The sequence below is a fragment of the Pseudomonas sp. TE21394 genome (assembly GCF_054057835.1).
In genome coordinates this window covers 1-915,556 of record NZ_JBSRZR010000001.1, presented here as the reverse complement: position 1 = coordinate 915,556, position 915,556 = coordinate 1, and the positions used below count along the sequence as shown (strand labels likewise).

Genomic DNA, 915,556 nt, shown 5'->3' with positions numbered 1-915,556 from the left:
CCCGCATTACCCCGGCCCAGCGCGAAGCCCTGGAAAAGGCCGCCAACCGTGTGCGCCTGTACCACGAGCGGCAGAAGCAGGATTCCTGGCAGTACACCGAAGCCGACGGCACCGTGCTCGGGCAGAAGGTCACCCCGCTGGACCGCGCCGGCCTGTACGTGCCGGGCGGCAAGGCGTCGTACCCGTCGTCGGTGCTGATGAATGCCATCCCGGCCAAGGTTGCCGGTGTGGCCGAAGTGGTCATGGTGGTGCCTACCCCGCGTGGCGAGGTCAACGAGCTGGTGCTGGCGGCGGCCTGCATCGCCGGTGTCGACCGGGTGTTCACCGTCGGAGGCGCCCAGGCCGTCGCCGCGCTGGCGTACGGTACCGAAAGCGTGCCACAGGTGGACAAGATCGTCGGCCCGGGCAACATCTACGTCGCCACCGCCAAACGCCACGTGTTCGGCCAGGTGGGCATCGACATGATCGCCGGCCCGTCGGAAATCCTCGTGGTGTGCGACGGCCAGACCGACCCGGACTGGATCGCCATGGACCTGTTCTCCCAGGCCGAGCACGACGAAGATGCCCAGGCTATCCTGGTCAGCCCGGATGCCGCGTTCCTCGACCGTGTTGCCGCCAGCATCGACAAGTTGCTGCCGACCATGGAGCGTGCCGCGATCATCGAAAAATCGGTCAATGGCCGTGGTGCGTTGATCCAGGTGCGCGACATGCAACAGGCCATCGAAGTGGCCAACCGCATCGCACCGGAGCACCTGGAGCTGTCGGTAGCCGACCCGCAGGCCTGGTTACCGCACATCCGCCACGCCGGCGCGATCTTCATGGGCCGCCACACCAGCGAAGCGTTGGGCGATTACTGCGCCGGCCCCAACCACGTACTGCCCACTTCCGGTACCGCGCGGTTCTCTTCGCCATTGGGGGTATATGACTTCCAGAAGCGTTCGTCGATTATTTTCTGCTCCGAACAGGGCGCGTCCGAACTGGGCCACACGGCTTCGGTTCTGGCCCGTGGCGAGTCGCTGACCGCCCACGCCCGCAGCGCTGAATACCGTATCCTGACCCAAGAGAAGGGGAACTGAGCATGAGTCGATTCTGGAGCCCCTTCGTCAAGGACCTGGTGCCTTATGTACCGGGTGAGCAGCCCAAGCTGGCGCGTCTGGTCAAGCTGAACACCAACGAGAATCCCTATGGCCCGTCACCCAAGGCGCTGCAAGCCATGCATGGCGAGTTGAACGACAACCTGCGCCTGTACCCGGACCCGAACAGTGACCGGCTGAAGCAGGCGGTGGCCGAGTACTACGGCGTAACCCCGGCGCAGGTGTTCGTCGGCAACGGCTCGGACGAGGTGCTGGCGCACATCTTCCACGGCCTGTTCCAGCACGCCCGTGGTCCGTTGCTGTTCCCCGATGTCAGCTACAGCTTCTACCCGGTGTACTGCGGACTGTATGGCATTCCGTTCGAGCAGGTGGCGCTGGATGAGCAGTTCCAGATCCGCGTTGCCGACTACAACAGGCCCAACGCCGGGGTCATCTTCCCCAACCCTAACGCACCGACCGGTTGCCTGCTGCCGCTGCAGGCGATTGAACAGTTGCTGCAAGCCAACCGCGATTCGGTGGTGGTGGTGGACGAAGCCTACATCGACTTCGGCGGCGAGACCGCCATCAGCCTGGTGGACCGCTACGACAACCTGCTGGTGACCCAGACCCTGTCGAAGTCACGTTCGCTTGCTGGCCTGCGTGTTGGCCTGGCAGTCGGCCATCCGGACCTGATCGAGGCGCTGGAGCGGATCAAGAACAGCTTCAACTCCTACCCGCTTGATCGCATGGCAATCGTGGGCGCTGCAGCTGCCTTCGAGGACCGGGCCTACTTCGAAGCTACCCGCCGCAAAGTGATCGACAGCCGTGAAGCGCTGGTCGGACAACTGCTTGCCAAAGGCTTCGAAGTGTTGCCATCGGCCGCGAACTTCATCTTCGCCCGCCACCCTGGGCAGGATGCGGCCCAACTGGCGGCACGCCTGCGCGAGCAAGGCGTGATCGTGCGCCACTTCAAGCAGGAGCGGATCGCCCAGTTCCTGCGCATCACCATTGGCACGCCGGAAATGAACCAGGCGTTGATCGATGCGTTGAGCTGAGCCTGGTGTCCTGCAGGGCTGAGCCACTCGCCCCTGCAGGGCATACCCACAGCTGAGTACTCAATGCGTGCTGGCTGGCCGGGTGCGTACCGCTACCGGCGTCTCATCAAGTTCAAGCACATAGTCGTTGGCCTGGCGCATCCCCTCGGGATCGGTCCACTGCTGCAGGAAAGCCTGCACGTTGGCAACGACCTGGCCGTTTTTGTGAATGGTCACGGTCCCTTGCGAGTCGCTGTTCCACAACAACTTGCCTTCGCTTTCGATCGCCCGAGCCTTGCGCACGCCCGTAGCTCCCAACAGTGGCGTGCCATCGAGCATCCATTCCGGGCGCAGGTCGAGCCCCATGTGTCTGAGCACGGTCGGCGCCAGCGACACCTGCGCCGCATAGCCATACAAATTGTTCGGGCCCGGATTGTCCTCTGGAATGCTTGGCTGGTTCAGCTCTTCATTCAACGGTTTGTTGCTGGCGATGAAGACCGTCTTTTCCTGCTCGGTCACGCCGCCATGGCCACTGCCCTGCTCATCGCGACCGTGGTCGGTGCAGACGATTACCAGCCAGTCTTCTTGCGGATGCTCGTTGGCACGTTCCTCCACCTTGTCCAGCAATAGCCCCAGCCGCTGGTCAGCCTCGCGCAAGGCCAACTGATAGGCCGGTCCGAAACCGCCGGCGTGGCCGGCCTGATCGGGTTCATCGAGCTGGATGAAAGTGAAGTCGGCCGGGGTATTGCCGAGAATCTGCAGGGTTCGCGCGGTGACCTGTGCATCACTCAAACCGCTTTCGCGAACATTGTTGCCTTGCGCGTCCACCAGCAGAAAAGCGGTGTTGATCGGTGACCAGTTGATCACGCTGGCGAGGTAGGCATTCGGCAGTGCGTCACGGAGCCGCTTGAACAGGCTGGGGAAACCGGGGTTGATCCGCAAGGCTTCCGAGTTGGAGACAACCTGGTGCTTGTTGGCCCACACCCCCGACAGCAGGGTGACCCACCCCGGACCACTGACGGTGGCTTGCTCGCTGGCGCGGCCGGTTATACCGCCGGCATAGGCCTTGCCATAGAGCAGGCGTTTGCGCAGGTTGGTATCGTCACCCAGCTGTTCGTAGTGTTGAAGCTGGACGCCGTCCATGCCGATGACCAACGTCTTGGGTTGCGTTTGCAGCGGTTTGCCGTCGCAGCCATTGACCAGCAGTGCAGCCAGCAGCAGGGCGGTCCAGCGTATGGTTCTCCTGATCGACATAAGTCATGCCTTGATGAGGTCGGGATGAAGCGTTGCAACAACCCCGTGCGTTGGCAACTGGTAGAAATGCCAGTTGAATTGCTGGGCGGAAGGCTTTCCATTAAGCTCCCCCAATTCATCGGATGATTGGTTGAGTGAAATGAACAGCGAACTGACCAGGCGCTCACTGGTCGAGCTGGCCGTCGAGCGCATGCGCGAACGTATCCTCCAGGGCGACTGGCAAATCGGCCAACGTCTGCCCACCGAACCGGTGCTGGCCGTGGAGCTGGGCATCAGCCGTAATACCGTGCGTGAGGCCATGCGTGTGCTGGCATTCAGCGGCTTGGTGGAGATTCGCCAGGGCGATGGCAGTTACCTGCGCACGGCCCAGGATCCGCTGCAGGCCGTGCAGGCGATGTCACGCTGTTCACCTGAACATGCCCGTGAAACCCGGCACATTCTGGAAGCAGAGGCTATCGGCCTGGCTGCACTGCGGCGTACCGATGCCGACCTACAGGCGTTGCGTGATGCCCTGGCAGTCAGTGCCGGGCATTTTCATCGGGACATCGCTGCCTACGTGGCTTGCGACCTGGTCTTTCACCAACGGCTGGTGGACGCCGCCCACAACCCGGCCCTCAGCGAGCTGTATCGCTACTTTTCCGGCGTGGTAGCTGCCGCGCTGCAACACAACATGACGACTGTGCCGCGCTGCCAGGCCACGTTCGACCTGCATGGGCAGATCCTCGATGCCGTCGAGCAACGTGACGCAGAACGGGCCAAGCACCTGAGCCGTACCCTCATCGAATCCTGATCCGAGAACGCCATGGCTGAATCAATCACCCGCAAAACCCTATCCCCCGAACGGGAGCTCGATGAGCTGCTGATCGACGCCGAGGCTGACGATGAGCAAGTCCAGCGGCAACCCGTGCTGCTGCGGCGGCCCTGGCTGCTGTTGCTTGGCCTGGTGCTGGTGGCGCTGAACCTGCGCCCGGCGTTGTCGAGCATGGCGCCAGTGCTGGGCCAGGTGTCCCAAGGCCTGGGGCTTAACGCTTCGCAGGCCGGCTTGCTGACCACCTTGCCGGTGCTGTGCCTGGGCTTGTTCGCCCCGTTGGCGCCGCTACTGGCACGCCGCTTCGGCAGCGAACGGGTAATCCTTGGGATCCTGGTCACCCTGGCGCTGGGCATCGTGGTGCGCAGTAGCCTGGGCGTCGTCGGGGTGTTCCTCGGCAGCCTGATGGCCGGGGCCAGCATCGGCATCATCGGCGTGCTGTTGCCGGGTATAGTCAAGCGCGACTTCCCGCAGCACGCCGGCACCCTGACCGGCGTGTACACCATGGCGCTGTGCCTGGGCGCGGCCATGGCCGCGGGCGCCACGGTCCCGCTGGCGCAGCATTTCGACGGCAGTTGGGCGCTGGGCCTGGGCTTCTGGGCAGTGCCGGCCCTGCTGGCCATGCTGGTCTGGCTGCCCCAGGCACGCCAGGGGCATGGCATGCACAAGGTGTCCTATCGGGTGCGGGGGCTTTGGCGCGATCCGTTGGCGTGGCAGGTGACGTTGTACATGGGGCTGCAGTCGTCATTGGCCTACATCGTGTTTGGCTGGTTGCCGTCGATCCTGATTGGCCGTGGCCTGGGCCCGACCGAGGCGGGGCTGGTGCTGTCAGGGTCGGTGATCGTGCAGTTGGCCAGTTCGCTCAGTGCGCCGTGGCTGGCCACCCGCGGCAAGGACCAGCGGCTGGCCATCGTGCTGGTCATGCTGACCACGCTGGCTGGCTTGTTCGGTTGCCTGTACGCGCCGATTTCCGGGTTGTGGGGCTGGGCGGTACTGCTGGGCCTGGGGCAGGGCGGTACCTTCGCCCTCGCGCTGACCTTGATCGTGCTGCGTTCGAAAGACGCGCATGTGGCAGCCAACCTGTCGAGCATGGCCCAGGGCGTGGGCTACACCTTGGCGTCGATGGGGCCGTTTGCGGTCGGGCTGGTGCATGATCTGAGCGGGGGCTGGGCCGCCGTAGGCTGGATTTTTGCCGTGCTGGGGCTCGGCGCCATCGTATTCGGGCTGGGGGCTGGGCGGGCTTTGCATGTACGGGTGACCAGCGAGAGGGTTTGAAGGTGAACATGCCAGTACCGGCCTCTTCGTGGGTACTGGTATAAGCCTTTAGGGCAGATTATCGTGCTGCTTTCGACCCTAGGACGGACCAGCCCTCATGAGCGACGCCAACCGCGAACTCATCACCCGCTTCTACCAGGCCTTCCAGCGCCTTGACGCCGAGGCCATGGTGGCCTGCTACAGCACCGATATCGTCTTCAGCGACCCGGTATTCGGAACCTTGCGCGGCAAGGACGCGGGTGACATGTGGCGGATGCTCACCACCCGGGCGCAGGATTTCACCCTGACGTTCGACGGCGTGCGCGCTGATGAGCGCAGTGGTGGTGCACACTGGGTCGCCACCTACCTGTTCAGCCAGACCGGCCGCACCGTGGTCAACGATATCCAGGCGCGTTTCGTGATCCGCGATGGGCTGATCTGCCAGCATGACGACACCTTCGACCTGTGGCGCTGGTCGCGGCAGGCACTGGGTGTTCCAGGTCTACTGCTTGGCTGGTCGCCACTGGTACAGAACAAGGTACGCCAGCAAGCGTTCAAGGGCTTGCGGGCGTATCAGCATGCTCAGGGCAGCGCCACTGCCTGATCACTGTCGTGGTAGCTGAAGGTGGCACGCTCATTGGCCGTGTCCGGTAGCCGAATACGAATCACCGGAATGAAACTGCCATAAGTCTGGTGCCAGTCCTTTTGCTCGGCCTGAGCTTGCTGCAGCGCACCATACGCGCCCTCGATGTGGAAAAACGACTGGATCGGCAGGCGACTGGCGCTCGCCTCGTCCCAGGCGCCAATCACTACTTCGTTCCAGGGAAACGGCAGCTCGTGGGCGAACAATTGTTTGGCGCGCAGGCTTTGATGGAAGGCCTCAGCCCGTTCCGGCACCCGCGCGCGGCGGATGTCGAAGGCGCATTGGCGTTTATAATCCCCGCTCTGCCTGAAGCGCGCCATCCATTGCTCGGCGGTGAACACCCCCTGTTCATGGCAGGCTACCTCGGTTTCGGCTGTTTGCCGGTTATCGCCGCAGCCTCGAGTATCGCGTTCCCAGGTGTCGCCGTCCGTGGGCCAGGCGCACAGCATTTCGTAGCGTAGGGAGCCTTGCGGGCGTTGCAGAATCGGGTACAGGGTGAAGCCGCTACGGCCATCGGCAGCCAGCCGGGTCGTGGGGATATCGCTGCGCAGGTAGGAGAACGATACGCCGCCCTTGTCTTTGCTGTTCTGGCTATGATGCCAGGTGTGGTAGTGCGGTGACGGCTTGGTCGAGCGAAGCAGCACACCCGAACAGGCGTGGGCCGGTACGGCTTTGCCCTCGCACTGGGCTGGGGTGGCGTCGTAGTTGTTTTGCATCTGTCTGGCGGTTGCCGCGCCAGTCGATGCCTGTGTGGCGAATGCAGCCACAAGCAGTACAGCACCCAAGCCGATGTGGGGAAGCGAAACAAGCATGATGAAGCCCTCGATGAGTGGGCCCACCAAACTAATGATGAAAAGAGCAGGCGTCGTGAGTGAACAAGTGCCGGATCAGGCAATGAAACCCTGGTATGTCTACCTGGTACGGGCTGCCAACGGTTCGTTGTATTGCGGCGTCAGCGATGATCCGCAGCGGCGCTTTCTGGCGCACCAGAAAGGGCAGGGCGCACGTTATTTCAAGACCAGCCCGGCCCAGGCGCTGGTGTACATGGAGCAATGGCCGGACAAGGGCGAGGCGTTGCGCCAGGAACGGCTGGTGAAGCGACTGCGCAAGTCGGCCAAGGAGGCGTTGGTGGCCGCCTATGACAGCGCTTCGGCGCCCTAGGGCCGCTGCGCGGCAGCCCCTTGGAGCATCAGTCCTTGCGCCGCTTCAGCTGGTCCACCAGGGTGGTCGGCAGCCCCTTGATGATCAAGGTTCCGGCCGCTTCGTCATACTCCACCCTGTCCCCCAGCAGATGCGCCTCGAAGCTGATCGACAGCCCTTCAGCACGCCCGGTGAAGCGACGGAACTGGTTGAGGGTGCGTTTGTCCGCGGGAATTTCCGGTGACAGACCGTAATCCTTGTTACGGATGTGGTCGTAGAACGCCTTCGGTCGGTCCTCGTCGATCAGGCTGGACAGCTCTTCCAGGGTCACTGGCTCGCCCAGCTTGGTCTGGGTGGTGGCGTAGTCCACCAGGGTCTGGGTCTTTTCGCGAGCGGATTCCTCCGGCAGGTCTTCGCTCTCGACGAAGTCACTGAAGGCCTTGAGCAGGGTGCGGGTTTCGCCCGGGCCGTCGACACCTTCCTGGCAGCCGATGAAATCGCGGAAGTAGTCCGAGACCTTCTTGCCGTTCTTGCCCTTGATGAACGAGATGTACTGCCTGGAGTTCTGGTTGTTCTTCCATTCCGACAGGTTGATGCGCGCCGCCAGGTGTAACTGCCCCAGGTCAAGGTGGCGCGAAGGCGTCACATCGAGCTCGGCGTTCACTGCGACGCCTTCGCTATGGTGCAGCAGGGCGATCGCCAGGTACTCGGTCATGCCTTGCTGGTAATGGGCAAACAGAATGTGGCCGCCGGTGGACAGGTTGGACTCTTCCATCAGCTTCTGCAGGTGCTCCACGGCTACGCGGCTGAAGGCGGTGAAATCCTTTTCTTCGTCAAGGTACTGCTTCAGCCAGCCGCTCAGTGGGTAGGCGCCGGACTCACCGTGAAAGAAACCCCAGGCTTTGCCTTGCTTGGCGTTGTAGCTGTCATTCAGGTCGGCCATCAGGTTTTCGATGGCATCGGAGGCGGCCAGTTCGGAATCGCGGGCATGCAGCACGGCGGGGCTGCCATCAGGCTTTTTGTCGATCAGGTGAACGATGCAATGACGGATTGGCATGGAATTCTCGGCGGGCTGCAAAAGGTGCCAAGTTTACCCCAGACGCCAGGTGATGCAGTGGCCGGATGTTGGCAGAAATGCCGGTTGTTCGTTTTTTGTTCAAATTTCCGCGTTGGAGGCTAAAACCCCCGAAAAACCTGCATTTAATCGAAGGGCGCAGCGGATATTTATCCGTTCCTGTGGTAGCTTTGCGCGGTCTTGCGCCCAGCACGTGGCGCATTGCTGGCAACGTGCTGCCGTCGTGTCGAACCAAACGCCGATTTGCGTATCTACATACGCGATTGGCGCGGCCCTCCACTTTCAGGGGCTGGCCCGATAACGTCGTTAGCCCGCTGCATAACCATCGAATTTGATAGGGAAGGAACACCACCATGGCATTGACCAAAGACCAACTGATTGCCGACATCGCCGAATCGATCGCCGCGCCTAAAGCCACCGCCAAGAACGCTCTGGAGCAACTGGGCCAGATCGTTGCTGACCAGCTGGAAAACGGCGCTGAGATCACTCTGCCAGGCATCGGCAAGCTGAAAGTCACCGAGCGTCCTGCCCGCACCGGCCGCAACCCTTCGACTGGCGCCGCCATCGAAATCGCTGCCAAGAAAGTCGTCAAGTTCGTTCCGGCCAAAGTGCTGACCGACGCCATCAACAAGTAATTGTTGAAGCTTTGACGAAACCGCGCCCGGCTTGCCCGGGCGCGGTTTTTTCATGCCTGTTGTTTTCGCCGGGCGTGCCAGGCCTGGCGCGCTGCATCGTCGAAAAAGCTCCAGGCGACCATGCGGCTCTGTTTCTGCCCCTGGCCCATTTCGATGATACGCACGGCCTTGGCGCCTGCCTTTTTCAGCGCGGCCTCGATCCCAGGCAGGTTGCTGGCCTTGGACACAAGGCTGGTGAACCACAGCACGCGTTCTGCGTACTGCACGCTTTCGCCAACCAGTTGAGTGACGAAACGGATCTCGCCGCCCTCGCACCACAGTTCATTGTTCTGGCCACCGAAGTTGAGCACCGGCAGCTTGCGCTTGGGGTCCTGCTTGCCGAGGTTCTTCCACTTGCGCTGGCTGCCGCGGGTGGCTTCGTCGCGTGAGGCATGGAAGGGCGGGTTGCACAGGGTCAGGTCGAAGCGTTCGTCGTCCTGCAGCAGGCCGCTGAGGATGTGTGCACGGTTGGCCTGCTGGCGCAGGGTGATGGCCTTGTCCAGGCGGTTGGCCTGGACGATGGCCTTGGCCGAGGCCAGGGCCACCGGGTCGATGTCCGAACCCAGAAAGCGCCAGCGGTAGTCGCTGTGGCCGAGCAGCGGGTAGATGCAGTTGGCGCCGACGCCGATGTCCAGTGCGCGGACCTGCGCGCCTTTGGGAACCTCGCCGGCGTTATCGTCGGCCAGCAGGTCGGCGGCCACGTGGATATAGTCGGCACGGCCGGGGATTGGCGGGCACAGGTAGTCGGCAGGGATGTCCCAGTGCTGGATACCGTACTGGGCCTTGAGCAGGGCGCGGTTGAATACCCGCACGGCTTCGGGGTTGGCGAAGTCGATGCTGGGCTTGCCGTGGGGGTTGGTGATGGTAAAGCGCGCGAGGTCAGGGTGGGCCTTGATCAGGCTGGGGAAGTCGTAGCGGCCCTGGTGGCGGTTGCGCGGGTGCAGGGTGGGTTTGTCGGTCATGGTTGGGTCCGGTGTTGCTGGCCGGGGGCTGCTTTGCAGCCTTTCGCGACACAAGGCCGCTGCTACAGGATAGCGGCGCCTCTCAAACCGGCGCCATCCCCTGTAGGAGCGGCCTTGTGTCGCGAAAGGGCCGCATAGCGGCCCAACGGTTTAACAGATTGTCACAGCGCAGCGATCCGCGCGTGCTGCTCGGTGAAGTTGGCCAGGGCCTGTTCCGACTCGGCCAGCTTGGCCCGTTCCTTCTCTATCACCGCAGGCGGTGCCTTGTCGACGAAGGCAGCGTTGGACAGTTTGCCGCCGACACGCGCCACTTCGCCCTGCAAGCGCTGGATTTCCTTGTTCAGGCGCGCCAGCTCGGCATCCTTGTCGATCAGGCCGGCCATCGGTACCAGCACCTGCAGGTCACCGACCAGGGCGGTGGCCGACAGCGGTGCTTCGTCGGCCTCGCTCAGCACGGTGAACGACTCGACCTTGGCCAGCTTCTTCAACAGGGCTTCGTTTTCCTGCAGGCGACGCTGGTCGTCGGCGTTGGCGTTCTTCAGGAACAGCGGCAGCGGCTTGCCCGGGCCGATGTTCATCTCGGCGCGGATGTTGCGCAGGCCGACCATCAGCTCCTTGAGCCATTCGATATCGCCTTCGGCGGCCGGGTCGATGCGGCTTTCATTGGCCACCGGCCATGGCTGCAGCATGATGGTCTTGCCGCTGATGCCCGCCAGCGGCGCGATGCGCTGCCAGATTTCTTCGGTGATGAACGGCATGAACGGATGCGCCAGGCGCAGTGCCACTTCCAGCACGCGCACCAGGGTACGGCGGGTGCCACGGGCGCGCTCGACCGGCGCGTTCTCGTCCCACAATACCGGCTTGGACAGTTCCAGGTACCAGTCGCAGTACTGGTTCCAGATGAACTCGTACAGTGCCTGGCTGGCCAGGTCGAAGCGGAACTGTTCCAGTTGGCGGGTCACTTCGGCTTCGGTGCGCTGCAGCTGCGAGATGATCCAGCGGTCGGCCAGCGACAGCTCGACGGCTTCGCCGTTCTGGCCGCAGTCCTCGCCCTTGTCCAGCACGTAGCGGGCGGCGTTCCAGATCTTGTTGCAGAAGTTGCGGTAGCCTTCGACGCGGCCCATGTCGAACTTGATGTCGCGACCGGTGGAGGCCAGCGAGCAGAAGGTGAAGCGCAGGGCATCGGTGCCGTAACTGGCAATACCTTCCGGGAACTCGGCCTTGGTCTGCTTGGCGATCTTCTCGGCCAGCTTCGGCTGCATCATGCCGCTGGTGCGTTTTTCCAGCAGGGCGTCGAGGGTGATGCCGTCGACGATATCCAGCGGGTCCAGCACGTTGCCCTTGGACTTGGACATCTTCTGGCCCTGGCCGTCACGCACCAGGCCGTGCACGTACACGGTCTTGAACGGTACCTGCGGTGTGCCGTCCTCGTTCTTGATCAGGTGCATGGTCAGCATGATCATGCGCGCAACCCAGAAGAAGATGATATCGAAGCCGGTCACCAGCACATCGGTGGAGTGGAACTTCTTGAGGAATTCGGTCTGCTCCGGCCAGCCCAGGGTGGAGAAGGTCCACAGGCCCGAGCTGAACCAGGTGTCGAGCACGTCCTCGTCCTGGCGCAGGGCAATGTCGGCGCCCAGGTTGTGCTTGGCGCGCACTTCTTCCTCGTTGCGGCCGACATAGACCTGGCCGGCCTCGTCGTACCACGCCGGGATGCGGTGGCCCCACCACAGCTGACGGCTGATGCACCAGTCCTGGATGTCGCGCATCCAGGAGAAGTACATGTTCTCGTACTGCTTGGGCACGAACTGGATGCGGCCATCTTCCACGGCGGCGATGGCAGGTTCTGCCAGCGGCTTGGTGGAGACGTACCACTGGTCGGTCAGCCACGGCTCGATGACGGTGCCCGAACGGTCGCCTTTCGGCACCTTCAGCGCGTGGTCATCGATGCTCACCAGCAGGCCCTGGGCGTCCAGGTCGGCGACGATCTGTTTACGCGCGACGAAGCGGTCGAGGTTGGCATACTGGGCCGGCAGGCGGGTGTCGACCTGCTCGTTGACGCTACCGTCGAGGTTGAAGGCCTGGGCGCTGGCCAGCACGAAGGCGTTCTTGTCGAAGATATTCAGCAGCGGCAGGTTGTGGCGCTTGCCGACTTCGTAGTCGTTGAAATCGTGGGCCGGGGTGATCTTCACGCAGCCGGTACCGAACTCCGGGTCGCAATAATCGTCGGCGATGATCGGGATGCGACGGCCGACCAGCGGCAGCTCGACGAACTTGCCGATCAGGGCCTGGTAGCGCTCGTCGTTCGGGTTGACCGCCACGGCGGCGTCACCCAGCAGGGTTTCCGGACGGGTGGTGGCGACGACCAGGTAATCCTTGCCTTCGGCGGTCCTGGCGCCGTCGGCCAGCGGGTAGCGCAGGTTCCACAGGTGGCCCTTCTCGTCGTGGTTTTCCACTTCGAGGTCGGAGATGGCCGTGTGCAGCTTGGTGTCCCAGTTGACCAGGCGCTTGCCGCGGTAGATCAGGCCGTCCTCATGCAGGCGCACGAAGGCTTCCTTGACCGCTTCGGACAGCCCGTCGTCCATGGTGAAGCGCTCGCGGCTCCAGTCCACCGACGAGCCCAGGCGGCGGATCTGCCGGCTGATGTTGCCGCCGGACTGGTCCTTCCATTCCCAGACCTTTTCCAGGAACTTTTCGCGGCCCAGGTCATGCCGGTTCTGGCCCTTGGCCTCGAGCTGGCGCTCGACCAGCATCTGGGTAGCGATACCAGCGTGGTCGGTGCCGGGCTGCCACAGGGTGTCGCGACCTTGCATGCGACGGAAACGGATCAGGGCATCCATGATCGCGTTGTTGAAGCCGTGACCCATGTGCAGGCTGCCGGTCACGTTCGGTGGCGGGATCATGATGGTGTAGGACTCGCCTGCACCTTGTGGGGCGAAATAGTTCTCGGACTCCCAGGTGTTGTACCAGGAAGTTTCGATGGCGTGCGGCTGGTAGGTCTTATCCATGCGCGGCGGGACCCTGTGCATTTATTCGGGAAAGCCGGGAAGTATAACCAAGCTGGGGGGTTGAGGCGACAGCCGCTGGGGCTGGTTTGCAGCCCTGTCGCGACACAAGGCCGCCACTACAGGGATTGCATGTGCCTGTAGGGCGGCCTGGTGTCGCGACAGGGCTGCGAAATGCCCCGGGGATGTCACTCGGAACGCTTGATCAACCGCTCGATCCGCGCATCCAGCCGGCGTTTGATCTCGTTCTCGATATGCGGGGTGAAGTCGTTGATCACGTCCTGCATGATCATCTGCGCGGCCGCACGCAGCTCGCTTTCGAGGTGCAGCAGGGTGTCCTGGCGGCGGGTCTGCGGGTCGTCCGCGGCCTCGGGTTGGACCGCTTCGGCTAGCGCTGCGGTGTCGTCGGGTGCGGCTTCCAGCAGCAGGGGGATCTGCTCGACTGTCTCGGTCAGCAGTGGCGGTTGCAGGTCGGCGTCGCCAAGCAGCTGGCGGATCGACTCGAGGTCATCGAGCAGATGGGCGGAATCGGGTAGCGGGGAGGGTTTGTCCATCGTCGTCAAAGTCGCTGTAAGCGGTGGTCTTGCAGAGCATAGCCCTGTTCGCGGTAGAAACGGAATCGCTCACGTGCCGATTGGCGGACGCCAGGTTCCTCGACGACGATCTCGGCCACCCGCTCGAACTGGCCGACGAAACCCGGTACACCGGTGCCCAGGTTGATCAGCAGGTCGCGATGGTCGCCGGCGTCGTCGGCCAGGCCCAGGGCCACGCGCGCGTCGGCATGCAGCTCTGCCATGTCGTGGGGCACGAAGGCCTCGCCCTTGAAGCGCCACAAACGTTGGTCCAGCTGGTCACGCTGGTCGGCATCCTGGCAATGCAGGTAGACCCGGTGGCCAAGGCGCCAGGCCTTTTCACACAGCTTGCAGGCGAAATCCAGCCGCGCCGGCAGCGAATCGGTGGGCAGGATGTAGAAGTCGACTTTGCTCATGGTGGTATCGCCGGCCGATGGCGCGCAAGGCGCCATCGGCTGCCCGGCGTCAGGCGCCAGCGCGGTCCAGCAGGTACTGGGTCAGCAGCGGTACCGGGCGGCCGGTCGCGCCCTTGTCCTTGCCACCGCTGACCCAGGCAGTACCAGCGATGTCCAGGTGCGCCCAGTCGTAGGCCTTGGCGAAGCGCGACAGGAAGCAACCGGCGGTGATGGTGCCAGCTTTCGGCCCGCCGATGTTGCCCATGTCGGCGAACGGACTGTCCAGCTGCTCCTGGTACTCGTCGAACAGCGGCAACTGCCAGGCACGGTCGTCGGCCCGCTTGCCGGCGTCGAGCAACTGACCGACCAGGTCATCGTTGTTGCCCATCAGGCCGGAGGTGTGGCTACCCAGGGCAACGATGCAAGCGCCGGTGAGGGTGGCGATGTCGATCACCGCCTGCGGCTTGAAGCGTTCGGCGTAGGTCAGGGTGTCGCACAGCACCAGGCGGCCTTCGGCGTCGGTGTTGAGGATTTCCACAGTCTGGCCGCTCATGGTGGTGACGATGTCACCCGGACGGGTGGCGCCGCCGCTGGGCATGTTCTCGGCGCAGGCCAGCAGGCACACCAGGTTGATCGGCAGCTGCAGTTCGAGCACCGCACGCAGGGTGCCGAGCACGCTGGCGGCGCCGCACATGTCGTACTTCATTTCGTCCATGCCGGCACCGGGCTTGAGGCTGATGCCGCCGGTGTCGAAGGTGATGCCCTTGCCCACCAGCACGAACGGCTTGTCGGCCTTCCTGCCGCCCTGGTAGTTGAGCACGATCAGGCGAGGTGGCTGCTCGCTGCCCTGGCCGACGGCGTAGAACGCGCCCATGCCCAGGTCCTTGATCTTCTTCTCGTCCAGTACTTCGACCTTCAGCGCCTTGTGCGCCTTGCCCAGGTCCTTGGCCTGTTCGGCGAGGAAGCTTGGGTGGCACAGGTTCGGCGGCAGGTTGCCGAGGTCGCGGGTGAAGGCCATGCCGGTGGCGATGGCGCTGGCGTGCCTGACTGCGCGTTCGACGTCGGCCTGGCCGGCCTTGTCGGCGAGCAGGGTGACCTTTTTCAGGGCGCGCGGCTCGGCCTTCTGGCTCTTGAAGCGGTCGAACGCGTACTCGCCGTCGAGCAGGGTTTCAGCCAGCAGGCGGTACTTGCCGTAGTGGGCATCGCGGTTGCTGACTGCAATGTCATCCAGGGCCAGCACCGCATCGCTGCCGTTCAGGCCCTTGAGCACACCGGCGACGCTGCTGACCAGTTTGCGCCAGGCACGGTCGCCCAGGGCTTCGTCCTTGCCGCTGCCGACCAGCAGCACGCGTTCGGCCTTCAGGCCGGGAAGGGTCTGCAGCAGCAGGGTCTGGCCCGGCTTGCCGGCCAGGTCGCCACGCTTGAGCACGGCACTGATGGCACCTTCGCTGGCCTGGTCGATGGCCTTGGCCACGGCGCCGAGCTTGCGGTTTTCACCCACCGGAATGACCAGGGTGGCGGTTTTTACGGATGCAGCAGCTACGCTTTTTACAACCAGTTCCATGTCAGGATCCCCGAATGATCGATACGGTTGGCGCTGTGTGTTCCAGCGCTCTGGACGGGCCTGGCTGCGTCATCGCGCGCCAGCGGAAAAGCTGCCAGTTTGAGCCTGCGGCGAGTGTGCTGACAACCCCGTTGTATGCCTTCATGCGCGGCGAAGTGACAGGGGCGTTCAATCACAGGATAATGCGCGCACTTTACATGGAGGTTCGCCGTTGGCGAACCGGCATCGGTCTTGGATGTACTAAGTCATTGTCTGGCGCCATTGCTTGGCAGTCCGCCCTGACAACCCAGGAGTGTCTGGTTTGATCGTCTTTCGTTATCTGTCCCGCGAGGTCCTGGTGACCTTGAGCGCCGTCAGCGCCGTGCTGCTGGTGATCATCATGAGCGGGCGCTTCATCAAGTACCTGGCCCAGGCTGCCCAGGGCGTGCTCGACCCGAGCGTGCTGTTCCTGATCATGGGCTTCCGTCTGCCGGGGTTCCTGCAGCTGATTCTGCCTTTGGGCCTGTTCCTCGGCATTCTTCTGGCGTACGGGCGCCTGTATCTGGAAAGCGAGATGACCGTGCTCTCGGCCACTGGCATGAGCCAGCAGCGCCTGCTTGGCCTGACCATGGCACCGGCCGCCCTGGTCGCCCTGCTGGTGGCCTGGCTGAGCCTGAGCCTGGCGCCACTGGGTGTCGCCCAGGTGCAGCAGATCATCAGCCAGCAGGATGCCCTGACCGAATTCGATACCCTGGTGCCGGGCCGCTTCCAGACCCTGCGCGACGGCTCGCGGGTGACCTACACCGAAGAGCTGTCTGACGACCGTATCAACCTGGCCGGGGTGTTCATCTCCGAGAAGCGCTTCAACCAGGACAAGACCAAGGACCGCGCGCCGTCGGTGCTGGTCGCGGAAAGGGGCCACCAGGAAATCCAGGCCGACGGCAACCGTTACCTGGTGCTGGAAAACGGTTACCGTTACGACGGCAACCCGGGTCAGGCCGACTACCGCGCCATCAAGTACGATACCTACGGCGTGCTGCTGCCCAAACCGGAAGTCAGCGAGGAAGTGACCGAGCGCGAAGCCATTCCTACCTCCGAACTGATCGGCAAGAAGGGCCTGCGTGAGCGTGCCGAGCTGCAATGGCGGTTGTCGCTGCCCATCCTGGTGTTCGTCGTCACTCTGCTGGCGGTACCGTTGTCCCGGGTCAACCCGCGCCAGGGTCGCTTCCTCAAGCTGCTGCCGGCAATTCTTCTGTACATGGCCTATCTGACAATGCTGATTTCCGTACGCGGCGCCCTCGAGAAGGGCAAACTGCCAATCGCCCTGGGCATGTGGTGGGTCCACGGCCTGTTCCTGCTGATCGGCCTGGGCCTGATGTACTGGGAGCCGCTGCGCCTCAAGCGCGCCGCCCGCCGTGCGGGGGTGGCTCATGGCTAAGCTCGACCGTTATATCGGCCAGAGCGTGCTGCTGGCCATTCTTGCCGTGTTGGGGATCATCCTTGGCCTGGCCTCGCTGTTTGCCTTCATCGATGAGATGAGTGACCTGAGCGATACCTACACGGTGATGGAGGCAGGCAATTTCGTCCTGCTGACCGCGCCACGGCGTCTGTACGAGATGTTGCCGATGGCGGCCCTGATCGGCTGCCTGATCGGCCTGGGCAGCCTGGCCAGCAGCAGCGAGCTGACCATCATGCGTGCGGCCGGGGTGTCCATCGGCCGCATCGTCTGGGCAGTGATGAAGCCGATGCTGGTACTGATGCTGGTCGGCCTGCTGATCGGGGAATACGTGGCACCGGTAACCGAGAACAAGGCCCAGGCCGACCGTTCGCTGGCCCAGGGTGGCGGTGAGGCACAAAGCTCCAAGCGTGGCATGTGGCACCGCCAGGGTGAGGAGTACGTGCACATCAACGCCGTGCAGCCCAACGGCTTGCTGCTGGGGGTGACCCGCTACCGCTTCGACAGCGAGCGCAAGATCGTCACTTCGAGTTTCGCCCGCCGTGCCCAGTACCAGGACGACCACTGGATGCTGGCCGACGTGCGTACCACGTTCTTCCGTGGCGACCACACCGAAGTGGTGAACACACCGCAGGAGCGCTGGGACGTTTCGCTCACCCCGCAGTTGCTCAATACCGTGATCCTGGCGCCGGAGTCGCTGTCGATTACCGGCTTGTGGGATTACATCCACTACCTGTCCGACCAGGGCTTGAACAACGCCCGTTACTGGTTGGCGTTCTGGACCAAGGTACTGCAACCGATGGTGACCGCGGCGCTGGTGCTGATGGCGATCTCCTTCATCTTCGGCCCGCTGCGTTCGGTGACCCTTGGCCAGAGGGTGTTCACCGGTGTGCTGGTGGGCTTCGTGTTCCGCATCGCCCAGGACCTGCTGGGGCCATCGAGCCAGGTGTTCGGCTTCCCGCCGCTGTTGGCTGTGGTGATTCCGGCTGGCATCTGTGCGTTGGCAGGGATGTGGTTGTTGCGCCGGGCCGGTTGATGGTTCCAGCTGCACAAGAAAGCCGACCTCAGGGTCGGCTTTTTGATGGGCGTTTACCTGGACTGCTTCTGCTTCGGCACCCGCACCAGCTGGCTTTCTGAATAGATGTCATGCCAGCCGCGCTTACGCTTGTCGATCAATGCCCAGAAAAAACCCAGCCCCAGGCACAGCCACGAGGCGATCGACACCACGAAGCGCAACAGCGCCTGCCACAGGCTGATGGCGGTGCCGTCGGCATTCTGCACCCGCACCCCCCACACCTGCATGCCCAGCGTCTGCCCGCCGTGGGTCCAGAACTTGGCAAAAAAGCCGAACAGGGCAAACAGCAGTACCGTCGACAGCAGCGGGTCGCCATCCAGTGCGCCGGCCTCGGTCAACTCGCGCATGCGTGCTTCGCCGATGATCGCCATCTGGATCATCTTGTAGGCACCAGCGGTCACGATCAGCAGCGCCGTGCACAACAGAAAGTCGTAGAACATTGCTGCCAGGCGTCGGCCCATGCCGACTGGCGGAAAATCCCCATGGGGGACGAGCAGAGGCTTGGACATGCAAGGCGGCTCCAGAAAACGAAGCGGCTATTCTACGGGCAAAAAAAAGCCCCTGCACTTGGCAGGGGCTTTTTTCGAAGTCGGGTTCGGCTTAGCCGGCAACCTGAACCTTGTCAGCTTGCATGCCTTTCTGGCCCTGAACTGCTTCGAAGGTTACTTTCTGGCCTTCTTTCAGGCTCTTGAAGCCGTTGCCTTCGATAGCGCGGAAGTGCACGAACAGATCCGGACCGCTTTCTGGGGTGATGAAGCCGTAACCTTTTTCGTCATTGAACCACTTGACGGTACCGTTCTGACGCTCAGCCATTGTCTTATTTCCTATGAAGCTTGAATTTTGATGACAGTTTCTTTTGCAATAAATTGGCAGCAAAAGATTACTGGGCTGGGTTGCAGGAAAGTAAGAGACGTCAAACGGGTTGTAGCAGATTGCGGCTACTGGCCCAGGTCACGAACTGTTGCGACCCATGCAAACACAGTGCAGTGACTCTACGCCAACTCCCGAGCGAAAAACAAGCCCTTGGTCGTATGGAAAATCGACCGTCTGCCGTTAACCGACCGGTTTGTCGGAAACGGCATGGCGCCTGGCCTGGCGCCATGTTCAAAAGTTATTGAGCAGGTTCGAAAACGAATAAGTCGAACCTGCCCGCACGCTTCACAAAGCTGTTTCAACCCCGATAGTAACGTTGCGTCACGAAAGGCATTTTGCTGACTTTAAGGGCCACCTTCTTGCCACGCACCACGGCAAACAGCGCTGTGTCGATTGCCGCATGTTCACTCTCGATATAACCCATCGCCACAGGTGCGTTGAGCGAGGGGCCAAAACCACCACTGCAGACTTTACCGACCGGTTTGTCGTTGGCATCGACAATATCCGCGCCTTCGCGTACCGGCGTCCGCTCCTGCGGCAACAGGCCTACGCGTTTGCGCGCCACGCCGTCGCGCTGTTGGGCAAAGATGGCCTCGGCGCCGGGAAAGCCGCCGGCTCGCGCGCCATCGGCACGGCGTACCTTGGAGATGGCCCACAGCAGGCTGGCTTCGACCGGGGTGGTTTCGCTGTTCATGTCGTGGCCGTACAGGCACAAGCCAGCTTCCAGGCGCAACGAGTCGCGCGCGCCGAGGCCGATCGGCTGCACTTCCGGCTCGGCCAGCAGGCGGCGGGCCAAGGCTTCGGCGGCCTGTACCGGTACCGAAATCTCGTAGCCGTCTTCGCCGGTGTAACCCGAGCGGCTGACGTAGCAGTCTTCACCCAGCAGTTTCACCGGACGGAATTGCATGAAGGTCATGCTCGCCACTTCCGGGGCCAGGCGCGCCAGCACCTCGACTGCCGCCGGGCCTTGCAGGGCCAGCAGGGCGCGCCGCTCGAACAGCGCTTGCACCTCGCAGCGGCTGCCGATATGCGCTTGCAGGTGGGCCAGGTCCTGGTCCTTGCAGGCCGCATTAACGACCAGGAACAGCGTGTCGTCGCCCAGGTTGGCAACCATCAGGTCGTCGAGGATGCCGCCTTGCTCATTGGTGAACATGGCATAGCGCTGCATGCCCACCGGCAGGTCGATGATGTCGACCGGCACCAGGCTTTCCAGGGCCTTGGCGGCGTCGCTGCCGCGCAGGGTGATCTGGCCCATGTGCGAGACATCGAACAGGCCGGCCTGCTCGCGGGTGTGCAGGTGTTCCTTGAGCACGCCCAGCGGGTACTGCACCGGCATGTCGTAGCCGGCGAACGGCACCATGCGCGCACCCAGTTCCAGGTGCAGGGCGTGCAGCGGGGTCTTGAGCAGTGTTTCGGACATCGGTGACTCCTTGTTGTAGTTGTCGGGTCAACATTCGATGATGTTGACGGCCAGGCCGCCACGGGCGGTCTCTTTGTATTTGCTTTTCATGTCGGCGCCGGTCTGGCGCATGGTGCGGATCACCTTGTCGAGCGACACGTAATGCTGCCCGTCGCCGCGCAGGGCCATGCGCACCGCGTTGATTGCCTTCACCGAGCCCATCGCATTGCGTTCGATGCACGGCACCTGGACCAGCCCGCCAATCGGGTCGCAGGTCAGGCCCAGGTTGTGTTCCATGCCGATTTCGGCGGCGTTTTCCACCTGTTGCACACTGCCGCCCATCACTTCGCACAGCGCCCCGGCGGCCATCGAGCAGGCCACGCCGACCTCGCCCTGGCAACCCACTTCGGCGCCGGAGATGGAGGCGTTTTCCTTGTACAGAATGCCGATGGCCGCAGCGGTGAGCAGGAAGCGCACCACGCCGTCTTCGCTGGCGCCAGGCACAAAGCGCATGTAGTAGTGCAGCACCGCCGGCACGATGCCTGCCGCGCCATTGGTAGGCGCGGTGACCACGCGGCCGCCGTTGGCGTTTTCCTCGTTCACGGCCAGGGCGTAGAGGTTGACCCAGTCGAGTACTGACAGGGCATCGCGCAGGCTGGCTTCCGGATGGCTGCTCAGCTGCCGGTACAGCGCCGGTGCCCGGCGCTTGACCTTCAGCCCGCCCGGGAGGATGCCTTCATGCCGGCAGCCGGCGTCAACGCAACCCTGCATCACCTGCCAGATGCGCAACAGGCCGGCACGGGTTTCTGCCTCCGGGCGCCAGGCTGCCTCGTTGGCCAGCATCACCTGGCTTATCGACAGGTTTTGCGCAGTGCAATGGCCGAGCAGCTCCCTGGCGGTCTTGAACGGGTAGGGCAGTGGCGTACTGTCTTCGACGATGCGGTCGTGGCCGGCAGCATCCTCGTCGACCACGAAACCACCGCCCACCGAGTAGTACTCGCGGCTGCGGATCTGCAGGCCGGCCTCGTCGAAGGCGCGGAAGATCATGCCGTTGGGGTGGTAGTCCAGTGGTTTGCGGATCATCGCCAGGTGCTGCTTTTCGATGAACGCAATGCTGTGCTCGCCGAGCAGGCTGATGTGGCCGCTGTCGCGGATCGCCTGCAGGCGGGCGGGGATGGTGTCGGTATCGACGCTGTCGGGATGTTCGCCTTCAAGGCCCAGCAGCACGGCCTTGTCGCTGCCGTGGCCCTTGCCGGTGGCGCCGAGCGAGCCATACAGCTCGGCCTTGACGCTGGCGGTACGGGCAAGCAGGCCATCACGGCGCAGCCCCTCGGCGAACCGCGCAGCGGCGCGCATCGGGCCGACCGTGTGGGAGCTGGAGGGGCCGATGCCGATCTTGAACAGGTCAAAGACGCTGAGTGACATGCTGGTTCCTCCTGAAGATGCCGGGGCCGCTTTGCGGCCCTATCGCGACACGAGGCCGCACCTACAGGGCCAGCGACCGCCCTTGCAGCAGCGGCCTGGTGCCGCGAAAGGGCTGCGCAGCAGCCCCAGCGTTGCTACAAGCCGCCTCAGGCGTCCTGATAGCTCTCGATCGACGGGCAGGCGCAGACCAGGTTGCGGTCGCCGAACACGTTGTCGACCCGGCCGACCGGCGGCCAGTATTTGCCTTCCACCAGGCTCGGCAGCGGGTACACCGCCTGCTCGCGGCTGTAGCCGTGGGCCCATTCGCCAACCAGCTCGGCCGCTGTATGTGGCGCGTTCTTCAGCGGGTTGTCGTCCTTGTCCAGGCTACCATTCTCGACCGCGCGGATTTCTTCGCGGATCTGGATCATCGCGTCGCAGAAACGGTCCAGTTCTTCCTTGGACTCGCTTTCGGTCGGTTCGATCATCAACGTACCGGCCACCGGGAAGGACATGGTCGGGGCGTGGAAGCCGAAGTCGATCAGGCGCTTGGCCACATCGTCGACGCTGATGCCGCTGGTGTCCTTCAGCGGGCGCAGGTCGAGGATGCACTCGTGGGCCACTAGGCCATTGCCGCCGGTGTATAGAACAGGATAGTGCTCTTCCAGGCGGCGGGCGATGTAGTTGGCGTTGAGGATCGCCATCTGCGAGGCACGCTTGAGGCCGGCTCCGCCCATCATGCGAATGTACATCCAGGTGATCGGCAGGATGCTGGCGCTGCCGAACGGTGCGGCACAAACCGCGCCTGCGGTGTTGTCCAGCTGCGCGTGGCCGGGCAGGAACGGTGCCAGGTGCGACTTGACGCCGATCGGGCCGACGCCTGGGCCACCGCCACCGTGCGGGATGCAGAAGGTCTTGTGCAGGTTCAGGTGGGACACGTCGCCGCCGAACTTGCCCGGGGCGCACAGGCCGACCATGGCGTTCATGTTGGCACCGTCGATGTACACCTGGCCGCCGTTGTCGTGGATGATCGCGCAGATTTCGCCGATCGCTTCCTCGAACACGCCGTGGGTCGACGGGTAGGTGATCATGATTGCGGCGAGGCGCTCGCGGTGTTCGATGGCCTTGGCGCGCAGGTCCTCGACATCGACGTTGCCGCGGGCGTCACAGGCGGTGACCACCACGCGCATACCGGCCATGTGCGCGGTGGCCGGGTTGGTGCCGTGGGCCGACGACGGGATCAGACAGATGTCGCGGTGGCCTTCGCCGCGGCTGCGGTGGTAGGCGCGGATGGCCAGAAGCCCTGCGTACTCGCCCTGGGAGCCGGCGTTGGGCTGCAGCGACACGGCGTCATAACCGGTGGCGGCGCAGAGCATGGCCTCCAGTTCGCTGGTCATCTGCAGGTAGCCCTGGCTCTGCTCGGCTGGGGCGAACGGGTGCAGGTTGCCGAACTCGGCCCAGGTGACCGGGATCATTTCGCTGGCGGCGTTGAGTTTCATGGTGCACGAGCCCAGCGGGATCATGCTGCGGTCCAGCGCCAGGTCCTTGTCGGCCAGGCGGCGCAGGTAACGCATCAGCTCGGTTTCGCTGTGGTAGCGGTTGAACACCGGGTGCTGGAGGATGGCTGACTGGCGCAACAGCGCGGCAGGCAGCAGCGAGCCGGTGCTGTTGGCCAGGGCGTTGAAGTCTGGCTGGGCCTGGTCGCCGCCGAGCAACTGCCACAGGGCCTCGACATCGGCCTGGCTGCTGGTTTCGTCAAGCGACAGGCCGAGGTGCTCGGCGTCGATCTGGCGCAGGTTGATGCCTTGGGCGCGGGCCTTCTCATGCAGGCGGGCGGTGGCGTTGCCGGTGGCCAGGGTCAGGGTATCGAAGGCGCTGCCGCCGACTACTTGAAGGCCCAGTGCCTTCAGGCCGGCGGCGAGGATTGCGGTCAGCGCATGGGTGCGTTCGGCGATGCGCTTGAGGCCGGCCGGGCCGTGGTACACGGCGAACATGCTGGCGATGTTGGCCAGCAGCACCTGGGCGGTACAGATGTTGCTGGTGGCCTTCTCGCGGCGGATATGCTGTTCGCGGGTCTGCATGGCCAGGCGCAGGGCGGTCTTGCCGAAGCGGTCGATCGACACGCCGACCAGGCGGCCCGGCATGTCGCGCTTGAACGCATCGCGGGTGGCGAAGTAGGCCGCATGCGGGCCGCCGAAGCCCAGTGGCACGCCGAAGCGCTGGGCGCTACCGATGGCCACGTCGGCGTCGAACTCGCCCGGCGGGGTCAGCAGGGTCAGGGCCAGCAGGTCGGCGGCCACGGCGACCAGGGCATTGGCCGCGTGGAAGCGCTGCACCACCTCGCGGTAGTCGAACACTTCACCATTGCTGGCCGGGTATTGCAGCAGGGCGCCGAAGAACGCGCTGACATCACCCAGTTCGCGCTCGTCGCCGACCACGATCTCGATACCCAGCGGCTCGGCACGGGTGCGCAGCACGTCGAGGGTTTGCGGGTGGCAGTGCACCGAGGCGAAGAAGGCATGGCTGGCCTTGTTCTTCGACAGGCGCTTGCAGAAGGTCATGGCCTCGGCTGCGGCGGTGGCTTCGTCGAGCAGCGAGGCGTTGGCGATCGGCAGGCCGGTCAGGTCGCTGATCAGGGTCTGGAAGTTCAGCAGCGCTTCCAGACGGCCTTGGGAGATTTCTGGCTGATAGGGAGTGTAGGCGGTGTACCAGGCCGGGTTTTCCAGCAGGTTGCGCAGGATCGGGGCCGGGGTGTGGGTGTTGTAGTAGCCCTGGCCGATGTAGCTTTTGAACAGCTGGTTCTTGCCGGCAATGGCCTTGAGCGCAGCGAGCGCGTCGGCTTCGCTCTGGCCGTCGTGCGCGCCCAGCACGCTGGTGCCCTTGATGCTGTCGGGGATGACCGCGTCGGTCATGGCTTCCAGCGAGTCGAAGCCGAGGGCGGCCAGCATGGCCTGTTCGTCAGCGGCGCGCGGGCCGATGTGGCGGGCGATGAATTCGTTGGCGGTGCCGAGGTTGATGGTCATGGCGGGGTTCCTCAGGCGTCGTCGTTGGCTTTGATCAGGCGGTCGTAAGCGTCCTGGTCGAGCAGGGCGGAGATGGCGCTGGCATCGGCGGGAATGAAGCGGAAGAACCAGCCTTCACCCAGCGGGTCTTCGTTGACCAGTTCCGGGCTGTCTTCGAGCTGGTTGTTGATCTGCACCACTGCGCCGGTCAGCGGCATGTACACGCCGCTGGCGGCCTTGACCGACTCGACGGTGGAGGCTTCGCTGCCTTTCTCATACTGCTGCAACTCGGGCAGTTGCACGAAAACCACGTCGCCAAGGGCGTTCTGGGCGTAGGTGGTAATGCCCACGGTAACGCTGCCATCGGCTTCGACGCGCAGCCATTCGTGATCTTCAGTGAAACGCAACTCGCTCATGGGGAATCCTCGGGAAGCAGGGCGTTGGGCGCGGTGGCTCCGCGCTCTTGGGTTGGGATTCCCATAGCAATAATGCGGCCAATATCAAAAAAATCCTTATTAATCAATGTCTTGGTTGATCTAGATAGCCGATTCGCCATTTGTGTGTAACGAAAGCGCTACAGTAGGTCCGGCATGTAAAAGGGTTTGGGGATCAAACCCTTGCACAGCCGTACCTGTGTGCGGGTGTATCGATATAAGTACGCTGTAATGAAATGAATACATCAGTGGCTGCGCGTGACCAGGTCCTTCAGTGCTGGTTGCTCCAGCAGCCACTGCACGATGGCCTTGCTTCCTTCCGCCCCCGGATGCAGATGGTCGCCCGAGTCGTAGCTACCGTGCAGCCGCCCCGGATGCTGCGGATCACGCACAAGCGCATCGATATCCAGTACGGCGTCAAAACCACTTTCTTCGCGGATCCAGCGATTCAGGCGCTGGCGCAGGCGTTCTTTCTCTGGTTGATGGAACGCAGCGAATGGCGTGCCGGAGAAGGCGCCTTCGAACGGGCTCAGGGTCATGCCCAATACCCGGACGCCCTGTGCATGGGCCGCCTCGACCAGCCAGGTATAAGCGTTGATCAGGGCTTCATGGCTTGGCAGGCTGGATCCCGGGTCCACCACCGAGTCTGCCCAGCCCAGGTCATTCAATCCAACCTGAATGATCGCCAGGGCAACCCCGGGCTGGAGCAGCACATCGCGCTCGAAACGGCCCAGTACACTGATGCCGAGCCGATCGCGCAGGAGCCGTCCCCCGGATTGCCCGGCATTGATCAAGGCCAGCCCATGCGGGGCCAGGTGCCTGGCCAACAGATCGCTCCAGCACCCATGCGTGTTCTTTTCCAAACCATGGCCATTTACCAGCGAATCACCGATCACTGCCAACGCTTTGCCTTCGCCCTGGACTTCGACGGCATGGACCAGTATTCGCACATTCAAGGGCTGGGCATCGGCCAGGGCGAAGTTATTGTCGGTACGATCGCCAGGCTCGATGCTGCCGGTTTGACGGGGGTCCCAATGAAACGTCCTGACAGGGGTGGCTGCTGGCAGATGGATCGTGACCATCAGGTCCGCAAGGTCGGGGATGGTCAGCTCGAGTGGGTCACTGTGCAGGCGCTGGCCGGCTGCCAGGGTTGTCGATGATCGCCCGGAAAATGTGATCTCGCCCCAGGCGCCGGGATGGCCGTGGGCCTGCAGCGACAACCGGCAGCGACCGAGCATCAACGGGCTATCGCCATACTCGTTGGAGAACACCAGTCGCACGGCTTTGCCACCCCGACTGATGCGCATGGGCTGGCGCACGGTGCAGTTGCCGGTCACTACCGGGAGCTGGGTTGGAAACGGCAATTCGGCTCCCCAGGCAGGTTGAGCCGGGGCAGTCCAGGTAGACAGCCAGGGAACAGCGCCCGCGCTTGCGCGTGGGTCAGAAACAATGGAGGCAGACACAGAAGAAAATCCCTTTCGCAAAAGCTGGCACTCCGGCCAACGGTGCCGTATGCAACCGTGGCCAGAGGCTAATGCAGATGCAGTCAAAACGCTACTAGCTGGCGTGAAAGGTCACGCGGTCAACGCTGTCAGCACGCCTGCGTCGGCAGCAACGGCGATGGATGTCAGGTATTGCCCATAGCTGGTCTTTTTCAGTGCCGCAGCGCGTGCCAGCAATTGAGCCTGGTTGATCCAGCCATTCTGGAACGCGATCTCCTCCAGGCATGCCACTTTGAGCCCCTGGCGGCTTTCGATAGCCTGGACGAAATTGCCGGCCTCTAGCAACGACTCATGGGTACCTGTGTCGAGCCACGCGAAGCCACGGCCGAGTACATTGACATTCAGCGTGCCCTGTTCCAGGTAGGCATTGTTGATGTCGGTGATTTCAAGTTCGCCGCGGGCCGACGGTTTGACCTGCGCTGCAATCTCCAGGACTTTGTTGTCGTAGAAGTACAGGCCGGTAACCGCGTAGTTGGACTTCGGTACCCGGGGCTTTTCCTCGATGCTGATGGCCTTGCCGTTGTTGTCGAACTCGACGACACCAAAGTGTTGCGGTTCAGCCACGTAATAGCCGAACACGGTCGCGCCATGCTCGCGGCTGGCCGCCTGACGCAAGGTGCTACCGAACTGGCTGCCATAGAATATGTTGTCGCCCAACACCAGGCACACGTTGTCGTCGCCGACGAACTCCTTGCCGATGATGAACGCCTGGGCCAGCCCGTCTGGTGAAGGTTGCTCGGCATAACTGATCTGCACGCCGAACTGGCTACCATCACCCAGCATGCGCTGGAAGCCCGGCAAGTCGTTGGGTGTGGAGATCACCAGTATCTCGTTGATGCCGGCGAGCATCAGTACGGACAGTGGGTAGTAGATCATCGGCTTGTCGTAGATCGGCAACGATTGCTTGGACACTCCCAGGGTTATCGGATGCAAGCGTGTGCCCGATCCACCGGCCAGCAGGATGCCTTTGTACTTGGTCTGGTTCATGAAACAGCTCCCTTGAAACATGAGTGAGATGTGAAAAATCAGGCAGCGCTTCCGAGTCGCTCCAGGCGGTAGGCGCCATTGAGCACCCGCTGCCACCAGCCGCGGTTCTCCAGGTACCACTGGACGGTTTTGCGCAGACCGGTCTCGAAGGTTTCCTGTGGCACCCAGCCCAGCTCGTCGGCAATCTTGCCGGCGTCGATTGCATAGCGCTGGTCGTGCCCCGGGCGGTCGCTGACAAACTCGATCAGGTCGCTGTAGGCCTTTACGCCCTCCGGTTTGTCGGGGTGCAGCTCCTCCAGCAGGGCGCAGATGCCGAGTACCACATCCAGGTTGCGTCGCTCGTTATGACCGCCGATGTTGTAGGTCTGGCCGACGACGCCCCGGGTCAGGACGGTATGCAAGGCACGGGCGTGGTCCTCGACGTGCAACCAGTCGCGGACCTGCGCGCCGTTGCCGTATACCGGCAGCGGTTTGCCGTGCAGGGCGTTGAGGATGATGTGCGGAATCAGCTTCTCGGGAAAATGACAGGGGCCGTAGTTGTTCGAGCAATTGGTCACCAACACCGGCAAACCGTAAGTGCGTCCCCAGGCGCGGACCAGGTGGTCGCTGCCAGCCTTGCTCGCCGAGTAGGGCGAGCTGGGCGCGTAGGGAGTGTCCTCGGTGAAGTAGTCGTCGGTGCCTTCCAGGTCACCGAAGACCTCGTCGGTGGAAATGTGGTGGAAGCGGAACGCCAGGCGGGCGTCGGGCTCCAGGCCGTTCCAGTAGGCCCGCGTGGCTTCCAGCAGTGTCGCTGTTCCAAGCACGTTGGTTCGCACGAACGCCTCGGGCCCTTCAATGGAGCGATCGACATGCGATTCTGCTGCCAGGTGCATGACAGCCTGAGGCTGGAAGTCACTGAAAATCCGCTGCAGCTGGGCTTTGTCGCAGATGTCGGCCTGGTAGAAGCGATAGCGCTCGGAGCTGGCAATGCTGGCCAACGATTCAAGGTTGCCGGCATAGGTCAGTGCATCGACGTTGGCCACATGGCAATCGGTATGTTCGATCAGGTGACGAACCACGGCGGAGCCGATGAAGCCCGCACCGCCAGTAATCAAGATTTTCACGCAAGCACTCCTGTGATGATTATTACGAATCCGTTCGGCGGGCTCAGTTGACCAACGCGACCCAGTACTTGCTGAGCGCTCCCCGGAGGATCAGCAGTGACTGGATGCAGGTGAAGCTTTCATCGGTGGTGGCCGAGGTCGTGTTCAGCGGCCCGAATCCGCCATCTTGCTTCTGATGCCGTGAGATCCAGGCCTCGATGCCCTGTATGTCCCGTGGGCGCGCATCGAGCAGGTACAAGGCGGCAATCGCCATGTAGCTACCGACCAGGCTGACTGCCTTGCCCGGGCGGTAGAGGAAGGCCCCATGCGGTTGTTGCAGCCCCTGCAGCCATGCCACGGTGCTGGCGGCGTCGACCAGTTCGTGGTCCAGCGCGTGCAGCAAGGACACGGCACGATAGGTGGAGAATGTGTCCGGCGGGTTGCCTGGCCGGTTGGCAAAGCCACCGTCGCCGTGGCGGCAAGCGAGAATGAAGCCCAGCAGTGCTTGCGGCTTGGCCGCTTCGGCGCCCAGGACATGCAGCGACAGTGCGGCCAGGTTGCTGTGCCAGATATCCGACTGGTAGCCCGGCACATTGCCGAAGCCCCCATCGTCCTGCTGGCAGCGCTGCAGGTAGGCCACGCAGGCCGGCCTCGACAGCGGCTCGCTGCCCAGCAGGCGCAGGGAAATCACGGCGCAATAGGTGGCGAATACATCACTGAGCTGACCGGGTTGCTCGGCAAAACCACCGTCTGCGTTCTGCGATGCCTGGATGCAAGCGATCAGGCTGGCCTTGTCGTCGATTGCCGCTTTCAGTGCGTACAGGTCGGAAATCACATGCAAGGCGGAGAAGACCTGCCAGCAACGGTCAGCGCGGAAGCCCTGCGGGGCCATTTCTGCGGTCAGCCCGTACGGAACAGCCAGTGACGCCCGCGCTTGGCGCAGCCACTCGAAGTAAGCCGGCAAGTTCACATTCAGCTCCGGCAATGGGCCAAGATGCGGCTGCTCCAGTCGACTGCGGTTGTTCACCCTGCGCAGTGAGCCGAGGTCCACTTCGTGCGGCGCGGCTGCCGGCGGCAGATTCGCAGCGTGCCTATGCAGTGCGCCAAGGCAGGCCAGTTGCCCCTCAAGGCTCTTGATATGCAGCGGCAGATACGAAAGGTTGCCGATGTGGAACACACCTAGCTGACGGGGAGGGGCCCAGAACTGACGAATGAACGGCACGGTCGGATCGACTGGGGTCGACCAGAAATACCCTTTTCCAAGGAAGAAACCACCGTGGTAGCTGTCATGGAAATCCGCCATCGCCTTGAGCAATTGCTCGCGTCGTTGCTGGCTTTCACGCGGCCTGGCCAGTTCCACGGCCTCGAGCAGCAACGCCACATCCAGGCTGGTCTTGATCGGGAATGGTGACTCGTTGCGCTTGAATGAGGTCAGCCAGTCAGCACCCACGCGCTGGTCGTAACGGATGCGGTCCCAGTAGCCGCCATAGGTGTGATCGTGCAAACGCTCGAAGGTGTCATCGAGCAGCATGCAGGCCAGTTGCAGCATTTCCTGGTGGCTGTTGCCCCGTGCCCAGCGTGCCAGTGCCGAGGCAGCCCGGGCGCGGCTGGCCGTCTGGCGCAGAGCGCCCGCCCCCAGGCCATTGAGCTCGGCGCGCACTTCGTCTTCAAGCTTCCATACATGCTGCTGCAAGTGCGCAGGCAGAGGGGCCTCGGTTTTGCAGTTGCACAGGCTGCACAGCAGGTTCACTGCGGCAATGTCCAGCTCGATCGGCATGTGGCTATCGATCACCGTCCCCCAGTCACTGGCCAGGACACCACCGAGCAGATGGCCGTCGTACACCTGCTGAAAGCGCTGCAGAATGCCTTCGCTGACCTGCTGCAGCGGTGCGCTGTCATGCCGCTGGCGGCGGAACTCCAGCAGCGCCCGCAAGGCGTCGAACTGCAAGGCCAGGGTCCTGCACCGCCCGGAGCCGTGGGCGTTCCATTGCCGGTCGCTGAGTTCGGTAAACCCCTGGTGCTCGGCATCGTGCAGATCGAGCAACCCGGCCAGCGCGAACTCGGCCTGCCAGGTATCGCCGTGCTGAGCGAAGAACAGGGTGGCAGCCACCTGGTCCTCCAGGCGTTTGTCACTGCTGATACGCAATGTGCCGGTCGCGTCCGTGATGGCGAGAAAGCCACCTGCTTCCTTATCCATCAAGGCTTCAGCCAAGAAGGCAGATGAGGTGCTGTGCATGGCACCCTCCTTTGAAAAATGCTGTGGATGTTCTCGCTTAGTGCGTCAGGCTGAGGATCCGGCTGGCGGCCCGCTGAGCGCCAAGCCCGTCAGGGGCGGCAACGCGCTGGTGGGCGCCGAAATAGCTGGGGACGTCAGTGTCCTTGTCCAGTTCGGCATCGATCAGTCCGGCAATGGCGGTGGCCTCGCAACCGAGATAGGTCGGGAAACCGAGGCGTGCCAGGCGGTCAAGGGCTTCGGCTTCGTGGTACTCGGATTTCGACGGCAGCACGAACAGGGTCGGAATGCGCAGTGCAGCGATTTCGGTGACCGTGATCCAGCCTGGCGCCGATACCAGCAGGCTGGCCTCACGCAGCAAACCCATCCAGTCGGGGTAGTAAGGCACGCTGATGAGGCCTTCCCGCGGGGCGATGTCCTGGCGACCCAATAGCACCATCTTCAGCTCGGGGCGCACGGTGCGCAGTTGTTCGAATGCTTCCAGGTAGGCGTTGAGCAGGTTCTGCTTGCTCTCGGCGAACATGGTGGTGCCGCTGATGGACGCGACGATGAACGGCCCGTCGCCCAGGCCTAGGTCAGCCCGCACAGTGGAGGCGTTGGTCTGGGTGAAGTCACGAATCATCGGGCCGACAAAGTGCGCCTTGCCCTCCAGCAGCGCGCTGGCCACCGGTGTGCCGTTATCCATTTCAGGAATGTAGGGTTTGTCGGTGAGCACCAGCTGGCTCTGCTCGATCATCCATGAGAACTGTTTGTGCAATGCGGTGCGCGCACGCTTGAGATCTTCGGCATTGAGCTCGAAGCCGCCTTCGCTCAGATCCTGATCGGTCAGTTGGCACAGGGTGAAGTCGTATCGCTCGGTGACGAATACAAAAGGCGTGCGACTGAAGATGGCCGCCAGGCAGGCCGCCATGTTGAAGTCGGAAATGACCACCCGAGGCTTGTGTTCTTCGATGATTGCCAGGTAGGCCAGCATGCGCTCACTGGACAGGAAGGTGTTGGAGATGTACCCGGCGATGTAGCTACCCCAGTCGAGCTGACGCGACAGATTGCTCTTTTTCGAATAGTCCATGAGTTGTCCGGCAACATCGATCACTTCAATGCCGGAACTTTCGAACATCGGGGTGAACACATCCTGCAACGAGGCCAGGGCGACCTTCATTTCGAGGTCCGGGTTGTAATTGCGCAGGGCCCGTCCAATCGACAGCACGCGCATGTTATGACCAGAACCGGTGGGGGCGGGGGCGAACAGGATCATGCGACTTCCTCTTTGAGTTGAATGACGCCTTTAACGACAGAATTTGCGGGTACATCGCGGATGACGACGGCATAGGGTTCCACCCTCACGCCGTCGCCGAGGGAAACGGGACCGACGATCAGAGCGCCAGTGCCGATGTCGCAACGCTTGCCGATGCGGATCGGCGCGGCCTGCCAGGGCAGCGACCGAAACCGATGATCATGGGATGAGGAAACCAGGGTGACCTGGTCGCCGAGCCGGCTTTGGTCGCCAATGCTGACACCGCCGGCACCCTCGATGACGACCCCGCGCCCGAGCACTGTCCGCTGGCCAAGCGTGATGCCACCGAATTCGTGTATGCCCCCATGCCGGCTACTGCGTCCGATCAATATGCAGCCCATGCCAACCTGCACCGCAGAGCCACCGGAAAGCTCGGCGTCGATCAGCGAGTGCTCGCCGAAATGCCAGGAGTCAAGTTGCGGATTGAGCTGGTGGATACGGTTCAGCGTGCAGGATTCGGGATCGAGAAAAGAGGGCAACCCGTCACGCTGGCGCTTCAGCACTTTCTGCAGGACGGGAGCGGGGTCTGGCCAGCCGTCTTCATTTACCTGCCGGCGGGCGATGACCCGGGCGGGCCGGCCTACGACGATGCAGTCCTGTTCGACGTGCTCGGTGACCAATGCCCCCGCGGCCACCACGGCACCGGCACCAATGCGAACGCCTGGTGCAAGGGTTGCCCGAGCGCCGATCCAGGCACCTTGACCAATATGGATCGGGTGTTCGTAGGTACCTCGTGCAATGACCCCTGAGGCCAGCATGCCGCGATCGGCCACGTCCAGGTATTCGAGCTGGCAGTTGAAGCCGATGAAGCAGCCTTGCCCCAGTGCCACTGTCTGCAACCGGTTGCCGGCGCGGACCCAGGTCGCATCGCCAATGCTGCTATCGGGTGATACATGCGTCCTTGTTTCGACAAGCCATGTCGTCTGCATCACACACTCCTTGCGTGTACAGATTCAGCCCCGCCACTGACTGGGCGGGAACGTGCGTCTGTGTCCTGTTTACTGCGTCCTGTCAGCGGCCAGGCTGAATGCGAGGGGTAAGCAGGCGGCCGTTGAACAGAATTAATGTACTAGTCATTTCGTACTGTTCGCACATCCTAGTACAGACATATTTGCTAGGCAATACGTTTTCTGTGCCGCCTGTTAAAAAAATTGCCGGCCAGAAATGCGCACTAAATGGTTTCAAAATTGTGGATCTGTAGAGCAAATGGTAGGGAAGGCGCGGCGACGCCAGGACGAGGCCGGCCACATGGGTGGCCGGTATCAAACAAAATATACGGGAAATGATGGCCACTTGCTGGCCTGGCAGGGCGTCAGTGCGCGGTCGGATAGGGGACGATCTTGTCCCAGGTGCCCATGGCATGACTCGCCACTTTTTCCAGGGTGTCGCGTGGCGAACCGTCGCGTGCCACCATTGCCATACCGCGCTGGACGATGCCGTAGTAGTGGGCCACGCTCTCGCAATCGACATGTTGGCCGATCTCGCGACTGGCCTGGCCGAGGCGCAAACGGTTCTTGAGCATTTCGAACGGCTTGCATCGCAGCACTTTCAGCCCCACCCGAAGATTGGGCAGCGGCGACTTCAAGTCGGTCTGGGTAACGAAGCAACCGTGTGGGCGATCTTCCCGGGTCAGGATTCTCGCTGTTGCCAGCAAGACGGCCTGGATTGAATCTTGCGCCCGTTCATACTTGTACAGCTCGCTCCAGATTTCCTCGCCAACCGTCGACCAGTAGAGCTCCAGGGCCTCGAGAAACAGATCCTCCTTGGAACCGAAGGCGGCGTAGAGACTGGGAGACTTGATCTTCATGGCGGTCATCAGCTCGTTCAGCGATGTCCCGTCGTATCCTTTGTCCCAGAACAACAACATGGCCTGGACCAGCGCCTGATGACGATCAAACTCCCGAGGTCTTCCTCGACCACTCATATCTACCTCTCCATTCTCACAGCGGATGGGGCCGTAACCCGAGCGGTTGCGCGCCCTGTTCCGTCATGTCCATTCAAGTACACCTGGAGCCGGCACACCTTGTACCGCGTGGGCTGGCCAGGCATTAACTGAACTGCAACACAAAAAGACTTGAATTGTACTAATACATCCGTACAATCAATAATACGCGCCAGCCTCCAGGGTTCGTCAACCCTGGCTTACAAACTGTCAGAAATGGCGCACATTCATGATTGCCAAAGGTTTTTTCGCACGGATAGCTACCCACTGGAGCGTATCAACAATGGATGTTGCCACTTACAGAAATGCCATGGCGCGACTCGGCGGCGCCGTATCGATCATCAGCACGGACGGCCCTGGTGGCCGCCACGGTTTCACGGCCTCGGCAGTCTGCAGTGTCACCGATACCCCGCCGATGCTTCTGGTATGCATGAATAACCAGTCTCGCCAGCGCAGCAGTTTCGAAGAGAACGGTGTGCTATGCGTAAACGTTCTGCGTGGTGATCAGCAAAGCCTGTCGAGTGTGTTCGCCGACCGGAACCTCGACATGGAGCAGCGCTTTCTCGCCACTCGCTGGACTACCGGCGCGAGCGGTGCACCGCGGATGGACGAGGCGCTGGTGTGCTTCGATTGCCGGATCAGCGAAATACACACTGTCGGTAGCCACAGCATCTTCTACTGCGAGGTCCTGGGTATCGACAGTGCCCAGCATCCGGAAGGCCTGATCTATTTTGACCGGGCTTATCACCGGGTTGCCGTGGCCCAGCCCACCGCTTGAGTTGATCGGGAGCACGCGTTATGGACGACCTCTGGACTACGAGGCCGCTACCTGGCCTTTCCGACGACCAACGGCAATGGCTATCGGCACCGGGCTCCCTGACCTTGCGCCTGAAAGCGCTGGGGCAGTTCAGCCTGGACCTGGTCGGGCAATCGGTAGTGAGTGCGGAACCGAGTGATGCATGTGCCTTGGGCGTTGCCCAAGGGGAGGCGGTTTGGCTCCGCGAAGTGGCGTTGCGCGTCGATGGCGAGGTCATGGTTTGCGCACGCAGTTTCACTCCCCTGCAGGCCAGTCAGCCGGCCTGGCCGGAGCTGGCAGGCCTGGGTGATCAGCCACTGGGAAGCATGCTGTACAGCTCGCCAGAGATCCATCGCGAAGCCTTCGAGTGCCAACGCCCGCAAGCCGATTCGCCGTTGTCGCGCCTCGCGCAGCGGCTAGGCCAGCCCGGCCGTGGCCTGCTGGCTCGCAGGTCGCGCTTCATGCGCGGTGGCAAGCCCCTGCTGATTGCAGAGTGCTTCGTTCCGCAGTTCTGGGGCCTTGTGCAACAAGGCAGCGCGCCCTTCAAATTGGCTATTTGAACCGGGCGCGCGCCTTGCGGCGGTGAGCGGGGTGCGAATCAGGCTTCTTCCAGGCGCATTTCGTTTTCACGAATGACTTGCGCGGTATACGGATCATTGGCCACGGCTTCGAGCAGCGAAGTCAGCAGGCCAGGGAAACGCGTTTCCAGGTCATCCCGGCGAATCGACAGCAAGTTCTCCCGGCCATAGGGGCGTTGCCAGATCACACCGCTGTCGCGCAAGACGCGCCAGTGGTGGGTCATGGTCGACTTGGACGCACCCTTGAGAATTTGCCCACAAGGGTGCTCTTCACCATCGGAAAGAACCTTCAGTACGGTCAGGCGCAACGGATTGCCGAGCGCTGTCAGGACGTTTTCCAAGCGAATCTGTTCAATGCTGGGATGGTTGGCAGTGTACATGCGATTACCTCAATTGATTTACAGGGATCACTTGGCCTGAGGCACGATTGCCATCTGGTCCAGCAACTTCCCTGTAGCGATCAGGCGCGCTTCCATCTCGCGCTCTTGGAAATCAGAAATCCGAGCCTGGCAGTACCCAGGAGGATGACAATCTACCCATTACCCTGGGCCATCATTCGATAGCTGCTTGCACTCGGGACATGGATTGTTTGTTAGTACGAGCAGTGTGGAACTATATACCAATTTGCCGGGTTTCGTGAGCCGGATGGGATGAACGTGCTATGAAAATGACAAAAGCTCAACGCAGATGAGCTTTTAAAACAACAGGTTGGCGTGCAGCGGGGCAGGTGAAGGGCAATTATTTCAAACTGTGAAGCCGGCACCAAGGACTGACCCAGGTGCCGGAAGGCGCGTTCATTGAGCGTTCGAAGTTGCCGGTTGGTAACCACCACCAAGGGCCGTTACCAGTCCTACCGCCGAGTCGATCTGCTTGCTGCTCAGCAAGGCCAGGCGCAGCTCGTCCTCGATCAGTTGTTCTTCGATGTTGAGCGAATCGAGAAAGTTGTTCTCGCCGATTTCAAACCGCTCTACGGCCAGGTCGAAGGACGATTGGGCCGTGTCGCGGGCAGTGCGCTGCAGGCCTATCTGCCGATTGACGGCCTGCAGCTCGGTCACCGACGTGGCTACCTGATGCAACGCCGCATTCAGGGCGGTGTTGTAGCTGGCAATTGCCATATCCAGGTCGGCATTGCTCTGCTTGAGGCTGGCCCGTAGGCGGCCGGCGTCGAACAGCGGCACTGTCACGGTCGGCGTGATGTTCCAGAAGCGGCTGACCGTGTCGTTGAAACTGTCGCCGGACAGGGCATGCACACCACCGGCGGCACGCAGGTTGATGTTGGGGTAGAAGCGGGTCTTGACCGAAGCCACCGTAAGGGTCTGGGCTTCGACACGCCAGCGGGCCGCAACGATATCCGGACGCCGCCCCAGCAGTTCCGCGGGCAGGTTTTCAGGCAGCGCCGCGTCATCGCTTTTCAGCGGTCTGGGCCGCACGATATCACGGGCACCGTCGACCCCTGAGCCGAGCAAGGCCGAAAGCTGCAGGCGGGCGATTTCCATGTTGCTACGGGCACCCAGCAGGCTCGCTTCGGCGCGTGCTACCAGACCATCGACACGTTGCAGCTGGGATTTGTTGTCCAGGCCATTGTTGAAGCGATCACTGGTCAGCCCCTGCAGGCGTCGCAGGCGCTTGAGATCACGTTCGCTCAGGTCCACCACATCCCAGGCATAAGCCAGCTGGTTGTAGGCTTTGACGACATTGGCTGCCAGCAGCAGACGCGCTGATTGCAGTTCGACTTCCGCAGCCTTGGCCTGGCTGACCGAGGCCTCCCACGCGCTGCGCTTGCCCCCCCACAGATCGAGGTCGTAATCGAATGTCACGCCCAGGCTGCGCACAGTGATGTAGCGATTCCCCTGGCCGTCGAAATCTTCGCTGCGCGACAGCCGCGAGCGCGAGACACCACCCGAAGCGTCGAGCTGCGGGGCCTGGTCCGCGTCGTAATAGGCCTGCAAGGCATTGGCCTTGTCAGCCCGAGCCTGCACTTCCTGAAGCCCTGGATTGTGATTCCAGGCTTTGGCTACCAGGCTGTCCAGCTGGGCATCGCCGTAGCGCTGCCACCAGTTGTCAGTCGGCCATGGCGCGGTCGGCAGCCGCGCGTCGGCCAAGGATGCAGAAGGTGCCCCCTCGGGGGTCAGCAAGTGCTGACGATGGTCGATGCCGGCGTAATTCACGCAACCACTGGCGACCATCGCGGCCAGCAGCGGCAGCGGCAGTACATAGCGTGTCTTTTTCAACATGGGATTATCCTCGCGCCGCGGCATCGATGGCCTGGCTGTCGTCAGCCGTGACGGGCAGCGCCTTGGGCTGCCTGGCGGAACTGAGCAAGCTGTAGACCGTTGGCAGGATGAACAGGGTGAACAATGTGCCGATCAACATGCCCACGACAATGACCAGGCCCAGACCGAAGCGGCTGTTGGCGCCCGCGCCGGTCGCGAAGATCAGCGGAGCGAGGCCCACTACCATGGCGGCGGTGGTCATCAGGATCGGTCGCAGGCGCACCTCGGCCGCATGGCGGATGGCTTCCAGCTTGCCCATGCCGTGGTGTAGCTGCAGTTCGTTGGCAAACGCCACCATGAGGATGCCATGTTTGCTGATCAGGCCGATCAGCGTGATCAGGCCGATCTGGGTATAGATGTTCAGCGAGGTGTAGCCCAGCGCCAGCGGCAACAGTGCCCCACAGATCGACAATGGTACGCTGATCAGGATGATGAACGGATCGATGAAGCTCTCGTACTGGACGGCCAACACCAGGTAGATGATCACCAGGGCGAAGGCGAAGGTCAGCATCAAGGTGTTGCCTTCCTGCACGTATTGCCGGGTGTCGGACTGCCAGTCATAGGTGTAGCCAGCCGGGAACCCCCTGGCCTGCTCGCTGAGGAAGGCCACGGCGTCGCCCAGCGTCACGCCAGGCATCGGAATTGCCTGCAACGTCGCGGCGTTCTGCTGGTTGAACTGAGGGCGCAGGTTGGGCTCGACCTTCACCTTGATCGTGGCCAGGGTGGAAAGCGGTACCAGGTTGCCGTGCTGATCCTTGACGTAGTAGCGGTTGAGCGCCTCTGGCGTCAGGCGGTCCTGCGGTAGCGCTTGCGGAATCACATCATAGGAACGGCCATGGTAGGCAAAACGGTTGATGTATTTCTCGCCGATCAGGCTGTTGAGGGTCTTGCCGATATCGCTCATGCGGATACCCATGGCGTTGGCCTTCGCCCTGTCGACCTGCACCTCGACCACCGGGTTGTTGAAGTCCAGGTCGCTGTCGACCACCGCGAACAGACCGCTGCTGCGGGCGCTGCTCTTGAGCTTGTCCATTACCTCGAACAACGACTGGTAGTCCTGATCACTGCGCACGACCATCTGCACGGGAAGGCCGCCCGTGGATCCCGGTAGCGGCGGCATCTGGAAGACGAAGATGCTGGTGCCCTCGATCTGGCTAACCCGCTGCTGCAGCAATGGCTGGATCTGGTTGGCGCTGCGTTCGCGTTGCTGCCAGTCCACCAGGTTGATGCCGCCAACGCTGTTGGAAATACCGTCGGTGCCGTTGGCCACCCAATCGCTGTAGCCTTCGGGGAATTCCTGGAATACCTCGTGGAGCTTTCGGGAGAACGCTTCGACGTAGTTGATGTTGGCATGTTGCGGCGCCTTGATGGCGGTCAGCAGGATATTCTGGTCCTCCATCGGTGCCAGTTCGCTCTGCGCCGACTTGTACAGCACCGGCAGGCTGAAAAAGATCACCAAGGCGATGGCCAGGCTGATCCAGCGGCGGGATAACGACATTCCCAGCAACTTGCCGTAGCGGTCAGCCAGCCAGTTGAAGAACGTTTCTGCCTTGTGCGCCATGTAGCCTTCGCTCGACTTGGAATCGAGCAGACGGGTACTCATGATCGGCGACAGTGTGAGCGCTACGATACCGGACACCACCACCGAGCCGGCGAGGGTCAGCGCGAACTCCTTGAACAGTGTTCCGGTCAAGCCGCCCATGAGGCCGATCGGGGCATATACCGCAGCCAGGGTGAATGTCATCGCCACCACCGGCCCGGCCACCTCGCGGGCACCGAGCAAAGCCGCCTCGAAGGGTGTCTTGCCCTCCTCGATGTGGCGGTGGACGTTCTCCACCACGACGATGGCGTCATCCACCACCAGACCGATGGCCAGCACCATTGCCAGCAGCGTCAGCAGGTTCAGGCTGAAGCCGAACATCTGCATCAGCACGGCGGCACCGAGCATCGACAACGGAATGGTTACCAGGGGGATCAGCACCGTGCGGAAAGTGCCCAGGCACAGGTAGATGACCAGGACGACGATGACCAGCGCTTCGATCAGGGTATGGGTGACCTCGTCGATGGACGACTGGATGAAGTGAGCCACCTCGAACGGGATCTGCACCTTGACGCCTGGCGGCAGGGTCTTCTCGATCTCGGGGATCAGGGCCTTGACCGCATTGACGATGGTCAGCGGGTTGCCAGTAGGCGCCGCATCGAGACCCAGGAACATGGCCGGCACCGCGCTCATGGCGCCGCTGGTGTCGAACGAGGCTGCGTTGAGCTCGACGGTGCCGACGTCCCGCACACGAATGAGGTTGCCATTGTCGTTGCGCAGGACCATGTTCTTGAAGTCGTCGACGCTGGTCAGATCGGTGTTGACCCGCAGGTTGCTGACCACGTACAGGCCCTTGACCTGACCTGGAGCGGCCTGGAAGTTGTTTTCCCGGATCGCGTCAGCCACGTCCTGGCCGGTGATGCCATAGCCCGCCAGCAGATCGGGGTCGAGCCACAGGCGCATGGACAGGGTTTGCCCACCCAGTACATTGATCTTGGCCACCCCATCGATACCCGAGAACATCGGCTCGACTACTCGCGAAATGTAGTCGGCCACCTCGGGCATGGACAGTTGTTCGCTGGAAAACGCCACGTAGGCGACGCTGGTGAAACCGCCCGAGGTACGCTCGATCACGGGGTCATAGGCTTCTTCGGGCAGCTTGTAGCGGATCTGGTTGACCTTGGCCATCACCTCGGTCAGCGCGTTGATCGAGTTGCTGTTGAGCTGCATGCGCACAGTCACCAGGCTCTTGCCCTGGGTCGAAGTGGACGACAGGTAGTCGATACCCTCGACCGAGGCCACGGCCTGACTGATCGGCTGTGTCACGAAACCCTGCATCAGTTCCGACGAGGCGCCTGGATACTGGGTAGTGATGGTGATAGTGGAGGTTTCCAGCATCGGGTACTGACGTACCGGAAGCTTGTTGAAAGCCATGATCCCGAACAGCAGGATCAGCGTGCTGACCACCAGGGCCAGGACCGGCCGGCGCAGGAAAACATCAGTGAAGTGCATGGTCGTTCCTCAGCGCTGGACGTTCAGGCGCACGGTGTCGGTTACCGGCTCGATAGCGACACCGTCCTGCAGTTTGATTTGCCCGGAGGTCACCACCTCGTCACCGGCCTGCAGCCCCTTGAGCACTACCGCCAGGCCATCCCTGCGCTCGCCGATGCTGATGTTCTTGCGTCGCACCTTCTTCAGGCCGTCTTCGGTGTAGGTGACGAACACGCTTTCGCCATAGGCGTTGTAGGTAATCGCGGTCTCGGGAATGACCAGCTCGTCCTTGCCTGGCAACTGCACTTTCACCTTGGCGTACATGCCGGGCCGCAGTTTGTCCTGATGCTTGTCGAGCAAGGCCTGAACCCGAATGACATGGGAATTGTTGACCTGCGGATCGATGGCGCCGATCACCCCTTCGAACTTCTCGTCGCCCCATGCATCGACGGTCACTTCCACATGCTGGCCCTTGACGATACTGGCGCTGTCACGCTCGGAAACGGTGAAGTTGACCCGCAGCCGGTCAAGATCGGTCAGCGTGGCCAGTGGCCGGCCCGCCTGCACGTAATCGCCCAGGTGAACCTGGCGGATGCCCAGCTCCCCGGAAAACGGTGCACGGATGGTCTTCTGCGCGATCTGGGCCTGCATGTTCTCCAGGTTGCCTTTGGCGGCATCGAACTGGGCACGGGCGCTGTCCAGTGCCCGCTGGCTCTCGGCGCCGTTTCGCGCCAGAGTCTGCAGACGGGTGTAATGGGTTCTGGCGGCATCGAATTCGCCGCGCAAACGGGTCAGTTCACCCTCTTCGGGCGATGTATTGAGCTTGACCACCACATTGCCGGCCTTGACCTTGTCACCCGAGTCGAAGGCCAGCGCGACCACCTGGCCACTGACTTCCGCCGTCAACAGCACCTGCTGGCTCGCTTCGATCTGACCGATGGCGACCTGATAATAGGTGTAAGGCACCTGTTTGACCTGCGCCAGTGCCGCCGGTACCAGTACGGGGGCAGGCGCCGGCTCTTCTCCATGAGCCATGTAGCGCAGCGTGAAGCCTCCCAGTACGGCAAGTGTCACCACCGATGCCGTTACCTTTCCGAGATAGTGTTTCGCACGCATGACTTACCCCCTGTCGCCTGGGACGGCGACCTCCTGGAAATTCAACATTCAAGAAACTCCAACCTGCATCAGTCCTGGCCCGGCCGGCCTGGCCGGGAGCTGCTTGACTGACTGTCAGTAATTCGCGACCACGGTCGCGATCAATAGATCTTGCTGGTCTGTGCCTTGCCCAGATACAGCTTGCCCAGGCCGAAGAGGTTCAACGGCGAGAGGACAAAATGCTTGGAACCGACATGGATGTCGCGAAGGCAGCGTTCCAGTTCGCATGCTTTGTAGACCGCCTTGGAGCCGGTCAGCCCGTGCAGTTGGTTCACCGCATTGACGGCGTACTCGTTGAGGAGCGATCCGGCCAGTGCGACGCGGACGTTGAGGCCATCACCATCAGCCTGCTCGGCCTGTGTGATGGCATCCTCTAGCAACAGTTGCGCGGTGTGCAGCTGCGCCAGCACGATACCGGTCTTCTCGCTGGTCAGTGCCGCCACGCCTTCATCGCCCGGCAGGGTGCGCTCGTCACGGAAATACGCCAGGGCGGCCTTGGCCACGCCAAGCACGGTGCCCATCGCGGCGATCGTGCCGAAGTCGTAGTACCCCACCTTGTAGGCCAGGGAGTCACGAGGCGCTGGCGCCTTTCTCAGTGCCTCGGTGTTGACGCAGTAGTGCGCCGGAACCCAGACATTGCTGCATTCGAAATGATTGCTGCCCGTTCCCCGCATGCCCAGTACGTCCCAGGTCTTGATGATGCGGCAGTCGCTGCGTGGTACGAAGAACATGCGCACCTGGGGCTCCGTGCCATCGGCAACTTCCTGGTGGAGTGTTGCCGTGCACACTAACCAGTCAGCATGTGCCGAACCGCTGGCAAAACCCCACTTGCCGCTGACCCGGTAACCACCGTCCACCGCGATCGCCTCGCCACCGGAATGGATCGCACCGACGACGAAGCCATTGCAGGAACTGTAGATTTCACGAGCCGCCTGCTCTGGCAGGTAATCGGCGAGCCGCCCCATGGCGACCTGCACCATGACCTGCCACGAGACCGAGGCGTCAATTGCAGCAAGACGCTGGATAATTTGCGAGATGACGCGCATGTCCAGCTGCTGGCCACCAAACGCCTTGCTGACGCACAGGCGGGAAAAGCCCAGCTTGAACAGCTCGGCCATCACCTCGGGGTGGGTTTCACCTTGCACTTCGGCGTAATCACGGTGCTGCAGAATCAGCGGCCGGACCGCTTCGATACGCGCCATCCATTCTTCTGCCTCGGCAGGCAGGTCACGCCACTGCATCAATGTCTTCATGTTCAGCTCCTTGCTGTGAGGGATGAAACCTTGGGTCCGTATCGACATCGAACAAGGCCAATGTACGCATACAGTCGTACTGTTGCAAGTCTTTCGTACAGTCCTTCTGTAAACGGCGTTTTCGAATGACATTGGTGTGATCGAGGCGCAGAACACGGTGAACCGTCGGTTCACGCAGGCAATTGGCGAATATATGTAAGGCTTTGCATAGAAAGGGCACGGTGCAATGCACCGTGCCTGTGGCAGGCTTCAGCGCTCGTCGAAAGGTATTCCGCCCTTGGCCTTGTCGCCAGGTGGTGCTTCCACGATCTGCACTACCACGTGCTCGCGGGCTATCTCGAAGCTGCTCGCGACGGCCTCGGTCACCGAGCGCAGCAGATGCTTCTTCTGCTGTTCGGAACGGCCTGCGGTTGCGTAAACAATGACCTCTGGCATGACGTATCTCCTTTGTCCGGCTATCCATGAGTGTCGCGGCGAGGCGCCGGCGACGTGATGATCATACGCCCGGGAAAAGGAGTTGAACAGTTCGCGTACATGCGTACAATCGAAAAAAACGTTAGCCCTGGAGGCAAGGATGCAATTCGGAATCTACAGTGTCGGCGATGTGACCCGCGACCCCAGCACCGGTCGTACCCCGAGCGAGGCTGAAAGGCTGCAGGCCATGGTCCGCATAGCACTCAAGGCCGAAGAGATCGGCCTCGACGTGTTCGCGACAGGGGAGCACCATAACCCGCCATTCGTGACGTCGTCGCCCACCACGCTTCTGGCCTTCATTGCCGCGCAGACTTCGCGGCTGATCCTTTCCACCTCGACCACGCTGATCACCACCAACGACCCGGTGCGCCTGGCAGAGGAATATGCCGTGCTGCAGCATCTCTCGGGCGGGCGCATGGACCTGATGCTGGGGCGCGGCAACACGGCGCAGGTCTACCCCTGGTTCGACAAGGACATCATGCAGGCGCTGCCGCTGGCGCTGGAGAACTACGACCTGCTGCACCGCCTATGGCGCGAGGAAGAAATTGACTGGGAAGGGCGTTTTCGCGCACCGCTTCGTCGTTTCACGTCCATTCCCCGCCCACTGGATGGGCTGCCGCCGTTCGTCTGGCATGGTTCGATTCGCACACCGGAAATCGCAGAACAGGCGGCGCGCTATGGGGACGGCTTTTTTGCCAGCCATATCCTCTGGCCAAAAGGTCATTTCCAACGCCTGGTCGCGTTCTACCGCTCGCGCTACGCCTACCACGGCCACGGTACGGAGCAGGACGCTATCGTCGGCCTCGGGGGGCACATCTTCGTCAACCGTCAGTCCCAGGTCGCACGCGAGCGTTTTCGTCCGTTCTTCGACAACGCACCGGTGTATGGCCACGGTCCATCGCTGGAAGGATTCATGGAACAGACGCCATTGTCGGTCGGCAGCCCTCAGGAGATCATCGACAAGACCTTGACTTTCCGCGAGCAGTTCGGCGATTACCAACGGCAACTGTTCCTGTTCGACCATGCCGGTATCCCACTGCCCGAGGTGCTGGACATGCTTGAGCTTTTCGGTAGCGAGATCCTTCCGGTGCTGCGCCGTGAAACAGCCAGGGCACGGGACTCCAGAGCAGCCCCGGCGCCGACTCATGCGGGGCGCCTGGCAAGCACGACCACGCCCCAGTAGTGCTTGCCGTTGCGGCTTCGGCGAGAGCAGCCTTGCGCCATGGGAAAGGGCAGAAAAGCATTCGATCAAGCCTTGCCCGGTATTCCATATTTACGCAGGCGCTGGGCAATGGCGGTATGTGAGGTTTGCAGGCGCCCGGCCAGTTGTCGCGTCGAGGGGTAGCTGGCGTACAGGCGTTGCAACAACTCGCGCTCGAAATCGGCCACGGCCTGTTCCAGGCTCGCCACTTCGCCATCCTGTCCGCGGGCTACCGAGGTGCCGGCGATGTCCAGGTCGCCGATATCCACCAGGTTGCCCTCGCAGATGGCCGCAGCGCGGAAGATCACGTTCTGCAGCTGGCGCACATTGCCTGGCCAAGGGTTGGCCAGCAATGCGGAATGGGTGGCCGGGGTCAGCCGGCAGGGCGGGCGCTGGATCTGCGTGCAGGCCTGCTGCATGAAGAAATGCGCCAGCATCAGGATATCCTGGCCACGGTCGCGCAGCGGTGGCACCTGCAGGTTGAGCACGTTGAGGCGGTAGAACAGGTCTTCGCGGAAGCTGCCTTCGGCGACCATGCGTTCCAGGTCACGGTGGGTGGCGCTGATGATGCGTACGTCCACCTTGACTTCACGGTCGCCGCCCACCCGGCGGAAACTGCCATCGCTGAGAAAACGCAGCAGCTTGGCCTGCAGGTACGGCGACATCTCGCCGATTTCATCGAGAAACACCGTGCCCTGGTTGGCCAGCTCCATCAGCCCGGGCTTGCCCCCTCGTTGCGCGCCGGTGAAGGCGCCCGGGGCATAGCCGAACAGTTCGCTCTCGGCCAGGCTTTCGGGCAGCGCGGCACAGTTCAGCGCCAGGAAAGGCGCTGCGTGGCGACTGCTGATGGCGTGGCAGGCGCGGGCTACCAGCTCTTTGCCGGTGCCGGTTTCGCCGTGCACCAACAGCGGCGCATCGAGCGCCGCCACGCGCAAGGCACGGGCCTTCAGGGTGCGGATCGCCGACGATTCGCCAAGCAACGCATCGAAGCCCTCGGCATGGTCGTGGTGCAGGGCCGACAGGCGTTCACCCATGCGCGTGGGCGGGTACAGCGTCAGCAGGCCACCGGCGTTGGTGATCGGCGTGGCATCCAGCAGCAGGCTCTGGCCGTTTAGCTGCATCTCGCGCATGGGCAGGTGGAAGTTGTTGTCCTGCAGCGCCTGCAGCAGTGCCGGGTCGCCGAACAGCTCATCCACCGAACGCCCTGCGGATTCGCGGCCGCACAATTCGATCAGCGCCGGGTTGGCCAGCAGCACCTTGCCGGCACTGTCCACGGCCAGTACCGGGTCGCTCATCGCCGCCAGCAGGGCATCGAGCTGCAGGTGGCGGCGTTGCCCAGGGAGAATGTCGACCACATCCACCGACTGCACGCCCTGGACCTCGAACAGTGCGTCGTGCAGTTCTTCGAGTACGGCGGGGCTGAGGGTGGGGGCGTCGATGTAGACGTTCGGCGGGACCATCTCCACGGCGTCCAGGTTGAGGTTGCGGGCACCGAGCAGGGCGAGTACTTCCTGGGTGATGCCGACGCGGTCGATGAAGCTGACGTGGATGCGCATGGGGAGCTGCGGTGGTGGCTGGGGAGGGGGGTAGTATGCCCTAACATCGCCGGGGCCGCAGAGCGGCCCCGGAATGACATCACTCCAGATGTTCAGGCTTGATCGGGTCGCCCGACTTCACATCGAGTTTTTCGCGAATGTCCGCGAACATGTGGTCATAGAGCTTGTGCGGCGAACCCAGATTTTCAAATTTTTTGGACGGTGGCAGGTAGGACTGGGCCTTGCGGCTCAGAAGCATGAGAAAGCTGGGTAGTACCTGGTCCTTTGCCAGGAAGAATCTTTCATCGACTGTCTTGCCTTCGATGCTGCCATGCATCTTGAACTCGATGCCTCGGCCTTCCTTGGGGTCCGACACTGCCGCGTATTCGATGTTCAGGTCATAGCTGTGGTCATTCTGGTTCAGCGCGGTGCGCTCGATGTGTACACGACCGGGGTGGTACTGGGCCATGGCAGGTTCCTCTGGAAGATCGAAAATGGCGGGCATAGCGCCCGCCCACTGCATTCAACGGTAGCTGATACCCGGCTTCGCGGTGGAAACCCGTGTACCGGCGGTGCCTTTGACGATGTCTTCGATGTTCTCCAGCGAACTGATCACCGCCACCTTGCCGGTGTGGCGGGCAAAATCGCAGGCAGCCTGCACCTTCGGCCCCATGGAGCCGGCGGCGAAGCCAAGGCGTTCGAGTTCGTCGGGGTGGGCCTGGGCGATGGCCTTCTGCGAGGGTTTGCCCCAGTCGATGTAGGCGGCATCGACGTCGGTAGCGATGATCAGCAGGTCGGCATCCAGCTGCTCGGCCAGCAGGGCCGAGCACAGGTCCTTGTCGATCACCGCCTCGATGCCCTTGAGCTTGCGGTTTTCGTCGTACATGGTCGGGATGCCGCCACCGCCCGCGCAGATCACGATGCTGTTTTTTTCCAGCAGCCACTTGATCGGGCGAATCTCGAAGATGCGCTTGGGTTTCGGGCTGGCCACCACGCGGCGGTACTTGTCGCCGTCGGCCTTGACCACCCAGCCTTTTTCCTTGGCCAGACGCTCGGCCTCTTCCTTGGCATAGACCGGGCCGATGAACTTGGTCGGGTCCTTGAAGGCGGGGTCGTTGGCGTCCACCTCCACCTGGGTCAGCAGGGTGGCGAACGGCACTTCGAAGGCCAGCAGGTTGCCCAGCTCCTGCTCGATCATGTAACCGATCATGCCCTCGGTCTCGGCACCGAGCACGTCCAGCGGGTACGCCTCGTCGGGCTTGTAGGAGAGGCCCTGCAGCGACAACAGGCCGACCTGCGGGCCGTTGCCGTGGGCGATGACCAGCTCGTTGCCAGGGTGGATCTTGGCGATCTGCTCGGTGGCGGTGCGGATATTGGCGCGCTGGTTCTCAGCGGTCATGGGCTCGCCGCGACGCAGCAGGGCGTTGCCGCCCAATGCAACAACGATACGCATGGGGAATGTCCTTTGCGGATAGGGGGGCGCCTCGATCCGGTGTGGGAGCTGGCTTGCCAGCTCCCCACAGGGGCGAGGTGGTTGTCAGAGATCAGCCAGGGTCGATACCAGGATCGCCTTGATCGTGTGCATGCGGTTTTCCGCCTGCTCGAAGGCGATGCAGGCCGGCGATTCGAACACGTCGTCGGTCACTTCGATACCGTTGGCCAGGTCCGGGTACTGTTCGGCAATTTGCTTGCCCACTTTGGTTTCGGAATTGTGGAACGCCGGCAGGCAGTGCATGAACTTGGTCCGCGGGTTGCCGGTGGACTTCATCAACTGGGCGTTGACCTGGTACGGCTTGAGCAGCTTGATGCGCTCGCCCCAGGCTTCGATCGGCTCGCCCATCGATACCCAGACGTCGGTGTGCACGAAGTCCACCCCCTTGACTGCGGCAACCGGATCTTCGGTGAGAGTGATGCGCGCGCCGCTTTCCTCGGCGTACTTGCGGCAACGCTCGACCAGGTCGTCATGCGGCCACAGCGCCTTGGGTGCGGCGATGCGCACGTCCATACCGAGCTTGGCACCGATCAGCAGCAGCGAGTTGCCCATGTTGTTGCGGGCATCGCCCAGGTAGGCGTAGCTGATGTCATGCAGCGGCTTGTCGCTGTGCTCGCGCATGGTCAGCACGTCGGCGATCATCTGGGTCGGGTGGTATTCGTCGGTCAGGCCGTTGAACACCGGCACGCCAGCGTACTTGGCCAGCTCTTCGACGATTTCCTGCTTGAAGCCACGGTACTCGATGGCATCGTACATGCGCCCAAGCACGCGGGCGGTGTCCTTCATGCTTTCCTTGTGGCCGATCTGCGATGAGTTGGGGTCGATGTAGGTGACGTTGGCACCCTGGTCATAGGCGGCCACTTCAAAGGCGCAGCGGGTACGGGTGGAGGTTTTTTCGAAGATCAGGGCGATGTTGTTGCCCTTCAGGTGCTGTTGCTCGGTGCCGGTGTATTTGGCGCGCTTGAGGTCGCGGGACAGATCCAGCAGGTAGCGCAGCTCACGGGTGGTGTGGTGTTCCAGGCTGAGCAGGTTGCGGTTGTGAATGTTGAACGCCATGACGTATCTCCTTGAGTTTGGTGAACGCACCGGCCGCCGCTGGGTGTGGGCGGCCGGGGGTGATGGTCGTTAGTAGTCGATGGGGTCGCGCACGATCGGGCAGGTCATGCAGTGGCCGCCGCCACGGCCCCGGCCCAGCTCACCGGCACTGATGGTGATGACTTCGACCCCGGCCTTGCGCAGCAGGGTATTGGTGTAGGTGTTGCGGTCGTAGCCAATGACCACGCCCGGCTCGATGGCCACCACGTTGTTGCCGTCGTCCCATTGCTCACGCTCGGCGGCGAAGCTGTTGCCGCCGGTTTCAACCACGCGCAGCTTGACGCCCAGTTGCTCGCCTACCACTTCGATGAACGACTTGTGTTCGCGGCGCACGTCCATGCCGTACGGCTTGCTCTCGTCCGGGCGGATGATGAATGGCACGATTTCCTTGACGACTTCCGGGAAGACCGTGACCAGGTCGCGGTCGCAGAAACTGAATACGGTATCCAGGTGCATGGCGGCACGCGATTTCGGCAGGCCGGCAACAATGACCTTTTCCACCGCGCCCTTGGCGAACAGGTTCTGTGCCAACTGGCCGATAGCCTGGCGCGAGGTGCGCTCGCCCATGCCGATCAGCACGATGCCCTTGCCGATCGGCATGACGTCGCCGCCTTCGAGGGTGGACTGGCCGTGTTCCTTGTCCGGGTCGCCGTACCAGACCTGGAAGTCGGCGTTGGTGAACTGTGGGTGGAACTTGTAGATGGCGGTGGTCAGCAGGGTTTCCTGACGTCGCGCCGGCCAGTACATCGGGTTCAAGGTCACGCCGCCGTAGATCCAGCAGGTAGTGTCACGGGTGAACTGGGTGTTCGGTAGCGGTGGCAGGATGAAGCTGGAGTGGCCCAGGTAGTCGTTGTACATCTTGACCACATCGGCACCTTCGCTTTGCGGCAGATCCTGCCCGGCGACGCCGCCAATCAGGAACTCGGCCAGGTGGCGCGGTTCGAGGCCCTCGAGCCAGCTGCGCACTTCGTTGGTCAGGCCGACACCGACGGTGTCTGGGGTGATCTTGCGGTCGAGAATCCACTTCAGCGCTTCGGGTTGCTGGACGATGTCGGTCAGCAGGTTGTGCATTTCCAGCACGTCCACGCCACGTTCGCGCATCTTGGTAACGAAGTCGAAATGGTCACGCTTGGCCTGGTCGACCCAGATCACATCGTCGAACAGCAGCTCGTCACAGTTGCTCGGCGTCAGGCGCTTGTGCGCCAGGCCCGGCGAGCAAACCATCACTTTGCGCAGTTTGCCGGCTTCGGAGTGGACACCGTACTTCTGTTTTTCAGCGGACATGGTTTCATTCCTCCAATTGAGCGAAGACGTGGGTCAAAGGGTCAGGAAGCCGTCGTACAGGCCGAAGGCTGCCACCAGGGCACCGATGACCACGGCTGCGAAGATCAGTTTCTCCACGGTGGTGAAGACAGGTTGGCCCACCTCATGCTTGGCCTTGGCGAACAGGATCACGCCAGGGGCGTAGAGCAGGGCCGAGAGCAGCAGGTATTTCACGCCGCCGGCGTACAGCAGCCAGATGGCGTACAGCAGGGCGATGGCACCGATGAACAGATCCTTCCTGCGTTCGGCCAGGGCCTGTTCGTAGGTTTCGCTGCGCAGCGCGAGCAGGAAGGCATAGGCCGCCGACCACAGGTACGGCACCAGGATCATGGACGTGGCGAGGTAGATCAACGACAGGTAGGTACTGCTTGAGAACAGCGTGATCACGAGGAAGATCTGCACCATGGCGTTGGTCAGCCACAGGGCGTTGGCCGGCACCTGGTTGGCGTTTTCGCGGCGCAGGAACTCCGGCATGGTGTGATCCTTGGCCGCAGCGAACATGATCTCTGCGCACAGCAGCACCCACGACAACAAGGCCCCGAGCAGCGAGATGATCAGGCCGACGCTGATCAGCACCGCGCCCCAGTGGCCGACCACGTGTTCAAGCACGGCAGCCATCGACGGGTTCTGCAGCTTGGCCAGTTCCGGTTGGGTCATGATGCCCAGCGACAGCACGTTGACCAATACCAGGAACAGCAGCACGGTGACGAAGCCGATGACCGTGGCCTTGCCCACGTCGGAACGCTTTTCCGCCCGCGACGAGAAAATGCTCGCGCCCTCGATGCCGATGAACACCCACACGGTGACCAGCATCATGTTGCGCACCTGGTTCATCACGCTGCCCAGCTCGGGCGTGCCCAGGCCCCAGATGTCGGCGGTGAAGATGTCGAGCTTGAATGCGAACAGACAGATCAGGGCGAACAGCCCCAGCGGTACTACCTTGGCCACGGTGGTGATCAGGTTGATGAACGCCGCTTCCTTGATGCCGCGCAGCACCAGGAAGTGCACCGCCCACAGCAGCACCGAGGCGCCAATGATGGCGGCCGGGGTGTTGCCTTCGCCGAAAATCGGGAAGAAGTAGCCCAATGTGCTGAACAGCAGTACGAAGTAGCCGACGTTGCCCAGCCAGGCGCTGATCCAGTAGCCCCAGGCCGAAGAGAAACCCATGTAGTCGCCAAAGCCGGCCTTGGCATAGGCATACACCCCGCCATCCAGGTCAGGCTTGCGGTTGGCCAGGGTCTGGAACACAAACGCCAGGGTCAGCATGCCGACTGCGGTGATGGCCCAGCCGATCAGGACTGCGCCGACGCCCGCGCTGGCCGCCATGTTTTGTGGCAGCGAGAAAATACCGCCGCCAATCATCGAGCCGACGACGAGTGCAACTAACGCGCCGAGTTTTAATTTTCCGGATGCATCAGACATTTAACAACTCCTGCCAGGAGAAAGTTGACGACAGGGTAAAACCGTCGCCGCTGCCATGCGCTGACTTGGATCAGTTCATGGCGACGTGAAGTGGGAAATTTCCTTCACGTTGCTCCTGGAGAGTGCCGACAGCTTGTGCTGCAGGCCTTGCACGCTGGCACCTCCATGTCCCTCTAGAGTAAACGCTCTGTTCAGCCTGCGATGCTTGAAGCTAGCCGCTTTTGCCGCATTCGCAAATTTTTTCTGGAATTCCGGTTTTATCCAGTTGCTTTGCTAGTTGCGTTCCAGCTGCTAGTTTTATCTCGAAGGTGTTATAGCCAAAGTAGTTATGAGTGCTATAGCAAGCTGGCAGTATCATTATAAGTAGCGAATATCTATATGGCCCGAGTGGCTGTTTCAAACCTATTACAGCGCGCAAAAAAGGAGGCGCATGAGCGAACCGGGACAGAAGCTGCGCCTGGGCGCGCTGATCGCGTTGGTGGTCGGCTCGATGATTGGCGGCGGTATTTTCTCGCTGCCGCAGAACATGGCGGCGCGTGCGGAGGTGGGCGCGGTGCTGATCGGCTGGGCCATCACCGCGGTCGGCATGCTGGCCCTGGCGTTCGTGTTCCAGACCCTGGCCAACCGCAAGCCTGAGCTGGACTCGGGGGTTTACGCCTATGCCAAGGCCGGGTTTGGCGACTACATGGGGTTCTCTTCAGCCTGGGGCTACTGGATCAGCGCCTGGCTGGGCAACGTCGGCTATTTCGTGTTGTTGTTCAGCACCTTGGGCTTCTACTTCCCGGCGTTTGGCGAGGGTAACACGCCGATCGCCATCGGCTGTGCCTCGCTGCTGCTCTGGGCTGTGCACTTCCTGGTGCTGCGTGGCATCAAGGAAGCGGCGTTGATCAACCAGGTGACCACCGTGGCCAAGGTCGTGCCGCTGCTGATCTTCGTGGTGATCGCGACGTTCGCCTTCCGTGCCGATATCTTCACCCGGGACATCTGGGGCATGGGCAACCCGCAGTTCGGCAGCGTGTTGGAGCAGCTGCGCAACATGATGCTGGTGACCGTGTTCGTGTTCATTGGTATTGAAGGTGCCAGCGTGTATTCCGGCCGTGCCCAGCGCCGTTCGGATGTGGGCAAGGCCACGGTGATCGGCTTTCTCGGGGTGCTGGCGCTGCTGGTGCTGGTGAATGTGCTGTCGCTGGGGGTGATGACCCAGCCGGAGCTGGCCGGGCTGCAGAACCCGTCGCTGGCTTCGGTGCTGGAGCATATCGTCGGGCCTTGGGGAGCCCTGCTGATCAGCATCGGCCTGGCGGTTTCGCTGCTCGGCGCCCTGTTGTCCTGGGCGCTGCTGTGTGCCGAGATTCTCTACGCCACCGCGCGGGACAAGACCATGCCGCGGTTCCTGGCCAAGGAAAACGCCAACCAGGTGCCGGCCAATGCCCTATGGCTGACCAACTGCATGATCCAGGGTTTTCTGCTGATCACGTTGTTCTCTGCCGGTACCTACACCAGCCTGATCTACCTGGCTTCTTCGATGATCCTGGTGCCGTACCTGTGGTCGGCGGCCTATGCCGTACTGCTGGCGGTGCGTGCGGAAACCTATGCCGGGCAGCCGGCGCTGCGTCGCAAGGACCTGCTGGTGGCGCTGGTTGCCTTGCTGTATGCCATCTGGCTGCTCTACGCCGGTGGCCTCAAGTACCTGTTGTTGTCAGCGCTGCTCTATGCCCCCGGGGTAATCCTGTTTGCCAGGGCCAGGCATGAGCAGGGGCAGGCTTTGTTCACCCGTTGGGAAAAACTGATTTTCGCCGCCGTGCTGGCAGGCGCCGCGTTTGCTGCCTATGCCCTGTATTCAGGGCTGCTGAGCCTGTGATGGGGCAGGGCAAGGATGTTCCGGGCGTGACCAGATCCACAGGTTGCCCAGGGTCATGCCGGCGATGGCCAGGTACACCGGCCAGTGGTGGTCCAGAAGCGCCAGCATCAGCCCTGCGCACAGCAACATGCTGAGTGTCGCGCTGACTTTCGCGTGCCGCCGGATCACCTTGCCATTGCGCCAGTTGGACAGGGTCGGTCCGAACAGCCGGTGGTTCTCCAGCCAGGCCGACAGGCGTGGCGAACTGCGGGTAGCCGCCCAGGCGGCGAGCAGGATGAACTCGGTGGTTGGCAGGCCGGGAATCACAATCGCGACCAGGCCCACGCCCAGGCTGACATAAGCCAGGATCGCATACAGCACGCGGGCAAGTTTCGAGCGGGCGGGTCGGGTCATGGTCTCACTGCATAAAAAGCGGTTCGGCCACCGACAGGGTGGCCGGGTATGGCGTATCAAGCCAGCGCGGCATCCGTAGCATAGGCGTACCTGAGCAGCTCGGTGAAGCGCTCGAAGGCAGCCACTGCGCCGCGTTCGGCCGCAGCCTCGTCGTCGGCCGACAATGTCAGGCCATCAACAATACGGGTGAACTGTTTCCAGCCTTCGGCCCGGCCACCGGCCGGCTCGCCCAGGTGGCGCGCACCGAAACTGTCCGACAGCCCCAGGGCCATGGCACGCTTGATCAGAAACGCCGCGCCCAGTTTGGAGCCTTCGGAGACGAAGATCCAGCCCATTGCCTCGCCCAGGCCTGGATTGAGCAGCGCACCGGGTAGCGCGGGCGGCACTTCGGTGTCCAGGTCGGCGAGGTCCAGACGGGCCTGTTCGGCACGGCAGCGCTCGGCCAGGTCGGGGACGATGGCGATCAGTTGCGGGTCGTTGTACAAAGGCTGCAACTCGGCCTGGAACAGGTATTGGGCGACCACGAAACGGGCAAAGCTTTCGCGGCTGTCAAAGGGCGCGTGGGATTTCACCAGCGCATCCAGCTCGGCGTGCGGGGCATGGGTGATCTGGTTGAGGCGCTGGGAGCGCAGGGCGGGGCGGTCGGTCATGGGAATTCCTTGGAATCGGGGCTCTAGAGACGAGACGAAACAGTGCGGGGGCGACGGTAAAAAAATCTGCGATATGTGCGGCAGTACCGTCCTGTCGCGCTGAGCCCGCGAACAGGACGGCACAGATGTCAGCCGCAGCCCAGGTCAGATATCCCAGACCACATTGATGGCGAAGTTGCGCCCCGGCATGCTCAGGCGGTCGATGTTGGCCGGCTGGGTCACGGCCGCTTCACCCTGGCCGTCGTAGCTGCGCACCGAGTCCCACTGCCAGTACTTCTTGTCGCTCAGGTTGTACAGGCCGGCATTGACCGTGATGTCGTCGCTGACCCGGTAGTAACCGGTCAGGTCCAGCACGCCGTAGCCAGGGGTGCGAAACTTGCTGCTGGAGCCGTCGGGCGAGTGGAAGGAGCTGTCGTCGACGCGGGTCTTGCGCTTGACCAGTGTCCAGCTCAGCAGGCCACCGTACTGCTGCTGCTCGTAACCCAGGCCGAACACACCCTTGAGCGGATTGATGCTGTTGAGCGGCGCGCCGGTGTCATCATTGCGACCGTAGGTGTAGGCAATCGAGCCCTGGCCATACAGACCCTGCGGCGCGCCGAAGCGGTCGAGGTTCAGGCGGCCCTTGAACTCGGCGCCCTTGATGGTGGCGTGCTTGATGTTGTTGGCGCGGAAAGTCTGCTCCAGGTTGGCGCTCTGCACGGCGTCCTCATCGATGAAATCGCGGTACTTGTTGTAGAACACCGCCACGTCGAAGCTGCCGGCGTCGAAGTTGCCTCGCAGGCCGGTTTCATAGCTTTTGCTCTTCTCCGGCTCCAGGCCCGGGTTGCCTTCCACGCGGTAGCCTTGTTCAAGGTTCTGGAACTTGCCGAACATGGCTTTGGCCGTTGGCGTGCGGAAGCCTTCGGCGTACTGGCCGTACCAGGTGTAGTTGTCATCGAAGGCGTAGGTCAGGCCGAACTTGGGCGAGACACGGTGCCACTTCCTCTCGGAGTCATCCTGGGAGGTGGGCGCAGTACCGGTGGCTTCCAGGCCACGCAGGAACTCCTCGGTGAACCTGGGCTCCATGCGCGTGTAGTCATAGCGTGCACCGGGCAGGAAGGTCCAGTCGCGCCAGCGGATTTCATCCTGCACGAACAAGCTGTAGGTGTTTACGGTCGGGTCCGGGAAGTCGCTGACCAGGGCCTGCCCATCGGCCGGGCGGTCAGCACCGGCGGCGGGGCAACCTGCGCCAGCGGCCAGGCAGGTACCAGTGCCGCTGCGCGAGCCGGTGACCTTCTCATGCCTGAGGGTGGTGCCGTAGGTCAGCAGATGGTCGGTGGCACCCAGGCTGAAAGCCTTGTCCAGTTGCGCGTCGAACACCCATTGGCGGTCCTTGTAGGTGGTATCGCGGGTGCGCAGTACCTGGCGGGTAAAGGGCGCATAGATTTCCTCGGTGTGCTGGTCGGTCTTGGCGATCTGGTAATTGAGGCTCCACTTCATGTGGTCGGCAAGCGTCGATGCCAGGTCAAACTCGTGACTGATGCCGAAGCGCTCACGGGTGATGGTGTCGTTGCCGGTACGCGCCTTGTAGAAGCCCATGCCATTGGCGCCGCCGGTGAACGGCCCGCCCACTGCGCTGAGGATGTTCTGGTCGCGGTCATCCTTGTAGCGCTCGTAGGTGAAGCCCAGGCGAGCATCGTCGGCGTAATTCCAGCCCAGCTTGGCCAGCACGTTGGTAGTGCGTGCGTCCATCGGGTTGGCTTCGCTACGCGACAGCCCTTCGCCGCTGTGGCCGCCGTGGGTCTCGGTTTCGTGGCCGTTACGCTGGCTCAGGTGCAGCAGGCCGTCGAAGTCCCCCTGGCGAGCGGCGACAGTGGCGGAGGTCAGCCAGCTTTCGTCGGCCGAGCTGTAGCCGCTCTTCAGGCGGGCACCCACGTCCTGGCCGGGCTTGATTATATCGTCTGGGTCGAGGGTGAAATAGCTGACCGCGCCGCCGATGGCATTGCTGCCGTACAGCACCGAGGCCGGGCCGCGCAGGATCTCCACACGTTTGACGATTTCCGGGTCGACGTAGTTGCGCTGGGTCTGGGCGTAGGGGCCGTAGAAGAAACTGTCGGGAATCGACACGCCGTCGACCTGAGTGAGGATTCGTTCGCCATCGATGCCACGGATGTTGTAGCCGTTCAGGCCGCTGCGCTGGCCGGTGCCGGCCACTGACACCCCGGGTTCGTAGCGCACCAGGTCCTGGATAGTGTTGACGTTCTGCCGGTCCAGTTGCTCGCGGGTCTGCACGCTGACGGTGCTCGGCACCTGGCTGACGTCCTGGGCGCTGCGGGTGGCGCTGACGGTGACCTGCTGCAGGGCGACCACGTTGCTGCCAGCCTGGCGCTCGAGCACCACATTACCGTTGCCGATCTTGCGTACGCCCAGGCCGGTGCCGTGCAACAGGCGCTTGAGTGCGGCTTCCGGCAGTAGCGAACCCTGCACCCCAGGCGAGACTACGCCGTCGGCCAGCTCGGCGCTGAAGCCAACTTGCCAGCCGGTGGCCTGGCTGAACGCATTGATGGCCGTCACCAGCGGCTGCTGGCCGATGTTGAAGCGGTACTCACCCATGCGCGGGCTGGCCTGGGACGGCTCGGCGGCCAGTGCCGGCAGGCTGCAGGCGCCGCTGGCGAGCAGGGCCAGGGTGAGCAGGGACAGTTGCCCTGTACGGCGGGCAAGGGTGGAGGGGCGGGTAGGACCTGTGGACATCGAAAGCGCTCCCTGACGCGCGGACTGTTATAGGTGTTGGCTGTTCCTGTCATCAAACAAGAATCAGTCGCATTGGCTATAACGAGACGGGCGAGGCGGCGCGAGCGCGTAAAAATAAATACGAGACTGTGATCCCTGAGGCGTGTCAGGGGCCTGTCACCGGCGAGCCAGCTCTCCAGGTAAGGCATTATGCGAAGCCAGCGCGTTATCTGGCGATCGGGCCGGCACAGGCAAAGGATCAGTTCAGGATGACCAGCGCCGGGTACTCGTGCAGCCGGGCCGAGGTGATGTGGGCCAGCGCACGCAGGGTTTCCAGGGGCTGATCGAGGCGGTAGTTGCCGGTCACCGTCACGTTTTCCAGCTGCCTGCTGCGGTTGATGATCCAGCCTGGGTAATAGCGCCGCAGTTCGGCCAGCACCTGGCTGAGCGGGCAATTTTCAAATACAAGGCGGCCATCGACCCAGGCCAGATCCCTGTGCATGTCGGGGCGCTGGCGCTGGCCGAAGCCATGGGGGCCGACACTGATACTCTCGCCGGCACCCAGGCTGATGCGTTGGTCGCGCTCGCCCTGCAGGTCGATATCGCCGCGCTGCACTCGCACTTGTGCCTCACCGTCGAGATAACGCACGGCAAAGTCGGTGTCGCGCACCTGCGCGCGCAACGGCCCGGCCTGCACTTCCAGCGGAAGTCGTGCACCCTCGGCAACCTGGAAATAGGCCTCGCCTTGCAGCAGACGGGCGACCTGGCGGCCGTCGTGGTACTCGCTGGCCAATGCCGTATCAGTATTGAGCAGCACGTTCGCCCCGTCGCCCAGTTGCAGGCGCTGGCGTTCGCCGACCACCGTCAGGTGGTCGGCCTGCAGGCGCATGGGCAGGTTGCCGAGCGTGCACAGCCCTACCAGCAACAGCGCCGCCGTAGCCAGTGGCTTCCAGTGACTGCGTAGGCGTCCGCGCCATGAGCGGCGCTGTTGCTGATGCATCTGCGTGGCCAGCTGATGCAGCGGTGCGCCATTCCACAGGGCTTCCGCGGCCACATAGGCTTCGGCGTTTTCCGGCGCCGCGCTGAGCCAGGCTTCAAAGGCCAGGGTATCCTCGGCATCCGCGCATTGCAGGCGCACCAGCCAGTCCAGCGCCTCGTCCATGGCACGAGCACGGGCGTTGGGCCCAGCGGATGACGGGCGGGGGGCAGGGCTATCGGTCACGGTGAATCCCTGAATGGACTTTTTGCAGATGATCAAGGCTGGGACGGGCAGTGGCAAGGGCTTGGCTTGCGTTACCTGAGTCGGTCGGCAACACCCATGCAGATCGCCATGATCAGTTTCAGTTCCTTCTGCACCGTGCTGGGGGAAACCTTCAGCTGTTCGGCAATTTCCAGATAGGTGGCGCCATGCAGGCGGCTGAGGATGAAGATACGCTGCTGGCGTTGGCTCAGTTGGCCAAGGCTGACGCTCAGTTGCCTGAGCAATTGTTCGGCATGGGCGGCGTCTTCGTTGCTGCTGGCTGGCGCAGCCACGCTGTGCAAGACCTCGTCGGGCACATCGTCAACCAGCATGCGCGACTGCACCCGGCGTGCACGCAGGTGGTCGAGGGCCAGGTTGCGCGCGGTCTGGAAGACGAACGGTTCGATGTGTTCGACCGGCCGCTCAGCGAGGGCGCGGGACACCCGCAGGTAGGTCTCCTGCAGCAGGTCCTCGGCCGTGTTCGGGTTGCCGACCATACGCTGCAGGGTGCGCAGCAGGCTCAGGCGCTGGACGAGGAAGACGGAATTGAACCGGGACTGACTCACGAGGGGACCTGGCCGACAAAAGGCTAATGATAATGCTTATCATCCGTGTCGAAGGTCAAGCTTGAAAGTGTCGGGAAAAGGTAAAGATTGTGAATGCCACGCCTTGCCCGACCCGGTCCAGGCGCGGCCTGGCCTCGCGATGGGGGCAAGGCGCCCGCGGCAATCTGTGCCGGGGCGTGATCCATCGCGACGCAAGGCCGCGCCTACATGGCGCGAGCTGGGGCTCAGCCGGCGTGGCACAGCGCCAGGCAGTTATCCAGCATACGGTTGGAGAAGCCCCATTCGTTGTCATACCAGGCCAGCACCTTGAGCATGCGCCCGTTGGCCCGGGTATGGTTGGCATCGAAGATCGACGACAGCGGGTTGTGGTTGAAATCGCAGGAAACCAGCGGCAAGGCGTTGTAGCCCAGTACTCGCGAATGCTTGCTGGCTTCGAGGAACAGCTGGTTGACCTGCTCGGCCGTGGCCTCGCGCCTGAGGTTGACGGTGAGGTCCACCAGCGACACGTTGATCACCGGTACGCGCACCGCCATGCCGGTCAGTTTGCCGGCCAGTTCCGGCAGCACCAGGCCCACCGCCTCGGCGGCGCCGGTCTTGCTGGGAATCATCGATTGGGTCGCCGAGCGTGCGCGATACGGGTCGCCATGGTACACGTCGGTCAGCACCTGATCGTTGGTATAGGCATGGATGGTGGTCATCAGGCCTTGCTCGATGCCGAACTCGCGGTGCAGCACCTGGGCGATCGGCGCCAGGCAGTTGGTGGTACACGAGGCGTTGGAAATGACCTGGTGCGAGGCCCGCAGCACGTCATGGTTGACGCCATATACCACCGTGGCATCGGCGCCCTTGGCGGGTGCCGAGACGATCACCTTGCCTGCCCCCGCAGCCAGGTGTGCTGCAGCCTTGGCGCGCTCGGTGAACAGCCCGGTGCATTCGAACACCACGTCGATCGCCTCGGCCTTCCAGGGCAGTTCGGCCGGGTTGCGGATGGCGCTGACGGCGATACGGTCGCCATTGACCGTCAGGCTTTCATGGTCGGCCTCGACGCTGGCGTCGAAGATACCGTGCACGCTGTCATACTTGAGCAGATGGGCGTTCATGGCGCTGTCACCCAGGTCATTGATGGCGACGACCTGCAGGTCCTGGCGGTAGCCTTGGGTATACAGTGCGCGCAGGACGTTGCGCCCGATGCGGCCGAATCCATTGATGGCGATGCGTAGAGTCATGGCAGTACCTCTGGCAGTCCGAGTGAAACCTGTGGCACAAAGGAGCTTCACTGAAACGGTTTTGTTGTTGGAATTACAAGATTATTCACTGGCGGATAGAAAACAAGCCTTTTTAATGGCAGTATTTTGTTTAAACATACAACGAGTGGTTGGGCAGCATGCCTCCGCCGATGCAGCGGGCTCCTCTACCTGAGCCTAGGCCGCAATCGTTTGGAGGGAAAATGCCTGGTAAACCGCCCTTACAATTAGCCTGGAGTCCAGTACATGCATCCGCGCATCCTTGAGGTCACCCAGCGGCTGGTCGAGCGCAGCCGTGCCACCCGCGAACGCTACCTGCAGCTGATTCGCGGCGCGGCCAGTGAAGGCCCCATGCGTGCCAGCCTGCAATGCGCCAACTTCGCCCACGGCGTGGCCGGTTGCGGCAGCGAGGACAAGCAGACCCTGCGCCTGATGAATGCGGCCAACGTGGCCATCGTCTCGGCCTACAACGACATGCTCTCGGCGCACCAGCCGTACCTGCACTTCCCCGAGCAGATCAAGCAAGCCCTGCGCGAGGTCGGTTCGGTCGGCCAGTTCGCCGGTGGCGTACCGGCGATGTGCGACGGCGTGACCCAGGGCGAGCCGGGCATGGAGTTGGCGATTGCCAGCCGTGAAGTGATCGCCATGTCCACCGCCGTGGCCTTGTCGCACAACATGTTCGACGCCGCGCTGATGCTGGGCATCTGCGACAAGATCGTCCCCGGGCTGATGATGGGCGCACTGCGCTTTGGCCACCTGCCGACCATCTTTGTCCCCGGTGGGCCGATGGTTTCCGGTATTTCCAACAAGCAGAAGGCCGACGTGCGCCAACGCTACGCCGAGGGCAAGGCCAGCCGCGAGGAACTGCTGGAATCGGAAATGAAGTCCTACCACAGCCCGGGCACCTGTACCTTCTACGGCACGGCCAACACCAACCAGCTGGTGATGGAGGTGATGGGCCTGCACCTGCCGGGCGCCTCCTTCGTCAACCCGTACACACCGCTGCGCGACGCGCTCACTGCCGAGGCCGCGCAGCAGGTCACGCGCATGACCAAGGCCAGCGGCAACTTCATGCCGTTGGGGGAAATCGTCGATGAGAAGGCGCTGGTCAACTCCATCGTTGCCCTGCACGCCACCGGCGGCTCGACCAACCATACCCTGCATATTCCGGCGATTGCCCAGGCGGCGGGGATCCAGCTGACCTGGCAGGACATGGCCGACCTTTCCGAAGTGGTGCCGACCCTGTCCCATGTCTACCCCAACGGCAAGGCCGACATCAACCACTTCCAGGCCGCTGGTGGCATGGCTTTCCTGATTCGCGAGCTGCTCGATGCCGGGCTGCTGCACGAGGACGTCAACACCGTGGCCGGCCATGGCCTGCGTCGCTACACCCAGGAGCCGTTCCTCGACGACGGCAAGCTGGTGTGGCGCGAAGGGCCGCAGCACAGCCTGGACGAAAGCATCCTGCGCCCGGTGGCCCGACCATTCTCGGCCGAAGGCGGCCTGCGGGTGATGGAAGGCAACCTTGGCCGAGGCGTGATGAAGGTTTCCGCGGTCGCCCCGGAACACCAGGTGGTCGAAGCCCCGGCCCGCGTGTTCCACGACCAGCAGTCGCTGGCCGATGCCTTCAAGGCCGGCGAGCTGGAGCGTGATTTCGTCGCCGTGGTGCGCTTCCAGGGCCCGCGTTGCAACGGCATGCCGGAACTGCACAAGCTCACGCCGTTCCTCGGTGTGTTGCAGGATCGCGGCTACAAGGTCGCGCTGGTCACCGACGGGCGCATGTCCGGCGCCTCCGGCAAGATCCCGGCAGCCATTCATGTCTGTCCCGAGGCGTATGACGGTGGCCCGCTGGCGCGGGTGCGCGACGGTGATATGGTGCGGGTTGATGGTGTCGAAGGCACGCTGCGGGTACTGGTGTCGGCCGAAGAACTGGCCAGCCGCGACCTGCCGCCAGCGCCCCAGGGCAACGACCTGGGCTGCGGACGCGAGCTGTTCGGCTTCATGCGCATGGCGTTCAGCCCGGCAGAGCAGGGCGCCAGCGCCTTCACCTCGGCTCTGGAGAACCTCAAATGAAGGACCTGCTGGTTGGCGACATCGGCGGCACCAATGCCCGTTTTGCGTTATGGCGTGACAACCAGCTACATGCCGTGAAAGTCTTCGCCACCGAGGACTACACCAGCCCGGAACAGGCCATCGAGGCTTACCTTGAAGGCCTGGGCATCGCCCGCGGCGGCGTGACTGCTGCCTGCCTGGCGGTGGCCGGGCCGGTCAATGGCGACGAGTTCCGCTTCACCAACAACCATTGGCGCCTGAGCCGTCAGGCGTTCTGCCAGCGGCTGCAGATCGAGCAGTTGTTGTTGATCAACGACTTCACCGCCATGGCGCTGGGCATGACCCGCCTGCGCGATGGCGAGTTCCGCGAAGTGTGCCCGGGCCAGGCCGACCTTTCACGCCCGGCATTGGTCATTGGCCCAGGCACCGGTTTGGGTGTCGGCTCCCTGTTGCGAGTGGGTGAGCGTTGGTGCGCCTTGCCAGGCGAGGGCGGGCACGTCGACCTGCCGGTGGGCAATGCCCGCGAAGCAGCAATCCACCAACAGATCCACGCCCAGATCGGCCACGTCAGCGCCGAAACCGTGCTCAGTGGCGGTGGCCTGCTGCGCCTGTACCAGGCAATCTGTGCACTGGACGGCGACACACCCCGACACAAGACCCCGGCGCAGATCACCGATGCTGCGCTGGCCGGCGAACCGCAGGCGCTGGCGGTGATCGAACAGTTCTGCCGATTCCTTGGCCGAGTGGCGGGTAACAATGTGCTGACCCTGGGTGCGCGCGGTGGGGTTTATATTGTCGGCGGTGTAATCCCGCGCTTTGCCGAGCTGTTCCTGCGTAGCGGGTTCGCCACCAGCTTTGCCGACAAAGGCTGCATGAGTGGCTACTTCGCCGGCGTGCCGGTTTGGCTGGTGACGGCCGAATTTTCCGGGTTGCTCGGGGCAGGAGTGGCCTTGCAGCAAGCGCTGGATCACGGATAGGTGACTGGAGGCCGCCCAGCAGCCCCGATAGCAGGCAACCAAGACCTGTAACCAGACAAAAGGAAGGACCACCTTGAGCACTGCCGGTAAATCGATCCTGATGGTCGACGACGACCAGGAAATCCGCGAACTGCTGCAGACCTACCTGAGCCGCTCCGGCTTCCAGGTACATGCCGAAGCCGACGGCAGGGGCTTTCGCCGCGCCCTGGAGACCACCCCCTTTGATCTGGTCATCCTCGACGTCATGTTGCCCGACGAAGACGGCTTCAGCCTGTGCCGCTGGGTACGCCAGCACCCGCGCCAGGCACGGGTACCGATCATCATGCTCACTGCCAGCTCGGACGAAGCCGACCGAGTCATTGGCCTGGAACTGGGCGCCGACGACTACCTGGGCAAACCGTTCAGCCCGCGCGAACTGCAGGCGCGGATCAAGGCCCTGCTGCGCCGGGCCGAATTCGGCCAGGCGGCGCCGGGCGGTGCGGTGCTGGCTTTCGACGACTGGCGCCTGGACACGGTCAGCCACCGCCTGTTCCATCGCGATGGCGAGGAGGTGATGCTCTCCGGTGCTGATTTCGCCCTGCTCAAGCTGTTCCTCGACCATCCCCAGCAGATCCTTGACCGCGACACCATCGGCAACGCCACCCGCGGCCGCGAGCCGATGCCGCTGGACCGTATCGTCGACATGGCAGTGAGTCGCCTGCGCCAGCGCCTGCGCGATACCGACAAACCCCCCCGGCTGATCCGCACCGTGCGCGGCAGTGGCTACCTGCTGGCTGCCCATGTCTGCAGTGGCTCCTGAGCGGCGCTGGCGGCTGCTCCCGCGCTCCCTGCTGGGGCGCATGCTGCTGCTGACCTTGCTGGTGGTACTGCTGGCCCAGGGCCTGTCCAGCATCATCTGGGTCGCCCAGTTGCGCGCCAGCCAACTGCAAGGCCTGCGCGCCAGCGCCAGCAGCCTGGCCCACTCGATGAGCGCCAGCGTCAGCTACTTTCGCTCGTTGCCGGTGGGTTACCGGCCCATGGTGCTCGACCAGCTGCGCAGCATGGGCGGCACGCGCTTCTTCGTGTCGCTCAACGCCAAGCCGTTGGACATGCCGGTGCTGCCCGTCACCCCGCGCAAGCAGGCGGTGATCGACGTGTTCCAGCAGGTGCTGCATGAGCGCCTGGGTTCGCAGATGGAAATTTCCGTGGCATTCGTCGGCCCCGACGACCTGCGCATCTTCAATAGCGGCCTCAAGCTCGACGAGCTGCCACGCTCATGGGCGCACTACTCGTTGACCCTGGAACCGCTCAATCCGCCGGTGCTGGTGACCCAGATCCGCCTGGGCGAGGGCGAGTGGCTGTACATTGCCTCGCTGCTGCCCGAACCCTATACCAGCCTGGAAGCCGAACGCCTGCCGCGCCAGCAGATCGGCTTCATCGTGCTGACCACCGTCTTGCTGCTGTTGTTCATCGGCCTGCTGGTGCACTGGCAGAGCTGGCCGCTCAAGCGCCTGGCACGCGCCGCGCGAGAGATGTCGCTGGGGGCCGATGTGGCGCCGGTGGCTGAAGGCGGGGGTAGTGAGGTGGTGGAAGTGGGGCGGGCGTTCAACAGCATGCGCGAACGTATCAGCCGCTACCTGACCGAGCGTAGCCAGCTGTTCAGCGCCATTTCCCATGACCTGCGCACGCCGATCACCCGCCTGCGCCTGCGCGTCGAGCTACTGGAGGACGAACGTCTGCAGGCCAAGTTCAGCCAGGACCTGGATGAACTTGAGTTGCTGGTAAAAGGTGCCTTGCAGTGCGTGAAGGACACCGACATCCACGAAAACATCGAGCCGGTCGATCTCAACCAGGTACTGGAGATCCTTGCCGAGCCTTACCTGGGCGATGGCCGCATCAACCTCGAAGGTCGGGCGCTGGCGCCGTACCCGGGCAAGCCGCTGGCGCTGCGACGTTGCATCGGCAACCTGATCGACAATGCCATCAAGTACGGCGAGCGGGCTCGGTTACGCATCATCGACACTGCCGAGGGCTTCGTGCTGCAGGTAGACGACCAGGGCCCGGGGGTGCCCGAGCAGCAGCTGGAGCAGGTGTTCGAGCCGCACTTTCGCCTGGCGGGGCAGCAACAGGGCTATGGGCTGGGATTGGGAATCGCACGCAACATTGCCCATAGCCATGGTGGGGAGGTAAGTCTGCTCAACCTTCGCGAGGGCGGGTTGCGGGTGACCTTGTACCTGCCGCGAGGCATGGACTGAGCGCTCGTAGTACCGACGCCGGCAAGCGAAATGTCACCGCATGGTGACAATCCTCCGGCCCTTCGTGACATCCCGCCCAACCCCACTGACTAGAATTCGCACACGACTGGCAAGGATCAAGCTGGCCCATGAACACCTGCAACCTGCCTGCCATCCGTTGGCTCGATACCCCGGCCCACAACGCTTGGCGCCTGGCTGAAGCGCAGCGCCTGCTGGCTTTCGCCAAGGCTGCGAAACTGCCCGAGGGCTATGGCAGCCTCGATGCCAGGGGGCAGCTTCCTCCTGGCGCCTGCGCCGACACCCTGAACACTGCGCGCATGACCCACTGCTTCGCACTGGCCCACCTGCAGGGTCTGCCCGGTTACCTGGACTATGTCGAACACGGTGTCGCCGCCCTGCGCGGCGCCATGCAGGATGCCAGCTACGGCGGCTGGTTCGCCCACCCCGATGGCGATACCGACAGCGGCAAGGCGGCCTACCTGCATGCCTTCGTTGCCCTGGCTGCCAGCTCGGCCGTGCTGGCCGGCGCCGCCGATGCCCCCGCTCTGCTTGCAGATGCAGTGCGGATACTCGACACGCATTTCTGGAGCGAAGAGGAGGGGGCCCTCAGGGAGGCCTTTTCCCGCGCCTGGCAACTGCCCGAGCCCTACCGTGGCGCCAACAGCAACATGCACGCGGTCGAGGCCTTCCTGGCCTTGGCAGACGTCACGGGCGACAACCTGTGGCTGCAACGTGCCTTGCGCGTTGCCGAGCGCATCATCCATACCCATGCCGCGGCCAACGGTTATCGCGTCATCGAGCATTTCGACGCCTTCTGGCAGCCATCGCCGCACTACAACCAGGAACACCCGGCTGATCACTTTCGGCCTTATGGCACCACGCCGGGGCATGCCTTGGAATGGGCGCGGTTGCTGCTGCACCTGGAGGCCAGCCTCGAACGGGCCGGCCTACAGGCGCCGGGCTGGCTGGCGGACGACGCCCGTGCGCTGTTCGATGCAGCCTGCCTGCAGGCCTGGAATGTCGATGGCGCGGAGGGGTTCGTTTACACCCTGGACTGGGCCGATCGGCCGATGGTGCGGGCGCGCCTGCATTGGGTGCACGCCGAAGCCTGCGCCGCAGCGGCGGCGCTGTTGCAGCGCACCGGCGAGGCGCAATACGAGCAGTGGTATCGGCGCTGCTGGGACTTCATTGCCAGTCATTTCATCGACCTGGTTGGGGGCAGCTGGTACCACGAACTCGATGCGCACAACCAGCCGGCCGGGACGCTGTGGCCGGGCAAACCCGACCTCTATCACGCTTACCAGGCATTGCTGCTGCCGGGCTTGCCGCTGGCGCCGAGCCTGGCCAGCAGCCTGGCTGGCAATGTAACCAAACGATGACATTCACGCATCGCTTCGTTACCTGACGAGGCGCGCACGCTGTTTAGACTCAATGCAACGCAAGCGACCGACTTGCACGGCATAACAACAAGAAAGGTGCTTCGATGAACTCCACGTTTCGTCTCGCTGCCGCTGTTTCCATCGCCTCGCTCGGGGCTTCGCTGTTTCCACTGATTACCCTCGCTGCCGATTCCAAAGGCAGTGTCGAGGTGGTGCACTGGTGGACATCCGGTGGTGAAAAAGCGGCGGTCGATGTGCTCAAGGCCCAGGTCGAGAAAGATGGCTTCACCTGGAAGGACGGCGCTGTCGCCGGCGGCGGTGGTGCCACGGCCATGACCGTGCTCAAGAGCCGCGCCGTGGCGGGCAACCCGCCGGGTGTCGCGCAGATCAAGGGGCCGGACATCCAGGACTGGGCAGCCACCGGCCTGCTCGACCCCGATGTGCTCAAGGATGTGGCCAAGGAAGAGAAGTGGGACACGCTGCTCGACAAGAAAGTGGCCGACACCGTGAAGTATGACGGTGACTACGTGGCCGTACCGGTGAACATCCACCGCATCAACTGGCTGTGGATCAACCCCGAAGTCTTCAAGAAGGCCGGCATCGACAAGGCGCCGACCACCCTCGACGAATTCTATGTCGCCGCCGACAAGCTCAAGGCTGCCGGCTTCATCCCCCTCGCCCACGGCGGCCAGCCATGGCAGGACAGCACCGTATTCGAAAGCGTGGTGCTGGCGGTGATGGGTGTCGATGGCTACAAGAAGGCCCTGGTCGACCTCGACAATTCGGCGCTGACCGGCCCGCAGATGATCAAGGCGTTGACCGAGCTGAAGAAGGTCGCCACCTACATGGACCCGGATGGCAAGGGCCAGGACTGGAACCTCGAAGCGGCCAAGGTCATCAACGGCAAGGCCGGCATGCAGATCATGGGCGACTGGGCCAAGAGCGAATGGACCCTGGCGAAGAAAACCGCCGGCAAGGACTACCAGTGCGTGCCATTCCCTGGCACGGACAAGGCGTTCCTGTACAACATCGACTCGCTGGTGGTGTTCAAGCAGAACGACGAAGGCACCGCTGCCGGCCAGCAGGCCATCGCACGCAAGGTGCTGGGCCAGGACTTCCAGAAAGTTTTCAGCATCAACAAGGGCTCCATTCCGGTACGCAACGACATGCTGGCCGACATGGACAAGTATGGCTTCGATGCCTGCGCGCAAACCTCCGCCAGGGACTTCCTCGCCGACGCCAAGAGCGGCGGGCTGCAGCCGAGCATGGCGCACAACATGGCCACCACGCTGGCCGTGCAGGGCGCGTTCTTCGATGTGGTGACCAACTACATCAACGACCCGAAGGCCGACCCGGCCGATGCGGCGAAGAAGCTGGCGGCGGCGATCAAGGCTGCCCAGTAAAGCAGCCGCTGCTGCCGTTGTAGGAGCGGCCTTGCGTCGCGACGGGCTGCGCAGCAGCTCCAAATACCTGTGCACTCGATCCTCCCGTCAGGGGTTGGCCTTGAGTCCCTTGGGTCTGCTGCGCAGCCCGTCGCGACACAAGGCCGCTCCTACGGGCGAGTGCAGCGCCTTCGAGGTGAACCATGAGCACAATTACCGCCCAATTGCGGGCCTCACCCCTGGACGCGCTTCAGCGCTGGCTGCCCAAGCTGGTGCTGGCGCCGAGCATGTTCATCGTCCTGGTGGGCTTCTACGGCTACATCCTCTGGACCTTTGTCCTGTCCTTCACCACGTCGACCTTCCTGCCGACCTACAAGTGGGCCGGCCTGGCCCAGTACGCCCGGCTGTTCGACAATGACCGCTGGTGGGTGGCGAGCAAGAACCTGCTGCTGTTCGGCGGCCTGTTCATCGCCATCAGCCTGGTCATCGGCGTGCTGCTGGCGGTCCTGCTGGACCAGCGTATCCGCCGCGAAGGCTTCATCCGCACCATCTACCTGTACCCCATGGCGCTGTCGATGATCGTTACAGGCACTGCCTGGAAGTGGCTGCTCAACCCGGGCATGGGCCTGGACAAGCTGCTGCGTGACTGGGGCTGGGAGGGGTTCCGCCTGGACTGGCTGATCGACCCGGACCGGGTGGTGTACTGCCTGGTGATTGCAGCGGTCTGGCAGGCATCGGGCTTCATCATGGCGATGTTCCTCGCCGGCCTGCGCGGTGTCGACCCGTCGATCATCCGCGCCGCCCAGATCGACGGCGCCAGCCTGCCGCGCATCTATTGGCGTGTGGTGCTGCCCAGCCTGCGCCCGGTGTTCTTCAGCTCGCTGATGATTCTCGCGCACATTGCCATCAAGAGCTTCGACCTGGTGGCGGCGATGACCGCCGGCGGACCGGGTTATTCGTCCGACCTGCCGGCGATGTTCATGTATTCGTTCACCTTCAGCCGCGGGCAGATGGGCATGGGTTCGGCCAGCGCCATTCTCATGCTCGGGGCGATCCTGGCGATCCTCGTGCCTTACCTGTACTCGGAGCTGCGGAGCAAGCGCCATGCATAGCCCTGTCGACAAACCGGTGCTGAGCCTCAGCCGCATCGCCATCCACGCGGTATTGTTGCTGGCCGTGTTGCTGTACCTGGTGCCGCTGGTGGTGATGCTGCTGACCAGCTTCAAGACCCCGGACGATATCAGCACCGGCAACCTGCTGAGCTGGCCGGTGGTGTTCAGTGGTATCGGGTGGGCCAAGGCCTGGGCCACGGTCAGCGGTTACTTCTGGAACTCGATCATGATCACCGTGCCGGCGGTACTGATCTCCACCGCGATCGGTGCGCTGAACGGCTATGTGCTGTCGATGTGGCGCTTCCGCGGCTCGCAGCTGTTCTTCGGCCTGCTGCTGTTCGGCTGCTTCCTGCCGTTCCAGACCGTGCTGCTGCCGGCCTCGTTCACCCTCGGCAAGCTCGGCCTGGCCAGCACCACCAGCGGCCTGGTACTGGTGCACGTGGTCTATGGCCTGGCCTTCACCACACTGTTCTTCCGCAACTTCTACGTCAGCATCCCTGATGCGCTGGTCAAGGCTGCGCGGCTGGATGGCGCCGGGTTCTTCACCATCTTCCGCCGCATCATCCTGCCGATGTCCACGCCAATCATCATGGTCTGCCTGATCTGGCAATTCACCCAGATCTGGAACGACTTCCTGTTTGGCGTGGTGTTCTCCAGCGGCGACTCGCAACCGATCACCGTGGCCTTGAACAACCTGGTCAACACCAGTACCGGGGCCAAGGAATACAACGTCGACATGGCAGCGGCGATGATCGCCGGCCTGCCAACCCTGCTGGTGTACGTGGTGGCAGGCAAATATTTCGTTCGCGGCCTGACGGCTGGCGCGGTAAAGGGGTAAGTCATGGCAACGCTCGAACTTCGCAATGTGAACAAGACCTACGGCAGTGGCCTGCCGGACACCCTCAAGGATATCCAGCTGTCGATCAAGGATGGCGAGTTCCTGATCCTGGTCGGCCCGTCGGGCTGCGGCAAGTCGACCCTGATGAACTGCATTGCCGGCCTGGAGCAGATCACCGGCGGTGCGATCCTCATCGACCAGCAGGATGTCAGCGGCATGAGCCCGAAGGACCGCGACATCGCCATGGTGTTCCAGTCCTATGCGCTGTACCCGACCATGAGCGTGCGCGAGAACATCGAGTTCGGCCTGAAGATACGCAAGCTGCCCCAGGCTGCCATCGACGAGGAGGTGGCACGGGTGGCCAAGCTGCTGCAGATCGAGCATCTGCTGGCGCGCAAACCGGCCCAGCTGTCTGGCGGCCAGCAGCAGCGCGTGGCCATGGGCCGGGCGCTGGCGCGGCGGCCGAAGATCTACCTGTTCGATGAACCGCTGTCCAACCTCGATGCCAAGCTGCGCGTCGAGATGCGCACCGAAATGAAGCTGATGCATCAGCGCCTGAAGACCACCACCGTGTACGTCACGCATGACCAGATCGAGGCCATGACCCTGGGTGACAAGGTGGCGGTGATGAAGGACGGCATCATCCAGCAGTTCGGCACTCCGCAACAGATCTACAACAACCCGGCCAACCAGTTTGTCGCCAGCTTCATCGGTTCGCCGCCGATGAACTTCATCCCGGCCCGCCTGGCCAAACAGGATGGTCGCCTGCTGGCGCTGCTCGACAGCGGCCAGGCACGCTGCGAACTGCCTTTGGGGCTGGCGGCCGACGAGCTCGAGGGGCGCGAGATCATTCTAGGCATCCGTCCCGAGCAGATCGCGCTGGGCAACGGGGAGGGCAACGGCTTGCCTGGCATCCGTGCCGAGGTGCAAGTGACCGAGCCTACCGGGCCGGACCTGCTGGTGTTCGTCACCCTCAACCAGACCAAGGTCTGCTGCCGCCTGGCGCCGGATGTGACGTGCCAGGTAGGTGACAACCTGAACTTGCAGTTCGACCCGGCCCGGGTGCTGCTGTTCGACGCCGACAGCGGCGAGCGCCTGCACCTGGCCAGCTCCGCCGCCGCAGTAAAGGACAACGTGGCTCACTTCAAGGGCCGTTGATTCGTCTACACCATCAATAAGAAAAAAGAGGACGCAAAGGGATGGAACAGCGCAAACGCATCAGGACATTGGGCTCGCTGGCCTTGCTTGCCATCGTTGGCAGCAGCGGCGCGCAGGCTGCCGAGGCCTTTTCCAGCGAATCGAAGTGGATGACCGGCGACTGGGGCGGCACCCGCACCGAGTTGCTGGAAAAGGGCTATGACTTCACCCTGGATTACGTCGGTGAGGTAGCCGGTAACCTGCACGGCGGCTACAACGATGACAAGACCGCGCGCTACAGCGACCAGTTCGCGCTTGGTGCACACCTGGACCTGCAGAAGATTCTCGGCTGGCACGATGCCGAGTTCAAACTGGCAATCACCGAGCGCAGTGGCCGCAACCTGTCCAACGACCGCATCAGCGACCCGCGCGCCGGGCAGTTCAGCTCGGTGCAGGAAGTGTGGGGCCGCGGCCAGACCTGGCGCCTGACCCAGATGTGGATCAAGCAGAAATACTTCGACGGCGCGCTGGACGTGAAATTCGGCCGCTTCGGCGAAGGCGAGGATTTCAACAGCTTCCCTTGCGACTTCCAGAACCTGGCCTTCTGCGGCTCGCAGGTGGGCAACTGGGTCGGTGGCATCTGGTACAACTGGCCGGTGAGCCAGTGGGCCCTGCGGGTCAAGTACAACATCACCCCGGAATTCTTCGTCCAGGTCGGTGCCTTCGAGCAAAACCCTTCCAACCTGGAAACCGGCAACGGCTTCAAGCTTAGCGGCAGCGGCACCAAAGGCGCGATACTGCCGGTGGAAGCGGTGTGGTCACCCAAGGTCAATGGCCTGCCCGGTGAGTACCGCCTGGGTTACTACTACAGCACGGCCAAGGCCGATGATGTATTCGACGATGTCAACGGCAACCCGCAGGCGCTGACTGGCGAAGCCTTCAAGTCGCACTCCAGCAAGCATGGCTGGTGGGTCGTGGCCCAGCAGCAGGTGACTGCCCACGCTGGCGATGTCAACCGTGGCCTGAGCCTGTTCGCCAACTTCACCGTGCACGACAAAGCCACCAACGTGGTCGACAACTACCAGCAGGTCGGGTTGGTCTACAAAGGCGCCTTCGACGCCCGGCCCAAGGACGATATCGGCTTCGGCGTGGCACGCATTCATGTGAATGACGATGTGAAGAAGCGCGCCGAGCTGCTGAACGCCCAAAGCGGTATCGACGATTACGACAACCCCGGCTTCGTGCCGCTGCAACGCACCGAGTACAACGCCGAACTCTATTACGGCTTCCACGTCACCAACTGGCTGACCGTGCGGCCCAACCTGCAGTACATCAAGAGCCCCGGCGGGGTCGACGAGGTGGACAATGCGCTGGTCGCAGGGTTGAAGATTCAGTCGTCATTCTAAGGGCAATTGTTGTAAATTTACGCCAATCCCATTTCGGCCCCCGGCACCCACTGGCTTGCAGTGGGTATCGGGGATAGGCCGAGATAGCGCTGTCTCAAACAACAAGAGCCCTGAACATGCCCGAACATCCGCTTCATCGCTTCTTCACCTCGCAGCGGCCTCGGCCGACATTCGAGTGGGAGCGTTACCAGCAGCGCGATGTGCTGATCATCGACCACCCACGCTGCCAGGCTGTGTTCAGCCGCCAGGGCGCGCAACTGCTGCATTTCCAGCCAGCCGGCGAACGGCCCTGGCTGTGGTGTGCCGAGCAGTGGCCACAGGTCGGGGCGATCCGCGGTGGTGTGCCGGTGTGCTGGCCTTGGTATGGCCGTCATCCCAGCGAAGACCTGTGGCCGGCCCATGGCTGGGCGCGCCTGCTGGACTGGAAACTGGTCGACAGCCGCGAGGACGAGGAGGGCGTTACCCTGAAATGGCGGCTGGACCTGTGCGACTGGCAGGTCGACCTGCATGCCCGGCTGGGCAGTCGCATGGAGCTGAGCCTGAGCACCGAGCACCAGGACAGCGAACCCTGCCAGTTGAGTCATGCCCTGCTGGCCTACTGGTGTATCAGTGACGTGTCCGAGATAGCGCTGTCCGGGCTCGAGGACATCGAAGGCTACGACCGCCTCAACCGCCAGGCATGCCGCGAGGATGGCGCGCTGAAGCTCAAGGGCGGCTGCCAGAGGGTCTACCCCGGTACGCCACGGGTACAGCTGCAGGACCCGGCCTGGCAACGTGAATTGTGCATCGATACTGGCGACAGTGACGACACCGTGGTCTGGCACCCGGGCAATCGCCCGCTGATGGGGGTGAGCGGCCGCGAATGCCAGCGTTTCGTCTGCGTCGAGGCCGCCAGCGGCAGTGGCGAAGGCCTGAGCCTGGCGCCGGGGCAGCGTGCCCACTTGCGTTTGCAGGCGCACCGGCTCAGTTGAGTTCGTCGTCCTCGATCGGGTAGCGGCTGGCGTTGAGGCTTTCCTTGATCTTGCGCAGGTGTGGCTGGAAGTCCACGCCACGGCGCAAGGTCATGCCAGTGGCCAGCACATCGAGCACGGTCAGCTGGATGATCCGCGAAGTCATCGGCATGTAGATATCGGTGTCTTCCGGCAACGGAATATGCAGGCTCAGGCTGCAGGCATTGGCCAATGGCGAACCGGCGGCCGTCAGGCCCAGCACCGAGGCGCCGTTTTCCCGGGCAAGGCGCGCCACCTCGACCAGTTCGCGGGTGCGTCCGGTATAGGAAATGATTACGAACAGGTCGCCAGTGTGGGCAACCGAGGCCAGCATGCGCTGCATCAGCACGTCGGCGTGGGCCGACACCGCCAGGTTGAAGCGGAAGAACTTGTGCTGGGCATCCAGCGCCACCGGGGCAGAGGCGCCCAGGCCGAAGAAATGGATCTGCCGCGCCTGGATCATCATGTCCACGGCACGGCTGACCTGCTGTGGGTCCAGTTGCTGGCAGGCGCTGTCGAGCGAGGCGATGGCGCTGGCAAAGATCTTCTGGGTATAGGCTGCCGGATCATCGTCGGCCTCTACCGCGCGGCTGACGTATGCGGCGCCGCTGGCCAGGCTTTGCGCCAGTTGCAGCTTGAGCTCGGGGTAGCCGCTGACGCCGAACGAACGGCAGAAGCGGTTGACGGTCGGTTCGCTGACCTTGGCCGCCTGGGCCAGCGCAGCGATGCTGAAACGGGTGGCTTGTTGCGGGTTGAGCAGGATGACTTCGGCGACTTTGCGTTCGGCCTTGTTCAGCTCGTCGAGGCGTCCCTGGATCTGTTCCAGGAGGTTTCGCACGCGGTCCATGGGGTGTGTCCTTGGGTCGGGAAGACAGCCGGCTGTGGGAGCAGCAGGCTTTTTGCACGGTCGTCTATCGTACTGTCGGCGCGGTTGGCGTACCACTTGTCTGTAACACTAGTGTCGAATGTTGTGGTTTTTACTACATTATCCCTTGAAAACCGTATGTGAAAGCGGTATTCCTAGACCAACTTTGGGAAAGAACCAACATCATGGCTGCGATCAGTGTCGAACCTTGCACCTTTGCCCTGTTTGGCGCCCTCGGCGACCTGGCATTGCGCAAGCTGTTTCCAGCGCTTTACCAGCTCGACCGGGCCAACCTGTTGCACCCGGATACCCGCCTGCTGGCATTGGCCCGTGAGGCCGGAACGGCACAGGACCACCTGGACAGTATCGAAGCGCACCTGCGCCGGCATGTGCCCGAGGCTGACATAGAGCCCGCCGCGCTAGGGCGCTTCCTTGCCCGCCTGAGCTACCAGCACCTGGACTTCCTCCAGCCCGAGGGCTATCAAGCCCTGGCCGAGCAGTTGCAGGGCGAGCTGCCGCTGATTGCCTATTTCGCCACGGCGGCGGCGGTATATGGCGCCATCTGCGAGAACCTCGACAAGGCCGGTCTGGCCGAGCGCACCCGGGTAGTGCTGGAGAAGCCCATCGGCCACGACCTGGAGTCGTCGCGCCGGGTCAACGACGCCGTGGCGCGGTTCTTCCCCGAGAACCGGGTCTACCGCATCGACCATTATCTGGGCAAGGAGACGGTGCAGAACCTGATCGCCCTGCGCTTCGCCAACAGCCTGTTCGAAACCCAGTGGAACCAGAACTCCATCTCCCATGTGGAGATTACCGTCGCCGAGAAGGTCGGTATCGAAGGCCGCTGGGGTTACTTCGACAAGGCCGGTCAACTGCGCGACATGATCCAGAACCACCTGTTGCAGCTGTTGTGCCTGATCGCCATGGACCCGCCCAGCGAACTGTCTGCCGATGCTATCCGTGACGAGAAAGTCAAGGTGCTCAAGGCCCTGGCACCGATCACGGGTGAGGGGCTGAGCACCCGTGTGGTGCGCGGCCAGTACATTGCCGGCTACAGCGATGGCAAGCCGGTGCCCGGCTACCTCGAGGAAGACAACGCCAACGCCCAGAGCGACACAGAAACCTTTGTCGCCCTGCGTGCCGACATCCGCAACTGGCGCTGGTCCGGCGTGCCGTTCTACCTGCGCACCGGCAAGCGCATGCCGCAGAAACTGTCGCAGATCGTCATCCATTTCAAGGAAACCCCGCACTATATCTTCGCTCCGGAACAGCGTTTGCAGATCGGTAACAAGCTGATCATCCGCCTGCAACCGGACGAAGGCATTTCCTTGCGGGTAATGACCAAGGAGCAGGGCCTGGACAAGGGCATGCAACTGCGCAGCGGCCCGTTGCAACTGAATTTTTCCGACACCTGGCGCAGCGCGAGGATTCCGGATGCCTATGAGCGGTTGTTGCTCGAGGTGATGCGCGGCAACCAGAACCTGTTCGTGCGCAAGGATGAAATCGAATATGCCTGGAAGTGGTGCGACCAGTTGATTGCCGGCTGGCGTAATGCGGGCGATGCGCCCAAACCTTATGCGGCCGGTTCCTGGGGGCCGATGAGCTCGATTGCTCTGATCACACGCGACGGGAGGGCGTGGTATGGGGATATCTGAACTGAAACTGCCAGGCTCGGTGAACGTGCACGAGCTGGCCAATGCCGAGGCCCTGGCCGTGCGCCAGGCGCATGACGTGGCTGCACGCCTGCGCGAGGCGATCGCCAGCAAGGGGCAGGCCTGCGTGGTGCTGTCTGGCGGTCGCAGCCCGGTACCGTTCCTCGAACAGCTGGCCAGTGAAGACCTCGACTGGGCCAGGGTCACCGTCAGCCTGGCCGATGAGCGTTGGGTGCCGGTGGAGCACGCCGACAGCAATGCCGGCCTGCTGGCTCGCCATCTGTTCAAGGGCGCAGCGGCCAAGGCCCGTTTCGTTGGCTTGTACCAGCAGGCGGAAAACCTCGACGCCGCCGCCATCAAGGCCGACCAGGCCCTGGCCGAGCTACCGCCGATCGATGTGCTGGTGCTGGGCATGGGTGACGATGGCCATACCGCTTCGCTGTTCCCCGCCAGCCCCAACCTGGAGGCCGGCCTCGACCTGGCCAACCCACGTCGCTGCCTGCCTATGCTGGCACCGAGCGTACCGCGCCAGCGCTTGTCCATGAGCCGCGCGTTGCTGGCCAGTGCTGCTTTCACTGCACTGTCCGTGCAAGGGCAGGGCAAACTCGCTACCCTGCGCGCCGCGCTGGCTGGCACCGACCTTACGGAAATGCCGATTCGCGCTTTTCTTCACGCCCCCCTGGACATCTACTGGTGCCCATGAGCCAAGGATCCACAGTCATGACCACCCTCGAACGCCCACAGCCCAAGCTCTCGATGGCCGATAAAGCCGCACGGATCGATGCCATTTGCGAAAAGGCGCGCATCCTGCCGGTGATCACCATCGCCCGCGAGGACGACATCCTGCCCTTGGCTGATGCCCTGGCCGCCGGCGGTATCCGTACCCTGGAGGTGACCTTGCGCTCCCAGCATGGCCTTAAAGCCATCCAGGTATTGCGCGAGCAGCGCCCGGAGCTTTGTGTCGGTGCCGGCACCGTGCTCGATCGCCGCATGTTCGCGGCAGTTGAAGCTGCCGGAGCGCAGTTCGTTGTCACCCCCGGCATTACCCAGGACATCCTCGAAGCAGGCGTAGACAGCGAGATCCCGTTGCTGCCGGGCATCAGCACGCCATCCGAAATCATGATGGGCTACGCCCTGGGTTATCGCCGTTTCAAGCTGTTCCCGGCGGAAATCTGCGGCGGCGTAGCGGCTATCAAGGCCTTTGGCGGCCCATTCGGCGACATTCGCTTCTGCCCGACCGGCGGGGTCAACCCAGGCAATGTGCGCAACTACATGGCGCTGGCGAATGTGATGTGTGTAGGGGGCACCTGGATGCTCGACAGCAGCTGGATCAAGAACGGCGACTGGGCGCGGATCGAGGCGTGCAGTGCGGAGGCGATCGCGCTGCTGGACGCCAACTGAATTTGTTGTGTGCTTTTACGGCTTGTGGGGCGCTTGGTCGGCGCCCCTTTTTTTCGCCTGAGGTTTTTGCATTGCCTGTGCCGGCCTCTTCGCGGGTAAACCCGCTCCCACATGGGATGCAGCGCTTTCAGGCCTTGTGCAATTCCTGTGGGAGCGGGTTTGCACGCGAAGAGGCCAGCACAGGCGTACAAAAAAGCCCGCATCAAACGATGCGGGCTTCTTCATTCCTCACACCAAGGCTCAGGCCGCCTTGGCTTCCTGCTGGCTCAGCGAGCGGTTCAGTGCGCTGAACAGGGCTTTGAAGCTGGCGGTAGTGATGTTTTCATCAATACCCACGCCATGCACCGGGCGGCCACCGGCCACGCGCAGCTCGATGTAGGCAGCAGCCTTGGCGTTGGTGCCCGCGCCAATCGCATGTTCGTTGTAGTCCATGATCTCGACGGCAATCGGCAGGCCGGCTACCAGGGCTTCCAGCGCGCCATTCCCCTTACCGCGCCAGTGCAGGGTGGTCTCGCCTTCGCCGGCGACTTCCACTTCCACGGCGCTGTGGCCGTTCTCTTCCTGCAGGCGGTGGCTGACCAGTGCATACGGCGCGTTGGCCTGGAGGTATTCCTTGTGCAGCAGGTTGTAGATCTGCTGCGCAGTCATTTCCAGGCCCAGGCGGTCGGTTTCACCTTGCACCACCTGGCTGAATTCGATCTGCATGCGGCGCGGCAGGCTGATGCCGTATTCCTGCTCGAGCAGGTAGGTGATACCGCCTTTGCCCGACTGGCTGTTGACGCGGATCACCGCTTCATAGCTGCGGCCGATGTCGGCCGGGTCGATCGGCAGGTACGGCACTTCCCACAGCTCGCCTTCCTGTTGCTTGGCGAAGCCCTTGCGGATGGCATCCTGGTGCGAGCCGGAGAAGGCGGTGTGGACCAGATCGCCCACGTACGGGTGACGCGGGTGCACCGGCAACTGGTTGCACTCTTCGACCACCTTGCGTACGCCATCGATGTCGGAGAAGTCCAGCAGCGGGTCGATGCCCTGGGTATAGAGGTTCAACGCCAGGGTCACCAGGTCAACGTTGCCGGTGCGTTCGCCGTTGCCGAACAGGCAGCCTTCGGCGCGGTCGGCGCCGGCCATCAGGCCGAGTTCGGTGGCGGCGATGCCGGTGCCACGGTCATTGTGGCAGTGCAGGCTGATGATCACGCTGTCGCGACGGCTGATGTTGCGGCAGAACCACTCGATCTGGTCGGCGTACACGTTCGGCGTGGAGACTTCCACGGTGGCCGGCAGGTTGAGGATGATCTTGTGCTCAGGCGTGGGGTTCCATACTTCGATGACCGCGTCGCAGACTTCCTTGGCGAACTCCATTTCGGTGGCGCTGAAGGTTTCCGGCGAGTACTGGAAGGTCCACTGGGTTTCCGGCTGCTGCGCGGCATATTTGACGAACAGCTTGGCCGCGTTCACCGCGATGTCCTTGACGCCTTGCTTGTCCTGGTTGAAGACGATGCGGCGGAACGACGGGCTGGTGGCATTGTACAGGTGGACGATGGCCTTCTTCGCGCCGCGCAGCGACTCGAAGGTGCGGGCGATCAGGTCTTCACGGGCCTGGGTAAGCACCTGGATGGTGGTGTCGTCCGGGATGTGGCCGTCTTCGATCAGCGTACGCACGAAGTCGAAATCGGTTTGCGAAGCAGACGGGAACGAGGCTTCGATTTCCTTCACGCCTACCTGCACCAGGGTCTTCCAGAAGCGCAGCTTCTTCTCCGAATCCATCGGCTCGATCAGCGACTGGTTGCCATCACGCAGGTCGGAGCTGCACCAGATCGGCGCGGCGGTGATGGTCTTCGACGGCCAGGTACGGTCAGGCAGGTCGATGGTCGGGAAAGCACGGTATTTCTTCGAAGGGTCTTTGAGCATGGTCATGGAAGCAATCCTTTTGTGTGCGGCCGAGATCGGGCCTGCCGAGCGATAACGAGATGAATGGGCGAGGCGACGCGATTCAGCCTGGTAGTCGGGCGCTGACCAGGCAGAGGCTGCAATGTTGTCGGAGCAGGATGAGGGTGCTGAAGGTTTTCATGCCCTCAACCCTAACCAGTGGGGTGGGGGATGGCAAGCGTTCAGAAAAAATTGAGAGGAATGCTTAAAAAAAGCTATTTCGCGAGATTTTATTTCAGGTTTTTCTGTGTGGCGTGTTTATTTTTGCGCAGTATATTTAGAAGGCGCAACACAGTGAAAATCGATCTGGCAGTGCCGTCCTCTTCCCGGGTAGACCCGCGTTCACAGGCGGCGATTGCAGTGGGAACGGGTTTACCCGCCCCAGGCAATACGAGGCTCAGGGCTGGAATGCCCCAATGAAAATCGCCGGGTCCACCCGCGCATCATTCAGGCTGACATTCCAGTGCATGTGCGGCCCGGTAGCCCGCCCGGTAGAGCCTACCCGGCCGACCACGTCACCCCGGCGCAGTGGCTGGCCCACCTGCACGTCGATCTTCGACATGTGGCAGAACATGCTGATGAAGCCCTGCCCATGGTCAACGAACACGGTGCGGCCATTGAAGAAATAGTCCCCCACCAGGATCACCTTGCCATTGGCCGGGGTCTTGATCGGTGTACCTGCCGGCACCGCGAAATCCAGCCCGGCATGCGGGTTGCGTTCTTCGCCATTGAAGAAGCGCCGCACGCCGAACTTGCTCGACAGCGGGCCATTGACCGGCTTGTCGAGGATCAGGTTGCTCGGCAGGACCGGGCTGAAGCTGCGGTAGGCCGCGATCTGCTCGGCCAGCTCGCGGTCGATGCGTTTGAGGTCGTCCGGGTTCGGGTTGACCTGGCGGGTATTCTTCAGGGTGATGCGCTGTTCGGGGTACTTCTTGCTGCCGACGGTAAACGGCAGGGTGCGGTCGCCCTGGCTCAGCAGCGCAGTACCCGGTTTCTGGGTCAGCGGGATGCCGACGATGGCCAGCCAGTTGTCCTGCTCCTTAACCACCAGCACCGGCTTGCCGTCGAAGCGGGCGTGCGGTGCGCTGGCGGCGGGGCCGAGGTCGACTACTGCAACGCCGCCGGGTACCGGCTTGTTCAGCGTGCGGGTGATATAGCTGGCCTGGGCGCCGCCGGCCAGCAGCAGGAGGGAAAGAGCAAGCAGGGGCGCGAGCAGGCGAGGCATGTGTCAGTCCAGTAGTGAGAGGGTGACCGGGGTCAGGTAGTTGTCTTCGACCCGCACCGACAGCTCGCCTTCGTTGAGGCGGGCGGTCAGGCGCTGGCCGTTGCGGGTCTGCTGCGCGCTGCGGATAGCCCGGCCCTGCTCGTCCAGCAGGATGCTGTAGCCGCGGGCGAGGGTGGCCAGCGGGCTGACCACCTGCAGCGTCTGCAATTGGGCCTGGAAGCGCTGGCGGCGGTCCTTGAGCACCTCGCGCATGGCCCGCGGCAGGCGTTCGGCCAGGCTGTCCAGGCGCTGGCCCAGCAGCTTCAGGGTGCGCCCGGGGTGCTGCGCAGCCAGGCGGGTATCCAGCCGGGCCAGGCGTTCGTGGCGCTTGTTGAGGCTGAGCATGAACGCCCGGCGCAAACGCATGTCCAGGTCATCCAGGCGCTGTGCCTGCTGGCGCAGGCGCTCGCCCGGGTGACGCAAGCGCCGGGTCAGCGATTCGAGGCGCAGGCGGTCGTGGGTCAGGCGGTTCTGCATGCGCAGCAGCAGGCGCCGCTGCAGACCATCCAGGCGCTGCTGCAAGCCGCTGTTGTCGGGCGCCAGCAGCTCCGCGGCGGCCGACGGCGTGGGGGCGCGCACGTCGGCAACGAAGTCGCTGATCGAGACATCGGTTTCATGGCCCACGGCGCTGACGATCGGCGTGACGCAAGCCGCCACGGCCCGCGCCACGGCTTCTTCGTTGAAGCACCACAAGTCTTCCAGCGAGCCGCCACCCCGGGCCAGGATCAGCGCATCGAAACCGAGGCTGTCGGCCAGGCGGATGGCGCGCACGATCTGGGCAATCGCTTCGCGACCCTGCACGGCGGTGGGGATCAGGTTCAGTTCCACTTGCGGGGCGCGGCGGCCGAACACGCTGATGATGTCGCGGATCACCGCGCCGGTGGGCGAGGTGATGATGCCGATGCGCTGCGGGTGGGCGGGCAGCGGCTGCTTGCGTTCGGTGCTGAACAGGCCTTCGGCGCCGAGCTTTTCCTTCAGCGCCTCGAAGGCCAGGCGCAAGGCGCCGTCGCCGGCCGGCTCGACGGTATCGAGGATCAGCTGGTAGTCGCCGCGACCCTCGAACAACGACACCTTGCCACGTACCCGCACCGCCAGGCCGTCGCGCAGGGCCTGGCGCACCCGCGTGGCGTTCTGCCGGAACAGCGCGCAGCGCACTTGCGCGCCGCTGTCCTTGAGGGTGAAGTACATGTGGCCGGACGCCGGGCGGGCGAGGTTGGAGATCTCGCCTTCCACCCACACGCTGCGGAACACGTCTTCCAGCAGCACGCGGGCGCGGCCGTTGAGTTGGCTGACGGTGAGGACCTCGCGGTCCAGGCCGAGTCGTTCAAAGGGGTCTCTGATCATGCCCGGCATCATAAAGGACATCGGCCCCGGTTGTCTGTCCCGGCCTCGTGGTCGGATTCGCGCAAGCCCTGCGGGAGCGGGTTTAACCAAGAACACCAGCGTAGCCGGTGCCATCAACCCCGCATCGCCGCCACGAACTGACTAACCATCTGCCCCGCATCTCGCCGGCAAGCCAGCGCCACAGTGCTCTTGCAGCCGCCCTCCAAAGCAACAAAACTGACCGACGCCGGCGCAATCTCACGCATGCATTCCGGCAACAACGCCACCCCGAAGCCCGCCTGTATCAACTGCAACTGCGTGGTCTTGCGCGACAGCACCTGCGCCGCCTGCGGAAAGAAACCTGCCGCCATGCACAACGAAGCCGACAGGTAGCTCAGCCCGCCACGGTCGCGGTGCGGGATGGAAATGAAGCGCTCCTCGCGCAACTGCTCCAGCTTCACCTGTACCGCGCTGGCCAGGGGATGCCCGGCGGCGACCGCCAGCAGCAGGGGCTCACTGAACAGTTCCTGCAGCATTACCCCTTCATGCTGGCGCAGTACCGGCAAGCGCAGCAGGCCAACATCCAGCCGCCCCGCAGCGATATCCTCCAGCTGCGCCTCCGACGATTGCTGGGCGATCTCCAGCGAAATACCCGGATTGCCGCTGAGGTAGCTGCCCAGGCGAGCCAGCAGCAGGCCGCTCAGCGGCACCGTACTGGAGTGGTTCAGGCGCAGGCTGCCTTGCCGCCCCTCGCCAATGTCGCGGGTTACCCGCTCGGCCTGCGCCAGTTCCGCCAGCAGCCGGCGCGCCCGGTGCAGGAAAACCTGGCCAGCCGATGTCAGGCGTGGCAGGCGTGCCGTGCGCTCGAAAAGCGGAGTGCCTAATTGCTGTTCCAGCTCCTTGATCTGCCGGCTCAGTGCCGACTGAGCGATGTACAGCCGTTCGGCCGCTGCACTGAAGCTGCCGCACTCGGCGATTTCCACGAAGTAACGCAACTGGCGGATCGACGTCATGTCATGCCTTTTCGAGATGGCTGTGGCGATAAAGCCATATTAGTCGGCATGACTCATGGCTGGCTAACCTTTGCCTGTCCTTCCTGGAACTGCTGCCATGCTCACGCAATTGTCGTTTTCCGGCCTCGACTGGCTACCCGTCCTGCTTGGTGTAGGCGCCGCCTACATCGTCTTCGGCATTGCCGGGTTCGGCACCGCGCTGGTGGCTGGGTCGATCCTCATCCACTTCATGCCGTTGTCGCGGGTCATCCCGTTGCTGGTGCTGCTCGACTTCGTCGCCGCCTTCGGCAACCTGCTGCCCTCGCGCCGCGACGTGGTGCGCGGCGAGCTGCTGCGGTTGCTGCCGTTCATGGCCATCGGTTGCACGCTGGGCGTGGTGTTCCTGTTGCAGCTGAAGTCCGACCTGCTACTGCTGCTGATGGGGCTGTTCGTGACCGCCTATGCGCTGTACGGGCTGGCAGTGAAGGTGCGGCCGGCCAGTCTGTCCGGCTTGTGGGCGGCGCCGATGGGCACTGCCGGCGGAATGTTCGGCGCGTTGTTCGGCAGCGGCGGCTTCCTCTACGCGCTGTACCTGAGTGCGCGGCTGGAGGCAAAGGAGCAGGTCCGCGCCACCCAGAGCGCGTTGATCAGCTGCAGCACCGTGGTGCGCCTGACGCTGTTCCTGGTCGCCGGCGTGTATGCCGACCAGAGCCTGCTGCTGCTCGCCGCCTGCCTGCTGCCGGTAATGGGCGCCGGGCTCTGGGCCGGTCGCAGGCTGACCCAGCGCCTGTCCCATGAAGCCTTCGTGCGCCTGGTCACCTGGCTGGTGCTGGCCAGCGGCCTGGCGCTGATCGGTCGCTACCTGAGTACCTGAGCAGGCGGTAGAATTGCAGCACAACCGCAGTTTTCAGGCTTGCCCCGTTCATGAACACCCAGAGCATCATCGTTCCCAAACTGTCCACTGTCCCGGTGCACGAAGCCCGGGCCCGCGCCATCCTGCGCTGGCTGGTGCGCGAAAAGGTCGTCGAAGAGCAGTTGACCACCTGTGGTCGTACCGGCAACCGCATGGGCCATGCCTTGGCCGAAGGCGCCCGCAAAGTGGCCCTGCACCCGGAAAGACTGCCCTTCGGCGAGCCGGTCAACGGCCTGGAAGTGATGCTCAAGCGCTGCATCTATACGCCCACCGAAGGTTTTCTCGAAGAAGCCGGTTGCCCGGAGTGCCGACGCGAGGTAGGGGAGCCGCTGTTCGAAAGCCTGGAAGAATGGATGCCGGCGGTTAGCGACAACTTCACCTGCCCGCTGTGCGGCTTCGAAGACGACATCAATGGCTTCATTTTCTTGCAGCCATGTGCCTTTTCCAACCTCGGGTTCATCTTCAACAACTGGGGCGAGGCCGGGTTCACCCCGGCCTTTCTCGACAGCTTCGCCGACTGGCTCGACCAGCCGGTGGCGGTGGTACAGGTAAAACTGCCACGAGGCTGACCGAAGGCCCTTATTTTGCATTGAGCGGCGCGCCGTGCATGAGTATAATGGCGCGCTTCCATTTTTCCCGCCCGGGAGCCCCCGCGATGCTGCGTATCAGCCAAGAAGCCCTGACCTTCGACGATATCCTCCTTGTACCTGGCTATTCCGAGGTACTGCCCAATGAAGTCAGTCTCAAGACCCGTTTGACCCGCGGCATCGAGCTGAACATTCCGCTGGTTTCCGCCGCCATGGATACCGTGACCGAAGCGCGCCTGGCCATTGCCATGGCCCAGGAAGGCGGTATCGGCATCATCCACAAGAACATGACCATCGAGCAGCAGGCCAGCGAAGTCCGCAAGGTCAAGAAGTTCGAGGCTGGCGTGGTCAAGGACCCGATCACCATCGACGCCGATGCCACCGTGCGCGACCTGTTCGACCTGACCCGCCTGAACAACATCTCCGGTGTTCCGGTGCTGGCCAATGGTGATCTGGTCGGTATCGTCACCTCCCGTGACGTGCGCTTCGAAAGCCGCCTGGAGGCCAAGGTTCGCGACGTGATGACGCCGAAAGAGCGTCTGGTCACTGTCCGCGAAGGCGCCGACAAGAACGAAGTCCGCGAGCTGCTGCACAAGCACCGCCTGGAAAAGGTCCTGATCGTCGACGACAAGTTCAACCTCAAGGGCATGATGACCGTCAAGGACATCGAAAAGGCCAAGGCCTACCCGCTGGCCAGCAAGGACGACCAGGGTCGCCTGCGCGTCGGCGCCGCCGTCGGTACCGGCAAGGATACCGGCGAGCGCGTTGCCGCCCTGGTTGCCGCCGGCGTTGACGTGGTGGTTGTCGACACCGCCCACGGTCACTCCAAAGGCGTTATCGACCGCGTTCGCTGGGTGAAGGAGAACTACCCGCAAGTGCAGGTGATCGGCGGCAACATCGCCACCGGCGCTGCGGCCAAGGCCCTGGCCGAAGCCGGCGCCGATGCCGTCAAGGTCGGTATCGGCCCAGGCTCGATCTGCACCACCCGTATCGTTGCCGGTGTCGGCGTGCCGCAAATCAGCGCCATCGCCAACGTCGCCGCAGCACTGGAGGGCACTGGCGTGCCGCTGATCGCCGACGGCGGCATCCGGTTCTCCGGTGACCTGTCCAAGGCCATCGTCGCCGGTGCTTCGTGCGTGATGATGGGTTCGATGTTCGCCGGTACCGAAGAGGCCCCGGGTGAAGTCGAACTGTTCCAGGGCCGTTCCTACAAGGCCTACCGCGGCATGGGCTCGCTGGGTGCCATGGCACAGGCGCAAGGCTCGTCCGACCGCTACTTCCAGGACTCCTCGGCCGGTGCCGAGAAGCTGGTGCCGGAAGGCATCGAAGGCCGTGTTCCCTACAAGGGCGCCCTGGCCGCGATCATCCACCAGCTGATGGGCGGCCTGCGTTCGTCCATGGGCTACACCGGCAGCGCGACCATCGAAGAGATGCGCACCAAGCCGGAGTTCGTGCGCATCACCGGTGCCGGCATGGCCGAGTCCCACGTGCATGACGTGCAGATCACCAAAGAAGCCCCTAACTACCGCGTAGGCTGAGGCTTCCGGCAATACCTGTTAGCGGGGCTGTCACGACAGCCCCGCGTCGTTTCCGATTTCCACTGACGAGATTGAGTCATGGCCCTCGACATTCACGCTCACCGCATCCTGATCCTCGATTTCGGTTCCCAGTACACCCAGCTGATCGCCCGCCGCGTGCGCGAAATCGGCGTGTACTGCGAACTGCACCCGTTCGACATGGACGATGAAGCGATCCGTGCATTCAACCCGCGCGGCATCATCCTCGCCGGCGGCCCCGAGTCGGTCCACGAAGCCAACAGCCCACGTGCCCCGCAGGCCGTGTTCGACCTCAACGTTCCGGTGCTGGGCATCTGCTATGGCATGCAGACCATGGCCGAGCAGATGGGCGGCAAGGTCGAAGGTTCCGACCTGCGTGAATTCGGCTATGCGCGCGTGGACGTGGTCGGCAAGAGCCGCCTGCTCGACGGCATCGAAGACCACATCGACCCCGACGGCCTGCTGGGCCTGGACGTGTGGATGAGCCACGGCGACAAGGTCACCCAGATGCCGGGCAACTTCCACGTACTGGCCAGCACCCCGAGCTGCCCGATCGCCGGCATGTTCGACGACGCGCGTGGTTACTACGGCGTTCAGTTCCACCCGGAAGTGACCCACACCAAGCAGGGCGGTCGCATCCTGTCCCGCTTCGTGCAGGACATCTGCGGCTGCGAAGCCCTGTGGACGCCTTCCAACATCGTTGAAGACGCCATCGCCCAGGTACGTGAGCAAGTCGGTTCGGCCAACGTGCTGCTGGGCCTGTCCGGCGGTGTCGACAGCTCGGTGGTTGCCGCACTGCTGCACCGTGCGATCGGCGACCAGCTGACCTGCGTATTCGTCGACAACGGCCTGCTGCGCCTGCACGAAGGCGACCAGGTAATGGCCATGTTCAAGGAGAACATGGGCGTCAAGGTGATCCGCGCCGATGCTGAAAAGCAGTTCCTCGACAACCTGGCCGGCGAAGCCGACCCGGAGAAGAAGCGCAAGATCATCGGTCGCACCTTCATCGACGTGTTCGATGCCGAAGCCAGCAAGCTGGAGAACATCCAGTTCCTTGCCCAGGGCACCATCTACCCGGACGTGATCGAGTCGGCTGGCGCCAAGAGTGGCAAGGCCCACGTGATCAAGTCGCACCACAACGTGGGTGGCCTGCCGGAGGAAATGAACCTCAAGCTGGTCGAGCCGCTGCGTGAACTGTTCAAGGACGAAGTGCGCAAGATCGGCCTGGAGCTGGGCCTGCCGTACGACATGGTCTACCGCCACCCATTCCCGGGCCCAGGCCTGGGCGTGCGTATCCTCGGTGAAGTGAAGAAGGAATACGCCGACCTGCTGCGTCGCGCTGACCACATCTTCATCGAAGAACTGCGCAAGGCGGACTGGTACCACAAGACCAGCCAGGCCTTCGTGGTGTTCCAGCCGGTCAAGTCGGTGGGTGTCGTCGGCGATGGCCGTCGCTACGCCTGGGTCGTGGCCCTGCGTGCCGTTGAAACCGTGGACTTCATGACCGCGCGCTGGGCGCACTTGCCGTACGAGCTGCTGGAAACCGTCAGCGGCCGTATCATCAACGAAATCGAAGGTATCTCGCGCGTTACCTACGACGTGTCGAGCAAGCCGCCGGCAACCATCGAGTGGGAATGATCCCGCCTCGCGGTTGAACGAAACGGGCCTGCATTGCAGGCCCGTTTCTTTTTATCCGGGCAACTCTACTCGGCCCCGGGCGAGTGCCCGAAGTATGCCTTGTAGGCATGGCAGAAGTTCGCCGGGTTGGCATAGCCAACATGATAGGCAATCTGCGAGACCTGCCAGCGACGTTCCTGCAGCAGGGCACGGGCCAGTTCCAGGCGCTGTTGCCGCACGTATTGCAGGATCGAGCGGCCAAATTCCTGGCTGAACGCGCGGCGCAAGGTGGTCTCGCTCACACCCAGCTGGCGGGCAAGGGCTGCAGCCGTCGGTGCGGCGCTCAGGTTGGCATCGAGCTGACGGCGCGCTTCGATGGCCAGGTCGCGCCACCCCCGGTCCCGGGTTGTCCCGGTGAACCGGTGGCCAATGAGGTGGTTGGCCAGCTCCAGCACGATGGCCAGGCTCAGGCTTTCGCAATGCAGGCGCCGGAGCCCGCCTGAGTAGGGCGATAGGTACATCTGCTGGAACAGGCGGCTGACCGTTGGCCATTGCGGCAACTGGTCGAAGCGCATGCCATCGGCGGACAGTGCCAGCAGCGGCTTCAGCTGCACGTCGTCGCGGACCAGTTCGAGCAGGTACTCACCGGCAAGACGAACCCCGGCCATGCGGGCGTGGCTGTTGGCAGGTAACTGGTCCTGCGCTTCCAGGGTTTCACCCAGGCCCAGCATGTGCAACCGGCCAGGGGCATAGCTGTTGAGCTGGCCATCGATCTTGTGCTGCCACGCGCCGTCGAATACCTGCACGAAACACAGGCTCTGTGGCAGCACCTTGTCGATCCTCAACGGCTCGGGGAACTGCAGGTTGCAGTCGAAGTACTGCAACCCGCCGTGCACCGTCTGTGCCTGATAATGGCCGGTCGCGCTGCCCATCACCCGCGCGCTGCGCGCATCCAGCACCCCGGCCTCGGCAAGTGAGCCGGGGCTGTCGAAGGAAAAGGCGGTGTCGAGGTAGGGGCTGTTTGATCGCATGTGCGCTTCGCATCCTTGGCTGAGGGCGGCATGGCCGGAAATGGTAACGCGTGCACACATTCAGCGACAGCCATTGTGCGCAAGGCGCTGTTTGTTGTGCGAACCGGTCAGCGGGGTTGGCAGCGCGGACGAGGCTTATTTCAATGTGCGTTTGTTCCAATCCAGGATGAAAAAACATGCTCGCTTATCGCAAATTCGCAGCCCTGCTGGTGGCATCGCTCACCCTGTGGCTGAGCCAGGCTCACGCTGAACAACGGCCGCAAGTGGCCGACCAGGTGGTGGCTTACACGGGCGCGCAAGGGGCCAAGGTATGGACGCTGCGCATTGGTGAACGCGCCGCCAACGAGGCGCTGGTGCAGGTTGAAGGCGTCGATCACGACTGGAACATGCGCATCCAGAAAATGCAGGTGGAGAAGACCAGCCGGGATACCCGTTATTCCACCACCGTGGATGGCAAGAAATTCGTCGTCCTGATCGTCCAGGGCAGCTGGGGGGGCGAACTCTACCTGCCGGGCGAGGCGCAAGCGCTGCAAGTCGGCTATTCGCAAGAGCTGTCGCAGCAGGGTAATGCGCAGGCATTTCTTACCGATTACCTGGCGGCACAGAACCAGGAGGGGCAATGACCATGGGCGAATTCACCGACCCGTTGTCTGACCTGTCCGGCTCGCTCGGCCAGGACTACGAGCATACCCGGGCCGCCCAGCGCGACCGGGTGATTGCCGAGCTCAAGCAGGTGATCGAGCGCGTGCCCGAGCAGAGCGAGTTCACCAACTCCCGGCGTTACCGGGTGTGGGGGCCGATACTGTTGCTGGGCTCTCTGATTATCACGGCTGTCACTTTCAACCCGGAACGCTTGGGGGCGGTCGCAGCCGGTGTCTTCATAACCCTGATCGCTGCGGCAGTGACTTGGCAACACCGCAATGCCGGTACCCAGGTATTCATGCGCCTGACCCGCAGGCAGTTGTTTGTCGATACGCTGGATGCGCCGGTGGACCTGGCGGAAGTGGAGGATATTTCGGTCAAGGATGAAGGGCTGGTCATGGTGCAGACGCTGGAGATGAGCAGCGAAGCCGCCTTGCCGAAGCACCATGTGGTGAAGCTGCAGTTCTTCGGTAACCAGGCCATGGTGCTGAAAAAACCGCGACCGCAGATCCGCATCATGTCCGCCGGCCTGGCCAGCAACGGGCGCAAGCTGGATAACGAAGAAGTGCTGGCGGTGCTGGCAGCCTACCGCAATGCGGCGCATGCACAACGGCAACTGGAGCTGCTGCAGGCTGATGGATAACGCCGAACGCGAAGCTCACCTGGCGTACCTGCAGGCGCAGGCCGACGGCCCCACCGACAGCTTCGAACTGCTGGAGCACTCGCTCGGCAAGGCGCTGGCCTGCGCCGTGATTGGCCTGTTGCTCGGCGGACTGGGGGCGTGGCTGATCGCCCTGGCGCTGCAGTTCAGTGCCAATGCCAGCAGCGGTGTCACCTGGCTGATGTCTGGTTTCGGCCTTGCCCTGGCCGGCGCCGGGGTGGCGGCGCTGGCTTGCGCCGCCGTGCTCCATCGCCGGCACGGCAAGCGGGCGCTGAGCGTGACACCCGATACGCTGTGCTTTGCCAACGCGCAGGCACCGACACCCCTGCATGGCTTTGATGGCTTCGAGGTCGAGCAGGGGTATTTCACCACCCGGCTGATCTTTACCGTGTCGGCGTTCAGTCACGCGCCAAACCTGGCGCCGGCCTGTTTCAAGGCGCTGGCCTCGCCTGACGCGGTGGCCATCGCGGGCGGCTTGCGGGTCAGCCTGTGGTTGTGCACGCCCGTCGTGGGCGGGCGTCGCGCGAGCCTGCAGGAACTGGTGGATCTGCTTTACGCCTATGTGCAGGCGGCCCAGGCCAGGCGTAGCCTGGCGCAGCTGTTTCCGGGCGTGGCGCGGCTGGGTGCAACGGCCGGATGAGGCGCCTGGGCTGGGGCTTGGCCCTGCTGTTGCTACCGCTGGCGCTGTACGGCTGGGGTCAGGTGCAACTTTGGCGCGCCGACACGGCGCAGGAGCAGGCACAGGTCATCCGCCAATGGCTGGCTGCACCCAGCGATGCCTTGCTGCAAAGCCTGCCTTGGGCCGCGCGCAAGCAGCTCAACGGGCGGCTCGACAGGCGAGAAGCGCTGCAGGCGCAGCTGGCTGTGCTCGACGCCGACCGCCACTGGCTGGGCGTACGCGAATGGATGGCCGGCCTCAGCGGCTGGTTGGCACTGGGGGCTTTGTTCACCGGTGTCGGCGCCTGGCTCCGGCTGAAAGTCGACGCCTGGCGGGCGCTGCGCTCGGCACATTACTTGTACGGCCGGATGAGCGCCAGCTGGTTGGCGCTGGGCCGCTGGCTGAGTGCCTACCTGGTCCTGCTCGCGGGCTCGCTGAGCCTGTCATTGCTCTATGAGACCAGCTTCGGGCTGAGCCATATGGCGCAAGGCGGCCTGACCGTCCTGATCGTGGTGCTGCCGCTGACGTCTGTGCTCCTCGTGTGCATGCGCACCTTTTGGCGATTGCGCCAACAATGGCCGGGCATGGGCGCGCCAAGTGCAAGCTTTCTTGGCCGGCAGCTCCACAGGCAGGCGGCGCCGGCGCTGTGGCGCTGGGTCGAAGGCTTGGCTGCGCAACTGCATGCGCCTGTGCCCGACCATATCGTGGTCGGGCTTGACCAAGGCTTTTTCGTCACCTGCGTGCCTGTCGTGCTGCAGCCCAGCGGGACGCAGCTCAGCGGGCGGACCTTGTATCTGCCGCTGCCATGCCTGGCGGCCATGAGCCAGGCGGAGGCGGCCTCGCTGATCGGCCATGAGTTGGGCCATTTCCGCCGCCGTGACACCGAGCGAGGCAGCGAAACCTGTGCACGTTTCAGCCTGATGTGCGCGCACTATCAGGCCATGCTTGGCGCCGACAGCGCCCCGCCTTGGGCTGTGCGCCCGGTCCTGTGGATGGCCGGCCAGTTCCTGCATCATTTCCAGGTCGCGGTGCACCACTGGGGGCGGGCGCAGGAATTGCTGGCCGACCGGGCGGGTGCCGAGGTCGGTGGGCCGAAGCTGTTCGTCCAGGCGCTGCTGCGGGCCATTGCCCTGGGTAGGGTGATCGATGGGTTACTGAACGCTCGCGGTGGCGAAGGTCTGCCGCAGGCGTTGGCGTTGCACTTGCAACGCACCCCGTTGCAACTGGGCGAAGAGGCGCTGGCGCTGACCATTACCCACCCGTTCGATACCCACCCTGACACCGCCACGCGCTTGCAGAACCTGAACATCCTGCTCGACCCGCAATTGCTGCAGGCGGCCTTGCGCGCGCCGTCCAGCGATGACCAGCGGTGGTTCAACGAGCTTTGCCTGGCCCCCGGCGGCAGCGCCGATGGCAAGGCTGCGGGCGGCGTTGCCAGAGACTTCACTTAATATTTCCCATTTGCAGGTGTATCGTATTCGCCCTTCATCGCCAGCCATGCTGGCAGCTTGATTGCGCAGAACATGAGGTACCCGCACCAATGTCCTTCACCCGTCGACAAATGCTCAAGGGCCTGACCGGCCTGGTTGTGGTTGGCCTGGGCGCCGGGGGCGCGGCGCGTTACTGGTTGGGCCGGGTCGAGGACGACAATGCCGGGCATGATTACCAACTGATCGCCGCACCGCTGGACGTGGAACTGGTGCCGGGGTTCAAGACCGAGGCCTGGGCATTCGGCCCCTCGGCCCCAGGCACCGAGCTGCGCGTGCGCCAGGGCACCTGGCTGCGGGTGCGCTTCATCAACCACCTGCCGGTGGAAACCACCATCCACTGGCATGGCATTCGCCTGCCGCTGGAAATGGACGGCGTGCCTTATGTGTCGCAACTGCCGGTCAAGCCGGGTGAGTACTTCGACTACAAGTTCCGCGTGCCGGATGCCGGCAGCTACTGGTACCACCCGCATGTCAGCAGCTCCGAGGAGCTGGGACGCGGCCTGGTCGGCCCGCTGATCGTCGAGGAGCGCGAACCCACCGGGTTCCGCCATGAGCGCACGCTGAGCCTGAAGAACTGGCATGTGGACGAGCAGGGCGCCTGGCTGCCGTTCAGCATCCCCCGCGAGGCCGCGCGCAACGGCACCGCCGGGCGGCTGATCACCATCAATGGCCAGGCTGATTCGGTCACCGAGCTGCCGGCCGGGCAAGTGGTGCGTGTACGCCTGTTGAACCTGGACAACACCTGGACCTACCGCATCAACCTCAAGGGCAATTGCGAGGCAATGGTCTATGCCCTTGACGGCAACCCGGTGACGCCTCGGCCGCTGGACGACGATTACTGGCTTGGCCCGGGCATGCGCATCTGCCTGGCTATCCGCATTCCCCAGGCGGGCGAGGAGATTTCCCTGCGGGACGGCTTTGTCCGCCTGGGCACGCTGCGTTCGGTGCCCAGCAGTGATGCACCAGGGGACTGGCCGCCGGCACTGCCGCCCAACCCGATTGCCGAACCGGACCTGGAGAACGCCGAAAAGCTCAACTTCAATTTCGAATGGGCGGCCAAGGTTTCTGTCAGTACAGACCAAGACAAGCCCTCGAGCATGTGGCAGATCAACGGCCAGGCCTGGGACATCACCGACAAGACCTGCGCGGAACGGCCGATCGCCACGTTGAAGAGGGGCAAAAGCTACATCTTCGAGCTGAAGAACATGACCCAGTACCAGCACCCGATCCACCTGCATGGCATGAGTTTCAAGGTAATCGCCTCGAACCGCCACGACATCAAGGAGCCGTGGTTCACCGACACCTACCTGCTGGGCCGGAACGAGCGCGCCCAGGTGGCGCTGGTGGCGGATAACCCGGGCACCTGGATGTTCCACTGCCACGTCATCGACCACATGGAAACCGGCCTGATGGCCGCGATCGCGGTGGTCTGATGCGCCCGCAGATCATCGACCGCAGCCGCGATCAGGAATTCATGCGCCTGGCCCTGGCCCTGGCCGCCGAGGGGGCGGCGCTGGGCGAAGTACCGGTGGGCGCGGTGCTGGTGCAACATGGCCAGGTCATCGGGCAGGGTTTCAACCGGCCGATCATCGACAGCGACCCCAGCGCGCATGCCGAGATGGTAGCGATCCGGGCGGCGGCCAGGTCGGCCAGCAATTACCGACTGCCTGGCAGCACCCTGTACGTGACCCTGGAACCGTGCAGCATGTGTGCGGGGCTGATCGTGCATTCGCGGGTCATGCGCGTGGTGTACGGTGCGCTGGAACCCAAGGCGGGGATCGTGCAGAGCCAGGGGCAGTTCTTCGGGCAGGGCTTCCTGAACCATCGGGTGATGGTGGAGGGCGGGGTGCTGGCCGAAGAATGCGGGCAGATCCTGACGGAGTTCTTCAGGGCGCGCCGGGCCAAGGGTTGACCTGTAGCGGACTACATCGGCGGCGACTGTTCCGCCGGCTTGTCCTTGTTCACCCCGGGTACATGCAGGTTGCCCTCGGCCACCTGGCCTTCGAGCTGCGGCTGGGTCACCCAGGTAAGGATGTCGTAGTAACGGCGAATGTTGGCCACGAAATGCACCGGTTCGCCGCCGCGGGCGTAGCCATACTTGGTTTGCCGATACCACTGCTTCTGCGACAGGCGCGGCAGCATCTTCTTCACGTCCAGCCATTTGTTCGGGTTGAGCTTCTCGCGCTTGGCCAGGGTGCGGGCGTCTTCCAGATGGCCGGTGCCGACGTTGTAGGCGGCCAGGGCGAACCAGGTGCGGTCCGGTTCCTGGATGCTGTCGTCGAGCTCCTGCTTGATCTTCATGAAGTACTTGGCGCCGCCCTGAATGCTCTGTTTCGGGTCCAGTCGGTTGGACACGCCCATTGCCTGGGCGGTGCGCTGGGTCAGCATCATCAGGCCACGCACGCCGGTCTTGGAGGTGACTTCCGGCTGCCACATCGACTCCTGGTAACCGATGGCCGCCAGCAGGCGCCAGTCGACCTGCTCGACCTTGGCGTAACTCTTGAAGTGCTTCTCGTACTTTGGCAGACGCTGCTGCAGGTGCTGGGCGAAGGTGTAGGCGCCGACATAGCCGAGTACGTCGACATGCCCGTAGTAGCGGTCCTTCAGGCGTTGCAGGGTGCCGTTCTTCTGCGCCTTGTCGAGGAATTCGTTGACCTCGTTGAGCAGGCTGTTGTCCTCGCCTGCGGCTACCGCCCAGCGCTGGTCGCGGGTGTCGCCCAGGTCGAAAGCCACCCGCACGTTGGGGAAGTACACCTGGTTCATTGCCAGCTCGTTGGAGTCGACCAGGGTCAGGTCGATCTGCCCTTCGTCGACCATGCGCAGCAGGTCGACCACCTCGACGGCATCGGATTCTTCGTATTCCAGGCCCGGGTACTGTTTTTTCAGTTCGGCCAGTTGGTCGGCATGGCTGCTGCCCTTGAGCACCATGATCTTCTTGCCGACCAGGCCTTTGGCGTCGGTGGGGCGCGGGCGGCCGTTGCGGTAGATGACCTGGGGCGTCACTTCCAGGTAGGGGTGGGAATATTTCACCTGGGCCTGGCGCCGTTCGCTGCTGACCAGGCCGGCCGCCGCCAGCACCGGGCCGGAGGGCTTGCCGAGGGCGTCGTACAACTCGTCGAGGTTGTCGGCGGTCTCGATCTGCAGCTTCACGCCGAGATCATCGGCGAAATGCTGGACCAGCTCGTACTCGAAGCCGGTTTCGCCGTTGCGGTCCTGGAAGTAGGTGGCCGGGCTGTTGCGGGTGATCACGCGCAGCACGCCATCCTCCTTCACGCGCTCGAGGGTGCTGGGTTTTTCAACGCAGGCACCGAGCAGCAGAAAGAGTCCGGTTGCGAAAAGCCATCTGGCGCAACGCTGGCGCAAAGCAGTGTGGGCGAACATAGGTTGCAGTATACGCAAAGGACTGGCACAGCCATATCTCGACAACTGTTAGCTTGTCTGGTAGCGGGTTGTGTGGTGGGGTGGGGGGATTGCGTGAAGGCCTCAGGGTGCCCGCCTCAAGATATTCAGCGCCTGTGAGATCGAGCGCCGCCCGCGCGGCGCTTCGCGGGGCAAGCCCGCTCCCACATTTGTTTAGGGCCAGTTATTCCTGAGGTATCGGCGCGCGGTCCCTTGTTTGTCCCTTTCAATATCGCGTCGTACAAACAAGGGACCGAGCGCCAATGGCGGCAGGAGATACATGTGGGAGCGGGCTTGCCCCGCGAAGCGCCGCGCGGGCGGCGCTCGATCTCACAGGCGCTGAATCTGTCATGCCGAGCCCTTGGAAATCTGACCCCGAAGTCCGGTTCCACCGCCCGGCAGTCGTGGCTTAGAGCGGGTGCCGAAACCCTTCGAATTAGGCTAGAATGCACGGCCTCTAAGCACACCCCTTCCTGAGGCTGTCCCGACGATGTTGATCCTGCGCGGCGCTCCTGCCCTTTCTGCCTTTCGCCACGGTAAATTACTCGAGCAACTGAGCCAGAAAGTCCCCGCTGTTACTGGTTTGTATGCCGAATTTGCCCACTTCGCCGATGTCGACGGCGAGCTGACCGCCGACCAGCAGCAGGTGCTGGGCCGTCTGCTCAAGTACGGCCCGAGCGTGCCGGTACAGGAGCCGAGCGGCCGCCTGTTCCTGGTCGTACCGCGCCTGGGCACGATTTCGCCGTGGGCCAGCAAGGCCAGCGACATCGCCCACAACTGCGGCCTGCAGGCCATCCAGCGCCTCGAGCGCGGTATTGCCTACTACGTCGCCGGCGACCTGAGCGCCGCCGATGCCGAGCTGATCGCTGCCGAACTGCACGACCGCATGACCCAGCGCGTGCTCGGCCAGCTGGAGCAGGCCGCTGACATGTTCAGCCACGCCCAGCCCAGGCCGATGACCTCGGTGGACATCCTGGCCGGTGGCCGTGACGCCCTGGCCAAGGCCAACATCGACCTGGGCCTGGCCCTGGCCGAAGACGAGATCGACTACCTGGTCAATGCCTTCCAGGGCCTCAAGCGTAACCCGAACGACATCGAACTGATGATGTTCGCCCAGGCCAACTCCGAGCACTGCCGCCACAAGATCTTCAACGCCAGTTGGGACATCGACGGCCAGGCCCAGGAAAAAAGCCTGTTCGGCATGATCAAGAACACCTATCAGATGCACAGCGAAGGCGTGCTGTCTGCGTACAAGGACAACGCCTCGGTGATCGTCGGCAACGTGGCCGGCCGTTTCTTCCCGAACCCTGAAACCCGCCAGTACGGCGCAGTGCAGGAGCCGGTGCACATCCTGATGAAGGTGGAAACCCACAACCACCCGACCGCCATCGCGCCGTTCTCCGGTGCCTCCACCGGCTCGGGCGGCGAAATCCGCGACGAAGGTGCCACCGGTCGTGGCGCCAAGCCCAAGGCTGGCCTGACCGGTTTCACCGTATCCAACCTGCGCATCCCTGGCTTCGAACAGCCGTGGGAACAGAACTACGGCAAGCCAGGGCGCATTGTCGATGCCCTCGACATCATGGTCGAAGGCCCGCTGGGTGGCGCCGCATTCAACAACGAGTTCGGTCGCCCGGCCCTGACCGGCTACTTCCGCACCTTCGAGCAGGCCATCAACACCCCGCGCGGTGAAGAAGTGCGCGGCTACCACAAGCCGATCATGCTCGCCGGCGGCATGGGCAACATCCGTGAAGACCACGTACAGAAGGGCGAGATCACCGTCGGCGCCAAGCTGATCGTGCTCGGTGGCCCGGCCATGCTGATCGGCCTGGGCGGCGGCGCCGCTTCCTCGGTGGCCACCGGTGCCAGCTCGGCTGACCTCGACTTCGCTTCGGTACAGCGCGAAAACCCTGAAATGGAGCGCCGCTGCCAGGAGGTGATCGACCGTTGCTGGCAGTTGGGCGACAAGAACCCGATCGCCTTCATCCATGACGTTGGCGCTGGCGGTATCTCCAACGCCTTCCCCGAGCTGGTCAACGACGGTGGCCGTGGTGGCCGCTTCGAACTGCGCAACGTGCCCAATGACGAGCCGGGCATGGCCCCGCACGAAATCTGGAGCAACGAGTCGCAGGAACGTTACGTGCTGGCCGTCAGCGCCGAGGACTTCGAGCGCTTCCAGGCCATCTGCGAGCGCGAGCGCTGCCCGTTCGCGGTTGTCGGCGAAGCCACCGCAGAGCCGCACCTGACCGTTACCGACAGCCACTTCGGCAACACCCCGGTGGACATGCCGCTGGACGTGCTGCTGGGCAAGCCGCCGCGCATGCACCGTTCGGTTACCCGCGAAGCCGAGCTGGGCGATGACTTCGACCCGAGCCAGCTGGACCTGGACAACGCCGTACAGCGCGTGCTCAGCCACCCGGCCGTGGCCAGCAAGAGTTTCCTGATCACCATCGGCGACCGCACCATCACCGGCCTGGTGGCACGCGACCAGATGGTCGGCCCGTGGCAGGTACCGGTGGCCGACTGCGCCGTCACCGCCACCAGCTTCGATGTCTACACCGGTGAAGCCATGGCCATGGGCGAGCGCACCCCGCTGGCCCTGCTGGACGCCCCGGCATCGGGCCGCATGGCCATTGGCGAGGTACTCACCAACCTGGCTGGCGCGCGTATCGAAAAACTCTCCGACATCAAGCTGTCGGCCAACTGGATGTCCGCTGCCGGCCACCCCGGTGAAGACGCCCGCCTGTACGACACCGTCAAGGCTGTCGGCATGGAGCTGTGCCCGGAGCTGGGCCTGACCATTCCGGTCGGCAAGGACTCCATGTCGATGAAGACCAAGTGGAGCGAGGACGGTGTCGAGAAGAGCGTCACCGCGCCGATGTCGCTGATCGTCAGCGGCTTCGCCCCGGTGGTCGACATCCGCAGCACCCTGACCCCGCAACTGCGCATGGACAAGGGCGAGACCGACCTGATTCTGATCGACCTGGGCCGCGGCAAGAACCGCATGGGCGCCTCGATCCTGGCCCAGACCTACGGCAAGCTCGGCGCCGAGGCTCCGGACGTCGACGATGCCGAGGACCTGAAGGCGTTCTTCGCGGTGATCCAGGGCCTCAACGCCGACGGTCACCTGCTGGCCTACCATGACCGTTCCGACGGCGGCCTGGTCACCACCGTGCTGGAAATGGCCTTCGCCGGCCACTGCGGCCTCGACCTGCACCTCGACCCGCTGACCGACAGCAAGGCCGACGTGCCGGCCATTCTCTTCAACGAAGAGCTGGGCGCGGTCATCCAGGTTCGCCAGGATGCCACCCCGGACGTATTGGCACAGTTCAGCGCCGCTGGCCTGGGCGAAGAATGCGTCGCGGTGATCGGCAAGCCGGTCAACAACGGTGAAGTGTCCATCAGCCTGAACGGCGAAGTGCTGTTCGACGACGACCGCCGCATGCTGCAGCGCCAGTGGGCTGAAACCAGCTACCAGATCCAGCGCCTGCGCGACAACGCCGACTGCGCCGACCAGGAATTCGACCTGCTGCTCGAGGAAGACAACCCGGGCCTGTCGGTGAAACTGGGCTTCGACGTCAACGACGACATCGCCGCGCCGTACATCAAGAAAGGCATTCGCCCGCAAGTGGCCATCCTGCGCGAGCAGGGTGTCAACGGCCAGGTCGAGATGGCTGCCGCCTTCGACCGCGCCGGCTTCGCTGCCATCGACGTGCACATGAGCGACATCCTGGCCGGCCGTGTTGACTTCGAAGCGTTCAAGGGCCTGGTCGCCTGCGGCGGCTTCTCCTACGGCGACGTGCTGGGTGCCGGTGAAGGCTGGGCCAAGTCGGCGCTGTTCAACAGCCGCGCCCGCGACGCCTTCCAGGCCTTCTTCGAGCGTACCGACAGCTTCGCCCTGGGCGTGTGCAACGGCTGCCAGATGATGTCCAACCTGCACGAGCTGATCCCGGGCACAGAGTACTGGCCGCACTTCGTGCGCAACCGCTCGGAGCAGTTCGAGGCGCGCGTGGCCATGGTCGAGGTGCAGAAGTCCAACTCGATCTTCCTGCAGGGCATGGCCGGTTCGCGCATGCCGATCGCCATCGCCCACGGTGAAGGTCATGCCGAATTCGCCAGCGAAGAGGCGCTGCTGGCTGCAGATGTGTCCGGCTGCGTGGCCCTGCGCTACGTCGACAACCACGGCAAGGTCACCGAAGCCTACCCGGCCAACCCGAACGGCTCGCCGCGTGGTATCACCGGCCTGACCAGTCGCGACGGCCGTGTGACCATCATGATGCCGCACCCGGAGCGCGTGTTCCGCGCCGTGCAGAACTCCTGGCGCCCGGACGAGTGGCAGGAAGATGCCGCGCTGATGCGTATGTTCCGTAATGCCCGGGTGTGGGTGAACTAAGGCGTGTACAAGCTCGCCTTCTTCGTCCCTGCCAGCCACGTCGAAGTGGTCAAGGCTGCTGTGTTCGCCGCGGGTGGCGGGCGCATCGGCGACTATGATCACTGCGCCTGGCAAACCCTGGGCCAGGGCCAGTTCCGCCCGTTGGACGGCAGCCAGCCGTTCCTCGGGCAAACCGGCCAGGTCGAGGTGGTGGAGGAGTGGAAGGTGGAGCTGGTGGTCGCCGACGAGCTGATTGCCCAGGTCGTCGCTGCACTCCGGCAGAGCCACCCGTACGAGACGCCAGCCTACGAGGTCTGGCGGCTAGCCGAGTTCTAGTCCGCATCAAGGCTCTTCGCGGGCAAGCCCGCGAAAGGGCCCTACAAATCAGCCACAATCGCCTTGCCTGGCTCAGGCCGCTTCAACCAGGCGCAAGCCAGCAGCCCCGCCTCGAACAGCAGCCACATCGGCACCGCCAGCATGGTCTGCGAAAACACATCCGGCGGCGTCAGGATCATCCCCACCACAAAGCAGCCAACGATCACGTAGGGTCTGCTACGGCGCAATGTCGGCACATCGGCCAACCCCACCCAGACCACGATGAAGGTCGCCACCGGGATCTCGAAGGCCAGCCCGAACGCCAGGAACAGCGCCAGTATGAAGTCCAGGTACTGGCTGATGTCGGTCATCATCGCTACGCCTTCTGGCGTCACGCTGGCAAAGAAGCCGAACATCATCGGGAACACCAGGAAGAACGCGAAGGCCATGCCGGCATAGAACAGCACGATACTCGACACCAGCAACGGCAGGGCAATGCGCCGTTCGCGGCGATACAGCCCGGGCGCCATGAACCCCCAGGCCTGGTGCAGCAGCAGCGGCATGGCGACGAAAAGCGCGCACATCGCAGTCAGCTTGAACGGCGTCAGGAACGGCGAAGTGACGCTGGTGGCGATCATGCTTGCGCCTTCCGGCAAAAAGCGTCGCAGCGGTTCGGATATCAGGGTGTACAGCGTCTGGGCGAAGGGGAACAGGCCGGCGAACATCAGCGCGACCAGCCCCAGGCAGCGCACCAGGCGCTTGCGCAGGTCGCGCAGGTGTTCGGTCAGCGGCATGCTGGCCGTCGGGTCCATTGCCATGCTCATTCAGGCATTCTCCCTGGCTGTGTCGTGGCCGCTCCATTGGTGGAATCTGCGCTGAGGCGGACGCCCTGGCGGAGCTCCTGCTCCAGGCGCTGCAGGGGCGCGTTATCGAAGCCAGGCAGCTCGATCTCCCGTTCCACCTGCGCGCGCAAGGCCTGCATGGCCCGACGCGCCCGGCCCAGACCACGGCCGAGGGTACGTGCCGCCAGCGGCAGGCGTTCCGGACCCAACACCAACAGTGCGACGACGCCTACCAGCAACAGTTCGCTGAAACCTACCTCGAACATCAGGCCTGGGGGTCCGTGTGCTGTTGTGCCGCCTGGCCTGTCAGCGGGCATTGCGGCACCTGCGTGCGGCCAGCCGCGTTGGCGTCGTTGTCGCTGCCCATGGACTTGCGAAAGCCCTGGATCGCCTCGCCCACGTCGCTACCCAGGCCCTTGAGGCGCTTGGTACCAAACAGCAGGAACACGATCAGTAGTACGATCACCAGTTGCCAGATTCCAATGCCACCCATTGCGACCACTCCTGTAAGGTCATGAAAAGGAAGGGCAATCGTGCCTTGTGTAGATGACGGGCACATGACGAACGGCTGCTGCCATCTACCTGCAACACCTGACGTGTTGACTGGCGTTTTCATTCGCTTGTGGGTGTGCATGAATGGGTGGCAGGCAACAGCGGGGCGCGGCCCTGCTGATGGTAATGGTGGTACTGGCCATGCTGGCTGCGGGCATGGCCTGGCTGGTGGAAGATGGCCGCCGTCAGGTCGACGAGGTGCGCCTGCTGCACCAGCGGGTACAGGCGCGGGCCATGGAACAGGCAGGCCTGGCCTATGCCGGGCAGGCCCTGCGTGACCCCGCCTGGCGGCTCAGTCCGCTGTTCTGGCAGGCCTTGCGTGGGCAGCCGTTGAATTACGACTTTGCCGCCGGCCAGGCGCAGCTGAGGGTGCGCGACCTGCACACCTGCTTCAACGTCAATGCCTTGCTCGGTGCCGATGGTGAACGCGCCGAGCGCCAGTTGCGTTACCTGCTGGGCAATGACATTGCCGCCGAACGCCTGGTCGATGCCCTGGCCGACTGGCTCGATGCCGATAACGACACCCGCCTGCAAGGCGCCGAGAGTGCCCAGTACCTGCGCCAGCAACCTGCGCGGCTGGCGGCCAACCAACCGATGCTGGACACCAGCGAACTGAACCTGTTGCTGGCGCCGGATGCCGGCCGCCAAGGGCGTTACCCCATGTTGTGTGCCTTGCCGCAGACAACCGGTTGGCGGCTGAATGCCAATGCCCTGGGGCTGGAGCATCTGCCCTTGCTGGAGGCGCTGTACGAAGGGCGTTATCCACGCTCGCTGCTGAGCCGTATCGTCAGCGGCCGGCCGGCGTCCGGCTATGTGGATGCCGCCGCGTTGCGCCAGGCGCTGGGGGCGGTGGATGACGAGACGTTCGAGCGGCTGAGCGAAGGGTTGCTGTTGAACAGCGGCTATTACCTGTTGCAGCTGTCCTTCGCGGAGGAGGGGCGGGTGATACGCAGCGAGTTCCAGGTGGAGGCGCTGGGGGTGGTGCAGTGGCATGCCCGGGTGCCGGCGCAGCAGGTGCGGGTGCGTAGCCGCGAGCCGATGGTTTGGTAGTATTCACCGGCCTCTTCGCGGGTAAACCCGCTCCCACAGGGACCGCACGGTTTTTTAACCCTGTGCAGTACCTGTGGGAGCGGGTTTACCCGCGAAAAGGCCGGTACAGCCAGCGCAAGGCTGACTGACCGGCACCATGTCAGGCGGTCCCGATCTCGCCGCCATCAATCCGCTGAATCACCACCGTCGCCGCCCGCGGCCTTACCGTGGTCCCCGCCGGGGTGGCATCGGTGGCCTGGTCGGTATATGGCCAGTTGTCCGGGTGCTGGATGTTCACGAACAGCGTCTTGTTGTCGGGGGTGAAGGTAATTCCGGTCACCTCGCAACCATTCGGGCCGACGAAGAAGCGGCGCAGGTCCACCTGGTTCTGGGCGTTCACCGGCACCTGCTTGCCGCTGGCATCGACCAGGTTGGTCGGGATCACTGCCAACAGCTGGTCATTGGTGTAGTCGGTCACGCTGCTCTCGCCGTTGTCGGTCTCGAACCACAGCACGCCACGGCTATCGAAGCTCATGCCGTCAGGGCTGGCGAACTGGTTCAGTTCGGTCAGGCCCGAGCGGTTGATGTCGGCAGTGCCGGCTGCATTGGCGCCGAACACGAAGATGTCCCAGGTGAAGCTCAGTTGGTCGTCGCTGTCGTGCCAGCGAATGATGTGGCCGTGCCGGTTCGGGCCGCGCGGGTTGGCTGCATCGACCTTTTCCGGGGTGCGCGCGCTGTTGTTGGTCAGGGTCAGGTACACGTCGCCATTCAGCGGGTTGACCGTGGTCCATTCCGGGCGGTCCATTGGCGTTGCGCCTACGGCATCGGCAGCGCCGCGGGTGTTGAGGATGATCCCCGGCAGGTCGCCATACAAGGCACCCAGGGTGCTGCCGGCAGTGGTCGTGGTGGCAACGTCCAGCAGCAGCCAGGCCCCGGTGCCGTCGGCATTGAAGCGCGCCACGTAGAGCTTGCCCTGGTCGAGGTACTTGGCGCCGGTGGCCAGGCGGTCGGCCGGGTTGGCGTCGGCGGCATCCCATACGGCGGTGGACACCCACTTGTACAGGTATTCGTTGTTCGAGTCGTCACCCATGTACCAGACCAGAGGCTTGCCGGCGACCGGCAGGCCCGGGGCGCAGCCCTCGTGACGGAAACGGCCCAGCGCCGTGCGCTTGGTGGCCAGGGTAGCGCTGTTGTACGGGTCGATCTCGACGATGTAGCCGTAGGTGCTGGCTTCGTTGCGATAGTCGTCGGTGGCGCTGGCACCTTTGACGGTGACGTCGAAACGGGCGAATTCGTCGGCTACCTCGCTGCTGTCGCCCGCCGCGGTTTCCCATTTGTACTGGCCGCTGGAAGTGCTCACGCCAATGCGGCGCTGGTCTTCAGGGCGGGTGCCTTTGTTGACGAAAATGCCTGGCCAGTTCTCTTCACAGGTCAGGTAGGTACCCCATGGGGTGTAGCCGTTGCCGCAGTTGTTGTTGGTGCCGCGGCAGTGGGTGCCGTCCGGCGAGTACTTGGTCTTTACGTGATCGGTGCCGCGCAGGGGGCCGGTGATTTCCATGCGCGAGGCTGTGGTGAAACGGCGGTTCAGCGGGTCGTTATCGACCACCTGCCAGCGACCGCCGACTTTCTGCAGGCGCACTACACCGGCACCGTGGGCGTTGATTTCCTTGCGTACTTCCTCGGCCGGGCGCTTGCCGTTGATATCGGTGGTCGGGCCGGCCGGGTGCAGGGCCGCGGTGTCGATGTACTCGAAGTTGATCGCCAGCAGGCCATCTTCCGAGCTGCCGTTGATGGGGAAGAAGTGCATGCCGTCGTGGTGCATGCCCATGGCGTTGGCCTGGTCGGTCGAGGTATTGCTGCCGTCGGCCTTCCACGGGTTGCCGTTGCGGTTGATCGGCGTGCCCCAGGGCGCCAGTACGTAGGCGCTGTAGCCAGCTGCAACCACGCAGGCGTCGGTGCGCGAGCCGGGGATGGACTGGAAACCCAATGCCAGTTTTGGCTTTTCCGGCTCAGTCACCGGCGGTTCGGTGACGGGATCATCGTGATCCGAACCGCCACCGTCGAAACAGCCTGTCAGGCCGGTACCGGCAATCATGGCGATGGCGGCGCCCAGGCTGCCGCGCATCACGCTGCGACGGCTCAGGTAAGCGTCCATGACGCTGGCCATCGGCAGGTTGCCGCTTTGGTTCCGGTCAAGGTTGTCGCCGGTATCTCGACTCATCAGGGTGTCCTTATGTTGGCTGAGTTAGAGGAAACCGCGACTTTAGAGGGCAAATATGATGATTCCTTGGCAGAAATGTTAACGGGCGCTTAAAACCTTGCGCGCTTAAAAACCTGAACTACAGATCAGTCTGGAATGTTGTCTGATTTCTGCCATCAAACTGTAATACCAACGCCGCAACATCCGGGGCCCGGAATGGACATGGAAAAGGATGGCGGCTTCGATGGCAAGCAGTGTGCACAGGCGCGAAGTGATCGGCTGGATGGGTGTCGGTGCCTTGGCGCCGTTGCTCGGCGCCTGCTCCGCCTTTCCTGGGCAACGGGGCGGCAATGCCAGCCTCGACCTGCTGTATGTGGCCGATACCCTCGATGCTCGCCAGCCGGGCCAGGCCGTGGTGCCAGCCACGCGCCTGGGACCGGTCAGCCACCTGGGCCGCGCGCCATGGATGACTGGCAGCAACGCCAGCCTCGCCTATCCGCAGCTGGCACCCCTGCTCGATGCCAGCCAGGCGGCATCTGCCCAGCTGGGCGGCTACGCCGTGCTGGCGGCGTTGCTCGAGCAGTTGCGCGATGAGGCCGGGGCAGGTAACAGCCTGACCCTGGAGAACGGCCAGGGCTGGAATGGCAGTGGCCTGGCCTACCTGACCCAGGGTGACAGCGGGGTGCAAGGCAGCCAGTTGCTGGGAATCGAAGCGCGGGTCAGCAGTGATGAACGCGTGCTGTGGCCACAACGCTGCCCGGGCCTGTATCGCCAGGCCAGCGCCATTACCCTGGGGGCCGGGTTGGCAGACGCACAGCGTCAGACCCTCGGCCTGGAAAGCCTGCACCTGTTCGAGCGTGGCGGTGCACGGATTGCCGTGGTCGGCGTGACCGACCCCTACGCCCAGGACCAGAAGGCCTCCCTCAAGCAGTGGTACCAGGCGCTGCAGCCAGTGTTCGAGCAGGCACGCCGCGAGGCCGACCTGGTGGTGGCCTTGGCCGATGCTGGCACAGGCCCCGGACTGTGGCTGGCCGAGCGGGTGCCGCAGATCGACGTGCTGTTGTGCGCCCGTGGCCAGGACCTGTGGCCGGCTCCGGTCGAGGTGAGCCAGGCCAGCGGCCGCCGGGTACCGGTGCTGTTCGCCGGTTGCCGGGGCAGCGGCGCCTTCCGCCTGCGCTGTCGACGTGTGGCCGGGTTGTGGCAGTTCGACGGGCGTTTTTTTCCTGCCTTCGAGCAGCAGTTGGCCCCCGCTGCGCAGCTGCGTGTCGCACCATTGCAGGCCGAGCTGCGTCGACAGCGCGCCGGCCATGCGGCCTGGCTCGATCAACCCCTGGCCCGTGCGCCCCAAGCCCTGTGGCGCCGTGATACCCGCGGTGGCAGCTGGGACCGCCTGTTGCACCAGGCCTTGGCCGGCGACAGCGACATGCCGGTGCTGCTGCCCGGGCTGCGTTATGACTGCCCGCTACCCGCCGGAGCGGCCATCACCCGCGAACATCTGATCAGCCTCACCGGTGGTTACCCGGCCCCGGTGGTCGAAGCGCCGGCCCGGCAAGTCGAGCAGGTGCTGGAAAACGCTGCGGAGCAATTGTTCGGTGACCCGTTGTTGCTGGACAACAGCCAGGACCTGCCGCGCTGGCTGGGCCAGCCCTGGCGGGTCAGCTACAGCCCGCAAGGCAAGCGCATCACTGGCCTGGCACCGGTGCAAGGCCTTTGCCGTACCTTCGGCCTGCAATTCCAGGCCCAGGCTGGTGAGCCATTGTGGCAAAGCGTTGAGGCCTGGCTTGCCCGCCAGCCAGCAGACTGGCAACTCGCGCCGCTGCAGTTGCCCGAAGTGCGCTACGTGCAAGGACACCCAGGTTGGCACCCGCGGCAGCTGGCTTCGTGATACTCGCCTCGCGCCTGCTCACTGGCGCTGGGCTGACCCTGGCCGGCTGGCTGGCCGCCCAGTGCGTGCTGCAACTGAGCCGTCAGCCGCAACCAGCCATTGCGCCCGGCATGGCCGACATGCCGCTGCCCGGGTTGATGGCCGGCCATTGGCAGGCGCCCGTCGACGATGGAGCCATCGCCCTTACCCGCCTGCCTTTGCAATACCTCGGCGGCCTCAAGGCCCAGCCATTGGCCGCCAGCGTGGTGGTGTTGCGCTATGGCGAGCAGGTGCGCACCTTGGCCCGTGGCCAGCGCCTGGCGCCCGGGATCGTGCTGCAGGACATCGACAACGATGGCCTGATTTTCAACAACCAGGGGCGGCGTGAACGCCTGCCCTGGCCGCCACGCCCCGTCGTGACCGGCTTCAAGCGGCAAGGATGAACGATGCCTGTCAGATATTGCGTTGCGGCCGCCTTGGGCCTGGTCTTGTCCATGGGCCTGCCTGCCGCCAATGCCGAAGAACCGGTTTTCGACGACAATGGCACGCCCCTGTACGAGGTGAACTTCGTCGACACCGACCTGGGCGAGTTCATCGACAGCGTGTCGCGGATCACCGGCACTACCTTCATCGTCGACCCCCGGGTCAAGGGCAAGGTCACCGTGCGCACCGTCGACATGCACGACGCCGATGCGATCTACGACATCTTCCTGGCGCAGTTGCGCGCCCAGGGCTATGCCGCTGTCGACCTGCCCAACGGCAGCGTGAAGATCGTCCCGGACCAGGCCGCGCGCCTGGAGCCGGTACCGGTGGAACCCGCCGGGCAGCAGGGGGAGGGCAGCGACAGCGTGGCCACCCGGGTTTTCAATGTGCGCAACGCGGCCAGCGAACAGGTGCTCGGCATTCTCAAACCTCTGATCGACCCGCGAGTAGGGGTGATCACGCCGTATCCGGCAGCACAGCAACTGGTGGTGACCGACTGGCGCAGCAACCTGGATCGTATCGCCAGCTTGCTGCAACATCTCGACCGCCCAGGCGAAGTGACGGACAACACCGGCACCCAGGTGATCTACCTGCGCCACGCCAGTGCCAGTGAAGTGGTCAAGGTGCTGCGTGGCCTGAGCCAGGAAGGCATGGTGCCGGCCGAAGACGCCAATGCAGCCGAGGCCAAGGACAGGCCGGTGACGGCTGCCGGCGGTGGCAGCGGTATCCGCCTGGAATACGAGGAAGGCACCAACGCCGTGGTCATGGTCGGCCCCGACAGCGAGCTGGCTGCCTACCGCAGTATCGTCGAGCAACTGGATATCCGTCGTGCCCAGGTGGTGGTGGAGGCAATCATCGCCGAGGTCTCCGACAGCAGTGCCCAGGAGCTGGGCGTACAGTGGCTGTTCGCCGACGAGAAGTTTGGCGCTGGCATCGTCAACTTCGGCAGCAATGGGGTAAACATCGCCAGTATCGCCGGGGCGGCCGCCAGCGGCGACAGCGAGGCACTGGGCGACCTGCTGTCATCTACTACGGGGGCCACCGCGGGCATCGGCCATTTCGGTGGTGGCTTCAACTTTGCCATGCTGGTCAATGCGCTGAAGGGCAAGAGTGGTTTCAACCTGCTGTCCACGCCCACCCTGCTGACCCTGGACAACGCCGAGGCGTCGATCCTGGTTGGCCAGGAAGTGCCCTTCGTCACCGGCTCGGTGACCCAGAACAACGCCAACCCGTACCAGACCATCGAGCGCAAGGAAGTCGGCGTGAAACTGCGCATCAAGCCGCAGATCAACATCGACAACAGCGTGCGCCTGGATATCGTCCAGGAGGTGTCGTCGATCGCCGACTCGAGCGCCGCCAGCGACGTGATCACCAACAAGCGCGAAATCAAGACCAAGGTGATGGTCGAGGACAACGGCCTGGTGATCCTTGGTGGCCTGATCAGTGACGAGCTGAGTACCAGCAACCAGCGTGTGCCGCTGTTGGGCGATATCCCTTACCTTGGCCGGCTGTTCCGCTCCGATGCCAGCAAGAACACCAAGCAGAACCTGATGGTGTTCATCCGCCCGCGTATCCTGCGTGACGGGCCCAGCCTGGCAGGGCTCAGCGAAGGCAAGTACCGCAGCCTGCAACAGACCACACCGCTGCAACTGCCGGACCTGGCAGCAGGCAGCCCGCAGTTGCTGCAGGTATTCCCCGCCAGCCGCGCGCGCCTGGAAGGCGGTGACTGGTGATGTTGCCTTATCGCCAAGCGCGCCAGAGTGGGGTAGCCATGGCCCCGGCCGAGCAGGGCTGGCAGCTGTGGCTGCGGCCCGATGCCGACAGCGCACAGCTGCAAGAGCTGCTGCGTGTGCATGGCCAGCCCAGCCTGCTCGAATATCTCGAGCCTGCGCTGTTCGATGAACGCCTGGGCCAGCTGTACCAGGCTGAGGCCAACGCCACCGAGGCACTGATCGAAGGCATCGGCGAGCAGGTTGACCTGGACAGCCTGATGAGCGAGATGCCGCGCATCGAGGACCTGCTGGAAAGCGACGACGAAGCCCCGGTGATCCGCCTGATCAACGGCCTGTTCGGCCAGGCACTGCGCCTGCGCGCCTCGGATATCCACATCGAAACCTTCGAGCAGAGCCTGGTGGTGCGCCTGCGGGTGGACGGCCACCTGCGCGAGGTGTTGCGCCCACCCCGTGCGCTTTCAGCGATGCTGGTGTCGCGGATCAAGGTCATGGCGCGCCTGGACATTGCCGAAAAGCGCCAGCCCCAGGATGGCCGTATCACCCTGCGTGCAGCCGGGCGCGAGGTGGACGTGCGGGTCTCGACCCTGCCTGGCATCCATGGCGAACGGGTGGTGATGCGCGTGCTCGACAAGCAGGCCAGCCTGCTGGCGCTGGGCAACCTGGGCATGCCGCCGGCGGTGCTGCAGGGCCTGCGCGGTTGCCTGGCGCGGCCCAACGGCATCGTACTGGCCACCGGCCCGACCGGTTCGGGCAAAACCACCACCCTCTACGCCAGCCTCAATAGCCTCAACGACGGCAGCCGCAATATCCTCACTGTCGAGGACCCGGTGGAGTACGCCATCGCCGGCATTGGCCAGACCGCCATCAACCCGCGTGCCGGGCTGACCTTCGCCAGCGGCTTGCGGGCAATCCTGCGGCAGGACCCGGACGTCATCATGCTCGGCGAAATCCGCGACCAGGAAACCGCGCAGATTGCCGTGCAGGCCAGCCTCACCGGCCACCTGGTGCTGTCCACCCTGCACACCAACAGTGCGGTGGGCGCAGTGACCCGCCTGCGCGACATGGGCATCGAACCGTTCCTGATCGCCTCGTGCCTGCGCGGCGTACTGGCCCAGCGCCTGGTGCGGCGCCTGTGCAGTTGCGCCGTGGCGCACCCGCTGCAGGCGGCTGAACGGGGGCTGTGGCCCGAGCTGGCGGCGCTCGGCAGCAGTTACCACGCGGTGGGCTGCGAGCAGTGCCAGGGCAGCGGTTACCGGGGGCGCCTGGGCTTGTACGAATTCATCGAATTGGACGCCGGTCTGGTCGGCCTGCTGTATGACGGTGCCAGCGAACTGGCCATGCACGACTACCTGGCCGAACGCAGGCAGAGCCTGGTGGCGATGGCCAGCGACTGCCTGGCGCGTGGCGAGACGAGCCTGGCCGAAGTGCTGCGTGTGGTGCAGGGCTGAGCCATGCCGACCTATCGCTACCAGGCCGTCGACCTCGCCGGCAAGACCCGCAAGGCCAGCCTGCAAGCCGACAGCGAACGCCACGCGCGCCAGTTGTTGCGCGAGCAGGGGCTGTTCGCCCGCCAGTTGCAGCGCCACGAGGCCGGTACCCGGCAACCCCGGCGCCAGCGCCTGAGCCGCGCCCAGCTATGCGAACTGACCCGTCAACTGGCCACCCTGACGGCTGCCGGCATCCCCCTGGTCGACGCCCTGGCCACCCTTGAACGTCAATTGCGCCAGCCCGCCCTGCACAGCGTGCTGGTGGCCTTGCGCGGCTCGCTTGCCGAAGGCCTGGGCCTGGCCCGCAGCCTGGCGCGCCAAGGCGCACCGTTCAGTGGCCTGTACTGCGCATTGGTCGAGGCCGGCGAACGCTCCGGGCGCCTGGCCCAGGTATTGACCCGCCTGGCCGATCACCTGGAACAGGTGCAACGGCAACAGCACAAGGCGCGCACTGCGCTGATCTACCCCACGGTGCTGATGGGCGTGTCGCTGGCGGTGGTCATCGGCCTGATGACCTTCGTCGTGCCCAAGCTCACCGAGCAATTCGCCCATGCCGGGCAGAGCCTGCCGCTGATCACCTCGCTGTTGATCGGCCTGAGCCAGGGGCTGGTCCAGGCCGGGCCTTGGCTGCTGGGGCTGGCCGTGGTGCTCGCGGCGCTCGGTGGCTGGTTGCTGCGCAAGCCGCAATGGTGCCTGCGCCGTGACCAGTGGCTGTTGCGCCTGCCACGTGTCGGCAACCTGCTGCAGGTGCTGGAAAGCGCGCGCCTGGCACGCAGCCTGGCCATCCTCACTGGCAGCGGCGTGGCCCTGCTCGAAGCCCTGCAGGTGGCCACCGAAACCGTCGGCAACCGGCGTATCCGCCAGGCCATGGAACAGGTGCGCCTGCAGGTGCAGGGCGGCACCAGCCTGCACCGCGCGCTGGATGCCAGCCAGCAATTCCCACCACTGCTGGTGAACATGGTCGGCAGTGGCGAGGCCAGCGGCACCCTGGCCGACATGCTCGAGCGGGTGGCCGTCGACCAGGAGCGCGGCTTCGCCCGCCAGGTCGACACCGCCATGGCGCTGTTCGAACCCCTGATGATCCTGGTGATGGGCGCCGTGGTGCTGTTCATCGTGCTGGCGGTGCTGCTGCCGATCATGCAACTCAACCAGGGCCTGCAACTGTGAACGCAAGGAGTATTGCCATGCAGCATCGACGCCACCGCCAGCGCGGTTTCACCCTCATGGAAATCATGGTGGTGATCTTCATCATCGGCCTGCTCATCGCCGTGGTCGCGCCCAGCGTGCTCGGCAACCAGGACAAGGCCATGAAACAGAAGGTCATGGCCGACCTGGCCACCCTGGAGCAGGCGCTGGACATGTACCGTCTGGACAACCTGCGCTTTCCCAGCAACGAGCAGGGCCTGGCTGCGCTGGTGAAAAAACCGGTTCACGAGCCGCTGCCCCGGGCTTGGCGCAGTGACGGCTACGTGCGCCGCCTGCCGGAAGACCCGTGGGGTACCCCGTATCAGTACCGCATGCCCGGCGAGCACGGCCGGGTCGACGTGTACTCGCTGGGCGCCGACGGCCTGCCGGGAGGCGAAGGCCAGGATGCCGACCTGGGCAACTGGGAGCTGTAACGGGTGCGTCGGCAGCGGGGTTTCAGCCTGATCGAGTTGCTGGTGGTGCTGGCCATCGCCGGGCTGATGACAGGGCTGGCGGTGACCGCTCTCGGCAACGGCCAGGCCGCTGTCGAGCAAGCCTTGCAGCGCCTGGCGGCGGAGATCCGCAGCCAGGCCGTGCTGGCCCGGCATGCCGGGCAACTGCGCGGCCTGCGCTGGAACGGCCAGCGCTTGGAGTTCGTGCGCCGCCAAGACGATGCCTGGGCGCTCGAGACGGTTGCCCTGGGCGACTGGCCCAAAGGCCTGCACCCGGATTGGCCAGCCAGCTCGCAGCCTCAGCTGCTGTTCACCCCGCACGGCTGGGCACAGCCGGGCAGCGTGCACTGGCGCTGGGCCGATGGTAGCCAACGCTGGGCCTGGGGCCGTGATGGCCGCTTGCATATAGCGGTGGCGCCATGAAGCGGCATCAGCGCGGCTTCACCTTGCTCGAGGTCACCGTGGCCCTGGCGATCGCCGCCGTGCTGGCAGTGATCACCAGCCAGGTGCTGCGCCAGCGCTTGGCCGTGCAGGAGAACCTGCAGCAACACCGCTTCGGCCTGCTGTGTGCACGCGAGTTGCAAACCCGCTTTGCGGTCGAGCAGTTCTGGCCCAGCAACGATCAGGTGAGCGGTGAACTCAGCCAGGGTGGCCAGGCCTGCCACTGGCAGTTGCAGCTGCGCCGCACCGGTGTGCGCGACTTGCGTCGCGGGGAACTACTGCTGTCCGCCGATCGTGACCAGCGCCTGCCGCTAGGTCAGTACACCGTGTTTCTGGAGCGCCCATGAGTTACGGAAACCGTGAAGCCTGTGCGGTCCCTGGGGGAGCGAACACGCCCGCTGCAACACCGGTTCAGCCCTCTCATCAGCGCAGGCGTTTGCCGCTGAAACGCCGCCAGGCCGGCCTGACCCTGATCGAGCTGATGGTCGCCCTGGCCCTGACTGCCGTGCTCGGCATTCTGCTTGCCGCTTTGGTCAATGGCTGGCTCAAGGTGCGCGAGCGCTTGCAGGCCACCACCCAGGAAACCTCGGTGCTGGACTTTTGCCTGGCCCTGGAGCGGCGTTTCGACAGCCCGGTAATGCGCCGTATCTACGAACAGCGCCTGCCCCTGGCCAGCCGCTGGCTCGACTGGCAGCCAGCCAGCAACCAGCTGCTCTGGGTCGCCTCCACCGGCCTGCCGGAAGCCGAAGGCGGCGCACGCCTGCAACGTCAGCGCCTGCGTTTCGAGGCCCGTGAGCAACGCCTGCTGCTGGAAAGCTCGGCCGACCTGTACGCCGCTGCCGCTCCGCGCTGGCTCGAGCGTGAACGGCTCGAGCGGGTCAGCGCCATGAATGTTCTGTATTACCAGGGCGGCCGCTGGCTGGCCTGGCCTTCCGACCAACCCGCGCACCCCGGCCGTGGCGTGCGCCTGGAATTGCAGCGTGACGGGGCTCCCTATGTCTGCACCTTCGCGCTCCCATGGGGGCGCTCATGAAAGTTGAATGGCGCCGGCGCATAGCGGCCCGGCCTTGGCTGTTGCTGCGACCAGGTGCTACCTGGCACTGGGCGCTGGTCGATGGTGGTGTAGTGCAAGACCAGGGGCAGGGCAAGCCGCCGCTGCACCTGCAGGCGCGCGCCGCGCTGATTGTGCCTGCCGAGGCCTGCAGCCATTTTCGCGTGCCGGCGCCGCCCGGGCTCAGACGTGAAGAATGGCCGCTGCTGCTCGAAGACCGCTTGCTGCAGGCCCCGGATGAAGTGACTTGTGCCTGCCTGGCGCGTGAGCCCGGTTACCTTCGTTTGCTGGTGGTGGCGCGACAGCGGCTGGACAGCTGGCGAACTCAGTGCGCCGAATGGGACTTGCCGGTGGAACGTTGCTGGGCAGAGCTGCAGCTACTGCCGACACCTGAGGCGGGCACTGCCTGGCACTGGCAGCGCACAGCCGATCTGCGCTTGTGCAAAGGGCTGGGCGCAGATGGCCAGGAACATTGGCTGGCCTGGCCGGAGGCATTGGGTGATGCGCTTCCACAACCGTGGGCGGAGCTGCACACGGTGTCGCTGGGCGGTGCCTGGCCAACGGCGTTGCCATCGCTCGATAAATTGCCGGGCCTGTTCGAGGCTGCCCGCAAGGCGCGTGCGCTGCCGCTGGTATCCCGACCGCAGCGCCGCCTGCTTGCCGCTTGCCTGGTGTTGGCTGCTGCATGGGGCGGGCTGTGGATGACCCAGCAATGGCGCCAGGCGCAACTCTGGCGCAGCCAGGTCGTTGCCGTGACCGGCGCCCAGGCCAGCCCGCGTCACGCCGCGCAGGCGCTCAAACGGCTGCGCGAAGGTGAGTTGCAACAACGAGTGCGCCTGCGCCAGCTCGAAGACCTGCAAGCGGCATTGCAGGCCTGGCTGCGTGAGCACCCCGGCTGGCACCTGCGCGCGGTGCGCTTCGATGGCCAGCGCTGGCACGTGCGTCTGGCGGGTGAGGGTAGTGCACCGCCTTGGCAGGACATGGCCAGCGCTGCCGGTGCGACTGTTCAGGTGCAAGCTGGCCAAGTGGTATTCGATCTGGGGGCGGCCTCATGAACCGGTACTGGATACAGCGTCACCGTTTCAAGTTCGCCTGGGCAGTGATTGCCCTGTTGTTGGCCGTGCTGGCTCTGCGCACCGGCCTTGCGCAATGGCGCGAGCTCAGCCAATGGCGCGGGCTGGCGGAACAGGCCGCCAGCCTGCACGGCGGCCCGGGGTTGAACCTCGAACGGCTACGCCAGTCGGCCCAGGCCCGGCGCATCGAACTGGCTGAGGTCGATGCGCAAGGCAAGGTCTGGCAACTGCGTGGCCAGGTGGTTGACGAGCTTCAACTGCAAGGCTGGCTGCAGAGCCTGCGTGCCGAAGGCGTACAGCCACTGCAATGGGGGCTGGAACACGACGGCAAGGGGCTGCGCTTCGAGCTGGTGGTGCAGCCATGAGCCGAAGAAGTGTGGCCTGGGTGCTGCTGGTTTTCGCCGTGTCGCTGCTGCTGGAACTGCCGGCCAGTTGGGTGGTGCGTGCGTTCGGCCTGCCCATGCGCGAAGTCAGTGGCAGCCTGTGGCAAGGCCAGGCCCAGCAGCTGGGGGGGGTAGGGCCGCTGCGCTGGGCGCTGCAGCCTTGGCGCCTGCAGGCGAGCGCGCAGGTCGGCTGGCAGGGTCAGGCTTGGCAACTGCGTGCTGAAGGCTGGCCATGGCAGTGGCAGCTGGCGGCGACGGCCATGGGGCCGCAGCTGACGACATCCACGGATTACCGCCTGGCTGGGCAATGGCAGGGCGCATTGCGCGTCGAGGGCGCTGGGCGCCAATGCCAGGGCAGCGACGGCCGCCTGCTGGTGACCGACCTCGCCATGAGCGAGCCGTGGTCGCTGGGCCTGGGGCAGGGCTGGTTGGAAATGGACTGCGGCAACGGCTGGCGCCTGCGCGGGCAACTGGCACAACAGGGGCAGCATCAGCTGGCAATGGACGCAGACTTGCCTGGGCGCCGGGCCCGGTTGGTGTATGAATTGCAGTCCGAGGCGGCGTTGATACCATTGCTGCGGGGTATGCAGTGGCTCGGGCCGCAGGCACTGGCCGGGCAGCGGGACTTTCGCTGGTAGGGCGCCCAGAGAACGCCGAGCCTCCCTTCAGCCTGTTGCAAGCCGCTCATATCGCCGCCCATATCAAGGGCGGATCTCGATCAGCGTACCATCGCGCACCAGGTCCCACACTTCCTGCATGTCGCGGTTACGCATGGCAATGCAGCCATCGGTCCAGTCCAGCGTATGGAAGTACCACTCCGGATACTCGTCGTTGATCGGCGTACCGTGAATCATGATCATGCTGCCGGGACTCACCCCTTCACGGGTCGCACGGGCGGCATCGCTGACGTTCGGGTAGTTGATGTGAATGGCCAGGTTGAAGCGGTCGCTTTGCTTGCGCCAGTCCAGCCAGTAAAGCCCCTCGGGGGTTTTCTTGTCACCCTCCCGTTCCTTGGGCCCCTTGGGCTGCTTGCCCAGGGAGATGCGGTAGGTTTTCAGGGGTTCGCCACGGCTGATCAATTGCAGACGGCGCTCGGACTTGATCACCAGTACCTTGTCGATCAGCGGCTGCATGGCCTTTTGCGAAGGCGACTGAATCTGCGCTGCCGGCTGGGGTTTGCGGATGATGGTCTCGGTGAACGCCGCCTGTGACACCGAGGTAACGCAAAGGCAGAAAAGGGCAAGCAACCAGCGCATGTAACGGTATCCCTGAAGGCTTCTAGGTAATGGTCGAGACAGTCATCGGCGGCAGGTATTCATGGCCTATGGGGTAGTGCTGCCCGATGCGGTCACGATAGTAGCATTCTAGTGTGCGTGTGACTGTGCGGAAAGCCAGCTCGCCCCACGGTATCTCGTGTTCTTCGAATAGCCGTACCTCCAGGCTTTCGACACCAATGGCAAAGTCGAGGTCCGCCAGCTCGGCACGGAAGAACACATGCACCTGATTGATGTGCGGCAGGTCGAACAATTGGTACAGGGCCAGGCTGCCGACCCGGGCGCAGGCTTCCTCGACGGTTTCGCGACGGGCGGCCTGGTCGAGGGTCTCGCCATTTTCCATGAACCCGGCGGGGAGGGTCCAGAAGCCCCGGCGCGGCTCGATGGCGCGTCTGCACAGCAGCACCTGGCTGCCCCAGGTCGGCAACACGCCCGCGACAATGTTGGGGTTCTGGTAATGAATGGTCTGGCAGGACTCGCAGACATAGCGCAGGCGGCTGTCGCCTGCAGGGATTTGCTGAGTCACCAGCTGGCCGCACGTGCTACAGAATTTCATGTCGGGTTCCTTTCGCTCAGGCTTATCTTGGCGCGACAGCCTGGGCACCGCAAGCGTCCGGGGCTTGGGTGCTGCGCGGCTTTGGTGCATCATGCAGAGCAGGTCTTGAATACGAGCGTGCGCAATGCTGGACGAGCTACTTCGCCGAATGAGCAACCACCAACCCGCGTCACTGGAAACCGACCGACGGTTCCCCGAAGCGGCGGTGCTCCTGCCCATTACCCGTAGCGAAGCGCCCGAACTGGTTCTTACCTTGCGCGCCAAAGGCCTGTCCACCCATGGTGGCGAAGTGGCCTTTCCTGGTGGCCGGCGCGACCCGGAAGACCCGGACCTGGTGTTCACCGCATTGCGCGAGGCCGAAGAGGAAATCGGCCTGCCGCCCGGCCTGGTGGAAGTCATCGGCCCGCTCAGCCCGTTGATTTCGCTGCATGGCCTGAAAGTGACGCCATTCGTCGGGCTCATTCCGGATTTTGTCGAATACCGCGCCAATGACGCCGAGATCGCGGCAGTATTCACTGTGCCGCTGGAATTTTTCCGTCAGGACCCGCGCGACCACACCCACCGTATCGATTACCAGGGGCGCAGCTGGTATGTGCCCAGCTATCGCTATGGCGAATACAAGATCTGGGGCTTGTCGGCGATCATGATCGTCGAGCTGGTCAACCTGCTGTTCGATGCCGGCATCAGCCTGCACCAGCCGCCTGAGCGTTACATCGAAAACTGAGCGGGGGCCTACCCCGCCATCTGCGTCGCAGCCTGAGGAGCAAGCATGAAATACCGCCTGGGCGACCTGCGGGTCGAAAGCCACCCCACCAGCTGGGCCGCACCCACCGCTACCCTGATCGGCAAGGTCCGCCTGCAGGCCAATGCCAGCGTGTGGTTTGGCGCGGTGCTGCGCGGCGACAACGAGCTGATCGATATCGGCGAAGGCAGCAACGTGCAGGATGGCACCGTGATGCACACCGACATGGGCTCGCCGCTGACCCTGGGCAAGGGCGTGACCGTAGGCCACAACGCCATGCTGCATGGCTGCACGGTGGGCGACTACAGCCTGGTTGGCATCAATGCGGTCATCCTCAACGGCGCGCGTATCGGCAGGCACTGCATCATCGGCGCCAATGCGCTGATTGCCGAGGGCAAGGAAATTCCCGATGGTTCCCTGGTGATGGGCTCACCGGGCAAGGTCGTGCGCGAGCTGACCGAGCAGCAGAAGCGCATGCTCGAGGCCAGCGCCGCGCACTATGTGCACAACGCCGAGCGCTATGCTCGCGAGCTGGTGGTCGACGATGAGTGACACGCTTGTGGCGGAGCGGCCGGTACCTTCACCCTGTGTGAGTATCTGCGGCCTGGACGAGCAGGACATCTGCACCGGGTGCCAGCGTACGGTGGCTGAAATCAGCCGCTGGTCGAAAATGGACAACAGCGAACGCCGTGCGGTGCTCAAGCTTTGCCATGAGCGGGCGCTGGCGGCCGGGGTGATCTTCGGCGTCTGATCAGTGGTGGCCTCTTCACAGGGCAAGCCCGCTCCCACAGGTTGGATGCTGCATCGAAAGCGCTGGTGTACCTGTGGGAGCGGGCTTGCCCCGCGAAGAGGCCACCGCTACTCTGTGCGCCTTGCCCACAGACCACTCACCATGTTCTACCTGTTTGCCTACATCAGCAGCGTAGTGCTGATCAACTACGCCTTCTCCAGCGCCCCGCACCTGGACATCATCTGGTCCGCCTGGGGCGGCCTGGTGTTCATCCTGCGCGACATGGTGCAGACCCGCTTCGGCCACGGCGCGCTGGTCGCCATGCTGGTGGCGCTGGTGTTGTCCTATGTCACCTCGGAACCGGCCATCGCGCTGGCCAGTGCCACTGCGTTCTTCATTTCCGAACTGATTGACTGGCTGGTGTTCAGCATCACCCGCCGCCCGCTGCGCGACCGCCTGTGGTTGAGCTCGGCGTTGAGCATCCCGGTGGACACGTTCATCTTCTTCGGCATGATCGGTGCCCTGGTCCCGGCCGTGGTCGGTACGGCCATGGCTTCGAAGTTTGCCGGTGTCACCGCGGTGTGGCTGGCCATGGCATTTCGCGCCCGGCGGGCCGCTGCCGCCGGTTGATGGTGTAGAATAGCGGTCCTTTTTCAGCGGGCGGCGCCAAGCCTGGTGCGGCCCCGGATGCCTTCGAGGACCTGAAATGACCCGTATCGGAACCCCTTTGTCGCCCACCGCGACCCGTGTACTGCTTTGCGGCTGTGGCGAACTGGGCAAGGAAGTGGTGATCGAACTGCAGCGCCTGGGCGTCGAAGTGATCGCCGTCGACCGCTACGCCAATGCCCCGGCGATGCAGGTGGCGCACCGCAGCCACGTGGTCAACATGCTCGATGGCGTTGCCCTGCGCGCCGTGATCGAGGCCGAGAAGCCGCACTATATCGTCCCCGAAATCGAAGCTATCGCCACCGCCACCCTGGTCGAGCTGGAAAACGAAGGTTTCAACGTGGTGCCGACTGCCCGCGCCACCCAACTGACCATGAACCGCGAAGGCATCCGCCGCCTGGCCGCCGAGGAGCTGGACCTGCCGACCTCGCCATACCACTTCGCCGACACCTATGAAGACTATGCCAAGGCCGTGGCCGATGTCGGTTACCCATGCGTGGTCAAGCCGGTTATGAGTTCGTCGGGCAAGGGCCAGAGCCTGTTGCGTAGCGCTGCCGACCTGCAGAAGTCGTGGGAATACGCCCAGGAAGGCGGCCGCGCCGGCAAGGGCCGAGTGATCGTCGAGGGCTTCATCGACTTCGAATACGAGATTACTCTGCTGACCGTGCGCCACGTAGGCGGCACGACCTTCCTTGAGCCGGTCGGTCACCGCCAGGAAAAAGGCGACTACCAGGAGTCCTGGCAGCCGCAGGCCATGAGCCCGAAGGCGCTGGCCGAGTCGCAGCGTGTGGCCAAGGCGGTCACTGATGCCCTGGGCGGCCGTGGCTTGTTCGGTGTCGAGCTGTTCGTGAAGGGTGACCAGGTGTGGTTCAGCGAAGTGTCGCCACGCCCGCATGATACTGGCCTGGTCACCCTGATTTCCCAGGACCTTTCGCAGTTTGCCCTGCATGCCCGGGCAATTCTTGGCCTGCCGATTCCGGCAGTGCGCCAGTTCGGCCCGTCGGCCTCGGCGGTGATCCTGCCGGAAGGCCGGTCGCAGCAGACCAGCTTCGCCAACCTGGGCGCAGCGCTGGGCGAGCCGGATACCGCCATTCGCCTGTTCGGCAAGCCGGAAATCAACGGTACGCGGCGCATGGGTGTGTGCCTGGCGCGGGATGAATCGGTCGAGCTGGCCCGGGCCAAGGCGACCCGTGCTGCGCAGGCGGTCAAGGTCGAGTTCTGACCTGCGATCGCAGGGGGCCGCATAGCGGCCCCCATCATTCAAAGCGCAGTATCGCGAGTTTCTTTCAGGCACAGTACGGCAAGCAGGCTGATCACCGCTGCCGCCGACACGTACCCCCCGACCCAGCTCAACCCACCCATGCTCACCAGTTTCTGGGCAAAGAACGGTGCCGCCGAGGCCCCGACGATACCGCCCAGGTTATACGCAGCCGACGCCCCGGTGTAACGCACATGGGTCGGGAACAGTTCCGGCAGCAGTGCCCCCATCGGCGCAAAGGTCACGCCCATCAGGAACAGTTCGATGGCGAGAAACAGCGCCACGCCTGCGGTAGACCCCGAGGTCAGCAGCGGTTCCATGGTAAAGCCCGAGGCCACCGCCAGCAGGCCACCGACGACCAGCACCGGCTTGCGCCCGTAACGGTCACTGAGCCAGGCCGACAGTGGCGTGGCCAGGGCCATGAACACTACCGCGAAGCACAGCAGGCCGAGGAACGTTTCGCGGCTGTAGCCCAGCGTGGTCACGCCGTAGCTCAGCGAGAACACTGTCGAGATGTAGAACAGTGCATAGCACACTACCATGGCCGCCGCGCCCAGCAGGGTCGGCCTCCAGTGTCTGGCAAACAGGTCGACCACCGGCATCTTCACCCGTTCCTGGCGGGCGACTGCCTTGGCGAACACCGGGCTTTCCTCGAGTTTCAGGCGCACATACAGGCCGACCAGCACCAGCGCCGCACTGAGCAGGAACGGAATACGCCAGCCCCAGGCACGGAACTGCTCATCGCTGAGTACCAGGGCCAGGGTCAGGAACAGGCCGTTGGCGGCCAGAAAGCCGATCGACGGCCCCAGCTGCGGGAACATGCCGAACCAGGCACGCTTGCCTTGCGGTGCGTTCTCGGTGGCCAGCAACGCCGCGCCACCCCATTCTCCACCCAGGCCAAGGCCCTGGCCGAAGCGCAACAGGCAGAGGATGATCGGCGCCCATACACCAATGCTGTCATAGCCCGGTAACACACCGATGGCCGTGGTGGACACGCCCATCAGCAACAGTGAGGCGACCAGGGTCGATTTGCGGCCGATGCGGTCGCCGAAATGGCCGAACAGTGCCGAACCCAGCGGGCGCGCCAGGAAAGCGATGCCGAAGGTGAGAAAGGCCGCCAGCATCTGCGCGGTGCCTGACCCCGAAGGGAAGAACACCGGGCCGATCACCAGGGCTGCGGCAGTGGCGTAGACGTAGAAATCATAGAACTCGATGGCGGTGCCAATGAAACTGGCGGTGGCGACCCGCGCGGGCGAGTTGACCGGCGCGGCAGGTGCTTCGGCATAAGTGCTGCTGGTTGTCATTAAGTAGGTCCCTGACAGTCTGATCCGGCTCCATGGGCGTGGCCGGCGACGGCGTGCGAAGCAGAAAAGCCAGCACGGCTGCGCGGGCGCCGGAGCGTTTTGTTGTTGTGCACGCCAGACTGACGATAGCCCAAGGGGGATAGGGGCGGGGACGGCCACTGTTCGGGGTGTTGAAGCAGGACCGCGGGGCGTGTCAGTGGGGCGGACTGGCCGTGGAGCGCCGGGTGCGGATAGCAGGCGGGACGGCGAGGCTGGGTAAGCGTGGCCCGAGTATAGCTATCGGGTCACGGTCCATACCAGTACCTTGCTGGCACAATTGTCCTCTGTTTCGAGGATTTCCAGGCGGTAGCGGCCAATCTTCAGGCAGACGGCGCTTTCCGGGATGCTTTCCAGCGCTTCGGTGACCAGCCCGTTGAGGGTTTTCGGCCCGCCGTCGCAGGGCAGGTGCCAGCCCAGGGTGCGATTGATTTCGCGCAGCGAAGCGGTGCCGTCGATCACGAAGGTGCCATCAGGCTGGGGGTGGACGTGGGGGTTGTCCAGGGTGTGCTCGTCCTCGAATTCGCCAACGATTTCTTCGAGGATGTCTTCCAGGGTGACGATGCCCAGTACTTCACCGTATTCATCCACCACCACGCCCAGGCGGCGTTGCTGTTTGTGGAAGTTCAGCAGCTGCATCTGCAGGGGCGTACTTTCCGGTACGAAATAGGGCTCGTAGCAGGCGCTGTGGAGCTTCTCCAGGGTCAGCTCGGCCTTGGGCAGCAGGTGGCTGATCAGCTTGGTGTTGAGGATCGCTTCAACCTGGTTGATGTCGCTGTGGTACACCGGCAGGCGGGTGTGGCGGCTGACGATCAGTTGCTCGATGATGCGCTCGATCGGCTCGTCGAGGTTGATGCCGTCCACTTCGTTGCGCGGCACCAGAATGTCATTGACGGTGATCTTGTCCAGTGACTGCAGGCCGTCAAGCAGGCCATGGCGCGGCGCTTCGTGTGCGTCGTCCTCGTCGAAATCATCCACTTCCGGCGGATGCACGGCCACTGCCTTGGGTTGCACGCGGAACGGGCGCAGGACCAGCCTGGCAATGCCATCCAGCAGGCAGGCCAGTGGTTGCAGCAGGGCCAGGGGCATTCTCAGCAGGCTGCCACCGAGGCTGACGAAGGCCTGCGGGTTGCGCCGGGCCAGGCGGCGTGGCAGGTACTCGGCAAACACCAGCAAGGTGAGGGTGGCAGCCAGGCCAGCCAGCCAGAAACCGTGTTCGCCACTGTGGCGCTGGCCGATCAGGCAGGCCAGGCCCAACACCAGCAACTTGCCCAGGCTGGCACACAGTACCAACGCCTGGGCGGGCAGCGCGGGGCTGTCATCGCCGTTGCGCGAGCCATTGAGCTGCTGGCGGGCAGCATCCACGGCGCTGAACAGTGCCGACCACAACAGTGCCAGTGCCAGGGTGCCGAATAGCGGTGCGTACGGCAGGGTATCCATGGGCGGCCGTCAGATATGCAGGATGAATTCGCGAACCAGCTTGCTGCCGAAATAGGCCAGCATGAGCAGGCAGAAACCGGCCAGTGTCCAGCGGATGGCCTTGTGGCCACGCCAGCCCAGGCGGGTGCGGCCCCACAACAGCACGCTGAATACCACCCAGGCGACACAAGCCAGCAAGGTCTTGTGCACCAGGTGCTGGGCGAACAGGTTGTCGAGGAACAGCCAGCCGGAGATCAGCGACAGCGACAGCAGGCACCAACCGGCCCAGAGGAAGCCGAACAGCAGGCTTTCCATGGTTTGCAACGGTGGGAAGTTGCGGATCAGCCCGGATGGGTGCTTGTTTTTCAGCTGGCGGTCCTGCAGCAGCAACAGTAGCGCCTGGAACACCGCGATGGTGAACAGGCCGTAGGCCAGGATCGACAGCAGGATGTGTGCGAGGATGCCCGGTTCCTCGTCGATCAGCGGCACTGTGCCGGGGGGGGCGAACTGCGCCAGCAGCGCGGTCACCGCGCCCAGCGGGAACAGCAGCACCAGCAGGTTTTCCACCGGTATGCGCAGGCAGGCCAGCAAAGTCAGGGTGATGACTGCCACGGCGATCAGGCTGGCGGCGCTGAAGAAGTCCAGGCTCAGGCCCAGCGGGGTGATCAGCTGGGAGAACAGCGCACCGCCCTGGGCGAGCACAGCGAAGGCGCCCAGCAGGGCGAGCAGGCGCTTGTCGGCCTTGCGGTTGCGGGCCAGGAACGAGCCCTGGTAGACGGCCGCGGCTATATAGAGGACGGCGGCGATCAGGTTGGGGATGAGGCTGGGTGAGGAGACCATAAGTCCTGGTTGGCGAGCCTTTAAAGAGACGGAGTTTGGCATAGATCCCGGCGCTCTAGGAAGACTGGCAGACCGCGGCGTGGCATTCGCGGGTCAACCAGCTCCTGCAGGGTTGGTGCAGGCCTGCAGGCAGCGGAGGATCCGCTGGAAGCGGGCATGCCCGCGAACAGACCGGCACCGCCACCGAATATCTCCCAAGGTGTGCGCCGCCGCCGCACTTCGCTATAATCGCCGCCTTGCTGTGCCCGGCGGGTGTGCATTCCGCCCTGGGCGCCTGACAAACCTCGGCTTTTACTGGGCCTGAAAGGATCACCATGTTCGAAAACCTGACCGACCGCCTGTCACAGACGCTGCGCCATGTCACCGGCAAGGCCAAGCTGACCGAAGACAACATCAAGGACACGCTGCGCGAAGTGCGCATGGCCCTGCTCGAGGCCGACGTTGCCCTGCCGGTGGTCAAGGATTTCGTCAACAGCGTCAAGGAGCGTGCGGTCGGCACCGAAGTGTCGCGCAGCCTGACCCCGGGCCAGGCCTTCGTGAAGATCGTTCAGGCCGAGCTGGAAAGCCTGATGGGTGCGGCCAACGAAGACCTCGCGCTGAACGCCGCACCGCCTGCCGTGGTGCTGATGGCCGGCCTGCAGGGTGCGGGCAAGACTACCACCGCCGGCAAGCTGGCGCGCTTCCTCAAGGAGCGCAAGAAGAAGAGCGTGATGGTGGTGTCTGCCGACGTCTACCGCCCGGCGGCGATCAAGCAGCTGGAAACCCTGGCCAACGACATTGGCGTCACCTTCTTCCCGTCCGACATCAGCCAGAAGCCCGTGGCCATCGCCGAAGCGGCCATTCGGGAAGCCAAGCTGAAGTTCATCGACGTGGTCATCGTCGATACCGCCGGCCGTCTGCATATCGATGCCGACATGATGGACGAGATCAAGGCGCTGCACGCCGCGGTCAAGCCGATCGAAACCCTGTTCGTGGTCGATGCCATGACCGGCCAGGACGCTGCCAACACCGCCAAGGCGTTTGGCGAGGCGCTGCCGCTGACCGGCGTGGTGCTGACCAAGGTCGACGGTGACGCCCGTGGCGGTGCCGCCCTGTCGGTGCGGGCCATCACTGGCAAGCCGATCAAGTTCATCGGTATGGGCGAGAAGACCGAAGCGCTCGAGCCGTTCCACCCCGACCGCGTCGCCTCGCGCATCCTCGGCATGGGTGACGTGCTCAGCCTGATCGAGCAGGCCGAGCAGAACATCGACAAGGCCAAGGCCGACAAGCTGGCCAAGAAATTGAAGAAGGGCAAGGGCTTCGACCTCGAAGACTTCCGCGACCAGTTGCAACAGATGAAAAACATGGGCGGCCTGGGCGGCCTGATGGACAAGCTGCCGAGCATCGGCGGGGTCAACCTGTCGCAGATGGGCAACGCCCAGGGCGCGGCCGAGAAGCAGTTCAAGCAGATGGAAGCGATCATCAACTCCATGACCCCGGCCGAGCGCCGTGATCCGGAGCTGATCAGCGGCTCGCGCAAGCGCCGTATCGCCATCGGTTCCGGCACCCAGGTGCAGGACGTGGGCCGCCTGATCAAGCAGCACAAGCAGATGCAGAAAATGATGAAGAAGTTTTCCGCCAAGGGCGGCATGGCCAAGATGATGCGTGGCCTGGGCGGGATGCTGCCTGGCGGCGGCATGCCCAAGCTGTAACCCCTATTCCGGGTGCCTGCCGTTTGTTCGGAGGGCGCCCTGAACCCCTGCCTTGGTGGGGCAACGGCCGCGAATTTCGCGGCTCAACCGGCGAATCTGGACGGCAGGGCACGGCCTTGCCGAAAAAGTCATTTGCAAATGTCCGTGTATTCCCCGAGAATATGCGGCCTTTTGGGCACCCGTGTGCCTATTTGGCATTCAGATTTGCAGTACCAGCTGCTGTATCAACTGCAGCACCGACTATAGGAACGATGTTCACATGGTAACCATTCGTCTGGCCCGTGGCGGCTCGAAAAAGCGCCCATTCTACCACCTGACCGTGACCAACTCGCGTAACGCCCGTGACGGCCGTTTCGTTGAGCGCGTAGGTTTCTTCAACCCGATCGCTGCTGGCGCCGAAGTCAAGCTGTCGGTCAACCAAGAGCGCGTCAACTACTGGCTGAGCCAGGGTGCACAGCCGTCTGAGCGCGTTGCTCAGCTGCTGAAGGACGCTGCCAAGGCTGCTGCCTGAGCAGTATGAACGCGACGCCAGAAAAGGCTGACGACCTCATCGTCGTTGGCAAGATTTTTTCGGTTCACGGCGTTCGCGGCGAGGTGAAGGTGTATTCCTTTACCGATCCGATTGAAAACCTGTTGGATTATCCGCGCTGGACGCTTCGGCACGAAGGCAAGGTAAAGCAGGTCGAGCTGGTCAACGGTCGTGGCTCCCAGAAGGGCCTGGTCGTGAAGCTGAAAGGTCTCGATGACCGTGATGAAGCCCGTCTTCTGAGTGGTTACGAAATCTGCATTCCGCGGAGCCTTTTGCCCAGCCTGGCTGCCGACGAGTACTACTGGTACCAGTTGGTAGGCCTTAAGGTCATCAACCAGGACGAACAGCTGTTCGGCAAGGTCGATCACCTGCTGGAGACCGGTGCGAACGATGTCATGGTGGTCAAGCCCTGCGCAGGCAGCCTGGATGATCGCGAGCGTCTGTTGCCCTATACGGCGCAATGCGTGCTCGATATCGACCTGGAAGCAGGCGTGATGCGGGTTGAGTGGGACGCGGACTTCTAGACGATGGGTAACCTTCGCGTAGACGTCATCACGTTGTTCCCCGAGATGTTCTCGGCCATCACGGAGTACGGCATTACCAGCCGCGCGGTGAAACAGGGGTTGCTTCAGGTGACTTGCTGGAACCCGCGGGACTACACCACAGATCGTCACCACACGGTGGATGATCGGCCGTTTGGCGGTGGTCCGGGCATGGTGATGAAAATCAAGCCTCTGGAAGACGCCCTGGTTAGTGCCAGGCAGGCAACCGGAGCAGCGGCGAAGGTCATCTACCTTTCGCCACAGGGCCGCAAGCTGACACAGCAGGCGGTCAAAGGCCTGGCCGAACAGGAATCGTTGATCCTGATCGCCGGTCGTTATGAAGGCATCGACGAGCGCTTTATCGAGGCTCATGTCGATGAGGAGTGGTCGATTGGCGACTATGTGCTTTCCGGTGGCGAGCTGCCGGCCATGGTACTGATCGATGCGGTTACACGGCTGCTGCCCGGAGCTTTAGGGCATGTGGATTCGGCGGAAGAAGATTCCTTCACCGACGGTCTGCTCGATTGCCCGCACTATACCCGACCTGAGGTGTATGCGGATCAGCGTGTTCCCGACGTGTTGCTAAGTGGCAACCATGCACACATCCGGCGTTGGAGAATGAAGCAGTCCCTTGGTAGGACCTTCGAACGACGCGCCGATCTTCTGGAAAGTCGCTCGCTTTCTGGAGAAGAGAAGAAGCTGCTCGAGGAATATCTCCGCGAGCGGGACGATAGTTAAACGTATCGATGGTGGATCACGTATCCATCTTAGGAGCACAGCATGACCAACAAGATCATCCAGCAGCTCGAAGCCGAGCAGATGAGCAAGGAAATCCCGGCCTTCGCACCAGGCGACACCGTTGTCGTCCAGGTTAAAGTGAAGGAAGGTGAGCGTTCCCGTCTGCAGGCGTTCGAAGGCGTCGTTATCGCCAAGCGTAACCGCGGTCTGAACAGCGCCTTCACCGTGCGCAAGATCTCCAGCGGCGTTGGCGTAGAGCGTACCTTCCAGACCTACAGCCCGCAGATCGACAGCCTGGCCGTGAAACGTCGTGGTGACGTGCGTAAAGCCAAGCTGTACTACCTGCGCGACCTGTCCGGCAAAGCCGCTCGCATCAAGGAAAAACTGTCCTGAGTGCAGTTTGCCCGGTGGCCGAGGCCGCCTAGCGAGAAAAAAGCAGCCTTCGGGCTGCTTTTTTGCGTTTTGAACCCTACAGATGTGTGTGATTGTCATGACCCCCCGAGACCAGGAAATCCAGCGCCGCACCGAGTTGTCGGTGACCCGCGTGACCAAGGCGGTGTTCCCCAACACCACCAACCACCACAACACCCTGTTCGGCGGCACTGCCCTGGCCTGGATGGACGAAGTGTCGTTCATCGCCGCCACGCGCTTCTGCCGCCTGCCACTGGTGACCGTGTCTACCGACCGTATCGATTTCAAGCACCCGATCCCGGCGGGTTCGATCGTCGAACTCGTGGGCTCGGTGATCAAGGTTGGCAATACCAGCTTGCAAGTACAGGTGGATGTGTTCGTCGAGAACATGTATCTGGACGGGCGCGAGCGGGCGATTCATGGGGTATTCAGCTTCGTCGCCATCGACGAGGACAAGCGCCCGGTGCCGGTCCTGCCCCAGGTCTGAGTGGTTTTGTGCCGGCCTCTGGCGGCTAAAGCACCGCTCTCAGGGCCTGTGCGATCCCTGTAGGAGCGACTTTGGCCGCGAAGAGGCCAGTACAGACAAAAATCATGTGGCTGTGAAACACTAAGCCCACCTCCAACACCCAGCAGCCCCGCATGCCCGCCCTAGACCATCCCCTGATCGACCAGTTCCTCGATGCCCTGTGGCTCGAAAAAGGCCTGTCCGACAATACCCGCACCTCCTACCGCAGCGACCTGGCCCTGTTCAACGGCTGGCTCCAGGAGCATTCGGTAGCGCTGCCCGACGCCGGCCGCGATATGATCCTCGACCACCTGGCCTGGCGCCTCGACCAAGGCTACAAACCACGTTCCACTGCACGCTTCCTGTCCGGCCTGCGCGGTTTCTTCCGCTACTTGCTGCGGGAAAAGCTGGTGGCTGTCGACCCGACCCTGCAAGTGGACATGCCGCAACTGGGCAAGCCCCTGCCCAAGTCGCTTTCCGAAGCCGACGTCGAAGCCTTGCTGCAGGCCCCGGACCTGGGCGAAGCCATCGGCCAGCGCGACCGGGCCATGCTCGAAGTGCTCTACGCTTGCGGCCTGCGCGTCACCGAACTGGTCAGCCTGACCCTCGACCAGGTCAACCTGCGCCAAGGCGTGCTGCGGGTGATGGGCAAGGGCAGCAAGGAGCGCCTGGTGCCGATGGGTGAGGAGGCGGTGGTGTGGCTGCAGCGCTACCTGCGCGATGGCCGGGCCGAATTGCTCAACGGCCGCCCCAGCGATGTGCTGTTCCCCAGCCAGCGTGGCGAGCAGATGACCCGCCAGACCTTCTGGCACCGCATCAAGCACCACGCCCGGGTGGCCGGCATCGACAAGCCGTTGTCGCCGCACACCCTGCGCCATGCTTTCGCCACCCACCTGCTCAACCACGGCGCCGACCTGCGGGTGGTGCAGATGCTGCTGGGCCACAGCGACCTGTCGACCACGCAGATCTACACCCATGTCGCCAAGGCCCGCCTGCAACAATTGCACGCCCAGCATCACCCGCGTGGATGAATGTTTTTCATGTTCCGCCGACCGGTCCTTGCAAGGCCCTTCATCGACGGTGTGATGTGGTAGGCTTGAGCGGTTTGCACCAAGGGCCGCATTGCACCGCGCATTTTTGCGCAGGTGACGCCCTCCGGCCCCTGTCCGCCTTCAGGAGTTCCCATGCGCGTGACCCAGTTTTTCGCCGCCGCCGCGTTGGCGCTGGCCAGTACCTTTGCCGTTGCCGCGGTAACCGACAGCACTGCTGGCGCCGAGCAGGCCATCCGTAAATCGTTGCAGAACCTCGAACTGGAAGTTCCCGTCGAAAGCGTGGCCAGCAGCCCGGTCAGCGGCCTGTATGAAGTCAAGCTGCAAGGCGGCCGCGTGCTCTACGCCAGCGCCGACGGCCAGTTCGTGATGCAGGGTTACCTGTTCCAGATCCAGGACGGCAAGCCGGTCAACCTGACCGAGAAGGCCGAGCGCCTGGGTATCGCCAAGCTCGTCAACGGCATTCCAGCCGCCGAGATGGTGGTTTATCCTGCCAAGGGCGAGACCAAGTCGCACATCACCGTCTTCACCGACACCACCTGCCCGTACTGCCACAAGCTGCACGCCGAAGTGCCCGAACTCAACCGCCGTGGTATCGAAGTGCGTTATGTCGCCTTCCCGCGCCAGGGCCTCGGCTCGCCGGGTGACCAGCAGTTGCAGGCCGTGTGGTGCTCCAGCGATCGCCGGGCGGCGATGGACAAGATGGTCGAAGGTGAGGAGATCAAGGCTGCCAAGTGCGCCAACCCGGTCAGCAAGCAGTTCCAGTTGGGCCAGTCGATCGGTGTCAACGGCACGCCAGCGATCGTGCTTGAAAGCGGCCAGGTCATTCCGGGCTACCAGCCGGCACCGCAGGTGGCCAAGCTGGCACTGGCCAGATAATCCAATTCAGTGCGCCGTCGTCATGGGGTGACGGCATGTTTCACGGCCGGCAAAGGTGTCGGCCGTTCAATGGGGAGTTCACAGTGAAACCGGTCAAAGTAGGCATCTGTGGGTTGGGGACCGTCGGTGGCGGAACCTTCAATGTACTTCAGCGCAACGCCGAGGAGATTGCCCGCCGTGCCGGGCGCGGTATTGAAGTGGCACAGATCGCCATGCGCTCGCAGAACCCGAACTGCCAGATTACCGGTACCCCCATTACCGCTGATGTGTTCGATGTTGCCAGCAACCCGGAGATCGACATTGTCATCGAGCTGATCGGTGGCTACACCGTGGCGCGCGACCTGGTGCTCAAGGCCATCGACAACGGCAAGCACGTGGTCACCGCCAACAAGGCGCTGATCGCCGTGCACGGCAACGAAATCTTCGCCAAGGCGCGCGAGAAGGGCGTCATCGTTGCCTTTGAAGCAGCCGTGGCCGGCGGTATCCCGGTGATCAAGGCCATCCGCGAAGGGCTGTCGGCCAACCGTATCAACTGGCTGGCCGGCATCATCAACGGTACCGGCAACTTCATCCTTACCGAAATGCGTGAGAAGGGCCGTGCCTTCCCCGACGTGCTCGCCGAAGCCCAGGCGCTCGGCTACGCCGAGGCCGACCCGACCTTCGACGTCGAAGGCATCGATGCCGCTCACAAACTGACCATTCTCGCCTCGATCGCGTTCGGCATCCCGCTGCAGTTCGACAAGGCCTACACCGAAGGCATCACCCAGCTGACCACTGCTGACGTGAATTACGCCGAGGCCCTGGGCTACCGCATCAAGCACCTGGGCGTGGCCCGCCGTACCGCCGACGGCATCGAGCTGCGGGTCCACCCGACGCTGATCCCGGCCGATCGCCTGATCGCCAACGTCAACGGTGTGATGAACGCCGTCATGGTCAATGGTGATGCTGCCGGCTCCACCCTGTACTACGGCGCCGGTGCCGGCATGGAGCCTACCGCTTCTTCGGTGGTCGCTGACCTGGTCGACGTGGTGCGGGCGATGACTTCCGACCCGGAAAACCGCGTACCGCACCTGGCCTTCCAGCCGGACTCGTTGTCGGCCCACCCGATCTTGCCGATCGAAGCCTGCAAAAGCGCCTACTACTTGCGCATCCAGGCCAAGGATCACCCGGGCGTACTGGCCCAGGTGGCCAGCATCCTCTCGGCGCGTGGCATCAACATCGAGTCGATCATGCAGAAGGAAGCCGAGGAACAGGACGGCCTGGTACCGATGATCCTGCTGACCCATGGTGTGGTCGAGCAGCACATCAACGATGCCATCGTCGCCCTGGAAGCCCTGCAGGACGTGGTCGGCAAGGTCGTGCGCATTCGCGTCGAACAGCTCAATTAATTTTGCCGTCGGGCCGCCTGCGCGGTCCGGCCCCAGTATCGAAGGTTTGCACCCATGCGCTATATCAGCACCCGCGGCCAGGCACCGGCCCTGAATTTCGAAGACGTCCTGCTGGCCGGTCTGGCCAGTGACGGCGGCCTGTACGTGCCAGAGAACCTGCCACGCTTCACCCAAGAAGAAATCGCCTCGTGGGCCGGCCTGCCGTATCACGAGCTGGCCTTCCGGGTCATGCGCCCGTTCGTCGAAGGCAGCATCGCCGATGCCGACTTCAAGAAGATCCTCGAAGAAACCTATGGTGAGTTCGCCCATGCTGCCGTGGCGCCACTGCGTCAGCTGAACAGCAACGAGTGGGTGCTCGAGCTGTTCCACGGCCCGACCCTGGCATTCAAGGATTTCGCCCTGCAACTGCTGGGTCGCCTGCTCGACCACGTACTGGCCAAGCGCAACGAGCGCGTGGTGATCATTGGTGCTACCAGCGGCGACACTGGCTCCGCCGCCATCGAAGGTTGCCGCCGTTGCGACAACGTCGACATCTTCATCCTGCACCCGCACCAGCGCGTTTCGGAAGTGCAGCGTCGGCAGATGACCACCATCTTCGGCGACAACATCCACAACATCGCCATCGAAGGCAACTTCGATGACTGCCAGGAAATGGTCAAGGCCAGCTTCGCCGACCAGTCGTTCCTCAAGGGCACTCGCCTGGTTGCGGTGAACTCGATCAACTGGGCGCGGATCATGGCCCAGATCGTCTACTACTTCCATGCCGCCCTGCAGCTGGGTGGCCCGGCCCGTTCGGTCGCGTTCTCGGTACCTACCGGCAACTTCGGCGACATTTTCGCCGGCTACCTGGCGCGCAACATGGGGCTGCCGGTCAGCCAGCTGATCGTCGCCACCAACCGCAACGACATCCTGCACCGCTTCATGAGCGGCAATCAGTACGTCAAGGAGACCCTGCACGCGACCCTGTCGCCGTCGATGGACATCATGGTGTCGTCCAACTTCGAGCGCCTGCTGTTCGACCTGCACGGCCGCAATGGCGGCGCGATTGCCGAGCTGATGGCGAACTTCAAGCAGGGCGGTGGTTTCAGCGTCGAACAGGACCGCTGGAGCGAAGCCCGCAAACTGTTCGACTCGCTGGCGGTGACTGACGAGCAGACCTGTGAAACCATCGCCGAGGTATTCGCTGCCACCGGTGAGGTGCTCGACCCGCACACCGCGATTGGCGTCAAGGCCGCGCGCGAATGCCGGCGCAGCCTTGACACGCCGATGGTGGTACTGGGGACCGCGCATCCGGTGAAGTTTCCGGAAGCGGTGGAAAAGGCCGGTGTTGGCAAGGCGCTGGAACTGCCGGCGCACCTCAGTGACCTGTTCAGCCGTGAAGAGCGCTGCACGGTGCTGTCCAATGACCTGAAGGCCGTGCAGAGCTTTGTCAGCCAGCACGGGAACCGCGGCAAGCCGCTGTAATCGCATTACTTGGGGCTGCGCAGCAGCCCAGCACGACCCAAGGCCGCTCTGCAGAAACCTCGCGTTTCCTTGTGGGAGCGGCCTTGTGCCGCGATGGGCCGCGAAGCGCTCCAACATCTCGGCTTTTTCTCACGCCCCACTCAGAAACATCCTATTCAGGTCAACCTGTACAGCGCCTAGATTAGCCGGTCCTCCCACCAGGAGCGGCTCATGCACCAGCCCTACGTGGTGATCCACCAGGCTCGCCCATCTCACCAGATTCTCCTGCACCAGGCCCTCAACGCCCAGGGTGTGTTCGACGTGCGAGTCAGCGCAACCAGCACTGAACTCGATGCTTGCCTGGCGCTGGAGCGTCGCCCCGACCTGCTGATCCTCGACCACGCCATGCCAACCCAGGCCGGCCTTGCCTTGCTCGAACAGCAGCAGCGTGCACGCGCTCTGTTGTTTGTCGGCCATGCTAGCGACAAGCAGCAAAACCTTGCCCAGGAAGCGAGAAACCGCGGTCTGTGGGTACTCGCGGAATTACCCTGGCCGCTGTCGATGCCACACCTGCAGCGTGCCTTGCAGGCACTGCAGGTACGCCCCTGGCGACATATTCAAACTGTCACCTGCACCCCGCATGCTCACTGATGCAGGCGCGATGTGACGAACTTTCCGCTGCGTCTGTTGGTCAGTTCCTATATATCCCACCATGCAGCGAGTGATCCGGATGGAAAGAATCTGCAGACTGCTCAACGAAGCCCTGACCCCCTACCAGGCCGACCTTGGCGCCGCCGATGCCCAGGGTAATCGCCAGTTGACCGTGCGCGACCCGTTGGCCGACGTGATCTTGCGGCGTACGGTCAGCGAGCGCCAGTTGCAGGAGCATCGCCTGTTGATAGACCTGGTAGATGGCTTGCACCGTGACTTGCAGATCGCCGAGGGGCGTTTGCAGCCTTGTGTCATCGCCGCATTGCAGCAGCGCCAGCAACCCCCAGGAACCTTTGCCTGACTGGCTGATCAGACTTTGCAGGGCAGCCAGCCAATGCTTTGCTCCGGCGTTGGCAGGGTTGCCGCAGGAAGTCCCCAAGGACTTTCGTTTGGCCCCGGACGTGCTCCCCAGCGTCCGGGGTTTCTTTTGTGTGGACCGCCCGTTCCTATACGATCGGTGTGCTTTTTTTCGCGGGTTGTCACAGGCGGGACGGGTTTGCCGGGCCTGCCGGCCTCGCGGATGACCTTTGGCCAACGTAGTCGCCAGCACAGCAGCAGGCTGAGCCAGTGGCCGGTACCGATGATGACGAAGGCGGGCCAGACCATGAGCAGCACGACTTTGAACAGCCAACTGCTCTTGTGGAAAAAACGACCGAGGCCCTCGAACTGTGCACTGAATGCCTGAATGGGCGAAGGTAAGGGAGTGCTCAGGCGCGGGCGGGGGACGGCTCCCGGACCTTCTTCCATATACCGGCGGATAAAATCCCACTCGTCACGCAATTCGCTGCCGCCTTGGCCTTGCTTGCCGAGCAGGGCTATTTCCATGTGCGGGAGGCCGGTGCGGCTGGGGTGCCAGACCAAGTCAAGTCTCATGCCGAGGCTGATAGAGTCATCTTCGGGGTAACGAGCCGTGCTCCCGGTGGTTTTCCATGGAAATGCTACGATACCGCCGCCAATAGCTAGGTCGTTGGAGGTGGACTTGCTGGGTTTTTCGGTTGAAGCTAATTAACAGGTGCCGGCTGGTTAGCATTTCCAGTCGAGTATAGGCTACGCCATATTTTGTGTATATATAGTACCAGTGGTTGATGTCATAATCACTGTGAGAAATATCATGAAAAGAGAGGGTGTCTCGTGATCTGTTATGGCTGTCCAAAGGGAATTTAACGCGGATATCGTCAAGACGCTTATTGTGGGTATGATCCCGCCAATTGTTGCAAGCGTAAGAAGGCCGCGCTTTTCCTCTGATCCACCGCATCGCATCTCCATGAAGTATCGTTGAATGCGAATACTGGTCCGCGCGCATGGGGCTTTTCGCTGACAGGCTGAAAGTGAATGTCTTCTAGATTACTTTCATAAAAATCTCCATCAGCGAACTTTTCTTTGGGCGACATCTAAGCTTCATGGGCTTTTCGCTTGGCTTCCGACTCGGTCGCCATTTGCCATAAACCCCATTCAATAAAATACATTTATAAGGCCTCGCTAGAGAAAATAATTCTCGCCGCTCTTCTTAGGGAGCAAGTTTCCTTCAGTTTGGGTAAACGCCTGATGCAAGGGGGATGTGCTTCAATTGATCTTCTTGGGTCTTTTAGGTGTACGGGGTTTGCGCGGCTTCTTTTCAGGCCGCTTGCCGGGTTTAAGCTGCCAACGATCTGCATTGGCGAGCAGGCGCTCCTGGATCGCTGGCGGGTAATCGGCCAGGGTTGTCACAGGCGGGACGGGTTTACCGGGCCTGCCAGCCTCGCGAATCACCTTTGGCCAACGTGGTCGCCAGCACAGCAACAGGCTGAGCCAGTGGCCGGTACCAACGATGACGAAGGCGGGCCAGACCATGAGCAGCACGACTTTGAACAGCCAGCTGCTCTTGCGGAAGAAGCGGCCTAGGCCCTCGAACTGGGCGCTGAATGCCTGGATGGGCGAAGGTAACTGCGTGCTCAGGCGGGGGCGGGGGACGGCGTCCGGACCTTCTTCCATGTAGCGGCGGATGAACTCCCACTCGTCACGTAATTCGCTGCCGCCTTGGCCTTGCTTGCCGAGCAGCGCCATTTCCATATGCGGGAGGCCGGTACGGCTGGGGTGCCAGACCAGGCCAAGTCTCATCCCCGCGCTGAGTGAATCATCTTCTGGATATATCGCAGTGCTTCCGGTGGTTTTCCATGGAAGCGTCACGATGCCGCCGCAGTTAGTGGGGCGGTGAAGGTACACCTGCTGGGTCTTTCGATTGAAACGAATTAACAAGTGGCGACTGCTAAGCATTTCTAGGCGTGTAAATCGGAGGCCATACTTTAGGTAGAGGTAGATGATGCCACTTCCGACTATGAATGATAGGGTATTTAGGATAATCAGGAGTATACTGAATTCTGGGAATATGGATAAGTTAAGCTTTAAAATGCTATAGGTTAACTCTGACCATGCATTGATGGTAGGTGCTACGGCGCCTAGGGTCATTATAGTTATTAAGCCTCGTTTCTCCTCTGAACCGCCGCAGCGCATTTCGAAATAGGTATCATTGAAAGCAAATACTGGCCCGCGAGTGCGCGGACTCCCGCTCACGGGGTTGAAGTGTATTTCCTGGTCAAGATCGCCGTGATAAAAATGCTTTTTATTTTTCTTATCAGTTTTCTTGCTTTCGGCTTCTGATTCCGTGGCCATTTGCCAAAATCCCCACTCAAGCAAGAACATTCACAATACCTCACCAAAAGCTGAATGAAGCTCTACCAATTCCTCTTGTGTGTCGTAGACTTTCGTGTTTTTCTTGACGCGGAAGGTGCTTCGTTTGCACCATTTTTCTAAGGCGTCATCTTCAAAAATAAAAATAATTATCGTCAATACTAGCCCCAACCAAAAAGCTCCCAAGACCAATCGTGAAAGTAAAATTCTGGCGGATTGTGTGCCAAGCTTCTCCGCGAGAGTGCTCGCCGAGCGACTTAATAACTGAACTAGCTTGGATTGGCTGCTGTGCGATAAGTGGTCGAACAATGGCTTTGCAATCGCTACGGCGGTACCAAATTCGGCTAGAGAAAGAACGATGGTTGCTGTTGCTCGGGCATAATATGTGACAGCCAAGCCTACAGGTTTATATGTTGAGTTTCTATTGTCAGAAGATTGGGAGTCATTTAGATAGCGGGAGCCGTCTGTATAATCCCACCACGCGAGAATCAACCCCCCCATCCCCGCCAAATTCGCTCCCCACAGCTTTAACTTTCCCACAGCCGCTGATGCCCCGTGCCCCGTTACGCTATTCACGCCATAACGAGTCACCACTTGATCTACATAACTGGCTCCAATCTCAAACCCAGCCGCAGCCGTGGTCATGGCAGCCGCCATCAGTTCGGTCTTAACCCGTGCATCGCTATCGGGCAGCTCCCGCGCCTTGAAGGCCATCAACATCCCTTCGATCAGGCAAACCACGCCAGCAGCGCGAACCTTATAGAAGTCGCTTTTTTTGCTGTCAGCCTGCATCAACCCTTCAGCCCAAGCCTGATCCAGATATCTCGATACTTGGCCAGCGCTTCGCTGTGGGCTTAAGACCTCTCCGTTGCGGGCGGCTTCGCCCAGCCGGATATCAACCGCTGCTTCGTGTACAGAAGCAAACAGGGTCAGGCGCAAACCTTGGTGCAGGGCGCGATCCACGCTGTTCGGCGCAGCAGTACGCAGCACTTGGCGCCCGAGTGCAACGTACCAGGCATACAAGCCGATGCTGGGGGTGCTGTTTCCCTTTTGCAGTTCTTCGTACAGTGCATTGATGCGATTGAAGGCATTGGCAGCAGCGTGCGCCCGTTTGGCAAGGCCTTCTGCCAGCGTGAAGCTGGTTTCCGACGACGCAGGTGCGGCCTTCGCCGCCTCCAAAAGCGCTGCAAGCTCTTCTCGAAGGTCTTCCTGATTGTATGTAGTGCCGCGTATCGCCAGGTTGGCCCGGTCCGCCACGTCACTGCGCCACCAGTGGTCCAGGACGGTCGAGCCCCATTCACTGAGTTCCATGCCAATCACACACTGGCCGGTCTGTTCGGCAAAGGCCAGGCCATTGATCAGGTCGGCATTGTCGTAACGGTCCAAAGCCTCTAGCAGTCGCTCGCTGATTATCCAGCGAGCATGATCCTTGGCCCGATCTTCCGCAGCCTGCTGGGCCCGTTGCATGGCCTGTTCGAAGCTTTCGAGCTGATTGTGCATCGCCTGGCGGTCGACCAGGTGCCCGTATTTCTCGTCGAATTTCTTGCTGAACTCGCCGGCATCCTGGCGGGCTTGAACCTTGGCACGAACGTCGCGCTCGAACTGCGCGAGATACGGTTTCATCTGCTCGTCATGCGCGTCAGCCTGCTGCCTGGCCCGTTTGGAAAAAGCGTAGATTTCCGGATGCGTGAACGGCTGGTTGCGAATGGTTTCGGCCATGACCTCGCGTTGGACGATTCGGTCTGCCACCATCTGCGGGTAGAGTTTTTCGATCTCTAGGAACGACTGCGCGACCAGCAACCTGCGTTCGTTGTCCACGCCGGGCTCAACGGTGCGTTGCAGCCATTTCGCCTTTACATCCTCGACCGCCGCGTTGCGCCAGGCGTTGAGCTCCTGGGTGATACCGATGGCGTCTTCGATGACGATGGCGGCGCCGCGGGGCTTGGTTTGATCAACGAGTGGCGCCAAGGCTTGACGTGACGCGTGTGGCGAGACGATCTGGTTGCTATTGAACGGTTGCTGGTCGAGCAGCGCTTGCAGCTCTGGATCGTCCTGGGCCTTGAAATCAGCGACCCAGCCAAGCTGGTCATGCTTGAGTACGTGAGGTTGCGCTGGCGCATCGGAGGGCTGGATGAAGCGAGCGATATCGATGGCAGGCAGGCTGCTGCGGTACTCGTCTTCAAGCAGGCGATAGTTGTCGAGCATGCGCGACGTGAGCGGGGAAGGACTGAACAACGGTCGCAATTCCTGGATGTCATCCAGGTCATACAGGGTGATGGTCCAGCCAAAACCCCGCACGATTTCCTCCAAGTTGCCTGCGCTGGGCGCCGGCTCCCACGGGGTGTCGGCGCTGATGTACAGCAGCGAGCCGTTGGGTGCCACGCGGTACTGGCTGTGCCATTCGTAGGCAGCTGCGCTGTGACGCTTGATCAGCAGGTAGAGAAAACCTTCGCGCAACGGGCGGATGGCATAACTGGAATGGGTAAGTTCGCCGACATCCCGGAACGGGCTGAGATAGCCTGGCAACTGGGGCAAGCGAGCACGTTGCGCCGGGTTGCCACCGACGGCGGCGTAGCGCAGCGGCAGGAGCTCGAAGCGGCGGGTGCAGTCGGCGACGGGGCTGTTGCGCAGAGCAGGGCGATAGCCGCTGGTAACGCGCCTGCACAGTTCCAGGGTTTCGGTGAGCGAGTCCATGTTGTGTGTCTCAATCCTTGTTGTGCAGGCGTTGCTGCAGGTTTTCCAGAAGAGGGGTCAACTGCTCCCGCGTAGCAGTGATAGCGTCCTGCCAAGCCGCTGATTGACTGAGTTGTTCACCTTCACGAGCCATCATGAGTACAAAAATGAGGAGATCTTCCTCACGTGCCAGGCCCTGTTCACGTGCCTGGTTCAGGTAAAACTGGATCAAGCCAAGCCGCGTTCCGTGGCAATTGGCAGACAAGGCTGGGTACGCTTGTTCATCCTTGAGCAACTCGGCCAGTTGATAGCTCAAAGGGTCGCCCGCCAGCGCCGCCCAGCAGTCTTCAGTCAAAGTGATAGGCGTGGCTTGTATGCTTTGCGGTTGGTCACCACCGGTGATTTGCAGCCACAACCGCTTGTCTGGGTGTGCTACGGGCACCCACCAGTGGCAGACAGGGGCCAGCCACTCGCTGACGCCTGGTAAGTCGCGGTGGTTGTCGAACATTTGCAGAGCTGCTGCCGTGTGGTAGCGCAGCAGGTAGGAATGCCCGTCTGCGCCAGTAACTATATTGGCCTGGCTCAAGTGCTGGGCGAGTCGGACTGGGGGCAGCGCGCTGACGATCCAGCCACACACCGCACCCGGTGCGCCCTGCTCGAGCTGCCATTGGAAATCGTACTGGGCCGCCACATCGGAGCCGGGCCTTGAACCGAATAGCCAAGGGCCGGCTGTTCGCAGGTTGCTGAACTGGGCTTGTTGCAACAGGGGCCAACAGCGGCCTGAGTAATGCTGGGTCAGTGTTTGCCGTATTTCAGGTGACAGTTTGGCCATCTCTACCACGGCGCTCAGACGATAGCGGTCGGATGTGCGCAGTGCTTCTACCATTGCTCTGACGAATGGACTGGGCATCAGCTTGCTCCTTCCATGCGCATCAGGTTCTGGTCGTCCGCGATCGCTTTGAGCAAGCAGCTGAGGCAAATGGGGTCGCCGGGCTCGGGTATGCCAGAAGTTGAAGTCGTGCGCTGGCTGCCTTCTGCCAATTGACTGACGGGCCCTTTGAATGCCAGTGCCAGGCCATCCAGCGTGATACCTGCCCCATCGATGCGCAGCAGACCAGCCGGGCTCCTGATCGTCAGGCTCTCGCTGACCTCGATGTCATAGACCTTGGTGGTGTGCCGGATTGCCTCGCCGGTTTGCAGAGTGCTGTGACCGGCCACGACCTGCTCGCGGTGACCGCCGATTTCCACGGTGTGGTTGGCTTTGGTGATGTCCTGGCGATGGTTGCCGACCTGTTCGATGCGGTCCTGGCCAGTGATGATGGTATGGGTCCGGCCGATGGTCAGGCTGTCGTCGCTGCCTATTTCCTGTACCCGGTTCTGGCCAATACTGACGGCCTCGTCTCGCGCAACCTCTTCCCGACGGTCCTGCCCGATCGAAATCGTCTCGTCCCTTGCGACACGTTCGAGGCGATCGTTACCGATTTGTGTGGTTTCGTCATGTTTGACGACGTTGTTCTGGTCCCTTTCTGCGTGGATGAAGACTTCCTGCCGGCCCAGCTCGTCCTCGAAACGCAGCTCGTTGAAGCCGTTGCCCTTGTGGGTCTGGCTCTTGATGGTCATGCGTGTCTTGTGCTGCGGCAAGTCATAGGGCGGCAATTGGTCGCCGCAGTAGGTACGCCCGATGATCAGTGGCTGGTCGGGGTCGGCGTTGACGTACTGGATGATCACGTCCTGGCCGATGCGCGGGATGGCCATCGAGCCCCAACTGCCGCCCGCCCAGCCCTGCGACACGCGCACCCAGCAGGAGCTGAATTCGTTGTCCCGGCTCTCGCGGTCCCAAGGGAAGCTGACCTTGACCCGCCCCCATTCGTCGCAATAGATCTCTTCACCCGGCGGGCCGACCACGGTGGCCATGTGCGGGCCGTCGATACGTGGTTTGGCCAACGGCGCCGGGCGCCATTCGCCTCTTCCCGGCACCAGCACCGCTGCCTGCTGGTAGCGCGTGCCTTGCTCACTGCCAGCAGCCTCTTCCTGCAGGCTGGTGAACTGGATGCCCTCGTGGTGCACGCGGATAGTGCGCCAATGCACATTGAGGTCCTCGCGAGGATGTTCGACCAGGGTGAAGCTCAACCCCGGTTGCAGGCGCACATCGTCACCCTCCACCTCGGCGAGGCGGGCGTCATGGCGCAGGGCCGTGAGGCGGGTGGCGGTGAAGGGGACACCGACCGCATCGCGCTTGTAGCGGCCTGGATAGTCGAAACGCTCATAGTCCAGCGACTGATGGGTGATGCTGCTGTCGCTCGCGCGATGTTCCTGGCGGTACTGCGGGTTGGTGAAGGTGTAGTCCCGTTGCACCTGCTTTGCGGTACGCACCTGCTCGCTGTAACGCAGGCTCCACAGGCAGGGTCGGGCCTGATCACCACCGCTGTTGGCGCGGTACAGCACCCGGTCGGGACCGACGTCGTCCTCTTCATGGAAGCCTTCGTCATCGTCTTCGCATGTGATGGCACCACGACTGAGCTGACCCAGCGCCAGCAGCCGATCGCTGATGACCAGCTGGTGATATTTCGGCGTGTGTTCGAAGCGGTAGACGAAACCCTCCTCGGCGGCCAGGCGGGCCATGAAGTCGAGGTCGGTTTCACCGGCCTGTACGCAGAACTCTCGCACCTGATGTGCGCTGGTACTGTTGATTTCGAAGCGGCTGATGCCCTGGCGCTGGAGCATCAGTTCGAGAATCTGCGGCACGCTCTTCTGCTGGAAGATGCGCCAGTTCGAACGCAGCCCGGCCCGCGCCAGCACGGGTTCGACCAGCGCGCGGTAACGGGTGCGGAAATGGCCTGTCTCACCCTGGCTGAAGCGGCTGACCAAGCCGTGCACATAGCGTAGCGGGCGTTTGCCGCGCCACAGGGTGAACAGTGCCGGTTTGTCGAGCACCGCGCCGAAGTCGACGTCGCTGTCGAAACTGATCAGCTCCAGGCTCAGCTGGAACGGTGAGCTGAGCGCTTCGTCGAGTTCGAACGAAACCACTTCGAACTCAAGCCGGCTCGCCAGCGGCTGAAAGGTAAAGCGCAACTCGGATTGGCTAGACATGCAGGTTACCCCTGGCTACGGCTGCAGGATGATGCTGTCGAGCGATTCCAGGACCTCGCCGGTGATCAGGCTCAGGCGGTAGCTGTAGTAGCAGTAGGCGCACACCATGGCGACGGCAGACACCACCAGCGGGCTCCACCAGGGCCAGGTCCGGCGTCGCCGGCGATAGGGACGATCGACAACGTTGGTGTAGGGGTCGCAAATGCTTGCGGGGGTGGGACCACGCAGTTCGCGAAGAACCTTGTGCATGCGTGAAATCAGCGCATTGATGATTTCATCGCCCTTGGGATCGAGCGCGTACTTGCCCTTCAGGCCCAGGCAGAAACAGAAGTACAGGAACTCCAGCACATCCTGGAACTCCGCAGGCGACTGCATCATTCGCTCCAGCAGCACGAAGACCTTTTCGCCACCGTGGGTTTCATGGTGGAACACACTCAATAACGGTTCCTGGCTCCAGCACGAATTGCAGCCCCAGGGGCGGCTCATTACCGCCTCGTCCAGGTACAGGCACAGCGCGTAGGAGTACGCTTCGAGATGCGCAGCGGGATAGCCGTGCTGCTGGATTTCCTCGCGGATGGCGCTGATCTGCGTTTGCAGGGTCTTGTGCACGTATTCGATGTTTGGCAGGTCATCCAGGGTGCGCAGGCGAATGACCAGGCCGAACAACGGGTTTGCCGCGTCGAGCATCAGGTTGTCGAAGCCGCCGCGTAGCTGGAACTCATGGTCGGCCGGGTAACCGGGTAGATCTGCTGGGTGTTGAGGGCCGGCGCCAGTGCGAGGTAGCTGGCCCTCTTTCAGATCCTCAAGCAGTATCGTCTTTTTCTTCGTGGGCACTGGTTGTTCAGTACCCTTGGACTCGTTGGACATCCTTAATCCTCGTCTCTTACCGGGGCGACTTCACGCAACGGCTGCGGACTTTCCAAGCAGTCGGACGCAAGCAATCTGTGGAACGCGAAGATTAACGAGGAATCAATTCACATGGGAGATTGAAACTTCCTAACGCTTTGTAGGAATTCTCTTTTTGGCTATGTTTTTATTATTTAATGCCAATTAAAATAATATGAATCCCGTGTGGTTTTAGATTAATCGAAGTTGGCAGAAAGTTGCCAAAGAAGGATGCGGAAGACTTGCTCGGCGCTCACTGGTGTGGAAAAAAACCTTTGCTGTCTTCCAGGTAGCCGCCTCGCAACGCCGGGTCCAGCCAGCGCGCATATTGCGCCGGCAACACCTCCTGGCGCAGGGGCGGCAGCAATTGGTCGATATGTGCGATGGCTGCACGGCCCAACTCGGAGTCCGAGCACCCCACATGCAGAAACTGAAAGCGCTTGACTCCCTGCACAGGATAGAACCGATAGTCATCCAGTGACCGGCCTTGCCGCTGGACCAGGTAGCGCACTTCATGCCAGTACCCAAGCACCAGGCGCAAGCGCCCCAGTTGCTGCATCTGCAGCAGGTTGGCGGTGGCGTCGTTGCCATAGTGGCGGTTGAGCACGGTGTCGGGAAGCTGGCGCAGGATCGCGTCGATCTGCGTGCCGTAGCTGCGTTCGGCAACCACCCCCAGCTGCAGCATGGTCTTGCTCAGCAGGGCATGCAGATCTACCTGCTGGTCGTCCAGGTAGGGCTCAACCAGCGCCTGGCTGTCCTTGCGCAGCACCAGGCCACCGCTGAGCACGCCCAGTGACGGCATGGAAAAGCGCACGTATTTGGCGCGCTCCGGTGTCCATAACAAGGTCGGGTCACAGGTGAAGCTGTTGCGGTCTTGCAGCATCTGGATACCGCGGGCGCGGTTGACCCGCACGATGCTGTGGTCGTACTCGGGCATCTGGGCGATCAGCCGCGGCAACAGTTGGTCGATCACCCCCTGGCCCTTTTCCGGCCCTTCGAGGATGGTGAACGGCGGCAGGTCGCGCACCAGCCAGAACAGGCGCTCCTTGGCGCTGGCAGGTTGCAGCAGCAATGCCGGCAACAGCCCGCACAGCAGGACCAGGCGATGTAGGTAACGGGCAGCGCACATGAGCCGGGCCAGCGTCGGGGTCAGACCGTGCCGGCTGCGCGCAGGTTGGCGATGGCAGTCGCGTCGTAGCCCAGCTTGTCGAGCAACACCTCGGTGTGCTCGCCCAGCGCCGGGCCAACCCACTCGGCCGAGCCGGGGGTATCCGACAATTTGGGCACGATGCCGGGCATGCGGAACGGCTTGCCGTCCGGCAGCCGGGCCTGCAGGAACATCTCACGTGCCAGGTACTGTGGATCGTTGAACATGTCTTCGGCGGAATAGATGCGGCTGGCCGGTACTTCGGCGGCGGTCAGCACCTGCATCAACTGGTCCAGCGGCAGGCTGTTGGCCCAGCGGTCGATCACCCCGTACAGCTCGTCGCGACGCAGGTCGCGGCCATCATTGGTAGCCAGGCTCGGGTCGTCGGCCAGGTCGGTGCGGCCAATAGCCTGCATGAAGCGCTTGAAGATGGCATCGCCGTTGGCGCCGATCTGCACATGCTTGCCGTCGGCACTGGTATGAATGGAGGAAGGCGTGATACCCGGCATGATGTTGCCGGTGCGCTCGCGGATGAAGCCGAACACGTCGAATTCCGGGACCATGCTTTCCATCATGGCGAAGATGGCCTCGTACAGTGCCACATCCACCACCTGGCCTTCACCGCCGTTGATCTCTCGGTGGCGCAGGGCCATCAGCGCGCCGATCACGCCCCACAAGGCGGCAATCGAGTCACCGATGGAGATGCCCGTGCGCACCGGCGGGCGGTCGTCGAAACCGGTGATATAGCGCAGGCCGCCCATCGACTCGCCCACGGCGCCGAAGCCTGGCTGGTCCTTCAGTGGCCCGGTCTGGCCAAAGCCCGACAGGCGTACCATAACCAGGCGCGGGTTGAGGGCATGCAGCACGTCCCAGCCCAGGCCGAGTTTTTCCAGCACGCCCGGACGGAAGTTCTCGATCAGGATGTCAGCCTCGGCCAGCAACCGCTTGAGAATCTCGCGGCCTTCGGGGTGCTTGAGGTTGAGGGTAAGCGACTGTTTGTTGCGGGCCTGCACGAACCACCACAGCGAGGTGCCCTCGTACAGCTTGCGCCATTTGCGTAGCGGGTCGCCGCCATCGGGCGATTCGACCTTGACCACCTCGGCGCCGAATTCGGCACAGATGCGCGAGGCGAACGGCCCGGCGATCAGGGTGCCGAGTTCGATGACTCTAAGGCCGGCGAGGGGTTTGCTGGGCGTAGGCATGGGGCATCCGTGGCAACTGGGCAGAGCCGTGGTTTTATCATAGCTCGCAAGCGGCAGATACTGCCGCGGCGCAACCAAGGGCAGGATCGGTTAGACTGTGTCACTTTTCTTTGCGCAAGAAGCCCGTCGACCATGGCCCAGCCGTCCACCACCTACAAATTCGAACTGAACCTGACCGACCTCGACCGCGGTGTATACGAAAACGTCCGCCAGACCATCGCCCGCCACCCCTCGGAAACCGAAGAGCGCATGGCCGTGCGCCTGCTGGCCTATGCGCTTTGGTACAACGAGAACCTGGCGTTCGGCCGCGGCCTGTCCGATGTCGACGAGGCAGCCCTGTGGGAAAAGAGCCTGGACGATCGCATCCTGCACTGGATCGAGGTGGGCCAGCCGGACGCCGAGCGCCTGACCTGGTGTTCGCGCCGTACCGAACGTACCAGCCTGCTGGCCTACGGCAGCCTGCGCGTCTGGCAGAACAAGGTGCTGGACGCGGTCAAAGGCCTGAAGAACCTGAGCATCGCCGCCGTTCCGCAAGAAGTGCTGGAAACGCTTGCCACCGACATGCCCCGCAGCATCAAGTGGGATGTGATGATCAGCGAGGGCACGCTGTTCGTCACCGATGACCGGGGCCAGCATGAAGTGCAACTGGAATGGCTGCTGGGTGAGCGTGGCTGAGACACCCCATGCGTATCGAACCTCGCCCGCTGCCACCGACCCTGCCATTCCTTGGTAATCTGCCCCCCTTGCTGACCCGCCTGTATGCTGCCCGCGGCGTGCAGAGCGAAGCCGAACTGGACAAAAGCCTGGCACGCCTGCTGCCGTTCCAGCAGCTCAAAGGGATAGAGGCCGGTGTCGACCTGCTGGTCGAGGCCATCGACCAGCGTCAGCGCATCCTGATCGTCGGCGACTTCGATGCCGACGGTGCCACCGCCAGTACGGTCGGCGTGCTGGGCCTGCGCCTGCTGGGCGCGGCACATGTCGATTACCTGGTGCCTAACCGCTTCGAGTATGGCTACGGCCTGACCCCGGAAATCGTCGCGGTGGCGCTGCAACGCCAGCCGCAACTGCTGATTACCGTGGACAACGGCATTTCCAGTGTCGACGGGGTGGCGGCGGCCAAGGCGGCGGGGCTCAAGGTGCTTGTGACCGACCATCATCTGCCCGGTGAACAGTTGCCCGCTGCCGACGCCATCATCAATCCCAACCAGCCGGGCTGCACCTTTCCGAGCAAGGCGCTGGCCGGGGTTGGCGTGATCTTCTATGTGCTGATGGCCCTGCGTGCACGCCTGCGCAGCCTTGGGCGCTACGAGACGCAGCCACAGCCGAACATCGGCGAACTGCTCGACCTGGTCGCCCTGGGCAGCGTCGCCGACGTGGTGCCACTGGACGCCAACAATCGCATCCTGGTCCACCAGGGCCTCGAGCGTATCCGCGCCGGCCGCGCCCGCCCGGGGCTCAAGGCCATTCTCGAAGTGGCCCGTCGCGACCACCGGCGCATCACCTCGACCGACCTCGGCTTTATCCTCGGCCCGCGCCTGAATGCTGCCGGGCGCCTGGATGACATGAGCCTGGGTATCGAATGCCTGCTGTGCGAGGATGCGGCCCTGGCGCTGGACATGGCCCAGCAGCTGGACGACCTGAACCAGGACCGCAAATCCATCGAGCAGGGCATGCAGCGTGAGGCCCTGGCCCAGCTCAAGGACCTGCCGATCGAGTCGATGCCTTACGGCCTGTGCCTGTTCGATGCGGACTGGCACCAGGGTGTGATCGGTATTCTGGCCTCGCGCCTGAAGGAGCGTTACCACCGGCCGACCATCGCATTCGCCGATGCCGGCGAGGGCATGCTCAAGGGGTCGGCGCGTTCGGTGCCAGGCTTCCATATTCGCGATGCGCTGGATGCCGTGGCCGCGCGTCACCCGCAACTGATCAGCAAGTTCGGCGGCCATGCCATGGCCGCCGGGTTGTCGCTGCCCGAGGCGAATTTCCCGGCATTTGCCCAGGCGTTCGACGAAGAAGTGCGGCGCCACCTGGCTGAGGACGACCTGACCGGCCGCCTGTTCTCGGATGGCAGCCTGGCAGTGGAGGAATTCCACCTCGACCTGGCCAAGGCCCTGCGCCATGCCGGCCCTTGGGGCCAGCATTTTCCCGAGCCGCTGTTCCATGGCGTGTTCCAGCTGGTGGAGCAGCGCGTGGTCGGCGAGCGGCACCTGAAGGTGGTGCTCAAGAGCGAGTGCGGCTCGGTGCGGCTGGACGGCATTGCCTTCGGTATCGACCGCGAAGTGTGGCCGAACCCGACGGTGCGTTGGGTTGAACTGGCATACAAGCTGGACGTGAACGAGTTTCGTGGCAATGAAAGCGTGCAGTTGATGATTGCCCACATGGAGCCGCGCTGACGGTAACGACGCCATCGCCCCCGAATTTCGAGGGAACCTTCCCCCCAAGCATTCTGGTCTAGTCTGAATATTGACCGGACCCGGGCCAGGGACGTGCAATTGAGTGTCCGGGCCGGATCACCATTGGAGTCCTTGGGAGGTGCCCTCATGAGCCTGCTGCTCGAGCCTTACACCCTGCGTCAGCTGACCCTGCCCAACCGCATCGCGGTTTCGCCGATGTGCCAGTATTCCGCTGTCGATGGCCTGGCCAACGATTGGCACCTTGTTCATCTAGGCAGCCGCGCCGTGGGTGGCGCGGGCCTGGTCATCACCGAAGCGGTGGCGGTGACCGCCGATGGCCGCATCACCGCCGAAGACCTCGGCCTGTGGGATGATGCGCAGATCGCCCCGTTGCAGCGCATCACCCGCTTCATCACGGCCCAGGGCGTGGTGCCCGGCATCCAGCTGGCCCACGCCGGGCGCAAGGCCAGTACCTATCGGCCATGGCTGGGCAAGCAAGGCAGCGTCAAGCCGGAAGAGGGCGGCTGGCAGCCGGTGGGGCCCTCGAGGATTGCCTTCGACCCGCAGCACACCACGCCTCGTGAGTTGAACCAGGACGAAATCCGGGGTGTGATCGACGCGTTCGTCGCCGCGACCGAGCGCGCCCTGAAAGCCGGATTCAAGGTCGTTGAAATCCACGCCGCGCATGGCTACCTGCTGCATCAGTTCCTGTCACCACTGAGCAACCAGCGGCGTGACGAGTACGGCAGCTGCTTCGAAAACCGTATCCGCCTGACCTTGCAGGTGGTGGAAGCGGTGCGCAAGGTGTGGCCGGCCGAACTGCCGGTGTTCGTGCGGGTATCGGCGACCGATTGGGTCGAGGATGGCTGGAACCCGGATGAAACCGTCGAGCTGGCGCGCCGCCTGCGTGGCCTGGGTGTCGACCTGATCGACGTGTCCTCCGGCGGCACCTCGGTCAATGCCGAGATCCCCACCGGCCCTGGCTACCAGACCCGTTTCGCCGAGCGTGTGCGCAAGGAATCGGAAATCGCCACCGGTACCGTGGGCATGATCACCGAACCCGCGCAGGCCGAGCACATTCTGCGCACTGGCCAGGCCGACATCATCTTCCTTGCCCGCGAACTGCTGCGCGATCCGTACTGGCCGCTGCACGCCGATGATGACCTGGGCGGCAACAAGGCCACCTGGCCAGCGCAATACCAGCGCGCGACCAGCCGGGCCAACCCGATTCACGAGTCGGACCTGCGGGATTGACCCAAGCCTGACGCGGCCCCGGCAGTTCATGTGGCGAAGCTGGAAGCCTGAGGCCGCCGCACGGCCCTTTCGCGAGACAAGGCCGCTCCTGCAGCGACCGCGTTGGCGTGTTGATTCAGCTATAGGCAGCCTTGCTGAGGATATCGCTTACCCACTGATTGATACTCTTCTCGGCCAACTCGGCCTTGGCCGCCACGCTGGCGTGGAGGTTAGGCTCCAGGCGCAGGCTGAGTTTGCCAGAGTAAGTTTTCTGCGGTTCACGGCCTAGGCGTTCGCACGTTTCAAGATAATCGTTTACGGCGTCTTCGAATGCCTGGCGCAACTCACTGATCGATTCGCCATGGAAACCGATCACATCGCGAATACCTGCGACATGGCCGATCAGCAATTGATCTTCGTCGCTGTATTCGATACGAGCGGCGTAGCCGCGGTAGGTCATGACATTCATGGTATTACTCCTGCCTGCTCAAGGAACTGGCGGGCGTCTCGTGGTTGATAGGGTTTGGCGTGCCTGTCCGGATGAGGGCGATGGAAGGTTGCCACTGCTCCATTGAGCTCAAAGCGAACCCGTGAACCTCTTCCTTCGATGACGCAGGCACCCGGCGATACCAACAGTGACTCCAGTCGCGCCCAATCCAGGCTCCTGGGAACCGGCCTTTTCAGTACTGCTTCAAGTGTGGCTTGCTGATGGTTATTCATGGTATCAGATTATGATACCAGTGGAGTGGGCTCAACGGATGAGCTGTAAAGGAGGGGGATTGTGATTGAAGGAAATGTCTGAGATGTTGACCGAGGGGAGATAACGCCCCTCGATCAACATAAGCGCTTAATGCTTGATCATCACATGCCGCACACAGGTGTAATCCTCCAGCCCATACATCGACATGTCCTTGCCATACCCCGAATGCTTCTGCCCGCCATGGGGCATTTCGCTGGCCAGCATGAAGTGGGTGTTCACCCAGGTGCAGCCATACTGCAGGCGCGCCGCCAGGCGGTGGGCGCGTCCGGTATCGCGGGTCCATACCGATGAGGCCAGGCCGTAGTCGGAGTCGTTGGCCCATTCCAGCGCCTGCGCTTCGTCGCTGAAGCGGGTGACCGAGACCACCGGGCCGAACACTTCGTTACGCACGATCTCGTCGTCCTGCAGGGCATCGGCCAACACCGTCGGCGCGAAGAAGAAACCGTCACCCTCGATCGCCTTGCCGCCGGTCACCAGGCGAATATGCGGCTGGGCAATGGCGCGCTGTACCAGGCCAGCGACCTTGTCGCGGTGCTGGGCGCTGATCAGTGGACCCAGTTCGGTGTCTTCGGCTTCCTGCAGCCCGGTCTTGAGGCTGGCTACCGCTTCACCCAGGCGTTCGACGAAGCGCTCATAAATGCCATCCTGCACGTACAACCGACAGGCAGCGGTGCAGTCCTGGCCGGCATTGTAGAAGCCGAAGGTGCGGATGCCGTCGATGGCCGCGTCGAGGTCGGCATCGTCGAACACCAGCACCGGCGCCTTGCCGCCCAGTTCCATGTGCATGCGTTTCACGCTGTCGGCGGTGGCGCTGATGATGCGCGCGCCGGTGGGAATCGAGCCGGTCAGCGATACCATGCGCACCTTGGGGTGGCTGACCAACGGGGTGCCAACGGTCTGGCCGCGGCCGAAGAGGATGTTCAACACCCCCGGCGGCAACAGGTCCAGGGCCAGTTCGCCCAGGCGCAGGGCGGTCAGCGGGGTCAGCTCGGAGGGCTTGATCACCACCGTGTTGCCGGCGGCCAGGGCCGGGGCGATCTTCCACGCCAGCATCATCAACGGGTAGTTCCATGGCGCGATCGAGGCGACCACGCCCAACGGATCGCGGCGGATCATCGAGGTGTGCCCCGGCAGGTATTCGCCCGCTGCCGAGCCGCCCAGGCAACGCGCTGCACCGGCGAAATAGCGAAACACATCGGCAATCGCCGGGATCTCGTCATTCAATGCTGCGCTCAGCGGCTTGCCGCAGTTCTGTGACTCCAGCCGGGCCAGTTCATCGGCATGGGCTTCGATCGCGTCGGCCAGTGCCAGCAACGCCTGTGAACGCTCCTTGGGGCTGGTTTGCGACCAGCTGTCGAAGGCTCGGTCGGCGGCGCGCACGGCGCTGTCCACCTGGGCTTCGGTGGCTTCGTTGATTTGCGCCAGGGCACTGCCCAGCGCCGGATTGAGCACGGTCCAGGCCGGGCCTTCACCCGCAACCAGTTGGCCATTGATCAACATCTGCGTTTGCATCGGGAACTCCTCCAGGGTCATTTGCCACTGCCCGCGACACTTTCGCCGCCACGGGTCAGGTAATAGGCGCCAAGGATTGGCAGCATGGTCACCAGCATCACCAGCATGGCGACCACATTGGTCACCGGTACGTCACGCGGGCGGCTGAGCTGGTTGAGCAACCAGATCGGCAGGGTGCGTTCGTGGCCGGCGGTGAAGGTGGTGACGATGATTTCGTCGAACGACAGGGCAAAGGCCAGCATGCCGCCGGCCAGCAGCGCCGAGCCGAGGTTGGGCAGGATGATGTAGCGGAAGGTCTGCCAGCCATCGGCGCCCAGGTCCATCGAGGCTTCGATCAGGCTCTGCGAAGTACGTCGCAGACGGGCAATGACGTTGTTGTAGACGATCACCACGCAAAAGGTGGCGTGGCCGACCACGATGGTGAGCACCCCGGGCTCCATGCCCAAACGCTTGAACGCCGAAAGCAGGGCGATACCGGTGATGATACCGGGCAGGGCGATGGGCAGGATCAGCAGCAGCGAGATGCTCTCCTTGCCGAAAAAACTGCGCCGGTACAGCGCCGCCGAGGCCAGCGTGCCCAGCACCAGGGCGATCAGCGTGGCCAGGCAGGCCACCTGCAGTGACAGTTTGATCGCCTCCAGCACATCGGGCCTGGCCAGGGCCACGGCGAACCACTTCAGGGTAAAGCCCTTGGGCGGAAAGCTGAACGCCGCGTCTTCAGTGTTGAAGGCGTACAGGACGATGACCAGGATCGGAAAGTGCAGGAACAGCAGGCCGCCCCAGGCCGCCAGGCGCAGCCCGAGCGAGGCTTTTTCAGAGTGCATCGAAGGCCCCCAGGCGCTTGACCAGAGACAGGTACACCGCGATCAGCACGATCGGCACCAGGGTGAAGACGGCGGCCATCGGCAGGTTGCCGATCGCCCCTTGTTGGGCATACACCATGCTGCCGATGAAGTAGCCGGGCGGGCCGACCAGTTGCGGCACGATGAAGTCGCCCAGGGTGAGCGAAAAGGTGAAGATCGAGCCGGCAGCAATGCCTGGGATCGACAGCGGTAGAATCACCTGCACGAAGGTTTGTCCAGGCCGGGCGCCGAGGTCTGCAGAGGCCTGCAGCAGAGAAGGTGGCAAGCGTTCCAGCGAGGCCTGGATGGGCAGGATCATGAATGGCAGCCAGATATAGACGAACACCATGAAGCGCCCCAGGTGTGATGTCGACAGGGTACTGCCGCCCACTCCCGGCACTGCCAGCACGGTTTGCAACAGGGCATCCAGGTGCAGCTGCTGGACGAACCATTGGGCCACGCCACCCTTGGCCAGCAGCAGGGTCCAGGCGTAGGTCTTGACGATATAGCTGGCCCACATCGGCAACATCACCGCGATGTAGAAAAATGCCTTGGTCTTGCCGCTGGTGTAGCGCGCCATGTAATAGGCGATGGGGAAGGCCAGCACCGCGCTGGCCAGCGACACCGCCACCGCCATGCCCAGGGTGCGCAGGATGATGTCGAAGTTCGACGGGTTGAACAGGGCGGCGAAATTGCCCAGGGTCAGGTCCGGGGTAACCGCCATGGTGAAGTCGTCGAAAGTGTAGAACCCTTGCCACAGCAGATTGAGCAGCGAGCCCAGGTAGATCGCACCAAACCAGGTCAGTGGCGGGACCAGCAGCATGGCCAGATACAGGTTGGGGCGTCGGTACAGCAGGTTGGACAGGTCGCGCAATGCACTCATGTCAGCGGCCTCCACCTTCCTGCAATACGGTCATGGCTTCGCGTGGCCAGTGCGCCTGGACCCGCTGCCCGGTTTGCCAGGCCTGTGCCTCGACCTGCCAGCGGTCGTTGGCCTGGCTTACCGCCAACAGCTGGCCACTGTCGAGCTGCAGCTCGTAACGGGTGGCACTGCCCTGGTACTGGATATCGCGCAGCACGCCACTGACCTGGACCGCCTGGTCGTCTGCAACCGGGCCACCCAGGCGGATGTGCTCGGGGCGGATGGAGAACGGCGCCGGGCTGCCGTGGAGCGCCATCGCCAGTTCGCCGCGCAGCACGTTGGAGGAGCCGACGAATTCGGCGACAAAGGGCGTGGCCGGTTGCATGTACAGGTTGCGCGGTGTGTCGACCTGCTCGATCCGGCCGCGGTTGAATACCGCCACCCGGTCGGACATCGACAGCGCTTCAGTCTGGTCGTGGGTGACGAAGATGAACGTGATCCCCAGCTGGCGCTGAAGCTTTTTCAGTTCGCCCTGCATCTGCTCGCGCAGTTTCAGGTCCAGCGCGCCCAAGGGTTCGTCCAGCAGCAGTACCCGTGGCCGGTTGACCAGTGCGCGGGCCAGGGCCACGCGCTGGCGTTGCCCGCCGGACAGTTGTGCCGGCTTGCGGGTACCGTAGCCGGCCAGGGCCACCATCGCCAGTGCTTCTTCGGCGCGGCCGTGGCGTTCGGCCTTGGCCACGCCTTTCACCTTCAGGCCGTAGGCGATGTTGTCCAGTACGTTCATGTGCGGGAACAGTGCATAGTCCTGGAACACCGTGTTGACGTCACGCAGGTATGGCGGCACGCCGGCGGCCTCGATACCGTGGATGCGGATCGAGCCGCTGGTGGGTTGTTCGAAGCCGGCAATCAGGCGCAGGCAGGTGGTCTTGCCCGAGCCAGACGGGCCAAGCATGGAGAAGAACTCGCCATCGAGGATATCGATGCTGACCTGGTCGACGGCGGTGACCTCGCCGAAAGTACGGGAAACCTGGGTGAACTGGACGGCTAGGGGCATGCATAGGCTCCGGACAACTGGCTTACTCGTATGCCGGGCTCTTCGCGGGCATGCCCGTCCCACAGGTAAAGCACCACCCTTACAGGCAGTGATGAACCTGTGGGAGCGGGTTCACCCGCGAAGAGGCCGGCACAGGCATTCAGGCAACCTCAGCGGCCACCCATGATCGCGATGTAATCCTGGGTCCAGCGGCTGTAAGGCACGAACTTGCCGCCCTGTGCCTGCGGGGTTTTCCAGAAGGCTATCTTGTCGAAGTTGTCGAAGCCGTTGGTCTTGCAGCCCTGTGCCCCCAGCAGTTCGTTGCCGCTGCAGGCTGCCGGTACCGCCGGTAACGAGCCGAACCAGGCCGCCACGTCACCCTGCACCTTCGGTTGCAATGACCAGTCCATCCACTTGTAGGCACAATTGGGGTGCCTGGCCTCGCTGTGCAGCATGGTGGTATCGGCCCAGCCGGTAGCTCCTTCCCTGGGAATGGTCGAAGCCACCGGTTGCTTCTCGGCCCTCAGGCCATTGACCATGTAGCCCCAGGAGCTGGTTGCGACCACGCCTTCATTCTTCACGTCGCTCATCTGCACGGTTGCATCATGCCAGTAGCGGTGGACCAGCGGTTGCTGCTGGCGCAGCAGCTCCAGCACGGCCTTGTACTGGGCTTCGTTCAGTTCGTACGGGTCCTGGATGCCCAGCTCCGGCTTGGCTGTTTTCAGGTACAGCGCCGCATCGGCGATGTAGATCGGCCCGTCGTAGGCCTGCACACGCCCCTTGTTCGGCTTGCCGTCGGGCAGGTTCTGCGGCTCGAACAGCACGCCCCAGCTGGTGGGTGCCTGCTTGAACACCTCGGTGTTGTACAGCAGCACGTTCGGCCCCCACTGGTAAGGGGTGCCGTATACCTGCTTGTCGACCACGTACCAGCCGCCGTTCTGCAAGCGTGGGTCGATAAGTTTCCAGTTGGGGATCAGGGCGGTATTGATCGGCTGCACCCGCTTGCCCGCGATCAGCCGCAGCGACGCGTCACCCGAAGCGGTGACCAGATCGTAGCCGCCCTTGGTCATCAGGCTGACCATCTCGTCCGACGTGCCGGCGGTCTTGACGCTGACCTTGCAGCCGGTTTCCTTCTCGAAACCGCTGACCCAGTCGTAGGCCTTGTCGCTTTCACCGCGCTCGATGTAGCCCGGCCAGGCGACGATGTCCAGGCGCCCCTCACCAGCGCCCAGGGCCTTGGGCGGTTCGGCAGCCTGCAGACTGGCGCTGGCGAGCACGGCACCGGTAATGGCGCCGAGCAATGCGGTCTTGTGCACTGACATGGTGTTCCCTCTTTTTTGGAGATCTTGTTGGGGGCAGTCATCAAGCAAGCCGTGAAGCAGTTGTTATAAGCGTAGTGCGCGTGCGCGGGGTATTGGCGATATCGAGTCTAGTTGGCTTTTTGCCAGCCAATGCAACATCCGGAAGCAAATCCACGGTGGCGTACATTTGGCCAAGCCTTACTCTGGCGTATGAATTTTCTTGCGTGGAGAGCCGCGAATGAACACCCGCAACCTGCTCGATCAGCTTCTCAAGTCCGGCCAGCAACTGCTCGACAAACAGGGGGCTGCCGGCAAGCCCGGCAATGCTGCCGGTGGGCTTGGCGGGCTGTTGTCCGGCAGCGGTGGCGGTTTGTTGGGCGGGGGCGCGCTGGGGCTGTTGCTCGGCAGCAAGAAAGCCCGCAAGTACGGCGGCAAGGCGCTGACTTATGGTGGCCTGGCCGCGCTGGGGGTGTTGGCCTACAAGGCTTATGGCAACTGGCAGGCCAGTCAGCGACTGGCTGCAAGCGAGCCCCAGACCGTCGACCGCCTGCCGCCGGCCCAGGCCGAACAGCACAGCCAGGCTGTGCTGCGGGCATTGGTGGCGGCGGCCAAGTCCGATGGCCATGTCGATGCGCGCGAGCGGGCGCTGATCGAGGGCGAATTCACCCGCCTGGACAGCGACCGCGAGCTGCAGCACTGGTTGCACGATGAGTTGAACAAGCCGCTGGACCCGGCCGAAGTGGCCCGTGCCGCGCAAACGCCGGAAATGGCGGCCGAGATGTACCTGGCCAGCGTGATGGTGGTCGACCAGGAGAACTTCATGGAGCGCGCCTATCTGGACGAACTGGCCCGCCAGCTGCGCCTGGACCCGGGCCTGCGTCAGGAGCTGGAAAGCCAGGCAAGGCTTGCAGCAAGCTGATTTGAGCGGATGGGGCTGCAACGCAGCCCCAATGACCGGACCATCACCTGCCTTCCATTCAGCCGCAAAGCGCCGGGCGCCTGAGCTATACTCCGGCGGTTTTTCCCACTTGTTGCGAATTCCTGAGGGCTGAATGTGAAGAACTGGACCTTGCGCCAACGGATCCTGGCAAGTTTCGCCGTGATCATCGCCATCATGCTGCTGATGATCGTGGCCGCCTACTCGCGGTTGGTGGCCATCGAAGCCGCCGAAGAGGCGGTGGGCAGCGACAGCATTCCAGGGGTCTACTACAGCTCGATGATCCGCAGCGCCTGGGTCGACAGCTATGTCACCAGCCAGCAACTGGTGGGCCTGTCCAACCGCCGCGAAATCACCTCGGCGGACATGGAGTTGTTCAAAGGTTTCGAGGACCGGCTGAAGCAACACATGGCGAGTTACCAGGGCACGATCCGGACCAAGGACGACCAGACTCGCTTCGACTCCTTCGTGCAACTCGAAGAGAACTACATGAAGATCGTTGGCCAGGTGCTGGACGCCTACCGCCAGCATGACTACGACGGCGCCCAGCGGCTGATCAACGACCTGCTCACCCCGACCTGGGTGGATGGGCGCAAGCACCTGACCCAGGTCATCGAGGATAATCGCGCTGCAGCCGACGCCGCCACCAACGACATCGTCAACGCCGTGAGCACGGCCAAGGGCAGCATGGTGGTTTCACTGTTGCTGGCCATCATTGCCGCGGGCGTCTGCGGCCTGCTGTCGATGCGCGCCATCTCGGGGCCAATGCAGCGCATTGTGCATGCCCTCGACAAACTGCGTTCAGGCGACCTGAGCATGCGCCTGAGCCTGGAACGCCAGGACGAGTTCGGCGCCATCGAAAGCGGCTTCAACGAAATGGCCGAGGCCCTGGCCAACCTGGTGGCCCAGGCCCAGCGTTCGTCGGTCCAGGTGACTACCTCGGTGACCGAGATAGCCGCCACCTCGAAGCAACAGCAGGCCACCGCCACCGAGACGGCTGCTACCACCACCGAAATCGGTGCCACTTCGCGGGAAATCGCCGCCACCTCGCGTGACCTGGTACGCACCATGACCGAGGTGACTTCGGCGGCCGACCAGGCTTCCAGCCTGGCCGGCTCCGGTCAGCAGGGCCTGGCGCGGATGGAAGAAACCATGCACCAGGTGATGGGCGCCGCCGACCTGGTCAACGCCAAGCTGGCCATCCTCAACGAGAAGGCCAGCAACATCACCCAGATGGTCGTGACCATCGTCAAGGTCGCCGACCAGACCAACCTGCTGTCGCTCAACGCCGCCATCGAGGCGGAAAAGGCTGGTGAATACGGCCGTGGTTTCGCCGTGGTCGCCACCGAAGTGCGCCGCCTGGCCGACCAGACCGCGGTGGCCACCTACGACATCGAGCAGATGGTGCGTGAGATCCAGTCGGCCGTGTCGGCCGGAGTCATGGGCATGGACAAGTTCTCCGAGGAAGTGCGCCGCGGCATGTTCGAGGTGCAGCAGGTGGGCGAGCAACTGAGCCAGATCATCCACCAGGTACAGGCCCTGGCGCCGCGCGTGCTGATGGTCAACGAAGGCATGCAGGCCCAGGCCACTGGTGCCGAGCAGATCAACCAGGCGCTCGCCCAGCTCAGCGATGCCAGCACCCAGACGGTCGAGTCGTTGCGCCAGGCCAGTTTTGCCATCGATGAGCTGAGCCAGGTGGCCGCTGGCCTGCGTGGCGGCGTGTCGCGCTTCAAAGTCTGACTGCGATGAATGACATGCAACCGCGCACCGCGCGGGAGGACAACGCCAAAGGGGTGTTGTACCTGCAGTTCCGCATCCAGGAACAGCGCTTCGCCTTGAGCGTGCACGAGGTGATCGAAGTACTGCCGCGCCAGCCGCTCAAGCCGATTGCCCAGGCGCCTGGCTGGGTCGCCGGCATCCTCGCCCACCGTGGCCTGCTGGTACCGGTGGTCGACCTGGCGGCATTGAGCTTTGGCCAGCCGGCAGCGCAACGCACCAGTACCCGGCTGGTGCTGGTGCATTATCGTGGCGGCCTGCAGCTTGGCCTGATCCTGGAACAGGCGACCGAAACCCTGCGCTGCCACCCCGACGAATTCCAGCCTTATGGCGTGGACAGCGGTGAAGCCCCCTACCTGGGGCCGGTGCGCCAGGACGAGCAGGGCCTGCTGCAGCGCATCGAGGTCAACGACTTGCTGCCCGACGCGGTGCACCGACTGCTGTATACGGGTGAGCCGACAGGGATGCCGACATGAACGAGCAACACTTTTTCCGCTTCCTGCGTGAACGTATCGGCCTGGACGTGGAGTCGGTGGGGGCGTCCATGGTCGAACGTGCGCTGCGTCAGCGTTGCGTAGCCGTGAACGCCGCCGACCTCGACGGTTACTGGCTGCGCCTGCAGCAATCGATGGAAGAGCAACAGGCGCTGATCGAGGCCGTCATCGTCCCGGAAACCTGGTTCTTCCGTTACCCAGAATCCTTCACCGCCTTGGTCAGCCTGGCGCAGAAGCGCCTGGCCGAACTTGCCGGGGCGCGCCCGCTGCGCTTGCTCAGCCTGCCATGCTCGACCGGCGAGGAGCCTTATTCGCTGGCCATGGCCCTGCTCGACGCTGGTATCGCACCGGGTGCATTTCTGATCGATGGCATGGACATCAGCCCCAGTTCGGTGGCCAAGGCCGGGCAAGCCATCTATGGGCGCAATGCCTTTCGTGGCAGCGACCTGAGTTTTCGCGAGCGCTATTTCGATGCCGTCGACGATGGCCACCAGCTTCACCAGCGGGTACGCGAGCAGGTCAGCTTGCAGGTGGGCAATGTGCTCGACCCGGCGCTGGCCAGTCGCGATGGTTTGTACGACTTCGTGTTCTGTCGCAACCTGCTGATCTATTTCGACCTGGCAACCCAGCAACGGGTGTTCGAGGTGCTCAAGCGCCTGCTGCACGCGCAAGGGGTGCTGTTCATCGGCCCGGCCGAAGGCAGCCTGCTGGCGCGGTTGGGTATGCGCCCGGTGGGGATTGCCCAGTCGTTCGCCTACGTGCGCGAGGATGGCAGCGCTGCTGCGCCGGCTGGCGCCCCGGCATTGCCGACGCGACGCCGGTTGCCAGCGCCACCGACGCCAGGCTATTCGTTGCCCGGTGCGGCACGGCCACTGCGCGTGCTGCCCGTGCCAGCCAGGCCAGCGCCGGTGCGCGAGCACCAGGGCGAGCAGCCTGGCGAAATGCTGGCCAGCATTGCCCGGCTGGCCAATGCCGGTGCCAGTGAGCAGGCCCGCGCCGAATGCCAGCGCTACCTCGCCCAGTTCCCACCTTCGGCGCAGGTGTATTACTGGCTGGGGTTGCTCAGCGATACCGAGGGCGACGCGCAGCAGGCACTCAGCCACTATCGCAAAGCCCTGTATCTGGAGCCGCAGCACCCCGAGGCATTGGTGCACCTGGCGGCCTTGCTGGCGGCCCAGGGTGACCTGGCCGGTGCCCGGCGCTTGCAGGAGCGTGCTGCGCGGGCGGGACGGGAGTCTGAACGATGAGGAATGAGTCCGCGATGCAACTGCTCGCCGAGGATGATGCGCACATCGACGACTGCTGGAACCGCATAGGGGTACACGGCGACAAGCGATGCCCGCTGCTGGCGCGTCACGTTCACTGCCGAAACTGCGAGGTCTATGCTGCCGCCGCCACGCGCCTGCTCGACCGTTATGCGTTGATGGAGGACCATCAGGCGGTGGGCGCAGCGCCTGCCGAGGAAACCACGGGCCGTTCGATGCTGCTGTTCCGCCTGGGTGAAGAGTGGCTGGCGCTGGCCACTGCCTGCCTGGCCGAAATCGCTCCGCTGCAGGCGGTGCATTCACTGCCGCATCAGCGCTCGCGCGTGCTGCAGGGTGTGGCCAACGTACGCGGTGCGCTGGTGCCGTGCCTGTCGCTGGCCGACCTGCTGGGTGTACAGGCCGGTGCCACCGAGCAACGCGCCGGCCGGGTGATGCCACGCATGCTGATTCTGGCCACCGACGGTGGGCCGGTGGTGCTGGCAGTCGAGGAAATCGACGGCATTCACCGGCTCGACCCGCAGCTGCTCGACAGCGGCCAGGATGCCACCCGTTTCACTGCTGCAGTCCTGCAATGGCGTGGCCGCAGCGTACGGGTGCTGGATGAACAACACTTACTGTCTGCCGTGCAGCGGAGCCTGTCATGACCCCGGAGCAAATGCGCGACGCATCGTTGCTCGAGCTGTTCAGCCTGGAAGCCGAGGCGCAGACCCAGGTGCTCAGCACCGGCTTGATGGCACTGGAGCGCAACCCTACGCAGGCCGACCAGCTCGAGGCGTGCATGCGCGCTGCGCACTCCCTGAAGGGCGCGGCGCGGATCGTCGGGGTGGACGCTGGCGTCAGCGTCGCCCACGTCATGGAGGACTGCCTGGTGGCCGCCCAGGAAGGTCGCCTGCAGCTGAGCGCCGAGCATATCGACGCCCTGCTGCAAGGCACTGACCTGCTGATGCGCATCGCCACGCCTGGGGATACCGCGGCACAGGCGACCCTGCCGGTATTTCTCGCCCAGATGGCCAGCCTGCTGGTCCCGGCGGGCGCGGCCATGCCTGCCGTAGCGCCCGGCGTGCCAGCAGCGCCGGAGGCGCCAGCCGTGCAACCCGAGCCAGCGCCGCTGCCCGTCGCTGCCTCCGCGCTTGAGCCCGAAGCCGAGTCGGCGCCACGTCGCAAGGCGGTCAAGCCTGCCGGCGAGGGTACGGAGCGGGTGCTGCGGGTGACCGCCGATCGCCTCAACAGCCTGCTCGACCTGTCCAGCAAATCGCTGGTCGAGACCCAGCGTCTCAAGCCTTACCTGGCCTCCCTGCAACGCCTCAAGCGCATGCACGGGCAAGGCATGCAGGCGCTCGACGGCCTGCGCAGGCAGCTGGAAGACAGTGGCCAGAGCAGCGAGGTGCTCGAAGCCCTGGCGCAGACCCAGCGCCTGCTGGCGGAAACCCAGCAGATCCTGCAGCAGCAGGCTGCCGACCTGGATGAATTCGGTTGGCAGGCCAGCCAGCGCGCACAACTGCTGTACGACACGGCGCTGGCCTGCCGGATGCGGCCGTTTGCCGATGTATTGGCCGGCCAGAGCCGCATGGTCCGTGACCTTGGCCGGTCGCTGGGCAAACCGGTGCGGTTGCTGGTGGAAGGGGAAAAGACCCAGGTCGACCGTGAAGTGCTGGAAAAGCTCGAAGCGCCGCTGACCCACCTGTTGCGCAATGCGGTCGACCACGGCATCGAGCTGCCCGAGCGGCGTCTGCTGGCAGGCAAGCCGGAGGAGGGCGTGATCCGCCTGCGCGCCTCGCACCAGGCCGGCATGCTCAGCCTGGAGCTGATCGACGATGGCGCCGGCATCGAACTCGAGCGCCTGCGCAGCAGCATCGTCGAACGGGCCCTGTCACCCGCTGACACGGTGGCGCGGATGAGCGAGGCCGAGCTGCTGACGTTCCTGTTCCTGCCTGGGTTCAGCTTGCGCGACAAGGTCACCGAGGTGTCCGGGCGTGGTGTCGGCCTGGATGCGGTGCAGCACATGATCCGTGAGCTGCGCGGTTCGATCGAACTGACCCAGACGGCCGGGCAGGGCTGCCGTTTCCACCTGCAGGTGCCGCTGACCCTGTCGGTGGTGCGCAGCCTGGTGGTCGAGGTGGGGGGCGAGGCCTACGCCTTCCCGCTCGCCCACATCGAACGCACGCTGGACGTGGCTGCCGAAGCGATCGTGCAGATCGAAGGGCGCCAGCACTTCTGGCACGAAGGCCGCCACATCGGCCTGGTCGCGGCCAGCCAGTTGCTCAACCGCCCGGCCGGGCAGGCCGAAGAGAGCCGCTTGCGGGTGGTGGTGATTCGTGAGCGCGAGCAACTGTACGGCGTGGCCGTGGAGCGGCTGGTAGGCGAGCGGGTGCTGGTGGTGATGCCACTCGACCCGCGGCTGGGCAAGGTACAGGACATTTCTTCCGGCGCCCTGCTCGACGATGGCTCGGTGGTGCTGATCATCGATGTCGAAGACCTGTTGCGTTCGCTGGACAAACTGCTCAGCACCGGCAGCCTTGAACGCATCGCACGCGGTAGCAGCGGTGCCCGCGGCGTGGTGCGCAAGCGCATCCTGGTGGTCGACGATTCGCTGACCGTGCGGGAACTGCAGCGCAAATTGCTGGGCAACCGTGGCTACGACGTGGCCGTGGCGGTGGATGGCATGGACGGCTGGAACGCCCTGCGTGCCGAGGACTTCGACCTACTGATCACTGACATCGACATGCCGCGAATGGACGGCATCGAGCTGGTCACCCTGGTGCGCCGCGACCAGCGCCTGCAATCGCTGCCGGTCATGGTGGTGTCCTACAAGGACCGCGAGGAAGACCGACGGCGTGGCCTGGATGCCGGCGCCGACTACTATTTGGCAAAGGCCAGTTTCCACGACGATGCGTTGCTGGATGCAGTGGTCGAGCTGATCGGGGGGGCGCAAGGATGAAGATCGCCATCGTCAACGACATGCCCATGGCCGTCGAGGCACTGCGCCGGGTGGTCGCCTTCGAGCCCGAGCACCAGGTGATATGGGTGGCCGGCAACGGTGCCGAGGCGGTGCAGCGCTGCGCGGAACAATTGCCAGACCTGATCCTCATGGACCTGATCATGCCGGTGATGGACGGCGTCGAGGCCACCCGCAGGATCATGGCCGAAACCCCTTGCGCCATCGTCATCGTGACCGTCGACCGCAAGCAGAACATGCATCGGGTGTTCGAGGCCATGGGCCACGGCGCCCTCGACGTGGTCGACACGCCGGCGCTGGGGGCGGGCGACCCGCGCGAGGCAGCAGCGCCACTGTTGCGCAAGATCCTCAACATAAGCTGGTTGATCGGCCAGCAGAATGCCCCGGCCGCGCGGCCGGTTGCCGCGCCGGTACGGGCGGTGTCGCAGCACCGCGGGCTGGTGGCGATCGGCTCGTCCGCGGGTGGCCCGGCGGCTCTCGAAGTGCTGTTGAAGGCCCTGCCGGCAGCGTTTCCGGCGGCCATCGTGCTGGTCCAGCATGTGGACCAGGTGTTTGCCGCGGGCATGGCCGAATGGCTCAGCAGCGCAGCCGGCCTGCCGGTGCGCCTGGCCCGCCAAGGCGAACCGCCGCAGTCTGGCCAGGTACTGCTGGCCGGCACCAACCACCACATCCGCCTGCTACAGAACGGCCAACTGGCCTACACTGCCGAACCGGTCAATGAGATATACCGGCCCTCGATCGACGTGTTCTTCGAGAGCGTTGCGCGCTACTGGACCGGCGATGCGGTGGGCGTGCTGCTCACTGGCATGGGCCGCGACGGCGCCCAGGGCTTGAAAACGATGCGCCAGCGGGGGTTTCTCACTATTGCTCAGGACCAGGCCAGCAGCGCGGTGTATGGAATGCCCAAGGCTGCTGTGGCCATCGATGCCGCGGTGGAGGTCCGCCCGCTGGAACGCATAGCCGGGCGCTTGATGGAATTTTTTGCTAAATGACGAAGTGTATTGAATCACGCCGCCAGGCCGGTAGTGATCGGGTGAACAGCCATGAATGACTTACCGATCGAAGGTTTCACGACCACCAACGAAAACGCGGCGATGGTACTGCTGGTCGACGACCAGGCCATGATCGGCGAGGCGGTGCGGCGTGGCCTGGCCAACGAGGACAACATCGACTTCCACTTCTGCGCCGACCCGCACCAGGCGGTGGCCCAGGCGGTGCGCATCAAGCCCACGGTGATTCTGCAGGACCTGATCATGCCTGGCCTGGACGGGCTGACCCTGGTGCGTGAATATCGCAACAACCCGGCCACCCAGGACATTCCGATCATCGTCCTGTCGACCAAGGAAGACCCGCTGGTCAAGAGCGCAGCCTTCGCTGCCGGCGCCAACGACTACCTGGTCAAACTGCCGGATACCATCGAACTGGTAGCGCGCATTCGCTACCACTCGCGCTCCTACCTGACCCTGCTGCAGCGCGACGAGGCCTACCGCGCCCTGCGCGTCAGCCAGCAACAGTTGCTCGACTCCAACCTGATGCTGCAGCGGCTGATGAACTCCGATGGCCTGACCGGGTTGTCCAACCGCCGTCACTTCGACGAATACCTCGAACTGGAATGGCGCCGTGCCATGCGTGAGCAGCAGCAGTTGTCGCTGCTGATGATCGACGTGGACTTCTTCAAGGCCTACAACGACAGCTTCGGCCACCTGGCCGGTGACGAGGCCTTGCGCCAGGTGGCCGAGGCGATCCGCGGCGCATGTTCGCGGCCGACTGACCTGCCGGCGCGCTATGGCGGCGAGGAATTTGTCCTGGTGTTGCCCAACACCTCACCGGGTGGGGCCCGCCTGGTGGCCGAAAAGCTGCGTCAGACCGTATTGGGCCTGGGTATCCCGCACACCGCGCCGACGGCTGACTCGTACCTGACCGTGAGCATTGGCCTGGCGACCCAGACCCCGGCCATCGGCAGCCATAGCCGGCAGCTGATCTCGGCCGCCGACAAGGGCCTGTATCAGGCCAAGAATAGCGGGCGCAACCAGGTGGGTATCGCCTGAGCGGCTCGCCATACCGTGCAGGAACGGCCTTGTGGCGCGATTAGGGCGCCCCTGCACTGATGGTTGGGGCTATTCGGGTGCCCGGCGGGTCTGCCGCCCTGCGGCGGAGTCGGTTATACTCGCAGGCTTTTCACCGAATTCGCACGAGAGCCGCCCGCCCATGGAAATCCAACCGATCCTGAACACCATCAAGGACCTTACCGAGCGTTCCCAGTCCATTCGGGGGTATCTTTGACTACGATCACAAGCATGACCGCCTGATCGAAGTCAACCGCGAGCTGGAAGACCCCAACGTCTGGAACAAGCCCGAGTACGCCCAGGCCCTGGGCCGCGAGCGTGCCATGCTGGCCCAGGTCGTCGAGACCCTGGACAAGCTGTCCGGCGGCCTGGCCGACTGCCAGGACCTGCTCGACATGGCCGTCGAGGAAAATGACGAAGGCGCCGTCGGCGACGTCGTGACCGAGCTGGAAGGCCTGGAAGAAAAACTGGCCCAGCTTGAGTTCCGTCGCATGTTCAGCGGCGAGATGGACATGAACAACGCCTACCTGGACATCCAGGCCGGCTCCGGTGGTACCGAGGCGCAGGACTGGGCCAACATCCTGCTGCGCATGTACCTGCGCTGGGCCGACAAGCGTGGTTTCGATGCCACCATCATCGAGCTTTCCGAAGGTGAAGTCGCCGGGATCAAGGGCGCCACCGTGCACGTCAAGGGCGAGTACGCCTTCGGCTGGCTGCGTACCGAAATCGGTGTGCACCGCCTGGTGCGCAAGAGCCCGTTCGACTCCGGGGCCCGTCGCCACACTTCGTTCTCGGCGGTGTTCGTGTCGCCCGAAATCGACGACAAGGTCGAGATCGAGATCAACCCGGCCGACCTGCGCATCGACACCTACCGCTCCTCCGGTGCCGGTGGCCAGCACGTGAACACCACCGACTCGGCGGTACGTATCACCCACGTGCCGACCAACACCGTGGTGGCGTGCCAGAACGAACGCTCCCAGCACGCCAACAAGGACACCGCCATGAAAATGCTGCGGGCCAAGCTGTACGAGCTGGAAATGCAGAAGCGCAACGCCGCCTCGCAGGCACTGGAAGACAGCAAGTCGGATATCGGCTGGGGCCACCAGATCCGCTCCTACGTGCTGGATGACTCGCGCATCAAGGACCTGCGTACCGGTGTCGAGCGCAGCGACTGCCAGAAGGTCCTGGACGGCGACCTCGACCAGTACCTGGAAGCGAGCCTCAAGCAAGGGCTGTAAACCGCACACAACTGCCGCGGTACCTGGCCTGGTGCCGGTACCGCGTGCCCTGCCCGAAAGGGGCACCGAACACCTGATGGAAAGAATGACGAAATGAGCGACCTCAAGACCGACGTGCAAGACCTGCAACAGGAAGAAAACGCCCTGATCGCCCTGCGCAAGGAAAAGCTTGCCGCCGAGCGCGCCAAGGGCAACGCCTTCCCCAATGACTTCCGTCGCGACAGCTACTGCAACGACCTGCAGAAGCAGTACGCGGACAAGACCAAGGAAGAACTGGAAGCTGCAGCGATTCCGGTCAAGGTCGCTGGTCGCATCATGCTCAACCGTGGCTCGTTCATGGTCATCCAGGACATGACCGGGCGCATCCAGGTCTACGTCAACCGCAAGACCCTGCCCGAAGAAACCCTGGCAGCGGTCAAGACCTGGGACCTGGGCGACATCATCAGCGCCGAAGGCACCCTGGCCCGTTCCGGCAAGGGCGACCTGTACGTCGAAATGACCAACGTGCGCCTGCTGACCAAGTCGCTGCGCCCGCTGCCCGACAAGCACCATGGCCTGACCGACACCGAGCAACGCTACCGCCAGCGTTACGTCGACCTGATGGTCAACGAAGAAACCCGCCACACCTTCCGTGTGCGGTCGCAGGTGATCTCGCATATCCGCAAGTTCCTCAGCGAGCGCGACTTCCTCGAAGTCGAGACGCCGATGCTGCAGACCATCCCTGGCGGTGCCGCGGCCAAGCCGTTCGAAACCCACCACAACGCCCTGGACATGGCCATGTTCCTGCGTATCGCGCCGGAGCTGTACCTCAAGCGCCTGGTAGTGGGTGGCTTCGAGAAAGTGTTCGAGATCAACCGCAACTTCCGTAATGAAGGCGTTTCGACCCGACACAACCCAGAATTCACCATGCTCGAGTTCTACCAGGCTTACGCCGACTACCGCGACAACATGGACCTCACCGAGGAACTGTTCCGCGAGCTGGCGCAGCTGGTACTGGGCAGCACCGACGTGCCGTACGGCGACAAGGTGTTCCACTTCGGCGAGCCGTTCGCCCGCCTGTCGGTCTTCGACTCGATCCTCAAGTACAACCCGGAACTGACCGCTGCCGACCTGCAGGACGTCGACCGTGCCCGCGAGATCGCCAGGAAGGCCGGCGCCAAGGTGCTGGGCCACGAAGGCCTGGGCAAGCTGCAGGTGATGATTTTCGAAGAGCTGGTCGAGCACAAGCTGGAGCAGCCGCACTTCATCACCGAGTACCCGTTCGAAGTGTCGCCTCTGGCCCGTCGCAACGACGACAACCCGGCGGTTACCGATCGTTTCGAGCTGTTCATCGGTGGCCGCGAGATCGCCAACGCCTACTCCGAGCTGAACGATGCCGAAGACCAGGCCGAGCGCTTCCTGGCCCAGGTGGCCGAGAAGGACGCCGGGGACGACGAAGCCATGCACTACGACGCCGACTTCGTGCGTGCCCTGGAGTACGGCATGCCGCCGACCGCAGGTGAAGGCATCGGTATCGATCGCCTGGTGATGCTGCTGACCAACTCGCCATCGATCCGTGACGTGATCCTGTTCCCGCACATGCGTCCGCAAGCCTGAGTCGCTTGAATCAGCCGCCTTTCGAGGCGGCTTTTTCTTGTCTGAAGCTTTATGTTGCCTGTACCAGCCCATGCGGGCTTGTGTCGCGACTGGGCTGGTACAGGCCGCAGATGACTTTGAACCATGAGGTACCCCCCGTGACACCCGCAATGCCTCACCAGGGCGCCGCCGGCATCGCCACCGCCGTCGCCGAAAGCGTGCAATACCAAGGCCGCAAGACTGCCCGCCAAGGCAGCGAACAGCGCCGCCAACTGATCCTCGACGCCGCGATGCGCATCGTCGTGCGCGATGGCGTGCGCGGGGTGCGCCACCGCGCGGTGGCTGCCGAGGCTGGCGTGCCATTGTCGGCCACCACCTACTACTTCAAGGACATCGAGGACCTGCTCACCGATACCTTCGCCCAGTACGTCGAGCGCAGCGCTGCCTACATGGCCAAGCTGTGGGCCAACACCGAGGTGGTGTTGCGCCAGTTGCTCGCCCAGGGCGATGGCAGCCCGCAGGCGCGGGCACGGCTGGCGGACGAAGTGGCGCGCATGACCGCCGACTACGTGCAGCGCCAGCTGTTGAATCGCCGCGACTTCCTGATGGCCGAACAGGCCTTCCGCCAGGAGGCGCTGCTGTGCCCGCGCCTGGCCGAGCTGGTGTGCGCCCACGACCAGATCCTGCTGCATGGCACCCGGCAATTGCTGCAGGTGGTCGGTTCCAGGCAACCGGAACAGGACGCCCAGATGTTGACGGCGATTATCGAGCAGATGGAATATCAGGGCCTGCTCAAGGACGCGAACGCGCAAGCCGATGGGCAGATGCTCGCTATGCTTACCCGATACCTGCAGCTGGTGCTGGCATCGGCCTGAGCCGAGACTGACTTTTCAAGGAGACCCGGATGAAAGCCTGGCGTATGGTGCTGTTGACTTTGTCATTCCTGCTGCTGGGTGGTTGTCTGGTGACCTTCCACGAGCCGTTGCCCAGCAACCAGGCGGCACCCAAGGCGCTGCTCGGCAAGTGGAGCAGCAAGGATGCCTGGGGCGAGCCACTGAAGCTGGTGATCAGCCGCAGTGGCGGCGGTGCTTACAAGGCGGTCGCCACGGCCAAGGGCAAGGCCCCCGAGGAATACGTATTCACCGTGTCGCGTCACGGCAACCGCTGGTACCTGTCGGCCGGTGCGCCCAAGCGCCTGGGCGGCAATTTCCTGATCGGCGGTTTTGATATCGTCGATGGCAAGGAACTGGTGATCTACAACCTGGACGTCGAGCAGGTGCAACAGGCGGTGGACAAGAAGGAACTGATCGGGCGCAGCACCGATGTGCCGGAAGACAACGGTGAGGGCGTGCTGATCGACAGCCCGGCGGCGCGGGTGCTGGCGTACCTGGACGACCCGGCCAACTCCGACCTGTTCGTCGAAGTGGCGCGGTTCCAGCGCTCCGGCAAATGACCGTGCTGGCTTGTTCGCGCTGAAGCCGCTCCCACAGGGACCGCACCGGTTTCGAGCCTGATGCAGTACCTGTGGGAGCGGCTTCAGCCGCGAAGAGGCCGGTACAGGTTTCCTGTACTAGAAAGGAGTCCCCGGTGGACGAATACCAGCAAACCATCCGCGCCCTGTCCGACCGTATCGTCGCGGCGCAGACCCCGATCCGGGTCCTGGACGCGGTGAAGTGGGACGACAACATTCGCCAGGGCTTCCTCAAGGCCAAGGGCAAGGAGCCGCCAGCGGTCGACCATGCCTACTACCAGTCGCGCCCGCTGTCGTTCGACTCCAGTGCGGTCAAGGCCGAGTTCCAGGGTATTGAACGCGACATCATCCGCCAGCTTGGCCAGTTCAACCCGGTCGGGCAGATCATGAAGCGCATGTGCCGCGAGTACCGCATGGTGATTCGCATGCTCGAGGCGCGCGGCACCGAGGACTTCGGCCTGATTTCCCAAGAGCTGTACGGCGCGGCCTCGGATGCCTTCCACGCCGGTGACCCGACCCTGGCCGACCTGGGCCTGATGCTGTCGGACTACCTGAACAACATCGATGGCCGTGGTGACCTCAAGGACGAACCGAAGAACCTCACTGCCAAGGAAGCCGTGGCCATCCTCCAGCGCCGGCTGAACAAAGTGTTCGGCGAAGCGGAGGAAACCATCCGCGTGTTCGAGTCCGACGGTATCGTCGCTGACGCCGCGGCCGGGGCGGACTATATCAAGGTGCGCGCCGACGCCATGTTCAACGCGCGTGACGTACGCGCCCTGGAGGTGCACGAAGGGCTGGTGCACGTGGGCACCACGCTCAATGGCCTGAACCAGCCGATCTGCACCTTCCTGGCCAAGGGCCCGCCCTCGTCGACGGTGACCCAGGAAGGCCTGGCCATTCTCATGGAAGTGATCGCCTTCGCTTCGTACCCCAGCCGCCTGCGCAAGCTCACCAACCGCACCCGCGCCATTCACATGGTCGAGGAGGGTGCCGATTTCATGCAGGTCTACAGCTTCTTCCGTGAGCAGGGCTTCGAAATGGCGCAAAGCTACAGCAACGCCAGCCGCGTATTTCGCGGCTCGGTGCCCAACGGCCTGCCATTCACCAAGGACTTGTCCTACCTCAAGGGCTTCATCATGGTTTACAACTACATTCAGTTGGCCGTGAAGAAGGGCAAGCTCGAGCAGATCCCGCTGCTGTTCTGTGGCAAAACCACCCTGGAAGACATGCGCACCCTGCGCCAACTGGTCGAGGAGGGCCTGGTCGAGCCGCCCAAGTACCTGCCTGAACAGTTCCGTGACCTCAACGCGCTGTCAGCCTGGATGTGTTTCTCCAACTTCCTCAACCACCTGAGCCTGGACCGGATTGAAGCCGACTACGCGAACATTCTCTGAACGCTGCCGCCTGCTGGCCCTGGGCCTGGCTGTGGTGATGCTGGCGGGTTGCAGCAGCTTGCTGTTCTATCCCGAGCGCGGCCAACCGTTCACGCCCGAGCGGGCCAGGCTCGAATACCGCGATATCACCCTGACCACGGCCGACGGCATTCGCTTGCACGGTTGGTGGCTGCCGGCCAAGGCTGGGGTCGCGGTCAAGGGCACGGTGCTGCACCTGCATGGCAACGGTGGCAACCTGCCTGGGCACCTGGGCGGCAGTTACTGGCTGCCGGAGCAGGGCTACCAGGTGCTGATGATCGACTATCGCGGCTATGGCCTGTCCCAGGGCGAGCCGAGCCTGCCTGAGGTGTACGAGGACATTGCAGCGGCCATGGCCTGGCTGGACCAGGCGCCCGAGGTCGAGGGCAAGCCGCTGGTGCTGCTGGGGCAGAGCCTGGGCGGGGCCATGGCCATCCACTACCTGGCGGCACATCCTGAACAGCGCCAGCGCTTCAGCGCCCTGGTGTTCGATGGGGTGCCGGCCAGCTACCAGGCGGTCGGGCGCTTTGCCCTCAGTACCTCCTGGATGACATGGCCGTTGCAGGTGCCGCTATCGTGGCTGGTGCCGGATGGCGACAGCGCGATTCACTCCATCGAGCAGTTGAGCAGCCCGCCCAAGCTGTTCTTCCACAGTATCGACGACACCCTGGTGCCGCTGGACAACGGTATTCGCCTGTACCAGCACGCGCCACCGCCGCGGGTGCTGCAGCTGACCCGCGGGGGCCACGTGCAGACCTTCGCCGACCCGACCTGGCGCCAGGTGATGCTGCGTTTCCTGGATGATCCCGAGCATTTCAACGGTCTGCGGCGGCTGGCCGAAGTGCCCAACTACCCTGACGAGAAAAACAAGCAATGAGTGAAGAACGCAACGCCATCCCGCTGATCCTGACCGGCATCGGCAGCATCATCGTGACGGTGGGAGCCTTGTGGTATTACGGTTACCTGCATTTCGCCAAACCCGAGGATGCCCTGTTGCTGCAGGACTTCACCATGCTCAAGACCATCCCGGGCGAGGACTACAAGGTTTCGCTGGACCCGGCAGCGCAAGTGGCCCAGTGCGTGGACGGGGTGCTGGTGCTGTTCGATACCCAGCAGAAAGGCCTGACCGGCGTGCTGGTCGACAACCGCAAACGGGCGGTGCGCTGCATGGGCGAGGAAACCCCGCAACAGGCTCAATGAACCGGCCAAGGTTCAAGCGGGCATCGCGTACAGCCGGCCTTGGACAAGCGTCGGGCAAAGCAAAGCCCCGCGGCGAGCGCGGGGCTTGTGCTTGCAACTAGCCAGCCTTACTGCTGCATCTGGCTTACCGAGCGCGGGGCTACCGGCTGGTTGTCGTTGGAGATGGTCACCTCCACGCGACGGTTCTGCGCACGCCCCGAGTTGCTCGAGTTGTCCGCGACCGGGTACTCCTTGCCATAACCCTGGGAAACGATCCGCGCCGGATCGACGCCGGCACGCACCAGCGCCATGCGCACGCTGTTGGCGCGGCGTTCGGACAGGGTCTGGTTGTAGTTGGCCGAGCCGACGCTGTCGGTATAACCCTCGACGATCACCTTGCGCTCCGGGTTTTCCTGGAGGAACTGCGCCAGCTTGGTGATGTTCGGGTAGGCGTTGCTCTTGAGTTCGGCCTTGTTGAAGTCGAACAGCACATCGCCGAAGGTGACCAGGGTGCCGCGGTCGGTCTGCTTGGCGTTGAGGCTTTCCTGCAGCTTGGCGATCTGCGCGTCGCGGGCATCCAGCTTGGCCTGGGCACGCTGGGCCGAGGCGTTTTTCAGCTCGCCTTCGGCAGTACGCAGGGCGATGGTCTGCTTGGCCACCTCGACGCGCTGGTTGGTCAGGTAGGCCAGCTGGTCGACCTTCTGCTCGTCCTCACGCTCCATGTAGGCCTTGTCGGCCTTGTTCAGCCAGTCCTGGGCGTCCTTGGTTTCCAGCGCCGCGACCTTGCTCGACTGCGGGTCGCTCTGCAGCGCGGAGAAGTTGCTACGGGCTGCTTCCAGGTTGGCATTCGGGTCGTGCGAGCAGGCGGCAAGGCCGACGCTCAGGGCCAGCAGGGCGGGAATCATGACGTGGTTGCGCATAGTGTTCATCCTTTGATCGTGTGCGAAGGCAGAGGTTGGCGGGGCAGGGCTCACTGAGCGCTGCGCAGGCCTTCCTCACGTACGTCCTGAACGCCCTGGCGGGCATCCTGCACGGCCTTCTGGGCCTTGGCCGCCTGTGCCTTGCGTTCGGCGAGGCGGGCGTCCCACTCGGCCTGTTCGGCCAGGCGCCTGGCTTCGTCGTACTTCTTGTCGTGCATGGCGATTTCGGCCTGCTTGAACTTGTCCTGGGCCGCTTTCATCTCCACGGCGGCAAACTCGGTGCCGCCAGCGCTGACGGCAGAGTTCACGGCAGACTGGGTCACCGCATACTGCTCGGTTGGCGGGTTGCCTGCACAGCCGGCTAGGACCAGGCTACTGCCCAGGGCCAGCGCGGCCAGCCTGAACCCGCGCAGCTGTGTGGATGAGGGTTTGCTGATGCGGGTTTTCTTGATGGTCAGTTCCATTGGATCACTCCTGTTTACGACGTTGTCCGTAGCAGTCCATCGCTATTCCCTGACACCCCCGCGCGCTTCAGCTCAACGGTGCACAACGGTCGGTGTGCAGGGTTTTAGCGTGATGGCTATTGGCTGTGACTGAGTCGTTTTTCGGATAGTTCAGAAAAAAGTGCCGTTGCAGGCAACTATTTCTGACTGATCGGTCAGTGCTGGCATGACCGGAACTTTCCGCTACTGACGCGGTATTCCGGGCCTTGCGGGCCCGGAACAGGCCGCAGGAGGTCATTTATCGCTGTCGGCGACGGGGTTGCTCAGGTCGTGCAGATGCTGGCGCGACAAGGACAGGAAGCGCGGTGTAGGGCCGATGTCCTCGTACAATGGGTCGCCTTCCTCGTCGGTGGCGATGACCTGCCGGCCTTGCACATAAGGGAAGCTGGCTTCCAGCTCCTCCAGGGCGGCAGCGACCAGTTCACCGAGCAGTTCCTCTGCGGTGCGCTTGGGGTACATGTCGATCAGCGCGGCCAGGCGCGCTTCGGATTCCAGGTCCAGGTGCAGTACATGGCCGGTGCGGCTAAGGGGCCCGGCGGCATTCTGTTCCCAGTGCTGGACAAGTTCACGGATTTTCATGATGGCCTCTGTTTACGCCTGCTGGTCTGCATGGCATGGGAGTGCTGTGCTTTCACTTTAGTTTGCTTTGGCCGACCACGGCTTGCCATTGGCGCCCGGCTGTGGGCACTCTTCAGCAGAAGGGGTGCCACAGCCGCGGCGGAGAAAAGGCCAATGACCGATATCGATGTGCGTTTGCGAGAAGATGTCCATGTGTTGGGTGAGCTGCTAGGCGAAACCATTCGCCAGCAGCATGGCGAGGCGTTCCTGCAGAAGATCGAGGACATCCGCCACAGCGCCAAGGCCGACCGTCGTGGCGCTGCCGAGCAACTGAGCTCGACCCTGGCCGACCTGGCCGAAGAAGACCTGTTGCCGGTGGCCAGGGCCTTCAACCAGTTCCTCAACCTGGCCAACATGGCCGAGCAGTACCAGTTGATCCGCCGCCGCGATGCCGACCAGCCCGAGCCGTTCGAGGGCCGAGTGTTGCCCGAGTTGCTGGCGCGCCTGAAACAGGCGGGGCACAGTAACGATGCATTGGCCCGGCAGCTGGCCAAGCTCGATATCCAGCTGGTGCTCACCGCGCACCCCACCGAAGTGGCGCGTCGCACCCTGATCCAGAAGTATGACGCGATTGCCGGCCAGCTGGCCGCCCAGGATCACCGCGACCTGACCGCGAGCGAACGCCAGCAGGTGCGCGAGCGCCTGCGTCGGCTGATTGCAGAAGCCTGGCATACCGAGGAAATCCGCCGCACCCGGCCAACACCGGTGGATGAGGCCAAGTGGGGCTTCGCGGTGATCGAGCATTCGCTGTGGCATGCCATTCCCAGCCACCTGCGCAAGGTCGACAAGGCCCTGCTGGAGGCCACCGGCCTGCGCCTGCCGCTGGAAGCCGCGCCGATCCGCTTCGCTTCCTGGATGGGCGGCGACCGCGATGGCAACCCCAACGTGACCGCAGTGGTCACCCGCGAGGTGCTGTTGCTGGCGCGCTGGATGGCTGCCGACCTGTTCCTGCGCGACATCGATGCACTGGCGTCGGAGTTGTCCATGCAGCAGGCCAATGCGGCCCTGCGCGAGCGGGCGGGCGACAGCGCCGAACCCTATCGGGCGCTGCTCAAGCAACTGCGCGAGCGCCTGCGGGCAACCCGGGCCTGGGCGCATGCGGCCCTGGCCGGTAGTCAACCGGCCGGTGCCGACGTGCTGGTGGACAACCGCGACCTGATCGCACCGCTGGAGCTGTGCTACCAGTCCCTGCACGAGTGCGGCATGGGGGTGATTGCCGAAGGCCCGCTGCTCGATTGCCTGCGCCGCGCGGTGACCTTCGGCCTGTTCCTCGGCCGCCTGGACGTGCGCCAGGACGCGGCCCGCCACCGTGATGCGCTGAGCGAAATAACCGACTACCTGGGCCTGGGCCGTTATGCCGACTGGGATGAAGAGCAGCGCATCGCATTTCTCCAGGCCGAGCTGAACAACCGCCGGCCACTGCTGCCGGCACATTTCCGGCCACAGGCGGACACCGCCGAGGTATTGGCCACCTGCCGGGAAATCGCCGCGGCGCCGGCGGCCTCGCTGGGTTCCTACGTCATCTCCATGGCGGGTGCCGCTTCGGATGTGCTGGCGGTACAACTGTTGCTCAAGGAGGCCGGCCTCACCCGGCCCATGCGCGTGGTGCCTTTGTTCGAGACGCTGGCCGACCTCGACAACGCCGGCCCGGTGATGCAGCGCCTGCTCGGCCTGCCGGGCTATCGCGCCGGGTTGCGCGGGCCGCAGGAAGTGATGATCGGCTATTCCGACTCGGCCAAGGACGCCGGTACCACCGCAGCGGCCTGGGCGCAGTACCGGGCCCAGGAAGAGCTGGTACGCATCTGCGCCGAGCACCAGGTCGAGCTGTTGCTGTTCCATGGCCGCGGCGGCACGGTTGGCCGCGGTGGCGGCCCGGCCCATGCGGCCATCCTGTCGCAGCCACCGGGGTCGGTGGCGGGGCGGTTCCGCACTACCGAGCAGGGCGAGATGATCCGCTTCAAGTTCGGTTTGCCGGGCATCGCCGAGCAGAACCTGAACCTGTACCTGGCCGCCGTGCTCGAAGCCACCTTGTTGCCACCGCCGCCGCCACAGCCGGCCTGGCGCGAGGTGATGGACCAGCTGGCCGCCGATGGCGTCAAGGCCTACCGCAGCGTGGTGCGCGACCACCCCGATTTCGTCGAGTACTTCCGCCAGGCAACGCCGGAGCAGGAACTCGGCCGTCTGCCGCTGGGTAGCCGCCCGGCCAAGCGTCGTGCCGGTGGCATCGAAAGCCTGCGGGCGATCCCGTGGATCTTCGGCTGGACCCAGACCCGCCTGATGCTGCCGGCCTGGCTGGGCTGGGAAACGGCGCTGAGCAACGCTCTGGCCCGGGGGCAGGGCGAACTGCTGGCGCAGATGCGCGAGCAATGGCCATTCTTCCGTACCCGCATCGACATGCTCGAGATGGTCCTGGCCAAGGCCGATGCGCAGATCGCCGAAGCCTACGACGAACGTCTAGTGCAACCGCACCTGCTGCCGTTGGGCGCGCACTTGCGCGACCTATTGTCGCAGTCGTGCCAGGTGGTGCTGGGCCTGACCGGGCAGCCGGTGCTACTGGCGCACAGCCCCGAGACGCTGGAATTCATCCGCCTGCGCAACACCTACCTGGACCCGCTGCATCGCCTGCAGGCCGAGTTGCTGGCCCGCTCGCGCAGCCGCGAAGCCGCTCTGGACAGCCCGTTGGAGCAGGCCTTGCTGGTCACGGTGGCGGGCATCGCGGCGGGCCTGCGCAATACCGGCTGAGGGCCGGCGCGGGGTATCCCGGGCGCCTGCCAGGCATGGCATGCAGCAGTACGAGGAGGGCGGTTGCGCCGGGCGCAACCGCCAGCCAGGCAAGCCATAGGTGGCGCATTCCTGCAACTTTGGGACGCTTGTCTGGCTGCCGGGCGCTGTGTATCTTGAGCAGCCTTCTGACCGATTTATGGTCATACCCGATTTTCCGGACTTGGCCCTGGTCGCCGAATCCATTGAATTTCATAAAAAAATTTGAGGAGCACGAGATGCGCGTAATTCTGCTGGGAGCTCCCGGGGCCGGTAAAGGTACTCAGGCAAAGTTCATCACCGAGAAGTTCGGTATCCCCCAGATTTCCACCGGTGACATGCTGCGTGCCGCCGTCAAGGCCGGTACCCCGCTGGGCCTGGAACTGAAGAAAGTCATGGATGCCGGCCAGCTGGTCTCCGACGAGCTGATCATCAGCCTGGTCAAGGAGCGCATCGCCCAGCCTGATTGCGCCAAGGGCTGCCTGTTCGACGGCTTCCCACGCACCATCCCGCAGGCCGAAGCCATGGTCGCTGCCGGTGTCGACATCGACGCCGTGGTCGAAATCGCTGTGGACGACGAAGAAATCGTCGGCCGCATGGCTGGCCGTCGCGTGCACCTGGCCTCGGGCCGCACCTACCACATTCAGTACAACCCGCCGAAAGTGGAAGGCAAGGACGACGAGACTGGCGAAGACCTGATCCAGCGCGACGACGACAAGGAAGAAACCGTTCGTCATCGCCTGTCGGTCTACCACAGCCAGACCAAGCCGCTGGTGGACTTCTACCAGAAGCTGTCGGCTGCCAATGGCGGCAAGCCGAAGTACAGCCACATCGAAGGCGTTGGCTCGGTCGAGGCCATTACCGCCAAGGTCCTGGCCGCCCTGAGCTGATCAGCACCTGACGCACCCCACCACGGCCCGCTTGCGGGCCGTGGTCGTTTTCGGCCGCACAGCGGCCCTTAGGGACACGACGCCGCCACTGTTCTATACTGCCGCTCTTTTTTCGCACCTGGAAACCTGTTCGATGACCACCCTGCTGGCCCTGGATACCGCTACCGAAGCCTGTTCCGTCGCGCTGCTGCATGACGGCAAGGTAACCAGCCATTACGAGGTGATCCCGCGCATGCATGCGCAGAAGCTGCTGCCGATGATCAAGCAGCTGCTGGCTGACGCCGGCGTGGCCCTGAATACGCTGGATGCCATCGCCTTCGGTCGCGGTCCGGGCGCGTTCACTGGCGTGCGTATTGCCATCGGCGTGGTCCAGGGCCTGGCCTTCGCCCTGCAGCGCCCGGTGCTGCCGGTGTCCAACCTGGCCGCCCTGGCCCAAGGCGCCCTGCGCGAGCAAGGCGTGCAGCAGGTGGCTGCCGCCATCGATGCGCGCATGGACGAGGTGTACTGGGGGTGCTACCAGGCCACGGCGGGCGAAATGCGCCTGGTTGGCCGCGAGGCGGTGTTGCCACCCGAGCAGGTGGCGCTGCCCGCAGGTGCCAGTGGCGACTGGTTCGGTGCCGGCACCGGCTGGGGCTATGCCGAGCGCCTGGCGGTGCAAGTCGCGGCCAGCAATGCCAGTGCCCTGCCCAACGCCCTGGATATTCTCAGCCTGGCCAGTTTCGCCTGGGCGCGCGGGGAGGCGATCGCCGCCGAGCAGGCGCAACCGGTGTACCTGCGCGACAACGTGGCGACACCGAAAAAATCCTGATTACTGTTCGTCGGTTAGCGTCCGGTGGCAGAAAACCTTTTGCCCGATCTGTGGTCCAGTTATCACTCAAGCATTAGCGATGGATTCCTGATGCTGCTAAATTGCCATCATCGATCCTGAGTGCTGATGCCATGCGTATCGACGGTTTTACCCCACAGTCCTACCCGATCAAGCGCACGCCGCGCAAGGCTGCGGTGCGCGACGAGGCGATCGACGATGCCGAGCTGGTCGAAGAGGCCGAAGTCGCTCCTCAGGAAGCCACTGCACGCCGTCGCAGCGGTGGCCTGCCGGCGCGCCAGCAGGACATGATCTTCCCCCGCGCACGGGACCGCCGTACCGCCACGGCGCTGGCCAGCTACCTGAGCACCGCCGGTTTTACCGACTGGGACATGGAAGTACTGGGGCTGGACCTGTACATTTGAGGGATGACGCCATCCCCCCTGCCTTATTTTCTTGGTTGTCCGTCCTGGAGCGAAAACGCCTGGCGTGACTACCTGTACCCCGCCGACGCCAACAGCAATGAGATGCTTGGTTTCTACAGCCAGGTGTTCAATGCAGTCGAGGGCAATACCACCTTCTATGCACGCCCGGCTCCTGGCACCATCGCCCGCTGGGCGCAGGTGATGCCCGAGCATTTTCGCTTTACCGCCAAGTTTCCCCGGGATATCAGCCACGCCGGCGACCTGCGCGAGCAACTCGAGCCCGCCTTCGCCTTTACTCGCCTGATGGCCCCGCTGGGCCCGCGTGTATCGCCGTACTGGCTGCAATTGCCGGCCCAGTTCGGCCCCGCCCGGCTGGGCGAACTTTGTCAGTTTCTCGACCAGGCTGTGGTACCGGTGGCGGTGGAAGTGCGCCATCAGGCCTTCTTTGCCAAGGGTGAAGAAGAGCGGCTGCTTAACCGCCTGCTGCACGAGCGTGGCGTGGAGCGCATCTGCCTGGATCCGCGTGCGCTGTTCAGCTGCACCTCGCGCGACCCGGCAGTGCTGCATGCGCAAGCGAAAAAGCCCAGGGTACCGCCACGCCCCGCGGCCTTCAGCCAGCACCCACAGGTGCGCTTCATCGGCCATCCGCAGCTGGAGGCCAACGAGGCGTTTCTCATTCCTTGGGTGGACAAGGTGGCCGGTTGGATCGAGGAAGGCCGCAGTCCGTACATCTTCCTGCACACTTCGGACAACCGCCTGGCTGCCGCCCTGGCCCAGCATTTTCACCAACGCCTGATGCGGCGCCTGCCAGGGCTTGCCGCGCTGCCGGAATTGCCGCGTGCGCCCGAGGTCGAACAACTGGGACTACTTTGAGTACCCCTGACTTCCGGAGGTTGAACCATGGATGTGCAAACCCTGCGAGCCGAAGCCTTCAAGGCCTTGCATGAGCGTGACAGCGCTTTCGTCATCCCCAACCCCTGGGATGCCGGCTCTGCCAAGCTGCTGGCCAGCCTGGGCTTCGAAGCGCTGGCGACTACCAGTGCCGGCCTTGCCTTCAGCCTCGGCCGGCCCGACGCCGAAGGCGCCTTGAGCCTGGACGATACGCTGAGCAATGCCGGCGCAATCGTCGATGCCACGGCATTGCCGGTGGCTGCGGATCTGGAAAACGGCTTCGGCGACCTGCCGGAAAATTGCGCCCAGGCCGTTTCGCGCGCTGCCGAAGTGGGCCTGGTGGGCGGTTCCATCGAAGATGCCAGTGGCCGTAGCGACATGCCGATCTATGACCTCGGCCTGGCGGTAGAGCGTGTGCGCGCAGCCGTGCATGCCGCGCGCAGCCTGCCGTTCCCGTTCACCCTCTGCGCCCGGGCCGAGAACCTGTTGCACGGCCGCCTGGACCTGGACGACACCATCCAGCGCCTGCAGGCCTATGCCGAAGCCGGTGCCGATGTGCTCTATGCGCCGGGGCTACGCACTGTCGAGGAAATCCGTGCGGTGGTGCAAGCCGTTGCGCCGCGGCCGGTCAACGTGCTGATGGGCATGCCAGGCGTGCCATTGAGCGTCAACCAGCTGCAGGACCTCGGTGTACGCCGTATCAGTGTCGGCTCGTCGCTGGCCCGGGCCGCGCTTGGGGCTTTCCACCGGGCTGCGCTGGAAATTCGCGAAGAGGGCACGTTCGGCTACGCTGAGCAGGCCTTGCCGTTCGCCCAGCTCAACGAGCTGTTGCGCCGCTGATGCGGGGCGTGCTGGCGCTGCTGGTCGGCCTGCTGGCACTGGCCGGCCTGGCCTGGTACTTCGGCTGGCGGCCGCCGCCGGCGTGGAACCCCTGGGCTCCACTGGACGTGCGCCAGCGGCCCAACCTGCTGACCCCGTACAAGCTGTCACGCCTGCGGGATGACCCGCTACTGTGTCGCCAGGCGCTGGAAACCAGCCGCCTGCGCTACCGCGCGCAAGCCGACAGCCCTGCGTCAGCCGACTGCCCGCTGCACAACGTCTGGCGCATCGAAGGCGGCCAGGCGCGGCTCAGTAGCAGCTTCCTCGCCAGTTGCCCGCTGGCAGTGGCCTACGCGCTGTTCGAGCAGCACGGCTTGCAGCCTGTGGCGCAGCGGGTGTTGGGCCAGCCCGTGATGCAGGTCGACCACCTGGGCAGTTTTGCCTGCCGCAACCTGTACCATCGCAAACAGGGCAGCCTGAGCCAGCACGCCACGGCCAACGCCCTGGATATCAGCGGTTTTCGCTTGCAGGACGGTCAGCGTATCGCGCTGGCGCGCGACTGGCAGGCGGGCGGACGCAAGGCGGACTTCCTGCGCGAGGTACAGCAGGCGGCCTGCGAGAGTTTCAGTACGGTATTGGGGCCAGACTACAACGCGGCGCACCGCGATCACTTTCACCTGGACATGGGGCGCTGGCAGATCTGCCGTTAGCCTCAGGCTCTCAGGCGTGCACGCGCACGTTGTTCAGCACCACCGGGCGTGCCCAGTGCAGGTCGAACGCCAGCTCGGTCTGCTGCTTGGCCAGGGTGGTGTCGTCGTACGGTTCGGGCGCCGGGTCCAGCAGGTCGGTCTCGAATTCGGCGATGGGCAGGAACAACGGCCGTGGGGCTGGGCCCGGGCCAGGCTCGGCAACCGGCTGGCCCTGGCTCATCACCACCGGGCGTAGCCAACTGTTGCTGATATCCAGTTGACGCTGCTGCTCGATCAGTTCGACCGCGCTGAACGGCTCGGGGGCAGGCGGTAACAGGTTGGCCTCGAGTTCGGCCTTGGGCAGGAACAAAGGCTCGGGCGGTGCCACCACCGTGTCATGCACCGGGCAGGTTCGTTGGGCGTCGATCAGCGCCAGGGCACGTGCGCCACCGATGGGTTCGCCACTGTCCTGGTCATATCGGACGAACGACTGGCTGACGCTATCCGCTGGCTCTTCCTGCTGCTCGGCCATGGCCTGGGCAAAAAAATCCTGCCACAGGTGGCTGACGCCCCCGAGTGCCTGGGTGTTGTGCTGACTGTAGTTGCCGACAGGCGACAGGTAGGTCAGGCCGATGGGAAGAGTATCTGTCATGGGCAGTCGCGCGCGTTGTGCTCTGGCAGAATAGCGGAATATTGCCTGTATCGGCCGTGATGGCCGATACCTTAATGGCTGGGTTCAATTTTCAGGTGTGAATGATGGAAGAGCAGGGCACAGGTATCCGGGTCGAGGCACTGTCGGCGGAATTCGAGGGGCGAGCTGCGGCATGGGCCGAGCGCCTCGGCCTGCCGCTGCAGGACGAGGCCGCCGGGTTTGCCGTGCAGGTCGGTGTCGATGGCCTGCAGATCCAGCAGTTGGGCCCGCAGGCACCGGGGCCGGTACGGGTGGACTTTGTCGAGGGCCAGGCTGCGCACCGGCGCCAGTTTGGCGGTGGCACCGGGCAAATGATTGCCAAGGCCGTGGGCGTTGCCCAAGGGGTACGGCCGCAGGTGCTCGATGCCACGGCGGGGCTGGGCAAGGATGCCTTCGTGCTGGCCAGCCTGGGCTGCCAGATGACCTTGATCGAACGCCAGCCGTTGATCGCCGCGCTGCTGGAGGACGGCCTGGCGCGGGCCCAGGCTGATGAAGAAGTGGCGCCGATCGTCGGGCGCATGCGCCTGCTGAACGGCAATGCCATCGAGCGCATGCGTGCCTGGGAAGGGGAGGCGCCGCAGGTGATCTACCTCGACCCGATGTTCCCGCACCGGGACAAGAGCGCCTTGGTGAAGAAGGAAATGCGCGTATTCCGGCCACTGGTGGGGGATGACCTGGACGCCCCGGTCCTGCTTGAAGCGGCCCTGGCCCTGGCCAGCCACCGGGTGGTGGTGAAGCGTCCACGCAAGGCACCGATCATCGATGGGCCGAAGCCGAGCCACAGCCTGGAGGGCAAGTCGAGCCGGTATGACATTTACCCGAAGAAGGCGCTCAAGGCCTGAACCAAGGGTTGCAACACCCCTGCAGGAGCGGCGCGGCTCAGGGTTGGAACGCTCGCAAGAACACCCCGACCACCTCGCGCACATGCGCCTCGGCCTCATCGCCCTCCAGCGGCCCCGCACATCCGAGCAGCAAGCGATAATCCGGGGCGCCCTTGACCAGGCAGAAGAAGTGCTCCGCCGCCCGTAGCGGGTTGTCGATATGCAGCAGCCCGCGCGCATGCGCCTCGCGCAGCAGCGTTTCCATCCCCGTCAGCACACGCTTGGGCCCGGCCTCGTAGAAATATTCGCCGAAACTCGGGTCCAGGCTGCCCTGGGCCATGATCAGGCGGCTGAGCTTGACTGCTTCGTCACTGCTGATCAGCGCCTGGAAGCCACGGGCAATGCTCAGCAGCACCTCTTCCACCGGGGCGCCATCGGGGTACTCGAACAGCAGGTCGGGCAGCTGGATCTGGCAAGTGGCCATGACCGCTGAGCCGAACAGCGTCTGCTTGTCGGTGAAGTGGCTGTACACGGTAAGTTTGGAAACACCTGCCGCCGCAGCGACCGCATCCATGCTGGTGTTGGCATAACCAAGGCTGAGGAACAGCGCCTTGGCCGCTTCGAGAATCGCTTCGCGCTTGGCCAGGTCCTTGGGCCGGCCTGGGCCTATGGGTGCGTCGTGGGACATGGGAACCCGCATTTTTTCAAAAGGTTGCTCATCTTACCGGCTCGAACGGCTTGCGGCTGCAGGTAAAACCATGTGACAGCAAAGTCATGCCATGCGTCGTTGTTTGGTTGATATCAGATTGTAGGCCTAATAGCATCATCGGCTTTTTCGCCCTACTGCTTTGCATTCGAAGGATCGAATATGCTTCCCCCCTCCTTGAGCCAGCGTGCGGTTGGCCGGCTCGCATGCGCCCTATTGGCCATTTTCGTGGATGCTGCCAGTGCAGCGCCGATGGGCACTCCCGGCGACCAGGACCTGATTCGCGAGCGCCAGAACCGCCTGTTGGAAGAGCAGCAACGGCGGCTGGAACAGTTGAAGGAACTGCCTGGCAAAGGCGCCGAAACGGCCGCGCCGGCCAAGCCCGTCGACAGCCGTTGTTTTCCGATCGACGATATCGTGCTGGACGGCGCCGATGCGCTTTCGTCCTCGGAGCGCGAGCGCCTGCTCAAACCCTATCTTGGCCAGTGCCTGGGTGTCGCGCAGCTGAACGCGCTGCTCAAGGACATCACCGACCTCTACATTGGCAAAGGCCTGGTCACCAGCCGCGCCTACCTGCCCCAGCAGGACCTGTCCAGCGGCCACCTGAAAGTCATCGTGGTGGAAGGGCGCCTGGAAGGCCTGAAACCGGCGCCAGGCAGCAAGCTGTCGGTGCGCGAACTGGACATGAGCTTTCCTGGCCGGGTTGGCGACCTGCTGGACCTGCGCCAGATCGAGCAAATGGTCGATCAGCTCAACCGCCTGCCGTCCAATCAGGCGCAAATGGAGTTGACCCCGGGCCAAGCGGTGGGTGGCAGCGAGGTGGTGGTGCGCAATACCCCACAAAAGCCCTGGCGCGTGGGCCTGTCGCGCAGTAACGACGGCCAGCGCAGTACCGGTGAGCAGCAGTGGGGCAGCAGCCTGGAATGGGACAGCCCGCTGGGCCTGGCCGACCAGCTGCTGCTGCGTGGCAGCCACGATGCCATCAGCGACCACCAGAAAACCTCGCACAGCGCCATGCTCTACTACAACCTGCCGTTCGGCTGGTGGAACCTCAGCTACAGCTACAGCCAGAGCGAGTACCGCTCGCTGGGCGAGGCTTCGGGGTTCAACTTCAAGCAGACCGGTGACAGCCAGAACCACCAGTTGCGCCTGGAACGCGTGATCCACCGCGATGCCCAGAGCAAGACCTCGCTCAACACCGGCCTGAGCTACCTGCGCACCAACAACTTCATCGAAGACAGCAAGCTGGACACCAGCAGCAACCGCCTGAGTGAAGCGCAATTCGGCATCAACCACGGGCGGCGTCTCGGCAACGCCTTCGTCAACATCGACCTGGGCATGCAGGACGGCATCGGCGCCTTCGATGCCCAGCGTGAAGACCAGCGCAGCATTACCGGCAAGCGCCAGCCCAACGCCCGCTACCGCAAGTACACCGCCACGGTCAGCTACCTGCAGCCGTTCACGATGTGGGGTGAGCAACTGGTGTTCAGCAGCCTGGTCACCGGCCAACGCAGCGAAGACCTGCTGTTCAGCCCGCAACGCATGAGCCTGGGCAGCCAGTCGTCGATCCGTGGTTACAAGGACCAGAGCCTCAATGGAGACAGTGGCTACTACTGGCGCAACGATGTGCGCTGGAGCCGGCCGGTGGCCTGGGACTGGTTGCGACCGGTGCTGACCGAGTATGGCCTGGGCCTGGCCTACGACGTCGGCGCCATTCGCCATGATCGCTACAACAGCGGGCAAAGCGGCCGGCTGTCCAGCGATGCACTCGAGCTGTTCGCCCGCGGCAAGCACCTGGCCGCCAGCGTGACCTTCGCCCACTCGCTCGAGCGACCCGCGGCCATCGAGGCGCGAGAAACGCCGGTCTACTTCCGCCTGGACTTCTTCCTTTAACACCGTTTTTCCCGAGTACTGACATGGACGTTCGTCAATTCGCCTTCCTGGCCCGCCAGCCTTCGGCTGCCCTGCAACCACGCCAGACCTTCTGGGGCTTGTCCAAGCGTGGGCTGGCTTTCATGCTGGCCAACATGATGTTCTGGCAGCCGCTGGTGGCCATGGCCGACGGCATCGTGGTCAACGGCAGCGGCACCCACCTGGGCCAGGCCGGCAATGGCGTGCCCATTGTCAATATCGCTGCGCCCAGCGCTGCCGGGCTGTCGCACAACAAGTTCAGTGACTACAACGTCGGCCAGCAAGGCGTCATCCTCAACAACGCTACCGACCGCGCCCAGGCCACCCAGCTGGGCGGCATCATTCTCGGCAACAGCAACCTCGACGGCCGTGCGGCGAGCACCATCCTCAACGAGGTCAATGGTGGCAACCCGAGCCAGCTCAAGGGCTATACCGAGGTGGCCGGGCGCTCGGCCCATGTCATCGTCGCCAACCCTTATGGCGTCACCTGCAACGGCTGCGGTTTCATCAACACGCCGAAGGCCACGCTGACCACCGGCAAGCCAGTGATCGAGAACGGGCAACTGCAGCGCTACCAGGTGGAGCAGGGCAGTGTCGCCATCGAAGGCGCCGGGCTCAACGCCAGCAACGTCGACCAGTTCGAGATCATTACCCGCAGCGCCAGCATCAACGCCGAGATCCAGGCCCGCCAGCTGGCGCTGGTGGCCGGCAGCAACGACGTGGATGCACACAGCCTGGCCGCCACTGCCCGTAGCGCCGACCCGGCTCAGGCCCCGCAGTTGGCCATTGACTCCTCGGCATTGGGCGGCATGTACGCCAACACCATCAAACTGGTGGGCACCGAGGCCGGCGTGGGGGTGAAGCTGGACGGCAAGCTGATTGCCAGCGGCGGCGATATCCAGCTCGATGCCAACGGCCAGTTGCGTATGGCCGAGGCCATCGCAGCCAAGGGCTCGGTAGCGATCACGGCTGGCCAGCTTGATGCCCAGGGCGCGGTGTATGCCGGCAACGAACTGAAGGTGCGCACCCACGGGGACCTGAACAACCGCCAGGCCCTGGCTGCCGGGCAACGCATCAGCCTCGACAGCGGTGGGCGCCTGAGCAACCAGGGCATCATCGAAGCGGGTGTCAACGCCGACAATAGCCGCAATGCCACGGGCGACGTGCGTGTGAACGCCACGCAGGTGGACAACCATGGCCACACCGTGGTGGCCAGCCGCGACCTGAGCGTCACGGCACGGCAAGGTCTGAACAACCAGGGCGGCACCCTCGCTGGCCAGCGGCAACTGGCCGCCAGTGCCGGCACCCTCGACAACCGCAACGCCGGCCGCGTGCTCAGTGGCAGCCAGGCCGACGTCACTGCCTCGAGCCTGCTCAATGGCCAAGGCGGGCTGATCGACGGCGCGACCGTGAACGCCAAGGTCGGCCAGCTGGACAATACCGCCGGCACACTGCGCGCCGGCCAGCACCTTGGCCTGACGGCCAGCGCTGCGCTGGATAACCGTGGTGGTCAGCTCACCAGCCTGCAGACCCTCAGCCTCGAGGCTGGCCAGGTGAACAACAGCGATGGCGGACGCATCGCCAGCAACCAGGCGCTGCGCGCCAGTGTCGCCGGGCTCGACCAGCATGATGGCGGCCGCCTGACCAGTGCCAGCGAGCTGAGCCTGGACCTGAACAAGGGCCAGCTGAACAACCAGGGCGGCCTGATCAATGCGCCGCGCCTGACCCTGAGCAATCTCGACAGCGTGGATAACCGCCAGGGCGAGATTTCCAGCGCCCAGGCCTTCGCACTGGTGGCCCGCAGCCTCGACAACAGCCTCGGCAAGCTGCTCGGCAACCAGAACCTGACCGTGCAGCTGGAGCAGGCGCTGAACAACACCGGCGGCCTGGTTTCCGCAAGCGGCGTTGATGTGCGTGCCGCCAGCCTGGACAACCATCAGGGGACCCTGACCAGTCGTGCCAACCTGGCGCTGCAGGTGGCAGGTGCCAGCAACAACCAGGCAGGCGAGATTTCCAGCGTCGGCACCACCAGCCTCAAGGGCGGCCGCCTGGACAACCGGGCAGGGCAGGTGACCGGTGATGCGGCACTGCAGGTGGCCCTGGCTGGCGCCCTGGACAATCGCCAAGGCTTGCTCGGCGCTGGCGGGGCGATCGACCTGCAGGCCGCCAGCCTCGACAACCGCCAGGCCGGCAGCCTGGTCGGCGACGCTGGCCTGGCTGCCCGGGTCGCCGGCCTGCTGGACAACCAGCAAGGCGAGATCAACGTCAAGGGGGGCCTCGACCTGCGCGCCGGCAAACTCGACAACCGCGCCGGCAAACTGCGCGCAGGCCAGGAGGCGCGGCTGGATGTCGACCAGCTGGACAATCGCCAGCAAGGGCTGCTGAACAGCCTGGCGGCGTTCAGTTACAAGGGCAAGCAGCTGGACAACCGTGGCGGCCTGCTCAGCGCCGCCGGGCCGCTTCGCCTGGAGGGCGACAGCCTGGACAACAGCGGCGGCAGGGTTTCCAGCCAGCGCGCGCTGGTGGCCCAGCTTGGCCGCATCATCAACCAGGGTGGCGAACTGGTCGCGCAGGGCGACCTGCTGCTCACCGGCACCAGCCTCGACAACCGCAGCAACGGCCTGGTCGGCGGTACCAGCGCGTTGCAGCTGAATGTGGCCGAAATCGACAACCGTGGCGGGGAGATCTCCACCAGTAAAGGCGTGACGCTGCAAGGCAGCCGTCTGGACAACAGCGACAGTGGCAAGGTCCTTGCCGGTAGCCACCTGCAACTGCAGATGGCCGAGGTGATCAACCGTAACCTCGGCCTGCTGTCTGCTGCGGGCCCGCTGACCCTGGTTGGCCAGCAACTGGACAACAACCTCGGGCGCCTGGTCAGTGGCGGCAACCTGGACATCGGCTTGGCGGGCGGGCTGGCCAACCAGCAAGGGCTGATCACTACCGAAGGGCGCCTGGGCGCCACTGTCGGTAGCCTGGACAATAGCACTGGCAAGCTTTCCAGCGCTGCCGACCTGACCCTGGCCAGCGCCGGGGCACTGCGCAACCGCAACGGCTCGATCACCACCGACGCCGGGTTGGCCCTCACCAGCCGCAGTCTCGATAACGGCGAGGCCGGCCTGCTCAGCAGCAAGGGCGCGGCCAGGCTCGACACCGGGACCTTCGACAACGGCCAAGGCGCACAGCTGCTCAGCGGTGATCGCCTCGACCTGAAAGCCGGCCAGCTCAACAACGGCCAGGGCAGCCGCATCGCCAGTGAAAAGGCACTGGTCGCCAGCATCACTGGCCTGGCCCAGGACGGTGGCCAGCTGTTCAGCAAAAGCGCCTTGACCCTCGACCTGAACCACGGCCAGCTGCGCAACCGCCAGGGCCTGATCAACGCCCCCCTGCTGGTGCTGAACAACCTTGCCGAGGTGGATAACCAACAGGGCGAGATCTCCAGCGCCCAGGCCTTCACCGTGGCCGCGCGCAGCCTGGACAACAGCAATGGCCGGCTGATCGGCGAGCACGGCCTGACCCTGCGCATCGAGCAGTTGCTGAACAACCTCAAGGGCCTGGTATCGGCCGATGGCCTGGACCTGCACAGCGGCAGCCTGGACAACAGCCAAGGCCTGATCAGCAGCCGTGCCGGCCAGGCACTGGTCGTCGACGGCGAGCTGCTCAACCAAGGCGGTACGCTGATCGCTGACCAAAACCTGGACATGCAGGCCAATAGCCTGGTGAACCAGCAGGGGCAGGTTTCCGCAGGGGGTGAGTTACAAGCGCAAGTCGACGCCCTCGATAACCAGGCCGGCATACTGGTTGCCTCTGGGCGCCTGAAGCTGACCGGTGGCACGCTCGACAACCGCCAGGGCGGCCTGGTAGGCGCGACCCGAGGCCTGAACCTGCACGTCGCGGCGGTAGACAACCGCGCTGGCGAGCTGTCGAGCAAGATGGATGTCGTGTTGGGCGGCTCCCGCCTGGACAACAGTGACGGCGGCAAGGTGCTGGCCGACGGCAAGTTGCAGCTGGCCGTCGCCGACGTGATCAACCGTAGCAAAGGCGTGCTCTCGGGCAAAACCGGCGTGAGCCTGAGCGGCGACAGTCTGGACAACGCCGGCGGCCTGCTGTTCAGCCAGCAAGCCTTGGATGCGACGCTGCAAGGCAAGCTGGACAACCGCCAGGGCCTGATCAGCGCCGAGGGCACCCTGGGGTTGACGAGCAACGCACTCGACAACCGCGCTGGCAGCGTTTCCAGTGCCGGGGCATTGACTCTCAAGCACACCGGCAACCTCCTCAACCAGGGCGGTGAACTGGTCACCGATGCTGCGCTGCAACTCAGCGCGGCCCAGGTCACCAACACCGACCAGGGCACCCTCAGCGCCAAAGGGCCGGCCAACCTCGCGGCCGGTAGCCTCGACAACAGCCGCAACGGCCGCATCGACAGCGGCGCCAACCTTGGCCTGACTACCGGCCAGCTGAGCAACCACGACGGCGGGCGCATCGCCAGTGTTGGCGCCCTGGAGGTCAATGCCACTGGGCTTGACCAGCAAGGTGGCAAGCTGTTCAGCAACAGCGCCCTGACCCTGGACTTGAACCACGGTCAGCTGGACAACCGTCAGGGCCTGATCAATGCCCCGATGCTGGTGCTCAAAAACCTCGATGGGGTGAATAACCAGGGCGGCGAGATCTCCTCGGCCCAGGCCTTCACCCTGGCTGCGCACAGCCTGGACAACGGCAGCGGCAAGGTGCTGAGCAATCAATCGCTGACTCTGCGCATCGACCAGGCCTTGAGCAACATCAAAGGCCTGGTAGCCGCCGCGACCCTCGACACACGCGCTGCCAGCCTGGATAACACTGGCGGCACGCTGACCAGCCGTGGCGGCCTCGGCCTGCAACTGGCGGGCGGCCTGAACAACGGCCAGCAAGGCCTGATCAACGCTGCTGGTCTGCTGGATATCGCGGCCCGCTCCGTCGACAACCAGGCGGGTTCGCTGCTGGGCAGCGTCATCCGCATCGACTTCGGCAGTGCCACCGGCGATCTCAACAACGACGGCGGCCTGATCACCACCGATGGCCCGCTGACCCTCGCCCATCTGCGCGACCTGAGCAACCGCAGCGGTGAAATCTCCACCCGCCAGAATCTCGACCTGGCCGGCCGCAACCTGGACAACAGCACCGGCAAACTGATCAGCAGTGGCCAGCTGGACGTCACCGCCCAGCGCCTGCTCAACCAGGGCGGCCTGGTCTCCGGTTGGCAGGGCCTGGGCGTGAATCTGGGTAGCCTCGACAACCGCAACCAGGGCACCCTGTCCAGCCGCAACGGCGCGCTGCACGCACAGGTCAGCGGCGAGCTGCTGAACAGCGCCGGTGGCGCCTTGGTCAGCCAGCAAGCCTTGAACGTGACAGCGGCGAACCTGGACAACAGTGGCGCCGGCATCCTCTCCAGTGCGGGTGGGCAGCGCCTGACCGTCAGCGGCCTGCTGAACAACGCCCAGGGTGGCTTGATCGACAGCGCCGCGGCCCTGACCCTGAACGCCATGGCCCTAGGCAATGGCAGCGGCAGCATCAGTGCCGGGCAGGCACTCGAAGTAAATGCCGGCAGCCTGGACAACAGCGCCGGCAGGCTGATCGGTAACGCCGCCGTTACCCTCAAGCTACTCGGCGCCCTGACCAACCGCAACGGCAAGCTCGCCAGCGCCGGCCCCCTGCGCATCGACAACGCCACTCAGATCGACAACCAGGGCGGCCAGATCGCCAGTCAGGGGCTGCTGGGCCTGTTCGCCGCCAGCCTGGACAACCGCAATCGCGGCACCGTGGCGGCCAACCAGCAGCTGACCCTGGCTGTTGACGGCCAACTGCTGAACAGTGCCGATGGCCTGATCTACAGCCAGAGCGGCGGTGTCGATGTGCGCGCCGCCAGCCTGGACAATGCCAGGGGCACCCTGCAGAGCCAGGGTGCCTTGCGCCTGGCCAGCGGTGATATCGACAATCAGAGTGGCCGCATCCTGGCCGACGCTGGCGACCTCGACGTCACGGCCGGCAACCTGGACAACCGCGGTGGCGTGCTGGTCAGCCTGCAAGGCAAGTTGGCCGCTGATCTGCGCGGCGTGCTGAAGACCGGTTACGACCTGAACAACAACCGCCAGGGTGGCATCACCCAGGCCCAGGCCCTCGACCTCAAGGTGCTGGGTGGCATCGACAACTATGGCGGGCGGATTGCGGCACAGGCCGGCGACGCCCTGGTCACCACCGGCGATTTCGACAACCGCAACGGTGGCCTCTACGCCCAGGGGCTGGTCAAGGTTACCGGTGGCAATTTCGACAACAGCGGCGACAACGATGGCCAGATCGCCGGCCAACGCATCGATCTCGACCTCAGCGGTGCGCTGAACAACCGCCTGGGCATCATCGAAAGTGACAGCACCCTGGCGATCAAGGCGGCCAGCCTCGACAACCAGACCGGCCAATTGCGTGCACTGGGCACCAGCGGCGCCACGCGCTTCCAGATCGGCGGGCTGTTCGACAACCGCAACGGCACACTGGAAACCGCCAATAGCGACCTCGGCTTCACAGTCGGCAACTTCTTTAACGCGGGCGGCAGCCTGCTGCACGTCGGCAGTGGCAACTTCGACATCAGCACCGCCAATGTCACGGGCGCCGGCGGCAGTATCGTCACCCGCGGCGGCCTGACCCTCAACGCTGGCAGCTGGAGCAATAGCAACGTCATCCAGGCCGGGCGCCTGACGCTCAATGTCGGCAACTTCAGCCAGACCGCCAACGGCCAGTTGCTGGCCAGCGAAGCGCTGGTCGGCAGCGGCAGCGACTGGAGCAACGACGGCCTGATCGCCAGTGACGGCAGCTTCAGCCTCAACCTTGGCGGCACCTATGCCGGCAATGGCCGTCTGAGCAGCCGTGGCACCCTCGGCCTCAGCGCCGCACAGGTAAACCTGGGCAGCGCCAGCAGCATTGCCGGCGGAGGCGCCACCAGCGTCTCGGTAGCCGGCCAACTGAACAATACCGGGCGCCTCACTTCTGCTGCCGCGCTCAATCTCGGCGCGGGCGGCGTCAATAACCAGGGTACTTTGGGTGCTGGCGAAGCACTGACCGTGACCACTGGCGCCCTGGTCAACAGCGACCACGCGCTGATCTTCAGCGGCAAGGACATGGGCCTGCGGGTCGCCAGCCTGAGCAACAGCTATGCCGACGTCTACAGCCTGGGCAGCTTGACCATCGACCGCGACGGCCAGGGTGGCCTGGCCAGCAGCATCGTCAACCGTTCCGGCTCGCTGCAGAGCGACCTGTCGATGAGCCTGGCGGCGAGCACCATTCACAACGTGCGGGCGGTCCTGCAGACCGAGGACAAGGGCATTTACACTGCCCGTGTCGGCGAGGTGGCCTGCATCGAGGGCTATAACGCCGGCGACTGCGGTGGCAAGCGCAACCACGTCTGGGAAATCGTCCAGCGTGACAAGTTCGAGGTGCTCGACGCCAGCGCCGCCTCCAGCATCACCACCGGCGGCAACCTGACCATCCACGGCGGTGACTTGCTCAACAGCAGCAGCACCATCGGCGCTGCTGGCAACCTGGTAGCCACGGTCGGCAGCCTGACCAACAGCGGCGTGGAAACCGGCGAGACCGAGACCACACGCATTTTCCGTTCCGAGCGCACCCGCAACGCCGGTGCCTGGTACCAGCTCGCCAGCTCCATCACCAGCCAATACTGGTATGAAAGTGTCGGTTACAACCCTGACAACCTGGGTGGGCTGCAAGCTGACCTGGCCAGGTTCATCGGCATGACCGAAGCGGAGCTGGTGAGCCTGGGCAGCACCCGCAAACTGGCGGCTGGCGACCAGAGCTACGCCGCCGTGATGCAGGCCAATGGCGCAGTGAACATCAGCGCTGGCAATGGCATCGACAACAGCGTCGTGCGCCCGGGCTATGCCTACATCGGCAGCGGTGCGCGTACCGATACCACGGCGCCCGGCACGGCATTCTCCACCCGCATCACCCTCAACCAGCAGTTGCCGCCAGACCTGGCCCAGCAGCAGGTCAACCCGCTGACGCTGCCCGGCTTCAGCCTGCCCAGCGGGCAGAACGGCCTGTTCCGCCTGAGCAGTGAGGCTGGCAGCACACCCGCCAGCGGCCCGCAAAGCTGGAGCATGGGCGGCGCGAGCCTGAGTGTGGCGCAGCGTCAGCAGCCGTTGCCGCTGGCCCAGGGGAGTGCGCTCAGCATCGGTGCTGCCGACCAGGCAATTGCTAGCAGCACCACCCTGAGCACTGCCGACCGCACGCAGGCTAACGTCGCCGGCAATGCCAGCGTCGTCGACACCAGCCTGCCTGGCAACGTGGGCGGCCCCGCGCTGCCAGGTCGCTCGGCCGTGGACGACGGCATCAGCCAGGCCGCCACGCTCAATGGCCAGGGCCCGCTCACCCTCGAGCGCGTGCAAGGCCTGCCCGACAGCAGCGTGCGCAGCAACCCGCACAAGTACCTGGTCGAAACCAACCCGGTGCTCACCGACCTCAAGCAGTTCATGAGTTCCGACTACCTGCTGGCGAACCTTGGCTACAACCCGGATGAAAGCGCCAAGCGCCTGGGCGATGGCTTCTACGAACAGAAGCTGATCCAGCAGGCCGTGGTCGCCCGCACCGGGCAGCGCTACATCGATGGCCAGAACACCGACGAACAGTTGTTCAAGTACCTGATGGACAACGCCATCCAGAGCAAACAAAAGCTCAACCTGGCGGTGGGCGTGAGCCTGACCTCTGAACAGGTGGCGGCGCTGACCCACGACATCGTCTGGCTGGAAAGCGCCGAGGTGAACGGCGAGCAGGTGCTGGTGCCGGTGCTCTACCTGGCCCACGGCAACAACCGCCTGGCGCCCAACGGCGCGCTGATCGCCGGCAACGATGTCAACCTGATCGCCGGCCAGAACCTCGACAACGTCGGCACCCTGCGCGCCAGCAACAAGCTCTCGGCCAAGGCCGGCAACAACCTGGTCAACAGCGGCCTGGTCGAGGCTGGCAACCGCCTCGACCTGCTGGCTGGCAACAACCTGGTGAACAAGGCCGGCGGCATCATCGCCGGGCGCGACGTCAGCCTGTCCGCCGTACAGGATGTGATCAACGAACGCACCCTGACCTCGCACCAGAGCAGCAACGGCAGCTACGCCCAGCAGCGCGACTTCGTCGACAACGCCGCCCGCGTGGAGGCCGCGAACAACCTGGCGATCAACGCCGGGCGCGACCTGAGCAACCACGGTGGCGTGCTCAGCAGTGCTGCCGACACCCGCCTGCAGGCTGGTCGCGATGTGAAGCTGACCTCGGTCGAGCAGGTCGTGGTCAACGACCGCGGCGTGCGCCACACCGACAGCAGCGTGACCCAGAACGGTTCGAACGTGCAGGCCGGGCGTGACCTGACCGTCAGCGCCGGGCGCGATATCAGTGCGGTGGCCAGTGCGATCGAGGCCAAGCGGGATGTGGCGATGGCGGCGACGGGCGATCTGCAGCTGACAGCGGCCGCCAACGAGCAGCACTCGGCCAGCAAGACCCGCAAAGTCACCAGCCAGGAGGACCATGTCCAACAGGTCGGCAGCACCGTGGTAGCTGGTGGCAATGTGGCCTTGAAGGCTGGAGACGACCTTGCCCTGAGCGCCAGCCGCGTGACTGCGGGCGATGAGGCATACCTTTACGCCGGCGGCGATGTGCAACTGGTCGCGCAGGAGAACAGCGACTACAGCTACTACCGCAAGACCAAGACCAGCCACTCCGGGCTATCCAGCAGCCAGAAGACCCGCATCGACAGTTCGACGGCCATCACTCAGCAAGGCTCGTCGGTCAGTGGTGACACGGTGGTCGTTCGCGCCGGGCAGGATATCGGCGTGTCGGGCAGCAGCATCGTGTCGACCAACGACACCAGCCTGCTCGCGGGTCGCAACGTGCAGATCGACAGCGCGACCGAAACGTTCGAACAAAGCCACGCCAGTTCGAAGATGAAGTCGGGCCTGCTCAGCAGCGGTGGCATCGGCTTCACGTTGGGCTCGACCAGCCTGGAAAAAACCTCGACCAGCACCAGTGAGAACGCCAAGGCCAGCACTATTGGCAGTGTGCTGGGCAATGTCACCATCGAGGCGGGCAAGGACCTCGGCATCAAGGGGTCGGAGGTTATCGCCGGCAAGGACATCACCCTGGTCGGGCAGAACGTCGAGATCATTGCTGCCGAAAACCACAACAGCAGCGAGCAGACCTCCAAGAGCAAGAGCAGCGGCTTGACCCTGGCGCTGTCCGGTACGGTTGGCAGTGCCATTGACACCGCTTACCAGATTACCAAGCAAGCGACCCGGGAAGAGGACAGCCGGCTTTCTGCCCTTCAGGGCATCAAGGCCGGCCTGACCGGTGTTCAGGCCTGGCAGGCTGCCCAGCAGAACGGCGGCATGACGGCGGCTAATGCTGGCCAGTTCGTGGGCGTCGCCGTATCGCTGGGCGAGCAGAAGTCGAGCTCGCGGCAGACCCAGGAACAGACCGTCAGCCAGGGCAGCAGCCTGACCAGTGGCAACGACCTGAGCATTGTGGCCACCAGCAACGGCGCCGGCAACGGCGGCGACATCCGGGTCCAAGGCAGCCAGCTCAAGGCCGGCAACGACCTGCTGTTGTCCGCTGAACGCGACATCCAGCTTGAGGCTGCGGCCAATACGCAAAAGCTCGATGGCAAGAACAGCAGCAGCGGCGGCGCCATCGGCGCCAGCATCGGTGTTGGTTCCGAAGGTGGTGGCCTCAGCATCTTTGCCAACGCCAACAAGGGCGCTGGCAACGAGAAAGGCAACGGCACGACCTGGACCGAAACCACCTTGGATGCCGGTAATGAGGCGACCCTGCGCAGCGGCCGGGATACCGCGCTCAAAGGCGCGCAGGTCAACGCCGCGAAGATCACCGCCGACGTGGGGCGCGACCTGACTCTGCAAAGCCTGCAGGACACCGACAACTACAAGTCCAAGCAGAGCAATGTCAGCGGCGGGCTGAGCGTCACCATCATCGGTACCGGCGGGGCGAGCGGCAGTCTCAGCGCCAGCAAGACCAAGCTCGACTCCAAGTACCAGAGCGTGCAGGAGCAGACCGGTCTGTTCGCCGGCAAGGACGGTTATCAGGTCGATGTCGGCAAGCACACCCAGCTCGACGGCAGCGTCATTGCCAGTACCGCCGATGCCGACAAGAACCGCCTGAGCACCGGCACCCTGGGCTGGAGCAGTATCGAGAACAAGGCCGAGTTCAAGAGCCAGATGGCCAGTGCCAGCATCAGCGGTGGCAATGGTGGCACTGACAGGTTCACCAGCAACATGCCAAGCGGCACGTTGATCGCCTACAACCACAGCGGCAGTGCCAGCGGCACCACGGCTTCGGCCGTTTCCGAGGGCACGCTGGAAATCCGTGACCCGGGCCGGCAGCAGCAGGATGTGGCCAGCCTCAGTCACGACGTCGAGCATGCCAACGACAGCATCAGCCCGATCTTCGACAAGGAGAAGGAACAGCGGCGGCTGCAGCAGGTGCAGCTGATTGGTGAAATCGGCACACAGGTATCAGACATCGTCCGTACCGAGGGTCAGCTGAAGGCCGACAAGGAGGCGCGTGCGGAACTGGATGCACGCGGCATCGCGGCGCCGGGTGAAGGGGCAAGCGAGGCGGCGGTCAAGGCGTACCAGGAACAACTGGTCGCCACTGAGGCTTACCAGCGCATCATGGGTAAGTACGGCACCAGTGGTGATTACCAACGCGTGACCCAGGCCGTGACAGCGGCACTGCAAGGTCTGGCGGGCGGTGATATCGGTTCTGCGCTGGCAGGCGCATCGGCACCATACCTCGCGCAGGTAATCAAGAAATCCACTGGCGACAATAAAGCACTCAACGTCATGGCCCATGCGGTTTTGGGTGCCGTTGTCGCCCAGGCGCAGGGCAACTCGGCGGCGGCCGGTGCAGCGGGTGCGGCCGGCGGCGAGCTGGTTGCCCGCCTGATCACTCAGCAATTGTATGGCACCAGCGACAGCAACTCGCTCAGCGAAGAACAGAAACAGACCGTTTCTGCGCTTTCGACGCTGGCAGCCGGGCTTTCGGGTGGCCTGGTGGAAGGTAATAGCGCTGGGGCGGTCGCAGGTGCTGGTGCGGGGCGTAACGCGGTTGAAAACAACCTGCTGGCGAACAAGTACGGCGTTGAACGGCTGGATGCAGCCAGCCGGGCGTTGTACGAGAAGCTCAAGGCTGCTGGTATTGGCAGCATTGATGAGTTGCACGAGCGGCATAAAGCCTGTGGAGGAAATAGCGGCTGCGAGGTTGGTATTCGTGATGAGTACCGGCAGCAGGAGAAACAGGCTGGGGAAAAGCTTGTTGAGCTGTACCAGAGCGGCAGGCTGAGCAAAGCGGAATACGATGTTCTGGTAACGGATTACGCCCTTGCGATGATGAGGGGGGTAGTGGACGCGCAGAAGAGCGACGCGGACGCGAGCTTCCTTGATGTCTATGCGCTGTCGGGCAGCGACTGGTCGCCTATGGGCGTTGTTGCCAATCCGTATGTGAAGGCGATCAGAGCGAGTGAGCTGATTGCGGAATGGAGTCGGCAAGGGTTAAGTGAAGAGGCAATCATTGAGCGGGCACGTCAGGATGGCTTGCTCGGCTCGACTCTGGCGCCGGTGGATGTGCCAGGGATCATCAGCCTTGTCGATAAAGGTGCTTCGCGGGATGATGTAGTAAAATTGGCGGCGGTGCTGATACTAGGCAAAGCTACCAGCGGTCCAAAAGGAACTGCTAGCGCGCTGGAAACTACGAATCCCATCGTAGTGAGTGGTAGTCGAGCCATTGATAAGGCACAGAGCTATGAAAGTGGTGTGCGTGGGATGTATGGCGGCACTAAAGCATTCGATGAGCGTCAGTTTAGGGCTGTGGTTGATGGAAAAGTTGTAAGCGGTGTTGCTGACGATGTGGCTATTATTGGCGGAAAGAAAACAGCCGTTGAAGCTAAGTTTGTAGATGATTGGGGTGGTTCTCTTCGGAATCCCGCAAGCCCAGCGGGTTCAAAACCGTGGTCAGTTGCGGAACAGACCAAGATGGTAGATCAGGCGAAGAAGTACTCTTCAGGCTTTGATGGTGGGGTCGTTTACCACACCAATAGTCCAGAGTTAGCCAGCTACTATTCGAAATTATTTACTGACGCAGGTGTGACGAAGTTTAAGTTTGTGATCACGCCGGCGAAGAATTGAGGCAAAGAGATGAGTAGTCAGTTAGAAGATTTAGAAAGAATTCTTGGCGGAAGAGTCGAGCAACGTGATCAGCGAGCCATTCCCGGCTTGAACCCAGTGGAAGGTACTGAGTTCGTATATTACGAGGATGATGGAAAGAATAAGGCGAAGAAGCAGTTTAATTTGCTCTTGGACTCTGCTGGCACAATAGCTGCTACCAGTGGAGGGGTTGTCTCTGATAGCTGTTGTATTAGTTTGCCAACAGGGAGTGTGTTTCATGCCCTGTCTTATCACGGTGACATAGCGGGTTGGAGAGCCTCCGTAGAAGTGGGCGCAAGCACTAGGGGGTTGTTACTTGCTCGAATAGAGGGCGATCAATTTGTTATCTCAGACGGACGCTCATTCCCTCTGTCAGAATGCAAGATAGAGTTCACCTGAATTACATAGCCCCGGCACTGCCGGGGCTATTTATTTCACTCCGCCGTAATCACCAAACACCCCTGCATCACCCGGATGCGTATTCGCTTGTTGACCTCGAACCCCGCCTGCTGCAACCACAGGCCACGCAGCTTGATGCCGGGGACGATGCGGTCGCAGGTGTATGAGGGTTCGCCCAGCAGCGGGTAGTAATCCGCTGCGACGGTGGCGAAACGTTCAGTTCTGGGCGTGACTGCCCTATGATCGGCCTTAGCCATATTCAGCTCCTTTTTAGCTGCTTGTGGTTAGCGGACCGTGGGTGTTGGTAGCACCTGCGGTCCGCGTCTTTTGGGTACTTGCTGCGCAGGCCGCAAGAATTACTGCCCCAATTGACTTTGACGTTCACATTATTCGGGCCGAGGTAAAGGCCAACGGAAATGTAGTGGGTGGGCACTCAACTGTGACGGGCGATGTCCGCGTTATTCCGGGGACTGAATCAGCGCCAAACGCAAAAGGTGTTTATAGCGCAAAGATCGAAGTGGCTGACCCAAGCAATCCTGGAAGCTTTTTGCCAAAAACGAACAATGGAGGTGTGTCTACGATGTTTCCGAAATCGTGGTCTTCCGATAGGATAAAAGTAGAAGTTGATGTTGCTTTCAAAAACAAGACGATAACAGGTAATGAGTGGACGGGCACTACTCCAAGTGGCGTGAAAGTTGAGGGCTATCTTAACCCTAAGACGACAGTTATCCGAAGCTATAGGTGCTAGGCTTATATGAAAATAATTTTCTTCTGGGATGGCGAAGGTAACACTCGCGAGCCTTGCTGTCGGTCTGATGTGCTAGGCCGTGATGGAATAGATTTCTTAGCGTGCTTACTGACTGATCATGGCGGCCAAAGATATGAAAGCACCATAGCTTGGCTGGATGAAGGGCTATCTAGAGTCGCCTCAGTAAAGTCTGGAGCTATTAGTAGTTGTGATTGGAGTCGTGATAGTTGGGGTGGAGCTTAATGATGGAGTTGCAAAAATATATTCGCTATATGATGAGGATTATTCTTCAATTATGGCAATTGACGACTTTGAGAAGGCTCTATTAGACTGGAATAAATTCATTTTGACTATCTGAAGATGCAAAAGTAACTGGGAGGAATTACGTTGATATTCTTTCTCCTGAAACCAAGCAACATATTCTGTATGGCGATAAACCTGGCAGCGGTGGACATATGTGGCCAGGCAGCAAGGGAAGACCTTTTTTCCTAAAAGCAAGGCCTGGCGGGCGGTGATATCGGTTCTGCGCTGGCAGGCGCATCGGCACCGTACCTCGCGCAGGTAATCAAGAAATCCACTGGCGACAATAAAGCACTCAACGTCATGGCCCATGCAGTGTTGGGTGCCGTTGTCGCCCAGGCGCAGGGCAACTCGGCGGCGGCCGGTGCAGCGGGTGCGGCCGGCGGCGAGCTGGTTGCCCGCCTGATCACTCAGCAGTTGTATGGCACCAGCGACAGCAACTCGCTCAGCGAAGAGCAGAAGCAGACCGTTTCTGCGCTGTCGACGTTGGCAGCCGGGCTTTCGGGTGGCCTGGTGGAAGGTAATAGCGCTGGGGCGGTCGCAGGTGCTGGTGCGGGCCGTAACGCGGTTGAAAACAACCTGCTGGCGAACAAGTACGGCGTTGAACGGCTGGATGCAGCCAGCCGGGCGCTGTACGAGAAGCTCAAGGCTGCTGGTATTGGCAGCATTGATGAGTTGCACGAGCGGTATAAAGCCTGTGGAGGAAATAGCGGCTGCGAGGTTGGTATTCGTGATGAGTACCGGCAGCAGGAGAAACAGGCTGGGGAAAAGCTTGTTGAGCTGTACCAGAGCGGCAGGCTGAGCAAAGCGGAATACGATGTTCTGGTAACGGATTACGCCCTTGCGATGATGAGGGGGGTAGTGGACGCGCAGAAGAGCGACGCGGACGCGAGCTTCCTTGATGTCTATGCGCTGTCGGGCAGCGACTGGTCGCCTATGGGCGTTGTTGCCAATCCGTATGTGAAGGCGATCAGAGCGAGTGAGCTGATTGCGGAATGGAGTCGGCAAGGGTTAAGTGAAGAGGCAATCATTGAGCGGGCACGTCAGGATGGCTTGCTCGGCTCGACTCTGGCGCCGGTGGATGTGCCAGGGATCATCAGCCTTGTCGATAAAGGTGCTTCGCGGGATGATGTAGTAAAATTGGCGGCGGTGCTGATACTAGGCAAAGCTACCAGCGGTGCAAAAGCGACTGGAAATCCGGTAGTTGATGCTGAAAAAACAGCCTTGGATCGCATTGGACAGAACCCTAAAGGTCCTGATCTGACAGGCAAGCAGCCTGGCACTGTACTGCAAGCGCAATCACAGAAGAGAATTGATGATCTCGCTGTGCAGTTCAACACCAAATCAATTGAGCCGAAAGATTTTCAATTGAATTTGGGCGGTAAAGTTTTGAAGACCGATCCGCAGGTTAGCAAGGGCGCACCAGTCTATGTGGGGGCTACCACATCGGATGTGATGTCTTACTTTAGACAGTTAGCCGGGGCTGGGAATATGCCTTCAGCCAAAGTAATTCCTGGGAAGGGGACAATATACACAGCCAAAACTGACGCAGGGGCTAAAATAACCCTTCGAGACTTTTCCACATCTTCGCAGCGGACGGGAGCTTCCTGGACGATAGATGTTGTGGATAAGTCTATTAATGGCGGAAGAATGGTGGAGATTAAATTCAAGTGATTGACAGTCTCTATAAGTCGGTTCTACGGAGCGCGTTTGGGCTTCCAATGGGAGCCATATGGCAGCATATGACAGTTGAGCTTATTGGTTCGTCTGTTGATTACGCACGCCGAATCGAACTGTTCTTTTCTCTGATGGATCGCTTGATGTCGGAGGGGAATATAAGACTTGCACATGATGGCCTTTTCCTTGTGGGTGCTATTCAAAATCAGCTCGATGTGCTCAAGGAGGCATGGCCTGAAGAGCCGGGTGAAGACGATCTTGATGGGTTCGGGCTTTGGTTTATAACAGAGGCCCCTGCTGGGGTTGTGTGGATAGACTCGGATGGGAAGGAGTTCTGGACGTAGCTTGTAAGCTGGGTTTGGTTCAAAAGCGACTGGCAATCCGGTAGTTGATGCTGAAAAAGCAGCTCTGGAGCGAATTGGATAAAATTCTAAAGGTCCAGATCTTACAGGCAAGCAACCAGATACCGTACTTGCTGCGCAGGCCGCAAAAATTACTGCCCCAATTGACTTTGACGGTCACATTATTCGGGCCGAGGTAAAGGCCAACGGAAATGTAGTGGGTGGGCACTCAACTGTGACGGGCGATGTCCGCGTTATTCCGGGGACTGAATCAGCGCCAAACGCAAAAGGTGTTTATAGCGCAAAGATCGAAGTGGCTGACCCAAGCAATCCTGGAAGCTTTTTGCCAAAAACGAACAATGGAGGTGTGTCTACGATGTTTTCGAAATCGTGGTCTTCCGATAGGATAAAAGTAGAAGTTGATGTTGCTTTCAAAAACAAGACGATAACAGGTAATAAGTGGACGGGCACTACTCCAAGTGGCGTGAAAGTTGAGGGCTATCTTAACCCTAAGACGACAGTTATCCGAAGCTATAGGTGCTAGGCTTATATGAAAATAATTTTCTTCTGGGATGGCGAAGGTAACACTCGCGAGCCTTGCTGTCGGTCTGATGTGCTAGGCCGTGATGGAATAGATTTCTTAGCGTGCTTACTGACTGATCATGGCGGCCAAAGATATGAAAGCACCATAGCTTGGCTGGATGAAGGGCTATCTAGAGTCGCCTCAGTAAGGTCTGGAGCTATTAGTAGTTGTGATTGGAGTCGTGATAGTTGGGGCGTGGAGCTTAATGATGGAGTTGCAAAAATATATTCGCTATATGATGAGGATTATTCTTCAATTATGGCAATTGACGACTTTGAGAAGGCTCTATTAGACTGGAATAAATTCATTTTGACTATCTGAAGATGCAAAAGTAACTGGGAGGAATTACGTTGATATTCTTTCTCCTGAAACCAAGCAACATATTCTGTATGGCGATAAACCTGGCAGCGGTGGACATATGTGGCCAGGCAGCGCAAGGGAAGACCTTTTTTCCTAAAAGCAAGGCCTGGCGGGCGGTGATATCGGTTCTGCGCTGGCAGGCGCATCGGCACCGTACCTCGCGCAGGTAATCAAGAAATCCACTGGCGACAATAAAGCACTCAACGTCATGGCCCATGCAGTGTTGGGTGCCGTTGTCGCCCAGGCGCAGGGCAATTCGGCGGCGGCCGGGGCGGCGGGTGCGGCCGGCGGCGAGCTGGTTGCCCGCCTGATCACTCAGCAGTTGTATGGCACCAGCGACAGCAACTCGCTCAGCGAAGAGCAGAAGCAGACCGTTTCTGCGCTGTCGACGCTGGCAGCCGGGCTTTCGGGTGGCCTGGTGGAAGGTAATAGCGCTGGGGCGGTCGCAGGTGCTGGTGCGGGCCGTAACGCGGTTGAAAACAACCTGCTGGCGAACAAATACGGCGTTGAACGGCTGGATGCAGCCAGCCGGGCGCTGTACGAGAAGCTCAAGGCTGCTGGTATTGGCAGCATTGATGAGTTGCACGAGCGGTATAAAGCCTGTGGAGGAAATGGCAACTGCGAGGTTGGTATTCGTGATGAATACCGGCAGCAGGAGAAACAGGCTGGGGAAAAGCTTGTTGAGCTGTACCAGAGCGGCAGGCTGAGCAAAGCGGAATACGATGTTCTGGTAACGGACTATGCCCTTGCGATGATGAGGGGGGTAGTGGACGCGCAGAAGAGCGACGCGGACGCGAGCTTCCTTGATGTCTATGCGCTGTCGGGCAGCGACTGGTCGCCTATGGGCGTTGTTGCCAATCCGTATGTGAAGGCGATCAGAGCGAGTGAGCTGATTGCGGAATGGAGTCGGCAAGGGTTAAGTGAGGATGCAATCATTGAGCGGGCACGTCAGGATGGCTTGCTCGGCTCGACTCTGGCGCCGGTGGATGTGCCAGGGATCATCAGCCTTGTCGATAAAGGTGCTTCGCGGGATGATGTAGTAAAATTGGCGGCGGTGCTGATACTAGGCAAAGCTACCAGCGGTGCAAAAGCAACTTCGGGAGGCTATCCAGCACTTGCTAGGCCGAGTCAAACTACACCTAGCAATGTAATTCTGGGTGATCTTGACTCGCTAGGTCGTCCTACAGGGGTAACTGCAGTAATTAAGCCGGAAACATTGGGTGGCGGTTCCAGTGCTAATCCTGCGATTCGCCCGCCGGGCTTTGAGGGGCAGGGAGCCAATCATGCGCGTGGGCATTTGCTCGCAAACTCACTTGGTGGAGCTGGTGATGACGCAAGGAACTTGGTGACGCTTTTTCAGCGCAATACTAATCATCCGAATATGAGTTCATTCGAGCGTCAAGTAAAAGCTGCTATTCAGGGCGGAGAGACAGTTAGTTATAGGGCAATTCCGATTTATACAGGGAGTAATCCGATACCTACAGGAGTTACATTGACTGCCCGCGGCTCAGGAGGTTTTAATCTTGATGTTTCAATTCCAAATATAAATGGGGTTAGATGAATATGATTGATGAATTAGTCCGTATTCTTCCTCCCCCGCAAGCGCGGCGCTCTTTTGATAATGCTGCTTGGTCTAGCTTTGAGTCTGAGTGGCAAATAAGATTGCCTGAAGATTTTAAGGGTTTTATATCTATATATGGCGGTGGGGTGATTGATGATTTTGTGTGGGTGCTTAGCCCGTTTTCGGCTAATTCTAATTTAAATTTTGAAAAGAGTAGGTATTTCCAAGAATCGTATCTTGTGATGCAGCAAGATTTTCCGTCTGACTATCCTAGGCCAAGTTATCCCGCGCCAGGTTCGTTCTTGCCTTGGGCGGTAACGGATAATGGAGAAACTTTTTTTTGGGTTGTGAGTGGTGGGGCTGACTCATGGAAGGTTGGTGTTCATAGTGTGGATCAAGGAGAGGAGGAGATTTATGACTTGGGATGTGTCGAGTTTTTGCTGGGCCTTCTCCGTCGGGATATTTTTTCAAAAATTCTGCCCTGCCAATTTCCTCCAGCAAGTCTAGAGAGGCATATTTTTACAGCGGTTGATTAGGTGCAAAAGGAGCAGGAACCACAGGCCAAAAGCTGCCATCTGCTTTACCAGATAACTTGACTGGTTATGCGAACCCGAAAGATATCCGGTTCACGCAAGATAGTGTTTCGAATACCTTCAAGGAGGGCCAAACTCTCCAGTCAACAATTGACGGACTGAAGTCAGGGAAGATTTCTCCAGATGACTTGCCTCCTATCCGGATATTTGAGAAGGATGGAGCGGTTACAGCTTGGATAAAAGACGATTGCTTGCTGCGTGAGGCGGGTGTTCCAATCAAAGTTGTTCCGGCTACGCCAGCAGAGGTTGCCAAGGAAGGATGGAAAATATCTACGCCCAATAATTGTTCGATTATCTGTGTTCGAGGCGTTTGTAAGTGAGGGTTGTATAAGTTTTGAACGAGTTAGAGATATACAAACAAAAGAAGATCTTGCGGATTTTGTTGGAGAGTTCAGGGAGGGGTTGGTGCTTAATCCCGATGACTGGGAAAATCCGGACTTGGAGAGATTTTTAGCTGCAATGGAGGCCTGGATTAGGTCAATAGAGATGTATGCAAAAACTCTGGCGATAGTGATGTTGTTAGCCCTAGCTGGGGTACTTTTGCAAAGATATTTTGTGCATCGAAATTTTATGAGTAGTTGTTCTGCACAAACTTCACTCAACACCGGCCTCGCGCCGGTGTTGTTTTATCTGCTTGCTGCAAAACCTCCCGTCCCTCGCTGCTCGCCTTGGTCGTGGCCTGAGCGATCAAGGCATCAAGCATCTGCGCAACGAATTTCTGTTGGCTCTTAGGTAGCTGGTCGATGGCTTCCAGTTCAAATCTACCCTGACAAGAGTCGGGATCAACTGAGTGAAGAAGAGAAACAGACCATTTCTGCGTTGGCAACGCTTGCATCAGGGTTGGCAGGTGCTGCAACGGGCGGAGGCTTGACAGACGCTGTCGCAGCGGGCCAGGCGGGAAGGAACGCCGCGGAAAACAACGCGCTGAGCGATATTGCTGAGGCATTGGCGGCAGGCAAGACACCGGAGGTGGTGGCCGAAGAGCATGTCAAGGCAGAAAACGAACGCTACAGGCAGCAGAACTGCGCCGGGTTAAGCTCGGATGCCTGCTCGGTCAAGATGTACAAGGAGCGACGGGAACACCTAAAAGATACACTGTCGATGGGGGCTGATTTTGTACCCGTAATTGGTGATATAAAGAGCTATGCGGAAGCGGAGAGCGCGCTGGATTATCTCGCCGCAACCATGGGTGTCTTCCCGGGCGTAGGGGATGCTGCGGGCAAGGCGATTAAAGCGGCTGAAACAGCGCTGAAGAGGAGGCACCTTGCTGAAGCGTCTCGGCTGATTAATGAGACTAGTCAGTACATAGCGGCTGGTGCAAAAGGGGCGGGGACAGGGAAGGCACCGTATACTTCGACTGTGTCGACGGATGCTGAAGCTGGCATGCCGTATACCCACCGGGTGAAGGACGCCGGTACAAAAGGGACAGGGAATGTTTCTAGCGGTGCTGAAACGTAGCAACGTATCCGAAGCTGAAAGATCAACTTGCACAGCAGAACTTGGCAAATATAGCGGCCCAAGACTCGCGCTTGGCTGCCGCTGTAAAAGGCAGTGGCACGGCTAACCCCAATTTCTCTGTTGGACGCGGCACTGCTGCTGAAGCAGATCAGTTAGGGAAAATTTGGGTTGGGGATGGAGCCAAGAAAACTGCCGATGGCACTGGTTGGATCAGTGCTGATGGTACGCGTGTCTATAGGGCTCCTACTGTTAAGTCATCGCAGTATGCTACTACTGGCGTGCAGGCAAACTTTGAGACCTATTCAATCAATCCAGTGACTGGTCAGAAAATTAAAGTCAGTAACGGGCATCTGAATGTCACTGATTAAGAGGTGTTCCATGCGTGCGGAGCTAAAGGGGATTTCGTCTGATGAGGTGGTTATTCACTCGTATGCGCCAGATGATCCAGAATGTTTTTTTATAACTCTAAGGCTTCGCATTGGCCCAGAAGGTGATAATGGCGGGGACGATTTCGAAGTGTTCGTTTGCACTCCGACATGGCTTCAGAACAATGTATGGGAGCCCATGTGGGGTAGGCACTTTTTGATGGTCAAAGAATTTAACTATCAGTTAATTGTTGACACGATAATTAAGGCTATATCGCAATATGAAGGGGTGGGTTGGTCTGAGATTGCGTGCAAATTGGCAAGGCTTTACGCTTGGGAGTTTGAAGACTACCAAGCCTGATCCGGCCCCGCGCCGGTGTTGTTCTATTTGAAGTCTGCGGCAGGCGGCAGTAGCCGCCCCTCCACGATCCTACCCCTGAACCCTTCCAGAATGCCCCCGATGCCGAGCGTGCCCTCGGCAAAGGCCTCCAGCTGCCGAATCACCTCGGCATTGGGTTCCAGCCCTTCCAGGCGCTGACTGGCGATGGCATTGGCCACGGCCTGGCGGCGTTCGGCTCGCTCGGTCTCACTCAGGGGCATGGCTGTCCCAGGCTTGTCCTGTTTACGTCCCATCGGCTCGGTTTTCCCTATGCGTTGTCGCATGCTTGGGGCAATGCCGTCCTAGGGTTGTCCCACTCGGCCGGCAGCAGCCGATTTGCATCATTGGCGCATCATTCGTAAGCGCTCCATAAACCCCACCTAACCAAAGATGGGCAGCGCACCTAGCTGTGTATTTGAGGTGTGCAATTCCATGGCAGTAGCGCTTCGTAGTCTTCCACTGAGCACGCCTGCGGCAGGCGTTCCAGTGCGTGGCGCAGCCACGCATAGGGTTCTTGGCCGTTGGCTTTGGCCGTTTCTACCAAGCTGTAAAGTTGTGCGCTGGCAGTGGCACCTTTGGGCGTGTCACTGAACAACCAGTTCTTTCTCCCGATGACAAACGGGCGGATCGCACGCTCGGCCGCGTTGTTGTCCATCGGCAAGTAGCCGTGCTCGACGTAGCGTTCCAATTTGCTCCAGTTGCTGGCCAAGTAACCGATGGCCTTGCCCAAGGCATTCTGCGTCGTGACCTGAGGTTGCGTTTTCTCTATCCAGTTTTTCAGCTGAATCAGCAATGGCAGGCTGCGCTCCATGCGGGCAACCTCACGATCTTCGTCGTCACTGTCCTTCAAGTCGCGCTCGACGCCATAGAGCTTATTGATCAGGTTCAATGTGATGTCAGCGCGTCCTGTTTTGCCCTTGGGCTGTACTTTCTGCGCTTCGACGAACTTGCGGCGCGCGTGCGCCCAGCAGCCCAATCGCTCCAGTCCGTCCTGTGCAGCCAGCGCGTTGTAACCGGCGTAGTCGTCGGTCATGACATAGCCGCGATAGCCGTCCAGCAGGCGCACCGGCACCTCCTGCGCTCGGCTGGTGGCGTAGTCGAAAAGGATCACTGGCCGATCAGGTGGGCCGCCGGTTTGTACCCACATCCAGGATTGGCTGCTGGGCTCACGCCCCGGCTCTTTCAACACCTGCACACGTGTTTCATCGCAGTGGATGATCCGACTGTTCAACAGGCTTTCGCGCATCAGGTTCAGCAGCGGCTGGAAATGTTCAGAGCACTGGATGACCCAACGCGCCAACGTTTGCCTTGGAATATCGATGCCGTGACGGCCCAGTACCTTTTGGAAACGATGAAGGGGCAAACCATCGACGTATTTGGTGGTCAGCAGCATGGCCAGCACACTCGGGCTGGCCATGCTCTTCTCAAGCAATTGAGCGGGCTTGTCGGCTGTCACTGGTGCGGCTTCGCAGTCACGGCAACCGTAGACCTTACGGATGTGCTTGATCACACGGATCTGCATCGGAACGATTTCGAGCTGTTCGCTGATCTCTTCACCGATGGCATGCTTGCGGCAACCGCAAGCGCAGGTCAGTTCATGCTCGGGCAGTTCGTGGACGACTTCTATGCGCGGCAAATCGGCTGGCAGCGGCTTGCGCTTGCCACGGCGCTTGGCGGTGGCAACTACCTCTTCATCAGCGGCTTCGTATGCCAGCTCTACCTCGTGCTCCGCTTCGTTGAACAACGCCATTTGAGGCGTTGCCGGGTCGACGGTCTGCTCCGATTGTCGACCGAACAGGCGCTGCCTTAGCAGGGCAACTTGTTCTTCGAGCACACCCATCCGGGATTGCATCTTTGCAAGCATCTGCTTGAGCAATTCAGCATCATCTGGGAGGTTGTCGGGCACGAAATTCATGCCCCGGATTATACCGAATCAGGCCATGAATCGTGGCGTCAAAACCTGATGAGGACGGTTACGCCAGAGGTCGAAGCCATCGAGTAACCAATTCAGTTCCTGGACAGTCAGTACAATCGCTTCGTCGGTGGCGTCGGGCGAAGTTTTGAAACGTTCGGACTCCAAGCGCTTGAGCCAGAGACAGAAGCCGTTTCGCTCCCAATAAAGGATCTTTAACAGCAGCGAGCAGACCTCCAAGAGCAAGAGCAGCGGCTTGACCCTGGCGCTGTCCGGTACGGTTGGCAGTGCCATCGACACCGCTTACCAGATTACCAAGCAAGCGACCCGGGAAGAGGACAGCCGGCTTTCTGCCCTTCAGGGCATCAAGGCCGGCCTGACCGGTGTTCAGGCCTGGCAGGCTGCCCAGCAGAACGGCGGCATGACGGCGGCTAATGCTGGCCAGTTCGTGGGCGTCGCCGTATCGCTGGGCGGGCAGAAGTCGAGCTCGCGGCAGGCCCAGGAACAGACCGTCAGCCAGGGCAGCAGCCTGACCAGTGGCAACGACCTGAGCATTGTGGCCACCGGCAATGGGGCTGGCAGCGGCGGCGACATCCGGGTCCAAGGCAGCCAGCTCAAGGCCGGCAACGACCTGCTGTTGTCCGCTGAACGCGACATCCAGCTTGAGGCTGCGGCCAATACGCAAAAGCTCGATGGCAAGAACAGCAGCAGCGGCGGCGCCATCGGCGCCAGCATCGGTGTTGGTTCCGAAGGTGGTGGCCTCAGCATCTTTGCCAACGCCAACAAGGGCGCTGGCAACGAGAAAGGCAACGGCACGACCTGGACCGAAACCACCTTGGATGCCGGTAATGAGGCGACCCTGCGCAGCGGCCGGGATACCGCGCTCAAAGGCGCGCAGGTCAACGCCGCGAAGATCACCGCTGACGTGGGGCGTGACCTGACGCTACAAAGCCTGCAGGACACCGACAACTACAAGTCCAAGCAGAGCAACGTCAGCGGCGGGCTGAGCGTCACCATCATCGGTACCGGCGGGGCGAGCGGCAGTCTCAGCGCCAGCAAGACCAAGCTCGACTCCAAGTACCAGAGCGTGCAGGAGCAGACCGGTCTGTTCGCCGGCAAGGACGGTTATCAGGTCGATGTCGGCAAGCACACCCAGCTCGACGGCAGCGTCATTGCCAGTACCGCCGATGCCGACAAGAACCGCCTGAGCACCGGCACCCTGGGCTGGAGCAGTATCGAGAACAAAGCCGAGTTCAAGAGCCAGATGGCCAGTGCCAGCATCAGCGGTGGCAACGGTGGCACTGACAGGTTCACCAGCAACATGCCAAGCGGCACGTTGATCGCCTACAACCACAGCGGCAGTGCCAGCGGCACCACGGCTTCGGCCGTTTCCGAGGGCACGCTGGAAATCCGTGACCCAGGCCGGCAGCAGCAGGATGTGGCCAGCCTCAGTCACGACGTCGAGCATGCCAACGACAGCATCAGCCCGATCTTCGACAAGGAGAAGGAACAGCGGCGGCTGCAGCAGGTGCAGCTGATTGGTGAAATCGGCACACAGGTATCGGACATCGTCCGTACCGAGGGTCAGCTGAAGGCCGACAAGGAGGCGCGTGCGGAACTGGATGCACGCGGCATCCCGGCGCCGGGTGAAGGGGCAAGCGATGAGGCGGTCAAGGCGTACCAGGAACAACTGGTCGCCACTGAGGCTTACCAGCGCATCATGGGTAAGTACGGCACCAGTGGTGATTACCAACGCGTGACCCAGGCCGTGACAGCGGCACTGCAAGGTCTGGCGGGCGGTGATATCGGTTCTGCGCTGGCAGGCGCATCGGCACCTTACCTTGCCGGGGTTATCAAGAAAGTAGCGGGTAATAACGACAACGTCCGGGTCATGGCCCATGCCGTATTGGGTGCTGTGGTGGCCCAGGCCCAGGGTAACTCGGCGGCTGCGGGTGCGGCCGGTGCAGCTACGGGTGAGTTGATTGCTGCCCAAATCTACCCTGACAAGAGTCGGGATCAACTGAGTGAGGAAGAGAAACAGACCATTTCTGCGTTGGCAACGCTTGCATCAGGGTTGGCAGGTGCTGCAACGGGCGGAGGCTTGACAGACGCTGTCGCAGCGGGCCAGGCGGGAAGGAACGCCGCGGAAAACAACGCGCTGAGCGATATTGCTGAGGCATTGGCGGCAGGCAAGACACCGGAGATGGTGGCCGAAGAGCGTGTCAAGGCAGAAAACGAACGCTACAGGCAGCAGAACTGCGCCGGGTTAAGCTCGGATGCCTGCTCGGTCAAGATGTACAAGGAGCGACGGGAACACCTAAAAGATACACTGTCGACGGGGGCTGATTTTGTACCCGTAATTGGTGATATAAAGAGCTATGCGGAAGCGGAGAGCGCGCTGGATTATCTCGCCGCAACCATGGGTGTCTTCCCGGGCGTAGGGGATGCTGCGGGCAAGGCGATTAAAGCGGCTGAAACAGCGCTGAAGAGGAGGGACCTTGCTGAAGCGTCTCGGCTGATTAATGAGACCAGTCAGTACATAGCGGCTGGTCCAAAAGGTATTGAAATTGCGCCGGGTAAATTTGACTACCTCTTTGGTAGAGTGGCCAGTACCTCCCATAATGCTGCTCGTTCGAATCAGCTTGCGCTGGAAATGAAGAGGCTTGGTGTTCCTGACAACGCCGCTGGTCGTCAGATGCTAACGGACCACTTGGCGCTTTCGGCTAAAACTGAAGGTAATGTGATAAATAAGTTCTCAAACCAGTACGGAAAATTCGAGGTTAAGGAGTCATTATTCGTGGGTCCGTCGGGTAAGGCTGCTAACTTCCAGAGCACGTTCCAGATTCTTGATGATGGAACTCGTAAGCTAAGCACGGTCATACCGCTTCACTGAGGATTTAGTAATGGAATTTCCTAACGAAAATGATTTTTTAGAGGAGTTTGGTATCGAACCTATCGAGGTTGACCAAGATTTGGCTTTATGTCGCTATAAAGTAAAATCCCAAAATAGCGATCTTGAGTTGGATTTCTCTTTTAGCGCGGTTATGGAGTCGTTTCAAGTTGTATTGAAACTCGCTAAGCAGGAGCTAGCTATCATTTCGTCAGAAAATGTGAAGTCTATCGAATTTGTACGGGGTGGTTCAGAGGCTGGAATTCGTGTTGTCTTTGATATCGGTGATTCAATTTCGGAGGCTATGGTTACATTTGAACCTGATTTGAGCTGTAGGTGGTGGACGTTGCGTAAAACGTAGCTGCGATCTTTCAATTTTTCTGCCTGATTGGTCCAAAAGACGCAGGGAACGCTACAGAAGCGGGTTTGGTTTTTACTCAACAGCGTATTTTTTGGTCAAAAGATCCCATTCAGTACAACGGGAATAAGGTTTATCAGTGGAATGACTTGATTGACCCAAGTAGGGTTGATTCGCAAGCTGGATTAACCAATAAGCAGGTTACGTAGAATGGATTGGCACCATATGGAACAGATGGGTAGAAAATAAGCCTCCATCATATGTTGCAGACTCAGGATGGTCCTATTGCGGAAGTGACTCAGAGTTTCCATTAGAATAATACAGCGGTTATTCATATAAACTCTGGCTTAGATATTCCATCTGGAATTAACAGGGCGCAGTTCGAGAAGTGGTAGAAAGGCTATTGGAAAGCTAGGGCATCTGATTTTAATTGATTTGGTGATATATGATTTCTGATATAAATTCCTTTGTCATAGAGTTAAAGAAATTACGATTGCCATTACCAAATGCTCAGGTGTTGCCAAGTGATGAGTTCTTGGATTCGTATGAGAAAGAGTTGGGCTTTATCTTTTCGGAGGATTATAGATATTTTCTGAAGGAGGCAAGCGATAGTCTCTTGAACGGAAAGGATTCCCTTAGGGTTACATTTGATAGAGATAGCCCGAGAGAACTAATTACTAACGCGAATGAGGCGTGGAGGCTAGGCGTTCCTCGTGACTGGTGAATCGCCCCTGGTTTTCTAGACACTCTCCAAGCTCAGAAAATAGCGTTTCTCATACTCTACTGGCGACAGCTGCATAGCACTGCTGTGTCGGCGTTTAGGGTTATAGAACATCTCGATGTAATCGAAAATATCACTTCGGGCTTCGTCACGCGTTGCGTAGATCCTTCATCGGATTCGCTCCCGCTTCAAAAATTGGAAAAAGCTCTCGGCTACGGCATTGTCTTGGCAGTTTCCCTGTCGGCTCATGCTGCTGACCACATTGTTGGCCTTAAGGAAACTTTGCCAATCTGAGCTACTGAACTGGCTGCCTTGGTCTGAGTGAATCATCACTTGCTGCTGTGGCTTGCGTCGCCAAACGGCCATCAGCATGGCGTCGATGGCCAGGTCGCTGCACATCCTGGGCTTCATTGACCAACCGATGGCCTGGCGAGAGAACAGATCCGCACCACCGCCAGGTACAGCCACCCTTAATAGGTGCGGATGTAACTGATATCTATCACCCAGACCTTGTTCGGCTCACTGACCTTGAACTGCCGCGCGGGGTGGTTGGGCGAGGCCACTGTTGGTTTTCCACCATAAAACCCTTGGACGCCGCCGATAGCCCGTTCGAGAACGCAGCCCCTCCGCCTGCATCAAGCGGCCGACTCGATTTCGACCGCATTCCTTTCCCAGCTCACGCAGGTCATCGTGAATTTTACGCTAGCCGTACACACCGCCATTCTCCAGCCAAGCATGCTTGATCAAGCCAAGTAGCCGTTGGTCTTCTTGGGCTCGGGCGGACTGAGGCTCGGCCAGCCAGGCGTAGTAGCCGCTGGGGTGCACCTTGAGGGTTTGGCAAAGGCGCCGTACCGGATAATCAGTCGAGTGCTTTTTGATGAAGGCGTACTTCAGCCACACTCCTTGGCAAAGTACCCGGCGGCCTTTTTTAAGATGTCTCGCTCTTCCGTCACGCGCTAAGGCAGGTGAAAAGCCACGGATTTTTCTGTCGGCCCTGGCTTCCCGGCTCCGGTTCGCTGATTTAATATACTTGCCAGTATAAATATTCAGACGTGCACCCTCGCGAAAGGATTCATCATGTTGCGTCATGCCTTGTCCCTCGCCCTGCCCGCCGCCGCCGTGCTGTTCCTGGCAGCCTGCGGCCAGGAAGCAGCCCCACCGGCCACGCCCCGTCCGGCGCTGGTGGTGCAGCCGCAGCCGGCCGAAGCCGCTGCCGACAGTTATCCCGGCGAAGTGCGGGCGCGCTTCGAGCCGGAGCTAGCCTTCCGCATCGCTGGCAAGGTCAGCAAGCGCCTGGTCGAAGAAGGGCAGCGGGTCAAGGCGGAGCAGCCGCTGGCCGAGCTCGACCCCCAGGATGTACGTCTGCAACTGGAAGCCAACCGTGCCCAGCTGGCGGCGGCCGAGGCCAACCTGTCGCTGGTGCGTGCCGAGCGCGATCGCTACCAGAAACTGCTGGACCGGCAGATGGTCAGCCGGTCGCAGTACGACAATGCGGAAAACCTCTACCGCGCCGGGCTGGCCCGCCTCAAGCAGGCCAAGGCCGAATTCGACGTCGCTGGAAACCAGGCCGAATATGCCGTGCTACGAGCGCCGCAGGCCGGGGTGATTGCCAAGCGCCAGGTGGAGGTGGGCCAGGTGGTTGCGGCCGGGCAGACCGTATTCACCCTCGCTGCCGATGGCGAACGGGAAGTGCTGATCAGCCTGCCGGAGCAGCAGTTCGCCCGCTTCGCCGTGGGCCAGCCGGTCAGCGTGGAGCTGTGGTCGCACCCACAGGAGCGCTTCCAGGGGCGCATCCGCGAGCTGTCACCGGCCGCCGATCCGCGTTCGCGCACCTTCGCGGCACGTATCGCCTTCACCTCCGCTGCCACGCCGGCGGAACTGGGCCAGAGCGCCCGGGTATTCATTGCCCATGAAGGGCTGATCCCGTTGTCAGTGCCGCTGTCCGCGGTTACTGCAGAGAACGGTCAGGCGTATGTCTGGCGGGTCAACCAGGACAGCCGCCTGGAGCGGGCGATGGTGCGCCTGGGGGCCTACGGGGCCGACAGCGTGCCGGTACTCGAAGGCCTCAAGGCGGGGGACTGGATAGTGGCCGCCGGCGGCCACGTGTTGCGCGAGGGCCAGGAAGTACGCCCCGTGGACCGCACCAACCGTGTGGTGAACCTGACGGTCAAGGAGTAAGTCCGATGGGTTTCAACCTTTCTGCCTGGGCACTGCGCAACCGCCAGATCGTCCTGTTCCTGATGGTCCTGCTGGCGGCCATTGGCGCGATGTCCTACACCAAGCTCGGCCAGAGCGAAGACCCGCCGTTCACCTTCAAGGCCATGGTCATCCGTACCCTGTGGCCGGGCGCCAGCGCTGAGGAAGTGTCGCGCCAGGTTACCGAGCGCATCGAGAAGAAACTGATGGAAACCGGCGAGTACGAAAAGATCGTCTCGTTCTCCCGTCCCGGCGAATCGCAGGTCACCTTCATGGCCCGCGATTCGCTGCACTCCAAGGACATCCCCGAGCTGTGGTACCAGATCCGCAAGAAGGTCGCGGACATCCGCCACACCCTGCCGCCGGAGATCCAGGGCCCGTTCTTCAACGACGAGTTCGGCACCACCTTCGGCAACATTTATGCGCTGACCGGGCAAGGTTTCGACTATGCCGTGCTCAAGGACTATGCCGACCGTATCCAGATCCAGCTGCAGCGGGTCAAGGACGTGGGCAAGGTCGAGCTGGTCGGCCTGCAGGACGAGAAGGTCTGGATCGAGCTGTCCAACCTCAAGCTGGCCACCCTCGGCGTGCCGATGGAGGCCGTGCAGCAGGCGCTGCAGGAGCAGAACGCGGTCAGCACCGCCGGCTTCTTCGAAACGCCCACTGAGCGTCTGCAACTGCGGGTGAGCGGGCGTTTCGGCAGCGTCGAGCAGATCCGCCAGTTCCCTATCCGGGTAGGTGACCGTACCTTCCGTATCGGTGACGTCGCCGAGGTGCACCGGGGCTTCAACGACCCTCCCGCACCGCGCATGCGCTTCATGGGCGAGGATGCCATCGGCCTGGCTGTGTCGATGAAGGACGGTGGCGATATCCTGGTGCTCGGCAAGGCTCTGGAAGCCGAGTTCGAACGCCTGGCGCGCAGCCTGCCGGCCGGCATGGAGCTGCGCAAGGTTTCCGACCAGCCGGCGGCGGTCAAGGCTGGTGTGGGCGAATTCATCCAGGTGCTGGTCGAGGCGCTGGTCATCGTGCTGCTGGTGAGCTTCTTCTCGCTGGGCCTGCGCACCGGCCTGGTGGTGGCGCTGGCCATTCCGCTGGTGCTGGCCATGACCTTTGCCGCCATGCACTACTTCGGTATCGGCCTGCACAAGATCTCCCTTGGCGCGCTGGTGCTGGCGCTGGGCCTGCTGGTGGATGACGCGATCATTGCCGTGGAAATGATGGCGATCAAGATGGAGCAGGGCTATGACCGGCTCAAGGCGGCCAGCCATGCCTGGACCAGCACCGCCTTCCCGATGCTCACCGGCACCCTGATCACCGCGGCCGGCTTCCTGCCAATTGCCACGGCAGCTTCCAGCACGGGCGAATACACCCGTTCGATCTTCCAGGTTGTGACCATCGCCTTGCTCACCTCCTGGGTGGCCGCCGTGGTATTCGTGCCTTACCTGGGCGAGCGCCTGCTGCCCGACCTGGCCAGGTTGCATGCCACGCGGCATGGCAAGGACGGCCACGCGCCAGACCCTTACGCTACGCCGTTCTACCAACGCGTGCGGCGGGTGGTGGAGTGGTGCGTACGGCGGCGCAAGACCGTCATCCTGCTGACCCTGGCCGCCTTTGTCGGCAGCATTCTGCTGTTCCGTTTCGTGCCGCAGCAGTTCTTCCCGGCCTCCGGGCGCCCGGAGCTGATGGTTGACCTGAAGCTGGCCGAAGGTGCCTCGCTGGCCAACACTGCCGAGCGGGTCAAGCAGCTGGAAGCGCTGCTCAAGCAGCAGGACGGCATCGACAACTACGTGGCCTACGTGGGTACCGGCTCGCCGCGCTTCTACCTGCCGCTGGACCAGCAACTGCCGGCGGCCAGCTTCGCCCAGTTCGTGGTGCTGGCCAAGTCGATGGAAGACCGCGAGCGCCTGCGCAGCTGGCTGATCAGCACCGTCGACCAGCAGTTCCCCGACTTGCGCGCCCGGGTCACCCGCCTGGAAAACGGCCCGCCCGTGGGCTATCCGGTACAGTTCCGGGTGACCGGCGAGCACATCGAGAAAGTCCGTGCGTTGGCTCGCGCAGTGGCCGACAAGGTGCGCGAGAACCCGCATGTGGTGAACGTGCACCTGGATTGGGAGGAACCGAGCAAGGCGGTATTCCTGGAAATCGACCAGGACCGAGCGCGTGCCTTGGGCGTGACTACCGCGCACTTGGCGGGCTTCCTGCAAAGCTCGCTGACCGGTAGCACGGTCAGCCAGTACCGCGAGGACAACGAACTGATCGAAATCCTGCTGCGTGGCACCCGCCAGGAACGCAACGAGCTGGGCAACCTCGGCAGCCTGGCGTTGCCCACCGACAATGGCCAGAGCGTGGCGTTGTCGCAAGTGGCAACCCTGGAGTACGGCTTCGAGGAAGGCATCATCTGGCACCGCAATCGCTTGCCGACGGTGACCGTGCGTGCTGACATCTATGACCAGCAGCAGCCGGCGACGCTGGTGAAGCAGATCGAGCCGACCCTGAAGGAGATCCGCGCCAACCTGCCTGACGGCTACCTGCTGGAGGTGGGAGGTACGGTGGAGGACTCCGAGCGCGGACAGAAGTCGGTGAATGCCGGCATGCCGCTGTTCGTGGTGGTGGTGCTGAGCTTGCTGATGATTCAGCTGCGCAGCTTCTCGCGCACGGTGATGGTGTTCCTCACCGCGCCGCTGGGGCTGATTGGCGTAACCCTGTTCCTGCTGGTGTTCCGCCAACCGTTCGGCTTTGTCGCCATGCTCGGCACCATTGCCCTGGCCGGGATGATCATGCGCAACTCGGTGATCCTGGTGGACCAGATCGAGCAGGACATCGCGGCGGGCCTGGACCGTTGGCAGGCGATCATCGAGGCCACGGTGCGGCGTTTCAGACCGATCGTGCTGACCGCACTGGCGGCGGTGCTGGCGATGATCCCGTTGTCGCGCAGTGTGTTCTACGGGCCGATGGCGGTGGCGATCATGGGCGGCTTGATCGTGGCGACGGTGTTGACCTTGCTGTTCCTGCCGGCGTTGTATGCGGCGTGGTTCAGGGTGAAGAAGGGCTGAAGTTCGCAGGGGAGGGCTTCGCCCTCCTTTCGCGACACCAGGCCACTCCTACAGGTGTGGCGCTGCCCTTGGGAGGTGGGCAGGAGCGGCCTTGTGCCGCGATGGACTGCAAGGCAGCCCATCGGCCATCACAGCGCGCCAAACACTTTCTTGGCCAGGCTGGTAGCCGCTTCAGCCGGGTTCTGGCGAATGCTCTGCTCTTGCTTGGCGATCATCTCGAACAGGCCGTCCAGCGCCTTCTCGGTCACGTAGTTCTCGATATTGGCGTCGTCCTTGACCAGCCCCAGGCCTTTGGCCTGGGCCGCGAAGGCATTGTACTGCTGGGCCACGCCAACCTTGTCGGTGGCCTGCTTGACGATCGGCAGGAACCTGGCGCGGATCTGCTCACGGCTGCTCTTGTTCAGGTACTGGGTCGCCGAATCGTCACCACCGCTGAGGATGCCCTTGGCATCGGTCACGCTCATGTTCTTGACGGCATCCACCAGAATCGCCTGGGCCTGCGGCACGGCAGCCTCGGCGGCCTTGTTCATGCTGGTTTCCAGGGCTTCGACCTGTTCACCCTTGCCGAACATCTTCATCGCCTTGGCGGCCTTGCCCAGGTTGCCCGGCAGCTCGATGCGCACGTCCGGGTCGTTGCTGAAGCCACCCGGGGCGCTCAGCTGCTTGACGGCCAGTTGCGCGCCTTGGGTCAGGGCATCCTTCAGGCCGCCGGTGGCGTCTTTCTGGCTCAGGTCGCCCAGCGACAGGGCCAGTGCACTGGCCGACAGCAGCAGGCCGGCGCACAGGGTGGTAAAACGCAGGGTGGTGCGGAACATGAAGCTTTCCTTGTAGACAGATGAATACGGGTATCAGCGGACCGGATCGACCTTTATCCGCACGGGCTGCGGGTCATTGCCGTCAAGCCTGACGCCATGGTGCTCGGTGTTGATGAACAGCAGCCTGCCATCCAGTTCGATGCGCGCGCTGACCGCATAGCGGTGGCCGGGCTTGACCTGGGACGGGTCGTAGGCGAGGTGGAAGGGCAGCGGTACGTTGCCTTTGACCGGGCCGGCCTGGCGGGCCAGCACCACCGCCGGGGCGTCCATCAGCGACACATCCTGCAGCTCCACACTGAGGGTGGCGGTCGCTGGCAGGGCGCTGCGCTGCAGGTAGAAGACTTCGCCATCCAGGCTGGCCTGGCTGGGCGGGGTGTGGCTGGAACAGGCTGCGAGCAGGGATGCGCAACACAGCATAAAGAGCTTTTTCATGGAGTCTCCGTTTTCCTTGGGGCTGGCTTGTGGCCAACCCCAGGGACTTTAGCGGATTTTGCTGGCCGCCGAACCCTTTACAGGGTCGAACTTTCCAGGCCGTCATCGCGGTGCAGCGCCACCTGACGGATCGACAGGCGCAGTTCGGCCGACAACACCCGCTTGGCCACGCCTTCGGCCAGCTCGCCAAGCTTGTCGTGGTAGCCCAGCTTGCCTTGGCTGTCGGCCTGCAGCACGCCCTGCTCGAGCAAGGTGTGGATGAAGTGGCGGAACAGCGTCTTGTCGAAGAATTCCGGGGCGTTCAGGCCATGCAGGATCGACAGGCGCTGAGCCATCATCACGCACAGGTCTTCCAGTGCTTCGGCGCTGAGGCTGTGCTGCCCGCTGTTGAGCAGTAGCGAGGTAGCCATGTAGAAGCGCTGCAGGGTCTGGGTGATGCTGCGGGCGAGCAGGGTCAGCAAGACGAACTGCCTTGAGCTGGGTGCGGGGCGGATGTACAGGTTCTGGTCCTGGCGCAGCAGGCCCTGTTCGACCAGTGCGGCCAGCCACTGGTCGATCACTTCGTCCAACTGCTCTGGTGCCCAGCGCAGGAACAGTTCGCCCTGCAGGTATGGGTACAGCGCATGCACATACTCGCCCAGGAGTTCACGGCTCAGGCGTGAGCTGCTGAGGAAGAAGCTGGCCAGCAGGGCTGGCAGGGCGAAGATGTGCAGCACGTTGTTGCGGTAATAGGTCATCAGCACCGCGTTGCTTTCATCCAGATACAGGATGCGGCCCAGGGCATCCTTCTGCTCGGCCACCAGGCTCATGCTGCGCACGTGTTCGATCAATGCCTGGCCGTCGCCCTCGGGCAAGGTGGTGTGCGGCGAGTAGGGCACCTGGCGCAGCAGCGCCAGGTACAGGTCGAGCACGCGGGTCAGGGCGCGTTCATCCAGGGCCAGGCGGCTGGTCGACAGCAGTGCCAGGGCCACCAGGTTGACCGGGTTGATCGCCGCCGCCTCGTTGAGGTGGCGTGCCACGGTTTCGCCCAGGCGGGTGGTGGTGGCATTGAGCCAGTCCGGACGATACTGCGGACCATGGTCCTGTTCCCGCCAGCCCGGCTGCTGCTGATCGAGGAAACCGGCCAGGCGGATCGGTTCGCCGAAGTTGACGTAGACCTGGCCAAAGCGTTGCTTCAGCGCGCCGAACACCTTGAAGATGTCGAAGATCGACTCCTTCTTCTTGCTGGCCCCGCGCAGTTCGCCCAGGTAGGTCCGGCCTTCGAGCACGCGCTCGTAGCCGATGTACACCGGCACGAAGACGATCGGCGTGCGCGATGAGCGCAGGAAGCTGCGCAGGGTGATGGCCAGCATGCCAGTACGCGGTTGCAGCATGCGCCCGGTACGCGAACGACCACCCTCGACGAAGTATTCCACCGGGAAGCCCTTGGTATAGAGGGTGTGCAGGTACTCGTTGAACACCGCGGTATACAGCGGGTTGCCCTTGAAGGTACGGCGCATGAAGAAGGCACCGCCACGGCGCAGCAGGTTACCTACCAGCGGCATGTTGAGGTTGATGCCTGCGGCCACGTGCGGCGGGGTGAGGCCATTACGGAACAGCAGGTACGACAGCAGCAAATAGTCGATGTGGCTGCGGTGGCACGGCACGTAGATCACTTCGTTGCCAGGGGCGATGCCTTGCACCTGCTCGATGTGGTTGACCTTGATGCCGTCGTAGATCTTGTTCCAGAACCAGCTGAGCACCACTTCGAGGAAGCGGATGGCGGTGTAGGTGTAGTCCGAGGCAATCTCGTTGCCATAGCGCAGCGCCTGCGCTTCGGCCTTGGCCAGCGGCAGGTTCTCGCGCTGCGCCTCGTCGAGGATGGCCTGGCGTACCTGCGGCGCATGGATCAGGCCCTTGACCAGCGTGCGTCGATGCGAGATGTCCGGGCCGATGACGGCAGTCTTGAGGTTGCGAAAATGCACGCGCATCAGGCGCTGGGCCATGCGCACGGTACGTTCGTGGCCCTTGTTGTGCTGCACCAGTTCGCGCAGGTGGATTGGTGCCGAGAACTGCACGCGGGTCTTGCGCCCCAGCACCAGCACGGTCAGCAGGCGGCGCAGGCGCCCGGTTACCGCCCAGCTGTCGGCGAACAGCAGCTTCCACGGGCTGGACTCACTGGCCGGGCTCTGGCCCCAGAACACACTGACCGGGATGATCTGCGCGTCCTCTTCGGCATGCTGGCTGATGGCGGTTATCAGGCGCTCCAGGGTAGGTGGCGCGCCACGCTTGTCGTGGCGGCCGAGCCAGTCCGGGTCCGGGGTGAGGTAGAAGAATGCAGCCGGTTCCTGCAGCGGGCCCACCGCCACCGGCAGCACCGGGCGCGGCAGACCCGCCTTGGTGCATTCGTGGTCAAGCACGGCCAGGTCGGTGAGGGCGGGCGAGGGCAGGGCATAGAACACCGGACGGCTGCGGTCGAGCTTGAGGGTGACGGAGGACTGGTTGATGGTTTCGGAGCGCACCCACAGGTACAACAGGCGACGCAGGGCGCCGAAGATCAGGCGGCGCAGGGGGGAACGGGTCATGGGGTGTGTGCCCTGGGTGTGAAGTTCAGTGGTTATCTGGCCAATTAGTCTGCCGTATCCGCGCAAGTTCAGCAAAAATCGCCGAACGGCGCGACGGTCATCAAATTTTTTTGTTCTGTGTCATATACTCGGCCTGCCACTTGCAGGATATTTGCGCAAGCGGCGTCGGCACGTGGCGGAGGCCTCGTGTCTGCAAGGCGATCTTCACAATAAAAATCCGGAGTAGTTCAGATGTCGTCTCGTGAGACTGGGAATGTAAAGTGGTTCAACGATGCCAAGGGTTATGGCTTCATTCAGCGCGAAGGTGGTGCGGATGTGTTCGTCCACTATCGGGCGATTCGCGGTGAGGGGCATCGTACCCTGGTCGAAGGGCAGCGGGTCGAATACGCCTGCGTGCAGGGCCAGAAAGGCCTGCAAGCCGAAGACGTAGTAGGGCTCTGAGCCTCATGCTGTAAGGCTTGTTGTGGGAGCTGGCTTGCCGGCGATTACCGGCGAGGCCGGTGCCAGGTACCGTGTTGCCTGCATCGCCGGCAAGCCTGGCTCCCACAGGAATACCCCGTGTTCAGGTACGCCAGGTGATCTCCTCTTCACCGTCGGCACTGATGCGGATCCAGCGGTCAGCATCCTCTTCCCCGTCCTCTTCCACCCAGCCACCGGGCGCGCAGCGCACTTCCACACCCAGCGCGGCGAAAGCGGCGCGGGCGCAGGCAACGTCATCGGCCCAGGGCGTCTGGTCGCTTTCCAGGTAAAGGCTGTTCCATTTCCCTACAGCTTTGGGTAACCAGGTGACCGGAATGTTACCGGCCTGGCATTTGAAGGTCTGGCCTTTCTGCTGCCATTCGCTGCACGGGCCGATCGCCTGGCCAAGCCACTCGGCAATCTGCTTGTGGTCGACGTCGGCGTCCTTCAGGTAGATCTCGATATCAGGTTGGCGCATAAGGGCTCCGGTGTGCTCAGTCTTGGCGCAGGAAATAGTCGTAACGCATGGAAACGGTGACTTCGAACGGCTCGGGCTGGTCGATCACCCGGGCACGCCTTTCGGCACTGGCGCGCCAGCCGTGCGGGGTCATGGCCAGCAGGTCGGCGCGGGCCTTGGGCGCGACCAGGCTCAGGCGAAACTCGAGGGTTTCGCTGTGGGCATGGGCCATGCCCTCGGGGACCAACGCCAGGTGCTTGTCATCGGCGTAAGGGCGTACCTCATCGTAGAGCACTTCGCGCAGTTCCATCAGGTGGCCGCTGGTGGGGCCGACTCGCATCAGGCCGCCGCCGGGGCTGAGCAGGCGCTTGGCCTCGGCCCAGTCGAGCGGGCTGAACACGCTGGCGATGAATTGGCAGCTGGCGTCGGCCAGTGGTACCCGGGCCATGCTGGCGACCATCCAGGTGACTTCGGGCGCGCGGCGGCAGGCGCGCTTGACCGCCTCGCGGGAGATGTCCAGGGCATAGCCCTCGGCGGTCGGCAGGGCCTGGGCGAGCTGCGCGGTGTAATAGCCCTCGCCGCAACCGATGTCCAGCCAGGCAGAGGGCTGGCGCTCGGCGGCCAGCTCGGCCAGGCGGCGGGCCACCGGGGCGTAGTGGCCGGCATCGAGGAAATCGCGACGAGCCTCGACCATGGCCTGGTTGTCACCCGGGTCGCGGCTGTTCTTGTGCTGCACGGGCAACAGGTTCAGGTAACCCTGGCGGGCGCGGTCGAAGCGGTGCCCGGCCGGGCACACCACGCCGTTGTCGAGCCGGCTCAGCGGCGCCTGGCAAAGGGGGCAGGCGAGCATCAGGCGAGCAACCGGACCAGGGTCTGGTAGTAGATTTCGGTCAACAGGTCGAGGTCGCTGGCCAGGATCCGCTCGTCAACCTGATGGATGGTGGCGTTGACCGGGCCGAGCTCGACCACCTGGGTGCCCATGGTGGCGATGAAGCGGCCATCGGAAGTACCACCGCTGGTGGACGGCTGGGTATCGCGGCCGGTGACGCCCTTGATGCTGGCCGAAACCGCGTCCAGCAGCTCGCCGGGTTCGGTGAGGAACGGCAGGCCCGACAGAGCCCAGTCGATCGACCAGTCCAGTTGATGCCTGTCGAGAATGGCCGCCACCCGCGCCTGCAGGCCTTCGACGGTGGACTCGGTGGAGAAGCGGAAGTTGAACAGCGCGGTCAGTTCGCCCGGGACCACGTTGGTGGCACCGGTGCCAGCGTTGAGGTTGGAGATCTGGAAGCTGGTCGGCGGGAAGAACGCGTTGCCCTCGTCCCAGTGCTCGGCAGCCAGTTCGGCCAGGGCCGGGGCGGCCAGGTGGATCGGGTTGCGCGCCAGGTGCGGGTAGGCCACGTGGCCCTGCTTGCCGCGCACGGTCAGCTTGGCGCCCAGCGAGCCACGGCGGCCGTTCTTGACCACGTCACCGAGCAGGGTGGTGCTGGACGGCTCGCCGACGATGCACCAGTCCAGGCGTTCGTTGCGCGCTTTCAGGCGCTCGACCACCGCCTTGGTGCCGTGGTGGGCCGGGCCTTCCTCGTCGCTGGTGATCAGGAACGCGACCTTGCCCCGGTGGTTCGGGTAGTCCTGCACGAAGCGCTCGCAGGCAATCACCATGGAGGCCAGGCTGCCTTTCATGTCGGCGGCACCACGACCGCAGAGCATGCCGTCGGCGTCGATCAGCGCCTTGAACGGTTCATGCTGCCATTGCTGCACCGGGCCGGTGGGCACCACGTCGGTGTGGCCGGCGAAGCACAGCACCGGGCCGTCCTGGGTGCCGTGGGTGGCCCAGAAGTTGTCGACGTCCTCGATACGCATCGGTTCCAGCTGGAAGCCCACGGCGCCCAGGCGGTTCATCATTTGCGCCTGGCAGTCGGCGTCGACGGGGGTGACCGAGGGACGACGGATCAGGTCGCAGGCCAGTTGAAGGGTGGGCGAAAGCTCGGCTGGGGCCGTCATGGGGGACTCCGGGGCAAGGCAAGGCGAGGAAATCTGAGGGGCGTTATCTTATATCAAACCGTCAGGCCAATGGGGCGCAAAGCGCCCCAATTAACTCAAGCCTGTTGCGCCTCGGCGGCCTTTTCCCCGGGTTTGGGCAGCGATGACAGGAACGCCATTACCAGCGCCGCCACATAAGGCAACGATTGCACCAGCAACATCGCCACCCAGAAACGCATGTCCGAACTCGGCAGGCCCTGCACCAGATAGATGCCCAGCGCCGCACCCCACAGCAGCAACATGATGAACAGCTCTTCCCGGGCCTCGGAGATCGCTACCAGCAAGCCATGGCTGTCAGCGTTCTTCGGCGTGCGGAAGAACGGCATGCTGCTGGTGAAGAAACCGTACAGCACCGCCTTGGCGATGGTGTGCGACAACGCCAGCCCGGCCAGCGCCGCGGCAAAGGCGTCCTTCAGGTTCACTCCCACTGCGCGCCGGTAGAGGAAGATGATCTTGCCGACCTTGAAGAAGAACAGCGCCAGCGGCGGGATGGCGAAGATCATCAATGGCGGGTCGACCCGGTGGGGCACGATGATCATCGCCGCCGACCACAGCAGCGCGCCGACGGTAAAGAAGATGTTCATGCCATCGGCGATCCATGGCAGCCAGCCGGCCAGGAAGTGGTAGCGCTGGCCACGGGTCAGCTCGCTGCCCTTGCCGCGCAGCAGCGCGCTGGCGTGGTGCTTGATGATCTGGATGGCGCCATAGGCCCAGCGGAAACGCTGCTTCTTGAAGTCGATGAAGGTGTCGGGCATCAGGCCCTTGCCGTAGCTGTTGTGGGCGTAGGCCGCCGACAGGCCCTTCTCGAACACGCGCAGGCCCAGCTCGGCGTCCTCGCAGATGCACCATTCGGCCCAGCCCAGCTCTTCCAGCACGCTGCGCCGGGTCATGGTCATGGTGCCGTGCTGGATGATCGCGTCACGGTCATTGCGGGTAACCATGCCGATGTGGAAGAAGCCCTTGTACTCGCTGTAGCAGAGCTTCTTGAAGGCGCTTTCGTGCTGGTCGCGGTAGTCCTGTGGCGACTGCACCACGGCGATTTTCGGGTCGGCAAAATGCGGCACCATGTGCTTGAGCCAGTTGCGGTCGACGCAGTAGTCCGAGTCGATCACCGCTATCACTTCAGCGTCCTTGGCGGTATGCGGAATCAGGTAGTTCAGCGCGCCACCCTTGAAGCCGGCCAATGGCGCGACGTGGAAGAACCTGAAACGCTCGCCGAGCTTTTCGCAGTGGGCCTTGAGCGGCTCCCACACGGCAGGGTCCTTGGTGTTGTTGTCGATCACCAGCACTTCGTAGTCGGGGTAGTCCAGGGCGGCCAGGGCGTCGAGGGTCTGCTTCACCATCTCGGGCGGCTCGTTGTAGCACGGCACATGCACCGAAACCTTGGGCCGGTAGGCGCTGTCGGCCTGCACCGGCAGGAATTCGCGGCGACGCTTGTGTATCCATACCGCCTCGGCCAGTTCGTGGGCCTCGGTGAGCAGGACGATGAATACCCCCAGCGCGCCGAGGGCCAGCAGCACGCCCACGGTCAGGCTGAACCAGGTGCTGTATTGCTGACTGTAGTCGTAGGCAATCCACACCAGGACCGACCCGCACAGGAACGTGATGAAGGTCAGGAAGGTGCGGCCGCGCTGGCGCAGGGCAGAACCGTCGATGAACAGCACCGTGAGCGCAATCAGGGCCAGGACCACCGAGGCCACCGCCAGCGCCCGCCATTGCGGGATCGCCACCACCGGGCCGTCGAAGTTGAATTTCTGCTGGCGCTCGGCGTTGTACACGCCCCAGTAGGCGCCCACCGAGCCTTCGTCGCTGGCCTTCCACGGCTGGTCATAGGCTTCGATGACGAAGTAGTTGTAACCACGACGGTTGAGGGTATTGACCAGGGTGCGCAGGTAGATGGCCTGGTCGGCCTGGGTGGCATCGGCACCACCGCGCATGCGGCCGTTGCTCGGCCAGCCGACTTCCGACAGCAGCAGGGGCTTGCGCGGGAACTGGTGTTTCAGTTCGCGGGCCCGGTCGAGGACGAATGCGACCGAATCCTGCATCGGCACGAACTCCCAGTACGGCAGGATGTGCGCGGCGATCAGGTCGACGTGCTTGGCCAGCTGCGGGTTTTCTTTCCAGATGTGCCACTGCTCGCTGGTGGTCACCGGTACCTTCACCGCTGCCCGTACCCGGTCCAGGTACTTGATCAGGTTTTCCGGGGTGACCTCCTCGCGGAACAGCGCCTCGTTGCCGACCACCACCCGGACCACGCTGCGCGAGGTGTTGGCCAGCTGGATGGCGGTGGCGATCTCGCGCTCGTTGCGTTCCAGGTCCGGGCTGATCCAGATGCCCAGCGTGACCCGCAGGCCGAACTCCTCGGCCAGCCGCGGTATATCGGCCTGGGTGCCTTCCACGGTATAGGTACGGATGCTGTCGGTCAGTTTGCTCAGTTGCTCCAGGTCCTGGCGCATCTCGTCATCTGTGGGGTACTGGCCTTTTTGTGGGCTTTCCCCCAGACGGAAGGGCGAATAGGAAAACCCAGAGATCTGCTCTGGCCAGGCAGGCGCGGAAACCGGGCGATTGATCAGTGCCCAGAAACCGGTGAACAACGCGGCAATGGCCAGGACCACGACCAGGTTCAGGCCGAATTTACGTGAAGACATTGTCGTCCATTTGTGTCGAAGTGGTAGGACATTAAAGCAGGGTTGGTAGCCTCTTTCCTAACGATGCAGGTCATGGGCCCGTTGGCATATAATGCGCGCCGGTTTTTTGGGGTATGAGCATGAGTACAGAAGATCCACGCTTCGCCGGCGTTGCCCGGCTGTATGGCGACCAAGGCTTGCAGCGCCTGGGCCAGGCTCATGTGGCCGTGGTCGGTATTGGCGGGGTTGGCTCGTGGGCGGCCGAAGCGCTGGCTCGCAGCGGCGTGGGCGAGATCACCCTGTTCGACCTCGACGACGTCTGCGTCAGCAATACCAACCGCCAGGCCCACGCCCTGGAAGGCCAGGTGGGGCGGCCCAAGGTCGAGGTCATGGCCGAGCGCCTGCGCGCGATCAACCCGTCCTGTACAGTGCATGCGGTAGCCGACTTCGTCACCCGTGACACCATGGCCGAATACATCAGCGAAAACCTCGACTGGGTGATCGACTGCATCGACAGCGTCATGGCCAAGGCCGCGCTGATCGCCTGGTGCCGTCGGCGCAAGATCGGCATTGTCACCACCGGTGGCGCTGGCGGGCAGATCGACCCGACGCAGATCCAGATCGCCGACCTGAACAAGACCTTCAACGACCCGTTGGCCTCGCGGGTGCGTTCCACCCTGCGCCGCGACTACAACTTCTCGCGCAACGTCAGCCGCAATTACGGCGTGCCGTGCGTGTTTTCCAGTGAGCAGCTGCGCTATCCCAAGGGGGATGGCAGTGTGTGCCTGCAGAAGAGTTTTGTCGGTGAAGGCGTGCGCCTGGATTGCTCGGGTGGTTTTGGCGCGGTGATGATGGTGACCGCGACCTTCGGCATGGTGGCAGCGAGCAAGGCGGTTGAGAAACTGGTGGCCGGTGCACGACGGCCGTCGGAGCGGGTCAAGCCTGAGTAAAACCTTTCCGGTTGGCTTGGCCGCTCCGGCAGGCTTCGGGTTCAGCCTGCCGATGCCAGCTCCGCCATCCGCTGCAATACTGCATGCAACCCATTGCTGCGCGACGGCGACAGCTGGCGCTCCAGGCCCAGTTGGGTAAACCACTCACGCAGATCAAGCGCGGCCAGCTGTGCACTGGCCAACCCCTGCACCCGCACCAGCAGCAGCGCCAACAGCCCGCGCAGCAAACGTGCATCGCTGCTGGCCTTGAACCGCCACACGCCGCCGCTTTGCTCGGCCACCAGCCACACCAGGCTTTCACAGCCATGCACCCGGTTGGCCTCGGTCTTTTCCGCCTCGGCCAAGGGCTCCAGGCGGTCGCCCCACTGCATCACCAGCCGTGCACGCTGTTCCCAGCCCTTGCTTTGCGCAAACGCCTCCAGCGCCTGACAGGCCTGTGCCGGCAGGTTCATCGCAACAGCTCCAGGCCCTGGTCCAGCGCGTCGAAGAAACGCTGCAGGTCATCGCTGTCGTTGTACAGCCCCAGCGACACGCGGATGGCGCCCTCCAGCCCCAACCCCTTGAGCAGTGGCATGGCACAGTGGTGTCCGGCACGTACGGCAATGCCTTGCTCGGTCAGCAGGTGGGCGATGTCGGCGTTGTGCATGTCTTCGATGACGAAACTGGCCAGGGCTACCTGTGGTGCGCCAAGGACGCGCACGCCATCCCGGTCCGCCAGGCCACGCAGCAACTGCTGGTGCAAACTGGTTTCATGGCTTTCGACCGCCGAGGCATCGAGGCTGGCCAGGTAGTCCAGGGTCGCGCCCAGGCCGATTACCCCGGCGATCGGTGGCGTACCGGCCTCGAAGCCCAGCGGCGCCGGGCGGAAGCTGGCGCTTTGGTACTCGGCCAGTTGCACCATCTCGCCGCCGAACTGCCAGTGGCGCAGCAATTCCAGCGCCTGGCTGCGACCGTACAGCACGCCGACGCCTTCCGGGCCGTACAGCTTGTGGCTGGAGAACACATAGAAGTCGCAGCCCAGCTGCTGCACGTCATGCCGCCCATGCACCACCCCTTGCGCACCGTCGACCACGGTCAGGGCGCCTTGCGCGCGGGCATGGGCCAGCAGCGCCGGCAGCGGCTGCCAGGTACCCAGCACGTTGGACAGCTGGCTTACCGCCAGTACCCGGGTTCGAGGCCCGAGCAGTTGCAGTGCCTGGTCCAGGTCGATGTGGCCATTGGCATCCAGCGGCAGCACCACCAGGCGCAGCTTGCGCCGCTGCGCCAGCTGCTGCCAGGGCAGCAGGTTGGCGTGGTGCTCCAGGGCGCTGACGGCAATTTCGTCCCCGGCCTCGAAGCGGTGTTCCAGGCCATAGGCCAGCAGGTTCAGCGCCGACGTGGCACCGTGGGTGAAGACGATCTGCCGTGAGTGTGCCGCATTGAGCCAGGCGGCGACCTTGTCGCGGCTGGTTTCGAAAGCCTGGGTCGCGAGTGCGCCGGGCAAATGCTGGGCACGGTGCACGTTGGCAGCGCCATGGCCGTAGTAATGGCTCAGGGCATCCAGCAGGGCTTGCGGCTTCTGGGTGGTGGCGGCGCTGTCCAGGTAGGTCTGGTGCTGCCGTTGCAGGGCGGCGATCGCGGGGAAATCGGCACGCCAGGGGGAGGGCTGGAACATGGTCGCGGGGCCTGGAAGGAAAATCGGGTCTGGCGTGGTGCCAGACCCGATCTTAACATTTCAAGCGCTGAGAATCCGCTGCTGCAGGCAGCAGGGTTCTCAGTTGTGCGCGTGCAGCGCTTCGTTCAGCTCGATGGCCGACTTGTGGGTCTTGCACTCCACCGCACCGTTCAGCGAGTTGCGGCGGAACAGCAGGTCGGTCTGGCCGGCCAGGTCGCGGGCCTTGACCACTTTGACCAGCTGGTTGTTCTCGTCCAGCAGGTTAACCTTGGTGCCAGCGGTGATGTACAGGCCGGCCTCGACGGTGTTGCGATCGCCCAGCGGGATACCGATACCGGCGTTGGCGCCGATCAGGCAGCCTTCGCCAACCTTGATGACAATGTTGCCGCCACCGGACAGGGTGCCCATGGTCGAGCAGCCGCCGCCCAGGTCGGAACCCTTGCCGACGAACACGCCAGCGGAAACACGACCTTCGATCATGCCCGGGCCTTCGGTGCCGGCATTAAAGTTGACGAAGCCTTCGTGCATGATGGTGGTGCCTTCGCCGATGTAGGCGCCCAGGCGCACACGGGCGGTGTCGGCGATACGCACGCCGGCCGGGACCACGTAGTCGGTCATTTTCGGGAACTTGTCCACCGAGAATACTTCCAGCAGCTCGCCCTTCAGGCGCGCTTCCAGTTGCAGCTCGGCCAGTTCGGCCAAGTCGACCGCACCCTGGTTGGTCCAGGCCACGTTCGGCAGCAGCGGGAAGATACCGGCCAGGCTCACACCGTGTGGTTTGACCAGGCGGTGCGACAGCAGGTGCAGCTTGAGGTATGCCTCCGGAGTCGAGGTCAATGCAGCGTCTTCGGCCAGCAGGGTGGCGACCAGCGGCTTGTGGCTCTCGGCCAGGCGGGTCAGCAGCGCCGCCTGGGCGGCGTCGACGCCTTTCACCGCCTCGGCCAGTTGTGCGGCCTGGGCAGTGGTGAAGGCGATGGCCTGATTGCCACCTGCATAGCCGAGCAGCGGCGCCACGGCAGCGACCAGTTCGGCGCTCGGGTTGAGCAGTGGTTGTGCGTAGAACACTTCCAGCCAGGCGCCCTGGCGGTTCTGGGTGCCGACACCGAAGGCCAGGCTGAACAGGGTATTGGACATGTGATTACCTCGTGCGAAATAGGGTGGGGACTCAGGCCAGGGCAGCGGCGTACAGGTCGGGCTTGAAACCGACCAGGGTGCGGGTGCCAAGGTCCAGCACCGGGCGCTTGATCATCGACGGCTGGGCCAGCATCAGTTCGACGGCCCTGGCCTGGTCAAGGCCGGCCTTGCTGGCGTCGTCCAGCTTGCGGAACGTGGTGCCGGCACGGTTGAGGATGACTTCCCAGCCGTGTTCGTCGCACCAGCGGTTCAGGCTGTCACGGTCAATGCCTTGGGTCTTGTAATCGTGGAATTCGTAGGCGACGGCTTTTTCGTCGAGCCAGGTACGCGCTTTTTTCATGGTGTCGCAGGCTTTGATACCGTAGAGCGTGTAGGTCATTGTGTGCATTGAGGCCACAGGCTGCCTCAACTTCTCCGTTTTCGAATGTCAGTCGCGGGATTATGCGGGAACCATCCTTTGAGCGCCACGGGGAGCATGCCTTGGGGGTTGTAGCGCCCGTGAGATCGAGCGCCGCGCGGACGGCGCTGGATCTCAAAGACGCTCAAGGCTCAACGCATGCGTCCCACGTCTCATCATGTTACATATTCATCCTTCACCTGCGACTATCGTGCAGCGGCCTCGCCGCACGCTGCCCCGCTAACATATTGTTTCAATGGCGCTCTCTCGCCCCGCTGTCGATTTTGGTTCACAAAGGAAGCCCTACCGGATGCAGTCCGCCTATACCGTCCTCATCCTGCTGACGCTGGTCAGCGTGTCGAAGCTGGTCGGCCGTATGATCCCGCTGCCCTTGCCGCTGGTGCAGATTGCCGCCGGTGCCTTGCTGGCCTGGCCGACGCTGGGCCTGCATGTGGCCCTGGACCCCGAACTGTTCCTGTTCCTGTTCCTGCCACCCTTGCTGTTCGCCGATGGTTGGCGCATTCCCAAGCGCGAGCTGTGGCGCATCCGTGGGCCAGTGGTGGCGTTGGCCGTGGGGCTGGTGTTGTTCACCGTGGTCGGAGCCGGTTATTTCATTCACTGGTTGCTGCCTGGCATTCCGCTGCCGGTGGCTTTCGCACTGGCGGCAGTATTGTCGCCGACCGACGCCGTGGCGGTGTCGGCCATTGCCCAGGACCGCCTGCCCACCCCGCTGATGCACATGTTGCAAGGCGAGGCCCTGATGAACGATGCGTCCGGCCTGGTCACCTTCAAGTTTGCCCTGGCGGCGGCGATCACCGGGGTGTTCTCGTTGGCCGACGCCAGCTTCAGTTTCGTCCTGGTCGCCCTGGGCGGCCTGGCCGTGGGTGTCGCCCTGAGCTGGCTGATCGGCCGCCTGCGGGCGTGGATGATCGCACGCGGCTGGGACGACCCGGCTACCCACGTGGTGTTCATGTTGCTGCTGCCGTTCGCCGCCTACGTACTGGCCGAGCGCCTGGGCGTGTCGGGCATCCTCTCCGCGGTAGCGGCCGGCATGATGCAGAGCTGGCTCGACCTGCTGCCGCGGCAGACCAGCACCCGCTTGCTCAACCGCAGCGTCTGGTCATTGCTGGAGTTCGCTTTCAACGGCCTGATCTTCCTCCTGTTGGGCCTGCAGCTGCCGGACATCATCAAGGCAGTGGTCAGCCACGAAACCAGCGTCTGGCCGACCCTCGCCTGGCGTTGCCTGGATGTGGTGGCAATCTTTGCCGCGTTGGTCCTGCTGCGTTTCATCTGGGTGCAGAGCATCTGGCGCTCGATCGGGTTGGTGCGACGCTGGCGCGGCAAGCCGGCGTTGGTACTGATGCCCACGGCGCGCTCCTGCTGGCTGCTGACCCTGGGCGGTGTACGCGGAGCAGTCACCCTGGCCGGTGTGATGTCGATCCCGCTGTTGATAGGGGCGGACAAGGTGTTCCCTGAGCGTGACCTGCTGATCTTCATCGCTGCCGGGGTAATCCTGCTGTCGCTGATCACCGCCTGTATTGCCCTGCCGCTGCTGCTGCGCGGGGTGACCAAGAGCCCGGACGAGCGCTTGCATCAGGAAGTGCAGGAGGCCTGGCGGCGTACTGCCGAGGCGGCGATTCATGCCCTGGAGGCAGAAGAAGTGATCGACAGTAATGCGCCGCAGGATGCCGCGCAGGCGACCTTGGCCACCGAGCTCAAGGCGCGCCTGATGGCGGAATACCGGGATGAACTGGACAGCTATAACGACAGCGCCGAAGCCAAGGCCCTGGCGCAACAGATGGACCAGTTGGAGCGACGCCTGCGCCTGCGTGCGCTGCGGGCGCAGCGGCTGGAGCTGTACGACCTGCATCGTCAGCATCTGGTAGGTGACGAGGTGGTGCGGCAGGTGCTGGGGGAGCTGGATATGAGTGAGGCAAACCTGGGGCCGGACAAGTAGATCTCGCTGATGCCCTTCGCGCGGCAGGCCCGCTCCCACAGGTCCCCATCAACCTCAGATGCAATGAAGAGCCTGTAGGAGCGGGCTTGTCCCGCGAATGCGGCGCAAAGCGCCCCCAATCCCACAGGTCCCCATCAACCTCAGATGCAATGGAGAGCCTGTGGGAGCGGGCTTGTCCCGCGAATGGGGCGCAAAGCGCCCCCATTCTCACAGGTCCCCATCAACCTCAGATGCAATGGAGAGCCTGTGGGAGCGGGCTTGTCCCGCGAATGGGGCGCAAAGCGCCCCCATTCTCACAGGTCCCCATCAACCTCAGATGCAATGGAGAGCCTGTGGGAGCGGGCTTGTCCCGCGAATGGGGCGCAAAGCGCCCCCATTCTCACAGGTCCCCATCAACCTCAGATGCAATGGAGAGCCTGTGGGAGCGGGCTTGTCCCGCGAATGGGGCGCAAAGCGCCCCAATCCAGTCAGCGGTCTTGCAGGAACGCGCGAATCCGCTCCGCCGCCTCGATGCACTCGGCCAGCGGCGCAACCAGCGCCATGCGCACACGCCCGGCACCCGGGTTCACTCCATCCACTTCGCGCGACAGGTACGACCCCGGCACCACCGTCACATGCTGGGCCTCGAACAGGTCACGGGTGAATTCGGCATCGTCACCGGGCACCTTGGCCCACAGGTAGAAGCTGCCATCCGGGCGCTGCACGTCCAGCACCGGTTGCAGGATGTCCAGCACGGCATCGTACTTGGCGCGGTACTGGTCGCGGTTCTCGCGCACATGCGCCTCGTCCTGCCAGGCGGCAATGCTGGCCAGTTGGGTTTGTACCGGCATGGCACAGCCATGATAGGTGCGGTACAGCAGGAACGGTTTGATGATCTCGGCATCACCGGCGACGAAGCCCGAACGCAGGCCCGGCAGGTTGGAGCGCTTGGACAGGCTGTGGAACACCACGCAGCGCTTGAAGTCGCTGCGGCCCAGCTCCGCACAGGCAGTCAGCAGGCCCGGTGGCGGGGCGTCTTCATCGAAGTACAGCTCGCTGTAGCACTCGTCGGCGGCAATCACGAAGTCGTGCTGGTCGGCCAGGGCAATCAGCTTTTTCAGGGTGGTCATCGGCACAAGCGCGCCCGTGGGGTTGCCCGGCGAGCACAGGAACAGGATCTGGCAGCGTTGCCACACCTGGGCCGGCACGGCATCGAAGTCGGGGTTGAAACCGTTGCTTTCCAGGCACGGCAGGTAGTGCGGGGTGGCACCGGCCAGCAGTGCTGCACCTTCGTAGATCTGGTAGAACGGGTTGGGGCTGACCACCAGGCCATCATCGGCGCGGTTGACCACGGCCTGGGTGAAGGCGAACAGCGCCTCTCGGGTGCCGTTGACCGGCAGGATATGGCGCTCGGCGTCCAGCCAGCCGGCCGGGACGCCAAAGCGGCGCTCGCACCACTGGCCGATCGCCTGGCGCAATGCCGGCAGGCCGATGGTGCTGGGGTATACCGCCAGCTTGTCGAGGTTGTCGGCCATGGCCTGGGCGACGAACGCCGGCGATTCATGCTTCGGCTCACCGATCGACAGGGCGATGGCGCGTTTGTCCGCCGCCGGCTTCACGCTGCCCAGCAGGGCGCGGAGTTTCTCGAACGGGTAGGGCTGAAGCTGGGTCAAGGCATGGTTCATCGGCGCAAGGTCTCGTCAATCGTCTGGTCGTTAAAAGGTCACGCGGGTCGGGCTGGTATCGCTGGCCTGGCCGGCCTGCAGTTGCTGGACAATGGCCTCCTGCAGGCGGCTGCACAGCTGTGGGTCGGACAGCGGCTGGTTGTCGGCGTCGGTGATGAAGAACACGTCTTCCACCCGCTCGCCAAGGGTGGCGATCTTGGCATTCTGCAGCGACAGGTCGAACTCCAGGAAGATCCGCCCCAGCCGGGCCAGCAGGCCTGGGCGGTCGGGCGCGGTGATTTCGAGGATGGTCACCGGCCGCTGGGCATCGTTGAGGATGGTTACCTGCGGCGGGAAGTCGAAGTGCTTGAGCTGGCGCGGGACCCGGCGCTGGATGATGGTCGGGTAGTTCTCGGGGTTGCGCAGCGCTTCGGTCAGGCCGTCGCGAATCTGCTTGACCCGCTGCGGGTTGTCGCCGATCGAGCCGCCATCGTTGTCCAGCACGATATAGGTGTCGAGGGTGAACTGGCTGCTCGAGGTGATGATCCGCGCGTCATGGATGTTCAGGTTCAGTTGCGACATCGCCGCCACCGTCACGGCAAAGAAGTCGTGCTGGTCGGGGGCGTAGATGAAGATCTGCGTGCCACCTTCGAATTCGCGCTGGGTGGTTTCCTTGATCAGCACCAGCGGCCCGCCGTCGGCCGGTTGCTGCAGGATCGCGTCACTGTGCCAGGCCACGTCGGCGGCGGTGTGCTTGAGGAAGTAGTCATCGCCCAACTGCGACCACAATTGCTCGACGTCATCCGGGTCGGTGCCCTCGCGTACCAGGATATCCAGTGCTGCGGACTGGGTCTGGCGAATCTGCTCCTCGCGGTCCAGCGGGTTTTCCAGGCCACGGCGCAGGGCGCGCTTGGTCTCGGTGTACAGCTGGCGCAGCAGGCTGGCGCGCCACGAGTTCCACAGGCTGGGGTTGGTGGCGTTGATGTCGGCCACGGTCAGCACGTACAGGTAGTCCAGGCGCGTTTCGTCGCCCACGTGCAGGGCGAAGTCGTTGATTACCTGTGGGTCGGACAGGTCCTTGCGCTGGGCAGTGGTAGACATCACCAGGTGGTTCTGCACCAGCCAGACGATCAGGCGGCTGTCCCAGGCCGGCAACTGGTGGCGTTCGCAGAACTTCTGCGCATCCAGCGCGCCCAGGTCCGAGTGGTCGCCCTGGCGGCCCTTGCCGATGTCGTGGTACAGGCCGGCCAGGTAGATCAGCTCGGGCTTGGGCAGGCGCCCCATGAGCTTGCTGGCCAGCGGGAATTTCTCGGATACCGGCGTGTATTGCAGCTTGCGCAGGTGCTTGATGAGATTGAGGGTGTGCGCGTCGACCGTATAGATGTGGAACAGGTCGTGCTGCATCTGCCCGACGATCAGGCCGAATTCCGGCAGGTAGCGGCCCAGGATGCCGTAGCGGTTCATCCGCCGCAGGTTGCGGTGGATGCCGATTTCACACTTGAACAGCTCGATGAACAGGCTGGTGTTGCGGATGTCGGTGCGGAAGGTGTCGTCGATCAGGTGCCGGTGTTCGCGCAGCAATCGCACGGTATCGGCGCGCACGCCCTTGATCTCGGGGTGCTGGGCCATCAGCACGAAGATCTCCAGCATGGCGAACGGGGTGCGCTTGAACACGTTCGGCCGGGTGGCTTCTATATAGCCATCATGCAGGCGGAAGCGCGCATTCAGCGGCTGGGTAGTACCGCTGTCGTCATCGGCCAGGATGACCTCTTCGAAATGCTGGATGATCAGGTCGCACAGCTGGCTGATGCTCATCACTACCCGGTAGTACTGCTGCATGAACTGCTCGATGGCCCGCTTGGGGTTGTCGTCGCTGTAGCCCAGCAGCGTGGCGATGCTGCGCTGGTGGTCGAACAGCAGGCGGTCCTCGGCACGCCCGGCCAGCATGTGCAAGGCATAACGCACCTTCCACAGGAAGTCCTGGGAAGAAGCCAGCAGTTCGTTCTCGCTTTCCAGCAAAAAGCCTTCGTCGGCCAAGGCGTGCAGGTTGAGGGTGCCATACTGACGACGCGCCACCCAGAGCACGGTCTGGATGTCTCGCAGGCCACCGGGCGAACCTTTCACGTTGGGTTCGAGGTTGTATTCGGTGTCGTTGTACTTGTGGTGGCGGGCCTTGAGCTCGGCGCGTTTGGCCAGGAAGAAGTCCTTGCTCGGCCACATGTGCGTGGTGTCGGTCACCTCCAGCATGCGCTGGCGCAAGGCCTCGGGGCCGGCGATGGTGCGGCTTTCCATCAGGTTGGTGATGACCGTCAGGTCGGCGCGGGCCTGCTCGGCACACTCGTCGACGGTGCGCACGCTCTGGCCCACTTCCAGGCCGATGTCCCACAGCAGGGTGAGAAAGCGCTCGATGGCGTCGCGGTACTGCTCGTGTTCGGCGGCACCCAGCAGGATCAGCAGGTCGATGTCCGAATGCGGGTGCAGCTCGCCGCGCCCGTAGCCGCCAACCGCGACCAGGGCAATGCCGCTGTGGTCGCCCCAGTCGAACTGGTTCCATGCCTGTTGCAGGATATTGTCGACGAGCCAGGCGCGGGCCTCGATCAGCGGGCGGATTTCGCCGCCGCTGCGAAAACGCCTGTCAAGCACCTCGCCGGCCTGGCGGATGGCCTTCTTGAAGGCGGCGATGGGGCTCGCCTTGAGGGCCAGTTCCGCCTGGAACTGGCCACGGTCGAACAGCTCGGAATCCACCTGGGGCATCGCGTCAGGTTCCTGTCGAGGGGTGGCCGTTGGCTGAGTACGCTCAGGCCGAGGTGCGCGGGATGGTGTCGTCCTTGCGCAGGGTGAAGATCTCGTAGCCGGTCGCGGTCACCACCAGGGTGTGTTCCCACTGGGCCGAAAGCTTGCGGTCCTTGGTGATGGCCGTCCAGCCGTCGCCCAGTACCTTGGTGTCGGCCTTGCCCTGGTTGATCATCGGCTCGATGGTGAAGGTCATGCCTTCCTTCAGCTCCATGCCGGTGCCGGCGCGGCCGTAGTGAAGGATCTGCGGCTCTTCGTGGAACACCTTGCCGATACCGTGGCCGCAGAACTCGCGTACCACCGAGAAACCGTTCTTTTCCGCGTGCTTCTGGATCACTTCGCCGATGTCGCCCAGGCGGCAGCCCGGCCTGACCAGCTCGATGGCCTTGTACATGCACTCCTGGGTAACCTTGGACAGGCGCTCGGCCCATACCGGCACGTTGCCGACGTGGAACATGCGGCTGGTGTCGCCGTGGTAGCCGTCCTTGATCACGGTGACATCGATGTTCAGCGTGTCACCGTCCTTGAGCGGCTTGTCGTTGGGAATGCCATGGCAGACCACATGGTTGATCGAGGTGCAGATCGACTTCGGGTAGCCCTTGTAGTTGAGCGGCGCCGGGATAGCCTGCTGGACATTGACGATGTAGTCGTGGCACAGGCGGTCCAGCTCTTCGGTGGTGACCCCGGGCTTGACGTGTTCTTCGATCATTTCCAGCACTTCGGCGGCCAGGCGGCCGGCGATGCGCATCTTCTCGATGTCTTCTGCAGTCTTGATGGTGACGGTCATTACAGGCTCTCTACAGCGCCGCATGCGGCGCGAACAAACGGGAAAGGCCGGATTCTAGCAGAGCAGGGCGCCGATCGGTCGGGATAAAGACGCTTATGCTGCTGTCTATAGCTGGCATTCTGGCGCGAAAGCCGGGGTGCTGCAAAAACCGCTGACGGACGCAACAGTATCCGGGTTCCGTTCGGCCGCTGTCTGTGGTATAAAATGCGCCGCTTTCGGGGACGACCCCGTCAGCACTTAACCCACACACGTGTCGACACGATGACCTGGGTGCCCCGAGTTGCAGAATTCGCGGGTTGGTCATTGGGATGCGTGGAGGCCCAACCCGACTTATCAAGGAACTATCATGTCCCAAGTCAACATGCGCGATATGCTGAAGGCCGGTGTGCACTTCGGCCACCAGACCCGTTACTGGAACCCGAAAATGGGCAAGTACATTTTCGGCGCGCGCAACAAGATCCACATCGTCAACCTGGAAAAAACCCTGCCGATGTTCAACGACGCCCTGGCGTTCGTAGAGCGCCTGGCCCAGGGCAAGAACAAGATCCTGTTCGTCGGCACCAAGCGTTCCGCTGGCAAGATCGTCGCCGAGCAGGCTGCTCGTTGCGGTTCGCCATACGTTGACCACCGTTGGTTGGGCGGCATGCTGACCAACTACAAGACCATCCGCGCTTCGATCAAGCGTCTGCGCGACCTGGAAACCCAGGCCGAAGACGGCACTTTCGCCAAGCTGACCAAGAAAGAAGCCCTGATGCGCTCCCGCGACCTGGAAAAACTGGATCGCAGCCTGGGCGGTATCAAGGACATGGGCGGTCTGCCTGACGCTCTGTTCGTTATCGACGTTGATCACGAGCGCATCGCGATCACCGAAGCCAACAAACTGGGCATTCCGGTTATCGGCGTTGTCGATACCAACAGCAGCCCGGAAGGTGTTGACTACATCATCCCAGGTAACGATGACGCCATCCGCGCTATCGAGCTGTACATGACTTCGATGGCTGACGCAGTCATCCGTGGCCGCAACAACGTTGCCGGCGGCACCGAAGTTTACGCTGAAGAAGCGGCTGCACCTGCTGCCGAGTAATTAGACGCTAGCGTCGACTTGGCACGCAAAAAGGGGGCTCTGCCCCCTTTTTGCCACCTTGAAATCCTGCTGTCAGCATCGCCCCCGCATCATGGGCCTTGCTGAGATAGACACAGTGGATTTGCAGAATTGAACGCCCGTGAGCAACGGGTGGAATGGTTGAAAAACTTTCCAAGAGGATTTTGAAATGGCAGCAATTACTGCAGCGCTGGTCAAAGAACTGCGCGAGCGTACCGGCGAAGGCATGATGGATTGCAAGAAGGCCCTGGAAAAGGCCGGCGGCGACATCGAGAAAGCCATTGACGACATGCGTGCCTCGGGCGCCATCAAGGCCGCCAAGAAGGCTGGCAACGTCGCTGCTGAAGGCGCTATCGCGGTCAAGACCGACGGTAAATCCGCCGTCCTGCTGGAAGTGAACTCGCAGACCGACTTCCTGGCCCTGCAAGACGACTTCAAGGCTTTCGTAGCCGACAGCATCGAAGAGGCCTTCGCCCAGAAGCTGACCGACGCCGCTCCGCTGATCGCATCGCGTGAAGCTGCGCGTGAAGCGCTGGTCGCCAAGTGCGGCGAAAACGTCAACATCCGTCGCCTGGTGCGCGTTGAAGGTGACGTGGTCGGTGCCTACCTGCACGGCAACAAGATCGGCGCTGCCGTTGTCCTGAAAGGCGGCGACGTCGAGCTGGCCAAGAACATCGCCATGCACGTTGCCGCTTCGAACCCTGAGTTCCTGCTGCCGTCGGAAGTTTCGGCCGAAGCGATCGAGCGCGAAAAGGGCGTCTTCCTGCAGCTGAACGCTGACAAGATCGCCGGCAAGCCAGAGAACATCGTCGAGAACATGATCAAGGGTCGTATCTCGAAGTTCCTGGCCGAAGCCTCGCTGGTCGAGCAGGCCTTCGTCATGAACCCGGAAGTCAAGGTTGGCGAGCTGGCCAAGAAAGCCGGTGCTGAAATCGTTTCCTTCACCTACTTCAAAGTCGGCGAAGGCATCGAGAAGCCAGTCGACAACTTCGCTGAAGAAGTTGCCGCCCAGGTCGCTGCTGCCAAGCAGTAAGACAGCCCCGTCTGTCGCCCCGAAGAGGCTGCCCGCTCACGCGCGCAGCCTCTTTGTCAAAACGGAGAGGGGTTTATCCGACTCTCTCTTCGCTGGCACCGAAGCGGTGCCACGCTACAGTTAGCAGGCTGAAAACAGCCCGCACGAATTTTCTAAAAGTACGCCGCAGGAGAGACTCGCAATGGCTCAGCAGGTGAGTGGTCGCCAACCTCGCTATAAACGCATTTTGCTCAAACTTAGCGGCGAGGCCCTGATGGGCTCGGAAGACTTCGGAATCGACCCGAAGGTGCTGGATCGCATGGCCCTTGAAGTTGGCCAGCTGGTAGGGATCGGGGTCCAGGTCGGCCTGGTGATCGGCGGTGGCAACCTGTTCCGCGGCGCCGCGCTCAGCGCAGCCGGTATGGACCGCGTCACCGGTGACCACATGGGCATGCTGGCCACCGTGATGAACGCCCTGGCCATGCGCGATGCGCTGGAGCGCTCGAACATCCCGGCCCTGGTCATGTCGGCCATTTCCATGGTCGGCGTCACCGATCATTACGATCGTCGCAAAGCTATTCGCCACCTCAACTCCGGGGATGTGGTAATTTTCTCCGCCGGTACCGGCAACCCGTTCTTCACCACCGACTCCGCGGCCTGCCTGCGCGCCATCGAAATCGATGCCGACGTGGTGCTGAAGGCGACCAAGGTCGATGGTGTGTACACTGCCGATCCATTCAAGGACCCGCACGCCGAGAAGTTCGATCACCTGACCTACGACGAGGTGCTGGATCGCAAGCTGGGTGTGATGGACCTGACCGCAATCTGCCTGTGCCGTGACCACAAGATGCCATTGCGGGTATTCAACATGAACAAGCCTGGCGCCCTGCTGAACATCGTGGTGGGTGGCGCTGAAGGCACTCTGATCGAGGAAGGCCAAGCATGATCAACGACATCAAGAAAGACGCGCAGGAGCGCATGACCAAGTCCCTCGAGGCCTTGGGCCGCAACCTGGCGGCAATCCGTACCGGTCGCGCGCACCCAAGCATCCTGGATAGCGTCAAGGTCCCGGCCTGGGGCAGCGAGATGCCGCTGAACCAGGTGGCCGCGATCACCGTCGAAGATGCCCGCACCCTGAAGATCGTCGCCCACGACAAGAACCTCAGTGCTGCCATCGAGAAGGCCATCCTCACCTCCGACCTGGGCCTGAACCCGTCCAGCGCCGGCACTACCATTCGTGTGCCGATGCCGGCCCTGACCGAGGAAACCCGCAAGGGTTACACCAAGCAGGCCAGCGGCGTTGCCGAGGATGCCAAGGTCGCAGTGCGCAACGTGCGCCGCGATGCCCTGGCCGAGCTGAAGAAGCTGACCAAGGACAAGGAAATCAGCGAAGACGAAGAGCGTCGCGCCGCCGACGAGATCCAGAAGCTGACCGACAAGTTCGTTGCCGAGGTCGATGCCGCCTTCAAAGCCAAGGAAAAGGACCTGATGGCCGTCTAAGGCCGGGGCTTTTTAATGGAAAAGACCAAGCCAGCGGTGCCGTCCTCGGTGCCGCGTCATGTCGCGATCATCATGGATGGCAACAACCGCTGGGCGAAAAAGCGCCTGCTGCCCGGCGTTGCCGGGCACAAGGCGGGTGTCGACGCCGTTCGCGCGGTCATCGAGGTATGTGCAGAATCCGGGGTCGAGGTGCTGACCCTGTTCGCGTTCTCCAGCGAAAACTGGCAGCGCCCCGCCGAAGAGGTCGGTGCGCTGATGGAGCTGTTCTTCTCGGCCCTGCGCCGCGAGGCCAGGCGCCTGAACGAGAACAACATCAGCCTGCGTATCATCGGTGACCGTTCGCGTTTCCATCCGGAACTGCAGGCTGCCATGCGCGAGGCCGAGGCGCTGACTGCCGGCAACAACCGTTTCATCCTGCAGATCGCGGCCAACTACGGTGGCCAGTGGGACATCGCCCAGGCCGCCCAGCGCCTGGCGCGGGAAGTGCAAGCCGGGCACCTGCGCCCGGAGGACATTACCCCGGGCCTGTTGCAGACTTGCCTGGCAACCGGCGAACTGCCGCTGCCGGACCTGTGCATCCGCACCGGTGGTGAGCACCGCATCAGCAATTTCCTGCTGTGGCAGCTGGCTTATGCCGAGCTGTACTTCTCCGACTTGTACTGGCCGGATTTCAAACACGAGGCCATGCGCAATGCCCTGGCCGATTTCGCTTCGCGCCAGCGCCGCTTCGGTAAGACCAGCGAGCAGGTCGAGGCTGGAGCTCGTGCTTAATGCTTAAACAACGCATCATTACCGCACTGATCCTGCTGCCGATCGCGCTGGGTGGCTTCTTCCTGCTCAATGGCGGGGATTTCGCCCTGTTCATCGGCTTTGTGGTAACCCTCGGCGCCTGGGAGTGGGCACGCCTGGCCGGGCTGATGGCCCAGCCGCTGCGTATCGCCTATGCCGCGGTGGTCGCCGTAGCGCTGATGCTGCTGTATATCCTTCCCGAGCTGGCGCCCTGGGTGCTGGGCGCTGCGGTGATCTGGTGGGGGCTGGCCACCTGGCTGGTGCTGACCTATCCGCGCAGCAGCGAACTGTGGGCCAGCGCCGCCTGCCGCCTGCTGATCGGCCTGCTGGTGTTGCTGCCGGCCTGGCAGGGGCTGGTGCTGCTCAAGCACTGGTCGCTGGGTAACTGGCTGATCCTGTCGGTCATGGTGCTGGTGTGGGCTGCTGATATTGGTGCGTATTTCTCCGGTCGTGCCTTCGGCAAGCGCAAGCTGGCCATGCAGGTCAGCCCGGGCAAGAGCTGGGAAGGCGTGTATGGCGGCCTGGCGGTCAGCCTGGCCATCACCGTGGTGGTCGGGGTCAGCCGCGACTGGAGCGTCGGCCAGATCCTGCTGGGCCTGCTGGGTGCCGCGCTGGTGGTCATGTCGTCGGTGGTCGGTGACCTGACCGAAAGCATGTTCAAGCGCCGCTCCGGTATCAAGGACAGCAGCAACCTGCTGCCCGGTCACGGCGGGGTGCTGGATCGCATCGACAGTCTGACTGCCGCCATCCCGATTTTCGCCGTGCTGTTGTGGGCTGCAGAATGGGGTGTGATGTGAGCCGTCCGCAGCGCATTACCGTGCTTGGCGCCACTGGCTCCATCGGCCTGAGCACGCTGGATGTCATCGCGCGCCATCCTGACCGCTATCAAGTGTTCGCCCTGAGCGGCTATTCGCGTATCGACGAGTTGCTGGCCCTGTGTTTGCGCCATCGCCCGGCGTTTGCCGTGGTGCCGGTGGCCGAGGCGGCCGGGCGTCTGCGCGAAGGCCTGGCTGCGGCGGGTTGCGCCACCGAAGTGCTGGAAGGCGAGGCCGGGCTGTGCCAGGTGGCTTGCGCGGCGGAAGTCGACGCCGTGATGGCGGCCATCGTCGGTGCCGCCGGCTTGCGCCCCACCCTGGCGGCGGTCGAGGCCGGCAAGAAGGTGCTGCTGGCCAACAAGGAGGCGCTGGTGATGTCTGGCGCGCTGTTCATGGACGCGGTGCGGCGCAGTGGTGCTGTGCTGCTGCCGATCGACAGCGAGCACAACGCGATCTTCCAGTGCATGCCTGGCGACTATGCGCGCGGCCTGAGTGCCGTAGGTGTGCGCCGGATCCTGCTCACCGCTTCCGGCGGCCCGTTCCGCGAGACGCCCGTCGAGGCGCTGCTCAACGTCACGCCGGAACAGGCCTGCGCGCACCCCAACTGGTCCATGGGGCGCAAGATTTCCGTGGACTCCGCCAGCATGATGAACAAGGGGCTGGAGCTGATCGAGGCCTGCTGGCTGTTCGATGCAGCACCGGCCAGGATCGAGGTGGTGGTGCACCCGCAGAGCGTGATTCACTCCCTGGTGGATTACGTCGACGGTTCGGTGCTGGCGCAGCTGGGTAACCCGGACATGCGCACGCCTATTGCCAACGCCCTGGCCTGGCCCGAACGGATTGATTCCGGGGTGGCCCCGCTGGACCTGTTCGCCATCGCCCGTCTGGATTTCCAGGCGCCCGACGAACAGCGCTTCCCTTGCCTGCGCCTGGCGCGGCAGGCTGCCGAGGCTGGCAACAGCGCGCCGGCGGTGCTCAATGCGGTCAACGAAGTCGCGGTCGAGGCATTTCTCCAACGGCGTATCCGCTTCCCGGAAATCGCGGGTATGATCGAACAGGTGCTCGATCAGGAGCCCGTCATGCCGCTGCCGTCGCTGGATGCGGTGTTCGCCGCCGACCAGCGTGCCCGGGAGCTTTCCCGTGAATGGCTGAGGCGCCACGGTCGCTGATGCAGGCCCGCCATGGTTAACGAGGGAGGGCGGCACGACGCCGGCCCGCTGAACATCATTCGGAGATGGATATGACAGCGCTCTACATGATTATCGGCACCCTCGTGGCCTTGGGGGTGCTGGTCACCTTCCATGAGTTCGGCCACTTCTGGGTGGCGCGTCGCTGCGGGGTCAAGGTACTCCGCTTCTCGGTGGGCTTCGGCACGCCATTGCTGCGTTGGCATGATCGCCATGGCACCGAATTCGTGGTGGCCGCAATCCCGCTGGGTGGCTACGTCAAGATGCTCGACGAGCGCGAAGGCGAGGTGCCGCCGGCGCTGGTCGACCAGTCGTTCAACCGCAAGCCCGTGCGCCAGCGCATCGCCATCGTCGCAGCCGGCCCGGTTGCCAACTTCCTGCTGGCCATCCTGTTCTTCTGGGTGCTGGCGATGCTGGGTACCCAGCAGGTCCGTCCGGTGATCGGCGCCGTCGAAGCTGGCAGCCTGGCAGCTTCGGCAGGCCTGGCCGCAGGTCAGGAAATCGTCTCCATCGATGGCAAGCCGACCAATGGCTGGTCGGCGGTCAACCTGCAGCTGGTCCGACGCCTGGGCGAGAGTGGTACCTTGCAGGTAGGCGTGCGCGACGAGGGCGCCACTGCCGAGCGTCAGTTGCAGGTGAAGCTGGACAGCTGGCTCAAGGGAGCCGACGAGCCCGACCCGATCCAGTCCCTGGGCCTGCAGCCCTGGCGCCCGGCGATCGTGCCGGTGCTGGCCGAAATCGATCCGAAGGGGCCGGCTGCCGCTGCCGGCCTGAAAACCGGTGACAAGCTGCTGGCCCTCGATGGTATTGCCGTGACCGAGTGGCAGCAGGTGGTCGATGCCGTGCGCGCCCGCCCGCAAGCCAAGGTTCTGGTGCGTATCGAGCGTGACGGCGCTGCGCTGGAACTGCCGGTGACCCTGGCGCGCAAGGGCGAGGGCAAGGCGTCCGGTGGCTATCTCGGTGCCGGGGTAAAAGGTGGCGAGTGGCCTGCCAGCATGCTCCGCGAAGTCAGCTACGGCCCGCTGGAAGCGGTGGGTGAGGGCTTGTCGCGGACCTGGAGCATGAGCGTCCTGACCCTTGAATCGCTGAAGAAAATGCTGTTCGGGGAGCTCTCGGTAAAAAACTTGAGCGGACCGATAACCATTGCTAAAGTGGCGGGCGCTTCAGCCCAGTCCGGCGTGGGGGATTTCCTGAATTTCCTGGCCTACCTGAGCATAAGCCTGGGGGTTCTTAACCTGCTGCCCATTCCGGTTCTGGATGGGGGGCATTTGCTGTTTTACCTGGTCGAGTGGGTGCGCGGTCGTCCGCTGTCGGATCGGGTGCAAGGTTGGGGGGTCCAGATCGGTATCAGTTTGGTCATAGGGGTGATGTTGCTCGCCCTGATCAACGATCTGGGTCGACTATAAAGCTTCGCTCAATTGCGAACCTGCCGTTTAGTGACGGCGGGTTGTTTATTGCCAGTTGGAATAAAAGGACTTCATGAAACGTCTGCTGCTAACTGCGGTCATGTCCGCACTGATGATCGCTGAAGTTCACGCCGAGTCCTTCACCATCTCCGATATCCGCGTCAACGGCCTGCAGCGGGTTTCCGCCGGCAGCGTGTTTGGTGCGCTGCCGCTGAACGTCGGCGACCAGGCCGATGACCGCCGCCTGGTGGAATCGACCCGTTCCCTGTTCAAGACCGGCTTCTTCCAGGACATCCAGCTGAACCGCGATGGCAATGTCCTGATCATCAATGTGGTTGAGCGCCCGTCGGTGTCGAGCATCGAGATCGAAGGCAACAAGGCGATCAGCACCGAAGACCTGATGAAGGGGCTGAAGCAATCGGGCCTGGCCGAAGGCGAGATCTTCCAGCGAGCCACCCTCGAAGGCGTGCGTAACGAGCTACAGCGCCAGTATGTGGCCCAGGGCCGCTACTCGGCCGAGGTCGACGCCGAGGTGGTGCCGCAGCCGCGCAACCGTGTGGCGCTGAAGATCAAGATCAACGAAGGCACCGTCGCCGCCATCCAGCACATCAACATCGTCGGCAACAACGTGTTCGACGACGAGACCCTGGCGCAGCTGTTCGAGCTGAAGACCACCAACTGGCTGTCGTTCTTCAAGAACGACGACAAGTACGCCCGCGAAAAACTGTCCGGTGACCTGGAGCGCCTGCGTTCCTACTACCTGGACCGCGGCTACATCAACATGGACATCGCTTCCACCCAGGTGTCCATCACGCCGGACAAGAAGCACGTCTACATTACCGTCAACATCAACGAAGGCGAGAAGTACACCGTTCGCGACGTGAAGCTGTCCGGTGACCTCAAAGTGCCGGAAGACCAGGTCAAGTCGTTGCTGCTGGTGCAGCCAGGCCAGGTGTTCTCGCGCAAGGTGATGACCACTACCTCCGAACTGATTACCCGCCGCCTGGGTAACGAAGGCTATACGTTCGCCAACGTCAACGGGGTGCCGAAGCCGAACGATGAAGACCATACCGTCGACATCATGTTCGTGGTCGACCCGGGCAAGCGTGCCTACGTCAACCGCATCAACTATCGTGGCAACACCAAGACCGAAGACGAAGTGCTGCGTCGCGAAATGCGTCAGATGGAAGGTGGCTGGGCCTCGACCTACCTGATCGACCAGTCCAAGACCCGTCTGGAGCGTCTGGGCTTCTTCAAGGAAGTCAACGTCGAGACCCCGCCGGTGCCAGGCACCGACGACCAGGTCGATGTCAACTACAGCGTCGAAGAGCAAGCCTCCGGCTCGATCACCGCCAGCGTCGGTTTCGCCCAGAGCGCCGGCCTGATCCTCGGTGGTTCGATCAGCCAGAGCAACTTCCTCGGTACCGGTAACAAGGTATCCATCGGCCTGACCCGTTCGGAATACCAGACCCGCTACAACTTCGGCTTCGTCGACCCCTACTTCACTGCCGATGGCGTGAGCCTGGGTTACAACGCCTTCTACCGCAGCACCGACTACGATGACCTCGACGTCGACGTGGCCAGCTATGCGGTGGACAGCTACGGTGCCGGTGTCAGCCTGGGCTACCCGATCAGCGAAACCTCGCGCCTGACCTATGGCCTGAGCGTGCAGCAGGACAAGATCAAGACCGGCAAGTACACCGTCGACGAGATCTTCGACTTCCTTGAAGAGGAGGGCGACAGCTTCCTGAACTTCAAGGCCTCGATCGGTTGGTCGGAATCGACCCTGAACAAAGGCGTGCTGGCAACCCGTGGTCACTCGCAGAGCCTCACCCTGGAATCCACCATTCCAGGTAGCGACCTGTCGTTCTTCAAGCTTGACTACCGTGGCCAGCTGTTCAAGCCGATTACCAATGAATACACCCTGCGCCTGCACACCGAGCTGGGCTATGGTGACGGTTACGGCAGCACTTCGGGCCTGCCGTTCTACGAGAACTACTTCGCCGGTGGTTTCAACTCTGTCCGTGGCTTCAAGGACAGCAGCCTGGGCCCGCGCAGTACGCCAAGCCGTGGCGAGGCCAACGGTGGCAAGCCTGGTACCATCGCCGACCCGGACCAGGATCCGTTGCCGTTCGGTGGTAACGTGCTGGTGCAAGGTGGTGTCGAGCTGCTGTTCCCGCTGCCGTTCGTCAAGGACCAGCGTTCGCTGCGCACCTCCGTGTTCTGGGACGTGGGTAACGTATTCGACACCAATTGCGGCAACAAGCCTGATTGCGAGAAGGTCGGTTTCTCGGGCATGGCCAGTTCGGTCGGCCTCGGCGTGACCTGGATCACTGCACTGGGCCCGTTGAGCTTCAGCCTGGCAATGCCGGTGAAGAAGCCGGACGATGCCGACACGCAGGTGTTCCAATTCTCTCTGGGCCAGACCTTCTGAGGTCGGCCCTCGCTTAACGACAACGGTTTATCCAGGAGTGCATCGTGCGTAAGTTGACTCAACTGGCCGTAGTGGCCGCGGCGCTGGTCGCCACCCCGGCTTTCGCCGAAATGAAGGTTGCCGTCCTGAACTATCAGATGGCCCTGCTGGAATCGGACGCCGCCAAGAAATACGCGGTGGATGCCGAGAAGAAGTTCGGCCCGCAACTGACCAAGCTGAAAAGCCTGGAAAGCAGCGCCAAGGGTATCCAGGACCGCCTGATCAAAGGCGGCGACAAGATGCAGCAGCAGGAGCGTGAGCGCCTGGAGCTCGAGTTCAAGCAGAAGGCTCGTGACTTCCAGTTCCAGTCCAAGGAGCTGAACGAAGCCAAGGCCGTTGCCGACCGCGACATGCTCAAGCAGCTGAAGCCCAAGCTGGATGGCGCAGTCGAGGAAGTGATCAAGAAGGGTGGTTATGACCTGGTCCTCGAGCGTGGTGCGGTCATCGATGTCAAACCTCAGTACGACATCACCCGCCAAGTCATCGAGCGCATGAACCAAGCCCGTTGATATGACCGTGACCATGACGCTAGGCCAGCTGGCCGAGGCTCTCGGCGCCACCCTCAAGGGCCCCGAGGCGCTGCAGATTACCGGGCTGGCCACCTTGCAGGAGGCAGGCCCCGGTCAGTTGAGCTTCCTCGCCAACCCGCAATATCGCAAATACCTGGACAACAGCCAGGCGGCCGCGGTGCTGCTCAAGGCGGCGGATGCCGAAGGCTTTGCCGGCAACGCACTGATCGTGGCCGATCCGTACCTGGCCTACGCACGTATTTCCCACCTGTTCGATCCCAAACCCAAGGCTGTGGCGGGTATTCATCCCAGCGCCGTGGTGGCTGAGGACGCACAGGTGGATGCCAGCGCCAGCATCGGGCCGTTTGCGGTCATCGAAAGCGGCGCGCGTATCGGCGCCAATGTCAGCGTGGGCGCGCACTGCGTGGTCGGTGCCCGTTGCGTGATCGGCGAGGGCGGATGGCTGGCGCCAAGGGTCACTCTGTACCATGACGTGACCATCGGTAAGCGTGTGGTCATTCAGTCGGGGGCGGTGATCGGCGGCGAAGGCTTCGGCTTTGCCAACGAGAAAGGTGTGTGGCGCAAGATCGCCCAGATTGGTGGCGTGACCATCGGTGATGATGTGGAAATCGGCGTCAACACCGCGGTTGACCGTGGTGCATTGTCGGATACGCGCATCGCTGACGGGGTCAAGCTCGACAACCAGATCCAGATCGCCCACAACGTTCAGATCGGTGAGCATACGGCCATGGCCGCCTGCGTCGGTATTTCCGGCAGTACGCGCATCGGCAAGCATTGCACCATCGCCGGCGGTGTCGGCATGGTGGGTCATATCGATGTCTGTGATAACGTTTTCGTGTCCGGAATGACCATGGTGACCCGTTCGATCACCGAACCGGGTGCCTATTCTTCCGGCACTGCCATGCAGCCATTGGCTGAATGGCGCAAGAGCGCCGCGCGTATCCGCCACCTGGACGACATGGCCAAGCGTCTCCAGCAGCTGGAAAAACGCGTCGATACCGTGACCTCAGGTGGCCAGCCGACATCAGAAGGCTGATACCATTCCCTGAGCAAGAGTGAACAGTCGCTAGCTGGCTTCTCTTTGGATTGCAAAAGGAGCGTGTGGTCAGCACCTGCGCTCCCTATTCTTATTACAGGCTTCCCCCCGAAATGATGGACATCAACGAGATTCGCGAATACCTGCCTCACCGTTACCCGTTCCTGCTGGTGGACCGTGTAACGGATCTGGACTTCGAGGCCCAGAGCATTCGTGCCTACAAGAATGTCAGCATCAACGAGCCATTCTTCAATGGACATTTTCCGGCGCACCCGATCATGCCCGGTGTTCTGATCATCGAAGCCATGGCCCAGGCAGCCGGTATCCTTGGTTTCAAGATGCTCGACGCCAAGCCGGCCGATGGCACCCTGTACTACTTCGTCGGTTCCGACAAACTGCGCTTCCGTCAGCCGGTGCTGCCGGGTGACCAGCTGGTGCTGGAAGCCAGGTTCCTCAGCCGCAAGAGCATGATCTGGAAGTTCGAGTGCCGTGCGCTGGTCGACGGCAAGCCGGTTTGTTCGGCCGAGATCACTTGCGCGGAACGCTCCCTATGAATTCGATTGATCCTCGGGCCATTATCGATCCATCGGCCAAACTGGCCGATGGCGTCGAGGTCGGCCCCTGGTCGATCGTAGGCCCCGATGTGGAAATCGGGGAGGGCACCGTTATCGGCCCGCATGTTGTGCTCAAAGGGCCGACCCGCATCGGCAAGCACAACCGTATCTTTCAGTTTTCCTCGATCGGCGAAGACACCCCGGACCTGAAGTACAAGGGTGAGCCGACGCGCCTGGTGATCGGTGACCATAACGTCATCCGTGAAGGGGTGACCATCCACCGCGGCACCGTCCAGGACCGCGCGGAAACCACCGTGGGCGACCACAACCTGATCATGGCCTATGCCCACATCGGCCACGATAGCGTCATCGGCAACCACTGCATCCTGGTCAACAACACAGCGCTGGCCGGGCATGTGCACGTGGGCGACTGGGCGATCCTGTCCGGCTATACCCTGGTGCACCAGTACTGCCACATCGGCGCTCATGCGTTTTCCGGCATGGGCACGGCGATCGGCAAGGACGTCCCGGCTTTTGTCACCGTGTTCGGCAGCCCGGCCGAGGCCCGCAGCATGAACTTCGAAGGTATGCGCCGGCGCGGTTTCAGCGACGAAGTCATCCATGTGTTGCGCCGTTGCTACAAGATCGTCTACCGCCAGGGCCTGACCGTCGAAGACGCGCTCAAGGAACTGGCCGAACTGGCTGTGCAGCACCCTGAGGTCGAGCTGTTCCGTCAGTCGATCGTGAATTCTGCCCGCGGCATCACCCGCTGACATGGCCCGGCTTTGCGTAGCGTTGGTCGCCGGTGAGGCCAGCGGTGACATCCTCGGTTCAGGCTTGATGCGTGCCCTCAAGGCACGCCACCCAGACGTGCGGTTCATCGGCGTCGGCGGCCCGCTGATGGAGGCCGAAGGGTTGCAGTCCTATTTCTCCATGGAGCGCCTGGCCGTCATGGGCCTGGTCGAAGTACTGGGGCGCCTGCGCGAGTTGCTCAAGCGCCGCAAGCTGCTGATCGAAACCCTTGTTGGCGAAAAGCCTGATGTGTTCATCGGCATCGATGCTCCCGATTTCACCCTGAATATCGAGCTGAAGCTGCGCCAGGCCGGCATCAAGACCGTGCACTACGTCAGCCCCTCGGTGTGGGCCTGGCGGCAGAAGCGTGTGCTGAAGATCCGCGAAGGCTGCGACCTGATGCTCACGCTGTTGCCGTTCGAGGCGCGCTTCTATGAGGAAAAGGGTGTGCCGGTGCGCTTCGTTGGCCACCCATTGGCTGACACCATCCCGCTCGTAGCCGACCGTCCGGCGGCGCGCGCCGAGCTTGGCCTGGGCGAGGGGCCGGTAGTGGCACTGATGCCGGGCAGCCGGGGCGGTGAAGTCGGGCGCCTGGGGGCGCTGTTTCTCGATGCCGCCGCACGGCTGTGCCAGCAGGTGCCGGGGGTGCGTTTCGTGCTGCCTTGTGCCAATGCCGCGCGACGCGCGCAGATCGAACAGATGCTCGAAGGGCGCCAGCTGCCGTTGACCCTCCTCGATGGTAAGTCGCACCAGGCCCTGGCGGCCTGCGACGCGGTGCTGATCGCCTCGGGTACCGCTACACTCGAAGCACTGTTGTACAAGCGGCCGATGGTGGTGGCCTACCGCCTGGCGCCGTTGACCTACTGGATCCTCAAGCGCCTGGTCAAAAGCCCTTACGTGTCGCTGCCAAACCTGCTCGCCCAGCGTGCGCTGGTGCCTGAACTGTTGCAGGACGATGCTACCAGCGAAGCGCTGGCCGATACCCTGGCGCCTCTGGTGGCCGACGGCAGCCAGCAGACCGGGCGTTTCGACGAAATTCACCGCACCCTGCGCCGTGACGCCTCGAATCAGGCCGCCGAGGCGGTGCTGGCGCTGTTGAAGGACCGCTGACATGCAGATTGGACTGGATTTCAACCTGGTCGAAGACCTCGTCGCTGGCGTCGACGAGGTGGGCCGTGGCCCGCTGTGCGGCGCGGTGGTGACGGCGGCGGTGATCCTCGACCCGGCGCGCCCGATCCTCGGCCTGAACGATTCGAAGAAACTCACCGAAGCCAGGCGTGAGGCGCTGTTCGATGAGATCTGCGAGAAGGCCCTGAGTTTTTGTATCGCCCGTGCCGAGGTCGAGGAAATAGACCGGTTGAACATCCTCCACGCCACCATGCTGGCCATGCAGCGTGCAGTCGAAGGGCTTCACGTTACGCCGAAACTGGCCCTCATCGATGGCAATCGCTGCCCGAAACTGGCGGTGCCTTCGGCGCCGGTCGTACAGGGTGATGCAAAGGTGCCAGCCATTGCTGCGGCTTCGATCCTGGCCAAGGTGACCCGAGACCGTGAGATGAGCGCATTCGAGCTGATCTATCCGGGCTATGGCATTGGTGGGCACAAGGGCTACCCGACACCGGTGCACCTCGAGGCCCTGGCGCGCTTGGGGCCTACGCCCATTCATCGGCGTTCCTTTGCCCCGGTGCGGGCTGCCTGGGATGCGCGCGAAGGCGTCATGGAATCCCTGATCTGACCTCGGGGCCTGCTTCGCGGATAAATCCTCTTCTGCAGTGGGCGCCGTACCTGTAGATACTCTGTTCGCGATCACCGGCATCGCCGGTGCGATCCGCCGCGTAGCCTGCTCCGCAGGTCTATCCGCGCCCACAGAAACAACGCCAGTGCTGGAGAACAGCGCGACGCGTGTGAGCGCCTTGTGTCGCGACAGGCTGCAACGCAACCCAAAACCTCGCCTCATTTACGCTACAATCCCGCCCTTGTCGTTCAGCACTGCTACAGGATCTTCCATGTCGGTTCCCTTCGTTCACCTGCGCGTCCACTCCGAATTCTCGCTGGTCGACGGCCTGGTGCGGATCAAGCCGCTGGCCAAGGCACTGGCCGGGATGAACATGCCGGCGGTGGCAATCACCGACCAGAGCAACATGTGCTCGCTGGTGAAGTTCTACAAGACCGCCATGGGTGCCGGCATCAAGCCGATCTGCGGTGCCGACCTGTGGCTGGCCGGCGCCGACCCGGAAGCACCGCTGTCGCGGATCTGCTTGCTGGCCATGAACCCGAAGGGCTACCGCAACCTCACCGAGCTGATCTCGCGTGGCTGGACCGACGGCCAGCGCAACGGCCTGGTGATTCTCCAGCGCGAATGGATCGCCCCGGCCAGCGAAGGCCTGATCGCCCTCTCTGCAGGCAAGGAGGGCGACATCGGCATGGCCTTGCTGGCCGGCAAGGACAATGAAGCCGCGGCCCTGCTGCAAGACTGGATGGGCATGTTCCCGGAGCGCTTCTACGTTGAAGTGCAGCGCACCAACCGCGCCCGCGACGAAGAGTACGTGCATGCCGCCGTAGCCCTGGCGGACAAGTTCGGCGCTCCGCTGGTAGCCACCAACGACGTGCGTTTCATCAAGCAGTCCGACTTCGACGCCCATGAAACGCGGGTGTGCATCGGTGAGGGCTGGACCCTCGACGACCCGCGCCGCCCAAGGATGTACAGCGACCAGCAGTACCTGAAGTCGGCTGAGGAAATGGCCGAGCTGTTCAGCGACCTGCCCGACGCCATCGCCAACACTGTCGAGATCGCCAAGCGCTGCAACATCCAGGTACAGCTGGGCAAGTACTTCCTGCCCGACTTCCCCACGCCCAATGGCATGGGTATCGATGACTACCTGCGTCACGTCTCCCACGAAGGCCTGGAAGAGCGCCTGGCGGTGCTGTGGCCGAAAGAGACCACGCCCAATTACGAAGAGAAGCGCCAGGTCTATCTGGACCGCCTGAAGTTCGAACTGGACATCATCATCCAGATGGGTTTCCCCGGTTACTTCCTGATCGTGATGGACTTCATCAAGTGGGCCAAGAACAACGGCGTCCCGGTGGGCCCGGGCCGGGGTTCGGGAGCCGGCTCGCTGGTGGCCTACGTGCTGAAGATCACCGACCTCGACCCGCTGGCCTACGACCTGCTGTTCGAACGTTTCCTCAACCCTGAACGTATTTCCATGCCCGACTTCGACGTCGACTTCTGCATGGACGGGCGTGACCGGGTAATCGACTACGTGGCCGAAACCTATGGCCGCAACGCGGTCAGCCAGATCATCACCTTCGGCACCATGGCCGCCAAGGCGGTGGTGCGTGACGTGGCGCGGGTGCAGGGCAAGTCGTACGGGTTGGCCGACCGCCTGTCGAAGATGATCCCGTTCGAAGTCGGCATGACCTTGGAAAAGGCCTACGAGCAGGAAGAAATCCTCCGCGACTTCCTCAAGGGTGACGAAGATGCCCGCGAGATCTGGGACATGGCCCTGAAGCTCGAAGGCGTGACGCGGGGCACCGGCAAGCATGCCGGTGGTGTGGTGATTGCCCCGACCAAGCTCACCGACTTTTCGCCGATCGCCTGTGATGAAGAGGGTGGCGGCCTGGTAACCCAGTTCGACAAGGACGATGTCGAAGCCGCGGGCCTGGTGAAGTTCGACTTCCTCGGCCTGCGTACCCTGACCATCATCAAGTGGGCCATGGAGATCATCAACCGCGAGCAGGCAAAGAAGAACCTGCCCGAGGTCAACATCGACTTCATCCCGCTGGACGACCGCAAGACCTACGAGCTGTTGCAGAAAGCCGAAACCACGGCGGTGTTCCAGCTTGAATCGCGTGGCATGAAGGAGCTGATCAAGAAGCTCAAGCCCGACTGCCTGGAAGACCTGATCGCCCTGGTGGCACTGTTCCGCCCCGGCCCGCTGCAGTCTGGCATGGTGGACGACTTCATCAACCGCAAGCACGGCCGCGCCGAGCTGGCCTACCCGCACCCGGACTACCAGTACGAAGGCCTGCAGCCGGTGCTGGCGCCAACCTACGGCATCATCCTGTACCAGGAACAGGTGATGCAGATCGCCCAGGTGATGGCTGGCTACACCCTTGGCGGTGCCGACATGCTGCGCCGGGCCATGGGCAAGAAAAAGCCCGAGGAAATGGCCAAGCAGCGCGGCGGCTTCATCGAAGGTTGCGCCAACAACAATATCGATGCGGACCTGGCCGGCAACATCTTCGACCTGGTGGAGAAGTTCGCCGGTTACGGCTTCAACAAATCCCACTCCGCCGCCTATGGCCTGGTGTCCTACCAGACGGCCTGGCTGAAGACCCATTACCCGGCGCCGTTCATGGCCGCGGTGCTGTCTGCGGACATGCACAACACCGACAAGGTGGTGGTGCTGGTAGAAGAAGTACGCAGCATGAAGCTGCGCCTCGACGCACCGGACGTGAACTTCTCCGACTTCAAGTTCACCGTCAACGATGACGGACGCATCGTCTATGGACTGGGCGCCATCAAGGGTGTGGGCGAGGGCCCGGTGGAGGCGATCGTCGAGGCACGTGCCCAGGGCGGCCCGTTCAAGGACCTGTTCGATTTCTGCGAGCGTATCGACCTCAAGCGGGTCAACAAGCGTACCCTCGACGCGCTGATCCGCAGTGGCGCGCTGGACCGTCTGGGCCCGCATTTCCATGACGAGATCAAGGCCTATCACGCCCATATCGACATCAACCGGGCCACCTTGCTGTCGGCGCTGGGCGAAGCCATCAAGGCCGCCGAGCAGGCCGCCCACACCGCGGACAGTGGCCACGTCGACCTGTTTGGCGGCATGTTCGACGCTGCCGATACCGACGTCTACGCCAACCACCGCAAGGTACGCGAGCTGACCCTCAAGGAACGCCTGAAAGGCGAGAAGGACACCCTTGGCCTGTACCTCACCGGCCACCCGATCGATGAGTACGAGGCCGAGATCCGCCGCTTCGCCCGCCAGCGCATCATCGACCTCAAGCCGTCGCGCGACACCCAGACCATCGCCGGCATGATCATCGCCTTGCGGGTGATGAAGAACAAGAAGGGCGACAAGATGGGCTTCGTTACCCTGGATGACCGCTCCGGGCGCATCGAGGCGTCGCTGTTTGCCGATGCCTTCATGGCGGCGCAGTCCTTGCTGCAGACCGATGCCATGGTGGTGGTCGAAGGCGAGGTCAGCAACGACGACTTCTCCGGCGGCCTGCGCCTGCGGGTGAAGCAGGTGATGACCATGGAAGATGCGCGTACCAAGCTGGCCGAGAGCCTGCGCCTGAAGGTGGCCCACGAAGCGCTCAAGGGCGACCGGCTGAAGTGGTTGGGCGAACTGATTACCCGTCACCGTGGTGCTTGCCCGATCACCCTGGAATATACCGGCAGCGACGCCAAGGCCATGCTGCAGTTCGGCGACCAGTGGGCGATCGACCCGGCCGATGGGCTGATCCAGGCACTGCGTGACCAGTTCGGACGTGAGAACGTCTTCCTGCAATATCGTTGAACCGACAAAAAATTTAATCTCGACCTGAATGCGCCTGATCCCTTAAGGTAGGGCGCCAAACGGATCAACCGGCCGGCCGCCTGGCCGTAGACCCAAGACGGATGACTATGAACCCGAATTTTCTCGATTTCGAACAGCCGATTGCCGACCTGCAAGCCAAGATCGAAGGCCTGCGTCTGGTGGGCAACGACAACTCGCTGAACATCAGCGATGAAATTGCCCGTCTGCAAGACAAGAGCAACACCCTGACCGAAAGCATCTTCGGCAACCTGACCAGCTGGCAGATCGCCCGCCTGGCCCGTCATCCACGTCGTCCTTACACCCTGGACTACCTGGAGCATATCTTCACCGAGTTCGAAGAGCTGCACGGCGACCGCCACTTCTCCGACGACGCCGCCATCGTCGGTGGTACCGCCCGCCTGGACGGCAAGCCGGTGATGGTCATCGGTCACCAGAAAGGCCGTGAAGTACGCGAGAAGGTGCGTCGCAACTTCGGCATGCCGCGCCCTGAAGGCTATCGCAAGGCCTGCCGCCTGATGGAAATGGCCGAGCGCTTCAAGATGCCGATCCTGACCTTCATCGACACCCCGGGCGCCTACCCGGGCATCGACGCCGAGGAGCGTAACCAGAGCGAGGCGATCGCCTGGAACCTGCGCGTGATGGCGCGCCTGAAAACGCCGATCATCGCCACCGTGATCGGTGAGGGTGGTTCCGGCGGCGCGCTGGCCATCGGCGTGTGCGACCAGCTGAACATGCTGCAGTACTCCACCTACTCGGTGATCTCGCCGGAAGGCTGTGCGTCAATCCTGTGGAAGACCGCCGACAAGGCCGCCGACGCGGCCGAGGCCATGGGCATCACGGCCGAGCGCCTGAAGAGCCTGAACATCGTCGACAAGGTCATCCAGGAGCCGCTGGGCGGCGCCCACCGTGACCCGGTCAAGATGTCGGAAAGCATCCGTGCCGACCTGGTACAGCAGCTGGACATGCTCGGCAAGCTCGACCACGACGCGCTGCTGGCTCGTCGTTACGAGCGCCTGATGAGCTACGGCGTCTGATTCTCTGATTTGACCCGGGGTCGCTTTGCGGCCCCTGTGGGAGCGGGTTCAGCGGCGAAGAAGGTGACGCGGTGCCTGGCACCAGCTGCGCCCCTGTTCGCGGGGTACACCGCTGCCACAGGGTTCTCGATCTTCCCGGCGATGTGAGGCCCAGATGATCAACCTCACCCCCTGGCTCAGCGCCCGTACCTGGTACGTCGCCTTCTCCGGCGGCCTCGACTCCACTGTGCTCCTGCACCTGCTGGCCGAGCACGCCCGCAACCACGCCACCCCCGCGCTGCGCGCCATCCATATCCACCACGGCTTGCAGCCTGCCGCTGACGCCTGGCCTGCACACTGCCAATCCGTCTGCGACCAGCTCGGTATCGTACTCCAGGTCATCCACGTCCAAATCAGCCCCGGCGCCAGCCTCGAACAGGCCGCCCGCGCCGCCCGCTATGCCGCCTTCAGCCAGAGGCTGGACCCGGGCGATGTCCTGTTCACCGGCCAGCACCGCGACGACCAGGCTGAAACCTTGCTGTTCCGCCTGCTGCGCGGTGCCGGCCTGCGTGGCCTGGCGGCGATGCCGGGGCAACGACGGCTAGGGCAGGGCAACCTGGCCAGGCCTTTGCTGGGGTGGTCCCGCCAACAGTTGCGCGACTACGCCGAGGCGCACCAACTGGCCTGGATCGAAGACCCCTCCAACGCGGACACCCGATTTGCCCGCAACTACCTGCGCGCCGAGGTATTCCCGCACCTGCAGCAGCGTTGGCCACAAGCCAGCCAGAACCTCGCCCGCGCTGCCGAGCACCTGGGTGAAGCCCTGAGTCTGCTGGACGAGCTTGCCCAGGGCGATCTGGCGCTTGCCGAGGAGGGTGCTCCGCTGGCCTGGCCCGGGCTCGATTCGCTCGACCTGGCCGCCCTGGTTGCGCTGTCGCCGGCCCGTCAGCGCAATGCCTTGCAGTACTGGCTGAGTCGGCGTACCCGCTTGCCCGACACCCGGCACTGGGCGGGTTGGGCTGACCTGCGCGATGCCGCCGCCGATGCCCGGCCGGTATGGCGGCTGGGCGATGGGCAGCTGCTGCGCAGCCACGGACGCATCTGGTGGCTGAGCGGCGACTGGCTGCAGCAGCCTGGTGCAGGGCCGACGTGGCCCGATCCCGGCAAGCCCTTGCGGCTGCCGGGTAACGGTAGTGTGCGGCTGGTCGGCGCAGTACCTGTAGGTGACCTGCGCATTGCCTACCGCCAGGGTGGCGAAGTGCTGGACATCCCCGGCCGTGGCCGACGCGAACTCAAGCGCCTGCTCAACGAGCTGCAAGTACCCCACTTCCTGCGCCCGCGCCTGCCATTGCTGTACCAGGGCGAGCGCCTGCTGGCGCTGGCCAACCTGCCCGGCCTGGTACAGGCGGATTGCCAGCTGGATTGGCAGTTGCCGACGAACGCGCAAGGTTTGAGCTGAAGGGTACATTCGGGTAGACTACCCTCCCTTCTTGATACAGCTTCTGTGGGTTCCGCGAAAACACAGGAGTTGCCGATTACCAAGCAGTTTTTTGCTGGGCTGATTCTGAAAATGACGAGCGAGCTCCATGCCGGGGATGCCCCTGGTCTGTACAGACGCGGCAGTTTTTCGAGATGCACTGTGATTGACGCAGGTGATCGGGGGCTTCGGCCTTCCTTCGCTTTCTCCGGCGGCGCTGGCCGCCTTAACGCAGACTTCTAGGGTTTTTCATGACGCGCTACATATTCGTCACGGGCGGTGTTGTTTCTTCATTGGGGAAAGGCATTGCCTCGGCTTCCCTGGCGGCCATCCTGGAAGCGCGGGGCCTGAAGGTCACCATGCTCAAGCTGGATCCGTACATCAACGTCGATCCGGGCACCATGAGCCCGTTCCAGCATGGTGAAGTGTTCGTCACCCACGATGGCGCCGAGACCGACCTCGACCTGGGCCACTACGAGCGGTTCATCCGCACCACCATGACCCAGAACAACAACTTCACCACCGGGCGTATCTACGAGCACGTGCTGCGCAAGGAGCGCCGTGGTGACTACCTGGGCGCGACCATCCAGGTCATCCCGCACATCACCGACGAAATCAAGCGTCGTATCATCAAGGGCGCCGGCGACGCCGACGTGGCCCTGGTGGAAATCGGCGGTACCGTGGGCGACATCGAATCGCAACCGTTCCTCGAGGCCATCCGCCAGCTGCGCGTCGAAGTGGGCTCCAAGCGCGCCATGCTGATGCACCTGACCCTGGTCCCGTACATCGCTACCGCTGGCGAGACCAAGACCAAGCCGACCCAGCACTCGGTCAAGGAGCTGCGCTCCATCGGCCTGCAGCCTGACGTGCTGATCTGCCGCTCCGACCACCCGGTCGATGCCTCGTCGCGTCGCAAGATCGCGCTGTTCACCAACGTTGAAGAGCGTGCGGTAATTTCGCTGGAAGATGTTGACACCATCTACAAGATCCCGGGCGTGCTGCATGCTCAGGGCCTGGACGATTTCGTCGTCGAGCGTTTCGGCCTGCAGTGCAACGGCGCCGACCTGTCCGAGTGGGACAAGGTGGTCGATGCCAAGCTCAACCCGGAGCACGAAGTGACCATTGCCATGGTCGGCAAGTACATGGAACTGCTGGATGCCTACAAGTCGCTGATCGAAGCGATGAGCCACGCTGGCATCACCAACCGCACCAAGGTCAACCTGCGCTACATCGACTCGGAAGACATCGAGAACCAGGGCACCAGCCTGCTCGAAGGCGCCGATGCCATCCTGGTGCCGGGCGGTTTCGGCCTGCGCGGCGTGGAAGGCAAGATTACTGCGGTGCAGTACGCCCGTGAGAACAAGGTGCCGTACCTGGGTATCTGCCTGGGCATGCAGGTGGCGGTGATCGAGTTCGCCCGTAACGTGATGGGCTGGAAAGACGCCAACTCCACCGAGTTCGACCGCAACAGCGGCCACCCGGTGGTCGGCCTGATCACCGAGTGGGCCGATGCCACGGGTGCCGTCGAGACCCGCAGCGAGGCCTCCGACCTGGGTGGCACCATGCGCCTGGGCGCACAGGACTGCCAGCTGATCGCCGGTTCCAAGGTGCACGACTGCTACGGCAAGGACGTGATCACCGAGCGTCACCGCCACCGCTACGAAGTGAACAACAACCTGCTGCCACAACTGGTCGACGCCGGCCTGGTGGTTTCCGGTCGCTCCGAAGACGGTGCGCTGGTGGAAGTGGTCGAGTCCAAGGACCACCCATGGTTCGTCGCCTGCCAGTTCCACCCGGAATTCACCTCGACCCCGCGTGACGGCCACCCGCTGTTCAGCGGTTTCGTCAAGGCAGCCCTGGCTCAGAAGAACAAGGCCTGATCAATGACCCAGAAGATCATCCGCGTCGGTAACATCGAGATCGCCAACGACAAGCCGTTCGTCCTGTTCGGCGGCATGAACGTCCTGGAGTCCCGTGACCTGGCAATGAAGGTCTGCGAAGAGTACGTGCGGGTCACCGAGAAGCTCGGTATTCCGTACGTGTTCAAGGCCAGTTTCGACAAGGCCAACCGCTCGTCGGTAACCTCCTACCGCGGCCCGGGCATGGAAGAAGGCTTGAAGATCTTCGAAGAGATCAAGCGCACCTTCAACGTGCCGGTCATCACCGACGTGCACGAGCCCTACCAGGCCGAGCCGGTGGCCAAGGTGTGCGACATCATCCAGCTGCCGGCCTTCCTGTCGCGGCAGACCGACCTGGTGGTGGCCATGGCCAGGACCGGCGCGGTGATCAACATCAAGAAGGCGCAGTTCCTCGCACCCCAGGAAATGAAACACATCCTGACCAAGTGCGAGGAAGCCGGTAACGACCAGCTGATCCTCTGCGAGCGTGGTTCGAGCTTCGGCTACAACAACCTGGTTGTGGACATGCTCGGCTTCGGCATCATGAAGCAGTTCGAGTACCCGGTGTTCTTCGACGTGACCCACGCCCTGCAGATGCCGGGTGGCCGCGCCGATTCCGCCGGTGGCCGCCGTGCGCAGGTCACCGACCTGGCCAAGGCCGGCATGAGCCAGGGCCTGGCCGGCCTGTTCCTCGAAGCCCACCCCGATCCGGACAACGCCAAGTGCGATGGCCCATGCGCCCTGCGCCTGGACAAACTGGAGCCATTCCTGGCCCAGCTCAAGCAACTGGATGACCTGGTGAAAAGTTTTCCGACGGTAGAAACCGCGTAAAGCTCGATTCTCGGGTAAAGTACCGTCCGATCCACCCCTGACCAGTCGGTCAGGGGTCCCCTTCACTGGGCCTGCCCACTGCACGTCCGCCTGGTGAACGGCAAGATTTCCCAAGCTAAGTTGTTTTCGTCAATTCTGGAGTGCTTACAACAATGGCAAAAATCGTCGACATCAAAGGTCGTGAAGTTCTCGATTCGCGTGGCAACCCCACCGTGGAAGCCGATGTACTGCTCGACAACGGCATCATCGGCAGCGCTTGCGCGCCGTCCGGTGCTTCCACTGGCTCGCGCGAAGCGCTGGAGCTGCGAGATGGCGACAAGAGCCGTTACCTGGGCAAGGGCGTGCTGAAGGCCGTCGCCAACATCAACGGCCCGATCCGTGACCTGCTGCTGGGCAAGGACCCTGCCGACCAGAAGGCCCTGGACCGTGCCATGATCGAGCTCGACGGTACCGAGAACAAGGCCAAGCTGGGCGCCAACGCCATCCTGGCCGTCTCCCTGGCTGCAGCCAAGGCCGCAGCCCAGGACCTGGACCTGCCGCTGTACGCGCACATCGCCAACCTGAACGGTACCCCGGGCCAGTACTCGATGCCGGTTCCGATGATGAACATCATCAACGGTGGCGAGCACGCCGACAACAACGTCGACATCCAGGAATTCATGGTGCAGCCGGTTGGCGCCAAGACCTTCTCCGACGGCCTGCGCATGGGTACCGAAATCTTCCACCACCTCAAAGCCGTGCTGAAGGCCCGTGGCCTGAACACCGCCGTGGGTGACGAAGGTGGTTTCGCCCCGAACCTGGCCTCCAACGAAGACGCCCTGGGCGCCATCGCCGAAGCGGTCGAGAAAGCCGGCTACAAGCTGGGCACCGACGTGACCCTGGCCCTGGACTGCGCGGCGTCGGAGTTCTACGAAGACGGCAAGTACAACCTGTCCGGCGAAGGCAAGTCGTTCGACGCCGAAGGCTTCGCCGAGTACCTCAAAGGCCTGACCGAGCGCTTCCCGATCATTTCGATCGAAGACGGCCTGGACGAGTCCGATTGGGCAGGCTGGAAGATCCTCACTGACAAGATCGGCGCCAAGGTGCAGCTGGTGGGCGACGACCTGTTCGTGACCAACACCAAGATCCTCAAGGAAGGCATCGAGAAGGGCATCGGTAACTCGATCCTGATCAAGTTCAACCAGATCGGCTCGCTGACCGAAACCCTGGAAGCCATCCAGATGGCCAAGGCTGCTGGCTACACCGCGGTGATTTCGCACCGTTCCGGTGAAACCGAAGACTCGACCATCGCCGACCTGGCGGTAGGTACCGCTGCTGGCCAGATCAAGACCGGCTCGCTGTGCCGTTCCGACCGCGTTTCCAAGTACAACCAGCTGCTGCGTATCGAAGAGCAACTGGGTGCCAAGGCGGTTTACCGTGGTCGTGCCGAGTTTCGCGGCTAAGCAAGAGATGGTAAAAAGACAGCAGCCGGAGTTGTAGGGGCTTTCATACCGAAATTCCTACGTTCCAACGGGTTTCTGTCGACGAAGCCTGGCCTCGGCCAGGCTTCGTGCTATTCGAGACCCCGAATCGAACATTCTGCGACGGTCTTTTTTAACCTGGATACCTAGATGCGCAGTCCTTATTGGTTGTTCCTTGTCCTGCTCCTGCTGCTGGGTGGTCTGCAATACCGCCTGTGGGTGGGTAATGGCAGCCTGGCGCAAGTGACCGAGCTGAAGCAGCAGATCGCCGAGCAGCATGCCGAGAACGAGCGCCTGCTTGAGCGAAACCGCGTGCTCGACGCCGAAGTGCTGGAGCTGAAAAAAGGCATGGAGACCGTTGAAGAACGGGCTCGCCACGAATTGGGAATGGTCAAAGAGGGCGAAACCCTCTTCCAGTTACCACAGAAATGATCGATACGTTACCGGCCTTCTGGGCCGTGATTCCTGCTGCGGGCGTTGGTGCCCGCATGGCTGCCGACCGCCCCAAGCAATACCTGGAGCTGGCCGGGCAGACTCTTCTCGAGCATAGCCTTGACTGTTTTCTTGGCCACCCGGCGCTCAACGGCGTGGTGGTCAGTGTTGCCGAACACGATCCCTACTGGCCGACCTTGCGCTGCGCCAGAGACCCGCGCATCCGCCGCGCGGCGGGTGGCCGTGAGCGTGCCGACTCGGTACTCAACGCCTTGCTGATGCTGCATGCCGAAGGGGCAGCGGACAGCGACTGGGTGCTGGTGCACGATGCTGCGCGCCCGAACCTGGCGCGCAGCGACCTGGACAAGCTGCTTTCGGAACTGGCGGACGACCCGGTGGGGGGGCTGCTGGCGGTGCCGGCACGCGATACCCTCAAGCGGGCTGACGCCAGCGGGCGGGTCAGCGCCACGGTTGACCGCAGCACCATCTGGCAGGCCTATACGCCACAGATGTTCCGCCTGGGGGCGCTGCACCGGGCGCTGGCCGAGTGCCTGGTGTCGGATGTGCTGGTGACCGACGAGGCCTCGGCCATTGAATGGTCCGGCCAGGCGCCAAAGCTGGTGGAAGGGCGCAGTGACAACATCAAGGTGACCCGCCCGGAAGACCTCGAATGGTTGCGCCAGCGCTGGGCCGGGCGCCGCTGAATTTCGTACACCTGTACCGGCCCTTTCGCGGGTGAACCCGCGAAGAGGCCTGTGCAGCCAGTACAAGGTTTCAATTCAGGCGATACTCCGGCAACCCTGCCAAGCCTTCCTTCAGGTAATCCACCAACCGTCGTACCTTCGGCGACAGGTGCCGCTGTTGCGGATACAGCGCCCACACTGCCGTGTTCGGCGGCTGGTGCGCTTCCAGCAACGACACCAGGGCACCACTGTTGAGGTGCTCCAGCACGTAATAATCCGGCAGCTGACACAAACCCATGCCCAGCAACGCCGCATCCAGCACTGCCTGACCGCTGTTGCAGCGCCAGTTGCCCTGCACCCGCTGGCTGATCTCACGACCGTCCTGCTGCAGCGCCCACAGGTCCGAGCTGCCCACCAGGCAATTGTGCCGCGCCAGCTCCGACAGGCTGTGAGGCCGTCCATAACGTTCCAGGTAGGCCGGCGAGGCGCATAGGTACATGCGCCTTGGCGCCAGGCGCGTGGCCACCAGCCGAGAGTCGGCCAGCCGGCCCAGGCGGATGGCCAGGTCCATGCCCTCATGCACCAGGTCGAGGGTGTGGTTGCTCAGTTCCACGTCCACCCGCAATTGCGGGTATTGGGCCATGAACCGCGTCACCAGCGGCACGATGAAGCGTTCGCCATAGGCCACCGCGCAGGTCATGCGCAACAGGCCCTTGGGCTCGCTGGCCAGGTCGCCCATGGCGCGCAAGGCTTCCTCGCGGCCATCCTGCAGGCGCTGGCAGTGCTGTAGAAAGGTCTGCCCGGCTTCGCTCAGGGTCACGCGCCGGGTGCTGCGGTACAGCAAGCGGGTCTGCAGGCGTTCTTCCAACCGGGCGATCTGCCGGCTGACATGCGACGAAGAAACCCCCAGGCGTTCGGCAGCCGCAGTGAACTGGCCGGTTTCTGCCACGGCGACGAATTCATCGATGCCTTCCCAGCGGCTGCTCATGGATTATCCCTGCATGGCAATAATGTTTTGTCTTCGGCCGGATTATTCCTCAAATGGCAGTGAATTACACTGCCAGACTGAATCGACCTTCTGTCTGGAGACCTTTGATGATCAAGTCCCGTGCTGCCGTAGCCTTCGAAGCCAAGAAACCGCTGGAAATCGTCGAGGTCGACGTAGCCATGCCCAAGGCCGGGGAAGTGCTGCTGCGCGTAGTCGCCAGCGGTGTCTGCCACACCGATGCCTATACCCTGTCCGGTGCTGACCCGGAGGGCATTTTCCCGTCGATCCTTGGTCACGAAGGCGGTGCGATCGTCGAGGCGGTAGGCGAAGGCGTCACGTCGGTCGCCGTCGGTGACCACGTCATCCCGCTGTACACCCCGGAATGCGGCAAGTGCAAATTCTGCCTCTCGGGCAAGACCAACCTGTGCCAGGCGATTCGCGCCACCCAGGGCAAGGGCCTGATGCCGGATGGCACCACGCGTTTTTCCTACAAGGGCCAGCAGCTGTTCCACTACATGGGCACCTCGACCTTCTCCGAATACACCGTGCTGCCGGAAATTTCCGTGGCCAAGATCCAGAAAGAAGCGCCACTGGAAAAGGTCTGCCTGCTGGGTTGCGGCGTTACCACCGGTATCGGCGCGGTGCTCAATACCGCCAAGGTCAAGGCGGGTGATACCGTGGCCATCTTCGGCCTGGGCGGCATCGGCCTGTCGGCAGTGATCGGCGCGGTGAAGGCCAAGGCCTCGCGTATCATCGCCATCGACATCAACCCGGCCAAGTTCGAGATTGCCCGCCAGCTGGGTGCCACCGACTGCATCAACCCGAAAGACTACGACCGCCCGATCCAGGAAGTGATTGTCGACCTCACCGACGGCGGCGTGGACTTCTCCTTCGAGTGCATCGGCAACGTGCAACTGATGCGTGCCGCGCTGGAATGCTGCCACAAGGGTTGGGGTGAGTCGGTCATCATCGGTGTGGCCGGTGCCGGCCAGGAAATCGCCACCCGTCCGTTCCAGCTGGTCACCGGACGCGTCTGGCGTGGTTCGGCGTTCGGCGGCGTGCGTGGCCGCAGCGAACTGCCAAGCTACGTGGAAATGTCCGAAAAGGGCGAGATCCCGCTGGACACTTTCATTACCCACACCATGGGCCTGGAAGACATCAACAAGGCCTTCGACCTGATGCATGAAGGCAAGAGCATCCGCAGCGTGATCCACTTCTGAGGTACGCCATGAGCCTGGATAACATCTCCTGCCAGAAGAGCTTCGGCGGCTGGCACAAGCGTTACCGGCATCATTCCAGGGTGCTGGGCTGTGACATGGTGTTCGCCGTGTACCTGCCACCGCAGGCCGAGCAGGGCGAGAAGCTGCCGGTGCTGTACTGGCTCAGCGGCCTCACCTGTACCGACGAGAACTTCATGCAGAAGGCCGGCGCCCAGCGCCTGGCCGCCGAGCTGGGGCTGATCATCGTCGCGCCGGATACCAGCCCGCGTGGCGAGCAGGTGCCGGGCGACCCTGACGGTGCCTGGGATTTCGGCCTGGGGGCGGGTTTCTACCTCAACGCCACCCAGCAACCCTGGGCGCAACACTACCGCATGCACGACTATGTGGTGGAAGAGTTGCCGGCCCTGATCGAGGCGCATTTCCCGGCATCCGCCGAGCGCAGCATCAGCGGCCATTCCATGGGCGGGCATGGTGCGCTGGTGTGTGCCTTGCGTAACCCTGGGCGGTACCGCTCGGTGTCGGCGTTCTCGCCAATCAGCAACCCGATGGATTGCCCTTGGGGTGAAAAGGCCTTCAGCCGCTACCTGGGCGAAGACCGTGCGCGCTGGCGCGAATGGGACGCCAGCGTGCTACTGGCAGAGACGCCGGCGGGCGAATGTCCGCCGCTGCTGGTCGACCAGGGTGACCGGGACGACTTTCTCGAGAAGCAGCTCAAGCCCGAAGCGCTGGAGCAGGCGGCACGCAAAGGCGGGCATGCGCTGACCCTGCGCCTGCAACCCGGTTATGACCATAGCTACTACTTCATCGCCAGCTTCATCGAAGAGCACCTGCGCCATCATGCGGTGGCGCTGGGACGGGTGTAGCCTTGGCTGCGGCCGCGCCCACATGGCGGCCCCAATAGCGGCTAAAGCAGGTAGAATCACGCCCTGACTCATTCAGGGCGTTTTTCTATGCGTATTGGCCACGGCTACGATGTGCACCGTTTCTGCGACGGTGATTTCATTACCCTGGGCGGGGTGCGTATCTCCCATAAATACGGCCTCCTGGCTCACTCCGATGGCGACGTGCTGCTGCACGCCCTGAGCGATGCCTTGCTGGGCGCGGCGGCGCTGGGAGACATCGGCAAACATTTCCCCGACACCGACCCGCAGTTCAAGGGCGCCGATAGCCGCGCTCTGCTGCGCCACGTGGTCGGCATCGTCCTGGCCAAAGGCTGGAAGGTCGGCAATATCGACGCCACCATCGTCGCCCAGGCGCCAAAGATGGCCCCACACATCGAGACCATGCGCCAGCGCATCGCCGAAGATCTGCAGGTCGAACTCGACCAGGTCAACGTCAAGGCCACCACCACTGAAAAACTGGGCTTCACCGGTCGTGAGGAGGGTATCGCCGTGCATGCGGTTGCCCTGCTGCTGCCAGCATGACCGAAGTGGAACTGCTGGGCCCGCGCGCATCGGGCGAACCCTTGGGCACTGCTGTACTCAAGGCGGTGGCCGAAGACTTCCAGGTCGACGAAGTGCTGGACATTCCGTTGTCGGGGCAGGGCGAGCACTTGTGGTTGTGGGTCGAAAAGCGTGACCTCAACACTGAAGAGGCGGCCCGCCGCCTGGCGCGCGCTGCCGGCGTGCCGGTGCGCAGCATCAGCTACGCCGGGCTCAAGGACCGCCAGGCACTGACCCGCCAATGGTTCAGCCTGCACCTGCCGGGCAAGGCCAACCCGGACCTGTCGCGTGCCGAGGATGCCAGCCTGCGTGTACTCAGGCAGGTACGTCACCAGCGCAAGCTGCAGCGCGGTGCGCATTCGGCCAACGGCTTCACCCTGCGTCTGACCGCCTTGGCCGCCGACCACCAGGCGGTGAACGCGCGCCTTGAACAGCTCAAGCAGCACGGGGTGCCCAACTATTTCGGCAGCCAGCGCTTCGGCCACGCCGGCGGCAATGTCCATGACGCGCTCGACTGGGCCGCGCGCAAGGCCCTGCCCGAACAGCGCAACGTACGTTCGCGGCTGCTGTCGGCCGGGCGCAGCTACCTGTTCAACCAGCTGTTGGCCGCCCGTGTCGCCGATGGCAGCTGGTCGCGGGCGCAAGTGGGCGACCTGCTGGCGTTCACCGACAGCCGCAGTTTCTTCCCGGCGGGGGAGGCCGAATGCGCCGACCCGCGCCTGGCGATCCTGGACCTGCACCCGACCGGCCCGCTGTGGGGCGCGGGCGATTCGCCAGCCGGCGCTGCCGCCGGGCAGCTGGAAAATGCCATCGGCGCACGCCAGCCAGCTCTTTGCCAATGGTTGGCCCAGGCGGGCATGGATCACGAACGGCGTATTCTGCGGCTCCCTATTGGCGGCCTGACGTGGCATTATCCCGAGCCTGATATCCTGCAACTGGAATTCGTCCTTCCGGCCGGATGCTTCGCCACCGTGGTGGTGCGCGAAGTCGTGGATCTGGTGTCGGCAGGGCAGACGGACAGCCCATGCGTATTCTGATTTCGAACGACGACGGTGTTACCGCACCCGGCATCGCCGCGCTGCACGCTGCGCTGGCGGATTACGCCGAGTGCGTGGTGATCGCCCCGGATCAAGACAAGAGCGGCGCCAGCAGTTCGCTGACGCTGGACCGCCCACTGCACCCGCAGACCTTGGCCAATGGCTTCATCAGCCTCAACGGCACGCCGACCGACTGCGTGCACCTGGGGCTCAATGGGCTGTTGCCGCAGACGCCGGACATGGTCGTGTCGGGGATCAACCTCGGTGCCAACCTGGGCGATGACGTGCTCTACTCGGGCACGGTCGCCGCCGCGCTGGAAGGCCGTTTCCTCGGCGGGACATCGCTGGCGTTTTCGCTGTTGTCGCGCCAGCCGGACAACCTGCCGACGGCGGCCCATATCGCCCGCCGCCTGGTCGAGGCGCAGTCGCGCCTGAGCTTGCCGCCACGCACCGTGCTCAACGTCAATATTCCCAACCTGCCGCTGGAACACATCCGCGGTATCCAGCTCACCCGCCTCGGTCACCGGGCGCGGGCGGCAGCGCCGACCAAGGTGGTCAACCCGCGCGGCAAGGAAGGCTACTGGATCGCCGTGGCCGGGGATGCCGAGGACGGCGGGCCGGGCACCGATTTCCACGCCGTGATGCAAGGCTACGTGTCGATCACGCCGCTGCAGCTCGACCGCACCTTCAGTGATGCCTTCGAGCAGCTCGACGGTTGGCTGGAGGGCCTGCTCTGATGCGCGAGGACGATATGCTGCGGCGTGGCATCGGCATGACTTCCCAGCGTACCCGGGAGCGGCTGATCCAGCGCCTGTGCGAAGAGGGGGTGTCGAACAGCAAGGTGCTCGACGTGATCCGTCGTACCCCGCGCCACCTGTTCGTCGACGAGGCGCTGGCGCATCGTGCCTACGAAGACACCGCGCTGCCGATCGGCCACAACCAGACCATTTCCCAGCCGTTCATGGTTGCCCACATGAGCGAGCTGCTGCTTGAAGCCGGGCCGCTGGACAAGGTGCTGGAGATCGGCACCGGTTCGGGCTACCAGACGGCAATTCTGGCCCAGCTGGTCGAGCGGGTGTTCTCGGTGGAGCGCATCAAGGTCCTGCAGGACAGGGCCAAGGAGCGTCTGGTGGAGCTGAACCTGCGCAACGTGGTGTTTCGCTGGGGCGACGGTTGCGAAGGCTGGCCGGCGCTGGCGCCGTACAACGGCATCATTGTCACTGCCGTGGCGCCGGAAGTGCCGCAGGCGCTGCTCGACCAGCTGGCGCCCGGCGGCCGCATGGTGATCCCGGTGGGGCCGGCTGGCGAAACGCAGCAGCTGATGCTGATCGTGCGTGAAGAACATGGGTTCTCCCGCCGTGTGCTCGGGGCTGTGCGCTTCGTGCCGTTGCTCAACGGTCCACTGGCCTGAGCGCTGCGGGCAGGCACCAGCGGTATTTTTGCGCGAGTGGCGAATTCCTGTTGCTTCGCCCTGTCTATCTGGCGGGGTGAAGCGCTGGCGCACAGATCGCCATGGCTTGCAGCAGTCATTGAACCTGCCTGCGAGGAATGGCCGGCTTGGTTATAATTGCAACATTATTGCATTTCTTGTCTTCATATCGTTTTCGGCACCATGAGGGGAGCGCGGGTGGGTCACACAGTCATTCGGCAGCGCAAGGACGGGTCGGGTTTCACGCTTCTGGTGATTGCACTGGCCATGAGTACGCTACTGGTGGGTTGCTCGAGCACCAGCAGCAACAGCGCGCGGGTGGTCGACCGCAACAATACCGTGCCCAAGCGCCCGGCGGTGACTTCCGGGCAGTACATCGTCAAGCCCGGCGATACACTGTTCTCCATCGCCTTCCGTTATGGTTGGGACTACAAGGAACTGGCCGCGCGTAACGGCATCGCGGCGCCTTATACCATCCGCCCGGGGCAGGCTATTCGTTTCAGCAGTGGTTCGGCCGGCAGCACCACGGTGGTGTCCAGCCCCTCATCGTCGAGCAAGACCACGGTTATCCGCCGGCCTGCGGGCAGTGCGGCTACACCACCTGCCAGCCCTGGCAAACCGGCCGCGCCGGCATCTTCAAGCAGCGCCCCGGTGGTCGCTACCGTACCCGCCGCGGAGCGTGCGGTGGGTGGCTGGACCTGGCCAGCCAATGGCGTGCTGATTGGAAAATTCGCTTCAAACGGTAGTTTGAATAAAGGCATTGATATCGCCGGTGATTTGGGACAGCCTGTTTTTGCTGCGTCTGATGGTGCAGTGGTCTACGCCGGGAGTGGGCTGCGGGGCTACGGCGAGCTGATCATCATCAAGCACAGCGACACCTACGTCAGTGCTTACGGTCATAACCGCAGGCTGTTGGTTCGGGAGGGGCAGCAGGTCAAGGCAGGGCAGTCGATTGCTGAAATGGGGTCCACGGGCACAGATCGGGTGAAGCTGCATTTCGAGATTCGCCGCCAGGGCAAACCCGTCGATCCGCTCCAGTTCCTGCCACGTCGTTGACTGTTGTACCTGGCCTGTTCCGCTGATGTAGAGGGGACAGGCTCCAGCGCTGCCAGGGAGACAGGTGCCGCTCGAGTCTGAGTTCGAACTCAGCAAAGGACTATAACAATGGCTCTCAGTAAAGAAGTGCCGGAGTTTGACATCGACGATGACGTCCTCCTGATGGAGACGGGCATCGTTTTGGAAACGGATGTGGTGTCAGACGAACCTGCTGTATCTTCGGTTCGGACGAGGGCCAAATCGGGCTCTTCGCTCAAGCAACACAAGTATATCGATTACAGCCGTGCGCTCGATGCCACCCAGCTGTATCTCAACGAGATCGGATTCTCGCCTCTGCTTTCGCCGGAAGAAGAAGTGCACTTTGCGCGCCTGTCGCAAAAGGGCGACCCTGCCGGCCGCAAGCGCATGATCGAAAGCAACCTGCGCCTGGTTGTAAAAATCGCCCGTCGTTACGTGAACCGCGGCCTGTCGCTGCTCGACCTGATCGAGGAGGGCAACCTGGGGCTGATCCGTGCTGTCGAGAAGTTCGACCCGGAGCGTGGTTTCCGGTTCTCGACCTACGCGACCTGGTGGATTCGTCAGACCATCGAGCGGGCGATCATGAACCAGACCCGCACCATTCGCCTGCCGATCCACGTGGTCAAGGAACTGAACGTTTACCTGCGGGCGGCGCGGGAACTGACGCAGAAACTCGACCACGAACCGTCGCCAGAGGAAATCGCCACGTTGCTGGAAAAACCGGTTGGCGAGGTCAAGCGCATGCTGGGCCTGAACGAGCGGGTATCCTCCGTGGATGTGTCGCTGGGCCCGGACTCGGACAAGACCCTGCTCGATACCCTGACCGACGATCGGCCGACCGACCCCTGCGAACTGTTGCAGGACGACGACCTGTCGCAGAGCATCGATCAGTGGCTGGGCGAGCTGACCGACAAGCAGCGCGAAGTGGTGGTGCGTCGCTTCGGCTTGCGCGGGCATGAAAGCAGCACGCTCGAAGATGTCGGCCTGGAAATCGGTCTGACCCGTGAGCGGGTGCGGCAGATCCAGGTAGAAGGCCTCAAGCGCCTGCGTGAGATCCTCGAGAAGAACGGGCTGTCCAGCGAGTCGCTGTTCCAGTAGCGAAGGCCTGCACCAGCAAACGCCCCGATGACCTCGGGGCGTTTTTGTTTGTCTTGCGTGTTGGTCAGGGCCTAGTAGCAGCCTGGGTCCAGGCTCGAAACATTATGTACAGCGCTACCCTGTTAACATTGCGTGTAAGCCTTTGCTTACTTGTTCTGTAAGCCTTCTATGTAGCCGACAGTAAATCAATAGCTCCTTAAAAGCCCGATATTCTTCAAGCCTTTGAAAAATATGGATTATTCAGGCATGAAGAAATGTGTCACCGGCAACACGCTGTGAGGTTTTGCGGTTGCCTGCCGTGCCCAAGCCGCTAGTATTCGAACTGTGCACAGGGACATGCACAGGCTTTCAGGATGAAGGCCAAGGACATCGCAAGAAGCGATTTCATCAGGATGATGTCAGGGACAAGCAGGGACTACGGAAAAAAATGTGGGCGGGTCAAACCGCCCCTTTTTTTGCCCGCAGAAAACCAAAAAGGCCCAGAAGGGCCTTTTTCGTATCGGCGCTATCAGCGCTCCAGGTGTTCGATCTTGCCGGTCTTGCCATCCCACTCTTCAGCGTCTGGCAGGGCGTCCTTACGCTCGGTGATGTTCGGCCAGATTTCCGCCAGTTCGGCGTTCAGCTCGATGAAGTTCTCCATGCCGGCAGGCACTTCGTCTTCCGAGAAGATGGCTTGCGCCGGGCATTCCGGCTCGCACAGGGCGCAATCGATGCACTCGTCCGGGTGGATGACCAGGAAGTTCGGGCCTTCGTAGAAGCAGTCCACCGGACAGACTTCCACGCAGTCGGTGTATTTGCATTTGATGCAGTTGTCGGTGACGACGAAGGTCATTTCTAGTTCTCTCCTCAGGCGACGGCGGCGGCCCTTCCTCTCAGGGCCGCGCGGTTTACAGGCATGTGGCTGCAGGCCAGGCTAATAACCTGCAGCACCAGCAAACCGCGGCGGATTCTACCAGCTTGTAGTGGGCGCCGTTATAACAGGTTCTTTAGTTGATATAGCGTTTCGATAGCTTGACGTGGGGTCATGTCGTCCAGCTGCAGCTTGCCCAGCTTCTCGATGGCCGGGTGTGGCAGGCTGGCGAACAGGTCGCTCTGGTGCGGTACCTGTGGCACATCCTTGGCCTTATGGGCTGGCGGTTGTTCATGCGGCAGGCTGGTGGTCTCCAGGCGTGCCAGGTGTTCGCGGGCCCGCTGGATGACTGCCGTCGGTACGCCTGCCAGCTGGGCCACGGCCAGGCCGTAGCTCTGGCTGGCAGGGCCCGGCAGCACATGGTGCAAGAATACGATGCGTTCATTGTGCTCGGTGGCATTCAGGTGCACGTTGGCTACCAGAGGCTCGCTTTCGGGCAGCACGGTGAGCTCGAAGTAGTGCGTGGCGAACAGCGTGTAGGCGCGCAGCTGGGCCAGCCGCTCGGCGGCAGCCCAGGCCAGCGACAGGCCGTCGAAGGTACTGGTGCCGCGGCCCACTTCGTCCATCAGCACCAGGCTGCGGTCGGTGGCATTGTGCAGGATGTTGGCGGTTTCGCTCATTTCGACCATGAAGGTCGAGCGCCCGCCGGCCAGGTCGTCGCTGGAACCGATACGGGTGAAGATGCGGTCGACCAGCGACAGTTCGCAACTGGCCGCTGGCACGAAGCTGCCGATATGTGCCAGCAGCACGATCAGGGCGGTCTGGCGCATGTAGGTGGACTTACCGCCCATGTTCGGGCCGGTGATGATCAGCATGCGCGTGTTGTCGTCCAGGCCCAGGTCGTTGGCCACGAACGGCGTGGTCAGTACCTGTTCCACCACCGGGTGGCGGCCTTGCTCGATACGCAGGCACGGCTCGTCGACGAAGCGCGGGCAGTTCAGATCCAGGTTCAGCGCACGTTCGGCCAGGTTGCTGAGCACGTCCAGTTCAGCCAATGCGGCCGGCGCTGTCCTGCAGTGGCGCCAGGTGGCTGATCAGGGTTTCCAGCAAGCCGTCGTAGAGCATCTTCTCGCGGGCCAGCGCGCGGCTTTTGGCCGACAGCGCCTTGTCCTCGAACGCCTTCAGCTCCGGGGTGATGAAGCGCTCGGCACCTTTGAGGGTCTGGCGGCGGATATAGTCGCCCGGCGCCTGCTCCGCCTGTTTGGTCGGCAGCTCGATGAAATAGCCGTGCACACGGTTGTAGCCGACCTTCAGGTTGGCCAGGCCGGTGCGGGCTTTTTCCCGCGCTTCCAGGTCGATCAGGAACTGGCCGGCGTTCTCGCTGATCGCCAGCAACTCGTCCAATTCGTTGTCATAGCCAGGCTTGAGCACGCCACCGTCGCGGATCACCGCCGGCGGGTTGTCGATGATCGCCCGCTCCAGCAGGCTGGCCAGCTCCGGGTAGGTACCGGTAATGGCGGCCAGGCGCGCCAGGTGCGGCGCCTCCAGTTCGGCCATGGCGTTCTGCAGCTCGGGCAGCGCACCCAAGGCATCGCGCAGGCGTGCCAGGTCGCGTGGGCGGGCGTTGCGCAGGCCGATACGGGCGAGGATCCGCTCGATATCGCCAATTTCCTTGAGCTGCGGCTGCAGTTTCTCGAAGCGGTAGCCGTCGAGCAGGCAGCGGATCGAATCCTGGCGGGCCTGCAGCACCTTGAGGTCGCGCAACGGGCGGTTCAGCCAGCGGCTCAGCAGGCGGCTGGCCATCGCGGTCTGGCAGCGGTCGATGACCGACTGCAAGGTGTTGTCACGCCCGCCGGCGAGGTTGATGTCCAGCTCCAGGTTGCGGCGGCTGGCGCCGTCGAGGATGACCGTATCGTCCAGCCGTTCGTGGCGCAGGCTGCGCAGGTGCGGCAGGGCAGTGCGCTGGGTTTCCTTGGCGTAGATCAGCAGGCAGCCGGCGGCGCCGATGGCCAGGGTCAGCTTGTCGCAGCCAAAGCCCTTGAGGTCCTTGGTCGCGAACTGCTGGCACAGGGCCTTGCGCGCCGAGTCGCGGTCGAAGTCCCACGGCGCACGGCGACGGGCGCCAGGGCGCTTTTCCGCCGGCAAGTCGCGTGGCCAGTCGTCGGGGATGAGCAGCTCGACCGGGTTGAGGCGCTCGAGTTCGGCCAGCAGGTTTTCCCAGCCCTTGATTTCCTGGACGCTGAAGTTGCCGCTGGTGATATCCAGCACCGCCAGGCCGAACAGGCGTTCGTCACCCAGCAGCGCGGCGATCAGGTTGTCGCGGCGCTCGTCAAGCAGGGCCTCGTCACTGACCGTGCCGGGGGTGATGATACGCACCACCTGGCGTTCCACCGGGCCCTTGCTGGTGGCCGGGTCGCCAATCTGTTCGCAGATCACCACCGATTCGCCGAGCTTGACCAGCTTGGCCAGGTAGCCCTCCAGCGAATGGAACGGAATCCCGCACATGGGGATCGACTGGCCGGCCGACTGACCGCGTGCGGTCAGGGTGATATCCAGCAGTTTCGCGGCCTTTTTCGCATCTTCGTAGAAGATTTCGTAGAAGTCGCCCATGCGGTAGAACATCAGCTGGTCCGGGTGCTGGCTTTTCAGCTTCCAGTACTGCTGCATCATCGGGGTGTGTGCGGAAAGATCAGACATTCAGGGCCTTACAGCGGGTGATCTGGTTGGCGTTTGTGAAACCGGCAATGGTACAGGCTTTTTCGCGCAGATGCAGGCGCAGCGCCGCATGCATCATCGCGCTGCCCATGCGTTGCATTTCCTCGCGCATGCCTGCATTATGCATGCTATGCAAAAACGCAACGTAGCCTCCGTACTCAGAGAACTGCTCGACCGCCACGGCCTGTCCCCGACGGAGCTGTACCGGCGCACGGGTGTTCCTCAATCCACCTTGTCGCGGATTCTCGGCGGCAAGATCGTCGACCCCTCCGACAAACACGTGTCGAAGATCGCCGAGTACTTCGGTGTGAGCACCGATCAGCTGCGTGGCCGCGCCGAGCTTGGCGAGTCTCGCGAGGCCGCGCTGCCGGCTCACGGCCATGCCGATCTCAGTGACATCAGCCTGTGGGATGATGAAACCCCCGTCGAGGATGACGAGGTGTCGGTACCTTTCCTTCGCGAGGTCGAATTGGCAGCAGGATCAGGAAGATTCGTCATTGAAGAAAGCGAGCACGCGCGCCTGCGCTTCGGCAAGCGCAGCCTGCGCCACAACGGTGTGCAGTTCGACCAGGCCAAGTGCGTGACCGTGCGCGGCAACAGCATGTTGCCAGTGCTGCGTGACGGCGCGACGGTTGGGGTGAATACCGGCAAGTGCTCGATCGGCGACATCATCGACGGCGACCTCTATGCAATCAATCACAACGGTCAATTGCGGGTGAAGCAGGTCTATCGCCTGCCTACCGGTATCCGCCTGCGCAGTTTCAACCGCGACGAACACCCCGACGAGGACTACAGCTTCCAGCAGATGCAGGACGAGCAGATCAGCTTGCTCGGGCATGTATTCTGGTGGGGCATGTACGCTCGCTGACAGCCCTCGCTTCGCAGAAACCCGCTTCGGCGGGTTTTTTTTCGCCTATTGAAAAGTCCTACAAACCAGGCCACGCATGGCTTTCATGCATTGCAGCAAAAAATAGCGCATAGAAATTTTCAGAAATGCATTGACTGCATATGCACAAATGCATAGCCTGTGTCTCAAGCCGGCCGTAACCGGTTGTTACACAGGCAGCGATGGACAGGCCTCAATTGTCCAGAGGGTTGGCAACTGGCCCGGGTGTGCAGCGTAAAGCACCACGAACAGTTATCCGGCGGGCAGATGGCCGCGGCCGGAGTCATCAATCAGTAGCGGAACCGCACGGCGTCACCAGACGTGGCCGGCGGTTCGCCAACGCATTACTGAAAAGCCTGCGAGCCGGGCTTTTTGGAATGCCGAGGTATTCACGGCAAAGCATCCATAACCGACCTGTTGGCCTGCGCCAACAGGCATTACACAGGAGACAGGACAGTGACGAACGAGCAACAGGCGTTACTCGAGATGCCGCTCTGGCTGGTAATCGTCCTGGCATTGCTGGGCGGTGTGAGCGGCGAAATGTGGCGGGCCGACAAGGCCGGCGCCACGGGTTGGTCGCTGCTGCGACGGCTGTTGTTGCGCTCTGGGGCCTGCATGGCCTGCGGTGTGTCGACGGTGATGCTGTTGTATGCCGGCGGCCTGTCGATCTGGGCGGCCAGTGCATTGGGCTGCATGATAGCGGTCGGCGGCGCCGATGTTGCCATGCGGCTATATGAACGCTGGGCGACCCGACGTCTGGGCCTGCGCGACAGCACACAGCGCGACGAGCGTTAAGGAGGATTATGCATGAGCGAACTGGCCACGTTACATGGTGCGGTGACGGCAACCATCCGTGAGGCAATGCCGGAGTTGGCATCGGTAGATGCTTATACCGCCGTAGGAAATGTTCCAGAACGGCCTTCGCTGCGCCACGGCATCGTCCGCATGACGGCCGATGCGGCACCGCGGGATGGCCGCTCGGTGTTGATTGCAACCTTCGAGGCGGATATCACCGCTGACAGTGCCAATCCAGAGGCGCGTCTGCAGGGCAGTCTGCTGGCTGCCCAATTGATGGACCTGCTGCGCCAGCAGCATTGGGCGCTGGATTTCGTCGAAGCCAGCCGCAATGTGCAGGCGCAGTTCCTGGGCACCGCCTGGACCGTGCGCTGGGACCAGCCGGTACTGCTCGGCGAGCCACGCTGGAACTGGCCCGACCAGCCGCCCGGCAGCCTGGTTCTGGGCTTTGCCCCGGACATCGGCCACGGTAACGAAGCGCATTATGTCGCCCCGGAGGATCTGTCATGAGCTACGTCAGCGCCATGCATGACCGTATGCTGGCGTGCATGGTGATTCCCTGCCGGGTGGTCGCCCTGGACCTTGCCGCCGCCCGCGTTCGGGTGTCCGACGGCAGCGGCTGGACCAGCGCCTGGCTGCGCTGGCACACCCAGGCGGCCGGCCAGGCCAGGCACTGGCGGGCGCCGAGCCTGGGCGAGCAGGGGGTGCTGCTGAGCCCCAGCGGCGAACCGGCCCAGGGCACCTTCCTGCCCGGCCTGTATGGCGATGCCGGTAGTGCAGCGGACAATCGCGGGCACACCGAGGTCTGGCGTTTTGCCGATGGCGGTTCGATCAGTTACGACTGGCAGGCCAGCCACTACGACATCCGGCTGCCGGCTGGCAGCGCGACCATCAAGGTCGGCGCTGCCACGGTGCAGGTCAGTGACGGTGCGATCAGCCTGCAGGCCGCCACAATCAAGCTCTCCGGCAACGTCACAGTCGATGGCCCGTTGCAGGTCAGCGGCGATATCAACGGCGGCGGCCGGATCATCGACACCGCCGGCAACACGGCCAACCACAAACACTGAACCGAGCCCGCCCATGCGGGCTTTTTCATACCAGGAGAATGCCATGCATAGCCATGAACAGGGCGGTGCGCCATGATCGGCATGGACCGCCGTACCGGCCAGCCTCTGGCCGGCCTCGATCACCTGCGCCAGTCCATCGAAGACGTCCTCAGCACACCGCTGGGTAGCCGGCGCATGCGCCCGGAGTACGGCAGCCAGCTGCGGCGTTTCGTCGACCTTCCGGTCAACGAAGGCTGGAAAAGCGCCGTGCAGGCCGAAGTGGCGCGCGCGCTGGGCCGCTGGGAGCCGCGCCTGCAGTTACAGCGGGTCAAGGTAGTCGCGGTGCTCGACGGTCAGGTCAGCCTGGCGCTCAGTGGCCGTTACCTGGGCGACGAAGCGCTGCTGGAGATCAGCGTATGAGCCAGGTCGACCTGTCGAAACTGCCAGCGCCGCAGCTACTGGAGGACCTCGATTACGAAGCGCTCTACCAGGGCGACCTGGACACCTTCCGGGAATACCTGGGCGAAGCCTGGAGCGCCAATCTGGAAAGCGACCCGGTCACCAAGCTGCTCGAGGTCGGTGCCTACCGCAAGCTGCTCAACCGGGCGCGTATCAACGACGCCGCCAAGGCGTTGCTGCTGGCCTACGCCCAGGGCACCGACCTTGACCAGTTGGCGGCCAATGTCGGTCTGCAGCGCCTGGTGATCCAGGCCGAGGACCTGGCCAGCGTCCCGCCGGTCGAGGCGTTGCTGGAATCGGACGATGCCCTGCGCGAGCGGGTGCAACTGGTTTACGAAGGCCTGACTACGGCCGGTCCGCGCAACAGCTACATCCTGCATGCCCGCAACGCTTCGGGACAGGTGGCTGACGCCACCGCCGAAAGCCCGTCGCCGGCGGTGGTGGATGTCACCGTACTGAGTCTGGAAGGTAACGGCGAAGCCAGTGCCGAACTGCTGGCGCAGGTAGCGGCCTACCTCAACGACGACGATATCCGCCCGGTTGCCGACCGGGTCAACGTACGCAGCGCTGAAGTGCTGCCTTACCGCATCGATGCCGTGCTGCATCTGGCCGACAGCGGCCCCGAGTACGAAGCGATACTGGCCGAGTGCCAACGCCGCCTGCAGGCCTGGATCAACCCCCGGCGACGCCTTGGGGTGGAAGTGGCACGTTCTGGCATCGATGCGCAACTGCACATCGATGGGGTCAGCCGGGTCGAGTTGAATGGCTGGGCCGACCTTCGCCCGAGCAAGGCGCAGGCAGCCTGGTGCAGCGGCTTCAGCCTGAAGCGGGGGAGCTGACATGCACAGCCTGTTGCCGCTCAACCGCACCGCGCTGGAGCGGGCCATCGAAGTGGCTGGCGACGAGGACCTCAAGGTCAGCCTGCGTCAACTCTACAACCCCGATAGCTGCCCGGCGCACCTTCTGTACCAATTGGCCTGGGCCTGGTCGGTGGACCGCTGGGAGGACAGCTGGAGCGATGAAATCAAACGCTCGGTGATCCGCTCGGCGTTCTTCGTCCATGCCCACAAAGGCACCTTGGGTGCACTGCGGCGGGTAGTGGAGCCGTTCGGCTACCTGATTGAGGTAGAGGAATGGTGGCAGACCACACCGCCGGCCCCGGCGGGCACTTTCGCGCTGAAGATCGGCGTTTCCGATTCCGGCATCAGCGAAAGCACCTACCAGGAACTGACTGCGCTGATCGACGACGCGCGCCCGGTCAGCCGCCACCTGACCGGCCTGGTGATCAGCCTCGAAAGCCGTGGCGCCCTTCATTTCGGCTGCGCGATCCAGGACGGCGACGAACTGGACATCTACCCGCTGACGCCCCGTGACATCGAGGTCATCGGCGTGGTGGGGCGAGGCGGCCGTGAACACACAATCGATACCTTGGACATTGCACATGGTTGACCAGACTTCTCAGTTCTACGCCATCCTCACCAACGTGGGCGCGGCGAAACAGGCCAATGCCGATGCCTTGGGCATTGCCTGGAAAATCACCCAGATGGGTGTCGGCGATGCCAACGGCAGCGACCCTACCCCGAATGCCACCCAGACCCGCCTGATCAACGAATGGCGCCGCGCGCCGTTGAACCAGCTGAAGGTGGATGACAAGAACAGCGCGATCATCATTGCCGAGCAGGTCATCCCGGCTGACGTCGGCGGCAAGTGGATTCGCGAGATCGCGCTGTACGATGCCGATGGCGACATGGTTGCCGTGGCCAATTGCGCACCCACCTACAAGCCGCTGTTGAGCCAGGGCTCAGGACGGACCCAGGTGGTGCGGATGAACCTGGTGGTCAGCAGCGCCAGCAATGTGCAACTGAAGATCGATCCGGCGGTGGTGCTGGCGACTCGGGAGTGGGTGACCGAGGAGCTGGCCAGGCAGGATTTCAAGCATTCGGTGCTGGCGGCGACTACAGCGAACATTGCCTTGACCGGATTGCAGACGGTTGATGGCGTGGCGCTTGCTGCCGGGGCGCGGGTGTTGGTGAAGAACCAGACCGCAGCCAAGGATAACGGGATCTATAAAGTAGCCGCGGGGGCCTGGAGTCGCAGTAGCGATGCGGATACCGATGCCAAGGTGACACCAGGGTTGTTGGTGTTGGTGGAAAAGGGCTCGATCAACGGCGATAGCGCCTGGCAATTGACCGGTGACGTTTCTATTGCGCTGGGCGTCACTGCGCAAGTTTATGAAATGGCTTTTGGTCGTACCGGTGTAGCCGCGGGTATTTATCGCAGCGTGACTGTAGATAAATACGGAAGGGTGACTGCGGCAAGTAATCCAAACACTGTTGCCGGCTATGGCTTGACGGATGTGTACACCAAGGCGCAAGTAGATACAGCGCTGTCGTTGAAGGCTCCGCTGGCAAATCCAACCTTTACCGGAGCCGCGAAAGCGCCGACCCCTGTGTTAACGAGTGACGATACGACTGTGGCTACCACAAACTTTGTCCAGCGGGTGATCGGTTCGCTGGGCTGGGGAAGTTATGGTGTATCGACGAGCAATATACTGGCAGGCACTGACCTTAACAGTATGGTCACACCTGGCTCCTACGGCCAGACAGCAAATGCCAACGCAACGCTTTCATTGAATTATCCCGCAACGTCAGCTGGAACACTGTTGGTGCAAGCTGCAAATACGGCGATTATAACTCAGATTTATTGCGTTTATAATACGGGGCAGGTGTTCAGTCGTTCATGTTACGCTAATGTCTGGTCCAGGTGGTCGGAACTTTGCGTGACCGATTCTCCAGCACTGCGTGGCGTACCCACAGCGCCAACGGCTGTGAAGGGAAACAGCACCAAGCAACTTGCAACTACTGAATTCGTTCAGGAAACGGTTGCCGGTTTGGTGGATTCGGCGCCCGCGGCGCTTGATACACTGAATGAACTCGCTGCAGCGCTGGGTAATGATCCGAGTTTTGCCACAACTATGACAAATACACTGGCGACGAAAGCTGTAAAGGCGACAACGTTAGCTGGTTATGGTATTGTCGATGGCTATACCAAGGTTCAAGTAGATAGCGCACTTGCGCTCAAAGCACCTTTGTCTAGTCCTGCACTCACAGGAACTCCAACAGCGCCGACTGCGGCCAACTTTACCAGCACGAAGCAGTTGGCAACCACTGATTGGGTAAAGGGGCGTGGGGTGCAATACTCCAATATCACGACGCGTTCGGTTCCAGGCACGCTGGCCGGGGGGGTGGCACATGTGGGTGGAATAGTCCATTTTTGGGGTGCCTATTCTATGGGGTATACGCTGCCTAATAGTGCGACCTTGAATATCCCAGTTGGTGCTGTTGTACGTGTCCAGAACTGGAGTCCCTATAGCCTTTCGATTGGCGTTCAAGGTAATGATAAAATTCAAACCGGGCTCAATGTTGGTCAGGTAAGCGCCATAACCATTTCTCCTGATACATTTGTTGATGCAAGATATTATGGGGAAGAAACCTGGATAATGGATGGCACAGGAGTTGAGAGTACCAGACTTCCTTGGCTATTTAATGGCGTCAGTGCCAACGGGTACCACAAGTTTCCAAGCGGTCTGATTATCCAATGGGGCCGTTCCGCTATTGCCACTCCTGCAGCACCCGTTGTGGTCGTCACATTTCCTGTCGCTTTCCCGAACCGCTGTACGCACTTAAATGAGCACGACACTACCGTTGCGGATGGGTTAACACGTTCGTTCTGGCAGTTTAGAAATTCAGGTAATAGCGGATTCGAAGCCTTTAATTTGTGCTCGATAACTGCGGGCTCACCGCCGAGCTTGAATCCTCCGGTCAGTGCGGCTTGTGCATGGTATGCAGAAGGCTTCTGAGGGTAATTATGAATAAAATCTATGCAAGCGTAGCCAATAAAGCGTTCTATGATAGTGCCGTTCACTCGGAAGACCAGTTGCCCGCCGATGCAGTGGAAATTAGCAAAGAGCTTCATCAGTCATTGTTGGAGGGTGTTAGCAGTCAATCAAAGATGATTGACTTTACTTCCATGCCGCCTGTGCTGGTTGATTTGCCCGAGCCCTCAGGACAAGTGCTAGCTATGTTAGAGGCGGGATGGCGGGACAGTCAGTTGCGCCGCACTGACGAAATTGTCATGCGACATCGAGACGAACGCGAAATGGGAGGGCCAACAACATTGACCAGTTCGGAGTTCATGACATTGATGGGTTATCGGAAAACACTGCGGGACTGGCCGCAGTCAGATCTATTTCCGGATAGCCGGTTTCGCCCAGCAGAGCCACAACTTATCTCTTCCCTCACTCAGTAACGCCCCGCACCGCGGGGCGTTTCGTTTTCTGGCAACACCTCTGAGGCCCTGCACCCGCAGGGCCTTTTCATACCTGAACCCGGAGTAAACCTACATGAGTGGATTCTTCCACGGCGTCACCGTAACAAACGTCGACACCGGCGCCCGCAGCATAGCGCTGCCTTCTTCTTCGATCATCGGCCTGGTCGACACCTTCACCGAGGGCGCTGGCGTCACGGCCAAGGCCAACGAACTGGTGCTGATCACCAGCGAGCGTGAAGCGGTTGCCGCCTTCGGCGAAAACGCCGCCATCACCAAGGCCTGCCGTGCCATCTACACCCGCGCCAAGGCGGTCATCGTCGCCTGTGGCGTGGCCAAGCTGGACGATGCAGCGGAGCAGACCGCCGCGATCATCGGCACGGTGCAGGCCGACGGCAAACGCACCGGCCTGCAGGCGCTGCTTGACGGCAAGAGCCGTTTCAATGCCCAGCCACGCCTGCTGGCAGCGCCGCGCCACAGCGCCACCCAGGCGGTGGGCACGGCACTGGTGGCCCTGGCCGACAAGCTGCGCGGCATCGCCATCATCGACGGCCCCAACACCACCGACCAGGCGGCAATCGACTACGCGAAGAGTTTCGGCGCCAAACGCGCCTTCCTGGTCGACCCGGGCGTGCAGTACTGGGACAACGGCGAGGAAGCCACCCTCGATGCACCCGGTTCGGCCTGGGTCGCCGGCCTCTTCGCCTGGACCGACCGCGAATACGGTTTCTGGGCCTCGCCCTCGAACAAGGAGTTCGTCGGCATCACCGGTACCACCCGCCCCGTGGAGTTCCTCGATGGCGATGACAGCTGCCGCGCCAACCTGCTGAACAACGCCAACATCGCCACCATCATCCGCGATGACGGCTTCCGCCTGTGGGGCAACCGCACCCTGTCGAGCGATCCGAAATGGGCGTTCGTCACCCGCGTACGGACCATGGACATCGTCATGGACGCGATCCTCTACGGCCACAAATGGGCCGTCGACCGCGCCATCACCGCCACCTACGTCAAGGACGTCACCGAAGGCCTGCAGGCCTTCATGCGCGACCTGAAGAACCAGGGCGCGATCATCAACTTCGAGGTCTTCGCCGACCCGGAGCTGAACACCGCCAGCCAGCTCGAGCAGGGCAAGGTGTACTGGAACATCCGCTTCACCGACGTGCCACCTGCCGAAAACCCCAATTTTCGCGTCGAAGTCACCAACCAGTGGCTGACCGAAGTCCTCGATTCCGCCGCTTAAGGAGCGCATCCACATGGCAATGATTCCCGAAACCCTGGCCAACCTGAACCTGTTCGTCGATGGCGTAAGCTTCCAGGGCGATGTACCCAGCCTGACTCTGCCCAAACTCACCCTGAAGATGGAAGAGCACCGCCCCGGCGGCATGGACATGCCGGTCGAGATGGACCTGGGCATGGAGAAGCAGGAGGCGGCCTTCACCACCACCGGTGTGCGCCGCGAAGCGCTGAAATTCTTCGGTCTGGCCGACGGCAGCGGCTTCAACGGCACGTTCCGCGGCGCCTTCAAGGGCCTCAAGGGCAAGATCAACCCGGTTGTGGTCACCCTGCGTGGCACGCTCAAGGAAATTGACATGGGCGACTGGAAGTCCGGTGACAAGGCCGAGATCAAGCACAGCGTCGGCCTGACCTACTACAAACTCGAAGTCGATGGCCGCCTGGTCTACGAGATCGACGCGCTGGGCATGAGGCGCGTGATCGATGGCGTCGACCAGCTGGCCGCCCAGCGCGCCGCGCTTGGCTTGTAAGGAGACAAACATGGCTCAAGCGAAAAAGCAGCCGCAGTGGCTGACCCTGAGCGCCGACCGCGTCAGTGTGCGCCTGTCACGCCCCAGCGAAGCCAACGGCGTTCAGGTCGACTGCCTGTCGCTGCGGGCACCGACCGTGCGCGATATCCGCAACGCCCAGGCCGGCGGCGTCGACGATGACGAGCAGCGCGAACTGAACCTGTTCGCGTCGCTGGCCGAAGTCGGCATCAAGGACCTCGAAGGCCTGACCCTGAAGGACTATAGCCGCCTGCAAAGCGGTTATTTTCGCCTGGTGCAGGACGACGAACTTTGACCCGGCCCGGCAAAAGGTCGCCGCTCGGCGGCTGGCCAGGGAGCTGAATTTTTCCGCGAGCGAGATCATGACCATGTCGTACAGCGACATGGTCTGGTGGCTCGCCCCGTGACAAGGAGGAACCTATGGCGAACACACAGCTGTTCTCGCTCGGGCTCGGCGTCACCGCCATCAACCCCTTGGGCCAGGCCATCGGGCTGCTGCGCCGGGATGTCGAACGCCTGCGCAGGCAGGCTGACGGCACCCGGCTTGGCCGGCTCGTCGGCGAAGTGAAGCGGCTGGGGTTGGAGCTTGGCAAGCTACGCCAGGTCGAACGCGAGCTGGCGCCGGACCAGGCAGCGCAAGGCCAAGACCCGACTGTGAGGCTGAGGGATGAAGCCGATGCCGTTGAGCGTTTGCGCCAGCATTACCTGATGCTGGACCGGGTCATCGCCGGGCTGGCGCAGCTCAAGCCATTGCCCGGCCAGATGACAGTCAATGTCTTTCAGCAGTGGCATACGCTGGTGCAGGGGCAAGGCGCCGTTACACCTGGCAAGGTGCAAGCGCCTGTGCAGGCTGCCAGGCCGGCCCCCGGCGCCGATGCAGGTGGCGACACCGGCATCCTTGCCGGCGGGCTCGCGCTGCTTGCTGGGGGGAGTGGCGCTGCTATCGCAGACGTCGTACGCAAACTGCCACCGGAAAGACAGCGCGCGATACGCGAGCGTGCTTCGAAGGAATGGCGGGACAACCGTGTCGAAACCTTTGGCAAGGTGGCCAAGGCGGTAATCACTGCTGAGGACGGCGAAGAAAGGGCGCGCGGCGTCGGCGCTGCTGTCGGCGAAATCGGCGGTCGCGTGCTGGGCGCCATGGCACCTCTGCTGTTCAAAGGCAAGGGCAAAGCGATAGGCAAAGCCTCGAGCACGAGCATGAGCAGAGGTAAACGTCAGCGCCGGCGCCAAGGTCAGCGGGCCAGCAAGCAGGCGGCGCAAAAGGACGCAGATAGAACGCAAGACGACGCCGCGCAGGAGCGATGGGCCAAATTTGGCGCCCAGGTGGGCGAGGCTGCGGGTGGTGAGGCCGGCGCTGCGTTGTTCAACTGGATCACCGAGGAGGAAGAGCCGGCGCCGCAAAGCAGCGGGGCGTCTGTGCCAGAGCCGGCGCAAACCATTGCCCAAGGCGTCGCTTCCCTACCTTCGCTCGGCACAGCAAAACAGCTGCCATTGGCAGGAAAACTGTTCAAGCGCGTGCCACTGACGGCGGTGCTGGATACCTCGCTGCAGGTGGCCGACATCTACCAGAGTGACGGCACTCCCGCAGAAAAGCTGCAAGGCTATGGCGAGGTTTTCGGCGGGTTGAGTGGCAACCTGGCCGGCACCTCGGCCGGGTGGCTCGGTGGCGCGGCAGCAGGTGCCATGCTTGGCTCGGTGGTACCGGGTGTAGGAACCGTGATCGGTGGCGCGGTCGGTGGCCTGCTGGGCAGCATGGGTGGTGGTTATCTGGGCGGCATCGGTGGTGAATGGGTCGGGGGCGCGTTGGGCAAGGCCGTGGCAGCCGTCGTCGGCTCCGATGCGCCAGCGGCGAGCCGGGATGTTGCCGCTTCCGCAGAACAGCCAAGCCGCTTGCAGAAAGACGTCAGCACACCTGCACCGTTGCTTGCCAGTTCGACAGCGCAGTTGCTTGGCAGCCTGGCCGGTTCATCGGTCGGTGGGCTCGGTGGTGCGGCAGCCGGCGCCATGATCGGCTCGGTGGTACCGGGTATAGGAACCGTGATAGGCGCCGCGGTTGGTGGCCTGCTGGGCAGCCTGGGTGGCAGTCAACTCGGCAGCATGGGCGCCAAGCTCATTGGCGAAGCGTCGGGCAAGGCCGTGCAGTCTGTCGCCGGCTCCGATGCGCCGGGGGCGAGCCTGGAGGTTTCCAGTCTCTCCGAGCAGGCGACCCGAGCGCCGAGAAACGTCGGCCCGCCTACGTCGTCGCCTGCTGTTTCGATACCGCCGTCATCGGCTGTGTCGCCACCCGCCATCAACCAGCAATTCACTTTCACCGCCAATATGCCGGTGACCTTGCACAACAGCCTCGATGACCCGACCACCCTGCAACAACTGGAAACCATCGCTCGCCGCGTGCTCGACGACCTGATGCGTCAGGCGCGCGCGGTACAGATGGTCGATCAACCACAGCCATGAGGAGCACCCATGACCTACCTGGAACAGTTGCAAGGCGGCTTGCATGCGCTGGTCAAGGCGGGCGAGGCGGGGCGTCGGCGTGCCGACGCCATGCTCGACCCGATGAACCAGGCGGTCGGCCATGCCAGGGAGGCGGCCGCCGAGCTCGAAGCCCTGCCATGGATCGGCCCGCAAATCGGCAAACGCCTGCAGCGCACCCTGCGCGCCATCGACTCGGCCAGGCAGCGCGTCGACAAGGTGATTGCCAAGTACGACCAAGCCCTCGATGTGGTACGCAAGGTGCGCGCCCGCGTCGAAGCCTTCACCGAGCATCTGGGCAAGGCCGGCGCGGCTGTGCGACGGGTGATCGGAGATGTGCGCTCGGTCGCCAACGGTGTGTTGTCAACCTTCGGCTTCGCGCCGGATGCCACGCCGACGGCGCAAGCGATCAAGCCGTTCCCGCACCTGCTGGTACTGCAGCCGCTGAAGGCCAACAGCGCGCCGTATTACTTCAACCTCGACACCGCCGCCTTCGACCAACTGCGCCGGCAAACGCGCTTTCGCTGGGCCGGGCAAGAGCGCCTGGGCCGCGAGAATGCCCAACAGGCGGTGAGCCAGGGTGAAGAGAGCATCACCATCCGTGGCGCGATCTACCCGGGCTTCAAAGGCGGGCTGGGCCAGCTACAGGCCCTGCGTGGCATCGGCCGCCAGCTGCTGCCGTTGTCGTTGACCACCGGCTATGGCGAAGTGCTCGGCACCTGGTGCCTGACCCGCATCGAGGAAGAGCAGGGCGCATTGCTGGCAGGCGGCATACCGCGCAAACAAGGTTTCTCACTGGAGTTCGTCAGTTATGGACAAGATTTGCAAAACGTCTGAGGGCGACCTGCTCGACACCCTTTGCCAGCATTATTACGGGCACCTCGACGGTAGCGTCGAAGCGGTGCTGCGAGCCAACCAGGGGTTGGCAGACGAGCCTCAGCCATTTCGCAGCGGCGTGACGTTCCGCTTGCCGGGACTGGTGCTGACAGCGGCTGGCGTCGTGCAGCTGTGGAGCTGATGCCATGCAGCCACTATTTAGCATCCAGGCCGATGGCAAGGATATTACTGCGCTGATCAACGATCGCCTGTTGCTGCTGCGGACCACCGACAAGCCGGGCATGGAAGCGGATGACTTCGAGCTGCGCATCGATGCCCGGGACGGCACCATAGCCGTGCCCGCTCGCGGTGCACTGATCGAACTGCATCTGGGGTATGCCGGCCAGCCGCTGACCCGGCTGGGGCGTTACACCGTCGATGAAGTCGAGTTGTCCGGCCCGCCGGATACTCTGGTGATCCGGGGCAAGGCTAGCGACCTGCGCGGCAGTGGCCGAACCGTCCGCAGCGGCAGCTGGGAAGCCGTGCCCCTGCAACGTATCGTTGCCGAAATCGGTGCGCGCAATGGCTGGCAGGCAATCTGCCCGGTGCTCACGCTGGTACCTCGGGTCGACCAGGTCAACGAATCGGACTTCAACTTCATCACCCGCCTGGCGCGCCAGTACGACAGCACTGCCAAACTTGCCAATGGCCAGTTGCTGGTGTTGCCGCGCCAGGGCGGGCAGAGCGCCAGCGGCAAACCTCTGGGCGTGGTAGGGATTGCCCGTGGTGACGTCAGCCAATGGCACTTCCGCCTCGACGACAAGGCCGCGCGCAAGGCCGTGCGTACCCGTCATCTCGACGCCGCCACTGGCGAGTCCAAGGTCATCGAGCTGGTCAACGATGAGGCCGCCGAGGGGCAGCGGCCGGTGCATACCGACCGTCATCTCTACCCCAGCCGCGCTGCCGCCGAGCAGGCCGCCAAGGCCCGCCTGGCCAGCTTCAACCGCGCTACGGCTCACGTGCGCCTGGACTTGCCGGGGCGCACCGACCTGTTCGCCGAGCGCAGCATCGAGCTGCACGGTTTTGTCGACGGCCTCGACGGCCAGTACCAGATCGACGCGGTGGAGCATGTGTTTACCAGGTCGGGCTGGCGCACCACCGTGCAGGGCAATGGCGGCAAGGCGGGCAAGGTGCAGGCCAAGGGCGCGGCCCCGCGCCGCCAGGCCGCGATCAAGGCGTGAAGAGCGATACAGGGAGGGAAGTTACCCATGCTCACTGAAACACAATTGCTACAGATTTTGCCGAACGCCCGCCCCGTAGCGGGCGTTTTTCTTTCTGCACTGAACGTCACCCTGCCACGTTGGGAAATCGATAATCCCAAACGCGTGGCGGCGTTCATCGCCCAGGTGGGCCATGAGTCAGGCCAGTTCCGTTATGTGAAGGAGCTGGGCAACGAACGCTACCTGGCCCGCTACGACACCGGCAGCCTGGCCCAGCGCCTGGGCAATACGTCCCAGGCCGATGGCGATGGCCAGTTGTACTGCGGGCGTGGCCTGATCCAGGTGACCGGGCGCAACAACTACCAGGCCTGCAGCCGCGCCTTGTTCGGCGACGAGCGCTTGCTGGCGCAACCGCAACTGCTCGAACAACCACGCTGGGCCTGTGAATCGGCGGCGTGGTTCTGGCATTCACGCGGGCTCAATGCCCTGGCTGACCTGGGCGAGTTCAACCGCATCACGCGCCATATCAATGGTGGGCTCAATGGGCTGGAGGAGCGTCTCAAACTCTGGGCGCGGGCGCGCGAGGTGTTGTGTTGAGCCGATGGCAACTGGCGCTGGGCGGCTGCTTGCTGATGCTGTCGGTAGCGCTGGCCTGGCAGATTCAGGGCTGGCGCCATGGCCGCCAGCTGGCACAGCTGGCGCAAGCCCAGGCCGAAGCCGAGGTCGCCCGAGTGCTGGCCGAACGTGAGCGGCGCCAGGTGCTCGAACGACGTCTGGAAGAAAATGAAACCCGTTATTTCAAGGAACTTGCCGATGCTCAGCAGTCTCAGGCTCGCCTGCGTGATCGCCTTGCTACTGCCGATCTGCGCCTGTCGGTCCTGGTCGAACGCGACACCCTCCTTTCCGCAGTGCCTGCCACCGCCACCCCCGGCAGCCTGGATCATGCAACCGTACGTGCCGGACTTGAGCCGGCGCATGCTCGACGAATTATCGCCATCACCGATGAAGGGGACCGGGGGCTGATTGCGTTACAGGCTTGTCAGGCTTATGTGCGGGAACTGCGTAGCGGGCGTTAGGGCAAAACGGACGCGTCTGTGCCTGTGAGGCATGCACTTGAAAGGCGCAAAAATGCTACGGTGTTTTCACCCCCTTCAAGGAACCCGTCATGGACCCGATCACCGTCCTCGCCACCCGTCTCGGCGAACACCTGCGTCGCTTCAATGCTCAGGTCACCACCGCTGAATCCTGTACCGGCGGCGGTATCGCCGAAGCCATCACCCGGATACCTGGCAGCTCTGCCTGGTTCGAGGCCGGCTATGTGACCTATTCCAATGCCCAGAAGACCCGTCAGCTGAATGTACCGGCGGCATTGTTTCCCGAGGTGGGCGCAGTCAGCCAGGAAGTGGTCGAGGCCATGGCCCGTGGCGCCCAGGCCGCCAGTGGTGCGCGTTTCGCCGTGGCGGTCAGTGGCGTGGCCGGCCCCGACGGCGGTTCGCCAGCCAAACCAGTGGGCACCGTGTGGCTCGCCTGGGCCGATGGCAGCCATGTCACCAGCGAACGGCGGCACTTCGAGGGCGACCGCGAAGCGGTGCGGCGACAGACGGTGATCGCCGCGTTAGACGGCTTGTTACAGCTTGGTGCCGAGTAAATCGACAACAGGGGTTTGCTCGCGCGCTCGCCTGTGGAATAATACTGGCTACTTATACAGGTATTCCGGCCATCAGGGCCAAGTCGAACACGTGAGGATTGCAATGGACGACAACAAGAAGCGCGCCTTGGCTGCGGCCCTGGGTCAAATCGAACGCCAATTCGGTAAGGGCGCGGTCATGCGCATGGGCGACCACGAGCGCCAGGCGATTCCGGCCATCTCCACCGGCTCCCTGGGCCTGGATATCGCCCTCGGCATTGGCGGTCTGCCGAAAGGCCGTATCGTCGAAATCTACGGCCCGGAGTCGTCGGGTAAGACCACGCTGACCCTGTCGGTCATCGCCGAAGCCCAGAAGAATGGCGCCACCTGTGCCTTCGTCGACGCCGAGCACGCCCTCGACCCCGAGTATGCCGGCAAGCTGGGTGTCAATGTCGACGACCTGCTGGTTTCCCAGCCAGACACCGGCGAACAGGCCCTGGAAATCACCGACATGCTGGTGCGCTCCAACGCCGTTGACGTGATCATCGTCGACTCCGTGGCTGCCCTGGTACCCAAGGCTGAAATCGAAGGCGAGATGGGCGACATGCACGTGGGCCTGCAGGCTCGCCTGATGTCCCAGGCACTGCGCAAGATCACTGGTAACATCAAGAACGCCAACTGCCTGGTCATCTTCATCAACCAGATCCGTATGAAGATCGGCGTGATGTTCGGCAGCCCGGAAACCACCACCGGTGGTAACGCCCTGAAGTTCTACGCCTCGGTGCGTCTGGACATCCGCCGTACCGGTGCAGTCAAGGAAGGCGACGAGGTGGTCGGCAGCGAAACCCGCGTCAAGATCGTCAAGAACAAGGTGTCGCCACCGTTCCGCCAGGCCGAGTTCCAGATCCTCTACGGCAAAGGCATCTACCGGAACGGCGAGATCATCGACCTGGGTGTGGCCCAGGGGCTGGTCGAGAAGTCCGGTGCCTGGTACGCCTACCAGGGCAACAAAATCGGTCAAGGCAAGGCAAACGCTGCCAAGTACCTGGCTGAGAACCCTGCCATTGGCGCCGAGATCGAGAAGCAGATCCGCGAGAAGCTGCTGACCGCTGGCGCTGTTGCTGCTGCCGGGAAGGCTGCGGCTGCCGAAGCTGATGCCGATGACATGGCCGACGCTGACGCCGGCTATTGATTGCACGGGTACCGAACATGTCCGCCGAACTCGACACCCCCGTCGCTATCAGGCGGACAGCCATGGACCTGCTCGCGCGACGTGAGCACGGTCGTGTCGAGCTGACGCGCAAATTGCGTCAGCGCGGCGCTTTGGATGAGCTGATAGAGCCCGAACTCGATCGGCTTGCCGAAGAAGGGCTGCTCAGCGAAGCCCGCTATCTCGAAAGCTTCATCCGTTATCGTTCCGGCTCTGGCTATGGCCCTGCGCGAATTCGCGAGGAGCTGAGCCAGCGCGGCTTGGCGCGGGCGGATATCGAGCAGGCGCTGCGTGACAGCGGGGTAGAGTGGAGCGAGCGCATGCGTGAGGTGTGGCAGCGCAAGTTTGCTGGTCAACGCCCCCACGACCCGCGTAGCCGTGCGCAGCAGACGCGTTTTCTTGCTTACCGTGGATTCCCCATGGACATGATCGGTCGTCTGCTCAGTGGACGTGATCTCGACGACTACTGAAGATCAGGGGCGCAAAACGCCCCTCCAAAGCAGCACGGTATCAATTGGCTTTCAACGCCTCCCGGGCCCGCTGGGTGGTATGCATGGGTTGCGGCTTGGCCCAGTTCTCCGGCAGGTTGATGAAATCCACCAGTTCGCGCAGCCGGCCCTGATCCCGGCCATTGAAGGCAAATGACAAACGGGTCAGGTGGCTGAAGTTGCCCACTTCGTGCTCGGCACTGCTGTCAGGTTGTTGGTGATACTTGCCGCTGAGGCGCAAATCGGCGAAGCCTTCCTGAATGTCATACAGCGCCGCCTCGCTGAGCGGGTGATGCATGCGGATCACGAACTGGCTCTTCAGCCAGCGGCTGGAATGGTAGTTACTGTAGAACTGGTTGATTTCCTCGACCGCCTCGTCGGCGCTGTGCACCAGGCGCAACAGCTTCAGGTCGCTGGGCAGGATGTAGCGGTTTTCTTCGAGCTGGCGGCTGACGAAGTCCAGGCAATCGCGCCAGAAGCTGCCGCCCGGCGAGTCCAGCAGCACTACCGGTACCAGCGGGCTTTTGCCGGTCTGGATCAGGGTCAGCACCTCCAACGCTTCATCCAGGGTGCCGAAACCGCCTGGGCACAGCACCAGGGCATCGGCTTCCTTGACGAAGAACAGTTTGCGGATGAAGAAAAAGTGGAAAGGCAGCAACTTGTCGGTGCCGTCCACCGTGGGGTTGGCGTGTTGCTCGAAGGGCAGGGTGATATTGAAGCCCAGGCTGTGATCGCTGCCAGCGCCTTCGTGGGCTGCAGCCATGATGCCGCCGCCGGCGCCGGTGATGACCATCAGGTCCGAACGCGCCAAGGTCGCGCCCAGCTCGCGGGCCAGGGCGTACATCGGGTGTTCCAGTGGTGTGCGTGCCGAGCCGAACACGGTTACCTTGCGCCGACCCTTGTAGCGTTCCAGGGCGCGAAACGAGTGGTCCAGTTCGCGCAGGGCCTGCAGGGTGATCTTGGCGCTCCAGCGGTCGGTGTCGTCATGGGCCATGCGCAGGATGGTCAGCATCATGTCGCGGTACAGCGGCAGGTTGGGGCTGTCCGGTGCCACCAGTTGCAGTTGTGCGTCGATGTTACTCAGGTCGATGTTGTTGTCGCGAAAGTGGCTGAACAGCAGTTCGTTCGATTGGTAAGGCATGCAACGTCTCCTTCTGCACCAATACCTCTGACCTCAATCTAGACCCTTGCGTCCGATCGTGCCGGGGTGTTTGGCCTGGCCGCTCGTCAGCAGGCAACCACTGGCGATGCGGGTTTGGTTAACTGGATAGGCGAAACGTGTCGATGCAGGAGGTGGCGGTATGCATCGCTTGATCATCGAGGTGGACCGGCAGCTTTACCAGCAGCTGGAAAATGCGGCCCGGGCGCATCACCTGAGCCTTGAGGCCGAATGCCGACGCAGGCTGTCGGGGCTCGAATGCCAATCGCGCTACTTGCAGGCGTTGCTGGCAGAGATGCGCGCCGATGCCGCTGAAGGATGTTGGCGCGCCCGGGAGGACGAAAAGGCGTAGCGATTACCGGTTGTCGTTACTTCTTCTTGTTGCCGGCCACGCAGCTGGCATTGTCGAAGGCCTGGTCCATGATCGGCTGGTTGGTCTTGTGTACCGTGAAACGGTAGACCATGACTGCGCCCTTGGACATCAGGTTGCGGAACCCGTTGTTGCGGCAGACGCTGTCACCCAGCTGGCTGCGAACCTGTTCCGGGTTGGCCTGCATGCGCTCGGCATGGCTCTGGCGCACGCTCAGGTGGTTGATCAGTGCCTTGCCTTCCACGGTATAACCCTGGTCGAGGATATCCTCGTTGATGGCCCGCGGGGTGCCGACACTGCTCTCTTTGGCGACCTTCTGCAGCATGTTGTTCAGGTCGTAGTCCTGCTTGGAAGCCGCCTGGGCTGCCAGGGGCAGGGCGAGCATCAGGCTCAGGACGGGGGCGATACGGCGCAGCATGGATCTCTCCTGGTTCGGTGACTGGCGCTTTGACATGCGCGGGTCGACAGCGTTCCGTTACTATCGCGAAGGGGCGAGGTTCAGGCACGCCAAAACCCGATTATAAGGACCGCCTTGCCGGCTGCACAGCAATTGCGCCCTGTTCTGGTAGACTGGCGACCTTGTTTTCACCGAGCAATCCGAGTGTCCGTACCCAATCTCTCCAGAGGCCTGCCGGCATGAGCCATGCGGTAGCGCGCCTGCGCGCCGAACGCCTGGCGCGCAGCAACAAGCCTTTCATCGCCCGGGGGTCGCGTGCCGAACGTTGCCCGGATTGCCGGGTCATCGCCAGCCATTGCCTGTGCGCCTGGAAGCCGCGGGTGCAGGCCGATTCCGGCATGTGCCTGCTGATGCATGACACCGAGCCGCTGAAGCCGACCAATACCGGATGGTTGATCGCCGACCTGATCGAAGACACCTTCGCCTTCGGCTGGCTGCGCACGTCGGTCGACCAACGCTTGCTGGCATTGCTGGACGACCCGCGCTGGCAGCCCTACATCGTCTTCCCAGGCGAATTCGTTGCCCAGGAACGGGTGGTCAGCGGAGTGCGGCGTGAACCGGGCAAGCGCCCCTTGTTCATCCTGCTGGACGCTACCTGGACCGAGGCGCGCAAGATGTTTCGCAAAAGCCCGTACCTCGATCGCTTCCCGGTGTTGAGCCTGGCGGCCGAGCAGATGTCGCGCTACCGCCTGCGTCGCTCGCGGCGCGATGATCACTTCTGTACGGCGGAAGTGGCTGCCATGTGCCTCGACCTGGCTGGCGATACCCAGGCCTCGCAGGCACTGGATGCCTACCTGGATGTGTTCAGCCTGCATTATCTGAGCGGCAAGCGGCGCCTGCCACTGGATGAGCAGGACGACACCCATCAGCGTTTGCATACCTTCCTATAGTCCAAGGGGCACAACCCCTGCTTTGGTTCATAATGACCCTACCCGAGTGCCCGACACAGAACAGGATCCCCAGATCGATGGCCACTTATGAAATCCTGATTGCCGATGACCACCCGCTGTTCCGCGGCGCCCTGCGCCAAGCCGTTACCCTCGGCCTGGGCCCGGATGTGCGCCTGGTGGAGGTTGCCAGCATCGCCGAACTGGAAACCCGCTTGAGCGAAAAGGCCGACTGGGACCTGGTGCTGCTGGACCTGAACATGCCAGGCGCCTACGGTTTTTCCGGGCTGGTGCTGTTGCGCGGGCAATACCCGCAGATTCCGGTGGTAATGGTTTCGGCGCAGGAGGAGGCCGCCGTGGTAGTCAAGTCCCGCGAATTCGGTGCCAGTGGTTTCATTCCCAAGTCCAGCACCCTGGAAGTGATCCAGGATGCGGTGCGCAAGGTGCTCGACGGCGAAGTCTGGTGGCCGCCGCAGGCATTTGAAAAGGTGGATGTCTCGGCCGAGGCCAAGGCCGCCAGCGAAGGCCTGGCCAGCCTCACGCCGCAGCAGTTCCGGGTACTGACCATGGTCTGCGAAGGCTTGCTGAACAAGCAGATCGCCTATGAGCTGAATGTGTCGGAAGCGACCATCAAGGCCCACGTCACCGCGATCTTCCGCAAGCTCGGCGTGCGTACCCGCACCCAGGCCGCGCTGCTGCTGCAACAACTTGAATCGGTTGCCAGCAACTGATCGCGCGTGCCTTCACGCTTTTTTTACCCTTGCCGCTCTAGGCTGCTGGCCTTTCGGTTGTTAAGTGACTCACATGACATCGCCATTCAAGGGCCAGACCGGCCTCAAACGTATCTTCAACGCCGCCGGCTATTCGCTGGACGGCCTGCGCGCCGCCTTCAAGGGAGAGGCCGCGTTCCGTCAGTTGGTCCTGCTCAACGTGCTGCTGATCCCAATCGCCTTCTGGCTACCGGTCAGTCGCGCGGAGCGGGCGATCATGATTGCCGTGTGCCTGTTGGGCCTGATCGTCGAGTTGTTCAACTCGGCGGTGGAGGCGGCCATCGACCGCATCTCGCTGGAGCGCCACCCGCTGTCGAAGAACGCCAAGGACATGGGCAGCGCGGCGCAACTGGTGGCGCTGACCATGGTGGCGTTGGTGTGGGGCGTGATCCTGCTTTAAGCGATTGGCGGCAGCACGATCTCGTCACTGCGGGTAAAACCCGCGGTGAAGTTGCGGCACAGTTCGAGAAATTCGCGCATGGCCGAGGTCTGGTACTTCTGTTTGTGCCAGATGAAGTAGAACTGGCGCCTCAGGTCCAGCTCCGGGGTTTCCACCGCGACCAGGCTGCCGCGGCGGAAGGCGTCGCGCAGGGCCAGGCGCGAAATGCAGCCGATGCCCAGGCCTGATTCCACTGCGCGCTTGATGGCCTCGGTGTGCTCCAGTTCCAGGCGGATGTTGAGGTTGCTGCGCTGATGGCGCATGGCCTGGTCGAAGGTCAGGCGTGTGCCGGAGCCCTGTTCGCGCAGTATCCAGGCTTCCTGGGACAAGGTCTGCACATCGGCGCGGCCCAGCCTGGCCAGTGGATGCTGCGGCGCGCAGAACACCACCAGTTCATCTTCTACCCAAGGTCGAACTTCCAGGTCCGGGTGGTTGCAGTCGCCTTCGATCAGACCCAGGTCAATTTCGTAGTGCGCAACCTGTTGCACGATATGTGCGGTGTTCTGTACATGCAGCTTCACCTGGCTTTCCGGGTGCACCTGCATGAAGCTGCCGATCAGCAGGGTGGCCAGGTAGTTGCCAATGGTCAGCGTGGCGCCGACCGCCAGCGAGCCGAAACCGGACTTGCCATTGAGCAGGTCTTCGATTTCCTTGGCCTGGTCGAGCAGGGCCACGGCCTGCGGCAACAGCTGCTGGCCCAGGGCGTTGAGGCTCAGGCGCTTGCCGGCACGGTCGAACAGCTGGCAGCTGGACTGGCGTTCAAGTTCGGTGATCGAGGTACTGGCAGCCGATTGCGACAGCGCCAGCACACTGGCGGCGCGGGAGACGCTCTGGTGCTGGGCCACGGCAACGAAGACCTGCAGTTGACGAAGTGTGAATCGCATATCGATATAACCGATAACACATATCTTGATAATCCAGTTAACAGATATTGTCGCTGCCCCTAAACTATCGCGCAACTGCGCGTCTTGCGCGCGCCGCGTCTTTCTTCAGGAGCCCCATTAGATGAGCAACATGAACCACGAACGTGTCCTCAGTGTGCACCACTGGAACGACACCCTGTTCAGCTTCAAGTGCACCCGTGACCCGGGCCTGCGCTTCGAGAACGGTCAGTTCGTGATGATTGGCCTGCAGCAGGACAACGGCCGTCCACTCATGCGCGCCTATTCCATCGCTTCGCCGAACTGGGAAGAGCACCTGGAGTTCTTCAGCATCAAGGTGCCGGACGGCCCGCTGACCTCCCAGCTGCAGCACCTGAAGGAAGGCGACGAGATCATCATCAGCAAGAAGCCCACCGGCACCCTGGTGCTCGACGACCTGAACCCGGGCAAGCACCTGTACTTGCTGAGCACCGGCACTGGCCTGGCGCCGTTCATGAGCGTCATCCAGGACCCGGAAACCTATGAGCGCTTCGAAAAGGTGATCCTGGTGCACGGCGTGCGCTACGTGAACGAAGTGGCCTACCGTGAATTCATCACCGAGCACCTGCCACAGAACGAGTTCTTCGGTGAAGCGGTACGCGACAAGCTGATCTATTACCCGACCGTGACCCGTGAGCCGTTCGAGAACCAGGGCCGCCTGACCGACCTGATGCGCAGCGGCAAGCTGTTCAGCGACATTGGTCTGCCACCGATCAACCCGCAGGACGACCGCGCGATGATCTGCGGCAGCCCGAGCATGCTCGACGAGACCAGCGAAGTGCTGGACAGCTTCGGCCTGAAGATCTCCCCGCGCATGCGCGAGCCGGGCGATTACCTGATCGAGCGGGCCTTCGTCGAAAAGTAAGGCGCAGGTTGGTGCAAGAAGGCGACCTCCGGGTCGCCTTTCTTATGCCTGAAATTATTGCAGGGTCTGTTCCGGCAATTTTCACAAGTAAACGCGCCAAGAGGCCGGAACAGCAAACACAACCTACTCGACGCGCATCTCGCCGCTATATACCAATATCTCCCGACAGCGTTTGCACAGGTAGCGCCGTCCCTGACGCACCAGCTTGTGCCGCTGCGCGGTAAACGGGAAATCGCTGTGCGGGCAGGGGCAGCGGTAGATATAGCGGGTGGCCACGCGTCGCTGCACCTCGTAGTTGTGGCAGCGGTTGGGTGGCAGTTCATAGACGCCGCGCATGATCAGTTGCCATTCCTCGCCATGGGCCTGAATGCGGTCGCCGAACAGCTGGTGGGCCACCAGATGCGCCACTTCGTGAGCCACGGTCTGGCGCAGGAAGTCTTCCTGGTTCTCCCGGTACAGTTGCAGGTTGAAGCGCAGCAGGTTTTCGTGCAGGTGGGCGACACCGGCTTTTTGCCCACGCAGCTTGAAGCTGACTTCCGGGCGCGGGAAGGTACGTTTGAAGAAGGTTTCGGCTTGCTGGTAACAGGTTTCGACGCGTTGTAATAGCAGCTCGGGCATGGCGGGATGGTTCTCCTGGCCGAGCATTATGCCGCAACCCTGGGCAGCCTGCCGAGCCACCGGTCAGCGCACAGGCAGAGGCCGCCTTGCGGCGGCCCCTGGCAGATGCCCCAGTGTTGGTCACGTTCTAGTTGGTGTACACGGGCCCCACGCCCAGGCCCCAGATGATCACCGTGGCAGCCATGATCGCCACCAGTACTACCAGGCCCACCGCCAGCACCGAGCTGGAGAACAGGAAGCCTTCGTCGGACGGGATGTTCATGAACGTCGGTAAACCGACGTACAGCAGATACACCGTGTAGCAGATGGCTGCGGTTCCTATCAGCATGCCCAGCCACAGGTGCGGGTACAGCGCCGCCAGGCCGCCGATGAACAATGGCGTGGCAGTGTAGGTGGCAAAGGCAACGCACTGTGCCATGGACGGGTTGGCATCGTAGGTGCGCGCCATCCAGTGGATGAATGCGCCCATCACCGCGACCCCGGCAAGCATTGCCAGGTACGACATGATGCTCATCCAGATGGCGCTCTCCATGGTCAGCATCACCGCCGGTCGATCGCCGATCACCCAGCCGACCTGGGTGGTACCGATGAACGCTGAAACAGCGGGAATCGCCGCCAGGATCAGGGTGTGCGTCAGGTACATGTGGCTGATGGTTTCTTCTTCGCCACGAATTTCCCGCCATTCCTGGTCGGGATGGGTAAACAGCCCCACAACGTGATGAATCATGCCGATCACTCCTCTCAATGTTGCCAGATGCCCCCAAATGGAGCGCAGCGGCCCGAGGCCGGAACACCGATGCAAGCGGTAATGTGGCCTTATGTCGCAGTATAGGAAGCCGTTACCTACATAAACCGTGCTTTTTAGAGCAAATCGCGCTGTCAGTGCGCCTCTTGATTACATTGAAGTCTTTGTCGGAATGCCTACAGCAGCGGCGCGTTTGTGCGTAAAATAGTCGGCTTTTGTCACACCTCGCGGATCCAAGCGCTATGGGCACCCTCTCGGTCAACCAGAACAAACTGCAAAAACGCCTGCGTCGTCTCGCCGGCGAAGCCATCACCGACTACAACATGATCGAGGATGGCGACAAGGTCATGGTCTGCCTGTCCGGCGGCAAGGACAGCTACACCATGCTCGACGTTCTGTTGCACCTGCAGAAGGTGGCGCCGATCAAGTTCGAGATCGTCGCGGTGAACATGGACCAGAAGCAGCCGGGCTTCCCGGAGCATGTGCTGCCGGCCTACCTCAAGGAACTGGGCGTCGAGTACCACATTGTCGAGAAGGACACCTACTCGGTGGTCAAGGAGCTGGTCCCCGAGGGCAAGACCACCTGCTCGCTGTGTTCGCGCCTGCGTCGCGGCACCCTGTACACCTTCGCCGACGAAATCGGCGCGACCAAGATGGCGCTGGGGCACCACCGCGACGACATCGTCGAAACCTTCTTCCTCAACATGTTCTTCAACGGTGCGCTGAAGGGCATGCCGCCGAAGCTGCGTGCCGATGATGGCCGCAACGTGGTGATCCGCCCGCTGGCCTACTGCAGCGAGAAGGACATCCAGGCCTATTCGGACATGAAGGAATTCCCGATCATCCCGTGCAACCTGTGCGGCTCGCAGGAAAACCTGCAGCGTCAGGTAGTCAAGGACATGCTGGTGGAGTGGGAGCGCAAGCATCCGGGCCGTACCGAGAGCATCTTCCGCGCTCTGCAGAACGTGGCACCGTCGCAGCTGGCCGACCGCAACCTGTTCGACTTCACCAGCCTGAAGATTGACGAAAACGCCACGCCGCGTTTCCTTGATGTACTGAATATCTGACCCATGCGCGACTATCAGTGGCTGCACGAGTATTGCCTGAATCGCTTCGGCTCGGCCAAGGCCCTGGAGGCTTTCCTGCCGCAGCCGCGTACGCCGCCGCAACTGCGTGACATCAGCGACGACCGTTACCTGTCGACCCTGGCCCTGCGCGTATTCCGCGCCGGGCTCAAGCACAGCCTGGTGGATGCCAAGTGGCCGGCGTTCGAGCAGGTGTTCTTCGGCTTCGACCCGGAGAAGGTGGTATTGATGGGCGCAGAACACCTGGAGCGGCTGATGCACGACGAGCGCATCATTCGCCACCTGGGCAAGCTCAAGAGCGTGCCGCGCAATGCGCAGATGGTGCTCGATATCACGAAAGCGCATGGCAGCTTTGGCGCGTTCATCGCCGACTGGCCGGTGACCGATATCGTTGGGCTGTGGAAGTACCTGGCCAAGCACGGCAACCAGCTGGGCGGGCTATCGGCGCCGCGCTTCCTGCGCATGGTCGGCAAGGATACCTTCATCCCCACCGATGACATGGCGGCGGCATTGATTGCGCAGAAGGTGATCGACAAGCCGCCGACCAGCCAGCGTGACCTGGCCCTGGTGCAACAGGCGTTCAACCAGTGGCATACCGAGAGTGGCCGGCCGCTGTGTCAGTTGTCGGTGATGCTGGCGCACACCGTCAACCATTGAGATCCGGGGGCCGCAAAGCGGCCCCGAATTCAGCTGCCTTCGCCCGCCAGGCGCCGCTCGTGCTGGAACTTCCAGCGCACATACAGCAACCCGGCGATGAACAGCCCCAGGCTAACCAGCACCTCAAGCCAGCCAAACACCGACCGCGCCGGGTCGAATGCCGCCAGCACGCCCTTGATGAAGTAGATATTCACCACGAAACAGGTCCACGCATGCGCGCGGGCGCTGCCTGCCAGCATGCCCGGCAGCAACAGCAGCAGCGGCACCAGCTCGATCGCCAGAATGACCTCGACCCGAGCCCCATGCAGGTTGGCGAAATACAGATTGTTCACCAGCAGCAGGGCGACCAGGCCAAAGAAAAATGCCAGGCTCAATACTCGCGTCAGGCGCAGGCGCGGGGCCAGCCATTCCAGCGGCGGCAACACCTTGGGCTTTCTAGCCACGTGCGGCCTCCAGGGCCTTGGCGGTAGTCGCCAGGCGTTGACCCAAGGCGCGGCACAGGGCGATTTCGTGCTGGTCCAGTTCGCGCTTGCCATCGGCCCCGGCATGATGACTGGCGCCATATGGCGTGCCGCCGCCGCGGGTTTCGAGCAATGCCGATTCGCTGTATGGCAGGCCCATGACCAGCATGCCGTGGTGCATCAGCGGCAGCATCATCGACAGCAGGGTGGTTTCCTGGCCGCCATGCAGGCTGGCGGTGGAGGTGAACACGCCCGCCGGCTTGCCGACCAGCTCACCGCCCAGCCACAGGCTGCTGGTGCCATCCAGGAAGTACTTGAGCGGCGCCGCCATGTTGCCGAAGCGGGTCGGGCTACCCAGTACCAGCCCGGCGCAGTGGCGCAGGTCGTCCAGGGTGGCGTACAGCGCGCCACTGGGCGGGATGTCCGGGGCTACCGCTTCGCATTCGGTGGAAATCGCCGGCACCGTGCGCAGGCGAGCCTCCAGGCCGGCCAGCTCGATGCCGCGGGCGATGTGCCTGGCCATCTCGCTGGTCGAACCATGGCGGCTGTAATACAGCACCAGGATATAGGGCGCGGTCACGGCAGGATCTCCAGCACTTTCTCCGGCGGACGGCCGACCACGGCCTTGTCACCGGCGACCAGGATCGGCCGCTCGATCAGCTTGGGGTGGCGGGCCATGGCCTCGATCAGTTGCGCGTCGGTCAGCGCCGGGTCGGCCAGGTTCAGGTCCTTGTATTCGTCTTCGCCGGTACGCAGCAACTGGCGCGGGCCGATACCCAGCTCTGCCGAGCAGGGCCGCGAGGGTGGCGATGTCGGGCGGGGTGTCGAGGTAGCGCACGATGGTCGGTGCCAGGCCGCGGGCTTCGAGCAGTTCCAGTGCGCCGCGGGATTTCGAGCAGCGCGGGTTATGATAGAGCGTCAGGTCGGTCATGTCGGGTCGCTTCCAGCAGGGTGTGGCGGCTATTCTAACCGCAGCGACTGACCATTTTGCTTGAAAACTCGAGAAGGATTGACCCATGGCAAGGCGTCTGGCAGCAGTACTGGCCATCACCGCGAGCCTGTTGCTCGGTGGTTGCGGTGCCGATTATGGCGTGGACCAGCACGGTAATACGGTTAAGGCCGAACAGCTCGACGGGCACTGGCTGGTGCTCAACTACTGGGCCGAATGGTGCGGGCCGTGCCGTACCGAAATCCCGCAACTGAACGCGGCGGCCAAGCAATGGGCGGGCGACGGCATCAAGGTGGTGGGGGTGAATTTCGACGGCTTGCAGGGGCAGGACCTGAAGCAGGCTAGCGAAACCTTGGGCATCGATTTCACCGTGCTGGCCCAGGACCCGGCCGAGCGTTATGACCTGCCGCGCAGCGAGGCGCTGCCGGTCACCTATATCATCGATGACCAGGGCAAGGTGCGTGAGCAGTTGTTGGGTGAGCAGACGCTCGAAGGGCTACAGGCCAGGATCAAGGCCCTGAAGGGCGCCTGATGTACCCGGGGCCGCAAAGCGGCCCCGGCAGTCCTCAGCCTTCTTCAGGCCAGAAGCGCAGCGGCTTGCCCTCGGCCGGCCAGAAACGCATCTGCTCGATCGGCGACACGTCCCAGCGTTGCACGGTTTCCAGCGCCTGCAAGAAGCGTTTTTCCTGCTCCATCAAGGCCGGCGCGCACAGTTTGCGGGTCTTGCCGACCTTGCCGAAGCTCAGGTGCTCGCCCTCCAGCGTGTATGGTGCAAACCAATGGTTGCAACCCGCGTTGCCATAGGCACGGCCATCGCTGGCCAGGGTCAGGGTCAGGTGGCTGTAATCGACCAGCGGCCGTTCGCCAATCCACTCCAGAACATAGCTGCGCTCCTGCTGCAGCCTGGCAGGTTCGGCGGCGCAGCCCAGCAGGCCGGAGGCAATCAGCACGCCGGTCAGCAGATTCTTCACTCGGCGCTCTCCTGGCAACGCGGGCACAGGTGTTTTTCGCCACGGCAGGCCCAACCCAGCTCGGCAATACGTGCACTGGCGGCAGGCTGGCGGGCTTTCTTGCCCAGCTTGGCATCCACTGCAAACTCGAACTCGAGCACCGCGTCGCAGCTGTCGCAGGCGACCTGCCAGGCAAGGATTTCCAACTCGTTGAATACCGGGCCACTGGCCACGGCAACCCACTGGCCGCGCGGGTTGATCAGGTGACGCACGCTCTCCACGGTCAGGCGCATCGACAGGTCCTTGCTGCCCTTGAGGGTGACCAGCAGGGTATCGCCTTTGTGCATCGAACCACCGTTGCCGGTGACCTGGTAACGGCCCGGCACCAGGGCGCGGCACTCGATCAGGGTGTGTTGCGGGTTGAAAAGGGTGTAACGGAAATCGTGCTCGACCATGGGTCCTCCAGAAATGCCGCGTATCCTAGCACTAACCCATCACCAGATTCTGTGGTTTGCCTGCCGCCCAGCGGTCGATGTTGTCCAGTGTGGTCGCAGCGATGGCATCCAGGGCTTCACGGGTCAGGAAGGCCTGGTGAGCCGTGACGATCACGTTGGGGAAGGTCAGCAGGCGGGCCAGTACGTCGTCCTGTAGCGGCAGGTCGGAGCGGTCCTCGAAGAACAGCTGGGCCTCTTCCTCATAGACGTCCAGGCCCAGGTAGCCGAGCTGGCCGCTCTTGAGTGCGTCGATCAGTGCCGGGGTGTCGACCAGCGCGCCGCGACCGGTGTTGATCAGCATGGCGCCGGGTTGCAGCCGGGCCAGGCTGTGCGCATTGATCAGGTGGCGGGTGTGCTCGTTCAACGGGCAGTGCAGGCTGATGATACGGGCTTCGCGCAGCAGCTCGGCCAACGGCAGGTAGCGCGCGCCCAGCGCTAGCAGCTCTGGGTTGGGATGAGGGTCGTAGGCCAGCAGCTGGCAGCCGAAACCGGCCATGATGCGGGCGAAGGCGGAACCGATCTGGCCGGTGCCGACTACGCCGACGGTCTTGCCGTGCAGGTCGAAGCCGGTCAGCCCGTGCAAGGTGAAATCACCTTCGCGGGTACGGTTGTAGGCTCGGTGCAGGCGCCGGTTGAGGGCCAGGATCAGCGCAACGGCATGTTCCGCCACGGCATGCGGCGAGTAGGCCGGCACGCGCACCACGGTCAGGCCCAGGCGCCGGGCGGCGGCCAGGTCGACATGGTTGTAGCCGGCCGAGCGCAAGGCGATCAGGCGCGTGCCGCCGGCGGCCAGGCGCTGCAGAACCTGGGCGTCGAGCTCGTCATTGATGAAGGCGCAGACCACCTCGTAGCCCTCGGCCAGGGCCGCGGTGTCGAGGGTCAGGCGGGCAGGCTGGAAGTGCAGGTCCACGCTGGTGCCGCTGGCGGCCTGGCTGAAGCTTTCCTGGTCGTAGTGCTGGCTGCTGAACAACAGGGCGTGCATGGTAATGCTCCTCAAGATTCACTCGGCTGCGGCCCCAGGCCGCTCTGCTCAGGCGCTCAATCTGGCCTGGACAGCCAGGCGGTCGATGGCAGCATCCAGTTCATCCAGCGCCTGCTGCGCCTGGGGGTGTTCCTGCTTGAGCAAGGTCTCGCTGCGTTGGCACGCGGCGCGCAGCTGCGGGACACCGCAGTAGCGCGAGGCGCCGTTCAGCCGGTGCACCTGCTCGATCAGCGTGGTGCGGTCGTCGGCCTCGCGGGCGGCGCGTATGGCTTCGCGGTCAGCCTCCAGCGAGGCCAGCAGCATGCTCAGCATGTCGGCCGCCAGGTCCGCCTTGCCGGCGGCCAGGCGCAGGCCTTCTTCGGGGTCGAGCACTTGCAGTTCATCGCCGCTGGCCAGTTGTTCGGTCAGGCGCTCCTGCCGTGGCGTGCCCAGGCTCAGCCCGGTCCATTTCATCACCACCTGGGCCAGTTGCCGTTCGCTGATCGGTTTGGTCAGGTAGTCGTCCATGCCGCCATGCAGCAACGCACGTTTCTCGTTGGCCATGGCGTGGGCGGTGAGGGCGACGATCGGTAGCGGGTTGCCGCTCTGGGTGTTTTCCCACAGGCGGATCTGCTCGGTGCAGGCGCGGCCGTCCATGCCGGGCATCTGCACGTCCATCAGCACCAGGTCGAAGGGCTCGTTCTGCACTGCCTGCACCGCAGCATAGCCGTTGTCAACGGCCAGCACTTCGGCCCCTAGGTCTTCAAGCAGGGTCTGCACCAGCAGCAGGTTGGCGGCATTGTCGTCGACACAGAGGATCTTCGGCTGGCGTTGTCCGTTGACGCTGTTCGCCTCGCCCAGGGGACGGCGCGGTTGCACCAGCTCCAGCAACAGACGCCGCAGTTTGCGGGTGCAAGTCGGCTTGGACAGCAGTTGGCCATGACCGTTGGGCAGGTAGGGATGATACAGCGCCTGCTCGGTAGTCGGGCACAGCACCACGCACTGGCAATGGTAACGTTCCAGCTGCTGGTGGTAATGGCCCAGCTGTTCGGGGGACAGGTTGCCCAGGTTGGCCCCGAGCACGGCGAACTCGAATGGCTGGCCGGCCTGGCTGGCGGCCTGTACGCCCTGCAGCAACTGGGCATAGGAGGTGAACAGGCTGACGCTGAGCCCGCAGTCTTCCAGCTGGTGTTCCAGCGCCTGGCGGGCCAGTTCGTGACCATCGACAATGGCTGCGCGGCGGCCCAGCAGCGGTTGCAGTGGCGGCTCCTGGAGATCGTCGTGGGCCTTGGGCAGGTTGAGGCTGATCCAGAACTGCGAACCTTCGCCCGGGGTGCTGTCGACGCCGATCTCGCCGCCCATCTGCTCGATCAGACGCTTGGAAATCACCAGGCCCAGGCCGGTGCCGCCGGGCTGGCGAGCCAACGAGTTGTCGGCCTGGCTGAACGCCTGGAACAGCGTGCGCACATCCTGGGGCGACAGGCCGATACCAGTGTCCTGCACGCTGATGCGCAACTGTGCGCTGTCTTCGTGCTCGTCTTCGAGCATGGCGCGCACGACGATGGTGCCCTCGCGGGTGAACTTGATGGCGTTGCTGACCAGGTTGGTGAGGATCTGCTTGAGCCGCAGCGGATCGCCGATCAGCGACGACGGGGTGTCGCGGTAGATCAGGCTGAGCAGCTCCAGCTGCTTGGCATGGGCAGCCGGGGCGAGGATGGTCAGGGTGTCCTGGACCAGGTCCCGCAGGTTGAACGGGATGCTGTCGAGCACCAGCTTGCCGGCCTCGATCTTGGAGAAGTCGAGGATCTCGTTGATGATACCCAGCAGGTTGTCGGCGGATTTCTCGATGGTGCCCAGGTAGTCCAGCTGACGCGGGGTCAGTTCGCTTTTCTGCAGCAGGTGGGTAAAGCCGAGGATGCCGTTGAGCGGGGTGCGGATTTCATGGCTCATGTTGGCCAGGAATTCCGACTTTATGCGGCTGGCCTCCAGAGCCTCCTTGCGCGCCATGTCCAGCTCGATGTTCTGGATCTCGATGGTTTCAAGGTTCTGGCGCACGTCCTCGGTGGCCTGGTCGATGCTGTGCTGCAGTTCTTCATGGGCATTGTGCAGGGTTTCAGCCATACGGTTGATGCCGCGCGCCAGTTCGTCCAGCTCATGGCTGCCCATGGTCGGCAGGCGTTCTTCCAGATGGCCGTCCTTGAGCTGGTTGACCGCGTGCTTGATGCGCTCGATGGGATCGTTGATGGTACGGCTCATGCGCAGCGCCAGCAGACCGCTGAGCACCAGGCAGGCGAGGATCAGCAACAGGCTGGTGAACAGGTTGCGGTAGCCGCGCAGTAGCGTGCCGTCGTGGGACAGCTCGATCTCGACCCAGCCCAGCAGGCGTTCGGCTTCGGCCGGCACGGCGTCGGTCGCCAGGTCGCGATGGTGGCCGAACACCGGCATCAGGTAGCGCGTGGCGTCATTGCCGCTGCGCTGCAGCAGTTGCATGCCGGTGCCGCCGCTTGGCGGCTGGTTGAGCATGCTCGGGCCGGCGTGGGCCAGGCGTGTGCGGTCCGGGGCCAGGAAGGCGACGGCGCGCACATCGGCTTGCTCCAGAGTCTGTGCGGCGATGCGCTCCAGTTGCGCCGGTGCCAGCCTGGCCATGGCGGGTGCGGCCAGCGGTGCCAGTTGTTCGGCAATCATCTTGCCGCGTTGCAGCAACTGGGTGCGCAGGTCGTTTTGCTGCAGCCAGGTGAAGTAGCCGCCCAGCACCAGCGCCATCAGACTGGCTGGCAGCAGGGCCAGCAGCAGGACCCGGCTGCGTATTCCCAAGCGATCGAGCACACTCGCCTCCTGTCATGTGCCTGGACGCCGTCAAGCGATGACGGCCAAGGCGGGAAGTTACTCCGCCTGCGGCAGCATTGCACCTCTTTAGTCGGTGTTTCATGCCAGTTGCCGCGCATTGGTCGCAGCGCGGTTGCCCGGCGGGCGGCGGATGCTCGATAATTGCGCAATTGAGAATGCATGGCAGTTGCCAATGAATCCCGAAGCTTTTCACAACTGCAATATCCTCGCTATCGAGGATGACCCGGTGCTGGGTGCCTACCTGCACGAAACGCTGCAATGCGGCGGCTTCCAGGTGACCTGGTGCCGCAATGGCCTGGAGGGCCTGGAAACAGCAGGGCGTCACGCCTTCGATGTGGTGCTGCTGGACATCCTGCTGCCCGGGCTCAATGGCCTGGATGCCTTGGCGCAGTTGCGCAAACGCAGCGCCACGCCGGTAATCCTGATGTCGGCACTGGGGGCCGAGGCCGACCGCATCAACGGTTTCCAGCGCGGCGCCGATGACTACCTGCCCAAGCCGTTCAGCATGGCCGAACTGCAGGTGCGCATCGAGGCGATCCTGCGCCGGGTCGCCCTCGAACGGCGCCACCGCGCCCCGCAGGCGCAGCCCGCCAGTGGTGAATTGCACTACGACGAAGGCCTGTGCGATGTACGCCTGGAGGGCCGCCTGGCTGGCCTCACGCCCAGCGAATACCGTCTGCTCGACATCCTCAACCGCAACCCCGACGAGGTGTTGAGCAAGCCGTTCCTGTACCAGCAGGTCCTGCAACGGGGCTATTCGCGGCATGACCGCAGCCTGGACATGCATGTGAGCCAGATCCGCCGCAAGCTCAAGGCCATCGGTTATCACGCACGGCAGGTCCGTACCGTGTGGGGCAAGGGCTATGTGCTCAGCGCCAGCGAGGCGCAGTGAGCCATGCTCGACCGTCATTCGTTGTTCTGGAAACTGGCCATCCTGCTAGTGGGCTTCTGCCTGCTGATGATCGGCCTCAGCTACACCTGGGGGCGGCACATGGAAACCCAGGACGCCTTTCTTTCGGCACCGGCGCAGCAGGTGTTGCGTGGTTATGCCAGCGAGGCCGAGCAGGCCTGGCGCAGCGGCGGGCGGGCAGGGCTGGACCGTTGGGTGGCAACGATGCGCCAGCGCGAACGCGGCTGGGTTGGCGTTTTCGACCTCAACCTGCGGCCACTTGACAGCGCCAGCCTCGACCCGCAGATCATGCAGCGCTTGACCCGCCTGCGCGGCGTCGACTGGCCGATGAGTCAGCGCACCGTGGGTCAGCCATGGCTGCGCATACCGTTTCCGGGGGCAGCGGAGCAGGGCTTGCTGGTGATCGAACTGCCGCAGCGCTTCAACCCCGGCCAGCACCGGCTGTTATGGCGGGTCGTCACCAACGGCATCATCCCTGGTCTGTTCACCCTGCTGCTGTGCGTGGGTCTTTACCGCATGCTGATCGTGCCGTTGAACCAGTTGCGCGAGCAGGCCAACGCCTGGCGCGCCGACCAGCTGTCGGCGCGCCTCGACTCGCGTACCATCGCCCGGCACGACGAACTGGGCGAGCTGGCCCGCGCCTTCGACCAGATGGCCGAGCGCCTGCAAGGCACCGTGGCCATGCAGCAGCAATTGCTGCGCGACCTGTCCCATGAAATGCGCACGCCGCTCAGCCGGTTGCGCGTGGCCTGCGACGGTGAAACCGACCTGCCGCGCCTGCGCGAACGCCTGTCGCGAGAGTTGGCCTGCATGCAGCAACTGGTCGAGGATACCCTGCAACTGGCCTGGCAAGACGCCGAGCGTGCGCCGCTGAACCTGGAGCCGATCGAGATCCACGCCTTGTGGGACTTGCTGGCCGAGAACGCCAGCTACGAAAGCGGCTGGTCGCTGGCGCGGCTGCGCTGTGAGGTGCCGGCCGACTGCTGGGTGCGGGGCAACCTCAATCATCTTGCCCAGGCGCTGGAGAACCTTTTGCGCAATGCCATCCGGCATTCACCGGCCGAGGGTGTGGTGCGCTTGGGCGGGCAGCGTGACGGCAGCTATTGGCGGCTGTGGCTGGAGGATGAAGGTGGCGGCGTAGGTGACGAGGACCTGGAGCGGATCTTTGCGCCGTTCTCGCGGCTGGACGGCTCACGGCCCGGGGATGGGGGCTTCGGCCTGGGGTTGAGCATCGCCCGCAGTGCCATTCAGCGCCAGGGCGGCACCTTGTGGGCAGAAAACGGTAAACGCGGGCTGCGGTTGTGGATGCGCTTGCCCTTATATGCAGAGGACACCCAACAGGCAAAGCTGCCCTGCAGGACAACCACAACAGGCACATATAGCTTGTAGCTATATTCATCACAGATTGCGTGATATGGCCGCGCAGGGTTTGCCGGTATGATAGGCGCCCCTGCCGTCCGGATTGTGAAATACGCCATGACCTTGCAGTACCCAACCATCGCCGATTGCGTCGGCAATACGCCTCTGGTTCGCCTGCAGCGCATCGCTGGCGAAACCAGCAATACCCTCCTGCTCAAGCTCGAGGGTAACAATCCTGCCGGCTCGGTGAAGGACCGCCCGGCATTGTCGATGATCACCCGCGCCGAACTGCGCGGCCAGATCAAGCCCGGCGACACGCTGATCGAAGCCACCTCTGGCAACACTGGCATCGCCCTGGCGATGGCAGCGGCGATCAAGGGCTACAAGATGATCCTGATCATGCCCGACAACTCTACCGCCGAACGCAAGGCCGCCATGACCGCCTACGGCGCCGAGCTGATCCTGGTGACCAAGGAAGAGGGTATGGAAGGTGCCCGTGACCTGGCCGAGAAGCTGCAAGCCGAAGGCCGTGGCCTGGTGCTGGACCAGTTCGCCAACGGCGACAACCCGATCGCCCATTACACCAGCACCGGCCCGGAGATCTGGCAGCAGACCCAGGGCACCATCACCCATTTCATCAGCTCCATGGGCACCACCGGTACCATCATGGGCTGCTCGCAGTACCTCAAGGAACAGAACCCGGCGGTGCAGATCATCGGCCTGCAGCCGATGGAAGGTTCGGCCATCCCCGGCATCCGCCGCTGGCCCGAGGAGTACCTGCCGAAGATCTTTGACGCTACCCGCGTCGACCGGGTGGTCGACATGTCGCAGCAGGAAGCCGAGGACACCACCCGCCGCCTTGCCCGTGAAGAGGGCATTTTCTGCGGCGTGTCGTCCGGTGGTGCGGTCGCGGCCATGCTGCGCCTGTCCCGCGAGGTGGAAAATGCCACGATGGTTGCGATCATCTGCGACCGTGGCGACCGTTACCTGTCCACCGGCCTGTTCGACCTGAGCTAAATGTCCAAGAAGAAAAGCAACAGCGGTCTGCGTTTCCAGCCGGCCGGCGGCAACCGTACCTCCCAGGTGCCCGTGGGCAAGAAACAGCGGCTGGACATCGAGCGTCTGGCCGGTGACGGCCGCGGTATCGCCTTCTTCGAGGGGCGCACCTGGTTCGTCAGTGGCGCCCTGGCCGGAGAGGCGGTGGAGGCGCGGGTGCTCAACGCTCGTGGCAAAGTGGTCGAGGCCCGCCTGGAGCGGCTGCTGCAGGCCAGCCCCGAGCGCCGTGAGGCCCCCTGCCGGTACTACGGCCGTTGCGGTGGCTGCAACCTGCAGCACCTGCCGCACGAGGCACAGCTGGCGCTCAAGCAGCGTACCCTGGCCGAGCAGTTGCAGCGGGTGGCCGGCGTGCAGCCCGAGGAATGGGCCGCCCCGCTGAGCGGGCCTGAATTCGGCTACCGGCGCCGGGCCCGCGTGGCGGTGCGCTGGGATGCCAAGGCACGCCAGTTGCAGGTAGGCTTCCGCGCCGAAGCCAGCCAGGACATCATTGCCATCGATGATTGCGCGGTGCTGGTACAGCCCTTGCAGTCGATTCTGCGCCACTTGCCGACCGTGCTGCGTTCGTTGAGCAAGCCGCAGGCGCTGGGCCATGTCGAATTGTTCAGCGGCACCGCCGAGGCGCTGCTGGTGCGTCATGTCGCGCCGCTGCCAGCAGAAGACCTGGCCAGGCTGCAGGCGTTCTGCGCGCAGGCCAGGGCGCAACTGTGGCTGCAAGGCGAAGGCGAGCCGGCACCGGTGGAGCCGACAGCGCAACTGGGCTTCGCCCTGCTGCCATGGCAACTGGAACTGGCCTGGCGCCCAGGGGACTTCGTGCAGGTGAATGCCCAGGTCAACACGGCAATGATCGAGCAGGCCCTGGCCTGGCTTGCACCGCAGGCCGACGAGCGTGTGCTGGACCTGTTTTGCGGCCTGGGCAACTTCGCCCTGCCGCTGGCGCGCCGGGCGCGTGAGGTGGTGGCAGTGGAAGGCGTGCAGGCCATGGTCGATCGGGCCGCAGCCAATGCCCGGAACAACAATGTGCATAACGCACGGTTTTTTCAGGCCGATTTATCGCAGCCTTTGGCAGGCACCGGATGGGCCGCCGAGGGCTTTTCTGCGGTACTCTTGGATCCACCGCGCGACGGTGCTTTCGAGGTGGTGCAAGGCATCGCCCGCCTCAAGGCCAGACGGCTGGTCTATGTATCGTGCAACCCGGCCACGCTGGCGCGAGACGCCCAGGTGCTGGTCGGCCAGGGGTACCGGTTAAAAAGGGCCGGGATTCTCGACATGTTTCCTCAGACGGCGCATGTCGAGGCCATGGCGTTATTCGAAGCGGGCTAGCTGACTGGCCCCTTGGTGCGGCTTTCACGGAATGGCAGCCGCACGGTGATCGCCAGCGCACCTGCGTGGTGCGCTGTATGGAAAGGTAAAACAAAGATGGTACAGGTGAGAGTGCACCAGCCGGTCAACACTGACGGCAGTATCAATCTCGATGCATGGTTGGACCATGTGGTGAGCGTCGATTCGGCACTGGATCGCGCAGCGCTGAAAGAGGCCTGCGAGTTCGCCCATGAGGTCGAGAAAAAAGGTAACCCGGCCAAGCATTCCTGGGCAGACGGGACGTCCAGCTTCCAGGCGGGCCTGGAAATCGCCGAGATCCTCGCCGACCTCAAGCTCGACCAGGATTCCCTGGTAGCGGCAGTCATCTATCGCTCGGTGCGCGAGGGCAAGGTGACCCTGGCCGAGGTCAGCCAGCGTTTCGGCCCGGTTGTGGCCAAGCTGATCGACGGCGTGCTGCGCATGGCGGCCATCAGCGCCAGCCTCAGCCCGCGGCAGTCGCTGGTGCTGGGTTCGCAGGCGCAGGTCGAGAACCTGCGCAAGATGCTCGTGGCCATGGTCGATGACGTGCGCGTGGCGCTGATCAAGCTGGCCGAGCGCACCTGCGCGATCCGTGCGGTCAAGGCCGCCGACGACGAGAAACGCCTGCGTGTTGCCCGCGAGGTGTTCGATATCTATGCGCCGCTGGCCCACCGCCTGGGTATCGGCCACATCAAGTGGGAGCTGGAAGACCTGTCCTTCCGCTACCTTGAACCCGATCAGTACAAGCAGATTGCCAAGCTGCTGCATGAGCGGCGGCTGGACCGCGAGCGCTTCATCAGCGACGTGATGAACCAGCTGCAGAACGAACTGCTGGCCACCGGCGTCAAGGCCGACATCAGCGGTCGGGCGAAACATATCTATTCGATCTGGCGCAAGATGCAGCGCAAGGGCCTGGAGTTCAGCCAGATCTATGACGTGCGTGCGGTGCGCGTGCTGGTGCCGGAAATCCGCGACTGCTACACCGCACTGGGTATCGTGCACACGCTGTGGCGGCACATTCCCAAGGAGTTCGACGACTACATCGCCAACCCCAAGGAAAACGGCTACCGCTCGCTGCACACCGCGGTGATCGGCCCCGAGGGTAAGGTGCTGGAGGTGCAGATCCGTACCCACGGCATGCACGAGGAAGCCGAACTCGGGGTTTGCGCCCACTGGCGCTACAAGGGCACCGACGTCAAGTCCAGCTCCAACCATTACGAAGAAAAGATCTCCTGGCTGCGCCAGGTGCTGGAATGGCACGAAGAACTGGGTGACATCGGGGGCCTGGCCGAGCAGTTGCGGGTCGATATCGAGCCGGACCGGGTCTACGTGTTCACCCCGGACGGCCACGCCATCGACCTGCCCAAGGGGGCTACCCCGCTGGACTTCGCCTATCGCGTGCACACCGAGATCGGTCACAACTGCCGCGGCGCCAAGATCAACGGGCGCATCGTGCCGCTCAACTACAGCCTGCAGACTGGCGAACAGGTCGAGATCATCACCAGCAAGCACGGCAACCCCAGCCGTGACTGGTTGAACTCCAATCTGGGCTATGTCACCACCTCGCGCGCGCGGGCCAAGATCGTGCACTGGTTCAAGCTGCAGGCGCGCGACCAGAACGTCGCTGCCGGCAAGACCTTGCTCGAGCGCGAGCTCAGCCGCCTGGGCCTGCCTCAGGTGGACTTCGAGCGCCTGGCCGAAAAGACCAACGTCAAGACCGCCGAAGACATGTTCGCCTCGCTTGGCGCAGGCGACCTGCGCCTGGCTCATCTGGTCAACGCGGCCCAGCAACTGTTGGAGCCTGAGCGCATCGAGCAGATCGAACTGGTGCCGCGCAAGCCAACCGGGCCACGGAGCGGCAAGCGTGGCGACATTCAGATCCAGGGTGTCGGTAACCTGTTGACGCAGATGGCCGGCTGCTGCCAGCCGTTGCCGGGCGACGCCATCGTCGGCTACATCACCCAAGGCCGCGGCGTCAGCATCCACCGTCAGGACTGTGCCTCGGTGCTGCAGTTGGCAGGCAAGGAGCCCGAGCGCATGATCCAGGTCAGCTGGGGGCCGATTCCGGTGCAGACCTACCCGGTCGACATCGTCATCCGTGCCTACGACCGCCCGGGTCTGTTGCGCGACGTGTCGCAGGTGCTGCTGAACGAGAAAATCAACGTGCTGGCGGTGAATACCCGCTCGAACAAGGAAGACAACACCGCGCTGATGTCATTGACCATCGAGATTCCCGGCCTGGACGCGTTGGGGCGCCTGCTGGGGCGGATCTCGCAGTTGCCGAACATCATCGAGACGCGGCGTAATCGTACGCCTTGACACTGCGGCGCCTGCTTCGCGGGGTGGGTTGAACCGCGAAGCAGCCACCACCGAAGGACTCCTGCTCAGATGACCTACACCCTTGACGACCTGCTGCACCTCATGGCCCGCCTGCGCGACCCGCAGTACGGCTGCCCATGGGACCTGCAGCAGAACTACGCGAGTATCGTCCCGCATACCATCGAAGAGGCCTACGAGGTCGCCGATACCATCGAGCGCGGCGATTTCGAGCACCTGCAAGGCGAGCTGGGCGACCTGCTGTTCCAAGTGGTCTACTACAGCCAGCTGGCCCGCGAAGAGGGGCGCTTCGAGTTCGATGGCGTGGTCGACAGCATTACCCGCAAGCTCATTCGCCGCCACCCGCATGTGTTCCCTACTGGTGAGTTGTATGCGCCGGTAGACACGCCAAGCCTGACCGAGGCCCAGGTCAAGTCACGCTGGGAAGAAATCAAGGCCGAGGAGCGCGCGGAAAAAACCCAGCCCGAGCAGTTGTCGCTGCTTGACGACGTACCGGCGAATTTGCCGGCATTGTCGCGTGCCGCCAAACTGCAAAAGCGCGCGGCCACCGTCGGTTTCGACTGGCCTGAGGCATTGCCGGTGCTGGACAAGGTCCGCGAGGAACTGGACGAAGTGCTGCAGGCCATGGCCGACGGCGATGCCAATGCGCTCGAAGATGAAATCGGCGACCTGCTGTTCGCCACGGTCAATCTGGCCCGCCACCTCAAGCACGACCCGGAACACGCCCTGCGCCGCGCCAACCGCAAGTTCGAACAGCGTTTTCGCTTCATCGAACAGGCCTTGCGCGACAGTGGGCGCCCCATCGAGGATTGTAACCTTGACGAGCTGGACGCCCTTTGGGGTGAAGCCAAACGTCAGGAAAAGAACCTGCCCAGCTGCGGCTGAGCTGTTGCATAAGTGAGTGAACATTCATGAGCCTTTCCCTTCGCGACCAATTGCTCAAAGCCGGTCTGGTCAACCAGAAACAGGTTTCCCAGGCCAACAAGGCCGAGAAGAAACAGAAACGCCTGGAGCACAAAGGCCAGGTCGAGGTGGACGACAGCCAGCAGCGCCTGGCCAAGGAAGCCATGGCCGAGAAAGCCAGGCGTGACCAGGAACTGAACCGCCAGCAGCAGGAAAAAGCCGAGCAGAAGGCCCGTGCCGCGCAGATCAAGCAACTGATCGAAGCCACCCGGCTGCCCAAACTGAACACCGAGGACTACTACAATTTCGTCGACGACAAGAAGGTCAAGCGTATTGCCGTCAACGCCCTGATGCGCACCAAGCTGAGCAACGGTGCGCTGGCCGTGGTGTCATTTGCCGGTGGTTACGAGGTCATCCCTCGCGAAGCGGCGGTGAAGATCCAGGAGCGCGACCCCAGCCGTATCCTGCTGCTCAACACCCATGTCGAGGAAGCGGACGAGGATGACCCGTATGCGGCGTACAAGATCCCCGACGACCTGATGTGGTAAACAGCAAAAACCCCGCCTTGGCGGGGTTTTTCATGGGTAGCGGATTCATTGCGTGGTGCGCTGGTTTTCCAGGTTTTCCAGCTCGGCCCGGTACTGGTGTGCTTCGTGTTCATTGTGGAACATGCCCACCAGCTGGCCTTGTTGGTGCACATCCCAGATCCGCACGCCAGCGGCCAGGCCTTCGTGGGACATTTTCGATTCGTCGCGTTCGGTTACTTGGACTGTCATCGTTAAACTCCACTTCTTGAGTTGGCTGCGACACTCTGTCGCACACCCTCTTTATAGAGTTTGTTAGCAGGCTAAGTAAATAAAACAGCCATGAAACAAGTTTCATGAAATGGGATACGTGTTGCCTGTACCGGCCCACGGTCTACCAGGCAAAAAAAGCCCCGCACAAGGCAGGGCTTCGGGTGCTGCGGGCAGCGCGGATCAGTTACCCTTCACCGGTTTGCCGTCGACCGTGCCATCCTGCAGCACGATCACGTACTCCTTGCCGTCGGTCTCGACCTGACGCAGTTGCACCAGCAGGTAGTCCCAGTTCTTGGCAAACCACAGCTCGGTGATGCGCTTGCTCTGGCTTGGGTCGCGTACACGCTCGACCTTCACCGCATCCACCTGGCCGGTCTTGGTGGTGACCTTTTCGGTACCCAGCACGCGGAAGTCGTAGGTGTCGATCTCGTCACCGTCGACCACCTGGTAGGTCATGCTCTTCTTGCCGGCGGCCACGTCATGCTGCAGGGCCAGCTGGTAGGACGACTTGTCGAGCACGCCACGGTTCAGCGGCAGGTTGATGGCATCGCCACGATCGCTGCCGGTGACCTTCTTGGCGTTCCAGTCGAAGTTCAGGTCGACCTTCTTGGCCTTGCCCAGGCCGCCGCGCTCGAAGTGATACTGCTGCGGCAGCAGGGTATCGTTGTCCATGCGCAGGGTGCTTTGCTCGGTCAGGCTGGCAATCATCATGGAAGCCTTGAAGTTAAGGTCCCAGGTACCGTTGGCATTCTTGACCAGGCTGCGCTCGGCGGTGCCGCTCATGGGCAGCTGTTTCCAGTCGGCGGTGTAGCTGGCCGAGAAAGGCTTCAGATCAGCTGCCTGGAGGGGCAGGGCGAGCACGGCGAGAGCCAAGAGCAGGGCGCGACGCATAAATTCTCCTAGGATCGAATCAGGTGACCGCTGGCCGCCAGGGGTTGGCCATCCAGTAATGCGCCCTGTTCGCCGAGGCGCAAGCGCCCCTCAGCGTACCAGCGCACTGCCAGCGGGTAGATCAGGTGTTCCTGACGGTGAACCCGCTGGGCCAGGCTTTCGACGGTGTCGTCAGACGCCACCGGCACTACAGCCTGTACGACCAATGGGCCGCCATCGAGTTCCTCTGTCACGAAGTGTACGCTGCAGCCATGCTCGGCGTCGCCTGCCTCCAATGCCCGCCGGTGGGTATGCAGGCCCTTGTACTTGGGCAGCAGCGACGGATGGATGTTGAGCAGGCGGCCCTGGTAGTGGCGTACGAATTGGCCACTGAGGATGCGCATGAAGCCGGCCAGTACCACCAGGTCCGGAGCAAAATCGTCGATGCGCGCCATCAGCGCGGCATCGAAGGCTTCACGGCTGTCGAACTGGGTGTGCTCGAGTACCACGCTGTCGATGCCGGCCGCCGCGGCGCGTTGCAAGCCGTAGGCGTCAGCGCGGTTGGAAACCACCGCACGGATACACACCGGGCTGTCGGCGCCTTGGCAGCTGTCGATCAGGGCTTGCAGGTTGCTGCCGGAGCCCGACAGCAGTACCACTACATTGCAGGTCTTGCTTGGCATCAGTGTGCCTTGAGGTTCTGCAGTTCGACCTGGGCAGCGCCCTCGGCGGCTTCGGCGATGTGGCCGATCACCCATGGCTGCTCACCGGCGGCGCGCAGTTCGTTCAGGGCGGCTTCTACCTGGTCCTGGGCCACGCAGATGACCATGCCGACACCGCAGTTCAGCACGCGGTGCATTTCATGCTCGTCGACGTTGCCCTTTTCCTGCAGGAAGTCGAACACTGCCGGGCGCTGCCAGCTGGCCACGTCGATCACCGCCTGGGCGTTGGCCGGCAGTACGCGAGGAATGTTGTCCAGCAGGCCGCCACCGGTGATGTGGGCCATGGCCTTGACCGCGCCGGTGTTCTTGATCAGTTGCAGCAGCGGCTTGACGTAGATGCGGGTCGGCGCCATCAGCAGGTCAGCCAGCGGCTTGCCGTCCAGCTGGGTGTTTTCGATGTCGGTGGCCGACACTTCGAGGATCTTGCGGATCAGCGAATAGCCGTTGGAGTGCGGGCCCGAGGAGGGCAGGGCGATCAGCGCGTCGCCAGTGGCGACCTTGGAACCGTCAATGATCTCGGCCTTTTCCACGACGCCGACGCAGAAACCGGCCAGGTCATAGTCTTCGCCTTCGTACATGCCCGGCATCTCGGCGGTTTCACCACCGACCAGCGAGCAGCCGGCCAGCTCGCAACCGGCGCCGATGCCGGTGACCACGGTGGCCGCCACATCGACGTTGAGCTTGCCGGTGGCGTAGTAGTCGAGGAAGAACAGCGGCTCGGCGCCGCACACCACCAGGTCGTTGACGCACATGGCGACCAGGTCCTGGCCGATGCTGTCGTGCTTGTTCAGGTTCAGTGCAAGGCGCAGCTTGGTGCCGACGCCGTCGGTGCCGGACACCAGCACCGGTTGCTTGTAGCCGGCCGGGATCTCGCAGAGGGCGCCGAAGCCGCCCAGGCCACCCATGACTTCAGGGCGTGCGGTGCGTTTTGCCACGCCCTTGATGCGTTCGACCAGTGCTTCGCCGGCGTCGATGTCTACACCGGCGTCCTTGTAGCTCAGGGAGGGTTGCTTGCTCATTGATCCAGGCCTTTAGGAGGGAGGGATTCTAAAAAACGACCATGACGGCCAAGGCCGGCTGGTAAGCGGCGGCTGCCTGAAACGTCAGTGGTCTGTGAAGGCGCGCGATTTTATCAGGGTTGCCGTGCAGCGGCCATCCTCAGGCCGACGGGCAGGGCGGTAATTGTTGAAAAAAGCCTTGGGGTGGTTGATGCGGTTGCATGTGTATAAGCTGCAAGCAACGAGCTGCAAGCTGCTTCGCAAGGCAGCCTGACGCTCGGCCTGCTTTTTCTTGCCGCTTGAAGCTTACGGCTTGAAGCTCGACTGGACAGGAATCCTCCATGCGTTTGTTCAATATTCTGGCAGCCGGTTGCCTGGCCCTGATCTCCGCCACCGTCCAGGCTGAAAATGTCTCCGGCCTTTACCAGGTGCGCGAAGCGGTGTCCGGGCCGGGCGCCGAAGCCCGCGCCGCGGCTACCGCCAAGGCGCTCGACACCCTGGTGCTGCGTCTGACCGGCGACCCCAAGGCGGCGCAGAACCCGGCGTTGGCCGAGCTGCGCAAGGACCCACAGCAAATCATCAACCAGGTGGGCAGCGAGGCCGGGCCACCCGAGTCGGTGCTGGTCGAATTCGACCCCGGCAGTACCGAGCGGGCCCTGCGCAAGGCCGGCCTGGCCTTGTGGGGCAGCAACCGCCCGTCGATCCTCGGTTGGTGGCTGAACGACAGCGCCGAAGGCAGCAGCCTGGTCGGCGATGGCCAGGCCAGCGCCCAACCGCTGCGCCGCGCAGCCCAGCACCGTGGCCTGCCGCTGCGCCTGCCGCTGGCCGACCTGCAGGAGCAACTGGTGGCCAACGCCGGGCAGATCGAAAGCAGCAACCCGGCGCCGCTGCGTGAAGCCTCCGAACGCTACGGTGCCGATGCGCTGCTGGCGGTGCACGCCCGCGAAGCCGACGGCAAGTGGCAAGGCAAGTGGCAGCTGTGGCTGGGTGACCAGCGTGAGCAAGGCACTGCCGAGGGGGCCGACCCGGCAGCCTTGGCGGACGCCGTGATGCAGGCGGTCAGCGTCCGTCTGGCGCCGCGCTACGTCACGCGCCCCGGCGCCAGCAGCCAGTTGCAGGTGCAAGTGCAGGGCATGAACCTGCAGCGCTACGCCGAGCTGGCCCGCGTGCTCGAACCTTACGGCCCGCGCCTGCAAATGGTCGAGGGCAGCACCCTGACCTATGCGCTGACCGCCAGCCGTGAACAGCTGCGGGCCCAGCTTGGTCTGGCCAGGCTGCAGGAAGTACCGGCCGAGCAGGCGTCGGCGTTGCCGGCCCCGCCAGTTGCGGCAGGGGCGCCGGGCGTCCCACCGTCCACGCCGGCCCAGCCTGCGGCCTCGCCGTTCGACGGCCTGCGTTTTCGCTGGTAAGGGGAGGCACACAGCATGACCGACGTACGTCGTTGGATCTGGCTGGGCGTTGCTTTGCTGGTCGCTGTGCTGCTTTATAGCCTGCACAACATCCTCACCCCGTTTCTGGTCGGCATTCTGCTGGCTTACCTGGCCGACCCGCTGGTCGATCGCCTCGAGCGCCTGGGGCTGTCGCGCACCTGGGGCGTGATCGCGGTGTTCGGCTTGTTCACCCTGCTGCTGCTGGCCCTGCTGCTGGTGCTGGTGCCACTGCTGGCCAAGCAGCTGTTGCGTCTCTACGAGCTGGCGCCACAGATGCTCGACTGGCTTGAACACATGGCGTTGCCCTGGGTGCAGAGCCGCCTGGGTCTGGCTGACGGCTTCTGGAAATTCGACCGGATCAAGGCCGCCATCGGCAGCCACATGAGCCAGACCACCGACCTGGTCGGCATGCTGCTGTCGCATGCCACCGCCTCGGGCCTGGCGCTGATGGCCTGGTTGGCCAACATGGTGCTGATCCCGGTGGTGGGCTTCTATCTTCTGCGTGACTGGGACCTGATGATGGCCAAGCTGCGCAGCCTGCTGCCGCGCCAGCGCGAGGCGCAAGTGATGGGCCTGGCCGGGGAGTGCCATGAAGTGCTGGGTGCTTTCGTCCGCGGGCAGTTGATGGTGATGGTGGCACTGGGCGTCATCTATTCGGCCGGGCTGATGCTGGTGGGGCTGGAGCTGGGGCTGCTGATCGGCATGCTCGCGGGGCTGGCGGCCATCGTGCCGTACATGGGGTTTGTCATCGGTATCGGCGCGGCACTGGTGGCTGGCCTGTTCCAGTTCGGTGGCGACTTGTACCCGATGCTGGGCATCGTCGCGGTGTTCATGGTTGGCCAGGCGCTGGAAGGCATGGTGCTGACGCCGTTGCTGGTGGGGGACCGCATCGGCCTGCACCCGGTGGCGGTGATCTTCGCCATCCTGGCCGGCGGTGAGCTGTTCGGCTTTACCGGTGTGTTGCTGGCGCTGCCGGTGGCGGCGGTGATCATGGTGCTGCTGCGGCATGTGCACGACCTGTACAAGGAATCGGACATGTATGCCGGGGGCGTCGACCCGGAGCTTTGATGCCAGGCTGCTCCTGCACGGCGTGCAAGCCTTGCTTGCACGCAACTCCTTGATTTTGCTTGTGCTATCCGCTGCCGTGATTGTGCGCCCCGCGCTGCGGGTATAGACTTTGCAGATTGTTCACCAAAGGCCCCCCTGCGGTCCTGCGACCGCCCGCGAGCATGAAACCACCGATCCAGTTGCCCCTGGGTGTGCGCCTGCGCGATGACGCCACCTTCATCAACTACTATCCGGGCGCCAATGCTGCGGCATTGGGCTACGTCGAGCGGCTATGCGAAGCCGACGCCGGCTGGACCGAAAGCCTTATCTACCTGTGGGGCAAGCAGGGTGTTGGCCGTAGCCACTTGCTGCAGGCGGCCACCCACCGCTTCCAGCAACGCGGCGAGCCTGCCGTGTACCTGCCGCTGGCGCAATTGCTCGACCGTGGCGTCGAGCTGCTCGATTACCTGGCCCAGTACGAGCTGGTGTGCATCGACGATCTGCACGTGATCGCTGGCAAGGCCGACTGGGAAGAGGCCATGTTCCACCTGTTCAACCGCCTGCGTGACAGCGGCCGGCGGCTGCTGCTGGCGGCCTCTGCGTCGCCGCGCGAACTGCCGGTCAAGCTGCCGGACCTGAAATCGCGGCTGACCCTGGCCCTGGTGTTCCAGATGCGTGGCCTGTCCGACGAAGACAAGCTGCGCGCTCTGCAATTGCGTGCTTCGCGCCGTGGCCTGCACCTGACCGACGAAGTCGGCCATTTCATCCTTACCCGCGGTGCACGCAGCATGAGTGCCCTGTTCGACCTGCTCGAACGCCTCGACCAGGCCTCGTTGCAGGCACAGCGCAAGCTCACCATCCCGTTCCTCAAGGAAACCCTCGGCTGGTAAGTGCCGAAAACGCTGGGCCAGAGCGGCAAAACAAAAAAGTCACATCTTTTTCGATAAAATTTGCAAATGGCCATGATAGAGGGCATAGTTTCACCCTTCTAAAGGATTACAGACACGGTCGTGCCCATGCTCAAGCGCTTCGCACCCCTCGTGCCACTCGCACTCGTGACCCTGCTTTTTGGCTGCGCGGCCCATGGCCCGGCTTCTCATTCCGAGCAGCAGCCCCAGGATCACAGCCCGATCGCCGCAGAATCGGCGTTCAAGGCCAAAGCCTCGTCCTCGTCGGTGTTCGGCGAGCCGCAAGAGCTGGCCACCGAAGATGACCTGGAGGCCTTCTCCAGCAGCAAGCCTTACCAGTTGCCAGCCTTGGCTGACAGCATTCTCGAGCGTGGCATGTCGCTGATCGGCACCCGCTACCGTTTCGGGCGGCACCTCGGAGAAGTCCGGTTTCGACTGCAGTGGTTTCATCGGCTACCTGTTCCGCGAAGAAGCGGGCGTGACCCTGCCGCGTTCGACGCGTGAAATGATCAACGTCGATGCCCCGAAAGTGGCCCGCAACAAGCTCAAGCCTGGCGACCTGCTGTTCTTCAGCACCAACGGCCGCGGCCGCGTCAGCCACGCTGGCATCTACCTGGGTGACAACCAGTTCATCCACTCCAGCAGCCGCCGCAGCGGTGGCGTGCGCATCGACAGCCTCGGCGACAGCTACTGGAGCAAGACCTTCATCGAAGCCAAGCGGGCCTTGGCCATGGCGCCGACCAATATCGCGCGCAACTGATAGCAGAATGATGTACCTTGCCACGGCGGCGATGCTTTGAAAAAAGCTCGCCGCCGTGCGCATTTATAGAAAGCGTCTAATCTAAATTCTCAACTCTTTTCGGCTGCGGCCCCGCGACCTCAGACAGGATGTTCTGGCCATGGTAAGAATGGCGCGCTTCGCATTGATTTCCCTGGCAGCCTTGCTGGCTGCATGCTCCAGCCGCGCGCCAGCGCCGGCCCCTGTGGTACAGCCGCAGGTCACCTACAGCCAGCCCAGCCCGTCGCCGATTGCCGATGACGTGTTGATGCGCGCCATCGGGTTGGTGGGCACGCCTTATCGCTGGGGGGGCAATACCCCGGATTCCGGCTTCGACTGCAGTGGCTTGATCAAGTATGTGTACCGGGATGCGGCTGGCATCAGCTTGCCCCGTTCGACTCGGGAGATGATTGTGATGCGGGCGCCGACAGTGGATGTCGGGTCGCTGCAGTCCGGTGACCTGGTGTTCTTTGCCACTGGTGGCGGTTCGCAAGTCAGCCATGCCGGCATCTATGTCGGGGAGGGTCGTTTCGTGCATGCACCATCCACGGGCGGCACGGTACGCCTGGACTACCTGTCCAACAGTTACTGGGCCAAGGCCTACCTGCAGGCCAAGCGGGTGATTCCCGCCGGGCATCTGGCGCGGAATCCCTGACTGTTCCCGCACACTCCACGGTTTGACCTGTCTGGCCTCAGGGGCTATGCCGCTACCACCCGACAGTGGCAGCACAGGTCAGCATCGCTACAGGATCAAGTAAACCTGGAGTGATGATGAGTACTGTTTTGCAAAGAGTCGAACGTGGCCTGGATGCGGCTGACGCAGCCCATCCACTGGTGCAACTGGTGGACGAAGTCATCCGTGACTATCCCGATGCCTCCGCACTGGCCGCCGAGAAGGCTGCTGGCATACTGCTCAGGCGCACCGGCAGGGCGATGGACCCGCGTTTCGTGTGGTGGCATCAGTTCGAGGGTACCAGCGTCAGCAGCCCACGCAGTTTCACTGGCTGGCAGCATGCCGGGCCGCCAAGCAAATCGTTGCGGCTGCCGGAACTGGTCATCGAGCGTTTCGACTCTGGCTTCCAGGAAGCCGGTGACGAGTTGAACACCTACGGCGGTTTCTACCGGCAGGGCGCGCATGCCCCAACGTTCGACGAACGTAACGAAGTGCCGATGCTGCCTAGCGATGTGCATGACGACTTGTGGGCGCTGGACTTTGCCGCCTTCTATCGCCAGCGCATCACGGCGTTTTGGGAGAAGCATGGCCGGCATTTTCGGACTTTGGCCAAGGTCAATCTGCTGGGGCAGGCTGCCAGTGCATTGCGTGTCGGGCGCATCGGCGGGCTGGACCATTCGCGATTGCGGGCCATGGTGGCCGATGACCTGCCAGTCGATGGCTTGCCCACCCCGGCCATGCTGGCACGTGACAGCCGCCGCAGCCCCCTGCAGGTTTGCCGCTACGCGTTGCATCAGGATGACCGCGGCTGCCTTTACAGCCTGCACGCCGAGGACGGCCGGGTAATCCTGTACCTGCCATGGGCCGAGGAAGCGCTGAGAGCATTTGAGTCGGCACAAGCCATGGCGCAGTGGCTGCGGGCTGAACTCCAGGTATCGCAACGCTTGCAACTGTTCATCGACGCCAGCCGGATACACGATCCAGATAGCAACAGGACCGCCGCCGCGCACCTGCGCGCCATAGCCGATAGCCAAACGGAACAGGCGGCGCTCACGCTGCTCGACGTTATCAAACGGCCGCTCAATCAGGAATTCTTCGCTTACCTGGCAAGCCTGGCGTCTGCCGAGATGCAGCAACAGGCGACATTGATGGTCGGCAATGCCGAGTTGCGCAAGGCCCTGTGGCAAGGTTACCTGGCTGCCTTCCTGAAGGTTTTTGGCAGTTTTGCGCCATTGGGGCGTCCCTTGCTGTGGATCATGCTGGGAGTGACAGTCGGCAAGCTTGCGCTGGAAGTGGATGCGGCGGTGTACGAGCCGGACGCGCAGACGCGCAAGGCTGAATTGCGGGCGGCCATGATCGACACCCTGCTGGCTGCCTTGGGCCTGGCCGACCTTGGTTTCCAGACCAGCTTCGATTCGCTCACCTATGAGGTGCCCGAGCATGAATCAGGGGCATCGCTCGCGGATTGGCAAGTGCAGGGGTCGGCAACGCTGCCGGTAGAAGGGCTGGAAAGCAATGGCCTGCTGTCCGGAGACGTGGGCGAGGCGGGGCGCCTGCAAGGCGTGCTGGTGCAAAGCAATGGCAGTTGCTGGATCTCGCTGAACGGTCTGTCTTACCGCGTACGCTATAGCCACGACCTGGGCTGCTGGTTGATTGTGCCGGCTGACAACCCTTACGCATTTGGCCCCCTGCATCCCGTGCGGCTGAACGCGAATGGCGAATGGGAGTTGCTGGTCCCACCGCGGTTGACAGGGGGCAACCCGCCGCCGATCGAGGGGGTGGCAGATGTCAATTCTGCATTCTGGGATACTTATACGCGCCTTGATGGGCTGCGCAGCAAGCGGCTGGCGGCAAACGCCTTGAGGCGGCAGAAAGCGTTGCTGGAGTCGTGGCCGATTCCTGCCCTCGAGCCGGAGCGTGTCCCCGACCTGGATGAACATGGCCTGGACTGTGTCATGGTCAACGGCGCGCCCGAGTATTCCTATCGCCACGGCCGGCAATACTTCAACTCGCTGATCGAGTACTACACCAGCGACGAGTCGCAAGTGAACGATGTGTTTCGCCATGGGCAATACCGTTATGGCGATGAGGACAGCTACATCGCCAACCTGGCCGACTCGCTGCAGCGGCTGCCGGAAAGCAATGCGGTGACATTGTATCGTGGTGGCCATGCCACGCGTGGTACCGGAGCCGGGCTATACCGTAGCGGCCAGTTGCGGGTCGGGGATGTGCTGATCACTACCGATCTCACTGCATTTACCGAAAACCCTTATACAGGTGTCGAATTTGCCACCCGTACTGCCAGCCAGCAGGCTGCGAGCGTGGCGAGAACATTCGACGACAGTTCGGTGATCTTTCAGCTCCCTGCCGGTCGCTATGGCGGCGGTACGCCGATCAGCCCGTTTTCCCTGTACTGGGATGAAGCTGAAACGCTGTTCCTGCCGGGCCAGTATTTTCGCGTCGACAAGCTTGAGCAGGTGTATGGTGCCGACTATCACTTCATCCTGGTAACGCTCAGCCGTACGGCCAGGCCCGCATCGGGCGTGGTCCACGACCTGCGAACCGGCGAAGCATTCGATGCCCAGCGGTATCGCGAGCGCTTCAGGACACCGGCGCTGGCACAGCGGTTCTTCCCCGTGTTTTAGCGCAAGGCCTCGTTCGGCAGCAAAGGCGCCCGCTTCGATTGACGCTCCCGGTGCAACCCTCTAACCTTCGCGCGTGTTTCAGGTGTCCTGCCAGCGCTGTCTGGGCAGGGTGAAACTGGGAAGCCGGTGGGCGCCAGCAAGGTGCGATTCCGGCGCTGCCCCCGCAACGGTAGGTGAGACGCGGCCGCGCAGGGCCACTGGGTGCCAGCACCCGGGAAGGCGCGCAGGTTTGGGCGAACGCCCGCTCACAAGCCCGGAGACCGGCCTGATACTGCCAACGGCATCACGGAGGGTGATGCGCGGTGCACCGTGGCTCGCGGCCATGGCCTCTGCGCGTTCTCCGTCTGCCCGCCTATTACCTGTCGTCGCGCGTTGCCGTGGCGCCAGCCAGCGGAGAACCTGATGAGCGAGTCCACCGAACGCGACGAACGTCACTTGGCGCGCATGCAGCGCAAGAAAGCGATCATCGACGAACGCATCGCCAATTCCCCCAACGAATGCGGCCTGCTGCTGGTGCTGACCGGCAATGGCAAGGGCAAGAGCAGCTCGGCCTTTGGCATGCTCGCGCGCGCCCTGGGGCATGGCATGCAGTGCGGTGTGGTGCAGTTCATCAAGGGCCGCAACAGCACCGGCGAAGAGCTGTTCTTCCGTCGCTTTCCGGAGCAGGTGCGCTACCACGTGATGGGCGAGGGCTTTACCTGGGAAACCCAGGACCGCCAGCGCGACATTGCCGCCGCACAAGCGGCCTGGGCCGTGTCGCGCCAGTTGCTGCAGGACCCGGGCGTCCAGTTCGTGGTGCTGGATGAGCTGAACATCGCCCTCAAGCATGGCTACCTCGACCTTGACCAGGTGCTATCCGACATCCAGGCGCGCCCACCGATGCAGCATGTGATCGTCACGGGCCGCGCCGCCAAACCTGAAATGATCGAACTGGCCGACACCGTGACCGAGATGGGCATGCTCAAGCACGCGTTCCAGGCCGGTATCCGTGCACAGAAGGGCGTCGAACTGTGAGCCAGCCCCGTCATTGCCCCGCCGTATTGATCGCGGCACCGGCCTCCGGCCAAGGCAAGACCACCGTTACCGCCGCCCTGGCCCGCCTGCACCGCAACCGCGGGCGCAAGGTGCGGGTGTTCAAGTGCGGGCCTGACTTTCTCGACCCGATGATCCTCGAACGGGCCAGTGGTACGCCGGTGTACCAGCTCGACCTGTGGATGATCGGCGTCGAGGAAAGCCGCCGTTTGCTCTGGGACGCTGCCGGCGAGGCCGACCTGATCCTGATCGAAGGGGTAATGGGGTTGTTCGACGGTACCCCGTCCAGCGCCGACCTGGCCCGCCATTTCGGCGTACCGGTACTGGCGGTGATCGACGGCACGGCCATGGCGCAGACCTTCGGTGCCCTGGCCCTGGGCCTGGCGCGCTACCAGCCCGACCTGCCGTTCGCCGGCGTGCTGGCCAACCGGGTGGGCAGCCTGCGCCATGCTCAACTGCTGGAAGGTAGCCTGAGCGAAGGGCTGCGCTGGTATGGTGGTTTGTCCCGCGAGCGCGGCATCGAGCTGCCCAGCCGTCACCTGGGGCTGGTGCAGGCCAGCGAACTGAACGACCTGGATGCACGCCTGGACGCCGCCGCCGAGGCACTCGGTGCGAGCTGCGACGCCGCCTTGCCACCGCCGGTGGCGTTTGCCGAGCCTGTACCACAACCCCGCGCCACGCCGCTGGCCGGTGTGCGTATCGGCGTGGCACGGGACGAGGCGTTCGCCTTCATCTATGGTGCCAATCTTGACCTGTTGCGCACGCTTGGCGCGCACCTGGAGTTCTTCTCGCCATTGCATGACCGCGCATTGCCAGCGGTGGATAGCCTGTACCTGCCCGGTGGCTATCCTGAGCTGCACCACCACGCCCTCGCCGCCAATGCGCCGATGAACGAAGCGATCCGGGCTCATCACGCCCAGGGCAAGCCCTTGCTGGCCGAGTGCGGCGGCATGCTGTACCTGCTCGATGCCTTGACCGACGTAGCCGGCGCGCGGGCCGAGCTGCTCGGCCTGCTGCCAGGCGAGGCGACCCTGCAAAAGCGCTTGGCAGCCTTGGCGTTGCAGGCCGTGGAGCTGCCGGAGGGCACCTTGCGTGGGCACACCTATCACCACTCGTTGACCACTACCGCGCTGGAGCCGATTGCCCGTGGCCTGAGCCCCAACGGTGGGCGTGGCAACGAAGCGGTGTACCGCCTGGGGCGGCTGACGGCTTCCTACGTGCATTTCTACTTTCCCTCCAATCCGGATGCGGTGGCGGCGCTGTTGCGACCATGAGCGAACACGCCTACAGCGATGCCGAGCGCGCCGCGATCTACCGCGCCATCGGCGAGCGCCGGGACATGCGCCATTTCGCCGCTGGCGAGGTGGCTCCGGAGCTGCTCGGCCGCCTGCTGGCAGCTGCGCACCAGGCGCCCAGCGTCGGCCTGATGCAACCCTGGCGATTCATTCGTATCAGCCGGCGTGACCTGCGCGCGCAGATCCAGGCGCTGGTGGAAGCCGAACGGGTGCGCACTGCCGAGGCCCTGGGCGAACGCTCCGACGCCTTCATGAAGCTGAAGGTGGAAGGTATCAACGACTGCGCCGAATTGCTGGTGGCCGCGCTGATGGACAACCGCGAACCCCATATCTTTGGCCGCCGCACGCTGCCGGAAATGGACCTGGCCTCGCTGGCCTGCGCTATTCAGAACCTGTGGCTGGCGGCCCGTTGCGAAGGGCTGGGCCTGGGCTGGGTGTCGCTGTTCGACCCGCAGGCCTTGGCCAGGCTGCTGGGCATGCCGGCTGGAGCCAAGCCGGTCGCGATACTGTGCCTGGGCCCGGTCACCGAGTTCTACCCGGCACCAATGCTGGTGCTGGAAAACTGGGCTGAGGAACGGCCCTTGAGCGAAATGCTGTTCGAGAACCAATGGGGAGAGCGCCAATGAGCGTGGCCTTGCTGACCGTGGCCGGGGTGGCGCTGGATGCCCTGCTGGGTGAACCGCAGCGGCGCCACCCGCTGGTGGCTTTTGGCAACCTGGCCGGCAACCTCGAGCGCCGCCTGAATGCCGGTGGGCGCGGCTGGCGCAGCCACGGTGTGAGCGCGTGGTTCCTGGCGGTGGTTCCGTTGACCCTGGTGGCCCTGATCCTGTCCTGGTTGCCGTACATCGGCTGGCTGGTCGACGTGCTGGCGCTGTACTGCGCCGTCGGCCTGCGCAGCCTGGGCGAGCACGTGTTGCCCGTCGCCAATGCCTTGCGCCAGGGCGATCTGGAAGAGGCGCGGCGCCGCGTGGGTTTCCTGGTCAGCCGCGAAACCCGCGAGCTGGACGAGCCCGCCGTGGCCCGGGCGGCCACCGAGTCGGTGCTGGAAAACGGTAGTGATGCAGTGTTCGCCGCACTGTTCTGGTTCGTCGTGGCCGGCGCGCCGGGCGTGGTGCTGTATCGCCTGAGCAACACGCTCGACGCCATGTGGGGCTATCGCAACGAACGCTTCGAACGCTTCGGCTGGTGCGCGGCACGTGTCGACGACGTGCTCAACTATCTCCCCGCCAGGCTGGTGGCGCTGACCTATGCGCTGCTTGGCAGGACCCGCCTGGCCCTGGCCTGCTGGCGCCAGCAAGGCCCGCTGTGGGACAGCCCCAACGCCGGTCCGGTGATGGCCGCTGGTGCGGGCGCGCTGGGGGTGGAACTGGGGGGCGCGGCGGTGTACCACGGTGAGCTGCATGAGCGACCGCGCCTGGGGCAAGGGCCAATGGCCGATGCCGAGGCCATCGAGCGTGGCTGGGGGCTGGTGCAGCGCGGTGTGTGGCTGTGGTTGCTGGTGATCTGCCTGGGGGCTTACATCAATGCTTGAACATGGTGGCCGCCTGCTGCGTGCGGTCCGGCAATACGGTATCGCCCGGGAACAGTGGCTGGACCTGTCCAGCGGCATTGCGCCGTGGTCTTTTCCGATCCCGCCGATTCCGCTGGAGGCCTGGGCTCGCCTGCCGGAAACCGAGGACGGCCTGGAGCAGGCTGCGCGCGCCTATTATGGCGCCCGCCAATTGCTGCCGGTAGCCGGTTCGCAGGCCGCGATCCAGGCCCTGCCGTTGCTCCGTACAGCGTGTCGTGTGGGCGTGCTCGCACCGTGCTATGCCGAGCACCCGTACGCCTGGCAACGGGCTGGGCACCAACTGCTGGAGCTGGACGAAGCCAAGGTCGAGGCGACGCTGGACAGCCTCGACGTGCTGGTGCTGGTCAACCCGAACAACCCGACCGGCTGCCGGGTGCCGCCTGAACGCCTGCTGCAGTGGCACGCGCGCCTGGCTGCCCGCGGTGGCTGGCTGCTGGTCGACGAAGCGTTCATGGACAACACCCCGGCCGACAGCGTAGTCGGCGATGCCGAGCGCCCGGGCCTTATCGTGTTGCGCTCGTTCGGCAAGTTCTTCGGCCTGGCCGGCGTGCGCCTGGGCTTCGTCGCCGCCGAACGCAGCCTGCTGCTGCGCCTGGCCGAGTTGCTCGGCCCGTGGACTGTCAACGGCCCGACCCGGGTACTGGCCCAGGCCAGCCTTGCCGACCATGCCAGCCAACGCATGCAGGTTGAACGCTGCGCCGCCGCCAGCCAGCGGCTGGCCGTGCTGCTGGAGCGCGCCGGCCTGGCGCCCAGCGGCGGTTGCGAGCTGTTCCAGTACGTGCGCTGCGAGCGCGCATCGCAACTGCACGATTTTCTCGCCCGCCGTGGCATCCTGGTACGCCTGTTCGAGCAGCCATCGGCGCTACGCCTGGGGCTGCCTGCCTGTGAAGCAGATGAACTGCGCCTGGCCCAGGCCCTGGCGGCCTATCAGAAGGAAATGGCATGACCACCCTCATGGTGCAAGGCACCACCTCCGACGCAGGCAAGAGCACGCTGGTGACTGCGCTGTGCCGCTGGCTGTTGCGCCAGGGTGTCGGCGTGGTGCCATTCAAGCCGCAGAACATGGCCCTGAACAGCGCGGTGACCGCAGATGGCGGGGAAATCGGCCGGGCTCAGGCAGTACAGGCCCAGGCCTGCCGGCTGCAACCGCACACCGACATGAACCCGGTGCTGCTCAAGCCCAACAGTGATACCGGCGCCCAGGTGATCATTCATGGTCGCGCCGTCACCAGCATGAACGCGGTGGCCTATCACGACTACAAGGCCGTCGCCATGCAGGCGGTGCTGGCTTCGCACCAGCGCCTGAGCGCTGCCTGGCCGATGGTCATGGTCGAGGGCGCGGGTTCGCCGGCGGAAATCAACCTGCGAGCCGGCGACATTGCCAACATGGGCTTTGCCGAAGCGGTGGACTGCCCGGTGATCCTGGTCGCCGACATCAACCGCGGCGGCGTGTTTGCCCACCTGGTGGGCACGCTGGAGTTGCTGTCGCCCAGCGAGCAGGCGCGGGTCAAGGGCTTCGTCATCAACCGCTTCCGTGGCGACATTGCCTTGCTGCAGCCAGGGCTGGACTGGCTGGAACAGCGCACCGGCAAACCGGTGCTGGGTGTGCTGCCCTATGTCAGCGATCTGCACCTGGAAGCCGAGGACGGCATCGATGCACGCCAGGGAGCCAAGGCCGGGCGCGTGCTCAAGGTAATCGTCCCGGTGCTGCCACGCATCAGCAACCACACCGACTTCGACCCGCTGCGCCTGCACCCGCAGGTGGACCTGCAGTTCATCGGCCCGGGCCAGGCGATCCCGGCTGCCGACCTGATCATCCTGCCGGGCTCGAAAAGCGTGCGCGGCGACCTGGCGCAGCTACGCGAACGCGGCTGGGACAAGGCCATCGCACGGCACCTGCGCTATGGAGGCAAGCTGATCGGAATCTGCGGCGGCCTGCAGATGCTTGGCCGCGAAGTGCATGACCCGCTCGGTCTCGAAGGTGCTGCCGGCTCGAGCCCCGGGCTTGGCCTGTTCGATTACGCCACGGTGCTCGAAGCCGACAAGCAGCTGCGCAACATTGCCGGCACGCTGACGCTTGAAGCCGTCCCGGTTGCCGGTTATGAAATTCACGCCGGCGTCACCAGTGGGCCGGCACTGGAGCAGCCTGCCGTGCAGTTGGCCGATGGCCGTTGCGATGGTGCCATCAGTACCGATGGCCAGGTGCTTGCCACCTACCTGCACGGCCTGTTCGAAAGTAGCCAGTCGTGCGCTGCGCTGCTGCGCTGGGCTGGCTTGGAGGACGTGCAGAGCATCGATTACCAGGCCCTGCGCGAACGCGACATCGAACGCCTGGCCGACCTGGTGGAAAAGCACCTGGACACTGCGCGCCTGCGCCAGCTTTGTGGGGTCGCCTGACATGCTCAACCTGATCCTCGGCGGTGCCCGCTCTGGCAAGAGTCGCCTGGCCGAACAGCTGGCCAGCGCCAGTGGCCTGCCGGTGACCTACATCGCCACCAGCCAGCCGCTGGACGGTGAAATGAATGCCCGCGTGCGATTGCATCGTCAGCGCCGCCCCGCAGACTGGGGCCTGATCGAAGAGCCCCTGGCCCTGGCTGCCGTGCTGCGCGCTGAAGCGGCCGAAGGGCGCTGCCTGCTGGTGGATTGCCTGACCCTGTGGCTGACCAACCTGCTGATGCTCGAAGACGACCAGCGCCTGGCCGAGGAGCGTGATGCGCTGCTGGCCTGCCTGGAGCAGTTGCCGGGTACAGTCATCTTGGTCAGTAACGAGACCGGCCTGGGCGTCGTGCCCATGGGCGAGCTGACCCGGCGCTATGTCGACCTGGCCGGCTGGTTGCACCAGGCCGTCGCCGAACGCTGCCAGCGCGTGGTGCTGACGGTGGCTGGCCTGCCTTTAATGCTCAAAGGACCTGCACTATGACTCAAGCCTGGTGGCGTGACGCCTGCCAACCCCTCGACAACGCCGCCATGGAGCAGGCCCGCGCCCGTCAGCAGCAGTTGACCAAACCCGCCGGTTCACTCGGCCAGCTGGAAAGCCTGGCCATCCAGCTGGCTGGCCTGCAGGGGCGTGAAAAGCCAAACCTGGATCAGCTTGCCATCAGCCTGTTTGCCGGCGACCACGGCGTAGTCGAAGAGGGCATCTCGGCCTACCCGCAAGCGGTGACCGGACAGATGCTGCGCAACTTCGTCGGCGGCGGCGCGGCAATCAGCGTGCTGGCGCGCCAGCTTCAGGCCAGCCTGGAAGTGGTCGACCTGGGTACCATCGACCCGCATCTGCAGCTGCCTGGCGTGCGCCATCTGTGCCTGGGCGCTGGCACCGCCAACTTCGCCCGCCAGCCAGCGATGACGGATGACCAGTTGCAGGCCGCACTGCAAGCCGGCCGCGACAGCGCCCTGCGCGCTGCCGACCAGGGCGCACAGCTGTTTATTGGCGGCGAGATGGGTATTGGCAACACCACCTCCGCCGCAGCCCTGGCCAGCGTGCTGCTGGGCTGCCCGGCCATCGAGCTGAGCGGCCCGGGCACCGGCCTGGATGACGCCGGTGTGCGGCACAAGGCCGAGGTCATCGAGCGGGCGCTGCGCCTGCATCGCCTGCGCGCCGAAGCGCCATTGCAGGCGCTGGGTTGTGTAGGCGGCTTCGAGATCGCCGCGTTGGCGGGGGCCTACCTGGGCTGCGCGCAGGCGGGTATCGCGGTGCTGGTGGACGGTTTCATCTGCAGCGTTGCCGCGCTGCTGGCGGTGCGCCTGAACCCGCAGTGCCGGGCCTGGCTGCTGTTCGCCCACCAGGGCGCGGAGCCTGGGCACAAGACGGTGCTGGCGGCCTTGCAGGCCGAACCGTTGCTGGCTTTGGGCCTGCGCCTGGGCGAGGGCAGTGGTGCGGCTTTGGCGGTGCCGTTGTTGCGCCTGGCCTGTGCCCTGCACGGGCAGATGGCGACCTTTGCCGAAGCAGCAGTGGCGGACCGCCCGGCATGATCCTCGACCTGCTGCGCCATGGTGAAACAGTGCACGGCGGCTTGCGTGGGAGCCTCGATGATGCCCTGACCGACAAAGGCTGGGCGCAGATGCGCGATGCCGTGGCCGAAGCCGGCCCGTGGCAGGTGCTGGTCAGTTCGCCGCTGCAGCGGTGTGCACGTTTTGCCGATGAACTGGGTGCACGCCTGAACTTGCCGGTGCAGCTTGAGCCGGCCCTGCAGGAGCTGCATTTCGGTGATTGGGAAGGCCGCAGCGCGGCGCAGATCATGGAACACCAGGCGGATGCACTGGGGCGCTTCTGGGCAGACCCGTACGGGTTTACCCCGCCCAATGGCGAGCCGGTGGCGGCGTTTGCCGAGCGTGTATTGGCGGCTGTCGAGCGGCTCAGCCTCGAGCATGCCGGCAAGCGTGTGTTGCTGATCACCCATGGCGGCGTGATGCGGCTGTTGCTGGCCCGTGCCCGTGGCTTGCCAAAGGCCCAGTTGCTGCAGGTAGAGGTCGGCCACGCTGCATTGATGCGGCTGGTGCCGGGTGATAACGGCCACTGGATCGAAGGGCGCTGAAATGTTGCCGTTCTGGATTGCCTTGCAATTTCTCAGCAGCTTGCCGGTGCGCCTGCCGGGCATGCCCGCAGCAGCCGACATGGGGCGCTCGCTGCTGTGCTATCCGCTGGTGGGGTTGCTGTTCGGTCTGTTGCTGTGGCTGGTCAGCCATTGGCTGCAGGGGGGCCCGGCGCCGCTACATGCAGCGTTGCTGCTGGCGTTGTGGGTGCTGCTCAGCGGTGCCTTGCACCTCGATGGGCTGGCGGACAGTGCCGACGCCTGGCTGGGCGGTTTCGGCGACCGCGAACGCACCCTGCAGATCATGAAAGATCCGCGTAGCGGGCCGATTGCCGTGGTCACCCTGATTCTGGTGCTGTTGCTGAAGTTCTGTGCCTTGTGGGTGCTGGTTGAGCAGGGTACCGGGGCGCAGTTGCTGCTGGCACCGCTGATCGGGCGGGCGGCGATGCTCGGGCTGTTCCTGAGTACACCCTACGTGCGCCCAGGCGGTCTGGGACAGGCGCTGGCCGAGCATCTGCCCCGCGCTGCGGCCGGTTGGGTGCTGTTGGCTTGTGCACTGTTCTGTCTGGCCCTGGGTGGGTGGATCGTGGTGCTGGCGCTGGCCGTTTTCGGCGGGTTGCGGCAACTGATGTGGCGGCGCCTCGGTGGAACCACCGGCGATACCGCAGGGGCACTGCTGGAGCTGCTCGAACTGGCCGTAGTGCTGGGATTGGCGTTGGGCCTGTAATTTGCGCGTAAGGCGTTTCTGTAGGCCCTTTCTGGTCTGAAGGTGGCGGTAACCTCCCGAAAAAGCTTGGCAGACGCCGCTATCGTTCGCAGGCGTATGCTCTGCCTTGCGCAAACGTGCGAGGAGGGGTCGCATGCGTCACGTCATACTTGGGATAGTATTGTTGGTCGTCGGGCCTGTTGTTACCGCTGCGGATCTCATTGCGTTCTGGAACACCCCGCGCCACGGTGGCAACAGCTTCAACCGGCTACCCCCTGACCAAGCTTACTTCGATGCCTTGCGCGGCTATGGCGCGACCTGGGTGCGGCTGTCCTACGACAAGTGGCAACCGGCAAGGCGTGACTTCCTGCTTGGCGATGCCGATGCCTATCAAGGCCTGCCGGCTGCTGACCTGGCCACGCTGCGCGCCACGCTCGACCGTGCCCATCTGGCCGGGCTCAAGGTGGTCATCACACCACTCTCGCTACCCGGCATGCGCTGGTCGCAAAACAACCAGGGCCGGTTCGACGACCGCCTCTGGCAGGACAAGCGCTACTGGCTGCAGGCTGCCGCCTTCTGGCGTGACTTGGCCCGCGAGTTGAAGAGCCATCCCGCCATCGCGGCGTACAACCTGGTCAACGAACCCGCTCCAGAGAAGCACGGTGGCCTGGCCGAGCATGCCGACGCCGGGCAAATGCAGCAGTGGTATGCGCGGGCGCAGGGTAGCGCGCGTGATTTGCCGGCACTGTATCAACAACTGATAGCGGCCATTCGTGAGGAAGACGCCGAGACGCCGGTCATGCTCGATGCCGGTTGGTTTGCTGCCGCCGACGCCTTTGCCTACTGGCCAGCTCCCTTGGGCGACCGGCGGCTGCTGTACAGCGTGCACATGTACGAGCCATACGCAGTCACCAGTGCGCCGAACATGACGCGCAAGCGCCCCTTGGCTTACCCCGGCCCGGCACCGTTCGCAGGGCAAACCCAACAGTGGGACGGCCAGCGGGTGGCACGCTACCTGCGCCAACCGCTCGACTGGGCCGAAACCATGAAGGTGCCGCGTGAGCGCCTGGTGGTGGCTGAGTTTGGCTGCATGCGTAGGTTGCCCGGGTGCCGGCAATACCTGGAAGACGTGCTCGGCGTGCTGGAGCGCAATCGCTTGCACTGGGCGTTCTACAGTTTTCGGGAAGACAACTGGGATGGCATGGACTACGAACTGGGCTCAACCAAGGTGCCATGGCGCTACTGGGCGCACCGGACCCGCTGCCGCGCAAGGCCACTGCGGAATTCGAACCGATCCGCAAGCGCTTGAAGCCGGATTGAGTTCGCCGGTAGACCACGAAATATGTTGCAACGCCCAGTATGCGGGTATATACACGTATCCATGCTGACCAGTGAATGTATTTGTACCCATCTGCGTCGCGCCGCCCGTGGGGTGAGCCGGCATTACGACGAGGCCCTCGCCGGCTTCGGAGTGAATGTTGCGCAGTTTTCCCTGTTGCGCCACCTGCAACGGCTCGACCGTCCCAGTATCACCACCTTGGCCGAGGCCATGGGCCTGGAGCGCAGTACCTTGGGCCGCAACCTGCGAGTGCTGGAGGCCGAAGGGCTGGTAGCCCTGGCTGATGGCGATGACCAGCGCAACCGCGTTGTGTTGTTGACCGATGCCGCTACGCAACTGCTACAGGCTGCCCATCCGGCCTGGGAACGAGCCCAGGCCGGACTGGTGGAGCGCTTGGGAGCGGGGCAGCGGGATGAACTGGTGCGGCTGCTGGGCCTGCTGGCTTGAACTGATGCGACCTTAAGCGGGTATATACCCGTAAAACCTTGCGATGTGCTGGAGATAACGACAATGACTTCGGTGTGGCGAACCAGCGGGTGGGTGTTGTTGGGGGCGGCGTTGATCCTGGCGCTGTCCTTGGGTGTGCGGCATGGCTTCGGCCTGTTCCTGGCGCCGATGAGCGCCGACTTCGGTTGGGGGCGTGAGGTGTTCGCCTTTGCCATCGCCCTGCAGAACCTGATCTGGGGCTTGGCACAGCCCTTTGCCGGTGCGCTGGCCGACCGCCTCGGCGCGGCGCGGGTGGTGATCATCGGTGGCATCCTCTACGCCGCGGGCCTGATCCTGATGGGCATGGCCGACTCGGCCTGGTCGCTGTCGCTGAGTGCCGGCCTGCTGATCGGCATCGGCCTGTCCGGCACTTCGTTCTCGGTCATCCTCGGTGTCGTCGGGCGCGCCGTGCCGGCAGACAAGCGCAGCTTGGCCATGGGTATTGCCAGTGCCGCCGGCTCGTTCGGCCAGTTCGCCATGCTGCCGGGTACCCTCGGCCTGATCCAGTGGCTGGGCTGGTCTCTGGCGCTGCTGGTGCTGGGCCTGCTGGTTGCACTGATCGTGCCCTTCGTCGGCTTGCTGCGTGACCGCCCGTTGCCCAGCCATGGCACGGAACAGACCTTGGGCCAGGCCTTGCACGAAGCCTGTTCGCATACCGGCTTCTGGTTGCTGGCCCTGGGCTTTTTCGTCTGCGGTTTCCAGGTGGTGTTCATCGGTGTGCACCTGCCGGCCTACCTGGTAGACCAGCATCTGCCCGCGAGCACCGGGACCACGGTGTTGGCGCTGGTCGGCCTGTTCAACATCGTCGGTACTTTCACCGCAGGCTGGCTCGGCGGGCGCATGTCCAAACCGCGTCTGCTGACCGGGCTGTACCTGCTGCGTGCGGTGGTCATCGTGCTGTTCCTGTGGGCGCCGGTGAGCGCGTTCAGTGCCTATCTGTTCGGCATCGCCATGGGCTTGTTGTGGCTTTCCACGGTGCCGCTTACCAACGGTACCGTGGCCACGCTTTTCGGTGTGCGCAACCTGTCCATGCTTGGCGGTATCGTTTTCTTGTTCCACCAGCTGGGTGCGTTTCTCGGGGGCTGGCTGGGCGGGGTGGTGTATGACCGCACCGGCAGCTACGACTTGGTCTGGCAGGTTTCCATCCTGCTCAGCCTGCTGGCCGCCGCCCTCAGCTGGCCCGTGCGCGAGCGCCCGGTCGCACGCCTCCAGGCCCAGGCCGCATGAACCGCTACCTGGCCCGTGGGCTGTTGGCCGTTGCCGCGTTGTTGCTGCTGGCGTTGGTCTGGTGGGGCTGGCACGAGGGCGGGATGGCGTTGATGCAACTGGGCATGAGTGTTTGTTAGGCGCTACCCTGCAAGCTCAAGGATTGGTTTGCAGGAGAAACGAACCATGCGTGCACATTGCTTGACGGTACCGTTACTGGCCCTGCTTGCCAGCGCCTCGAGTTGGGCTGCCGATTGCCCGGCCTTGCTGCAGGGCAGCCTGCCAGAGTTGCGCGGCAAGGGGCAGGTCGACCTGTGCCAGCGTTTTGCCGGCAAGCCGCTGGTGGTGGTCAATACGGCCAGCTATTGCGGCTTCGCGCCGCAGTTCGAAGGCCTGGAGGCGACGTACAAGGCGTATCACCAACAAGGCCTGGAAATGCTTGGCGTGCCCTCCAACGATTTCAAGCAGGAAGATGCCGATAGCGAGAACACGGCCAAGGTCTGTTATGCCAACTATGGGGTCACCTTCACCATGACCAAGGCGCAGCCGGTGCGGGGCAAGGATGCGATTCCGCTGTTCGCAGAACTGGCCAGCCAGAGCAGTGCGCCGAAGTGGAATTTCTACAAGTATGTTGTCGACCGCAAGGGCAAGGTGATAGGCAATTTCTCCAGCCTGACCAAGCCGGATGATCCGGAATTCCGGGCCGCCATTGAAAAGGCTATCGCCTCGCAGCCGTAATGTAGCCGCGCTTGCATGCGCGCGGGCTTTTGCTTCCAGGTGCGCGATAGCCTCTGGCTGAAAGCGAATCAGCGCTGGTTTGTATTGCCAGCAGGTAGCGTGGCGGGTTACGGGTTATTCACTTCGCATGCACCGTGATCGCCACTAACCGCACCACCAACGGCCTGACCATCAATACGCAAACGAACGCCACCGGCATCGCCAATTGATAAGCCTTCAATACATTACTCAGGTAATCCGGGGTTATCCCGGCATTGGCCGCCGTAATCACGAAGCACATCAACAGCGCCATGATCGACGACATGTAAAAGGCAAAAACGTAGGGCGTGGCGCCCGGGTGCAATTTTCGTCGGCTGCGCGCCAGCGACAGGTTACTCATGCGAACTCCTGAAAGGTAGGTGGAGGCACAGGTTAGCAACGCACCTGGCTGCAACTGTAGACCAGCCAAAGTGAGTTCTTTATAAAGAGATTCTTACGAATCCAAGAGCCAAGCATGGATCTGCTCAATGCCATCCGCAGCTTCATCAAGGTGGTCGAAGCCGGCAGCATCGCCGCCGGCGCTCGCAACCTGGGCCTGAGCCCGGCTGCGGTCAGCCAGAACCTGGCACGCCTGGAAAGCCACCTTCAGGTGCGCCTGCTCAGCCGCACTACCCGCAGCATGGCGCTGACCCCCGCCGGAACTCAGTACTATGAGCGCGTCCGGCACGTCGAACGCGACCTGGCCCTGGCCGAGCAAGCCATTACTACCCCCGACAGCGAGCCCCAGGGACGTTTGTGCATTGCCTCGACCTCCGCCTTCGGCCGCCACGTGCTGGCGCCGCTGATACCCGCGTTCAGTGCCCGCTACCCCCTGTTATCGATAGAACTGGTAACGACTGATCGTCGGGTCAATCATGCGCGGGAAGACGTGGATGTAAGCCTGCGCATTACGCCGCAGCTGGAAGACCACATCCTGGCCCGGCACATTGCCCGTATACCGTTCGTTTGTTGTGCCTCGCCCGGTTACCTGCGTAGCGCCGGCGTGCCGGCCACACCCGAAGCCTTGCGTGATCACCGGTGCCTGGTGTTCCGCTACCCCGTGGATGGACGTTTCCTGCGCTGGGGGTTCATGCGTGACGGGCTACGTTTCGAGGCTGAGTTCGGTAGCGTATTGATCAGCGATGACATCGATGCCCTGACCCAGATGGCACTGCACAATGGTGGCATCACCCGCTTGGCCGAGTTCATCGTACGGCCGCACCTGGCCTCTGGCGCGCTGGTACCGTTGTTCGAATACCGCGACAGCGGCCAGGCCTATGCCCAGACTGAGCCGATGGATATCTACCTGTGCCTGGCCGACCGTTTTGCCATGACCGCAAAAGTCCGCGTGTTCATGGACTACCTGCGAGAATGCCTGGGTGACAGCTGGCAATCGCAGGCATGAAAAAACCGCCACCAGGGCGGTTTTTCATGTGGCGCATACGAATCAGAAGCGGTAGGTGAGGGATGCACCAATACCGTGTGCACTGTTCTCGTACTTGGCCTGGTAGGTGCCTTTCAGCGCCTGCTGTGTCGGCGAGCCCGACACGTTGTTGACCTTGGTATCCTCTTCCCACAGGTACGAGTAGGCCACATCGATGGTCATGTCGTCGTTCGGGCTCCAGCCGGCACCAAAGCTGACCGCTTTACGATCGCCAGTCGGAATGCGTGGCGAGCGATCGTGGTTGTTGGTAGGCGACTGGTCGACCGAGAAACCTGCGCGCAGGGTCCACTCCTTGTTCACCTTGTAGGATGCACCAATGGCGTGGGCCCAGGTGTCATGCCAGTTCTGCTCTTCGGTGATGGTTTGCAGCGGGTAGGCCGATGGTGCGTCGTTCTTGACGATGATGCTTTCCAGGCGGCTCCAGCGCGTCCAGGTGCTACCTGCGTACAGCGTCCAGTGGTCATCCAGTTCATGGGTGATCGAGAAGTCCACCGACTCCGGGGTTTTGACCTTCAGACTGGCGTCGAACCTGCCGCTGAGGCCAAGCTGTGGAATCGGGTAGGAAACACGGGTGTTGCCTTCAAGCTCGTAGTCGACCATCGAGTGGTAGGTCAGGCCCAGGCGGGTACGGTCGGTAGCCTGCACCAGAACACCGATGTTGTAGCCGACCGCGGTGTCGTCGCCCTTGATCTTCACCTCGCCATCCGGGCCGTTGGGGCCCAGCAGGGCCTTGCTGCTCAGGTTGGAGCCGAGTTCACCCTTGATGCGGTTGATGGTCGGGCCAAAACCGATCGATACCTTGTCGTTGAAGGCATAGCTGATGGTTGGCTGGAAGGTGACGACCTCGACCTTGCTCTTCTTGCCCCAGTAGCGCGCCGCGTCACCGCTGCCGTAGTCGGTGATCAGACCGAATGGCACGTAAACGCCGAAGCCCACGCTCCAGTGTTCATCGAGCGGTTTGACGTAGTAGCCCATTGGTACGCCCACGAGCGGGACCATGTCGCCATCGGTTTCCCCCCCGAAATTGCTACCACGGCCCGAAATATCAGTCTTGGCAATGACGGCTGCGCCACCCACGGTGACCTGTTCGCGCTTCAGGCGCGACATGCCGGCAGGGTTGCCGTACACCGTACTGGCATCTTCGGCAGAAGAGGAACGCCCTGCAAAACCGGTTCCCATGCCGCTGATGCTTTGTTCGTTCAGCGCGAACCCGGCGGCCAGCAACTGGCTCGAAGCAAGAGCAACGGCAATGCCGAGGGAGGTTTTGAGCATTACTTTTTTCATTATTAGAAAACTCCTTGGGATCTCCGGGGCGAAACGCTACCAACAAATCACGCGTCGCGCTATAGCCTCGATCGAGGGAGATAGAGCGGTTTTGTAGGACAATCCGACCAAAGTTCCCTTTTTTTCGGGAATCTTGTAGGAGGAGTCTTAAGATGCCTGCGGCAATTTCTGATTTATGCAGGTGTGCCAAGCGTGGGTGAAATCGCGCAGGCGGCCTTGTGGGTTGAAAACCTGGCGCCAGATTCGCGCCTGCGCCAGCAGGTCATCGGCGGCAGGCAAGGGGGCGGCCTGCGCTTCGACCAGCATCCAGGCAATGGCGGTGGAATAACGCAGGTTGACCGCAAGTTCCAGGTGCGGGCCGCCGAGGAAGGCGTGCTGGCTGGCGAGGCCGCGGACCAGGCTGGCCAGGTCGGGATCGCGGGCCAGGTAATCGTCCCACAGCGCTTGATGACGATGTTCGCCGATGCGGTACAAGCCATGTCCGCGCCGGTCGTGCAGGGCCGAGCCCAAGGCCGACTGGCTGGCGGCGATGCCCAGCAGCAAGGCTTCGGCGCTGGCGCTATGACGATTCAGGTAGACCAGGGTGGGTCGGATCACATACTGACACAATTCATTCGCCGCGATACCCATGATGCCCTCGACCAGTTAAGGGCCGGACGGGCGCTGGAGCTTGGCAGCTAGTTAATGATCAGGCCCGCCGGAAGCGGCAAGCACCGCTCGAGTTGAAGTGTAGTGTGATAATGGTCGTGTAAAAGGCTGTTTTTAAATCGATTGCTGCCTGACGTACCGGGCTATATGCCTTACGGCAATTACGCCGGCATCGTTCAGGCAGGCTTGCGATGGGATGATTCAGCGCTTGAATGCCGCCGTATTCATCGTTCACGCGGTGAGCGACTGACGGGTGCGGTCGATGACCGCTTGCAGCGGTTCACTGCGGCTGTACTGCTCGGGGTACAGGCGCTCGGTGTGGCAGGCGACGCCATGTTCGTCTACCAAGGTAAAGCTGAAACTGCCCTTGCGGGGGGCAACGATCAGGCACTTCAGCGGCGAGAAGGCCTGGGAAAGGGTGCCAATGGCAGCCTGAATTTGATGATGGGTTTGCATATTGTTGGAGGTTCCTGCTTTAAACACGGGGGTTATGATCCGTGCATGATAGAAACGTTCCAGTGACGCCTTTATTAAGGGACGAACGAACCTGACTGGAACAGGGCAGCCAGAGGGGGCGCAATCAAAAAGTGGGCGCTTGGGCTGACTGGTAGGTACTTCAGAGGGCAGGCAGCACGCCGGGGCCAAGGTTCTAGGCCGTCGAGGTGGGATCCTGATCAATCTGTCACGTGATTCGTGCTTGGGCAGCTAAGGCTGGCGAGTGAATCATCGAATGGGCCGGTCCAGGTTTCAGCAGCTCACACTTGGGCGGTGTGGGTCTGCAAGGACGCTTGAGGCCAGAATTGACTTTCAGCTTGGTACTAACGAGGCGCACCTTACCGGAAACGCAGGCGCTTGGCAAGCATCACAGGCTTGTTCAGGTGAGCCGCGCAGTATGGCGCTTATTTTCCATGCCTGGAAGGGGGGCCAGATGACCCGGAACCGATCTGATGTCCTGTCCCTGCACCCAAATGAGGGTTCCAGGGTGGACTTGTTCACACTCGCAACGGCGCTTGTAACGGCTTGGCAACAGGCTGCGATGCGCTCGCCAATGCCTTGACTGGGCGGTTAAGTCAATGAAAAAAAACACTATTTTCAGCTGGTGAAAAAATCGTCAGTTTGACCGAAAGCCCCGATCTGCGGGGGTTTGCGGGGTATGGGAGGGGGTTGTCCACCGAGTTATCCACAGGAACTGTGGATTGTCCGAAGCGCTTGCTCTAGCACGGGCGTGCCAGCAAGGTAATGAACTGTTCGACAATCGCCAGGCTCCAACAGGGCCTCGATCCATTCACTTGAAAACGTCAAGAAAAGATCGCTGAAAACTTTTTGCAATGTTGTGGAAAATGCCCCATCTGGACGCAGCAAGAGGGGGTGGCCCTCTGCTGTTGCGTAATCCGCGCCGCAAGCGTTTGCTGATAAGCTGCGCAGCAATCATCCAGGATCATTCGGGGTAAGCATGGCAGTGGATCTGGCCAGCGTTCTGCTGGGCTTGGTGGCGGGGGCCTTGCCCTGTCTGGGGTGGATCATGCAGCTACAGCGCCGCCAGGCGGCGCGGCAGGCCGAGCAGGCCTTGCTCGAAGAACGCCTTGGCGCCGCCCTGTTGGCCCAGACTGGCTTGCAGGCGCAGCTGGACGCCAGCCGCGACGAGATCAGCGATCTAAGTGAAGCCAACTCGGTCAAGCAGGCCCAACTGGCGGCCCAGAGTCGCGAGCTGGAATTGCTCCAGATCGACCGCGACAACGCTCGCGATGCTGCCCATGCGTGGAGCCTCGAGCGCGCCAGCCGCGAAGCCGAACTGCGCCGTCTGGAGGCCCAGACTGCGCGCCTGGAGGCCGAATTGCGCGAACAGCAGGAAAGCCACCAACAGCGTCTGGAAGACTTGCAGGAAGCCCGCGACACCTTGCGTGCACAGTTTGCCGACATGGCCACCAAGATCTTCGATGAGCGCGAACAGCGCTTCGCTCAGACCAGCCAGCAGCACCTGGGCCAGTTGCTCGACCCACTCAAGGAGCGGATTCAGGCCTTCGAAAAACGCGTGGAGGAAAGCTACCAGCAGGAGGCCCGTGAACGCTTCTCGCTGGGCAAGGAGCTGGAGCGCCTGCAGCAGCTGAACATGCGCCTGTCCGATGAAGCCACCAACCTGACCCAGGCGCTGAAGGGCCAGAAGACCCAGGGCAACTGGGGTGAGCTCATTCTTGAACGGGTGCTGGAGCATGCCGGCCTGGAAAAGGGCCGCGAGTACCAGACCCAGGTCAGCCTGAAGAGCGCCGACGGCGAGCGCTTCCAGCCTGACGTGCTGATCATGCTGCCCGGCGACAAGCAGGTGGTGGTGGATGCCAAGGTCAGCCTCACGGCCTACCAGCAGTTCGTGGCCGGCAATGACGAGGCTGCGCTCAAGCAGCATGTGCAGTCGCTGCGCAGCCACGTCAAAGGCTTGTCGAGCAAGGATTACAAGCGCCTCGAAGGCTTGCACAGTCTGGATTTCGTGCTGCTGTTCGTGCCGATCGAGGCGGCCTTCTCGGCGGCCTTGCAGGCCGAGCCGAACCTGTTCCAGGAAGCCTTCGACCGGCATATCGTGATCGTCAGCCCGACTACCTTGCTCGCCACCCTGCGGGTGATCGACAGCCTGTGGAAGCAGGAGCGCCAAGGCCAGAACGCCCGCGAAATTGCCGAACGTGCCGGCTGGCTGTACGACAAGTTCGTGTTGTTCATTCAGGACCTGGACGAGCTGGGCAGCCGCCTGCAGCAGGTGGACAAGGCCTATGCCGCCGCGCGCAACAAACTGTGCGAAGGGCGCGGCAATCTGGTCAGCCGCAGCGAACAGCTGAAACTGCTAGGTGCCCGCGCCAGCAAGAGCCTGCCGGCCGACTTGCTGGAGCGGGCATTGTCCGACGAAGCGATGCCCGAGGAAGTGCTTACTGAACCAGGCTCAGATGGCGATTGAGCAGGGCGCGCAAGGCCGCCGGCTTGACCGGCTTGGCCAGGTAGTCCAGGCCCGAAGCATGCACCATCGCGAGGGTTTCCTTGCTGCCGTCGGCGCTGATCACCACGCCCGGCACCGGCTCGCCAAGGCGCGCGCGTAGCCAGCCCATCAGCCCGATACCGGTCTCGCCGTCGTCCAGGTGGTAGTCCACCAGCGCCAGGTGCGGGCGCATGCCCTTGGCCAGCAGGGCTTCGCATTCGGCCTGGTTGCGCGCGGTCCACACCTGGCACCCCCAACGGCTGAGCAGGCTGTTCATGCCGATCAGGATGCTGTCTTCGTTGTCCACGCACAGCACCTGCAGCCCCGCCAGTGGCTGACCGGCCTGTTCCACCGGGGTGCTGGCCGCCGGCGCCGCCTGACGGGCAATCGGTACGCTGACGCGGAACACCGTACCCTGGCCCGGCCACGAGCGTACTTCCAGCCTGTGGCCCAGCACCCGACACAGCCCGTCGGCGATCGCCAGGCCAAGGCCCAGGCCTTTCTCGGCTCGGGTCTGGTGGCTGTCCAGGCGCTTGAACTCCTGGAAGATCACCTGCAGCTTGTCGTCAGCGATGCCTGGGCCGCGGTCCCACACTTCCAGCCACAGCCGTTCGCCCTGGCGTCGTACCCCCAGCAGGATCGGGCTCTTGCCATAACGCAGGGCGTTGGTCAGGAAGTTCTGCAGCACCCGGCGCAGCAGCTTCATGTCGCTCTCCACCCGCAGGCGACTGCCGCGCAGGCGGAATTCCAGGCCTTTTTCGGCGGCCAGCAGCTTGAACTCGGCGCCCAGGGTGTCGAACAGTTCGTTGAGGGCGAAGGGCTTGGGGTCCGGGGTGATCTTGCCGTTTTCCAGGCGCGAGATGTCCAGCAGGTCGCTGATCAACTCTTCGGCCGAGCGCAGCGAGCTGTCCATATGCTGCACCAGTTGCCGGGCCTCTTCGTTCATGCCTTCGGCCTGCTGCGACAGGGCCGCGGAGAACAGCCGCGCCGCGTTCAGCGGTTGCATCAGGTCATGGCTGACCGCGGCCAGGAAGCGGGTCTTCGACTGGCTCACGGCTTCGGCATGGCTCTTGGCTTCGGACAATGCCTGGTTGAGTTGCGACAGTTCGTGGGTGCGTTCGGCAACCCGTTGCTCCAGGCTTTCGTTGGCGTCACGCAGGGCCTGCTCGGCCTCGCGGAACGGCGTGATGTCGGTGAAGCTCATGACGAAGCCGCCGCCCGGCATCGGGTTGCCGATCAGCTCGATCACCCGGCCATTGGGGAACAAACGCTCCGAGGAATGCGCGCGGCCCTGACGCATCCAGTGTAGCCGGCGCGCTACGTGCACTTGCGCTTCGCCCGGGCCGCACAGGCCGCGTTCGGCGTTATAGCGGATGATATCGGCAATCGGCCGGCCTACGCTGATCAGCCCGTCGGGGTAGTTGAACAGCTCCAGGTAACGGCGATTCCAGGCCACCAGGTGCAGGTTCTGGTCAACCACGCTGATGCCCTGGTTGATGTTCTCGATGGCACCTTGCAGCAGGGCGCGGTTGAACTGCAGCACCTCACTGGCTTCGTCGGCGATGCGCACCACGTCTTCCAGCTGCATGTCGCGGCCTTCGATGGCGGCCTTGACCACCGCGCGTGTCGATGAGGTGCCGAGCACCCCGGCCAGCAAGCGTTCGGTGTGTTCGATCCAGTCACCGTCGGCGTTCTGGTTGGGGTTGAAGCCCTTGCCCTGGCGGTAGGCGAAGCGGATGAAGCTTTGCCGCGCGCGCTCTTCGCCGACAAAGCGCGAGGCCAGGGTCAGCAGGTCGTCGATCTGCACCGCCAGCAGCGGCTTGCTGCTGGGACGGGCACTGGTCTGCTGGCCGATGAAGCGGCCGGCCTGCCAATGCTCGGAAACCCGCGTGCGCGACAGCACCGAGACCCAGGCGAAGAGGGTGAAGTTGCCCGCCAGCGACAGCACCACGCCTTGGGTCAGCGGGCTGATCGGCAGGTTCAACGGGTTGCCGTGCAGCCACGCCAGCCCCGGAAACAGTTGCAGTGACCAACCCACACTGTGCGCGGCAATCGGCAGCACCAGGGTATAGAACCAGAGGAAGATGCCCGCCGCCAGGCCGGCGAACACGCCGCGGCGGTTGGCCTGCTTCCAGTACAGTGCGCCGAGCATGGCCGGGGTCAACTGGGTCACGGCGGCGAAGGCGATCTGGCCGATGGTCGCCAGGCTGGCGGTGGAGCCGAGCAGGCGGTAGCTGACGTAGGCCAGCAGCAGGATCACCACGATGGTCACCCGGCGTACCGACAGCATCCAGTGGCGGAACGCCTCGAACGGCCGCTCGGCGTTGGTCCGGCGCAGCAGCCAGGGCAGCAGCATGTCGTTGGAAACCATGGTCGACAGCGCCACGGCCTCGACGATGACCATGCCGGTAGCCGCCGAGGCGCCGCCGATGAACGCCAGCAGGGCCAGGCTCGGGTGGGCCTCGGCCAGTGGCAGGCTGATGACGAACGAGTCTGAAATCACCGTGCCCGGCAGCAACATCTGCCCGGCCAGGGCGATGGGCACCACGAACAGCGCGGCCAGCGCCAGGTACATTGGAAACACCCAGCGCGCCAGGCGCATGTCCTGGGGTTCGATATTCTCCACCACGGTGACGTGGAACTGCCGTGGCAGGCAGATGATTGCCATCATCGCCACGGCGGTCTGTACCACCATCGACGGCCAGTTGATGGTTTCTTGCCAGTAGTCCTGCAAATGGACCGACTGGCGCGCCTGGTTGAACAGGTCGTCGAAGCCGTCATACAGGTTGAAGACGACGAAGATGCCCACGGCCAGGAAGGCCAGCAGCTTGATCAGCGATTCGAAGGCGATCGCCAGGACCATGCCACGGTGGTGTTCGGTCACGTCCAGGCTGCGGGTGCCGAAAACGATGGCGAACAGTGCCAGCACCAGCGACACCACCAGCGCGGTGTCCTGCACACGCGTACCGGTGGCGTCGGCACTGGCGCCGATCAGCAGGTTGACACCCAGCACGATGCCCTTCAGTTGCAAGGCGATGTAGGGCAGTACGCCGACCAGGCAGATCAATGCCACCACGACTGCCAGGGTCTGCGACTTGCCATAGCGTGCGGCGATGAAGTCGGCGATCGAGGTGATGTTCTGCTGTTTGCTTATCAGCACCATCTTCTGCAGCACCCATGGCGCGAAAATCAGCAGCAGCACCGGGCCCAGGTAGATCGGCAGGAACGCCCAGAGCTGTTCGGCGGCCTGGCCGACCGCGCCGAAGAAGGTCCAGCTGGTGCAGTACACCGCCAGCGACAGGCTGTAGACCCAGGCGCGCAGCTTCGGCGGCAACGGCGTGCTGCGGCGGTCGCCGTAGAAGGCGATGGCGAACATGATGGCCATATAGGCCAGGGCGACCACGGCGATCAGCCCGCTGGACAACGACATGAAGACTCCGAAGCAAAAAAGATAACGCGGTCCCGATCAATCAGTCTGGCACGCAGGTGCCGCTTCGTCAGCGCAGACCATGGTCGCAGTGGCAGGTGGTCGCAGGGTGCATTTCAACCTGTGTGAGTACCCAGCCAATAGAACACCCCTGCCAGTATCACCGACAACACCAGCAGGTAGAAGATCGACCCGGGCCACAGATGCACCAGGGCAAATCCCACCATCACCGGCCCCAGCGCCGCGCCCAGGTTGGATAGGTTCTGCGCACCGTAATACACCCCGCGCAAGTGTTCCGGTGCAATCAGGTCGATGAACATGTACTCGGCGGGGATGACGATGATTTCGCCCAGGGTGAACACCAGCATCGCCAGGCACCACATCAGCGTCGACCCGGCCAGGGCAAAGCCCAGCAGCCCGGCAATGAACAGGCTCATCCCGGTCAGCAGCCAGGGCATCAGGCGCTGGCGGCTGATACGTCGGCCGATCAGGTACTGCAAGGCAATCACCGTCACTGCGTTGGTGGTCACCAGATAACCGACCAGGCGTGCTGCCTCGCTCGGGCTGCTGGTCACCACCAGGTACTGCGACAGGTAGGCGGTGAACTGGCCGAACACCACCGCGCTCAATACCCCGCCGAGGGTGAAGCACACCAGCCGACGGTCAGCGGCCAACCCTAGCGCCACCTGACCAAAGCCGGCACCGGGTTTGCTCGGCGCGCGGGCCTGCAGGCCGCGGTCGCCAAGGCGCCAGTAGGCCAGGCTCATGGCCAGGCCAAGCAGGGCAGAAACGATGAACGGCAGGTGGTTGTCCAGCTCCAGCATGGCCACGCCCAGCAGCGGCCCGGCGGCATAGCCGACGTTGCTGAGGGTGTATTTGATGGCGAACACCTCGGCCCGCTCTTGCACTGGCAGCAACGCGCAGAAGCCCGCCTTGGCGGCGATGTCAACCACTGCCAGGGCCAGGTTGATCAGCACCAGGCAGATGAAGAAGAGCATCGCTGCGCGGCTGGCAACGGCACCCACGAATGCCAGCGCGAACAGCAGCGAGCACGCGCTGACCAGCGTGTGGTTGCGCAAGGTATCGACCAGGTGGCCGCCATACAGGCTCAACAGCGAGGCGACAATCAGCGCACCGCCTATCAGCAGGCCGATCTGGCTGATCGGCAGCTGGAAGTTATCGGCCAGATACACCACCAGGTAGGGCAGGGTAAGGGCGCGGGCGACGGTGAGCGTGAAGGTAGTGAGCAGCAGAAGGCGAACGGTGTGCGGGTAGCGTTTGATGGCGGCGAGCATTGCCACGTCCTTGTTGTGCTGGTTTGCCGGGCTCAAGCATATGCCAACAGTGGCCCGCTGCGCAGGCAATTCGCGGACGTGCCCGCGAAGGATGTCGGAACAGGCGATCGCTGAGTCTCAGGGCACCAATTCAAAGCTGGCTGTCTGTACTGTTTGCGAGTCCAGACCGACCATTACGTCGAATCTGCCGGGTTCGCTGACCCAGCGCAGGTTACGGTCGACGAAGCTGAGCGCGGAAGGGGGCAGATGAAGGTTTATCTCTCGCACCTGTCCAGGTGCCAGCCACAGTTTTTCGAAGCCCTTCAGTTCCTTCACCGGCCGGCTTATCGAGGCGCTCCGGTCACGGAGGTACAGTTGCACGACCGTTTCCCCTGCGCGCAAACCGTCGTTGCGGACAGTCACTTGCACCTGAAGGGCTTGTCCGGAGAGCAAGCGAGTGCTCGACAAGCGCGGCGAAGAAACGCTGAAGTGGGTGTAACTCAGGCCGTAGCCGAAGGGGTAGAGCGGCGTATCGTCGATGTCGTAATAGCGTGAGCGGTAGGCTGATGGCCTGGCCGGATCGAACGGCCTGCCTGTGTTGAGGTGGTTATAGTAAAGAGGGATCTGGCCCACGCTGCGTGGGAACGTGACAGGTAGTTTGCCTGAGGGGTTGTACTCGCCAAAGAGTACGTCGGCGATGGCGTTGCCACCTTCGCTGCCACTGAACCAGGTTTCCAGTACAGCATCGGCCCATTGGCTTTCCTCGTTGATGGTCAGTGGCCGGCCATTCATCAGCACCAATATCAGCGGTTTGCCGGTCGCCTTCAATGCTCGCAGCAGAGCCCGTTGCTGCCCAGGCAGGTTCAGGTCGGTTCTGCTGGCGCCCTCATGAGACATGCCGCGCGCCTCACCCAGTGCCGCCACCACCACATCGGCCTGACGAGCCGTGGCCACGGCCTCGGCAATCATGGTTTCAGCGGGACGTGAGTCGAAGCTGACCTGGTTGTCTGCAAGCAGGATGAAAGCCTGCGGGTCGTCACTGATGTTTGCCCCCTTTGCATACAGCAGGCGTGCGCCGGGGGACTGGGCACCTTGTAACCCTTGGCGCAGTGTCACGGCCTGCTCGGGTTGGCCATTGGCGTGCCAACTGCCTAGTATATCCACGGCATTGTCGGCGAGGGGGCCGATCAGGGCGATGGTTGCTTGCCGGCTCAAAGGGAGCACCTGGTGACTGTTCTTCAGCAGTACCAGCGAACGGCGTGCCATATCTCTGGCCTGGGCACGGTGCAGTGTTTGTTCGGCGTTGTCCGGGGTAGCCCGCAGACGGCGATAAGGGTCATCGAACAGGCCGAGTTCGTATTTGGTGGCCAGCACCTGGCGAACGGCGTTGTCGAGGTGTTGCTCAGGCACCTTTCCTTGCATGACCAGGTCCGGCAGGTCGTGGACGAAGTAGCGGTCGCTCATGCTCATCTGCGTGCCGGCCATGAGTGCAGCCTGTGCGGCTTGCCTGCCGTTTTCGGCCACACCATGGGCGATCAGTTCCTCGACGGCGCCATGGTCACTGATAACCAGGCCGTTGAACTGCCATTGCTGGCGTAGTATGTCCTGCAACAGCCAGGCGCTGGCGGTGGCTGGAACACCGTTCAGGGTGGTCAGCGTGGTCATCACCGCACCTGCCCCGGCATCCAGCGCTGCCTTGAACGGCGGAAGGTAGTCTTGTACAAGGCGCCGTTCACTGATGTCCGTGGTGTTGTAGTCCCGGCCGCCTTCCACCGCGCCGTAGCCGGCAAAGTGCTTGACGCAGGTCATCAGGCTATCCGCCGCGCCCAGGGCCGGCCCCTGCAGTGCAGGTATCACCGTCCTGGCGATACTTGTCACGAGGTAGGTGTCTTCGCCATAGCCTTCAGACATCCTGCCCCAGCGCGGATCGCGGCTGAGGTCCAGCACTGGGGCGAAGGTCATGTCCAGGCCGTCAGCGGTGGCTTCGCGTGCGGCGGAATGCGCACTCTTGGCAATCGCCTGCAAGTCCCAGCTGGCGGCCTGCCCCAGGTTGATGGGGAATATCGTTCGCCGGCCGTGCACCACATCCCCTGCAAAAAACAGTGGGATGTGCAGTCGGCTGCGCTGAACCGCGGCATCCTGCAGTTCACGCAATGCTGCCGGGTCTGCTTGCGCCGCTGTGAACATGGCACCGACTTGGCCATTGGCAATGCTGGTGAGCATGGCCTGCGGGGGCGGGCCTGCGTCTGCATACACCATACGTAACTGGCCGACCTTTTCGTGCAGGGTCATCTGCGTCAGCAGTTGATCGATAAAGCGGTCCTTGCCTGTCTGCGTGCCGCTGGCAGGGGCGTCGGCAGCCATCGCGCATGCAGCCAGTGCTGGCATGAGCCTCGTCATGACCCAATTCAGGCGGGCGAGCAGCGGTTCCATCCGATCGATTCGCGGCTGATAAAAGCCGACAATGGCGCCTGGACGCTGCAACGCGCTACTGGTAGTTCTGTCAGTTGACGTCGACGATGTGGCTTGGCATGGCCCGAGCGCATTCTAATAAGACAACTGCCATCCATGGCTGACCAGGACCAAGGACGATGAGTCATTCCTCGCAATTCACCTTGCTCGGCAAGCGGCGTTTCCTGCCGTTTTTCATCACCCAGTCGCTGGGTGCGTTCAACGACAACCTGTTCAAGCAGTCGCTGATCCTGGCGATCCTGTTCAAGCTCAGCCTGGGCGACGGTGACCGTTCGATCTGGGTCAACCTGTGCGCCTTGTTGTTCATCCTGCCGTTCTTCCTGTTCTCGGCGTTGGGCGGGCAGTTTGGCGAGAAGTTCGCCAAGGATGCGTTGATCCGGGCAATCAAGCTGGCCGAGATCGCGATCATGGCGGTCGGCGCGCTCGGCTTCGTCACCAACCACCTGGTGCTGATGCTGGTGGCGCTGTTCGGCATGGGCACGCATTCGGCGCTGTTCGGCCCGGTGAAGTACTCGATCCTGCCGCAGGCGCTACGCGAAGAAGAACTGGTCGGCGGCAACGGGCTGGTGGAGACCGGCACCTTCCTGGCCATCCTCGCTGGCACCATCGGCGCCGGAGTGATGATGTCGGCCGACAGCTATGCCACGGTGGTGGCCGGCGGCGTGGTCGGCACGGCGGTGCTGGGCTACCTGGCCAGCCGCTGGATTCCGCACGCCGCCGCCGCGTCGCCGCAAATGCCACTGGACTGGAACATCTTCAGGCAGTCCTGGGCGATCCTGCGCATGGGCCTGGGGCAGCCGCCGGCGGTGTCGCGTTCGATCGTCGGCAACTCGTGGTTCTGGTTCGTCGGGGCCATCTACCTCACGCAGATCCCGGCCTATGCCAAGGACTGGCTGCACGGTGACGGTACGGTGGTGACCTTGGTATTGACCCTGTTCTCGGTCGGTATCGCCCTGGGCTCGCTGCTGTGCGAGCGGCTGAGCGGGCGCAAGGTGGAAATCGGCCTGGTGCCGTTCGGCTCGTTCGGCCTGAGCCTGTTTGGCCTGCTGTGGTGGTGGCACTCCGGCGATGTGCCGGCTGCCGCCGCCGCGCACGACTGGCTGGCGCTGCTGGGCATGGGCCAGGCCTGGTGGATCCTGCTGTCGATCGTCGGCCTTGGCGTGTTCGGTGGCTTCTATATCGTGCCGCTGTATGCGCTGATCCAGGCCCGCACTGCCGAAGACCAGCGCGCCCGGGTGATCGCCGCCAACAATATTCTCAATGCCTTGTTCATGGTGGTATCGGCGCTGCTCACCATGGTTCTGCTGGGCCTGGCCAAGTTGACCATCCCGCAGCTGTTCCTGGTGGTATCGCTGCTCAATATCGTGGTGAACCTGTATATCTTCAGGATCGTGCCCGAGTTCACCATGCGCTTCCTGATCTGGCTGCTCAGCCATTCGATGTACCGCGTGCAGCACCGCGACCTCGAGCGCATTCCCGAGCAAGGCGCGGCATTGCTGGTGTGCAACCACGTGTCGTTCGTCGACGCGCTGCTGCTCGGTGGGGCGATCCGCCGGCCGATCCGTTTTGTCATGTATTACAAGATCTACAACCTGCCGGTGCTCAATTTCGTGTTCCGCACTGCGGGTGCGATTCCGATTGCCGGGCGCAATGAAGACCTGGCCACCTACGAGCGCGCTTTCACCCGGATTGCCGGGTACCTGGCTGATGGCGAACTGGTGTGCATCTTCCCGGAGGGCAAGCTGACCGGCGATGGTGAAATCGATGTGTTCAAGGGCGGCGTCAACCGCATCCTCGCGGAAACCCCGGTGCCGGTGATTCCGCTGGCCTTGCAGGGGCTGTGGGGCAGTTTCTTCAGCCGTGACCCGGCCAAAGGCTTTTTCAAGCGCCTGTGGTCACGGGTAACCATCGTGGCAGGCGCCGCCATCCCGGTAGAGGCCGCACAGCCGGAAGCGTTGCGCGAGCAGGTGAGCCGCCTGCGCGGCGACCTGCGCTAGGGAAAAACGTTAGCTGGCGCTGACCTTCAGGCCGACCAGGCCGGTAACGATCAGCGCCACGCTTACCAGGCGGACCAGAGCCATGGATTCGCCGAACAGGATGATGCCGGCGATTACCGTGCCAACGGCGCCGACCCCGGTCCAGATGGCGTAGGCGGTGCCCAGCGGCAGCTCTTTCATGGCCAGGCCCAGCAGGCCCAGGCTGATGGCCATGGCGGCGACGGTCAGTGCGGTGGGCAGCGGCTTGCTGAAGCCGTCGGTGTATTTCAGGCCGACGGCCCAACCGACCTCGAACAGGCCGGCGAAGAACAGGATGATCCAGGACATGGTGGGTCTCCATCGTTGCAAATGATGGGGCCGTCCCCGGAATGGTCACGCGCTGCGTCGTGAGGTCGTCCTCACCGTGGGCACCATGGTGCACATATGCGGCCCACTGGGCAAGCCTGTGCGGCCTCCGCGGGTAAACCCGCTCCCACAGCGATCTCCACAATTTTCAGACCTGTGCAGTACCTGCGGGAGCGGGTTTACCCGCGAAAGGGCCCGTACAGGCAACATCAATGCCTGGCCGGCTCCCCGCCTTCAGCTTCTGCCACCGGTTCCCCCAAGCGCCGGAACCAGGTCGACAGCAGCGCCCCGGAAATATTGTGCCAGACACTGAACAACGCACTGGGTACCGCCGCCAACGGCGAGAAATGCGCCGCTGCCAGCGCTGCGCCCAACCCTGAATTCTGCATGCCCACCTCCAGCGCCAGTGCCTTGCGTTGGGCCAGCGGCAGCTTGCACAGCTTGCCGGTCAGGTAGCCGAGGAGATAGCCGAAGCTGTTGTGCAGCATGACCACTGCCATGATCAGCAGCCCTGACTCGGCGATTTTCGCCTGGCTGGCCGCCACCACTGCGCAGACGATCATCACGATGCTGACCACCGACACCAGCGGCAGCACCTGCACTGCCGCCTGCACCTTGTTGCCGAGCAGGCGCTGGGCCAGCACGCCGAGCACGATCGGCAGCATCACCAGTTGCAGGATCGACCAGAACATGTCCATGAAGGACACCGGCAACCAGGCCGATGCGAGGAGCCAGATCAGCGCCGGGGTCAGCAGCGGGGCGAGCAGCGTGGTCAAGGCGGCGATTGCCACCGCCAGCGCCAGGTCACCCCGTGACAGCCAGACCATCACGTTCGACGCCGTGCCACTCGGGCAGCAGCCGACCAGGATCACGCCCACGGCGATTTCCGCTGGCAGCTGGAACAACTGGCACAGCAGCCAGGCCATCCCCGGCATGATCACGAAGTGCGCGACCACGCCCAGCATCACCCGCCACGGCTGGCGGGCGAGGGCGGCGAAGTCGTCAAGCTTGAGGGTAAGGCCCATGCCGAACATCACCAGGCCCAGCAGGGGCAGGATGGCTACCTTCAGGGCGATGAACCATTGCGGTTGCAGGAAAGCCAGCACGGCAAACACCAGCACCCACAGGGCGAAGGTGTTGCCGACGAAGCGGCTGAGGGCGGCGATGGCAGGCATGGGGCAAGTCCTTTTCCAGTAATTGTCCTGGCACTTTCATGGGCCCGATCGCCGGCAAGCCAGTGCCCGCAGATACGGCACACACTTCAGAACCTGTGACGTAGCGGTGGGCGCTGGCTTGCCAGCGATCGGGCCGGTGCTGTCTGGAGGTTTCCTCATCCCAGCACCGGCGTTTCAAACCAGTCAGACCCCTTGCGGGATCTCTTCGCCACCCAGCGCCTCGAACAGCGCCGGCAGGAACTCGGCAAAGGTCATCATCATCAGCTGGAAGCTGGCGTCGAACTGTTGCGCAGCTTCATCGCCGCCATCCTGTTCAGCCTGCTCCTGCAGCAACTCCTCGAACTTGACCCGCTTGATCACCATCTTGTCGTCCAGCACGAACGACAGCTTGTCCTGCCAGGCCAGGGCCAGCTGGGTGACCACCTTGCCGGTGCTCAGGTGCAGCTGGATTTCTTCGCTGGTCAGGTCCTGGCGCTTGCAGCGCACGATGCCGCCGTCTTCAGCGGTGTCGCGCAGTTCGCATTCGTCCAGCACGTAGAAGCCTTCGGCGGCCTGCTGCGACTTGACCCAGTCGGTCATGGTGGCGGCTGGTGCGATCTTCACCGTCGCCGGGCGCACCGGCAGCGAGCCCATCACTTCACGCAGGGTGGAAAGCAGGTCTTCGGCACGCTTGGCGCTGGCCGAGTTGACCAGGATCACCCCCAGGCGCGGGGCGATGGCGGCGAAGATCATCGAGCGGCGGATGAACGCGCGCGGCAGGAAAGCCTGGATGATTTCGTCCTTGATCTGGTCGCGTTCCTTTTTATAGACCTTGCGCATCTGCTCGGTCTCGATCTCTTCGACCTTTTCCTTGACCGCGTCGTTGACCACGCTGCTGGGCAGGATGCGTTCTTCCTTGCGCGCAGCAATCAGCAGGTACTCGCCGCTGACATGCACCAGGGGAGCGTCTTCGCCCTTGCCGAATGGCGCGACGAAACCATAGGTGGTCAGCTCCTGGCTGGCGCAGGGGCGGGCCGGCTTGCTGGCCAGGGCCGCTTCCAGCGCTTCAGGCTCGAACGGGACTTCCTGGGTCAGGCGGTAGGTCAGCAGGTTCTTGAACCACATGAGGGGCAATCTCTCCTTAATGCATAAGGCGGGCATTATTCTCCGAGCGGTGCTCCGAGGCCAACCCTGTCAGAGGGCCAGCAGCCATCTGGATGCCGGGAAAATGCCCGGCAGCGCTAGGTCTTTGAAAGATCTGGAATTTTTTTTGAAAAAAGTCGAAAAAACGCTTGCCAGGGTAGCGGGGCGTCCGTAGAATGCGCGCCACACCGAGACGAAGGGTGATTAGCTCAGCCGGGAGAGCATCTGCCTTACAAGCAGAGGGTCGGCGGTTCGATCCCGTCATCACCCACCACTCGATGTTTAGCGCAGCGGTAGTTCAGTCGGTTAGAATACCGGCCTGTCACGCCGGGGGTCGCGGGTTCGAGTCCCGTCCGCTGCGCCATATTTCGCTTCCAGGGCCCACTGAACACCCGGAAGCAACAGAGAAAGCGACCTTAGGGTCGCTTTTTTTGTGTCTGCTTTTTGGTGTTTCTCGAAATTTGCAAAAACTTCGAGAAATGCTTGCCAGCTCGCGAAGTCGTCCGTAGAATGCGCGCCACACCGAGACACATGGGTGATTAGCTCAGCCGGGAGAGCATCTGCCTTACAAGCAGAGGGTCGGCGGTTCGATCCCGTCATCACCCACCACTCGATGTTTAGCGCAGCGGTAGTTCAGTCGGTTAGAATACCGGCCTGTCACGCCGGGGGTCGCGGGTTCGAGTCCCGTCCGCTGCGCCATATTCCACTTCCAGGGCCTACTGAACACCCGGAAGTCACAGAGAAAGCGACCTTAGGGTCGCTTTTTTTGTTTCTGCTGTTGAACCAGCCCATCGCTGATGTTGCCATGCCGGTCAGTGCCCCAGCCTGGCGCCAGGGCGGGCAGGGATGCCGTTGCATGGTGCATGCCCGTCCTGGCCCTTTCGCCGGAAAGCCGTGCCTAAGGGGGCCCACGTCAGGATGGCAGGCTGTGCAGTAGCTGCGGACGCGGGCTTGTCCGCCAACGGGTCGGCACGGCTGGCCCGCAAATTGCTGATAAACGCCTGTCCAGGGCTGTCAACGTCGACCGCCCGCAAACCTTCACGACAAAGGCGCCGTGTTGCCCCGCTTGCCAAGCAAGCCGGGCAGCCGGCGCCTTTTTGCGTTTTCACAGGAGCCCGCCCCATGGCCAACAGCGAAGTACGCAGCGTCTGCCCCTATTGCGGCGTTGGGTGCGGCATCGTCATGAGCGTTGTCGATGGCAAGGTCGGCAAGATCAGTGGCGACAAGCAGCACCCTAGCAACTTCGGTCGCCTGTGCACCAAAGGCCTTACCGCACACCTGCCGCTGGGCGCCGCCGGGCGCATGGCAGACGCCTATGTCCGCCAGCGGCGCAACCAGCAGCCGGCGCGCACCAATATCGACCAGGCCATTGCCGAGGCTGCCGCACGCCTGCGCGGCATCATCGACCAGCACGGCCCTGACGCCGTGGCACTGTACGTGTCCGGGCAGATGTCGCTGGAAGCCCAGTACCTGGCCAACAAGTTGGCCAAAGGTTTCATTCGCACCCGTCACATTGAGTCCAACTCGCGTCTGTGCATGGCCAGTGCTGGCAACGGCTACAAGCTGTCGCTCGGCGCCGATGGCCCGCCCGGCAGCTACCAGGACTTTGACCATGCTGATGTGTTCCTGGTGATCGGGGCGAACATGGCCGATTGCCACCCTATCCTGTTCCTGCGCCTGCTCGACCGGGTCAAGGCCGGCGCCAAGCTTATCGTCGTCGACCCGCGGCGCAGTGCCACCGCCGACAAGGCCGACCTGTTCCTGCAGGTACGCCCTGGCACTGACATGGCCTTGCTCAACGGGCTGCTGCACCTGCTGCAGCGCAACGGCCATACCGACCCCGATTTCATCGCCCGCCATACCGAAGGCTGGGATGAACTGGCCGGCTTTCTCGACGACTACCCCCCGCAACGCGTGGCCGCGATCACCGGCCTGGCTGAGGCCGACCTCATCAAGGCCGCCGAATGGATCGGCACCGCCAACAACTGGATGAGTTGCTGGACCATGGGCCTGAACCAGAGCATTCACGGCACCTGGCACAGCAATGCCCTCTGCAACCTGCACCTGGCCACCGGTGCCATTTGCCGCCCCGGTAGCGGGCCGTTTTCGCTGACCGGCCAGCCCAATGCCATGGGCGGCCGCGAGATGGGCTACATGGGGGCCGGTCTGCCGGGCCAGCGCTCGGCGCTGGTGGCGGCGGACCGCGCCTTCGTCGAGCGGCAGTGGAGTTTGCCGCCTGACAGCCTGCGGGCGGAAGAAGGCGAGGGCACCATCGCCCTGTACCAGCAGATGAAAGCGGGTGAAGTCAAAGCCTGCTGGATCATCTGCAGCAACCCGGTGGCCAGCGTTGCCAATCGCCAGCAAGTGATTGATGGCTTGCGTCAGGCCGAGCTGGTGATTGCTCAGGATGCCTTCCTCGACACTGAAACCAACCGCTACGCCGACATTCTTCTGCCAGCCGCGCTGTGGGCCGAAGGCGAGGGCGTGATGATCAACAGCGAGCGCAACCTGACCCTGATGCCGCGCGCTGTGGCGCCGCCCGGGCAGAGCCTGCCGGATTGGCAGATCATTGCCCGGGTTGCCTGCGCGATGGGCTACGCCGATGCCTTCGACTACCCTGATGCCGAAGCGGTATACGAAGAGATCCGCCGCTTTCACAACCCCGCAACCGGCTACGACCTGCGTGGCATCGGTTATGCCGAGCTGCGCGAGCAACCGCGCCAGTGGCCCTGCGCGCCCGGTCGCGACGACCCGCGCAGCCCGTTACGCTACCGCAACGATGGCAGCAGCCAGGCGCTGCTGCACGATGCCTGCGGTGAACGCCCGGCACTGGCCTTTGCCACCAGCAACGGCAAGGCGCGCTTCTTCGCCCGCCCCTGGCTGCCGGCGGCGGAGTTGCCCGATGCTGATTACCCCATGGTGCTGAATACCGGCCGTGTGCAACATCAGTGGCACACCCTGACCAAAACCGGCAAGGTGCCGGCGCTGAACAAGCTGGAGCCTGGCCCTTTTGTCGAGCTCCACCGCGAAGATGCCGCACGGCTGGGTATCGCGGAAAAGGACCAGGTGGCCATCCGCTCGCGCCGGGGGCAAGCCGTGTTGCCCGCGCGTATCAGCGACCGGGTGATGCCGGGCAACTGCTTTGCCCCGTTCCACTGGAACGACCTGGTTGGCGATCAGCTGGCGATCAATGCGGTCACCTGCGATGCGGTCGATCCACTGTCGTTGCAGCCAGCGTTCAAGCACTGCGCCGTGGCCCTTGAGCGGGTTGCCGGTGAACGCATCGAAGCCTCAGAACTGAGCGCTGCCGTTGCGCAGCCAGCCCGCAGGCCGACCGCTGTGCTATCACAGGTGCTTGGTCTGGACGCGCTGCCAGTTCCGGCGCTGGCCGAGCAAGAGCGCCACTACTTGCAAGGGTTCCTGCTGGGCCTGGACCAGGTCCACGCCGAAGGCGTGCGCTGCCTGCCGGCCAATGCACCGCTGGCCAGCAATAGTCGGCTGTTCGTCGATGGCTTGCTGGCCGGGCTGTTCGCCCAGCCTGCGCCAGTGCAGCAAGCCGCGCCGGCAGCCCCACGTCACCAGGTACTCTGGGCCTCGCAGACCGGCAACGGCGAGCGGCTGGCCGAGCGCTGTGCCGCATATTTGCGCAGTGCCGGTCTCGTTGTGCAGCTCAACTGCATGGATGCGGTCAGCCCGCATCAGCTGCAGGGCGCGGCCAGCGTCGTGCTGATTGCCAGTACGTTCGGTGATGGCGATGCGCCGGATAGCGCAACGGCGTTCTGGCGTGCCTTGCAAGGCGAGGAGGGCGCCCGTTGTGCCGAGCTGCCCTACGCCGTGCTGGCCCTGGGCGATTCCAGTTACCAGCAATTCTGCGGTTTCGGTCGCAAGCTCGACCAGCGCCTGGCCGAGCTGGGTTGGCGACGCCTGCTGCAACGGGTCGATTGCGAGCCGGATTTCGACGATGCCTTCGCTGCCTGGCTCGATGCGCTGCTGCCAACCCTGGGCAGTGTGGCTGCACCGCAGCCGCGCAGCGCAACCGCACCGGCGGCGGCCTGCAGCAAGCAGCAACCCTGGGCCGCCACCGTCCTGGAGAACCGCCTGCTCAACGGCGCAGGCGCCGCCAAGGAAACCCGTCAGTTGGTCTTCGACCTGAGCGGTAGCGGCTTGAGCTATGCCCCAGGTGATGCATTGGGGGTATGGCCGCGCAACTGCCCGGCGCTGGTCGATGAACTGCTGGCGCTGATGCAGCTCGATGGCCAGACCATCATCGAGCTGAAAAACCAGCCTCCCATGCCGTTGGTAGAAGCCTTGCAAGCGCACCTGGAGATTGCCAAGGTCACCCCGCAACAGTTGCAGGCTTTTGCCGGCAATGCCCCGGACCTGCAGCGGCTGCTGCAGCCGGAGTGCAAGGCCGAGCTGCAGGACTGGCTGTGGGGCCGGCAACTGGTCGATGTGTTGCACGCGTTCCCGCAGCAACTGCCGCTGGCCAGCTGGCTCGAACTGCTCAAACCGCTGCAGCCGCGGTTGTATTCGATCAGTTCCAGCCCCCTGGCGCACCCTGGACAAGTGCACCTGACCGTTTCCACGGTGCGCTATGGCTCACGCAAAGGCGTGTGCTCAAGCTTCCTTGCCGACCGCGCGCAGTCACTGAAGGTGGCGATCTTCCCGCAGGTGTCGCAGCACTTCCGGCTGCCCGAGGACGACAGTGTGCCGCTGATCATGGTCGGCCCCGGCACCGGCATTGCGCCGTTCCGGGCCTTCCTCGAGGAACGAGAGGTGCGTGGAGCCAAAGGCGCCAACTGGCTGTTCTTCGGTGAACAGTTCGCGGCAACCGATTTCTATTACCGGGAGCAATTGCTGGCCTGGCAAGCCACAGGGCACTTGCGCCTGGACACGGCCTTCTCGCGGGACCAGGCGCAGAAAATCTATGTGCAGCAGCGCATGCTGGAGCGCGGCGCGGAGCTCTGGCAGTGGCTGCAGGCGGGGGCTTACTTCTATGTGTGTGGTGATGCGCAGCGCATGGCCAAGGATGTGGAGGCGGCGTTGCGGGTGATCGTGGCCGAGCATGGGGGCATGGATGCGGCGGCAGCTGCGGCTTATGTCGAGGCGCTGGGCAAGGCCAAGCGGTATCGGCGGGATGTGTATTGAATGCGCCAAGATGGGGAGTGATGCACTTGGAGTGTGCATTTACTACGCTGGCCCCATCGCTGGCAAGCCAGCTCCCACAACTAGTTCGCCAGCTTGTGGATCTGTGATGGCCCTTGTGGGTGCTGGCTTTCCGGCGATAGGGCCAGTTCTGGAAACAGCTTTGGCACAGTCCCTGCTTTAACCTGGTTACAACAATGCCCACCGATCAACGGCGATCAACCGGGCCCCCTACCGTGATGAATACAGGCAAAGGCGCCTGGAGCTTCGGCTCCAGGCGCCTTTTTTTTGATCGAGGATCGGCTTATGAAGGCAACAGCGAGCAGCGGGCAACGAGAGCGACTGATCATCGTCGGCAACGGCATGGTCGGCCATCACTGTGTAGAACAACTGGTCAGCCGCGGCGCCCTGCAGCGCTTCGAGCTGCACGTGTTCGGCGAAGAGCGGCAACGCGCCTACGACCGTGTGCACCTGTCCGAGTACTTCGGCGGCAGCTGCGCCGAAACCCTGGCCCTGTGCGGGCAGGACTTCTACAGCGCCAGCGGGGTACACCTGCACCTCGGTGAGGCGGTGCTGGAGATCGACCGGGAGCGCGGCGAAGTGGTCACTGCCGAGGGCCGCTACGGCTATGACCAGTTGGTGCTGGCCACCGGCTCGTACCCCTTCGTACCGCCGATCGAAGGCTCCAGCGGTAATGCCCGTTTGGTCTACCGCACCCTCGATGACCTCGACGCCATTCGCGCTGCCGCCGCCAGTGCCCGCCGTGGCGTGGTGGTGGGCGGTGGCCTGCTCGGCCTGGAAGCGGCCAACGCCCTCAAGTCGCTGGGCCTGGAAGCCCACGTGGTGGAGTTCGCCCCACGGTTGATGCCGGTGCAACTGGACGGCGAGGGCGGTGCCGCGCTCAAGGCCCAGATCGAAGCCCTCGGGGTGGGCGTGCACCTGTCGCGCGCCACCCAGTCGATCAGTGCCGGTGAAGATTACCGCTACCGCATGAAATTCGAGGGCGGCGAGCACCTGGAAACCGACCTGATTGTGTTTTCTGCCGGTATCCGCCCGCAGGATGCCCTGGGCCGAGCCTGCGGCCTGGAAATCGCGGTGCGTGGCGGGGTGGCGATCGATAACCACTGCCGCAGCAGCGACCCACGCATCTTTGCCATCGGTGAGTGCGCCTCCTGGAATGGCAGCGTCTTTGGCCTGGTCGCCCCGGGCTACAGCATGGCACGCAACCTGGCCGCGTTGCTGGTGGGGGACGCCGCTGGCGAATTCACTGGTGCCGACATGTCGACCAAGCTCAAGCTGCTGGGCGTGGATGTCGGCTCGATCGGCGATGCCCACGGCGCCACGCCAGGCTCGCGCAGCTACCGCTTCATCGATGAAGCCAACAGCGCCTACCGCCGGCTGGTTGTGGACGCCAGCGGCAAGCGCGTGCTCGGCGCGGTGCTGGTTGGCGACAACAGCTATTACGATACCCTGTTGCAATACGCCCAGAACGGCATCGCCCTGCCGGCCGACCCGGCGACGCTGATCCTGCCGCAAGGTGGCGCAGCACCAGCCCTGGGCGCCGATGCGCTACCCGATAGCGCCACCCTCTGCTCCTGCCACAACGTCAGCAAGGGCGCGGTCTGTGCTGCCATCGACAGCGGCTGTGGCGACCTTGCCGCGGTCAAGGGCTGCACCAAGGCCGCGACTGGCTGTGGTGGTTGTGCGGCCCTGCTCAAGCAGGTAGTCGAGCATGAGCTGGGCGCCCGTGGCGTGGCCGTGGACAAAAGCCTGTGCGAGCACTTTGCTTACACCCGCCAGGAGCTGTACGGGCTGGTGCGGGTGGAGGGGATCCGCACGTTCAGCGAGCTCCTCGAGCGCCATGGCCAAGGGCAGCTTGGCTGCGACATCTGCAAGCCCGCAGTGGGCAACATCCTCGCCTCGTGCTGGAACCAGCCGATCATGGACCCGGCGTTGGTGCCGCTGCAGGACACCAACGACACCTTCATGGCCAACATGCAGAAGAACGGCACCTATTCGGTGGTGCCACGCATCCCCGGCGGTGAAATCACCCCCGACAAGCTCATCGTGATCGGCCAGGTGGCGAAGAAGTACGACTTGTACACCAAGATCACCGGTGGCCAGCGTATCGACCTGTTTGGCGCCCAATTGCACGAACTGCCGTTGATCTGGGGCGAGCTGATCGAGGCCGGGTTCGAGACCGGCCACGCCTATGGCAAGTCGACCCGCACGGTGAAGTCGTGCGTGGGCAGCACCTGGTGCCGCTACGGGGTGCAGGACAGCGTCGGCATGGCCCTGCGCCTGGAAGACCGCTACAAGGGCCTGCGCAGCCCGCACAAGCTCAAGTTCGCAGTGTCCGGCTGCACCCGTGAATGCGCCGAGGCGCAAAGCAAGGACATCGGCGTGATCGCCACCGACAAGGGCTGGAACCTTTACGTGTGCGGCAACGGCGGCATGCGCCCGCGGCACGCCGAACTGTTTGCCACCGACCTCGACGACCAGACCCTGGTGCGGCTGATCGACCGGGTGCTGATGTTCTACATCCGCACCGCCGACAAGCTGCAGCGCACCTCGGTGTGGCGCGAGAACCTGGAGGGCGGGTTGGACTACCTGAAGCAGGTGGTCATCGATGACAGCCTGGGCCTGGCCGGCGAACTGGAAGCGCAGATGCAGCATGTGGTCGACCAGTATGAATGCGAGTGGGCCAACGCCCTGAACGACCCCGAAAAACTCAAGCGCTTCCGTACCTTCGTCAACGACCGCCGCGCTGACCCGGACGTACACTTCGTGCGCGAACGCGAACAACGCCGGCCTGCGGCGGCGCTGCACCTGATTCCGACCGTCGAGGAGGCTGTGTGATGAATACGTCCAATGCTGCTGTGAAAGCCCAAGTGAACTGGCAAACGGTGTGCCAGGCCGACGACCTGGTAGCCGATTCCGGGGTGGTGGTATGGCTCGATGGCGCCCAGGTGGCTTTATTCTACCTGCCGGCGCAGGCACAACCGCTGTACGCGGTGGACAACCGCGACCCGCGTTCCGGGGCCAATGTCATTGGTCGGGGGCTGGTGGGCACGGTGAAGGGCGAGCTGGTGGTGGCGGCGCCGTTGTACAAGCAGCACTTCAGCCTGCACAGTGGTGAGTGCCTGGAAGACGCCGGGCAGCGCTTGCGGGTATGGCCGGTACGCATGAATGGCGAGGCGGTGGAACTGGCGCTGGCCTGATCGTCGATTGCACGCAACATCGGCTTCTTCGCGGCCAGCATGTCCGCGAAAGGGCCGGAACAGCCCGAACATCCCAGTTGGGCTATTGAGGCTTCGGGGATACGGCGATCAGGCACGGGGCTGCGTAGCCGGCCTGGCGCTGTTCGTTGCGTCCGCTTACCAGCATGCGCAGTTTCCCGGGGTCGATCGCCAAGCTGCCCGTGTCGGTGGGCAGTCGGCCGGGCGCCTGCAATTCCCGCGAGGCAGACGATGGGGGCGGGCTTGCTTGCGAGTGATGTTCATCAGGGTATGGTGCCTTGAGTGGTATCCGAACCGCAGCAAAGCCATTGAGCGGCGTGCTGCTGGCCTCAGCAACTGGCAGAAATGCCAGTTGCGTTGGGGTAAGCTTCAGGCCATGAACCTCGACACCCGCATCAAGTACCGCCACCTCCTGTGCTTCCTGGAGATTGCCCGACAGGGCAGCCTGGCCAGGGCTGCCGACGTGCTCGCGATCAGCCAGCCGGCCATCTCCAAGACCCTCAAGGAACTCGAAAACCTGCTGCAAACGCGGCTGTTCGCACGCAGCCGCCAGGGCGTTGAACTGACCGCGGACGGCACGCGCTTCATGCGTTATGCCGGGCCCAGTGTGCAAGCCCTGCGCGATGGCGTCAGCAGCCTGCGTGGCGAAGCACGGGCTGCTGCGCAGGTAAGCATTGGCGTGTTGTCCACGGTCGAAGGCCTGCTCATGCCCGAGGTGTTGTGTCGCCTGCACCAGCGCCACGACGCGCTGGTAATCAATGTGGTTACCGGGGTCAGTGCGCAGTTGCTCGGCCAACTGCGCCTGGGCGAGCTGGAGCTGGTGGTCGGGCGCATGACCGACAGCCCACAGATCCAGGGGCTGTCGTTCGAACACTTGTACAGCGAGTCGATGAGCCTGGTGGTACGCCCGGGCCACCCGCTGCTGGCCAGCGCGCCGGTTGAACGGACCCAGGTCGGGCGTTACCCGCTGGTGTTGCCGCCGGCCGGTACCACCATTCGCCAGCATGCCGACAGCCTGTTCGTGCAATGCGGCATCCAGCTGCCGGCACAGCGCCTGGAAACTCTGTCCCTGGCCTTGAGTCGGCGCTACCTGCTGGGCAGCGATGCGCTGTGGGTGGCGCCGCGCGATGCGGTACTGCTCGACCTGCGGCGTGGCGAGCTGGCCGAACTGGACCTGGGCGTGTGCGAGCGGGGCGGCTCGGTAGGCATCTGCCGCAACGCGGCCTTGCCACAGAGCCTTGCCGGGCAGTGGGTGTGCGAGGTGCTGCGCGAAGTGGCAGGGCAGTACCGCGACGGCGCCTACCCCTGAAGCGGTGCGGTCAGCAGGGCGTTGATGGCCTTGAGGCTGTCATCGCTGAGGCTGCCGCTGGCTGCCATCAGGCGCAACTGCGCCTGCACGATGGCGTAGCGCTGACGGGCCAGTTGCAGGCGGGTGCGGGTCAGCTGCTGCTCGGCATCCAGCACATCGTTGCTGATCCGCGCACCGGCCTCGAAGGCATGCGTGGTGATCTTCAGGTCACTCTGGCTGGAGCGCAAGGCCTGCTGCAGGGCCTGGTACTGGCTGATCCCGCCCGTCAGGTTGAGGTAGGCCTGGCGGGCCATGAAATCCGCCTCGCGCCGGGCATCTTCCAGCTCATTCTCGGCGGCGCCCTGCAGCGCGCGGGCTTCGCGGGCAAGGGCCTGGGTACCGCCACCGGCATACAGCGGCACGCTGAGTTGCACGCCAACCACCGTCTGGGTGTACTTCTCTTCCGGCACGGTAACGTCGTACAGGCTGCCACCGACCGAGGCAAAACGGCCATGCGCGGCCACCAGGTCGAGGGTTGGCAGGTGCCCGGCCTGTTGCTTGTCCACTTCCTGCTCGGCGATCAGCTGGCGCACTTCGGCGGCCTGCACCTTCAGGTTGTGCTGGCGTGCCTGTTCGGTCCAGGCATCCAGGCGGGCCGGCTGCGGGCCGCCGAACGCCACGTGGTCGTCAAGCCTGGCCAGTTCGCCCGGCGTGCTGCCGGTCAGTCGGGCCAACGCCTGCTGGTTCAGGCGCAAGGCATTGCCGGCGGCGATCTGCTCGGCCTGCGCCAGGTCGTATCGCGCCTGGATGCGCTGCACCTCGTTATCGGTACCGGAGCCCTCGCGCCGGAAGCGCTGCGCCTTGTCCAGTTGCTGGGCCAGGGTACGCACCTGCTGGCGGCTGGTGGCCAACTGGTCCTCGGCCAGCAGCAGCTCGAAGTAGGCGTCGGCCACGCGCAGCATCAGGTCCTGGCGTGCAGCGAGCAACTCTATTTCGCCCGCCGTTGCCAGGGCCTTGCCCTGTTCATGGCCGATCACGTTCTGCCAGCGCAGCAGCGGCTGGACCAGTACCAGCGCGTAGGCATTGGAATTGTCGCGGTCGCGACTGGCCGCCCCGCTGTGTTCGCGGTCGACCCAGGCTGCGCCGCTTTCCAGGGACAGCTGCGGCAACAGTCTGGCCAGCCCTTGCGGAGCCTTCTGTGCAGCCGCCAGCTGGCGTTGCTGGGCTGCGGCATAGGCCATGTCGTGCCCCAGGGCCTGCTGGTAGCTCTGGTACAGGTCGCGGGCGTGGACTGGGCTGGCGCCGACCAGGGAGAAGGCCAGCACGACTAGGCAGGTTCGTGTGCTTTGTCCGAACACGTCACGGACTCCTTTGCAGGTGAGGGCTTGGGTTGGCGGGGGTTGCGCATCAGCAGCACCATTGGCACGCCGATCAGCATCACGGCGCCGAGCAGACCGAAGAGCATGCTGAAGCCGAGCATCTGCGCCTGCTCCCGGGCCTGGAGAAAAGCCAGCACGGCATTGGCCTGGTCGGCACCCAGCAAGTCGGTGGAGAGCCGCCGCGGGTCGAGGTTGGCCAGGTCCCAGCCGCTGGCGAGCAGAGTGTTTTCGTCGACGTGCTCGGAAAGCTGCCGGTAGCGTGCCCAGGAAAACCGTGTCAACAGCGTGGCGGCGATGGCGATGCCAACACTGCCGCCTAGCTGGCGCATCAGGTTGAGCACGCCGGAGCCCACCGAAATCAGCTGCGCCGGCAGTTGGCGCATGGCCAGGTTGGTCAGCGGCACGAAGATCATGCCCAGGCCAAAACCACGGATGATCAGCGGCCAGTACAAGGTGTCGGGGTTGCTTTGCAGGGTGAACTGAGTGTGCAGGTACATGGCGTAGCCGTAGACCAGGATGCCCACGCAAATGAAGTAGCGCTCATCGATGCGGTTCTCTTGCGACAGCTTGCCGATCACCAGGGTGCTGACCGCGCTGGCCAGCGCCCCGGGGAAGATCACCAGGCCACTTTGGTAGGCGCTTTGTTCCAGCAGCGTCTGCAGTAGCAAGGGCACCATGAACAGCGTGCTGTACAGGCCGAAGCCGACGCAGAAGGCGCAGACCGAACCCAGCAGGAACTCGCGGTTGTTGAACAACGCCAGGTTGACGATCGGGTTGGCTACCCGCCGCTCCCAGTAGCAGAACCCCAGCAGGCCGAGCAGCGCCAGGGCCAGGCACAGCAGGCTCAGGTTGGACTCCAGCCAGTCCCAGTGCTCGCCACGCTCCAGCAGGATCTGCAGGCTGCCGACACCGACGGCAAGCAGGACAAAGCCCAGGTAGTCGATGCTTTGTGGGCGCCGTTCGTTGGGCGAGTCGCCCACGCACAGCCAGGCCAGCAGCAGCGCCAGCGCACCGATCGGCAGGTTGATCAGAAAGATCCAGTGCCAGGAGAACTCGTCAATCAGGTAGCCGCCCACTGACGGGCCGAGGGTCGGCCCCATCATCACCCCGACGCCGTACAAGGCCAGGCCGGCACTGACCTTTTCCTTGGGGAACACGTCGTAGATGATCGCCTGCGAGATGCCCAGCAGGCCGCCGCCGGCCAGGCCCTGCACCACGCGCCACAGCACCATCTGCCACAGCTCCTGCGACACTGCGCAACCCAGCGACGCCAGCACGAACAGTGCCGATGACACCAGATAGTAGCGGCGCCGGCCAAACCAGGCCGACAGCCAGCCGCTGGCCGGGAGTATCACCACGTTGGCGACGATGTAGCCGGTCGAGACCCAGGAAATTTCGTCCACCGAAGCGCCAAAACTACCCATCAGGCTTGGAATGGCGACGTTGACGATGGTCACGTCGAGCAGCTCCATCATCGAGATCAGGGTGACCGTCACGGCCACCAGCCAGGGCGATTTCATAGTGTCTGGCCGTTATCGCGGGTATCGACCTCGACGAACACGCTCATGCCTTGGCTGAGCGCCTGCTGCATGGCGGTGGGCAACTGGCGGAACTCGATGCGCGCCTGGATACGCTGCACCACCTTGGTGAAGTTGCCGGTGGCGTTTTCCTGTGGCAGTAGCGAGAAGCGCGCGCCGGTGGCCGGTACCAGGCTGTGCACCACCCCTTCGAACTGCTGCCCGGGGAAGGCGTCGACGCTGATGCGTGCCGGTTGGCCCACTCGGATGCGGGCGATCTGGGTTTCCTTGAAGTTGGCCACTACCCACATGTGCTCGGTGCTGACCAGGCTCAGCAGCTTCTGCCCGGCCACGACGAACTGCCCGGGCTGTACGTCCTTGTGCACGATGACCCCGGCCCGCGGTGAAGCCTGGCGGGTATCCTGCAGTTCGATGCGGGCCAAGGCCAACGCCGATTCGGCGGCCTTGATCCGGTACTCTTCCACTTTCAGGGCAGCCTTGTTGGCCAAGGCGCCTTCGCGGGCCGCGGTGGAGTTGTCGCGGGCTGCCTGCAACTGGTGGTTCAGGGCATTGAAGCGGGCCCGTGCAGCTTCCAGGTCCTGGGTGCTGACCACGCCTTGCTCGGCCAGGCGTTGGCTGCGCTGGTAGTCACTGCGCGCCTGCTCGACATTGGCCACCAGCTGACCGATGGTGGCCTGCGCCGCCTGGCTGCGTGCTGCGGCGCTGCGCACCTGGCTGTCGATCAGGCCGGGCATGCCGCCCTGGCCGGTAGCCACCAGGGCGCCGAGGTAATTGGCCTGGGCTTGCTCGACCCGCTGCAGGTATTCGTCCTCGCGCACCTGAAACAGCAGGTCACCCTTGTTCACCCGGGTGTTCTCGTGGACTGGCACCTGCACCACCACGCCACTCAAGCGGGCCCGGATGGGAATGATCACGCCTTCCACTTCGGCGTTGTCGGTGCTGACGTACTGCCTTGCGTATTGCCAGCGTTGCAGCCCCAGCACTGCCAGGCCAGTGATGACCAGCGCCGATACTGCCAACTTGGCGTACTTGCCTTTCACCATGTCACACGCTCTCGTCCTTGTGGTTACGGGGCCAGTGCCCCTGCCCGCAGCTGGCGCAGGCAGGGGCCGCTACTCAGCTGGCTGCAGCCGTGCAAGCGGCCTGCCCACTGGCACTGGCCCGCTGTTGCAGCAGTTCGAGCACGCCGTCCCACAGTACCGTGCGGGCCACCAGTGCATCGGCGGCGCTTTTGGCCAGGGCCTGCTGCTGTGCCGGCTCGCTGACGATCTCGGTGATGATGCGTTTGGCTGCCGGGCCGTGATCGTCGCCGTCCATCTCGATGTGGCGCTTGAGGTAGTAGGTGAGCATCGGCACGCTGGTTTCATCGATGGCCCAGCGCTGCAGCAGGCCGGTGAACATGTCCGGGATGATGTCTTCGCGGCCGAAGAAGAAGTACGCCAGTACCTGCTCGGTCGAGCCATGCAGGGCAACGTCGAGGGTCTTGCTGACGAACACCTTGGCCGGCAACGGGATGTCGACGTTGGTCAGCGCCTGGGCCAGTGGCACACCCGCTTGCAGCAGGGCCTGGAACTGGCGGAACGGGCCGGTATCGGCACCAATTTCATCCATCGCGCTGAGGTACAGGTCCAGGTGGCTGATGAAGCCACCGTCGGGGTGTTCGTCGGTTTCCTCGCCGGTGACGATCTCGTTGATCAGTCGCGCGGCAATGATGTGCCGGGGTGGCAGCCAGGGCAGGCTGACGCAGGTCAGGTCGCGCTGGATGCGTTTGAGCAGGGTCATGAAGTCCCACACCGCGAAAACATGGTTTTCCATCAGCAGGCGCACGTCATCCAGTGTGCTGATGCGGGCGAACAGCGGGTGTTCCAGCAGGGTGCGGCGTTCATTTTCAATCAGTTCATCTACGTCAAAAGACATACTCGGCTCCTTGAGTGTGTTGTGAGGCTGCGGGCGGATCACTGCCCGGAGCGGCCGGGTGGTGGCATTGCATGCCAGGCACCGGCATAGGGGAAACGTGCCTTGCAGTAGCGCAAGGCGCCAAAGAAACGCGGTTCGAGCAACGCCTGACGGCCTTCGTACCAGCCGCTGGCGAGCAACTGGCGATGCAGGCGTGGCAGCCGCCAGCACGGCACCCGCGGGTACAGGTGGTGCTCCAGGTGGTAGTTGGAGCCCAGGTGTAGCAGGGTGCTCAGGCAGGCCGTACGCGAGCGTGCCACCGGCAGCGCAACGCTGGCCTCGAAGGCATGTTCCTGATAGGCATTGAGGGCCGAAACCAGCAATGCCAGCAGCAGGCACCCGGCCACGGCGGGCAGCAGCAACGGCCACCGGGTTGCCAGCGCCAGCCACAGCGTCGGCCACAACAGCAGGCAGGCCAGGTTGACCCGGGCCAGCAGGCGGATCTGCTGGTCCGGTAGCGGCAGGGTGCCGCTGACCTTGGCGCCGGGCAGGGCCAGGCGGACGGTTTGCAGCAGGTACCAGGCAGTAACATGCAGGCGCGACAGCAGCAGCCGGGTGAGCGCCAGGCGATAACGCCGCAGCAGGCGCCAGTCGGGGTCCTTGGGGCCGCCGTTGTAGCGATGGTGCTGCCAGTGGTCGACGAAGTAGCCGGTGACGCAGAAGCCGGTGAGCATCGAACTCAGCAGCACCGCCAGCAGGCAGCTGTACAGGCGGTTGTCACTAAGGTTGAAGTGAAACCCCTCGTGGCCGAGGATGCCCTGCAGGAACAGGCCGTAGCCGGCCAGCACTAGCAGTGGCAGGGCCAACGGCCATGCCTGTGGCGCCTGGCTGAGCAGGGCCACCACCAGCGCCAGCGGTACAGCGAACAGCAGCAGCGCGTAACCGACCACCAGGGTGGTTTCCAGTGCCGATGGCTTGAGCAGGCTGCGGTCCGGGCGCAGCGACGGCTTGTCCAGTGCCAGTTGCGTCATCGGCCTGGCCTCAGTCGATCAGTTCTGGCTTGAGCGACAGCTGCCCGGCCTTGCTCAGGCTGCGCAGGCGCAGGCCGATGAAGGCATCCACCAGGCTCGGCAACCAGCGGGCGGTATACATGGCCACGCTGCCGAGGAAGGTCAGGCCGCGATTGCGCAGGCCACGCTGGGTGCAGGCACGCACCAGGCCGTTGCTGGCGTCATCGAGCTTTTCTTCCAGCGACAGCAGCACGCGGTCGCCGCGCTTGAAACTGACCAGGCGCTTGACCGACAGGCCGACCCGTTCCGCCGGGTCGTGAATGGCAGTGTCGATGAACCCGGGGAACACCGTCACCACGTCCAGTTGCCCCGGGTACTGCATGCGCAGCACATCCGAATAGGCACTCATGGCGCGCTTGCTGGTGGCGTAGGCAGCGACGTAAGGCGCGTTCACCAGGGCGAACAGCGAGGACACGTTGACCACCTTGCCACGGGTGCGCAGCAGCGCCGGCAAGAACCGCGAGGTCAGTTGCCAAGGCGCCAGCAGGTTGACTTCCAACGCGCGACGCACGTCTTCGGTTACCCCGGTCTCGCCGCGCTCGAGGGTCAGCACCCCGGCATTGTTGACCAGGATGTCGATGTCGCCGAAGCGCTCCAGGATCGAGGTGGCGGCTTCATCCAGGCGTTCGCGGTCGCACAGGTCGAGCACGTAGTAGGCATCGAAATTCAATGCCGTGTGCGGCTCGAGGCGGTCGATGCCGACCACGGTCGCACCCTGGCGCTTGAGTTTGCGTGCGGTTTCCAGGCCCAGGCCACGTGCCGCGCCGGTAATGACGACGATCTTGTTGAGCAGTTTCACGGGGTGACTCCATTGGCAATGCTGAAGGTGGCGCCTTGCAGGTAGCGGTCGAGGTTGGCGGTCATGCTGAATCGCCCAGGCGGGTGGAACTGCAGGCCCCGGGTGCTGGCCAGCCAGTCGCAGCCCTGGTTCGAGCGGATGAAGGCCAGGCCACCGAGCATCTGGTGGGCCAGGTCGGAGGCGCTGGCCAGTTGTTGCTCGATGCCGTAGCGGACCAGCAGCAGGCGCGCCAGCAGGTCGTCGGCGTCGCCTTGCAGCTGCTCTACTTCGTGGGCCAGGCCTTGCAGCGCGCTAAGGCACAGTTGCAGCTGGCAGGCCAGTTGCACGCGCTGCTGGTCGCTCCAGCGGCGCTCGTCAACAGCCCGTTCCACCAGGCCCATGCACGCCCCCAGGTAACTGGCACTGATCAGCAGCTCGAACCAGATGAAACCGATGGTCTGTACCTCGCCCAGCTGCGACTTCAGCCCGGCGGAGAAAATCATCTTGTCGTTGACGTACACATCTTCCAGGCGCAGTTCCAGGCTTTGCGCCGCCGCCAGGGCACTGTTGCCCCAGAACGGGTGGTGGCTGATGCCCGGGGCATTGGCGGGAATGAGCGCAATCATCAGTTCCTCGCCGTGCTCGCTGGCCCGGCTGAAGCTGGCGGTCAGCAGGTCCATCGAGGTGCTCAGGCTGCACGGTTGCTTGCTGCCGCTCAGACGCACGCCATCGGCCAGCTGCACGGCCTCCATGCCGGCATCTAGGATGCCGCCACCGGGCACACCTTCGGCGAAGCCCGAGGCCAGCAGCAGACGCTGCTGGGCGATGGCCGACAGCAGCAGGCCTTCGGCGCCCGCGCCATTGGCGGCAACCGCGACCAGGCTGGCCACGGAAAACTGATGCATGGTGCTGGCCACCGCCAGCGAGGGCGACAACGCCCCTAGGGCGAGCTGCACCTGCAGCGCTTCGCTTGCGCTGGCGCCCAGGCCGCCGCCGGCCTCGGGTACCAGCAAGGCAACCGGGCCGCTGTGCTTGAACCAGTCCACCACCGGGCTGGCGGCGGCCTCGCGTTGCTCGAATGGCAGTTCCAGCAGCAGGTTGGCGAAGCCTGGGGCAAAGCGCTGCAGCGTGTGACGGGCGTTGTTCAGCAGGGACAAGGGCATGGCATCACTCCTTGATCCGGCTGTTCGGGAACAGGCCCTGGATGATGGCGCTGATATTGTCGTGAATCGCCTGCCGGGCCACCGGGTCGAGCATGTCGGCCAGCATCGGCAGGCCCAGGTCGAAGCAGGAGCGGAAGGCGATGCTGGCGCCTCCGTCGGTTTCGCTGACTTGCCACGAGCCGGAGAAATGCTCGATGTCGCCAGCGGTCTGGCGGAAGTGGATGTGCAGGTTGTCCCGGTCGAAGACATCGCGTTCCTGCCACTTGAGAATGCCGCTATGGAAATTCACCTCCCAGTGGCTCAGTACTTCGTGCTCGGCGATGGTCTCGATCTCGATGTTGCGCACCGACTCGCACAGCTGCGGGTAGACGCTGAAATTGCTGATGGCCGCGTAGACCTGCTGGGCGCTCTGGCTGGGAACATGGGCGTTCAGGCTGACTTCATTCATTTCGGTGTCCTATTCGAAGGTGCAGGCAAGGGCGCGGGCGAAACCGCCCAGCAGCCATTCGACGTCGCTGTCGCTGTACAAGGCTGGCGGTGTCAGGCGGATTACCCGGTGATCGTTGAGCGAATGGTTGACCACGATGCGTTGGTCGATCAGGTGCATGACCATGTTGGCCGCCAGCCCGGCGTCGGCGAACTCCAGGCCCAGCAGCAGGCCGGTGCTGCGCAGCTGCACCTGGGCGCCACGCGGATGCTGGCGCAGCACCGCCTGCAGGCCTTGGCGCAGGCGTTGCCCCAGTGCTGCGGCGCGGCTCACCAGCTGGTCGCGCTGCATCACGTCCAGGGTCGCCATTACCGCGGCCATGGCCAGCGGGTTGGCGCCAAAGGTGGAGGTGTGCATCAGCGGGTTGCGATTGAGCGGTGCCTGCATTTCGGCAGTGCAGACCATGGCGCTGACCGGCACGCAGCCACCGGACAGGCTTTTGCCGACCAGCAGGATGTCCGCGATCACGCCCTCGTGGTCGCAGGCCCACCAGCGCCCGGTGCGGCCCATGCCGGACTGGATCTCGTCGGCGATCAGTACCGCGCCGTACTGGTCGCAGAGCTGGCGCACCTGCTGCAGGTAGCCGGCCTCGGGCACGATCACCCCCGCTTCGGCCTGGACCGGCTCGAGGATCACGCAGGCGCGGGCGGGCTGGGCCTGCAACTGTCGGCGCAGCGCTTCGGCATCGCCGTAGGGAATGAAGTGGCTGTCGCCCAGGCGCTCGGCAAACGGTGAGCGGTACAGCTCCCGCCCGGTGACCGCCAGCGAACCGAGGGTCTTGCCGTGATAGCCGCCCTGGGTCGAGATCACCTGCTGGCAACCGTTGAGCCAGGCCAGCTTGAGTGCGGCCTCGGTGGCTTCGGTACCCGAGTTGCAGAAATACACGTACTGCAGCGGGTCGGGGCATACCGCAGCCAGCGCTGCAGCTGCCTGGGCCTGGAACGGGTTGAGCAGCAGCTTGCTGGCCATCGGGTGGCTGTGCAACTGGCGGCTGACCTGTTCGACCACCTGCGGGTGCGAATGGCCGAGCAGGAACACGCCATAGCCACCGGCATCCAGATAGCGGTTGCCGTCCATGTCGAACAGGTAGACGCCTTCGCCAGCCACCTCGATGGGCAGGTTCATCATCGACGCCAGGCGGGCATAGCCGGCATTGACATGGTCACGGTACTGCGCGCGCACGCGCTCGGCGTCGAGCCCTTCGGGCAAGGGAGTGAAGCTGTTCATCGTCTCAGGCCTCCATGGCCAGTTCGCCACGGCGCTCGCCGGCTGCCGGGATCTTCAACATGCGCTGCATGGCCGATAGCTTTGGCGACAGGCGTGCCAAGGTCAGGGCCAGCTCCTGGCGTGGCGAACGGCGGGCCAGGCGCTGCGCCGGCAACAGTTGCTCCAGCGAGCTGGGCAGCGGCTGCAGCAGGCTGGCGTAGCGGCACAATTGGGTGGCGCGCCCGAGGGCAGCGCGGATGTTCTCTTCCAGGGCAGGCAGGAATACCGGGCGCACCAGCCGTTCGTAGATGTCCGGGTTCATGCAGCGCGGGCGCTGGAAGGGCTTGCCCTGATCCTGCATTTCCGCACACATCAGGTCGAGCAGGGTACGGATATCCAGCGCCTGCGGGCCGTTGCTGAGGAAGTAGTCGTCACCGATCAGGCGTTGGTCGAGAGCGCTGGCAATGCCGGCCGCTGCCACATCGCGGGCGATCACATCGACCCGCCCGGCTTCCGGGCAAGGGATGATCGGCAGGTAGCCCGACATCATCAGCCCCATGGTCAGGTGGAAGCCCTGCAGGATGGGCATGTGGCCGCTGTGGCTGTCGCCGATGATGATCGACGGGCGGAAGATCGACACCGGTACGCCTGCCTCACGTACCAGGGTTTCGGCCTGGCGCTTGACCTCTTCGTACGGGGTCGAAGGCATAACCCCGGGGTGGTAGTCACATGGGTGGGTGAAGGCGGTGCTGATGTGATACAGCGGTACGTCGGCGTCGCGAACGAAGTCCAGCACCTGCTCGGTGCCTTGGTAGTTGACCGAGAACACGGCTTCGGCGTGGCCATCCAGGCGGGTGATGGCCGCGCAGTGGATGACCCAGTCGACCCGCTTGGTCAATGCCAGGTAATCCGTGGCGGACAGACCCAGGCGCGGTTGGCAGATGTCACCGCGCAGGGTCTCGACCCCGGGGTGGTTGATGCTGCTGCGGCGGGTCAGGCAGATCAGGTGATAGCGCTCGGCCAGTTGGTCGATCAGGGTATCGCCCAGTACACCGGCTCCGCCGGTTAGGAAAACGGTCAGCCGCGAGGGTCCTGACATCGGCTAGCACTCCTTGCTCGCTAAGGTTGATGAAGTGGCATGGCACCCGTCCGCCTGGCAGCCGCCTAGGGTCGCCAGGAGCGGAACGATTAAAAAAGCCGACTGTGGTCACACAGCCGGCAAGCGCCCCTGCGCCTGGTGGTGGAGACCCCGGTTGGCGCGGGCTGGAGGGATAATGGCGTTTTACAACTGGTGATTCTTGAACGAATCGCTTGTATTGCGCAGCACCGCGGCAACGCGGCTCGGCGACATGCCGACCATGCGCCGCATCATGCGGGTGAGGTGGGCTTGGTCAGCGAAATCGCCGGCGATCGCGGCATCGCTGAGGCTGGCGCCGTTGGCCAGGGCATGGCAGGCCCGTTCGAGTTTGCGCCAGATGATCCATTGCGACAGCGGCACGCCCATCTGCCGCGTGGCGAAAAAGCGCAGGCGAGGGCTGGACAGGCCAACCGCATTGGCCGCACGCGATACCGCACCGATGCCGGCGCAGTCCTGGCGCAGCAGGTGCAGGGCGTTGGACAAACGTGGGTCGAAGCTGTCGAGCGGTACCAGCCTGAGTTCCAGGGCACTGACCACGTCATTGAAGTTGGCCGCGTTTCGCACACAATCGACGATATCCTGGCTGATCGCTGCCGTGCCGCTGTCGTCGAGCAGGGCCTTCAACGCGCGGCCAAGGGGGGCGTCGGGGTAGAAGTAGAGGAACGCCACACGGCCGGGGTTGGGCAGCGAGCGATGGTCGACAGAGGGCCCGATCAATACCCCCGGTGCGGTGAGGACGTGGTTGCCGAACTCCACCGTGATGTCGTAGCGCAAGCCGATGCACAGCTGAATGGCAACGTGGGCATGGGCAGCAGTCTGGTCGGTCTTGCCGATATAGCCCAGCCAGTAATCACCGAAGGTTACGGCTCCATCCCATCTCATCGTGCATCCCTGAAGGCTGTGCCAGATGGCCTGGCCGCGCCCGGGCCAGTATCCCGAAAGCGGCAGATGATAGCGTTATGGTATATCTTGGTCGACACAAAACGTAACGAAGCATCTTTTGCCTTCCTCAACGCCTTTCTGCCGCGTGCACGGCTGTGGAACTATTCCCTGTCTGCCGGCTCTTATGCCGGTAGCCATGGGTCGGGGACGCCTGATAAGCTCGCGACTTTACCCTGATTGCCCTTATGGCGCATGAACAAGGAAATCACATGAAACAGCATCGTTTGGCGGCTGCGGTTGCCCTGGTAGGCCTGGTACTGGCTGGCTGTGATCAACAGACCAGCAGCCCCGAGCTGAAGACTCCGGCGCAGAAAGCCTCCTACGGTATCGGCCTGAACATGGGCAAGAGCCTGGCTCAGGAAGGCATGGAAGACCTTGATTCGAAAGCAGTCGCCCTCGGCATCGAAGACGCCGTCGGCAAGAAAGAACAGCGTATCAAGGACGAAGAGCTGGTCGAGGCTTTCACCGCATTGCAGAAACGCGCAGAGGAACGTCTGACCAAGGCCAGCGAAGAAGCCGCTTCTGCCGGCAAGAAGTTCCTCGAGGAAAACGCCAAGAAGCCTGGCGTGGTCACCACGGCCTCGGGCTTGCAGTACGAAGTGGTCAAGAAGGCTGACGGTCCGCAGCCCAAGCCGACCGACGTGGTCACCGTCCACTACGAAGGCAAGCTGATCGATGGCAAGGTGTTCGACAGTTCCGTCGAGCGCGGCAGCCCGATCGACCTGCCAGTCAGCGGTGTGATCCCGGGCTGGGTCGAAGGCTTGCAACTGATGCACGTTGGCGAGAAATACAAGCTGTTCATTCCGGCCGAGCTGGCCTACGGCGCACAAAGCCCGAGCCCGCTGATCCCGGCCAATTCGGTACTGGTGTTCGACCTTGAACTGATCGCTATCAAGGACCCGGCCCAGCTGCAGGGCGCCGAGCCGGAAGCCGAAGCACCAGCCGAGGCACCTGCCAAGTAATACTGGCTGGCCCATGCAAGACGCCCCGTCCCGACGGGGCGTTTTCGTTTGTGGCGGATACTTGGACGAACCCGCAACTGCAGATACTGTCCCAGCAAATGCAGCGTGACGAAGCCGGCCCCGTCTGGCCCAAATGGTTTGCTCCGCAGCCATGGGCACGCTGTGAAACGACTGTGTAAAAAACGCCCGATCTGACCGGGGCCCTTGCCTGGCAGGCACCTGCGGTCGGAAACGTCGCCCTGTTCACAAGGTTATCCACAATAAATGTGGATAACCTTTCCGCCCCGGAGGCTACATGAGCGCACCCTGGAATTTCACCCGTTTCCTGCCTCTGGCCGAGCGTCTGCTCAGCCGTGGCCGGTTGCCGGCCCTGTTGTTCGCGGTGGCCCGCAAAGGGCCGCGCCTCGGCAAGCTGCGTGAAGACGTGAAGCTGTTGCAGTCGCTGTGCCTGGCTTGGTGGCGTGGCGAGTACCGCGCCATCAGCGCCAAGGCCCTGGTCACCATCGTCGCCGGCCTGTTGTATTTCGTCAGCCCCATCGATGCCATCCCGGACTGGTTGCTCGGTGTTGGCTTGCTCGACGACATCGCCGTGCTGGGTTGGGTACTGAAGACCGTGGCTGACGAGCTGGCGCGCTTCAAGGCCTGGCGCGACAGCCAGGCGCCCGAGCGGCTGCGGGTGGTCGAACGCCTGCCGACCACGCCGCAAGCCCTGCAGCTGGAGCGCAAGACGCAGTGAAACCGGCCTGAGCGACACCTCGGTTGCAGCTCGACTGCACAGACCCCGGAGTTGGTCATATAATTGGCATAAGGGTTATGCCTACGGATTACATGCAGTAATCCTTACTGAGGGGGTTGTATGGGTATTCAGGTCATCAGCCGGGACGGTCAACCCGAGTACGCCGTGGTTCCCTGGGAGGACTACCAGGCGCTGCTCAAGGCAGCAGGGCAGGCGCCCGCCGAGGCGGCTGCGCGGGATGCGGGCAGCGCTGCCATCAGCGCACCCTTGCCGGCATTCAGTGAGGTTGCACAGATCCGCCAGGCCAAGGGCATCGCGCCTGAGCAACTGGCGCGCAACGTTGGTGTAAGCCCGGCTTACTTGGCCATGATCGAGGCGGGCGAACGCCAACCGGATGCCGCCATCCGCCGCGCCCTGGCCTGGCATCTGGGCGTGGCCGGCTGGAGCGAGCCATCATGAGCCAGGTCAGGATCAGCCGTCAGCACTGGGATAACCTGCTGGGCGAGCTTGACCTGGCCCGTCGTCAACGTCACTTGCTGACTTACCGTGCACTGATCGAGCGCTTGCAACTGCCCAGCCCGGCCATGCAGACACTCACCGCCGCGCTGGAATACCTGGCGGTGCTGGATGCCCGTGCCGAGCAGCCATTGCGCAGCTCGCTGGTCATCAGCCAGGGTGCCAGCCGCTTGCCGCGTACCGGTTTTTTCGAATGCGTGGAGCGCCTGGGCCGGTTCTCCGGGCCGGTCGATGGCATGGAGGCGGCATCGTGGCATGCTTCCGAAGTTGTCCGGGTGTTCGAGTACAGCTATCCCGAAACGGCTTGATTTACCGCCTGCTCAGGCCTCTTCGCGGGTAAACCCGCTCCCACAGGTTCATCACAGCGATTGAGCCTTGTGCTGCACCTGTGGGAGCGGGTTTACCCGCGAAGAGGCAGGGGCAGGCAGTGCATGCCGGTGAATCAAGCCACAAGCTCTGCCATCGGCGTCCACCACCTCCAAGGCCTCCAGGTGCCGGTGACGACCAAACAGCTCCAGGAGCTGCCCGATCGTGGCATTCAGCTGCACCGTAGGCTGTTCGGCCAGCCGCACACTCGTGGACACAGGTAGCGTCCGGCTTTCGCGAACACCCAACTCCTGTGGCCGTCCCAGCAGGTAGCCCTGCACCAGGTCCACCCCCATCTCGACCAGCACCGCCAGTTCTTCCGCCAGCTCGATGCCTTCGGCGATCACCTGTGCCTTCGACGCCCGGGCAATCTGCAGGATCGAACCGACGAACTCGCGCTTGAGCGGGTCACGGTGGATGCCGTCGATGAAGTGACGGTCGATCTTGACGTATTCGGGGCGCAGTTCCGACCACAGGCGCAAACTGGAATAGCCTGCCCCGAGGTCATCAATGGCAATCGAAAAGCCCATGTCGCGGTAATGGTGCAGGGCATTGGAAAGCAGCTGGAAGTCGTCGGTCGGGGTGTGTTCGGTCAGCTCGATGACCACCCGGCTGGGCGCCAGGCCGACCTGGTCGAGCAGTTTCAGGGTCTGGCCGGACGGATAGTCCGGTTCCAGCAGCGACTCGGGCGAGACGTTGAGGAACAGCTGGCCCTGCAGCCGCTGTTCACTGAACCGCCGGCAGGCACTTTCCCGGCAGGCGGCCTCCAGCTCGGTCAGGCGGCCGGCCTGTCGAGCGATGGTAAACAGGTTCAGCGGAGCGTGCAGCGGGCTGTTGGACGGGCCGCGGCTCAGCGCTTCATGGCCGAACACCCGTTGTTCGCTCAGGCGCATGATCGGCTGGAACAGACTGTGAATGCTGCGTTGAGCCAGGATGGCACTCAAGGCGCTGAGCTGTTCGGCGACGGTCATGACGAATTCCTGAAAATGAAAGGGCCGGACGCTTGCACGTCCGGCCCCTCTATTTCACGACAGCGCGATGACTGTTTGATGACAGGTCACATTAATTTGCTATCATTGCTGTCGTTTCTTACTTCTTGGCCACCTTGGTGCTTGCACTGAGGTAGTCGATCAGGATGCGACCGGTCTCCGCCAAGTAGGCGTCGTCTTCCGGCTTGGTGTTTTCATCCTCGGTCGGCAAGGCGTCCTCATCCTCTTTTTTCAGCTCTTTCAGCGGCTCTTCACCCTTGGCTTTGCGGCGGATGTTTTCCAGTGCCAGCTGCTTGGCCTCGATTTCATCATGGCGCGCGCGGCGTTCCTGCTCGTTGAGGCTGACAGTTTTCTCGTTCAGCAGCTTCTGGGTCAGCGCCAGGCGGTCGCGAATATAGGTGAATTCCGCGTCCTTGTCGCTGCGCGCTTCATGCTGCGCCTTGAGCTGGGCCAGGAACGGTTTGAACGGGTCGGCCGCTGGCTTGACCACTGGGCGGATGGTGTCCCACGGCATCGCTTCGGGCAGGGCGCTCTCGCCGATTTCCTTGGTATCGATGATCGACGGGTAGTCGATGTCCGGCAGCACGCCCTGATGCTGGGTGCTCTGCCCGGAAACCCGGTAGAACTTGGCCAGGGTCAGCTTCAGCTCGCCATGGTTGAGCGGCTGGATGGTTTGCACGGTGCCTTTGCCGAAGGTCTGGCCACCGATGATCAGGGCCCGGTGGTAGTCCTGCATGGCGCCGGCAAAGATCTCGGACGCCGAGGCCGACAGGCGGTTGACCAGCAGTGCCAGCGGGCCCTTGTAGAAGGCGCCGGGGTTTTCATCTTCCAGCACGTCGACGCGGCCGTCGCTGTTGCGCACCAGCACGGTCGGGCCTTTCTCGATGAACAGGCTGGTAAGCTCGGTGGCTTCCTGCAGCGAGCCGCCGCCGTTGTTGCGCAGGTCGATGACCACGCCGTCGACTTTTTCCTTCTGCAGTTCGGTGAGCAGCTTCTTCACGTCACGGGTGGTGCTCTTGTACTCCGGGTCACCTGCGCGGTAGGCCTTGAAGTCGAGGTAGAAAGCCGGAATCTCGATGATGCCCAGCTTGTAGTCACGCCCGTCCTGCTTGAGCTTGAGCACCGACTTCTTCGCCGCCTGCTCTTCAAGCTTCACCGCCTCGCGGGTGATCGAGACGATCTTGCTGGTCTGGTCGCTAGGGGCGTTGCTGGCCGGAATGATCTCCAGGCGCACCACCGAACCTTTCGGGCCACGGATCAGCTTGACCACTTCGTCCAGGCGCCAGCCGACCACGTCGACCATTTCCTTGTTGCCCTGGGCCACGCCGATGATCTTGTCGGCCGGGGCCACCTGCTTGGTCTTGGCTGCCGGGCCTGCCGGTACCAGGCGCACGATCTTGACCTGGTCGTTGTCGCTTTGCAGCACCGCGCCGATGCCTTCGAGCGACAGGCTCATGTTGATGTCGAAGTTCTCGGCATTGTCAGGCGACAGGTAGTTGGTGTGCGGGTCGTAGGACTGGGCGAAGGTATTGATATAGGCCTGGAAGATGTCTTCGGCACGGGTCTGGTCCAGGCGCGCCAGCTGGTTCTTGTAGCGTTTGGTCAGGGTTTCCTGGATCTGCTTGGGTTCCTTGCCGGCGATCTTCTGGCGCAGCACCTCGTCCTTCACCCGCTTGCGCCACAGCTCGTCGAGTGCGGCCTGGTCCTTCAGCCATGGGGCGTCCTTGCGGTCGATCAGCAAGGTCTCCCTGGCGCTGAAGTCGATCTTGTCCACGCCCTTGTCCAGCTCGGCCAGGGCGAAGTCCAGGCGTTGCTTGACGCGGTCCAGGTAGCGTTTGTAGATGGTGAAGCCCGGGTCCAGGTTGCCGCTCTTGAGGAAATCGTCGAATTGCGTTTTCCACTTGTCGAATTCAGCGATGTCGGCGGCGGTGAAGTAGCTGCGCGCCGGGTCCAGCAGCTTGATGTAGCTGTCATAGATGATGACCGAACGGGCGTCGTCCAGCGGCGGCTTGCTGTAGTGGTGGCGCTTGAGCAGTTCCACCACGTTGAGGCTGGCGACGATCTCGTCACGGTCTGGCTGCAGGCTGTCCCACTTGTTGGCGGCCGCCGCATTGCCGCCGAGCGCGAGGCTACCCAGGCCGATCATCAGCGCCAGGGCGGTGCTTGGGAGGAAATGCTTCATGCTGATTCGACGTGGAGGCAATTGATCACGCATAGTAGGCCGTCTTTTCCGTTCGCCGGTTCCAAAAAACCGGACGCATACTGCAAAAAGCCTGGACATAGCATTCCCAGGCTCGGTCATATGATTCAACTATGGAGGCACTGTGAAGGCATTGCAAGGCGTTGACGGACATGTGGCCTGGGTAGAGGCCGAACGCCCGGCCTGTGACGCGGGCCAAGTGCGCATTCGCGTGGCCGCAGCGGGGCTGAACCGCGCCGATCTGCTGCAGATGAAGGGCCTTTACCCGCCGCCGCCAGGCGCCAGCCCCTACATGGGCCTGGAGTGCGCCGGGGTGGTCAGCGAGGTGGGGGCAGGCGCCGACTGGCGGGTGGGCGACCGGGTGTGCGCGCTGCTGGCCAGCGGCGCCATGGCCGAAGAAGTAGTGGTGGACGCTCGCCACGTGCTGCCGGTGCCCGAGGGCCTGAGCCTGTATGAAGCCGCAGCGTTGCCGGAGGTCTATGCCACCGCCTGGTTGAACATCTTCCAGCTTGGGCGGGTGAAGGCTGGCGAGAAGGTGTTGGTGCACGCTGGTGCCAGCGGCGTTGGTTCGGCCGCCATCCAGCTGTGCAAGGCGTTCGGTAGCCCGGTGTGGGTCAGCGTCGGTTCGCAGGACCGCCTGGCCTATTGCGAGGCGCTGGGGGCTGCCGGTGGTGTGGTACGCAACGAGAACCTGGAGGCGCTGGAAGCGATCGGCCCGTTCGATGTGATTCTCGACCCGGTGGGGGCCAGTTACGGTGAGCTCAACCTCAAGCTGCTGGCGCGCGATGGTCGCTGGGTGATCATCGGCCTGATGGGCGGGCGCAAGTTCGAGCTGGACCTGGCACAGGTGCTGGGCAAGCGCCTGGAAATCACCGGCTCCACGCTGCGCAACCGCGACGACGGCTTCAAGGCAGAGCTGCTGCGCGAGTTGCAGCAGCAGGTGTGGCCGCTGTTTGCCGAAGGGCGCCTGTCGCCGCAACTGGTCGATACCTACCCAGTCGAATTTGCCCAGGCGGCGTATGCCGAGCTGGAGAGCAACCAGGTGTCGGGCAAGCTGGTGATGGTGATCGACCCTGCTCTGAGCTAGTTCCTGGTGTAGTGCGCTCATTAACCGGCCGCCCCATGCGTGGCCGGTTCTGTTTCATTCCCTCCTCATACAGTGGCCCCTGCGGCTGAATCGTACGATTGCCGATACTGGAAAGTACCGCCGATACACCGGCCCGCATCGGCAAGTTCGAATGTTTTTCCATCTCCCGCACCTAGCATTTCTACCAGTAGGCGGCTTCGACTCGTGCGTATTGAATAGGCGTCAAGCACAACACCTTGACAACCTATTCAGGAAGTACCTGCATGGCAAATCGCGAAATCCCATTGCTCGGTCCCGACGCGGACTTGAGTCATTTCGCTCCTCTGGACGCCCCTGACATCCCAGCCGTTATCGATCCGGACGACCCGGACGGACTGTTGCGTGCAGGGGATTGGGAAAATGGCCTCGATGTCATCGTGCCCATGTGGCCGGTATCTCCCCCTGATGGCGAAACTGACACGCTGAGGCTGTTCTGGGGCACGCCTGCCGTCGAAGTAGATTCCCTTCCCGTGACTGGGCCGGTCGACCCGGGTGTAGTCGAGTTCCCACTCCAGGTCCCCAAAGCTTACCTGGACGCAGATGGTCGCTTTGAACTGAGCTACAAGGTCGATAGCTGGTCAGGCGTGCCAGTAGAAAGCATCCCTCGCACCGTCACCCTGGATAGCCAACCACCCGGCGCTGGTAAACCTCTCGAAGCCCTGCTGTTGCCAGTCGACCTCGAGCATGGGCTGATCGACCCGGCCTATCTGGATGGCCATGGCGGAATCGTCGAACTGAGGCTGCCGCTGCCTCTGTATGCCGGGGCCAAAGACCGCGATGAGCTTTCGCTGTACTGGACGCAAACCCTCCCGCCGAGCAATGGGGTACTCAAGACCAAGACCATTACCCAGGCCGAACTCGATGCCCAGGACGTTCGTGTGCAGCTGCTCGCCACCGAGATCGCTGGGCCTGGCACGGACGGGGTGTTTTATGCCGTCTACACGATCCGTGATCTCGCTGGCAACGAGGCCCCGTACTCCCTGGAAACTGCGGCAATCGTTGCCCTGGGCCAGGGGCAGGGCACCTACCCGGAAGTGGCGTTCCCCGATGCCGACCGCAATGGCTACTACCTCTGTGAGCAAAAACCATGGGAAGGCATCAGGGTGCGCGTGCCACTGGCGAGGGGGTTCGATTTAAACGACCGGGTGATCCTGCTATGGGAAGGCTTTGAGTCCTTCAACGGCGTCGGTCCTATCGCCGGGACCAAGGGGCGCTTCGAGGATCGCGTCGAAGCGGCCGACTTGTCGGCAGGGTTTCTGGATATCAGGGTTCAGCCCTACACGCCCTACATCGAGCCGATCGTGACCGGGTCGGCGATCGCTCGCTATGTGGTGATCAAGGACACCGGCCTACCCGGCCTTTCTCGACCGGGCCTGGTGAAGATCGACCGCACTTGGCCAGGTGGCGGCCTATGCGGCCCTGCGGGCTCGCAGCCCCAGGCACGCGAAACGTTATGGCGCAGGCTGCTGCGCGGGTTTTGGCGCGCCTTTGAATGATGCCTCGCCGCTTGGGCGGCGAGGTGTAGTGAACGCAGTAGATTCGCGACCCGGCCAGCAGGCCAGGCTCGTTTTTGACAGGAGTGAAATCATGAGCAAGAAACAAGACGCACGCAATCGCATTGAATATGCCCAAAAGATCAGGCAGGCACAGCGTGCCCCTTCGACACTGCGGGCGGATCCAGAACCAACGCTTCCGAAGCCCATTACGCCGGTTTGGTGGGAAGGGGACCCTGACTTTGCCGGGCTGGTACCCAAGGATCAGCAAGGCGTGAACATGGAACTCAAAGTCGATTTATGGCCTGGTGCGTCGCCAATAGCCGATGAATTCGACATATTCACCTTCGAGTGGAAGCGATCAGACGAGACGGTCTGGAATTCCGATACCCCACAACGAATCCCCGGCCCTCACAACCCTGGCGAGCAAGTTGATGTCGATTTTGACATGAAATACTTCGAACGGCATGGCACCTACAACCTGCGCTACCGGGTTAACGGTTGGGCGGGGGGAGAAGAGCTGTCTCATCCGACCGATATGATTATTGACAAGGAGGCGCCTAACCGCGACGGGCAATCGCCGGCTCCGGCGGAATACGATGCCGAAGCAGCTGCGGGCATTACTGATGAGTATCTGAAAGCAAATGGCAACGTTGTGTTGGTAACCATTCCTGCGTACGAAGGGGAAGCGAAGGGCGACACCGTCCAGGTGAAACTCTCCACTGCGGAAGGGCCTGTTCCTGGCTGGGCTTACAATGACGAGCTGCCGGCAGACAGGAGGATCCCGATCGACGGTGATCTGCTGCGCAAGCTGCAGGACGGCCACCTGTACCTACACTATCGGCTTTCCGACAAGGTCACCAACCAAGGGCAACCGAGCCCTGAACTTACCACCTCACTGTTACTCAAGCCGCTACCGGTCACGCCGATGCAGGCTCCCCGGATCGAGCTGGCCGAGGCCGATAACCTTATCGACCTTGAAGATGTGCGTACTACGCTCTTGTTGGTCGCTGTCCCGCGTTATGAAGGCTGGCAAGCGAACGATAACATTTATGTCACTTGGGGAGGTGTTGAAACGCCTTCGCCTCACAAAGTGGGGGCGACTCCAGGGGAGTGGATCTACGTCCAGATTCCGTTCAATGAGGTGCTCAAACCGGCCTATGAAAGCACCCCCGGCATCGGCCCTAAAAACACTGTGGTGAAATACCGGGTAGAGCGCGGCAGCGCACCATTTGAATCAGCTGATGCCCAGGTCTTCCAGACTGACCTCTCCGTGCCTGGCCCGGAAAACCCGGAACGGCCTGAGCCGGAGAACCCCAACTTGCCTCCCTTGTTAGTGCGCGGTGCTACCGATGTGGACCCGACTCCAGCCAGGCCTAACAAATTGGTGGCTGCGGATGTCAATGGGGAGGTCTCCATTGAGGTGAATCTGTATGATCCGATCGGCGCCGGTGAGAGCATGTGGTTTTACTGGGCGGCGGCTGATAACCTGGTGCATACCTATTCCCCGCCGCTGGGGGATGAAAACAAATCCTATCCATTTAAAATCACGTGGGACAAGGTCGCATCTCACGCGTCGGCTGAAGTGGTGCCCGTCTACTACGAAATTGGTCTGACCGCTGGCGGCAACCGTGAGAAAAGAATCACCCAGGTGGACATCAGTGAAGCTCTGCCTGTGGTGCTGGCGGCACCGGAGTTCCCGGACGCAGGTACCACTTCCAGTGGCCGACCGATCCTGAACTGCCAGTCGTACAAGCCGGACCCCGAGGGTGCACCGACCGACTATTACTGGCGCGTGTTCTTCCCTGCCAACCCTGGGAACTTGAGCAATGGAGACGTTGTAACCGTCACCTTCCAGGCCTACAAGAATCTGGACCTTACAGATCCATTGCCGGACTCCTTCACGGTCGAGTACACCTTAAGTGGGACCGATGAGGCGGAAGGTTTTACCATCAAGGTCAATGACTACGCCAAGAATATCGAACCCGTCGGTAAGCTGGGCATTGCCGTAGCTTCCTATTCCAAGAAAAACACGACTGCACAGGGAAGCACAAACATCTGGGCCACGTCCATGGACTCGTCGGGGGCTTGCTTCATTAACCCGGCTCCGTGATGCAACGCAGCAGGCAGGCCACTTCGGTGGCCTGCCTGCTGCCTCGAGGGCCCGCTTGGGCAGCGCTGGCCTAAGTGGCTTTGTAGGGATTCTCCTGCCTATTAGCTGATTTTTCCCACATAAAAAAAGGGAGGAAATCTCTACCGTTCGTGGCAATTTCGTACACGACCTGGAGGTTGAGATGAGTATGTCCCATTTGCCTGTCAATTGGCCTGCGGTATTCGCCCTGAGCCTGACAGCGCTAGCCCCGATGGTTCAGGCAGACGTGGTACCACCCGGGGAAACCGTCGATCTGGGGCCGGGTGACCCAGTGGAAAGCTGGACCCTTGGCACTGGCGCTACCTTGAACGTCAACGGTGCAACTACGCAAGCCATCAACGCCACCTCAAGCGTTACCCTCAATGTCAATGCAGGCAGCACCACTGGCAGCATCCAGCTGTCCGGTAGCGGTGCCGATGCCAGGATCACCGGTAGCACCATTGTCGGCGAAAGCGGGGCCGCGAGCGGTTTTGGCATCACCAGTGGCACGGCCGACATCCGCGATTCGCATATCAGCAATGACGGGGTAGGCATGGCCCTGGCCAGATTCTCAGGCCAGAGCGGCGCGGTGGTCAGCATGACGGGAGGCTCTGTAACGGGTGGCACTGGCGGTGTAACGGTTTCGAACGGCAGTGAGCTGACGCTTGATGGGGTGAGCGTGCGCGGGACGTCGAGCGCCAGCTATGGCCTGCGCGCGTTCAACGCCGATGTCACGGCGCGCAACAGCAGCATTTCCGGCGGCCTCAATGGCATCCAGTATCAAGGCAACCCCGGTAGCAGCAACCTGGGCACATTGGTCCTGGACAACACCCAGGTGCAAGGGCAGAGCGGCGCCGCGCTATTGGTCAGTGGCCAGTTCAGCCCAGGTACCCGTACCCGCGTCGAACTGCGCAATGGCTCGACCCTCGAGGGTGGCAATGGCAATGCCCTGGAAGTCGATAACGATGCCAATGCCGATGTGCTGGTCAGCGCCAGCCGGCTGACCGGCAACTTTGCGGTGAGCAATGGCAGTTCTGGCCAGTTTGCCTTCGACAATGCCTCGCTGACCGGGGATATCACGGCTGATGCGAGCAGCACCGGCACCCTTGCGCTTGCCAACAGCTCGCACTTGAAGGGCAATGTCAGCAACCTGTCCAGCGTCACCCTTGATGGCAGCAGCCTGGAAGGTGACATCGGCGTGACCGATGGCCGTGACGCCCGTGTGCAGTTGAGCAACGGCTCGCTGTTCACCGGTCGTCTGCAGGGCGTGCAGGACATGGCCATCGAATCGGGCTCGGAGTGGAAGCTGATCGACAACCAGCAGGTGGAAAACCTTTCATTCGACCAGGGCAAGGTGAGGTTCGGCGATGCGGGGCAGTTCTACACGCTGACGGTCGACAACCTGTCCGGCAACGGTACCTTCGTGATGGACGTGGACTGGGCGAGCAACCAGCATGATGTGCTTGATGTTACCGGCACAGCCACGGGCAGCCATGTGCTGGCGGTTGCCGGCTCGGGGCTTGACCCGCGCGACCCCCAAGCCTTGACCCTGGTGCAGGCGGCTGCCGGCGATGCCTCCTTCAACCTGGCGGGCGACCAACCGGTGGACGTCGGTACCTATTCTTACAAACTGGGCTCCCGCAGCGACGGCACTGGCGGCACCGAATGGTTCCTGGACCCGGAGTCTAAGTCCGTCAGCCCCGGCACGCGCTCGGTGCTGGCCTTGTTCAACACTGCGCCCACGGTGTGGTATGGCGAGCTGACCTCGCTGCGCAGCCGCATGGGTGAAATGCGTTTCAACGGTGCCAAACCCGGGGCCTGGACGCGCGCATACAGCAACAAATACAGCGTCTCGGGGATGTCGGGCGTTGGTTACGATCAGGTGCAGAGCGGCTTCTCGCTGGGCGCCGACGCGCCGCTGCCGTGGGGGGACGGCCAATGGCTGGTGGGGGTGCTGGCCGGCCACAGCCGCTCCGACCTGGACCTGACCCGCGGTAGTTCGGGTACGGTGGACAGCTATTACGCGGGCCTCTACACCACCTGGCTCGATCAGGCCAGTGGTTACTACTTCGATGCCGTGCTCAAGGCCAACCGTTTCCATAACAAGGCCAAGGTCAGCATGAGCGACGCCACTCGCGCCAAGGGCGACTATGACGCCACCGGCCTGGGTGGCTCGGTGGAGTTCGGCCGGCACATCACCCTGGCCGACAACTGGTTCGTCGAGCCTTATGGCCAGTTGTCGGCAGTGGTGATCGAAGGCAAGGACTATGACCTGAACAACGGCATGCGCGCCGAAGGCGACCAGACCCGCTCGCTGCTGGGCAAGGTTGGCAGCGTGGTCGGCCGTAACCTGCAGCTGGCCAACGGTACCCAGGTACAGCCCTACGTCAAGGTAGCGGTGGCCCACGAGTTCGCCAAAGCCAACCGGGTGCAGGTCAACGACAACCTGTTCAACAATGACCTGTCGGGGTCGCGCGGCGAATTCGGCGCGGGCGTGGCCGTGGCCTTCAGCCAGGCGTTTTCGGTGCATGCCGAGATCGACGGCATGAAGGGGCAGGATATCGAGCAGCCGTATGGGGTGAATGTGGGGCTGCGTTACAGCTTCTGATTGATCGAAGCCCACCCGGCAACCTGTGCCGGGTGGCTTTTTCATGGCCGTGTGGCCGGCGCGCTGCTCGTCGTTGCATCACCGACGATGCGGACGCGCGTAGGCCAGGACGGCAAGATTGGGTCGTTATTGACGGGATGCAGGGTATACGACACGATCACGTCCTTGTTCGCACCCTCGCGCACGATCCGGTTGGGGATGGACACCTCGTACTTGTAGGGCAGGTTGTCGATTTTCTGCTCCGTCTCATGGGCGGGCACGCCATCCTGCTGGGTTGCCCAGCTGACGATAACGGTATCGCCGAACTTGAAGTCTGGTGAGCGGGCTTCGAACTCCACGGTCGCGTCCTTGTCGCCAAGCATTCCCAGGTCGACCTCGCCATCCCTGGCTTCCTTCACCACCGGAGCAGTGAGCCTGGTGATACTGCTGTCCACTCGTACATACGTCTGCAGCGAACGTTTTTCAGAAACGTTGCCCACTTCGTCAGTGACGTCGTATTCGAGCAGCAATTTCACTGAGTCACCCACTGCCAGAATGGTCTCCTTGTCCGCCGTGAGGGTGATGGGGGCGTGCCCGGCAGCCTGCTCCTCGGTCACTTCATGGGGGGCGAGCGCTTTCCCGCCCCAGAACAGCCGTATGATGTCCCAGGCCGAGCGGTAGTCATACCAACCGATGTCGAGGGGCACACCGCGCTCTGTCCACCTGGCGTCCACGCCGCCATCGATGACCTCTTGAGGCGGAAGGGGGGCCGGTAGCTGCGAATGCCCGGGCAAAGCTGGGTTCTGATCGTGCCCCCCCGGCAGTTCACGCTTGATGCGCAGGCGCAGTGGAGGCGAGTCTTCGAAATCTTCGGCGGGGCTGCCGACGCGGGTCAGCCGGTAAAACACCTTTTCCACCCAGCCAGTCTGCATCAGGGCGGTATCGAGGTACAGGAATACTCGCTCATCCACCTCTTCGAGTAGTACCTTGTGATCAGCCAGCCTATTACCGTCCCACAGGACTTCCAGCCGGTCGTCGAGCTTCATGCCTAGGTAGGGGTCGATCGCCACCAGCAATCCCTGTTCGAATTGCGTCAACAGTTTGCAATTGATACCGCCATCCGCATCACGCACTGGCGTGACCATGCCGGCGATCAACAGGGGCGCCAGGGCCTTGCGGGCAAGCGGTGGAAAGTAGCTGTTCAGTTCATCTCTGTTCATGGTTTTTCCTCAATCATGGCAGCCGATTGCCTCGGAGCAGGAGCCATGGGTGGCGGCCGGGGCACCGATGGCAAGTTGCTCGGCCGGGTCGTAGCTGAAAGGGCTGCGGGTGTCGTTCAGGCTCATCCGCAGCAGTGGCAGGAAAGTGATCGGTACGGGTGGAGTAATCGTGCTGGATGAACTGCGCCTGGGGCAGGGCGCTGCTGCCAGTGACATAGAACACCGACTCCAGCGGGATCTGCGTGGGGATATCGTCAGGCCAGGCGGCCATCATGATTTCGTTCCAGTCGGTCCTGTTCGGAAACTGGGCGCGCACCTCGATGCTCAACTGGAATTGTTTGGCGGTATTAGCAAAAGCGCAGCCCTGCCCTGGGGCGCTGGAATACCTGGCCATCCAGGCAGCAACACTGTTGACGCCGAGTTTTTCGCATTCGCCCCGGTGTGTGCAGGGATCGGGTGTGCCTGAGGTGCCGGCATCGTATGGATAAGCGCAGCGCAAGGTCGGGCGATACGCCATCGGGGCCGCCAGCTCACGGAAGGTGAACGCATAGGGGCGTGAATAGACCACCGTGCGAATGTTGACGTCGGCGCGTGCATAGCTGAACGACACCCCGTTGTTGGTGTGTGAGGGCGGGCTCGGGTTCCACGCCCGAAACCTGGTGGTTGCCAGGTTGGAGCGAAACAGCACGCCATTGCAATTGAAGGCGGCGCTGCCATCGTGGCAGGCAGCGGCGGTGTCGGCGAAGCGCTGGTTGAGCTTTTGCGCCAGCTGGTAGCCGATGTACAGCTGATCCTGCAGGTTGAAGCCGAACACCTGGTCGGCGGGCTGGCTGGGGTCGATGCGCAGCACCGGTAGCCATTGGCCGGTGGCGTTGAACCAGTCCCGCTGGTCCTGCTGCGCGGCACGCAGCCCACCCTGGCTGCGGCTGTCGTAGACCAGTGCCTGGATCGCCAGACGCGCCGGGGCTTGCGCATCCCAGTTGCGTACCAGCAGCTCGACGGCGTTTTCGCCGGGCTTGCCGAGCAGGGCGTGGGCCTGCAGCGTGGCGCGGAACTGGGCCATGTCGTCGGCGTTGAACGCGCATTGGGCGGCAGGCTGCTCGCCCTGCTGGCGGAAGTGCGCCAGCCAGCCGTCCGCGTCGTTCACGCCCAACACCGCACAGGAGCCATGGTCGGCCCTGGTAGCAGGGGCATTGCTGGGCGGTGCGCAGCCGTAGTCGGGGCGTGCCGGGTTGTCAGCGGTGGGCAGCGGGTGGCTGCACAGCGCTTCGTAGGGTTTGCCCTGGCTGACCGCGCCGAACAGGTCGTCGACCACGGCACCGTGGTTGCTCGGCAGCAAATCGCTGCCCAGGTCGGCGCGCAGGAACAGCAGGCGTTCGCTGCCACGTGCCGTTGCCGCCGGGTCGTGTTCCCAGAAACGCCCGGTCGCCCCGTCGGCGCGCATGCGCAACAGCACGCCGGCGCATTGCCAGGCCGGCTTGTCGATGGCGCAGCGGGTGGCGCTGGCGCGGTAGCGGTTGTTCAACAGCTGCGCGGTTTCCGGGCCGCTGACCGCGCAGACGCCGGCCTGGCGGCACAGGCTGGTCGCCTGGCTGGGTGCGGGGCCGCTGTGGGAGGCGCATCCGGTCAGCAGGAGCAGGCCGGCAAAGCACAGCAGGCGTTGCGTCAGAGACGGTTTCATGGGCGCTTTTTCTCGTACGAGGTCAGGTGGCCAACCCCAGGGCTTGCAATTGGGTTTCGATGTCGTGGCTACTGGCATTGGCGTTGATATCGTCGCCATTGAGGTCGTATGCCCACGCGGTTTGCGCACCCAGTACATCTGCCGTCCAGAAGGGATAATCGAGCCAGCCGGCATATTCGGCGACCGGCCCGGTATCGGGGTAGTAGCCTTGCCACAGCCGTTTGAGGTCGGCTAACGGCACAGGCACCAGCCCCGCCGCCGCACAGGCTGCCTGCATGCCCTGCCAGTCGGTCGATGCGCTGAGGAAGTGCACCACGCGCATGCCCGTGATGGTCAGAGTGTAGGTTTGCGCTTGCTGGTTGTTGTCCGTGGCGGTGATCTGGCAGGTGCCGTTGGCCAGTGCGGTGACTTCGCCGTAGCGGTCGACCTGGGCGATGTCCGGGTCACTGCTGGTGTATTGATACGGCGCGCTACCCCAGTCGGCCTCTCGGCGCAGGCGGGCCCGTTCCGGTACCTGCACGGGTGGCAGGCCGGAGATGGACACGTAGTTGCTGCCGGTGAGGTCGATTTGCGCCGCCCGGTCGAAGCCGCCGAGGATTGTCAGGATGGTTTTTGCGGTATCTGTGCCACCCGCCGCGAAGGTCACCGTGTAGCTGATCTCCAGTTCGCCGCCTTGGGCGGCCTCGAACAACGTTTTCGGAACCTGGTAGAACACCACATCCTTGTTGCCCCAATTGCTGCTAATGACTCGATAATCGCTGTAATCGGCCACCGTCAGGTCCACCCGGTCGAGATACTGGGGAAGTTGAGGGTCTTCCCACGCGGTAATGCGTACTGTTGCACCGCTGGCAGGCACGTCCTTCGGGTCGAGGATGTTGTCGTCGGCCTCATCCACGCGGGGTGGGTGCAAGGCTTTGTGGCTGGAAGCGGGACGTGCCTCTGCACCGGCAAGCCTGCGCAGCAGGCGCCTGAACCATGCAATCAACATGGCCTTTCTCCTGGATGTGTGGTTGACCGGGCCTGATCGGCCCGGTTGGCTGGCTTAGGTCAGCGGGCCTTCAAGGCGCGGGAGGCTGGCACTTTGGCGGGCAATGCGTGGTACGAAACCAGGCCCTGCAGGCGCTCGTCGGCGCTGCTGCTGTCGCCGCCGCCGGCCCCGTGGCCCCAGGTGACGACTTTTTTATCGGCGGTCAAGGCGGCGAAACCGTGGCTGTTGGCGTAGATGGCCCGCACATTCCTGAGCTTTGCGCTGACCGTCGCGTCGATCTGCCCACCCACTGTGGTGTCACCCCAGGCCACCACTTCCCCCGTGCGGCGCAACGCGGCGAAGGCCTTGGAAGACCCTGCGACCTGCACGATGTCGGTCAGGGCGCTGATGGCATCGGGCACCACGCCGCCTGTCCCTGCCGTTCCGCCCCAGGCGACCACCCGGTTGACCTGCCCATTGCCGCGAATGGCAGCAAATGACTGCCAGGTACTGACCACCGTCAGGATATCGTTGAAGCCGCCGATGATTGGGTCGACTGTGCCACCATAGGCCTCGGCGCCCCAGGCCTTGACGAAGTAGCCGCGTGCTGCGGAGCCGTGGCGCAAGGCGAAGGCCTGGGCGTTGGCGCAACTGAGTTCGACCACGTCGGTCAGCGAGGCAATGGCATCTGGCACTGTGCCCCCGGCCGTCGCCACACCCCAGCCGACCACGCGGTTGGCGCCATGCAAGGCCGCGAAAGCCTGGTTGTTGCCGATGACCTCGGTGATGTCCTGGAAACTGTCGATTGGCGGTGGCACCGTGCCGGTCGCGGCAGGAAGGCCCCAGGCCACTACGGCACCGGTCCTGCGCATGGCGGCGAAGGCAGTGCCGGTGGAGATGAGCGTCGAGAGGTCGTTTGCCGTCGGCGGGGTCGTGGCCTTCCCCCAGGTGATCACCTGGCCCTGGTCATTGATTGCCGCGAATGTCGTACTGGCGCCAACCACCTGCACGTAGGCGCGCCCAGGCACCGGTGTCGTGCCGCCCTGGGTAGGGGCGCCCCATGCCACTACTTGCCCACTGTGGGTGCGGGCAGCAAAGGCCGAGCCGGTGCAGCTCAGCTCGGCGATATCGGTCATGGTACCAATGGCCCCCAGCGACCCGCCGCCGTAGGCTGGGTTGCCCCAGACCACCACATCACCAGTGTCACGGTGAGCGGCGAAGGCGGCATAGCCGGTGACCGTGGTGTCGACACCGTTGCCGATCAGGTTCGGCGTGTTGATCACCACCAGGTCACTGCCGGATTGCACCCGCAATGGCCGAGTGGGGTCGGTGTCGCGCCAGGCGAAAGCAGGTTCGCTCCACGTGGTATCGCCCAGGTATTGCCATTGCGCGCGCAGTGGCTGGTTGGTGTTGTTGTCGAAGGCCATGAGCAAGCGCGACGCACCTGACGCACGGTACGACCCTCTTGACCAGCGTGCGCCCATGACTTTCAGGGTGCCGGGTTGCAGGCCGCTTTTCACGCTGTAGATGCTGCTCGCAGAGGGGCCTTCGGGGTCGCCGCCGTTGCGTTCGATGCTGTACTCCAGCGTGGCACTGAAGCCATCGTAAGCCACTACCAGTTCATAGGATGCGGTGATGTCCAGCGCACCATCCTGCTTGGCGGTTTCACGCAGTACAGTCGGATCGGCGCCCGGTTTGCCCTTCCACGTGAGCACAACCGTTTCGCCGATCTTGACCAGGGCCTCGGCGCCGATTCGCACGGTGGCGCCATTCGGGACCCATGCAGGGTCGAGCACACCCTGCTGCGCCTCGACAATTACCGGGGCCACCAGTTCAGGCTTGGTATTCGAGCCCACGGAGAAACTCAGTTTTTTTGACGGTATCATTGGCGTTTCCCAAACGGTGTGACAAAGTATTGGACATTCACGGCACGGCCATCCGAAGCTTCGGCGGTGGCTTTCTTGAAGGTACGTTCGATCTTTGGCTTCAGAAGGTCATTGCCGCTGACATCCCAGTCGATGGTTTCGACCGGTTCAGCCTCTCCGTCAATTGTCCATACGACTTTCAGGCCGTCGCCAACTGTGGCACCTGACCACTTGGTAATCAGTGTGAGCACACCGCTTTCAGTTACCTTCGCAAGGTCGAGGATACCGTCCTCGATCAGTTCGATCTCAGGTTCGGGCAGCTCACCTTCTGCGGGTTCGCCGATGGTAAAGTCGAAATAATCCGACCTGGGCCTCTCGCCGCTGCTTGCGCGAATCACGTAATAGGAAACAAAAAGCTTCTGGCCTTCGTATTTCGAAAAGTCGAAATCCGACTTCTGGATATAGAACTTGATGGGGTCTTTTTCGTTGAGGTATGAAACCTTGGTCCAGTCTGTGTACAGCGCATCAGCCTGTGGATCCAGCCTCCATTCGATATGTATCTCGTCCAGACGTATCTTGCCTATATAGTTGGGCACGACCATGGTCGCTTGCAGCAAGGCGGGGTCGAGTGTGCCATCCTTTACTTCTTCGACGCTGGGTTTTTCCAGTTCTCCGCGAGGCTCGCCGACCCTGAACAGTGGCGTATGCGCAGACTCGCGGTATGCTGTTGCTCGCTGGCCCACATCGTGCAGCAGATAGTAGAGCTCCAGCGTACCGCCATCGATCTCCTTGAGATGATGGCCGTCGACGTAAATCGGCCGCAGTCGCTTGTTTTCTTCTTCGCTGCCGCTGATGGGATGAACATCCAGCGCTGGCAGATAGACGCTGGTATCCGGGCGCGTGCCCAGCCATTTGAGCTCGATTACCATGCCATTGCGCATGCTCTCATCCCACTCGATCTGTACGGTTGCCGTTGGCAGATCAGGGTCGATCACATTTCCTTCGGCTTCGTTCACTGAAGGGGCCGCCAGTACCGGCAGTTCGCCTACGATCGCTACGTGCAAACCTTTGGATGGAATGTTCGGTGAATTGTCCTTTTTGATGACTTCGAAGCTGAAAATAGCCTGTGAAGTGGCCAGGCTGCGCACGTGTTCGAAATTGAGCGGAATATTCAGGAAATAGCCCAGGCGTTCGACTTCAGCGAGGGGGTATTTCTCGTCTACCACTTCGCCTTCTGTGGTAGTGCCACGCAAACGCATTTCGATCTTGTCACCGACTGCGAAGTTGGGCCCGGAAGCGGGAACATAGACCCCAGCCGTGATGGTGGTATGTTTGCTAAGGTCGATGGACTGGCGCCCGGTTTGTTCGTCGTAATCCGTTTCCTCGATGGTGGGCGAGTCGAGACGCAAGTTCGCCACATCAACCAGGATTCGTGTTTCCGGTGACCAGTCCTCGGAGCGGTTCTGCACCGGGTCGTACACTTCGAAGGCTACTGCCAGGCTGGTGGAATCGTCGGCCTTCTCGATGGTGGTTCGGTCCACGTTGATGACGATTGGCACGGTACCCGCCGCTTGTGCGGCAGTTACCGTATGCAGGACGATGACCCAACCCCAGGCCACACGGATTTCATCATTCTCGACGGCGTTCGGATACGGCGGCTTGCCAGGCGTATAAATGGTGATATCCACACCTTTATCGAGGTCGCCCGGGCCCACACCGTTCTCGATGATTGCCTGCGGCAGCTCGAACTTGAGTTCCGAATGCCCGGGAATATCGCCGTTCTGATCCCGGCCACCGGGGCGGTTCAGCTTGACGTAAATAGTTTGCGAAGGTGAGTCTTCGGGATTACCGTTAAACGGGTTGATACGGTACTTGATGTCGTGTTTGCCATCGCTGAGCCGCTCTGGTTTGACGAACATTGTGAGTTGTTCACCGACTTCGATACGATGCACTGGCTTGGACGATACCGGCAGCTCGTCGATCAAGATGTCGACTGTGTCGAACTCGGCCATTCCGTCCCAGGGTTCGATGAAGATCTGCAGGCCGTTGTGGGGGAAGTTATCCATGGCGGCTGCGATATTGATGCCCCACGCGCCATCGGGAAGCGGGCCGGTGTGGCCAGGGATGATGATGGGGGCCAAGGCGAAATTGGTCTGGATGGTACCGTGGGGCACGATGGCGCGCTTGATCCGCAAACTCAGCGTGGTGCGGCTGAAATGTTCGTCCACCAGGCACGTCCCGACCCGCGTTTCATCGACATAGATGTCGATCTGGTCGCCTGGGTTGATGCCCGTTCGGGGCCAGACATAAGTCACGCCATCGGACAGGCCGACAGGTTCGGATAACGGTTTGTTCACTGCGAACGTCCTTCTCGGGGGGCAAGTGGACGTATTGCATAACGGCGGCGGCAGGCCGACAACTGGCAGAAATGCTAGGTGTCGGGCCGCACTTTAGCGCTTGGGCATCATTGCCAGTGGTGTATCGGCCAGCCATTGATCGCAGCGTGTTCGCGTAAAATGGCGTCAGGGTTGACCACGTTCGGCTGATCGACTTTCAATAATAACGGTAGGTCATTGCGTGAGTCGGAATAGAAACTTGCCCCTTCAAGATTCTCCTGCTCTTGATCCAGCCACTCCAGCAGCCGGGTGATCTTGCCCTCGCGGTAGGTCAGCACCCCATGGGTCTGGCCGGTATACACCCCGTTCACCGCCTCCAGCTCGATCGCCAGGTACTCATCCACCCCCAGCCGCGCCGCAATCGGCCCGACCAGGTGCGTGCCTGAAGCCGAAATGATCAGGATGCGGTCCCCGCGCTTGCGGTGCTCGGCAATGCAGCGGCAGGCGTCGCCGTAAATGATCGGCTCGATCACTTCCTCGACCCACGGCTCGACCAGGTGCCGGACCTCTTCCAGGGTGCGCCCGGCAATCGGTTCCAGGCTGAAGGCCATGTACTCCTCCATTCTCAGGTGGCCTTTGCCGTAGGCCTCCATCAGCTCATGGTCACGGCGCAGGAAGGCCTTGCCGTCGACCCAGCCCAGCCGGGCCATCTGCTCGCTCCACAGCGACGCGCAATCGCCGTTGATCAGGGTTTCGTCCAGATCGAATATTGCCAGTGCCATTGGGTAACTCTCCTTAGGCCACTTCCCGTAGCGCCGTGGGGTCGATCGACAGGCTTACCCGCTGCCCGTCCGCGTGCAGGTCGGCTGCCGAGCGATTGAGTACGTCGACCACCAGATCTACCTCGCGCACGCGTACCCGGTAGCGGATCACGTTGCCCAGCAGGCTGTGGCTGCGTACTTCCGCGTCCAGTGCGCCGTCGCGGCCGAGGGTAATCGATTCCGGGCGGATCGCCAGGCGGCTGGCCACCGGGCGCTGCAGCAGGCGGCTGGCGCTGTCGGCGTCGAGCAGGTTGTAGTTGCCGATGAAGCCGGCGGCAAACAGGTCCACCGGCGCGGTGTAGAGGGTTTCGGCGTCGCCACTCTGGACGATACGCCCCTGGTTCATCAGGAAGATGCGGTCGGACATGGTCAGCGCTTCTTCCTGGTCGTGGGTGACAAAGATGGTGGTCAGGCCCAGTTCACGCTGGATGGCCCGGATCTGCTCACGCAAATGCTTGCGGATGCGCGCATCCAGCGCCGACAGCGGCTCGTCGAGCAGCAGCAGGCGTGGGCGGGTCACCAGTGAGCGGGCCAGGGCCACGCGCTGACACTGGCCGCCGGACAACTGGTGCGGGTAGCGCCCGGCGAAGTTGCCCAGCTCCACCAGTGCCAGCGCCTCGCGCACCCTGGCCTGGCTTTCATCGGCCTTGACCTTCTGCATGCGCAGGCCGAAGGCAACGTTCTGCTCCACGGTCATGTTGGGGAACAGCGCGTAGCTCTGGAATACCATGCCGATACCGCGCTTCTGCGGGTTCAGCGGCACGATGTCGTCGCCGTCGAGCAGGATCTGCCCGCTGTCCACCGGGGTCAGCCCCGCGATGCAGCGCAGCAACGTGGACTTGCCGCAACCGGACGGGCCGAGCAGGGTGACGAACTCGCCGCGCTCGATGTAGCAGTCGATGTTCTCGAACACCGGGCTGCCGGCGTAGCTCTTGTGCAGTTTCTGTACGCTGACGAAGCTCATGTCAGGTTTTGTCCTTGTTCAGGCGGTTGGCGACCCAGGTCAGCACCAGCACGAAGGCGAAGTACGAGATCACCAGCGCGCTGTTGAAGTGGCCACTGCTGTTGCGCATGTTGTTCAGGTACACCTGCAGGGTCTCGTAGCGGGTACCGACCAGCAGGTTGGCGAACACGAACTCACCGAACAGGAACGAGAACGACAGCAACAGGGCTACCATCAGGCCCTTGCGCAGGTTCGGCAGCACCACCAGCAGCGCCGCCTGCCAGGTGCTGGCACCGAGCAGTTGGGCGGCGTCCATCAGGTCGCGCAGGTTGATCGCCTGCAGGTTGTTGGTAATGGCCCGGTACATGAACGGCAGGGCGATGGTGAAATAGCAGCCGATCAGGATCCACGGTGTACCGACCATCGCCATGGGGCCGCTGCCGTACAGTTGCAGCAGCCCCACCGAGGACACTACCGGTGGCACCGCGAACGGTAACAGGATGAGGATGTTCATCAGCGCGTCGAGCCTGGGGAAGTGGTAGTGGACCACGAACAGCAGCGGCAGAATCAGCACCACCGACAGCAGCAGCGCGCCCACGCACACCAGCAGTGATTGGGCAAAGGCGGCCAGGAAGCGTGGCTCGCTCCACAGCGCGATGTACCACTTGAAGGTCAACCCGCTGGGCAGCAGGCTGGCAGACCAGCTGGTGGCCAGCGAATAGAGCAGGGTGCCGGCCAGTGGCAACAGCAGGATCAGAAACAGCAGGTAGACTACGGCGCGGTGGTACCAGCCGCCAGAACGCGTGTCAGCGCGCATGGTAGCTCCTTTTCAGTAGCCATTGATGCACCACCGTGACCAGCGTCATCAGCCCCACCAGGACCATGGCCAGAGCGCTGGCCAGGTTGGGGTCGAGGCTGATGTCACCGGCCACCAGGCCAGCGATGCGGATCGGTAGCACGTTGAAGTTGCCAGTGGTCAACGCGTATACGGTGGCATACGCACCGAGGGCATTGGCCAGCAGGATGACGAAGGTGCCTAGAAGCGCCGGGGTCAGCACCGGCAGGCCGATGTGGCGCCAGAATTGCCAGTGGCTGGCTCCCAGCAGCGCGGCCGACTCGCGCCAGTCTTCACGCAGGGCGTCGAACGCCGGGTACAGCAGCAGCACGCCAAGCGGGATCTGGAAGTAGGTGTACACCAGGATCAGTCCGCTTTTGGAATAGATGCTGAAGTCCTCCAGCAGGCCGGCCTGTTTCAGCAGCAGGGTCAGCGCACCGTTGAAGCCGAGCAGGATGATGAAGGCGAAGGCCAGCGGCACCCCGGCGAAGTTGCTGGTCATGTTGGCGAAGGCGCTGACGAAGTCGCGCAGCTTCGAGTCCACCTGGCGCAGCGAGTAGGCGCCGAGGGTGGCAATCACGATGCCGAACAGGCTCGACCAGAAGCTGATCTCCAGGCTGCGTTGCAAGGCCTGCAGGTAGAACTTCGAAGCGAATACCTTGCTGAAGTTGGCCACGCCCCAGCCTGCTTCCGATTGCAGGCTGTTGATCGCCACCCAGGCCAGCGGGGCAATCTGGAAGATGACGAAGAACACGGCGAACGGTAGCAGACAGAGCAGGGCCAGATAGCGGCCATGGTTGCTGCTGCTCTTGGCTTTGGTCACTTCAGCAGCTCCCGGCACACGCTCTTGTCATGCGGCGCGCCAAGCAGCTCGCAGATGGTCCCGCACAGCTCGGTCTGCAGCGGCTTGGCCGCCGGGTCCAGGCTGAAGGCATCGCCGAAGACGAACAGCGGCACTTCGCGTTCTTCGGCAAGCAGGCCGTTGTGCGAGCGGTCGTTGTTCATGCCGTGGTCGGCGGTGACCAGCACCTGGTAGCCCTCTTCGAGCCAGCCTGGCAGGTAGTCGGCCAGGAGGATGTCGGCACTGCGTGCGGCGTTGCGGTACTGGCTGCTGTCCAGGCCGTGATGGTGGCCGACGTCGTCGATGTTCATCGGATGTACCAGCAGGAAGTTGGGGGTATGACGGCGGCGCAGGTATTCGCCATCGGCCAGCAGGTGCGAATCGGGGTAACGGTCGTCCCAGTAGAACAGCCCGTGCTGGATCGGCAGCTTGGGTGCGTGGGTATGGCGGTCGCGCTGCGCGTCGAAGGGCGAGCGGTTGTACAGCTCGCTTATCCAGTGGTAGGCCGCCGCGGCAGTGCTGAGGTTGGCTTCGCGGGCGTAGTGGAACACGCTGCGCTGGTTGGACAGGCGGCTGACCTTGTTGTGCACGATGCCGCTGTCGATTGGCGGCACACCAGTGAGAATGCACTCGTACAGCGGCCGAGACAGTGATGGCAGCTCGCATTCCACGCGGTATAGCGCGGCGCGGTCAGCTTCGACATAGGCATGCAGGTGGCCCATGGCATGGTGGGCCACCTGATAGTTGAGGCCGTCGAGCAGGACCAGGATGACGTTGTGGCTCATTCGATACTCCGCAAAGGAACCGGGGAGGGCTTCGCCCTCCTTTCGCGGCACGAGGCCGCTCCTACAGGGACAGCGAAACCCTCCAGGGCGACGCAGGCCCAGTGGGAGCGGCCTTGCGTCGCGATGGGCTGCGCAGCAGCCCCAGGATGGTCCCGCCTTACTCCATCTCGATGATCACTTGCTCCTGCCACATCTGCGGCAGCTTTTTCGAGGTCGCTTCCCAGGCCTCGGCGTTCTTGATCGGCTGCGCCGGCTTGTACTGCTCGTTGGGCAGCAGCTTGGCCTGGACATCGTCCGGCAGCTTCAGGTGCTCGGCACGGATCGGCCGCGCATGCCCTTTGGCCAGGTTGATCTGCCCGGCATCACTGAAGATGTATTCACGCGTCAGCTTGGCTGCATTCGGGTGCTTGGCGTACTTGTTGATGATGGTGGTATAGCCAGAGATCACCGAGCCGTCCGATGGGATCAGCACTTCGAAACGCTTGGGGTCGATCTGTTCGCGGTAGCTCAGGCCGTTGAAGTCCCACACCACGCCGACCTCGACCTCGCCTTTCTCCAGCGTCTGGATGGTCGGGTTGGCCAGCGACAGGCGCTTCTGCTGGGCCAGTTTGGTGAACAGTTGCAGGCCCGGCGCCACGTTGCTCTCGTCGCCCTTGTAGGCGATGGCCGCAGCCAGCACGCCGTTGGCAGCCTGGGCAGCGGTCCCGACATCGCCGATGGCTACCTTGTACTTGCCTTTTTCCAGGTCATGCCAGGTTTTCGGGCGCTCGTCTTCCTTCACCAGATCCTTGTTGATGATGAAGGCGATGGTGCCGGTATAGGCCAGCGCCCAGTGTCCGTCCTGGTCCTTGGCCCACACCGGCACCTGGTCCCAGGTGCTGGGCTTGTAGGGCTGGCTCACACCCTTGGCCACGGCGATCGGACCGAACGCGGCACCCACGTCGCCGATGTCGGCGCTGGCGTTATCCTTCTCGGCTTCGAACTTGGCAATTTCCTGGGCCGAGCTCATGTCGGTGTCGCTGTGCTTGAGGCCATACTTGCTGGCCAGGTCTTCCCAGGTGCCTTTCCAGTTGGCCCAGGCATCGGGCATACCGACGCTGTTGATATTGCCTTCCTTGCGGGCCGCGTCTTCCAGGGCCTTGAGGTCGGTACCGGCGGCCATGGCAGTGGTACACAGGGCGATGGCCGAACCAAGCAGTGACGCCATGAAGAACTTTTTCATCCGAAGCTCCTTTGGGTGAGTGCCTTTGCGAATTCTTGTGATGAGTAAAGCCGTTGCCCGAGACCCCTGGTCTAGGTCAGCAAACCTTGAGCCAAGGTAGGCCGCTTGCGTGACAATTTGATGTAGGGCTATGCCGGCGCAGGTGTAAGCGGGTTCCTGGCACTACAGCGTAGACCATGCTCGATCCTTGGTTTTGCGGGGCTGGCCCGATTCTGGCACTGCGTCTGTTGCAGCTTTGTCACAGGATGTTCATCAGCCCTGCCTAGGCTTGCACTATTCTCCAGGTGCCCTGTTATGGGGCTGGACTAGTCCACATAGGTAACCTTTGATGCAGTCGATGCCACCGCGTGCGGTAACAGCCATCTGCCATGCGCTGCAGGAGCAGATCGAGCACGGCCTGTTGGCGCCGGGCGGCAAGCTGCCGGCTGAGCGCAGGCTCAGCGAGGTGTTCGACACCACGCGCATCACTCTGCGTGAGGCGCTGGTGCAGCTGGAGGCCCAGGGCCTGATCTACCGCGAAGAACGCCGCGGCTGGTTCGTTGCACCCGAGCGGCTGACTTACGATCTGATCCAGCGCAGCCACTTCCACGCCATGGTGCGTGACCAAGGGCGGGTGGCCAGTACCGAATTGCTCTCCGCGCGGCTGCAGCCGGCCTCGGCCGCCATTTGCGCGCGCCTGCAGTTGCCGGCGCTGTCCAGCGTGGTGCGCATCTGCCGGTTGCGGCGGATCGACGGGCGGGCGGTGCTGTATGCCGAGCATTACCTCAATCCGCGGTATTTCCCGGCGATTCTCGAACAGGACCTGGCCCAGTCGCTGACTGAGATCTATGGGCGGGTGTATGGCATCCAGTATGGGCAGGTGTGCTTCGAGATCTGGCCGACGGCGTTGCCGGTCGAGGCGGCCAGTGTGCTGAAGGTATCAGCGGGCAGCCCCGGGTTGCATATCACTCGGGTCAACAGCGACCAGCATGGACACCTGATCGACTGTGACCTGGAATATTGGCGGCATGATGCCATCCGTATCTGTGCCCAGGCCGGGTAAGCAGGGTACCGGGGCTGCGAAGCGGGGCCTAGTTCGATGCGCTGCTACCTTCTGCCATCCCCCCGCCGCCGGCCGTCACCACCTGCACCGACAGGCGTGGTGTCGCCAGGTCCAGCCCGGCCTCATCCAGCTGCCGCTTCAGGGCCAGGTTGAAGGCCCGCGACACTTCCCACTGCTTGATCGGCGCGGTCTTGAACCGCGCCCGCAGGATCGCCGAGCCTGACTCGAAGCTTTCCACGCCCTGCAGCTCCAGTGGCGACCAGATATTGCGGCGCATCAGCGGGTCGTTGCGCAGTTTCTGCCCCACCTCGCGAACCAGGCTGATCGCCTGGTCGATGTTCATGCTGTGCGGGATCGCCACGCGGAAGATCGCGTAGCCGAACTCGCGCGAGTAGTTCTTGATGCTCTTGATCTCGCTGAACGGGATGGTATGCACGATGCCGTCGATGTCGCGCAGACGTACGGTGCGGATGGTCAGCCCTTCGACCGTGCCCAAGTGGCCGCCGACATCCACGTAGTCATCGATGGCCAGCGAGTCTTCGATGATGATGAACAGCCCGGTGATCAGGTCGGCCACCAGCGATTGCGCGCCGAAACCGATGGCCAGGCCGATCACCCCGGCACCGGCCAGCAGCGGGGTGACGTTCATGCCCATGTTGGCCAGGGCGACGATGACCGCGATGATGAAGATGACCACGAACATCACGTTGCGGATCAACGGCATCATGGTTTGCGCACGGGCGTTGGCCAGGCCCCGACGCGAGCGCACCAGGGCGTGGTGCACGGCGGTGTCGGCGAGGATCCACACCAGCCAGGCGACGATCAGTGTGCCGGCCAGGCCCAGCAGGCGCAGGCTTATGTCGTGGCCCTCGCCCTCGGCGAAGCTGATCATCGACAAGCCCCACACGCGCAAGCCCAGTTCGATGAACACCAGCCAGATGAACAGGTGCACCAGCAGGTAGGCGAAATTGCGCAGGCGTTCGGCGTATACCGCCTGGCGCTTGGTGGCCCGCTTGGGGTTGGCGGCATGGCGGCGCACCAGGCCGTTGAGCACCATGCACACCACCACCAGCACGGTGCACATCAGCGACTGGCGCAGGGCGGTGCTGGTATCGCCGGCGGAAACGAAAGTGGCGAACAGCGAGATGGCTACCAGGATCAGCGCCGGCACGAACCAGAAACTGCCGAGGATCTCGATGGTGTCGCTGAGGGTGCGCCGGGTCAGGCGCCGTGACAGCGGCTGGTTGCGGATCAGATGGGCGATGGGCCGGCGAAAACGCAGGATGAACAGCCCGGTGCACAGCGCTGCAATCACGTTGGCCAGGGTCGCCAAGGCATGGGCCAGGTGGGTGCCGAGGGCGACCGTCAGGCGTGGGTCGCTCATGGCCTCGCCAAACGCGGCGAAACTGCCGATCAGCCACAACGGGCGGAATGCCTGGTGGCGCAGGATGTACAGGGCGCGGTGGCGGTGCGGGCCGTCGAGCAGCGAAAAGGCGATCACGCAGATCGCCGAGAAGCAGGTGCCCACCACCAGCGCATAGGCCAGCACCATGGCCAGCGACTTGCCCAGCGACGGTGGCAGCACGACGCTGAGGTAAACGGTGAACACCAGCGCCACCAGCCATGGGCCCAGCTTACGCAGGGCGAAACGCACCAGGTCCCAGGTGCGCGGGTGTTGCGGCAACTCCTCGCTCAGGCCGAAGCGCAGGCGTACCCGGTGGCCGACCCAGTTGAAGGCGAAGGCCAGCACGCTCCATACGGCGATGACCGCAGCAAAGCCGAACAGGATCGCCGGCCACTGGTGCACCGGCACGACCAGCTCGGTCAGTTCGGCCTGGGCCTGTTCGATTTCCGCCGCCCAACGGTGGAACGGGCTGGCGTCGCCGCTGAACTGCTTTTCAAAATCATGCAGGGCGCCACCGATCAGGCCGAGCACGCCTTGTTCGACGTTGGGTTGCGATTGTTGAGTGGCATCGCGCAGCTTTTTCAGGTCGGCCAGCAGCTTGGCCCGCTGCTGGTCGTTTTCCAGGTTCTTGATCACCTCGTCCAGCGACTTGCCCAGCGGTTCAGTGGCTTCCGCTTGCGCGGGCGCGCTACCGCCAAGCAGGCCAGGCAGGCCGGCGGCTTGTACCGGAGGGAGGATTAGCAACAGCAGCAGGAACAGGCAACGCAGGAAGGCGGGCACGGGTAAAACTACCTCAGGTCAAACGATGGACCGAGTGTAGAGCTTTACGACGGCAGTTGCTCCAGGATCTTCCAGCAGGTGAGGCCGAAGATGCCCAGGGTGCCGACCCACATCATCACCACGCCAATGTTGCGTTCGCGCAGGCTGAAGCCGACTGTCAGCAGCAACAAGAACAGGAACACCGGCACGAACAGGGACAGGAACGGGGACATGGACAGCAATCCTTTTGCAGTGGGGCCATGTGACAAGCATAGCGGGTAGCGGGCGAAGCGGGATTGACCTTGAGCAGGTGCAAGCCGGGCCGGCCTCTTCGCGGCTTTGCCCGCGTAGAGGCCGGCCCGGCTTGCATCAAGGCAACTCGCGGCAACGATAGAAGGCGGTCAGCACCTTCACCAGGTGCGCCAGGTCATGGCTGCCGCACAGCTCGCGAATCGAATGCATGGCAAAGGTCGGCAGGCCGATGTCCACCGTACGCACGCCCAGGTGACTGGCGGCAATCGGGCCAATGGTCGAACCGCAGCCCATGTCGCTGCGCACCACGAAGCTCTGCACCGGCACTTCTTCGGCCATGCACAGGTGACGGAAGAAGCCGGCGGTTTCGCTGTTGGTGGCGTAGCGCTGGTTGTTGTTCACCTTGATCACCGGCCCGGCATTGAGCTTGGGCCCGTGATTGCCGTCGTGCTTGTCGGCGTAGTTGGGGTGTACGCCGTGGGCGTTGTCGGCCGACACCATCAGCGAGCGCTGGATGGTGCGCACGTAGGCATCGCCATCCGGCAGCAGGCGCTGCAGGGTCTGCTCCAGCATCGGGCCGTCTGCGCCGCAGGCCGAGCAACTGCCGACTTCTTCATGGTCGGTGCACACCAGCACGCAGGTTTCATCGCTGTCTGCGGTGAGCAGGGCCTGCAGACCGGCATAGCACGACAACAGGTTGTCCAGTCGGGCGCCGGCAATGAAGTCGCCGTTCAAGCCGACCAGCGCGGCGTCCTGGGTATCGTAGAAGCTCAGCTCGTAATCCAGCACCACATCGGCGATCAGCTCGTGCTCGCGGGCCAGCTGCTCGGTGAGCAGGGCGCGGAAGTCGATGCGCTCGTCACCCGCGACCTGGGCAAGGATCGGTGGCAGCTCGTTCTGCGGGTTGATCGCCCAGCCTTCGTTGGCAGTGCGGTTGAGGTGAATGGCGAGGTTGGGAATGACCGCGATCGGCAGCTTGAAGTCGATCAGCTGGCTTTCCACCTTGCCGTCACGACGGTAGGTGACCCGGCCGGCCAGCGACAGGTCGCGGTCGAACCACGGCGCCAGCAGCGCCCCGCCATACACTTCGACGCCCAGCTGCAGGAAGCCCTGGCGCTGCAGCTCGGGCTGCGGCTTGACCCGCAGGCACGGGCTGTCGGTGTGCGCGCCGACCATGCGGATGCCATTCAGCAGCGGCGCTTGCTTGCCCAGCTTGATGGCGATGATCGACGAATCGTTACGGGTGACGTAGTAGCGACCGCCAGGCACGGTGGCCCAGCTGTCACGCTCGTCCAGGCGCTGGTAGCCGGCAGCTTCCAGGCGCTGAGCCAGGCTGGCGGTGGCATGGAAGGGCGTAGGGGAGGCCTTGAGGAAGTCGATGAGGCCAGAATTCAGTGCGTCGCGCATAGCTCACTCCAGACAGCAGTGGCGCGAGTTTAGCGTATTAGGTCGACGAATTGTGCTTGCCTCTTCGCGGCTAAAGCCGCTCCCACAGGGACTGCACCACTCTCGAAAGCGGTGCAGTCCACCCTGTGGGAGCGGCTTTAGCCGCGAAGAGGCCAGTTCAGACCGTACAAATTCAGAAGGGCGCCGGGCACTCGAACTTCATCCGCTCGCCGGAAACCGGGTGGGTAAAGCTCAGCATCGACGCATGCAGGCACAGCCGCTCATGGGCTGCCAGCGCCTCGGGGTTGGCATACAGGCGGTCGCCCAGCAGCGGATGGCCGATCGACAGCATGTGCACACGCAGTTGGTGCGAGCGCCCGGTGATCGGCGTCAGCTCTACCCGGCAATGGTCGCCACAGCGCTCGATGATGCGCCAGAACGTCAACGCGTGCTTGCCCAGTTCGTGGTCCACCACATGCCGTGGTTTGGTCGGCGGGTCGTAGCGCAGCGGCAGGTCGACGCTGCCGCTGTCCAGTACCGGCTGGCCCCAGCAAAGCGCGGTGTAGGCCTTTTCGGTTTCACGGTCGTGGAACTGGCGCGACAGCTCGCGGTGGCTGTCAGCATCGCGGGCCAGCAGGATGATGCCGGAAGTTTCCCAGTCCAGGCGGTGCACGATCAGCGCATCGGGATAGCCGTTTTCCTGCAGGCGGGTGATCAGGCAGTCCTTGTTGTCGTCGGCACGGCCCGGTACCGACAGCAGCAGGGTCGGTTTGTTGATCACCAGGATGGCGGCGTCTTCGTGCAGGATCTGGATGTTGGACAGCGGCATTGCTTGGTCTCGGTCAAATCGGGGAAAACCAGAGGGGCCGCCTTGCGGCCCATTCGCGGCACAAGGCCGCTCCTACAGGGGCAATGCATAACGCCTGCAGGAGCGGCCTTGTGCCGCGAACGGGCTGCAAAACAGCCCCAGCTTTCAGCCAGATCAGCGATCGGGCAAGGTAATGTTCAGCTCCAGAATCGAGCAGCTGCCCTGGTTTTCCAGTTCGATATGCACGTCATCGTTGCCGATGTTCACATACTTGCGGATCACCTCCAGCAGTTCTTTCTGCAGCGCTGGCAGGTAGTCCGGCTCACTGCGTTGGCCGCGCTCGTGCGCCACGATGATCTGTAGACGCTCTTTCGCTACCGACGCGCTGGTCTGTTTCTGTCTGCCACGAAAGAAGTCAAAAAGGTTCATGGTTTACTTGCCTCCAAACAGGCGCGCGAAGAATCCTTGCTTCGGCACTTCGATGAACCGCAGTGGCTTCTCTTTGCCCAGCAGACGGTCGACGGTATCGCTATAGGCCTGGCCGGCATCGCTCTGGTCGTCGAGAATGACCGGGATACCCTGGTTGGAAGCCTTCAGCACGGCCTGGGATTCCGGGATCACGCCCTTGAGCTTGATCGCCAGGATCTCTTCGACGTCGGCGATGCTCAGCATCTCGCCTTTTTCCACGCGCTCCGGGTGGTAGCGGGTGATCAGCAGGTGTTCCTTGATCGGCTCTTCGCCATTCTCGGAGCGGCGCGACTTGCTCGACAGGATGCCCAGCATGCGGTCGGAGTCGCGTACCGAGGACACCTCGGGGTTGGTCACCACGATGGCTTCGTCGGCGAAGTACATGGCCAGGTGCGCGCCTTTCTCGATACCGGCCGGCGAGTCGCAGATGACGAACTCGAAGTCTTTCTTCAGTTCCATCAGGACCTTTTCCACGCCTTCCTGGGTCAGCGCGTCCTTGTCACGGGTCTGGCTGGCGGCCAGCACGTACAGGTTTTCCAGGCGCTTGTCCTTGATCAGGGCCTGTTGCAGGTTGGCTTCGCCATTGACCACGTTGACGAAGTCGTACACCACGCGGCGTTCGCAGCCCATGATCAGGTCGAGGTTACGCAGGCCCACGTCGAAGTCGACGATGACTGTCTTGTGGCCACGCAGTGCGAGGCCGGTGCCGATGGCGGCGCTGGTGGTGGTCTTGCCCACACCCCCCTTGCCGGAAGTAACGACGAGAATCTTGGCCAAGGTGTTTCACCCCTAAATAAGGCGGGACAGTTGTCCCTGCAAAATGCAAAAAATGGCAACAGATGAAAAAGTTGCTCTAAAAATGACGGCAAGTATCCGTTAAAGACGGGTGATGTTCAACACGTCACCGGACAGGCTGACTTGCACGCCCGAACCCCAAAGCGGGTCGCGGCGCAGGTCTTCGCAAACCTTGTACTGGCCGGCGATGGAGACCATTTCGGCGGTCATCTGCTGACAGAAGATTCGCGCCTTGGTATTGCCCTTGATGCCGGCCAGGGCGCGGCCGCGCATGGCGCCGTACACATGGATGTTGCCATCGGCCAGAAGTTCCGCCCCCGGGCTGACCGAAGCGGTCACCACCAGGTCGCCACCCTGGGCGTAGATCTGCTGGCCGCCACGCACCGGCGCGGTGATGATGCGGGTCGGGCGCACCTCGGGCTCGAGGATCGGCGGCGGCACCGGGGCCGGCTCGGGCTTCTTCACCTCGGGCTCGGGCTCCAGCGGCCGTTCGCGGGCACCCGACGGCGGCAGCACCGGCAGGTCGATGGCTATGGCAGCGGCAATGTCCTCGATACGGTTGGCGCGGATGGCCAAGGTGCGCAGGCCGTGGTGACGGCAGATCCGCATCAAGCCGGGCAGGTCGATGGCGCCCACGTCGGCCGGCAGCTTGTCCAGCGCCAGCACCAGCGGTGTGTTGCTGAAGAAGTTCGGTGCCTGTGCGACTTTGGCCGCCAGCTGGCGGTCAAGGGCCTCGAGGTCATTGCGCGCCAGTTCCAGCACGGTGATGGCAAGCATGCTGCCCTTGAGCTGGAACGCGGAGGCGGAGTCGGGTGTGTGGTTTGGGCTCATGGTCTGCATAGACGGCTTGTTGCGAAAAAAGTGCCCTGACTTATAACGATAAGACCGGTTGCCCGCAACATGCGCTGATCCGTTGTAGAATGCGCGGCCTTTGTCTTTCCGGAAGCTTCAATGGAACGTCCGCGTTTTCGTCCCTATTTCCTTCATCCACGTTTCTGGGGCCTGTGGCTGGGCCTGGGCCTGCTGTGGCTGGTGGTCCAGCTGCCGTACCGGGTCCTGTTGAAGGTCGGTGCCGCGCTGGGGGCGGTGATGTACCGCTTTGCCGGTGAACGGCGGCGCATTGCCGCGCGCAACCTGGAACTGTGCTTCCCGGAGCTGTCGGTCGACGAGCGGCAGCGTCTGCTCAAGGCCAACTTCGCCTCCACCGGCATCGCCTTCTTCGAAATGGCCATGAGCTGGTGGTGGCCGAAGGCGCGGCTGGCGCGCCTCGCCCATGTCGAGGGGCTGGAGCACCTGCAGGCCGCGCAGCAGGCGGGGCAGGGCGCCATTCTCATGGCGGTGCACTTCACCACCCTGGAAATCGGTGCCGCGCTGCTGGGCCAGCAGCACACCATCGACGGCATGTACCGCGAGCATGGCAACCCGTTGTTCGATTACATCCAGCGCAGCGGCCGCGAGCGGCATAACCTCGATTCGCTGGCCGTAGAGCGCGAAGATGTGCGCGGCATGCTCAAGTTGCTGCGTTCGGGCCGGGCGATATGGTACGCACCGGACCAGGACTACGGCGCCAAGCAGAGTATCTTCGTGCCGTTGTTCGGCATTCCGGCTGCAACAGTGACGGCCACTACCAAATTCGCCCGGCTGGGCAAGGCGCAGGTAATCCCGTTCACCCAGAAGCGCCTGGAGGATGGCAGCGGCTATCGTCTGGTGATACACCCGCCGTTGGCGGACTTCCCCGGTGCCAGCGAAGAAGCCGACTGCCTGCGTATCAACCAGTGGGTCGAGTGCGTGTTGCGCGAATGCCCCGAGCAGTACCTGTGGGCGCATCGGCGCTTCAAGTCGCGACCCGAAGGGGCGCCGCGGCTCTATGACAAGAAGAAGCGCTGATTTTGCGCCAGGCCCACTCTCTTCGCCGGCCCCCCCGCGAAGAGGCCGGGCCTGAAAACAGCTGATTCAGGAAGGACCCTATGGCCCCACCACCGGTAACCGGTCTCATCCTTTCTGGCGGCGGCGCCCGTGCCGCCTATCAGGTCGGTGTGCTGGCCGGCATCGCCGAGCTGTTGCCCACGGAGGCGTCCAACCCGTTCCCGGTTATCGTCGGCACCTCGGCCGGGGCCATCAACGCCGTGACCCTGGCCAGTGGCGCCACGCACTTCCAGGACACCGTGCAGAAGCTTACGGCGTTCTGGCAGAACTTTCGCAGCCACCTGGTCATCCGCAGCGACTGGCCGGGCGTGGTCCGTCAGGCCAGTCGCTTCGTTGGCCACAACCTGCTGGGCCTGGGCGGCCCAGCGCCGGTGGCGTTGCTCGACAGCAGCCCATTGCGCAGCCTGCTGCAGGCGCATCTGAACCTGGACGGGATCGCCCATTCCCTGGCTTCCGAACAATTGCGGGCCGTCGCGGTGACGGCGTTCGGCTATGAGTCCGGCCAGGCAGTCACCTTCTACCAGGGCCGCGGTACCATCGAGGCCTGGTTGCGCCACCGCCGTATCGGCATGCCCACGGCGTTGACCATCGACCACCTGCTGGCCAGCGCCGCCATCCCGCTGCTGTTCGCCCCGGTGCAGCTTGGTGATGAGTATTACGGTGACGGCGCGGTACGCCAGTCGGCGCCGATCAGCCCGGCCCTGCATCTGGGCGCCAGCCGCGTCCTGGTGGTCGGGGTCAGTGGCAACCCGCAGCGGCCAGCGCCGCCGTTGCCGACCCAGCGTGTGTTCAGTGGGCAGCAGCCGAGCCTGGCGCAGATCGGCGGGCACATGCTCAACAGCACATTCATTGACAGCCTGGAAGACGACATCGAACTGCTGCAGCGCCTCAACCACCTGAGCCGCCTGTTGCCGGCGCACCTCGATGCCCGGCGCCTGGGGCTGGCGCCCATCGACGTGCTGGTGGTCGCTCCCAGCCAGCCGCTGGACGAGATCGCCGCACGCCACCGGCGCGAGTTGCCGGCGGCGTTGCGCCTGTTCCTGCGCGGGCCGGGGGCTACGCGGACGAGTGGCGCAGGGGTGTTGAGCTACCTGCTGTTCGAGGCCAGCTATTGCACTGAGCTGATCGAACTGGGGCGCAGGGATGCCTTGGCCAAGAAGCGGGAGCTTTGCCAGTTTCTGGGGATTTGATGTTGCCTGTGCCGGCCTCTTCGCGGTAAACCCGCTCCCCTAGCGACTGCACGCCCCTCAGGTATTGTGCGCTCCCTGTGGGAGCGGGTTTACCCGCGAAGAGGCCAGGCCTGCTTACTCGGCTATCTGCAGCTTGCGTGCCTGGGTATACACATAGCGCACCTTTTCATACTCGAACGGCGAGTTGAGCTGGCCGTAGCGGAAGTTGGTGGTGTAGCGCTTGTCCACCACGCGCAGGGCAAAGATTTCCGGATGGTCGCTGCTGGCTTCGGCCACGTTCAGGTAGTTGACTGCCTGCTCGCCGGCGTAGTCCACCACCAGCCCGGTGGTGTCGCGCAGGTTCGACGGGCCCAGCACCGGCAGCATGAGGTAGGGGCCGTCCGGCACCCCATAGAAGCCCAGGGTCTGGCCAAAGTCCTCGCTCTGGCGCGGCAGGCCCATCCTGGTCGCCGGATCCCATAGCCCACCTACACCAATGATGGTGTTGAACATCAGCCGCGCAGTGATCTCCGCCGAGCGCTTGGCCTTGAGCTGCAACACGCTGTTGAACAGGTTCGGCACATCGCCCAGGTTGTTGAAGAAGTTGCTCACGCCAGTGCGCACGAAGCGCGGTGTGACGTACTGGTAACCGCTGACCAGCGGCAGCAGCACCCATTGGTCGAGGCGGTAGTTGAAGTGGTAGATACGGCGGTTGATCGACTCCAGCGGGTCGTACACGTTCAGCGCTTCCAGGGTCGAACGTTCGAATTCGCGCTGGTCCAGCCCCGGGTTGAATTTCAACTCGCGCAACGGGTCGAGGAAGCCGTCGGACTCCGGCGTCAGCGGCGCGGTGGTGACCTGCGGGTCGGCCTCGATCACGCTGGCACGCGGGGCGGTTTCGGCAGCCAGGGCATGGCCGGCGGCGAACAGGGCAGTGGCGAAGAGGAGTTTGTTAACCACGGAAGAACTCCAGCATGGCGTCACTGTTGACGCGGTAATTGAGGTTGCCGCAATGGCCGCCGTGGGGGTAAAGGGTCAGGCGGTCGCCGAATACCTTGCGCAGGAAACCAATGTCGCCCGGGCCGAGGATGACGTCGTCGGCGTTGTGCATCACGGCGATCTTGTCGCTGCCGCGCAGGTAGTCTTCCAAGGCATACAGGCTGACCTGGTTGACCAGCTGGAGGATGCTGTTGCCATCGGTGCGGGCGCGCCACATGGGGATGACCTGCTCGGTCATGTAGCAGTCGAAGTCGCACTGCAGGGCGCGCTTGAAGAACGGCGTGAGGCTGCTGCCCTCGGTGATCGGGAACTTCGGCGGAATGATCAGGCCGCGGCGGTTGATCAGGTCCGAGGTGAAGGCGATGTCGGCTGCGGAGAAGCGGAACGACGTACCGATCAGCATGGCCATCTGTTCGTTGGACAGGTGCTGGCGCGACTGCTGGAAGTCGTAAAGCAGGGCTTCATTGAGGTCGATGTAGCCCTTTTCCTGAAAGTAGCGGGTCAGCTTGGCCAGCATCAACTCGTAGAACGTGGTACTGCGGTCGATCCCCTTGACCTGGGTTTGCACCAGCTTGTCGAGGTTGTTGATCGAGGTGTACAGGTTGACCGGCGGGTTCAACAGCAGCACGCGCTTGAAATTGAAGCTGCGGCGGGTTTCGTCCAGGTGGCTGACAAATGCCGCATCCAGTGCACCCAGGCTGTAGCCGGTAAGATAGAAGTCACTGACCGGCAGGCGCGGGTGCTGGGCACGCACCGCCTGCATCACCCGGTACAGGTCTTCGGCATCTTCCTGGCTGACGCCGGGGGTGGCGAAGCGTGAGGCAGCGCTCATGAAGTCGTAGCTGGTAGGTGACGACAGCTGCACCACATGGAAGCCGGCCTGGTAGAACAGCTTCTTCAGGTATTCGTTGATGCTGCTGCTGTAGGGAGCGCCCGTGCCGGCGATGATGAAGATCAACGGAGCCTGGCGGTCCTGACGGGCCAGGCGGTACTTGAGCTTTTTCACGGCCCAGAAGTTGTCGGGCAGGCTGAACTCACGCTCCGGGCGCAAGTTGAGGCTGTAGTCGGACTGGTTGATTTCGTCATCACCGGGCAGGGTGGGGCGCTGGTCCGGCGGCGTTGTGGCGATGGTGGCCTCGAACGGGTTGGTCAAGGGGTAGCCATAGCTCGCGGCGTCGATATCTCGCGCCGAAGCGGCCACAGCCATGAGCAGGCCGCCGAGCAAGGCAGCGAGGCGCAAAGATCGAAGCATGTAATCCCCCAAAAGAACGCAAGGTCGAGCAGTGTGCAGGCTAGGACCACAGCGGGCCGGGCAAAGTTGCCAAGCGTGGTGGCCTTTTGTGTACTTGTTATCTGCAACATAGCTGCAGGGTGGTGATTTTGCCTTACAACCAGGCATCAGCGATCATGGATGCTTTCGATTACCACTATTGGAGAACGGGATGTCTCGATCGCTGCCGGCTGCCGTGCTGGTGCTGTGCCTGGGGCTGTGGCTCGCGGCCAGCTATGGCGTGCGCTACGGGCTGATGGAGGATGGCCGGTGGGTGGAGCTGTGCACGTTGCCGGCCGCGTACTGGCAATGTGAAGTGCGGTCGTTGCTGGGGCTGGGCATTCACTACCAGGTAATGGCCTGGAGCGGTTTGGGGCTGGCGCTGCTGGCGCAGGTCATCGGCGGCCGTCGTGGCTGGTGGCTGGCACTGCTGGGGCTGGTCTTCGCGGTGCCGGCGCTGGTGCTGTATACCGCCAGCATTGCAACGTTTGCGCTGGTACTGGCGGGGTTGCGGTTGGTGCGAGACGCTGGGGCTACACGGCCCCTGTAGGAGCGGCCTTGCGAGTAATGCGCAAGCTCCGCCACAACGCTGCCGTCATCAGTAGACTGACCAGCGCCCACAGCCAGGCCTGCTGGTTCTCCAGCCCTTCCACGAACAACTGCGGCGCCACCCCGGCACCCACGATGAACGCCAGCAACGCCACTTCCGCACGCCGCGCCGGTACCGGCCATAGCGCGAACACCAGCGCCGGCAAGGCCAGCGCTGCGCTGGGGAAGCTGCGATAGCGTGGATCGAACACCATTGCCAGCTGGCTCACCGCGGCGGCAAAGCCAGCTGCCAGCAACAGCCAGCCCGCGCGTGCCTGCAGCCAGGCGCACAGCCGCTCGCGCCAGCCCGCACGCCGTGCCAGCGCCAGCATGACATGGGCCATTACCAGCAGGTTCAGCCCCGCCAGCAACAGCGCCCACAGCCATTCCCCGGCAAACCGTGCATGGGTGCGCATCAGCTCGCCCCAAAGCCCCAGGCAAGCTGCGCCCAATGCCGCCAGTAGCGGTAGCAGCAGGGCTGCGCTCGGGGTGGCGGGGCGCCCGGCGAACATCAGCATGACTGCCGCCAGCAAGGCGCTGGCCAGCCACCACTGCGGCCACTGCGGCAAGTTGCTCACCGGCCCTTCGAGCACGCCCTTGTCCTGCCGCTCGGCATCGTAAAGCCCCCAGTAGCCGCCGACCGCCCCCTCGTTGGCGCGTTTCCAAGGCTGGTCGAACGCCTCGATCAGGTTGTAGGACCAACCATTGCTCTGCGCCATGGCGACGAAGCCGCGAATGAAACGCGCCTCGTTGACCCGGCTCGGCACCGCCGTCTCGCGCTGACGGCCTTCGCTGGGCCAGCCGGTTTCACCGATGACGATGTCCTTGGGCGCGAAGCGCGTGCCGAACAGCCGACGCACATCGGCGACGTGGGCCAGGGCCTGATCGATGCCGCGCGGGTCATCTTCCCAGTACGGCAGCAGGTGGATGGTCAGGAAGTCCACTGCCGGCGCCACTTGCGGGTGCTGCAGCCAGAACTCCCAGACATCGGCGTAGGTCACCGGTACCTGCACCTGGCTTTTCACCCGGGCGATCAGTCTGGCCAGCTGGGCGCCGGTTACCTCTTTGCGCAGCAGCGTCTCGTTGCCGACGATCACCGCGCTGACCACGTCGGGGTTGGCGTTGGCGGCGGCGATCAGCAGCTCGATTTCCTTCTCGGTGTCGGCCGGGTGGGCGTTGACCCAGGCGCCCAGCATCACCTTCAGCCCATGTTTGCGGGCCAGTGCCGGAATTGCCTCAAGACCGGTCTGGGAATAGGTGCGGATGCACTGGAATCGCTCGGCGAGCAACGCCAGGTCGGCGTCCATGCGTGCCGGGCGCAGGCGGAACGGGCGGTCGTAGGGCGACTGATCCTTGTCGAACGGTGTGTACGAGGCGCATTGCAGCTTGTGCGTCGGGCTGGCGGCGTCGGGCAGTTGCACCGGCTTGCCGAGCCCGTACCAGAGCCCTCCCAGCGCGGCCAGGGCAAGCAGGCAGGCAAGCAGGTACAACGGCAGCAGGTGGGCAGAACGGGGCATCGGGCGGTCCATCGTCAGGCGCAAAAGGGTAGATAGTAGCCCGGCGCCAAACCTTTGGCATGCAAGGATCGCGCAGTTCGGCGCTGGGTGATGGCGCTAATGGCATAGTGCTGTCGCATATGGGGCAGGTACAGGTCGCAGTTGGAGCAGGTCGCCTTGTGTTGCAGGAAGATGATGCAATCTCCTAGACCTGACGAGGGGATGCTTTGATGGCTGCTTTGAGAAAAATGCGACGTTTCCTGGGTGTGGGCACCGCCCTGGTGATGGCCATGAGCGCTGCACAGGCAATGGCAAAAGAAGTAAGCATTGGTTACGTGGATGGTTGGGCCGACAGCGTGGCAACCACCAACGTGGCCGCCGAAGTGATCAAGCAGAAGCTCGGCTATGACGTGAAGCTGCAGGCTGTGGCCACCGGGATCATGTGGCAGGGCGTGGCCACCGGCAAGCTTGATGCCATGTTGTCGGCCTGGTTGCCGGTGACCCATGGTGAATACTGGGCCAAGAACAAGGACAACGTGGTCGATTACGGCCCGAACTTCAAGGACGCCAAGATCGGCCTGATCGTCCCCGAGTACGTCAAGGCGGTGAGCATCGCCGACCTCAAGACCGACGACACCTTCAAGCAGAAGATCGTCGGCATCGACGCCGGCTCCGGCGTGATGCTGAAAACCGAGCAGGCCATCAAGGACTACGACCTGACCGGCTACAAGCTGCAGGCCAGCTCCGGTGCGGCGATGACGGCAGAACTGGGCCGTGCCTATAACAAGCAGCAGTCGATCGCGGTGACCGGCTGGGTACCGCACTGGATGTTCGCCAAGTGGAAGCTGAAGTTCCTCGAAGACCCCAAAGGCGTGTATGGCGCTGCTGAAACCGTGAACAGCATCGGCAGCAAGGAGCTGGCGTCCAAGGCGCCGGAAGTGGCGGAGTTCCTGAAGAAGTTCAGCTGGCAATCGAAGGACGAGATCGGTGAGGTGATGCTGGCGATCCAGGAAGGGGCCAAGCCTGAAGCGGCGGCCAAGGACTGGGTGGCCAAGCACCCTGATCGGGTGAAGGAGTGGACCGGCAAGTAAATGCCGGAATCCCGGGGCCGCATAGCGGCCCCGTTTTTTTTTACCGATTTGGTAAAACACCGTTTCATCTAAGACTAAGGTCGTCTGGTTGGCGTCCGACAGCCGCATAAAGTAGGGGTCGTGGGTTCCGCCCCCTATCTGTGCTGCTAGGACAAAAACAATGAACGACAGCATTTACCTCTCGATACAAAACAGTCCCCGTTTCAAGGAGCTGGTCACCAAGCGCGAACGGTTCGCCTGGATTCTCTCGGCGATCATGCTCGGCCTGTACTGCGCCTTCATCCTCCTGATCGCCTACGGTCCGCAGATCCTGGGTACCAAGCTCAGCCCGGACTCCTCGATTACCTGGGGCATTCCCCTGGGCGTCGGCCTGATCGTCTCGGCATTCGTGCTCACCGCCATCTACGTGCGCCGCGCCAATGGCGAGTTCGATGAGCTGAACAAGGCCATCCTGAAGGAGGCGCAACAATGATTCGACATGCCAAAACCATGGCCGTACTGGCCTGCGGCGCCTTCGCACCCGCCGTGTGGGCCGCCGATGCCCTGACCGGCGAGGTGCAGAAACAACCGCTGAACGTGTCCGCCATTGCCATGTTCGTGGCCTTCGTCGCCTTTACCCTCGGCATTACCTACTGGGCTTCCAAGCGTAACAAGTCGGCTTCCGACTACTACGCCGCAGGCGGCAAGATCACAGGTTTCCAGAATGGCCTGGCAATTGCCGGTGACTACATGTCGGCGGCCTCGTTCCTGGGCATTTCCGCGCTGGTGTTCACTTCGGGCTACGATGGCCTGATCTACTCGATCGGCTTCCTGGTCGGCTGGCCGATCATCCTCTTCCTGATCGCCGAACGCCTGCGCAACCTGGGCAAGTACACCTTTGCCGACGTGGCCTCGTACCGCCTCGGGCAGAAGGAGATCCGCACCCTGTCGGCCTCCGGTTCGCTGGTCGTGGTAGCGTTCTACCTGATCGCGCAGATGGTCGGTGCCGGCAAGCTGATCGAGCTGCTGTTCGGCCTGGACTACCACGTAGCGGTGATCCTGGTCGGTATCCTGATGTGCCTGTACGTACTGTTCGGCGGCATGCTGGCCACCACCTGGGTACAGATCATCAAGGCGGTGATGCTGCTGTCCGGGGCCAGCTTCATGGCGTTGATGGTGATGAAGCACGTGGGCTTCGACTTCAACACGCTGTTCTCCGAAGCGATCAAGGTGCACGCCAAGGGCGAAGCGATCATGAGCCCGGGTGGCCTGGTCAAGGACCCGATCTCGGCCTTCTCGCTTGGCCTGGCACTGATGTTCGGTACCGCCGGCCTGCCGCATATCCTGATGCGCTTCTTCACCGTCGGTGACGCCAAGGAAGCGCGCAAGAGCGTGCTGTATGCCACCGGTTTCATCGGCTACTTCTACATCCTGACCTTCATCATCGGCTTTGGCGCCATCCTGCTGGTCAGCACCAACCCGGACTTCAAGGATGCCGCCGGCGCCCTGCTGGGTGGCAACAACATGGCAGCGGTGCACCTGGCCAATGCCGTGGGTGGCAGCGTGTTCCTCGGCTTCATCTCGGCAGTGGCTTTCGCCACCATCCTGGCGGTGGTCGCCGGCCTCACCCTCGCCGGTGCCTCGGCGGTATCCCACGACCTGTACGCCAGCGTATGGCGCAAGGGCAAGGCCAACGACAAGGACGAGATCCGCGTGTCGAAGATCACCACTGTCGCCCTGGGCGTGCTGGCGATCGGCCTGGGCATCCTGTTCGAGAAGCAGAACATCGCCTTCATGGTCGGCCTGGCATTCTCCATCGCCGCCAGCTGCAACTTCCCGGTACTGCTGCTCTCGATGTACTGGAAGAAGCTGACCACCCGTGGCGCCATGATCGGCGGCTGGCTGGGCCTGGTCAGTGCGGTCACGCTGATGATCCTCGGCCCGACCATCTGGGTACAGATCCTCGGCCACGAGAAGCCGATCTACCCATACGAGTATCCGGCGTTGTTCTCGATGCTGATCGCCTTCGTGGGTATCTGGTTCTTCTCGATCACCGACAAGTCCAAGGCTGCTGAAGACGAGCGTGCGCTGTTCTTCCCGCAGTTCGTGCGTTCGCAGACCGGCCTGGGGGCATCGGGCGCTGTATCGCACTGATCTTCACGGCAATGAAAAAACCGCGCTTCGGAGCGGTTTTTTCATGTCTGCGGCGCTAGATCATGCCTAGCAACAACAACACCAGCAGGATCACCAGCACCACGCCGATGATGCCGGACGGGCCATAGCCCCAGCTGCGCGAGTGCGGGAAGACCGGTAAGCCACCAATCAGCAGGAGAATCAGGATGATGATCAGAATCGTGGTCATGACGGAGTCCTTGCGTGGTTGAGGGTCAAGGGCCTCGGACTGCTGGCCTCTTGTAGATTGGGACCTGTGCCGCTTGTGAAAGATTCCATTGCTGTGCCGGCGACGCAGGCAGCATGCCAGCCCATTCACTACCCTGATGAACCCTGCCGTTACCCAGTGCCTTGTTTAGACTGCATTCACCCTTCATCGAAACAAGGCCAGCCACCATGCAAAACCGCATCATGATCACCGGCGCCGGGTCCGGCCTCGGTCGCGAGATCGCCCTGCGCTGGGCGCGAGAGGGCTGGCGCCTGGCGCTGGCCGACGTCAACGAAGCCGGCCTGCGCGACACCCTGGAAAGGGTGCGGGAAGAGGGTGGCGACGGCTTCGTCCAGCGCTGCGACGTACGCGACTACAGCCAGCTCACCGCCCTGGCGCAGGCCTGCAGCGAGCAGTTCGGCGGCGTCGATGTGATCGTCAACAACGCCGGTGTCGCCGCAGGCGGGTTCTTCGCCGAATTGTCGCTGGAAGACTGGGACTGGCAACTCGCGATCAACCTGATGGGGGTGGTCAAGGGCTGCAAGGCGTTCCTGCCACTGCTGGAGCGCAGCAAGGGGCGCATCATCAACATTGCCTCGATGGCGGCGTTGATGCAGGGCCCGGGCATGAGCAACTACAACGTGGCCAAGGCCGGCGTGCTGGCCTTGTCGGAGAGCCTGCTGGTGGAGCTGCGCCAGCTCGAGGTAGCGGTGCATGTGGTGTGCCCGTCGTTCTTCCAGACCAACCTGCTGGATTCGTTCCGCGGGCCGAACCCGGCGATGAAGGCGCAGGTGGGCAAACTGCTGGAAGGCTCGCCGATCAATGCAGCGGAAATCGCCGACTACATCCACCGCCAGGTTGCCGCCGGCGAATTCCTGATCCTGCCCCACGAAGCCGGGCGTCAGGCCTGGCAACTGAAACGCCAGGCGCCAGAGCGGCTGTATGACGAGATGGCCGACATGGCAATGAAGATGCGTGCCAAGGCCCATTCACGTTGATTGGTCTGTAAGAAAAATTACTTCGATATGTGGGGTGCTTCTGAATCGCTGCGGAACTGTTGAGTAGCCAGATGCCAGCAAGGCAGGCTCCGGTTTTCCCTTTCGCTGGAGGACAGGAGCATGTTGGTAATAGGACGCGAAGTGGGGGAGGTCATCGTGATCGGCGATGACATTCGACTCATGGTGGTGGAAACGCGCGACGGGGTGGTGCGCTTTGGCGTGGATGCACCGCGCGAGGTGCCGGTGCATCGGGCCGAGGTGTACAAGCGCATCAAGGAGGCCAAGCAAGGCAAAGCCTGATGCTGCTTCCTGCCTCTGCGCGGTTTTGCCTGCGAAGCAGCCAGGCCGGCTAGTCGAGCAACTCGCGCGGCACGTCATGCCTGGCCAGCAACTGGCACTGCTGGCTTTCCGGGTCGAACAGGATGAACGCCTGGCCCTTGGCCAAGGCCTGGCGCACCCGCAGCACACGGGTTTCCAGCGGGGTATCGTCGCCGTTGTCGGTGCCGTCGCGGGTGACGAAGTCTTCGATCAGACGGGTCAGGGTTTCGGCTTGCAGTTGGTCGTAAGGGATCAGCATGGTGGGCGTTGCCTAGGGTGTCGGTAGTGGCATGCTACGCGAAACATCCGGCCTTCGGGGCTGCAAAGCAGCCCCAGGGCCCTCAACCCTTTTGACCGACCAGGCTATCCACCGCGGGTACCCGAGTCTCGCTCTCCATCTGCGCATCATGTTCCAGCTGGTGGCTGAAGCGCTCCAGGGAGGTATTGGCCGGCTGCGAATCGCTGGCGAATACCGGCGGGCTCAACAGGTACGCCGACAGCAACCGGCTCAGCGCCGCCAGGCTATCGATGTGGGTGCGTTCGTAGCCATGAGTGGCGTCACAACCGAACGCCACCAGTGCGGTGCGGATATCGTGGCCTGCCGTGACCGCCGAATGAGCATCACTGAAATAGTAGCGGAACAGGTCGCGGCGCACCGGCAGGTCGTGGTCGCCAGCCAGTTTCAGCAGGTGTCGCGACAGGTGATAGTCGTAAGGCCCCGACGAGTCCTGCATGGCCACGCTCACCGCATGTTCGCTGGAAGCCTGGCCGGGCGCCACCGGGGCAATGTCGATACCGACGAATTCGCTGACATCCCAGGGCAAGGCACCGGCGGCGCCTGAACCGGTCTCCTCGGTAATGGTGAACAATGGATGGCAGTCGATCAGTGGCTGACGGCCGCTTTCCACCACTGCCTTCAGTGCCGCCAACAGTGCCGCCACGCCGGCCTTGTCATCCAGGTGGCGGGCGCTGATGTGGCCGCTATCGGTGAATTCGGGCAACGGGTCGAAGGCGACGAAGTCACCGATGCTTACACCCAGCGCCTCGCAATCGGCGCGGGTGGCGCAGTAGGCGTCCAGGCGCACTTCGACATGCTCCCAGCTGATCGGCATCTGGTCGATGGCGGTGTTGAAGGCATGGCCGCTGGCCATCAGTGGCAGCACGCTGCCACGGAACACGCCGGTGTCGGTGAACACGCTGACCCGGCTGCCCTCGGCGAAGCGGCTGGACCAGCAGCCCACCGGCGCAAGGGCCAGGCGGCCATTGTCGAGCAATTGCCGGACGCTGGCGCCGATGGTGTCCAGGTGGGCGGAAACTGCGCGGTCCGGCGAGCTTTGCCGGCCCTTGAGCGTGGCACGGATGGTGCCGCGGCGGGTCAACTCGAAAGGGATACCCAGTTCCTCCAGGCGTTCGGCCACGTAGCGCACGATGGTGTCGGTGAAACCGGTGGGGCTGGGGATGGCGAGCATCTCCAGCAGGACGCGTTTGAGGTAGTCGAGATCGGGTTCGGGATGTCGGTCGGACATGGTCGGACTCCTTTACTGCTGTGCCAGCCTCTTCGCGGCTTTATCCGCGAAGAGGCCGGCACTGGTTCACGCCAAAGGCCGGCTATGCGGAAACAGCAGGTCGATGAAACGCTCGGCGGTCGGCTGCGGCTCGTGGTTGGCCAACCCGGCACGCTCGTTGGCTTCGATGATCACGTACTCCGGCTGCCCGGCATCCCGCACCATGAAGTCCAGCCCCACTACCGGGATCTCCAGCGCCCGTGCCGCCCGTACGGCGGCCTCGGCCAGCGCCGGGTGCAGGCGTTCGGTCACGTCTTCCAGGGTGCCGCCGGTGTGCAGGTTGGCGGTGCGCCGTACATTCAGATGCTGCCCTGGAGGCAGCACATCGTCGTAGCCATGGCCTGCTGCGCCCAGGGTGCGTTCGGTCTCTTCATCGAGCGGAATCTTGCTTTCGCCGCCGGTGGCCGCCTGGCGGCGGCGGCTCTGCGCCTCGATCAGCTGGCGAATGCTGTGCTTGCCGTCACCCACCACCTGCGCCGGGTGGCGAATGGCGGCGGCTACCACTTCATAACCGATGACCACGATGCGCAGGTCATGCCCGGCATGGAAGCTTTCCAGCAATACCCGGCTGTCGTACTGGCGCGCATGCTCGACGGCACGGGTGATGTCCTCGATCGTGGTGAGGTTGACCGCGACACCTTGGCCCTGCTCGCCATCGACCGGTTTGACCACCACCGCTGCGTGCTCGTCGAGAAATGCCAGGTTGTCGTCGGCGTTGCCGGCCAGTTGCTGTGCCGGCACCTTGAGCCCGGCGTTATGCAGGGCCTGGCGGGTCAGGCGCTTGTCCTGGCACAGGGTCATGGTGACGGCGCTGGTCAGGTCGCTCAGCGATTCCCGGCAGCGAATGCGGCGCCCGCCCAGGCTGAGGGTGAACAGCCCGGCAGCGGCGTCATCTACCTGTACCTCGATACCCCGGCGCAAGGCCTCGTCGACGATGATGCGCGCATAAGGGTTGAGGTCCGCCTGCGGTCCAGGGCCGAGAAACAACTGCTCGTTGATGCCGTTCTTGCGCTTGACCGCGAAGGTCGGCAGGTTGCGAAACCCCAGCTTCTGGTACAGGCGCTTGGCCTGGCGGTTGTCGTGCAGCACCGACAGGTCCAGGTAGGCCAGGCCGCGGCTCATGAAGTGCTCGATCAGGTGGCGTACCAGCACTTCGCCGACGCCAGGGCGGGTGCAGTGCGGGTCCACCGCCAGGCACCACAGGCTGCTGCCGTGCTCGGGGTCGTCGAATGCCTTGGCGTGGTTCAGGCCCATGACGCTACCGATGACCGTGCCGCTGTCTTCGTCCTCGGCCAGCCAGTAAACGGGGCCACCCTGGTCGAGAGGGGTGAGCAGCTCGGGGACGACCGGCAACATGCCGCGCGCCTGGTACAGGGTGTTGATGGCCTGCCAGTCGCCGGGGTTCTGCGCCCGGCGCACGCGGAAGCCGCGGAACACCCGCTGCGCCGGGCGGTAATCGGTGAACCACAGGCGCAGGGTGTCGGACGGGTCGAGGAACAGCTGCTGTGGCGCATGGGCCAGCACCTGCTGGGGGGCGGCCACGTACAGCGCGATGTCGCGTTCGCCGGGGCACTCGCCGAGCAGGTCTTCGGCCAGCCGGGCCGGGTCGGCGTAGGTGTGGCCGATCAGCAGCCGGCCCCAACCACAATGTACGGCGCGCGGCTGGTCGTGCGGTTGGCTGCCATCGCCGGCCAGGCGCGCCTGCAGGCGCTCGTAGGAAGGCGCCTGGCCGCGCAACAGACGCTGGCCGTAAGCAGTTTCGTGGGCTTTCATCGGTCAGAGTCCTTGTTCGGTCAGCCACAGGTTCAGTGCCGCCAGTTGCCACAGCTTGGAGCCGCGCAGCGGGGTCAACTGGCCATGCGGGTTGCTCAGCAGGCGGTCTAGCATGGCCGGGTTGAACAGCCCCCGGTCCTGGCTGGGGTCGGTCAGCAGTTCACGTACCCAGCCGAGGGTGGCGCCTTCCAGGTGCTTCAGGCCTGGTACCGGGAAGTAGCCCTTCTTGCGGTCGATCACTTCATGCGGGATCACCCGCCGCGCGGCCTGCTTGAGTACCTGCTTGCCACCGTCGGGCAACTTGAAGCGCGCGGGAATGCGCGCCGACAGCTCCACCAGGCGGTAGTCGAGGAACGGCGTGCGCGCCTCCAGGCCCCAGGCCATGGTCATGTTGTCCACCCGTTTGACTGGGTCTTCCACCAGCATCACCGTGCTGTCCAGGCGCAGGGCCTTGTCCACCGCATCGGCGGCGCCGGGGCGGGCAAAGTGCTCGCGGACGAAGTCGCCTGCCGCATCGGTTTCCAGCAGCCAGGAAGCTTGCACGGTCTCGCGGTATTCGGCGTGGCTGCGGTCGAAGAAGGCCGCACGGTAGGCGCTGAAGGCATCCTCGGCGCCGTCCACCTGCGGGTACCAGTGGTAGCCGGCGAACAGTTCATCGGCGCCCTGGCCGCTTTGCACGCCCTTGCAATGTTTCGCCACTTCCCGCGACAGCAGGTAGAAGGCGATGCAGTCGTGGCTGACCATCGGTTCGCTCATGGCGCGAAACGCCGCCGGCAGTTGCTCGATGATTTCGTGCTCGGCAATGCGCAACTGGTGGTGACGGGTGCCGTAGTGCCGGGCGATCAGGTCGGAGTACTGGAACTCGTCGCCGCGCTCGCCGCCGGCGTCCTCGAAACCGATGGAAAAGGTGGACAGGTCGTCCACGCCTGCTTCGCGTAGCAGGCCGACCAGCAAGCTGGAATCGACCCCGCCGGAAAGCAACACGCCCACATCCACGGCGGCACGTTGGCGAATGGCCACGGCCTCGCGCGTGGCGTCGAGCACGCGGGTGGTCCAGCCTTCGAGGTCCAGCTCGCGTTCATCTACCGTGGCGCCGTAGTGCAGCTGCCACCAGGTCTGCCGTTCCACTTCACCATGGCGGTCGATGCGCATCCAGGTGCCGGGTTCGAGCTTCTGTACATTGGCCAGCAGGGTGCGTGGCGCCGGCACCACCGCGTGGAAGTTCAGGTAATGGTTGAGTGCCACCGGGTCGAGCACCGGGTCGATGTCACCGCCCTTGAGCAACGCCGGCAGGGTCGAGGCGAAACGCAGGCGCTCGCCATTGCGCGACAGGTACAAGGGCTTGACGCCCAGGCGGTCGCGGGCGAGGAACAAGCGCTGGTTATCGCGCTCCCAGATGGCCAGGGCGAACATGCCGTTGAGCTTTGGCAGCAAGGCGGCGCCCCAGGCGTGGTAGCCCTTGAGCAGCACCTCGGTGTCGCCGTCGGACCAGAAGGTGTAGCCCAGCGCCTGCAGTTCCTGGCGCAGTTCGGGGAAGTTGTAGATGGCGCCGTTGAACGCCAGCGACAGGCCGAGGGTGTTGTCGACCATCGGCTGCGCCGAACCGTCGGACAGGTCCATGATTTTCAGGCGCCGGTGGCCCAGTGCAATCGGACCCTGGCTATGGAAGCCCCAGGCATCCGGGCCGCGCGGCGCCAGGTGATGGGTAATGCGCTCTACCGCAGCCAGGTCGGCTGGGCGAGGGGCTTGGTCGATGGGGGTAAAACGCAACTCTCCTGCTAATCCGCACATAGGTCCTTACCGGTTTTTCCGTTGGGGAGGGAGTGCCCCGGATTAGGGCACTTGAAGGAACTGACCTGTGCGGTTTGTGAGAGTTTTAGATCGATCTGTTATATAGCACTGCGTCCCTTGTGAGCGCTGGCTTGCCGGCGATGGGCTGGGCAGCAGCCCCGGTCCGTTCATTTGCCTCGAATCAACCTGCGCAAGGCAAACCGGTTCGGATGACAAGCCTCGGCCACTGTCCGCGGCACCGGCAGCGGCTCGCCGCATACCCAGGCGGCTACCAGCTCGCCACTCAGCGGTGCGGTAATCAAGCCCCGCGAGCCATGCCCGCTGTTCACATACAGGCCGTCCAGCCACGGGCACGCCACCTCTGGTACTTGCCGCGCATCGCGGCCCAGCACCGCATAGGCTTCGCTGAACGCCAGGGCGTCGGCTATCGGGCCGACGATCGGCAGGTAGTCGGGGCTGGTGCAGCGGAACGCCGCGCGCCCATGCAACCGTGCCGGGTCCAGCCCGGCGGTACCCAGGCGCTGGGCCAGGTCGGGGGATATTTCATCCAGCAACGCCAGGTTGCCTTGGTGCTCGGCCACCGTTGGTGCCAGGTCTTCGCTATGAAAGTCGAAGCTCGCGCCCAGGGTATGTTCATCGTCGCGCGGTGGCGCCACATAGCCCTGCGCGCACACCACGGTGCGCAGCGCGCGGCTACCGGCAGTGGCCGGCAAGCGGGTGACTTGCCCGCGGATGCGCTTGAGCGGCAGCTGTGCGCACGGCTCGAAGCGCCGTACTTCGGCGGCCCCGGCGAGAACCACCACGGGGGCGCTGGCCAGCAACCGTTCGCCGGCCCAGGCTTGCCATAGCTCACCGACCTTGCGCAGGTCGAGCACCGTCTGGTGTGTCACCAGGCGAATGCCAGGGTGCTGCAACTGCTGCTGACACAGTGCCGGCGGGTGGACCCAGCCACCCTCCGGATAGAACAGCCCACCGGCCGGCAACGCCACACCAGCCATGGCTTCGGCCTCATCACGCTGGAGTGGGTGCAAAAGGTCAGGGGCGAAGGCCGCAGCCAGTTTGCCCTGGCGCTCGGCTTCCTTGCTGTCGAAGGCCAGTTGCAGCACGCCACAGGCATCCCAGTCGCGGCCTCGCTGCAGGCGCTCCAGCTGGCGCCGGGTGTAGCCGAAACCGGAAAGGATCATTTGCGACAGTGCCGTGCCATGGGCAGACAGCTTCAGGTAGAGCACCCCTTGCGGGTTGCCCGACGCTTCCCGTGCCGGCCCGTCGTGGCGTTCCAGCACGGTCACCTGCCAGCCGCGCCGGGCCAGGCTGGCGGCGCTGCAGCTGCCAGCCAGCCCGGCACCGATGACCAGCGCCTCGCGTGGCCCCGCTGCGGCCTCCGGGCGGGCATACCAGGGTGGGCTGGCGCTGGGCGCAGCGCCGACATAGGCGCCGTTCATCACTTCCCACTTCTTGCCGATGCCCGGCACTTTTTTCATCGCAAAGCCGGCGTCGACCAGGCTGCGGCGTACCCAGCCGGTGGTGGTGAACGTGCCCAGCACGGTGCCGGGATGCGACAGCCGCGCCAGCTGTGCGAACAGCGCCGGCGTCCACATGTCGGGGTTCTTGGCCGGGGCGAAGCCGTCGAGAAACCACACGTCGACCTGCGCATCCAGTTGTGGCAACTGCTCCAGCACGTCACCAATCAACAGGGTGAGGGTGACCCGCCCGTTGGCAAAGGTGAACTGCTGGTAACCTGGGTGCAGCGCCACGTACTGCGCCAGCAGGGGTTCGCTGTAGGCCGCCAGCTCCGGCCACAGGCGCATAGCCCGGGCCAGGTCGTCGCGGCCGAGCGGGTACTTCTCGACGCTGACGAAATGCAGGCGGGCCTCGGCGCCAGCCTGTTGCTCGAACAACTGCCAGGCGCAATAGAAGTTCATGCCGGTGCCAAAGCCGGTTTCACCTATCACCAGGCAAGCGTGCGGGGCGAGGGCGGCGAAACGTTCTGCCAGGCGGGTTTGCCCGAGGAACACATGACGGGTTTCCTCGATGCCTTCATTGACTGCGAAATAGACGTCGTCATATTGCCGCGAGTGGGGGCGGCCCTGGGCGTCCCAGTCGATCTGGGCCTGCTGGAGAAGCGTGGACATGGTTGGCTCGGTTGCAGCGGATGGGCGGATTTTAAGCTATCCGGGCGGTTTGCGCAGGCTGTGCCGAGCACTTCGCGGGTACAAATGAAATCCGCTAGTCTTGCTTATCCATTGAAGGAGCCAATGCATGTTCGAATCTGCCGAAATCGGCCACAGCATCGACAAGGAGACTTACGACGCCGAGGTACCCGCTTTGCGCGAGGCCCTGCTCGAAGCCCAGTACGAACTCAAGCAGCAGGCGCGCTTCCCGGTGATCGTGCTGATCAACGGCATCGAAGGCGCCGGCAAGGGCGAAACAGTCAAGCTGCTCAACGAATGGATGGACCCGCGGCTGATCGATGTGCTCACCTTCGACCAGCAAACCGATGAGGAGCTGGCCCGGCCACCGGCCTGGCGCTACTGGCGGGCGCTGCCACCGAAGGGGCGGATGGGCGTGTTCTTCGGTAACTGGTACAGCCAGATGCTTCAGGGGCGGGTACATGGCTTGTTCAAGGACGCGGTGCTGGACCAGGCCATCGCCGGCGCCGAGCGCCTCGAGGAAATGCTCTGCGACGAGGGGGCGCTGATCATCAAGTTCTGGTTCCACTTGTCCAGGAAGCAGATGAAGGCTCGCCTCAAGGCGCTGAAGGACGACCCTTTGCACAGCTGGCGCATCAGCCCGCTGGACTGGCAGCAGTCGCAAACCTACGACCGCTTCGTGCGCTTCGGCGAGCGCGTGCTACGGCGCACCAGCCGCGATTATGCACCCTGGCACATCATCGAAGGCGTCGACCCGAACTACCGCAGCCTGGCGGTGGGGCGCATTCTCCTGGAAAGCCTGCAGGCGGCGCTGGCCAGCGACCCCAAGGCCAAGCACCGCGGCAACGTCGCCCCGCTGGGCCGCAGCATCGACCAGCGCAGCCTGCTCGGCGCGCTGGACATGACCCTGCGCCTGGACAAGGCCGAGTATCAGGAGCAGCTGGTCACCGAGCAGGCGCGCCTGGCTGGCCTGCTGCGCGACAAGCGCATGCGCCGGCATGCCCTGGTGGCGGTGTTCGAAGGCAATGACGCTGCCGGCAAAGGCGGTGCCATTCGCCGCGTGGCGGCAGCGCTGGACCCGCGCCAGTATCGCATCGTGCCAATTGCCGCGCCGACCGAAGAAGAACGCGCGCAACCTTACCTGTGGCGGTTCTGGCGGCATATTCCGGCGCGTGGCAAGTTCACCATCTTCGACCGTTCCTGGTATGGCCGGGTCCTGGTGGAGCGGGTGGAAGGCTTCTGTAGCCCGGCCGACTGGATGCGCGCCTATAGCGAAATCAATGATTTCGAGGAACAGCTGGTCAATGCCGGCGTGGTGGTGGTCAAGTTCTGGCTGGCGATCGACCAGCAGACCCAGCTGGCGCGCTTCGAAGAACGCGAACAGATCCCGTTCAAGCGCTACAAGATCACCGAGGATGACTGGCGCAATCGCGAAAAGTGGGACGGCTATGTCCAGGCAGTGGGTGACATGGTCGACCGGACCAGCACCGAGATCGCGCCGTGGACACTGGTGGAGGCCAACGACAAGCGCTGGGCGCGGGTGAAAGTGTTGCGCACCATCAACCAGGCACTCGAGGCGGCGTTTGCCAGGGACAAGAAATAAGCGACATTGTTGCTGCCGGTTCTGGCCTTGTCGCGGGCACGCCCCGCGAAGAGGGCAGAACCGGTACCACGCCTTCCAAAGCCATGCCACAGAAGAATGACCTGATGAATTCTTTTCTCGGCACTCGCGCCCGCCCCAGCCCTCCAAGCCTTTAGAATTCAACCACCCCCACCACGGGCTTGATCGAGGACTTTATGCACACCACTTCCGGCCGCTGGGGCTATGGCCTGTTCCTGGCACTTCTGACGGCGTTGCTCTGGGGCATTCTGCCGATCAAGCTCAAGCAGGTGCTGCAAGTGGTCGATCCGGTCACTGTCACCTGGTACCGTCTGCTGGTTTCCGGTGGGCTGCTGTTCGCCTGGCTGACGGCCCAGCGCCGCCTGCCGTCCATTCGCAAACTGACGCCCAGGCGCAAGGGGCTGGTGCTGGTGGCCGTGCTCGGCCTGATGGGCAACTATGTGCTGTACCTGATCGGCCTGAACCTGCTGAGCCCGGGCACCGCGCAACTGGTGGTGCAGCTCGGCCCGGTGCTGTTGCTGGTGGCCAGCGTGTTCGTGTTCCGCGAACGTTTCAGCCTGGGGCAGGGCATGGGCTTGCTGATCCTGCTGGCGGGGTTTGGTCTGTTCTTCAACCAGCGCCTTGAAGAGCTGCTGACTTCGCTGGGCACCTATACCACGGGCGTGCTGACCATCCTGCTGGCCACCACGATCTGGGTGTTCTACGCGCTGAGCCAGAAGCAGTTGCTGACCGTATGGAATTCCCAGCAAGTCATGATGGTGATCTACCTCGGTTGCGCCGCTTTGCTCACGCCCTGGGTACACCCGCTGCAGGCGTTGCAACTGAGCCCGGTGCAGGGCTGGTTGCTGCTGGCCTGCTGCCTGAACACCCTGGTGGCCTATGGCGCATTTGCCGAGGCGCTGGCGCACTGGGAAGCGTCGCGGGTGAGTGCCACGTTGGCACTGACACCGCTGGTCACCTTTGTCGCGGTAGCATTGGCGGCCTTGCTGTGGCCTGCCTATGTACACGCGGAGGACATCAACGCCCTGGGTTATGTCGGCGCGGTCACGGTGGTGCTGGGTTCGGCGCTGGTGGCGCTGGGGCCATCGCTGGTGGCTAGCTGGCGGGCCCGCAAATTCCGCAAAGTCGCGCGCTCGGTGTAGGAGCGGCCGTGGGTTGCGATGGGCTGCCCAAGGCGGCTCCTGCAAGGAGCGCGGTGTCTGGATGTCAGCCCTTTCCACCTGGGGCCAGCATGTTCTCCGGCCGCACCCACTGGTCGAATTGCTCATTGGTCAGGTACTTCAACTCCAGTGCCGCCTCGCGCAAGGTCTTGCCCTCGCCGTAAGCCTTCTTGGCAATTTCCGCTGCCTTGTCATAGCCGATATGCGGGTTCAGCGCCGTTACCAGCATCAAACCGCGCTCCAGGTGCGCGGCCATCTGCTCGGCATCCGGTTCGATACCCGCCACGCAATGTTGTTGGAAGTTACGGCAACCATCGGCCAGCAGTTCGATCGATTGCAGGAGGTTGTGGATGATCACCGGCTTGAACACGTTCAGCTGCAAATGGCCCTGGCTGGCGGCAAAGCCGATTGCCGCGTCGTTGCCCAGCACCTGGCAGGCCAGCATCGACAATGCCTCGCACTGGGTCGGGTTGACCTTGCCCGGCATGATCGAGCTGCCGGGTTCGTTGGCCGGCAGGCGTATCTCAGCCAACCCGGCGCGCGGCCCGGAACCCAGCAGGCGCAGGTCGTTGGCAATCTTCATCAGCGCCACAGCCAGGGTCTTCAGGGCGCCGGCCAGGCTGGTCAGCGGCTCATGCCCGGCAAGCGCGGCGAACTTGTTCGGCGCAGTGACGAACGGCAGGCCGGACAGCGCCGCCAGCTCGGCCGCGATGGCTTCGGCGAAACCATGCGGGGCGTTCAGCCCGGTACCCACGGCAGTGCCGCCCTGGGCCAGCTCACAGACCGCCGGCAAGCTGGCGCGGATGGCGCGCTGGGCGTAGTCGAGCTGGGCGACGAATGCGGACACTTCCTGGCCGAAAGTGATCGGCGTGGCGTCCATCATGTGCGTGCGGCCGGTCTTCACCAGCTGGTGGTGACGCGCCGACAACTCGGCCAGCCCCGAGGACAATTCGGCAATGGCCGGCAGCAGCTTGTCGTGTACCGCCTGCGCTGCAGCAATGTGCATGGCGGTGGGGAAGCAGTCGTTGGAACTCTGCGAGCGGTTGACATGGTCGTTGGGGTGAACCGGTGCCTTGCCGCCACGGCCCTTGCCGGCCAGTTCGTTGGCCCGCCCGGCGATAACCTCGTTGACGTTCATGTTGCTCTGGGTACCGCTGCCGGTCTGCCACACCACCAGCGGGAACTGGTCGTCGTGCTGGCCAGCCAGCACTTCGTCGGCAGCCTGTTCGATCAGCCGGGCGATATCGGCCGGCAAGTCGCCATTGCGGTCGTTGACGCGTGCGGCGGCCTTCTTGATCAGCGCCAGGGCGTGCAGCACCGCGATGGGCATGCGTTCCTTGCCGATGGCGAAGTTGATCAGCGAACGCTGGGTCTGTGCCCCCCAGTAGGCGTCCTCAGGAACTTCGACCGGGCCCAGGCTGTCTGTCTCGATACGGCTCATTCTGTACGCACTCCTGTGTAGTTCGAAATCGCAGTTTAGGCCCTGATTCGACCGAGCGGTTCCGTCGCTCGTCGTGCCACTTGAGCACATCGCCACCACGGCGCAGAATGCTCTACTTTGAGGTACCTGCCTCTGTCTCTTCTGAAGGAAATGCAATGACCCGTCTCCGTGTCCTTTGTGCCGCCGTTGCCCTGGCTTGCGCCAGCGGCCAGGTACTCGCTGCCACCGCCAGCCACAACGCTGCTGCCGAGAAATTCCTGACCCTGGCCAACGCCGACAAGCTGGGCACCCCGGTGTACATGCAGGTCCAGCAGATGTTTGCCCAGCGTTTCGCCCAGACCAAGGCCCCGGCCGCCAAGCAGCCCGTACTGGAAAGCTACCAGGCCAAGGCCAACGCCGCCCTGGACAACGCCATTGGCTGGAACAAGCTGAAGCCGAAGATGGTCGACCTGTACACCCAGACCTTCACCGAGCAGGAGCTCAAGGACCTGGTCAAGTTCTACGAGTCGCCGCTGGGCAAGAAAGTCCTGCGTGAAATGCCCAAGGTCACCCAGCAGTCGGCCCAGCTGACCCAGCAGAGCCTGGAGCCTGCGGTACCGGTGGTGAACAAGTTGCTCGACGACATGACCAAGGAACTGGACCCGAACGCCGGCAAGGCCGCCGCCCCGGCGAAGAAGTGAGTACGCCGCGATGACCATGCAGCAGCGCATCGAACAACAGCTGGCCGCCCTGGCGCCGCAACACCTGCAAGTGCTCAACGAAAGCCACATGCACAGTCGTGGTCAGGAGACCCACTACAAGGCAGTGATCGTCAGCGAGCAGTTTGCCGGGTTGAACAGCGTCAAGCGTCACCAGAAGGTGTACGCCACCATGGGTGAGCTGATGGGCGAGATCCATGCCCTGGCCATCCATACCTACACAGCCGAGGAGTGGGCCAAGGTCGGCGTGGCACCGGCTTCGCCGGTGTGCGCGGGCGGCGGGCACTGAAACCATTCTGTTGTTCTGGTAGAATCTGCAGCACTCCGGAGGCCGCTTTGCGGCCCATTCGCGGCACAAGGCCGCTCCTACAGGGATAGCGCAGCCCGTCGGCTGGTGCATTCCCCTGTAGGAGCGGCCTTGTGCCGCGAATGGGGCGCAAGGCGGCCCCTGTTTTTTTGTCACACTGTCAAACCCGGTCCGCCCCTTACGAGGGCAACCACCTGGAGATTCTGCGTCATGTCCCAACCCATCGTCGTCGCGGCGTTGTACAAGTTCGTCACCCTGGAAGACTACGTCGAGCTGCGTGAACCGCTGCTCAAGACCATGCTCGACAACAACGTCAAAGGCACCCTGCTGCTGGCCCACGAGGGCATCAACGGCACTGTCTCGGCCACCCGCGAAGGCATCGACGGCCTGCTGGCCTGGCTGCGCAACGACCCGCGCCTGGCCGATGTCGACCACAAGGAATCGTACTGCGACGAACAGCCGTTCTACCGTACCAAGGTCAAGCTCAAGAAAGAGATCGTCACCCTCGGTGTACCCGGCGTGGACCCCAACAAGGCCGTCGGCACCTACGTCGAGCCCAAGGACTGGAACGCGCTGATCAGCGACCCGGAAGTGCTGCTGATCGACACCCGCAACGATTACGAAGTGGCCATCGGCACTTTCAAGGGCGCCATCGATCCGAAGACCGAGACCTTCCGCGAGTTCCCCGACTACATCAAGGCCAACTTCGACCCCAGCAAGCACAAGAAGGTTGCCATGTTCTGCACCGGTGGCATCCGTTGCGAAAAAGCCTCCAGCTACATGCTCGGTGAAGGCTTCGAGGCGGTCTATCATCTTAAGGGCGGAATCCTGAAATACTTCGAGGAAGTACCTCAGGAAGAAAGCCTGTGGGACGGCGACTGCTTCGTCTTCGACAACCGGGTCACGGTGCGCCATGACCTGAGCGAGGGCGAATACGACCAGTGTCACGCCTGCCGCCATCCGATCAATGCAGAGGAGCGCGCGTCCGAGCACTATTCGCCAGGGGTCAGCTGCCCGCATTGCTGGGACACCCTGAGCGAGAAGACCCGGCGTAGCGCCATCGACCGGCAGAAGCAGATCGAGCTGGCCAAGGCCCGCAACCTGCCGCACCCGATCGGTTACAACTACAAAGCCGAGGCTTGATGATGTCCGCGCGCCTGATCTATGTGATGGACCCGATGTGCTCCTGGTGCTGGGGCTTCGCACCCGTGGCCGAGGCCCTGATCGCTCAGGCGCGTGAAGCCGGCGTGCCCACTCGTCTGGTCACTGGCGGCTTGCGCACCGGTGGCAGCCCCCTGGACAGCGCCACCCGCAAGTACATTCTCGAACATTGGCAGGCGGTGGCCGAAGCCACTGGCCAGCCGTTCCGCTTCGAAGGGGCCATGCCCGACGGCTTCGTCTATGACACCGAGCCGGCCTGCCGGGCCCTGGTCACTGCCCGCGAGCTGGATGCCGAACGTGTCTGGCCGCTGCTGGCGTCGATCCAGCGCGCCTTCTACGAGCAGGGCAGGGATGTGACCACTGCGCCGCAGCTGGTAGAGCTGGCCGAGCAGGCGGGCTTCGACCGAGCCGTGTTCGCCGAAGCCTTCGCCCGTGCTGATACCCGCTCCGCCACGGCGGCCGATTTCGCCTGGGCACAGGACCTCGGCATCGCCGGCTTCCCGACCTTGCTGGCCGAGCGCAACGGCCAACTCGCCTTGCTGACCAACGGCTACCAGCCGCTGGAACACCTGCAACCTTTGCTCGGCCGTTGGCTGCAGCAGGCTGCCTGTGCTTGATCTGCCCGGCTCACCCGACCCGGTGCCGGGCAAGCCCAGCACTGCGGCTGACAGGCTGAGCTGGGCGGAAATCCGCCGCCTGGCCCTGCATCACAAGAAGAACCTCTGGTCTGCCAACCTCATCGCCGTGCTGGCAGCCTGCTGCAGCGTGCCCATCCCGTTGCTGCTGCCGCTGCTGGTGGACGAAGTGCTGCTGGGCCAGGGCGATGCCGCGCTGAAGTGGATGAACCACCTGCTGCCGTCCAGCTGGCAGGTGGCAGCCGGCTACATTGGCCTGATGTTGTTGCTGACCCTGTGCCTGCGCCTTGCCGCCCTGGCGTTCAACGTGACCCAGGCCAGGTTGTTTGCCGGCTTGGCCAAGGACATCGTCTACCGCCTGCGCGTTCGCCTTATCGAGCGGCTGAAGCGCATTTCGCTGAAAGAATACGAAAGCCTCGGCAGCGGCACGGTGACCACCCACCTGGTCACCGACCTGGACACCCTCGACAAGTTTGTCGGCGAAACCCTCAGCCGCTTCCTGGTGGCCATGCTGACCCTGACCGGCACCGCGGCCATCCTGATCTGGATGCACTGGCAGCTGGCCTTGCTGATCCTGCTGTTCAACCCGCTGGTCATCTACTTCACCGTGCAATTGGGCAAACGCGTCAAGCACCTGAAAAAGCTCGAGAACGACAGTACCGCACGGTTCACCCAGGCGCTGGCGGAAACCCTCGATGCCATCCAGGAAATCCGTGCCGGCAACCGCCAGGGCTATTTCCTCGGGCGCCTCGGCCTGCGCGCCCGCGAAGTGCGCGACTATGCCGTTGACTCGCAATGGAAAAGCGACGCCAGTAGCCGCGCCAGTGGCCTGCTGTTCCAGTTCGGTATCGATATCTTTCGCGCCGCAGCGATGCTCACCGTGCTGTTCTCCGACCTCTCGATCGGCCAGATGCTGGCGGTGTTCAGCTACCTGTGGTTCATGATCGGCCCGGTAGAGCAACTGCTCAACCTGCAATATGCCTACTATGCCGCCGGCGCTGCGCTCAGCCGTCTCAACGAGCTGCTGGCGCGTGCCGACGAGCCGCAGTACGCGGCCGCCAGCGACCCGTTCGCCGGCCGCCAGACGGTCGGCATCGAAGTGCGTGACCTGCGCTTTGCCTATGCCGAAGAGCCGGTCCTCGAGCACCTCGACCTGTCCATTGCTGCGGGCGAGAAGGTAGCGATCGTCGGCGCCAGTGGCGGTGGCAAGAGCACCCTGGTGCAACTGTTGCTGGGCCTTTATAGCGCCCAGGCCGGCACCATCCGCTTCGGCGGTGCCAGCTTGCAGGAAATCGGCCTTGAAACCCTGCGCGAAAACGTTGCGGTGGTGTTGCAGCACCCGTCGTTGTTCAACGACAGCGTGCGCGCCAACCTGACCATGGGCCGCGATTGCAGTGACGAGGCGTGCTGGCAGGCGCTGCACATCGCCCAGCTGGATGCCACTATCGCCGCCTTGCCGCAGGGCCTGGACAGCGTGCTGGGGCGTTCCGGCGTGCGTTTGTCCGGTGGCCAGCGTCAGCGCCTGGCGATTGCCCGCATGGTGCTGGCCGAGCCCAAGGTGGTGATCCTCGACGAAGCGACCTCGGCCCTGGATGCCGCCACCGAGTACAACCTGCACCAGGCCCTGGCGCGTTTTCTCAGCGGCCGCACCACCTTGATCATCGCCCACCGCCTGTCGGCAGTGAAGCAGGCCGACCGGGTGCTGGTGTTCGATGGCGGGCACGTGGCAGAGGATGGAGACCACCAGCAGCTGATTGCAGAAGGTGGGTTGTATGCCAAGCTTTATGGGCACCTGCAACAAAGTTGAACTTATACAAATTCGTCGATCTTCTGTCATGAAAAACCCCACCACAGCGATGGCATATGGCCTACGCTGTGCTTGTCTGGGTTGATCTGCGCCTTATCTGCTCTGTGACAGGGACTCCATGAAGGGACATCGCACTCTAGAAGCGCCAAAGCTGCTCGGCATCACCTGGCCCTTCATCGCCGTTGTGGTCTTCCAGGTGGCCCTGGGCAGCGTCAGTTTCTATGCGCTATCGGCCGTGCGCGCCTATGTCGCGGGTGAAAGCCTGTGGTCCAAGGCGCAGAAAGACGCCATCTATTACCTCGACCTGTACGCCGAGACCCGCGACGACAGTACCTACCAGCGCTATCGCCAGGCGATCACCGTACCCCAGGGCGACCAGCGCGTGCGCGAGCTGCTCGACCAGCCCGTTCCCGACCTGGACGCCGCGCGCCAGGCCGTGCTGCAAGGCGGCAATCATCCCGACGATGTCGAACGGATCATCTGGTTCTATCGCAACTTTCGCAACCTCAGCTACATGCAGACGGCGATCGACTATTGGAATATCGGCGACGACTACCTGGCCAGGCTGGACCTGCTCGCCGTCGAAATGCGCAGCAGGTTTGCCGCTGGCCCGGTAGACGCGCGTACGGTCAGCGAATGGAAGGCGCGCATCGTCACCATCAACGAGGGCGTGACCCCGGCTGCCAAGGCATTCAGCGATGCCCTGGGCGAAGGCTCGCGCATGGTGTTGCGGGTGCTGCTGATCACCAACCTGGTGACCGCACTGTTTCTGATTGCCATTGCCTGGCGCCGCTCCAGCAAGCTGCTGGCCCAGCGCGAGGCCTTTGCCAGTGCCCTGCAGGTAGAAAAAGAGCGCGCGCAAATTACCTTGCAGGCCATCGGCGACGCAGTGATCACCGCTGATGTGGAAGGCAGTATCGGCTACATGAACCCTGCCGCCGAACAACTGACCCACTGGCAGGCGGCCCAGGCCCAGGGCCTGCCGTTGTCGGCATTGTTCAGTTTGGTGGACGAGCAGGCCGCAGAGGATGGCCGCAGCCTGGTCGAGCAGGTACTCAGCGGCAGCCTCAAGGGCGGCGCCGAGCATGCCCGGCTGATCCAGCGCCTGGACGGCAGTACCGTGTCGATCAACCTGGTCGGTTCGCCCATCGTCAATGACGGCCAGGTCAGCGGCATCGTGCTGGTGCTGCATGACATGACCCAGGAACGCCAGTACATCGCCAACCTGTCCTGGCAGGCCACCCACGACGCCCTGACCGGGCTGGCCAACCGTCGCGAGTTCGAATACCGTCTGGAGCAGGCGCTCAATGATCTGGCGCGCCAGGCCGGGCGGCATTCGCTGATGTTCCTCGACCTCGACCAGTTCAAACTGGTCAACGACACCTGTGGGCATGCCGCTGGCGATGAATTGCTGCGGCACATCTGTGCCGTGCTGCAGTCTGGTTTGCGTGAAGGCGACACCCTGGCCCGCCTGGGCGGTGACGAATTCGGCGTGCTGCTGGAAAGTTGCCCGCCCGACCAGGCTGAACGGATTGCCGAGCAGTTGCGCCAGTTGGTGCAGAGCCTGCACTTCGTCTGGAAGGGCCGGCCGTTCGTCACCACCGTCAGCATCGGCCTGGTGCACATGGCCCAGGCCCCCGGTACTCTGGAGGCCTCGCTGCGCGCGGCCGACATGGCCTGCTACATGGCCAAGGAGAAGGGCCGCAACCGGGTGCAGGTGTACCATGCCGACGACAGCGAGCTGTCCATGCGCTTTGGCGAAATGGCCTGGATCCAGCGTTTGCATGTGGCGCTGGAAGAAAACCGCTTCTGCCTGTACGCCCAGGAAATCGCCCCGCTGAAAAGCTTCGAAGGGCCGGGCCACATCGAAATCCTGTTGCGCCTGCACGACGAAAGCGGTCGCACCATCCTGCCCAACAGCTTCATCCCGGCGGCCGAACGCTATGGCCTGATGACTGCGCTGGATCGTTGGGTAGTGCGCAATGTGTTCCTGGTCATCCGCCAGTGCCTGGACCAGGAGCGGGAAGGGCCGCTGTCGATCTGTGCGATCAACTTGTCGGGGTCGAGCATCGGCGACGACAAGTTCCTCGAATACCTGCAGCGGCTGTTCGTCGAATATGCCATCCCGCCGCGGATGATCTGCTTCGAAATCACCGAAACCAGTGCGATTGCCAACCTCGGCAGTGCCATCCGCTTCATCAACGAATTGAAGGGGCTGGGCTGTCGCTTCTCGCTCGATGACTTCTGCGCTGGCATGTCATCGTTCGCCTACCTCAAGCATTTGCCCGTGGATTACCTGAAGATCGACGGGAGTTTCGTCAAGGACATGCTCGACGACCCGGTCAACCGGGCAATGGTCGAGGTCATCAATCACATCGGTCATGTAATGGGCAAGCGCACCATTGCCGAGTTCGTCGAAACACCCTTGATCGAGCAGGCCTTGCAGGAGATTGGCGTTGATTACGCCCAGGGCTACCTGATTGAACGCCCCCAGGTGTTCACCTGTGACAGTCTGCAGCGCCAACGGATCGCCACCCGGCCTCTGTTGCAGCGGGCACCTGGCACGTTTCGTTAGCTAGTGATCGCAAGGATCAAGGAGCTCAAAGTGATTGATGCATTCGTTCGTATCGGCCCTCTGATGGACCCTGCCAGCTACCCTCAATGGGCCCAGCAACTGATTGAGGATTGCCGCGAAAGCAAGCGCCGGGTCGTGGAACACGAGTTCTACGCGCGGTTGCGTGATGGTCAGCTGAAGCAATCGACCATTCGTCAGTACCTGATCGGTGGTTGGCCGGTGGTGGAGCAGTTTTCGCTGTACATGGCGCACAACCTGACCAAGACCCGCTATGGCCGGCATCAGGGTGAGGATATGGCGCGGCGCTGGTTGATGCGCAATATCCGCGTCGAACTCAACCATGCCGACTATTGGGTAAGCTGGGCCCAGGCGCATGGCGTGCACTTGCATGAATTGCAGGCACAGAACGTACCGCCCGAGCTGAATGGCCTGAACGACTGGTGCTGGCGCGTGTGTTTCACCGAAAACCTGGCGATCTCCATGGCGGCGACCAACTACGCGATCGAAGGCGCGACCGGAGAGTGGTCGGCGGTGGTGTGTTCGACCGACACCTATGCGTTGGGCTTTGCGGAGGATGAGCGCAAGCGGGCGATGAAGTGGCTGAAGATGCATGCCCAGTATGACGACGCGCACCCGTGGGAGGCGCTGGAGATCATCTGTACCCTGGCCGGCGAGAACCCGACCCTGGGACTGCGCACCGAGTTGCGCAGGGCGATATGCAAGAGCTATGACTGCATGTACCTGTTCCTGGAGCGCTGCATGCAGCTGGAAGGTCGCCAGCAGGGGCGCATGCGCCCGGCGTTGGTCGCGGGGTAAGGCCCGAAGGCCGCTTCGCAGCCATTGCGGCAAGGCCGGTTCTGCAGGGGGCGAACCCTGCAGGACCGGCCTTGTGTCGCGATGGCTGCAAGGCAGCCCGGCAATCCCGAGCCCTACTGGGCGTCGAACGCCTGCCCGTTAACCCCTTTGCTGTCCGGCCCCATCAGGTACAGGTACAGCGGCATGATGGCTTCCGGCAGTGGGTTGTTCTGCGGGTCCTCGCTGGGGTACGCCTGGGCGCGCATCGCTGTGCGCGTGGCGCCCGGGTTGATGCTGTTCGAACGCACTGGCGCCACGCCGTCCAGTTCGTCGGCCAGCGTCTGCATCAGGCCCTCGGTGGCGAATTTCGACACGCCATAAGCGCCCCAGTAGGCCCGGCCCTTGCGCCCGACGCTGCTGCTGGTGAATACCACCGAAGCGTCTTCCGACAGCTTGAGCAGCGGCAGCAGGGTGCTGGTAAGCATGAACGTGGCGTTGACGTTGATGTGCATTACGCGCATGAAATTGTCACCCGACAACTGCTCCAGCGGCGTCCGCGGGCCGATGATCGATGCGTTGTTGAGCAGGCCGTCGAGGCGGCCGAACTGCTCCTCGATCATCACCGCCAGTTCGTCGTACTGGTGGGGCAGGGCGGTTTCCAGGTTGAACGGGATGACCACCGGTTGCGGGTGGCCGGCAGCTTCGATCTGGTCGTAGACCTCGTTGAGGTTGGCCTCGGTCTTGCCCAGCAACAGCACGGTAGCACCCAGTGCGGCGTAGGCCTTGGCGGCGGCGGCGCCGATGCCGCGGCCGGCACCGGTAACCAGGATCACCCGGCCTTGCAGCAGGTCGGGGCGGGCGGTGTAGTCGAACATTGTCCTGTCCTTCGGGTTCGTGCGGGCGACCTGCTCCCAAAGGGGCGGCGCCCGGCGCATCAGTCGGGGTTCAGCAGCCGCACAGCGCGCTGTCGATCACTTTGCGCAGCTCCAGCGGGTGGTCCACCACCACGTCGGCGCCCCAGTTGTTGGGGTTGTCCTCTGGGTGAATATAGCCGTAGCGCACCGCCGCCGTACGGGTGCCCGCATCGCGGCCGGACTCGATGTCGCGCAGGTCGTCGCCGACGAACAGGACGCTGGCCGGGTCCAGGTTCAGGGTCTTGCAGGCCAGGATCAGCGGCTCCGGGTCGGGCTTGCTGTTTTTCACATGGTCCGGGCAGATCAGCAGTGCCGAACGCTCGGCCAGGCCCAGCTGCTGCATGATCGGCTCGGCGAAGCGCACCGGCTTGTTGGTGACCACTCCCCACAGCAGGTTGCCTTTCTCGATATCGGCCAGCAGCTCGGCCATGCCGTCGAACAGCTTGCTGTGTACCGCGCAGTTGCGCTGGTAACGCTCGAGAAACTCCAGGCGCAGCGCCTCGAAGCCTTCGGCCTCGGGGCTGATGGCGAACGTGGCGGCAACCATGGCGCGGGCACCACCGGAAATCACGCCACGGATGCGCTGGTCGTCGATGGCCGGCAGGCCGCGCTCGGCGAGCATGGCCTGGCAGATGGCGATGAAGTCCGGCGCCGTGTCGAGCAAGGTGCCGTCCATGTCGAAGAGAACCGCTTGCAAACGCATCCTCATTCCTCGCGCAGGGTCTGGATCATGTAGTTGACGTCCACGTCGCTGCTGAGCTTGTAGTGCTTGGTCAGCGGGTTGTAGGTCAGGCCGATGATGTCCTTGACCTGCAGCCCGGCAACGCGGCTCCAGGCGCCCAGCTCGGAGGGGCGGATGAACTTCTTGAAGTCGTGGGTGCCGCGCGGCAGCATCTTCAGAATGTACTCTGCGCCGACGATCGCCAGCAAATAGGCCTTGGGGTTGCGGTTGATGGTGGAGAAGAATACCTGGCCGCCAGGCTTGACCATGCGATGGCAGGCGCGGATGACCGAGGACGGATCAGGCACGTGCTCGAGCATTTCCAGGCAGGTGACCACATCGAATTGCTCGGGCATTTCCTCGGCCAGCGCTTCGGCGGTGATCTGCCGGTATTCCACCTGCACACCCGACTCCAGCTGGTGCAGCTGGGCCACCGCCAGCGGCGCCTCGCCCATGTCGATGCCGGTGACCGTGGCGCCGCGCAGGGCCATGGCCTCGCTGAGGATGCCGCCGCCGCAACCCACGTCCAGCACTTTCTTGCCGGCCAGGCTGGCGCGCTCGTCGATCCAGTTGACGCGCAGCGGGTTGATTTCATGCAGCGGCTTGAACTCGCTTTCGCGGTCCCACCAACGGTGGGCCAGCGCTTCGAACTTGGCAATTTCGGCGCGGTCGACGTTGCTCATTGAACAGTCCTCTGAAACTTCGCAAAATTGCGCCGGAGTATACCCGAGCGCTCGGCCCCGAGGGTCGCTATAATCGCCGGCTTTTGATATCCGAACGACGGGGAGAGGCGATGCGCGAGCGACTTTTGGCGGCGGAGAAGGTGACCGCGATCCGCTGGCAGGGCGGCGTCTTGCACCTGCTCGACCAGCGCCTGCTGCCGTCGGAACAGCGCTGGCTGGCCTGCGACAATGTCGCGCAGGTGGCTACAGCGATCCGTGACATGGCCGTTCGCGGCGCCTCGGCCATCGGCATCGCGGCGGCCTACGGCCTGGTGTTGGCCGTGGAAGAGCGCCTGGCCCAGGGCGGCGACTGGGAAATGGACCTGGAAGAGGACTTCCTGTTGCTGGCCGAGGCGCGCCCCACCGCCGCCAACCTGTTCTGGGCGCTGAACCGCATGCGCGAGCGCCTGCAGCGCCTGCGCCTGGACGAAGATGTGCTGGAGGCGCTGGAAGCTGAAGCATTGGCCATCCACGAAAGCGACCGAGAAGCCAACCTGACCATGGCCCAGCATGGCATCGAGCTGATCCGCCGCCACCAGGGCAACGCCCAGGCCCTGCTTACCTACGGCAACGCCGGCGCTCTGGCCAGCGGCGGCTTCGGCACCGCGCTGGGGGTGATCCGTGCCGGTTACCTGGAGGGCATGGTCGAGCGGGTATACGCCGGCGAGACCCGTCCCTGGCTGCTGGGCTCGCGCCTGACTGCCTGGGAGCTGGCCAACGAAGGCATCCCGGTGACCCTGTGCGCGGACTCGGCGCTGGCTCATCTGATGAAGACCAAGGGCATCACCTGGGTGGTGGTGGGTGCTGACTGCGTGGCCGCCAATGGCGACATGGCGGGCAAGATCGGCACCTACCAGCTGGCGGTCAGCGCCATGCACCACGGGGTGCGCTTCATGGTGGTGGCGCCGAGCACCAGCATCGACTTCAACCTGGCCACGGGCGAAGACATCCCCCTGGAAGAGCGCGCGGCCGACGAGCTGCTGGACATTGGCGGCACCCGGGTCGCAGCGGATGTCGAGGTATTCAACCCGGTGTTCGACGTGACCCCGGCGGACCTGATCGACGTGATCGTGACCGAGCGAGGCATCGTCGAGCGGCCGGATACCGCCAAGCTGGCGCAGTTGCTGTGCCGCAAGCGCCTTCACTGATATTCGTAGCGCCTGTGCCGGCCTCTTCGCGGTCAAACCCGCTCCCACAGGGATGGCACAAGGCCTGAGGGCGGTGGTGTACCTGTGGGAGCGGGCTTACCCGCGAAGAGGCCGGCACAGGCGGTAAAATTTCCGGATTCAAAGCGCTTCGCGGCCGCCTGCCACATCTCCCCACCGCCCCCGCCTTTGTGATAACATCCGGCAGTTTCCAGGACCGTCCATCACGGCGGCCTTCATTGCGCAGATCCATGGCACAACTCATTGATTTGTCGTAAGTCGTCGCACCCTTATGCGCTGCGGCGGCGAGCTTCGTTCGGCCCTTGATGGAGCTGCGAAGTTTCACCAGAAAAAGGAATCAGGCTTCTCATGGGCGAACTGGCCAAAGAAATCCTCCCGGTCAATATCGAAGACGAACTGAGACAGTCCTACCTCGACTACGCGATGAGCGTGATTGTCGGGCGGGCGCTGCCCGATGCGCGTGACGGCTTGAAGCCCGTGCATCGTCGCGTCCTCTATGCGATGAGCGAACTGGGCAACGACTGGAACAAGCCGTACAAGAAATCCGCCCGTGTGGTCGGTGACGTGATCGGTAAGTATCACCCGCACGGCGACACCGCGGTCTACGACACCATAGTGCGTATGGCCCAGCCGTTCTCGCTGCGCTACCTGCTGGTCGACGGTCAGGGCAACTTCGGTTCGGTGGACGGCGACAACGCTGCGGCCATGCGATACACCGAAGTGCGCATGGCCAAGCTGGCCCACGAACTGCTGGCCGACCTGCACAAGGAAACCGTCGACTGGGTGCCCAACTATGACGGCACCGAACAGATCCCGGCGGTCATGCCGACCCGTATTCCCAACCTGCTGGTCAACGGTTCCAGCGGTATCGCCGTGGGCATGGCGACCAACATTCCGCCGCACAACCTCGGCGAGGTCATCGACGGCTGCCTGGCGCTCATCGACAACCCGGATGTCACCATCGATGAGCTGATGCAGCACATCCCCGGCCCGGACTTCCCGACCGCCGGCCTGATCAATGGCCGCCAGGGCATCATCGAGGCCTACCGCACCGGGCGTGGCCGCATCTACATGCGCGCCCGTTCCGAAATCGAGGACATCGACAAGGCCGGCGGCCGTCAGCAGATCGTGGTTACCGAGCTGCCATACCAGCTGAACAAGGCGCGCCTGATCGAGAAGATCGCCGAGCTGGTCAAAGAGAAGAAGATCGAAGGTATCACCGAGCTGCGCGACGAGTCGGACAAGGACGGCATGCGCATCGTCATCGAGCTGCGTCGCGGCGAGGTGCCGGAGGTGGTGCTCAACAACCTGTATTCGCAGACCCAGCTGCAGAGCGTGTTCGGCATCAACGTCGTCGCGTTGGTCGATGGCCGTCCGCGCCTGCTCAACCTCAAGGACCTGCTCGAAGCGTTCGTCCGTCACCGTCGCGAAGTGGTGACCCGCCGTACCGTGTTCGAGTTGCGCAAGGCCCGCGAGCGCGGCCATATCCTTGAAGGCCAGGCGGTCGCGCTGTCCAACATCGACCCGGTCATTGCCCTGATCAAGGCCTCGCCGACCCCGTCCGAAGCCAAGGAAGCCCTGGTGTCCACCGCCTGGGAGTCGAGCGCCGTGCAGGTCATGGTCGAGCGCGCCGGCGCCGATTCCTGCCGCCCCGAGGACCTGCCCGAGCAATACGGCCTGCGTGAAGGCAAGTATTACCTGTCGCCGGAGCAGGCCCAGGCCATTCTCGACCTGCGCCTGCACCGCCTGACCGGCCTGGAGCACGAGAAGCTGCTGGCCGAATACCAGGAAATCCTCGAGCAGATCGGCGAACTGATCCGCATCCTCAGCAGCGCCGAGCGCCTGATGGAAGTGATCCGCGAAGAGCTGGAGGCGATCCGCGCCGAATACGGCGATGCCCGCCGCACCGAAATCCTCGATGCGCGCCACGACCTCAACTACGGCGACATGATCCCGGAAGAAGAGCGCGTGGTGACCATCTCCCATGGCGGCTACGCCAAGACCCAGCCGCTGTCCGCCTACCAGGCCCAGCGCCGTGGCGGCAAAGGCAAGTCGGCCACCGGGGTGAAGGACGAGGACTACGTCGAGCACCTGCTGGTCGCCAACAGCCATGCCACCCTGTTGCTGTTCTCCAGCAAGGGCAAGGTGTACTGGCTGAAGACCTACGACATACCTGAAGCCTCCCGCGCCGCTCGCGGCCGCCCAATGGTCAACCTGCTGCCGCTGGAGGAGGGTGAACGTATCACCGCCATGCTGCAGATCGACCTCGAGGCCCTGCAGCAGAGCGCTGGCGCTGACGAAGAGCTGGAGGACGCGGAAGACACCGTGCTCGAAGGCGAAGTGGTCGAGGCCGAGGAAGTCGACGAAGAAGACGGCGACACCCCTGAGTGGGTTGCCGAGCCGACCGGCGCCTACATCTTCATGGCCACCGCTTCGGGTACCGTGAAAAAGACCCCGCTGGTGCAGTTCGCCCGTCCGCGCTCCAATGGCCTGATCGCCCTGAAGCTGAAGGAAGGTGACACCCTGATCGCTGCGGCCATCACCGACGGCGCCAAGGAAGTCATGATGTTCTCCGACGCCGGCAAGGTGATCCGCTTCGCGGAAAGCGTGGTGCGCGAAATGGGCCGTAATGCCCGTGGCGTGCGGGGCATGAAGCTGGGCAAGGGCCAGCGGATCATCTCCATGCTGATCCCGGAGTCCGGCGCGCAGATCCTCACCGCCTCCGAGCGTGGCTTTGGCAAGCGCACCCCGCTGTCCAAGTTCCCGCGTCGCGGCCGTGGTGGCCAGGGTGTGATCGCCATGGGTACCAAAGGGCGCAACGGCCTGCTGATCGGCGCCATCCAGGTGCAGGAAGGCGAGGAGATCATGCTGATCTCCGACCAGGGCACCCTGGTGCGGACCCGCGTTGGCGAAGTCTCCAGCCTGGGCCGTAACACCCAGGGCGTGACCTTGATCAAGCTGGCCAATGACGAGACACTCGTAGGCCTGGAGCGTATCCAGGAACCGTCCGAAGACGAACTCGATGATGTGATCGAGACGGACGAGGAGGGCGTCGTGGCTGAAGCACCAGACAACGACGAAACCGCTGGCGCTGAAGAGGCCCCGCAGGAGTAAGCGAGCGTTAAACCCGAACGGGGCGACCAAGGTCGCCCCGTTTGCCTGATGAAAGCAGGAAAGATTTTGTTCTATTTGGCAGAGCGAGAGTGGATGTGAGCAAACGAGCCTTTAACTTCTGCGCAGGCCCTGCTGCGCTTCCTGACGCTGTTCTGCAGCGTGCGCAGGCCGAGATGCTGGATTGGCATGGCAAGGGCTTGTCGGTGATGGAAATGAGCCATCGCAGCGACGACTACGTGGCCATCGCCGAAAAGGCCGAGCAGGACCTGCGTGACCTGCTGTCCGTCCCCTCCAACTACAAGGTGCTGTTCCTGCAGGGCGGCGCCAGCCAGCAGTTCGCCGAAATCCCGCTGAACCTGCTGCCGGAAAACGGCACCGCCGACTACATCGAGACCGGCATCTGGTCGAAAAAGGCCATCGAGGAAGCGCGCCGCTTCGGCAATGTCAACGTCGCCGCCAGCGCCAAGCCATACGACTACCTGGCCATCCCGGGCCAGAACGAGTGGAAGCTGACCAGGAACGCGGCGTACGTGCACTATGCGTCCAACGAGACCATCGGTGGCCTGCAGTTCGACTGGGTGCCCGAGACCGGTGATGTACCGCTGGTGGTCGACATGTCCTCCGACATCCTCTCGCGCCCGATCGATGTGTCGCAGTACGGCCTGATCTACGCTGGCGCGCAGAAAAACATCGGCCCAAGCGGCCTGATCGTGGTGATCGTGCGCGAAGACCTGCTGGGGCACGCCCGCAGCAGCTGCCCGACCATGCTCGACTACAAGATCGCGGCCGACAACGGCTCGATGTACAACACCCCGGCTACCTACTCCTGGTACCTCTCCGGCCTGGTCTTCGAATGGCTGAAGGAGCAGGGTGGCGTCGAGGCCATGGAGCAGCGCAACCGCGCCAAGAAAGACCGCCTGTACGGCTTCATCGACAGCAGCGCGTTCTACACCAACCCGATCAGCCACAACGCCAGGTCGTGGATGAACGTGCCGTTCCGCCTGGCTGACGAGCGCCTGGACAAGGCCTTCCTCGCGGGCGCCGATGCCCGTGGCCTGCTCAACCTCAAGGGCCACCGTTCGGTCGGCGGCATGCGCGCCTCCATCTACAACGCCCTGGGCCTCGAGGCGGTGGAAGCCCTGGTGGCCTACATGGCCGAATTCGAGAAGGAGCACGGCTGATGTCCGAGCACGAACTGAAGGCGCTGCGCGTTCGCATTGACAGCCTCGACGAGAAGATCCTCGAGCTGATCAGCGAACGTGCCCGTTGCGCCCAGGAAGTGGCCAAGGTCAAGACTGCCTCGCTGGCCGAAGGCGAAAAACCGGTGTTCTACCGCCCCGAGCGTGAAGCCGCCGTGCTCAAGCGCGTGATGGAGCGCAACAAGGGCCCGCTGGACAACGAAGAGATGGCGCGGCTGTTCCGCGAGATCATGTCGTCGTGCCTGGCCCTGGAAGAACCGCTGAAAATCGCCTATCTGGGCCCTGAAGGCACCTTCACCCAGGCCGCGGCGATGAAGCACTTCGGCCACGCGGTGATCAGCCGGCCGATGGCGGCCATCGACGAAGTATTCCGCGAAGTGGCGGCCGGTGCCGTCAATTTTGGCGTGGTACCGGTGGAAAACTCCACCGAGGGCGCAGTCAGCCATACCCTGGACAGCTTCCTCGAGCACGACATGGTGATCTGTGGCGAAGTCGAGCTGCGGATCCACCACCACCTGCTGGTGGGCGAGAACACCAAGACCGACAGCATCACCCGCATCTACTCCCACGCCCAGTCGCTGGCCCAGTGCCGCAAGTGGCTGGACGCGCACTACCCGAACGTGGAGCGCGTGGCTGTGTCGAGCAATGCCGAGGCGGCCAAGCGGGTCAAGGGCGAGTGGAACTCGGCGGCGATCGCCGGCGACATGGCGGCCAACCTGTATGGCCTGACCCGTCTGGCCGAAAAGATCGAAGACCGCCCGGACAACTCCACGCGCTTCCTGATGATCGGCAACCAGGAAGTGCCGCCGACCGGCGACGACAAGACTTCGATCATCGTGTCGATGAGCAACAAACCGGGTGCCTTGCACGAGTTGCTGGTACCGTTCCACCAGAACGGTATCGACCTGACCCGTATCGAGACCCGTCCGTCGCGCAGTGGCAAGTGGACCTACGTGTTCTTCATCGACTTCGTCGGCCACCACCGTGACCCGCTGATCAAGGCAGTGCTCGAGCAGATCAGCCAGGAGGCTGTGGCGCTGAAGGTGCTGGGCTCTTATCCGAAGGCGGTGCTTTGATTTGAGATGGTTGGGGGCGCTTCGCCCCCATCGCGGCGCAAGGCCGCTCCTACAGATACCGCGCAAGCGCTGCCGTTGTGTGGTTCGTGCGCAGTGGCTATCTACAGGTTCGCACGGTCGCTGTAGGAGCGGCCTTGTGCCGCGATGGGCTGCACAGCAGCCCCAATGGCCCTCACAGGCTGCCTAGATTTCTGAACAGGGTTCGCACCAGTGGTAAAAGCAGTAACAACCAAACCCGCGCCAATCATCAACCGCCTGGTCGTGGTCGGCCTCGGCCTGATCGGTGGCTCGTTCGCCAGGGGCCTGCGTGAAAGCGGCCTGTGCCGCGAAGTGGTCGGGGTCGACCTGGACGCCCCCTCGCGCAAGCAGGCTGTGGCCCTGGGCGTGGTCGACCGCTGCGAGGAAGACCTGGCCACCGCCTGTGTCGGTGCCGATGTCATTCAGTTGGCCGTACCGATCCTGGCCATGGAAAAGGTCCTGGCGCGTCTGGCCCGGCTCGACCTCGGCAACGCCATCATCACCGACGTCGGCAGTGCCAAGGGCAACGTCGTGCGTGAGGCGCGCTCGGTATTCGGCCAGCGCCTGTCGCGCTTCGTCCCCGGCCACCCGATCGCCGGTTCCGAGCAGAGCGGGGTAGAAGCGTCCAACGCCGCCCTGTTCCATCGGCACAAGGTCATCCTCACGCCGCTGGCGGAAACCGACCCGGCCGCCCTGGCCCTGGTCGACCGCCTGTGGCGCGCGCTGGAGGCCGACGTGGAACACATGTCGGTCGAGCGCCACGACGAAGTGCTGGCCGCCACCAGCCATCTGCCACACCTGCTGGCCTTCGGTCTGGTCGATTCGCTGGCCAGGCGCAATGAAAACCTCGAGATCTTCCGGTACGCTGCGGGAGGCTTCCGCGATTTCACGAGAATCGCCGGCAGTGACCCGACCATGTGGCACGACATCTTCCTCGCCAACCGCGATGCTGTCCTGCGCACGCTTGATACATATCGCAGCGATCTCGACGCCTTGCGCGACGCGATCGCTGAAGGGGACGGGCACCAGCTGCTGGGTGTATTCACCCGCGCTCGGGTAGCCCGCGAGCATTTCAGTAAAATCCTGGCCCGCCGGGCCTATGTGGACGCTATGAACGCCAACGATCTGATTTTCCTGGCCCAACCGGGTGGCCGCCTGTCCGGGCGAATCCGCGTACCGGGCGACAAGTCGATTTCCCACCGCTCGATCATGCTCGGCTCGCTGGCCGAAGGCACCACCGAGGTCGAAGGTTTCCTCGAAGGTGAAGACGCGCTGGCGACCTTGCAGGCTTTCCGCGACATGGGTGTGGTCATCGAAGGCCCCAACCACGGCCGCGTGACCATTCACGGCGTTGGCCTGCATGGCCTCAAGCCGCCACCCGGGCCGCTGTACGTGGGCAACTCGGGGACCTCGATGCGCCTGCTGTCGGGCCTGCTGGCCGGCCAGCCGTTCGATGTGACCATGACCGGCGACGCTTCGCTGTCCAAGCGCCCGATGAACCGTGTGGCCAACCCGCTGCGCGAAATGGGAGCCGTGGTCGAGACCGGCCCTGACGGCCGCCCGCCGCTGACCATCCGCGGTGGTCACAAGCTCAAGGCGCTGACCTACACGCTGCCGATGGCCAGTGCCCAGGTCAAATCCTGCCTGCTGCTGGCCGGGCTGTATGCCGAAGGCAAGACCACCGTCACCGAGCCCGCGCCTACCCGTGACCACACCGAGCGGATGCTGCGCGGCTTCGGTTACAGCGTCGAAAGCAACGGCCCGGTGGCCTCGCTGCAGTCCGGCGGCAAACTCACCGCTACCCGTATCGAAGTGCCGGCCGACATTTCCTCGGCAGCCTTCTTCCTGGTGGCTGCGTCCATCGCCGAAGGCTCCGAGCTGGTACTGGAGCACGTCGGCATCAACCCGACCCGTACCGGCGTGATCGACATCCTGCGCCTGATGGGCGGCGACATCACCCTGGAAAACCGGCGTGAAGTCGGTGGTGAGCCAGTGGCCGACCTGCGGGTGCGTGGCGCCCGCCTGAAGGGCATCGACATCCCCGAAGAGCTGGTGCCGCTGGCTATCGACGAGTTCCCGGTGCTGTTCGTCGCCGCGGCCTGCGCCGAAGGGCGTACCGTGCTGCGTGGAGCCGAAGAGCTGCGGGTGAAGGAATCCGACCGTATCCAGGTCATGGCCGACGGCCTGACCACCCTGGGCATCAAGTGCCAGCCGACCCCGGACGGCATCATCATCGACGGCGGCCAGCTGGGCGGTGGCGAGGTGCATGGCCACGGTGACCACCGCATCGCCATGGCCTTCAGCGTGGCTTCGCTGCGCGCCAGCGCGCCGATCCGCATCCACGACTGCGCCAACGTCGCCACTTCCTTCCCCAACTTCCTGGCACTGTGCGCCGAGGTGGGCATCCGCGTGGCGGAAGAGGGCAAGTCGTGAGTACCCTGGCGCCGGTCATCACCATCGACGGGCCCAGCGGCTCCGGCAAGGGCACCGTTGCCGGCCTGCTGGCCCGCGAGCTGGGCTGGAAGCTGCTGGACTCCGGCGCTTTGTACCGCTTGCTGGCGTTCAACGCCAGCAACCACGGCGTCGACCTGACCAACGAAGAGCTGCTGACCAAGCTTGCCGCCCATCTGGATGTGCAGTTCATTGCCGCCCAGCCCGGTAAGCTTCAGCAAACCATCCTCGAAGGCGAGGATGTCAGCCAGGTCATCCGTACCGAAACCGTCGGTGCCGGTGCCTCGATGGTTGCCTCGCTGCCTGCGGTGCGTGAAGCGCTGCTGGAGCGCCAGCGTGCGTTCCGCGAACTGCCCGGGCTGATCGCCGACGGTCGGGACATGGGCACCGTGGTGTTCCCGGACGCGCCGTTGAAGGTGTTCCTCACCGCCAGTGCAGAGGAGCGCGCACGCCGCCGTTATCTGCAGTTGAAGGGCAAAGGTGAAGATGTTAGTCTGTCGAGTCTGCTGGATGAGATTCGTGCACGTGATGAACGTGACACCCAACGTGCAGTGGCCCCGCTGAAACCAGCGGCCGATGCCATTCAGTTGGACTCTACCGAGTTGTCCATCGAGCAGGTGTTGCAACGTATCAAGAGTGAGCTCGCCCTGCGCGACCTGCTCTGATAGCCAGGAAAGCAGGCAGGGGCACCAGTCAACGTCCTGCCCGCTTTCCTTTACTTAAAACAGACCCACATTGTCTGGAATGTGGCGAGGGGCGTTTGTTTCGCCCGAATCTACAGGAATTAAAATGAGCGAAAGCTTTGCAGAACTCTTTGAAGAAAGCCTGAAAACCCTCAATCTTCAGCCGGGTGCGATCATCACCGGTATCGTTGTCGACATCGACGGCGACTGGGTTACCGTACACGCTGGCCTGAAGTCCGAGGGCGTCATCCCGCTCGAGCAGTTCTACAACGAAGCTGGCGAGCTGACCATCAAGGTCGGTGACGAAGTTCACGTTGCGCTGGACGCGGTCGAAGACGGCTTTGGCGAAACCAAGCTGTCCCGTGAAAAAGCCAAGCGCGCCGAGTGCTGGATTGTTCTGGAAGCAGCTTTCGCCGCCGAAGAAGTGGTCAAGGGCGTTATCAACGGTAAGGTTAAGGGCGGCTTCACTGTCGACGTTAACGGCATCCGTGCGTTCCTGCCGGGCTCTCTGGTTGATGTCCGCCCTGTGCGCGACACCACCCACCTGGAAGGCAAAGAGCTGGAATTCAAGGTCATCAAGCTGGACCAGAAGCGCAACAACGTTGTCGTTTCCCGTCGCAGCGTGCTGGAAGCCGAGAACAGCGCCGAGCGCGAAGCCCTGCTGGAAACCCTGCAGGAAGGCCAGCAAGTCAAGGGTATCGTCAAGAACCTCACCGACTACGGCGCCTTCGTGGACCTGGGTGGTATCGACGGCCTGCTGCACATCACCGACATGGCCTGGAAGCGCATCAAGCACCCGTCGGAAATCGTTAACGTTGGCGACGAAGTCGACGTACGCGTTCTGAAGTTCGACCGTGAGCGCAACCGCGTTTCGCTGGGTCTGAAGCAGATGGGCGAAGATCCGTGGGTAGCTATCACTGCCCGTTACCCAGAAGGTACTCGCGTACAGGCTCGCGTTACCAACCTGACCGACTACGGCTGCTTCGCTGAGCTGGAAGAAGGCGTTGAAGGTCTGGTACACGTTTCCGAAATGGACTGGACCAACAAGAACATCCACCCGTCGAAAGTCGTTCAGGTTGGCGACGAAGTGGAAGTCATGGTTCTGGACATCGACGAAGAGCGTCGTCGTATCTCCCTGGGCATCAAGCAGTGCAAGTCCAACCCATGGGAAGACTTCTCCGGCCAGTTCAACAAGGGTGACAAGATCACCGGTACCATCAAGTCGATCACCGACTTCGGTATCTTCATCGGCCTGGACGGCGGCATCGACGGCCTGGTTCACCTGTCCGACATTTCCTGGAACGAAACCGGCGAAGAAGCCGTACGTCGTTTCAAGAAGGGCGACGAGCTGGAAACCGTCATCCTGTCGGTCGACCCAGAGCGCGAGCGCATCTCCCTGGGCATCAAGCAGCTGGAAGACGATCCGTTCTCCAACTTCGTTGCTGTCAATGACAAGGGCGCTATCGTCAAGGGCATCGTGAAAGAAGTTGACGCCAAAGGCGCCATCGTCACTCTGGCCGACGACATCGAAGCTACTCTGAAAGCTTCCGAAATCAGCCGTGACCGCGTTGAAGACGCGCGTAACGTCCTGAAGGAAGGCGAAGAGATCGAAGCCAAGATCATCAGCGTTGACCGCAAGTCCCGCGTTATCAGCCTGTCCATCAAGTCGAAGGACGATGCTGAAGAGCGCGAAGCCATCCAGAGCCTGAAAAACGCTCCGGAAGCGGCTGCCGACACCACCATGGCTGCGCTGCTGCGCGAAGCAATGGCCAAGCAGAACTGAGTTCTGTTTGATCGGTAAAAAAGGGTGGCCTTCGGGCCACCCTTTTTTTGCGCTTCTACTGGGTAGTTTGGAGGGGCAGGAGGTGTTCCTCGTAAGGGGGGGTACGCCTGTGAGGCCGAGCGCCGCCCGCGCAGCAGGCGATCTCCCAAGCGCCACCTCTCGTGCGCCGAGCGCTAACCAGCCAAAACCCCACCCCGCCAAGCCCCGCCAGCTAGACCATTCCGACAAAACTTCAATCTTGAATTTTTTTATTAAGTCAAGAACCACCCTGTTCAAATCCTTCCCGGCGTGCTACAAACTGGTTAAGCAATGATCTAGCTGCTTGATAACGAAGGGAAAAATATGACGAAGTCGGAGCTGATCGAACGTATTGTCACCCATCAGGGGCTGCTCTCGTCCAAGGACGTGGAGTTGGCCATCAAGACCATGCTTGAACAGATGTCACAATGCCTTGCCACCGGTGATCGTATCGAAATCCGCGGTTTTGGCAGCTTCTCCCTGCACTATCGTGCACCGCGTGTCGGTCGTAACCCAAAGACCGGCCAATCGGTCAGCCTCGAAGGCAAGTTCGTGCCGCACTTCAAGCCCGGCAAAGAATTGCGCGACCGGGTCAATGAAGAAGAGCATGAGGCCCACACCTGATTCCACAAGGAGCAATCTGATGCGTAACCTCAAGCGCGCCCTGGCGGCGGTGTTCGTGCTGCTGTTGGCGGCTGTGGTGCTGTTCTTCGTGCTGGAGAACCAGCAAACCGTCTCGTTGGTCCTGTTCGGTTGGGCAGCCCCGGCCATGCCGGTCGCCGTGTTGGTCCTGGCCGCTCTGGTCATCGGCCTTGCAGTCGGCCCGCTGCTGGGGGCCTACAGCGTGCAGCGCAGCAAGCGCAAGATCAAGGCTTCTGCACGCCAGGCGGCATTGAACGGTAACTAAAGGCATTTCCTACATTAGTTTAGGAAAGTATCACCTATGCCAGCGCCAATCATCATGGAGTAATAGCGGACTACATTTTTCGGCTCAGGCGAGTGTGCGCAGCATGGAGTATCCGTTCCTTTCACATCACGGTGGTGTTCGCGGCGTCACCGGCTCCTGCCATCAACTACACCTCGCCCCGTCCAGCAGCCTGCTGATCGATTGCGGGCTGGAGCAGGGCGCCGATGCCGCGCCAGGCGCAGCATCGGCGCCGCTGGGCTTCGACGTGCAGGGTATCCAGGCCCTGGTCATAACTCATGTGCATCTCGACCACGTAGGGCGCATTCCGGCATTGCTGGCTGCGGGCTACCGTGGCCCGATCCTGTGCAGCGAGCCGTCCGCCCGGCTGCTGCCACTGGTGCTGGAGGATGCCTACAAGCTGGGCATCAGCAGCGAGCCCGCCCATGTAGCGAGGTATCTGGAATTCATCCACGACCTGATTGTGCCCCTGCCTTTCCAGCGGTGGCATACCCTGGTCGAGTGCCCCGACGTCACCTGCCGCATCCGCCTGCAGCGCGCTGGCCATCTGCTCGGTTCGGCCTATGTCGAATGCGACATGCAGTATGAACAAATCAGCACCCGCTACGTGTTCTCCGGTGACTTGGGGGCTTGCGGCAACCCCTTGCTGCGTCCCGTGCAACCCCCGGAACGGGCCGATGTGCTTGTGCTGGAAAGCACCTACGGTGACCGCCTGCACCCGCCTGCGGGCGATCGCGAGCAGCGGCTGGAAGCTGCCATCGACCGCGCCCTTGCAGACCAGGGCACGCTGCTCATTCCGGCCTTCAGCCTCGGCCGCACGCAGGAGCTGCTGTACGAGCTCGAGGGCATTCTTCACCGCAAGGCCTTGCTGAGCAAGGGCGGCCCGGCCCCCGATGACAACCCGCTTGACTGGTCGCAGTTCCCCATCATCCTCGACTCACCACTGGCCCAGCGCATTACCGGCGTATATCGGGAACTGCATGACTATTGGAATGACGAAGCCCGGGCGCGCTTTGCCGAAGGGCGCGACCCGTTGGGTTTCAGCCAGCTTATCAGTGTGGACACCCACGCCCGACACCACCAGGTGGTCAATTACCTGAAGAGCACAGGGCGGCCGGCGATCGTGATTGCCGGCAATGGCATGTGCTCGGGTGGGCGCATCGTCAATTACCTCAAGGCCATGCTGGGGGATCCACGGCATGAGGTGATGTTCGTCGGCTACCAGGCCAAGGGCACGCCAGGTGCGGTGATACAGGCCAGTGAAGGGGCGGAAGGGTTTGTGCAGATTGACCTGGATGGGCAGATGTATGAGATTCGCGCCAAAGTACTTACATTGGGTGGTTATTCAGGGCACGCCGATCAGGCAGGATTGCTCGCTTTTGCTTCGCGAGGTAAAGAACCCGCCGGGCTTGTGGTGCTGGTCCACGGCGACGCCGGTGCCAAGGTTGCGTTGCGCAGGGCTATCGAGACGGCGTTCAGTCAGCAGGGCCGTAAGGTCACGGTCAGCGTGCCATAGTGCAGATGCTGTAATGCGCGTAACAGGCGCAGCAGCCAGCGCATGCCGATCCATCCGATGGGTGGCAACTTTTTTTCGAGCGGTCGAGGAACTTGCCCGATGAAGGCACTGACTTACCAGGGATGCCTGGCCGGGGCTTGATGCGAGTCGCGCAGGATAGTAGTTTGATGACCGCGTCACAGCGGATACGACAAAACATAGCAAGCTACATACTTTTATGATGGCCAAAGGATGGCGGTCACCCGATAACTGCAATAACATGCGCCAACATCGGAATTGATCCCGGGGATGGTGGTGGGAGGCTTGTCTCCTGGTTTTCCGTGTTTCCTGGAATGGCGGCAAAACAGCCGCCCAGATTCAGTCTCGCCATCAAGCGGGGCCGCCGCGAGGGTTCAGGCATTTCATGCAGCACCGAAATCGCCACACGCAGAAGGATAAGTCAGTGTGACGCAAGTACCTTTGAAAATTGCTGTGGTCAGCCAGTATTTTTTTCCTGAGAACTTCATTATCAATGATATTGTTCAGGAACTGAGCGCGATGGGTGTGCATGTTGAAGTTTTTACCGGTAAGCCTAACTACCCTGCGGGTGAGGTTTTTCCCGGATATACCGCTCACGGTGCAGTTGAAGATCGTTTTGCCGAGAACGTGGTTGTTCATCGGGCGCCTTTGCGTCCGCGTAAAAAAGGCGGAGCAAAAAATCTAATTCTTAATTATTTTTCATTTGTCGCCAATGGCGTCAGGCATTTCACTCGTCATGCCAGACGCGGAAAATTCGATGTGTACTTCGTATTCGCACCGTCGCCCATCATTTCTGTAATTCCGGCATTGGCCATGAAGCGTGCCCATCCTGCCCCCGTCTTCCTCTGGGTGCAGGACCTGTGGCCGGAGAGCCTGGCTGCCACCGGTTTCGTACGTAACAAGTACCTGTTAACGATCGTGGGCTTGCTGGTACGCGGTCTGTACTGGGCCGTGGATGTGCTGCTGGTGCAGTCACGAGCATTCATTGACCCGGTCAAGCGCTACGCGCGGGCAGACAAAATAAGCTACTACCCCAACTCTTATCTGCAGCAGGATGATTCCGGCGAGATCGGCAGGTTGCCTGAGTCATTGACCACTTTGTTGCGTGATCACTTCTGCGTCGTGTTCGCCGGCAACCTGGGCAGCGCGCAAGGGCTGGCCACTGTTGTCGGGGCGGCGCGATTGCTGCAAGCCGAACATTCACAGTCCCGTATCGTGATGGTCGGTACCGGCAGCAAGGCTGAATGGCTGGCAGAGGAGAAGCGTAAGTGGGGCCTGGACAACTTGATCATTGCCGGTGCTTATCCACGCTCGGCGATGGCCGAACTGTTCGAACTTAGTGCCGTATTACTGGTTACACTCAAGCGAGACGAGATTTTCAGCTTTACCATCCCAAGCAAGGTGCAGGCCTACCTGGCAGCGGGCAGACCGATAATTGGCAGCCTGGATGGCGAAGGTGCCCGCGTCATCAACGAAGCCGGTGCCGGTATTACCTGCCCTGCCGATGATCCGACCGGGCTCGCGGCGTGCATCAAGTCGATGCTGGCCATGCCGCAAGCTCAGCGAGAGCAGATGGGCGCCAGGGCCAGGGACTACTTCTTGAAACATTTCGAACTCAAGGCCCAATGCAAGGCGCTGGTGCGTATGTTTGAACAACGGATTGAACAGGACAAGGCGACGCAATGAACATTTTGGTACTGGGTGTCTCGGGTATGCTGGGCAACGCCGTCTTCCGGTATTTCTCGGCCAATTCGCAACACCGGGTGATGGGCACGTTGCGTTCATCGTCCGGGTGCAGGTTTTTCACGCCAGATCAGGCCGAGCATCTGCTCTGTGGTGTAGATGTGCTCGATGCCGATGCGCTGATGGCGGCCTTCGCCAAGGCCCGGCCGGATGTGGTGGTCAACTGCGTGGGCTTGATCAAGCAACTTGCTGATGCCAAGGACCCGCTCACCGCGCTGCCGATCAACGCCATGCTTCCGCATCGTCTGGCAACGCTGTGCCGGGTAGCTGGTGCGCGCCTGATCCACGTCAGTACTGACTGTGTGTTTTCGGGTACCAAGGGCATGTATCGGGAACAGGATGAGTCGGACTGCACCGACTTGTATGGCAAATCCAAATACATTGGCGAATTGCATGACCTGGACCACGCCATAACCCTGCGCACATCAATTATTGGCCATGAGTTGCAGAGCAATGCATCGCTGGTCGACTGGTTCCTCTCTCAGCAAGGCTGCGTCAAAGGCTTTACCAAGGCAATTTTTTCAGGCCTGCCGACTGCCGAACTGGCTCGGGTGATGCTGGACTACGTTCTTCCCAATCCTTCGCTGAAGGGTCTTTACCACGTTTCTGCAGAGCCGATCGACAAGTATGAGCTGCTCAAGCAAGTGGCGAAGGTTTATGGCAAGGATATCCAGATCGTACCGGATGACAAACTGGTAATCGATCGTTCGCTGGACTCTACTCGCTTCCGCGCGGATGCGGGCTACCAGCCACCTTCCTGGCCGGCGCTCATACAATTCATGCACGCACAGCGTCAATAACGAACAACAAGGAGCGTACCCGTGTTCGATAACAAGATCCTGATGATTACTGGTGGTACCGGCTCTTTCGGTAATACTGTCCTCAAGCGTTTTCTCAACACCAACGTCAAGGAAATACGTGTTTTCAGCCGCGACGAGAAAAAGCAGGAAGATATGCGTATTGCCTTGTCCAACGACAAGGTGAAGTTTTATATCGGCGATGTACGTGACTATCAAAGCGTGTCAGAGGCCATGGTCGGGGTCGACTACATCTTCCATGCTGCTGCGTTGAAGCAGGTGCCGTCCTGTGAGTTCTACCCGATGGAAGCCGTGAAGACCAATGTCATCGGTACCGAAAACGTGTTGAACGCGGCCATCGCCAACGGGGTGAAGCGCGTGGTGGTGTTGAGTACCGACAAGGCGGTATACCCAATCAACGCGATGGGCATTTCCAAAGCCATGGCAGAAAAACTGATGGTTGCCAAATCGCGGATGATTCCGCAGAACGGCCCGGTGATTTGCGCCACCCGTTACGGCAATGTAATGGCCTCACGAGGGTCGGTTATTCCGCTGTTTGTCGATCAGCTCAAGGCCGGCAATGAACTGACCGTGACCGACCCGAACATGACTCGCTTCCTGATGTCGCTCGAGGACTCGGTGGATCTGGTGCTGCACGCTTTCGAGAACGCCCAGCAAGGTGATATCTTCGTGCAGAAAGCGCCAGCGTCCACTGTGCAGGAGCTGGCCGAAGCGCTGCGCCAGCTGTTCAAGCGGGAAAACCCGATCAAGGTAATCGGTACCCGGCATGGTGAGAAACTCTACGAGTCGCTCATATCTCGTGAGGAAATGGCCAAGGCCGACGACATGGGCCGTTACTACCGTATTCCGGCCGATAACCGTGACCTGAATTACAAGAAGTACTTTGTCGAAGGTGAGCAGCATATCTCCGAGCTGGACGACTACACCTCACACAACACCGAGCGGCTCGACATCGATGGCATCAAGGCTCTGTTGCTGAAACTCGACTATATCCAGGAACAACTCAATGCTTAAGGTCATGACCTTGGTCGGTACCCGGCCTGAACTGATCAAGATGAGCCGCGTCATCGCCGAGCTCGACGAGCAGGCCAACCATGTGCTGGTGCATTCCGGCCAGAACTACGATTACGAGCTCAACCAGGTATTCTTTGATGACCTGGGTATTCGCAAACCGGACCATTTTCTGGGGGCAGTGGGAGCCACGGCTGCCGGGACCATCGCCGAAGTCATCGCCAAGTCCGATGAAATCTTCGAGCTGGAAAAACCCGACGCTTTGCTGCTGTACGGCGACACCAACACCTGCCTGGCGGTGATCGCTGCCAAGCGCCGAAAGATCCCTGTGTTCCATATGGAGGCAGGTAACCGCTGCTTCGATCAACGCGTGCCGGAAGAGTTGAACCGCAAGGTGCTCGATCACCTCAGCGACATCAATATGGTGCTGACCGAGCATGCCCGGCGCTATTTGCTGGATGAAGGCATTCGTCCGGAAACCATCATCAAGACTGGTTCGCACATGCAGGAAGTGCTGGACTACTATCGGCCTCGGATCGACGCTTCCACGGTGCTCGAACGCGAGGGGCTGGAAGAGGGCAAGTACTTCATCGTCAGCACGCATCGCGAAGAGAACGTCGATACCCCGCAGAACCTGCGTGACCTGCTGGCCTCGCTGCGCGCCCTGGCCGACAGCTATGGCCATCCGATCATCGTTTCCACCCACCCACGTACCCGCAAGCGCCTCGAGGACCTGGGCGAAAGCCTGGACCACCCACTGATCCGCTTTGTCAAACCCTACGGCTTGCTGGATTACATCCGGCTGCAGATGGGGGCGCTCTGCGTGCTTTCCGACAGCGGTACCATCACCGAAGAGGCTTCTTTGCTGAACCTGCCGGCGGTCACCATCCGCAACGCCCATGAGCGACCGGAGGGGATGGATGAAGGCACCCTGATCATGTGCGGCCTGACACCGGGCCGTGTGCTGGACGCGGTGCGCGTGGTGATCAGCCAACATGACCGCAACCAGCGGGTGATCCCGGTGGTGCAGGATTACCTGGGCGGGCCGGTTTCCAAGCAGGTGGTACGGATCGTGTACAGCTACACCGATTACATCAATCGTACGGTGTGGTCCAAGTAAGCGACCCGAGGCTGATCCCGTCACCCCGCGCTGATCGGTGCTGCTCTGCAGCCCATTGCCCGGCAAGCCGGTGCCACAAGTAATGAGCAGAAATTGTCGATGGCGAGCTCTCTGCCGGGCTTGCCGACACTGGGCGGCGAAGTGGCCCTTCTGGTCTGCTGACAGGTATCAGGCCCACACTGTACCCCGCCTTGGCTGATGGAGAAGCGAACGGCCTATGAACACGCTGGTGGTAATTGGGGGAAGCGGCTTTGTTGGCCGACATTTCCTGGCTGTATGCGACGCGTTGAAAGACACGGAAGTCATCTATGCGGTCCACCGTACCGAACCCGAATGGTTGGCCAATGCCACGGTGCAAGTGGCCCGCTTTGACGTGAATGAATCCACGAGCCTCGCAGCCATACTGGTGCCCGGCTGCACAGTGATCAACCTGTTGCGGCCCGATGGCAGTGGCTGGTTCGAGCCGGCTATCGCCAATGTGCTCGCCGCTTGCAACGAAGCACGCATCAAGCGCTATGTGCACGTATCGAGTATCGATGTATTCGGTGCTGCTCCGGACGCCGTGGTCGACGCCGACACGCAGCTTGAACCCAGGACGCCTTATGAACGTGAGCACGCCGCTGCTGAAGCGTTGGCGCGCATGGTGCCGGCTGAGAGCTTCGAAGTGCTGGTGTTGCGTCTAGGCGCGGTGTTTGGTGATGGTGGGCTGAACATCGTGTCGTTTGTTCGTGAGGTGTCCGTCGCGCCCGTCTGGAAGCTGGCGTTGCGGCGGATCCTTTATGGCCCGCGCCGCATGCATCTGGTCAGTGTGGAAAAGGTCGCACAAACCTTGGCATTCGTAGCCTACGTGCCACAGGTAAGCCAAGGGGAAGTGGTGCTAGTAACGGATGATGCGGCGCCGGAAAACAACTTTGGTCACCTGCAGGATGCCTTGATGCAGGCGTTTGGCCGGCCCTCGATCAGCTACTTGCCGCATCTGCCGCCGGCATTGCTCGGGTTGCTGTTGCGTATGCGCCGTATCAGCAATGCCAACCCAATGCGTCGCTTCAGCGAGCAGCGGCTTGCCGAGTGGCAGCAGCCGCCCACGGCAGACTTCAAGCAACAATTGCAGCGCTACATTGCCCTGCTGAGGGCATCGGCATGAGGGTGTTGTTGGTGAATATTTCGCTGGATGCCAAGCTTGGCGGTGGTACAGCCGAGCGCACCCGGCACCTGGCGCTGCACCTGGCCAAAGCCGGTAGCACCTGCGAAGCCGTAGCCATGACCGGCAATTCATGGCAACGGGAGTTTGATGAGCAGGGGGTAAAAAGCTACATCACGGGGAGAATCGGTTCGCGCTTCCCGATCCCGTTGCTCAACCCTTGGCGAGCTTGGCGCGCTGTACGCAGGGCGGATGTACTGCACATCATGGGCTACTGGAACTTGTTGAGTATCGCCATGGGCCTGCTGGCGTTGCTGGGTCGGCGCCCTTATATCCTGTGTCCGGCAGGCGAATTCGCGTCAGTGGGTTCGCCGCGTCCGATCATGAAGGTGTTTCACCTGCTGCTGGGCCGCTGGTTGATCAAGGGGGCCGCAGGTTTTATCGCCATTACCGACCTGGAACAAGGGCTGATTGCGCAGGTGGCAGGCGTGCCGGCAGCTTCCATTCCGGTTATCGGCAACGCCGTGGCTGACCCAGGTCCGGCGCGACGGACAGAGGTTGTACAACTGCCGAGCGAGCCCTTTATCCTGTTCATGGGGCGGCTGGCACCAGTCAAAGGGCCTGACTTCCTGATCCAGGCCTATCTCGACACGCCTGCGGCGCAACGATACCCCTTGGTGATGGCTGGGCCGGACTTTGGCATGCAGCAGGACCTGCAGGCTCAAGTGGATGCCTCGGGGCTGGCTGGACGCATTCACTTCATCGGCTTTCTTGATGAAGCACAGCGTACCCAGGTGTACCGTCAGGCAATGATGCTGGTCATCCCTTCGCGTTCGGAGGCCATGTCGCTGGTCGCACTGGAAGCCGGGATTGTCGGGTTACCGGTTTTGCTCACCGACACCTGTGGTTTCAATCAGGTCGAGCAGGTGCAAGGAGGGCTGGTGGTTCCAGCCAGTGCAGCGGGCATCGCTTCGGGTCTTGAGCGTATGTTGGCTGACCCTGCCGAGCTCAGGGCAAAAGGCGGGCGACTCAAGGCTTACATTACCGAACATTACACCTGGTCAGCCATGGTGCAGGTGATGTTGCAGCGTTTTGCCCGGCTGTTGCGTACGGGGTCGATGGTGGAGTAGGCGCGCCCGACGGCTCCGCTGACGGCCATCGCCGCAGTGTGATCTTCGGCAACGCCGGATAAAGGGGCGCAGCTGTCCAATTAATGGTTCATGGCGGTCAGGTTTGAAATGTCGGTGCTTGAGCGTTGGTATAAAAGAGCTACCCAGGAGCACGTGCTGCTGGCGTTATTTTTCCTGGCGATATTTTATGGAAATGTCTATGCAAGGGTCACACTACCGCTTGCGATGTATATCCTGCCGCTCCTGGCGTTGCGCCTGAAGATCAGGCCGATCAGGTCGCTCAGGTGGCAGGCGGTATTGCCTGCGCTGGCTTGCCTACCGGTGGTATTCCAATTTTTCGGCGGGTATCCGCCTATCAAGAATGATATCTCCGTCTACTTTTGTTTTTTTTACTCTGCGGTAGCCATCATGGTGGTAAGCAGGTGTAGCGTCGGCGAGTTACTAGTGCAGAACTGCATGCTCTTCGGCTGTGTATTGATTGCGTTCATCATGCTGTCACATATCGGGCTCGGTTACCGTGAGCAACTCGATTTCTACACCTTGAAAAACCTGGTTGCGACGCCTCTGGGCAGCTCCAATTATCTGGCCGTATTCCTGCTGCTTGGCATTCTGGTGGCCTTGTATGCCAGGCAGTACCTCTGTGCCATTGCACTGGTTGGGGCGTTCATGTTCACATTTTCGCGTACCGGGTACGCGATGTTGGTCATCGCGGTGGCCATCTGGTTGCTCGACACCAGAACAACCCTGCTTTCCCGTTATCCGCGCTTTTTTGCCTTCGCGTTCATTATCTGCAGCCTGATGGTGTTCCTTACTGCTTTTTTCATGAAAGGCGGGCTGCCGGAGTCTCTGTCCATTCGCGTGGGCCTATGGCATGCAGCGGTATATCACATTGTCGATCATCCACTGATCGGCACACCACGCTCTGAATACTTTTATATTTTCAACGGTTTGGCATGGGATCCGCATAATTCGGTGTTGAACATGCTTCTGTTGCTGGGGGTAGGCGGTACTGCAGTGTACTTGTTTTACCTTTACTGCGTCATGCGGCTGTTTTCGCAATTGGCAAGCAGCTCGACATTCTGGCGCTCGGTGTTCATAGGGGCGGCCGTTACGCTGCTGTGGAGCCTTTTCGAGGTGGTTTTACTGACCCCGGCTTATGACACATTGCTGGCATCGCTGTTTGCGCTGGCTATCGCCAGAGGTCCGCACCCGGAAGTGGCCACGTCGCCAGCGTTGGCTGACGACGCAAGCGTCGTTCTGAGCGCTGCAAAATGAGGCTCAGCTTGCCGGTTGCGCTTCGCTGGTCGACTTGCGGCGCCCAGCCAGGGTTGAGCTGCAGATGAACATTGTGAATGCATAAGGCATCCATACTATCGGGCGCTGGTAGATGCTCAGTGCAAACAGCGCGAAGAACAGCAATACCCACAAGCGGCGCTTGGCGCTATGGGTTATGGCCAGGCTCAGGCTGATCATGGCCAGCGCGAACAGCAGGGCACCGATCAGGCCGAAGTCTGTGAGTATGCGAGTCACTACCTGTGATACGCCGCCATGGACCACACTGGAATCGGCACCCATGCCGAACAGCAGGGTGCGGGTGTCTGCACCCAGGTAGCGAGCGAAGAGCTTGTCCATCTCCGGTAACGAGCGGTTATTGATGTACTGGGTCTGGCGCAATTGTTGGTCAGGTTCTGGCTGTTGCACTGCAAGCGGTGCGATAGGCACTGCGGTGCCAGTGCTGGCCGCCGATGACGAGGCTGGTTTACCCAAGGGGTCAACCCGTTCTTCCTGCAGGGAAGGGTCCGGTTCCATTAACCGTGCCTGCGTTGCCACAGGCAGAGCTGGTTGCGGGTCTGGCCCCCTGGGCTTGAGGATGCCCAGTACCAGCAAGCCGAAAAGCCCGAGGATGGCGAGCGGCAGCAGGGGTAGTGGCGAGCGGGCTTGTACCAGGCGGAACAGGAAACCGAGGGAAGCCATGACGATGAAGGCAAGGGAAAACGACAGCACACCACCAATGAAGATGACGAAAAAGGGGAAAGGCTTGAGTCGGAAGCGGTTGCCCGCCAGCAAGAATGCTGACAACGTGCCGACCATGCCGGGTTCGTCATACACTGCGCACAGCCGGTAGAGTTCGCCCCCCCAAGGCAGCGACAAGTGGTTGCCAGACAACAACAGTGCCCCCGGCGCATGCAAGTAGAACCCCCCGGCCTCTGCCATTGCAGGGTTGAGGAGAGGCAGGTGGTCCATTTGCAGTGGCAAGCCGACAATCTTGCACAGCGACACCAAGATGCCCGGGATCAGGCTGAGCGCGAAGAACCAGCCAAACCATTGCAGTATCTTGCCGCGACGCTGGTCGGAGAATACTGCGAGGGCAAACAGGGTTGGTAGTACGAAATACCAGCGCGTTGTGCTGCCATCAATCTTTGGCAACATGCTTATATAAAGCACGAACAAACAGATCAGGATAAAACCGGGAACCTCACCCCGCCGCGGTCGGTCGCCGAGCAGCAGGGCAACAATGGCCAGGCAACCGGAAACCATGCCAGCGATGGCCATATGACGCAGCGAATGCCAGAGAAAATACGGATTCAACGTTACCCAAGCGCAAAGCGCAAAAAGCGGTGCCAGCATGACGTCAATGGCCGCGAAATTACCATAAGTCCTGATAGCTACTGTCATCGTGAGGGGTCCTGCCTTATCAAATCTGAGCCATGCCGACTACCGGACAATCTCGGGTTTGACCCGGCTCAGGATTGGGAGGTTGACCTGACTGTGACAAGGAGCGAGCGCAAGGGTGCAGTCTTCCACCCCACGTTCGTCGGATACCTACGGCAAAGCCTTTCTGTCTTTTAAAGGAATGAATGCACTAAAGGGTTGGTATGAGCGCGACGTTTTCGGTTGTCTGGGAGGTGACAATAATGCGTGCCAGATACAAGCCGGCGATGAACCCGAGTATTTCTATAAGAAAGAACATCTGCACCCGTGGGAAGTTGGTCTGTACTAGCAGATAGGCCAGGGCCACACCAATGGCAGCGCGAGTAAAGATATTACCGACCAGCAGGCTTGCAAACCGTTCGACAAGAATGCCAGCGAAGAACAACAGCGCCAGACCTACGACCAGTACGGCCAGGTTGCCGCTATAGAGCAAGATGGCCAGCGGGCCGGGGATGGTCATGAAAGTGAAGTTTTCGAAGGTCTGATACTGCGCGTTCGACATGCGCTGGTAGATGGCCTGAGTGCCGGCTTCCGGGCGTTCGGTCAGGCTGCGCTGAAATAGTGGCCAGCCGGTTTGTTCGTGGCTGACCACCGCCAATACACCCTCAAGGCCAACCCAACGGTCCACTACCAGCTTACTCAGTTCCAATAACATACCTTTCCAGCGGGCACGCTTTAGCTCAGTAGTTTCGGCAACGGGAGCTACCTTCACAGGATCCGGCTCCGCGCCGACAGGCGCGATTGTTACAGGATTGGCGATCATGGATAACAGAGGCATCGCCGGAACCAATACACCTGCGATCGCCTGTGCTGACTCGGCTGAGGTAATGAGCAGGCTGCTCACAGGGCGAGCAGCTGTCAGGCTGATATCGCTCGCCGGCTCCTCGCTGCTAATCACTGGCGTCGTGATTGGCCGGGCCTGGGCGAAGGAGTGCAGGCGGTCAGCAGACACCAGCAGCAGTGATGCCACGAACAATACCCCGGTCACCAGCAGGATCCTGACCCATTGGACCAGGCGCAATGCCGCTGCCAGATCGCGACCATGTACCAGATAAACCACCAACGGTGCGGCCACGTGCAGAATCATCTGCGCCCGGCTGCCCATGGACACCGCCGTAACCGCGCCTTCAACGATGAGAATGTAGAAAAGTGTTTCCAGTTTCATCTGGCGCGTCTGTACCAACCAATAGCCCAGCGTGGCGAGCAGGATCAGGTTGCCCCAGGCAATCATGAACGAAACCAGTACGTAGACGTAGCTGTGTAGCTTGAGCGTAGGCTCGGTACCGACCTTTAGAACAGCGAACCTGAAATTGACGGCCAGCAGCACGACGGTGAGCAAAACTGCCAACCACATGGACGGTTTGAGCAACGCGCGTGGCCGATCGATGGAAATGGTCGCAGGCGGTTGCAGGCGCGCGGCAAAGGCCTGACAAGCCAGTAATGTGGCAAATGCAGTGTTCAGGGCCAGCATGGCCGAGTCCCAAGCCTGCGGTGTGTTATCGAAGGCACCGATCGGCTCGATGAACTGCGTGGCAAAAATGAAGTGCAGAACCAGCTTTGCCCAGCAACCGAGAATCAGGAAAGTCAGCAGGAAGAGCGAGAAGAAGCTGGTGCGGTTGGTCAGCACGCTGCGTACCAGCAAGCCGGCCAGAACACCATTGAGCAGCAGCGGTGTCAGGGACGCCGGGTAACTTGCGGCTGCGGCAAGGGTCGCCATGGCAATCAGCAGTAACGCACTGGCTTGCAGGTAGCGGTTATCCAGCGGGTGAGCCTGCACGATCTGATTCATCCGCGCACTCCAAGTGGGGAATAGCTGTTTAGATGTGTCTCGGTACCTGTGGGACCGCTGCACCCACAGATACTGCAGCAGGCTTCAGGCTTTGGACTTGGGCCTGAAAATGGTTAGTACGTAACTGACCATTTTGCGTGAAAGAATCGACGGAGGATCCAGCAGAGCGGCTTTGCCCATACGTACCAAGAACATCGCATAGCGCCCGGAAAACCCGTGCATGAAGCCGGAAAGCATATGGGCATTGGCAATGGCCTTGCGTTTCCAGCCAAGAATGGAGGGCGAGAGGCCATTGGTCTGGTAAAGGCTGTTGATTACCTTGAGTGGCTCGTCGGAGCGTTCGGCGTTGCACGGGTTATAGGTGGTCGAGCCTGAGTGAATACGGAAGTCCGCCAGGGGTTCGGCTACTCGAATAAATGGCCCGTACTGGCAAAGACGCAGGAAAAAGTCCATGTCCGGAATGTTGCGCAGCCCGGTGTTCCAGCCACCGACCTTGTCCCACACGGCGCGGCGGAACAGCGCACCGGGGCCAGGCAGGCACTGGAAGTTGGCGATCAGCAGCCGCTCTTCGTAATCGGGAGTTTGAACTGTTCGCACATGTTTGGAATGTTCATCAATGACGCAGAAGTCCGGGTAGGCCAGCACAGCCTCAGGGGCCTTGGCCATGGCTGCGACGATGGCCTCGACGGCACGCGGGTGCAAGCGGTCATCGGCGCTCAGATAGCCAAGCAACTCGCCCGTACTCTGCTGCCAGCCGAAGTTCATCGCCGCGCTCTGCCCAGCGTTGGCCTGACGGTGGCGAATGAAATGGCCCGGGTGTTGCTCCAGCAGCCCAGGAGTGTCGTCTGTGGAGCCATCATCGACGACGATCAGTTCCACGTTCGGATAGGTCTGCTGCAGCACGCTGTCGATCGCATCCAGTACATAGCGCCCGGTGTTGTAGGTAGGAATGACGATCGAAACCTTGGGCTGTATGTTGCTAGCGACCATGAGATACCTTTCGACGGTAATAGAGGTGCACGAACCGGCGCAATGAAACGTAATCGGCGGTGGTGCTGAGGTTGAATATCCGTTTCACGCAGTGAATCTGTGCCAGCGACTGGCAGATACCGCCGAGGCTGTATACCACGGCCAAACCGATGATTCCATACAACCACATTGCCAGCAGTCCGGCGGTAATCATGCATAGCCCGCTGATGACCGAAATACGCATGGCCACGTGCTGTTTCTGTAGCATCATCAGCACGAAGCCGGCAGTACCGGCGTAAGTCTGCGCCAGTTGCGAAATGCCCAAGATGGCAAATATATAGTACGCATCGGCATATTCACTGGACCACACATGCGTCAGCACGAACTGGCCACACGCAATGAACAGCAGATAGCCTGCAAGCCCCAATAGCGTCGCCGCTCCCGCACCTACCCCCATTACGCGCTGCAGATAACGTTTCTTGCCGCGCACCCAGATACGCCCAATCGAGGGCGCGACGACGGTGTTGATCACTGCCAGCGGGATCAGTACCAAGGCTGCCAGGCGTGAAGCCAGACCATAGATGGCCAGCCCGGGCGCATCACCGAACCAGGCGATGATCCACAGGTCGGCCTGCGACATTACGAACAGCACTGCGGTGGTTGTCAGATTGGGCCGGGTTTCTCGCAGCAACGTACTATAGCCGATACTGGTATTCGGCTTGCCCCGGGGTTGCGCCCGATACCATTGGCACAGGCTCCAGGCCCCGAGCAAGGTGGTGCAGCCGGCGCCCACGGCGCCAGCCAGGATCAGCGTGCTCAGTTCAATGTGCAGCTCGCCGCGCCAGGCCAGGATAACCGTAGCCGCGCTGGCCAGACTGGCCCCGGTGGTCAGGAAGCTGGCCTGCACGAAATGGCCCAAGGCACGATGCTGCTCGGCCAGAACGGTGCTGATCGCCGCCAGGATCATGCTTAGCGACACCAGCGGGGCAATGCCATGCAGCATCCGCAGCAGGTCGTCACCTTCGTAACGTGACAGTACCTGCATAAAAATATTGAACCCCACTGCCAGGGCAATGGTCGACAGCACCGCCAACAGCAGAGTGCGGCGTAACAGCTGCTTTACCTGGCCCCCGTCGCGGTGCCCCTGCGCGGTGGAGATGCAGGCAGGCGCGGTAATGCTCAGGCCGAGCTGGCCCAAGGTGGCCAGTGCAGCGATAAGCGATTGGGCCAGGAAGAACAACCCGACCGAAGTCTGCGACATGGTCAGAGGAATGATGATGCCGGTCAGGGCGCCGGTGCCCAACAACAGGAATCGGCCAAATATCGCAGCTATGCTTGCCGCGATCGGAGAAGAAAGCGCGTTGGTGACTTTCCCTGTGGACATGAGTTCTTATAGATACCTTTGGGGGAGGACGGATTCTGTTTTGTTTTGCATGGGCTGTCCATGCTCTGGACGCTTCGACATCAGGGGAGTTGATATCGATCAGGGCCAGGCCGGGTATTCGGACAGCCGATTTGTAGTTTTGCTCCAGATTCATTAGGGTCTCGAGTAACTACCGTGTTCACCCCGCGCTACACACTGCCGTGTTGGCGTTTTCGAGGAATATTTGTCAGTAATTTCTGAGAGTTGCCGACGTGTCTTCCGTTGGCATGCGATCTGTCCGATAGTAGACATCAATAAACCCAATAAGCGATCAGGTGAGAATGAAAGTAATTTTGACGGGTGCGTCCGGCTTCGTCGGAGGGGCGGTTCTGAAAGCGCTCAGTCGCAACGCAAACGTTGAAACGGTCCTACCGTTGCGTTCACCTTTGCTGGAGATGCCTGCCGGCGTTGCCAGTTACCCGATTGGCGACCTTGCCGATGACCAGAGCGCCGAGTTACAGGTTCACCGCCCCGATGTTGTGGTGCACTGCGCATCGCGCGTGCACGTCATGAGCGATACCGCCAGCGACCCGCTGGCAGAGTTTCGCCGCATCAATGTTGACGGTACCCTGGCCTTCGCCCGGGCCGCCAGCGCGGCCGGCGCCCGCCGGTTCGTGTTTGTCAGTTCAATCAAGGTCAATGGCGAACAGACCCGCCCTGGCGCTGCCTACCGTGCCGACGACACCCCGCACCCGGTCGATCCCTATGGCATTTCCAAGCATGAAGCGGAACAAGGTTTGCTGGCGCTCGGCGCGCAAACAGGGATGGAAATTGTCATCATTCGTCCAGTGTTGGTATACGGGCCGGGGGTGAAAGCCAATTTTCTCAGCATGATGCGCTGGTTGGACCGTGGTGTGCCATTGCCCTTCGGTGCCATACATAATCGTCGGAGCCTGGTGGCGCTGGACAATCTGGTAGACCTGGTTCTGAGGTGCATTGATCACCCGGGCGCAGCCAACCAGGTGTTTCTGGTCAGTGATGGAGAGGACCTGTCCACGACCGAACTGCTTACTCGCATGGCAAGGGCGCTCGGCAAACCGGCCCGCCTGCTACCGGTGCCAGCCTGGTTGCTAAGCAGTGGCGCCAAGGCGCTCGGCAAAGGGGCGCTTTCCCAGCGATTGTGCGGCTCGCTACAGGTCGATATCGGTAAAACCCGCGAACTGCTTGGCTGGCAGCCTCCGGTTCGGGTGGATGCGGCGCTTCTGGCTGCAGCAAGGCATTTTCAGGAAAACAACCACCAATGACGCTTTTCTTGGCTTTACCCGCAGTACTGCTGCTGTCCTTGTTGATGACTGCCGGCCTGCGTCGATACGCGCTGGCGCGCAGTATCATCGACGTGCCTAACGGGCGTAGCTCGCACACAGTGCCTACGCCTCGCGGTGGCGGGGTTGCAATCGTATTGACATTCCTGCTGGCCATCGCCGGTCTCATGCTAGACGGCGCGGGGGATAGCCGCACCTTGGTGGCACTGGGCGGCAGCGGTGCGCTGATTGCCGTTATCGGCTTCATGGACGACCACGGCCATATTCCGGCCCGCTGGCGTCTGCTCGGGCATTTCATTGCCGCCGCCTGGATGCTGGCTTGGATGGGAGGATTGCCGCCATTGGCCCTGTTCGGCTTGCAAGTGGACCTGGGCTGGCTGGGGGGCGTACTGGCTGCGGTGTACCTGGTGTGGCTGCTCAACCTTTACAACTTCATGGATGGGATTGACGGCATCGCCAGTATCGAAGCCATCACTGTGTGCCTGGGTGGCGCCTGGCTATACTGGATGGCGGGTCTTGGCAGCCATGCAGTGCTGCCATTGCTGCTGGCCGCCGCAGTTGCCGGGTTTCTGTTCTGGAATTTTCCCCCGGCAAAGATCTTCATGGGCGACGCTGGCAGCGGCTTCCTCGGCATCGTTCTGGGCGGTCTTTCGCTGCAAGCCGCCTGGGTGGCACCTGAGATGCTCTGGTGCTGGTTGATCCTGCTCGGCGTGTTCATTGTCGACGCTACCTACACCCTGGTTCGTCGTTTGTTGCGGGGCGACAAGGTGTACGAGGCTCACCGCAGCCACGCCTACCAGTTCGCTTCGCGTGAGGTTGGCAGGCACTTGCCAGTCACATTGGCTGTTGCGGTATTGAACCTGTGCTGGTTGCTGCCGATAGCCTTTTGCGTTGCACGGCTCGGCCTGGATGGTGCCGCAGGTGTAGTGCTGGCCTATATCCCGTTGTTGCTGCTGGCCGTGCGTTTCCGCGCAGGTCAAATCGAAGATAGACACCAAAGGTAAAGTGAGCGACTTGATGTCAGGGAATTTCTGGAAACGTTTCAGAGGAGCGATGGACACCGTGCGCGCTAAACTGCTTGCTCTACCACGTAGACACAAACGCTTGCTGCAGGTATTGACCGACGTTGTCCTGATCTGGGTTGCCCTGTGGATGGCATTCGTGGTTCGGCTTGGTATTGATGACCTGGCCAACCCAATCCTGGATCATAGCTGGCTGTTCCTCACAGCGCCGGTCGTAGGCATTCCTCTGTTCATCAGGTTTGGTCTGTACCGTGCGGTGTTGCGCTATTTCGGCACCGACGCGCTGATTGCAATCACCAAGGCCGTAACCCTGTCCGCACTGATCCTCGGTTTTATCATCTATTGGGCAAGCAACCACCAGAACGTGGTGCCACGTTCCATTACCTTCAACTACTGGTGGTTGAGCCTGATCATGGTGGGCGGCCTGCGCCTGGCCATGCGCCAGTACTTCCTCGGTGACTGGTTTGCCGCCGCCGTACAACACGTCCCCTTTACCGGCAACAACCGTGATGGCTTGCCCCGGGTGGCCGTGTATGGCGCCGGTGGTGCCGGCAACCAGCTGGTAGCGGCGCTGCGTGCGGATAGGGCGTTGCGCCCGGTGGCGTTCATCGACGACGATCCCAGCATTACCGACCGGGTAATTGCCGGCTTGCAGGTATATCGCCCCGATCAGTTGCAGGAGATGATCGATGCCACCGGCGCGCAGGAAATTTTGCTGGCCATTCCATCTTCCACCCGCACTCGCCGACGGGAGATTCTCAACTTCCTTGAAGGCTTCCCGTTGCATGTGCGCAGTATTCCCAGTTTCATGGAACTGGCCAGCGGCAAGGTGAAGGTCGATGATATTCAGGAGGTGGACATCGCCGACCTGCTGGGCCGCGATGCCGTGCCAGCGCAAGCTGACCTGCTGGCGCGCTGCATCGTTGAGCAGACGGTGCTGGTAACCGGAGCCGGAGGCTCGATCGGGTCGGAGCTGTGCCGGCAGATTCTGGGCCAGACGCCGAAAACCCTGCTGCTGTTCGACCACAGCGAGTTCAACCTGTACAGCATCCTGTCGGAACTGGAACAGCGCATTGCCCGCGAGTCGCTGTCGGTGTGCCTGGTACCGATCCTCGGCTCGGTCCGTAACCAGGCGCAGTTGCTCGACATCATGCGTACCTGGCGGGTTGACACCGTCTACCATGCCGCCGCCTACAAGCACGTGCCGATGGTAGAGCACAATATTGCCGAAGGCCTGATGAACAACGTCATCGGCACCCTGTACACTGCCCAGGCTGCATTGCAGGCAGGCGTTGCCAACTTCGTGCTGATTTCAACCGACAAGGCCGTACGCCCGACCAATGTGATGGGCAGCACCAAACGCCTGGCGGAAATGACCCTGCAAGCCCTGAGCCGCGAAGTGGCGCCGGTACTATTCGGCGACAGCGGCAATGTCTCGCAGGTGAACAAGACTCGCTTCACCATGGTCCGCTTCGGCAATGTACTGGGCTCGTCGGGTTCGGTAATTCCGCTGTTCCACAAGCAGATCAAGGCCGGTGGCCCGCTGACCGTCACCCATCCGAAGATCACCCGCTATTTCATGACCATTCCCGAGGCAGCACAGCTGGTTATCCAGGCGGGTTCCATGGGCAAGGGTGGTGATGTGTTCGTGCTCGACATGGGCGAACCAGTGAAAATCGTGGAGCTGGCCGAGAAGATGATTCACCTGTCCGGTTTCAGCGTGCGTTCCGAGCGTAACCCGATGGGTGATATCGCCATCGAATTTACCGGGTTGCGGCCAGGCGAGAAGCTTTATGAGGAACTGCTGATAGGCGATAACGTGATTGCTACCCGCCACCCGATGATCATGAGCGCCAACGAAGACTTCCTGCCCTGGGACACACTCAAGGACACGCTGCGCCAGTTGTTGGCGGCAGTGGAAGCAGACGATTTCATGCGGGTACGCCAGTTGCTGCGTGAAACCGTCAGCGGCTATGCACCGGAAGGCGAGATTGTGGACTGGATTTACCAGCAACGACGTCTCGAGCCCTGACCCGCCGAAGTGCAACGCCAGGGTCACCAGTTGTCCCCGGCGTTGCGCGGCGCCTTCGGGGGGCAGCCGGCATGTAACTATTTTTCAAGGCAGTTAAATGAAAGCAACCCCCCTCGCAATACCCGAAGTCCTGCTGCTTGAGCCAAACGTATTCACCGATGACCGCGGGTTCTTCTTCGAAAGCTTCAACCACACAGTTTTCGAGCGCCTGGTACAGCGCCCCGTCAATTTCGTCCAGGATAACCACTCCAGCTCGCGCCGACATGTACTGCGCGGCTTGCATTACCAAGTGCATCAACCACAGGGCAAACTGGTAAGGGTAGTCGCCGGTGATGTGTTCGATGTCGCGGTAGACTTGCGCCGTTCTTCGCCTACGTTCGGCCAGTGGGTCGGGGCCCGTCTTTCAGCGCACAACAAGCAGCAGATGTGGATTCCGGAAGGTTTCGCCCACGGTTTTGTCGTGTTGTCCGATCATGCGGAATTCCTGTACAAGACCACAGATTACTATGCCCCCAAGTTCGAGCGTTGCCTGGCTTGGAATGACCCCAATGTCGGTATTCAGTGGCCTGTCGAGCGGCCTTTGCTGTCAGGCAAGGACCAGGTTGGCACAGCGCTGCGGGATCTGGATTGCTTCGATTGAGCAAACAGTCCATGCAGGGGTAGGGAAGTAGCACGACGATATCATCTTCCTGCTCGGCTGCAGCGCCGAGCGGCTAGAATCCAGAAGATGCAACAGCAGACCATGACAGCGGAAGCAGACGAACATGACCATTCTGGTAACCGGCGGCGCAGGCTTTATCGGCGCGAACTTCGTGCTGGACTGGCTGGCCGGCAGTGATGAGGCTGTGGTCAACCTCGACAAACTTACCTACGCAGGCAACCTGCAGACCCTTGCGAGCCTGCAAGGCGACCAGCGGCACATCTTCGTACACGGTGACATCGGCGACTCCGCGCTGGTAGCCCGTCTGCTGCAGGAGCACCAGCCGCGGGCCATCGTCAACTTTGCTGCCGAGTCGCACGTCGACCGCTCGATCCACGGCCCCGAAGACTTCATCGAAACCAACATCGTCGGTACCTTCCGCCTGCTGGAAGCGGTACGCGCCTACTGGGGCGGCCTGGATGACCAGGCACGCCAGTCATTCCGCTTCCTGCACGTGTCCACCGACGAAGTCTACGGTTCGCTGGCTGCCGACGAACCCGCCTTCACCGAAACCCACCAGTACCAGCCCAATAGCCCATACTCGGCGAGCAAGGCGGCTAGCGACCACTTGGTGCGTTCGTACCACCACACCTATGGCCTGCCGGTGCTTACCACCAACTGCTCGAACAACTACGGCCCGTACCACTTCCCGGAAAAGCTCATCCCGCTGATGATCGTCAACGCCCTGGCCGGCAAGCCGCTGCCGGTGTACGGTGACGGCCAGCAAATTCGCGACTGGCTGTACGTCAAGGACCACTGCAGCGCCATCCGCCGCGTACTGGAAGCCGGTAAAACCGGCGAGGTGTACAACGTGGGCGGCTGGAATGAAAAGCCCAACCTGGAAATCGTCAACCGCGTGTGTGCCCTGCTGGACGAACTGCGCCCGCGCCCGGATGGCAAACCCTACGCCGAACAGATCACCTACGTGACCGATCGCCCCGGGCACGACCGCCGCTACGCCATCGATGCCCGCAAGCTCGAGCGTGAACTGGACTGGAAACCTGCCGAAACCTTCGAAACCGGCATCCGCAAGACCGTGGCCTGGTACCTCGACAACCAGGAGTGGGTGCAGAACGTGCAGTCTGGCAGCTACCGAGACTGGGTCGAGAAGAACTATGCAGAGCGCTCGGCATGAAGATTCTGCTATTGGGCAAGGACGGCCAGGTCGGCTGGGAGCTGCAACGCAGCCTGGCCCCGCTGGGCCATTTGCTGGCGCTGAACTCCCGCAGCCAGGCGCACTGCGGCGACCTGGCCAACCTGCCGGGCCTGGCCGAAACTGTACGCGCCTACTCGCCTGATGTAATCGTCAACGCTGCCGCCTATACCGCCGTGGACAAGGCGGAAAGCGAGCGCGAGCAAGCCTTCAAGGTAAACGCCGAAGCTGTCGGTGTACTGGCCCGCGCCGCAGCCGACTGCGGTGCTTTGCTGGTGCATTATTCCACCGATTATGTGTTCCCGGGGCAGGGGAACCGGCCTTGGCATGAAGAAGACCTTGTCGGCCCTGTGAATGTCTATGGCGAAAGTAAACTGGCCGGCGAGCAGGCCGTTCAGGCTGCCGGCTGCCAGTACCTGATCTTCCGCACCTGCTGGGTGTATGCCGCGCGTGGCAACAACTTCGCCAGGACCATGCTGCGCCTGGCTGCGGAGCGTGACAGCCTGGGGGTGATTGACGATCAGCATGGCGCCCCGACCGGCGCCGAGCTGATCGCCGACATCACCGCCCACGCTATCACTGCCACCCAGGCCGATCCGGCCCTGGCCGGTCTTTACCACCTGGCGGCTGGCGGCGAAACCACCTGGTGTGGCTATGCCCGCTACGTACTGGAACATGCAGCTGCCCAGGGCGTGCCCCTGAAAGCCCATGCAGAACAGGTCAACCCGTTGACCACCGCTGCTTATCCGACCCCGGCCAAGCGGCCGGCCAATTCGCGTCTGGACACCCACAAACTTCAGAGAGCGTTTGCCCTGACCCTGCCAGACTGGCGCCTGGGGGTGGCTCGCATGCTTACGGAAATACATGAGAAATGAACACTATCAAGCGTAAAGGCATCATTCTGGCGGGTGGGTCAGGTACCCGTTTGCATCCGGCGACGCTGGCAATTTCCAAGCAGCTGCTGCCGGTGTACGACAAACCGATGATCTACTATCCGCTGACCACGCTGATGCTGGCGGGTATCCACGACATTCTGATCATCTCCACCCCGCAGGATACCCCGCGCTTCGAGCAATTGTTGGGCGACGGCCACTGCTGGGGTATCAATATTACCTATGCTGTACAACCGTCCCCCGACGGCTTGGCCCAGGCTTTTTTGATTGGCGAGCACTTCATTGGCAGTGCACCCACCGCGCTGGTGCTAGGGGACAATATCTATTACGGCCACGACTTCCAGCAGTTGCTGTGCAGCGCCATGAGCCGGCAGGGCAGTGCAAGTGTCTTTGCCTACCACGTGCAAGACCCCGAACGTTACGGTGTGGTCGAGTTTGACGCGCTGGGCAAGGCCATCAGCCTGGAAGAAAAGCCAGCCAAACCCAAGTCCAACTACGCCGTCACCGGTTTGTACTTTTACGACAACGATGTGATCGAGATTGCCAAGGGAATCCGGCCGTCTGCGCGGGGCGAGCTGGAGATCACCGACGTGAACCGCGCCTATCTGGAACAGAACCGGTTGTCGGTGGAGATCATGGGGCGCGGGTATGCCTGGTTGGATACCGGGACGCATGATTCATTATTGGAGGCCAGCGGGTACATCGCTACCATCGAGCGGCGGCAGGGGTTGAAGGTGGCTTGTCCGGAAGAGGTGGCGTTTAGGCAGGGGTGGATTGGGGCGGAGCAGTTGCTGAAGCTGGCTGAGCCGTTGGCCAAGAATGGCTATGGGCAGTATTTGAAGAGGTTGGTGCAGGACCGCGTTTATTGAAGGGCGTCTTGAACTACCCCAGGGCGACCAATCGATAAGGCGGTAAATCACCGCCTTTGCTCCCGCAGCAGAGCCAATGAGCATGTCTGATTCACCCATGCCGCCTCGATACGCCAACGCATGATCAGCCACCATTTTTGAGAACAGAGCCGCTTTTCTAAAAAAGAAAGGTAGTAAACGCTGCCAAATCTGTATATTTGCAGGTTCACCGTAAGACCTATGAAAGGGAATTCCCAGATGCAAGTCGCAAAAATGTCTTACCGCCCAGATATAGACGGTTTAAGGGCTCTGGCGGTATTGGCGGTTGTAATTTTTCACTTTGACAAACGGTGGTTGCCAGGTGGTTTTGTCGGCGTAGATATATTTTTTGTAATTTCAGGGTATTTGATTACGGGTATTATTCTTAAAGAGGTTCGTAGAGGCGAGTTTTCTTTTTCGAATTTCTATCTGAGGCGGATGAAAAGAATCTTCCCTGCTGCGTTCTTTCTTATTTTTATTACCACGCTGTTCGGGTTGGTCTTCATGGTGCCGATGGATGCCAAGGATTTGGCTTCATCGGCAATCGCTTCAACCGTTTCGCTTGCAAATATATATTTCTGGAAGTATTTGGATATAAGCTATTTTGCAGCCTCTTCAGATATGGTGCCGCTTCTGCATATGTGGTCACTGGGTGTAGAAGAGCAGTTCTATCTGATTTGGCCTGCATTGCTGATGATGCTGTATAGGTTAGGGGGGCGGAAAGGGGTGGTCCTGACTGCTCTGCTATTAGCCTCGGTGTCGGTTCTATATGCTGAAAGCAAGCTGGTTTCCGATCCTAAGTTTGCTTATTATATGCTTCCTTCGCGTGCGGGCGAATTGCTGATAGGTGCGCTTGCATTGTTCGCAAGCGAGGCATGGAAAGGCCGCGTTAATAAAAAGATTTCCCAGGTTTTGGCCGTCATTGGCATGCTTGCAGTCTGCTTGTCAATGGTTTTTCTAACGGAGGCAGGTGGTTTCCCTGGCGTCAATTCGCTGCTGCCGGTAATAGGCGTCGCCTGTGTGATTTTTGCCGGGGCGGTGGGTAACAACATAGTCAGTGCGTTGTTGTCTACGCGTCTTCTTGTGTTTGTCGGGCTTGTATCATTTTCATTATATTTGTGGCATTGGCCAATTTTGGCGTTTTATCGTTATGCCTATGGTCAACCGGCAGGCGCTGGCTATTTGATCTGTGTCGTGTTGCTGGTAACTATGACGTTGATCTCCTATTACCTGGTTGAAGTGCCATTCCGGCGCCCTGCGCAAAGGCCGCTAAATCTCAAAGGCTTTGCGGTAGCGCTGGTTGCTGTACTGACCGTTTCCGTTAGTTATTACGCTATCAGTACCAAAGGCCTTGTAAAAGAGCTTTCGCCGGAGGGTTATCATGCCAAGGTGACTGAGCACTTCAATCAGACCAAAGCGGCTTACCGCTATGAGTACAACTGTCAAACCTCTCGCTACGATGCCAGTTTGATTGAGGAAGAGCGATGCATTATTGGCCCAGGCGGGAAAAAGCCAAGTGTGCTGATTTTTGGTGACTCGAATTCAGCCCAGTACGTTGGCTACTGGAAAGTCATTGCTGAGGACCGTGGTATCGCCATGCGCAATATCTCCCACAATTCTTGTGTGCCCTTTGCAGGTAGCACGAGTCTTCCTTATGTAAAGGCGGCTAGCCGGGCCTCGTGTCAGAAGTTCAATTCGCAAGTCAGGGAACGTTTTGATGATTACGATACCATCATTGTGAGTGCGGATTGGCAAGGTTACAGGTACAGAACAAAAAACTATGTGGAAGACATTAGTGGCCTGATCAGGGAACTATCAGCTACCGGGAAGAACATCATCATTGGCCTGAAGGTCCCGATCTTCAAGTCCTATGATAGGTCGTGTGACCTCAAAGCTATGAAGATTCCAGGGGTCGATTGCCTGACACGGGGTCAGTACGCCGATACGGGTGAAACCGAGATAAATAACCAGATTATCGAAATTGCCCAAAACTACAACAATGTGAAGACTTTTACGTTGCGAGACTATATATGCAATAACGGTACGTGTTCTGTTTATTTACTAGGGAAACCAATCTATTTTGACCTTGGCCACTTGAGCATGGCAGGCTCAGAGCAGATTGGGCGCCTATCCATTGCCGATAAAAATGTGCCTGGATTGCTTTCTAAAAAATAGAAACTGAAAAGGCGGCTGGCCAGCCGCCTTTGTCGTCCGGGAGGAGTTAGCACTTAAAGTTTAGCAAACGCCTCGTTTACAGTATCGCCAGGGGTCATTGAAATTCGCCGATCTGTTCCACCGTGCATTTTGCGGATATCTGATCTTCGGCTGCATCTTTGTAGAAAGCCATAATTTCCAATGTGTCGTACTTCCCAGGAATCCGAAAACGGGCGTCCGGCGAGGCTTCGTACCAGCGTACATCACTACGCGCGCCATCAATGACAAGGTAAAAAGCAAAATTCCCGTTTTCCTGGAGCTGTCCGTCGATTACTAACGAGCAATGTGCAAAGACTTCTTCGTCGGCTTGGAATGCGGCTACGGTCAGCTTTGCATCGCCGGAGATCAGTGGCAGATGTGGCCGGGGAACGAAAGAGGATTCGGCAACTGCCTCGTGCAGATTCGCAAATTTGCTTCTGATTTGGGTGAGCGCTTCTATGTAGTAGCCTTCGCAGTAATGAAAAGGCGAAACGCCCCATTTGTGTTGTTCATCAGCAGTTAGAAGTGAAGGCGAAAAACTGATGAATTGCTGCTCCGCCAATTCATGCGCCAATGCATTATACATCCAGTTCAGTTCGGCATTGGCTTTTTCAACGACCGTGGGGGCTACCGGAAAGGGGGTGTCGGTTTCCTTCTCAAACCGCGATGACCAGAAAACTTTATTGACAATGACACGGTCAAGCTTGTTCCGGTCCTTTAAAAAGGAAAATAACTTTTGCATTCCTTGGAGCCAAAGTTTGCGGCGCTCCGGGGACCCGTGAGAAATTATTTTGTAACCCGTTATGGAGGGATCTTCGAGGAGGCCGCTCTCGGTGAGTTCATTCGAAAGCGTTATCAACTGGCCAGAAGGTAAAGCTATTAAATCAAATCTTTCATCGATAAGATCAATTAAAATTATATCCGAGTCGTTGAATTGGTTGGCCTCGGAAAACATTGCTTTGGAAAAATCGTAGGCGACCATGCGGCGCCGAAAGGCAGAAGGAATACGTTGTAATGCGTCTTCGTTGGCATAAGCCTCGCTGCAAAGCGAAGCCATGGAAGATCTGGCGTAGTATTCCAGCAGATTGAAGTCGCTGTTTTCTTCGAGGTTGAATATATCCCGGGAAACGCAGCTGCCGTAAATAATTAAATTCTTAGTCACTGTCTTGTTTTAGCCTTCTGGAGTGATGCAGCTTGGGCATGCATCAAACGACGCTACTACGAAGCTGATAAGGCTGTGAGGCGTAACCGAACGGGCAATCTTGGCGCAGGGCTTACGCGTTCGATACTCATTGGGCTGCATAGTAGTGGCGGTCATATTAGGATCCAATTTTCACCCTTCGGGATCTGGTAAAGCATTATCCCGAGCAGGAACAGGGAATGCAACGACCCTGCGGCGCCTGCGAGGCACTCAAAATTCATGGTACGTCACAATAATAAAATCGGGTGCGACCAGGCCCTCAGGTCGGTCTGGTGAACTCTCGATCGCGTGATACCGGCACAGCCGTCAGGATGAGACCCACGAGAGGGCTAAGAGTTCACTTCGGCCCTGGTTGAAAGTGCTGGTGCGGGTGCTTATCCTGAGCTTTCACGAGCGCTGCAGCGGTGAAGGTAGGGCGGGGGTAAGCTGGAGAGCACAAATAATGATATCAAGCCAATAAAATTGGTGGCGACTCAGCACGAACTGTTCGTATTCATCAAAATAACTGATCCGCTACAATTGGCTTTTGGTCACTTGGCAGGTGGGTCGAGCTGCGTATTTGGACGATAGTTGCAGTATGTCCTTGGCCATCTCCTTCTTGATATTGTGGCGGGAGAACTGCTCGACAAATTCAGATCGTGAGATCTGCTGCATTTCCAAACGCTGGAATGCTTCAATGGCATCCTCAACATCGCAAGGTCCAAAGATTGCAGCGTTTTTAATTCGCTTTTGTGCAAAGCGAGCCGCGTAACCGGAAAGGCCACCCCAGATCGGTTTATGCGTGGCGGCGTATTCAAATAATTTCGAGGGGAGAACGCGGCGAAAAGCTTTCAGGTTATTCAGGTGCAAAAAAAGGACGTCTGCTTGATGATAAACACGAAGCAGTTCATCTCGCTTCATCGGTGGCGAAATGGATACATTATCAACCTGGGCCTGCTTCAAGGCATTTTTCAGGTGTTCTAATGTGCTGCCGTCCCCGATCAGATGAAAGTCCACCTGGTCGGCAAGCCTTTTTGCAAGTTCGGGAAGTATCTGGTGAAGCCCTTGTCCGGTTCCGATGTTGCCGGCATACACTACTTTGATTCGACGAGGTGGAGTCTTGGGCTCCGGCGCCTGCAAGGCCGAGAGTTGGTTGATGAATAAATCATCGACGCCGTTAGTGTAAAGCGTAAAGTCTCGCCCGGGGTAACGGGTATTAAAGTAAGGCAAAAAACCTGGTGAAATCAAATTTACCCGGGTTGCACTATTGATCGTCCAGCGTTCGAGTGGCGAAAAAATTGAAGCTGCGAAACGGCCCCAGCGGGAAGGCAGAAAATCGCGTAGGGTATCCACGAATATGTCACGAATATCCAAGTATAGCGCACACGCATTTCGCCGGGCGATAAGGGCACCAAGCGATGCAGTCATTAAGCGCGACGATGTGGCGAAGACCAGATCGTAGTGCTGATTTCGCGTAATCTTCAACGCGTTGTTCGCAAAACTGACGAAGGCTTTGGCCTGGTCTTTGATCCCGCTTCGATGTGTCGGAATATCGATCCGTCTTATACTCAGCAGCGGTGAACGTTCGAGGCTCACTGCATTGGCTACAAAAGAATGGTATCGGTTAGGACGTGTCGTGATCACGTCTATGTCCACCTGCTCACCCAATTCGGCCCGTAGGGCGCTGACCAGCGCTTCTGCACGAAATGAGCCGGCCGAAAGGTCTGGCGGATAATAGAAACTCAGCAGAAGAATCTTCGTAGTCATCATCAGGCCTGTTTTTCTGGTGTGGCTACTGGGAGTATTTGCTGGTATAGATTTACCAGACGAGCCTCCTGCTCTTCCCAATTCAAGGTGTTTGCGGTGCGTTGCGCGTTGTCGGCAAAGCGTTTGCGCAGGTCAGGGTTTGTGACCAGCTGGTTTAGCGCCTGCGCTAGCGCAGCATGATTGTTTGCGGGGACGAGAATGCCAACGTTATTGTTGCGCACGATGCGACGTATTTCAGGGAAGTCAGTCGCTACAACAGGCAAACCAGCGATCAGGTACTCGAACAGCTTGTTGGAATCAGTCGTGTAGTGATTAAGGCAAGTGTTTTCGATTGGCTGGACGCCAATATCGGCGGAGGCCGTATATTCTGGAAGTTCTGACAAGGCTACTGTCGGAATGAAATGCACCCGTTCCTGCAGGCCGAGTTCTCCGCAGCGTTGGATCAGGCTTTGAGTCAGCCTACCGCCGCCGATTAGCACAAAGTAGGCATTCGGCACCGCTGTCGCTGTTTCGATGAGCTTTTCAAGCCCACGGCCTTGCTGCAGACCACCTTGATAAATAATTATTGGCCATGGCGCTTTCAGTCCCAGCTCGTTGCGAATGCGGTTGGATCCGCGGCAATGAGTAAGTCTGGGACGGTTCTGTAGAACCGTAGGTCGCGCTACGCCATAGGCGCGGGCGAAGTACTTCGCCCGGGCGTCGGTGGTAGTTATGCTTCCATCTACCTTCGGCATCAGCTGCTTTTCGACGAAGCCCACCACGCGACGAAAACTTTGATAGCCTTCGCGGCTGGTACTGATTTCATGGGCGTCATAAATCAGACGAGCCCGGCTTAAACGCGCTGCCAACCAGGCTGTTGGAAGCGTGTTCACGTCGTGGGCGTGCACCAGGTGAGGGCGATACCGGACCATATGCCAAAGAAGGGCGGCGTGCGTCCAGGCTCGGGCGACAAGTCGTAGCACTTGATGTCTGAGCGACAGTTTTCCTACGGGGTTCTGAATCTTGCTTGCTTGAGCGGGCTGCTGGGAAACATTTTTACCCTTACGCCAGCGCCATAATGGGCTACGCGCAACACGAAAGACGCTGATGCCATCTTTTAATCGTTCTTGTTGACGGGTAACGCCCGGCGTGTGCAAAGCAAAGACATTAATCTCATAGCCAGCGTGCCGAAGGGTTTGGGCTTCTTTCAGCACACGAGCATCATTAAGAAATTCATTCCAGACGATCATGGCTATACGTTGCATGCGGCCCCCTCTGGCACGGCTTGGTTGAGTGCACTTACCAAATGTGAAATTTGCGGAAGTAGTTCCGCCGCCGATAAGTAATTTTGCTTAACCAGCCATTGATCGAGCTGGAAGCACAATGCCGAAAGGTGCAAATGCTGTCCGGTAACGTCCTGCATGTCTGCACGTTGCTCCTTCAAATCAAACAGTAGTTCTGGTAGCAACGGTTCCAGCTTCCTGGATACTTGCAAACTGGCGCCGACGGGTTCTAGGCTCCAATTGCCCCAATAACTGGCAGTCAGGACGCCGGTATCGGAAATGAATATCTGGTCCTTGCCTATCTGGGCGTTGCAAACATGGAGCGGAAGTGTGCGGAGCAGAACGCGAATGCTTTCTACGTCTCGCATAAATGCCTCGAATGCGGCTTGGTGCTTGCTGATGTCGAGTGCCTCGCCGAGATTGGCGAGGGCCGCATCGCTGAGGCGATCCCATAGCAGGGGCCTGGAGCGGGTATATTTTTGTACCAGTGCTGCAGAAGGCGTACTTCTCATTAGCAGCTTGGTCAGTTCAAGGTGGTGTATGCCGAACTCCACCGCAGGTATTTTGTTGAGATGCTCTGGGCGGAAGACATGACAATGGAAGCCATCAAGGATAGTTGCGTGGATGAAAGGAACGGTACGCAGGTTGCGGACATTGGGCTCGGAAAGCAAAGTGGCTTCGTTGATAGCCAAAGTACTTCGGTTGGTGTTGAATATCTTGATAAGGTGTGTGTCCACACTTCCAAGGCGGCACGTGGAGATGACCTCGAGAGCGAAAACGTCATGCACGCCGCTTTGATGCCAGTTCACATGGTGTTCAGTATATGATTTCTGTGTGGCTTGATTGAGTAGAGCGGGTACCCACTCGTCAATCTGGCTTCGGGTGAAAATGTTCCAGAACTTTGTGGCTTTAGATTTGGATTCGATGGTCAGTTTATGACCATTAAAAAACAAGGCTGAGATCTGCAATTTCTGTTCTTTGAGCAACATCACGTCCTGGATGAGCAACGTGGCACGCTGCATGATCTGACGGGTTAGCAATACGCCGATGATGGCGGGCAGCAGACTGGGAGGCGTATCGGAGAGCAGGTCATAAGCGAGATACGAAAATGCTGCCAGGAAACCAAAGGACCCCATTGAGTTGATAAGATCGTGGGTGCCCTCGGTCATGGGTGCTGGATGGCCCTTTTTTATTGCGGTTATCGCTTTGGCTGCAACGCCCATGCATAGCCAGAACGCGATGACTGCAACCGTAAGCTCTAGATAGATGAACCCGAGAGCCGCGATGGTCAGTGCGAGAAATACGACAGCGGCCAAGCTACGTGTCAGACGGAGGTATGCCTTACGTGCGACATCGTCCTGTCCATCAAATACAATGAGTTTGCTGCTATTGCTGACAAGCTTTTCGCTGCCGAGAGTCGTTAATTTTTTAGTAATCGATTCAGAGGCAAGGTAGAGCAGGTAGAATGCAATGGCGGCAACGCAGAGTACAATGAATAATTCCTTTTGTTCAAATTCCTTGAGGTAGTCAGGAAAGTACGAAGGAATGGAGGGCGAGCCGATAAGAATAATGGCTTTCAACGGCAGGTAGGAAGCCGCCAATAAGCTGATCTGCGCCGCTAAAGTGCAGGTGATGATCGTTAAAGTCAGCCCCGGAATGTTGCGAGTTATTTTGGAAGCAACGGAATAGATCCAGCGGCCTGAATTGAGGGGTGCGCTTTTTGCTTCGCTCATGGTAACTGGCCTTGTTTCATATGCATCTGAACATACCGGGGCATTACATTAGTTTACGGCCCAGGAAATTACTGCCTGGGTGGATGCCTTATTCGGGTTGGATTGCTTGAAGTTAGCAACAATCATGGCGGCGTTTGGCTTTCTGAAATAAGCCTGAAGACTTGAGTCGTCTTGTTTTTTAATGGTTGCCTTGTAACCGCTTTTTTCCAGTGTTTGACTGAAATCCTGGTAAACGGTCTTCAGGTCGGCAGTGGTTTCGAAGTAATGGAACTGACGATCTTTATCATCCTTGGTTGCCATGTAGCTTTTCGTGCTTTTGACATTGCTGAAGGAAATCTTGTTGCCTTCCTTGAGGTTGATGTCTGCCGTGTCAGGTGCATTACAAGCAGTCAGGAAAAGGGCCAAAATCGAGTACAGAGCAATCTTCTTCATAACTATTTCCGAAGCTTTAGTTTTGGTGAGCAGTAATGGTGAATTGCGCTTTGATAGCATTCTTCATTTCAAATGCAACCATCGTCGTATCCATCTGTTGCATGAAACCAATGCCGCTTACGCCTTTGACAAGTTCATCATCATTCCAGCCAGTGACAATCTTGCAGGGGCAGTTCGAGACGATGGTCATTCGGTAGTTTGAGGCCGGATGACGAAGCTCAATGCCGTCTTGTGTCTTTGTCACTTGTGTGCCGTCACCACAATGGAAAAGGCTGAACATAAGCTTGTCCTTGACCGCTGTATGGATCTCGTCGCTGATATCGAGCTGCAAGCGGTCCAGGTGACCTGTGATACTGCGTTTGACGACGGTATCGGCAAAGGCGTCATGCGAGCCATGCAAGGCAAAGCTGCTGCCAATGACTTCCCCCATAAGTTGAGCGTGCCCAGGTTCAATACTATAGGGTACATCGCCGATAACCGGGTTGTTGTGCGAATAGGGACCCCTCAGGAAACTCTGTACTGGCTTGAGATACTCGTGCGAGTAGAAGCTTGGGTCGATGAGCCACTCGATACCATCCATGAACAATGTGAAAGACAGATTGTCCTGGTGCTTGTGCGTTTTACACAGCGAGGTCGCAAACAGGGTCAGCATGTAAGCGGTCTGTGCGTGGTTGCCCTTGATGATCGCGTATCCTGCGGTTGGCAGTATCGTTGCGGAGGGTGTTGGGTAATTGCTGCTGTTACGGACCGTTTCCAGGTCCGGATTAGCCCGGCGGAACGTGTCGCCCTGTGCCGGGGAGCGATTGTCCGGATAGCGCAAGAAGTCAGAGAACTTGAGTAGCTCTTCAGCGACCGTTGGAATGGTTGTGGTATGGGCGCTCTGCTGAGCCAGTTCGCCAGCGAAGGCGATTAACCGCTGCACGCCCTGGTGGTAACCGATGGAATTTTCTACAAACACCGCATAACCGTTATCGCGAACGATCAAGGTGTCCAGCTGATCGGTCAGGCGTGACAAGGCTAGTGACTGCCAGCGTTCGGAGCATGGGAAGTCGGGCATGGCCAGGCTGGTCGCCAGCAGCGCCATGTCTTGGAACCAGGCGTGATTGTGGTAGCGAGATGCCTGGTGAGAGGCGTAGAACATCTCCGAAGCCAGCAACTGGGCATGCTTGAAGATGGCTGCGCGCAGGCGCACCATGAAGCGGTTGTCGAACTGGTGCAGGGCACCAACATCCCAGATCATCAAGAATGCCAGCAATCGCTCGGCGGTGCCGTGGTCATACCAGGCAAACTTCCGGTCCTCATCAGCGTTGAAATAGCTCCGTTCCAGCCAGTTGCTGACGAATTCACGCGCCGGGAACAGCGGCGCGATGCTGCCTTCCTGCCGTGCGTGCAGCATCAGGATGATTGCTGGATGCAGCGAATGCCACGAAAAACGATAGGTGCCAACCGAATCAAGGTCGTCCGGCAGAGTCAGCTGCCAGCCCCAGTCCAGACCAATGTTTCCGTAGAGTGGGCAAACGCCTTTTTGCAGGTAATCATTGGCCTGAGTCGGTACGTCCTTGAAGCATTTCTCCATGTAGGCATACAGGGAATCGCGAAGTGCTTCGGGCAGTGGCTCTTTGGCGAACCCTTCGGTCAGCCAGGCAGGGGGCTTGTCGTTTTCGTACCAGCAGGTGAGGCGCTCGATTTCCACTGTCGAGCCTTCATGTCGCGGCTGACCTTTGAAATAGAGCTTTATTTCCTCGAAATCGCAGGCGGTTGGGACATCCCAGTCATTTTGGATGCCGAATGCCAAATCGTTGTGCCCGATAGTGAAATCGACCCACTCGCGTCGAGCGGCATTCACGATCTTCACATGGCGGTAGCTGCCTTTGAAGGTGTAGCCCACGCCGACGTAGTTAAGCTTTTCCCAATCGGAGATGCGGAACCGCAGGTGTAGACCATTTCCATGGAAGCTCCGTGGCAGCTTGAAACGAAGCTGGTAAACGCTCGCGTTGCCATTGAAAGTGAACACCGGATTGCCATCCAGCATGGCGGCGCGCGCATTGCCACTGAAGCCTTGAAGGTTAAAAGGCTCGTCGATTTCGCTGCCGTGATTGCAGAACGATCTGTAGTCGAGAATGTCCCGGTCGGAAAGGAAGTCCAACGCCGGCTTGTCCAGCGCGGGTATGGGTGTAGCCTCGATTTCATCTTCCTTCAAGAAGTGGTCGCGGATTATCTTAAGCATGTCTTTGTAGTGTTTTCTGAAAGTAAAAAAAGGGCACTGCCCCCAGTGGCGCTACAAGGCGCTGACAGCTGCTCGAGGGCAGGTGCGGCAGTGTTGCTGCCGCGCGGCCGAGGGTACCTGCAGTTGGCTAGGCACCCGGATCACTTATCGAATCAGCTCAAGTTCACGGGTGATGATTGAATGCTTGGCAGTTTGTTTTTCAACACGCATACGAGCCGCAGCGGACAGTCTGCGGAACAGTTCCGGTGATTCGATCACCCGGGCGATACCGTCTGCCATCGCCTGGGCATCTTCACCGGGTGCAAGAACCCCACATTCGTCATCGACGAATTCAGGGATAGCCGTAACAGCGTTGGTCACGGCGACCAGACCGGAGGCCATCGCTTCATCCCGTGAAACCCCCTGGGCATCCATACGGGTCGGGCAGAGGAACAGGCCGTACTGTTTGTGCAGTGCTGCAATTTCCTGATGCTTGAGGAAGCCGCGCTCGATGGTCACGTTGCTGAATTTGCGCAGTGGGGCGAGGGTATCCTCGAACAAGTTGCCATCACCAATCATGCGGAACTCAAGGTCCTTGAAGTAGGGTTTTCCGGCAAGCAACTCAATCGCTTTGACGCTCAGGTCGTTCGCGTACTTGGCCGACGCATAGGGGCGAATGGACAGCAGTTTCATACGCTGCGCATCTGGCTTGGCCTGGTACGAGAAGAGTTCCGTATCAATCGGGTTATGAATGATTTCGTAGCGATCCTCAGGAATGCGGAAGCCCACATCCTCCATGACCTCTTCAGCGAAGTAGCGAGATACGAAGACGAGCTTCAGGTTGGCTGGCATATTGGTCAGCGTCTCACGCCAGAACGCCATACGTTTTTCGCTCTCGACTTTCGCCAAGGCCAACTGAAGTTCGTCCGAATAGTTGTACTCGCGACGCCACCACGGCTGAATCTCAGCGCCGTGTACCCACACCACTATCTTGACAAGGTGGGTGAAGCGCTTGAGCACTGCCCACATATCGGGATCCAGGAAGTGCACCAGTACGCTCTTGTATTGGCCACTTTCCAGCATCTTGACGAGTGTGGTCTGGCATCCGGTTACCACGTCCACGTTCTGGAACTCGTGATAGCTGACGGCTTCATTCTTGCGCAGGCGGAAAATGTCAACGTTCAGGTTCTGTTCCTGATACGCCATTACTCGGCTGTGCACAAAGCCATTGCGATACAGGTCTTTATAGGCCGGGTAATGATTGGTGACTACCAAGTGTTGCGAACGGCCAAGCATCTCTGAAGGTTGCAAGTTGCGGTGGCCAAGCACCAAAGCCTTGATTTCGGTATTGCCGGAGGCATAGGCGCGCAGGCCGAAACGCACGAAGGCGGCCTCGGGCGGCACTTCGGAAGTCTGATTACGGTTGGCATGCTGCATCACGTGGCTGATTCGCTGCTTTTCGGCATCGAGGAACAGCACCACCAATTGCAGGTTCAGGCCAGGCGAGCAGTCGAGGTACAGCTTGAGCTTTCGGTCCTGGATATTCAGCTCGTCCAGGCTGATTTCGTTCAGTGCATATACATATTCATGTTTGCCATCTGCCAGCTTGGAATTTACACGCCAGCTATCCACATCGACACTCAGGTCGAGGAATTTGTTGTGCTTGGCGCCGAAGATGTCGGCCAAGGCCCGGCCACTAATTTCCGGCGAGTCATGGTTGACTTTCAACGGCGCAATGGCTTGGGCGCGAGCCTGCAATTGATCGATGGTCATGCCCAGGTCCAGTGGCAGGTCATCGACCTTGACACTGATCTTTTCGTGTTTCGCCGCACCATTCTCGCAATAGTTGAATGGGTCGATAGCCAAGCCTTGCTCATGCGCATACGTCAGCGATGGCAGGCTCTTCAACCAGGTGAGTAATGGCTGACCGGCAACGATTTCGGTCGCCACCAACGCGCGTCGTGCACTCAGGGACGGAACCGGATGGTATGCCAGTTCAGCCGACAGCAGCTCAGCATTCGGCCCCTTGCAGGTGAAATGAGCGGCTTTACCAATCACCTGTGCATTGCTGTAGCGTGTCGCCAGCGCCAGGTCCATCAAATAGTTGGGGCCGTAATAATCGCCCGGTACAAACGCGGCAATCCACGGCGTACTACCGACCAGCTCGCCAAGGCTGGATTTTTTCAGTTGGGCCGGTTTGAGCACAAGAATGCGAGGGTCATCACTGACAATGCTGCTTTGATAGGCATCGGTGATGATGACCATGCGGACCTGGCTGTAGGCCTGGCGGTCAAGGTGGGCGCGCAGCATGTCGAACTGCTGACGATCTTGCGCTTCGCAGACGACGACGATCTCCGGCAGGCGCTGGGCCTTGGCGGTGCCTGTCACCATGCTGAGCACATAATCCAGGCGCTGGGTGTAGGTGTGCTCTTGCATCACTTTGCGCAGGGCGGCGAGCTTGAGCTTGTCACTGTTGAGCGGGTCTTCTGCCAGTAATTGCAGGCGGCGCAACATCTCTTCGCCATTGTCAGTAGTGACAACAAGGTCGCCGAACAGCAAGCGTACACCGCGCGAGAAGTTGCTGACAGTAATAGTGTTGCAACCCAGCAGTTCGAACACCCGACGCGCGAACATCGACTGCGACTGCTTGATCGAGTTCAGGTTGATTGCGTAGCGGTAGCCTTTGTATGCCGTGTCGATTCTTTCGAAGGGCAGGGTGCCTACGATATACGGCTGGTATTCCTCAGGAAACTGGTAGTTGATGTCGTTCTTACCGAAGTTTCGGTCGAAAATTTCCAGCGGACGGAACTTCGGCAACTCGCAAACGAAGTTGCCCAGGTCACGGGTGCGCTCCGGGTAACGAGCATAGTAGGCGCCAGCGAAACAGAAGGCGTCTTTGCGCTTGTACAGTTCGATCGGGTTATGCAGCGCGGGCTGGCAGGCAAAAGGCAGCAGGTAGACACGCTCGTGACCGAGAGCGCCTTTATAGCGATGAATGCAGTCGATATCGGTGGTGAACACATGGTCGAACTGCTTGGCGGTGGTCAGGAAGGTCTCGAAATGAACGGGATCCTCCTTGTTCCAGAACACGGTGGGCACCTTGTTCTGACGGCACCAGGTGAGGATGTCCTGCAGTTCCTGGCTGTTATGGCCAACCTTGCTGCCCCACAGATCATCCTTGCCACGCCAGGCTGATTCGATGAACAGCAGTTCCGGGCGGAAAGCTTCAAGTTCTGCTTTCCAGTTGTTCGGGGTGAGCTGCATCAGGTCGCATTCGTAGCGATAGGAGCCGAAGGTGAATTCGTCCATCACGCAGGCCATTTTCAGGCGGCTTACCGGCTGATCGGCCTGGCGTAACAGCGCAGAGCGGCTTTGTGCGCTGGTCTCCAAGGCTTCTGGCAGTTTCAGGTAATTCTCATCCTGGACGACTGGCGCTGGCGGCAGCAGGGCCTTCAGCGGTTCGCTGGCAATACGTTTCTGTTCACTCTGCTGGCGTTGCTGGTTGGCTTTGCGGTAGAGACGTAACAAGCGCACTGGCAGTTTTACCAGGCCGCTCAATGAAGTGGCGCTGTTCTTTATTTGGTAGCCGAGCTGGTAAGTCATGCTGGCCCGTGTCTTGACCAGCCGCTGTTCAGCCAGATGGCGTTGCGTGTTGGCACGCTCCAGATTTGCGTTGAGCTCGTCGATCTTGCGCTGTTGTGCCGCGCTGCGCTCCAGCAACTGATTGAGGTTGGCCTTCAGTTGCGGAATCTGTTCACTGCTCAGGGCACGGTACTTCATATTTGCGGCGCCCAAGCCTGCTTTTGACGAGTTCAGCTCGCTTTCCAGCTGCATCCGCAGGACCTGCCATTGTTCATTGGTAGCCGCCAGGCTCGCTTCCGCGGCCTGGCGACTGGCAGTTTCGAGTGCCAGCTGTTCGACCAACTCATCTTTTGCCTGATTCAGCAAGGCAATGGTTTCTGCCTGTTCTGCCTGGGCTTGTTGTGCTTGGGTGCTTGCCTGCATCAGTACATGCAATTGCTCCTCCAGGCCATTGCGCACCTCCACCAAGGTATTGATGGTGTTGGCTTGGGCGGCATGCTCACGCTCGCTGCGTGCCTGTGTTTCGCTCATAGCCTGCAACTGGCCCTCCAGCTCGGCTTGACGTGCTTTCAACAGGGCAATGGTTTCGGCCTGTGCGGCGTCGGCCCGTTGGGTTTGGGCCTGCAATTCATTCATATACTCCAACTCGCTTTCAAGTTCGGCTTCCAATTCCGCTTGGCGCATGCGCAGCGTAGTGATGCACTCATCTTTCTCGGCAATCTCCTGATTGCTCGCGTTTCGCAGCTGGCTCATTGCCTGCTCTGCCTCGGCCTGCGTTGCGGCTGACATTTGCCGCTGGCTTTCGAGGGCAGCTTTCAGCGCTGCCTGTTGAGCACGAAGGGCGGTGATGGTATCTATGTGGCCAGCATTGGTTTGCTCGGCCTGAGTCCGCAGCTCAGTGGTCGCTTGCAACTGATTTTCCAGCCTGGCTTGCAAGGCGGCTTGCTGCGCACGAAGTCTGGTGATGGTTTCTACCTGTCCGTCGTTGATCTGGCGGGCCTGCAGCAGTTGCTCGGAGGATGCTGCTGCCAGTCCTTCAGCCGCAACACGCTGCTGGTTTGCGCAAGACAGTTGTTCTTCAAGGTTGCGGAGGGACTGCTGCAGAGTCTCCAGTTCCTGATTCCGCTGTCCCAGCAGGTCGTTGGTTACGGCGTTTTGCTGTTCCAATTGAGCACACTGCTGGGCAGTAGCGAGGGCCTTTTCATTCGCCTCGCTCAACTCGGCCCTGAGCGAATTGAGTACTTCATTGAGCTCTTGAATACTGCGCGCACTGGACTGTTGCAGTGCCGCAAGGTCGGCATCGCGGTTTTGTAGCTGTCTGGAAAGCGCTTCAGCCTTCTGGGCTTCGGTCTTGAGCTGGGCAATCTGCTCGTTGGCGGTACGATACTTTTTGTTCGTATCTTCCAGTTGCTTAGCGATCGCACCAAGATTTCCACGCAAAGCGCGCTCGATGGATTCGAAGGCTTTTTCAAGCTCACGCACGCGTTCAATAGCCAGCGAGTCGATAACGCCTGGCTTGTGCGTTTCGCTCTTCACCGCAACGATACCCAGCCATTTGCCAAGCATCTTCACTTCGATGATTTGCAGATGCTCAGCCAGCAGCCGGAACGGTTCCATCAGGTAGAACGTGTGTTTGTGGTCAATGAACTCATTGACCCCGAACGGCACGGTGATCACCAACCGGCCACCCTGCTTGAGCAGCTCATGGGCTTTTTCAACGAACAGTTCCGGGCGTACCAGATGTTCGAGCACTTCACTGATGACGACGGTGTCCGGTTCAACCTCGAGCGTGTCCAGCGCGAGGAAGTCTGAATTGATGTACGTGACGTTCTGCTGGATATGGGCCGGTTCGGCGGACAAGTAGCCCTTGGCTTCTTCGATGGCCTGGGGGCTGGTGTCCACACCGATGACCTGACAGCCTTCCCGTGCCAGCAGCAGGGGCACGATACCCTGCGAGCAACCGACATCCAGGATCCGGCGCCCTTTGACCTGGGCGCAGATCCAGTGGATGCGGGACTGCGTTTCGCGCATGAACTGATCCCCCAGCTTGCCGTAGTAGGCTTCCATCACGCGGTCATGAATGTCGGCCAAAGGTGAAGGCAGCTCAGTGTTCACGGTAGGGGTCTCAAGCGTGGGGTTGTTCATGCGGTTCGGTCCATCAAGCCTGGGTAACGCCAGCGGCGTCGATCACGAATGCTGCGTCACGCACGTTGAAGGTGCCGCGGAACTCGCGGTGTTTCACCAGCAGTACGTGAATGTCTGCGCTGTCCTGCGCATAGTCGAATTCCACGTGCGCGTGGCGCGCCAGGCGCTGCGGCAGGGCTTCGATGTTCGGCTCGACCAGTTGCAGGGTGGCTTCCAGCTCGTTGCCCAGGCGCTCGGCGATGCTCAGCGCCGGGCTTTCGCGCAGGTCGTCGATGTCGGCCTTGAAGGCCAGGCCGTAGCAGGCGATTTTCACTTGCTGGGCCGATTTGCTCGGGTTCTTGATAAGGAAGTTGGCCAGGGCCATCTTGACCTTGTCGATCACCCATTCGGGCTTGCTGTCGTTGACCACGCGGGCGGTGCGGATCAGGCGCGCCTGCTCCGGGGTCTGGCTGACGATGAACCAGGGGTCGACGGCAATGCAGTGGCCACCCACGCCAGGACCAGGCTGCAGGATATTGACGCGCGGGTGGTGGTTGGCCAGGCGAATCAGCTCCCAAACGTCGATGTCCAGCTTGTCGCAAATGATCGACAATTCGTTGGCGAAGGCGATGTTCACATCACGGAAGCTGTTTTCGGTCAGCTTGCACATTTCGGCAGTGCGCGCGTTGGTGACGATGCACTCACCCTCAACGAAGGTGCGGTACAGGCGCACGGCCGCTTCCGAGCACTTCGCGGTCATGCCGCCGATGATCCGGTCGTTTTCCACCAGTTCGCGCAGCACATGGCCTGGCAGTACGCGCTCAGGGCAGTGGGCCACGCGGATGTCGGAATCTTCACCGTGAGTTTGCGGGAAGCTCAGGTCCGGGCGGGCCTGGGCCAGCCAGAAGGCCATCTGCTCGGTAGCGCCGACCGGCGAGGTGGATTCGAGGATAACCAGGTCACCCTTCTTCAGCACTGGCGCAATGGCCTTGCTGGCGGACTCGATATAGCTCAGGTCCGGCTGGTGGTGATCCATGAACGGGGTTGGCACGGCAATCAGGAAAGCGTCGGCTGCTTCCGGAACGGTAGAGGCGCGCAGGTAGCCTTCGGTGACGGCAGCATGTACCACCATGTCCAATTCAGGCTCGACGATATGGATTTCGCCGCGGTTGATCGTGTCGACCGCATGCTGGTTCACATCGATACCGATCACGTGCTTCTTGCGGGCGGCGAAAACGGCAGCGGTTGGCAGGCCGATATAGCCCAGGCCTACGACAGAAATCTTGTTGAAGCTCATGCAGCGTCCTTGGGGTTAGAGAAAGCGGAGAGTGCGTCGAGGATTCGCGCGCACGCTTTTCCATCGCCGTAGGGGTTATGGGCAAAGCTCATCTCGCGATAGGTCGCATCGTCGGTTAGCAGTTTCGCCAGGTGCTCGGTGATCGACTCGACGTCGGTGCCGACCAGCTTGACGGTACCGGCGGCGACGGCTTCAGGGCGCTCGGTGGTATCGCGCATCACCAGTACCGGCTTGCCCAGCGCAGGGGCTTCTTCCTGAATGCCACCGGAGTCGGTCAGGATCAGGTACGAGCGGGTCATCAGGTAGACGAACGGCAGGTAATCCAGTGGCTCGATCAGATGAATGTTGCTGACATCAGCCAACAGCCGGTTGACTGGCTCGCGTACGTTGGGGTTGAGATGCACCGGGTAAACGATGTCCACGTCAGGGAATTGACGCGCGGTTTGTACCAAGGCCTGGCAGATGCGCTCGAAGCCACCCCCGAAGTTTTCGCGGCGGTGGCCGGTGACCAGCACCATGCGGCGCTGCGGGTTAAGGAAGCTGAACCGGGTTTCGAACTGGCTTTTCAGCTGGGGGCTTTCCAGCTTGCGCACCACTTCCAGCAACGCGTCGATCACGGTGTTGCCGGTGGTATGAATGGCCGCGGCGTCGATGCCTTCTTTCAGCAGGTTGTCCTGCGAAGTGGAGGTTGGTGCGAAATGCAGGGCGGCCAGGGCACCGGTCAGGCGGCGGTTGCCTTCTTCCGGCCAGGGCGAATACAGGTTGCCGGTCCGCAGGCCAGCTTCTACGTGAGCGATAGGAATTTGCTGATAGTAGGCGGCCAGGCTGGTGGCCAAGGTTGTTGCGGTGTCGCCGTGGACCAGCACCACGTCGGGTTTGAACTCGGCCAGGACGGGCTTGAGGCCCTGCAGGATGGCAGTGGTCACATCGGTCAGATCCTGGCCTGGCTTCATGATGTTCAAATCATAGTCGGGCGAGATCTCGAACAGCTCCAATACCTGGTCGAGCATCTGGCGGTGCTGGCCAGTGACGCAGACGCGCGACTCAAAACGGGCATCTTGGGCAAGGTTGAGGGCCAGCGGGGCCATCTTGATGGCTTCTGGGCGGGTGCCGAATACAGTGAGGGTCTTGAGGGGCACGGCGACGGTCTTCTGTGTATGGGGGTAAAGGCGGTTGGATCGGGTGCTACGGGTGAAGCTCGAGGGTGTTACACAAAACGGCCAAGGGGGGTGGCCTGGGCTACTCCATGCACGCCGAAGCGAACTGGAAGCCTGGAGGGGCATGAAGAAAAATTCATCTGAGCTCGGATCCTTCAAGCGTGGCGGTCGTCCAATGAACGCAAATTTATCATTTCGTCATCTCTGTGACACCCTCTCTGGCACGTTTTTTTCCTTCTTGTGTAGGAAATTGGCCATTGCTATCGGATAATTGGATCCAATTTTGTTAGGTTGAATCAGGAAAAACGATTGTTTGATGTTATTCAGGCATCATGCCAATAAGGTTGATACGACGAAAACATACGACGAATGGATGGAAGCCTTAACCGATAAGGGTTGTAGGAAAAGCAACGGCTTTTGGTCTGAATGAAACGGTGGTTAAACGAGAATTTAACTGCAGGCGATTTGCCATCGCGCCGGTTTCATGAAGTTAACCGGAAATATGGCGTAATGCCATTGTTTTTGCAGTGGTCGAACTTGGTTTCTTTATTGTCGGATTCAGTAACGAATAACCCGAGCGCGAACCTGTTTGCATTATCGAACAACCGCTAGGGTTGATTACGCAGCCGAAGGAGAGCGGCTGCTGGAAAAGACCAACCCAAGGAGTGTTCACCATGCGTAACAACGTACTGTCGTATCTTTTGCTGCCCCTGTTCGCCAGCCTGTCCTTTTCCGTCAGCGCGGCCCCCGCCAGCGCAACGGCAACGCCCGAGCCGGTACCCATGGTCAGTGAGCAACAGGCCCAGCAGCCGCAGCGGCTGGACCTGAACACGGCTGATGCAGCGGTTTTGCAGAAGGAGCTGAATGGCATTGGTAAGGCCAAGGCCGAGGCCATCGTGGCCTATCGGGAGGCCAATGGGCCCTTCGCCTCGGTGGATGAGCTGCTTGAGATCAAGGGCATTGGCAACGCATTGCTGGAGCGGAATCGGGACAAGCTGACGGTGAAGTAAGCGGAAGGGGGAGGCGGCTGTTGCGTTGAGGTTGCCTTTAACCTCAGGCCGCTTTACAAGCCAGTCCGGTGCAAGGCCGCTCTCGTAATGGATCATCATTCTTTTGCAGGAGCGGCCTTTTGTCGTGGCAGGGCGCAAAGCACAGGCAATAAATATCAGGTAAAACAAGGAGTTATTTTTACCTGCACAGCGCGTCAAAGTGCTGTCTGACACGTCGGGCTTTCAGTCCATTGGCTTTGGTCTTCAGCGATCCTGTGCATCCTTGGCATCCGCTTCGGCATTGCGCTCGTGCACCTTGCGCAGCTGCTCCTCGGTCAGCGGCAGCTTCTTGGCCGTGTCGCGCAGCAGCATCAGCCCGCCAACGATAGAGCCGAGGGCTATGATGAGTATCAGCCAGGCATACCAGGGCATGTGTCGTTCTCCTTTACCGATGAGGGGCAGCGCTTGTACGAATTTTGAGCAATTACCCGTTCCGTTGGTTCAATTATAGGAGCCAGGCCGTCCCGGGCCAATTCCGTGACCCGCGGGCCCCAAAGCCTGCGCCACTTCGTTTACAATGCGCGCCGTTTTCGACTTGCCAAGAGACCCTGCCATGTCCGCCTGCCAGACGCCCCTGATCGTCGCCCTGGATTTCCCTACCCGTGAGGCCGCCCTGAAGCTGGCTGACCAGCTTGACCCTGCGCTGTGCCGGGTCAAGGTCGGCAAGGAGCTGTTTACCAGCAGCGCTTCGGGCATTGTCGAAACCCTGTGCGACAAAGGTTTCGAAGTATTCCTGGACCTCAAGTTCCATGACATCCCCAATACCACCGCCATGGCGGTGAAGGCAGCGGCCGAGATGGGCGTATGGATGGTCAACGTGCATTGCTCCGGTGGCCTGCGCATGATGGCGGCCTGCCGTGAGGAGCTGGCCAAGCGCAGCGGCCCGCAGCCGTTGCTGATTGGCGTGACCGTGCTGACCAGCATGGAGCGTGAAGACCTGGCCGGTATCGGCCTGGATGTCGACCCACAAGAGCAGGTGCTGCGCCTGGCCGCGCTGGCCGAGAAGGCCGGCATGGACGGCTTGGTGTGCTCGGCGCTGGAGGCCCCGGCGCTGAAGGCAGCGCACCCGTCGCTGCAATTGGTCACTCCGGGCATTCGCCCGGCGGGCAGTGCGCAGGATGACCAGCGCCGTATCCTCACCCCGCGCCAGGCGCTGGATGCCGGTTCGGATTACCTGGTGATCGGCCGGCCGATCAGCCAGGCCGCCGACCCGGCGCAGGCGCTGGCCGCGGTGGTGGCGGAGATTCGTGGGTAAGTTGCCTGCCTGAGGTGCTCGCCTTCAGCGCCGCAGTGCCGGCGAAACCGAGCGCCGCCAGCGCGGCGCTCGATCTACCAGGCGCAAAACCGCCCAAGCCCTACACCTACAGGCCCAACCCCGCAATCAAACCTTCAGCACCAACTTGCCAAAGTTCTCGCCACTGAATAGCTTCAGCAGCGTCTCGGGAAAGGTCTCCAACCCGTCCACCACATCCTCCTTGCTCTTCACCTGCCCACTGGCCAGCCACCCGGCAATCTCCTGCGCGGCCTTGCCATAGTCCTTGGCGTGGTCCATTACCACAAAGCCTTCCATGCGTGCGCGATTGACCAGCAGTGACAGGTAGTTGGCCGGGCCTTTCACTGCCTCCTTGTTGTTGTACTGGCTGATCGCGCCGCAAATCACGATGCGTGCCTTGAAGTTGATGCGGGTCAGCACGGCGTCGAGGATGTCGCCACCCACGTTGTCGAAATATACATCCACGCCTTTGGGACATTCGCGCTTGAGGCCGGCCAGCACTTCTTCGGCCTTGTAGTCGATCACCCCGTCAAAGCCCAGTTCGTCTTTCAGGTACTGACATTTCTCGGCCCCGCCGGCAATGCCGACCACACGGCAGCCTTTGATCCTGGCGATCTGTCCGACAATGCTGCCCACCGCGCCAGCCGCACCAGAAATCACCACTGTGTCGCCGGCCTTGGGCTGGCCGACTTCCAGCAGGGCGAAGTAGGCGGTCATGCCAGTCATGCCCAGTGCCGACAGGTAGCGGGGCAGGGGGGCCAGGCTGGGGTCGATCTTGTGCAGGCCCTGGGCATCGCCAGTGAAGTAGTCTTGCACGCCAAGGGCGCCGCTAACATGGTCGCCCGGCTTGAAAGCGGGGTGGTTGGAGGTGACCACCTCGCCAACACCCAGCGCTCGCATCACCTGGCCCAGCGCCACGGGGGGGATGTACGACTTGCCTTCGTTCATCCAGCCGCGCATGGCCGGGTCCAGCGACAAATACAGGTTGCGCACCAATACCTGGCCTTCGCCGGGTTGTTCGACGGGAACCGTCTCGAAGCTGAAGTCATCACGGCGCACGGCGCCGACCGGGCGTTTGGCGAGCAGGAAGCGACGGTTGGTCTGGGTCATGGCAGGTCCTTGTGGGCGGTGTGGAGGTTAGGCATCCAATCTACCCTGTTGATGTAGGCAGGTCCGAAACATCACTGACAAGCATGGTAGCTCAACCGGAGGGGTGATGATGCTGCCCGGCCGGGTGCTGGCTGACTATGCTCTGGACCCCACCCAGTACTCTCAGGAGCACGCGATGAGCATGACCTTTTCCGGCCAGGTCGCCCTGGTCACCGGCGGTGCCGCCGGCATCGGCCGGGCAACCGCCCTGGCATTCGCCCAGGCGGGCCTGAAGGTGGTGGTGGCCGACCTCGATCCGGCCGGCGGCGAGGCCACCGTGGCGTTGATCCGTGCGGCGGGTGGCGAGGCGCTGTTCATTGCGTGTGACGTCACCCGCGGCGCCGAGGTGCGCCAGTTGCACGAACGCCTGATTGCCGCCTATGGCCGGCTCGACTATGCCTTCAACAATGCCGGTATCGAGATCGAGCAGGGCCGCCTGGCCGAGGGGAGCGAGGCCGAGTTCGATGCCATCATGGGCGTCAATGTCAAAGGCGTGTGGCTGTGCATGCGCTACCAGCTGCCGCTGCTGCTGGCCCAAGGCGCTGGTGCGATCGTCAATACCGCTTCGGTTGCCGGGCTCGGCGCGGCACCGAAAATGAGCATCTACAGCGCCTCCAAGCACGCGGTGATCGGCCTGACCAAGTCGGCTGCCATTGAGTATGCCAAGAAGGGTATTCGTGTGAACGCGGTGTGCCCGGCGGTCATCGACACCGACATGTTCCGCCGTGCCTACCAGGCCGACCCGCGCAAGGCCGAGTTCGCCGCTGCCATGCACCCGGTGGGGCGAATTGGCAAGGTCGAGGAGATTGCCAGCGCCGTCCTGTACCTGTGCAGTGACGGCGCAGCGTTTACCACCGGGCACTGCCTGACGGTGGATGGCGGGGCTACGGCGATCTGAGCCGCTGTATCGCAGGCTCCTAGACCGAGCGTGCCGCCTGGGCGGTTTTCAGCGAGCCGGACAGCAAGGCCAGCCCAAGCGCCACGCACCCAACCGTCAGCACCCCACCGAACACCAGCAAGGCCAACCGCGATCCGAGCCGGTCACTCAGCAGCCCGGTGAAGATCACCGGCAAGCTGAACCCCAGGTACGCCAGCAGAAAGAACCCGGCACTGGCCCGGGTCTTCTCGCTGCCAGCCAGCTGGTTCACCGCCGCCAGCCCGCCCAGGTAGATAAACCCGTAACACGCACTGCTGGCCGCTATCGCACCCAGCAGCACGGCCCCCAGCTGCCCGCTGGCCGCGCCCCAGGCCAGAACGGCATAGCTGCACGGCAATATCAGAAGCCCCAGCAAGGTTGCCTTGCGGCTGCTCAGGCGGCGTGCCATCGGCTGAAACAGCAATCCGCAGCTGATGACACAAAAGGTCGAGAACCCCGACCAGACGCTAAGCCCATGCTCGCGCAGGATGCCGGGGAGCAGGGCGATGACCAGCCCCGAGCAGGCCCACGCCAGCAGGATGGCCAGGCCATAGCCCACGCTGCCGCGCGGGTAGCAGGGCAGGCGCAGCATGGGAAGGCGCTGTGCCGGCCGAGGGTCGGGCAGGCGCCACACCAGCGACATTGCCGACGCCGCCAGCAACAATTGCAGATAGAAGCTGCCCGGGGTCAGGCTGGGGCCGCGCAGCAGGAACAGGCTGGTCAGCGCTGCGCCCAGGCCAAAGCCCAGCGAGGTGCTGGCCGTCACCCAGGTGGCGGCGCGCGGGCCATGCTCGCGGCCCATCAGCTCGCCCATGTAGGCGGTTGCCGTAGCGGTGGCCAGTGCCGTGCCCAGGCCCAGGCACATGCGCGCCAGGCCCAGGGTTTGCAAGCCGGGGGCCAGCAGCATCAGCCCGGTGGCGACCATCGACAGGGCCAGGGCGGTCAGGATCAACGGCCGACGTCCGACCCGGTCTGCCAGGCCGCCCAAGACCAGCAGCACCGGCAGTACCCCGAGTACATAGCCGGCGAATGCGACTGCCGTGGCCCCGGCGCCCTGGCCGGAAAGGTCGGCGTAGGTGATATAAAGCGGGGCCGGCAGGTTGACGGCCATGGTGATCAGGCAGAGAGCGAAGGCCAGGCGGGCCGGAGCTAAGGGCATGTGTAGGGTCCTGGTTTTGTCTTATTTGCGCCGGCACCTTGGTGGGTTTACCCGCGAAAGGGCCAGCCCTGCCTACTCTGGTGCCTGCCCATTCCACTCGCCAGATACACCCTTACCGCATTTATGCTTAACTGTTCGCTCAAAACCAGCAAACAGTTTGCCCAATGCACCTGACCCTCGACCGCACCAGTCCCACGCCCTTGGTGCAGCAGCTCACCGACCAGTTGCAAACCTGGATTGACCAGCAGCGCCTGCGCCCTGGCGCACGCCTGCCGTCGATCCGCGCCCTGGCCGGCAGCCAGGCGGTCAGCGCGTCCTGTGTGATCGAAGCGTACGACCGTCTGGTTGCCAGTGGCTGGCTGGAAGCGCGTCACGGCACCGGTTTTTTCGTCGCCGAGCGCAAACCGGGCCTGGCAGCAGACGACACCCAACCTTGGGGCGAAGCCGCAGACGGCAGTTGGCGGCAATTCCGCGAAGGCCATGACGAACTGCTCAAGCTGGGTTGTGGCTGGCTGCCAAGCAGCTGGCGCGCCGCCACCGAGCTGGCCCAGGTGGTGCGCCAGGTCAGCCGCGGCAACCCCCAGGACCTGTTCGACTATTGCCCACCCCTGGGCCTTGCCAGCCTGCGCCAGCAGTTGCACAAGCGCCTGGCGCAACAGGGCGTCGCCGCCGGCCCTGAACGAATCCTCACCACCCAAGGCGCCAGCCATGGCCTCGACCTGCTGGTGCGCAGCTTTCTGCGTCCTGGCGACACGGTGCTGGTGGAAAACCCCGGTTACTACAACCTCTACAACCTGCTGCGCCAGCACCAGGTGCAGATGCTGCCAGTTCCGCGTGGCGCCGAGGGGCCCGACCTGGCAACCCTGGAAGCTCTGCTGGACACGCACAAGCCACGCTGCCTGTTCATCAACAGCCTGTACCACAACCCCACTGGCACCAGCCTGACGCCCAAGGTGGCGTACCGCCTGCTGGAGCTGGCCCGTGAGCACGACCTGCGCATCATCGAGGATGATATCTACGCCGACTTCCAGGAAGGGCCGGCTACCCGCCTGGCCACCCTCGACAGCGAGCAGCGGGTCATCTATATGGCCAGTTTCTCGAAAACCCTCAGCAGCTCGCTGCGGGTCGGCTATCTGGTCGCCGACCCGGCATTGGTGGCGCGCCTGGCCGAGTTGAAGATGGTCAGCGGTATCGGCACCTCGCGTTTTGCCGAGCAGGTAGTGGGGCAGATGCTGGCCAGCGGCAGCTATCGCAAGAGCATGCAGCGCCTGCGCGTACGCCTGGGGCAGCACATGGCGAAAATACTTGGCCAGCTGGAACTGGCGGGCTGGCAAGTGTTCTGCGAACCTTATGGCGGCATGTTCGTCTGGGCGTGTGTGCCAGGCCGCGATTTTGCCAGCCTGGAGCGCCTGGCGCTGCAGCATGCGGTACTGCTGACCCCGGGCAGCGCCTTTGATTACCAGGGCACTGCCAGCGCCTGGTTGCGCATCAATGTCGCCTATGGGCAGGACGCCCGCGCGCAAGCCTTCTTTCAGCACGCAGGGCGACCTCTGCAAAGCTGATAGCGACACGCTCATAGCTATTTGACACTATTCTGACGTCAGGCCCTTGTTCAGCGGCTGGCAACGTTGCCACCCTTGGACCTTCAAGATAACCTCGCCAGCAGAAGGGGAATCGGCAATGGGCGCGAGCAAGCACGGTGTGCTGGCCAACCTGGGCATGGCCCGCAAACTCAGCCTGGGTTTTGCCCTGGTGCTGGTGCTGACCCTGGCGGTGGCGGCCATCGGCATTGCTGCGCTGCACAGCGTTGGCCAGCGCTTCGACAGCCTGCGCCAGTTCGCCCAGTTCAATACCGACCTGCTGCGCCTGCGTCAGCATGAGCAGGCGTTTGCCCTGCGCTCTGACATAAAACAGGCCGAGGCCTTGCGCAGCGGCCTGCAAAGCCTGGCCGAACGCGCGCGGGGCCTGCCGGCACTGGCTGCTGCGGAGGCCGACCTGACGGCGTATGGGCAGGCGTTCGAAGCCTTTGTCGAGGCGGTGCAGGCCAAGGAGCTGGCGCTGGACATGGCCAGCTGGTCGGTGTCCAGCGTGGCCAACAACCTCGATGTGCTGCAGGCCGGACTGGCCGACGATGGCGTCTATACCCTCAAGCAGTCCCAAGGCCAGGAGGGGGGTACCTTCCTGGAACAGGCTGCGCAGGTGGCGCAGGTGTCGCGGCTGATGCTGCAGGCCATGGACGAAGCGCGTGTACGCCTGGAAAAAAGCCGCAAAGGTGAAGAGGGCGTCAGCCAGGAGCGCATCGCCCAGACCGTAGAGGCTGCCAGCCTGGTCGGCCAGTTGCAGGGCGCGGTCAGCGACGCCGGCTACCAGAGCGTGCTGGGTGAAGTGGCCGGGCACATTGGCAGTTTCTCGGAAAAACTCAACGAATACACGGACCAGCTGGCCCGCGAGCAAGGGCTGAAGGCGCAATTGCAGGCCAGTGCCGAGCGGGTCACCGGCCGCGTCGACCAGGCCTACCAGGCACAGGAGCAGGCGCTGCAGGGCGAACTGCAGCGCAACGCCGTGGCCATTGGCCTGGCGACAGCCCTGGCGCTGCTGGTCGGTGTGTTGGCCGCCTGGTTGATTACCCGTGCCGTGGTCGGCCCGCTCAAGCATGTGATCGCCCGTGCGCAGCGCATTGCTGCCGGTGAGCTGGGCTTTGACGCCCCGGCGCCCCGGCGGGATGAAGTGGGCCAGCTGATGCAGGCCATGCAGCAGATGGCGGAGGGGCTGTCGGGGATCGTCAGCGGTTTGCAGCAGGGGATCGAGCAACTGGCCGGTAATGCCCAGGCGCTGTCGGCGGTGACCGAGCAGACCAACCGCGAGGTGGGTAGCCAGAAGGATGAAACCGAACAGGTGGCGACGGCCATGCAGCAGATGACCGCCACCGTTCACGATGTCGCGCGCAACGCCGAGGAGGCGGCCCAGGCGGCCCAGGCGGCGGATGAAAAGGTCGATTCCGGGCAGCAGGTGGTGCGCCAGAGCATGCAGCGTATCGAGCAATTGGCAGCGGCAGCGGAAACGGCCAGCGCCGGCATCGACAGCCTCAGTGCCGAGATTCATACCATTGGCGACGTGCTGGAAGTGATCAAGAGCGTGGCCGAGCAGACCAACCTGCTGGCGCTCAATGCGGCTATCGAAGCGGCCCGGGCAGGTGAGCAGGGGCGTGGTTTTGCCGTGGTGGCTGATGAAGTACGCGCCTTGGCGCGGCGTACCCGGCAATCGACCGAACAGATCGAGACCCTGGTCGCCAGCCTGCGCGGCAATGCCCAGCAGTCGGTGGCGCAGATCCGTGGCAGTACCGAGTTGGTGCGCCTGGCAGTAGCCGATGCATTGCAGACTGAAAGCGCGCTGGGCAGCATTGCTGCGGCAGTGTCATTGATTCAGCAGATGAACCAGCAGATTGCGGCAGCGGCCGAGCAGCAGAGCTCGGTGGCGGAAGAGATCAGCCGCAGCGTCACGCAGATTCGCAGCAGTGCCGACCAGGCGGCCCTGGCAATGCAGGACAATGCCAGGTCGAGTGTCGAGCTGGCGCAGTTGGGCACCGACCTGAAGGGGATGGTGGGGCATTTCAGATTGTGACTTGTGCCTGAACTGTGTGTTGCCTGTACCGGCCTCTTCGCGGGTAAACCCGCTCTCACAGGAATACCAAAAGGCTGAATAATGAGTGATCCCTGTGGGAGCGGGTTTACCCCGCGAAGAGGCCGGTACAGGCAACAAACACCTTCAGGCCCTGCGCGGGTTGAGAATCATCAAGGCCAGTACCCCCGCCACAATCCCCCAGAACGCCGAACCGATCGAGAACAAGGTCAGCCCCGAAGCGGTAACCATGAAGGTAATCACCGCCGCCTCCCGTTCACGCGCCTCGCTCATGGCCACGGTCAGCCCGTTCATGATCGAGCCGAACAACGCCAGCGCAGCAATCGACAGCACCAGCTCTTTCGGCAACGCCGCAAACAGTGCCGCCAAGGTTGCGCCAAACACCCCGGCAATACCATAGAAAATCCCGCACCACACCGCCGCGGTATAACGTTTGGCCGGGTCCTCATGGGCATGTGGCCCGGTGCAGATCGCCGCGCTGATCGCCGCCAGGTTGACCCCGTGCGAGCCGAATGGCGCCAGCAATAGCGAGGCAAGGCCGGTGGCCGAGATCAGCGGCGAGGCCGGTACCTGGTAACCATCTGCGCGCAGCACGGCCACCCCGGGCATGTTCTGCGAGGTCATGGCCACCACGAATAGCGGAAGGCCGATGCTGATGGTCGCCGCCAGCGAGAAGCTCGGCGTGGTCCACACCGGCGTGGCGGCCTCCAGGCGGAAGCCGCTGAAGTCCAGCAGCCCCAGGGCGCCGGACAATGCCGTGCCGACCAGCAGCGCGGCCAGCACGCAGTAGCGCGGCGACAGGCGCTTTACCAGCAGGTAGCTGAAGAACATGCCCAGTACCAGCAAGGTGCGGTGCTGGGCGGCCACGAAGATTTCGCTGCCGATCTTGAACAGGATGCCGGCCAGCAGTGCCGAGGCCAGTGAGGCCGGGATGCGTTTGACCAGGCGTTCGAAGCTACCGGTCAGGCCGCAGACCAGCACCAGCACGGCGCAGGTGATGTAGGCGCCGATCGCTTCGCCGTAGCTGACCCCGCCCAGGCTGGTGATCAGCAGGGCGGCACCCGGGGTGGACCAGGCCACGGTGATCGGGGTGCGGTAGCGCAGCGACAGGCCGATGCTGCACACCGCCATGCCGATCGACAACGCCCAGATCCACGAGGAAATCTGCGCATTGGTCAGCCCGGCCGCCTGGCCGGCCTGGAACATCAGCACCAGCGAACTGGTATAACCGGTGAGCATCGCGATGAAACCGGCGACGATCGCCGACGGAGAGCTGTCCGCCAGTGGCCGCAGGCGAGCGGAAGTGGCATCGGTCATGAACAAAATCCTTGTAAAGGTGTAAGCAGTTTTTTCAGACTACCGCGCGCAAGAATGATCCTTGCCATACAGCGGCCATTGCTTTTAGCCGTACAGTCGCCAACTATTGGGCGCAAATGCAGAACTGCTTGGGAGTGAAGGGGCGATGTACAAGGTCTATGGCGACTACCAGTCGGGCAATTGCTACAAGATCAAGCTGATGTTGAGCCTGCTGGGCCGGCCGTATGAGTGGCACCCGGTGGACATTCTCAAGGGCGAGACGGAAACGCCCGAGTTTCTGGCGATGAACCCCAACGGCAAGGTGCCGGTACTGCAGCTCGAAGACGGCAGCTACCTGTGGGAGTCCAATGCCATTCTGAACTTCCTGGCCGACGGCAGCGAGTTCCTGCCTGCCGAGCCGCGCCTGCGTACACAGGTACTCCAGTGGCAGTTCTTCGAGCAGTACAGCCATGAGCCGTACATTGCCGTGGCGCGTTTCATCCAGTTCTACCTGGGCTTGCCGGATGAACGCGTGGACGAGTATCGCAAGCTGCACAAGGGCGGCTACAAGGCGCTGAGGGTGATGGAGCGGCAGTTGCAGATGACGCCATACCTGGTCGGTGAGCAGTACTCGATTGCCGACGTGGCGTTGTATGCCTATACCCACGTGGCGCACCAGGGCGGCTTCGACCTGGCCGATTACCCGGCGGTGAGGGCCTGGCTGGAGCGGGTCAGCAACCATCCGCGGCATGTGCCGATGGCGGGCTGATCTTTAACGTGTGCCGGCCTCTTCGCGGGTGAACCCGCTCCCACAGGGATAACACTGAACCTGAGGTCAGCGAGATACCTGTGGGAGCGGGTTTACCCGCGAAAGGGCCGGCACAGGCTGCCTACAAAGCGTCAGGCCGACGCGAACCGCTCATTCAGGTAGGCAATGATCGCCTTGGATTCATACATCCAGGTCACCTTGCCGGCCTCTTCAATGCGCAGGCACGGCACCTTCACTCGGCCACCGCCTTCCTCCAGGGCCTGGCGGTGGACCGGGTCGTTCTTTGCATCACGCAGCGCCACCGGCACGTTCAGGCGGTGCAGGGTGCGACGGGTCTTGACGCAGAACGGGCAGGCATGGAACTGATACAGCGCCAGGCCCTTGGCCGCCTGTTCGACGCGGGCCTGGGCAGCGGCGTCGCGCTTGCGCTTGGCCGGGCGGCTGATCCAGTCACCGAACACGATGAGCTGGCCGAGGCCAACCCGCAGGGCTTTGACGATCATGGGCAACTCCTGAACATGAAAAAGCCGACCCGGCGGGGTCGGCTTGGGGCGACAGCCGGTCACTTGATCAGGCTGAGGAACTCGCTGCGGGTGGCGGCGTTTTCGCGGAATTCACCCAGCATCACTGAGGTGATCATGGTCGAGTTCTGTTTCTCGACACCGCGCATCATCATGCACATGTGCTTGGCTTCGATGACCACGGCCACACCCGCCGCACCGGTAACCTGTTGCACGGCCTCGGCGATCTGGCGGCTGAGGTTTTCCTGGATCTGCAAGCGGCGGGCGTACATGTCGACAATGCGTGCCACTTTCGACAGGCCCAGGACCTTGCCCTTGGGCAGGTATGCAACGTGGGCCTTGCCGATGAACGGCAGCATGTGATGTTCGCACATCGAATACAGCTCGATGTCCCGGACCAGCACCATTTCGCTGTTGTCAGAGCTGAACAGCGCGTTGTTGGTGACTTCTTCCAGTGTTTGCTCATAACCGCGGCAAAGGTACTTCATCGCCTTTGCAGCCCGCTTGGGCGTGTCGAGCAGGCCCTCACGGGAGACGTCCTCGCCAAGCTGGCTGAGGATCTCGGTGTAGTTCTGTTCCAGGGACATGGATCTACCTGTGGGAAAAAATCGCAAAGGCGAAGGGTACGGCGGCGAGGGCGGCGCTGCAAGCGCGGCGTTACTCGTCGCGGCCTTCGAGCATGGTTCGCTTGAGCATCACATAGACTGCGCCGGTGCCGCCATGGCGGGCGTTGCACGAGGCAAACCCCAGTACCTGCGGGTGCTGGCGCAGCCAGGTGTTGACGTGGCTCTTGATCATCGGGCGCTTGCCGTCCAGGCGCGCGGCCTTGCCGTGGGTAACCCGCACGCAGCGCACCTCCAGCCGGGTGGCTTCGGCGATGAAATCCCACAGGGTTTCGCGGGCTTTTTCCACGGTCATGCCGTGCAGGTCGAGGCTGCCCTCGAACGGAATCTGCCCCAGCTTCAGCTTGCGCAACTGGCCTTCCTGCACGCCGTCGCGACGCCACAGCAGCTCGTCTTCGGCGCCGACGTCGATGACGAACTGGTCAGACATGCCATCGATCACCAGCGCCTTGTCACTGCGCACGGTCGCCGCCTGACGCAGGCCGGCCAGCTGCTGGCGGTCGGCCTTGGGCTTGCCGACGTCGGCGCGGTCGTGCCTGATCGGCTTTACGCCACGCACTTCAGCCTTGAACAGGGAAAAATCGTCGTCTTGCATGATGCCTCCACGTGGGCGGCGTAGTTTACCCGAGAGGCGGTGAGTGCGCAGCCTTGTGTCGTCAGTGCGGGCCTCTTCGCGGGACAAGCCCGCTCCCACAGGTTACAGCGCTATCTTCGGGCGGTGCGCTTGACCTGTGGGAGCGGGCTTGTCCCGCGAAGAGGCCCGCACTGGCGATAAAAAACGGTCAGTCATGCTTTTTCATCAGGTGCGGCGCCAGGTTCAGCTCGCGCCCACGCCGCAGGCGAATGCGGCTGCGGCGCCAGAAGCGCACGCCCAGCCACAACAGCAGCAAGCCAGCCACGCTCAACAACCCGGACAACGGCTTGTTGGCATTGAGTTCCGCCAGGGCAGGGTAGTTGCCCAGCAGGCCGGCGACACCGGCCATCGCCAGCAGCACGCCCAGGGTGGCCAGCAAGGCCGACAGGCCGGCCGCCAGCCGCGCGCCCCAGTTACGCGGTTCGCGCGGGCGCAGGCGCTTGGCGTCGAAACTGCCTTTGAGCTTCATTCCGCTCTCCTCTGTGGATATCCGGAATTCGACCTGGGGCTCACCATCGCGTTCAGATCAGGCTGGCGGTGGGGGCCACGCAAGCGAAGTTGTCGGCCATCACGGCCATTTCGCACTGGTGAATCTGCGCGGCCGGGATCACCCCATCCTTGAATGCCAGGTCGCGGGTCGCCGAAGCGTCTTCCACCAGGGTGCAGCGGTAACCATAGTCCTTGGCACGGCGTACGGTGGTGCTGACGCTGGAATGGCTCATGAAGCCGCACACGATCAGGTCCAGATGGCCCAGTTCCTGGAGGGTCTCGTGCAGCTTGGTGTTCTTGAACGCGTTGGGCATGCGTTTTTCAATGACGATTTCGCCTTCCAGCGGCTCCAGCCCCGGGATGAACTGGCCGGCCGGCCCCTGTGGGTCGAAGCGACCACCGACGGTGCCCAGGTGGCGAACATGGATGATCGGACGGCCGCTCTTGCGCGCGGCGTCGAGCAACCTGGCGATGTTGGCCACGGCCTCGTCCATGCCCGACAGCGCCAGGGGCCCGCTGAGGTACTCCTTTTGCGCATCGATGACGATCAGGCTGGCGTGGCTCAGCTTGGCCGGCGGGTAATCGCGGCCAGTGAGGCGGAACATCGTGGTTGGAACGGACATCAAGGGCTCCTTGGATAGGGCTTTTGTATACCTATTGTCCCCTGCCTTGGCGCCAATGGGAATGGTTGACAATGCAAGCAGCATGATTACTGGCCTGTGGCCGGACGGCAGGCAGCCGGAAGGAACAAATGTGCGGTCGGGGCTGTTAGACTTTTGTCCGGTCTGAATTAGGAGTACCCCGTGATCACATCCCGCCTGCGCACGCTGCGCGACTACATCCGCTGGGCGGTCAGCCGCTTCCACGAGCACGACCTGTTCTTCGGCCACGGTGCCGACAACGCCTGGGACGAGGCCCGCCTGCTGGTGCTCGGCGCGGTGCATCTGCCGTGGGAGGTGGCCGACAGCTACCTGGACTGTCGCCTCGAGGACGACGAGCGGGTGCGCCTGCAGCACCTGCTGAAGCGCCGTATCGAAGAACGCGTACCGGCCGCCTACCTGTTGGGCGAGGCTTGGTTCTGTGGCATGTCGTTCATCGTCGACCCGCGCGTGCTGGTGCCGCGTTCGCCGATTGGCGAGCTGATCGAGAAGCGCTTCGAGCCATGGCTGGCCAGCGAGCCGGCGCGCATTCTCGACCTGTGCACCGGGTCGGGCTGCATCGGTATCGTTGCAGCCGATGTGTTCCCCGACGCCGAGGTGGTGCTGGCCGACCTGTCCTTCGACGCGCTTGAGGTGGCCAACCAGAACATCGAGCGGCATGGCCTGGACGGGCGCGTGTACACCGTGCAGGGCGACGGCTTTGCCGGTTTGCCTGGGCAGCGTTTCGATCTGATCCTGTCCAACCCGCCGTATGTCGATGCCGAGGACTTCGACGACATGCCCGCCGAGTACCACCACGAACCCGAACTGGGCCTGGCCTGCGGCAACGACGGCCTGGACCTGGTGCGGCGCATGCTGGCCGAAGCGGCCGACCACCTGACCGACAAGGGCTTGCTGATCGTCGAAGTGGGCAACAGCCAGGTGCATGTCGAGGCGCTGTACCCTGAGGTGGACTTCGCCTGGCTGGAGTTCGAGCGCGGCGGGCACGGCGTGTTCATGCTGACCGCCGAGCAGTGCCGTCAGCACCAGCAACTGTTCAAGGCCCGCGTCTGACACCTGGCCCCCCACCGCCACAGTTACCGCGCTGCCGTTGAATGCAGTGCGGTCCTGTGGGAGCGGGTTACCCGCGATGCAGTCTCAGCGGGTAGCGATCCAGATCAGCAACCCAGCCTGAAACACCGCAAAGGCCACCAGGCACGTAATGGTAAAGCGCAGGCCACTGTCTTCGCGCTGGTACTTGGCCACCCGTTCATCACGCTCACGCAGTTGCCCTTCCTTTTCCTGCAACTGCTGGTCAGCTTGCTGTAGCAAGCCGGCAGCGTCCAGGATCTCCACCCGCTGCACATGCTCGCTGTTCCAGGCGCCTTTGAGCTGACCCACCGTCGTTTCCACGGTACGGCCCTTCAGGTGCTGGCTGTCTTCGTACTCCACCTCGATGCCCATCGCGCGCAGGCAGTGGTCGCGGCGCAGGCGCGAGTCTTCGTTCAGCGCATCCTTGCTCGGCAGCGCCACACCCTCGACGCGGTAATGCGACCACTTGCGCTGCAGCCACTGCACAGCCTGGGCCAGCAGGAAGCGGCCCAGGCCACGGTTCAACGGTTCCAGTTGCAGGCCGGTTTCAGCGCCAATGCGCACCAGGCGTTCGGTGTGGTCGACACGGATGTCCAGGCGGTTCTGTTCCTTGTGCACCTTCTGGCCCGGCAGTCTGATTTCCATGCGCAGCAGGCTGTGGGCCTTGTCATGGCGCTCGGCGTGGCCGAACTGCACAAAGCGCAGCGGCCGTGCGCCGGTGCTGCGGTCGGTAGGCAGGGCGGCCAGGCGCAGCAGCTGGAAATGTTCGGTGGTCAGCTCGGCCCAGGGCAGGGCCGGGCTTTCCTGTAATTCTTCGGCCGGCTCTGCGGCAGCGGGGGTGGTGGTCATCAGGGCTTGTCCTCGGCTATGCCTGCTGTATCGGCAGGCAGGCCCCAGACCTGAGCCCGTTCACCTCACGCCGAAGGCAAGTGCTGGATGAACGTCACGATCCGTTCACCCAGCTCGCGCGCCAGCGGCAGCTCGGGGTTGAGGTAGCTGTCGCGCTGCTGGCTCATGCCCTTGGGACTGATGCGCAACATATGGTTCATGCCGTCGATCAGGACCAACTGGGCATCCGGCTTGGCTGCCTTCAGCCGTTCGGCATCGTCCACATCCACCTGCACGTCGTTGCGCCCCTGCACGATCAGCGCGGGCATGGGCAGGCGTGCGAAGGCCGCCGCCGGGTTCTGCCGGAACAGCGAAATCAGGTAGGGCTGCACGCTGGGGCGAAATACCTGGCGCAACGGAGCCGGTACTTCCAGGCTGGTCTGCCCGGCCTGCAGGCGGTCGAGCAGGGCGCTGCCACCGGCCAGTTGCGCCGGCGGCAGGCGCTGGGCCAGCTGTTCGCGCAGCACCTCGGCCAGTGGCCGGCCACTGCCGGCCAAGGTAATCACCGCGCTTGCGCCGGCCTGCTCGGCAGCCAGGCTGGCGATCAGCGCACCTTCGCTGTGGCCGACCAGGATCAGCGGGCCAAAGCGCGGGTCGGCCTTGAGCTTGTGGCTCCAGGCGACCACATCAGCCACGTAGCGCTCCACGCTGAGGTCGCGCTCGTCGGGGGTGGCCGGCTGGCTGGCGGCAACACCGCGCTTGTCGTAGCGCACGCTGGCGATGTGTTCGTTGGCCAGCAGCAGGGCCAGGCGCTTGAGGTTGTCGATCCGACCCGAGGCCGGGTTGTTGCCGTCGCGGTCGGTGGGGCCGGAGCCGGCGATGATCAGCACGACTGGCGGCGGGGTGGCTTGCTGCGGCAACAGCAGGCTGCCGTGCAGCACGCCCTGGCCGGTATCGAGGTCGATCGGGCGTTGCAGCACCGTGGGGGCGGCCTGGGCCAGGCTGGTGCACAGCAGGAAGAACAGGGCGACGAGGCGCGACATCATGCGGTACTACAGTAGGGAGATGTCACTTTGACCCTATGTTCGGGCGAAGGTTCTCGGCCTGGGCATGGCAGGCTCGGCCGCTTCGCGGACAAACCCGCTGCCACAGGTTCACGATGCCCAGCACAGGCAAGCAATCCATCTGTATACTGCCGCTTTCGTTCACTTCAGGCAGATCTCGCGGAGCGTCCATGTCCGGCAATACCTACGGCAAGCTGTTCACTGTCACCACCGCAGGCGAGAGCCATGGCCCGGCGTTGGTCGCCATTGTCGATGGATGCCCGCCGGGCCTGGAAATTTCCCTTGCCGACCTGCAGCGCGACCTCGACCGGCGCAAGCCCGGCACTAGCCGGCACACCACCCAGCGCCAGGAAGCCGACGAGGTTGAAATCCTCTCCGGCGTGTTCGAAGGCCGCACCACCGGCTGTTCGATCGGCCTGCTGATCCGTAACACCGACCAGAAGTCCAAGGACTACTCGGCGATCAAGGACCTGTTCCGCCCGGCCCACGCCGACTACACCTACCACCACAAGTATGGTATCCGCGACTACCGCGGCGGTGGTCGCAGCTCGGCGCGCGAAACCGCGATGCGTGTGGCCGCCGGCGCCATCGCCAAGAAGTACCTGGCCACCCAGGGCATCACCGTGCGTGGCTACATGAGCCAGCTGGGGCCGATCGAGATCCCGTTCAGGAGCTGGGAGGCGGTGGAACAGAACGCTTTCTTCAGCCCCGACCCGAGCAAGGTGCCGGAGCTGGAGGCCTACATGGACCAGCTGCGCCGTGACCAGGACTCGGTAGGCGCCAAGATCACCGTGGTCGCCGAAGGTGTGATGCCGGGCCTGGGCGAGCCGATCTTCGACCGCCTGGATGCCGAACTGGCCCACGCGCTGATGAGTATCAACGCAGTCAAGGGCGTGGAAATCGGCGCCGGCTTCGCCAGCGTGGCACAGCGTGGCACCGAGCACCGTGATGAGCTGACCCCGCAAGGCTTCCTCAGCAACAACGCTGGCGGCATCCTCGGCGGCATCTCTTCGGGCCAGCCGATCGTTGCCCACCTGGCGCTGAAGCCGACCTCCAGCATTACCACCCCCGGCCGCTCCATCGACATCGACGGCAACCCGGTGGACGTCATCACCAAAGGCCGCCACGACCCGTGTGTGGGCATTCGCGCCACACCGATCGCCGAGGCAATGATGGCCATTGCGCTGATGGACCACCTGCTGCGTCATCGCGCGCAGAATGCCGAGGTGAAGGTGAACACCCCGGTGCTGGGCCAGCTCTGATTCGCCAGTACCGGCCTTTTCGCGGGTAAACCCGCTCCCACAGGTACCCACGGCCCTCAAGCCCAGTGATATTCCTGTGGGAGCGGGTTCACCCGCGAAGAGGCCGGCACAGGTCCCCAAAAGGCCACCCCATGCAAGCAGTTCCGTACTGGCGCCTGTCCAGCTTCTACCTGTTCTACTTCGCCCTGCTTGGCTCCACCGCGCCGTTCCTGGCGCTGTACTTCGACCACCTGGGTTTCTCCCCGGCGCGTATCGGCGAGCTGGTGGCCATACCCATGCTCATGCGTTGCGTCGCGCCCAACCTGTGGGGCTGGCTGGGCGATCGCACCGGCCAGCGCCTGATGATCGTGCGCCTGGGCGCGCTGTCGACCTTGGCCACCTTCGCCCTGATCTTCTTCGGCAAGAGCTATGCCTGGCTGGCACTGGTCATGGCCCTGCACGCATTCTTCTGGCACGCAGTGCTGCCGCAGTTCGAGGTCATCACCCTGGCTCACCTGCATGGGCAGACTGCGCGTTACAGCCAGGTACGTCTGTGGGGCTCGATCGGCTTCATCCTCACGGTGGTCGGCCTGGGCCGGCTGTTCGAGTGGCTGAGCCTGGATATCTACCCGATGGCCTTGGTCACGATCATGGCCGGCATCGTCGCCGCCAGCTTGTGGGTGCCCAATGCACAGCCGCTGGAGCAGGGCGGGCGCCGTGGCACCGGCGGCTTCCTGCAGCAGTTGCGTGCCCCCGGGGTGATCGCGTTCTATGCCTGCGTGGCGTTGATGCAACTCAGCCACGGGCCTTATTACACCTTCCTCAGCCTGCACCTCGAACACCTCGGCTACAGTCGCAGTGCCATTGGCTTGTTGTGGGCGCTTGGGGTGGTGGCCGAAGTGCTGGTGTTCATGCTCATGAGCCGGATCTTCGCGCGCTTTTCCGTGCATCGGGTGTTGCTTGCCAGCTTCGTGCTGGCGGCGCTGCGCTGGCTGCTGCTGGGTAACCTGGCCGGCGAGCCGACAGTGCTGGTATTCGCCCAGCTGCTGCACGCCGCCACCTTCGGCTGCTTCCACGCCGCCAGCATCGCGTTCGTCCAGGCCAGCTTCGGCGCCCGCCAGCAGGGCCAGGGCCAGGCACTGTATGCGGCGCTGTCAGGCACCGGCGGGGCGCTGGGGGCGTTGTATTCGGGCTACAGCTGGAAACTGCTGGGGCCCACATTCACCTTTGGTATGGCCAGTGCCGCAGCCTTGGCCGCAGCCGTTATCATTACCCTTTGTTCGCCACCGACCAGGACCCGCCCCTGATGAGCACTCTCAGCGTTTTCCACATTTCCAGCCCGGACCTGCCGAACAAGGTGCTGACCCATCACGCTGACATCGCCGCCACCCTGGCGGAACAGGGTGTGCGTTTTGCCTATGGCGAGCATGGCCTGCGGGTGCGCCCGGGCACGGCCGAGGAAGAGGTGCTGAACGCCTGTCGGGCACATCTGGACCAGTTGATGACAGCGCACGGCAGCAAAGCCTTCGTGGTGCTCAACCGTGACGGTGCCGACCCGGCGCAGGTAGACATGCGCGATGAGCACGTACATGACGCTGACGAGGTGTTTGCGGTGATCAGCGGGCGGGCGCAGATTGGCCTGCGTCTGGGCGACTGGGTGTATTCGCTGCTTTGCGAGAAGGGTGACCAGCTGGTGGTGCCGGCGGGGGTCCGGCGCTGGGTGGAACTGGGAGATACGCCATTTTGCCTGGCGCTACGCCTGTATGCCAGCGAGCAGGGTGCACAGCCGCGCTTTACCGGGGATGAAAGTGCCAGGGCGTTTCCGGGGATCGACGAATTCTAGTGGCCCTTGCCGGCTGTTCACCGGCCGTCCGCGAGCTTGCCCGCGAGGCGGCCGGTGAAGCCAATCCAAGACTCAGCGATAGGTTGGCAAGGCGAAGCGCTGCTGGCTTTGCAGCATGGAAATCACCGGCAACTCGCTGGCCTGCTCGGCCAGGTCACGGCGAATGGCGCTGATCGCCCACGACAGCTGTTCGGCGCTGTGCAGTTGGCCGTAGGTCAGCACCCGACGGGTGACCTTGCCGTCGGCCGCGCGCAGGGTCAACAGGATGCCGCCGTCCGGGCGGGGTTGGGTGGTGACTTGGTAGGCCGGAAACACCGAGACGAACTTTTCCTGGATGAGGTCCATATCAACTCCTGGCAGGTTAGTGGCAATCGTGAACAGGTAGATTGCAGTGAGCGTGCCAAGAGTTTTGTTTTGGAAAAGTCCTTTAAAATCAGTAAGTTAATAAGATATTGAAAGCGCTTGGCCGTGCAATCTGCAAGGTCGTGCATTTTGCACAGTGCATTTTGCACGGCCCACCTGTTGCCTATCGGCTCGATAGAAACTGAACCTTTGACCGATAACCGGGGCCTGACAAACACTTGGGCAATGATTGATGCCAGGAGGTTCCCGATGTCCACCCAAACTGCCCCCGCCACCATGAGCGAAGACGAAGCGGCTGCATTCGCCGAGCAGGTGTTCGAGCGTGCCCGCCAAGGCGATGCCGAGATGCTCGGGCGCCTGCTGGCCAGCGGCCTGCCGGCCAACTTGCGCAACCACAAGGGCGATACCTTGCTGATGCTGGCCAGCTACCGCGGCCATCATGAGGCTGTGCGGGTGCTGTTGGCACACGGCGCCGACCCGCTGATTGCCAATGACAACGGCCAGTTGCCCATCGCCGGTGCCGCGTTCAAGGGCGACCTGGCCATGATCCGCCTGCTGCTCGAGCACGGCGTGCCGGTAGATGCCGCCGCGCAGGATGGCCGCACCGCCTTGATGCTGGCGGCCATGTTCAACCGCGGTGAGATTCTCGATTACCTGCTGGCCCAGGGCGCCGACCCGGCGCGCCAGGATGCTCGCGGGGCCACTGCGCTGATGGCGGCGCAAACCATGGGTGCAATGGACGCCGCAGCACGGCTGCAAGCGCTGGCCGGCTAACCGCAAGGGGGCGTTTGCGGCTATCCTTGGCGACTTTTCACCCGTCGCAGGCCCCTTTCATGAAAACTCAGTTGCGCGAATTCATCAGCCTCATTGGCGCTGGCTGCATGCGCGAGGAAGACATCGAGCGCATCGCCGACGAGGCCGCCCAGGCCTACGCCGACCCGGCCGCCTTCCTGGCCGCCAACCCTGACATCAACTACGACGACAGCTTCCCCATTCCGCTGGGCGAATGGGTGGTGCTGGGCAGCCTGCCGGACACCGTGGTGTTCCAGGCCGACAGTTACCAGGACCTGTTCCAGCAGATCAGCGCTTCGTTTGACCAGAGCGTACCGTTCACCCTCAAGGCCAAGCAGCTGGCCCGCACCGAGCCGCTGACCGCGCTCAACCGCATTCAGGTGCAGATGGGGGCGCTGAATAAAGAAGCGGGTGGGTATGTCCTGCTCAATTTCAGCCAGTTGCTGGACGACGAGCTGCAGATGGTGATGGTGGGGCAGAACGACCTGGCACGGGTGCTGGAGCTGGGGGCAGAAGTCGGCATCAGGGTCGAGCCAGCCCTGGAAGCCTTGAAGGTAGCGGTACACGTCTGATTGCATCTTTGTCTCTGCGCGGATCAATCCGCTCCTGCAGGCCCGGTGGTATCCCTGTAGGACCGGATCATCCGCGATGAGGCCGGCCCAGGCAGCTGATAACTTCAGCCTAGCGCCGTATCCAGAAACATCATCACCGCAAAGCCACCCATCAGCCCCAGGGTGGCCGTGGTCTGGTGCCCGTTGCGGTGGGTTTCGGGAATCACCTCATGGCTTACCACGAAGATCATCGCCCCCGCCGCCAGACCCATGCTGATCGGGTAGGCCAGGGCGAAGCCGGTCGAGATGCCCAGCCCGATCACCGCGCCGAGCGGCTCCATCAGCCCCGACCCGATCGCCACCAGTGCCGCTTTCAGGTTCGACAGCCCCGTGGCCCGCAGGGCCAGTGCCACGGCCAGGCCTTCGGGAATGTCCTGGATGGCGATGGCGGTAGTCAGCGGCAGGCCGGTGCTCATGTCACCGTTGGCGAAGCTCACGCCGATCGCCATACCCTCCGGCAGGTTATGCAGGGTGATCGCCAGCACGAACAGCCACACGCGGCTGAACCGTTCGGTTTCCGGCCCGGCGACGCCGATGCGTTCATGCTCATGCGGGGTGAAACGGTCCAGGCCGAGCATCAGCAGCACGCCCAGGCCCATGCCCACGACCACGGTAAACGCCGCAGCAGGGCCGTTGCCGGTGATTTCCCGGGCGGCATCCAGGCCCGGTAGAATCAGCGAGAACGAACTGGCCGCCAGCATCATGCCGGCGGCAAAGCCCAGCATCACGTCCTGGCTGCGCGTGCTGACGTCACGCAGGACCACTGCCAGCATCGCACCCACGGCGGTCGCGCCGAAGCCGGACAAGCCGCCCAGCGCTGCCAGGTGCAGGTGCTGGGCATGGTCCCCCTGAATCGCGTTCCACAGGCTTGCCCCCAGCAATACCAGCACCGCCAGCAGGCTCAGCGCCAGCCCGGCGCCGATCCACGGGCTGCTGTGCATCTGTTGGCGCCAGGCACTGACGGGTGAGGGCGGGGTGATACTGTGGGTGTGTGCGGGTGGCATGGCAACCTCGAAATCGGTGGATGCTTCAGTTTATGCAGTGACCCGCGCAAATGGCCAAGGATTCCCTTCTATCGATGTAATAGCTGGCTATGCTGTGCGGTAAAGCCTCTGGACAGGAGTTTGGGCATGGGGTCGACTTTCAACAGCCTGGTCGGGCTGATCATCCTGGCACTGGATATCTGGGCCATTCTGAATGTCATCAAGAGCAGCAGCGAGGTGGGTATCAAGGTGCTGTGGATCTTGCTGATCGCCTTGCTGCCGGTGGTAGGGCTGGTGATCTGGGCGATAGCCGGGCCACGGGGGAATGTGCGTATCTGAGCGCCGTTACAGTCAAAAACGGCAACACCTTCGTGACAAAATTTTCACATCGGGTTAAAGAGAATTCGCCCCCGCACAAAGCTGCGTTGGTAAACTCCTGCACCATTTTCGCAAACCCGCCATCCTAGGACCTTCCCATTCATGGCCAACCCTGACGCCTTGAAGCAACGGGGCGCGCGAGCTCCGTTCACGCCGACCCTGAAATCCCACCTGGCCTTTACCCTGCTGAGCGGCCTGGTGATCATGTTGATGCTCAGCCTCGTACGTCTGGCGTTGCTGGTCTACAACAGCGACATGATCGGCGAAACGCCCTATGCGACTGTCGCCGAAGGCTTCCTCAACGGCCTGCGCTTCGATTTGCGGGTGGTGGTGTACCTGAGCATTCCGTTGCTGCTGGCCATCCTCAGCCCCTGGGCCATGGCCCGGCGTGGCGTGTTCCGTTTCTGGCTGACCATCACCTCGAGCGTGGTGATGTTCCTCGGCCTGATGGAAATGGACTTCTACCGCGAGTTCCACCAGCGCCTCAATGGCCTGGTCTTCCAGTACATCAAGGAAGACCCGAAGACCGTGCTGAGCATGCTCTGGTACGGCTTCCCGGTGGTGCGCTACCTGCTGGCCTGGCTGTTCGGCACATGGTTGCTGAGCCTGCTGTTCAAGGGCATCGACCGCATCACCCGAGGCACTGGCACCGGCGATGTCACCCTGCAGCGCCGCGTGGCGCCGTGGTACAACCGCCTGGCAGTGTTCATGGTGATTCTGCTGGTGGCGGTGGTTGCCGCGCGTGGCACCCTGCGCCAGGGCCCACCGATGCGCTGGGGTGACGCCTTCACCACCGACTCCAACTTCGTCAACCAGCTGGGCCTGAACGGCACCCTGACTCTGATCGATGCCGCCAAGAGCCGTTTCGGCGAAGATCGCGCCAACATCTGGAAGCCGGTGCTCGAGCAGGATGTGGCCACGCAAAGCGTGCGCGAGCAGCTGCTGACCGCCCACGATACGCTGGTCGATGCCGACGAGGCAGCCATCCGCCGCGATTTCGTGCCGCCGGCCGAGCGCACCCTGCCGATCAAGAACGTGGTGGTGATCCTCATGGAGAGCTTCGCCGGCCACTCGGTCGGTGCGTTGGGCAGCCCCAACAACATCACCCCGTACTTCGACAAGCTGGCCAAAGAGGGCCTGCTGTTCGATCGCTTCTTCTCCAACGGCACCCATACCCACCAGGGCATGTTCGCCACCATGGCCTGCTTCCCCAACCTGCCAGGCTTCGAATACCTGATGCAGACCCCGGAAGGCGGGCACAAGCTGTCCGGCCTGCCGGCCCTGCTCAGCGCCCGCGATTACGACGACATGTACGTTTACAACGGCGACTTTGCCTGGGACAACCAGTCCGGGTTCTTCGGCAACCAGGGCATGACCACCTTCATTGGCCGTAACGACTTCGTCAACCCGGTGTTCTCCGACCCCACCTGGGGCGTGTCCGACCAGGACATGTTCGACCGTGGCGCCGAAGAGCTGGCCAAGCGCGACGGCAAGAAGCCTGTCTATGCACTGCTGCAGACCCTGTCCAACCACACGCCGTACGCGCTGCCCAAGGACCTGCCGGTAGAGAAGGTCACCGGGCAAGGTCGCCTGGACGAACACCTTACCGCGATGCGTTATTCGGACTGGGCGCTGGGGCAGTTCTTCGAGAAGGCGCGCAAGGAGCCGTATTTCAAGGAGACCCTGTTCGTCATTGTCGGCGACCATGGCTTTGGCAACCACCAGCAGGTCACCGAGCTGGACCTGGGCCGCTTCAACGTGCCGTTGCTGCTGATTGCCCCGGGCATCCAGGAGAAGTTCGGTGCGGTCAACCACACCGTAGGCACCCAGGTCGACATCGTGCCGACCATCATGGGCCGCCTGGGTGGCCAGGCCCGGCACCAGTGCTGGGGTCGCGACTTGCTCAACCTGCCTGAGGGCGACCAGGGCGTGGGCATGATCAAACCATCGGGCAGCGAGCAGATCGTCGGCCTGGTGCAAGGCGACCGCATCCTGATCGAGTCCAAGGACATGACCCCGCGCATGTACCGCTACCAGCTGGGCCGCGAGTTCAAGGCCGAACTGATCGAGAGCCCGGACCAGCCGGAAATGCTGAAGAAGCTCGAGGCGTACATCCAGACTGCGACCAAGAGCCTGCTGGACAACACTGCTGGTGTAGTGCACGGTACACCGAAGTAAGGCTGCAATCAGGGCCGCATTGCGGCCCATTCGCCGGCAAGCCTCCCGACTGAACATTCTTCCTGCCCCAAGGTCATTTATTCAGGCATCACACACCTGTGTTCCTTGAATTGAGAGGGCTCGTTCAATGAAAGAGTGGGAAGTCATCTTTGCCGACCAGAAAGGCGAACCGTCCTCGCTGGTGCTGCATGCCGAGTATTGTCCCAGTGAAGAGGACGCTGCCCGGGCGATACGCTCGCAGCTGTTCCCGGTAATGGATGAGCTGGACCTCAACGACTTCCAGGACCGTACCATTTCCCCCACCGCCCGCTGGCTCAGGGAGCAGAGCGGCGTGACCATCACAAGTATCCACGAAGTGCCCTGATCCGCTCGTTTGCGTGGTGCCCTGGCAGGCACTACGCTGGTGAAAGGTGTCTGTTGTTGTGCAGGTAGGCGCCGCATCCCTTCGCGTCTTGCATCAGCTCGAACTGCCCGGCCACTGCCGGCAGGTGCGTAGTGCACGGAAAGTCTATCCATCGCATTATTCAGGAGGACGATTCATGAGCAGCCAGAACGACGATATCAGCAGCAACGTCTTGCGCCAGATGAAAGCAGGCGGTTTCGACTTCACCCAGATCCACCCTATCGAGTTCTACGCGGTGTTTCCCGACGAGGACGGGGCTCGTCGCGCCGCCGGGCAGTTTCGCGGCGAGTCACTCAACGCCCAGGTGAAGGAGCGGGGTGACGGGGCCTGGCACCTGGAGCTGAGCAAGGTCATGTATGCCACCTACGGTGGGATAGGCGACTTCGAAGAGACCTTCGAACAGCTGGTAACGCCCTATGGCGGCGAGGTGGAAGGCTGGGGGGTCAAGCAGGAGCGGGTCATCGCCTGAACGTATTGTGCTACTGCTTCGCGGGCAAACCCGCGAAGCAGGTCGTGCAGCGCTCAAGGCTTGCGCTTGGCCATGTGCGCCAGGTAGGCCAGCAGGTTATCCAGTTCCTGTTCGCTCAACACACTTTGCGCAAACCCCGGCATTTTCGCCTGCGGCCATTGCCTGAGGCTCTGCGGGTCGCGAATCAACTGCCGCAGATATCCCGGCTGGAAGTACTCGGTCGGGTTGTGCGGCACATTCAGGTCTGGGCCCAACTGCGCATCACCCGCGCCGTTGAGCCGGTGACACGCCAGGCAGTTCTGCTGGAACAAGGCAAAGCCCCGGCGGACCGGGCTGTCGGCTGGCAACCTCGGGTCGGGCAGCAGCGCCGGGAAGCGCGCCTCGACGGAGGCGAGCTTGCGAATCGTGGAAATCTGGAACGGCCACTGTTCCGGGCGGATACCGCTGGCCTGCGGTGCGGTCCACACCAGGTAGAACGGTCCGGCACTCGGTTTGCCCTGGCCCAATGCCGGCCACGGCTTGCCCGGGTCCTCCACTGCCAGCCAGGCCTGTGCCGGGCCGTGTTGCAGCAACGGCGCGGCCGGCATTTCGGCAGCAAACCCGTCCAGCGCTACCGCCTGCAGATGGTCGCTGGCGCTGACACCTTCGAGCAGCACGGCCAACGGTACCGCCCGATAGAGCATGGGCCGCTGATAGGAAACGTCCTGGTCAATGCGGATGTCCCGCGCCTGCGGGTGGGCCAGCAGTTCGGCACTGCTCCACTGGCGCGGCGTGGCGCCCAGTTCGAGCTGCAGTTGCGCCGCCGACAGCGGCAGGCTCAGGAACAACGCTAACAATACCAGGCAGTGGCGCATAGGTGATCTCCGACCATCAAGGCCGGCAGGTTACCTGTACGTTGCCTGTTGACGCCACAGCGGCAATCAGCCGAACAGCCGTGTCAGGTTCGGCAGGATCAGCAGCAGCGTCGTGGCGAAAAGAATGAGCCCAGCTTGGCGAATTTTCGATTGTGTGAACATGGCGGACCGCCTTCTTGTTGTTATTCCTGAATACCCGTTGGCTTCCCTGTCGAGCGTCGGGTCGATCGCAGTGGCGTTGCGTGACGCCAGAACTGCCTGCCTCTTGAAAGTGGATATACAACCAACAGTAGGGTGTGCGTCATCCATGTTTGAGAACCCTTTGTTCTAATAATTTTCAGTCGCAGCTCTTTCAGCTATGAGGCCATGTGCCATCCGGCTGGCATCCTCTCGCTAGACAGTGGCGCAAGTACCAGCAGGGCGCCGACGAAATGTGACCGTTCGTCAGTACGCCCTACTTGCTTGTACGTGTCTTTCGCGTCAGTCTCTACAGCAGATTTCCACCCATGTCGTTCAGGACTATCCCTATGTCGTTACGCATCTGCATCCTTGAAACCGATGTCCTGCGACCGGAGTTGATCGCGCAGTACCAGGGCTATGGCAGGATGTTCGAGCAGCTCTTCTCGCGTCAGCCAATCGCTGCCGAATTTCGTGTGTACAACGTGATGAACGGCGACTACCCCGCCGACGACGAAGTGTTCGATGCGTACCTGGTGACCGGCAGCAAGGCAGACTCCTTTGGTACCGATCCATGGATCCAGACGCTCAAGGCCTACCTGCTGAAACTGTACGAGCGTGGCGAGAAGCTGCTGGGGGTATGTTTCGGCCACCAGCTGCTGGCGTTGACCCTGGGCGGCAAGGCCGAACGCGCCGAGCAGGGTTGGGGCGTGGGTATTCATCGCTATTCGCTGGCGGCCCATGCGCCCTGGATGGACCCGGAAGTGTCGGAGCTGACCCTGTTGATCAGCCACCAGGACCAGGTTACCAAGTTGCCCGAGGGTGCCACGGTGATTGCATCCAGCGATTTTTGCCCGAACGCGGCGTACCACATCGGCGACCAGGTGCTGTGCTTCCAGGGCCACCCGGAATTCGTCCACGACTATTCTCGTGCGCTACTGGACGCGCGCCAGCAATACCTGGGGGATGAGGTGTACCACAAGGCAGTGGCCAGCCTGGCCACCGAGCACCAGGGTGACCTGGTCGGGGAGTGGATGCTGCGCTTCATCCAGCACCCCATCAGCAAGCACGACGCGGCGTAACGGTCGGCGCCGTACTGCGGCCCCGGCTTCTATAGCCAGCCCGACTTCTTGAAGCTGGCATACAACCCGGTGCAGCCCAACCCGATCACCGCCAACACCGCGAAATACCCGTAGTGCCAGCCTAGCTCCGGCATGTTCTGGAAGTTCATGCCGTATATTCCGGCAACCGCTGTGGGGAACGCCAGGATCGCCGCCCAGGCGGCGAACTTGCGCTGCACGATGCTCTGCCGCGACGACTCCAGCAACATGCCGATCTCGATGGTCTGGCTGGCGATGTCGCGGATGCCGGCCAGGTCTTCCATTTGCCGTGTCACGTGGATCTGCACATCGCGGAAGTACGGGCGCATGTTCTTGTCGATGAACGGGAAGCTCAAGCGCTGCAGCTCCTCGCTCACCTCCACCATCGGTGCCACGTAGCGGCGCAGGCGCAGGATGTCGCGACGCAGGCTGTGCAGGCGGCGGATGTCGTCCTCCTGCAGGGAGCCGCCCAGCACGCTCTGTTCCAGCTCTTCGATCTCGCCATGAATGGCCTCGCTGACCGGCTGGTAGTTCTCGGTGACGAAATCGAGCAGGGCGTAGAGCACGAAATCTTCGCCGTGCTCCAGCAGCAGTGGCCGCGCTTCGCAGCGCTGGCGCACCAGGGCGTAGGATTTCGAGTGGCCGTTGCGGCAGGTGATGATGTAGCCATTGCCGGCGAAGATGTGGGTTTCGATGAACTCCAGTTTGCCCTCGTGGCGCACTGGCGAATAGGTGACTATGAACAGGGCGTCGCCGAAGGTTTCCAGCTTGGGTCGGCTGTGCTTTTCCAGTGCGTCTTCGATGGCCAGTTCGTGCAGGTTGAACTGCCGCTGCAGGTTGGCCAGTTCTTCGGCGTTGGGCTCTTCCAGGCCGATCCACACGAAATGCCCCGGCTTGCGTGCCCACTCGCTGCCTTCGTCGATGCTGATGTTGGTAACCTTTCTGCCGGCGCTGTACACCGCCGATGCCACGACTCGACCCATGGTTGTTCGCTTATTCCGGTTGGACACGGTGTACAGCTTGGGCTGTACCTGGCGCAAGAGCAACCTAGCCTTCGCTCAGTTCGCCGTCCATTCGGTCAATACACTGCTGCATCTGCACTCGGCACTGGTCGATCAATACCGGCAGGTCCTGCTGGGTCATGCCGGGCAGTGGCGATCGGCGGCAGCGAACGCACGATCACCGTGCGCCGACGCCAGCTATTCAGGCTCAGGCGCCCTGCATAGCGGCTGACGCACACCGGCACGATCGGTACACCGGCCTCGATGGCCATGTGGAATGCGCCCTTCTTGAACGCCAGCAGCTGTTCGCCGGCATTGCGTGTGCCTTCGGGGAAAATCCAGATCGAGGTTGCGTCCTGCAGTACCCGGGTGGTCTTCTGCAGCGCCTTGCGTGCCTGGTAGGCGTTGCTGCGGTCGACCAGCACGTTGCCGCCCAGCCAGAACAGCTGGCCGAACAGCGGGATCCAGCCCAGGCTCTTCTTGCCGATGGCTACGGTGCGCTGGGGCACCACCTGGCCCAGCACGAACAGGTCGAAGTTGGACTGATGGTTGGCAATAATCACGCAGCCGGGCGGCTGGTCCCACAGCGGGCCCACTTCAGCCCTGATCTTGATTCGCATCAGCCAGGTGGCAGGCAGGCTGTAGAGGCGGGCGAACAGGCGGCTGTTGTCGGGGTTGAACGGGCGGCACAGGCCAATGACCAGGCCCATGGCACCAACTACGAGAAAATGCAGCGCCAGCAGAAGCATGCGAAGGGAGTAGAGCATGGTACGACTCACACCAGACAGTCGCGCGCAGTGTACGGCTGTGCACTGGCTGGGGCAAACCCCGGTGTGAGTCGGTACCCGCGAAAGGGCCCGTGCGGCTAGCCCATGTGCTGCTGGTCCAGCTCGATCGCCTTGTCCAGCGCTTCCAGCAACCCTTTGCGCACCTTCAGCTTGGTGTTCTTGTGTGCCAGCATGTTCAGCTTCTTCAGCTCGCGAGCCGCTGACAGTGCGGCCTCCTGCAGTTGCTCGGCAGGCACCACTTTGTCGAGGAAACCGGCGTCTACTGCGCCTTGCGGGTCAAACACCTCGGCATTGATCACCGCGCGGTGGAAGGCCGAACGGCGCAAGCGGTCGCGGGCCAGCTCGATACCGGCGTGGTGCATGGTCATGCCGATCTGCACTTCGTTCAGGCAAACCTTGTAGGGGCCTTCGACACCAATGCGATAGTCGCCCGACAGTAGCAGGAAGGCGCCCTTGGCCACGGCATTGCCCGGGCAGGCGACCACCACCGGGAACGGGTGCGCGAGCAGGCGGCGGGCGAGGGTGGAGCCGGCGGTGACCAGGCTGATGGCTTGTTGCGGGCCGCTGGTCATCACCTTGAGGTCGTAGCCGCCCGACAGGATCCCCGGCTGGCCGGTGATGATCACCACCGCGCGTTCTTCAGTGGCGCGGTCGAGCGCGGCGTTGAACGCTGCGATGACGTCTGGCGAAATGGCATTGACCTTGCCGTTGTTCAGGGTCAGGGTGGCGATGCCGTCTTCGGCGTGGTAGTTAATCAGCTCGCTCATGGCAGAGTCCTTTTGTTGGCGTGGCGACGACGTTACCCAGCGCCAGGGGCGAGGTAAAGCAGCAAGGCTGACCGGTCGGTCAGCGTTCGCTGCGGCGCAAATGCAAATACATGAAAAAACTGAAAAAAATGCTTGCCAAAGGAAAGACCTTCCACTAAATTAGCGCGCCTCGACAGGCTGAAAGGCTTGAAGAGAAAACGGTGAAGTGTCCGAGTGGTCGAAGGAGCACGCCTGGAAAGTGTGTATACGAGAAATCGTATCAAGGGTTCAAATCCCTTCTTCACCGCCACATTCTACGAAGAGCCCCCGCGCTGAAAAGCCGGGGGCTTTTTGTTTTCGGGGATTTCCTCGCAACCCATCGTGTTGGGCCTGACGCGGTCCGCGAAGCGGTCGGGTGCCGCGATGGGCCGCAAAGCGGCCCGAACCTTTCAGAAACTCACCGAGGCCGAAAGCCGGGCAGTCCGCGGAGCCCCCTGGAACAGGTAGTTGTCCCCCAGGTAATCACCCACATCGCGCCAGTAGCGCTTGTCGAACACGTTATCCACCGTCAGCCGCAGCACCGTTTCATACCCTCCGACCTGCAGGCGGTATCGGCTGCCGAGATCGAACACGGTGTAGCCGCCTACTTCCACGTTCCCCGCCTGGCTCGCGTACTTGCTGGCGCTGTAGCGCGCGCCGCCGAGCAAGGCCAGGCCCGGTACCGGCAGGCTGTATTCCGCCTGCAGTGCCGCGCGCAACCTCGGCACGTTGATCGCTTGGTGCCCTTCGTAGGCATCGGTACCGCTGTTCTGTACCCGCGCACGGATGGCGGCGGCGCTCGCCAGCACTTGCAGGTTCGAGGTCACCCAGCCGCTGGCAGCCAGTTCCAGGCCGGTGTTCTTCTGCTGGCCTTGCTGGACGTAGGTGTAGTTGCCAGCACCGTCCGGGCGTGCGTACTGGTATGCCTGGCGGATTTGGAACAGCGCGGCGCTGAAGCTCAGGCCTTGCCAGTCGTGCTTGAGGCCCAGTTCCAGTTGGTGCGAGGTAGTAGGCGCCAGGATTTCCGAAGCGTTGCCGGCAAACCAGGGGGCGGTGCCACCGGCAGACAGGCCCTTGGCGTAACTGGCATAGACCGTGGTTTCCGGCAACGGCTTGTAGATCAACGCGGCATTGGGAAGCAGTTCGTACTGCCGGGTATGGCGGCCGGCCACACCGTTTTCGTCCCAGGTCTTTTCTTCCAGGCGAACTTCGCGAGCGCCCAGCATGGCCTGCCACTGCTCGTTGAAGCGGATACGGTCGCTGATGAACAGGCCATACTGGCGGCTGTCCAGGCGGCGTTCGCTGGCACCGACAGGCTTGTCGGACGGGACGAGCGCTGGTGCACCGGTCTGGATGTTGCCGGTGCCAAGCCACTCGTTGTAATACGGGCGCTGATCGAGGGTGCGGCGCTGCGCGCTGGTCCCTAGCGTCAGCTCATGCCCCAAGCCCAGCGCATCGAAGCGGCCATTGAGCAGGGCCTGCGCCTCGTCGGTGCGTCGTGTATCGTCGGGGCTGCGGAAATCGTAGATATCGTAGTCGCCGTCGCTGCCAAAGAACGCGCCCTCGCTCGACCCCCAGGCAAATGCGCTGTAGTCATCGATTACCACCTTGCTGCGCGAAGCACTCAAGGTTCCGCTCCAGGCTTCGTTGAAGCGGTACTCGAAGCGCCCGCCCAGGTTCAGCGAGTCGTTCTGCACCGGTTTGGCCCAGCGCTGGTAGGCGAGGCGCTCGTCGGGGTCGATGCCGTGGGGCACTTCGCTTCCACCGAGCAACTGATAACCCGGGACCGAGTACTGTTCACGGTGCTGGTATTCGGCATCCAGCTGCAAGGTGGCATCAGCGTTGAGCTGCCAGTCGAAGGCCAACGAAGCGAAGTCGCGTTTGCCGTCGGCATGGTCGACATAGCTGCGGATGTCTTCATGGGCCAGGTTGGCGCGCAGGCCGAACTGCCGTTCGCTGCCGAACCAGCCGCCCAGGTCCGTAGCCAGGTAGCGTTCGCCTTGTTCATTGGTCGATACGCTGACGCTACGCACGTCTGCGGCGCGCTTGGTCACGTAGTTGACCAGACCACCGGGCTCCGACACGCCGCTCTGCAGCCCGGACAGCCCTTTGAGCAATTCCACCTGCTGCTTGTTCTCCAGGGCGACGTTCTGCTCGCCGGTGATGGTCTGGCCGTTGATGCGGTAGCTGCTGGCCGCATTCAGCTCGAAGCCGCGGACATTGAAGTTTTCGTAGTAGCCGATGGGGGCATAGCTTTCGCCCACCGAGGCATCGCTTTGTAACAGCTGGCTGAGCGTGCGCACCTGGCGGTCTTCCAGCAGCTGCTGGTTGAACACGCTGATCGCAGCCGGGGTGTCGAGCAAGGGCGCGGGCTGGAAGCCGCCTACCGCCGCCTGGCGTGCCTGATAGCCGTCGTTGTCGTAGGTCTCGGACACCTGCACCGGGGCCAGCAGCACGCTGGCTTCGGCAAGCGCATGGGGGCAATGCAGGGCCAGGCCCAGGCTGAGCAGGCTCAGGGGCAGGCGAGGGGGACGCGGGGGCATGCAGTGGGCTCCTGGAGGCGCAACTGCTGTGCCGGGTGTACTCCGCTTGGGGGTCGGCACAGCCATGAAAAAGGCGGCATCTTACCGCCGCCTTCAACATAAAACGATCCGCGCCTTGTGCGATCCAGTCAGCCTTTGCCGGCGGGCCGTCTGTGCTGTCGCCAGTTGTCATCGATCTTCGACCAGGTCTTGCCATCGGTAATGGCCATGAGCTTGCGTCCGTCCTTGAAGGTCGCCAGGAAGGTGGCTTCTTCTTCCTTGCCGCCTAGCCACAGCCCGGCCAGCAGCCCCACCGGCCCTGCCACCAGCGCGCCGGCCACGCCCCAGCCCAGGGCGCTGCCCAGGCTACGGCTGGATTCGAGGCTCGCCAACCGCAGGTCGCTGATGCGCGCCAGGGAAATCCGCTCGCCCGGAGAAGGGCTGCGCGGGGTCTTGAGCGTGAGCGATCCGTTGCGATACTCGCCTTCACCTTGCAAGAAATCGCCGGATTGCACCGTGAGTCTTGTCATAACGTCGTCCTGTCAGTGAAAGGGCATTGACCAATGCTTACTGAGCGCTGGCCGGGCGGGCAAGTCAACGGCCAGACGACGGAGGGTAGTGCGGTCGTTTGTCGCCATGGCCGATGCCCGCCCTCAACCCAGCGCGGATTTTCAGGCCATCTGCAACAGATGCTTGCGCTTGCGCTCGGCTAACCCCCACGCCAGCAATGCCAGCGACCCAATCACCAGCCCTGCGACCACGATGCCCATCCAGCCCTGATACTGGAACAGCTGCGTGCCCAGCAACGAGCCAAGTGCCCCGCCGATGAAGTAGCAGGTAATGTAGCCGGCGTTCAGCCGTGTACGCGCTTCGGGGCGCAGGGCGATCACCGCATTCTGGTTGCTCACGTGCACCAGTTGCACCGCCAGGTCGAGCATCAGCACGCCCAGCAGCAAGGCCAGCAACGACTGTTCGGCAAAGCCCAGCGGTACCCAGGACAGCAGCAACACCACCAGGCCAACCGTGGTGCCCAATGCGCCCTTGCCGCGGTCGGCCAGGCGCCCGGCCCAATTGGCCGACAGCGCACCCGCCGCGCCGGCCAGGCCGAACAGGCCGATCACTGCATCGGAATAGTGGTACGGGCCTTTTGCCAGCAAAAACGCCAGCGGCGTCCAGAACAGGGCGAACAGGCTGAACGCCAGCAGGCCGAGCAGCGAGCGCAGGCGCAGCACCGGCTCTTCGCGGAACAGGCGGAACACCGAGCCGATCAGCGCCGGGTATTTGAGCCCGGCATGGCTGTGGTGTTGCGGCAGGCTCCGGTGCAGCGCCACGGCGGTGATGGCCATCAGCGCGGCGGCCAGTACGTAGATGCTGCGCCAGCCGCCCAGCTCAGCCATGAAGCCGGCGGCGGTGCGCGCCAGCAGGATGCCCAGCAGCAGGCCGCTCATCAGCGTGCCGACCGCGCGCCCGCGTGAATGAGGCTCGCTCAGGGCCGCAGCCATGGGCACCAGAATTTGCGCCACCACCGAGAACAGCCCGGTCAGCGCCGTGCCGAGGATCAGCCAGGGCAGGCTCGGTGCGCAGGCACTGATGACCAGGCCCAGGGTGGCAATTGCGGTCATCACGGTAATCAACCGCCGCTGCTCGAACAGGTCGCCCAGCGGTGCCAGCAGCAACAGGCCGGCGCCATAGCTGAGTTGCGCGGCAATGACGATGCTGCCTGCGCTGGCGGTGCTCAGGCCAAACTGTTGGGCGATGCTGTGCAGCAGGGGTTGCGCGTAGTAGTTGCTGGCCACGGCCAGGCCGGTGGCGGTGGCCATCAGCAGAATGAGTGCGCGACTCAGGGTGGGGTTGTACATGCGGTTCTCGTGGCAGTGAGGTGGAGGGCAACCTGCGCCGGCCTCTTCACTTGCCGGGAAGAGGTCGGTACAGGAAACCGTTGAATCAGGCTGCAAACCCGCCGTCGACAGTCAGGCTGGCCCCGGTAATGTACCCTGCCTCAGGCCCCGCCAGGTAAGCCACGAAGCTGGCGATCTCGTCTGCCTCGCCATACCGCCCGATCGCCATCAGTGGGATCAGGCTTTCGGCGAACTCACCGCTGGCCGGGTTCATGTCGGTGTCCACCGGCCCAGGCTGCACGTTGTTCACGGTAATGCCCCTGGGCCCCAGGTCACGGGCCATGCCGCGGGTCAGGCCGACCAGTGCCGACTTGCTCATGGCGTAGGGCGCGCCACCGGCAAACGGCATGCGCTCGGCGTTGGTGCTGCCGATATTGATGATGCGCCCGCCCTGGCCCATGTAGCCCGCCGCCGCCTGGCTGGCGACGAACACGCTGCGCACGTTCACCGCCAGCATGTGGTCGAAGTCGGCGAGGTCGAACTCGGTCACGGGCGCCACCGCCAGGACACCGGCGTTATTGACCAGGATATCGAGCCGGCCGAATGCCTTCACCGTGTCATCCACTGCCAGTTGAACTGCCGCCGCGTCGGCGCTGTCGGCCCGCAGTGCGAGGGCTCGGCCACCGTTTTCGGTGATTTCCCGCGCCAGTGCTTCTGCCGGGCCGGCGGAACTTACGTAGGTGAAGGCTACCTGCGCGCCTTCACGGGCCAGGCGCCGCACGATGGCTGCGCCGATGCCGCGGGAACCGCCCTGTACCAGGGCCACTTTGCCTTCGAGGGTGTGTTGCTTGGACATGCTGATCTCCTGCTGGAAGCCAGGCTGGGATGCCTTGGATGGGCGCAGTATCGGCGCTCGATTACCTGCTGATAAGATGGCAATCACTATCAGCAGAGTAAACCTTTGGTTGCTAATCATGGCCATGGAGTCGTTCAACGCTTTGGAGTGTTTCATCCGCAGCGCCGAAGTCGGCAGCTTTGCCGAGGCTGCCAGACGCCTGAGCATCACCCCGGCGGCGGTAGGCAAGCATGTTGCCCAACTGGAGGCGCGCCTGGGGGTGCGGTTGTTCCAGCGTAGTACCCGCAAGCTGACCCTGACCGAGGCAGGGCAGCGATTTCTCGGGGAGGTCAGTGACAGTTTCCGCACTATCCAGTACGCCGTGGCCAACCTGGCCAGTGCCGAGGGCCAGCCGGCCGGGTTGTTGCGGGTCAGCATGGGCACGGTGTTCGGGCGTTTGTACGTGCTGCCCCTGCTGGGCGAGTTCCTGCTTCGCTACCCGGGCATTATCCCGGACTGGCATTTCGACAACCGCCAGGTCGACCTGATCGGCCAAGGCTTCGATGCGGCGATTGGCGGGGGCTTCGAACTGCCGCCGGGCGTGGTGGCGCGCAAGTTGACCCCGGCGCATCGGGTGCTGGTGGCGGCGCCAGCTTATCTGGCCCGCCATGCACCGGTCACCCAGCCGCAGGCCCTGCAGCGGCATGACGGTATCCTGATCCGCTCGCCGCAGACCGGGCGCGTGCGATCGTGGCCGTTGACCAGCCGCTGGCAGGAGCAGCAGCCTTTGGCGTTGCGTCAGGCGATGACCATGAGTGATTCGGATGCGGCTTGTGCGGTGGCCGAGCAAGCGCTGGGGATTGCCCTGGTGAGCCTGCCGTTTGCGGTCCCGTATCTGGAAAGTGGGCGGCTGCGCCGGGTGCTGCCGGACTGGTATGTGGACGATGGGCATATCAGCCTGTATTTCGCCGAGCACAAGCTGTTGCCGGGCAAGACCCGGGCGTTTGTCGATTTTGTGGTGGAGCGGTTCGCTCAACAGGGCCTGGCCGGGCGGTTCGATGCCTTGCAGGCGCTTTGATGTCCAGGTTTGAAGCGCCCCTACGACGACCGCATTGGCCGCGCCTTGGCGAAGGAACCCCTCAGGCTACATCGACAATCCACAATGTCTGCGTCCCCAGGCCCACCTCATCTTCCACACGCTTGCCGACCAACTGCTGCCCCAGCGGCGATCGCGGGGTAATCACCGTAACCAGCCCATCCGCCTCGCCAATCTTCAACCCTGCCGCCTCGGGCCCCAGGAACAGACGCCGCTGCCCGCCAGCTTCATCTTCCAGCGTCACCAGGTTGCTCAACTGCACGCCGCGCGCCGGGTCATAATCGCGCAGCAGCAATTGCTGGTAGGTTTGCAGCGCCGATCGTATCTCGGCACTGCGGCGGGCCTGGCCGGTGGCCAGGTACGAGGCTTCCAGGCCCAGGGTGTCGTACTTGTTCTCGGCGATGTTCTCCTCGGCGGTAGCCGCTTCATACGCAGTCTGTGCCGCGCGGGTCAGCACAGCCAGGTCATGCTCGAGGGTGGCGACGATCTGCGCCAGCAGGCGGGTCTTGTCCATGATCAGTAACAGAACTCCAGCACATTGGCCTGGCTTTTGTCAGTGGGCGCAGTGCGGTTCTGCTGCAGCCAGAACTGGCACTTGGGGCTGTTGAGGTTGCGCGGGTTGCCCTGGGCGGCCTCGGCGGCCTGTTGCTGTTCCTGCTTGTGCAGGATGACCTGGTAGCGCTCGAACATTTCAGTCTGGGCATCCGCCGCCGGGGCTGGCGGTACAGCTGGCCGGGAAACGCCGGGCACTACCGCCTGGGCCAACGGCTGCACCTGCTCTGGCCATAGCTGCAAGGCCAGCCACAGGCTGGCGGCGATGGCCACGGCGCCCAGCCACAGGCCCAGGGCAACGCACAGGATCAACGGCAACGGCTTGAGGGAGATCTTCAATTCACGGTGGCGGGTCATGGCACTGTCCTGGCGGGGGGGGGGGGGCGGGGGCATTGTCGCATGCGTTTGGGCTTTTTTCCCCGCAGGTGCTTTTGTCGGCGACAATTTATCCGCAGAATTTGCGGTTTTTCCGCTGGGCGAGGGCAGGGCACATGAAAGTCACCTGGGACATCTTCTGCACCGTGGTCGACAACTATGGCGATATCGGCGTGACCTGGCGCCTGGCGCGCCAGCTGGTTGCCGAGCATGGCCTGGCGGTGCGCCTGTGGGTGGACGACCTGGGCGCGTTCGTGCGCCTGTGCCCGGGGGCCGATGCTGCACTCGACCAGCAGTGGCAGCAGGGCGTCGAGATACGCTGCTGGCCGGTTGACTGGCAGCCGGTGGCTACTGCCGACGTAGTCATCGGCGCCTTCGGCTGCCGCTTGCCGGTTGGTTACATCGAAGCGCTGGCCATACGACCGCTGCCAGCGCTATGGCTGAACCTGGAATACCTCAGTGCCGAAGACTGGGTGGAGGGGTGCCACGGCTTGCCGTCGCCGCAAGGCAACGGCTTGCGCACGGTGTTCTTCTTCCCTGGCTTCACCGCGGGGACTGGCGGCCTGCTGCGCGAGGCGCCCTTGCTGGTCCGTCGCGCCGCATTCGAGGCCGACGCGGCGCAGCGCGCTGCGTTTCTCGCCGGGCTGGGTGTGCAGTTGCACACCGGCGCTCGGCTGATCTCGCTGTTCGCCTACGAAAACCCGCACCTGGCCGGCTGGCTGGACGCCCTGGCCGAGGATACCCGGCCCAGCCACCTGCTGGTGCCGGAAGGGCGCATTCTCGGTGACCTGTGTGCCTGGCTGGGCGAACCTACGCTGCCGGTGGGGGCGGTACGCCAGCGTGGTGCGCTGACCGTGCAGGTGCTGCCTTTCGTCAGCCAGGACGATTACGACCGCCTGCTCTGGTGCTGTGACTTCAACGCCGTGCGCGGCGAGGATTCGTTCGTGCGTGCGCAATGGGCGGGGCGGCCACTGCTGTGGCACATCTATGTGCAGGAGGAGAACGCACACTGGGAAAAACTCGAAGCGTTCCTGGCGCTTTATCGCCAGGGCTTGCCGGACGCTGCCGCCGAAGCCCTGGTCGATCTGTGGCGCGCCTGGAACCTCGACAGCCGCACGCAGCGCGACATGCACGCGGCCTGGGCCAAGGTGCTGGCGCATTGGGACGAGCTGCAGGCGCATGCCCGCCACTGGTGTGCCAAACAGGCCGCTCAGCCGGACCTTGCCATGACGCTGGTACAGTTTTACCGAAATTGGCTATGATACGCGGCCTCGATTTTTATAAATCCATCCAGATTCGGATACTGCGTAATGAAAACTGGTAAAGAACTGAAACCCGGCACCGTACTGCGGATCGACAACGACCCGTGGCTGGTACAGAAAGCCGAATTCACCAAGTCGGGTCGCAACAGCGCGATCATGAAGACCAAGCTGAAGAACCTGCTGACCGGCTACAAGACTGAAACCGTCTACTTCGCCGACGACAAGCTGGACGACGTGATCCTCGACCGCAAGGAAGTGACCCTGTCCTTCATCAGCGGTGACGCCTACACCTTCATGGACACCACCGACTACACCATGTACGAGCTGAACGCCGAAGACATCGACGCCGTTCTGCCATACATCGAAGAAGGCATGCAGGACGTCTGCGCCCTGACCATGTACGAAGAGAAAGTGGTATCGGTAGAACTGCCGACCACCATCAGCCGCCAGGTTACCTACACCGAGAACGCTGCTCGCGGCGACACCTCGGGCAAGGTCATGAAGCCTGCCAAGCTGGCCAACGGTACTGAAGTACAGGTTGCCGACTTCATCGAAATCGACGAGTGGATCGATATCGACACCCGCGACGGCTCCTTCAAGGGCCGCTCCAAGAAGTAATACTTCTTGTGGAACGCAAAAACCCGGCCTTGGCCGGGTTTTTTTGTATCTGGATCGTTACCTGCAGACGCAAGTCTCTAGAAGCGGCCTTGCGTCGCGATGGGCTGCAAGGCCGCTCCTGCATGTGAGCCTCAGACAGTGACGTGAAGGCGTACGTCCACGTTACCGCGGGTTGCGTTGGAATACGGGCACACCTGGTGCGCCTTCTCCACCAGCCCTTCGGCCTCGGCCTGTGCCAGGCCCGGCAGGTTGATGTGCAGGTCGATGTCCAGGCCGAATCCGCCCGGAATCTGGCCGATGCCGACCTTGGCGCTAATCGAGGCATCCGCTGGCAAGGCTTTCTTCTCTTGCCCGGCCACGAACTTCAAGGCGCCGATGAAGCATGCCGAGTAACCGGCGGCAAACAGTTGCTCGGGGTTGGTGCCGTCCCCGCCAGCGCCACCCAGTTCCTTCGGGGTGCTGAGCTTGACTTCCAGCTTGCCGTCGCTGGAGCGGGACTTGCCGTCGCGCCCACCGGTGGAGGTAGCTTCTGCGATGTACAGCGGATTGACCTTTTGCATCTTGAGCCTCGCTAACGTGTTGTGCGCTTCCGCTCTGGGAAGGGCGCGGGTTGGTGTGGGGATTAAGTTAGCGCGCAATTAGTTAGTGCGCAAGATAAATTATGACCGTTCGTCCGGACAGCCCTTTCTCAGCCCGATTGTCAGAGGGTCTTCTGCAGATTCTCGCGCAATGTCAGCAGGTCGGTCTGCAGCTGTTGCAGTTGCTCCAGGCTGCGGCCACTGGCCTTGAGAATGCATTGTGGCACCTCCCTGGCCCGTTGTTGCAGAGCGCGGCCTTTGTCGGTCAGTTGCACCAGCACCACCCGTTCGTCTTCGCGGCTGCGGTTGCGCTGCAACAGGCCTTCGCTTTCCAGGCGTTTGAGCAACGGGGTCAGTGAGCCGGGGTCGGTAAGCAGGTGCTGGCTGATCTCGCCCACGGTCAGGCCGTCGTGCTCCCACAGCACGAGCATGGCCAGGTACTGCGGGTAGGTCAGGCCCAGGGCCTGCAGCAGCGGTTTGTAGACCTTGGTCATCAGCAACGAGGTGGAGTGCAGGGCGAAACAGACCTGGTTGTCCAGCAGCAGCTCGTCACAGGAGGCTTGGGTGTCGGCGTTCATGCAGGTCCTTGAAAGTAATCAATGGGTAAGTCTGGCACGCTGATCATCAGTGCGCGCGTTACTTGTGCAGTTCACTGTGCAAGGCCAGGTCCCAGGGTGGAATCGGACTGAACCGGCTCTTGAGAAATTCGAGCAGCAAACGGCTGCGAGAGTTCGTTTCATGTTCCAGACGTAGCGCGTAGATACCGCTGGTTTCAGCCGGGGGCAAGCCGCCGTCGCAAAACAGCGGTATCAGCTCGCCGCGCAGCAGGTATTCGCTGATCAACCAGGTAGGCAGGTGAGCGATGCCCAAGCCGGCGAGAGCACCGAACAGCAAGGTTTCGGCGTTGTTCGCGGCCATGCGCATGCGCGCGGGGCGGTACAGGCGGGTTTGCCCGGCTACATTGAAGCGCCAGGCAAAGGGTGGCGCCAGGCCATCCCAGTCCAGGCCGTCGTGCCCAGGCAGTTCACTGGGGCAGGTGGGTATGCCGCGGCTGGCCAGGTAGGCGGGGCTGGCGCAGGCAATACGCACCATGTACGCGAGTGGCGTGGCGACCAGTCGGGTGTCGGCCAGAGGGCCGGCGCGCAGTACCAGGTCGACTTCGCCGAGGTGGCTGCCATGCAGGTCGACGAAGCTGTCGATCAGGCGCAACTTCACGTCCAGCCCCGGGTAGGCCACCAGGAAGTCGGCAATTGCCGGTGCCAGGTGGCGACGACCGAATGCGGCAGGGGCGTCAATGCGGATCAGGCCTTCAGGGGCACTGCTCAGCGACACCGCTTCGGCGCGAGCCAGGCGCAGCTCTTCGATGATGCGCCTGGCCCGTTCGGCGAAGGCGTTGCCCGCGGGGGTGACGCGTACGGCGTGAGTACTGCGGGTGAACAGGCGGCTGCCTACGGCGCTTTCCAGGTTGTCGATACGCCGGGCTACGGCGGATGGAGTCAGCGGGTGGCGGCGGGCGGCAGCAGAAAAGCTGCCGGTTTCAAGCACATCGAGGAACAGGCTCAACTGGTCGGTCAGAATATCAGGGCTCATGGCTGCCTTGCTTATGCGGATAGCGCACAGCCATTTTGCGCTGCTGTGCGTTTCCCCGCCAGCCCGCAATGGTTAGCATGCTGCATCATGTGAACAGGTAGTGAGGCCCTGATGATCGAGTGGGTGTTGTATGTCGTGCTGGGCGCTGCCTTGGGGACCATGGGTGGCCTGTTCGGCATTGGCGGCGGGTTGATCGCGATTCCGGCGCTGGGCGTGCTGTTTGGCCTGGACCAGCAACTGGCGCAGGGTACGGCGCTGGTGATGGTGGTGCCGAACGTGCTGCTGGCGCTGTGGCGCTATCACCAGCGTAACCGTATCGAATTGCGCCATGCCGTGCCGTTGTCGTTATGCAGCTTCGTGTTCGCCTGGCTGGGGTCGATCTGGGCAGTGGGGCTGGATGCGCATTCCATGCGTCTGGGCTTTGTCGGCTTCCTGGTGGCGCTGGCGGTATGGAACGTGGCGCGGATGTTCATGAAAGTCTCGCCGCCAAGCGCCGAATTGCGTCATGCCTGGCCGTGGCTGGGCGTGCTGGGCAGCTTTGCCGGCACCATGGGGGGCTTGTTCGGCGTGGGTGGGGCAGTGGTGGCCACGCCGATCCTGACCAGTGTGTTCGGCACAACCCAGGTGGTCGCGCAGGGGCTGTCGCTGGCGCTGGCGGCGCCGAGTACCCTGGTCACCTTGCTGACCTATGGGGTGCACCACAGCGTCGACTGGGGCGTGGGCATCCCGCTGGCGGTGGGCGGCTTGCTCAGTATCAGCTGGGGCGTGAAGCTGGCCCATGCGTTGCCGGAGAAGGCACTGCGGACGATGTTCTGCGTGTTTCTGGTGGTGTGTGCAGTGATGCTCGGGTTTGAGCTTTGAGGGCTTGGGGCCACTTTGCGGCCCTATCGCGACGCAAGGCCGCTCCCGCGGCAGCCCCAGCTCACTTGAACCCTTCGACGATGTAATCGGCCATGCAATCGGTGATCGGCGATGCGCTCTGGGTACTGCGCACCAGCATCACATTGGCCACCGGCAGTTGCGGCAGCCCTTCGCTCTCGCCCAGTATGCGCAGGTTCCCGCCAATCAGGCTCTGCAACTGCGCCGTTACCGCCAGCCCGGCCGTGACGATGGCAAAGATTGCTGCCAGGCTCGGGCTGGTATAGGCGATGCGGTAATCGATGCCCTGGGCCTCCAGGGCGTTGCAGGTCCAGGCCCGGCAGAAACAATCGCTGTTGAACAATGCCAGCGGGATGGGCCGTTGCTCTTGCGGGCAGAAACCCTCGGCGGCAGCCCATGCCAGGCGTTCCTGGCGCAACAGCTGGCCAATCTCGTTGCCCGGCTCGCGGGTGACGATGGTCAGGTCCAGGTCCTGGCGCAGCATCAGTTGCTTGGACGATTCGCAATGCACCTCTACCTGCACCAGTGGGTAGGCCTGGGCAAAGCTTGACAGAATGGTCGGCAGAAAGCGCATGGCATAGTCGTCCGGCGTGCCGATCCGCACCATCCCGACCATGTGCGGCATGCGCAGGGTATTGAACACCTCGCCGTGCAGTTTGAGGATACGCCGGGCATAGCCCAGCAGCACCTGGCCTTCGGCAGTCAGCCGTACCTGACGGCCGTCGCGCTCGAACAGCTGCCGCTGCAAAATGTCTTCTTCCAGGCGTTTCATCTGCATGCTCACCGCCGACTGGGTGCGGTTGACCACCTCGCCGGCGCGGGTGAAACCGCCTTGCTCGGCGATGGCGACAAAGGTGCGCAGGACGTCGGCGTCGAGACTCTGGTACTGGGACATTGCATCAATCTCCGAGATGCATGGCATCAGAAACATTCGTTGGATTGATCTTATGCCTGGCGGCAGACTGGAGCCAACAACACGGAGGGCTTCACGATGAAAGGTCTTGTCAGCAGCATCCAGCAACCTGGCTTTTCCCTGAACCATCTGTTGCATGCGGCCGCACAGAAGGTGGCGCGGTGGCTGCAGCTGTACCGCCAGCGCCAGCAGTTGGCCAGCCTCAGCGATGCCACCCTGCATGACCTGGGGTTGAGCCGGGCCGACATCCAGCAAGAAGCCGAGCGGCATTTCTGGGATGATCCGCTGCGTAAGTAGGGCAGCCGATGCTGGCTCTTCGCGGGCTCGCCCGTTATCACAGGTACTGCACTGCTCTCGAAGCGTGTGCCCCTGTGAAAGCGGGCGAGCCCGCGAACGCTTCTAGCGCCGCACCTGCTTGAGGGTTTCGGCGATCAGGAACGCCAGCTCCAGCGACTGGTCGGCATTCATGCGGGGGTCGCAGTGGGTGTGGTAGCGGTCCGACAACGCATCTTCGGTAATCGGCCGCGCACCGCCGATGCATTCGGTCACGTTCTGCCCGGTCATCTCGATGTGGATGCCACCGGCATGGCTGCCCTCGGCCTGGTGCACCTGGAAGAACTGCTTGACCTCGTCGAGTATCTGCGCAAAGTCGCGGGTCTTGTAGCCACTGCTCGCCTTGATGGTGTTGCCGTGCATCGGGTCGGAACTCCACAGCACCTTGCGCCCCTCGCGCTCGACCGTGCGGATCAGCCCGGGCAAGTGGTCGCCGACCTTGCCGGCGCCCATGCGCACGATCAGGTTCAGGCGCCCCGGGTCGTTGGCCGGGTTCAGCGTGTCGATCAGGCGAATCAGCTCTTCGGGGTTCATGCTCGGGCCAACCTTGACCCCGATCGGGTTGTGCACGCCGCGCAGGAACTCCACATGGGCACCGTCCAGTTGACGGGTGCGGTCGCCAATCCACAGCATGTGCGCCGAGCAGTCGTAGTAATCGCCGGTCAGGCTGTCCTGGCGCACGAACGCTTCTTCGTAGTTCAGCAGCAACGCTTCGTGGGCGGTAAAGAAGCTGGTTTCGCGCAGTTGCGGCGCGCTGTCCAGGCCACAGGCGCGCATGAACGCCAGGGTTTCGTCGATGCGGTTGGCCAGCTGGTGGTACTTGTCCGCCAGCGCCGAGTTGGCGATGAAGTCCAGGTTCCACTTGTGCACCTGGTGCAAGTCGGCAAACCCACCCTGGGCGAAGGCGCGCAGCAGGTTGAGACTGGCGGTGGCTTGATGATAGGCCTGCAGCAGGCGCTCCGGGTCGGGGATTCGGCTCTTGGCGTCGAAACCGATGCCGTTGACGATATCGCCCCGGTAGGCCGGCAGGGTGATGTCGCCGATGGTTTCATCGCCCGAAGAGCGCGGTTTGGCAAATTGCCCGGCCATGCGCCCGACCTTCACTACCGGACAGCCGGCGGCAAAGGTCATGACGATGGCCATCTGCAACAGCACCTTGAAGGTGTCGCGGATTTTCGCCGCCGAAAACTCGGCGAAGCTTTCGGCGCAATCGCCGCCCTGCAACAGGAATGCGCGGCCTTCGGTGACCTCGGCAAACTGCCGGCGCAGCTCGCGCGCCTCGCCCGCAAACACCAGCGGCGGGTAGCTGGCCAGGGTCTGTTCGACCTTCAGCAGGTGCGCCGCATCGGGGTAGGTCGGTTGCTGCTGGATCGGCAGGGCGCGCCAGCTGTCAGGGCTCCACGGTTGGTTCATTTCAGGCTCGGTCTCAGTTGTAGGCTACGGGCCATGTTAACAGTTGGCGCTGTGCTTGTTGCATCGGGGGCGTTGGCGGACAATGCGCGTTTTGCGGGTTGGATGGTGAGCATGGCGGAACGGCAAGAGCGGCTACTGGCACGGGTGGAAGATGCCTTTGGCGTCATCAGCGTGTACGAAGTGGACGACTACCGCTTTCTGGAGTTCGGTGATGCGATCGAGCAGAGCTGCGTGTTCACTGCCGACCCGAGCTGGCTGGAGTACGACTATACCCGCGCCATGCTGGTCGGGGCGTTGTGCCATGAGCAGCCGGAAAGCGCGCTGTTTCTCGGCCTGGGTGCCGGCACGCTGACCCAGGCGTGCATGAAATTCCTGCCGCTGGACGACATCGAGGCCATCGAGCTGCGCCCGGACGTGCCACGCCTGGCCATGGAGTACCTGGGCCTGGACGATGACCCGCGGCTGTATGTGCGCATCGGCGATGCCCTGGAGCTGCTGCCCACGGCGGAGAAGGCCGACCTGTTGTTCGTCGACCTGTACACCGACCATGGGCCTGGGGTAGGGCACCTGGCATGGAATTTCCTTGAGAACTGCCAGCAGCAGCTCAACCCGGGCGGCTGGCTGGTGATCAACCAGTGGGCTACCGATGACGGCAAGCCGCTGGGTGCGGCCTTGCTGCGCGGCCTGTACCACCGGCATTACTGGGAACTGCCGGTGAAGGAGGGCAATGTGATCCTGCTGGTGCCGGCGGACCTGGAACAGAAACTGGACCTCGGCGGGCTGCGTGCACGCGCCGAGGCCCTGGCGCCGCGGTTGGGCTACAGCCTGGAAGGGTTGATCCGCGAGATTCGTCCGGCTACCTGAGTGGCTGCGCATCCTTTGGCGACACAGGGTCGCTCCCGCAGCGACACTGTCAGTGTGCGAAGGATTATCGATTCAGCTTGCGCTGATTGGTGGCCCGATACTGGCCGCAAATCGCGAAAATTTTCCTCACTTCTTTGCACCATTTCGGGTATAGTACGCGCCGGTCTTTTAGCGGGCCGCAAAATCAGGTGGTGCAAACCCTCCGAGTCCAGCTTCGGCTGCGCGTCCGCTAGGCGGACCTTCCCACGTTTTCTTTTTCAATCGTTTTCGCAAATCCCCGCCGCCAAAGCTGCCTGGGTGACCTGTCGGTCTTTCATGGCTTGTGCAGCTTTGGAGCATGGGTCTTTGCGGATGCACCTAGAGGCAGACCCATGACCCAGGAAACCGGCGGCTTCGCCGCTCTCGATCTCAATCCGAACATTGTTGCTGCCGTTCTGGCGACCGGCTATGAAGAGCCATCCGCCATTCAGCAACAATCGATCCCGATCATCCTCGCCGGTCACGACATGATCGGCCAGGCGCAGACGGGCACCGGCAAGACCGCTGCCTTCGCCCTGCCGATCCTCAACAAGATCGATGTGAGCAAGCGCGAACCGCAAGCCCTGATCCTGGCGCCGACCCGTGAGTTGGCGCTGCAAGTTGCTACCGCTTTCGAAACCTACGCCAAGCAGATGCCGGGCGTGAACGTGGTCGCCGTCTACGGTGGTGCCCCGATGGGCCCACAGCTGCGGGCGATCCGCAATGGCGCGCAAATCGTCGTGGCCACCCCGGGTCGCCTGTGCGACCACCTGCGCCGTGACGAAAAGGTGCTGTCCACCGTACAGTACCTGGTCCTGGACGAAGCCGACGAAATGCTCAAGCTGGGCTTCATGGACGACCTCGAAGTGATCTTCGATGCCATCCCGGCCAGCCGCCAGACCGTGCTGTTCTCCGCCACCCTGCCGTCGTCGATCCGCTCGATCGCCGAGCGTCACCTGCGTGAGCCCAAGCACGTCAAGATCCAGAGCAAGACCCAGACCGTCACCGCGATCGAGCAGGCCCACCTGATGGTCCACGCCGACCAGAAGATCCCGGCTGTGTTGCGTCTGCTGGAAGTGGAAGAGTTCGACGCGCTGATCGCCTTCGTGCGCACCAAGCAAGCCACCCTGGATCTGGCCGCCGCGCTGGAAGCCAAGGGTTACAAGGCTGCCGCGCTGAACGGCGACATCGCCCAGAACCAGCGTGAACGCGTCATCGACTCGCTCAAGGATGGCCGCCTGGACATCGTCGTCGCCACCGACGTCGCCGCCCGTGGCCTGGACGTACCACGCATCACCCACGTATTCAACGTGGACATGCCGTACGACCCGGAGTCCTACGTGCACCGTATCGGCCGTACCGGCCGCGCCGGTCGCGATGGCCGCGCACTGCTGCTGGTCACCCCGCGTGAGCGCCGCATGCTGCAGGTCATCGAGCGTGTTACCGGGCAGAAGGTGGCCGAAGCGCGCCTGCCGAATGCCCAGGCCGTGCTGGATGCCCGTATCAAGAAGCTGACTTCGAGCCTGGCGCCGCTGGTAGCCGAAGCCGAAGCCACCCACGGCGACCTGTTCGACCGCCTGACCAACGACCTGGGTTGCAGCGCTCGTGCCCTGGCTGCGGCCCTGCTGCGCAAGGCCACCAATGGTCAGGCGCTGGACCTGGCTGCAGTCGAGCGTGAGCAGCCGCTGGTGCCGAGCTTTGCCCCGCGTGGTGAGCGAACCGAGCGTGGTGAGCGTGGCGAACGCCCGGAGCGTGGTGACCGCGAGCGCCGTGCGCCGATGCCGCTGGCCGAAGGCCGCGTGCGTTGCCGTACCGCCCTGGGTGCCCGTGACGGCATCGCGGCCAAGAACCTGCTGGGTGCGATCCTCAACGAGGGTGGTCTGGCGCGTGACGCCATCGGCCGCATCCAGGTGCGCGACAGCTTCAGCCTGGTCGAGCTGCCGGAAGACGGCCTGGAGAAGCTGCTGTCCAAGCTCAAGGACACGCGCGTGGCTGGCAAGCAGCTGAAGCTGCGCCGCTACCGCGAGGATTGATCCTGGCGCAATGAAAAAATCCCCGGCCTAGTCGGGGATTTTTTTTGCCCGCCAGGGCCTCATCGCCGGCAAGCCGGCTACCGGTACAGCGTCAAGTCGAAGCCATGTTGAAGCGGATTCATCCACGAAGCAGACGACGCAGTGGATGGCACAGGCTTCGCCGTGTTCGCGGGGCAAGCCCGCTCCCACAGGTAGGAGCAACTGTCTTGCTCAATTTCCAAAAGCTGGCGCGGTCCCTGTAGGAGCGGGCTTGCCCCGCGAATACGGGCGAAGCCCGTGCCATCAACCGCGGTGTCTTCTTCACGGGTAACCCGCTCCCACAGCAACCCAATGTTCAAGCCTACGGTACTCCTGTGGCAGCTGGCTTGCCGGCGACAAGGCCCTTCAGCCGAACCGATAGATGTCCATCCCCAGCGCCCCCAAGGTAAACCCTTGGTGCACCACCGCAAATTTGCCACCCGCCCCAAGGGCAAAGAACAGCGGCAGCAAATGCTCATCGCTGGGATGGTTACGCACCGCATTCGGTGCCAGCTGTCGATAGCCCAGCAGCGCTGCCTGGTCATCCGCTTGCAGCTTTTCCACCACCCAATCCCTGAACGCGCGTGCCCAAGGCTCGACCACCTCCGGCCCGGCGTGCCAGTCCAGTTCACCCAGGTTGTGGGTGATGCTGCCCGAGCCGATCAGCAGCACGCCCTGGTCGCGTAGCCCTGCCAGCGCCTGACCCACCTTGAGTTGCAATGCCGGCCCCAAATGGCTGGGTAGCGAAACCTGCACCAGGGGAATGCTCGCATCCGGGTACATCAGCGACAACGGCACCCAGGCACCGTGGTCGAACGGGCGCTGCGTGTCCAGGCGGGCCGGCAGCCCGGCAGCGCTCAGCAAGGCGCTGACCTGCCCGGCAAGGGCGGGCTTGCCCGGCGCCGGATACTGCACGGCATATAGCGTCTGCGGGAAGCCATAGAAGTCATGCCACGTCTCGGGTCGTTCACTGCCGGTCACCAGCAGTTCGCGGCTTTCCCAGTGCGCCGATACCACTACGATCGCTTTCGGCCGTGCCAGGCTGGTGGCCAGCCCCGCCAGCGCCGGCCCGCTGGCCCCGGGTTGCAGGGCAAGCATGGGGGAACCATGGGAAATGAACAGGCTGGGCAGCATGGCGGGGTCCTGGCGGTTAAGATGTATTCATCTTCGAACAACTACAGATCGAAATCCAAACCAAGTTTTACCGAGCAATCATCTAAAAAACTGGAGTGATCATGGAGCCAGCGTTCTGGCAGCAGCGGTGGGCCGACAACCAGATCGGTTTTCATCAGGCGCAGGTGAACCCCTACCTGCAAAAGTATTGGGCGCAGCTGCAGCGGCTGCCGGGTAGCCGCGTGCTGGTGCCGCTGTGCGGCAAGAGCCTGGACCTGGCCTGGCTGGCCGGGCAGGGGCATCGGGTGGTGGGCATCGAGCTGTCGCGGCGGGCGGTGGAGGATTTCTTCCGCGAACATGGGCTTGATGCCGAGGTGCGGCAGCGCGGGGCATTCGAGGTCTGGCGCAATGGTGATCTGGAGCTGTGGTGCGGTGATTTCTTTGCTCTGCAGCCGGAGGATGTTGGCGACTGTACAGGAGTGTATGACCGGGCGGCGGTAATCGCGCTGCCGCCGCAGATGCGTGCGCGTTATCTGCAACGATTGTCGGCATTGCTGCCGGTGGGGTGTCGCGGGCTGGTGGTGACCCTGGATTATGACCAGGTGCTGCTGGACGGGCCGCCATTCTCGGTCGGGGATGAAGAGCTGCGTCAAGGCTTGGCCGGATGGCAGGTGAACGGGCTGGAGGTTGCAGAGGTCATCGAGCAGAGCCCGAAGTTTATGCAGGCGGGCATTACCAGCCTGTTGGAGAGGGTGTACCAGGTAAGCCGCTGATTGCTGTGTTGCCGGTGCCGGCGTGTGCAAAAAAGGGCGACCGAAGTCGCCCTTTTTTGTCACTGGGTGGATCAACCGCGACGGCGCAGGGCCTCGATACGGTCTTCCAGCGGCGGGTGGCTCATCAGCAGGCCGGCCAGGCCGTGCTTGAGGCCGCCATTGATGCCGAACGCCTTCAAGGTGTCGGGCATGTGCACGGGCAGGCCTTGCTCCACGCGCAGGCGCTGCAGGGCACCGATCATCGCTGCGGTGCCGGCCAACTGGGCACCAGCCTCGTCGGCGCGGTATTCGCGGCGGCGCGAGAACCACATGACGATCATGCTGGCGAGGATGCCAAGGATCAGTTCGGCAACGATGGTCGCCACGTAATAGGCAATACCCTGGCCTTCTTCGTTCTTGAAGATGACCTTGTCGACAAAGTTACCGATGATGCGGGCGAAGAACATCACGAAGGTGTTGACCACACCTTGCACCAACGCCAGGGTGACCATGTCGCCGTTTGCCACGTGGCCGATCTCGTGAGCCAGTACCGCGCGCACCTCATCGGGCGAGAAGCGCTCCAGCAAACCCTGCGATACCGCAACCAACGCGTCGTTGCGATTCCAGCCGGTGGCGAAGGCGTTGGCTTCGTACGCCGGGAAGATACCTACCTCGGGCATCTTGATGCCGGCCTCACGGGACAGCTCCTCGACGGTTTGCAGCAACCACTGCTCGTGGCGGGTGCGCGGCTGGCTGATGATCTGGGTGCCGGTGGTCATCTTCGCCATCCACTTGGAGATGAACAGCGAGACGAGGGAGCCGGCGAAGCCGAACACGGCGCAGAACACCAGCAGGCTGCTGAGGTTCAGGTCGACCCCGTTGGCGGCCATGAACCCGTTGAAACCAAACAGGCTCAGGGTAATGCTTGCAACCAGCACCACCGCGAGGTTGGTGGCTACAAACAACAGAATGCGCATCATGGTTGTTACGTTCTCCTGACGGATGAGTTGTCGCTTACTGCGGGGTATATAAGGTGCCGGCCGTGCTGATTCAATCGGGTGACTATTTCAAACTGTGTACGGCGGAGTATGGCAGAGGATGGCAGGGGGGCTGTGGGATAGAGCGTTGCAGGATGTAAGAAGCGGCTTCATGCCTTGAGCGTTCCGGCGGCGTTCAGATCGAGCGCCGCGCGGGCGGCGTCCGATCTCCCGGACACCGCAAGGCCCAAGCCATGCACCAAGGCTGACTACCCTGGCGTAGGTCCGGCACGTGGGCGGCGCGCGATCTCGCCCCCCCAACACCCCGTCGAACCTTACTGCGAATACCCCTTCAGGAAACTGCCAATCCGCCCGATCGCCGCTTCCAGGTCATCCACCCGCGGCAAGGTCACCACCCGGAAGTGGTCCGGCCATGGCCAGTTGAACGCCGTACCCTGCACGATCAGCAGCTTTTCCGACAGCAGCAGGTCGAGCACGAATTTCTCGTCGTTGTGGATCGGACACACCTTCGGGTCGATCTTCGGGAACGCATACAGCGCGCCCATCGGCTTCACGCAGCTCACCCCCGGGATATCGTTGAGCAGTTCGTAGGTGCGGTTGCGCTGTTCCAGCAGGCGGCCCGGTGGCAGCACCAGGTCGTTGATGCTCTGGTAGCCGCCCAGCGCGGTCTGGATGGCATGCTGCGCCGGCACGTTGGCGCACAGGCGCATGTTGGCCAGCATGTCGATGCCTTCGATGTAGCTCTGGGCGTGGTGCTTGGGCCCCGAGATGATCAGCCAGCCGGAACGGAAGCCCGCCACCCGGTACGACTTGGACAGGCCATTGAAGGTCAGGCACAGCAGGTCGGGAGCCAGCGAGGCGGTGCTGATGTGCACGGCTTCGTCGTACAGGATCTTGTCGTATATCTCGTCCGAGAACACCACCAGGTTGTGCTGGCGGGCCAGCTCGAGCATGCCCAGCAGCAGCTCCCGGGAGTACACCGCGCCGGTCGGGTTGTTCGGGTTGATGATCACCAGCGCCTTGGTGTTTGGGGTGATCTTGGCCTTGATATCGTCAAGGTCGGGGAACCAGTCGGCCTGTTCATCGCACAGGTAGTGCACCGGCTTGCCGCCGGCCAGGCTCACGGCAGCGGTCCACAGCGGGTAGTCGGGGGCCGGGATCAGTACTTCGTCGCCGTTGTTCAGCAGCGCCTGCATCGACATGACGATGAGCTCGGACACCCCGTTGCCGAGGTAGATGTCTTCGATGGTGACGCCTTCGATACCCTTCTGCTGGCAGTACTGCATCACCGCCTTGCGTGCACTGAACAGGCCCTTGGAGTCGCTGTAGCCCTGCGCGGTGGGCAGGTTGCGGATCACATCCTGGAGAATTTCGTCAGGCGCCTCGAAGCCAAACGGCGCCGGGTTGCCGATGTTCAGCTTGAGGATGCGATGGCCTTCCTCTTCCAGGCGCTTGGCGTGCTTGAGCACTGGGCCGCGAATGTCATAGCAGACATTGGCGAGCTTGTTCGATTTACTGAACTGCATGATGGGATCCCGATTGAGAAAACGCGCAACGCCCCGCCGAAAGGTTTGAAAGGGCAGGAAGCGGGTGCCAGACTGAACGCCTGGCACACGAAGCCAACTAATATACGTGCCACCCGCGCCCCGGAAAAGACGGTGCGCGGTGAAATTCAGCCTGCCGAGGTCCCTACATGCAAAAGATCGAGAAAACCCTGGAAGAATGGCGCTCGATGCTCGACCCCGAGCAATACCAGGTATGCCGCCTCAAAGGCACCGAGCGGCCATTCAGCGGCAAGTACAACAGTGAACGCCGTGATGGCATCTACCACTGCATCTGCTGCGGCCTGCCCCTGTTCGATGCACAGACCAAGTTCGATTCGGGCTGCGGCTGGCCGAGCTTCTATGCGCCCATCGAAGACAGCGCAATGATCGAGATTCGCGACACCTCCCACGGCATGATCCGCACCGAGGTCACCTGCGCCCGCTGCGATGCGCACCTGGGCCACGTGTTCCCGGACGGCCCGCCACCGACCGGCCTGCGCTACTGCATCAACTCGGTGTGCATCGACCTGCGCCCGCGCGACTGACCGGAGCCCGCCACATGGCTGAATCGATGCTGGATATCAAATGCGTGACCCTGGGTGGCGAGCACAAGACGCTCGGCGACTTCCCGGGCAAGGCCCTGTTGGTGGTGAATACCGCCAGCCAGTGCGGCTTTACCCCGCAATACAAGGGCCTGGAGCAACTGTGGCAGGCCTATCGGGCACGTGGCCTGGTGGTGCTGGGCTTCCCCTGCAACCAGTTCGGCCAGCAGGAGCCGGGCGATGCGCGGGAGATCGCCCAGTTCTGCGAGCGCAATTTCGGCGTGAGTTTCCCCTTGTTCCGCAAGGTCGAGGTCAACGGCCCGGGTGCCCACCCGCTGTTCGTCGAACTCAAGCAGCGCGCCCCAGGCCTGCTCGGTTCGCAGAAGATCAAGTGGAACTTCACCAAGTTCCTGGTCGACCCGGCCAGCGGCCAGGTCAGGCGCTATGCCCCCACCACCAAGCCGCTAGCCCTACAGGCAGATATCGAGCGCCTGCTCAGCCGTTGACCGGCACCCAGTGGTCGATCAGCGCCAGCAGCTCTTCGCGGCGGAACGGCTTGGCCAGGTAGTCGTTCATGCCTGCCGCCCGGCAGCGCTCGCGCTCCTCGGGCATGGCATTGGCGGTCAGGGCGACGATCGGCAGGTCGGGCCAACGGCCGCTCTGGCGGATACGCCGGCTGGCCTCGTAGCCGTCCATCACCGGCATGTTGCAGTCCATCAGCACCAGGTCGAACGTGTCCTGCTCGAGCATTTCCAGGGCCTCGGCGCCTTGGGTCGCCAGTTGTACCTGGCAGCCCAGCTTGGCCAGCATGCCCTTGGCCACCAGCTGGTTCACCGGGTTGTCCTCCACCAGCAGGATCCGCGCGCGGCCTTGTTCCACGGTGATGACCGGACTGGCAAGCGGGTGTTCGGGCTCGAAGCCTTGCAAGGTGCGGCGCAGGGTGTGGTACAGGGCGTTGCGCGCCAGTGGTCGGGCCAGTTGATGCAGCGGGGCGAGGGCGACCGATTGTTCACTGGGCAGGAAGTTGCCGTAGGCGGTCACCAGCAGGATCGGGATCTTCAGCGCTGGGCGCAGTTCAAACAGGCGGTCGAGGTCATCGGTGATCAGCAGGTCGATGTCGGCGGCATCCAGCGTGGCGCTGCTGTCATGGCGCTGATAGGTCAGCCCCCAGGCGGGCAGCAGGTCCTGGAGCAACTCATCAAGCCCGCTGCCGGCCATGCTCAGTGCCGCCACCCGCCCTTGCAACGGGGCCGGGGCGATGGCCTCGGTGTGCACGGCCAAGGGCAGCTCGGCACTGAAGCGGCTGCCAAAGCCTGGCCGCGAATCAATGTGCAGGCGGCCCTGCATGGCCTTGCACAGGTTGTGTGTCAGCGCCAGGCCCAGACCGGTGCCGCCAAACTGGCGGGTAATGCCGGCGCCGGCCTGGGTGAATGGCTGGAAGATCCTGGCCTGGGCTTCTTCGGGGATGCCGATGCCGGTATCGCGCACTTCCAGGCGTACGCCGCCGACAATGGTGGTCAGGCGCACATCGACGCGGCCGAAACGGGTGAACTTGAGGGCGTTGGACAGCAGGTTGCTGACCACCTGGCGCACCCGCGTCGGGTCGCCCAGCACACTGCTGGGAAAATCGCGGGCAATCAGGCAGGTCAGCTCGACACTCTGCGCGGTGTTCTGCGACAGCAGGTTGGCGGTGTCCTCTACCATCGAGCCCATGTCGAACGGGATACGCTCCAGTTCCAGCTGGCCGGCATCGAACTTGGACAGATCGAGAATATCGTTGAGCAGCTCGACCAATACCTTGCCGGAGTCATGGGCGATGGCCAGTTGCTGGCGCTGCTCGCTGGGCAAGGGGCTGTCCAGGGCCAGGGCAATCATGCCGAGCATGCCGTTGAGCGGGGTGCGGATCTCGTGGCTCATGTTGGCGAGGAACGCGGAACGCGCCTGGGCCATGTCCAATGCCCGGCGGCGGGCCTCTTCCAGTTCCTGGTTGGAGCGGCTCAGGCTGTTGTTGCTGGCTTTCAGCTCATTGGTGCGCGCCGAGACGATGTCTTCCAGCTCGTTGAGGTATTGGGTCAGGCGGTTTTCCGCGTTGCGGCGCTGGTCGATCTCGGTGGCCATGCTGACGAACTGCTGGTTGGCGACTTTCACCAGCACACCGATCTCATCGTTTTCGTGGCCGTGCGGGCAGTCCAGGCGGGTTTGCCGAGGCTTGCGCGGGTCGCGCCCACTGAGCGCGCCGATCACGGTCACCAGCGGCTTGGTCAGCATCATGTAGAACAGCCCCAGCAGGATGCCGGTCAGCACCAGGCTGCGCGCGAAGCCGTTGACCAGGGTGACACCGGCGCGGTCGAGGAAACGGGCGCCGAAGGCGTAGGTGTCCACCTCCAGGTACAGGTTGCCGAGGTCGTCGTCAGGCATGTGGGTCAGGTACAGGCGATCCTCGAACTGGCGCTGCTCGCCGAACAGGAAGTCGCTCAGCGAGCGGTAACGGTCCTCCATGCGCGGACGCTCGACATCGGCCAGCACCATGCCGTTGTTGTCGCTCAGCCGCGCGCGGATGACCGCCGGCGATTGCAACAGGCCGCTGGTCAGCTCCAGGGCCAGTTCCGAGTCGATGTTGTAGGCGATGCGCGAGGCCGGATTGTGGCTAATTTGCAGCAAGGCGCGCACTTCTCGGTTGATGGATGCGTCTTCGCTGGCATAATCGATGCCGATCTGGATGAGACTGAGCAATGTTCCCAGGATGAAGCCGACCAGGACTGTCAACCGGGCTTGCTTGTATGACAGGCGATTGGTGAACTTGATATCCATGAGTGCCGAGCCGGTTCCACGTTCCTTGCGCAGCGCAAGCATAGCCGATCACACCCGGCTTCTGGTGGGTCTGTCTGTTCATTTCAGTTGGTCGCCAAGCGGGGGCCGCTTTGCGCCCCCTAATAACTGAAATTTGTAGGAGTCTTCATGGACGCCCGCTTGATAGCTTTCCTGGACCGCGCCGAATCGGTACTGGCGCGCCTTGAGCCCCTGTTGCCGGCACAACGCCCGGACATCGACTGGGGCACCACCTTGGCCGCGCGCTGGCAGCGTGATGGCCGCAGCGGCTACCTGCTGCCGCTGGAGGTCAGCCTGGACATCCGCCTGAGTGACCTGATCGGTGTCGACCAGCAGCGTGACCAGCTGGGCCGCAACACCCACCAGTTCATCAACGGCCTGCCCGCCAACCATGCGCTGCTGTGGGGCTCGCGCGGCACCGGCAAGTCGTCGCTGGTGCGGGCCCTGCTGGCCGAACATGCCGGTGCCGGCCTGCGCCTGATCGAAATCGAACGCGACCACCTGGCCGACCTGCCGCGGGTGGTCGAACAACTGCAAAAGCTGCCGCAGCGCTTCATTCTGTTCTGCGACGACCTGTCGTTCGAAGCCGGGGAGGGCGACTACCGGGTGCTCAAGAGCGTGCTCGATGGTTCGCTGGAACAGGCCCCGGACAACGTGCTGCTGTACGCCACCTCCAACCGCCGCCACCTGGTGCCGGAAAAACAGAGCGATAACGAAAACTGGAAAATGGTCGACGGCGAGCTGCACCCCAACGAAGCTGTGGAGGACAAGATTGCCTTGTCCGACCGTTTTGGCCTGTGGCTGTCATTCTACCCCTTCAGCCAGGAACACTTCCTCAACGTGGTCGAGCACTGGATCGGCCAGCTGGCGCGCCCGGCCGGCCTGCGCTGGCAGCGTGACGAAGCCCTGGACATCCTCGCCGTGCGCTGGGCTACCGGCCGCGGTAACCGTAATGGCCGCTGTGCCTATCAGTTCGCCCGCTACTGGGTCGGGCTGCAATTGCTGGAGCAAAGTAAATGATCGACCTCAATGCCAGTGGCGCCGGACTCGACGGCTACGACCTGCTGGCGGCGCAAGTGCAGGCGCTGTTCGCCGACGAGCGCGACTTCATCGCCAATGCCGCGCAGTTCTCGGCGTTTCTGTACAACCAGGTGGACGACCTGAACTGGGCGGGGTTCTACCTCAATCGCAACGAAGAGTTGGTGCTCGGCCCGTTCCAGGGCCAGGTCGCCTGCGTGCGCATTCCGTTCAGCAAGGGCGTGTGCGGGGCAGCGGCGGCTACCCGCCAGACTCAACGTGTGGAAGACGTGCATGCGTTCCCGGGGCATATCGCCTGTGACAGCGCGTCGAACAGCGAGCTGGTGATCCCGCTGGTGAAGGAGGGCAGGTTGATTGGTGTTCTGGACCTGGACAGCCCGAAGATCGGCCGTTTCAGCGAGGCGGACCAGTTGGGGCTGGAGCGCTTGGCGGCGCTCTTTCTGGAGTTGACTGACTGCTGATTGTGGTTACCTGCACTGGCCCTGTCGGCGCTGAACCCGCTTTCACAAGTCCATCACCGGTTTGCAGGCTTGTGCAGTAGCTGTGGGGGCGGGTTTGCCGGCGAACGGCGACAGGGTCGTCAAACCCGCAGCGGTTTTCCGATCAGTCGTAGATCACCCGCTTCTTCCAGGTCTCTTCGTCATCGGTCTTGAGCCCCTGGGTCAGTTCGTTCTGCTCGTTCTCTGCCGGCTCCATCTTTTCCAGCACCTGGGCATTGGCCCGGGCCAGCAGTTTCTCCAGATAGGTCAACTGCTCTTCATAGGCCTTGGGCTCCGGCTGCTTGCGCAGGTACTGCACGCCGCGCTCGAAGGCCAGGCGCGCCTGGCCCGGCTGGCCATTCTGCAGGGCCTGCTGACCCAGGTTGTTGAAAAACTCGATATGCAGCAGTACCAGGATATGGCGAATCTCCCTGACCCAGTGCTTGGCCTCGGGTGTGGGCAGGAAGCCCTCCTGGGCGGCGCGGGTCACCTGGCTGTGCAGCGCCTCCAGCAGAAAGCGCACGTCCTTGGCCTTGACCTCGGTCTGGATCGGGCCGGGCGGGTTGCTTACCGGAATCTTGGCGCCCAGGGCAATCAGCCCCTCAAGTTCGGCAATGCGTGCCTTGAGTTCGGCGTTGTGCTTGTCCAGCGCCAGCTGGCGCTGGTTGAGGTTGAGCTCCAGGCGGGTCAGCAGCAGCTTCAGCGCCGGGGTCATGAACTGGCCGGGGAAGGTCTCGGTGATTTCGCCACAGCGGCGCAGGCGGTCGGCCAGCTCGATCTTCAGCCGGGCGCGCTCGAGCTTGTTGTTCTCGACGACATTGTTGAGGTAGCCGATCACGATCAGCAACGCGATACCCGCCACGATGAGCAGGGTGATCAGAAGTGGGGTCACCGTTAATGCCTCGTTGAAGATGAATCACACCCTTGAGTGTAGTAAGTTCGCCTGGGGACGAACAGCCACCGTGTACCTGTGCCGACCTCTTTACAGGCAGGCCTTCCTTATATCGGCCGCGGCTTCCGGATCTGCACCCCGCGTCCGGAAGTCGTTGATTTAAATAAATTTCTACAAAGGGGTTGACGCCCCTACGAAGCATCCATAGAATGCGCGCCACTTGCAGCGTAAAGCACACAGCGAAACGCGGCAGGGAGTGAAAGCAGGCAGTAATGCCAGCAGCGTGTCCCCTTCGTCTAGTGGCCTAGGACACCGCCCTTTCACGGCGGTAACAGGGGTTCGAGTCCCCTAGGGGACGCCAAGTTGCGGGAATAGCTCAGTTGGTAGAGCACGACCTTGCCAAGGTCGGGGTCGCGAGTTCGAGTCTCGTTTCCCGCTCCAGTTTATCCGGCAGCGCCTTGCGGCGAGGCAGGAAAAGAAAATCCAGGCTGAATCGTGAGGTTCATGTTCTGGTGCACTGAAAAGTGTTGTGTCCCCTTCGTCTAGTGGCCTAGGACACCGCCCTTTCACGGCGGTAACAGGGGTTCGAGTCCCCTAGGGGACGCCAAATGCGGGAATAGCTCAGTTGGTAGAGCACGACCTTGCCAAGGTCGGGGTCGCGAGTTCGAGTCTCGTTTCCCGCTCCAGTTTAAATACTGTGGCGTTCGTACGGTGCAGTGGTGGTGAAGGTCGTAAAGGCGCTTCACGCCGATTAGCGGTAAAGCTTCAAATTGCGGGAATAGCTCAGTTGGTAGAGCACGACCTTGCCAAGGTCGGGGTCGCGAGTTCGAGTCTCGTTTCCCGCTCCAATTCAGAAAACGCCACCTCTTTTGAGGTGGCGTTTTTTTGTCTCTCGAAAAATGCTGCGGCTAAACAGGCCGCGCATGTTTCATCGCAGCCTGTGCATTGCGGTCAGTGTGTGCTGGCGGGGCCTTGTTGGGCGCCCAGCAGCTGCTTTTCCAGGTTCCAGTCGAACGGCTCGCCGGCCTGCTCGGCTTCGTAGCGGCGTTCTTCCAGTTGCTGGTACAGCTCCAGTTCTTCGTCAGGCATGAAGTGCAGGCAGTCACCGGCAAAGAACCACAGCAGGTCGCGGGGTACCAGGTGGGCGATCTGCGGGTAGCGCTGGATCACCTGGCAGATCAGGTCCTGGCCCAGGTACTGGCTTTGCAGCGGGTCTTGCGGCAGCAGGGTCAGCAGTTCGTCGAAGCGCTCGAGGAACAGGGCGTGGCTTTCCTCCGGTACCTGATCCGCTTCACCCAGGGCGACCAGGATGGTGCGCAGGTGGTTCAGCAGTTGCAGGTGGTATTCCAGATGGGGGTTGGCCATGGTGGCGGTCCTCGGTGTGGTCGAAACGGGCGCGGAGTATACGCGGGATGGGGAAGGGGCCGCAAAGCAGCCCTTCCCGGCAGTGCAGATCAGCGAACCTTGCCCGGTTCCGCCAGCAACTGGGCCTTGTCGAAGGCATCGACATCGATCACTGCGCGGCGTGCCTGTTCCGCTGCGTGCAGGCGTTGCCCTTCGCCTGGCTGCAGCACAGCGCTGTCGACCGCTGCGTCGATGGCCGACTGGCCGGGTGCGGGTTGCACTCGGCCTTCCTTGATTGCCTGATGCAGCGCCTTGTACAGCGGGGCGGTCTCGTCCAGCAGGTCGCTGGCGCGTTGCAGCGCCGCCACCGGGTCGCCGTCGGCCTGTGGTCTGAAGCAGCCGGCAAGCAACTCCTCCAGTGCCGGGTCGCCTTTGTTGCGGCCGATCAATGCTGCAACCTCGGCATCCAGCTCGTCGCTCGGCCCGGTATGGCGGCGACCGAAGGGGAACACCAGTACCCGCAACGCACAACCGACAAAGCGGTTTGGGAAGTTGTCGAGCAGGCGGTCCAGGGCCTTTTCTGCCTGGCCCAGGCTTTCTTCCATGGCCCAGCGCAGCAGCGGCTGCATGTGCTCCGGCGAGCCCAGGTCGTGGTAACGCTTGAGCGCGGCGCTGGACAGGTACAGGTAGCTGAGTACATCCCCCAGCCGCGCGCTCAGGCGCTCACGGCGCTTGAGTGCACCGCCCAGCAGCATCATCGACAAGTCCGCCAGCAGTGCAAAAGCTGCAGCCTGGCGGTTCAAGGCGCGGAAGTAGCCTTGGCTCAGGGTGTCCCCAGGCACGCTTTCCAGGCGGCCCAGCCCCAGGTTGAGTACCAGCGTGCTGGCCGCATTGCCGGCAGCGAACATGATGTGTTGCATCAGCAGGTCGTCGAACTCGCGCAATGCCTGGCCGCGGTCCTCACGCCCGGCCAGGGCCATTTCCCTGAGCACGAACGGGTGGCAGCGGATGGCACCCTGGCCAAAGATCATCAGGTTACGCGAAAGGATATTGGCACCCTCTACCGTGATGAAGATCGGCGCACCTTGCCAGTTGCGACCCAGGTAGTTGTTGGGGCCCATGATGATGCCCTTGCCGCCGTGCACGTCCATGGCGTGCTGGATGCATTCGCGACCGCGCTCGGTCAGGTGATACTTGAGGATCGCCGACAGCACCGAGGGCTTCTCGCCCAGGTCGACCGCCTTGGCGGTCAGCAGGCGCGCGCTGTCCATCAGCCAGGCGTTGCCACCGATGCGCGCCAGCGATTCCTGAATGCCCTCGAAGGCCGCCAGCGGCACATTGAATTGTTCGCGGATGTTGGCGTACTGGCCGGTGACCAGGCTGGTGTACTTGGCCGCGCCGGTGCCCACCGCGGGCAGGGAGATGGAGCGGCCGACCGACAGGCAGTTCATCAGCATCATCCAGCCCTTGCCGAGCATGGCCTGGCCGCCGATGAGGAAGCTCAGCGGCACGAACACATCCTTGCCGCTGTTGGGGCCGTTCATGAATGCGGCGCCCAGTGGCAGGTGACGCTTGCCGATGTCCACGCCGGGCGTGTCGGTCGGGATCAGCGCCAGGCTGATGCCAAGTTCTTCCTGTTCACCGAGCAGGTGGTCCGGGTCGTAGGCCTTGAAGGCCAGGCCCAGCAGGGTAGCGACCGGGCCGAGGGTGATGTAGCGCTTTTCCCAGTTCAGGCGCAGGCCGAGCACTTCCTCACCCTGCCACTGGCCCTTGCACACCACGCCGCTGTCGGGCATGGCGCCAGCGTCAGAGCCGGCCAGCGGGCCGGTCAGGGCGAAGCAGGGGATTTCCTCGCCGCGGGCCAGGCGCGGCAGGTAGTGGTTGCGTTGCTCGTCGGTACCGTAGTGCAGCAGCAATTCGGCCGGGCCGAGAGAGTTGGGCACCATCACCGTGGACGCCAGGTCACCGCTGCGGGTCGCCAGTTTCATCGCCACCTGTGAGTGGGCGTAGGCCGAGAAACCTTTGCCGCCATATTCCTTGGGGATGATCAGGGCGAAGAAACCATGCTGCTTGATATGCGCCCAAGCTTCGGGCGGCAGGTCCATGTCCTGACCAATCTGCCAGTCGCTGACCATGGCACACAGTTGTTCCGTCGGGCCGTCGATGAAGGCCTGTTCTTCTTCGGTCAGCTGTGGTGCCGGGTAGGCAAGCAGGGTGCGCCAGTCAGGGCGGCCGCTGAACAGCTCGCCGTCCCACCACACGGTGCCGGCGTCGATCGCCTCGCGTTCGGTCTGCGACATGGGCGGCAGGGTGTGCTGGAACCAGTCGAACACCGGGCCGGTGAAGACCTTGCGACGCCATTCTGGCAGCGCCACCAGGGCAATTTTCAACGCCAGCACTATCCACAGCAGGGCCAGCAGCCAGCCGGGGGCACTGCTGAAAATGCCCATCAGCAGCACGTAGGCGGCCATGCTGCCAAGAATCTGCAAGGGCGCCAGGCGCCGGTGCGTAAGGTATGCCGCGCCGACCACCAGTACCACCAACCACAACAGCAACATAATCGGTCCTCCTTGGAACCAGGGGCTTGAGCCGTCCCGGTTAGCTTAGACGCAACGCTGTGGACGACAGGGTCAGAACAGTGACAAGGGTGGGACGTCGGGAGTTTCAGTGCGCCTTGTGCGATGCCGTTGATTGGGTCGGTACAGGCGACGAAAGTCTGGAGTAGACTGTGCCACCTCCGCATTTCATAAGGACGTTGCCATGCTGAAGATCTGGGGCCGCAAGAATTCGAGCAATGTGCGCAAGGCGCTGTGGATCGCCCACGAGCTGGGCCTGGCATTCGAATCAATCGACGCCGGTGGCGCTTTCGGCGTGGTCAATGAGCCGCATTACCGGGCGCGCAACCCCAACGGCCTGGTGCCAATGCTCGAAGACGGTGACCTGACCCTGTGGGAATCCAATGCCATCGTCCGCTACCTGTGCGCCGAGTACGGCGCGGAGCAGGGCTGGTATCTCCAGGACCCACGCCAGCGCGCCTTGGCCGACAAGTGGATGGACTGGGCCACCTCGTCCTTCGCCGGCCCGTTCCGCCCGTTGTTCTGGGGCCTGCTGCGCACCCCCGAAGACCAGCGTGACTGGGTGGCGATCAATGCCGCGCACAAGCAATGCGCCACGTTGCTGGCCATCGCCGACGAAACCCTGGCGAGGCAGCCGTACCTGTCCGGCGAGCGCATCGGCATGGGCGACATCCCACTGGGCAGCTTCATCTATGCCTGGTTCGAAATGCCCATCGAACGCCCGGCCATGCGCCACCTGCAAGCCTGGTACGAGCGCCTCAAGGAACGCCCGGCCTACCAGGCGGCGGTGATGACAGCGCTGACCTGATCGAACACCACGCATGCCTCGATAGTCATTATCAATAGATGTGACTGTACTTGTGCGTCCGGGCCAAGCACCATTGGCCGCACTCACTGCGCCAGTGACTTTGCCTGGCGTGTCCTGCACCTTTTTTTCTGGTAAGTGACCCGCTATGAGTTCTGCCCTGTCGATCCGACAGTTGACCAAGACCTACGGCAACGGCTTCCAGGCCCTCAAGGGCATCGACCTGGATGTTGCCGAAGGCGACTTCTTCGCCTTGCTCGGCCCCAACGGCGCCGGCAAATCCACCACCATCGGCATCCTCTCGACCCTGGTCAACAAGACCAGCGGCACGGTCAACGTATTCGGCCATGACCTCGACCGCGAACCGGCCGCGCTCAAGCGCTGCCTGGGCGTGGTGCCGCAAGAGTTCAACTTCAACCAGTTCGAGAAGACCTTCGACATCGTCGTGACCCAGGCCGGGTACTACGGCATCCCGCCCAAGCTGGCCAAGGAGCGCGCCGAACAGTACCTGACTCAGCTGGGCCTGTGGGACAAGCGCGACGTGCAGTCGCGTTCGCTGTCCGGCGGCATGAAGCGCCGGCTGATGATCGCCCGTGCGCTGATTCACGAGCCGCGCCTGCTGATTCTCGACGAGCCCACCGCCGGCGTGGATATCGAGCTGCGCCGCTCGATGTGGAGCTTCCTCACCGAGCTGAACCAGAAAGGCATCACCATCATCCTCACCACCCACTACCTGGAAGAGGCCGAGCAGCTGTGCCGCAACATCGGCATCATCGACCACGGCACCATCGTCGAGAACACCAGCATGCGCCAGCTGTTGGGCAAGCTGCATGTCGAAACCTTCGTCCTCGACCTCAAGCACGACCTGGCCATGGCGCCGGCGCTGCAGGGTTACCCGTGCCGCCTGCTGACCCCGCATACCCTGGAAGTGCAAGTGGACAAGGACATCGGCATCACCGCCTTGTTCGGCCAGCTGGCGCTGCAGAACATCGAGGTCCAGAGCCTGCGTAACAAGACCAACCGACTCGAGGAGCTGTTCGTGTCCCTGGTGGAAAAAAACCTGTCGAAGGTGGCGGTATGAGTGTCGAGCTGCGCACCAACTGGGTCGCCCTGAATACCATCGTCTACCGCGAAGTGCGGCGCTTCCTGCGCATCTGGCCGCAGACCCTGCTGCCGCCAGCGATCACCATGGTCCTGTACTTCGTCATCTTCGGTAACCTGATCGGTCGGCAGATCGGCGACATGGGGGGCTTCAGCTACATGGAGTACATCGTGCCGGGGCTGATCATGATGTCGGTGATCACCAACTCCTACGGCAACGTGGTGTCGAGCTTCTTCGGCAGCAAGTTCCAGCGCTCGATCGAAGAGCTGATGGTATCGCCGGTATCGCCGCACACCATCCTCATCGGTTATGTGCTGGGTGGGGTGCTGCGGGGCCTGGCGGTAGGGGTGATCGTGACCTTCCTGTCGCTGTTCTTCACTCACCTTCAGGTACACCACCTGGGCGTGACCGTGGTCGTGGTACTGCTGACCGCTACCATCTTCTCGCTGCTGGGCTTCGTCAACGCGGTGTTCGCACGCAACTTCGACGACATCTCGATCATCCCCACCTTCGTGCTGACGCCGCTGACCTACCTGGGCGGGGTGTTCTATTCGATCAACCTGCTGCCGCCGTTCTGGCAGACCGTGTCGCTGGCCAACCCGGTGCTGCACATGGTCAACTCGTTCCGCTACGGCATCCTAGGGGTGTCGGATATCAGCATTGGCACGGCGATTACCTTCATGCTGGTCGCCACTGCGCTGCTCTACCTGCTGTGCGTTCGCCTGCTGGTCAGCGGCCGCGGCATGCGTGCGTGAACAGCGGAGTTTGCGCCGGCGCCATTGCCGGCCAATCCACCAGCGCCAGTACAGCAGGGTGGTGAAGTAGCCGGCGATGCCGAGCACCACCCCGCACACCACCGACCCCAGCAGGAATGGCTGCCACAGGGTGGCCAACTGGTCGGTGATCCAGTCGAAGGTCAGCGCGTCGGGCAGCGTACGTGGCGGAACCTGCATCAGCCAGGCGCCGGTCATGTAGGTGACGAAGAACACCGGTGGCATGGTCAGGGGGTTGGTCAGCCAGACCAGGCTCACCGCGATCGGCAGGTTGCCACGTACCGGAATCGCCAGCGCGGCCGCCAGTAGCATCTGCATGGGAATGGGGATAAGGGCGGCGAACAGGCCGACCCCCATGGCGCGGGCTACCGAGTGCCGGTTCAGGTGCCAGAGGTTCGGGTCGTGCAGCAGCTTGCCAAAAAAGCGTAAGGACTTGTGTTCGCGAATGCTGGTCGGATCCGGCATGTAGCGTTTGAAAAGTCGGCGCGGCATGTAGGCTCCCGGAGCGTTGATCCGGTCAGTATGCCCTGATTCCCGATCAGCCTCGTTTAGAGTTTGTGACAATTGTTGAGCAAGCGCTGTCGGCAAATGAGCTATGCCTCAGAAGGTGATTGCGCTTCTGGAGCCCTACCTCATGCGCACAGGGATGTTTGCGCTCGCGCTCGGGCTGTTGTGCCTGGGCTTTCTACCCATGTTGCCGTCGGTCGGGTGGCTGGTGCTGCTCGCGCTTGGCGGTGCCGTCTGCCTGTTCACCCGCCTGTGGCCGCTGGGCTGTTTCCTGCTGGGCCTGTGCTGGGCCTGTGGCTCCGCTCAGGCGGCCCTGGCTGATCGCCTGGCAGCCGGCCTGGATGGCCGTACCTTGTGGCTGGAGGGCCGCGTGGTCGGGCTGCCGACGCGCACGGCGCAAGGGGTACGCTTCGAGCTGCAAGGTGCCCGCTCGCGACGGGCCGAACTGCCGCAGCGCCTGCAATTGAGCTGGTTCGACGGGCCAGCGCTGCGCGCGGGCGAGCAATGGCGGCTGGCGGTGACCTTGCAGCGCCCGGCCGGGCTGCTCAACCCACATGGGCCGGACCTGGAGGCCCGGTTGCTGGCGCGGCGGGTCGGGGCCAGCGGTACGGTCAAGGCCGGGCAACGGCTGGCACCGGTTGACGGTGGCTGGCGTGACACCCTGCGCCAGCGCCTGCTGGCGGTCGAGGCTCACGGCCGCCAGGCAGCGCTGGTAGCCTTGGTGCTCGGCGACGGCTCCGGCCTGCCGCGGCAGGACTGGCAGACATTGCAGGCCACCGGCACGGTGCACCTGCTGGTGATTTCCGGCCAGCACATCGGCCTGGTTGCCGGCTTGCTGTATGGCCTTGTCGCCGGGCTGGCGCGCTGCGGACTGTGGCCGGCCCGGCTGCCCTGGCTGCCTTGGGCGTGTGGCCTGGCCATGGCCGCGGCACTGGCTTACGGCTGGCTCGCCGGTGCCGGCATACCGGTGCAGCGTGCCTGCCTGATGCTAGCCGTGGTGCTGCTCTGGCGTTTGCGCTTTCGCCACCTTGGCGCCACCTTGCCGTTGCTGCTGGCGCTGGTGGCCGTGCTGCTGGTTGAACCGTTGGCCGCGCTGTTGCCCGGTTTCTGGCTGTCGTTTGCGGCTGTGGCCACGCTGGTCTATTGCTTCAGCGCGCGGCTGGGCGGCTGGCGCCCCTGGCAGGCCTGGACGCGCGCCCAATGGGTGATTGCCATTGGTTTGCTCCCGGTGCTGCTGGCCACCGGCTTGCCGGTGAGCCTGAGCGCGCCGCTGGCCAATCTTGTGGCAGTGCCGTGGGTCAGCCTGGCAGTGTTGCCGCTGGCGCTGCTGGGAACGTTGCTGCTGCCGCTGGGCGGGGTAGGGGAGCTACTGTTGTGGCTGGCGGGCGGCTTGCTCGACGGGCTGTTCCGGCTGCTGACACTGGCGGCGCAGCAGCGCCCGGCGTGGCAGCCGCCAGCTCCGCCGCTGTGGGCCTGGCTGCTGGTCTGCCTGGGCACGTGGCTGTTGCTGTTGCCCCGAGGTGTGCCGCTGCGTGGCCTGGGTGGGGTCATGCTGCTGGCACTGTGGGTGCCGAGGGCGACAGTACCGCTCGGGCAGGTCGAAATCTGGCAACTGGATGTCGGCCAGGGCCTGGCGGTGCTGTTGCGCACCCGGCATCACAACCTGCTGTACGACGCCGGTCCGGCCAGGGGCGAAACCGACCTGGGCGAACGGGTGGTGCTGCCTACCCTGCGTAAGCTCGGGGTGGGTAGCCTTGACCTGATGTTGATCAGTCACGCCCATGCCGACCATACTGGCGGCGCAGCGGCGATACAACGTGGCATGCCGGTGCGGCGGACGATCGGTGGCGAAGCGCTTGAAAATGTTCCGTTGCAGCCTTGTAGCAGCGGCGAACAATGGGCCTGGGATGGCGTGCGTTTCTCGCTGTGGCGCTGGGCTGACGGGCAAAGCAGCAACGACCGATCCTGCGTGTTGCTGGTCGAGGCGCAGGGCGAGCGCCTGCTGCTGGCGGGTGACATGGAGGCCGCTGCCGAGCAGGCCTGGTTGGCGGCCACCGACACCCCCCGTATCGATTGGCTGCAGGCGCCGCACCATGGCAGCCGGAGTTCCTCCACCGAGGCCTTCATCCGGGCCACGGCGCCGCGCGGGGTGCTGGTTTCGCGAGGACGTAACAACAGCTTCGGGCACCCGCATGCGCAGGTGGTCGAGCGTTATCGGCGGCATGGGGTGATGATGCATGACACGGCCGAGCATGGCGCGTTGCGGTTGGTATTGGGGAGGCAGGGGAAGGTTGAGAGCGTAAGAGAGCAGCGGCGGTTTTGGCGGGTTCCGGCACAGTGAGGTGCAGGGGTTTGCAGGTGCTTGCCTTTACATTTTCAGCGCTTGTCCGAGCCGATACCGAACCCCAGGCATACCCTTTTTGCCCTCCAACAATTCCCTGACCTTCGGCAGATGAGCCTCCGGCGCGCCTATGGTAGAGTGGCGGCCTTTTTCCGAGGGGGCGTTTACTGTGTGGGAATTGGTCAAGTCCGGTGGTTGGATGATGCTGCCGATCATTCTGAGTTCCATCGCCGCCATGGCTATCGTCGTCGAGCGCCTGTGGACCTTGCGTGCCAGCCGCGTCACTCCGCCGCACCTGCTGGGCCAGGTCTGGATGTGGATCAAGGACAAGCAACTGACCAGTGACAAGCTCAAGGCCCTGCGCGCCGATTCGCCGTTGGGCGAAATCCTCGCCGCCGGCCTGGCCAACTCGCGCCACGGCCGCGAAATCATGAAGGAATGCATCGAGGAGGCCGCCTCGCGCGTCATCCACGAGCTGGAACGCTACATCAGCACCCTTGGCACGATTGCCGCCATGGCCCCGCTGCTGGGCCTGCTAGGCACCGTGCTGGGCATGATCGACATCTTCAGCGCCTTTATCGGCTCGCAGATGACCGCCAACGCGGCAGTGCTGGCAGGCGGTATCTCCAAGGCCCTGGTCACCACCGCGGCCGGCCTGATGGTCGGTATCCCGGCGGTGTTCTTCCACCGCTTCCTGCTGCGCCGCATCGATGAGCTGGTGGTGGGCATGGAACAGGAAGCGATCAAGCTGGTGGAAGTGCTGCAGGGCGACCGTGAAGTGGAAGTGGCCGGAGGCAAGGCGTGAAGTTCCGGCGCAATCGCCAGCGGGAGAACGTCGACATCAACCTGGCGTCGCTGATCGACGTGGTGTTCGTGCTGCTGCTGTTCTTCGTGGTCACCACCACCTTCACCCGCGAGACCCAGCTGCGCGTGGAGCTGCCCGAGGCCACCAGCGCCGAGCCGACGCCTGCCGAGCAGGGCAAGCTGGTGGAAATCACCATCAGCGCCGACGGCGTGTATTCGGTGAACAACCACCTGTTGCCCAAGAGCGACCTGGCCACCCTGAGCGAAGCGATCGAGCGTGAATCAGGCGGCGACAACAAGCTGCCGCTGGCCATCAGCGCCGATGGCAAGACCCCGCACCAGGCTGTAGTCACCGCGATGGATGCCGCCGGCAAGCTCGGCTTCAGCCAGTTGCGCATGACCACGGTCGAGGCGGCCCAGGGCACGCCCTGATGGCTTTCACCGACCGCTTGCTCGCGGCCTGGTACGCCGGGCACCCGGCCCTGGCGCTGCTGCGCCCGCTGGAGGCGCTGTACCGTTGCGTGGTGATCCGCAAGCGGGCGCGTTTCGTACGTGGCAAAAGCGCCAGCTACCGGGCCCCGGTGCCAGTCATCGTGGTGGGTAACATCACTGTGGGCGGTACCGGCAAGACACCGATGATCCTCTGGCTGATCGAGCACTGCCGCCGACAGGGGCTCAAGGTCGGCGTGGTCAGCCGTGGCTATGGCGCCAAGCCGCCGCAGCTGCCATGGCGCGTGCAGGCCGACCAGCCCGCCGAACACGCCGGCGACGAACCGCTGCTGATCGTGCAGCGCAGCGGCGTGCCGCTGATGATCGACCCCGACCGCTCCCGGGCGGTGCAGGCCTTGCTGGCCAGCGAGCCCCTCGACCTGATCCTGTGTGACGACGGCATGCAGCACTATCGCCTGGCCCGCGACCTCGAACTGGTGTTGATCGACGCCGCCCGTGGCCTGGGCAATGGCCGCTGCCTGCCGGCGGGGCCGTTGCGCGAGCCGGCCGAGCGCCTGCGTGACGCAGATGCGGTGCTGTTCAACGGCAGCAGCGAAGACCGCACCGATGGTTTTGGTTTCTGCCTGCAACCCTCCGCCCTGGTCAACTTGCGCAGTGGCGAACGCCGCGGGCTTGACCATTTCCCCGCGGGCCAGCGCCTGCATGCGGTGGCCGGCATCGGCAACCCGCAACGTTTCTTCAATACCCTGCTGGGGCTAAACTGGCAGCCGGTGCCGCATCCCTTTGCCGACCATGCGCGGTTCAGTGCCGAAAGCCTCGCCTTCGCCCCGCCGCTGCCACTGGTCATGACCGAGAAGGACGCGGTGAAATGCCGGGCCTTCGCCGCCGACGACTGGTGGTACCTGGCCGTCGAGGCACAGCCTACGGCGGCTTTCGGCACCTGGTTCGACAACCAGTTGCAACGCTTGCTGCGCAAGCCCTGAGCCCGTTTTCAATGTTCGGCCACCTGGCCTGAAGGAAACCTCCAATGGACACCAAACTGCTCGATATCCTGGCCTGCCCGATCACCAAGGGCCCGCTCAAGCTCAGCGCCGACAAGACCGAGCTGATCAGCAAGGGTGCCGGCCTGGCCTACCCGATCCGCGACGGCATTCCGGTCATGCTGGAAAGCGAGGCACGCACCCTGACCGACGACGAGCGTCTGGACAAATGAGCCTGAACTTCACCGTGGTGATTCCTGCCCGCCTGCGCTCCACGCGCCTGCCAGGCAAGCCGTTGCTGCCGATCGCCGGCAAGCCGATGGTCCAGCATGTGTGGGAACAGGCGCGCAAGAGCAGCGCCGGCCGCGTGGTCATCGCCACTGACGATGCCAGCATCGTCGAGGCCTGCCGGGCCTTTGGCGCCGAGGTGCTGCTGACCCGAGCCGACCACGAGTCGGGCACCGACCGCCTGGCCGAAGTGGCCGCGCACCTGGGCTTGCCGGCCGATGCCATCGTGGTGAACGTGCAGGGCGACGAGCCGCTGATTCCGCCAGTGATCATCGACCAGGTGGCAGCCAACCTGGCCGCCCATCCGCAGGCCGGCATCGCTACCTTGGCCGAGCCGATCCATGAGCCGGAAACCGTGTTCAACCCCAATGCAGTCAAGGTGGTCAGTGACAAGCATGGCCTGGCCCTGACCTTCAGTCGCGCGCCGCTGCCCTGGGCGCGCGACGCATTCGCCAGCGACCGTAACCAGCTGCCGACGGGCGTGCCTTACCGCCGCCACATCGGCATGTACGCCTACCGTGTCGGCTTCCTGCAGGACTTCGTCAGCTGGGGGCCGTGCTGGCTCGAGCAGGCTGAATCGCTGGAACAGCTGCGCGCCCTGTGGCACGGCGTACGCATTCACGTCGAGGACGCCATCGAGGCGCCTGCCGTAGGCGTGGATACCCCGCAAGACCTGGAGCGCGTACGGCGCTTGCTGGAGGCCTGATGCGCGTTCTGTTTGTCTGCCTGGGCAACATTTGCCGTTCGCCCACGGCCGAAGCCGTGCTGCGCCATCAATTGCAGGCTGCCGGGCTCGCCGACAAGGTACAGGTGGCTTCCGCCGGCACCGGTGACTGGCATGTCGGCAAGGCGCCTGACAGCCGTACCTGCAAGGCGGCGCTCGCGCGCGGCTATGACCTGTCGCAGCAGCGCGCCCAGCAGGTCAAGGCCGCGCATTTTGCCGAGTATGACCTGATCCTCGCCATGGACGAGAGCAACCTCAGCCATCTGCGCGCCCTGCGCCCGCACACGGCAACAGGCGAGCTTGACCTGTTCCTGCGCCGCTATGGCGCAGCGCTGGATGAAGTGCCAGACCCGTACTATGGCGGCGCCGAAGGCTTCGAGCAGGTGCTCGACCTGGTCGAGGCGGCGTGCCAGTCGCTGGTGCTGGAAATCAAGGGGCGGCTATGACACTGCAGTGGCAGGAGCAGGTATCGCTCAAGCCTTACAACACCTTCGGCATCGATGTGAAGGCGCGCTATTTCAGCCCGGCACATGACGACCAGGAAGTGCGTCAGGCATTGAGCCAGGCGCAGCAGCACGGCTTGCCGCTGCTGGTGATTGGCGGTGGCAGCAATCTGTTGCTGACCAAAGATATCGACGCCTGGGTATTGCACATGGCCAGTCGTGGCCGGCGTGTGCTCAGTGACGATGGCGAACGGGTCGTGGTCGAGGCCGAGGCTGGTGAGCCCTGGCATCCGTTCGTGCAATGGACCCTGGCGCAGGGCTATTGCGGGCTGGAGAACCTCAGCCTGATCCCTGGCACGGTTGGCGCCGCGCCGATGCAGAACGTCGGCGCCTACGGGGTGGAAATCAAGGATGTGTTTGTCGGCCTGACCGCCCTGGACCGCGAGACCGGCGCGCTGCGTGACTTCGGCCTGGCGGAATGTGCGTTCGGGTATCGCGACAGCCTGTTCAAGCGCAACCCTGGGCGCTGGTTGATCCTGCGCGTGCGTTTTGCCTTGAGCCGCACCTTGCACGCCCGCCTGGACTACGGCCCGGTGCGTCAGCGCCTGGCCGAGCAGGGCGTGACCGAGCCAACCGCACTGGCGATCAGCGAGGCGATCTGCAGCATTCGCCGCGAGAAGTTGCCAGACCCGGCAGAGCTGGGCAATGCCGGGAGCTTCTTCAAGAACCCAGTGGTAGCGGCGGCCCAGGTCGAGCGTATTCGGGCACAGTACCCGGGCGTGGTGGCTTATCCCCAGGCCGACGGGCAGGTGAAGCTGGCAGCCGGCTGGTTGATCGAGCAGGCCGGCTGGAAGGGCTATCGTGAGGGCGATGCCGGGGTGCATCGACTGCAGTCGCTGGTGCTGGTCAACCATGGCCAGGCGAGCGGGGCGCAGATGCACGGGCTGGCGCGGCGGATCCAGGCCGATATCCTGGAGCGCTTCGGCGTCGAACTGGAGATGGAGCCCAACCTCTACTGACCGCCCTGGCCTGTCAGGTTCACTGTATCCCTGTGTAGGAACGGCCTTGTGTCGCTAAGGGCCGCTCCTGCAAGGCGGCGTGCAGGCGCTGACATGCAACAGAAGCCCAAGAAAAAGCCCCGCCAGTTCGCACTGGCGGGGCTTTTTCATTCAGCCTTGGCTATCAACCGTGATGAGGCTTTTGCTCATCGGTGGATTCCAGGGCTGGTTCTCCGGCCGCTGCAGCAGCTTCCTGTGCAGCCTTGGCTGCCGCCTCGGCCTCACGCTTGCGGCGACGCACTTCACGTGGATCGTTCGGCGCACGGCCGTTGGCCAGCATGACAGTGGCAGGCTCTGCCGCGACAGGGGCTGCGACCGGTGCAGGCTCGACGATCATCGGGGCAGGCTCGGCGGCCTTTACTTCTGGCTGGGCTTCGACAACCGGCGCAGGCTGCTCGGCAACCGGGGCGGCTTCGACCACGACCGGTGCCTGTTCGATTTCACCGGCCTCGACGGCAGGCGCTTCGGTAACCACAGGCTCGGCAGCAGGAACCACAGGCTCGGCAGCAGGCGCGGTTTCGACCACTGGCTGCGGGGTGACCTCGACCACTGGTTCGGCGCTCGCTTCGACTGCAGCCACAGGCTCGTTGAACGGTTGCTCGACCACAGGTGCCACGGCGACTTCTTCCGCTTTGGCTGCTGCTTCGGCCTGTTGTACAGGCTGGGCAGCTTCGCTGTTGTCGGTTTCTGCGGCGGCGACTTCAGCGGTAGCCTGCTCGGCCTGTTGGTTGGCCTGGGCTTCGGCTTCGGCGCTGATGTTGCTGCTGGCAACAGCGGCGGTCACGGCCAGGCCGGCGGCCAGCTCGGCACCCAGCTCGGTGGCCTGATGCTGTTGTGGCTGCTCTTCGTGGCTTTCTTCTTCGCTGCCTTCGATCAGCTCGCCATTGACGTTGCGCTGACGCTCACGACGGTTGCTGCGACGACGCTGGCCACGGGAGCGGCGGCGTGGGCGCTCGCCATCGGTGCCTTCCTGGTCGTCCTGCAGCAGCTCCTCGTTCGGCAGTTGCTCTTCGGTCAGCTCGGCAGCCTGCACGGCCGCTTCTTCGGCTGCGCGTGGCTGGCGCTCTTCACGGGGTGGGCGTGGGGCGCGTTCTTCCCGTGGTGCACGTTCTTCACGCGGAGCCCGCTCTTCGCGAGGGGTGCGTTCTTCACGTGGAGCGCGCTCTTCGCGAGGGGCGCGTTCTTCACGCGGAGCGCGCTCTTCGCGAAGGGCGCGTTCTTCACGCGGGGCACGCTCTTCACGTGGTGCACGTTCTTCACGCGGAGTACGCTCTTCGCGGGCTACACGTTCTTCACGCGGCTGGCGATCCTCGCGCTCGACAGGGGTGGCGTCCAGCGGCTCACGCAGTTCACGCACGCGCTCTTCGCCGCGGTTGCCGCGGCGGTCTTCGCGTGGCTGGCGTGGGGCGCGCTCTTCACGCGGTGCACGCTCTTCGCGTGGGGCGCGTTCTTCACGTGGTGCACGCTCTTCGCGCGGTGCACGTTCCTCGCGTGGCTGGCGCTCTTCACGTGGTGCACGCTCGGCACGCTCTTCGCGTGGCTTGCGTTCCTCGTCGCGGCGGCCGTTGCGGTTGCGGCTCTGCTGGCGGCCGTTGCGGCGTTCTTCGTTGCGCGAGCTGCGCTCGGTAGCCGGTTTCTCTGCGGCTGGTGCGACCGGCGCGGCGGCAGGCTCTTCCTTGCCGGCGAACAGGCTGACCAGCGATTTCACCAGGCCCTTGAACAGGCTCGGCTCCGGCGCGCTCGGCGCAGGTGTGGCCGGTGCGGCTGCCTGCGGCTCTTCAACGGCGGTCGGAACCGGCGCATTGGCGCGTGCCGGGGCGGTCTTCACCGCGGCTTCCTGGCGCACCAGGGTGCGGGTCGCGGTGGGCTGCGGCGCCTCTTCGGCTTCGGCAGCGGCGATTTCGTAGCTGGACTGGTTGCTCAGCACTTCCGGGTTGTCGTCGCGCAGGCGCTGGACTTCGAAGTGCGGGGTTTCCAGGTGGTCGTTCGGCAGGATGATGATGCGCGCACGGGTGCGCAGTTCGATCTTGGTGATCGAGTTGCGCTTCTCGTTGAGCAGGAACGCGGCGACCGGGATCGGCACCTGGGCGCGCACTTCGGCGGTGCGGTCTTTCAGGGCTTCTTCTTCGATCAGGCGCAGGATGGCCAGCGACAGCGACTCGACGTCGCGGATGATGCCGGTGCCAGAGCAGCGTGGGCAGACGATGCCGCTGCTTTCGCCCAGCGACGGACGCAGGCGCTGGCGCGACATTTCCAGCAGGCCGAAGCGCGAGATGCGGCCAACCTGCACGCGGGCGCGGTCGGCCTCCAGGCATTCGCGGACGCGTTCTTCCACGGCACGCTGGTTCTTCGCCGGGGTCATGTCGATGAAGTCGATGACGATCAGGCCGCCGATGTCACGCAGGCGCAGCTGGCGGGCGATTTCCTCTGCCGCCTCCAGGTTGGTCTGCAGGGCGGTTTCTTCGATGTCGCTGCCTTTGGTCGCACGCGCCGAGTTGATGTCGATCGACACCAGGGCTTCGGTGGGGTCGATCACGATCGAACCGCCGGATGGCAGGTCGACCACGCGCTGGAAGGCGGTCTCGATCTGGCTTTCGATCTGGAAGCGGTTGAACAGCGGCACGCTGTCTTCGTACAGCTTGACCTTGCTGGCGTACTGCGGCATCACCTGACGGATGAAGGTCAGCGCTTCTTCCTGGGCGTCGATGCTGTCGATCAGCACTTCGCCGATGTCCTGGCGCAGGTAGTCGCGGATGGCGCGGATGATGACGTTGCTTTCCTGGTAGATCAGGAACGGCGCGGCGCGGTCCTGGGACGCTTCCTTGATGGCGGTCCACAACTGCAGCAGGTAATCGAGGTCCCACTGCATTTCTTCGCTGCTGCGGCCAAGGCCGGCGGTGCGCACGATCAGGCCCATGTCACCCGGTACGGTCAGGCCGTTCAGGGCTTCGCGCAGTTCGTTGCGTTCCTCGCCTTCGATGCGGCGGGAGATGCCACCGGCGCGCGGGTTATTCGGCATCAGCACGAGGTAGCGGCCGGCCAGGCTGATGAAGGTGGTGAGGGCGGCGCCTTTGTTGCCGCGCTCTTCCTTCTCGACCTGGACGATGACTTCCTGGCCTTCGCTCAGCACTTCCTTGATATTGACCCGCCCTTCGGGGGCCTTCTTGAAGTATTCGCGGGAGATTTCTTTCAGCGGCAGGAAGCCGTGACGTTCGGAGCCGAAGTCGACGAAAGCGGCTTCGAGGCTGGGTTCGATGCGGGTGATCTTGCCTTTGTAGATGTTGGCCTTTTTCTGCTCACGCGCGCCGGACTCGATGTCCAGGTCGTAGAGACGTTGGCCGTCCACCAGGGCTACACGCAACTCTTCGGGTTGAGTTGCGTTAATCAGCATTCTTTTCATGTTGTACCGTCGGTTTCCGGGCTGCCGGAAACGGCGTTCGGCACACACGACGTCTCATGGTCGGTGCCAAGGTGCGCAAAGGGTGGCCGGGCCACCCCCGTGTCGAGCAACGTTCGGCACCAGCCGGTTGCCCAGCCTGCCGTTGTCGCGACGACGCGTCCTGTTTGCTGCGGTGCCAACAAGGCCCCGGTGGCTTCGAATTGGAATCCGAATCAACCAAGCGGGCCTTGTGCACTCAGTCAGGAGGAGGAATCAACCGTCAGCCGTGGACGCCCGGAGGCATCTGTTCAGGACCTTATCCGCTCGCCAGCCGTCAGTGGCTGGTGGCCGGACGCGGTGCTACACGGTCCGAGGGCTGTGCATCTCCACCCTGCACGTATCCCTGATAATTCGGGTGCTGCCGCGCGCTGAATCCGCAACGGGTTGCATTTTTCGCCAGCGCAGGTTCTGCGCTGGCGCCATTCATGTCCAAGGCAGGTATTTCCGAAGCATTCGCCGGGCGTTACGTGGAAGCGACGGGCGGGCAGAGGTGCAGCGAAAAGAATCGGGTAAGCAGGTGAAACACCGCACTTGTCGTTTTTTTTCGGTCTTCTCTACACGGCGCTGGTGGCGATTCCAGGCAATTCGGTAAACTGGCGAAAACCCCGTAGGACGGCCTCGCGTCCTGGAGAATTGCGTTGGTCAGGGACCGGCTCGGAGCCTGGTGCCACTGGCCTGCCGCTTTTGGCGGCGTTCGCGACTATAGCAGCAATGATTAAGTGCTTCAATTCCATAAAAAATTGTTATGATCCCGCCATGACGACCAATACCCCTCCGACTTCCGGCGTTCAGCTGATCGAAGTCGCGCCGGAACTTGCCGGCCAACGCATCGACAATTTCCTTATCACGGCCCTCAAGGGCGTGCCCAAGACGCTGGTCTACCGCATCCTGCGCAAGGGTGAAGTGCGGGTCAACAAGGGGCGGGTCAAGCCGGAGTACAAGATCCAGGCTGGCGACATCGTGCGGGTACCGCCCGTCCGCCTGCCTGAGCGTGACGAGCCGGCGCCGGTGGCCCAGGGGCTGCTGCAGCGTCTGGAAGCCGCCATCGTCTACGAAGACAAGGCGCTGATCGTGATGAACAAGCCAGCCGGCATCGCCGTGCATGGCGGCAGTGGCCTGAGCTTTGGCGTGATCGAGGCACTGCGCCAGCTGCGTCCGGAGGCCAAGGAGCTGGAGCTGGTGCATCGCCTGGACCGCGACACCTCCGGCCTGCTGATGATCGCCAAGAAACGCAGCATGCTGCGCCACCTGCATGCCGCATTGCGCGGCGACGGCGTCGACAAGCGCTACATGGCGCTGGTGCGCGGCCACTGGCCTACTTCGAAGAAGCAGGTCAGCGCGCCGTTGCTCAAGAGCAACCTGCGCTCCGGCGAACGCATGGTCGAAGTGAATGACGAGGGCAAGGAGGCGTTGACCCTGTTCCGCGTGCTGCGCCGCTTCGGTGAGTTCGCCACCATTGTCGAGGCGCGACCGATCACCGGCCGTACCCACCAGATTCGCGTGCACACCCTGCATGCCGGGCACATGATCGCCGGCGACAGCAAGTACGGCGACGAAGACTTCAGTCGCGAAATTCGCGAGCTGGGTGGCAAGCGCCTGTTCCTGCATGCCTATGCGCTTACCGTGCCGCTGCCGGACGGTGGCGAACTGAAGCTAGAGGCGCCGGTGGATGAGGTGTGGGCGAAAACCGTTGAGCGTCTGAGTGCATCCTGACCTATGAAAAAGGGCTATGAGCTACTGATCTTCGACTGGGATGGCACGCTGGCCGATTCCATCGGGCGCATCGTCGAGGCCATGAACGCCGCCGCCGAGCGTGCCGGCGAGGCGCAAAGCAGCGATGATGCGATCAAGGGCATCATCGGCCTGGCCCTGGGCGAGGCGATCCACACCCTGTACCCGCACCTGGCGCCTGCGCAAGTCGAAAGCTTCCGTCAGCATTACGCCGATATCTACATGGCCCTGGACCAGCAGCCTTCGCCTCTGTTCGATGGCGTGATCGAGTCGCTGGATGCCTTCCGTGCCGGGGGTTACCGCCTGGCGGTGGCCACCGGCAAGGCGCGCCGCGGGCTGGACCGGGTGCTCAGGGCCAATGGGCTGGAGCAGTTCTTCGACATTACCCGCGCTGCCGACGAGACCCGTGGCAAGCCGCACCCGCGCATGCTCGAGGAAATCCTTGGTCATTGCGGTGTCGAACCAGAGCGCGCGCTGATGGTTGGCGATTCGGCGTTCGACCTGCAGATGGCCAGCAATGCCGGCATGCATTCGGCGGCCGTGGGCTATGGTGCCATGTCGCTGCAGGCGCTGGCCGAGTTCGGGCCGCAGGTATGCCTCGATCACTTTTCCCAGTTGCGCGAGTGGCTGGGTGGTTCCGCAATCCCTTTTCCAAGGTAGGTAAGCATGGCTGACGAATGGAAGGCCCCTGAGGCCGAACCCGAGGAGCGCGAAGCGCGCAAAAGCTGGCAGTTACTGGAAAAGACCCTGTTGGCGAACGTTCAGGAGCATCGCCGGGCGCGTCGTTGGGGGATCTTCTTCAAGCTGCTGACCTTCGTCTACCTGTTCGGCATCCTGGCGTTGTTCACGCCGCTGATGGATATGGACAAGGCAGCGTCGCGTAGTGTCAACCACACCGCGCTGGTCGAGGTGCGCGGGATGATTGCCGATCAGGAGCCCGCCAGCGCCGACAATATCGTCAAAAGCCTGCGCGAGGCGTTCAGGAACAGCAAGACCAAGGCCGTTGTGATGCGCATCAACAGCCCGGGTGGCAGCCCGGTGCAGGCGGGCTATGTGTATGACGAAATCCGCCGCCTGCGCGGCGAGTACCCGGCCATCAAGCTGTACGCGGTCATTGCAGACCTGGGCGCTTCCGGTGCCTACTACATCGCCAGTGCGGCGGACGAGATCTACGCCGACAAAGCCAGCCTGGTGGGGTCCATCGGCGTGACGGCGGCGGGCTACGGTTTTGTCGGCACCATGGAGAAGCTGGGTGTCGAGCGGCGTGCCTACACCTCGGGCGAGCACAAGGCTTTCCTTGACCCGTTCTCGCCGGAAAAGCCCGACGAAACCCGGTTCTGGCAGGGGGTGCTGGAAACCACCCACAAGCAATTCATCGCCATGGTCAAGCAGGGGCGTGGCGAACGCCTGAAGGACAAGGAACACCCGGAACTGTTCAGTGGCCTGGTCTGGTCGGGTGAGCAGGCCAAGGAGCTGGGGCTGGTCGATGGGCTCGGCAGTGCCAGCTACGTGGCGCGCGAGATCGTCGGCGAGAAAGAGTTGGTAGATTTCACTGTGCAGGAATCGCCGCTCGACCGCTTCTCCAAGCGCGTAGGGGCCAGCGTGGCCGAGCACCTGGCGATGTGGATGGGGTTCCAGGGCCCGCAGTTGCGCTGAGCCGAGATTATCGGGGCCGCAGCGCGGCCCCAGAGTCAAGGGGTGACCACGCCTTCCCTGGACAGCATGTCCACCAGCCGAATCAAAGGCAGCCCGATCAGGCTGGTCGCATCGCACCCATGCGTACTCTGAAACAGGCTCACCCCCAGTCCCTCCGCCTTGAAGCTGCCAGCGCAATCCAGCGGCTGTTCTGCCGCCACATAGCGCTCCACCTGCTCGCGGCTCAGTTCACGTAATGTCACGGTAAACGGCACGCAGTCCACCTGGCATGCTCCCGTGGCGCTGTTCAGCAATGCCAGCCCGGTCAGAAAGCTCACTTGCTGCCCGCTGCACTCCAGCAGCTGTTCGCAGGCGCGCGCGAAGGTATGCGGCTTGCCCAGGACCTGTTCGCCCAGCACCGCAACCTGGTCCGAACCAATGATCAGGTGCGCGGGGTGGCTGCCCGCCAGCGCCTCGGCCTTTTGCCTGGCCAGCCGGCGCACCAGTTCCGCCGCCGGTTCGCCATCCAGGCGCTGTTCGTCTATGTCAGGGCTTGCCCAGGTGAAAGGCAGGCGCAGGCGTGCGAGCAGTTCACGGCGATAGGCAGAGCTGGAAGCCAGTAGCAGGGGAAGCATGGTAGACTCCTGAATCGGTTGAACCAAATTCTATCACGCACGATGCCGCCGAATTTCCTTTGACAGGGACGGGGGGCATCCCTAGAATGCTGCGCCTATGTTGAATGACCCGATTCCACCTCACGTTGACCCGCGCAAATTGGCTGATCGTGGCGTAACCCTCAACGGTTCGCTGCAACTCGCTGATTTGGAAAGACTCTGCGACCCGCTTTCCGACAATGTCGGTACGGTGCAGGCGAAGTTCGATTTTGAACGAGATGAACAGCACGTGGTGGTTATCCACAGCGAACTGGACGTCGAGGTCAAGATGGTTTGCCAGCGTTGTCTTGAGCTGGTCACCCTGCCGATCCACAGCGAATGTACGTACGCCGTGGTGAAGGAGGGTGCGAATACCCAGTCGTTGCCGAAAGGCTATGACGTGCTGGAACTGGGCGAAGATCCATTGGATCTGCAGGCACTGATCGAGGAAGAGCTTCTGCTCGCCTTGCCGATCGTGCCTGCTCACCATCCGGAAGAATGCCAGCAGCCGGCGGGCGCAGACGAGCCCGAATCGAGCAAGGACGAGGTATCGCGGTCCAACCCGTTCAGTGTTTTGGCGCAGTTAAAGCGTGACCCAAACGTTTAGGAGTTAATCAATTATGGCTGTTCAGCAGAACAAAAAATCCCGCTCTGCCCGTGACATGCGCCGTTCGCACGACGCCCTGTCGGAAAACGCGCTGTCGGTAGAGAAAACCACCGGTGAAGTACACCTGCGCCACCACGTTTCGCCAGAAGGCGTATACCGTGGTCGCAAAGTGATCGACAAGGGCGCTGACGAGTAATCCTTGTCCGCTCAGATCATCGCGATCGACGCAATGGGCGGGGACTTCGGTCCCCGCAGCATTGTCCAGGCTAGCATTGCCTGCCTTTCGGCTACCCCCTCGCTGCACCTGACCCTCGTCGGTCAACCCTCCCTCCTTGAAGATCTTGTCAGCGGCCTTGCAGCTGCGGATCGCGCGCGCCTGCAGATTGTGGCCGCCAGCGAGGTGGTCGGCATGGACGAGCGGCCCTCCCAGGCGTTGCGCGGCAAGCCCGACTCGTCGATGCGCATCGCTCTCGAACTGGTGCGCGACGGCAAGGCCCAGGCCTGCGTCAGTGCTGGCAACACCGGGGCGCTGATGGCGCTGTCGCGGTTCGTGCTCAAGACCCTGCCGGGGATCGATCGGCCCGCCATGGTGGCGGCGATCCCGACCCAGTCTGGCTATTGCCAGCTGCTCGACCTGGGCGCCAACGTCGACTGCAGCGCCGAAAACCTCTATCAGTTCGCCGTGATGGGTTCGGTGGCCGCGCAGGCTTTGGGTGTGCTCAGGCCGCGTGTGGCGCTGCTGAACATCGGTACCGAAGACATCAAGGGCAACCAGCAGGTCAAGTTGGCGGCCAGCCTGCTGCAGAACGCTCGCGGGCTCAACTACGTGGGTTTCGTCGAAGGCGATGGGTTGTATCGCGGCGAAGCCGATGTGGTGGTCTGCGACGGGTTCGTTGGCAACATCCTGCTCAAGTCCAGCGAGGGCTTGGCAACGATGATCGGTGCGCGCATCGAGCAGTTGTTCAAGGGGGGGCTGTTGTCGCGGGCAGCCGGCGCCATGGCCATGCCGCTGCTCAAGCGCCTGCAGGCCGATCTGGCGCCGGCGCGGCACAATGGGGCGAGCTTCCTCGGCTTGCAGGGCATCGTCATCAAGAGCCATGGCTCGGCAGGCGTGCAGGGTTTCCAGAGTGCCATCCAGCGGGCGTTGATCGAGATCCAGGAAAACTTGCCGCAGCGCTTGCACGGGCGGCTGGAGGACTTGTTGCCTTGACCTGTGCCCGGCCCCTGCATTGGTAGACCCGCGCAGGGGTCGGGCACAGGCTGATAAAGACCTTAGGCATATCGCCGATGAAGTGCTTAAATGTGACCGCTTGGTCCGCGTCTCCATCCAAGCTTTCAGATTCCGCGCCTGGCCCAGGGCCTGGCGCACCCTATCCGACGACAAGATCATAAGGGCTTGTTCAATGTCTGCATCTCTCGCATTCGTCTTTCCCGGTCAAGGTTCCCAGTCGCTGGGCATGCTCGCCGAGCTCGGCGCCGAGAAGCCAGTGATCATCGAAACCTTCAAGGAAGCTTCCGAGGCACTCGGTTACGACCTGTGGAAGCTGGTCCAGGAAGGCCCGGAAGAACAACTCAACCAGACCGACAAGACCCAGCCGGCCATTCTCACCGCGTCCATAGCGCTGTGGCGCCTGTGGCTGGAAGAAGGCGGCGCACGGCCAGCTTTCGTTTCCGGTCACAGCCTGGGTGAATACAGTGCCCTGGTCGCGGCAGGCAGCATCAGCCTGAAGGACGCCGTGCGCCTGGTCGAGCGCCGTGGTCAGCTGATGCAGGAAGCCGTGCCGGCCGGCCATGGTGCCATGGCCGCCATTCTTGGCCTGGACGACGCCGTGGTCGTTGAAATCTGTGCCGAAGCGGCCGAAGACCAGGTGGTCAGTGCGGTCAACTTCAACTCGCCAGGCCAGGTGGTCATCGCCGGCAACAAGGCTGCGGTAGACCGTGCCATGGAGCTGTGCAAGGCCAAGGGTGCCAAGCGCGCCCTGCCGCTGGCGGTCAGCGTACCGTCGCACTGCGCGCTGATGAAGCCGGCTGCCGAGCGCTTTGCCGAGGCGGTCAACGCCATCGAGTGGAAGGCTCCGCAGATTCCGGTGGTGCAGAACGTCACCGCTGCCGTCGCCGCTGACCTGAACGCCCTCAAGCAAGACCTGCTGGCGCAGCTGTACCAGCCGGTGCGCTGGGTCGAATGCGTGCAGACCCTGGCGGCGAACGGTGCCGTCAATCTGGTCGAGTGCGGCCCAGGCAAGGTTCTTGCCGGCCTGAACAAGCGTTGCGCCGATGGTGTGACCACCTACAACCTCAATACCCCTGACGCCGTCGCCGCCACCCGCGCGGCGCTGGCCTGATTTGGAGAAGCTTGCATGAGCCTGCAAGGTAAAGTTGCACTGGTCACCGGCGCCAGCCGTGGTATTGGCCAGGCCATCGCCCTCGAGCTGGGCCGCCAGGGCGCGACCGTGATCGGTACCGCCACTTCGGCTTCCGGCGCCGAGCGCATCGCGGCCACCCTGAAAGAGCACGGCATCACCGGTACCGGCATGGAGCTGAACGTGACCAGCGCCGAATCGGTCGAGGCCGTGCTGGCTGCCATCGGCGAGCAGTTCGGTGCTCCCGCCATCCTGGTCAACAACGCCGGCATCACCCGTGACAACCTCATGCTGCGCATGAAGGACGACGAGTGGTTCGACGTGATCGATACCAACCTGAACAGCCTCTACCGTCTGTCCAAGGGCGTGCTGCGTGGCATGACCAAGGCGCGTTGGGGTCGTATCATCAGTATCGGCTCTGTGGTCGGTGCCATGGGTAACGCCGGTCAGGCCAACTACGCGGCCGCCAAGGCGGGCCTTGAAGGTTTCAGCCGCGCCCTGGCACGTGAAGTGGGCTCGCGTGGCATCACCGTCAACTCGGTGACCCCGGGCTTCATCGATACCGACATGACCCGCGAATTGCCGGAAGCGCAGCGTGAAGCCCTGCAGACCCAGATCCCGCTGGGCCGCCTGGGCCAGGCCGACGAAATCGCCAAGGTGGTTTCGTTCCTGGCATCCGACGGCGCAGCCTACGTAACCGGCGCTACCGTGCCGGTCAACGGCGGGATGTACATGTAACACTGCAACTCAATGTGACGGATTTCGTAAAAAATGAGTCATACTGCGAGCCTAAAATCCGTTATAAAGCTGCAACCGAATTTTGGGCAGCGGGTAGGGCGACTAGTCGGAAAATGCGTTTAGCTTGAAAAGCGAACGTCTTTCTATAAAATTAGCCACCGGCCAGCTGCCTGACATATATCCATTAGGAGTGAAAACTAGGTATGAGCACCATCGAAGAACGCGTCAAGAAAATCGTCGCCGAGCAACTGGGCGTCAAGGAAGAGGAAGTGACTGAGCCCAAGTCCTTCGTCGATGACCTGGGTGCCGATTCGCTTGACACCGTTGAGCTGGTGATGGCTCTGGAAGAGGAATTCGAGACCGAAATCCCTGACGAAGAAGCCGAGAAGATCACTACCGTTCAAGCTGCTATCGACTACGTCAAAGCCCACCAGGCCTAAGACGCTCTAGTCGACGCTACTTGTCGGGGAAAACCGCACTGCCTTCGCCGGCGTGCGGTTTTTTCTTTGCGAGCGCCCGTATTTTCCAGGCTGCCTCGTTCACCGCGTACCAAGAGCCTGTTGCCATTTCATTCCTGCGCTTGAATGCAATGGCAAGAGACTCTGTTATTAGAAAAGGAGAGTACTGTGTCGCGTAGACGCGTCGTGGTCACCGGTATGGGTATGCTATCGCCACTGGGTACGGATGTACCGAGCACCTGGCAGGGCATTCTGGCTGGCCGCAGTGGCATCGGTCCGATCGAGCATACGGACCTGTCTGCCTACTCCACCCGTTTTGGCGGCTCGGTGAAAGGCTTCGAGGTCGAGCAATACCTGTCGGCCAAGGAGGCCCGCAAGCTCGACCTGTTCATCCAGTACGGCCTGGCGGCCGGTTTCCAGGCGGTGCGTAATGCCGGCCTGGAAGTCACCGACGCCAACCGCGAGCGGATTGGCGTAGCCATGGGCTCGGGTATCGGCGGCCTGACCAACATCGAAGAAACCAGCCGCACCCTGCACGATTCGGGGCCGCGTCGCATTTCGCCGTTCTTCGTGCCGGGCTCGATCATCAACATGATCTCCGGCTTCCTGTCGATTCACCTGGGCCTGCAGGGGCCGAACTATGCCATCGCCACGGCGTGCACCACCGGCACCCACTGCATCGGCATGGCCGCGCGCAACATCGCCTACGGTGAAGCTGACGTGATGATCGCCGGTGGTGCCGAAATGGCTGCCTGTGGCCTGGGCATGGGCGGTTTCGGCGCCTCGCGTGCGCTGTCCACCCGCAACGACGAGCCAAGCCGGGCCAGCCGCCCGTGGGACAAGGGTCGTGACGGTTTCGTACTGTCCGACGGTGCCGGTGCCCTGGTGCTTGAAGAACTGGAGCACGCCAAGGCGCGCGGCGCGACCATCTATGCCGAGCTGGTCGGTTTCGGCATGAGCGGCGATGCCTACCACATGACGTCGCCACCCGACACCGGCGAAGGCGCTGCCCGCTGCATGGCCAACGCCCTGCGTGATGCTGGCATCCAGCCGGAAGAGGTCAGCTACATCAATGCCCACGGCACCTCGACGCCGGCAGGCGACGTGGCCGAAGTGGCGGCGATCAAGCGCGTGTTCGGTGAGCATGCCTACAAGCTGGCAGTCAGCTCGACCAAGTCGATGACCGGCCACCTGCTGGGCGCTGCCGGTGCCGTGGAGGCGATCTTCAGCGTCCTGGCAATCAACAGCCAGATGGCGCCGCCCACCATCAACCTGGACGAGCCGGACGAGGGTTGCGACCTCGACTTCGTGCCCCACCAGGCGCGCAGCATGCCGATCGACGTGGTGCTGTCCAACTCGTTCGGTTTTGGCGGTACCAACGGTTCGCTGGTATTCCGCCGGTTCGCCGGCTGATGCACAGCTGGATCGACGGCCAGCCCGCAGCAGCAGTCAACCTGCAGAACCGCGGCCTGGCCTACGGCGATGGCCTGTTCGAGACCATCGCCGTGCACGGTGGCCGGCCCAGCCTGCTGGACGGCCACCTCGCACGCCTGGCGCTGGGTTGCCAGCGTCTGGCGATCCATGCCGACCTGGCACTGGTGCGCGACGAACTCCTGCGCTATGCCAGCCAGCTCGGTGATGGCGTTGTCAAGCTGATCATTACCCGTGGCGACAGCCAGCGCGGCTATGCCCCGCTTGCCGATGCCGCGCCGCGGCGTATCCTGCAGGGCAGCCCGTTGCCCAGCTATCCTGTCGAACATGCCGAGCAAGGTGTGCGTCTGTTCCTGTGCCAGACGCGGCTTGGGGAACAACCGCTGCTGGCCGGCCTCAAACACCTCAACCGCCTTGAGCAGGTGCTGGCCCGTGCCGAATGGCAGGACAGCGAACATGCCGAAGGCCTGATGCGTGATGGGCAAGGCAGGGTGATCGAAGGGGTCTACAGTAATCTGTTCCTGGTACGCGATGGCGCGCTGTTCACCGCCGACCTCAGCCGCTGCGGCGTCGCTGGCGTGATGCGGGCCGCGTTGCTGGAACAGGCAGCGCTGCTGGGCATACCGCGGCAGGTGTGCGACCTGCCGTTCGACGTGCTGGAACAGGCAGATGAAGTATTTGTCTGCAACAGCGTCTACGGTGTCTGGCCCGTGCGCGGTGTGGCCGCGCTAAACTGGTCGCCGGGCCCGCTCACTCGTAAACTGCAGGCCGTTGCCCGTACGTTACTGGAAACCTGAATTCGTGAGACGCAAATTCCTGCTGCTGCTGGAAATGAGCCTGATCCTCGCCGGCCTGGCCGTGGGCTGGTCGGCCTGGAAGGTCAACTCGGTGCTGGAGCAGCCCTTGCACGTGACGCAGGAGCGCCTGCTCGACGTGCCCAATGGTACCAACCCCAACCGCATGTTCTACCGCATGCAAAGCGAAGGGTTGCTGGACGACGCCGTCTGGTTGCGCCTGTACTGGCGCTTCAACATGGCAGGCACGCCCTTGCACACCGGCGAGTACCGCCTGACCCCCGGCATGACCGTCAAGCAGCTGCTCGATGCCTGGCGGCGAGCCGACGTGGTCCAGTACAACCTGACCCTGGTCGAAGGCTGGACCTTCCGTCAGGTGCGTACCGCCGTGGCCAGGCATGAAAAGATCAAGCACACCCTGGACGGCCTGTCGGATGCCGAAGTCATGGACCGGCTCGGCCATACCGGCGTGTTTCCCGAAGGGCGCTTCTTCCCCGACACCTACCGCTTCGTGCGCGGCATGAGTGACGTCGAGCTGCTGCAGCAGGCGTACATGCGCCTGGATGAAGTGCTGGCCAAGGAGTGGGCGGAGCGTGCTACCGATCTGCCGTACCGCGACCCGTACCAGGCCCTGATCATGGCCTCGCTGGTGGAGAAGGAGACTGGTATTCCCCAGGAGCGCGGGCAGATTGCCGGCGTCTTCGTGCGGCGCCTGCGCCTGGGCATGATGCTGCAGACCGACCCGACGGTGATCTATGGCATGGGTGAACGCTACAACGGCAGGATTACCCGCGCCGACCTGCGCGAGCCGACCCCGTACAATACCTACACCATGACCGGCCTGCCGCCGACGCCGATCGCCATGGTCGGCCGCGAGGCGATTCATGCGGCGCTCAACCCGTCCGCTGGCACCAGCCTGTACTTCGTTGCCCGTGGCGATGGCAGCCATGTATTCTCCGACGACCTCGACGACCACAACTCGGCGGTGCGCGAGTTCCAGCTCAAGCGCCGCACGGACTACCGTTCCAGCCCCGCGCCACAGTCCCAGCCAGGTACCGACGAGGCCGCCGCCCCCGAAGCGCCGGCGGATGAGCCGGCGCAGCAGCCAACACCCGATCAGCCGCCCGCGCAGGATGCACCTGTTGGCGGCGCGCAAGCGGCCGAACGGCCAACGCCTGACGACCAGCCATGAGGGCTGCCGGCGCGCCTGGCTAACCAATCGTCGAGTAACGGTGTCAGCATCGGCTGTACCTGGCGCTGGCTCACCCTCATGCTGCCTCCAGCAACTGCGTGTGGGGCTGCGAGTCGGGCCGCTTCAACATAGCGGCCGGGATCGCCATGACTAATGCTCCACTGACGAACAGGCACAGGCCCAGCACATAGGTGCCGTTGTTGATGTCGCCGGTGAGGTTCTCCGCCACGGCTGTAATCATCGAGCCGGTGAAACCGGACAGGTTGCCGAACGCGTTGATCATGCCGATGCCAGCCGCAGCAGCGACACCTGAGAGTACGGTGCCCGGCAGCGTCCAGAAGATAGGCATCAGGCTGAGCACCCCCGATGCCGCGATGGTCAGGAACACGATTGAAAGCACGACGTCGTGTGCGAAAGCTGCGCTGAGGATCAGCCCGCAGCCACCGATGAACGCCGGGATCGCAGCATGCAGCCGACGTTCGCCCGTGCGGTTGGAGTGGCGTGCATTGAGGAACATGGCAATTACCGCCACGCCATAGGGAATGGCGGTCAGCAAGCCGATTTCCAGGCTGCTGGTCACTCCCGCGCTCTTGATGATCGACGGCATCCAGAAGGCCAGGCCGTAGAAGCCGGTGTTGAACGTCAGCAGGATGAATACGAGCAGCCAGACCCGTGGGCTGAAGAAGGCATCCTTCAGGCGCGATACCTTGCCATGCTCATCCTGCTTAAGGTTGGCCTTTAGCAGTTCCTTTTCTTGCCGGGACAACCAGGTAGCCTTGTCGATGTTGTCGCACAGGCAGCAAAAAACGATTGCCGCCATGACCACCGAGGGTACGCCCTCGATCAGAAGCATCCACTGCCAGCCGGCCATACCGTGCCAACCGTCCATGCTGGTCATGAGCCAGCCCGACAAAATACCACCTAGCGTCAGACTGACAGGCAGTGCCATCAGGAAACCAGACATCACTCGGCTTTGCCGATGGGTTGGGAACCAGTAGTTGAGGTAGAGAATCACGCCTGGGAAGAAGCCGGCCTCACAGATGCCGAGCAGAAAGCGCAACGCGTAGAACATTGTGCTGGGCTCGACATGGAAGAACGAGGCGAGTGGCTGGGTAAATGCGACAGCCATGGAGACGATGGCCCAGCTCAGCATGATGCGGGCGATCCAGAACCGTGCGCCGTATCGATGCAGTAGCAGATTGCTTGGGACTTCAAACAGAAAATAGCCCCAGAAGAAAACACTGGCGCCAAGGGCGTAGACGGTATTACTGAATTGCAGATCCTCCAGCATGCTCAGTTTCGCGAATCCGATATTCACCCGGTCGAGATAGGCGGCCATGTAACACAGCAACAGCACCGGCAGGATGCGGACGATGACTTTGCGATAGGTGCGATCCTCGAAAGCCTGATCGCGCACGGGGTCGACAACTTGATGATCCATAACCAGCCTCTTGGCATGTCGTGCATGCCTGATTGTTGTTATTGAAAGAGCACCGGGCATGAGCACACCCGGTGGTATTGTGCCTGCGAGTAACAGTGTTCAGCGGATCGGTTCGCGGGTGGGCTGACCATCGACCAGTCTCAGCAGCCCCAGTGGGTTGGCGTCGCGCAATGCCTCGGGAAGCAGTGCGTCAGGGAAATTCTGGTAGCACACCGGACGCAGGAAGCGATCTATTGCCAGCGTGCCGACCGAGGTTCCGCGGCTATCCGAGGTAGCCGGATACGGGCCACCATGAACCATCGCCTCACATACCTCGACGCCAGTCGGGTAACCATTTACCAGCACCCGGCCAACCTTCTGTTCAAGCACCGTGACCAAAGACGCGGCTTGCGCCAGGTCGCCGGGCTCGCCAATCAGCGTGGCGGTCAGTTGGCCGCCAAGCGCGTGCAACGCTGCAACCAACTGGTCTTGATCAGCCAGTTCGACCACCACCGTGGCCGGGCCGAAGATTTCTTCCTGCAGTAACGGTTCACCGTCCAGCAGCAATTTCGCATCGGCCTGGAACAGCTGCGGCCAGGCCTGGTTTCCCTGCTGCTCGGCGCCGGCAAGGAGGCGGATGCCGGCCCGCGCCTTGAGGGTGGCGACACCGCGGGCGTAGCTGGCCAGGGTGTCGGTGTTGAGCATGGTTTGCGGCGCCTGTTCGGCCATGTGTGCGCTCAAGTGCTCAACGAACGCGCTGAAGTGCGCTGAGCGCACCCCCAGCACCAAGCCAGGATTGGTGCAGAACTGTCCGCACCCCAATACCACCGAAGCCGTCAGTTCACGAGCCACGGCCTCTGCGCGAATAGCCAGCGCCTGGGGCAGGACCAGCACCGGGTTGATACTGCTCATTTCGGCGAATACCGGAATAGGCCGAGGTCGCGCCGCTGCCATATCGCACAAGGCCCGTCCGCCCTTGAGCGAACCAGTGAAGCCAACGGCCTGAATATCCGGGTGCTTGACCAACGCCTCGCCGACCCTGCCGCCAAACACCATGTTGAATACACCCGCAGGCATCGCGCAGCGTTCAGCGGCGCCGACGATGGCCTCGGCCACCCATTGTGCTGTGGCCATGTGGCCACTGTGGGCCTTGAATACCACTGGGCAACCGGCGGCCAACGCTGCGGCGGTGTCGCCACCGGCCGTCGAGAATGCCAGGGGGAAGTTGCTGGCGCCGAAGACCGCGACCGGCCCAAGGCCCATGCGGCATTGGCGGATGTCCAGGCGCGGCAGTGGCAGACGCTCGGGCTGTGCACGATCGATACGAGCGCCCGTGAAATCACCTCGGCGCAGTACCGTGGCGAACAGCCTCAGCTGGCCACTGGTTCGCGCCCGCTCGCCCTGGATACGCGCTGGCGGCAAGGCCGTTTCATGGCATACGGTTTCGATGAAGTCGTCGCCCAAGCCATCCAGCGCCTCGGCGATCGCGTCGAGGAACTCGGCGCGGCGCGCGGCGGGCAGTGCCCGGTAGACTGGATAGGCTGCAGCCGCTGCCCGGGCAGCGGCGTCCACCTCTTGTTCAGTGGCTTGATAAAACGCTTCGGGCAGGGCCTGCCCGGTGCGCGCATCGATGCTGTAAAGAGTCGCCTGGCCAGTAGCGCGGCGGCTCCCGCCGATGAATTGTTGGCCTGCATATGACGTCATGGATGATTCCTCGGCGTTACGGAAGAACATGGGGCGCTAATCTAGGCGGGTCAGCGATGCTTGCCCAATGGCTTTTAGGGATCATCTGATAACGCAGGGTTATCAATCCTCCGGAGCGCGACGTGCATGTGCCAGGAGAATCTCGGCAAACTCCAAGGCCGCGCCGCTCAAGGGCTCGCCTTTGCGCGAGAGAATGCCGTAGTCCTGGGGGCTCAGGTGCAGGGGCGTGTCAAGGTTGACCAGTACGCCACTGGCCAGGTGCGGCTCGACCATCGCCTGGGGCAGCATGCCGATCATCGGCCCACCCAGTAGCACCTTGAGGAAGGTCTGCATGGAAATGGTATCGATGGTATTGCGCGGCACCGCCACGCCCGCCTGGGCGAAGGCTCGCTCCATGCGTCCGCGGATGGGCGTGCCCTTGGGGTAGAGAATCCATGGCCACTCCAGCAGCTGTGGCAAGGTCACAGGCCCGGCCTTGCTCAACGGGTGCTGGTTGTTGACCACGAAGCAGAAGGGTTCCGGCGCCAGCGGCTGGAAGTCGAAGCGCTGGCCCTGCGACACGTCGGTGAAGCGGGCCACGGCCAGATGCAGTACCTTGTCCTCGAGCATGGCCATCAAGTGATCGCTGGTCTGCTCCACCACCTCGATCGACAGCAATGGCTTGCGCCGCTTGATCTCGATGATGGCATCCGGCAGCGCCACGGCGGTGGCGGCAAAAATGCCGCCCACTTTCAAATGGCCGTGCCCCCCCTGGCGCAGGCTGTCGATCTGATCGACGAAATTGCGCGCATCGTTGAGGGCGACCTGGGCATAGCGCAATACCTGCTCGCCCAACGCGGTTGGCGGCATGCTACGTGGCAGGCGGTCGAACAGGGCGAAACCGAGCAGGTTTTCGATTTCCTTCAGCATCTTGCTGATCGCGGGCTGGGTGAGGTTCATCTGCTGTGCCGCCAGGTGCATGTTGTGGGTGCGCCCAAGCGTGTCGATAAGCAACAGGTGGCGGAATTTGAGCCAGTTGCAAACGTGGGAGAAAGACAGGTCCGACATGTGAGCCACCTTTGTTGCAATAACTCTGAGTTATCGAATAGTGAAAAGATGCCATTGGAGTTTATCGCGTGGCTTGCCTAGCGTGCAGTTTTCCTGTTCCGAGAGATCTGATGCCATGCCGATGACCCTCACGCCCGCCAATACCCTGCCCGAGGATGGCCTGACCGGCACTCTGATCGGTCGCGCCTGGACCCCCGGCGAACCTGGGGGGCCTTCATTGATCACTTTGCGTGCCGACGGCGTGTTCGATCTCAGCGAACGTTTCGCCACCCTCAGCCAACTGCTGGAAAGCCAAGAGCCGGTGCAGGCCGTGCGCAGCACCCCAGGCCGCTTCCTTTGCAGCGTCGAGGCCCTGTTGGGCAATAGCGGCGAAGCATTCGACGCCAACCTGCCTTACCTGCTCGCACCGGCCGACCTGCAGGTGATCAAGGCAGCAGGCGTGACCTTCGCTGCCAGCATGATCGAGCGGGTGATCGAAGAGCAGGCCGGTGGCGATGCCAGCAAGGCCGAGGCCGTGCGCGCCACGGTGCGCTCGGTGATCGGCGATAACCTGCGGGCAGTACGCCCCGGTTCACCACAGGCCATGGCGCTCAAGTCACTGCTGATCGAACAGGGCATGTGGTCGCAGTATCTGGAAGTCGGCATCGGCCCGGATGCCGAGGTGTTCACCAAGGCCCCGGTGCTGGCGGCGGTGGGCAGTGGCAGCGCTATTGGCGTGCATCCCCATTCGGCCTGGAACAACCCCGAGCCCGAGGTGGTGCTGGCGGTGGACAGCCGCGGTCGCATCCACGGCGCAACCCTGGGCAATGACGTCAACCTGCGTGATTTCGAGGGGCGCAGCGCACTGCTGCTGAGCAAGGCCAAGGACAATAACGCCTCGTGCGCGGTGGGCCCGTTCATTCGCCTGTTCGACGAAACCTTCGACCTGGATGCGGTGCGCCGCTGCGTGGTCGACCTAGAAGTCGTGGGCAGTGACGGCTACCGCCTGGTCGGCAGCAGTTCGATGGACCAGATCAGCCGCGACCCAGAAGATCTGGTCCGGCAGACGCTCAATGAAAACCATCAATACCCCGACGGTTTCCTGCTGTTCCTTGGCACGCTTTTCGCCCCGACCGAGGACCGTGACCTGCCGGGTGCGGGTTTCACCCACAAGCCTGGCGACCAGGTGCGCATCGCCAGCCCCTTGCTGGGCCAGTTGCACAACCAGGTGACCACGAGTGACAAGGCCCGCCCCTGGACCTTCGGCCTCGGCGCGATGATGCGCAACCTGGCTGCCCGAGGGCTGCTGCAACACTCTGTCGGGGAAGCCTGCCCTTGATCACAGGGTTGGCAGCGGCGCCCAGTGGTGCACAGCTCTGCACATGCCAGCGTGTTGCAACGCTGACGGTTGCCAATAAATACAAGAGAGAACGACATGACCGATACCCCGAAACGCCCGTTGCGCAGCCAGCAATGGTTCGACGACCCGAGCCACGCCGACATGACCGCGCTGTACGTCGAGCGCTACATGAACTACGGCCTGACCCGTGAGGAACTGCAATCGGGCCGGCCGATCATCGGCATCGCCCAGACCGGCAGTGACCTGACGCCCTGCAACCGCCACCACCTGGAACTGGCCCAACGGGTCAAGGCGGGGATTCGCGATGCCGGAGGCATCCCCATGGAATTCCCGGTGCACCCGATCGCCGAGCAGAGCCGCCGGCCTACCGCCGCGCTGGACCGCAACCTCGCCTACCTGGGCCTGGTGGAAATCCTCCACGGCTACCCGCTGGATGGCGTCGTGCTGACCACCGGCTGCGACAAGACCACCCCGGCTTGCCTGATGGCCGCTGCCACCACGGACATACCGGCCATCGTGCTGTCCGGCGGCCCGATGCTCGATGGCCACCACCAGGGCCAGCTGATCGGCTCGGGCACGGTGCTGTGGCATGCGCGCAACCTGATGGCCGTGGGCACAATCGACTACGAAGGCTTCATGGAGATGACCACCGCCGCCTCACCGTCGGTAGGCCATTGCAACACCATGGGCACGGCACTGTCGATGAATGCCCTGGCCGAGGCCCTGGGCATGTCGCTGCCAGGCTGCGCAAGCATCCCCGCGCCCTACCGCGAACGCGGGCAGATGGCCTACGCCACCGGGCGGCGCATCTGCGAGCTGGTGATGCAGGACGTGCGGCCGTCGTCGATCATGACCCGCGAGGCGTTCGAGAATGCCATCGCCGTGGCTTCGGCCCTGGGCGCTTCGAGCAACTGTCCACCGCACCTGATCGCTATCGCCCGGCACATGGGCATCGAGCTGTCGCTGGACGACTGGCAGCGCATCGGCGAGAACGTTCCGCTGCTGGTCAATTGCATGCCGGCAGGCAAGTACCTGGGTGAAGGCTTCCACCGCGCGGGCGGCGTTCCGGCGGTGATGCATGAACTGCGCAAGGCCGGCCGTCTGCACGAGGCATGCGCGACGGTCAGCGGCAAGACCATCGGTGAGGTGGTTCGCGACACAGCCACCAGCAATCGCGAGGTCATCCTGCCGTTCGATGCGCCGCTCAAGCACAACGCCGGTTTCATCGTGCTCAGCGGCAATTTCTTCGACAGCGCGATCATGAAGATGTCAGTGGTGGGCGAAGCCTTCCGCAAGACCTACCTGGCCGAACCGGGCAAGGAAAACAGCTTCGAGGCCAGGGCCATTGTGTTCGAGGGGCCGGAGGACTACCACGCGCGCATCGACGACCCGGCACTGGACATCGACGAGCGTTGCATCCTGGTGATTCGTGGCGCCGGCACCGTGGGCTACCCGGGCAGCGCCGAGGTGGTGAACATGGCGCCGCCGGCGGCACTGATCAGGAAAGGCATCGATTCGCTGCCGTGCCTGGGCGATGGTCGCCAGAGCGGCACCTCGGCCAGCCCGTCGATCCTCAACATGTCGCCGGAAGCGGCGGTGGGCGGTGGCCTGGCATTGCTGCAAACCAACGATTGGCTGCGCGTGGACCTCAACCAGCGACGGGTCGACCTGCTGGTGGACGAAGAAGAGGTGGCACGCCGCCGTGCGGCGTGGAAGCCGAACATCCCGGCCTCGCAGACACCCTGGCAGGAACTCTATCGTCAACTCGTGGGGCAGCTGTCCACCGGTGGCTGCCTGGAACCGGCGACGCTGCACATGCGTGTGATTGCCCGTGAAGGGGGGATGCCGCGGCACTCCCATTGAGTGGCCCACCCGGGGCTTGGAGCTGCCTCGTGACCGGCAACGCTGGCAGTTCCACCCTGCGGCAATTCACAGTCCATGTGCCGGCATGGCCTGGTCGCGATCGTTCTGTATTTCCTTATTGCCTTGCGAGCGATTTCTCACAAGCCGTTACGGGCTTGCTTTGCTGCCATGCGTGCTGGACAGCTGCCTGCAGGTCACCCAGAGAACCTGCGTTGGTGATCAGCAGGTCGCCGGGTGCCTGGGCAATGCCGTGCTCGGAAGAATGTGCGTTCACCCTCTGAAGGTTTGGCCGAACGATGTGCCAGATCAGGCCGTTGTGGCCGCGAAGAAATGCGGCTTCGTTTTCAAAGCGGATGTCTTTGAAGATCACGGTCGTAGCGTCAGCAGGGATCTTGCTGCGCGGTTTCAACTGTTCGAGAGGGCGTTTGGCGCGCCGGGCGTCATAGTCCGGGTACAAGGCGTATGCGTGGCCTTTGAGTAGCTCGATGGCTTCCGCGGGTGAAAGACCCCAGGTGGGGTCCTGGCTGGCCAGGAGCTTTGGGTCTGACAGCTGCTCATCAGTGAAATCGAAGATGGCTTGGGCGGCCAGGGTAAATGGGGTGTGGTTTGGCTTCGAAGGTGAAGCCTTGATCGCACCGCTCTGTGCGGCCGCAGGTGGATTGATTTCGCGTTCCGCTCGGATCAGCCAGTGGTCTGGGTTATGATTGCGCATCCATTCGGTACCAACCGTCTGGAAGAATTCTCTTGGGGAGCGAGCCCACAGATCGATGCGCTGCTCCTTGATGTCATCGCTCCATGTCTCGGCCTCGGTGAGACCAAACAGCGCCTGGCAACCAAGCTTGAGAGGATCGGCAAGCGCGTAGGCAGCAACCCCTGGGTAGCTCAGCAGCATTGAAGCTACGGTGTCCTTACCAGACCGAGCCAAGGCTGCAAGGCCGATGATTGTTCGCATGTCGTACTCCCCGTTTGCTGCCCGAACTCCTGTATTTACTGGGCTTCAAGGGCGTTTACGTTTTCGAGAAAGGATTGTAACCCACAGTGTTTACGTTTGGTGAAAACCGAAAACATGATGCCATCCATGCCTGTCAGGGCGGCGGGCGCGGTTTGCCTGTCGAGCGTATTGCCACCCATGGCTGAAGTCTTTCCCTGGCAGCAGGCCCTGTGGCAACAACTGGCCGGCCGCAGCCGGCACGCTCACGCCTACCTGCTGCACGGGCCGCAGGGCATCGGCAAGCGGGCGCTGGCCGAGCGCCTCATGGCGCGTCTGCTGTGCCAGCAACCCCAAGGCCTGGAGGCCTGTGGTGGGTGCAAGGCCTGCCTGCTGCTGAAGGCCGGCAGCCACCCGGACAATTTTGTCCTCGAACCCGAGGAAGCCGACAAGCCGATCAAGGTCGACCAAGTGCGCGACCTGGTGGCTTTCGTGGTGCAGACGGCACAGCAGGGCGGGCGCAAGGTGGTGCTGATCGAGCCGGTGGAAGCGATGAACGTCAACGCCTCCAACGCCCTGCTCAAGAGCCTCGAAGAGCCTTCCGGCGATACCGTGCTGCTGCTGGTTTCCCATCAGCCCAGTCGCTTGCTGCCTACCATCAAGAGCCGCTGCCAGCAGGTTGCCTGCCCGCAGCCCAGCCTGGCGCAGAGCCGGGCCTGGCTGGCGAGTGCGCTACCGGAGAGTGACGAGGCCGAGCGTGATGAATTGCTGACGCTGGCTGCCGGCTCACCGTTGATGGCAGTCAGCCTGCAGGCGCAAGGTGTGCGCGAGCAGCGGGCGCTGGTGACTGACGGGGTGAAGAAACTGCTCAAGCAGCAGCAATCGCCCAGCCAGCTGGCCGAAGCCTGGAACAACGTGCCGCTGCTGCTGCTGTTCGACTGGTTCTGCGATTGGGCGCAGCTGATCCTGCGCTACCAATTGACCCAGGACGAGGAGGGGCTAGGCTTGGCCGATATGCGCAAGGTAGTCCAGTACCTGGCGCAGAAGAGCCGTCAGGCCAAGGTGCTGGAGGTGCAGGCGTGGCTCCTGGAGCAACGCCAGAAGGTACTGGGCAAGGCCAACCTCAATCGCGCCCTGTTGCTTGAGTCGCTGCTGGCCCACTGGCTGCAATTGCCGGGCGCCCGCTGATTTTCATTTTTTCATGTGTGCCGTTATCTCATGCTCGTAGATTCCCATTGCCACCTTGACCGGCTTGACCTCAGCGCCCACCAGGGCTCTCTCGATGCTGCCTTGCAGGCGGCGCGGGAGCGCGGGGTCGGGCATTTCCTGTGTATCGGCGTCAGTGCCGAAAATGCCGGCGCGGTGAAGGCGCTGAGCGAGCGGTATGCTGATGTCGACTGCTCGGTGGGCGTGCACCCGCTGGATCTGGCCCCGGGGGAAACCCCGGCGCTGGAGTGGCTGCTGCGCGAGCTGGCCCACCCGCATGTGGTGGCGATTGGCGAAACCGGGCTGGATTACCACTACGAGCCGGAGGCTGCCGAGCTGCAGCAGGCTTCGTTCCGCCTGCACCTGGAGGCTTCGCGGCAGACCGGCAAGCCGGTGATCGTGCATACCCGCGCGGCGCGCGCCGATACCCTGGCGCTGCTGCGCGAAGCTGCTTTGCCGCAGGCGGGCGTGTTGCACTGCTTCACCGAAGACTGGGCGATGGCCAAGGCTGCGCTGGACCTGGGGTATTACATCTCACTCTCTGGCATCGTCACATTCCGTAATGCCGATGCCCTGCGTGAGGTGGCGCGGCAGGTGCCGGTCGATCGGCTGCTGGTGGAAACCGATTCGCCGTACCTGGCGCCGATCCCTCATCGTGGCAAGCCAAACCTGCCACAGTACGTGCGTGAGGTCGCGGAGTATGTGGCTTCGTTGCGGGGGGCCAGTTATGAGCAGCTGGCCGAACAGACCACGGCCAACTTCAAGCGGCTGTTCCCGCTGGCACGCGTGGCTTGATTCACAAAGCAGGGGCCAGTCGCCCCCGCCCTGATGCCCCGCGCAAGCACACAAAAAAAACCCGGGTTCTGGGGGGGAATCCGGGTTAAGACCATTAGGAGTAAAACAAAGGTACGCGGTCCCTGAGCACCTTTATCGGCGCGCCACTTGGGGGGGATGCGCCGCGCCAACACTTGAAGTATTGGCCAGGTTTGGCGCAGTGCCAGTGTCTGTTGGTCGTTTTTTAAACAGATTTGGAATACGCCGGCGTTTCATTCCTCCCGCAGCGCATGGCTGTATGCATCATGAAACATAGACATGCGTGGATGATCCGTGCAATTTCCCGCAAGTTAGGCATAATAAACCGCTTCGATTGTCATCCAGTCCTTCCTATGCAGAAAGAACCTCGTAAGGTCCGTGAGTTTCGCCGTCGCGAACAGGAAATCCTCGATACCGCGCTCAAACTGTTCCTCGAACAGGGTGAAGACAGCGTCACCGTCGAGATGATCGCCGACGCCGTGGGCATCGGCAAAGGCACGATCTACAAGCACTTCAAGTCCAAGGCGGAAATCTACTTGCGCCTGATGCTCGACTACGAGCGCGACCTGAACGCGCTGTTGCACTCGGCCGACGTTGACCGCGACAAGGAAGCCCTGTCGCGCGCCTACTTCGAGTTCCGCATGCGCGATCCGCAGCGTTACCGGCTGTTCGACCGTCTGGAAGAAAAGGTGGTCAAGGGCAACCAGGTACCGGAAATGGTCGAGCAATTGCACAGCATCCGTGCTTCCAACTTCGACCGCCTGACCCAGCTGATCAAGGGCCGTATCAGCGAAGGCAAGCTCGAAGACGTGCCGCCGTATTTCCACTACTGTGCAGCCTGGGCGCTGGTGCATGGCGCCGTGGCGCTGTACCACTCGCCGTTCTGGAGCAACGTGCTGGAGGACCAGGAAGGCTTCTTCCAGTTCCTCATGGACATTGGCGTACGCATGGGCAACAAGCGCAAACGCGACCCGGAACCCTCGAACTGACGCATTTCGAGGGTTGCACCTGAAACCGGCATGAAGTGGGGGCTTGCAAAAACCTGATTTATAAGTCAGGTTTTGTCGGCCCCACCACCCATGCCGGAGTCATTCATGATCGTCGATCGTCAAGGCAGGCGATTTCGCAACCTGCGTGTCAGCCTGACGGCTGCCTGCAATTATGCCTGCACCTACTGCGTCCCTGACGGCAAGCGCCTGGTGGCGGCGCAGGACGAGTTGCCGGCAGCTTCTCTGGCCCGTGGTGTCGCCTACCTTATCGAGGCAGCTGGCATCGAGCGGTTGCGTATCACTGGCGGAGAGCCACTGGTCAGCCCGCGTCTGGGGGACTTTCTGACGGCTGTGGCCAGACTCGACCTCAACGATATCTCGCTGACCACCAATGGCCAGCTGCTGACGCGCAAATTGCCACAGCTGCAGGCGGCGGGTATTCGCCGGCTCAATATTTCCCTTGATACGCTGGACCCTCGGGCCTTTCGCCGCATTGCCCGCGGGGGTGACCTGGCCAGTGTGCTGGCGGGCATGGAGCAGGCTGGCGCGCTTGGCATGCAGGTCAAGGTGAACATGGTACCGATGCGCGGGCACAACCTCGACCAGGTGCTGCCGCTGCTGGACTACTGCCTGGCGCGCGGTTTCGAACTGCGTTTCATCGAGCTCATGCGCATGGGGCACCTGGCCCGTGACCACAACGCCTTTTTGCAGCAATTCGTCGGCCTTGATCAGTTGCTGGCCTTGATCGCTGAAAAGCATGCCTTTGCCCAGGTGGACGCGCCGCTGGACGCCACCGCCTTGCGTTATCAAATCTCGGGCAAAGGCCATTTCGGTGTAATTGCCAACGAGAGCCTACCGTTCTGCCGCAGCTGCTCACGGCTGCGCCTGTCGTCTACGGGCTGGTTGCATGGCTGTCTGTCGTCGGGGAATCGCCACTTCGTTGGCGATTTGCTGGAAAAGCCGCGCCACCAGGCGCTCCCAGCCCTGCAGCGCCTGCTGGTCAAGGCCCTGGCAGACAAGCAGGATGTAGCCTTTTCCGGTGACGTGATGGTGATGAAGGTGATCGGCGGCTGAAGCTGGCGCAAAAGCTGCATCCGCCGGCTATCCGCCGGTTTTTCGTCGCCGGCAACTGGAGGAAAGATGCGTAGCCTGGTTTTGCTGCTGGCGCTGATGGCGCTGGGCGGTTGTATGAATTTCAGCGATATGGGCGAGGGCGTCCGCTATCACTTGAGCGATGCCGGTTTGCTGGACCACAGCGATACCCGTCGCACCCTGTCGATTCGCCTGCAGCCCGATTCGTTCATCTTCATCGGCCAGGGCGCGTTCGTGCCGCCGGGCAAGGGGCCGGTGCCACGGCAGAACGCAGTGGCCGAGCAGGCGTTCAAGAGTTTCGTCGAATACTTCCCGCTGGTACGCCGTGCCCAGGGCCCGCTGGGCCTGGAGGAGGCCATCGCCCAGGCACGCTCGGTGGGGGCCGATTATGTGCTGTACACCCGCTTTGCCCGTACCGACGACCGAATCGGGAACGGCGACGAATGGTACGACGAACAGGCGGTCGACCGCCTGGGCTGGGACACCGGCGTGGTGCAGATGATGCTGATCGAGACCAACACCCGTTACCTGATCGACACTGCGCGTATCAAGAGCCGTGGCGGTTTGTTGACGCTGCACGATAATACCCCGGAAGATTTGCTTGCGGCGCCGATGCGCGAGTACGCTCGTAGCCTTCTGGGCATGAGTGAATGAGGCAGGCGCGATGAGCGATTCCGGCAAGGCCAATGATCTTCTTGCGCAGCTTCCCAAGGTCAAGGGCCTGCCGCCAGTGCATCTGTGGAACCCGGATTTCTGCGGTGACATTGACATGCGCATCGCCCGCGATGGCACCTGGTATTACCTGGGCACCCCCATCGGGCGCAAGCCGATGGTGCGGCTGTTTTCCACCATCATCCGCCGCGATGGCGATGCCTATTTCCTGGTGACCCCGGTGGAAAAAGTGGGCATCCGCGTGGACGATGCGCCGTTCGTGGCGGTGGCGCTGGACGTTCAGGGGGAAGGGGAGCAGCAGGTGCTGCGCTTCACCAGCAATGTCGAGGATCAGGTGGAGGCCGGGCCTGCCAATCCGCTACGCGTGGTGATCGACCCGAAGACCCAGGAGCCGTCGCCGTATGTGTTGATGCGCAGCAACCTCGAAGCCCTGATCCATCGCAACGTGTTCTACCAACTGGTGGAACTGGCAGTACCGCGGGAGATCGATGGCGAGGAGTGGCTGGGTGTGTGGAGCCACGGTGTGTTTTACCCGATCGGGCGCTGCTGACGGCGATGCAACGAAAAAGCCCCCGGTGCTTGCGCATCCGGGGGCTTTTTCAGTGTTTGGCTCCGCGACCTGGACTCGAACCAGGGACCCAATGATTAACAGTCATTTGCTCTACCGACTGAGCTATCGCGGAATCTGCGCGTATCTTACTGATTGCCAGGGGGAAGTCAAGCCACCCCCTGCCAAATCAAGCAGTTACAGCACTTCGACGATGGCTTTGGTGACCACGTGGATGTTGCTCTGGTTCAGTGCGGCTACTGCAATGCGGCCGGTGTCCAGGGCATAGATGCCGAAGTCGTTCTTCAGGCGGGCAACTTGCTCCACGGTCAGGCCCGAATAGGAGAACATGCCGACCTGACGGCCAACGAAGCTGAAGTCGCGCTTGGCACCGTACTGGGCCAGCAGCTCGACCATCTGCTTGCGCATGCCATGGATGCGCTCGCGCATTTCGGCCAGTTCGGTTTCCCACATCTGGCGCAGTTCGGCACTGTTCAGCACGGTGGCGACGATGGTTGCGCCATGGGTCGGCGGGTTGGAGTAGGTGGTGCGGATCACGCGCTTGACCTGCGACAGCACACGGGTGCTTTCGTCCTTGGACGCGGTGACGATCGACAGCGCACCGACGCGCTCGCCATACAGCGAGAACGACTTGGAGAACGAGCTGGACACGAAGAACTCCAGGCCAGACTCGGCGAACAGGCGTACGGCAAAGGCGTCTTCGGCGATGCCGTCACCGAAGCCCTGGTAGGCCATGTCGAGGAATGGCACGTGGCCCTTGGCCTTGACCACTTCCAGCACGTTTTTCCAGTCGTCCAGGTTCAGGTCGACACCCGTTGGGTTGTGGCAGCAGGCGTGCAATACCACGATCGAGCCGGAGGGCAGCTTGTTCAGGTCTTCCAGCATGCCGGCGCGGTTGACATCGTTGGTCGGCGCGTCGTAATAGCGGTAGTTCTGCACCGGGAAGCCGGCCGATTCGAACAGGGCGCGGTGGTTTTCCCAGCTCGGATCGCTGATGGCGACCACGGCGTTCGGCGAGATACGCTTGAGGAAGTCGGCGCCGATCTTCAGCGCGCCGGTACCGCCCACGGCCTGCACGGTGACCACGCGGCCAGCGGCCAGCAGCGGCGACTCGGCGCCGAACAGCAGCTTCTGTACAGCCTGGTCGTAGGAGGCGATGCCGTCGATCGGCAGGTAGCCGCGCGAGGCGTGCTGGGCAGCACGCTGGGTCTCGGCTTCGATCACGGCACGCAGCAGCGGAATGCGGCCTTCCTCATTGCAGTAAACGCCCACGCCCAGGTTGACCTTGTCGGTACGTGGGTCGGCGTTGAATGCTTCGTTGAGGCCCAGAATAGGGTCGCGGGGTGCCAGCTCGACAGCGGAAAACAGGCTCATTGTTACCTTGGCTCTGATTGGAGTGTGATAGGACGTACACGCTCCAGCCGAATGCACTGAAGCGGTGCACAAACGGGGTGTCAGTATAGTGATACCGGCCGGTCACCGCGACACTATGGCGCAGCTTTTCCAGCCATTTGCGCAAATATTTTACAACCATTGGTCTAAATGCCAGGTCCACCGTAACAAGCATTCACGGCCATGCCGTCAAAGCACCCCCGGCGTCCGCATTTAGGTATAGACTACTGGCTAAATTTACAGTTGCCGCAACACCGCGAGGTCCGTCATGTCCGAGTTCCAGCTCGTCACCCGTTTCCAGCCGGCCGGCGACCAGCCCGAGGCCATTCGCCAGATGGTCGAAGGCATCGAGGCGGGGTTGTCGCACCAGACGTTGCTCGGGGTGACCGGCTCGGGCAAGACTTTCAGCATTGCCAACGTCATCCAGCAGGTGCAGCGCCCGACCCTGGTGCTGGCGCCGAACAAGACCCTGGCCGCGCAGCTGTATGGCGAGTTCAAGGCGTTCTTCCCCAACAACGCGGTGGAGTACTTCGTTTCCTACTACGACTACTACCAACCCGAAGCCTATGTGCCGTCGTCCGATACCTTCATCGAGAAGGACGCGTCGATCAACGACCATATCGAGCAGATGCGCCTGTCGGCAACCAAGGCGCTGCTGGAGCGGCGCGATGCGATCATCGTCACCACGGTCTCGTGCATCTACGGCCTGGGCAGCCCGGAGACCTACCTGAAGATGGTCCTGCACGTCGACCGCGGCGACAAGCTCGACCAGCGTGCGCTGCTGCGACGCCTGGCCGACCTGCAATACACCCGCAACGAGATGGACTTCGCCCGCGCCACCTTCCGCGTGCGTGGCGATGTGGTCGACATATTCCCGGCCGAATCGGACCTCGAGGCGATCCGCATCGAACTGTTCGATGACGAGGTGGAGAACATCGCCGCCTTCGACCCGCTGACTGGCGAGGTCTTCCGCAAGCTGCCGCGTTTCACCTTCTACCCCAAGAGTCACTACGTAACCCCGCGGGAAACCCTGCTGGATGCGGTCGAAGGCATAAAGGAAGAGCTCAGGGACCGTCTGGAATACCTGCACAAGGCCAACAAGCTGGTGGAGGCGCAGCGCCTCGAGCAACGGACCCGCTTCGACCTGGAGATGATCCTGGAGCTGGGCTACTGCAACGGCATCGAAAACTACTCGCGCTACCTCTCCGGGCGCCCGGCCGGTGCGCCGCCGCCGACCCTTTACGACTACCTGCCGCCTGATGCTCTGCTGGTCATTGACGAGTCCCACGTCAGCGTTCCGCAGGTAGGCGCCATGTACAAGGGCGACCGCTCGCGCAAGGAAACCCTGGTCGAATACGGTTTCCGCCTGCCCTCGGCGCTGGACAACCGGCCCATGCGTTTTGACGAGTGGGAGGCGGTCAGCCCGCAGACCATTTTCGTGTCCGCCACGCCGGGCCCATACGAGGCCGAGCACGCCGGGCGCGTGGTCGAGCAGGTGGTGCGCCCGACCGGCCTGGTCGACCCCCAGGTGGAAGTGCGGCCGGCGCTGACCCAGGTCGACGACCTGCTGTCGGAAATCCGCAAGCGTGTGGCACAAGGCGAGCGGGTGCTGGCCACCACGCTCACCAAGCGCATGGCCGAAGACCTCACCGACTACCTGGCCGACCACGACGTGCGGGTGCGTTACCTGCACTCGGACATCGACACCGTCGAGCGGGTGGAGATCATCCGTGACCTGCGCCTGGGGACCTTCGACGTGCTGGTTGGCATCAACCTGTTGCGCGAGGGCCTGGACATGCCCGAGGTGTCGCTGGTGGCAATCCTTGATGCCGACAAGGAAGGCTTCCTGCGCTCCGAGCGCTCGCTGATCCAGACCATCGGCCGCGCGGCGCGCAACCTCAATGGCCGGGCCATTCTGTACGCCGACCAGATTACCGGTTCGATGCAGCGGGCCATCGACGAAACCGAACGCCGTCGCGAGAAGCAGATCGCCTTCAACCAGGCCCATGGCATCGTGCCCAAGGGCGTGGTCAAGGACATCACCGACATCATGGAAGGTGCCACCGTGCCTGGCGCGCGCAGCAAGAAGCGCAAGGGCATGGCCAAGGCAGCGGAGGAGAGTGCCCGTTACGAGGCCGAGCTGCGCACGCCAGGCGAGATCACCAAGCGCATCAAGCAGCTGGAAGAGAAGATGATGCAGTTCGCCCGCGACCTGGAATTCGAGGCGGCGGCGCAATTGCGCGACGAGATTGCCCAGCTGCGGGAGCGGTTGATTACCAGCTGAAGCCTGGCGGGGGCGCTCCAACAGGACCGCGCCGCATCTGTAGCAAGCCTAATGGGCTTCCCCGGCCTTCAGCCCCTCCGGCAGCTTGCGGGTCATCAGCACCGCCACCATGCTCACCGCCAAGCCGATGCCGACAAAGTGGAAGGCATCGTTGTAGGCCATGATCAACGCCTGCTGATGGGTAATCTCGCTCAATTTACCCAGCGCGGCGTTGTCATTTCCCAGTCGCTCTGCCAGTTGTGCCAGGCGCTCCGCCACCTGAGGGTTGCTTGGCACCAGTGCTTCCCTCAGGTAATCGAAGTACACCTTGGTCCGCGCATCCAGCAGCGTGGCCAGCAGCGCAATGCCGATCGCCCCGCCCAGGTTGCGCAGGATATTGAACAGGCTCGACGCCGACCCGGCATCCTGCGGCTGGATATACGCCGTAGCGATCAGGGAGATGGTCACCATGATCATCGGCTGGCCGATGGCGCGGATGATCTGGATATGGTTGAACTGCGGCCCGGCGAAATCCGGGTTGAGCACCCCCGAGCCGAAACTGGCGGCACCGAACAGGCAGAACCCCAAGGCGCACAACACCTTGGGCGACACCACTTTCATCAACTGCGGCACCAGCGGGATGAGGAACAGCTGCGGGATGCCCATCCACATGATCACCTCACCGATCTGCAAGGCGTTGTAGCCCTGTATCTGTGCCAGGTACAGCGGCAACAGGTAGATCGAGCCATACAGGCCCACGCCCATGCCCAGGCTGGCGATGCTCGCCAGGCCGAAGTTGCGGTTGCCGAGGATGCGCAGGTTGATCAGTGACTGTGGTCTGGAAAACTGCAGGATGATGAAAGTGATCAGGCTGACCAGGGCGATGCTGCCGAGGCCGACGATCAGTTGCGATTCCAGCCAGTCCTTGCGGTGGCCTTCTTCCAGAAACACCTGCAGGCAGCCCAGCCCCAGCCCCAGGGTGACGATACCGGCGTAGTCGGTACTTTTCAGCAGCTCCCAATGTGCGTCCTTCTTCTCCAGCCCGTACAGCAGGCCGGCGATCATTACCAGACCGGGCGGGATATTGATGTAGAAGATGTATTCCCAGCCCCAGTTTTCAGTCAGCCAGCCACCCAGGGTGGGGCCGATCGAGGGGGCGAAGGTGGCGGTCATGGCAAACATGGCCATGCCCTTGGCACGGTGGTGCTCGGGCAGCTTGATCAGGGTCAGGGTGAAGGCCAGCGGGATCAATGCTCCGCCGGTAAAGCCCTGCAGGGCGCGGAACAGGATCATGCTTTCCAGGTTCCAGGCCATCGAACACAGCAGCGACGACAGCAGGAAGCCGCCGGATACCCACACCGCCAGGCGCCGCGCCGACAGTAGTTGCACCAGCCAGGCGGTGAGCGGAATCATGATGATCTCCGCCACCAGGTACGAGGTGGAAATCCACGAGCCTTCCTCCAGCGTCGCCGACAATGCGCCTTGGATGTCCTTCAGCGACGAGTTGGTGATCTGGATGTCCAGCACCGCCATGAAGGCGCCGAGCATCACGCTCATTACCGCGATCCAGTCGCGCCGGGTCGGCTCCGCAGTGGGCCTGAGCAACACGTCACCGGCCATTTCGGCCTTCGTCTTCGCTGCGCAGGTCGACGGTGGCGGTCACCGACATGCCCGGGCGGATGCGCCCGTGCAGCGGGTTGTCGGCGCGGAAGGTCAGCTTGACCGGAATGCGTTGCACCACCTTGGTGAAGTTGCCGGTGGCGTTGTCGGGCGGCAACAGGCTGAACTGGGCGCCTGAGGCGGCGAACAGGCTGTCGACCCGGCCTTCGATCGGTGTGTCGGGATAGCTGTCGAACAACAGTTCGGCGCGTTGCCCGGGCTGCATGCGGCCGATCTGGGTTTCCTTGAAATTGGCCTGCACCCAGATGTCTTCGTCCGGCACGATCGACAGCAGGTAGGCACCGGCCTGCACCACCTGGCCGTCACGTGCATTGCGCTGGCCAATGGTGCCACTGATCGGCGCGCGTATTTCACAGCGGGTCAGGTTCAGTTCGGCCTGGGCCAGGTCGGCGCGGGCATTGGCGATTTGCGCATCGAGGCGCTTGAGTTCAGCGCTCAGCGCGTTGACCTGCTGGCGCTGGCTTTGCAGGTCGGCGCGGGCCTTGTCGACCTGCGAGCCGGCGACATGGCTGTCGGCCGACAACGTGGTGACCCGTTCCTCCGAGACGAAGCCCGGCTTGCGCAGCTTCTCGGCGCGGCTCAGGTCCAGGCGCGAGCGGTCGAAGGTGGCCTGGCTTGCCGCCACCTGGGCCAGGCCTGCGGCAATCAGGCTGGCCTGCTGGGTGAGGCGGCTTTCTGCCTGCAGCTGTTCGGCCTCGCGGGTGGCCAGGGCGGCGCGAGCACGTTGCACGGCAAGTTCGAAGTCGGCAGCCTCCAGGCGCACCAGCAGGTCACCCTTGTTCACGTGCTGGTTGTCCTCGACCGCGACGGCATCGATACGCGCGCCCAACTGGCTGGAGATGCGCGTGATCTCGCCCTGCACGTAGGCGTTGTCGGTGCTTTCGTAGAAGCGCCCCTTGAGGTACCAGTGGCCCAGGAAGGCGAGGGCAACGGTCGCCACCAGGATGAAGAAGGCCAGCAAGCGACGTTTGAGTTGGGCAGGCATGGGCACTATCGTTCGGGAAAATGTAAACAAATTTAACAGCGGCATGGTGGCTATCGACAAGTGTCGTTCGCGCCATTGCTGGAGCCCGGTGCCTGCCTCCTGCTAACATCCCGCCTTTGTTTCATCTTTCGTTCGAGACCTTCCATGACCACCGTACGCACGCGTATCGCGCCATCGCCTACCGGCGACCCCCATGTCGGCACTGCCTACATCGCCCTGTTCAACTACTGCTTTGCCAAGCAGCACGGCGGTGAGTTCATCCTGCGCATCGAAGACACCGACCAGCTGCGCTCCACGCGCGAGTCGGAACAGCAGATCTTCGATGCCCTGCGCTGGCTCGGCATCGAATGGAACGAAGGCCCGGACGTCGGCGGCCCGCACGGCCCGTACCGGCAGAGCGAGCGCGGCGAGATCTACGCGAAATATGCCAAGCAACTGGTTGACGCAGGCCATGCCTTCTATTGCTTCTGCACCGCCGAAGAGCTGGAGCAGATGCGTGCCGAACAGCAGGCTCGTGGCGAAACCCCGCGCTACGATGGCCGCGCGCTGTTGATGAGCGCCGAGGAAGTGCAGCGTCGCCTGGACGCTGGCGAGCCGCACGTGATCCGCATGAAGGTGCCGAGCGAAGGCGTGTGCGTGGTCCCGGACATGCTGCGTGGCGATGTAGAGATCCCGTGGGACCGCATGGACATGCAGGTGCTGATGAAGAACGACGGCCTGCCGACGTACTTCCTGGCCAACGTGGTCGACGACCATCTGATGGGCATCACCCACGTGCTGCGCGGCGAAGAGTGGCTGCCATCGGCGCCCAAGCTGATCAAGCTGTACGAATACTTCGGCTGGGAGCAGCCCAAGCTGTGCTACATGCCGCTGCTGCGTAACCCGGACAAGTCCAAGCTGTCCAAGCGCAAGAACCCGACTTCGGTGACCTTCTACGAGCGCATGGGCTTCATGCCCGAGGCGATGCTCAACTATCTGGGCCGCATGGGCTGGTCGATGCCGGACGAGCGCGAGAAGTTCTCGCTGGCGGAGATGGTCGAACACTTCGACCTGTCGCGTATTTCGCTGGGTGGCCCGATCTTCGACATCGAGAAGCTGTCCTGGCTGAACGGCCAGTGGCTGCGCGAGCTGCCAGTCGAAGAGTTCGCCGCGCGCCTGCAGAAGTGGGCGTTCAACAGCGACTACATGATGAAGATTGCCCCGCACGTGCAGGGCCGGGTGGAAACCTTCAGCCAGGTTGCCCCGCTGGGCGGGTTCTTCTTCGAAGGTGCGCTGAAGCTCGACGCCAAACTGTTCGAAAGCAAGAAACTGTCGGCCGACCAGGTGCGCCAGGTGATCCAGCTGATCCTGTGGAAGCTCGAAAGCCTGCGCCAATGGGAAAAGGAGCGCATCACCGGTTGCATCCAGGCGGTAGTCGACGCGCTGGAACTGAAGCTGCGTGACGCCATGCCGCTGATGTTCGCCGCCATCACCGGCCAGGCCAGCTCGGTGTCGGTGCTCGATGCCATGGAAATCCTTGGCCCGGACCTGACCCGCTACCGCCTGCGCCAGGCCCTGGACCTGCTGGGTGGCGTGTCGAAGAAAGAAAACAAGGAATGGGAAAAGCTTCTGGCGTCCATCGCCTGATAGCGCTCCAAAGGCCTTGGCTGAGCCCGGTAGGAGCGGCCTTGTGCCGCGAAGGGACCGCAACGCGGTCCCGCGATTTCAGTTGTAACGCAAAAATTGCTGGGGCCACTTTGCGGCCCTTTCGCGACACGAGGCCGCTCCTGCACGGGCGCGGCGCTTCGATTTACCGGGGTAGGGTGGTAAGTGATTGTTATCTGTGAAAATTTTTTTGAATATTTTGAAAAATTAGTTTGACAGCCCTGCAATCCGATCTTAATATGCGCCCCGTCCACAGCGATGAACGAAAACGAAACGCCAGGCACCCAGCCAGCGCTTCGGTTCAGAGCGACATTGTGGGGCTATAGCTCAGCTGGGAGAGCGCCTGCATGGCATGCAGGAGGTCAGCGGTTCGATCCCGCTTAGCTCCACCAAATTCCGTTTGACAGCCAAGGCTGTCGAGCAAGATCGGGTCCAGCAACCGGGTCTTGAAGGTAAGAAGGTTCGTCCCCTTCGTCTAGTGGCCTAGGACACCGCCCTTTCACGGCGGTAACAGGGGTTCGAGTCCCCTAGGGGACGCCAGTTTTGCACAAGCGATGTTTCAGGATGTCGCTGGGCCGAGAGGCTAGAAATCCGGGGCTATAGCTCAGCTGGGAGAGCGCCTGCATGGCATGCAGGAGGTCAGCGGTTCGATCCCGCTTAGCTCCACCATTTATGCCAGGGTCCACGTACGTGGGTCTTCGCGAAGGTTACGTCCCCTTCGTCTAGTGGCCTAGGACACCGCCCTTTCACGGCGGTAACAGGGGTTCGAGTCCCCTAGGGGACGCCACTTTTCCTGCGTTTTGCAGGGCTTAAAAAGGCTCGTCGATTATTGATGAGCCTTTTGTTTCGGGGCTATAGCTCAGCTGGGAGAGCGCCTGCATGGCATGCAGGAGGTCAGCGGTTCGATCCCGCTTAGCTCCACCATTTATGCCAGGGTCCACGCACGTGGATCTTCGCGAAGGTTACGTCCCCTTCGTCTAGTGGCCTAGGACACCGCCCTTTCACGGCGGTAACAGGGGTTCGAGTCCCCTAGGGGACGCCACTTTTACCCGCGTATTGCGGATCTTTAAGGCTCATTCGCTTATTGAATGGGCCTTTTGTTTTTCTCCCCCCTAAAAAAAGCCTGGCCGACAAATGGCAGTTGAATCCACTTGCGGAAAAATATGATGAGAATAATATTACGGTCATCATATCCCATCGGCGAGTCTCTGATGAGCGACAAGAAAAACAGAACCCGTGAACGCATTCTCGAAGCGGCGCGCAGCGCCTTGATCCAGCATGGCCCGGCTGAGCCCAGCGTCAGCCAGGTGATGGGGGCGGCAGGGCTGACTGTCGGTGGTTTCTATGCCCATTTCGACAGCAAGGACGAAATGATGCTCGAGGCGTTCCGCCAGTTGCTGGTCGAGCGCCGGGCGTTGCTGGCCCAGCTCGATCCCGGCCTGGAAGGTGCCGAGCGACGGACATTGGCCGGCGCCTTCTACCTGTCGCGCAAACATCGCGATGCCGAGGTGCATGCCTGCCCGTTGCCCAACTCACTGGGCGAAATGCAGCGCCTGCCGGAGGCTTTTCGCGAAGTGCTGGCCGAACACATCGAGTTGATGACAGCCGCCATGGTCGACCGCCCTGAAGACGCCGACAAGGCCCTGGCCGACCTGGCCCTGATGATAGGCGGCCTGGCCCTGGCCCGTGCCCTGGGCACCAGCGAGCTGTCTGACCGCATTCTACGCGCTGCCAAATCGGCGGTGCTCTGACGGGAGCATGGCGATGACGACCCTGAGCTGGATTCGTGGTGTCAATGGCACCTTGGGCCACCTGGCCCCGGAGCACGTTGCGGGCAAGATGCGCCGTGCATTCATGACCCCCCGCAACCTGCCGCCAAGGCAGTGGGAGCTGCCTGTGCTGGCCAGCGCCGAGCGCATTACCCTGCGCTTCGGCTTGTCCGCGTTGCGTTGGGGCAACGGGCCCACCGTGCTGTTGATGCATGGTTGGGAAGGGCGCCCGAGCCAGTTTGCCGCCTTGATCGAGACCTTGGTCAAGGCCGGGCACACCGTGGTCTCGCTGGAAGGGCCGGGGCATGGTCGTTCACCTGGCGAGCAGGCGCATGTGGTGCTGTTTGCCCGGGCATTGCTGGAGGCTGCCGCCGAATTGCCGCCGCTGCGCGCGGTGATTGGCCATTCCATGGGCGGTGCCAGTGTGTTGCTGGCGTTGCAGATGGGCCTGCGCGCCGAAGCGGCGGTGAGTATCGCTGCGCCGGCGCAACTGCTCGGCGTACTGCGTGGTTTTGCCCATCGCCTGGGGTTGCCTGCACGGGCGCGGGCCGCGTTCATTCGCCAGGTGGAGCGCGACGTCGGCATGCAGATTGCGCGGCTCGATGTCAGTGGTTATCAGCTGGAGCTGCCGGGGCTGGTGGTGCATGCCGCCGATGACGAGCTGGTGCCTGTCAGCGAAGCCCAAGCCATTCACAAGGCCTGGTTCGACAGCCGGCTGTTGCTGCTGGAGGAGGGCGGGCACCAGCGCGTGCTGGCTGACCCGCGCCTGGGTGAAGCGGTGCTCGAACTGCTGGCCCAGGCAGCTGCGCCAGCGCGGCAAAGTGCTTGATCGACGCGCCGGGCCCCGAGGCAGGCACAGAAGCTCTGGACATTCCCCCGCAGGTCGCTGCTAAATCCACTTTTGCGTCAAGGAAGCGAACATGAGCTGGGACCTGGCAACACCATTCGTCATCGATCTGCGCGTCGGTGGCGAGGATATCGATGGCCTCGGCCACGCCAACAACGCCGTTTACGTGACCTGGCTGGAGCGCTGCGCCTGGCGCCACTCGCAACGCCTGGGCCTGGACCTGGCCGAATACCGCCGGCTGGATCGGGCCATGGCCGTGGTCCGCCACGAGATCGACTATCTGGCCGCCGCCTATGAAGACGACGAGTTGCAGCTGGCCACCTGGATCATCGACTGGGACCAGCGCCTGCGCATGACCCGGCGCTTTCAGCTCAAGCGCCCGCGCGACGGCGTGACCCTGCTGCGCGCCCAGACCACCTTCGCCTGCATCGAACTCTCCAGTGGCAAGCCCAGGCGCATGCCGGCGGAATTCCTCGACGGTTACGGCCCGGCGCTGATCGGCGCCTGAAACGCCGGCAATCTTTGCTAGACTGCCGGCTTTTTCCGCCGAGACCCCGACATGCAAATTGCCCTGGCCCCCATGGAGGGGCTGGTCGACAACATCCTGCGCGACGTGCTGACCCGCGTCGGCGGTATCGACTGGTGCGTCACCGAGTTCATTCGCGTGTGCGACCGCCTGCTGCCGCCTGCTTCGTTCGACAAGCTGGCGCCCGAGTTGCGCAACGGCGCCCGGACTGCCGCCGGGGTACCCATGCGCGTGCAATTGCTGGGCTCCGACCCGGTGTGCCTGGCGGAAAACGCCGCGCTGGCGTGCGAGCTGGGGGCGCCGGTGATCGACCTGAACTTCGGTTGCCCGGCCAAGACTGTGAACAAGTCGCGCGGCGGTGCGGTGCTGCTCAAGGAGCCGGAATTGTTACACGCCATTGTGCGCGAGGTACGCAGCGCCGTGCCGGCGCATATCCCGGTGACGGCGAAGATGCGCCTGGGCTTCGACAGCCCCGACGGCGCGCTGGACTGTGCCACCGCTCTGGCCGAGGGGGGGGCGGCGCATCTGGTGGTGCATGCGCGGACCAAGGTCGAAGGTTACAAGCCGCCGGCCCATTGGGAGTGGGTGGCGCGGGTACAGGATGTGGTCAAGGTGCCGGTGTTCGCCAATGGCGAGATCTGGACCGTGGACGACTGGCGGCGCTGCCGTGAAGTCAGTGGTGCCGAACACATCATGCTCGGCCGCGGGCTGGTCTCGCGTCCCGACCTTGGCCTGCAGATAGCCGCAGCGCGGGATGGGCGGGAATACCTGCCGATGGCCTGGAGCGACCTGCTGCCGTTGCTGCGCGAATTCTGGCGCCAGGCCCAGGCCAAGCTGTCGCCGCGTTATGCGCCGGGACGGATGAAGCAGTGGTTGGCGATGCTGACCCGCAGTTACCCCGAGGCGGTGGTGCTTTTCGCCGAATTGCGTCGGGAAGACGACTGCGCACGTATCAGTCGCCTGCTGGGGGGTGAAGCGCAAGCGGTGACGGCCTGCGTTGCCTGATCCGGCGCTTGCACGGGCACTGATTCAAGATTTTTTTGCTGTGCCTCTTGAAAGCCGTTCTCCCGACCCTATCTCTTGAGTACGCGATGCCGAAGTCGGGTCGCGTAGTGACTTTACTTGCTGAATCTCAGGAGTTAATGACCATGAACACTGCTTTCTCTCTCGCTCCACTGTTCCGCCATTCCGTAGGGTTCGACCGTTTCAACGACCTGTTCGAATCTGCGGCGCGCAACGAGGCCGGTAGCAGCTACCCGCCCTACAACGTGGAAAAGCATGGCGATGACCAGTACCGCATCGTGGTAGCCGCAGCCGGCTTCCAGGAGCAGGACCTCGATCTGCAGGTCGAGAAAGGTGTCCTGACCGTGTCCGGTGGCAAGCGCGACAACGGCGCCGAAGAGGTGACCTACCTGCATCAGGGTATTGCGCAACGTGCCTTCAAGCTGTCCTTCCGCCTGGCCGACCATATTGAAGTCAAGGCTGCCGGCCTGGCCAATGGCCTGCTCAGCATCGACCTGCTGCGCATCGTGCCTGAAGAAGCCAAGGCCAAGCGCATCCCGATCAACGGCGAACAGCCAGCGCTGAACTGATCGCACCGATGTGAAAAAGGGCGCCCCCTTGGGGGTGCCCTTTTTTTGTTCCACTGTTGTAAGCCTTGCGCGCAGCGTCGCGTAGGGGCGGCCATGTCAGTTTCAGTAATTTGCCGGCGCCTCCAGCAACATCTGCCGAAACTCCGGCAATGGTAACGGCCGGCTGTGCAGGTATCCCTGGTACAAGTGGCACCCCAACCGTTCCAGAAACTCCAGCTGCTCGCTCAACTCCACCCCTTCGGCAATCACCGCCAGGTCCAGGCTGCGCGCCATGGCGACGATGGCGCGGACGATTTCGGCGTCGTTGGGGTCCATCGGCGCATCGCGTACGAAGGTCTGGTCGATCTTCAGGGCGTCCACCGGCAGGCGCTTCAGGTAGGTCAGCGAAGAATAGCCGGTGCCGAAGTCGTCCATCGCGAAACTCACCCCGTAGCGCTTCAGCTCGCGCATCTTGCTGATGGTGTCCTCCAGGTTCTGGATGACGATGCCTTCGGTAATCTCCAGTTTCAGCATCTGCCGAGGCAAACGGTAGTCGTCCAGGCTGCGCAGCACCCGTCCGACAAAGTCGTTCTGGCGAAACTGTCGTGGGCTGATGTTCACGCACAGGCTGAAACTGTCTGCCTCGACCAGCCCGTCGGCCAGCATGCGGGCACAGGCGTCGCAGGCTTCATCGAGAATCCAGCTGCCGACTTCCAGGATCAGGCCGCTTTCTTCCAATACCTGAATGAATTGTGCCGGTGGCTGCTGGCCCAGTTGCGGGTGGTGCCAGCGTAGCAATACCTCGGCCCCGATGATGCGGTTGTCACGTGCATCGACTTGCGGCTGGAAGTGCAGCGCCAGTTCGCCGCGCGCCAGGGCCAGGCGCAGGTCGTTCTCCATGCGCAGGCGTTCGCTGGCGGCCTTCTGCATGGTGGTGTGGAACATTTGGGTGGTGTTGCGCCCGGAATCCTTGGCCCGGTACAGGGCGATATCGGCACGCTTGAGCAGGTCGGCCGGTGTGGCGCCGTGGTCAGGGATCAGCGCGACGCCGATGCTGGGCGTCACCTGCAGGCGCTGGCCGTCCAGTGACATCGGTTCGGCCAGCAGTTCACGCAGGGTATCGGCCAGTTCACGAACTTTTTCTTCGACCGCATCACGGCTGCCCTCCAGGCCGCTCAGCAACACCACGAATTCGTCACCACCCAGGCGTGCCACGGTGTCTTCCAGGCGTACGCTGGCTTCCAGCCGCGCGGTGATGATCTTCAGCACCGTGTCGCCCACCGGGTGGCCCAGCGAGTCGTTGATGTGCTTGAAATGGTCGAGGTCGAGGAACAGCAGCGCGCCGCGCAGGTTGTGGCGCTTGAGCAGGGCGATCTGTTGGCTCAGGCGGTCCATCAGCAAGGCGCGGTTGGGCAGGTTGGTCAACGGGTCGTGGTAGGCCAGGTGGCGAATCTGCGCTTGTGCGTTCTTCAACTGACTGACATCGCGGGCGTTCAGCAGCAGGCAGTCGACCTCGTTGAGGGTGATGGGCTCGACCGACACCTCCACGGTGAGGATATCGCCACGCTTGTTGCGCCCGAGCATCTCGCGGTGGTGCACCCGGCCGCGCTCGCGCAGTTCTGCCAGCAGGGCGCTGCGTTGCTTGTCGTCAGCCCAGATGCCCACCTCGTACACCGTGCGGCCGACCACTTCGGCGGCGCTGTAGCCAGTCAGCCGGCAGAAGCCGTCGTTGATTTCCAGGTAACGGCCGCTGTAGCGTTCGGTGATGGTGATCGCGTCGGGGCTGGAGTGGAAGGCCTTGGCGAACTTCTCCTCGCTGGACTTGAGCGCTGCCTCGGCCCGCTGCTGCTGGGTGATATCGCGCAGGGTCGTCACGCTGCAGGGCTGGCCATCGACAGTGATGAGGCGGCTGGAAATCACGCAGGTCAACGGTGCACCGTTGCGGTGGTTGACCACCACGGCTACGTTGCTCAGGGCCTGCTCACGGATCACTCGCTCGATGCGTTGCGCACGCTCGAAGGTCTCGGCCCACAAGCCGATTTCCTCGGCGGTGCGGCCGATGACCTGGTCTGCGCCCCAGCCGAAGGTCTGGGTGAACGCCGGGTTGATCTCGATGAACTGGCCGGTGTCCTGGCGGTTGACGCAGATGGGGTCGGGGCTGACCTGGAACAGGCTGGCGAACTTCTCTTCCGAAGCGCTCAGGCGCTGCTCGCGTTCCACCTGGTCGGTGATGTCGAGCAAGGTGCCGGCCATGCGCAGCGGGTTGCCCTGCTCGTCGCGGTACAGCCGGGCGCGGCTTTCGATATAGCGCGAAACGCCGTTTTCCAGTTGAACCTGGTAGGTGATCTGGTAATTGCCGGCGGGCCCTTCGCGCAGGCTGCGGTAGGCCTGGCGCATCACGTTGCGCTCCTGCTCCGGCACACCTTCGAAAAACGCGTCGAACGATTCGTGAAAGGGGATCGGCGGCAAGCCGTGCAGCTGTGCGGCGCGGGCCGAGCCATAGAGCATGCCGCTGGGGATATGCCAGTCCCAGGTACCCAGCTGTGCCGAGTCCAGGGCCAGATCGAGGCGCTCCTGGCTGTCCTTCAGGGCCTGCTCGGCGCGTTTGCGCTCGGTGGTGTCCATGAAGGTACTGAGGAGATAGGTCACACCCTCCAGCTCAATGCCCTGGGTGCAGAGGATGCCGTCATGTATCTTGCCGCCGACGGCGCGGAACTGGACTTCCAGGCTCAGCGGGCCGCTGTTGTGACGGGCCAATTCCAGCAGTTGGTGGCGCTGTTCGGGGTTGGCCCACAAGCCCAGTTCCAGGCTGGTCTTGCCGATCACCTGGCTGCCGGGCCAGCCGAACATGTTTTCGAAGTGCTGGTTGACCTCGAAAATCATGCCGTCGTCGCGACGGGTCAGCAGGATGGCGTTGGGGCTGAGGTGAAACAGGGTGGCGAAGCGCTTTTCCGAGTTGATCAGCGCCGTTTCCCGTTCGCGCTGGCGGGTGATTTCACGAATGACTCCGATCATCTGCGGGCGACCTTGCCGGTCGTGGGTCAGGCTGCCGTTGATTTCCAGCCAGTGCAGGCTGCCATCGGGCCAGCGGATGCGGTGGCGCATGGCTTTTTCTGCCGGCTCGCCGTTGACCACGGCCTGGAACAGTTGGCGGGTACGGGCGCGGTCCTCCTCCGGCAGCAGGTCGAGGTAGTCGATATCGCTGGGTAGTGGCTTGTGCGGGTCGAAGCCGAACAGCGCCTGGGTGCCCCGCGACCAGCTCACCCGGCCGGTCTGTATGTCCCACAGCCAGGCGCCCAGCCGGGCCCCGTTGAGTGCGGCCAGCAGTTGCGGGGCGTTCTGCCAGGCCTGTTCCGACTCTTGGGGATCGACCGCCGGGATACGCGGCAGGCGCGGAAAACGGTTCGCTGATTTGGGCATCGGTACCAGACCTTTGGCGTATGACGCGTCCTTGGGATGAAAAAACCGGGCTGACGACCGGTCAGGCGGGCCCCGCGTGGCTGTCGAGCAAGGCCATGAAAGCCCTCGCTGCGTTCGATAGCGTACGCTCCGTGTGCAAAATGTAGCCTAGCTGGCGCGACAGCTGTATGCCCGGCAAAGCGATGGGTGCAACCTGTTCGTCGAGCATGGTGCGCGGCAGCACGCTCCAGGCCAGGCCGATCGACACCATCATCTTGATGGTTTCCAGATAATTGGTGCTCATGGCGATATTCGGGGTCAGGCCCTGGCTTTCGAACAGGCGCTGGACGATATGGTGGGTGAAGGTGTTACCGCCCGGGAACACCGCCGGGTGACGGGCGACGTCGGCCAGGCTGACCGCCTGGTTGGCGGCCAGTGTGTGCTCAGGAGCGGCCACGAAGTCCAGGGCGTCGTCCCACACCGGGATGGCCTTGATCAGGTGGTGTGGCTCGGGCGCAAGCGTGATCACGGCAATCTCGGCGCGGCCATGCAGAATTTCATCGTAGGCCTGTTCCGAATCCATGAACTGGATATCCAGTGCCACGGCCGGGTATTGGCGGGTAAACGCCCGCAACAGCGGCGGCAGCCGGTGCAGGCCGATGTGATGGCTGGTGGCCAGGGTCAGGCGACCGCTGACTTCGCCAGTCAGGTTGGTCAGCGCACGGCGGGTATCATCGAGGACATTGAGGATCTGGTAGGCACGGGGCAGCAAGGCGCGGCCAGCCTCGGTCAGGGTCACCTCGCGGCCCAGCCGGTCGAACAGGCGCACGTCCAGTTGCTGTTCCAGGCCGGCGATGCGCTTGCTGACCGCCGGCTGGGTCAGGAACAGGCGTTCCGCTGCCCCGGAAAAGCTGCCGGTCTCGGCAATCGCGATGAAGGCGCTCAGGTTGGCGAGGTCCATGGGCAGAATTCCTGTTGGTTATCCAAAGCATAAAAATTATGAATTTGAGTTATTCAATCTAACGCCCTAGCATCGACCGCACAAGCCAAGGGGTCTTTGGCATAGAAAGACGCTGATGAGGAACAGTCTGATGGCTGGCAAAACGCTCTACGACAAACTCTGGGAAGCCCATGAGGTCAAGCGCCGTGATGACGGCTCGTCCCTGATCTACATCGATCGCCACATCATTCACGAAGTGACGTCGCCCCAGGCCTTCGAAGGCCTGCGCCTGGCCAACCGCAAGCCCTGGCGCATCGATGCCAATATCGCCACGCCGGACCACAACGTGCCGACCACGCCGGAGCGCAAGGGCGGTATCGAAGCCATCGTCGACCAAGTGTCGCGCCTGCAGGTGCAGACCCTCGACGAAAACTGTGACGAATACGGCATCGTCGAATTCAAGATGAACGACGAGCGCCAGGGTATCGTCCACGTCATCAGCCCGGAGCAGGGCGCCACCTTGCCGGGCATGACCGTGGTCTGCGGCGACTCGCACACCTCCACCCACGGCGCCTTCGGTGCCCTGGCTCATGGCATCGGTACCTCCGAGGTCGAGCACGTGCTCGCGACCCAGTGCCTGGTCGCCAAGAAAATGAAGAACATGCTGGTGCGTGTGGAAGGCCAGTTGTCTGCCGGCGTTACTGCCAAGGACATCGTCCTGGCGGTGATCGGCAAGATCGGCACCGCCGGTGGCAATGGCCACGCCATGGAGTTCGCCGGCAGCGCCATTCGCGAATTGTCGATGGAAGGCCGCATGACCATCTGCAACATGTCCATTGAAGCCGGTGCCCGCGTAGGCCTGGTGGCGGTGGACGATACCACCGTCGCCTATGTCGAAGGCCGCCCGTACGCGCCCAAGGGCGAGCAGTGGAAGCAGGCGGTCGCAGCCTGGAAAGGCCTGGTTTCCGACGCTGACGCGGTGTTCGACACCGTGGTCGAACTCGACGCTGGGCAAATCAAGCCGCAGGTCAGCTGGGGTACCTCGCCGGAAATGGTCCTGGCCGTCGACCAGCGCGTGCCGGACCCGGCTGCCGAGCCTGACCTGATCAAGCGTGGTTCGATCGAACGTGCCCTCAAGTACATGGGCCTGGCCGCCAATCAAGCGATCACCGACATCAAGCTTGACCGCGTTTTTATCGGCTCGTGCACCAACTCGCGCATCGAAGACTTGCGCGCCGCGGCCGCGATCGCCAAGGGCCGCAAGGTCGCTGCCAACGTCAAGCAGGCGCTGGTGGTGCCGGGCTCGGGCCTGGTCAAGGCCCAGGCCGAGCGCGAAGGCCTGGACAAGATCTTCCTCGAAGCCGGTTTCGAATGGCGTGAACCAGGCTGCTCGATGTGCCTGGCGATGAACCCGGACCGCCTGGAGAGCGGCGAGCACTGCGCGTCCACCTCCAACCGCAACTTCGAAGGCCGCCAGGGCGCCGGTGGCCGTACCCACCTGGTCAGCCCGGCCATGGCCGCCGCCGCCGCGGTGACCGGCCACTTCATCGATGTCCGCGAGTTGATCCAAGGGAGCGCAGCATGAAAGCCTTTACCCAGCACACTGGCCTCGTCGCTCCGTTGGACCGTGCCAACGTCGACACCGACCAGATCATCCCGAAGCAGTTCCTCAAGTCGATCAAGCGCACCGGTTTCGGCCCCAACCTGTTCGACGAGTGGCGCTACCTGGACGTGGGCCAACCCTACCAGGACAACAGCAAGCGCCCGCTGAACAAGGAGTTCGTACTCAACCACGAACGTTACCAGGGTGCCAGCGTGTTGCTGGCGCGGGAGAACTTCGGTTGCGGTTCCAGCCGTGAACACGCGCCGTGGGCGCTGGACGAGTACGGCTTCCGCAGCGTGATCGCGCCGAGCTTTGCCGACATCTTCTTCAATAACAGCTTCAAGAACGGCTTGCTGCCAATCATTCTCAGCGATGAGGAAGTCGACGAGCTGTTCAAGCAGGTCGAAGCCAACCCGGGCTACCAGCTGGTCATCGACCTGCAGGCGCAGGCGGTGACCCGTCCGGATGGCAAGGTGCTGCACTTTGAGATCGACGCGTTCCGCAAGCACTGCCTGCTCAACGGCCTGGATGACATCGGCCTGACCCTGCAGGACAGCGACGCGATCAAGGCCTTCGAAGGTAGACACCGCGCAGCGCAGCCCTGGTTGTTCCGGGATGCCTGAATGATGGCGTTGGGTTTGCTGGCCTCATCGCCGGCAAGCCAGCGGCCACAGGATTACCGCAGGTTTGGATACTGTGGGTTTCCTGTGGCAGCTGGCTTGCCGGCGATAGAGGCAGTGAAGCAACCCGAAACCAAAAGGATCGAGACATGACCAGCAGTCAACACACCGATGTGGTCCAACGCCAGTTCGGCGAACAGGCCAGTGCCTACCTCAGCAGCGCCGTGCACGCCCAGGGCAGTGAATTCGCCCTGCTGCAGGCCGAACTGGCCGGGCAGGGCCACGCCCGCGTGCTGGACCTGGGCTGTGGTGCCGGTCATGTCAGTTTCCAGGTCGCCCCGCTGGTGGCGGAGGTGGTCGCCTACGACCTCTCGCAGGCCATGCTTGAGGTGGTCGCCAGTGCTGCTGCCGAGCGCGGCCTGGCCAATATCACCACCGAGCGCGGTGCTGCCGAACGCCTGCCGTTCGCCGATGCTGCGTTCGACTACGTCTTCAGCCGCTACTCCGCCCACCACTGGAGCGACCTGGGCCTGGCCCTGCGCGAAGTGCGCCGGGTGCTCAAGCCGGGCGGCGTGGCAGCCTTCATCGACGTCATGTCGCCGGGGAGCCCGTTGCTCGACACCTATCTGCAAACGGTGGAAGTGCTGCGCGATACCAGCCACGTACGTGACTATTCCGCCGCCGAATGGCAGCGCCAGGTCAGCGAGGCCGGCCTGCACGTGCGCAGCCACACCCGCCAGCCGCTGCGCCTGGAGTTCGGCAGTTGGGTCGAGCGCATGCGCACCCCCGAGCCGATGCGTGTGGCCATCCGCCAGTTGCAGCAAGCCATGGGCGAGGAAGTACGGCAGTATTACCAGATCGAGGCCGATGGTTCGTTCAGCACGGATGTGCTGGTGTTGTGGGCCGAGCGTTGAGAACTTTTCGGTGCGGCCCGCTTGGCCGCACCGCGTGAATGGATAGAGGAAAGCATGAGCAAGCAGATTCTGATTCTCCCAGGTGATGGTATCGGCCCGGAAATCATGGCCGAGGCGGTCAAGGTCCTGGAACTGGCCAACGACAAGTTCCAGCTCGGTTTCAGCCTGGCCCACGACCTGATCGGTGGCGCCGCCATCGACAAGCACGGCGTGCCGCTGGCCGACGAAACGCTGGAGCGTGCGCGCAAGGCCGACGCCGTGCTGCTGGGCGCCGTGGGCGGGCCGAAGTGGGACAAGATCGAGCGTGACATCCGCCCCGAGCGCGGCTTGCTGAAGATCCGTTCGCAACTGGGGCTGTTCGCCAACCTGCGCCCGGCCATCCTCTATCCGCAACTGGCTGATGCCTCGTCGCTCAAGCCGGAGATCGTCTCGGGCCTGGACATCCTCATCGTCCGTGAACTGACCGGTGGTATCTACTTCGGTGCGCCGCGTGGCCAGCGCGAGCTGGAGGGCGGCGAACGCCAGGCCTACGACACCCTGCCATACAGCGAAAGCGAAGTGCGTCGCATTGCCCGGGTCGGCTTCGACATGGCCCGCGTGCGGGGCAAGAAGCTGTGCTCGGTGGACAAGGCCAACGTCCTGGCGTCCAGCCAGCTGTGGCGTGAAGTGGTCGAGGACGTGGCCAAGGACTACCCGGATGTCGAACTGAGCCACATGTACGTCGACAACGCTGCCATGCAGCTGGTGCGGGCGCCCAAGCAGTTCGACGTGATGGTGACCGACAACATGTTCGGTGACATTCTGTCGGATGAAGCTTCCATGCTGACCGGTTCCATCGGCATGCTGCCTTCGGCGTCGCTGGATGCCGACAACAAGGGCATGTACGAGCCGTGCCACGGCTCGGCGCCGGACATCGCCGGCCTGGGTATCGCCAACCCGTTGGCGACCATCCTGTCGGTGTCGATGATGCTGCGCTACAGCTTCAACCAGGCGGTTGCCGCCGAAGCGATCGAGAAGGCCGTGAGCGTGGTCCTGGACCAGGGCCTGCGCACCGGCGACATCTTCTCGGAAGGCTGCCGCAAGGTGGGTACGCAGGAAATGGGCGACGCAGTAGTCGCAGCGCTGCGGAATCTGTAATCTCTCTGGCCCGCCACCCCAAATTCCTGGTGGCGGCCCACTTTTAGCAAAGGTGTAGTTGCGATGAAACGTGTAGGTCTGATCGGTTGGCGCGGTATGGTCGGTTCCGTGCTCATGCAGCGGATGCTGGAGGAGCAGGACTTCGACCTTATCGAGCCGGTGTTCTTCACCACCTCCAACGTCGGTGGCCAAGGCCCGAACGTGGGCAAGGATACTGCTCCCCTCAAGGACGCTTATTCGATCGAAGAGCTCAAGACCCTCGACGTGATCCTGACCTGCCAGGGCGGCGACTACACCAACGAGGTCTTCCCCAAGCTGCGTGAAGCCGGCTGGCAGGGTTACTGGATCGATGCCGCTTCGTCCCTGCGCATGCAGGATGACGCGGTGATCATCCTCGACCCGGTCAACCGCAAGGTCATCGACCAGCAGCTGGATGCCGGTACCAGGAACTACATCGGCGGCAACTGCACCGTCAGCCTGATGCTGATGGGCCTGGGTGGGCTGTTCGAAGCCGGCCTGGTCGAGTGGATGAGTGCCATGACCTACCAGGCGGCCTCGGGTGCCGGCGCGCAGAACATGCGTGAGCTGATCAAGCAGATGGGCGCAACCCACGCCGCCGTGGCCGATGACCTGGCCAACCCGGCCAGCGCCATCCTCGACATTGACCGCAAGGTTGCCGAAACCATGCGCAGCGAAGCGTTCCCGACCGAAAACTTCGGTGTGCCGCTGGCTGGCAGCCTGATCCCGTGGATCGACAAGGAACTGCCGAACGGCCAGAGCCGCGAAGAGTGGAAGGCCCAGGCCGAGACCAACAAGATTCTCGGCCGCTTCAAGAGCCCGATCCCGGTGGACGGCATCTGCGTGCGCATCGGCGCCATGCGTTGCCACAGCCAGGCGCTGACCATCAAGCTGAACAAGGACGTGCCGCTCGCCGACATCGAAGGCATGATCAGCCAGCACAACCCCTGGGTGAAGCTGGTGCCGAACCAGCGTGAAATCAGCATGCAGGAGCTGAGCCCGACCAAGGTGACCGGCACCCTGAACATTCCGGTTGGCCGTTTGCGCAAGCTGAACATGGGGTCGCAGTACCTCGGCGCGTTCACCGTGGGTGACCAGCTGCTGTGGGGTGCTGCCGAACCGCTGCGCCGCATGCTGCGGATCCTGCTGGAGCGCTGATCGTTCCGGTTTGACCGAAAACCCGTGCTGGCGACAGTACGGGTTTTTTTATGCCTGCATTTGTGCAGCCCCTGTCAGGCTTCCGCGAAGCGGCCAGCACAGACAAAACACTACAATCCAAGTAAAGTGCCGCCCCCGCCGTTTCAGCAAAAGGATCTCCTCCATGACTGCACCTCTGGACATCGCCGTCGTAGGCGCTACTGGCAGCGTCGGTGAAGCCCTCGTACAAATCCTCGAAGAACTGGCCTTCCCGGTCGGCACGCTACACCTGCTGGCCAGCATGGAATCGGCCGGTAGCAGCGTGATGTTCGCCGGCAAGAAGCTGAAAGTACGCGAAGTGGACAGCTTCGACTTCGCCCAGGTCAAGCTGGCCTTCTTCGCCACCGGCGCCGCTGTCAGCCGCAGCTTTGCCGGCAAGGCGTTGCAGGCGGGTTGCACGGTCATCGACCTGTCCGGCGGCCTGGACGATGCCCTGGCCCTGGTGCCCGAAGCCAACGCCGATCGCCTCGCCGGTCTCGCGCTGCCTGCGCGCATCGTCAGCCCGTGCTCGGCCGCGGTGGCCGTGGCCGTTGCGCTGGCGCCGCTCAAGGGCCTGCTGGATATCGAGCGGGTGCAGGTGATGGCGGCGCTGGCGGTATCCGCGCAAGGCCGTGAAGCAGTCACCGAACTGGCCCGGCAAACCGCCGAGCTGCTCAATGCCCGGCCGCTGGAGCCGCGCTTCTTCGACCGCCAGGTGGCTTTCAACCTGCTGGCCCAGGTCGGTGCCGCCGATGAACAGGGCCATACGGCGCTGGAGCGGCGCCTGGTCAACGAATTGCGCGTGCTGCTGGGCATGCCTGAACTGAAGATTTCCGTGAGCTGTGTTCAAGTCCCGGTGTTTTTTGGCGATAGCTTCAGTGTGGCGGTGCAGAGCCGCCGCCCGGTCGATCTGGAGGCGATTCAACAGGTACTCGAGGAGGCTGACAGTGTCGAACTGGTGGAGCGCGATGATTATCCGACCCCGGTTGGTGACGCAGTGGGCCAAGACGTGGTCTATGTTGGTCGTGTACGGCACGGTGTTGATGAGCAGCAGCAGCTCAACCTCTGGCTGACCACCGACAATGTGCGCAAAGGTGCCGCGCTAAACGCTGTGCAAGTGGCGCAATTGTTGATTAAACACATGCCGTAAAAGATACTGGCGAGCACTTTTGTCCTGCTCCGCATGCAGGTTTCAGGACGCTTCATACAAGGGAAGAGGTCATGCTTCGAATTCGCAAACTGGTTCTGGCCATGGCTGCAGCATCGGCGCTGTCGTCGGGCATGGCGAATGCCCTGGGCCTGGGGGAGCTGACTCTCAAGTCGGCACAGAACCAGCCGCTGGACGCCGAGATCGAGCTGCTGGACGTGCGCGACCTTACCGCCGCCGAAGTGGCGCCCAGCCTGGCGCCGCCGGAAGAGTTCAGCAAGGCCGGGCTGGCGCTGCCACCTTACCTCGAAGACCTGACCTTCACGCCGGTGATCAACCCTAACGGCAGGAGCGTGTTGCGGGTTACCTCCAGCCAGCCGCTGCCGGGCCCGGTAGTCAAGTTCCTGGTTCAGGTGATGTGGCCGCAGGGCCGCCTGCTGCGTGACTACAGCGTGCTGCTCGACCAGGCCAAGGCTCAGGGCGACGCGCCAGCGGCGGGCAATGTCGCCCCGGCAGTGACCGCTGCCGGCAGCTACACCACCCAGCGACGCGACACCTTGTGGCAGATTGCCGCGCGCAACACCCACGGCGGCTCGATCCAGCAGACCATGATCGCGATCCAGGCGCTGAACCCGGACGCCTTCATCGGCAACAACATCAACCAGCTGAAGGTGGGGCAGGTGCTGCGCCTGCCTGATCAGCAGCAGATCCAGAGCATCCCGCAGGGCGAAGCGATCAGCGAAGTAGCCGAACAGTATGCCGCCTGGCGTGACGGCCGCCGCCTGGGGCCGCGTGCCCGACAGCTGGATGCTACCCGTCGTGGAGCCGCCGAGGCGGCACCGGCGCGTATCGCCCAGGGCGACAACCTGCGCCTGGTCAGCCCGGGCAACGCCGGTGCCGACCAGGCCAAGGCACTCAGCGACAAGCTGGCCGTGGCCGAGGAAAGCCTGGACACCAGTCGTCGCGACAACGAAGAACTCAAGAGCCGCATGGCCGACCTGCAGAGCCAGCTGGACAAGCTGCAGCGTCTGATCGAACTGAAGAACAACCAGTTGGCTCGCCTGGAGGCCCAGGGCGCAGTTGCCCCGGCCCAGCCCGCCGCCGATGCTCAACCGGTGGACAAGCCGGCGCCAGCCGCCGTGGCTACCGCACCCGAGCCGGCGCCCGCCGCCGAGCCCGCGGCCGGCGGGCAGCCTGGCAGTGTACTGGATGAAATCACCGCCAACCCGTTGCTGCTGGGGCTGATTGCCGGCAGTGCGTTCCTCGTGCTGCTGCTTCTGCTGTTGCTGCTGGCGCGCAAGCGCAAGGCCCAGCAGGAAGCCGAAAAGCACCTGCGCATGGCGCGCGCGCTGGAAGAAGAGCAGGGCCCAGGCTTCGACAACGACAGCGCCAGCCTCGATGGTGTCGACGTTTCGGCCCCGACCGTGACCCTGTCGCCAGCCGTGGTCGCCGCTTCGGCCGCCGCTGCCGCAGCAGCAGAAAAGCCGCTGGCACCCGCCGTCGAAGCGCAGCCCGAGGCACAGGCCGACCCGTACGCCGCGCTGCTGGAAGAGGTCGGGCAATGCCTGGCCGCAGGCCGCCTGAACCGCGCTGCCGACCTGCTGGAGCCGGCCGTGGCTGCTGCCCCGCAGCGTGATGACCTGCGCCTGCAACTGATGGACGTGTACGCCCGCCAGGGAGACCAGAGCGCGTTCATCGAGCAGGAGCGCAAACTGCCCGCCAGCGAGCAGAACAGCGCCGCGGTCGCCGGGTTGAAAGAACGCTACCCGGCCATGCTCGGCCTGGCCGCTGCTGGCCTGGGGGCTGCGGCCCTGGCTGCCGAGATGGATGAACAGTACGTGCAAGGGTTGCTGCAGGACCAGCCCGAAAGCCCGGCAGTTACCGAGGTCGAACCTGACGTGTCGGCCCCCGGGCCGCAGGTGGGGGATGAACCGCAGGCTGTCGAGCCAGCGCAGCCCGAAGCAGTAGGCGAGCCGGAAGCAGGGCTGGATGCCTTCGATGAAGTGCCGACCCTCGACGTACCGGGCCTGGACGAGCAGGACCTGGACAGCTTCGACCTGAGCCTGGCTGATGACCTGTCAGGGGAAGGCTCGTTGGCCGCGCCGGTGCTGGACGAGCCGGTACTCGACGAGCCCTTGCCGCAAGTGGCGCAGGAAGAACAACAACCGTTTGCCGTCGATGCCGAGCTGCAGGCCGACGCCGACGCCGATTTCGAGGCCATGCTGGCCCAGGCCGAAGCACAACCCGCTGTCGACCTGTCCGATTTCGACCTCGATGTCAGTGAGCCGGTTGCCCCGGCTGCGCCGGCTGCCGACGAAAACCCGGTGGATGTCGCCGCGGAACTGGCTGCTTTTGACAGCGTGCCGGCGTTCGACCCGTTGTCCGAATTCGACCTGCCATCCGACTTCGACCTGTCGTTGTCACTGGAAGATGATTCGCCTGCGGCGAAGAACTTCGCCTCCGAGCTGGACGATGTCAACGCCGAGCTGGACAAGCTGTCGCAGAGCCTCGAGTCGCCCTCGCTGGAGCCGCACTTCACCAGCGAAGACGCCGTGGCCCAGCCAGAGCCCGAGCCACTGGACGACCTGGACTTCGACTTCTTCTCCGGCAGCGACGAAGTGGCCACCAAGCTTGACCTGGCGCGTGCCTATATCGACATGGGCGACAACCAGGGGGCGCGGGACATCCTCGATGAAGTGGTCAAGGATGGCGATGAAAGCCAGCGCCAGGAAGCCGAGGACATGCTTTCCCGTCTGGTTTGAGGCAGACAAGGCTGGCCTCTTCGTGAAGTCCGCGAAGAGGTCATCAGAGACAATGCGGATCCGACGGCAGCCCAACACGGCTGCCGTTGTCGTTATAATCCCCGCCATTCCGTACACCCACAGGTTTCCTGCTCTTGGACATCATCGACACCGCTGCCGCCGAGTCTGCGGCCGAAGGCTACTCTCGCATCGCCCTGGGCGTGGAATACAAGGGCGCGCGCTACCGGGGCTGGCAGCGCCAGGCCAGCGGCGTGCCAAGTGTCCAGCAAGCGCTCGAGCAAGCGTTGTCCAAGGTGGCCAACGAGCCGATCTCGGTCATTTGCGCCGGGCGCACCGACGCCGGCGTACACGGCTGCGGGCAGGTCGTGCATTTCGACACCCGCGCCGTGCGCGACGAGCGCGCCTGGACCATGGGCACCAACTTCAACCTGCCGCATGACATCAGTGTGGTCTGGTCGCGGCCGATGCCGGCCGACTTCCATGCCCGTTTCAAGGCCTGCGCCCGGCGTTACCGCTACGTCATCTACAACGACCCGATCCGCCCGGCGCACCTGGCCGAGGAGGTCACCTGGAACCATCGCCCGCTGGATGTCGAGCGCATGGCCGAAGCCGCGCAGTACCTGCTCGGCACCCACGACTTCAGTGCCTTCCGTGCCAGCCAGTGCCAGGCCAAGTCGCCGATCAAGCACATCTACCACCTGCGCGTTACCCGGCATGGCCAGATGATCGTGCTGGACGTACGCGCCACGGCATTCCTGCACCACATGGTGCGCAACATCGCTGGTGTGCTGATGACCATCGGCGCCGGCGAACGCCCGGTGGCCTGGGCGCGTGAGGTGCTGGAAGGGCGCAACCGCCGCGAAGGCGGGGTCACGGCGCACCCGTATGGGCTTTACCTGGTGCAGGTGGAGTACCCCGAAGAATATGCATTGCCCAGCCGTTACATCGGCCCACACTTTTTGACCGGCTATGAATCATTGGCTGACTGACGGGCCAAACGTCATTTGTTAACATCCGGCCTTTCACTGCAACCGGCAGGGTTCGCTGTCCATGAGCAACGTTCGCAGCAAGATCTGTGGTATTACCCGCATCGAAGACGCACTGGCCGCTGCCGAGGCGGGGGCCGACGCCATCGGCCTGGTGTTCTACGCCAGGAGCCCGCGGGCAGTGGACGTGCGGCAGGCGCGGGCGATCATCGCCGCGCTGCCGCCGTTCGTGACCACGGTGGGGTTGTTCGTCAACGCCACGCGCTGCGAGCTGAACGAGATTCTCGAAGCGGTGCCGCTGGACCTGCTACAGTTCCACGGCGATGAAACGCCGCAGGACTGCGAAGGCTACCAGCGTCCCTGGATCAAGGCCCTGCGCGTGCGCCCGGGCGACGACCTGGAGGCGGCCTGCCAATTGTATGCAGGGGCTCGTGGCATTCTGCTGGACACCTATGTGGCTGGCGTACCCGGGGGTACCGGTGAGGCGTTCGACTGGTCGCTGGTGCCGGCGCGGCTGAGCAAACCGGTGATCCTGGCCGGAGGGTTGTCTGCCGACAATGTCGGCCAGGCCATCGCCCAGGTGCGGCCTTACGCGGTAGATGTCAGTGGCGGCGTGGAGCAAGCCAAGGGCATCAAGGATGCGGCGAAGATCGAGGCCTTCCTGCAGGCGGTGAAACAGGCGTGATGGCAGATGTGACGGCTGGCTGCGCGCCATCGTCCATAGCTTTCGCAGCCCTGTAGGGCAGCCGTCAGCGTCTGTGGCGGCAGTACATACATTAGCGGTGGAGCGGCGCGCCGGAAGCCCCGGCGGTCGGTCCATCATCGTTCCATGAAAGATTGTGAGCTCAAGGGCAGGGCCGGCGCTAGCGGGCCCGCCTGCCGATACTGGAGAAAGAAAGCATGAGCAACTGGTTAGTCGACAAACTGATCCCTTCGATCATGCGTTCCGAGGTGAAGAAGAGCTCGGTGCCTGAAGGCCTGTGGCACAAATGCCCGGCCTGCGAGGCCGTGCTGTATCGTCCGGAGCTGGAAAAGACCCTGGATGTCTGCCCCAAGTGCAACCACCACATGCGCATTGGCGCACGTGCGCGTATCGACATCTTCCTCGACGCCGATGGCCGTGCCGAACTGGGTGCCGAGCTGGAACCGGTCGACCGCCTGAAGTTCCGTGATGGCAAGAAGTACAAGGATCGCCTGGCCGGCGCGCAGAAGCAGACCGGCGAGAAGGACGCGCTGATCTCCATGAGCGGCACCCTGATGGGCATGCCGATCGTGGTCAGTGCCTTCGAGTTCTCGTTCATGGGGGGCTCCATGGGCGCGATCGTCGGCGAGCGTTTCGTGCGCGCCGCCAACTACGCCCTGGAACACCGCTGCCCGATGGTGTGCTTCTCCGCCTCCGGCGGCGCGCGCATGCAGGAAGCGCTGATCTCGCTGATGCAGATGGCCAAGACCTCGGCCGTGCTGGCGCGCCTGCGTGAAGAAGGCATCCCGTTCATCTCGGTACTGACCGACCCGGTGTACGGTGGCGTTTCCGCCAGCCTGGCGATGCTCGGTGATGTGATCGTCGGCGAGCCGAAGGCGCTGATCGGTTTCGCCGGCCCGCGGGTGATCGAGCAGACCGTGCGCGAGAAACTGCCGGAAGGCTTCCAGCGCAGCGAGTTCCTGCTGGAGCATGGTGCCATCGACCTGATCATCCCGCGTGGTGAACTGCGCCCGCGCCTGGCTCGCCTGCTGGCGCAGATGACTGGCCAGGAAACCCCGGCGCAGGCGCGTGAGGCGGCTGCCGTCGCGTGATGACACAACGATCCCTGGGCGAATGGCTCGCCTACCTCGAGCAGTTGCACCCCACGGCCATCGACATGGGCCTGGAGCGGTCGCAGAAGGTGCTTGCCCGGCTGGCGCTGGGCAAGCTGGCGCCGCGCGTGGTAACGGTGACCGGCACCAACGGCAAGGGCTCGACCTGCGCCTTCGTGGCTTCGCTGCTGCGTGCCCAGGGGTTGAAGGTCGGCGTGTACAGCTCGCCGCACCTGTTGCGTTATAACGAGCGGGTGCTGATCGACGGCCAGGAAGCCAGCGATGAGCGCCTGTGTGCAGCCTTCGCTGCCGTCGAGGCGGCGCGGGGCGACATTTCGCTGACCTATTTCGAAATGGGTACGCTGGCCGCGTTCTGGTTGTTCTACCAGTCGCAGCTGGACGCGGTGGTGCTGGAAGTGGGCCTGGGTGGCCGCCTGGATACCGTGAACGTGGTGGATGCCGACCTGGCCCTGGTGACCAGCATCGGCGTCGACCATGTCGACTACCTGGGCGATACCCGCGAGCAGGTGGCCTTCGAAAAGGCCGGCATCTTCCGTCAAGGCAAACCTGCCCTTTGTGGTGACCTGGATCCGCCCCAGCCGCTACTGGACAAGGCCGCCGAGCTGGCTGCGCCTTTGTTCCTGCGCGGGCGGGATTTCGACCTGGCCGATGCCGATGGCCACTGGAGCTGGCGCGGTACGGCCGCGACGGGTGAGCCGGTAGCATTGCCCGACCTGCCTTTGCTCGACCTGCCGATGGAGAACGCCGCGCTTGCCCTGCAGGCCTACCTGCTGATGGGGCTGCCGTGGAGCACCGGGCAGATTCGCCAGGCGCTGCTGGATACCCGTATCACCGGGCGCCTCGATCGCCGGCAGCTGAGCTGGCAGGGCCGGCCGGTGGAGCTGTTGCTGGATGTTGGGCACAACCCGCATGCTGCCGAATACCTGGCGCGGCGCCTGGCAGCGCGACCGCTGAACGGGCGTCGCCTGGCGGTCTTCGGGCTGCTCGCGGACAAGGACCTGCACGGCGTTGTCGCGCCGCTGCAAGGCCTGGTCGACGACTGGGCGGTGGCGCCACTGGACACCCCGCGCAGCCGCCCGGCTGCGGAGTTGGTCGCGGCCTTGACGAACCTCGGCGCCGCGGTGAAGTCTTATGCCAGCGTCGACGCCGCCCTTGAAGGGCAATGCGCGCAGGCGACGGCGGATGACCAGATCTTGCTGTTCGGTTCGTTTTTCTGTGTTGCCCAGGCGCTGGAATGGCTGGAGCGGCACGCCCAGGAGGGTGGAGTAGATGGCAGTGCTGGATAAAGGGATGAAACAGCGCATGGTGGGTGCGTTGGTGCTGGTGGCGCTGGCGGTGATTTTCCTGCCGATGCTGTTCACCCGCGAGGACGAGATGCGCCAGGTGCATGTCGAGGCCCCGCAGGCACCGGCCATGCCAAGCCTGCCGGAAGTGAAAGTGGAGCCGGTCACCGTGCCGGAGCCGCAGGCCATTACGCAAGAGCCACAACAGCCACCGGTGGTGGTGGAGGAGTCCACCGCACCGGCGAGCCCGCCCAGCCAGCCAATCACCCCGTCGCCGCAGGTGCAGGTGCAGCCGCCCAAGGCGCAGGCTCCTGCGCCCAAGGTCGAGCCCAGGCCGACAGCTGCCCCAGCGCCGGCCGCAGCCGTGGCCAAGCCGGAAGCACCATCGAAGATCGACGTCAATGGCCTGCCGGTCAGTTGGTCGATCCAGCTGGCCAGCCTGTCCAACCGCGCCGGTGCCGAGAAGCTGCAGCAAACCTTGCGTAGCCAGGGCTACAACGCCTACATCCGCTCGGCGGGTGGCATGAACCGGGTGTACGTGGGGCCGTTGATCGAGCGCGCCGAGGCCGAGCGCATGCGCGATGCGATCAACCGCCAGAACAGCCTCAAGGGCTTTGTGGTGCGCTTCCAGCCCGAGCGCAGCTGATCCCGGTTGACTCGCTCCTGGGTAAACCGCGCATTTCTCTTCTGTGCGCGATCCCTGTGGGGGCGGGTTTGTCCGCGAATGATCCAGCCCCAATCAACCTGACATTCCGCTTACTCCCAGCCCGCTGCTCTGGTAAAATGCGCCGCCTCAAACGTCTGCAGGCAGCACCGTGGCATTTACCCTGGTTGATTGGGCGATCATCGCGATCATCGCCGTCTCCACACTGATCAGTCTCAAGCGCGGCTTCGTCAAGGAAGCCATGTCCCTGCTCATCTGGATCATTGCCGGTGCGGTTGCCTGGATGTTCGGCGGTTCGCTGGCGGTGTATCTTGAAAGCTACATCCAGACGCCGTCGATGCGTGTCATCGCCGGCTGCGCCATTCTTTTCGTCGCTACCTTGCTGGTAGGCGCCATGATCAACTTCCTCATCGGCGAGCTGATCCGCGTGACCGGGCTCTCCGGCACCGATCGTTTCCTGGGCATGGCCTTCGGTGCCGCGCGCGGGGCCTTGCTGGTGGTAGTGGCCATCGGGCTGATCAGCCTGGGGCCGGTTCAACAGGACACCTGGTGGCAGGAATCACGCCTGATACCACAATTTCTCTTGGTCGCCGACTGGTCGAAAAACCTGATCCTGGGGTTTACCGGCCAGTGGACACCCAGTGGGCTGATCGGCACTCCGGCTGATCTTCCGTTCAAGGAACAGTTGCTCGGGCCGGCAAAGCCCTGAGCGCTATTCACTCAAGTTTCGTCAAAGTAGGGGTTGCGTCGCATGTGTGGCATCGTCGGTATCGTCGGTAAGTCGAACGTCAATCAGGCGCTGTATGACGCGCTTACGGTCCTCCAGCACCGCGGCCAGGACGCTGCCGGTATCGTGACCAGCCATGACGGCCGGTTGTTCCTGCGCAAGGATAATGGCCTGGTGCGCGATGTCTTCCAGCAGCGCCACATGCAGCGCCTGGTCGGCAATATCGGCATCGGCCACGTGCGCTACCCGACAGCGGGCAGCTCGACCTCGGCCGAGGCCCAGCCGTTCTACGTCAACTCGCCTTATGGCATCACCCTGGCACACAACGGCAACCTGACCAATGTCGAGCAGCTGGCCAAGGAGATCTACGAGTCCGACCTGCGCCACGTCAACACCAACTCCGACTCGGAAGTGCTGCTGAACGTGTTCGCCCATGAGCTGGCCGTACGCGGCAAGCTGCAGCCGACCGAAGAAGACGTGTTCGCCGCGGTGTCCCACGTGCACAGCCGCTGTGTCGGCGGTTACGCCGTGGTGGCGATGATCACCGGCTACGGCATCGTCGGTTTCCGCGACCCCAACGGCATCCGCCCGGTGGTGTTCGGCCAGCGTCACACCGACGAAGGCGTGGAATACATGATCGCCTCGGAAAGCGTGGCCCTGGACGTGCTCGGCTTCACCCTGATCCGCGACCTGGCACCCGGCGAAGCGGTCTACATCACCGAAGAAGGCCAGCTGTACACCAAGCAGTGCGCCGACGCACCGAAACTGCAGCCGTGCATCTTCGAGCACGTCTACCTGGCTCGCCCGGACTCGATCATGGACGGCGTGTCGGTGTACAAGGCACGCCTGCGCATGGGTGAGAAGCTGGCCGAGAAGATCCAGCGCGAGCGCCCGGACCACGACATCGACGTGGTCATCCCGATCCCGGACACCAGCCGCACCGCGGCCCTGGAGCTGGCCAACCACCTGGGCGTGAAATTCCGCGAAGGTTTTGTCAAGAACCGCTACATCGGCCGTACCTTCATCATGCCCGGCCAGGCCGCGCGCAAGAAGTCGGTACGCCAGAAGCTCAACGCCATCGAGCTGGAGTTCCGCGGCAAGAACGTGATGTTGGTGGACGACTCGATCGTGCGCGGCACCACCTGCAAACAGATCATCCAGATGGCCCGCGAAGCCGGGGCCAAGAACGTCTACTTCTGCTCCGCAGCCCCTGCAGTGCGCTACCCCAACGTCTACGGCATCGATATGCCGAGCGCTCACGAACTGATCGCCCACAACCGCACCACCGAACAGGTGGCCGAGTTGATCGGCGCCGACTGGCTGGTCTACCAGGACCTGCCGGACCTGATCGAATCGGTCGGTGGCGGCAAGATCAAGATCGAGCACTTCGACTGCGCGGTGTTCAACGGTGAATATGTCACCGGCGACATCGACGAGGCCTACCTCGACCGCATCGAGCAAGCCCGCAATGACCTGGCCAAGGTCAAGAACCAGGCAGTCAGCGCGATCATCGACCTGTACAACAACTGATTCGGGAGCGACGGCATGACGGATCAATGGGATGCCGGGCGGCTGGACAGCGACCTCGAGGGTGTCGGTTTCGACACCCTGGCGGTGCGCGCCGGCCAGCACCGTACACCGGAGGCCGAGCACAGCGAAGCGCTGTTCCTGACCTCCAGCTACGTGTTCCGCACGGCAGCAGACGCCGCCGCGCGCTTTGCCGGCGAAACGCCGGGCAACGTTTATTCGCGTTACACCAACCCGTCGGTGCGCGCCTTCGAGGAGCGCCTGGCGGCCATGGAAGGCGCCGAACAGGCCGTGGGCACGTCCACCGGCATGGCCGCGATCCTCGCCGTGGTGATGTCGCTGTGCAGCGCCGGTGACCACGTACTGGTGTCGCAAAGCGTGTTCGGTTCGACCATCAGCCTGTTCGAGAAGTATTTCAAGCGCTTTGGCGTGCAGGTGGACTACGTGCCACTGGTCGACCTGGGCGGCTGGGAAAAGGCCATCAAGGCCAATACCAAGCTGCTGATCGTCGAGTCGCCGTCCAATCCGCTGGCCGAGCTGGTCGATATCACTGCCCTCAGTGAAATCGCCCACGCCCACGGTGCCATGCTGGTGGTGGATAACTGCTTCAGCACCCCGGCGCTGCAGCAACCGCTGAAGCTGGGTGCCGACATCGTGTTCCACTCGGCCACCAAGTTCATCGATGGTCAGGGCCGCTGCATGGGCGGCGTGGTTGCCGGGCGTGCCGAACAGATGAAGGAAGTGGTCGGTTTCCTGCGTACCGCAGGCCCGACCCTCAGTCCGTTCAACGCCTGGATCTTCACCAAGGGCCTGGAAACCCTGCGCCTGCGCATGCGTGCGCACTGCGAAAGCGCCCAGCTGCTGGCCGAATGGCTGGAGCAGCAGGAGGGCGTGGAGAAGGTGCATTACGCTGGCCTGCCGAGCCACCCGCAGCACGAGCTGGCCAAACGCCAGATGAGTGGCTTCGGTGCGGTGGTCAGCTTCGAGGTCAAGGGCGGCAAAGAGGGCGCCTGGCGCTTCATCGACGCCACCCGGGTGATCTCCATCACCACCAACCTCGGTGACAGCAAGACCACCATCGCCCACCCGGCCACCACCTCCCACGGCCGTCTGACACCGCAGGAGCGTGAAGCCGCGGGTATCCGCGACAGCCTGATCCGCGTTGCCGTGGGCCTGGAAGACGTGGCTGACCTGCAGGCCGACCTGGCGCGCGGGCTGGCAGCACTGTGATCGAGATCGGCGGTGCTGCGCCCGGCCACAACGGCCGGGTTGCCCTGGTCACGGGTGCCGCCCGCGGCATCGGCCTGGGCATTGCCGCCTGGCTGATCTGCGAAGGCTGGCAGGTGGTGCTCAGTGACCTCGACCGCCAGCGTGGTGCCAAGGTGGCCAAGGCACTGGGTGACAACGCCTGGTTCATTACCATGGACGTTGCCGACGAGGCCCAGGTCAGTGCCGGGGTGTCCGAGGTGCTGGGGCAGTTTGGCCGCCTGGACGCGCTGGTGTGCAACGCGGCCATCGCCAACCCGCACAACCACACCCTGGAAAGCCTGAGCCTGGCGCAGTGGAACCGCGTGCTGGCGGTCAACCTCAGTGGCCCGATGCTGCTCGCCAAGCACTGTGCGCCGTACCTGCGCGCGCACAACGGGGCGATCGTCAACCTGACGTCGACCCGAGCGCGGCAGTCCGAGCCCGACACCGAGGCCTACGCAGCCAGCAAGGGCGGCCTGGTGGCGTTGACCCATGCGCTGGCCATGAGCCTCGGCCCGGAGATCCGCGTCAATGCGGTGAGCCCGGGCTGGATCGACGCTCGCGACCCGTCGCAGCGCCGTGCCGAACCGTTGACCGAGGCCGACCATGCCCAGCATCCGACCGGCAGGGTAGGGACGGTGGAAGACGTGGCGGCCATGGTGGCCTGGCTGTTGTCGCGCCAGGCTGCATTCGTTACCGGCCAGGAATTCGTGGTCGATGGCGGCATGACCCGCAAGATGATCTACACCTGAGCATTCTGCATATCCTGTACTGGCCTCTTCGCGGGCATGCCCGCGAAGAGGTCGGTGCAGCAAACCGACCTTTTTTTGAAAAAAATTCAATGGGGCTATTGACTTAGCTTCACCACCTGCGTAAATTTCGCGGCCTCTGCGAAGCAAACGCAACAAGCAACATCGCGAGGGTGATTAGCTCAGCCGGGAGAGCATCTGCCTTACAAGCAGAGGGTCGGCGGTTCGATCCCGTCATCACCCACCACTTCCTGAGAGGTTCCTGGTGCTCAAGGTTTCGCAAGAAGCCGATAGCCAGAGAGGAGCGCACTGCGCAGCGGTAGTTCAGTCGGTTAGAATACCGGCCTGTCACGCCGGGGGTCGCGGGTTCGAGTCCCGTCCGCTGCGCCATTTTCAGTAACAGATGGGTGCCTGGCACCGGTCTGAGTCGCAAGGCAAGCTGCCTTGGGCTGATCCCAGTTTCAATCGGGCGCAAGCCTGAACGATACGCAGCGGTAGTTCAGTCGGTTAGAATACCGGCCTGTCACGCCGGGGGTCGCGGGTTCGAGTCCCGTCCGCTGCGCCATCTTCGTTTCAAGGTCCCTTGAACACCTTGAAGCAAACACAAGAGAAGCGATCCAGTCATCGCTTTTTTTGTGCCTGTCCTGAGGCCATCGAGCCGGAAGGGTAGACCCAGGTTTCAATCGGGCGCAAGCCTGAATGATACGCAGCGGTAGTTCAGTCGGTTAGAATACCGGCCTGTCACGCCGGGGGTCGCGGGTTCGAGTCCCGTCCGCTGCGCCATCTTCGCCTTGAGGCCCCTTGAACGCCTCGAAGCACGAAAAAGCGACCCCAGGGTCGCTTTTTTCGTTTCAGTGCCTGGCCATCGCCGGCCTTGGCCCAGATTTACACGAATCTGACAGACTCTTCACCGATCAGCGGTTCCTGTGCCTGCCTGCTGTGTTGCACAATAGGCACCTTTCTGACTTACCCGGAATACGCAATGACCAGATCTACCGTCTTTGGTGCGCTCGGGCTGGCCCTGGTGCTGGCGGGCGTGACCGGTTGTTCCTCGAAGAAAGCCGCCGTCTACGAGCATGAAAATTTCGATGACTCGGGCACCTTCTCGCGCAGCTTCCCGGTGAGCGATGCCGGCTCTTGCGAGGCCGCCCGGCGCGCCTTGCTCAGCCAGGGCTACATCATCACCAGCAGCGGTGCCAACCAGGTGGTGGGCAACAAGAGCTTCCAGCAGAACAGCGAGAATCACCTGCAGATCAGCTTCAACGTCACCTGTGCACCGGACGTGAGCGACGAGCAGCGCTCGACCATGTTCGCCAATGCGCTGCAGGATCGTTATGCCCTGAAAAAGTCCAACACCTCGGCCAGCCTGGGCGTTGGCGTGCTGGGTTCGGTGTCGATGCCGATCGGCTCCAGCGACGACTCCATGGTCAAGGTGGCCAGCGAGACGGTGACGGCGGCGCAGTTCTATGATCGCTATTTCGCCTTGGTGGAGAGTTATCTGCCCAAGCCCAAGCCGAAGCAGGCGAGCAAGGCCGAGGCCGAGGCGCCCGTGCAGAAGGTCGAAAAGCCTGCGGCGGACCTGGGGTTGCCGGAACAGGCGGCTGTCAACCCGGCGCCTGCCCCGGCAACTGCACCTGTTACTGAGGTTGCACCAGCGCCTGCAGCCACAGCCACTGAAGCGGTAGCGGCACCAGCGGTGGATGACAGCCAAGGCTCGCAGCCGGTGGCACCGCCGGCCGAGGCTGCACCGATTGAAGTGCAGCAACAGGCCCAGCCTGCCGAGGCTGCTTCCCCCGCTCTTTGACGAAGTACCTGCTATAGACGGCCCAGCGATAACTTTCGGAACACCTGCTACGTTTACCACTCATATGCTTGTCATCGTTCCTTCATCTCACCTGCTTAGGGTGAAGGCGACGGCTATCAAGAGAAAATGAGCAAAGAGGACGCAGGGTTATGGATGAATACCAGGAAGAACTTCTCGAATACCAGGCTTATGAACTGGACCCGCCGGAACCGGCTGACGACGCCACCGAGCTCTAGCCCGCCCGCCGCTGGCTGCGGCGGAACTCGCCCGGCGTAAGGCCTGTCCAGCGCTTGAAGGCGCGCTGGAAGGCCTCGGCCGATGCAAACCCCAACAGATAGGCGATCTCGCCAAAGGCCAGTTCCGTATCGCGGATATAGGTCTCGGCCAGGTCGCGCCGTGTTTCGTTGAGCAGGTCGCGAAAACGCGTGCCTTCCTCGGCCAGTTTGCGGCGCAAGGTCCAGGGCGGCAGTTGCAGGTGCAGTGCCACTTCTTCCAGGTCCGGTTCGCGACCGCCATTGAGCAATGGGCCTAGCAGATGGGTGATGCGTTCACCCAGGCTGCGTATGCGCGTGCGTTGCAGCATCTCCGCCTCGCACAACTGCAGCAGGTGCTGCCAGGTGCTTGGGCAATGCCGCGGGTTGGCCAGCTGCAGCGTGGCGCGGCCCAGGCGCAATTGATTGCTTTCGGCGGCAAATTGCACGGGTGCGCTGCACAATGGCTGGTAACGCTCGGCGTAGGCGGGGGCTGCAAACTCGATTTCCAGACGCTCGGCCTGCACCGGTGTGCCGGCGAGGTCGCTCAACTGGGCCAGCCAGCCAGCGAGCAGGGAGTCGACGACAAAGCGGTTGTAGGCGTTGTAAGGGCTGATCGAGTAGAAGCGCAGCCAGGCGCCCTGGGCATCTTCATGGAAGCTGGAATGGCCACGGTAGTTGGCCGCATATAGCGGCTCGAAGCGCAGCAAGGTACGCGCCGCTTCGCCCACGCTGGGCGCCTGGGCCGCCGTGACCCCGGCCAGCCCGGCGTGCGCCAGGCGGCTCAGGCGCCCCATGTGCAGGCCCAGCGCAGCCTCGCCGCACAGTTCGATGGCGGCGTGCCCCAGGTGCATGTAGCGGGGTATCGACAAGCGTGCATTGGCCTCGCCCAGGCGTGCCGCGTCCAGGCCATAGCGCTGCAACAGCGGCTCTGGGTCGTGGCCAAGCTCGCGCAGGGCCTCGTTCAGCGGCTGGACAAAGCCGACCGAAAGGTCGCCCAGGCGCACATGGGGGCGGGCCACTGGCCTACAACCACAGGTTCAGCAGGCGGGCGCCAGGGCTGGGCGTTCCCGCCAGCAGTTCGCCGGCATGGCGGGCAAAGCCCTGGCCGTCGCTGCCCTGTTCCCAGAACTGCCCGCGCATGAACACGCTCATGCTGCTGACACCGGTCCCGGCGGCCTCGGTCAGGCGCTGCCAGGCGGCCTGCTCGCTGACTTCGCCGCGCTGCAAGGGCAGCTTGGAACTGGCAGGCTGATGACGGTTGCCACGCCAAGGTGCCTGCCAGCTGCCCTTGCCACTGAGGAATACCGGGTTGGCGATCAATTCTACTGCCTGGCGGGCCAGTTGCTGGTGGTTTTCCGGGTACCAGCTATCGCTGCCCACCAGTACCCCCAGGCGCCCGGCAGGGGTCTGCACGACCTGCAGTGGCTGCTGGCGGCCATCGTGAACATAGCGGCGCATTTCGCTGTCAGGGAACTGTTGACGCTGTGGCTGGCCGAGCAGCGAGCCGTCGCCGGCGAACACCATGCTGCTGTTGAACAGAGGGCCGTTGCCGGCATGCAGCACGCCCTGTTTCACATAAGGGGCGGGAAGGACGATGGAGCCAGCCACCAGGGTTACATTGAATTCCTTGGCCAAGCCGCCGAACAGCTGCTGGTAGTCCGTGGCCATCTGTTCGGCCTTCATGCGCAAATGTGCATCGGCGCGGCGGTCGTCGCCGTCAGCACCGAGCATGGCCAGGCCATAGCGCAGCGGGTTGCTCAGCTCCAGCCATTGCAGGGCTTCACGACTTTGCGTGACTTGGTACAACTCATTCTTTTCGCCGCGCGCCCACAGCCAGGTGCCGATGTGCTCGGGCAGCACCACCACCGTGCGCGGGCCCACCAGGCCCTGGGCTCGTGCCTGTTCCAGATAGGCCGCGAGCTTGCGGTGCAGGCGTTGCAGGTTCTGGTAGTCGCCCGGGTACAGCAACGGCTCGACGCCGAGCAGGTTGCCGTGCTCGCCGGGTACGCCATGGTTCAGCGCCAGTTCGATGCGCAGGTCGGACAGGTAATGGCCTTCCGGGCGCTGCTGGGTCCAGAAACCGTAGCCACAGAGTGCGGCGGCCATCACCAGCGCCAGGGTGCTTGCCAGGAGTTTTCGCATCAAACTTCAGCTTTCACCTAAAAATTGAGCCGGCGGTGCAGAAAGCAAGAACATAGTGCGGCCTGATTCATCAGCTTTGGTGTCCTTGTTGCACTGCGTTTTGCAGAATAACGTCTGGATCATACCAAAGCTGCCATACGCTTATGAGTATTCTATGCTGCCGTTCATTGGCGTCCACCGCCATGCCCGGTCAGCGCTGGCGCAATTGCCGCGGGGTCGCATTCAGCAGGCGGCGCATCAAGCGCCGGAGCGCCGTTGCGTCCTGGTAGCCAACCTGTGCCGCGACCGCTTCGACGCAATGTTCGCCAGACTCGAGCAGCGCCCGGGCCTTGTGCAACTGCACCCGCTGGATCAGCTGCCGGGTAGAGTGCCCCGTTGCCTTGTGCACATGCCGCGACAGGGTCCGCTCGGACATGCCGACGCTTGCGGCCAGCGCCTTCACGCTGGCCGGCTCAGGCAGCGAATTCTCGATCTCGGCAGTTAACCGCAAGATCAGCGCATTACCTTGCGCCAACACAGCCGGGATGACAAAAGGCGCCTGCAGTTGCCGGCGGTCGAGCAGCAGCGCCTTGCCCACCGCGTCGGCGATTGCAGGTGACAGGCGCCGCCGGAGCAGGTGCAGCATCAGGTCGGTTTGTGCGAAGGCGGCACCTGCCGTGGTCACCGGGTGATCGGCCACCACCATGAAGTCCGGGTCCACGCGGCAACCGGGTGCCAGTTGCTGCAGATGCGCTGCCAGCCACCAGGAGGTAGTCACCCGCCGGCCCTCCAGCAGCCCGGCTGCCTGCAGCAGAAACACCGCCGAGCAGGAGGCGGCAATTTCCTTGCCGTTGGCGATATGACTGCGCAGCGCAGCGAGAAAGGGCGCTGTCCATGGCTCGGCGAGGCGGTGCTCAAGCAGTTCGATGTCACTGACGCCGATGCCCGGTATGACCCAGCAGGAGTGGTCATCGGCACTTGCTTCGAGCGGTTGCACCGGCAGTTGCAGGCCATGGCCCAGCGCTACCGGCCCCGGTTGCGGGCCGCAAACCCGCCAGCGTGGTGCGGCCAGGCCTAGTCGCTCGCTGACGGTGGCGGCGCTGGCGAGGATGTCCAGGGTGGCGGCCACGCTTGTCGCGAATGCCCCCGGTGTGACCAGGATGGTGAAATCGTACATTGTCGGATTATGCTCGAAACGGGACGGATCCGACACTTCTGCGCGCAACAGCTGGCAGGCCTAATGGCGCTTTCACTCATCATCAAGGTTTCCGCCATGCCCAACATACTGATCAAGGTACCTGCCGGGGCTTTCAACGAGGCGCAACGCGAACAGCTGCTCAAGCGCGTCAGCGAGGCCGCCATCGCCCACGAACACATCGGTAGCGCACTACCGCAGCGCAGCCTGTGCTGGGTGCTCATCGAGGAGCTGCGTGGCGCTGACTGGCTGTGTGGCGGGGTAAACATGCACGCCCAGGCCATTCCCTGCATCGTCACGGTGAAGGTGCCGGCTGGGGTTCTCGATGCCCAGATGCGCAAGGATTATGTGCAGGGCCTGCACCAGGCAATCGAACACTGCGTGGGGCAGGACGACGGGCGCATGCTGATGACGTCGATACAGCTGGTCGACGTCGCCGATGGTACCTGGGGCGCCAACGGCAACCTCTGGCATCTTGCCGATTTCACCCGCGCTGCCGGTTACGGCCATCTTCTCGCTCGCGCCCGGCAGCCATGAGCACCGCGCCAAGGCGCGACTGCAACTGCGTACCGCCGGGCCCGACTGGCTGGGCTACCCAGCCAGTCGGCACGGCCCTGTCAGGGGTGGGCTGGATAGTCGGTGTAGCCTCGTTCATCGCCACCAAAGAAGGTTGCAGGGTCGGGTGTGTTGAGTTCCAGGCCATCGCGGATGCGGCGTGGCAAGTCCGGGTTGGCCAGGAACGGTCGGCCGAAAGCCACCACGTCGGCACGGCCTTCGGCAATCGCTTTTTCGGCAGAGGCTGCGTCATACCCGCCTGCGAGCATCAGGACACCTTCCCAGGCATCACGCAGCTGCAAGATGATCTCGTCCCAGCGCGGGTCGAAGTTTTCGTCCTTGACGGTGCCGACGACCGCGGGCTCGACCAGGTGCAGGTAGGCCAGGCCGTGGCGGTTCAGCGACTTGACTATGTAGCTGAAAGTTTCGAAGGGGGTGTCATCGCCCATGCCCATGAACCGCCCCATCGGGGTGAGGTGCACACCGACGCGATCTGCGCCGATTTCCTGCGTCACTGCCTGGACCACCGCCAGCAGCAGGCGCGCCCGATTCTGGTACGAGCCGCCGTAAGGGTCGCTGCGCCGGTTGCTGTTGCTGTTGATGAACTGGTCGAGCAGGTAGCCGTTGCCAGCGTGAATCTCGACGCCATCCATGCCAGCCGCGATGGCATTGAGTGCCGCATTGCGGTAGTCATCGATGATTGCCGCGATCTCTTCGATTTCCAGGGCGCGCGGGACCGGCACATCACCCCACACGCCATTGCCGTCGTGGTCGACGATGAACGTCTTGCCGGGCGCGGCGATCGCACTCGGTGCAACGGGCAGGCCATTATCTGGCTGGAAACTGGGGTGAGAAACGCGCCCGACGTGCCACAGCTGCATGAAGATGCGGCCATCCTGTGCATGCACTGCCGCGCTCACCCGCTGCCAGGCTGCGATCTGTTCAGCCGTGTAGATACCGGGCGTCCATGCATAACCTTGCCCCTGTCGGGAGATTGCGCTGGCGCGCTGGGCGTAATATTGCGCCGCCATTGCCGTCGGGATATCGCCGGGTTGGCCTGCACGGGAGCGGGTCAGTGGCGCCATGGCGATACGGTGTGGCAGTTGCAAGGCGCCCACGCGAATGGGGTTGAACAGATGACGGGCCATTACTCAGTTCCTTTGCAAGTGGTTTGAATGCGGTTGGCAAGCGCAGCGATAGCGCGGCTGTTTGCTGGAGTCAGGTTAATGGCCGGCGCCCAGGCTGATAATCAGCACAACCAGGGCAAGTGCATTGCGCAACTCGCAATACCCGCGAACCTTCAAAGCGCCGTTCGCGCTTTGCCTCGATAGACCCGCAGCACATCAGCCATCACCGCCAATGCAATTTCGGCAGGGGTCCTGGAGCCGATATCCAGGCCGATGGGCATGTGCAGGCGCTCGACATCTGCAGGCGACAAGCCGCCGATCCGGCGCAATCGTTCCGCGCGTCTTTCCGAGGTCCGTTTCGAGCCCATGGCGCCGATGTAGAAGGCGGGCGTGTGCACGGCCTCCATCAATGCGAGGTCGTCGATTTTCGGATCATGGGTCAGCGCAACCACCGCCGTTGCTTCGTGGCAACCGCCGTTGGCGATGTAGATCGAGGGCAGTAGCGGAATCACCGTCACGCCCTCCAGCGCCAGCGCGGCCACTTCTTCTCGCGGGTCGCAAGCGATCACTTCAAAGCCCAGGGCCCGGGCGAATTGTGCACAGGCCTCGGCAACCGGTGACAGGCCAGCCAGCAGCAAGCGCAGGGCAGGGCCCAGGGCAATCTCCAGGCGGCTTCCCGTGCGCACCACGGTGTCGCTGCCGTCGCTGCGGCTGCGGGTGCTGAACAGGCCGCCTTCCAGGTCGATCACCCGGGTCAGCCGACGTTGACCGCGCAAAGCGTCGAGCAACTGGCTCAGGTGGGCTCGCCATTCGGCGCTCGGGCGCCTGTGCTCGACCAGCACCTCCAGGCTACCGCCACACGGCAATTGCAGGCGACTGCGCTGTTCGGCACTGGTGCCGTAGCAGACCACCTGCGCCGGTGCCGCATGCTCGCCACGGCTGAGCGCTTCGAGAAAGGCCTCCTCGACGCAACCGCCGGACAACGAGCCGCTGTGCGTGCCGGACCGGATGGCCACCAGCATTGCCCCAGGCGAGCGCGGTGCCGAACCGAAGGTGGAAAGGACCGTGCACAGCCACACGCTTTGTCCTTCGTCAGCCCAGGCCAGCGCCTGCTCCAGGACCCTCACATCAAGGTGTTGCATCTGCCGTTACCTCTGCAAAACACGGGTTCGAGCGCCGCCGCTTCACGCCTTGCGGGTCAGGGGCAGCGCCAGTCGGCGCTGGCCGGTGGCATCCGCCACCGCGTTGCCGAGGGCTGCCGCCATCGGCCCCTGGACGATTTCGGCTGCACCGAGGAAGGGCTGGCCAGGCTGGTCGATCAGGTGCACTTCAACGTGTTTCGGAAGTTGCGGGAAGCGCAGGATCGGATAGCCACTCCAGTCATAGCTGCGTACGCCACCGGCGTCATAACTGACTGCCTCGTAGAGCGTCCAGCTGCTCGACTGGACGATACCGCCCTCGACCTGGTTGCGTAGCCCATCGGGATTGACGATCTGACCGACGTCCACCGCCGTGACCACCCGCTCGATCTCGATCTCGCCGGTTTGCGGATGCACCTGGATTTCCACTGCCACCGCGCAGTAGCCCATGATGTTCTTGTAGCGGGCGAAGCCCAGGCCGATGCCCGTGCCCGGTGCAGACGAACGCCGTGGCCAGGCGAATTCATCGCGGGCCCGTTCGACCACGGCGCGGGCCCTTGGGTCGGTGAGGTGGCTCAGGCGAAATTCGACGGCATCCACGCCCGCCTGCGCCGCCAGTTCGTCCAGGCAGGCCTCGATGGCAAACACATTGATGTGGGCACCCAGCGAGCGCATTGCCGAAGTGCGAAACGGCATTTCGCTGATGAAATGCATGTCGATATCGCGTGCGCTCGTTTGATACAGCGGGATCGCGTTGCGGTCGCCGTCGCCTTCAGGCTGGGCAATCGGCACCGACGGCGCCGAGGCGAACGGGCGGGCAAGCATGCGCGCGGGCACCAGGCGGCCGGCGTTGGTGATGCGCTCGTTATGCGGCGTGGTCCATAACTGGTACTGCCAATGGTTGAGGCGGCCGCTGCTGTCCAGGTCGGCCTGCAGCTCGGTGAGCATGGCCGAGCTGTACGGTTCCCACAGGTTCTCCTGTTCACGCATCCACTGCACGCGCACCGGCACGCCCGGCATGCGCATGGCGATGAGCGCCGCGTCGGCTGCGGCATCATCGGCGCCGTTGTGGCCATAGCATCCGGAGCCTTCGGCATGGATGCAACGTACCGCTGTCAGCGGCAGGCCGAGCATTTCGGCGATGCCCGCACGCAGTGGGAAAACACCTTGGGTATGCGTCCAGACCGTCAACGTACCGTCCTTGAACCAGGCCACCGAACAGGAGGGGCCGATGGAACCGTGCATCAGATACTGTTTGGTGACGCGCGCCCGATAGGTCTTGCCACTTGAAGGCGCCGGCTGGCCTTGGTGGCGGATGGGGTAGCGCCTGGATTGCAGCTTGGGCAGCAGCTGGTGGATAACCGCCTGGTCCGGAATCACCTCGCCGGCGGTCCACGTCGCCGACCCGTAGCCCGCCCGCATGGCCTGGATGGCTTGCCATTCATCCTTGGCCACCACGGCAAGATAGTTGCCATCCTCGACCACCTTGACCACGCCCGGCAGGCGTTCGATCGCCTGGCTATCGAAGCCGGTGAGCTTGCAACCCGGCCTTGGTGGCCGGATCACCCGGGCATGGAGCATGCCCGGCAAGCGCATGTCCTGTACGAATGCCGCGCCACCGCTGACCTTGGCTGGAATATCCAGGCGTGGGATGGCGTGGCCGATGAGCTTGAACTGCTCAGGTGAAAGGTCCGGCGAGCTGGCCTTGGCATATTGATGCAGGTCCACGCCCGCCACCGCCTCGGCATAGCTCATGCGGGCGCCGGACGGCGCCGTGATCATCGCATCGCCTGTGCGCAGCGACGACACTTCCACGCCCCAGCGCCTGGCAGCCGATTCCATCAGCATCTGCCGCACCTGCGCAGCGGCGTTGAACAGCGCCGTGCCGCTGTCGAAGAGGGTATGGCTGCCGGCCGTGTAGCCTTCGTTCGGCGTCAGCGCCGTGTCCGCCGTGAGAAAGGTCACCGCCGCCGGCGAGACGTCCAGCCGCTCGGCTGCGATCTGCAACAGCGCGGTCTTTACCCCGGTGCCCAGCTCCACTTTCCCGGTGTACACGGTGATACCTTCCACGCCGACCCTGATCCACGCGTCGAGGTACGGGTTGGTGCGCAAGCTGCCCGGCAGGTCCGGGGCGAGCACGACAGTACCGAGGGTATCCACCTCGGTATCGGCCAGCGCCTTGCGGGCGGCCGGCAACAGCGCGAATGCCATCAGCAGGCTGCCGCCCTGCAGGAACGCGCGACGACCGAATTCAGTTGTGGACGACATGCAGGCCACCGTTTTCGACTACGCGGGTGATCGCTTCGATGATTCGCAGGTGCGTGCCGCAGCGACACAGGTTGCTGGCCATGTGCGCGCGGATGGTGGCTGCGTCGGGCTGCGGATTGTGCTCCAGCAGGGCCTGGGCGCGCATGATCATCCCGGCGATGCAGTACCCACATTGTGCGGCCTGGGTATCGATGAAGGCTTGTTGCAGCGGGCCTGGCCGTTCGGGCGTGCCCAGGCTCTCGACAGTGCGCACGTGGCGGCCTTGCATGCCGGCACACGGCGTCACGCAGGAGAATACCGGCTGGTCGTCGACGATGACGGTGCACGCGCCACACTGGCCCAGCCCGCAGCCGTACTTGGCGCCGTTGAGTTCCAGGTGGTTGCGCAAGGCATAGAGCAGCGGCATGTCCGGATCGATATCCAGGCTGTGCAGCTTGCCATTGACTGTAAGGTTCACGTTGCTCATGGGGTCTCCTCGCGCAGAGCCTGAATAGTCGAATGCAAATCCGTCCACGGCCGATCCGGGGCGGCTTGGCCACGGACGAAGGCCGCCAGGTCAGCGAGCTGTTGGTCGCTCAGGCTGGCGGCAAACGGTGGCATTGCCGGGCCGGGCTCACCGGGGGTGGGGGCAATGCCTTCCAGTACCGTCTTGATGAAGTTGCGTGGCGCAGGGGCCTGCACCGAGGACGTCGCCGTCAGCGCTGGCCTGCCGTCGATACTGCGCATCGGTGCGGCTGCGCCGTGGCAGCCCGCGCATGCAGCCTGGAACAGGTCACCACCCAGACTGGACGATTCGGCCGAGGCCACAGCCTTTGTTTCGAACCTGGCTGGTTGATGAGGAGATGCCGGCAAACTCAGCAGATATTCCGCCATGGCTTCGACGTCGCTTCGAGGCAGCCGTGCGAGTTCCTGGCTGACCGGGCGCATGGGGCCGGCCGCAGTGCCATGGCCGTCGACGACGTTGGCTTGCAGGTAGTCCACCAGTTGGGCTTGGGTCCAGGGCGTTTCGCGACTGGCCAGGCCGAGCAGGGAAGGGGCCTCCCAGCCGTCAACCACGCCACCGGCAAGCGCCTGGCCCGTTTTCTCGGCACCGAGCAGGTTCAAAGGGGTATGGCATCCGCCGCAGTGGCCCGCGCCTTCGACCAGATAGCGGCCACGGTTCCACTGTGGCGACGCCTGTGCTGTCGGCACGAACGGCGCTGAATGCAGGAACAGCAGGTTCCAGCCCGCGACCAGCGGGCGAAGGTTCATCGGGAACTTCATGCGGTTGGGGGTTGCCGGCTGGTCCACCGGAGGCCCGCTCATCAGGTAGGCATAGGCGTCTGCCAGGTCCTGATCGTCGAGCAGCCGGTAATGCGTGTACGGGAAGGCCGGGTAGAGGAAATGCCCATCGCGGGAAATCCCGTCGCGCATGGCTCGCTGGAACGCTTCGAGTGGCCACTTGCCGATACCGGTCTGGGCGTCAGGTGTGATGTTGGTGCTGTACAGCGTGCCAAACGGCGTCACCAGCGGCAGGCCACCCGCCAGGTACTTGCCGCCAGGGCGCGTATGACAGACCGCGCAGTCGCCGGCGGTGACGACCTTGGCACCGCGCGCAATCTGTGCGGGTTCGAATAGCATGGGCCGCTCGATCGGGTCGATTGCCGGTCGCCACATCAACCCGAACGCTGCGGCTACCCCGCCCACGCCCAGTGCAATAGCTGCCAATGCCCAACGCTTCCTGTGCGACATCGATACCCACCTCGTTCTGCGCCTTTAGCAACCAGCAACTCCCGGTATTGCCGGCTGCCGATCAGTTCAGGGCGAGCCTAAAGGAGCGCGGCTGGTGCGGGTATGGGGCGCTCGCGCAAGGCAGCTTTGCTCATTACGCAAGGCTGACAGCGCGTGTCGGATAGCACGTCTGTTCAATCCCGAGGCCGGGCAGGTGGCTATGCTGCAGGCTGGTGCAACCTCGACTGGTGATGCCACCAGCTTCCCTCATGGCAATCTTCGGCAGGGTCGGTCAATGGATAAGTTTCTCGCCTTGAGCATGTTCGTAGAGACGGTACGTTGCGGTGGCTACTCCGCTGCAGCGCGAAAGCTTGGCGTGGCAACATCGTCCGTGGCGCGTCAGGTTGCAGCACTGGAGGCGGAGCTGGGCACCACGCTCATTACCCGCAGCACACGCCAGAACCGCCTGACCGACCTGGGCCAAGCCTATTTCGACAACGCGGTGGGCATTCTCGATGCGCTCGCTGCAGCCGATGGCATGGTCACCGACAGGGGCAGCGAAGCCAAAGGCAAGCTGCGGGTCAGCGTGCCGGTGGAGTTTGGCCGACGCTTGATCTCTCCCCACCTGGGACGGTTTCTGGCGAGCCATCCGGAGCTGGAGGTCAGCCTCAACCTCAGCGACGAGCGGGTGGACCTTTACAAGGACCGTATCGACCTGACCGTGCGCCTGGGGTCGACTGTCTCCAGCGAAGATGTGATCTGCACCACCATCGGTCATTTCCAGCGCTGGCTGGTGGCCAGCCCGGCCTACCTGGAGCGGCACGGTGCGCCGACGCAACCGAGCGAGCTCACCCGGCATTCCTGCATGCGCTTCGATTACGGCGGGCCGATGCGCGACTGGCTGTTCGAGGTGGCTGACGAGACGGTGCCCGTAGCGGTGCAGGGCCGCATGCAGAGCAACAATGCCGACATTCTCAGGCAGGCAGCAGTCGCCGGGCAGGGCGTTGCGCTGCTGGCCGACTGGCTGGTTGCCGAGGATGTGCAACAGGGCCGGCTTACCCGCTTGCTGCCCGAATATGAAGTGAACCCGATGTCAGTCAATGCCTCGATCAATATCGTCTACCTGCCGATCAATCGCGCCTCGACGCGTATCAAGGCCTTTGCGCATTTCATGAAAGAGTTGGTCTGTGATGTCTAGCGACGTTGCGCAACGCTCTATTGCGTGCGGTGTGGCTTCTGCCTGGGCAGCTGACGACGTACGCTGGGGTGAACTACCTCACTCAGGGCCTGGATCATGCACATTCCCCCGCTCCTGGCATTCGACTTTCTTGACCCTTGGAGCTGGGTAGCGCAGCGCCGGCTTGCGCTCGCGATGAGTCAGGTCGGGCAACCCCTGAGCGTCACCTTTCAACCCTGCCGCTCGCCATGGAGCCATGCCGCCGCCGGCATGGCCTACCACGACTTTCTCGAGCGTCGCTTTGGCACCCAGGCGCTGATTCAGCTATCCCTGGTGGCTGCGGAAATGCGCCAGCTCGGCATCGAACCGGCGTTCAGCCGGATCGTCCACCTGCCCGACACGCGCCCCGCGCTGGCCGCTGTACTGTGGCTGCAGCGTAGCGGGAAACCCGCTCATCACTTTGTCGAAAGTGCGTTCGAGGCCGTGTATTGCCATGGCCAGGATATTGGTGATCCGGCGGTTCTGGAACAGCTGCTGCAGCGACAACAAGTACCTCTGGGCGAAGTCGTGCAATTCATGCACAGCGACACGTTCAGTGATGAATTGCAGGCCAGCGAAGCCACGGCTGTGGCGTGGGCGGGACGCGTCATTCCGTCTTTGTGCATCAACGGTACGGTGGTATTCGGTGCGCAGACACAGAGTGTGCTGGCGCCGATGCTTGCCTCCTGGGCACGCATGTCGTGAGGACTGTCTGAGGATCACGCGGGCAGACGGCGAATGAAGCTTCTCTTGTCGCTCGCAATGAATTTCGATTCGGACGCTTCATCCTCCAAACATGCGCATTCAAGTTCTACTTTTTCGCCAATGCGCATGAGTACCGCACCCGCTCACTTCCTTTGCAAGGCTATCAGGTTCGTCGTCGATTTCCGCCATGCTCAGCCGCGATGTTTCAGGCAACAACAACGAGCACAGCGCGACCAATGCCAGTGCGCCAGCACCATACCACGCCACGCCTAGCGGATCGTTGTTAGTAAGGATAAGGATTGCAGTGGCGATGCTCGATGCTGTGCCGCCTCCCAGTGCTGCACCGATCTGATAGCTGGCCGAGATTCCCGAGTAGCGCATGTCACGGGGGAACTGCTCGCCCAGAAACGACGGTATCGGACCCTGGGTTGCGCCCATCAGCAGACCGGTCAGGCTGTAGGCGAACAGGGCGATACCGAAGCTCATCATGCCTACCAGTTGGAAGAAGACGAACAGCCCGAGCGCCATCACCACGGCACCGAACACCATCACCGTGCGCCGGCCCAGACGGTCAGACAGGTAGCCGAACAGCGGCGCGGAGAACACGATGGCGATCGACAAGGTCAGGTCGAACATCAACGCCTGGGTGCTGCCGAAGCCCACCTGGGTGGCGTAAGTCAGGAAGAAGGTGCTGCCGATGTAGGCGATGGTGCAGTAGCCGAAGGCGATGCCGGTGCACAGCAGCAGCTGACGTGGACGTTGACGCAAGGCATCGGCCAGCGGTGCGCGGACCGGCCTGAGCGCCGGGGCGACGACCGGCATGGCGGCTTTCAGGCGTGCATACAGGCCGATCAGCACCAGTGTGCCGCCAAGCCAGAACGGAATGCGCCAGGCAAAGTCCACCAGATTGTCGTTGAAGGCAGCACTGACGATGGCGAACACCGCAGCGCCTAGGATGCCGCCGACGCCGATGCCCATGCTGGTGAAGCTACCCCACAACCCGCGCCTGCCCGGCGGCGCCGATTCAATGCCGAACAGCGCGGCACCGCCCCACTCGCCACCAGCGGCAAAGCCCTGGATCAGGCGCAACAACACCAGCAGGATCGGGGCAGCGACGCCGATACTGGCATGGCTTGGCAAGCAACCAATAAAGAACGTGCTCAGGCCCATGAGCAGCAAGGTCGCGACCAGCACCTTCTGGCGACCGATGCGGTCACCGTAGTGGCCGAACACCAAACCACCCAGCGGACGGGCGAAGAAGCCGGCGCCAAAGGCGCTGAAGGCCACCAAGGTCGCGGTCAGGTGGTCCATCTGGGGGAAGAACACCTGGGGAAACACCAGCGCAGCCGCAGTGCCGTAGATGATGAAGTCATAGAACTCCAGCGCAGTGCCCATGCCGGAGACACAGAAGGTGCGCAGCGCAGACCGGGACGACGCAGGGTTGGAATGTTCCGCATGCATTGTTGTTGTTCTCGTTGTCAGGGGCCCCGCCCTGTTCAGGCGGCACCGGGTGGGCTCAGAAACGTTCGAAGCCAGCCTTGGCCAGTTGCAGCGGCGTGCCCGCTACGTACTCCAGCGCGCAGCGCTCGGTATCGATCCCCACGCTCAGCAGGGTTTCCCAACGCTCGGTATCGGGCATGGCCATGTCCGGGTGGAAGCAGATCGGTGCACTGTCGCCTTGCGCGCCGCACATGGCTTCGGCGCGGGCGCGCAGATCGGCGCTTCCCATCTGGCCGATCACCTGCTCCAGATGGCCCAGGCGACAGTGGGTGTCGGCGCGGTCGGCAACCTGCTCGCCCAGGCTCAGCTGCGGGTCGAGGAAGTGGTTGGTGTGCAGCAACCAGCCGTCTTCACGCGGCAGCACCAGCGCCGTGCGCTCGGGGCTGAGTTCGATGCTGACGGCGCGCGGGCTGCTGTCCGCGCGGGAAAACACGGTGAGCACGGTGGAGGCGCTGACCCGCGCCGAACGGGCCAGTTCGATGGCTTCCTCGACACTGCTGGCGGTTTCGAGCAGACGGCGGGCAATCGCGTGCACCGGCACACCTCCGCTGTCGTTGTCGCTGACGTGATGGAGGATGTTGAAATGCAGGCCCAGACCTGCGCTGTTCACTCCCAGCTTGGCCAGCATGCCGAACTCGCAGAACAGCTTGACGTTCATGCCACGCTCGGTGCACAGCGCCAGCATCAGGCCGTGGGGGCACAGGCTGTCGTGCCAGTCCCAGGTCTGCAGGGTCTGTGGCGCACGCGGGCCACGGGGCGCATGCACAGTAGTGGAGCATTCGCTGTGTCGGGTGCGCGCCGCCAGTACCTCGGTTCGGGCGTTCAGGCTTGCCAGCTGCCACAACGGCAGGTCGGCGCCGCAGGCCATACCGATCACTTCGGCCGCCAGGTTCGGGCTCCAGGCTTCCAGGGCGGCCAGGCTGTTTTCGCCGATGCGCTGCGCCTCACGCAGGGACACGCCCACCCGCGCAAAGAAGTCCAGGTACAGCTGGGTGGAATGGCGGATCTGCTCGGCGAAGCGCTCGCCGATCTGGCGACCACGCTCAGCGGGCATGCGGATATCGGTGACTAGGGTGTGGATCTTCACTGCGGGGGAACTCCTGGTACAGCAGGCTCGAGGAATCGTTGCTGTTCTGGAACGAGTGAGGCCGCCTCGCACCCCTGGGGCCTGTACCTGCCGTGTGAACGACAGGGCCAGGGACCGGGCACGAAGTGGCCGCCGTGTTCAAGCAACCACCGCTAGCCTAGCGAGCCACTCCCGGTCGATCATCGGCACGACCCGCACAACTTTTGTGCCTGAATGGAACAATTGAACCCGCTGCGCGGTTAAAGCCCCTGGCTGCGCAGTTGCTCATGCAGCAAGGCGATGAAAGCCTGCACCTTGCGCGTGTTGCGCCGATGGGGCAGGTACAGCACGTGCACCCAAGGCCCGAAGGCACTCAACGCCTGCCAGTAGCCCGGCAGCACCTCCACCAGTTGCCCTTTGGCCAGATAAGGCGCGGCGCACCAGGTGGGCACGAACTGCAGGCCATGGCCATCGAGCAGGCAGGCAAGCAGGAAGTCGAAATTGTCGCTCACCAGGCGAGGCGTGGGTTGGCGCACGCGCAAGGTCTGGCCCTCATGCTCGACCCACCAGAAGCTGCGATTGAGCAGCGGATGGCGCAGCAGCAGCCAGTCGTGCTGGGCGTAGTTCTCCAAGGTGATGGCACCGCCACGCCGGGCCAGGTAGTCGGGGCTGGCGCAGAGGATCACCCGGTTCTCGATCAGCGGCTGGGCGATCAGCTCGGGCTGGTCGGTGGGGCCGTCGCGCAGCGACAGGTCGTAACCACCGTCGATCAGGTCTTCGTTGGCGTCGTTGAGGTTCACTTCCAGGCGCACCTGCGGATGTTCGCGCATGAAGCGAAAGCACACCTGGTTGAGAAACGCCGGGCCGAATGACGGCGGCGCGGTGATGCGCAAGGTGCCACGCAGTTCGTGCTGCAACTGTTCCACTTCCTCGGTCACCAGCTGCAGGTGCATCAAGGCCTGACGCGCGCCTTCCAGGTACAGGCTGCCGGCCTCGGTGAGTGCCATGCGCCGGGTGGTGCGCTCGAACAGGCGCACCCCGAGCTCGGTCTCCAGGTGGGCGACGGCCTTGGTGATGGCCGAGGGGGTCTTGCCCAGCTGCTCGGCTGCACGACTGAAACTGCCGTGCTCGGCGGCGGCGACGAAGATGGTCAGGGCCGTCATTTTGTCCATGGTTTCTTCCTGTTCGGCACAAGCGAGGCAGTGAGGGGAGCGCGTGATTGTCCGCGCCTTTTCAGCAAACCCGCAAATGGCGCCGATTTGAATAGGCGCTGAGCGGCCTGTGGCTTGCAGCAAGGCAATCTTGGGCCAGGGATTGTTTCCTGATTGCGAAGAAAGTTGTGCCTGCCTTCGCATTTAACCGGCCTTGCGCGTTGGCTAGGCTGCAGCTCCATCGCAACAAGAACGAGGCATCGAATGAAGCACCTCCTCAAGACAGTGGTCAGCGCGGGCCTGGCCTGCACCTCGTTGCACAGCTTCGCGGCAGTGGACGTTATCTTGCACAACGCCAAGGTTTACACCGCCGAACCAGGCCAGCCGCTGCAGCAGGCGGTGGCGGTCGAGGGCGAGAAGATCGTCGCCGTGGGCTCGGACCAGGTCGTGCTGGGCCTGAAGGCCGATGGCACCCGGGTCATCGATCTGGGCGGCAAGGTGCTGATGCCAGGCATGCTCGACTCCCATTCCCACGCCATAAAAGGCGGCCTGCAACTGGAGCTGGCCAACCTGATGGGCGAGCAGATCCCCCTCGATGAACTGGAACAGCGCCTGCGCGAATGGCGCAAAGATGGCAAGGCCGTGCGTGGTGAGTGCCTGGTCGTCGGTGGCGTGCCGGGGACCTACTGGGACGACATCCCGGCCCTGGAGCAACGTTTCAACCACGGCGAGTGGGCCGACCAGCCGATACTGCTGGCCGCCAACGACATGCACACCGGCTGGGCCAACCAGGCCCTGCTCAAGCTCGCCAGGATCGACGCCAAGACCATCGCGGCATTGCCCGCCGAAGCGCGCAGCACCATTGGCCAGCACCAGGACGGCACGCCCAACGGGTTTCTGGCCGACGCCAGCTATTACCCGGTGACCGACCTGCTGCCACCGCTGTCCCACGACACCCTGATGACCGCCGGACGCAGGGCCCTGGACTACTCCAGGCAGCTGGGCATCACCGGCTGGATGGACCCACTGGCCAACGAACTGCCAGGATCGGATGTGAAGAACGACTCGCTGGGAGTGCTGCCGGTCTACAAGGAGCTCTCCGAACGAGGTGAACTGACGGCGCACATCGCCGCACTGCTGATGGCTGGCTCCAAGGCCCGCCCAGCCGACCTGGATGAGCTGGACAAGGTGCGCCAGCAGTTTCTCGGCGTACGCAATCTCACCTTGCCCGGTGTCAAAGTGTTCGCCGACGGCGTGGCCGAAATGCCGGCGCAGAGCGCGGCGATGCTCGAGCCCTACAAGAACTCCGGCCAACGCGGTGAACTGCTGCTGGACCCGAAGCACTTCGCTGAATTGGTCGATGCCGCCGATGCCCGTGGCTGGCTGGTGCATGTGCATGCCATCGGCGATCGCGCCGTGCGTGAGGCACTCGACGGCGTGGAACAGGCACGACGCGCGCGACACAGTGGTGTCCCGCACTCGATTACCCACCTGCAGATGGTCAGCGCGAACGACTATCCACGCTTCAAACAGCTCGATGTGATCGCCTCCATGCAGTTGTACTGGGCCAGTGCCGACGAAACCAATGTCGACCTGGTCAAGCCGTATGTCGATGAGCATGCCTTCGCCCACAGCTACCCGGCCCACTCGCTGTCCAAGGCCGGTGCGACCATCGCCGGCGCAAGCGACTGGCCGATCACCACCCCGGAACCGTGGAAGGCGATCTACCAGGCTATCAGCCGCAAGGGCCCCAAGGGCGTGCTCAATGCCGACGAAGCCATCGACCGCCAAACGATGTTCCAGGCCTACACCCTCAATGCCGCTCGCGCCATGCGCCTGGAGCAGCAGGTCGGCTCACTGAAGGTGGGCAAGCAGGCCGATATGATTGTGCTCGACCGCGACGTGCTCAACGTCGATGCCGAGGCGCTGCGTGACACCCAGGTGCTGCAGACCTGGTTCGCCGGCAAGCAGATCTACCAGCGCTGATAACATCGCGGAGAAACATAGTTGCAAGTCGCAACAAGCTGTCCTGCTATTTTCAAGGTACAACAGCCAGGTCGCTCTTCTACACCAGCCGCATACCATCGATGATGCCAAAATGGTGGCCGATGAAAAACTGTGAGATCATCGGCTGGTAACCTTAGGTGGTTTGATGTAGAGGTCTTACCGGATACGCCATCAGGCGCAAGGAAAGCGTGTTTAGCCCAATGGCGACGCCGCTTCACCAAACCGCATGCCTTCAGCATCCGGACGCACCCAATGCCTACTCGGCCACGCCCCAAGCTCAACCTACGCATTCTCCTGTTGGCGTTCGCGCTCATCGCGGCTTTCTCGACGCTGGCAAACACATTTTGGGTAATGCTCTCGACTCAGAGAGCTGAACTGGTTGAAAACGCTCTTCAAACCAATGAGGCATACGCCGCTCGGGTCGCTGATAGTCTGCAAGGGGTCTTGACGTCAGACCTCGATCGCTTGCGTTATGCAGCTGACTCGATTGGAGAGAGTTTCTCGGACCAACGCTCGTTGAGAAAAGAGGCGTATCGCCTTCTGCGCCAGGACCGTAGCTTCAACTCGGTGCTCATCGCAGATGCCGACGGAAAAGTAGTCGTCTCTGCTCCTGGCAGCATGCGGTTGGAAGGGCAGCTGCTGCAGAATCGATTGCCGCTGTCGAAGCGGGAACCCATGATCAGCGATGCCTTCCAGTCATTGGCTGACCATCTGGTAGTGTTTGTTTCACATCCCGTTTTCGACCGCAACAAGCACTATCTTGGTTTGGTGGGCGGCAGCATAAGGCTCCAGCAAAAGAATACGATCCAAGCGCTGATGGACCAGAACGTACGCGAGGATGGAGCTTATATTTTTCTCGTTGATAGCCAGCGTCGAATCCTGTATCACCCCGACCCGAAGAGAATTGATGAAGTTTTGATCGGTAGCAGTCTTGTCGATGCCGCACTGGCGCACAGCAACGGATCGATGCAGGCGCTCAATGAAAGCGGCAACGAAGTACTGGCGGGATACGCAAGAATCCCTAGCAGCAACTGGGTGGTCGTGTCCCAGCAGCCGCTCGCCAGCATACAGGCGAGCTTGGAAGCCACAGCGAAGAGGGTAGCAAAAGGTGTTGCGCCACTTGGTCTGTTCGGCCTTCTGATGGTCTGGTGGATAGGGCGGAAAATCTCTGTCCCCCTTTCTCTCTTGGCCGAGAATGCCAAGCGTCTGGACGCACCAGCATCCTACGAACGAATAAGTGCGATACCAGCCGACTATATCGAAAGCTGGCAGATTCGCCGAGCATTGCTATTAGCAGCCAATCTTCTGCAAGAGAAGATTGGCAGGCTCAACCTTCAAGCTCAAAGCGATCCTTTGACCGGCCTGACGAATCGTAGGGGAATGGATGAAACGATCGGCTTGTGGCAAGAAACCCTCAGGTCGTTTGCCGTCATCTCGGTGGACATAGATCACTTCAAAGCGGTTAACGATACCTATGGCCATGGCGCCGGCGATGAAACTCTCCGCGAGGTGGCCAGGCTGATGAAACAAGCTTCGCGCCCCGATGACCTGGTCTGTCGCCTAGGAGGTGAAGAATTTGCTTTGTTACTCCCCAATAGCTCGATCTCAGTTGCGAAAGAAGTTGCGGAACGATTGCGAGCAGTGGTCGCATCGGCGCCATTTGAAACGGTTGGTCATATCACCATATCGCTAGGCGTCGCCCTATGGAAAACGGGTGAGCCAGTGACAGCCACCTTTGAAAAGGCAGATCAACTTCTTTACCGAGCCAAGGCTCTCGGCCGTAATCGTGTTGTTTGTGACAACCTGAACTTGCAAATAGCAGGCTGACGAGAAGCGCCGTCGTGCAGATGCGCCGCCCATGCGCTGGACCGTTTCCGACACCAGGCTGCGGGTCTACGTTTCAATGGGCAGATAAAAAAGCATGAGGGGCGCACTGCGACCGCCTCATGCAAAGGAATATCTGGCTACTGAGCGAGGCGCTCGATGGCCGCGGCAACCCCGGCGCCATAGGCCGGGTCAGCTTTGCTGCAATTGTTGATATGCCGTTCGATAACCTCATCAGCAGCCCCTCTGATTGCCCGCGCCGTGTTATCGAATAATGCCTGCTGCTGCGCCGGCGACATCAGGCGGAACAACGCGGCGGGCTGCGAGTAGTAGTCCTCGTCGGTACGGTGGTTCCAGTGATCGGCGGCACCCTGCAAGCTTAGCGGCGGTTCGGCGTACTCCGACTGCTCGGCCCACTCGCCGTAGCTGTTTGGCTCATAGGCCAGGCGCGCGCCCTGGTTACCGTCAACGCGCATCTGGCCGTCGCGGTGGTAGCTGTGGAACGGGCAGCGCGGCGCATTGACCGGGATATGCGTGTGGTTGACGCCAAGCCGGTAGCGCTGCGCATCGCCATAGGAGAACAGCCGGCCCTGCAGCATCTTGTCCGGCGAGAAGCCGATGCCGGGCACCACATGGGCCGGGTTGAAGGCGGCCTGCTCGACCTCGGCGAAGACATTCTCTGGATTGCGATTGATTTCCAGCACGCCGACCTCGATCAGCGGGTAGTCCTTGTGTGGCCAGACCTTGGTCAGGTCGAAGGGGTTTATCGGGTAGCTGCCGGCGTCTTTCTCCGGCATCACCTGCACGTAGAAGGTCCAGCGCGGGAAGTTGCCCTGCTCGATGTTGTCGTACAGGTCGCGCTGGCTGCTCTCGCGGTCGCCGGCAATTACTTGCCCGGCCTCGGCGTCGGACAGGTTGCGGATGCCCTGTTGGCTCTTCCAGGTGAACTTGACCCAGTGCCGTTCGTTGGCGGCGTTGATGAAACTATAGGTGTGGCTGCCGAAGCCGTGCATGTGGCGGTAACCGTCGGGAATGCCGCGATCGCTCATGACGATGGTGATCTGGTGCAGCGCCTCCGGTAGGCTGGTCCAGAAATCCCAGTTGTTCTGTGCGCTGCGCATGCCGGTGCGCGGGTCGCGCTTCACCGCGTGGTTGAGGTCGGGGAACTTGAGCGGGTCGCGCAGGAAGAATACCGGGGTATTGTTGCCCACCAGGTCCCAGTTGCCCTGCTCGGTATAGAACTTGATGGCGAAGCCGCGGATGTCGCGCTCGGCATCCGCCGCACCGCGCTCGCCGGCGACGGTGGAGAAACGCACAAAGATCTCGGTCTGCTTGCCGATCTGCGAGAACAATGCCGCGCGGGTGTAGCGGCTGATGTCATGGGTGACAGTGAAGGTGCCGTAGGCGCCTGAGCCTTTGGCGTGCATGCGTCGCTCGGGTATCACCTCGCGGTCGAAGTGGGCGAGTTTCTCCAGGAGCCACACATCCTGCAGCAGGGCAGGGCCGCGCGGCCCGGCGGTCTGGGTATTGTTGTTGTCGACGACGGGCGCGCCGACGGCGTTGGTCAGTTTGTTCTTCGACATCAGGGTTACTCCTCAAATCAGTTCACCAGGCAGCTCGCTGGTCGCGACAATGGCGCGGGCAAAGGTGGCCCGTTGATTTCATGGGCGGCGTGCAAGGCCTTCGCACCAGGCCTCCGTATGACTGCGGTGCAGAACGGAGGCCTGGCTTCGACCAATCAATAGTCCCAGTACGCCGCAATCCAGCGGAAAGCATCGCCGTCCAACGCCACGCGTCCAACCGAAGGGAATGGCAGGTGAGTTGCAACGAATATTTCGCCGCTCGACGCGGCTTCCTGTAGCAAGCGCACTCTGACGTGAACTGATTCCTCGGGATCATGCTCGAAGCCGTTGTGCCATTCCGGATGGTCGAAGGCCACCGGGAACAGCGCGTCGCCAGCGAAGGTCAGACGCTCACCGGCGGAATCGACGTAGACGATGCAATGGCCGGGGGTGTGACCGCCGGTAAGCTTCGCCACCACGCCCGGCGCAACCTGGCACTCGTCTTCGAAGATATGTAGCCGGCTTTGGTAGTGGGCCATGAATTCGTTGGCAGTACGCCGCAAAACATCCGGTACAGGCTGTGGCATTTCCGTCAGGCTGAAGTCGGGAATCTTCCAGAAGTCGACTTCGGTCGCCGTGACGTGGATGCGCACGTCCGGGCTCAGGCCGTTCTTCACTGTGTCGGTGAGGAGCCCGCCGATGTGGTCCATGTGCATGTGGGTGATGACGATGTCGGTGATCGATGACAGTTCGATGCCGGCGTCCTTCAGGCGCCTGGGGAACTGCCCGGCGCGGGGGAAGCCGGGGAACTGGTTGCCCAGGCCGGCGTCGACCAGGATGGTATGCTTGCCGCTGCGCACCAGCAGCACGTTCAGCGCCCAGTCGAACATGTCAGGGCCCAGGTACATGCCCTTGAACCACGCCGCGCGTTCTTCCGGGGTGGCATTGGTCGACATGGTTTCGGTAGGCAGCGGCAACACCCCGTCGCTGACCACCAGCACGTCGATTTCGCCGACACGCAGGGCATAGCGCGAAGGCACCAGTTCCTGGGCCGGGGTGGGGGCGTCTGGCTGAACGAAGGTATTGAGGTGCATGGTCATGGTCGTTCTCCTGTTGCTTTTGGGGTAGGGGCCATCGGCGAATCGCACGCCTGCCCTGAGGAGAGAATGCAGGTGCGGCGATCAGGCCACCGGGATCAGCGGGTCGGCAGCGGCAAGGGCGGCGCGGCGGTCGGCGGCCGGCGGATAAATCCACACGGTGTTGATCTGCGTCTTGAGCTCCTTGGCTTTGGCCTTGACCAGCTTCAGCTGGCGGTCCCAACCCTCGGTGTAAACGGCGCCCCAGGCGCCCAGGTCCAGGCAGGTCACGTACTTGGGCTGGCGGTACTGAGTTGGCGCGACGCCCAGCAGGTCGGCGGCGGCGTTGTTGCCGGCATGGCGCCCCAGGCTGATGGCGTGCTGGCAGGACATCACTGCGAAGTTGCCGATCTCGTCAGTGGCCGCGTAGGCCACGTCGCCCGCGGCGAAGACGTTGTTCAGCCCACGCACCTTGAGGGTGCCGTCCACGTGCAGGCGGCCCTGGCCGTCGCGCTCGGCATCCAGTTGTTCGGTCAGCGGGCTGGCGCGGAAGCCGACGGTCCAGATCACCGTGTGGCTCTCGATGTGGCGGCCGTCGGCGAGGGTGACGCCGTTGGCGTCCACGGCGGCGACCGTGGCACCGGTAATCCATTCGATCCCCAGGCTGTCGGAGGCTTCGATGATGGAGGGACGGATGCCATCGCCCATCACCGCACCGATGCGTTCGCCGCGATCAACGATGATTACCCGTACATCCTGGTCTTCACCCAGCACCGCGCGCAGGCGGGCCGGCATTTCGGTGGCGGTCTCGATACCGGTGAAGCCGCCTCCGGCGATGACCACGGTATTGCGTGCGCGGCTGGCCGGCTGGTTACGCAGCGACATCAGGTGGCTTTCCAGTCGCGCCGCCGATTCGATCTGGTCGACATCAAAGGCATATTCCTTCAGGCCCGGTACAGGCGGGCGGGACAGCTGGCTGCCGCTGGCCAGCACCAGGCGGTCGTAGCTCAGATTGCCAGTGCGGCCGGTTTCGTCGCGGTAGCCGACCTTGCGGGCCTGCTCGTCGATGCGCTCGGCGGTACCCTTGACGAAGCGCACGCCCACGGCGTCGAACAACTCGGCCAGCGGAGCGAACATGCTGTGCACATCGGGTTCGTAGAAACGCGGGCGGATGCGCAGTTCGGCCTGCGGCGCCAGCAGGGTGATCTCCACATCATTGCGGCCGTGCATGTCCAGCAGGCGGGCGGCGCTCAGAGCGCTCCACAGTCCACCGAAGCCCGCGCCAATAACCAGAAGTTGCTGTTTCATGATGTGCTCCTGACTCGAATGGATGAATTGCTTGAAATAACTGCTTCAAGTTCGGCGTGACGCTGACGAGGGCGCAAATTGCGGCTCGCGTTGTATTTCTGCAGTCGTCCGCTGTGAATTCATGCTACGGAGAATAAGGCGCTGGCGCACTTCTACATCGGTGTCTGGGAATTACGCATGTGGGGAAGGGAATTATACGAAGGTATCGACACGGAACTTGCACGATTCAATGGCTGAGTCATTCGGCGGGCAATTCCCGGCCGGAAACTCATGGCTACTGCCGTAGCGCGGTCTCGATGCTGGCGAGCAACTGTTCTGCTTCGAACGGTTTGGGCAGACAGGCAATCACCCCGGGCATGTCCGCACTGATGCGTGGCCTTTCGCCAGGGTAGGCCGTCATGAAAATCACCGGGATGTTCAGGCCCCGGGAACGCAGTGCCTCGTAGAGCTCCACACCGCACATTCCAGGCATCTGAATATCGGAGATCAGGCAGTTGGCCAGTTGTGGGCCTTCGGAATCAAGGAATTCGCGGGCGCCGCCATAAGTGCGCGCCAGGTAACCGGTAGCGCGCAGCAGGCCTTCCAGCGCGATGCGAAGGGATTCATCGTCGTCGACAATTGCAATGATAGCCTTATTGCGCATTTGCGTCTGTCGCATCCTGTGGGGCACTCGCGGCGGTGCCGGGCGTACTTTCACCATACGCCTTAGAACAAGTCGGAGAAGTATACCTAGGTATAGTCGGGCGACACCTGCGTATGGAAATTACCACTGCCAGTCTGAAGTTGATGCTATTTGCGGCGATCCCTTTTTCCGAACTATACCCAGGTATCAGTGCGAATAACCAACGCGTGACGATATTGCATCCATGTACAACTGACTCGAAGGTTTCGCCTGATTAATCTGCCATCATATCGCAAGCCTGGAGCATCGAGCGGGCGCAGCGAAAGGTTGGTCGGATGCAACTTCACCAGGCGGGCGGAACCATGAACAGAAATGACCTGCGACATGCCGATATCAACTTGCTGGTGGTCTTCGAAACCATGATGCGAGAGCGCAACGTGACCCGGGCGAGTGAACGCCTGTTCCTTTGCCAGCCCACCGTCAGTAGCGCGCTGAACCGTCTGCGCACGATGTTCGACGACCCGCTGTTCATCCGCAGCGGCAGAACCATGGAGCCCACCGCGCGGGCCAAGGAAATCCATGTGCGCCTGGGGCCAGCCCTGGAAGGCATCGCCCTGGCCCTGAGCTGCACGCGGGAGTTCGACCCGCGTAGCAGCGAAGAAACCTTCCATGTCGGGCTGTGCGACGAAGTCGAATGCGCGCTGTTGCCGCGGCTGATGCAGCAGTTTCGTGCCGAAGCGCCGAACATCACCCTGGTGGTGCGCCGGGTCGATGCCTGGCAACTGCCGCAACTACTGCTCGCCGGGGACATCTCCCTGGGCATCGGCCAGGCGCAGGAGCTGCCAGCCAGCGCCCATTGCCGCAGCCTGCGCCCGGTACAGCCGATGCTGCTGCGCGCGGATTCGGCGGCGGGGCCGGTGAGCCTCGACGAGTTCTGCCGGCGTCCTCACGTCGCGGTGTCCACACTGGGCAAGGTCACCGATGATGTCGACGGTGCGCTGGCCAGGCATGACCGGCAGCGCCGGGTGGTGCTCGCGGTGCCGCAGTTCAGCGCGTTGCCGGCGCTGCTGGCCGGCAGCGACATGCTCGCCATCGTGCCCGACTACGTGGCGCAGGCGATGGCGCCGGTCGCAGGGCTGCGCGCCGAATACCCACCGCTGCCGCTGTCGAGCCCGGACCTTTCCATGGCCTGGCGTGGCACCAGTCATGCCGACCCGCGCGAGCGCTGGCTGCGCGGCTATTTCGCCCGTCACCTGCAGTTGCCGCCGGAGCGTTCGCTGGCGCTGTCCGTGGCCTGAGCGCAACCGCAAGGCTCAGCGGGTGAAGCGGTTGCGGTAATCGCGCGGGGAGATTGACAGGTGGCGCTGGAAGGTGCTGCGCAGCCGCTCCTCGTCAGCGAAACCGCAGGCGCGGGCGATCTGCTCGATGTTGCGCGAGGAGTTTTCCAACAGGCGTTTCGCCGCCTCCAGCCGGAACAGCTCGATGGCCTTGGCCGGCGTGCGCCCGGTGCGTTCCTTGTACACACGGGAGAAGTTGCGCAGGCTCATCTTCGCCTGCTCGGCCAAACGTTCCACGGTGAGCTCCGCATCGCCCAGATTTTCCCCCAGCCACAGGTGCAGCTCTTCGAAGGCCGGGCTGTCCTGGGCCTGCAATTGCAGCAGGGTGCTGTACTGCGTCTGCCCGCCAGGGCGCTTGAGGTAGACCACCAGTTCCCGCGCCGCCTGCATGCTGATATCGCGGCCGCAGTCGGTCTCCACCAGCGCCAGTGCCAGGTCGATGCCGGCAGTGACGCCCGCCGAGGTCCAGACCGCGCCCTGCTGGATGAAGATCGCGTCGGCATCCACCTGCAGAGCCGGGAAGCGCTGTTGCAGGGTGTCGCACATGGCCCAGTGGGTCGCGGCGCGGCAGCCGTCAAGCAGCCCGGCCTTGGCCAGCAGGAAGGCGCCGCTGCACACCGAGGCAACCCGCCGCACTCTGGGCGCCGCTTGGCTCAGCCAGGCCGCCAGTTCGCCGTGGTCGTCGAGGGTTTCACAGATGTCCGGGGCCCCTGGAACGACCAGAGTATCGACATCGGCGAGGTCGAGTTCAGCCAGAGAACTTGTATTCACCGACAGCCCTTCGACGGTGCTCACCAGGCCGGGGTGCAGGCTTGCCGTCAGCAGTCGGTAGCCTGGCAGGCCGCGTTGTGCGAGGGCCTTGCTGGCGGCCCAGAACACAGTCTGGGCACCGCTCAGGTCTAGCAGGCCCATCTGCGGGTAGGCGACGAAGGCGATGGTGATCGGTGTTGTCGCCGGTAACGGGTAAGGAGGAGCAAAGGCGCTTGCCATCGGGGTTCTGCCTGTTCGGGTGGCCGGGTGGAGGAAAGACAGTGGCCGGGCGCCTCAAGCGCCACAGGTGGCCGATATTCAGGGGTTTTTGGCCTGGCGGCGCTTCGCTTCGCCAGGCTAGCCTTGCTCCCAGCAGCGGCGGGGCGCGCGCCATGGCCGAGCCGGCAGGCACCGCCCCGGGCCCCATGACCACTGGGCTGGCGTTTTGTCGTGAGCCCCATCATGGACCAGAATTTTAGACCTGCACACTGCGCGTGTCGCGGTCCCTCAAGGAGGCAAGATGAGCGCATCGGCGCATTCCAATCCGCCGCAAGACTCGAAGGAACCGGTGGTATATGTGGTCGATGACGACGAGTCCATGCGCCTCGCCCTCGATGGCCTGCTGCGTTCCATAGGCCTGCAGGTGCACTCCTTCGATTCCACCCAGGGCTTTCTCTCCTTTGTCCGGCGTGACGTGCCCAGTTGCCTGGTTCTCGACGTACGCCTGCGCGGCGAAAGCGGCCTGGCCTTTCAGGAGCAGATGGAGAAAAGCGGGGTGCGGATGCCCATCGTGTTCATGACCGGCTACGGCGACATCGCCATGACGGTGAAGGCCATGAAGGCCGGCGCTGTGGACTTCCTTGCCAAGCCCTTCCGCGATCAGGACATGCTCGATGCGGTGGCGAGTGCCCTGGTCCGCGACGGTGAGCGTTTGCGGGCCGAGCAGTCCGGCGCGGCGCTGCGCCAGGCGTTCGAGGCGCTGACCCTGCGTGAGCGCGAAGTGCTGCGCTTCGTCGTGGCGGGGTTGATGAACAAGCAGATCGCCGCCGAGCTCAACCTCAGCGAGGTGACCGTGAAGGTGCACCGCGGCCAGGTGATGAAGAAGCTGGCCGCACGCTCGGTCGCCGACCTGGTGCGTAAGGCCGAGGCCCTGGGCGTCGAGCCGTTGCTGCGGACGACCTGAACCGATTGCAAGACAGTCGCTGGCCGCCGCTCGGGGGGCAGCAGACTCCCCTCAGAGGTTGCCGAGCCGATGGCCAGCAAACAGAAGATCCTGTGGAACGACGGTGAGCGGGTGTTCTGCCGCGCCCGCCCCTCCGGCGGTGGTGGCGCCAGCGTGCTGCTGGTGCGCCCCGCCGCCGAACATCCCTTGCCCTCCACGCTGGAACGGCTGGCCCACGAGTACAGCCTGCGTGATGAACTGCACAGTGCCTGGGCACTGCGTCCGCAGGCTTTGCACCGCGAAGGCGGCAAGACCCGCCTGCTGCTCGATGACCCCGGCGGCGAACCGCTGTCACGCCTGCTGCGACAACCGCTGGAAACCGGCGCCTGCCTGCGCCTGGCCGTGGACATCGCCGTGGCGTTGCGCCAATTGCACCAGCGCGGCCTGGTGCACAAGGACCTCAAGCCCAATCACATCCAGGTAAACTGCACCGATGGCCAGGCGCGCCTGACCGGCTTCGGCCTGGCCTCGCGGTTGCCGCGCGAGCGCCAGGCGCCCGAGCCGCCGGAGACCATCGCCGGCACCCTGGCCTACATGGCGCCGGAGCAGACCGGGCGGATGAACCGCTCTGTCGACTCACGCAGCGACCTCTATGCCTTTGGCGTGGTCCTCTACCAGATGCTCACCGGTACGCTGCCGTTCACCGCCAGCGACCCGATGGAATGGGTTCATTGTCACATCGCACGCAAGCCGCTGCCGCCGGGCGAACGGGTTGCCGGCGTGCCACCGATGCTCTCGCAGATCGTCCTCAAGCTGCTGGCCAAGACCGCCGAGGAGCGCTACCAGAGCGCCGCCGGCCTCGAGCACGACCTGCGTCGATGCCTGGCTGACTGGCAGCGAGAAGGGCAACTCACGTCCTTCACGCCTGATGAGCAGGGCACGCCGGACCGCCTGTTGGTCCCCGAGAAGCTCTATGGCCGCGAGCATGAAGTCGAGGTGCTGGTCGATGCCTTTGCCCGCATCGTTGCCAGCAGCACGCCCGAGCTGGTGCTGGTGTCGGGCTACTCCGGGATCGGCAAGTCCTCGGTGGTCAACGAATTGCACAAGGTGCTGGTGCCGCCGCGCGGGTTGTTTGCTTCCGGCAAGTTCGACCAGTACAAGCGCGACATTCCCTATGCGACGCTGGTGCAGGCTTTTCAGGGGCTGGTGCGCACGTTGCTGGGCAAGAGCGGCGACGTCCTGGAGGGCTGGCGCAGCGCGCTGCTGGAGGCGCTGGAGCCCAATGCGCGGTTGATCACCGACCTGATTCCCGAGCTGCGGCTGATAATCGGCGACCAGCCAGCGGTACCCGAGCTGGAGCCACAGCAGGCCCAGCGCCGCTTCCTCCTGGTGTTCCACCGCTTTATCGGCGTGTTCGCCCGTGCCGATCACCCGCTGGCACTGTTCCTCGACGACCTGCAATGGCTGGATGCAGCGACCCTCGACCTGCTGGAAGACCTGCTCACCCATTCGGAGCTGCGCCATCTGATGCTGGTCGGCGCCTACCGCGACAACGAGGTGGACGCCAGCCATCCGCTGACGCGCAAGCTGCAGGCCATCCGCCAGGCCGGTGTGCGCATCGATGAGATACGCCTGGCGCCGCTGGCTCGCGCGCATATCGAGCAGTTGATCGCCGAGGCCCTGCGCTGCCCGCCGCCGAGCATCGTCGCGCTGGCCCGGCTGGTGCAGGACAAGACCGCCGGCAACCCGTTCTTCGTCATCCAGTTCCTCCAGGCGCTGGCCGAGGAAGAGTTGCTGACCTACGACCACGAGGCCCGGCGCTGGCGCTGGGAACCGGAGCGCATCCACGAAAAGGGCTTCACCGACAATGTCGTCGACCTCATGGTCGGCAAACTCGCGCGCCTGCCGCTGCAAACCCTCCAGGCCCTGCAGCAGCTCGCCTGTCTCGGCAACATGGCACAGATCGATACCCTGGCGACCGTGCTCGACCTGCCGTCGGCGAAGGTCCACTCGATACTCTGGCCGGCGGTTCGCCAGGAATTGGTGGAACGTCTGGAGGGCGCGTGCGCATTCGCCCATGACCGCATCCACGAGGCGGCATACTCGCTGATTGCCGAGGAAGCCCGTGCCGGAGCGCACCTTCGCATCGGCCGCCTGCTGGCCGAGCAGACCCCGGCGGAGCGGCGCGAAGAGGCGATCTTCGAGATCGTCGGCCAGCTCAATCGCGGTGCCAGGCTGATCGAGGCCCGCGCTGAGCGGGAGCAACTGGCCGAATACAATCTGCTGGCAGGACAACGCGCCAAGGCTTCCAGTGCCTATAGCTCGGCGCTCGCCTACCTGGGTGCCGGGGCGGAACTGCTCGGCGGCGATTGCTGGGAGCGTCGTCACGACCTGTGCTTCGCCCTGGAACTCAATCGTGCCGAGTGCGAATTCCTCACAGGCCAGCTGGCGCAGGCCGACGAGCGTCTCACCGCGCTGACGCCTCGCGCCATTACCACGGTGGAGCAGGCGGCAGTTGCCTGCCTGCAGATGGACGTATGCCTGCTGCAGGACCGCAGCGACAGGGCGGTCGCCGTGTGCCTGGGCTACCTGGAGGCGGTCGGCATCCATTGGTCGGCGCACCCGGATGACGACCAGGTGCGCATGGAGTACCAGCAGATCTGGACGCAACTGGGCGAGCGCAGTATCGAACAGCTGATCGACCTGCCGCTGATGGAGGATGCTGCTACCCTGGCCACCCTCGATGCCCTCGGCAAGCTGTTCGCACCGGCGTTGCAGAGCAACGCCAACCTGGCCAGCCTGACCGTCTGCAAGGCCGTCAGCCTGAGCCTCGCGCGCGGCAATTGCGACGCCTCCTGCATGCTGTATGCGAATGTCGGGCGCGTCGCTGGCCGCCGTTTCGGTGATTACGAAGCCGGCTACCGCTTTGGCCGCCTGGGCTGCGATCTGGTCGACCGGCGCGGCCTGAATCGCCATGAGGCGCGCACCTACCTGTGCTTCTCGATGTTCGTGGCACGCTGGATGCGTCCGGTGCGCGAGTGCCGGGAGTTGCTGCGCCGGGCTTTCGTCGCGGCCAACCGCGTCGGCGACCTGGCTTACGCCGCTTATGCCGGCAATGGCCATATCGCCGATGTGCTGTTCCTCGGCGAGCCGCTGGCGCAGGTGCATGAGGAGGCCGGGCAGGGCCTGGCCTATGCGCAGAAGGTGCGCTTCGGCCTGGTGGTGGATTTCATCAGCACGCAGCTGGCGCTGATCCGCACGCTGCGAGGGCAGACCCCGACCTTTGGCTGTTTCGACGATGAGCTGTTCGACGAGGCGCGTTTCGAAGCGCACCTGGACAGCACGCCGGGCCTGGCGCTGGCAGCGGCCAAGTACTGGATACGCAAGCTGCAGGCGCGCTGCATGGCAGGCGATCACGCGGCGGCCATGCACTGTGTGGCGCGGGCGAAGGCGCTGCTGTGGGTGGTGGAGTCTTTCACCGAGGAGGCCGAATACCACTTCCATGCGGCACTGACCCTGGCAGCCGGCTTCGATGCCATCGACGTCGGCGGGCAGCCCGGCATCCTGCGGGAGCTGGCCGGACATCACGCCAAGTTGCAGGAGTGGGCGCAGCAGTGCGCCGAATCCTTTGCCTGCCGGGGGACGCTGGTTGGCGCGGAAATCGCTCGCGTCGAAGGGCGGGTGGTCGACGCCGAGCTGCTCTACGAGGAGGCCATCCGGCAGGCTCAGGACAGCGGCTTCGTGCAGATCGAGGCGTTGGCCAACGAGCTGGCGGGGCGCTTCTACGGTGCACGCGGCCTGGCCAAGGTCGCCCGCGTCTACCTGCAGGACGCGCGCTACGGCTACCTGCGCTGGGGCGCCTACGGCAAGGTGCGTCAACTGGAGGGGCGCCATCGCTACTTGTGCAACGAAGAGCCCGCGCCCGGCCCGACCGCGACCATCGCCACCCCGGTGGAACACCTGGACCTGGCTACGGTGCTAAAGGTGTCCCAGGCCGCCTCGGGGGAAATAGTCCTGGAGAAACTGATCGACATGGTGATGCGCACGGCCATCGAGCAGGCTGGCGCCGAGCGCGGCGTGCTGGTTCTCGCCGAGGCGGGTGAGCCCCGCATAGCAGCTCTGGCGACCGTCGGCGATGGCGCGATGTTGCTGTGCAACGAACCGATCAGCGCGGCGGCGCTGGCCGAAACGGTGCTCTACCAGGTGCTGCGCACCGGCGAGAGCCTGTGCCTGGAAGACGCCATGGCCGAGCCGGCCCTCACCACCGACCCCTATGTCCGCCAGCACCGCGCGCGTTCGATTCTCTGCATGCCGCTGATGAAACAGGCCAAGCTCACTGGCGCGCTGTACCTGGAGAACAACCTCTCGGCCGGCGTGTTCAGCCCGGCGCGGATTGCCGTGCTGCGCCTGCTGGCCTCACAGGCGGCGACATCGCTGGAGAACGCGCGCCTGTATCGCGACGCCGCCGAGCGCGAGGCGAAGATTCGCCGGCTGGTGGACGCCAATATCATCGGCATCATCGTCTGGAGCGCCGGAGGCGAGATAGCCGAAGCCAACGACGCCTTCCTGCGCATGGTCGGCTACGAGCGTGACGACCTGCTTTCCGGCCGCGTGCGCTGGCACGACATAACGCCACCGGAATCCCTGGCGCTGAGTCAGGCGCATCTCGCCACGGCCATTCGAACCGGGCATGCGCAGCCCTTCGAGAAAGAATACATCCGCAAGGATGGCAGCCGCGTGCCGGTGATCGTCGGCCTGGCGGCCTTCGAAGCCAGCCTGCAGGAAGGCGTGGCCTTCGTGCTCGATCTTACCGAGCGCAAGCAGGCCGAGGAGCGCGTACGCGAGGGCGAGCGGCGCTATCGCGAGGTGCAGACGGAACTGGCCCATGCCAACCGCGTGGCGACTATGGGCCAACTGGCGGCGTCCATCGCCCACGAGGTGAACCAGCCGATTGCCGCCACGGTGACCAATGCCAATGCCGCCTTGCGCTGGCTGAGTGCGCAGCCGCCGGAGCTGGGCGAGGTCAGCCAGGTGCTTGGGCGCATCATCAAGGACGCCAACCGAGCCGCCGAGGTGCTGGGGCGCATCCGCCAGCTGATCCGCAAGACCCCGCCGCAGAAGCAGCCCGTGGACGTCAGCGCGGCGCTGCGCGAGATGGTCGAGTTCACCCGTGGCGAGGCGGCCAAGTGCGGCGCCGTGGTGCGCGTCAGACTCGCCGACGGCCTGCCGGAAGTGGAGGGCGACCGGGTCGAGCTGCAGCAGGTGATGCTCAACCTGATCGTCAATGCCCTGGAAGCGATGGGCAGTGTGCCCGCCGGCGAGCGCCACCTGCTGGTCAGCTCCGAGTACGACAAAGATGGTGTGCGGGTGAGGGTGTGCGACAGCGGGCCGGGATTCGCCGAGAGCAATGCGGACCTGCTGTTCGCCCCGTTCTACACCACCAAGGCCACCGGCATGGGCATGGGCCTGTCGATCTGCCGTTCGATCATCGACAGCCATGGCGGCCGGCTCTGGGCCAGCGCCAACCAGCCCCGTGGTGCGGTGGTGCAGTTCACCCTGCCTGTGCATCCCGCGAAAGATGCCTGAAAAAAGCCAAAGGGGGCTTGACCTTGACACTAGCGTCAAGCCCCCAGAGTTGTCCTACCGGAGGTTGACATGCAAATCGGAGAGCTGGCCTTGCGCGCCGGCGTCAGTGCACGGGCGCTGCGCCACTACGAGTCACGGCAACTGATCGAGTCGTCGCGGCTGGACAATGGTTATCGCGACTATGCCTCGTCCATGGTACAGCGCGTGCTGTGGGTTCGCGAGTTGCTCGAGTGCGGCTTCAGTACCCGGCAGATCCGCGGCCTGCTGCAGTATCTGGAGGAGGAGGAAGATAGCGAAGGCTTCCTCGCCTGCCTGCAGCAGCACCTGGAAAAACTGGCAGCGCTGGATGCCCTTCAGGCGCAACTTGCCGAGCGCCGCGAACGCCTGGCGGAAAAGATCGAGCGTTATCTGCCCCTGCACGGGAGCCTGCCGCGCGCCCCCGATCTGCGACCTCCCGGACCAGCTCATTCACAAGCCACGTTGGAGAGATGATGGGAAAGCTAAGCAACAAGGTCGCCCTGGTTACCGGCGGCAACAGTGGTATCGGTCTGGCCACCGCACAACGATTCGCCCTGGAAGGCGCCGAAGTGGTCATCACCGGACGCCGCCGGGATGCGCTGGAGGAGGCGGTCGGGCTCATCGGTGAAAGCGCCGTTGGTATCCGTGCGGACGCCAGCCGGCTGACGGATCTGGACGCGCTGTACCAAGAGGTGGGCGAGCGCTTCGGCCGCCTCGACGTGCTGGTCGCTAATGCCGGCATCATTCGCCCGGCGCCGGGTGATCAGGTTGACGAACAGCAGTTCGACGAGCAGTTCGACATCAACGTCAAGGGTGTCTTCTACACCATCCAGAAAGCGCTGCCGCTGCTGCGCGACGGTGGCTCCATCGTGCTGGTGTCGTCCATCGCCCACCTTAAGGCACTGGAAGCCCACGTGGTCTATGCAGCGACCAAGGCGGCGGTGCGCTCCTTCGCCCGCAGCTGGGCGGCGGAACTCAAAGGCCGCAACATCCGCGTCAACTGTCTGAGCCCCGGCCCGGTGCTGACCCCGATCATCGGCAAGATGGGCATCGGCGAGGCGCAGTTCGATATTTTCGAAAAGCAGCTGTCGGGGCTGATTCCGCTGGGGCGTCTTGGCCGCCCCGAAGAATTGGCGAACGCGGCGCTGTTCCTCGCATCCGACGACAGCAGTTTCATCACTGGTGTCGACCTGTGTGTCGATGGTGGCTTGTCGCAGCTCTGAACCGCAAAAGGCCCGGTGCGAACGCGCCGGGCCTTCTGCGTTGTGCCGGCGTCAGCTTTTGATGAAGGCCAGCAGGTCCGCATTGATAGTGTCGGCGTGGGTGGTGCACATGCCGTGGGGCAGGCCAGGGTAGGTTTTCAGGGTGCCGTGGCGCAGCAGCTTGATCGAAAGGCGTGCGGAGTCGTCGATGGGGACGATCTGGTCGTCTTCACCATGTAGCACCAGCGTCGGCACGGCGATCCGCTTGAGGTCCTCGGTGAAGTCGGTTTCCGAAAAGGCTGCAATGCAGTCGTAATGGGCCTTGGCGCCGCCATTCATACCCTGCCGCCACCAGTTGTCGATTACCGCTTGGGTGGCCTGGGCTCCCGGCCTGTTGAAACCATAGAAAGGGCCCGCCGCTACGTCGCGGTAGAAGTTCGACCGGTTGGCGGCGAGTGCTTCGCGGAAACCATCGAACACCTTCAGCGGCAAGCCGCCGGGGTTCTTCTCGGTTTTCAGCATGATCGGTGGCACGGCGCCGATCAGCACCGCCTTGACGACGCGGCCAGCGCCATGGCGTGCGACGTAGCGGGCGACCTCGCCACCGCCGGTGGAGTGGCCGATGTGCACGGTATTCTTCAGGTTCAGGTGCTCCGCCAGTTCCGCCACGTCGGCGGCGTAGGTGTCCATGTCGTTGCCTTGCGCCGTCTGCGAGGAGCGACCGTGGCCACGTCGGTCATGGGCAATAACGCGGTAGCCCTTGCTGAGGAAGAACAACATCTGGTTGTCCCAGTCGTCCCCGGACAGCGGCCATCCGTGATGGAAGACAATGGGCTGACCACTGCCCCAGTCCTTGTAGAACAGCTCAGTGCCATCGCGAAGTGTGAGGTAGCTCGACTGTCGCTCATTACGCCCACCAACCTTGGCCTGACTGCTACCCACTTGGCTTGCCAGGACTGGGGCTGCTACCGCAACTGCTGCAGCTGCCACGCCGGCGCCCATTATGGCGCGGCGGGAGGTTCCTTTGGTCTTGTCGCTCATGGTGAAAACTCTCGTCTGGTTACCGCTCGTGCGGCGAATGAGGGCCGGGGGACCAGGTCTCGCAAAGCTCACAGGACGATCGCGAGGTAGCCGGAGCACCGGTTCGCGAACCCTATTGCCACGGGAATTTTCGCACCATCGTCTATGGGTATCGGCTAACCGTACCTAGGTTCTGCGAGGGTTTCCAAAGGTGCTATAGCCGCTACTGCCCAGGCCATGTCTTCTATATCGCCAGGCCCATGTGCTTGAACCAATCGCCTGGTGCTCGCGACTGGCCGGTAGCGCCGTCGGCCAAAAGCCATTTGTGATCATCCATGTACTCGGCTGCAGCGTGAATTGGGTCCGCGCTTCACCTTCAGTGAACCGTTTCATGATCGTCCCCGCCAGGTTCTGAACAATCAGAAGGTGAGACAAGCGCAGGTGTTTCACACAGCCTGGCCCCCTTGCGGACCTGAAATGCTGTGCACCAGGATCATCAAGTTGTCAGTTTCGATCATTGAGCCGGTTCAAACGGCTGTTTAATGTCGCAGGCAGACAAACGACGGGGCCCGCCGCTCGGTGAGGCCGCCGCATCCCGTGATCACGCCACCTGGGGACCCTTCCATGGCCGCCGACCGCTACCCGCACCTGCTTGCCCCGCTGGACCTGGGCTTCACCACCTTGCGCAACCGTACCCTGATGGGCTCGATGCACACCGGCCTGGAAGAGCGCCCTGGCGGCTTCGAGCGCATGGCCGCGTATTTTGCCGAGCGCGCCAGGGGCGGCGTCGGCCTGATGGTCACGGGTGGGATCGCGCCCAACGATGAAGGCGGGGTGTATTCCGGCGCGGCCAAGCTCAGCACCGAGGAGGAGGCCGACAAGCACCGCATCGTCACCGAGGCGGTACACGCCGCCGGCGGCAAGATCTGCCTGCAGATCCTGCATGCCGGGCGCTATGCCTACAGCCCGCGGCAGGTGGCACCCAGCGCGATCCAGGCGCCGATCAACCCGTTCAAGCCCAGGGAGCTGGACGAAGCAGGGATCGAGAAGCAGATCGCCGATTTCGTCAACTGCGCCGTACTGGCCCAGCGTGCCGGCTACGATGGCGTCGAGATCATGGGTTCGGAAGGCTATTTCATCAACCAGTTCCTCGCCGCCCACACCAACCAGCGCACCGACCGCTGGGGCGGCAGCTACGAAAACCGCATGCGCCTGGCCGTGGAAATCGTCAGCCGGGTGCGTGTTGCGGTGGGGCCGAACTTCATCATCATCTTCCGCCTGTCGATGCTCGACCTGGTCGAGGGCGGCAGCACCTGGGACGAGATCGAGCAGTTGGCCAAGGCCATCGAGCAGGCCGGTGCGACCCTGATCAACACCGGTATCGGCTGGCACGAGGCGCGCATCCCGACCATCGCCACCAAGGTGCCGCGCGCGGCGTTCAGCAAGGTCACCGCCAAGCTGCGTGGCGCGGTCGGCATTCCGCTGATCACCACCAACCGCATCAACACCCCGGAAGTGGCCGAGGCGGTGCTGGCCGAGGGTGATGCCGACATGGTCTCGATGGCCCGACCGTTCCTGGCCGACCCGGACTTCGTCAACAAGGCCGCCGCCGGGAGCAGCGATGAAATCAATACCTGCATCGGCTGCAACCAGGCCTGCCTGGACCATACCTTCGGCGGCAAGCTGACCAGCTGCCTGGTCAACCCGCGTGCGTGCCATGAGACCGAGCTCAACTACCTGCCGGTGCGCACGGTGAAGCGTATTGCCGTGGTTGGCGCTGGCCCGGCCGGCCTGGCCGCTGCGACGGTGGCAGCCGAGCGTGGCCACGCGGTGACCCTGTTCGACGCCGCCAGCGAGATCGGCGGGCAGTTCAATGTGGCCAAGCGGGTGCCGGGCAAGGAAGAATTCCATGAAACCCTGCGTTATTTCCGCAACAAGGTAGAAAGCACAGGCGTGGCCCTGCGCCTGAACACCCGGGTCGATGTGCAGGACCTGGTCGCCGGGGGCTACGACGAGATCATCCTGGCTACCGGCATTGCCCCGCGCACGCCGGCCATCCCGGGTGTCGAGCATGCCAAGGTGCTCAGCTACCTGGATGTGCTGCTTGAACGCAAGCCAGTCGGCAAGACTGTCGCGGTGATTGGCGCGGGGGGTATCGGCTTCGACGTTTCCGAATACCTGGTGCATCAAGGTGTGGCCAGCAGCCAGGACCGTGAAACGTTCTGGAAGGAATGGGGCATCGATACCCAGCTGGAAGCACGCGGTGGCGTCGCCGGGGTCAAGGCCGAGCCCCATGCGCCGGCGCGGCAGGTTTACCTGTTGCAGCGCAAGAAATCCAAGGTGGGCGACGGCCTGGGCAAGACCACTGGCTGGATTCACCGCACCGGGCTGAAGAACAAGCAGGTGCAGATGCTCAACAGCGTCGAGTACCTGTGCATCGACGATGCCGGCCTGCACATTCGCGTGGCCGACGGCGAGCCGCAGGTGCTGGCGGTGGACAATGTGGTGATCTGTGCCGGGCAGGAACCGTTGCGAGAGCTGCAGGACGGGCTGGTGGCGGCGGGGCAGTCGGTGCATCTGATTGGCGGTGCGGACGTGGCGGCGGAGCTGGATGCCAAGCGGGCGATCAATCAAGGTTCGAGGTTGGCGGCTGAGCTCTGAGATTGCCGGGGCCGTGACGCGAAAAGGGCGCACAGCGCCCCCGGAGTTCACTGGTAAACTCGCGGCATGTGCCTCGACCTAGCCCAACCCCCCCTGCACCCGCTGCATCTGCCCTGGCTGGAAAGCGCCAGGGTCGAAGCCGCCATCCTGCGCCTGGACCTGATCGACCCGCTGATCAGCGGCAACAAGTGGTTCAAGCTGCGCCATCACCTGCAGCACGCCATGGCCAGCAACGCCGCCGGGCTGATCAGCCTCGGCGGTAACCATTCCAACCACCTGCACGCCCTGGCCGCCGCCGGCAAACGTTTCGGCTTCGCCACCGCCGGCCTGCTGCGCGGGCACGCCCAGGACACGCCGACCGTACGTGACCTGCAGGCGCTGGGCATGCAGCTGCACTGGCTGGGCTACGGCGGTTACCGTGCGCGTAACCAACCCGGTTTCTGGCAACCCTGGCAGGCGCGCTATCCGGGTTGGCAGTGTATTCCCGAAGGCGGTGGCGGGCTGGCGGGGGCGCAAGGCTGTGCCCTGATCCTCGATCAGGCCCGCGCACAACTCGCCGCACTCGGCTGGGCCGACTATGACGCCTGGTGGCTGGCCGCTGGAAGCGGGACGACCATGGCCGGCCTGGTGTTGGCCGAGGAGGGTAGGCATGTGGTGCATGGCGCATTGGCCGTGCCGCGGGGTCATGGGGTCGAACAAGCGCTGGCCGAGCTGGCGGGGACGCAGGGCTATCAGCTCCATGACGCCTGCCGTGGCGGCTTCGGCAAGATCGACGATGAACTGCTGGCGTTCATCGCCGACTGCGAACGGCGCACCGGCGTGCCACTCGAAGCCCTCTATACCGGCAAAGCCCTGCTGGCCCTGCAGCAACAGGTCGAAGCCGGGCTGTTCGCGCCCGGCACTCGCCTGATCGTGGTGCACACCGGCGGCCTGCAGGGCCGGCGCGGTTACTTGTAAGGCAGCATGCGCAATAGCGTGTTGTCGCGCTTGACGTAGTGGTGGTACAGGCCGGCCACGGCATGCATGCCGATCAGCCAGTAGCCCCAGCTGCCAATGCGTTCATGCCAGCCCTTGATGAACTTGGCCTGGTCCGGGTCCGGGCCGATCAGGTGTGGCAGCTCCAGGCCGAAGAACGGCACCGGTTTGTCGGCGGCACTGAGGATCAGCCAGCCGGCCAGCGGTAGGCCGATCATCAGCAAATACAACGCCAGGTGCACCAGGTGCGCCAGCCCGGTCTGCCAGGCCGGCGGCTTTGGTGTGATCGGGGGCGTCGGGTGGCCCAGGCGGATGGCCAGGCGCAGCCAGACCAGCACGAACACGCAGAGCCCAAGCATGAAGTGCAGGTCTTTCATCAGGTTGCGTTCGACACTGTCCTTGGGGAACAGGCCGCGGAATTCGATAAGTGCATAGACTGCGGCCAGCAGCACCAGCATCAGCCAGTGCAGCGCGATGGACAGGCGCGCGTAATGGGGCGCGGGGGTGGTTGAAACCATGAACGGTCCTCGTCATCAGGTGCGGGAAGGCGCTCTTGGCGGCGCTCAGGTACAACTGTACGGGTTATCGGGTGGCGAATCTTTGCGCTGGGTCTGTGAAAATTGTGTTGTCTGCACCGGCCTCTTCGCGGGTAAACCCGCTCCCACAGGGTATTGCACAGCATTCGGGACTTGTGCAGTACCTGTGGGAGCGGGTTTACCCGCGAAGGGGCCAGCACAGACAACATCAGACATCGGGCAGATGTGGCCAATCATCAGCCACTAGGAACACCCGTTCAGCCTCCTGCCAGGCGCCATCAGCTTCTTGCGCCAACCTCACCAGCAATTGCGCCGGTGCCTGCCGCTCCAGCAGGTGCAACCATGCGGCGAACTGCTCCACCTCCCAGCAACCATCCGCTGCGACCCGCGCCGGTGCCAGCCAGGCATGCCGCGGCAGCGGCTGCCAACGTTCACCTTCAGCCATTACCCAGTCCCGCCGCCGCACCCAGCGCCCCTGCAGGTGCTGCGGGTTGGCGCCCTGCGGTGGCTCGGCCTGGCCTGGCCACGGGTAGAACAGATACCCTCCCAGCCACACATGCGCCTGCACCTGGCCAACCCCCAGCTGCGCCAGCACTTCGCGACTGTGCGCATGGTTCGACATGGGCAACTGGTGCCTCGCCAGGTGCGCCAGCTTGGTACCCAGCCGGTCATGACAACCCGGCCCCAGCCAGGTGGCAGGGTCCCGCCCAGCGTGCTCCGGCCCCAGGTACAGCTTGATGGCCAGTTCCAGGTGGTGCACGCCATCGCGGTCGCGCAGCAGCACATCCAGCTCGCCCAGGGTGCGCCCGCCGTCGCGAATCGCCAGGTTCGCCGCCAGCACTTCGATGCCTGGTGCCTGGCCCAGGGCGAACTGCCACAGGCGTTCGTAGTAATGGCCCAGACGCCGGCTGCCCAGCTGTGCCAGCCAGTCGCGCAATGGCCGGTCATCGTCGTCCAACGCCCGCAACCAGCGGCCCAGGCGTTGCGGCTGGTCCGCCCACAGGCTGCCTGCCAGCGGGTGGCGCTGGGAGCAGGGCGGGGCATCGAGCAGCGGCGGCGACAACAGCGCCCAGGCCAGGTCGCGCACGGCGGGGCGGCGTAACTGTCGGGGCAGGTCGTGGAGCAGGGCGAATGGCATCATCCTGCGAGCATAGCCGGTTTGCCGCTGCCCGGTGGTTTCGCCCATAATCGGGGCATTGTCACCCGCCGCAGAGCCTCGCAGGAGCCCCATGGAGCAATTTCGCAATATCGGTATCATCGGCCGCCTTGGTAGCTCGCAGGTGCTCGACACCATTCGCCGACTGAAAAAATTCCTCCTCGAGCGCCACCTGCACGTGATCCTCGAGGACACCATTGCCGAAGTGTTGCCCGGCCACGGCCTGCAAACCTCCACCCGCAAGCTGCTCGGCGAGGTCTGTGACCTGGTCATCGTGGTCGGTGGCGATGGCAGCCTGCTGGGCGCCGCCCGCGCCCTGGCCCGGCACAACATCCCGGTACTCGGCATCAACCGCGGCAACCTGGGCTTCCTCACCGACATCCGTCCGGACGAACTGGAAGAAAAGGTCGCCGAAGTGCTCGACGGCCACTACCTGGTGGAAAACCGCTTCCTGCTGCAGGCCGAGGTGCGCCGGCACAACGAAGCCATTGGCCAGGGCGATGCCCTGAACGACGTGGTGCTGCATCCGGGCAAGTCCACGCGCATGATCGAGTTCGAAATCTACATCGATGGCCAGTTCGTCTGCAGTCAGAAGGCCGACGGCCTGATCGTCGCCACGCCCACCGGCTCCACCGCCTACGCGCTGTCGGCTGGCGGCCCGATCATGCACCCCAAGCTCGACGCCATCGTCATCGTGCCGATGTATCCGCACACCCTGTCGGGCCGGCCGATCGTGGTCGATGGCAACAGCGAACTGAAGATCGTGGTGTCCAAGGACCTGCAGATCTACCCGCAGGTGTCCTGTGACGGCCAGAACCACTTCACCTGCGCGCCCGGCGACACCATCACGGTGAGCAAGAAACCGCAGAAACTGCGCCTGATCCACCCGCTGGACCACAACTACTACGAGGTCTGCCGTACCAAGCTGGGCTGGGGCAGCCGCCTGGGAGGCAGGGACGACTGATGCTCGATCCGGCGCGAAGTTTCGACATCATCGGCGATGTGCATGGCTGTGCGCTGACCCTCGAACGCCTGCTCGACGCCCTCGGTTACAAACGCCAGGGCGGCGTCTGGCGTCATCCGTGGCGCCAGGCGCTGTTCCTGGGTGACATCGTCGACCGCGGGCCACGCATTCGCGAGGCGCTGCATATCGTCCATGACATGGTCGAGGCGGGCCAGGCGTTCTGCATCATGGGCAACCATGAATACAACGCCCTGGGCTGGGTAACCCCGGCGTTGCCTGGCAGCGGCAAGGCCTATGTGCGCGAGCACACGCCACGGCATGCCCGGCTGATCGACGAGACCCTGGCCCAGTTCGCCCAGCACCCGGCGGACTGGCACGACTTCGTCAACTGGTTCTACGAGCTGCCGCTGTTCGTCGACGCCGGGCGTTTCCGCCTGGTGCACGCCTGCTGGGACCCACGCCTGATCGAGCCGCTGCGCCAGCAATACCCCGACGGCTGCATCGACGAGCACTTCATCCAGGCTTCGGCGGTGAACGGCAGCTTTGCTGCCAACGTGTGCAACCGGCTGTTGCGCGGTACCGACATGCGCCTGCCGGACGGGCTGACCCTGACCGGCGGCGACGGCCTGACCCGGGCATTCTTCCGCACCAAGTTCTGGGAGGAAGACCCGCAAACCTACGGCGATATCGTGTTCCAGCCCGACGCCCTGCCAGCGGAAGTGGCCAACACCCCACTTAGCCACAGCCAGAAGAACGCCTTGCTGCGCTATGCCGAAGACGAGCCCATGCTGTTCGTCGGGCATTACTGGCGCAGTGGCCGCCCGGCGCCGATCCGTGCCAACCTGGCCTGCCTGGACTACAGCGCGGTGCTCTACGGCAAGCTGGCCGCCTACCGTCTGGATGATGAAACCCGCATCGACCCGCACAAGTTCGTCTGGGTCGACGTTGACCGCCCACAGGCCAGCCAATGAACATTATCGAAGTGATGCGCCTGCCGCTGTCGGTCGACCTCAGCGGCTTCGTCCACCTGCTGCAGCGCCTGCAGGTGCCGCACCGGGTCAGCGAGGAGGGCGAGGTCCAGGTGCTGTGGGCCCCCGAAACCCTGGCCGCAGACGTCCGCGAACTCTACCAGCGCTACCCCGACGGCAACGCCGACCTCGAACTTGCACAGGACCCTGTGGGAGCGGGTCTACCCGCGAATAGCCCCACACAACCCTCCCTGGCAGAACAGGCCAAAGCCTGCAAAGTCACCACGATCACCCTGCTGCTGTGCTTCATCGTCGCCGGCCTCACCGGGTTGGGCGACAACTTCACCACCATCAGCTGGTTCACCTTCCTCGACTTCCGCGTGCAGGGCGACTACCTGTACTTCAACCCGCTGGCGCAAGGCCTGGCAGAAGGCCAGTGGTGGCGCCTGGTCTCGCCGATGCTGCTGCACTTCGGCGTGCTGCACCTGGCCATGAACAGCCTGTGGTACTGGGAGCTGGGCAAACGCATCGAGCTGCGTCAGGGCCCTTGGGCGCTGCTGGGCCTGACCGTGCTGTTCAGCCTGGTGTCCAACCTGGCCCAGCACTACACCAGCGGGCCGAGCCTGTTCGGCGGCCTGTCCGGGGTGCTGTACGGCCTGCTTGGGCACATCTGGTTGTACCAGTGGCTGGCGCCCAACCGTTACTTCAACCTGCCCAAGGGCGTGCTGGCCATGATGCTGATCTGGCTGGTGGTATGCCTGACCGGCGTGGTCGGCACCCTGGGCCTGGGCCAGATCGCCAATGCCGCGCATGTCGGCGGGCTGCTCATCGGATGCCTGTCCGGGCTCTTGGGTGGGGCGCTGGCCAGGCGTAAACTGTCGGCTTGAATCAGGAGACACTATGTCCACTTTCGCGCAAATGATCGAAAACATCACACCCGAGATCTACCAGAGCCTGAAGCTGGCGGTGGAGATCGGCAAATGGTCCGATGGCCGCAAGCTCACCGCCGAGCAGAAGGAGCTGTCGCTGCAGGCCGTAATCGCCTGGGAGATGAAAAACCTGCCCGAGGACCAGCGCACCGGTTACATGGGCCCGCAGGAATGCGCATCCAAGTCCGCACCGATTGCCAACATTCTGTTCAAGTCGGACTCGGTACATTGATAGAACTCGCACGTGGCTCGTTGAGCAAGATGGCGGTAAGCCTGCAGGCGCCGGTGGTGCAATACAGCTTCCGCCTGGGTGACACCCAGGTGCCGGTCAACCCGCTGATCGGCCAGCGCCTGCGCCTTGAATACCTCGGCGCCATTCACTGCAGCCATTGTGGCAAGCGCACCAAGACCAGCTTCAGCCAGGGTTACTGCTACCCGTGCATGACCAAACTGGCCCAGTGCGACGTATGCATCATGGCCCCGGAAAAGTGCCACTACGACGCCGGCACCTGCCGCGAACCGTCGTGGGGCGAACAGTTCTGCATGACCGACCATGTGGTCTACCTGGCCAACTCATCGGGGATCAAGGTCGGCATCACCCGCGCTACCCAGCTGCCGACCCGCTGGCTCGACCAGGGCGCCAGCCAGGCCCTGCCGATCCTGCGCGTGGCCACCCGCCAGCAGTCCGGCCTGGTCGAGGACCTGCTGCGCAGCCAGGTCCCCGACCGTACCAACTGGCGCACCTTGCTCAAGGGCGATGCCGAAGAACTTGACCTGGTCGCGATTCGCGAACAGGTGTTCGCCGCCTGCGCCGATGGCCTGGGTGAACTGCAGGGGCGCTTCGGCCTGCAGGCGATCCAGCCACTGACCGACGCCGAAGTGGTGCAGATCAGGTACCCGGTCGAGGCCTACCCGAAAAAGATCGTCAGCTTCAACCTCGACAAGGACCCGGTGGCCGAAGGCACGCTGCTGGGCATCAAGGGCCAGTACCTGATCTTCGACACCGGTGTGATCAACATTCGCAAGTACACGGCCTACCAGTTGGCCGTACTTCAGTAAAAGGACCTGCACATGCGTACCGAACAACCGCAAGTGATCTACCTCAAGGATTACCAGGCGCCCGAGTACCTGATCGACGAGACGCACCTGACCTTCGAGCTGTTCGAGGACCACACCCTGGTCCACGCGCAACTGGTCATGCGCCGCAACCCGGCACGCGGTGCCGGCCTGCCGCCACTGGAACTCGACGGCCAGCAGCTGGAACTGCTGCGCGTTTCGCTGGATGACCAGGAACTCGGGCCGGATGCCTACCGGCTCGATGCCGACAGCCTGACCGTGCAGCCCAAGGCTGAGCGCTTCACCCTCGACACCAGCGTGAAGATCCACCCAGAAAGCAATACCGCACTGGAAGGCCTGTACAAGTCGGGCAAGATGTTCTGCACCCAGTGCGAGGCCGAGGGTTTCCGCAAGATCACCTACTACCTCGACCGCCCGGACGTGATGAGCACCTTCACCACCACGGTGATCGCCGAGCAGCACCGCTACCCGGTATTGCTGTCGAACGGCAACCCGATCGGCAGCGGGCCGGCCGAAGACGGCCGCCACTGGGCGACCTGGGAAGACCCGTTCATGAAACCGGCCTACCTGTTCGCCCTGGTGGCCGGTGACCTGTGGTGCGTCGAGGACAGCTTCACCCGCCAGTCCGGCCGCGACGTGACCCTGCGCATCTATGTCGAGCCGGAGAACATCGACAAGTGCGACCACGCCATGGTCAGCCTGAAGAAGTCGATGCGCTGGGACGAGGAAGTCTATGGCCGCGAATATGACCTGGACATCTTCATGATCGTCGCGGTCAACGACTTCAACATGGGCGCCATGGAAAACAAGGGCCTGAACATCTTCAACTCCAGCTGCGTGCTGGCCCGTGCCGAAACCGCCACCGATGCTGCCCACCAGCGCGTCGAAGGCGTGGTGGCCCATGAGTACTTCCATAACTGGTCGGGCAACCGCGTCACCTGCCGTGACTGGTTCCAGCTGTCGCTCAAGGAAGGCTTCACGGTATTCCGCGATGCCGAGTTCAGCGCCGACATGAACTCGCGCACGGTCAAGCGTATCGAGGACGTCGCCTACCTGCGTACCCACCAGTTCGCCGAAGACGCCGGGCCCATGGCCCACCCGGTGCGCCCGGACAGCTTCATCGAAATCTCCAATTTCTACACCCTGACCGTGTACGAGAAGGGCGCCGAAGTGGTACGCATGGTGCGTACCTTGCTGGGCGCCGAGGGCTTCCGCAAGGGCAGCGACCTGTACTTCGAGCGTCACGATGGGCAGGCGGTGACCACCGACGACTTCATCAAGGCCATGGAGGACGCCAATGGCGTCGATTTCACCCAGTTCAAGCGCTGGTACAACCAGGCCGGCACGCCGCGCCTGGAAGTCGGCGAGGCTTATGATGCCGCCGCGCAGACCTACAGCCTGACCTTCCGCCAGAGCTGCCCGCCGACCCCGGACAAGGCCGAGAAACTGCCGTTCGTGATCCCGGTGGAACTGGGCCTGCTGGACGCCGCCGGCAACGACTTGCCGTTGCAACTGGTAGGTGAAGCTGCCGCTCAAGGCACCAGCCGCGTGCTGTCGGTGACCGAAGCCGAGCAGACCTTCACCTTCCAGGGCATCCAGGCCAAGCCGCTGCCGTCGCTGCTGCGCGGCTTCAGCGCGCCGGTCAAGCTGAGCTTCCCCTACGACCGCGACCAGCTGATGTTCCTGATGCAGCACGACAGCGATGGCTTCAACCGCTGGGAAGCCGGGCAGCAGTTGTCGGTGCAGGTGCTGCAGGAGCTGATCGGTCAGCATCAGCGTGGCGAAGCGCTGCAGCTTGACCAGCGCCTGATCACTGCGCTGGGTACCGTGCTCGGCAACCAGGCACTGGACCCGGCCATGGTCGCCGAGATGCTCTCGCTGCCAGGTGAGGCCTACCTGACCGAGATCAGCCAGGTGGCTGACGTTGAGGCTATCCACGCAGCCCGCGAGTTTGCCCGCCGACAGATCGCCGAGCAGCTGTTCGATGCCCTGTGGGCGCGCTACCAGGCCAACCGCGAGGTGTCACGCAACACCGCCTACGTTGCCTCGGCCGAGCATTTTGCCCGCCGCAGCCTGCAGAACATCGCCCTGTCCTACCTGATGCTCAGCGCCCAGCCGCAGGTGCTGGAGGCGACCCTGGAGCAGTTCGAGCACTGCGACAACATGACCGAGCGCCTGACTGCGTTGGCGGTGTTGGTCAACTCGCCGTTCGAGACAGAACGGGCCAAGGCCCTGGAGGCCTTTGCCGAGCACTTCAAGGACAACCCGCTGGTCATGGACCAGTGGTTCAGCGTGCAGGCGGCCAGCACCCTGCCGGGCGGGCTGGCGCGGGTCAAGGCGCTGATGCAGCACCCGGCCTTCACCCTGAAGAACCCGAACAAGGTGCGTGCCCTGATCGGCGCCTTCGCCGGGCAGAACCTGGTCAACTTCCATGCCGCGGATGGCTCGGGGTATCGCTTCCTGGCCGACCTGGTGATCGAGCTGAATGCGCTGAACCCGCAGATTGCCTCGCGTCAACTGGCGCCGCTGACCCGCTGGCGCAAGTATGACGCTGCGCGCCAGGTGCTGATGAAGGGCGAGCTGGAGCGGATTCTGGCGTCCGGTGAGCTGTCCAGCGATGTGTATGAAGTGGTGAGCAAGAGCCTGGCTTGAAGGCCAATGGGGCTGCTTTGCAGCCCATCGCGGCATACAGGGATCCGCGTCAATCCGGCGTTTGCGGCCCCTGTAGGAGCGGCCTTGTGCCGCGATGGGCCGCACAGCGGCCCCCGGCTACACGCCGATAACAAAACATAACACCCCGCCCGTTGTCTTCCCGCGAACATCCCCGCTACGATCCCGCCAAGTTATTGCAGGCCTCTAGCTCAGGCTTTTCGCAGTACCTGCAATGCATTGACCCACCAACAAGAACACAACAGGGGGCAGTCATGGGGCAGCAGAACAGGCGTGGTGCCTGGCCATTGGCAACCAGTGCGATGCTGGCACTGGCACTGGGGGTTTGGGCCGAGGCGGCCCATGCCGCAGCGGCCGAGGAATATTCCACCGAATCGGCCAAGGCCAGCCAGAGCCTGTTGATCGACGCCGCCCAGGCCGGCAAGCGCCTGGTAGTGGTAGGCGATCGCGGTCATATCCTGTTCTCCGATGACCAGGGCCGCACCTGGACCCAGGCCCGCGTGCCCACCCGACAACTGCTGACAGCGGTGTTCTTCCTCGACGACAAGCGCGGCTGGGCCGTCGGCCATGATGCGCAGGTGCTCGCCAGCAACGACGGCGGCGCCACCTGGAGCAAGCAGTTCGAAGACCTCGCGCGGGAAGCACCCTTGCTCGATGTCGCCTTCCTCGACGCCGCGCACGGCTTCGCCGTAGGTGCCTACGGCGCCTTGCTGGAGACCACCGACGGTGGCCAGCACTGGCAGGATGTTGCCGAGCGCCTGGACAACCCCGACCAGTTGCACCTGAACGGCATCGCCGAGGTCCGTGATGCCGGGCTGTTCATTGTCGGCGAGCAGGGCAGCATGTTCCGCTCGGCCGACAACGGCCAGACCTGGAGCAAGGTCCAGGGCCCCTACGAGGGCTCGCTGTTCGGCGTGATCGGCACGGCCCAGCCTCGCACCCTGCTGGCCTACGGCCTGCGCGGCAACCTGTTCCGCTCCACCGATTTCGGTGACAGCTGGCAACCGATCGAACTCAAGGCCGCGCGTGGCAGCCTCGAATTCGGCCTGGCAGGCGCTACGCTTGTCGAAGATGGCAGCCTGGTCCTGGTCGGCAACGGCGGCAGCGTGCTGCGCAGCACTGACGATGGCCAGAGCTTCAGCGTCTACAACCGCGCCGACCGCATTGCCCTGGCCGGCGTCAGTGGCCTGGCCAATGGCGGCCTGCTGCTGGTCGGGCAGGGCGGGGTGCACCTGGCCACTGCCCAGGGTGCCGACCCGCAGGTGCAGCCATGACCAGCAGGGAGAGCATCACCATGCATCCGCATCATCAGGACAAGGCCACGCTGCTGGAACGCCTGATCTTCAACAACCGCCCGGTGGTCATCGCCCTGTGCCTGCTGGTCAGCATCTTCCTGTTCTGGCAGGCCACGCAGATTCGCCCGTCCACCAGCTTCGAGAAGATGATCCCGCTGCAGCACCCGTTCATCGAACAGATGATGGCGCACCGCAACGACCTGGCCAACCTGGGCAACACCGTGCGTATCTCGGTCGAGGCGGTCAATGGCGACATCTTCGACAAGGACTACATGGAGACCTTGCGCCAGGTCCATGACGAGGTGTTCTACATACCCGGTGTCGACCGTGCCGGGCTGAAGTCGCTGTGGAGCCCCAGCGTGCGCTGGAGCGAGGTCACCGAAGAAGGCTTTTCCGGGGGCGAGGTCATACCCAACACCTACAACGGCTCCCAGGACAGCCTCGACACCTTGCGCGACAACGTGCTCAAGTCGGGCCAGGTGGGGCGCCTGGTGGGTAACAACTTCAAGTCCAGCATTGTCGACGTGCCGCTGCTGGAGAGCTACCCCGACCCGCAGGATCCGGGCAAACAGGTGAAGCTGGACTACCAGCAGTTCTCGCACCAGCTGGAAGAGAAGATTCGCGACAAGTTCCAGGCACAGAACCCCAACGTCAAGGTGCATATCGTCGGTTTCGCCAAGAAGGTCGGCGACCTGATCGACGGCCTGGTAATGGTGGCGATGTTCTTCGGCGTCGCCCTGGCAATCACCTGGGTACTGTTGTACTGGTTCACCTGGTGCATCCGCAGCACCATCGCCGTGCTCATCACTACCCTGGTGGCGGTGGTCTGGCAGCTGGGCCTGATGCATGCGGTGGGCTTCGGCCTGGACCCTTACTCGATGCTGGTGCCGTTTCTCATCTTTGCCATCGGTATTTCCCACGGGGTACAGAAGATCAACGGCATCGCCCTGCAGTCCAGCGACGCCGACAACGCCCTCACTGCGGCACGACGCACCTTCCGCCAGTTGTTCCTGCCGGGGATGATCGCCATCCTCGCCGATGCCGTAGGCTTCATCACCCTGCTGATCATCGACATCGGCGTGATTCGTGAACTGGCCATCGGCGCGTCCATCGGCGTGGCGGTGATCGTGTTCACCAACCTGATCCTGTTGCCGGTGGCCATTTCCTACGTCGGCATCAGCAAGAAAGCCGTCGAGCGCAGCAAGCAGGACGCTACCCGTGAGCATCCGTTCTGGCGCCTGCTGTCGAACTTCGCCAGTGCCAAGGTGGCACCGGTGTCTGTGGCGCTGGCCCTGGTCGCCTTTGCCGGTGGCCTGTGGTACAGCCAGAACCTGAAGATCGGCGACCTCGACCAGGGCGCGCCGGAACTGCGCCCCGACTCGCGCTACAACCAGGACAACAACTTCATCATCAGCAACTACTCGACCAGTTCCGATGTGCTGGTGATCATGGTCAAGACGCCGCCGGAACACTGCTCGATCCACTCGACCATGGCGCCGATCGACGAGCTGATGTGGACCATGCAGAACACCCCGGGGGTGCAGTCGGCGATTTCCCTGGTAACCGTGTCCAAGCAGGTGATCAAGGGCATGAACGAGGGCAGCCTGAAATGGGAGACCCTGTCGCGCAACCCGGACATCCTCAACAACTCCATCGCCCGCGCCGATGGCCTGTACAACGGTGACTGCTCGCTGGCCCCGGTGCTGGTGTTCCTCAACGACCACAAGGCCGAGACCCTGGAGCGGGTTACTGCCGTGGCCAAGGCGTTTGCCGACAGCCACAACAAGGACGGCCTGCAATTCCTGCTGGCGGCGGGCAACGCCGGGATCGAGGCGGCAACCAATGAAGTGATCAAGTCGGCCGAACTGACCATCCTGATCCTGGTGTACATCTGCGTGGCGGTGATGTGCCTGATCACCTTCCGCTCGTTTGCCGCCACCCTGTGCATCGTCCTGCCGCTGGTGCTGACCTCGGTGCTGGGCAACGCGCTGATGGCCTACATGGGCATCGGGGTCAAGGTGGCGACCCTGCCGGTGGTGGCGCTGGGCGTGGGCATTGGCGTGGACTACGGCATCTACATCTACAGCCGGCTGGAGAGCTTCCTGCGGGCAGGCCTGCCGCTGCAGGAAGCCTATTACGAGACGTTGCGCTCGACCGGCAAGGCGGTGCTGTTCACCGGGTTGTGCCTGGCGATAGGCGTGTGCACCTGGATCTTCTCGGCGATCAAGTTCCAGGCCGACATGGGGCTGATGCTGACCTTCATGTTGTTGTGGAACATGTTTGGTGCGCTGTGGCTGCTGCCGGCCCTGGCCAGGTTCCTGATCAAGCCGGAGAAGATGGTGGGCAAGGAGGGCGGTTCGATCTTCGCCCATTGAAGAGCGCGGGCCGCTTTGCGGCCCATCGCAGTCCCAGGGTTATAATGTCGGCACATCCCTCACAGGTAACCCCATGTCTCCCCTCGCCACCGCCCTGCAGTCCTGCGACATGCTCCTGATCGACGGCCTGCATGCCTTCGATTTCACCGCCGACGCATCCGGCCTCACCGTCGAATGCATGGACGGCCGCCAGTTGCGTCGCTGGGTGTTCACTGCCGAACAGGTCGCCGCTGCCGTTGCCAGCGGTGACGAATGGCAACTCGACGATGCCGACGGCGCGCATCGACTAGTCTGTATGAGTGCCTTTCGCGCCCCGGATGATAATGACAATGAACCGGATCTGGACGAGCCTGCTGGCCGCTAGCCTGATGAGCCTGAGCCTCAATGCCCCTGCCGCCACCTTGCTGGTGGGCAGTTACACCGACGGTGCCAGCCAGGGCATCTACCGTTATCGCTTTGACAGCAAGGCCGGCCAGATCGACCCAACGCCGCTGCAAGTGGTGAAAAGCGTCAGCCCCTCGTGGCTGGTGCTTTCGGCCGACCAGCGCCAGCTGTTCGCGGTCAATGAAACCCCAGGCGGCCTGGTCAGCAGTTTCAGCGTCAGCGCCAAGGGCGAGATCAAGCCGCTCAACCAGGTGTCCAGCCAGGGTGACGAGCCGACCCATGCCAGCCTCAGCCGCGACCAGCGTTACCTGTTCGTGGCCAACTATGCGGTCAAGCCCGACCCCGGCGGCAGCCTGGTGGTGATCCCGGTGGCCAGGGACGGCAAGCTCAAGCCGGTGGTGCAACATGCCCGGCACCAGGCCAGCGGCGTAAACCCCGAGCGCCAGGCCAGTGCCCACGTGCATTCGCTGGTGCTGTCGCCCGACGGTCGGCACCTGTACGCCAGTGACCTGGGCGCCGACAAGGTGTTCATCTACCGCTACGACGGCGCCAGCGCCGACCACCCGTTGACACCGGCGATCCCGGCGTCGGTGGACCTGCCACCGGGTAGCGGGCCGCGCCACCTGTTGTTCGACGCCAAGGGCCGGCATGCCTACCTGACCTTGGAGATGAGTGCCGAGGTGGTCATGTTCGAAGTGCAGGATGGCAACCTGGTCGAACGCCAGCGCCTGCCCCTGGCCGAGCGTCAGGAGGCGGCGGCGAAAGCGGCCGGTGGCTTGCACCTGTCGGCGGACGGGCGCTTCCTGTATGTGAGCAACCGTGGCACGAGCAACGAGATCGTCGCCTTCAGCGTGGGCAAGCAGGACGGCCAGCTGACGCTGCTGCAGCGCCGTTCGGTGGAGGGTGATCACCCCCGGGAGTTCGCCCTCGACCCGAGTGACAACTTCCTGCTGGTGGCCAACCAGAAGAGCAACCAGATCGTGGTGATACGCCGCGACCCGCGCAGCGGCAAGCTGGGTGAAACAGTGCAGACGTTGAAGCAGGACGCTCCGTCAGACCTGAAATTCATCGAGTGATATCGATTGGCGTGATAACCGATACTGCCGCAATGAATTTTTGCCAGCGACCGCGGCGGCGTAAGTTTGACCCGAGGCCCGGATGGGCCACCGTCAAACCACCGCCGTCGAGGTCAACCCAGATGAACTTCAATCTCTTCCCGGTCATTGCCGCATCCGCCATTTCCGCTTCGGTCGTCCTGCCGACGCATGCCCATGCCGACAGCAGCGGCAAGGCGTCCGCGACCCACAGCTACACCGAACAGTACCTGCGCCAGAGTGCCCACTTTCATGCAGCGTTGAGTGGTAAGCACCACCCGTGAGTCTGACTCGGTCCCGTGTGGGAGCGGCCTAGTGCCGCGATGGGGCGCGTAGCGGCCCCGGTTTTTTGCGTTACAGCCGAAATTGCCGGGGCCGCTCTGCGGCCCTATCGCGACACAAGGCCGCTCCTACAACGGATCGTGTAAACCTATTTGGCCATGACGGCCTTGAACAGGTCCGAAGCCAACCAGCCCTGCAGCCAGCTCCGCAGCCGCGGATAAGCCGCCTCGGCGAACCACTGCGGTTCGACCCCGGCAAACTGGCGCATCAGGGGCAGCAGCGCGGCATCGGCAATGCTCGGGTGGTTGGCCAGCAGGTAAGGCCGGCCGGCGAGCAAGCCTTCAAGCTCGGCCAGCCAGGTTTCGGCCTGTTGCCGGTACTGTGCACGGGAATACGCCGGGTAGCGCTCGGCGTACTTGTACAGGTTTACCTGCGCCTTGAACGTGCTGTCGTTGCGCGCAATCAGTGATTCAGCCTGCTGCGCCGCGCTAGCGTCGGCTTGCAGCCGCCAATCCTGCGGGTCGTTGCGGGCCAGCGCCCAGCGCATGATGTCCAGGCTTTCTTCCAGCACCTCGGCACCGGTATCCAGCACCGGCACCGTACCCTTGGGCGACAAGGCCAGCAGCTCTGCCGGCTTGTTCTTCATCGCCACCTCGCGGATCTCCACCTCGCAGCCGGCATAGCGCAGGGCCAGGCGCGCGCGCATGGCCCACGGGCAGCGGCGGAACGAGTAGAGGATCACCCGCACACCTGCACGTCACTCAGGCCGTTGCCCTGGCGGCGCACCTGGATCTGCACCGGAATGCGCTCGTGCATTTCCTGCACGTGGGAAATCACCGCCACCTTGCGGCCCTGCGCCTGCAGGCCGTCGAGCGCATCCATGGCCAGTTGCAGCGATTCCGGGTCGAGGCTGCCGAAGCCCTCGTCGATGAACAGCGATTCGATGCGCAGGGTACTGGAGGCCATCGAGGCCAGGCCCAGCGCCAGGGCCAGCGACACCAGGAAGGTTTCCCCGCCCGACAGCGAGTGCACCGAACGCAGCTCGTCGCCCATCTCGGTGTCCAGCACCAGCAAACCAAGGGCACTGCCGCCGCGCTTGAGGCGGTAGCGACGGGCCAGCTGGCGCAGCTGGGCGTTGGCGTGGTGCAACAACAGATCGAGGTTGTAGCCCTGGGCGATCTTGCGGAACACGTCACCCGAAGCCGAGCCGATCAGCGCATTCAGGCGGGCCCAGCGCTGCCATTGCTGGTGGGCCAACTCGATTTCTGCTGCCAGTGCCTGGTGCGCCTGTTGGCGACGCTGGTCGTCGGCCTGCTGGGCACGTAGTTCGGCGCACTGCTGCTCCTGCCCGGCCAGGCGTTCACGCAATTCGGCCAGGGCCTGTTGCAGCGCTTCGGCCGAGGTATCAACGGCCATTTGCGCCGCGTGCTGCTGCAGGCGCTGCTCACGCTCCTGCAGCAGCACGCGGCCTTGTTCGATGGCTTTTTCGGCGCCTTGCAGGCGCTGGCGCAGTTCATTTACCTGGGCATCGTCGATGCCCAGCAGACGATCCAGGCCGGCATCATCCAGGTCCGGGTGTGCGCTGCGCCACTGCGCGATCTGCGCCTGCAACTGCTGGCGCTCGGCATCCAGTGCCTGCTGCTGGCGGATGTTGGCATTGAGTTCGCTGGCCAGCTGTACGTCCTGGTTGCGCAGCAGCTGCAGGCGCTGGACGGTATCCGCCTCAAGGGCACGGGCCTGTTCCAGCGTGGCGTCCATGTGCTGTTGCCAGGCTTCGGCGCTGGCGTGTTCGCCCAGCAGCTCGTCGAGCGAGCTGTGGGCGTGCTGGCGTTGTGCTTCGATGGCGGCAAGCTGTTGCTGCAACTGCTGCTGGGTTTGCACGCGCGTCTGTTGTTGGTCGCGCAGCTTGTCCAGCTGGGCCTGGCGGGCTTGCTGTTCCTGCTGTTCGTCCTTGCGTTGCACAAGTAGCTGCAAACGCTGGGCGATCTGTTGGTCCAAGGTGAGGAAGGCATTGGCCGGGTCGTCGCTGAGGGCCTTGAGCACCTCGTCGGGCAACACGCTGGCCAGGTCATTCAGGCTCTGCTGCAACTGCTGCTCGTCGCTGGCCAGGGCCTGGTGCTGGTGTTCGAGGTGGCGCTGGGCTTGCTGTTGCGCTTCGTGGGCGGCCTGCAGTTGCTGGCTGAGGCGGGCGGCATCCTTCTGCAAGGCGAGCAGGGCGCTCTGGCGCTGCTCGTCGTTGCCGATTTCCTGCTCCAGGCGCCGCAACTGAGCGTCCAGCCAGGCGCTGCGAGCCTTGTCGTCCTGCGGAGCCAGGGCCGGCCAGAGGCTATGCGCCTGCACCTGGGCCACCTGGGCTTGCAACTGCTCGGTCAGTTGCTGCTGTTGCTGCTGGTAGTCCTTGAGCTGGGCATTGACCACGCCCAGCTGGGTGCGCAGTTCCACCAGCTTGCTGTTGAAGCTGTCGACCTGTTGTTGTGCCGCGTCTTCTTCGGCCTGGTCGTGCCGGCCCAGGCTCTGCAGCAAGGCCTCGGGTTGGTGGAACGGATGCTCGACGCTGCCGCACACCGGGCAAGGCTCGCCATCGTGTAGTTGCTCGCGCAGCGCTTCGACGCTGGTATTGCGGGCCAGGCGCTGGCGTTCCAGCAACTGCCGGGTGAGGTTGAGGGCCTGCTCGGCGGCTTGTAGCTCGGCCTTGGCGGCGGTGCCTTCGGTAATCAGCTGCTGGCGTTGCTGCATGGCCTGCTGTTGCCGCTCGCGCACAATCGCCAGCTGCTCGCGCAGTTCCAGTTCGCGACCGTGCAGGCGCGACAGCGCTTCCACCGCACGCTGCTGCTTGCGGTTGTCCTGCAGCATGCCACCGAGCAGGTCGATCTGCTCGGCCAACGCGTGTGGCTCGGCCTTGGCTTCGCGGAACAGCAGGTCGAAGGCATCGCGCTCGGCCTGCAGCTGCGCATTGGCCTGGCTGGCCTGGGCCTGCAGGCCGGGCAGTTCCTCGCGGCCCTTGGCCAGGCGGCCACCGGTCAGCATTACCTGCTTCAATTGCGGCAGGTAGGCGTGCCAGGCATCGGCCAGGCCCGCCAGGTGCTGGCTGTCGGCAAGGGCCGTGTCGATCTGCGTCAGTTGTTGCAGGCTGCGCTGCTGGTGCTCCTCCAGCTGCTGTACCTGCTGCTGGCCTTCGGCGACCTGCTGGTCGGCCTGCTGGCTGGTGCTGCGCTGTGTCCCCAGCTCCTGATCCAGGCGGGCCAGGTTGTCCTGGGCGGCGAACGCCTGGCGCAGGCGTGGAGCGTTTTCGCCGTGTTGTGTCTGGCTGTCGGCCAGCGCCTGGCGTGCCACTAGCAGAGCCTGTTCGAGGTCGCCGGTACGGCCCTGCAGCTCAGCTTGTCGGCGCTGTTGCTCGGCAATTTTTTCGGCCAGCGGTGCCAGTTGCTCAGCCAGCATCTGCTGGCGATGGAACTGATGCCGCTGCGGCGCCAGGCGCTCCAGGCGCACGAGGTCCAGACGCTGCTCGGCCAGCAGCTGCCAGCCCTGTTCGGCGGCCTGCAAGGCGCTGCTGGCTTCGGCGTGCTGGGCCTGCAACTGGCGTTGTTCATTCAGCCAGTTGCGCTGCTGTTCCAGCTGGCGCTCGGCGGCCTGGTCGGCCTTGAACTGCTGCAGTGCCCGCTCCAGGCGCTGGTCGAGTTCGGCGCGGGCTTCGGTGGCCATCGGTAGCAGGTGGCTGGCACGCTCCTTCAGGGCGTTGTGGGCTTCGCCGGCCTCGCGCGCCTTGCTGAAGGCACGCTGGCCCAGGCGGGTATAAATGGCGGTGTTGGTGAGCTTTTCCAGCAGCTCGCTGCGCTCTTTGTCGTCGGCCTTGAGGAAGGCGCCAAACTCGCTCTGGGCCAGCATCACGGCGCGGGTGAACTGCTCGAAGTTCAGGCCCAGGCGGGCTTCGACCAGTTGCTTGTATTCGTTTTTGCCGCTGGCCAGCAGCTGTTCGCTGTCCAGGTCGTAGAAGCTCTGGCGGCTGAGCTGCAGCTTGCCGTTGGCCTTGTCGCGGGCGCGGTTGGCTTCCCAGCGGGCGCGGTAGCGGCGGCCATCGATGCCGACGAAGTCGACTTCGGCAAAACCGCTACCGGTACCCCGGCGCAGCAGGTTGCGCGGGTCGGAGGTGGGGATGTCACCGTCGGCGTCCGGCACCTTGGCCTCGCGGCCGATGTCGTTCAGCCGCGGTACGCTGCCGAACAGGGCCAGGCACAGGGCGTCGAGCAGGGTACTCTTGCCGGCGCCGGTGGGGCCGGTGATGGCGAACAGGCCGGCGCTGGCCAGTGGCTCGGCGGTGAAGTCGATGTCGATCGGGCCGGCCAGCGATGCCAGGTTCTTCAGGCGGATGGCGAGAATCTTCATGGCTGTTCCTCTTCCTGCTGCACGTCCTGCAACAGCAGGGCAAAGTCAGCCAGCGCCTGCTCGTCGACAGGGTTGCCGTAAGCCTGCTCCCAGGCGCGGCTGAACAGGTCCTGCGGGGTCATCCGGGCCAGTTCGACAAAGGCCAGGTCATCGTCTTCGGCGTTGTTGCGGCCGGCGTATTCGGCACTGATGCGCACCAGGCGCACGGCCTTGCCGTGCAGGGCGCCTTCGATCTGCTGACGCAGGTCGGGTTGCGGCTCGTCGAGGATCACCCGCACTTCCAGCCAGGGCTGGCGGTTGGGGTCTTCGAGCAGGTCGATCACCGGCAGTTCGCCGAGCTGCGCCAGCAGTTCGCCCAGTGGTGCCGGGCCAACCCGTTGCAGGGCCACCGCGCGCGGTACCGGGCGTGGCTCGACGCTGACCAGGCCGCTGCCATCCAGCTCCACTTCCAGTACCTGGTGCGGGTAGTTGATTTCGGCGAACGACAGCGGGATCGGCGAGCCGCTGTAGCGAATGCGTTCTTCGCGGTTGACCTTCTGCGGCTTGTGCAGGTGGCCTAGGGCGACGTAGCTGATGGCTTTGTCGAACAGCCTGGCCGGCAGCGCCTCGGCGTTGCCGATGATCAGGCTGCGTTCGGAGTCCTCCGACACCGCGCCACCAGCCATGTGCGCGTGGCTGATGGCGATCAGCGCCTGGTCTTTCCTGCGCTTCTTCTGCGCAGCGGCGATCAGTTGCTGGTGTACCTGGGTGATGCCTTGCAGGTAATCGTCGCCCAGTTGCGGGCCGGTCACCTCGGCCGGACGCAGGAAGGGCAGGGCCAGGCACCAGGCGGCAACCTTGCCGCGGCCATTGGTCAGCGGGATCAGCAGGCGTTCGACGTCCAGCTGGCCGTCGTCCAGCCAGTGCACCCGGCCCAGGGCATGGGTACGCAGGCGGCGCATGAGTGCAGCGGGCAGCTCGATGCGCGAGCCGGAGTCGTGGTTGCCGGCGATCATCACGATGTCGAGCTTGGGCAACTGCTCGTGGGCCTGGACGATGAAATCGTAGAGGCGCTCCTGGGCTTTGACCGGCGGGTTGACCGTGTCGAAGATATCCCCGGCGATCAGCAGCGCATCCGGCTGACGCAGGCGCAGCTGGCCGAGCAGCCATTCGAGGAAGCAGGCGTGTTCGAAATCGCGTTCCTGGCCGTGAAGGCTTTGGCCCAGGTGCCAGTCGGAGGTGTGAAACAGACGCATGGATGACCTGTTGGTGTCGAGTCGAGCAAGCAGGGGCTTGGCTTGGGTGATGGGCGTTGCGCAAGGACGGTATGGTACCCCAAGCGTGTGGGCAACGGTGCTCGGCTGGAGATCTTCAGTGTGGGTGAGACCGAGCGCCGCGCGGGCGGCGCTCGATCTCGCAGGCGCTGAACCTGTGTGGACGAACCCCTGGCAACCATGCGATCCCGTTTGCGGCGTGAACGGCTGCAGGCAGCAATTACTTGGGATAGAGCGGCGGCAAGCTGCCGTTCTCGCCAGCCGGCAGCAACACCTGCTCAGCCGGCGGAATGGTACCGATCGCTCGCCACAAATCCTCACCCTGCCAATACTGCCCGCTCTCGCTGTACAACGCCCCGTTCAACCCGTCCAGCGCATCCGACAGCGGCACGAAGCGCGCCGCCATCTCGGCCAGGGTTTCCGGCTGCTGCCGGGCCCAGGCGTCCAGTGCCTGGCGGGTGGCCTGCGGGTCGTTGGCCTGGCAGGCGCGCTTGAGGTCATCCAGCAGGGTACGCGGACTCGGCCCGCTCTGTGCGGCGCGCAGCACGGCCGGTTGCGAACGGGCGCGCCACCACAGGGCGAAGCCCAGCACGCTGGTCAGGGCAAACAGCAGGGTGGCCAGCTGCCACGGCCATAGCAGGCTGCTGGCGCTGCTGCCGTCACCCACCGGGGTGTCGGCGCTCAATGCCGGGTTGTCCTGCACGTTCAGCGTACGCGCCGGCAGGCTGCTGTGCTCCAGGTGGTCTTCGCGGGTGTTCCACCAGGCCACCTCCAGCACCGGCAATGCCAGCGCGCCACTGTGGGTCGGCACCAGCGCTTCGCGCTCTTCGCGGTTGGCGGTCATGCCACGCTCGCCGATCTCGTTGCGCAGCAGCGGCTGGTCGGGATAGCGGCGCAGTCCGGTGATTTCGGTGGCTGGCAGCGGCGGCAACTGGGTGCTGGACAAGCCGTCGGCTCGCAAGGTGATGTTGCGGGTCAGCGAGTCGCCAATCTGTACCTGCTGGCTGCCGGGGTCGGGGTTCCAGTGCTCTTCCAGGCTCAGGCTGCGGGCCGGTAGCCACGCCACGCCAGCCGGCCAGGCCGGCGGAATCGGCCGCACGGCCAGGCGCAGCGGCAGCGAGCTGACCTGCACCTGGCGGCCGGTACGGGCCGTGCCGTTGGCGGCTGCGGTGTCGTCCGGGCTGGCGGCAGCGGTGGCGGTGAATGTCAGCGACGGAATGTCGAGGGTGCCGCTTTGCTGGGCATAGATGGCATAGCGGGTTTCGATCACGCCATGGCGAACGCCATTGATTTCCTTTTCATAGGTGCGGGATTCACCCAGCGGTTCGACCTTGGCATTTTCCAGTTGCAGCGGGCTCAGGCTGCTGTCGTCATACAGCGCCACCGAGTGGTAGATACGCAGGGTCAGCACGGCCTGGGCCTGGACATAAACGTCGCTGCTGTCGAGGCTTGCTTCGATGAATACCTGAGAAGCGCTGTCCTGGCGGCTGGCGTCGGCTTGCAGGACCTGCAGGTCGATCGCCTGGCTGTGCGACTGGCCCAGTTGCAGTTCGGGAATACGCAGGCTGCCACTGCGCCTTGGCAGCAAGGTGATGATCCAGCGGGTGCTGGCGCGGGTTTCGCCATCGAGGCTGTGCAGGCTGTTCAGCTGGCGCGTGCCGCGCACTTCGAAGTCGTTTTCCAGCGCGCGCAGGTCGGGCTTGCCGAATTCGGTGACGTCCTGGCTTTCCAGGGTCAGCTCCAGGCTTTCGCCAGCCTCCAGCCTGGTACGGTCAACGCTGGCGCGCAGCAGCGGTTCGGCCTGGGCCAGTACGGCCCACAGCAGGCAGAGTAGAAAGACGCCGAAGCGACTCATTGTGGGTTTTCCTGTTGCAATTGCTGTTCATACCAGAATTTGCGCCGCAGCAGCTCGGCCGGGTTGTCGGGGATTTCGCGCAGCCATTGTTCCAGGGCCTGGCGTTGCTCGGCATCGAGGCTGGTCGACATCGGGCGCTGCGGCGGCTGGATGACGCTGTCATCTGCGCCCGCCTGGTTGCCGGACGGGGCCTGGCTGTGGCCGCTGCCTTCACCTGGCTGTTCGCTGCCAGGCTGTTCATCACTGCCGGGCGTCCCCTGGGCCAGGCTGCTGGCCGAGCTGCTGTTGCCTTCGGTTTCGCTGCCGGGGGGGCCCTGGGCCTCGCTGCTGGCCGGTTGCTCGTCGGCCTTGGCCGTGCGCTGTTGCAGCAGTTGCTGTACCAACGCCTGGTTGTCCAGCGCCGCTTGCAGGTCGGGCTGGCGTTCCAGGGCCTGCTCATAGGCGTCCAGCGCAGCTTCCAGCTCACCGCTGCGAGCCAACGCATTGCCTCGATTGTAGTGGGCTGCGGCCGTGTCGCCCTGGGAAAACGCTTCGGCGGCAGCGGCATAGTCGCCGGCCTGGTACAGGGCCATGCCGCGCCATTGCGGGTCGCGGAAGTGACGCGCGGCGCTGGCCGGGCGGTTTTGCTCGAGCAGGCGCTGGCCTTGCTGGTCGGGGCGCAGCCACAGGTCATTCAATTCGAAGGCGTGACCGGGCTGTGGCACGGCCAGTAGCAACGGCAGGCAGAACAGCCAGCCGCGGCGGCCGGCGCAGGCGGCCAGCAGCAACAGTGGCAGCAGCAGCCAGTAACCCTGGTCGGCCCAGCTGTCCAGTTGCAAGGTCTGGCCGTCATTGCGCCCGCTGCGCGGGCTGTCGAACAGGCCCAGGCCGCGCAGGTCGAGGTCGTCGACCCGGGCATGCCGGTAGCGCCCGCCGGTGCCGCTGATGAAACCCTTGAGGCTGGCGCTGTCCAGCCGCGGCAAGAGAATGCCGCCCTGGTCGTCCTTGAGGTATTCGCCGTTGGCCTGGCGCACCGGCGCACCTTCGCGACTGCCGATGCCCAGCATCAGCAGGCTCGGACCCTGGCGGCCAAGGGCCTGGGCGATGCCCTGGCGCTCCGGAGCACTGAGCGAGGAACCGATCAGCAGCAGACGGCCCTGGCCCAGGCCGCTCTGGGCCAGCAGGGCGAGGCCTTTCTGCACGGCGAGGTCGGCGCGTTGGCCGGGTTTGGGCATGATCGACGGGTCGATCGCCTCCAGCAGGTTGCGGGTGGTCGCCAGGTCGTCGGAGAGCGGCACCAGGATATGCGCCGAGCCGGCGTAGACCACCAACGCGGTCTGGCTGTCGCGGCGGTGCTCCAGCAGGTCGAGGATCTTGCGCCGCGCCTGCTCCAGGCGGTTGGGGGGGCTGTCCTCGGCGAGCATCTGCGGGGTCAGTTCGAGCAGGATCACCAGCGGGTCGGCCGGGCGCTGGCGGCCTTCCTCCACGCGCTGCCAGCTGGGCCCGAGCAGGGCCAGGACCACCAGCGCCCAGGCCAGGCCCAGCGCCACCCATGGCAGCTTGCTGGTGCTGCCACTGCCACCGCCGAGCAGCACGCCATGGAATGCCGGCGGCAGAATCATCTGCCAACGCCCGGCACGCTTGCGCCGATGCCAAAGCTTGTACAACAGCCAGCCGAGCAGCGGCACGGCCAACAGCCACAACGGGCGCAACCATTCAGGCCATAGTGCGCTCATCGCCGCCTCCTCAGGCGCAGGCGCTTCAGGCGTTGGCGCCACTCCGGGTGCGGCTGCAGGAAGCGCGGCTTGCGCAATACGCGCTGCAGCAGGTTGTCGGGCCATTGCACGGCCGCGACCAGGAGCACGCTCAGCAGCAGCGCCAGGGCCAGCGGCCAGGCGTACAGGGCCTTGGCCGCACGTGACTGGGTCGGTTGCTGGGCCACCGGTTCGAGCTGGTCGAGGGTGTCGCCGATGGCGTTCAGCTCGACGCCGTCGTGGGCACGGAAATAGCTGCCGTGGGTGATCTCGGCAATCTCCTTGAGCGAGGCTTCGTCCAGGTCGAGGCTCGGGTTGAGGCCGAGCAGGCCCGGGGTGCCACTGGCTTCGGGGTTGGCGCCGATGCCGATGGTGTAGATACGCACGCCTTCCTGGGCGGCCAGGCGGGCGGCGGTCAGTGGGTGGATCTGCCCGCCGTTGTTGGCGCCGTCGGTGATCAGTATCAGCACCCGGCTTTGTGCCGGGCGCTGGCGCAGGCGCTTGACCGCCAGGCCAATGGCGTCGCCGATCGCGGTATTCTTGCCGGCGATGCCGATCTGGGCTTCGTCGAGGAAGGTGCGCACGGTGCGCCGGTCGAAGGTGAGCGGGGCCTGCAGATAAGCCTGGCTGCCGAACAGGATCAGGCCCACGCGGTCGCCTTCACGGTCCTGCAGGAAGTCGCCGAGCAGCGCCTTGACCAGGTCGAGGCGGCTGATTTCTTCGTTTTGCCACTGCATGTCGGGGAAGTCCATCGACCCGGACACGTCCACTGCCACTAGCAGGTCGCGGCCGCTGGCGGCGACCGGGACCGGGTCGCCCAGCCATTGCGGGCGGGCGGCGGCGCACAGCAACAGCAGCCAGATGACGACGAACGGCGCCTGTTGGCGCCAGGTCGGCAGGTTCAGCCGCGCGCGGCGCCCGGCGAGGCTCTCCAGTTCGTTGAGGAAGCCGACCTTGAGCACCGGTTCGCCGCTGTCGGCGGCCGGCAGCACCAGGCGCGCCAGCCACGGTAACGGCAACAGGGCGAAGACCCACGGCCAGGCCAGTTCAAACATGCTTGCGAATCCAGGTTTCGACGGCCTGGCTGAGCCCGGCGATGGCCTTGTCGTCGAGCTTGCACTCGGGTTTGTAGGCGCCTTCGACCAGCACCATCCAGCGGGTCAGGCCGGCGGCCGGGCAGCGGTTGTCGAGAAACGCCAGCCACTGGCGGCCATTGAGGGTATGGCTGTTGGCCCCCGGGTAGTGGGTGCGGCACAGGCGTTTGAGCAGTGCGTTGATCTGTTGCAGCCAGGCGCCGGCGGGGGCGCCGTCATAGGGGCGCGGCAGGCGGGCCAGCTCGGCCAGCGCCTCCACGCGCACAGGGTCCAGCGGTTGCTCGGCGCGTACCACGCGGCGTTTGCCCGGGCGCCAGCGGCGCAACCGCCACAGGCCCCAGCTCAGCAGCGGCAGCATGGCCAGCAACACCCACCAGCCGGGGGCCGGTGGCCACAGGCCGATTGGCGCCGGGGCAATCAGCGGTTGCAGTTGGTCAAGCGGGTTCATTGGCCGCTGCTCTTCATGACGCGCTCCGCGGCCGCTGGGCATTCAGGTATTCGCGCAGTTGCTCGATCATTTCGCTCTGGGTGCTAAGTGGCATCAGCAGCACGCGCAGCTTCTGCGCCATCAGTTCCCAGCGCTCGATACGCGCTTCGGCCTGCTGGCGGTAGGCCTGGCGCAGGTTGGCGTCGAGGGTGTCGAGCTCCAGCTGCGCACTGCGCTGGGCAAAACGCAACAGGCCGGCGGCGGGCAGGGCGTGGTCGAGCGGGTCGGATACCGGCATCAGTAGCAGGTCGCAATGACGCGACAGCATGGCCAGGTGCTGTTCCACCTGGGCGGTGAGCGAGCGCTCGTCGCAGATGATGATGGCCAGGCTGCCAGGGCGCAGGACCTCGCGGGCGCGGCGCAGGGCCAGGCCGAGGCTGTCTGTGCCGGGGGTGGCCTCGGTGTGCAGTGCCTGGTTGACCTTGGCCAGGCGGTTGAGCAGTTGCAGCAGGCTCTGCTTGCTGCGTCGCGGCTTGATTTCGTGGTGTTCGTTGTCGCCGAACACCAGCCCGCCGATGCGGTCGTTGTGGCCCAGCGCGGCCCAGCCGAACAGCGCCGCAGCCTGGGCGGCCAGCACCGACTTGAACATCAGCCCCGAGCCGAAGAACAGCCGGTGGCTTTGCTCGACGAGGATGAAGATCGGCCGTTCGCGCTCTTCGTGGAACAGCTTGGTGTGCGGCTCCTGGGTGCGCGCGGTGACGCGCCAGTCGATGTTGCGCACATCGTCGCCGGCCTGGTACACGCGCACCTGGTCGAAGTCCACGCCGCGCCCGCGCAGCTTGGAATGATGCAGGCCCACCAGCGGGCTGCGCTGGCCAGGCCGGGAAAACAGCTGGATTTCGCGCACGCGGTGGCGCATGTCGATCAGCTCGGCAAGGCCGATGCGGATGCCGGGCTCGGCCAGCGAAGTGGTGGGCATGGGCTCAGGCAACGGCGACGACGTCGAGGATGCGCTGGACCACGCGGTCCTGGTCGATCCCGGCGGCCTCGGCCTCGAAGGAAAGGATGATGCGGTGGCGCAGTACGTCGAACAGCACCGCCTGGATGTCTTCGGGGCTGACGAAGTCGCGCCCGGCCAGCCAGGCATGCGCACGCGCGCAGCGGTCCAGCGAAATGGAGCCGCGCGGGCTGGCACCGTAGGCGATCCAGTCGGCCAGCTCGCTGTCGAACTTGGCCGGGGTGCGGGTGGCCATCACCAGTTGCACCAGGTATTCCTCCACCGCGTCGGCCATGTACAGGCCGAGGATTTCCTTGCGCGCGGCAAAGATCGCCTGCTGGCTGACCCGGCGCTCGGGCTTGGTCTCGCCGCCCAGGGCTTCACCACGGGCCTGCAACAGGATGCGCCGCTCTACCGCAGCGTCCGGGAAGCCGATTTTCACATGCATCAGGAAGCGGTCGAGCTGGGCTTCAGGCAGCGGATAGGTGCCTTCCTGCTCGATCGGGTTCTGCGTGGCCATGACCAGGAACAGCGGCGACAGGTCGTAGGTGCTGCGGCCAACGCTGACCTGGCGCTCGGCCATGGCTTCGAGCAGGGCCGACTGCACCTTGGCCGGGGCACGGTTGATTTCGTCGGCCAGCACCAGGTTGTGGAAGATCGGGCCCTGCTGGAACACGAAGCTGCCGGTTTCCGGGCGATAGATCTCGGTGCCAGTGATGTCGGCCGGGAGCAGGTCGGGGGTGAACTGGATGCGATGGAACTGCGCCTCGATGCCTTCGGCGAGCTCTTTGATGGCCTTGGTCTTGGCCAGGCCCGGGGCACCCTCGACCAGCATGTGGCCATCGGCCAGGAGCACGATCAACAGTCGCTCGACCAGTTTTTCCTGGCCCAGGATCTGGGAAGAAAGAAAAGTGCGCAGCGCGATCAGCGCTTCACGGTGTTCCATCGGCGACGGTTCCTGGTGTGAGGCCGCAGGCAACTGGAAGCAGCTGCCCTGGCAAGGGCTGATACTTTAATCCATCCGGGGGGGCGGCGACCAATGGCGGCAGGGAAAATTATCCTTGCCGGGGGCCATGCACGCGCGGAATTTTCCGGATCATGGCTGGCCATTGGCTGATGTTCCATCGCGGCGCGCTGGCGCTTGCTTGTGCTTCTTGAACAAGCAGGAAGCACGCTGATGGTACCGAACAGCTATAACAATGAATGTATGTCCCCGGTCGCCCTGCGTTTCGGGGTGTTCTTCGATGGCACCGGCAACAACCAGAACAATGCGACACAGCCGGAGGTGCCGGTGGGCATGGGCGCCAGTTATACCAACGCATTGAGCAATGTGGCCCTGTTGCATGCCCTGTATCCGGGGCAGGGGGCCGATGCCGAGGGCCGCATGGCGTTTCTGAAATATTATGTCGAAGGCGTGGGGACCTTGGCGGGCGAGGCGGACCAGGTGTATGCGTCTGCCACCGGGTGTGGGTCGACGGGGGTGAAGGCGCGGGTTGCCGAGGCGCTGGCCGCTATAACCGGGCAACTGCGCGGCTGGTGCCAGGCGCATCCCCGGGCCAGGCCTGAGCGCGTCGAGTTCGACCTTTTCGGCTTCAGCCGGGGGGCGGCGGCAGCCCGGCATCTGGCCAACCTGCTGCACGATGGCGGTGACTTGTTGTTACCTGGGCCCTGCGCCATCGTGATCAATTTCATCGGCCTGTTCGACACCGTGGCGGCAATCGTCGCGCCGTTGCAGGGTGACTTCGACCCGGCGGACGAACGTCACGCCGGCTTGCGCCTGGGGCTGGCCCCCGGCATTGCCCGGCAAACGGTGCAACTGGTGGCTCGGGACGAGCAGCGGCACAACTACCCGCTGGTGTGCAGCGGCCATGACATCGTGCTACCTGGCGTGCACTCGAACATCGGCGGAGGCTATCCGCAGACCACGCAGGAACAGGTACTGCTGTGCAAACCGCAATCACAGCGCGTGCCGCAGGGTATGCGTGCCGAGCAGACACGCGTATATGCCACGATGAATGCCTTGCTGGCCTCGATGCCGGACTTGCCCGGAGCGCGGGTGCTGGCCTGGGAGGTGCCAGCTGCCGGTGGCCGCTCGGATGAGGCGTACAAGCAGGTGTATGCGGCGGTATACCGTGAACGGGAAGTAGCGGGGCAGCTATCTCGGGTGTACCTGAGCATCATGCGTGAGCTGGCGGTGCGAGCGGCGGTGCCGTTTGCGTCGTTGGGCGGGCACGCTGAGCATCGGTTGCCGGAAGAATTGCTGGCGATTAGCCGCAAGTTGCATGCCTTCGCCTTCGGCGACCGGCAGCAGCCTGGGCTGACGGAAGAGGAGGAGCAGTTGTTGCGCCACCGGTACATCCATACGTCAGCGAACTGGAATGCCTTGAAGGGGTTGCGTAACAGTGTGCTGGATATGTTGTTCGTCAATCGGCCCGGGGTGCAGGGACGGGTGACGCATGCCAATCCGATCGCATGAGTGGTCTGTGGGGACGGGCTTGCTTGGCACCGGTTGTGCCGTTGCGCGAACAAACCCTCTCCCACAGGTCCTGCGCCAGCTGGGCAGCGCGCTAACTGTGGGGAGGGCAGATCCGGTCAGTTGCCCGCGCCGATTTCCTCCAGCAAGCCTTTCAGGTAGGCGCTGCCCTGCGCATCCAGTGGCTGCAGCGGAAGGCGGGGGGCGCCGACCTCCTGACAGAGCATCTGCAAACCGGCCTTGATGGTGGTGGGCAGGCCGCGACGGGTGATGTATTCCAGCAGTTCGTACTGCCGGTAGAACAGCGCACGGGCTTCGCCCAGGTCACCTTGCTGCACCGCGTCCCACAGCGCCAGATTCAGCGCCGGGATCAGGTTGGGCGCGGCAGTGCACCAGCCGCTGGCACCGGCCACCAGGGCTTCCAGGGCGAGCGGGTTGCAACCGTTGTAGAAAGCCACCTGACCATCGGTGGCGTTGAACAGGCGGTGCATGCGCTGGATGTCACCGGTGCTTTCCTTGACCATGGTCACGTTGGGCACTTCGTCGAGGATGCGCAGGATCAGCTCTACCGACAGGTCGGTGCCACTGGTACCCGGGTTGTTGTAGAGCATGATCGGAATGTCGATCGCCGCGCCCACGGCCCGGTAGTGGGCGAGCACTTCGGCTTCGGTGAGCTTCCAGTAGGAAATGGGCAGCACCATCACTGCGGTGGCGCCGCAGGCCTGGGCCAGGCGGGCACGCTGCACGGTGCGTGCGGTGGTCAGGTCGGAGACGCTGACCACGCTTGGCACACGGCCAGCGATGCGCGCCTGGCTGAAGCGCACCACCGTTTCCCATTCGCTATCGGACAGGTAGGCACCCTCGCCGGTGCTGCCCAGCGGGGCGATGGCGTGCACGCCGTCGGCGATCAGGCGGTCGATGGACAGGCCCAGGGCATCCAGGTCAGGCGTACTGTCTGCCATGAAAGGAGTGATGGTGTAGCCGATAACGCCGCGAATTACAGATGTAGACATGAGCAGGCACCTCTGCCGTTGTAGGAGATAGGGAGCAACATCGTCGATCAGCCCAGGCAGTCGCCATGGGCACGCAAGGCACGGCGCGCGTAATAGCTGAACGCGGCGCCATGACGTTTCGGGGTGGAGATCCAGTCGTGGGCTTCCTTGCCCAGTGCCTCGGGGATGGGACGGATGTCGCCGGCGCCCATGGCCAGCAGCTGCATCCGGGCCGCGCGCTCGAACAGCATGGCAAGCACACAGGCTTCCTCGATCGAGCGGCCGGCGATCAGCAGGCCGTGGTGGGAAAGCAGGATCGCGCGCTTGTCGCCGATCGCCCGGGCAATGATCTCGCCTTCTTCATTGCCCACCGGTACGCCGGGCCATTCCTTGAGAAACGCGCAGTCATCGAACAGCGGGCACAGGTCCATGTGCGAGATGGCCAGCGGCACCTCCAGCATCGAAAGGGCGGCACTGTGCAGCGGGTGGGTATGGATGATGCAGTTGACGTCGGCACGTGCGCGGTACAGCCAGCTGTGGAAGCGGTTGGCCGGGTTGGCCATGCCGCGGCCTTGCAGCACGTTGAGGTCTTCGTCCACCAGCAGCAGGTTGGAAGCGGCGATTTCGTCGAAGCCCAGGCCGAGTTGCTGGGTGTAGTAGGTGCCGGGTTGCTCGGCGCGCGCGGTGATCTGCCCGGCCAGGCCGGAATCGTGGCCAGCGTCGAACAGGATGCGGCAGGTGAGGGCGAGTTTCTGCCGTGGGGTGTAGGTGTTGTCGGCCAGCGCCGTCAGCATTTGCTGTTGGGCGTGTTTGACGAGCTGGTCCTTGGGGGTTTGCATGGTGGTCGTCATGGGCGGTACCTGCATGGGGTGGCGAACAGAGGCTGAGCGGCGCGGGGCGACGTCAGGACACAGCGCGATCTTAATGACACAATGTGTCATAAGCAAGCGCTGTGTCATCGCCGCCGTACTGTCGTGCGCTGCTATCCAATGCAGTAGTTGGTGGTCGATGAAATTGCGTCCGCTGCAGAGCCTGGCGGAGCTGCGATGTTAGTTTGACTCCCTAATGTTGAAGCAGACCATTGCTGTTGTTGATTGAAACGCTATTGAGCGTGGCGACAGAACCAAGGACGCGTCCCTGCTGGTTATCCAGCGATTCATCCACCGTCAGGCTCACGCCTTGCTGGGCCTCCAGCAATCCCTTCTGGTTGACCAGGCTGCCGACATGTATGTCCAGCTCTGCAGCTCTGACCAGGCCCAGGGTGTTGTCGAGGGCACGGGCTACGCGCAGGACCAAAGCTTGTTCGCTGAGAAGCTTGTCACCGTTATCCGGGTTGGTTGCCACCAGCTCATAGAACCGGTTTGCTGGAAATCTCACCGCCTTCGTTGGAGGCCTTGGCAAGATTCTTCAGAAACAACTGGCCCGGAGCGTTGATCAGACCACCCTGGTTGTTCAGATGGCTTCAGCCTTCCCACCACCCAGAACGGCCTGTTCTGCTTGAGTGGTCAGGCGGTCAGCGCGGTTGAGGTTGCCGCAGGCGATACCAGCTCACGCAACTGGACTTTGGGCGGAGCCACCATCGATCTGGCACAACGCGAATACCCCGTGACGGGGGCGGGGGGCGCACTATCCAGCTGGACACGGGGTTGAAGATTGATATCCGCGAGGTCAACCAGCAGACGGTGAGCCAGACCATCGACGCGATGGTGAAAGCCGACCCTCAACTTGCCTGGCTGAAAGAAGCCGAGGCACGCGGTGATGTGGACTGGCGCCAGGTGAAGGAGGTTCATGACGCCTTCAAGTACAGCCAGTCTGGGTTGGGTGCCGGTGCGCAATTGGTTATCGCGATCGTGATTGCGTACTTCACCGCAGGTGCAGCCAGTGGCCTGGTGGCCAGTGGCGCTTCGGCAGCAGGTGCCTCCACGGCGGCCAGTAGCGCATGGGCTGCCGGTGTTGGCTCCTCGTTGCAAGGCATAGGTTGGGCAAATGCTGCAGCCACCGCTGCGCTGACAGGCGCTGCAGGTAATGCTGCGATCAGTACCGTCAATAATCGCGGCAATCTCGGTGCAGTGGTAAGTGACATCACCTCGGAAGATGCACTGCGAGGATATGCCGTTTCCGGGATAACTGCTGGCTTGACTGCAAGTTACTTCAATGAATGGACCAAAACCCAGACGGGCACCGGCAACTCGCTGCAGAACGGCGTAGAGGTGTTGTCCAAAGGTGGCCTAGGCACTTGGAGCGGTGTCGGCAGCTTTGCTGGCAACCAGATGCTACAAAATACAACCTCGGCATTGATCGATAGGGCGTTGGGTGGAAACGCCGAGCTGGGCAAAGCCCTGCAGAACAGTCTGGTGACTACCTTTGCTGCGGCTGGTTTCAACCTCGTTGGGGATATCACCGCGCCAGACCGCTTGAATTTGCCTGATGGCAGTCTGGCCAAGATCGGACTGCACGCCGTGATGGGCGGGTTGGCTGCTGAGGCCGCTGGCGGTGATTTCAGTACTGGAGCGTTGGCCGCAGGTGTCAACGAAGCACTGGTTGACAGCCTGGCCAAGCATTACGGAGATATGGACCCCGCGCAGAAGAAGAGTTTGCTGGTAATGAACTCGCAGTTGATCGGCGTGCTGGCCGCCGCTGCGCAGGGCAAGGCGGATGCCGAGAGTTTGCAGACCGGGGCCCAAGTTGCCGGGAGTGCAACGCAGTACAACTATTTGCTGCATGAAGAACTCTTGGCGCGAGACAGGAAAGTCGCCGGCTGCGGCAGTGATGACAACTGTAGAGCGAAAATTCTCAAGTTCTATGCCGATTTGGACCAGCGCAGAAATGACGGGCTGCCGGGACTTTGTAAGGCCGATCCCGATCAATGCATGGGCGTGATGAGGCAATTGGCCTCGGAGCGTGGTGTGAATGCCGCGGCAGTCGACTCGTTGCGGTTTGAGGACATCAATGCGGCGATTGGAATCCAGATAGCCGCCGAGTCGAATGAGGTAGCGATAGATACCATCCAGTTGGAGCTCATTCGGCAGAAATATGGCGAGGGAACGGCCCTTGCGCTTGAGATGGCCCAGATCGCTGCAGCAGGAGGCGTGCCGAAACACGTGCTCAGCGCTGCGGGTCGGTCGGGGAAGGGCAGTGGTCAGCAGGGGGCCGGCTTGGAGGCTGGTCATGGGATTGGTGATGGAGTACCCTCTGGTGCAAAAGCAACTGCATCTTTCAGTGAAGTTAAGACGGTCCTTGAGTCTGCCCAAGCCCCTTACAAGGGCACCACGATAATCGGCCACGCACTTTCTAAGCATGCTGGTAGAAATCCAGATATCTGGGGCAAAACCACGGGGTCAATGAGTACCTGGAACGATCAGGCGATGAAGCACTTGCGAGAAATTGTACGAGCCCCTGGGGAGTTCAAGCCGGAGACAACCGATAAAGGGCTTATGTTCATGGAGAAGCGGCTGCCTGATGGTCGCGGTGTTCGGTTGAATATGAACGGAGCTTTCAAAGGCTTTATTGACTGAGGTATTTATGTCTGAGTCCTATGAGATTGTTCTTCAGCAAGTTGCGGCAGACGACTTGCATGTGTTGCTGAAATTAATAGAGATAGGGTCTCAAGATGTCTCTAACTTAGCTGTCTCTGAAGATTTTGGAGAGGTAGGTACGGTGGGGATTAGCAAGAGCTTGGTTGATGCAATTGTTGCCTCTGAGGGAGATGTATGCCTAACGGAGCAGTTGCATGGATTCAGGGTTTTGGAAACGATACGCCTTCCTCTAGTTTTGTTGAGGGTTGTTAAGTATGAGGGCAAATTTGATATTGAGCTTTCTTTCAATGAAGTCCCGTCGTTTGATATTGACAAGATAATGTTTGCTATGCAGAAGTATGCCGTTGCTCTGTCAAGAAAATTTAATATAAAGGAATTTTACGGCGGGCTTGAGCCTGCAGCGGATATTGATACTAGGTATTTCACTGGTAATGCTTTAGGATCTGTGAGTTGAAAGGGTAAGGTGAATAATTTCTCCCAAACCCTGCATGGAGGTAGTACCACCTGACACAAATTGCCCTTGCGCCGGTGTTGTTTGATCTGCGGTCATCGCCAAGCAATAACTGCCGAGTATGCTTCTAACCTGTCTGCAAACAGCCTGCAGTGATAAAGCCACCACCTCAATCGGGCAAGCCGATTGTCGATAACCGACCCTCTGTCCGCTTTGAACCTCTAATCCGGTGTGTATTCAGGGCTTTGTATCGCCCTTAACTGCTGTTGATCGGGCTATGCACCATACGCACCTTGCCGGTGCCGTCAATACCCCGGATTTACTGGGTTGCAGCGGTTTATTAGCAAACAGCTGTGGCCTCATACGGCCACGCTGTTGGCTACAGGCCCCGTACTGCCTGATGTCGTGTGCCGAGCGGTGTTCCGTGAGATTTTCTTTCTTCACCGGCTCCTAGTTGGGACTGCTTGATCTGTGCTCAGCATTAGGCGACCCGCCAGCATTTGTATTGTGCCTCGGTAACACCCAGCCACTGACAAGCCGCTCAAGGCGCACCAAACACCATCGTCCAATAAACCCCATCATCGCTACGCGAATTCTCGGCATATGCCGCCCCCACCTGGGTAAACATCGGGTTCATCAGGTTGGCGCAATGCCCCGGGCTGGCCAGCCAGCCTGCCATCGCCTTGCTCGCTGAGCCCTGGCCGGCAGCGATGTTCTCGCCGATCTGGCGCCCGCGATAGCCGGCATCCCGCGCCCGGTCCGCCGGCAGGTCACCGTCGAGGTCGCGGTGGGCGAAAAAGTTTTCGTTGGCCATCGCCCGGCTATGGCGCTGGGCGGCCGTACCCAAGGCGCTGTTCCAGCTCAGCGGGCGTGCGGCAGCAAAGCGCTGGCGCCCGCACAGGCGCGGTTTGGCCCGGGCCGCGTTGACCTGGGCCAGCAACGCCTGGCCCGTGCTGCGTCGGTCGCCGAGTTGCGCCTCCAGCAACGGGCGCGCCAGCACCACCTGCCACTCATTGCGGGCGCGGCGCACGCCAATATCGGCATACTGGCTATCGAGCAACGCAGCGCAGTAGTCGCTGCGCAGCATGTCGAAGGCCTCCTCGGCATCGTGCGCGCCGACCAGGCGGATAGCCCGCACCTTCACTGCCTGGTAGCCAACCGCCTTCAAGCCGTCGCGCAAGCCACCCCCATAGCCGATCGGTAGCGCCAGGTTCGCCTTCAGCGTCAGCGGCGTCGGGGCCCGAACCAGGCGCCGCTCGCAACGCTGTGGCTGGGCGCGGTAGTCGTTGATCGCCGCCACCAGCTGGCGTTCCCCGCTGGCATGGGCGGGATTGGTCACCAGCGGCAGGAAAGGCAACAGGCAGAGCGAGACAAGGCGGGAGCAGCAGGCAGCGTGGCGCATGGGACAGACAGCTCGGCAGGAGATTGGCAGTGAGGCCGGTCAAAGGGCCCGGCTATGACTGCGCCGCTCGACACTGGTTCACCAGCGAACCGTACATTTTTACTCGCTGGGAAACTGCCAGACGGTAGCGTTACAAACGCCAGAAAGGTGGCGCCCGGCTCGAAAACCCGGCTTTGCAGCGCTACGCTTATTCCACCCAATCGAAAACTGCCCTGGTCAAGCAGCGGAGGAATGACTGCATGCGGTTGTCTACGTTCATCATTGAGCGGATGGAAAGCATCCTCCAGGCTTGGGAAGACTTCGCCCGGACGGTTGACCTACCCAGGGAAACACTGAGCACATCGGGCCTGAGGAACCACGCCGCGCACATTCTTCTGGCCGTGGTGCGGGACATGCAAACCCACCAGACCGTACAGCAGGAAATAGACAAATCCCGGGGCCTCGCTCCGGTGTCGGCGCGCGAAAGTGCGGCAGAAACCCACGCAGTCATGCGCCTGATGGACGGCTTCAGCATGGACCAGATGGTGTCGGAGTACCGCGCCCTTCGCTCAAGCGTGTTGCGCCTGTGGCTTGCTCAGGAAACGTCGATCGACCAGCCCGAACGGGTGGCGGAGATCATCCGCTTCAACGAAGCCATCGATCAGGCCCTGGTCGAATCCATCGCGTCGTATGGCAAGGCCGTCGAGACCACACGCAAGATGGTGCTGGGTGTACTCGGCCATGACCTTCGCTCGCCACTGACAGCGATTACCATGGGGGCTGGTATGCTTGCCAAGAGCCAACAGCTGGGGCCCCGGGAACGGACAGTGGTCACCCAGATCTACGCGAGCGCCGGGCGTGCCAACGACCTGGTGAGCGATTTGCTCGACCTGGCCCGATGCAATCTGAGCCTGGGCATACCCATACAGCGTGAGCCGAGTGAACTCACTGCACTGTGTAGCGCTATCGTCAAGGAAGTCAGCCTGGCCCAACCGCAGATAGACCTGCGCCTGGAGCAGACGGCGCCATTGCCGGCCAGCTTCGACCCGTCACGCATGTCCCAGGCGGTGTCGAACCTGGTCAACAATGCCATACGCCACGGCGATACCCGCTTGCCGATCCAGATGCGGCTTGCGACCGAGAACGATTGCGCGGTGATCGAGATTCACAACTGGGGCAATCCCATTTCTCCAGACCGCATGATGTACCTGTTCAATCCCGAGGCACGCTTGGCCCGGGCGGGCCATGCCGAGGGTGGAAAACCGCATGGGCTGGGGCTTGGCTTGTTCATTGCCAACGAGATTGTCACCAGCCATGGCGGCGCGATCGAGGTCGTTTCCAGTGCAGAACGGGGTACGACCTTCAGGGTTGTCTTTCCTCTCGAGCCAGGTGCCGGTTGATGCGCGGTGCCTGGCACCGGCTGCGCCGGTGTTCGCGGTAGCGCCTGATCTAGGGCCGGGTAACGGCTCGACCGTGCCGGTAGTCGAATTGCACGCGGGCAAACTGGGCATCGAAGTGCCAAGCTGGGCTCAGCAGCGTCCCCTGGTTCAGGGCAACAGTGTTATCGTCAGGCCGCTTGGCGACCTGTTTTCGTTGAGCTTCGATGAGCGTGCCAGGCGCGGAGTCCACTTTCAGAAACTGGCTCTTTGCTGAGGATATTCGGGAGCGCAGGCATGGATGGCCTTGCAACATTGTTCACAGAGCGTCTGCTGCTGACGCCACTTCGATTGGAGGATGCCCAGGCAATACAGGCGTTGTTCCCCCAATGGGAGGTGGTACGCTACCTCGATCGTCGCGTTCCATGGCCGTATCCGCCGGACGGTGCGCTGAGCTATGTGCGTGATATCGCCCTGCCTGCGATGGCCGCCGGCCGAGAGTGGCACTGGATGATCCGGCTGCGCGACGAAGACGAGCGCACCATCGGCAGCATCAGCCTGTATGACCAGGCGGGAAACAACCGCGGATTCTGGCTGGCGCCGCAGTGGTGGGGCCAAGGCTATATGCGCGAAGCTTGCCGGGCCATCAATGCTTACTGGTTCGAGACCTTGTCGCGCCCCGTCATGCGCGTCCCCAAGGCGGTGGCCAACAAAGCGTCGCGCAAGGTTTCGGAACACGAAGGCATGTACCTGGTCGACGTGCGCGATGGCGATTTCGTTGCCGGGCCAATGCGCGTCGAGATCTGGGAAATGACCCGTAGCGACTGGCTGGCCAGGGTGAACCCAGACCGCTAGTGGCTTATGCCTGGCCGGCGGTTTGCTGGTCAGGCTGGCAAACCGGCCAGTTGCAGGCCCTCGGCCAGCCGGGCCAGGTCCTCGTCGCGATGGATCGGCAACCATTCACGCAAGGTCGATACACGCAGCCCCGGGTCTTGCTCGCGCAAGCGCGCCATGGCCCGGTAGGCGCTGTCCAGCCGCCCGCTCAGGGCATGGCTGGCGGCGACCAGGGCTACCGCGACCAGCAAGTTGGGCAGGTTGCCCAACGATTTTTCCGCACACTCCAGCGCTTGCTCCAGGCGCCCGGCAAAGAAGTGCGCCAACGCCATGCCCACCTGCATGCGGAACATCTCCGGGTCCAGTGGGCTCAGCCGGGTGGCATGGCTGAGGTTGTCGATGGCGGCCTGGGTCTCGCCACGCAACGCCCGCAACACCCCGCCCAGGTACCAGGCCGGCGCCAGGTTGGGGTTGAGCAGGCGTGCCCGGTCGAGCAAGGCGATGGCACCGTCCAGGTCGCCGGTCAGGTGGCCAAGGGCATGGCCACCGCGGGTCAGGGCCACCGCATCGTCACGCCCCAGCGTCACCGCGAGGCGCGCGAGCCGGGCGCCCTCGGCGATTTCCTCGGCGCGGTTGTCCATCCAGCCATTGAGCTTGCGCCAGAAGTAGCACCATGCCGCCATGCCATAGGCCGAAGCGAACTCCGGATCGCGCTCGATGGCGTGGTAATACAGTGTCAATGCCTCGGCGATCGCCTCGCGGCTGCCGTGGTGCAGCTTGGCCGTGCCGCGCAGGTAGAAATCGTAGGCGCCAAGGTCGGCGGTGGGCTTGCGCTTGGCCCGCTCGATCTCGGCCCGCTCCAGCTGCGGTGCGATCGCTCCTGCCACGCTTTCGGTGACCTGGTCCTGCAACTCGAACACATCATCCAGCGGCCCTTCGAAACGCTCGGCCCACAGGTGCTCGCCTGTGCTGGCGTCGATCAGCTGGCCGGTGATGCGCAGCCGCTGGCCGGCCCGGCGCACGCTGCCTTCGAGTACATAGCGCACGCCCAGTGCCCGGCCTACCTGCTGCACGTCGATGCGCTGGCCCTTGAAGGTGAAGCTGGAGTTGCGGGCGATGACGAACAGCCAGCGGTTGCGTGACAGGGCAGCAATGATGTCTTCGACCACGCCGTCGGCGAAATAGTCCTGCTCGGGGTCACCGCTGAGGTTCTGGAATGGCAGCACGCTGATCGACGGCTTGTCCGGCAGCGCAGGCCCGCTGGGCGTCGGCGCTGTTTCGGCCACGACTTGCGCCGGGCCGCTAGTGGGTTCGCGCACTTCGCCGACGAAGCGATAGCCCTTGCGCGGCACGGTGCGCAACAGCCGTTGTTCCTCGCCGGAGTCGCCGATGGCTTTGCGCACGGCATTGATGTGGCTGGTGATGGTCGATTCGGAGACCACCTTGCCGTTCCATACCCGCGCCAGCAATTCGTCACGGCCGAGCACCCGGTCGCGGTGGCTGACCAGTTGTACCAGCAGGTCGAACACCTGCGGGCCGATGGCCACGGCCTGGCCCCGGCGGGTCAGTTCCCGGCGCTGCTCGTCGAGCTGATAGTCGTCAAACACGAATGGCACGTGGCATCCCTCGCACGCCGTGGGCCTGGTGGCCGAGGCGCCTGGTTTCAGGTCTCCGTCGATGATACGGCAGCTGCCCTGGCGGCAATACTGGCCTGCGCCCGGCTTGAACAGTTTGGACGCAAATTGAAGCCTGCGTGGAGGCAAATCCAGGCAGTGAACAAGGACTCGCTGTGCCAGGCGGCGCATGCTGCAGCCAGGCGACGGCAGTGGTTGCGGTCGTGCACGTGGAGACAGCCCAGTGAAAATCGTGGTCATCGGAGGCACCGGCCTCATTGGTTCGAAGCTTGTCAACGGCCTGCATGAGCGCGGCCACCAGGCCGTCGCGGCGGCGCCGAGCACCGGGGTCAACAGCATCACCCGCGAGGGTCTTGCCGAGACGATGGATGGCGCGGATGTGGTGGTGGACGTGGCCAATGCACCGTCCTGGGAGGAACAGGCGGTGCTGGACTTCTTCGAGACGTCCACGCGCAACCTGCTGGCAGCCGGGAAAGCCGCTGGGGTGAAGCATCATGTGGTGTTGTCGATCGTCGGTAGCGAGCGCCTGCCGGACAACGGCTATTTCCGCGCCAAAGTCGCCCAGGAGGCGTTGGTCAAGGACTCCGGGCTGCCGTACACCGTGCTGCGGGCTACGCAGTTCTTCGAATTTGTCGAAGGCATCGCCCAGGCGGGTACTGTCGGTGATGAAATCCATCTGTCGCCGGCGTTGTTCCAGCCGCTGGCTGCCGATGACGTGGTGACGGCGCTGCTCGACGTGGCCCTGGCACCGGCAGCCAACGCTACGCTGGAGGTGGCCGGGCCAGAGGCGCTGCCGATGGACGAGCTGGTGCGCCGCTTCCTGCGCCTGCGTGGTGACAACCGTAAGGTAGTGGCCGACGTGCACGCCCGCTATTTCGGCGCCGAGCTCGATGACAGGGCACTCACCCCCGGCAGCGGCGCGCGGCTTGGCACCATCCGTTTCGAAGACTGGCTGGCGCGCCAGTGAGTCACCTGGCACCCACCCGTTAACTCAAGGAGCATCAGCATGTTCAATCGCACCCTCCTGGCCACCGCGTTCAGCGTGCTGGCCATCACCCCGACGATCGCCGCCGAACGCCCGCTGAGCAAGGTCACCGTGGTGTTCGACAAGCCGCTGCCGAATGTCCCAGGCAAGAGCATGCGCGGGGTCATCGTCGACTACGCGCCGGGCGCCGCATCACCCGCGCACCGCCACCCGAATTCCGCGTTCATCTACGCCACCGTGCTTGAAGGCGAAGTACGCAGCAGCGTCAACGGCGAGCCGGCCAAGGTCTACAAGCCCGGCGAGAACTGGTACGAGGCCCCGGGCGCGTTCCACGGCGTCAGCGCCAACGCCAGCGACAGCAAGCCGGCCAAGCTGATGGCGGTGTTCGTGCTCGACAGCAAAGAGACGGTACTGGTCACCCCGAGCGACAAGTAGGCCGCGAGCAGCCACCGATCCTGCGTACAATGCGGGCAGGGCAAGGGCATCGCGAGGTCAATGTGGAGTTACGCCAGGTTCGCTACTTTTTGAGTGTGCTGGAGCACGGCAGCCTGGGCAGGGCCGCGCTCGAGCTAGGGGTAGGCGCGTCCGCCCTGAGCCAGCAGCTGTCGAAGCTGGAAAGCGAGCTGAGCACACGCCTGCTGACTCGCTCGAGTACCGGTGTTACGCCGACAGCGGCGGGCCTGGCCTTCGAGTACCACGCGCGGCTGGCGCTGCGCCAGGCCGAGCACGCCATGCTGGCGGCGCAGAGCGGGCGCATGAGCGGCTATGTCAGCGTCGGCCTGGCGCCAACCACTGCATCGGTCCTGGGCCTGGCCCTGATCGAGCGGATGCGCCAGCGCTATCCGGACATCCACCTGCACCTGGTGGAGATGCTCTCGGGATATCTGTTCAGCCAGCTCAACGCCCGGCATCTGGACCTGGCGGTGTTGTTCCAGGCGGAAGCGGGGGCGCGGCTGGAGGTGCGCCCGCTGTTGCAGGAGCGCTTGTTCGCCCTGGTGCCGCAGCGCCTGGTGCAGGATGGCTGGGGCGATGCGCTGACCTTGCAGCAGATCGCCACGCTGCCACTGGTGATGCCCAGTACCCAGCATGGCCTGCGTTCGACCTTGCAGGCGGTCCTGGCCCGGGCCGGCCTGGAGGCCGACATCGTCATGGAGGTCGACGGTTTGTCGCTGCTCATGGATTGCGTGGCGGCCGGCCACGCTGCCACCCTGCAACCCGGTGCCGCGGTAGCCAGGGCAGCCCAGGCCGGCGTGCGGGTATTCGCCATCGACGATGCCCAGGCGCAGCGCCGCAACCTGGTGGTGAGCCTGAGTGAAGACGAGCTCTCGCCAGCTGCGCTGGCGACCCGGATCGTACTGCATGAGGTTGCCCGCGACCTGGTCGCCCAGGGGCAATGGCCAGGGGCGCACCTGCTCTGATCGGCGCGTGCGGCGCCGCCACCCTTTAGCAAAACTGAACACCCACCCTCGCTGATCGCGTTTCGTCACCCGCACGGGGTCCTTAGATTCCGTGGTCCGCGAGGAGCACACCGACCGTTCTGGCTCCTCGAGACCTGGAGGCAAAATGATCGATGTGCTTGTCATTGGCGGTGGCAACGCCGCCCTGTGCGCGGCCTTGATGGCACGTGAGGCCGGCGCCAGTGTGCTGCTGCTGGAGGCCGCGCCGCGTGCCTGGCGAGGTGGCAACTCGCAACACACCCGCAACCTGCGGTGCATGCACGATGCACCCCAGGATGTGCTGGTCGATGCGTACCCGGAAGAAGAGTTCTGGGAAGACCTGCTCAAGGTCACCGACGGCCAGACCGACGAAAAACTGGCGCGGCTGGTGATCAGGGCGTCGTCCGACTGCCGCGGCTGGATGCGGCGTCACGGTGTGCACTTCCAGCCGTCGTTGTCCGGGGCCTTGCACACGGCTCGGACCAATGCGTTTTTCATGGGCGGCGGCAAGGCGTTGATCAATGCCTATTTCCGCAGCGCCGAACGCCTGGGCGTGGAGGTTCGCTACGACACCCCGGTGTGCGACATCGAGCTGCAGGGCGACCGTTTCGTCGCCGCCCATGTACCGGCGCGCGAGGTAGGCGGGCGGCAGTTGCCGGCCGAACGCATCCAGGCACGCAGCTGCGTGCTGGCCGCCGGTGGCTTCGAATCCAACCGCAGCTGGCTGCGTGAAGCCTGGGGGCAGAACGAGCGCGGCGAATGGCCGGCGGACAACTTCCTGGTGCGCGGTACCCGCTTCAATGACGGCGTGCTGCTGCGGCGCATGATCGACCTGGGCGCCGACACCATCGGTGACCCGACCCAGGCGCACATGGTAGCTATCGATGCCCGCGCGCCGCTTTACGACGGCGGCATCTGCACCCGCATCGACTGCGTTTCGCTGGGGCTGGTGGTCAATCGCGAAGGCCGGCGCTTCTACGATGAGGGTGAAGACTTCTGGCCCAAGCGCTACGCGATCTGGGGCCGCCTGGTGGCTCATCAGCCGGGCCAGGTCGGCTTTTCCATCATCGACCAGAAGGCCCTGGGCCGCTTCATGCCACCGGTGTTCCCAGGCACCACGGCCAACACCCTCGAAGAACTGGCGGGCCTGCTTGGGCTGCCGCCGGCGGCCTTCGTGGACACCGTGCAGGCTTACAACCGCGCCTGCCAGCCCGGCACCTTCGACCATACCCGGCTGGATGACTGCCACACCGTCGGTCTTGTCCCGGCCAAGAGCCACTGGGCCCTGCCCATCGATACACCGCCTTTCTACGGCTACCCGCTGCGCCCTGGCGTCACCTTCACCTACCTGGGCCTGCGCACCGACGAGAGCGCCGCCGTTCACTTCGCCGGCCGGCGCAGCCCGAACCTGTTCGTGGCCGGTGAAATGATGGCCGGCAACGTGCTGGGTAAGGGTTATACCGCCGGTGTCGGCATGTCCATTGGCACCGCCTTCGGGCGTATCGCCGGTACCCGCGCCGCCGCTGCCGCGCGCATTCCATCCCCAGACGAGGCCCGCCATGACCGCGCAACTGCCTGACCCCCGCCAGTACCAACCTGCTGCAAGCGGTCCCGAACTGATCCCGTTGCTGAACCTGGAGGAACAGGAAGTGCAGCGGCAGATGAGCATCTGCAATGCCTGTCGCTACTGTGAAGGGTTCTGCGCCGTGTTCCCGGCGATGACCCGCCGGCTGACCTTCGGCAAGGCTGATATCCATTACCTGGCCAACCTGTGTCACAACTGCGGCGCCTGCCTGCACGCGTGCCAGTACGCTGCGCCTCACGAGTTCGCCGTCAACGTGCCGCAGGCGATGGCCAAGGTGCGCGGCCAAACCTACGCCGACTATGCCTGGCCAGCGGCGTTTGGCCGGCTGTATCGGCACAGTGGGGGCTATGTCGCCAGCGCGCTGGCCCTGGCGCTGTCGCTGTTCCTGTTGCTGGCCCTGGCGGTCAACGGCACCTTGCTGCCCGGGCGGCTGGCGGGGGATTTCTATGCGGTGTTCCCGCATAACACCCTGGCGCTGTTGTTCGGCAGCGTGTTCAGCCTTGCCGGTGTGGCGCTGGCACTGGCGGTGCGACGCTTCTGGCGCCAGATTTCGCCGGCCGGGCAGCAGGCAGCCTCGGCCGACGGCGCTGTGCTCGAGGCATCGGCGGCGGTACTGACGCTGAAGTACCTCGACGGAGGGCATGGCCAGGGCTGCAACAATGCCGACGACCGCTACACGCTGTGGCGGCGCCGCTTCCATCACCTGACCTTCTACGGCTTCCTGCTGTGCTTTGCGGCCACGCTGGTCGCCACCGGTTATCACTACCTGCTCGGCCTGGCAGCGCCTTACCCGGTGCTGAGCCTGCCGGTGCTGCTGGGTACGGTCGGTGGGGTTGGCCTGGTCATTGGCCCGCTCGGGCTGCTGGCGCTGAACCTGCGCCGGGCGCCGGCACATGGCGATGTCCGGCAAAGGCCCATGGACCGGGCATTCATCCTGCTGCTGTTGCTGGTCAGCGTCAGCGGGCTGGCACTGCTGGCGCTGCGTGACAGCGGGGCGATGGCCATGTTGCTGGCCATTCACCTGGGCACGGTGATGGCGCTGTTCCTCACGCTGCCCTACGGCAAGTTCGCCCATGGCGTGTTCCGCAGCGCCGCGTTGCTGAAATTCGCCATCGAGAAACGCCGGCCCGACCCGCATGGCCTGGGTGGGGACTGAAGCATGGGCGCGGCGCTGCTGGTTGTCTTGGCCGGGCATCAGCCTGGCGGCCCTGGCTGTTCAGCGGTTCGGCCACTTCTCCAGCAGGATCGAAACGAACTTTTCCGCGGCAGGCGACAGCGACGCTCCGCGCCGGTACACCAGGCCCAGGGTGCGCGTCACCTGGGGTTCGATCAGCGGCACGCTGACCAGTGTCGGGTGGTCGGCGCTGGGCATGGCCAGGCTGGGCATGGCGGATACCCCCAGCCCGGCCTCGACCATCCCCAGCGAGGTGGACAGGTGCTGTACCTCGTAGAACCACTTGGGGCGCAGGTTGAGGCCGGAAAGGGCATGGTCGAGCAGCATGCGGTTGCCGCTCAGGCGGCCAACGCCGATCAACCGGTAGTCGGCAAGCTCGGTCCAGGTAACGGCTTCACGCCCCGCCAGTTTGTGGTCGCGCCGGCAGGCCAGGACGAAGTGCTCTTGCACCAGCGAGACGAATTCGATGTCCGGGTGTTGCCCGCTCATCATGTTGATGCCGAAGTCGGCTTCGCCACGCAGCACGGCTTCCAGCCCGTCATTGGCGCTGAGGTCGAGCAGGCGGATACGGATTTTCGGGTACCGCTCGTTGTAGTCGCGAATCACCGACGGCAGGAAGTAGAACGCGGCGGTGGGTATGCAGGCGAGGGTGACCTGGCCGGTCTGCCGCTCGGCCAGCTCACGGATGCTGAGGATCGAGTCCTCGAAATCATCCAGCAGCCGCCTGGCCTTGGGCAGGAAGTCGCGCCCGACGCTGGTCAGGCTGACCCGACGGGTGGTGCGTTCGAGCAACGAGGTGCCCAACCCTTCTTCGAGCTTCTTGATCCGCCGGCTCAGCGCCGGCTGGGACAGGTGCAGGGCTTCGGCGGCTTCATGGAAGCTGCCGAGTTCGGCGATTTTCACGAAAGATCGGATGTCTTGCAGTTCATATTCCATAAATAAACCACAGCGCTTTTGACAGAGAATTATTTTATGAAAAGCAATAATGGCTACGATATTTGCATTGGATTGATTTATCCATCCCTGTCACTCTTTTGCTCACAGCATCAATGATGTCCATTGATCAACAAGAGTGCGAAATCATGCAACGAATTCCTTGCGTACTCATGCGCGGTGGCACCTCCAAGGGGCCGTTCTTCCACGCCTGGGACCTGCCTGCCAATGTGGTCGAGCGCGACGAATTGCTGATCAACCTGATGGGCTCCGGTCATGAACTGGAAATCGACGGCATCGGTGGCGGCAGCCCGCAGACCAGCAAGGTCGCCATCATCAGCCCGTCGTTGCATGCCGACGCCGACGTCGACTACCTGTTCGTCCAGGTCATGGTTGCCCAGCGCCGGGTCGACACAGCCCCGAACTGCGGCAACATGCTGTGCGCCGTCGGCCCGTTCGCCATCGAGCAGGGCCTGGTCAAGGGCCAGGACGGCAAGACGTTGGTGCGTATTCGCAACCTCAACACTGGCACCTTCGTCAATTCACTGGTGGAAACCCCCGGCGGTATCGTGCGCTACGAAGGCCGTACGGCGATCGATGGCGTACCGGGCACTGCCGCCCCGGTGCACCTGACCTTCCTCGATGCGGTCGGCAGCAAGACCGGCAAGCTGTTCCCCACCGGCCAGGCCAAGGATGTGATCGACGGTGTGCCAGTCACCTGCATCGACATGGCCATGCCGATGATGGTGGTCCAGGCCAGCGAACTGGGGGTCAGCGGCGCGGAAACCCCGGCTGAACTCGACGCCAACGGCGCGCTGCTCGCACGCCTCGAGGCGTTGCGCCTGAAGGCCGGCAAGGCCATGGGCCTGGGTGATGTCAGTGGCATGGTCATTCCCAAGCCGGTGTTGGTGTCCAAACCACGCTACGACGGCACCGTGCAGGTTCGCTACTTCATGCCGCACAACTGCCATCGTGCCCTGGCCATCACCGGCGCGGTAGGGCTGGCGACTGCCTGTGTCAGCCCCGGTACGGTGATCGGCGACCTGCTGGGCGAGGGCGCGGGGCAACTCACCGAGGTGCGCCTGGAACACCCGAGCGGTGGCATCGATGTGGCGCTGTCGCGCAGTGGCGCCAATGGCCAGACGATCCAGGCCTCGGTGGTGCGAACCGCCCGGCGGCTCTTCTCAGGGTTCGTCTACGCCCCTACATTCCGCAGGTTGGCGGGGTAAGCCCAGGGGTTATCCAGACCTGCACGATCGCAACAAGCGCATCCGCACAATTTCAACAATGGGTGATGCCACATGAAACTCGCCAAATCGCTGTATTTCCAGATCCTCTGCGCCGTCCTGCTGGGCGTGGTGGTCGGCCATTTCTGGGCGCAACAGGCGGTGGCCCTGAAGCCGCTGGGTGATGCGTTCATCAAGCTGATCAAGATGATGATCGCCCCGGTGGTGTTCTGCACCATCGTCACCGGCATCGCCGGCATGACCGACAAGCGCTCTCTGGGGCGCCTGATGAGCAAGACCTTGCTGCTGTTCCTGGGCCTGACCGTGCTCAGCCTGGTAATCGGCCTGGCGGCGGTGTACCTGTTCAAGCCCGGCGCCGGCATGAACATCGACCCGGCCACCCTGAGCAGCGCCGGCCTCAGCCAGTACACTGCGTCGGCCGCCAAGCTGAGCGTGGTGGACTTCTTCATGCACATCATCCCGGACACCTTCATCGGGGCCTTCAACAAAGGTGAAGTGCTACCGGTGCTGTTCATTGCCGTGCTCAGCGGTTTTGCCCTGTCGTCGATGGGCGAGAAGGGCAAGCCGGTACTGGATGTGCTGGAGTCGGCGTCGACCATGGTGTTCCGAATCTTCGGCTACCTGATGCGGTTTGCCCCGGTCGGAGCCTTTGGTGCGCTGGCGTTCACCGTCGGCCAGTACGGCGTCACCTCGCTCGGTTCGCTGGCCAAGCTGGTGGGTACGCTGTATATCGCCTGCGCGTTCTTCGTCCTGGTCGTGCTGGGTGGCATCTGCCGTGCCCACGGCTTCAGCCTGTGGAAGCTGCTGCGTTACTTCCGCGAGGAGTTCCTGGTGGTGCTGGGCACGTCCTCGACCGAGCCGGTGCTGCCGCGCATGCTCGAAAAACTCGAGAAGCTGGGCTGCAACAAGGGCGTGGTCGGCCTGGTGTTGCCTACCGGCTACTCGTTCAACCTGGACGGAACCGCCATCTACCTGTCACTGGCAGCGGTGTTCATCGCCCAGGCCTGCAACATCGACCTGAGCCTGGGCCAGGTGGTCACCATGCTGGCGATCATGCTGCTGTCGTCCAAGGGCGCCGCAGGCGTGACCGGCAGCGGCTTCGTGGCGCTGGCCTCGACCCTGACCGTGATCCACGACATCCCCCTGGCCGGCCTGGCCCTGCTGATCGGCATCGACCGCTTCATGTCGGAGGCCCGTGCCCTGACCAGCCTTGCCAGCAACGCGGTGGCAACGGTGGTGGTGTCGCTGTCGGAAAACGCCTGTGACCGCCAGACCCTGCTCAGCCGCCTGAACGGCGAAGCGCTGGCCGGCCCGGTTGCCGAAACGCCTGAATGGGCCGTCGAGCCGCATCGTCACGGCTGAACTGCGTTGCCCTGAACCTCTGTCGACACGTCCCCCACCCGCTTCTGCCGGGTGGGGTAGGGGGCCGTCTGCGCTGCACTCGGCCACACTGGAAAATAACAACAAGAGAACGAACCATGCTTGCACTTCTGGGCCTGATCATGGTGGTGACCTTCACCTACCTGATCATGAGTAAACGCCTGTCCCCGATCGTCGCACTGACCGTCGTGCCGATCGTCTTCGCCCTGATCGGCGGCTTCGCCCCGGAGCTGGGCAAGATGATGCTCGACGGGCTGAAGATGGTTGCGCCGTCTGCTGCGTTGCTGCTGTTCGCCATCCTGTTTTTCGGCCTGATGATCGACGCCGGCCTGTTCGACCCGCTGATCCGCAAGATCCTCAAGCGGGTGAACGGCGACCCGGTCAAGATCGCCATCGGCACCGCGCTGCTGTCGCTGCTGGTGGCGCTGGACGGTGATGGCACCACCACCTACATGATCACCTGCGCCGCCATGCTGCCGCTGTACAAGCGCATAGGCATGAACCCGATGATCCTGGCCACCGTGTCGATGTTGTCGCTGAGCATCATGAGCGGCATGAGCCCTTGGGGCGGCCCGGCCACGCGTGCCATTGCCGCACTGGGGCTCGATGCCACCGAATACTTCATCCCGATGTTGCCCACCGTCATCGGTGGCGCCGCGTGGGTAGTGTTCACAGCCTTCCTGCTGGGCCGCGCCGAGCGGCGGCGTATCGGCAACATCGCGCTGCAGTCCGGGGGTGGCAACTGCTACATCAAGGAAATCCTCGGCGAGAGCCCGCACAAGCGCCCGCGCCTCGCCTATGTGAACCTGCTGCTGGTGATTGTGGTGATGAGCGCCCTGGTGCTGGGGCTGATGCACGCCGCCATCCTGTTCATGGTCGGTTTCGTCGCTGCGCTGATGATCAACTACCCGCAGCTGGAATTGCAGAAAGAACGCATCCTCGCTCACTCGGGCAATGCGATGACCGTAGTGCTGCTGGTATTCGCCGCGGGCATCTTCGCCGGCATTTTCTCCGGCACCAAGATGGTCGATGCGCTGGCGCAAACCCTGGTGGACTGGATTCCGGAAGCCTGGAGCCACTGGTTCCCGCTGGTGGTGGCGCTGACCAGCATGCCGCTGACCTTCGTGCTGTCCAACGACGCCTACTACTTTGGCGTGGTGCCGATCCTGGCCAATGCTGCGGCGGCCTATGGCATCGACCCGGTGGAAATTGCCCGCGCCTCGGTGCTGGGCCAGCCGGTGCATCTGATGAGCCCACTGGTCGCGTCGACCCTGCTGCTGGTGGGCATGGTCGACCGGGATATCGGCGACTTCCAGAAAGCCACGGTGAAATGGGCAGTCCTCACTTCACTGGTCATCACCGCACTGGCACTGCTTACCGGGGCCTTGTCCTTCTTCGTCTAAGCGATACCGGGCGCTGACAGGCGCCCGCCATTACTCATTCTGAAAACAACAACAGAGTACCGACCATGTCCCGAGCTGTGTTCCGTGGGGCCACCTGTGGCCTGCTGTGCGGCTGGCTGCCCGTTGCCGGCGCCGCTGGTTTCGTCGATGACAGCAAACTCAAGCTGCAACTGCGCAATGTCTATTTCAACGAAAACTTCCGTGACGAGCAGGGCATGAGTGCCCGCGCCGCGGCCAATGCCAAGAGCGAGCGGGTAGAGTGGGCGCAGGGCTTCCTGCTCGACTATCAGTCGGGCTTTACCAACGGCACCTTGGGCGTGGGGCTGGATGCCCTTGGTCTGTGGGGCGTACGCCTCGATTCCGGTCGTGGGCGCAGTGGCACCGGGCTGCTGCCGGTGCACGACGACGGCCGTGCTGCGCACGAGTTCGCCAGCGCCGGGGTGACGGCCAAGGCACGCCTGGGCCAGACCGTGGTCAAGCATGGCACCTTGCTGCCGAAGATGCCGCTGCTGGTATACAACGATGCGCGCTTGTTGCCGCAGACCTACCAAGGCACGCAGCTCACCAGCACCGACATTGACGGGTTGGCCTTGACGGCTGGCCACCTGGACCGCTTCAAGCAGCGTGACGCTACCGACAGCACCGGCCTTTACCTGGATGGCTATGCCGGCGACAGGTCGGGCGACTTCAACTTTGCCGGTGCCGATTATGCGCTTAACAAGCAACTGCGCCTGAGCTACTACCATGGCCAGCTCGAACATTTCTATCGCCAGGATTTCGCCGGGCTGGTCCACGACCTGCCGTTGGCCGGCGGGGTGCTGACTACCGACCTGCGCTATTTCAAGAGCCGCGACAGCGGGGCGGCCTATGGCGGCGCCATCGACAATGACATGTTCAGCGGGCAGTTGGCCTATGCCCATTCCGGCCATACCGTCGGTGCTGGCTACCAGGTGCTCGATGGCGACGCGGGGCTGCCGTATATCAGTGGTGCAACGGTGTATTCGTTCAGCAACGTCGGTATCGGCAAGTTCATCGAGGAAGAGGAGAAGACCTGGATGGCCAGCTACGCCTACAACTTTGCCGCCGCTGGTGTGCCTGGGCTGACTTTCATGGCGCGCTACCTGAGTGGCGACAATGGCCGCTCCGGCAGCGCGGGGATCAAGGAGTGGGAGCGTGACGCCGAGCTTGCCTACGTAGTGCAGGCCGGGCCCTTGAAAGGCCTGGGGGTGAAGTTGCGCAATTATGTCTACCGTTCGGATTTCGCCCGCGGGCGGGACAGCAATCGCCTCTATCTGACCTACGATATCGCCATCTGGTAAGCGCGCGTACGGTTCCGCTGGGAGCTCAAGGGCAAGAGGCTAGCGTAGCCCCTGTAGGCGCGGCTTCAGCTGCGATCACCGGCGCAGCCGGTGCCATCCACCGCGTCGCCTGTGGGCGCATACCTCATCGGGTCTTGTTCTCCAGAATCCGCCCGCCGGTCCCTTGCTTGCCCAGTACATCTTCGGGGTTGCGCAGCGGGCATTCCTCCAGCGACAGGCAACCGCAACCTATGCAGTTGTCCAGGCTGTCGCGCAATGCCTCAAGCGTGCGGATGCGCGCGTTCAGGTCTTCGCGCCAGGCGCTGGACATTTCCCCCCATTGCGCCGCCGTCAGCTTGCTGTTCGGCGGATACCGGCTGAACGCCTGCCTGATTTCCTCCAGGGGAATGCCGGTGCGCTGCGCCACCTTGATGATCGCCAATGTGCGCAGTACCAGCGCGGGATAGCGGCGCTGGTTGCCTGCCGTTCGAGTGCTGGCAATCAGCCCCTTGGTTTCGTAGAAATGCAGCGCAGACACGGCCACGCCGCTGCGTCTGGCCACTTCACCTACCGTTAGCATTCGTGTGCTTTCTACTGCCATGCCTGTTGGCCTCACGTTAACCTGCAGAAGCTGACGGGTATTTGTATAAGTGCAGCGCGCTGATCGCTTCAACCCGCTGAACGATCTCGGCGCATCTGGCTGATCAAGGTAAAGCGATCAGCCGGAAGCACCGTCTCGGCCACAGCCATCAGGTCGCCGTTTTCCTCGCGGTAATGGCGGATGATGTTGAGCGCTGCGGCACCTGCCTCGGCCTTCAGTGCGTGGGCGATTGGCGCTGTCAGCAAGACCGCCCGAACCTGCTGTTCGACCCACGCGATTGCCCGGCCGTAGCGTTGCTCGATCAGCTCTGCGATCACCTGGTCGGGGTGTCCGCGGGCCAGTTCGATGACCTCGGCATAGTCCCGCGGTACGTAAACCTCGCTCCAGCACTGCGGCAAGCTATCATGCACGCAGTCGACACGGATGCTCGACACGCACAGATAGTGCTCACCCGGTACCAGGCCCAACCGCTCGGCCTCGCTCAGGTCGGCGACGAAGTGGCGCAGGTCCTGTATTTGCCGCTGCTGGTTTTGCCCGAGTTGCGCCAGCTCCGCCACGCTGGCCAGTGACTGGGAATAGCCGCCACGCGGACTGCTGGCCTCGACCCGGGTGCCCACGCGCTTGCGCCGCGACACCAGCCCCTGGTCGAGCAACTGGTCGATGGCCGCGCGCACCGTGTGCCGGCTGACACCGTACAGGTCGCACAGCTCGAGTTCGGTGGGCAGCAGGCTGCCCACCGGGTAACGGCCACTGGTGATGCCTTGCATCAGGTCCTTTGCCACACGGGCATAGCGCGTCGGGTTCATGCTTGCCCTGTCGGCAAAAACGAAAGCTGGGCAGTTTAGCAGAGCTCCCCGACGGGGCAGGTTACTTTGCCTGTCACTCCAGGCCCAGCAGATCCTGCACGGTCTGCCGGCGGCGAATCATGCGCAACGCGCCCTGTTCGATGAGGAACTCCGGCAGCAATGGCCGGCTGTTGTAGTTCGATGACATTGATGCCCCGTAAGCGCCGGCATCGTGGATCACCAGCAGGTCGCCCACCTGTGCCTGGGGCAGGTCGTGCGGGGTCAGTTCCTGGTCATCCTGGGTAAACACATCACCCGACTCGCACAGCGGCCCGGCGACCACGGTTGGCTGGCGTGGGCGGTCCACCGGCTGGCCGTTGGCGTCGAGCAAAGTCATGCGGTGGTAGGCGCCATACATGGCCGGGCGCATCAGGTCGTTGAAACCGGCATCGATCATGACGAAGGTGTTGCGGCCGGCCTGCTTCACGGCCCGTACTTCGGCCACCAGGTAGCCCGATTCCGCCACCAGGAAGCGCCCGGGCTCGATCTCCATGCGCACCGGGTGGCCCAGCATGGCTTCGATTTCCTGGCGCGCCACGGCCCAGGTGCGGGCGTAGCGCTGCAGGTCGACCGGCTTGTCGTTGCTGCGATACGGGGTGGAAAGCCCGCCGCCGATGGAGAAGGCTTCGATGTCCACGCCCAGCCGGCCAATCAGCCCGATCATCGCCCGGGCCACCTGTTCCAGGTGCTGGTAGTCCACGCCGGAGCCGATGTGCATGTGCACGCCCACCAGATGCAGGCCATGGGCCTTCACGCAGGCCAGCGCCTGGTCCAGCTGCTCGTGCCAGATGCCGTGCTTGCTGTTCTCGCCACCGGTGTTGGTCTTGCGGCTGTGACCGTGGCCGAAACCGGGGTTGATGCGCAGCCACACGCGGTGGCCAGGGGAGCGTTCTCCCAACTGGCGCAGCATGTCGATGGAGCCGGCGTTGATCTCGATCTTCGTCGCCACCACCCGCTCCAGGGTCGGCCGGTCCAGCGCATCGCAGGTCAGCACCACACCGGCGGGGTCGCCACCCACGCTTGCACCGGCAGCGAAGGCCCGCTCCATCTCGCCCAGCGATACCGCGTCCAGCACCAGGCCGTGGGCGCGCATCAGCCGCAGCACGTGCAGGTTGGGGTTGGCCTTCTGGGCGAAGCGCACGGTGTCGAACACCTTCAGTTGTTCGACCCGTTCGGCGATGGTGCTGGCGTCGTAGGCCCATAGCGGCGTGCCGTGCTGGCGGGCTGCCTCGGCCAGGAGGGGGAAGGGTGCGGTCATGGTGGCGCTACTCATATAAGGAAGGCGATGAGGATGGCCCAAAGCGCAAATTCAGAAAAATAGCTATTTTTCTGCTGGCCATTCATATCTGATATGCCTCTAGCCGAGTTACCGGGTGCCGCCATGAAATTGTCTGTTCGCCATATTGAAGTGTTCCGCGCCATCATGGCTGCTGGCAGCGTCACCGGTGCGGCGCGCCTGCTGTTCACCTCGCAGCCCACTGTCAGTCGTGAACTGGCGCGGCTGGAGCAGCTAACCGGCCTGAACCTGTTCGAACGCGAGGCTGGGCGCCTGGTGGCGACCGCCCAGGCGTTGCTGTTGATAGAAGAGGTGGAGCGCGCCTACCTCGGGCTGGAGCGGATCGAGCGCTTTGCCCAGGCCATTCGCAATTTCGAGCAAGGCCGGCTGGCTATCACTTGCCTGCCGCTGTTTTCCCAGACCTTGTTGCCCAGGGCGTGCCAGCGCTTTCATCAGCAGCACCGGGGCGTGAGCGTGAGCATTCTGGCGCAGGAGTCGCCGTTGCTGGAGGAGTCGCTGGTCGCCCAGCAACATGACCTGGGCCTGACCGAGGTCGAGCAGATACCCCGCGGCGCGTACGGCGAATTACTGTTCAGCGCCAACATGGTCTGTGTGCTGCCCGAAGGTCACCCGCTGCAGGCCAAGGCCGAACTGGAGCTGAGCGATTTCCACGAGGTCGACTTCATCAACCTGGCCAGCCTGGACACCTACCGGCAGCGCCTGGACCAGCACTTCCGGGCGGCGGGTGTGAACCGGCGCACGGTCATCGAGACCACCAGTGCCGCCTCGGTGTGCGCCATGGTCAGGCAGGGCCTCGGGGTGGCGATCATCAACCCGCTGAGCGGGCTGGAGGCCGCGCAGGGCGGGTTGCCAATCCGCCGGTTGCGGGTATCGGTGCCGTACCAAGTGATGTTGATACGGCCCGACCACCGGCCTGCGTCGGCGGCGGTGGAGCCGTTCTGTGAGGCGTTGCGGGTACAGGCACAGGAAATGCAGGCGGCGTTGATCTGATGCCCACCACGGCGGTCCCCGCAGGAGCGGCTTTAGCCGCGAACACCGGCGAAGCCGGTGCCATCCACCACGCTATCTGCTTGCCGGTGGGGCTTCACAGCTCGCAGACGAACGTGCCGGTCCCTTCCAGGATGTTCTCCAGGGTCTGCTTCACTTCATCCATGTCGCTCAGCTCGCTGGTCAGGTTGATCTCCAGCGTTTCATCCCCCTTCAGCGCATCGCGGTCGCCGGCCGCCACTTCGATCAGCAGGCGTTTGGCGCCCAAGGTCACTTTCAACCCATCCAGCGTCGACGGTTCGTCGTCCAGCGTCAGGTCGACGGTGTCTTCGTCCGGGTAGCGGGTCAGCAGGAACATCTGGCCCTTGTCGCTGTGGCAGCACAGGGTCGCCATGTTGTCTTCCTCGTCATCGCAAGGGGTGGCGAACAGCAGGGCAGTATCGATTTGCATGGACAAGGCTCGGATCAAAGGAAACGGAAAGGAATTCTGACAGTCTTGTCGCCAGGCATAAACGTAAAGTTACCGCCCCTTGACCGAAATTGTCGCAGCGCTGCAAGCCTGAATGACCGATCAGTCGGTAAGCTTCGGCGAGCCCTGGGCGTGCCTGCGCACGTTCAACGCCTGGTTTTACCGTTCGCCTCGCCACGGGTTGGCTATCGTTGATCCGTACATGGCGCACGCAGCGACGCTTCAACTATTACAAAGCCCAAGCGGAGTACCACAGATGGCGTTCTTCACCGCAGCCAGCAAAGCCGACTTCCAGCATCAACTGCAAGCGGCCCTGGCGCAGCACATCAGCGAACAGTCCCTGCCACAAGTGGCGCTGTTCGCCGAGCAGTTCTTCGGCATCATCTCTCTGGACGAACTCACCCAGCGCAGGCTTTCCGACCTGGCCGGCTGTACTCTTTCAGCCTGGCGCATCATCGAACGTTTCGACCCCGAGTACCCGCAAGTGCGGGTGTACAACCCCGATTACGAGCGCAATGGCTGGCAGTCGACCCACTCGGTGGTCGAGGTGCTGCACCACGATCTGCCGTTCCTGGTCGACTCGGTGCGCACCGAGCTCAACCGCCGTGGCTACAGCATTCATACCCTGCAGACCACCGTGCTCAGCGTGCGTCGTGGTGCCAAGGGCGAATTGCTCGAACTGCTGCCCAAGGGTACCCAGGGCGAGGGCGTGCGCCATGAGTCGCTGATGTACCTGGAGATCGACCGTTGCGCCAATGCCTCCGAGCTGACGGTGCTGGCCCGCGAGATCGAGCAGGTGCTGGCCGAGGTGCGCGTCGTGGTGTCCGACTTCGAGCCGATGAAGGCCAAGCTGCGCGAAGTGCTGGCGGAAGTGGAGCAGACCGCCTTTGCCCCGGCGCAGCATGAAAAGGGCGAGGTCAAGGCATTCCTCGAGTGGCTGCTGGACAACCACTTCACCTTCCTCGGCTATGAAGAATTCACCGTCCAGGGCAACGCCGATGGCGGTCAGATGGTCTACGACGAGCAGTCGTTCCTCGGCCTGCCACGCCGCCTGCGCGTGGGCCTGACCAGCGACGAGCTGCGCATCGAAGACTACGCCGTGGCCTACCTCAACGAGCCGCTGCTGCTGTCGTTCGCCAAAGCCGCGCTGCCCAGCCGCGTACACCGCCCGGCCTACCCGGACTACGTGTCGATCCGCCAGCTGGACGCCGATGGCAAGGTCATCAAGGAACACCGCTTCATGGGCCTGTACACTTCGTCGGTGTATGGCGAAAGCGTGCATGCCATCCCGTATATCCGGGTCAAGGTCAATGAAGTCGAGCGCCGCTCGGGCTTCGACCCCAAGGCCCACCTGGGCAAGGAACTGGCCCAGGTGCTGGAAGTGCTGCCGCGCGACGACCTGTTCCAGACCCCTATCGACGAACTGTTCAGCACCGTCATGTCGATCGTGCAGATCCAGGAACGCAACAAGATCCGGGTGTTCCTGCGCAAGGACCCGTACGGCCGCTTCTGCTACTGCCTGGCCTACGTGCCGCGGGAGATCTACTCCACCGAAGTGCGGCAGAAGATCCAGCAGGTCCTGATGGAGCGCCTGAAGGCCAGCGACTGCGAGTTCTGGACTTTCTTCTCCGAGTCGGTGCTGGCGCGCGTGCAGCTGATCCTGCGGGTAGACCCGAAGAACCGCATCGACATCGACCCGCAGCAGCTGGAACGCGAAGTTATCCAGGCCTGCCGCTCCTGGCACGACGACTATTCCACGCTGGTGATCGAGAACTTCGGTGAGGCCCAGGGCACCAACATCCTCGCCGATTTCCCCAAGGGCTTCCCGGCTGGCTACCGCGAGCGCTTCGCCGCGCACTCGGCGGTGGTCGACCTGCAGCACGTGCTGAACCTGTCGGAAAGCAAGCCGCTGGCGATGAGCTTCTACCAGCCGCTGACCCAGGTCGGCGAGCGCATCCTGCATTGCAAGCTGTACCACGCCGATACGCCGCTGGCGCTGTCCGATGTGCTGCCGATCCTGGAAAACCTCGGCCTGCGCGTGCTCGGCGAGTTCCCCTACCGGCTGCGCCATGCCAGCGGCCGCGAGTACTGGATCCACGACTTCGCCTTCACCTACAGCGAAGGCCTGAGCCTGGATATCCAGCAGCTCAACGACATCCTCCAGGACGCCTTCATCCATATCGTCCGTGGCGATGCCGAGAACGACGCCTTCAACCGCCTGGTACTGACCGCCGGCCTGCCCTGGCGAGACGTGGCGCTGCTGCGCGCCTACGCCCGCTACCTGAAGCAGATCCGCCTGGGCTTCGACCTGGGCTATATCGCCAGCACCCTGAACAACCACACCGACATCGCCCGCGAACTGACCCGGCTGTTCAAGACCCGCTTCTACCTGGCGCGCAAGCTCACCCAGGAAGACCTGGATGACAAGCAGCAGCGCCTGGAACAGGCCATCCTGACCGCCCTGGACGACGTGCAGGTGCTCAACGAAGACCGCATCCTGCGCCGCTACCTGGACCTGATCAAGGCCACCCTGCGAACCAACTTCTACCAGCCGGACGCCAACGGCCAGAACAAGTCTTACTTCAGCTTCAAGTTCAACCCCAAGCTGATCCCCGAGCTGCCCAAGCCGGTGCCCAAGTTCGAGATCTTCGTCTACTCGCCACGGGTCGAGGGTGTGCACCTGCGCTTCGGCAACGTGGCCCGCGGCGGCCTGCGCTGGTCCGACCGCGAGGAAGACTTCCGTACCGAGGTGCTGGGCCTGGTGAAAGCCCAGCAGGTGAAGAACTCGGTGATCGTGCCGGTCGGCGCCAAGGGCGGCTTCCTGCCGCGCCGCCTGCCGCTGGGCGGCAGCCGCGACGAGATCGCGGCCGAAGGCGTGGCGTGCTACCGCATCTTCATTTCCGGCCTGCTCGACATCACCGACAACCTCAAGGACGGTGGCGTGGTGCCGCCAGCCAACGTGGTGCGCCATGATGATGACGACCCGTACCTGGTGGTGGCGGCCGACAAGGGCACCGCGACCTTCTCCGACATCGCCAACGGCATTGCCATCGACTACGGTTTCTGGCTGGGCGACGCCTTCGCCTCGGGCGGTTCGGCCGGTTACGACCACAAGAAGATGGGTATTACCGCACGTGGCGCCTGGGTTGGCGTGCAGCGCCACTTCCGCGAGCGCGGCATCAATGTGCAGGAAGACCCGATCACCGTGATCGGCATTGGTGACATGGCCGGCGACGTGTTCGGCAACGGCCTGCTGATGTCCGACAAGCTGCAACTGGTGGCTGCGTTCAACCACTTGCACATCTTCATCGACCCGAACCCGGAGCCGGCCTCCAGCTTTGCCGAACGCAAGCGCCTGTTCGAACTGCCGCGTTCGGCCTGGACCGACTACGACACCAGTATCATGTCCGAAGGCGGCGGGATCTTCCCGCGCAGTGCCAAGAGCATCGCCATCAGCCCGCAGATGAAAGAGCGCTTCGCCATCGAAGCCGACCGCCTGACCCCGACCGAGCTGCTCAACGCGCTGCTCAAGGCCCCGGTAGACCTGCTGTGGAACGGTGGCATCGGCACCTACGTCAAGGCCAGCACCGAAAGCCACGCCGATGTCGGCGACAAGGCCAACGATGCACTGCGGGTCAACGGCAACGAACTGCGCTGCAAGGTGGTGGGCGAGGGCGGCAACCTGGGCATGACCCAGCTTGGCCGGGTCGAGTTCGGCCTCAACGGCGGCGCCACCAACACCGACTTCATCGACAACGCTGGCGGCGTGGACTGCTCCGACCACGAGGTCAACATCAAGATCCTGCTCAATGAAGTGGTGCAGGGTGGCGACATGACCGAGAAGCAGCGCAACCAGCTGCTGGGCAGCATGACCGACGAAGTGGCCGGCCTGGTGCTGGGCAACAACTACAAGCAGACCCAGGCGCTGTCGCTGGCAGCCCGCCGCGCCCGCGAGCGGATTGCCGAATACAAGCGCCTGATGGCCGACCTCGAGGCCCGTGGCAAGCTCGACCGCGCCATCGAGTTCCTGCCGTCCGAAGAACAGCTGGCCGAACGCCTGGCCGCTGGCCAGGGCCTGACCCGGGCCGAGCTGTCGGTATTGATCTCGTACAGCAAGATCGACCTCAAGGAGCAACTGCTCAAGTCGCTGGTGCCGGACGACGACTACCTGACCCGCGACATGGAAACCGCCTTCCCGCCGTCGCTGGTCAGCAAGTTCGCCGAGGCCATGCGTCGCCACCGCCTCAAGCGCGAGATCGTCAGCACCCAGATCGCCAACGACCTGGTCAACAACATGGGCATCACCTTCGTCCAGCGCCTGAAGGAGTCGACCGGCATGAGTCCGGCCAACGTGGCCGGGGCCTATGTGATCGTGCGCGACATCTTCCACTTGCCGCACTGGTTCCGCCAGATCGAGGCGCTCGACTACCAGGTGCCGGCGGAAGTCCAGCTGACCCTGATGGACGAACTGATGCGCCTGGGACGCCGGGCGACCCGCTGGTTCCTGCGCAGCCGCCGCAACGAGCAGGACGCCGGGCGCGACGCCGCGCACTTCGGGCCGAAGATCGCGCAGCTGGGGCTCAAGCTCGACGAGCTGCTCGAAGGGCCGACCCGCGAGCGCTGGATGGTGCGTTACCAAGGCTTCGTCGAGGCTGGGGTGCCGGAACTGCTGGCGCGCATGGTGGCCGGTACCAGCCATCTGTACACCCTGCTGCCGATCATCGAGGCGGCCGATGTCACCGGGCATGACCCGGCGCAGGTGGCCAAGGCGTTCTTCGCCGTGGGCAGCGCGCTGGACCTGACCTGGTACCTGCAGGAAATCAGCAACCTGCCGGTGGAGAACAACTGGCAGGCCCTGGCCCGCGAAGCCTTCCGCGACGACATCGACCTGCAGCAGCGGGCGATTACCATCTCGGTACTGCAGATGGCCGACGGGCCGGAAGACATGGACGTCCGAGTGGCGCTGTGGGCCGAGCAGCACCGGGTGATGGTGGAGCGCTGGCGCGCCATGCTCGACGACCTGCGTAACGCCACTGGTACCGACTATGCGATGTACGCGGTGGCCAACCGCGAGCTGGTCGACCTGGCCATGAGCGGGCAGGCGACGGTGCTGCCGTCCTGAGCTTGATGACGCGGTAAATAAAGCCCCGGCAGCGATGCCGGGGCTTTTTCATGGCGTCTGGCGCGGATTTTGTGGTGGTGCAGATATCGAGCGCCGCCCGCGCGGCGCGCGACCTCACTGACGATAAAAATCTTGTGGCGCGCCCTTCGCCTTACTTGAACCGGCGCTCCACCCCTTTCTCGACCAGGATCTTGGCCGAAATCTCTTCCACCGAGAAATGCGTGGAATTGATATGTGGAATGTTCTCCCGGCGGAACAGGCTTTCCACCTCGCGCACTTCGAACTCGCACTGGGCAAAGCTCGAATAGCGGCTGTTGGGTTTGCGCTCGTGGCGGATGGCGGTGAGGCGGTCGGGGTCGATGGTCAGGCCGAACAGCTTGTTGTGGTGCTTTTTCAATACTGCCGGCAACTGCAGACGCTCCATGTCGTCTTCGGTCAACGGGTAGTTGGCGGCACGGATGCCGAACTGCATGGCCATGTACAGGCAGGTCGGGGTCTTGCCGCAGCGCGACACCCCGACCAGGATCAGGTCGGCCTTGTCGTAGTAATGGGTGCGCGCGCCATCATCGTTGTCCAGGGCAAAGTTGACTGCCTCGATGCGCTCCATGTAGTTGGAATTGCCGCCGATCGAGTGCGATTTACCGACGGAATACGACGAGTGGGCAGTCAATTCCTGTTCGAGCGGGGATAAAAACGAAGAAAAGATGTCGATCATGAAGCCGTTCGAGGTCGCCAGGATTTCCCGGATGTCCTGATTGACGATGGTGTCGAAGATGATCGGGCGGACACCGTCGCGCTCGGCTGCGGCATTGATCTGCTGGACCATGGTCCGTGCCTTGTCCGGCGAATCGATATAGGGACGAGTGAATTTATTGAAAGGAATGCTCTCGAATTGAGCGAGCAGACTCTGGCCCAGGGTTTCGGCAGTGATGCCGGTGCCGTCGGAGATGAAGAACGCGGTTCGTTTCATTTGCGATCTGGGCCTTAAGCTGATGACGTTTCTTGGATATGATAAGTTCGGTTTGCCGAATGCGGCTGTCGGCATTCTCACTTATTTTCCATGTACAGGCCACAAGCGTCCGGCCAAGTCAATGAAGGCAGGCGGGCGCCCTTGAGCTTTTCCAACACAGTTAGTGGAGAGATCACCTTGGTAGAGTACGTAGTTTCCCTCGATAAGCTCGGCGTCCATGATGTGGAGCATGTGGGGGGCAAGAACGCATCCCTGGGCGAGATGATCAGCAACCTCGCAGGTGCTGGTGTATCGGTGCCGGGCGGCTTTGCCACTACGGCGCAGGCGTACCGCGATTTTCTCGAACAGAGTGGTCTCAACGACCGTATCCATGCGGCGCTCGACGCACTGGACGTGGATGATATCAACGCCCTGACCAAGACCGGCGCGCAGATTCGCCAGTGGGTCATGGAAGCCGACTTCCCGCCGCGCCTTGATAGCGAGATCCGCGCGGCCTTCGCCGAAATGGCCGCCGGTAACGACAACATGGCCGTTGCCGTGCGCTCCTCGGCTACTGCCGAGGACCTTCCGGACGCCTCGTTCGCCGGCCAGCAGGAAACCTTCCTCAACATTCGCGGCGTGGACAACGTGATCCGCGCGGCCAAGGAAGTGTTCGCCTCGCTGTTCAACGACCGCGCCATCGCCTACCGCGTGCACCAGGGCTTCGACCACAAGCTGGTCGCCCTGTCGGCCGGCGTGCAGCGCATGGTCCGCTCGGAAACCGGTACTGCCGGCGTCATGTTCACCCTCGACACCGAGTCGGGCTTCCGCGATGTGGTGTTCATCACCGGCGCCTACGGCCTGGGCGAGACCGTGGTGCAGGGTGCGGTCAACCCTGACGAATTCTACGTGCACAAGAGCACCTTGCAGGCAGGCCGCCCGGCGATCCTGCGCCGCAACCTGGGCAGCAAGGCGATCAAGATGGTCTATGGCGACGAAGCCAAGGCCGGCCGCTCGGTCAAGACCGTGGAAGTGGACCGCGCCGAGCGCGCACGCTTCTGCCTGACCGATGCCGAAGTCAGCGAGCTGGCCAAGCAGGCCATGATCATCGAGCAGCACTACCAGCGCCCGATGGACATCGAGTGGGCCAAGGACGGTGACGACGGCAAGCTGTACATCGTCCAGGCCCGCCCTGAAACGGTGAAAAGCCGTTCCAGCGCCAATGTCATGGAACGCTACCTGCTGAAGGAGAAGGGCACCGTCCTGGTCGAAGGCCGCGCCATCGGCCAGCGCATCGGCGCCGGCAAGGTCCGCGTGATCCACGACGTCTCGGAAATGGACAAGGTCCAGCCGGGCGACGTGCTGGTTTCCGACATGACCGACCCGGACTGGGAGCCGGTCATGAAGCGCGCCAGCGCCATCGTCACCAACCGTGGCGGGCGCACCTGCCACGCGGCGATCATCGCCCGTGAGCTGGGCATCCCGGCCGTGGTCGGTTGCGGCAACGCCACCCAGGTGCTGAAGGATGGCCAGGGCGTGACCGTATCCTGCGCCGAAGGCGACACCGGCTTCATCTTCGAGGGCGAGCTGGGCTTCGACGTCAAGCAGAACTCGGTCGATGCCATGCCCGACCTGCCGTTCAAGATCATGATGAACGTCGGCAACCCGGACCGTGCCTTCGATTTCGCCCAGCTGCCCAACGCCGGTGTCGGCCTGGCGCGCCTCGAGTTCATCATCAACCGCATGATCGGCGTGCACCCCAAGGCACTGCTGAACTACGCCGGCCTGCCAGCCGACCTGAAAGACAGCGTCGACAAGCGCATCGCCGGCTACCATGACCCGGTCGGTTTCTATGTCGAGAAACTGGTCGAGGGCATCAGTACCCTGGCGGCGGCCTTCTACCCGAAAAAGGTCATCGTGCGCCTGTCGGACTTCAAGTCCAACGAGTACGCCAACCTGATCGGCGGCAAGCTGTACGAGCCGGAAGAAGAGAACCCGATGCTGGGCTTCCGCGGTGCCTCGCGCTACATCAGCGAGTCGTTCCGTGACTGCTTCGAGCTCGAGTGCCGCGCACTGAAGCGCGTGCGCAACGAGATGGGCCTGACCAACGTCGAGATCATGGTGCCGTTCGTGCGTACCCTGGGCGAAGCCAGCCAGGTCGTCGACCTGCTCGCCGAAAACGGCCTGGCCCGTGGCGACAACGGCCTGCGCGTGATCATGATGTGCGAGCTGCCGTCCAACGCCATCCTTGCCGAGGAATTCCTCGAATACTTCGACGGCTTCTCCATCGGCTCCAACGACCTGACCCAGCTGACCCTGGGCCTGGACCGCGACTCGGGCATCATCGCCCACCTGTTCGACGAGCGTAACCCAGCGGTGAAGAAGCTGTTGGCCAACGCCATTGCCGCATGCAACAAGGCCGGCAAGTACATCGGCATCTGCGGCCAGGGCCCGTCGGACCACCCGGACCTGGCCAAGTGGCTGATGGAGCAGGGCATCGATAGCGTGTCGCTGAACCCGGATTCGGTACTCGAAACCTGGTTCTACCTGGCCGAGGGCCAGGACGAGGCCTGATGCAGTAGAACGCGGGGGAACGTCTGGCGTCCCCCGCCTGGTTTTTCCAGGGCGAGCTCCAGCAATGGATCCCGCCCTTTTTTATGCACCAAGCAACCTTATGCAAAGCAGCAGCACTCTATTTCCCGTGGCCCTGCTCAGTGCCGAACGCCGCGGCGACCTCAGCGAAGACGTGTATCGGATCAAGGCCGGCAACGGCCCGGATCCTACTGTCGAGCTGGCCGTGACCCGTCTTGGGCTGGCCGACCAGGGCCAGGCCCAGGGGGCGCCGGTCATCCTTTTGCACGGCAGCTTTTCCAACCGTCGCTTCTGGTATTCGCCCAAAGGGGTTGGCCTGGGAGCGTTTCTTGCCCGCGCCGGTTTCGACGTGTGGATCCCGGAGATGCGCGGCCACGGGCTGTCGCCACGCAACCGCGACTGGAAGCACAATAACGTTGCCGCCTATGCCCGAGATGACCTGCCGCTGATTGCCGCGTTCGTGTGCGAGCAGTCCGGCCAGGCGCCGCATTGGGTCGGTCATTCCCTGGGCGGCACGACCCTGGCAGCAGCCCTGGGGGGTGGTTTTCTGGACGCCGGCCAGGTTGCCAGCGTGGCCTTGTTCGGTACCCAGATCAGCCGTGTGTACTGGCCACTGAAGGTGCCGCCGCTGACCTGGGGAGCGAAGCTGCTGCTCAGGCGCTGGGGGCAGATCTCCGGGCCACGTTTCAAGCGTGGTCCGGAGGACGAACCGATTGGCCTGGCGCTGGAGAGCATGCGCTGGCATGGCCTGTTCGGGCGCTTTGGCGACAAGCACAACGACTGGTGGGCCGGCCTCGCCGGGGTGGATGTGCCGCTGCTGGCGGTGGCCGGTGCGGGCGACTTCCAGGACCCGGTATGGGCCTGCCGCAAGCTGTTCGAGCAGATGGGCGGGGAGCGCAAGCAGTTTCTGCGACTGGGCCGCGAGGAAGGTTTCGAGGCCTTCGGGCATGTCGACATGCTGGTGAGCAAGGCCGCACAGGTGCAAGTGTGGCCGATGGTGGAGCGCTGGCTGCGGGATCCGCTGCTGCCAGTACAGGCAGACATGACTGCTCAGTCCTGGATGACTGCGACAGCCTCCAGGGTGTAGCCTTGGCCGATAACCGCTTTCGTTGTGACTGACAGGAGTTTCCCATGCAGCATTACGTAACGCCCGACCTGTGTGACGCCTACCCGGACCTGGTGCAGGTGCTGGAACCGATGTTCAGCAATTTTGGTGGCCGTGATTCCTTCGGCGGCCAGATCGTCACCATCAAATGCTTCGAGGACAATTCGCTGGTCAAGGAGCAGGTCGAGCTCGATGGCAAGGGCAAGGTCCTGGTGGTCGATGGCGGTGGGTCGCTGCGCCGTGCCTTGCTTGGCGACATGCTGGCTGAAAAGGCCGCGAAGAACGGCTGGGAAGGCCTGGTGATCTACGGTTGCGTGCGTGACGTCGACGTGCTGATCCAGACCGATGTCGGGGTGCAGGCCTTGGCCAGCCACCCGATGAAGACCGACAAGCGTGGCATCGGCGACCTGAACGTGCCGGTGACTTTCGCCGGGGTGACCTTCCGCCCGGGTGAGTACGTATATGCCGACAACAATGGCGTGCTGGTCTCGCCAAGCCCGCTGAAAATGCCGGAGTGATGCGCCGCACGCGCTGATGGAGCTTTGATGTTCGAGGAAGACAACGCGCAGTGGGGGCTGGTGCATGCCCTGGTGCTCGATGGCAAGGGCGGCGCGCGCTCGATTGCCCGTACCGAACTGGACAGCCTGCAACTGCAACCCGGGCAAAGCCTGTGGTTGCACTGGGACCGCAGCCATCCGCAAACCCGCACCTGGCTGCTGCACGACAGCGGGCTCAGCGAATTTGCCTGCGAGCTGCTGCTCGAGGAGAACACCCGCCCGCGCCTGCTGCCCATGGCGCAAGAGCAACTGTTGCTGTTCCTGCGTGGGGTCAACCTCAACCCGGGTGCCGAGCCTGAAGACATGGTCTCGGTGCGCATCTTCGCCGAAGCGCAGCGGGTCATTTCGCTGCGCCTGCGGCCTTTGCGTGCCAGTGACGAGATTCTCCAGCAGCTCGAAGAGGGCAGAGGGCCGAAATCGGCCTCCGAGCTCTTGCTGCTGATGGGCGAACTGCTGACGGAAAAGGTTCAGGCCCTGGTCAGTGACCTGTCCGAACAGGTCGACCTGGAGGAAGAAAAGGTCGAATCCGACGAGCGGTATACACCGGAGAACGGTTGCCTGCAGCAGATTCGCCGGCGCGCTGCCAGCCTGCGTCGTTTTCTCGCCCCGCAGCGGGAGATCTACGCCCAGCTGTCGCGCAGCAAATGGAGCTGGTTCGCCAACGCCGACGCCGATTACTGGAACGAACTCAACAACAGCCTGATCCGCTATCTCGAAGAGCTGGAACTGGCCCGCGAACGCGCCGCGCTGGTGCTGGAAAGCCAGGATCGCCGGCGCAGCGAGCGGATGAACCGGACCATGTACCGTTTCGGCATCATCACATGCATCTTCCTGCCCATGAGTTTCGTCACCGGGTTGCTGGGCATCAACGTCGGCGGCATCCCGGGGGCGGAAAACCCCTATGGCTTCCTGTTCGCCTGCATCGTGGTGCTGGGGCTGGCGGTGGGGCAGTGGTGGCTGTTCCGCCGGTTGCGATGGGTATGAATGTGTGACCCATCGCCCGGCCATCTCGTCTCTGACTGACACTGCGCGAGGTGCCCATGCACGATCCGTTTGAAGAATCCCTGCGTGACCTGCTCAAGGCGTCACCCTCCGGCAATGACCGGGACGACCGGGATGACGCCGCCTGCCTGGGTCGCGTGCTGAAAACTGCCAACCGCCAGGTTGGTGCCGGTGATCTGTTCAGCCTGCTTGGCCGCTGGAGCCAGGCGCTGCTGATCGCCGTGAACAATGGCGCGGCGCATGTTGCGCCGGTGCGTCGACACTCTTCCCGCAACGCTGCCAGTGGCAGCAAAGCAGATAAGGCCGATTGAATATGGAACTCGATCTCTGGACCCAGAGCCTTGTCACTGCCATGACTGCCCTTTGGACCAAGGTAGCGAACTTCATCCCCAACCTGTTCGGCGCGCTGGTCGTGGTGCTGCTTGGTTTCGTGGTGGCCAAGCTGCTCGACACGCTGCTGTCCAAGCTGCTTGCCAAATTCGGCCTGGACCGCCTGATGGCCGGTACCGGGCTGACCAAGATGCTGGGCCGGGTCGGCATCCAGGTGCCGATCTCGACCTTGATCGGCAAGGTCGTGTACTGGTTCGTGCTGCTCATTTTCCTGGTCTCGGCCGCAGAGTCGCTGGGCCTTGAGCGAGTCTCGGCGACCCTCGACATGCTCGCCCTGTACCTGCCGAAGGTATTCGGCGCGGCGCTGGTGCTGCTCGCCGGCGTGCTCCTGGCCCAGGTCGCCAACGGCCTGGTGCGTGGCGCTGCCGAAGGCATTGGTCTGGAATACTCGGCAGGGCTGGGGCGCATTACCCAGGGCCTGGTGATCATCATCAGCATCTCGGTGGCCATCAGCCAGCTGGAAGTGAAAACCGACCTGCTCAACCATGTGATCGTGATCGGGCTGATTACCGTTGGTCTGGCCGTTGCGCTGGCAATGGGCCTTGGTAGCCGCGAAATTGCCGGGCAGATCCTGGCTGGCATCTACGTGCGCGAGCTGTACCAGGTCGGCCAGCAGGTGCGGATTGGCGAGGTCGAAGGGCAAATCGAGGAGATCGGTACGGTGAAGACCACGCTGCTGACCGATGATGGCGAACTAGTGTCGTTGTCCAACCGCGAGTTGCTGGAACAGCGAGTCAATAGCCGCTAACCGCACAAAAGCTGTTAATGTATGCCGCCGCGAAAATCGACCCACGGGGTCGCGCGGCGACATTGACCTGACTGTCGGCCAGATCCGTTTTGAATAAAGTTCATTCGCCGCCCATGCGCTATGACCCCCGCGAGCTCACCGACGAAGAGTTGGTGGCGCGTTCGCATGAGGAGCTGTACCACGTTACCCGCGCCTATGAGGAACTCATGCGGCGCTATCAACGGACCCTGTTCAACGTCTGTGCACGTTATCTGGGGAACGACCGTGACGCGGACGATGTCTGTCAGGAGGTCATGCTGAAGGTGCTGTATGGGTTGAAGAACTTCGAGGGCAAGTCCAAGTTCAAGACCTGGCTTTATAGCATCACCTACAACGAATGCATTACCCAGTACCGCAAGGAGCGCCGCAAGCGGCGGTTGATGGATGCCTTGAGTCTGGACCCTGTCGAAGAGGCGTCCGAAGAAAAGGCTCCGAAACCGGAAGAAAAAGGCGGGCTGGACAAGTGGCTGGTGCATGTGAACCCGATTGACCGGGAAATTCTGGTGCTACGTTTTGTCGCAGAGCTGGAATTTCAGGAAATTGCCGACATCATGCACATGGGCCTGAGCGCGACGAAAATGCGCTACAAGCGCGCGCTTGACAAGCTTCGGGAGAAATTTGCCGGCCTTGATGAAACTTAGGGGCGTGCAAATATCTCTAACGAACCGGCGAGTTCTGCTAGACTTGCCGTCGAGTTGTCCCCCTTGTTTGTGGTGGGACTGCTTAACTATCACCAGATGGGGATTTAACGGATGAAATTGAAAAACACCTTGGGCTTGGCCATTGGTTCGCTTGTAGCCGCCACTTCGATTGGCGCTATGGCGCAAGGCCAAGGCGCCGTCGAAACTGAAGTCTTCTACAAGAAAGAGTTCTTCGACAGCCAGCGCGACTTCAAGAACGACGGCAACCTGTTCGGCGGTTCGATCGGTTACTTCCTGACCGACGACGTTGAGCTGCGTCTGGGCTACGACGAAGTTCACAACGCTCGTGGCGAAGACGGCAAGAACATCAAGGGCTCGAACACCGCCCTGGACGCCGTTTACCACTTCAACAACCCGTACGACGCTATCCGTCCGTACGTTTCCGCTGGTTTCTCGCACCAGTCGCTGGGCCAGACCGGCCGTGGCGGTCGTGACCACTCCACCTTCGCCAACGTTGGCGCTGGCGCCAAGTGGTACATCACCGACATGTTCTACGCCCGTGCTGGCGTTGAAGCTCAGTACAACATCGACCAGGGCGACACCGAGTGGGCCCCGAGCGTTGGCGTTGGCCTGAACTTCGGCGGTAGCCCGAAGCAAGCTGAAGCTGCTCCGGCTCCTGTTGCCGAAGTCTGCTCCGACTCCGACAACGACGGCGTTTGCGACAACGTTGACAAGTGCCCGGACACCCCGGCCAACGTTACCGTTGACGCTGATGGCTGCCCGGCTGTTGCCGAAGTCGTTCGCGTTGAGCTGGACGTCAAGTTCGACTTCGACAAGTCGGTCGTCAAGCCAAACAGCTACGGCGACATCAAGAACCTGGCTGACTTCATGAAGCAGTACCCACAGACCACCACCACCGTGGAAGGTCACACTGACTCCGTCGGCCCAGACGCTTACAACCAGAAGCTGTCCGAGCGTCGTGCCAACGCTGTCAAGCAGGTCCTGACCCAGCAGTACGGCGTAGAAGCCAGCCGTGTTGACTCGGTAGGCTACGGCGAAACCCGTCCGGTTGCCGACAACGCCACCGAAGAAGGCCGCGCTATCAACCGTCGCGTTGAAGCTCAGGTAGAAGCCCAGGCCAAGTAATTGGTTTGAAGCTTCAAGAAAAACCCGGCTTTGGCCGGGTTTTTCTTTGCCTGTTTTTCGAGTTTGTATGGGCCTGGCGGGAGCGGCGCAGGCAGCACATCACCCAGCAACTGCCACCTGTTCCCGGGCTACCTGTGCCCCAACCACCTCTCCGATCACCAATATCGCCGGGCTACGCAAGCCAAACCCTCGCGCAACCTCCACCATCCCCTGTACATCGCTCCAGCACGCCCGCTGCTGCGGTAACGAGGCATTTTCGATCATCGCCACCGGCGTTCCCGGCGCCATGCCGCCGTCCAGCAGCCCCTGGCGCACCTGCTCCAGCCGCGCCACACCCATGTAAACCACCAGCGTCGTTCCGCCCTGGGCCAAGGCTTTCCAGTTCAGTTCGCTGTCGTCCTGGGTGTGCGCCGTCACCAGCGTCACGCCCCGGCTCACACCGCGTGAGGTCAGGGAAATGCCACACTGCGTGGCCCCGGCCAGCCCGGCCGTGATGCCATTGACCACTTCCACCTCGATGCCATGCCCCTGCAGCCACATCGCCTCTTCGCCACCCCGGCCAAAAATGCACGGGTCGCCGCCCTTGAGCCGCACCACGCAACGCCCTTGCCGGGCATGACGCAACATCAGGCGCTGGATGAACGCCTGCGGGGTAGAGCGGCAGCCACCGCGCTTGCCTACGGCGATCACCCGGGCCTGGGGGCAATGTTCCAGTACGGCCGGGTTGACCAGGTCGTCGATCATCACCACGGCGGCCTGCTGCAGGGCACGTACGGCCTTGAGGGTGAGCAGCTCGGGGTCGCCAGGGCCGGCACCGACCAGCCAGACTTTCGCATTCATCAGCATTTCCTCATCGGCAAGGTGCGTTCAGCCCTTGAGCAGGGTGAGCAGCAAGATCAGGTTGAACAGCAAGGACAACAGGGCCAGGGTGCGCCACACCTTCAGTGGCTCGCGTTCCAGCAGTGGGCGTGGCCGGTCGGGCAGTTCCTGGCGGTCGCCGCGCTCGAGCAGTAGTAACCAGTGTTCGGCGGTTTCGAAACGTTGCGCCGGGTCGGCCGCCACCGCCTGCTGCAAGTTGTGCTGCAGCCATTCCGGCAAGTCGGGGCGATAGCGCGCGGCACTGACCGGCTGGCCGAAGCGCGGGCGCTGGAAAGCCTCGACCTCGCCGTACGGGTAATGCCCGGTCAGCAGGTGGTACAGCGTGACGCCCACGGCATACAGGTCCTGACGCGGGCTCGGCGGTTGGCCATCGAACGCTTCCGGGGCAATGTACGAGGGCGTGCCCGGCAGCTCGTGCAGCGCGTCTTCGGACAGGCCGGGGCAGTAGGCCAAGCCGAAGTCCAGCAGGCGCAGCTGGCCGTCGCTGCCCAGGTGCAGGTTCTCCGGCTTGATGTCGCGGTGCAGCAGGTTGCGCCGGTGCAGCACGCCGACCGCCTGCAGCAGTTGCCGGGCCAGCTCCAGCCACTGCGACAGGGGCAGTGGGCCATGTTCGGCGAGCAGCGCCGCCAGGTTCTGGCCGGGGTATTCGCGCATCACGTAGTACAGGTGCTGGCGCTGGTTGGCCGCGTGCAGTTCGGGAAAGTGCCGACCGGCGACCCGGCGCAGGAACCACTCCTCCAACAGCAGGGCTTGCGCCGCGCCGGGCTCCTGCTCGCGCCCGGCGGGGAGGGTCTTGAGCAGCCAGGCTTGGCCTTGGCCATCGCGTACCCGGTACAGCAGCGACTGGCGGCTGTGCGCCAGCAGCTTTTCGGCGTGCCAGCCATCGATGAGCTGGCCCTCGCGCAGCGAGCCGGGCACAGGCCATTGCTGCAACTGTGCCAAGGTGTCGCCGAGGTTGGCCGTGCCCGTCTGCTCGACCTGCACCAGCAAGGCACTGGCGTTGTCCTGGCTGCCGTTGAGGTGCGCGCTGGCGACCAGGGTATCGACGGCCAGTTGCAGGTCGGGTTGCTCGCGCAACACCGCCTGGATGTGCTGGTCGCCCAGGCTGGCCCAGACCCCGTCGCTGAGCAGCAGGAAACATTCACCCGCCTGCAGCTCGCCTTCCAGGTAATCCACCAGCAGGTGCTGGTCCAGGCCCAGCGCACGCTTGAGCACATGCTGCATGCCGGGCTGGTCCCACACATGGTCTTCGCTCAGGCATTGCAGGCGCCCGGCGTGCCAGCGGTACACCCGGCAGTCGCCGACGTGGGCCAGGGTAAAGCGCCGGCCACGCAGCACCAGCGCGCTGAGGGTGGTCAGCAGCGGTTGACCGCTGCCTTGGGCACGCAGCCAGCGGTTCTGCGCCAGCAGCAGGCGGTCAAGGGCCTGGGCCACGCTCCAGGTCGCGGGCGTGGCGTAGTAGTCCAGGGCCAGCGCCTGCAGGCTGGCACGTGCCGCCAGGCCACCGTCGGCGCACTGGCTGACACCGTCGGCAAGGGCGAACAGGTAGCCCTTGCTGGCGGCCAGCTCCGGCGCCGGGGTGACCAGGCGCAGGGCGTCCTGGTTTTCCTCGCGCGGCCCGGTGGCGCTGGCCTGGGCGAAACGCAGTTGCAGGCTCATCGGCGTGCCTCAGACCCGCGCCGCAGTAACGGCTGCCGAGCCCCAGGTGGTGCGCCAGCGCTGCTTGACGCCATGCAGGCCGAACCAGGCCAGCAGACCCAGGCTGGCGAACAGCCACAGCCCCAGCTGGTAGTCGCCGGTGTGCTGCTTGATGGTGCCGAGGCCGGCCGCCAGCAGGAAGCCACCGATGCCGCCGGCCATGCCGATCAGCCCGGTCATCACGCCGATCTCCTGGCGGAAGCGTTGCGGCACCAGCTGGAACACTGCGCCATTGCCGGCACCAAGGCCCAGCATGGCACTGACGAACAACGCGAGGGCGGCGGCTGCGCTGGGCAGGTTGAAGCCGACCGCAGCGATACAGATGGCCGCCACGCTGTACATGCCCAGCAGGGTGCGGATACCGCCGAAACGGTCGGCAAGCGCGCCGCCGAGCGGGCGCATCAGGCTGCCGGCGAACACGCAGGCGGCCGTGTAGTAGCCAGCGGTGACCGGGCTCAGGCGGTACTGGTCGCTGAAGTAGCCGGGCAGGGCGCTGGCCAGGCCGATGAAGCCACCGAAGGTGACACTGTAGAAGAACATGAACCACCAACTGTCGCGGTCACCCAGGGCCTTGAGGTAGTCGGCCATGGCTTTCGGCTTGGGTCGCTGCGGGGCATTGCGTGCCAGCAGGGCGAACACCAGCAGCGTCAGCGCCAGCGGAATCAGCGCGAAGCCGAACACATTGTTCCAGCCAAAGCCTGCGGCTAGCGCCGGTGCCAACAGGGCGGCGAACACCGTACCGGAGTTGCCGGCACCGGCGATGCCCATGGCCTTGCCCTGATGCTGCGGTGGGTACCACTGCGATGCCAGCGGCAGCGACACGGCGAACGAGGCACCGGCAAAACCGAGGAACACGCCCAGCAGCAGCGCCTGTTCATAGCTGTGCACGCCCAGGTGCCAGGCCGCCGCAAGCGCGACGATGACCACCACCTGGCCGATCAGTCCGGCGCTCTTGGGGGACAAGCGGTCGACCAGCACGCCCATGGCAAAACGCAGGATTGCCCCGGCCAGGATCGGTGTAGCGACCATCAGGCCCCTTTGTTGTGCGCTCAGCTGCAGGTCGGCGGCAATCTGCACCGCCAACGGGCCGAGCAGGTACCAGACCATGAAGCTGAGGTCGAAGTACAGGAATGCGGCGAACAGGGTGGGCACATGCCCGGATTTCCAGAAGCTGGTACTCATCGAACACCTCACTTGGCACTGCAGCGGAACGAAAAAGACGCCGCTTCCCGCTCCACGGCTGTGGAGGGGAGAGCGACGTCTTTGTCGGGATCAAGTGGGCAACCGCCGTTGGTTACCGGTGCAATTCATTTAGCAATAGATGGGCCAACTGGTGCTGGTGATGGACTTAAGGTTTCGGCGCCTGTGCGACCGAGCGCCGCCCGCGATGCGCCGCGCGGGCGGCGCTGGATCGCACAGGCGGCGCAACCCTCAAAGCAAACCAGTCACCCAAGCATCTCGTGCATGGCGATGATCTGCTCGGCCACCTGGATCAGCTTCTGCTGCCGGCTCATGGCCTGGCGGCGCATCAGGGTGTAGGCCTGTTCCTCGTTGCAGTCCTTCATCTTCATCAGCAAGCCCTTGGCCTGCTCGACACGCTTGCGCTCGGCCAGCTGCTGGTCGCGGGCGAGCAACTGCGCCTTCAGCGCCTGGTCACTTTCGAAGCGGGCCATGGCCACATCCAGGATCGGCTGCAGCCGTGCGGCATGGATGCCCTCGACGATGTAGGCGCTGACGCCCGCCTGGATCGCCTGGCGCATCACCGCAGGGTCGTGTTCGTCGGTGAACAGCACAATGGGACGTGGCTGGTCCCGGCTGAGCAGCACCACCTGTTCCATCACATCACGGTCTGGCGAATCGGTATCGATCAGCACCACGTCCGGGCGCACTGTTTCGACGCAGGCAGGCAGGTCGATGGTCAGGCCTGGAGCTTCGATGACCTCGAAACCGGCCTCGCTCAGTGCCGCCTTGAGGCGGCCGAGCTTGTTCTGGGTATCGTCGATCAGCAGGATACGCAACATGGTCGTTTTCTCTCACGCGCCGACACGGGCATCGGGCAGCTCGCCCAAGGCATGCAGGCTGAAACTGCGGGCATAGGCGTAGGGGTCGCTGCCGTCCCAGCGGGTGCCGTCGATCAGCAGGCTGCTGCGCATTGCCTGCTCGGGGCAGGCCACGCCCAGGCTCTGTGCCGCTTCACGGTACAGGGCCAGTTGCTGGACCTGGGTCGCCACGCCGAGGTAGTCAGGGTCTTCGCGCAGCAGGCCCCAGCGGCGGAACTGGGTCATGAACCACATGCCGTCTGACAGGTATGGCAGGTTGGCCTTGCCATGGTCGTGCAGGCGCAGGGCATGCGGGTCTTGCCAGTGGTTGCCCAGGCCGTCCTGGTAATGGCCGAGCAGGCGCGGTTCGATGCGCTCCAGCGGGGTGTCCAGGTAGGCGTTGCCGCTGAGCAGCTGGGCGGTGCTGCGACGGTTCTCCGGGCTTTGTTCGATGAAGCGACTGGCGGCGAGGACCGCCTTGATCAGCGCGCGGGCGCTGTTGGGGTACTGCTCGATGAAGGCGCGAGCACAGGCCAGGACCTTTTCTGGGTGGTCCGGCCAGATCGACTGGCTGGTGGCCAGGGTGAAGCCTTGGCCCCTGGCCACCGCATCGGCAGCCCAGGGTTCGCCCACGCAGAAGCCGTCGATGCGCCCGGCCTGGATGTGCGCGGCCATCTGCGCTGGCGGCAGCACCACGCTGTCGACGTCGCGCAACGGGTGGATGCCCTGGCTGGCCAGCCAGTAATACAACCACATGGCATGGGTGCCGGTAGGGAAGGTCTGGGCAAAGGTCAGGCGTGCGCCGTGCTGGTGCACCAGGCGCGCCAGTGCCTCGGGATTGGTCACCCCCTTGCGTTGCAGGGCCGGCGACAAGTTGATGGCCTGGGCATTCTGGTTCAGCCCCATGAGCACGGCCATGGCGCTGGCCGGTACGCCGCCGATACCCAGGTGCACGGCGTAGGCCAGGCCATACAGGCAATGTGCGGCGTCCAGCTCGCCGCTGACCAGCTTGTCGCGCAGCCCGGCCCAGGAGCCCTGGCGCTTGAGGTTGAGAGTAAGGCCCTGTTGCTGGGCAAAACCCTGGGTGGCGGCGACCACCACCGAGGCGCAGTCAGTCAGGGCCATGTAGCCGATATTCAGGCTGGGCCTTTCCGGTGCGTCGCTGCCGTTGACCCAGGCCAGGGGCGTTGCTCGGGATACTGTGTTCACAAGGTTCCTCGCCCGTACTGATAAGGCTGTGGGCTTGTCTGGTGCAACCGATGTGCCCATCTGGCGGCAGCACTGGGGCAGCCACCCCACGATTTGCTGTCATGCCGGCTGCGCGCTGGCTATAATCGCCCCCTCATTCACCCCGAGCCTTGCCGCCCATGTATACCCTGGCCCGCCAGCTGCTGTTCAAGCTTTCTCCGGAAACCTCCCACGACCTTTCCCTGGACCTGATCGGTGCCGGTGGCCGGCTCGGCCTCAACGGCGTGCTGTGCAAGCAGCCGGCGGCCTTGCCGGTCACGGTCATGGGCTTGAACTTTGCCAACCCGGTAGGCCTGGCGGCCGGCCTGGACAAGAACGGTGCGGCCATCGACGGTTTCGCCCAGCTGGGCTTCGGCTTCGTTGAAATCGGCACGGTCACGCCGCGCCCGCAACCGGGCAACCCCAAGCCACGCCTGTTCCGCCTGCCGGAAGCCACGGCGATCATCAACCGCATGGGCTTCAACAACCTGGGCGTCGACCACCTGCTCGGCCGGGTGCGCGCGGCACGTTACAAAGGCGTGCTGGGCATCAACATCGGCAAGAACTTCGACACCCCGGTCGAGCGCGCCGTCGATGATTACCTGGTCTGCCTGGACAAGGTCTACACCGACGCCAGCTACATCACGGTCAACGTCAGTTCACCGAACACCCCGGGCCTGCGCAGCCTGCAGTTCGGCGACTCGCTCAAGCAACTGCTCGATGCCCTGGCCGAGCGCCGCGAGCAACTGGCTGGCACGCATGGCAAACGCGTGCCGCTGGCGATCAAGATCGCCCCGGACATGAGTGACGAGGAAACCGCCCTGGTGGCTGCCGCGCTGATCGAGTCGGGCATGGATGCGGTGATCGCCACCAACACCACGCTTGGCCGTGAAGGTGTCGAGGGGCTGCCGCATGGTGGCGAGGCGGGGGGGCTGTCGGGGGCGCCGGTATTGGAGAAGAGCACGCACATCGTCAAGGTGCTGGCGGGTGAGCTGGCTGGCAAGCTGCCGATCATTGCCGCCGGTGGCATTACCGAAGGCCGGCATGCCGCCGAGAAGATCGCTGCCGGGGCGAGCCTGGTGCAAATCTACTCGGGCTTCATCTACAAGGGGCCTGCGCTGATTCGCGAAGCGGTAGACGCTATCGCTGCGATGCCACGGGTTTGATCGGCAGGCAAAAAAAGGGCCCCTTCGAGGGGCCCCTGGGCTGCGCCCGCCGCCCGGATAGGGCGTGCATGGTAAATCGAATTCAGTGTCCTCGTTCAGCCAACGGCGTGATTTTCGTTGAGTCTATGGATGCCAGCGGTGCCAGTCATTCCGTCCCAGTTATCACCGCGACCTTCACGCCAGCCGTTGATCCAGGCTTGGCGAACAGATGGAAGATTGAAGGGGCAAAGTTCGCGGGATTTGCCGGTGACCCCGTATTGGTAGCCACGTGAATATGCTCTTTCCAACGGATCACGCTTAAGTCTTCTCATAGGGTGTTGCCCTCACTTGTTGACTGTAATGTCCCGTCGGCCTCTCCGAGGCCGGGCAGAGTCTTTCTGCCGGTGTGCGCTCGCTGCCGGCGTGGCGAGCTGAAAGTGCCGCCTCGTTGCGATGCGGCCTGAGACCAGTTCTATCGAATGCAGGTCACGGTGTGAATGATCGATTTGTCATAAGGACGTAACCTTTCCAAGGGTGAGGGGATAAGTAAATAAATGCGACTCAACCCTGTTTAGCGTTGAGCCCGCTGTGATCAGGGTTTGCCGATCATTGACGTCATTTCGCCAGCGCTGCTTGCAGATGACAGAAATAACTTGAAATGCGACGAAGGGTCACATCCGCCCCGGCATCGCCAGAATTTTACGTACTGCCTGATGATCTAAGCTGTCCTTGCCCTGGGCCAGGCGCAGGTCGGTCAGGCGGCCCGGCCTCCAGCACATGCTCGCATGCCATGGAAGGCCACCTGCACGCCTGCTGGAAAGGGGTGCGGGCAAACATCGCGGGGCGATGCGTCGCCCCGTCAGTCAAATAGCCAAGGCGCTGGAATACTCATGTCGGACCGTTTCGAACTCTACCTCACTTGCCCCAAAGGCCTGGAAGCCCTGCTCGCCGAAGAGGCCCGGGCCCTCGGCCTGGATGATGTGCGCGAGCACACCTCGGCCATTCGCGGCAGCGCCGACATGGAAACCGCCTACCGTCTGTGCCTGTGGTCACGCCTGGCCAACCGGGTGCTGCTGGTGCTCAAGCGCTTCTCCATGAAGAACGCCGACGACCTCTACCACGGCGTGCATACCGTCGATTGGGCCGACCACCTGGCCGCCGACGGCACCCTGGCGGTGGAGTTCAGCGGCCATGGCTCCGGCATTGACAACACCCACTTCGGTGCGTTGAAGGTCAAGGATGCGATCGTCGACAAGCTGCGCAACCGTGAAGGCCTGCGCCCTTCGGTGGAAAAGATCGACCCCGACGTGCGCGTGCACCTGCGCCTGGACCGCGGCGAAGCCATCCTGTCCCTTGACCTTTCCGGGCACAGCCTGCACCAGCGTGGCTACCGTTTGCAGCAGGGCGCCGCGCCGCTGAAGGAAAACCTGGCGGCGGCGGTGCTGATCCGCGCAGGCTGGCCTCGCATTGCCGCCGAAGGTGGCGCGCTGGCTGACCCGATGTGCGGTGTGGGTACCTTCCTGGTCGAAGCCGCCATGATCGCCGCCGACATCGCCCCCAACCTCAGGCGAGAACGCTGGGGCTTCAGTGCCTGGCTCGGCCATGTGCCGGCGCTGTGGCGCAAGGTGCATGAAGAGGCGCAGGCCCGAGCCGAAGCCGGCTTGGCCAGGCCGCCACTGTGGATTCGTGGTTACGAGGCCGACCCACGGCTGATCCAGCCGGGCCGTAATAACGTCGAGCGTGCCGGCCTGGGTGACTGGGTGAAGATCTACCAGGGTGAAGTCAGCACCTTCGAACCGCGCCCGGACCAGAACCAGAAAGGCCTGGTCATCAGCAACCCGCCCTACGGCGAGCGCCTGGGTGACGAGGCCAGCCTGCTGTACCTCTACCAGAACCTCGGCGAACGCCTGCGCCAGGCCTGCATGGGCTGGGAGGCAGCGGTATTCACCGGCGCACCGCAGCTGGGCAAGCGCATGGGCATTCGCAGCCACAAGCAGTACGCATTCTGGAACGGCGCGTTGCCCTGCAAGCTGCTGCTGTTCAAGGTGCAGCCTGACCAGTTCGTGACTGGCGAGCGCCGTGAGTCTGCCGCGCCAGGCGCGGACATCGACCTGCAGGCAGCGCTGGCCAGCGAGCCGGCGCGCCTGTCGGAAGGGGCGCAGATGTTCGCCAACCGCCTGCAGAAGAACCTGCGGCAACTGGGCAAGTGGGCCCGCCGCGAACAGGTCGACTGCTACCGTCTGTACGATGCCGACATGCCCGAGTATGCCCTGGCGGTCGACCTGTACCAGGACTGGGTGCACGTGCAGGAATATGCCGCGCCACGTTCGGTCGACCCCGACAAGGCCCAGGCGCGCCTGCTCGATGCACTGGCCGCCATCCCCCAGGCGCTGGGCATCGCGCCGCAGCGTGTGGTGCTCAAGCGCCGCGAGCGGCAAAGTGGTACCCGCCAGTACGAGCGCCAGGCCACCGAAGGCCGCTTCCAGGAAGTCAGCGAAGGCGGCGTCAAGCTGCTGGTGAACCTCACCGACTACCTCGACACCGGGCTGTTCCTCGACCACCGCCCGATGCGCATGCGCATCCAGCGCGAGGCCGCCGGCAAGCGCTTTCTCAACCTGTTCTGCTACACCGCGACGGCCACCGTGCACGCCGCCAAGGGCGGGGCGCGCAGTACCACCAGCGTCGACCTGTCGAAAACCTACCTGGACTGGGCGCGGCGCAACCTGGCGCTCAACGGTTTCTCCGAGCGTAACCGCCTGGAGCAGGGCGATGTGATGGCCTGGCTGGAAGGCAACCGCGACAGCTACGACCTGATCTTCATCGACCCACCGACCTTCTCCAACTCCAAGCGCATGGAAGGCGTGTTCGATGTGCAGCGTGACCACGTGCAACTGCTGGACCTGGCCATGGCCCGCCTGGCCCCGGGCGGCGTGTTGTACTTCTCGAACAACTTCCGCAAGTTCCAGCTGGACGAACACCTGATGACGCGGTACGCGGTGGAGGAAATCACCGCCCAGACACTTGACCCGGATTTTGCCCGCAACAACCGCATTCACCGGGCCTGGCGTTTGCAACTGCGTTGAGGCGACGAGGTACATTGCGCGGCTAATGGCCAATAGCTATAACTGACAGCAGGGCAGGATAATCCGCAGGACGCCGATGTGACGAGACGGGTGTATGTCGAAGGGTGGCGTGCGTGCGCGGTTGCTTGGCCTGTGCACAGAGCGGGTGCCCGCCTGGGCAGCGGCGCTGGTCGCGCTGCTGGTGGGCGGCCTGCTGACGGCCGTTCTGGCGCTTGCTGCGCAGGCCTTCCACCAGCAGCAGCTGCGTCAGCGCTTCGAGCTGCTCGCCAACGAGCGCTTCAGCCGTATCGCCGAACGCTTTGACGAACAGCAGCAGCGCCTGGACGGGCTGCGCCGGTTCTTCAGCTTTTCCAGGGTCATCACCCCGCGCGAATTCGAAGGCTACACCCGGCCATTGTTGCACCGGAACCTGGCTTATGCCTGGGCGCCGCGTGTCGAAGCTGGGCAACGCGCCGAATTCGAGCGTCAGGTGGGTGCGCATAACGGGCAAAGCTATGTGATCCGCGACCAGGACGAGCACGGCCGGTGGCACCCCGCCCCTTTGCGTGACCATTACTTCCCGGTACTTTACAACCAGTCCGGCGGATTGCCCGGGCTGCCCATCGGGCTGGACCTCGCTGCCCAGCCCAGCTCGCAGGCGGCGCTGGCGCGGGCGCTGGAGCCTGGCAGCATGGCGATTTCCGGGCCGCTACCCAGGCTCGATACCAGTACGGATGCGCGGGGCCTGTTGATGGTGGCGCCGGTATTTGCCGATGCCAGGCCCAGCGACCTGGCAGTGGGCTATGTCATGGCCTTGCTGAGCATGCGGGAGCTGGTCAGTGACGGGCGACCGGTGGCGGCAGATGACAGCCTGGTCGTACGCATTGTCGACCCCACCGGCTTGCATGGCCCCGAAGTGCTGTTCGATTCGCAGAACCCGGTCGCGCCCTTGGCGCTTGCCAGCAAACAGCTGTTGCACCTGGCCGACCATCACTTCCAGCTGAGTATCAGGCCGAGCCTGGTGTTCGTGCAGGGCAACCGCTCCTTGGCAGTGTTGGCGGTGAGCCTGCTCGGCGGGTCGTTGAGCCTGCTGCTCAGCGTTTTGCTCTATAGCCTGTTCAGCCAGCACCAGCGCGCCGTGGCCCTGGTCGAGCAGCGCACTGCCGAGCTGCGGGTCAGCGAGCAGTCACTGCGAGACACCCATAACCAGCTGCGCAGCGTGCTGGATGCCGCGACACAGGTGGCGATCATTGCCACCAACCTCAAGGGCGTGGTCAGCACCTTCAACGCTGGCGCCGAGCACATGCTCGGTTACCAGGCCAGCGAGGCGATCGGCCGCCTGCGCCTTGAGGACCTGATGCTGCCTGAGGAGTTGAGCCAGCGTGCCCACGCCTTGAGCCTGCGTTACGGCCGGCCGATCGCTGGCGGCCAGGCCATGTTGGCCGAAACGGCGCAGGCACACGGCGCGGAACCGGGGGAGTGGACCCTGTTGCGTGCCGATGGCAGCCAACTGGTGGCGAACATGCTGGTCACCGCCATGCTCGATGAACAGGGCCTGTGGACGGGCTACCTGGCGATCTGCATCGATGTCACGGAGCGGCGCCGGGTGCTCGAGGCCCTGGCGGCGCGTGACCGCCTTCTGGAAAAACTCAGTGCCGAAGTACCGGGGGGTATCTACCAGTACCGCCTGGATAGCAACGGCCATTCCTGTTTTCCCTACGCTAGCATGGGCCTGTACGACATCTACGAAATTGACCCGCAGCAGTTGCGCGAGGACGCGACGGTGGTGTTCGAGCGCATCCACCCCGATGACCTGGAGCGGGTGCGCCGTTCTGTGCGTTATTCGGCCGAGCACCTGTCGCCCTGGCGTGAAGAGTATCGGGTCTGCCTGCCGCGTGCCGGGCTGCGCTGGGTGCGTGGCGAAGCGACGCCGGAGGTGGGCGAGCAAGGTTGCACCTTGTGGCATGGCTACCTGACTGATATCTCCGACCTGAAAAGCGTCGAGGAGGAGTTGCGCAGGTTGTCGGTGACCGACTCGCTGACTGGCATCCATAACCGCCGCTACTTCCAGGAACGACTGAAATCCGAGCTGGAGCGGGCCCAGCGCGACGGCTTGGCGCTGGCGGTGATCATGCTCGACATCGATCACTTCAAACGTATCAACGATCGTTTCGGCCATGCTGTCGGCGACCGCGTGCTACGCAGTCTGTGCCTGCGCATCGGCCAGCGTTTGCGGCGTACCGACGTATTCTGCCGGCTGGGTGGCGAGGAATTCATGGTGCTGTGCCCCGGCAGCGATGCCGAGCAGGCGCGGTCGCTGGCGCTGGAGCTGTGGAAAGGGCTGCGCAATGTGCCGGTGGAAGGCGTGGGCAGGGTGACCGCGAGTTTTGGCGTGGCGGGGTGGCGGCCGGGGGAGGGGGCCGATGCCCTGCTGTTGCGCGCCGATGCCGGAGTGTATGCAGCCAAGCAGGCCGGGCGCGACCGGGTGGAGGGGGAGTCGGGCTGATGGGGCATGGCGACCGCTCCTGCAGCGAACCCCATCAGCCGACCCGGTGTGGCACGACGGTCAATTGGCCGCTGTGCTGTCGGCCAGCTTCGGCTGGCGGTACAGGTCCAGCAGCACCTGGTCGAGCACCTGCGATGCCCCCCACGGTTTCGGATCGTTGAGGATGGCCGCCACCGCCCAGGTATGACCATTGCTGTCACGGCTGAAGCCGGCGATCGCCCGCACGGTATTCAGCGTGCCGGTCTTGATGTGCCCTTCACCTGTCATTGCCGTGCGTTTCAGACGCTTGCGCATGGTGCCGTCCATGCCCACCAGCGGCATCGAGCTTATGAACTCGGCAGCGTAGGGGCTTTTCCAGGCGGCCTGCAGCATGGCGGCCATTTCCCGGGTACTGACCCGCTCGGCACGCGACAGGCCGGAGCCGTTTTCCATCACCAGGTGCGGTGCGGTAATGCCCTTCTTCGCCAGCCATTGACGCACCACGCGCTGGGCAGCGCGGGCATCGTCGCCATCGGCATCGGTGCGGAACTGCGCGCCGAGGCTGAGGAACAACTGCCGGGCCATGGTGTTGTTGCTGTACTTGTTGATGTCGCGGATCACTTCCACCAGGTCTGGCGAGAAGGCCCGGGCCAGCAGGCGTGCACCCTTGGGCACGTTCTCGAAGCGATTGCCACCCTGGATGCTGCCACCCAGCTCGTTCCAGATCGCGCGTACGGCACCGGCGGCGTAGGTGGGATGGTCAAGCAGCGACAGGTAGGTCTGCGAGTTGCAGCCCTCACCCAGCTGGCCGCTGACCGTTACGCTGATGCCATCGGCCTGTTGCACCGGGTTGTAGCGTACGTCACCCGAGCACTGCCTGGAGGCGACTGCCTTGACCTGGTTGTCGATGCGGATACTGGCAATCGGTGGTTCGACCGCGACGGTGACCTTGCCGCCGTCATTTCGGGCCACGAAGCGCAGGGCCTTGAGGTTGACCATCAAGGCATCCGGCTGGACCAGGAACGGCTTGTTCACATCGCCGCCGTCATCGTTGAACTGCGGCAGGTTGGGCTGCACGAAGTGGCTGCGGTCCAGCACCAGATCGCCAGTGACGGTGCGCACGCCATTGGCGCGCAGGTCACGCATCAACAGCCACAGCTTTTCCATGTTCAGTTTCGGGTCTCCACCCCCTTTGAGGTACAGGTTGCCGTTGAGCACCCCGTTGCTGAGGGTGCCGTCGGTGTAGAACTCGGTCTTCCACTGGAAGGTCGGGCCGAGCAGTTCAAGGGCTGCGTAGGTGGTAACCAGCTTCATGGTCGAGGCCGGGTTCACCGACACGTCGGCATTGAACACGGTCGGTGTGCCGGGGCCGTCCAGCGGCAGCATCACCAGCGACAGCGCCGAATCCTGCAGCTTGCTGGCCTTGAGGGCTTGCTGCACTTTGGCGGGCAGGGTGGTATTCACGGCAGCGGCATGGCCGGGCAGGGCGAATGGCAGCAGCAGGCCGGCAAGTACGAGGGGACGAAGCGTTTTGATCATAGTCAGTAAACACCCTACGGCGAGGGGGAAAGGGCATCGGGGCTGTAAAGGATGATGGCCCCAGGACGGAAGAATGCGCATTATGCCCCAAGCGCAGCGACGATGCGCCACGTTCGACGGAAAAGCACCAACCCGGGAAAAGCACGGCGCAAAAAAAAGGCCACCCGTGAAGGTGGCCTTTTCAGCGATCGGGCCGGTATTACTCGGCCTTGTTGATCGGTTTTTCCGGGTACCAGGCGTCCAGCAGCGGGCTGACTTCGATCTTGGTCAATTCGCTGCGGCCCTTGAGCCAGGCTTCAACGGCTGCACGCTGTTCTTCGCTGACCGAGCCGCGTTTGACCGAGCACACCAGGCCGAAATCGTCACCGCCTACATAGTCCAGGCCGTTGGCATCCATGGCTTCTGCCAGGAACGCGTCGAGGAAAGCATCGATTGCCTGGTCATCCAGATCTTCCTTGAATTCCAGGTTCAGCTCGAAGCCCAATTCCTGAAACTCGTCGACACACAGCTTCTTGCGCAGACGACGGGAGCGGTTTGTGGCCATGAAACAATCCTCTTAGGTAATAACGCCGCGCAGTCTACCAGTTAACACGCCTGGCTGCCTGTCTGTGTGCAGGTATCTGCGGCCAGTTCCCTGGCCAGGGCTCGTTCCACCCGGCCCATGTGCCGCGCCAGTGCCTGCCGTCGCAGGCGCAGTTGGACGGTGGACAGGCCGCCGGCTTCCAGGGCTTCGCAGGCTGCCATCAGCTCGGGCGCTTCCAGCATGCGTGCGGCGCTGAGTACCTTGTGTGCCTGTTCGGCGATGGCGTTGCTGTCGTGTTGCGGATCCAGCGACATCAACGTGGCCAGGTCGACCCGCAGGCTCTGCCGCAAGGTCTCGAGGAAGCGCTGGCGGTCGTTGGGGTCGTGCCCGACCACCGCGGCCAGACCATCCAGGTGATACAGCTTGCGCCGGCGTGGCTGCGTACGGCGCGGGCGAATGCCGGCCAGGCGCTGGCTGAGTGTGCTCAGGCTGATGGGCTTGAGCAGGCAGTCATCCATGCCGGCGTTCAGGCATTTGCGCCGTACCTCGGGCTGCGCGTTGGCGGTGTAGCCGAGAATGGTGCAGCGCGGGCGTTTGCCGTGGCTTTCCTCGGCCCGTACCGCGGACGCGAGTTGATAGCCGTTCATCTGCGGCATGTTGCAGTCGAGCACCAGCACATCGAAGTCGCCCGCCCGCCAGGTGGCCAGGCCTTCGTGGCCGTCGGCTGCGCTGGCATGTTCCAGGCCCAGGTAACCAAGCTGTTGTGCCATCAGTTGCAGGTTGGCCGGATGGTCATCGATCACCAGCACGCTCAGCCGTGGGTCAGGCACCTCGAGTTCCTCGGGCAGCGGGGCCGCCAGCGCGGCGCCGTCGACCCGCTGCAGCGGCATCTTCAGGCGTACCTGGGTACCGACATCTTCCAGGCTCCTGATACTCAGGGTGCCTCCCATCATTTCGCACAGGTTGCGGCAGATGGCCAGGCCGAGGCCGGTGCCGGCGCGGGCACCCTGGCTGTGCGGGTTGGCCTGGATGAACGGGTTGAACAGGCGTTGCAGGTCGTCAGCGGGTATGCCGATGCCACTGTCGCGCACTTCCAGCTCCAGCACGGCGGGGCTGCAGGCCTCATCCAGGCTGACGTTGATGCGCACCTGGCCGTGTTCGGTGAACTTGATGGCGTTGCTCACCAGGTTGGACAGCACCTGCTTGAAACGCAGCGGGTCGAGCTGTGCATGACAGCGTGCGGCGGGGTCGATCAGTACCTCCAGGGCCAGGCCTTTCTGCCGTGCCTGACCTTCGAAGATGCGCCCCACCGATTCGACCAGGCCCGCCAGGTCGACTACCTCAGGGGCAAGGTTCAAGTGCCCGGACTCGATGCGCACGATATCGAGGATGTCGCCGATCAGGCCCAGCAGGTCCTTGGCCGAATGGTGGGCCAGCTCCAGCGCGCTGCGGTCCACCCGGCCCTGGTCGGCACGCTTGACTGCCAGTTCCAGCATGCCGATGACCGCGTTCATCGGGGTACGGATCTCGTGGCTGATGGTCGCCAGAAACGTACTCTTGGCGCGGTTGGCATCGTCGGCCTGCTGCTTGGCCTGGCGCAGCTCCATCACCAGCTGGCGGCGCTCACTGATGTCGATCCAGCCGCCGATGATGCCCTGCACCTCGCCCAGGGAGTCGCGATAGGGAAGTATCCAGTGATAGATGGTCATCTCGCGGCCCTTGATCCGCAGCGGCCGGTCCATGATCAGCGGAGTGCCGGCTGCCATCACCCTCTGGTAATCCGCTTCGATCTGGCGGATATGCTCGTACTCTGCGAACAGGCTGTCGTTCAGACGTTTGCCTATGACCTCATCGGAGCAGGCCTGTACAGCTTCAAGGTAACTGAAGTTGCAACTTTGCAGGCAGCCGTCGCGATCACGTACGTACATGGGGTGGGGCGTGCCATTGAGCAGGGCGCGCATGAACGCCAGCTGGTCGTTCAACGCACGTTCGGCGCGTTGGCGTTGACTGATCTGCAGGCGCAGGCGGGCATTCCACAACAAGGCCAGCAGCAAGAGCACGGCAGCGCCCAGCACCAGTTGTACCGCGAGCCGACGGTAGTCCTGGCTGTTGCCGTCATCGTGCAGGCCGAAGCCGCGCCAGCGGTTGTTGATCACCCCCAGCTCCTCTGGCGAGATGCTCATCAGTGCCTTGTCGAGGATCGATACCAGCACTGCGGAGGAGCTGCTGGTGGCCATGGCGAAATTGGCCGGTTCGCTGCCAACGGTGGTGCGGATGACCAGCTCGGGGTTGCTGGCCAGGGCGTGGTTGGCGTCTACCAGGGGCGTGATCAGCGCGTCGACTGCACCGCTGTTGAGCAACGCCACGGAATAGAACGTACTTTCCGTCTCTACCCAGCCAACCTGCGGATAATTCCGTGACAGCATGGCGTCCATCGCGCTGTAGCGGTTGATGGCAATGCGGCGCCCGTGCATCTGGTCCAGCGAGGTCAGCGCTTCGCTGTCCTTGCGGCTGACCAGCACATAGACGCTTTCCAGGTAGGGGCGGCTGATTTGCAGGTTGCCCTCGGCCTGCCCGCCAGTGGCCAGTGCGGCAATGACGTCGGCGCGGCCATCCTTGAGGCGGGCAATCATGTCGGCGATGCCACTGGCGCGCTGCACGTCGAAGCGCAGGCCGGTACGCAGGCGAATGAGTTCCAGCAGGTCGGCGGTGATGCCACGGAAATAGCCGGCTGCATCGAAATAGGACAACGGCGCGGCGGTGTCATCGATCACCACGCGCATCACCGGGTGATCCCGTAACCATTGTTCCTCGGCCTCGGTCAGTTGCAGCTTGCGCTCACTCAGCAGCAGATCGCCGCCGGCGGTCCAGCGCTTGAAAATGCTGGCGCGTATGGCCGAAGGCTGGCTATCCAGCACGCCGTTCACCAGCTCCATCAGCAGCTTGTCCTGCTGGCGCATGGCAAAGCCGAAGCCGATGGCCTCGTGCTTGCCGAAACTGGCCATGCGCAGGCGCGGCAAGTGGCCTCGGTTCAGCTGGTAGTGGGTGGAAATGGTATCGCCGATGAACACGTCGGCTTGGCCGAACGCAACCGCGTTCAAGGCCTCGCTGGAAGAGCCGAAGGCCAGCAACTCAGCCTGCGGGTAGGCGTTGAGCACCTCCCGCCTGGGCAGGTAATGGTAGAGCATGCCAAGGCGCATGCCGGGCAGCCCTCTGTCGAGAGCGCGGCTTTCGTCTTCCCGTGTTACCAGCACCGGTTGGTCGATGGCATACGGTTGCGAAAGCGCCAGGCCGTCAGCAGCCGCCTCGTAGCCATTGGCACTGCCAAGCAGGTCGATATCGCCACGCCGCAGCGCTTTCACCGCCGCCTGCCGGCTGGGAAAGCGCAGCACCTTGACCGGCAACCGCAGAGCCTTGCCGATCAGGCTGGCGTATTCGGCTGTCAGGCCCTGGTATTCACGGCCGCCGCTGGTGATGTCGAACGGCGGGTAGTCCGGTGCCGAGGTGCCCAGCACCAGTTCCTGACGGTTTTCCAGCCACTGCCGTTGTTCGGCGGTAAGCGCTGGCTGGGTGGGCCGGGCGGTTGACCGGGCCAGCAGCGTGTAGGACGAGGCCCCTTGAGGTGTAGCCTGCGCCACGCTACTGAACAGGAACAGGGCGAGCAGCAGACGAGTGATGTGACACGCCATGACGACCTCAGACCAATGCGTTGCGCTTGGCCATTTCGATCAGGTCGACCAGCGTGTCGGCCTGAAGTTTGTGCATGAGGCGCTTCTTGTAGGTACTGACCGTCTTGCTGCTGAGAAACATGCCCTTGGCTATTTCCTTGTTGCTGCGCCCTTGGGCGAACAGCTGCAGTACCATCAGTTCACGATCATTCACCTGTCGGAAAAGTTTCAGGTCGGCATCTACCGCCTGGTTGTGCTTTATGGCCTGGCTGGGGAAATAGTTGTATCCGGCCAGCACGGCCTTGATTGCACTCAGCAGTTCGCTCAGATCCTCCTGCTTGCATACATAGCCTGCGGCACCCGAGTGCATGCAGCGCACGGCAAACAATGCCGGTGATTGCGCAGTCAACACCAGAACCTTCAGTGGCAACGCCATGGCCTGAAAGCGGGCAAGCACCTCCAGCCCGTCCAGCTTGGGGATGCTGATGTCGAGAATGACCAGGTCGGGGTTGGTTTCGCGAATCATCTGCATGGCGTCCACGCCATTATCCGACTCGCCGACAATCTTGTAGTTCTGGTTTTCCAGCAACATACGCACGGCCAGGCGGATGACAGGATGGTCGTCGACAATAAATATGGATTGCATGTTCAACTTCCCTGCGGGCTATTGAGGTGACAGGCGGCACCTTATCGCAGTTGGAAGTCATCGGGGGCGCGAGGAAGGGCTATTAGCCCCATATGGGAAATGGCTTACACGTTTATGCAAGTCTGGCTACGAAATATGGATTTTATAGCGGATGTCAAAGCGGGTTTGGTAACCAATCTTTAATATTTAGCCCCGTTGTTTATATTGCCGATTGTATATGTAGGAAGTTTCCTTCGGTCAGCGCTGGCAGCCCTGGGCAGGCCCGGGCTGCAGCGGCGCGGTTCAGGTCGGGCTGGAACGCCCGGTCATCTCGCGCGCCATTTCGCTGGCATAGCTGTCGGTCATCCCGGCGATGAAGTCGATCATGCGCAGGAAGGCACTGTACAGAGAACCGTGCGGGTCAGGGGCGTTGTTGCCGATCAGGTCCAGCACCCGGCGGCTCTTGAACGACGGCGTGCGCCCCCCGTGTTGCTCGAGCGCAGCGCCACAGAAGGTGTTCAGCAGAATTTCCAGGGTGGTGTAGGCGCCGATCTCGTGCAAGGTCTTGCGTTTGTCCTGGAAGATCTTGTTGCGCGCCATGGCCTTGGCCTGCAGCACGCAGCGTTTGGCCGGGCCATGCATATGTTCGACCAGGTCGCCCACCAGCTGGCCGGCCAGCAAGGCCTGCTGTTGCTCGACGAAGGCCCGCGCGGCGGCGTTGGTCAGGTGTTCGATGGCCTTGCCGCGCAGGATGGCCAACTTGCGCCGGCGGGAATCGCCCGGGCCGAGCTGGCGGTAGGTTTCCGGCAGGTCCTCGCCGACCAGGTCGAGCAGCAGCGCTTCGACTTCGGCGTATTGCAGCAGCTCCATTTCCAGGCCGTCTTCCAGGTCGATCAGCGCATAGCAGATGTCATCGGCGGCCTCCATCAGGTACACCAGCGGGTGGCGCGCCCAGCGTTGATACTCCATTTGCGGCAAGCCAAGCTTGCGGGCGATCTGCTCGAGCAGGGGCAGCTCGCTCTGGTAACTGCCGAACTTGTGTTTCTTGTAGCCCAGGGCGTCGGCGTGGCGTGCGCTCCACGGGTATTTCAGGTAGGTGCCGAGGGTGGCATAGGTCAGCCGGGTACCGCCGTCGAACTGGTGATACTCCAGCTGGGTCAGTACACGAAAGCCTTGGGCATTGCCTTCGAAGTTGAGGAAGTCGGCGCGCTCGTCGTCGCTCATGTCATCCAGCCAGCCACGTCCGGCGGCTTGCTGGAACCAGTGGCGGATCGCGTCTTCGCCAGAGTGGCCAAACGGGGGGTTGCCGATGTCATGAGCCAGGCAGGCCGACTGCACGATCATCCCCAGGTCGCTCGGGGCGCACCAGTCCGGAAGGTTGTCCCGCAGGGTTTCGCCGACGCGCATGCCCAGCGAGCGTCCTACGCAGCTGACCTCCAGCGAGTGGGTCAGGCGCGTGTGGATATGGTCGTTGCTGGAAACCGGGTGCACCTGGGTCTTGCGCCCGAGGCGGCGGAAAGCGCCGGAGAAAATGATGCGGTCGTGGTCTTTGTGAAAGGGGCTGCGCCCGAGCTCATCGGCGCTGTATAGCGCTTTGCCCAGGCGTTCGCGGGTGAGCAGGGTGTGCCAGTCCAAGGCGCGGTCTCCTGTGCATCGAAGGCAATAGCTTCCTGTGTCGGGCGTCCATGCGCAAGGGGCAGTTGTCTAACTGGGCTGTGGCAGCGGCCTTGTCCGCGATTGCGCCGGTGATTGTACTGCGCATTCGCGGATCGACCCGCTCTTACAGTGGCTGATGCCACAGGATTGATTGACCCGTCAGGGGCGGCGGCTGCCTTGCAGATACAGGCGCACCAACGGTAGCAGGGTGCTACCCAGGCGCAACAGCCGCGCGAGGTTACCGCTGCGCACGCCCTTGCCGGTGAGGAAACCCAGCGCGACCACGGCGCCAATTCCCCACAGCGGTGCATGCTTGATGCCGAGCCCGTCGTGCAGCGAGTTGCCCATTCCGCGCACGCGGCGCAGCGGCTCGAGCAACTGCCCGGACTCATGGCGGATTTCCTGGCGGTGCATTTCCATGCGCAGGCGCAACAGTGCCTTGCGCAGTTCACGAGGGTTACGCGTGTTTGGCAGTTCTGGCAGGCTCATGGCAACAGGCGCTCCCGGTCCTTGGCGAGTTCCTCGAGGGTGGCACCGAATGGTGACGACTCATCGAACACCGCAGCTTTCAAGCGCAATCCGCAGTACAGCGCGGCAATTCCGTAAAACACGCACAGGCCGATGATGCCAGCCAGGCGATAGCTGTCCCACAGCAGCACCAGTAGCAGCCCGGAGAGGGCCGTCAGCAGCAGCAAGGCGAACACCAGGGCCAGGCCGGCGAACAACAGCAGGCTCAAGGTGCGGCCCTTCTGCTCTTGCAGTTCGATGCCGAACAGTTCGATATGGCTGTGCAGCAGCCCCAGCGCGGCCGCACCCAGGCGCTTGCCAGCAGCGCTGGCGCCGTTGGCGTCGTTATCCATGGTATCCCCTCAGTGGCGGTTGGCCAGCAGGCCGATCAACAGCCCGACGCCCGCTGCGATGCCGATAGCCTGCCACGGGTTTTCCTGCACGTACTGTTCGGCGCTGCCCAACGCTGCCTGGCCGCGCTCGCGTACCGAGTCCTGGGTCAGCTGCAAGGTTTCGCGGGCCTGGGCCAGGCGCTCGTGAATCTGTCCGCGCAATTCGTCCGCCTGGTCACCAGCCAGGTTGGCAGTGTCAGCCAGCAGCTTCTCGGTGTCGCGTACCAGTGCCTGGAAGTCAGCCATCAATATCTCTTGTGCAGTCTTTGCCGATTTGCTGGCCATAGGTGTCTCCCTGTCGATGAATGTTGGTAGTTCGAGTGATAGCACATGCCGAAGGTTCAAGTGCCGCTGCTGGTATGGGCCTTGCTTAGGCTTTGCCACGTTGCGGGGCGCTCAAGGCAGGTATTGCGCCGATACAGGGCGTCAGCGCAGCGGCTACCGATAAACCTTAACCCAATCCACGACAAACCCAAGAAAAAACCGCGCAGGCTCCGCCGAGCTCACCGAAACAGGGCAAGGGGCTGGCACCGATCAGGTGCATCGATGCAGGTTCTTGAACTGTTCTGGTGCCTTTTCAGCAGGTCTGCCTACTTCATGGAAAACACGCACAGCGCGATGGACACTCTGGTCCACGGTTCCAATACCCTGTTCATTCTCATGGGCGCCATTTTGGTGCTGGCCATGCATGCCGGCTTCGCGTTTCTCGAAGTGGGCACGGTGCGCCACAAGAACCAGGTCAACGCCTTGTCGAAGATTCTCAGTGATTTTGCCATCTCGGCGCTGGTGTACTTCTTTGTCGGCTACTGGATCGCCTATGGGGTCAGTTTCCTGCAGCCGGCCGCCGCGCTGGCGGCCGACCAGGGTTATGCGCTGGTCAAGTGCTTCTTTCTGCTGACCTTCGCCGCAGCGATCCCGGCGATTATCTCCGGGGGCATTGCCGAGCGTGCGCGCTTCGTGCCGCAGTTATGCGCCACGGCGCTGATCGTGGCGTTTGTCTACCCGTTCTTCGAGGGTGTGGTGTGGAACGGCAACCTGGGGCTGCAGGCCTGGTTGCAGGCCCGCTTTGGCGCGCCGTTCCATGACTTTGCCGGCTCGGTGGTGGTGCATGCCATGGGCGGCTGGCTGGCCTTGGCGGCGGTCCTGCTGCTGGGCGCGCGACGCGGGCGCTATCGCGATGGCCGGTTGGTGGCGTTTGCGCCGTCGAGCATTCCCTTCCTGGCGCTGGGGTCGTGGATCCTGATCATTGGCTGGTTCGGTTTCAACGTCATGAGTGCGCAGACCCTGCAGGGAATCAGCGGCCTGGTGGCGATCAACTCGCTGATGGCCATGGTCGGTGGCACCCTGTCGGCCTTGCTGGCCGGGCGTAACGACCCGGGCTTCCTGCATAACGGGCCACTGGCCGGTCTGGTGGCGGTCTGTGCGGGTTCCGACCTGATGCACCCGATTGGCGCGCTGGTCACTGGGCTGGTCGCGGGCGGACTGTTCGTCTGGACCTTCACCGCGGCACAGAACCGCTGGAAGATCGACGATGTTCTGGGCGTGTGGCCATTGCATGGCCTGTGTGGTGTGTGGGGCGGCATTGCCTGTGGTGTGTTCGGCCAGGCGGCCCTGGGCGGCATGGGCGGTGTCAGCCTGGTCAGCCAGTTGCTGGGCAGCCTGCTGGGCGTGCTGGTGGCGCTGGCCGGTGGCTTTGCCGTGTACGGTGCGATCCGCGCGCTGCATGGCCTGCGCTTGAGCCATGAACAGGAGTTCCAGGGGGCCGATCTGTCGATGCACCGTATCGGCGCTACCAGTCAGGATTGAACCTGGTCAGGTGCGCAGGGGGCAGCAGCGGCCTAGAATAGGCTTCCCTTCATGCCAAAACCGGAACCTGCCCCATGCTGCCTGAATGCCAACTGTTCGGCACCCTCGGCTGCCACCTGTGCGAAGTGGCCGAGGCCGTGCTGATGCCCTTCGTCGATCATGGCCTGCTGGTGGAGCTGGTGGATATTGCCGAAAGCCAGGCCATGTTCGAGCGTTACGGCCTGATCATTCCGGTGCTGCGGCGCTGCGATAACGGCGCCGAGCTGCATTGGCCGTTCGATGCCGAGCAGGTCGTGGCGTTTCTCGCGCAATGACGGCACCAGGGGAGGCGCCTCCCTGCTCCATGGGGCGCGCTGGGTCGTGATGATCATCTGCCGGCACGCCGAGGCCGGCCGTTTCCACCGATCATCAGGACCCGCCATGCTCATTTCCCCCCATTTCACCCTCGCTGAAATGACCGTTTCACAGCTCGCCGCCAGGGAAGGGCTGGACAACGATCCGCCAGCCGAGGCGCGTGCCAACCTGCAACTGTTGTGCAATGTCCTGGAGCAGGTTCGCGCGCTGTTTGGCGCGCCGGTCATCGTCAGCAGCGGCTATCGCAGTCCGGCAGTCAACAGCCGCATTGGCGGGGCGCCGACAAGCAAGCATTTGCAAGGGCTGGCCGCCGACTTTACGGTGGTTGAAGTAAGCCCGTGCGAAGTCGTGCGCCGCATCAGCGAAAGCGCCATTCCGTTCGACCAGTTGATCCTCGAGTTCGAGCAATGGGTACACCTGTCGGTGACGCCAGGCGCGCCCCGGCGACAGGTGTTGACCATCAGCAGAGACAGCGGCTGCCAGGAGGGGCTGCAATGAAGCGCATTGACGAATGTAAGGGGATGTTCGTATGCTGTATATAAATACAGTGTCGAGGTAAAGCCATGCTCAACGTCGAGCAACTCAAGTACAGCGTCAACCGCATGCCCGTCGAACGGGTGGCGGACGCCGTTCTGGAACTGCGCCTCGAAGGCCTGGTCACCGACGACCGCACACCGTTCGGCAAGGTCCACTTCAATACCTGCTTTGCAGAAATTGAGGCCTTGTTTCAGCGTGCCGGCTATCACCGCGGGCTGGATGTCGTGGGTTATCAGGGGTTGCTGTATGCCCTGTACGACCCCGGCCGCTGGGAGCCGGTGCAGGTACTGCGTTGGCTGAAGGAACGCAGCGAAGCGATGGCCAAGGCTGGTTGAGGGTGCAAGCTTGGGGGATAATGCGCGGCCGTGAATGTTTCGAGCCCCGCCATGACCACGCCGTTCGACCCCGCCCGCCAGCAAGCCAGCACAGTGTGCCTGCCACCCGGTAATTGGGCGACGGTACTCGACTGCCTGTGTGACCATTTCAAGGCTATCGACCGGGATCAATGGCTTGATCGCTTTGCCCGGGGCCGGGTGCTGGATGCCGAGGGGCGAGCTATCTCGGCTGAGCTGCCGTACAAGCGGGGCATGCGTTTGCACTACTTCCGTGAAGTGCCGAATGAGCGGCCGATTCCGGCGCAGGAGGCGGTGCTGCACGTTGATGATCACCTGGTGGTGGCGGACAAGCCGCATTTCCTGCCGGTGACGCCGACCGGGGAATATGTCGAGCAGACCTTGCTGCGCCGCCTGATTCACCGCCTCGGCAACCCGCACTTGGTACCGTTGCACCGTATCGACCGGCATACGGCCGGGCTGGTGCTGTTTTCCGCCAATCCTCAGAGTCGCAGTGCCTACCAGCGGCTCTTCCCTGAGCGGCGTATCGAAAAGCGCTACCAGGCCATTGCCGCAGCCATGCCGCAACACGATTTTCCGCTGGTGCACAAAAGCCGCCTGGTGCATGGCGAGCCGTTTTTCCGCATGCACGAAGTGGAAGGGGAGGCTAACAGCGAAACCTGGGCCGAAGTGCTGGAGAAGCATGGCGACCTGTGGCGCTATGGGTTGTCGCCGGTCACCGGCAAGACCCACCAGTTGCGTGTGCACATGGCGGCATTGGGTGCGGGTATCAGCAATGACCCGTTCTACCCGCTGTTGCTCAACGAACAGGATGACTATCAGCGGCCGTTGAAACTGCTGGCGCAGAGCTTGCGTTTCGAGGACCCACTGAGCGGGGAAGAACGCTATTTCGAGAGCCGTTTGCACCTGGATTGGTGACCTGGAGGATTCAGGTACAGCGCCAACTTGTAGTCAGCGCAGTTCCCAAGGTAGCTACTCTGTTCACGGGCAAGCTTTTCTGAGGGGCTTAGCGGTTGAAGCGCTCCACCAGTGAGTACTGGGTACCCGCGGTACTGGTCAGCTCTTCGCTGAGCAGCGCCGAGTGCTGGGCCTGTTCGGCGGTCTGGTCGGCCAGCTCGGCAATGGTGCTGATGTTGCGGCTGATCTCGTCGGCTACCGCGGTCTGCTCTTCTGTCGCGGCGGCGATCTGGGTTGCCATGTCGGTGATGTTGGCCACCGCTTCGCTGATCCCGACCAGTGCCTCGTCGGCCTGCATCACGCGTTCGACGCCTTCCTGCGCCTGGCGGTGGCCGGTTTCCATGGTCAGTACGGCATTGCTGGCAGTCTGTTGCAGCTTGGCGATAAGCCCGTGAATCTGCCCGGTGGACTCGGCGGTGCGCTGTGCCAGCTGGCGCACTTCATCGGCCACCACGGCAAAGCCACGGCCCATTTCACCTGCACGCGCCGCTTCGATGGCTGCGTTCAATGCCAACAGGTTGGTCTGATCGGCGATGCCCTTGATCACATCGACCACGCCACCAATCTCGTCACTGTCCTTGGCCAACTGGGTGACTGTCTGGCCAGTTTCGCCTACCGCAGCCGACAGGCGCTCGATGGCTTCGCGGGTTTCCCCGGCGATCTGCCTGCCCTGGCTGGTCAGGCGGTTGGCTTCCTGGGTGGCATCGGCGGTGCGCTGCACGTGGTTGGCCACTTCCTGGGTGGTGGCGGCCATCTGATTGACTGCGGCGGCGACTTGCTCGGTTTCCACACGCTGACGTTCCAGCCCCGAAGAACTCCTGTGCGCCAGGGCGTCGGACTGGCGCGCCTGTTCGCTGAGGTGTTCGGCGCTGTCCTGCAGACGGGTCAGGCAGGTTTTCATGCGTGCGTCCTGGCTCAGCATGGCCATTTCCAGGCGTGCCTGTACCCCGCGGCTGTCAGTGTACATCTGTGCGATCAGCGGGTCGGAGGTGGTCTGTTCGGCCAGGCGCAGCAGGCGCTTGAGGCCGCGCTGCTGCCAGCCCAGACCGAGCAGGCCCAGGGGTACGGAAAGCCCGGCGGCCAGGGCGAAGCCCCAGGAATGGCCGAGCCAGTTGCCGATCAGGAAGCCCACCTGGCTGATCAGGATGAACGGCAGCCAGTCCTGCAGCACCGGTAGCCACTTGTCGCGGCGTGGTACTGGCGGCTTGCCCTGGTTGATCCGTTGGTAGAGCGCCTCGGCGCGACGAATCTGTTCGGCAGTGGGTTTGACCCGCACCGATTCGAAGCCAACCACCTGGTTGTTGTCGAAGATCGGCGTGACGTAGGCGTTGACCCAATAGTGGTCACCGGACTTGCAGCGGTTCTTGACGATACCCATCCACGGCTGGCCCTGCTTGAGGGTCTGCCACATGTGCGCGAACACGGCTGGCGGCACGTCCGGGTGGCGTACCAGGTTGTGTGGCGCACCGGTCAGTTCTTCGCGGGTGAAACCACTTATCTCGATGAAAGCATCGTTGCAGTAAGTGATCACCCCTTTGGCATTGGTGGTAGAGATCAACCGCTGCTGGGCAGGGAAAGTCCTTTCTCTCTGGGTAATCGGCTGGTTGTTACGCATGGGTTGATAGTCCGCAGGGCTTTCCAAAGCTATCGGCAAGGCCCTGGTTTTATTGAGTGAATATTTGCAAGGCTTGATCTGTGGCAATAGGCCATTATTCAGTCTGGGTTAGTCGCCGGGCATGTTCAGGCTTGTTTGCGTCATTATTGCGTTTTTACTGCGGATTAATGACGTAGAAGTCAGATGATGACCGATTAGCTAGCCAAGAGCCAGCATCGGGTAGCTGAACAGCGTGAAATGCATCAGGTTCAGGCCGAAGTGGCAAAGCACGGCTGCCGCCACGCCGCCCCAGCGGTATGCCAGGCCGTAGCCCAGACCAGCGAGGGTGGCCAGGTATACCCATTGCCAGCCAGCCCCCAGGTGGGCCAGGCCGAACAGCATGGCGGCGGCGAACAACGCCAGCCCCTGATGGCGCAGCATGCGCTGTAGGCTGCCTTGCAGATAACCGCGAAACAGCAGCTCTTCGGTCAGGCTGACCAACAACAGGTTGTTCAGCAACCACAGCCAGGCCTGTTCGGGCCATTTCGGCGCCCATGCAACCATGCCCAAGGCCCAGGCGCCGCCCAGGCAGGCAAGCAGGGTCAGGGGCAGCACGTACAGCAGGCTGGCCTGCAGGCCCTGGCCGCGCCAGATGATCAGCCAAGGGCAGGCCAACAGCAGCCAGGCGCCGATCAGCGGTTTGTCCAGGTTCAGGTACAAGGTGAAGGGCTGGGCGCCGGAGCTGAGGATGGCGCTGTCGATGACCTTGGCTGCGTTAAACCGGGCAGCCAGTGCAGCGCCAGGGCGATAGCCAACAGGATGAACAGTACATGGCCCAGGGCTCGTAGCCAGCGCTGCGGGCGACCAGCAAGCAGGGCGCAGACAAGCAGGGCGAGGAAGGTGGGCAGGGTGGCGATGCCAAGGTTGCCGAGGTTCAGGGCCAGCGTGTAACCGAGGGCCAGAAACAGGAGAACGATCAGGTGGAGGCGAGGCACGAGTGGTCCTTCTCGGGTAGATGGAAACGGGCCGCTACCCATCGCCTGCGGGAGCGGCCCAAGCATACCCGATTCAGCCGGCGATCAGCTGACGCAACACATAATGCAGGATTCCCCCTGCCTTGAAGTACTCCACCTCGTTCAAAGTGTCGATGCGGCAAAGCACTTCGATCTGCTCCTGCTGCCCATCCTCGCGGATGATGCGCAGGGGCAGGTTCATGCCTGGGTGGAGTTCCGCGCCGGTCAGGCCCAGGACATCGATCTGCTCCTTGCCGGTCAGCCCCAGTTGCTTGCGGTTGTGCCCGGCCTTGAACTGCAGCGGCAGCACCCCCATGCCCACCAGATTGGAACGGTGAATGCGTTCGAAGCTTTCTGCGAGCACCGCCTTGACGCCCAGCAGGTTGGTGCCCTTGGCCGCCCAGTCGCGGCTTGAACCGGTGCCGTACTCCTGCCCGGCAATCACTACCAGCGGAGTGCCGGCTTGCTGGTAGCGCATGGCGGCGTCGTAGATCGGCAATTTCTCGCCAGTGGGCACGTGCAGGGTGATGCCACCTTCTTCGCCCGGCAGCATCTCGTTGCGGATACGGATGTTGGCGAAGGTGCCCCGCATCATCACTTCATGGTTGCCACGCCGCGAGCCGTAGGAGTTGAAATCGCGTGGTTCCACGCCCTGTTCACGCAGGTAGCGCCCGGCCGGGCTGTCGGCCTTGATATTGCCGGCCGGGGAAATGTGGTCGGTGGTCACCGAGTCGCCCAGCAGCGCCAGTATTCTTGCGTTCCGGATATCCGTGAGCTGCGGTGGTGGCCCGCCGATGCCATCGAAGAAGGGGGGATGCTGGATGTAGGTGGAGTCAGCCTGCCACGCGTAGGTGGCTGCCTGAGGTACTTCGATGGCCTGCCACTGCGCATCGCCAGCGAACACTTCGGCGTATTCCTTGTGGAACATCGCCGTATCGACCTTGGCCACGGCCGCGGCGATTTCCTGCTGGCTGGGCCAGATGTCGCGCAAGTACACCGGCTGGCCGTCGTTGCCGGTCCCCAGCGGGTCGCTGGTCAGGTCCAGGCGCACGGTGCCGGCCAGGGCATAGGCCACCACCAGCGGCGGCGAGGCCAGCCAGTTGGTCTTCACCAGCGGGTGCACGCGGCCTTCGAAGTTGCGGTTCCCCGACAATACCGAGGCTACGGTGAGGTCGGCGCTGCCAATGGCCTTTTCGATCGCGTCATCCAGCGGGCCAGAGTTGCCGATGCAGGTGGTGCAACCATAGCCGACCAGGTCGAACCCCAGTTGGTCGAGGTAGGTGTCGAGCCGGGCGGCCTTGAAGTAGTCGGTGACTACCTTGGAACCCGGCGCCAGCGAACTCTTGACCCAAGGTTGGCGCTGCAGGCCTTTCTCCAGGGCCTTTTTCGCCACCAGCCCGGCGGCCATCATCACGCTGGGGTTGGAGGTGTTGGTGCAGGAGGTGATCGCAGCGATCACCACCGCGCCATCGCGCAGGGTATGGGTCTGGCCTTGATGGCTGTAGTCGATTTCTCCGGCCTGGTCGGCGTTGCCCACCGCCACGCCGCCGCCACCTTCGCTTTCCAGACGGCCGACTTCCTTGGCAAGGGGTTTGGGCTGCAGTTCGATAAAGTGGTCGAAGGCCTGGCGGACCTGGCCCAGGGCCACTCGGTCCTGCGGCCGCTTGGGCCCGGCCAGGCTGGCCTCCACCTCGTGCATGTCCAGCGCCAGGCTGTCGCTGAACAGCGGCTCCTGCCCCGGCAGCCGCCACAAGCCCTGGGCTTTGCAGTAGTGCTCGACCAGTTGCACGGTCGCCTCGGGGCGGCCGGACAGGCGCAGGTAGTCCAGGGTTACCTGGTCGACCGGGAAGAAGCCGCAGGTGGCACCGTATTCCGGGGCCATGTTGGCGATGGTCGCGCGGTCGGCCAAGGGCAGCTCGGCCAGGCCATCGCCATAGAATTCGACGAACTTGCCGACCACACCCTTCTTGCGCAGCATCTGCGTCACCGTCAGCACCAGGTCGGTGGCGGTGATGCCTTCGCGCAGCTTGCCGGTCAGCTTGAAGCCGATCACTTCCGGGATCAGCATTGATACCGGCTGGCCGAGCATGGCCGCTTCCGCTTCGATGCCGCCCACGCCCCAGCCGAGCACGCCCAGGCCATTGATCATGGTGGTATGCGAATCAGTGCCGACCAAGGTGTCCGGGAAGGCGTAGGTGCGGCCATCGGCCTCACGGGTCCAGACGGTGCGGCCCAGGTATTCCAGGTTGACCTGGTGGCAGATCCCGGTGCCTGGCGGTACCACGCTGAAGTTGTCGAAGGCGCTCTGGCCCCAGCGCAGGAACGCATAGCGTTCACCATTGCGCTGCATTTCGATGTCGACGTTCTCGCTGAAGGCCTGTGGCGTGCCGTAGCGGTCGACCATCACTGAGTGGTCGATCACCAGGTCCACCGGTGACAGCGGGTTGATCCGCTGCGGATCGCCACCGGCCTTGGCCATGGCGGCGCGCATGGCGGCCAGGTCGACCACCGCCGGCACGCCGGTGAAGTCCTGCATCAGTACCCGCGCCGGGCGGTACTGGATCTCGCGGTCGGAACGCCGCTCGCCCAGCCATTGGGCAAGGGCACGCAGGTCGTCGCCAGTGACAGTCTTGCCGTCCTCCCAGCGCAGCAGGTTTTCCAGCAGCACCTTCAGCGACATCGGCAGGCGCTGCAGGTCGCCCAGCTGTCGGGCGGCTTCGGGAAGGCTGAAGTAGTGGTAGGTCTGGTCACCCACCGTGAGGGGCTTGAGGGTGTTCAGGCTATCGAGCGAGGGCATTGCCAACTCCTTCTGCGCCGGTGGCCGGCAATGGCTCAGGCCTGCCGGGGCACCGCTCTGTGTCGGCCCGCACGCTGCGGACCTGGCTGAAAGGTCAGGTTAGACCGCTTTGCGCCACCTGACCCTTTTCTGGACCGGCGGGGCGTGTCGCAGGTTCCAATCTTCCTTTATCATCGCCGCCCTGCCGGCGCCTGTGGCGCGCCCGCCGTAGTGGAGTGAGAGATGAATACCCTGTTCATGCATTGCCGGCCCGGTTTCGAGGGCGAGGTCTGCGCCGAAATCAGCGAACATGCCGCCCGCCTGGGCATCGCCGGTTATGCCAAAGGCAAGCCGCACAGTGCCAGTGCCGAGTTTGTCTGCAGCGAGGAGGGTGGTGGCGAGCGCCTGATGGGGGAACTGCGCTTCAACCAGCTGATTTTCCCTCGGCAATGGGCCCGTGGCGGTTATGTCGAGCTGCCGGAAAGCGACCGCATTTCTGTGCTGCAGGCGTACCTGGCCGGGTTTCCGGTGTTCGGCAGCCTGTGGCTGGAAGTGCTGGACAGCAACGAGGGCAAGGAGTTGTCGACCTTCTGCCGCAAATTCGAGGTGCCACTGCGCAAGGCGCTGGAAAAGTCTGGTCAGCTGGTCGACGACGCCAGCCGTCCACGCCTGCTGCTTACCTTTCTCAGCGGCCGCCGCGTGTTCGCCGGCGTCGCCCCGGCCAATAACAGCGCGCTGTGGCCGATGGGCATCCCGCGCCTGAAATTTCCCCGCGAGGCGCCCAGCCGCTCGACCCTCAAGCTGGAAGAGGCCTGGCACCAGTTCATTCCCCGTGAACAATGGGCGCAGCGCCTGGGTGATGACATGACCGGTGTCGACCTGGGGGCATCGCCGGGTGGCTGGACCTATCAACTGGTGCGTCGGGGCATGCTGGTGACGGCCATCGACAACGGGCCGATGGCGGAAAGCCTGATGGATACCGGGCTGGTCCAGCACCTGATGGCTGATGGTTTCACCTGGCAGCCGAAGCAGCCGGTGGACTGGATGGTGTGTGACATTGTCGAGAAGCCGGCGCGCACCACCTCGCTGATCGAAACCTGGCTGGGCGAGGGGCTGTGCCGCGAAGCGGTGGTCAACCTGAAATTGCCCATGAAACAGCGCTATGCCGAGGTACGCCGGTTGCTCGAGCGCATGGAGGCGACATTCAAGGCGCGCAAGGTCAAGGTATCGATCGCCTGCAAGCAGCTGTATCACGACCGTGAGGAAGTGACCTGCCATCTGCGCCGGCTTGATCCGAAACCACGCTGATTGGCGGGGCCGCCCAGCGGCCCCTTGGTTCAGGCGGTACTATGCGCGACAATGGCGCATCACTTGCGGAGCCTTCCATGACCGAATTCACCCCCGACGCCATCCTCGACGCCACCGGCCTGAATTGCCCGGAACCGGTGATGATGCTGCACCAGCACGTCCGTGACCTCGCCGCTGGCGGCCTGCTCAAAGTCATCGCCACCGACCCCTCGACCCGTCGCGACATCCCCAAGTTCTGCAACTTCCTCGGTCACGAACTGCTGCAGCAGCAGGAGAACGCCGGCACCTTCCTGTACTGGATCCGCAAGAAAGCCGACTGAAGCGCTCTGGAACACGCCCGGCGTTGCGCCTACACTGCGTTCCCCAGACAGGAGAGCGCCATGCTGATAGTTGCCGACGAGAACATTCCGCTGCTCGATGCCTTTTTCCAGGGTTTCGGTGAAATTCGCCGTTACCCTGGCAGAAGCCTAGATGCCGCCAGCGTCAGGGACGCCGACATTCTGCTGGTGCGCTCGGTGACCAAGGTCGACCGCCAACTGCTCGAAGGTAGCCGCGTGCGCTTTGTCGGCACTTGCACCATCGGCACCGACCATTTGGACCTGGACTACTTTACCGAGGCCGGTATCCGCTGGAGCAGCGCCCCAGGGTGCAACGCCCGGGGTGTGGTCGATTACGTGCTGGGCAGTCTGCTGACCCTGGCCGAGCTGGATGGCGTGGCGCTGCCCGAGCGGGTGTATGGCGTGGTGGGCGCCGGTGAGGTGGGGGGGCGCCTGGTACGGGTACTGCACGGCCTGGGCTGGAAGGTGCTGGTGTGCGACCCATTGCGCCAGGCCGCCGAGGGCGGCGATTACGTCAGCCTCGATACTCTCCTGCAGCAATGCGATGTGATCAGCCTGCATACCCCGTTGCAGCGTGGCGGCGAGCACCCGACCTGGCACTTGCTGGGCCAGGCGCAACTGGCACGTCTGCGCCCGGGCGCCTGGTTGATCAACGCCAGCCGCGGCTCGGTGGTGGACAACCACGCGCTGCGCGAACTGCTGCTCGAGCGTGAAGACGTGCATGCGGTGCTGGACGTGTGGGAGGGCGAGCCGCAGGTCGACCTGCAACTGGCCGACCTCTGCACGCTGGCCTCGCCGCACATTGCCGGCTATAGCCTCGACGGTCGGCAGCGGGGCACGGCGCAGATCTATCAGGCGTTGTGCCGCTTCCTGGGCGTGGAGGAACAGGTGCAACTGAGCGACCTGCTGCCACGCCCGCCGCTGGCCCAGATCGAGCTGGATGCCGATGCCGACCCGGCCTGGGCTTTGGCCACCCTGTGTCGCGCCTTGTACGACCCGCGCCGTGACGATGCCGACTTCCGCCGCAGCCTCAGCGACGACCCGCAGCAACAGCGCGCGGCATTCGACCAGTTGCGCAAGCAGTACCCACCGCGTCGCGAAATCGAAGGGCTGGCGGTGCGCTTGCGCGGTGAGTCGCCGCAGTTGGCGCAGCTGGTGAGTGCCCTGGGTGGGGTGCTGGTCTGACAGCCTGTTGAACGCTGCCCCTGCCCTCATTACCTGTGCGGTCGCTGTGGGCGCCGGTTCACACGCGAAGAGGCCGGTGCAGGATTCAGCCCAATAAAAACCCGGCGCAAGCGCCGGGTCACTGGGATTCGCCGATCAACCCTTGCGTACGCGCTCGCCCCGGCTTTCCTCCAGGGCCTTGCAGGCCTGCTGGATCATCTGCTCGGTGATCGGTACTTCGCGCCCCTGGGCGTCGATGATCGAGCCGCACACCTGCGCTGGCGGGGTGGGCCGGGGCTTCTGATTGTCGCTGCCATGCTGCAAGCTCATGTAGTGCCTCCTTATCAGGTTCAAGCTCAGGTTAACCCTGCGGCGTGACTGGCCTGTGACTCCAAGCGCAGCGCCACGGCAAAGACAGTCCAACAGAAACGGCGGTAAAGCTCCAGCGCCTGGTTAGACCAATGGGCTATAGCTACCTGGCGGGGCACCCCAGAGGCCGATGAGTGGTAGGCTGCGCATTCCCCGACATTTTGGTCACCGCCATGCCTGAACCGGTTTCCCCGCGCCAACGCCGCGCCTTGCGCCTGGGTTGGCAGTTCCTTCGCCCCTACCGTCGCCAGGTGCTGCTGGCGCTGCTTGCCCTGGTGATCACCGCAGCCATTACCCTGTCCATGGGGCAAGGCATCCGCCTGTTGGTCGACCAGGGTTTCATGACCCGCTCCGTGCACCAGCTCAACCAGACCATCGGCCTGTTCCTGTTGTTGGTGCTGGCCCTGGCCGTGGGCACCTTCAGCCGCTTCTACCTGGTGTCATGGATCGGCGAGCGTTGCGTGGCTGACATCCGCCGGGCCGTGTTCGACCACCTGCTCGGCTTGCACCCCGGGTTTTTCGAAGACAACCGCAGCTCGGAAATCCAGTCGCGGCTGACCGCCGACACCACGTTGCTGCAGTCGGTGATCGGTTCATCGCTGTCGATGTTCCTGCGCAACGCGCTGATGGTCGTCGGCGGCGTGGTATTGCTGTTTATCACCAACGCCAAGCTCACCAGCATCGTGGTCGTGGCCCTGCCGCTGGTGCTGGCGCCGATCCTGCTGTTTGGCCGACGGGTCCGCCGCCTGTCGCGGCAGAGCCAGGACCGCGTGGCCGACGTGGGCAGCTACGTGGCCGAGACCCTCGGGCAGATCAAGACCGTGCAGGCCTACAACCACCAGGCGCATGACCGCAGGCTGTTCGCCAGTACGGTGGAGGCGGCGTTCGCCGTGGCCCGGCAACGCATCGCCCAGCGTGCCTGGCTGATCACCCTGGTGATCGTCCTGGTACTGGGCGCGATGGGAGTGATGCTGTGGGTAGGCGGCATGGACGTGATCGCTGGGCGTATTTCCGCGGGCGAACTGGCCGCCTTCGTGTTCTACAGCCTGGTCGTCGGCAGTGCCTTCGGCACCCTCAGCGAAGTGATCGGCGAACTGCAGCGGGCGGCGGGCGCAGCCGAGCGCATCGCCGAACTGCTGGCGGCCAGCTCTGCGATCCTCGCGCCCAGCAAGGCACGTGTGCTGCCGCAGCAACGGGCCAGTGGCCGTATCGAGCTGCAGGAGCTGGTGTTCGCCTATCCGTCACGGCCATCGATCGCGGCTATCGATGGCCTCAGCCTGACCATCGAGCCGGGGCAGACCGTGGCGCTGGTCGGGCCCTCGGGGGCAGGCAAGTCGACCTTGTTCGACCTGTTGCTGCGCTTCTACGACCCCCAGCAAGGGCGCATCCTGCTCGACGGCGAGGCGATTACCGAACTGGACCCCGATCAACTGCGCCGGCAGTTCGCCCTGGTGGCACAAAACCCCTCGCTGTTTCGTGGCACGGTCGAGGCCAATATCCGCTATGGGCGGCCAGAGGCCACCCTGGCCGAGGTCGAGGCAGCGGCCCGCGGTGCCCATGCCGATGCCTTCATCCGGCAACTGCCGCAGGGTTATCAGACCCCATTGGGCGAGGGTGGCACCGGCCTGTCTGGCGGGCAGCGGCAACGCCTGGCCATCGCCCGGGCATTGCTGGTCGATGCGCCGGTCCTGTTGCTGGACGAAGCCACCAGCGCCCTCGACGCGCAAAGTGAACACTTGATCCAGCAGGCGCTGCCCAGGCTGATGGCCGGGCGCACCACCGTGGTGATCGCTCACCGCCTGGCCACGGTGCAACATGCCGACCGTATCGCCGTCATCGACAAGGGCAAGCTGGTGGCGGTGGGAACGCATCGCCAGTTGATCGAGCACAGCCCGCTCTATGCGCGGCTGGCGGCGTTGCAGTTCACTGCGGGCTAGCTTGTCGTAGCCCTGTAACATTTCTGTAGTATTTGCCTGAGAGTATCTGCCTCGACTGTTGCGTGCTTGACCTGGCTGCCATTGCTTGATGGCAGCCTTTTTTTGGCCTGCCAGTAACCGGGGCTGCGTTGGCCGCCCCAGCCTTCCCCCTGGTTCTCGAGACCCAAGATGTTGCGTAAATCGCTCAGAGTGCAAATTCTCTCGCTGCTCGGCGGCAGCCTGTTGGCCATGCTGCTGATCGCCCTGGTGTGTTTTCAGTTTCTCTCGTCCAGCGTGCGCGGCTATGCCGAGCTGGTTGACGGGCCGCTGCGGGCCTCGCAATTGATCGACGAAGCCAACCTGCAGTTCAAGATCCAGGTGCAGGAATGGAAAAACGTGTTGTTGCGTGGGCGCCAACCCGCTGACATGGACAAGTACTGGCAGCAGTTCCAGGCCCGCGAGCAGCAGGTGCAGCAACTGCTCGGGCAATTGATCGAGAGCAGCGACGCGCGCCTCAAGGCACCGTTGCAGCAACTGCGTGACAGCCACCGGCAGCTTGGCCAGGCGTATGCACAGGGCCGCCAGGCATTCCTGGCGACGGGTGGCGACCCGGTTGCCGCCGACCAGGCGGTCAAGGGGGTGGACCGTGCCGCCAGCGAGCAGATGAGCGAGCTGGTCGAGCAATTGCGCGCCGATGCCCGCCAGCGTGCCGTCAGCCTCAGTGCTGGCGCCGAACGTACGGTATGGCTGGGCCTGTTGGTGATGCTTGCCTCGGCGGTGCTGGTGGGGCTGCTCAGCTTGTGGCTGGTCAACCGCAGCCTGATCGAGCCGATTCGCCAGTTGATAGAATATGTGGCACAGCTCAGCCAGGGCCGCTTTGTGGCGCGGGTGGACAGCCGCCGCGAGGATGAACTGGGGCGGCTGGCGCGGGCAGCCAATACCTTGCGCGATTTCCTCGCTGATACCGTCGGCCGCCTGCAGGACAACGCCCAGGAGCTGGAAGGTGCCAGCGGCCAGTTGCGCAGCATCGCCAGCGACATGGCCCGCGGCACCCACGACCAGTTCCAGCGCACCGATCAGGTGGCCACGGCCATGCATGAGATGTCTGCCACCGCCCAGGAGGTCGCGCGCCACGCAGCCGAGGCGGCGCGGGCAGCGGACGACGCCGACCACAGTGCACAGGCGGGCGAGCAGGTGATGCAGCAGACCATCGACATCATTGGCGTGGTCAACCGCGAAATTGCGGGCACGGCGGCGGTGATTCGCGACCTGGAGCATGACAGCACGCGCATAGGCAAAGTGCTTGAGGTGATCCGTGGCATAGCCGAACAGACCAACCTGCTGGCGCTCAACGCCGCCATCGAGGCGGCCCGCGCCGGCGAAGCCGGCCGTGGTTTCGCCGTGGTCGCCGATGAGGTGCGCAGCCTGGCCCAGCGCACAGCGGCGTCGATCGCCGAGATTCACCAGATCATCGAAGCGGTGCAGTCCGGGGCCGTGGAAGCGGTCAAGGCCATCGAAAGCGGCCGGCAGCGCAGCGAGGAGGGCGCCGCACAGGTGCAGCAGGCAGGCCATATGCTGCAGCGCATCACCCTGGCAGTGGAGGCCATCCGCGACATGAACCGGCAGATCGCCACGGCGGCGGAAGAACAGACCAGCGTGGCCGAAGACATTTCGCGCAACCTGATCGAGATCACCCGCATCGCCACAGCCAACCAGGAGGCGGTACAGCATACCGAACAGGCGGGGCAGCGCCTGCATGGCTTGTCGGGACAGCTGGGTGAAGTCACCTCGCGCCTCACTGCCTGACGTTTCCGCCTTCATGCGGTCCTTGCCCAAGCGGGGACCGGTTCTCGGACACAACAAAAAGCCCGCACGATGGCGGGCTTTCTGATCAGGATTTGGTCGGAGAGACAGGATTCGAACCTGCGGCCTTCTCGTCCCGAACGAGACGCGCTACCTGGCTGCGCTACACTCCGATGAAAGAAATCCTACTGCATCCAGTTTTTGCACGCAACCCCTTGTTGTTAAAAGGGCGTTTGCAAAAAAGCGAGCTGCAATCAGAGCTCTTTCACAGTGCGGACCTGGTCCTTGTTGAGGCGGGTGCGCTTGCCATCCAGCTGCTCGAATTCGTAGAAACCGGAGTCTTCATCGAATTTCGGGGTATCGGTGGCCTGGATTTCGCGGCCGTCGTTCAGGGTAATGACGGTCGGCGATGCGCAGCCAGCGAGGGCGCCCAGGCCCAAGGCGAGCAGAAAGGCGGGTAGGGTCCGTTGAATCATCGTGTTTCTCCAGTGCGATGGTGCTAGATGACATTAAGACGCAGGGCGTCCACGCAAGTTCCGTCTACAGTGCAGCATAGCGGCTCAGCCAAGGCATTGACCAAGCGCAAGGCCCAAGGGCGTCACGCTGAGTTGGTCGCATGCTGTGTTATAACTGCGGCCATCCCATCTTCTTGTGACGGACTTCCATGAAAGCCAAGGCAGATACCCCCTTCGTGCCGCTGAACATCGCCGTGCTCACGGTCAGCGACACCCGTACCTTCGACACCGATACCTCCGGCCAGCTGTTCGTCGACCGGCTGGCCGCGGCCGGCCACCGTCTGGCCGAGCGTGTGCTGTTGAAAGACGATCTGTACAAGATCCGCGCCCAGGTCGCAACCTGGATTGCCGACGACCGCGTGCAGGTGGTGCTGATTACCGGCGGGACCGGCTTTACCGGGCGTGACAGCACGCCTGAAGCCGTGGCCTGCCTGCTGGACAAGCAGGTGGAAGGTTTCGGCGAGCTGTTCCGGCAGATTTCCGTGGCTGATATTGGCACGTCCACCGTGCAGTCGCGCGCGCTCGCCGGGCTGGCCAACGGTACCCTGGTGTGCTGCCTGCCAGGCTCGACCAATGCGGTGCGCACTGGTTGGGACGGTATCCTCGCGGAACAGCTGGATGCTCGCCATCGCCCGTGCAATTTCGTCGCCCACCTGAAACAGGCAGCCGCCTGTGACAGCCGTGGCTGAGGCCAGCCCGGCCCGGCCACTGATGCCGGTGGAACAGGCCCTGGAACAATTGCTGGCATTGGCCGAAGCGGCGCCGATTCGCGATACCGAGCGCCTGCCGCTGGCCGAGGCCGAGGGCCGTGTGCTGGCCAGCGACCTGGTGGCCGCGCTCGACCTGCCGTCCTGGCCGAACAGCGCCATGGACGGTTATGCCCTGCGCCTGGCTGATTGGCAGGGTGAGCCGTTGGCGGTCAGCCAGCGGATCTTCGCCGGCCATGCGCCGCAACCACTGCAACCTGGTACCTGTGCGCGGATCTTCACCGGAGCGCCGCTGCCTGAAGGAGCCGACTGCGTCGAGATGCAGGAAAACACCGCAGCGGCGGACCAAGACCGGGTACGCTTTCTCGCACCGTTGAAAACCGGGCAGAACATTCGCCCCCAAGGCCAGGAAGCCCGCAAGGGCGAGCAGGTGATGAGCGCTGGCACCCGACTGGGGCCGATCGAGCTGGGCCTGGCTGCCAGCCTCGGCCACGAGCGCCTGGAGGTGGTGCGCAAGGTGCGGGTGGCTGTGCTGTCCACCGGTGACGAACTGGTCGAGCCTGGCCTGCCGCTGGGCCCGGGGCAGATCTACAACAGCAACCGCCGGCTACTGGTGAGCTGGTTGCAGCGGCTGGGCTGCGCTGTGCTCGATGCGGGCATCCTGCCGGATGACCTGGCGCGGACCCGCGCCTGCCTGGCCCGGCTGGGCGATGTCGACCTGATCCTGTCCACCGGTGGTGTTTCTGTAGGCGAGGCCGACTACCTCGGTGCCGCCCTGCGCGAAGCCGGTGAGCTGGCCCTGTGGAAGCTGGCAATCAAGCCCGGCAAGCCGCTGACCTTCGGCCACTTCCAAGGTGTGCCGGTGATCGGTCTGCCGGGTAACCCGGCGTCGACCCTGGTCACCTTCGGCTTGCTGGCCCGGCCCTACCTGTTGCGCCGCCAGGGCGTGGCCGAGGTCACGCCGCTACGTTTCGACGTGCCAGCGGGCTTCGACTGGCCCAGGCCCGGCACCCGCCGGGAATACCTGCGTGCCCGCATCGAGCAGGGCCAGGTACGCATCTACAAGAACCAGAGCTCTGGCGTGCTGCGCAGTGCGGCCTGGGCCGATGGGTTGGTGGAGGTGCGTGAAGGCAGCACGCCGAAGCAGGGCGATAGCGTGCCGTTCATCCCGTTCAGCGAGCTACTTGGTTGAGCGACCCAGCCAGGCACTGGTTGGCGCCGCGGCTTCGGCCGGTGCCGCCTGGGCCAGGCGCATGTGCACATTTTCCAGTTGCTGCGCGGCTACCCGCCAGTCGTGGCGCTGGCGGGCGAACTGGCGCCCGGCATCGCTCAACTGGCTCATGCGCCAGGGCTGGTTGAGCAGTTGGGTGATCAACAGCACCAGCTGGTCGCCTTCGTCACTGCCCAGGTAGTGCTCACCGTTGTTCACCGCCAGGCCTGAAACGCCTTTGCCCGTGGTGATGACGGGCAGGCCGGCGGCCATCGCTTCGAGGATCTTCACCTTGGAGCCACCGGCATAACGCAACGGCGCAAAGAACAGTGCCGAACGCCGCTGCAGCTCACGCAGGTCGGGGCGGTAGCCGAACCATTCGATGCGCGGGTCGTTCCAGTGCAGTTTCCAGCTGGCCGGCATGGCATGCCCGGCGATTGCCAGGCGAACCGCCGGGTTGCTCAGCCACACCTGCGGCATGATCTCTTCCAGCGCCCATTCGATCGCCTCGAGGTTGGCGCCGTACTCGAAATTGCCGACGAACAGCAGGCGCTGGCTGTGCAGCGCGGGCTGCACGTGCTGGTAGAAATCGCAGTCCACACCATTGACCACCACGTTCACCGGGCGCCCGCTGATCTGTGCGATCAGTTCGGCATCGTGGCTGCTGACCGCTACCAGTTCGGTGGGCTGGCGCAATACCCGCTGCTCCCAGCGCCGGTAGCGCCAGCGGTCGAAGGCGTTGAATGGGCGCAGCCACAGCGGCAGGCGATCGTGACTGGTGCCACCCATCACTGACTCCAGCGTGTGCTCGCTGAGCATGTAGGGTAACCGGCGTGCCTGCAGGGCTTTCTCGAAGGGCTGAAAGCTGTAGCTGTGTTCGATCTGGATCACGTCCCAGGGCTCGTCCAGCAATTGCTCGAAACGGTGCCGCAGGCAGGGCGCCAGGCCATTGATGATCGCCCGCATCGGGTAGTCGATGATGGGCGAGGCCAGCAGGTTCAGTGGGCTGTGCAAGGGCCGCCGGGGTAGCACGATCAGGCGTTCGAGCAGTGCTTCCAGGGCTTCGCGGGCCGCATCGTCGAGGGGGATTTTCGATTGCACCAGCAGGGTGATGCTGTGGCCCCGCTGGGCCATTGCGCGCAGCAGATGGTATTGCCGGGTCTTGCTGCCGCTGGTGGTCGGCCAGGGCAGGTAAGGCAGCGTCCAGAGAATGCGCATGACCCGGAGTCCTCGCTGAAGGCCGCGGAATGAGTGGGCGTGCGCCGCAGAGGGCACGTCCTTGGCCAAGGGTGCCACAGGCGCAGGTGCGCAGGCGTCAAACGGGCGACGGAGCTGGAAAACATCCGCGCCTGGGTCAAAAACCTGTCGCATGCATTAGCAGAGCATAGTCGGGCATTGCCGGATGTTGAAAAAATACCCGGTTCAGGCGATCAATTGCACAGGGGCATGCAACGATCGGCACTCGTCGAGGGTCGAGATCTGGGTGGGTCCATCCTGGAGGGGCGTAGATGCAAGGGCGCAAGGCAATGTTGATCCTGCACGGCAAGCAGGCGATGAACGAAGACGTGCGCAGCGCCGTGCACGGCCTGCGAGACAGCGGCTGGGTGCTGGATGTGCGGGTTACCTGGGAGGCCGGTGACGCCCAGCGCCTGGTCAACGAGGCGCTGGGTGCCGGTTACAGCCATATCGTTGCAGGGGGCGGGGACGGCACGCTGCGCGATGTCGCCGAAGCCATGGGGCTGGCGGGTACCGAGGCCAGCCTGGCGTTGCTGCCGCTGGGCACGGCCAACGATTTTGCCAAGGCTGCCGGCATCCCCCAGGAGACCGCCACGGCGCTGGCCTTGCTGAACGTTCCTGCCCAGCCTGTCGACCTGGGGCAGGCCGGCGAGCAGCTGTTTCTCAACATGGCCACCGGCGGTTTCGGCAGCCAGGTCACGGCCAACACCTCCGAAGACCTGAAGAAGGTGCTGGGCGCTGCCGCCTACCTGTTCACCGGGCTGTCGCGGTTCAGCGAGCTGCAGGCGGCTTCGGTGACGTTGCATGGGCCAGGCTTCGACTGGCAGGGGGACCTGCTGGCGCTGGGTATCGGCAATGGCCGCCAGGCGGGGGGCGGGCAGGTGCTGTGCCCCGACGCAGTGGTCAATGACGGTTTGCTCGACATCGCCATCCTGCCGGCACCCCAGGAAGTGGTGGGGACCCTGCGTGACCTGTTGGCCGGGGACGGCCTGTTCGTCCGGGCCAGGCTGCCCTGGGTCGAGATCAAGTGCTCGCAGGGGCTGGACATCAACCTTGATGGTGAACCGGTGCAGGCCCACTCCCTGCGCTTCCAGGCCAGGCCCGCAGCACTGCGCCTGCACCTGCCCGTCGGGTCGCCGTTGCTCAGTCGTCCAGGCTGATGATCTTCTCGCGTACGGCGAACAGCACCAGCCCGGCCACGTCATGAATCTGCAGGCGTTTCATGATTTGCGAACGGTGGGTTTCCACCGTCTTGATCGACAGGCCAAGGCCAGCGGCAATTTCCCGGGTCGATTTGCCGCGCACGATAAGGCGCAGGATCTCCAGTTGCCGCGCGGTCAGGCTATGCCGCTCGGCAGAGGGTTGCTTGCCCTGCCTGACGTGTTGCAGTGCCTGATTGATGACCGTATGGGCGATGGCCGGGCTGAGGTAGCGTTCGCCGTTGCGCACCGCCGCCAGGGCCTGTTCCAGTTCGGTGGCGCTGGCGTCCTTGAGCAGGTAGCCGTGGGCGCCGCTTTCCAGGGCGCGCATGATCAGGTCCGGGTCGGTGTGCATCGACAGGATCAGCACTTTGCAGGGGTTGCCGCTGGTGCGCAGTTGGGTGAGCGCATCCAGGCCGCTGGTCGAGCGCATGGAGATGTCCAGCAGGACGATATCCGGCGCCAGCATGCGCACCCTTTCCAGTAACTGACTGCCGTCGTCCGCTTCGCCGATGACGTCATACCCGGGAATGTCGCCGACCAGGGCGCGCACCCCGGCGCGGATCAGCGAGTGGTCGTCTACCAGCAGCAGTCTACAGGTCATCAGTAGCAGTGCTCCTGGCGCGTTGCTGAGTACGTGGTGGCCAGGGGAACACCGCCTCGATGTGAGTGCCCTGGCCGGGCTGGCTGGTGACGGCGAGGCTGCCTTGCAGTGCGGTCACGCGCTCCTGCATGCCGGCCAGGCCGCGCTGGCCGGCCTCGGCCGGGTCCCTGGCGGGTACGAAGCCGCGGCCGTCGTCGCGGATCGACAACGCTAGCCCCTCGGGGGTGCGTTGCAGGCCGATCACCAGGTTGCGTGCCTGGGCATGGCGCAGCATGTTGGTCACCGCTTCCTGGGTAATGCGGAATACTGCCATGGTCACGGCCTCGTCGATGCCGCCCAGGCGCTGGTTGCACGCCAGGCTCCAGTGCACGCCGCTGTTGGCCAGGGTACGTACCAGGTGCGCCCGCAAGCTGGCTTCCAGGCCAAGGCTGGCCAACTGCCGCGGGTTGAGCAGGGCCGACACATTGCGCACGTTGCCCAAGGTGTCATCCAGCGTGCTGCGCAGGGCGTCGCAGTGGCCCTGCAACTCGTCGGGCATGCGCCGCTGCAACCATTGCAACTGCAGCTTGGCAGCGGTGAGCAACTGGCCGATGTCGTCATGCAGTTCCCGGCTCAGGTGCTGACGCTCGTCTTCCTGGACCTTGAGCATGCGCTCGGCCAGCTCCGCCGGGCGCAGGCTGATCGAGCCGGCACCCAGGCCCAATTGCACGGCAGTGCCCAGTGTGGCTGCCAGCTGGAGCACCAGCAGGCTCACCGGGATCGCCTGGCTACTCAGGTAAAACGCTAGGTTGGCGACCAGCGAGGCCACGCACAGCCCGACTGTTGCCCAGCGCAGCAGGGCGGCGCGGGAGTGGCAGCGCAAAGGAGTCATCAAGCGTGCGAGCATAGGTAGGGAAGCCACTGAAGTATTGCTGATGGAGGGCGTTGCACAATGCTGGTCAGGAGCTTTGGCGCAGTTACTTTCGATGTTTTGTCGAACACATGAACTTGCAATCTTTCAACAGCTTGCAAGTGTTCATGGCTGCGCATATTACCACTTCGCATTGCAGCGGTCGCGGCTGGGTAACGCTTTGCAGTACCTGCTGGTCGGGTATTGTCGGGTGGCAAAGTGCTAGCCGTTTTGCCACGTCATACATGACTTGCGCGGCAGGGGGTCACCCTGGCTCCGCCAACTTCCTGCGCTTTCCCAAGTTCGCCTTGTCAGGTTTGGTGAGCGTGCCCAGTTGCACTTCACGTCGGTTCAGTACCCCGGCGATGGACCGCCGGTGTGCGTGTCGTCTGCCGCCTCGGTAGGCGGGTGGATGCACACGCGGCCCTGTTCATCGCAATACGTGCACGTTTGCGCGAACGGTTGCTGCACGACCTTGGCCAGCTCACCCAGCAACACCAGCTGCTCGCCGATGTCCAGGTTAAGTCGGCCGGTAAATGGGTCGACCAGTTCCAGTTGCCATGCAAGCAGGGTCAGGCACGCCCCTACCGCCGGCAAGGCTTCGCGCTGCAGGCAGCCGCCGTGACAGGCCGGGGCAAGCAGCTGTTGCAGGGCAGTCGTGTAATGGGCGACTTCACGCAAGCCCAGGTGCATGGCTTGCCGGGCCAAGGTATCGAGCGCGTTGTCGAGGCCGCGGCACGCATCCGGGTCGTTTTCGATCAGGTCCAGATGCTGCAGGCACTCCTGCGCCTGGGTCAGCAGTACCTGCGCGTCCAGAAGAAACCTCTGCAGCGCATCATCGAACGATAAGGCACTGTCCTTCATGATGCCCCCGCGCGTGGGACGTGTGCAGAGGACGGGCGCGCCGAAACGATAGCTAGCAAAAGCCTGACTCCATTCATGCAGTGAGAATGGCGTCACATTAATGGCTAAAGGATAGCGCGAACATCAGGTTGCACCCGATTGCCGCTAAGGGTTTCCCTGATGCATGGCTAAGGTAAGGAACTTTTGCCGAGCGGCTGGTTCGCGGTGGCTGTGCCCGCAGTAAAGCATGATGGTAAAGTGATATCAATTATCTTCGCGGCATTTTCCAGCAAGGGTCAAGCTGGGCCTGAAGCCGCCGATACAGGGTGGATGATTTCTATTTTTCCGACTCAAGCCTGGGGGTTTTCCAATGGCCGGCATTCTCGACACGGTAGACCAACGCACGCAACTGGTGGGTGAGAACCGCCTGGAAATCCTGATGTTTCGCCTGGCCGGTCGCCAGCTGTTTGCGATCAACGTGTTCAAGGTCCAGGAAGTACTTCAGTTACCCAAACTGACCTTGATGCCCCAGCGTCATGCGTTCGTCTGCGGTGTGGTCAACCTGCGTGGCCAGACCCTGCCGGTGATCGACCTGTCCCAGGCAATTGGCATGCGCCCGCTGCAGCCGGGGCCCGACAGTACCATCATCGTGACGGAGTACAACCGCTCGGTGCAAGCCTTCCTGGTGGGCGGTGTGGACCGGATCGTCAACATGAACTGGGAAGCCATCATGCCGCCGCCGACCAGTGCCGGGCGCCAGCATTACCTGACTGCCATCACCAAGGTCGACGACAAGCTGGTCGAAGTGATCGACGTGGAGAAGGTGCTGGCCGAGATCGTGCCCTACAACGCCAGGGTGTCTGGCGACAAACTCGCGGACCCGGTTCTGGCCCGGGCGCGCGGCCGCGAAGTGCTGCTGGTGGATGATTCCAGCGTGGCCCTGGCGCAGTTGCGCGACACCCTGTCCCAGCTGGGGGTGAAACTGCACGTGGCCAGTGACGGCCTCAAGGCGCTGCGCATGCTCAAGGGCTGGGCCGATGCCGGCGAGGATGTCTGTGAGAAACTGCTGATGATCTTTACCGACGCCGAAATGCCGGAAATGGACGGCTACCGGCTGACCACCGAGATTCGTGGCGATGCCCGTTTGCGTCGTCTCTACGTGGTGTTGCATACCTCGTTGTCGGGCAGCTTCAACGAATCGATGGTGAAGAAAGTGGGCTGCGACAACTTCCTGTCCAAGTTCCAGCCTGATCGCCTGGTCGACGTGGTCAAGCAGCGCCTGTTGCTGGATACCGCCACTGCGTGATCGCCGGCCCCATGCCGGTATAAGCTTGGCGTTTTGGACATGACGCAAGGCGGCAGGGATGTTTCTCAGTGAGCTGTATCGGTACCCGGTGAAGTCCGCGCAGGCGCAACGCCTGCAGGCTTCAGCGGTGGGGTTGTTGGGCCTGCAGGGCGATCGGCGCTGGATGGTGGTGGAGGAGGAGAACGGACGCTTCCTCACCCAGCGCGCCTGGCCACAGCTTGGCCAGATCAGGGCGAGCGATGACGACAGTGGCCAGTTGCTGCTCCAGGCGCCGGGGCAGCCAGCGTTGTCGGTGCCGGTACCGTCAGCCGACGATGCGCTGCGCGGCGTGACCCTCTGGCGCGACACCTTGCGCGTGCCGGATGCGGGCGATGCGGCGGCGGCCTGGCTAAGCGAGCTGCTGGGCAAGGCCGTGCGCCTGGTGCACTGCCCCGAGCAGCGCGCGCGTTATCTGCCCAATGGCTATGGCTTGAACAGTGACCGAGCGGCATTTCCAGACGGTTTTCCCTTGTTGCTGATCGGCCAGGGCTCGCTGGATGAGCTCAGCCGGCGTATCGGTCGGCCGATGGAGATACTGCGCTTTCGGCCCAACCTGGTGGTGCAGGGAACGGCACCCTTTGCCGAGGATGGCTGGAAACGGATTCGTATCGGCAGCCTGGAATTTCGCGTGCTCAAGCCCAGTGTGCGCTGCATCTTCACCACCATCGACCCGTCGACTGGCGAACGCAGTGCTGACCGCGAGCCGATGGCCACGCTCAGGACGTTCCGAGAGCGGGAGGGGGATGTGTTGTTCGGGCAGAACCTGGCGGTGGATGGCAGCGGCCAGCTTGAAGTAGGGATGGAAGTCGAAATCCTGGAATGACGGGTTGCCTGCACCGGCCGCGACGTGGGTCTACACGCGAAGAGGCCGGTGCTGTTTCAGCGTCCCTCACATGTCGTCAAAGTACCGCTCATGCCAGTCCACCAACGGCTGCGGCGAGTTGAGCTTCTGCCCGTAGATCACCGAATACGACAACACGTTCTGTACATACTGGCGGGTCTCGTCGAACGGGATGGACTCCACCCACACATCGAAACTGAGGTGCTTGGCACCTTTGAGCCACTGCCGCACTCGCCCTGGCCCGGCATTGTAGGCCGCCGAGGCGAGCACCCGGTTGCCGTTGAACTGGCTGTGCACCTGGCTCAGGTAGGCGGCGCCGAGCTGGATATTCTTGTCCGGGTTGAGCACCTGGGCCGGCGATGCCAGGGGGATGCTGAACTTGCGCGCGGTTTCCTTGGCGGTGGCCGGCATCAACTGCATCAGGCCGCTGGCGCCCACCGGGGAGCGTGCATCCTCCATGAAGGCGCTCTCCTGGCGGGTAATGGCGAATACCCAGCTCGAGTGCAGGCCGCGGACCTTGGCCTCACGCACCAGGGTGTCACGGTGGGCCATCGGGAAGCGGATGTCGAGGTCGTCCCAGTATTGCGCCTGGCTGATGGTGCGAATGGCCGGGAAATACCAGCGCAGGTCGTAGCCAAGGCGCGCCTGGGCGACCATTTCGTCACGGCTGAAATGGCGGCTGACGTGATACCACTCGCGGCGGCCTTCGACGATCTGGCCGCGGGCATGGAACTCCAGGGCGCGGCGGATGCCCGGGGTGTTGCGCACCTTGTTGACCAGTTGCGGGCTGAGCACCAGCGGCTTGTTGTTCAGCTGGTAGGGCGTCTGTGCCCGGTCGGCGGCAAGGAAGCCATAGAAGTCGCGCTCGCGCGCCACGCTCTTGTACAGCAGCGGGATTTGCGGGTTGTTCGGCTGCGCCAGTTCCAGGCTGCGGGCCTGCCAGTATTTCCAGCGGCTGCTGCTGGCCAGGTCCTGCGGCAAGCGCCTGGTCAGTTCGTAGGCGTCTTCCCAACGGCCCAGGCGCAGCAGCAGGCGCAGGCGCCACTCGCTGACGGTGTTGTCGCGCAGCTCCGGGTCGTAGCGGGTCATCAGGTCGAGTGCGCGCGGGTCGTAGCGACGGGCCAGGGTCAAGCCGATTTCGCGGGCGATGGCCACCTTCTCGTCGCGCGAAAAATGCATGCGCCGGGCGTAGTCGTCGAGCAGCGCCATGGCCCGCTCCGGGTCCTGCCGGGCCAGGCGGCGCAGGCCGAGGCTGACCACGTCGGACATGGCTTCGGTGGCCGGGGTGAAGCGCGATGGCTGATTGAGCAGTTCGGGCTTTTGCGCCACGTCGACCAGCAGACGCCCCTGCGGGCCGAGAGTGGGCAGGGTCTGGACCAGGTTGTTGGCCAGGCTGTAGTTGCGCGCCTGGGCCGCCAGCTTGGCGCGCTGCCAGCGCTTGGCTTCGGTCAGCTGGCCTTCGGCTGCCCACATTGCGAACAGCGTGTCGCAGGTGGCCGGCTGCGATTTGCCGACGTTCCACAGTTTTTCAGCTGTGGCGAAGCCTTCGGCGCGCAGGCCATGGCTGAGCTGGTACTGGCCGTTGAGGCAGTCCAGTTCGGTGAAGTTGAGTTTGGGGTCGTAGTACTTGACGAAGGTGTTCCAGTCGCCGCGTTCGGCCAGCCAGCGCAGCCAGCGCAGTTTCATCCAGTTGGCCTGGGGCAGGTCGCCGTGCTTGGCGAGGAAGTCTTCGATTTCCTGGTTACTGGCGCTTTTCAGGCGGGCGGTGAGCTCGTCATAGGCCAGGTAGGGTGTCAGCGGGTAGTCGCTGAGGGCCTGGGCATAGCGCAGGTATGGGCCCTTGTCGCCCTTGGCCAGCGCGCGCTTGGCCTCATCATAGTACTGGCGTTGCAGGGTAAGGTCGGCAGCCTGCGCCGCGCAGGTGGCGGCAGTCAGCAGCAGGCAGGATGCAATATGTAACAGGCGGCTGCGCATGATACGTCCGGGCAGTTGAACCATGGGGAAGTGACGGCGGAGCCAGCACTGTTGGAAGCTATTGCCTTAGCTTAGCTGTTTGCCGGCGGCGGGTGAAAGCACTGTGCTTGTATCGGGATATTAAGTTTGACCAGATGTCGCCAAACCCTCCTCCGCCGGCCAGGCAGATGCCGACCGGGGCCAAGTCAGGTAGAATGCGCGCCCGATTTATGGAGACCAACATGACCCTGCTCAAATTCAGCGATGTGTCCCTTGCATTCGGCGCCATGCCGCTGCTGGACCACGTGTCCTGGCAGATCGCTCGTGGCGAGCGGGTGTGCATCATCGGCCGCAACGGCACCGGCAAGTCAAGCATGCTGCGCCTGGTCAAGGGCGAGCAGAAGGGCGACGACGGCGAGATCTGGCGTGCCCCTGGGCTGAAGATCGGCGAGCTGCCACAGGAGCTACCGGTGGCCGACGAGCGCACGGTGTTCGACGTGGTGGCCGCGGGCCTGGATGGCGTCGGCGAATTGCTGGCGCAGTTCCATCACCTGAGCCTGAATATCCAGGGAGACGAGGACCTGGAAAAACTCATGCACGTCCAGCACGAGCTGGAAGCCCGTGACGGCTGGCGCCTGCAGCAGGTGGTAGAAAGCACCCTCAGCCGCTTGCAGCTGCCGGCCGACAAGACCCTGGCCGAGTTGTCCGGTGGCTGGCGGCGCCGCGTGCTGCTGGCCCAGGCGCTGGTTTCGGAGCCCGACCTGCTGCTGCTTGACGAGCCGACCAACCATCTGGATATCGGTGCCATCGCCTGGCTCGAAGAGGCCCTGCGCGGCTTCAACGGCGCGGTGTTGTTCATCACCCACGACCGTTCCTTCCTGCAAAACCTGGCCACGCGCATCCTCGAACTGGACCGTGGTGGCCTGATCGACTGGAACGGTGACTATGCCAGTTTCCTGGTGCACAAGGAGGCCGCGCTGGCCGCCGAGGAAACCGCCAATGCGCTGTTCGACAAGCGCCTGGCCCAGGAAGAGGTGTGGATCCGCCAGGGCATCAAGGCCCGTCGTACTCGCAACGAAGGCCGTGTACGTGCGCTGAAGGCGCTGCGCGTGGAGCGCAGCGAGCGCCGCGAACGTCAGGGCAAGGCCAACATCCAGATCGAGGCGGCGGAGAAGTCCGGCAAGCAGGTAATGGTGCTGGAGAACGTCAGCTTCCATCATCCGGACGGGCCGATGCTGGTGAAGGATTTTTCCATGGTCCTGCAGCGCGAGGACCGCATCGGCCTGCTGGGAGCCAACGGTACCGGCAAGACCACCTTGCTCAAGCTGATGCTCGGCGACCTGCAGCCGACCTCCGGCAAGGTCGAGCGCGGCACCAAGCTGGAAGTGGCCTATTTCGACCAGATGCGCCACCAGCTGGACTTGGAAAAGACAGTGATCGACAACCTGGCCGAAGGCCGTGACTTCATCGAGATCGATGGCCAGAACCGCCATGTACTGAGCTACCTGGGCGACTTCCTGTTCAGCCCGCAGCGTGCCCGTACGCCGGTCAAGGCGTTGTCCGGTGGTGAGCGGGCCCGGCTGTTGCTGGCCAAGTTGTTCAGCAAGCCGGCCAACCTGTTGGTGCTGGACGAACCGACCAACGACCTGGACGTGGAAACCCTCGAGCTGCTCGAAGAGGTGCTGTCCAACTACAAGGGTACCGTGCTGATGGTCAGCCACGACCGGGCCTTCCTCGACAACGTCGTCACCAGTACCCTGGTGTTCGAGGGCGAGGGCAAGGTGCGCGAATACGTGGGCGGCTATGAAGACTGGATCCGCCAGGGTGGTTCGCCGAAGCTGCTGGGGGTGACGGAGAGCAAGGGCGGCAAGTCCGAGCTCAACAGCGCGGTGGTCGAGAAGGTCGAGGCCGAGCCAGCACCGCTGGCGGTTGCTGCGGCGGCCGACAGTTCGAAGAAGAAGCTCAGTTACAAGCTGCAGCGTGAGCTGGAAATGCTGCCTGGGCAGATCGACGAGCTGGAGCGGCGCATGGCCGAAGCTCAGGAAGAGGTGAATGCGGCGGGCTTCTACCAGCGACCGATTGCGGAAACCTCGGCAGTGCTGGCGAAGCTGGAGCAGATGCAGGGTGAGTTGGATGCCTTGGTAGAACGCTGGGCTGAGCTGGAAGGTTGATCGGTTTTTAGTCTGTACTGGCCACTTCGCGGGGCAAGCCCGCTCCTACAGGTACCAAGCAATGTGCGGTACCTGTAGGAGCGGGCTTGCCCCGCGAAAAGGCCGGCACAGGCTAAATCATTCCTTCTTCTGCAACCGCACTGCCAGCACGTCGCACGGCGCGCCGTGCAGCACGTCATTGGCGGTAGACCCGAGCAACAACGCCAGGCCATGCCGGCCGTGGCTGCCGACCACGATCAGGTCGCATTTCTGATCCTTGGCCAGCTGGTGGATTTCCTGGCGCGGCTGGCCATAGGTCAGGTGCGAGTCGCCGCGGTTGATGTTTGGGTATTTGTTGAACAACCGCTCCATGCGTTCCTTGGCTTGGTCGAACTGCTGCTGTTGCAATTGCGACAGGTCCATAGGCACGTCACCGCCGAACGCCATGGCCATCGGCTCGACGATATGTACCAGCGACACCTTGGCATTCGACGGTGCCGCCAGCGCCATGGCGCGTTTGATCACCGGGTCGCATTCTTCGGTCAGGTCGACGGCGACCAGAAGATGTTCGTAGGACATGAGCGGAACTCCTGACAATCGCGATAGAAGAAGTATGGTCGCTTTCGGGCGGGTCTTCCGTGAAAAATGGCCAACCGGCTCATTTGCAACGTTTTATGAGAACTACTGATATGACGGTATTGCTGGTGGTGTCAATCCTTGCGCTGATTCTCAGCCCGCTTTCCTGGCTGCGCACCTCGCGCAAGCAGAATGAGCAGATGAAGCTGCGCCTGGAGGCACGGCGCATGGGCCTGGCCATGCAGCTGGCGCCGCAGCAGTGGCCGCACTGGCTGGAAAGGCAGCCGCCAAGCCCGTGCCCGCAATACCACCGGGCGCGCCGTCGCGGGCATGAGGACAGCTTCAGCTTCTGGCAGGTCAGCCCCGGGGTGTGGTGGAACCAGTGGCGAGAACCCTGTGAGGACCCGCGCTTCATGGAGCCCCTGGCGCGTTTGCCGGCCAGCGTCTACAAGGTCGAAGCCGATGCGCGGATGATCGCGCTGTACTGGACCGAGCGGGGTGATACGGCTGTGTTGCAGGATGTTGCCTACGTCCTCGAAACCCTGGCCTGAGACCTGGCTGCACGGCGCCTCGTCCAAGAGCATGCGGCGCTTTTTGAACCTCCATGACGACAAAGCGGCGGCTTGGCATACCCTGAAGGGGTGGGGTGCCAAGTCGCCGCTTTGCGTTCTGCTGCGCAGAAAGGCCAGGCAGGCCGGGTATCTTCGAGCAAGTGGCAGTGTAGCTGCCATGGATCGCCGTGCAAGTTAAAAAACGCAAGCGTTTTCCCATCGTTCGTGGTCAATCGCTGACATGAATGGTCAGCGATCACTGTCATCATGTTTTGTACCTGGGCGATACAAAATGACTGGAAAGTCGCGTTTTAGCCCCGCACGGGAGCATTTGACAACGTCGATCTTTTCGGAGAATGTGTGCACACCCAAATCAAACGGGCGTATGAATTGAGCGTTTGTATGTCACCACGCCAAGCCATACTTCCGACTAGCGCGCTGACGGGTGTGCCTGGGGCAGGGCAGCTAGGCCTGCTTTTGCTGCAGCGATCGGCGTGTACGTTCAGCTTCCATATCGTGGAGATCAGTTGATGATTTACGAAGGTAAAGCCATCACGGTTAAGGCTCTTGAAAGTGGCATCGTCGAGCTCAAGTTCGACCTCAAGGGTGAGTCCGTCAACAAGTTCAACCGCCTGACCCTGAACGAGCTTCGCCAGGCTGTCGATGCCATCCAGGCCGACGCCTCGGTCAAGGGCGTGATCGTCAGCAGTGGCAAGGACGTGTTCATCGTCGGCGCCGACATCACCGAGTTCGTCGACAACTTCAAGCTGCCCGAGGCCGAACTGGTCGCCGGCAACCTGGAAGCCAACCGCATCTTCAACGCCTTCGAAGACCTCGAAGTGCCGACCGTCGCGGCCATCAACGGCATCGCCCTGGGCGGTGGCCTGGAAATGTGCCTGGCCGCCGACTACCGGGTCATGTCCAGCAGCGCCAAGATCGGCCTGCCGGAAGTCAAGCTGGGGATCTACCCGGGCTTCGGCGGTACCGTGCGCCTGCCGCGTCTGATCGGTTCGGACAATGCCATCGAGTGGATCGCCGCCGGCAAGGAAAACCGCGCCGAAGACGCCCTCAAGGTGGGCGCGGTCGATGCCGTGGTCGCCCCTGAGCTGCTCATGGCCGGTGCCCTCGACCTGATCAAGCGTGCCATCAGCGGTGAGCTGGACTACAAGGCCAAGCGCCAGCCCAAGCTGGAAAAGCTCAAGCTCAACGCCATCGAGCAGATGATGGCCTTCGAGACCGCCAAAGGCTTCGTTGCCGGCCAGGCTGGCCCGAACTACCCAGCTCCGGTCGAAGCCATCAAGACCATCCAGAAGGCGGCCAATTTCGGCCGTGACAAGGCCCTGGAAGTGGAAGCCGCAGGCTTTGCCAAGCTGGCCCGGACCTCGGTCGCCGAGAGCCTGGTCGGCCTGTTCCTGAACGACCAGGAACTCAAGCGCAAGGCCAAGGCACATGACGAGATCGCCCGCGACGTGAAGCAGGCCGCGGTGCTCGGCGCCGGCATCATGGGCGGCGGCATCGCCTACCAGTCGGCGGTCAAGGGCACGCCGATCCTGATGAAGGACATCCGCGAGGAAGCCATCCAGCTGGGCCTGAACGAGGCCTCCAAGCTGCTCGGCAACCGCGTCGAGAAAGGCCGTTTGACCCCGGCCAAGATGGCCGAGGCACTCAACGCCATTCGCCCGACCCTGTCCTATGGCGACTTCGCCAACGTCGACATCGTCGTCGAGGCGGTGGTCGAGAACCCGAAGGTCAAGCAGGCCGTGCTGGCGGAAGTGGAAAGCCAGGTGAAAGACGATGCGATCCTCGCCTCGAACACCTCCACCATTTCCATCAACCTGCTGGCCAAGGCGCTCAAGCGCCCGGAGAACTTTGTCGGCATGCACTTCTTCAACCCGGTGCACATGATGCCGCTGGTGGAGGTGATCCGTGGCGAGAAGTCCAGTGAAGTGGCCGTCGCCACCACAGTGGCCTATGCCAAGAAAATGGGCAAGAACCCTATCGTGGTCAACGACTGCCCTGGCTTCCTGGTCAATCGCGTGCTGTTCCCGTACTTCGGCGGTTTCGCCAAGCTGGTCAGCGCCGGTGTCGACTTCGTACGGATCGACAAGGTCATGGAGAAGTTCGGCTGGCCGATGGGCCCTGCCTACCTGATGGACGTGGTCGGCATCGACACCGGTCACCACGGCCGCGACGTGATGGCCGAAGGCTTCCCGGACCGCATGAAGGATGAGCGGCGCTCGGCCGTCGATGCCCTGTACGAGGCCAATCGCCTGGGCCAGAAGAATGGCAAAGGCTTCTACGCCTACGAAACCGACAAACGCGGCAAGCCGAAGAAGGTCGCCGACGCCAGCGTGCTCGACGTGCTCAAGCCGATCGTCTTCGAGCAGCGTGAAGTCAGCGACGAAGACATCATCAACTGGATGATGATCCCGCTGTGCCTGGAGACTGTGCGTTGCCTGGAAGACGGCATCGTCGAAACCGCAGCCGAAGCCGACATGGGCCTGGTCTATGGCATTGGTTTCCCTCCTTTCCGCGGTGGTGCGCTGCGCTACATCGACTCGATCGGTGTGGCCGAATTCGTCGCCCTGGCCGATCAGTATGCCGACCTGGGGCCGCTGTACCACCCGACCGCCAAGTTGCGTGAAATGGCCAAGAACGGCCAGCGCTTCTTCAACTGAGCGGTCAACGAGCTAGAGCGAGAGATTTGATATGAGCCTGAATCCAAGAGACGTGGTGATTGTCGACTTCGGTCGCACGCCAATGGGCCGCTCCAAGGGTGGCATGCACCGTAATACCCGCGCCGAAGACATGTCGGCGCACCTGATCAGCAAGCTGCTGGAACGCAACGACAAGGTCGACCCGAAAGAGGTCGAGGACGTGATCTGGGGCTGCGTCAACCAGACCCTGGAACAGGGCTGGAACATCGCCCGCATGGCCTCGCTGATGACCCAGATCCCGCATACCTCCGCAGCGCAGACCGTCAGCCGCCTGTGTGGCTCGTCGATGAGCGCGCTGCACACTGCCGCCCAGGCAATCATGACCGGTAACGGTGATGTGTTCGTGGTCGGTGGCGTCGAGCACATGGGCCACGTCAGCATGATGCATGGCGTGGATCCTAACCCGCACCTGTCCCTGCATGCGGCCAAGGCTTCCGGGATGATGGGCCTGACCGCTGAAATGCTCGGCAAGATGCACGGCATTACCCGTGAGCAGCAGGACCTGTTCGGCCTGCGTTCGCACCAGCTGGCCCACAAGGCTACGGTCGAAGGCAAGTTCAAGGACGAGATCATCCCGATGCAGGGCTATGACGAGAACGGCTTCCTCAAGGTTTTCGACTTCGACGAAACCATTCGCCCGGAAACCACCCTCGAAGGCCTGGCGGCGCTCAAGCCGGCGTTCAACCCGAAAGGCGGCACCGTCACTGCTGGTACCTCGTCGCAGATCACCGACGGTGCCTCGTGCATGATCGTCATGTCCGGGCAGCGCGCCATGGACCTGGGCATCCAGCCACTGGCGGTCATTCGCGCCATGGCGGTGGCTGGTGTCGACCCGGCGATCATGGGCTACGGCCCCGTGCCGTCGACCCAGAAAGCCCTCAAGCGCGCCGGCCTGACCATGGCCGACATCGACTTCATCGAACTCAACGAAGCCTTCGCTGCACAGGCCCTGCCAGTGCTGAAAGATTTGAAAGTGCTCGACAAGATGGATGAGAAGGTTAACCTGCACGGCGGCGCCATTGCCTTGGGCCACCCGTTCGGTTGCTCCGGGGCACGAATTTCCGGCACCCTGCTCAACGTCATGAAGCAGAATGGCGGTACCCTGGGGGTGGCGACCATGTGCGTGGGTCTCGGCCAAGGTATCACCACTGTCTTCGAACGCGTCTGATCGCGTTGGCGGACAGCGACCGGGGCCTTGTGCCCCGGTTTTGTTTTTTCAGGTTTTTTCAAGAGGGTGGGCAACATGCAGATACAACCAGGCATATACCGGCATTACAAAGGGCCTGAGTACCGTGTCTTCAGTGTTGCGCGGCACTCCGAAAGCGAAGAGTGGATGGTTTTCTACCAATGCCTGTATGGTGATTACAGCTTCTGGGTACGGCCCCTTTCGATGTTCGAGGAGTCCGTCGAGGTTGACGGGGAACAGGTGCCACGCTTTGCTTTGGTCAAGGCCGAAGAGGGGCTTCCCGGGCTGCTGGGCAAGTCGCAAGCGTGACAGTCCGAGCTTGACCTCACACTTTTGCCACTATATATAGCGGTGCCGCGTCTGGCACCTGACGCGTTTTTCATCTTCAGATTCAGGAATACTCCGATCCATGGGCAAATCGCTGGTCATTGTGGAATCCCCGGCCAAGGCCAAGACCATCAACAAGTATCTGGGCAACCAGTACGTGGTGAAGTCGAGTATCGGCCATATCCGAGACCTCCCCACCAGCGGTTCGGCCAGCGCCAGCAAAGAGCCGGCCGCCAAGCGTGGCAAGGCCGCGGGTGAGGCTCCGGCGCTGTCGCCGAAGGAAAAGGCCCGCCGCCAGCTGGTGGCACGCATGGGCGTCGACCCGGAGCACGGCTGGAAGGCCAAGTACGAGATCCTGCCCGGCAAGGAAAAGGTGATCGAAGAGCTGCGCCGTCTGGCCAAGGACGCCGACACCATCTATCTCGCAACCGACTTGGACCGCGAGGGGGAAGCCATTGCCTGGCACCTGCGCGAGGCCATCGGCGGCGACGATAACCGCTACAAGCGTGTGGTGTTCAACGAAATTACCAAGAAGGCCATCCAGGATGCCTTCTCGCAGCCGGGCGAGCTGGACATCGACCGGGTCAATGCCCAGCAGGCGCGGCGCTTCCTTGACCGTGTGGTCGGCTACATGGTTTCGCCGCTGCTGTGGGCCAAGATTGCCCGCGGCCTGTCCGCCGGCCGTGTGCAGTCGGTGGCGGTGAAGCTGGTGGTGGAGCGCGAGCGCGAGATCCGCGCGTTCATCCCGGAAGAGTACTGGGAAATCCACGCTGATCTCGGCACGGCCAAGAACGCCAAGGTGCGCTTCGAAGTGGCACGCGAGAAGGGCGAGGCCTTCAAGCCGCTGAACGAAGCCCAGGCCATGGCTGCGCTGGAAAAGCTCAAGGCCTCCAGCTACAGCGTGGTCAAGCGCGAAGACCGCCCGACCAGCAGCAAGCCGTCGGCACCGTTCATTACCTCCACCTTGCAGCAAGCGGCCAGCAACCGCCTGGGCTTCGGTGTGAAGAAGACCATGATGATGGCCCAGCGCTTGTACGAAGCGGGCTACATCACCTACATGCGTACCGACTCGACCAACCTGTCGGCCGACGCCCTGGACATGGCGCGCAGTTACATCGAACGTGAATTCGGCAAGCAGTACCTGCCGGAGGCGCCGCTGGTGTATGGCAGCAAGGAAGGCGCCCAAGAGGCGCACGAAGCAATTCGTCCTTCCGACGTCAACACCCACCCGAGCAAGCTCAGTGGCATGGAGCGCGACGCCGAGCGCCTTTACGAGCTGATCTGGCGTCAGTTCCTGGCCTGCCAGATGCCACCAGCGCAGTACCTGTCCACCAGCGTCACCGTGGCTGCCGGCGACTTCGAGCTGCGAGCCAAGGGCCGTATCCTCAAGTTCGACGGTTACACCCGAGTGCTGCCGCAGCAGAGCAAGCCGGGCGAAGACGACGTGTTGCCGGAAATGGTCCAGGGTGAAGCGCTGAAGCTCATCCAGATCGACCCGAGCCAGCATTTCACCAAGCCACCGGCGCGCTTCACCGAAGCCAGCCTGGTCAAGGAAATGGAGAAGCGCGGCATCGGTCGTCCATCGACCTACGCGGCGATCATCTCGACCATCCAGGACCGTGGTTATGTGACCCTGCACAACCGCCGCTTCTACTCGGAGAAGATGGGTGACATCGTCACCGAGCGGCTGTCGGAGAGTTTCTCCAACCTGATGGACTACGGCTTTACCGCCGACATGGAAGAGAACCTCGACGACGTGGCCCAGGGTGAGCGTGACTGGAAGAACGTGCTCGACGAGTTCTATGGCGACTTCAGCAAGAAGCTGCAGACTGCCGAGTCCAGCGAAGACGGCATGCGCGCCAACCAGCCGACCATGACCAACATTCCGTGCAAGGAATGTGGCCGCCCGATGATGATTCGTACTGCCTCGACCGGCGTGTTCCTCGGTTGCTCGGGCTACAGCCTGCCGCCGAAAGAGCGCTGCAAGGCCACCGTGAACCTGGTGCCGGGCGATGAGATTGCCGCCGACGACGAGGGTGAATCGGAATCCCGTGTGCTGCTGGGCAAGCACCGCTGCCCGATCTGCGCCACGGCGATGGACGCCTACCTGTTGGATGAGAAGCACAAGCTGCACATCTGCGGTAACAACCCGGATTGCGCCGGCTATGAGATCGAAGAAGGCAACTATCGCATCAAGGGCTACGAAGGGCCGAGCCTGGAATGTGACAAGTGCGGCAGCGAGATGCAGTTGAAAACTGGCCGTTTCGGCAAGTTCTTCGGTTGCACCAACCCGGCCTGCAAGAACACCCGCAAGCTGCTCAAGAGTGGTGAGGCGGCGCCACCGAAGATGGACAAGGTGGATATGCCTGAGCTCAAGTGCGAGAAGGTTGACGATACCTACGTGCTGCGTGATGGCGCTTCGGGGCTGTTCCTGGCTGCCAGCCAGTTCCCCAAGAACCGTGAGACGCGCGCTCCGCTGGTGCTGGAGATCGTGCCGCACAAGCACGAGATCGATCCGAAGTACCACTTCCTGTGCGATGCACCGCAGAAAGACCCGGATGGTCGCCCAGCGGTGATCCGTTACAGCCGCAAGACCAAGGAGCAGTACGTGCAATCCGAAGTCGATGGCAAGCCGACCGGCTGGAAGGCGTTCTACGACGGCAATGCGTGGAAGGTTGAAGACAAGCGCTGATCCTTGAGTGCTGTAATCGGGGCCGCTTTGCGGCCCCAATCATTTATGATGCAGCTATCCGCCTTGCAGCCTCATGGGAGGGCACCGAGATGGCCCAGGAACTCTATACCCGCACCAACCAGAAACTGTTCTTCGCTGGCCTCGCCCTGGAGTCCATGGCCAAGGCCGAACAAAGCCAGGCAATGAACGCCCAGGGCCTGGTCCAGGCTGAGCGCGAATCGGCGCTGTTTCACCTGTACGGCGCGCTGCTGGGGTTATGCCATGAGATTGGTGGCTTCTACCGCTTGCCTGTGGTTGCTACTGTCGAGCAAGCACTGGCTGACGACGCCCTGAACGGCATCGCTATCCCGGAAGTGGCCGAGCTGCTGGAGTTGGCGCGCCAGCGTGAAACCTGGCTGGCACAAATGCTCAGTGCTTATGCCGATTTGTTCCGACCACCGGTCGCGAAGAAAACACCAAAAACCGACGTTACCCAGCCGCTGATTCAGGCGGTCAATCTCGATGAGCCTGAGCATCCGGCGCTGTCACGCGCGGAACTGGAAACCTGGCGCAGCAACCTCAAAGGTCTTGTAAGACGTTTCCGTGACGCGTTGAGTGAGTGCTGATAGCCGCTACGGCTGGTACAATACTGGCCTTTCGCGGAGAACTGCCATTTATGTCTACGTCGTTTCTGGAAATTGTCGAGTTGCCTGATGGCCGCATCGAACTGCGTCGCGCCGAGGATGAGGGCTCTCTGGTAACCCTGGATTTTTCGGAAGACGCCAAGGCGTTCCTGCAGGGCCAGCATGTGGAAGTAGCCAAGGCCATGCTCAGTGTGGGCGTGCAGATGGCCGGTCGCCTGATGGATGGCGAGCTCGAACGTGATGAAGGGCCACGCGTGCTGCACTGACAGGCAGCAGGTGTCAGGTGTTTAGCTACAGCAGGCAAAGCCTGAGCATCAGCCGAGGCGGATGTTCAGGCTTTGTGCGTTTCCGGTGCTGGCGGCACGCAGCAATTGCTGGCGTGCAGTGGCGTTGATATTGCCCAGCCAGCTGACCACGGTGTGGCTACGGCCCAGGCGCAGCGCTTCGCATGCCAATTGCAGCGGGCTTTGATTGCCGCGAGGGTGCAGCAGCAGGATGCGTTCACGGTTGAGCCCGGCGTCGCGCAGCCAGGCCTGGGTCAGGCTTGGCGGCGGGGCGATCAGGGTCAGCCAGCGGCTCTCGTCCTCTTCGCTCAACTCGCGCAGAACCGGCGCCAGCAGGCTGTGACAATGCCCGGGGGCGCCGCGCAACGACAGTTCGCTGAACAGCTCGGGCTGGGTGTTCTTGCGCGCCACTTCGCTGGCTTTCAGGCCTGGCAGTACGGGCTGGGCGAGGAATGCTTCGAACAATGGCAACTGGGCTTGCTCGGGTGCGTGAATGAACTGCTGCATGACGCCTCCTGGATCAGCGGCGAATGACGCCGACGCTCAAACCCTCGATCACCAGTTCCTGTTCTTTCAGGTCGACTTCGATAGGGGCGAATTCGGGATTTTCGGCAAGCAGCCAGACCTTGCTGCCTTCACGCTTGAAGCGCTTGACGGTGACTTCATCGCCGATCCGGGCCACGACGATCTGGCCGTTGCGCGCTTCACGGCAGGTATGTACCGCCAGCAGGTCGCCGTCGAAGATGCCGACATCCTTCATGCTCATGCCGTGCACGCGCAGCAGGTAGTCGGCCTGGGGATGGAAAAAGTCGGGGCTGATGTTGCAGGATTGCTCGATGTGCTGTTCGGCGAGGATCGGTGCACCGGCAGCAACCCGGCCGATGATCGGCAGGCCGCTTTCCTCGGCCTTGGCTTCCAGGCCGGGGATGCGGATGCCACGGGAGGCGCCCGGGGTCATCTCGATCGCACCTTTGCGAGCGAGGGCCTTGAGGTGCTCCTCGGCGGCGTTGGGCGACTTGAAGCCCAGCTCCTGAGCGATCTCGGCGCGCGTGGGCGGGAAGCCGTTGTCTTCCAGGCAACGCTTGATGAACGCGAGAATTTCGGCTTGGCGTGGCGTCAGTTTCAACATGGTGAGCGCTCTGTCTTTTTGTACAGTGACTGGAATTATATACAGTACTGGATGCGCTGCAACCTGTAACCCGCAATAAAAATGCCGGACGACGCAGCAACCCCCGCCTGCGCTATACCTGGCTGGGGCTTGCAGCTTGAGGCGCGGCGCTTTTAAATGGCGACCGGCCAGTCACCGAGCCTTGACAGAAGCAGGGCTGAAACGTATGTTTCAAACACCTGTTTGTCTGGCGGAGTAGTCGGAGTAGTCATGGCCCAATCGGAAACCGTTGAACGCATTCTCGATGCTGCCGAGCAGCTGTTCGCGGAAAGGGGGTTCGCCGAAACCTCGTTGCGTCTGATTACCAGCAAGGCCGGCGTCAACCTGGCGGCGGTCAACTATCACTTCGGCTCCAAGAAGGCCTTGATCCAGGCAGTGTTCTCGCGCTTCCTCGGGCCGTTCTGTGCCAGCCTCGAGCGTGAACTGGAGCGGCGCCAGGCCAAGCCGGAGCACAAGCCCAGCCTCGAGGAGCTGCTGGAAATGCTGGTGGAGCAGGCCTTGGCCGTGCAGCCACGCAGCAACAACGACCTGTCGATCTTCATGCGCCTGCTGGGCCTGGCCTTCAGCCAGAGCCAAGGCCACCTGCGGCGGTACCTGGAAGACATGTACGGCAAGGTGTTCCGCCGCTACATGCTGCTGGTCAACGAAGCCGCGCCGCGCATCCCGCCGCTCGAGCTGTTCTGGCGCGTGCACTTCATGCTCGGTGCCGCAGCCTTCAGCATGTCCGGTATCAAGGCCCTGCGGGCGATCGCCGAGACCGACTTCGGTATCAACACCTCGATCGAACAGGTGATGCGCCTGATGGTGCCATTCCTCGCTGCGGGCATGCGTGCCGATAGTGGCGTCACCGACGCGGCCATGGCCGCTGCCCAGTTGCGCCCACGCAGCAAGGCCGGTACCGCCACTGCCAAAGCCTGAAGGCTGGGCGGGGCAGGGCGCTTCGGCTAAGCTAGCGCCCATGTCCGATCTTGATCTGTTGCACATTTCCCTTGCCGACCAGCGTCTGTATGGCTTCGCCCGTGGTCAGCTGTGCCTGCGCCTGCCGGTTTCCACGGCGCGCAACGGTGCTGGTGAGCACAATGGTTCGGGTTGCACGCCGTGTGGCTTGCACCAGGTGCGGGCGAAGATCGGTGCAGGCCTGCCGCTGAATGCGGTGCTGGCCGGGCGGCGCTGGACCGGCGAGGTGTGGTCGCCGGCCTTGCACGCGCAGTATCCCGGCCGGGACTGGATCCTCACCCGCATCCTCTGGCTCAGCGGTTGCGAACCGGGGGTCAACCGCCTGGGTGCGGTCGATACCTTCCGCCGCTATATCTACCTGCACGGGACCCCGGATACGGAACCCATGGGCGTAGCGCTGTCCCATGGCTGCATACGCCTGCGCAACACCGATTTGCTCAACCTGTTCGAGCGGGTGCCGGCGCATTGCCTGGTGCGCATCGAGCAGGCCGCTTGCCCCCAGTGGGCTTCTCTCAGTCTTCAATGAAGGATTACCCATGACTGTCAGCCTGCAAGGCTCCTTGATGGTGGATATCGCCGGTAAATGGCTGACCGCCGAAGACCGTCACCTGTTGCGCCAGCCTGAGGTGGCCGGCCTGATCATCTTTGCCCGTAACATCGACAGCCCGCGCCAGGTGCGTGAGCTATGCGCCTCGATTCGTGCCATTCGCCCCGACCTGATCCTGGCGGTGGACCAGGAAGGCGGGCGCGTGCAGCGCCTGCGCCAGGGTTTTGTGCGCCTGCCAGCCATGCGTGCGCTGGCCGACAACGACAACGCCGAGTACCTGGCCGAGCAATGCGGCTGGTTGATGGCGACCGAGGTGCTGGCGGTTGGCCTGGACCTCAGCTTTGCCCCGGTGCTCGACCTGGATCACCAGCGCAGTGCGGTGGTCGGCAGTCGCGCCTTCGAGGGTGACCCACTGCGTGCCACGCAACTGGCCGGGGCGTTCATCCGCGGCATGAACGCGGCGGGCATGGCGGCGTGTGGCAAACATTTCCCGGGCCATGGCTGGGCCGAGGCGGACTCGCATGTGGCGATCCCCACGGATGAGCGCAGCCTCGCGCAATTGCGCCAGGCCGACCTGGTGCCGTTTGCCCGCTTGAGCGGGCAACTGGCGGCAGTGATGCCGGCGCATGTCATTTATCCGCAGGTCGACAGCCAGCCGGCCGGCTTCTCGCGGCGTTGGCTGCAAGACATTCTGCGGGGGGAGTTGGGCTTTGACGGGGTGATCTTCAGTGACGACCTGTCGATGGCCGGTGCACATGTGGTTGGCGATGCGGCCAGCCGGATCGAGGCGGCCTTGACTGCGGGCTGCGACATGGGTCTGGTGTGCAACGACCGGGCTGCAGCCGAGCTGGCGCTGACTGCGGCGCAGCGGATGAAGGTCAGGCCCTCGCCGCGGATTGCACGGATGCGCGGGCAGGGGTTCGCACGCACCGATTACCGCCAGCAGCCGCGGTGGCTGGAGGCGCTGGGGGCATTGAAAGAGGCGCAGCTGGTCGATTGACCGCGGCGGCCGGTTCGCCGGTCGGCCCACTGTCGCAGGAACAGCCTGTTGCTGGCGGTGCGATACCTGTAGCGGCAGGTTTACCTGCGAAGTGGCCGCAATGGCAACTCATGACGCGGGCTCTATCGCCCGCGCTTGCCCGGCAATGGCGCGAACAGCGCCTCGATCTCTTCATCCCCCAGCCGCCACTGCCCGGCTTGCCCACCATCCAGCAGGCCCGCTGCCAGCGCCGCTTTCTCCTGCTGCAACAGCTGGATCTTCTCTTCCACCGTGCCTCGTGTGATCAGTTTGTACACGAACACCGGCTTGTCCTGGCCAATGCGGTAGGCGCGGTCGGTGGCCTGGTTCTCGCTGGCCGGGTTCCACCAAGGGTCGAAGTGGATCACCGTGTCTGCAGCCGTCAGGTTCAGGCCCACACCACCGGCCTTGAGGCTGATCAGGAAAACTTCGCTGTCACCCTGCTGGAATTGCTGCACCGGCGTGCGCCGGTCACGGGTATCGCCAGTCAGCAGGCTGTAGCGGATCTTGCGTTTGTTCAGCTCTTCCTCGATCAACGCCAGCATCGAGGTGAATTGCGAAAACAGCAGCACCCGGCGCCCTTCGCTGAGCAGCTCTTCGAGCATTTCCAGCAGCGCGCCCAGTTTGCCTTTGTCGGCTTGGTTGCCTTTGCTTTCCACCCCTTTGACCAGACGCAGGTCGCAACATACCTGGCGTAGCTTGAGCAAGGCGTCGAGGATGACGATCTGGCTGCGGGCGGCCCCATTACGGGCGATTTCGTCGCGGACCTTCTTGTCCATGGCCACTCGCACGGCCTCGTAGGTGTCACGCTGGGCATCGCTGAGCTCGACCCAGTGCACCATCTCGGTCTTGGCTGGCAGTTCGGTGGCCACCTGCTCCTTGGTGCGGCGCAGCAGGAACGGGCGGATGCGGTTGGCCAGGTGGGCCATGCGCTCGCTGTCGCCGTGGCGCTCGATCGGGGTGCGGTAGTCCTGGTTGAAGCGCTTCAGGTCGCCCAGCCACCCGGGCATGAGGAAGTGGAAGAGCGACCACAGCTCGCCGAGGTTGTTCTCCATCGGCGTGCCGGTCAGGCACAGGCGCTGCCCGGCCTGCAGTTCGCAGACGGCAAGGGCGGCCTTGCTGGTGCTGCTCTTGATGTTCTGCGCCTCGTCCAGCACCAGCACGTGCCAGGTCCGGAGGCGCAGCTGTTCGAGGTCGCGAGGTACCAGGGCATAGGTAGTCAGCACCAGGTCATAATCGTGCAGGTTGGCGAAATGCTTGCTGCGCCCGGGCCCGTGCAAGGCCAGAACCCGCAGGCCGGGGGCGAAGCGTTGAGCTTCGTCGAGCCAGTTCGGGATCAGGCTGGTGGGCATGACTGCCAGCGCCGGTGTGTTCATGCGCCCGGACTGTTTTTCCAGCAGCAGGTGTGCCAGGGTCTGCAAGGTCTTGCCCAGGCCCATGTCGTCGCCAAGGATGCCGCCGGTGCCCATTTCCCGCAGCGCCTGCAGCCAGTTCAGGCCCTGCTGCTGGTAGGGACGCAGGCTGGCTTGCAGGCCGGCCGGCGGTGGCGCCTGCAGGTCGCGGGCATCGCGCAGGCGGCGACCGAGATCGCGCACACGCTCGCCGCCTTCCCAGTGCAGTGGCAGGCCTTCGATTTCGTTCAGGCGCGCGGCGTCGGCGCGGTCCAGGCGCAGCGATGGGCCCGCGGCATGGTCGTGCAGGTAGAGTTCGCCGAGGGTGCCCATGACCGCCTTGATCCGGCCGTACGGCAGGGCGACGCGCAAGGCCGGCGCGTCGAGGCGCCCGCGGTTGAGGTCGAGCAGCAGGTGCTCGTCGTCGCTGCGCCGGGCCAGTTCGCTGGGGCGCAGCAGTTCCGGGTTGCTGCGCAGCAGTTGCAGTACGATCGGCAACAGGCTGTGGCGCTGGCCATCGACCACGATGCCAAGCTCCAGGTCGAACCATTCATGGCCAGGTGCTTCGTCAACGCTGGCGTACCAGTCGTCCACTTCCTGCAGGTTGAAGGCAAAGTCGCGTTGGATGTCGATGTCCCAACCGGCCTCGCGCAAGCGTGGCAGGCCTGCGCGGGCAAAACGTAGCCAGGCTTCGTCGTCGGGAAGCTGGAGCATCTCGCCAGCGCTGTCGGGCAACGCCTTGCTCTGCCGGGTGGCGGGCGTGAAACCGAGGTCGCGCAGCACCTTGCGCAGCGCCTGCTCGGCCTGCGGTTGGCGACGGATGCGCTGGCTGGTGTCGCCGACCAGGCGGGTCAGCGGTTTGTCGTCGCTGCCGCTGGCGCGCAGGCCGTCGTAGTCGAATGCCAGCGCGGCACGGTGCTGCATCTGCCGTTGCATACGGCCGGTCTTGGGCATGTAGGCACTGAATTCCAGGCTGCCGAGGGTCAGCCTCCCTCTTGGCGTGAGGTCTTCGATTTGCCTGGTGCTCACGGCTGTGGGGGTGGGCACGTGGCGGTTCAGGGCGTTCAAGCGATGGCTCAAGGGAACGACCAAATGCTCGGGAACAACAGGCGCACGCGCGAGCTGGCTGGCAATGAAGGGGTCGAGGTCATGGCGCAGCTTGCCGGTCTGGTGCGAATGCCTGTCGACATAGTACATGGGTTCGATAGGCAGTACCTGCAGCTGCCGGTGGCCATCGTGATACCAGGCGCCGCGGTAGCTGCCATTGTCAAGCCTGACCCAGCGGAACTCGGCATGCAGCTCCGGCCCGGGAGACAATGGCGCAGCGTCGTCTTCGAACAGTAGGCGATCAGTGGCCAGGGCGTAGCTGTAGAGTTCCGCACCCTGCTTGCCTTCCAGTTGCACCACGGGCGTAATCGTCTTGCTGCGGGCATCGATCAGGCGCAACAGCCGGGCGTCGTCCTCGGTGACATAGCGAGGGGTGTAGTAGATCATCTCGGGCATCGACGTGATGCGGCCGATCTTCAGTGTGCCGTCTGTCTGCCGCGTTCCCTTGATCGGTTCGAGCCGCCAGTGCTCATGATCCAGTTGAATACGGTAATAGATTGCCGGGCCTTTGCGTGCGGGTTCGCGTGAGGCAGCGGGTTGGGACGGTGACTCGAGTGCCTGCACCCACAGGTTGAGGTCCGGTGGCAGCGAAAGCGCGGCCTGCTCCGATGGCGCTGCGGCCTCAAGGCGGTCGCTACCATCCTGCAACTGCAGTAATGCAGCAACGCAGTGCTTGCAGTTGAGGGCGACGGGACAGGAGCAGCGCCCGAACATGCGCAGGTCGCCGTGGTTGAGGACCAGCTGGATGGTCTGCTGGTAGGTCTGGCCGGCCGAGCCCTTGCAGCTTGCCTCGACCGTTGCGCCATGCTGCGACAGGATGCGCGTCCGCTCTTGCGCCGCATAATCGCGGCCTCGTGCCAGTACGCCGGCCTCGATGAACCTCACCCAGCCCGGGTGGGCCCTCAGCAGTTGCTGCGCATCGCCGCTGCTCACATCACTGCTCCATCATCTCCGGGTCCATTACCGGCATCTTCGGCGTGCCCGGTGGTGTCACCTTCAGCAGCAGCGCCAGGTGCCCGCCGTCAAGGAAGGTCAGTTGCCCACCCTTGACGTTGCTGTTGCTCTGCTTGAACTGCTCGCTTTGCAGCACGCTGCCGTTGCCGTCCAGCTGGTTGACCCAGAAATTGGCCTCGACCGCGATGAAGCGGCCCTCGGCAATGCTCAGGTTGCCTTCGATGGGGTAATGGCCGAACTGCTCGGCGCCTTCGCCCAGGGCGATACGGCTGGGTTCGCTGCCGACCCGCTGCTGCCAGGCCTTGTGCATCAGGACGGTGTAGTCGGCGGTGGCTTCCAGGCGGGTGGCTTCGTCTTCCAGCGCCAGGCGGCGCTCGGCGTCCTTTTCCAGGCGCGGGGCGCCGGCGCTCCAGTTTTCCGGGGCAAACGGGCTGGTGAAGGCGGGCACGCTGTTCTGCCGCACCAGGATCATTTCTACCTGATAAAGGCCTTCGGCGAAGGCAGCCGGGGCGAACAGCGCCAGCAGCAGGGTCAGGCAACGGATGGCACGCATGGGTCTTCCTTAAGCAGGCTGTGGAGTCAGGCGCTCGAACAGCGCCTCCAGGGTATTGAAGCGTTCGTCGGGGCGTTCCATCGGTACCAGGAAGCGGAACTGGGTGGCGCCTTCGAACTTGTAGCGTTTGGGCTGGCCCTGGATCAGCTTGATCAGGGTCAGCGGGTCGACCGGCGTCTCGGCCTCGAACTCGATCTTGCCGCCATTGGGGCCGGCATCGACTTTCTTGATGCCAAGCTTTTCCGCCTGCAGCTTGAGCGAGGTCAGGCGCATGAGGTTCTTGGTCGGCTCGGGCAGCAGGCCGAAGCGGTCGATCATCTCCACCTGCAGGTCCTTGAGGCCTTCTTCGTCGGCGGCCGAGGCGATGCGCTTGTACAGGATCAGCCGTGCATGCACGTCGGGCAGGTAGTCCTCGGGGATCAGGGCCGGCAGGCGCAGGTTGATTTCCGGGCCACCGCCCAGCGGCTGCTCCAGGTTGGGCTGGGTACCCTTGCGGATCGCCTTGACCGCGCGCTCGAGCATTTCCATGTACAGGGTGAAGCCCACCGCCTGGATCTGCCCGCTCTGGCCTTCGCCCAGCAGCTCGCCGGCGCCGCGGATCTCCAGGTCGTTGGTGGCCAGGACGAAGCCGGCACCGAGGTCCTGGGTGTTGGCGATCGCCTCCAGGCGTTTCTCGGCATCGGCGCTGACCTTTTGCCGGGTGGGTGTCAGCAGGTAGGCGTAGGCCTGGTGGTGGCTACGGCCAACCCGGCCGCGCAGCTGGTGCAGCTGGGCCAGGCCGAACTTGTCGGCACGCTCGATGACGATGGTGTTGGCGCTGGGCACGTCGATGCCGGTTTCGATGATGGTCGAGGCCACCAGCACGTTGAAGCGCTTGTGGTAGAAGTCGCTCATCACCTGTTCCAGCTCGCGCTCGCGCATCTGCCCATGGCCGATGCCGATGCGCGCCTCGGGGACCAGCTCGGCAAGATCGGCGGCGCATTTCTCGATGGTCTTCACATCGTTGTGCAGGTAGTACACCTGGCCGCCGCGCAACAGTTCACGCAGCAGCGCCTCCTTCACCGTGCTCTTGTTCTGCTCCATGACGAAGGTGCGAACCGACAGGCGCCGCGCCGGTGGCGTGGCAATGATCGACAGGTCGCGCATGCCCGCCACGGCCATGTTCAGCGTACGCGGAATCGGCGTGGCGGTGAGGGTGAGGATGTCCACCTCGCTGCGCAGGGCCTTGAGCTGTTCTTTCTGGCGCACGCCGAAGCGGTGCTCTTCGTCGATGATGGCCAGGCCCAGGTCCTTGAAGCGCACGTCGTCCTGCAGCAGCTTGTGGGTACCGATGAGGATGTCGATCTTGCCTTCGGCGAGGTCTGCGGCGGCGGCGGCCACCTCTTTGGCCGACTTGAAGCGGCTCATCACCTCCACGGTCACCGGCCAGTCGGCAAAGCGGTCACGGAAGCTGTTGTAGTGCTGCTGGGCGAGCAGGGTGGTGGGCACCAGCACGGCCACCTGGCGGCCACTGTGTACGGCAATGAATGCCGCGCGCATGGCCACTTCGGTCTTGCCGAAGCCGACGTCGCCGCACACCAGCCGGTCCATCGGCTTGGGCGCCAGCATGTCGGCGCGCACGGCTTCGATGGCGGCCTGCTGGTCCGGGGTTTCCTCGAACGGGAAGCCGGCGCTGAAGGTGGCGTAATCGGCGGCTGGGTCGGCGAACGCATAACCTTTGCGTGCGGCGCGGCGGGCATAGATGTCGAGCAGCTCGGCGGCGACATCGCGTACCTGTTCGGCAGCCTTGCGCTTGGCCTTCTGCCAGGCCTCCGAACCCAGCCGGTGCAACGGCGCCAGGGCATCGTCGCTGCCGGTGTAGCGGGCGATCAGGTGCAGGTTGGCCACGGGCACGTACAGCTTGGCGCCTTCGGCGTATTCCAGGGTGAGGAATTCGGCGGCCTGGCCTTCGATTTCCAGCGTGGCCAGGCCCAGGTAGCGGCCGACGCCATGGTCGATGTGCACCACCGGTGCGCCTTCACGCAGCTCGGTGAGGTTCTTGATCACCGCGTCGTTGGCGGTTTCGCCACGCTTGTCGCGGCGCCTGCGCTGCATGACGCGCTGGCCGAACAGCGGGCTTTCGGCGATGAGGGCGACGGCCGGGTCGTCCAGCAGCAGGCCATCGTCCAGCGGGGCGATGGTGATCGCCAGGCGCTCGGCGCCAGTGATGAAGTCGGCCCAGCCATCGACGCCCTGTGGGCGCAATTTCAGCCGCTCGAGCAGCTCCAGCAGTACTTCGCGGCGCCCCGCCGATTCTGCGGTGAACAGCACGCGGCCAGGGAACTGGTCGAGGAAGTTGGCCAGTTCGGCCAGCGGCTGGTTGGCCTTGGCCTCGATCGCCAGGTTGGGCAGCGCGCGCGCCGGGAAGCGTTCGCGGCCGACCCCGGGCTGGAGGTCCTCGCTGCTGACCACCACCCGTGGCCATTGCTTGAGCCGGGCAAAGCAGTCTTCCACCGGCAGGAACAGCTCGGCGGGCGGCAGCAAGGGCCGGCTCAGGTCGCCACGGCGGTCTTCATAACGCCCGCGCACGTCGTTCCAGAAATGCTCGGCAGCCTGTTCCACGCCGGGCAGCGAGAACACCTGGGTGTCGGCTGGCAGGTAGTCGAACAAGGTCGAGGTTTCTTCGAAGAACAGCGGCAGGTAGTACTCGATACCGGCGGGGATGATACCGCTGGCCAGGTCCTGGAAGATCGCGCTGCGGCGGAAGTCGACATCGAAGCGTTCACGGAAGCGCGCCTTGAAGCGGGTCACTTCCTCTTTCTGCATCGGGAATTCGCGCGCCGGCAGCAGGCGTACCGAATCGACCTTGTCGATCGAGCGCTGGGTCTCGGGGTCGAAGGTGCGCAGGGTTTCGATCTCGTCATCGAACAGGTCGATGCGGTAGGGCAGCTTGCTGCCCATCGGGAACAGGTCGATCAGCGCACCGCGCACGGCGAACTCGCCATGCTCGTAGACGGTATCGACACAGCGATAGCCGCTGGCTTCCAGGCGCGTGCGCATCTGTTCGACATCGATGGTCTGGCCGACGTCCAGCACCAGGCTGCTGCCCAGCAGGAAGCGGGTCGGCGCCAGGCGGTGCAGGGCGGTGGTGACCGGTACCACGAGGATGCCATGGCTCAGCTCCGGCAGGCGGTACAGGCTGGCGATGCGCTGGGAGATGATGTCCTGGTGCGGCGAGAACAGGTCGTAGGGCAGGGTTTCCCAATCGGGGAACGGCAGCACCGGCAGGTCCGGCGCAAAGAAGCGAAGTTCCTGTTCCAGACGATCGGCCGCCTGGCTGTCGGCAGTCAGCAGCAAAGTGAAGCGGCCCGCGCTGCTGGCGGCCTCGGCGATGGCCAGGCTGAGGGCGGCTCCGGGGAGATTACCCCAGGTTTGTTTGCCGGCCGTGGCCGACATTTGCGGTAGGCGCAGAACTGACACGGGAGATTGCACTCCAAGCGTTGCGGCAAAGAGATCGATTGTACCGGTGACGGTGCCGGCTGTCAGGCTCGAAAGGGCATGAACGCTGGCTTGCGTGACCGCGACAGGCGCTCATTGCCGGTTACGCGTTGGGGCGTCATAATGTAGCCCCTTTTTTCTGTCCCTACATGTGGAAGGTTCCCGTGACTCAGAAGCCCGACCAGTGTCTTGGTGAGTGGATCGATCGTGAAGCCCTGGCTGAAGCGATGATCCCGCTTATCGGTCAGCTCTACCGCAACAACAATGTGGTGAGCTCGATTTATGGCCGTAGCCTGATCAACCGTTCGGTTATCTCGATCCTCAAGGCGCACCGCTTTGCGCGTCATCGTCAAGCCGACGAGACCGAACTGTCCGTACACGAGACATTCCCCCTGCTGAAGGCCATGAGCGAGCTGAAGCTGGGCGCCGCCTCGGTCGACCTGGGCAAGCTGGCCAACAAGTTCAAGCAGGAAGGCAATGGCCGTACTGCCGAGCAGTTCGTCCGTGAAGAACTGGCCGAAGTGGTAGGTCAGCAGAACGCTTCGTCGCGCAAGGGCACCGACGTCGTGCTGTACGGCTTCGGCCGCATCGGCCGCCTGCTGGCGCGCATCCTGATCGAGAAGACCGGTGGCGGCGACGGCCTGCGCCTGCGTGCCATCGTCGTGCGCAAGGGCGCCGAGAACGACCTGGTCAAGCGTGCCAGCCTGCTGCGCCGTGACTCGGTGCACGGCCCGTTCGATGGCACCATCACCATCGACGAAGCCAACAACACCATCACCGCCAACGGCAACCTGATCCAGGTTATCTACGCCAAGAGCCCAAGCGAAGTCGACTACACCCAGTACGGTATCGAGAACGCGCTGATCGTCGACAACACCGGCGTATGGCGTGATGCCGACGGCCTGGGCCAGCACCTGGCCTGCCCGGGCGCTGCCCGCGTGATCCTCACCGCACCTGGCAAGGGCGCGCTGAAGAACATCGTGCACGGCATCAACCACGGTGACATCGCTGCCGATGACAAGATCATCTCGGCCGCTTCCTGCACCACCAACGCCATCGTGCCGGTGCTCAAGGCCATCAACGACCAGTACGGCATCGTCAACGGCCACGTCGAAACCGTTCACTCGTTCACCAACGACCAGAACCTGATCGACAACTTCCACAAGGGCAGCCGCCGTGGCCGTGCCGCGCCGCTGAACATGGTCATCACCGAAACCGGCGCCGCCACTGCTGCTGCCAAGGCGCTGCCAGTGCTCAAGGGCAAGCTGACCGGCAACGCCATTCGCGTACCGACGCCGAACGTTTCGATGGCCATCCTGAACCTGAACCTGGAAAAGCCTACCTCGCGCGACGAGATCAACGAGTACCTGCGCCAGACCGCCATGCACTCGGAACTGCACAAGCAGATCGACTACGTCAGCTCGCAGGAAGTGGTTTCGACCGACTTCGTCGGCTCGCGCCACGCCGGTGTGGTTGATGCTGAAGCGACCATCGCCAACGATAACCGCGTTGTGCTGTACGTCTGGTACGACAACGAATTCGGTTACAGCTGCCAGGTGGTTCGCGTGATGGAAGAGATGGCCGGTGTGAACCCGCCAGCGTTTCCGCGCTGATTCGCTTGTAAGGCAATGAAAAAACGGGAACCTTCGGGTTCCCGTTTTTTTATCCAGAATTTGTGTTGCCAGTACTGGTAATCGAGAGGCCGAAGCTTGCGCACAGCCTTGCTGTTCATTCTCATGCTCCTGACCGCTTGCAACCAGGGCCCCGCCCTGGAGCGCCTGGGCGGCCCGACCATGGGCAGCAGCTATAGCATCCAGTATGTGCGTGAGCCCGGCGGCCCTGCCCCGGCCCAGGTGCAAGCCGCAGTCGAAACCATTCTGCAGGGTATCGACCAGCACTACTCCACCTACCGCAGCGATTCCACCGTCAGCCAGTTCAACCAGTTGCCCGCCAATCAGTGCCAGACCCTACCGGCCGACATGCTCGAACTGGTCAGCCTGGGCCAGCAACTGGCCGAGCAGAGCGACGGCGCCTTCGACCTCACCGTCGAGCCGTTGCTCGACCTGTGGGGCTTCGGCCCACAGGCGCGCCACATGCAAGTGCCCGCCCCCCGGGCGCTGGCCCGGGCGCGCCAACGGGTAGGCTACCAGCACCTGCATATCCAGGGCCAGGCCCTGTGCAAGGACGCTCCGGTGCAGCTCGACTTCAACAGCATTGCCGCTGGCCATGCCGTCGACCTGATCGCTACACGCCTGCAGGCCATGGGCGTAGCCAGCTTTGTCGCCGAAGTGACCGGCGAGCTCAAGGCCGTCGGCCGCAAGCCTGACGGCAGCCCCTGGCGCATCGCCCTGGAGCTGCCCCGCGAAGACCGCCAGATCGCCCGCCAGGTCATTCCGCTCGATGGCCTTTCGGTATCAACCTCGGGTGACTATCGGCATTATTTCGAGGACAATGGCCGGCGCTATTCGCACACCTTCGATGCCCGTCTCGGGCGCCCGGTGCAGCATGACCTGGCCGCGGTCACCGTGCTCGATGCCTCGGCCCTGCGGGCAGACGGCTATTCGACGCTGCTGTTGATCCTCGGCCCGCAGCGCGGCTGGGATTTTGCCATTACGCATGGCCTGCCGGCTGTTCTGGTGACTCGGGCCGAGGGTGGCTTCGTCTCCCAAGCTACGCCCGCGTTCGAACGGGCAGTGAAAGGCGAGTGAAAGCACAAGCAGGGATGATCGCCGCCAGGGAGTGGGTGAACCACATGTAGTGCGGGCGAAACTGGCCTACGACGCGACCAAGGGTTAATGTGCGCGGCGTTCACGCTTGATTAGACTGCACCCGAATTTTCTCATGGCGCCCCGGCGGCATGATCGCGCCCCGCGAGCGACCGTGGCTTGCGGGCCAGTTCTGAAGGAGTACGCATGGCTGTCTACAACTACGACGTAGTGGTGCTGGGTTCCGGCCCGGCCGGGGAAGGCGCGGCAATGAACGCCGCCAAAGCAGGGCGCAAGGTGGCGATGGTCGACAGCCGTCGCCAGGTGGGGGGCAACTGCACCCACCTCGGCACCATCCCGTCCAAGGCACTGCGTCACTCGGTGCGGCAGATCATGCAGTTCAACACCAACCCGATGTTCCGTGCCATCGGCGAGCCGCGCTGGTTCTCGTTCCCCGACGTGCTGAAGAGCGCCGAGAAGGTCATCGCCAAGCAGGTGGCCTCGCGCACCGGCTATTACGCCCGTAACCGCGTTGATGTGTTCGTCGGCACCGGCAGCTTCGCCGACGAGCAGACCATCGAAGTGGTCTGCCCGAACGGTGTGGTGGAAAAGCTCAACGCCAAGCACATCATCATTGCCACCGGCTCGCGCCCCTATCGCCCGGCCGACATCGACTTCAACCACCCGCGCGTGTACGACAGCGACACCATCCTCAGCCTCAGCCACACCCCGCGCAAGCTGATCGTGTACGGCGCCGGTGTGATCGGTTGCGAGTACGCCTCGATCTTCAGCGGCCTCGGCGTGCTGGTGGAACTGGTGGACAACCGTGGTCAGCTGCTGAGCTTCCTCGATTCGGAAATTTCCCAGGCGCTGAGCTACCACTTCAGCAACAACAACATCACCGTACGCCACAACGAAGACTACGAGCGTGTCGAAGGCCTGGACAACGGTGTGATCCTGCACCTGAAATCGGGCAAGAAGATCAAGGCCGACGCCTTGCTGTGGTGCAACGGCCGTACTGGCAACACCGACAAGCTGGGCCTGGAAAATATCGGCATCAAGGTCAACAGCCGCGGCCAGATCGAGGTCGACGAGAGCTACCGCACCAGCGTGCCGAACATCTACGGCGCCGGTGACGTGATCGGCTGGCCAAGCCTGGCCAGTGCTGCACACGACCAGGGCCGCTCGGCCGCGGGCAGCATCGTCGACAATGGCAGCTGGCGTTTCGTCAACGACGTGCCGACCGGCATCTACACCATTCCCGAGATCAGCTCGATCGGCAAGAACGAGCAGGAGCTGACCCAGGCCAAGGTGCCATACGAGGTGGGCAAGGCCTTCTTCAAGAGCATGGCCCGTGCGCAGATTGCCGGCGAGCCGCAAGGCATGCTGAAGATCCTGTTCCATCGCGAAACGCTGGAAGTGCTGGGTGTGCACTGCTTCGGCTACCAGGCTTCGGAAATCGTCCACATCGGCCAGGCAGTGATGAACCAGCCGGGCGAGCTGAACAACCTGAAGTACTTCGTCAACACCACGTTCAACTACCCGACCATGGCCGAAGCCTATCGGGTAGCTGCCTACGACGGCCTGAACCGGCTTTTTTGAGCGGCTCCGACCGGTGGCCTGAGCCGGTCGGAGAGACCGATTTCAACCCTGCCCGAGGGTGGTCTTGGCCAAACCGGGAAAGTCTGTAATCAGGCTGTCCACGCCAAAGTCAGCGAGCCGGCGCATCAGTGCCGGTTCGTTGACCGTCCATACCGACACGTGCAGCCCCTGGCCCTGCGCTTTCAACAGGCGCTCCGGCGTGCACAGTGTCCAGTTCAATGCCAGCAGGTCGCAGCCGTAGTTCTGTGCCACCTTCAGCGGGTCGAGCCAGGCGTATTCGGCCACCAGCCCGCGTTGCACATCCGGCACCAGTTCCTGTGCGGCGCCCAGCACTTCGCGCGAGCTCGAGGTGATGGTCACCTTGTCCAGCAGGCCGTACTGCTGGGCCAGTTCACGGATCGCCAGCACGGTGGTGGCGGCGCGGGTGCGTGAGGCGCTTTTCACTTCCAGCTGCCAGTGCTCGAACGGGCATTTCTGGAACAGCTCTTCCAGCCGCGGGATCGGGCAGGGCTGGACGTGGCCAGGGCCGCCTTTGCGCGCGTCGATCCTGACCAGGTCGGCGGCCGCGTGTTCGACTACCTTGCCGCGCTTGCCGGTGGTGCGCTTGAGGGTGGGGTCGTGGATCACCATCAGCTCGTTGTCGGCCGACAGGTGCAGGTCCAGCTCGCAGCGGGTCACGCCGTGAGCCAGGCACTGCTGGAAGCTCTTCAGGGTATTCTCGGGCGCTTCGCCCTTGGCGCCGCGATGGCCGTAGATCAGTGTCACGTTCGTTCCTTCAAATCAGGGAAAAGTTGGGCTCAGGAGGCGGGGTCGTTCTGTTCCAGCTGCTGGCGCCGTTGTTGCTGCTGGCGCTGCAGGATGTAGCGGGCCAGTAATTGACGCTGGGCGTCGGTCATGTCGGTGAATTCGCTGCCGACCTCGAAGCCGCCCTGCGGGCGCGGGTCGCAATGGGTAATCTTGCCGCGCAGCAGCAAACCATGGGCGCGTGGCATCAGCACCATCTTCACTTTTACCCGGGTACCGGGGGCCAGCCGCGTGGCTTGCGTGAATTCGATGCCGCCCTCGGAAATGACCACCGGCTGGAGTTGGCCCACTTCGCCGATCAGGGTCTGGGCGACCACCGCGCTGAGCAGGTCGAGGCGTTTGTTCTGCGCACGCAGGAATGCGGCGAGGGTGCGGTCCTTTTCGCTCAACTGGCGTAGCAGGTGCTGCGACTCGAAGTCGGACAGGTGCAGCTCGCTGAGCAGGTTGAACAGCGGCGAATCATCTTGCAACACATCTGGGTCAAGGGCTTCGGCCGCGCTGAGGGGGCTGATTTGAAGTGCGATCTGATCTTCGATGCGGTAGTATTCGCGGCGATCTTCTTCGTCTAATGTCGTCATGGCGAACCCAAGGTAGCGGCGGTGGTCCGAGTGTAAAGCCGCCGTAGGCGCCTCGCCACAAGGACGTTCCCTTTCATCCGAACAAGCCCCGACATGTTCAGACCTCTTTTCGCATTCATCGGCACGCGTTATACCCGTGCCAAACGTCGCAATCACTTCGTCTCGTTCATTTCCCTGACCTCGATGATCGGCCTCGCCCTGGGCGTGGTGGTGATGATCGTGGTGCTCTCGGTGATGAACGGTTTCGACCACGAGATGCGCACCCGCGTGCTGGGCATGATCCCGCATGCCACGCTGGAGAGCGGCCAGCCCATAGCCGACTGGCCGGCCCTTGCCCAACAAGTAAAGCAGAATCCGCAGGTACTGGCGGTTGCGCCGTTCACCCAGATGCAGGGCCTGCTGACCCATGACGGCAAGGTGCAGAAGGTGCTGCTCAACGGCATCGACCCGGCTCGCGAGCGCGAGGTGTCGATCATCGACAAGTTCGTCCTGCAGGGCCGCCTCGACCAGCTGGCGCCGGGCGAGTGGGGCATCATGATCGGCGACAAGGCCGCGACCAAGCTGGGGGTTTCGATCGGCGACAAGCTCACCTTTGTCGCCCCCGAGGTCAGCGTGACCCCGGCCGGCATGTTCCCGCGCATGAAGCGCTTCACCGTGGTCGGTACCTTCCACGTCGGGGCGGGCGAGATCGACGGCTACCTGGGCCTGACCAACATCAGTGACCTGTCCCGCCTGCACCGCTGGAAACCCGACCAGGTGCAGGGCCTGCGTCTGAAGTTCGACGACCTGTTCCAGGCGCCGCGCGTGGCCTGGGACATCGCCCAGCGCCTGGGCGAGCAGGAGTTCTACAGCCGTGACTGGACCCGCACCCATGGCAACCTGTACCAGGCGATCCGCATGGAAAAGGCCATGATCGGCCTGCTGTTGCTGCTGATCGTCGCGGTGGCGGCATTCAACATCATTTCCACCCTGGTGATGGTGGTCAACGACAAGCGCGGCGACATTGCCATCCTGCGCACCCTGGGCGCCACGCCCGGGCAGATCATGCTCATCTTCATGGTCCAGGGCACGGTGATCGGGGTGATCGGTACCCTGATCGGCGCCGTGGTCGGGATCGTCGCCGCGCTGAATGTCAGTGCGGTGATCGCCGGCATCGAGAAACTGATCGGGCACAAGTTCCTCAATGCCGACGTGTACTTCATCGATTACCTGCCGTCGCAGATCCAGGCCCAGGACGTGTACATGGTCTGTGCCGCGGCGCTGGTCCTGAGTTTCTTCGCCACCCTGTACCCGGCCTGGCGTGCGGCGCGCACCCAGCCTGCAGAGGCGCTACGTTATGAGTGAGTCGCGCATGAGTGATAAAGCCGTTCTGAGTTGCCGCAACCTGGGCAAGTCCTACGACGAGGGCCCGGAGTCGGTGCAGGTACTGTCCGGTCTCAACCTCGAGCTGCACGCCGGTGAGCGCGTGGCTATCGTCGGCAGCTCAGGCTCCGGCAAGAGTACCTTGCTCAACCTGCTGGGCGGCCTCGACCGGCCGACCCAGGGCAGCGTCTGGCTGGCTGGCGAGGAGCTGTCGGCGCTGGGCGAGCGGGCGCGTGGCCTGCTGCGCAACCGGGAACTGGGCTTTGTCTACCAGTTCCACCACCTGCTGCCGGAATTCACCGCCATCGAGAACGTGTGCATGCCGTTGCTGATCGGCCGTACCCCGATTCCCGAGGCCCGCGAGCGTGCCGAGGCGCTGCTCAAGCGTGTCGGCCTGGCCCACCGTTTCAACCACAAACCGGCCGAGCTGTCCGGCGGCGAGCGCCAGCGGGTGGCGATTGCCCGGGCGCTGGTCAACCGCCCGGGTCTGGTGATGCTCGACGAGCCGACCGGCAACCTCGATCACCACACCGCGCAAGGCATCCAGGAATTGATGCAGGAACTTTCCAGTGCTTCGCGCACCGCGTTCCTGGTGGTGACCCACGACCTTAACCTGGCACGCCAGATGGATCGCGTGCTGAAGCTCGACGACGGTCACCTGGTGGCGATCTGATCGACTGCACGGGGTGGCGGCGCCGCCCCGTTTTCCTGTTTTCATTGGGTGTTTCCGTACATGTTCAGACCCTTGCCCATCTTCATCGGCGCGCGCTATACCCGAGCCAAGCGCCGCAACCACTTCATCTCGTTCATCTCGATGACCTCGATGATCGGCCTGTCGCTGGGTGTGCTGGCGATGATCGTGGTGCTGTCGGTGATGAACGGTTTCCAGCGTGAAATGAGCTCGCGCATTCTCGGCCTGGTGCCACATGCCGCCGTGCTTGGCGTGCAGCCGCTGGACGACTGGCACAAGGTGGCCGATGCTGCCCTGCAGGACCCGGCGGTGATGGCGGCAGCGCCAATTACCGAAATGGAAGGCATGCTCTCGTACAAAGGGGCGATGCAGCCGATCCAGGTCGGTGGTATCGACCCGGCCGAGGAGGGCAAAGTCTCGATCGTGGGCCAGCACATCGTCCAGGGCCGCCTGCAGGACCTGCAGCCGGGTGAGTTCGGTGTGGTCATCGGCGAGCTGACCGCGCGCCGCTTTCGCCTCAACACCGGTGACAAGCTGACCCTGATCGTGCCGGAAATCAGCAAGGAGCCCGGCGGCATCACCCCGCGCATGCAGCGCCTGACCGTGGTCGGCATCTTCAAGGTGGGGGCCGAGCTGGACGGCTCGCAGGCCTACATCCATGTGGCCGATGCTGGCGCCATGCAGCGCTGGGCGCCGGGCCAGGTGCAGGGCGTGCGCCTGAAGCTGCACGACCTGTATGCCGCGCCGCAGGTGTCCAAGGCCATCGCTGCCAGGCTGGGCGATGCCTACCGTGCCGATGACTGGTCCCATACCCAGGGCAGCCTGTTCAGCGCCATGAAGATGGAAAAGACCATGATCGGCCTGCTGTTGATGATGATCATCGCGGTTGCCGCGTTCAACATCATCGCCACCCTGGTGATGGTGGTGAACGACAAGGGCCCGGACATCGCCATCCTGCGCACCCTGGGCGCCACACCGGCGCAGATCATGGGTACGTTCATGGTCCAGGGCAGCCTGATCGGCATAGTCGGCACGCTGATTGGCGGCGTGCTGGGGGTAATTGCGGCGTTCAATGTCAGCCAGATCGTCGGCTGGCTGGAGCGGGTGAGCGGGCAGCACATCTTTACTTCGGATGTGTACTTCATCAGCAGCCTGCCATCGCAGTTGCAGTGGGGGGATGTGGCGATCATCTGTACGGCCGGGTTGGTGATGAGCTTCCTCGCGACCATCTATCCGGCTTATCGCGCGTCTCAGGTGCAGCCGGCGATTGGCCTGGCGGTCTGATGTCTGCTTGAGATACTGGGGGCGCAGAGCCGCCCCCGGTTTACCGCTTTTCAGTGAACACGATGACGAACCGTGTCCAGCCATCCTCGCACTCAGCTCGAATGCTTCCACCATGGGCCTGCACGATCGACCGCGTAATCGCCAGCCCCAACCCTGCATGTTCGCTGCTGCCCTCCCGCCGTGCGGGGTCCACCCGGTAGAAGCGGTCGAACAACCGCGGCAACGTTGACGGGTCGATGGCCGTCCCGGTATTGGCCACGCAAAGCGTCGGCCCCGGCGCCAGCGTCACCCGTATCTGCCCACCCGCCGGGGTAAAGCGCAAGGCATTGTCGAGCAAGTTGGACAACGCCCGGCGCAGCATGTGCCGGTCGCCCTGCAGCCAGGCCTCACCCTCGCGCGACAGCTGCACGTTGCTGTCCTCGGCCAGCGGGGCGTAGTACTCCAGCAGCGCATCCACTTCCTCATGCAGCACCAGCGGCGTGTGCCCCGGCATCAGCAGGCCATGATCGGCCTTGGCCAGGAACAGCATGTCGTTGACCATCTGCGCCATCCGCTGCAATTCCTCCAGGTTGCCATGCAGGGCCTCACGATATTCCTCGAGGCTGCGTGGGCGGGTGAGGGTGACCTGGGTATGGGTCAGCAGGTTGGACAGCGGCGTGCGCAGCTCGTGGGCAATATCGGCAGAGAATGCTGACAGGCGCTGGAAGGCATTGTCCAGGCGCTGCAACATGGCGTTCATGGCAGTGGCCAGCTCGGCCAGTTCTTCGGGCATCTGCGCCACCGGCAGGCGGGTGGTCAGCGACCGCGCCGACACGCTGGCGGCGACCTGGCCCATCTGCCGCAACGGGCGTAGCCCACGGCGTGCGGCCCAGGCACCGAGCAGCGCGGTGGCCAGCGCCGACAGGCCGACCGTCAACCAGATCAGGCGCTGCATGCCCTGCAGGAAGTGCTGGTGGTGGGTGATATCCAGGTACAGGGTCAGTTGCGGCGACTGCGCGGCGTCTTGTACCAGGTACCCGGCCAGGCTGCGGTAGTCCGTGCCTTGCTCATGCAAGGTCGCCAGCCCGTCGGGCAGCGGAGCCCGGGGCAGGCCCGTGCGGCTTTCGAACCAGGTAGCACCGTCGCGGCCACTGATGCGCAGGGCCAGGTCAGCCTGATGGCCCAGTTCATCGCGCAGGGCGGGCAGGCGCGCCTGCAGCTCGGCCGGGGTGGTGATGCCGGCCAGCTGGGTGCGGAACAGCGACAGGCGCGAGTCCAGCAGTTGCTGGTCCAGTTCAACGAAGTGCCGTGCGCTGGCCTGGCTGAAGACCAAGCCTGCGCCGAGCGAGACGGCGGCAGTACAGGCGGCGAACAGCAGGGCCAGGCGGCTGCCGAGGGACACCTGGCGGATCATGCCTCGCGCTCTTCGAGGACGTAGCCCATGCCGCGTACGGTGTGAATCAGCTTGTTCGGGTGCGGGTCGTCGATCTTCAGGCGCAGGCGGCGGATTGCAACCTCGATCACATTGGTGTCGCTGTCGAAATTCATGTCCCACACCTGAGAGGCGATCAGCGATTTGGGCAACACCTCGCCCTGGCGGCGCAGCAGCAGTTCGAGCAGGGCGAACTCCTTGGCGGTCAGGTCGATGCGCTGGCCGGCGCGCTCGGCGCGGCGACGGATCAGGTCCAGGCGCAGGTCGGCCAGGCTCAGGGTGGTGTCCTGGCAGGGGCTGCTGCCCCGGCGCAACAGGCTGCGCACCCGTGCCAGCAGTTCGGAGAAGGCGAACGGCTTGACCAGGTAATCATCGGCGCCCAGCTCCAGTCCGTGTACCCGGTCTTCGATGGCGTCGCGGGCGGTGAGGAACAGCACCGGTGTATCCATGCCGGCCTGGCGTACGGCCTGGAGAATCTGCCAGCCGTCCCGCCCGGGCAGCATCACGTCGAGAATCAGCAGGTCGTGGTCGCCGGTCAGGGCCAGGAATTGGCCGGTCTCGCCATCGGTGGCCAGCTCGGTGGCGAAGCCGGCTTCGTTCAGGCCCTGGCTCAGGTATTGGCCGGTGCGGGCCTGGTCTTCGACGATCAGCAGTTTCATTGGGTTGCATTAGCTCCAGGTAGCGGCGCTGTCACGGTGGGAGCCGCAAGCCCGCTCCCACAGTGACAGTACAGGGCTTTGGCCAAGATGATACGTGACCAGGCAGCCGCCCGCGCAAACTGACAAAGTTGTAATTCCCGCTAACCACCCGCTGACTTGCGCTGCAAGGCAGGGCGCAAAACCGGTAGACTAGGCGCAATTTCGAACTTTCAGGTCAGTTTCCATGCATCCTGCTGCCGAACATTCCCCGCTGGGCAAGTCCAGCGAATACATTGCCACCTATTCCCCGCAGTTGCTGTTCCCGATCCCGCGTACCGCGAAGTGGGCCGAACTGGGGGTCACTGCCGAGACCTTGCCCTGGCAGGGCGTGGATTACTGGAACTGCTTCGAGCTGGGCTGGCTGCTGCCCTCTGGCAAGCCGGTAGTGGCGATCGGCGAGTTCGCCATCCCGGCCGATTCGCCGAACATCATCGAGTCCAAGTCGTTCAAGCTGTACCTGAATTCCCTGAACCAGACTGTGTTCGCTTCGTCTGGCGAGCTTCAGGCCTGCCTGGAGAAAGACCTGTCCGCCGCTGCCGGCAAGCCGGTTGGCGTGAAGGTGCGCAGCCTGGCCGAAGTCGAGGCGCAGGGTGTGGTGCCCCTGCCGGGGCAGTGCATCGATACACTGGACGTTGCCATCAGCAACTACCAGCAGCCGCAGCCCGAACTGCTGCGTTGCAGCGCTGACCAGGTGGTCGAGGAAACCCTGCACAGCCACCTGTTGAAATCCAACTGCCCGGTCACCGGCCAGCCGGACTGGGGCAGCGTGGTGGTCGAGTACAAGGGCAGGGCGCTGGACCCAGCCAGCCTGCTGACCTACCTGATCAGCTTCCGCCAGCATGCCGACTTCCATGAGCAGTGCGTGGAGCGGATCTACCTGGATCTGAAGAACCTGCTGCAGCCGGAGTACTTGACGGTGTATGCGCGCTATGTGCGCCGCGGTGGGCTGGATATCAACCCATACCGCAGCACCCGCGCGATCAGCCCGCAGAACCAGCGTCTGGTTCGCCAGTAAGGTATCGGGGCCGCTTTGCGGCCCCGTTTTTTCAGATGCCCATGCTGTGCAGCGAGTTGGCAATGCTGCGCAGGGTGGCGGTGAGGTCGGGGTGGTCGGCCTCGAAGCGCTCGATCGCCAGGTTCACCCCGTCCACCAGGTTGTTGTCTGGCGTGGCTTCTTCAAGTTTCAGTTGCGCCTCGATCTGGCGTGCTTCTTCATGCAGCGCGGCCAGCTCTTCGTCCGAAAGCGGCAGGTTGCGGTCCAGTTGCTCGCGCAAGCTGTTCAGGCGCTCTTGCAATTCGCGGGCAGGCATTGGCAGTTCTCCATCAATGGCTTGGCAAGCCATGGACCTCAGCGAAGCGGCAAAGGTTCTGGCTTGTGTTCAGCGTAATCCACCTGTCGCAGCTTTGCATGATCCGTATCAACGGTGCTGTATCAGGGTTTTTCGCCCTTGTGCCGACGCTGGGCGATATCCTGCAGGCAGGTGTCCAGCGCTTCGAGATGGTCGATCACCGAATGCACGCCCAGGCTGAACAGTTCCAGCGTCGCCTTGCCACGGACCAGGTCCCGTTGCTGCGCGGTCATGGCCTGCCATTGCCGTGAATTGTGGTCGCAGAACGGGCTGCAGGCGGCCAACCCCACCGTCCACAGCCCCGCATTGAGGCCAGACTGCAGCAGGCGCGGCTCGCCGCTGACCAGCACGCAGCCATCCAGGCGCTCGCTCTGCAGCGTCATCAGTGCCTGCCAGCAGGCGTTCGGTGCCGGCCAGCGCGCGTCATTCACCGTATGCCCCGGCAACCAGTCGGGCAGTACATGGGCCAGGCGCTGGCTGTGGCTGGGATCGTGCTCATCCAGCCAGATGCACGGCACTTGGCGTTGGCGCAGGCTGGCGAGGGTGGCGAGTGCGCCTGGGGCGGGGGACGGCGCGCCATTGGCGGTTTGCACCAGGCAGCCGCGCAAGCCGAACAGCACAGCGGTGAAGGCGGGTGCAGCATCCATGGCAACGTCCCTCAAATACTCCGCAGGCTATTGGGCGATTGTTACCGCCCTGTGACAGCGTGCACGGCGCAACCGTTGTTCACAAATTATCGAGCAGCGCTGTGTAAAGCTGCTTATCAGCCCGCAAGCCTCTATACTGCCGCCGTACAGCAGCGCCCCGTTGCGCTTGCGGCCGAGAAATCCGATGGAGAAACACCTATGCGTAGGATCGGTGCCAGTGTGATCGAACGAGTCACCCAGGCCTGTGTCTGTGCCAGCATGCTGCTGGCGCCCGTGGCAGCTACCCAGGCCGCCACTGAGGAAGATCCCTGGGAAGCGGTCAACCGCCCGATCTTCCGCTTCAACGATACCCTTGACACCTATGCCCTCAAGCCGTTGGCCAAGGGTTACCAGGCGGTCACCCCGCAGTTCCTCGAAGACGGCATCCACAACGTCTTCCGCAACCTCGGCGACGTGACCAACCTGGCCAACGACCTGCTGCAGCTCAAGCCTCATGCCGCAGGCGTGGACACGGCGCGACTGATCGTCAACACCACCTTCGGCCTGGGCGGCTTCTTCGATGTCGGCACCCGGATGGGCCTGCAGCGCAACGATGAGGACTTCGGCCAGACCCTCGGCTACTGGGGTGTGCCGAGTGGCCCGTACGTGGTCATCCCGTTGCTCGGCCCGAGCACCGTGCGTGATGGCGTGGCCAGGTACCCGGACACCTATACCAAACCCTACCGCTACATCGACCATGTGCCGACGCGCAACTCGATCTTCGCCCTGGACCTGATCGACACCCGCGCCGACCTGCTGTCGGCCGAGAAGCTGATCCAGGGCGACAAGTACATCTTCATTCGCAATGCCTACCTGCAGAACCGCGAGTTCAAGGTCAAGGATGGCGAAGTCGAAGACGACTTCTGATCTGCCGCCTGCCTGGTCCTGCACGATCCCGTGCGCCAGGCAGGTGGATCATTGCATGGCCAGGATCCGCAGGCCGAACTTCTGCTGGCCATCCGGCTGGTCGGCAATCCACACGACTTCGGTACTGGCATGCAGCCCTTTCAGCGCCGGATGCTCGGATTCAATCCGCACCTCGATACGGTCGCCTACCTGGAAGCGTTGCGCGGCCTGCACTTGCATGCCGCTGCTGGACAGGTCCAGGCACACCGCCGCAATCACCTGGCCTTCATGCAACAGGCTGACCTCGGTGTCGATGCGCATGCGGATGAAGTCGCGTTTTTCGGCATGGCTGGAGGGCGTGTGGGGCATGCTGCATGCTTCCTGTCGGGTTACCCTGGACGACTTTCTTATAACTCTCGGTGATTTGCGCTGTAAAGTGCGGCGAGGTCGACCCTTGCATGCTTGAAACGCCTGCCGGATGGGAGTACCGTCTGCGCCTTACAAGGTACCTCTGACAGTTGCCGGGCAGGTGTTCTTGTCCTACAACTCAAGTAGAGCGTGACTATAGAGAATTCCCGTAGCTGGCCGTCTGCCTTGCCGACACCGCTGCACCAACCCAATCGGCGCCGTTCGCCCACATGCAGAAAACCAGTGCAACGCTGCTGATCATCGATGACGACGACGTGGTCCGTGCGAGCCTCGCCGCCTATCTTGAAGACAGTGGTTTCAGCGTCCTCCAGGCCGGCAATGGCCAGCAGGGGCTTCAGGTCTTCGAAGAACACCAGCCCGACCTCGTGATCTGCGATCTGCGCATGCCGCAGATGGGCGGCCTCGAGCTGATTCGCCAGGTCAGCGAGCGCGCGCCGCAGCTACCGGTGATCGTGGTGTCCGGTGCCGGTGTCATGAGCGATGCGGTGGAAGCGTTGCGCCTGGGCGCTGCCGACTACCTGATCAAGCCGCTGGAAGACCTGGCCGTGCTCGAGCACTCGGTGCGACGGGCTCTCGACCGTTCGCGCCTGGTGCTGGAAAACCAGCGCTATCGCGACAAGCTCGAGGCCGCCAACCGCGAGCTGGAGGCCAGCCTGCACCTGTTGCAGGAGGACCAGACAGCCGGTCGCCAGGTACAGATGAACATGCTGCCGGAAAGCCCTTGGGTGGCCGGCGAGTTCGCATTCGAGCACCAGATCATCCCATCGCTGTACCTGTCGGGTGATTTTGCCGATTACTTCCGTGTAGACGAACGGCGCATTGCCTTCTACCTGGCCGATGTGTCCGGGCATGGTGCGTCGTCGGCGTTCGTCACCGTGCTGCTGAAGTTCATGACCACGCGGCTGTTGTTCGAGTTCAAGCGCGGCGGCAAGATGCGTGAGTTCAAGCCTTCGCAGGTGCTCAGCCACATCAACCGCGGGCTGATCAACTGCAAGTTGGGCAAGCACGTGACCATGGTCGGCGGTGTGATCGACGAAGACACCGGCCTGCTGACCTACGCGGTTGGCGGCCATCTGCCGTTGCCGGTGCTGCATACTCCGGAGCATACCCGTTATCTGGAAGGCCGCGGCCTGCCGGTGGGGCTGTTCGACGAGGCCAACTATCAGGACCTGGTCGTGGAACTGCCGCCGCGGTTCAGCCTCAGCCTGATGTCCGATGGTATTCTGGACCTTTTGCCGGGTGACACGCTCAAAGATAAAGAAACCGCCCTGCCGGAAATCGTCAGGGCAGCAGGTGGTAGCCTGGATGGGCTGCGTCAACGTTTTGGATTGGCTACGCTTGGGGAGATGCCGGATGATATCGCCCTATTGGTGTTGAGCAGGAACCTTCAATGAGTACCGGTAGAATCCAGTTCGCCGAGCAGAGTGGTACCTTTGTACTGAAATTCGTCGGTGAAGTGCGTCTGACCTTGTGTTCGGCGCTGGATGCGACGATCGAGAAAATCTTCACGGCGTTGAATTTCTCGGCGATTGTCATCGACCTGACCGAAACCGAGAGCATCGACAGCACCACCCTGGGCCTGCTGGCCAAACTGTCGATCCTGTCGCGGCAGAAGGTGGGCCTGCTGCCGACCGTGGTCACTACCAATCCGGACATTTCCCGTTTGTTGCAATCGATGGGTTTCGATCAGGTGTTCAACATCGTTGATCGACCCATTCCATGCCCGGAATGCCTGACCGACCTGCCGTCGCAGGACCAGAATGAGGACGTGGTGCGTTCCAAGGTGCTGGAGGCGCACAAGATCCTCATGGGCCTGAACGACTCCAACCGCGAAGCGTTCCATGACCTGGTGAATGCGCTGGAGCGTAGCTGAGGCTCATATGAGCCTCGCTGCTGTCAGCTCAGCGTCCTTCTTTTTTCAGTTCCAGTTGTGCATTGCCCCGGTGCCTATGTGCCGCTGGGCACCCTGTTGCATTGTAACTTTCAATAACTACCGCCGCTTCGGGCCTTTCGGAGTGAGAATTTTCTAGTTTATGGCTAGTTATTCTTCCGCGGACGTGTAGCTATTGTTCGCTGGTGTTGAGTGTCTTTTCCGTGCCCTGTTTCAAGTATGCCTCTGGCATCAGTGTTTGGTCGCTGTGCAACAGGGCATTATTGCCGTTTGCCAAATAGGTTGTAACGGGGTGTTGTAAAATTTCAGTTACAGGTTGCGCGGGCGGCAAAGTTTTTCTGCGTGTTATGGTCATTGCTCTCACTAAGGGAGCAATTATCATGAATGCTGTAGTGCAGTCGGGTGATGATCAAGTTGGCAGCATGCTGGAGAAACTCGCCAAGCTTTGGAAGACACGAGCGGCGGTAAACAACGGGTTGCAAGATTACACCAACTTGGAGTTTGAACCTGAGCGCCACGATTTTTCGGAAGTGCTCTTGCCCTTCAGGGGCCACGCCGCATGGCTTGAGGCGAGCGCTGCGCAGAAATCCAAAGTGCTTAGTTATGCCTGGGTATTGTATAACGTCAAAACCATTTATATCGAAACGAATGTGGTTGCACCCGCTTGTGAAGATATCATCAAGTCACCGCCGGTAACCTCCAGGAACAGAGCGCTGCTGCAAACCGTCATGGCAGATGCCATGCTGGACGAAGCGTTGCACACGCGGATGTCGCTGGAAGCCTGTAATTACATATACGCGATGCGCGACATCGACTATCTGGATTTCTCTGATTTCAACCTGGTCAAGTGGCGTGCTCGGGTACTGGACGAGTGTCATGCAGAGTGGCAGCGGCGGCTCACGCGGTTCGCCATCGCTTGCGCCAGCGAGACGTTGATTACCGACTATTTGAAAGTCATGGCGGAAGATAGCAACATCCAATCGATTTGCCATCAAGTAACCAAAACCCATGCCGTGGACGAATGGAGCCATTCAAGTGTCTTTAGTTTCGTTGCCGCAGACGTGCTCGCTGACCTTTCCGAGCAGGAGCGCCGGTATTTCAGGACCATTCTCCTGCGCACGGTAGAGATGTTCGCGAACAATGAATTGGGCGGTTGGGCCAAAGCATTCACATTGTTTGATTTTCCGGGTGCGGAAGCGATGCTGGCCGACACGGGCGACAGTAACGAAGTGGCTATCTACCGTGCGTCGGTAGAGCGACTGATAGAACGTCTAGGTCTGGATGCACAGAGGGTGATTTATAGCCAGACTGCTCAGAGCGGAGCCTGATGCCATTATGGTTGCTACTTTGCAATTGGTCTGCGAAGGTGTTTCTCCTGTTGCAGATAAAATCAAGTGTTTGCGTTTTCGCATTCTTGGGCCGCGCGATGAACGCTGGACCCTGACCGCCGGCCGCTATGTTCAGATCATTTATCCAGATACCCAGGGCGTGCGACAACAACGTTGCTACTCGGTGACGCGCGTACTTTCAACCAATGTGTTCGAAGTGGTAGTGAAAAGAAGTGGGCACCAGCGTGTCTCAGACAATCTGTTCGACAAGATTGCCGGTGGCGACCTTTTACAGTTGTGTGGCGTCGGTGGAGCCATCACGGTCGAGCGCTTGACATCCTCCAAGACTGTACTTCTGCTGGCAGGCGGTATTGGTTTGACCTTGCCGATAGCCCTTGTCAGGGAACTCAAACAACTGAGTGACGAGGGCCAGCAAGTTCCGCACGTTACCCTGCTGGCGTGTAGTTCAGTTCAAGCCGAGATGCCATTCCAGCATGAGCTGACGGCGCTCGCTGCGAACGAAAATTGGTTTTCGGCAAACTTGCATGTAACACGCGAGCCTGCCTCTTTGCCCCTGAAGGAAGGGCGCCTGGACAGCACCTGCATCGCTGCCATGTCGCGCCCGGACACGGTGGTTATCTGCGGAAGTGGTGGATTCGCAAAATCCATGCGCGCACTGGTCCTGCAATCTTTCCCGCAAGCCGACATCTTGGTTGAAGCTTTTTCACCGGTGGCCTCCGAGGCTGTCCCCATTCCGGCGGCAATGGCTGAAGGCGCGCGCTTGCAGGTTGCTGGAACTGGGGTATCGCTGCCATTGCAGGCGGGGCGCAGCCTGCTCGACCACTTGCTCGACGAGCAAGTTGCAATTGCAAATGAATGCCGCTCGGGGATTTGCGGGAGCTGCAAGGTCAGGCTTGTGGAAGGCGAATGCCAGCACGAGATGGATTTCGCACTGGCCCAGCATGAGCGTGATCAAGGCTATGTACTGGCCTGTTGTTGTTACCCCAAGGACGGTTCTTTGACCATTGCCATCTGAACTCACTTCAGCACATCCAGAGGAAATTATGAAAACGCTGTTAGCGCTACGGCACGTTCATTTCGAAGATCTCGGTCAGCTTGAGCCCATGCTGGTCGAGCTGGGCTATCGCATCAGTTATGTCGATGCCTGCACGGCCGACTTGCGTCACCTGGACGTACGCAGTGCGGATCTGATGATTGTCCTGGGCGGGCCAATCGGCGCCCATGACGATGAGCGTTATCCGTTCCTGAGTGACGAACTCGAACTGATCAGGCAGCGGCTTGCGTCGAACAAACCTTTGCTGGGAATTTGCCTCGGCGCGCAGTTGATCGCGCGAGCCCTTGGGGCCGGCGTGGCGCCAATGCCGCAAAAGGAAATCGGGTTTTCCGAGGTGCATTTGACATTGGAGGGCGGTGGTTCTGCGCTTGTCGAGTTAGTGGGTGTGCCTGTCTTGCATTGGCACGGTGATCAGTTCGAGTTGCCCCAGGGTGCACAGTGGTTGGCAGAAAGCGATGTCTGCAAACACCAGGCATTTTCCGTTGGCAATCATGTGCTTGCGTTGCAATTCCACCTGGAGGTCGATTGCCAGGGCATTGAACAGTGGCTGGTCGGGCATGCGCACGAACTGGCTTGCGAAAACATCGACCCGAAAAAAATCAGGCGTGATGCCCAAGTGCTAGGGGAGCGGCTGCGTATGGCATGCTCCCGCACCTTGCTTGGATGGGTGAAGCGTTTTTCCTGATATTTTCAATCCGCAGGTGGCGCAATGAATTCCGCTTTTGAACTGCCATCCGCATTGAGCTGGAAAACCCGCTCAGGTTGCCCCTTCTCGTTGAAGAACACCTGACCCAACCCTGCACTGTTCCATAGCCGCTCCCCAGCCTTGCTACGGTTGGGGGTGCGTGGCACCACCTCCATCTGCCGACGCTTGGTAAACCAGTTCAGCGGCGAGCGCGGTGAATAAAGCCAGCGGTTGAGCCGATCCAGCACATCCAGCAAGCGCCGTGGGAACTCGTTCTTGATCCCGCTGCTGGTCACCTGCCACAGATGCGGGTTGCGCTGGCGATGGCGAATCAGTACCTCGTACACGAATGAATAGTGCACATCACCCGACAGGATCACGTAATGCCCGGGCGTGCGCGAATGGCGGAAGATGTTCAGGATCACCTGTGCCGCGCCACGGTGGGCCATCCAGTTCTCGGCATCCACCAGCAACGGGTAGCCCAGCCAGCTGAATACCCTCTGCACCGTTTCGATCAGCTTCACGCCAAAGAGCGGCGCCGGTGACACGATGATCGCCGAGGGGTGGTCCAGCAGCGCCTGTTGCAGCTCGCACAGTGCTTCCCAGTCGAGCAAGCCGGACGGGTTGGCCAGGTTGCCTTCGCTGCGCCAGCGGCGCGTGCGGGTGTCCAGCACCATCAGCGGTGGTTCGCTGGGCAGGCTGTACTGCCAGCCCTGGAAGCGCAGCAGCTCACCGATCAGCGCGTCCTGATGGCGGGGCAGCGCCTGGCATTGCCGGACCAGGCCGTTGCAGGCATCCGGGTCATTGCCCCAGGCCTGGCACAACAGGTAGCCGAGCAGCGCATTGCCGATGATCCGCCGCGAGAAGGGGTGGCCATAGGCGGTTTCTTCCCACTGCGCCGAGAGGTTCCAGTCGTCGGTGATGTCGTGGTCGTCGAAGATCATCAGGCACGGCAAGTGGGCCATTACCCGCGCTACCTGGCCGAGGTTGCTGGCAAACGCCTGGATCAGCGGCAGCTCCTGCCGGTAACGGGCCTGGCGCGGGGCGGTGAGCCCGCTGGGCATGTCCAGGCTCACCAGTTGCCAGGGCACCGGGGACCACACCAGCAGGTACATGGCCATGACCTCGGCGAAGGTCACCAAGTGGTTGTCAGCGTTGCTGGAAGAAAAGATCGGCTTGCGCTTGCCGCCGAAAAAGCGCTCGCGCAGGGTTTCGTTGCGCTGCTGGGCCGGCAGCAGGTCGGCGCGGTGGTAGTAGCAGGCCGGGTGCCGGTACAGCGCCTGGCTGTCGGCGACCACGGCGCCATCGAGGGTTTCGTCGAACAGGCCCAGGCGCGTGATCAGGGAATGGATGGCGCGCAGCATCGGGCCAGCGACGTCGTCGGCATACACCTGGTCGCCGGTCATCAGCAGCACGGCAGGGCGGTCCGCCGGTGCCGTGCAGGCCTGCAACAGGCGGTCGGCACACAGAAGGCCGTCGGCGGCCGGGTGGTGCGGCTTGCGACAGGAGCCGTGCAGGAGCTGGCCGAGGCGCTCGCGCAGTACCAGGTTTGGGCGGCGTGCGCCGGGGTAGAGCAGGTGCGGTGCCCAGTCGGCAATGCCCTGGCCATTGAGCAGCACGTCATAATCGAGCAGTTGATTGCAGGGCAGGGGGCGAGCAAAGTGAATGTCCAGCAGATGGATGAAGGCGTGCTGGCCCACTGCAACTACCTGGCAATCTGCCTGTGCTTCGCCTGCCGGGCAGGTGAATTCGGGCTGCAGTGGTTGGCTGGCGACCAGCCAGATGGCCAGGCGCTGGGGTTCCAGGCGGCGCAGGATCGGGCCGGCAAGGACGAGGGGCAATGGGGTAGAGGAGGTCATCGACAGCTCGGGTGGCTATGTGGGCCTCTCGCCGGCGAAGGGGCCCAGGAATTCAGTGCACAACTAACGCCAGATAAACAGACGGGCGGAAAATGCTGAACACTTCCCGCCCGTCAGGCAAACGCTAAATGTATCAGGCCTTTTCCGCCATCAACTTCTCCAGTTTTTCCTGGTCCCGGGCGAACTGGCGAATGCCCTCGGCCAGTTTCTCGGTACCCATGGCATCCTCGTTCATCGCCCAGCGGAACTGGCTTTCATTCAGTTGCTGCTTGGCCTCGCCAGCCTTGCCCGGTTGCAGTACCCGTGGCAATACGCCCTGGTCATCGCTCAGTTGCTGCAGCAGTTCGGGGCTGATGGTCAGGCGGTCGCAGCCGGCCAGTTGCTCGATCTGGCCGATATTGCGGAAGCTGGCGCCCATGACCACGGTGTCGTAGCCATTGGCCTTGTAGTAGTTGTAGATGCGCGTTACCGACTGCACGCCTGGGTCCTCGGCGCCCACGTATTCCTGGCCGGTGCTTTTCTTGTACCAGTCGTAGATACGCCCCACGAACGGCGAAATCAGGAATACCCCGGCATCGGCGCAAGCCTGGGCCTGGGCGAAGGAGAACAGCAGGGTGAGGTTGGTCTGGATGCCTTCCTTCTCCAGCTTCTCGGCAGCGCGGATGCCTTCCCAGGTGGAAGCCAGCTTGATCAGCACGCGCTCGCGGCCCACGCCGGCGGCCTCGTACAGTTCGACCAGCTTGCGGGCTTTGGCCAGCAGGGCCGGTTCATCGAACGACAGGCGGGCATCCACCTCGGTGGAGATACGCCCCGGGATGACCTTGAGGATGCCCGAACCCACGGCCACCGCGAAGCGGTCGCAGGCCAGGTCGACGTCGCCCTTGGCATCGGTTTTCACCTGCTTGAGCAGGTCGGCATAGCCGGGGATGGCGGCGGCTTTGAGCAACAGCGACGGGTTGGTGGTGGCATCGACCGGTTTCAGCCGGGTGATGGCATCCAGGTCTCCGGTGTCGGCGACCACGGTGGTGAACTGCTTGAGTTGTTCCAGCTTGGAGGTCATGGGCGTGCTCTGTCCTGTGCAATGACTCGACATTACCCGAGCCCCGACGGCCGCTCAAGGGCCTGGGCACGGGCATGCCCGGAAGGGCTGTGCGAAAGGTGAAGATTCGAGTCGCAGGCTGCGCTGAGGTTCCGCAGCGGTTGCCTGACAGTGGCCAGGCCGGTGCTCCCTGTCGCGTAGCCTGAACGCTCAGCGCCCCTGCAACAGCTCCACCGCCTGGTCGAACACCGCCAACGGCTCCGCCGCCTTGTGGATGTCCGCCGACAGCAACTGGCGGAACCGCCGGGCGCCTTTGAACCCTTGGGCCAACCCCAGGATATGCCGGGTGACGTGATGCATGGCCCCGCCCGCCTGCATGTGCGCGACGATATAAGGCCGCAACTGCGCCAGCGCCTCGCTACGGCTGACTACCGGCGCTTCGCTGCCGAACAGCTGCTGGTCCACCTCGGCCAGCAAGTAGGGGTTATGGTAGGCCTCGCGGCCGAGCATCACGCCGTCGAAGGTCTGCAGGTGCGCCTGGCACTCGGCCAAGGTCTTGATGCCGCCATTGAGCACGATCTCCAGGTCCGGGAAGTCCGCCTTCAACTGCGCCGCCAAGTCATAGCGCAACGGCGGGATCTCGCGGTTTTCCTTCGGCGACAACCCTTCCAGGATCGCGATGCGCGCGTGCACGGTAAAACTGCGGCAGCCGGCCTCGCGCACCTGGCCGACGAAGTCACACAGCTCGGCGTAGCTGTCGCGGCCATTGATGCCGATGCGGTGCTTGACCGTTACCGGGGTCGACACGGCATCGCGCATGGCCTTCACGCAATCGGCCACCAGCGCCGGGTGGGCCATCAGGCAGGCGCCGATCATGTTGTTCTGCACCCGGTCGCTGGGGCAGCCGACGTTGAGGTTGACCTCGTCGTAGCCGGCTTCTTCGGCCAGCCGGGCGCAGGCGGCCAGGTCGGCCGGCACGCTGCCGCCCAGTTGCAAGGCCAGCGGGTGCTCGGTGGTATCGTGGCGCAGGAACCGGTGGGCGTCGTTGTGCAGCAGGGCGCCGGTGGTGACCATTTCGGTGTAGAGCAGGGTTTGCCTGGAGAGCAGGCGCAGGAAGAACCGGCAGTGGCGGTCGGTCCAGTCCATCATCGGTGCAACGCTGAAGCGGCGTGACGGCTCAGGGCGCGTGGTTTGTGGCTTTGAGGCTGATTCTAGGGGCATTTGGGTCTACACGTTTTTGTGCCGCTTTCCGGGGTTGTGGGGCGTTTTGGTGCGGCATCGGCACGGTGTACCACCGCCAAAGACGCTTGTACCAACGGAAATCATGGCAGCGGTCAAAGCAAGGGGAAGGCGGATGGGACGGTCGGCTGTACCGTCCAGATCCGCCTCGGGAAACAGGTGGCTTAGTCTATCAAGAACCCCGGACGTTCGCTCGAAACCTGCCTGTTGACCCAATACCGTCTGAAACCGGCGGCTGGTACCGCCGAAAACGGTCACATGTCTTGCCGCTGGAAGCCCTCGACAGCCGACAGCATCAATGCCGGCTCCCGCCTGCTACAGGGCTCCCTGATATTGGGGGACGTCTGCTGGCCGACTGCTACTCGCGCAGCAAGCTCTTTTCCTGGGAAATGTAACCGACGGCCTGCTTCGGCAGCAGTAGCGACAAGACTTCGGTTGGAACAAGGTTGTGCTTGATCGCCTCGCCCCCCAGCATTTCCGAGCCTGGAATGCTCAGATGGCCCGGGTCGTAATACAGCGGTTTGCCATTCAGGTAGGCGGAGCAAGTTCCGTCCTTGCAAATCAGGTTACGAATGCTGAATGTCTGGACGTTGACGAAATCTTTCGCTATCAACCGAATCTTTTCGTTTGCGGAAAGGTCGCCTTCATCCGCGTAGGCAGAGCGCTTTTCACAATCGGCAAATGGTATTTTTACCGATTTACGGGTGCACTCTTTGTCGTAGTCGACAAAGCCGGGTGCGCGCAGCGCGACGATTACGTTTTTTCCGGTTGCCGTCAGTTGCTTGAGCGTTTCGCGCATGTCCGCTTCAAAATTTGGGTTCTGGGCATACACTTGCCAGGTTGCGCCAATAATGACCGTTTTGTATGGGGCGAGATTTTGCCGCACCATCTGGTTGAAGGCTGGGCAGCTTTCCTGATAGCCCTTGACCACATACTTTTGGCTCAGGTTTCCGGGGAAAGGCGGGCAAGAAGGGTGCTCAAGGTTTCGAAGCGAAAAGCCGTAGTGGTCCGCCACCACTTTGAAGTAGCCCATGAAATGAGCGGCATTGGAATCACCGAAGAGGATCGTATCCGTTGGGCCAGTGCCCACGACGCATTTCGGGTTCGAAATGATTGCAGGCTTTGGCATTCCTTGGCATACGTAGGGGTAGGAGTAAGCGGGACCTGTGTTGTCATCCAGCGCTTTGAGCTTTTCAGCATAGCCATTCGGCGTGAGTGGGCCGAACATCCCGTTCGATTGAATCGTCATTGCAGATACCGCACAGACCGAGGCGGCAGCCATGCCGATGGACAACGTTTTCAGGCTGCTTTTCGCATTGCGGAACGGTTTTTCGATATAGAAGTAAGACACCACCGTCAACGCACTCATCGCCGCAAAGCATGCCAGCCCACCGACAAGGGTAAGTTCGCCGAACGAATAGCGGTAAAGCGCCAGAACGGGCCAGTGCCAGAGGTACAGCGAGAACGAAATCAGGCCAACGGCAGTCATGGGTTTCAGCGCGAGCAGCTTACCCACCAGGTTCGAAGAGAATGCGCAGCCAGCAATGATCAGCGCTGCGCCCATGGCCGGCACCGCGGAGATGAAGCCAGGGAATCCGTCCTCTTCACGGATGAAGATCAAGGACAGAATCACCAATCCGGCGCCGGTATAAGCCAGGCCTGAGGCCGCGCGAGTGGAGATCCGATCGCGCGCTGCTTCACAGCTGAAGTAGGCCAGTGCACCGATCAAAAGCTCGCCGGCCCGCGAAGGAAGCATATAGTAGGCGAACGTAGGGTCTGCAGCGAGTTTGGACTGCCCGTACCAGAACGAGGCCACGGCAGCGAGACAGGCCGTCAGCACAACAAGTCTGCGCCCACCGAACTTGAGCGACAGCAACAGCAAGCCTGGCCATACCAGATAAAACTGCTCCTCGACGCCGAGTGACCACATATGAAGCAGTGGCACAGTGTCGGAGGATGCTGCGAAGTAACTGGTATCCAGAAACTTCCAGAAGAAGATGTTCGCTGCCGAGAAGGTCGCGGCTACAGCGGATTGGGAGAGCTGCAGCGCGTCTGCCGGCAGCATCAGGGCGGAACCGGCTATTAGTGTTGCCAATGTGACGAACAGTGCTGCAGGGAAAATCCGTCGAACGCGGCGCATGTAGAAGTCGGCGAGCGAGAAGGTTCCTGCAGCGATCTGCCTGGCCACGATGCCCGTGATCAGATAGCCGGAAATGACGAAGAAAATGTCGACGCCGACAAAGCCACCCGGCATCCACTGCTTGTTGAAGTGGAAGATCGTAACCGCCAGGACGGCCACGGCCCGCAGGCCGTCAATGTCCGGGCGGTACGCTAATGCTTTGCTCATGAAATCCCTTTCGGCGGGCGCAGCCCTGGTAAGGAGTAGAAGGTTGCGGATTCTACAACTGATGTCGTCATGATGTCAGGGACACATTGGGTGGAGCGTAAACACACGTCTCCCCTCTGCGTACCGGCGTTGGTATACGCTCAAGTGAAGAAAGAGCAACGGGCGGTTCCTTTTCGCCCTCCCTGTACCTGGCCAAGATTGCCTGTTTCAACTTCTCTCGCCTGGCACCATAGATCACAGCGCGCCGATGCGATCCAGCTCCTTCTGCAACCCGTCGCGATCCAATGAGGCAAACGGCAAGCTGAAAAACGCTGCGCAGCGCTTGCGGATATGCTCCAGGGTTGCGCGGAAGGCGGCGTCGATCAGCGTTTCGTCGCCCTCGACCTCGGACGGGTCCTCCAGCCCCCAATGGGTTTTCAGCGCGGTGCCGAAGTACACCGGGCAGGCTTCGCCGGCGGCTTTGTCGCACACGGTGATGACAATGTCCGGCGGGCTGCCTGCGAAGGCATCATTGCCCTTGCTGCGGAGGCCCTCGGTGGCTATGCCGGCCTGTTGCAGGGTAGTGAGGCTGCGCGGCAACACCTGCCCCCTGGGGAAGCTGCCGGCGCTGATCGCCTCGAACCCTGCAGGCGCCATATGGTTGAAAAGGGCTTCGGAAAGGATGCTGCGGCAACTGTTGGCGGTGCACATGAACAGAACTCGCATGGAAAACTCCTCGCGTGGGGCGGAATGTCAGAGGCTAAGGCGCAATGCCAGTGCCGACAGGGTGATCAGCAGCACGGGCAGGGTCAGCAAAATGCCGACCTTGAAGTAATACCCCCAGGTGATACGCACTCCCTTGCGTTCCAGCACATGTAACCACAACAGCGTGGCGAGGCTGCCGATCGGAGTGATCTTCGGCCCCAGGTCACAGCCGATCACGTTGGCGTAGACCATGGCGTCGCGCACCAGCCCCTCGGCGCCACTGCCCTGGATCGACAGGGCGCCGACCAGCACGCTGGGCATGTTGTTCATCACCGATGACAGCAGTGCCGACAGCAGGCCGGTGCCGATGGCGGCGCCCCACACCCCATGCTCGGCAAAGCGCTCGAGCCAGTGGCTGAGGAAGTCGGTCAGGCCGGCGTTCTTCAGGCCGTAGACCACCAGGTACATGCCAAGGGAAAAGACCACCACCTGCCACGGCGCTTCGCGCAGCACGCGGCGGGTGGAAATCCGGTGGCCGCGTGCAGCGACCGCGAACAGCAACGCGGCGCACACGTCCGCGACTGCACTGATCGGGATACCGAGCGGTTCCAGGGCGAACAGGCCGACCAGCAAGACCAGCAGCGTCCACCAGCCCACGACGAAGGTCGCCTGGTCGCGAATCGCCGCCCGCGGCGCCTGCAAGGCTTCGACGGCGTACTGCTTCGGCAGGTCGCGACGGAAGTACAGGAACAGCACCAGCAAGGTGGCGGCCACGCTCGCCAGGTTCACTGGCACCATCACCGAGGCGTACTCGGCGAACCCCAGCCCGAAGTAGTCGGCGGACACGATGTTCACCAGGTTGGACACCACCAGCGGCAGGCTGGCGGTGTCGGCGATGAAGCCCGCGGCCATGACGAATGCCAGCGTGGCTGCCGGCGAGAAGCGCAAGGCCATCAGCATCGACATGACGATGGGGGTAAGGATCAGTGCTGCCCCATCGTTGGCGAACAGCGCCGATACCGCAGCGCCTAGCAGGACGCAGAAGGCGAACAAGCGGTAGCCGCTGCCCTTGGCCCAGCGCGCCACATGCAGCGCCGCCCACTCGAAGAAACCGGCTTCGTCCAGCAGCAGGCTGATGATGATGACGGCGATGAAGGTGGCGGTGGCGTTCCAGACGATGGCCCACACGGTCGGGATGTCGCCCAGCGACACCGCGCCGGCCGCCAGCGCGATCAGCGCGCCGAGCGCGGCACTCCAGCCGACGCCAAGACCCTTGGGTTGCCAGATGACCAGGATGAGGGTGAACAGAAAAACGCTGAGTGCGACTAGCATGGCAGGCTCGATAGGCATTGGATTCAGCAGCAGGCGCTGGTTCGGACAGGGCGACCGTCCATGTTCTGCAGGCGCTCGGTGTTGGCTTGCAGCCATTGGGCATTGGCTTTCAGGGTCACCTGCAGCAGCTCGATGGCCCAGCTGGGCAGGGCCGGGTTGAGGCGGTAATACACCCATTGGCCTTGCCGGCGGTCCAGCAGCACGCCACTGCTGCGCAGTTGCGCCAGGTGCCGGCTGACCTTCGGCTGGCTGTCGCCGAGGGCGCACATCAGCTCGCATACGCAGAGCTCGCCAAGGCTGGCGATCAGCAGGGTGGCACGTGCGCGGGTTTCGTCGGCCAGGCTTTTGAAGAGTTCTGAAGGACTGATCATGCTGCGGCTCATTACATATGGATAGTCGAATATACGAATTTTCATATGTGTTGAGCAAGTAGCGGATAGCCAGCGAGCCAGACGGCTTGCAAGCACGACACGACCGTCATGAAGGCGAACGGACTTGACTCGTGAAAATTTCACTGTATTTTTTCATGAAAAATAACGCTAAAAATTTCACGGCAGTCCGAATCGATGAAGATGCACGAAGAGGTTGAAGCCCTCGCGATCCTTATTCACGACCTGCGCAATTTCAAGAACCTCACCCTGGGCGAGCTGGCCGTGCGCACCAACCGCTCGGTGGGCTTCCTGTCCCAGGTCGAGCGCGGGGTCTCGCGCCCGAGCGTGGCCGACCTCACCGCCATCAGCGAAGCGCTCGGCGTATCCACCGCGTACTTCTACAACCTGAGCAAGCCCCGTGGCATCAGCTGGGTCACGCGCCCTCACGAGCGGCGCACGCTGTACCTGGAATCGGGCATCACCGATGTTTTGGCTTCGCCGAGCATCACCGGTGCCTTTGCCATGCTCGACAGCCATCTCGAGCCGGGCGCGTGCAGTGGCGAGCCGTACCTGACCGACCGTTCCGAGCAGGGCTGTTTCGTGCTCGAAGGCGAACTCACGGTATGGCTGGACGACGGCGATGCCGTGACCCTGCTGGCCAACGACTGTTTCCAGCTGCAACCCTACGCGCAATTCCGTTACGCCAACCTGACAGAAAACCCCACCCGTGTGCTCTGGGTCTTCAACTGAATTCGTTCACCTAACAAGGACAAGAAGATGAGTGTCATCTTTCCGGATCTGCTGACAGAAGTGCGCGCGTTCCGCGCCAGATACCCAGAAATACGTTATGTCGACCTGATTGCGCTGGATATCCCCGGGCACTTCTACGGCAAGCGCTACCCCATGGACATGCTGGAAAAGGTGGCTGCCGGCACGCCGCTGAAACTGCCGCAGAACTGTGTGTTGCTCGGCACCCAGGGTGGTCTGTACCCGATCGGTGACTACTGCTTCGCCGACGGCGACCCGGATGCCGTTCGGCGCCTGGTGCCGGGTACCTTGAAGCCGGTGCGTTGGGAGCAGGAAGTGATCGCCCAGATGCTGATCACCTCCGACGGCACCGCCAGGCCGATCGAGTTCGAGCCTCGTGAGGTGCTGGCCCGCGTGCTGCAGCGCCTGGCCAGGCGCGGCATTCATCCGGTGGTGGCCTTCGAGCTGGAGTTCTACCTGTTCGACCGCCAGCTGGCCAACGGCCTGCCGCAGTACCCTCGCGACACGGCAAGCGGTGACCAGGACGACCAGCCGAACATGCACATCGAGCGGTTGTCGCGCTTTTCCTCGGTGCTGCACGAGATGGTCGACGCTGCCAACGAGCAAGGCGTGCCGGCCAATGTGATCACCGCCGAGCTGGGCCCGGGCCAGTTCGAGATCAATTTCTCGCACAGCGACGATGCCTTGAGTGCAGCCGACTGGTCGGCACTGTTCTGCCGCAGCACGCGTGGTGTCGCGATGAAACATGGCTATCGGGCCAGCTTCATGAGCAAGCCGTACCTGGATGCGCCGGGCAGCGGCATGCATGTGCATGTCAGCCTGTACGACGATGCCGGCAACAACATCCTGGCGGTCGACGAGCAACGCAAGCTGCGCCATGCCGTGGCAGGCTGCCTGGAGCTGCTGCCCCACTGCATGCCGATCTTCGCCCCGAACCACAATGCCTACCGCCGCTACGGCGCGATGGTCAATGCGGCGAGCAAGGCCAGCTGGGGCTTCGAAGATCGTGATGCGTGCATTCGCATTCCCGAGTCCAACCCGCGCAACCTGCGCATCGAACACCGCCTTGCCGGCGCCGACGCCAACCCGTACCTGGTACTGGCGGCCATTCTGACCGGCATGGAGCATGGCCTGGACAGGGGCGTCGAACCCATCGCCCCGCTCAACGACAACCGCCAGAGCGGCATCGATTTCCCCAAGGAGGCCTTCAGTGCCCTGGCTGCCATGCGCCACCACCCGGTACTCAACCAAGGCCTGGGCAGTGAGTTCGTGATGGTCTATTGCGAAAACAAGTACCAGGAGCAACAGGACTTCATGCGCCACATCGATGCCCGCGAATACCGCTGGTTCCTGTAACTGCCAAGGTGCCCCTGAGCCCTTTCTTTCTAGCGTTTCAATACAACGCGCAACCTGGATTTGCCGGAGGAAGATATGCCACGTGTGCCCGTGATCGGCATTACTGCTTGCACCCGCGTGATCGAGCAGCATGCCACCCAGACCATCAGCGAGAAGTATGCACGTGCGGCGGCCGAGGCGGCGTGCGGGTTGCCGATCGTGATACCCAGCCTTGCCGAGCTGATTGACGGCGCGGATATCCTCGACGTGGTGGATGGGCTGATTTTTACCGGTTCGCCGTCCAACATCGAACCGTTCCACTACCAGGGCCCGGCCAGTGCTGCGGGCACCCATCACGATCCGCTGCGGGACGCCACCACTTTGCCGCTGATGCGCGCGGCCATTGCCACGGGTGTGCCGGTGCTCGGCATCTGCCGCGGCTTGCAGGAAATGAACGTGGCCCTGGGTGGCAGCCTGCACCAGAACGTTCACGAGACCGGGCTGTTCATGGACCACCGCGAAGGCAAGGGCGAGCCCATCGACAAGCAGTATGGCCCGCGGCACGCGCTGCATGTCGAACCCGGCGGCATGCTTGAGCGCATGGGCCTGCCAGCGCTCATCGAGGTCAACTCCATCCACGGCCAGGGCATCGATGTGCTGGCCCCCGGGCTGCGGGTGGAAGCGCTGGCAGCTGATGGCCTGGTAGAAGCGATTTCGGTGGAGCACAGCAAGGGGTTTGCCCTGGCCGTGCAATGGCACCCGGAATTCCAGGTAATGGATAACCCGCATTACCTGACCCTCTTCCAAGCCTTCGGCAAGGCTTGCCGGCAACGTTCGGTAATGCGTCAGAAGCTGATGCTGTCCGCCTGAATGCGACCGTTCGCAACCTACAAAAAATACGGCGCAGCCCGGCTGCGCAAGCAGATGGAGTGAAGCAATGAGTGAACAGAATTCCCGCACCCTGGCCTGGCAGGCGATGAGCCGCGACCATCACCTGGCCCCGTTCAGCGATGTGAAGCAACTGGCCGAGAAGGGCCCGCGCATCATCACCTCGGCCAAGGGCGTATACCTGTGGGACAGCGAAGGCAACAAGATACTCGATGGCATGGCAGGCCTGTGGTGCGTTGCGGTCGGCTACGGCCGCGATGAGCTGGCCGAGGTCGCCAGCCGGCAGATGAAGCAGTTGCCGTATTACAACCTGTTCTTCCAGACCGCGCACCCGCCGGCGCTGGAGCTGGCCAAGGCCATCGCCGATGTCGCTCCACCAGGCATGAACCATGTGTTCTTCACTGGCTCCGGCTCAGAAGGTAACGACACCGTGCTGCGCATGGTTCGCCATTACTGGGCGATCAAGGGCCATAAGCAGAAGAAAGTGATCATTGGCCGCATCAACGGCTACCACGGCTCCACCGTGGCAGGCGCGGGCCTGGGGGGCATGAGCGGCATGCACCAGCAGGGTGGGCTGATCCCGGATATCGTGCATATCCCGCAGCCTTACTGGTATGGCGAAGGCGGCGACATGACCGAGGCCGACTTCGGCGTGTGGGCGGCCAAGCAGTTGGAGGAAAAGATTCTTGAGGTTGGCGCGGACAACGTCGCTGCCTTCATCGCCGAACCGATCCAGGGCGCCGGTGGCGTGATCATTCCGCCGGACACCTACTGGCCGAAGGTGAAGGAGATTCTCGCCCGTTACGACATCCTGTTCGTCGCCGACGAAGTGATCTGCGGCTTCGGGCGTACCGGCGAGTGGTTCGGCTCCGACTACTACGACCTCAAGCCGGACCTGATGACCATTGCCAAGGGCCTGACCTCCGGCTATATCCCCATGGGCGGGGTGATCGTGCGTGATGAAGTGGCCAAGGTGCTCAGCGAAGGCGGCGACTTCAACCACGGCTTCACCTATTCCGGCCACCCGGTGGCGGCTGCGGTGGGCCTGGAGAACCTGCGTATCCTGCGCGACGAGCAGATCATCGAGCAGGTGCGCAGGCAAACCGCGCCCTACCTGCAGCAGCGCCTGCGCGAGCTGGCCGACCACCCGCTGGTGGGCGAGGTGCGCGGCCTGGGCATGCTCGGCGCGATCGAACTGGTGCAGGACAAGGCCACCCGCGCCCGTTACCAGGGCAAAGGTGTCGGCATGATCTGCCGCCAGCACTGCTTCGACAATGGCCTGATCATGCGCGCCGTTGGCGATACCATGATCATTGCGCCACCGCTGGTGATCAGCATTGCGGAAATCGACGAACTGGTGGAAAAGGCCCGCAAGTGCCTGGACCTGACGTACGAGGCTGTTCGTTAGCGCCAGCCAGTGTCATCCGGGGCCGCAAGGCGGCCCCGGTCTGCCCACGTGAAGCCTTGCTTTGTGCCATGAATCCTGTACTTTTCAGGGCATCAATTTCCCTGTCCGATAGTCGCGATTCAACATGAAAGTGCACGAAGAGATCGAAGGCCTGGCCGTATTGATTCGCGACCTGCGCAAGTTCAAGGGCCTGACCCTGGGTGAGCTGGCCCAGCGCATCGGCCGTTCGGTGGGTTTTCTTTCCCAGGTCGAGCGCGGCGTCTCGCGGCCAACCGTGGCCGACCTAACGGCCATCAGCGAAGAACTCGGTGTCTCCACCGCCTATTTCTACAAGCTCGACAAACCGCGCGAACTTGACTGGGTCACCCGGCCACACGAGCGGCGTACGCTACACCTGGCCGGCGGCATCACCGATGTGCTGGCATCGCCCACCATATCGGGGGCGTTCTCCATGCTCGACAGCCACCTGGAGCCGGGCGCCAGCAGCGGCGAGGAGTACCTCGACGACAGCTCGGAACAGGGCTGTTTCGTGCTCGAAGGCGAACTGACCGTCTGGCTGGATGGCGGTGAGCCGGTAACGCTGCGCGCCAGTGACAGCTTTCAGCTGCAACCGCATGCCAGTTTTCGTTACGCCAACCTGACCGACAAGCCCACCCGGGTGCTCTGGGTGTTCAGCTGAGTCGAGAGCACTCAAGGCTGGTAACGCTTACCAACGCGTTTGGGCATCAAGTACAGAACCATGCGGCTGTCAGGAAGGCTGCCAGCACGCCAGGAAGGAACCTCTTATGGCCTACCGACTTGCCATTTTCGACTTTGACGGCACACTCGCGGATTCCTTTGCATTCTTCGTTGCGGTGTTCAATCAGGTTGCCGACAAGCATGGCTTCAACCGCATTCACCCGGAAGAGCTGGATGCCTTACGCAAACTCGGGGCCCGGGAGATCATGTCGCATATCGGCATGCCGCGCTGGAAGCTACCGCTGGTAGCGCGAACCTTCATCGGCCTGATGAAGAAACATCGCGGCTCGATCGCGCTGTTCCAGGACATCGCCGATACGTTGAGCCAGCTTGATGAGCAGGGGCTGATCCTGGCAGTGGTGTCTTCCAACTCCAGGGACAATGTCACGCAAGTGCTGGGCCCCAGCTGTCGCCATATCCGCGCCTTCGAGTGCGGGGCTTCCATTTTCGGCAAGGCATCGCGCTTGCGTCGGGTCATGCGCAAGTTCGGCGTGGCGCCAGAGCAGGTCATCTATATAGGCGACCAACCTACCGATGGTGAAGCCGCAGCGACAGCGGGTATCGCATTTGGCGCGGTTGCCTGGGGCTACGGTACCCCTGAAGCATTCCGCACGCTCCACGACCATGAGTGGTTTGCCGAGGTGGGCGAATTGCAGCGCCTGGCAGCAAGCCCCAGGGCGGTGAGTACGGCAAACGGCATACTGTAAATCACCCCTGATATGACGCGGTTTCGTACGAGACGAAATCGATCACGGGCAAAGGAGTGCATCAACATGAACAACACCGACCGGGCCTTGCTGGGCGCAGGGCTTTTGATTCCAGTCTGGCTCCTGCTTGGCGTATCCCTGACCGCGCTTGGCTATCCGGGCTACAGCCACCTCGATCAGGCGATGAGCCAGCTAGGGGCGACAGGCTCCCCGACTCATGCGTATTCCGCGTGGGTGAACAATTTCCCTCTGGGGCTGCTGTTCGCGCTTTTCGCGTTGGGTGTGGCGCGCCGTTTCGCCGGTTCGCGCCTGGCCCTGTTCAGCGCTGCGTTGATATTGCTTCACGGCCTGGCCAGTTTCGCCACGGGCCTGTTCGCCTGTGACGAGGGCTGCGTACCGGCACAGCCTTCCATTTCCCAGCACATCCACAATGCGGCAGGCCTGGTCATGTTCCTGTCGTTGACGCTGGCGAGCGCGCTGGGGTGTTGGCTGGGCAAGCGATTGCTCTGCTCGTCGGTGTTCGCAGGCTTCTCCGCGCTTTGTCTGGTCCTGGCAATCGCCACCGTGGCGATGATGGGCAAAGCCATGGCGGACGGGCACGGGTTTGGCTTGTATCAGCGACTCAATTACGGCGTGTCCGTGGTCTGGGTCGCTGCGCTGGCATGGGCTGCGCTGCGTGGCAACCAGACACAGTCCGCAGCGCTGCTCCAGCGGTAGCTGTGAGCGCCTGCCGGCCCTACATGGACAAGGCAATGGGCTGACGCCGGGGCCGGGCGGTTTGGCACCCTGCCAGTATTGTCTGATCAGCGCACAGGGTTTAGCTTGCAGGGCTCATTTCAAGGAAGATTTGCCAATGAAACGGACCCTGCCGCTGTTATTCGCCTGCGCTCTTTTCCCCCTGCAAGCCTGGTCGGCACTGGAAGTCGGCCAGTTCACCCTGGGCATGCCCAAGCCCCAGACCATGGCCATCCTGCAACAGCAGTTCGGCGAGGTCGAGCAGTTGACGGGCTATCACTATCAGGTACCCACCGAATTCGTTCAGGGGCGTAACCCGAAGGGTGATTTCAACCTTGGCGGTATTCCCATCACGCAGGTCAAGGCGTCGTTCAACGAGACCGACCAGCTTCGTCAGCTGGAGCTGCGCTTGGCCAGCACCGACGAGGCGCGGGTCCAGCAACTGCTGCCGATGACCCGGCAGGCCAAGCCTGTGCCCAACAGCGGTGGCCGGCTCGAGGCGTTTTCTGCCGACGGTGAACTGGTGTACTGGGTGTCCAGAGACCGGGGCTGGACGGTGGTGACCATCGCCGACCTGGCCAGCTCGGCACAGAACATCAAGGCGCGGGCCAAGAGCGATGAACGCTTCGCCCAGCCGAACCGCAAGTTCGACAAGCTGATCGAGACGGCCGAGGCGGCACAAGGGAAGCACTGATCACCAGGCAGGTCGTGTAGGAGCGGCCTTGTGTCGCGAACGGGGCGCGGAGCGGCCCCAGCACTATTTGTCCTGATGCAATTGTCCCGGGGCAACGCCGCAGCCTGATCGCGACACCAGGCCGCGCCAACAATAGCGCCAGCGCAGCCCGAACAGCGGTGCGAACCCCGCGTCGGTTTCAGGATGCGCCTGGTCGTTCGCACGCAACCCTCCGGCGCCACAAGTGCCATGCTTGCAGGATGCCTCGGACCAGTACGCGCAGACGTACGGCCGCAGGCAAGGAGGCCGCTGGACCACGCAACCGTGACGTGGCCGGCGCGCCGCAGCAGAACACGCCGGATACCTGCCCATACAAACCTTCAGGCGGGTCCGTGATGCCGAGGTCCGCTGTATGCCTGATGATTTGCTCCACCTGCCCGTGATCCACGACATCCTGGCGCGCGACAAGGATACCCCCGGCGCCCTGTTGCCGATCCTGCATGCCATCCAGCACGCCATCGGCTACGTCCCCGATGCCGCTGTCGGCGAAATTGCCCATGCCCTGAACCTCAGCCTGGCCGAGGTCCGCGGGGTGATCAGCTTCTACCACGATTTCCGTACTACGCCGCCGGCACGCCATACCCTGCGCCTGTGCCGCGCCGAGTCGTGCCAGAGCCGAGGCGCCGAGGCGCTGGCCGCGCAGCTGCGCGAGCAGCTGGCGCTGGACGACCATGGCACCAGTGCCGACGGCGCCATCAGCCTGCGCCCGGTCTATTGCCTGGGGGCCTGCGCCTGCTCGCCGGCCCTGGAGCTGGATGGCCAGGTACATGCGCGCCTCACCCCTGAACGCCTGCGGGCGTTGGTCGACGCCTGCCGGGAGGACACCGCATGCTGAAGCTCTACATCCCCTGCGATTCGGTAGCCCGTGCGGTGGGTGCCGACCAGGTCGCCGATGCCTTGCAGCGCGAGGCCGAACGCCGCCAGTTGGCGGTGGATATCCAGCGCACCAGCTCACGTGGGCTCTACTGGCTGGAGCCACTGCTGGAGTGCGACAGTGCGCAAGGGCGCCTGGGTTTTGGCCCGCTCACGGCTGAAGACGTACCGGCCTTGCTCGATGCTTTGGCTGGTGAACCCGCTGGCCACCCGCTGGCGCTGGGGCCGGTCGAACAAATTCCGTATCTCCAGACCCAGCAGCGCCTGTTGTTCGCCCGCGCCGGCATCACCCGGCCACTGTCGCTGGACGATTACCGTTCCCATGGCGGTTTCTCCGGCCTTGAAGCGGCTGTGGCCCTGGGCGGTGCCGATGTGGTCGCCGCCGTGCTCGATTCCGGCTTGCGTGGCCGCGGTGGCGCGGCCTTCCCCGCGGGCATCAAGTGGCGCACCGTGCGCGACGCCGGGGCAGGGCAGAAGTACGTGGTGTGCAATGCCGACGAAGGCGACTCGGGTACCTTCGCCGACCGCATGCTGATGGAAGGCGACCCGTTCCTGCTGATCGAAGGGATGATCATCGCCGGCCTCGCCGTGGGCGCCGACAAGGGCTATATCTACGTGCGCTCGGAATACCCCGACGCGATCCGCGTGCTCGACCAGGCCTTCGCCATCGCCCGGGATGCCGGCTACCTCGGCAGCGACGTGGCCGGCAGCGGCCAGGCCTTCGACCTGGAAGTGCGGGTCGGCGCCGGTGCCTATATCTGTGGTGAAGAAACCGCACTGCTCGAGTCCATCGAAGGCAAGCGCGGCATCGTCCGTGCCAAGCCACCGCTGCCCGCGTTGCAAGGCCTGTTCGGCTTGCCGACGCTGGTGCACAACGTACTGACCCTGGCCTCGGTGCCGGTCATCCTGGCCAAGGGCGCGGCGTTCTACCGTGACTTCGGCATGGGCCGTTCGCTGGGCACCATGCCGTTCCAGCTGGCTGGCAACATTCGTCACGGCGGGCTGGTCGAGCGTGCCTTCGGCCTGACCCTGCGCGAGCTGGTGGAAGGCTATGGTGGCGGCACCGCCAGTGGTCGGCCGCTGAAGGCTGCGCAGGTGGGGGGGCCGCTGGGCGCCTGGGTGCCGCCCAGCCACTTCGATACGCCGCTGGACTATGAAGCGTTCGCGGCCATGGGCGCGATGCTCGGCCATGGCGGTGTGGTCGTGGCCGACGACACCCTGAACATGGCCAGCATGGCGCGCTTCGCCCTGCAGTTCTGTGCCGAGGAATCCTGCGGCAAGTGCACCCCGTGCCGCATCGGCTCGACCCGCGGCATGGAAGTGGTCGACCGCCTGATCGCCACCAGCGACCTGACCGAGCGCCATGACCAGGCCCTGTTGCTGCGCGACCTGTGCGACACCATGCAGTACGGCTCGCTGTGCGCCATGGGCGGCATGACCGCCTACCCGGTGGCCAGCGCCCTCAAGTACTTCCCCGCCGATTTCGGGCTGACCCACACGGAGGCCGCGCAGTGATCAATATCTTCGACCCCGCTTCTGATAAAAGCAGCGACCTGGGCACCCCGGCGCGTGACAGCGAGGTGCAGGTCAGCCTGAGCATCGATGGCCGCTCCGTGACCGTGCCCGCCGGCACCTCGGTGATGCGTGCCGCCGCCATGCTGGGCACCAGCATCCCCAAGCTGTGCGCCACCGACAGCCTCGAAGCCTTTGGCTCGTGCCGCATGTGCATGGTGGAAATCGAAGGCATGCGCGGCTACCCGGCGTCCTGCACCACGCCGGTCAGCGAAGGCATGGTGGTACGCACCGAAACCCCGCGCCTGGCCGGGCTGCGGCGCAACGTCATGGAGCTGTACATCTCCGACCACCCGCTGGACTGCCTGACCTGCTCCGCCAACGGCAACTGCGAACTGCAGACCGTGGCCGGCCAGGTCGGCCTGCGCGAGGTGCGCTATGGCTACGACGGGGCCAACCACCTGGCCGAAAAGAAGGACGTATCCAACCCGTATTTCGATTACGAGCCAAGCAAGTGCATTGTCTGCAGCCGTTGCGTGCGTGCATGCGAGGACATTCAGGGCACCTTCGCCCTGACCATCACCGGCCGCGGCTTCGAGTCCCGCGTGGCGGCGGCGGGAGGGGAAAACTTCCTCGCCTCCGAATGTGTGTCCTGCGGTGCCTGCGTGCAGGCCTGCCCGACCGCAACCTTGACGGAAAAGAGCCTGGTGCAGTTGGGCCAGCCCGAGCGCGCGGTCGTTACCACCTGCGCCTACTGCGGCGTCGGCTGCTCGTTCCGCGCCGAAATGAAAGGCGACCAGCTGGTGCGCATGGTGCCGGACAAGAACGGCGGCGCCAACCACGGCCATGCCTGCGTCAAGGGCCGTTTCGCCTGGGGCTACGCCACCCACCCGGACCGCATCACCAAGCCGATGATCCGCAAGCGCCTGCAAGACCCTTGGCAGGAAGTCAGCTGGGACGAGGCGGTAAGCTACGCAGCCAGCGAGTTCCGCCGCATCCAGCTCAAGTATGGGCGCGATTCGATTGGCGGCATCACCTCCAGCCGTTGCACCAACGAAGAAGCCTACCTGGTGCAGAAGCTGGTACGCACCGCGTTCGGCAACAACAACGTCGACACCTGCGCACGGGTGTGCCATTCGCCGACTGGCTATGGTCTCAAGCAGACCATGGGTGAGTCCGCCGGTACGCAGAGCTTCGATTCGGTGATGCAGGCCGACGTGGTGCTGGTGATCGGCGCCAATCCCACCGACGCGCATCCGGTGTTCGGCTCGCAGCTCAAGCGCCGTCTGCGCCAGGGCGCGCGGCTGATCGTGATCGACCCACGCCGCATCGACCTGGTCGATTCGCCGCATGCCCGCGCCGAGCTGCACCTGCAGCTGCGCCCGGGCACCAACGTAGCCATGCTCAATGCCCTGGCCCATGTGATCGTCACGGAAGGCCTGCTGGCCCAGGACTTCATCGACGCGCGCTGCGAGACCGGGGATTTCACCCGCTGGCGCGACTTCGTCAGCCTGCCGGAAAACGCCCCCGAGGTGCTTGGCCCGGTCTGTGGCGTACCAGCCGAACAGATTCGCGCTGCCGCCCGGCTGTACGCCACCGGCGGCAACGCAGCCATCTACTACGGCCTGGGCGTGACCGAACACAGCCAGGGCAGCACCGCAGTGATGGGCATCGCCAACCTGGCCATGGCCACCGGCAACATCGGCCGTGAAGGGGTCGGGGTGAACCCGCTGCGCGGGCAGAACAACGTGCAGGGTTCCTGCGACATGGGCTCGTTCCCCCACGAACTGCCCGGCTACCGGCACATTTCCAACGAGGGCGTACGCGCCGAGTTCGAGCGTGCCTGGGGCGTGACCCTGCAGCCCGACCCGGGCCTGCGTATCCCCAACATGTTCGAAGCGGCGCTGGACGGCAGTTTCAAGGCGCTGTACTGCCAGGGCGAAGACATTGCCCAGAGCGACCCCAACACCCAGCATGTCACCGCGGCGTTGCTGGCCATGGAATGCGTGGTGGTGCAGGACATCTTCCTCAACGAAACCGCCAAGTTTGCCCATGTGTTCCTGCCGGGCAGCTCGTTCCTGGAAAAGGACGGCACCTTCACCAACGCCGAGCGGCGCATCTCGCGCGTGCGCAAGGTGATGGAGCCGTTGGCCGGCAAGGCCGACTGGGAGGCGACCATGGCCCTGGCCAATGCCCTGGGCTACCCGATGAACTACCGTCACCCGTCCGAGATCATGGACGAGATCGCCCGCCTGACGCCGACCTTCCACCGCGTCAGCTACGCCGAGATCGACCGCCACGGCAGCCTGCAGTGGCCGTGCAACGACGCTGCGCCGGACGGCACGCCGACCATGCACATCGACCAGTTCGTGCGCGGCAAGGGGCGGTTCATGCTCACCGGTTACGTGGCCACCGACGAGAAGGTCAACAACCGCTACCCGCTGCTGCTGACCACCGGGCGCATCCTTAGCCAGTACAACGTCGGCGCCCAGACCCGGCGCACCGCCAACGTCGCCTGGCATGACGCCGACCGCCTGGAAATTCACCCGACCGACGCCGAAAGCCGCGGCATCCAGGACGGGGACTGGGTCGGCATCGGCAGCCGAGCCGGGCAGACCGTACTGCGCGCCAAGGTCAGTACGCGGGTGGCGCCGGGGGTGGTGTACACCACGTTCCACTTCCCCGAATCCGGAGCCAACGTGATCACCACCGACAACTCCGACTGGGCCACCAACTGCCCCGAGTACAAGGTGACGGCGGTGGAGGTGGTGAAAGTGTTCCAGCCTTCGCAATGGCAGAAGCGTTACCAGGACTTCAGTGAGGAACAGCGGCGGTTGCTGCAGGAACGCCGTAGCGCAGAAAAGGCCGAGGTGCGCCGATGAGCGTCGACAGCCTGGTCAAGATGGCCAACCAGATTGCCCATTACTTCGACAGCGAGCCGGACCACGCGCTGGCGGTGCAGGGAGTACGCAACCACCTGCAGAGCTTCTGGACGCCGGCGATGCGCCGACAATTGCTGGAATGGATTGAAGCCCACGCGGGGGAGGGGCTCGACCCGAAGGTGCGGGAGGCATTGGGCTAGCCACCGGGGCTGCTGTGCAGCCCATCGCCGGCAAGCCAGCTGCCACAGGTATCGCGTCAATTGCAGGAGCGGATTTATCCGCGATACAGGCGACGCGTTGGCGCTGGCTTGCCGACGATAGTGCCCCGACAGGCTGAATTCAGCCGCGGGCCAGCTCAGCCAGGTGGGCAATGGCCTCTTCGCTCTTGAGCACCAGCACATCCCCCACCAGCGCATCCAGCACCACTTCCGAGGTATTGCCGATCAGCGCCCCGGAGATTCCCGTGCGGCACACCGTACCGATCACCGTCACCACCGCCTCGAGCTGCTGCTCGGTATGCGGAATCAGCACATCGGCTGGTCCTTCGGCCACGTGCAAGCGCTCCTCGCTGATGTCGTACTCGGCCTGGAACGCCATGCATGCATCGCGATAACGCTTTTCGATGGTCTCGCTCAACTGGTACACCGGGTCCGAGGCCGACAGCATCGGCGAAGGATGGGCGCTGATCACATGCAGCTCGCCGTGGGCCAGTTTGGCGATCTCGAAACCGTGGTCGATGATGCTGGCATGCAGGCGCTGGTGGTCTTTGTCCTGGTTGCCCACGTCCACGGCGGCGAGGATCTTGCCGCCCGTCCACGGTCGCTCGCTCTTGACCATCAGTACGGCGCTCGGGCACTGGCGTAGCAGTTTCCAGTCACTGGGGGTAAGCAGGGCCTTTTTCAGCGGGTTGTCCGGGCGGTGCTCCTTGATCACCAGTTCACAGCCTTCGGCCTGCTGCACCGCGATGATCGATTCATGCAAGCTTTCATGCCAGGCCTGTTCATGGGTGACCTTGTCGTAGCCGTCATCATGCAGCTGGCTGCCGAGCAGGCTCAGCAGTGCGCTACGGTCATGCTTCTTGTCGCACATCAGCAGGTGCAGGCGCGCGCCGGTGACACCGGCAATCAGCTTGGCCCGGGTCAGGGCCCGGCTGTGGGCGTGCGCGGGGTCGAGCACGACGAGGATGCTGCGGACGGCTTGCATGGGCGTGAACTCCGTTCAAAGGTGGCGAACAATGCCTGACTATAGTCGGCGCTTCCCCCAATGGCGCTTGATACACATCAAGCATAGTTGCTGGCGTCGCCCGTTGCCGCCGGTATAATCGCCAGCCCTGCCTGGCTTGTGTGGTTGCACGCTTATGTCCCTGATCCCCGAAATCGACGCCTTTCTTGGTTGCCCGACGCCAGATGCCTGGATCGAAGCGGCACTGGCCGACCAGGAAACCCTGCTGATCGACCACAAGAACTGCGAATTCAAGGCTGCCAGCACTGCATTGAGCCTGATTGCCAAGTACAACACACACCTAGACCTGATCAACATGATGTCGCGCCTGGCCCGCGAGGAGCTGGTGCATCACGAGCAGGTGCTGCGCCTGATGAAACGCCGTGGCGTGCCGCTGCGCCCGGTATCGGCGGGGCGCTATGCGTCGGGGCTGCGGCGGCTGGTGCGGGCCCACGAGCCAGTCAAGCTGGTCGATACGCTGGTGGTGGGGGCGTTCATCGAGGCGCGCAGCTGCGAGCGTTTTGCCGCGCTGGTGCCGCACCTGGACGAGGAGCTGGGCCGCTTCTACCACGGCCTGCTGAAAAGCGAAGCGCGCCATTACCAGGGTTACCTGAAACTGGCGCATCACTACGGCGATGAGGCAGACATTGCCCGCCGGGTGGAACTGGTCCGCGCAGCGGAAGTCGAGCTGATCCAGTCACCGGATCAGGAACTGCGCTTCCACAGTGGTATCCCGCTGGCGCAGGCCGCCTGATTCGCACCCGGCGGCCCGGGCATCAGTGACGGCGCCCCAGCAACAGGCCGACCAGCACACCGAGGCCGGCAGAAACCGCCACGGTCTGCCACGGGTGGCCACCGATGTAATCCTGGGTCGCCTCCACCACCGGTTGCGCCCTGTTGCGCACCCTGTTGGCGGCATGGCGCGCCTGACGCAGTTTCAGGCCCACCTGGGCGCGCAAGGTTTCTGCCTCGTCACCTACCAGGGCGGCGCTCTCGTTCAGCAGCCGTTCTGACTCTTCGATCAGTGCCTGTAGTTCACTGAATACCTGGTCCTTGATCTGATCGCTGTCACCCAGCGTGGCTTTTTTGCGGGCCATGAACGCGTCCTCGTCGATGGTTGGTTTGAACAATGGATACTGGTGCGCCAGAAAAGTTGCCTCGGCGCGTGGCTGAACTGTTGGTGTAAGATAGCCGCCATTTACGATCAGGCAGGTGATTCATGAGTTTCAATCTGGCCAACATGAGCTTCGAGGAACGGGCACAGATCGAGGCAGAGAAGGCCCGGCTGTTCGAGTTGTGGCAGAACAACCTGGGCAAGGCCAAGGGCGAAGCGGCGCGACTGATCGCCGAAAAGCCCCGGCGCAAGGGCAAGTGGGCCGAGTGGGTGCGTGCCGAGCTGGACGGCATGTCACCACCGGAATACGCCAGCATGGTGCGCAGCGAAGTCAACAAACTGATGGCCGCCGCCAGCGCCAACCGCTGAGCAGCCCTGGCCTGGCGCCTAGCGGTAGGCGCCCCTGGGCAGGTCCAGCTGGCCCTCGTCGGTAAAGCGCACCGTCCCCAGCGCGCCGCCGGCCAGCTTGCCGCGCAGTTTGTAAGGCAAGCCCTGCAGCGAATCCAGCTGGCCCAGCCCATAGGCCTGGCGCAGGAAGGCGAATGCGGTGATGCTCACCGGCACCACGACCACTGCTTCGCCATACCGGCCAATATGCCCTTGCTGGTCACTGACCCCGGCGGCCAGCGGCTGGCCGTTCACCTCCAGGTTCAGGGCAATGCCGTCGTAGTCGATCGGCGCTTCATTAGGGTTCTGCACGCGCATTTTCACGGCCATGCGCAGCTCCAGTTCCTGGCCTGGCAGTGGCTCGATGCCGATCACGCTGACAGTCACCGGGTCGCGTGGCTGGAACAGGGCACAGGCCGCCTGGGCGCAGGCCAGCAGCACGATCAGTAACAGGCGGGTGTAGCGATACAGACGGGCAGTCATGACGGGCGACCTTGCCGTAGTGAGCGGTCGGTCAGTGTGGCAAATGCGCGACGGCGTTGAAAGTGTCGGTACAGATGAAAGATACTGTTTCTCATTAACGTCCGATAATTTCTCTTACTGGCCGTAACCTAACCCATGCTGACTTCACCCGTGTCGGGCCTGTTGACGAGTTTCCAGGAACACTACGACGACCTGCTGCAGTTCTTGACCCGGCGCATGAGCGACCGCCAGCGCGCCGCCGACGTGGCCCAGGAAACCTACCTGAAGCTGGTCAACATCGACCAGCAGGCGCTACCGGTGCTGCACGCGCGGCGTTTCATCTTCCGCGTGGCCGGCAACCTGGCGATCGATGCCCTGCGTCGCGAACAGCGCATCGCGGCCAGCCACGGGTATGGCGACGAGGCCGGCGAGGTGGCCTGCCCGGCGCCAGCGCCGGAGGCTGCGTTGCTGGCCCGGGAGCGCTTGCAAGCACTCGACCATGCGCTGCTGCAGCTGTCCGACAATGCCCGCCAGGCCTTGCTGCTCAACCGCATCGAGGGCCTGACCCAGGCGCAGGTCGCACAACGGCTGGGCGTCTCCGAGAGCATGGTAGCCAAGTACATCGGCCAGGCCCTGCGCCATTGCCGCAACCACCTCAGGCAGGCGGGGCTGGCTGCCGCACTGTTGCTGGCCGTTGGTGCGGCCGCTTGGCAGCAGGCGCCGGTGCTGCTGGCGGATTATCACACCGGGGTAGGGGAGCGGCAGGTCATTATCCTGGCCGACGGCTCGCGGGTGACGTTGAACAGCGCCGGTGCCCTGAACGTCGTGTTCAGTGACCACGAGCGGCGGGTAGTGCTGGAGTCCGGGGAGGCCTTGTTCGAGACCCGCGATGATCCACGGCCGTTTGTGGTCGATACGGCCGGCGAGCCTGTGCAGGGCAGCGCGGCCACCTTCAGCGTGCGCCGTGATGGCCATGTGGTGCTGGCGCGAGGCGAGGCCAGGGTTGGCGAGCATGCACTGCCCGTCGCTGCCGATGCCGGCGCGCAGCTGGCCTGGCAGCGCGGCAAGCTGATCTTCAACGGCAAGCCGCTGGGGCTGGTGCTGGCGGAGCTTGAGCGTTACCGGCATGGACGGATCGTGTTGTCGGACAGCAAGCTGGTGGCGATGGAAGTCAGCGGGGTGTTCGACCTCGATGAGCCGCAAGCCCTGCTGCGGACCCTGGAGCAGCGCTATGGCCTGCGGGTGACCTACCTGCCATGGCTGGCCGTGGTTTATTGATCTGCCTGTGCGTGCCTGTTGGTGGGCAAAGGAATGGAATTATTTTTCATTTGCCACTGCAAGTTCCGGCACGCCAGATCGTCGTAGGGAGACTGATCAGCAACTCATTCTCATTTACGACTTGTCTGGAAGCTCATCCGTGCCTCTGATGCTCAAGCCCTTGCCCCGCCGCCGTGTCCCTTTTCATCACGCCCTGATCTCCTGCAGTGCCTTGGCCATGTTGCTCGGCCCGCTGCAGGCCGGCGCCGCGACTGCTGCCGACCAGGCCCAGGTCCAGGCGCGCCAGGTCCAGCTGGACCTGCCAGCCCAACCCCTGGATCAGGCCCTGACCAACTTCGCCGACCAGGCCGGTCTGCACCTGCTGTACACCACCGGCGATGTAGCCGGCCAGGCGAGCCCGGCCTTGCGAGGCAGCTACAGCATCGAGCAGGCGCTGCAACAGCTGCTGGCCGGCAGCGGCATGCACTGGCAGTTCAACGATGCCCGCACGGTGACCCTGCACAAAGCTGATACTGCACCCCAGGCAGTCAACCTCAAGCCGATCGAAGTCAGCGTGGCCTCGCGTACCAGTACCGCGATCAGTGAAATCCCTGGCACCGTATGGGTGGTCGACCAGCAGCAGCTGCGCGAGCAGATCGACAGCGGCGTCAGCCTGAAGGAAGCCATCGGCAAACTGGTGCCAGGCCTCGACCTGGCGCCGGAAGGGCGCACCAACTATGGCCAGAACATGCGCGGGCGCAACGTACTGGTGATGATCGACGGGGTCAGCCAGAACAGCTCGCGCGGCCTGTCGCGCCAGTTCGACAGCATTTCGCCGTTCAACGTCGAGCGGGTCGAGGTGTTGTCCGGCGCCAGCGCCATCTACGGCGGCGGCGCCACTGGCGGCATCATCAACATCGTGACCAAGAAAGGCGAACCGGGCCCGGCGCGCTTCGAGACCCAGCTTGGCGCCAGCAGCGGCTTCAACAACAGCGACGACCTGGCCACCCGTATCGCCCAGTCGATCAGTGGTGGCAATGAGCGGGTCAATGCCCGCCTGGGTATCTCCGGCGAGCAGAACGAGGCCTTTTACGACGGCGCGGGCGAGCAGATCTTCATCGACAACACCCAGACCGACCTGCAGTACAACCGCACTGTCGACGTGCTCGGTACTCTCGGGCTGCAACTGAACGACCAGCAGAGCCTTGACCTGCTGGCCCAGTACTATGACTCGGGCAACCATGGCAGCACGGGTATCTACTTCCCCAACCTGAACTACAACGCCCCGTCCGACCTGGAAGACGCCGAGCTGCGCAGCGGCTACTCGTCGGGCCTGGAACCGCGTACCCGGCGCCTGCTGCTCAACGCCAACTACCACCATACCGACGTGCTGGGCCAGGATTTTTACCTGCAGGCCTCGTACCGCAAGGAAGACGACAACTTCTACCCGTTCCCGTACTACAACCGCGCCACCCCCACGGGCTCGCGCGGGGTGTATTTTGCCGCCTCGCAGCAGAACTTCGAGGTCACCAGCCTCAAGGGCCTGTTCGCCAAGCAGTGGGATACGCTGAAGCTGACGTATGGTGTCGATCTGGACCATGAGCGTTTCAATGCCCAGCAGACCACCTTCAACGCCCAGACTTCCTCCGAGTCCGGTGGCCTGGAGCTGGACAAGGACAGCAAGGCCGCGCGCTACCCCAGCTATCAGGTCGACGGTGTTTCGGTCTATGCCCAGCTGGACTGGCATGCCAGCGACAACCTGACCCTGTCCGGCGGCGCCCGGCGCCAGCAGATGGACGTGGACGTCAGCGACTTCAAGGGCGTGCCGGGCGGCAGCAACGATTACCAGGTCAATCTGTTCAACGTTGGCGCCATCTACGACTTCAAGAACGGCCACCAGGTGTGGACCAACTACGGCGAAGGCTTCGACCTGCCCGACCCGGCCAAATTCTACGGCAAGCCAGGCCTGAGCGTCGCCGACAACCCTCTGGCCGGTATCAAGAGCCGCCAGGTGGAACTGGGCTGGCGCTATGCCGACCTGGACTGGGATGCGCAGGCGGCGCTTTACTACATCTGGTCGGACAAGATCATCAACGTCGATTCGCAAACCCTGACCATCGATGTGGAAGAGCAGAAGAGCCGTGACTTCGGTTTCGAAGGTGCGCTGACCCGTCACTTCCAGAGCGGCTGGGAAACCGGCGGCACGTTGCACCTGACGCGTTCCGAAGAAGAGGATGCCGATGGCGACTGGATCAAGCGGGATGCCCGCTATGCTTCGCTGTCCAAGGCCACCGCGTTTGTCGGCTGGAAGGGTGACGGGCGCACGGCGCGGTTGCAGGCCAACCACGCGTTCAGCTTGAAGGACGACGCCGACCACGAGATCGACGGCTACACCACCTTCGACCTGCTGGGTAGCCAGGACACCGGCTTCGGCACCTTCAGCGCCGGCATCCAGAACCTGCTGGACAAGCAGTACAGCACGGTCTGGGGGCAGCGCGCGACACTGTTCTACTCGCCGACCTACGGGCCGGCATACCTGTATGACTACCAGGGGCGTGGGCGCACCTACACCCTGACCTGGAGCATGGCTTACTGATGGTCGTTGCCTGAACCGGCCGTTTCGCGGGTTTACTCGGGAAGTGGCCGGTTCAGGCAAACGCTGCCAGCAGATCCTGCGCAAACGCCTGCTGTGCTTCGCCAACCCCTTGCGCCCGATGCCGGGCCAAGGTGAACGGCACGCCGAAATCCAGCCCCGGATCCAGCGCCCATGCCCGCCAGGGCACCGAGGCGGCGATCACGGCGATTCGCCAGCGGGTGGGTGAACGACCGGTGTACCTGACATTCGATATCGACTGTCTCGACCCGGCCTACGCGCCCGGTACCGGCACGCCGGTGTGCGGCGGCCTGAGTACCCTGCAGGCGCTGGAGATTCTTGGGGGATTGCGTGGTATCAATCTGGTGGGCATGGACTTGGTGGAGGTGGCACCGGCCTATGACCACGCCGATATCACCGCGCTGGCGGGGGCTACCCTGGCGATGGAAATGCTGTGCCTGTATGCGGCGCGGCACAAGGTGCAGGACCAGTAATCGGGGCCGAGGCGAACGCTTTCTCTTAGGAGCGGCCTGGTGTCGCGAAGGGCTGCGCAGCAGCCGCCGAAGCCCATACTGAAACATCAGGAATCATCTGCGCACGCATTCACACTTTTGCCGCGAACCCTTCGCGCCGTAGGCTATCAAACCCACCAGGCGCGGCCTTTTCGTACAGGAGGTGAAGCATGACCCCGACATTGCCCATCCTGGCACTCGGCCTGGCGCTGTGCCTGCCCGCGCACGCCGCGGCCCAGCCACCCGCGCCCGTCGCCGCTGGCAACAGCAACCCCTACAACAGCCCGATCCAGCGCGCCAACCCCAACAGCCGCCAGGGCAGCATGCCCGCCGCGCCGCCGCTGCGTGGCCCGTCCACCGAGCCTTACCCACGCCCGCCCACGCTGGATAATCGTGGCATTGGCAACGGCGACAATCTGCGCCGCCAGCAACAGCCCCCGAACCTGGAGCCCACCCGGCCGCCTCGCGACAATCCGCGCGCGCCTTGAGCCAAGTACGTAAAGGAATCCTGCATGCGCCAAGCAACCTGGCTTGTCACCGTGACTGCCGCCGCCCTGCTGCCCTTGTTGGCCCAGGCGGCGGCCGAACAGCAATTTCGCAGTGAAGAAGGTACCTTGACCGTCAGCACCCTGGCCGATGGCCTGCGCCACCCGTGGGCCCTGGCGTTCCTGCCGGGCGGCAAGGACATGCTGGTCACCGAACGAGCCGGCAACCTGCGGCTGGTCAACGCCGAAGGCAAGGTCGGCCCACCGATCAGCGGCGTGCCGAAGGTCTGGGCCGAAGGCCAGGGCGGCCTGCTGGATGTAGTGCTGTCCCCGGATTTCACCAAGGACCGCACCGTCTACCTGTCCTATGCCGAGGAGGGCAGTGATGGCAAGGCCGGTACCGCAGTGGGCCGTGGCCAATTGTCCTCGGACCGTGCCCGGCTGGAGCATTTCAGCGTAATCTTCCGCCAGCAGCCCAAACTGTCGGACGGCAACCACTTCGGCTCGCGCCTGGTGTTCGACCGTGACGGCTACCTGTTCATCGCCCTCGGCGAGAACAACCAGCGCACGACTGCGCAAGACCTGGACAAGCTGCAAGGCAAGATCGTGCGCATCCTGCCAGACGGTGAAGTACCCAAGGACAACCCCTTCGTCGGCCAGGACAATGTGCGACCGGAGATCTGGTCGTACGGCCATCGCAACCAGCAAGGCGCCGCGCTCAACCCCTGGACCGGCAAGCTCTGGACCCACGAGCACGGCCCGCGGGGCGGCGACGAGATCAACATCCCCAAGCCCGGCAAGAATTACGGCTGGCCCGTGGCGACCCATGGCATCAATTACTCGCTGCTGCCTATTCCCGAGGCCCAGGGCAAGCATGTGGACGCGATGGTCGACCCACACCATGTCTGGGAGCAGTCACCGGGGGTCAGCGGCATGGCGTTCTACGACAGCCCGACGTTCAAGGCGTGGGACCACAACCTGTTCATTGGTGCGCTGGCCACCCAGGAGCTGATCCGTCTGCAGCTGGATGGCGACAAGGTGGTGCATGAAGAGCGACTGCTGGGTGAGCTGAAGGCGCGGATCCGCGATGTACGGGTGGGCCCGGACGGGTACCTGTATGTACTGACCGATGACAAGGACGGTGCGCTGCTGAAGGTCGGGCTGGGCGACGGCACCTGACGCAGTCCCGGTAGGCGCGCCGGTCGGGTAGAATGCCGCGCATGGCTATCGACCCTCAATCCCTTTACCAGCAGGCCCTGACCCAACAGGGCTATGTTGCCGACCGTGCCCAGGCACGCGCCGTCGAGGCGTTGCAGGCCTGCTTCCAAGCTGTCGAACAAGGCCGCCCCAGCCTCGGCATCTACCTGTGGGGCCCGGTCGGCCGTGGCAAGACCTGGCTGATGGACCAGTTTCACCGGTGCCTGCAAGTTCCCAGTCGGCGCCAGCACTTCCACCATTTCATGGCCTGGGTCCACCAGCGCCTGTTCCAGCTCAACGGTACCGCCGACCCGCTGCTGGCGCTGGCCCGGGAGCTGGCCGCGCAGATCCGCGTGCTGTGTTTCGACGAGCTGTTCGTCAGCGATATCGGCGATGCAATCATCCTCGGCCGTCTGTTCCAGGTGCTGTTCGAACAGGGCGTGGTCGTTGTCGCCACCTCCAACCAGCCACCCGAGCAGCTTTACCGCGATGGCTTCAACCGTGAGCGTTTCCTGCCAGCGATCGCCGCCATCCAGCGGTACATGCAGGTACTGCCGGTGGCCGGCGCACAGGACCATCGCCTGCACCCCGGCGCCCCCCGCCAGCGTTACTGGGTGGCGCAGGCGGGGCAGGCCAGCCAGCTGGATGAAGTATTCCGCCGGCTCAGCCCGAGCGACGCCGGCGATGAGCGGCCCCTGGCCCTGGGGGCCAGGCAGGTGCAGGTGGTGCGGCGCAGCCAGCAGGCTATCTGGTGCCGCTTCAGCGACTTGTGCGAACAGCCGCTGGCAGCCATGGAATTCATGGCCTTGTGTGACCGTTTTCCAGCCATCCTGGTATCGAACATTCCGGCGCTCGGCGGTGAACAGCGGGCCGGGCGCATCGCCCGTGGCACCGAGGATGGCGCGCAGCGGGTGACGGCGGGCGAGCGTGAACTGCCGGCGCTGTCACCCAGGGATGATGCGGTGCGCCGCTTCATCGCCCTGGTCGACGAATGCTATGACCGCCGGGTGGCGTTGTATCTGGAGGCTCAGGTGCCGCTCGATGCCCTCTACACTCATGGGTATCTGGCGTTCCCGTACCAACGGACCCTGAGCCGGCTACGGGAGATGCAACTGCAACGCTTCGCCTGAAAAGGAGTGTAGCCATGGAGCCGTTGTCGCATTATCTGCTGACCCAGGCCTACAACAATGGCTGGGCCAACCACCGCCTGTACAAGGCTTGCCTGCAGCTGACCCAGGACGAATTCGTCGCCCCGCGCTGCAGTTTTTTCCCGTCGATCAAGGCCACCCTCAACCACCTGCTGACGGTGGACTGGTTCTACCTGCACATGCTCGAATGCGAGCAGCGCGGGGAGTTGCCCGACGCCGATGGCGAGCGTTTCTTCGAGCCGGAACAGCCGTTCGCCACCTGTACCGATCTGCATGCCGAGCAGGCCCAGGCCGATCACCGGCTGATTACCTATTGCCGAGGCCTGCGTGATGACGAGCTGGGGCGGTACGTGAACATCGTGCGGCCCGACCGGGTGCAACGTGAGCAACGCTTGCGCCTGCTGGCTCACCTGTTCGAGCACCAGGTGCATCACCGCGGCCAGGTGCATGCGATGCTCAGCGACACGGCAATCCGGCCACCGCAGCTGGACGAGTTTTTCTGCGAGGAGGAGGCGGGCCTGCGGGCAGGCGATTTTGCCGAATTGGGCTGGACCGAGGCGCAAGTCTGGAAAGGTTGAGGACAGCAGGGCAGCCCCTCGCTACCGGCTCATTTGTCCAGCCACTCGACCAGCGTCCGGTTGAACCGTACTGGCTCTTCGATCTGCGGCGCATGCCCCATGCCTTCGAAGGTGATCAATTCACCCTTGGGCATCAGCTTGGCGACCTGCGGCCCCAGCACGGCGTACCTGCCCAGCCTGGCTTTCACCTCCGGCGGCGCGATATCACTGCCGATGGCGGTGGTGTCCTGGTCGCCGATGAGCAGCAGGGTCGGCATCTGCAGGTCCTTGAACTCGTAATACACCGGCTGGGTGAAGATCATGTCGTAGATCAGCGCCGAGTTCCACGCCACCGCCTCATGCCCCGGCCCCTGGTTGAGGCCGACCAGCATCTGTACCCAGCGCTCGTACTCCGGCTTCCAGCGCCCGGCGTAGTAGGTCTTGCGCTCATACTCGCGCACCCCGTCGGCGTCCAGCTTGAGTTCGCGGGCAAACCACTGGTCCACCGTGCGGTAGGGCACACCCAAGGCTTTCCAGTCTTCCAGGCCAATGGGATTGACCAGCACCAGGCGTTGTACCTGCTGCGGATACATCAGCGCGTAGCGGGTGGCGAGCATGCCGCCGGTTGAGTGGCCGAGCAGCACGGCTTGCCTGACTCCCAGCTGTTCGAGCAGGGCGTGGGTATTGCTTGCCAGTTGCTGGAAGCTGTACTGGTAATGCGCCGGCTTGGTGGCGCTGCAGAAACCGACCTGGTCGGGGGCGATAACCCGGTAGCCAGCCTTGCTCAGGGCATCGATGGTGGTTTCCCAGGTGGCGGCGCAGAAGTTCTTGCCGTGCATCAGCACCACGCTACGGCCGTTTGCCTGGCCTTGTGCAGGCACGTCCATGTAACCCATCTGCAGGGCCTGGCCTTGGGACTGGAAATTGAAATGCCTGAGTGGGTACGGGTAGCTGAAGCCTTCGAGTTGGGGGCCGTAGGTGGGCGACTCGAAGGCGATGGCCGGGCTGCCGACAAGACAGGCCAGGGCCATGGCGGTTGCGCGCAGCATCGGGGCACTCCGTGTAGGACCATGTAGGAAGAAGCGACTTTAACAGTCGATTGACCACACAAAGCGCGAAAGATGTTACCGGGCGTGAAACCAGCCAGACCGGCCCGCGTCAGTTGCCATTACCAGCAGGACATCAGTAGCTGGCGATCACGCTGTCCTTGCCATCCTGGGTCACGCCGATGACCTGGTAGGCATCCTTGTGATCACCCATTTCCATGCCCGGCGAGCCCATCGGCATGCCCGGCACGGCCAGGCCCTTGAGGTCGTTGCGCTTGGCCAGCAGGCGTACCTGCTCGGCCGGCACGTGGCCTTCGACGAATTTGCCATCGATCACCCCGGTGTGGCAGGACGCCAGGCGTGGTGCCACACCCAGGCGCTGCTTGACCGCGCTCATGTTCGGCTCGACGTGGTCGTTGACGGTAAAGCCGCTGTCGCGCAGGTGACTGATCCAGGCTTTGCAACAGCCGCAGTTAGGGTCGCGGTACACGTCGATGGTTTCGGCGGCCTGGGCCAGGCCGGTGACGGCCAGCAGGCCCAGGGTCAGCAGGTGTTTGCGCAGCATGGGTGAAGCCCTCCTTTGGAAAACGCAGGCCAGCAGCATAGCGCAATCGGCCCCTGGCGCGGCGTGGCCTGTTGCAGCTGCCAGGGCTGTCGGGCACCCAGTTCCGCTTAGGTACAGGTTCCGGATGCAGCTGCGTGGCCGCGCGGGCTAACGTTTTGGTGTACCTATCTGAGAGGCTTTAGCATGACCCTATCATTAGAGAGTCTGTTGTACACCAAGAACAATCTGATTGGTATCGGCCCCGACCTGTCTGAACAGGAACGGCTGGACGTGCAGCTGTTGCTGGATCATGCCGATGATTTTGCAAGCCGCTTCCTTGATCGGGAGGAATTGTGGAAGAGCTGGCTCGACCGCTTTCGCAATCGTCTGGAGAAACACGGTTGCGTAAAAACGGATGTCCTGGCGCTGCCGCCCCAGGTCATCAAGGACTATGACGATTTCGCTACCAAGGTCGCGCCCATTGGGACCGGCAATACAGCGACGCAGTTGGCCCAACTGGCGGGTGCATCCATGCAGCAGCTGCGAATCAGTGCCCATGCCAAGAAGTTCTTGCAGTCGGGATGGAAAAACGACGTTGCCTCTTCGTTTCTGGTTACACCTTGCCAGAAAGACGAGACAGGCCAGATCCATCTGGCGGTGTACGACTTCCGTTTCAATGGCAGCGTCGAAATACGCGACTTTGGCTTCTGGAGCGAGACCCAGCGAGACATCGTCGTGTGGAATATTGGCACCGCCTACCGTTTCGATGTGCAACGTTTCGCCGGCTTTCGTGAGCAGATTCGTAAAGAGTTGGCCAGCCGACGGCTTCAGGCCGTTACCAGGATCGAACTGTAGTCATCCGGTTCAAGGCAGGTCGCGCATCAACAGGCCGTACGCCAGGGGCACCTGCTCAGGAACAGGAAGGTAGATGGTGTGGCCATCGCCGGGGGCGACCTTCACGGGTCGCCGCTGGCTGTCGCTCATGTGCTCAAGGTCGAAGTGGTAGTTGCCACGCGGGGTCATCAGCTCCATATGGTCACCCACGGCGAAGCGGTTCTTTACCTTGACCTCGGCCAGGCCATCGACACGCGTTCCGGTCAGTTCGCCCACGAACTGCTGGCGCTCGGATACCGAGTTGCCGCGCTGGTAGTTCTGGTATTCATCGTGCACATGGCGGCGCAGGAAGCCCTCGGTGTAGCCTCGTTGTGCCAGCGACTCGAGGTTGTCCATCAGCGCGCGGTCGAATGGCCGCCCGGCCACCGCGTCGTCGATGGCCTGGCGGTACGCCTGCACGGCACGCGCGCAGTAGAAATGCGACTTGGTGCGGCCCTCGATCTTGAGTGAATGCACGCCTATGCCGGTCAGACGGGCGACATGCTGGATGGCGCGCAGGTCCTTGGCATTCATGATGTAGGTGCCGTGTTCGTCCTCGAACGCAGGCATTTCGCTGCCGGGGCGGTTGCTCTCCTGGAGCAGGAACAGTTGGTCGGTCGGTGCACCCAGGCCCAGGGTCGGTTGTACTTCGCGCACGATGTCGCCGGTCGCATTCTCGATGGCGGGCGTGGCGTCGTACTTCCAGCGGCAGGCGTTGGTGCAGGTGCCCTGGTTGGCATCGCGCTTGTTGAGGTAGCCCGACAGCAGGCAACGGCCGGAATAGGCCATGCACAGGGCACCGTGGACGAACACTTCCAGCTCCATGTCCGGCACTTGCTGGCGAATTTCCTCAATTTCCTCGAGCGACAGCTCGCGCGACAGGATTACCCGGCTCAGGCCCAGCTGCTGCCAGAACTGCACGCTGGCCCAGTTGACCGTGTTGGCCTGCACCGACAGGTGCACCGGCATCTGCGGGAAATGCTGGCGTACCAGCATGATCAGGCCTGGGTCGGACATGATCAGCGCGTCCGGCGCCATCTCGATCACCGGCGCCAGGTCCTTGAGAAAGGTCTTCAGCTTGGCATTGTGCGGCGCAATGTTGACCACCACATAGAAGCGCTTGCCCATGGCATGCGCCTCTTGGATGCCCAGCGCCAGGTTGGCATGGTCGAACTCGTTATTGCGCACCCGCAAGCTGTAGCGCGGCTGGCCGGCGTAGACCGCGTCGGCGCCATAGGCAAAGGCGTAGCGCATGGTCTTGAGGGTGCCGGCTGGGGCCAGCAGTTCGGGCTTGGCGGTAGGGGTCATGTGCGCACCGGGGCAAAAGGCGCGGATGCTAGTGCTCCCGGACACTCCGGGTATTGATCTGCATCAAGCAAAGCGTGGCACTTTTACCCACGCGGTGCGCACTAATATCCCAGAAGCCACGCGAGGACAGGTGATGAACGAAACCGCTTTACAGAACCGAGCCCTGGCAGTGCTCCTGGCGCTGGTGACCATTGCCTTCGTGTGGATCCTGTTGCCTTACTATGGCGCGATTTTCTGGGCGGTAATACTCGGCATCCTGTTCGCCCCGTTGCAGCGCCACCTGTTGATCCGCTTCGGGCGCCGACGCAACCTGGCGGCGGCTACCACCCTGCTGGTGTGCCTGCTGGTGGCGGTGTTGCCGGTCATCATCACCAGCGCCCTGCTGGTGCAGGAGGGCGCCGTGCTGTACCAGCGCATCGAGAGCGGGCAACTGGACATCGCCGGCTATGTCGAGCGCGGCAAGGACATGCTCCCGACCTTCGTCCAGCGCGGCCTGGACAACATGGGCATGGGCAACCTGGACGGGCTGCGCGACAAGATCAGCAAGTGGGCGACCCAGGGCAGCCAGGTGCTGGCCAGCCGGGCGTTCAGCTTTGGTCAGGGCACGTTCGAGTTCGTGGTCAGCTTCGGCGTCATGATGTACCTGTTGTTCTTCTTCCTGCGCGAAGGCGCGGAGGTCGCGCGCCGCGTACGGCTGGCGGTACCGCTGCCCGAGCAGCAGAAGCGCCGCCTGCAGTTGAAGTTCAACCGCGTGGTGCGGGCGACGGTGAAAGGCAACGTGCTGGTGGCCATTACCCAAGGGGCGTTGGGCGGCTTCATCTTCTGGGTGCTGGATATTCCCAGCGCGCTGGTGTGGGCGGTGCTGATGGCGTTCCTGTCGCTGCTGCCGGCGGTGGGTGCGGGCATCGTATGGGCGCCGGTAGCGGCGTATTTTCTGCTGACCGGGGCGATCCTGCCGGGAGTGATCCTCACAGCGTTCGGGGTGCTGGTGATCGGCTTGGTGGACAACCTGCTGCGGCCGATCCTGGTGGGCAAGGATACGCGCATGCCGGATTACCTGATCCTGGTGTCGACCTTGGGTGGGCTGGCCGTGTTCGGCCTCAACGGTTTCGTCATCGGGCCGTTGATCGCGGCGCTGTTCGTGTCGAGCTGGGCGATCTTCGCCGCGACCAAGCCGCAGGTGCAGTTGCCGGAGTAGGGGATGGGCCGCAGCGCGGCCCCGTTGAAGGTTCAGGATGCCTGCGGCATCTCGCCCTTGGCCAGGCGCCGGTTGATATCGGCGACCACTTCGGGCAATTCGTTGATCGTATCGATCAGGTAATGCGGACGGGAGCCGGCAAACAGCGCGTGGATGCGCTGGCGTTCGCTTTCCAGCTTCTCTGCGCTCAGTGCACGGTAGCCCTCCCAGGTCAGCCCCAGGGCATTGCCCGAACACACCAGGGCCACGGTCCACATGCCGGCCCGGCGGCCTTCGAGAATGCCCGGCACGGTGTCGTCGACCTTCACGCAGGCCGCCACATCGTCGATGCCCAGCGCGATCACGTTGGCCAGGGCCTGGGCCGGCCAGGGGCGGCCGTTCGGGGTTTCGTCGGTGGCCACCACGTGGTCGGCCACGTAACCGTTCTGCGCCGCCAGCGCCACCACCTTGTCCATCACCACTTTCGGGTAGCCCGAGCACGAGCCTATCTTCAGCCCGTCGCGGCGCAGCCCGGTGAGCGTATCCAGCGCACCGGGGATCAGCGCCGAGTGCATGGCGATCTTCTCGATCTGCAGCGGCATGAAGCGGTTGTAGATGGCAGTGACATCATCGTCGGTCGGGGCGCGGCCGAAGACCTGGCGGTAACGCTCGGCAATTTCCGGCACATTGCACAGGGTGCGTATGTGGTCCCATTTGCCCATGCCCATCGGGCCGCGGGCTTCCTCGATGGAGACCTGCACATCGAATTCGGCGAACGCTTCGACAAAGATCTGGGTCGGAGCGAAGGAGCCGAAGTCGACCACGGTGCCGGCCCAGTCGAGAATGGCGGCCTGCAGTTGGTTAGGGTTGGTGTAGTTCATGTGCGCTGATTCCTGAATTCGGGTGGGCAACGGGTCAGATATCCAGTACTTCCATTTCCCGCAGCGCGTCGGCCACGGCATTTACGGCGGCTTGCATGCCGTCCACCCCGACCACGCCAATGCAGCCGACGCGGAAGGTTTCGACCTGGGTCAGCTTGCCAGGGTAGAGGATGAAACCCTTGGCCTTGACCCGCTCGTAGAAATCCTTGAACTGGTAGCGGGCATCGTGCGGTGCGTGGAAGGTGACAATGATCGGCGCCTGGATCTCGGCTGGCAGGAAGCTGCGCAGGCCGATGGCGGCCATGCCGGTGAGCAGGGTCTTGCAGTTGTCGGCGTAGCGCTGATGACGTGCTGGCAGCCCACCTTCCTCGTTGTACTGCTGCAGCGCTTCATGCAGCGCGGCCACCACATGGGTTGGCGGGGTGAAGCGCCATTGGCCGGTTCTGGCCATGTAGGCGTGCTGGTCGTGCAGGTCCATGGCCAGCGAGTGGGCATTGCCTTCGGCGGCAGCCAGGGCGGCTTTTTCGGCGAACACGAAGCCCATCCCGGGTACGCCCTCCAGGCACTTGCCGGAGGCGGCGATCAGTGCCTCGAAGGGAATTTCGCGGGCATCGATGGGCAGTGCGCCGAACGAGCTCATGGCGTCGATGATCAGGCGTTTGCCGTGGCCTTTGACCACCTGGGCGATCTCGCGCAGCGGGTTGAGGATGCCGGTGCTGGTTTCGCAATGGATCAGCGCGACATGGCTGATTGTCGGGTCGGCGGCCAGCAGGCGGTCGACATCGGCGGCGGTGGTCGGTTGGTCTTCAGCGGTTTCGAAAGTGCTGTAGGCGCGGCCGAGTACCTTGCAGATTTTTGCCAGGCGCTGGCCATAAGCACCATTGATCAACACCAGGACTTTGCCGTCACGTGGCACCAGGGTGCCGATGGCCGCTTCCACGGCGAAGGTGCCGCTGCCCTGCAACGGTACGCAGTGGTGGCTGGCGCTGCCAGCGATGATCGCCAGCAACTGCTCGCAGACGCTGGCAGTCAACTGGTTGAAGTCGCGGTCCCATGAGCCCCAGTCCACCAGCATGGCTTGGCGGGTGCGGATCGATGTGGTCAGGGGACCTGGAGTCAGCAGAATCGGGGCGTTGCTCATGCCGTTGTTCCTCGCAAGCGGTGGGCTGAAACTACGCGGCTAGGTTGCAATTCCGGCTCTCATCAATCAAATTGTTTGTTGTTATCCAAGCTATAAGTCAGGCCGATACCAATGAACCTGTTTCAGCTTCGCGCTTTTGACGCGGTAGCCCGTGAAGGCAGCTTTACCCGTGCTGCAGCGCGCCTGTTCATCAGCCAGCCGGCGGTGACCGGGCACGTGAAGGCGTTGGAGGAGCACTACCAGATCACCCTGCTGCGGCGTACTGCACGGCGGGTGGAATTGACTGAGGAAGGTACCCGCCTGGCGGCCATCACCCGCGCCATGTTCGGCCTGGCGGAAGAGGCGCAGACCATGCTCGAGGCCAATCGCCAGCTGCTGACCGGCCGCCTGGAGGTGGCGGCAGACGGCCCGCACCGGGTCATGCCGATGCTGGCAATGCTGCGCGAGCGTTACCCAGGCATCACGGTCAACCTGCGTTTGGGCAACGCCCAGGAGACCCTCGCGGCACTGCTTGGCGAGCACGCCGATGTGGCGGTGCTGACCGAGATCGAGCCACGCAAGGGCCTGCACTTGCAGCGCCTGTGCGAGTCGCGGCTGTGCGCCTTGCTGCCGGCGGGGCATGCCTGGGCCAGCAGCGAGGGCGAACTGCCGCTGGCCGCTTTGCACCAGCAGATCATGGTGTTGCGCGAACCGAGCTCGACCACCCGTCGCACCTTTGACAAGGCGTGCAGCCAGGCGGCTGTGCAGCCCCGGGTAGTGCTGGAGCTGGACAGCCGCGAAGCGGTGACCGAGGCCGTGGCCTGCGAACTGGGCGTCGGCGTGGTGTCATCGACCGAGGTGGCCAACGACCCACGGGTAGTGGCGCGGCCATTGGCCGGTCGAGGCCTGGTCAATCAGCACCTGGTCGGTTGCCTGGAGCGCCGTCGGGAGCTGCGCCTGATCCAGGCATTCCTCGGCCTGGCTGCGCAGCTGTGATGGCTGTTTTGCAAGGGGCGACCTAAGATGGCCGATATTGAGCGGACACCATCGTCGATGAGCGAAAAAGACACCATTTCCATGCAGCTGGTGCGTGAGGCACTGTTGCAGACCTGCCCCGCTGGCGAGCCCGACTGCGGCCTGCTGGCCAGGGCCGGCATCGCCGTCGAGCAACTGCACCTGCCACAAGCCCGCGTCAGCGCCGAAGCCTACGCCCGCCTCTGGCGCTTGCTGACGCGGCGCTGCAACGACGAATTCTTCGCCATGGACCCCCGTGGCCTGCGTAGCGGCAGCCTGGCCTTCATGTGCCGGGCCAGCATGGCGCAGCCGACGCTGGGTGCCGGCCTGGACACCGCGCTGGCGTTCCTGTCGCTGATGCTGGAAGACCTGCAGCCGAGCCTGGTGCGCCAGCAAGGCCTGGCCGAGATCGTCATCAACGAACCGCGTGACGCGCCGCGCCGGGCCTTCACCTATTTCACCTTCTGGATGATCGTGCACGGTGTGACCTGCTGGCTGGCCGGGCGGCGCATCCCGATCCTGGCCATCGACCTGCGTTGTGCCGAGCCGCCATTCTGCGATGACTACCGGGTGATGTTCTCGGAGAACTTGCAGTTCGAGCGCCCGCGCACGCGCATGATTATCGCCGCCGACAGCCTTGACCTGCCGATCAGGCGCACGCACGAGGAGCTGCAGCGTTTTCTTGCCGAAGCCCCCGGCAATATCCTGGTCAAGTACCGCGACCCGGCCAGCTTCGCCCGGCGTATACGCCATGACTTGCTGCATCAGGCCCCTGGGCAATGGCCGGATGGCGACACCCTGGCCCGCCAATTGTGCCTGTCACCATCGACGTTGCGCCGCCGTCTTGCCGAAGAAGGGCAGACTTACCAAGGCCTCAAGGACAGCGTGCGACGGGAACTGGCGATTGCCTGGCTGAGCGGGGAAGAGGCTGCCCTGGGCGAGATTGCCGAACGTCTTGGCTTTGCCGACAACAGTTCGTTCTACAAGGCATTCCGAAAGTGGTTCGGCTGCAACCCCGGGCACTACCGCGCCTTGATCCAGGCGCGCGCGCCAGGGCGTTGAGGTACAGGCCTGGCTGCCAGGCGGCAGCGTCCAGGTGCACGAGACGCTTCCCTCTGCGTTGTGCTTTGCCAGTTGTACAGCATGACCGGCTCTGCTCAATACTCAGGAGCCGCTCATGCCCGCTGTCACTGCCAGTCACGATCAATTCATAGCAGCCCGGTTGCCGGCCTGGCTCAAACGCGCTTCGCGAGCCCAGATCAATACCCTGCGTAACAGCCTGAACGCACACCATGCGAGCCAGGCCCGCCTGCGTGAACTGATGCCTGATCTGCTGCCGCCCCCGCAGTTTGCCGAAAAGCGCCTGTCGAAGTTGCTGGATGCACCCTTGCCGGACGGGGTGGCTTTTGCCCAGCTCGAATGGCTTCAGGTTGCACCACGGTTTGCCAGGCTTCCCGGGACACTGATACAGACCTACGAATACAGCGAAAGCCGTGAAAACGGCTTGCAGCGGCTAATGCGCAACTTTGCTGCAGGTACCAGCTACTTCAAAGGCACAGGGCTGGTGCTGCCAGGCCGGGATCAGCCATTGACCGCATCCCTGGAGACATTTATCGCCGCGTGTCGCACGTTGGATGTCGGCCAGCATTATCAGGATGAGCTGCAAAGGATCTTCAGCCCAGCCACCCGGGCGGTCCTGGCCGAGGACAAGCGTTCCGGGTTCAAGCTTGCAATCGAAGTGGCTGCGTTACAGGGCAACATCAGCGCCGATGTGCAGGTCGCCCTGCGTGAGGTGGCCGACGGTAGCCAGGTGCACCACCCGCAAGGGCTCAAGGGGGCGCCAAGGCTGCTGATGATCCTGGGGCAACCGGTGGCTGACGGCCTGCTGATTCAGTTACATGACAACCTTGGGGTGCAGCGAGGCACTGTGCTTTACCTGCCCAGCGATCCACACCAGGCCTTGCGTTATTTCGCCAATGCAGCAGCCATGAACGACGGCATGGCGCAGCAGTTGCAGAAGGCGGCCTACCGGCAGTATTTCACACAGCTGATAAGCCTCAAGCAACGCGCAGGTTTCGTGACTTTGCTGGGCCAACGTCTCAGTGACGAGCAGCCAGACATGCAGCTTGAATGCGTGCCGCAGGAAGGCGGCATCTTCGCCCAGCTGGCTGACTTGCAAGTCCAGCGGGTCAAGGATGACGCACGTCTGTTACTGGTAACGAACGCCGATGCCGATAGCCGCGCCGCAGCGGCTAGGCACGCGGAGTGGAAGGCTGTTGGGTTCGACCTGCTGAACCTGGCCGGGTTCTTCATTCCTGTCGTCGGCGCCCTGCTCATGGGGCAGCTGGTGGTCCAGGTCTGTTCGGATGTGTACGAAGGCGTGACGGATTGGTCCAGGGGGCACCAGCACGAAGCGCTTAACCATCTACTATGCGTTGCCGAGACCGTGGCGGCCACGGCGGCTACCGTAGCAGGTGCCAGCTTTCTGCGCAGCGCGTTCGTCTACAGCCTCGAACCGGTAAGTGTCGGAAACCAGAACAGCCGCCTGTGGCGCTACGACCCCGAGCAATATCAATCCATGCCAGACACCATTCACTTGCATGAGGATGGGCGCTTTGCCGTGGGTGAGCGCCGCTGGATCCGCATCGATGGACGCTATCTGGAGGTGCATGAGCCGGTTGCCGATGGGCCTTATCGCTTGCGCCATGCATCGATGGACCAAGGTTATGGCCCGGTAGTGCTGCATAACGGCGAGCGTAGCTGGCGTCTGCTGCATGAACAGCCGCTGGCCTGGGAGGAACCCGGGCGGATGCTCGATGTGCTGTGGCCACAGCATCCCGCTATCGAGCCTGGGCAGGCAGAGCAGATATTGCGGGTGGCGGGTGTCGATCTGGAGGAGCTGCGGGGTGTGCTGGTGGAGAACCGCTGCGCCCCGGTAAACCTGGGGCAAGCCTTGCGTGCTTTCCAGGCACAGGCACGTATCGAGGCGTTCTTTTCGCGCGCTCGCCTGAATACCCTGATGCCGCCCGACAGTGAGCTGCTGGCTTGGTGTGAGGGCCGGCCGCAGGTTGGCAAGGGGCTGGCCAAGGTGCTGGAGCAGGAAGCTGAATTACGACCGCAATTGTTCGCCCAGCTGACGCAGCAGCCATTTGCCGAGGACCCGCTGACGCTGTTGGTCAGGCGTGACTTTCCAGGGTTGCCTTCGGCCTATGTGAAAGAAGTGGTCGGGCAGGCAAGCCAACTTGAGCGGGATATGGCGCGCGTCGAACAACGCTTGCCGTTGAACTGTGCGCAAGCCGCACGTTCGTTGTTGCGCCTGGCGCGGCTGAACCGGGCGTTGGCCGGGTTATACCTGAGTAGCGGCTACAGCGATGAAACGGGGGAGCTTGCGCTGACGTTGCTCGATAGCCTTGAATTCGAGAACATCGCGATCGACCTGCGTGCGGGCGAGGTGGATGGGCGTTCGATCAAGCTCCTCGGTAGTGCTGGGCAAGGTCAGGCCGACAGGATACTGGTGCGCAGCAATGGCAGGTTCCAGCTTTACAACGGCCTGGGTGAGCAGCAAGCGGTTACCTTGGCCGACCCAGGCTGCATCTTCGAGGCCATCTTCGCAGCGCTGGCACCCGCGCAGCGGCCAGGTATCGACTCGGCGGAACAGTTGCGCGACCAGTTGCTGGCGCAGTTGCCTGCTTCGCATTGGGGCGTGACCCGCATGCTTGGCTGGCCCGAACAGCGCAACTGGTTCAACCCGGGCCGTCGGCTGCAGGATGGACGTGTGGGGTACCCCCTCAGCGACCGTCCTGCCGTCAACCCCAGGGACGAGCAGGCGATCGTTCGCGACCGGCTGCGCGCGCTGTACCCAGGCCTGGACGAGCCAGCGCTGGATGAGGAACTGGCGCGACTGCAGGAGGGCGAGCGCCCGATATTCGAGCGGCTGGTTGAACTCCAGGACGCCCACGACCAGCTGGTTCAGCAGCTGAACCGCTGGGTCGCCAGCGAGTTGCAGGAAAGTCGCCAGGTCGCGCGCAGGTTGAGCGCAGACAGCATTCTTCGGGCATGGCGATTACAAGGTGATGCGGTCGCGGCTGGCGAAGGTCGAGCGCAGGGGCAGCACTTGTCATTGTCAGGCACGCAATTGCGTACGCTGCCGTCGTTACCGCCGCAGATCGAGTTTCATCGGGTTACGGTGCTGAGCCTCCACGATACGCTGGTCAACGATATTCCGGTCGATTTCCTGCGCGCGTTCAGCGCCCTGACCGAGCTGAACCTGAGCGGCAACCAATTGCTACGCCTGCCCTTGGGCATCGCTTATCTGCCGGATGTCCAGGTGTTGCGCCTGGCACATAACCAGATCCGGCTCGATGCCCAGGCAACCGAGATTCTCCATGGTCTGCCCAATCTGGTCCTCCTCGACCTTAGCTATAACCGGCTGGAGGCGCTGGACCTGCGGCTTCACCATTTCCCCCGGTTGACCAACCTGAACCTGCGCCATTGTCGGCTTGGCACCTGGCCACAATCCCTGGAAATGTGTGTTTCGCTCGAGCGTGCCGACCTGCGTGACAACCAGTTGCGCACGGTGCCGGACGAGATCCAGCAAATGCCCTACGCATTCCGCCGCGCCGTCCTGATAGATCGCAATCCGCTGTCGAACATTGCGTTGCAGCGGTTTCATGCCCTTGACGTGATCAATGAACACGGGCACCTGCCTGAGACCGCCTGGCCGGTGGTAGACCTGCCTCGGACGCTGACGCTTCTGCTTGCTGATGCAGACGCAGCAGAACAACTGCTACGGCAGGGCCTGTGGCAGCGAATGCAGCAGCAACCGGCGAGCAACCGGTTGTTCAGGCTGTTGGCCCGTCTGGAATTCACCGCAGACTATCGTCAGGCGGGAGCGGCACGAACAGAAATGGTCGAGGGCGTGTGGAGATTACTGGGTGCGCTGGACGCCGACCCGGTACTGTGCGCACGGATCTTCGAACGTGCCGGCCTGCCCCTGTCCTGTTCGGATGCGGTCGCCAGCCACTTCAGTGCCCTGCAACTGGAAGTCATGCAGGCCCAGGCGGAAACCCAGGCGCTCGAACCGCAGAACAGAAACCGGTTGCTGGCACTGGGTCGACAGCTGTTGCGCCTGGAGCAGCTTGAGGGGATAGCTTATCGGGATGGTCGGCAGCGCCTCTTGGCTGGCCTGCATGTCGACGAACTGGCCTTGCCGCTGGCCTACCGAGTGCGCCTGCGTGTTCGCCTGGAGTTGCCCTGCCAACCCCATGCGATGAACTACCCCGATGCGGTGGAACTGGCAGATTCGCAGGTCGAGGAGGCATTCCGGCGGGTGACTCACGCTCAGACGATCAGCGCCCTGACCGATAGCCTGAGCCAGCGTGAATTCTGGCGCCGTTATCTGCGTCAGCACCACCAGCAGATGTTCGCCGCCCTCGCAGCTGACTACAGCCAGCGCTCGGTCCGGCTTCAAGCGCAGAGGCCTGCCCTGGGGCAGGCTGAATACCAAGCGCAACTGGGTCGGCTGCGCAACCGGGAAGTCGTGGATATCGAGCGCCTGATCAGCGGGCTGACCGAGTCCTATCTGCGCGCTGTTGAGCGCGGCGAGGGTTGAGCCAAGGCGGCCAAACCGGTCATCCAGTTTGACAGCTTTGGCCATTGTCGCCATGCCTTCGCGGCGCGAACATCGTCGGACCGATGGCTAACTCCAAAAACAACAAACCAGGAGTCCGACGATGCGTGATTACGCCGAGGCCGTTCGTGCATTCGACCATGACCAGGCAGCTGCTGCGGCGCTGCATGGTGACCTCGCTGCCCTCAATGCCTGTGTCGAATGCTGCGACCGCCATGCCGGGGACGGCAGGCTGGCACTGACCTGCATGGACCGTGACGGCAGCACTGCGCGGTACAGTTTCGACCAGCTCAGCGACCTGGCTGCCCGTTTCGCCACAGTGCTCAAGGCCCAAGGTGTGCAAGCGGGAGATCGAGTCGCTGGCTTGATGCCGCGTACTGCCGAACTGTTGATCACGATTCTTGCCACCTGGCGTCTCGGGGCTGTGTACCAGCCACTGTTCACCGCCTTCGGCCCCAAGGCCATCGAGCACCGTCTGGAACAGTCCCACGCCCGTGTGGTCGTCACCGACAGCAACAACCGCGTCAAGCTGGACGATGTTCACGGCTGCCCGACCGTCATCACGGTCAACGCCCGCAGTGGCGAGCTGGATTTCCAGCAGAGCCTGGCCAGCGCAACGGAGCGCTGCGAGCCGGTGATGCGTTCGGGTAACGACCCATTCCTGCTGATGTTCACATCCGGCACCACTGGCCCGGCCAAGCCGCTGGAGGTGCCGCTGCGCGCGATCGTCGCGTTCCAGGGCTACATGCGTGACGCCATCGGCCTGCGCCCGGAGGACAACTTCTGGAACCTGGCCGACCCGGGCTGGGCCTATGGCCTGTACTACGCCGTTACCGGCCCGCTGTCGCTGGGCCATGCCACTACCTTCTACGACGGCCCGTTCAGCGTCGACAGCTGCGCCCGGGTGATTGATACACTGGGCATCACCAACCTGGCCGGTTCGCCTACCGCTTACCGTCTGCTGATTGCCGCCGGCGACGACTTCGCCAGGCCGGTCAAGGGCCGCCTGCGCGTGGTCAGCAGCGCCGGCGAGCCGCTCAACCCCGAAGTGATCCGCTGGTTTGCCGACGCGCTGGGGGTGACCATCCACGACCACTATGGCCAGACCGAACTAGGCATGGTGCTGTGCAACCACCATGGCCTGCAGCACCCGGTGCACCTGGGTTCGGCCGGCTTCGCCATACCTGGCCACCGCATCGTGGTGCTGGACGAGCAGGGCAACGAACTGCCCGCCGGCCAGCCGGGCATCCTTGCCGTCGACCGCGAACAGTCGCCGCTGTGCTGGTTCGCCGGCTACCACGGCCAGCCGACCAAAGCCTTCGTCGGCAAGTACTACCTCAGCGGCGACACCGTAGAACTGAATCACGACGGCAGCATCAGCTTCGTCGGTCGCAGCGACGACGTGATCACCACTTCGGGCTACCGGGTTGGCCCGTTCGACGTGGAAAGCGCGCTGATCGAACACCCGGCAGTGGTCGAGGCCGCCGTGATCGGCAAACCGGATCCTGAGCGTACCGAGCTGATCAAGGCCTTCGTGATCCTGGCCAGCGGCCATGTCGGCAGCGCCGCGCTGGAGGAAGCCCTGCGCCAGCACGTGCGCCAGCGGCTGTATGCGCATGCCTACCCCAGGGAAATCGAATTCGTCAGCGAGCTGCCCAAGACCCCGAGCGGCAAGCTGCAACGCTTCATCCTGCGTAACCAGGAAGTTGCCAAACAACAAGCGCATCAGGCCACCCCTGCCGGCGCCTGAAAGGAAACCGAACATGCAAATAGTCAACAAGCACTTCATTGTCAGCGGCGCCGCCTCCGGGCTGGGCGCGGCCTCCGCGCAGATGCTGGTCGAGGCCGGCGCAAAGGTCATGCTGGTCGACCTCAATGCCCAGGCTGTCGAAGCCAAGGCCCGCGAGCTAGGCGAAAACGCCCGCTTCGCGGTGGCCGACATCAGCGACGAGCAGGCTGCCCAGGCAGCGGTCGACGCGGCTATCAGTGCCTTCGGCAGCCTGCACGGGCTGATCAACTGCGCCGGTATCGTCGGGGCCGAAAAAGTGCTCGGCAAGCAGGGCCCGCACGGCCTGGCGAGCTTTGCCAAGGTCATCAACGTCAACCTCATCGGCAGCTTCAACCTGCTACGCCTGGCCGCAGCGGCCATGGCCGAAGGTGCGGCCGACGAGGGTGGTGAGCGCGGGGTGATCATCAACACCGCTTCCATCGCCGCCTTTGACGGCCAGATCGGCCAGGCCGCCTACGCGGCCTCCAAAGGCGCCATCGCCAGCCTGACCTTGCCGGCGGCACGCGAACTGGCGCGCTTCGGCATCCGGGTGATGACCATCGCCCCCGGCATCTTCGAAACCCCGATGATGGCCGGCATGAGCGAGGAAGTACGGGCATCGCTGGCAGCCGGCGTGCCGTTCCCGCCACGCCTGGGTCGCCCACAGGAATATGCCGCGCTGGCCCGCCACATCATCGAGAACAGCATGCTCAACGGCGAGGTGATCCGCCTCGACGGTGCACTGCGCATGGCTGCCAAGTAAGGAGAACCAACATGACCCTTGCCAACGACCCGATCGTAATCGTCAGCGCCGTGCGCACGCCCATGGGCGGCCTGCAGGGCGACCTCAAGAGCCTGACGGCGCCACAGCTGGGCAGCGCGGCCATTCGCGCTGCCGTCGAGCGCGCCGGCATCGATGCCGGCAGTGTCGAGCAGGTCCTGTTCGGCTGCGTGCTGCCGGCCGGCCAGGGCCAGGCGCCGGCCCGCCAGGCGGCGCTGGGGGCCGGGCTGGACAGACACACCACCTGCACCACCCTGAACAAGATGTGCGGGTCGGGCATGCAGGCGGCGATCATGGCCCATGACCTGCTGCTGGCCGGCACCGCCGATGTGGTAGTGGCCGGTGGCATGGAAAGCATGACCAATGCCCCCTACCTGCTGGACAAGGCCCGTGGCGGCTATCGCATGGGCCACGGCCGGGTCGTCGACCATATGTTCATGGACGGCCTGGAAGACGCCTACGACAAGGGCCGGCTGATGGGCACCTTCGCCGAAGACTGCGCCCAGGCCAATGCCTTCAGCCGTGAGGCCCAGGACCAGTTCGCCATCGCCTCGCTGACCCGTGCCCAGGCGGCGATCAGCAATGGCCGTTTCGCTGCCGAGATCGTCCCGGTGGAAGTCACCGAGGGTAAGGAAAAGCGCCTGGTCAAGGATGACGAGCAGCCGCCCAAGGCCCGCCTGGACAAGATCCCGCAGCTGAAGCCGGCGTTCCGCGAAGGCGGTACGGTGACGGCGGCCAACTCCAGTTCGATTTCCGACGGTGCCGCGGCGCTGGTGCTGATGCGCCGCTCCGAAGCCGACAAGCGTGGCCTCAAGCCGCTGGCGGTGATCCATGGCCATGCCGCTTTCGCCGACACCCCGGCACTGTTCCCCACCGCTCCGATCGGCGCCATCGACAAGCTGGTGAAACGCACCGGCTGGAACCTGGCCGAGGTTGACCTGTTCGAGATCAACGAGGCCTTCGCCGTGGTTACCCTGGCGGCCATGAAGCACCTCGACCTGCCACATGACAAGGTCAACATCCACGGTGGTGCCTGCGCCCTTGGCCACCCGATCGGCGCCTCCGGCGCACGCATCCTGGTGACCCTGCTGTCGGCCCTGCGCCAGAACAACCTGCGCCGCGGAGTGGCGGCCATTTGCATCGGCGGTGGCGAAGCCACGGCCATGGCTGTCGAATGCCTGTACTGAGGTGAACCATGCTGGTAACTGACGAACAACAACAGATCGCCGACGCGGTGCGCGCCTTCGCCCAGGAGCGCCTGAAGCCGTTTGCCGAGCAATGGGACAAGGAACATCGCTTCCCCAGGGAGGCCATCGCCGAGATGGCCGAGCTGGGGCTGTTCGGCATGCTGGTGCCGGAGCAATGGGGGGGCAGCGACACCGGATATGTGGCTTACGCCATGGCCCTGGAGGAAATCGCCGCTGGAGATGGCGCCTGCTCGACCATCATGAGCGTGCACAACTCGGTAGGTTGCGTGCCGATCCTGCGCTTTGGCAGCGAGCAGCAGAAAGCACAGTTCCTGACCCCGCTGGCCAGCGGCGCGATGCTCGGCGCCTTCGCCCTGACCGAACCCCAGGCCGGCTCCGATGCCAGCAGCTTGAAGACGCGTGCGCGCCTGGATGGCGACCACTATGTGCTCAATGGCAGCAAGCAGTTCATCACCTCCGGGCAGAACGCCGGGGTGGTGATCGTGTTCGCTGTCACCGACCCGGACGCCGGCAAGCGCGGCATCAGCGCCTTCATCGTGCCCACCGATTCACCGGGTTACCAGGTGGCGCGGGTCGAGGACAAGCTTGGTCAGCACGCTTCGGACACCTGCCAGGTCGTTTTCGACAATGTGCGCGTGCCGGTGGCCAACCGCCTGGGTGCGGAGGGTGAGGGCTACAAGATTGCCCTGGCCAACCTAGAAGGCGGCCGTATCGGCATTGCCGCGCAAGCGGTGGGCATGGCTCGCGCGGCGTTCGAAGTGGCGCGCGACTATGCCAACGAGCGGCAGAGCTTCGGCAAGACGCTGATCGAACACCAGGCCGTGGCGTTCCGCCTGGCCGACATGGCGACGAAGATCGCCGTGGCCCGGCAGATGGTGCTGCACGCCGCCGCGTTGCGCGATGCCGGGCGTCCGGCACTGGTGGAAGCATCGATGGCCAAGCTGTTTGCCTCGGAAATGGCCGAAAAGGTCTGTTCGGATGCCTTGCAGACCCTGGGCGGTTATGGCTATCTGAGCGACTTCCCGCTGGAGCGTATCTACCGCGACGTTCGGGTTTGCCAGATCTACGAAGGCACCAGCGACATTCAGCGCATGGTCATTGCGCGCAATCTTTGAAGGAGCAGACTGCATGGCATTCGAAACCATCCTGTTGGACATCCACGGCAAGGTCGGCCTGATCACCCTGAACCGCCCGCAGGCGCTGAACGCGCTGAATGCGCAGATCGTCGGCGAGATCAACCAGGCCCTGGACCAGCTCGAGCGGGACCCGAACATCGGTTGCGTGGTGCTGACCGGTTCCGCCAAGGCCTTCGCCGCCGGCGCCGACATCAAGGAAATGGCTGAGCTGCAATACCCGCAGATCTACGTCGACGATCTGTTCAGCGATGCCGACCGTATTGCCAACCGGCGCAAGCCGATCATTGCCGCGGTGTCCGGCTTTGCCCTGGGCGGTGGCTGCGAGCTGGCGATGATGTGTGACTTCATCCTGGCGGCGGACAATGCCAAGTTCGGCCAGCCGGAAATCAACCTCGGGGTGCTGCCGGGCATGGGCGGCACCCAGCGCCTGACCCGTGCGGTCGGCAAGGCCAAAGCCATGGAACTGTGCCTGACTGGCCGCTTGATGGGGGCCGAGGAGGCCGAGCGCGCTGGCTTGGTGGCGCGTATCGTGCCGCAGGCTGAATTGGTGGAGGAGGCATTGAAGGTGGCAGCGACCATTGCCAGCAAGTCGATTCCGGTGAGCATGATGGTGAAGGAGAGCGTCAATCGGGCGTTCGAAGTGACGCTCAGCGAAGGCGTGCGCTTTGAGCGGCGGGTGTTCCATGCGGCATTTGCTACCGAAGACCAGAAAGAGGGCATGGCTGCGTTTATCGGCAAGCGTGAGGCGCAGTTCAAGGACCGTTGATTCCGACTGGAGGTTTGGACTGGGCCCCAGGGCATGGCTTGAGAGGTCTGGGGGCCTGTGCGGCCGAGCGCTGCCTGTGCGGCGCTCGGCCGCACAGGCGCTGAGCAGGTCGTCGCGGCGAGCCCCTGGTACCCCGAACCCGACGCCGACCGGCGGATTCCGAGCAACGAAAGCAAATTACCACCCGATTGCAGTTGCTCCACGCGACGTGGCGCCTTAGACTTCCGCCCCCTGTAAAAGAGTGCCGGTTGGCGCTTGAAGAATTCCGCCACCGATGCCAAGGCGTCGGCAGCATATGAATCGCCCAAATGCACATTTTTTCATAGAGAAATCGATGACCAAGGAACAGTTGCTGGCCATGTCGGCCGATGACTACATGAACGCTGAGCAGCTGGCTTTCTTCGCTAGCCTGCTGCAGGCGATGAAAGTCGAAACCCATGAACGCATCGAGCTGAGCCGCGCCACCATCGAAGGCCTGGACACCCCGTCGGACCCTGCCGACGTGGCTTCGGTCGAAGAGGAGCGTAGCTGGCTGGTAAACGCCATTGACCGCGACCAGCGCCTGCTGCCCCAGCTGGAAATGGCCCTCGACCGGATTGCCGACGAAAGCTTCGGCTGGTGCGATGACAGCGGTGAGCCGATCGGCCTGAAGCGTCTGCTGATCAGCCCGACCACCAAGTACTGCATCGAAGCCCAAGAGCGCCACGAGCAGCTCGATCGCCACCAGCGCCAGGTGTAACCCCGCGCGATGTGCCAAAGCCCCACGGAGCGATCCCTGGGGCTTTTTGCATTTCTTTGCCGGCGGCGGTTTTTGTTGCCCCGGGCGTAATACTGCTATACCGGGATGCGCTGTTTCTGCTCGGCGAGCGGGCGTATCATGGCTATATCGTTAGGGTGCTAATTAAATGTCGGAGGGAACGATGAATAGCCGGGTCGATGTAGCCGTGATGATTGGCTCGGGTGTGCCGGCCACGCTGCGGGCGCTGGGTAAACGCATCTGCTGGGTGGTGCTGGTCAATGGTGAGCGCCGCGGCACTGTCTTCGCCACGCGAGAAGAGGCAGTGCAGTGCCAGGCAGCCTGGTTGCAGCAGTTGAAGAAAGGCCTGGCCGCCTGAGCGCGTCGATTGCGCCGGGCTTGGTAGATTGCAGGGCAGGCTGTTTCAATGGCAAGAAATGCGCTTTGCCTCTCGACGGATTTCGGTGTTTTCGTGCATATTCTGCCCTCAGTAATGCACTGATGGATTGCCGGGCCCGTTCTCACGGGCGTTCCGGCATTACCTGTCGCACCTTTCTGGCGGGGGTGCTGTCAGACATTACACTTCCCGGATCGGGAATATGCCGAAAGCCTGTATTGAGGGCAGATCTGGCAAGCCAGAGTAAAGAATCCCGCACGCCGAATCGCCGGTGGGCGCAGACGCTTCGTATATCGCTTCATTACTCTTTTCGCTTATCGACAAGAAATGGCCGTGTTTCACCGAGCTTGGGTGAGCGCGGGATGTAACCGGTTGAGGATTACTTCATTGGCAGTTAGCACTCTTGATACCCATGCGTTATTCGCCTTGGGCGACTTGCGCGGTAAATTGGCCCAGCTGTTTCAGGGCCGCTTTGTCTATGTCACCGAACAGAATCCCGAAGGCCTGTACATGGCCGAGATCGACACCGAAAGCGCATTGGTGGTCGATGACAAGCAGCGCCTCGAACTGAAAGTCGGCGACCACTTCCGCGCCGCCGTACTGCCCAGCCGGGAAGGTGGCAAACTGGAAATGCGTTTTCGCGAAATCAAGCTGAACGTCTATGGTGTGGGCGATTACGCCTTTGTCTCGGTCCCAGAAGGCGAGGGCATCGTGTTCCGCGAGGGCCACGGTGTGATGCTGGTGTTCGCCGCGCAGCAGCAAATACAGGAAGGCCTTGGCAAGTTGCTGAAGGCGGTGACCGGCAAGGTCGCCAAATGGCGCAAAGGTGAACTGACCACCTTCAAGGCCAGTGAATGACCCACAGTGACGCCACGCCCGCCACGCGTGCCGAGTTTCATCGCCAGCATCAGGCTGATGCGGTGGCCGAAGCCGAGCGTTTGCTGGCAAGACGCGCGGAACTGCAAGGCACCTGGTTGACCTGGGTCGCAAGCGAATTGTACCGACTTGGCCCGCCGCCTTATGTGGCCATGGTCCGCCGCGAGTTGCAGCGCCTCACCCACGAGTGAGGCGACTAGTCAGTTGCCGCGATCGCGGCCGCTGCTGACTTCTTCCGGTACCGGCTCGTTGGCCGTGCGCTTGCGGAACAGCGCTGCCCGGGCCAGCAGCAGCGTGGTTACCGGCACGGTAATGGATAGCAGGACCGGAATCAGCCAGGCGTGCAGCACGGGTGCTTCCTTGAGCCAGGAAAAGTAGATGATCGAGGCCAGTGCCACGCACCAGGCGCCGATGGTCGAGGCCAGTGCTGGCGGATGCATGCGCTGGAAATAGTCCTGCAGACGCAACAGGCCCACGGCACCGATCAGCGCGAACAGGCTGCCTAGCAGCAGCAGTACGGCGATGGCCAGCTCTACCCAAAGCGGTAGTTGCAGGGCTTCAGTCATTCGATCACCTCACCACGCAGCAGGAACTTGGCCAGGGCAAACGAGCCCACGAAGCCGAACAGGGCAATCAGCAGGGCACCTTCGAAGTAGGTGTCACTGGCATAACGGATGCCCAGCACCAGCATGGTCAGCATGGCCAGGATGTACAGGTAGTCCAGCGCCAGTACCCGGTCCTGCGCGGAGGGGCCGCGGAACAGCCGGATCAGCGCCAGGGCCATGGCCAGGGCGAAGATGAACAGGCTGGCGAGGACAGCATTGGCGAGCAGGCCTGTCATTGGAAGATCTCCATCAGCGGGCGTTCGTAGGTGTCCTTGAAATGCCGGATGAAGGCCGCCTCGTCATCCAGGTCGAACACATGCAGCAGCAGCACGCTGCGGTCCAGTGCCAGCTCGGACCAGACCGTGCCGGGCACCACCGTGGTGATCATCGACAGCGCCGCCAGGCCATGCGCATCGCGCAGGCTCAGCGGGATGTGCACGAACGCCGAGCGTGGCGGCTGCTTGCCGGCACGCAGCACGCCGCGCGCCACCAGCAGGTTGGACAGGATCACGTCGATGCCGACCCGGCCGACCAGCCGGGCAACGGCCAGCGGCCGCCGCACGTGGGCATGCTGCGGGCGCAGCGGTGCCATTAGCAGCGGTGCCAGCACGCCGAGCACGGCACCCAGCAGCAGGTTGCCGGGGCTGAGCGAAAGGTTCAGCAACAGCCACAGCGCGAACAGCGACACCGATAACAGCGGGGCGGGGAACAGTCGGTTCATGGCTGCACCTGTACGTCGAGCGAGGTGGGGCCGGGGACCGGCCGGGCGGCCATGACTGCCTGGATGTAGAGCTCGGGAGCCTGCAGGCTGGCAGCGGTGTCCTGGGTATAGCGCAATAGCGGTTCGGCCCTGAGACTGAGGATGATGCACAGGCCGAGCAGGATGACGATGGGCAGGCATTCATAGCGGCGCAGTAGCGGCGATGGGCGCTCCTCGGGCTTCCAGAAACGCTGGATGCCGACGCGGCCGAAGGCGACCAGCGAGGCCATGCCTGACAGGATAAGCAAGGTCACAAGGCCCCAGCCCGACGCCCCCAGGGGGTGCCCGGGTGGCACACCCAGGCCTTGGGGGTTGATCAGTGCGCTGATCAGGTTGAGCTTGCCGATGAAGCCTGACAGCGGTGGCATGCCGATGATCAGCAGGGCACAGGCGATGAAGCTGAGGCCGAGGAACGCCATGGTCCATGGGATGATCTGGCCGATCACCACCTTCTGCTCGTCGTCGAGGTTGATGCCCTTGGGAGGGTGCAGTGACTCCAGCGGCGGCGGCATGGCGTCTTCCTCTTCCTCCAGCGGTGCCTCATTGGCTGAGCGCGAGCGTTCCACCAGCTCGGCGAGCAGAAACAGCGCGCATAGCGCCAAGGTAGAGTTGACCAGGTAGAACAACGCTGCACCGGTCAGCGCCGACTGGGCGAAGCCGACGGCAGCGAGCAGGGTGCCGGCCGAGACCAGGATGCTGAGGGCGGCCATGCGCTCCAGGCGCTGCGCGGCCAGGATCGACACCGCCGCTACCGCCAGGGTGACCAGGCCACCGGCTACCAGCCATTCGCCACCGAAGTGCGCCGAAGCCCCGGCCTGCCCTGAGAACAGCAGGGTCCACAGGCGCAACACTGCATACAGACCGACCTTGGTCATGATCGCGAATAGCGCCGCCACTGGCGCACTGGCAGAGGCATAGGCCGGTACCAGCCAGAAGTTCAATGGCCAGATGCCGGCCTTGGCCAGGAAGGCGATGGCCAGGATGGCCGCACCGGCATGCAGCAAGCCACGATCGGCCTCCGGCACCAGCGGGATCTTCACCGCCAGGTCTGCCAGGTTCAGGGTGCCGGTCACGCCATACAGCATCGCCGCGCCGACCAGGAACAGTGACGAGGCAAACAGGTTGATGGCGATGTAGTGCAAGCCGGCGCGCACCCGGGCACGGCCAGAGCCGTGCAGCAGCAAGCCATAGGAAGCGGCCAGCAGCACCTCGAAAAATACGAACAGGTTGAACAGGTCGGCGGTGAGGAAGGCGCCGTACAGGCCCATCAGCTGGATCTGGAACAGCGCATGAAAGCTGGCCCCGGCACCATCCCAGCGGGCCCGGGCAAACAGCAGGGCACTGAAACCGATGGTGCCGGTGAGTACCAGCAGCAGCGCCGACAGGTGGTCGACCACCAGTACGATGCCGAACGGCGCCGGCCAGTTGCCCGGCAGGTACGCGCCGATCGATTCTGCCTGGCCCTGAATGCGCACCCACAACAGCAGGCTGACCGCGATGGCCAGGCCGGTAAAGGTCGACAGCAGGTTCAGCCCGGCCTTGAGCTGCCGGTGTTTCTCGCCCAGCAGCAACATCACCGCTGCGGTTACCAGGGGCAGCAGGATGGGCGCGATGATCAGTTGGCTCATGCCGCTCATTCGTCACGCTCCCGGCCATCGACGTGGTCGGTACCGGTCAGGCCGCGCGAGGCCAGCAACACCACCAGGAACAGCGCGGTCATGGCGAAACTGATGACGATGGCGGTGAGCACCAGCGCCTGCGGCAGCGGGTCGGTGTAGTGCAGCAGGTCCTGGGGCAGGCCGTTCTTGATGATCGGTTCCTTGCCGATGAACAGGCTGCCCATGCTGAAGATGAACAGGTTGACGCCATACGACAGCAGGCACAGGCCCATGATCACCTGGTAGGTGCGGGGGCGCAGGATCAGCCACACCCCCGAGGCGGCCAGGACGCCGATGGCGATTGCAATCACTTCTTCCATCAGGCGGCTCCTGCTTGGCTGGTTTTCGCCGGGTTGCCCGGGCGGTAGGCGCGCACCGACTGGTGCGCCAGGGCGGTGAGGATCAGCAGGGTCGAGCCGACCACCACGGTGAACACGCCGACATCGAAGAACAGCGCACTGGCCACGTGCACATCACCGAGCAACGGCAGGTGCAAGTGGGCGGTATGGGTGGTGAGGAACGGGTAGCCGAACAGCATGGCGCCCACCCCCGTCAGGGTTGCACACAGCAGCCCGGTACCCATCCAGCGCAACGGCCGCAAGCTCATCTGCGCCTCGACCCACTGGGTACCGGCGACCATGTACTGCAGGATGAACGCCACCGACATCACCAGGCCGGCGACGAAGCCGCCTCCGGGCTGGTTGTGGCCGCGCATGAACAGGTACATCGATACCAGCAGGGCGATCGGCAGCAGCAGGCGCACCAGCACTGCGGGCACCATCATGAAGCCCAGCGCGGTGTCGGTGGCATGCCGCGGGTTGATCAGGTCGGTGACCACGTCGGGTGCCAGCTGGCGCTGCTGCGATGGCAGCTGCATGCTTTCCTTCGGCGGGCGGAAGCGCCGCAGCAGGGCGAACACGGTCAGCGCAACGGCCACCAGCACAGTGATTTCACCGAGGGTATCGAAACCACGGAAGTCGACCAGCATGACGTTGACCACGTTGGTGCCACCGCCCTGGGGCAGCGCACGGCTGAGGTAGAACGAGGAAATGTCGTTGGGCGTTGGCCGGGTCAACATGGCGTAGGACAGCACCGCCATGCCGCCGCCTACCAGCACCGCCAGCAGCAGGTCGCGCAGGCGGCGCATGCGCGCGCGGTCCAGGCTGCCCGGCAGCGGCGACACACCTTCGATCCGCCGTGGCAGCCAGCGCAGGCCGAGCAGGATCAGCACGGTCGTGACCACTTCCACCACCAACTGGGTCAGCGCCAGATCGGGCGCCGAAAACCAGACGAAGGTGATGCAGGTCATGAGCCCGCAGACACTGACCATGGTCAGTGCCGCCAGGCGGTGGTACTTGGCCTGGTAAGCGGCACCGATGGCGCAGGCGATGGCAATCAGCCACAGCGCGACGAACACGCCCGAACCGGGAATCTTCGGTCGTTCACCCCAGCTCAGGCCACTGTAGAGCATGGGGATGAGGCCAGCGAAGAAGGCGGTGAGCACCAGCATGAACAATTGCGACTGCAGGCGGCGAGTGGTGAGCAGGCGTTCGATGCGCCGCGCCAGCAGCATCAGTTGCACTTGGCCTTGCTCGAACAGGCGCTTGCCGTTGAAGCGCTCTATCAGCGGCGGGTACGGGAAACGGCCCAGGCGCAGTTGTTTGCGCAGTACCAAATACAGCGCGCTACCGCCAGCCATGGCCACCAGGCTCATGATCAGTGGCGCGTTCCAGCCGTGCCAGACGGCCAGGCTGTATTCCGGCAGGGTGCCGCCCACCACCGGTAGCGCGGCAGTGGCCAGTAGCGGGCCGACCGACTGGGCCGGGAAGATGCCCACCACCAGGCAGGTGAGCACCAGCAACTCGACCGGCGCGCGCATCCAGCGTGGCGGTTCGTGCGGGGTATGCGGCAGGTCCGTGGCGCTGGGGCCGAAGAACACGTCGACGGTGAAGCGTAGTGCGTAGGCCACGCTGAAGGTCGCGGCCAGGGTGGCGATCAGCGGCAGGGTGGCCTCGACCCAGGCGGTGGAACTGATGAATACCGTTTCGGCGAAGAACATTTCCTTGGACAGGAAGCCGTTCATCAACGGCACGCCGGCCATCGAGGCGCTGGCCACCATCGCCAGGGTGGCGGTGTACGGCACCAGGCGGACCAGGCCGCTCAGGCGGCGGATGTCCCGGGTGCCGCTTTCATGGTCGATGATGCCAGCGGCCATGAACAGCGAAGCCTTGAAGGTGGCATGGTTGAGAATGTGAAACACGGCGGCAACGGCGGCCAGCGAGCTGTTGAGGCCCAGCAGCAGGGTAATCAGGCCCAGGTGGCTGATGGTCGAATAGGCCAGCAGGCCCTTGAGGTCGTTCTGGAACATGGCGGCAAAGGCGCCAAGCAGCAGGGTGAGTGCGCCTGCGCCGCCGACGATCCAGAACCACTCTTCACTGCCCGATAGCACCGGCCACAGGCGCGCCAGCAGGAACACGCCGGCCTTGACCATGGTCGCCGAATGCAGATAGGCCGATACCGGGGTCGGTGCTGCCATGGCATGGGGCAGCCAGAACTGGAAGGGGAATTGTGCGCTCTTGCTCAGCGCGCCGATGAGGATCAGCGGCAGCAACACTGGGTACAGTGCATGCTGGCGGATGACGTTGCCAGCAGACAGGACCTTGTCCAGGTCATAGCTGCCCACCACGTGGCCGAGCAGCAGGGCGCCTGCCAGCAGGCACAGGCCGCCCGCGCCCGTGACCATCAGCGCCATGTAGGCACCGCGACGGGCGTCGGCACGGTGGTGCCAGTAGCCGATCAGCAGGAAGGAGAACAGACTGGTGAGTTCCCAGAAGAACACCAGCTGGATCAGGTTGCCTGAAATCACCAGGCCGAGCATGGCGCCCATGAAGGCGAGGAAAAAGGCGAAGAAGCGTGGTACCGGGTCTTGTGGCGACATGTAGTAGCGGGCATACAGCGACACCAGTGCACCGATGCCCAGCACCAGCAGCGCGAACAGCCAGGCGAAGCCGTCCATGCGCAGCACCAGGTTCAGGCCCAGGCTGGGCAGCCAGAGGAACTCTTCGCGGATCACGCCGCCGTGGGCAACCTGAGGGTATAGCAGTGCTACCTGGACCGTGCCGACCAGAGCGACGAGCCCGGCGAGAATGGACTCCGCGTTACGTGCGTTGTGCGGCAGCACGGCTGCCAGGCAACTACCAACGAATGGCAGAAGCAGTAGCACTATCAAAGACATAGCGGCCTATTCTGGAGAAGTTTGCCAGGAATCATACGTGCCAGAGGTTTGATCACCAACACACAAGGTGTCGCAGAATCCTACAAACAAGCTGTGAAGTGCTGGTTTTTTATAACACTTTCTTACAAAGCATAGCCGGTGGTTTAGAGACGGGCATGCCGTCAGCGTTCACTCTGCGCTGCCAGCGCTGTCTCGTTTTCGCCGGTGCGGCGTACCCTGAGTTCGCTGACCACAACCGCGATCACGATCAGCAGGCCGCCGAGCAGCGCCACGCCCGGCAAGCGTTCCCCGGCAATACGCCCGACGATCCCGGCCCACACAGGTTCGCCAGCATAGATCAGCGTGGCGCGGGTGGGTGATACCGATTTCTGTGCCCAGTTCATCGCCACCTGGATCACTGCGCTCATCGCACCCAGGCCCACCGCGCTGGCCAATAGCAGCCAGGAAAAATCGGGGATGTGCTCCTGGGTCGGCACGATCATCAGGAATGCCAGCAGCGAGGCGGTCGTCAGCTGCACTACCGTGACCCGGCGCACGTCGACCTGGCCGGCATAGCGGCTGATCAGGATGATTTCGCCGGCGATGGCCACTGCACTGACCAGGGTCACCAGCTCGCCCTCGCTGAAGTGCAGGCTGCCACCTTCCGGCCCGGCCAACAGCATCAGGCCGGTGAACGCCAGGCCGATACCGATGCTCGGCATCAGGCCTGGACGCCGGCCCAGCACCAGCCATTGCAGTAGCGGCACGAACGGCACGTACAGCGCGGTGATGAATGCCGACTGGCTGCTGCTGATGGTCTGCAGGCCCATGGTCTGCAAGCCGTAGCCGAGCATGATCGACACGCCGATCAACATGCCGGCCTTGAGTTCGGTGAACGTCAGCCCAGACAGTGCCCGTGCCGAGACCACGCCCACGAACAGCGCAGCGGCTGCGAAGCGCAGGCCGACGAAGAACATCGGCCCGCTGACGGACATCACGTTATGCACCAGCAGGAAGGTGCCACCCCACAGCATGGTGATGAACACCAGCACCAGCTCGGCCTTGCTCAGGCGAAAGGTTAGGGCGGGGGTCGGCTTGCTGCTGGGCTGGTTCATGGTCTTGCGCACTCGGAAAGGGCGGCGCACAATCGCCGCAAAGTGGGCAGTATACTGCGCAATCCCGACCAGTGAGCACTATAGTGCACAAAGAATCTTCGCACCGGGCTTCGGTGCTGCAACATGTCAGTCTCAATGTACGCAGGCTGCGCAACGCCGCAGGGACAAGCCAGGCCGCGCTTGCCGAGCGTTCCGGGGTCAGCCGGCGCATGCTGGTGGCGATCGAGGCGGGCGAGAAAAATGTCAGCCTGACGACTCTCGACCTGATTGCCGAAGCCCTTGGTGTGGCCTTCAGCACCCTGATCCAGGCACCGGACCAGCGTGACCCGGGCCGCATTGAAGAGCTGGCCTGGGCGGGTGAGCATCCGCAGAGCAGGGCAGTGCTGCTGGGCAGCAGCCCGGCGAGGCGCGAGGTGGAGCTTTGGGAGTGGACCCTGGCACCCGGGGAGTGCTACTGCAGCGAGGCCGATGCCGAGGGCTGGAGCGAGCAGATCTATGTGGCCGAAGGGCAACTGACACTGATCATCGAAGGGGCCGAGCACTGTCTGCGGCAAGGCCAGTTTCATGTGTTTCCCAGCAATTGCCGGTATGCCTATCGCAACGACGGGGCCTTGGCGGTGCGCTTTGTGCGTAATGTTGTCATTTGAGTTTGCAGGCGTGGGAGCCGCGCAGCAGCCCCCAGCGAATCCCGAGCCGGTCAGCTCTTGAGCAGCTCATCGGTCTTCACCACCTTGGCATAGGCAAAGGCCAATGCCGCCATTGCCGCCCCATGCACGTCCGCCGCCGGCACTTGCTTGCCATCGAACTCCAGGGGCAAGGTTGCACAGGCATCGTGCGCCACAGTTACGTGGTAGCCCAGATCCGCTGCGGCACGGGTAGCGGCGTCGATGCACATGTGGCTCATGCTGCCGACGATGGTCAGGGCGTCGACACCATGCTGGTCCAGCCTATGTTGGAGGTCGGTCCCGAGGAAGGCATTGACCTTGTGCTTGAGCACCACTGGTTCACCCGCTTCGGGCCGGACCTTGGCGTGGATGGCAGCCCCCTGCGAGCGCGGTGCGAAGAACGGTGCATCGGCACTCTCGAATTCATGCCGCACGTGCACCACCAGGTCGCCCCGTTTGCGCGCCGCCGCCAACAGGCGTGCGGCATTGTCGGCCGCCTGCTCAGCGCCATCGAGGGGCCATTTGCCGCCGGGGAAGTAGTCGTTCTGGATGTCGATGATGATCAGCGCCTGCTTGCTCATGCTGCCTCCTGTGGCAGTAGTCGTGGGATGACGTTAGTTATAGGCTGTGGCGACTGACCTGAGGATTGGCGCAAACGACACTATGCGGGCAAAAACTGACAACGCCACCAGCCTGGATATCGGCCTGCTGCTGTACCAGGGCGCGCAGCGTGCTGCCGTGCACGGCCTGGCCGACCTGTTTCTGGTGGCCAACCGGGTAGCTGCTGAATTGGGCGGCGTCGACTTGCCGCGGCTACGTGTCAGCTTCTGGGAGGTTGACGAGACGGGGCAATTGCAGCCTGCCCCCGAGACCCCGGGCGTCGCTTTGTCCGGGCTGCGTGTGCTGATCATACCGCCGAGCCTGGAGTCGGCGCCGCAAGCCGAGCTGCTGGAGCGCCACCGCGTGCCGTTACGCGAACTGCACGGGCGTGGCACGGTGCTGGCGTCGGTGTGCATCGGCGTATTCTTCATCGCGGCCAGCGGCGTGCTCGACGGGCGCCCGGCTTGTACCCACTGGAACTACGTGCAGACGTTGGCCCAGCGCTTTCCCGAGATTCGGGTCGAGGCCCAGCAGCCGCTGCTCGATGATGGCGACCTGATCACCTCGGCCGGTTTGATGGCCTGGACCGACCTGGGTCTGCGGTTGCTGGAGCGCTTCATGGGGGCGACCTTGGCAAGGGAAACCGCCCGTTACCTGGCAGTGGAACCGGTGGCGGCGCCGCTGCCGGGGGCCGTGTTCCGTCCGCGCCTGGATCATGGCGACGAGGCGGTACTGAAAGTCCAGCACTGGCTGCAAGGCAATGGCGGGCAGGATGCCGACCTGCCCGGCATGGCGGCATGCGCGGGGCTGGAGGCCCGCACCTTCCTGCGCCGTTTTCGTGCTGCAACCGGGCTACGGCCGACCGAGTACTGCCAGCATGTGCGGGTTGGGCGGGCGTGCCGCTTGCTGGAATTCACCCGGCGCAGCGTCGATCAGATCGCCTGGGGTGTCGGTTATCAGGACCCGGGCGCGTTTCGCAAGGTGTTTCAGCGCATCACCGGCATGACACCGAGTGATTATCGCCGCCGCTTTGCGGTATCCGGTCTGGGCGAGTGCGGCGCATCCGCGGCGGAAAAACGCTTGACCTTGACCTAACTTGAGGTTTTACCCTGCCCGGCATCGCGCAGCATGCGTCCGTAGCAAGGAGACTGCTCATGATCGCAACACCCCATGCCCTGTGGTTTAGCCAGTTGATCGAATATGAGGTGCCCGGCGTCTGCCAGCAGGCATTGGCCCAGGCGCTGGTGCTGCGCAGCGAAGAGCTGGCCACCCGCTGTGAAGGGCTACAGGGGGTCAGCATCCAGGCCAGTGACGATGGCAGCCGGGTGTTGCAGTACCTGCAATGGCAGTCCCGCCAGGCGTGGGCAGCAGCAGCCGTGCATTTCGTCGAGGAGCCGTTTCTCGAACTGCTTGCCCGGCATCAGGCGCGTGGCGTCAGGTTTGCCGCCTACCAGGCCCTGCGCAGCCTGGTGCGTGGTTCCGATGGCGGTCTGCATTGCCAACTGAGTGATGCTCAGGCATACCAGGGTGCATAGTGTGGATAGCGGTCCAACCGGGCGCCGATGACCATTTCGCTGATCCAGGACGCCAGAATCGAGCTGTAGGCTTTCTGGCTCGCTTCGCTGGACAACGCATGGTCGGCACCGTCGACGATGCGGTGGGTGAGCGAATGGGCGCTGACGAATGCCGAGCGATAGCTCATCAGCGTGCTGTGCGGCACGTAGTCATCCTGCTCGGACTCCACCAGCAGCACGTCGCCAGCGAACTCGGCGCAGGCCGCCAGTGCACGGTTGTCCGCCGGGCCGAGCGGGCGCTGGCGGTAAGCGTTCAGGCGCTGCCGGTCGAGGGTCTGCTTGGGAATCTCCCATTCTTCGTCCCAATACATGGCCGGTACGCGCAGGGCCAGCCATTTCACTGGCCGCTCGCGGGTCAGCAGGGTAGCCAGGTAGCCGCCATAGCTGCTGCCGATGATGGCGATGGCGCCGCTGTCGACAGCAGGGTGGCTGACCAGGCGGTCGTAGGCCACTATCAGGTCCATGAGGTTCTGTTCGCGGGTGACGGTCAACCGTTGGCTTTCGGTCTTCTCGTGGCCGCGCAGGTCGAAGGTCATGCACACGCAGCCCAGCCCGGTGATGTGCCGGGCACGTGCCAGGTCGCGTTGCTGGCTGCCGCCCCAACCATGCACGAAGAGAATGCCCGGCATCTTGCTGCCAGGGCTGACCAGGGTGCCGACGATGCTGTCACCTTCGACCTGCAGTTCAACGGTTTCACTCTGAATGGTCATATTCGCGAATCCGCGCAAATTTGCTGAGTTGTCCGAGTTCACTGTCGTTTCCTTGGTAGAAGAGGGTGGCGTCAGTGGGCAATTCGGGGGCACCGAATACTTCATGGGTGGAAGCTCGTACCTGTTGCAATGCCGGGTCGTTGGCAAAGGCTTGCAAGGCCAGCAGTTCGGCGCTGCTGGCGCCGCCCAGTCGCCAGGATTGCTCGAGTACGCCGCTGCGCAAGTGGCCCTGGGCGGTGACGCCGCGGGCGATGTCGTAGTTGCGGCGTGAGGCGATAAAGCCCGGCAGGTGCCGCTCGGCCGCCTGCTCGTAGACCATGGCCTGGTTGATGGCCAGGCGCAGGTGATCTTCGAGTGGTAGTTGCAGCAGCGCGTCGTAGCCGCCACGCACTACCACGAGGTCGGAGCCGCCATAGACTTCGACGCCCTGGTGATCGCGGGTAAGGTGCTGGATGCCGTGGTAACTGCAGGTCTGCCCGGCGACGCGGACTTGACCGACGCTGAAGGTCTGCACCTCGCTCAGGTCTTCTTCGAGCACCAGCCCCCACAGCGCCAGCTCCTGGTCATCCATACCGGCCAGCAGTGGCTCCAGCGCATCCAGCGTAGCAATGACCTGCTGCCCGCGCCCTGCACAAGCCAGCACCGGCTTGATCCGCAATGGGCCGTCCAGCAGCAGCAGGCGTGCGGCGTTGCGAGCGTCGGCTTTGCTGAACACTGTATAGCCGCGCAACAGGGCATCGCTGGCGTGCTGGGCGAAGGCATCGGTCCAGCCCGGAGGGAAACTGGCGCCGGCCGGCAATGGGTGCGAGATTGCCTTGGTCGCCATGTAGGGGTAGGCGACCAGGCCGCCAAACAGGTCGTGTTCGCTGCGGATACCCAGATCGGACTGGCGCCTGGGGTCGACCAAGGTTTCGGTGGGCAGGTAATAGTAGCCATCGGCGGCGGTCGGCGGCTGGCTGGGCTGCACATGCGGGCAACCCAGCAGGCGGGCCAGGCCTTCGGCAAGCTTGAGATGCACGGCATGCTCGTGGTCAGGGGTGCGCACCCGGGTGTCGAGCAGCACCACGCCGCTTTTAGGGGCGCAGGCATTGGGCATGGTCATTTGCCTTATGTAATGAATGTATCTGTGTGAAGCCGCTGATTTGGCGAAGTTCAGCGGGAATTGATCGGTGGTCCTGGCCGTGCTGTAGGAAATGTCCGGCTCGCGCAGGGCGTGGTGGGCAATGCATGCCGTGTGTCGGTCGCCGTGATTGCAGGGCTTCGATGGCTGTTCCATTATCGGCACACTGGATCAACCGTGATGTAGCCGCAGGAGAGCGCATGAACGTTCAGACCACCCTTGAGCAGGGCGTGCCGCAGCGCTTGGCGCAGATTCGCCAGGTCATGGCCGCAGAGGGCATCGATGCCTTGCTGATACCCTCGGCCGACCCCCATCTTTCCGAATACCTGCCGGCCTACTGGCAGGGGCGGCGATGGCTGTCTGGCTTCCATGGTTCGGTGGGCACGCTGGTGGTCACGGCTGGGTTTGCCGGATTATGGGTCGATAGCCGTTATTGGGAACAGGCGGAGCGTGAGCTGTCAGGCACTGGCATCGAGTTGATGAAGCTGCTGCCAGGCAAGCCTGGCGCGCTGGAATGGCTGGGCGAGCACGTCGAACGCAACGGCAGCGTGGCGGTGGATGGTGCGGTCATGGCTGTGGCTTCTGCACGCCAGCTAGGCGACCGGTTGAAGCTGCGCGGGGCACAGCTGTTGACGGGCAAGGACCTGCTCGAACAGGTCTGGGACGGGCGCCCGGCGTTGCCGGGCAACCCGGTTTACCAGCACCTGCCGCCGCACGCCACGGTGAACCGGGCAGAAAAACTCAAGCAGTTGCGCCAGAGCCTGCAGGCCAAGGGTGCCGACTGGCACTTCATCGCCACCCTGGACGACATCGCCTGGCTGTTCAACCTGCGCGGCAGTGATGTGTCCTACAACCCGGTGTTCCTGGCCTTTGCCCTGATCAGCCAGCAGCAAGCCGTCCTGTTCGTTGGCCTGGACAAACTCGATGGCCATCTGCGCCAGGTGCTGGCCGCCGATGGCATCGAGGTGCGCGACTACGCCGAAGCAGGCACGGCCCTTGGTGCCCTGCAGGCCGGCAGCCGCTTGCTGGTCGACCCCGCCCGGGTCACTTGCGGCCTGTTGGACAACCTGGCCGCCGGGGTTGAATTGATCGAGGGGGTCAACCCCACCACCCTGAGCAAAGCGTGCAAAGGCGATGACGACCTGGTGCACATCCGTCAGGCGATGGAGCAGGACGGCGCAGCCTTGTGCGAATTCTTCGCCTGGTTCGAGGCTCGCCTCGGTCAGGAAGTCGTTACCGAACTCACCGTCGATGAACAGTTGCGGGCCGCGCGCGCCCGTCGTCCAGGCTTTGTTTCGTTGAGTTTCGCGACCATTGCCGCCTTCAATGGCAACGGCGCCATGCCGCATTACCGCGCCACCGAACAGTCGCACGCGGTCATCGAGGGCGATGGCCTGCTGCTGATCGATTCGGGTGGGCAATACCTGGGCGGTACCACTGACATCACCCGCATGGTGCCAGTAGGCAGCCCCAGCCTGCAGCAGAAGCAGGACTGCACGCGCGTGCTCAAGGGCATGATTGCCCTTTCGCGTGCCAGCTTCCCGCGTGGCGTGCTGTCGCCTTTGCTTGACGCCATTGCGCGGGCACCGATCTGGGCGGATCAGGTGGATTACGGCCACGGCACCGGGCATGGGGTGGGTTACTTCATGAACGTGCACGAAGGGCCGCAGGTGATTGCCTATCAGGCGGTGCCCGCACCGCAGACCGCGATGCAGCCGGGCATGATCAGCTCGATCGAGCCAGGTACTTACCGGCCGGGGCAGTGGGGCGTACGCATCGAGAACCTGGTAGTCACGCGCGAGGCCGGCAAGAGCGCGTTTGGCGAGTTCCTCAACTTCGAAACCCTGACGCTGTGCCCGATCGACACCCGTTGCCTGTTGCCAGAGCTGCTGACCAGAGAGGAATTGAGCTGGTTGAACGATTACCACGCCCAGGTGCGTGAGCGACTGGCACCGTTGCTCAAGGGCGAAGCGCTGGCCTGGCTGGAGGCGCGTACTGCGCCCATGTAAGGCAGCACAAACGAAAAGGGCAGCTTGCAAGCTGCCCTTCTGTTATTTGCAGATGACGATCATGCTGCGGCTGGTGTAACCCGCCGGGTTGATACCGAACAGATAGTCACCGGCTTCTTCGTCGCTATCGCCAGAACGGGCAATGACGCGGTAGCCACGCGTGCTGCAGGAACTTGCAGCCTTGCTGTAGCAATTGTCCCATGAGGAAGAAAGACCGGAGCAACTGATATGCAGGCCCTTCTTGCCTCTTTTGACCTCGGTCTTGGCCGTGGCAGCACATCCAGCAATGGCCAAGATGGCCAGGATGAGAAAAATACGTTTCATTCCTGTCCTTAAATGCGGAGCGGATCAGCTGTCTGGCCCCGTCGTTATCGCTTTGGTTCTTCCTGAAAACTCCCCAGCGTCCGTGTTCGGTCCAGTAGATAGCGTAAAGATGATGATTTGGTGACAGCTTAATCAGCGAGGCCGGTTGCCACAATCACTATTCCAGCCTCAAATGAAACTATTTCTCATGTCAGTCTGCGGCGACCGCCGGGCTCGGCTCCTTGCGCATGGACAATGTGGTGCCGACCGACGCCGTGATGATCGCCAGAATTGCCAGCCATTGGGTGAGTGTCAGCACCTCGCCAAGAAACAGCAGGCCGGACAACGCGCCGAACGCCGGTTCGACGCTCATGAGAGTGCCGAAGGTGCGCGCCGGGATGCGCGTGAGCGCGACCATCTCCAGGCTGTAGGGCAGGGCAGTGGACAGCACCGCAACGCCCAGGGCCATGGGGATCACCGCGGGCGTGAGCAAGGTGCTGCCAGCGTGGGCGATACCGATGGGGGCGACGAACAGGGCAGCCACCACCACCCCGAGTGCCGCGCTCTGGATACCGTGCTCGGCGCCGGCCCGTTGCCCGAACAGGATGTACAGGGCCCAGCACGCGCCGGCGCCCAGGGCATAGGCTGCGCCGATCGGGTCGAGGGCCTGCCCGCCATCGCCGGCCGGCAGCAAAAGCAGCAGGCCGACGATGGCCAGGGCGATCCACAGGAAATCGACTGGCCGACGCGAGGAGAAGATCGCTACCGCCAGCGGCCCGGTGAATTCCAGTGCCACGGCGATGCCGATCGGTACCGTGCGCAGGGCCATATAGAAGAGAAAGTTCATGCCACCCAGCGCCATGCCATAGATAATCACGTTGCGCAGGGTGTTGCCTGTCATGCGGACGCGCCACGGGCGCAGTATCAGCAGCATGATGATGCTGGCGAAGATCAGGCGCAGGGTGGTCGTGCCTTGCGCGCCGACGATGGGAAACATGCTTTTGGCCAGGGAGGCACCGGACTGTATCGAGGCCATGGCGATGAGCAGCAGGCCGATCGGGAAGAGAGTAGCGGCCAGGCTGCGAGGTTGGGTGTTCATTTCCGTGCGGCGATCCTTGGCAGGTTGAAGTGAGCACTATAGTGCGCAATTGATCTGGAAGGGAACAGACAGCAGGGGCCGCACAGGGTGGGAGGGGCGGACAGCGGCTAGCCCTGTCGCGGTCGATTTTCAGAAACACTCCAGGTCTTTGAAATTAAAGGTTGACCGCTTCGGATATCGCCCTATAATGCGCCCCACTCCAACGCGGCAGCGAAGCGAAGCAAGCCATCACGTTGGGTCAAGTGTTTGAAGCTAAACGAGTTTCTCGCGAAAAACTTCAAAATAAACGCTTGACAGGCAATGAGGAAAGCGTAGAATGCGCGCCTCGGTTGAGACGAAACGCTCTTGGCCAAACGCTCTTTAACAAATCGAATCAAGCAATTCGTGTGGGTGCTTGTGAGTATGGACTGATAGTCACAAAGATTATCAGCATCACAAGTGGCCATGCGAGAAATCACATAGTCATTTGAGATTGCTGAGCCAAGTTTAGGGTTTCTTAAAAACCCAAGCAGTATTGAACTGAAGAGTTTGATCATGGCTCAGATTGAACGCTGGCGGCAGGCCTAACACATGCAAGTCGAGCGGATGACGGGAGCTTGCTCCTTGATTCAGCGGCGGACGGGTGAGTAATGCCTAGGAATCTGCCTGGTAGTGGGGGACAACGTTTCGAAAGGAACGCTAATACCGCATACGTCCTACGGGAGAAAGCAGGGGACCTTCGGGCCTTGCGCTATCAGATGAGCCTAGGTCGGATTAGCTAGTTGGTGAGGTAATGGCTCACCAAGGCGACGATCCGTAACTGGTCTGAGAGGATGATCAGTCACACTGGAACTGAGACACGGTCCAGACTCCTACGGGAGGCAGCAGTGGGGAATATTGGACAATGGGCGAAAGCCTGATCCAGCCATGCCGCGTGTGTGAAGAAGGTCTTCGGATTGTAAAGCACTTTAAGTTGGGAGGAAGGGCAGTAAGTTAATACCTTGCTGTTTTGACGTTACCGACAGAATAAGCACCGGCTAACTCTGTGCCAGCAGCCGCGGTAATACAGAGGGTGCAAGCGTTAATCGGAATTACTGGGCGTAAAGCGCGCGTAGGTGGTTCGTTAAGTTGGATGTGAAAGCCCCGGGCTCAACCTGGGAACTGCATCCAAAACTGGCGAGCTAGAGTACGGTAGAGGGTGGTGGAATTTCCTGTGTAGCGGTGAAATGCGTAGATATAGGAAGGAACACCAGTGGCGAAGGCGACCACCTGGACTGATACTGACACTGAGGTGCGAAAGCGTGGGGAGCAAACAGGATTAGATACCCTGGTAGTCCACGCCGTAAACGATGTCAACTAGCCGTTGGAATCCTTGAGATTTTAGTGGCGCAGCTAACGCATTAAGTTGACCGCCTGGGGAGTACGGCCGCAAGGTTAAAACTCAAATGAATTGACGGGGGCCCGCACAAGCGGTGGAGCATGTGGTTTAATTCGAAGCAACGCGAAGAACCTTACCAGGCCTTGACATGCAGAGAACTTTCCAGAGATGGATTGGTGCCTTCGGGAACTCTGACACAGGTGCTGCATGGCTGTCGTCAGCTCGTGTCGTGAGATGTTGGGTTAAGTCCCGTAACGAGCGCAACCCTTGTCCTTAGTTACCAGCACGTCATGGTGGGCACTCTAAGGAGACTGCCGGTGACAAACCGGAGGAAGGTGGGGATGACGTCAAGTCATCATGGCCCTTACGGCCTGGGCTACACACGTGCTACAATGGTCGGTACAGAGGGTTGCCAAGCCGCGAGGTGGAGCTAATCTCACAAAACCGATCGTAGTCCGGATCGCAGTCTGCAACTCGACTGCGTGAAGTCGGAATCGCTAGTAATCGCGAATCAGAATGTCGCGGTGAATACGTTCCCGGGCCTTGTACACACCGCCCGTCACACCATGGGAGTGGGTTGCACCAGAAGTAGCTAGTCTAACCTTCGGGGGGACGGTTACCACGGTGTGATTCATGACTGGGGTGAAGTCGTAACAAGGTAGCCGTAGGGGAACCTGCGGCTGGATCACCTCCTTAATCGACGACATCAGCCTGCTGATGAGCTCCCACACGAATTGCTTGATTCATGGTTGAAGGCGACCAACGCCCTGCCTGGGGCGCGTTGTACCTGATCAAACTCAGAAATGAACATTCGCATCGAATGTTGATTTCTGGCTTTTGTCAGATCGTTCTTTAAAAATTCGGATATGTGATAGATATAGACTGATGGCCAGTTTCACTGCTGGTTATCAGGCTAAGGTAAAATTTGTGAGTTCTGCTCGAAAGAGCAACATGCGAATTTTCGGCGAATGTCGTCTTCACAGTATAACCAGATTGCTTGGGGTTATATGGTCAAGTGAAGAAGCGCATACGGTGGATGCCTTGGCAGTCAGAGGCGATGAAAGACGTGGTAGCCTGCGATAAGCTTTGGGGAGTCGGCAAACAGACTGTGATCCAGAGATCTCTGAATGGGGGAACCCACTCAGCACAAGCTGAGTATCTTGTACTGAATACATAGGTGCAAGAGGCGAACCAGGGGAACTGAAACATCTAAGTACCCTGAGGAAAAGAAATCAACCGAGATTCCCTTAGTAGTGGCGAGCGAACGGGGACCAGCCCTTAAGTTGGTTTGAGATTAGTGGAACGCTCTGGAAAGTGCGGCCATAGTGGGTGATAGCCCCGTACACGAAAATCTCTTGTCAATGAAATCGAGTAGGACGGAGCACGAGAAACTTTGTCTGAACATGGGGGGACCATCCTCCAAGGCTAAATACTACTGACTGACCGATAGTGAACCAGTACCGTGAGGGAAAGGCGAAAAGAACCCCGGAGAGGGGAGTGAAATAGAACCTGAAACCGTATGCGTACAAGCAGTGGGAGCCTACTTTGTTAGGTGACTGCGTACCTTTTGTATAATGGGTCAGCGACTTATATTCAGTGGCGAGCTTAACCGAATAGGGGAGGCGTAGCGAAAGCGAGTCTTAATAGGGCGTTTAGTCGCTGGGTATAGACCCGAAACCGGGCGATCTATCCATGGGCAGGTTGAAGGTTAGGTAACACTGACTGGAGGACCGAACCGACTACCGTTGAAAAGTTAGCGGATGACCTGTGGATCGGAGTGAAAGGCTAATCAAGCTCGGAGATAGCTGGTTCTCCTCGAAAGCTATTTAGGTAGCGCCTCATGTATCACTCCAGGGGGTAGAGCACTGTTTCGGCTAGGGGGTCATCCCGACTTACCAAACCGATGCAAACTCCGAATACCTGGAAGTGCCGAGCATGGGAGACACACGGCGGGTGCTAACGTCCGTCGTGAAAAGGGAAACAACCCAGACCGTCAGCTAAGGTCCCAAAGTCATGGTTAAGTGGGAAACGATGTGGGAAGGCTTAGACAGCTAGGAGGTTGGCTTAGAAGCAGCCACCCTTTAAAGAAAGCGTAATAGCTCACTAGTCGAGTCGGCCTGCGCGGAAGATGTAACGGGGCTCAAACCATGCACCGAAGCTACGGGTGTCATCTTTGATGACGCGGTAGAGGAGCGTTCTGTAAGCCTGTGAAGGTGAGTTGAGAAGCTTGCTGGAGGTATCAGAAGTGCGAATGCTGACATGAGTAACGACAATGCGAGTGAAAAACTCGCACGCCGAAAGACCAAGGTTTCCTGCGCAACGTTAATCGACGCAGGGTTAGTCGGTCCCTAAGGCGAGGCTGAAAAGCGTAGTCGATGGAAAACAGGTTAATATTCCTGTACTTCCAGTTATTGCGATGGAGGGACGGAGAAGGTTAGGCCAGCCTGGCGTTGGTTGTCCAGGTTTAAGGTGGTAGGCTGGAATCTTAGGCAAATCCGGGATTTCAAGGCCGAGAGCTGATGACGAGTTGCCTTCAGGCGACGAAGTGGTTGATACCATGCTTCCAAGAAAAGCTCCTAAGCTTCAGATAACTGGGAACCGTACCCCAAACCGACACAGGTGGTTAGGTAGAGAATACCAAGGCGCTTGAGAGAACTCGGGTGAAGGAACTAGGCAAAATGGCACCGTAACTTCGGGAGAAGGTGCGCCGGCGAGGGTGAAGGACTTGCTCCGTAAGCCCATGCCGGTCGAAGATACCAGGCCGCTGCGACTGTTTATTAAAAACACAGCACTCTGCAAACACGAAAGTGGACGTATAGGGTGTGACGCCTGCCCGGTGCCGGAAGGTTAATTGATGGGGTTAGCGCAAGCGAAGCTCTTGATCGAAGCCCCGGTAAACGGCGGCCGTAACTATAACGGTCCTAAGGTAGCGAAATTCCTTGTCGGGTAAGTTCCGACCTGCACGAATGGCGTAACGATGGCGGCGCTGTCTCCACCCGAGACTCAGTGAAATTGAAATCGCTGTGAAGATGCAGTGTATCCGCGGCTAGACGGAAAGACCCCGTGAACCTTTACTATAGCTTTGCACTGGACTTTGAATTTGCTTGTGTAGGATAGGTGGGAGGCTTTGAAGTGGGGACGCCAGTTCTCATGGAGCCATCCTTGAAATACCACCCTGGCAACTTTGAGGTTCTAACTCAGGTCCGTTATCCGGATCGAGGACAGTGTATGGTGGGTAGTTTGACTGGGGCGGTCTCCTCCCAAAGAGTAACGGAGGAGTACGAAGGTGCGCTCAGACCGGTCGGAAATCGGTCGTAGAGTATAAAGGCAAAAGCGCGCTTGACTGCGAGACAAACACGTCGAGCAGGTACGAAAGTAGGTCTTAGTGATCCGGTGGTTCTGTATGGAAGGGCCATCGCTCAACGGATAAAAGGTACTCCGGGGATAACAGGCTGATACCGCCCAAGAGTTCATATCGACGGCGGTGTTTGGCACCTCGATGTCGGCTCATCACATCCTGGGGCTGAAGCCGGTCCCAAGGGTATGGCTGTTCGCCATTTAAAGTGGTACGCGAGCTGGGTTTAGAACGTCGTGAGACAGTTCGGTCCCTATCTGCCGTGGACGTTTGAGATTTGAGAGGGGCTGCTCCTAGTACGAGAGGACCGGAGTGGACGAACCTCTGGTGTTCCGGTTGTCACGCCAGTGGCATTGCCGGGTAGCTATGTTCGGAAGAGATAACCGCTGAAAGCATCTAAGCGGGAAACTTGCCTCAAGATGAGATCTCACTGGAACCTTGAGTTCCCTGAAGGGCCGTCGAAGACTACGACGTTGATAGGTTGGGTGTGTAAGCGCTGTGAGGCGTTGAGCTAACCAATACTAATTGCCCGTGAGGCTTGACCATATAACACCCAAGCAATTTGCCGACGCAGATTGCGGTGGTGAAGATGATACGAACCGAAAGTTCGCAACGAACCACGAACATCACATATCCGGATTCGCTGGAGTGTCTACCAGGACCTTCTGGCAACAGAATTTCTTGACGACCATAGAGCATTGGAACCACCTGATCCCATCCCGAACTCAGCAGTGAAACGATGCATCGCCGATGGTAGTGTGGGGCTTCCCCATGTGAGAGTAGGTCATCGTCAAGATTCATTTCGCAAAACCCCTATCT

Annotated in this window: 798 protein-coding genes, 22 tRNA genes, 3 rRNA genes, 14 pseudogenes and 1 riboswitch (1 of these 838 cut by a window edge); of the genes and pseudogenes, 502 read left to right on the top strand and 335 right to left on the bottom strand. The window is 63.1% G+C overall.

Annotation, left to right across the window (positions count from 1 at the left end; genetic code table 11):
• Positions 1–1,076: the 3' portion of a histidinol dehydrogenase gene (gene hisD / locus ACVWZT_RS04185; RefSeq protein ID WP_296231100.1), read on the top strand. It extends 250 nt beyond the left edge of the window; 1,076 of the gene's 1,326 nt are visible here — the last part of the coding sequence; its start codon lies beyond the left edge, outside the window; it ends in the stop codon at positions 1,074–1,076.
• A gap of 2 nt (positions 1,077–1,078) precedes the next feature.
• Positions 1,079–2,128 (top strand): histidinol-phosphate transaminase, encoded by a 1,050-nt coding sequence (gene hisC / locus ACVWZT_RS04180; RefSeq protein WP_296231099.1) that lies wholly within the window; start codon positions 1,079–1,081, stop codon positions 2,126–2,128.
• A 60-nt stretch (positions 2,129–2,188) separates the two neighbouring features.
• Here hisC and ACVWZT_RS04175 read toward each other — a convergent pair whose 3' ends face one another.
• Positions 2,189–3,343, bottom strand: a complete 1,155-nt coding sequence (locus ACVWZT_RS04175; protein ID WP_457472015.1) for an alkaline phosphatase family protein — start codon at positions 3,341–3,343, stop codon at positions 2,189–2,191.
• Positions 3,344–3,500: 157 nt separating this feature from the next.
• Between ACVWZT_RS04175 and ACVWZT_RS04170 the strand changes: the two genes are divergently transcribed.
• The 3 genes from ACVWZT_RS04170 (at position 3,501) to ACVWZT_RS04160 (ending at position 6,027) form a co-directional block, all read left to right on the top strand.
• Positions 3,501–4,151 carry a FadR/GntR family transcriptional regulator gene (locus tag ACVWZT_RS04170; RefSeq protein ID WP_457468299.1) on the top strand — a complete coding sequence of 217 codons (651 nt, stop codon included), beginning with the start codon at positions 3,501–3,503 and terminating at the stop codon, positions 4,149–4,151.
• Between the two features lie 12 nt (positions 4,152–4,163).
• Positions 4,164–5,444, top strand: coding sequence for a CynX/NimT family MFS transporter (locus ACVWZT_RS04165; RefSeq protein WP_457468298.1), 1,281 nt, complete (start codon positions 4,164–4,166; stop codon positions 5,442–5,444).
• 97 nt (positions 5,445–5,541) lie between these two features.
• Entirely contained in the window at positions 5,542–6,027 is a 486-nt protein-coding gene (locus tag ACVWZT_RS04160) for a nuclear transport factor 2 family protein (protein ID WP_457468297.1), read from the top strand.
• On the opposite strand, the gene ACVWZT_RS04155 is transcribed toward ACVWZT_RS04160, so the two are convergent.
• Entirely contained in the window at positions 6,006–6,782 is a 777-nt protein-coding gene (locus ACVWZT_RS04155) for a hypothetical protein (protein WP_457468296.1), read from the bottom strand. The genes ACVWZT_RS04160 and ACVWZT_RS04155 overlap by 22 nt on opposite strands.
• A gap of 178 nt (positions 6,783–6,960) precedes the next feature.
• Between ACVWZT_RS04155 and ACVWZT_RS04150 the strand changes: the two genes are divergently transcribed.
• Positions 6,961–7,227 (top strand): GIY-YIG nuclease family protein, encoded by a 267-nt coding sequence (locus tag ACVWZT_RS04150; protein ID WP_296231121.1) that lies wholly within the window; start codon positions 6,961–6,963, stop codon positions 7,225–7,227.
• A gap of 28 nt (positions 7,228–7,255) precedes the next feature.
• Here the strand turns inward: ACVWZT_RS04150 and yejK are convergent, their stop codons facing one another.
• Positions 7,256–8,263 carry a nucleoid-associated protein YejK gene (gene yejK / locus ACVWZT_RS04145; protein WP_296231093.1) on the bottom strand — a complete coding sequence of 336 codons (1,008 nt, stop codon included), beginning with the start codon at positions 8,261–8,263 and terminating at the stop codon, positions 7,256–7,258.
• Positions 8,264–8,634: 371 nt separating this feature from the next.
• On the opposite strand from yejK, the gene ACVWZT_RS04140 reads away from it, so the two are divergent.
• Positions 8,635–8,916 (top strand): HU family DNA-binding protein, encoded by a 282-nt coding sequence (locus tag ACVWZT_RS04140; RefSeq protein WP_112250800.1) that lies wholly within the window; start codon positions 8,635–8,637, stop codon positions 8,914–8,916.
• A gap of 50 nt (positions 8,917–8,966) precedes the next feature.
• Here the strand turns inward: ACVWZT_RS04140 and rlmF are convergent, their stop codons facing one another.
• The 5 genes from rlmF to ACVWZT_RS04115 form a co-directional block, all read right to left on the bottom strand.
• Complete coding sequence (gene rlmF, locus ACVWZT_RS04135; RefSeq protein ID WP_457468294.1) at positions 8,967–9,917, bottom strand: 23S rRNA (adenine(1618)-N(6))-methyltransferase RlmF; 951 nt, start codon at positions 9,915–9,917, stop codon at positions 8,967–8,969.
• A 161-nt stretch (positions 9,918–10,078) separates the two neighbouring features.
• Positions 10,079–12,925, bottom strand: a complete 2,847-nt coding sequence (locus ACVWZT_RS04130) for a valine--tRNA ligase (protein ID WP_457468292.1) — start codon at positions 12,923–12,925, stop codon at positions 10,079–10,081.
• A gap of 185 nt (positions 12,926–13,110) precedes the next feature.
• On the bottom strand, positions 13,111–13,476 hold the full coding sequence (locus tag ACVWZT_RS04125) for a DNA polymerase III subunit chi (protein WP_457468290.1): 366 nt from the start codon (positions 13,474–13,476) through the stop codon (positions 13,111–13,113).
• A 5-nt stretch (positions 13,477–13,481) separates the two neighbouring features.
• Positions 13,482–13,910, bottom strand: a complete 429-nt coding sequence (locus ACVWZT_RS04120) for a DNA polymerase III subunit chi (RefSeq protein ID WP_296231070.1) — start codon at positions 13,908–13,910, stop codon at positions 13,482–13,484.
• A 49-nt stretch (positions 13,911–13,959) separates the two neighbouring features.
• Positions 13,960–15,453 carry a leucyl aminopeptidase gene (locus ACVWZT_RS04115; protein WP_457468289.1) on the bottom strand — a complete coding sequence of 498 codons (1,494 nt, stop codon included), beginning with the start codon at positions 15,451–15,453 and terminating at the stop codon, positions 13,960–13,962.
• Positions 15,454–15,754: 301 nt separating this feature from the next.
• On the opposite strand from ACVWZT_RS04115, the gene lptF reads away from it, so the two are divergent.
• Complete coding sequence (gene lptF, locus ACVWZT_RS04110; RefSeq protein ID WP_296231066.1) at positions 15,755–16,870, top strand: LPS export ABC transporter permease LptF; 1,116 nt, start codon at positions 15,755–15,757, stop codon at positions 16,868–16,870.
• Positions 16,863–17,924: an LPS export ABC transporter permease LptG gene (gene lptG / locus ACVWZT_RS04105; protein ID WP_457468286.1), complete on the top strand. Its 1,062-nt coding sequence runs from the start codon at positions 16,863–16,865 to the stop codon at positions 17,922–17,924. Before lptF ends, lptG begins: the two co-directional genes overlap by 8 nt.
• A 53-nt stretch (positions 17,925–17,977) precedes the next feature.
• On the opposite strand, the gene ACVWZT_RS04100 is transcribed toward lptG, so the two are convergent.
• The 13 genes from ACVWZT_RS04100 to ACVWZT_RS04040 form a co-directional block, all read right to left on the bottom strand.
• A complete protein-coding gene (locus tag ACVWZT_RS04100; protein ID WP_296231063.1) occupies positions 17,978–18,472 on the bottom strand; it encodes an RDD family protein in 495 nt (164 codons plus the stop codon).
• A gap of 91 nt (positions 18,473–18,563) precedes the next feature.
• Positions 18,564–18,776 carry a cold-shock protein gene (locus ACVWZT_RS04095; protein ID WP_003257941.1) on the bottom strand — a complete coding sequence of 71 codons (213 nt, stop codon included), beginning with the start codon at positions 18,774–18,776 and terminating at the stop codon, positions 18,564–18,566.
• A 358-nt stretch (positions 18,777–19,134) separates the two neighbouring features.
• Positions 19,135–20,256 (bottom strand): glycine cleavage system aminomethyltransferase GcvT, encoded by a 1,122-nt coding sequence (gcvT, locus tag ACVWZT_RS04090; RefSeq protein ID WP_457468284.1) that lies wholly within the window; start codon positions 20,254–20,256, stop codon positions 19,135–19,137.
• Positions 20,257–20,283: 27 nt separating this feature from the next.
• Positions 20,284–21,660: an L-serine ammonia-lyase gene (locus ACVWZT_RS04085; protein ID WP_296231059.1), complete on the bottom strand. Its 1,377-nt coding sequence runs from the start codon at positions 21,658–21,660 to the stop codon at positions 20,284–20,286.
• Between the two features lie 146 nt (positions 21,661–21,806).
• Positions 21,807–24,662: an aminomethyl-transferring glycine dehydrogenase gene (gene gcvP, locus ACVWZT_RS04080; RefSeq protein ID WP_457468282.1), complete on the bottom strand. Its 2,856-nt coding sequence runs from the start codon at positions 24,660–24,662 to the stop codon at positions 21,807–21,809.
• Positions 24,663–24,673: 11 nt separating this feature from the next.
• The gene (gene gcvH, locus ACVWZT_RS04075; RefSeq protein ID WP_457468280.1) at positions 24,674–25,057 is read right to left on the bottom strand and encodes a glycine cleavage system protein GcvH; all 384 of its coding nucleotides are present in this window, start codon (positions 25,055–25,057) and stop codon (positions 24,674–24,676) included.
• Positions 25,058–25,320: 263 nt separating this feature from the next.
• Positions 25,321–26,439 (bottom strand): SGNH/GDSL hydrolase family protein, encoded by a 1,119-nt coding sequence (locus tag ACVWZT_RS04070; RefSeq protein WP_457468278.1) that lies wholly within the window; start codon positions 26,437–26,439, stop codon positions 25,321–25,323.
• A gap of 210 nt (positions 26,440–26,649) precedes the next feature.
• Positions 26,650–27,564 (bottom strand): glucose-1-phosphate thymidylyltransferase RfbA, encoded by a 915-nt coding sequence (rfbA, locus tag ACVWZT_RS04065; protein ID WP_457468276.1) that lies wholly within the window; start codon positions 27,562–27,564, stop codon positions 26,650–26,652.
• A 38-nt stretch (positions 27,565–27,602) separates the two neighbouring features.
• Complete coding sequence (gene rfbB, locus ACVWZT_RS04060) at positions 27,603–28,667, bottom strand: dTDP-glucose 4,6-dehydratase (RefSeq protein ID WP_296231051.1); 1,065 nt, start codon at positions 28,665–28,667, stop codon at positions 27,603–27,605.
• 43 nt (positions 28,668–28,710) lie between these two features.
• Positions 28,711–30,843 (bottom strand): prenyltransferase/squalene oxidase repeat-containing protein, encoded by a 2,133-nt coding sequence (locus ACVWZT_RS04055; RefSeq protein WP_457468274.1) that lies wholly within the window; start codon positions 30,841–30,843, stop codon positions 28,711–28,713.
• Between the two features lie 76 nt (positions 30,844–30,919).
• On the bottom strand, positions 30,920–32,134 hold the full coding sequence (locus ACVWZT_RS04050) for a glycosyltransferase family protein (protein ID WP_296231047.1): 1,215 nt from the start codon (positions 32,132–32,134) through the stop codon (positions 30,920–30,922).
• Positions 32,131–33,102, bottom strand: a complete 972-nt coding sequence (locus ACVWZT_RS04045; RefSeq protein WP_457468272.1) for a DapH/DapD/GlmU-related protein — start codon at positions 33,100–33,102, stop codon at positions 32,131–32,133. The genes ACVWZT_RS04050 and ACVWZT_RS04045 overlap by 4 nt, the downstream gene beginning before the upstream one ends.
• 383 nt (positions 33,103–33,485) lie before the next feature.
• The gene (locus tag ACVWZT_RS04040) at positions 33,486–34,097 is read right to left on the bottom strand and encodes a TetR/AcrR family transcriptional regulator (RefSeq protein WP_296231044.1); all 612 of its coding nucleotides are present in this window, start codon (positions 34,095–34,097) and stop codon (positions 33,486–33,488) included.
• 328 nt (positions 34,098–34,425) lie between these two features.
• Here ACVWZT_RS04040 and ACVWZT_RS04035 point away from each other — a divergent pair, with 328 nt between their 5' ends.
• Both ACVWZT_RS04035 and ACVWZT_RS04030 read left to right on the top strand, forming a co-directional pair.
• Positions 34,426–34,893, top strand: a complete 468-nt coding sequence (locus tag ACVWZT_RS04035) for a flavin reductase (RefSeq protein ID WP_457468270.1) — start codon at positions 34,426–34,428, stop codon at positions 34,891–34,893.
• Positions 34,894–34,913: 20 nt separating this feature from the next.
• The gene (locus ACVWZT_RS04030; RefSeq protein WP_296231043.1) at positions 34,914–35,471 is read left to right on the top strand and encodes a chorismate--pyruvate lyase family protein; all 558 of its coding nucleotides are present in this window, start codon (positions 34,914–34,916) and stop codon (positions 35,469–35,471) included.
• 38 nt (positions 35,472–35,509) lie between these two features.
• Here ACVWZT_RS04030 and ACVWZT_RS04025 read toward each other — a convergent pair whose 3' ends face one another.
• From ACVWZT_RS04025 to ACVWZT_RS04000, 6 genes are all read right to left on the bottom strand, one after another.
• Complete coding sequence (locus tag ACVWZT_RS04025) at positions 35,510–35,869, bottom strand: ArsR/SmtB family transcription factor (RefSeq protein ID WP_296231042.1); 360 nt, start codon at positions 35,867–35,869, stop codon at positions 35,510–35,512.
• Between the two features lie 414 nt (positions 35,870–36,283).
• Positions 36,284–37,723 carry an efflux transporter outer membrane subunit gene (locus tag ACVWZT_RS04020; RefSeq protein ID WP_457468269.1) on the bottom strand — a complete coding sequence of 480 codons (1,440 nt, stop codon included), beginning with the start codon at positions 37,721–37,723 and terminating at the stop codon, positions 36,284–36,286.
• Positions 37,724–37,727: 4 nt separating this feature from the next.
• Positions 37,728–40,814, bottom strand: coding sequence for a MexW/MexI family multidrug efflux RND transporter permease subunit (locus tag ACVWZT_RS04015; RefSeq protein WP_296231039.1), 3,087 nt, complete (start codon positions 40,812–40,814; stop codon positions 37,728–37,730).
• Positions 40,815–40,823: 9 nt separating this feature from the next.
• On the bottom strand, positions 40,824–41,909 hold the full coding sequence (locus ACVWZT_RS04010; protein ID WP_296231037.1) for an efflux RND transporter periplasmic adaptor subunit: 1,086 nt from the start codon (positions 41,907–41,909) through the stop codon (positions 40,824–40,826).
• Between the two features lie 140 nt (positions 41,910–42,049).
• Entirely contained in the window at positions 42,050–43,201 is a 1,152-nt protein-coding gene (locus ACVWZT_RS04005) for an acyl-CoA dehydrogenase family protein (protein WP_296231036.1), read from the bottom strand.
• 249 nt (positions 43,202–43,450) lie between these two features.
• On the bottom strand, positions 43,451–43,636 hold the full coding sequence (locus tag ACVWZT_RS04000; protein ID WP_349679067.1) for a tautomerase family protein: 186 nt from the start codon (positions 43,634–43,636) through the stop codon (positions 43,451–43,453).
• A 139-nt stretch (positions 43,637–43,775) separates the two neighbouring features.
• On the opposite strand from ACVWZT_RS04000, the gene ACVWZT_RS03995 reads away from it, so the two are divergent.
• Positions 43,776–44,858, top strand: coding sequence for a CE1758 family FMN-dependent luciferase-like monooxygenase (locus tag ACVWZT_RS03995; protein ID WP_457468266.1), 1,083 nt, complete (start codon positions 43,776–43,778; stop codon positions 44,856–44,858).
• 65 nt (positions 44,859–44,923) lie between these two features.
• Here ACVWZT_RS03995 and ACVWZT_RS03990 read toward each other — a convergent pair whose 3' ends face one another.
• The 6 genes from ACVWZT_RS03990 to arcD (ACVWZT_RS03965) form a co-directional block, all read right to left on the bottom strand.
• Positions 44,924–46,432 carry a sigma-54-dependent transcriptional regulator gene (locus tag ACVWZT_RS03990; protein WP_457468265.1) on the bottom strand — a complete coding sequence of 503 codons (1,509 nt, stop codon included), beginning with the start codon at positions 46,430–46,432 and terminating at the stop codon, positions 44,924–44,926.
• Between the two features lie 79 nt (positions 46,433–46,511).
• Entirely contained in the window at positions 46,512–46,880 is a 369-nt protein-coding gene (locus ACVWZT_RS03985) for a DUF5064 family protein (RefSeq protein ID WP_457468263.1), read from the bottom strand.
• A 54-nt stretch (positions 46,881–46,934) separates the two neighbouring features.
• Positions 46,935–47,864, bottom strand: coding sequence for a carbamate kinase (gene arcC, locus ACVWZT_RS03980; protein WP_296231027.1), 930 nt, complete (start codon positions 47,862–47,864; stop codon positions 46,935–46,937).
• A gap of 84 nt (positions 47,865–47,948) precedes the next feature.
• Positions 47,949–48,959, bottom strand: a complete 1,011-nt coding sequence (locus ACVWZT_RS03975; RefSeq protein ID WP_296231026.1) for an ornithine carbamoyltransferase — start codon at positions 48,957–48,959, stop codon at positions 47,949–47,951.
• Positions 48,960–49,028: 69 nt separating this feature from the next.
• Positions 49,029–50,282, bottom strand: coding sequence for an arginine deiminase (gene arcA / locus ACVWZT_RS03970; RefSeq protein ID WP_296231025.1), 1,254 nt, complete (start codon positions 50,280–50,282; stop codon positions 49,029–49,031).
• Between the two features lie 33 nt (positions 50,283–50,315).
• Positions 50,316–51,743, bottom strand: coding sequence for an arginine-ornithine antiporter (arcD, locus tag ACVWZT_RS03965; protein WP_296231022.1), 1,428 nt, complete (start codon positions 51,741–51,743; stop codon positions 50,316–50,318).
• A 430-nt stretch (positions 51,744–52,173) separates the two neighbouring features.
• Between arcD (ACVWZT_RS03965) and arcD (ACVWZT_RS03960) the strand changes: the two genes are divergently transcribed.
• Complete coding sequence (arcD, locus tag ACVWZT_RS03960) at positions 52,174–53,601, top strand: arginine-ornithine antiporter (RefSeq protein WP_296231021.1); 1,428 nt, start codon at positions 52,174–52,176, stop codon at positions 53,599–53,601.
• On the opposite strand, the gene ACVWZT_RS03955 is transcribed toward arcD (ACVWZT_RS03960), so the two are convergent.
• The 6 genes from ACVWZT_RS03955 to gap form a co-directional block, all read right to left on the bottom strand.
• Positions 53,581–53,994 (bottom strand): YbaN family protein, encoded by a 414-nt coding sequence (locus ACVWZT_RS03955; protein ID WP_296231020.1) that lies wholly within the window; start codon positions 53,992–53,994, stop codon positions 53,581–53,583. The genes arcD (ACVWZT_RS03960) and ACVWZT_RS03955 overlap by 21 nt on opposite strands.
• Positions 53,995–54,050: 56 nt before the next feature.
• Positions 54,051–54,644 (bottom strand): biliverdin-producing heme oxygenase, encoded by a 594-nt coding sequence (locus tag ACVWZT_RS03950; protein WP_457468259.1) that lies wholly within the window; start codon positions 54,642–54,644, stop codon positions 54,051–54,053.
• A gap of 144 nt (positions 54,645–54,788) precedes the next feature.
• The gene (locus ACVWZT_RS03945; protein WP_457468257.1) at positions 54,789–57,374 is read right to left on the bottom strand and encodes a TonB-dependent receptor; all 2,586 of its coding nucleotides are present in this window, start codon (positions 57,372–57,374) and stop codon (positions 54,789–54,791) included.
• Positions 57,375–57,612: 238 nt separating this feature from the next.
• Positions 57,613–58,575, bottom strand: coding sequence for a FecR family protein (locus ACVWZT_RS03940; protein WP_457468255.1), 963 nt, complete (start codon positions 58,573–58,575; stop codon positions 57,613–57,615).
• A 71-nt stretch (positions 58,576–58,646) separates the two neighbouring features.
• Positions 58,647–59,159, bottom strand: coding sequence for an RNA polymerase sigma factor (locus tag ACVWZT_RS03935; protein WP_296231015.1), 513 nt, complete (start codon positions 59,157–59,159; stop codon positions 58,647–58,649).
• Positions 59,160–59,383: 224 nt separating this feature from the next.
• Positions 59,384–60,385 carry a type I glyceraldehyde-3-phosphate dehydrogenase gene (gene gap, locus ACVWZT_RS03930; RefSeq protein WP_296231014.1) on the bottom strand — a complete coding sequence of 334 codons (1,002 nt, stop codon included), beginning with the start codon at positions 60,383–60,385 and terminating at the stop codon, positions 59,384–59,386.
• On the opposite strand from gap, the gene ACVWZT_RS03925 reads away from it, so the two are divergent.
• The 12 genes from ACVWZT_RS03925 (at position 60,384) to ACVWZT_RS03870 (ending at position 73,891) form a co-directional block, all read left to right on the top strand.
• Complete coding sequence (locus ACVWZT_RS03925) at positions 60,384–60,578, top strand: hypothetical protein (protein ID WP_296231013.1); 195 nt, start codon at positions 60,384–60,386, stop codon at positions 60,576–60,578. The genes gap and ACVWZT_RS03925 overlap by 2 nt on opposite strands.
• Positions 60,579–60,649: 71 nt before the next feature.
• Positions 60,650–62,476 (top strand): phosphogluconate dehydratase, encoded by a 1,827-nt coding sequence (gene edd, locus ACVWZT_RS03920; RefSeq protein WP_296231011.1) that lies wholly within the window; start codon positions 60,650–60,652, stop codon positions 62,474–62,476.
• A complete protein-coding gene (locus ACVWZT_RS03915) occupies positions 62,473–63,432 on the top strand; it encodes a glucokinase (RefSeq protein WP_296231010.1) in 960 nt (319 codons plus the stop codon). The genes edd and ACVWZT_RS03915 overlap by 4 nt, the downstream gene beginning before the upstream one ends.
• A gap of 73 nt (positions 63,433–63,505) precedes the next feature.
• The gene (gene gltR, locus ACVWZT_RS03910; protein WP_296231009.1) at positions 63,506–64,231 is read left to right on the top strand and encodes a two-component system response regulator GltR; all 726 of its coding nucleotides are present in this window, start codon (positions 63,506–63,508) and stop codon (positions 64,229–64,231) included.
• Positions 64,212–65,666: an ATP-binding protein gene (locus tag ACVWZT_RS03905; protein ID WP_457468253.1), complete on the top strand. Its 1,455-nt coding sequence runs from the start codon at positions 64,212–64,214 to the stop codon at positions 65,664–65,666. The genes gltR and ACVWZT_RS03905 overlap by 20 nt, the downstream gene beginning before the upstream one ends.
• A gap of 128 nt (positions 65,667–65,794) precedes the next feature.
• Complete coding sequence (locus ACVWZT_RS03900; RefSeq protein WP_457468251.1) at positions 65,795–67,045, top strand: D-mannose isomerase; 1,251 nt, start codon at positions 65,795–65,797, stop codon at positions 67,043–67,045.
• A gap of 104 nt (positions 67,046–67,149) precedes the next feature.
• Positions 67,150–68,448: an ABC transporter substrate-binding protein gene (locus ACVWZT_RS03895; protein WP_457468250.1), complete on the top strand. Its 1,299-nt coding sequence runs from the start codon at positions 67,150–67,152 to the stop codon at positions 68,446–68,448.
• 182 nt (positions 68,449–68,630) lie between these two features.
• Complete coding sequence (locus ACVWZT_RS03890; RefSeq protein ID WP_225780590.1) at positions 68,631–69,539, top strand: carbohydrate ABC transporter permease; 909 nt, start codon at positions 68,631–68,633, stop codon at positions 69,537–69,539.
• Entirely contained in the window at positions 69,532–70,377 is an 846-nt protein-coding gene (locus tag ACVWZT_RS03885; protein ID WP_225780591.1) for a carbohydrate ABC transporter permease, read from the top strand. The genes ACVWZT_RS03890 and ACVWZT_RS03885 overlap by 8 nt, the downstream gene beginning before the upstream one ends.
• A 3-nt stretch (positions 70,378–70,380) precedes the next feature.
• A complete protein-coding gene (locus ACVWZT_RS03880; RefSeq protein WP_296231000.1) occupies positions 70,381–71,535 on the top strand; it encodes an ABC transporter ATP-binding protein in 1,155 nt (384 codons plus the stop codon).
• Between the two features lie 41 nt (positions 71,536–71,576).
• Positions 71,577–72,920: a carbohydrate porin gene (locus ACVWZT_RS03875; RefSeq protein WP_225780593.1), complete on the top strand. Its 1,344-nt coding sequence runs from the start codon at positions 71,577–71,579 to the stop codon at positions 72,918–72,920.
• A 116-nt stretch (positions 72,921–73,036) separates the two neighbouring features.
• Positions 73,037–73,891: a D-hexose-6-phosphate mutarotase gene (locus ACVWZT_RS03870; protein WP_296230999.1), complete on the top strand. Its 855-nt coding sequence runs from the start codon at positions 73,037–73,039 to the stop codon at positions 73,889–73,891.
• On the opposite strand, the gene hexR is transcribed toward ACVWZT_RS03870, so the two are convergent.
• Entirely contained in the window at positions 73,884–74,747 is an 864-nt protein-coding gene (gene hexR, locus ACVWZT_RS03865; protein ID WP_169774905.1) for a DNA-binding transcriptional regulator HexR, read from the bottom strand. The two genes, ACVWZT_RS03870 and hexR, sit on opposite strands and share 8 nt — an antisense overlap.
• Before the next feature lie 212 nt (positions 74,748–74,959).
• Here hexR and zwf point away from each other — a divergent pair, with 212 nt between their 5' ends.
• The 3 genes from zwf to ACVWZT_RS03850 are packed head-to-tail and all read left to right on the top strand — an operon-like array spanning position 74,960 to position 77,827.
• A complete protein-coding gene (gene zwf / locus ACVWZT_RS03860; RefSeq protein ID WP_457468248.1) occupies positions 74,960–76,429 on the top strand; it encodes a glucose-6-phosphate dehydrogenase in 1,470 nt (489 codons plus the stop codon).
• Complete coding sequence (gene pgl / locus ACVWZT_RS03855) at positions 76,416–77,129, top strand: 6-phosphogluconolactonase (protein WP_296230996.1); 714 nt, start codon at positions 76,416–76,418, stop codon at positions 77,127–77,129. The genes zwf and pgl overlap by 14 nt, the downstream gene beginning before the upstream one ends.
• A 17-nt stretch (positions 77,130–77,146) precedes the next feature.
• Complete coding sequence (locus tag ACVWZT_RS03850; protein ID WP_296230995.1) at positions 77,147–77,827, top strand: bifunctional 4-hydroxy-2-oxoglutarate aldolase/2-dehydro-3-deoxy-phosphogluconate aldolase; 681 nt, start codon at positions 77,147–77,149, stop codon at positions 77,825–77,827.
• Between the two features lie 240 nt (positions 77,828–78,067).
• Here ACVWZT_RS03850 and leuA read toward each other — a convergent pair whose 3' ends face one another.
• The 4 genes from leuA to ACVWZT_RS03830 all read right to left on the bottom strand — a co-directional run bounded on the left by leuA (position 78,068) and on the right by ACVWZT_RS03830 (position 83,353).
• Complete coding sequence (leuA, locus tag ACVWZT_RS03845; RefSeq protein ID WP_296230994.1) at positions 78,068–79,741, bottom strand: 2-isopropylmalate synthase; 1,674 nt, start codon at positions 79,739–79,741, stop codon at positions 78,068–78,070.
• A 409-nt stretch (positions 79,742–80,150) separates the two neighbouring features.
• A complete protein-coding gene (locus ACVWZT_RS03840; RefSeq protein WP_457468245.1) occupies positions 80,151–80,978 on the bottom strand; it encodes a peptidoglycan DD-metalloendopeptidase family protein in 828 nt (275 codons plus the stop codon).
• A 3-nt stretch (positions 80,979–80,981) separates the two neighbouring features.
• Complete coding sequence (gene xseA / locus ACVWZT_RS03835; protein ID WP_457468243.1) at positions 80,982–82,361, bottom strand: exodeoxyribonuclease VII large subunit; 1,380 nt, start codon at positions 82,359–82,361, stop codon at positions 80,982–80,984.
• A 113-nt stretch (positions 82,362–82,474) separates the two neighbouring features.
• Entirely contained in the window at positions 82,475–83,353 is an 879-nt protein-coding gene (locus ACVWZT_RS03830) for a LysR family transcriptional regulator (RefSeq protein ID WP_457468242.1), read from the bottom strand.
• A gap of 97 nt (positions 83,354–83,450) precedes the next feature.
• Here ACVWZT_RS03830 and ACVWZT_RS03825 point away from each other — a divergent pair, with 97 nt between their 5' ends.
• The 4 genes from ACVWZT_RS03825 (at position 83,451) to guaA (ending at position 88,026) form a co-directional block, all read left to right on the top strand.
• Entirely contained in the window at positions 83,451–84,206 is a 756-nt protein-coding gene (locus tag ACVWZT_RS03825) for a TSUP family transporter (RefSeq protein WP_457468240.1), read from the top strand.
• Between the two features lie 50 nt (positions 84,207–84,256).
• The gene (locus ACVWZT_RS03820; protein WP_457468239.1) at positions 84,257–84,814 is read left to right on the top strand and encodes a sugar ABC transporter ATPase; all 558 of its coding nucleotides are present in this window, start codon (positions 84,257–84,259) and stop codon (positions 84,812–84,814) included.
• A gap of 86 nt (positions 84,815–84,900) precedes the next feature.
• Entirely contained in the window at positions 84,901–86,370 is a 1,470-nt protein-coding gene (guaB, locus tag ACVWZT_RS03815) for an IMP dehydrogenase (protein WP_296230983.1), read from the top strand.
• Positions 86,371–86,448: 78 nt separating this feature from the next.
• The gene (gene guaA, locus ACVWZT_RS03810) at positions 86,449–88,026 is read left to right on the top strand and encodes a glutamine-hydrolyzing GMP synthase (protein ID WP_296230982.1); all 1,578 of its coding nucleotides are present in this window, start codon (positions 86,449–86,451) and stop codon (positions 88,024–88,026) included.
• Between the two features lie 65 nt (positions 88,027–88,091).
• Here the strand turns inward: guaA and ACVWZT_RS03805 are convergent, their stop codons facing one another.
• Positions 88,092–89,036, bottom strand: coding sequence for a helix-turn-helix transcriptional regulator (locus ACVWZT_RS03805; RefSeq protein WP_457468237.1), 945 nt, complete (start codon positions 89,034–89,036; stop codon positions 88,092–88,094).
• 176 nt (positions 89,037–89,212) lie between these two features.
• Here ACVWZT_RS03805 and ACVWZT_RS03800 point away from each other — a divergent pair, with 176 nt between their 5' ends.
• From ACVWZT_RS03800 to tadA, 6 genes are all read left to right on the top strand, one after another.
• Entirely contained in the window at positions 89,213–89,659 is a 447-nt protein-coding gene (locus tag ACVWZT_RS03800; protein ID WP_457468235.1) for a hypothetical protein, read from the top strand.
• Positions 89,656–90,321 carry a hypothetical protein gene (locus ACVWZT_RS03795; protein WP_349679066.1) on the top strand — a complete coding sequence of 222 codons (666 nt, stop codon included), beginning with the start codon at positions 89,656–89,658 and terminating at the stop codon, positions 90,319–90,321. Before ACVWZT_RS03800 ends, ACVWZT_RS03795 begins: the two co-directional genes overlap by 4 nt.
• Positions 90,314–90,979 (top strand): hypothetical protein, encoded by a 666-nt coding sequence (locus tag ACVWZT_RS03790; protein ID WP_457468233.1) that lies wholly within the window; start codon positions 90,314–90,316, stop codon positions 90,977–90,979. Before ACVWZT_RS03795 ends, ACVWZT_RS03790 begins: the two co-directional genes overlap by 8 nt.
• On the top strand, positions 90,976–92,448 hold the full coding sequence (locus ACVWZT_RS03785; protein ID WP_457468232.1) for a M48 family metalloprotease: 1,473 nt from the start codon (positions 90,976–90,978) through the stop codon (positions 92,446–92,448). The genes ACVWZT_RS03790 and ACVWZT_RS03785 overlap by 4 nt, the downstream gene beginning before the upstream one ends.
• An 89-nt stretch (positions 92,449–92,537) precedes the next feature.
• Positions 92,538–93,920, top strand: coding sequence for a multicopper oxidase family protein (locus ACVWZT_RS03780; protein ID WP_296230977.1), 1,383 nt, complete (start codon positions 92,538–92,540; stop codon positions 93,918–93,920).
• Positions 93,920–94,399, top strand: coding sequence for a tRNA adenosine(34) deaminase TadA (gene tadA, locus ACVWZT_RS03775; protein ID WP_170028477.1), 480 nt, complete (start codon positions 93,920–93,922; stop codon positions 94,397–94,399). Before ACVWZT_RS03780 ends, tadA begins: the two co-directional genes overlap by 1 nt.
• An 11-nt stretch (positions 94,400–94,410) precedes the next feature.
• Here tadA and mltF read toward each other — a convergent pair whose 3' ends face one another.
• Positions 94,411–95,868, bottom strand: a complete 1,458-nt coding sequence (mltF, locus tag ACVWZT_RS03770) for a membrane-bound lytic murein transglycosylase MltF (protein ID WP_296230976.1) — start codon at positions 95,866–95,868, stop codon at positions 94,411–94,413.
• 508 nt (positions 95,869–96,376) lie between these two features.
• Here mltF and purL point away from each other — a divergent pair.
• On the top strand, positions 96,377–100,276 hold the full coding sequence (purL, locus tag ACVWZT_RS03765) for a phosphoribosylformylglycinamidine synthase (protein ID WP_296230975.1): 3,900 nt from the start codon (positions 96,377–96,379) through the stop codon (positions 100,274–100,276).
• Between the two features lie 3 nt (positions 100,277–100,279).
• On the top strand, positions 100,280–100,591 hold the full coding sequence (locus ACVWZT_RS03760) for an NGG1p interacting factor NIF3 (protein ID WP_457468230.1): 312 nt from the start codon (positions 100,280–100,282) through the stop codon (positions 100,589–100,591).
• 41 nt (positions 100,592–100,632) lie between these two features.
• Here ACVWZT_RS03760 and tatC read toward each other — a convergent pair whose 3' ends face one another.
• The 3 genes from tatC to tatA are packed head-to-tail and all read right to left on the bottom strand — an operon-like array spanning position 100,633 to position 101,905.
• Positions 100,633–101,394, bottom strand: coding sequence for a twin-arginine translocase subunit TatC (tatC, locus tag ACVWZT_RS03755; protein WP_457468229.1), 762 nt, complete (start codon positions 101,392–101,394; stop codon positions 100,633–100,635).
• A complete protein-coding gene (tatB, locus tag ACVWZT_RS03750; protein WP_296230970.1) occupies positions 101,391–101,678 on the bottom strand; it encodes a Sec-independent protein translocase protein TatB in 288 nt (95 codons plus the stop codon). Before tatB ends, tatC begins: the two co-directional genes overlap by 4 nt.
• A complete protein-coding gene (gene tatA, locus ACVWZT_RS03745) occupies positions 101,678–101,905 on the bottom strand; it encodes a twin-arginine translocase TatA/TatE family subunit (RefSeq protein WP_296230968.1) in 228 nt (75 codons plus the stop codon). Before tatA ends, tatB begins: the two co-directional genes overlap by 1 nt.
• Positions 101,906–102,048: 143 nt before the next feature.
• On the opposite strand from tatA, the gene gspK reads away from it, so the two are divergent.
• A complete protein-coding gene (gspK, locus tag ACVWZT_RS03740) occupies positions 102,049–103,014 on the top strand; it encodes a type II secretion system minor pseudopilin GspK (protein ID WP_457468227.1) in 966 nt (321 codons plus the stop codon).
• 139 nt (positions 103,015–103,153) lie between these two features.
• On the opposite strand, the gene ACVWZT_RS03735 is transcribed toward gspK, so the two are convergent.
• Positions 103,154–105,214, bottom strand: coding sequence for a PhoX family protein (locus ACVWZT_RS03735; RefSeq protein WP_457468226.1), 2,061 nt, complete (start codon positions 105,212–105,214; stop codon positions 103,154–103,156).
• 223 nt (positions 105,215–105,437) lie between these two features.
• On the opposite strand from ACVWZT_RS03735, the gene ACVWZT_RS03730 reads away from it, so the two are divergent.
• The 12 genes from ACVWZT_RS03730 (at position 105,438) to ACVWZT_RS03675 (ending at position 115,983) form a co-directional block, all read left to right on the top strand.
• Positions 105,438–107,078 carry a lipoprotein UxpA gene (locus tag ACVWZT_RS03730; protein WP_457468224.1) on the top strand — a complete coding sequence of 547 codons (1,641 nt, stop codon included), beginning with the start codon at positions 105,438–105,440 and terminating at the stop codon, positions 107,076–107,078.
• Positions 107,075–107,500, top strand: a complete 426-nt coding sequence (locus tag ACVWZT_RS03725) for a pilus assembly protein PilZ (protein ID WP_457468223.1) — start codon at positions 107,075–107,077, stop codon at positions 107,498–107,500. The genes ACVWZT_RS03730 and ACVWZT_RS03725 overlap by 4 nt, the downstream gene beginning before the upstream one ends.
• A gap of 3 nt (positions 107,501–107,503) precedes the next feature.
• Entirely contained in the window at positions 107,504–109,273 is a 1,770-nt protein-coding gene (gene gspD / locus ACVWZT_RS03720) for a type II secretion system secretin GspD (RefSeq protein WP_296230961.1), read from the top strand.
• Positions 109,273–110,721, top strand: coding sequence for a GspE/PulE family protein (locus ACVWZT_RS03715; RefSeq protein ID WP_296230960.1), 1,449 nt, complete (start codon positions 109,273–109,275; stop codon positions 110,719–110,721). The genes gspD and ACVWZT_RS03715 overlap by 1 nt, the downstream gene beginning before the upstream one ends.
• A 3-nt stretch (positions 110,722–110,724) precedes the next feature.
• A complete protein-coding gene (gspF, locus tag ACVWZT_RS03710) occupies positions 110,725–111,927 on the top strand; it encodes a type II secretion system inner membrane protein GspF (RefSeq protein ID WP_457468221.1) in 1,203 nt (400 codons plus the stop codon).
• Positions 111,928–111,944: 17 nt separating this feature from the next.
• Positions 111,945–112,379: a type II secretion system major pseudopilin GspG gene (gene gspG, locus ACVWZT_RS03705; protein ID WP_296230957.1), complete on the top strand. Its 435-nt coding sequence runs from the start codon at positions 111,945–111,947 to the stop codon at positions 112,377–112,379.
• A gap of 3 nt (positions 112,380–112,382) precedes the next feature.
• Positions 112,383–112,820, top strand: a complete 438-nt coding sequence (gene gspH, locus ACVWZT_RS03700; protein ID WP_296230955.1) for a type II secretion system minor pseudopilin GspH — start codon at positions 112,383–112,385, stop codon at positions 112,818–112,820.
• On the top strand, positions 112,817–113,185 hold the full coding sequence (locus ACVWZT_RS03695; RefSeq protein ID WP_296230954.1) for a type II secretion system protein GspI: 369 nt from the start codon (positions 112,817–112,819) through the stop codon (positions 113,183–113,185). The genes gspH and ACVWZT_RS03695 overlap by 4 nt, the downstream gene beginning before the upstream one ends.
• Before the next feature lie 95 nt (positions 113,186–113,280).
• Complete coding sequence (locus tag ACVWZT_RS03690) at positions 113,281–113,871, top strand: type II secretion system protein (protein ID WP_296231080.1); 591 nt, start codon at positions 113,281–113,283, stop codon at positions 113,869–113,871.
• Positions 113,868–114,944: a GspL/Epsl periplasmic domain-containing protein gene (locus tag ACVWZT_RS03685; protein WP_457468219.1), complete on the top strand. Its 1,077-nt coding sequence runs from the start codon at positions 113,868–113,870 to the stop codon at positions 114,942–114,944. The genes ACVWZT_RS03690 and ACVWZT_RS03685 overlap by 4 nt, the downstream gene beginning before the upstream one ends.
• Positions 114,941–115,327, top strand: a complete 387-nt coding sequence (gene gspM / locus ACVWZT_RS03680) for a type II secretion system protein GspM (RefSeq protein WP_457468217.1) — start codon at positions 114,941–114,943, stop codon at positions 115,325–115,327. Before ACVWZT_RS03685 ends, gspM begins: the two co-directional genes overlap by 4 nt.
• Positions 115,324–115,983, top strand: coding sequence for a hypothetical protein (locus tag ACVWZT_RS03675; protein WP_457468215.1), 660 nt, complete (start codon positions 115,324–115,326; stop codon positions 115,981–115,983). The genes gspM and ACVWZT_RS03675 overlap by 4 nt, the downstream gene beginning before the upstream one ends.
• Positions 115,984–116,046: 63 nt before the next feature.
• On the opposite strand, the gene ACVWZT_RS03670 is transcribed toward ACVWZT_RS03675, so the two are convergent.
• Together ACVWZT_RS03670 and ACVWZT_RS03665 are read right to left on the bottom strand one after the other, a co-directional pair.
• Entirely contained in the window at positions 116,047–116,601 is a 555-nt protein-coding gene (locus ACVWZT_RS03670; protein WP_296230945.1) for a L,D-transpeptidase family protein, read from the bottom strand.
• A 22-nt stretch (positions 116,602–116,623) separates the two neighbouring features.
• Positions 116,624–117,175 (bottom strand): NUDIX hydrolase, encoded by a 552-nt coding sequence (locus ACVWZT_RS03665; RefSeq protein WP_296230944.1) that lies wholly within the window; start codon positions 117,173–117,175, stop codon positions 116,624–116,626.
• A gap of 124 nt (positions 117,176–117,299) precedes the next feature.
• Between ACVWZT_RS03665 and ACVWZT_RS03660 the strand changes: the two genes are divergently transcribed.
• The 5 genes from ACVWZT_RS03660 to purT all read left to right on the top strand — a co-directional run bounded on the left by ACVWZT_RS03660 (position 117,300) and on the right by purT (position 120,535).
• A complete protein-coding gene (locus ACVWZT_RS03660; RefSeq protein ID WP_003252125.1) occupies positions 117,300–117,899 on the top strand; it encodes a CoA pyrophosphatase in 600 nt (199 codons plus the stop codon).
• Positions 117,900–117,944: 45 nt separating this feature from the next.
• Positions 117,945–118,469, top strand: a complete 525-nt coding sequence (locus tag ACVWZT_RS03655) for a gamma carbonic anhydrase family protein (RefSeq protein ID WP_457468212.1) — start codon at positions 117,945–117,947, stop codon at positions 118,467–118,469.
• A complete protein-coding gene (locus tag ACVWZT_RS03650; RefSeq protein WP_296230942.1) occupies positions 118,462–118,668 on the top strand; it encodes a DUF1289 domain-containing protein in 207 nt (68 codons plus the stop codon). Before ACVWZT_RS03655 ends, ACVWZT_RS03650 begins: the two co-directional genes overlap by 8 nt.
• Positions 118,669–118,809: 141 nt before the next feature.
• The gene (locus ACVWZT_RS03645; protein WP_296230940.1) at positions 118,810–119,277 is read left to right on the top strand and encodes a VUT family protein; all 468 of its coding nucleotides are present in this window, start codon (positions 118,810–118,812) and stop codon (positions 119,275–119,277) included.
• Positions 119,278–119,353: 76 nt separating this feature from the next.
• Positions 119,354–120,535, top strand: coding sequence for a formate-dependent phosphoribosylglycinamide formyltransferase (gene purT, locus ACVWZT_RS03640; protein WP_457468210.1), 1,182 nt, complete (start codon positions 119,354–119,356; stop codon positions 120,533–120,535).
• A 38-nt stretch (positions 120,536–120,573) separates the two neighbouring features.
• Here purT and ACVWZT_RS03635 read toward each other — a convergent pair whose 3' ends face one another.
• The 3 genes from ACVWZT_RS03635 to ACVWZT_RS03625 all read right to left on the bottom strand — a co-directional run bounded on the left by ACVWZT_RS03635 (position 120,574) and on the right by ACVWZT_RS03625 (position 124,170).
• Positions 120,574–121,875, bottom strand: coding sequence for an MFS transporter (locus ACVWZT_RS03635; protein WP_296230937.1), 1,302 nt, complete (start codon positions 121,873–121,875; stop codon positions 120,574–120,576).
• Between the two features lie 276 nt (positions 121,876–122,151).
• Positions 122,152–123,351, bottom strand: coding sequence for a transporter associated domain-containing protein (locus ACVWZT_RS03630; protein ID WP_296230936.1), 1,200 nt, complete (start codon positions 123,349–123,351; stop codon positions 122,152–122,154).
• 9 nt (positions 123,352–123,360) lie between these two features.
• Positions 123,361–124,170 (bottom strand): cytochrome C assembly family protein, encoded by an 810-nt coding sequence (locus ACVWZT_RS03625; protein WP_457468208.1) that lies wholly within the window; start codon positions 124,168–124,170, stop codon positions 123,361–123,363.
• Positions 124,171–124,484: 314 nt separating this feature from the next.
• Here ACVWZT_RS03625 and ffh point away from each other — a divergent pair, with 314 nt between their 5' ends.
• The 12 genes from ffh (at position 124,485) to ACVWZT_RS03565 (ending at position 134,357) form a co-directional block, all read left to right on the top strand.
• Positions 124,485–125,861 (top strand): signal recognition particle protein, encoded by a 1,377-nt coding sequence (ffh, locus tag ACVWZT_RS03620; protein WP_170028509.1) that lies wholly within the window; start codon positions 124,485–124,487, stop codon positions 125,859–125,861.
• Between the two features lie 259 nt (positions 125,862–126,120).
• Positions 126,121–126,372 carry a 30S ribosomal protein S16 gene (gene rpsP, locus ACVWZT_RS03615; RefSeq protein WP_003259424.1) on the top strand — a complete coding sequence of 84 codons (252 nt, stop codon included), beginning with the start codon at positions 126,121–126,123 and terminating at the stop codon, positions 126,370–126,372.
• A 5-nt stretch (positions 126,373–126,377) separates the two neighbouring features.
• Positions 126,378–126,914 carry a ribosome maturation factor RimM gene (gene rimM, locus ACVWZT_RS03610; RefSeq protein WP_170028510.1) on the top strand — a complete coding sequence of 179 codons (537 nt, stop codon included), beginning with the start codon at positions 126,378–126,380 and terminating at the stop codon, positions 126,912–126,914.
• Positions 126,915–126,917: 3 nt separating this feature from the next.
• The gene (trmD, locus tag ACVWZT_RS03605) at positions 126,918–127,670 is read left to right on the top strand and encodes a tRNA (guanosine(37)-N1)-methyltransferase TrmD (protein ID WP_003252146.1); all 753 of its coding nucleotides are present in this window, start codon (positions 126,918–126,920) and stop codon (positions 127,668–127,670) included.
• A gap of 42 nt (positions 127,671–127,712) precedes the next feature.
• Complete coding sequence (rplS, locus tag ACVWZT_RS03600) at positions 127,713–128,063, top strand: 50S ribosomal protein L19 (protein WP_225780641.1); 351 nt, start codon at positions 127,713–127,715, stop codon at positions 128,061–128,063.
• A gap of 97 nt (positions 128,064–128,160) precedes the next feature.
• Positions 128,161–128,568: an acyl-CoA thioesterase gene (locus tag ACVWZT_RS03595; protein ID WP_170028512.1), complete on the top strand. Its 408-nt coding sequence runs from the start codon at positions 128,161–128,163 to the stop codon at positions 128,566–128,568.
• A gap of 152 nt (positions 128,569–128,720) precedes the next feature.
• Positions 128,721–129,617: a site-specific tyrosine recombinase XerD gene (gene xerD, locus ACVWZT_RS03590; protein WP_457468204.1), complete on the top strand. Its 897-nt coding sequence runs from the start codon at positions 128,721–128,723 to the stop codon at positions 129,615–129,617.
• 153 nt (positions 129,618–129,770) lie between these two features.
• Positions 129,771–130,514 (top strand): thioredoxin fold domain-containing protein, encoded by a 744-nt coding sequence (locus ACVWZT_RS03585; RefSeq protein ID WP_296230931.1) that lies wholly within the window; start codon positions 129,771–129,773, stop codon positions 130,512–130,514.
• Between the two features lie 83 nt (positions 130,515–130,597).
• Positions 130,598–131,902: a homoserine dehydrogenase gene (locus ACVWZT_RS03580; RefSeq protein ID WP_457468203.1), complete on the top strand. Its 1,305-nt coding sequence runs from the start codon at positions 130,598–130,600 to the stop codon at positions 131,900–131,902.
• A 54-nt stretch (positions 131,903–131,956) separates the two neighbouring features.
• Positions 131,957–133,366, top strand: coding sequence for a threonine synthase (thrC, locus tag ACVWZT_RS03575; RefSeq protein ID WP_457468202.1), 1,410 nt, complete (start codon positions 131,957–131,959; stop codon positions 133,364–133,366).
• A 210-nt stretch (positions 133,367–133,576) separates the two neighbouring features.
• Entirely contained in the window at positions 133,577–133,996 is a 420-nt protein-coding gene (locus tag ACVWZT_RS03570; RefSeq protein ID WP_296230928.1) for a response regulator, read from the top strand.
• Positions 133,997–134,075: 79 nt separating this feature from the next.
• Complete coding sequence (locus tag ACVWZT_RS03565; RefSeq protein ID WP_289134160.1) at positions 134,076–134,357, top strand: DUF3509 domain-containing protein; 282 nt, start codon at positions 134,076–134,078, stop codon at positions 134,355–134,357.
• A gap of 8 nt (positions 134,358–134,365) precedes the next feature.
• On the opposite strand, the gene ACVWZT_RS03560 is transcribed toward ACVWZT_RS03565, so the two are convergent.
• From ACVWZT_RS03560 to ACVWZT_RS03525, 8 genes are all read right to left on the bottom strand, one after another.
• The gene (locus tag ACVWZT_RS03560) at positions 134,366–134,881 is read right to left on the bottom strand and encodes a DUF6708 domain-containing protein (RefSeq protein WP_457468200.1); all 516 of its coding nucleotides are present in this window, start codon (positions 134,879–134,881) and stop codon (positions 134,366–134,368) included.
• Between the two features lie 738 nt (positions 134,882–135,619).
• Entirely contained in the window at positions 135,620–136,735 is a 1,116-nt protein-coding gene (locus tag ACVWZT_RS03555; RefSeq protein ID WP_457468198.1) for a DUF6708 domain-containing protein, read from the bottom strand.
• Positions 136,736–139,417, bottom strand: a complete 2,682-nt coding sequence (locus tag ACVWZT_RS03550) for a T6SS effector BTH_I2691 family protein (RefSeq protein ID WP_457468196.1) — start codon at positions 139,415–139,417, stop codon at positions 136,736–136,738.
• A 10-nt stretch (positions 139,418–139,427) separates the two neighbouring features.
• The gene (locus tag ACVWZT_RS03545; protein WP_457468194.1) at positions 139,428–140,306 is read right to left on the bottom strand and encodes a DUF4123 domain-containing protein; all 879 of its coding nucleotides are present in this window, start codon (positions 140,304–140,306) and stop codon (positions 139,428–139,430) included.
• On the bottom strand, positions 140,306–142,486 hold the full coding sequence (locus ACVWZT_RS03540) for a type VI secretion system Vgr family protein (protein WP_457468192.1): 2,181 nt from the start codon (positions 142,484–142,486) through the stop codon (positions 140,306–140,308). The genes ACVWZT_RS03545 and ACVWZT_RS03540 overlap by 1 nt, the downstream gene beginning before the upstream one ends.
• Before the next feature lie 15 nt (positions 142,487–142,501).
• Positions 142,502–143,353 (bottom strand): type IVB secretion system protein IcmH/DotU, encoded by an 852-nt coding sequence (icmH, locus tag ACVWZT_RS03535; protein WP_457468190.1) that lies wholly within the window; start codon positions 143,351–143,353, stop codon positions 142,502–142,504.
• A gap of 271 nt (positions 143,354–143,624) precedes the next feature.
• Entirely contained in the window at positions 143,625–144,500 is an 876-nt protein-coding gene (locus ACVWZT_RS03530; protein ID WP_457468188.1) for a TIGR02285 family protein, read from the bottom strand.
• A gap of 20 nt (positions 144,501–144,520) precedes the next feature.
• A complete protein-coding gene (locus ACVWZT_RS03525; RefSeq protein WP_457468186.1) occupies positions 144,521–145,720 on the bottom strand; it encodes a CaiB/BaiF CoA transferase family protein in 1,200 nt (399 codons plus the stop codon).
• 132 nt (positions 145,721–145,852) lie between these two features.
• Here ACVWZT_RS03525 and ACVWZT_RS03520 point away from each other — a divergent pair, with 132 nt between their 5' ends.
• The 3 genes from ACVWZT_RS03520 (at position 145,853) to ACVWZT_RS03510 (ending at position 149,367) form a co-directional block, all read left to right on the top strand.
• Complete coding sequence (locus ACVWZT_RS03520; protein ID WP_289134166.1) at positions 145,853–146,395, top strand: YaeQ family protein; 543 nt, start codon at positions 145,853–145,855, stop codon at positions 146,393–146,395.
• Positions 146,396–146,403: 8 nt separating this feature from the next.
• Positions 146,404–148,113 carry a single-stranded-DNA-specific exonuclease RecJ gene (gene recJ, locus ACVWZT_RS03515; RefSeq protein WP_457468184.1) on the top strand — a complete coding sequence of 570 codons (1,710 nt, stop codon included), beginning with the start codon at positions 146,404–146,406 and terminating at the stop codon, positions 148,111–148,113.
• A gap of 147 nt (positions 148,114–148,260) precedes the next feature.
• A complete protein-coding gene (locus tag ACVWZT_RS03510) occupies positions 148,261–149,367 on the top strand; it encodes an NADH:flavin oxidoreductase/NADH oxidase (RefSeq protein WP_296230920.1) in 1,107 nt (368 codons plus the stop codon).
• A gap of 115 nt (positions 149,368–149,482) precedes the next feature.
• On the opposite strand, the gene ACVWZT_RS03505 is transcribed toward ACVWZT_RS03510, so the two are convergent.
• The 7 genes from ACVWZT_RS03505 to ydcS form a co-directional block, all read right to left on the bottom strand.
• Complete coding sequence (locus ACVWZT_RS03505; protein WP_296230919.1) at positions 149,483–149,815, bottom strand: type II toxin-antitoxin system HicB family antitoxin; 333 nt, start codon at positions 149,813–149,815, stop codon at positions 149,483–149,485.
• Entirely contained in the window at positions 149,812–150,066 is a 255-nt protein-coding gene (locus tag ACVWZT_RS03500; RefSeq protein ID WP_457468181.1) for a type II toxin-antitoxin system HicA family toxin, read from the bottom strand. Before ACVWZT_RS03500 ends, ACVWZT_RS03505 begins: the two co-directional genes overlap by 4 nt.
• A gap of 127 nt (positions 150,067–150,193) precedes the next feature.
• Positions 150,194–151,618, bottom strand: a complete 1,425-nt coding sequence (locus ACVWZT_RS03495; protein WP_457468179.1) for a gamma-aminobutyraldehyde dehydrogenase — start codon at positions 151,616–151,618, stop codon at positions 150,194–150,196.
• Between the two features lie 17 nt (positions 151,619–151,635).
• Positions 151,636–152,442 (bottom strand): ABC transporter permease, encoded by an 807-nt coding sequence (locus ACVWZT_RS03490; protein ID WP_296230914.1) that lies wholly within the window; start codon positions 152,440–152,442, stop codon positions 151,636–151,638.
• Positions 152,432–153,343: an ABC transporter permease gene (locus ACVWZT_RS03485; protein WP_457468177.1), complete on the bottom strand. Its 912-nt coding sequence runs from the start codon at positions 153,341–153,343 to the stop codon at positions 152,432–152,434. The genes ACVWZT_RS03490 and ACVWZT_RS03485 overlap by 11 nt, the downstream gene beginning before the upstream one ends.
• 1 nt (position 153,344) lies before the next feature.
• Positions 153,345–154,376 (bottom strand): ABC transporter ATP-binding protein, encoded by a 1,032-nt coding sequence (locus tag ACVWZT_RS03480; protein ID WP_457468175.1) that lies wholly within the window; start codon positions 154,374–154,376, stop codon positions 153,345–153,347.
• A gap of 149 nt (positions 154,377–154,525) precedes the next feature.
• Positions 154,526–155,677: a putative ABC transporter substrate-binding protein YdcS gene (ydcS, locus tag ACVWZT_RS03475; RefSeq protein ID WP_457468174.1), complete on the bottom strand. Its 1,152-nt coding sequence runs from the start codon at positions 155,675–155,677 to the stop codon at positions 154,526–154,528.
• A 217-nt stretch (positions 155,678–155,894) separates the two neighbouring features.
• On the opposite strand from ydcS, the gene ACVWZT_RS03470 reads away from it, so the two are divergent.
• From ACVWZT_RS03470 to ACVWZT_RS03400, 15 genes are all read left to right on the top strand, one after another.
• Entirely contained in the window at positions 155,895–156,575 is a 681-nt protein-coding gene (locus tag ACVWZT_RS03470) for a tellurite resistance TerB family protein (RefSeq protein WP_296230907.1), read from the top strand.
• 135 nt (positions 156,576–156,710) lie between these two features.
• Positions 156,711–158,333, top strand: a complete 1,623-nt coding sequence (locus ACVWZT_RS03465) for a methyl-accepting chemotaxis protein (RefSeq protein WP_457468172.1) — start codon at positions 156,711–156,713, stop codon at positions 158,331–158,333.
• A gap of 5 nt (positions 158,334–158,338) precedes the next feature.
• Positions 158,339–158,845 carry a chemotaxis protein CheW gene (locus ACVWZT_RS03460; RefSeq protein WP_296230903.1) on the top strand — a complete coding sequence of 169 codons (507 nt, stop codon included), beginning with the start codon at positions 158,339–158,341 and terminating at the stop codon, positions 158,843–158,845.
• Positions 158,842–160,110, top strand: a complete 1,269-nt coding sequence (locus tag ACVWZT_RS03455) for a CheR family methyltransferase (RefSeq protein ID WP_457468170.1) — start codon at positions 158,842–158,844, stop codon at positions 160,108–160,110. Before ACVWZT_RS03460 ends, ACVWZT_RS03455 begins: the two co-directional genes overlap by 4 nt.
• Positions 160,107–160,772, top strand: a complete 666-nt coding sequence (locus ACVWZT_RS03450) for a chemotaxis protein CheW (RefSeq protein WP_457468168.1) — start codon at positions 160,107–160,109, stop codon at positions 160,770–160,772. The genes ACVWZT_RS03455 and ACVWZT_RS03450 overlap by 4 nt, the downstream gene beginning before the upstream one ends.
• Positions 160,769–163,066: a response regulator gene (locus ACVWZT_RS03445; protein ID WP_457468167.1), complete on the top strand. Its 2,298-nt coding sequence runs from the start codon at positions 160,769–160,771 to the stop codon at positions 163,064–163,066. The genes ACVWZT_RS03450 and ACVWZT_RS03445 overlap by 4 nt, the downstream gene beginning before the upstream one ends.
• Positions 163,063–164,076, top strand: coding sequence for a chemotaxis response regulator protein-glutamate methylesterase (gene cheB / locus ACVWZT_RS03440; protein ID WP_296230897.1), 1,014 nt, complete (start codon positions 163,063–163,065; stop codon positions 164,074–164,076). The genes ACVWZT_RS03445 and cheB overlap by 4 nt, the downstream gene beginning before the upstream one ends.
• A gap of 51 nt (positions 164,077–164,127) precedes the next feature.
• Entirely contained in the window at positions 164,128–165,132 is a 1,005-nt protein-coding gene (gene wspR, locus ACVWZT_RS03435; protein ID WP_296230896.1) for a Wsp signal transduction system regulator diguanylate cyclase WspR, read from the top strand.
• Between the two features lie 160 nt (positions 165,133–165,292).
• A protein-coding gene (prfB, locus tag ACVWZT_RS03430; RefSeq protein ID WP_123084286.1) for a peptide chain release factor 2 occupies positions 165,293–166,388 on the top strand; the annotation gives its coding sequence in 2 pieces (ribosomal slippage) (positions 165,293–165,364 and positions 165,366–166,388; 1,095 coding nt in all).
• A gap of 93 nt (positions 166,389–166,481) precedes the next feature.
• Positions 166,482–167,984 carry a lysine--tRNA ligase gene (gene lysS, locus ACVWZT_RS03425; RefSeq protein WP_296230892.1) on the top strand — a complete coding sequence of 501 codons (1,503 nt, stop codon included), beginning with the start codon at positions 166,482–166,484 and terminating at the stop codon, positions 167,982–167,984.
• A gap of 149 nt (positions 167,985–168,133) precedes the next feature.
• Positions 168,134–168,838, top strand: a complete 705-nt coding sequence (locus tag ACVWZT_RS03420) for a TetR/AcrR family transcriptional regulator (protein WP_225780651.1) — start codon at positions 168,134–168,136, stop codon at positions 168,836–168,838.
• Between the two features lie 29 nt (positions 168,839–168,867).
• On the top strand, positions 168,868–169,416 hold the full coding sequence (locus ACVWZT_RS03415) for a hypothetical protein (RefSeq protein ID WP_457468165.1): 549 nt from the start codon (positions 168,868–168,870) through the stop codon (positions 169,414–169,416).
• Between the two features lie 134 nt (positions 169,417–169,550).
• Entirely contained in the window at positions 169,551–170,828 is a 1,278-nt protein-coding gene (locus tag ACVWZT_RS03410; RefSeq protein ID WP_186673041.1) for a flavohemoglobin expression-modulating QEGLA motif protein, read from the top strand.
• Positions 170,800–171,723, top strand: coding sequence for an alpha/beta hydrolase (locus ACVWZT_RS03405; protein ID WP_457468163.1), 924 nt, complete (start codon positions 170,800–170,802; stop codon positions 171,721–171,723). The genes ACVWZT_RS03410 and ACVWZT_RS03405 overlap by 29 nt, the downstream gene beginning before the upstream one ends.
• Positions 171,720–172,046: a hypothetical protein gene (locus tag ACVWZT_RS03400; protein WP_296230884.1), complete on the top strand. Its 327-nt coding sequence runs from the start codon at positions 171,720–171,722 to the stop codon at positions 172,044–172,046. The genes ACVWZT_RS03405 and ACVWZT_RS03400 overlap by 4 nt, the downstream gene beginning before the upstream one ends.
• A gap of 107 nt (positions 172,047–172,153) precedes the next feature.
• On the opposite strand, the gene ACVWZT_RS03395 is transcribed toward ACVWZT_RS03400, so the two are convergent.
• The 3 genes from ACVWZT_RS03395 to ACVWZT_RS03385 all read right to left on the bottom strand — a co-directional run bounded on the left by ACVWZT_RS03395 (position 172,154) and on the right by ACVWZT_RS03385 (position 174,027).
• Complete coding sequence (locus ACVWZT_RS03395) at positions 172,154–172,945, bottom strand: OmpA family protein (RefSeq protein WP_296230882.1); 792 nt, start codon at positions 172,943–172,945, stop codon at positions 172,154–172,156.
• Between the two features lie 50 nt (positions 172,946–172,995).
• Complete coding sequence (locus tag ACVWZT_RS03390) at positions 172,996–173,409, bottom strand: DUF4398 domain-containing protein (protein WP_296230881.1); 414 nt, start codon at positions 173,407–173,409, stop codon at positions 172,996–172,998.
• Positions 173,410–173,682: 273 nt separating this feature from the next.
• Positions 173,683–174,027 carry a pilin assembly protein gene (locus ACVWZT_RS03385; RefSeq protein WP_296230880.1) on the bottom strand — a complete coding sequence of 115 codons (345 nt, stop codon included), beginning with the start codon at positions 174,025–174,027 and terminating at the stop codon, positions 173,683–173,685.
• Between the two features lie 153 nt (positions 174,028–174,180).
• Here ACVWZT_RS03385 and ppc point away from each other — a divergent pair, with 153 nt between their 5' ends.
• The 7 genes from ppc to ACVWZT_RS03350 all read left to right on the top strand — a co-directional run bounded on the left by ppc (position 174,181) and on the right by ACVWZT_RS03350 (position 181,366).
• A complete protein-coding gene (ppc, locus tag ACVWZT_RS03380; RefSeq protein WP_457468161.1) occupies positions 174,181–176,808 on the top strand; it encodes a phosphoenolpyruvate carboxylase in 2,628 nt (875 codons plus the stop codon).
• Between the two features lie 257 nt (positions 176,809–177,065).
• On the top strand, positions 177,066–177,716 hold the full coding sequence (gene adk / locus ACVWZT_RS03375; protein WP_046616115.1) for an adenylate kinase: 651 nt from the start codon (positions 177,066–177,068) through the stop codon (positions 177,714–177,716).
• A gap of 133 nt (positions 177,717–177,849) precedes the next feature.
• Positions 177,850–178,524 (top strand): tRNA (adenosine(37)-N6)-threonylcarbamoyltransferase complex dimerization subunit type 1 TsaB, encoded by a 675-nt coding sequence (gene tsaB / locus ACVWZT_RS03370; protein ID WP_296230877.1) that lies wholly within the window; start codon positions 177,850–177,852, stop codon positions 178,522–178,524.
• 131 nt (positions 178,525–178,655) lie between these two features.
• The gene (locus ACVWZT_RS03365) at positions 178,656–178,946 is read left to right on the top strand and encodes a hypothetical protein (RefSeq protein ID WP_296230876.1); all 291 of its coding nucleotides are present in this window, start codon (positions 178,656–178,658) and stop codon (positions 178,944–178,946) included.
• 3 nt (positions 178,947–178,949) lie between these two features.
• On the top strand, positions 178,950–179,819 hold the full coding sequence (locus tag ACVWZT_RS03360) for a DUF72 domain-containing protein (RefSeq protein ID WP_457468160.1): 870 nt from the start codon (positions 178,950–178,952) through the stop codon (positions 179,817–179,819).
• 27 nt (positions 179,820–179,846) lie between these two features.
• A complete protein-coding gene (locus ACVWZT_RS03355; RefSeq protein WP_457468157.1) occupies positions 179,847–180,677 on the top strand; it encodes an isocitrate lyase/PEP mutase family protein in 831 nt (276 codons plus the stop codon).
• Positions 180,677–181,366 carry an extensin-like domain-containing protein gene (locus ACVWZT_RS03350; RefSeq protein WP_457468155.1) on the top strand — a complete coding sequence of 230 codons (690 nt, stop codon included), beginning with the start codon at positions 180,677–180,679 and terminating at the stop codon, positions 181,364–181,366. Before ACVWZT_RS03355 ends, ACVWZT_RS03350 begins: the two co-directional genes overlap by 1 nt.
• Positions 181,367–181,376: 10 nt before the next feature.
• On the opposite strand, the gene ACVWZT_RS03345 is transcribed toward ACVWZT_RS03350, so the two are convergent.
• Entirely contained in the window at positions 181,377–181,997 is a 621-nt protein-coding gene (locus ACVWZT_RS03345; protein WP_457468153.1) for an energy transducer TonB, read from the bottom strand.
• Between the two features lie 104 nt (positions 181,998–182,101).
• Between ACVWZT_RS03345 and ACVWZT_RS03340 the strand changes: the two genes are divergently transcribed.
• Entirely contained in the window at positions 182,102–182,878 is a 777-nt protein-coding gene (locus tag ACVWZT_RS03340) for a class I SAM-dependent methyltransferase (protein ID WP_457468152.1), read from the top strand.
• Positions 182,879–182,915: 37 nt separating this feature from the next.
• On the opposite strand, the gene ACVWZT_RS03335 is transcribed toward ACVWZT_RS03340, so the two are convergent.
• Positions 182,916–183,557 (bottom strand): TetR/AcrR family transcriptional regulator, encoded by a 642-nt coding sequence (locus ACVWZT_RS03335; protein ID WP_457468150.1) that lies wholly within the window; start codon positions 183,555–183,557, stop codon positions 182,916–182,918.
• Positions 183,558–183,725: 168 nt separating this feature from the next.
• On the opposite strand from ACVWZT_RS03335, the gene ACVWZT_RS03330 reads away from it, so the two are divergent.
• Both ACVWZT_RS03330 and ACVWZT_RS03325 read left to right on the top strand, forming a co-directional pair.
• Positions 183,726–185,456, top strand: coding sequence for a ShlB/FhaC/HecB family hemolysin secretion/activation protein (locus ACVWZT_RS03330; protein WP_457468148.1), 1,731 nt, complete (start codon positions 183,726–183,728; stop codon positions 185,454–185,456).
• Between the two features lie 23 nt (positions 185,457–185,479).
• Positions 185,480–198,694 carry a hemagglutinin repeat-containing protein gene (locus tag ACVWZT_RS03325; RefSeq protein WP_457468147.1) on the top strand — a complete coding sequence of 4,405 codons (13,215 nt, stop codon included), beginning with the start codon at positions 185,480–185,482 and terminating at the stop codon, positions 198,692–198,694.
• A 452-nt stretch (positions 198,695–199,146) separates the two neighbouring features.
• Here the strand turns inward: ACVWZT_RS03325 and ACVWZT_RS03320 are convergent, their stop codons facing one another.
• Complete coding sequence (locus ACVWZT_RS03320) at positions 199,147–199,368, bottom strand: SymE family type I addiction module toxin (protein ID WP_457468145.1); 222 nt, start codon at positions 199,366–199,368, stop codon at positions 199,147–199,149.
• A gap of 23 nt (positions 199,369–199,391) precedes the next feature.
• On the opposite strand from ACVWZT_RS03320, the gene ACVWZT_RS03315 reads away from it, so the two are divergent.
• The 11 genes and pseudogenes from ACVWZT_RS03315 (at position 199,392) to ACVWZT_RS03265 (ending at position 207,458) form a co-directional block, all read left to right on the top strand.
• Positions 199,392–199,859, top strand: a complete 468-nt coding sequence (locus ACVWZT_RS03315; protein ID WP_457468143.1) for an EndoU domain-containing protein — start codon at positions 199,392–199,394, stop codon at positions 199,857–199,859.
• A gap of 603 nt (positions 199,860–200,462) precedes the next feature.
• A complete protein-coding gene (locus tag ACVWZT_RS03310) occupies positions 200,463–201,833 on the top strand; it encodes a VENN motif pre-toxin domain-containing protein (protein ID WP_457468142.1) in 1,371 nt (456 codons plus the stop codon).
• On the top strand, positions 201,830–202,180 hold the full coding sequence (locus tag ACVWZT_RS03305) for a DUF596 domain-containing protein (RefSeq protein WP_457468140.1): 351 nt from the start codon (positions 201,830–201,832) through the stop codon (positions 202,178–202,180). The genes ACVWZT_RS03310 and ACVWZT_RS03305 overlap by 4 nt, the downstream gene beginning before the upstream one ends.
• A gap of 214 nt (positions 202,181–202,394) precedes the next feature.
• A complete protein-coding gene (locus ACVWZT_RS03300) occupies positions 202,395–202,721 on the top strand; it encodes an EndoU domain-containing protein (protein WP_457468139.1) in 327 nt (108 codons plus the stop codon).
• A gap of 6 nt (positions 202,722–202,727) precedes the next feature.
• The gene (locus ACVWZT_RS03295; protein WP_457468137.1) at positions 202,728–203,081 is read left to right on the top strand and encodes a hypothetical protein; all 354 of its coding nucleotides are present in this window, start codon (positions 202,728–202,730) and stop codon (positions 203,079–203,081) included.
• Positions 203,082–203,220: 139 nt separating this feature from the next.
• A pseudogene (locus ACVWZT_RS03290) lies at positions 203,221–204,681 on the top strand (DNA/RNA non-specific endonuclease); the annotation flags it as partial.
• Positions 204,678–205,217: an SMI1/KNR4 family protein gene (locus ACVWZT_RS03285; RefSeq protein WP_457468135.1), complete on the top strand. Its 540-nt coding sequence runs from the start codon at positions 204,678–204,680 to the stop codon at positions 205,215–205,217. The pseudogene ACVWZT_RS03290 and the gene ACVWZT_RS03285, both read left to right, overlap by 4 nt.
• A gap of 255 nt (positions 205,218–205,472) precedes the next feature.
• On the top strand, positions 205,473–206,006 hold the full coding sequence (locus ACVWZT_RS03280; protein WP_457468134.1) for a DUF7660 family protein: 534 nt from the start codon (positions 205,473–205,475) through the stop codon (positions 206,004–206,006).
• A 27-nt stretch (positions 206,007–206,033) separates the two neighbouring features.
• Complete coding sequence (locus ACVWZT_RS03275) at positions 206,034–206,732, top strand: VENN motif pre-toxin domain-containing protein (RefSeq protein ID WP_457472012.1); 699 nt, start codon at positions 206,034–206,036, stop codon at positions 206,730–206,732.
• A gap of 71 nt (positions 206,733–206,803) precedes the next feature.
• Positions 206,804–207,100 carry a hypothetical protein gene (locus ACVWZT_RS03270; RefSeq protein ID WP_457468132.1) on the top strand — a complete coding sequence of 99 codons (297 nt, stop codon included), beginning with the start codon at positions 206,804–206,806 and terminating at the stop codon, positions 207,098–207,100.
• 10 nt (positions 207,101–207,110) lie between these two features.
• Positions 207,111–207,458, top strand: coding sequence for an immunity 8 family protein (locus ACVWZT_RS03265; protein WP_457468131.1), 348 nt, complete (start codon positions 207,111–207,113; stop codon positions 207,456–207,458).
• A 23-nt stretch (positions 207,459–207,481) separates the two neighbouring features.
• Here ACVWZT_RS03265 and ACVWZT_RS03260 read toward each other — a convergent pair whose 3' ends face one another.
• From ACVWZT_RS03260 to tnpB, 3 genes are all read right to left on the bottom strand, one after another.
• Complete coding sequence (locus ACVWZT_RS03260; protein ID WP_457468129.1) at positions 207,482–207,697, bottom strand: antitoxin VbhA family protein; 216 nt, start codon at positions 207,695–207,697, stop codon at positions 207,482–207,484.
• Between the two features lie 182 nt (positions 207,698–207,879).
• The gene (gene tnpC, locus ACVWZT_RS03255; protein WP_457468127.1) at positions 207,880–209,391 is read right to left on the bottom strand and encodes an IS66 family transposase; all 1,512 of its coding nucleotides are present in this window, start codon (positions 209,389–209,391) and stop codon (positions 207,880–207,882) included.
• Between the two features lie 18 nt (positions 209,392–209,409).
• The gene (gene tnpB, locus ACVWZT_RS03250) at positions 209,410–209,682 is read right to left on the bottom strand and encodes an IS66 family insertion sequence element accessory protein TnpB (RefSeq protein WP_457468125.1); all 273 of its coding nucleotides are present in this window, start codon (positions 209,680–209,682) and stop codon (positions 209,410–209,412) included.
• Between tnpB and ACVWZT_RS03245 the strand changes: the two are divergent.
• The 4 genes and pseudogenes from ACVWZT_RS03245 to ACVWZT_RS03230 all read left to right on the top strand — a co-directional run.
• Positions 209,606–212,281 (top strand): annotated as a pseudogene (locus ACVWZT_RS03245) (hemagglutinin repeat-containing protein); the annotation flags it as partial. The gene tnpB and the pseudogene ACVWZT_RS03245 overlap by 77 nt on opposite strands.
• Before the next feature lie 10 nt (positions 212,282–212,291).
• Complete coding sequence (locus ACVWZT_RS03240; RefSeq protein ID WP_457468124.1) at positions 212,292–212,639, top strand: hypothetical protein; 348 nt, start codon at positions 212,292–212,294, stop codon at positions 212,637–212,639.
• Between the two features lie 242 nt (positions 212,640–212,881).
• Positions 212,882–212,950, top strand: a complete 69-nt coding sequence (locus tag ACVWZT_RS03235; RefSeq protein WP_457472011.1) for an HNH/ENDO VII family nuclease — start codon at positions 212,882–212,884, stop codon at positions 212,948–212,950.
• Between the two features lie 131 nt (positions 212,951–213,081).
• Positions 213,082–213,360 carry an SMI1/KNR4 family protein gene (locus ACVWZT_RS03230; RefSeq protein ID WP_457468122.1) on the top strand — a complete coding sequence of 93 codons (279 nt, stop codon included), beginning with the start codon at positions 213,082–213,084 and terminating at the stop codon, positions 213,358–213,360.
• A gap of 15 nt (positions 213,361–213,375) precedes the next feature.
• Here ACVWZT_RS03230 and ACVWZT_RS03225 read toward each other — a convergent pair.
• Positions 213,376–214,313: pseudogene (locus ACVWZT_RS03225) on the bottom strand (IS3 family transposase); the annotation flags it as partial.
• Positions 214,314–214,434: 121 nt separating this feature from the next.
• On the opposite strand from ACVWZT_RS03225, the gene ACVWZT_RS03220 reads away from it, so the two are divergent.
• Positions 214,435–215,535 (top strand): efflux RND transporter periplasmic adaptor subunit, encoded by a 1,101-nt coding sequence (locus ACVWZT_RS03220; RefSeq protein WP_457468121.1) that lies wholly within the window; start codon positions 214,435–214,437, stop codon positions 215,533–215,535.
• Between the two features lie 5 nt (positions 215,536–215,540).
• Positions 215,541–218,606, top strand: a complete 3,066-nt coding sequence (locus tag ACVWZT_RS03215; RefSeq protein WP_296230855.1) for an efflux RND transporter permease subunit — start codon at positions 215,541–215,543, stop codon at positions 218,604–218,606.
• A gap of 128 nt (positions 218,607–218,734) precedes the next feature.
• Here ACVWZT_RS03215 and ACVWZT_RS03210 read toward each other — a convergent pair whose 3' ends face one another.
• The 3 genes from ACVWZT_RS03210 to plsB form a co-directional block, all read right to left on the bottom strand.
• On the bottom strand, positions 218,735–219,421 hold the full coding sequence (locus ACVWZT_RS03210; RefSeq protein WP_296230854.1) for a DUF4197 domain-containing protein: 687 nt from the start codon (positions 219,419–219,421) through the stop codon (positions 218,735–218,737).
• Positions 219,422–219,454: 33 nt separating this feature from the next.
• Positions 219,455–219,853 carry a YbaY family lipoprotein gene (locus tag ACVWZT_RS03205; protein ID WP_457468119.1) on the bottom strand — a complete coding sequence of 133 codons (399 nt, stop codon included), beginning with the start codon at positions 219,851–219,853 and terminating at the stop codon, positions 219,455–219,457.
• 77 nt (positions 219,854–219,930) lie between these two features.
• Positions 219,931–222,417 (bottom strand): glycerol-3-phosphate 1-O-acyltransferase PlsB, encoded by a 2,487-nt coding sequence (plsB, locus tag ACVWZT_RS03200; protein WP_457468117.1) that lies wholly within the window; start codon positions 222,415–222,417, stop codon positions 219,931–219,933.
• Positions 222,418–222,648: 231 nt separating this feature from the next.
• Between plsB and ACVWZT_RS03195 the strand changes: the two genes are divergently transcribed.
• Positions 222,649–222,858, top strand: coding sequence for a cold-shock protein (locus ACVWZT_RS03195; protein WP_003252255.1), 210 nt, complete (start codon positions 222,649–222,651; stop codon positions 222,856–222,858).
• Between the two features lie 121 nt (positions 222,859–222,979).
• Here the strand turns inward: ACVWZT_RS03195 and ACVWZT_RS03190 are convergent, their stop codons facing one another.
• From ACVWZT_RS03190 to ACVWZT_RS03175, 4 genes are all read right to left on the bottom strand, one after another.
• Positions 222,980–223,354, bottom strand: a complete 375-nt coding sequence (locus ACVWZT_RS03190; protein ID WP_296230846.1) for a hypothetical protein — start codon at positions 223,352–223,354, stop codon at positions 222,980–222,982.
• Positions 223,355–223,370: 16 nt separating this feature from the next.
• Positions 223,371–224,183, bottom strand: a complete 813-nt coding sequence (locus ACVWZT_RS03185; protein WP_296230844.1) for a putative RNA methyltransferase — start codon at positions 224,181–224,183, stop codon at positions 223,371–223,373.
• Positions 224,183–225,334, bottom strand: a complete 1,152-nt coding sequence (gene dapE, locus ACVWZT_RS03180) for a succinyl-diaminopimelate desuccinylase (RefSeq protein WP_457468115.1) — start codon at positions 225,332–225,334, stop codon at positions 224,183–224,185. Before dapE ends, ACVWZT_RS03185 begins: the two co-directional genes overlap by 1 nt.
• A gap of 95 nt (positions 225,335–225,429) precedes the next feature.
• Entirely contained in the window at positions 225,430–228,021 is a 2,592-nt protein-coding gene (locus ACVWZT_RS03175) for a glycosyltransferase (protein ID WP_457468113.1), read from the bottom strand.
• A 119-nt stretch (positions 228,022–228,140) separates the two neighbouring features.
• On the opposite strand from ACVWZT_RS03175, the gene tcdA reads away from it, so the two are divergent.
• A complete protein-coding gene (gene tcdA / locus ACVWZT_RS03170; protein ID WP_296230840.1) occupies positions 228,141–228,950 on the top strand; it encodes a tRNA cyclic N6-threonylcarbamoyladenosine(37) synthase TcdA in 810 nt (269 codons plus the stop codon).
• A gap of 41 nt (positions 228,951–228,991) precedes the next feature.
• Here the strand turns inward: tcdA and ACVWZT_RS03165 are convergent, their stop codons facing one another.
• The 4 genes from ACVWZT_RS03165 to ACVWZT_RS03150 all read right to left on the bottom strand — a co-directional run bounded on the left by ACVWZT_RS03165 (position 228,992) and on the right by ACVWZT_RS03150 (position 232,117).
• Positions 228,992–229,402: a SufE family protein gene (locus tag ACVWZT_RS03165; protein ID WP_457468111.1), complete on the bottom strand. Its 411-nt coding sequence runs from the start codon at positions 229,400–229,402 to the stop codon at positions 228,992–228,994.
• A complete protein-coding gene (locus ACVWZT_RS03160) occupies positions 229,399–230,604 on the bottom strand; it encodes a cysteine desulfurase (RefSeq protein WP_457468109.1) in 1,206 nt (401 codons plus the stop codon). Before ACVWZT_RS03160 ends, ACVWZT_RS03165 begins: the two co-directional genes overlap by 4 nt.
• A 99-nt stretch (positions 230,605–230,703) precedes the next feature.
• Complete coding sequence (gene dapD, locus ACVWZT_RS03155) at positions 230,704–231,738, bottom strand: 2,3,4,5-tetrahydropyridine-2,6-dicarboxylate N-succinyltransferase (protein WP_457468108.1); 1,035 nt, start codon at positions 231,736–231,738, stop codon at positions 230,704–230,706.
• A 31-nt stretch (positions 231,739–231,769) separates the two neighbouring features.
• Positions 231,770–232,117: an ArsC family reductase gene (locus ACVWZT_RS03150; RefSeq protein ID WP_296231073.1), complete on the bottom strand. Its 348-nt coding sequence runs from the start codon at positions 232,115–232,117 to the stop codon at positions 231,770–231,772.
• A 328-nt stretch (positions 232,118–232,445) separates the two neighbouring features.
• Between ACVWZT_RS03150 and ACVWZT_RS03145 the strand changes: the two genes are divergently transcribed.
• A complete protein-coding gene (locus ACVWZT_RS03145) occupies positions 232,446–234,092 on the top strand; it encodes a Na+/H+ antiporter (RefSeq protein WP_296230835.1) in 1,647 nt (548 codons plus the stop codon).
• A gap of 467 nt (positions 234,093–234,559) precedes the next feature.
• Here ACVWZT_RS03145 and dapC read toward each other — a convergent pair whose 3' ends face one another.
• The 3 genes from dapC to map are packed head-to-tail and all read right to left on the bottom strand — an operon-like array spanning position 234,560 to position 239,315.
• Positions 234,560–235,756, bottom strand: a complete 1,197-nt coding sequence (gene dapC, locus ACVWZT_RS03140; RefSeq protein ID WP_457468105.1) for a succinyldiaminopimelate transaminase — start codon at positions 235,754–235,756, stop codon at positions 234,560–234,562.
• A 30-nt stretch (positions 235,757–235,786) separates the two neighbouring features.
• Positions 235,787–238,489 carry a [protein-PII] uridylyltransferase gene (locus ACVWZT_RS03135; protein WP_296233596.1) on the bottom strand — a complete coding sequence of 901 codons (2,703 nt, stop codon included), beginning with the start codon at positions 238,487–238,489 and terminating at the stop codon, positions 235,787–235,789.
• A gap of 43 nt (positions 238,490–238,532) precedes the next feature.
• Positions 238,533–239,315, bottom strand: coding sequence for a type I methionyl aminopeptidase (gene map / locus ACVWZT_RS03130; RefSeq protein ID WP_296233597.1), 783 nt, complete (start codon positions 239,313–239,315; stop codon positions 238,533–238,535).
• Positions 239,316–239,661: 346 nt separating this feature from the next.
• Here map and rpsB point away from each other — a divergent pair, with 346 nt between their 5' ends.
• The 23 genes from rpsB to ispD all read left to right on the top strand — a co-directional run bounded on the left by rpsB (position 239,662) and on the right by ispD (position 265,878).
• Positions 239,662–240,399: a 30S ribosomal protein S2 gene (gene rpsB, locus ACVWZT_RS03125; RefSeq protein ID WP_046616139.1), complete on the top strand. Its 738-nt coding sequence runs from the start codon at positions 239,662–239,664 to the stop codon at positions 240,397–240,399.
• A 187-nt stretch (positions 240,400–240,586) separates the two neighbouring features.
• Positions 240,587–241,450 carry a translation elongation factor Ts gene (gene tsf, locus ACVWZT_RS03120; RefSeq protein WP_225776613.1) on the top strand — a complete coding sequence of 288 codons (864 nt, stop codon included), beginning with the start codon at positions 240,587–240,589 and terminating at the stop codon, positions 241,448–241,450.
• A gap of 181 nt (positions 241,451–241,631) precedes the next feature.
• A complete protein-coding gene (gene pyrH, locus ACVWZT_RS03115; RefSeq protein WP_056796398.1) occupies positions 241,632–242,375 on the top strand; it encodes a UMP kinase in 744 nt (247 codons plus the stop codon).
• A complete protein-coding gene (gene frr / locus ACVWZT_RS03110) occupies positions 242,372–242,929 on the top strand; it encodes a ribosome recycling factor (protein WP_186679220.1) in 558 nt (185 codons plus the stop codon). Before pyrH ends, frr begins: the two co-directional genes overlap by 4 nt.
• 15 nt (positions 242,930–242,944) lie before the next feature.
• The gene (gene uppS, locus ACVWZT_RS03105; RefSeq protein ID WP_114168929.1) at positions 242,945–243,700 is read left to right on the top strand and encodes a polyprenyl diphosphate synthase; all 756 of its coding nucleotides are present in this window, start codon (positions 242,945–242,947) and stop codon (positions 243,698–243,700) included.
• Complete coding sequence (locus ACVWZT_RS03100; protein WP_457468102.1) at positions 243,700–244,515, top strand: phosphatidate cytidylyltransferase; 816 nt, start codon at positions 243,700–243,702, stop codon at positions 244,513–244,515. The genes uppS and ACVWZT_RS03100 overlap by 1 nt, the downstream gene beginning before the upstream one ends.
• Positions 244,512–245,702 carry a 1-deoxy-D-xylulose-5-phosphate reductoisomerase gene (ispC, locus tag ACVWZT_RS03095; protein ID WP_457468100.1) on the top strand — a complete coding sequence of 397 codons (1,191 nt, stop codon included), beginning with the start codon at positions 244,512–244,514 and terminating at the stop codon, positions 245,700–245,702. The genes ACVWZT_RS03100 and ispC overlap by 4 nt, the downstream gene beginning before the upstream one ends.
• 71 nt (positions 245,703–245,773) lie before the next feature.
• Positions 245,774–247,126, top strand: a complete 1,353-nt coding sequence (rseP, locus tag ACVWZT_RS03090; RefSeq protein WP_457468098.1) for an RIP metalloprotease RseP — start codon at positions 245,774–245,776, stop codon at positions 247,124–247,126.
• Positions 247,127–247,199: 73 nt separating this feature from the next.
• Positions 247,200–249,560, top strand: a complete 2,361-nt coding sequence (gene bamA / locus ACVWZT_RS03085) for an outer membrane protein assembly factor BamA (protein WP_296233609.1) — start codon at positions 247,200–247,202, stop codon at positions 249,558–249,560.
• A 44-nt stretch (positions 249,561–249,604) separates the two neighbouring features.
• Complete coding sequence (locus ACVWZT_RS03080) at positions 249,605–250,108, top strand: OmpH family outer membrane protein (protein ID WP_015269197.1); 504 nt, start codon at positions 249,605–249,607, stop codon at positions 250,106–250,108.
• 1 nt (position 250,109) lies between these two features.
• Entirely contained in the window at positions 250,110–251,165 is a 1,056-nt protein-coding gene (gene lpxD, locus ACVWZT_RS03075; RefSeq protein WP_289134597.1) for a UDP-3-O-(3-hydroxymyristoyl)glucosamine N-acyltransferase, read from the top strand.
• 113 nt (positions 251,166–251,278) lie between these two features.
• Positions 251,279–251,719 carry a 3-hydroxyacyl-ACP dehydratase FabZ gene (gene fabZ / locus ACVWZT_RS03070; RefSeq protein ID WP_051097422.1) on the top strand — a complete coding sequence of 147 codons (441 nt, stop codon included), beginning with the start codon at positions 251,279–251,281 and terminating at the stop codon, positions 251,717–251,719.
• Positions 251,716–252,492 carry an acyl-ACP--UDP-N-acetylglucosamine O-acyltransferase gene (lpxA, locus tag ACVWZT_RS03065; protein ID WP_296233615.1) on the top strand — a complete coding sequence of 259 codons (777 nt, stop codon included), beginning with the start codon at positions 251,716–251,718 and terminating at the stop codon, positions 252,490–252,492. The genes fabZ and lpxA overlap by 4 nt, the downstream gene beginning before the upstream one ends.
• 1 nt (position 252,493) lies before the next feature.
• Positions 252,494–253,621 carry a lipid-A-disaccharide synthase gene (lpxB, locus tag ACVWZT_RS03060; protein ID WP_457468095.1) on the top strand — a complete coding sequence of 376 codons (1,128 nt, stop codon included), beginning with the start codon at positions 252,494–252,496 and terminating at the stop codon, positions 253,619–253,621.
• Position 253,622: 1 nt separating this feature from the next.
• Positions 253,623–254,246, top strand: coding sequence for a ribonuclease HII (rnhB, locus tag ACVWZT_RS03055; RefSeq protein WP_296233619.1), 624 nt, complete (start codon positions 253,623–253,625; stop codon positions 254,244–254,246).
• Positions 254,247–254,517: 271 nt separating this feature from the next.
• Positions 254,518–258,042, top strand: coding sequence for a DNA polymerase III subunit alpha (dnaE, locus tag ACVWZT_RS03050; RefSeq protein ID WP_457468093.1), 3,525 nt, complete (start codon positions 254,518–254,520; stop codon positions 258,040–258,042).
• 107 nt (positions 258,043–258,149) lie between these two features.
• Positions 258,150–259,097, top strand: a complete 948-nt coding sequence (gene accA / locus ACVWZT_RS03045) for an acetyl-CoA carboxylase carboxyl transferase subunit alpha (protein WP_289134586.1) — start codon at positions 258,150–258,152, stop codon at positions 259,095–259,097.
• Between the two features lie 154 nt (positions 259,098–259,251).
• Positions 259,252–260,535: a tRNA lysidine(34) synthetase TilS gene (gene tilS / locus ACVWZT_RS03040; protein ID WP_457468091.1), complete on the top strand. Its 1,284-nt coding sequence runs from the start codon at positions 259,252–259,254 to the stop codon at positions 260,533–260,535.
• Positions 260,536–260,804: 269 nt separating this feature from the next.
• Positions 260,805–262,433, top strand: a complete 1,629-nt coding sequence (locus ACVWZT_RS03035) for a CTP synthase (protein ID WP_225776626.1) — start codon at positions 260,805–260,807, stop codon at positions 262,431–262,433.
• A 3-nt stretch (positions 262,434–262,436) separates the two neighbouring features.
• A complete protein-coding gene (gene kdsA, locus ACVWZT_RS03030; protein ID WP_170028661.1) occupies positions 262,437–263,282 on the top strand; it encodes a 3-deoxy-8-phosphooctulonate synthase in 846 nt (281 codons plus the stop codon).
• A gap of 152 nt (positions 263,283–263,434) precedes the next feature.
• Positions 263,435–264,724 (top strand): phosphopyruvate hydratase, encoded by a 1,290-nt coding sequence (gene eno, locus ACVWZT_RS03025; RefSeq protein WP_170028662.1) that lies wholly within the window; start codon positions 263,435–263,437, stop codon positions 264,722–264,724.
• 168 nt (positions 264,725–264,892) lie between these two features.
• A complete protein-coding gene (gene ftsB / locus ACVWZT_RS03020; RefSeq protein ID WP_004375443.1) occupies positions 264,893–265,174 on the top strand; it encodes a cell division protein FtsB in 282 nt (93 codons plus the stop codon).
• A complete protein-coding gene (gene ispD / locus ACVWZT_RS03015; protein ID WP_296233629.1) occupies positions 265,171–265,878 on the top strand; it encodes a 2-C-methyl-D-erythritol 4-phosphate cytidylyltransferase in 708 nt (235 codons plus the stop codon). Before ftsB ends, ispD begins: the two co-directional genes overlap by 4 nt.
• Before the next feature lie 70 nt (positions 265,879–265,948).
• Here ispD and ACVWZT_RS03010 read toward each other — a convergent pair whose 3' ends face one another.
• Entirely contained in the window at positions 265,949–266,845 is an 897-nt protein-coding gene (locus ACVWZT_RS03010; protein ID WP_296233631.1) for a LysR substrate-binding domain-containing protein, read from the bottom strand.
• A 107-nt stretch (positions 266,846–266,952) separates the two neighbouring features.
• Between ACVWZT_RS03010 and ACVWZT_RS03005 the strand changes: the two genes are divergently transcribed.
• The 8 genes from ACVWZT_RS03005 (at position 266,953) to rpoS (ending at position 274,145) form a co-directional block, all read left to right on the top strand.
• On the top strand, positions 266,953–268,065 hold the full coding sequence (locus tag ACVWZT_RS03005) for an S-(hydroxymethyl)glutathione dehydrogenase/class III alcohol dehydrogenase (protein ID WP_013971270.1): 1,113 nt from the start codon (positions 266,953–266,955) through the stop codon (positions 268,063–268,065).
• An 8-nt stretch (positions 268,066–268,073) separates the two neighbouring features.
• Positions 268,074–268,928 carry an S-formylglutathione hydrolase gene (gene fghA, locus ACVWZT_RS03000; RefSeq protein ID WP_225776629.1) on the top strand — a complete coding sequence of 285 codons (855 nt, stop codon included), beginning with the start codon at positions 268,074–268,076 and terminating at the stop codon, positions 268,926–268,928.
• An 87-nt stretch (positions 268,929–269,015) separates the two neighbouring features.
• Complete coding sequence (gene ispF, locus ACVWZT_RS02995; protein WP_457468088.1) at positions 269,016–269,489, top strand: 2-C-methyl-D-erythritol 2,4-cyclodiphosphate synthase; 474 nt, start codon at positions 269,016–269,018, stop codon at positions 269,487–269,489.
• Complete coding sequence (truD, locus tag ACVWZT_RS02990) at positions 269,486–270,544, top strand: tRNA pseudouridine(13) synthase TruD (RefSeq protein WP_457468086.1); 1,059 nt, start codon at positions 269,486–269,488, stop codon at positions 270,542–270,544. The genes ispF and truD overlap by 4 nt, the downstream gene beginning before the upstream one ends.
• Entirely contained in the window at positions 270,532–271,281 is a 750-nt protein-coding gene (surE, locus tag ACVWZT_RS02985) for a 5'/3'-nucleotidase SurE (protein WP_296233638.1), read from the top strand. The genes truD and surE overlap by 13 nt, the downstream gene beginning before the upstream one ends.
• Before the next feature lie 35 nt (positions 271,282–271,316).
• A complete protein-coding gene (locus ACVWZT_RS02980) occupies positions 271,317–271,955 on the top strand; it encodes a protein-L-isoaspartate(D-aspartate) O-methyltransferase (RefSeq protein WP_170034070.1) in 639 nt (212 codons plus the stop codon).
• Between the two features lie 216 nt (positions 271,956–272,171).
• The gene (locus ACVWZT_RS02975) at positions 272,172–273,029 is read left to right on the top strand and encodes a peptidoglycan DD-metalloendopeptidase family protein (RefSeq protein WP_457468084.1); all 858 of its coding nucleotides are present in this window, start codon (positions 272,172–272,174) and stop codon (positions 273,027–273,029) included.
• A gap of 108 nt (positions 273,030–273,137) precedes the next feature.
• Positions 273,138–274,145, top strand: coding sequence for an RNA polymerase sigma factor RpoS (gene rpoS, locus ACVWZT_RS02970; RefSeq protein ID WP_170028669.1), 1,008 nt, complete (start codon positions 273,138–273,140; stop codon positions 274,143–274,145).
• A gap of 508 nt (positions 274,146–274,653) precedes the next feature.
• On the opposite strand, the gene fdxA is transcribed toward rpoS, so the two are convergent.
• The 3 genes and pseudogenes from fdxA to ACVWZT_RS02955 all read right to left on the bottom strand — a co-directional run bounded on the left by fdxA (position 274,654) and on the right by ACVWZT_RS02955 (position 277,822).
• Positions 274,654–274,977, bottom strand: a complete 324-nt coding sequence (fdxA, locus tag ACVWZT_RS02965; RefSeq protein ID WP_085626452.1) for a ferredoxin FdxA — start codon at positions 274,975–274,977, stop codon at positions 274,654–274,656.
• Positions 274,978–275,117: 140 nt separating this feature from the next.
• Positions 275,118–277,692: pseudogene (gene mutS, locus ACVWZT_RS02960) on the bottom strand (DNA mismatch repair protein MutS).
• Positions 277,685–277,822, bottom strand: coding sequence for a hypothetical protein (locus ACVWZT_RS02955; RefSeq protein ID WP_296233643.1), 138 nt, complete (start codon positions 277,820–277,822; stop codon positions 277,685–277,687). The pseudogene mutS and the gene ACVWZT_RS02955 overlap by 8 nt, the downstream one beginning before the upstream one ends.
• Positions 277,823–277,831: 9 nt before the next feature.
• On the opposite strand from ACVWZT_RS02955, the gene ACVWZT_RS02950 reads away from it, so the two are divergent.
• The 22 genes and pseudogenes from ACVWZT_RS02950 (at position 277,832) to recX (ending at position 294,824) form a co-directional block, all read left to right on the top strand.
• Positions 277,832–278,578, top strand: a complete 747-nt coding sequence (locus ACVWZT_RS02950) for a LexA family transcriptional regulator (RefSeq protein ID WP_296233644.1) — start codon at positions 277,832–277,834, stop codon at positions 278,576–278,578.
• Positions 278,579–279,052: 474 nt separating this feature from the next.
• Positions 279,053–279,391 carry a phage holin family protein gene (locus ACVWZT_RS02945; RefSeq protein WP_457468081.1) on the top strand — a complete coding sequence of 113 codons (339 nt, stop codon included), beginning with the start codon at positions 279,053–279,055 and terminating at the stop codon, positions 279,389–279,391.
• 12 nt (positions 279,392–279,403) lie between these two features.
• Complete coding sequence (locus ACVWZT_RS02940) at positions 279,404–279,901, top strand: hypothetical protein (RefSeq protein ID WP_296233648.1); 498 nt, start codon at positions 279,404–279,406, stop codon at positions 279,899–279,901.
• Entirely contained in the window at positions 279,898–280,458 is a 561-nt protein-coding gene (locus tag ACVWZT_RS02935) for a phage baseplate assembly protein V (protein ID WP_457468079.1), read from the top strand. The genes ACVWZT_RS02940 and ACVWZT_RS02935 overlap by 4 nt, the downstream gene beginning before the upstream one ends.
• Before the next feature lie 72 nt (positions 280,459–280,530).
• On the top strand, positions 280,531–280,857 hold the full coding sequence (locus ACVWZT_RS02930; RefSeq protein WP_457468077.1) for a GPW/gp25 family protein: 327 nt from the start codon (positions 280,531–280,533) through the stop codon (positions 280,855–280,857).
• Positions 280,854–281,735: a baseplate assembly protein gene (locus ACVWZT_RS02925; RefSeq protein ID WP_457468075.1), complete on the top strand. Its 882-nt coding sequence runs from the start codon at positions 280,854–280,856 to the stop codon at positions 281,733–281,735. The genes ACVWZT_RS02930 and ACVWZT_RS02925 overlap by 4 nt, the downstream gene beginning before the upstream one ends.
• Before the next feature lies 1 nt (position 281,736).
• On the top strand, positions 281,737–282,345 hold the full coding sequence (locus ACVWZT_RS02920) for a phage tail protein I (protein WP_296233654.1): 609 nt from the start codon (positions 281,737–281,739) through the stop codon (positions 282,343–282,345).
• A pseudogene (locus tag ACVWZT_RS02915) lies at positions 282,338–283,465 on the top strand (phage tail protein); the annotation flags it as partial. The gene ACVWZT_RS02920 and the pseudogene ACVWZT_RS02915, both read left to right, overlap by 8 nt.
• A 6-nt stretch (positions 283,466–283,471) precedes the next feature.
• The gene (locus ACVWZT_RS02910; protein WP_457472009.1) at positions 283,472–284,755 is read left to right on the top strand and encodes a pyocin knob domain-containing protein; all 1,284 of its coding nucleotides are present in this window, start codon (positions 283,472–283,474) and stop codon (positions 284,753–284,755) included.
• Positions 284,756–284,763: 8 nt separating this feature from the next.
• Positions 284,764–285,204 carry a phage tail protein gene (locus ACVWZT_RS02905; RefSeq protein WP_457468073.1) on the top strand — a complete coding sequence of 147 codons (441 nt, stop codon included), beginning with the start codon at positions 284,764–284,766 and terminating at the stop codon, positions 285,202–285,204.
• A 94-nt stretch (positions 285,205–285,298) separates the two neighbouring features.
• Positions 285,299–286,465, top strand: coding sequence for a phage tail sheath subtilisin-like domain-containing protein (locus ACVWZT_RS02900; RefSeq protein WP_457468071.1), 1,167 nt, complete (start codon positions 285,299–285,301; stop codon positions 286,463–286,465).
• 13 nt (positions 286,466–286,478) lie between these two features.
• Entirely contained in the window at positions 286,479–286,988 is a 510-nt protein-coding gene (locus ACVWZT_RS02895; RefSeq protein ID WP_296233659.1) for a phage major tail tube protein, read from the top strand.
• 10 nt (positions 286,989–286,998) lie between these two features.
• Positions 286,999–287,301 (top strand): phage tail assembly protein, encoded by a 303-nt coding sequence (locus ACVWZT_RS02890; protein ID WP_296233661.1) that lies wholly within the window; start codon positions 286,999–287,001, stop codon positions 287,299–287,301.
• 125 nt (positions 287,302–287,426) lie between these two features.
• Positions 287,427–289,463 (top strand): hypothetical protein, encoded by a 2,037-nt coding sequence (locus tag ACVWZT_RS02885; RefSeq protein WP_457468069.1) that lies wholly within the window; start codon positions 287,427–287,429, stop codon positions 289,461–289,463.
• Between the two features lie 9 nt (positions 289,464–289,472).
• On the top strand, positions 289,473–290,318 hold the full coding sequence (locus tag ACVWZT_RS02880; RefSeq protein ID WP_296233665.1) for a phage tail protein: 846 nt from the start codon (positions 289,473–289,475) through the stop codon (positions 290,316–290,318).
• A complete protein-coding gene (locus ACVWZT_RS02875; RefSeq protein ID WP_457468068.1) occupies positions 290,293–290,499 on the top strand; it encodes a tail protein X in 207 nt (68 codons plus the stop codon). The genes ACVWZT_RS02880 and ACVWZT_RS02875 overlap by 26 nt, the downstream gene beginning before the upstream one ends.
• A gap of 4 nt (positions 290,500–290,503) precedes the next feature.
• Complete coding sequence (locus ACVWZT_RS02870) at positions 290,504–291,538, top strand: phage late control D family protein (protein ID WP_457468066.1); 1,035 nt, start codon at positions 290,504–290,506, stop codon at positions 291,536–291,538.
• 27 nt (positions 291,539–291,565) lie between these two features.
• Positions 291,566–292,114 carry a glycoside hydrolase family 19 protein gene (locus tag ACVWZT_RS02865; RefSeq protein ID WP_457468065.1) on the top strand — a complete coding sequence of 183 codons (549 nt, stop codon included), beginning with the start codon at positions 291,566–291,568 and terminating at the stop codon, positions 292,112–292,114.
• A gap of 35 nt (positions 292,115–292,149) precedes the next feature.
• A complete protein-coding gene (locus ACVWZT_RS02860) occupies positions 292,150–292,593 on the top strand; it encodes a lysis system i-spanin subunit Rz (RefSeq protein WP_457472007.1) in 444 nt (147 codons plus the stop codon).
• 89 nt (positions 292,594–292,682) lie between these two features.
• The gene (locus tag ACVWZT_RS02855) at positions 292,683–293,165 is read left to right on the top strand and encodes a CinA family protein (RefSeq protein ID WP_296233672.1); all 483 of its coding nucleotides are present in this window, start codon (positions 292,683–292,685) and stop codon (positions 293,163–293,165) included.
• A 103-nt stretch (positions 293,166–293,268) separates the two neighbouring features.
• The gene (gene recA / locus ACVWZT_RS02850) at positions 293,269–294,336 is read left to right on the top strand and encodes a recombinase RecA (RefSeq protein ID WP_170028690.1); all 1,068 of its coding nucleotides are present in this window, start codon (positions 293,269–293,271) and stop codon (positions 294,334–294,336) included.
• Between the two features lie 17 nt (positions 294,337–294,353).
• Positions 294,354–294,824 carry a recombination regulator RecX gene (recX, locus tag ACVWZT_RS02845; protein ID WP_457468063.1) on the top strand — a complete coding sequence of 157 codons (471 nt, stop codon included), beginning with the start codon at positions 294,354–294,356 and terminating at the stop codon, positions 294,822–294,824.
• Between the two features lie 40 nt (positions 294,825–294,864).
• Here recX and ACVWZT_RS02840 read toward each other — a convergent pair whose 3' ends face one another.
• Complete coding sequence (locus tag ACVWZT_RS02840) at positions 294,865–295,983, bottom strand: LOG family protein (protein WP_296233676.1); 1,119 nt, start codon at positions 295,981–295,983, stop codon at positions 294,865–294,867.
• A 160-nt stretch (positions 295,984–296,143) separates the two neighbouring features.
• Between ACVWZT_RS02840 and ACVWZT_RS02835 the strand changes: the two genes are divergently transcribed.
• Positions 296,144–296,353 carry a hypothetical protein gene (locus ACVWZT_RS02835; protein ID WP_457468060.1) on the top strand — a complete coding sequence of 70 codons (210 nt, stop codon included), beginning with the start codon at positions 296,144–296,146 and terminating at the stop codon, positions 296,351–296,353.
• A gap of 16 nt (positions 296,354–296,369) precedes the next feature.
• On the opposite strand, the gene ACVWZT_RS02830 is transcribed toward ACVWZT_RS02835, so the two are convergent.
• Complete coding sequence (locus ACVWZT_RS02830) at positions 296,370–296,789, bottom strand: quorum-sensing-regulated virulence factor family protein (protein WP_457468058.1); 420 nt, start codon at positions 296,787–296,789, stop codon at positions 296,370–296,372.
• 218 nt (positions 296,790–297,007) lie between these two features.
• Between ACVWZT_RS02830 and ACVWZT_RS02825 the strand changes: the two genes are divergently transcribed.
• From ACVWZT_RS02825 to ACVWZT_RS02815, 3 genes are all read left to right on the top strand, one after another.
• Positions 297,008–297,718: a tRNA-uridine aminocarboxypropyltransferase gene (locus ACVWZT_RS02825; RefSeq protein ID WP_296233681.1), complete on the top strand. Its 711-nt coding sequence runs from the start codon at positions 297,008–297,010 to the stop codon at positions 297,716–297,718.
• Between the two features lie 77 nt (positions 297,719–297,795).
• Positions 297,796–298,446, top strand: coding sequence for a response regulator transcription factor ErdR (erdR, locus tag ACVWZT_RS02820; RefSeq protein WP_016715442.1), 651 nt, complete (start codon positions 297,796–297,798; stop codon positions 298,444–298,446).
• Between the two features lie 73 nt (positions 298,447–298,519).
• Positions 298,520–298,885 carry a diacylglycerol kinase gene (locus ACVWZT_RS02815; protein WP_010952700.1) on the top strand — a complete coding sequence of 122 codons (366 nt, stop codon included), beginning with the start codon at positions 298,520–298,522 and terminating at the stop codon, positions 298,883–298,885.
• Here ACVWZT_RS02815 and finR read toward each other — a convergent pair.
• Entirely contained in the window at positions 298,882–299,808 is a 927-nt protein-coding gene (gene finR / locus ACVWZT_RS02810; protein ID WP_225776658.1) for a LysR family transcriptional regulator FinR, read from the bottom strand. The two genes, ACVWZT_RS02815 and finR, sit on opposite strands and share 4 nt — an antisense overlap.
• Before the next feature lie 121 nt (positions 299,809–299,929).
• Here finR and fpr point away from each other — a divergent pair, with 121 nt between their 5' ends.
• Positions 299,930–300,709: a ferredoxin-NADP reductase gene (gene fpr / locus ACVWZT_RS02805; RefSeq protein ID WP_023381933.1), complete on the top strand. Its 780-nt coding sequence runs from the start codon at positions 299,930–299,932 to the stop codon at positions 300,707–300,709.
• Positions 300,710–300,832: 123 nt separating this feature from the next.
• Here fpr and ACVWZT_RS02800 read toward each other — a convergent pair whose 3' ends face one another.
• Positions 300,833–301,327 (bottom strand): SprT family zinc-dependent metalloprotease, encoded by a 495-nt coding sequence (locus tag ACVWZT_RS02800; protein WP_457468056.1) that lies wholly within the window; start codon positions 301,325–301,327, stop codon positions 300,833–300,835.
• Positions 301,328–301,454: 127 nt separating this feature from the next.
• Positions 301,455–302,054 carry a Yip1 family protein gene (locus ACVWZT_RS02795; protein WP_225776662.1) on the bottom strand — a complete coding sequence of 200 codons (600 nt, stop codon included), beginning with the start codon at positions 302,052–302,054 and terminating at the stop codon, positions 301,455–301,457.
• A gap of 260 nt (positions 302,055–302,314) precedes the next feature.
• On the opposite strand from ACVWZT_RS02795, the gene ttcA reads away from it, so the two are divergent.
• Positions 302,315–303,139, top strand: a complete 825-nt coding sequence (gene ttcA / locus ACVWZT_RS02790; RefSeq protein WP_012270926.1) for a tRNA 2-thiocytidine(32) synthetase TtcA — start codon at positions 302,315–302,317, stop codon at positions 303,137–303,139.
• A gap of 3 nt (positions 303,140–303,142) precedes the next feature.
• Positions 303,143–303,814: a DNA-3-methyladenine glycosylase I gene (locus ACVWZT_RS02785; protein WP_457468054.1), complete on the top strand. Its 672-nt coding sequence runs from the start codon at positions 303,143–303,145 to the stop codon at positions 303,812–303,814.
• A gap of 29 nt (positions 303,815–303,843) precedes the next feature.
• On the opposite strand, the gene ACVWZT_RS02780 is transcribed toward ACVWZT_RS02785, so the two are convergent.
• The 3 genes from ACVWZT_RS02780 to ACVWZT_RS02770 are packed head-to-tail and all read right to left on the bottom strand — an operon-like array spanning position 303,844 to position 305,184.
• Positions 303,844–304,257 (bottom strand): DUF2069 domain-containing protein, encoded by a 414-nt coding sequence (locus tag ACVWZT_RS02780; RefSeq protein ID WP_296233692.1) that lies wholly within the window; start codon positions 304,255–304,257, stop codon positions 303,844–303,846.
• Positions 304,250–304,855: an NAD(P)H:quinone oxidoreductase gene (gene wrbA / locus ACVWZT_RS02775; RefSeq protein ID WP_296233693.1), complete on the bottom strand. Its 606-nt coding sequence runs from the start codon at positions 304,853–304,855 to the stop codon at positions 304,250–304,252. The genes ACVWZT_RS02780 and wrbA overlap by 8 nt, the downstream gene beginning before the upstream one ends.
• Positions 304,852–305,184 (bottom strand): ArsC/Spx/MgsR family protein, encoded by a 333-nt coding sequence (locus ACVWZT_RS02770; protein WP_457472006.1) that lies wholly within the window; start codon positions 305,182–305,184, stop codon positions 304,852–304,854. The genes wrbA and ACVWZT_RS02770 overlap by 4 nt, the downstream gene beginning before the upstream one ends.
• A gap of 107 nt (positions 305,185–305,291) precedes the next feature.
• Here ACVWZT_RS02770 and ACVWZT_RS02765 point away from each other — a divergent pair, with 107 nt between their 5' ends.
• Positions 305,292–305,756, top strand: coding sequence for a TlpA disulfide reductase family protein (locus tag ACVWZT_RS02765; RefSeq protein ID WP_457468052.1), 465 nt, complete (start codon positions 305,292–305,294; stop codon positions 305,754–305,756).
• Positions 305,757–305,790: 34 nt separating this feature from the next.
• On the opposite strand, the gene ACVWZT_RS02760 is transcribed toward ACVWZT_RS02765, so the two are convergent.
• The 4 genes from ACVWZT_RS02760 to ACVWZT_RS02745 are packed head-to-tail and all read right to left on the bottom strand — an operon-like array spanning position 305,791 to position 310,455.
• On the bottom strand, positions 305,791–306,195 hold the full coding sequence (locus ACVWZT_RS02760; protein WP_296233697.1) for an META domain-containing protein: 405 nt from the start codon (positions 306,193–306,195) through the stop codon (positions 305,791–305,793).
• Positions 306,192–306,629: a hypothetical protein gene (locus ACVWZT_RS02755; protein ID WP_296233699.1), complete on the bottom strand. Its 438-nt coding sequence runs from the start codon at positions 306,627–306,629 to the stop codon at positions 306,192–306,194. Before ACVWZT_RS02755 ends, ACVWZT_RS02760 begins: the two co-directional genes overlap by 4 nt.
• Positions 306,630–306,660: 31 nt before the next feature.
• Positions 306,661–307,650, bottom strand: coding sequence for a 2-hydroxyacid dehydrogenase (locus ACVWZT_RS02750; RefSeq protein WP_296233701.1), 990 nt, complete (start codon positions 307,648–307,650; stop codon positions 306,661–306,663).
• A gap of 48 nt (positions 307,651–307,698) precedes the next feature.
• Positions 307,699–310,455, bottom strand: a complete 2,757-nt coding sequence (locus ACVWZT_RS02745; protein WP_296233703.1) for a response regulator — start codon at positions 310,453–310,455, stop codon at positions 307,699–307,701.
• Positions 310,456–310,648: 193 nt separating this feature from the next.
• On the opposite strand from ACVWZT_RS02745, the gene ACVWZT_RS02740 reads away from it, so the two are divergent.
• The 7 genes from ACVWZT_RS02740 (at position 310,649) to ACVWZT_RS02710 (ending at position 318,927) form a co-directional block, all read left to right on the top strand.
• Positions 310,649–311,368, top strand: a complete 720-nt coding sequence (locus ACVWZT_RS02740; protein WP_296233705.1) for a response regulator transcription factor — start codon at positions 310,649–310,651, stop codon at positions 311,366–311,368.
• A gap of 3 nt (positions 311,369–311,371) precedes the next feature.
• Complete coding sequence (locus ACVWZT_RS02735; protein ID WP_296233707.1) at positions 311,372–312,775, top strand: sensor histidine kinase; 1,404 nt, start codon at positions 311,372–311,374, stop codon at positions 312,773–312,775.
• Between the two features lie 87 nt (positions 312,776–312,862).
• The gene (cysM, locus tag ACVWZT_RS02730; RefSeq protein WP_225776674.1) at positions 312,863–313,762 is read left to right on the top strand and encodes a cysteine synthase CysM; all 900 of its coding nucleotides are present in this window, start codon (positions 312,863–312,865) and stop codon (positions 313,760–313,762) included.
• Complete coding sequence (rlmD, locus tag ACVWZT_RS02725) at positions 313,763–315,121, top strand: 23S rRNA (uracil(1939)-C(5))-methyltransferase RlmD (protein WP_296233709.1); 1,359 nt, start codon at positions 313,763–313,765, stop codon at positions 315,119–315,121.
• A 96-nt stretch (positions 315,122–315,217) separates the two neighbouring features.
• A complete protein-coding gene (gene relA, locus ACVWZT_RS02720) occupies positions 315,218–317,458 on the top strand; it encodes a GTP diphosphokinase (RefSeq protein WP_225776676.1) in 2,241 nt (746 codons plus the stop codon).
• Positions 317,459–317,527: 69 nt separating this feature from the next.
• The gene (gene mazG, locus ACVWZT_RS02715) at positions 317,528–318,361 is read left to right on the top strand and encodes a nucleoside triphosphate pyrophosphohydrolase (RefSeq protein ID WP_457468048.1); all 834 of its coding nucleotides are present in this window, start codon (positions 317,528–317,530) and stop codon (positions 318,359–318,361) included.
• Between the two features lie 26 nt (positions 318,362–318,387).
• A complete protein-coding gene (locus ACVWZT_RS02710; protein WP_296233711.1) occupies positions 318,388–318,927 on the top strand; it encodes a DUF2058 domain-containing protein in 540 nt (179 codons plus the stop codon).
• A gap of 45 nt (positions 318,928–318,972) precedes the next feature.
• On the opposite strand, the gene ACVWZT_RS02705 is transcribed toward ACVWZT_RS02710, so the two are convergent.
• From ACVWZT_RS02705 to purM, 4 genes are all read right to left on the bottom strand, one after another.
• The gene (locus ACVWZT_RS02705) at positions 318,973–319,155 is read right to left on the bottom strand and encodes a hypothetical protein (RefSeq protein ID WP_170028714.1); all 183 of its coding nucleotides are present in this window, start codon (positions 319,153–319,155) and stop codon (positions 318,973–318,975) included.
• 201 nt (positions 319,156–319,356) lie between these two features.
• Complete coding sequence (locus ACVWZT_RS02700) at positions 319,357–320,067, bottom strand: DUF3108 domain-containing protein (RefSeq protein WP_170028715.1); 711 nt, start codon at positions 320,065–320,067, stop codon at positions 319,357–319,359.
• A gap of 8 nt (positions 320,068–320,075) precedes the next feature.
• Positions 320,076–320,729, bottom strand: coding sequence for a phosphoribosylglycinamide formyltransferase (purN, locus tag ACVWZT_RS02695; RefSeq protein ID WP_296233713.1), 654 nt, complete (start codon positions 320,727–320,729; stop codon positions 320,076–320,078).
• Complete coding sequence (purM, locus tag ACVWZT_RS02690) at positions 320,729–321,787, bottom strand: phosphoribosylformylglycinamidine cyclo-ligase (protein WP_186689768.1); 1,059 nt, start codon at positions 321,785–321,787, stop codon at positions 320,729–320,731. The genes purN and purM overlap by 1 nt, the downstream gene beginning before the upstream one ends.
• Positions 321,788–322,107: 320 nt before the next feature.
• Between purM and ACVWZT_RS02685 the strand changes: the two genes are divergently transcribed.
• The 21 genes and pseudogenes from ACVWZT_RS02685 to ACVWZT_RS02585 all read left to right on the top strand — a co-directional run bounded on the left by ACVWZT_RS02685 (position 322,108) and on the right by ACVWZT_RS02585 (position 342,151).
• The gene (locus ACVWZT_RS02685; RefSeq protein ID WP_457468045.1) at positions 322,108–323,175 is read left to right on the top strand and encodes a DUF2066 domain-containing protein; all 1,068 of its coding nucleotides are present in this window, start codon (positions 322,108–322,110) and stop codon (positions 323,173–323,175) included.
• Between the two features lie 15 nt (positions 323,176–323,190).
• Positions 323,191–324,264: an AI-2E family transporter gene (locus ACVWZT_RS02680; protein ID WP_457468043.1), complete on the top strand. Its 1,074-nt coding sequence runs from the start codon at positions 323,191–323,193 to the stop codon at positions 324,262–324,264.
• A 161-nt stretch (positions 324,265–324,425) separates the two neighbouring features.
• A complete protein-coding gene (hda, locus tag ACVWZT_RS02675; RefSeq protein ID WP_296233718.1) occupies positions 324,426–325,133 on the top strand; it encodes a DnaA regulatory inactivator Hda in 708 nt (235 codons plus the stop codon).
• Between the two features lie 126 nt (positions 325,134–325,259).
• Positions 325,260–325,911, top strand: a pseudogene (locus ACVWZT_RS02670) (C40 family peptidase).
• Positions 325,912–326,050: 139 nt separating this feature from the next.
• On the top strand, positions 326,051–326,584 hold the full coding sequence (locus ACVWZT_RS02665) for a C40 family peptidase (RefSeq protein WP_457468041.1): 534 nt from the start codon (positions 326,051–326,053) through the stop codon (positions 326,582–326,584).
• 128 nt (positions 326,585–326,712) lie between these two features.
• Positions 326,713–329,247: a dermonecrotic toxin domain-containing protein gene (locus tag ACVWZT_RS02660; protein ID WP_457468039.1), complete on the top strand. Its 2,535-nt coding sequence runs from the start codon at positions 326,713–326,715 to the stop codon at positions 329,245–329,247.
• A 63-nt stretch (positions 329,248–329,310) separates the two neighbouring features.
• Positions 329,311–329,530, top strand: a riboswitch (cobalamin riboswitch).
• A 119-nt stretch (positions 329,531–329,649) separates the two neighbouring features.
• The gene (cobO, locus tag ACVWZT_RS02655) at positions 329,650–330,261 is read left to right on the top strand and encodes a cob(I)yrinic acid a,c-diamide adenosyltransferase (RefSeq protein WP_296233724.1); all 612 of its coding nucleotides are present in this window, start codon (positions 329,650–329,652) and stop codon (positions 330,259–330,261) included.
• The gene (locus ACVWZT_RS02650; protein ID WP_457468037.1) at positions 330,258–331,553 is read left to right on the top strand and encodes a cobyrinate a,c-diamide synthase; all 1,296 of its coding nucleotides are present in this window, start codon (positions 330,258–330,260) and stop codon (positions 331,551–331,553) included. Before cobO ends, ACVWZT_RS02650 begins: the two co-directional genes overlap by 4 nt.
• Positions 331,550–332,200, top strand: a complete 651-nt coding sequence (gene bluB / locus ACVWZT_RS02645; protein WP_457468035.1) for a 5,6-dimethylbenzimidazole synthase — start codon at positions 331,550–331,552, stop codon at positions 332,198–332,200. The genes ACVWZT_RS02650 and bluB overlap by 4 nt, the downstream gene beginning before the upstream one ends.
• Positions 332,197–333,105, top strand: coding sequence for an adenosylcobinamide-phosphate synthase CbiB (gene cbiB / locus ACVWZT_RS02640; protein ID WP_457468033.1), 909 nt, complete (start codon positions 332,197–332,199; stop codon positions 333,103–333,105). The genes bluB and cbiB overlap by 4 nt, the downstream gene beginning before the upstream one ends.
• Positions 333,098–334,090, top strand: coding sequence for a threonine-phosphate decarboxylase CobD (gene cobD, locus ACVWZT_RS02635; RefSeq protein ID WP_296233728.1), 993 nt, complete (start codon positions 333,098–333,100; stop codon positions 334,088–334,090). The genes cbiB and cobD overlap by 8 nt, the downstream gene beginning before the upstream one ends.
• Positions 334,087–335,541 (top strand): cobyric acid synthase, encoded by a 1,455-nt coding sequence (locus ACVWZT_RS02630; RefSeq protein ID WP_457468031.1) that lies wholly within the window; start codon positions 334,087–334,089, stop codon positions 335,539–335,541. The genes cobD and ACVWZT_RS02630 overlap by 4 nt, the downstream gene beginning before the upstream one ends.
• A 1-nt stretch (position 335,542) precedes the next feature.
• Positions 335,543–336,064 (top strand): bifunctional adenosylcobinamide kinase/adenosylcobinamide-phosphate guanylyltransferase, encoded by a 522-nt coding sequence (gene cobU / locus ACVWZT_RS02625; protein ID WP_296233731.1) that lies wholly within the window; start codon positions 335,543–335,545, stop codon positions 336,062–336,064.
• Complete coding sequence (gene cobT, locus ACVWZT_RS02620) at positions 336,061–337,116, top strand: nicotinate-nucleotide--dimethylbenzimidazole phosphoribosyltransferase (RefSeq protein ID WP_457468029.1); 1,056 nt, start codon at positions 336,061–336,063, stop codon at positions 337,114–337,116. The genes cobU and cobT overlap by 4 nt, the downstream gene beginning before the upstream one ends.
• Complete coding sequence (cobC, locus tag ACVWZT_RS02615; protein ID WP_296233733.1) at positions 337,113–337,679, top strand: alpha-ribazole phosphatase family protein; 567 nt, start codon at positions 337,113–337,115, stop codon at positions 337,677–337,679. The genes cobT and cobC overlap by 4 nt, the downstream gene beginning before the upstream one ends.
• Before the next feature lies 1 nt (position 337,680).
• A complete protein-coding gene (locus tag ACVWZT_RS02610; protein WP_457468027.1) occupies positions 337,681–338,403 on the top strand; it encodes an adenosylcobinamide-GDP ribazoletransferase in 723 nt (240 codons plus the stop codon).
• A 199-nt stretch (positions 338,404–338,602) separates the two neighbouring features.
• Positions 338,603–339,702, top strand: a pseudogene (locus ACVWZT_RS02605) (glycoside hydrolase family 5 protein).
• Positions 339,703–339,763: 61 nt separating this feature from the next.
• Complete coding sequence (locus ACVWZT_RS02600; RefSeq protein ID WP_296233735.1) at positions 339,764–340,168, top strand: MarR family winged helix-turn-helix transcriptional regulator; 405 nt, start codon at positions 339,764–339,766, stop codon at positions 340,166–340,168.
• A 63-nt stretch (positions 340,169–340,231) separates the two neighbouring features.
• The gene (locus ACVWZT_RS02595; protein ID WP_414707202.1) at positions 340,232–341,434 is read left to right on the top strand and encodes an MFS transporter; all 1,203 of its coding nucleotides are present in this window, start codon (positions 340,232–340,234) and stop codon (positions 341,432–341,434) included.
• Entirely contained in the window at positions 341,431–341,553 is a 123-nt protein-coding gene (locus tag ACVWZT_RS02590) for a hypothetical protein (RefSeq protein ID WP_296233736.1), read from the top strand. The genes ACVWZT_RS02595 and ACVWZT_RS02590 overlap by 4 nt, the downstream gene beginning before the upstream one ends.
• A 46-nt stretch (positions 341,554–341,599) precedes the next feature.
• The gene (locus ACVWZT_RS02585) at positions 341,600–342,151 is read left to right on the top strand and encodes a glutathione peroxidase (protein ID WP_457468023.1); all 552 of its coding nucleotides are present in this window, start codon (positions 341,600–341,602) and stop codon (positions 342,149–342,151) included.
• Between the two features lie 118 nt (positions 342,152–342,269).
• On the opposite strand, the gene ACVWZT_RS02580 is transcribed toward ACVWZT_RS02585, so the two are convergent.
• The gene (locus ACVWZT_RS02580; protein WP_457468021.1) at positions 342,270–342,530 is read right to left on the bottom strand and encodes a DUF2798 domain-containing protein; all 261 of its coding nucleotides are present in this window, start codon (positions 342,528–342,530) and stop codon (positions 342,270–342,272) included.
• A 114-nt stretch (positions 342,531–342,644) separates the two neighbouring features.
• On the opposite strand from ACVWZT_RS02580, the gene ACVWZT_RS02575 reads away from it, so the two are divergent.
• Positions 342,645–343,574, top strand: coding sequence for a LysR family transcriptional regulator (locus tag ACVWZT_RS02575; RefSeq protein ID WP_457468019.1), 930 nt, complete (start codon positions 342,645–342,647; stop codon positions 343,572–343,574).
• A gap of 42 nt (positions 343,575–343,616) precedes the next feature.
• Here ACVWZT_RS02575 and ACVWZT_RS02570 read toward each other — a convergent pair whose 3' ends face one another.
• The 3 genes from ACVWZT_RS02570 to ACVWZT_RS02560 form a co-directional block, all read right to left on the bottom strand.
• On the bottom strand, positions 343,617–344,897 hold the full coding sequence (locus ACVWZT_RS02570; protein ID WP_296233740.1) for an OmpP1/FadL family transporter: 1,281 nt from the start codon (positions 344,895–344,897) through the stop codon (positions 343,617–343,619).
• A gap of 147 nt (positions 344,898–345,044) precedes the next feature.
• The gene (locus ACVWZT_RS02565) at positions 345,045–345,527 is read right to left on the bottom strand and encodes a hypothetical protein (protein WP_296233741.1); all 483 of its coding nucleotides are present in this window, start codon (positions 345,525–345,527) and stop codon (positions 345,045–345,047) included.
• Between the two features lie 249 nt (positions 345,528–345,776).
• Complete coding sequence (locus ACVWZT_RS02560; RefSeq protein WP_225776701.1) at positions 345,777–346,001, bottom strand: hypothetical protein; 225 nt, start codon at positions 345,999–346,001, stop codon at positions 345,777–345,779.
• A 1,111-nt stretch (positions 346,002–347,112) separates the two neighbouring features.
• On the opposite strand from ACVWZT_RS02560, the gene rmuC reads away from it, so the two are divergent.
• Positions 347,113–348,486: a DNA recombination protein RmuC gene (gene rmuC, locus ACVWZT_RS02555; protein ID WP_457472004.1), complete on the top strand. Its 1,374-nt coding sequence runs from the start codon at positions 347,113–347,115 to the stop codon at positions 348,484–348,486.
• On the opposite strand, the gene ACVWZT_RS02550 is transcribed toward rmuC, so the two are convergent.
• From ACVWZT_RS02550 to bglX, 3 genes are all read right to left on the bottom strand, one after another.
• Positions 348,458–351,934 carry a hybrid sensor histidine kinase/response regulator gene (locus ACVWZT_RS02550; RefSeq protein WP_296233742.1) on the bottom strand — a complete coding sequence of 1,159 codons (3,477 nt, stop codon included), beginning with the start codon at positions 351,932–351,934 and terminating at the stop codon, positions 348,458–348,460. The two genes, rmuC and ACVWZT_RS02550, sit on opposite strands and share 29 nt — an antisense overlap.
• 113 nt (positions 351,935–352,047) lie before the next feature.
• Positions 352,048–353,226: an MFS transporter gene (locus ACVWZT_RS02545; RefSeq protein ID WP_457468016.1), complete on the bottom strand. Its 1,179-nt coding sequence runs from the start codon at positions 353,224–353,226 to the stop codon at positions 352,048–352,050.
• A gap of 117 nt (positions 353,227–353,343) precedes the next feature.
• Positions 353,344–355,593, bottom strand: coding sequence for a beta-glucosidase BglX (gene bglX, locus ACVWZT_RS02540; protein ID WP_457468014.1), 2,250 nt, complete (start codon positions 355,591–355,593; stop codon positions 353,344–353,346).
• 203 nt (positions 355,594–355,796) lie between these two features.
• Between bglX and ACVWZT_RS02535 the strand changes: the two genes are divergently transcribed.
• Complete coding sequence (locus tag ACVWZT_RS02535) at positions 355,797–357,674, top strand: MFS transporter (RefSeq protein ID WP_457468012.1); 1,878 nt, start codon at positions 355,797–355,799, stop codon at positions 357,672–357,674.
• A 9-nt stretch (positions 357,675–357,683) separates the two neighbouring features.
• On the opposite strand, the gene sugE is transcribed toward ACVWZT_RS02535, so the two are convergent.
• The 3 genes from sugE to rdgC form a co-directional block, all read right to left on the bottom strand.
• Positions 357,684–358,001 (bottom strand): quaternary ammonium compound efflux SMR transporter SugE, encoded by a 318-nt coding sequence (gene sugE, locus ACVWZT_RS02530; RefSeq protein ID WP_085675375.1) that lies wholly within the window; start codon positions 357,999–358,001, stop codon positions 357,684–357,686.
• A 227-nt stretch (positions 358,002–358,228) separates the two neighbouring features.
• A complete protein-coding gene (locus tag ACVWZT_RS02525) occupies positions 358,229–359,194 on the bottom strand; it encodes a bile acid:sodium symporter family protein (protein WP_457468010.1) in 966 nt (321 codons plus the stop codon).
• 183 nt (positions 359,195–359,377) lie between these two features.
• Positions 359,378–360,298 carry a recombination-associated protein RdgC gene (gene rdgC, locus ACVWZT_RS02520; RefSeq protein WP_296233746.1) on the bottom strand — a complete coding sequence of 307 codons (921 nt, stop codon included), beginning with the start codon at positions 360,296–360,298 and terminating at the stop codon, positions 359,378–359,380.
• Positions 360,299–360,514: 216 nt separating this feature from the next.
• Between rdgC and ACVWZT_RS02515 the strand changes: the two genes are divergently transcribed.
• From ACVWZT_RS02515 to pcaQ, 8 genes are all read left to right on the top strand, one after another.
• Positions 360,515–360,590: transfer RNA gene (locus tag ACVWZT_RS02515), tRNA-Val, on the top strand.
• A gap of 13 nt (positions 360,591–360,603) precedes the next feature.
• A tRNA-Asp gene (locus ACVWZT_RS02510) sits at positions 360,604–360,680 on the top strand.
• Between the two features lie 169 nt (positions 360,681–360,849).
• Positions 360,850–360,925, top strand: a tRNA-Val gene (locus tag ACVWZT_RS02505).
• 13 nt (positions 360,926–360,938) lie between these two features.
• Positions 360,939–361,015: transfer RNA gene (locus ACVWZT_RS02500), tRNA-Asp, on the top strand.
• A gap of 423 nt (positions 361,016–361,438) precedes the next feature.
• Positions 361,439–365,464, top strand: a complete 4,026-nt coding sequence (locus tag ACVWZT_RS02495) for a molybdopterin-dependent oxidoreductase (RefSeq protein WP_457468008.1) — start codon at positions 361,439–361,441, stop codon at positions 365,462–365,464.
• Between the two features lie 303 nt (positions 365,465–365,767).
• Complete coding sequence (nirB, locus tag ACVWZT_RS02490) at positions 365,768–368,320, top strand: nitrite reductase large subunit NirB (RefSeq protein WP_457468006.1); 2,553 nt, start codon at positions 365,768–365,770, stop codon at positions 368,318–368,320.
• Positions 368,320–368,682 carry a nitrite reductase small subunit NirD gene (nirD, locus tag ACVWZT_RS02485; RefSeq protein ID WP_296233749.1) on the top strand — a complete coding sequence of 121 codons (363 nt, stop codon included), beginning with the start codon at positions 368,320–368,322 and terminating at the stop codon, positions 368,680–368,682. Before nirB ends, nirD begins: the two co-directional genes overlap by 1 nt.
• A 394-nt stretch (positions 368,683–369,076) precedes the next feature.
• Positions 369,077–370,009 (top strand): pca operon transcription factor PcaQ, encoded by a 933-nt coding sequence (gene pcaQ / locus ACVWZT_RS02480; protein ID WP_296233750.1) that lies wholly within the window; start codon positions 369,077–369,079, stop codon positions 370,007–370,009.
• Here the strand turns inward: pcaQ and ACVWZT_RS02475 are convergent.
• The 11 genes from ACVWZT_RS02475 to ACVWZT_RS02425 all read right to left on the bottom strand — a co-directional run bounded on the left by ACVWZT_RS02475 (position 370,000) and on the right by ACVWZT_RS02425 (position 381,525).
• Positions 370,000–371,346, bottom strand: coding sequence for a TolC family outer membrane protein (locus ACVWZT_RS02475; protein ID WP_457468003.1), 1,347 nt, complete (start codon positions 371,344–371,346; stop codon positions 370,000–370,002). The two genes, pcaQ and ACVWZT_RS02475, sit on opposite strands and share 10 nt — an antisense overlap.
• Positions 371,316–372,887: a DHA2 family efflux MFS transporter permease subunit gene (locus ACVWZT_RS02470; protein ID WP_296233752.1), complete on the bottom strand. Its 1,572-nt coding sequence runs from the start codon at positions 372,885–372,887 to the stop codon at positions 371,316–371,318. Before ACVWZT_RS02470 ends, ACVWZT_RS02475 begins: the two co-directional genes overlap by 31 nt.
• A complete protein-coding gene (locus tag ACVWZT_RS02465; protein WP_457468001.1) occupies positions 372,884–373,948 on the bottom strand; it encodes an HlyD family secretion protein in 1,065 nt (354 codons plus the stop codon). The genes ACVWZT_RS02470 and ACVWZT_RS02465 overlap by 4 nt, the downstream gene beginning before the upstream one ends.
• A 73-nt stretch (positions 373,949–374,021) precedes the next feature.
• Positions 374,022–374,822, bottom strand: coding sequence for a DUF3050 domain-containing protein (locus ACVWZT_RS02460; protein ID WP_296233754.1), 801 nt, complete (start codon positions 374,820–374,822; stop codon positions 374,022–374,024).
• A 38-nt stretch (positions 374,823–374,860) separates the two neighbouring features.
• Positions 374,861–375,832 (bottom strand): fatty acid desaturase, encoded by a 972-nt coding sequence (locus tag ACVWZT_RS02455; protein WP_296233755.1) that lies wholly within the window; start codon positions 375,830–375,832, stop codon positions 374,861–374,863.
• A 10-nt stretch (positions 375,833–375,842) separates the two neighbouring features.
• Positions 375,843–376,670 (bottom strand): SDR family NAD(P)-dependent oxidoreductase, encoded by an 828-nt coding sequence (locus ACVWZT_RS02450; protein ID WP_296233756.1) that lies wholly within the window; start codon positions 376,668–376,670, stop codon positions 375,843–375,845.
• Positions 376,667–377,812, bottom strand: coding sequence for an acyl-CoA dehydrogenase family protein (locus ACVWZT_RS02445; RefSeq protein WP_296233758.1), 1,146 nt, complete (start codon positions 377,810–377,812; stop codon positions 376,667–376,669). Before ACVWZT_RS02445 ends, ACVWZT_RS02450 begins: the two co-directional genes overlap by 4 nt.
• A 4-nt stretch (positions 377,813–377,816) precedes the next feature.
• The gene (locus ACVWZT_RS02440; protein ID WP_296233760.1) at positions 377,817–378,260 is read right to left on the bottom strand and encodes a type II toxin-antitoxin system RatA family toxin; all 444 of its coding nucleotides are present in this window, start codon (positions 378,258–378,260) and stop codon (positions 377,817–377,819) included.
• A gap of 9 nt (positions 378,261–378,269) precedes the next feature.
• Positions 378,270–379,526 carry an aspartate aminotransferase family protein gene (locus tag ACVWZT_RS02435; protein ID WP_296233761.1) on the bottom strand — a complete coding sequence of 419 codons (1,257 nt, stop codon included), beginning with the start codon at positions 379,524–379,526 and terminating at the stop codon, positions 378,270–378,272.
• 4 nt (positions 379,527–379,530) lie between these two features.
• A complete protein-coding gene (locus ACVWZT_RS02430) occupies positions 379,531–380,604 on the bottom strand; it encodes an SDR family oxidoreductase (RefSeq protein ID WP_296233762.1) in 1,074 nt (357 codons plus the stop codon).
• Between the two features lie 183 nt (positions 380,605–380,787).
• Positions 380,788–381,525 carry a helix-turn-helix domain-containing protein gene (locus ACVWZT_RS02425; RefSeq protein WP_457467997.1) on the bottom strand — a complete coding sequence of 246 codons (738 nt, stop codon included), beginning with the start codon at positions 381,523–381,525 and terminating at the stop codon, positions 380,788–380,790.
• 269 nt (positions 381,526–381,794) lie between these two features.
• Here ACVWZT_RS02425 and ACVWZT_RS02420 point away from each other — a divergent pair, with 269 nt between their 5' ends.
• The 4 genes from ACVWZT_RS02420 to ACVWZT_RS02405 all read left to right on the top strand — a co-directional run bounded on the left by ACVWZT_RS02420 (position 381,795) and on the right by ACVWZT_RS02405 (position 384,107).
• On the top strand, positions 381,795–382,547 hold the full coding sequence (locus ACVWZT_RS02420; RefSeq protein ID WP_296233764.1) for an FKBP-type peptidyl-prolyl cis-trans isomerase: 753 nt from the start codon (positions 381,795–381,797) through the stop codon (positions 382,545–382,547).
• A gap of 295 nt (positions 382,548–382,842) precedes the next feature.
• The gene (locus tag ACVWZT_RS02415) at positions 382,843–383,283 is read left to right on the top strand and encodes a YkvA family protein (RefSeq protein ID WP_296233765.1); all 441 of its coding nucleotides are present in this window, start codon (positions 382,843–382,845) and stop codon (positions 383,281–383,283) included.
• 120 nt (positions 383,284–383,403) lie between these two features.
• Positions 383,404–383,742: a helix-turn-helix domain-containing protein gene (locus ACVWZT_RS02410; RefSeq protein WP_296233766.1), complete on the top strand. Its 339-nt coding sequence runs from the start codon at positions 383,404–383,406 to the stop codon at positions 383,740–383,742.
• Positions 383,739–384,107 (top strand): hypothetical protein, encoded by a 369-nt coding sequence (locus ACVWZT_RS02405; protein WP_013971408.1) that lies wholly within the window; start codon positions 383,739–383,741, stop codon positions 384,105–384,107. Before ACVWZT_RS02410 ends, ACVWZT_RS02405 begins: the two co-directional genes overlap by 4 nt.
• Before the next feature lie 51 nt (positions 384,108–384,158).
• Here ACVWZT_RS02405 and ACVWZT_RS02400 read toward each other — a convergent pair whose 3' ends face one another.
• Positions 384,159–385,136, bottom strand: coding sequence for an EAL domain-containing protein (locus ACVWZT_RS02400; RefSeq protein WP_296233767.1), 978 nt, complete (start codon positions 385,134–385,136; stop codon positions 384,159–384,161).
• Between the two features lie 118 nt (positions 385,137–385,254).
• The gene (locus tag ACVWZT_RS02395; RefSeq protein ID WP_457467995.1) at positions 385,255–387,336 is read right to left on the bottom strand and encodes a carboxy terminal-processing peptidase; all 2,082 of its coding nucleotides are present in this window, start codon (positions 387,334–387,336) and stop codon (positions 385,255–385,257) included.
• Positions 387,337–387,478: 142 nt separating this feature from the next.
• On the opposite strand from ACVWZT_RS02395, the gene ACVWZT_RS02390 reads away from it, so the two are divergent.
• From ACVWZT_RS02390 to ACVWZT_RS02375, 4 genes are all read left to right on the top strand, one after another.
• Entirely contained in the window at positions 387,479–388,441 is a 963-nt protein-coding gene (locus ACVWZT_RS02390) for an NAD(P)H-quinone oxidoreductase (RefSeq protein WP_457467993.1), read from the top strand.
• A 263-nt stretch (positions 388,442–388,704) separates the two neighbouring features.
• Positions 388,705–389,976 carry a hypothetical protein gene (locus tag ACVWZT_RS02385; RefSeq protein ID WP_457467991.1) on the top strand — a complete coding sequence of 424 codons (1,272 nt, stop codon included), beginning with the start codon at positions 388,705–388,707 and terminating at the stop codon, positions 389,974–389,976.
• Between the two features lie 91 nt (positions 389,977–390,067).
• Entirely contained in the window at positions 390,068–392,086 is a 2,019-nt protein-coding gene (locus ACVWZT_RS02380; RefSeq protein ID WP_457467989.1) for a hypothetical protein, read from the top strand.
• Positions 392,087–392,267: 181 nt separating this feature from the next.
• Positions 392,268–394,712 (top strand): autotransporter outer membrane beta-barrel domain-containing protein, encoded by a 2,445-nt coding sequence (locus ACVWZT_RS02375; protein ID WP_457467987.1) that lies wholly within the window; start codon positions 392,268–392,270, stop codon positions 394,710–394,712.
• Positions 394,713–394,753: 41 nt separating this feature from the next.
• Here ACVWZT_RS02375 and ACVWZT_RS02370 read toward each other — a convergent pair whose 3' ends face one another.
• The 11 genes from ACVWZT_RS02370 to ACVWZT_RS02320 form a co-directional block, all read right to left on the bottom strand.
• Entirely contained in the window at positions 394,754–395,911 is a 1,158-nt protein-coding gene (locus ACVWZT_RS02370) for a hypothetical protein (protein ID WP_457467985.1), read from the bottom strand.
• 13 nt (positions 395,912–395,924) lie between these two features.
• Positions 395,925–397,592, bottom strand: coding sequence for a hypothetical protein (locus ACVWZT_RS02365; RefSeq protein WP_457467983.1), 1,668 nt, complete (start codon positions 397,590–397,592; stop codon positions 395,925–395,927).
• A 22-nt stretch (positions 397,593–397,614) separates the two neighbouring features.
• Entirely contained in the window at positions 397,615–398,580 is a 966-nt protein-coding gene (locus tag ACVWZT_RS02360; RefSeq protein ID WP_457467981.1) for an Ig-like domain-containing protein, read from the bottom strand.
• A 59-nt stretch (positions 398,581–398,639) separates the two neighbouring features.
• Complete coding sequence (locus ACVWZT_RS02355; RefSeq protein WP_457467979.1) at positions 398,640–400,445, bottom strand: hypothetical protein; 1,806 nt, start codon at positions 400,443–400,445, stop codon at positions 398,640–398,642.
• Positions 400,442–402,781: a hypothetical protein gene (locus ACVWZT_RS02350; protein WP_457467978.1), complete on the bottom strand. Its 2,340-nt coding sequence runs from the start codon at positions 402,779–402,781 to the stop codon at positions 400,442–400,444. Before ACVWZT_RS02350 ends, ACVWZT_RS02355 begins: the two co-directional genes overlap by 4 nt.
• A gap of 107 nt (positions 402,782–402,888) precedes the next feature.
• On the bottom strand, positions 402,889–403,542 hold the full coding sequence (locus tag ACVWZT_RS02345; RefSeq protein ID WP_457467976.1) for an HAD family hydrolase: 654 nt from the start codon (positions 403,540–403,542) through the stop codon (positions 402,889–402,891).
• A 13-nt stretch (positions 403,543–403,555) separates the two neighbouring features.
• Complete coding sequence (locus ACVWZT_RS02340) at positions 403,556–404,545, bottom strand: ABC transporter ATP-binding protein (protein ID WP_296233774.1); 990 nt, start codon at positions 404,543–404,545, stop codon at positions 403,556–403,558.
• Between the two features lies 1 nt (position 404,546).
• A complete protein-coding gene (locus ACVWZT_RS02335; protein WP_296233775.1) occupies positions 404,547–405,341 on the bottom strand; it encodes an ABC transporter permease in 795 nt (264 codons plus the stop codon).
• Entirely contained in the window at positions 405,331–406,182 is an 852-nt protein-coding gene (locus tag ACVWZT_RS02330) for an ABC transporter permease (protein WP_296233776.1), read from the bottom strand. The genes ACVWZT_RS02335 and ACVWZT_RS02330 overlap by 11 nt, the downstream gene beginning before the upstream one ends.
• Positions 406,179–406,985 carry an alkaline phosphatase family protein gene (locus ACVWZT_RS02325; RefSeq protein ID WP_457467974.1) on the bottom strand — a complete coding sequence of 269 codons (807 nt, stop codon included), beginning with the start codon at positions 406,983–406,985 and terminating at the stop codon, positions 406,179–406,181. The genes ACVWZT_RS02330 and ACVWZT_RS02325 overlap by 4 nt, the downstream gene beginning before the upstream one ends.
• A 157-nt stretch (positions 406,986–407,142) precedes the next feature.
• Positions 407,143–408,207, bottom strand: coding sequence for an ABC transporter substrate-binding protein (locus ACVWZT_RS02320; protein WP_457467973.1), 1,065 nt, complete (start codon positions 408,205–408,207; stop codon positions 407,143–407,145).
• 328 nt (positions 408,208–408,535) lie between these two features.
• On the opposite strand from ACVWZT_RS02320, the gene ACVWZT_RS02315 reads away from it, so the two are divergent.
• The gene (locus ACVWZT_RS02315; protein ID WP_296233779.1) at positions 408,536–409,249 is read left to right on the top strand and encodes a UTRA domain-containing protein; all 714 of its coding nucleotides are present in this window, start codon (positions 408,536–408,538) and stop codon (positions 409,247–409,249) included.
• A 28-nt stretch (positions 409,250–409,277) separates the two neighbouring features.
• Here ACVWZT_RS02315 and ACVWZT_RS02310 read toward each other — a convergent pair whose 3' ends face one another.
• The 7 genes from ACVWZT_RS02310 to minC form a co-directional block, all read right to left on the bottom strand.
• Positions 409,278–411,434: a mechanosensitive ion channel family protein gene (locus ACVWZT_RS02310; RefSeq protein WP_457467971.1), complete on the bottom strand. Its 2,157-nt coding sequence runs from the start codon at positions 411,432–411,434 to the stop codon at positions 409,278–409,280.
• Positions 411,435–411,478: 44 nt separating this feature from the next.
• Positions 411,479–411,646 carry a hypothetical protein gene (locus ACVWZT_RS02305; RefSeq protein ID WP_178076400.1) on the bottom strand — a complete coding sequence of 56 codons (168 nt, stop codon included), beginning with the start codon at positions 411,644–411,646 and terminating at the stop codon, positions 411,479–411,481.
• A 136-nt stretch (positions 411,647–411,782) separates the two neighbouring features.
• On the bottom strand, positions 411,783–413,072 hold the full coding sequence (locus ACVWZT_RS02300; protein ID WP_296233781.1) for a M18 family aminopeptidase: 1,290 nt from the start codon (positions 413,070–413,072) through the stop codon (positions 411,783–411,785).
• Between the two features lie 172 nt (positions 413,073–413,244).
• Positions 413,245–413,880: an RluA family pseudouridine synthase gene (locus tag ACVWZT_RS02295; RefSeq protein ID WP_296235205.1), complete on the bottom strand. Its 636-nt coding sequence runs from the start codon at positions 413,878–413,880 to the stop codon at positions 413,245–413,247.
• Positions 413,881–414,033: 153 nt separating this feature from the next.
• Positions 414,034–414,288, bottom strand: coding sequence for a cell division topological specificity factor MinE (gene minE / locus ACVWZT_RS02290; RefSeq protein ID WP_003252572.1), 255 nt, complete (start codon positions 414,286–414,288; stop codon positions 414,034–414,036).
• A gap of 3 nt (positions 414,289–414,291) precedes the next feature.
• Positions 414,292–415,104, bottom strand: coding sequence for a septum site-determining protein MinD (gene minD, locus ACVWZT_RS02285; RefSeq protein WP_019097102.1), 813 nt, complete (start codon positions 415,102–415,104; stop codon positions 414,292–414,294).
• Positions 415,105–415,203: 99 nt separating this feature from the next.
• Complete coding sequence (minC, locus tag ACVWZT_RS02280) at positions 415,204–415,962, bottom strand: septum site-determining protein MinC (RefSeq protein ID WP_296235204.1); 759 nt, start codon at positions 415,960–415,962, stop codon at positions 415,204–415,206.
• 111 nt (positions 415,963–416,073) lie between these two features.
• On the opposite strand from minC, the gene ACVWZT_RS02275 reads away from it, so the two are divergent.
• Both ACVWZT_RS02275 and ACVWZT_RS02270 read left to right on the top strand, forming a co-directional pair.
• Complete coding sequence (locus tag ACVWZT_RS02275; RefSeq protein ID WP_296235203.1) at positions 416,074–417,009, top strand: lipid A biosynthesis lauroyl acyltransferase; 936 nt, start codon at positions 416,074–416,076, stop codon at positions 417,007–417,009.
• An 80-nt stretch (positions 417,010–417,089) separates the two neighbouring features.
• A complete protein-coding gene (locus ACVWZT_RS02270; protein WP_457467968.1) occupies positions 417,090–418,238 on the top strand; it encodes a patatin-like phospholipase family protein in 1,149 nt (382 codons plus the stop codon).
• 114 nt (positions 418,239–418,352) lie between these two features.
• Here ACVWZT_RS02270 and ACVWZT_RS02265 read toward each other — a convergent pair whose 3' ends face one another.
• A complete protein-coding gene (locus ACVWZT_RS02265; RefSeq protein WP_296235201.1) occupies positions 418,353–419,177 on the bottom strand; it encodes an MlaA family lipoprotein in 825 nt (274 codons plus the stop codon).
• Positions 419,170–420,468 carry an alpha/beta fold hydrolase family protein gene (locus tag ACVWZT_RS02260; RefSeq protein WP_296235200.1) on the bottom strand — a complete coding sequence of 433 codons (1,299 nt, stop codon included), beginning with the start codon at positions 420,466–420,468 and terminating at the stop codon, positions 419,170–419,172. The genes ACVWZT_RS02265 and ACVWZT_RS02260 overlap by 8 nt, the downstream gene beginning before the upstream one ends.
• A 190-nt stretch (positions 420,469–420,658) precedes the next feature.
• Between ACVWZT_RS02260 and ACVWZT_RS02255 the strand changes: the two genes are divergently transcribed.
• On the top strand, positions 420,659–421,036 hold the full coding sequence (locus ACVWZT_RS02255; protein ID WP_457467966.1) for a hypothetical protein: 378 nt from the start codon (positions 420,659–420,661) through the stop codon (positions 421,034–421,036).
• Here the strand turns inward: ACVWZT_RS02255 and ACVWZT_RS02250 are convergent.
• Positions 421,020–422,603, bottom strand: a complete 1,584-nt coding sequence (locus ACVWZT_RS02250) for a glycoside hydrolase family 17 protein (RefSeq protein WP_457467964.1) — start codon at positions 422,601–422,603, stop codon at positions 421,020–421,022. The genes ACVWZT_RS02255 and ACVWZT_RS02250 overlap by 17 nt on opposite strands.
• 197 nt (positions 422,604–422,800) lie before the next feature.
• Between ACVWZT_RS02250 and ACVWZT_RS02245 the strand changes: the two genes are divergently transcribed.
• The 3 genes from ACVWZT_RS02245 (at position 422,801) to ACVWZT_RS02235 (ending at position 425,794) form a co-directional block, all read left to right on the top strand.
• Positions 422,801–423,661, top strand: coding sequence for a glycine betaine ABC transporter substrate-binding protein (locus ACVWZT_RS02245; protein ID WP_296235197.1), 861 nt, complete (start codon positions 422,801–422,803; stop codon positions 423,659–423,661).
• Positions 423,662–423,821: 160 nt separating this feature from the next.
• On the top strand, positions 423,822–424,133 hold the full coding sequence (locus ACVWZT_RS02240; protein ID WP_170028782.1) for a DUF485 domain-containing protein: 312 nt from the start codon (positions 423,822–423,824) through the stop codon (positions 424,131–424,133).
• Entirely contained in the window at positions 424,130–425,794 is a 1,665-nt protein-coding gene (locus ACVWZT_RS02235; RefSeq protein WP_457467962.1) for a cation acetate symporter, read from the top strand. Before ACVWZT_RS02240 ends, ACVWZT_RS02235 begins: the two co-directional genes overlap by 4 nt.
• 55 nt (positions 425,795–425,849) lie before the next feature.
• Here ACVWZT_RS02235 and ACVWZT_RS02230 read toward each other — a convergent pair whose 3' ends face one another.
• Positions 425,850–426,002, bottom strand: a complete 153-nt coding sequence (locus ACVWZT_RS02230) for a DUF3309 family protein (protein ID WP_003252624.1) — start codon at positions 426,000–426,002, stop codon at positions 425,850–425,852.
• Positions 426,003–426,208: 206 nt separating this feature from the next.
• Here ACVWZT_RS02230 and ACVWZT_RS02225 point away from each other — a divergent pair, with 206 nt between their 5' ends.
• Both ACVWZT_RS02225 and csrA read left to right on the top strand, forming a co-directional pair.
• Entirely contained in the window at positions 426,209–427,018 is an 810-nt protein-coding gene (locus ACVWZT_RS02225; RefSeq protein ID WP_296235195.1) for an SDR family oxidoreductase, read from the top strand.
• 120 nt (positions 427,019–427,138) lie between these two features.
• Entirely contained in the window at positions 427,139–427,318 is a 180-nt protein-coding gene (gene csrA / locus ACVWZT_RS02220) for a carbon storage regulator CsrA (protein ID WP_296235194.1), read from the top strand.
• A 49-nt stretch (positions 427,319–427,367) separates the two neighbouring features.
• Here csrA and ACVWZT_RS02215 read toward each other — a convergent pair whose 3' ends face one another.
• From ACVWZT_RS02215 to mnmC, 5 genes are all read right to left on the bottom strand, one after another.
• The gene (locus tag ACVWZT_RS02215; protein WP_051099660.1) at positions 427,368–427,595 is read right to left on the bottom strand and encodes a YheU family protein; all 228 of its coding nucleotides are present in this window, start codon (positions 427,593–427,595) and stop codon (positions 427,368–427,370) included.
• 82 nt (positions 427,596–427,677) lie between these two features.
• Complete coding sequence (locus tag ACVWZT_RS02210; RefSeq protein WP_457467959.1) at positions 427,678–428,862, bottom strand: osmoprotectant NAGGN system M42 family peptidase; 1,185 nt, start codon at positions 428,860–428,862, stop codon at positions 427,678–427,680.
• A gap of 66 nt (positions 428,863–428,928) precedes the next feature.
• Entirely contained in the window at positions 428,929–430,674 is a 1,746-nt protein-coding gene (ngg, locus tag ACVWZT_RS02205; RefSeq protein ID WP_296235191.1) for an N-acetylglutaminylglutamine synthetase, read from the bottom strand.
• Positions 430,675–430,677: 3 nt separating this feature from the next.
• Positions 430,678–432,465: an N-acetylglutaminylglutamine amidotransferase gene (locus ACVWZT_RS02200; RefSeq protein WP_296235190.1), complete on the bottom strand. Its 1,788-nt coding sequence runs from the start codon at positions 432,463–432,465 to the stop codon at positions 430,678–430,680.
• A gap of 167 nt (positions 432,466–432,632) precedes the next feature.
• Positions 432,633–434,597 (bottom strand): bifunctional tRNA (5-methylaminomethyl-2-thiouridine)(34)-methyltransferase MnmD/FAD-dependent 5-carboxymethylaminomethyl-2-thiouridine(34) oxidoreductase MnmC, encoded by a 1,965-nt coding sequence (mnmC, locus tag ACVWZT_RS02195; protein ID WP_457467958.1) that lies wholly within the window; start codon positions 434,595–434,597, stop codon positions 432,633–432,635.
• 127 nt (positions 434,598–434,724) lie between these two features.
• Here mnmC and pap point away from each other — a divergent pair, with 127 nt between their 5' ends.
• Both pap and ACVWZT_RS02185 read left to right on the top strand, forming a co-directional pair.
• Positions 434,725–436,218 (top strand): polyphosphate:AMP phosphotransferase, encoded by a 1,494-nt coding sequence (pap, locus tag ACVWZT_RS02190; protein ID WP_457467957.1) that lies wholly within the window; start codon positions 434,725–434,727, stop codon positions 436,216–436,218.
• A 194-nt stretch (positions 436,219–436,412) separates the two neighbouring features.
• A complete protein-coding gene (locus ACVWZT_RS02185; RefSeq protein WP_296235187.1) occupies positions 436,413–437,378 on the top strand; it encodes a DMT family transporter in 966 nt (321 codons plus the stop codon).
• A gap of 64 nt (positions 437,379–437,442) precedes the next feature.
• On the opposite strand, the gene ACVWZT_RS02180 is transcribed toward ACVWZT_RS02185, so the two are convergent.
• Entirely contained in the window at positions 437,443–438,837 is a 1,395-nt protein-coding gene (locus ACVWZT_RS02180) for a class II fumarate hydratase (RefSeq protein ID WP_296235186.1), read from the bottom strand.
• 155 nt (positions 438,838–438,992) lie between these two features.
• On the opposite strand from ACVWZT_RS02180, the gene ACVWZT_RS02175 reads away from it, so the two are divergent.
• The 7 genes from ACVWZT_RS02175 to ACVWZT_RS02145 all read left to right on the top strand — a co-directional run bounded on the left by ACVWZT_RS02175 (position 438,993) and on the right by ACVWZT_RS02145 (position 446,836).
• On the top strand, positions 438,993–439,517 hold the full coding sequence (locus ACVWZT_RS02175; protein WP_087501528.1) for a DUF2059 domain-containing protein: 525 nt from the start codon (positions 438,993–438,995) through the stop codon (positions 439,515–439,517).
• Positions 439,518–439,527: 10 nt separating this feature from the next.
• Positions 439,528–439,824 (top strand): BolA family protein, encoded by a 297-nt coding sequence (locus ACVWZT_RS02170; protein WP_003252644.1) that lies wholly within the window; start codon positions 439,528–439,530, stop codon positions 439,822–439,824.
• Positions 439,825–440,052: 228 nt separating this feature from the next.
• A complete protein-coding gene (trhO, locus tag ACVWZT_RS02165; RefSeq protein WP_225776762.1) occupies positions 440,053–440,985 on the top strand; it encodes an oxygen-dependent tRNA uridine(34) hydroxylase TrhO in 933 nt (310 codons plus the stop codon).
• A gap of 2 nt (positions 440,986–440,987) precedes the next feature.
• Positions 440,988–441,620, top strand: coding sequence for a DsbA family protein (locus ACVWZT_RS02160; protein WP_296235456.1), 633 nt, complete (start codon positions 440,988–440,990; stop codon positions 441,618–441,620).
• Positions 441,613–443,445, top strand: a complete 1,833-nt coding sequence (locus ACVWZT_RS02155) for an ABC transporter ATP-binding protein (protein ID WP_457467953.1) — start codon at positions 441,613–441,615, stop codon at positions 443,443–443,445. Before ACVWZT_RS02160 ends, ACVWZT_RS02155 begins: the two co-directional genes overlap by 8 nt.
• A 118-nt stretch (positions 443,446–443,563) precedes the next feature.
• Positions 443,564–446,020 carry an EAL domain-containing protein gene (locus tag ACVWZT_RS02150; RefSeq protein ID WP_457467952.1) on the top strand — a complete coding sequence of 819 codons (2,457 nt, stop codon included), beginning with the start codon at positions 443,564–443,566 and terminating at the stop codon, positions 446,018–446,020.
• A 30-nt stretch (positions 446,021–446,050) separates the two neighbouring features.
• Positions 446,051–446,836, top strand: a complete 786-nt coding sequence (locus ACVWZT_RS02145; RefSeq protein WP_296235449.1) for a TenA family transcriptional regulator — start codon at positions 446,051–446,053, stop codon at positions 446,834–446,836.
• 113 nt (positions 446,837–446,949) lie between these two features.
• Here ACVWZT_RS02145 and ACVWZT_RS02140 read toward each other — a convergent pair whose 3' ends face one another.
• The 3 genes from ACVWZT_RS02140 to ubiG all read right to left on the bottom strand — a co-directional run bounded on the left by ACVWZT_RS02140 (position 446,950) and on the right by ubiG (position 449,133).
• The gene (locus tag ACVWZT_RS02140; protein ID WP_457467949.1) at positions 446,950–447,690 is read right to left on the bottom strand and encodes a YciK family oxidoreductase; all 741 of its coding nucleotides are present in this window, start codon (positions 447,688–447,690) and stop codon (positions 446,950–446,952) included.
• Between the two features lie 70 nt (positions 447,691–447,760).
• Positions 447,761–448,432, bottom strand: a complete 672-nt coding sequence (mupP, locus tag ACVWZT_RS02135; RefSeq protein WP_296235447.1) for an N-acetylmuramic acid 6-phosphate phosphatase MupP — start codon at positions 448,430–448,432, stop codon at positions 447,761–447,763.
• Positions 448,433–448,434: 2 nt separating this feature from the next.
• Positions 448,435–449,133, bottom strand: coding sequence for a bifunctional 2-polyprenyl-6-hydroxyphenol methylase/3-demethylubiquinol 3-O-methyltransferase UbiG (gene ubiG, locus ACVWZT_RS02130; RefSeq protein ID WP_296235446.1), 699 nt, complete (start codon positions 449,131–449,133; stop codon positions 448,435–448,437).
• 110 nt (positions 449,134–449,243) lie between these two features.
• Between ubiG and mtnA the strand changes: the two genes are divergently transcribed.
• From mtnA to ACVWZT_RS02045, 17 genes are all read left to right on the top strand, one after another.
• The gene (mtnA, locus tag ACVWZT_RS02125) at positions 449,244–450,320 is read left to right on the top strand and encodes an S-methyl-5-thioribose-1-phosphate isomerase (protein ID WP_457467947.1); all 1,077 of its coding nucleotides are present in this window, start codon (positions 449,244–449,246) and stop codon (positions 450,318–450,320) included.
• A 366-nt stretch (positions 450,321–450,686) separates the two neighbouring features.
• On the top strand, positions 450,687–453,452 hold the full coding sequence (gene gyrA, locus ACVWZT_RS02120) for a DNA gyrase subunit A (protein WP_296235444.1): 2,766 nt from the start codon (positions 450,687–450,689) through the stop codon (positions 453,450–453,452).
• A 95-nt stretch (positions 453,453–453,547) separates the two neighbouring features.
• Positions 453,548–454,633: a 3-phosphoserine/phosphohydroxythreonine transaminase gene (gene serC, locus ACVWZT_RS02115; RefSeq protein WP_457467945.1), complete on the top strand. Its 1,086-nt coding sequence runs from the start codon at positions 453,548–453,550 to the stop codon at positions 454,631–454,633.
• Positions 454,633–455,727, top strand: a complete 1,095-nt coding sequence (gene pheA / locus ACVWZT_RS02110; RefSeq protein ID WP_013971453.1) for a prephenate dehydratase — start codon at positions 454,633–454,635, stop codon at positions 455,725–455,727. The genes serC and pheA overlap by 1 nt, the downstream gene beginning before the upstream one ends.
• A 243-nt stretch (positions 455,728–455,970) precedes the next feature.
• Entirely contained in the window at positions 455,971–458,178 is a 2,208-nt protein-coding gene (locus ACVWZT_RS02105; RefSeq protein ID WP_457472002.1) for a bifunctional prephenate dehydrogenase/3-phosphoshikimate 1-carboxyvinyltransferase, read from the top strand.
• The gene (gene cmk, locus ACVWZT_RS02100) at positions 458,175–458,861 is read left to right on the top strand and encodes a (d)CMP kinase (protein ID WP_296235442.1); all 687 of its coding nucleotides are present in this window, start codon (positions 458,175–458,177) and stop codon (positions 458,859–458,861) included. The genes ACVWZT_RS02105 and cmk overlap by 4 nt, the downstream gene beginning before the upstream one ends.
• Before the next feature lie 124 nt (positions 458,862–458,985).
• Positions 458,986–460,662, top strand: coding sequence for a 30S ribosomal protein S1 (rpsA, locus tag ACVWZT_RS02095; protein ID WP_003252673.1), 1,677 nt, complete (start codon positions 458,986–458,988; stop codon positions 460,660–460,662).
• Positions 460,663–461,004: 342 nt separating this feature from the next.
• Positions 461,005–461,304 carry an integration host factor subunit beta gene (ihfB, locus tag ACVWZT_RS02090; protein WP_013971456.1) on the top strand — a complete coding sequence of 100 codons (300 nt, stop codon included), beginning with the start codon at positions 461,005–461,007 and terminating at the stop codon, positions 461,302–461,304.
• Between the two features lie 19 nt (positions 461,305–461,323).
• A complete protein-coding gene (locus ACVWZT_RS02085) occupies positions 461,324–461,587 on the top strand; it encodes a lipopolysaccharide assembly protein LapA domain-containing protein (protein WP_296235441.1) in 264 nt (87 codons plus the stop codon).
• Positions 461,588–461,690: 103 nt separating this feature from the next.
• Positions 461,691–463,121 carry an MBL fold metallo-hydrolase RNA specificity domain-containing protein gene (locus ACVWZT_RS02080; protein ID WP_457467942.1) on the top strand — a complete coding sequence of 477 codons (1,431 nt, stop codon included), beginning with the start codon at positions 461,691–461,693 and terminating at the stop codon, positions 463,119–463,121.
• Positions 463,122–463,565: 444 nt separating this feature from the next.
• On the top strand, positions 463,566–464,825 hold the full coding sequence (locus ACVWZT_RS02075; RefSeq protein ID WP_296235439.1) for a glycosyltransferase family 4 protein: 1,260 nt from the start codon (positions 463,566–463,568) through the stop codon (positions 464,823–464,825).
• On the top strand, positions 464,822–465,682 hold the full coding sequence (locus ACVWZT_RS02070) for a dTDP-4-dehydrorhamnose reductase family protein (protein WP_440805648.1): 861 nt from the start codon (positions 464,822–464,824) through the stop codon (positions 465,680–465,682). The genes ACVWZT_RS02075 and ACVWZT_RS02070 overlap by 4 nt, the downstream gene beginning before the upstream one ends.
• A 21-nt stretch (positions 465,683–465,703) precedes the next feature.
• The gene (locus tag ACVWZT_RS02065) at positions 465,704–466,714 is read left to right on the top strand and encodes a polysaccharide biosynthesis protein (RefSeq protein WP_296235437.1); all 1,011 of its coding nucleotides are present in this window, start codon (positions 465,704–465,706) and stop codon (positions 466,712–466,714) included.
• On the top strand, positions 466,707–467,831 hold the full coding sequence (gene wecB / locus ACVWZT_RS02060; RefSeq protein ID WP_457467940.1) for a non-hydrolyzing UDP-N-acetylglucosamine 2-epimerase: 1,125 nt from the start codon (positions 466,707–466,709) through the stop codon (positions 467,829–467,831). Before ACVWZT_RS02065 ends, wecB (ACVWZT_RS02060) begins: the two co-directional genes overlap by 8 nt.
• A 217-nt stretch (positions 467,832–468,048) precedes the next feature.
• Positions 468,049–468,975 carry an NAD-dependent epimerase/dehydratase family protein gene (locus ACVWZT_RS02055; protein WP_457467938.1) on the top strand — a complete coding sequence of 309 codons (927 nt, stop codon included), beginning with the start codon at positions 468,049–468,051 and terminating at the stop codon, positions 468,973–468,975.
• An 11-nt stretch (positions 468,976–468,986) separates the two neighbouring features.
• Positions 468,987–470,102 (top strand): glycosyltransferase family 4 protein, encoded by a 1,116-nt coding sequence (locus ACVWZT_RS02050; protein WP_457467936.1) that lies wholly within the window; start codon positions 468,987–468,989, stop codon positions 470,100–470,102.
• A gap of 108 nt (positions 470,103–470,210) precedes the next feature.
• Entirely contained in the window at positions 470,211–471,377 is a 1,167-nt protein-coding gene (locus ACVWZT_RS02045) for an O-antigen ligase family protein (RefSeq protein ID WP_457467934.1), read from the top strand.
• A gap of 3 nt (positions 471,378–471,380) precedes the next feature.
• On the opposite strand, the gene ACVWZT_RS02040 is transcribed toward ACVWZT_RS02045, so the two are convergent.
• The 4 genes from ACVWZT_RS02040 to ACVWZT_RS02025 form a co-directional block, all read right to left on the bottom strand.
• The gene (locus ACVWZT_RS02040) at positions 471,381–472,778 is read right to left on the bottom strand and encodes a hypothetical protein (protein ID WP_457467932.1); all 1,398 of its coding nucleotides are present in this window, start codon (positions 472,776–472,778) and stop codon (positions 471,381–471,383) included.
• 187 nt (positions 472,779–472,965) lie between these two features.
• Positions 472,966–474,603, bottom strand: coding sequence for a hypothetical protein (locus ACVWZT_RS02035; protein WP_457467930.1), 1,638 nt, complete (start codon positions 474,601–474,603; stop codon positions 472,966–472,968).
• An 84-nt stretch (positions 474,604–474,687) separates the two neighbouring features.
• Positions 474,688–475,593, bottom strand: a complete 906-nt coding sequence (locus tag ACVWZT_RS02030) for a glycosyltransferase (protein WP_296235430.1) — start codon at positions 475,591–475,593, stop codon at positions 474,688–474,690.
• Positions 475,583–476,878 (bottom strand): lipopolysaccharide biosynthesis protein, encoded by a 1,296-nt coding sequence (locus tag ACVWZT_RS02025; protein ID WP_457467928.1) that lies wholly within the window; start codon positions 476,876–476,878, stop codon positions 475,583–475,585. The genes ACVWZT_RS02030 and ACVWZT_RS02025 overlap by 11 nt, the downstream gene beginning before the upstream one ends.
• Positions 476,879–477,276: 398 nt before the next feature.
• On the opposite strand from ACVWZT_RS02025, the gene ACVWZT_RS02020 reads away from it, so the two are divergent.
• From ACVWZT_RS02020 to ACVWZT_RS01985, 8 genes are all read left to right on the top strand, one after another.
• Positions 477,277–478,239, top strand: coding sequence for a UDP-glucose 4-epimerase family protein (locus ACVWZT_RS02020; protein WP_414707277.1), 963 nt, complete (start codon positions 477,277–477,279; stop codon positions 478,237–478,239).
• A complete protein-coding gene (locus tag ACVWZT_RS02015; RefSeq protein ID WP_296235427.1) occupies positions 478,236–479,261 on the top strand; it encodes an MraY family glycosyltransferase in 1,026 nt (341 codons plus the stop codon). The genes ACVWZT_RS02020 and ACVWZT_RS02015 overlap by 4 nt, the downstream gene beginning before the upstream one ends.
• Before the next feature lie 49 nt (positions 479,262–479,310).
• Positions 479,311–481,311 (top strand): polysaccharide biosynthesis protein, encoded by a 2,001-nt coding sequence (locus tag ACVWZT_RS02010; RefSeq protein ID WP_457467926.1) that lies wholly within the window; start codon positions 479,311–479,313, stop codon positions 481,309–481,311.
• A gap of 97 nt (positions 481,312–481,408) precedes the next feature.
• Positions 481,409–481,951 (top strand): dTDP-4-dehydrorhamnose 3,5-epimerase, encoded by a 543-nt coding sequence (gene rfbC / locus ACVWZT_RS02005; protein WP_296235425.1) that lies wholly within the window; start codon positions 481,409–481,411, stop codon positions 481,949–481,951.
• Positions 481,952–482,075: 124 nt separating this feature from the next.
• The gene (gene rfbB, locus ACVWZT_RS02000; RefSeq protein ID WP_457467924.1) at positions 482,076–483,146 is read left to right on the top strand and encodes a dTDP-glucose 4,6-dehydratase; all 1,071 of its coding nucleotides are present in this window, start codon (positions 482,076–482,078) and stop codon (positions 483,144–483,146) included.
• A complete protein-coding gene (rfbD, locus tag ACVWZT_RS01995) occupies positions 483,143–484,039 on the top strand; it encodes a dTDP-4-dehydrorhamnose reductase (RefSeq protein WP_296235423.1) in 897 nt (298 codons plus the stop codon). The genes rfbB (ACVWZT_RS02000) and rfbD overlap by 4 nt, the downstream gene beginning before the upstream one ends.
• Before the next feature lie 5 nt (positions 484,040–484,044).
• Positions 484,045–484,926, top strand: a complete 882-nt coding sequence (rfbA, locus tag ACVWZT_RS01990; protein ID WP_457472001.1) for a glucose-1-phosphate thymidylyltransferase RfbA — start codon at positions 484,045–484,047, stop codon at positions 484,924–484,926.
• A gap of 237 nt (positions 484,927–485,163) precedes the next feature.
• Positions 485,164–487,119 (top strand): acyltransferase family protein, encoded by a 1,956-nt coding sequence (locus ACVWZT_RS01985; protein WP_457467922.1) that lies wholly within the window; start codon positions 485,164–485,166, stop codon positions 487,117–487,119.
• Positions 487,120–487,213: 94 nt separating this feature from the next.
• Here ACVWZT_RS01985 and ACVWZT_RS01980 read toward each other — a convergent pair whose 3' ends face one another.
• From ACVWZT_RS01980 to wecB (ACVWZT_RS01940), 9 genes are all read right to left on the bottom strand, one after another.
• A complete protein-coding gene (locus ACVWZT_RS01980; protein WP_457467920.1) occupies positions 487,214–488,299 on the bottom strand; it encodes a DUF6270 domain-containing protein in 1,086 nt (361 codons plus the stop codon).
• A gap of 552 nt (positions 488,300–488,851) precedes the next feature.
• Entirely contained in the window at positions 488,852–490,084 is a 1,233-nt protein-coding gene (locus tag ACVWZT_RS01975; RefSeq protein WP_296235453.1) for a glycosyltransferase family 4 protein, read from the bottom strand.
• Between the two features lie 2 nt (positions 490,085–490,086).
• Complete coding sequence (locus tag ACVWZT_RS01970; protein WP_457467918.1) at positions 490,087–491,328, bottom strand: glycosyltransferase family 4 protein; 1,242 nt, start codon at positions 491,326–491,328, stop codon at positions 490,087–490,089.
• Positions 491,316–493,079 (bottom strand): hypothetical protein, encoded by a 1,764-nt coding sequence (locus tag ACVWZT_RS01965; protein WP_457467917.1) that lies wholly within the window; start codon positions 493,077–493,079, stop codon positions 491,316–491,318. Before ACVWZT_RS01965 ends, ACVWZT_RS01970 begins: the two co-directional genes overlap by 13 nt.
• A gap of 48 nt (positions 493,080–493,127) precedes the next feature.
• Positions 493,128–493,511 (bottom strand): hypothetical protein, encoded by a 384-nt coding sequence (locus ACVWZT_RS01960; protein ID WP_296235418.1) that lies wholly within the window; start codon positions 493,509–493,511, stop codon positions 493,128–493,130.
• A 16-nt stretch (positions 493,512–493,527) separates the two neighbouring features.
• Positions 493,528–495,711, bottom strand: a complete 2,184-nt coding sequence (locus ACVWZT_RS01955) for a heparinase II/III domain-containing protein (protein WP_457467915.1) — start codon at positions 495,709–495,711, stop codon at positions 493,528–493,530.
• Between the two features lie 171 nt (positions 495,712–495,882).
• Positions 495,883–501,444, bottom strand: a complete 5,562-nt coding sequence (locus tag ACVWZT_RS01950; RefSeq protein WP_457467913.1) for a glycosyltransferase family protein — start codon at positions 501,442–501,444, stop codon at positions 495,883–495,885.
• Positions 501,445–501,457: 13 nt separating this feature from the next.
• Positions 501,458–502,720, bottom strand: a complete 1,263-nt coding sequence (gene wecC, locus ACVWZT_RS01945; RefSeq protein ID WP_296235415.1) for a UDP-N-acetyl-D-mannosamine dehydrogenase — start codon at positions 502,718–502,720, stop codon at positions 501,458–501,460.
• Positions 502,717–503,859, bottom strand: coding sequence for a non-hydrolyzing UDP-N-acetylglucosamine 2-epimerase (gene wecB / locus ACVWZT_RS01940; RefSeq protein ID WP_457467912.1), 1,143 nt, complete (start codon positions 503,857–503,859; stop codon positions 502,717–502,719). Before wecB (ACVWZT_RS01940) ends, wecC begins: the two co-directional genes overlap by 4 nt.
• A gap of 692 nt (positions 503,860–504,551) precedes the next feature.
• Here wecB (ACVWZT_RS01940) and ACVWZT_RS01935 point away from each other — a divergent pair.
• On the top strand, positions 504,552–504,887 hold the full coding sequence (locus tag ACVWZT_RS01935; RefSeq protein ID WP_457467910.1) for a ComEA family DNA-binding protein: 336 nt from the start codon (positions 504,552–504,554) through the stop codon (positions 504,885–504,887).
• 243 nt (positions 504,888–505,130) lie between these two features.
• Here ACVWZT_RS01935 and ACVWZT_RS01930 read toward each other — a convergent pair whose 3' ends face one another.
• Positions 505,131–505,298, bottom strand: coding sequence for a DUF2897 family protein (locus tag ACVWZT_RS01930; RefSeq protein WP_010952850.1), 168 nt, complete (start codon positions 505,296–505,298; stop codon positions 505,131–505,133).
• A 181-nt stretch (positions 505,299–505,479) separates the two neighbouring features.
• On the opposite strand from ACVWZT_RS01930, the gene pyrF reads away from it, so the two are divergent.
• Positions 505,480–506,181: an orotidine-5'-phosphate decarboxylase gene (gene pyrF / locus ACVWZT_RS01925; RefSeq protein WP_010952851.1), complete on the top strand. Its 702-nt coding sequence runs from the start codon at positions 505,480–505,482 to the stop codon at positions 506,179–506,181.
• Positions 506,182–506,307: 126 nt separating this feature from the next.
• Here the strand turns inward: pyrF and ACVWZT_RS01920 are convergent, their stop codons facing one another.
• Positions 506,308–507,309, bottom strand: a complete 1,002-nt coding sequence (locus tag ACVWZT_RS01920; RefSeq protein ID WP_457467907.1) for an NADP-dependent oxidoreductase — start codon at positions 507,307–507,309, stop codon at positions 506,308–506,310.
• 175 nt (positions 507,310–507,484) lie between these two features.
• Here ACVWZT_RS01920 and ACVWZT_RS01915 point away from each other — a divergent pair, with 175 nt between their 5' ends.
• Positions 507,485–508,246 carry an SDR family oxidoreductase gene (locus tag ACVWZT_RS01915; protein ID WP_457471999.1) on the top strand — a complete coding sequence of 254 codons (762 nt, stop codon included), beginning with the start codon at positions 507,485–507,487 and terminating at the stop codon, positions 508,244–508,246.
• 19 nt (positions 508,247–508,265) lie between these two features.
• Here the strand turns inward: ACVWZT_RS01915 and ACVWZT_RS01910 are convergent, their stop codons facing one another.
• A complete protein-coding gene (locus ACVWZT_RS01910; protein ID WP_457467905.1) occupies positions 508,266–509,423 on the bottom strand; it encodes an MFS transporter in 1,158 nt (385 codons plus the stop codon).
• Positions 509,424–509,587: 164 nt separating this feature from the next.
• On the opposite strand from ACVWZT_RS01910, the gene ACVWZT_RS01905 reads away from it, so the two are divergent.
• From ACVWZT_RS01905 to ACVWZT_RS01895, 3 genes and pseudogenes are all read left to right on the top strand, one after another.
• Positions 509,588–510,985, top strand: a complete 1,398-nt coding sequence (locus ACVWZT_RS01905) for an aminotransferase-like domain-containing protein (RefSeq protein ID WP_457467903.1) — start codon at positions 509,588–509,590, stop codon at positions 510,983–510,985.
• Positions 510,986–511,103: 118 nt separating this feature from the next.
• Positions 511,104–512,186, top strand: a pseudogene (locus ACVWZT_RS01900) (HAMP domain-containing protein); the annotation flags it as partial.
• The gene (locus ACVWZT_RS01895; RefSeq protein ID WP_457471997.1) at positions 512,163–513,044 is read left to right on the top strand and encodes a methyl-accepting chemotaxis protein; all 882 of its coding nucleotides are present in this window, start codon (positions 512,163–512,165) and stop codon (positions 513,042–513,044) included. The pseudogene ACVWZT_RS01900 and the gene ACVWZT_RS01895, both read left to right, overlap by 24 nt.
• A 144-nt stretch (positions 513,045–513,188) precedes the next feature.
• Here the strand turns inward: ACVWZT_RS01895 and ACVWZT_RS01890 are convergent, their stop codons facing one another.
• On the bottom strand, positions 513,189–514,379 hold the full coding sequence (locus ACVWZT_RS01890) for a benzoate/H(+) symporter BenE family transporter (protein ID WP_296235408.1): 1,191 nt from the start codon (positions 514,377–514,379) through the stop codon (positions 513,189–513,191).
• 145 nt (positions 514,380–514,524) lie between these two features.
• On the opposite strand from ACVWZT_RS01890, the gene ACVWZT_RS01885 reads away from it, so the two are divergent.
• A complete protein-coding gene (locus tag ACVWZT_RS01885; protein ID WP_457467901.1) occupies positions 514,525–515,127 on the top strand; it encodes a glutathione S-transferase family protein in 603 nt (200 codons plus the stop codon).
• A 131-nt stretch (positions 515,128–515,258) separates the two neighbouring features.
• Here the strand turns inward: ACVWZT_RS01885 and ACVWZT_RS01880 are convergent, their stop codons facing one another.
• From ACVWZT_RS01880 to ACVWZT_RS01860, 5 genes are all read right to left on the bottom strand, one after another.
• Positions 515,259–515,630 carry a glutaredoxin family protein gene (locus tag ACVWZT_RS01880; protein ID WP_457467900.1) on the bottom strand — a complete coding sequence of 124 codons (372 nt, stop codon included), beginning with the start codon at positions 515,628–515,630 and terminating at the stop codon, positions 515,259–515,261.
• Positions 515,631–515,689: 59 nt separating this feature from the next.
• The gene (folE, locus tag ACVWZT_RS01875; RefSeq protein WP_170028840.1) at positions 515,690–516,235 is read right to left on the bottom strand and encodes a GTP cyclohydrolase I FolE; all 546 of its coding nucleotides are present in this window, start codon (positions 516,233–516,235) and stop codon (positions 515,690–515,692) included.
• A gap of 70 nt (positions 516,236–516,305) precedes the next feature.
• The gene (locus ACVWZT_RS01870) at positions 516,306–516,866 is read right to left on the bottom strand and encodes a Smr/MutS family protein (RefSeq protein WP_225776814.1); all 561 of its coding nucleotides are present in this window, start codon (positions 516,864–516,866) and stop codon (positions 516,306–516,308) included.
• Positions 516,867–517,053: 187 nt separating this feature from the next.
• Positions 517,054–517,374 (bottom strand): hypothetical protein, encoded by a 321-nt coding sequence (locus tag ACVWZT_RS01865; protein WP_457467897.1) that lies wholly within the window; start codon positions 517,372–517,374, stop codon positions 517,054–517,056.
• 52 nt (positions 517,375–517,426) lie between these two features.
• Positions 517,427–518,017 carry a cysteine hydrolase family protein gene (locus tag ACVWZT_RS01860; protein ID WP_225776816.1) on the bottom strand — a complete coding sequence of 197 codons (591 nt, stop codon included), beginning with the start codon at positions 518,015–518,017 and terminating at the stop codon, positions 517,427–517,429.
• Between the two features lie 180 nt (positions 518,018–518,197).
• Between ACVWZT_RS01860 and prmB the strand changes: the two genes are divergently transcribed.
• Positions 518,198–519,106 carry a 50S ribosomal protein L3 N(5)-glutamine methyltransferase gene (gene prmB / locus ACVWZT_RS01855; RefSeq protein ID WP_170028843.1) on the top strand — a complete coding sequence of 303 codons (909 nt, stop codon included), beginning with the start codon at positions 518,198–518,200 and terminating at the stop codon, positions 519,104–519,106.
• 84 nt (positions 519,107–519,190) lie between these two features.
• On the opposite strand, the gene ACVWZT_RS01850 is transcribed toward prmB, so the two are convergent.
• Positions 519,191–519,973, bottom strand: a complete 783-nt coding sequence (locus tag ACVWZT_RS01850) for a hypothetical protein (RefSeq protein ID WP_457467895.1) — start codon at positions 519,971–519,973, stop codon at positions 519,191–519,193.
• Positions 519,974–520,038: 65 nt separating this feature from the next.
• Entirely contained in the window at positions 520,039–520,998 is a 960-nt protein-coding gene (locus ACVWZT_RS01845) for an alpha/beta hydrolase (RefSeq protein WP_296234205.1), read from the bottom strand.
• Positions 520,999–521,186: 188 nt separating this feature from the next.
• Here ACVWZT_RS01845 and aroC point away from each other — a divergent pair, with 188 nt between their 5' ends.
• From aroC to ACVWZT_RS01830, 3 genes are all read left to right on the top strand, one after another.
• The gene (aroC, locus tag ACVWZT_RS01840; RefSeq protein ID WP_296234206.1) at positions 521,187–522,278 is read left to right on the top strand and encodes a chorismate synthase; all 1,092 of its coding nucleotides are present in this window, start codon (positions 521,187–521,189) and stop codon (positions 522,276–522,278) included.
• Positions 522,279–522,409: 131 nt separating this feature from the next.
• Positions 522,410–523,564, top strand: a complete 1,155-nt coding sequence (locus ACVWZT_RS01835) for an MFS transporter (protein ID WP_296234207.1) — start codon at positions 522,410–522,412, stop codon at positions 523,562–523,564.
• The gene (locus tag ACVWZT_RS01830; RefSeq protein WP_457467892.1) at positions 523,564–524,100 is read left to right on the top strand and encodes an oxidase; all 537 of its coding nucleotides are present in this window, start codon (positions 523,564–523,566) and stop codon (positions 524,098–524,100) included. Before ACVWZT_RS01835 ends, ACVWZT_RS01830 begins: the two co-directional genes overlap by 1 nt.
• A 72-nt stretch (positions 524,101–524,172) precedes the next feature.
• Here ACVWZT_RS01830 and ACVWZT_RS01825 read toward each other — a convergent pair whose 3' ends face one another.
• A complete protein-coding gene (locus ACVWZT_RS01825; RefSeq protein ID WP_170028849.1) occupies positions 524,173–524,445 on the bottom strand; it encodes a DUF3509 domain-containing protein in 273 nt (90 codons plus the stop codon).
• A 267-nt stretch (positions 524,446–524,712) separates the two neighbouring features.
• Between ACVWZT_RS01825 and ACVWZT_RS01820 the strand changes: the two genes are divergently transcribed.
• Both ACVWZT_RS01820 and ACVWZT_RS01815 read left to right on the top strand, forming a co-directional pair.
• Entirely contained in the window at positions 524,713–525,237 is a 525-nt protein-coding gene (locus tag ACVWZT_RS01820; protein WP_457467890.1) for an ankyrin repeat domain-containing protein, read from the top strand.
• Between the two features lie 59 nt (positions 525,238–525,296).
• Positions 525,297–525,827 carry a hypothetical protein gene (locus tag ACVWZT_RS01815; RefSeq protein ID WP_296234210.1) on the top strand — a complete coding sequence of 177 codons (531 nt, stop codon included), beginning with the start codon at positions 525,297–525,299 and terminating at the stop codon, positions 525,825–525,827.
• 104 nt (positions 525,828–525,931) lie between these two features.
• Here ACVWZT_RS01815 and ACVWZT_RS01810 read toward each other — a convergent pair whose 3' ends face one another.
• Positions 525,932–526,870: a ZIP family metal transporter gene (locus ACVWZT_RS01810; RefSeq protein WP_457467888.1), complete on the bottom strand. Its 939-nt coding sequence runs from the start codon at positions 526,868–526,870 to the stop codon at positions 525,932–525,934.
• A 126-nt stretch (positions 526,871–526,996) separates the two neighbouring features.
• Between ACVWZT_RS01810 and ACVWZT_RS01805 the strand changes: the two genes are divergently transcribed.
• The 4 genes from ACVWZT_RS01805 (at position 526,997) to ACVWZT_RS01790 (ending at position 530,277) form a co-directional block, all read left to right on the top strand.
• The gene (locus tag ACVWZT_RS01805; protein WP_110747879.1) at positions 526,997–527,188 is read left to right on the top strand and encodes a PLDc N-terminal domain-containing protein; all 192 of its coding nucleotides are present in this window, start codon (positions 526,997–526,999) and stop codon (positions 527,186–527,188) included.
• A gap of 141 nt (positions 527,189–527,329) precedes the next feature.
• On the top strand, positions 527,330–529,405 hold the full coding sequence (locus tag ACVWZT_RS01800) for an LTA synthase family protein (RefSeq protein ID WP_296234213.1): 2,076 nt from the start codon (positions 527,330–527,332) through the stop codon (positions 529,403–529,405).
• 127 nt (positions 529,406–529,532) lie between these two features.
• Positions 529,533–529,769 carry a hypothetical protein gene (locus ACVWZT_RS01795; protein WP_457467886.1) on the top strand — a complete coding sequence of 79 codons (237 nt, stop codon included), beginning with the start codon at positions 529,533–529,535 and terminating at the stop codon, positions 529,767–529,769.
• Positions 529,770–529,944: 175 nt separating this feature from the next.
• Positions 529,945–530,277 carry a ribonuclease E inhibitor RraB gene (locus ACVWZT_RS01790; RefSeq protein ID WP_296234216.1) on the top strand — a complete coding sequence of 111 codons (333 nt, stop codon included), beginning with the start codon at positions 529,945–529,947 and terminating at the stop codon, positions 530,275–530,277.
• A 53-nt stretch (positions 530,278–530,330) separates the two neighbouring features.
• Here ACVWZT_RS01790 and ACVWZT_RS01785 read toward each other — a convergent pair whose 3' ends face one another.
• The gene (locus ACVWZT_RS01785; RefSeq protein WP_457467884.1) at positions 530,331–531,131 is read right to left on the bottom strand and encodes a c-type cytochrome; all 801 of its coding nucleotides are present in this window, start codon (positions 531,129–531,131) and stop codon (positions 530,331–530,333) included.
• 66 nt (positions 531,132–531,197) lie between these two features.
• Positions 531,198–531,440: a hypothetical protein gene (locus ACVWZT_RS01780; protein ID WP_457472153.1), complete on the bottom strand. Its 243-nt coding sequence runs from the start codon at positions 531,438–531,440 to the stop codon at positions 531,198–531,200.
• Positions 531,441–531,658: 218 nt separating this feature from the next.
• Between ACVWZT_RS01780 and ACVWZT_RS01775 the strand changes: the two genes are divergently transcribed.
• Positions 531,659–532,390, top strand: coding sequence for an amidotransferase (locus ACVWZT_RS01775; RefSeq protein WP_296234218.1), 732 nt, complete (start codon positions 531,659–531,661; stop codon positions 532,388–532,390).
• A 29-nt stretch (positions 532,391–532,419) separates the two neighbouring features.
• Here the strand turns inward: ACVWZT_RS01775 and ACVWZT_RS01770 are convergent, their stop codons facing one another.
• The 3 genes and pseudogenes from ACVWZT_RS01770 to ACVWZT_RS01760 form a co-directional block, all read right to left on the bottom strand.
• Complete coding sequence (locus tag ACVWZT_RS01770) at positions 532,420–533,391, bottom strand: magnesium and cobalt transport protein CorA (protein ID WP_296234219.1); 972 nt, start codon at positions 533,389–533,391, stop codon at positions 532,420–532,422.
• Positions 533,392–533,455: 64 nt separating this feature from the next.
• Positions 533,456–534,176: pseudogene (locus ACVWZT_RS01765) on the bottom strand (lysophospholipid acyltransferase family protein).
• 98 nt (positions 534,177–534,274) lie between these two features.
• Positions 534,275–534,964, bottom strand: coding sequence for a crotonase/enoyl-CoA hydratase family protein (locus ACVWZT_RS01760; RefSeq protein ID WP_296234222.1), 690 nt, complete (start codon positions 534,962–534,964; stop codon positions 534,275–534,277).
• A 199-nt stretch (positions 534,965–535,163) separates the two neighbouring features.
• On the opposite strand from ACVWZT_RS01760, the gene ACVWZT_RS01755 reads away from it, so the two are divergent.
• A tRNA-Ser gene (locus ACVWZT_RS01755) sits at positions 535,164–535,253 on the top strand.
• Between the two features lie 139 nt (positions 535,254–535,392).
• On the opposite strand, the gene ACVWZT_RS01750 is transcribed toward ACVWZT_RS01755, so the two are convergent.
• From ACVWZT_RS01750 to ACVWZT_RS01735, 4 genes are all read right to left on the bottom strand, one after another.
• Entirely contained in the window at positions 535,393–537,525 is a 2,133-nt protein-coding gene (locus ACVWZT_RS01750; protein WP_457467881.1) for a TonB-dependent siderophore receptor, read from the bottom strand.
• 128 nt (positions 537,526–537,653) lie between these two features.
• Positions 537,654–538,034, bottom strand: a complete 381-nt coding sequence (locus ACVWZT_RS01745) for a hypothetical protein (RefSeq protein WP_144171712.1) — start codon at positions 538,032–538,034, stop codon at positions 537,654–537,656.
• A gap of 141 nt (positions 538,035–538,175) precedes the next feature.
• Positions 538,176–539,363 (bottom strand): MFS transporter, encoded by a 1,188-nt coding sequence (locus ACVWZT_RS01740; protein WP_296234226.1) that lies wholly within the window; start codon positions 539,361–539,363, stop codon positions 538,176–538,178.
• 85 nt (positions 539,364–539,448) lie between these two features.
• Positions 539,449–540,198 carry a 3-oxoacyl-ACP reductase family protein gene (locus ACVWZT_RS01735; protein WP_457467878.1) on the bottom strand — a complete coding sequence of 250 codons (750 nt, stop codon included), beginning with the start codon at positions 540,196–540,198 and terminating at the stop codon, positions 539,449–539,451.
• 118 nt (positions 540,199–540,316) lie between these two features.
• Between ACVWZT_RS01735 and ACVWZT_RS01730 the strand changes: the two genes are divergently transcribed.
• Positions 540,317–541,255 carry a LysR family transcriptional regulator gene (locus ACVWZT_RS01730; protein ID WP_457467877.1) on the top strand — a complete coding sequence of 313 codons (939 nt, stop codon included), beginning with the start codon at positions 540,317–540,319 and terminating at the stop codon, positions 541,253–541,255.
• 61 nt (positions 541,256–541,316) lie between these two features.
• Here ACVWZT_RS01730 and ACVWZT_RS01725 read toward each other — a convergent pair whose 3' ends face one another.
• Both ACVWZT_RS01725 and ACVWZT_RS01720 read right to left on the bottom strand, forming a co-directional pair.
• Positions 541,317–541,787 carry a GreA/GreB family elongation factor gene (locus ACVWZT_RS01725; protein WP_457467875.1) on the bottom strand — a complete coding sequence of 157 codons (471 nt, stop codon included), beginning with the start codon at positions 541,785–541,787 and terminating at the stop codon, positions 541,317–541,319.
• A gap of 2 nt (positions 541,788–541,789) precedes the next feature.
• Positions 541,790–542,182, bottom strand: coding sequence for a hypothetical protein (locus ACVWZT_RS01720; RefSeq protein WP_457467873.1), 393 nt, complete (start codon positions 542,180–542,182; stop codon positions 541,790–541,792).
• A gap of 134 nt (positions 542,183–542,316) precedes the next feature.
• On the opposite strand from ACVWZT_RS01720, the gene earP reads away from it, so the two are divergent.
• Both earP and efp read left to right on the top strand, forming a co-directional pair.
• Positions 542,317–543,462, top strand: coding sequence for an elongation factor P maturation arginine rhamnosyltransferase EarP (gene earP, locus ACVWZT_RS01715; RefSeq protein WP_457467872.1), 1,146 nt, complete (start codon positions 542,317–542,319; stop codon positions 543,460–543,462).
• 48 nt (positions 543,463–543,510) lie between these two features.
• A complete protein-coding gene (gene efp, locus ACVWZT_RS01710) occupies positions 543,511–544,080 on the top strand; it encodes an elongation factor P (RefSeq protein WP_170028870.1) in 570 nt (189 codons plus the stop codon).
• Positions 544,081–544,211: 131 nt separating this feature from the next.
• Here efp and ACVWZT_RS01705 read toward each other — a convergent pair whose 3' ends face one another.
• The 3 genes from ACVWZT_RS01705 to ACVWZT_RS01695 form a co-directional block, all read right to left on the bottom strand.
• Complete coding sequence (locus tag ACVWZT_RS01705; protein ID WP_457467870.1) at positions 544,212–544,640, bottom strand: organic hydroperoxide resistance protein; 429 nt, start codon at positions 544,638–544,640, stop codon at positions 544,212–544,214.
• A gap of 140 nt (positions 544,641–544,780) precedes the next feature.
• Positions 544,781–545,236 (bottom strand): MarR family winged helix-turn-helix transcriptional regulator, encoded by a 456-nt coding sequence (locus ACVWZT_RS01700; protein ID WP_457467869.1) that lies wholly within the window; start codon positions 545,234–545,236, stop codon positions 544,781–544,783.
• A 58-nt stretch (positions 545,237–545,294) separates the two neighbouring features.
• Positions 545,295–546,248, bottom strand: coding sequence for a LysR family transcriptional regulator (locus ACVWZT_RS01695; RefSeq protein WP_457467867.1), 954 nt, complete (start codon positions 546,246–546,248; stop codon positions 545,295–545,297).
• 111 nt (positions 546,249–546,359) lie between these two features.
• On the opposite strand from ACVWZT_RS01695, the gene ACVWZT_RS01690 reads away from it, so the two are divergent.
• Positions 546,360–547,109 carry a sulfite exporter TauE/SafE family protein gene (locus tag ACVWZT_RS01690; RefSeq protein ID WP_457467865.1) on the top strand — a complete coding sequence of 250 codons (750 nt, stop codon included), beginning with the start codon at positions 546,360–546,362 and terminating at the stop codon, positions 547,107–547,109.
• A gap of 61 nt (positions 547,110–547,170) precedes the next feature.
• Here ACVWZT_RS01690 and ACVWZT_RS01685 read toward each other — a convergent pair whose 3' ends face one another.
• A complete protein-coding gene (locus ACVWZT_RS01685; protein ID WP_296234241.1) occupies positions 547,171–548,022 on the bottom strand; it encodes a LysR substrate-binding domain-containing protein in 852 nt (283 codons plus the stop codon).
• Positions 548,023–548,118: 96 nt separating this feature from the next.
• On the opposite strand from ACVWZT_RS01685, the gene ACVWZT_RS01680 reads away from it, so the two are divergent.
• On the top strand, positions 548,119–548,337 hold the full coding sequence (locus ACVWZT_RS01680; protein ID WP_296234243.1) for a DUF1127 domain-containing protein: 219 nt from the start codon (positions 548,119–548,121) through the stop codon (positions 548,335–548,337).
• A 102-nt stretch (positions 548,338–548,439) separates the two neighbouring features.
• Here the strand turns inward: ACVWZT_RS01680 and ACVWZT_RS01675 are convergent, their stop codons facing one another.
• Positions 548,440–549,786: a class II 3-deoxy-7-phosphoheptulonate synthase gene (locus tag ACVWZT_RS01675; protein ID WP_003247094.1), complete on the bottom strand. Its 1,347-nt coding sequence runs from the start codon at positions 549,784–549,786 to the stop codon at positions 548,440–548,442.
• A 102-nt stretch (positions 549,787–549,888) separates the two neighbouring features.
• Here ACVWZT_RS01675 and ACVWZT_RS01670 point away from each other — a divergent pair, with 102 nt between their 5' ends.
• Both ACVWZT_RS01670 and ACVWZT_RS01665 read left to right on the top strand, forming a co-directional pair.
• Positions 549,889–550,650, top strand: coding sequence for a spermidine synthase (locus ACVWZT_RS01670; protein ID WP_457471995.1), 762 nt, complete (start codon positions 549,889–549,891; stop codon positions 550,648–550,650).
• Positions 550,651–550,987: 337 nt separating this feature from the next.
• A pseudogene (locus ACVWZT_RS01665) lies at positions 550,988–552,701 on the top strand (DEAD/DEAH box helicase).
• A gap of 384 nt (positions 552,702–553,085) precedes the next feature.
• Here ACVWZT_RS01665 and ACVWZT_RS01660 read toward each other — a convergent pair.
• Complete coding sequence (locus tag ACVWZT_RS01660) at positions 553,086–553,853, bottom strand: DODA-type extradiol aromatic ring-opening family dioxygenase (protein WP_457467862.1); 768 nt, start codon at positions 553,851–553,853, stop codon at positions 553,086–553,088.
• A gap of 101 nt (positions 553,854–553,954) precedes the next feature.
• Here ACVWZT_RS01660 and ACVWZT_RS01655 point away from each other — a divergent pair, with 101 nt between their 5' ends.
• Positions 553,955–554,605 (top strand): thiopurine S-methyltransferase, encoded by a 651-nt coding sequence (locus tag ACVWZT_RS01655; RefSeq protein ID WP_457467860.1) that lies wholly within the window; start codon positions 553,955–553,957, stop codon positions 554,603–554,605.
• Between the two features lie 71 nt (positions 554,606–554,676).
• Here the strand turns inward: ACVWZT_RS01655 and htpX are convergent, their stop codons facing one another.
• Entirely contained in the window at positions 554,677–555,564 is an 888-nt protein-coding gene (gene htpX / locus ACVWZT_RS01650) for a protease HtpX (protein ID WP_023661073.1), read from the bottom strand.
• Between the two features lie 332 nt (positions 555,565–555,896).
• Positions 555,897–557,108, bottom strand: coding sequence for a pyridoxal phosphate-dependent aminotransferase (locus ACVWZT_RS01645; protein ID WP_186689069.1), 1,212 nt, complete (start codon positions 557,106–557,108; stop codon positions 555,897–555,899).
• A 167-nt stretch (positions 557,109–557,275) separates the two neighbouring features.
• Between ACVWZT_RS01645 and msrB the strand changes: the two genes are divergently transcribed.
• A complete protein-coding gene (msrB, locus tag ACVWZT_RS01640) occupies positions 557,276–557,671 on the top strand; it encodes a peptide-methionine (R)-S-oxide reductase MsrB (RefSeq protein ID WP_289129578.1) in 396 nt (131 codons plus the stop codon).
• Between the two features lie 14 nt (positions 557,672–557,685).
• Positions 557,686–558,174 (top strand): glutathione peroxidase, encoded by a 489-nt coding sequence (locus ACVWZT_RS01635; RefSeq protein WP_296234252.1) that lies wholly within the window; start codon positions 557,686–557,688, stop codon positions 558,172–558,174.
• Here ACVWZT_RS01635 and ACVWZT_RS01630 read toward each other — a convergent pair.
• Positions 558,164–560,521 (bottom strand): response regulator, encoded by a 2,358-nt coding sequence (locus ACVWZT_RS01630; protein WP_457467857.1) that lies wholly within the window; start codon positions 560,519–560,521, stop codon positions 558,164–558,166. The two genes, ACVWZT_RS01635 and ACVWZT_RS01630, sit on opposite strands and share 11 nt — an antisense overlap.
• Before the next feature lie 105 nt (positions 560,522–560,626).
• On the opposite strand from ACVWZT_RS01630, the gene ACVWZT_RS01625 reads away from it, so the two are divergent.
• Together ACVWZT_RS01625 and ACVWZT_RS01620 are read left to right on the top strand one after the other, a co-directional pair.
• Entirely contained in the window at positions 560,627–561,517 is an 891-nt protein-coding gene (locus ACVWZT_RS01625; protein ID WP_296234256.1) for an ATP-binding protein, read from the top strand.
• Entirely contained in the window at positions 561,514–561,996 is a 483-nt protein-coding gene (locus ACVWZT_RS01620) for a GAF domain-containing protein (RefSeq protein ID WP_457467855.1), read from the top strand. Before ACVWZT_RS01625 ends, ACVWZT_RS01620 begins: the two co-directional genes overlap by 4 nt.
• Before the next feature lie 142 nt (positions 561,997–562,138).
• Here ACVWZT_RS01620 and ACVWZT_RS01615 read toward each other — a convergent pair whose 3' ends face one another.
• On the bottom strand, positions 562,139–562,906 hold the full coding sequence (locus ACVWZT_RS01615; protein WP_296234267.1) for a hypothetical protein: 768 nt from the start codon (positions 562,904–562,906) through the stop codon (positions 562,139–562,141).
• A gap of 285 nt (positions 562,907–563,191) precedes the next feature.
• Between ACVWZT_RS01615 and ACVWZT_RS01610 the strand changes: the two genes are divergently transcribed.
• The 5 genes from ACVWZT_RS01610 (at position 563,192) to ACVWZT_RS01590 (ending at position 563,754) form a co-directional block, all read left to right on the top strand.
• Positions 563,192–563,267: transfer RNA gene (locus ACVWZT_RS01610), tRNA-Glu, on the top strand.
• Positions 563,268–563,271: 4 nt separating this feature from the next.
• Positions 563,272–563,347 (top strand) — tRNA-Gly (locus tag ACVWZT_RS01605).
• A 90-nt stretch (positions 563,348–563,437) separates the two neighbouring features.
• Positions 563,438–563,513: transfer RNA gene (locus tag ACVWZT_RS01600), tRNA-Glu, on the top strand.
• A gap of 3 nt (positions 563,514–563,516) precedes the next feature.
• A tRNA-Gly gene (locus ACVWZT_RS01595) sits at positions 563,517–563,592 on the top strand.
• Between the two features lie 86 nt (positions 563,593–563,678).
• A tRNA-Gly gene (locus ACVWZT_RS01590) sits at positions 563,679–563,754 on the top strand.
• A gap of 103 nt (positions 563,755–563,857) precedes the next feature.
• Here the strand turns inward: ACVWZT_RS01590 and ACVWZT_RS01585 are convergent.
• Both ACVWZT_RS01585 and ACVWZT_RS01580 read right to left on the bottom strand, forming a co-directional pair.
• Entirely contained in the window at positions 563,858–564,271 is a 414-nt protein-coding gene (locus ACVWZT_RS01585; protein ID WP_186689082.1) for a PA2817 family protein, read from the bottom strand.
• Between the two features lie 89 nt (positions 564,272–564,360).
• Positions 564,361–566,808, bottom strand: a complete 2,448-nt coding sequence (locus ACVWZT_RS01580; RefSeq protein WP_457467853.1) for an acyl-CoA dehydrogenase — start codon at positions 566,806–566,808, stop codon at positions 564,361–564,363.
• Positions 566,809–567,010: 202 nt separating this feature from the next.
• On the opposite strand from ACVWZT_RS01580, the gene ACVWZT_RS01575 reads away from it, so the two are divergent.
• The 3 genes from ACVWZT_RS01575 (at position 567,011) to ACVWZT_RS01565 (ending at position 569,488) form a co-directional block, all read left to right on the top strand.
• Entirely contained in the window at positions 567,011–567,634 is a 624-nt protein-coding gene (locus ACVWZT_RS01575; RefSeq protein WP_296234274.1) for a glutathione S-transferase, read from the top strand.
• A 145-nt stretch (positions 567,635–567,779) separates the two neighbouring features.
• On the top strand, positions 567,780–568,712 hold the full coding sequence (locus ACVWZT_RS01570; protein ID WP_457467851.1) for an ABC transporter ATP-binding protein: 933 nt from the start codon (positions 567,780–567,782) through the stop codon (positions 568,710–568,712).
• Complete coding sequence (locus ACVWZT_RS01565) at positions 568,709–569,488, top strand: ABC transporter permease (protein ID WP_296234275.1); 780 nt, start codon at positions 568,709–568,711, stop codon at positions 569,486–569,488. Before ACVWZT_RS01570 ends, ACVWZT_RS01565 begins: the two co-directional genes overlap by 4 nt.
• Here ACVWZT_RS01565 and ACVWZT_RS01560 read toward each other — a convergent pair.
• Positions 569,372–569,998, bottom strand: coding sequence for a DUF2062 domain-containing protein (locus ACVWZT_RS01560; protein ID WP_296234276.1), 627 nt, complete (start codon positions 569,996–569,998; stop codon positions 569,372–569,374). The two genes, ACVWZT_RS01565 and ACVWZT_RS01560, sit on opposite strands and share 117 nt — an antisense overlap.
• 142 nt (positions 569,999–570,140) lie before the next feature.
• On the opposite strand from ACVWZT_RS01560, the gene ACVWZT_RS01555 reads away from it, so the two are divergent.
• The 8 genes from ACVWZT_RS01555 (at position 570,141) to murB (ending at position 577,062) form a co-directional block, all read left to right on the top strand.
• On the top strand, positions 570,141–572,354 hold the full coding sequence (locus ACVWZT_RS01555) for a DNA internalization-related competence protein ComEC/Rec2 (protein ID WP_457467848.1): 2,214 nt from the start codon (positions 570,141–570,143) through the stop codon (positions 572,352–572,354).
• 169 nt (positions 572,355–572,523) lie between these two features.
• Positions 572,524–573,159, top strand: coding sequence for a MotA/TolQ/ExbB proton channel family protein (locus tag ACVWZT_RS01550; RefSeq protein ID WP_170028901.1), 636 nt, complete (start codon positions 572,524–572,526; stop codon positions 573,157–573,159).
• Positions 573,156–573,590: an ExbD/TolR family protein gene (locus ACVWZT_RS01545; RefSeq protein ID WP_296234280.1), complete on the top strand. Its 435-nt coding sequence runs from the start codon at positions 573,156–573,158 to the stop codon at positions 573,588–573,590. The genes ACVWZT_RS01550 and ACVWZT_RS01545 overlap by 4 nt, the downstream gene beginning before the upstream one ends.
• Positions 573,590–574,591, top strand: coding sequence for a tetraacyldisaccharide 4'-kinase (lpxK, locus tag ACVWZT_RS01540; protein WP_457467846.1), 1,002 nt, complete (start codon positions 573,590–573,592; stop codon positions 574,589–574,591). The genes ACVWZT_RS01545 and lpxK overlap by 1 nt, the downstream gene beginning before the upstream one ends.
• Positions 574,592–574,635: 44 nt before the next feature.
• The gene (locus ACVWZT_RS01535; protein WP_003247142.1) at positions 574,636–574,821 is read left to right on the top strand and encodes a Trm112 family protein; all 186 of its coding nucleotides are present in this window, start codon (positions 574,636–574,638) and stop codon (positions 574,819–574,821) included.
• Positions 574,818–575,582 carry a 3-deoxy-manno-octulosonate cytidylyltransferase gene (kdsB, locus tag ACVWZT_RS01530; RefSeq protein WP_296234301.1) on the top strand — a complete coding sequence of 255 codons (765 nt, stop codon included), beginning with the start codon at positions 574,818–574,820 and terminating at the stop codon, positions 575,580–575,582. The genes ACVWZT_RS01535 and kdsB overlap by 4 nt, the downstream gene beginning before the upstream one ends.
• Positions 575,582–576,046: a low molecular weight protein-tyrosine-phosphatase gene (locus ACVWZT_RS01525; protein WP_457467844.1), complete on the top strand. Its 465-nt coding sequence runs from the start codon at positions 575,582–575,584 to the stop codon at positions 576,044–576,046. Before kdsB ends, ACVWZT_RS01525 begins: the two co-directional genes overlap by 1 nt.
• A complete protein-coding gene (gene murB, locus ACVWZT_RS01520) occupies positions 576,043–577,062 on the top strand; it encodes a UDP-N-acetylmuramate dehydrogenase (RefSeq protein WP_457467842.1) in 1,020 nt (339 codons plus the stop codon). Before ACVWZT_RS01525 ends, murB begins: the two co-directional genes overlap by 4 nt.
• Before the next feature lie 163 nt (positions 577,063–577,225).
• Here the strand turns inward: murB and rne are convergent, their stop codons facing one another.
• Positions 577,226–580,501: a ribonuclease E gene (gene rne, locus ACVWZT_RS01515; RefSeq protein WP_457467840.1), complete on the bottom strand. Its 3,276-nt coding sequence runs from the start codon at positions 580,499–580,501 to the stop codon at positions 577,226–577,228.
• A 795-nt stretch (positions 580,502–581,296) separates the two neighbouring features.
• Here rne and rluC point away from each other — a divergent pair.
• The 3 genes from rluC to ACVWZT_RS01500 are packed head-to-tail and all read left to right on the top strand — an operon-like array spanning position 581,297 to position 583,927.
• Positions 581,297–582,253: a 23S rRNA pseudouridine(955/2504/2580) synthase RluC gene (gene rluC, locus ACVWZT_RS01510; protein ID WP_296234305.1), complete on the top strand. Its 957-nt coding sequence runs from the start codon at positions 581,297–581,299 to the stop codon at positions 582,251–582,253.
• Positions 582,254–582,256: 3 nt separating this feature from the next.
• Complete coding sequence (locus ACVWZT_RS01505; protein WP_296234306.1) at positions 582,257–582,931, top strand: HAD family hydrolase; 675 nt, start codon at positions 582,257–582,259, stop codon at positions 582,929–582,931.
• Positions 582,932–582,937: 6 nt separating this feature from the next.
• Positions 582,938–583,927, top strand: a complete 990-nt coding sequence (locus ACVWZT_RS01500; protein ID WP_296234308.1) for a S49 family peptidase — start codon at positions 582,938–582,940, stop codon at positions 583,925–583,927.
• A gap of 35 nt (positions 583,928–583,962) precedes the next feature.
• Here ACVWZT_RS01500 and ACVWZT_RS01495 read toward each other — a convergent pair whose 3' ends face one another.
• Positions 583,963–584,541 (bottom strand): Maf family protein, encoded by a 579-nt coding sequence (locus ACVWZT_RS01495; RefSeq protein WP_296234309.1) that lies wholly within the window; start codon positions 584,539–584,541, stop codon positions 583,963–583,965.
• Positions 584,542–584,638: 97 nt separating this feature from the next.
• Between ACVWZT_RS01495 and ACVWZT_RS01490 the strand changes: the two genes are divergently transcribed.
• The 9 genes from ACVWZT_RS01490 to mltG all read left to right on the top strand — a co-directional run bounded on the left by ACVWZT_RS01490 (position 584,639) and on the right by mltG (position 592,139).
• Entirely contained in the window at positions 584,639–585,166 is a 528-nt protein-coding gene (locus ACVWZT_RS01490) for a YceD family protein (RefSeq protein WP_012313431.1), read from the top strand.
• A gap of 13 nt (positions 585,167–585,179) precedes the next feature.
• On the top strand, positions 585,180–585,362 hold the full coding sequence (gene rpmF, locus ACVWZT_RS01485; RefSeq protein WP_010223221.1) for a 50S ribosomal protein L32: 183 nt from the start codon (positions 585,180–585,182) through the stop codon (positions 585,360–585,362).
• A 3-nt stretch (positions 585,363–585,365) separates the two neighbouring features.
• Positions 585,366–586,376, top strand: a complete 1,011-nt coding sequence (plsX, locus tag ACVWZT_RS01480) for a phosphate acyltransferase PlsX (protein ID WP_457467837.1) — start codon at positions 585,366–585,368, stop codon at positions 586,374–586,376.
• A gap of 193 nt (positions 586,377–586,569) precedes the next feature.
• A complete protein-coding gene (fabD, locus tag ACVWZT_RS01475; protein WP_296234313.1) occupies positions 586,570–587,508 on the top strand; it encodes an ACP S-malonyltransferase in 939 nt (312 codons plus the stop codon).
• Between the two features lie 15 nt (positions 587,509–587,523).
• Entirely contained in the window at positions 587,524–588,264 is a 741-nt protein-coding gene (fabG, locus tag ACVWZT_RS01470) for a 3-oxoacyl-ACP reductase FabG (RefSeq protein ID WP_003247160.1), read from the top strand.
• A gap of 203 nt (positions 588,265–588,467) precedes the next feature.
• Positions 588,468–588,704 (top strand): acyl carrier protein, encoded by a 237-nt coding sequence (acpP, locus tag ACVWZT_RS01465; RefSeq protein ID WP_457467835.1) that lies wholly within the window; start codon positions 588,468–588,470, stop codon positions 588,702–588,704.
• A 186-nt stretch (positions 588,705–588,890) separates the two neighbouring features.
• Entirely contained in the window at positions 588,891–590,135 is a 1,245-nt protein-coding gene (fabF, locus tag ACVWZT_RS01460; RefSeq protein ID WP_012271164.1) for a beta-ketoacyl-ACP synthase II, read from the top strand.
• Positions 590,135–590,950 (top strand): aminodeoxychorismate lyase, encoded by an 816-nt coding sequence (pabC, locus tag ACVWZT_RS01455; protein WP_457467834.1) that lies wholly within the window; start codon positions 590,135–590,137, stop codon positions 590,948–590,950. The genes fabF and pabC overlap by 1 nt, the downstream gene beginning before the upstream one ends.
• A gap of 4 nt (positions 590,951–590,954) precedes the next feature.
• On the top strand, positions 590,955–592,139 hold the full coding sequence (gene mltG / locus ACVWZT_RS01450) for an endolytic transglycosylase MltG (RefSeq protein ID WP_457467832.1): 1,185 nt from the start codon (positions 590,955–590,957) through the stop codon (positions 592,137–592,139).
• 76 nt (positions 592,140–592,215) lie between these two features.
• Here the strand turns inward: mltG and ACVWZT_RS01445 are convergent, their stop codons facing one another.
• The 3 genes from ACVWZT_RS01445 to ACVWZT_RS01435 all read right to left on the bottom strand — a co-directional run bounded on the left by ACVWZT_RS01445 (position 592,216) and on the right by ACVWZT_RS01435 (position 596,310).
• Positions 592,216–593,580: an MFS transporter gene (locus ACVWZT_RS01445; RefSeq protein WP_296234561.1), complete on the bottom strand. Its 1,365-nt coding sequence runs from the start codon at positions 593,578–593,580 to the stop codon at positions 592,216–592,218.
• A 99-nt stretch (positions 593,581–593,679) separates the two neighbouring features.
• Positions 593,680–595,263 (bottom strand): aldehyde dehydrogenase (NADP(+)), encoded by a 1,584-nt coding sequence (locus ACVWZT_RS01440; RefSeq protein ID WP_457467830.1) that lies wholly within the window; start codon positions 595,261–595,263, stop codon positions 593,680–593,682.
• Between the two features lie 102 nt (positions 595,264–595,365).
• Entirely contained in the window at positions 595,366–596,310 is a 945-nt protein-coding gene (locus tag ACVWZT_RS01435; protein ID WP_296234321.1) for a LysR family transcriptional regulator, read from the bottom strand.
• Positions 596,311–596,425: 115 nt separating this feature from the next.
• Between ACVWZT_RS01435 and ACVWZT_RS01430 the strand changes: the two genes are divergently transcribed.
• Both ACVWZT_RS01430 and ACVWZT_RS01425 read left to right on the top strand, forming a co-directional pair.
• On the top strand, positions 596,426–597,628 hold the full coding sequence (locus ACVWZT_RS01430) for a fumarylacetoacetate hydrolase family protein (RefSeq protein WP_296234323.1): 1,203 nt from the start codon (positions 596,426–596,428) through the stop codon (positions 597,626–597,628).
• 96 nt (positions 597,629–597,724) lie between these two features.
• Positions 597,725–599,512 (top strand): IlvD/Edd family dehydratase, encoded by a 1,788-nt coding sequence (locus ACVWZT_RS01425; protein WP_457467828.1) that lies wholly within the window; start codon positions 597,725–597,727, stop codon positions 599,510–599,512.
• Between the two features lie 115 nt (positions 599,513–599,627).
• Here ACVWZT_RS01425 and ACVWZT_RS01420 read toward each other — a convergent pair whose 3' ends face one another.
• Positions 599,628–600,464 carry a deoxynucleotide monophosphate kinase family protein gene (locus ACVWZT_RS01420; protein WP_296234326.1) on the bottom strand — a complete coding sequence of 279 codons (837 nt, stop codon included), beginning with the start codon at positions 600,462–600,464 and terminating at the stop codon, positions 599,628–599,630.
• A 177-nt stretch (positions 600,465–600,641) separates the two neighbouring features.
• Here ACVWZT_RS01420 and ACVWZT_RS01415 point away from each other — a divergent pair, with 177 nt between their 5' ends.
• The 6 genes from ACVWZT_RS01415 (at position 600,642) to ACVWZT_RS01390 (ending at position 605,762) form a co-directional block, all read left to right on the top strand.
• Positions 600,642–601,628, top strand: coding sequence for a DNA polymerase III subunit delta' (locus tag ACVWZT_RS01415; protein ID WP_296234329.1), 987 nt, complete (start codon positions 600,642–600,644; stop codon positions 601,626–601,628).
• Positions 601,629–601,658: 30 nt separating this feature from the next.
• Positions 601,659–602,441 (top strand): TatD family hydrolase, encoded by a 783-nt coding sequence (locus tag ACVWZT_RS01410; protein WP_289129650.1) that lies wholly within the window; start codon positions 601,659–601,661, stop codon positions 602,439–602,441.
• Between the two features lie 371 nt (positions 602,442–602,812).
• The gene (locus ACVWZT_RS01405) at positions 602,813–603,448 is read left to right on the top strand and encodes a TetR/AcrR family transcriptional regulator (protein ID WP_003260720.1); all 636 of its coding nucleotides are present in this window, start codon (positions 602,813–602,815) and stop codon (positions 603,446–603,448) included.
• 105 nt (positions 603,449–603,553) lie between these two features.
• A complete protein-coding gene (locus ACVWZT_RS01400; protein WP_457467825.1) occupies positions 603,554–604,522 on the top strand; it encodes a GTP 3',8-cyclase MoaA in 969 nt (322 codons plus the stop codon).
• Positions 604,523–604,588: 66 nt separating this feature from the next.
• Positions 604,589–605,194, top strand: coding sequence for a DUF4823 domain-containing protein (locus ACVWZT_RS01395; RefSeq protein ID WP_457467823.1), 606 nt, complete (start codon positions 604,589–604,591; stop codon positions 605,192–605,194).
• Between the two features lie 10 nt (positions 605,195–605,204).
• Positions 605,205–605,762: a DUF1285 domain-containing protein gene (locus ACVWZT_RS01390; RefSeq protein ID WP_296234335.1), complete on the top strand. Its 558-nt coding sequence runs from the start codon at positions 605,205–605,207 to the stop codon at positions 605,760–605,762.
• Positions 605,763–605,819: 57 nt separating this feature from the next.
• Here ACVWZT_RS01390 and ACVWZT_RS01385 read toward each other — a convergent pair.
• Together ACVWZT_RS01385 and ACVWZT_RS01380 are read right to left on the bottom strand one after the other, a co-directional pair.
• Positions 605,820–605,895, bottom strand: a tRNA-Asn gene (locus ACVWZT_RS01385).
• A 62-nt stretch (positions 605,896–605,957) separates the two neighbouring features.
• Positions 605,958–607,154 (bottom strand): amino acid aminotransferase, encoded by a 1,197-nt coding sequence (locus ACVWZT_RS01380; RefSeq protein WP_225776885.1) that lies wholly within the window; start codon positions 607,152–607,154, stop codon positions 605,958–605,960.
• Between the two features lie 286 nt (positions 607,155–607,440).
• On the opposite strand from ACVWZT_RS01380, the gene uvrB reads away from it, so the two are divergent.
• Positions 607,441–609,456, top strand: a complete 2,016-nt coding sequence (gene uvrB / locus ACVWZT_RS01375) for an excinuclease ABC subunit UvrB (RefSeq protein ID WP_296234338.1) — start codon at positions 607,441–607,443, stop codon at positions 609,454–609,456.
• A 48-nt stretch (positions 609,457–609,504) separates the two neighbouring features.
• Here the strand turns inward: uvrB and ACVWZT_RS01370 are convergent, their stop codons facing one another.
• Entirely contained in the window at positions 609,505–611,055 is a 1,551-nt protein-coding gene (locus ACVWZT_RS01370; protein WP_296234340.1) for an MDR family MFS transporter, read from the bottom strand.
• Complete coding sequence (locus ACVWZT_RS01365; RefSeq protein WP_457467820.1) at positions 611,045–612,100, bottom strand: HlyD family secretion protein; 1,056 nt, start codon at positions 612,098–612,100, stop codon at positions 611,045–611,047. Before ACVWZT_RS01365 ends, ACVWZT_RS01370 begins: the two co-directional genes overlap by 11 nt.
• A gap of 144 nt (positions 612,101–612,244) precedes the next feature.
• Here ACVWZT_RS01365 and gltX point away from each other — a divergent pair, with 144 nt between their 5' ends.
• The 12 genes from gltX to ACVWZT_RS01305 all read left to right on the top strand — a co-directional run bounded on the left by gltX (position 612,245) and on the right by ACVWZT_RS01305 (position 618,478).
• Positions 612,245–613,726, top strand: a complete 1,482-nt coding sequence (gene gltX, locus ACVWZT_RS01360) for a glutamate--tRNA ligase (RefSeq protein ID WP_296234343.1) — start codon at positions 612,245–612,247, stop codon at positions 613,724–613,726.
• Positions 613,727–614,060: 334 nt separating this feature from the next.
• Positions 614,061–614,136 (top strand) — tRNA-Ala (locus ACVWZT_RS01355).
• Positions 614,137–614,208: 72 nt separating this feature from the next.
• Positions 614,209–614,284: transfer RNA gene (locus tag ACVWZT_RS01350), tRNA-Glu, on the top strand.
• Between the two features lie 53 nt (positions 614,285–614,337).
• Positions 614,338–614,413, top strand: a tRNA-Ala gene (locus ACVWZT_RS01345).
• Between the two features lie 42 nt (positions 614,414–614,455).
• A tRNA-Glu gene (locus ACVWZT_RS01340) sits at positions 614,456–614,531 on the top strand.
• Between the two features lie 61 nt (positions 614,532–614,592).
• A tRNA-Ala gene (locus tag ACVWZT_RS01335) sits at positions 614,593–614,668 on the top strand.
• A 42-nt stretch (positions 614,669–614,710) separates the two neighbouring features.
• A tRNA-Glu gene (locus tag ACVWZT_RS01330) sits at positions 614,711–614,786 on the top strand.
• 169 nt (positions 614,787–614,955) lie between these two features.
• Positions 614,956–615,495 (top strand): TetR/AcrR family transcriptional regulator, encoded by a 540-nt coding sequence (locus tag ACVWZT_RS01325; RefSeq protein WP_457467818.1) that lies wholly within the window; start codon positions 614,956–614,958, stop codon positions 615,493–615,495.
• A 13-nt stretch (positions 615,496–615,508) separates the two neighbouring features.
• Entirely contained in the window at positions 615,509–616,342 is an 834-nt protein-coding gene (locus tag ACVWZT_RS01320) for an alpha/beta hydrolase (protein WP_296234345.1), read from the top strand.
• A gap of 91 nt (positions 616,343–616,433) precedes the next feature.
• Positions 616,434–616,868, top strand: a complete 435-nt coding sequence (locus tag ACVWZT_RS01315; RefSeq protein ID WP_457467815.1) for an acyl-CoA thioesterase — start codon at positions 616,434–616,436, stop codon at positions 616,866–616,868.
• Positions 616,869–616,919: 51 nt separating this feature from the next.
• On the top strand, positions 616,920–617,891 hold the full coding sequence (locus ACVWZT_RS01310; RefSeq protein ID WP_457467813.1) for a tRNA dihydrouridine synthase: 972 nt from the start codon (positions 616,920–616,922) through the stop codon (positions 617,889–617,891).
• Between the two features lie 143 nt (positions 617,892–618,034).
• Entirely contained in the window at positions 618,035–618,478 is a 444-nt protein-coding gene (locus ACVWZT_RS01305; protein ID WP_225776893.1) for an Hsp20 family protein, read from the top strand.
• Positions 618,479–618,580: 102 nt separating this feature from the next.
• Here the strand turns inward: ACVWZT_RS01305 and ACVWZT_RS01300 are convergent, their stop codons facing one another.
• Positions 618,581–621,877: a PAS domain S-box protein gene (locus ACVWZT_RS01300; RefSeq protein WP_457467812.1), complete on the bottom strand. Its 3,297-nt coding sequence runs from the start codon at positions 621,875–621,877 to the stop codon at positions 618,581–618,583.
• A gap of 61 nt (positions 621,878–621,938) precedes the next feature.
• Entirely contained in the window at positions 621,939–622,817 is an 879-nt protein-coding gene (locus ACVWZT_RS01295; protein WP_457467810.1) for a LysR family transcriptional regulator, read from the bottom strand.
• Positions 622,818–622,947: 130 nt separating this feature from the next.
• On the opposite strand from ACVWZT_RS01295, the gene leuC reads away from it, so the two are divergent.
• The 21 genes from leuC (at position 622,948) to ACVWZT_RS01190 (ending at position 642,976) form a co-directional block, all read left to right on the top strand.
• On the top strand, positions 622,948–624,381 hold the full coding sequence (gene leuC, locus ACVWZT_RS01290; RefSeq protein ID WP_289129672.1) for a 3-isopropylmalate dehydratase large subunit: 1,434 nt from the start codon (positions 622,948–622,950) through the stop codon (positions 624,379–624,381).
• Positions 624,378–625,022 carry a 3-isopropylmalate dehydratase small subunit gene (gene leuD / locus ACVWZT_RS01285; RefSeq protein ID WP_457467808.1) on the top strand — a complete coding sequence of 215 codons (645 nt, stop codon included), beginning with the start codon at positions 624,378–624,380 and terminating at the stop codon, positions 625,020–625,022. The genes leuC and leuD overlap by 4 nt, the downstream gene beginning before the upstream one ends.
• Positions 625,023–625,168: 146 nt before the next feature.
• Complete coding sequence (locus ACVWZT_RS01280; RefSeq protein ID WP_296234353.1) at positions 625,169–625,933, top strand: class I SAM-dependent methyltransferase; 765 nt, start codon at positions 625,169–625,171, stop codon at positions 625,931–625,933.
• Positions 625,934–625,987: 54 nt separating this feature from the next.
• Positions 625,988–627,070, top strand: a complete 1,083-nt coding sequence (gene leuB / locus ACVWZT_RS01275; RefSeq protein WP_289129680.1) for a 3-isopropylmalate dehydrogenase — start codon at positions 625,988–625,990, stop codon at positions 627,068–627,070.
• Positions 627,071–627,133: 63 nt separating this feature from the next.
• On the top strand, positions 627,134–628,246 hold the full coding sequence (asd, locus tag ACVWZT_RS01270) for an aspartate-semialdehyde dehydrogenase (protein ID WP_296234355.1): 1,113 nt from the start codon (positions 627,134–627,136) through the stop codon (positions 628,244–628,246).
• Between the two features lie 163 nt (positions 628,247–628,409).
• Positions 628,410–629,414 carry an aspartate-semialdehyde dehydrogenase gene (locus ACVWZT_RS01265; protein ID WP_296234357.1) on the top strand — a complete coding sequence of 335 codons (1,005 nt, stop codon included), beginning with the start codon at positions 628,410–628,412 and terminating at the stop codon, positions 629,412–629,414.
• Positions 629,415–629,485: 71 nt separating this feature from the next.
• Positions 629,486–632,173, top strand: coding sequence for a FimV/HubP family polar landmark protein (locus ACVWZT_RS01260; RefSeq protein WP_457467805.1), 2,688 nt, complete (start codon positions 629,486–629,488; stop codon positions 632,171–632,173).
• A 134-nt stretch (positions 632,174–632,307) separates the two neighbouring features.
• Positions 632,308–633,162, top strand: coding sequence for a tRNA pseudouridine(38-40) synthase TruA (gene truA, locus ACVWZT_RS01255; RefSeq protein ID WP_457467803.1), 855 nt, complete (start codon positions 632,308–632,310; stop codon positions 633,160–633,162).
• Positions 633,163–633,223: 61 nt separating this feature from the next.
• Positions 633,224–633,844 (top strand): phosphoribosylanthranilate isomerase, encoded by a 621-nt coding sequence (locus ACVWZT_RS01250; RefSeq protein WP_457467802.1) that lies wholly within the window; start codon positions 633,224–633,226, stop codon positions 633,842–633,844.
• A gap of 215 nt (positions 633,845–634,059) precedes the next feature.
• Positions 634,060–634,953 (top strand): acetyl-CoA carboxylase, carboxyltransferase subunit beta, encoded by an 894-nt coding sequence (gene accD, locus ACVWZT_RS01245; protein ID WP_296234361.1) that lies wholly within the window; start codon positions 634,060–634,062, stop codon positions 634,951–634,953.
• Positions 634,953–636,260, top strand: a complete 1,308-nt coding sequence (gene folC / locus ACVWZT_RS01240) for a bifunctional tetrahydrofolate synthase/dihydrofolate synthase (protein ID WP_296234362.1) — start codon at positions 634,953–634,955, stop codon at positions 636,258–636,260. The genes accD and folC overlap by 1 nt, the downstream gene beginning before the upstream one ends.
• A complete protein-coding gene (locus ACVWZT_RS01235; protein WP_296234363.1) occupies positions 636,244–636,903 on the top strand; it encodes an SPOR domain-containing protein in 660 nt (219 codons plus the stop codon). The genes folC and ACVWZT_RS01235 overlap by 17 nt, the downstream gene beginning before the upstream one ends.
• Positions 636,904–637,072: 169 nt before the next feature.
• Positions 637,073–637,630, top strand: coding sequence for a CvpA family protein (locus ACVWZT_RS01230; RefSeq protein ID WP_296234364.1), 558 nt, complete (start codon positions 637,073–637,075; stop codon positions 637,628–637,630).
• A gap of 42 nt (positions 637,631–637,672) precedes the next feature.
• On the top strand, positions 637,673–639,178 hold the full coding sequence (gene purF / locus ACVWZT_RS01225; protein ID WP_170028951.1) for an amidophosphoribosyltransferase: 1,506 nt from the start codon (positions 637,673–637,675) through the stop codon (positions 639,176–639,178).
• 15 nt (positions 639,179–639,193) lie between these two features.
• Positions 639,194–640,405, top strand: a complete 1,212-nt coding sequence (locus ACVWZT_RS01220; RefSeq protein ID WP_296234365.1) for an O-succinylhomoserine sulfhydrylase — start codon at positions 639,194–639,196, stop codon at positions 640,403–640,405.
• Positions 640,402–641,175: an SDR family oxidoreductase gene (locus ACVWZT_RS01215; protein WP_170028953.1), complete on the top strand. Its 774-nt coding sequence runs from the start codon at positions 640,402–640,404 to the stop codon at positions 641,173–641,175. Before ACVWZT_RS01220 ends, ACVWZT_RS01215 begins: the two co-directional genes overlap by 4 nt.
• Positions 641,176–641,343: 168 nt before the next feature.
• Positions 641,344–641,419 (top strand) — tRNA-Val (locus ACVWZT_RS01210).
• Positions 641,420–641,485: 66 nt separating this feature from the next.
• Positions 641,486–641,562, top strand: a tRNA-Asp gene (locus tag ACVWZT_RS01205).
• 98 nt (positions 641,563–641,660) lie between these two features.
• Positions 641,661–641,737 (top strand) — tRNA-Asp (locus ACVWZT_RS01200).
• A 141-nt stretch (positions 641,738–641,878) separates the two neighbouring features.
• Positions 641,879–641,955 (top strand) — tRNA-Asp (locus ACVWZT_RS01195).
• Positions 641,956–642,154: 199 nt separating this feature from the next.
• The gene (locus tag ACVWZT_RS01190) at positions 642,155–642,976 is read left to right on the top strand and encodes a DUF2242 domain-containing protein (protein WP_457467799.1); all 822 of its coding nucleotides are present in this window, start codon (positions 642,155–642,157) and stop codon (positions 642,974–642,976) included.
• A gap of 232 nt (positions 642,977–643,208) precedes the next feature.
• Here the strand turns inward: ACVWZT_RS01190 and ACVWZT_RS01185 are convergent, their stop codons facing one another.
• The 3 genes from ACVWZT_RS01185 to ACVWZT_RS01175 all read right to left on the bottom strand — a co-directional run bounded on the left by ACVWZT_RS01185 (position 643,209) and on the right by ACVWZT_RS01175 (position 646,528).
• Complete coding sequence (locus ACVWZT_RS01185; RefSeq protein ID WP_457467797.1) at positions 643,209–644,249, bottom strand: AraC family transcriptional regulator; 1,041 nt, start codon at positions 644,247–644,249, stop codon at positions 643,209–643,211.
• A 4-nt stretch (positions 644,250–644,253) separates the two neighbouring features.
• Entirely contained in the window at positions 644,254–645,372 is a 1,119-nt protein-coding gene (locus ACVWZT_RS01180) for a nitrilase-related carbon-nitrogen hydrolase (RefSeq protein ID WP_457467795.1), read from the bottom strand.
• A gap of 190 nt (positions 645,373–645,562) precedes the next feature.
• A complete protein-coding gene (locus ACVWZT_RS01175) occupies positions 645,563–646,528 on the bottom strand; it encodes a GlxA family transcriptional regulator (RefSeq protein ID WP_457467793.1) in 966 nt (321 codons plus the stop codon).
• A gap of 96 nt (positions 646,529–646,624) precedes the next feature.
• Here ACVWZT_RS01175 and ACVWZT_RS01170 point away from each other — a divergent pair, with 96 nt between their 5' ends.
• Positions 646,625–647,083, top strand: coding sequence for a tautomerase family protein (locus ACVWZT_RS01170; RefSeq protein WP_457467791.1), 459 nt, complete (start codon positions 646,625–646,627; stop codon positions 647,081–647,083).
• A gap of 80 nt (positions 647,084–647,163) precedes the next feature.
• Here ACVWZT_RS01170 and ACVWZT_RS01165 read toward each other — a convergent pair whose 3' ends face one another.
• The 5 genes from ACVWZT_RS01165 to ACVWZT_RS01145 form a co-directional block, all read right to left on the bottom strand.
• Positions 647,164–648,249, bottom strand: coding sequence for an alkene reductase (locus ACVWZT_RS01165; RefSeq protein ID WP_457467789.1), 1,086 nt, complete (start codon positions 648,247–648,249; stop codon positions 647,164–647,166).
• Between the two features lie 152 nt (positions 648,250–648,401).
• Positions 648,402–649,370, bottom strand: a complete 969-nt coding sequence (locus ACVWZT_RS01160; RefSeq protein ID WP_457467787.1) for an XdhC family protein — start codon at positions 649,368–649,370, stop codon at positions 648,402–648,404.
• A 42-nt stretch (positions 649,371–649,412) separates the two neighbouring features.
• A complete protein-coding gene (locus ACVWZT_RS01155; protein WP_457467785.1) occupies positions 649,413–651,635 on the bottom strand; it encodes a molybdopterin cofactor-binding domain-containing protein in 2,223 nt (740 codons plus the stop codon).
• Positions 651,619–652,101, bottom strand: coding sequence for a (2Fe-2S)-binding protein (locus ACVWZT_RS01150; RefSeq protein WP_296234384.1), 483 nt, complete (start codon positions 652,099–652,101; stop codon positions 651,619–651,621). Before ACVWZT_RS01150 ends, ACVWZT_RS01155 begins: the two co-directional genes overlap by 17 nt.
• The gene (locus tag ACVWZT_RS01145; RefSeq protein ID WP_296234385.1) at positions 652,098–653,366 is read right to left on the bottom strand and encodes a cytochrome c; all 1,269 of its coding nucleotides are present in this window, start codon (positions 653,364–653,366) and stop codon (positions 652,098–652,100) included. Before ACVWZT_RS01145 ends, ACVWZT_RS01150 begins: the two co-directional genes overlap by 4 nt.
• A 274-nt stretch (positions 653,367–653,640) precedes the next feature.
• Here ACVWZT_RS01145 and ACVWZT_RS01140 point away from each other — a divergent pair, with 274 nt between their 5' ends.
• Positions 653,641–654,543: a LysR family transcriptional regulator gene (locus ACVWZT_RS01140; protein WP_296234386.1), complete on the top strand. Its 903-nt coding sequence runs from the start codon at positions 653,641–653,643 to the stop codon at positions 654,541–654,543.
• A gap of 96 nt (positions 654,544–654,639) precedes the next feature.
• Positions 654,640–655,266, top strand: a complete 627-nt coding sequence (locus tag ACVWZT_RS01135; RefSeq protein ID WP_457467782.1) for a DsbA family oxidoreductase — start codon at positions 654,640–654,642, stop codon at positions 655,264–655,266.
• Positions 655,267–655,365: 99 nt separating this feature from the next.
• Here ACVWZT_RS01135 and ACVWZT_RS01130 read toward each other — a convergent pair whose 3' ends face one another.
• The 3 genes from ACVWZT_RS01130 to ACVWZT_RS01120 all read right to left on the bottom strand — a co-directional run bounded on the left by ACVWZT_RS01130 (position 655,366) and on the right by ACVWZT_RS01120 (position 659,004).
• Positions 655,366–656,727: an MFS transporter gene (locus ACVWZT_RS01130; RefSeq protein WP_457467780.1), complete on the bottom strand. Its 1,362-nt coding sequence runs from the start codon at positions 656,725–656,727 to the stop codon at positions 655,366–655,368.
• 55 nt (positions 656,728–656,782) lie between these two features.
• The gene (locus ACVWZT_RS01125) at positions 656,783–657,853 is read right to left on the bottom strand and encodes a C45 family autoproteolytic acyltransferase/hydolase (protein ID WP_296234391.1); all 1,071 of its coding nucleotides are present in this window, start codon (positions 657,851–657,853) and stop codon (positions 656,783–656,785) included.
• Between the two features lie 239 nt (positions 657,854–658,092).
• Positions 658,093–659,004: a LysR family transcriptional regulator gene (locus tag ACVWZT_RS01120; protein WP_296234393.1), complete on the bottom strand. Its 912-nt coding sequence runs from the start codon at positions 659,002–659,004 to the stop codon at positions 658,093–658,095.
• Between the two features lie 243 nt (positions 659,005–659,247).
• On the opposite strand from ACVWZT_RS01120, the gene ACVWZT_RS01115 reads away from it, so the two are divergent.
• Together ACVWZT_RS01115 and ACVWZT_RS01110 are read left to right on the top strand one after the other, a co-directional pair.
• Entirely contained in the window at positions 659,248–660,969 is a 1,722-nt protein-coding gene (locus ACVWZT_RS01115) for an amidohydrolase (RefSeq protein ID WP_457467778.1), read from the top strand.
• A gap of 273 nt (positions 660,970–661,242) precedes the next feature.
• Complete coding sequence (locus ACVWZT_RS01110; protein ID WP_457467776.1) at positions 661,243–662,817, top strand: diguanylate cyclase; 1,575 nt, start codon at positions 661,243–661,245, stop codon at positions 662,815–662,817.
• Positions 662,818–662,954: 137 nt separating this feature from the next.
• Here ACVWZT_RS01110 and ACVWZT_RS01105 read toward each other — a convergent pair whose 3' ends face one another.
• From ACVWZT_RS01105 to ACVWZT_RS01090, 4 genes are all read right to left on the bottom strand, one after another.
• Positions 662,955–664,397 (bottom strand): catalase, encoded by a 1,443-nt coding sequence (locus tag ACVWZT_RS01105; protein ID WP_457467774.1) that lies wholly within the window; start codon positions 664,395–664,397, stop codon positions 662,955–662,957.
• A gap of 155 nt (positions 664,398–664,552) precedes the next feature.
• Positions 664,553–665,476 carry an MBL fold metallo-hydrolase gene (locus ACVWZT_RS01100; protein WP_296234398.1) on the bottom strand — a complete coding sequence of 308 codons (924 nt, stop codon included), beginning with the start codon at positions 665,474–665,476 and terminating at the stop codon, positions 664,553–664,555.
• 81 nt (positions 665,477–665,557) lie between these two features.
• Positions 665,558–666,760, bottom strand: a complete 1,203-nt coding sequence (locus ACVWZT_RS01095; protein WP_457467772.1) for an NAD(P)/FAD-dependent oxidoreductase — start codon at positions 666,758–666,760, stop codon at positions 665,558–665,560.
• 274 nt (positions 666,761–667,034) lie between these two features.
• A complete protein-coding gene (locus ACVWZT_RS01090) occupies positions 667,035–667,403 on the bottom strand; it encodes a response regulator transcription factor (RefSeq protein ID WP_457467770.1) in 369 nt (122 codons plus the stop codon).
• Positions 667,404–667,744: 341 nt separating this feature from the next.
• Here ACVWZT_RS01090 and ACVWZT_RS01085 point away from each other — a divergent pair, with 341 nt between their 5' ends.
• On the top strand, positions 667,745–668,680 hold the full coding sequence (locus tag ACVWZT_RS01085; RefSeq protein WP_457467769.1) for a LysR family transcriptional regulator: 936 nt from the start codon (positions 667,745–667,747) through the stop codon (positions 668,678–668,680).
• A 15-nt stretch (positions 668,681–668,695) separates the two neighbouring features.
• Here ACVWZT_RS01085 and ACVWZT_RS01080 read toward each other — a convergent pair whose 3' ends face one another.
• A complete protein-coding gene (locus ACVWZT_RS01080) occupies positions 668,696–669,709 on the bottom strand; it encodes a GlxA family transcriptional regulator (protein ID WP_457467767.1) in 1,014 nt (337 codons plus the stop codon).
• 280 nt (positions 669,710–669,989) lie between these two features.
• Here ACVWZT_RS01080 and ACVWZT_RS01075 point away from each other — a divergent pair, with 280 nt between their 5' ends.
• The 4 genes from ACVWZT_RS01075 (at position 669,990) to ACVWZT_RS01060 (ending at position 677,458) form a co-directional block, all read left to right on the top strand.
• Positions 669,990–670,652: a response regulator transcription factor gene (locus ACVWZT_RS01075; RefSeq protein ID WP_457467765.1), complete on the top strand. Its 663-nt coding sequence runs from the start codon at positions 669,990–669,992 to the stop codon at positions 670,650–670,652.
• A 69-nt stretch (positions 670,653–670,721) separates the two neighbouring features.
• Positions 670,722–676,217, top strand: coding sequence for a trifunctional serine/threonine-protein kinase/ATP-binding protein/sensor histidine kinase (locus tag ACVWZT_RS01070; RefSeq protein WP_457467763.1), 5,496 nt, complete (start codon positions 670,722–670,724; stop codon positions 676,215–676,217).
• Positions 676,218–676,286: 69 nt separating this feature from the next.
• A complete protein-coding gene (locus ACVWZT_RS01065) occupies positions 676,287–676,709 on the top strand; it encodes a MerR family transcriptional regulator (RefSeq protein ID WP_296234409.1) in 423 nt (140 codons plus the stop codon).
• Positions 676,709–677,458 (top strand): SDR family NAD(P)-dependent oxidoreductase, encoded by a 750-nt coding sequence (locus tag ACVWZT_RS01060; RefSeq protein ID WP_457467761.1) that lies wholly within the window; start codon positions 676,709–676,711, stop codon positions 677,456–677,458. The genes ACVWZT_RS01065 and ACVWZT_RS01060 overlap by 1 nt, the downstream gene beginning before the upstream one ends.
• A gap of 51 nt (positions 677,459–677,509) precedes the next feature.
• On the opposite strand, the gene ACVWZT_RS01055 is transcribed toward ACVWZT_RS01060, so the two are convergent.
• Entirely contained in the window at positions 677,510–678,478 is a 969-nt protein-coding gene (locus ACVWZT_RS01055; protein WP_296234412.1) for an alpha/beta fold hydrolase, read from the bottom strand.
• 603 nt (positions 678,479–679,081) lie between these two features.
• Between ACVWZT_RS01055 and ACVWZT_RS01050 the strand changes: the two genes are divergently transcribed.
• Both ACVWZT_RS01050 and ACVWZT_RS01045 read left to right on the top strand, forming a co-directional pair.
• A complete protein-coding gene (locus ACVWZT_RS01050) occupies positions 679,082–681,118 on the top strand; it encodes an oxidoreductase (RefSeq protein ID WP_457467759.1) in 2,037 nt (678 codons plus the stop codon).
• Positions 681,119–681,184: 66 nt separating this feature from the next.
• Positions 681,185–682,075, top strand: coding sequence for a 1-aminocyclopropane-1-carboxylate deaminase/D-cysteine desulfhydrase (locus ACVWZT_RS01045; protein WP_296234419.1), 891 nt, complete (start codon positions 681,185–681,187; stop codon positions 682,073–682,075).
• On the opposite strand, the gene ACVWZT_RS01040 is transcribed toward ACVWZT_RS01045, so the two are convergent.
• Entirely contained in the window at positions 682,066–682,611 is a 546-nt protein-coding gene (locus ACVWZT_RS01040) for a cytochrome b (RefSeq protein ID WP_296234421.1), read from the bottom strand. The two genes, ACVWZT_RS01045 and ACVWZT_RS01040, sit on opposite strands and share 10 nt — an antisense overlap.
• 226 nt (positions 682,612–682,837) lie before the next feature.
• Entirely contained in the window at positions 682,838–683,815 is a 978-nt protein-coding gene (locus ACVWZT_RS01035) for a DUF1853 family protein (protein WP_457467757.1), read from the bottom strand.
• Between the two features lie 43 nt (positions 683,816–683,858).
• Between ACVWZT_RS01035 and ACVWZT_RS01030 the strand changes: the two genes are divergently transcribed.
• The 11 genes from ACVWZT_RS01030 to ACVWZT_RS00980 all read left to right on the top strand — a co-directional run bounded on the left by ACVWZT_RS01030 (position 683,859) and on the right by ACVWZT_RS00980 (position 695,825).
• Positions 683,859–684,749: an NAD(+) kinase gene (locus ACVWZT_RS01030; RefSeq protein ID WP_011532967.1), complete on the top strand. Its 891-nt coding sequence runs from the start codon at positions 683,859–683,861 to the stop codon at positions 684,747–684,749.
• Positions 684,749–685,720 carry a metallophosphoesterase gene (locus ACVWZT_RS01025; RefSeq protein WP_296234425.1) on the top strand — a complete coding sequence of 324 codons (972 nt, stop codon included), beginning with the start codon at positions 684,749–684,751 and terminating at the stop codon, positions 685,718–685,720. Before ACVWZT_RS01030 ends, ACVWZT_RS01025 begins: the two co-directional genes overlap by 1 nt.
• Positions 685,717–686,604, top strand: coding sequence for a rhomboid family intramembrane serine protease (locus tag ACVWZT_RS01020; protein WP_457467755.1), 888 nt, complete (start codon positions 685,717–685,719; stop codon positions 686,602–686,604). Before ACVWZT_RS01025 ends, ACVWZT_RS01020 begins: the two co-directional genes overlap by 4 nt.
• Before the next feature lie 13 nt (positions 686,605–686,617).
• Complete coding sequence (locus tag ACVWZT_RS01015; RefSeq protein ID WP_003247224.1) at positions 686,618–686,878, top strand: YeaC family protein; 261 nt, start codon at positions 686,618–686,620, stop codon at positions 686,876–686,878.
• Complete coding sequence (locus tag ACVWZT_RS01010; protein WP_457467752.1) at positions 686,875–687,705, top strand: DUF2797 domain-containing protein; 831 nt, start codon at positions 686,875–686,877, stop codon at positions 687,703–687,705. Before ACVWZT_RS01015 ends, ACVWZT_RS01010 begins: the two co-directional genes overlap by 4 nt.
• Before the next feature lie 12 nt (positions 687,706–687,717).
• Positions 687,718–690,375 carry an aminopeptidase N gene (gene pepN, locus ACVWZT_RS01005; RefSeq protein ID WP_457467750.1) on the top strand — a complete coding sequence of 886 codons (2,658 nt, stop codon included), beginning with the start codon at positions 687,718–687,720 and terminating at the stop codon, positions 690,373–690,375.
• A 272-nt stretch (positions 690,376–690,647) separates the two neighbouring features.
• Complete coding sequence (locus ACVWZT_RS01000) at positions 690,648–691,667, top strand: WD40/YVTN/BNR-like repeat-containing protein (RefSeq protein WP_457467748.1); 1,020 nt, start codon at positions 690,648–690,650, stop codon at positions 691,665–691,667.
• 20 nt (positions 691,668–691,687) lie between these two features.
• The gene (locus tag ACVWZT_RS00995; protein WP_457471993.1) at positions 691,688–694,063 is read left to right on the top strand and encodes an efflux RND transporter permease subunit; all 2,376 of its coding nucleotides are present in this window, start codon (positions 691,688–691,690) and stop codon (positions 694,061–694,063) included.
• Between the two features lie 73 nt (positions 694,064–694,136).
• The gene (locus ACVWZT_RS00990) at positions 694,137–694,427 is read left to right on the top strand and encodes a DUF5629 family protein (RefSeq protein ID WP_296234440.1); all 291 of its coding nucleotides are present in this window, start codon (positions 694,137–694,139) and stop codon (positions 694,425–694,427) included.
• Positions 694,393–695,523, top strand: a complete 1,131-nt coding sequence (locus tag ACVWZT_RS00985) for a lactonase family protein (RefSeq protein ID WP_296234442.1) — start codon at positions 694,393–694,395, stop codon at positions 695,521–695,523. The genes ACVWZT_RS00990 and ACVWZT_RS00985 overlap by 35 nt, the downstream gene beginning before the upstream one ends.
• Positions 695,524–695,645: 122 nt before the next feature.
• Positions 695,646–695,825 carry a hypothetical protein gene (locus ACVWZT_RS00980; protein WP_296234443.1) on the top strand — a complete coding sequence of 60 codons (180 nt, stop codon included), beginning with the start codon at positions 695,646–695,648 and terminating at the stop codon, positions 695,823–695,825.
• A 146-nt stretch (positions 695,826–695,971) separates the two neighbouring features.
• Here ACVWZT_RS00980 and ACVWZT_RS00975 read toward each other — a convergent pair whose 3' ends face one another.
• From ACVWZT_RS00975 to ACVWZT_RS00935, 9 genes are all read right to left on the bottom strand, one after another.
• The gene (locus tag ACVWZT_RS00975) at positions 695,972–696,565 is read right to left on the bottom strand and encodes a glutathione S-transferase (protein WP_296234444.1); all 594 of its coding nucleotides are present in this window, start codon (positions 696,563–696,565) and stop codon (positions 695,972–695,974) included.
• A complete protein-coding gene (locus ACVWZT_RS00970) occupies positions 696,562–700,206 on the bottom strand; it encodes an AAA family ATPase (protein ID WP_457467745.1) in 3,645 nt (1,214 codons plus the stop codon). Before ACVWZT_RS00970 ends, ACVWZT_RS00975 begins: the two co-directional genes overlap by 4 nt.
• Positions 700,203–701,441: an exonuclease SbcCD subunit D C-terminal domain-containing protein gene (locus ACVWZT_RS00965; RefSeq protein ID WP_457467743.1), complete on the bottom strand. Its 1,239-nt coding sequence runs from the start codon at positions 701,439–701,441 to the stop codon at positions 700,203–700,205. The genes ACVWZT_RS00970 and ACVWZT_RS00965 overlap by 4 nt, the downstream gene beginning before the upstream one ends.
• A gap of 238 nt (positions 701,442–701,679) precedes the next feature.
• Positions 701,680–703,314, bottom strand: coding sequence for a BatD family protein (locus tag ACVWZT_RS00960; RefSeq protein ID WP_457467741.1), 1,635 nt, complete (start codon positions 703,312–703,314; stop codon positions 701,680–701,682).
• Positions 703,311–705,029, bottom strand: a complete 1,719-nt coding sequence (locus ACVWZT_RS00955; protein ID WP_457467739.1) for a tetratricopeptide repeat protein — start codon at positions 705,027–705,029, stop codon at positions 703,311–703,313. The genes ACVWZT_RS00960 and ACVWZT_RS00955 overlap by 4 nt, the downstream gene beginning before the upstream one ends.
• Positions 705,026–706,102, bottom strand: a complete 1,077-nt coding sequence (locus ACVWZT_RS00950; RefSeq protein ID WP_457467738.1) for a vWA domain-containing protein — start codon at positions 706,100–706,102, stop codon at positions 705,026–705,028. The genes ACVWZT_RS00955 and ACVWZT_RS00950 overlap by 4 nt, the downstream gene beginning before the upstream one ends.
• Positions 706,095–706,589, bottom strand: coding sequence for a DUF4381 domain-containing protein (locus tag ACVWZT_RS00945; RefSeq protein WP_296234453.1), 495 nt, complete (start codon positions 706,587–706,589; stop codon positions 706,095–706,097). The genes ACVWZT_RS00950 and ACVWZT_RS00945 overlap by 8 nt, the downstream gene beginning before the upstream one ends.
• Before the next feature lie 13 nt (positions 706,590–706,602).
• A complete protein-coding gene (locus tag ACVWZT_RS00940) occupies positions 706,603–707,547 on the bottom strand; it encodes a DUF58 domain-containing protein (RefSeq protein ID WP_457467735.1) in 945 nt (314 codons plus the stop codon).
• A gap of 4 nt (positions 707,548–707,551) precedes the next feature.
• Positions 707,552–708,511 carry an AAA family ATPase gene (locus ACVWZT_RS00935; protein WP_112252082.1) on the bottom strand — a complete coding sequence of 320 codons (960 nt, stop codon included), beginning with the start codon at positions 708,509–708,511 and terminating at the stop codon, positions 707,552–707,554.
• A gap of 261 nt (positions 708,512–708,772) precedes the next feature.
• On the opposite strand from ACVWZT_RS00935, the gene ACVWZT_RS00930 reads away from it, so the two are divergent.
• Positions 708,773–710,041, top strand: coding sequence for a T6SS phospholipase effector Tle1-like catalytic domain-containing protein (locus tag ACVWZT_RS00930; RefSeq protein WP_457467733.1), 1,269 nt, complete (start codon positions 708,773–708,775; stop codon positions 710,039–710,041).
• Between the two features lie 116 nt (positions 710,042–710,157).
• Here the strand turns inward: ACVWZT_RS00930 and ACVWZT_RS00925 are convergent, their stop codons facing one another.
• The 3 genes from ACVWZT_RS00925 to ACVWZT_RS00915 all read right to left on the bottom strand — a co-directional run bounded on the left by ACVWZT_RS00925 (position 710,158) and on the right by ACVWZT_RS00915 (position 712,374).
• Complete coding sequence (locus ACVWZT_RS00925) at positions 710,158–711,051, bottom strand: dihydrodipicolinate synthase family protein (RefSeq protein ID WP_457467731.1); 894 nt, start codon at positions 711,049–711,051, stop codon at positions 710,158–710,160.
• Between the two features lie 47 nt (positions 711,052–711,098).
• The gene (locus ACVWZT_RS00920) at positions 711,099–711,881 is read right to left on the bottom strand and encodes an aldolase (protein WP_296234458.1); all 783 of its coding nucleotides are present in this window, start codon (positions 711,879–711,881) and stop codon (positions 711,099–711,101) included.
• Positions 711,882–712,092: 211 nt separating this feature from the next.
• Positions 712,093–712,374 (bottom strand): hypothetical protein, encoded by a 282-nt coding sequence (locus ACVWZT_RS00915; RefSeq protein WP_457467729.1) that lies wholly within the window; start codon positions 712,372–712,374, stop codon positions 712,093–712,095.
• Positions 712,375–712,676: 302 nt separating this feature from the next.
• Here ACVWZT_RS00915 and ACVWZT_RS00910 point away from each other — a divergent pair, with 302 nt between their 5' ends.
• Positions 712,677–714,545 carry a DUF637 domain-containing protein gene (locus tag ACVWZT_RS00910; RefSeq protein ID WP_457467728.1) on the top strand — a complete coding sequence of 623 codons (1,869 nt, stop codon included), beginning with the start codon at positions 712,677–712,679 and terminating at the stop codon, positions 714,543–714,545.
• A 7-nt stretch (positions 714,546–714,552) separates the two neighbouring features.
• Complete coding sequence (locus ACVWZT_RS00905; protein ID WP_457467726.1) at positions 714,553–715,020, top strand: hypothetical protein; 468 nt, start codon at positions 714,553–714,555, stop codon at positions 715,018–715,020.
• Between the two features lie 538 nt (positions 715,021–715,558).
• Here ACVWZT_RS00905 and ACVWZT_RS00900 read toward each other — a convergent pair.
• On the bottom strand, positions 715,559–716,419 hold the full coding sequence (locus ACVWZT_RS00900) for a CAP domain-containing protein (protein ID WP_457467724.1): 861 nt from the start codon (positions 716,417–716,419) through the stop codon (positions 715,559–715,561).
• 239 nt (positions 716,420–716,658) lie between these two features.
• Here ACVWZT_RS00900 and ACVWZT_RS00895 point away from each other — a divergent pair, with 239 nt between their 5' ends.
• Positions 716,659–717,798, top strand: coding sequence for a sensor histidine kinase (locus ACVWZT_RS00895; RefSeq protein ID WP_457467722.1), 1,140 nt, complete (start codon positions 716,659–716,661; stop codon positions 717,796–717,798).
• Positions 717,799–718,071: 273 nt separating this feature from the next.
• Complete coding sequence (locus ACVWZT_RS00890) at positions 718,072–718,629, top strand: GNAT family N-acetyltransferase (protein ID WP_457467720.1); 558 nt, start codon at positions 718,072–718,074, stop codon at positions 718,627–718,629.
• A 29-nt stretch (positions 718,630–718,658) separates the two neighbouring features.
• On the opposite strand, the gene ACVWZT_RS00885 is transcribed toward ACVWZT_RS00890, so the two are convergent.
• Positions 718,659–720,224: a winged helix-turn-helix domain-containing tetratricopeptide repeat protein gene (locus ACVWZT_RS00885; protein WP_457467718.1), complete on the bottom strand. Its 1,566-nt coding sequence runs from the start codon at positions 720,222–720,224 to the stop codon at positions 718,659–718,661.
• Between the two features lie 241 nt (positions 720,225–720,465).
• On the opposite strand from ACVWZT_RS00885, the gene ACVWZT_RS00880 reads away from it, so the two are divergent.
• The 5 genes from ACVWZT_RS00880 to tcuB all read left to right on the top strand — a co-directional run bounded on the left by ACVWZT_RS00880 (position 720,466) and on the right by tcuB (position 725,404).
• On the top strand, positions 720,466–721,209 hold the full coding sequence (locus ACVWZT_RS00880) for an SDR family oxidoreductase (protein WP_457467716.1): 744 nt from the start codon (positions 720,466–720,468) through the stop codon (positions 721,207–721,209).
• 39 nt (positions 721,210–721,248) lie between these two features.
• Positions 721,249–721,662 (top strand): cupin domain-containing protein, encoded by a 414-nt coding sequence (locus ACVWZT_RS00875; RefSeq protein WP_296234465.1) that lies wholly within the window; start codon positions 721,249–721,251, stop codon positions 721,660–721,662.
• Between the two features lie 62 nt (positions 721,663–721,724).
• Positions 721,725–722,645, top strand: a complete 921-nt coding sequence (locus ACVWZT_RS00870) for a LysR family transcriptional regulator (RefSeq protein ID WP_457467714.1) — start codon at positions 721,725–721,727, stop codon at positions 722,643–722,645.
• Positions 722,646–722,790: 145 nt separating this feature from the next.
• Complete coding sequence (gene tcuA, locus ACVWZT_RS00865; RefSeq protein WP_457467712.1) at positions 722,791–724,242, top strand: FAD-dependent tricarballylate dehydrogenase TcuA; 1,452 nt, start codon at positions 722,791–722,793, stop codon at positions 724,240–724,242.
• Positions 724,223–725,404: a tricarballylate utilization 4Fe-4S protein TcuB gene (gene tcuB / locus ACVWZT_RS00860; protein ID WP_457467710.1), complete on the top strand. Its 1,182-nt coding sequence runs from the start codon at positions 724,223–724,225 to the stop codon at positions 725,402–725,404. The genes tcuA and tcuB overlap by 20 nt, the downstream gene beginning before the upstream one ends.
• Positions 725,405–725,464: 60 nt before the next feature.
• Here the strand turns inward: tcuB and ACVWZT_RS00855 are convergent, their stop codons facing one another.
• Positions 725,465–726,358, bottom strand: a complete 894-nt coding sequence (locus ACVWZT_RS00855; protein WP_457467709.1) for a LysR family transcriptional regulator — start codon at positions 726,356–726,358, stop codon at positions 725,465–725,467.
• 146 nt (positions 726,359–726,504) lie between these two features.
• On the opposite strand from ACVWZT_RS00855, the gene ACVWZT_RS00850 reads away from it, so the two are divergent.
• From ACVWZT_RS00850 to ACVWZT_RS00835, 4 genes are all read left to right on the top strand, one after another.
• Positions 726,505–727,584, top strand: a complete 1,080-nt coding sequence (locus tag ACVWZT_RS00850) for a 4-oxalomesaconate tautomerase (RefSeq protein ID WP_296234470.1) — start codon at positions 726,505–726,507, stop codon at positions 727,582–727,584.
• Positions 727,585–727,656: 72 nt separating this feature from the next.
• Positions 727,657–728,964, top strand: a complete 1,308-nt coding sequence (gene dctA, locus ACVWZT_RS00845) for a C4-dicarboxylate transporter DctA (RefSeq protein ID WP_457467707.1) — start codon at positions 727,657–727,659, stop codon at positions 728,962–728,964.
• Positions 728,965–729,080: 116 nt separating this feature from the next.
• Positions 729,081–730,385: a CitMHS family transporter gene (locus tag ACVWZT_RS00840; protein ID WP_457467705.1), complete on the top strand. Its 1,305-nt coding sequence runs from the start codon at positions 729,081–729,083 to the stop codon at positions 730,383–730,385.
• A gap of 65 nt (positions 730,386–730,450) precedes the next feature.
• On the top strand, positions 730,451–731,704 hold the full coding sequence (locus tag ACVWZT_RS00835; RefSeq protein WP_457467704.1) for an OprD family porin: 1,254 nt from the start codon (positions 730,451–730,453) through the stop codon (positions 731,702–731,704).
• A 124-nt stretch (positions 731,705–731,828) separates the two neighbouring features.
• Here the strand turns inward: ACVWZT_RS00835 and soxR are convergent, their stop codons facing one another.
• The 3 genes from soxR to lysA form a co-directional block, all read right to left on the bottom strand.
• Complete coding sequence (gene soxR / locus ACVWZT_RS00830) at positions 731,829–732,284, bottom strand: redox-sensitive transcriptional activator SoxR (protein ID WP_457467702.1); 456 nt, start codon at positions 732,282–732,284, stop codon at positions 731,829–731,831.
• 68 nt (positions 732,285–732,352) lie between these two features.
• On the bottom strand, positions 732,353–733,090 hold the full coding sequence (locus ACVWZT_RS00825) for a GntR family transcriptional regulator (protein ID WP_457467700.1): 738 nt from the start codon (positions 733,088–733,090) through the stop codon (positions 732,353–732,355).
• Between the two features lie 73 nt (positions 733,091–733,163).
• Positions 733,164–734,387 carry a diaminopimelate decarboxylase gene (gene lysA, locus ACVWZT_RS00820; protein WP_457467698.1) on the bottom strand — a complete coding sequence of 408 codons (1,224 nt, stop codon included), beginning with the start codon at positions 734,385–734,387 and terminating at the stop codon, positions 733,164–733,166.
• A gap of 123 nt (positions 734,388–734,510) precedes the next feature.
• On the opposite strand from lysA, the gene ACVWZT_RS00815 reads away from it, so the two are divergent.
• Positions 734,511–735,416, top strand: coding sequence for a LysR family transcriptional regulator (locus tag ACVWZT_RS00815; RefSeq protein WP_296234481.1), 906 nt, complete (start codon positions 734,511–734,513; stop codon positions 735,414–735,416).
• Positions 735,417–735,510: 94 nt separating this feature from the next.
• Here ACVWZT_RS00815 and ACVWZT_RS00810 read toward each other — a convergent pair whose 3' ends face one another.
• Complete coding sequence (locus ACVWZT_RS00810) at positions 735,511–735,864, bottom strand: hypothetical protein (RefSeq protein ID WP_457467696.1); 354 nt, start codon at positions 735,862–735,864, stop codon at positions 735,511–735,513.
• 274 nt (positions 735,865–736,138) lie between these two features.
• Here ACVWZT_RS00810 and ACVWZT_RS00805 point away from each other — a divergent pair, with 274 nt between their 5' ends.
• Positions 736,139–741,004 carry an NAD-glutamate dehydrogenase gene (locus tag ACVWZT_RS00805; protein ID WP_296234484.1) on the top strand — a complete coding sequence of 1,622 codons (4,866 nt, stop codon included), beginning with the start codon at positions 736,139–736,141 and terminating at the stop codon, positions 741,002–741,004.
• Between the two features lie 151 nt (positions 741,005–741,155).
• On the opposite strand, the gene ppsR is transcribed toward ACVWZT_RS00805, so the two are convergent.
• Positions 741,156–741,974 carry a posphoenolpyruvate synthetase regulatory kinase/phosphorylase PpsR gene (gene ppsR / locus ACVWZT_RS00800; protein ID WP_225776982.1) on the bottom strand — a complete coding sequence of 273 codons (819 nt, stop codon included), beginning with the start codon at positions 741,972–741,974 and terminating at the stop codon, positions 741,156–741,158.
• 177 nt (positions 741,975–742,151) lie between these two features.
• On the opposite strand from ppsR, the gene ppsA reads away from it, so the two are divergent.
• From ppsA to ACVWZT_RS00760, 8 genes are all read left to right on the top strand, one after another.
• Positions 742,152–744,527 carry a phosphoenolpyruvate synthase gene (ppsA, locus tag ACVWZT_RS00795; protein WP_296234486.1) on the top strand — a complete coding sequence of 792 codons (2,376 nt, stop codon included), beginning with the start codon at positions 742,152–742,154 and terminating at the stop codon, positions 744,525–744,527.
• Between the two features lie 100 nt (positions 744,528–744,627).
• Positions 744,628–745,632 carry an alpha/beta fold hydrolase gene (locus ACVWZT_RS00790; protein ID WP_457467694.1) on the top strand — a complete coding sequence of 335 codons (1,005 nt, stop codon included), beginning with the start codon at positions 744,628–744,630 and terminating at the stop codon, positions 745,630–745,632.
• A gap of 44 nt (positions 745,633–745,676) precedes the next feature.
• Positions 745,677–746,168 carry a ribonuclease E activity regulator RraA gene (gene rraA / locus ACVWZT_RS00785; RefSeq protein ID WP_015269495.1) on the top strand — a complete coding sequence of 164 codons (492 nt, stop codon included), beginning with the start codon at positions 745,677–745,679 and terminating at the stop codon, positions 746,166–746,168.
• Positions 746,169–746,195: 27 nt separating this feature from the next.
• The gene (locus ACVWZT_RS00780) at positions 746,196–747,191 is read left to right on the top strand and encodes a zinc transporter ZntB (protein ID WP_457467692.1); all 996 of its coding nucleotides are present in this window, start codon (positions 746,196–746,198) and stop codon (positions 747,189–747,191) included.
• A gap of 56 nt (positions 747,192–747,247) precedes the next feature.
• Positions 747,248–747,520, top strand: coding sequence for a CrfX protein (locus tag ACVWZT_RS00775; protein ID WP_296234491.1), 273 nt, complete (start codon positions 747,248–747,250; stop codon positions 747,518–747,520).
• A 2-nt stretch (positions 747,521–747,522) separates the two neighbouring features.
• A complete protein-coding gene (locus ACVWZT_RS00770; RefSeq protein WP_170029048.1) occupies positions 747,523–748,347 on the top strand; it encodes a mechanosensitive ion channel family protein in 825 nt (274 codons plus the stop codon).
• A gap of 113 nt (positions 748,348–748,460) precedes the next feature.
• Complete coding sequence (gene sigX, locus ACVWZT_RS00765) at positions 748,461–749,027, top strand: RNA polymerase sigma factor SigX (RefSeq protein ID WP_033696348.1); 567 nt, start codon at positions 748,461–748,463, stop codon at positions 749,025–749,027.
• 111 nt (positions 749,028–749,138) lie between these two features.
• On the top strand, positions 749,139–750,173 hold the full coding sequence (locus tag ACVWZT_RS00760) for an OmpA family protein (protein ID WP_170029049.1): 1,035 nt from the start codon (positions 749,139–749,141) through the stop codon (positions 750,171–750,173).
• Positions 750,174–750,272: 99 nt separating this feature from the next.
• Here the strand turns inward: ACVWZT_RS00760 and cobA are convergent, their stop codons facing one another.
• The 5 genes from cobA to ACVWZT_RS00735 form a co-directional block, all read right to left on the bottom strand.
• Positions 750,273–751,013, bottom strand: coding sequence for a uroporphyrinogen-III C-methyltransferase (cobA, locus tag ACVWZT_RS00755; protein WP_457467689.1), 741 nt, complete (start codon positions 751,011–751,013; stop codon positions 750,273–750,275).
• A gap of 27 nt (positions 751,014–751,040) precedes the next feature.
• Positions 751,041–752,711, bottom strand: a complete 1,671-nt coding sequence (locus ACVWZT_RS00750) for a bifunctional protein-serine/threonine kinase/phosphatase (protein ID WP_296234496.1) — start codon at positions 752,709–752,711, stop codon at positions 751,041–751,043.
• A 9-nt stretch (positions 752,712–752,720) separates the two neighbouring features.
• On the bottom strand, positions 752,721–753,932 hold the full coding sequence (locus ACVWZT_RS00745; RefSeq protein WP_296234497.1) for a nitrate/nitrite transporter: 1,212 nt from the start codon (positions 753,930–753,932) through the stop codon (positions 752,721–752,723).
• Between the two features lie 263 nt (positions 753,933–754,195).
• Entirely contained in the window at positions 754,196–754,771 is a 576-nt protein-coding gene (locus tag ACVWZT_RS00740; RefSeq protein ID WP_457467687.1) for an ANTAR domain-containing response regulator, read from the bottom strand.
• Positions 754,772–754,783: 12 nt separating this feature from the next.
• The gene (locus tag ACVWZT_RS00735; RefSeq protein ID WP_457467685.1) at positions 754,784–755,998 is read right to left on the bottom strand and encodes a CmpA/NrtA family ABC transporter substrate-binding protein; all 1,215 of its coding nucleotides are present in this window, start codon (positions 755,996–755,998) and stop codon (positions 754,784–754,786) included.
• Positions 755,999–756,156: 158 nt separating this feature from the next.
• On the opposite strand from ACVWZT_RS00735, the gene ACVWZT_RS00730 reads away from it, so the two are divergent.
• Entirely contained in the window at positions 756,157–757,182 is a 1,026-nt protein-coding gene (locus tag ACVWZT_RS00730) for a quinone-dependent dihydroorotate dehydrogenase (protein ID WP_296234502.1), read from the top strand.
• A gap of 95 nt (positions 757,183–757,277) precedes the next feature.
• Here the strand turns inward: ACVWZT_RS00730 and rmf are convergent, their stop codons facing one another.
• Positions 757,278–757,493: a ribosome modulation factor gene (rmf, locus tag ACVWZT_RS00725; protein WP_003248687.1), complete on the bottom strand. Its 216-nt coding sequence runs from the start codon at positions 757,491–757,493 to the stop codon at positions 757,278–757,280.
• Positions 757,494–758,051: 558 nt separating this feature from the next.
• Between rmf and rlmKL the strand changes: the two genes are divergently transcribed.
• Both rlmKL and ACVWZT_RS00715 read left to right on the top strand, forming a co-directional pair.
• Positions 758,052–760,244, top strand: a complete 2,193-nt coding sequence (gene rlmKL, locus ACVWZT_RS00720) for a bifunctional 23S rRNA (guanine(2069)-N(7))-methyltransferase RlmK/23S rRNA (guanine(2445)-N(2))-methyltransferase RlmL (protein ID WP_457467683.1) — start codon at positions 758,052–758,054, stop codon at positions 760,242–760,244.
• Between the two features lie 94 nt (positions 760,245–760,338).
• Positions 760,339–762,729, top strand: coding sequence for a sensor domain-containing diguanylate cyclase (locus ACVWZT_RS00715; protein WP_457467681.1), 2,391 nt, complete (start codon positions 760,339–760,341; stop codon positions 762,727–762,729).
• 60 nt (positions 762,730–762,789) lie between these two features.
• On the opposite strand, the gene dacB is transcribed toward ACVWZT_RS00715, so the two are convergent.
• From dacB to ACVWZT_RS00675, 8 genes are all read right to left on the bottom strand, one after another.
• Positions 762,790–764,247 carry a D-alanyl-D-alanine carboxypeptidase/D-alanyl-D-alanine endopeptidase gene (gene dacB, locus ACVWZT_RS00710; RefSeq protein WP_457467679.1) on the bottom strand — a complete coding sequence of 486 codons (1,458 nt, stop codon included), beginning with the start codon at positions 764,245–764,247 and terminating at the stop codon, positions 762,790–762,792.
• A gap of 199 nt (positions 764,248–764,446) precedes the next feature.
• On the bottom strand, positions 764,447–764,791 hold the full coding sequence (locus ACVWZT_RS00705; protein ID WP_004376110.1) for a YggL family protein: 345 nt from the start codon (positions 764,789–764,791) through the stop codon (positions 764,447–764,449).
• Positions 764,792–764,832: 41 nt separating this feature from the next.
• Positions 764,833–768,459, bottom strand: coding sequence for an ATP-binding protein (locus ACVWZT_RS00700; RefSeq protein WP_457467678.1), 3,627 nt, complete (start codon positions 768,457–768,459; stop codon positions 764,833–764,835).
• 7 nt (positions 768,460–768,466) lie between these two features.
• A complete protein-coding gene (locus ACVWZT_RS00695) occupies positions 768,467–769,084 on the bottom strand; it encodes a response regulator transcription factor (RefSeq protein WP_296234524.1) in 618 nt (205 codons plus the stop codon).
• Between the two features lie 282 nt (positions 769,085–769,366).
• The gene (locus ACVWZT_RS00690; RefSeq protein WP_296234525.1) at positions 769,367–770,698 is read right to left on the bottom strand and encodes a deoxyguanosinetriphosphate triphosphohydrolase; all 1,332 of its coding nucleotides are present in this window, start codon (positions 770,696–770,698) and stop codon (positions 769,367–769,369) included.
• A 180-nt stretch (positions 770,699–770,878) separates the two neighbouring features.
• Positions 770,879–771,208 (bottom strand): hypothetical protein, encoded by a 330-nt coding sequence (locus ACVWZT_RS00685; RefSeq protein WP_296234526.1) that lies wholly within the window; start codon positions 771,206–771,208, stop codon positions 770,879–770,881.
• A complete protein-coding gene (locus ACVWZT_RS00680; RefSeq protein WP_225777001.1) occupies positions 771,205–771,579 on the bottom strand; it encodes a phage holin family protein in 375 nt (124 codons plus the stop codon). The genes ACVWZT_RS00685 and ACVWZT_RS00680 overlap by 4 nt, the downstream gene beginning before the upstream one ends.
• 9 nt (positions 771,580–771,588) lie before the next feature.
• Positions 771,589–771,903 carry a DUF883 family protein gene (locus tag ACVWZT_RS00675; protein WP_170029062.1) on the bottom strand — a complete coding sequence of 105 codons (315 nt, stop codon included), beginning with the start codon at positions 771,901–771,903 and terminating at the stop codon, positions 771,589–771,591.
• A 312-nt stretch (positions 771,904–772,215) separates the two neighbouring features.
• Here ACVWZT_RS00675 and ACVWZT_RS00670 point away from each other — a divergent pair, with 312 nt between their 5' ends.
• The 5 genes from ACVWZT_RS00670 to ACVWZT_RS00650 all read left to right on the top strand — a co-directional run bounded on the left by ACVWZT_RS00670 (position 772,216) and on the right by ACVWZT_RS00650 (position 775,586).
• Positions 772,216–773,424, top strand: a complete 1,209-nt coding sequence (locus ACVWZT_RS00670; protein ID WP_296234527.1) for an ammonium transporter — start codon at positions 772,216–772,218, stop codon at positions 773,422–773,424.
• 74 nt (positions 773,425–773,498) lie between these two features.
• On the top strand, positions 773,499–773,738 hold the full coding sequence (locus ACVWZT_RS00665; RefSeq protein WP_296234528.1) for a glutaredoxin family protein: 240 nt from the start codon (positions 773,499–773,501) through the stop codon (positions 773,736–773,738).
• Positions 773,739–773,844: 106 nt separating this feature from the next.
• Positions 773,845–774,276 carry a D-Ala-D-Ala carboxypeptidase family metallohydrolase gene (locus tag ACVWZT_RS00660; protein ID WP_296234529.1) on the top strand — a complete coding sequence of 144 codons (432 nt, stop codon included), beginning with the start codon at positions 773,845–773,847 and terminating at the stop codon, positions 774,274–774,276.
• Between the two features lie 65 nt (positions 774,277–774,341).
• Positions 774,342–774,650 carry a transcriptional regulator gene (locus ACVWZT_RS00655; protein WP_170029066.1) on the top strand — a complete coding sequence of 103 codons (309 nt, stop codon included), beginning with the start codon at positions 774,342–774,344 and terminating at the stop codon, positions 774,648–774,650.
• Between the two features lie 51 nt (positions 774,651–774,701).
• Entirely contained in the window at positions 774,702–775,586 is an 885-nt protein-coding gene (locus ACVWZT_RS00650; protein ID WP_457467676.1) for a pseudouridine synthase, read from the top strand.
• A gap of 88 nt (positions 775,587–775,674) precedes the next feature.
• On the opposite strand, the gene ACVWZT_RS00645 is transcribed toward ACVWZT_RS00650, so the two are convergent.
• From ACVWZT_RS00645 to acnA, 3 genes and pseudogenes are all read right to left on the bottom strand, one after another.
• Entirely contained in the window at positions 775,675–777,240 is a 1,566-nt protein-coding gene (locus tag ACVWZT_RS00645; RefSeq protein ID WP_296234534.1) for a methyl-accepting chemotaxis protein, read from the bottom strand.
• Between the two features lie 198 nt (positions 777,241–777,438).
• Positions 777,439–778,256 (bottom strand): annotated as a pseudogene (locus tag ACVWZT_RS00640) (CPBP family intramembrane glutamic endopeptidase).
• A gap of 31 nt (positions 778,257–778,287) precedes the next feature.
• Positions 778,288–781,029: an aconitate hydratase AcnA gene (gene acnA, locus ACVWZT_RS00635; protein ID WP_457467674.1), complete on the bottom strand. Its 2,742-nt coding sequence runs from the start codon at positions 781,027–781,029 to the stop codon at positions 778,288–778,290.
• A 222-nt stretch (positions 781,030–781,251) separates the two neighbouring features.
• On the opposite strand from acnA, the gene rlmM reads away from it, so the two are divergent.
• The 3 genes from rlmM (at position 781,252) to pdxB (ending at position 783,839) form a co-directional block, all read left to right on the top strand.
• Positions 781,252–782,316, top strand: coding sequence for a 23S rRNA (cytidine(2498)-2'-O)-methyltransferase RlmM (rlmM, locus tag ACVWZT_RS00630; RefSeq protein WP_457467672.1), 1,065 nt, complete (start codon positions 781,252–781,254; stop codon positions 782,314–782,316).
• 77 nt (positions 782,317–782,393) lie between these two features.
• Positions 782,394–782,636: a sulfurtransferase TusA gene (gene tusA, locus ACVWZT_RS00625; RefSeq protein WP_225777013.1), complete on the top strand. Its 243-nt coding sequence runs from the start codon at positions 782,394–782,396 to the stop codon at positions 782,634–782,636.
• A gap of 60 nt (positions 782,637–782,696) precedes the next feature.
• Positions 782,697–783,839: a 4-phosphoerythronate dehydrogenase PdxB gene (gene pdxB, locus ACVWZT_RS00620; RefSeq protein ID WP_457467670.1), complete on the top strand. Its 1,143-nt coding sequence runs from the start codon at positions 782,697–782,699 to the stop codon at positions 783,837–783,839.
• 135 nt (positions 783,840–783,974) lie between these two features.
• Here pdxB and ACVWZT_RS00615 read toward each other — a convergent pair whose 3' ends face one another.
• Complete coding sequence (locus ACVWZT_RS00615) at positions 783,975–784,148, bottom strand: PA1571 family protein (protein ID WP_296234540.1); 174 nt, start codon at positions 784,146–784,148, stop codon at positions 783,975–783,977.
• A 212-nt stretch (positions 784,149–784,360) separates the two neighbouring features.
• Between ACVWZT_RS00615 and ACVWZT_RS00610 the strand changes: the two genes are divergently transcribed.
• The 3 genes and pseudogenes from ACVWZT_RS00610 to ACVWZT_RS00600 all read left to right on the top strand — a co-directional run bounded on the left by ACVWZT_RS00610 (position 784,361) and on the right by ACVWZT_RS00600 (position 787,909).
• Positions 784,361–786,124 (top strand): ABC transporter transmembrane domain-containing protein, encoded by a 1,764-nt coding sequence (locus ACVWZT_RS00610; protein WP_457467668.1) that lies wholly within the window; start codon positions 784,361–784,363, stop codon positions 786,122–786,124.
• A 168-nt stretch (positions 786,125–786,292) separates the two neighbouring features.
• Positions 786,293–786,976 (top strand): annotated as a pseudogene (locus tag ACVWZT_RS00605) (methyl-accepting chemotaxis protein); the annotation flags it as partial.
• A gap of 165 nt (positions 786,977–787,141) precedes the next feature.
• Positions 787,142–787,909: a methyl-accepting chemotaxis protein gene (locus ACVWZT_RS00600; protein WP_457471991.1), complete on the top strand. Its 768-nt coding sequence runs from the start codon at positions 787,142–787,144 to the stop codon at positions 787,907–787,909.
• A gap of 93 nt (positions 787,910–788,002) precedes the next feature.
• Here the strand turns inward: ACVWZT_RS00600 and ACVWZT_RS00595 are convergent.
• Together ACVWZT_RS00595 and ACVWZT_RS00590 are read right to left on the bottom strand one after the other, a co-directional pair.
• A tRNA-Pro gene (locus ACVWZT_RS00595) sits at positions 788,003–788,079 on the bottom strand.
• A gap of 81 nt (positions 788,080–788,160) precedes the next feature.
• Complete coding sequence (locus tag ACVWZT_RS00590) at positions 788,161–788,382, bottom strand: YgdI/YgdR family lipoprotein (protein WP_296234543.1); 222 nt, start codon at positions 788,380–788,382, stop codon at positions 788,161–788,163.
• Between the two features lie 188 nt (positions 788,383–788,570).
• Between ACVWZT_RS00590 and moaB the strand changes: the two genes are divergently transcribed.
• Together moaB and ACVWZT_RS00580 are read left to right on the top strand one after the other, a co-directional pair.
• Entirely contained in the window at positions 788,571–789,110 is a 540-nt protein-coding gene (moaB, locus tag ACVWZT_RS00585; RefSeq protein ID WP_296234545.1) for a molybdenum cofactor biosynthesis protein B, read from the top strand.
• A gap of 22 nt (positions 789,111–789,132) precedes the next feature.
• Positions 789,133–790,320: a molybdopterin molybdotransferase MoeA gene (locus ACVWZT_RS00580; RefSeq protein ID WP_457471989.1), complete on the top strand. Its 1,188-nt coding sequence runs from the start codon at positions 789,133–789,135 to the stop codon at positions 790,318–790,320.
• Here the strand turns inward: ACVWZT_RS00580 and ACVWZT_RS00575 are convergent.
• Positions 790,309–791,556: a glycosyltransferase family 4 protein gene (locus ACVWZT_RS00575; RefSeq protein WP_457467666.1), complete on the bottom strand. Its 1,248-nt coding sequence runs from the start codon at positions 791,554–791,556 to the stop codon at positions 790,309–790,311. The genes ACVWZT_RS00580 and ACVWZT_RS00575 overlap by 12 nt on opposite strands.
• Positions 791,557–791,846: 290 nt before the next feature.
• Between ACVWZT_RS00575 and yegS the strand changes: the two genes are divergently transcribed.
• Entirely contained in the window at positions 791,847–792,734 is an 888-nt protein-coding gene (gene yegS / locus ACVWZT_RS00570; RefSeq protein WP_457467664.1) for a lipid kinase YegS, read from the top strand.
• On the opposite strand, the gene ACVWZT_RS00565 is transcribed toward yegS, so the two are convergent.
• The 3 genes from ACVWZT_RS00565 to ACVWZT_RS00555 all read right to left on the bottom strand — a co-directional run bounded on the left by ACVWZT_RS00565 (position 792,718) and on the right by ACVWZT_RS00555 (position 795,130).
• Positions 792,718–793,377, bottom strand: a complete 660-nt coding sequence (locus tag ACVWZT_RS00565; protein ID WP_296234549.1) for a response regulator — start codon at positions 793,375–793,377, stop codon at positions 792,718–792,720. The two genes, yegS and ACVWZT_RS00565, sit on opposite strands and share 17 nt — an antisense overlap.
• Positions 793,367–794,263, bottom strand: a complete 897-nt coding sequence (locus ACVWZT_RS00560; RefSeq protein ID WP_457467662.1) for a sensor histidine kinase — start codon at positions 794,261–794,263, stop codon at positions 793,367–793,369. The genes ACVWZT_RS00565 and ACVWZT_RS00560 overlap by 11 nt, the downstream gene beginning before the upstream one ends.
• A gap of 354 nt (positions 794,264–794,617) precedes the next feature.
• Complete coding sequence (locus tag ACVWZT_RS00555) at positions 794,618–795,130, bottom strand: histidine kinase (protein ID WP_296234552.1); 513 nt, start codon at positions 795,128–795,130, stop codon at positions 794,618–794,620.
• A 349-nt stretch (positions 795,131–795,479) separates the two neighbouring features.
• Between ACVWZT_RS00555 and ACVWZT_RS00550 the strand changes: the two genes are divergently transcribed.
• Positions 795,480–796,415 carry a chemotaxis protein CheV gene (locus ACVWZT_RS00550; protein WP_296234554.1) on the top strand — a complete coding sequence of 312 codons (936 nt, stop codon included), beginning with the start codon at positions 795,480–795,482 and terminating at the stop codon, positions 796,413–796,415.
• Between the two features lie 58 nt (positions 796,416–796,473).
• Positions 796,474–797,277 (top strand): MOSC domain-containing protein, encoded by an 804-nt coding sequence (locus ACVWZT_RS00545; RefSeq protein ID WP_457467659.1) that lies wholly within the window; start codon positions 796,474–796,476, stop codon positions 797,275–797,277.
• Positions 797,278–797,343: 66 nt separating this feature from the next.
• Here the strand turns inward: ACVWZT_RS00545 and ACVWZT_RS00540 are convergent, their stop codons facing one another.
• Positions 797,344–799,269, bottom strand: a complete 1,926-nt coding sequence (locus ACVWZT_RS00540; protein WP_296234557.1) for a transglycosylase SLT domain-containing protein — start codon at positions 799,267–799,269, stop codon at positions 797,344–797,346.
• A 221-nt stretch (positions 799,270–799,490) separates the two neighbouring features.
• On the opposite strand from ACVWZT_RS00540, the gene ACVWZT_RS00535 reads away from it, so the two are divergent.
• Positions 799,491–801,419 carry an ATP-binding cassette domain-containing protein gene (locus tag ACVWZT_RS00535; RefSeq protein WP_296234558.1) on the top strand — a complete coding sequence of 643 codons (1,929 nt, stop codon included), beginning with the start codon at positions 799,491–799,493 and terminating at the stop codon, positions 801,417–801,419.
• A 117-nt stretch (positions 801,420–801,536) separates the two neighbouring features.
• Here ACVWZT_RS00535 and ACVWZT_RS00530 read toward each other — a convergent pair whose 3' ends face one another.
• On the bottom strand, positions 801,537–801,977 hold the full coding sequence (locus ACVWZT_RS00530) for a universal stress protein (protein WP_296230065.1): 441 nt from the start codon (positions 801,975–801,977) through the stop codon (positions 801,537–801,539).
• Positions 801,978–802,087: 110 nt separating this feature from the next.
• Here ACVWZT_RS00530 and ACVWZT_RS00525 point away from each other — a divergent pair, with 110 nt between their 5' ends.
• From ACVWZT_RS00525 to ACVWZT_RS00495, 7 genes are all read left to right on the top strand, one after another.
• Positions 802,088–802,525, top strand: coding sequence for a hypothetical protein (locus ACVWZT_RS00525; RefSeq protein ID WP_296230193.1), 438 nt, complete (start codon positions 802,088–802,090; stop codon positions 802,523–802,525).
• A gap of 530 nt (positions 802,526–803,055) precedes the next feature.
• The gene (fadB, locus tag ACVWZT_RS00520) at positions 803,056–805,203 is read left to right on the top strand and encodes a fatty acid oxidation complex subunit alpha FadB (RefSeq protein ID WP_457467656.1); all 2,148 of its coding nucleotides are present in this window, start codon (positions 803,056–803,058) and stop codon (positions 805,201–805,203) included.
• Positions 805,204–805,234: 31 nt separating this feature from the next.
• Positions 805,235–806,410, top strand: coding sequence for an acetyl-CoA C-acyltransferase FadA (gene fadA / locus ACVWZT_RS00515; protein WP_225777031.1), 1,176 nt, complete (start codon positions 805,235–805,237; stop codon positions 806,408–806,410).
• A gap of 75 nt (positions 806,411–806,485) precedes the next feature.
• Complete coding sequence (locus ACVWZT_RS00510) at positions 806,486–806,737, top strand: DUF1653 domain-containing protein (RefSeq protein WP_296230068.1); 252 nt, start codon at positions 806,486–806,488, stop codon at positions 806,735–806,737.
• A gap of 100 nt (positions 806,738–806,837) precedes the next feature.
• The gene (gene topA, locus ACVWZT_RS00505; protein ID WP_457467653.1) at positions 806,838–809,447 is read left to right on the top strand and encodes a type I DNA topoisomerase; all 2,610 of its coding nucleotides are present in this window, start codon (positions 806,838–806,840) and stop codon (positions 809,445–809,447) included.
• A gap of 89 nt (positions 809,448–809,536) precedes the next feature.
• A complete protein-coding gene (locus ACVWZT_RS00500) occupies positions 809,537–810,052 on the top strand; it encodes a DUF6586 family protein (protein ID WP_457467652.1) in 516 nt (171 codons plus the stop codon).
• 50 nt (positions 810,053–810,102) lie between these two features.
• Complete coding sequence (locus ACVWZT_RS00495) at positions 810,103–810,336, top strand: hypothetical protein (RefSeq protein ID WP_004376430.1); 234 nt, start codon at positions 810,103–810,105, stop codon at positions 810,334–810,336.
• Positions 810,337–810,384: 48 nt separating this feature from the next.
• Here ACVWZT_RS00495 and sulA read toward each other — a convergent pair whose 3' ends face one another.
• Positions 810,385–810,861, bottom strand: a complete 477-nt coding sequence (sulA, locus tag ACVWZT_RS00490) for an SOS-induced cell division inhibitor SulA (protein WP_457467650.1) — start codon at positions 810,859–810,861, stop codon at positions 810,385–810,387.
• A gap of 13 nt (positions 810,862–810,874) precedes the next feature.
• Positions 810,875–811,483 carry a transcriptional repressor LexA gene (lexA, locus tag ACVWZT_RS00485; RefSeq protein WP_114170995.1) on the bottom strand — a complete coding sequence of 203 codons (609 nt, stop codon included), beginning with the start codon at positions 811,481–811,483 and terminating at the stop codon, positions 810,875–810,877.
• Positions 811,484–811,732: 249 nt separating this feature from the next.
• On the opposite strand from lexA, the gene ACVWZT_RS00480 reads away from it, so the two are divergent.
• From ACVWZT_RS00480 to nagZ, 3 genes are read left to right on the top strand one after another with little or no spacing between them, the layout of a single operon-like run.
• Entirely contained in the window at positions 811,733–812,440 is a 708-nt protein-coding gene (locus tag ACVWZT_RS00480) for a TetR/AcrR family transcriptional regulator (protein WP_296230074.1), read from the top strand.
• Positions 812,441–812,480: 40 nt separating this feature from the next.
• Positions 812,481–813,005 (top strand): L,D-transpeptidase family protein, encoded by a 525-nt coding sequence (locus tag ACVWZT_RS00475; RefSeq protein ID WP_457467647.1) that lies wholly within the window; start codon positions 812,481–812,483, stop codon positions 813,003–813,005.
• 22 nt (positions 813,006–813,027) lie between these two features.
• Positions 813,028–814,026 (top strand): beta-N-acetylhexosaminidase, encoded by a 999-nt coding sequence (gene nagZ, locus ACVWZT_RS00470; RefSeq protein WP_296230194.1) that lies wholly within the window; start codon positions 813,028–813,030, stop codon positions 814,024–814,026.
• Positions 814,027–814,148: 122 nt separating this feature from the next.
• On the opposite strand, the gene ACVWZT_RS00465 is transcribed toward nagZ, so the two are convergent.
• The 3 genes from ACVWZT_RS00465 to mfd are packed head-to-tail and all read right to left on the bottom strand — an operon-like array spanning position 814,149 to position 821,508.
• A complete protein-coding gene (locus tag ACVWZT_RS00465) occupies positions 814,149–817,475 on the bottom strand; it encodes a DEAD/DEAH box helicase (RefSeq protein ID WP_457467645.1) in 3,327 nt (1,108 codons plus the stop codon).
• 1 nt (position 817,476) lies between these two features.
• A complete protein-coding gene (locus ACVWZT_RS00460) occupies positions 817,477–818,049 on the bottom strand; it encodes a CsiV family protein (RefSeq protein WP_296230078.1) in 573 nt (190 codons plus the stop codon).
• Positions 818,050–818,058: 9 nt separating this feature from the next.
• Positions 818,059–821,508, bottom strand: a complete 3,450-nt coding sequence (gene mfd / locus ACVWZT_RS00455) for a transcription-repair coupling factor (protein WP_457467643.1) — start codon at positions 821,506–821,508, stop codon at positions 818,059–818,061.
• Between the two features lie 167 nt (positions 821,509–821,675).
• Here mfd and ACVWZT_RS00450 point away from each other — a divergent pair, with 167 nt between their 5' ends.
• The 3 genes from ACVWZT_RS00450 to sthA all read left to right on the top strand — a co-directional run bounded on the left by ACVWZT_RS00450 (position 821,676) and on the right by sthA (position 825,833).
• The gene (locus ACVWZT_RS00450) at positions 821,676–823,139 is read left to right on the top strand and encodes a glyceraldehyde-3-phosphate dehydrogenase (protein ID WP_296230080.1); all 1,464 of its coding nucleotides are present in this window, start codon (positions 821,676–821,678) and stop codon (positions 823,137–823,139) included.
• A gap of 96 nt (positions 823,140–823,235) precedes the next feature.
• Positions 823,236–824,234, top strand: coding sequence for an FAD:protein FMN transferase (locus ACVWZT_RS00445; RefSeq protein WP_457467640.1), 999 nt, complete (start codon positions 823,236–823,238; stop codon positions 824,232–824,234).
• Positions 824,235–824,438: 204 nt separating this feature from the next.
• Entirely contained in the window at positions 824,439–825,833 is a 1,395-nt protein-coding gene (gene sthA, locus ACVWZT_RS00440) for a Si-specific NAD(P)(+) transhydrogenase (protein WP_170029103.1), read from the top strand.
• A gap of 42 nt (positions 825,834–825,875) precedes the next feature.
• Here the strand turns inward: sthA and ACVWZT_RS00435 are convergent, their stop codons facing one another.
• Both ACVWZT_RS00435 and ACVWZT_RS00430 read right to left on the bottom strand, forming a co-directional pair.
• Positions 825,876–826,598 (bottom strand): glycerophosphodiester phosphodiesterase, encoded by a 723-nt coding sequence (locus ACVWZT_RS00435; RefSeq protein WP_296230084.1) that lies wholly within the window; start codon positions 826,596–826,598, stop codon positions 825,876–825,878.
• A 32-nt stretch (positions 826,599–826,630) separates the two neighbouring features.
• Positions 826,631–827,215 (bottom strand): PilZ domain-containing protein, encoded by a 585-nt coding sequence (locus tag ACVWZT_RS00430; protein WP_296230086.1) that lies wholly within the window; start codon positions 827,213–827,215, stop codon positions 826,631–826,633.
• A 93-nt stretch (positions 827,216–827,308) separates the two neighbouring features.
• Here ACVWZT_RS00430 and ACVWZT_RS00425 point away from each other — a divergent pair, with 93 nt between their 5' ends.
• The 3 genes from ACVWZT_RS00425 to ACVWZT_RS00415 are packed head-to-tail and all read left to right on the top strand — an operon-like array spanning position 827,309 to position 830,552.
• Positions 827,309–828,559, top strand: coding sequence for a lipoprotein-releasing ABC transporter permease subunit (locus ACVWZT_RS00425; protein WP_296230087.1), 1,251 nt, complete (start codon positions 827,309–827,311; stop codon positions 828,557–828,559).
• A 7-nt stretch (positions 828,560–828,566) separates the two neighbouring features.
• Positions 828,567–829,250 carry a lipoprotein-releasing ABC transporter ATP-binding protein LolD gene (gene lolD / locus ACVWZT_RS00420; RefSeq protein ID WP_169774647.1) on the top strand — a complete coding sequence of 228 codons (684 nt, stop codon included), beginning with the start codon at positions 828,567–828,569 and terminating at the stop codon, positions 829,248–829,250.
• A gap of 60 nt (positions 829,251–829,310) precedes the next feature.
• Positions 829,311–830,552, top strand: coding sequence for a lipoprotein-releasing ABC transporter permease subunit (locus ACVWZT_RS00415; protein ID WP_457467637.1), 1,242 nt, complete (start codon positions 829,311–829,313; stop codon positions 830,550–830,552).
• 40 nt (positions 830,553–830,592) lie between these two features.
• Here ACVWZT_RS00415 and ACVWZT_RS00410 read toward each other — a convergent pair whose 3' ends face one another.
• Positions 830,593–831,945: a heavy metal sensor histidine kinase gene (locus ACVWZT_RS00410; RefSeq protein ID WP_457467635.1), complete on the bottom strand. Its 1,353-nt coding sequence runs from the start codon at positions 831,943–831,945 to the stop codon at positions 830,593–830,595.
• Complete coding sequence (gene cinR / locus ACVWZT_RS00405) at positions 831,942–832,622, bottom strand: two-component system response regulator CinR (protein ID WP_296230095.1); 681 nt, start codon at positions 832,620–832,622, stop codon at positions 831,942–831,944. The genes ACVWZT_RS00410 and cinR overlap by 4 nt, the downstream gene beginning before the upstream one ends.
• Positions 832,623–832,845: 223 nt before the next feature.
• Between cinR and queF the strand changes: the two genes are divergently transcribed.
• On the top strand, positions 832,846–833,676 hold the full coding sequence (queF, locus tag ACVWZT_RS00400; protein ID WP_457467633.1) for an NADPH-dependent 7-cyano-7-deazaguanine reductase QueF: 831 nt from the start codon (positions 832,846–832,848) through the stop codon (positions 833,674–833,676).
• 31 nt (positions 833,677–833,707) lie between these two features.
• Here queF and ACVWZT_RS00395 read toward each other — a convergent pair whose 3' ends face one another.
• Both ACVWZT_RS00395 and ACVWZT_RS00390 read right to left on the bottom strand, forming a co-directional pair.
• Entirely contained in the window at positions 833,708–833,971 is a 264-nt protein-coding gene (locus ACVWZT_RS00395; RefSeq protein ID WP_296230098.1) for a DUF4404 family protein, read from the bottom strand.
• A 122-nt stretch (positions 833,972–834,093) separates the two neighbouring features.
• Positions 834,094–834,657: a phosphonoacetaldehyde phosphonohydrolase-related protein gene (locus ACVWZT_RS00390; protein WP_296230100.1), complete on the bottom strand. Its 564-nt coding sequence runs from the start codon at positions 834,655–834,657 to the stop codon at positions 834,094–834,096.
• Between the two features lie 198 nt (positions 834,658–834,855).
• Here ACVWZT_RS00390 and ACVWZT_RS00385 point away from each other — a divergent pair, with 198 nt between their 5' ends.
• Entirely contained in the window at positions 834,856–835,563 is a 708-nt protein-coding gene (locus ACVWZT_RS00385; RefSeq protein WP_296230102.1) for an MlaA family lipoprotein, read from the top strand.
• 48 nt (positions 835,564–835,611) lie between these two features.
• Here ACVWZT_RS00385 and ACVWZT_RS00380 read toward each other — a convergent pair whose 3' ends face one another.
• The gene (locus ACVWZT_RS00380; RefSeq protein ID WP_296230105.1) at positions 835,612–835,911 is read right to left on the bottom strand and encodes a PilZ domain-containing protein; all 300 of its coding nucleotides are present in this window, start codon (positions 835,909–835,911) and stop codon (positions 835,612–835,614) included.
• Positions 835,912–836,180: 269 nt separating this feature from the next.
• Here ACVWZT_RS00380 and rssB point away from each other — a divergent pair, with 269 nt between their 5' ends.
• The 5 genes from rssB (at position 836,181) to ACVWZT_RS00355 (ending at position 840,950) form a co-directional block, all read left to right on the top strand.
• A complete protein-coding gene (rssB, locus tag ACVWZT_RS00375; RefSeq protein WP_296230107.1) occupies positions 836,181–837,365 on the top strand; it encodes a two-component system response regulator RssB in 1,185 nt (394 codons plus the stop codon).
• Positions 837,362–837,844 carry an anti-sigma factor antagonist RssC gene (gene rssC / locus ACVWZT_RS00370; protein ID WP_009686305.1) on the top strand — a complete coding sequence of 161 codons (483 nt, stop codon included), beginning with the start codon at positions 837,362–837,364 and terminating at the stop codon, positions 837,842–837,844. The genes rssB and rssC overlap by 4 nt, the downstream gene beginning before the upstream one ends.
• Before the next feature lie 398 nt (positions 837,845–838,242).
• The gene (locus tag ACVWZT_RS00365; protein ID WP_296230117.1) at positions 838,243–839,190 is read left to right on the top strand and encodes a diiron oxygenase; all 948 of its coding nucleotides are present in this window, start codon (positions 838,243–838,245) and stop codon (positions 839,188–839,190) included.
• 7 nt (positions 839,191–839,197) lie between these two features.
• Complete coding sequence (locus ACVWZT_RS00360) at positions 839,198–840,226, top strand: 2Fe-2S iron-sulfur cluster-binding protein (protein ID WP_457467629.1); 1,029 nt, start codon at positions 839,198–839,200, stop codon at positions 840,224–840,226.
• A gap of 28 nt (positions 840,227–840,254) precedes the next feature.
• On the top strand, positions 840,255–840,950 hold the full coding sequence (locus tag ACVWZT_RS00355; protein ID WP_457467627.1) for a glutamine amidotransferase: 696 nt from the start codon (positions 840,255–840,257) through the stop codon (positions 840,948–840,950).
• 5 nt (positions 840,951–840,955) lie between these two features.
• Here ACVWZT_RS00355 and ACVWZT_RS00350 read toward each other — a convergent pair whose 3' ends face one another.
• From ACVWZT_RS00350 to ACVWZT_RS00320, 7 genes are all read right to left on the bottom strand, one after another.
• Entirely contained in the window at positions 840,956–842,809 is a 1,854-nt protein-coding gene (locus ACVWZT_RS00350) for an alkaline phosphatase D family protein (RefSeq protein ID WP_457467625.1), read from the bottom strand.
• Positions 842,810–842,942: 133 nt separating this feature from the next.
• Positions 842,943–843,869 (bottom strand): transaldolase, encoded by a 927-nt coding sequence (gene tal, locus ACVWZT_RS00345; protein WP_296230125.1) that lies wholly within the window; start codon positions 843,867–843,869, stop codon positions 842,943–842,945.
• A gap of 189 nt (positions 843,870–844,058) precedes the next feature.
• Positions 844,059–845,069, bottom strand: coding sequence for a tRNA dihydrouridine(20/20a) synthase DusA (dusA, locus tag ACVWZT_RS00340; RefSeq protein WP_457467623.1), 1,011 nt, complete (start codon positions 845,067–845,069; stop codon positions 844,059–844,061).
• A 376-nt stretch (positions 845,070–845,445) separates the two neighbouring features.
• The gene (locus ACVWZT_RS00335; RefSeq protein WP_457467621.1) at positions 845,446–847,434 is read right to left on the bottom strand and encodes an acyltransferase family protein; all 1,989 of its coding nucleotides are present in this window, start codon (positions 847,432–847,434) and stop codon (positions 845,446–845,448) included.
• Positions 847,435–847,668: 234 nt separating this feature from the next.
• Positions 847,669–848,139, bottom strand: a complete 471-nt coding sequence (locus tag ACVWZT_RS00330) for an arsenate reductase ArsC (protein ID WP_457467619.1) — start codon at positions 848,137–848,139, stop codon at positions 847,669–847,671.
• Positions 848,140–848,166: 27 nt separating this feature from the next.
• Positions 848,167–849,450, bottom strand: coding sequence for an arsenic transporter (locus ACVWZT_RS00325; RefSeq protein WP_457467617.1), 1,284 nt, complete (start codon positions 849,448–849,450; stop codon positions 848,167–848,169).
• A gap of 23 nt (positions 849,451–849,473) precedes the next feature.
• Entirely contained in the window at positions 849,474–849,821 is a 348-nt protein-coding gene (locus ACVWZT_RS00320) for a metalloregulator ArsR/SmtB family transcription factor (protein WP_296230132.1), read from the bottom strand.
• Between the two features lie 195 nt (positions 849,822–850,016).
• On the opposite strand from ACVWZT_RS00320, the gene ACVWZT_RS00315 reads away from it, so the two are divergent.
• The 12 genes from ACVWZT_RS00315 to ACVWZT_RS00260 all read left to right on the top strand — a co-directional run bounded on the left by ACVWZT_RS00315 (position 850,017) and on the right by ACVWZT_RS00260 (position 862,600).
• The gene (locus ACVWZT_RS00315; protein ID WP_457467615.1) at positions 850,017–850,571 is read left to right on the top strand and encodes a helix-turn-helix domain-containing protein; all 555 of its coding nucleotides are present in this window, start codon (positions 850,017–850,019) and stop codon (positions 850,569–850,571) included.
• A 27-nt stretch (positions 850,572–850,598) separates the two neighbouring features.
• Positions 850,599–851,945: a glutamine synthetase family protein gene (locus ACVWZT_RS00310; RefSeq protein WP_457467613.1), complete on the top strand. Its 1,347-nt coding sequence runs from the start codon at positions 850,599–850,601 to the stop codon at positions 851,943–851,945.
• A gap of 75 nt (positions 851,946–852,020) precedes the next feature.
• Positions 852,021–852,794 carry a gamma-glutamyl-gamma-aminobutyrate hydrolase family protein gene (locus ACVWZT_RS00305; RefSeq protein ID WP_457467612.1) on the top strand — a complete coding sequence of 258 codons (774 nt, stop codon included), beginning with the start codon at positions 852,021–852,023 and terminating at the stop codon, positions 852,792–852,794.
• 67 nt (positions 852,795–852,861) lie between these two features.
• Entirely contained in the window at positions 852,862–854,220 is a 1,359-nt protein-coding gene (locus ACVWZT_RS00300; RefSeq protein ID WP_457467610.1) for an aspartate aminotransferase family protein, read from the top strand.
• A gap of 124 nt (positions 854,221–854,344) precedes the next feature.
• Positions 854,345–854,899 (top strand): helix-turn-helix domain-containing protein, encoded by a 555-nt coding sequence (locus tag ACVWZT_RS00295; protein WP_170029128.1) that lies wholly within the window; start codon positions 854,345–854,347, stop codon positions 854,897–854,899.
• Between the two features lie 106 nt (positions 854,900–855,005).
• Entirely contained in the window at positions 855,006–855,665 is a 660-nt protein-coding gene (locus ACVWZT_RS00290; protein WP_457467609.1) for an HAD hydrolase-like protein, read from the top strand.
• Positions 855,666–855,731: 66 nt separating this feature from the next.
• Complete coding sequence (locus ACVWZT_RS00285; RefSeq protein ID WP_457467607.1) at positions 855,732–856,382, top strand: DUF998 domain-containing protein; 651 nt, start codon at positions 855,732–855,734, stop codon at positions 856,380–856,382.
• Positions 856,383–856,518: 136 nt separating this feature from the next.
• Complete coding sequence (locus ACVWZT_RS00280) at positions 856,519–857,094, top strand: hypothetical protein (RefSeq protein ID WP_457467606.1); 576 nt, start codon at positions 856,519–856,521, stop codon at positions 857,092–857,094.
• 391 nt (positions 857,095–857,485) lie between these two features.
• On the top strand, positions 857,486–857,968 hold the full coding sequence (locus tag ACVWZT_RS00275) for a formate dehydrogenase subunit gamma (protein WP_457467605.1): 483 nt from the start codon (positions 857,486–857,488) through the stop codon (positions 857,966–857,968).
• Entirely contained in the window at positions 857,962–859,521 is a 1,560-nt protein-coding gene (locus tag ACVWZT_RS00270; RefSeq protein WP_457467603.1) for a formate dehydrogenase beta subunit, read from the top strand. The genes ACVWZT_RS00275 and ACVWZT_RS00270 overlap by 7 nt, the downstream gene beginning before the upstream one ends.
• On the top strand, positions 859,518–862,400 hold the full coding sequence (gene fdhF / locus ACVWZT_RS00265) for a formate dehydrogenase subunit alpha (RefSeq protein ID WP_457467601.1): 2,883 nt from the start codon (positions 859,518–859,520) through the stop codon (positions 862,398–862,400). Before ACVWZT_RS00270 ends, fdhF begins: the two co-directional genes overlap by 4 nt.
• Positions 862,397–862,600, top strand: coding sequence for a formate dehydrogenase subunit delta (locus ACVWZT_RS00260; protein WP_457467599.1), 204 nt, complete (start codon positions 862,397–862,399; stop codon positions 862,598–862,600). Before fdhF ends, ACVWZT_RS00260 begins: the two co-directional genes overlap by 4 nt.
• A gap of 139 nt (positions 862,601–862,739) precedes the next feature.
• Here the strand turns inward: ACVWZT_RS00260 and ACVWZT_RS00255 are convergent, their stop codons facing one another.
• Positions 862,740–863,603: a universal stress protein gene (locus tag ACVWZT_RS00255; RefSeq protein WP_457467597.1), complete on the bottom strand. Its 864-nt coding sequence runs from the start codon at positions 863,601–863,603 to the stop codon at positions 862,740–862,742.
• Between the two features lie 154 nt (positions 863,604–863,757).
• Between ACVWZT_RS00255 and miaE the strand changes: the two genes are divergently transcribed.
• Positions 863,758–864,375 (top strand): tRNA-(ms[2]io[6]A)-hydroxylase, encoded by a 618-nt coding sequence (gene miaE / locus ACVWZT_RS00250; protein ID WP_186678418.1) that lies wholly within the window; start codon positions 863,758–863,760, stop codon positions 864,373–864,375.
• A 22-nt stretch (positions 864,376–864,397) separates the two neighbouring features.
• Here miaE and ACVWZT_RS00245 read toward each other — a convergent pair whose 3' ends face one another.
• Positions 864,398–864,718 (bottom strand): DUF883 family protein, encoded by a 321-nt coding sequence (locus tag ACVWZT_RS00245; protein WP_457467595.1) that lies wholly within the window; start codon positions 864,716–864,718, stop codon positions 864,398–864,400.
• Between the two features lie 122 nt (positions 864,719–864,840).
• Here ACVWZT_RS00245 and ACVWZT_RS00240 point away from each other — a divergent pair, with 122 nt between their 5' ends.
• Positions 864,841–865,104: a hypothetical protein gene (locus tag ACVWZT_RS00240; protein ID WP_046615887.1), complete on the top strand. Its 264-nt coding sequence runs from the start codon at positions 864,841–864,843 to the stop codon at positions 865,102–865,104.
• Between the two features lie 18 nt (positions 865,105–865,122).
• Here ACVWZT_RS00240 and ACVWZT_RS00235 read toward each other — a convergent pair whose 3' ends face one another.
• The gene (locus ACVWZT_RS00235) at positions 865,123–865,605 is read right to left on the bottom strand and encodes an LEA type 2 family protein (protein ID WP_457467593.1); all 483 of its coding nucleotides are present in this window, start codon (positions 865,603–865,605) and stop codon (positions 865,123–865,125) included.
• Positions 865,606–865,740: 135 nt separating this feature from the next.
• On the opposite strand from ACVWZT_RS00235, the gene ACVWZT_RS00230 reads away from it, so the two are divergent.
• A complete protein-coding gene (locus ACVWZT_RS00230; protein ID WP_457467591.1) occupies positions 865,741–866,862 on the top strand; it encodes a sigma-70 family RNA polymerase sigma factor in 1,122 nt (373 codons plus the stop codon).
• A 148-nt stretch (positions 866,863–867,010) separates the two neighbouring features.
• Positions 867,011–869,437, top strand: a complete 2,427-nt coding sequence (locus ACVWZT_RS00225) for a TonB-dependent siderophore receptor (protein WP_457471987.1) — start codon at positions 867,011–867,013, stop codon at positions 869,435–869,437.
• 52 nt (positions 869,438–869,489) lie between these two features.
• Here ACVWZT_RS00225 and ACVWZT_RS00220 read toward each other — a convergent pair.
• Positions 869,490–869,609: pseudogene (locus tag ACVWZT_RS00220) on the bottom strand (LysR family transcriptional regulator); the annotation flags it as partial.
• Positions 869,610–869,613: 4 nt separating this feature from the next.
• Between ACVWZT_RS00220 and ACVWZT_RS00215 the strand changes: the two are divergent.
• From ACVWZT_RS00215 to ACVWZT_RS00195, 5 genes and pseudogenes are all read left to right on the top strand, one after another.
• Positions 869,614–869,928: pseudogene (locus ACVWZT_RS00215) on the top strand (arginase family protein); the annotation flags it as partial.
• Between the two features lie 188 nt (positions 869,929–870,116).
• Positions 870,117–870,434, top strand: coding sequence for a hypothetical protein (locus ACVWZT_RS00210; RefSeq protein ID WP_457467589.1), 318 nt, complete (start codon positions 870,117–870,119; stop codon positions 870,432–870,434).
• 24 nt (positions 870,435–870,458) lie between these two features.
• Entirely contained in the window at positions 870,459–871,610 is a 1,152-nt protein-coding gene (locus ACVWZT_RS00205) for a PQQ-dependent sugar dehydrogenase (RefSeq protein ID WP_457467587.1), read from the top strand.
• A gap of 41 nt (positions 871,611–871,651) precedes the next feature.
• The gene (gene zapE, locus ACVWZT_RS00200; RefSeq protein WP_457467586.1) at positions 871,652–872,758 is read left to right on the top strand and encodes a cell division protein ZapE; all 1,107 of its coding nucleotides are present in this window, start codon (positions 871,652–871,654) and stop codon (positions 872,756–872,758) included.
• A gap of 14 nt (positions 872,759–872,772) precedes the next feature.
• Positions 872,773–873,354: a DinB family protein gene (locus ACVWZT_RS00195; RefSeq protein WP_296230168.1), complete on the top strand. Its 582-nt coding sequence runs from the start codon at positions 872,773–872,775 to the stop codon at positions 873,352–873,354.
• Between the two features lie 29 nt (positions 873,355–873,383).
• Here ACVWZT_RS00195 and ACVWZT_RS00190 read toward each other — a convergent pair whose 3' ends face one another.
• Together ACVWZT_RS00190 and ACVWZT_RS00185 are read right to left on the bottom strand one after the other, a co-directional pair.
• Positions 873,384–874,382 carry an alpha/beta fold hydrolase gene (locus tag ACVWZT_RS00190; protein ID WP_457467584.1) on the bottom strand — a complete coding sequence of 333 codons (999 nt, stop codon included), beginning with the start codon at positions 874,380–874,382 and terminating at the stop codon, positions 873,384–873,386.
• Between the two features lie 133 nt (positions 874,383–874,515).
• Positions 874,516–874,944 (bottom strand): DUF411 domain-containing protein, encoded by a 429-nt coding sequence (locus ACVWZT_RS00185; RefSeq protein WP_296230171.1) that lies wholly within the window; start codon positions 874,942–874,944, stop codon positions 874,516–874,518.
• A 207-nt stretch (positions 874,945–875,151) separates the two neighbouring features.
• Between ACVWZT_RS00185 and ACVWZT_RS00180 the strand changes: the two genes are divergently transcribed.
• Positions 875,152–875,778: a hypothetical protein gene (locus ACVWZT_RS00180; protein ID WP_457467582.1), complete on the top strand. Its 627-nt coding sequence runs from the start codon at positions 875,152–875,154 to the stop codon at positions 875,776–875,778.
• 9 nt (positions 875,779–875,787) lie between these two features.
• Here the strand turns inward: ACVWZT_RS00180 and trhP are convergent, their stop codons facing one another.
• A complete protein-coding gene (trhP, locus tag ACVWZT_RS00175) occupies positions 875,788–877,104 on the bottom strand; it encodes a prephenate-dependent tRNA uridine(34) hydroxylase TrhP (protein WP_457467580.1) in 1,317 nt (438 codons plus the stop codon).
• A gap of 133 nt (positions 877,105–877,237) precedes the next feature.
• On the opposite strand from trhP, the gene ACVWZT_RS00170 reads away from it, so the two are divergent.
• Entirely contained in the window at positions 877,238–878,302 is a 1,065-nt protein-coding gene (locus ACVWZT_RS00170; protein ID WP_457467578.1) for an AI-2E family transporter, read from the top strand.
• 32 nt (positions 878,303–878,334) lie between these two features.
• Here ACVWZT_RS00170 and phnX read toward each other — a convergent pair whose 3' ends face one another.
• Positions 878,335–879,162, bottom strand: a complete 828-nt coding sequence (gene phnX / locus ACVWZT_RS00165) for a phosphonoacetaldehyde hydrolase (protein WP_457467577.1) — start codon at positions 879,160–879,162, stop codon at positions 878,335–878,337.
• 34 nt (positions 879,163–879,196) lie between these two features.
• The gene (locus ACVWZT_RS00160; protein WP_457467575.1) at positions 879,197–880,303 is read right to left on the bottom strand and encodes a 2-aminoethylphosphonate--pyruvate transaminase; all 1,107 of its coding nucleotides are present in this window, start codon (positions 880,301–880,303) and stop codon (positions 879,197–879,199) included.
• Positions 880,304–880,414: 111 nt separating this feature from the next.
• Here ACVWZT_RS00160 and ACVWZT_RS00155 point away from each other — a divergent pair, with 111 nt between their 5' ends.
• The 12 genes from ACVWZT_RS00155 to ACVWZT_RS00100 all read left to right on the top strand — a co-directional run bounded on the left by ACVWZT_RS00155 (position 880,415) and on the right by ACVWZT_RS00100 (position 894,784).
• The gene (locus tag ACVWZT_RS00155) at positions 880,415–881,278 is read left to right on the top strand and encodes a LysR substrate-binding domain-containing protein (RefSeq protein ID WP_296230181.1); all 864 of its coding nucleotides are present in this window, start codon (positions 880,415–880,417) and stop codon (positions 881,276–881,278) included.
• Positions 881,279–881,335: 57 nt separating this feature from the next.
• Positions 881,336–882,358 (top strand): AraC family transcriptional regulator, encoded by a 1,023-nt coding sequence (locus ACVWZT_RS00150; protein ID WP_457467574.1) that lies wholly within the window; start codon positions 881,336–881,338, stop codon positions 882,356–882,358.
• Positions 882,359–882,473: 115 nt separating this feature from the next.
• Positions 882,474–886,907, top strand: coding sequence for an NEL-type E3 ubiquitin ligase domain-containing protein (locus ACVWZT_RS00145; RefSeq protein ID WP_457467572.1), 4,434 nt, complete (start codon positions 882,474–882,476; stop codon positions 886,905–886,907).
• 121 nt (positions 886,908–887,028) lie between these two features.
• Positions 887,029–888,675, top strand: coding sequence for an AMP-binding protein (locus tag ACVWZT_RS00140; protein ID WP_457467570.1), 1,647 nt, complete (start codon positions 887,029–887,031; stop codon positions 888,673–888,675).
• Between the two features lie 13 nt (positions 888,676–888,688).
• Positions 888,689–889,456: an SDR family NAD(P)-dependent oxidoreductase gene (locus ACVWZT_RS00135; RefSeq protein ID WP_457467569.1), complete on the top strand. Its 768-nt coding sequence runs from the start codon at positions 888,689–888,691 to the stop codon at positions 889,454–889,456.
• 11 nt (positions 889,457–889,467) lie between these two features.
• The gene (locus ACVWZT_RS00130; RefSeq protein WP_457467567.1) at positions 889,468–890,661 is read left to right on the top strand and encodes an acetyl-CoA C-acyltransferase; all 1,194 of its coding nucleotides are present in this window, start codon (positions 889,468–889,470) and stop codon (positions 890,659–890,661) included.
• Positions 890,662–890,669: 8 nt separating this feature from the next.
• Positions 890,670–891,797: an acyl-CoA dehydrogenase gene (locus tag ACVWZT_RS00125; RefSeq protein ID WP_457467565.1), complete on the top strand. Its 1,128-nt coding sequence runs from the start codon at positions 890,670–890,672 to the stop codon at positions 891,795–891,797.
• A 13-nt stretch (positions 891,798–891,810) separates the two neighbouring features.
• The gene (locus ACVWZT_RS00120; protein ID WP_170029160.1) at positions 891,811–892,584 is read left to right on the top strand and encodes an enoyl-CoA hydratase; all 774 of its coding nucleotides are present in this window, start codon (positions 891,811–891,813) and stop codon (positions 892,582–892,584) included.
• 334 nt (positions 892,585–892,918) lie between these two features.
• Positions 892,919–893,323 (top strand): TraR/DksA family transcriptional regulator, encoded by a 405-nt coding sequence (locus ACVWZT_RS00115; RefSeq protein WP_296231665.1) that lies wholly within the window; start codon positions 892,919–892,921, stop codon positions 893,321–893,323.
• Between the two features lie 181 nt (positions 893,324–893,504).
• On the top strand, positions 893,505–893,699 hold the full coding sequence (locus ACVWZT_RS00110; protein ID WP_457467562.1) for a hypothetical protein: 195 nt from the start codon (positions 893,505–893,507) through the stop codon (positions 893,697–893,699).
• A gap of 405 nt (positions 893,700–894,104) precedes the next feature.
• A complete protein-coding gene (locus ACVWZT_RS00105; RefSeq protein WP_170029162.1) occupies positions 894,105–894,575 on the top strand; it encodes a hypothetical protein in 471 nt (156 codons plus the stop codon).
• The gene (locus tag ACVWZT_RS00100; RefSeq protein ID WP_457467560.1) at positions 894,572–894,784 is read left to right on the top strand and encodes a hypothetical protein; all 213 of its coding nucleotides are present in this window, start codon (positions 894,572–894,574) and stop codon (positions 894,782–894,784) included. Before ACVWZT_RS00105 ends, ACVWZT_RS00100 begins: the two co-directional genes overlap by 4 nt.
• 9 nt (positions 894,785–894,793) lie before the next feature.
• Here the strand turns inward: ACVWZT_RS00100 and ACVWZT_RS00095 are convergent, their stop codons facing one another.
• The 7 genes from ACVWZT_RS00095 to ACVWZT_RS00065 all read right to left on the bottom strand — a co-directional run bounded on the left by ACVWZT_RS00095 (position 894,794) and on the right by ACVWZT_RS00065 (position 901,945).
• Positions 894,794–895,159, bottom strand: a complete 366-nt coding sequence (locus ACVWZT_RS00095; protein ID WP_296231662.1) for a Na+/H+ antiporter subunit G — start codon at positions 895,157–895,159, stop codon at positions 894,794–894,796.
• Entirely contained in the window at positions 895,156–895,434 is a 279-nt protein-coding gene (locus ACVWZT_RS00090; RefSeq protein WP_003259015.1) for a K+/H+ antiporter subunit F, read from the bottom strand. The genes ACVWZT_RS00095 and ACVWZT_RS00090 overlap by 4 nt, the downstream gene beginning before the upstream one ends.
• Positions 895,431–895,919, bottom strand: coding sequence for a Na+/H+ antiporter subunit E (locus ACVWZT_RS00085; protein WP_296231661.1), 489 nt, complete (start codon positions 895,917–895,919; stop codon positions 895,431–895,433). Before ACVWZT_RS00085 ends, ACVWZT_RS00090 begins: the two co-directional genes overlap by 4 nt.
• Positions 895,916–897,595 carry a monovalent cation/H+ antiporter subunit D gene (locus tag ACVWZT_RS00080; protein ID WP_457467557.1) on the bottom strand — a complete coding sequence of 560 codons (1,680 nt, stop codon included), beginning with the start codon at positions 897,593–897,595 and terminating at the stop codon, positions 895,916–895,918. Before ACVWZT_RS00080 ends, ACVWZT_RS00085 begins: the two co-directional genes overlap by 4 nt.
• Entirely contained in the window at positions 897,592–897,936 is a 345-nt protein-coding gene (locus ACVWZT_RS00075) for a Na+/H+ antiporter subunit C (RefSeq protein WP_296231657.1), read from the bottom strand. The genes ACVWZT_RS00080 and ACVWZT_RS00075 overlap by 4 nt, the downstream gene beginning before the upstream one ends.
• Positions 897,936–900,851, bottom strand: a complete 2,916-nt coding sequence (locus tag ACVWZT_RS00070) for a monovalent cation/H+ antiporter subunit A (protein ID WP_457467555.1) — start codon at positions 900,849–900,851, stop codon at positions 897,936–897,938. Before ACVWZT_RS00070 ends, ACVWZT_RS00075 begins: the two co-directional genes overlap by 1 nt.
• A gap of 161 nt (positions 900,852–901,012) precedes the next feature.
• Entirely contained in the window at positions 901,013–901,945 is a 933-nt protein-coding gene (locus tag ACVWZT_RS00065; protein WP_457467553.1) for a DMT family transporter, read from the bottom strand.
• A gap of 83 nt (positions 901,946–902,028) precedes the next feature.
• Here ACVWZT_RS00065 and ACVWZT_RS00060 point away from each other — a divergent pair, with 83 nt between their 5' ends.
• Positions 902,029–902,592: a helix-turn-helix domain-containing protein gene (locus ACVWZT_RS00060; protein ID WP_457467551.1), complete on the top strand. Its 564-nt coding sequence runs from the start codon at positions 902,029–902,031 to the stop codon at positions 902,590–902,592.
• A gap of 50 nt (positions 902,593–902,642) precedes the next feature.
• Here the strand turns inward: ACVWZT_RS00060 and ACVWZT_RS00055 are convergent, their stop codons facing one another.
• Positions 902,643–903,191, bottom strand: a complete 549-nt coding sequence (locus tag ACVWZT_RS00055; RefSeq protein ID WP_457467549.1) for a cysteine hydrolase family protein — start codon at positions 903,189–903,191, stop codon at positions 902,643–902,645.
• Positions 903,192–903,273: 82 nt separating this feature from the next.
• On the opposite strand from ACVWZT_RS00055, the gene ACVWZT_RS00050 reads away from it, so the two are divergent.
• Both ACVWZT_RS00050 and ACVWZT_RS00045 read left to right on the top strand, forming a co-directional pair.
• Positions 903,274–904,305, top strand: a complete 1,032-nt coding sequence (locus tag ACVWZT_RS00050; protein ID WP_296231651.1) for a GlxA family transcriptional regulator — start codon at positions 903,274–903,276, stop codon at positions 904,303–904,305.
• A 59-nt stretch (positions 904,306–904,364) separates the two neighbouring features.
• On the top strand, positions 904,365–904,745 hold the full coding sequence (locus tag ACVWZT_RS00045) for an antibiotic biosynthesis monooxygenase (RefSeq protein ID WP_457467547.1): 381 nt from the start codon (positions 904,365–904,367) through the stop codon (positions 904,743–904,745).
• On the opposite strand, the gene ACVWZT_RS00040 is transcribed toward ACVWZT_RS00045, so the two are convergent.
• Positions 904,724–905,494, bottom strand: coding sequence for an alpha/beta hydrolase family protein (locus ACVWZT_RS00040; protein ID WP_296231649.1), 771 nt, complete (start codon positions 905,492–905,494; stop codon positions 904,724–904,726). The two genes, ACVWZT_RS00045 and ACVWZT_RS00040, sit on opposite strands and share 22 nt — an antisense overlap.
• The gene (locus ACVWZT_RS00035; protein ID WP_457467544.1) at positions 905,478–906,596 is read right to left on the bottom strand and encodes a DUF3182 family protein; all 1,119 of its coding nucleotides are present in this window, start codon (positions 906,594–906,596) and stop codon (positions 905,478–905,480) included. The genes ACVWZT_RS00040 and ACVWZT_RS00035 overlap by 17 nt, the downstream gene beginning before the upstream one ends.
• 218 nt (positions 906,597–906,814) lie before the next feature.
• Here ACVWZT_RS00035 and ACVWZT_RS00030 point away from each other — a divergent pair, with 218 nt between their 5' ends.
• On the top strand, positions 906,815–908,623 hold the full coding sequence (locus ACVWZT_RS00030; protein ID WP_457467542.1) for an aminopeptidase P family protein: 1,809 nt from the start codon (positions 906,815–906,817) through the stop codon (positions 908,621–908,623).
• Between the two features lie 42 nt (positions 908,624–908,665).
• On the opposite strand, the gene ACVWZT_RS00025 is transcribed toward ACVWZT_RS00030, so the two are convergent.
• The gene (locus ACVWZT_RS00025; protein WP_296231646.1) at positions 908,666–908,947 is read right to left on the bottom strand and encodes a hypothetical protein; all 282 of its coding nucleotides are present in this window, start codon (positions 908,945–908,947) and stop codon (positions 908,666–908,668) included.
• 190 nt (positions 908,948–909,137) lie between these two features.
• The gene (gene rhtA / locus ACVWZT_RS00020; protein WP_296231645.1) at positions 909,138–910,025 is read right to left on the bottom strand and encodes a threonine/homoserine exporter RhtA; all 888 of its coding nucleotides are present in this window, start codon (positions 910,023–910,025) and stop codon (positions 909,138–909,140) included.
• Between the two features lie 516 nt (positions 910,026–910,541).
• On the opposite strand from rhtA, the gene ACVWZT_RS00015 reads away from it, so the two are divergent.
• From ACVWZT_RS00015 to rrf, 3 genes are all read left to right on the top strand, one after another.
• Positions 910,542–912,078 (top strand): 16S ribosomal RNA (locus ACVWZT_RS00015).
• A gap of 313 nt (positions 912,079–912,391) precedes the next feature.
• Positions 912,392–915,283 (top strand): 23S ribosomal RNA (locus ACVWZT_RS00010).
• Positions 915,284–915,417: 134 nt separating this feature from the next.
• Positions 915,418–915,533, top strand: a 5S ribosomal RNA gene (gene rrf / locus ACVWZT_RS00005).
• Together the 16S, 23S and 5S rRNA genes form the textbook arrangement of a ribosomal RNA operon.
• Positions 915,534–915,556 lie beyond the last annotated feature (23 nt).

Bases quoted from the DNA above. Each gene is read 5' to 3' on its own strand.
- hisC (WP_296231099.1), top strand. From the start codon at position 1,079: ATGAGTCGATTCTGGAGCCCCTTCGTCAAGGACCTGGTGCCTTATGTA.
- ACVWZT_RS04170 (WP_457468299.1), top strand. From the start codon at position 3,501: ATGAACAGCGAACTGACCAGGCGCTCACTGGTCGAGCTGGCCGTCGAG.
- ACVWZT_RS04165 (WP_457468298.1), top strand. From the start codon at position 4,164: ATGGCTGAATCAATCACCCGCAAAACCCTATCCCCCGAACGGGAGCTC.
- ACVWZT_RS04160 (WP_457468297.1), top strand. From the start codon at position 5,542: ATGAGCGACGCCAACCGCGAACTCATCACCCGCTTCTACCAGGCCTTC.
- ACVWZT_RS04155 (WP_457468296.1), bottom strand. From the start codon at position 6,782: ATGCAAAACAACTACGACGCCACCCCAGCCCAGTGCGAGGGCAAAGCC.
- ACVWZT_RS04150 (WP_296231121.1), top strand. From the start codon at position 6,961: ATGAAACCCTGGTATGTCTACCTGGTACGGGCTGCCAACGGTTCGTTG.
- yejK (WP_296231093.1), bottom strand. From the start codon at position 8,263: ATGCCAATCCGTCATTGCATCGTTCACCTGATCGACAAAAAGCCTGAT.
- ACVWZT_RS04140 (WP_112250800.1), top strand. From the start codon at position 8,635: ATGGCATTGACCAAAGACCAACTGATTGCCGACATCGCCGAATCGATC.
- rlmF (WP_457468294.1), bottom strand. From the start codon at position 9,917: ATGACCGACAAACCCACCCTGCACCCGCGCAACCGCCACCAGGGCCGC.
- ACVWZT_RS04130 (WP_457468292.1), bottom strand. From the start codon at position 12,925: ATGGATAAGACCTACCAGCCGCACGCCATCGAAACTTCCTGGTACAAC.
- ACVWZT_RS04125 (WP_457468290.1), bottom strand. From the start codon at position 13,476: ATGGACAAACCCTCCCCGCTACCCGATTCCGCCCATCTGCTCGATGAC.
- ACVWZT_RS04120 (WP_296231070.1), bottom strand. From the start codon at position 13,910: ATGAGCAAAGTCGACTTCTACATCCTGCCCACCGATTCGCTGCCGGCG.
- ACVWZT_RS04115 (WP_457468289.1), bottom strand. From the start codon at position 15,453: ATGGAACTGGTTGTAAAAAGCGTAGCTGCTGCATCCGTAAAAACCGCC.
- lptG (WP_457468286.1), top strand. From the start codon at position 16,863: ATGGCTAAGCTCGACCGTTATATCGGCCAGAGCGTGCTGCTGGCCATT.
- ACVWZT_RS04100 (WP_296231063.1), bottom strand. From the start codon at position 18,472: ATGTCCAAGCCTCTGCTCGTCCCCCATGGGGATTTTCCGCCAGTCGGC.
- ACVWZT_RS04095 (WP_003257941.1), bottom strand. From the start codon at position 18,776: ATGGCTGAGCGTCAGAACGGTACCGTCAAGTGGTTCAATGACGAAAAA.
- gcvT (WP_457468284.1), bottom strand. From the start codon at position 20,256: ATGTCCGAAACACTGCTCAAGACCCCGCTGCACGCCCTGCACCTGGAA.
- ACVWZT_RS04085 (WP_296231059.1), bottom strand. From the start codon at position 21,660: ATGTCACTCAGCGTCTTTGACCTGTTCAAGATCGGCATCGGCCCCTCC.
- gcvP (WP_457468282.1), bottom strand. From the start codon at position 24,662: ATGACCATCAACCTCGGCACCGCCAACGAATTCATCGCCCGCCACATC.
- gcvH (WP_457468280.1), bottom strand. From the start codon at position 25,057: ATGAGCGAGTTGCGTTTCACTGAAGATCACGAATGGCTGCGCGTCGAA.
- rfbA (WP_457468276.1), bottom strand. From the start codon at position 27,564: ATGAACCAGACCAAGTACAAAGGCATCCTGCTGGCCGGTGGATCGGGC.
- ACVWZT_RS04055 (WP_457468274.1), bottom strand. From the start codon at position 30,843: ATGGATAAGGAAGCAGGTGGCTTTCTCGCCATCACGGACGCGACCGGC.
- ACVWZT_RS04050 (WP_296231047.1), bottom strand. From the start codon at position 32,134: ATGATCCTGTTCGCCCCCGCCCCCACCGGTTCTGGTCATAACATGCGC.
- ACVWZT_RS04045 (WP_457468272.1), bottom strand. From the start codon at position 33,102: ATGCAGACGACATGGCTTGTCGAAACAAGGACGCATGTATCACCCGAT.
- ACVWZT_RS04040 (WP_296231044.1), bottom strand. From the start codon at position 34,097: ATGAGTGGTCGAGGAAGACCTCGGGAGTTTGATCGTCATCAGGCGCTG.
- ACVWZT_RS04035 (WP_457468270.1), top strand. From the start codon at position 34,426: ATGGCGCGACTCGGCGGCGCCGTATCGATCATCAGCACGGACGGCCCT.
- ACVWZT_RS04030 (WP_296231043.1), top strand. From the start codon at position 34,914: ATGGACGACCTCTGGACTACGAGGCCGCTACCTGGCCTTTCCGACGAC.
- ACVWZT_RS04025 (WP_296231042.1), bottom strand. From the start codon at position 35,869: ATGTACACTGCCAACCATCCCAGCATTGAACAGATTCGCTTGGAAAAC.
- ACVWZT_RS04020 (WP_457468269.1), bottom strand. From the start codon at position 37,723: ATGTTGAAAAAGACACGCTATGTACTGCCGCTGCCGCTGCTGGCCGCG.
- ACVWZT_RS04015 (WP_296231039.1), bottom strand. From the start codon at position 40,814: ATGCACTTCACTGATGTTTTCCTGCGCCGGCCGGTCCTGGCCCTGGTG.
- ACVWZT_RS04010 (WP_296231037.1), bottom strand. From the start codon at position 41,909: ATGCGTGCGAAACACTATCTCGGAAAGGTAACGGCATCGGTGGTGACA.
- ACVWZT_RS04005 (WP_296231036.1), bottom strand. From the start codon at position 43,201: ATGAAGACATTGATGCAGTGGCGTGACCTGCCTGCCGAGGCAGAAGAA.
- ACVWZT_RS04000 (WP_349679067.1), bottom strand. From the start codon at position 43,636: ATGCCAGAGGTCATTGTTTACGCAACCGCAGGCCGTTCCGAACAGCAG.
- ACVWZT_RS03995 (WP_457468266.1), top strand. From the start codon at position 43,776: ATGCAATTCGGAATCTACAGTGTCGGCGATGTGACCCGCGACCCCAGC.
- ACVWZT_RS03990 (WP_457468265.1), bottom strand. From the start codon at position 46,432: ATGCGCATCCACGTCAGCTTCATCGACCGCGTCGGCATCACCCAGGAA.
- ACVWZT_RS03985 (WP_457468263.1), bottom strand. From the start codon at position 46,880: ATGGCCCAGTACCACCCCGGTCGTGTACACATCGAGCGCACCGCGCTG.
- arcC (WP_296231027.1), bottom strand. From the start codon at position 47,864: ATGCGTATCGTTGTTGCATTGGGCGGCAACGCCCTGCTGCGTCGCGGC.
- ACVWZT_RS03975 (WP_296231026.1), bottom strand. From the start codon at position 48,959: ATGGCGTTCAACATTCACAACCGCAACCTGCTCAGCCTGGAACACCAC.
- arcA (WP_296231025.1), bottom strand. From the start codon at position 50,282: ATGTCCGCTGAAAAACAGAAGTACGGTGTCCACTCCGAAGCCGGCAAA.
- arcD (WP_296231022.1), bottom strand. From the start codon at position 51,743: ATGTCTGATGCATCCGGAAAATTAAAACTCGGCGCGTTAGTTGCACTC.
- arcD (WP_296231021.1), top strand. From the start codon at position 52,174: ATGAGCGAACCGGGACAGAAGCTGCGCCTGGGCGCGCTGATCGCGTTG.
- ACVWZT_RS03955 (WP_296231020.1), bottom strand. From the start codon at position 53,994: ATGACCCGACCCGCCCGCTCGAAACTTGCCCGCGTGCTGTATGCGATC.
- ACVWZT_RS03950 (WP_457468259.1), bottom strand. From the start codon at position 54,644: ATGACCGACCGCCCCGCCCTGCGCTCCCAGCGCCTCAACCAGATCACC.
- ACVWZT_RS03945 (WP_457468257.1), bottom strand. From the start codon at position 57,374: ATGTCCACAGGTCCTACCCGCCCCTCCACCCTTGCCCGCCGTACAGGG.
- ACVWZT_RS03925 (WP_296231013.1), top strand. From the start codon at position 60,384: ATGGCAGTACCTCTGGCAGTCCGAGTGAAACCTGTGGCACAAAGGAGC.
- gap (WP_296231014.1), bottom strand. From the start codon at position 60,385: ATGACTCTACGCATCGCCATCAATGGATTCGGCCGCATCGGGCGCAAC.
- edd (WP_296231011.1), top strand. From the start codon at position 60,650: ATGCATCCGCGCATCCTTGAGGTCACCCAGCGGCTGGTCGAGCGCAGC.
- ACVWZT_RS03915 (WP_296231010.1), top strand. From the start codon at position 62,473: ATGAAGGACCTGCTGGTTGGCGACATCGGCGGCACCAATGCCCGTTTT.
- ACVWZT_RS03905 (WP_457468253.1), top strand. From the start codon at position 64,212: ATGTCTGCAGTGGCTCCTGAGCGGCGCTGGCGGCTGCTCCCGCGCTCC.
- ACVWZT_RS03900 (WP_457468251.1), top strand. From the start codon at position 65,795: ATGAACACCTGCAACCTGCCTGCCATCCGTTGGCTCGATACCCCGGCC.
- ACVWZT_RS03895 (WP_457468250.1), top strand. From the start codon at position 67,150: ATGAACTCCACGTTTCGTCTCGCTGCCGCTGTTTCCATCGCCTCGCTC.
- ACVWZT_RS03890 (WP_225780590.1), top strand. From the start codon at position 68,631: ATGAGCACAATTACCGCCCAATTGCGGGCCTCACCCCTGGACGCGCTT.
- ACVWZT_RS03885 (WP_225780591.1), top strand. From the start codon at position 69,532: ATGCATAGCCCTGTCGACAAACCGGTGCTGAGCCTCAGCCGCATCGCC.
- ACVWZT_RS03880 (WP_296231000.1), top strand. From the start codon at position 70,381: ATGGCAACGCTCGAACTTCGCAATGTGAACAAGACCTACGGCAGTGGC.
- ACVWZT_RS03875 (WP_225780593.1), top strand. From the start codon at position 71,577: ATGGAACAGCGCAAACGCATCAGGACATTGGGCTCGCTGGCCTTGCTT.
- ACVWZT_RS03870 (WP_296230999.1), top strand. From the start codon at position 73,037: ATGCCCGAACATCCGCTTCATCGCTTCTTCACCTCGCAGCGGCCTCGG.
- zwf (WP_457468248.1), top strand. From the start codon at position 74,960: ATGGCTGCGATCAGTGTCGAACCTTGCACCTTTGCCCTGTTTGGCGCC.
- pgl (WP_296230996.1), top strand. From the start codon at position 76,416: ATGGGGATATCTGAACTGAAACTGCCAGGCTCGGTGAACGTGCACGAG.
- ACVWZT_RS03850 (WP_296230995.1), top strand. From the start codon at position 77,147: ATGACCACCCTCGAACGCCCACAGCCCAAGCTCTCGATGGCCGATAAA.
- leuA (WP_296230994.1), bottom strand. From the start codon at position 79,741: ATGACCATGCTCAAAGACCCTTCGAAGAAATACCGTGCTTTCCCGACC.
- ACVWZT_RS03840 (WP_457468245.1), bottom strand. From the start codon at position 80,978: ATGCCTCGCCTGCTCGCGCCCCTGCTTGCTCTTTCCCTCCTGCTGCTG.
- xseA (WP_457468243.1), bottom strand. From the start codon at position 82,361: ATGATCAGAGACCCCTTTGAACGACTCGGCCTGGACCGCGAGGTCCTC.
- ACVWZT_RS03830 (WP_457468242.1), bottom strand. From the start codon at position 83,353: ATGACGTCGATCCGCCAGTTGCGTTACTTCGTGGAAATCGCCGAGTGC.
- ACVWZT_RS03825 (WP_457468240.1), top strand. From the start codon at position 83,451: ATGCTCACGCAATTGTCGTTTTCCGGCCTCGACTGGCTACCCGTCCTG.
- ACVWZT_RS03820 (WP_457468239.1), top strand. From the start codon at position 84,257: ATGAACACCCAGAGCATCATCGTTCCCAAACTGTCCACTGTCCCGGTG.
- guaB (WP_296230983.1), top strand. From the start codon at position 84,901: ATGCTGCGTATCAGCCAAGAAGCCCTGACCTTCGACGATATCCTCCTT.
- guaA (WP_296230982.1), top strand. From the start codon at position 86,449: ATGGCCCTCGACATTCACGCTCACCGCATCCTGATCCTCGATTTCGGT.
- ACVWZT_RS03805 (WP_457468237.1), bottom strand. From the start codon at position 89,036: ATGCGATCAAACAGCCCCTACCTCGACACCGCCTTTTCCTTCGACAGC.
- ACVWZT_RS03800 (WP_457468235.1), top strand. From the start codon at position 89,213: ATGCTCGCTTATCGCAAATTCGCAGCCCTGCTGGTGGCATCGCTCACC.
- ACVWZT_RS03795 (WP_349679066.1), top strand. From the start codon at position 89,656: ATGACCATGGGCGAATTCACCGACCCGTTGTCTGACCTGTCCGGCTCG.
- ACVWZT_RS03790 (WP_457468233.1), top strand. From the start codon at position 90,314: ATGGATAACGCCGAACGCGAAGCTCACCTGGCGTACCTGCAGGCGCAG.
- ACVWZT_RS03785 (WP_457468232.1), top strand. From the start codon at position 90,976: ATGAGGCGCCTGGGCTGGGGCTTGGCCCTGCTGTTGCTACCGCTGGCG.
- ACVWZT_RS03780 (WP_296230977.1), top strand. From the start codon at position 92,538: ATGTCCTTCACCCGTCGACAAATGCTCAAGGGCCTGACCGGCCTGGTT.
- tadA (WP_170028477.1), top strand. From the start codon at position 93,920: ATGCGCCCGCAGATCATCGACCGCAGCCGCGATCAGGAATTCATGCGC.
- mltF (WP_296230976.1), bottom strand. From the start codon at position 95,868: ATGTTCGCCCACACTGCTTTGCGCCAGCGTTGCGCCAGATGGCTTTTC.
- purL (WP_296230975.1), top strand. From the start codon at position 96,377: ATGTTGATCCTGCGCGGCGCTCCTGCCCTTTCTGCCTTTCGCCACGGT.
- tatC (WP_457468229.1), bottom strand. From the start codon at position 101,394: ATGAGCATGGCAATGGACCCGACGGCCAGCATGCCGCTGACCGAACAC.
- tatB (WP_296230970.1), bottom strand. From the start codon at position 101,678: ATGTTCGAGGTAGGTTTCAGCGAACTGTTGCTGGTAGGCGTCGTCGCA.
- tatA (WP_296230968.1), bottom strand. From the start codon at position 101,905: ATGGGTGGCATTGGAATCTGGCAACTGGTGATCGTACTACTGATCGTG.
- gspK (WP_457468227.1), top strand. From the start codon at position 102,049: ATGGGTGGCAGGCAACAGCGGGGCGCGGCCCTGCTGATGGTAATGGTG.
- ACVWZT_RS03735 (WP_457468226.1), bottom strand. From the start codon at position 105,214: ATGAGTCGAGATACCGGCGACAACCTTGACCGGAACCAAAGCGGCAAC.
- ACVWZT_RS03730 (WP_457468224.1), top strand. From the start codon at position 105,438: ATGGCAAGCAGTGTGCACAGGCGCGAAGTGATCGGCTGGATGGGTGTC.
- gspD (WP_296230961.1), top strand. From the start codon at position 107,504: ATGCCTGTCAGATATTGCGTTGCGGCCGCCTTGGGCCTGGTCTTGTCC.
- ACVWZT_RS03715 (WP_296230960.1), top strand. From the start codon at position 109,273: ATGTTGCCTTATCGCCAAGCGCGCCAGAGTGGGGTAGCCATGGCCCCG.
- gspF (WP_457468221.1), top strand. From the start codon at position 110,725: ATGCCGACCTATCGCTACCAGGCCGTCGACCTCGCCGGCAAGACCCGC.
- gspG (WP_296230957.1), top strand. From the start codon at position 111,945: ATGCAGCATCGACGCCACCGCCAGCGCGGTTTCACCCTCATGGAAATC.
- ACVWZT_RS03695 (WP_296230954.1), top strand. From the start codon at position 112,817: ATGAAGCGGCATCAGCGCGGCTTCACCTTGCTCGAGGTCACCGTGGCC.
- ACVWZT_RS03685 (WP_457468219.1), top strand. From the start codon at position 113,868: ATGAAAGTTGAATGGCGCCGGCGCATAGCGGCCCGGCCTTGGCTGTTG.
- gspM (WP_457468217.1), top strand. From the start codon at position 114,941: ATGAACCGGTACTGGATACAGCGTCACCGTTTCAAGTTCGCCTGGGCA.
- ACVWZT_RS03675 (WP_457468215.1), top strand. From the start codon at position 115,324: ATGAGCCGAAGAAGTGTGGCCTGGGTGCTGCTGGTTTTCGCCGTGTCG.
- ACVWZT_RS03670 (WP_296230945.1), bottom strand. From the start codon at position 116,601: ATGCGCTGGTTGCTTGCCCTTTTCTGCCTTTGCGTTACCTCGGTGTCA.
- ACVWZT_RS03665 (WP_296230944.1), bottom strand. From the start codon at position 117,175: ATGAAATTCTGTAGCACGTGCGGCCAGCTGGTGACTCAGCAAATCCCT.
- ACVWZT_RS03660 (WP_003252125.1), top strand. From the start codon at position 117,300: ATGCTGGACGAGCTACTTCGCCGAATGAGCAACCACCAACCCGCGTCA.
- ACVWZT_RS03655 (WP_457468212.1), top strand. From the start codon at position 117,945: ATGAAATACCGCCTGGGCGACCTGCGGGTCGAAAGCCACCCCACCAGC.
- ACVWZT_RS03650 (WP_296230942.1), top strand. From the start codon at position 118,462: ATGAGTGACACGCTTGTGGCGGAGCGGCCGGTACCTTCACCCTGTGTG.
- ACVWZT_RS03645 (WP_296230940.1), top strand. From the start codon at position 118,810: ATGTTCTACCTGTTTGCCTACATCAGCAGCGTAGTGCTGATCAACTAC.
- purT (WP_457468210.1), top strand. From the start codon at position 119,354: ATGACCCGTATCGGAACCCCTTTGTCGCCCACCGCGACCCGTGTACTG.
- ACVWZT_RS03635 (WP_296230937.1), bottom strand. From the start codon at position 121,875: ATGACAACCAGCAGCACTTATGCCGAAGCACCTGCCGCGCCGGTCAAC.
- ACVWZT_RS03630 (WP_296230936.1), bottom strand. From the start codon at position 123,351: ATGGATACCCTGCCGTACGCACCGCTATTCGGCACCCTGGCACTGGCA.
- ACVWZT_RS03625 (WP_457468208.1), bottom strand. From the start codon at position 124,170: ATGGTCTCCTCACCCAGCCTCATCCCCAACCTGATCGCCGCCGTCCTC.
- ffh (WP_170028509.1), top strand. From the start codon at position 124,485: ATGTTCGAAAACCTGACCGACCGCCTGTCACAGACGCTGCGCCATGTC.
- rpsP (WP_003259424.1), top strand. From the start codon at position 126,121: ATGGTAACCATTCGTCTGGCCCGTGGCGGCTCGAAAAAGCGCCCATTC.
- rimM (WP_170028510.1), top strand. From the start codon at position 126,378: ATGAACGCGACGCCAGAAAAGGCTGACGACCTCATCGTCGTTGGCAAG.
- trmD (WP_003252146.1), top strand. From the start codon at position 126,918: ATGGGTAACCTTCGCGTAGACGTCATCACGTTGTTCCCCGAGATGTTC.
- rplS (WP_225780641.1), top strand. From the start codon at position 127,713: ATGACCAACAAGATCATCCAGCAGCTCGAAGCCGAGCAGATGAGCAAG.
- ACVWZT_RS03595 (WP_170028512.1), top strand. From the start codon at position 128,161: ATGACCCCCCGAGACCAGGAAATCCAGCGCCGCACCGAGTTGTCGGTG.
- xerD (WP_457468204.1), top strand. From the start codon at position 128,721: ATGCCCGCCCTAGACCATCCCCTGATCGACCAGTTCCTCGATGCCCTG.
- ACVWZT_RS03585 (WP_296230931.1), top strand. From the start codon at position 129,771: ATGCGCGTGACCCAGTTTTTCGCCGCCGCCGCGTTGGCGCTGGCCAGT.
- thrC (WP_457468202.1), top strand. From the start codon at position 131,957: ATGCGCTATATCAGCACCCGCGGCCAGGCACCGGCCCTGAATTTCGAA.
- ACVWZT_RS03570 (WP_296230928.1), top strand. From the start codon at position 133,577: ATGCACCAGCCCTACGTGGTGATCCACCAGGCTCGCCCATCTCACCAG.
- ACVWZT_RS03565 (WP_289134160.1), top strand. From the start codon at position 134,076: ATGGAAAGAATCTGCAGACTGCTCAACGAAGCCCTGACCCCCTACCAG.
- ACVWZT_RS03560 (WP_457468200.1), bottom strand. From the start codon at position 134,881: ATGGAAATAGCCCTGCTCGGCAAGCAAGGCCAAGGCGGCAGCGAATTG.
- ACVWZT_RS03555 (WP_457468198.1), bottom strand. From the start codon at position 136,735: ATGTTCTTGCTTGAGTGGGGATTTTGGCAAATGGCCACGGAATCAGAA.
- ACVWZT_RS03550 (WP_457468196.1), bottom strand. From the start codon at position 139,417: ATGGACTCGCTCACCGAAACCCTGGAACTGTGCAGGCGCGTTACCAGC.
- ACVWZT_RS03545 (WP_457468194.1), bottom strand. From the start codon at position 140,306: ATGCCCAGTCCATTCGTCAGAGCAATGGTAGAAGCACTGCGCACATCC.
- ACVWZT_RS03540 (WP_457468192.1), bottom strand. From the start codon at position 142,486: ATGTCTAGCCAATCCGAGTTGCGCTTTACCTTTCAGCCGCTGGCGAGC.
- icmH (WP_457468190.1), bottom strand. From the start codon at position 143,353: ATGTCCAACGAGTCCAAGGGTACTGAACAACCAGTGCCCACGAAGAAA.
- ACVWZT_RS03530 (WP_457468188.1), bottom strand. From the start codon at position 144,500: ATGTGCGCTGCCCGTTACCTACATCGCCTGGTCCTGCTGTGCGGGCTG.
- ACVWZT_RS03525 (WP_457468186.1), bottom strand. From the start codon at position 145,720: ATGCCTACGCCCAGCAAACCCCTCGCCGGCCTTAGAGTCATCGAACTC.
- ACVWZT_RS03520 (WP_289134166.1), top strand. From the start codon at position 145,853: ATGGCCCAGCCGTCCACCACCTACAAATTCGAACTGAACCTGACCGAC.
- recJ (WP_457468184.1), top strand. From the start codon at position 146,404: ATGCGTATCGAACCTCGCCCGCTGCCACCGACCCTGCCATTCCTTGGT.
- ACVWZT_RS03510 (WP_296230920.1), top strand. From the start codon at position 148,261: ATGAGCCTGCTGCTCGAGCCTTACACCCTGCGTCAGCTGACCCTGCCC.
- ACVWZT_RS03505 (WP_296230919.1), bottom strand. From the start codon at position 149,815: ATGAATGTCATGACCTACCGCGGCTACGCCGCTCGTATCGAATACAGC.
- ACVWZT_RS03500 (WP_457468181.1), bottom strand. From the start codon at position 150,066: ATGAATAACCATCAGCAAGCCACACTTGAAGCAGTACTGAAAAGGCCG.
- ACVWZT_RS03495 (WP_457468179.1), bottom strand. From the start codon at position 151,618: ATGCAAACGCAGATGTTGATCAATGGCCAACTGGTTGCGGGTGAAGGC.
- ACVWZT_RS03490 (WP_296230914.1), bottom strand. From the start codon at position 152,442: ATGCACTCTGAAAAAGCCTCGCTCGGGCTGCGCCTGGCGGCCTGGGGC.
- ACVWZT_RS03485 (WP_457468177.1), bottom strand. From the start codon at position 153,343: ATGAGTGCATTGCGCGACCTGTCCAACCTGCTGTACCGACGCCCCAAC.
- ACVWZT_RS03480 (WP_457468175.1), bottom strand. From the start codon at position 154,376: ATGCCCCTAGCCGTCCAGTTCACCCAGGTTTCCCGTACTTTCGGCGAG.
- ydcS (WP_457468174.1), bottom strand. From the start codon at position 155,677: ATGTCAGTGCACAAGACCGCATTGCTCGGCGCCATTACCGGTGCCGTG.
- ACVWZT_RS03470 (WP_296230907.1), top strand. From the start codon at position 155,895: ATGAACACCCGCAACCTGCTCGATCAGCTTCTCAAGTCCGGCCAGCAA.
- ACVWZT_RS03460 (WP_296230903.1), top strand. From the start codon at position 158,339: ATGAATGACATGCAACCGCGCACCGCGCGGGAGGACAACGCCAAAGGG.
- ACVWZT_RS03455 (WP_457468170.1), top strand. From the start codon at position 158,842: ATGAACGAGCAACACTTTTTCCGCTTCCTGCGTGAACGTATCGGCCTG.
- ACVWZT_RS03450 (WP_457468168.1), top strand. From the start codon at position 160,107: ATGAGGAATGAGTCCGCGATGCAACTGCTCGCCGAGGATGATGCGCAC.
- ACVWZT_RS03445 (WP_457468167.1), top strand. From the start codon at position 160,769: ATGACCCCGGAGCAAATGCGCGACGCATCGTTGCTCGAGCTGTTCAGC.
- cheB (WP_296230897.1), top strand. From the start codon at position 163,063: ATGAAGATCGCCATCGTCAACGACATGCCCATGGCCGTCGAGGCACTG.
- wspR (WP_296230896.1), top strand. From the start codon at position 164,128: ATGAATGACTTACCGATCGAAGGTTTCACGACCACCAACGAAAACGCG.
- lysS (WP_296230892.1), top strand. From the start codon at position 166,482: ATGAGCGACCTCAAGACCGACGTGCAAGACCTGCAACAGGAAGAAAAC.
- ACVWZT_RS03420 (WP_225780651.1), top strand. From the start codon at position 168,134: ATGCCTCACCAGGGCGCCGCCGGCATCGCCACCGCCGTCGCCGAAAGC.
- ACVWZT_RS03415 (WP_457468165.1), top strand. From the start codon at position 168,868: ATGAAAGCCTGGCGTATGGTGCTGTTGACTTTGTCATTCCTGCTGCTG.
- ACVWZT_RS03400 (WP_296230884.1), top strand. From the start codon at position 171,720: ATGAGTGAAGAACGCAACGCCATCCCGCTGATCCTGACCGGCATCGGC.
- ACVWZT_RS03395 (WP_296230882.1), bottom strand. From the start codon at position 172,945: ATGCGCAACCACGTCATGATTCCCGCCCTGCTGGCCCTGAGCGTCGGC.
- ACVWZT_RS03390 (WP_296230881.1), bottom strand. From the start codon at position 173,409: ATGGAACTGACCATCAAGAAAACCCGCATCAGCAAACCCTCATCCACA.
- ACVWZT_RS03385 (WP_296230880.1), bottom strand. From the start codon at position 174,027: ATGAAAATCCGTGAACTTGTCCAGCACTGGGAACAGAATGCCGCCGGG.
- ppc (WP_457468161.1), top strand. From the start codon at position 174,181: ATGACCGATATCGATGTGCGTTTGCGAGAAGATGTCCATGTGTTGGGT.
- adk (WP_046616115.1), top strand. From the start codon at position 177,066: ATGCGCGTAATTCTGCTGGGAGCTCCCGGGGCCGGTAAAGGTACTCAG.
- tsaB (WP_296230877.1), top strand. From the start codon at position 177,850: ATGACCACCCTGCTGGCCCTGGATACCGCTACCGAAGCCTGTTCCGTC.
- ACVWZT_RS03365 (WP_296230876.1), top strand. From the start codon at position 178,656: ATGCGTATCGACGGTTTTACCCCACAGTCCTACCCGATCAAGCGCACG.
- ACVWZT_RS03360 (WP_457468160.1), top strand. From the start codon at position 178,950: ATGACGCCATCCCCCCTGCCTTATTTTCTTGGTTGTCCGTCCTGGAGC.
- ACVWZT_RS03355 (WP_457468157.1), top strand. From the start codon at position 179,847: ATGGATGTGCAAACCCTGCGAGCCGAAGCCTTCAAGGCCTTGCATGAG.
- ACVWZT_RS03350 (WP_457468155.1), top strand. From the start codon at position 180,677: ATGCGGGGCGTGCTGGCGCTGCTGGTCGGCCTGCTGGCACTGGCCGGC.
- ACVWZT_RS03345 (WP_457468153.1), bottom strand. From the start codon at position 181,997: ATGACAGATACTCTTCCCATCGGCCTGACCTACCTGTCGCCTGTCGGC.
- ACVWZT_RS03340 (WP_457468152.1), top strand. From the start codon at position 182,102: ATGGAAGAGCAGGGCACAGGTATCCGGGTCGAGGCACTGTCGGCGGAA.
- ACVWZT_RS03335 (WP_457468150.1), bottom strand. From the start codon at position 183,557: ATGCGGGTTCCCATGTCCCACGACGCACCCATAGGCCCAGGCCGGCCC.
- ACVWZT_RS03330 (WP_457468148.1), top strand. From the start codon at position 183,726: ATGCTTCCCCCCTCCTTGAGCCAGCGTGCGGTTGGCCGGCTCGCATGC.
- ACVWZT_RS03325 (WP_457468147.1), top strand. From the start codon at position 185,480: ATGGACGTTCGTCAATTCGCCTTCCTGGCCCGCCAGCCTTCGGCTGCC.
- ACVWZT_RS03320 (WP_457468145.1), bottom strand. From the start codon at position 199,368: ATGGCTAAGGCCGATCATAGGGCAGTCACGCCCAGAACTGAACGTTTC.
- ACVWZT_RS03310 (WP_457468142.1), top strand. From the start codon at position 200,463: ATGGCCCATGCAGTGTTGGGTGCCGTTGTCGCCCAGGCGCAGGGCAAC.
- ACVWZT_RS03295 (WP_457468137.1), top strand. From the start codon at position 202,728: ATGAAAATAATTTTCTTCTGGGATGGCGAAGGTAACACTCGCGAGCCT.
- ACVWZT_RS03285 (WP_457468135.1), top strand. From the start codon at position 204,678: ATGAATATGATTGATGAATTAGTCCGTATTCTTCCTCCCCCGCAAGCG.
- ACVWZT_RS03265 (WP_457468131.1), top strand. From the start codon at position 207,111: ATGCGTGCGGAGCTAAAGGGGATTTCGTCTGATGAGGTGGTTATTCAC.
- ACVWZT_RS03260 (WP_457468129.1), bottom strand. From the start codon at position 207,697: ATGCCCCTGAGTGAGACCGAGCGAGCCGAACGCCGCCAGGCCGTGGCC.
- tnpC (WP_457468127.1), bottom strand. From the start codon at position 209,391: ATGAATTTCGTGCCCGACAACCTCCCAGATGATGCTGAATTGCTCAAG.
- tnpB (WP_457468125.1), bottom strand. From the start codon at position 209,682: ATGGCACTGCCAACCGTACCGGACAGCGCCAGGGTCAAGCCGCTGCTC.
- ACVWZT_RS03240 (WP_457468124.1), top strand. From the start codon at position 212,292: ATGGAATTTCCTAACGAAAATGATTTTTTAGAGGAGTTTGGTATCGAA.
- ACVWZT_RS03230 (WP_457468122.1), top strand. From the start codon at position 213,082: ATGATTTCTGATATAAATTCCTTTGTCATAGAGTTAAAGAAATTACGA.
- ACVWZT_RS03220 (WP_457468121.1), top strand. From the start codon at position 214,435: ATGTTGCGTCATGCCTTGTCCCTCGCCCTGCCCGCCGCCGCCGTGCTG.
- ACVWZT_RS03215 (WP_296230855.1), top strand. From the start codon at position 215,541: ATGGGTTTCAACCTTTCTGCCTGGGCACTGCGCAACCGCCAGATCGTC.
- ACVWZT_RS03210 (WP_296230854.1), bottom strand. From the start codon at position 219,421: ATGTTCCGCACCACCCTGCGTTTTACCACCCTGTGCGCCGGCCTGCTG.
- ACVWZT_RS03205 (WP_457468119.1), bottom strand. From the start codon at position 219,853: ATGAAAAAGCTCTTTATGCTGTGTTGCGCATCCCTGCTCGCAGCCTGT.
- plsB (WP_457468117.1), bottom strand. From the start codon at position 222,417: ATGACCCGTTCCCCCCTGCGCCGCCTGATCTTCGGCGCCCTGCGTCGC.
- ACVWZT_RS03195 (WP_003252255.1), top strand. From the start codon at position 222,649: ATGTCGTCTCGTGAGACTGGGAATGTAAAGTGGTTCAACGATGCCAAG.
- ACVWZT_RS03190 (WP_296230846.1), bottom strand. From the start codon at position 223,354: ATGCGCCAACCTGATATCGAGATCTACCTGAAGGACGCCGACGTCGAC.
- ACVWZT_RS03185 (WP_296230844.1), bottom strand. From the start codon at position 224,183: ATGCTCGCCTGCCCCCTTTGCCAGGCGCCGCTGAGCCGGCTCGACAAC.
- dapE (WP_457468115.1), bottom strand. From the start codon at position 225,334: ATGACGGCCCCAGCCGAGCTTTCGCCCACCCTTCAACTGGCCTGCGAC.
- ACVWZT_RS03175 (WP_457468113.1), bottom strand. From the start codon at position 228,021: ATGTCTTCACGTAAATTCGGCCTGAACCTGGTCGTGGTCCTGGCCATT.
- tcdA (WP_296230840.1), top strand. From the start codon at position 228,141: ATGAGTACAGAAGATCCACGCTTCGCCGGCGTTGCCCGGCTGTATGGC.
- ACVWZT_RS03165 (WP_457468111.1), bottom strand. From the start codon at position 229,402: ATGAACCTGCCGGCACAGGCCTGTCAGGCGCTGGAGGCGTTTGCGCAA.
- ACVWZT_RS03160 (WP_457468109.1), bottom strand. From the start codon at position 230,604: ATGTTCCAGCCCTCCCCCTGGCGTGCCGATTTCCCCGCGATCGCCGCC.
- dapD (WP_457468108.1), bottom strand. From the start codon at position 231,738: ATGTCCAATACCCTGTTCAGCCTGGCCTTCGGTGTCGGCACCCAGAAC.
- ACVWZT_RS03150 (WP_296231073.1), bottom strand. From the start codon at position 232,117: ATGACCTACACGCTCTACGGTATCAAAGCCTGCGACACCATGAAAAAA.
- ACVWZT_RS03145 (WP_296230835.1), top strand. From the start codon at position 232,446: ATGCAGTCCGCCTATACCGTCCTCATCCTGCTGACGCTGGTCAGCGTG.
- dapC (WP_457468105.1), bottom strand. From the start codon at position 235,756: ATGAACCATGCCTTGACCCAGCTTCAGCCCTACCCGTTCGAGAAACTC.
- ACVWZT_RS03135 (WP_296233596.1), bottom strand. From the start codon at position 238,489: ATGCCCCAGGTGGATTCCGAGCTGTTCGACCGTGGCCAGTTCCAGGCG.
- map (WP_296233597.1), bottom strand. From the start codon at position 239,315: ATGACCGTCACCATCAAGACTGCAGAAGACATCGAGAAGATGCGCATC.
- rpsB (WP_046616139.1), top strand. From the start codon at position 239,662: ATGTCCCAAGTCAACATGCGCGATATGCTGAAGGCCGGTGTGCACTTC.
- tsf (WP_225776613.1), top strand. From the start codon at position 240,587: ATGGCAGCAATTACTGCAGCGCTGGTCAAAGAACTGCGCGAGCGTACC.
- pyrH (WP_056796398.1), top strand. From the start codon at position 241,632: ATGGCTCAGCAGGTGAGTGGTCGCCAACCTCGCTATAAACGCATTTTG.
- frr (WP_186679220.1), top strand. From the start codon at position 242,372: ATGATCAACGACATCAAGAAAGACGCGCAGGAGCGCATGACCAAGTCC.
- uppS (WP_114168929.1), top strand. From the start codon at position 242,945: ATGGAAAAGACCAAGCCAGCGGTGCCGTCCTCGGTGCCGCGTCATGTC.
- ACVWZT_RS03100 (WP_457468102.1), top strand. From the start codon at position 243,700: ATGCTTAAACAACGCATCATTACCGCACTGATCCTGCTGCCGATCGCG.
- rseP (WP_457468098.1), top strand. From the start codon at position 245,774: ATGACAGCGCTCTACATGATTATCGGCACCCTCGTGGCCTTGGGGGTG.
- bamA (WP_296233609.1), top strand. From the start codon at position 247,200: ATGAAACGTCTGCTGCTAACTGCGGTCATGTCCGCACTGATGATCGCT.
- lpxD (WP_289134597.1), top strand. From the start codon at position 250,110: ATGACCGTGACCATGACGCTAGGCCAGCTGGCCGAGGCTCTCGGCGCC.
- fabZ (WP_051097422.1), top strand. From the start codon at position 251,279: ATGATGGACATCAACGAGATTCGCGAATACCTGCCTCACCGTTACCCG.
- lpxA (WP_296233615.1), top strand. From the start codon at position 251,716: ATGAATTCGATTGATCCTCGGGCCATTATCGATCCATCGGCCAAACTG.
- lpxB (WP_457468095.1), top strand. From the start codon at position 252,494: ATGGCCCGGCTTTGCGTAGCGTTGGTCGCCGGTGAGGCCAGCGGTGAC.
- rnhB (WP_296233619.1), top strand. From the start codon at position 253,623: ATGCAGATTGGACTGGATTTCAACCTGGTCGAAGACCTCGTCGCTGGC.
- dnaE (WP_457468093.1), top strand. From the start codon at position 254,518: ATGTCGGTTCCCTTCGTTCACCTGCGCGTCCACTCCGAATTCTCGCTG.
- accA (WP_289134586.1), top strand. From the start codon at position 258,150: ATGAACCCGAATTTTCTCGATTTCGAACAGCCGATTGCCGACCTGCAA.
- tilS (WP_457468091.1), top strand. From the start codon at position 259,252: ATGATCAACCTCACCCCCTGGCTCAGCGCCCGTACCTGGTACGTCGCC.
- ACVWZT_RS03035 (WP_225776626.1), top strand. From the start codon at position 260,805: ATGACGCGCTACATATTCGTCACGGGCGGTGTTGTTTCTTCATTGGGG.
- kdsA (WP_170028661.1), top strand. From the start codon at position 262,437: ATGACCCAGAAGATCATCCGCGTCGGTAACATCGAGATCGCCAACGAC.
- eno (WP_170028662.1), top strand. From the start codon at position 263,435: ATGGCAAAAATCGTCGACATCAAAGGTCGTGAAGTTCTCGATTCGCGT.
- ftsB (WP_004375443.1), top strand. From the start codon at position 264,893: ATGCGCAGTCCTTATTGGTTGTTCCTTGTCCTGCTCCTGCTGCTGGGT.
- ispD (WP_296233629.1), top strand. From the start codon at position 265,171: ATGATCGATACGTTACCGGCCTTCTGGGCCGTGATTCCTGCTGCGGGC.
- ACVWZT_RS03010 (WP_296233631.1), bottom strand. From the start codon at position 266,845: ATGAGCAGCCGCTGGGAAGGCATCGATGAATTCGTCGCCGTGGCAGAA.
- ACVWZT_RS03005 (WP_013971270.1), top strand. From the start codon at position 266,953: ATGATCAAGTCCCGTGCTGCCGTAGCCTTCGAAGCCAAGAAACCGCTG.
- fghA (WP_225776629.1), top strand. From the start codon at position 268,074: ATGAGCCTGGATAACATCTCCTGCCAGAAGAGCTTCGGCGGCTGGCAC.
- ispF (WP_457468088.1), top strand. From the start codon at position 269,016: ATGCGTATTGGCCACGGCTACGATGTGCACCGTTTCTGCGACGGTGAT.
- truD (WP_457468086.1), top strand. From the start codon at position 269,486: ATGACCGAAGTGGAACTGCTGGGCCCGCGCGCATCGGGCGAACCCTTG.
- surE (WP_296233638.1), top strand. From the start codon at position 270,532: ATGCGTATTCTGATTTCGAACGACGACGGTGTTACCGCACCCGGCATC.
- ACVWZT_RS02980 (WP_170034070.1), top strand. From the start codon at position 271,317: ATGACTTCCCAGCGTACCCGGGAGCGGCTGATCCAGCGCCTGTGCGAA.
- rpoS (WP_170028669.1), top strand. From the start codon at position 273,138: ATGGCTCTCAGTAAAGAAGTGCCGGAGTTTGACATCGACGATGACGTC.
- fdxA (WP_085626452.1), bottom strand. From the start codon at position 274,977: ATGACCTTCGTCGTCACCGACAACTGCATCAAATGCAAATACACCGAC.
- ACVWZT_RS02955 (WP_296233643.1), bottom strand. From the start codon at position 277,822: ATGCGCGAGGAAATGCAACGCATGGGCAGCGCGATGATGCATGCGGCG.
- ACVWZT_RS02950 (WP_296233644.1), top strand. From the start codon at position 277,832: ATGCATGCTATGCAAAAACGCAACGTAGCCTCCGTACTCAGAGAACTG.
- ACVWZT_RS02940 (WP_296233648.1), top strand. From the start codon at position 279,404: ATGAGCGAACTGGCCACGTTACATGGTGCGGTGACGGCAACCATCCGT.
- ACVWZT_RS02935 (WP_457468079.1), top strand. From the start codon at position 279,898: ATGAGCTACGTCAGCGCCATGCATGACCGTATGCTGGCGTGCATGGTG.
- ACVWZT_RS02930 (WP_457468077.1), top strand. From the start codon at position 280,531: ATGATCGGCATGGACCGCCGTACCGGCCAGCCTCTGGCCGGCCTCGAT.
- ACVWZT_RS02925 (WP_457468075.1), top strand. From the start codon at position 280,854: ATGAGCCAGGTCGACCTGTCGAAACTGCCAGCGCCGCAGCTACTGGAG.
- ACVWZT_RS02920 (WP_296233654.1), top strand. From the start codon at position 281,737: ATGCACAGCCTGTTGCCGCTCAACCGCACCGCGCTGGAGCGGGCCATC.
- ACVWZT_RS02910 (WP_457472009.1), top strand. From the start codon at position 283,472: ATGGTCACACCTGGCTCCTACGGCCAGACAGCAAATGCCAACGCAACG.
- ACVWZT_RS02905 (WP_457468073.1), top strand. From the start codon at position 284,764: ATGAATAAAATCTATGCAAGCGTAGCCAATAAAGCGTTCTATGATAGT.
- ACVWZT_RS02900 (WP_457468071.1), top strand. From the start codon at position 285,299: ATGAGTGGATTCTTCCACGGCGTCACCGTAACAAACGTCGACACCGGC.
- ACVWZT_RS02895 (WP_296233659.1), top strand. From the start codon at position 286,479: ATGGCAATGATTCCCGAAACCCTGGCCAACCTGAACCTGTTCGTCGAT.
- ACVWZT_RS02890 (WP_296233661.1), top strand. From the start codon at position 286,999: ATGGCTCAAGCGAAAAAGCAGCCGCAGTGGCTGACCCTGAGCGCCGAC.
- ACVWZT_RS02885 (WP_457468069.1), top strand. From the start codon at position 287,427: ATGGCGAACACACAGCTGTTCTCGCTCGGGCTCGGCGTCACCGCCATC.
- ACVWZT_RS02880 (WP_296233665.1), top strand. From the start codon at position 289,473: ATGACCTACCTGGAACAGTTGCAAGGCGGCTTGCATGCGCTGGTCAAG.
- ACVWZT_RS02875 (WP_457468068.1), top strand. From the start codon at position 290,293: ATGGACAAGATTTGCAAAACGTCTGAGGGCGACCTGCTCGACACCCTT.
- ACVWZT_RS02870 (WP_457468066.1), top strand. From the start codon at position 290,504: ATGCAGCCACTATTTAGCATCCAGGCCGATGGCAAGGATATTACTGCG.
- ACVWZT_RS02865 (WP_457468065.1), top strand. From the start codon at position 291,566: ATGCTCACTGAAACACAATTGCTACAGATTTTGCCGAACGCCCGCCCC.
- ACVWZT_RS02860 (WP_457472007.1), top strand. From the start codon at position 292,150: ATGCTGTCGGTAGCGCTGGCCTGGCAGATTCAGGGCTGGCGCCATGGC.
- ACVWZT_RS02855 (WP_296233672.1), top strand. From the start codon at position 292,683: ATGGACCCGATCACCGTCCTCGCCACCCGTCTCGGCGAACACCTGCGT.
- recA (WP_170028690.1), top strand. From the start codon at position 293,269: ATGGACGACAACAAGAAGCGCGCCTTGGCTGCGGCCCTGGGTCAAATC.
- recX (WP_457468063.1), top strand. From the start codon at position 294,354: ATGTCCGCCGAACTCGACACCCCCGTCGCTATCAGGCGGACAGCCATG.
- ACVWZT_RS02840 (WP_296233676.1), bottom strand. From the start codon at position 295,983: ATGCCTTACCAATCGAACGAACTGCTGTTCAGCCACTTTCGCGACAAC.
- ACVWZT_RS02835 (WP_457468060.1), top strand. From the start codon at position 296,144: ATGCATCGCTTGATCATCGAGGTGGACCGGCAGCTTTACCAGCAGCTG.
- ACVWZT_RS02830 (WP_457468058.1), bottom strand. From the start codon at position 296,789: ATGCTGCGCCGTATCGCCCCCGTCCTGAGCCTGATGCTCGCCCTGCCC.
- ACVWZT_RS02825 (WP_296233681.1), top strand. From the start codon at position 297,008: ATGAGCCATGCGGTAGCGCGCCTGCGCGCCGAACGCCTGGCGCGCAGC.
- erdR (WP_016715442.1), top strand. From the start codon at position 297,796: ATGGCCACTTATGAAATCCTGATTGCCGATGACCACCCGCTGTTCCGC.
- ACVWZT_RS02815 (WP_010952700.1), top strand. From the start codon at position 298,520: ATGACATCGCCATTCAAGGGCCAGACCGGCCTCAAACGTATCTTCAAC.
- finR (WP_225776658.1), bottom strand. From the start codon at position 299,808: ATGCGATTCACACTTCGTCAACTGCAGGTCTTCGTTGCCGTGGCCCAG.
- fpr (WP_023381933.1), top strand. From the start codon at position 299,930: ATGAGCAACATGAACCACGAACGTGTCCTCAGTGTGCACCACTGGAAC.
- ACVWZT_RS02800 (WP_457468056.1), bottom strand. From the start codon at position 301,327: ATGCCCGAGCTGCTATTACAACGCGTCGAAACCTGTTACCAGCAAGCC.
- ACVWZT_RS02795 (WP_225776662.1), bottom strand. From the start codon at position 302,054: ATGATTCATCACGTTGTGGGGCTGTTTACCCATCCCGACCAGGAATGG.
- ttcA (WP_012270926.1), top strand. From the start codon at position 302,315: ATGGGCACCCTCTCGGTCAACCAGAACAAACTGCAAAAACGCCTGCGT.
- ACVWZT_RS02785 (WP_457468054.1), top strand. From the start codon at position 303,143: ATGCGCGACTATCAGTGGCTGCACGAGTATTGCCTGAATCGCTTCGGC.
- ACVWZT_RS02765 (WP_457468052.1), top strand. From the start codon at position 305,292: ATGGCAAGGCGTCTGGCAGCAGTACTGGCCATCACCGCGAGCCTGTTG.
- ACVWZT_RS02755 (WP_296233699.1), bottom strand. From the start codon at position 306,629: ATGGTCGAGCACGATTTCCGTTACACCCTTTTCAACCCGCAACACACC.
- ACVWZT_RS02750 (WP_296233701.1), bottom strand. From the start codon at position 307,650: ATGCACGCCCTGTTGTTCAGCAGCCAGCACTACGACCAGGAAAGCTTC.
- ACVWZT_RS02740 (WP_296233705.1), top strand. From the start codon at position 310,649: ATGAATCCCGAAGCTTTTCACAACTGCAATATCCTCGCTATCGAGGAT.
- ACVWZT_RS02735 (WP_296233707.1), top strand. From the start codon at position 311,372: ATGCTCGACCGTCATTCGTTGTTCTGGAAACTGGCCATCCTGCTAGTG.
- cysM (WP_225776674.1), top strand. From the start codon at position 312,863: ATGACCTTGCAGTACCCAACCATCGCCGATTGCGTCGGCAATACGCCT.
- rlmD (WP_296233709.1), top strand. From the start codon at position 313,763: ATGTCCAAGAAGAAAAGCAACAGCGGTCTGCGTTTCCAGCCGGCCGGC.
- relA (WP_225776676.1), top strand. From the start codon at position 315,218: ATGGTACAGGTGAGAGTGCACCAGCCGGTCAACACTGACGGCAGTATC.
- mazG (WP_457468048.1), top strand. From the start codon at position 317,528: ATGACCTACACCCTTGACGACCTGCTGCACCTCATGGCCCGCCTGCGC.
- ACVWZT_RS02710 (WP_296233711.1), top strand. From the start codon at position 318,388: ATGAGCCTTTCCCTTCGCGACCAATTGCTCAAAGCCGGTCTGGTCAAC.
- ACVWZT_RS02705 (WP_170028714.1), bottom strand. From the start codon at position 319,155: ATGACAGTCCAAGTAACCGAACGCGACGAATCGAAAATGTCCCACGAA.
- ACVWZT_RS02700 (WP_170028715.1), bottom strand. From the start codon at position 320,067: ATGCGTCGCGCCCTGCTCTTGGCTCTCGCCGTGCTCGCCCTGCCCCTC.
- purN (WP_296233713.1), bottom strand. From the start codon at position 320,729: ATGCCAAGCAAGACCTGCAATGTAGTGGTACTGCTGTCGGGCTCCGGC.
- purM (WP_186689768.1), bottom strand. From the start codon at position 321,787: ATGAGCAAGCAACCCTCCCTGAGCTACAAGGACGCCGGTGTAGACATC.
- ACVWZT_RS02685 (WP_457468045.1), top strand. From the start codon at position 322,108: ATGCGTTTGTTCAATATTCTGGCAGCCGGTTGCCTGGCCCTGATCTCC.
- ACVWZT_RS02680 (WP_457468043.1), top strand. From the start codon at position 323,191: ATGACCGACGTACGTCGTTGGATCTGGCTGGGCGTTGCTTTGCTGGTC.
- hda (WP_296233718.1), top strand. From the start codon at position 324,426: ATGAAACCACCGATCCAGTTGCCCCTGGGTGTGCGCCTGCGCGATGAC.
- ACVWZT_RS02665 (WP_457468041.1), top strand. From the start codon at position 326,051: ATGGTAAGAATGGCGCGCTTCGCATTGATTTCCCTGGCAGCCTTGCTG.
- cobO (WP_296233724.1), top strand. From the start codon at position 329,650: ATGAGCGAGTCCACCGAACGCGACGAACGTCACTTGGCGCGCATGCAG.
- bluB (WP_457468035.1), top strand. From the start codon at position 331,550: ATGAGCGAACACGCCTACAGCGATGCCGAGCGCGCCGCGATCTACCGC.
- cbiB (WP_457468033.1), top strand. From the start codon at position 332,197: ATGAGCGTGGCCTTGCTGACCGTGGCCGGGGTGGCGCTGGATGCCCTG.
- cobD (WP_296233728.1), top strand. From the start codon at position 333,098: ATGCTTGAACATGGTGGCCGCCTGCTGCGTGCGGTCCGGCAATACGGT.
- ACVWZT_RS02630 (WP_457468031.1), top strand. From the start codon at position 334,087: ATGACCACCCTCATGGTGCAAGGCACCACCTCCGACGCAGGCAAGAGC.
- cobU (WP_296233731.1), top strand. From the start codon at position 335,543: ATGCTCAACCTGATCCTCGGCGGTGCCCGCTCTGGCAAGAGTCGCCTG.
- cobT (WP_457468029.1), top strand. From the start codon at position 336,061: ATGACTCAAGCCTGGTGGCGTGACGCCTGCCAACCCCTCGACAACGCC.
- cobC (WP_296233733.1), top strand. From the start codon at position 337,113: ATGATCCTCGACCTGCTGCGCCATGGTGAAACAGTGCACGGCGGCTTG.
- ACVWZT_RS02610 (WP_457468027.1), top strand. From the start codon at position 337,681: ATGTTGCCGTTCTGGATTGCCTTGCAATTTCTCAGCAGCTTGCCGGTG.
- ACVWZT_RS02600 (WP_296233735.1), top strand. From the start codon at position 339,764: ATGCTGACCAGTGAATGTATTTGTACCCATCTGCGTCGCGCCGCCCGT.
- ACVWZT_RS02595 (WP_414707202.1), top strand. From the start codon at position 340,232: ATGACTTCGGTGTGGCGAACCAGCGGGTGGGTGTTGTTGGGGGCGGCG.
- ACVWZT_RS02590 (WP_296233736.1), top strand. From the start codon at position 341,431: ATGAACCGCTACCTGGCCCGTGGGCTGTTGGCCGTTGCCGCGTTGTTG.
- ACVWZT_RS02585 (WP_457468023.1), top strand. From the start codon at position 341,600: ATGCGTGCACATTGCTTGACGGTACCGTTACTGGCCCTGCTTGCCAGC.
- ACVWZT_RS02580 (WP_457468021.1), bottom strand. From the start codon at position 342,530: ATGAGTAACCTGTCGCTGGCGCGCAGCCGACGAAAATTGCACCCGGGC.
- ACVWZT_RS02575 (WP_457468019.1), top strand. From the start codon at position 342,645: ATGGATCTGCTCAATGCCATCCGCAGCTTCATCAAGGTGGTCGAAGCC.
- ACVWZT_RS02570 (WP_296233740.1), bottom strand. From the start codon at position 344,897: ATGAAAAAAGTAATGCTCAAAACCTCCCTCGGCATTGCCGTTGCTCTT.
- ACVWZT_RS02565 (WP_296233741.1), bottom strand. From the start codon at position 345,527: ATGGGTATCGCGGCGAATGAATTGTGTCAGTATGTGATCCGACCCACC.
- ACVWZT_RS02560 (WP_225776701.1), bottom strand. From the start codon at position 346,001: ATGCAAACCCATCATCAAATTCAGGCTGCCATTGGCACCCTTTCCCAG.
- ACVWZT_RS02550 (WP_296233742.1), bottom strand. From the start codon at position 351,934: ATGTCGTTGTCCAGCGGGCTGATCGCCGTGGTCGCCCTGGCCTATATG.
- ACVWZT_RS02545 (WP_457468016.1), bottom strand. From the start codon at position 353,226: ATGCTCGCCGCCATCAAACGCTACCCGCACACCGTTCGCCTTCTGCTG.
- bglX (WP_457468014.1), bottom strand. From the start codon at position 355,593: ATGCCAGCACTGGCTGCATGCGCGATGGCTGCCGACGCCCCTGCCAGC.
- ACVWZT_RS02535 (WP_457468012.1), top strand. From the start codon at position 355,797: ATGAGTCATTCCTCGCAATTCACCTTGCTCGGCAAGCGGCGTTTCCTG.
- sugE (WP_085675375.1), bottom strand. From the start codon at position 358,001: ATGTCCTGGATCATCCTGTTCTTCGCCGGCCTGTTCGAGGTCGGTTGG.
- ACVWZT_RS02525 (WP_457468010.1), bottom strand. From the start codon at position 359,194: ATGCCTGCCATCGCCGCCCTCAGCCGCTTCGTCGGCAACACCTTCGCC.
- rdgC (WP_296233746.1), bottom strand. From the start codon at position 360,298: ATGTGGTTCAAGAACCTGCTGACCTACCGCCTGACCCAGGAAGTCCCG.
- ACVWZT_RS02495 (WP_457468008.1), top strand. From the start codon at position 361,439: ATGGCCAACAGCGAAGTACGCAGCGTCTGCCCCTATTGCGGCGTTGGG.
- nirB (WP_457468006.1), top strand. From the start codon at position 365,768: ATGAAGGCAACAGCGAGCAGCGGGCAACGAGAGCGACTGATCATCGTC.
- nirD (WP_296233749.1), top strand. From the start codon at position 368,320: ATGAATACGTCCAATGCTGCTGTGAAAGCCCAAGTGAACTGGCAAACG.
- pcaQ (WP_296233750.1), top strand. From the start codon at position 369,077: ATGAACCTCGACACCCGCATCAAGTACCGCCACCTCCTGTGCTTCCTG.
- ACVWZT_RS02470 (WP_296233752.1), bottom strand. From the start codon at position 372,887: ATGAAATCGCCCTGGCTGGTGGCCGTGACGGTCACCCTGATCTCGATG.
- ACVWZT_RS02465 (WP_457468001.1), bottom strand. From the start codon at position 373,948: ATGGTGAAAGGCAAGTACGCCAAGTTGGCAGTATCGGCGCTGGTCATC.
- ACVWZT_RS02460 (WP_296233754.1), bottom strand. From the start codon at position 374,822: ATGTCTTTTGACGTAGATGAACTGATTGAAAATGAACGCCGCACCCTG.
- ACVWZT_RS02455 (WP_296233755.1), bottom strand. From the start codon at position 375,832: ATGACGCAACTGGCACTGGACAAGCCGTCGCTGCGCCCGGACCGCAGC.
- ACVWZT_RS02445 (WP_296233758.1), bottom strand. From the start codon at position 377,812: ATGCCCTTGTCCCTGCTGAACAACGCCCGTCACACGCTGCAGCGCTTT.
- ACVWZT_RS02440 (WP_296233760.1), bottom strand. From the start codon at position 378,260: ATGAATGAAGTCAGCCTGAACGCCCATGTTCCCAGCCAGAGCGCCCAG.
- ACVWZT_RS02435 (WP_296233761.1), bottom strand. From the start codon at position 379,526: ATGAACAGCTTCACTCCCTTGCCCGAAGGGCTCGACGCCGAGCGCGTG.
- ACVWZT_RS02430 (WP_296233762.1), bottom strand. From the start codon at position 380,604: ATGTCAGGACCCTCGCGGCTGACCGTTTTCCTAACCGGCGGAGCCGGT.
- ACVWZT_RS02425 (WP_457467997.1), bottom strand. From the start codon at position 381,525: ATGAGATGGGATGGAGCCGTAACCTTCGGTGATTACTGGCTGGGCTAT.
- ACVWZT_RS02420 (WP_296233764.1), top strand. From the start codon at position 381,795: ATGAAACAGCATCGTTTGGCGGCTGCGGTTGCCCTGGTAGGCCTGGTA.
- ACVWZT_RS02415 (WP_296233765.1), top strand. From the start codon at position 382,843: ATGAGCGCACCCTGGAATTTCACCCGTTTCCTGCCTCTGGCCGAGCGT.
- ACVWZT_RS02410 (WP_296233766.1), top strand. From the start codon at position 383,404: ATGGGTATTCAGGTCATCAGCCGGGACGGTCAACCCGAGTACGCCGTG.
- ACVWZT_RS02405 (WP_013971408.1), top strand. From the start codon at position 383,739: ATGAGCCAGGTCAGGATCAGCCGTCAGCACTGGGATAACCTGCTGGGC.
- ACVWZT_RS02400 (WP_296233767.1), bottom strand. From the start codon at position 385,136: ATGACCGTCGCCGAACAGCTCAGCGCCTTGAGTGCCATCCTGGCTCAA.
- ACVWZT_RS02395 (WP_457467995.1), bottom strand. From the start codon at position 387,336: ATGAAGCATTTCCTCCCAAGCACCGCCCTGGCGCTGATGATCGGCCTG.
- ACVWZT_RS02385 (WP_457467991.1), top strand. From the start codon at position 388,705: ATGGCAAATCGCGAAATCCCATTGCTCGGTCCCGACGCGGACTTGAGT.
- ACVWZT_RS02380 (WP_457467989.1), top strand. From the start codon at position 390,068: ATGAGCAAGAAACAAGACGCACGCAATCGCATTGAATATGCCCAAAAG.
- ACVWZT_RS02375 (WP_457467987.1), top strand. From the start codon at position 392,268: ATGAGTATGTCCCATTTGCCTGTCAATTGGCCTGCGGTATTCGCCCTG.
- ACVWZT_RS02370 (WP_457467985.1), bottom strand. From the start codon at position 395,911: ATGAACAGAGATGAACTGAACAGCTACTTTCCACCGCTTGCCCGCAAG.
- ACVWZT_RS02365 (WP_457467983.1), bottom strand. From the start codon at position 397,592: ATGAAACCGTCTCTGACGCAACGCCTGCTGTGCTTTGCCGGCCTGCTC.
- ACVWZT_RS02360 (WP_457467981.1), bottom strand. From the start codon at position 398,580: ATGTTGATTGCATGGTTCAGGCGCCTGCTGCGCAGGCTTGCCGGTGCA.
- ACVWZT_RS02355 (WP_457467979.1), bottom strand. From the start codon at position 400,445: ATGATACCGTCAAAAAAACTGAGTTTCTCCGTGGGCTCGAATACCAAG.
- ACVWZT_RS02345 (WP_457467976.1), bottom strand. From the start codon at position 403,542: ATGGCACTGGCAATATTCGATCTGGACGAAACCCTGATCAACGGCGAT.
- ACVWZT_RS02340 (WP_296233774.1), bottom strand. From the start codon at position 404,545: ATGAGCTTCGTCAGCGTACAGAAACTGCACAAGAGCTACGCCGGCAGC.
- ACVWZT_RS02335 (WP_296233775.1), bottom strand. From the start codon at position 405,341: ATGCGCGCTGACACGCGTTCTGGCGGCTGGTACCACCGCGCCGTAGTC.
- ACVWZT_RS02325 (WP_457467974.1), bottom strand. From the start codon at position 406,985: ATGAGCCACAACGTCATCCTGGTCCTGCTCGACGGCCTCAACTATCAG.
- ACVWZT_RS02320 (WP_457467973.1), bottom strand. From the start codon at position 408,207: ATGAAAAAGTTCTTCATGGCGTCACTGCTTGGTTCGGCCATCGCCCTG.
- ACVWZT_RS02315 (WP_296233779.1), top strand. From the start codon at position 408,536: ATGCAGTCGATGCCACCGCGTGCGGTAACAGCCATCTGCCATGCGCTG.
- ACVWZT_RS02305 (WP_178076400.1), bottom strand. From the start codon at position 411,646: ATGTCCCCGTTCCTGTCCCTGTTCGTGCCGGTGTTCCTGTTCTTGTTG.
- ACVWZT_RS02300 (WP_296233781.1), bottom strand. From the start codon at position 413,072: ATGCGCGACGCACTGAATTCTGGCCTCATCGACTTCCTCAAGGCCTCC.
- ACVWZT_RS02295 (WP_296235205.1), bottom strand. From the start codon at position 413,880: ATGCCGCTGTCCAACATCCAGATCCTGCACGAAGACGCCGCCATCCTG.
- minE (WP_003252572.1), bottom strand. From the start codon at position 414,288: ATGAACCTTTTTGACTTCTTTCGTGGCAGACAGAAACAGACCAGCGCG.
- minC (WP_296235204.1), bottom strand. From the start codon at position 415,962: ATGCAGACCATGAGCCCAAACCACACACCCGACTCCGCCTCCGCGTTC.
- ACVWZT_RS02275 (WP_296235203.1), top strand. From the start codon at position 416,074: ATGGAACGTCCGCGTTTTCGTCCCTATTTCCTTCATCCACGTTTCTGG.
- ACVWZT_RS02270 (WP_457467968.1), top strand. From the start codon at position 417,090: ATGGCCCCACCACCGGTAACCGGTCTCATCCTTTCTGGCGGCGGCGCC.
- ACVWZT_RS02260 (WP_296235200.1), bottom strand. From the start codon at position 420,468: ATGCTTCGATCTTTGCGCCTCGCTGCCTTGCTCGGCGGCCTGCTCATG.
- ACVWZT_RS02255 (WP_457467966.1), top strand. From the start codon at position 420,659: ATGTCTCGATCGCTGCCGGCTGCCGTGCTGGTGCTGTGCCTGGGGCTG.
- ACVWZT_RS02250 (WP_457467964.1), bottom strand. From the start codon at position 422,603: ATGGACCGCCCGATGCCCCGTTCTGCCCACCTGCTGCCGTTGTACCTG.
- ACVWZT_RS02245 (WP_296235197.1), top strand. From the start codon at position 422,801: ATGGCTGCTTTGAGAAAAATGCGACGTTTCCTGGGTGTGGGCACCGCC.
- ACVWZT_RS02240 (WP_170028782.1), top strand. From the start codon at position 423,822: ATGAACGACAGCATTTACCTCTCGATACAAAACAGTCCCCGTTTCAAG.
- ACVWZT_RS02235 (WP_457467962.1), top strand. From the start codon at position 424,130: ATGATTCGACATGCCAAAACCATGGCCGTACTGGCCTGCGGCGCCTTC.
- ACVWZT_RS02230 (WP_003252624.1), bottom strand. From the start codon at position 426,002: ATGACCACGATTCTGATCATCATCCTGATTCTCCTGCTGATTGGTGGC.
- ACVWZT_RS02225 (WP_296235195.1), top strand. From the start codon at position 426,209: ATGCAAAACCGCATCATGATCACCGGCGCCGGGTCCGGCCTCGGTCGC.
- csrA (WP_296235194.1), top strand. From the start codon at position 427,139: ATGTTGGTAATAGGACGCGAAGTGGGGGAGGTCATCGTGATCGGCGAT.
- ACVWZT_RS02215 (WP_051099660.1), bottom strand. From the start codon at position 427,595: ATGCTGATCCCTTACGACCAACTGCAAGCCGAAACCCTGACCCGTCTG.
- ACVWZT_RS02210 (WP_457467959.1), bottom strand. From the start codon at position 428,862: ATGTCCGACCGACATCCCGAACCCGATCTCGACTACCTCAAACGCGTC.
- ngg (WP_296235191.1), bottom strand. From the start codon at position 430,674: ATGAAAGCCCACGAAACTGCTTACGGCCAGCGTCTGTTGCGCGGCCAG.
- ACVWZT_RS02200 (WP_296235190.1), bottom strand. From the start codon at position 432,465: ATGTGCGGATTAGCAGGAGAGTTGCGTTTTACCCCCATCGACCAAGCC.
- mnmC (WP_457467958.1), bottom strand. From the start codon at position 434,597: ATGTCCACGCTTCTCCAGCAGGCCCAGATCGACTGGGACGCCCAGGGC.
- pap (WP_457467957.1), top strand. From the start codon at position 434,725: ATGTTCGAATCTGCCGAAATCGGCCACAGCATCGACAAGGAGACTTAC.
- ACVWZT_RS02185 (WP_296235187.1), top strand. From the start codon at position 436,413: ATGCACACCACTTCCGGCCGCTGGGGCTATGGCCTGTTCCTGGCACTT.
- ACVWZT_RS02180 (WP_296235186.1), bottom strand. From the start codon at position 438,837: ATGAGCCGTATCGAGACAGACAGCCTGGGCCCGGTCGAAGTTCCTGAG.
- ACVWZT_RS02175 (WP_087501528.1), top strand. From the start codon at position 438,993: ATGACCCGTCTCCGTGTCCTTTGTGCCGCCGTTGCCCTGGCTTGCGCC.
- ACVWZT_RS02170 (WP_003252644.1), top strand. From the start codon at position 439,528: ATGACCATGCAGCAGCGCATCGAACAACAGCTGGCCGCCCTGGCGCCG.
- trhO (WP_225776762.1), top strand. From the start codon at position 440,053: ATGTCCCAACCCATCGTCGTCGCGGCGTTGTACAAGTTCGTCACCCTG.
- ACVWZT_RS02160 (WP_296235456.1), top strand. From the start codon at position 440,988: ATGTCCGCGCGCCTGATCTATGTGATGGACCCGATGTGCTCCTGGTGC.
- ACVWZT_RS02150 (WP_457467952.1), top strand. From the start codon at position 443,564: ATGAAGGGACATCGCACTCTAGAAGCGCCAAAGCTGCTCGGCATCACC.
- ACVWZT_RS02140 (WP_457467949.1), bottom strand. From the start codon at position 447,690: ATGTTCGACTACACCGCCCGCCCCGACCTGCTGCAAGGCCGGGTGATC.
- mupP (WP_296235447.1), bottom strand. From the start codon at position 448,432: ATGCGTTTGCAAGCGGTTCTCTTCGACATGGACGGCACCTTGCTCGAC.
- ubiG (WP_296235446.1), bottom strand. From the start codon at position 449,133: ATGAGCAACGTCGACCGCGCCGAAATTGCCAAGTTCGAAGCGCTGGCC.
- mtnA (WP_457467947.1), top strand. From the start codon at position 449,244: ATGCGCGAGCGACTTTTGGCGGCGGAGAAGGTGACCGCGATCCGCTGG.
- gyrA (WP_296235444.1), top strand. From the start codon at position 450,687: ATGGGCGAACTGGCCAAAGAAATCCTCCCGGTCAATATCGAAGACGAA.
- pheA (WP_013971453.1), top strand. From the start codon at position 454,633: ATGTCCGAGCACGAACTGAAGGCGCTGCGCGTTCGCATTGACAGCCTC.
- rpsA (WP_003252673.1), top strand. From the start codon at position 458,986: ATGAGCGAAAGCTTTGCAGAACTCTTTGAAGAAAGCCTGAAAACCCTC.
- ihfB (WP_013971456.1), top strand. From the start codon at position 461,005: ATGACGAAGTCGGAGCTGATCGAACGTATTGTCACCCATCAGGGGCTG.
- ACVWZT_RS02085 (WP_296235441.1), top strand. From the start codon at position 461,324: ATGCGTAACCTCAAGCGCGCCCTGGCGGCGGTGTTCGTGCTGCTGTTG.
- ACVWZT_RS02080 (WP_457467942.1), top strand. From the start codon at position 461,691: ATGGAGTATCCGTTCCTTTCACATCACGGTGGTGTTCGCGGCGTCACC.
- ACVWZT_RS02070 (WP_440805648.1), top strand. From the start codon at position 464,822: ATGAACATTTTGGTACTGGGTGTCTCGGGTATGCTGGGCAACGCCGTC.
- wecB (WP_457467940.1), top strand. From the start codon at position 466,707: ATGCTTAAGGTCATGACCTTGGTCGGTACCCGGCCTGAACTGATCAAG.
- ACVWZT_RS02055 (WP_457467938.1), top strand. From the start codon at position 468,049: ATGAACACGCTGGTGGTAATTGGGGGAAGCGGCTTTGTTGGCCGACAT.
- ACVWZT_RS02045 (WP_457467934.1), top strand. From the start codon at position 470,211: ATGTCGGTGCTTGAGCGTTGGTATAAAAGAGCTACCCAGGAGCACGTG.
- ACVWZT_RS02040 (WP_457467932.1), bottom strand. From the start codon at position 472,778: ATGACAGTAGCTATCAGGACTTATGGTAATTTCGCGGCCATTGACGTC.
- ACVWZT_RS02035 (WP_457467930.1), bottom strand. From the start codon at position 474,603: ATGAATCAGATCGTGCAGGCTCACCCGCTGGATAACCGCTACCTGCAA.
- ACVWZT_RS02030 (WP_296235430.1), bottom strand. From the start codon at position 475,593: ATGGTCGCTAGCAACATACAGCCCAAGGTTTCGATCGTCATTCCTACC.
- ACVWZT_RS02020 (WP_414707277.1), top strand. From the start codon at position 477,277: ATGAAAGTAATTTTGACGGGTGCGTCCGGCTTCGTCGGAGGGGCGGTT.
- ACVWZT_RS02015 (WP_296235427.1), top strand. From the start codon at position 478,236: ATGACGCTTTTCTTGGCTTTACCCGCAGTACTGCTGCTGTCCTTGTTG.
- ACVWZT_RS02010 (WP_457467926.1), top strand. From the start codon at position 479,311: ATGGACACCGTGCGCGCTAAACTGCTTGCTCTACCACGTAGACACAAA.
- rfbC (WP_296235425.1), top strand. From the start codon at position 481,409: ATGAAAGCAACCCCCCTCGCAATACCCGAAGTCCTGCTGCTTGAGCCA.
- rfbB (WP_457467924.1), top strand. From the start codon at position 482,076: ATGACCATTCTGGTAACCGGCGGCGCAGGCTTTATCGGCGCGAACTTC.
- rfbD (WP_296235423.1), top strand. From the start codon at position 483,143: ATGAAGATTCTGCTATTGGGCAAGGACGGCCAGGTCGGCTGGGAGCTG.
- ACVWZT_RS01985 (WP_457467922.1), top strand. From the start codon at position 485,164: ATGCAAGTCGCAAAAATGTCTTACCGCCCAGATATAGACGGTTTAAGG.
- ACVWZT_RS01975 (WP_296235453.1), bottom strand. From the start codon at position 490,084: ATGACTACGAAGATTCTTCTGCTGAGTTTCTATTATCCGCCAGACCTT.
- ACVWZT_RS01970 (WP_457467918.1), bottom strand. From the start codon at position 491,328: ATGCAACGTATAGCCATGATCGTCTGGAATGAATTTCTTAATGATGCT.
- ACVWZT_RS01965 (WP_457467917.1), bottom strand. From the start codon at position 493,079: ATGAGCGAAGCAAAAAGCGCACCCCTCAATTCAGGCCGCTGGATCTAT.
- ACVWZT_RS01960 (WP_296235418.1), bottom strand. From the start codon at position 493,511: ATGAAGAAGATTGCTCTGTACTCGATTTTGGCCCTTTTCCTGACTGCT.
- ACVWZT_RS01950 (WP_457467913.1), bottom strand. From the start codon at position 501,444: ATGAACAACCCCACGCTTGAGACCCCTACCGTGAACACTGAGCTGCCT.
- wecC (WP_296235415.1), bottom strand. From the start codon at position 502,720: ATGAGCTTCAACAAGATTTCTGTCGTAGGCCTGGGCTATATCGGCCTG.
- ACVWZT_RS01935 (WP_457467910.1), top strand. From the start codon at position 504,552: ATGCGTAACAACGTACTGTCGTATCTTTTGCTGCCCCTGTTCGCCAGC.
- ACVWZT_RS01930 (WP_010952850.1), bottom strand. From the start codon at position 505,298: ATGCCCTGGTATGCCTGGCTGATACTCATCATAGCCCTCGGCTCTATC.
- pyrF (WP_010952851.1), top strand. From the start codon at position 505,480: ATGTCCGCCTGCCAGACGCCCCTGATCGTCGCCCTGGATTTCCCTACC.
- ACVWZT_RS01920 (WP_457467907.1), bottom strand. From the start codon at position 507,309: ATGACCCAGACCAACCGTCGCTTCCTGCTCGCCAAACGCCCGGTCGGC.
- ACVWZT_RS01915 (WP_457471999.1), top strand. From the start codon at position 507,485: ATGAGCATGACCTTTTCCGGCCAGGTCGCCCTGGTCACCGGCGGTGCC.
- ACVWZT_RS01910 (WP_457467905.1), bottom strand. From the start codon at position 509,423: ATGCCCTTAGCTCCGGCCCGCCTGGCCTTCGCTCTCTGCCTGATCACC.
- ACVWZT_RS01905 (WP_457467903.1), top strand. From the start codon at position 509,588: ATGCACCTGACCCTCGACCGCACCAGTCCCACGCCCTTGGTGCAGCAG.
- ACVWZT_RS01895 (WP_457471997.1), top strand. From the start codon at position 512,163: ATGCAGGCCATGCAGCAGATGGCGGAGGGGCTGTCGGGGATCGTCAGC.
- ACVWZT_RS01890 (WP_296235408.1), bottom strand. From the start codon at position 514,379: ATGACCGATGCCACTTCCGCTCGCCTGCGGCCACTGGCGGACAGCTCT.
- ACVWZT_RS01885 (WP_457467901.1), top strand. From the start codon at position 514,525: ATGTACAAGGTCTATGGCGACTACCAGTCGGGCAATTGCTACAAGATC.
- ACVWZT_RS01880 (WP_457467900.1), bottom strand. From the start codon at position 515,630: ATGATCGTCAAAGCCCTGCGGGTTGGCCTCGGCCAGCTCATCGTGTTC.
- folE (WP_170028840.1), bottom strand. From the start codon at position 516,235: ATGTCCCTGGAACAGAACTACACCGAGATCCTCAGCCAGCTTGGCGAG.
- ACVWZT_RS01870 (WP_225776814.1), bottom strand. From the start codon at position 516,866: ATGCAAGACGACGATTTTTCCCTGTTCAAGGCTGAAGTGCGTGGCGTA.
- ACVWZT_RS01865 (WP_457467897.1), bottom strand. From the start codon at position 517,374: ATGAAGCTCAAAGGCAGTTTCGACGCCAAGCGCCTGCGCCCGCGCGAA.
- ACVWZT_RS01860 (WP_225776816.1), bottom strand. From the start codon at position 518,017: ATGTCCGTTCCAACCACGATGTTCCGCCTCACTGGCCGCGATTACCCG.
- ACVWZT_RS01850 (WP_457467895.1), bottom strand. From the start codon at position 519,973: ATGACCACCACCCCCGCTGCCGCAGAGCCGGCCGAAGAATTACAGGAA.
- ACVWZT_RS01845 (WP_296234205.1), bottom strand. From the start codon at position 520,998: ATGATGTCGCGCCTCGTCGCCCTGTTCTTCCTGCTGTGCACCAGCCTG.
- aroC (WP_296234206.1), top strand. From the start codon at position 521,187: ATGTCCGGCAATACCTACGGCAAGCTGTTCACTGTCACCACCGCAGGC.
- ACVWZT_RS01835 (WP_296234207.1), top strand. From the start codon at position 522,410: ATGCAAGCAGTTCCGTACTGGCGCCTGTCCAGCTTCTACCTGTTCTAC.
- ACVWZT_RS01830 (WP_457467892.1), top strand. From the start codon at position 523,564: ATGAGCACTCTCAGCGTTTTCCACATTTCCAGCCCGGACCTGCCGAAC.
- ACVWZT_RS01825 (WP_170028849.1), bottom strand. From the start codon at position 524,445: ATGGACCTCATCCAGGAAAAGTTCGTCTCGGTGTTTCCGGCCTACCAA.
- ACVWZT_RS01820 (WP_457467890.1), top strand. From the start codon at position 524,713: ATGTCCACCCAAACTGCCCCCGCCACCATGAGCGAAGACGAAGCGGCT.
- ACVWZT_RS01815 (WP_296234210.1), top strand. From the start codon at position 525,297: ATGAAAACTCAGTTGCGCGAATTCATCAGCCTCATTGGCGCTGGCTGC.
- ACVWZT_RS01810 (WP_457467888.1), bottom strand. From the start codon at position 526,870: ATGCCACCCGCACACACCCACAGTATCACCCCGCCCTCACCCGTCAGT.
- ACVWZT_RS01805 (WP_110747879.1), top strand. From the start codon at position 526,997: ATGGGGTCGACTTTCAACAGCCTGGTCGGGCTGATCATCCTGGCACTG.
- ACVWZT_RS01800 (WP_296234213.1), top strand. From the start codon at position 527,330: ATGGCCAACCCTGACGCCTTGAAGCAACGGGGCGCGCGAGCTCCGTTC.
- ACVWZT_RS01795 (WP_457467886.1), top strand. From the start codon at position 529,533: ATGAAAGAGTGGGAAGTCATCTTTGCCGACCAGAAAGGCGAACCGTCC.
- ACVWZT_RS01790 (WP_296234216.1), top strand. From the start codon at position 529,945: ATGAGCAGCCAGAACGACGATATCAGCAGCAACGTCTTGCGCCAGATG.
- ACVWZT_RS01785 (WP_457467884.1), bottom strand. From the start codon at position 531,131: ATGCGCCACTGCCTGGTATTGTTAGCGTTGTTCCTGAGCCTGCCGCTG.
- ACVWZT_RS01780 (WP_457472153.1), bottom strand. From the start codon at position 531,440: ATGGATGACGCACACCCTACTGTTGGTTGTATATCCACTTTCAAGAGG.
- ACVWZT_RS01775 (WP_296234218.1), top strand. From the start codon at position 531,659: ATGTCGTTACGCATCTGCATCCTTGAAACCGATGTCCTGCGACCGGAG.
- ACVWZT_RS01770 (WP_296234219.1), bottom strand. From the start codon at position 533,391: ATGGGTCGAGTCGTGGCATCGGCGGTGTACAGCGCCGGCAGAAAGGTT.
- ACVWZT_RS01760 (WP_296234222.1), bottom strand. From the start codon at position 534,964: ATGAGCGAGCTGATTAACTACCACGCCGAAGACGGCATCGCCACCCTG.
- ACVWZT_RS01750 (WP_457467881.1), bottom strand. From the start codon at position 537,525: ATGCCCCCGCGTCCCCCTCGCCTGCCCCTGAGCCTGCTCAGCCTGGGC.
- ACVWZT_RS01745 (WP_144171712.1), bottom strand. From the start codon at position 538,034: ATGACAAGACTCACGGTGCAATCCGGCGATTTCTTGCAAGGTGAAGGC.
- ACVWZT_RS01740 (WP_296234226.1), bottom strand. From the start codon at position 539,363: ATGTACAACCCCACCCTGAGTCGCGCACTCATTCTGCTGATGGCCACC.
- ACVWZT_RS01735 (WP_457467878.1), bottom strand. From the start codon at position 540,198: ATGTCCAAGCAACACACCCTCGAAGGCAAAGTGGCCCTGGTACAGGGC.
- ACVWZT_RS01730 (WP_457467877.1), top strand. From the start codon at position 540,317: ATGGCCATGGAGTCGTTCAACGCTTTGGAGTGTTTCATCCGCAGCGCC.
- ACVWZT_RS01725 (WP_457467875.1), bottom strand. From the start codon at position 541,787: ATGGACAAGACCCGCCTGCTGGCGCAGATCGTCGCCACCCTCGAGCAT.
- ACVWZT_RS01720 (WP_457467873.1), bottom strand. From the start codon at position 542,182: ATGACCCGCCACCGTGAATTGAAGATCTCCCTCAAGCCGTTGCCGTTG.
- earP (WP_457467872.1), top strand. From the start codon at position 542,317: ATGAAAGTCACCTGGGACATCTTCTGCACCGTGGTCGACAACTATGGC.
- efp (WP_170028870.1), top strand. From the start codon at position 543,511: ATGAAAACTGGTAAAGAACTGAAACCCGGCACCGTACTGCGGATCGAC.
- ACVWZT_RS01705 (WP_457467870.1), bottom strand. From the start codon at position 544,640: ATGCAAAAGGTCAATCCGCTGTACATCGCAGAAGCTACCTCCACCGGT.
- ACVWZT_RS01700 (WP_457467869.1), bottom strand. From the start codon at position 545,236: ATGAACGCCGACACCCAAGCCTCCTGTGACGAGCTGCTGCTGGACAAC.
- ACVWZT_RS01695 (WP_457467867.1), bottom strand. From the start codon at position 546,248: ATGAGCCCTGATATTCTGACCGACCAGTTGAGCCTGTTCCTCGATGTG.
- ACVWZT_RS01690 (WP_457467865.1), top strand. From the start codon at position 546,360: ATGATCGAGTGGGTGTTGTATGTCGTGCTGGGCGCTGCCTTGGGGACC.
- ACVWZT_RS01685 (WP_296234241.1), bottom strand. From the start codon at position 548,022: ATGTCCCAGTACCAGAGTCTCGACGCCGACGTCCTGCGCACCTTTGTC.
- ACVWZT_RS01680 (WP_296234243.1), top strand. From the start codon at position 548,119: ATGAAAGGTCTTGTCAGCAGCATCCAGCAACCTGGCTTTTCCCTGAAC.
- ACVWZT_RS01675 (WP_003247094.1), bottom strand. From the start codon at position 549,786: ATGAACCAACCGTGGAGCCCTGACAGCTGGCGCGCCCTGCCGATCCAG.
- ACVWZT_RS01670 (WP_457471995.1), top strand. From the start codon at position 549,889: ATGGTGAGCATGGCGGAACGGCAAGAGCGGCTACTGGCACGGGTGGAA.
- ACVWZT_RS01660 (WP_457467862.1), bottom strand. From the start codon at position 553,853: ATGCTGCCCAGCCTGTTCATTTCCCATGGTTCCCCCATGCTTGCCCTG.
- ACVWZT_RS01655 (WP_457467860.1), top strand. From the start codon at position 553,955: ATGGAGCCAGCGTTCTGGCAGCAGCGGTGGGCCGACAACCAGATCGGT.
- htpX (WP_023661073.1), bottom strand. From the start codon at position 555,564: ATGATGCGCATTCTGTTGTTTGTAGCCACCAACCTCGCGGTGGTGCTG.
- ACVWZT_RS01645 (WP_186689069.1), bottom strand. From the start codon at position 557,108: ATGCAGTTCAGTAAATCGAACAAGCTCGCCAATGTCTGCTATGACATT.
- msrB (WP_289129578.1), top strand. From the start codon at position 557,276: ATGCAAAAGATCGAGAAAACCCTGGAAGAATGGCGCTCGATGCTCGAC.
- ACVWZT_RS01635 (WP_296234252.1), top strand. From the start codon at position 557,686: ATGGCTGAATCGATGCTGGATATCAAATGCGTGACCCTGGGTGGCGAG.
- ACVWZT_RS01630 (WP_457467857.1), bottom strand. From the start codon at position 560,521: ATGCTTGCGCTGCGCAAGGAACGTGGAACCGGCTCGGCACTCATGGAT.
- ACVWZT_RS01625 (WP_296234256.1), top strand. From the start codon at position 560,627: ATGGACGCCCGCTTGATAGCTTTCCTGGACCGCGCCGAATCGGTACTG.
- ACVWZT_RS01620 (WP_457467855.1), top strand. From the start codon at position 561,514: ATGATCGACCTCAATGCCAGTGGCGCCGGACTCGACGGCTACGACCTG.
- ACVWZT_RS01585 (WP_186689082.1), bottom strand. From the start codon at position 564,271: ATGGCCAACCCCCATCTGGAATACCACCTGCAACTGCTGAACCACCTG.
- ACVWZT_RS01580 (WP_457467853.1), bottom strand. From the start codon at position 566,808: ATGTTGCTGTTGTGGTTGGTGGTACTGGTGGTCGGCGCGGCATACCTT.
- ACVWZT_RS01575 (WP_296234274.1), top strand. From the start codon at position 567,011: ATGCTGAAGATCTGGGGCCGCAAGAATTCGAGCAATGTGCGCAAGGCG.
- ACVWZT_RS01570 (WP_457467851.1), top strand. From the start codon at position 567,780: ATGAGTTCTGCCCTGTCGATCCGACAGTTGACCAAGACCTACGGCAAC.
- ACVWZT_RS01565 (WP_296234275.1), top strand. From the start codon at position 568,709: ATGAGTGTCGAGCTGCGCACCAACTGGGTCGCCCTGAATACCATCGTC.
- ACVWZT_RS01560 (WP_296234276.1), bottom strand. From the start codon at position 569,998: ATGCCGCGCCGACTTTTCAAACGCTACATGCCGGATCCGACCAGCATT.
- ACVWZT_RS01555 (WP_457467848.1), top strand. From the start codon at position 570,141: ATGCGCACAGGGATGTTTGCGCTCGCGCTCGGGCTGTTGTGCCTGGGC.
- lpxK (WP_457467846.1), top strand. From the start codon at position 573,590: ATGGCTTTCACCGACCGCTTGCTCGCGGCCTGGTACGCCGGGCACCCG.
- ACVWZT_RS01535 (WP_003247142.1), top strand. From the start codon at position 574,636: ATGGACACCAAACTGCTCGATATCCTGGCCTGCCCGATCACCAAGGGC.
- kdsB (WP_296234301.1), top strand. From the start codon at position 574,818: ATGAGCCTGAACTTCACCGTGGTGATTCCTGCCCGCCTGCGCTCCACG.
- ACVWZT_RS01525 (WP_457467844.1), top strand. From the start codon at position 575,582: ATGCGCGTTCTGTTTGTCTGCCTGGGCAACATTTGCCGTTCGCCCACG.
- murB (WP_457467842.1), top strand. From the start codon at position 576,043: ATGACACTGCAGTGGCAGGAGCAGGTATCGCTCAAGCCTTACAACACC.
- rne (WP_457467840.1), bottom strand. From the start codon at position 580,501: ATGAAAAGAATGCTGATTAACGCAACTCAACCCGAAGAGTTGCGTGTA.
- rluC (WP_296234305.1), top strand. From the start codon at position 581,297: ATGACGACCAATACCCCTCCGACTTCCGGCGTTCAGCTGATCGAAGTC.
- ACVWZT_RS01505 (WP_296234306.1), top strand. From the start codon at position 582,257: ATGAAAAAGGGCTATGAGCTACTGATCTTCGACTGGGATGGCACGCTG.
- ACVWZT_RS01500 (WP_296234308.1), top strand. From the start codon at position 582,938: ATGGCTGACGAATGGAAGGCCCCTGAGGCCGAACCCGAGGAGCGCGAA.
- ACVWZT_RS01495 (WP_296234309.1), bottom strand. From the start codon at position 584,541: ATGCTTCCCCTGCTACTGGCTTCCAGCTCTGCCTATCGCCGTGAACTG.
- ACVWZT_RS01490 (WP_012313431.1), top strand. From the start codon at position 584,639: ATGTTGAATGACCCGATTCCACCTCACGTTGACCCGCGCAAATTGGCT.
- rpmF (WP_010223221.1), top strand. From the start codon at position 585,180: ATGGCTGTTCAGCAGAACAAAAAATCCCGCTCTGCCCGTGACATGCGC.
- fabD (WP_296234313.1), top strand. From the start codon at position 586,570: ATGTCTGCATCTCTCGCATTCGTCTTTCCCGGTCAAGGTTCCCAGTCG.
- fabG (WP_003247160.1), top strand. From the start codon at position 587,524: ATGAGCCTGCAAGGTAAAGTTGCACTGGTCACCGGCGCCAGCCGTGGT.
- acpP (WP_457467835.1), top strand. From the start codon at position 588,468: ATGAGCACCATCGAAGAACGCGTCAAGAAAATCGTCGCCGAGCAACTG.
- pabC (WP_457467834.1), top strand. From the start codon at position 590,135: ATGCACAGCTGGATCGACGGCCAGCCCGCAGCAGCAGTCAACCTGCAG.
- ACVWZT_RS01445 (WP_296234561.1), bottom strand. From the start codon at position 593,580: ATGGATCATCAAGTTGTCGACCCCGTGCGCGATCAGGCTTTCGAGGAT.
- ACVWZT_RS01440 (WP_457467830.1), bottom strand. From the start codon at position 595,263: ATGACGTCATATGCAGGCCAACAATTCATCGGCGGGAGCCGCCGCGCT.
- ACVWZT_RS01435 (WP_296234321.1), bottom strand. From the start codon at position 596,310: ATGTCGGACCTGTCTTTCTCCCACGTTTGCAACTGGCTCAAATTCCGC.
- ACVWZT_RS01430 (WP_296234323.1), top strand. From the start codon at position 596,426: ATGCCGATGACCCTCACGCCCGCCAATACCCTGCCCGAGGATGGCCTG.
- ACVWZT_RS01425 (WP_457467828.1), top strand. From the start codon at position 597,725: ATGACCGATACCCCGAAACGCCCGTTGCGCAGCCAGCAATGGTTCGAC.
- ACVWZT_RS01420 (WP_296234326.1), bottom strand. From the start codon at position 600,464: ATGCGAACAATCATCGGCCTTGCAGCCTTGGCTCGGTCTGGTAAGGAC.
- ACVWZT_RS01415 (WP_296234329.1), top strand. From the start codon at position 600,642: ATGGCTGAAGTCTTTCCCTGGCAGCAGGCCCTGTGGCAACAACTGGCC.
- ACVWZT_RS01410 (WP_289129650.1), top strand. From the start codon at position 601,659: ATGCTCGTAGATTCCCATTGCCACCTTGACCGGCTTGACCTCAGCGCC.
- ACVWZT_RS01405 (WP_003260720.1), top strand. From the start codon at position 602,813: ATGCAGAAAGAACCTCGTAAGGTCCGTGAGTTTCGCCGTCGCGAACAG.
- ACVWZT_RS01400 (WP_457467825.1), top strand. From the start codon at position 603,554: ATGATCGTCGATCGTCAAGGCAGGCGATTTCGCAACCTGCGTGTCAGC.
- ACVWZT_RS01395 (WP_457467823.1), top strand. From the start codon at position 604,589: ATGCGTAGCCTGGTTTTGCTGCTGGCGCTGATGGCGCTGGGCGGTTGT.
- ACVWZT_RS01390 (WP_296234335.1), top strand. From the start codon at position 605,205: ATGAGCGATTCCGGCAAGGCCAATGATCTTCTTGCGCAGCTTCCCAAG.
- ACVWZT_RS01380 (WP_225776885.1), bottom strand. From the start codon at position 607,154: ATGAGCCTGTTTTCCGCTGTCGAGCTGGCACCCCGCGACCCTATTCTG.
- uvrB (WP_296234338.1), top strand. From the start codon at position 607,441: ATGTCCGAGTTCCAGCTCGTCACCCGTTTCCAGCCGGCCGGCGACCAG.
- ACVWZT_RS01370 (WP_296234340.1), bottom strand. From the start codon at position 611,055: ATGGCCGGTGACGTGTTGCTCAGGCCCACTGCGGAGCCGACCCGGCGC.
- ACVWZT_RS01365 (WP_457467820.1), bottom strand. From the start codon at position 612,100: ATGCCTGCCCAACTCAAACGTCGCTTGCTGGCCTTCTTCATCCTGGTG.
- gltX (WP_296234343.1), top strand. From the start codon at position 612,245: ATGACCACCGTACGCACGCGTATCGCGCCATCGCCTACCGGCGACCCC.
- ACVWZT_RS01325 (WP_457467818.1), top strand. From the start codon at position 614,956: ATGAGCGACAAGAAAAACAGAACCCGTGAACGCATTCTCGAAGCGGCG.
- ACVWZT_RS01320 (WP_296234345.1), top strand. From the start codon at position 615,509: ATGACGACCCTGAGCTGGATTCGTGGTGTCAATGGCACCTTGGGCCAC.
- ACVWZT_RS01315 (WP_457467815.1), top strand. From the start codon at position 616,434: ATGAGCTGGGACCTGGCAACACCATTCGTCATCGATCTGCGCGTCGGT.
- ACVWZT_RS01310 (WP_457467813.1), top strand. From the start codon at position 616,920: ATGCAAATTGCCCTGGCCCCCATGGAGGGGCTGGTCGACAACATCCTG.
- ACVWZT_RS01305 (WP_225776893.1), top strand. From the start codon at position 618,035: ATGAACACTGCTTTCTCTCTCGCTCCACTGTTCCGCCATTCCGTAGGG.
- ACVWZT_RS01300 (WP_457467812.1), bottom strand. From the start codon at position 621,877: ATGCCCAAATCAGCGAACCGTTTTCCGCGCCTGCCGCGTATCCCGGCG.
- ACVWZT_RS01295 (WP_457467810.1), bottom strand. From the start codon at position 622,817: ATGGACCTCGCCAACCTGAGCGCCTTCATCGCGATTGCCGAGACCGGC.
- leuC (WP_289129672.1), top strand. From the start codon at position 622,948: ATGGCTGGCAAAACGCTCTACGACAAACTCTGGGAAGCCCATGAGGTC.
- leuD (WP_457467808.1), top strand. From the start codon at position 624,378: ATGAAAGCCTTTACCCAGCACACTGGCCTCGTCGCTCCGTTGGACCGT.
- ACVWZT_RS01280 (WP_296234353.1), top strand. From the start codon at position 625,169: ATGACCAGCAGTCAACACACCGATGTGGTCCAACGCCAGTTCGGCGAA.
- leuB (WP_289129680.1), top strand. From the start codon at position 625,988: ATGAGCAAGCAGATTCTGATTCTCCCAGGTGATGGTATCGGCCCGGAA.
- asd (WP_296234355.1), top strand. From the start codon at position 627,134: ATGAAACGTGTAGGTCTGATCGGTTGGCGCGGTATGGTCGGTTCCGTG.
- ACVWZT_RS01265 (WP_296234357.1), top strand. From the start codon at position 628,410: ATGACTGCACCTCTGGACATCGCCGTCGTAGGCGCTACTGGCAGCGTC.
- ACVWZT_RS01260 (WP_457467805.1), top strand. From the start codon at position 629,486: ATGCTTCGAATTCGCAAACTGGTTCTGGCCATGGCTGCAGCATCGGCG.
- ACVWZT_RS01250 (WP_457467802.1), top strand. From the start codon at position 633,224: ATGAGCAACGTTCGCAGCAAGATCTGTGGTATTACCCGCATCGAAGAC.
- accD (WP_296234361.1), top strand. From the start codon at position 634,060: ATGAGCAACTGGTTAGTCGACAAACTGATCCCTTCGATCATGCGTTCC.
- folC (WP_296234362.1), top strand. From the start codon at position 634,953: ATGACACAACGATCCCTGGGCGAATGGCTCGCCTACCTCGAGCAGTTG.
- ACVWZT_RS01235 (WP_296234363.1), top strand. From the start codon at position 636,244: ATGGCAGTGCTGGATAAAGGGATGAAACAGCGCATGGTGGGTGCGTTG.
- purF (WP_170028951.1), top strand. From the start codon at position 637,673: ATGTGTGGCATCGTCGGTATCGTCGGTAAGTCGAACGTCAATCAGGCG.
- ACVWZT_RS01220 (WP_296234365.1), top strand. From the start codon at position 639,194: ATGACGGATCAATGGGATGCCGGGCGGCTGGACAGCGACCTCGAGGGT.
- ACVWZT_RS01190 (WP_457467799.1), top strand. From the start codon at position 642,155: ATGACCAGATCTACCGTCTTTGGTGCGCTCGGGCTGGCCCTGGTGCTG.
- ACVWZT_RS01180 (WP_457467795.1), bottom strand. From the start codon at position 645,372: ATGCGAAAACTCCTGGCAAGCACCCTGGCGCTGGTGATGGCCGCCGCA.
- ACVWZT_RS01175 (WP_457467793.1), bottom strand. From the start codon at position 646,528: ATGTACGATTTCACCATCCTGGTCACACCGGGGGCATTCGCGACAAGC.
- ACVWZT_RS01170 (WP_457467791.1), top strand. From the start codon at position 646,625: ATGCCCAACATACTGATCAAGGTACCTGCCGGGGCTTTCAACGAGGCG.
- ACVWZT_RS01165 (WP_457467789.1), bottom strand. From the start codon at position 648,249: ATGGCCCGTCATCTGTTCAACCCCATTCGCGTGGGCGCCTTGCAACTG.
- ACVWZT_RS01160 (WP_457467787.1), bottom strand. From the start codon at position 649,370: ATGCAACACCTTGATGTGAGGGTCCTGGAGCAGGCGCTGGCCTGGGCT.
- ACVWZT_RS01155 (WP_457467785.1), bottom strand. From the start codon at position 651,635: ATGTCGTCCACAACTGAATTCGGTCGTCGCGCGTTCCTGCAGGGCGGC.
- ACVWZT_RS01150 (WP_296234384.1), bottom strand. From the start codon at position 652,101: ATGAGCAACGTGAACCTTACAGTCAATGGCAAGCTGCACAGCCTGGAT.
- ACVWZT_RS01145 (WP_296234385.1), bottom strand. From the start codon at position 653,366: ATGTCGCACAGGAAGCGTTGGGCATTGGCAGCTATTGCACTGGGCGTG.
- ACVWZT_RS01140 (WP_296234386.1), top strand. From the start codon at position 653,641: ATGGATAAGTTTCTCGCCTTGAGCATGTTCGTAGAGACGGTACGTTGC.
- ACVWZT_RS01135 (WP_457467782.1), top strand. From the start codon at position 654,640: ATGCACATTCCCCCGCTCCTGGCATTCGACTTTCTTGACCCTTGGAGC.
- ACVWZT_RS01130 (WP_457467780.1), bottom strand. From the start codon at position 656,727: ATGCATGCGGAACATTCCAACCCTGCGTCGTCCCGGTCTGCGCTGCGC.
- ACVWZT_RS01120 (WP_296234393.1), bottom strand. From the start codon at position 659,004: ATGGACAAAATGACGGCCCTGACCATCTTCGTCGCCGCCGCCGAGCAC.
- ACVWZT_RS01115 (WP_457467778.1), top strand. From the start codon at position 659,248: ATGAAGCACCTCCTCAAGACAGTGGTCAGCGCGGGCCTGGCCTGCACC.
- ACVWZT_RS01110 (WP_457467776.1), top strand. From the start codon at position 661,243: ATGCCTACTCGGCCACGCCCCAAGCTCAACCTACGCATTCTCCTGTTG.
- ACVWZT_RS01105 (WP_457467774.1), bottom strand. From the start codon at position 664,397: ATGTCGAAGAACAAACTGACCAACGCCGTCGGCGCGCCCGTCGTCGAC.
- ACVWZT_RS01100 (WP_296234398.1), bottom strand. From the start codon at position 665,476: ATGACCATGCACCTCAATACCTTCGTTCAGCCAGACGCCCCCACCCCG.
- ACVWZT_RS01095 (WP_457467772.1), bottom strand. From the start codon at position 666,760: ATGAAACAGCAACTTCTGGTTATTGGCGCGGGCTTCGGTGGACTGTGG.
- ACVWZT_RS01090 (WP_457467770.1), bottom strand. From the start codon at position 667,403: ATGCGCAATAAGGCTATCATTGCAATTGTCGACGACGATGAATCCCTT.
- ACVWZT_RS01085 (WP_457467769.1), top strand. From the start codon at position 667,745: ATGAACAGAAATGACCTGCGACATGCCGATATCAACTTGCTGGTGGTC.
- ACVWZT_RS01080 (WP_457467767.1), bottom strand. From the start codon at position 669,709: ATGGCAAGCGCCTTTGCTCCTCCTTACCCGTTACCGGCGACAACACCG.
- ACVWZT_RS01075 (WP_457467765.1), top strand. From the start codon at position 669,990: ATGAGCGCATCGGCGCATTCCAATCCGCCGCAAGACTCGAAGGAACCG.
- ACVWZT_RS01070 (WP_457467763.1), top strand. From the start codon at position 670,722: ATGGCCAGCAAACAGAAGATCCTGTGGAACGACGGTGAGCGGGTGTTC.
- ACVWZT_RS01065 (WP_296234409.1), top strand. From the start codon at position 676,287: ATGCAAATCGGAGAGCTGGCCTTGCGCGCCGGCGTCAGTGCACGGGCG.
- ACVWZT_RS01060 (WP_457467761.1), top strand. From the start codon at position 676,709: ATGGGAAAGCTAAGCAACAAGGTCGCCCTGGTTACCGGCGGCAACAGT.
- ACVWZT_RS01055 (WP_296234412.1), bottom strand. From the start codon at position 678,478: ATGAGCGACAAGACCAAAGGAACCTCCCGCCGCGCCATAATGGGCGCC.
- ACVWZT_RS01050 (WP_457467759.1), top strand. From the start codon at position 679,082: ATGGCCGCCGACCGCTACCCGCACCTGCTTGCCCCGCTGGACCTGGGC.
- ACVWZT_RS01045 (WP_296234419.1), top strand. From the start codon at position 681,185: ATGTGCCTCGACCTAGCCCAACCCCCCCTGCACCCGCTGCATCTGCCC.
- ACVWZT_RS01040 (WP_296234421.1), bottom strand. From the start codon at position 682,611: ATGGTTTCAACCACCCCCGCGCCCCATTACGCGCGCCTGTCCATCGCG.
- ACVWZT_RS01035 (WP_457467757.1), bottom strand. From the start codon at position 683,815: ATGGGCGAAACCACCGGGCAGCGGCAAACCGGCTATGCTCGCAGGATG.
- ACVWZT_RS01030 (WP_011532967.1), top strand. From the start codon at position 683,859: ATGGAGCAATTTCGCAATATCGGTATCATCGGCCGCCTTGGTAGCTCG.
- ACVWZT_RS01025 (WP_296234425.1), top strand. From the start codon at position 684,749: ATGCTCGATCCGGCGCGAAGTTTCGACATCATCGGCGATGTGCATGGC.
- ACVWZT_RS01020 (WP_457467755.1), top strand. From the start codon at position 685,717: ATGAACATTATCGAAGTGATGCGCCTGCCGCTGTCGGTCGACCTCAGC.
- ACVWZT_RS01015 (WP_003247224.1), top strand. From the start codon at position 686,618: ATGTCCACTTTCGCGCAAATGATCGAAAACATCACACCCGAGATCTAC.
- pepN (WP_457467750.1), top strand. From the start codon at position 687,718: ATGCGTACCGAACAACCGCAAGTGATCTACCTCAAGGATTACCAGGCG.
- ACVWZT_RS01000 (WP_457467748.1), top strand. From the start codon at position 690,648: ATGGGGCAGCAGAACAGGCGTGGTGCCTGGCCATTGGCAACCAGTGCG.
- ACVWZT_RS00995 (WP_457471993.1), top strand. From the start codon at position 691,688: ATGCATCCGCATCATCAGGACAAGGCCACGCTGCTGGAACGCCTGATC.
- ACVWZT_RS00990 (WP_296234440.1), top strand. From the start codon at position 694,137: ATGTCTCCCCTCGCCACCGCCCTGCAGTCCTGCGACATGCTCCTGATC.
- ACVWZT_RS00985 (WP_296234442.1), top strand. From the start codon at position 694,393: ATGAACCGGATCTGGACGAGCCTGCTGGCCGCTAGCCTGATGAGCCTG.
- ACVWZT_RS00980 (WP_296234443.1), top strand. From the start codon at position 695,646: ATGAACTTCAATCTCTTCCCGGTCATTGCCGCATCCGCCATTTCCGCT.
- ACVWZT_RS00970 (WP_457467745.1), bottom strand. From the start codon at position 700,206: ATGAAGATTCTCGCCATCCGCCTGAAGAACCTGGCATCGCTGGCCGGC.
- ACVWZT_RS00965 (WP_457467743.1), bottom strand. From the start codon at position 701,441: ATGCGTCTGTTTCACACCTCCGACTGGCACCTGGGCCAAAGCCTTCAC.
- ACVWZT_RS00960 (WP_457467741.1), bottom strand. From the start codon at position 703,314: ATGAGTCGCTTCGGCGTCTTTCTACTCTGCCTGCTGTGGGCCGTACTG.
- ACVWZT_RS00955 (WP_457467739.1), bottom strand. From the start codon at position 705,029: ATGAGCGCACTATGGCCTGAATGGTTGCGCCCGTTGTGGCTGTTGGCC.
- ACVWZT_RS00950 (WP_457467738.1), bottom strand. From the start codon at position 706,102: ATGTTTGAACTGGCCTGGCCGTGGGTCTTCGCCCTGTTGCCGTTACCG.
- ACVWZT_RS00945 (WP_296234453.1), bottom strand. From the start codon at position 706,589: ATGAACCCGCTTGACCAACTGCAACCGCTGATTGCCCCGGCGCCAATC.
- ACVWZT_RS00940 (WP_457467735.1), bottom strand. From the start codon at position 707,547: ATGCCCACCACTTCGCTGGCCGAGCCCGGCATCCGCATCGGCCTTGCC.
- ACVWZT_RS00935 (WP_112252082.1), bottom strand. From the start codon at position 708,511: ATGGAACACCGTGAAGCGCTGATCGCGCTGCGCACTTTTCTTTCTTCC.
- ACVWZT_RS00930 (WP_457467733.1), top strand. From the start codon at position 708,773: ATGTCCCCGGTCGCCCTGCGTTTCGGGGTGTTCTTCGATGGCACCGGC.
- ACVWZT_RS00925 (WP_457467731.1), bottom strand. From the start codon at position 711,051: ATGTCTACATCTGTAATTCGCGGCGTTATCGGCTACACCATCACTCCT.
- ACVWZT_RS00920 (WP_296234458.1), bottom strand. From the start codon at position 711,881: ATGACGACCACCATGCAAACCCCCAAGGACCAGCTCGTCAAACACGCC.
- ACVWZT_RS00905 (WP_457467726.1), top strand. From the start codon at position 714,553: ATGTCTGAGTCCTATGAGATTGTTCTTCAGCAAGTTGCGGCAGACGAC.
- ACVWZT_RS00900 (WP_457467724.1), bottom strand. From the start codon at position 716,419: ATGCGCCACGCTGCCTGCTGCTCCCGCCTTGTCTCGCTCTGCCTGTTG.
- ACVWZT_RS00895 (WP_457467722.1), top strand. From the start codon at position 716,659: ATGCGGTTGTCTACGTTCATCATTGAGCGGATGGAAAGCATCCTCCAG.
- ACVWZT_RS00890 (WP_457467720.1), top strand. From the start codon at position 718,072: ATGGATGGCCTTGCAACATTGTTCACAGAGCGTCTGCTGCTGACGCCA.
- ACVWZT_RS00875 (WP_296234465.1), top strand. From the start codon at position 721,249: ATGTTCAATCGCACCCTCCTGGCCACCGCGTTCAGCGTGCTGGCCATC.
- tcuA (WP_457467712.1), top strand. From the start codon at position 722,791: ATGATCGATGTGCTTGTCATTGGCGGTGGCAACGCCGCCCTGTGCGCG.
- tcuB (WP_457467710.1), top strand. From the start codon at position 724,223: ATGACCGCGCAACTGCCTGACCCCCGCCAGTACCAACCTGCTGCAAGC.
- ACVWZT_RS00855 (WP_457467709.1), bottom strand. From the start codon at position 726,358: ATGGAATATGAACTGCAAGACATCCGATCTTTCGTGAAAATCGCCGAA.
- ACVWZT_RS00850 (WP_296234470.1), top strand. From the start codon at position 726,505: ATGCAACGAATTCCTTGCGTACTCATGCGCGGTGGCACCTCCAAGGGG.
- dctA (WP_457467707.1), top strand. From the start codon at position 727,657: ATGAAACTCGCCAAATCGCTGTATTTCCAGATCCTCTGCGCCGTCCTG.
- ACVWZT_RS00840 (WP_457467705.1), top strand. From the start codon at position 729,081: ATGCTTGCACTTCTGGGCCTGATCATGGTGGTGACCTTCACCTACCTG.
- ACVWZT_RS00835 (WP_457467704.1), top strand. From the start codon at position 730,451: ATGTCCCGAGCTGTGTTCCGTGGGGCCACCTGTGGCCTGCTGTGCGGC.
- soxR (WP_457467702.1), bottom strand. From the start codon at position 732,284: ATGGCAGTAGAAAGCACACGAATGCTAACGGTAGGTGAAGTGGCCAGA.
- ACVWZT_RS00825 (WP_457467700.1), bottom strand. From the start codon at position 733,090: ATGAACCCGACGCGCTATGCCCGTGTGGCAAAGGACCTGATGCAAGGC.
- lysA (WP_457467698.1), bottom strand. From the start codon at position 734,387: ATGACCGCACCCTTCCCCCTCCTGGCCGAGGCAGCCCGCCAGCACGGC.
- ACVWZT_RS00815 (WP_296234481.1), top strand. From the start codon at position 734,511: ATGAAATTGTCTGTTCGCCATATTGAAGTGTTCCGCGCCATCATGGCT.
- ACVWZT_RS00810 (WP_457467696.1), bottom strand. From the start codon at position 735,864: ATGCAAATCGATACTGCCCTGCTGTTCGCCACCCCTTGCGATGACGAG.
- ACVWZT_RS00805 (WP_296234484.1), top strand. From the start codon at position 736,139: ATGGCGTTCTTCACCGCAGCCAGCAAAGCCGACTTCCAGCATCAACTG.
- ppsR (WP_225776982.1), bottom strand. From the start codon at position 741,974: ATGAAACGAACCGCGTTCTTCATCTCCGACGGCACCGGCATCACTGCC.
- ACVWZT_RS00790 (WP_457467694.1), top strand. From the start codon at position 744,628: ATGCAAAGCAGCAGCACTCTATTTCCCGTGGCCCTGCTCAGTGCCGAA.
- rraA (WP_015269495.1), top strand. From the start codon at position 745,677: ATGCAGCATTACGTAACGCCCGACCTGTGTGACGCCTACCCGGACCTG.
- ACVWZT_RS00780 (WP_457467692.1), top strand. From the start codon at position 746,196: ATGTTCGAGGAAGACAACGCGCAGTGGGGGCTGGTGCATGCCCTGGTG.
- ACVWZT_RS00775 (WP_296234491.1), top strand. From the start codon at position 747,248: ATGCACGATCCGTTTGAAGAATCCCTGCGTGACCTGCTCAAGGCGTCA.
- ACVWZT_RS00770 (WP_170029048.1), top strand. From the start codon at position 747,523: ATGGAACTCGATCTCTGGACCCAGAGCCTTGTCACTGCCATGACTGCC.
- sigX (WP_033696348.1), top strand. From the start codon at position 748,461: ATGCGCTATGACCCCCGCGAGCTCACCGACGAAGAGTTGGTGGCGCGT.
- ACVWZT_RS00760 (WP_170029049.1), top strand. From the start codon at position 749,139: ATGAAATTGAAAAACACCTTGGGCTTGGCCATTGGTTCGCTTGTAGCC.
- cobA (WP_457467689.1), bottom strand. From the start codon at position 751,013: ATGAATGCGAAAGTCTGGCTGGTCGGTGCCGGCCCTGGCGACCCCGAG.
- ACVWZT_RS00750 (WP_296234496.1), bottom strand. From the start codon at position 752,711: ATGAGCCTGCAACTGCGTTTCGCCCAGGCCAGCGCCACCGGGCCGCGC.
- ACVWZT_RS00745 (WP_296234497.1), bottom strand. From the start codon at position 753,932: ATGAGTACCAGCTTCTGGAAATCCGGGCATGTGCCCACCCTGTTCGCC.
- ACVWZT_RS00740 (WP_457467687.1), bottom strand. From the start codon at position 754,771: ATGTTGCGTATCCTGCTGATCGACGATACCCAGAACAAGCTCGGCCGC.
- ACVWZT_RS00730 (WP_296234502.1), top strand. From the start codon at position 756,157: ATGTATACCCTGGCCCGCCAGCTGCTGTTCAAGCTTTCTCCGGAAACC.
- rmf (WP_003248687.1), bottom strand. From the start codon at position 757,493: ATGAGAAGACTTAAGCGTGATCCGTTGGAAAGAGCATATTCACGTGGC.
- rlmKL (WP_457467683.1), top strand. From the start codon at position 758,052: ATGTCGGACCGTTTCGAACTCTACCTCACTTGCCCCAAAGGCCTGGAA.
- ACVWZT_RS00715 (WP_457467681.1), top strand. From the start codon at position 760,339: ATGTCGAAGGGTGGCGTGCGTGCGCGGTTGCTTGGCCTGTGCACAGAG.
- dacB (WP_457467679.1), bottom strand. From the start codon at position 764,247: ATGATCAAAACGCTTCGTCCCCTCGTACTTGCCGGCCTGCTGCTGCCA.
- ACVWZT_RS00705 (WP_004376110.1), bottom strand. From the start codon at position 764,791: ATGGCCACAAACCGCTCCCGTCGTCTGCGCAAGAAGCTGTGTGTCGAC.
- ACVWZT_RS00700 (WP_457467678.1), bottom strand. From the start codon at position 768,459: ATGGCGTGTCACATCACTCGTCTGCTGCTCGCCCTGTTCCTGTTCAGT.
- ACVWZT_RS00695 (WP_296234524.1), bottom strand. From the start codon at position 769,084: ATGCAATCCATATTTATTGTCGACGACCATCCTGTCATCCGCCTGGCC.
- ACVWZT_RS00685 (WP_296234526.1), bottom strand. From the start codon at position 771,208: ATGAGCCTGCCAGAACTGCCAAACACGCGTAACCCTCGTGAACTGCGC.
- ACVWZT_RS00680 (WP_225777001.1), bottom strand. From the start codon at position 771,579: ATGGATAACGACGCCAACGGCGCCAGCGCTGCTGGCAAGCGCCTGGGT.
- ACVWZT_RS00675 (WP_170029062.1), bottom strand. From the start codon at position 771,903: ATGGCCAGCAAATCGGCAAAGACTGCACAAGAGATATTGATGGCTGAC.
- ACVWZT_RS00670 (WP_296234527.1), top strand. From the start codon at position 772,216: ATGGAAAACACGCACAGCGCGATGGACACTCTGGTCCACGGTTCCAAT.
- ACVWZT_RS00665 (WP_296234528.1), top strand. From the start codon at position 773,499: ATGCTGCCTGAATGCCAACTGTTCGGCACCCTCGGCTGCCACCTGTGC.
- ACVWZT_RS00660 (WP_296234529.1), top strand. From the start codon at position 773,845: ATGCTCATTTCCCCCCATTTCACCCTCGCTGAAATGACCGTTTCACAG.
- ACVWZT_RS00655 (WP_170029066.1), top strand. From the start codon at position 774,342: ATGCTCAACGTCGAGCAACTCAAGTACAGCGTCAACCGCATGCCCGTC.
- ACVWZT_RS00650 (WP_457467676.1), top strand. From the start codon at position 774,702: ATGACCACGCCGTTCGACCCCGCCCGCCAGCAAGCCAGCACAGTGTGC.
- ACVWZT_RS00645 (WP_296234534.1), bottom strand. From the start codon at position 777,240: ATGCGTAACAACCAGCCGATTACCCAGAGAGAAAGGACTTTCCCTGCC.
- acnA (WP_457467674.1), bottom strand. From the start codon at position 781,029: ATGCCCTCGCTCGATAGCCTGAACACCCTCAAGCCCCTCACGGTGGGT.
- rlmM (WP_457467672.1), top strand. From the start codon at position 781,252: ATGAATACCCTGTTCATGCATTGCCGGCCCGGTTTCGAGGGCGAGGTC.
- tusA (WP_225777013.1), top strand. From the start codon at position 782,394: ATGACCGAATTCACCCCCGACGCCATCCTCGACGCCACCGGCCTGAAT.
- pdxB (WP_457467670.1), top strand. From the start codon at position 782,697: ATGCTGATAGTTGCCGACGAGAACATTCCGCTGCTCGATGCCTTTTTC.
- ACVWZT_RS00615 (WP_296234540.1), bottom strand. From the start codon at position 784,148: ATGAGCTTGCAGCATGGCAGCGACAATCAGAAGCCCCGGCCCACCCCG.
- ACVWZT_RS00610 (WP_457467668.1), top strand. From the start codon at position 784,361: ATGCCTGAACCGGTTTCCCCGCGCCAACGCCGCGCCTTGCGCCTGGGT.
- ACVWZT_RS00600 (WP_457471991.1), top strand. From the start codon at position 787,142: ATGGCCCGCGGCACCCACGACCAGTTCCAGCGCACCGATCAGGTGGCC.
- ACVWZT_RS00590 (WP_296234543.1), bottom strand. From the start codon at position 788,382: ATGATTCAACGGACCCTACCCGCCTTTCTGCTCGCCTTGGGCCTGGGC.
- moaB (WP_296234545.1), top strand. From the start codon at position 788,571: ATGAAAGCCAAGGCAGATACCCCCTTCGTGCCGCTGAACATCGCCGTG.
- ACVWZT_RS00580 (WP_457471989.1), top strand. From the start codon at position 789,133: ATGCCGGTGGAACAGGCCCTGGAACAATTGCTGGCATTGGCCGAAGCG.
- ACVWZT_RS00575 (WP_457467666.1), bottom strand. From the start codon at position 791,556: ATGCGCATTCTCTGGACGCTGCCTTACCTGCCCTGGCCGACCACCAGC.
- yegS (WP_457467664.1), top strand. From the start codon at position 791,847: ATGCAAGGGCGCAAGGCAATGTTGATCCTGCACGGCAAGCAGGCGATG.
- ACVWZT_RS00565 (WP_296234549.1), bottom strand. From the start codon at position 793,377: ATGACCTGTAGACTGCTGCTGGTAGACGACCACTCGCTGATCCGCGCC.
- ACVWZT_RS00560 (WP_457467662.1), bottom strand. From the start codon at position 794,263: ATGCTCGCACGCTTGATGACTCCTTTGCGCTGCCACTCCCGCGCCGCC.
- ACVWZT_RS00555 (WP_296234552.1), bottom strand. From the start codon at position 795,130: ATGAAGGACAGTGCCTTATCGTTCGATGATGCGCTGCAGAGGTTTCTT.
- ACVWZT_RS00550 (WP_296234554.1), top strand. From the start codon at position 795,480: ATGGCCGGCATTCTCGACACGGTAGACCAACGCACGCAACTGGTGGGT.
- ACVWZT_RS00545 (WP_457467659.1), top strand. From the start codon at position 796,474: ATGTTTCTCAGTGAGCTGTATCGGTACCCGGTGAAGTCCGCGCAGGCG.
- ACVWZT_RS00540 (WP_296234557.1), bottom strand. From the start codon at position 799,269: ATGCGCAGCCGCCTGTTACATATTGCATCCTGCCTGCTGCTGACTGCC.
- ACVWZT_RS00535 (WP_296234558.1), top strand. From the start codon at position 799,491: ATGACCCTGCTCAAATTCAGCGATGTGTCCCTTGCATTCGGCGCCATG.
- ACVWZT_RS00530 (WP_296230065.1), bottom strand. From the start codon at position 801,977: ATGTCCTACGAACATCTTCTGGTCGCCGTCGACCTGACCGAAGAATGC.
- ACVWZT_RS00525 (WP_296230193.1), top strand. From the start codon at position 802,088: ATGACGGTATTGCTGGTGGTGTCAATCCTTGCGCTGATTCTCAGCCCG.
- fadB (WP_457467656.1), top strand. From the start codon at position 803,056: ATGATTTACGAAGGTAAAGCCATCACGGTTAAGGCTCTTGAAAGTGGC.
- fadA (WP_225777031.1), top strand. From the start codon at position 805,235: ATGAGCCTGAATCCAAGAGACGTGGTGATTGTCGACTTCGGTCGCACG.
- ACVWZT_RS00510 (WP_296230068.1), top strand. From the start codon at position 806,486: ATGCAGATACAACCAGGCATATACCGGCATTACAAAGGGCCTGAGTAC.
- topA (WP_457467653.1), top strand. From the start codon at position 806,838: ATGGGCAAATCGCTGGTCATTGTGGAATCCCCGGCCAAGGCCAAGACC.
- ACVWZT_RS00500 (WP_457467652.1), top strand. From the start codon at position 809,537: ATGGCCCAGGAACTCTATACCCGCACCAACCAGAAACTGTTCTTCGCT.
- ACVWZT_RS00495 (WP_004376430.1), top strand. From the start codon at position 810,103: ATGTCTACGTCGTTTCTGGAAATTGTCGAGTTGCCTGATGGCCGCATC.
- sulA (WP_457467650.1), bottom strand. From the start codon at position 810,861: ATGCAGCAGTTCATTCACGCACCCGAGCAAGCCCAGTTGCCATTGTTC.
- lexA (WP_114170995.1), bottom strand. From the start codon at position 811,483: ATGTTGAAACTGACGCCACGCCAAGCCGAAATTCTCGCGTTCATCAAG.
- ACVWZT_RS00480 (WP_296230074.1), top strand. From the start codon at position 811,733: ATGGCCCAATCGGAAACCGTTGAACGCATTCTCGATGCTGCCGAGCAG.
- ACVWZT_RS00475 (WP_457467647.1), top strand. From the start codon at position 812,481: ATGTCCGATCTTGATCTGTTGCACATTTCCCTTGCCGACCAGCGTCTG.
- ACVWZT_RS00460 (WP_296230078.1), bottom strand. From the start codon at position 818,049: ATGCGTGCCATCCGTTGCCTGACCCTGCTGCTGGCGCTGTTCGCCCCG.
- ACVWZT_RS00450 (WP_296230080.1), top strand. From the start codon at position 821,676: ATGTGGAAGGTTCCCGTGACTCAGAAGCCCGACCAGTGTCTTGGTGAG.
- sthA (WP_170029103.1), top strand. From the start codon at position 824,439: ATGGCTGTCTACAACTACGACGTAGTGGTGCTGGGTTCCGGCCCGGCC.
- ACVWZT_RS00430 (WP_296230086.1), bottom strand. From the start codon at position 827,215: ATGACGACATTAGACGAAGAAGATCGCCGCGAATACTACCGCATCGAA.
- ACVWZT_RS00425 (WP_296230087.1), top strand. From the start codon at position 827,309: ATGTTCAGACCTCTTTTCGCATTCATCGGCACGCGTTATACCCGTGCC.
- lolD (WP_169774647.1), top strand. From the start codon at position 828,567: ATGAGTGATAAAGCCGTTCTGAGTTGCCGCAACCTGGGCAAGTCCTAC.
- ACVWZT_RS00415 (WP_457467637.1), top strand. From the start codon at position 829,311: ATGTTCAGACCCTTGCCCATCTTCATCGGCGCGCGCTATACCCGAGCC.
- ACVWZT_RS00410 (WP_457467635.1), bottom strand. From the start codon at position 831,945: ATGATCCGCCAGGTGTCCCTCGGCAGCCGCCTGGCCCTGCTGTTCGCC.
- cinR (WP_296230095.1), bottom strand. From the start codon at position 832,622: ATGAAACTGCTGATCGTCGAAGACCAGGCCCGCACCGGCCAATACCTG.
- queF (WP_457467633.1), top strand. From the start codon at position 832,846: ATGCATCCTGCTGCCGAACATTCCCCGCTGGGCAAGTCCAGCGAATAC.
- ACVWZT_RS00395 (WP_296230098.1), bottom strand. From the start codon at position 833,971: ATGCCTGCCCGCGAATTGCAAGAGCGCCTGAACAGCTTGCGCGAGCAA.
- ACVWZT_RS00390 (WP_296230100.1), bottom strand. From the start codon at position 834,657: ATGGATGCTGCACCCGCCTTCACCGCTGTGCTGTTCGGCTTGCGCGGC.
- ACVWZT_RS00385 (WP_296230102.1), top strand. From the start codon at position 834,856: ATGCGTAGGATCGGTGCCAGTGTGATCGAACGAGTCACCCAGGCCTGT.
- ACVWZT_RS00380 (WP_296230105.1), bottom strand. From the start codon at position 835,911: ATGCCCCACACGCCCTCCAGCCATGCCGAAAAACGCGACTTCATCCGC.
- rssB (WP_296230107.1), top strand. From the start codon at position 836,181: ATGCAGAAAACCAGTGCAACGCTGCTGATCATCGATGACGACGACGTG.
- rssC (WP_009686305.1), top strand. From the start codon at position 837,362: ATGAGTACCGGTAGAATCCAGTTCGCCGAGCAGAGTGGTACCTTTGTA.
- ACVWZT_RS00365 (WP_296230117.1), top strand. From the start codon at position 838,243: ATGAATGCTGTAGTGCAGTCGGGTGATGATCAAGTTGGCAGCATGCTG.
- ACVWZT_RS00360 (WP_457467629.1), top strand. From the start codon at position 839,198: ATGGTTGCTACTTTGCAATTGGTCTGCGAAGGTGTTTCTCCTGTTGCA.
- ACVWZT_RS00355 (WP_457467627.1), top strand. From the start codon at position 840,255: ATGAAAACGCTGTTAGCGCTACGGCACGTTCATTTCGAAGATCTCGGT.
- ACVWZT_RS00350 (WP_457467625.1), bottom strand. From the start codon at position 842,809: ATGACCTCCTCTACCCCATTGCCCCTCGTCCTTGCCGGCCCGATCCTG.
- tal (WP_296230125.1), bottom strand. From the start codon at position 843,869: ATGACCTCCAAGCTGGAACAACTCAAGCAGTTCACCACCGTGGTCGCC.
- dusA (WP_457467623.1), bottom strand. From the start codon at position 845,069: ATGCCCCTAGAATCAGCCTCAAAGCCACAAACCACGCGCCCTGAGCCG.
- ACVWZT_RS00335 (WP_457467621.1), bottom strand. From the start codon at position 847,434: ATGAGCAAAGCATTAGCGTACCGCCCGGACATTGACGGCCTGCGGGCC.
- ACVWZT_RS00330 (WP_457467619.1), bottom strand. From the start codon at position 848,139: ATGCGAGTTCTGTTCATGTGCACCGCCAACAGTTGCCGCAGCATCCTT.
- ACVWZT_RS00325 (WP_457467617.1), bottom strand. From the start codon at position 849,450: ATGCTAGTCGCACTCAGCGTTTTTCTGTTCACCCTCATCCTGGTCATC.
- ACVWZT_RS00320 (WP_296230132.1), bottom strand. From the start codon at position 849,821: ATGATCAGTCCTTCAGAACTCTTCAAAAGCCTGGCCGACGAAACCCGC.
- ACVWZT_RS00315 (WP_457467615.1), top strand. From the start codon at position 850,017: ATGAAGATGCACGAAGAGGTTGAAGCCCTCGCGATCCTTATTCACGAC.
- ACVWZT_RS00310 (WP_457467613.1), top strand. From the start codon at position 850,599: ATGAGTGTCATCTTTCCGGATCTGCTGACAGAAGTGCGCGCGTTCCGC.
- ACVWZT_RS00305 (WP_457467612.1), top strand. From the start codon at position 852,021: ATGCCACGTGTGCCCGTGATCGGCATTACTGCTTGCACCCGCGTGATC.
- ACVWZT_RS00300 (WP_457467610.1), top strand. From the start codon at position 852,862: ATGAGTGAACAGAATTCCCGCACCCTGGCCTGGCAGGCGATGAGCCGC.
- ACVWZT_RS00295 (WP_170029128.1), top strand. From the start codon at position 854,345: ATGAAAGTGCACGAAGAGATCGAAGGCCTGGCCGTATTGATTCGCGAC.
- ACVWZT_RS00290 (WP_457467609.1), top strand. From the start codon at position 855,006: ATGGCCTACCGACTTGCCATTTTCGACTTTGACGGCACACTCGCGGAT.
- ACVWZT_RS00285 (WP_457467607.1), top strand. From the start codon at position 855,732: ATGAACAACACCGACCGGGCCTTGCTGGGCGCAGGGCTTTTGATTCCA.
- ACVWZT_RS00280 (WP_457467606.1), top strand. From the start codon at position 856,519: ATGAAACGGACCCTGCCGCTGTTATTCGCCTGCGCTCTTTTCCCCCTG.
- ACVWZT_RS00275 (WP_457467605.1), top strand. From the start codon at position 857,486: ATGCCTGATGATTTGCTCCACCTGCCCGTGATCCACGACATCCTGGCG.
- ACVWZT_RS00270 (WP_457467603.1), top strand. From the start codon at position 857,962: ATGCTGAAGCTCTACATCCCCTGCGATTCGGTAGCCCGTGCGGTGGGT.
- ACVWZT_RS00260 (WP_457467599.1), top strand. From the start codon at position 862,397: ATGAGCGTCGACAGCCTGGTCAAGATGGCCAACCAGATTGCCCATTAC.
- ACVWZT_RS00255 (WP_457467597.1), bottom strand. From the start codon at position 863,603: ATGCAAGCCGTCCGCAGCATCCTCGTCGTGCTCGACCCCGCGCACGCC.
- miaE (WP_186678418.1), top strand. From the start codon at position 863,758: ATGTCCCTGATCCCCGAAATCGACGCCTTTCTTGGTTGCCCGACGCCA.
- ACVWZT_RS00245 (WP_457467595.1), bottom strand. From the start codon at position 864,718: ATGGCCCGCAAAAAAGCCACGCTGGGTGACAGCGATCAGATCAAGGAC.
- ACVWZT_RS00240 (WP_046615887.1), top strand. From the start codon at position 864,841: ATGAGTTTCAATCTGGCCAACATGAGCTTCGAGGAACGGGCACAGATC.
- ACVWZT_RS00235 (WP_457467593.1), bottom strand. From the start codon at position 865,605: ATGACTGCCCGTCTGTATCGCTACACCCGCCTGTTACTGATCGTGCTG.
- ACVWZT_RS00230 (WP_457467591.1), top strand. From the start codon at position 865,741: ATGCTGACTTCACCCGTGTCGGGCCTGTTGACGAGTTTCCAGGAACAC.
- ACVWZT_RS00225 (WP_457471987.1), top strand. From the start codon at position 867,011: ATGCTCAAGCCCTTGCCCCGCCGCCGTGTCCCTTTTCATCACGCCCTG.
- ACVWZT_RS00210 (WP_457467589.1), top strand. From the start codon at position 870,117: ATGACCCCGACATTGCCCATCCTGGCACTCGGCCTGGCGCTGTGCCTG.
- ACVWZT_RS00205 (WP_457467587.1), top strand. From the start codon at position 870,459: ATGCGCCAAGCAACCTGGCTTGTCACCGTGACTGCCGCCGCCCTGCTG.
- zapE (WP_457467586.1), top strand. From the start codon at position 871,652: ATGGCTATCGACCCTCAATCCCTTTACCAGCAGGCCCTGACCCAACAG.
- ACVWZT_RS00195 (WP_296230168.1), top strand. From the start codon at position 872,773: ATGGAGCCGTTGTCGCATTATCTGCTGACCCAGGCCTACAACAATGGC.
- ACVWZT_RS00190 (WP_457467584.1), bottom strand. From the start codon at position 874,382: ATGCTGCGCGCAACCGCCATGGCCCTGGCCTGTCTTGTCGGCAGCCCG.
- ACVWZT_RS00185 (WP_296230171.1), bottom strand. From the start codon at position 874,944: ATGCTGCGCAAACACCTGCTGACCCTGGGCCTGCTGGCCGTCACCGGC.
- trhP (WP_457467580.1), bottom strand. From the start codon at position 877,104: ATGACCCCTACCGCCAAGCCCGAACTGCTGGCCCCAGCCGGCACCCTC.
- ACVWZT_RS00170 (WP_457467578.1), top strand. From the start codon at position 877,238: ATGAACGAAACCGCTTTACAGAACCGAGCCCTGGCAGTGCTCCTGGCG.
- phnX (WP_457467577.1), bottom strand. From the start codon at position 879,162: ATGAACTACACCAACCCTAACCAACTGCAGGCCGCCATTCTCGACTGG.
- ACVWZT_RS00160 (WP_457467575.1), bottom strand. From the start codon at position 880,303: ATGAGCAACGCCCCGATTCTGCTGACTCCAGGTCCCCTGACCACATCG.
- ACVWZT_RS00155 (WP_296230181.1), top strand. From the start codon at position 880,415: ATGAACCTGTTTCAGCTTCGCGCTTTTGACGCGGTAGCCCGTGAAGGC.
- ACVWZT_RS00150 (WP_457467574.1), top strand. From the start codon at position 881,336: ATGAGCGAAAAAGACACCATTTCCATGCAGCTGGTGCGTGAGGCACTG.
- ACVWZT_RS00145 (WP_457467572.1), top strand. From the start codon at position 882,474: ATGCCCGCTGTCACTGCCAGTCACGATCAATTCATAGCAGCCCGGTTG.
- ACVWZT_RS00140 (WP_457467570.1), top strand. From the start codon at position 887,029: ATGCGTGATTACGCCGAGGCCGTTCGTGCATTCGACCATGACCAGGCA.
- ACVWZT_RS00135 (WP_457467569.1), top strand. From the start codon at position 888,689: ATGCAAATAGTCAACAAGCACTTCATTGTCAGCGGCGCCGCCTCCGGG.
- ACVWZT_RS00130 (WP_457467567.1), top strand. From the start codon at position 889,468: ATGACCCTTGCCAACGACCCGATCGTAATCGTCAGCGCCGTGCGCACG.
- ACVWZT_RS00125 (WP_457467565.1), top strand. From the start codon at position 890,670: ATGCTGGTAACTGACGAACAACAACAGATCGCCGACGCGGTGCGCGCC.
- ACVWZT_RS00120 (WP_170029160.1), top strand. From the start codon at position 891,811: ATGGCATTCGAAACCATCCTGTTGGACATCCACGGCAAGGTCGGCCTG.
- ACVWZT_RS00115 (WP_296231665.1), top strand. From the start codon at position 892,919: ATGACCAAGGAACAGTTGCTGGCCATGTCGGCCGATGACTACATGAAC.
- ACVWZT_RS00110 (WP_457467562.1), top strand. From the start codon at position 893,505: ATGAATAGCCGGGTCGATGTAGCCGTGATGATTGGCTCGGGTGTGCCG.
- ACVWZT_RS00100 (WP_457467560.1), top strand. From the start codon at position 894,572: ATGACCCACAGTGACGCCACGCCCGCCACGCGTGCCGAGTTTCATCGC.
- ACVWZT_RS00095 (WP_296231662.1), bottom strand. From the start codon at position 895,159: ATGACTGAAGCCCTGCAACTACCGCTTTGGGTAGAGCTGGCCATCGCC.
- ACVWZT_RS00090 (WP_003259015.1), bottom strand. From the start codon at position 895,434: ATGACAGGCCTGCTCGCCAATGCTGTCCTCGCCAGCCTGTTCATCTTC.
- ACVWZT_RS00085 (WP_296231661.1), bottom strand. From the start codon at position 895,919: ATGAACCGACTGTTCCCCGCCCCGCTGTTATCGGTGTCGCTGTTCGCG.
- ACVWZT_RS00080 (WP_457467557.1), bottom strand. From the start codon at position 897,595: ATGAGCGGCATGAGCCAACTGATCATCGCGCCCATCCTGCTGCCCCTG.
- ACVWZT_RS00075 (WP_296231657.1), bottom strand. From the start codon at position 897,936: ATGGAAGAAGTGATTGCAATCGCCATCGGCGTCCTGGCCGCCTCGGGG.
- ACVWZT_RS00070 (WP_457467555.1), bottom strand. From the start codon at position 900,851: ATGTCTTTGATAGTGCTACTGCTTCTGCCATTCGTTGGTAGTTGCCTG.
- ACVWZT_RS00065 (WP_457467553.1), bottom strand. From the start codon at position 901,945: ATGAACCAGCCCAGCAGCAAGCCGACCCCCGCCCTAACCTTTCGCCTG.
- ACVWZT_RS00055 (WP_457467549.1), bottom strand. From the start codon at position 903,191: ATGAGCAAGCAGGCGCTGATCATCATCGACATCCAGAACGACTACTTC.
- ACVWZT_RS00050 (WP_296231651.1), top strand. From the start codon at position 903,274: ATGCGGGCAAAAACTGACAACGCCACCAGCCTGGATATCGGCCTGCTG.
- ACVWZT_RS00045 (WP_457467547.1), top strand. From the start codon at position 904,365: ATGATCGCAACACCCCATGCCCTGTGGTTTAGCCAGTTGATCGAATAT.
- ACVWZT_RS00040 (WP_296231649.1), bottom strand. From the start codon at position 905,494: ATGACCATTCAGAGTGAAACCGTTGAACTGCAGGTCGAAGGTGACAGC.
- ACVWZT_RS00035 (WP_457467544.1), bottom strand. From the start codon at position 906,596: ATGACCATGCCCAATGCCTGCGCCCCTAAAAGCGGCGTGGTGCTGCTC.
- ACVWZT_RS00030 (WP_457467542.1), top strand. From the start codon at position 906,815: ATGAACGTTCAGACCACCCTTGAGCAGGGCGTGCCGCAGCGCTTGGCG.
- ACVWZT_RS00025 (WP_296231646.1), bottom strand. From the start codon at position 908,947: ATGAAACGTATTTTTCTCATCCTGGCCATCTTGGCCATTGCTGGATGT.
- rhtA (WP_296231645.1), bottom strand. From the start codon at position 910,025: ATGAACACCCAACCTCGCAGCCTGGCCGCTACTCTCTTCCCGATCGGC.